The organism is Petropleomorpha daqingensis (assembly GCF_013408985.1).
GTDB lineage: Bacteria > Actinomycetota > Actinomycetes > Mycobacteriales > Geodermatophilaceae > Petropleomorpha > Petropleomorpha daqingensis.
This window is the reverse complement of sequence record NZ_JACBZT010000001.1, coordinates 3939459-4845994: the sequence shown is the minus strand read 5'-3', so window position 1 is coordinate 4845994 and position 906536 is coordinate 3939459. Positions and strand designations below refer to the sequence as shown.

Sequence of the window (906536 nt, the reverse complement as noted above, 5' to 3'; positions counted from 1 at the left end):
CGTCGATGCGGCGGAACTCGCGGGCGAGGTCACGGCCCTCGAGGTCGGTGACGGCGGCGTGCAGCGACACCTCGCCGAGGGATGCCGCCAGGATCACCCCGGCCTCGGTGCGGAACCGGATGCTGCGCGACGGCCGGCCGCGCCGCTGCCCGGACGGCGCCGCCTCGACCTCGGCCAGCACGCCGAGCTCGACGCCCTCGCGCACCCGGTCGTTGACGACGGTGCGGCCCAGGCCGGTGATCGCCTCCAGCTCGGGGCGGGTGCTCGCGGTGCCCGCGCGGACGAGATCGACGATCTGCGCGAGCACGAGGATGTCCCGCGCGGACGGCGACGGCTGCACGATCGCTCCTCCATTGACTTATGCACGTTTCCTACATAATGATGCTTGCGGCGGACGACGCCAACCCTCATCCTCCCGAAGGGGGCCCCGTGCCCGGCATCGGACAGCGTCAGCTCGGCGGCGACGACAGGCTGCGCGCCCTCATCGTCACCGGTCACACCGACATCCACCACGACTGGCGGACGATGTCGCCGATGCTCGCGCTGCTCCTGCGCGACACGGGACGGTTCGACGTCCGCATCACCGAGGAGTTCCGCGGCGCCGGGCCCGAGACGCTGGAGCCCTACGACCTCGTCGTCCTCAACTACTTCGGCCGGTTCGAGCCGTGGGGGCACGCGCCCGAGCAGCGCTGGGGCACCCGCGCCGAGCAGGCGCTGTACGACTTCGTCGCCGCCGGCGGGGGAGTCGTCGTCTACCACGCGTCGCTGCAGATGGGCGCCGGCTGGGACGACGACTTCGAGCGCATGGCCGGCGGCGTGCTGCGCGAGCACTGCAGCCGCCGCGCGCCGATCCCCGACTTCCGGCTGCACGTGGTCGCCGACCACCCGATCACCGCCGGCATGCCCGAGTTCGTCCCGCACTACGACGACGACCTGTACGTGAACCTGCAGTGGGCGCCCGACGCCGACGTCGAGGTGCTGGTGCGCGGCTGGGACAACCCGCTGCGCTACACCCAGGTGCCCGATCAGTGGGACGCGCTGCCCGGGATGGGGGAGGAGCACCCCCTGGTCTGGACGAACCGCTACGGCGAGGGCCGGGTGTTCGCCACCGGGATCGGGCACGGCCCGGAGGCCGTCTCCCACTCCTCCTTCCAGGGTCTGTTCACCCGCGGCGCCGAGTGGGCGGCCACGGGCAAGGTCACCCTCGAGCTGCCCGAGGGGTTCGGCGAGCCCGCGCCCGAGGGCGACTGGTGGCCGACCACGTTGGAACCGATGGTCCGTTCGATGTACGAGCAGAGGAAGCAGGGAGAAACCGAGTGACGACGACGGAGACGAGTCTCGAGCAGCGGATCGACGCGCTGGAAGGGCGCCTGGCGGCCGCCGAGCTGGCCGCCACCCGCGCGCAGGACCGTGGCGACGTGGAGAACGTGTTCTCCCGCTACATGCACTACCACAACGCGTTCGAGGACGAGCGGATCATCGACGAGCTGTGGGTGGCCAAGGGCACCGAGGGCGTGCGCGCCCAGTACAACGACACCGGCGTCTACACCGACTGGGAGGCCGTCATGGCCTACCACCGGGGCCGGCCGCACCCGATCGGCAAGCTGATCCTGCACTACACGACGACGCCGGTGATCGAGGTCTCCGCCGACGGCACCACCGCCAAGGGGCTGTGGTTGATGGCCGGCATCGAGTCGGGCATCACCGACCCGGCCGAGGCCGAGAACATCCCGTCGATCTTCTTCGCGCCGCGCGAGGTCGACGGCCGCAAGGTCTGGGCGCACTGGGTGTGGTGCAAGTACGGCCTGGACTTCGTCAAGCAGGACGGGCAGTGGCGGATCCTGACCTTCCGCTGCTTCGAGGTCGCGCGGGCGCCGTTCGACGAGGACTGGATCTCCTTCGCCGCGCACGAGCGGGCCACGTACGAGAAGACGCTGGCCTACTTCGGGGAGGACGGGAAGCCGGTCTTCCTGCCGCCGGTGGACGGCCCCGGCGTCACGCCGCACCAGCCGTACGCGATCGACACCGCGCAGCAGCTGTTCCCCGAGCCCCCGCAGCCCTACAGCGAGTTCGAGGACACGTTCGCCTGACCCGCTGACCGCGAGCGCATCGCCCGCTCTTCTCCCGCATCACCGGCGCTCCGGCCCGGGCGATGCGTGAGAAGAGCGGGCTTTCGCGCTTTATCGCGATAAAGCGCGGCGTCAGCGGGGGGTGGCGGTCGGCGGCGGTCGACGTCAGGCGAGGACGACGTCGCGTCGCACCTGGACCCGGTTGCCGACGTACCGCTGCGGCGCGATCTGCATGTAGAGCAGCCGCAGCGTGAGGACGACCTCGACAGCGATCTGCTGGCCCGCCTCGGGCACCCGGTCGAGGGAGATCACGACGTCGGGGCGGTCGGCGAGGAACCAGAGGGTGTCCCACTGCTCGGGGAGCTCCTCGATGCGGTAGCTGCGGCCCTGGAGCTCGAACCGGAGCTGCTCGCGCGGGATCTCGACGCCGTCGACGGTCGCCGTCACGTCGTCCACCGCCGAGAGCCACAGGCTGCGGTACCAGGGCAGCTGGACGGACACGCTCAGGCCGTCGGGGTGCCGGTGGACGTCGGTCTCGCGGAACAGCGAGTTGTGCGTGGCCATGGGGCTCCTCAGCTGGTCGGGGTCGCGGTGACGGCCGATTCGATCGCTCGGCGCATCAGGCGGTGCTGGGCTGCCACGAGGGCGACCGGATCGGCCTCCCCCAGGTCGGCGAAGGCGTGCCCCTCCCACTCGCTGGACAGGTAGCCGGTGTAGCCCCCCTCGACGAACTGCCGGACGATCCGCGGCAGGTCCATCGCCGGCTCGTCGCCGTTCTCGTCGATGTCGAAGAACTTGGCGTGCACGTGGAAGGTGCGCGGCATGATGTCGAGCCACTCTTCCGGCGGCACCAGCCCGTGCATGTTGAACGCGAGCCGGGTGAAGGGGCCCAGCCGTGCCGGGTCGAAGTCGTGCGCGCGCAGGTGGTCCTCGAACTCGTCGTTGCGCTCGTGCATCGGGACCGGCTTGCGCCAGATCTCCTGCATGACGGCGAAGTGCTCCTCGGGCAGGCCCATCTGGGTCAGCGTGCGGAACAGAGTCGGCGACAGGCTGTGCATCGTGGAGCTGAAGTCGGCGGTGAAGCCGAGCCGGTCGGACCCCAGCTCCTCGTACATCTCGCGGATGGCGAGGATCTTCGGGTCGTTCGGGCCCGCGGGGGCGTGCAGCTCGTAGCCGAGACGCTGGTCGTACCGCTCGGCCAGCGGGAGCAGGCGGCGCAGCAGCTCCTTGCCCGCCGAGCGGATGACCACCCGGTGGAACCCGAGCCGGTGCGCGGTGCGCAGCTGCACGGCGAGGAATTCGTACTCCTCGTCCGGCGTCATGTCGCGGTCCTTGCGCCGCCCCATGTCGAGGTTCGTGCCGCAGGCGCTGGGCTCGAGCCCGAGCCGGTCGAGCGCGCCGTGCCACCAGCGGACGAACTCCTCGTCGACGTCCGGGTAGGTCCGCAGCATCTGCGCGATGTTGAACTCGACGCCCGGACCGAGTCCCTGCTCGGCGACCGTCTCCAGCAGGCTGTCGAAGGTGTACTGCCCGGCGGCCCACTCGGAGGTCAGCGAGTAGAGGGTCAGGCCGAGTTCGATCCCGGTGCCGGCGATGCCGGCCGTCTCGTCGGTCCCGTGCATGGTTCTTCCTCTCAGCGGGGGCGGCGGTCGAACCGGGACGGATCGCCGGCGTAGTAGGGCCACACCCGCCAGCGCGCCTCGCCGGTGCGCTCGGGCGGCCCGAGGGTGACCGTGCCGGTGGCGGCCCACTCGACGCCGCGGCACAGCAGGGTCATGAACGGGATCTTCCGGAAGGTGTCCCAGTCGTGGCCGATCGTGAGGGTGACGCACCGGCCCGCGCCCCACTCGTTGGCCCAGGCGAGGGGCTGGTCGGTGTTCATGCCGGGCAGCCCCTCGAGGCCCTCCGGCGGGATCTCGACCGGGGTGTGCGCCAGCGGCCAGCCGGCCCGCTGGTAGGTCTCGACGTCGTCGAAGACGGTCAGCAGCACCTGCGCGCCCGGGTCGAGTGCGGCGCCGGTGAGCAGGTCGTCGTTGACGACGTTCCACTCGGGGACGACGCCGTCGCTGATCGGGTGCCCGGCCCGGGTCCGGACGGTCACCTCGGCCTGTGGGCGCGGCCGCAGACCGAGGGTCCGGCTCATGGTCGCCCCGCGCATCCGGTCGAACTCGTCGGGCCAGCCCCACTCGGGCTCCTGGACGGCGGACCCGTGGAACCACAGCATCCCGCGGCCCTTGTCCCGGACGAACCGGAACAGGGCCGCGTTCGTGGTGTCACCGAAGCCCTCGGCGACCGAGACGTAGTCGTCGCGGCCCTCGTACATGACCAGGACGACGTCGAACCGGTCGAGCAACTCGTCGCCGACGCCGCGGAACTCCTCCAGGACGCGCACCCGGAACCGGCCGGTCGCCTCGAGCAACGTCGTCAGCAGCGTCGTGTGGTGCCGGAAGCTGCGGAACTCGTTGTCGTGCTCGACGGTGACCCGGCCGGTCGCCAGGAGGACGTCGATCTTGTCGCTCACGCCTCGGCGGCGATGGCCTTGATGCGCTGCACCGACTGCTCGGACGGCACGGTCGGGAAGTACTCGAGACCGATCGGGCCGTCGTAGCCCGAGGCGCGCAGCGTCGCCAGCTGGGCGGTCCAGTCGACCGAGCCGCTGCCCGGCTCCCCACGGCCGGGGGCGTCGGCCAGCTGGACGTACTTCACGGTGCCGGCCGCGTTCGCCAGCTCGGTCGCCGGGTCCTCGCCCTGGGCGATCGAGTGGTAGAAGTCGTAGAGGATGCCGAACGAGTCGTCGCCTATGGCACGGGCGACGGCGACGGCGTCCTCGGTGCGGTCGGTGAGCGCGCCCGGGTGGTCGACGCGCGAGTTGACCGGCTCGAGCACGAACTCGACGCCCGAGCCGCGGTGCCGCTCGACCGCCTCGCCGAACATGTCGATGATCACCTGGTGGTTGCGCTGCCGGTTCATCCCCGGGAAGCCGAGGCCGGAGGCGAGCACCACCCGGGGGCAGCCGAGCTGGTGGGCGTGCGTCACGGCGGTGTCGAGGCCCTCGTGGAAGGGGGCCAGGTCGGTGCCGGGGTAGGTGTAACCCATGCGCGGGCCCGCGAGCAGCGAGGTCAGCTGGACGCCGGTGTCGGCGAGCGCCTTGCCCAGCGCGTCGAGGTCCTTGTCGGTCGAGAACCACATCTCGACGGCGTCGAAGCCGGCCGCGGCGGCAGCGCGCACGCGCTCGTCGGGCTCGCCGGCTTCCTTGAACAAGAGCTCGATGTTGGGGGAGAGCTGGTACACGGGAACCCGGCCTTCGCGTCGACGTTCGGTGGCCCCGACAGCCTGTCACACATTACGTCGGAAACCAACGAAATCCTTCTCGTTCCGATAGGCTGGGCGGACGACGTCGGGGTCGCTCCTGCGAGGACGTACCCGTCGGTCCGGCGAGCCGCCGCGACCGCGCACCGGGCCGCGTCGAGATCCCTCCCCAGGATTCCCGTGTCCTCGTCCTCGCGCCCCCACCTCCGCCTGCTGTTCGTGTCGCTGGTGGTGGTCACCCTGCTCTCCGCCATGGACGCGACCATCGTCGCGACCGCGCTGCCCTCGATCGTGGCCGACCTGGGCGGCGAGCGGCAGATCGGCTGGGTGTTCGCCGCCTACACGCTCGCCATGACCGTCTCCATGCCGGTGTTCGGCCGGCTCGGCGACCTGCGCGGTCGCCGCACCCTCTACCTCGCGTCGATCGCGGCGTTCGTGCTGGCGTCGGTGCTGTGCGGCTTCGCCCTCGACCTCGGCCAGCTGATCGCGCTGCGCTTCGTGCAGGGCGTCGCGGGCGGCGGCCTGCTCGTGCTCGGCCAGGCCGTGGTCGCCGACGCCGTCCCGGCTCGCGAGCGGCCGCGGTTCCTCGCCCCGATCGCGTCGGTCTTCGCCATCGCCAGCGTCGTGTCGCCGCTGCTCGGCGGCGGGCTGACCGACACCGTCGGCTGGCGCTGGATCTTCTGGGTGAACGCGCCGATCGGCGCCTTCGCGCTGGCCCTGGCCGTCGTCTCGGTGCCCCGCCGGACCCCGGAGCGCACCGGCGAGCGCCTCGACGTCCCCGGTGCCGCCCTGCTGACGGTCTGGGTCACGGCCACGGTCCTCGTCGGGGCGTGGGGCGGGACCACGTTCCCGTGGACGTCGCCGGCGATCCTGGCCACCGCGGCGGTCGCGGTCGTCGTCTTCGCGCTGTTCGTGCGGCGCTCCCGCCGGCACCGCCACCCGATCGTGCCGCTGTCGATGTTCGGCAGCCGGACCGTCGTCGTCTGCAGCGCGCTCGGCATCGTGGTCGGGTTCGCCGTCTTCGGGATGGTGGGGTACCTGCCCGGCCTCATGCAGGCGGCCTACGGCCTGCCGGCCACCGTCGCCGGGACGGTGATCCTGCCGCTCGTCCTCGGCCTGCTGGCGGCCGGCCTGTGGTCGGGACGGCGGACGGCGCGCACCGGCACCTACCGCTGGTACCCCGTCGCCGGCTGCGCGGTCGCGGCCGCGGGCATGACCGGCCTGGCGCTCCTGCGCCCGTCGACCCCGCCGGTGCTGGTCGGCGTGTACGCCGGTCTGGTGGGGCTCGGGGTGGGCGCGTTCAACCAGGTCACCACGGTGGCGGTCCAGGACGTCGTCCCGTCGCGGATGGTCGGGACGGCGACCTCGGCCGTGGCGCTGATCCGGGAGCTCGGCGTCACCGTGGGTGCCGCGGCGCTGGGCGGCCTGCTGTCGGGCCGCCTGCTGGCCGGTCTCGGCCCGCGCGCGTCGCTCGCCCGCCTCTCGCCCGACCAGCTCCGGGCGCTGCCGGCCGGAACGCGGCACGCCTACGCCGCCGCCTACCTCTCCGCCTTCACCCCGCTCATGGCCGGTCTCGCGGTGCTCTTCGTCGCGGGCCTGGCCGTGGCCTGCTTCCTGCCCGACCGGCGCCTCGGCGCGGGCGTCCACGACGAGGATGGTGTGCTGACCGCGTGAACACCGAGCAGCTCTGGAACGGGTTCCGCTCGCCGCCCGACGAGGCCCGGCCGCGGGCCTGGTGGCACTGGATGGACGGCAACGTCGACCCGGCGGGGATCCGCCTGGACCTCGAGTGGCTGCACCGCGTCGGCGTGCGCGGTGTGCAGATGTTCAGCGGCGGCATGGGCACGCCGCTCGTCGTCCCCGAGTACGTGCACCAGGGCTCGCCCGCCTGGCGGGACGCCGTGCGGCTCGCCGCCGACTTGACGCGCCGGCTGGGGCTGGAATTCGCCGTCGCCACCTCGGCCGGCTGGAGCGCCGCCGGCGGCCCCTGGGTCGCACCGCGCGACGCCATGAAGAAGGTCGTCTGGTCGGCGACGGCGGTCGACGGCGGCCGGGCGGTGGAGCAACGCCTGGCGCCGCTGCCCGACGTCGCGGGGCCGTACCAGGACTGCCCGCGGTGGGGTGCCGACCCCGGCGAGCACCGGTACGCCCAGGACTGGCTCGTGGTGGCCGTGCCGGCGGAGCAGGTCCCGGCACCCCTGCGGCCGCGCTCGGTCACCACCTGCACCCCGGCCGGCGACTGGGGCTGCCTGCTCGACGGCGGGTTCGCCGAGACGCTGTCGCTGCCGCGGGATCCCGACGGGCCGTCGACGGCGTGGGTCGAGCAGCTCTTCGACGAGCCGGTGGAGGTCGGCGCGGTCACGGTCGGGCTGCCGGGGCCGAGCGGCTTCGCCGCCGCACCGCCGGCCTCGGCGGTGCTCGAGGCCAGCGACGACGGCGTCGAGTACCGGTTCGTGGCGAACGTCGACCCGGCCGGCTCGCTCTACCGGGCCGTCCCGGTGCGGACGGTGGCCTTCCCGCCGGTGACCGCGCGCCGGTTCCGGCTGGTGCTGACCGGCGAGAGCGCCGCGACCGCGCTGCCCCGGGTCGCCGAGGGGGTGCAGCTGCCGCCGATCCTGCGCCGGGTCTCGGAGTTCCTCGTGTCCGAGTTCGCGCTGTTCGATGGTGGACGCGTGCACCAGGCCGAGGTCAAGGCCGGCTTCGCCGCCGCCACCGACTACTACGCGCTCGACACCGACCCGGCCGCGGGGACCCGCGCGCTCGACCCGGCCCGGGTCGTCGACGTCACCCGGTTCGTCGGTGCGGACGGCGTGCTGCGCTGGGACGCCCCGGACGGGACCTGGTCCGTCCTCCGGTTCGGCGCGTCGCCGACCGGCCAGACCAACGCGCCCGCCCCGCCCGACGCGACCGGCCTCGAGGTCGACAAGCTCGACGCGGCGAAGGTCCGCGAGTACCTGTCCACCTACCTGGAGCTGTTCGAGGGCGTGGCGCTCGACGCCCTGCTCAGCGACAGCATCGAGGCCGGGCCGCAGAACCACACCGACCGGTTGCGCGAGCGGTTCGCCGACCTGCGCGGCTACGACCTCGCGCCGTGGCTGCCGGCCCTGGCGGGACTGGTGGTCGGGGACGCCCGGCGCACCGATGCGTTCCTGTGGGACTTCCGGCAGACGATCGCCGACCTGCTCGCCGGCGAGTACTACGGCACGCTCGCGCAGGAGGCGCACGACCGCGGGCTCGTCTACTACGCCGAGGCCCTGGAGGACCGCCGTCCGCAGCTCGGCAACGACCTGGCCATGCGCAGCCACGCCGACGTGCCCATGGGCGCGATGTGGCTGTTCGACCCCGGCACCGGCGAGCCGGCGTCCACCTACCTCGCCGACCTGAAGGGCGCCTCGTCGGTCGCGCACGTGCACGGCAAGCGGTTCACCGGCGCCGAGTCGATGACCGCCTTCCAGCGCCCGTGGAGCTACACCCCGAAACGGCTCAAGCACATCGCCGACCTCGAGCTCGCGCTCGGCGTGACCCGGTTCTGCATCCACACCTCGCCGCACCAGCCCACGCAGGTGCCGCCGCCCGGCATCGGGCTGGCGCCCTTCCTCGGCCAGACGTTCATCCGCACCGAGCCCTGGGCCGAGCTGGCCGGGCCGTGGATCGACTACCTCGCCCGTTGCTCGTGGCTGCTCAACCAGGGCGTGCCCGCGGTCGACGTCGCCGTGTTCATCGGCGAGGAAGGGCCGGTGACCGGCCTGTTCGGCGACGAGCCGGACCGCAGCGTCCCGGCCGGGTTCGACTTCGACTACGTCGACCTCGACGGGCTCGAGCGGCGGTTCACGGTGGTCGACGGCGCGCTCGCCGCGGGGGAGACGCGCTACAGGTTGCTCTACCTCGGCGGCAGCAGCGCGCGGATGACCGTGCGGGCGCTGCGGTGCCTCGCCGCCCTGGTCGCCGACGGCGCGACCGTCGTGGGCCGGCGTCCGGCCGGGTCGCCCTCGCTGGCGGACGACGAGGCCGAGCACGCCCGCCTCTGCGACGAGATCTGGTCCGCCGACGCCGTCCTGGACACCGATGACCTCGGCGCCGCCCTCGACCGGTCGGGGCTGCGGCCGTCGCTGGTCGTCGAGGGCGCCGACCTGCTCCGGATCGGCCGGCGGATCGACGGCGCCGAGCTCGTGTTCCTCGCCAACCCCTCGCCGGAGCCCGTGACCGTGAAGGTGGCGACGACGTGGGCCGAGAGCCCGGTCGTCTGGGACCCGGTCACCCTCCGGCGCGAGGCCCTCGACGGCGACCGGCTGGAGCTGCCGGCCCTCGGCTCGGTCTTCCTGCTCCCCGGGGGAACGGTCGACGAGCCCCGTGCCGCGGACGACGAGCTGGCCCTGGACGGCGGCTGGTCGCTGTCCCTGCCCGGTCGGCCCGCGGTGGACCTGCCCGGCGGCCCGCGCCCGTGGACCGAGCTCGGACCGGAGGCAGCGGGGTTCGCGGGTGTAGGCACTTATGCGACCGAGGTGGAGCTGGCCCACGCCGGAGTCGCGGTGCTGCGTCTCGGCGACGTCGGCGACCTCGCCCGCGTCCGCGTCAACGGCACCGACTGCGGCGTCGTCTGGACCGAACCGTGGCAGCTCGACGTGACCGCCGCGCTGCGACCCGGCCCCAACAGGATCGAGGTCGAGGTCGCCAACGCCTGGATGAACCGGCTGATCGCCGAGGCGGACGCCCCCACCGGCGAGATCTTCGCGCCGGTGGCCGCGGTGTACGCCCCGGACGCCCCGATGCAGGAGTGCGGCCTGCGCGGCCCCGTCGTCCTCCGGTTCGGCTAAGCCGCCCGGTCCACGCGTTCGGCAGCCCGGACGGCGACCTGCCGCAGCCACCGGTGCGCCGGGTCGCGCTCGTGCATCGGATGCCACCAGAGCGCCTCGACCAGCATGCCGAGCTCGAACGGGATCTCGGCCACCGCGACGGCGCTCTGCGACGACGCGAGACGGGCGACCCGCTCCGGCATCAGGCCGATCCGGTCGGTGCCCCTGACCAGGTGCGGGATGGCGAGGAAGTCCTCGGTGGAGATCTCCGCGCGCGGCTCGACGCCGGACGCCTGCAACCGGTGCAGCGCGGACAGCGCCGGCATCCGGGGGTGGTAGGGGAGCACCCACGGGCGCGCGGCGAGGTCGGCGGGATCGAGCCGCCGTGAACCGTCGGCGGAGACCACGCACACCCAGTGGTCGCGGTACAGGTCGAGGCTCGGGACGTCGGAGAGGATCCCCTGCGGGAGCACCAGCGCGTCGACGGTGCGCAGCTCCTCGTGCGCCTGCACCACCATCCGCGCCGTGCTGTGCACGAACCGCAGGCGCACGCCCGGGGCCTCCGCCTGCACCAGGTCCGCCAGTTCCCGCCCGAAGATCGGCAGCTGGGCATCGGACACCACGATCGCGAACTCGTGGTCGGCATCCCCGGGCTCGAAGTCGGGGCGGGTGTCGAACACGCGGTCGGTCCACGCCAGGGCCTGGCCGGTCGACTCGAGGAGGCGCTCGGCGAGCGGGGTGAGCGTGTAGCTGTTCCCGATCCGCGACAGCAGCTCGTCCCCGTAGTGCCGCCGCAGCCGGGCCAGCGCCGTGCTCAGCGTCGGCTGGCTCAACCCGAGCCGGACGGCGGCCCGGCTCACGCTCCGCTCCTGCAACAGGGCGTCCAGCGAGATCAGCAGGTTCAGATCCAGCCCCACGCGACCGCCCTCCGGTTATTGGCAATGCCGATGGGCAGGATAGGCAATCTCAGCTTCCCGAATAGTGGGCCGAGCCACAGAGTGGCGGCCATGTCGTTCCACGTCCTGATCGCCGGAGGCGGCATCGGCGGGCTCTGCCTCGCCCAGGGGCTGCGCACGGCGGGCATCAGCTGTGCCGTGTACGAGGCGGGCACCGGCATCGGCCGCGCCGGCTACCGGCTGCACATGAACGCCCTCGGCGGGCGGGCCCTCCAGCAGTGCCTGCCCGAGAACCTCTTCGAGCTGTACCTGCAGACCTCGCGGCGCACCCCGCGCCGGGAGATGTACGTGCGGCTCGACCGGTACGGCCGCGAGCTCGGCGCCCGCCCGCACATCGGGCCGCCCAACGACCCGGTCCGCCCGCACACCGCGGTCAACCGGCGCACCCTGCGGCAGATCCTGGCGGTCGGTCTCGACGACGTCCTGCACTTCGGCCACCCCGTGGCCGGCTTCGACGACGACGACGACGGTGTGCGGCTGCTCTTCGAGGACGGGTCCTCGGTGACCGGCGACGTCCTCGTCGCGGCCGACGGCATCCACTCCGCGATCCGCGAGCAGCTGCTGCCCGCGGTGCGCATCATGGACCCCGGCATGCGCGGCATGTGGTCGACGGCGCCGCTGACCGAGGAGCTCGCCGCGGTCCTGCCCGAGGGCGTCTTCGACGGGTTCTCCACCGTCGACAACCTGGACGGGACGATGTTCGCCGTCGGGGTGTACGACCCGCGCCGGCCGATCGCCGAGGCGGTGGCAGAGCTCGCACCCGGTGCGGCCGTCGACGACGTCGCCCCCTACGTCATGGTCACCCACGGCAACGGCATCGCGATGCCCAACCGGGTCGCCCTCCCCGACTTCGACGGCACTCCGCTCGAGGAGCTGCACGCGCTGATGCGCCGCCACATCGAGGGGGCGCACCCCGGGCTCGTGGAGCTGGTCGACCGCATCGACCTGTCCACGTTGTCCCCGCTGGCCGTCCGGTACCTGGAGCCCGCCGACCCCTGGCCGACCAGCCGGGTCACGCTCCTCGGCGACGCCATCCACGCGATGCCGCCCAGCTTCGGGGCCGGCGCCAACTCCGCCCTGCGGGACGCCGGCGAGCTGACCCGGGCGCTCACCGACGTCGCGAGCGGTCGCCGTCCGCTGCTGGAGGCGCTCGCCCAGTACGAGGCCGAGATGCGCGCGGAGATCTTCCCGATCCTGCGCGCCTCCGCCGACCCCGGTGCCGTCCAGTCCGACGACATGCCCGACCTGTCCCCGTCCGGCCGCTGACGCACCCATCCAGGAGAGAGCCGTGCCCACCGCAGAAGACGTCGAGTTCCTGATCTCGGGGGATGCCCTGAGGGGCAAGCTGTTCCGCCCCGACGACGCCCCCCAACCGCCGCCCGTGGTGATCCTGCAGGGCGGCCTCGGTGGGCCCGCCGAGTCCAACTGGGAGATGGCCGCGGCCTTCGCCGACGCCGGCCTCGCCGTCCTCTCCTACGACCACCGGGGCACCGGCTACAGCGACGGGCAGCCGCGCCAGCAGTTCGACCCGTGGCAGCAGTGCCGAGACCTGCGCGACGTGATCACCCACCTGACCCTGCGCGAGGACGTCGACGCCGGTCGCCTGGGCCTCTGGGGCGTCAGCATCGGGGGCGCCAACTCGATGTTCGTCGCCGCGACCGACCGCCGGGTCGGCGCGGTGGTCAGCATCATCCCGCCGGTGAGCGGGTGGAGCGCCCGCGCGCTGCAGCCGCCCGAGACCCTCGCCGAGCTCGAGGCGCTCATCCCGCTCGACCGCCAGGCACGGCTGCGCGGGGAACCGGCCGCCACGATCCGGCTGCACGGCGAGCCCGAGCCGGGCCGGCCGGTGATGTTCAGCGACCACGAGGGCCTGGAGTTCGTCACGAAGCGGATCCACCACCTGCCGAGCTTCCGCAACGAGATCACCGTCTCGACCCTGGACCACCTCTTCGAGATGGAGGTCCGGGCCTACGCCGAGCGCATCACCGCGCCGCTGCTCATGGTGCTGGCCTCCGAGGACACGGTGGCGCCGGTGGGGGAGGCCCGCGAGATGTTCGCGCGGGTGCCGGAGCCGAAGGAGCTGGTCGAGTACGACGGCCAGCACTACGAGATCCTGTCGAACCACTTCCCGGAGATCATCGCGCGCTCGGCCGGCTGGCTCGGCTCGATCCTGTGAACGCGAGGACCGTGCTGGTCCTCGCCCTGCTCGCGGCGATCTCACCGCTGGCCACCGGGATGTACCTGGCCGCCTTCCCCGCGATGGCCGACGACCTGTCGACCGACGCGGCGTCGGTGCAGCTGACGATGACCACCTTCCTGGCCGGTCTGGCCGCCGGGCAGCTCGTCCTGGGCCCGATCTCCGACCGGATCGGACGGCGGACCCCGCTCCTCGCCGGCACGGCCACGTGCGTGCTCGCATCCGCGCTGTGCGCCGTCGCACCGACCATCGGCGTGCTGATCGCCGCCCGGTTCGTGCAGGGCTTCGCCGGCGCGGCCGGCATCGTGCTGGGCCGGGCGATCGTCGCCGACCGGGTCCGCGGATCCGCCGCGGCGCGGACCTTCTCCGTGCTGATGACCCTGGGCGCGCTCGCCCCGGTGGTGGCGCCGCTGCTCGGCGGGGCACTGCTCGGCCCGGTCGGCTGGCGCGGGGTCTTCGCCGTGCTCACCGGTCTCACGGTCCTGATGCTGCTGGGGGCGTTCTTCCTGCTGCCGGAGAGCCTGCCGTGGGCGCGGCGGGCGGGACGGCGCGCGGACGGCACGGCGCGCGCGGTGCTCACCGACCGCGACTACCTCGGGCACGCCGTCGCCTTCGTGTTCTCCTACGGAACCCTGCTGGCCTACGTCTCGGCGTCGCCCTTCGTCCTGCAGGTCGTGTTCGGGCTCTCGCCGGGCTGGTACTCCGTCGTGTTCGCCGCCAACGCCTGCGGACTCACGGTCGCCAGCCTGGCCAACGCGCGCCTCGTCGGCCGGTTCGGCGCGCGGCGGTTGCTCGGCATCGGGCTCGGCTGGCAGCTCGGTACGGCCGTGGTCCTGCTGGTCCTGACCCTCACGGGCGCGCCGGCTCTCCCGGCGGTGCTCGTGCTGCTGTGGTCGTCGGTGACGGCTCTCGGCCTGATCATGGGCAATGCCACCTCGCTCGCCCTCGCCCGGGTACCGGCCGGCGCCGGCACCGGGTCGGCGGTCCTCGGCGCCGCACAGTTCGGGCTCGCGGCGGCGGTCGCTCCGCTGGTGGGTCTGGGCGGCGACGACACGGCGGTGCCGATGGCCATCGCGATGGTGGTCACGGCCACCGTCGCCGCGGCCGCCGGGTGGCGTGCCCGACGCCGCGCTCCATCTCCCTCGACGCCGGTCCCACTCCTGAAAGGTCCTGACCCATGCTCGAGTACGGCCTGATCCAGACCCGCGGCTTCACCAATGTCATCGAGAACGGACGCGTCACCGGCTTCTCCGTCCTGCTGCGGATGCCGAACTACCGCGGCGCCTGGGGCAGCCTGATCGACGGCGCCGACGTCACCGTCGACGGGAAGGCATTCCCGCGCGAGTCGGTCCGCTGGACCCTCGGGGGGCGCACGTTCACCCTCGACGAGCTCCAGGCCTCGACCGGCGTCCACTGGGACCTCGATGCACCGGCCGTCGTCACGGTGCCGCTGGACGGTGGTCTCTCCGCGGGCGTGCACGAGGTAGCGGTGACCGTCCTGCTGCGCTCGCCGTACATCCCCGCCTTCGCCCTCCCCCTGAGGTTCGAGGACCGGCGGACGTGCACGATCGTGCCCACCGGGATCGGGGACGACGCCGGCTTCCGATACGGCGTGTCCGTCTACAGCCTCACGGGCGACATCAACACCGTGATGACGCTGGAGGACGCGATGGCCGACATCGCCGACCTGGGCGGCAGCGGCGTCGAGCTGCTCACCCAGGGCATCCCCGGCTACCCGGAGCCTTCAGCCGCGTGGATCGACGAGTGGCACCGACTGTGCGAGACCTACCGGCTGGTCCCCACCAACATCTCCTCCTGGGTCGACAACCAGATGTGGCGCGACCGCGACCTCACGGTCGAGGAGGCGGCCGCGCAGCTGGAGCGCGACCTGCGGCTGGCCCACCGGCTCGGATTCGGCTACCTCCGGCCCAAGTTCGGGGTCATCTCCCCGGAGCTCGACCCGCACCCGACCTGGCGGGAGACGGTGCTGCGCAACCTGGACCTCGCAGCGGAGCTCGACGTCGTCCTCAACCCGGAGATCCACAGCCCCACGCCGATCCAGCACCCGGTGACCCAGAACTACGTCCGGTTCATCGAGGAGACCGGCACCGAGCACGTCAAGCTGCTCATCGACACCGGCATCTTCCAGACCGAGCTGGTCACCGACGGCCACCCCGGCTTCGACGAGGACGAGGTGCCGGCGTTCCTGCGCCCGCTGAAGACGCCGATGAGCGACCTCGCCGAGGTGCTGCCCCACGTCGGATTCGTCCAGAGCAAGTTCTTCGAGATCGACGACCAGCTCCACGACCTGCACGTCCCGTGGGCCGACATCCTCCGGACGCTGCACGACGGCGGCTGGAGCGGCTGGCTGTCCAGCGAGTACGAGGGCCGCCGCGAGCCCTACCGGGGCCGCGAGCAGCTGCGCCGCCACCACGCCCTGCTGCGCACCCTCGCGGCCGACCTCGACCGGACCGCGCGGTGACGGGCCGGCTCCGCACGGGCCGTCTCGCCGGCAAGGTCGCCTTCGTCACCGGCGCGGCGCGCGGCCAGGGACGCAGCCACTGCGTCCGCATGGCGGCCGAGGGCGCCGACGTCGTGGCCTTCGACCTCTGCGGGCCGGTGGAGCGCCGCGACTACATCCGGCCGTCGACCCCCGACGACCTGGAGGAGACCGCCCGGCTGGTGGAGAAAGCCGGCGGCCGCATCGTGAGAGTGCAGGGCGACGTCCGGTCCGCCGACGACCTCGCCCGGGCGCGGGATGCCGGGATCCAGGAGTTCGGCGGGATCGACGTCGTCGTCGCCAACGCCGGAACCGGCGGGGCCGGAAAGCTGACGCACGAGCTCGACGAGGCCGAGTGGGCCGTCACGCTCGGGATCAACCTCACCGGCGTCTGGCTGACCGCGAAGACCTTCCTACCGCACCTGGTCGAACGCGGCGGCGGCTCCCTGGTCCTCATCGGCTCGGCGGCCGCGGTCAAGGCGGTCCCACACCTCGTCGACTACGTCTGCGCCAAGGCCGGTGTCGTCGCGCTCACCAAGGTGCTGGCCAACGAGTACGGGCCGCACGGCGTCCGGGCCAACTGCGTGTGCCCCGGCAACGTGGCCACCGATCTGGTCGTCAACGACGAGGTCCTGCGCATGTTCCGGCCCGACCTCGACCGCCCGACCGTGGACGACGCCGCGCCGGTCCTCTCGTCGATGGTGCCCCTGGCCGGCCAGCCGCTGCTGCAGCCCGGGGACGTCTCCGAGGCGGTGCTGTGGCTGGCCTCGGACGAGGCGCGCTGGGTCACCGGCGCCGTCCTCGCCGTCGACATGGGGATGACCTCGCTCTGAGGTGGGGCCGGTCAGCTCGGCAGGCGGTCGCGCTCGTGCAGGCGCAGCCGCGCCAGCAGGTCACCCATGAGGAGCCGGAAGTCGAGGTCGGTGTACACCCGCCGCAGGCCGCGCCCGTCCGCGGCCGGTGTCTCGGTGTACGTGCTCGACTCGTCGGTGAGCGCGGTGACCAGCAGCGGCGGGCTGTCGCCCTGCGGCCACACGCCGCCGAGCACGACCCAGTCCGGCGGGTTGGTGAAGTGCGTCCAGAGCCACTGGCCGAGCCGGCCGGCGCCGCCGACGTCGTGCTCCAGCTCGGCGATCGAGTACGCGCAGCGCCGATAGGTCTCCAGCGGGAACTGGTGGACGGCCAGCTCGGGCAGGCCGAGCACGAACTCCGCCGCGGCCGGGTCGGTGTCCCGGTTGTACTCGAAGACGCCCTCGCGCAGCGACCCGCCGATCCAGAGCAGGGTGAGCCGGCCGGCGACGTCCGGGGCCGCCCGGAGCGCCGCGGCGACGTTGGTCAGCGGGCCGCCGCAGACCAGGTACAGCGGCAGCGGGTCGTCCCGCCGCGCCTCCTCGACGATCGCCGCAGCGGCGGGGGAGAGGTCGGTGTCCGCGGGGTCGAACGCGTGGTCGTGCCCGGCGAGGACGAGCGGCACCGGACCCCCGACGACCTCGACCAGCTCCGTGGCCACGGCCGCGCCGTCGGCTGCGGTCGGGTGCGGCCCCGGCAGCGTCCGGTTGAGGAACGAGCTCGTGACCAGCACGACCCGGTTGGACGGCGCCAGCAGGTGGTGCGCCAGCGCGAGCAGACCGTCCGGGTCACCGGAGAAGTCGTTGTCGACGACGACCCGGCACAGCGCCCGCAGCTCGAGGCGCGGGCTCACCGAGCGAGTGCGGCGGTGATCGACCGGCGGACGAGGTCGTGCTGCTTGCGGACCAGGTCGATCGGGTCGGCCTCGCCGAGGTCGGCGAAGGCGTGCCCCTCCCACTCGCTGGAGAAGAACCCCGAGTACCCGCCCTCGACGAAGACCCGCACCAGCTCCGGGTAGTCGATCGCGGGCTCGTCGCCGGCCTGGTCGATGTCGTAGAACTTCGCGTGCACGTGCACGATCTGCGGCATGATGTCGGCCCACTCGCGGGGGTCGACGTGCCCGTGCATGTTGAACGCCAGCCGCGCGAAGGAGCCCAGGCTCTCCGGCGCGATGCCGCGCGCGTGCAGGTGCTCCACGAACTCGCCGTGCTGGGCGTTGATGTCGGCGTCCGACGCCCAGATCGACTGCAGCCGCTCGAGGTCCGCCGTCGTCAGGCCGCCCATCCGCGCCAGCTTGCGCAGCGTCGTCGGTGCCATGGCGTGCATGGTCGAGCTGAAGTCGGCGACGAAGCCGAGCCGGGGGGAGCCGATCTCGTCGTAGAGCTCGCGGATCTCGACGACCTTGGGCGAGTTCGGGCCGAGCGGGGCGTGGATCTCCCAGCCGAGGGTGAGGTCCAGCTCGTCGGCGACCGGCATCAGCCGGCGGATCAACTCCGGCTTCGCGCTCTGGATGCGCACCAGCGGAAAGCCGAGCGCCCGTGCGCTGCGGAACTGCGCGACGGTGAACTCGTACTCCTCGTCGAGGGTCATGTCGCGGTCGCGGCGGCGGCCCATGTCGAGGTTGGCCCCGAACGAGCTGGGCACGAACCCGTGCCGGTCGAACGCGTCCCGCCACGCGCGCACGAACTCGTCGGTGACGTAGGGGTAGGTGCGCAGCGTCTGCGAGGCGACGATCTCGATGCCGGGGCCGATGCCGGCCTGGTCGACCGCGTCGAGCAGGCCGGGCAGGTCGTAGCGGCCGGCGGCCCACTCGCTGGTCAGCGAGTAGAGGGTCAGCCCCAGCGTGATGCCGGCGCCGTCGACGGCGGGCGCGGCGGTGGGGGAGGGCGCGGTGGCGGTCATGGGGGTTCTCCTCAGCGGGCCGCGAGCGTGCGCCGGTTGACGGCGTGGTTGGTCACGTAGGTCATCGGCGCGATCTGCATGTAGGGCAGCCGGAGGTCGACGGTCACCTCGACGTCGACGTCCTGCCCCTCCGCGACCGGCTCGTCCAGCGGGACCACGACCACGAGCCGGTCCTGGATGAACCACAGCGTGTCCCACTGCTCCGGCAGCTCGGCCACGGAGTAGGTCCGCCCGGCGAGCTCGACCTGCAGGCTCTCGGTGGGGACCGCCTGACCGTCGACGGCGACGGCGATGCCGCTGACGCTGGACAGCCAGAGGCTGCGGTACCAGGGCACGGTGAGGGCGATGCCCAGCCCATCGGCGCGCGCGATCAGGCTCTCGTCGGTGAGGACGGTGTCTCCGGTGGCCATCGGTCGATCAGCCCTTCAGCCCGCCGGCGTAGCCCTGGATGAACCGCTTCTGGGCGAAGAAGTAGAAGGCCAGGATCGGGACCATCGAGATGATCACGACGGCGAAGATGAGGTTCCACTGGGAGACCAGGCCGCCGACGTAGGAGTACATGGCCACCGGCAACGTCGCGTACTGCGAGCCGTTCAGGAAGATCAGCGCGGTGAAGAAGTCGTTCCAGACGATGAGGCCGGCGAGGATCGCGACGGTGCCGGTGGCCGGGCCCATGAGCGGGAAGACGATCCGCACGAAGACCTTGCCGCGGGAGGCGCCGTCGACGGTCGCGGCCTCCTCGTAGTCGCGGGGCAGCCGGCGGAAGAAGCCGCCGTAGAGGAACACCGACAGCGGCATGAGCACGCCGGTGTAGACGACGATCATGCCCCACGGGCTGCCGGTGAGCCCGAGGTTCCGGGCCTCGACGTAGAGCGGGACGATGCCCAGCTGGGTGGGCAGCAGGATGGCGATGAGGAACAGGTAGTAGGTGCGGTTGCTCCACCGGCTGGTCGAGCGGGTGAGCACGTAGGCGGCCGGTGAGCCGAGGACGACCAGGCCGATGATGCTGCCGGCGGTGATGATCAGGCTGTAGAGCAGGCCGTTGAGGATCGCCCCCGACGCGTCGGAGGACGGCGAGAGCAGGGTGACGAAGTTCTCGAACGTCGGGCTGGTCGGGAGCGCCAGGGCGGAACCCGACAGCACCTCCGGGCCGGTCTTCAGCGATGTGGTGATCAGGAAGTAGAACGGCATCAGCATGACGATCGCGCCGAGGATCGTGACGATCTCCAGGACGAGCGTCTTCTTGGAGTAGCGGAACACGGGTCTCGTCCGATCTCTTACAGGCGGTCGCGGGTGGCGTACTGCTGGATGACGGTGAAGATCAGGATCAGCACCGAGAGCACGAGGGCCAGTGCCGCGCCGAAGCCGAAGTTGTTGAACACGAAGGCCTGCTGGTAGACCTCGGTCGCCAGGGTCTGGGTCGCCCCGGCCGGGCCGCCGGCGGTCAGCGCCAGCACCTGGTCGAACACCCGCAGGCCCTGGATGAGCATCAGCGTCGTCGCGATCGCGATCGAGGGCTGGATCATCGGGACGATGATGTGGCGGAAGCGGGTGAAGACGCCGGCGCCGTCGAGGGCGGCGGCCTCCTCCAGCTCGACCGGCACGGTGGCCAGACCGGCCAGGTAGATGACCATGCAGAAGCCGACGCTCTGCCAGATCATCACCGCCATCACGCACCACAGCGCGAGGTCCGGGTCACCGAGCCAGTCGTGCTGCCAGCTCTTGAGCCCGATCGCGCCGAGCGTCTGGTTGAGCGGGCCGTTGAACGCGAAGATGAACTTCCAGATGTAGGAGACCGCGATCGGCGCGATGACCACCGGCATGAACAGCAGGGTCCGCAGCACGAACCGCGACTTGAGCCCACGGTTGAGCGCCAGGGCGAACAGCAGCCCGAGGACGTTGGTGAGGATGAGGAAGCCGAAGGCCAGGATCAGCGTGTTGACCAGCGCCCCGGTCAGCTCCGGGGTCCGGAAGATCTTCGTGAAGTTGTCCAGCCCGACGAAGTTGTAGTCGCCGATGCCGGCCCAGTCGGTGAACGCGTAGAACGCGCCGCTGGCGGTGGTGGCGTAGATCAGCGCCAGCATGAGGACGACGGCCGGCAGCGCCCACCACCAGCGGCCGTAGCCCATCTTGTAGGTCTTGGTCCGGGTCTCGCGGCGGCCCGAGGTGGGGACCGCGCCGTCCTCCGCGGGTCGCGCCGGGCTCTGGATGGCGGTCACTGCCTGCCCCCTGGGGATCGATCCGGGTCGGTGCTGTCGGGTGAGGGTCTCGCTCGGGCGGTCGTGCGCCGGTGGGTGGGGCGGCAGACCCGCCCCACCCACCGGTCGGATCAGCCGTTGTCCCAGGCTGCGTCCATGTTCTTCAGCACCTCGTCGACGGTGGTCTGGCCGGTCAGCAGGCCGGTGACCCCGGTGCCGAGGGCGTTGTAGACCTCAGGGTTGGTCCACTCGTCCACGGCGAAGGTGCGGTAGTCCTTGTTCGTCAGCTGGTCGGCGACCGGCTGGTACTGCGGCAGCAGGTCGGCCGCGTCGAGGTTGCCGCCGATCGGGATCGTGCCCTGGGCGTCGGCGAACTTCTTCGCCTCCTCCTTCGAGATCGAGAACTTGATGAAGTCCTCGACGAGCTTCGGGCTCTTCGTCTTGGCGTTGCCGGCCAGGCCGATGTCGGAGCTGATCGTCAGGTAGTTCTTGTCGGCCGGGGACGGCGCGCCCAGCGCGACGAGGGTCACGTGACCGCCCGCAGCGTCCATGATCGACTTGGCCGCGCCGCTCGGCGCGAAGAAGCCGAAGGCCTTGCCGGAGCTGGAGGCGTTGGTCAGATCGGCGAAGCCGGCACCGGCGGCGCCGTTCTGGAAGCAACCGGCCTTGTTCAGGTCGACGACCGCCTGCAGCGCCTGCTGCCAGCCCTTGGTCTTGGCGAAGGTGGTCTTGCCGTCGGTCCGCTTCTGGTCCCAGTCGGGATCCGGGCCGTAGACGGTCGAGGACGCGATCTCGACCGTCATGATCCCGGTGTTCGCCGGGACGGACCCGGCGAGGGCGAAGATCGAGCTGCCGGTGGCCGCCACCGCGCCGCACTGCGAGATCACGTCGTCCAGATTGGTGCTCGCGTCGATGGTGACGTTGTTCTGCTTGGCGAGCTCGTCGTTGTAGATCACCGACATGATCTGCGTCGAGCTCGGCACGCCGTAGAGGTTGCCCTTGTAGTCGTAACCGACCAGCTCGGCCTCGGGGACGTTGCTCTTGAAGCTCGAGTCGGTCAGCTCGAGGAGCAGGCCGGGCTTGGCCAGCGTGCCGACCGTGCCGGGCTGACCCGCGCCGGAGTTGATCTGCATGACGTCGGGGCCGTTGCCCGCCGCCATCTGGGTCTGCAGCGTCTGGCCGTACGTCTCGGCGCTGATCTTGTTGACCTTGATCGTGACGCCGGGGTGGGAGGCCTCGTAGTCCTTGGCCAGCTGCTCGTACGCGGTGTCCTGAGCGTTCGCCGGGCCGTAGGAGAACGTGATCGTCTGCGGCTCCTTGCCGCCGCTGCTGCCGGAATCGCCGGAACCACAGGCGGCCAGCAGCATGCCGGCGACCAGCGGCACGGCGATGGCGGCTGCGCGACGCCGGTTCTGCCGGAGGTGCGGGTAGGTCATGGTGAGCCTTTCGGTGACTCGGTTGGTCGTGTCCGGCGATCGAGCGCCACCGGCCGACGATGCGACGTGGTGAGTGTCACAGAGCTTCGGTCGATTGCAAACATAAGTCTGCTGATGTGCGACATAGATCTGAGTGATCCCGCCCATCAGCGGGGTGACCTGCGGTTTTGTCCGGAGGCAACGCGTCGCGCCGCGCCCGGGGCGGGGATCCACATAACGGACTGCACGGTCCGCGCTTGGTGGTGCACAACCTGATCGAGTCAGCCCGAGCTGGGTTACTCTCGGGTAAGGCAGGTACTTCCGACGCTATGCGTGGCGACTTTTGTCGATTACCGTAGGAAGCCGCTCCCCACCGGTTCGTCGAGGAGATCCCCCGTGCCCTCAGAACGCATGGACAGCCTGGCCGCTGTCCTGGCCGCCATCCGCGGCGGCTCCGGGATGACCCAGCCGCTGCTGACGCAGCAGGTCGGGCTCGGCCGCAGCGTCGTGGCGGCGCGGATCGCGGAGCTGGAGGCGGCCGGGCTCGTCACGCAGGCCGGGATGGGCCCCTCGACCGGTGGCCGTGCGCCGCGGCAGCTGCGGCTGCGCGCCGAGGCCGGCGTCGTCGTCGGGGCGGACATCGGTGCCACCCACATGAACGTCGGCATCGCCGACCTGGCCGGCCAGGTGATCGGCTCGGTCAACGAGCCGATGGACATCGCCGACGGGCCCGAGGTCGTGCTGTCGCGGGTGGAGCAGATCGTCGACGAACTGCGCGCCGCGCATCCCGACGCGGGTGACGTGTGGGGCGTCGGCGTCGGTGTCCCGGGCCCGGTCGAGTTCAGCACCGGCCTGCCGGTGGCGCCGCCGATCATGCCCGGCTGGGACGGCTACCCGATCCGCCAGCGCATGTCGCGTCGGTTCGGCGCCCCGACGTGGGTCGACAACGACGTGAACCTGCTCGCGCTGGGCGAGCTGCGCAGCAACCCGCACGCGACCGACGCCGGCGACGTCCTCTTCGTGAAGATCGGCACGGGCATCGGCGCCGGTCTCGTCTCCCGCGGGCGGCTGCACCGGGGCGCGAACGGGTGCGCCGGCGACATCGGCCACGTGGCCGTCGCCGAGGCCGAGAACGTGATCTGCCGCTGCGGCAACACCGGCTGCCTGGAGGCCGTCGCGGGGGGCGCCGCGCTCGCCCGGGAGGGCCGACGGCTGGCGGAGTCGGGCGGCAGCCCGGTCATGGCCGAGCTCCTCGCCGCGGAAGGGTCGATCGGCACCGAGCACGTGACCGTCGCCGCCGAGCGAGGCGACCCTGCGGCGCGGGCGCTCCTGGCGCAGTCCGGCCGGCTCGTCGGCAGCACGCTCGCCACGCTGGTCAGCTTCTACAACCCCTCGCTGGTGGTGCTCGGCGGCGGTGTCGTCCTGGCCGGCGACTTCGTCCTCGCGGCGGTGCGCGAGGCGGTCTACCGCCGGTCGCTGCCGCTGGCCACCCGGACGCTGCAGATCGAGTTCTCCTCGCTCGGCGAGCTCGCCGGCCTGTCCGGAGCGGTGCACCTGGTCCTCGACGAGCTCTTCGCGCCGTCCAGGCTGGCCCAGTGGCTGCCGCGCAGCAGCCCGGCAGGGAACCCGGAGCTGGCCGCGGCATGAGGGCGCTCGTCGTCGGTGGCGGTCCGGCCGGGACGACGGCGGCCATCGCGCTCGCCCGGGCCGGGATCGAGGCGCTCGTCGTCGAGCACGAGGAGACCGACCGCCCGGTCGGCATCGGCCTGGCGCTGCAGAACTCGCCGCTGCGCGCGCTGCACGCCCTCGGGCTGCTCGACGCGGTCGTCGACCGCGGGTACCGGCACGACGCGGTGAACATCTGCGCGCCCGACGGCACGGTGGTGCACCGGATCGTCACCGAGCCGCTCGTGCCCGGGACGCCGTCGTTCGTGGCCATCTCCCGCGTCGCCTTGGCCGGCATCCTCGGCGAGGCCCTGGCCGCCACCGCCGGTGCGCAGATCCGCTACGGCACCTCGGTGACCGCCCTGCGCGACCGCGGCGACGCCGTGGAGGCCGACCTCACCGACGGCAGCACGGAGGTGGTCGACCTGGTGGTCGGCGCCGACGGGCTGCACTCGACGGTCCGGGGGATGGTGCTGCCGGAGGCTCCCGCGCCGACGCCGGCACCGCAGGTGATCTGGCGGGCGTCGGCGCCGCGGCCCGCGGACGTCGACCGCTATCTCCTGTACGACCTGGGCCCGCAGGGCCGGGTCGGCATCGTCCCGATCGCAGACGACGAGCTCTACCTGTGGTTCCTCCAGCCGGACGACGGCGCCGCCCGGCTGCCGGCCGAGCTCCGGCTGCCGGCGCTGCGGGCGCGGCTGGCCCCGTTCGGCGGCGTCGTGGCCGACGTCGCGGCGCTGCTGCGCGACGACGTCGACCAGCGTTCGCTGGCCGCGCTGCTCGTGCCGCAGCCGTGGCACCGCGGCCGCACCGTGCTCATCGGCGACGCGGCGCACACCACCACGCCGCACATCGCCTACGGCGTGGGCATCGCGATCGAGGACTCCGTGGTGCTGGCCGAGGAGCTGGCCCGCGGCGGATCGGTGGAGGACGCGCTGCAGGCGTTCACCCGCCGCCGGTTCGACCGCTGCCGGCTCGTCGTGGAGACGTCGCTGCAGCTGTCCGCGTGGGAGGTCGACCCACCCGAGGACCCGACGCTGCACCACCAGCTGAGCGGTCGGGCGCTCGGAGCGCTGTCCCAGCCGTTCTGAGACCAAGCGCACGCTTGGTATACCAACGATTGGCGTGCCATGCGCCTACCGTGGGAGGCGTGACCACCACCGAGACGACCGAGGACCTGCTCGCCCTCGAGCGCCAGGTCTGCTTCGCGCTGTCGGTGGCCGCCCGCACCGTGGTGGCCGTCTACCGGCCGGTGCTCGAGCCGCTGGGCCTCACCCATCCGCAGTACCTGGTGATGCTGGCGCTCTGGCAGCACGGGACGCTGTCGGTCAAGGACCTGTCCGGTCTGCTGCAGCTCGACCCCGGCACGCTGTCCCCGCTGCTCAAGCGGCTGGAGTCGGCCGGGCTGCTGCGCCGCGAGCGCGACCCGAGGGACCAGCGCAACCTCGCCCTCGCCCTCACCGACAAGGGGACGGCACTGCGGGCGGAGGCCGAGAAGGTCCCGGCCGGCATCGTGGAGCGGCTGGGCATGCCCGTCGAGGAGCTGATGGACCTGCAGAGCCGGCTGACCCGGGTGATCGCCGCGTCCCAGCAGGCGCTCACCGGGAGGGACCGATGACCGAGCAGGAGAGCGTCCTCCGGCCGGCTCCGCACCGGTGGCTCTGGTACGCCCTCGGCGGGCGGCTGCCGCAGCGCCACCGCGCGTGGGTGCTGCACGACACCACCACGCGCACCTGGGCGCTGCGGCACGTGGCGCGCACGTTCGTGCAGATGGCCGTGCCGATCGCCCTGGTGCTCACCGTGCTGCCGGCCTCCTTCGGCCTGCGGGCGGCCGCGGCCGGCGGCGGGATCTTCCTCGCGCTGATCTACGCGCTGGCCTACATGCCCGAGGCCGTCGAGAACCGGGTGGTCAAGGCCGGCTACCCCGCCGGCACCGCCCAGGCGGTGCGCGACGAGGCCGGCCTGGTCCGGCAGCAGAAGGAGTCCGAGCGCAAGCGGGCCGCCGCGGTCAAGCGCGCCGCCCGCTACCAGGCCCGGCTCTGACGACACCGCGCCCGGGGCCGGCGAGGCTCACCCGGGCGCGGCGCCCGTCTCAGGAGCGGTCCAGCTCGGCGAAGGTGTCGGCGACCCAGTCGGCGATGAACACGCTGACGTGCGGCAGGTGGTCCAGCCCGATGTGCTCGGTCGCGCCCTCCTCGGGCGTGAACACCCGCAGTTCGCGCTTGGGCGAGTTGACCGCCTGCTCGTAGGAGCGGTGCGCGTAGTCGACCGGGATCTGCCGGTCGTTGGCGCCGTGCGCGATGAGGAACGGCACGGTGATCTGCTCGACGACGCCGTCCAGGTGCACGCCGTCGGCGAAGTCGAGGAACTCGTCGAGGTGGTGCTCGTCGCCGTCCTTGCCCCAGACCCAGAGCACGTGCTCCCAGTAGTGGGGGACTGGCCGCTCGCCCTCGCGCTCCTTGCGGCGCCGCTGCACGGCGCCCCAGTTGTGGTTGGCGCCCCAGGCGACGACCAGCGCGAAGCGCTTCTCGAACGCCGCGGCGCGGGGCGCGTAGTAGCCGCCCAGCGACCAGCCGACGATGCCGATGCGGCTCGTGTCGACGTCGTCGCGGGTTTCGAGGTGGTCGACGGCCGCGCCGGCCCAGGCCTCGGTGTCGATCCGGGCGGTGATGCCCTGCAGCCGCAGCGCCTCGCCGGTGCCGGGCTGGTCGAGCATCAGGCAGGAGATGCCGCGGGCGGCCAGCTCCTCCCAGAAGTTGGAGCTGTACATGTGCTCCTTGGTCGAGTCCAGGCCGTTGACGAGCACGATCACCGGCTTCGGGCCGTCGCCGGGGGCCGCGGAGAAGTACGCCGGCAGCGTCGTCCCCTCGTACGGGATCTCGACCCGCGAGACGCGCGGGCTGTGGGTGTCGAACGCCTTCTGGGCGATCTCCAGCAGCCGCTTGTAGGTGGGCACCCGGTTCGGGTCGGAGTGGGCCAGCATCCGCTCGGCCTGCGCGAGGTAGTTGGAGGCCCGGAAGTACAGCTGCCCGGCGGTGCGGGTGTGCCCCGCCTTCTCCGCCTCCTCGGCCTGGCCGACGAGCTGGTCGGTCAGCGCCGTCCACGCCCGCAGGAAGTCCGGCGTGCCGGCGTCCTCACCGGCGTTCGCGGCGTCCTTGATCGGCCGGCAGGCCCGGTCGACCTCGTCGATCAGCCCACCGGAGTTCAGCGTCGCGACGACGCTCAGGTTCCAGGTGTAGGGGCCGGTGGGGAAGTACTCGAACACTGCTCGTTCCTCTCGGGGTGGTTCAGCGGACGGCGTCGCTGATGGACTTGACGCCGCCGTGGGCGGTCAGCCCGCCGTCGACGGGGATCTCGGCGCCGGTGATGAACGTGGAGTCGTCGCCGATCAGGAAGGCGACCAGCGGGGCGACCTCGTCGACGGTGCCGGTGCGGCCCAGCGGCGTCTCGGCCAGGTTCGCGGCGCGGAACGCCGCGGCCGCCGAGGCGGTCATCGGCGTCTCGATGTAGCCGGGGTGCACGGTGTTGACCCGGATGCCGCGGGGACCGAGCTCGAGGCACGCGACCTTGGCCAGCCCGCGCAGCGCCCACTTCGACGCGGTGTACGCGGCAGGGAAGTGGCCGGTCAGGCCGGCGACCGAGCCGACGACGACGATCGAGCCGCCGTCGGTCATCAGCGGGGTGAGCGCCTGGATGCCGAGCAAGGTGCCGGTGACGTTGACCTGCTGCACCCGGGACAGGTCCTCGGGCCGCAGGTCGGCCAGGCGGGCCCGCCAGGTGATCCCGGCGTTGGCGACCAGCCCGTGCACGACGCCGTGATCCCGCGTCAGCTCGTGGGCGAGCGCGGTCCAGCCTGCCCCGTCGGTGACGTCGAGCTGCCGGTAGGTCACCCCGGGCAGGTCCTCGGCCGGCTCGGGGGTCAGGTCGACGCCGATCACCGTCGCGCCGAGCGCGGTCAGCAGCCGCGCCTCGGCGGCTCCCTGACCCTGCCCCGCGCCGGTGACGACGACGACCTTCCCCGCGACCGTCACGACTGGCGCTTGCGGTTCCGCGGCCGCTGCCGGGCCGGGCGCACCGGGGGCAGGTCGATGCCCTCGACGACGCGGTTGCGGACGGTGCCGATGCCCTCCACGGTCATCTCCACGACGTCGCCGGGCTGCAGCGGCGGGGGAGCGGCCTCGCCGCGGGTGCCCCACAGCTCGCCGAGGCAGCCACCGTTGCCGCAGGTGCCCGAGCCGAGCACGTCGCCGGCGCGGACCCAGGTGCCGCGGGAGGCGTAGGAGATCAGCTCCTCGAACGGCCAGCCCATGTTGGAGAGCAGGTCCTGGCCGATCTCGACGCCGTTGACGCTCACCCGCATGTCCAGCTGCAGGAAGCCGTCGTCGTCGCGGTAGGGCTCCAGCTCGTCGGCGGTGACCAGCCACGGCCCGAGGGTGGTGGCGGAGTCCTTGCCCTTGGCCGGGCCGAGGTTCACCCGCATCTCCCGGGCCTGCAGGTCGCGGGCCGACCAGTCGTTGAGGACGGTGTAGCCGAAGACGTGGTCCCGGGCGTCCTCCGGCGACAGCGACGCGCCGTCCTTGCCGACGACGACGGCGACCTCGAGCTCGAAGTCGAACCGCTGCGAGCCGGGCGGCACCGCGACGTCGTCGTGCGCGCCGATGAGCGCGTACGGGTTGGTGAAGTAGAACGTCGGTGCCTGGTACCACTCCGGCGCCACCCCGCCGGTGCCCCCGGAGACGCCCTTCACCACGCCCTCGACGTGCTCCTCGAACGCGACGAAGTCCCGCACGGTCGGCGCCTGCAGCGGCGGCAGCAGCCGGACGGCGTCGACCGGGACCGGCGGCGCGGAGAACGCCGCCGTCCCGGCTTCGAGCGCGGCCGGCAGCCCCGCCCGCACGAGGTCGAGCACGGTCACGCCGGCGGGCAGGGCGTGCAGCCCGTGCTCGCCGACCACCCCGGCGGTGACGACCCCGCCGTCCTCCCAGGTCGCGAACTTCATGCCGCGATCAGACCGGAGGCGCGACGAACAGACCCTTGTCGGGGTCGTTGAACGACTTGGCCGCGAGGAACTCGTTCATCGCGTTGGCCGTGCCCCACTGGTCGGAGACCTCGGGCTGGGTGAAGTCGTAGACGTGCGGGTGCCAGGCGTCCTCGTCGAGGACGTCCAGCTCCGTCGTGTACTCCATCGTGTTGCCCGACGGGTCGAGGAAGTAGGTGAAGGTGTTGTTGCCGGCCAGGTGGCGGCCGGGACCCCAGATCTTCTCCACCCCGGCGCGCAGCAGCCGGCCGGTGCCGCGCATGTACTCGTCGATGCCGCGCATCTCGAAGCTCGCGTGGTGCAGGGAGGGGTGCGGACCGCGGGCGATCGCCAGGCTGTGGTGCCAGGGGTTGATCCGCATGAAGAACATCATGTTGCCCATGCGGGGGTGCATCAGCGTGTCCGACAGGGCGAAGCCGAGGTGCTTCTCGTAAAAGGCCTGGGTGCCCTCGGGGTCGGGGGAGTTGATCACCACGTGCGAGAGGCGGACGGGGATGGACTCGCCCTCCTCGATCGCCCGGTGCTCGCGGACGCCGACGTGCGCGGAGATCTCGACCGTGCGGCCCTCGTTGTCGAAGAACCGGAAGCCGTAGCCGCCACCGGGGGTGTGCAGCGTGCCCGGCTCGCTGACCAGCTGCACGCCGTCGGCGGCGAGCTGCCCGGCGAGGGTGTCGACGTCGGCGGAGTCCTTGGCCCCGAACGAGATCAGGTCGATCCGCTTGTCGCCCGACTCGCGCAGCCGGACGACGTACTGCTCCGGCGAGCCCTCGGCGGCGAGGAAGGTCAGGCCCGAGTCGCTGTGCTCGGCCTTGAGACCCCACGCGTTGGTGTAGAAGTCGAGCTGGGTCTGGTAGTCCGGCACGGCGAGGTCGACGTGCCGCAGATGGGTGATCAGGCGCTGAGGAGGCATGGCTTTCTCTTCCGGGTTCAGGCGGGCTGGCTGGTGAGCATGGCGATCGAGCGCATGAGGCTGGGGATGTCCCCCTGCACGTGCTCGAGCTGCCACTGGGCGAGCTGGTTGGAGGCGTCGACGACCGTCTTGGCGCGCTCGAAGCGGCGGGCGGTGAAGGCGTCCCAGAGGTCCTGGTCGAGCGTGTCGCGCTCGGTGAGCAGCTCGGCGAGGACGACGGCGTCCTCCAGGGCCATGGCCCCGCCCTGGGCGATGGTGGGCGGGCAGGTGTGCGCGGCGTCGCCGATGAGCACCACGCGGCCGCGGTTCCACGGGGCCTCGAGCACGTGCGTCTCGAACCACGTGTAGTTGACCCGGGACGGGTCGGTGAGCGTCTCGCGGATCTCGTCCCACGGGCCGTGGTAGGCCTCGGAGAGCCGCTTCATCGTGGCCAGCTGCTCCTCGGGCGAGAGCGCGCTGCGGTCCTGGGCGTCCTCGACGATGTAGGCGTACAGCGAGTCCTCGCCGGTCGGGCAGTAGCCGGCGATGTAGGACGGGCCGCCGTAGTACAGGTCGGTGCGGGTGACGTCGGCCGGCCGCGGCCCGAAGGCGCGCCAGATGCCCATCCCGACCGACCTGGTCTCGAGGTTGATGCCGAGCGCGCGGCGGGTCCAGGAGCGGACGCCGTCGGCGCCGATGACGACGTCGTAGCGGCCGGTCGAGCCGTCGGAGAAGGTGACGTCGACGCCGGCGTCGTCCTGGACGAGCTCGGTGAACGTCGTGCCGAGACGCAGCTTCACGCCGACCTCGGTGGCCCGGTCGGCCAGGATCTGGGCGAGCTCCGGGCGGGGCATGCCCATGACGGCGGGCAGGTCGGGGCCGCCGGTCTTGGCGTCGGGGACCTCGAACAGCACCGAGCCGGCCGGGTCGGGGGCGCGGAAGCCGGTGACGTCGAAGGCGTAGCCGTGCGCGGAGACCTGGTCCCAGACGCCGAGGGAGCGCAGCTCGCGGAGCGCATTGCCCTGCAGCGTGATGCCGGAGCCGAGCGCGGCGACCTCGGGCTTGATCTCGACCAGGTCGACCGCGACGCCCTTGCCGGCGAGGTGGATGGCGACACCGGCGCCGGCGAGGCCGGCGCCGACGACGAGCGCTGAGTTGACGGCGGGCACGCAGAACTCCTACTTGACGGCGATCGGGTTGACCGGTGCGCCCACGGCGCCGGTCACGGGGATGGGGGCGGCGGTGAGGAAGAACTCGTACACGCCGTCGGCCGCGCAGTCCACGGCCAGCGCCTCGAGGTCCCACATCTCGCCGATGAACAGGCCGATGTTGGGGATGGCGACCTGGTGCAGCGGCTGGAAGGCGACGTCGAACTCGTTCGGCCGCACCTCGAAGCCCCAGGTGTCGGTGGCGATGCCGGCGATCTCGGTGCCGTGCAGCCAGTCGGCGGTGGTGAACGACAGGCCGGGGGAGGCGCCGCCGGCGTAGTCGCCCCAGCCGCGTCCCTCGGCCAGGTCGCGCCGCGCCCGGGAGAGCCGCCCGGTGCGCACGACGACCAGGTCGCCGCGGCCGACGCGGGAGGTCTCGCCCTGGGCCTCGATCGTCGCGATCAGGTGGTCGGTGGTGATGGCGAAACCGTCGGGCAGCTCCCCGTCGGTGCCGATCGCCCGGCCGACGTCGAGCAGGACGCCGCGGCCGGCGAACAGCGCCGCCGTCGTCTCGATCCCGGTGACCAGGTCGCCGTCGCTGGTGACGACCTCACCCGCGCGGCGGCCGTTCCAGGCGACGCCGTGGTCGAAGATGTGCCCGAGGCCGTCCCACTGGGTGGAGGCCTGCAGCGGCATGAAGACGACGTCGTCGGCGCCGCCCAGCCCGTGCGGGAAGCCCTGGGTGCCGCGCTCGGCGTCGGTGCCGGTGTCGAGCATCGTGTGCACCGGGTTGGTCCGCCGCCGCCAGCCCTTCTGCGGGCCGTCCATGTCGAAGCGCTGGGCCAGCGAGAAGCTCGCGCCGCGCCGGACGCAGGCCGCGCCCTCGCGCCGCTTCGCCTCGTCCAGGAAGTTCAGCGTGCCCAGGACGTCGTCGACTCCCCAGCGGCCCCAGTTGGAGCAGCGCTTGGCCGCCGCCGCGATCGCGCCCACCGGATCGGCGGGATCGAGATCAGCGGGGGTGATGGCGTCGAACGGCACGTCGGATCCTCCTCGATGGGACGCAGACCACAGTCCGTTCTCCCGAAGGGGTTGGGAAGACGAGATGCCTGATGACATCCATCAACGGCGTGGATACCGTTCGGGGCGTGAACCTCGCCAGCCTGGACCTGAACCTGCTGGTGTCGCTCGACGCCCTGTTGCAGCAGCGCAGCGTCACCCGGGCCGCCACGCAGATGGGGCTGTCGCAACCGGCCCTGTCGGCCTCGCTCGCCCGGCTGCGGCGGCACTTCGGCGACGAGCTGCTCACGCGGGTGGGCAACGAGTACCGGCTGACGCCGATGGCGGTGCAGCTCAAGGAGCTGACCCGGATCGCCCTGGGCGGGGTGGAGCGGGTGTTCACCGCGCAGCCGGAGTTCGACCCGGCGTCCTCGAACCGGGAGTTCACGTTCCTGGCCAGCGACTACTGGGTCGCCGTGCTCGGCGACACCGTGGCCGAGCTGCTCGCGGAGGAAGCGCCGGGGGCGCGGCTGCGGCTGGCCGCGAACACGCCGTCGGCCGTGGACCGGGCCGATCAGATCCTGCTCGCCACCGACCTGCTCGTGCTGCCGCACGGGTTCCTGACCGGGCTGTCGCACCGCGACCTGTACCGGGACGAGTGGGTGTGCGTGGTGTCCGCCGACAACCCGGTCGTGGAGGAGGGGCTCACGGTCGAGCACCTGGAGACGCTGCCCTGGGTGGTCACCTTCCACGGGCCGACGGCCGCCACGCCGGCGGAGCGGCACCTGCGCATGCGGGGCATCGAGCCGCGCGTGCAGGTCATCACCGAGCAGTTCCTGACCGTGCCCGGTCTGGTGGCCGGCACCGACCGGATCGCGCTGCTGCAGCGCCGGCTGGTCGAGCTGCTCCCGCTCAACCTCGGCGTCCGCGCGCTGCCGCCTCCGGTCGAGGTCGGCCCGCTGCTCGAGGCGATGTGGTGGCACCCGGTCTACGACGACGACCCGGAGCACGCCTACCTCAGAGACCTCGTCGTGCGGGCCGCGCGGCAGGTCGTGGACACCGCGGTATAGCTGTCGCTGATGTCACCCCTTCACCAAGATTGATTTCCGTTCTCACCCTGCGTTGCCGACACTTTCCCGTCGGTGATGCCGGTCACGGGGCCGGCTCCTGAGTGTCAACGGAGACGCCTGTGTCGGAAGTCGTGACCCCCTCCCCGGTCGCGGAGGAGACCCTGGTCGACGAGGTCGCGGTCGACCCGTCGACCGGTCGCCCCGCCGGGCGCGCCCAAGCGCTCGTCCTGCTGTTCTCGAGCTGCCTGGCCATCCTCGGCGCCGTCCTGCTCGCGCCGGTGCTGCCGGCCATCCAGGACGCCTTCGAGGGCACCGCCGGCGTCGAGGCCCTGGCACCGATCGTCCTGACCGCGCCCGCCCTCGTCATCGGCCTCACGGCGCCGTTCGCCGGCCGCATCGTCGACAGGCTGGGGCGCAAGCGGCTCCTCGTCGGCGCGCTCGTCGTCTACGCCGTCGTCGGGACGGCGCCGCTGTGGCTGCCGTCGCTGCAGCTGATCGTGATCAGCCGCGTGCTCGTCGGGCTCACCGAGGCCGCGATCATGACCTGCTGCACGACGCTGCTGGCCGACTACTACCACGGCTCGAAGCGGGAGAAGTACTTCGGCCTGCAGGTCATCTTCACCACGGTCGCCGCGACGATCTTCTTCGGCGTCGGTGGCGCGCTGGGTTCGCACAGCTGGCGGACGCCGTTCTGGCTGTACCTGGTCAGCCTGCCGCTGGCCGTGTTCGCGGCGAAGTACATCTGGTCGCCGGCGCCTCGGCCCTCCGGCCCGGCCGGGAAGCTCGCGCCGCTGCCGTGGGGGAAGCTCCTCGCCCCCGTCGGCGTGTCCCTGGTCGGCGGCCTGGTCTTCTACGTCCTCATCGTCGAGCTGTCGTTCAAGCTGGACGCGATCGGCGTCGAGTCCACCGGCACGATCGGGGCGGTCAGCGCGGTCGCCTCGCTCGGCACCGCGGTGGGCGGCTTCGTGTTCGGCAAGCTGGCCAAGCGCGGCCCGGCGGTGACCGTGCCGCTCGCCTTCCTGATCTCGGGGCTCGGGCTCATCGGGCTCGGGCTGGCCGGCGCGCTGCCGCTGATCGTCGTCTTCGCCGTGATCACCGGGTTCGGCAACGGGCTGCTGCTGCCGGCGATCCTCACGTGGGCCCTGGGCTCGCTGACCTTCGAGCAGCGCGGTCGTGGCACCGGGTTCTGGACCGCAGCGGTGTTCCTCGGCGAGTTCATCTGCCCGCTCGTCGTCCTGGCGCTGCGTGACGGCTTCGACAGCCTGACCGCCGCGCTGGTGATCGTCGGCGCCGTCGGGATCGTCGCCGCCGTCGGGGTGCGGCTTGCCCGGCCGGTCGCGCAGGCGGAGCCCGTCGGGCACTGATCCACCCCGGGGTGGTGGACGTCGGACCATCGACCTGCGCAGGATGCGCCCGTGACGACCACCGAGCGGTCCGCGTCCACCACCCCCGCACCGCGCACCCGGCCCGGCCGTGCGGTCGACCGCACGATCAGCCGGGTGCTCAAGCTGCCGCGGGCGACCGGCGACTACACCGTGCGCCGCGCGGTCCCGGTGCCCATGCGCGACGGTGTCGACCTGCTGGCCGACCACTACGCCCCGACCGGCCCCTCGCACGGCACGGTCCTGGTCCGCGGTCCGTACGGTCGCGGCGGCCCGTTCCCGCTGCTGTTCGCCCGCGTCTACGCCGAGCGGGGCTACCACGTCGTCCTGCAGAGCTGCCGCGGCACGTTCGGGTCCGGCGACGTCTTCGCCCCGATGCAGCACGAGATCGACGACGGTGCGGACACCGTGGCCTGGCTGCGCGAGCAGCCGTGGTTCGGCGGGCGTTTCGCCACCCTCGGCCTGAGCTACCTCGGCTTCACCCAGTGGGCGCTCATGACCGACCCGCCGCCGGAGCTGGCCTGCGCCCTGGTGATGGTCGGGCCGCACGACATGTACGAGAACGTGCACGGCGGTGGCTCGTTCAAGCTCAACGACTTCCTCGGCTGGAGCGACATGGTCGCGCACCAGGAGGAGGGCAACTTCGTGAGCGGTCTGGTCCGGCAGGCGCTCGCCGTGCGCCGGCTCAAGCCGGGGCTGGACGAGGTGCCGCTGCTGGAGGCGGGCGAGCGGGCGTTGGCCGGCGGGGCCCCCTGGTACCGCGACTGGGCCTCGCAGCGCGAAGGCGACCACCCGCACTGGACGCCGATGCGGCTGACCGCGGCGCTGGACCGGGTGCAGGTGCCGGTGCTGCTGTTCGGCGGCTGGCAGGACCTGTTCCTGGAGCAGACGCTGGAGCAGTACGCGCACCTGCACGACCGGGGCCTGGACGTGGCGCTGACCATCGGCCCGTGGACGCACACCGAGATGCTGTCCAAGGGCGCGTCGCTCACCACGCACGAGACCCTCGACTGGCTGGCCGAGCACCTGGCCGGCACGGGCACCCGGCAGCGGCCGGCTCCCGTGCACCTCTACGTCACCGGCGCCGACGAGTGGCGGAACCTGCCGTCGTGGCCGCCGGCGACCACCGAGCGGGTGCAGTACCTGCAGCCCTTCGGGGCGCTCGGCGACGAGCCTCCGGCCCCGGACCTGCCACCCTCGACGTTCACCTACGACCCCGCCGACCCCACGCCGACCGTCGGCGGCCGGCTGCTCTCGCCGGACGGCGGCTACCGGCGGCAGGAGAAGCTCGAGGCGCGGCCCGACGTCCTGACCTTCACCGGGCCGGTGCTCGACGCACCGCTGGAGGTCATCGGCGTCCCGGTGGTCGAGCTCGCCCACACCACCGACAACCCGCACGCCGACCTGTTCGTCCGGCTGTGCGAGGTCGACGCCAAGGGCCGCTCGCGCAACGTCAGCGAGGCCTTCCGCAGGCTCCACCCCGCCGCGGCCAGCCGCGTCGTCCGGCTCGAGCTGGACGCGACGGCGCACCGGTTCCCCGCCGGGTCGCGGCTGCGGCTGCAGGTCGCCGGCGGCTCGCACCCGCACTGGGCGCGCAACCTCGGCACCGGCGAGGACCCGGCGACCGGCCGGGAGAGAAAGCCGTCGCACCGCACGATCGCGCACGGTGATGGCGGCATCTCGCGCCTGGTGCTGCCCGTGTCGGCGGGGTAGGGGAGCAGCATGCCGACCTACGACGTCAACAAGAGCGCTGTCACCCACGCCCGGAAGCTGATCGACGCCGGCGACTACGACGACACCACCGAGTGGTCCGACGCCGCCCCCTCGACCGAGGAGGGCAACGAGGTGCTGGAGAAGAAGGGCTGGGACGAGTTCGCCGCCTGGCACCTCGCCGTCGACCCGGACGCGAACGAGGAGACCAAGGCCCGCTACGCCTTTCCGTACGGCGACTTCCGGAAGGTGAACCGGGCCGCGCTCATCCACGCCAAGCAGCGCGCCAGCCAGAACGGGCACGACGCGATCGAGAAGGCGGCCGGCGACCTGCTCGACCGCCTCGACGCCACGAGGGGCTAGTTACGCCAGCACCCAGAAGTTCTCGCCGCGCTCGGCCTCCAGCTCCGCCAGCTGCTCGCGGTGGATCTCGCGGACCCGCGCCGGGGTGATCGCCTCGGCCGGGTCGACCTCCTCGATCTGCAGGCTCGTCTTGTCCTCGTAGAGGTGTTCGCCGGCGAGCCGGGCGTGCTCGTCGTACGGCCAGATGAACGCCTGCCGGCTCGACACGTGGTACAGCCGGTCGGGCTGCTCCACCTCGTAGCCGATGGCCTGCAGGTCCGCACCGCGCGCCAGCTGGTGGAAGGTGATCTCGTCGGCCACGCCCCAGTCGCCGACGGCGATCCGGTCGTCGGAGTGCCACAGCACGGCGTCGCCCACCGAGTTGTAGAACGCGAGGACGCCGTCCTTGCCCTCGATCACGGCCGGGTTCGCTCCCCACGTCACCCGGTAGACGGGGTGCTCGACCATCATGTCGGGCGCGACGATCGTCTCGAACTCACCGGCGCCCTCCAGGTGGACGTGCCGCCACCAGTTGAGCAGGATCGCCCGCTGCAGCGGGCTCGTGGTCCGGTCCAGCAGCTCGGCGGTCGGCCGCATGCACTCGTACACGGCCTTCTCGAAGCGGTTCACGACGGTTCCTCCCAGGGACGACGGCGGTGCTCCCTCCACTACCCCGGGGTGGCGCGACGCGAAGCGGGCTGATCCGCCGTCAGGAGGCGTCGGCCTCCGGCGGCGGGGTCGACGCCGGCGGGACGGCGAGCAGCGCCGCGACCCGCTCGTGGAACAACCGCCAGCGCCGCTCGTTGTCCTGCACCAGCCCGGCCGACTCGCCGAGCAGGTCCGCCGAGCGGGCGATGAGTTCCGCCGCCGAGTGCAGCAGCCGGGGCGTCCGGGCAGCGGCGGTCGCCTCGGCGTCCACCCGGTCCAGGACGTCGGCGGCCCGCTCGAGCAACCGGCCGACGACGACGGTGGTCGCGGCGGCCTGCCAGTCGTTGGCGATGATCCGGTGCCGCTCACCGAGCAGGTCGTCGAGCGCGGCGATCTCGAGGATCGCGCCGGCCGCCGTCCACGAGGACTGCATGGCCTTGGCCATCCACTCGCCGGTGGCGATCGCCTCCTCGCCGAGGGTGCGCACTTCGAGGCGCAGCGCGGCCAGACCGGCGGGTTCGCCCTGCCCCTCGAGGAAGAGGACGCCGTCGAGCTCGGCGGCCGCGCGGTCGGCCACCTCGTGCAGCGTGCCGGCATGTCGCTGGAGCACCACGGCCTGCTCGCGCGGTCCGGCGGCGTAGAACTTCTCGTGCTCGCGGTGGAACTCCGCGAGGTTCTCAACGGTGTGCAGCAACAGGGAAGGAGGCTCGGCTGCCACGGCCATGGCCTAGTGTCCTCCCGCCGGAACGACACCGGCCAGAGTCGAATGCCCTCAGCGGTGCGCGGAGACGCCGGGCGGCCGGTCGCGCTCCTCGCCGTGACCCCAGTCCGAGGCCAGCGGGAGCAGCAGCACCGTCGCCAGCGCCGCGACGGCCAGGCTGAGGAGCACGAGGGCCAGCCGTCGGCCGCCGCCGGACACCCGCTCGGGCAACCCCACGTGCGCCCGCACCCGGCGGGTGGTCAGCGCCAGCGCCGGAACCAGCCGGGCCAGCACGTGCAGGCCGGCCACGATCGCGAAGACGACGAACATCGCCTGGTGCAGGCCCACCCAGTCGATCGCCGCCGCACGGCTGCGCTCCTCGCCGAGCGCGATGAGCACGATGCCCGTGCCGAGCAGGGCCAGGGTCGCGGCCACCACCAGCGGGCCGAGGACGCGCAGGAGCAGCGGTGGCGGGCCGGCCTGGCGGTAGGCCCGCGCGCCGGCGTAGTAGCGGACGATCCGCCAGCCGGTGCTCGCCGTCTTGAGCAGCGCCGGCGGGATCAGCAGCACGCCGAGGGCCACGTGCCAGCTGATCAGCCCGCGGACGTCGAGCAGCGTCACCAGCTCGGCCGCGAAGAGGACCAGCAGCACCAGCCCGGTCCACGCGGTGAGCCGGGCGTTGCCGGCCGGACCGCCGCTGCCCGGCAGCACGGGGTCGTGCCGGTGGCCGCGGCCGACCGCCTCGGCAGCCACCAGTTCGGCCTCGGTGCGCAGACGTTCGGCGGACGACACGGCCCGGACCATGCCCAGGTTGCCTGTCGGGAACCTGTGCCGGGCCTGTGCGCTCGGGCCGCTCCCTGCCGGTCACCCGGTAGGCGGCAGGATGACGGCATGGCTGCTCGGCTGGTGCCCACGTCCGGTGTGCTCGGCTTCGCGGGGCGGATCACCGCCCCCGAGGACAACGGGACGGTCCGGAGCAGCGGACTGCGACTCGCCGGCGCCCCGCTGCCCGTCGTGGGCACCGTGCGCATCTACACCTGCGGCATCACCCCCTACGACGTCACCCACCTCGGGCACGCCGCGACGTTCGTGTGGTCCGACGTCCTCGGCGGCGTGCTGGGCGCGATCGGCGTGGACGTGGTGACCAGCCGGAACGTCACCGACGTCGACGACGTGCTGACCCACGCCGCAGCCGTGCGCGGGCGCTACTACGACGAGTTCGCGCTCAGCCAGGAGTTCCTGTTCGAGCGGGACATGCAGGCGCTGCGGGTGCACCGGCCGACGCACGCGCCACGAGCTCGGCACCACGTCCCCCACGTCCAGCACCTGGCCGTCGCGCTGCTGGCGGCCGGCGCCGCCTACGAGCGGGACGGCGCGGTGTACTTCCGCGGCGCCGGCATCGCCGAGCGGGCCGGGCTGGACCGCGACCGCGCGCTCGAGCTGGCCGCCGCGTTCGGCGACGACCCGACCGATCCGCGCAAGGACGACCCGTTCGACGTCCCCGTCTGGCGGCCCTCGGGCGAGGCCGACCCGGCGTGGCCCAGCCCGTGGGGGTGGGGCCGGCCGGGCTGGCACGCCGAGTGCGCGGCCATGGCCGCCGCCACGCTCGGCCTCACCGTCGACGTCCTGGTCGGCGGCGAGGACCTCACCTTCCCCCACCACGCCTACCAGGCGGCGATGGTGGAGGCCGCCGTCGGGGTGACCCCGTTCGCCCGGCGGCAGGTGCACGTCGGCGCGGTGCGCAAGGACGGTACGAAGATGGCCAAGTCGACGGGCAACCTCACGCTGGTCGCCGATCTGCTCGAGTCGTACACGCCCTCCGCCGTCCGGCTGATGCTGCTCGACCGGCCCTATGGCTCGGCCTGGGACTTCGACCCGGCGCTGCTCGACGGGGCGGCTGCGCGCGTGGAGCGGCTCTACGCCGCCGCCGGCCGGGTCGGTGGGGACACGGGGCACGACGCCGTCCTGACGGCGCTGCTGGACGACCTCGACGTCCCGCACGCCCTCGCCGTCGCGGAGGAGGAGGGCGGCGCCGCCGCCCGGTTCCTCCTCCGCGTGCTGGCCCTCGACTAGGCCGGAATTGGGGTCGGGGCGTAGGCGAGCAGTCGCCAGTCGCCGCCGCTGCGCGTCCAGACGGCGATCGCGAGGCAGTCGATGTTCTTGCGGACGCCGCCGCTGGTCAGGTCAGCGGTCATCCGGCCGACCACCACCGCCGCGTCGTCGGCGACCTCGACGCGCTCCACCGGGTGGTCGATCCGGTGGTAGACGTAATAGCCCTCGCGGAGCTTCGCGAAGTACTCCGCCTTGGTGTCGCGGACGCCGTTGGAGTGCGTGTAGCTCAGCTCGTCGGTGCACAGCGCGTCGAGGGTCTCGAGGTCGCCGTCGAGCATGGCCTGGTAGCGGCGGTCCTCGGCGGCGAGGACGGCCTGCGCGTCGGTGGTCACGACCGGATCATGCCGGGGCGAGCTCGCGGGCGAGCAACGGCAGCACCTCCTCGCCGACCCGCCACGCCTCCTCCAGGTGCGGGTATCCGGAGAGGATGAACTCGTCGAGGCCGATCGCGGCGTACTCGGCGATCCGCTCGGCGACCTGCTCGTGGCTGCCGACCAGCGCGGTCGCCGCCCCTTCGCGGACCAGCCCGATGCCGGCCCACAGGTTCGGGGCGATCTCCAGCGACCGGGCGCCGTCGCCCACCGCGCCACCGTGCAGCGAGGTCATCCGCGCCTGACCGACGGAGTCCATCCGCGCGTAGCGCGCCTGCGTCTCGGCGATCGCGGACGCGGGCATGCCGGCGAGCATCCGGTCGGCCTCGGCCCACGCCTCCTCCTCGGTATCGCGGCTGACCACGTGCAGCCGAATGCCGAAGCGCAGCTCCCGGCCCTGCGCGGCCGCCTTCTCGCGGACCCGGTCGATCCGCGGCGCGGCCATGGCCGGGGGCTCGCCCCACATGAGGTAGCGGTCGACCCAGCGGGCGGTGACCTCCTCGGCGGCGGGGGAGGCGCCGCCCAGGTAGATCGGCGGCGTCTCCTCGAGCGGTTGGGTCAGCCCGGCGCCCTCCACCTGCACGTGCTCGCCGGAGAAGTCGAACCGCTCGCCGGGCCAGCAACGACGGAGCACCTCGAGGAACTCCCCGGTGCGGGCGTAGCGCTCGTCGTGGTCGAGGAAGTCGCCGTAGGCGCGCTGCTCGACCGGGTCGCCGCCGGTGACGATGTTGAGCCGCAGCCGCCCGCCGGACAGCCGCTGGAAGGTGGCCGCCTGCTGCGCGGCGAGGGTCGGCAGCACGAAGCCGGGCCGGAAGGCGACGAGGAACTCCAGCCGCTCGGTGACCGCGGCCAGCGCGGAGCAGACCACCCACGCGTCCTCGCAGCCCGAGCCGGTCGGGGTGAGGACGGCGCCGAAGCCGCTCTGCTCGGCGGCCTGGGCGACGGCGGTGAGGTACTGCAGCGTCGGCCGGCGCCTGAGGGCGGCGGCGTTGTGCCCGCGGTCGGTGGTCGCCGGGCCGACGTCCCGGCTGTCGCCGCGGGTGGGCAGGAACCAGTGGACCTCCACGAGCTCAGCCCCTCCGGATCGCGCGGGCGGCGTCGACCTGCGGCTTGGCGACCGCCAGCCACGGGTCGAGCTGCGCGGGGTCGTCCCAGACCTTGTCCATCAGGTACAGGCCGCGGGTGGGTGCGGTGGCGCCGAGCTCGACCAGCACCGGCTTGAGCAGCAGCTCGGGGGCCAGGAAGTGGGTGGGTCCGCCGCCGAGCATGAGGGGGACGGCGACCACGCCGGCCAGGTCGCCGGTGCCGATCTGGTCGAGGAAGAGCTTGAGCAGGCCGGTGTAGGTGGCCTTGTAGGTCGGGCTCGCGACGACGGCCACCTCGGCCGCCTGGAGCGCGGCGACGGCGTCCTCGACCGCGGGGTCGCCCCACCCCAGCAGGCCGGCGCCGAGCTCGATGACGTCGACGACCCGGTCCGGCGGCGCGCCGGTGAGCCGCTCGACGACGAGCTCGGCAGCGCTGCGCGTGCGGGAGTGCGGCTTCGGGTTGCCGACGACGGCGATCGTGCTCACCCCGCCAGTAAACAACACCAATTCGATGGAGTTTGACCGGATTCACCCGCCGTGCGAGTCTGTGCGCAGGTCACGAGTGCCAGCGCGAAGCCCCGGCTCGCTGGCCGGCAACCCTCCTCCGCGATGGGGTGCCCCGGGTGACGACCTGGTGGCTGCCGTCCGGCAGTCGCAAGCGCGGACCCGCCTCCTCGGGTCCCCGGCCCGTTCGGAGTGCTCGCATGTCTGCCGCCGTCCTGTCCTGTCGTCCCACCGCCGCGGCCACGGCGCCGCTGCTGCCGCTCGTCGGTGCCGACACCCGGGTCCCCCTGGTGCCCTCGGGGACCACCCGGTACGTCGACCTCGATGCCGCGGCCAGCGCGCGGGCGCTGGAGTCGGTCGCCGCGCGGGTGCAGGAGGCGCTGCCGCTGTACGCGAGCGTGCACCGCGGCGCCGGCTACCTCTCGCAGGTGTCGACCGCCCTCTACGAGAACGCCCGCGCGACGGTCGGCGCGTTCGTCGGGGCCCGTCCGGACGACGTCGTCGTCATCACCCGGCACACGACCGACGCGGTCAACCTGCTGGCGGGGTGCGTGCCCGCCGGCGCCGCGGTCCTCGTGCTGGACTGCGAGCACCACGCCGACCTGCTGCCGTGGCAGCGCCGCGGCCCGGTGACGGTGCTGCCGACCGGTGCGACCGTGGTCGAGACCCTGCGCGCGATCGGCGACGAGCTGACCCGCCGCCCGTACGCGCTGGTGGCGGTCACCGGGGCGTCGAACGTGACGGGGGAGTCGCTGCCGCTGCCGGAGGTCGTGGAGCTGGCGCACGCCGCCGGGGCGCGGGTCCTGGTGGACGGCGCCCAGCTCGTGCCGCACCGCCGGTTCTCGCTGGCCGGCTCCGGTGCCGACTACGTGGCCTTCTCCGGGCACAAGACCTACGCGCCGTTCGGCGCCGGGGCGCTGGTCGGCCGCCGCGACTGGCTGGACGCAGGGCCTGCCTACCTCGCCGGCGGGGGAGCGGTGGCGTCGGTGACGGTGTCGTCGACGGAGTGGGTGCCCGCGCCGCACCGGCACGAGGGCGGTTCGCCGAACGTGCTCGGCGCGGTGGCGCTGGCCGCGGCCTGCGACGCGCTCGCCGCGCTGCCGGCCGGGGCGCTCGAGGCGCACGAGCGGGCGCTGCGGACCCGCCTGGTCGAGGGCCTCTCGGCGCTGCCCGGCGTCCGGGTGCTGCGCATCTGGGCCGACTCGGCCGAGCCGACCGGCGTCGTCTCGTTCACCGTGGCCGGGCACGACCCGGGGCTGGTGGCCGCGGTGCTGTCGGCCGAGCACGGGCTCGGGCTGCGGGACGGGCGCTTCTGCGCGCACCCGCTGCTCGCGCGGCTGGGTGTTCCCGGAGGAGCGTTGCGGGCGAGCGTCGGGGTGGGCAGCACGCTCGCCGACGTCGACCGGCTGCTGACCGCCCTCGCGTCCCATCTCTCGGTAGGGCCCCGGGCCGAGTACGCGCTGGTGGACGACCGGTGGCAGCCGGTCGACGACCCGCGTCCGGTGGCCGACCCGCTCGCCCTGGCGCGCGCCGCGGGCTGCGGTCCCGCGGCCGCCTGAGCCCGTCGGGCAGGCTGTCCGGTGTGTTGATGGGTGCCGACGCGGCCAGCGCGTTCCTCGTCGGGCGGCTCGCGCTGGAGGGCCGCACCCCGCGCGTCGTGCTCAAGGCGTCGACCCGCGGGCCGCTGCGGGGAACCGCGGTGCACGTGTTCGCGGTGGCGGACGACCGGCTGTGGCTCGTCCAGCCGCGGCTGCTGGGCGAGCCGGCGATCGCGTCCGTGCCGCTCGGCGACGTCGCCGGGGGCTCGGTCCTGCCAGGGTCGCCGCCGGTGGTGGAGCTGCGGCTGGGCGGCCGGACGGTGCGCTACCGGGCCCTGGAGGACCTCGACAGGTGCGAGGAGTTCGTCGCCGCGCTGAGCGGCTGAACGGGCGCAACGCTGGGTAAGGACGGTGCGAACGGGGACCACTGCTCAGAGGAGAGGCACCGTCATGGAGATCATCGGAGTTCTCGTCGCAGGCCTCATCATCGGACTGCTCGGCAAGTTCGTCGCGCCGGGCGACCGGGACAACATCCCGCTGTGGCTGACCCTGCTGTGCGGCATCGGGGGCGTGCTGATCGGTTACTACGTCGCTGCTGCGCTCGGGGTGGAGGCCACTCCGGGCATCGACTGGATCCGGTGGATCATCAGCATCGTCCTGGCGGCGATCCTCGTCGTCATCGCGGCCACGGTCACCGGACGGCGCAGCGGCCGACGGGTCTGACGTCGACGACCGTCGACACCGGTTCGGCATGAACAGGGACGACGTGCTGCGCTGGGTCGCCGGATACGAGAGTGCGTGGCGGGCGGGCGACCTCGGCGAGGTCGCCCGCCTGTTCACCGAGACGGCCGCCTACCGGCGCTCACCGTACGAGAAGCCCCTGGTCGGCCATGCGGAGATCCAGGAGTTCTGGACCGCCGACGAGGGCCGGACGTTCACGGTGACCGCCGAGCCGGTGGCCGTGGACGGCCGCGCCGCGGTCGTCCGGCTGGAGGTGCGGTACGGCGATCCGGTGACGCAGGAGTACCGGGACCTCTGGGTGCTGCGCTTCGCGGCTGACGGTCGCGTCGAGGAGTTCGAGGAGTGGGCGTACTGGCCCGGCAAGCCCTACACGGCCGAGGCGTGATGCCTCACATGTCGCGGTAGCGCACCGCGGCGGCCAGCATCTCCTTCAACTGCTCGGCGGTGAGCCGGCCGCCGGGGCCGTCGCGGTCGCCGCTCGGGCCGAAGTACGGCTGAACGTACGCCGCGGTGTCGCGCTGGAACCGCCAGCCCTCCGTGAGCGGACCGGCGTCGTAGGCGTCGTAGCCGAGGGAGTCCAGGAACTCCGCCACGGTCCGCTTGGCCGCCTCGTCGTCGCCGGCGATCGGGAGAGCGGACCGGGAGGGGTCGTCGGCCGGGCGCTGCAGCGACCCCAGCTGCTTGAAGAAGATGTTGTTGAACGCCTTCACGACGTGCGACTCCGGCAGGTGGGCCTGCAGCAGCTCGCTGGTCGTCGTCGACTCGTCGTCCAGCTCGGCGATCTGCCCGTCGCGCTGGGGGTAGTAGTTGTTCGTGTCGATCACGACCTTGCCCCGCAGCGGCTCCACGGGCACGGCCCGGTAGGCCTTGAGCGGCACGGTCACGACGACCAGCTCGCCGGCGGCCGCCGCTTCGGCCGCGGTGGCCGCGCGCGCGTGCGGCCCGAGCTCGTCGACGAGCTCGGTGAGCGTCTCCGGTCCGCGACTGTTGCTGAGCACCACGTCGTGGCCGGCGGCGACCGCCAGCCGCGCCAGGGTGCTGCCGATGTGTCCGCTGCCGATGAGTCCGATCGTCGTCACGTACGGCGCCAACGCGCGATCGACGTCGGCATTCCCCGTCAGCCCGGCGGGGTGAACTGGCTGAGGGTCAGTTCGGCGCCCTGGGGGTCGCGGACGCGCGCCGTCCGCGTCCACAGATTCTCGGCGGCGCTCAGCACGGTCGCCCCCAGCTTCTCGGCGCTCGCCGCGGCGTCGTCCCGGTCGGCCACGGAGAACGTCACCGACCAGTGCGGCTCGTCGTCCACCAGCAGGCCGCCGATCACGTCGGCGAACCCGGGTGGCGCCGTGGCCTGCCGCTCGTGGATGCCCGGGTCGACCGTCGCCGCCAGGTGGTCGCCGTAGCCCGGCACCTGGAGCATGGCCCCGGCCCCGGCCGGCAGCTCGGTGGTCCGCCAGCCGAACAGCGCACCGTAGAAGCCCAGGGCGCGGTCCCGGTCGGGCGTGTGCAGGTCGCTGAAGTTCCACGCCCCGGGCACGTTGACCAGCTGCGCACCCAACCGGCGCCGGGCCTGCCAGAGGCGGAACTCCGCGCCCAGCGGATCGGTGCACGACGCCCAGCGCCCGCCGGGCCCCGCGTCGGCCGGGGCCATACCCACCCGGCCGCCGAGGGCCGGCACCGCGGCGGCCGCGGCATCGGTGTCCTCCACGGCGACGTAGGTGTTCCAGGCCGCCGGCCGGTCGCCGATCGCCGGCGCCAGTGCCGCGACGTCCTGACCGTCGAGCGTCGCCACCAGGTAGGTGTCGTCCATGCCCGGCGGCACCACGTCGGTGAGCGTCCAGCCGAGCAGGCCGGCGTAGAAATCCGCCGCGGCCTCGACATCCGGCTGCTCGGTGTCGACCCAGCAGGTCACCCCGGGGGGATAGGTGCGTGCCATGCCCGGACGCTAGCCGCGACCACCGACAGGTCCGGTTGACGGCGCACGGCAGTGGGGGAAGGGTCCGCGACGTGGACGTCGACGTGGTCGTCGAGATCCCGAAGGGATCGCGCAACAAGTACGAGTGGGATCCGCAGTGGAACCGGATCCGCCTCGACCGCTGCCTGTTCACTGCCACCGGCTATCCCGGCGACTACGGCTTCGTGCCCGACACCCTCGCCGAGGACGGCGAGCCGATCGACGTGCTGCTCATCCTCGACGAGCCGACCTTCCCGGGGTGCGTGGTCAAGGCGCGGATCATCGCCGTCTTCTGGATGCGCGACGAGTCCGGCCCGGACGCCAAGCTGCTCGGCGTCCCGGCCGACGACCCGCGCTGGGCCCACTACCGCGAGCTCGAGGACGTGCCGATGCACCGGATCGCGGAGATCTGGCACTTCTTCGACATCTACAAGCAGCTCGAGCCGGACAAGAAGACCGAGACGGGCCGCTGGGACCGCAGCAAGGAGGCCGTGGCCGCGCTCGAGGAGGCCCGCCGCCGCTTCGCCGGTCAGCCCACCGCCGACGGGACGGGCTGACCGGCGCGCACCCCGAGCGCGAGGTCGGCGAGCACCTGGCCGATCTCGCGCGCAGGCGTGCGCCCGCCGGCCCCCGCGGTGACCACCACCGGGCCGATCCGGTCGACCACGAACTCGCCGGTCGGCGAGGGCCCGGCGGCGCCGAGGAGCTCCGACGCCGTCGCGCCCACCGCCACCACTGCCGCCCGGGCCCGCACGGTCGCCCCGGTGGCCTGCCGCACGAGCACCCCGCCGTCCGGCGTCGCCACCACCGCCTCGACGCGTCGGTGGTGCCGGACGACGGCGCCGTGGTGAGCGGCCGCCGCCAGCAGGGCGGAGGCCTCGCTGACCTGACCCGGGCCGAGTCGCTCGAGCAGCACCACGCCGGCGCCGCGGCGGGCCAGCGCCCAGGCGGCGGCGGAGCCCAGCACTCCGCCGCCCACCACGACGACGTCGGTTCGCCGCGGCGTCCCGAGCCCGACCGGGGTCACGAGCCCACCGGCGGGTTGACGACCGGCTTGTCGACGGCCTCGTCGGAGAGCCCCCACCGGGCGAGGGTCTTCGCGTAGCTGCCGTCGTCGAACGCGTGCTGCAGCGCCGCCTCCACCGCGTCGACCAGGCCGGTGCCCTTGAGCACCGTGCCCGCCACGTACGTGGTGTTGGGCCAGCCCGCGTTGACGGTGCCGACGACCGTCACCTTGCCCTGCGTCTGCTGGTAGACGGCGTTCGGGTTAGGGCCGAGGTAGGTGTCGATCCGGCCCGACTGGATGGCCAGCAGCGCGTCGCCGGCGTTCTGGTAGTACTCCAGCGTCGCGGGCTTCTCGCCCTTCGCCTCGAGCTCCTTGTTCCAGTCGAGCAGGATCCGCTCCTGGTTGGTGCCCGAGCCGACGGCGATGGTCAGCCCCGAGATGTCCGCCGAGTCCTTGATCGTCAGCGTGCTGTCCGGGGCGGCGGTGAACGCCATGATCCCCTCGCGGTAGGTGGCGAAGTCGAACAGCTTCAGCCGGTCGGCGTTGACCCCGACGTTGCTGAACACCGCCTCGATGTCGCCGCTCTGCAGCGACAGCGGCCACTGCTCCCAGGAGATGTTGCGGACGTCGAGCTGCAGGCCGAGCGACTCGGCGACCAGCGAGGCGATGTCGACCTCGCTGCCCACCACCGTCGAGTTGTCGTCGGCCAGGAAGCCCAGCGGCGGCTCCCCGGTACCGACGACGCCGACGGTGAGCTTCCCGTCGGCGGCGACGTCGGCGGGCACCAGTGCCGCGGCGTCGGCGTCCTTCTTCGTGTGCACCCGGTGCGACTGCTCCGGGCTGGTGTCGATCTCGACGACCTGGGTGCCGGACGACGACGCGGCGGCCGCCCTCTGGTCGCTCTCGATGTCCGCCGAGCTCGTGCACGCAGCGGCCAGCACCGCCACGGCGGCCAGGACGACGGCGAAGGGTCGGATCCTCATGACGTCTTCAGCCCCGGCGGGTTGGTCTCGGACTTCTCGATCGACTCGCTGGTGAGCCCCCATCGCTTCAGCACCTTCTCGTAGCTGCCGTCGGCGATCGCGCCGTTGAGCGCCTCGGTGATGGCCGGCGCCAGGCCGTTGCCCTTGGCCGTGGCGACGGCGATCTCGGCGGTGTCGGGCCAGCCGCCGTTGAACTGCCCGACGACCGTGAAGTCATCCGGCTTGGTCGCGGCCTTGTAGGCGGCGGTGGCGTTGGGGCCGAAGGTCAGGTCGATCCGGCCGGACTGCAGGGCGAGCGTCGTGTCGGAGTCGTTCTGGTAGTACTGCACGTCCACCGGCTCGAGGCCCTTGGCCTGGTTCTCCTTGTCCCACTCGAGCAGGATCTTCTCCTGGTTGGTGCCCGAGCCCACCGCGATGCGCAGGCCGGCGACGTCCTCCGGCTTCTTGATCCTGATCGTCGAGTCGGCCGCGGCGAGGAAGCCCAGGGTGTCGACCCGGTAGGAGGAGAAGTCGAAGAGCTGCTTGCGCTCCTCTGTGACGGTGACGTTGGAGATGGTCACGTCGACGTCGCCGGACTGGGTGGCCAGCGGCCAGTTCTCCCACGCCGTCGGCACGATCTCGAGCTTCAGGCCGAGCGCATCGGCGATCAGCTGGGCCGTGTCGGGGTCGCTGCCGATGACAGTGGCGTTGTCGTCGGCGTAGAAGGCGAGCGGGGCGCTGTACGCGCTGGTCGCCACCTTCAGGACGCCGTCGTCGACGACGCCGGGCGGCAGCAGGTCGATCGCGGCCTGGTTCTTCGGCGTGTGGATGCGGTCCTGGTCGGGGCTGGTGTCGACGACGAGCGCGGACGGTCCGGCGGACGCCGACGCCGCGGTGTTCTCGATGTCGCTGGAGCTGGTGCACGCGCCCAGCGCCAGCGCTGTGGCGGCAGCCAGGACGGCGACGAAGGGTCCTCGTCTTCTGCGCGTGATCACGGTGTGGTTCTCCTTCTGACGGGCGCACGGGCGTGCGCCACTGACGGGCGGCGCGGGCTGCGCCGTCCGGGGTTCGGGGGGTGGGGACTACAAGACGCGGGCCAGGAAGGCCTTGGTCCGTTCGTGCTGGGGGTCGTCGAGCACCTGCTCCGGCGGCCCGGACTCGACGATGCGTCCGTCGTCCATGAACACGACGCGGTCGGCCGCCCGGCGGGCGAAGCCGATCTCGTGGGTGACCACGATCATCGTGGTGCCGTCCTCGGCGAGCTTCTCGATGACCGCGAGCACCTCGCCGACCAGCTCCGGGTCCAGCGCCGACGTCGGCTCGTCGAACAGCAGGACGGCGGGCTTCATCGCCAGCGCACGGGCGATGGCCACCCGCTGCTGCTGCCCGCCGGACAGCTGCCGGGGGTAGGCCTTCTCCCGGCCGCCCAGCCCCACGCGGGCCAGCAGCGCCCGTGCCTCGGCCTCGACCTCGGCGCGCGGCCGGCCCTGCGCCGAGACCGGTGCCTCGACCACGTTGGCCAGGGCGGTCAGGTGCGGGAAGAGGTTGAAGGACTGGAAGACGAACCCGAACCGGGTCCGCTGCCGCAGCAGCTCCTTCTCCTTGAGCTCGTGGAGGTTGTTCCCCTTGCGGCGGTAGCCCACGAGCTCGCCGTCGAGGGCGACGAACCCCCGGTCGACCTTCTCCAGGTGGTTGATGCTGCGCAGCAGCGTCGACTTGCCCGAGCCGGAGGGACCGAGGATCACCGTGACCGTGCCCGGCTCGACGACGAGGTCGACCCCGTGCAGCACCTCGACCCCGGCGTAGGACTTGCGCACGCCGTGCACCTCCACCCGGCCGGGCCGGGTCGCCACCGCGGTCACCGGGCGATCCCGCGGACGCGCGTCAGGCCGGCGGTGAGGTTGCCGCGCAGCCGCTGCAGCGGCGTCGGCGGCAGGGTGCGGACGGCGCCGCGGGCGTAGTACCGCTCGACGTAGTACTGGATCACCGTGACGACGGTGGTCAGGACGACGTACCAGATCGCGGCCACGACCAGCATCGGCAGCACCCGCTGCGTGCGGCCGTAGATGACGCTCACCGTGTAGAACAGCTCGCCCAGCGCCAGCACGTAGACGATCGACGTGCCCTTGAACAGGCCGATCACCTCGTTGACCGCGGTCGGCACGATCGAGCGCATCGCCTGCGGCAGCACGATCCGGGTCGCCTGCCGTCGCCGTGGGATGCCCAGCGACGCGGCCGCCTCGTGCTGGCCCTGGTCGACCGACAGGATCCCGGCGCGCACGATCTCCGCCGAGTACGCCGCCTGGTGCAGCCCCAGCCCGAGGATCGCGGCGCCGAACTTGTCGATCAGCGACAGCGTGTCGAAGGAGAAGAAGCTCGGCCCGAACGGGATGCCCACGTCGAGGCTCTTGTAGAGGTAGGCGAGGTTGTACCAGAGCAGCAGTTGCAGGATCAGCGGCACCGAGCGGAACACCCAGGTGTAGCCCCAGCTGACCGCCTGCAGCAGCGGCGAGCGGGACAGCCGCATGAGCGCCAGCACCGTGCCGAGCGCGAAGCCGAGCACCGCGGTGATCAGCGTGAGCTCGATCGTGGTGAGCACACCGTGGACGATCGAGCGCTCGGTGAGGTAGGCGCCGACGATGCCCCACTCCCACCGCGGGTTGGTGATCAGCGAGTGCACCACCATCGCCAGCAGGACGGCGACGAGAGCGGTGGCCACCCAGCGGCCGGGGTGCCGGGCCGGGACGACCGTGAGCGTGTCGTAGGGCGTCCCCGCGGGAGGTGCGGCGACCTCGGGACGGGCGTCGAGGAGAGTCATGCGAGGTCCTTCTCGAAGGCGTAGTGGCGCTCGCCCGGGGGCAGGGCGCGCAGGGATTCCAGGTCGGTGGGGCGGGGACGGGCCGGGTCGAACAGCGGCGTCCAGCCGGCGGCGAGGTAGAGGGCCTTGGCCTCGGGCTGGCGCGGGCCGGTGGTCAGGTACATGCGCGTGTAGCCGCGGTCGGCGGCGCGCCGCTCCAGCTCGGCGAGCACCCGGCGGGCGAGGCCGCGGCGGCGGTGCGCCGACGCGGTCCACATCCGCTTGACCTCGGCGGTGTCGGGATCGGGGTGCCGGCGGTAGGCGCCACCGGCGACCGGGGCGCCGTCCTGGAGCAGCAGGATCAGCTCCCCGTGCGGCGGGAGGAACTCGTCGGCGGGGTAGCGGGTGAGTTCCTGGTCCGCCCCGCCGAACAGATCGCCGTAACGGGCGTCGTACTCGAGCGCGAGCTCGGCGAACAGCGGCGCGGCAAGGGGGTCGTCGGGGGAGACGCGCTGCACCTGCAGCGCGGGTTCGAGAGTCGTCACGGGTGCTCCGGAGCAGGGGCGACCGCGGGCACAGCGGTGCCCGGGCGCGGAGGAGGAAGAAGGGAGGAGGCGGCGCGTCAGCGACAGAGCGCGCTGTCGGTGCGCAGCAGATCGACGGTCGGCCGACCGACCAGGTCGACGGACACGTGCCGCTGGATCGCGTGCGGTCCCACGGGGAATGCGCTCCTCGGTCGAGTACTGCGGGTTGCGGACGCGTCGTGCGTCCGCCAGGTCGTCACCCGGGGCACCCCGCCGCAGTGGGGGGTTGCCGGCCAGCGAGCCGGGGCTTGTTGCTGGCGCTCAGGACCTGGGCGGACGATAGGACGAACCCGGCATACACGTCAAATCCGATCGGTTTGGTAGACATTGCACCGGGGAACGAAGTGCCGTCGGAGACCTCCGCCGGCCCCGAGCGGGAGGAGGTGCCCCGTGGACCGGACGGTTCTGGCCTCGCGGCGGCACGTCGACCTGCTCCGCACCGCCAGCGCCCAGTGTCGGTCGTCGCGATGCCCTCGCCGTGCCCGACGTCCTGCCCTGGAGCTGCGCCCGTGTCCCACCCCGCCCGTCCCCGTCTGACCTCGCGACCGCCGACGCTCTGCGTCGTGGGCGCCGGCCCGACCGCCATCGGCGTGCTCGAGCGGCTCGTCGCGAACGCCGCGGACCTCTCGTCCGACGAACGGCTGCAGGTGCACCTGGTCGACCCGCACCCGCCCGGCGGCGGCCGGGTCTGGCGGGCCGCGCAGCCCTCGCTGCTCTGGGCGAACTCGCTCGCCGCCGACGTCACCGTGCTGCCCGACCCCTCGGTGGAGGTCGCCGGCCCGGTGGGGGAGGGGACGACGCTGTGGCAGTGGGTCGAGCAGGTCGGGCGCACCCGCCCCGACGACGACCCGGTCGGCGAAGAGGCCCGCCGGCTCGGTCCCACGTCCTTCCCGTCCCGGCCGCTGGTCAACGCCTACCTGGGCTGGGCGCTCGACGCGGTGGTCGAGGCCGCGCGGCCGTGGGCCGACGTCGAGCTGCACGCCACCTCGGCCGTCGACGTCCGCCCGGACGACGACGGCGTCGAGGTCGTCCTCGCCGACGGCACCGCGATCGCGGCGCACGCCGTCCTGCTGGCGCAGGGCCACCTCGACGCGCACCCGACCCCGCTGGAGCGGGCCACCGAGCGCCGCGCCGGCGCCGCCGGGCTGACCTACCTGCCCACCGGCTACACCGCCGACCTCGACCTGTCCCGACTGCGGCCGGGGGAGGACGTGCTGGTCCGCGGGGCGGGGCTGGCGTTCGTCGACCTCATGGTGCTGCTCACCAGCGGACGCGGCGGCACGTTCGCCCGGGACGACGACGGCCGGCTGGTCTACCGCCCGTCGGGGGAGGAGCCACGGCTGCACGTCGGCTCCCGCCGCGGGGTGCCCTACCGCGCGAAGCTCGGCTACGTCTGGGCCGGCGACCCGGTTCTCCCGCGGTTCTTCACCCCCGCTGCCGTGACCGAGCTCTTCGGCGACCGGCCGCTCGACCTGCGCACCGACCTGGCCCCGGTGATCGCCCGCGAACTGGGCTGGGCGCACTACACGGAGCTGTTCCGGGCCCACCCGTCGCGCACCGCGCTGCCGTGGGAGGAGTTCGCGTCGTCCTACGCCGCGTCCCCCGACGTCGCCGCTCTCGTCGCCGCCGCCGTCCCCGATCCGCGTGACCGGTTCGACCTGGCCGCGCTGGACCGGCCGCTCGCCGGGCACCGGTTCGCCGACGAGGCGGCCCTGCAGGAGTGGCTGCGCGCGCACGTCCGCGCCGACCTCGCCCGGGCCGCCGATCCGGCCTGCTCGATGGACGCCGCCGTCTTCACCTCGTTGCTCTTCTGCCACGGCACGGTGGCCGCCCTGGTCGGTGCGGGCCGGCTGACCCCGCGCTCGGAGGCCGAGGACCTCGGCGGCTGGTGGATGAACCTGTTCAGCTACCTGGCCAGCGGCCCGCCGTCGCCCCGGCTGGAGGAGCTGCTCGCGCTGTCGGAGGCCGGCATGGTCCGGTTCCTCGGCGCCGACGTGCAGGTGGAGCTCGACGAGGACGCATTCCGGGCCCGCTCGGCGTCGCACGACGAGGTGGTCGCGGCCCGTGCGCTGGTCGAGGCGCGGCTGCCGGCGCCCGACGTGACCGGCACCCCGGACCCGCTGGTCACCCGCCTGCTGCTGCGCGGCGCGGGCACCGAGAAGGTGCTGCCCGACGCGGCCGCCGGCACCGCGCACGGGACCGGCCGGCTGCACGTGGACCCCGAGCACCGGGTGATCGACGCGACCGGGCGGCCGCAGTCCCGGCTGTTCGCAGCCGGCTACTGGACCTCCGGCGGCCAGGTCGCCGCCTTCGCGCGGCCGCGGACCAACGCGCCGTTCTTCCGCCAGAACGATCGCCTGGCCCGCACGCTGTGGCGGGCGCTGACCACCGTTCCCGCGGCTGTCCCGGAGGTGGCCTGATGCCCGTGGCCGACGCCTTCCGCGAGGTCATGGCCGGCGTCCCGACCCCGGTCACCGTGGTCACGACGCTGGTCGACGACCGGCCGCACGGCACCACGGTCAGCGCCTTCGCCTCGCTGTCGATGGCCCCGCCGATGCTGCTCGTCGCGCTCGACCGCGGCTCCGACCTGCTCGCCCGGCTGGCGATCGGGCAGCCGTTCGGCGTGAACGTGCTCGGCGCCGGTCAGGCCGGGCTGGCCGCCGCGTTCGCCCGCAAGGGCGCCGACAAGTTCACCGGCGTCGAGTGGCGGGCCGACGACGGTGCGCCCCGGCTGCTCGGCAGTCCCGGCTGGCTGGCGTGCACGGTCGCCCAGCTCGTCGACGGCGGCGACCACGTCGTCGTCCTGGGGGACGTCGTCCGCGCCGACGCCGCCGGCGGACCGCCGCTGACCTACCACGCCCGCACCTTCGGCACCCATGTCGCCGCCTGACTCCTGGGAGAGCTCCGTGACCCATCTGCACAGCCATCTGCACGTGGCCGTCGCCCTAGACGGCGCCGGCTGGCACCCTGCCGCCTGGCGCGAGCCCGACGCCCGGCCGGCCGAGCTGTTCACCGCCGGCTACTGGGTCGGCCTGGTCACCGAGGCCCAGCGTGGCCTGCTCGACCTGGTCACCTTCGAGGACGACCTCGCCCTGCAGTCGACCGACCGGTTCGCCGACGACCAGCGGACCGACCAGGTGCGCGGCCGGCTCGACGCCGTGCAGGTCGCCGCCCGGGTCGCGCCGGTCACCGAGGGCATCGGTCTCGTGCCGACCGCCGTCGTCACGCACACCGAGCCGTTCCACCTGTCGAAGGCGATCGCGACCCTCGACTACGTGAGCACCGGCCGGGCGGGGGTGCGGGTCAAGGTGGCCGGCTCGTCGTCCGAGGCCGCGCACTTCGGCCGGCGCTCGGAGCTCTCCCTCGAGGACCTGTTCGCCGAGGCCGGCGACTGGGTCGAGGTCGTCCGGCGGCTCTGGGACAGCTGGGAGGACGACGCCGAGATCCGCGACGTCGCGACCGGCCGGTTCGTCGACCGCGAGAAGCTGCACTACATCGACTTCGAGGGCCGGTTCTTCTCGGTGAAGGGCCCGTCGATCACCCCCCGGCCGCCGCAGGGGCAGCCGGTCGTCGCGGCGCTCGCGCACCAGGCGCTGCCGTACGAGCTGGTCGGGCGCAGCACCGACCTGGGCTTCGTGACGCCGGTCGATGCCGCCGACGCGGCGCGGATCGTGGGGGAGGTCCGGTCCGCGCAGTCGGCGGCCGGGCGCGCCGACGAGACGGTGCACGTGTTCGGCGACGTCGTCGTCTTCCTGGACGACGACGCGGCCACCGCCCGCGCCCGACGCGCGCGGCTCGACGAGACCGCCGGCGAGGAGTACCGCAGCGACGCGCTCGTGTTCGACGGGACGCCGCCCCAGCTGGCCGACCTCCTCGAGGAATGGGCCGGGGCCGGGCTGACCGGCTTCCGGCTGCGACCGGCGACCCTGCCGCACGACCTGCGCCGGATCACCGCCGGGCTGGTGCCCGAGCTGCAGCGACGCGGCCTGTTCCGCGCCTCGTACGAGGCGTCCACCCTGCGCGGGCTGCTCGGCCTGCCGCGCCCCACCAACCGTTTCGCGACCGTCTGAGGACCATCCGATGCCGAAGCAGATCCACCTCGCCGCGCACTTCCCGGGAGTCAACAACACCACGGTGTGGAGCGACCCGGCCGCCGGCAGCCACATCGAGTTCTCCTCGTTCGTCCGGTTCGCGCAGGCGGCCGAGCGCGGCAAGTTCGACTTCCTGTTCCTCGCCGAGGGCCTGCGGCTGCGCGAGCAGAACGGGGCGATCTACGACCTCGACGTCGTCGGGCGGCCGGACACGTTCACCGTGCTGACCGCGCTGGCCGCGGTCACCGAGCGGCTCGGCCTGACCGGGACGATCAACTCCACGTTCAACGAGCCCTACGAGGTGGCCCGCCAGTTCGCCACGCTCGACCACCTGTCCGGCGGGCGGGCGGCGTGGAACGTGGTCACCTCGTGGGACGCGTTCACCGGTGAGAACTTCCGCCGCGGCGGGTTCCTGCCGCAGGACCAGCGCTACGAGCGGGCGCGCACGTTCCTCGAGACGACGCACGAGCTGTTCGACTCGTGGCGCGGCGACGAGATCGTGGCCGACCAGGCGTCCGGGGTGTTCCTCGGCGACGCCGACGCCGGACGGTTCGCGCACTCCGACGCGCACTTCGACATCAGCGGCCGGTTCGACGTCCCGCGCAGCCCGCAGGGGCGGCCGGTGATCTTCCAGGCCGGCGACTCCGACGAGGGCCGGGACTTCGCGGCGTCGTCGGCGGACGCGATCTTCAGCCGGCACTCGACCAAGGAGGCCGGCCAGGCGTTCTACTCGGACGTGAAGGGGCGGCTCTCGACGTTCGGCCGGTCCCGCGACGAGCTGCTGATCCTGCCTGCGGCCACCTTCGTCATCGGCGACACCGACGCCGAGGCGGCCGAGCTCGCGCACGAGGTGCGCCGCCAGCAGGTATCCGGGCAGACGGCGCTGCGCTTCCTCGAGCAGGTGTGGAACCGCGACCTGTCCGCCTACGACCCCGACGGTCCGCTGCCCGACGTCGACCCGGTGATCAGCGAGGACCACGTGGCCAAGGGCCGCGCGCAGGTGCGCATGCACCGCGACCCGCTGGCGATCGCGAAGCAGTGGCGGGAGCTGGCCGAGGCGAAGGGCTACTCGATCCGCGAGCTCATGATCGAGACGCAGTCGCGGCAGTCGTTCATCGGCAGCCCGGCCACGGTGGCGGCGACCATCGACGACCTGGTCCAGTCCGACGCCGCCGACGGCTACATCCTCGTCCCGCACATCACGCCCGGCGGGCTCGACCCGTTCGTCGACCGCGTCGTCCCGCTGCTGCAGGAGCGCGGCGTCTTCCGCACCGACTACGAGGGGACGACGCTGCGCGAGAACCTCGGGCTGGCGGCGCGCTAGATGTAGTGACCGGACAGGTTGTTCACGCGGCGAGGCGGCTGATCGGTGGGCGGCCTCCGAGGGCGGAGTGGCTGCGGGCAGTGTTGTAGTGCTCGAGCCAGCCGTCCAGGGCGGCGGTGCGCTCGTCGTTGCAGGCCCAGGCGGTGGCGTAGGCCCATTCGGTCTGCAGGGTGCGGTTGAACCGCTCGGCCTTGCCGTTGGTCCAGGGCCGGCCGGGCTTGATGAACCGGCGGGCGATGCCCAGGGAGGCGCAGGCGGCGATCCAGGTCTTGCCGATGCGGTAGCTCTTGGCGTTGTCGGTCAGCACCCGCTCGATCGTCACCCCGTGGCCGGCGAACCAGGCCACGGCCCGGGTCAGGAACCCCGCGCAGGTGCCGGTGCGCTCGTCGGGCAGCACCTCGGCGTAGGCCAGCCGGGTGTGGTCGTCGATGGCCACGTGCACGTAGTCCCAGCCGATACCGCGCCCGCGCACCTCCTCCGAGCGGCCGTGCACCCGCCAGCCACCGCCATCGGGCACCCGGCCGAGCTTTTTGACGTCGACGTGGAGCTGCTCGCCGGGACGCTCGCGTTCGTAGCGGACCCCGCTGTGCCGCACCCCGCGCAACAGCTCGCCGGTCAGCCGATCGACCTCGGCCAGCCGGGGCAGGCCGGCCCGGCGCAGCACCGCGCCGATGGTGGAGGCCGCGATGCCCAGGATCGCGGCCAGCCGCACCGGCCCGGCGTGGTGCGCCCGCCGCGCGGCAATGATCTGCTCGACCCGCTCGGGCGCGGTTGTGCGCGGCATGTGGTGCGGCCGCGAGGAGCGGTCGGCCAGCCCGGCCTCGCCCTCGGCGCGCCAGCGGCGTACCCACTTGTAGACCGTCTGCCGGCTGACCCCCAGCTGCTTGGCGACCTCACCGGGCCGATGTCCGGCACGGACCCGGGCGACGATCAGCTTGCGGGCGTAGACGGTGGTGCGGGCGTTAGCGTGGGCCACAGAGACCTCCGGTTGGGAATGGTGACGTCAAGCACCACCACTCCTTCCGGAGGTCTCCTTCGTGATCAAGCCACCACGCCGACTGTCAACAACGTGACTGGTCGCGACAGCTAGACGATCAGCGGCAGGCGCGGGTCGGGGTGCTCGGCGCGCCCCGACGCCGCGCGGACCCACGCCTCGTCGTCGGTGAGGTCGGCGGGCCGGCCGGCGACCGTCCGGCGCGCGAGGAGCTCGTCGAGGATGCGCGCGGTGTGCGCGATGCCCTCGGGTGAGGCGACGGTAGGACGGCCGAGGGCGTCGGTGAGGTCGATCCCGTGGACGACGGCCTCCACCGTCCGCGTGGGCACCCACTCCTCGAGCGTCATCAGCGCGAAGAAGCCGGAGCCGATGGCCGAGCGGTCGGTCGCGCGGATGCCGTCGAGGCTGCGGCTGAAGGTGCTGCTCGTCTGCTGGACCAGGCTCTCGCGGGTCTGATCGGCGGCGTGCTTGACCGCGTAGTCGTAGACCACCGGCGCCACCTGGCTGCGGTCGGCGATGAAGAAGCTGACGCGGTCGCGACCGGGCTGGCCCTCCTGCACCGTGTCGAGCAGCGCGAGGGTCAGCCCGATCGAGATGTCGATGTGCGCGACGAGATCGGCGACCCGCCAGTGCGGGACGTCGCCCTCCGGGACCAGCCGGGTCGGCCGCGCCCAGTCGTCGTCCGTGAGACCGGTGAGGAGCTCCTCGACGGCGCGCAGTTCGCGCTCGAGGAGGTCGGTGCTCTGCAGGTGGCGGTCGGTCATGGCGCACCCTGGGGCGCGCCCGGCCGGGCTCGACAGTGCCGAAGGACCCCGGCGTCAGTCCTTCGGGCGCCGGGCGCGGGTGGCCTGGACGACGAGGCCGTTGCCGTCGGGGTCGGCCAGCGTGACGTACCGGCCCCACGGCGCGTCCTGGACGCCGTCCGGGAACTCGACCCCGTGCCCGCGCAGCCGCTCGACGTCGCCGTCCAGGTCGTCGGTCTCCAGCACCAGGCCGCGGTAGGAGCCGGCGGGCATGGTGTCGAACCAGGTCACCAGCGTGATCGTGGTCTCGCCGCCGCGCGGGGCGACCTGCACCCAGCGCATCCCGGGCTGCATCTCCGCGTCGCGGAGCAGGTCGAGGCCCAGGACGTCGACGTAGAAGTCCCGCGCCCGGTCCTGGTCGGAGACGGGGAGGGACACGACCTGCATACCGGTGATCGCCACGCCGCCGAGGTTATCGACGGCGCAACAGGCCTCCGCTCAGCGGTAGCAGTACGAGTCGGACGACGCGTCACCGCCCTGCAGGCGGACCTGGTGCGGGCGCAGCCCCCGCCAGTCCTCGCCGCGCGGGAAGAACCGCGCGTCGAGCGACAGCCCACCGGCAGCGGGATCGGTGTCGATCTTCGCCATCCACGAGCCCACGCCGGAGGGGAAGAACTGGTCGTCCCACGCCCCGTAGAGCGAGTTGGTGACGTAGATCCGCCGTCCGTCCCGGCTGACCTCGACCATCTGCGGACCGCCGGCCAGCGGCTCGCCGGGCGCGGCCGGGTGCGCGGTCTTGCGGACGACGCCGCCGAGGTGCACCGAGCCGACCTCGCGGGGGTGCGCCGGGTCGGAGACGTCGTACTGCTTGAGCTCACCGGTGCCCCAGCAGGAGACGTAGAGCATCTGGTCGTCCACCGACAGGTCGATGTCGGTGACCAGCGGCGGCACCGCACCGAACGGGGCCAGCGCCGGGGGCAGGTCGGCGGGGTCGGCCGGCTCGGCGGGGATGGTGATCACCTTGTCGGCGGTCCACTCGCCGCCGTCGCGGTGCCAGCGCCAGATCGACGCCGACAGGTCCGCGGTCGAGACGACGACACCCACGAAGCCCCACGTCGCCTCGGGATCGTGCGAGGGCCGCAGCTCCAGCACCATCTGCTGCTCGGCGCCGAGGTCGACCGTCTGCAGGTGCCGGCCCTCGGCGAGGTCCCAGAAGTGCAGCTGGTGGCCGTACTTGCCGCCGAGCAGCAGCTCGGGGACCAGCCCGTTCTCCACCATCGACGGGGTGCCCCACTCGCTGGAGATCAGCGTGTTCTGGTTGAGGTGCCACCAGGCGTCGTAGTGCAGGTACTGCGGCCCGCGGTCGGTCTCCCACGCGCGCAGCACGTCGAAGGTGGCGTGGTCGAGCAGCGCGATCCCGCCCGGCCCCTCGTCGCCGTCGCCGCTGCCGAGGCAGGTGAGGAACACGCCGTCCGGACCGCAGTGCAGCGTGTGCGGCCGCGAGTACCCGGCCTTCTCCGCCAGCTCCTTGGCCTCGATCGTCTTGTGCAGGACCGGGCTCCGCGGGTCCGGGTGGGTGTCGTAGACGTGGATGTTCGAGCTGCGCAGCCCGGGCAGCAGGAGGTAGCGGCGCTGCAGGCCGTCGGGGCCCATGTCGTGGCCCTCGTGCTTGAGGGCGCTGGAGCAGGCGTTCCAGCCGAAGTGGTGCAGCTCGTCACCCACGGTCGGCAGATCGGCCCAGCCCACGATCTGCCCGTAGGTCTCCGACGACGGATCGGTGTCGACGACGGTGAGCGCGTCCGGCTTCTGCGCCGCGCGGTCGAACGCGACCACGTAGGCCAGCAACTCGGTCGGGGCGGCGATCGCCTCCGACGGGCTGCGGTAGAAGGTGGGGTCCATCGTGTGCGCCGTCTCGCTCATCGCGCTCTCCTCGCGCCGCCCGGGGGATTTCCGCACCAAGCTAGTGAGGTTTGAGGGCAGCCGTCTACGGGCGCCGGAGCGGCGCCCGCAGACGGTGTCAGCGAGCGGCGCGGACCCGCCCCTCGACGAGGCAGGTGACGCCGGCGACGCGCGAGAGCGCGCCGTCCACGTGCGCCTCGACCTCCTGCAGGACCGCGCTGTCCCCGCGCGGCAGGGTCACCAGGATGGGCCGCTGGGGCCGGACGGCGGGATGGGAGAACGCCTCGCCCACGAGCCGCGTGACCAGGTCGGCCGGCAGGCCCAGGAGTTCCTGGATGTCGACGACCACGCGGTCGGTCTCCTCGGCGACCTGGGCCTCGGCCAGCGGGCCGATCTCGCCGACGACCGAGACGCCGGTCCGGCTGGTCAGCATCTCCCAGGAGCGCCCGTCGCCGCAGTGACCTCGGATGCGGCGGGGGAAGGTGGCGAGGGGATCGGCCGCGGCGATGTTCCGCGCGGACCGGTGGGTCGTGCTCGGCTGGTCCAGCACGACAGCGGGCATGCACTACCTCCGACGACGAGGAGAGACGGAACGGGAAGAGACGAACGGGAGCGGGCCCCACGACCCGGCACCACCGGCGAGCTGTGACTGGGCCCGACGCGCATACGGTGCCTGGCAACACGCCCGGGGGGCAGGGCCTTTCGTCCTCGTCCGTTCCGTTCCGGCTGTGAATGTGCCCAGAAACCGGTTTAGGCCGTCGTTTAGGTCACCTGACCGATGAGCGCACCCGCCTCGTCCGGCCACGCTCTCGCTGCCAACCACACCGACAGTTCGCGAGGAGCGACGAGATGGCGATGTTCATGGACGTGCACAGCGGGTTCTTCGGGGTCTCCGAGGAGCAGCTCCGCGAGGCCCACGAGCGCGACCTGGCGATCGAGGGCGAGGAGGGCGTGCACTTCGAGCGGGCCTGGCTCGACCCCGAGCAGGGCAAGGTCTTCTGCCTGTCCAGCGGCCCGTCCCGCGAGCACGTGGCGCGGGTGCACGAGAAGGCCGGACACCCGACCACCGAGATCTACGAGGTCCTCGTCGACATCACCTGATGAGGTCTGGGGCCCCCGGGGGGTTGCGCGGCGGCGGCCGCTCTGCCAAGACAGAGCGGCCGCCGCCGTGTGGAGGAAGCCGTGCCCGCTCGCACAGCACTCGTCGCCTCGCCGGTCCTCGTGGGCCGGGACGACCTGCTCGCGCTCGCCGACGCGCGGCTGGCCGCGACCGCAGGGGGCTCCGGCGGGCTCCTGCTCGTCGCCGGGGAGGCCGGCATCGGCAAGACCCGTCTGCTGGGCGCCATCGGCCGGCGCGCCGAGCGGAGCGGCTTCGCCGTCCTGCGGGCGGCCGCGTTCCCGGGCGACGCCGAGTCCTCCGGCGGGGTGCTGCTCGACCTCGCGGGGGACCTGCAGCGCTTCCCCGACCGCGTCGTCCCCGCGATCGGCCGGGCGATGGCCGACCGGCTGCGCGCGCCGGCCACCGAGGACGAGGACCTCAACAGGCGCCGCCGGCTGCTCGAGCAGAGCCTCGCCGACGACCTCGCGGATCTGCCGGCGGGCCGGCCGCTGCTCGTCGTGCTGGAGGACCTGCACTGGGCCGACCAGCTCAGCCTCGAGGTGGTCGCCCGCGTGGCCGCCCGGCTCCCGTTCCGGACGACGCTGGTCGTGGGTGCCTACCGCAGCGACGAGCTCTACTCCGGGACGGCGATCCGCGCCTGGCGCACCCGGCTGCTGTCCTCGCGGCTGGCCGAGGAGATCCGGCTGCCGCGCCTGACGACCGGGCAGGTCGCGGTGCTCACCAGCGCCGTCCTCGGCCGAGCCGCACCCGGCGCCGTGGTGACGGCGATCCACGACCGCAGCGACGGCATCCCGCTGCACGTCGAGGAGCTGCTCGCCGTGGCCGATCCCGACGCGACCGACGTCGACGAAGTCGCCGTTCCGGACACCCTCGCCGACGCCGTGCTGCTGCGGATGGAGGTGCTCGGGCCTGCGGAGCGGGCGGTGGCCGCCGCGGCGGCGGTGATCGGCCGGTCGTTCGACTTCGACCTGCTCACGGCCGTGGTCGACGAGCCGGCCGAGCAGGTGGACGGCTGCCTGCGGCGGCTGCAGGAGATGTACCTGGTGCAGGCCGGGGCCGACGCGACCGGGTACGACTTCCGGCACGCCCTCATCCGCGACGCCGTGTACGCCGACATCGCGCTGCCGCGGCGGCGCACTCTGCACCAGCGGGTCGCCCGCGCGGGGGTGGAGCGGGGCTATCCCGCCACGTTCGTCTCGGCGCACTTCGAGCAGGCCGGCCTGCGCGAGGAGGCGCACCGGCACGCGCACGTCGCCGCGGCCCGCGCGGCGGGCCTCTCCGCGCACCGCGAGGCCCTGCAGCTCTACCGGCGGGCGGTGCGCACCATGCCGGCCGACCTCGCGCCCGCCGACCGGGCCGACCTGTGGCTCGCGCTCGGCGACGAGGCAGCCGCGGCCGACGACAACCGGGCGGCGGCCGAGGCCTATGCGACCGCGCACCGGCTGTGGGCCGAGATCGGCGACCGGGTGGCCGCGGCGTCCGTCGTCCCGAAGCTGGCGGCGGCCACCCACCTGCTCGGCGACGGGCTGGACCGCCGGGCGCCCCTGCTGGAGGAGGCCCTGCGGTCGCTGTCCGGCGTGCCCGACGCCGACCGCGTGCGGGGGCGGCTGCTCAGCGCGCTGGCCACCGTGTACATGCTCGACCGGCGGCTCGACGAGTCGCTGGTCTACGGCGACCAGAGCCGCGCGCTGGCGCAGGCGACCGGCGACGTCCGGACCGACCTGGACACCGCCGCCACCGTCGGCTCGGTGCTGGTGTTCGCCGGCCGCATGGACAGCGGCTGGTCGCTGCTGCAGACCGCCGTGACCCGCGCCGAGGAGCAGCACTACGAGACCGAGGCGGCCCGGGCCTACCGGATGATCGGCTCCTCGGCGTCGGTGCTGGTCGAGAACGAGCGGGCGGAGAACTGGCTGACCCGCGGGATCGCCTACGCCGACGGCGTCGAGTTGTGGAACCACCGCAACTACCTCGCCGCCCACCTGGCGCACGTGCAGTGGGCCCGCGGCCGGTGGGCGCAGGCGAAGGAGACCGCCGAGCACGCGCTCGCCGACGGCCGTGGCGGCGTCACGACCGCGATCACCGGGGAGTACGTGCTCGGCTACCTCGCCCTCGGCCGGGGCGAGTGGGAGGCCGCCACCGAGCAGCTCACGTCCGCGCTGCGGCAGGGGGAGGCGATGGCCGAGCTGCAGCGGCTGTCCCCGCCGCTGTGGGGACTGGCCGAGACGGCGCGGTTGCAGGGGGACCACGGGCGGGCGCTGGAGCTCTGCGCGCGGGGCGTCGCCGCCTCGGCGGAGGTGGCCGACGCCGCCTACCTGTTCCCGTTCCTGCTCACCGGTGTGCGCGCGTGGCTGGCACGGGGCGAGGTCGACGAGGCCGGCGCCTACGCCGCGCGGGTCGCCGACGCCCTGCTCGTGCGCAGCATCCCCGGCACGTTGCCGGCGATCCCGCACGCCCGGGGGCTGCTCGCCCTCGCGGCCGGCGACCTCGCCGCTGCCCGGGAGCTAGTGACGCAGGCCGAGCAGGAGTGGCGTCGGCGCGACCGGTTCTGGGAGGGCTCGTGGGCGCGGCTGGACCTGGCGCGGGTCGCCGTCCGCGCGCGGCGGACGGCGGAGGCGACCAGCCTCGCGACCGCCGTCCGGACCGCCGCGGAGGAGGTCGGCGCACAACCGCTGGCGGCCGCGGCCGACGACGTCGTGCCCCGAGGACGACGCGACGAGCCCTGGGCGCCGCTGTCGGCGCGTGAGTACACGGTCGCCTCGCTCGTGGCCGACGGGCTGACCAACCGCGAGATCGCCGCACGGCTGGTGCTCGCGCCGAAGACCGTCTCGGCGCACGTCGAGCACATCCTCGCCAAGCTGGGCATGGCCCGCCGGTCGCAGATCGCTGCCTGGACCGCGACGGTCGACGCGGACCCCCGGACCCTCAGCTGATCCACAGCCTCGGCACGGCTCGCCACCACGCCGCCCCGTCACGATCGCTGCACAGCACGTGACGAGAAGGAGAACCGTGAGCGAGAACGAGACGCCGCACAGCGGCTCCCGCTGGGAGCCGGGCGCCGCGCCCCCGCCCGTCGACGAAGCGCCCGCTCCGGCGACGCCCGCCAGGCTCGGCCGAGGACGGTTGGCCCTCGCCGCCGCCGCGGTCGGCCTCGTGGCCGCCGGCGGCGTGGGCGGGTTCGTCGTCGGGCAGGCCTCGGCCGGCAACGCCGGCGAGACCGGGGTGACGCAGAACGGCATCCCCGGCGGGGGCGAGTTCCCGGGTGGCCAGTTCCCCGGCGGGGGGACCCGGCCCGACGTCGGCGGGGACCAGGACGGCGACCACGGCGCCCCGCCGGGCGCCGACGGCAGCACCGGCAGCACCGACGGCACGGACGGCACCGACCAGGGCACCAGCTGACGCGCCGGGCGGGGCGGCTCCTACGCGGGCCGGCCCCGCTCGGTGCGCAACAGCTTCACCAGGGCGTTCGTCGAGGAGTCGGAGTCGTAGTCCGGCGCCCCCTCGCTCTGCAGCTTGGGCGCGAGCTGGTTGGCCATGACCTTGCCCAGCTCGACACCCCACTGGTCGAAGCTGTTGATGCCCCACACGATGCCCTGGGTGAAGACCCGGTGCTCGTAGGCGGCGACCAGCTGCCCGAGCGTCGAGGGCGTCAGCTTCGGCGCGACGATCGCGTTCGACGGGTGGTTGCCCGGCATGACCTTGTGCGGGACCACCGCCTGCGCCGTCCCCTCGGCGGCGACCTCCTCGGCGGTGCGGCCGAACGCCAGCGCGCGCGGCTGGGCGAGGAAGTTGGACAGGAACAGGTCCTGCATCCCGTCGAGGTCGTGGTTGGGCTGGGCGAACGCGAGGAAGTCGGCCGGCACGAGCACCGTGCCCTGGTGCAGCAGCTGGTAGAAGGCGTGCTGGCCGTTGGTGCCGGGCTCGCCCCAGACGATCTCGCCCGTGGCGACGTCCGCCGGTGACCCGTCGACCTGCACCGACTTGCCGTTGGACTCCATGCACAGCTGCTGCAGGTAGGCGGGGAAGCGGGCCAGGTACTGCGCGTACGGCAGCACCGCCTGGGTCTGCGTGCCGAAGAAGTTGATGTACCAGACGCTGATCAGGCCCAGCAGCGCCGGCAGGTTCTCCTCCCAGGGTGCGGTCCGGAAGTGCTCGTCGACGGTGTGGAAGCCGTCGAGCATCTCCCGGTACTGCTCCGGACCGATCGCCACCATGAGCGACAGGCCGATGGCCGAGGTGAAGGAGTAGCGGCCGCCGACCCAGTCCCAGAACCCGAACATGTTGTCGGTGTCGATCCCGAACTCGGCGACCTTCTCGGCGTTGGTCGACACGGCGACGAAGTGCTTGGCGACCGCCTTGTCGTCGCTGCCGAGCCCGTCGAGCAGCCAGCGGCGCGCCTCGCGGGCGTTGGTCAGCGTCTCCTGGGTGGTGAACGTCTTCGACGCGACGATGAACAGGGTCGACGCCGGGTCGAGGTCCCGGGTGGCCTCGGCCAGGTCGGTCGGGTCGATGTTCGAGACGAACCGGAAGCTGATCGACCGCTCGGAGTAGTCGCGCAGCGCCAGGTAGGCCATCGCCGGGCCGAGGTCGGAGCCGCCGATGCCGATGTTGACCACCGCGCGGATCCGCTCGCCGGTGTGCCCGGTCCACTCGCCGGAGCGCACCCGGTTCGCGAACTCGCCCATGCGCCGCAGCACCTCGTGCACGTCGTGGCGCACGTCCTGGCCGTCGACGACCAGCCCGCTCGTGGCCGGGTCGCGCAGGGCGACGTGCAGGACGGCGCGGTCCTCGGGGCCGTTGATGTGCTCGCCGCCGAACATGGCCTCGGTGCGCTCGCGCAGGCCGGCGCGGTCGGCCAGCGCGGCCAGCAACCGGACGGTCTCGCGGGTCAGCCGGTTCTTCGAGTAGTCGAGGTAGAGGTCGCCGGCCCGGACGGTGTAGGCGGTGCCGCGGTCGGGCTCCTCGGCGAAGAACTCCCGGAGGTGGCGTCGTCCGATCTCGCCGTGGTGCGTCGACAGGGCCTGCCACTCCGGGGTCTCGCTGATCCGCATGCCGTCAACCCTTCCGCACCGGCGGGCGGCGCACCACCGATGACTTCGCGGTTCCGGTGCAGTCAGGGCAGCAGACGAGGAGAGGACGGCGACCATGGACAAGACCGGACCGCTCGACACCCGGTTCAGCGCGGTGCTGCAGAAGAGCCCGGCCACCGGCGGCTGGACGTACGTGCAGATGGACGGCTCCGCCGAGTTCTTCGGCACCCGCGGACTGGTGAAGGTACGGGGAACCGTCGACGGTCATCCGTTCGCCAGTTCGTTCATGGCCCTGGGCGACGGCACGCACAAGCTGCCGGTGCGCGAGGATGTGCGACGCGCGATCGGCAAGGGCCCGGGCGACACCGTCACGGTGCACCTGACCGAGCGCACCGGCTGACGCTGAAGGAGACGGCATGGGTGGGTTCCGGGGCAGCGACGACACCGACGCGCAGGAGGCCTCGAGCCTGCTCGAGTCCGAGGACGTGCTGGAGGACGACGGCTACGGCGAGGTGCTCGACCGCGGGTACTCCCCGCGCGACACCGAGGTCGTCGGTGACGACTACGACGACTCGCTCGACGAGCGGCTGGCCCGCGAGCTGCCCGACGGCGCCTCCGACGACGAGGGTGACGGGGTCGGCGACCTGGCCGGCGGCGAGGGCGAGCTGCGCGACGACGAGGTCGGCGACGAGCGCGCCGGGCGGCTGTCCGAGAACGACGACGGCTACGGCGACTCCGAGGACGAGCTGTGGGCCGAGGACGAGGGCGTCGACGGCGCCGCGGCCTCGGCGGAGGAGGCCGCCGTCCACGTCGTCCGGGACCCCGACGACGCCTGACGGCGGTTTCGCGTGCTCAACCTCGCGCGGTCAAGCACGCGAAACCGCGCTCAGCGGGGGAGCCACTCGGGGGCGTGGGCGCCGGGGAGGGGCGGGCCGGTGCGCCAGGGCGGCGAGCCGGGCGGGCGGACCAGCGACACGGGTCCGCCCTCGGCGGGCAGCTCGACCAGGTAGGGCGCGACCTCGCTGTCCTCGTCCGCGGTCTCCCGGCGCGGCCCCGCGGCCAGCAGCCAGTGCGCGAGCTGGGCCAGCGAGAGCTCGGCGCACCAGACGCCGCCCTCGTCCCGCCGGCGGGCGACCGCGCGCATCGCGGCGGCCGCGGCCAGGTGGCCGGTGCCGTGGTCGAGCGCCTGCGCGGGCAGCACGCCGGGGCCGGCTTCGCTGGCGAGGGTGTCGGCGATCCCGGTCGCGGCCTGCACCAGCGAGTCGAAGCCGCGGCGGCACGCCCACGGTCCCCGCTCGCCCCACGCCCGCAGCCGGACGACGGCCAGGTGCGGGTGCCGCTCGGCGAGCGCGGCGGGATCCAGCCCGAAGGCGTCGAGCGCGCCCGGCCGGTACCCCTCGACCACGACGTCGGCGCCGACAAGCAGCTCCTCGAGCGCGGTCCGGCCGTACGGCGTCCTCAGGTCGAGCGACGTCGACCGCTTGCCGGGGCCGGTGTCGAGCAGGCCGGCCGGGTCGTCGGGCAGGCCGGGGTGGTCCAGCCGCAGGACGTCGGCGCCGTGCGCGGCCAGCGTGCGGGTGGCCACCGGACCGGCGATCACCCGCGTCAGGTCCAGCACCCGCAGCCCGGCCAGCGGCACGTCGCGCGGCGGACCGTCGGCCACCCGGGTCAGCCGCAGCAGCGGCAGGCCGGCCACCGCCTGCCCCTGCGGGTGCGCCGCCCACTCCTCCGTCGTCCGGACGACGGCAGCGGCGCCGCCCTGCTCGACCACCGCCGCCTCCAGCTCCTCGCCGCACCAGCGGCCGATGGCCGCTGCCGGACCGCCCGGGCCGAGCACGCGCTCGATCGCCGCGCGGTGGTGCGGGTAGTTACCGTGCAGCCGGATCCAGCCGTCGGCGGTGCGCCAGAAGCGCGAGAGCGGGGCGAACCCGGCGCCGGCCGCTGTGCCCCCCTGTCGGGCGTAGCGCTCGGACCGGAAGGAGAAGCCGACCCCCACGGCGTCCAGCTCGACGGCCAGGGGCTGGCGGGCCAGCTCGCGCGCGGCCAGCAGCTGGGCGGCGACCGCGCCGAGGGCCAGCTCCTCGACCGCGAGCGGGGACTCCAGGCCGGTGCGGCCGAGCACCCGCAGCGCGCCGGCCGGCAGCGCGGGTCCGCCGAGCGCCGTCCACGCCGTTCCCAGGAACCCCCCAGCCGCCACGACGGTCATCGTGGCCGACCGAGGGGCCGGGGAGCGATCAGGCGCTCCTCGTACGGGTCACGCCGCCTGGAGCGGGGACGCGCTCTCGCCGCGGGTCAGGGCGAAGCGGAGCTCGAGCAGCTCGTTGACCGAGGCCTCGGCGTCCTCGCACGCGGTCACGATCTCCCCGCACGGGCTGAGGTAGAAGCGGGCGCGAGCGACGTTCAGCTCGGTGTAGGCGGCGACGATGCGCCGGTCGATCTCGGCCAGGTCAGCGCGATAGGGCATGGCGGACTCTCTGCAGGAAAGGGAGAGCCGGCCCTGGTTCGAACGGCTGCTCGTTGCTTGCTCCCTACCCGCTCCCGGCGGCTTGACGCCTTCCGGTCGGTCAGACCTCGACCGGTTCGAAGACCCGGGAGGGCGCCACGAACTCCTCCTGGGCGTCGACCAGCAGGATCTCCCGGGACCGGGCCGCCTCGGTGCGCGAAAGAAGACCGAAGACCGACGAGGCGGCCCGGGAGAGGGCGTCGGCCGCCGAGCGGGTCTGCAGCCACCGGGCGAGGAACAGCGCGGCGATCGCGTCGCCCGCGCCGTTCACCGCCACGTCCAGCCGCGGCGTGCGGACCCGGAAGTGCCGGCCGCCCTCCGACGCCAGCAGGTCGACCGCGTCGTCCGGGGTGTCGTCAGTGGCCAGGGAGGTGGTGAGCACGACCCGCGGGCCGAGGGCGTGCACCGCGGCGACGGCGTCCTCGACCTCGGCCAGGGTGCGCGTGGTGGTGCCGGCCAGCAGGTCGAGCTCGAAGTGGTTCGGGGTGACGAGATCGGCCACCGGGACGGCGACGTCCCGCAGCAGCTCCTCGATGCCCGGGCGGACGAAGACACCGCGACCGACGTCCCCGATCACCGGGTCGCAGCAGTAGACGGCGTCCGGGTTGGCGGCGCGGACCTTCTCCACGGTCTGCACCACCGCGTGCCCGATGTCGGCCGACCCGAGGTAGCCCGACAGGACGGCGTCGCAGCGGCCGAGGACGCCGCGGTCGGCGATGCCGTCCACCACCTCCTCGACCGCCTGCCCGTCGAAGACCCGCCCGCGCCACTCGCCGTAGCCGGTGTGGTTGGAGAACTGGACGGTGTGCACCGGCCAGACCTCGATGCCGAGCCGCTGCAGCGGGAACACCGCCGAGGAGTTGCCCACGTGCCCGTACGCGACGTGCGACTGGATGGAGAGGACCGCGGTCACGGGGGGCAACGGTGGCACACCGCGCTACTGCTCCTTCGCGCCGGTCAGGGACGCCAGCGCCCCGGCCACGAACTCCTCGACCCGCGCACGGTCCACGCCGAGCCCGGCCAGGACGCCGGTGCCGTCCTCCGCGTCGAGCAGCGCCAGCAGGACGTGCTCGGTGCCGATGTAGTTGTGCCCGAGGCGGAGCGCCTGCCGGAAGGTCCCCTCGAGGACGGCACGCGCCCGGTCGTCGAAGGGCACCAGGGCCGGCGACTGCTCGGTGCCGGCCGGGCCGAGCGTCTTCAGCGCCACGTCGCGCACGCGCTCCAGCGGCACGTCCTGCGCGACGATCGCCTTGGCCGCCAGCCCCTCCGGCTCGGCGATCAGCCCGAGCACGAGGTGGGGGATGCCGATCAGCTGGTCGTTGCGCTCGTGCGCCGCCTTCTGGGCGGTGACGACGACGCTGCGGGCGCGCGGCGTGAACCGGCTGAACCCGGCGCTCGGGTCCAGCGCCGGCTCGCCCGCCTCGGCCGGCTTGGCCACGAACCGCTTCTGCGCGGCCTGCTTGCTGACCCCCATCGACGTGCCGATCTCGGTCCACGACCGGCCCTGCCGCCGGGCCTGGTCGACGAAGTGGCCGATCAGCGCGTCGGCGACCTCGCCGAGGTGGTCGGCGACGAGCACGGCGTCGGTCAGCTGCTCCAACGGATCGGCGTGCACCTTCTTGATGGAGTCGATGAGGTCGTCGAGGCGGACGGACTGGGTGAGCGGGGTCGGCTCGGTCATGCCGTCAACCCTAGGTTGACGGCACTCCCAGCGTCAACCACCGGTTGACGCAGATCACCGCTGCAGCAGCCGGCGCACCTCGGCGACGCCGGCCAGCGCGGTGGCAGGGTCCTCGGCGCGGGGGATGAGGTTGAAGCTGCGGCAGCCGGCCTCGACGTAGGGGTGCAGGAAGGCGGCGACGTCCTCGGGCGTGCCGGCCGGGCAGTAGCGCTCGAAGGCGGCGAACGGTGCGGCGTAGATCGCCTCCATGGCCCGCGACAGCGGGAGGACGGCGCGCTCCCGGTCGGCCCCGAAGCCGCACCACACCTGGAGCCCGTGCCGGTCCGGCACCGTGGTCCGACCGTCGGCCGCCGCCAGCTCGGCCACCTGGCCGGTGACCTCGGCGAAGCGCCGCGGCGAGATCCAGATGCCGAGCCACCCGTCGCCGTACCGGGCGGCCCGCCGGACCGCGGCGGCCGAGCGGCCGCCCACCAGGATCGGCACGTCGAACCCCGGGGCGATCCGCGCCTCGCTCACGGGGAAGTGCGGCCCCTCGCCGGTGACCGGCTGTCCCGTGGCCAGCCGGCGGAGCAGGCCGAGCGCCTCGTCGGTCCGGGCACCGCGGGCAGCCGGGTCGACCCCGCACACCTCGTACTCGTGGCGGTCCTCGCCACCGATCCCCACGCCGAGCAGCAGCCGGCCCGGGGCGAGGGCGGAGAGGTCGGCCAGCTGGCGGGCGACCGGCACCGGGTGGCGCAGGGCCAGCAGGTAGACGCCGACGTGCACCGCCAGCCGGTCGCTCAGCGCCAGCAGGTGCGCGGCGTGCACCAGCCCGTCGAACCCCTGGCCGCCGAAGAAGCTCACGTGGTCGCCGACCGCCAGGTGGTCGACCCCGGCCGCCTCCAGCCCGGCCACCACCGCCCGCCGCTCGGCGAGCCCGGCGCTGCCGAGGTCGGGCAGCATCGTGCCGACGGCGACGGTCACGGGGCGGCCTCGCCGAGGCGCTGGGCCAGCCCCTCGAGGCCGCCGCGGATCATCTGGCCGTAGCCGTCGTCGGGCAGCGCGCCGGCCGCGGCCCGGCCCAGCTCGAGGTGCCGCCGAGCCGCCTCGGCGTCGCCGAGCGTGCGGTAGTCCTCGCCGAGGTTGAGATGCAGCGACGGGTAGAACGCCGCCACCGGGCCGGTCGCGCCGGCGGCCGCGGCCCGCTCGTCGGTCACCCCGTCGACCGCCTCCAGCGCCCGGAGGTCCCACGCCAGCTCCTCGCGCGGGTCCTCCTGCAGGTCGGCCATGAAATGCGCGACGGTGACGCGGTGCAGCGGGTCGCCGTCCGGGCCGAGCTCGGCCCAGAGCTGCGCGAACAGCTCCCGGGCCTCGGCGGCCCGGCCGGTCTGGCCGAGCTCCACCGCCTCGGTCACGCGGGCCGTGGTCGGGTCGGGTGCGGTCATGGGCGGCACGGTAGGGGGCGGTGCCGACGGTTCAGCGGCGGGCGTGCATGGACGCGATCTCGTGCGCCGACTCGAGGTCCGGCGCCGTGGCCAGGGCTCGCTGGAAGGCGCGTTCCTGCCGCAGCGAGGCGCGCTCGGCCCGGGAGCGGCGGAAGGCGGTGCGGAATCGGTTCACGGGGGATCTCCTCTCCTGGCCGGTCAACACGCGACGAGCACGGGTGCCGGTTCAATCGGGCCGCGCACGGTGTAGACGCCGTTGTCGACGGCGAACGAGGCGCGGGGGATCAGTCGCCGGATCAGGTGCACCATCCGGTCGTTGTCGGCCTGCACGGTCGCGGTCAGCGTGTACACCCCGTGACGGGCGGCCAGCCGGGTCAGCTCGCCCAGCAACTGGCGGCCGAGCCCGACGTTCTGCCAGTCGTCCTCGACGACGACGGCGAACTCGGCCTCGGTGGGCTCGGTGGGGGAGCGGTCGTACCGCGCGACCCCCACCACCTCGCCACCGACGAGGGCGACCACCGCCTCCCGGTCTGTGTGGTCGACGTGCACCAGGCGCTGGACGAGGTCCATCGGCAGCCGGTGCACGGGGGAGTGGAAGCGCCGGTACCGGGTCTCCGGCGACAGGCGCGGCCACAGCCGCAGGAAGCGGCCCAGGTCGTCGTCCTGAACGGGTCTCGTCGCCACTGCGATGTCCATCGGGGCCTCCTGGGTTCGTACGACGAACTCTGCTCCTGCGCGACATGGTTCGTCAAGTGAACCCAGCAGTCCTATGCTGGACGCCGTGAGCGAACTGCTGCTGGACCGCACCCGGTGCTCGGTGGCCGGCACGCTGGCCGTGGTCGGGGAGAAGTGGAGCCTGCTGGTGCTGCGCGAGGCGTTCCTCGGCGTGCGCCGCTTCGCCGACTTCCAGCGCATCCTCGGCGCACCGCGCGCCGTGCTGACCGACCGGCTGGCCACCCTCGTCGAGCAGGGCATCCTGCGGCGGGTGCCCTACCAGGCCGACGGCGAGCGGCAGCGGCACGAGTACCGGCTGACCGAGAAGGGGATCGACCTCTACCCGACGCTGGTCGCGCTCATGGAGTGGGGCGACCGCCACCTCGGCGACGTCGGCGGGGCCATGGAACTGCACCACCGCGACTGCGGCGCACCCGTGCACCTGACGCTCACGTGCGAGGACGGGCACACGCTCGGCGGTGCCCGCGAGGTCACGCCGATCCCGCGCTGACCCCCGCCGCGCTCCGGCAGCGGGCCGCGTCCAGCGGCTGACCCGCGGCGTCGAAGCAGCGCGCCGCCTCCTCGAACAGCGCGCCCCGCGCGGCCTCGTCGCCCTCCGCGCCGGCCAGGTGCGCCCGCACCTCGAGGACGGCGGCCTGCCAGGCCGTGCTGTGCGCCAGGGCGGGGGAGTGCTCGGCCTCCCGCAGGTGCCGCCGGGCGCCGTCGAGGTCGCCCACGTCGGCGCAGGCGATCGCCGAGGGCACCGCGATCATGATCTGGCAGAACAGGCAGCGGTCCTCGCGCGCGATCGAGGCCTCCGCCGCCTCCGCCGCGGCGTACGCGTCGGCCGGGGTGTCGGCCGCGGCGATCGTCGTCCCGTGGATGCGCTGCATCAGGTGCATCGCGATCGGCGACCAGCGGGCCCGGGGCAGCGCACGGGTGAGCAGCCGCCGCGCCTCGGCCCTGTCGCCCTGCTGCAGCCGGACCTCGGCCAGCCGCTGCAGCGAGTGCGCCTCCCCGGCCGACGCACCGATCGATGCGTGCAGGTCGGCCGCGGCGCGCAGCTCCGTCTCCGCCGTCGTCAGGTCCCCGGACAGCAGCGCCGCCTCCCCGGTGAGCGCCCGCGCGAACGCCACCGCCCGCTGGGCCCCCGACTGCGACGCGGAGTCGCCGAACGAGCGGGACAGCGCCAGCACCTCGGGATAGGGCACCGCGCCGTAGAGCAGGAACTCGGCCACGCAGAGGTGCGCGTCGAAGACGGCGGTGGCGATCGCCGGCTCCTCGCGGGTCTGCTGCATCTCGTGGTGCAGCCGCGAGAACCACTCGCCGCGGTCGTGGGCGATCAACCCCTGCAGCGTCACCAGCTCCGACAGCCGCCAGTCCGAGGTGCTCTGCGGTGTGCGCCGGACGGCCTCGGTGGCCGCCTGCGCCGCCTCGAGGTCGCCGTGGAAGTACGCGACCACGCCCTGGGCGAGCAGGATCGACGCGTCGGCCGGGCCGCCGTCCGGGGCCAGCCCGACCAGCGCCTCGACGGCGGTGTCGGGATCGCCCTCCAGGCTCGCGGTCCGGGCCAGCCGGGCGAGCAGCTGCCGGCGCGCCTGCCCGCCGGTCGCGGCGGCCGCGCTCCGGTACGCGCCCACCGCGGCCGGGTCGCCGACCGCCTGCAGCAGGTCGGCCCGCAGCCCGAGCGCGCGGCCGCGGTCCCGCCCGGTCGCCGCCGGCCGCGCCCGCTCGACCAGGTCGAGCGCGTCGCGGTACGCGCCGAGCGCCGCAGCCTGCTCGGCGGCGCGAAGCAGGTGCGGCACCGCCTCGGCCGCGCCGCCGGCGGCCAGCAGGTGCTCACCGATCCGGGCCGGCGCGGCGCCCACCTCCTGCAGCGCGGCGGCGACCTCCCGGTGCAGCCGCTCGCGGCGGTGCGGCGGCAGCCCGGCCAGCAGCGCGTCGCGCACGCCGGGCGTCGGGAAGCGGTAACCCAGGTCGGCCGGCTCGACCAGGCCCTCGGCGAGGCAGGCCTCGAGCATGGCGAAGCCGGCGTCCTCGCCGATGCCGGCCAGGGCCAGGAACTCGTCGGTGCCGAACGACGTCCCGGCCAGCGCGACCCGGCGCAGCGCCTCGTCGGTACCGGGCGGGCAGCGGGCCAGCAGCACGCGGACGTCCGGCCAGCGCGGCGCCGACAGCGCCGCCGAGGGCACCAGCTCCACGATCCGCCGGGGCAGGCCCCGGGAGAGCCGGTGCACGTCGACGGCGACCCCGTCGGCGGGCGGGGAGCCGAGCCGCTGGGCCAGCAGCGCGGCCGTCCCGGCGGGGGAGAGCGGCGCCAGGGGGAGCTCGACCAGCGCCTGCCGGCGCAGCAGCCCGCTGCGCAGCTGGTCGAGCCGGCTGCCCGGCGTGGGGGTGCGGGCGCCGAGGACCAGCAGGACGGGGGCGGCGGCGACCGCGCGGGCCAGGTAGTGCAGCAGGCGCAGGCTCGCCTCGTCGGCCTCGGCCAGGTCGTCGACGGTGAGGACGACGCCGCTGCCGGCCGCGGCCAGCCGGACCAGCTCGGTCACCGAGACGAACAGCCGCTGGTGCGTGCCCTCCCCGGACCAGTGCAGCTGCTCGCCGCGCAGGGCCCGGCCGATCTCCTCCCGGTAGGTGTCGCCGAGGCCGTCGAGCAGCGCGGGGTGCCGGCGGGCGAGGTCGGCCAGCGCCTCGAGCACCGGGGCGTAGGGCCAGCCCTCCTCGAGCGCGGCCGCGGCGCCGGCGCCGACCCGCGCGCCGCCGTCCTCGGCCCGGGCCCGCACCCAGGCGAGCACCGCCGAGGTGCCGACCCCGGGCGGGCCGTGCACGAGCACCGTGCCGCCGCGGCCGGCCCGGCTCTGCCGCAGCGCGACCTCGAGGCGCTCCAGCTCCGGACGGCGTCCCACGAGCGCGGGCACTCGGGCAACCGCGCTGGTGGGGGGCGCCACCGCGTCCCGGAGCGCCACCGCCTCCTCGCTCGGGGCGACGCCGAGCTCGACCCGCAGCGCCCGGTCGAGCCGCTCGAACTGCCGCAGCACCGCCCGCCGGTCCCCGCGTGCGGCGTGCGCCCGCAGCAGCTCCATGTGGGCCTGCTCGTCGGCCGGTTCGCGGGCGAGCAGCTCCTCCCAGCGGCCGCCGGCGCGCAGCAGGTCGGCGTGCAGGGCGGCCAGCCGGTCGCGGTCGGCCTCGGCCCACGGCGCGAACAGGTCGTCGGGCAGCAGCGGTCCGGGGTAGGCGGCCAGCGCTGCGTCGACGTCGGCCGCCGTCGCGGTGCGCAGCGCCGTCCTGGCCAGGGTGGCGAAGGTGTCGACGTCCACCTCGAGGGTGGCGTCGAGGGCGAGCAGCTCACCCCGGCGCGCGATCGCCTGCGGCGAGCCGAGCGCGCGGCGCGCGTAGTGCACGGCGGTGTTCAGGCGGTCGGCCGCGGCGTCGGGGGCGAGGTCGGGCCACAGCGCGTCGACCACCTGGTCGCGGTGCAGCGACCGGCCCGGCGCGAGCGCCAGCAGCTTGACGACGGCGGACGACGACCGGCGGGTCCACGCCGCGGCGGGCAGCAGCCGGTCGCCGACGTGCACGGCGAAGCCGCCGAGCAGCCCGACCCGGACGTGGTCCATGCGCGGCCCCCTGAGGACTTCCGCACTCTTCCACCGCGACCGCGCCGCCGGAAGCGGGTCGGAATCGCGCCCGCCGACCCTCCTCGTCGTCGGCGCAGGAGGGACCGGCGCCGTCCCCACGAGGAGGAACCATGACCGCCACCGAGACCGTCCCCGCCCGGGCCGGCACGCCCACGCTGGGCGCCATCACCCACGCGGCGCTGACCGTCCGCGACCTGAAGGTGAGCGTCCCCTGGTACGCCCGCCTGGTCGGGGCCGAGCCCGTGCTCGACGAGGACACCGGCCCGTTCCGGCACGCCGTCTTCGTGCTGAACGGGACGATGCTCGGCCTGCACCAGTTCGGCTCCGGCGTCGACGAGAGCGCCCCGGACCCGCGCCGGCTCGGCATGGACCACATCGCCTTCGGGGTGGCCGACCGCGCCGAGCTCGCCGCCTGGGCGCGCCGGCTCGACGAGCTGGGCATCGTCCGCGGCGCGATCGTGGACGCCCACTACGGCTCCGGGCTGGCGTTCAAGGACCCCGACGGCATCCCGCTGGAGCTGTTCGCCCCACCGGGGACCTGACCGGGTTCAGCTGGAGACCCGCCAGCGGCGGCCCTCGCGCTCGATGAGGGCCGCCGCCTCCGGCGGGCCCCACGTCGCCGCCTGGTACAGCGGGATCGGGTGCGAGTCGTTCGCCCAGGCCTGCAGCACCGGGTCGACGATCTTCCACGACCGGCCGACCTCGTCGGCGCGGATGAACAGGGTCGGGTCGCCGATGAGCGCGTCGAGGATGACCCGCTCGTAGGCGTCGATCGACTCCTCCTCGAAGCTCCGGTAGGAGAAGTCCATCGACGCCTTCTGCACGCGGAACGCGTGGCCGGGCACCTTCGCGCCGAAGCGCAGCGAGAGCCCCTCGTCGGGCTGCACGCGCACGATCAGCGCGTCGGGCTCCAGCCCACCGGACGTGCCCGGGAACAGCGGCAGCTGCGGCGGCCGGTGGAACTCCATGGACACCTCGGTCACCCGCGCGGGCAGCCGCTTGCCGGTGCGCACGTAGACCGGGACGCCGTTCCAGCGCCAGTTGGCCACCTCCAGCCGCAGCGCGACGAAGGTCTCCGTCGAGCTCAGCGGGTCGACGCCGGGCTCCTCCCGGTAGCCGGGCATGAGCTCCTCGCGGGTGCCCCCGCGGGTGTACTGGCCGCGGACGGCGCGGGCGGCGATCTCGCTCTCGGTCTCCAGCGGCCGGATCGCCCGCAGCAGCTTCACCTTCTCGTCGCGGATCGCCTCGGGGTGGAAGGACGTCGGCGGCTCCATGAGGAACAGCGACAGGATCTGCAGCACGTGGTTCTGCACGATGTCGCGCATCGCGCCGGCGGTCTCGTAGAAGCCGCCGCGCTGTCCCACGCCGAGGGTCTCGGCGACGGTGATCTGCACGTTGTCGACCCACGTGCGGTTCCAGATCGGCTCGAAGATCGAGTTGGCGAACCGCAGGGCCAGGAGGTTCTGCACCGTCTCCTTGGCCAGGTAGTGGTCGATGCGGAAGATCTGCTCCTCCGTGAACGCCGACGACAGGTCGGCGTAGAGATCGCGGGCGCTCGACTCGTCGTAGCCGAACGGCTTCTCGATGACCGCCCGGACGAAGGAGTCGCCCTCGGGCACCGACAGCCCGGCCTTGCCGAGGCTGAGCGCGATCGGCCCGAACAGCCGCGGCGGGGTGGAGAAGTAGTAGACCCGGTTGCCGCCGGTGCCCGCCGTCCGGTCGCACTCGCCGAGCACCTCGGCCAGCCGCTCGTACGTGGCCGGGTCGTCGTAGTCGCCGTGCACGTAGCGGGCGGTCTTGGCCAGCTCGTCCCACCGCTGGTTCCCGCCGCGCGACACCTTCTCCCGGCAGTAGGAGCCGAACTCCTCGTCGCTCATCGGCGTGCGGGCGACCCCGACCAGCGCGACCTCGTCGGGCAGCGCGCCGTACGCGGCCAGCCGTTCGAGCGCGGGCAGCAGCTTGCGGGCGGTCAGGTCACCGGACGCGCCGAAGATGACCAGCACACACGGCGGGGACTTGCGTTCTGAGTCGCTGGCCATGGCGAGAGTTCTACCGCGCCGGGAGACTCCTCCGACATGGCTTTCGACGTCGACCGGCTGCTGCGGCTGTGGACCGACCCGCTCCCGGACGACGACGCCGCGGCCGCCGACGCGTTCCGGGCGCTCTACACCGACCCGGTGCGGGTGAACGGCGCCGAGCTGACCGCCGCGGACCTGGTCGCGCGCGCCCGGGCGCTGCAGCGGGTGTTCGAGGAGCCGCTGCGCGAGGTGCTGGAGGTGGTCGAGGGCGACGGCAAGGTGGCGGTGGCCTTCCGGTTGGGCGGCCGGCAGGTCGGTCCGCTGGCCACCGCCGCCGGTCCGCTGGCCGCGACCGGGCAGCACCTGCAGCTGCGGGTGATCGACGTCCTCACCCTGACCGACGGGCGGATCAGCGCGATCACCATGGTCGCCGACGAGCTCGGCGCTCTCGCCGCCGTCGGCGCCGTCCGCCTGCCCCTGGCGTAGGTGACCACCTCAGGCCTACGCGGCCGCCGGGAGGCCCTGCAGCAGTTCGACCTCGTCGGTCATCGTCGAGGCCATCTCCATGAGCAGCTCCCGCACGGTGGGCAGGTCCCAGTCGTGCGCGGCCAGCCGCTCGACCACCCGCAGCATCGGCAGCGACAGGGCGTCGCGCTGCGCGGCGAACTCGGCCAGCGCCGCCGTCTGCGCCCGGCCCGGGCCGGGCGCCCGCAGCAGCGCGCGGGCCAGCAGCTCGGCGTCCCGCAGCGCCGCGGTCATGCCGTGCGTCGACTGCGGGTCCTCCCAGTAGCCGGCGTCGCCGACCAGCGCCCAGCCCGGGCCGTACGGCACCCGCAACCGGCCCGGCGCCCCGCGGAAGAACCGGACCCCGGACGCGCGGCCGGCGCGCCGCAGGTGCGACCCGAGCGGGGTGGAGCCGGCCAGCGCCCGCACCGCCGACTCCGGCCCACCGAAGCCCACCAGCTGCCGCACCACCTCGGGCCGGCTGCCGGCCAGCACGCAGGTCAGCCCGTCGTTGGTGGGGATCGCGCCGAGCGTGACCCCGGGCCGGTAGTACCAGTGGTAGCCGTCGGCGGGCAGGTCGGCCCAGTAGCCGTAGAGCCAGTCGGTCGCGGAGTGCGCGGTGTAGCGCACCGGCGCGGCCACCGCGTCGGCGACGACGGAGTTGCGACCGTCGGCGCCGATCACCAGCGGTGCCCGTTCCTCGTGCGACCCGTCGACGACCACGCCGGTGACCCGGCCGTCGTCCTCCCGGAGCAGGTCGGTCACCGCGGTGCCGTAGCGCATCGTGGCGCCGGCCCGGGACGCGGCCTCGGCCAGCACCGGGTCGAGCACGGTGCGCCGGGGCGCGTAGAGCGCGTCGACGCCGGCGCCCGGCCGGACCGAGATGCGCACCGTCTCGTCGCCGTAGTGGAAGACGATGCGGTGCACCGGCGGGGTGCCCGCCGCGCGGATCTCGTCGAGCAGGCCCCACCGCGACAGCTGCAGGACCCCGGCCCGCATGAGCGCGTGGGTGGACACGGTGTCGCTGCCGCGCCGCGCGCGGTCCAGGCAGAGCACCCGCATCCCGGCCCGGGCCAGCAGCATCGCCGTGGCCGAGCCGGCGAGCCGGCCGCCGACGACGACGGCGTCCCACCGGGCGGTCATGCCGCCACCTCCACCGACCGGGTCGCGCCGAGCTCGGCGAGAACCGCGTCGACGACCAGCGCGGCGTCGTGCCGCACCCCGTCCAGGAAGGTGGAGCTGCGCCGGGTCTGCCGGCGCATGCCGACCACGTGCAGGCCCGGGGCGGGGGTGTCCCCGCGGACGTGCCGGATCTCCCCGGCCGCGTCGAGCACGGGCACGTGCAGCCAGGGGTAGTCCCGGCGGTAGCCGGTCGCCCAGAGCACCGTGCCGAACCCGGCGGCGGCCAGGTCGAGCTCGCCGGCGGCGGCGTCGGTCCGCGCCGCGGGCAGCGGCGGGGGCAGCGGCTCGATCTCGTCGTCGAGTCCCACCGCGTGGGCGTAGGCGTCGATGCGGTGCAGCAGGGCGCTCATGCGGGCGTCGGCGGCCGCCGTCGTCTCGGGCAGGTCGTGGGCGAACCGCACCTTGCTGCCCTCGACCGACACGACCCGGCCGGCCAGCGAGACGCCGCGCCGCTGCAGCGCGGGCAGGTCCACGTCGCGGCGGTCGGGGCGGCCGATCAGCTGCAGCGAGGGGTCGGCCCCGCCGGTCGCGCGGAACTCACGGTCGAACACGCCCATGGTCGACAGCCACCAGAGGATGTCCAGCCCGCGGTAGGTGCGCGGCAGCCGGGTGTGCGCGCCGGTGGCCAGGACGACGTCGCGGCCGGCGGCGGCCAGCTCGTCGGCCAGCTGCACGCCGGAGGCGGAGGCGCCGACCACGAGGACGCGGCCGCCGGGCAGCGCGGCCGGGCTGCGGTAGGAGGCGGCGGTCTCCTGGGCGATCCGGGGGTCGAGGGCGCCGGCCACGTCCGGGACGGCGGGCGACTGGCACCAGCCGGTCGCCACCACGACCGTGCGGGCCGTCCACGACCCGGCGGCGGTGTCGACCCGGTAGCCGCCGGCGGCCGGCCGGACCGACTCCAGCTCGGCGCCGCCCACCACCGGGGCGGCGAACGAGCGCGCGTAGGCGGCGAGGTAGGCGGCCACCTCGCGGGCGGTCATGAAGCCGTGCTCGTCGAGGCCGCGGTAGGACCAGCCGGGCAGCCGGCTCATCCAGTTGGGCGTGAGCAGGCGCAGCGACTCCCACGGGCGGGCGCGCCAGGTCTCGGCGGGCCGGCCGCGGTCGAGGACGACGTGCTCGACCCCGGACCCGGTCAGCAGGCGGCTGACCGCCAGGCCGGCCTGGCCGGCACCGAGGACGGCGACGGGAACGGTGCTCATGAGGGGCTCCAGGGAAGGGTCCCGGTGGCCGGCCTGCGGCGAGGCGGGCCGGCCACCGACGGGGGATCAGGGGGTGGTGACGTCGATGCGGACGTCGGTGCCGTTGGAGAGGACGTCGAAGACGGCCGAGCGGCGGCGGGACTGCTCGACCAGCTCGGCCAGCTGCTCGGGGGAGGCGTCGCCCTCGACGGTGAAGTGCACCCGGATCTGCGAGTAGCCGTTCCGGACCTCGCGGTCGAGGCCGAGGATGCCGAGCAGGTCGATGTCGCCCTCGACGGTGGACTCCACCCGGGTCAGGTCGATGCCGCGAGCCGAGGCGATGTTGGCCAGGCCGCTGGTGATGCAGGCGGCGATCGCGTGCAGCAGGAACTCCACCGGCGTCGGGCCGTGGTTGGTGCCGACCAGGACGGCGGGGTGGTCGGCGTCGTAGGAGAAGGCCTCGGTCCGGCTGGCGTCCTCCTGGCCGGCGCCGTAGAAGCCCTGGATCGTGCTGCGGCTGTGGGTGCCCCTCACCCAGGTGTTGGTGGCGCGGAACTGGAAGTCGGCCAGCTGCGGGGCGCCCTTCACCGCGTCGAGCGTGGCGAACAGGGTGGGGACGTCGACGCCGTTGCGGGCCGGGCGGCTCATGGTCTCGGTCATGGGAGGGAACTCCTCGGGAGGGGAGGTGGATCGGGACGCCGCGGACGCTAGGAACGGCGCCTTCCTCCGGCCTTCCACGCCGGTGCCCGCCCGGTCCGCGCCGCGGAAGGTCTCCGGAAGACCGGCGGCCGACCGTGGCGGCATGACGCGAACCGTGCTGGGCGTCTGGGCGCACCCGGACGACGAGGCCTATCTCTGCGCCGGCTTCCTCGCCGCCGCGCGCGCCGCCGGACACCGGGTGGTGGTGGCGACGGCGACCCGCGGCGAGGCCGGCCTGACCGACCCCGCGGCCGCGCGGATCCGCGCGGGCGAGCTCACCGCGAGCCTCGCCGCGATCGGCGTGACCGAGCACCGCTGGCTGCGTGCGGCCGTCCCGCTGACCGACGGCTGCCTGGACCGGGTCCCCGAGGAGGTCGGGGTGGCCGCGGTCGCCGCCGTCGTCGCCGACGTCCGCCCCGACCTGGTCCTCACCTTCGGGCCGGACGGGATGACCGGGCACGACGACCACCGCGCCGTCTCGGCCTGGACGACCCGCGCGGTCGAGGGCACCGGCGCCGAGCTCTGGTACGCCGCGCTGACCGGCGAGTGGCTCGACGAGTGGGGCGCGCTGTGCGCCGAGACCGGGGTGTGGATGACCGGCCCGCCGGAGCCCGCCGCCGACCCGGCCTACGCCTCGCGCCTGTCCGGGGAGCTGCTCGACGCCAAGATCGCGGCCCTCGTGGCGCACCGCTCGCAGACCGCCGGGCTGATCGCGCTGGTCGGGGAGCCGCGCTACCGCGACTGGTGGAGCACCGAGACGTTCGTCGCGGCGCGGACCGCCCGCGCCGCACTGGAAGAGGAGGAGGCTGCGTGACATGCAGGTGGGCGACAGCGCGACCAGGACCCGGACCGTGCGCGCGCAGGACATCGAGCTGTTCACCGAGCTCACCGGGGACCGCAACCCGGTGCACTACGACGAGGAGCTGGCCGCGCGCTCGCGGTTCGGCGGCATCGTCGTCCAGGGTGGGGTGACCAGCGGGCTGCTCAACGCGGTCGTGGCCGAGGAGCTGCCCGGCCCGGGCAGCGTCTTCCTCAACGTGACCTGGAACTTCCGGGTGGCCGTGCGGCCCGGCGACGTGCTCACCGCCCGGGTGGAGGTGACCGGCGTCCGCGAGGACAAGCCGGTCAGCACGCTCGCGACGTCGATCACCAACCAGGACGGCGCCGTCGTCCTCGACGGGACCGCCGTGGTCTGGCGCGACCCCGTCGTGGCGGCGGCGGTTCAGGAGACGGCGGGCGCCGCGAGCTGAACCGGCGGCCCGGCCAGGGCCACGGCGACCGCCTCGTCGAGGGTCAGCCGGGCGCCGTCGGCGGTGGCCCGCTCGTAGCCGGCGTCGCCGAGCGCGGCCCGGAGCGCCGCGACCACGCGGTCGTACTCGGGGCTGTCGCCGGGGGCGCGGTGCACCCCGAGGTCGTCGAGCGCGCGGTCGGCCGCGCCGATCATCCGTGCCCCGTGCTCGGGCCGGCCGAGGGCGAGCTCGGGGCCGGCGGTCTCGCCGAGGATCCACGCGGCCACCAGCCGCCGGCCCTGCGCCCAGGCCAGCCCCAGCCCCTCCCGGTGCAGCCGCGCGGCCTCGGCCTGGTCGCCGCGGTGCTCGGCGAGGTAGCCCAGGTTGGCCGTCAGCATGCTGAGCAGGACGCCGTCCCCGACGTCCTCGGCGAGGCGGCGGCCCTCCTCGTACACCGACCGCGCGGTGGCGTCGTCGCCGTGCACCCGGGTCAGCTCGCCCTTGATGCACAGCAGCTGGGCGGTGAGCGCGGCCTCGTCGACCCGGCGGGCCAGCGCGATGCTCTCGTCGGACTGCCGCAGCGCCTCCGGATACGCCGCGGGGTCGCCGACGAACGTCACCGCGGTCAGCCCCAGCGCGTAGGCGAGGTAGCGGTCGCTGCCGTGCCGGCGGAACAGCTCCGCCGCCCGGGCCCAGTGCTCGCGCGCAGCCAGCGAGTCGTGCGTCCAGATCGTCGTGCCGGCCGCCACGTGCAACCGGCCCAGCAGCTGCCCGTCCAGCTCCCCGCCGTCCCGCAGCGCGGCACCGACCCACCGCATCCCCTCGTCGTGGTGCCCCTCCCGGTGCCAGAAGGTGCCCATGGCCGCCGCGATCCGGGCCGCGGTCGTCCGGTCGCCGCGCCGGGTCGCGTCGGCGTGCGCGGCCCGGATCTCCGGCTGCAGGTCGGTGATCCGGTCGATCCACGGCTGCGGCTCGGTCCACTTGCGGCCGTCGAGCTCGTCGAGCGTCGCGGCCACCCAGGCGGCGTGCCGGGCCCGCAGGCGCTCGCCGACGGGCTCGGGCAGCAGCTCCCGGGCGCGCTGGCGCAAGAGCTCCAGCAGCCGGAACCGCGGCTCCCCGCGGCGGCCGGTCACCCGGCGCACGAGGCTGGAGTCCACCAGCCGGGACAGCGCGGCGACGGCGTCGGGCACGACCTCGCCGCAGACCGCCTCGACCGCCTCGACCTCCACCGGACCGGCGAAGACGCCGAGCGCGGCGAACAGCTCCTGCTCGGGCGCGCCGAGCAGCTGCAGGCTCCAGTCGATCGTCGCCGGGATGGTGAGCTGGCGCTCCGGGCTGTCCCGGGGGGCGCCGACCGGTGAGCCCAGCCGCAGGCCCAGCCGGGCGCGCAGGGCGGCGGGGGACAGGGTCCGCACGTGCCCGGCGGCCAGCTCGATGGCCAGCGGCAGCCCGTCGACCTGCCGGCAGATCGCCACGACGTCGGCCAGGTGCGCGGACAGGTCGAAGTCGGGGTCGACCGCGGTCGCGGCCTGGCAGAACAGGGCGACCGCGGCGCCGTCGCCGGCCACCGGCAGCGGCGGGACGTCGTAGATCCGCTCGCCGGCGATGTGCAGGCGGGCGCGGCTGGTGACTAGCACCGTCACCTCGGGGGCGCGTGCGGCCAGCCGGCTGACCAGCGGCGCCGCCGCGGCCACGTGCTCGAAGTTGTCCAGCACGAGCAGCAGCGACCGGCGGCGCAGCGCCTCGACCAGCGCCCGCTCGGCGCCGTCGGCCGAGCCGACGTGCACGCCGATCTCGCTGCAGACCAGGTCGGCGACGAGGCCTGCGTCGCCGACCCGGGTCAGGTCGACGAACGCGGCCTCGGTGTCGGTGCCGCGGCTGCGCTCGAGCGCGGTCTCGACGGCCAGCCGGGTCTTGCCCACCCCGCCCGGCCCGATCAGGGTGACCACGCGGGAGTGCTCGAGCAGTTCCTGCACCCGGGCGCGGTCCCAGTCGCGGCCGATCGTCGTCGTCGCCGGCAGCGGCAGCGGGGTGGTCCGCCGGACCGGGCGGCCGCCGTCGGCGGCCTCCGGCGGCAGGGCGAGGGCCTCGGCGCGCAGGGCGACCGCGGCCGGGCTCAGCCCGGTGCCCAGCTCGGTGCCGGTGACCGCGGCCAGCGCCTGCAGCTGGCGCAGCGCGGCCGCCCGTCGTCCGGCGTCGACGTGCTCGCGCACCAGCCGCAGGTGCGCCTCCTCGTCCAGCGGGTCGGCGGCGACCAGCGTCGCCCAGCGCCCGGTCTGGCGCAGCAGGGCCAGCCGGCGCAGCCGCAGCCGGTCGCGGTGCTCCTCGGTCCACCGCTCGTAGACGTCGTCGGGCAGCAGGTCGCCGGCGTAGCTGTCCAGCGCCGCGTCGGGCTCGGCGGCCTGCTCGAAGTCGGTCACGTCGAGGCGGACGTCGGCGGCCGGCAGCAGGCTGACCGCGTCGTCGGCCAGGACGACGCCGTCCCGCGCGCCGAGCGCCGTCCGGGCGTAGTGCGCGGCCTTGTGCAGCCGCGGGGCCGCCTCGTCGACCAGCAGGTCGGGCCAGAGGGCGTCGATCACCTCGTCGCGCCGCATCCGCCGCCCGGGCGCGAGCGCGAGCAGCTTGACCAGCGAGGCGGCCGAGCGCCGCCGCCAGTGGGTGGAGGGCACGGCACGACCGTCGACGACGACCTCGAACCCGCCCAGCAGCCGGACGGTCACGTCCATCGCGGCACTTCCTGTCGACCGTCTCTCCGATTCGTGGGAAGGCTCCCGCGCGCTGGGCACCGGGTAAAGGGATAGCGTCCGGGGCAGCCGACAGGGGGACGCCGATGGCTGTGCTGCGGGCCGGGGTGCGGCTGGCCGCGATCGGCGCCGGGCTGGCCGCCGCTCCCGCCGTCCTCACCGCCGGGCTGCTGTCGGACTCGGCCCGCTCGGGCGTCCGCGCCGTCCGCAGCCTGGCCGAGTCGGCCACCCGCACCGTCGGCACGGTGGTGACCGGCGCCGACCCGATGCCCGACGGGCACGTGCACTCCGTCGTGGACGCCGCTCGCGCGATGGTGGAACCGCCGACGACCCGGCACACCCCGCGGGTGTGGGCCGACCGCGGGCACGTGCAGGTCGAGCTGGGCCTGCCGGACCAGCCGGCGGAGGCGCACCGCTCGCTGCGCCGCACGCTGGAGCGGCTCGACGGCGTCTCGTGGGCGACGGTGAACGAGGTGGCCGGGCGGGTGCTGGTCGCGATCGACGAGCGCCGGGTGGGCGTGGGCGACGTCGTCGGCGTGGTGGCGGCCGTCGAGCAGGCGCGCGGCACCCGGCGGCTCTACCCGCTGCGGACCGACCACCCGGCCGACCTCGAGCCGGTGCTCGCCGCCCTGGTGGACGCCGCGATCGACACCGCCGCCGTTGGCGTGGCGTTCGCCGCCAAGTACCTGCCCGTGCCCGCGCTGCACCGGCACGCCACGCTCGCCGTCGCCCTGCTCGACAGCCAGGAGTGGATCAAGACGCGGCTGACCGACCGGATCGGCCCGATCGGCACCGACCTGGTGTTCACCGGCACCAGCGCGCTGCTGCACGCGCTCACCCAGAGCCCGACGGTCCCCGCGCTCAACGCCGCGGCCGCCGTGCAGGAGGCGCTGGAGATGCGCGCCCGCCGGCAGGTCTGGCGCCGCCGCGAGCACGAGCTCTGCGGCCCCGAGCTCGAGCAGCCGGACGACGACGTCGCCGCCCCCGGCCCGCGGCCCGCCCCGCTGCCCGACGGCCCGATCGAGCGCTACCGGGCGCGGCTGGGGCCGACCGAGCTGCTCGGGGCCGTCGCGCTGCTCCCGCTGACCCGCCGGCCCGGCCGCTCGGCGGACCTGATGAAGGCGCTGACCCCGAAGGCCGCCGTCCAGGGCCGCGAGTCGTTCGCCGCCACGCTGGACCTGCTCCTGTCCCGCCGCGGCGTGCTGCCGATGGACGGCACGGCCTTCCGCCGGCTCGACCGCATCGACACGGTCGTGCTGGACGGCGACGCGCTGTGCACCGGGCCGCCGGTCGTGCTCGACGCGCAGGCCGCCGACGGGTGGGACGTCGCCGACGTCTGGACGGCGGCCACCCGGCTGCTCGGCGGCGATCCCGCGGCCGGCCGGCTGCGGCTGGGACCGGGGCGCCGGTCCCCGGACGCGCCGGGCGGAGAGCTGCGCTCGCTGCTCGACGGCCGGCGCCGGGTCGGCGTCGTCACCGTGGCGCCGGAGCTCGATCCGCACGCCGAGGCGCTGCTGTCGGCGGCCGCGGAGAGCGGCGCCCGGGTGGTGCTCACCGCGCACGTCGGCACCCGCGAGGTCGGCGGGATGGCCGACGAGGTCAGCGACGCGCCGCTGCTGGAGACGGTCCGGCGGCTGCAGGGCGAGGGGCGCGGGGTGCTGCTGGTCTCCGCCGCGGACGGCCCGGCGCTGCTGGCCGCCGACGTCGCCGTGGCGCCGGTCCGGCCCGGCCGGGCCCCGGCGTGGGGCGCCGACCTGGTCACCTGCCCCGGCCTGGTCGACGCCTGCCTGGTCGTGGCCGCCACCGCCGACGCCCGCGCGGTGAGCCGGCGCAGCGTGGAGACCGCCATCACCGGCAACGTGCTCGGCTCGCTGCTGGCCGCGGTGGGCAGCGCCCGCTACGGGCAGGCGAAGGCCACCGCCCCCGGCAAGTCGGCGACGTTGTGGGCCATGGCCAGCGGCACCTGGACGGCGGCGCACGTCGCCGCCCGTCCCGCGCCGCCGGTCACCGTGCACACCCCCTGGCACGCGCTGGACGCCGAAGAGGTTCAGCGGCGGCTGGCCGAGTTCCCGGCGGACCGCGAGCCGACGGAGTCCCGCGCGCCGGCCCCGGTGCGGGCGGTTCTCGGGTCCGCGCAGCTCCGGCTGCCGGCGCGCTACGCGCGCACCGTCGTCGCGGAGCTGGCCGACCCGCTGACCCCGATCCTGGGGACCGGTGCGGCGGCCACGGCGATGCTCGGCGAGGCCACGGACGCCGTGCTGGTCGGGAGCGTGACCGTGGGCAACGCGCTCATCAGCGGGTGGCAGCGGTTGCGCGCCGAGACCGCGCTGGAGTCGCTGCTGCTGGAGCAGGACGTGTGCGCCCGCCGGGAGCGCGACGGGCGGGTCGAGGAGGTGCCGGGCAGCGCCGTCCGGGTCGGCGACGTCCTCGTCGTGGAGCCGGGCGACGTCGTGGCCGCCGACGCCCGCCTGCTTGAGGTCACCGACCTGGAGGTCGACGAGTCGAACCTGACCGGCGAGTCACTGGCGGTGGGCAAGTCGCCGGCGGCCACGCCCGGCGCCGAGGTCGGCGACCGCAGCTGCATGCTCTTCGACGGGACGACGGTGGTGGCCGGGTCCGGGCGGGCGGTCGTCGTCGCCGTCGGCGAGGCCACCCAGGCCGGCCGGGCCGCGCGGGCGGCCGGGGGCGCCGCCCCGCCGGCCGGCGTGCAGGCGCGGCTCGGCGAGCTGACCCGCCGCGTCCTGCCGCTGACCCTCGCCGGCGGCGCCGCGGTCACCCTGCTCGGGGTGCTGTGGCGGCGGCCGCTGCGCGAGGCGGTCCGGGACGGCGTCGCGGTGGCCGTCGCCGCGGTCCCGGAGGGGCTGCCGCTGGTGGCCACCGTGGCCCAGCAGGCGGCGGCGCAGCGGCTGTCGCGGCGCGGCGCCGTCGTGCGCTCGGCGCGGGTGCTCGAGGCGCTCGGCCGGGTCGACACCGTCTGCTTCGACAAGACCGGCACCTTGACCGAGAACCGCCTGCGGGTGGCGCGGCTGGTGCCCTGCGGCGACCTCGACGAGGACGGCGTCCTGCGGCTGGCCGCCGCGGGGATGGGCAGCGGGGACGACGCCGCGCACGAGACCGACCGCGCCGTCGCCGAGGCCGCCCGGTCGGCCGGGGTGGCGCCCGACGGCGACCCCGACGCCTCGCTGCCGTTCGCCGCCGGGCGCGGGTTCTCCGCGGCAGTGCGGGACGGGCGGCTGGTGGTCAAGGGTGCACCGGAGGAGGTGCTGCGCCGGTGTGCGGGCGGCCCCGACCTGCGCGACCGGGTGCAGCAGCTGGCCGGCGAGGGCCTGCGGGTGCTCGCCGTGGCCGACCGCTCGCTCGACGGCGGGCCCGACGACCTGCAGGAGGCGGCCGAGGAGCTCACCCTGCGCGGGTTGGTCGCCCTGGCCGACACGCTGCGCGACTCGTCGGTGGCCGCGATCGAGCAGCTGCGCGCCGCCGGGGTGCGGGTGCTGGTCGCGACCGGCGACCACCCGGAGACCGCCGGCGCGATCGCCGCGCAGGCCGGCGTCCCCGGCGCCGACCAGGTCGTCACCGGCGCGCAGCTCGCCCGGGCCTCGGACGCCGAACGGGCGCGGCTGGTGCGGGAGGCGACGGTGTTCGCCCGGCGCTCGCCCGAGCAGAAGGTGCTGCTGGTCGGCGCGCTGCGGAGGACCGGCGCCACCCTGGCGATGACCGGCGACGGCGTGAACGACGCCGCGGCGATCCGGCTGGCCGACGTCGGAGTCGGGGTCTCCGGCGCCGAGTCGCCCGCCGCGCGGACCGCGGCCGACCTCGTGCTCACCGACGTCGACCTGACGCGGCTGGTCGACGCGATCGCCGAGGGCCGGGCCATGTGGTCGCGGGTGCGCGACGCGGTGTCGGTGCTGGTCGGCGGCAACGCCGGCGAGGTGGCCTTCACCGTCCTCGGGACGGCGTTCGGCGGCCGCGCGCCGATCGGCACCCGGCAGCTGCTGCTGGTCAACCTGCTCACCGACATGTTCCCGGCGCTGGCGGTCGCGGTCGCCGCGCCGCGGACGACGGCCCCCTCGGACGCCGAAGGCCCCTTGGCCGCGCACCCGCTCGGCGAGGTGCTCGCCGCCGGGCCGCACCGCGACTTCACCGACGAGCTGCGCCGGGTGGTGCTCACGCGCGGCGTGGCGACCGCGGCCGGCGCGACCGGTGCCTGGGCGGTGGGCCGGATGACCGGGCTGCGCGGCCGCGCCGGGACGATGGGCCTGGCCGCGCTGATCGCCACGCAGCTGGGCCAGACCGCGTGGATGGGCCGGCGCAGCCCGCTCGTGCTCGCCACCGCGGCCGGCTCGCTCGCCGTCCTCGCCGTCGTCGTCCAGACGCCTGGGCTGTCGGGGTTCTTCGGCTGCCAGCCGCTGGACCCGCTGTCCTGGCTGGTCGTGCTGGCCTGGGCGGCGGCCGGGACGGCCGGCGCCGAAGTGCTGCCCCACCTGCTGTCGACGATGCGAACCGGAGGTGCGTCATGACCGAACCCGAACCGACGCCCGAACCGACGCCCGAACCGACCCCGGACGACGAGGAGCGCGACGTCCGGCACGCCGGAGGGGGCCGGACGGCGGGGGAGACGTCCGTCGACGACGACCTCGGCCGCGGCGACTGACGCCGCCGGCCCCGGGGGCGGCCCGCACCCCGGGGCCGGAGGTCAGGGCTCGACGGTGACCTTGATCGCCTCGCCGCGGGCGACGATGCCGAACGCGTCGAGCGTGCGGTCCAGCGGCAGGCGCTCGGTGATCAGGTCCTTCACCGGCACCTGACCGCTGGAGATGTACTCCAGCGCCCGCTTGTTGTGCGACGGAGCCGAGCCGTTGGCGCCCATGATCATCAGTTCGCGGTAGTGCACGAGGTTGGAGTCGCACCGGATGTAGGGGTTGGTCTTCGGCAGCCCGCCGAAGAAGGAGATCCGCCCCCGGCGGGCGGCCATCTCGATCGCCTGCTCCTGCGCGACGTTGGCGGCGGTCGCGGTGATGACGACGTCCGGCCCGCGGCCGCCGGTGAGCTCCTTGACGTAGGGGACGACGTCGACCTCGCTGCCGTTGATCACCTCGTCGGGCTTGACCGCCTCGGCCGACATCGCCAGCCGGTCGGCGAGGACGTCGACGAGGAAGACCCGCTCGGCCCCGTTGGCCCGCGCCAGCCGGGTGTGCAGGCAGCCGATCGGCCCGGCCCCGAAGACGACGACGGTGTCGCCGTCCCCGACGTGCACGAGCTCCTGCGCGTTGATCGCGCAGGCGAACGGCTCGGCGACCGAGGCCTCGTCGAACCCGATGTTCTCGGGGATCCGGTTGAGCCCGTCCACCTTCAGCACCTGCCGCGGCACGACCAGGTACTCGGCGAAACCGCCGTCGTACTGGTAGCCGACCGAGGTCTGGTTCGCGCAGACCGCCATCCACCCCCGGCGGCACTCGTAGCACTCGCCGCAGGGCACCGCGGCGATCACCTGGGCCCGGTCGCCCTCCGACCACCCCGCGACGTCCCGGCCGACCTCGACCACCTCACCGGCGATCTCGTGGCCCATGGTGCGCGGCGGGCTCAGGTTCTGGTGCCCGTTGTGGAGGATCTTGACGTCGGTGCCGCAGGTGGAGCAGTTGCGCACCCGCAGCTTGACCTCGTCCGGGCCGCAGTCGGGCTCCGGCACGTCCTCGACGCGGACGTCCTCCGGCGCGTAGAACCGCACGGCCTTCATGCCTCGTCCTCCTCGTTCACGGCCGCCAGCAGCTGGTAGAGCTCGTCGGCCGAGCCCGCCGCGAGCAGCGTGTCGACCTCGTCGGGATCGGAGAACACGATCGCGATCCGGCTGAGGATCTCCAGGTGGCCGTTGTCCACCCCCGCCACGCCCACGGCGAAGCGCACCTCGTTGCCATCCCAGTCGATGGGCGCGTCGTAGCGCACCACCGACAGCGCGGAGCTCCTGATCGCGTCCTTCGCCTCGTTCGTCCCGTGCGGGATGGCGAGGTAGTTGCCCATGTACGTGGACACCGACTTCTCCCGCTCGAACATCGCGTCCACGTACTCGGGCAGGACCGCGCCGGCGTCGACCAGCAGCTGGCCCGCCTCGCGGATCGCGTCGTCCTTGCTCACCGCCCGGCCGGGCACCCGGACCAGGGCCGGGGTCAGGATGTCGCTCATCGCGCGGCCGACGCATTCGTGCGCTTGAGCTGCTCGACGATCTCGTCGTACTTGGGACTGTTGAGGAAGCTCTCGACCGAGACGTGCTGGGCCGACGGCGACATGCTCTCCGCCCGCGCCGTCAGGTCCTGGTGCGTGACGATCAGGTCGATGTCGTCGGTCAGGTTGGCGATCGCCAGGTTGGTGACCGTGACGTCGTCGAAGCCGGCCTTCTGGATCTTCTTGCGCAGGACGCTCGCGCCCATCGCGCTCGAGCCCATGCCGGCGTCGCAGGCGAAGACGATGCGGTGGATCGGCGCGCGGTGGCTGAGCGCCTCGTGCGCCTCCTCGGCCTCCTCCGCGTGCGCCTCGAACCGCTCGGCGGCGGCCTCCTCCGGGCTGCGCAGCGCGCCGGCGACCTTGCTCTTCGAGCCCTTCAGCGACTCCATCTGGGCGGTGGCCGCGGCCAGGTCGATCTCGGCCCCGGCCCGCCTCCGGCCGGCGCGCAGGATGATCGAGGAGAGGATGAACGACGTCGCCGCGGCCAGCACCACCGAGGCGATCACGCCGGCGAAGCTGCCGCTCGGGGTCTGCGCGAGCACCGCGATGATCGAGCCGGGAGCCGCGGGAGCGCGCAGGCCGGCGTTGAAGATCAGCAGCGTGCCGATGCCGACCATGCCGGCCGGGATCATGGCCGCGAGGAGGGCGGGCTTGGCCAGCACGTACGGGAAGTAGATCTCGTGGATCCCGCCGAAGAACTGGATGACCGCCGCGCCGGGCGCCGTGCTCTTGGCCAGGCCGGTGCCGAAGATCGAGTAGGCGATCAGCAGCCCGAGCCCGGGACCGGGGTTGGCCTCGAGCAGGAAGAGGATCGACTTGCCGTGCTGGGCCGCCTGGTCGACGCCCAGCGGGGTCAGCACGCCGTGGTTGACCGCGTTGTTGAGGAAGAGGATCTTCGCCGGCTCGATGATGAGGCTGGCCAGCGGCAGCAGGCTGTGCGCGATCAGCCAGTCCACGCCCTTTCCGGCGCCCTTGGCGATCGCCTCGAACACCGGGCCGAAGGCGAAGAACGCGACGATCGCCACGCCCGCCGCGAGGATGCCGGCCGAGAAGTTGTTGACCAGCATCTCGAAGCCCGGCTTGATCTTGCCGTCCCAGAGCTTGTCGGCCTGCTTCATGAGCCAGGCGGTGAGCGGGCCCATGATCATCGCGCCGAGGAACATCGGCTGGTCGGTGCTGATGATCACGCCCATGGTGGCCACCGAGCCGACCACGGCCCCGCGGGTGCCGTAGATCATCCGGCCGCCCTGCGAGGCGATCAGCAGGGGGAGCAGGTAGGTGATCATCGGGCCGACGAGGCCCGTGTGCTCGCCGGAGGCGTCGGGGAAGCCGCCGAGGCGGGCCACCGGCGTCCATCCCGTCTGGATGAAGAAGGCGGTGATGAAACCCCAGGCGATGAACGCCGCGATGTTGGGCAGGATCATCCCGGACAGGAACGTCCCGAACTTCTGGACGGCGACCCGAGCGCTCGACGACTTGGCCGGCGTCGCGACTGATGCGGTCACTGTCTGCCTCTGCTCTCCGTGATCGGCCCCTGTGCCGCGGGTTCGTTGCCGCGGGGTGGACCGGAGTGGGCAAGGAAGGAAACCGAGTGCGGCAGAAGTGTCAGGAGCCACTTCTTCCGGCGTCAACGCTTTGGTGGAAATATGGGCGCGAAGCGCTCATATGAGCAGGAGGACGGATGATCAGCCGGCTGACCCGACCCGCGTCCCTCGTGCTGTCCGCGTCGATCGCCCGCCGGTACTTCATCGACGGGCGCTCCAAGCTGGAGATCGCCGACGAGTTCGGGCTGAGCCGGTTCAAGGTCGCCCGGCTCCTCGAGGCCGCTCGGACGAGCGGCCTGGTGCGCATCGAGATCGGGCACAAGGGGCTGATCGACGTCGACCTGTCGGCGCGCCTGCAGTCCGCCTTCGGCCTGCGACACGCCGTCGTCGTCGACACCGACAGCGCCCCCGACTCCGCTGACTCCGCCGACGCGCTGCGCAAGCACCTGGGTCAGGTGGCCGCCGACCTGCTCGCCGAGATCACCGGCCCGGACGACGTCCTCGGCGTCGCGTGGTCTCGCTCGGTCGGGGCCATGGCCAGGGCGCTGCCCCGCCTCGCCGCCGTCCCGGTCGTCCAGCTGACCGGTGCGGTCTCGATGCCGGACGGCGACGACAGCTCGATCGACGTGGTGCGCGACGTCGCCCGGGCCGCCGGTGGGCCGGCGTACGTCTTCTACGCGCCGTTCACGCTGCCCGACGCGGCGACCGCCCGGGCGCTGCGCGAGCAGCGCGAGGTCGCGCTGGCGTTCGCGCAGCTGCCGCGGGTCACCACGGCGGTCATGGGAGTCGGGCTCTGGGCGCCGGGCCAGTCGACGCTCTACGACACGGTCAAGGAGCACGACCGGCGGGAGCTGCGCCGGCTCGGCGTCTGCGCGGAGGTCTCCGGGGTCTTCCTCACCGAGGACGGCACCCCCGTGCGGACCGGCCTCTCCGACCGCATGATCGGGATCGACGCCGAGCAGATGCGATCGATCCCGGAGGTGGTCGCGATCGCCTACGGAACGACCAAGGTCCCGGCCGTGCGCGCCGCGCTGCGCAGCGGGCTGGTGCGCGGCCTGGTCACGCACGGCCCGGTCGCCCAGGCCCTCCTCGAGGCGGCGTGACGGAGCGGGAGGTGCTGCTGCCCGGCGGCGTCGCCAACCGGGGCCGGGTGGTGCGCATCGGGGACACGGTCCGGCGTCCGCTGCGGGCGACCAGCCCGGCGACGCACGCGCTGCTGCGGCACCTCGCGGCGGTCGGGTTCGACGGTGCCCCGCGCCTGCTGGGCATCGACGATCAGGGGCGCGAGGTGCTCGGCTACATCCCGGGCGAGACGGTGATCCGGCCCTATCCGGACTGGGCCTTCACGCAGGAGGCCCTGGTCAGCGTCGCCGAGCTGCTGCGGGCCTACCACCGGGCCGTGGCCGACTTCGACCCCGGCTCCGTGCGCTGGCCGCAGTCGCCGCCGGCCCCCTTCGCCGGCGAGCTGGTGAGCCACAACGACCCGAACCTCGACAACGTCGTCTTCCGCGACGGCCGGGCGGTCGCGCTCATCGACTTCGACCTCGCCGCCCCCGGCTCCCGGTTGTGGGACCTCGCGTGCGCGGCGCGCCAGTGGGCGCCGCTGCGGCCCGACACGCACATCCACGACCCCCGCCGTGGCGCCGCGTTCGAGCGGCTGCGGGTGTTCCTCGACGCCTACGGGGCCGAGGACGTCGACCCGTCGCTGTTCGCGGTCGCGGTGCGGCAGAACCAGGCGTGGTTCGGCGAGCTCATCGAGCGGTACGTCGCCGCCGGGCACGAGGGATTCTCGGCCTACGCGCGGTCCGAGGCCCGGCTGAGCGCGGAGGCCTACGGCCGGTGGCTGGCCGACAGCGAGCCGGCCCTGCGGACGGCGCTCAGCGGCCGGGCAGGTGGACGTCCCTGAGCGTCGCGGCGCCCGGGGCGAGCGCGGCGACGGTGCCGGTCAGCTCGAACACGGCCACGCCTCCGGCCGGGAACCCGTCGACGCCGGGCGCGAGCTCGGAGGCCAGGCCGCCGATCGAGGGGTTGTGCCCGACGACGGCGAGGCACCGCACCTCCTCGGGCGTCTCGCGGATCGCCGCGAGCACCGCGTCGAACGTGTTGTCGTAGATCCGCGGGTCGATCACCGGCTCCGCGGAGCCCAGACCCTCGGCTGCCGCCGCCCAGGTCTGCACCGCCCGGCGCGCGGGGGAGACGACGACGCGGTCGGGCACCAGCCCCCGCTCGGCCAGCCACGCGCCGATCGCCCGGGCCTGCTCCGTGCCGTGCCCGGTCAGCGGCCGGTCGACGTCGAGCGGCGCGGTGCCGGCCTGGGCATGGCGGATCAGCAGGAGGGCGGCCACACCGCGAGTGTGGCACCGGGCGCCCTTCCGCCGGACGCGGTCCGGCTGGTGGACTGACCCGGTGACCGCGATCCCCGGCATCGACCCGAGCGTCCCGCCGTCCGGCCCCGGCTGCGTCGAGTGCGAGCAGAGCGGCGGATGGTGGTTCCACCTCCGCAGGTGCGCCCAGTGCGGGCACATCGGCTGCTGCGACTCCTCGCCGTCCCAGCACGCCCGCGGGCATGCGCGTGATTCCGGTCACCCGGTCATCCGCAGCTACGAACCGGGCGAGGACTGGTTCTGGGACTTCACGCGCGAGGACTACGCCCGCGGACCTGAGCTGACGCCGCCGGCGGCGCACCCGGTCAGCCAGCCGGCGCCGGGGCCGATCGGCCGCGTTCCGGCGGACTGGCGGCTGCACCTGCACTGAGCGCCGGAACGAACTCCGGGGTCGGTTCGTCACTCCCGGTTGGCCGGCGTCCTCCCGGGTAGCTCCCCCGAGGACCGCCCGGTCGCGCCCGCTGCACCGAAACCCGGAGAACGTCCTTGCTCTCGCACGCTGAACGACGCCAGTTCGACGCCATCCGCACCGGCCTCGCCGCCGATCCGCAGTTCGCCGGCCTCACCCGCGCCGCCGCCCGCCGGCTCCGGCGCCAGCAGTTCTGGACCTGGCTCGCGCCGCTGGTCGTCGCTCGCCGTGCGCAGCGCCGCCGCGCGCGGATGCTCGCCTACGGGGCCTGAGACAGCAGCCTGTCGGCCGCGGCGTCGTCCGCCGACGGCTCGGTCAGCGGCAGGCGGACCTGGAAGCGGGTGTCGCCCGGCTGCGAGACGACGCGCAGGTCGCCGCCGTGCCGGTTGGTCACGATCCGCCACGAGACGTCCAGCCCCAGCCCGGTGCCCTGGCCGACCGGTTTGGTCGTGAAGAACGGCTCGAAGACCCGCCGGCGCAGCTCCTCGGGGATGCCCGGCCCGGTGTCGCCGACCTCGACCAGCGCGCAGTCGCCGTCCCGGGCCACCCGCAGGGTCAGCGTGCCGGAGCCGGCCATGGCGTCGAGGGCGTTGACGATCAGGTTGGTCCACACCTGGTTGAGCTCCGCGGCGTAGGCGGGCACCAGCGGCAGGTCGGTGGCGTAGTCCTTCACCACGGTGACCCCCGAGGGGATCTTGGCGCTGAGCATCACCAGCGTCGCGTCGAGGCCCACCCGCAGGTCGGTGTCCTGGTGCGGCGAGCGGTCCATCTGCGAGTACTGCTTGGCGGCGTCGACCAGGCCGGAGATGCGGTGCGTGCTCTCCCGGATCTCGGCGAGCAGCATCTCGGTCTCCACGGTGTAGCCCAGCCAGTGCAGCGCCGGCTCGAGGCAGCCCTCGGCGACGGTGTCCGCGACCTTCTCGAGGTCCGCAGGACCCAGCCCGGCCGGGACGAAGACGCTCGCGAGCTGCCACGGCTCGCGCACCTCGTGGTCCTCGAGCCAGTCACCGAGGACGTCCTCGGCGTCCGAGCGCTCCAGCGCCGAGAGCTCGCCGGCGCTGGCCACGCGGGCCACGAACGTCTCCTGCAGCTCGGTGAGCTGGCCCAGCATCCGGCCGTCGATCCGCCCGTCGGCGAGCATGGCCAGCTTGTGCCGCATCCCGGCGAACCGGTCCTGCAGCGCGGCGGTGGCGCGGGCGGCCGCGGCGGCCGGGTTGTTCAGCTCGTGGGTCAGCCCCGCGGTGAGCTTGCCGAGCGCGAGCAGCCGCTCGCGCTGGCCGATCAGCTCGTTGGTGTTGCGGGTGCCGACGAACAAGCCCTGCAGCAGGTGCGTCGACATCGGGAACCAGCGCCGGAAGGCGACGCCGAACTCCTCGGCCGGCAGCTGCAGGAAGCGGCAGTCGGTGATGGCCCGGACGGTGGCCGGGTAGTTCTGGCTGATCTGGTCGCCGAAGTAGAACTGGACGGCACCGGAGTAGACACCGGGCTCGTCCGTCCGGATCGTCTCCACCTCGTCGGCACCGACCCGGCGCGACATCGTCATCGTGCCCTCGAGCAGCACCGAGAAGCAGTCGGCGGGCGCGCCCTCGGCGGAGACCACCGACCCCGCCGGGTAGGCGACGACGTCGCCGTGCTCGGCCACCCAGTCCAGCTTGTCCTCGGCGAGATCGGCGAACAGGAACAGCTTCCGGAGCTCGTCCTGGGTGAGGTGCTCGCTCATCGTTCCTCCAGGTAGCGGTGCACGAGGGTGACCGCCATGGCGCCCTCGCCGACGGCGGAGGCGACCCGCTTCACCGACGCGGCCCGCACGTCGCCGGCGACGAACACGCCGGGCAGGCTGCTCTCCAGGAAGTACGGGTCGCGGTCCAGCGACCACCCGGGCGGACGGCGGCCGTCGGCGAGCAGCTCGGGGCCGGTGGGGAGGAAGCCGCGCTCGTCGCGGGCGACGACCCCGTCGAGCCAGTCGGTGTGCGGCGTCGCGCCGATGAAGACGAAGACGTGGCTGGCCGGCAGCAGCTCGGTGCCGCCGCCGACCGCGTCGCGCAGGACGATGCGTTCGAGGTGCCCGTCGCCCTGCACCTCGTCGACGACGGTGCAGGTGCGGACCTCGATGTTCGGGATCTGCGCGATCTGCTCGATCAGGTAGTGCGACATGGAGGCCTCGAGCGAGGGCCCGCGGACCAGCATCCGCACGGTCTTGGCGTACCGGGAGAAGAACACCGCGGCCTGCCCGGCGGAGTTGGCGCCGCCGACGATGAACACGTCCTGGTCGGCGCACTCGGCGGCCTCGGTCATCGCCGAGCCGTAGTAGACGCCGCGGCCGGTCAGCTCCGCGCAGCCCGGCGCGCCCAGCGACCGCCAGAACACCCCCGTGGCCAGGACGACGGCGTGCGCGGCGATGCTGCTGCCGTCGTCGAAGTGCACGGTGCGGCTGGAGCCGGTGGCCTCCAGGGCGACCACGCTGCGGGCGGTGACCAGCTCGGCGCCGAACTTCTGCGCCTGGCGGCGGGCCCGGTCGGCCAGCTGCGCGCCGGAGACGCCGTCCGGGAAGCCCAGGTAGTTCTCGATCCGGCTGCTCTGCCCGGCCTGCCCGCCGGTGGCCCGCTTCTCCACCAGCACGGTGCGCAGGCCCTCGCTGGCGCCGTAGACCGCGGCGCCCAGCCCGGCCGGGCCGCCGCCGACGACGACGAGGTCGTAGAAGTCGGTGCGCGGCTCGACGTCGAGGCCGACGGCCGCGGCGAGCTCGGTGGGGGTGGGGGAGCGCAGCACGGTGCCGGCCGGCGTCACGATCACCGGGACGTCGCCCGGTCGCGCCTCGGCGGCCGCGAGCAGCCGCTGCCCCTCCGGCTCCTCGACGCTGTACCAGCGGTAGGGGACGGCGTTGCGGGCGAGGAAGTCGCGCGCCTTGTACGACGGCGCCGACCAGTGGTGGCCGACGATGCGGACGTCGTCGACCGCGGAGTCCTTGCTCTCCCGCCAGGCGGTGATCATCGAGTCGACGACCGGGTAGAGCTTCTCCTCGACCGGTTCCCACGGCTTGAGCAGGTACTGGTCGACGTCGACGAGGTTGATCGCCTGGATCGCGGCCTCGGTGTCGGCGTAGGCGGTGAGCAGCGCCCGGCGGGCGCGGGGGAACAGGTCCATCGCCTGCTCGAGGAACTCGATGCCGTTCATCTGCGGCATCCGGTAGTCGGCGAGCAGGACGGCGACCGCGTCACCGCGCAGCTTCAGTTCTCGGAGCGCGTCGAGCCCCTCGGCGGCCGAGGAGGCGCGCAGCACGCGGAAGTCCTCGCCGTACTTGCGGCGCAGATCGCGGGCGACCGCCCGCGAGACGCCGGGGTCGTCGTCCACCGACAGCAGCACGGGTTTGCCCACCCCGTCGATCCTGCACCGGACCGGAGTCGGGCAGAACCCCTTTTCGCTGAACGAGAACGCGGCGGGTGGATTAACGTCCCTCGCCGTGGCGGGACGGCTGGTGGTCATCGGAGGCGACGCCGCGGGCGGCAGTGCGGCCTCGCAGGCGAAGAAGCGCAACCCCTCGCTGGATGTCGTGATGTTCGAGCGCGGCCGGGCGACGTCCTACTCCGCCTGCGGCATCCCGTACTGGATCAACGGTGCGGTGGATGCGGAGTCCGACCTGATCACCCGGGCGCCCGAACAGCACCGCGCCAACGGCATCGACGTCCGGATCCGGACCGAGGTGATCGGCATCGACGTCGAGGAGCGCACGGTCCGCTGGCGCTCGCACGAGACCGGCGAGGAGGGCACCGAGCCCTACGACGACCTCGTCTACGCCACCGGCAGCGTGCCGGCGCGGCCGCCGGTGCCGGGCATCGACGCGGCCGGGGTCTACGGGGTGCAGACGCTGGACGACGGCGTCGCCCTGCGGGCCGAGCTCGACAGCGGCCGGGTGCAGCGGGTGGTCGTGGTCGGCGGTGGCTACATCGGCCTGGAGATCGCCGAGGCCTGCCGGGTCCGCGGGCTCGAGGTCACCGTCGTCGACATGTCGGCCCAGCCGGTCGGCACGTTCGACCCGGACATCGGGTCGTTCATCGCCGACGCCGTGCGGGGCGAGGGGATCGAGCTGGTCCTCTCCGACGGCGTGGCGTCGGTGGACGTGGGGTCCGACGGGCGCGCCTGCGCGGTGGTCAGGGCCAGCGGACGGCGGCTGCCGGCCGACCTCGTCGTCCTCGGGCTGGGCGTGCGGCCCAACGTGGCGCTGGCCCGCGAGGCCGGCATCCCGCTGGGCACCTCGGGGGGTGTCGCGGTGGACGCGCAGATGCGCACCCAGGTGCCCGGCGTGTGGGCGGCGGGGGACTGCGTCGAGTCGTGGCACCGGCTCTCCGGCCAGCGCGTCGTCGTCGCGCTCGGGACGCACGCCAACAAGCAGGGCCGGGTGGCCGGCATCAACATCGGCGGTGGCTACGCCACGTTCCCCGGCGTCATCGGGACGGCGATCACCAAGGTCTGCGACACCGAGGTCGCCCGCACCGGCCTGTCCACCCGGGAGGCCGAGGGGGCGGGGTACTCCTTCGTCACCGCCGTCGTCGACTCGACCACCAGGGCCGGCTACTTCCCGGGCGCGACGCCGATCCGGCTGAAGATGATCGCCGAGCGGCGCAGCGGGCGGCTGCTCGGTGCGCAGATCGTGGGCAAGCAGGCGGCGGCGAAGCGGATCGACGCGCTGGCCGTGTGCATTTGGAACGAGATGACCGTCGACGAGATCCTGTCGCTGGACCTCTCCTACGCCCCGCCGTTCGCGCCGGTGTGGGACCCGGTGCTCATCGCCGCGCGCAAGGCGTTCGACGCGGTGGAGGACGACGTCCGGTCGCTGTGACCTGGGCCCCGTCCGGCCAGGACCTCCGCCACTGACCAGGACCGGACCGTGCGGACGAGTCTGCGGGCGTGGGGAACGCTGTGCTGGACCCGGCCACCGTCCACGCCGTGCTGTCGTGGGCCAACCGCGCACCGTCGGTGCACAACTCGCAGCCGTGGCGGTGGCGGGTCGGCCCCTCGACGATCGACCTCTTCGCCGATCTGTCCCGTGCCCTCCCGACGATCGACCCCGACGGCCGCGACCTGCAGCTGAGCTGCGGCGCGGCGCTGCAGCACCTGCAGGTCGCCCTGCGGGCCGTCGGCCGGTCCGGCGACGTGCGCCGGCTGCCCGACCCGTCCCGGCCGGAGCACCTCGCCACGGTGGAGGTCCGCGCCGTGCCGTCCACCGCCGCCGACCTGGCACTGGCCCGGGTGATCGACACGCGGCGCACCGATCGCCGGGTGTTCTCGCCGCGGCCGGTTCCGGCCGAGGTCCTGGACCTCCTGACCAGCGCCGCTGCCGAGGCGGGCGCGGAGCTGAGGGTTCTCGTTCCGGGGGAGCAGTGGGAGGTGGTCGGCCTGATCGAGCGGGCCGCGGTGGAGCAGGGGTTCACCCCGGGCTTGCTCGAGGAGGTGGCCGCGTGGAGCGGTCGCCCTCGGGGCGCGGCCGACGGGGTGCCCGCGGCCAGCGTGCCCGGCGACGTCGACGCCGCTGTTCCGGTGCGCTACTTCGCCGGGCACGAGCTGGAGCAGAGCCCGCTGGCCGTCCTGGAGTCCGACGGGAGCGTGCTCGCCCTGCTCCACACCGCGGGCGACGACCCGCTCGACCGGCTGCGGGCCGGCGAGGCGCTGGGTGCGGTCCTGCTGCAGGCCGAGCTCGCCGGACTGGCCACCTGCCCCCTCACCCAGCCGCTGGAGGTCGCCGACACGCGCGCGCGGCTGGCCGCGGACCTCCTGCCCGAGGGGCGCAGTCCCCAGGTCCTGCTCCGGCTCGGCTGGGCGCCGGTGGGTGCGGCACCCCTGCCCCGGACCGGTCGCCGGCGCGTCGAGGAGACCATCTCGCACGGGGAGGGCTGACCGGCCTCCTTAGGGTGCAGGTCATGCCGCTGTTCTCCTTCGAGGGGCGTTCGCCCCAGGTCCACCCCGACGCCTGGATCGCACCCACCGCGACGCTGGTCGGCGACGTCGTCGTCGAGGCCGGGGCGTCGGTCTGGTACGGCGCGGTGCTGCGCGCCGACTTCGGCCGGATCGTCGTGCGTGCCGGGGCCAACGTGCAGGACGGCTCGGTGCTGCACGGCGGCGACGACCCCGAGACCGAGGTCGGTCCCGGCGCGACGATCGGGCACGTCTGCGTCGTGCACGGGGCCGTGATCGGCGCCGAGGCGCTGATCGGCAACGGCTCCACCGTCCAGGACGGCGCCCGGATCGGTGCCCGCACGCTGATCGGCGCGGGCAGCCTCGTGCCGCCGAACGCGGTGATCCCGGACGAGGTGATGGCGCTGGGCGCACCGGCTCGGGTGCGGGGTCCGCTGTCCGCCGGGGCGGCGTTCTGGGTCGACGGCAACCCGTCGATCTACCAGGAGCTGGCCCGCCGGCATGCCGCGAGCGTGGCGCGCGTACCGCACCCCTCTGACTTTTCTGAGGAGTCGTCCACAGGGCTCTGACCTGGGGATTCGTGTTGCCCTGAGCATTTCTCGAACGTATGATCGACGGCGTGACCACCGCTCCCGACCCGCCCGCCTACGGGCCGCAGACGGCCCTGGGGCGGGGTGCGCTGGGGGCGGCGCAGGTGGCGGATCGGGCGATGGGTGCGGCGTTCGTGGCCCGGGTGCGGGCACTGGCGGCGTTCGCCGCGGAGCGCCCGGCGTCGGCCGATCGGGCGCAGGGTGAGCCGGGGGCGATGAGCCCGCAGCGGTGGGCGGCGCGCCCGGAGCTGCTCCAGCCGGTGTCGGAGTGGGCCGCGCCGGAGCTCTCGATCGGGCTGAGCTGCTCGCGGCGCAAGGCCGAGGATCTGCTCAACCAGGCGTTGATGCTGTCCCGGTTGCCGGCCGCGCTGGCCGCGACCGAGGCCGGGCTGCTCACGATCGGGCATCTGTGGTGCCTGGAACAGAACGTGGCGCCGCTGGCCGATCCGGTGCTGCGGGCGCAGGTCGAGGCGGTGCTGCTGGACTGGGTCGCCGCCCGGGCCGAGAGCGGCACGATCACCACCCCGGGGCAGCTGGCGGAGAAGGTGTTGCGCGAGCTGGCCCGGCGCAACGCCCGGGATCGGGCGCAGGAGGCGATCAGGGCGCTGGCGAAGCGCGGCGTGCGGCTGGAGGGCGAGCGCGGGGCGGGCCTGGCCGGCCTGGGTGTGGTCGGGACGGTGCCGGAGATCGAGGCGCTGCACACCGCGCTGTCGGCGTGTGTCGACGCGCTGCCGAAGAACCCCTCCGACACCCGCACCCGCGAGCAGAAGCTGCTGGACGTGCTGCTGGACCTGGTGCTGCGCCCCGGCGAGTCCGGGCTGCCGCCGGTGCAGGTGGTGCTGACCCTGGTCGCTTCGGTGCAGACCGCACTGGGCGGCGATCAGCCCGCGGAGCTCAACGGCCGGATCGTGTCCGCCGAGACCGCCCGCCAGCTGCTCAACGCGCTGACCGGCGTCGGCCTCGGCGACGGGGCCCTCGCCGAGCTGCGGCGCATCGCCGACACCGAGGACGCCGACGAGCGCGACGGCACCGCGGCAGAGCCCGCAGACACCGAGCCCGCAGACACCGAGCCCGCAGACACCGAGCCCGCAGACACCGAGCCCGCAGACACCGAGCCCGCAGACACCGAGCCCGCAGACACCGAGCCCGCAGACACCGAGCCCGCAGACACCGAGCCCGCAGACACCGAGCCCGCAGACACCGAGCCCGCAGACACCGAGCCCGCAGACACCGAGCCCGCAGACACCGAGCCCGCAGACACCGAGCCCGCAGACACCGAGCCCGCAGACACCGAGCCCGCAGACACCGAGCCCGCAGACACCGAGCCCGCAGACACCGAGCCCGCAGACACCGAGCGCGGCGGTCACGGGGATCGGTTCGTCGACGAGCCGGGCTGGGAGCCGTGGGAGCGGGAGATGACCGCCGCGCGGGAGCAGTGGGCGGCCGACTGGGAGCGCCGGCTGGCCGCCGACGCCGACGACGATCCGGATCCGATGCCCGATGACGTGTGGCTCGCGTCGGTGCAAGCGCGGCTGGCCGGCGGTGAGATCGAGGTGGACCTGGACCGGGAGCTGGCCGCGGCGCAGGACCGCTGGTGGCGCGAGTACGCCGCCGGGCTGCATCCCGACCCCGATCCCGACGACGAGCGGCCCGATCCACGACCGACCGAACCACCACCCGCAGACGATGGCTGGTGGGCGAGCGCGGAGCGGGCGCTGGAGGACGCTCGGGCCGCGCAGGAGCAGGCCGAGCGCGCCCTGGCCCGCGCCGGGGGACTGGTCCGTCAGGCGGTGTGGTCCGACGCCGACGACGAACAGGCCTGGCGCACTGGCAGCGGCGGCCGGGTCGACGCCGCCGAGGACGCGATGACCGCACTCCAGGCGGCCACCGTCGCCGACCGGACCGCGCTGACCGACCTGCTGCGGCGCACCGCCGGCGGCGGGCTGGCCGACCGTCCCCGCCTCGCGCTGGTCGACGCCGTCACCGGCGCCCTGGTCTCCCTCACCGACCTGCCCGCGCTGGGCCGGGCCGTGCGCGACGGGCGTGTCCTGGGCGCGCCGCCGCCGACCGAGGGCTACCGGCCCGGCGCCGAGCTGGACCGGTTCCTGCGCCGCCGCGACCGGCGCTGCCGCTTCCCCGGCTGCCGGCTGCCCGTCTCCCGGGGCGAGCTCGATCACTTCGTGCGCTGGCCGGAGGGCCTAACCGACGTCATCAACCTGGCCGGGTTCTGCACCGGCGACCACCGTGGCAAGCACCAGGCGCCGGGGTTCACCCACGCCATGACCGCCGACGGCACCCTCGTCGTCACCACACCGTCGGGCATCACCGTCAGCACCGAACCGCCGCCCTTCTGACCGGCGGGGAAGTGCGCCATGCTGCGGGCATGTCGCTGCTGCCCTCCGTCGCCGAGGCGCTGACCTCCGGCCGTGTCGAGATCGTCGACCTCACCGCCCCGCTGTCCGCGGAGACCCCGGTCATCCAGCTCCCGCCGGAGTTCGCCCAGACGGCGCGCTTCGAGCTGGAGGAGCTCAGCCGGTACGACGACCGCGGCCCGGCCTGGTACTGGAACAACTTCCGGACCGGCGAGCACACCGGCACGCACTTCGACGCGCCCAACCACTGGGTCACCGGCCAGGACCGCGAAGACGTCGCCTCGGTCCCGGCGTCCCGGCTGATCGGGCCCGCCGTCGTCCTCGACTTCTCCTCGCAGGTCGCGGAGAACCCCGACTTCCTCCTCGAGGTCGAGCACATCGAGCAGTGGCAGGCCGAGCACGGCCCGCTGCCCCAGGGCGGCTGGATGCTCTACCGCACCGGCTGGGACGCCCGGTCGGCCAGCCAGCAGGAGTTCCTCAACGCCGACGAGACGGGGCCGCACACCCCCGGCGTCTCCCCGGCCTGTGCGAAGTGGCTGGGGGAGGAGGCCCCGATCATCGGGGTGGGCGTCGAGACGGTCGGCACCGACGCCGGCGCGGCGCACTCCTTCGATCCGCCGTTCCCGTGCCACGCGGCGCTCATGGGCAGCGGCAAGTACGGGCTCACCCAGCTGCAGAACCTGGCGCAGCTGCCGCCGACCGGCATCCTGCTCATCGCCGCGCCGCTGCCGATCGTGACCGGGTCGGGCGCACCGGCCCGCGTGCTCGCCCTCGTGGAGCGCGGGTGAACGTTGCCGAGGCGGTAGGCACCGCGCTGGTCAGGCGCGGGGTCTCGCAGGTCTTCGGCGTCGTCGGCTCGGGCAACTTCGCCGTCACCAACGCGATGGTCGCGGCCGGCGCGCGCTACATCGCCGCCCGGCACGAGGGCGGCGCGGCGACCATGGCCGACGCCTACGCCCGCATGTCCGGCAGCGTGGCCGCTCTGACCGTGCACCAGGGCTGCGGCCTCACCAACGCGATGACCGGCATCACCGAGGCCGCCAAGAGCCGCACGCCGCTCGTCGTCCTGGCCGCGGAGGCGACCTCGCCACGGTCCAACTTCGCCGTCGACCAGGCAGCGCTGGCCACCGCGGTCGGCGCCGTGCCGATGCGGGTGACCGGTGCGGCGACGGCGGTCGCCACGGCACTCGTCGCCGTCGCCACGGCCGTGCACCAGGGGCGGGTGGTGGTGCTCAACCTGCCGCTCGACGTGCAGACGCAGCCCGTGCCGGAGGTGCCCGAGGCGCACATGCCGTCCGAGCCGCTCACCCCACCGGTGACCGCGGACGACCTGACGAGGCTGGCCGACGCGCTGCGGACCGCACAGCGCCCGGTGTTCGTCGCCGGACGCGGGGCGCGCGGCCCGGGCTGCCGGCGGGCGCTGGAGGAGCTCGCCGAGCGGTGCGGCGCGCTGCTGGCCACCTCCGCCGTCGCCAAAGGGCTGTTCCACGGCAACCCGTGGTCGCTCGACGTGTCCGGCGGCTTCGCCTCACCCCTCGCCGCCGAGCTGATCTCCGGCGCCGACCTGATCGTCGGCTGGGGCTGCGCGCTCAACATGTGGACGATGCGGCACGGCCGGCTGATCGCCGACGACGCCGTCGTCGTCCAGGTCGACGTCGATCCCGACGCGCTCGGGGCGCAGCGCGAGATCGCGTTCGGCGTGTGCGGCGACGTGCGCGCGGTCGCCGTCGCGGCGGCCGCCGAGCTCGACGGCGGCCAGGCGGGCTACCGGACACCGGAGGTGCGGTTGGAGATCGCCGAGCGGATCCGCTGGCGCGACGTGCCGTTCGACGACCGCAGCGGCGACGGGCTGGTCGACCCCCGCGCGCTCACGAAGGCCCTCGACGACCTGCTCCCGGCCGAGCGGGTGGTGGCGGTCGACTCGGGCAACTTCATGGGCTACCCGAGCATGTTCCTCGACGTCCCCGACGAGTTCGGCTTCTGCTTCACCCAGGCCTTCCAGTCGATCGGGCTGGGCCTGGCGACGGCGATCGGCGCGGCGCTCGCCCGGCCCGACCGGCTAGCGGTGGCCGCGCTCGGCGACGGCGGAGCCCTGATGGCCGCCGCGGAGCTGGAGACCGTCGCCCGGCTGGGGCTGCCCATGGTGGTCGTCGTCTACGACGACGCCGCGTACGGCGCCGAGGTGCACCACTTCGGCCCGGACGGCGCCGATCTCAGCACCGTCCGCTTCCCCGAGACCGACTTCGCCGCGATCGCCCGCGGCTACGGCTTCGCGGCGTTCACCGCGCGCAGCGTGGCCGACCTCGACCCGGTGGCCGAGTGGGTGGCCGGCCCGCGGGCGGCGCCACTGCTGATCGACGCCAAGGTGACCCGCGACGAGCCGTCGTGGTGGCTGGAGGAGGCGTTCCGGGGCCACTGATCACAGGTTGCGCCCGCACGTCGGCCAGGCGCCCGGGCCCTGGACGTCCAGCACCCGCTCGGCGACGGTGATCTGCTCGCTCTTCGTGGCCAGGTCGGCCCGCGGGGCGTACGCGCCGCCGCCGAAGGAGTTCCAGGTGGACTGCGAGAACTGCAGCCCGCCGTAGTAGCCGTTGCCGGTGTTGATGGCCCAGTTGCCGCCGGACTCGCACCGGGCGACGGCGTCCCAGTCGTGCCCACCGGATGGCGGCGACGGAGGAGACACCGGCGGTGCGGCCTGCGGAGCCGGGGCGGTCGGCGTGGACACGACGGTCTGCCGCGCGGCGGCGGCCTGCTGCGCCTGCAGCTCGACCAGCGTGGCGCGGGTCTGCTCGAGCCGGCCCTGCATCGCGGCCTGCTGCGCCTGCACGCCCGCCACGGTCTGCTCTGCCTCGGTCTCCACCCGCTCAGCGGTGGCCAGCGCGCTCGCGGCCTGCTGTTCCAGAGCCCCGGCGCTGTCGAGGGCGGTCTGCGCGGTGGCGGCCGCGTCGGAGGCCTGCTGCCGTGCGACGGTCATCTGCCCGACGACGTCGGAGCGGTTCTGTCCGGCGGCGTCGAGGAGCGCGGCCCGCTCCAGCAGCTGCCCGGGACCGTCCGCGCTGAACACCGCCTGCAGCCCGGGCGACGTGCTGCCCGAGATGTAGCTGCTGCGCGCGAAGGCGCCGACCGCGGCGCGCGCGCCGGCGAGGTCCTGCTCCGCCTGCTGCGCGGCGGCCTGGGCGGTGGTCGCGGCCATCTGCGCGGCCTCGTAGTTCGCCTGCGTGGCGTCGTAGGCAGCGCGGGCGGCCTCGGCCTGCGCGTGCGCGGAGTCGGCGGCCGCCTGGGCGTCGCCGAGCTGGACGAGCAGCCGGGCCACCTGGGCAGCGGCGTCGTCGGCCGCCTGCTGGGCAGAGCCGAGGTCGGCCGGGCGGGCCGCCGCCGTCCCCGGGACGGCGACCGCCGCGACGGCCGCGGCGATGCCGAGGACGGCCACGCGGGCGGCCAGTCGTGCTCCAGCGCTCACGCCAGCGGGTTTCGGCCGGGTCCGGTTCCCTCTTGAGGGGGAACGCGGGGATCTCGCTCGTCGGGGTGGGACGCTAGTTTCCCGCCATGACCGTCCAGAACTGGCTGCTCGAGGGCGACCCGGCGATCCGCTGGCAGGTGCTGCGGGATCTCACGGATGCGCCCGAGGACGCCGTGGTCGCCGAGCGGGCGCGGGTGGCCACCAAGGGCTGGGGCGCCCGGCTGCTGTCGCTGCGCGACCCGGACGGCCAGTGGGCCGGCGGTGCCTGCTTCCCGGGCTCGGGGTGGGACGGGACCGGCGGCCAGCCCTGGACGTCGACGCTCCCGACCCTCGACCTGCTCCGCCTGCTCGGGCTGGACCCGGCCTCACCGCAGGCGCGCGAGACGGTCGCGCTCGTGGCCGAGAACTGCCGGTGGGAGTACGACGGCTCGCGGTTCTTCGACGGCGAGGTCGAGCCCTGCATCAACGGCCGGACCGTCACCATCGGCGCCTATTTCGGCGCGGACGTCGACGGGATCGTGCAGCGGCTCCTCGGCGAGCAGCTCGCGGACGGCGGCTGGAACTGCGAGGCGGAGAACGGCTCCACCCGGTCGTCGTTCGACACCACGATCGGGGTGCTGGAAGGCCTGCTGGCGTACGAGCGGGCAGGGCGCGGCGACGAGCGGGTGGCGGCGGCCCGGCAGCGCGGCGAGGAGTACCTGCTCGAGCGCTCGCTGTTCCGCCGCAAGAGCACCGGGGAGGTCGTCGTCCCGTCGTACCTGGAGTTCTCCTTCCCGCCGCAGTGGCACTACGACGTGCTGCGGGCGCTGGACCACGTCCGCGAGGTCGGCGGCACGCCCGACCCGCGGCTCGACGAGGCGGTCGAGGTGGTGCGCGGCAAGCAGCAGCCCGACGGCCGCTGGCTGCTGGAGCACACGCACGCCGGCGCGGTGCACGTCGAGCTCGAGGACGGCGACGGCCTGCCCAGCCGCTGGAGCACGCTGCGCGCGCTGCGGGTCCTGCGCTGGTACGACGCGGCTCAGTCCTCGTCGGGCGGGGCGAAGCGGGCGAGCGACTCGACCGACGGCACGGTGTAGTAGGCGCCGGAGAGCGGGACGAGCCAGTGGGTGAGGCCGTCCCGGATCCGGTCGGCGGCGCCGGCCATGCGGCGCAGCATCTCGTGCATCCGCCACCGGTCCTGGGCGAAGCCGACGAACGCCGTCCCGTGGTCGGTGACCCCGCCGTAGGCCACGTTGCGCCGGAAGATCTTGTACTCGACGCCGTCCTTCTCGATCGTCGTCCGGGCGACGTGCGCGCTCGGCGGCATCTCGTCCTCGGGGAGCTCGACGCTGTCGTCCTTGGTGCGGCCCATCGCCAGCTCCTGACCGCGCACTCCGAGGGACTCCCAGGCGCGGGTGTCGTGCCGCCAGACCTGGAACAGCAGCACCGACGAGCCGGCGCCCGGCCCGTCCGGCACCGCGGCGATCCCCGGCGCCTCGAGCAGCGACGGGTTTTCCGTGCCGTCGATGAACCCGCTCAGGTCGCGGTCGTGCCGGTAGAGCCAGCCGGTCACCTCCCGGGCCACGTCGGCGACGTCGCGCAGCGCGTCCATGACCAGCCGGGTGTTGTCGAAGACGGCGGTCCGGTCGCCGCCGGCGACCCACACCCACGCGTCGTGCTGGGTGGCCGGCATGGCGAACCCGCCGGGACCGGGGATCTCCTCGGTGAACCCCGCCGCGTCGGGAGGCGCCTGACCGGGTGCGACCGACGCCCACAGCTCCGGCCGGAACCCGACGACCAGGTTGACCCCGCCCGTGGTCGACAGCGGACCGGAGAGCCCGGCGACCGCCCGCACCAGCGCCTCGGCGGACGCCGTGGGGTGCAGGTCGAGCTCGAGGTAGCAGTGCTCGGGCGTGCCGAGGGCGAAGATCCCGGTCTGGGGCGTCACGCCGCCCACCGTCTCAGGCGGGCGCGACCGTGTCGATGACCTCGTAGTGCGTGATCGCCGACGAACCCGGGCGCAGGTACCGCTCGTCCTCCGGGTACAGCACCGCCGCCTCGATGTCGTCACCGGCGAAGGCGCGGACGGCGTCGGGGGAGTCCCACATCGACAGCGCGACGAAGTGCGTCGCGTCGCCGTCGTCCCTGCGCAGCAGCCAGGCACCGCGGTTGCCGGGCGTCTCGCCGTACTCCCGGAACCCCGTCTCGCGGATGTAGTCGGCGTAGACCTCGGCGTCGGCCAGCCGGACCTCGCCCTTCCAGACGCGTGCGATCACGCCGCACACCGTGCCAGCGTCACGGCTCGAAGCGGTAGCCCCGACCGGCTTCGGTGAGCAGGTGCTTCGGCGCGGCCGCGTCGGGCTCGAGCTTGCGGCGCAGGGTGGCCATGTACACCCGGAGGTAGTTGGTCTGGTCGCGGTAGGCCGGTCCCCACACCTCGGTGAGCAGCCGGGCGTGGTCGACCACCCGGCCGGGGTTGCGCACGAGCACCTCGAGCAGATGCCACTCGGTGGGCGTCAGCTTCACGTCCTCGCCGTCCCGGGTGACCCGCCCCGCGCCCAGGTCGACGGTGAAGTCGGCGGTCGTCACCACCGGCCGGGCCGGCTCGGGGCTGCCGCGGCGGATCGCCGCGCGCAGCCGGGCGAGCAGCTCGTCCATGCCGAACGGCTTGACCACGTAGTCGTCGGCGCCGGCGTCGAGGGCGGCGACCTTCTCCGCCGAGTCCTCGCGCGCCGACAGCACGAGGATCGGCACGCCGGTCCAGCCGCGCAGCCCGGCGATCACCTCCGTGCCGTCGAGGTCCGGCAGGCCCAGGTCGAGGACGACGGCGTGCGGCGGATGGCTCGCCGCGAGCGCGAGCGCGCCGGCCCCGGTCGAGGCCGCGAGCACCTCGTAACCCCGGGCGCGCAGGTTGATCGACAGCGCCCGCACGAGCGCCGGGTCGTCGTCGACCACCAGGACCCTGCTCACGGCGCCGCCGTCCGGGCCGGCGCCTCGGCGAGGGGCAGCGTCAGGCGCATGGTGAGCCCGCCGCCCGGCGTCCCGACCGGGGTGACGTCCCCGCCCATCGCCTCGGCGAATCCGCGCGCAACGGCGAGGCCCAGCCCCAGCCCGGTCCCGCCCCGGTCGCCCTCGAGCCGGGCGAACGGGACGAACAGCTGGTCGCGGGCCTCCACCGGCACCCCCGGGCCGCTGTCGACGACGTCGCAGGCCACCTGCCCACCGATCAGCGCGCCGCGCACGGTCACCCGCCCACCGCCGTGCCGGAACGCGTTCTCCAGGAGGTTCACCAGCACCCGCTCGGCCAGCCCGACGTCGGCGACGACGTCGGGCAGGTCCTCGGGCACGTCGAGGTCGACGAGATCCAGGCTGCCGAGGTCGAGCAGCGCGCGGCCGACCAGCTCCTCGAGCCGGACCCGCTCGAGCGACGTGCTGACCACTCCCGCCTGCAGGCGGGAGGCGTCGAGCAGGTTGCCGACCAGGCGCTGCAGCCGGTCGGCGCCGGCCTCGATCGTCGCGAGCAGCTCCGCGCTCTCCTCCGGCGTCCACGCGACGTCGTCCTGCCGCAGGCTGCTCACCGCCGCCTTGACCGCCGCCAGCGGGGTGCGCAGGTCGTGCCCGACCGCGGCCAGCAGCGTCGTCCGCATCCGGTCGGCGGCTTCGAGCCGGGCCGCCTCCGCCGCCCGCTCGGCCAGCCGTCGTCCGTGCAGCGCGCCGGCCGCGGCCTCGGCGAAGCTGGCCAGCACCTCGCGGTCGGCGGCGAACAGCTCCGGACCGCGGACCACCAGCTCGAGACCGGGGCCGGCCGGCACCCGGCGTTCGTGCTCGTCCGGCAGCGGCGGGCCGCCGGTGCTCGTCTCGGCGACCGACTCGCCGTCCGCCGTCGTCTCCACCAGCGCCGCCTCGCGCATGCCGAAGACCTCGCGCACCGAGGCGAGCAGGTCGGTGAGGGTGCGCTGCTCGGCCATCGTCGCGCCGGCCAGCCGGGAGAGCGCCTCTGCCTCGGCCCGCGCGCGGGCGGCCTCGGCGGTGCGCCGGGCAGCCAGGCCGACCACGGCGCTGACCGCCACCGCGACCCCGAGGAACACCGCGAGGACGACGACCTGCTCCGGCGAGTCGACGAGGAGGGTCCCGAACGGTGCGGTGAAGAACCAGTTGAGCACGAGGGTCGCGACCACCGCGCCCGGCAGCGCGACCCACGCGCCGCCGAGCAGCGCCGCGGCGACCACCAGCGCCAGCGCCAGCAGCACGGGCAGCTCGTAGGGCAGCGCCCGGACCGGCTCCCGACAGGCGACGAGCGCGCCCAGCCCGGCGATGAGCAGAGCCGCACCCGCCCAGCGACGGCGGCTGCTCAGCCCGGTGAAACCGGCCGGCAGCGCACCGCGGGACGGGAGCGCGCTCATGTCCTGGGAGCTTCCCACCCCAGCTGCCACGGGACGCTGGTCACCATCACCCCGGGCTGGAACAGCAGCCGGGCCTTCAGCCGCAGCGCGCTCTGGTTGTGCAGCAGCGCCTCCCACCAGTGCCGGACGACGTACTCCGGCACGAACACGATGACCACGTCGTGCGGCGAGTGGCGGCCGATCGAGCGCACCTCGTCCAGCAGCGGCTGGGTGATGTCGCGGTACGGGCTCTCGAGCACCTTCAGCGGCACCGGGATGTCCCGCCGCGCCCAGTCGGCCATCAGCCGCTGCGTCTCCGCCGGGTCCACCTGCACGGTGACCGCCGACAGGTCGTCGGGGTGGATGCTCCGGGCGAAGGCGAGCGTGCGCAGCGTCGGCTCGTTGACCTTCACGACCGGGACGACGGCGTGCACCCGGCCCGGCAGCGTGATCCCGCCCGGCCGGGGCGCGGCCTCGACGTCGACGCTGTCGTAGTGCCGGCGGATCTTGAGCATGAGCACGTAGAGCAGCGGCATGGCGATGACCACCAACCACGCGCCGTGGACGAACTTCGTCACCAGCACGAGGACCAGGACGACGCTCGTGGCCAGCGCGCCGGTCGCGTTGATCGCCTGGGAGCGGCGGATCGAGCGGCGGGCCGCGGCGTCCGGCGCGGTGCGCAGCGCCGTCGACCAGTGCCGGACCATCCCGGCCTGGCTGAGGGTGAACGCGACGAAGACGCCGATGATGTAGAGCTGGATCAGCCGGGTGACGTCGGCGTCGAAGGCGACCACCAGCAGCCCGGCCAGCCCGGCGAGCAGGACGACGCCGTTGCTGAACACCAGCCGGTCGCCGCGGCGGGACAGCTGCCGGGGCAGGTGGCCGTCGTGGGCGAGCAGCGAGGCCAGCACCGGGAAGCCGTTGTAGGCGGTGTTGGCGGCGAGCACCAGGATCGCCGCGGTGAACGCCTGCAGCAGGTAGAACAGCGGGCCGCCGCCGAACACGGCGAGGCCGATCTGGCTGAGCGCCGTCTTCTCCTGGATCCCCTCGGCCATGTGCACGTGGGCGAGCACGCCGAGGGCGGTGATGCCGCCGAACATCACGACCGCGAGCGTCCCCATGATCGTCAGCGTCGCCGCGGCGTTGCGGTCCTTCGGCGGCCGGAAGCTGGGGATGCCGTTGCTCACCGCCTCGACCCCGGTCAGCGCGGTGCAGCCGCTGGCGAACGCCCGCAGCACCAGGAAGACGGTGAGCAGCCCGCCGGTGTGCTCCGCCGGCACGAGGTGCAGCGAGGCGCTCTCGGCGGTCAGCGTCTGGCCCAGGGCCAGCCGGACGCCGGCGACCGCGAGCAGGACCAGCACGATCGCGACGAAGCCGTAGGTCGGGATCGCGAACGCCCGCCCGGACTCCTTGACCCCGCGCAGGTTCACCACCGTCAGCAGCACCACCAGGCCGACGGAGAGGGCTACCGCGTGCGGCGCCAGGGCGGGCACCGCGGAGGTGATCGCCGCGACCCCGGCCACCACCGAGACGGCGACGGTGAGCACGTAGTCGACCAGCAGCGCGCTGGCCGCCACCAGGCTGGCGCGGACGCCGAGGTTCTCCCGGCTGACCGTGTACGCCCCACCGCCGTTCGGATAGGCGAAGCAGGTCTGCCGGTAGGAGGCGACGACGACGACCAGCAGGACGGCGACCGCCAGCCCGACCCACGGGGTGAATCGCAGCAGCGCGAGCCCGCCGAGGCCGAGCACCAGCAGGATCTGCTCGGTGGCGTAGGCGACGGAGCTCAGCGGGTCGGAGCAGAACACCGGCAGGGCCAGCCGCTTGGGCAGCAGCGTCTCGCCGATCCGGTCGGAGCGCAGGGGACGGCCGACGAACAGCCGCTTCGGGGTGTCCAGCACGGGTCCACCGTCGGCCGCCGTCCGTGCCGGGTGGCTGTTCCTTGACGAGGTCCTGACGCCGGGAGGATCGATCTTGACGTGCTCTTGATGCCACCTACGCTGCCCGCCGTGAGCGACGAGCGGCCGGCGTGCGTGGCGGACGTGCACGAGCTCGCGCTCGGCATGCCGCACGTGACGGTCTGGCCGGGCTCGCGCGGCAACGCCGTCTACCAGGTGGGCGGCAGGTCGTTCGTCTTCTTCCGCACCCCGCGGCCGGACGCCGTCGACCCCGAGACGGGGGAGAAGCTGCCCGACGTGATCATGTTCTGGGTCGAGTCGGACGCGGAGAAGCAGGCGCTGGTCCAGGACCCGTCGTCGCCGTTCTTCACCACACCGCACTTCGACGGGCACGACTCGGTGCTGGTGCAGGCGAGCCGGCTCGGCGAGATCACCCGCGGCGAGCTGGCCGAGATCGTCCAGGACGCGTGGTTGTCGCGTGCCTCCGCCCGCCGGCGGGACGCCTGGCTCGCGGCCCGCGAGCTGGGCGCCGCACCGGAGGGGTGAGCCCGGCCGCGGACGGGCACGATGGGCCCGTGGCAGTGGTCAACGCGGTGGTCGAGCGGAGCCCGGAGCAGGTGTGGGACGTGCTGGCCGACGGGCACGCGTACTCGGACTGGGTGGTCGGCACGACGGAGATCCGGGCCGTGGACGACGGCTGGCCCGCGCTGGGCACGGCGATCCACTACACGGTCGGCTGGGGGCCGCTCGCGCTGCGCGGCCGGACGACGGTCCGCCAGGTCGAACCCGGCCACCTGCTCGGGCTCGAGGCCGACGCGGGGATGCTCGGCTCGGCGCGGATCGTGATCGAGCTGTCCGAGTGGGGCGAGGACACGGTGATCGTGATCGACGAGCACCCGCTGCGCGGCCCGGCGTACTGGCTGCACAGCGCCGTCTCGGAGGTCCTGCTGCTGGTCCGCGGCCGGCCGATGGTCACCGCGCTGGCCAAGCTGGTCGAGCGCCGGCACCCGGCCTGACCGTTCGGCCGGCTCAGTCGGCCAGCCGCTGGAACAGGACGTGGTCCTGCCACTCGCCGGCGATGCGCAGGTAGCGGGGCGCGACGCCGATGCGGGTGAACCCGTTGCGCTCGAGCACCCGCTGCGACCCGGTGTTGTGCAGCAGCGTGGCCGCCTGGACGCGGTGCAGCCCGAGCTCGCCGAACGCCAGCCGCAGCACCCCGGCCACGGCGACGGTGCCGACGCCGCGGCCGTTGTGCTCCTGCGCCACCCAGTAGCCGAGGTCGGCCGACCAGAACGCACCACGGACGACGTTGTTCACGTTGATCCGGCCGGCGGGCTCGCCGTCGACCAGGATCACGCACGGCACGGTGAGCGGCGGGTCCTGCGCGGCGAACCCGCGCAGCGTCGCCCGCTGCTGCTCCTCCGTGAAGTACGCGTCCGGGCGCACGGGCTCCCACGGCGCGAGGAAGGCGCGATTGGCCAGCGCCAGCGCGGCCAGGGCGGCGGCGTCGTCCTCGCTGGCCCGACGGACGGTCACGATCCCGGTCACGGTCGGCCACGGTAGGCGAGCGGGGGAGTGCGGTGCGCAGCGGCACGGCCGGGACGGACCCGTCCCGCCCGCCGCCGCGGCGTGGGTTCTTGTGGATCACGCCCCCGGCGGCAACTCTGGGAGCAGCGCCGTGGACGCGGGGGAACCGGAACAACAGCGGCCGGCGCGGAAGGTGGACCGAGATGTTCTGGGCCGTCGGATCCGCCGTCGGGTTGGTCGTCATGACCGGCCTCATCATGGCGCTGGCACGTCCGGTGACCGCCCGCTGGGAGCGGGAGCACGCCGACGCGCCGAGCCGCGACGAGTGATCAGGCCGCGGCGGCGACGTCCTCGATCGAGCTGACCGACACCGCGAGGGTGCCGCGCTGCACCACGAGCAGGTCGCCGTTGGCCAGCTCCGCCCAGTCTCGGCCCCAGCCGCTGGAGGCGACGACGACGGCGTCGTCGGTGACCCGGTAGCGCAGGTCGTAGTAGTCCGGGCCCTCGGGGAACTCCAGCACCGCCCCGGTGTTCACCCGCGAGACCGCGTAGAGCGCGTCGCGGGTGAGCAGCAGGCAGTTGAGGCTGGTGAACGAGCGGGTGGCGGCGATCTCGGCGACCGTGCCGGCCAGGGCGTCGCCGGGCGTCGCGCCCTCCTGCATCCGGGACAGGACGGCGAGGAAGAACCGCTCGCTGTCGGTGTCGCCGGTGCGCTGCCGGCGGGCGCGGCGGGTCAGCAGCGGGTCGAGGGACTCCGGCGGGTTGATCGAGCCGTTGTGCGCGAAGGCGATCCGGCGGGTGCCGAACGGGTGGGTGTTCGCCGTGCGCACGTCGAGACCCAGGGTGGCCCAGCGGAGGTGCGCCATGCCCAGATCGGCGCTGCCGTAGCGGGCGCGCTGGGCGAACTCCGCGCTGGACCGCGCGGCGTCCGGGGCCTTGCGGACCTCGACCCCCCGGCGGGTGCTCCGGGCCAGCCCCCAGCCGTCGGCGTGCTTGCACGACAGCTCGGTGAACGCGTCGAGGTCCTCCTCGCCGAGCAGATCGAGCAGCGAGGTCGGGCGCGACGACGCCCAGCCCAGGAGACGGCACATGACGGGGAGATCTCTTCCTGCGCGGAGGGGGTTCTCCTCCACTGTGCCGCGCGGTTTCGCGGGTCGCCGCCATCCGCGCCGGAACGCGCGGTGCCGTTGCTCACGCGCCCCAGGCGTCGCGGCTACCCGCGCCCCCGCTGCCGCACCAGGGCGGCGAGGACGCGTTCGACCAGGTCGTAGGGGACCGGCCGGCCGAGGGGGAGGCGCAGGGTGCTCTTCGTGCCCTGGAACGGTGCGACGTCGCGGGCGAGGTCGTCGTCCATCGCGGGTAGGGGGTAGAGCGCGATGTGCTTCTTCCACGCAGCCAGGTGCACCAGGGGCAGGCCGTCGAGGGTGAAGGTGGGCATGCCGTAGCTGATCGTCTCCCCGGCGTCCGGGACGGCGGCGTGCACCAGGGCGCGCAGCCGCTCGACGATCGCGGCGACGTCCTCGGGCAGGCCGGTCAGGTACTCGTCAACGGTGGCCGCGGTCATGCGGCCCTTCCTACCGGGTCGGGGGTCCGTCCGGCGGCTCGACGAGTGGCGTCACCCGCCCACCGGCGGCGAGGTGCAGGCTCCACCGGCCGTCGAGCGCGGCGCGCAGGGTGTCGGCCCACACCCGGTCGTCGTCGCGCACCGCCGGCGTGCCCGGCCGGCACAGCGCCATGGCGAGCGCGCCCCGGCCGGCCAGGTGCTCCTCGATCACCCCGGCGTTCACCTGCTCGAGGCCGTCGAGCATCGCGAGGTCCGGCACCAGCGGCACGTCGTCCACGGGCACGACCATCGGGAGCATCAGGCCGTCCTGGTCGAACCAGGCGAGCCACAGCTCGCGGCGCCGGAAGATCGGCGGTTCGAGCAGGCCGGCCCACCGCTCGGTGAGCTCGGCGGCGCTGCGGACGGGGACGTCGGGGCGGGGCATCGCGGTCATGCCGTGCACCGTCGCAGGAAACAGCGCGGTCTCGCTGACGCTGTCCACTGGGCGCCGTCACGTCCCCAGGAACGCGCGCACCTCCTGCAGGAAGTGCGCGAACGCGGGTTCGTCGGCGCGCAGGATGTGGTTGCGGGTGTCCAGCGCGACCAGCCGGCTGCCGGGGATGGCCGCGTGCAGCTCCGCGGCGTCGTCGAAGGACCAGACGAGGTCGCCCCGCGGATGCAGGATCAGCGTCGGGACGTCGAGGGACCGGGCGGCCTCCGACGCGTCGAGCCGGCCGAAGGCACCCCACAGCCGGTAGGCGTTCTCCGGCGAGCTGGAGCGGCGCTGCAGCTGGTCGAACGCCCGCCACAGCTCCAGGGGGCCGTCGGGCAGGAACTTCGCGTCGTACACCTGCCGGAAGCCGGGGGCGTCGGACCCCCACGAGACCCGCAGCAGCTGGCCGAGCGCGACCAGCTCGCTCTTCTGCTCTTTGCTCGCCCGCGGCCACAACGCCCGCGCGCAGGTGCCGTGGACGACCAGGTGCGAGACCCGCTCGGGGTGCCGGGCGGCATAGGTGACCGCGATCGGGCCGCCCTGCGACAGGCCGAGCAGCGGGAAGCGCTCCAGGCCGAGGGTGTCCACGACGGTCTCGAGGTCGCGCACCCACGCCTCGAGGCCGAACGAGTCGGCGTCGACGTCCCAGTCCGACAGCCCGCAGCCGCGCTCGTCGTAGCGGACCAGCGTGTGGTCGCGGGACAGCTCGCGCCACCAGTGCGACCACACGGGGCTGCCCCAGTTGTGGTCCAGGTGCGACAGCCAGTTCGCGACCTTGACCAGCGGTGGGCCGGTGCCGCTGGTCGCGAAGGCCAGCCGGACGCCGTCGGGCGCCCGGCAGAAGCCGAGGCGCTGACGGGCCAGGCCGGCCGCCCGCGGGGCCGGGACGACGGGCGGCCGGCCGGGCATCGGCGCCGCGCTGTCGAGGGCCCGGGCGCGCAGCGCGGCGCCCTCCGGGCTCAGCCCGATGCCGAGCTCCTCGCGGAGCACCCGCTCGATCCGGGCGATCACGCGCAGCGCGCCGGCGCGGTCGCCGCGGTCCAGCTGCTCGGCGGCCAGGCCGAGGGCCGCCTGCTCGTCGGTTGGGTCGAGCGCGACGAGGTCGGCCCAGCGGCGGGCGAGCAGCAGCAGCCGGCGGCGCAGCAGGTCGATCCGCTGCCGCGGCGCGTCGGCCCACGCGGCGTACGGCTCGTCGGGCAGCAGCTCGGCCGGCCAGCGGTCGAGGACGGCGGCCGCGGCGGCCTCGTCGTCCTCGGCCAGGGCGGCGCGCGCGGCCGCCTCGAAGACGGCGACGTCCACCTCGACGGACGTGCCGGGGAACAGCGACACCATCTCCGCGCGCAGCACGACCGCGTCGGCGCCGCCGGTGGCGCGGCGCGCGAAGTGCGCGGCCTTGTGCAGGGCGTTGGCGGCGTCCTCCGGGGCGGCGTCGGGCCACAGCGCGGCCATCACCCGCTCGCGGTGCAGCCGGCGCGCGGGCTCCAGCGCCAGCAGCGCGACGAGCTGGGCGGCGCTGCGGCGGTCGAAGCCGGCCGCGGGGGAGCCGTCGACGGCGACCCGGACCTCGCCGAGCAGGTGGACGGTCACCTCCACGGCGCGGACCGTAGCGGTCACAGCAGCGCCGTGGCGACGGCGACGAGCGCGTAGGCGGCGCCTCCGGCCAGGACGACGCGGGTCATCGACCAGCCGCGCCAGGCGAGGAACCCGCCGACGGCGACGGCGACCAGCACCGCGGGGTTCGGCCGCAGCGAGCCGGGGCCCAGGATCGCGAGGGCGGCGAGCGCGGCCACCGCGCCGCTGCCGGCGTGCCGGAGACCGTTGGCCGTCCGCGGGGACAGGCCGATCCGCTCGACGGCGACGATCGGCAGCAGCCGGAACGCGAGGCTGGCCGCGCCGACCACCAGCATCACGATCCAGACGGCGCTCACGGCCGCCGCCGCTCGGCCAGCAGGCCCGCGGCCGCCGCGGCGGCCATGGCCGGCAGCAGCTCGAACCCGGGGACGACGGAGCGCGCCACCACGGCGGTGCCGACGGCGGCCGCCACCGCGGCGATCCCGCCCGGTACCCGCAGGTGCGGCGCGACCATGACGACGAGGCACAGCGGAACGGCGACGGCGAGGTGGGTGGCCAACCCGGGGACCCGGCCGACCAGCGCGCCGACGGTGATCGCGCCGATCCAGCCGACGGTCAGCATGGCGGCGGCGCCGGCGTAGTGCGCCCGGGCGCCGTCCGGTCCGGCGGTGCGCAGCCGGTGCTCGGCCATCGCCCAGGTCGGCTCGACGATCGTGGCGGCGCCGAGAGCCGTCGCCCAGGGCCGCGCGCCCTTCCACAGCGGGGCCATGCCGCCGCTGTAGACCAGCAGCCGGGCCTGGATCAGGATGCCGACGAGGATCGCCGTCCACACCGGGCCGTCGGTGCCGAGCACCTGGAGCACGGCGAGCTGGGCGCTGCCCCCGTAGAGCAGGAACGAGCCGGTCCACGCGGCGAACGGGTCGGCGCTGGCGGCGACCGCCGCGCCGACGGTCACGCCGAAGGGCGCCAGGCCGATCACGAACGGGGTGGCCGCGCGCACGCCCGCTCTCCAGTCGGCCCCGGCCCTGGTCGGGGCCGCGGGCCGCGCCGTCGTCGATGTCATGCCGGAGAGGGTCGCGGGCGCGCCTTCCGCAGTCCTTCCGCGGCGGTGCTCGCCGCGCACACGGAGCGGAAGGTCCGGAGAAGAACGCGCCCGCACCCTGTGCGCGAGCCCGGCTCCCTGCCGATCCGCCGGGTGGGGGAGAACGACGATGATCACCCTGACGACCGCGCACGGCGCACCGGCCCTGCAGGTCGAGAACCGGCCGGGGTTGTCGCTGCCGCGGGTCGTGGTGCGGCCGCTGGTGCCCGGCGAGACCGAGCCGCTGCAGACGGTGTTCGACGGCCTGTCGGCGCACTCGCGGCGGATGCGCTTCCTCGCGCCCGTGCCGCGGCTGCTGCCCGCCGTGGCGCGCACGCTGGCCGACATCGACCACCACCGGCACGGCTGCTGGGTGGCCGAGCTGGACGGCGAGCCGCTGGGCATCGGCCGCTACATCGTGGACAAGGACGATCCGACGCTGGCCGAGGTCGCCTTCGAGGTCGTGGACCGGGCGCAGGGGCTGGGTCTCGGCCGGCTGATGGTCGACGTCGTCGGCACCACCGCCTGCGACGTCGGCGTCGGCGGCCTGCTGTGGACGATGGACCCGCACAACCTGCGCATCCGCCAGCTCGCGCTGCCGCTGGGTGGGCGGTTCGAGATGGACGAGGACGTGCTGGAGGGCCGCACGCCGCTGCCGGTGCTGCCCACCGTGGAGGCCTGCCGGGTCATCCGCTGCGCGCGGATCGCCCGCCGGGCCGCGGCCCGGCGCCGCGCCGCCTAGCGCGCGAGGTGCGCGCGGATCGCGGCGACCACCATCCGGTGGTCCTCGACCTGGGGGAGCCCCGAGACGGTGACGACGCCGATCGGTCCGACGTCGCGGACCAGGACCGGGACGGCGCCGCCGTGCGCCGCGTACCGCTCGGGGTCGAGGGCGAACTCCTCCTCGAAGGTCGTGCCGCGCTCGATGCTGGCCTGCCGCACGTGCAGGCTGCTGTGCCCGAACCGGTGCACGACGCGCTGCTTGCGGGCGATCCAGGTGTCGTTGTCCGGCGCCGAGCCGGTCAGCGCGGCGCGGAAGAGCTGGTGGCCGTTGCGGGTGATGTCGACGATCACGGGCGCGCCGCGCTCGCGGGCGGCCGCGACCAGGGCGGAGCCGAGGGCCAAGGCGTCGTCGTTGGTGAAGGAGCGGAACTGCAGTTCCTGCTCCTCCGCGGCGAGCTCGGCGACGGTCGGGAAGTCCATGGCGCCTTCCTACCGGTTCTAGTCTGCGGCGCGTGGACGACCTCGCCGCCTCGATCGACCGGGTGGCCGCGTCGTCCCGGTTCTCGGGCGTGGTGCGGGTCGACCGGCGGGGGTCCGAGCCGCTGGTGCGCGCGTACGGGCTGGCGCACCGCGGGCTGCGGGTGCCGAACGCCGTCGACACCCGGTTCGGGGTCGCGAGCGCGACCAAGGGGCTGACCGCGCTGGTCGTGGCGAGCCTCGTGGAGGACGGCGTCCTGTCCTTGACGACGACGGCGCGGTCGCTGCTGGGGCCCGACCTGCCGCTGATCGACGAGCGGGTGACCGTGGAGCACCTGATGGCGCACCGGTCCGGGATCGGCGACTACGTCGACGAGTCCGCGGGCGGTTCGGCGACCGACCACGTGCTGCCCGTGCCGGTGCACCGGCTGGTGGACACCGAGGACTACCTCGCGGTGCTCGACGGGTGTGCGCAGGTGTTCGCGCCGGGGGAGCGGTTCGCCTACAACAACGGCGGGTTCGTCGTCCTGGCGCTGCTGGCCGAGCGGGCGTCGGGCGCCTCGTTCCGGCGGCTGGTCGCCGAGCGGGTCTGCGGACCGGCCGGGATGGCCGACACCGCGTTCCACCGGCTCGACGAGCCGGCCGGGCGCATGGCGCTCGGCTATCTGGAGGCGGAGGGGCTCCGCACGAACGTCCTGCACCTGCCGGTGCGCGGCAGCGGGGACGGCGGGGTGTTCACGACCGCGGCCGACGTCGCCGCGCTGTGGCGGGCGCTGTTCGCCGGCCGTCTCGTGTCACCCGCCCTCGTGGCCGAGCTGGTCCGGCCGCGCAGCGACGTGCCCTCGGAGAAGGCGCGGTACGGGCTCGGCTTCTGGCTGCACCCGCGCACGGCCGCTGTGGTGCTCGAGGGCTACGACGCCGGGGTCTCGTTCCGCAGCGTCTGCGACCCGGACGCCGGCGTCACGCACACCGTCCTGGCCAACTGGACCGACGGCGCCTGGCCCCTGGCCCGCTACCTCGCCGAGCGGCTCACGCCGTGACGGTCACGCCGGCACGGGCTCGCTGACCCCGGGCGGCTCCGCGGGCGTCGGGCCGCCCGGCCGACGGCCGGCCCGGATCGCGAGGAACACCGCGAGCGCGAGGAGCAGGACGCCCAGGACCAGCGCGGCGATCGGGATGATCGTGCCGATCCAGGTCAGCTTCGCGGCGATGTCGGACGCGTCGCTCGCGATCGCCGTGTCCGAGGCCTGGGTGCTGGTCAGGTCCATGGTCGCGAAGGGCAGCGAGATCCCGACGATCGACGCGGAGATCTCCTGGCTGCTATTCGCCCGGATCGGCGCCCCGACGGTCTGGTCGGCCCAGACCGTGCTCGTGGTCTTCGACGTCCACGTCAGCGGGATGTCGCTGGGCAGCGCGGCCAGCAGCGCCGGGAGCTGCGCCTGCACGGCGGGAGGCAGCAGGCTCGCCAGGCGCGGTCCCAGGTCGGTGAGCTGCCCGCGGGTGATCGACGTGGGCAGGCCGAGCGCGGCCGGGTCGGCGACCGGGCCCTCGGCGGTCGACTCGAAGCGGTAGACCTCGCGTCCCTGGACGGTGCCGGTGCCCTTGTACGTCAGCGGGAAGGCCTTCGCGGTGGCCTCGTCCCAGAGCTGGTACTTCGCGTCGGTCTGCGGGTGCAGCGGCAGGCTGAAGATCAGGCCCTTGCTGGCGACGACGTCCTTGGCGTCGGACGGCACCGACTCGAGGGTGGTGCGGTCGACGGCGTAGCGGACGGCGGCGGCGCCGACCACCTCCTCGCCGGCGGGGGTCTGCAGCGTGCGGGTGACGACGGCGGTGTCGCCGTCGACCGACGCCGTGGCGTAGCGGCGGCTGATCTCCGCCGGCACGTCCCGGACCAGCACCTGATCGACCGGGCCGCCGGCGAAGGCGTCCGGGTTCACGCCGGAGTAGGTGCCCGCGTACGACTGGGTGCTGTCGAAGTCGTCGGGCAGCCTGCTGGCCGACGGCAGGTACACGAAGCGCACCAGCGCCGCCGCGACGATCAGCAGCACCCCGAGCAGGCCGAGGATCACGGACGACCGGGTCAGTCTCACGGCGCACCTCCGGCGAGGAGAGGCCCATCGTCGTGCCACGGACCCTGGTCCCCGAGGGACTTCGGTCACCGGTGGCCGTGGTCCTCCGTCACGCAGAGCGCAGATCCAGGCCCCGCACCAGCCCGCGCAGGGCGGCGGGGTCCTCCTGCAGGGTGGAGCGGACCAGGCGGTCGGCGAGCCCGGCGCGGCGGTCGACGAAGCGCAGCAGACCGTCGCGCACGCGGGTCGTCGTCCGGCCGTGCCAGTGGGCGAGCTGCGCCAGCCGGTCGGCGGCGTCCTGCACCCGCCGCACCCGGGGACGCCGACGCGCGGTGTAGGCGGCCAGCGCCGCCTCGACGGTCGCCGCCCGCTCCAGGACGTACGCGAGGACGGCGGCGTCGACCAGAGCGCTGTTGGCGCCCTGCCCGGCGTTCGGGGCCATCGCGTGCGCCGCGTCGCCGAGCAGCACCCGCCGCCCGTCGGCCCAGCGTGCGCAGTCGACCCGCACGACCTCGTTGACCAGCAGGTCGTCGAACGACCCGACGGCGTCGAAGGCGGTGGCCGCGGCCGGGAGCGCGGCGGCCCACGCCCGCCCCAGCGCCGACAGGTCGCGGGCGGTCACCGCCGCGCGCACCGCGGGAGCCGTGGCCGAGGCGTAGAAGTACTGGGTCGTGGCGTCGACCGGGGCGCCGCCGAACAGGCCGCTCGGTGTCCAGTACTCGCCGGCGAACCCGTCTCCGGCCAGGGGCACCAGCCCGCGCAGGTAGACCGCGCCGGTCGGGCGCACGCGGGCGCCGAAGTCCCCGCCGCTGCGCACGGCGGAGGCGACGCCGTCCGCCCCGACGACCACGTCGGTGTCGAACGACTCGCGGCCGCCCACCTCGACGCCCAGCCGCAGCTCGACCCCCGGGGATGCCTGGACCGCGGCGAGCAGCGCCTCGTGCACCGCGCTGCGCCGGACGGCGAGCACCCGGTCGAGCCCCTCGCCGAAGTCCGGCACCGGCAGCGAGCTGATCACCGTCCCGTCGGCGGCGCGGACCGGGACACCGGCGGAGAGGAACCCGCCTGCGCGCAGCTCCTCGTCGAGGCCGAGTCCGGAGAGCACCGCGAGCCCGTTGGCCTGCAGCAGCAGTCCGGCGCCGACCGCGGCTACCTCGCCGACCCGCTCCAGCAGGACGACGCTCGCGCCGGCCCGTGCCAGCAGCAGCGAGGTGGCCATGCCGCCGATGCCGGCGCCGACGACGGTGACGCGCAGATCCATCCGGGCATCATGGCCCCGCCCGCCGCGTGAGCAGGGCGATCGCACCCGCCCCGAGCGCGACTGACCAGATCAGCTGGCCCATGACCAGCTCGGGCGTGGGCGCACCGCGCAGCAGCACGAGCAGCAGCGGCAGGCTGGCGAGGATCCCCAGGTCGAGGCCCTGCACGAGGGTGCGGCCGACGCCGACCGGCGCGGGGCCGAACGGGGTGGCCATCACCTGCCCGCCCCAGTCGGGTTCGGGCCGGTAGGCCCCGCGCAGCGAGGCCGCGGCCCAGCCCGGCGCGGCGGCGAGGCCGAGCAGCACCCACCACCCCACGGCGCCAGTGCCCAGCCCGATCAGCAGGCCGGTCGCCGTGCACACGACCGCGGTCAGGGCGAACGGCACGAGCACCCGGGCGCGCAGCACCTGCGGCGCGGCCAGCGGCAGCAGCCGGTCCAGCTCGGGGGCCGCCTGCGCCTCGCGGCCCGGGTGCCCGGCGGCGACCGCGGCCAGCGCCCAGCCCACGACGCAGCCGAGCCACACCGCGACCGGCACGCCGCCCAGCCCGGTGGTCCGGGCGACGAGCACGGGCACCGCCACCGCCGCGGCCAGCTGCCCGAGCTGCCACCGTCCCCGCGCCAGCGCGACGAGGTCGGCGGCCACCAGCGCCGCCACGGGCCCGCGGACCCGCCGGAAGCGCCTGCTCCGCCGCGGCCGGCGGGGCTGCGAGGACAGCGCCCGGCCCAGGTCGCGGGTGTCCAGCGACAGGAAGGACGCGGTGGCGAACTGCGCGGTGACCCCGGAGGCCCGCAGCCGGCCGGCATCGACTCGGTCCAGCCCGAGGACGGCGGCGGCCAGCAGCAGCGCGGCGACGGCGGCCACCGCGGCCGCCGTCCAGAGCGGGAGCGACGGCAGGGACGGGGGAGCGGGCAGCCGCACGCCCAGCGCCCCCGCCGTCCCGGCCACCGCAGCGGCGACGGCGGCGAGCACGGCGACCGCGCCCGCGGCCGGGCCCAGCCGGCCGCCGAGGCCACGGGTCTGCAGCAGCGCCGTCCCGCCGACCGCCAGCGCCCCCAGCGCGGCCGCCAGCCCGAGCGCCGCCAGCACCTCTCCGACTGACGGCGATGACGGCAGCGCGAGCGCCGGCGGCAGCACGAGCACCAGCGCCCCGGCGACCACCGCGCCGGTGGTACGGGCCAGGTCGCCGGCCAGCAGACCGCGCCGGTCGGCCGGCAGCGGCAGCCACCAGGCCGCGGCGGCGGGTGTGGCGCTCACCGGGCCCAGCCGGTCGAGGAGCAGCAGCAGCCCGGCGACGGCGAGCACCCCGGCGACCGCGGCCGCGTACGGCGCGGGCAGCGGCGACCCGGTGACGGGCAGCGGGCCGAGGACGATCTTCTTGCGCAGTGAGGCCAGCGCGCCGCCGACCACCGCGATGCCGACGCCGATGGAGGTGATCGTGCCGACCGTGTCGCCGAGGCGGGTCCACAGCGTCGTCTCGGCGCGGGCTGCCGCTGCGCGCCGGGTGACCCGGCGGACCGCGGCGCCGCCGAGCTCCAGCTCCGGCCGGGCGGCCGGGACGGCGGTGGTCACAGCCCGCCGAGGTAGGCGACCGCGCCGGCCGGGTCGAGCAGCCGGCAGGCGTCCTCGCCGACCACGAGCACCTCGTCGGCGAGCGCGTCGACCAGAGCGGGGTCGTGGCTGGCGAACAGGACGGCGGCGCCGGCGTCGCGGCGGGCGGCCAGCCGCGCGCCGAGCCGGGTCCGCATGCCCGTGTCGAGGCGGCGCTCCGGCTCGTCGAGCAGCAGCAGCCGCGCCGGCCGGACGAACGCCGCGGCCAGTGCCAGCCGGCGGCGCTGACCGGAGGAGAGCGCCGAGGGCAGCGCGTCGATCCGGTCGGCCAGCCCGAACGCGGTCACCTCCCCGGTGACGACGTCGTCCGGCTCGGCCACCCCGTGCCCGCGGGCGGTGAGCAGCAGGTGCTCGCGGCCGGTCAGCGCGGCGAAGAACGCGTCGTCGTCCAGGACGGCGACGACGTCGCGGCGGAAGCCGGCCTCCCGCTCGTCGACCGGTCTGCCCTCGAACGCGACCTCGCCGGCCAGCGGCGGGAGCAGCCCCGCCAGGGTGCGCAGCAGCGTCGACTTGCCGGCGCCGTTGGGCCCGACGACGGCCAGCGCCCGCCCGGCGCCCAGGGTCAGGTCGACGGCGGCGCAGACCGGCGTCCCGCCGTAGCCGACCAGCAGCCCGGCGGCGCTCAGAAGTCCGGACGCGCTGCCTTCCGCTGCCATCGACGGCCACGGTAGCCGTGCCGCTTGCGGGCGGCCGCGCGCCGCTCGTAGGTGGCCGCCGCGTCCTCCGTCCGCCAACGGTCGGAGTGCGCTCCGCCGGTGACGACGTCCAGGCCGTCGGTGCGGGCGACGTAGAAGGTGTTGCTCATGACGATCCTCCGGGTCGGGATCCGTGATGACCGGACGCTAGGGACGGAGGCTTCCGCGGGCCTTCCGGATACGCCCGGGGCGCGGGAAGGCGCCGGGAAGGCCGCATGGCAGGGTCGGCGGCGTGGGGGACAAGCCGCTGCGCGACGTGATCGCCCCCGGTCTCGACGTCCTGTTCGTCGGGATCAACCCGTCGCTGCTGTCGGCCGCCCGCGGGCACCACTTCGCCCGGCCGGGCAACCGGTTCTGGCCGGCGCTGCACCTAGGCGGGCTCACCCCGCGCCGCCTGACCCCCGACGAGGACGCCGAGCTGCCGCGCTACGGCCTCGGCATCACCAACGTCGTCGACCGGCCGACCCGGACGGCGGCCGAGCTCACGCCCGAGGAGCTGCTGGCCGGCGGCGAGGCGCTCGCGGCGCTGGTCGAGCGGTACCGGCCGCGCGCGGTGGCGATCCTCGGCGTCACCGCGTGGCGGGCGGCGTTCCGCCGTCCGAAGGCGGTCCTCGGCCTGCAGCCCGAGCGGGTGGGCGGCGCGGTGACCTGGGTGCTGCCCAACCCGAGCGGCCTCAACGCCCATCACCAGCTGCCCGACCTGGCGCGGCTCTACGCCCAGGTGCGCCCGTCCGGCGGTTGAGGCACCTGTCCAGCCGTTCCGCCGTTCATACTCCACCGACCGCTGAGCGAATGCGGAACGGCTTCGGAACGGAGGGCACGTGGCGCGCAGAGGCGTGGCACTGACCGTCGCGGCGGTCGTGGGCGTGGCGATCATCGTGGGGGCGCGGCTGCTCACCGGTGGGGGCGACGACGACCCGTCCGCCGCGCCGACCAGCGCACCGGTCACCGCTCGCGAGGGCTGCGAGCTGCTGACCGTGGCCGCCTCCTCCGAGAAGGGGCCGCTGCTCACCACGTTCGCCGACGAGTACAACCGGCTCGGCCGCGGCGACGACTCGACCTGCGTCACCGTCCGGGTGGAGACCGCAGCCTCCGGCGACATGGAGGCCGCGCTGGTCAAGGGCTGGGACGACTCGAAGGTCGCCGACGGCATCGAGCGGCCCGACGTCTGGACCCCCGCCTCGTCGGTGTGGCTGAACCTGCTGCGCTACGACCAGGCGACCGCCGACGCCACCCCGACCGTGCCCGACGACCCGACCCAGATCACCTCGACGCCGCTGGTGCTGGCCATGCCGCAGCCCATGGCGGAGGCCCTCGGGTGGCCGGACAAGCCCATCGGCTGGACCGACGTGCTCGCGCTGGTCAACGACCCGAACGGCTGGGCCGCGGCCGGGCACCCGGAGTGGGGCCGGTTCACCCTCGGCAAGACCAACCCGTACATCTCCACCTCGGGCCTGTCGGCGACGGTCGGGCAGCTGGTCGCGGCCACCGGCAAGTCCTCCGACCTGACCTCGGCCGACGTCGCCGACCCCGCCGTGCAGGCCCAGCTCGGCGCGCTGGAGCAGGCCGTCGTCCACTACGGCGACACCACGCTGACCTTCCTGGCCAACCTGCAGGACGCCGACCGCCGGGGGAGGGGCCTGTCCTACATCTCCGCCGTCGCGGTGGAGGAGAAGTCGGTCGCCGACTACAACGCCGGCAACCCCAGCGGCGACCCGGCGACGCTGGGCAAGGCGCAGCCGCCCGAGGTGCCGCTGGTCGCCGTCTACCCGCGGGAGGGCACGCTCTACAGCGACAACCCGTTCGCGGTGCTGGACGCCGACTGGGTCACCGACCAGCAGCGCGCGGGCGCGGCCGACTTCGCCGACTGGCTGCGCGAGCCCGCCCAGCAGGCCGACTTCGGCAAGGCCGGCTTCCGGTCGCTGGACAACCAGCCGCCGGCGGCGCTGCTCGATGCGCACACGACCACCGCGCCGAGCGCGGACCAGCGAGCGCTCGCCGTCCCTTCGGGTCAGGTGCTCAGCGAGGTCCGCGCGGTCTGGGACGACCAGCGCAAGCGGGCGCGGGTCATGCTGCTCATCGACGTCTCCGGGAGCATGGACGAGGCCGCCAACGGCGCGGCCGGCGAGAGCAAGATGGAGCTGGCCAAGCGGGCCGCCCGGCAGAGCCTCGCGCGGCTCACCGACACCGACGAGGTCGGCCTGACCATCTTCACCACCGGGCTGCCGGGCAACGGGACGACGCAGGAGCTGATCCCCGTCGGGCCGCTGGGCACGAACCGGCAGCAGCTCGACACCGCGATCGCCGGGCTGCAGCCGATGAACGGCACGCCGCTCTACGAGGCGACCCGGACCGGGTTCGACGAGATGGGGCAGCTCGCCGACGCCCAGCACATCACCGGCGTGGTGCTGCTGACCGACGGCCGCAACGAGTACGACGGCGGGATCTCCGAGCGCGACCTCGTCGACCACCTCGAGGGCCGCGCCAACGAGAGCCACGTCCGCGTCTTCACGGTCGCCTACGGCCAGTCCGCCGACGTCGACACGCTGTCCGGGATCGCCGCGGCGACGCGCGCCAAGGCCTACGACGCGACGGATGCGACGAACATCGGCCGGGTGTTCACCGCGATCCTGAGCAACTTCTGAGGGGCCACGCGTGCGCCGCTACCTCGACTACCCGGTCGTCCTGCTCGCCGTGTTCCTCGGCGTGCTGGCCACGGTCGGGCTGAGCTTGTCCGTGGCGGTGGGCGTGCTCGTCTTCCTCGGCACCCTCGTCGCCGGGGCGGCGATCAGCGCGCTGCCCGATCGCGGTCGCGCGGCGCTGACCGCGCGCCCCGCGGTGGACTCGCGGCAGGACCAGCTGCTCGTCGCGATCGAGTCGACGGTGACCCGGCTGCAGCAGTTCTGCGCCGGCGACCTGGTGCCCGCCGTCCGGCCGCAGGCGGAGGAGGCCACCACGGTGGCCACGTCGGCCCTGGCCACCGCGCGGACCGTCGCGCGGGCGGCCGACCAGCTCGACGAGGCCGCCCGGCAGCTGACCGAGGTCGGCCGGCACGGGGACGGCGACCAGGGCGCCGCCGGCCGGCTGCGCCGTCGCCGCGACGCGCTCGTCCAGCGGCTCTCGTCGACCTCCGACCAGCTGCTCGACGTCTACGGCAACCTGGTCGAGACCAACGCGACCCTGGCCACCAGCACGCTCGGCACCGGGGATGTCGCCGCGGGGGACGCCGAGGCCCTCGCCGGGGTGTCGAGCAGTCTGGACGACCTGCGGGTCATCGCCTCCGAGCTCGAGGCCAGCGGCCGCCAGGAGCTCCCGCCGGCATAGGCGCCGATCAGTCGACGACGATCCGGACGCCGCAGGCGGCGAACCGCTCGACCAGAGCAGCGAGCAGCGCCATCTCGTCGGGGTCGGCCGTCGGCGGCTCGAGCCGCAGGTGCAGGTGCCGGTGGCCCTGACGGCACAGCGCCTCGGCGCTGCCGGCCACGAGATCGGCGCCCACCCGGTCCAGCCGGCCGCGGACGTCCAGCGTCCCGGTCAGCGCGTCGGGACGGACGACGAGGAGGGGCGGGAGCGGCTGCTGATCGGCATCGCGGACGACGGTCGGCTGCTGCGCCGCTTCTCGGCTCATACCGCATAACCGTCCCGGAACCGTCCGGTTCCGGACAGAGACCTAGGGCCCTGGACCTCAGGAGCGCCCCAGCTCCCCGGCGATCGCGCGGGCGGCGGCCCGGGCGTCCAGCGAGATCTGGAACAGCAGCCCCTTGAGCGGGTTGGCGATGCCGACGAACCGCAGCCCGGGCGCGGACGGCGCGCTGTGCCCGCCGTGGACCAGCGGCGCGCCGCGGGGACCGAGGACGCCGAGGTGGCCGACCACCGGCTCCAGCGCCGTCGAGTAGCCGGTCGCGGCGATCACCGCGTCGGGGGTGAGCCGGGTGCCGTCGGCGAGGACGACGTCGTCGCCGTCCAGCGCCTCGACCGCGGCGACCGGGGTCACCCGGCCGGCGCGCAGCTCCTTGATCAGCCCGACGTCGATGGTCGGCGTCACCCCGGTCGCCCGCGCCTGCGCGACGACACCGGCCCGCGCGGCCGGCAGCCCGTGCCGGGTGAGGTCCCCGACGAAGACCCGCTGGAGGAACCGGTTGATCGGGTCGACCAGCCAGGCCGGCGCGGAGTCCTGGGTCATGGCCAGCAGCGTGATCGGAACCGGCCCGAGCTGGCGCGGCACGATGTTGGGCGGCGTCCGGACGGCGATGCGCACCCGGCCCGCACCGCTCTCGGCGAGGTCCGCGGCGATCTCGGCACCGGTGTTGCCGGCCCCCACCACGAGCACGTCGCGGCCGCGGAAGCGCTCCGGGCCGGCGTAGGCCGACGCGTGCAGCAGCTCGCCGCGGAAGGTGTCCTGCCCCGGCCAGTCCGGCAGCACCGGCTCGCGGTTGTAGCCGCTGGCCAGCACCACCTGGCGGGCCGACAGCGGCTCGCCGCCGGTCTCGGCCTTCCACCCGTCGCCGTCCCGCTCCAGCCGGGTGACCTCGACGCCGAACCGCGGCCGGATGCCGTGGTGCTCGGCGTAGAGCCGGAGGTAGGCGGCCATGTCGTCCTTGGCGACCCAGCGGCCGAAGCGCCGCGGGATGCGCAGCCCCGGCAGCGCCGACTGCACGCGCGGCGTGTGCAGGTGCAGCCGGTCGTACCGGGCCCGCCAGGAGTCGCCGACCGCGCCCCCGCGGTCGACCACCAGCGGCTCGATCCCTCGGCGGCGCAGGCAGGCGGCGACCGCCAGCCCGGCCGGACCTGCGCCCACGACCAGCACGTCTGCGTCCACGGGCAGCATCGTGGCGGTCAGGGGGCTGCGCGCGCCAGCCGCGAGGGCAGCCAGATCCGCCGGCCGACGTCCGTGCACAGCGCCGGCACCAGCACCGAGCGCACCAGGAAGGTGTCCAGCAGCACGCCGAAGGCGACCGTGAACCCGATCTGGGCGGCGAACACCAGCGGCAGCACGGTGAGGACGGCGAACGTCGCGGCCAGCACGATGCCGGCCGACGTGATGACCCCGCCGGTGACCGCCAGCCCGCGCAGGATGCCCGCGCGGGTGCCGTGCCGCACGGTCTCCTCCCGCACCCGGGTCATCAGGAAGATGTTGTAGTCGATGCCCAGCGCGACCAGGAACACGAACGCGAACAGCGGGAACCCCGGATCGGCGCCGGCGAAGTGGAACAGGTGGTCGAACACCAGCGCGCTGACCCCGAGCGTGGCGCCGAACGACAGCAGCACGGTGAGGATCAGCAGCACCGGCGCGACCAGCGCCCGCAGCAGCACCGCGAGGACGACGAGGATCACCGCGAGCACGATCGGGATGATCAGGTTCCGGTCGTGGCGGGAGGCCTGCAGCGTGTCGTACTGCACCGCGGCCTGGCCGCCGACCCGCGCGTTCGCGCCGGGGATCGCGTGCACCGCGTCGCGGATCCGCTGCACGGCCTGCTGCGCCGCGGCGGTGTCGAACCGGTCGACCAGCAGCGCGTCGACCAGGATCCGCCCGTCGTGCGGCTGCACCTGCACCTGCTCGGGCAGGCAGCCGTTCGGCGCCGGCGTCCCGGCCGGGAAGCCGCCGCCGGCCGCCAACTGCGCCAACTTGGCGAAGTCCGGGGCGACGCACACCGACCCGGGGTCGGTGGACACGCCCTTCACCCTCGAGACCGCGGTGATCACGTCGTCGACGGCGTCGGCGTCGGTCGCGATCACCGCCGGGGCGCCGGCGCCCTGCGGGAACGACGCGTCGTAGAGCCGCTGCCCGACGACGGCGTCCGGCTCGTCGGTGAAGCTGTCGGTGATCGCCAGCCCGCTCGACGACAGCGTCGGCAGGAAGGCCAGGAAGGCCAGCAGCACCACCGTCGCGCCGATCCACGCCGGCCGTGCGCGCCGGCCGAGTCCCTGGGCGAAGCGCCACCAGACGCCGTGGGTGGCGATGTCGGAGGCGGAGTCGACGTGCGGCGTCCGCGGCCAGAACACCCACCGGCCGAACAGCGCCAGGAAGGCGGGCAGGAAGGTCAGCATCACGACGACGGTGCAGGCGATGCCGATCGCGCAGACCGGGCCGAGGCTGCGGTCGGAGTTCAGCTCGCCGAAGCCCAGGCACAGCAGGCCGAGGATCACCGTCGCGGCCGACGCCCCGATCGCCGGTGCGGCACCGCGCCAGGCCTGCGTCATCGCCGCGACCCGGCTCTCGTGGGTGTGCAGCTCCTCGCGGTAGCGGCTGATCAGCAGCAGCGCGTAGTCGGTACCGGCCCCGATGACCAGGACGAACAGGATGCCCTGGCTCTGCCCGTTGAGGGTGAGCACGTCGTTCTTGGCCAGGAAGTAGATGGCCAGCGACGCCGCGCCCAGGGCCAGCACCGCGCTGAACAGCGGGAAGAACCACAGCACCGGGCTGCGGTAGACGACCAGCAGGATGACCACGACGACGATGCCGGCGACCAGCAGCAGCGTGCTGTCCAGGCCGCCGAACGCGTCGATGAACGCGACCAGCAGGCCGCCGACGCCCGCGCTGTGCACGGCCAGCCCGTCCGGCGCGCCCGCCCGGGCGGCCTTGAGCACCTCCTGCTCCACCGCCACCAGCCGCTCGCCGTTCACCGTCGTCGACCCCGTGCGCCCGATCAGCGGGACGGCGGTGCTCGCCGTCTGCCCGTCGGTGGAGAACTGCGGTCCGGCCACCTGGTCGGCGGCGACCCCGTCGATGCCCTTGAAGTCGGCCAGGTCGGCGCTGATCGCCGCCTCGTCGGCGTCGGTCAGGCCGCCGTCGCGGTGGTAGACGACGAAGCCCGGCACCGTCTCCACGTCGCTGAACCGCCGCGCCTCGTCGCCGACCTCGGTCGACTCCGCGGTGGCCGGCAGGTAGGCGGCGTTGTCGTTCTTCTGCACCTCGCCGAGCCGGCCCTGGTAGGAGCCGCCGAGGGCACCGACCAGGAAGACCAGCAGGCCGACGACGGCGATGCCCAGGGCACCCCGGGTCAGGCCGCGCCGGGCCGGGGGAGGGGGCGCACCGGTGGCGGGCTCGGACTCGGCGACGCGGTCCATGGCGCAGAACCCTAGAGGCGGGAGAGGGTCCCGATCGCCCCCATTTCCGCCAGAGCCGTTCGACCGCGGTCGCGCTCGGCGCCGGAGAGCGCCCGCTCCACCGCCGCCTCGTACCGCTCGCCGAGCGCCGTCCACGCCGCCGCCGACTCCAGCGGCCGGCCGGCCAGGGCCGGCGCCCACGGCCCGAGCGCGTCGGCCGGGGCGGCTACGTCGTGGCCGGCGCGCTGGAGGTAGCGCAGCAGCTCCGACCGGCTGCCCCGGTGCCCGACCTCCGCCGCCCGGCGCAGGGCCGCCTCGGCCAGGCCGGGCGCGGCGTCGTCGTCCCCGCTGAGCCAGGCCAGCTCCACCGCGGCCGCGGCCACCGGCCCGGCCACGAAGATCTCCGCGCGGGCCTCCGGCGTCTCCAGCGCCGGCGCGAGCACGACGGCCGCCTCCGCGTGCGCGCCGCGGCGGGCGAGCAGCCGGGCGAGCAGGCTGCGCGCCTGCAGGCCCATCGCGGCCGGGTCGCCCGGTGCGGCGAGCAGGGCGCGCAGCTCACCGACGGCGTCGTCCCACCGGCCCTCGCTGGCCCGGAGCGCGGCGCGGGTCAGCTTCAGCTTGTACTCACCGGCGAAGAACTCGCACTGCTCGGCCAGCCGGAGCCCCAGGTCGACGTAGCGGTCGGCGTCGGAGAACCGGCCGAACCGGTAGGCGCTGCCCGCCGCGTTCACGCAGGCGCGCAGCCGCAGCTCGAGGTGCGGATCGCCGGAGGCCACCGCGATGGACTCCTCCAGGTCGGCCGCACCGCGCTCGTCGCCGTCCGCGAGCCGGCCGCTGCCCACGTAGAACAGCGCCTGGCACCGGATCTCGTCGCTGCCGGCCTTCTCGGCCAGCTCCAGTGCCTGCTCGGCGTAGCCGAGGCAGACCGCGCCCGGCTCGGCGACGATCCCCAGCGTGCCCAGGTTGCTGTGCGAGCGGGCCAGGCAGGCCAGCGCGGACGCCCGGCGCACGTCGTCGCCGGACTCGGCGAGCAGCCCCACCGCCCGCGTGGCGGCGTCCCGGGCCCGCAGCGGTCCCCGGGCCCAGAACGCCGCTTTGGACAGGACGATCAGCGCGTCGGCGAGCAGGCTGTCGTCGCCGGCGCCCTCGGCGAGCCCGACGGCACGGCCGGCGCTGCCGAACGCCTCCTCGAACCGGTTCAGGTAGTACAGCGACGCGGCGTGGTCGGCGAGCAGCCGGGCCTGCAGAGCCGGGGGACGCCCGCCGGAGACGGGGATGGTCAGCCGCAGCGTCTCGGCGGCCTGCCGGTACGCCCCGGCCCGGACGGCGTCGCCGGCCGCGAGCGGCCCGTACTCCAGCAGCACGTCGGCGCGGCGCCCGGCCGAGGCGTGGTGCACGACCCGGGCCGGGTCGGGGGAGGGCTCGGCGAGCAGCGCGTCGAGCACGGTGCGGTGGGCGGCCACCAGCTCGGCGGGCGTGAGGGTGGACAGCACCGCCGCCCGCGCGATCTCGTGCCGGAACCACACCGCGCCGGCGTCCCCGCCGAGCACACCGGCGCGTTCGGCCTCCACCATCGGGTCGAGCCGCCCCGCGGCCAGCTGCTCGGCGAGCGTGCGCGACACCCGGGAGGGGACGACGGCCAGCCGGGCGACGAGGTCCTGGGCGTCGGCGGACAGCGCGGCCAGCCGGGCCAGGACGGCGTCGCGCACCGTCGCCGGCACCCCGCTGCCGCCGGCGGCCAGCACCTCGGTGACGTAGAAGGCGTTGCCGCGGGTGACCCGGTGCAGCCGCTCGGGGTCCGCCCGGCCGTCGGACAGCGCCGCGACCGCGCGCACCGACAGGGGCCGCACCGGCACCCGCTGCAGCGCCGCCCCCGGCACCGACCCGAGCACCCGGCGCAGCGGGTGGGTGCGGCCCAGCTCGTCCTCGCGGCAGCTGAGCAGCAGGACCAGCGGCAGCTCGTCGACCCGGCGGGCCAGGAAGCGGACGGCGTCGACGGTGGCGTCGTCGGCCCAGTGCACGTCCTCCAGCGCGAGCAGCGTCGGCCGCTCGCCGACCAGGTCGAGCAGGGCGGGGAAGACGGTGTCGGCCGATCCGCCCGCGGCCAGCGCGGCGGCGAGCGCGCCGCCCGGCGCGGCGTGGGCGACGTCGCGGAACGGCCCCAGCGAGCGCGGCGCGAGCAGGTCGTCGCAGCCGCCGCGCAGCACACCGATCCGGTCGCGCACGCGGTCGAGCAGCGCGGCCAGCAGCGCGGTCTTGCCGCTGCCGGCCTCCCCGCCGACCAGGACGACGACGCCCCGGCCGGAGCGCAGCGTGCCGTCGACGACGTCGGTCAGCCGGCGCAGCTCCTCGCCGCGCTCGAGCAGCCGGGTCGTCGGCGGTGCCGGGTCCTGCCGCGCGCCGAGCACCCGCTCTCGGAGCGCGCGGGCCTCCTCGCCGGGTTGGACGCCGAGCTCGGCCGCCAGCACCTGCGCCATGCGGTCGTAGCGGCGCAGCGCCCCGGTGCGGTCGCCGGCGGCGACGGCGGCGCGCAGCAGGGCGAGGTGGGCCTGCTCGTCGGCCGGTTCCAGCTCGAGGACGTCGTCCCACCGCCCGGCCGCGCGCAGGACGGCCAGCCGGTGCCGCCGCACCCGGTCCCGCGGCTCCTGCGTCCACTGCTCGAACTCCTCGCCGGGCAGCAGGTCGCCCGGGCAGAGCGCGGCCGCCGCGGCGCACGCGGCGGGGTCGCCGTCGGTGAGGGCGGCCGCGGCGCTGTGCTCGAACCGCTCGACGTCGACCGCGATCCCGGCGCCGGGGAAGAGGGCGACCGCGTCGTCCCGGAGCACGACCGCGTCCGGCGCGCCGGGGCCGCGGCGGGCGAAGTGCGCCGCCTTGTGCAGCCGCGGCCGGGCCTCGTCCAGCAGCAGACCGGGCCACAGGGCGTCGGCGACCCGCTCGCAGGACAGCCGGTGGCCCGGGGCGAGCGCCAGGACCTTGACCAGCGCGGCGGCGTCGCGCCGTGGGAACGCGGGCACGGGCGCGCCGTCGCGGCGCACCTCGAAGTGCCCGAGCAGCCGGACCTCGATCGCCACGTCGCCGTCCCCAGGGTGCGGGTGCGGGCACGCTACTCCCGGCCCGCCCCGCGCGGCCGGGTCAGCGCGCGGGGACCGCCGGCTCCGGCCGGCCGGCGAGGCGCTGCACCAGCGCGATCGCCGCGTCCATGTCCATCGCCCGCCCCTCGGCGCGCGCCGCCTCGTACTCCTGGGGGTCCAGCGCCGCCTGCGTGCTCGCCACGTAGCCCTGCCCGTCGACCGGGTCCATCCGCAGCGGGTCGTAGCCGACCAGCCGGGACAGCGTCTCGATCGCGCCGAGCAGGACGGCGCCCACCCGCGGGAGCCCTGCGGCGGTGGCCGCGCCGGCGGCGGTGAGCAGGCCGGCCAGCATCGACGTCCGGTCGCCGTCGTCGTGCGCCAGCAGCGTCGTCCGGGCGATCGCCGTGAGCGCCTCCGGGCCGTGCCCGAGCTCGATGTGCACCTTGGCCCGCACCCACTGCGCCGAGCACTCGGCCCAGGTGTGGCCGAACTGGCGGGCCAGCTCCTCGGCGCGGTCGAGGTGTTGCAGCGCGGCGTCGGGGTTGCCGTCGGCGCGGGAGAACTGGCCGAGGGTCATCGCGATCTCCGAGCGCACCCAGTCGATGCCGCAGCGCTCGGCGACGGCCATGCCGCGGGCGACGTCCTGGGCGGTCTCGTTCTCCTTGTCGACGTGCCCGAGCAGCGCCCGGACGAAGCCGCGCAGCACCAGCGCGAGCGCCAGGTTGCCCTCGTCCTCGCCGGGCGAGATCGTGATCAGCTCGTTGGTCCGCTCCCAGATCGAGGGGACGTCGCCGGTGAGGTAGGCCAGCAGCGCGTCGGACAGCAGCGCCTGCGCCCGCACGGGCACCGGCGCGTCCGGCGCGGCGGTCAGCGCCTCGGCCAGCCACTGCCGGCCCTCGGCGACGTAGCCGCGGCGGTACCAGTACCAGCCGAGCGAGCCGGCGATCCGCAGCGCAGTGACACCCTGCCCGGTGGCCAGGGCGTGCGCCATCGCCGCGCGCAGGTTGGGCTGCTCGGCGTCGAGCCGGTGCCACGCCGGGCCGCCGTCGCGACGGCGCAGCTTCCCTTCCAGCCGCTCGGCGAGATCGGCCAGGAAGGCGGCGTGCCGGTCGCGCAGCACCCGGCGCTCGTCGTCGTCCATGAGCTGGTCGGCGTACTGCCGCAGGGTCTCGAGCATGCGGTAACGGGCGCTGCGGTGGTCGACCTCGACGAGGGACTGCCCGGCCAGCGCGCGCAGCAGCTCGAGCGTGCCGCCCTCGCCGTCGGGCCCGGCGACCGCCTCGACCCCGTCGGCGGCGAAGCTGCCGGCGAACACCGACACCGCGCGGAAGACCGCCAGCTGGCGCGGGTCGAGCAGGTCGACGCTCCACTGCACGGTCGCGGCGAGCGTGCGCTGGTGGGGGTGCGCGGTGCGCCAGCCGCCGGCGAGCAGCCCGAACCGGTCGTCGACGCGGGCGGCCACCTCGGGCAGCGGCAGGGTGGTCAGGCAGGCCGCGGCGAGCTCCACGGCCAGCGGCAGCCCGTCGAGCTCGGCGCACACCCCGGCGATGAGGGCCAGCTCCTCGTCGGTGGGCTCGGCCAGGTGCGGCGCGGCGAGCCGGGCGCGGTCGAGGAACAGCCGGACGGCGTCGCTGTTGACGTCGCCGGCCGGCATCGGGCCGCAGGGCAGCACCGCCTCGCCGGGCAGCCCGAGCGGCTGGCGGGAGGTGGCCAGCACGCGCAACTCCGGGCAGCGGGCCAGCAGGGTCGCGGTGACCGCCGCGGCGGCGTCGACCACGTGCTCGCAGTTGTCGAGCACGAGCAGCGTCGGCCGGCCCTGCAGGGCGGGTACCAGCAGGCCGAGCGCGTCGCCGGCGGCGAGGGTCACCCCGAGCGCGGTGGCGATCTCGGTGTCGACCAGCGCGGGGTCGCCCACCCCGGCCAGCTCGACCAGGGCCGGCGTGAACCCCTCCGGGGCGGCGCGGCGGGCGGCCTCCAGGGCCAGCCGGGTCTTGCCGCTCCCGCCGGGACCGACGAGGGTCACCAGGCGCCGGTCGGCCAGGGTCGCGGCGAGGGTGTCGAGCTCGCGGGTGCGGCCGATGAACGTCGTCAGCGGAGCCGGCAGCGGATCGGCGGCGCGCACCGGCGCGACCTCCGGCCGCGGCTCGGGCAGCCGCACCTCGGCCGGGGGGCCGGCCAGCTCGGCGTCCTGCCGCAGGATCCGCTCGTGCAGGGTCTGCAGGTCGCGGCCCGGGTCGACCCCGAGCTCCTCGGCCAGCAGCCGGCGACCCTCGTCGTAGACGGTCAGCGCCTCGGCCTGCCGCCCCGCGCGGTACAGGGCGAGCATCAGCGAGCGGCGCAGCCCCTCGCGCAGCGGCTCGGCCCGGACCAGCGCGCGCAGGTCCTCGACCAGCTCGCCGTGCCGGCCCAGCCGCAGGTCGAGGTCGGCGGCCAGCTCGCGGGCGTCGAGCCGCAGCTGCTCGAGCCGGGCGGCCTCCTCGACGGCGAAGGTCTCGGCGACGTCGGCGTAGGCCGGGCCGCGCCAGAGCTCCAGCGCCTCGCCGACCGCCGTGCGGGCGGCCTCGACCTCGCCGCGCTCGGCGTGCCCGCGGGCGGCGCGCAGCAGCGAGGTGAAGCACAGGGCGTCGACGTCCTCGGGGGTGACCTCCAGCCGGTAGCCGGGGTCGCGGGTGACCAGCACCTCCCACCGGCCGCCGACGGCGTCGGGCTCCAGCTCGCGGCGCAGCTTGGAGATGACCGCCTGCAGGGTGCCGAGCACGGCGGTGGGCGGCTGCCCGTTCCACACGCGGTCGACGAGGACGTCGAGCGGCACGGTGGTGCCGGCGTCGACGAGCAGGGCGGCCAGGACGGCGCGGTGGCGCGGGGTCTGCCGAGGCACGGGGCGGCCGTCGTTCCAGACCTCCACCGGCCCGAGGACGCGGAAGGAGCGGGCGGTCACCCCGGGACTATAGACAGGAACCGTGCCGGAATTGGTGTGACTCCAGCGAGTTTCCCCCGGTCAGCGGGACGGCAAGGCGGGCCCAAGGGTGCGCCAAGCGCGCTCGGACAGCCTGACGCCGTGACCACCGCACCCGAGCGCGCACTGCCCGCGACCCGACCGCCCCTGCTCGATCTCGCGGCCCGGCTCCGCGGTCGGCTGCTGCTGCCCGGCGGCGACCGGTTCACCACGCGCACGGCGGCCCTGCCCCTGCCGCCGCTCGCCGTCGTCGAGGCCGCGACGGCCGAGGACGTCGTCGCCGCCGTCCGCTTCGCCGGCCGCCACGGGCTGGAGCTCGCGGTGCAGGCGACCGGGCTCGGTGCGACTCCCTGCTCGGAGTCGACGCTGCTGGTCGCCACGGCGGGCCTCGACGAGTGCACGGTGCACGAGGAGGGCTGGGCCCGCGTCGGCGCGGGCGTCCGGTGGCAGCGGGTGCTCGACGAGGCGGGCGCGCACGGCCTGGCCGCGCTCGCCGGCTCCTCCCCGGCGGCCGGGGTGGTCGGGCAGACCCTCGGCGGCGGCCTCGGCCCGGTCGCCCGCACCTACGGCCTCGCCTCCGATCGCGTCCGCGCCTTCGAGGTCGTCACCGGCGACGGCGTGCTGCGCCGGGTCACGCCCACCGAGCACCCGGACCTGTTCTGGGGGCTGCGCGGCGGCCGGGGCGCGCTCGGGGTGGTCACCGCCGTCGAGTTCGACCTGCTCGCCGTCGACGAGCTGTACGCGGGGGCCCTGGAGTTCGACGGCGCCGACGCGGCGACCGTGCTGCACCGGTGGGCGAGCTGGTCCGCCGGGCTCCCGCGGCAGGCCACGACGTCGATCGCGCTGCTGCGCTCGGCAGGGGAGCGGGTGGTCGCCGTCCGCTTCGCCTGGGTCGGGGACGCCGACGCCGGCGCGGCCGTCCTGGCCCCGCTGCGCGAGTGCGCCGTCCCGCTGCACGACGGCGTGCGCGTGCGGCCGTACGCCGACATGGGGCAGATCCACCGCGTGTCCGCGCCGCCGGGACCGGTCTCCGAGGCGCAGCTGCTGCTCGACGCGCTGCCCCCGGCGACGATCGAGGTGCTGCTCGCCGTGGCCGGCCCGGCCGCTGCCTCGCCCCAGCTCCTCGTGGAGCTGCGGCAGCTCGGCGGCGCGATCGCCCGGTTCCCGGAGCGGGCGAGCGCCTTCTCCCACCGGGACGGCGCGTTCAGCCTCGTGGCCGTGGGGCCGGCCGACGACGGGGCCGCCGAGCACGCCGCCGGGCTGCTCGCCGCCCTGGCGCCGTGGTCGTCCGGCCGCGGGCTGGCCACCTTCGGGCGGGAGGAGCACCCGGGCGCGCTGGCCCGCGTCTACGACCCGGCCACGCTGCGCCGCCTGGCCGGGCTGGCGGCGCACTACGACCCGCACCGCATCCTCGCCGGGGCGCGGGGACTGCACGGCTAGCGACGCGGGCGGAACCGCTTCCACACCGCGACGCCGGTGGCGCGCACCTTGCCGTCGGCCACGAGCTCCACGGCCGCTGTCATCTCGGCCTCAGCGGCGTCGGTGACCGAGCCGGTCAGCAGCAGCGGCCCGGCCAGCGGGGTCGGGCGCAGGAAGCGGACGTCGAGGCCGGCGGTGACCCAGGGCAGCGGCCGGCCGTCGTCCCCGACCCAGCCGCGCCGGTCGGCCTCGGTGAACACCGCGGCCGCGCTGTGGCAGTCCAGCACCGTGCTGATGATCCCGCCGTTGACGGTGCCGAACCCGTTGCCGTGCTCCGGCCACGGCACGAACGTCGCGGTGACCAGGTCGCCCTCGGCGTAGCTCTTCAGCCGAAGCCCGGCCTCGTTCGCGGGGCCGCAGCCGAAGCAGGTGAAGCTCGGGAAGAAGCGGTCCTGGACGCTCTGCTCGGTCGGTGCCACGCACCCAGGCTGCCAGGAGGGCTTTCCCTGACGGGTCCGGGCCGACATGCTCCTCCCGCCTCGACGAGGAGGGCGGTGCGGTGGCGCGACGCGGCGAGTTCTACCGGTGGGAGGGCCCGCGGGACCTGGTGACCGCGGCCGATCGGCGCTTCCGGTTGCCGGTCTACTACCACGACGACGAGTTCATGGCATCGCTGCACACGGCCTCGTACGACGCCGTCGCCGCCGCGCTGCCGTGCGACCAGCTCCGCCCGGCGCGGTGGATCGACGGGCGGGCGCTGCTGTCGCTGGGGGTGTTCCGCTACCGGGAGACCACCTGCGTGGGCGCCGACGGCGGTACGGAGGTGCTGACCCCGTACGCCGAGGTCTCGGTGGCCGTCGTCGTCACCGTCGGCCCGGCGCGGCGGGTGCTGCCGATCCTCAGCCCGCGGCTGCGGGTGTTCGTGCTCCACCTCCCGGTCACCACCCTCGAGGCCCGGGACGTCGGCGCGCTGTGGGGCTTCCCGAAGTTCGTGGCCGATCTCGACTTCGAGGAGGAGCCCGACCGGCGGCGGGTGGTCCTGTCCGAGGACGGGCAGGAGATCCTCGACCTGATCCTGCGGCCGAGCGGCCCGGCGCTGGCCGACCGCCACCCGCACGTCGTCCACACCGTCAAGGACGGCGTCCTGCTGGAGACCACCGTGCCCATGTCGGGCTACCGGCAGATCCGGCTCGGACCCGCCTCGGGCACGCTCCGGCTGGGCGAGCACCCGGTGGGCCGACAGCTCCGCGGCTGGGAGATCAGCCCGGCACCGCTCGCCGTCTTCAACTACCTCACCCACCGCACGATCCTGCCGGAGGGACGGCCGATCGGGCCGGGACGGCAGTACCGCGGGTACGTCGGCTCCGACCGGCCGCGGGGGCGCTACACGGTCCGCTACCCCGACACCCCGCCGATCGACCAGTACGCCGCCGATTCCGCGACCGGTGCCGTAGGTCCCTCCCCGGCGGCTCGTTAGAGGACGACGCTCCTGGGACGTGGCGGCACCCGGGGCGGCTCTCGCGGCGGACGAGGTGCAGGCCGGCACGCGGGTGCTGCTGAGCACCTTCGTCGGCCTCACGCTGCTCGCCGTCCTCGCGCTGCTGGTGTTCAGCGGGCGCGCCGACGAGGCGTTCGCCTGGACCATCCGGGTCGAGATCACGGCGGCGTTCCTCGGTGCCGCGTTCGCCGCCGGCTGCGTGCTGTCGCTGCTCTCCCTGCGCCAGCGGCGGTGGACGCGCATCCGCGTGCCGGTCGCGACGGTCGCGGTCTTCACGGTGATCACCAGCACGGCCACGCTCGTCCACCACCACCGGCTGCACCTGGCCGACGGCGGTGCGCTGGCCCGGTCGGCCGCGTGGGTGTGGCTGACGGTCTACCTCGTCGTCCCGATCGCCTGCGTCCTCGTGCTCGCGCGGCAGGAGAGCGGCCGGGACCGGCAGCAGGAGGTGCGGCGGCCGCTGCCGGGCTGGCTGCGCGCCCTGCTCGCCGTCCAGGGGGTCGTCCTGGCCACCGCCGGGATCGTGCTGTTCCTGGGGTGCCTCGACGTCCACCACGAGGCGAGGGCGATCACCCGCTTCTGGCCGTGGGACCTGACCCCGCTCAGCGGCCAGGTGGTCGGCGCCTGGCTCATCGCGTTCGGGGTGGCCGCCGGCCTGTCGATCCGGGAGCGCGACCTCGCCCGGCTGCGGATCCCGGCGATCGCCTACACGGTGTTCGGCGTCCTGGAGCTGCTGGTGCTGCTCCGCTCCCGGGCGTCGGTCAGGGCCGACGACCCGTGGCTGTGGGTCTACGTGGCGGTGCTGGTCGCCGCCGTCGGGACCGGCGGGTACGGATGGTGGGCCGCCTCAGGAACGGGGCGCCCAGCCGAGCGCCGGGCCGAGCCCGGTGGCGATGTCGGTGAGGATCTGGACGTAGTCCTCGGCCGCGAAGCTGAACGGTAGGGCGAAGGCGACCTCGGTGACCTCCCGGAACGCGGCGTGGGCGTACAGCTGCTCGGCGATCTCGTCGGAGCTGCCGATCAGGTCGCGGGCGAACAGCAGCCTGCCCGGGCCCTGCGGGGTCGACGTCCGGGGCGTGCGGGCCTCGACGTAGGCCCGGTACTTGGCGCGCTGCTCGGCCGTGGCGCTGTCGGTCGGGATCACGACGAGCCCCTGCGACACGCGGCCGCCGGGTTGCGCCTCGCGGAAAGCCCGGATCAGCCCGTGCTGGATCGCGGCGAAGTCGGTGGAGTCCTCGGCCCTGACCACGCTGCTGGTCAGGAAGTTCATCCCGTTCTCACCGGCCCAGCGGGCCGACGAGACGCTGCCGCCGCCGTACCACATGCGGGAGGCCAGGCCGGGCGACTGCGGCTGCACCCGGTCCGACCACTCCTCGACCACGCCCTCCTTGCCGGCGTAGGAGGCCGCCCGCTCGCCGCGGACGAACCGCATCAGCCGGGCCACCCGCTCGTAGGAGAAGTCCTCGACGTCGGCGGTGTCGGGGTACAGCGCCGTCCGCACGTCGTCCCAGTGCATCGGCGGGCCGACGCTCACACCGGGGTTGAGCCGCCCGCCGGACAGGACGTCGACCGTGGCGAGGTCCTCGGCCAGCCGCAGCGGGTTCTCCCAGCCCAGCGGGATGACGGCGGTGCCCAGCTCGATCCGGCGGGTGCGCTGGGTGGCCGCGGCCAGGACGGCGACCGGCGAGGAGATGCCGTACTGCAGGTGCCGGTGGCGCACCCACGCGCTGTCGAAGCCCAGCTGCTCGCCGAGCTCGATCACCTGCAGCGTCGTCTCGTGGCCGGGCGCCGGGTCGTCGCCGTCGAACAGGCCGATGGTCAGGAAGCCCAGCTTCTCCAGCGGGACCGAGGGTTCGGGCACGCCGTCGTCAGCTGCGGACCGACGTCGATGTATTCCTGGTCGCGGCGCCCCCTCCTCCCGGGCATCCAGCTCCCTTCCCCGGAGGAGGTCCTCCCCGTGAGCTCCCGTCTGTCCCGTGCTCTCCTCGTCGCCGGCGTCGCGGGGGGCCTGGTCGCCGTCCCGGCCGTCGCGGCCTGGGCGGACCCGCCCGGCATCGACCCGCCCAGCTGTGCGCACACGCTGGCCCGGGTGCACCAGTGGCCCGGCACGATCGCCACGTCGCACGGCACGGTGACCCTGGTCTCCGACGCCTACGACAGCTACCTCGCGCGCCAGCCCGAGTGCGCCCCGGGCATGTGAGTCAGCCGCCCCGCCGTCCCCGGGGGAGCCAGACGCGCAGCACCGTGCGGCCCGGCCGGCTCTCGATCGTGATCTCGCCGTGGTGGCGCTCGACCACCTGACGGGCGACGTCCAGCCCGAGACCCACCCCCTCACCCACCGGCTTGGTCGTGAAGAAGGGGTCGAACGCGTGCCGCTGCACGTCCTCGGTCATGCCGGGGCCGGTGTCGGCGATCTCGACGAGCACGTTCCCGTGGGGATCGGGCCGGGCGGAGACCTGCAGGGCGCCGTGCCCGGCCATCGCGTCGAGGGCGTTGCCGACGAGGTTGGTCCACACCTGGTTCAGCTCGCCGGCGGCGGCCTCGATCCGCGGCAGCTCGGGCGAGTAGTCCCGGACGACGTCCACGCCGGCCGGGATCCGCGCGGCCAGCACCGCGAGCGTGCTGTCCAGCCCTTCGCGGACATCGGTCCACTGGACGGAGGCCCGGTCCATCTGCGAGTAGGACTTCACCACCGCCACCAGGTCGGAGATGTGGCGCGTGGACGTCTTCACCTCGTCCAGCACGGCCACCGTCGACAGCGTGCCGGCCACCCACTCCACGGCCGGTCCCAGTGCCCGGGGGCCGAGCAGGGCCGCCACGCGCTCGCACCAGGCGACGTCCGCGCCCGCCGCGGCGAGCGGCGGTGCGACCTCCCAGGCGCCGGCGACGCCCTGGCGGGAGAGCCAGTCGGCCAGTTCGTCCTCGCGGTCGGCCACCTCCAGCGCGCTCTCCGGGGCTGCGGCGAGCTCCTGGCGCAGCGAGTCGATGCGGAGGAAGCCCGCGGCGTCGATCCCTTCCTCGGCCAGCCGCCGGAGTGCGCCGAGCGTGGCCTCGTGCGCCTCGGCGAGGACGTCCACTGCCCGGGTCGCCGCGGCGGCCGGGTTGTTGATCTCGTGCGCCAGGCCGGCGGCCAGGGTGCCCAGGGCGACCAGCGACTCCTTCTGCCGCGTCGTCGACTCGAAGCCGCGCGCGGTCCGGAACAGCCCCTCGATGAGGTGGACGCCGAGCGGGAACGACGCCGTCGCCCACGTGCGCAGCTCGGGCGCGGGAACCCGGAAGAACCGCCCGGCCGTCGTCGCCCGCGCCGTCGCCAGGTACACGCCGTGCTCGTCCCACGCGCGGAACCCGCCGGCCCACCGGCCGGGCACGTCGAGCGCACCCAGTCGGGTCTCCTCCCGCCCGACGTGGCGCACGAGGTCGAGGCTGCCCTCCAGCAGGACCCACCAGTACTCGGCCGGTTGCCCCTCCCGGAACGGCTCGTCGCCGGGGCGGAACGGCACCACGTCGCCGAGGCCGGCCAGCTGGTCCAGCCGCTCGCTCTCGGTGCCGGCGAACAGCCCCAGCGGGCGCAGTTCGTCGACGGCGATCACGGCGCCAGCCTGGCCGCACCGCGCGGACGGTGTCTACAACCCGCTCAGCGTGCGCGACGTCACTGCCTCCTTCAGCGGCGAGCCGGTGCGCCGCCCTACGCTTGCGGTATGCCTCACTTCGACGTCGTCGTCCTCGGTGCCGGACCCGGTGGGTACGTGGCCGCCATCCGTGCCGCTCAGCTCGGCAAGAGCGTGGCCGTCGTCGAGAGCAAGTACTGGGGCGGGGTCTGCCTGAACGTCGGCTGCATCCCGTCGAAGGCGCTGCTGCGCAACGCCGAGCTGGCCCACCTGGTGCGCGACGAGGCCAAGACCTTCGGCATCAGCGGCGACGTCTCCTTCGACTACGGCGTGGCGTTCGACCGCAGCCGCACGGTCGCCGACGGCCGGGTCAAGGGCGTCCACTTCCTGATGAAGAAGAACAAGATCCAGGAGTTCGACGGCTGGGGCGAGTTCACCGACCCGCACACGCTGCGCGTCGCGCTCAACGGGGGCGGCGAGGAGACCGTCACCTTCGACCACGTGATCATCGCGACCGGCACGAACACCCGGCTGCTGCCCGGGACCTCGCTGTCCGAGCGCGTGGTGACCTACGAGGAGCAGATCACCACCCGCGACCTGCCGGGCAGCGTGATCATCGCCGGCGCCGGTGCGATCGGCGTCGAGTTCGCCTTCGTGCTCCACAACTACGGCGTCAAGGTCACCATCGTCGAGTTCCTCGACCGGATGCTGCCGCTGGAGGACGAGGCGGTCTCCAAGGAGCTCGCCAAGGCCTACCGCAAGCTCGGTGTGGAGGTCCTCACGTCGACCAAGGTCGAGAAGATCGACGACTCCGGGGACTCCGTCGTCGTCACGGTCTCCGACGCCAAGGGCAGCCGCGAGCTGACGGCGGACAAGGTCATCCAGGCGATCGGCTTCGCGCCGCGCGTCGAGGGCTACGGCCTGGACAAGCTCGGCGTGCAGCTCACCGACCGCGGTGCCATCGCGATCGACGACTACATGCGCACCAACGTGCCGCACGTGTTCGCGATCGGTGACGTGACGGCGAAGCTGATGCTCGCCCACGTGGCCGAGGCGCAGGGCGTCGTGGCCGCCGAGGCCATCGCCGGCGCCGAGACGATGACCCTCGAGTACCCGATGATGCCACGGGCGACGTTCTGCTCGCCGCAGGTGGCCAGCTTCGGCTACACCGAGGCGCAGGCCCGCGAGCTGGCCGACGAGAAGGGCTGGAAGGTCAAGGTCGTCCAGTTCCCGTTCACGGCCAACGGCAAGGCCCAGGGGCTGGGGGAGCCCGGCGGCTTCGTCAAGCTCGTCGCCGACGAGACCTACGGCGAGCTGCTCGGCGGCCACCTCGTCGGCCCCGAGGTCACCGAGCTGCTGCCCGAGCTGACCCTCGCGCAGAAGTGGGACCTCACCGCGCTGGAGCTGGCCCGCAACGTGCACGCGCACCCGACGCTGTCCGAGGCGCTGCAGGAGGCGTTCCACGGCCTTGCCGGCCACATGATCAACCTGTAGCCGCCGTCCCGGCTCATCGGCCCCCGTCTCCGCGCGAGACGGGGGCCGGTCGGCGTCTGCGGCCGTTCGCCCTCGCGGTGTGGTCGCGACCCTCGCCGCACGACGCGAGGGTGACGGCAACACCGCGAGGGTCAGCCTCCTCGGCCGCCCGCACCTGCGGGTTGGCTGTGAGTCCGGGTAGCTGAGTGGACAACTGCCTCTCGGCCCTGCATGATTGATCACGTAGGGGAGTACCCCTCCGCGGAGCGTCGTCAATACGGCCTGGTCATCCAGGCCCGGCGCGACCGGTCCGGCAGACCGCCGGGCGGGGGAGACCTGCCGACCGTTGCGTTGGAGGTCTCTGTCATGACTACCGCTATTGCCGCCACGACGTCCGCCGTCGCCACCGACGGCGCCGCCGAGGGTTGGGTCACCCCGACGTGGGACCAGGTCGTCCGGGAGCACTCGGCGCGGGTCTACCGGCTCGCCTACCGCCTGTCCGGCAACGCCCAGGACGCCGAGGACCTGACCCAGGAGACGTTCATCCGGGTCTTCCGGTCGCTGGCCAACTTCGCGCCGGGCACGTTCGAGGGCTGGCTGCACCGGATCACCACGAACCTGTTCCTGGACATGGTCCGGCGCCGGCAGCGGATCCGGTTCGACGCGCTGCCCGAGGACACCGAGCGGCTGCCCGGCACCGCCCCCAGCCCCGAGCAGGTGTACGCCGACACCCACCTCGACCCGCAGATCCAGGCGGCACTCGACGCGCTGTCGCCGGAGTTCCGCGTCGCCGTGGTGCTGTGCGACATCGAGGGCCTGACCTACGAGGAGATCGCGGCGACCCTCGGCATCAAGCTCGGCACGGTCCGCTCGCGGATCCACCGGGGCCGCGTGCAGCTGCGCGAGGCGCTGGCCCACCTCGACCCGCGGCTGCGGCCGACCACGGAAGAGTCGGTCGCCTGAGCCGGGGCAGGATGACCGGCATGGACGTCGAGTCCGGCCTCGTGCCCGACCAGCAACCCGATCTCGACCAGTTCGTGCTGGCCCGCATCGCCGAGGACAAGCGGATCGCCGCCGACGCCGCCGCCGACAGCGGGCGCGAGCAGTGGGAGCCCGAGGACGACGGTGCGCCGCTCGCCGCCGAGCACGTCGCCCGGCACGACCCCGCTCGGGTGCTCGCCGAGTGCGCCGCGAAGCGGCGGCTGGTGCTGGCCTGCCGCGACTCCCGTCCCGACCTGCACTTCCTCGGCGCCCGGCCGAACGGCATGGCCGACTTCCCGCTCACGCCCACCGACCAGCACCAGCTCGCCGCGCTCACCCTCGCCCTGCTCGCGCTGCCCTACGCCGAGCACCACGACTACCGCCCGGAGTGGCGCCCCTGAGATCAGCGGTGCAGCAGCTCCCCGAAGCGCGCGCAGCTCTCGTCGATCGCGGCCTGGGCGGCCGGTGAGATCGGCCCCATGTCGAAGAAGCCGTGGATCATCCCGTCGTAGCGCTGCTGCTGCACCGGCACGCCGGCGGCGCGCAGCGCCTCGGCGTAGGCCTCGCCCTCGTCGCGCAGCGGGTCGAACTCGGCGGTGACCACGAGCGCGGGCGCGAGACCGGAGAGGTCGGCCGCGCGCAGCGGTGACAGCCGCGGGTCGGCGGGGTCGTCGAAGCCGCCGGCGTAGTGGCCGTAGAACCAGTCCATGGTCGGCTGCTCGAGGAAGTAGCCCTTGGCGTTCTCCACCCGCGACGGGTACTCACCGGCCGAGTCGACGGCGGGGTAGATGAGGAACTGCGCGGTCACCGGCGTGCCGTCGGCGTGCAGCTGCTGGGCGACGACGGCGGCCAGGTTGCCGCCGGCGCTGTCCCCGGCCACCGCCAGCCGGTCGTCGCCGCCGAGCTCGCCCAGGTGCGCGGCCGCCCAGCGGGCCGCGGCGACGGCGTCGTCGACCGCCGCCGGGAACGGGTGCTCCGGCGCCAGCCGGTAGTCGACCGAGACGACGACGGCGCGGCCGTGCCGGGCCACCGACCGGGCCTGGTTGTCGTGGGTCTCGAGGTCGCCGATCACCCAGCCACCGCCGTGGAAGAAGACGACGGTCGGGAACGGACCCTCGCCCTCCGGCCGGTACACCCGCGCGCGCAGCTCGCCGTCGGCACCCGGGACGGTGCGGTCCTCGACTGCACCGACCGGCACGACCTGCTCGGGCGTCCGGGCATCCGCGGTGAGCGCGAGGAACGCGGCGCGGCCCTCCTCGGGGCTGCCCTCGTACATCGGCGGCAGGCCGGAGGAGTCGAGCAGGGCGAGGACGGCGGCGATCTGCGGGTCGACCGGCACGGAAGTTCTCCTGACGTCGGGGAGGGGGCTTGACCTGTGAATTGAATCACCCTTCAATTCGTGGCATGGCTCGCACCGCGGGCGCCACGGCGGCCGGCACCACCGAGCGGCTGCTGCGCGCCGCCGCCGACGTCTTCGCCGCTCGCGGCTACGACGCCGCGCGGGTGTCCGACATCGCCGAGGCGGCGGGCCTGTCCAACGGCGCGATGTACGCCTACTTCGGCTCCAAGGCCGAGCTGCTCGTCGGCGCGGTGCGCGCGCACGGCCGGCGGCTGCTGTCGCACCTGGTCGCCGCCGAGCCCGACCGGTCGATCACCGAGCTGCTGCAGGTCAGCGGCCGCCGGCTGCGCCGTCGCCGGGACGCCGACGGCTGGCTGGTCATCGAGGCCCTGGTGGCCGCCCGCCGCGACGCCGACGTCGCCGACGCGATGCGCGGCTACGTCGCCGAGCGCATCGAGTGGCTGGCCGACCTCGTCCGGCAGGCCCAGGCCTCCGGCGAGCTCGACCCGGCGCTCCCGCCGTCCGCCGTCGCGCACTTCTGCCTGTCCCTCGCCGTCGGCACCGCCCTGGTCGGACCCGACCTCGACGACGTCGACGAGGGGGAGTGGGCCGCCTTCCTGGCCCGCCTCGTGCCCGCCCTCGCCCCACCTCTCGGAGCCGCCCGATGAAACTGCTGATCGATCACGACCGCTGCCAGGGCCACGGCCGCTGCTACGACCTGGCGCCGGACCTGTTCGGCGAGGACGAGGACGGCTACGGCCAGGTCCTCGGCGACGGGCGGGTGCCGCCCGGACGGGAAGAGGACGCCCGCCTGGCCGAGGCCAACTGCCCCGAGGCCGCCGTCGAGCTGGTCGAGGAGGACTGACATGACCGTCGAGGACCGCTCCGTCGACGACTTCCACCCCGTCCCGCAGGATCCGTCGCTGGGCACCCGGGTCGACCCGGTGATCGGGCCGGTGTCGGACTGGACGACGGACTTCTCCCACCTGGAGCCCGAGTACGCCCAGCACGCGCCGGAGGTGTGGGACGACCTGCGCTCGCGCTGCCCGATCGCGCACACCGACCGCTTCGGCGGCGGGTGGCTGCCCACCCGGTACGAGGACGTCGCGGCGATCGCCTACGACACCGACGCGTTCTCCTCGCGGGCGATCATCATGAGCAACTTCCGCCCGCCGGTGGACATCGCGCCGATCGGAGGGGCGCCGCCGATCTCGTCGGACCCGCCGTTCCACCACGACGCCCGCAAGCTGCTGCTGCCGGCGTTCACGAAGACCGCCGTCAGCAAGCTGGAGCCGGCGACCCGGGAGTTCTGCGAGTCGCTGCTCGACGGGTTCGCCGGGCGCGACGTCGTCGACGCCGCCGCCGAGTACTCCCAGCACATCCCGATGCGGGTGATCGCGCACATGCTCGGCTTCCCGCAGGAGGACGGCGAGCAGTTCGCCCGCTTCGTCGAGAACACCCTCGAGGGGGTCAACCTGCCGCCCGAGGAGCGCATCGAGCGGATGGGGGAGCTGTTCGAGTACATCTTCGCGCGCATCCGCGAGCACATCGCGGAGCCGCGGGACGACCTCACGTCCTACCTGCTCGACGTGGAGCTCTACGGCAGCAAGCTCGACCCCTCGCACGTGGCGGGCACGATCGTCCTGCTGCTCATCGCCGGCATCGACACCACCTGGAGCGCGATCGGGGCGTCGCTGTGGCACCTGGCCGGGCACCCGGAGGACCGCCGCCGGCTGGTCGCCGAGCCGGAGCTGATGCCGTTCGCGCTGGAGGAGTTCCTGCGCGCCTACGCGCCGGTGACCATGGCGCGGCTGGTCAAGCAGGACATGAGCTGGCACGGCGTGGACATGAAGGCCGAGGACTGGGTGCTGCTGCCCTTCCCGGCCGCCAACCGCGACCCGGAGCAGTTCGAGCGGGCCGACGAGGTCGTGCTCGACCGCAAGGTCAACCGGCACGCCGCGTTCGGGCTGGGGATCCACCGCTGCGTGGGGTCGCACCTGGCCCGCATGGAGCTGCGCGTGGCGCTGGAGGTGTGGCTCTCGCGGTTCCCCGAGTTCTCGCTCGCCGACCCGGACGCGGTCAAGTGGTCGAGCGGCCAGATCCGTGGCCCGCGCACGCTCCCCGTCCGCCTCGGCTGAGGTCCTGCGCTTTATCGCGATAAAGCACGCGTGCTTTATCGCGACAAAGCGCAGGTGATCACCCGCTGCCGTACGGGCGGGTGATGATCTCGAGCATGTGCTCGTTCGGGTCCTTCCAGTAGACGCCGCGGCCCCCGTCGTTGGTGTTGATCTCGCCGGGGTGCTGCTCGAACGGATCGGCCCAGTAGCTCAGCCCGCGCGCCCGGATCCGGCCGAAGATCTCGTCGAACTCCTCCTCGGAGACCAGGAACGCGTAGTGCCGGGGCTTGACCTCCGGGTCGTCGATGAAGTCCAGCGAGACCTCGTTGTCCAGCTCGACGACGGCGAACGGGCCGAAGTCCACGGACGGCTTGAGCCCGAGCAGCTCGGTCAGGAACGCCGCGGAGGCGTGCCGGTCGTGGGCGGCGACGATGGTGTGGTTGAGCTGGACGGCCATGGTGGGCTCCCTCTGTGACGTGGAGGCAGCGAAGCACGCAGGTGGACGGCGCGGGAGTCCCTCGCTCCCTCTGGCACGACACGCTGCCCGCGGGCGACCTCGAGACCCGGCGTCCGCCGCTGAGCGGCCCGGCCGAGGCCGACGTCGCGATCGTGGGCGGCGGCTTCACCGGGCTCTGGACCGCCTACCACCTGGTGCGCCGCGACCCTGGGCTGCGGATCGTCGTCCTGGAGCGGGAGTTCGCCGGCTTCGGCGCCTCCGGGCGCAACGGCGGCTGGGTGTCGGGCCTGCTGCCTGTCTCGTGGGACACCGTGGCCGCCCGGTCGTCGCGGGACGCCGCGATGGCGTGGCAGCGCGCCGCCGACGCCACGGTCGACGAGGTGCTCCGGACGGCGGCGGACGAGGGCATCGACGCCGACGCGGACACGGCCGGCTACCTGCGGCTGGCCACCACCGAGCCGCAGGCCGCGCGGCTGCGCGCCGAGGTGGCCGAGGCCCGGGAGTGGGGCTACGACGACCTCGGGTGGCTCTCCCGCGCCGAGGCCCGGCGGCTGGTCGCCGCCGACGGCCTCCGCGGCGCCACGTTCACCCCCCACTGCGCGGCGGTGCACCCGGCGAAGCTGGTCCGCGGGCTGGCGCGGGCGGTCGAGCGGCGCGGCGTCGTCGTCCACGAGGGGACGACGGTCACCGCGATCGAGCCGCACCTCGTACGGACGACGGCCGGCGACGTGCGCGCCCGCATCGTCGTCCGCGCGCTGGAGGGCTACACCCGGACGCTGGCCGGCGAACGGCGGGCGCTCCTGCCGGTCTACTCGCTGATGCTGGCCACCGAGCCGCTGCCCGCCGACTTCTGGGCCGAGGTCGGCTGGCAGCAACGGGTCACGCTCAACGACGCCCGCCGGCTGATCGTCTACGCGCAGCGCACCCGAGACGGGCGGATCGCCTTCGGCGGTCGCGGCGCGCCGTACCGTCTCGGATCGCGGCTGACGACGGCGTCCGAGCACGCCCGCGGGGTGCACGACGCGCTGCGGCGCAGCCTGGTGGAGCTGTTCCCGGCCGCGGCCGGTGCCCGGATCACCCACCGGTGGGGCGGCGCGCTGGGCGTGCCCCGCGACTGGTGGCCGTCGGTCCGGTACGACCCGGCGACCGGGCTGGCCTCGGCGGGCGGCTACAGCGGCGACGGCGTGGCGATGACGAACCTGGCCGGGCGCACCCTCGCCGACCTGATCACCGGCGCGGACACCGAGCTCACCCGGCTGCCGTGGGTCGGCCACCGCTCGCCGCCCTTCGAGCCCGAGCCGCTGCGCTGGCTCGGGGTGAACGCCGGCTTCCGGCTGGCGGCCGCGATCGACCGCCGGGAGCGGCGCACCGGCCGCGAACCGGCGCTGCTCGACCGGGTGATGACCCGCCTGACCGGCCACTGACCGGGCACACTGCGCAGGTGAGCATCTCCCGGATCGGCCTGGTCGTGCACATGGGCAAGGAGGTGGCCCGGGACGCGGCCGCCCGCGTCCGCGCGTGGGCCGCCGCCCGCGACCTGCCCATCACCGACGTCGACGTGTGGGGCGAGGGCACCCGGCACACGGCGGGTGAGGAGGCGGAGCTCGCCGGCGAGCCCGACCTCATCGTCACCGTCGGCGGCGACGGCACCTACCTGCGCGGCGCCCGCGTCGCCGCGGCGGCCGGCGCGATGGTCCTCGGCATCGACGTCGGCCGGGTCGGCTTCCTCACCGAGGTCTCCGTGGACCGGCTCGAGGAGGCGCTGGACGCGGTCATGGCCGGCGACGTCGTCCTGGACAAGCGGATGACGCTGACCATGCGCGCGTCCCGCCCGCTGGAGATCCCGCACGGCATCGACGAACTGCTGCGCTACGGCCGCGGGCACGCGCTGCCGCCACCCACCCCGCGCCGGGACGCCGAGGCCTACGGCTGGGGCGTGCCGCTGGACGTGTGGGCGCTCAACGACATCGTGTTCGAGAAGCTCGCCCGCGACCGGCAGGCCAGCATCGCCGTCTACGTCGACAGCCGGCTGTTCGCCTCCTACTCGGCCGACGCGCTCATCGTCTCCACCGCCACCGGCTCCACCGCCTACAGCTTCGCGGCCGGGGGACCGGTGCTCTCCCCGGACATGGACGCGCTGGTGTTCACCCCGGTCGCGCCGCACATGGTGTTCAACCGCAGCCTCGTGCTCTCCAGCCGGCACCGGATCGGCATGCGGGTGCTGGCCCGGTCCGGGCAGGTCGCGGTGAGCATCGACGGGCAGCTGTCGGGGGTCCTGGACCCGGGGGACTGGCTCAACGTCTACGGCGCCCGGCAGCGCGCCAAGCTGGTCCGCCTGGACGACCCGCACTTCCTCGACCGCGTGCGCGACCGGTTCGGGCTGGCCGACTCCCGCGCCGCCGTCGCCGACGGGCAGGCGCCGGACGTCTACGACCCGGGGATCCCGATCCCGTACGACCTGGCCCACCCCGGCCCGATGGACGACTGAGATGGCCGAGAACGACCACGTCCCGGTGACCTACGACAGCTGCGCGCACGTCGAGGGGCCGTTCTTCCACGGGACGAAGTCGGCGCTGGCGGTCGGCGACGAGCTGGTGCCCGGCTACGGCTCGAACTTCCAGCAGGGCCGGGTGTCCAACCACATCTACTTCACCGCGCTCGAGGGCACGGCCGCCTGGGGAGCGGAGCTGGCGACCGCGCTGGCCGGCAGCGAGGAACGCGGCCACATCTACGTCGTGGAGCCGCTGGGCCCCTTCGAGGACGACCCGAACGTGACGAACAAGCGGTTCCCCGGCAATCCCACCGAGTCCTACCGCACCCGCCATCCGCTGCGCGTCGTCGGCGAGGTGGCGGACTGGCAGGGGCACGACCCGGAGGTCGTCAAGGGGATGCTCGACTCCCTCGCGCAGCTGCGCGAGCAGGGCCTCGACGTCATCGAGGACTAGCGAGCAGCCCCCGCACCGCCTCGATCGTGTCGGCCTGCCCCGGCGTCTTGTCCGGCCGGTAGCGGACCACCCGGGCGAAGCGCAGCGCCACGCCACCGGGGTAGCGCGGGCTGCGCTGGACGCCGTCGACGGCGATCTCGACGACCAGCTCGGGGCGCAGCAGCACACCCCACTGGTGCTGCTCGCGGGCCAGGTCGGGGAAGGTGCGCGTCTGCCACGCCAGCAGCTCGTCGGTCATGCCCTTGAACGTCTTGCCCACCATGACCGGCTCGCCGCCGTCGGGGTCGCGGGCGCCGAGGTGGATGTTGGACAGCTTCCCGGAGCGGCGGCCGTAGCCCCACTCCGCGCCGATCACCACCAGGTCGAGGGTGTGCACCGGCTTGACCTTCTGCCACGCCCGGCCGCGCCGCCCGGCGGCGTAGGGCGCGCCGAGGTCCTTGACGACGACGCCCTCGTGCCCGGCGGCGAGCGCGTCGGCCAGCACCCCCGCGGCCTGCGCCGGGTCGGGACGGCGGACGCCCGGCATGCGGAGCACGGCGTGCTCGTCGGCGGCGAGCAGCCCGGCGAGCGCGTCGAGCCGGGCGGCCAGCGGCTCGTCGAGCAGGTCGCGGCCGTCGAGGTGCAGCAGGTCGAAGAAGAACGGGGAGAGCAGCACGCTCTCGTCGGCGGTCGCGGCGCCGAAGCGGCTCATCGTGTCCTGGAAGGCGCGGGGCCGGCCGTCGTCGTCCAGCGCGAGGGTCTCGCCGTCGAGGACGGCGCTGCGGCAGGGCAGCGCGCGGACCCGCTCGACCAGCTCGGGCACCGCCTCGGTGATCTCGCGCAGGGTGCGGGTCCACACCCGGACGTCGTCGCCGTCGCGGTGCACCTGGACGCGGGCGCCGTCGAGCTTGAACTCCACGGTCACGTCGGCGCCGAGGTCGGCGAGCGCGTCGTCGAGCGAGCTGCCGGGGCTGGCCAGCATCGGGTGCACCGGCCGGCCGACCTCCAGCCGCACCGCCTCCAGGGCGGCCACCCCGCCGGTCAGCGCGGTCGCGGCCGTGCCGGGCAGGCTGCCGGACAGCATGAACGCGCGCCGCACGGCCGCCGCCGGGACGTCGGCCGCCGCGGCGACGGCGTCGAGGACGACGCCCTCCAGCGCCCCCTGGCGCAGCTCGCCGGTGAGCAGCCGGACCAGGAAGCGCTGCTCCTCGCCGGTGGCCGCCGAGAACAGCCCGGCCAGGAGCGTTTCGCGGCGGGCGGCCGACCCGGCGCCGGAGGTCGCCGCCAGCTCGGCCAGGACGGCGTCGACGGCGTGCACGGTCAGCGCCGGCTCCCCGGCGGGTTCGTGCTCGAGCCGGGTCAGCGTCCGCCAGCCGACCCCGAGCCGGCTCTGCAGCGGGTCGCCGGCCAGCCAGGCGGTGACCGCCGGGACCTCGTCCGGGTCGGCCCGTCGGAGCAGCTCGGCGATCGCCGCGGCCTTCGCCGTCCGGGCGCGGGTGGCCGCGACCGCGGCGGACGCGGCGACGACCTCGGCGAGCAGCACCAGCGCATCGTCGCAGGTCGCACCGACGTTCCCGCCGCCGGTGAACCGCTCCGGCCACCCGTTCGTGGTGGGAGGCATGGCGACCGCGCCCGATCTCCTCGTCGACCCCGTCGTCCTGCGGGAGCAGGTGCGCGACACGTACCGGCAGGTGGCGGCTGACCCGTCGCGGCGGTTCCACTTCTCCACGGGGCGGGATCTGGCCCGACGGCTCGGCTACGCCGACGACGTGGTGGCGGCACTGCCGGACCGGGCGGTCGAGTCGTTCGCCGGCGTCGCTGACCCGTGTGCGCTGCGGGCGCTGTCCGCCGGCGAGCGGGTGGTCGACGTGGGGTCCGGCGCCGGCTTCGACTCCTTCCTCGCGGCCCGGCAGGTCGGGCCGCAGGGCCGGGTCGTCGGCGTGGACATGACTCCGGAGATGGTGGACAAGGCGACGGCGACCGCCGCCGAGCTCGGCCTGGCGCAGGTCGAGTTCCGCCTCGGACTGGCCGAGGACCTCCCCGTCGAGGACGGCTGGGCCGACGTCGTGATCTCCAACGGCGTGCTCAACCTCTGCGCCGACAAGGGTGCCGTCCTGTCCGAGATCCGCCGCGTGCTGCGGCCCGGCGGGTGGCTGCAGTTCGCCGACATCGCCAACGGCCGCCCGGTGCCCGAGGGGGCGCTGCGGGACATCGACCTCTGGACCGGCTAGATAGCCGGGGGGCTGCCCCGTGCGGGCTGGCAGATGATCCTGGCCGAGACCGGCTTCACCGACGTCGCCGTCGGCGACCCGGTCGACACCTTCGGTGGCGCCGACGGCGAGCGCAACGCCCGGACCTTCGACGTCTTCGGCTACCCGTTCCTGGCCCGCCGGCCGGGCGGGTAGCTCAGCCGCCGCTCCCGCCGAGGGCGCCGACCGCGCGGGCGATCACCAGCAGCGAGGTGAACAGCGCCGCGGTCGCCTCCACGCCCATGAGGATCTTGGCCCGCGACGAGAGCGGCATGGTGTCGGTCGGGCTGAAGGCGCTCGAGTTCGTCGTCGACAGGTAGAGGTAGTCGACGAACAGCGGGATCCAGTCGGCCCGCTGGCTCGACCCGGCCGCGACCTCGACCACGGTGTCCTTGGTCTCGTCCTGGGTGAACCGGAAGTCGGCGAGCGGGATCCGCTCGCGGGGCAGGGTGATGCGGGCGACCGGACCGCCGCGGTCGAGCTCCCAGTAGAGCAGCGCGAACGCGATCACGTTGGTGGTCCAGACCTGCAGCGCGGCCAGCAGCAGCTCGCGGCCGCCGGGGGAGGACTTCACCAGGTCGTGCACCAGCAGGCCCAGCGCGACCAGGTTGGTCAGCGTGACCAGCGCCGCCAGGGCCAGTGACACCGTCCGCGACCAGCGGGTCTGCTTCGTGAGCCGGCGCGGGCTGTGGACCACCAGCGTGACGAGCAGGACCAGCTCGAGGCCGGGGATCAGCAGCCGCGGCGCGAAGAGCAGGCTCTCCGGCAGCAGCGCGTACAGGGCGATGGCTACCAGGACGGCGAGCGCTGCCGGCCAGCGGTGCTCGCCCTCGCGGTCCCGGCGGGTCCGTCGCGCGCTGTCCGCCGGCTCGGAGGAACGCCTCCTCCTGCTGCCTTCGGCCATGCCGCGATGATCCCCCGGCGGCCTGGCGGCGGCCTGTGGGCGGTCCGCCGTCCTCACCGGGAAGGGTGAGGACGGCGGCCGGCGTCAGCCCACGATCCGGCGGGCGCTGTTGTAGGAGGGCATCGAGTCGAGCGGGACGACCTTGACCGGCTCACCGGCGGTGGAGGCGTGCACCATCTGGCCGTTGCCGATGTACATCCCGACGTGGCTGACCGGGGAGTAGAAGAACACCAGGTCACCCGGCTGCAGGGCCGACTTCGACACCGGCGTCCCCATCCCGGACTGCATGCTGCTGGAGTGCGGCAGGCTGACGCCGGCGGCCTTGTAGGCGTACTGGGTCAGCCCCGAGCAGTCGAAGGACCCGGGCCCGGCGGCGCCCCAGACGTACGGCTTGCCCACCTGTGCCAGCGCCGTGTTCACCGCGGTCTGGGCGGCGGAGCTGCCGGCCGCGACGGGGGCGGGGGCGGCAGCGGGTGCCGGTGCCGGGGAGGGTGCGGGCGCGGGGTTGGCCCGGGCCGTCCGGGAGGCCGGTGCCGGCGCGCTGGCGGCCGCGGTCTGCTGCGCGGCCCGTTCGGCGGCCGCGCGGGAGGCGCGCTGCTCCTCGGCGGTCAGCCGGTCGTACGCGGCCTGGTAGACGGCGATCTGGTCGTTGAGCGCCTTCTGCTGGGCGGCCACCCGTTCGACCTGCGCCTGCGCCGCGGCGGCCGCGTGGTCGGCGGCTGCCTGCGCCTGGTGGGCGTCGTCGGTGGCCTGGCGGGCGGTGTCCAGCACGTCCGCCCGCTGGCCGCCGATGGTGTTCAGCATGACCAGCCGGTCGACCACCTGGCCGACCGAGTGGCTCGACAGCAACGCCTCGGCGGCGCTGAGCCGGCCGCCGGTGTAGGCGTCGCGCGCCAGGCGGGCGACCTGCTGACGGGCACCGGTGACGGCGGCGTCGGCGGACACCACCTGCTGGGCCGCCTGCGCTGCGGCGGTCTGCCGGAGCGCGAGCTGCTCGCGGGCCTCGTTGACCTGTTCGGAGACCACTTCCAGGTCGTGCGCGCGGCCGGCGACGAGTTGTGCCGCCTCGGCGGAGGTGGAGGGGTCGGACGGAGCGGCGTAGCCGGGGGAGGGGATCAGCGCCACGCCGCAGGCGGCGGCGACGGTGAGGAGGATCCGGGGGTGGGCAGAGATGCGTGAACTCGCCATGGTGCGGCGGGTTGTTCCTTTCTTCCGCGACCGCCTACCGAGTTAGCTGACGGGTTCGGGCGGGAAGGACGCCCGGCCCCTCGACGGCTCGCGGGGAGTCGTCGGGGCGCTTCACCCCAGTGCTGCGGTGGGTCCCCGGTCCACCCTCCGTGCGGCGCACGGCGAGCGGTTCGGCGGCGTCCGGGCGGTCGTCGCCGGGAAGGTGACGGAGCGGTCCGTCCGGACCGGATCAACGTAGGCGCGCCCGGAGAGGGTGACAAGCCGAGCGGGGTGCCGGGAGCCACATCCGGCCCTCGGGCGTTGGACAGGTGCGGCGCCGACGGTGGACGCCGGAGAGGAGTCCCCAATGAGTCCCATCGGTGCCCTGCTCGGCACGATCCTGCTGCTGGCGATGCTGGTCCTGCTCGCCCGCGTCGTCCTCGACTGGGTCGGCGTGCTCGCCCCGAGCGCCGGGCCGGGCCTCAGCCGTGCCCGGGCGATCGTCTACCGGATCACCGAGCCGGTGATCGCGCCGGTGCGCCGGGTCGTCCCGCCGCTGCGGATCGGCGGGCTGTCGATCGACCTCGCGTTCACGATCGTGTTCATCGGCGTGCTCGTGCTACGGGCAATCGTCGTCCGGTTCTAGGTAGCGTCGGTGGGGTGACGACGACCTCCCCGGGCACGCTCGAGGCGCTCACCCGGCGGCTGCCGGACAGCACCCTGATCACCGACGACGACGTCCTGGCGAGCGTCAGCTCCGACGAGGCGGAGTGGGCTGAGGTCGGCCGGGCGGTCGCCGCCGTCCGCGCCCGCAGCACCGCCGAGGTGCAGCAGGTCGTCGCCGTGTGCGCCGAGCTGCGCGTGCCGGTGGTGACCCGCGGCGCCGGCACCGGTCTGTCCGGCGGGGCCAACGCCGTCGAGGGCGGGCTGGTGCTCGACCTGTCGAAGATGGACCGGGTGCTGGAGATCGACGAGGACGACCTGGTCGCCGTCGTCGAGCCCGGCGTCGTCAACGACGACCTCAAGGCCGCCGTCGCCGAGCACGGCCTGTGGTACCCGCCGGACCCGGCCAGCTCGCCCTGGTCGACGATCGGCGGCAACGTGGCCACCAACGCCGGTGGGCTGTGCTGCCTGAAGTACGGCGTCACCCGCGACTACGTGCTCGGTCTGCAGGCGGTGGTCGGCGGCCCGGCGGGGGAGTACGGCACCGCCGTCCGGATGGGCCGGCGCACCACCAAGGGCGTGGCCGGTTACGACCTGACCGGCCTCGTGGTCGGCTCCGAGGGCACCCTGGGTGTCGTCACCGAGGTGACCCTGCGGCTGCGCCCGGCGCCGGCCGCGGCGCCCCGCACCGTCGTCGGTGCGTTCGGCTCGCTCGTCGCCGCCGGCGAGGCGGTCGCGCTGGCCACCCGCCGCAAGCTCACCCCGCTCGCGCTGGAACTGCTCGACGGGCCGACGCTGCGGGTGGTCGAGGAGTGGAAGCACCTGGGCATCGAGGCCGACGCCGCCGCGCTGCTGCTGGCCAAGATCGACACCCCCGGCGCGTCCGGCGAGGAGGAGGCGACGGCGATGGCCGCCGCCTTCCGCGAGGCCGGCGCGCTGTGGGCCGAGCAGTCCAGCGACGACGCCGAGGCCGAGGCGCTGTTCGCCGCCCGGCGGCTGGCCTACCCGGCGATGGAGCGGCTCGGCCCGGTGCTCACCGAGGACATCTGCGTGCCGCGTTCGCAGGTGCCCGGGATGCTCGCCGACATCGAGGCGATCTCCCTGCGCCACGGGGTGCAGATCGGGTCGATCGCGCACGCCGGCGACGGCAACCTGCACCCGTGCATGATCTCGCCGCCGGACGACGAGGCCGCCCGGGCCGCGGCGATCGCGGCGTTCGACGACATCCTCGAGGCGGCGATCGCCCGCCGCGGGACGGTCACCGGCGAGCACGGCGTCGGCCTGCTCAAGCGCGCCGGCATGCGCGCCGAGCTCGACCCCGGCGCGCAGGCGATGCAGCGCGCGATCAAGCAGGCACTCGACCCGCTGGACCTGTTCAACCCGGGCAAGGTGGTCGGCGAGCCGTGAGCGACGTCCGCAGCCTGGGTGGCCTCGAGGTCGAGGTGGTCGCCGGCCGCACCGAGCCCGTGCTCGCCATCCACGGCGTGAGCAGCAACCGGCGGCTGTGGAACTGGCTGCGGGCCGAGGCGCCGGAGCTCTCCTTGATCGCGCCGGACCTGCGGGGGCGGGGCGGCAGCGTCGGGGTCGGCGGCCCGTCGTCGGTCGCCCGGCACGCCGAGGACATGGTCGCCGTCCTCGACGCGCTCGACCTGGAGAGCGTGAGCGTCTGCGGCATGTCGATGGGCGGGTTCGTCGCGGTGGCGCTGGCCACCGCGCACCCCGACCGCGTGCGCGACCTCGTCCTGGTGGACGGCGGCTTCCCGATGTCGGTGCACGAGGGGGTCACCGAGGACGGCGTGCGCGCGGCCTTCACCGCCCAGGCCTCACGGGTCGGCCGGACCTTCACCGACGTCGACGAGTACGCCGACTTCGTGCTGCCCGGCATGCCGCTGCTGGACCGCGACGACCCGTTGCTGCGGGACTACCTCGTCCACGATCTGGCCGACGGCCGGGTGCGGCTGGACCCTGGCATCCTCGTCGCCGACGCGACCGACACCATCCTCGGCCCGTCGTCCTGGCGGCAGCTGGACCGCCCGACGCGTCTCGTCTACGCCGAGTGGAGCACCGGCGAGGGCTCAGCACCGGCCTATCCGCCGGACCGGGTCGCCCAGCTCGCCGCCGAGCTCCCGGCTTTGCAGGCCACCGAGCTGGTCGAGGGCGTCGACCACGCGGCCAGCATCATGACCCGCCGCGGCGCTGCGGTGGTGGCGGAGCACCTCCGCACTCTCTGAGGCCGGCCTCACGGAGCGGGGGTGGTCTCCGTGGTGGTGTCGGTCGGTGTGGTGTCGGTCGGTGTGGTGTCGGTCGGCGTCGTCGTCTCCGGCGGGGTGGTGGTCTCCGGGGGCGTCGTGGTTTCCGGGGGCGTGGTGGTCTCGGGGGGCGTCGTCGTCTCCGGCGGGGTGGTGGTTTCCGGCGGGGTGGTGGTTTCCGGCGGGGTGGTGGTCTCGGGAGGCGTCGTCGTCTCCGCCGGGGTGGTGGTCCCAGGGGGCGTCGTCGTGTCCACCGGGGTGGTGACCTCCGTCGGGCCGCTGACCTCCGCCGGGGTCGTGCCGTCCGTCGGTTCCGCGGCCGCGTCGATCGACGGGAGCGGGTCGACGGTCACCAGGGGCACGCCGACGGGCACCTCGCCGAGCATCCCGTCGGCGGCCGCGGTGGCGGCGAAGTCCTCGATCATGGCCGACAGCGACGGGTCCTCCACGGCGGTCCCCGGCGGCAGCTCCACGGGGATGGTGGCCTGCGGCGCGGCGTCGTCGCGGGGAACGGGTGTCGTCGAGGTGGGGGAGTCCTCCTCGAGCGCCGTGGGCTGGTCGTCGCCGGCCGTCTGCAGGCTCTGGGCCACCCCGCCCACGGTGAGGAAGATGCCGAGCGCGACCGCGCCGGCCAGCAGCCGCTGCTTCCGGCGGGACGGCGTGCGCTCGACCTCCGCCGGGACGACGGTGACGACCGCCGCGTGGCGGACCGGGGGCCGTACGCGCGCCGGCCGGGGCGCGAACAGGGCAGCCACCAGCGCACCGAAGAGCAGCACTCCGGCGCCGACGAGCATGGCGCTGCCGAAGCCGTCGGCGAAGGCCGAGCGCGCGCCGGAGGCGAGGTCGGCGCCGCGCGGACCCAGACCGGTGGCCACGCCGAACGCCTGGGCGACGCCGGCCTCGGCACGGGCGGCGACGTGCTCGGGCAGCCCGCGGGTCACGCGCAGCACGTCGTCGCCGTAGACGGCGAGCAGCACGCTGGCCGCGACGGCGCCGCCGAGCGCGCCGCCCACCTCGCGGGTGACGTCGTTGACCGCGGCTGCGACGGTGCGCCGGTCGGCCGGCAGCCCGTCGATGATCAGCTGGGTCCCGGGGGTCAGCGCCAGGCCGAAGCCGACGCCGAAGGCCAGCAGCACGACCTCGAACTGCCACAGCGGTGCGCTCCCGGCGGCCTGGACGGCGAAGAGGCCGAGCGCGCCGGCCATCTGCGCCATGCCCCAGGCGGCGACGGGCCCGGCACCGAGGCGGCGGACCAGCACCGGCCCGGCCTGCGCCGTGGGGCCGATGCCGAGCGCCATCGGCGCCAGCGCGAGTGCCGCCTGCAGCGGGGTGAGCCCGTGCACGTACTGCAGCCACTGCGGGGCGAGGAAGAAGACGCCGAACGCGGCGAAGAACTGCAGGAACACCACCACGCTGCCGGCGGAGAGCGCAGGGGAGCGGAACAGGCGGACGTCGAGCAGGGGGTGCCGGCTGCGCAGCTCGTGGCCGACGAAGGCGACCAGGGTGAGCCCGCCGAGGGCCAGCGCGGTGACGGCGGCCGGGTCGGTCCACCCGCGCTCGGGGCCCTCGACGATGCCGTAGACCAGGCCGCCGAGGCCGAGGAGGGCCAGCAGCCCGCCGAGCGGGTCCAGGTGCAGGTCCGGGTTCGACGAGGCGGGGACGACGAGCGCCGACAGCAGCAGCACCGCGGCCGAGAGGCCACCGAAGACCAGCTGCACGCTGCCCCACCACGCGAACTCCAGCAGGACGCCGGCGAGCAGCAGCCCGAGCAGGGCGCCGGCTCCCGACACCGCGGCCCAGATGCCGATCGCCGTCCCGCGCCGCTCCGCCGGGAAGGCCCCGACGAGCACCGACAGGGTGGCCGGCATGACCGCCGCCGCGCCGGCGCCGGCCAGCGCGCGGAGCACGACGAGGGCGACCGGATCGGCGACCAGGCCCGAGGCGAGGCTGGCGCCGGCGAAGACGGCCAGGCCCAGCAGCAGCGCCCCTCTGCGGCCGTAGCGGTCGGCGGCGATGCCCAGGGGCAGCAGCAGGCCGGCGAAGGTGAGGGCGTAGACGTTGACCGCCCAGGTCAGCTCGGTCTGCGAGGCTCCGGTGTCACGGGCCAGGTCGGGCAGGGCGAGCGCGAGGGAGGAGCCGGCGCCGATGACGAGGGCGAGCGCGGCGCACATGACGGCCAGCAGCGCACCCAGGCTGCGCACACGGACCCGCTGGTGAGTCATGCTGACTCCAGACGGTCGTCTCATACGTCCGTATTAGGCGAGAGCCAGCATGGAGGTGGCATGACGCCCGGCGCAACCCCCGCGCGGCTGCTGGACGCGGCCGAGGAGCTGCTGGCCCGGTACGGGCCGGCCGGCACCTCGGTGCGCGACGTGCTGCGGCTGGCCGGCGTCGGCAACGCCGCCGCCGTCGGGTACTACTTCGGCGGCAAGGACGCGCTGGTCGCAGCCGTCGAGCGCCGCGTGGTGGACGGCGTCCTGGCCGAGCGCGAGACGTCGCTGGCGACGCTGTCCCGAGCGCCCGACGTCGACGGTCTGGTCGACGGGTGGGTGCGGCCGATCGTGGAGCTGCGCTGTGCCGGGCGCGGGCGCTACGCGGCCCGGGTGTTCGCCCGCATCTTCGAGGCGCCGCCCGAGCGGTGGGCGGCCAACGGGGCCGCGGCGACCCGCGAGCTCGCGCTGCGCTACTGCGCTGCGGTCGCCCCGCTGCTGCCCCACCTCGACGAGCGGGAGCTGACCTGGCGCTGGCAGTGCGTCACCGCCACCACCGACTTCTACGCGATCGGGGCGCTCGACTTCGGCGAGCCGGCCCCGGGCGCCGCGCAGGTGGACGAGCACGTCCGGCGGCTCGTCGTCCCCGGCAGCGCCCTCCTGCGCGCCCCCGCGAGCTAGTACTGCCGTTGGGCAGTCCGCGGGGCAAGAGTGTGCGCAGAGTGCCAGTTCGTGCCCCTCGACCTGACAGTCAGCGCACGCTGTTCGGCCCGGCGGACGTTCCCGCCGCGGTCGAGATTCGCCTGAGGGCGTCATCGACCGGGCGGCCCGCATCATGACCCGCCGGGGCGCGGCGGTCGTCGTCCGCCACCTCTCGGAGGTGCTCGCCCCCTCGGCTGGTTGACTCGGCCCGTGCACCTGGGCGTGGACAGCTTCGTCGCGGCGGTCACCGATCCCACCACCGGTCGGCGGATCGGCCCCGAGGAACGGATGGCGCACCTGCTCGAGGAGATCGCGCTGGCCGACGAGGCCGGGCTGTACTCCTTCGGCATCGGTGAGCACCACCGCAGCGAGTACTACGACTCCGCTCCGCCGGTGATCCTCGGCGCGGCCGCCGCCCGCACCTCCCGGATCCGGCTGAACAGCGCGGTGTCCGTGCTCAGCGCCGCCGACCCGGTCCGGGTCTACCAGCAGTTCGCGACGCTCGACCTGATCTCCGGCGGCCGGATCGACCTGGTGGTCGGCCGCGGCTCGTTCACCGAGGCGTTCCCGCTGTTCGGGCTGAGCCTGGCCGACTACGACGAGTTGTTCGAGGAGAAGCTCGACCTGCTGCTGCGCATCCGGGAGTCCGAGCACGTCACCTGGTCGGGCCGGCACCGGCCCGCGCTGACCGGCCAGGGCGTGTACCCGCGGGCACTGCAGGACCCGCTGCCGATCTGGGTCGGGGTCGGCGGCACGCCGGAGTCGTTCGCGCGGGCGGGCCTCCTGGGCCTGCCGCTCATGGTGGCGATCATCGGCGGCGAGCCGCGGCAGTTCGGGCCGCTCATCGACCTCTACCGCCGCGCCGGCGCGCACGCCGGGCACGACCCGCAGGCGCTGAAGGTCGGCCTGCACGTGTTCGGCTTCGTCGCGGAGAGCACGCAGGCCGCGGCCGACACGGTCTACCCGGGCTGGCACGAGATGTTCGCCAAGGTCTCCCGCGAGCGCGGCTTCGCCCCGCCCAGCCGGGCGCAGTTCGACGCGACCAGCGGCCCGGACGGCGCCTTCTTCATGGGCGACCCCGAGACGGTCGCCGAGAAGCTCGTGCGCATCTCCGCCCAGCTCGGGGGGGTGCACCGCGTCTCGCTGCAGATGACCAACCCGCGGCTGGCTCACGCCGACCTGCTGCGCGGCATCGAACTGCTGGGCACCGAGGTCGCTCCCCGGGTGGCCGCGGAGGTCTAGCGCGCCGTCTCTTCCCTCGGCGCCTCCGGTGCGCTGTGCTGCAAGGCACAGCTCGCGCACCCGGGGAGGACACCGCCATGACGCAGACCCTCGACTCGCCCCCGCTGTCCCCGCAGCAGCGGGCGGAGAGCTGGCTGTCCGGCTTCGAGCAGGCGCTGCGGGAGCGGGACGTCGCCCGCGCCGCCGGCATGTTCGCCGCCACCAGCTTCTGGCGCGACCTGGTCGCCTTCTCCTGGAACCTCACGACCGTCGAGAACCCGGACGGCGTCACCGACCTGCTGACCGCGACGCTGGAGTCCACCGACCCGAGCGGGTTCGCCGTCGAGGAGCCGCCGGACGAGGCCGACGGCGTCACCACCGCCTGGTTCACCTTCGAGACGGCGGTCGGGCGCGGTCGCGGGCTGGTCCGGCTGGTGGAGGAGGACGGCGTCCCGAAGGCCTGGACGTTGCTCACCACCCTCTACGAGCTCAAGGGCTTCGAGGAGCCGAAGGGCCCGCGCCGGCCGATGGGCGCCGAGCACGGCGTGAACAAGGAGCGGCTGACCTGGCTGGAGCGCCGGGAGAAGGAGCAGGCCGAGCTCGGCACCACGGTCCAGCCGTACGTGCTGGTGGTCGGCGGCGGCCAGGGCGGCATCGCGATCGGCGCGCGGCTGCGGCAGCTCGGCGTCCCGAGCCTCGTCGTCGACAAGCACGCGCGACCGGGCGACCAGTGGCGCGGCCGGTACAAGTCGCTGTGCCTGCACGACCCGGTCTGGTACGACCACCTGCCCTACCTGAAGTTCCCCGACACCTGGCCGGTGTTCTCCCCGAAGGACAAGATCGGCGACTGGCTCGAGTCCTACGTCGAGGCCATGGAGGTCCCGTACTGGACCGGCACGACGGTCACCTCGGCCGAGTACTCGCCCGAGCGGGGGGAGTGGACGGTCGAGCTCGAGCGGGACGGCGACCCGCTGACCCTGCGGCCCCAGCAGCTCGTTCTGGCCACCGGCATGTCGGGCAAGCCGAACATCCCGGACCTGCCCGGCCAGGACGTCTTCCGCGGCGACCAGCACCACTCCTCGGCGCACCCGGGCCCGGACGCCTACGCGGGCAAGCGGTGCGTGGTCATCGGCAGCAACAACTCGGCCTTCGACATCTGCGGCGCGCTGTGGGAGCACGGCGCCGACGTCACGATGGTCCAGCGCTCGTCGACGCACATCGTCCGCAGCGCCACGCTCATGGACATCGGCCTCGGCGCGCTCTACAGCGAGGAGGCGGTGGCGGCCGGCGTGACGACGGAGAAGGCGGACATGATCTTCGCCTCGCTGCCGTACCGGATCATGCACGAGTTCCAGATCCCGCTGTACCAGCAGATGGCCGAGCGCGACGCCGACTTCTACGAGCGGCTGGAGGCCTCCGGGTTCCGGCACGACTGGGGCGACGACGGCTCGGGCCTGTTCATGAAGTACCTGCGGCGCGGCTCCGGCTACTACATCGACGTCGGGGCCGCCGACCTGGTGGCCGACGGTGAGGTGAAGCTGGCGCACGGGCAGGTGGTCCGGCTCACCGAGGACGCCGTCGTCCTGGACGACGGCACCGAGCTGCCGGCGGACCTCGTCGTCTACGCCACCGGCTACGGGTCGATGAACGGCTGGGCCGCCGACCTCATCGGCCAGGACGTCGCGGACAAGGTCGGCAAGGTGTGGGGCCTGGGCTCGGGGACGACGAAGGACCCCGGGCCGTGGGAGGGCGAGCAGCGCAACATGTGGAAGCCCACCCAGCAGGAGGCGCTGTGGTTCCACGGCGGCAACCTGCACCAGTCGCGGCACTACTCGCTCTACCTCGCGCTGCAGCTCAAGGCCCGCTACGAGGGGATCCCGACGCCGGTGCACGGACTGCAGGAGGTGCACCACCTCTCCTGAGCCGCCGGCCCGGCTGGTCGCCGCCGGCGCCGCGGCCAACCTGGCGGTCGGGACGCTGTTCGCCTGGAGCCTGGTGGCGCAGGACGCGGCCGCCGACGTCGGGCTGTCCGCGGGCGGGGCCGCGGGGGTGTTCGCGACGGCGATCGTGGTGTTCAGCGCGGTGCTGCTCGGGCTGGGCCCGCTGCAGCGCCGCGCCGGGCCGCGCCGCCTGCTCGTCGCCGCGGCCGCGCTCGCGGCGGCGGGGCTGCTGCTCGCCGCGTCGGCTGCGTCGCCGGCGGTGCTGTGGGTGGGCTTCGCCGGGCTGTTCGGGGCGGCGAACGGGCTCGGCTACGGGGTCGCGGTGGGACTGCCCGCCCGGGTCGCGCACCGCCGCGGCACGGCGACCGGGATCGTGGTCGCCGCCTACGCGGCCGGCCCGGTGCTGCTGGGGCTCGTGGCGCCCGCCGCGATCTCGGTGGCCGGGTGGCGGACCTGCCTCGCCGTCCTCGCGCTCCCCGTGACGGCGCTGCTCGCGCTGGCCGCCGTGCTGGCGCCCGGCGAACCGGCCGGGACCGGCCGTCCCCGGACGACGCCGGCCCCGCGCCGGCCGGTCGTGCTGCTGTGGCTGGTCTTCGCCGGTGGCTGCGCGCCCGGGCTGGCGCTGTTCGCGCAGGCCGCGCCGCTGGCGGCGGACCGGGGAACGCAGGCTGCGGCACTGGCCGTCGCGGCGCTCGGCGCCGGCAACCTGGTCGGGCGGCTCGTCGCGGGCTGGTGGTCCGACCGGGTCGGCAGGCTGGCCGCTCTGGGAACGGCGCTGGCGATCGGGGCGGTTGCGATCGGCTGCCTGCTCGGCCCGGCCGCGGTGGTCCTGGCCGGCTTCCTGGGCAGCGGGCTGGCGTACGGCGCGGTCTCCGCGCTGGTGCCGGCGCTGACCGCGGACCGCGTCGGGGCCGCGGCGTTCCCGGCGGCGTACGGCCGGGTCTTCACCGGCTGGGGCGCCGCCGGGCTGCTCGCGCCGGTGGCGGGGGCGTGGTTGTTCGGCCTGGCGGACCCGGCGCTGCTGCTGGCCGCCCTGCCGCTGGTGCCCGCCGGGCTCGCGGTGCTGCTGCTCGCCCGGCGGGAACCGTGAGCGTCAGATCGCGCGGACGTTCTCCGCCTGCGGGCCCTTCTGGCCCTGCGTGATGTCGAACTCGACGCGCTGCGCCTCGTCCAGCGAGCGGTAGCCGGTGCCGCTGATCGCGGAGAAGTGGCAGAAGACGTCGGGGCCGCCGCCGTCCTGCTCGATGAAGCCGAAGCCCTTCTCGGCGTTGAACCACTTCACAGTGCCCTGGGTCATGTCGTTCTCGTTCCGTGCTGGAGGTGTGCCGGCCGGCGGATCGCCGGGCCGGGATCGCCGCACCGACCGGCGAAACCGAGAGGAACGTCAGGCAGAGACGACTGCCACGTCCGAGAACGAATGCAGTGGCACAGCAGCGATCGCGAGCCACTGTACGTGGCAGACCGGCACATCGGACTCAGGCGAGCACCCCATCGAGGTAGAGCCACCGGCCGCCCTCGCGCACGAACCGGCTGCGCTCGGCCTGGACGCCGTCCACCCGGTGGGCACGGAACTCCACCGTGCCCTCGTCGTCGAGCATGGAGCCGCCGGAGGTCGCCACGATCTCCAGCCCGGTCCAGCGCACGTCCGGATCGAGCTCCAGGGTCCGCGGCCGGGTGCGGGGGTGCCAGGTCTCGAGCAGGTACGCGGGGTCGCCGACGGCGAAGGCGCTGTAGCGCGAGCGCATGAGCTGCTCGGCGGTGGCCGCGGCCGCCAGCCCGTCGTGCAGCCGGCCGCAGCAGTCGGCGTAGGGCAGGCCGGTCCCGCAGGGGCAGCGCTTCGGGCTCACGCGGTCCACTGTGCCCGAGTGAGCAGTTGCGGTCGCCGACACGCCCCGACGCGCCGGCACGGGCGACCGCAGGTGCTCACTCGACCAGAAGCGCGAGTCAGTCCTCCGAGAGCCAGACGGCGCTGTCGGCGGGCAGCGCCACGCTGTGCGCCGAGCGCTTGACCGTGGTCGTCGAGGCCAGCAGCACGGTGCCGCGGGTGCGCACGAGCGTCGTCTCGGCGCCCATGTTGACCACGACGCGGACGACCGAGCCGTCCGGCCCGGTGCAGCGGATCGTGAGGACGTCGCCGGCCCGGGAGACCTCGGCCGTGCCCGAGCCCAGCGCCGGGGAGGCCTCCCGCAGCGCGAGCGCGCGCCGGTAGAGGGTCAGCATCGAGGCGCCGTCCCGGGACTGCCGCGACACGGCGAGGGAGTCCCAGCCCTCGGGCAGCGGCAGCCACGGCGCGGCGGCGCCGTCGGGGGAGAAGCCGACCCCGGGCGCGGTGTTCCACGGCAGCGGCACGCGGCAGCCGTCACGGCCGGCGCGGGCGCCGCCGCTGCGGAAGAAGATCGGGTCGCGTTTGGCCTCGTCGGGCACCGGGACCTGCGGCAGGCCCAGCTCGTCGCCGGCATACAGGTACGCCGACCCCGGCAGCGAGAGCAGCAGCAGCGCGGCCGCGCGGGCCCGGGCGGTGCCGACGGCGCCGCCGCCGAAGCGGGTGACCAGGCGGTCCTTGTCGTGGTTGCCGAGCACCCACGGCACGGAGGCCCCGACGGTCGAGAAGGCGTCGAGCGCGGAGCGCACGCCGTCCTCGAACGCGTCGGCCGACCACGGGGACTTCAGCAGCCGGAAGGCGAAGGACTGGTGCAGCTCGTCGGGCCGCGAGTACAGCGCCACCTGCTCGAGGTCGGCCAGGCAGACCTCGCCGACCAGCATCGTGCCGGGGTACTCGTCGCAGATCGCCCGCCAGCTGCGCCAGACGTCGTGCACCTCGGGCTGGTTCCAGGTCATCGCCTGCTCCGGACCGTGCCCGAACAGGGTGGGCGAGTACAGCCCCGGGTTGTCCCGCAGCTCGGGGTCCTTGAACAGGCCGTAGGCCACGTCGACGCGGAAGCCGCTCACGCCCCGGTCGAGCCAGAACCGCAGCGTCCTCTCGAAGTCGGCGGCCACGGCCGGGTCGCGCCAGTTGAGGTCGGGCTGCTCCGGGGCGAACAGGTGCAGGTACCAGCGGCCGTCCGGCGTCCGCGACCAGGCAGGGCCGCCGAACAGCGACTTCCAGTTGTTCGGCGGCTGCTCCGACGGCGGCGCGAAGTGGTATCGGGCCGCCTCGGGGGAGTCGGGGTCGGCCAGCGCCTTCCGGAACCAGGGGTGCTGGTCGGAGGAGTGGTTGGGGACGACGTCGAGCACGACGCGCAGGCCCAGCCGGCGGGCGTCGTCCACCAGCGCCTCGAGGTCGCCGACGTCGCCGTAGTCGGGGTCGACGGCGCGGTAGTCGATGACGTCGTAGCCGCCGTCGGCGCCGCCGGAGGGGTAGTGCGGGTTGATCCACAGCGCGTCGACGCCGAGCCACGACAGGTACGGCAGCCGCGAGCGCAGGCCGGCCAGATCACCGATCCCGTCGCCGTTGCCGTCGGCGAAAGAGCGCAGGTAGACCTGGTAGACCACCGCGGTCCGCCACCACTCGGCGGACTGCGCTGCAGGACGGTGCGCTGCCGTAGCGCGCCGTGCGGGGAACACCCGTGCCGACATGTGCCAACAATCGGCAAGACGGCCGGGTGAACGCGGCATTTCGTGTGCTGAACCGTGTCGATTTGATTGGCAGGTGTGCACAACCTCGGCGGGTTGGACGGCCGCCGCGCCAGGCAGAGGTGGTTCCCGGCAAGATCTGGGGCACACGTCGTCGACGTCGCGGGGCAGCGACAGGGAGGGGCGCGGGGTGTTCGACCGCATCGCCGTCGTCAACCGGGGCGAGCCCGCACTGCGGCTCACCCGGGCCGTCCGCGAGCTGAACGCAGAGCTCGGCACCCGCAGCCGCGTGATCGCGCTGCACACCGAGGCCGAGCGGCGGGCGACGTTCGTCCGCGCCGCCGACGAGGCGGTGCTGCTGCGCGAGACCGGTGCGGGCAGTCCGTACCTCGACCACGCCGAACTGGCCCGCGCGCTGCGCGAGAGCGGCGCCGACGCCGCCTGGGTCGGCTGGGGCTTCGTCGCCGAGGACCCGGCGTTCGCCGAGCTGTGCGCCGAGCTGGGCGTCACGTTCATCGGTCCGCCGCCGGAGGCCATGCGGCTGCTCGGCGCCAAGATCGAGGCCAAGGTGCTCGCCGAGCAGGCCGGGGTGCCGGTCGCGCCGTGGAGCGGCGGGGCGGTCGCCGGGATCGACGACGGCCGGCGGCACGCCGAGACGATCGGCTACCCGCTGATCGTCAAGTCCCGCAGCGGCGGGGGCGGGCGCGGCATCCGGATCGTCCGCTCCGAAGCAGAACTCGCCGACGCGCTGACCCGCACCCAGGCCGAGGCCGCGCGCACCTTCGGCGACCCGACGATCTTCATGGAGCGGCTGGTCGAGGGCGGCCGGCACGTCGAGGTGCAGGTGATCGCCGACCAGCACGGCACGGTGTGGGCGCCGGGCGTCCGCGACTGCTCGGTGCAGCGGCGCAACCAGAAGGTGATCGAGGAGTCCAGCTCCCCGGCGCTGTCGCCGGAGCAGGACCGGTCGTTGCGGGAGTCCGCGATCGCCCTGGCCAAAGCCGCGGGCTACGTCGGGGCGGGCACCGTCGAGTTCCTCTACCAGCCCGAGGAGCGCCTCTTCACCTTCCTCGAGGTCAACACCCGCCTGCAGGTCGAGCACCCCGTCACCGAGGAGACGACCGGCCTCGACCTGGTCAAGCTGCAGCTGCACGTGGCCGAGGGCGGCCGGCTCGAGGGCGAGCCGCCCCCCGGCAGCGGGCACGCGGTCGAGGCCCGGCTGACCGCGGAGGACGCCGAGCAGGGCTTCGCGCCGGCGCCCGGGCGGATCGAGCTGATGCGGCTGCCCTCCGGCCCCGGGGTGCGCGTCGACACCGGGTTCGGCGACGGCGACGTCATCCCGTCGCAGTACGACTCGATGATCGCCAAGGTCATCGCCTGGGGCCGCGACCGGCCCGAGGCGCTGGCCCGGCTGCGCTGCGCCCTGCGCGAGACCACCGTGGTCATCCGGGGCGGGACCACCACCAAGTCCTTCCTGCTCGACCTGCTCGACCGGCCCGAGGTGGTCGCAGGCACCGCCGACACCGGGTGGCTGGACCGCACCGGCACCGGCGGCGGGGCACGGCTGGACGGCGACGCCTGGGTGGCGCTGGTCCAGGTGGCCGTCGACGTCGCCGACGAGCAGGAGGCCGGCGAGCGGACCGCGTTCCTCGCCTCCGCCCGCGGCGGGCGCCCTCGGGCGCCGCACGAGGTCGGCCGCACCATCGAGCTCGGGCTGCGCGGCCAGGTCTACCGGCCCACCGTCGCCACGATCGGCCGCGACCGCTACCGGGTCGAGCTCGACGGCCGCTACGTCGACGTCGACGTCGACCGGCTGTCCCGGCTGGAGTCGCAGCTGACCGTCGGCGGCCGCCGCTGGTCGGTCGTGTCGGTCCAGGCCACCGGCTCGCACCTGGTCGAGGTCGACGGGGTCAGCCACCGGGTCACCCGCGACGCCGGCGGCATGGTCCGCGCCCCCGCACCGGCCGTGGTGGTGGCGCTGCGGGTCGTCCCCGGCCAGGAGGTCGAGGCCGGCCAGACGGTCGCGGTCGTGGAGAGCATGAAGATGGAGACGGCGGTGCACGCGCCGTTCGCCGGCCGGGTGCGCGACGTGCTCGCGCGCGCCAACGCCCAGGTCGACGCCGGGGCGCCGCTGCTGTCCATCGACCGGGCCGGCGGCGAGGCCGAGGAGGCGTCCGGCGAGCGGGTCGCGCTGCCCGCGCCCGACGAGGCACGCCCGGCGCAGGCCCGGGACCGCGCGCTGTCCCTGCTCGCCGCGCTGCAGGCGCTGATCACCGGTTACGACGTCGACGCGGCGCACGCCAAGGAGCTGGTCGCCGAGTACGCCACCGCCCGCGGCGAGCTGGACGGTGACGACCCCGATCTGCTGGCCGGCGAGCTGCAGGTGCTCACCACGTTCGCCGACCTGACCGAGATCGCCCGCAACCGGCCGGCCAACCAGGAGGAGGAGGCCGACCAGCAGGTCCACAGCCCGCGCGAGTACTTCCACGCCTACCTGCACTCGCTCGACGCCGAGCGGGAAGGTCTCCCGGAGAGCTTCCGCGGCCGGCTGACCCGCGCGCTGCGCCACTACGGCGTCGAGGACCTCGAGCCCGGGCCGGCGCTGCAGGAGGCCGCCTACCGCCTCTTCCTGGCCCAGCAGCGGGTCGGCGACCAGCTGCCCGCCGTGCTCGCCCTGCTCGACCGGTGGCTGGCGGCGCCGCCGCCGTCCGGTCCGGCCCGGGCCGAGGTGGCCGACGTCCTCGACCGGCTCGTCGTCGCCACCCAGCTGCGCTACCCGGCGGTCAGCGACCTGGCCCGCGCCGTGCGGTTCCGCTACTTCGAGGCGCCTGTCGTCCAGGAGAACCGCCAGGTCGTGCTCGAGGCGGCGGCCGGGCTGCTGGCCGAGCTGGAGGAGGCCGGCGCCCGCGGCGACAGCGACGCGGCCATGCGCCGCGTCGAGGCGCTGGTCGAGAGCCCGGAGCCGCTGATCCGGCTGCTCGCCCAGCGCGCGGACCGGGAGCCCACGGTCCCCGACCCGGTGCTCGAGGTGCTCACCCGGCGCTACTACCGCAGCCGCGACCTGCAGAACGTGCAGTCCTCGATCCTCGCCGGGCACTCCGCCGTCGTCGCCGACTACGACCTGCGCGGCACCCGGCTGCACCTGCTGGCCTGGATGGGCCCGATGCGCGCCCTGCCGGCCGCGGTCGCCGAGGTGGCGCGGCTGTCGGCCGACGTCGCCGAGGAGCGCACGCGGCTGCTCGACCTCTACGTCGCCTGGCCCGACCGGCCCGACGACGCCGACGCGATGGTGGCGCAGCTGCAGGAGATGCTCGCCGCGCTCGCCCCGCTGGCCGCGATGCGCCGGATCACCGTCACCGTGTCCACCCCCGACGGGACCGTCGACACGGTCACCTTCCGGCGCCGGCCGGAGGGCCTGGTCGAGGACCGGCTGATCCGCGGCATGCACCCGCTGACCGCGCAGCGGCTGAACCTGTGGCGGCTGAAGAACTTCGACGGCGAGCGGATCCCCTCGGCCGAGGACACCTACCTGTTCCACATCCGGGCCACGGAGAACGCCGACGACGAGCGGTTCATCGCGATGGCCGAGGTCCGCGACCTGGCCCCGCTGCGCGACGAGAACGGCGAGATCGTCGGCTACCCGACCGTCGAGCGGCAGCTCACCGCCTGCCTGGACAGCCTGCGGCGGGCCCAGTCCCGCCGCCGCTCCCGGCGGCCGCTGGAGCACAACCGGGTGTTCCTCTACGCGTGGCCGTCGATCGAGGTGGGGCTGGCGGAGGTGGCCACCTTCGCGCACATGGTCGCGCCGCTGACGGTGGGCGCGGGGCTGGACCAGATCATGCTGTTCGCGCGGCTGCTGGAGACGCCGGGCGAGCCGCCGCGGGAGATCGCGCTGCGGTTCTCCTACCGGCCGGGCACGGGGCTGCGGCTGCAGGTCACCGAGCGGCCGACCGAGCCCATGCAGGCGCTGGACCCCTACACCGAGAAGGTGCTCAGCTCCCGGGCGCGCGGCGCGGTGTACCCGTACGAGCTGTCCGCCCTGCTCGCCGGCTCCGGGGGCTCGTTCGTCGAGCTCGACCTCGACGGCGACCGCCTGATGCCCGTCGAGCGGCCGCCCGGCCAGAACAAGGCCGGCGTCGTCGCCGGGCTGGTCACCACCCCGACAGCGCGCTACCCGGAGGGCATGACCCGGGTCGTGCTGTTCGGCGACCCGACCAAGCAGCTGGGCACGGTCGCCGAGCCGGAGTGCGCCCGGATCATCGCCGCGCTCGACCTGGCCGAGGAGCGCGGGGTGCCGGTGGAGTGGTTCGCGCTGTCCTCCGGCGCGCGGATCTCGATGGACAGCGGCACGGAGAACATGGACTGGGTGGCCCGCGCGCTGCGCCGGATCATCGAGTTCACCCAGGCCGGCGGCGAGATCAACGTCGTCGTGGCCGGGATCAACGTCGGCGCCCAGCCGTACTGGAACGCCGAGGCGACGATGCTGCTGCACACCAAGGGCATCCTGATCATGACGCCGGACAGCGCGATGGTGCTCACCGGCAAGCAGTCGCTGGACTACTCCGGCGGGGTGTCGGCGGAGGACAACTTCGGCATCGGCGGCTACGACCGGGTGATGGGGCCGAACGGCCAGGCGCAGTACTGGGCGCCCAACCTCACCGCCGCCTGCGACCTGCTGTTCCAGCACTACGAGTACGCCTACGTGGCGCCGGGGGAGCGGTGGGGCCGGCCGGCGGACACCTCCGACCCGGCCGACCGCGACGTGCAGGCGTTCCCGCACAGCGCCCCGGGCAGCGACTTCACCACGGTCGGCGACATCTTCTCCCCGGTCGCCAACCCCGAGCGCAAGAAGCCGTTCGACATCCGCACGGTGCTGAGGGCGATCACCGACGCCGACCGGCCGGTGCTGGAGCGCTGGGCCGGCATGGCCGATGCGGACACCTCGGTCGTCCAGGACGCCTTCCTCGGCGGGCACCCGGTCACCCTGATCGGCATCGAGTCGCACCCGATCGCGCGGCGCGGCGCCGTCCCGGCCGACGGCCCGGACCAGTGGACGGCGGGCACGCTGTTCCCGTCGTCGTCGAAGAAGACGGCGCGGGCGATCAACGCCGCCAGCGGCAACCGGCCGGTCGTCGTCCTGGCCAACCTGTCCGGCTTCGACGGCTCACCGGAGTCGCTGCGCAAGCTGCAGCTGGAGTACGGCGCGGAGATCGGCCGGGCGCTGGTCAACTTCGACGGCCCGATCGTGTTCTGCGTGATCTCCCGCTACCACGGCGGAGCGTTCGTCGTGTTCTCCGGCGTGCTCAACGACAACATGACGGTGCTCGCCGTCGAGGGGTCGTTCGCCTCGGTGATCGGCGGGGCGCCGGCGGCGGCCGTCGTCTTCACCCGCGAGGTCGACAAGCGGACGGCGGCCGACCCGCGGGTGCGCGAGCTGGAGCAGTCGCTGACCTCGGCCGACGCCGTCGAGCAGGGGCGGCTGCGGGCCGAGCTGGCCACGGTGCGGGCGGGCGTGCGGTCGGAGAAGCTGGGTGAGGTCGCGGCCGAGTTCGAGGGCATCCACGACATCGAGCGGGCCCGGCGGGTCGGCTCGGTGCACGAGATCGTGCCCGCGGCGGAGCTGCGCCCGCGGCTCATCACGGCCGTGGAGCAGGGGATGGAGCGCGCGCTCAGTCGGTGACGACGCGGTCGCGGCCGTCGGCCTTCGCCCGGTAGAGGTGCTCGTCGGCGCGGCCGAGCAGCGCGGCGGGGGTCGCCTCGGTGACGACCGTGCTGGTGGCGCCGATGCTGACGGTGACCGGCAGGCCGCTGGTCAGCTCGGTCCACGGGTGGCCGGCGACGGCGCGGCGGACGGCCTCGAGGTGCGCCTGCGCGGCGGCCAGGCCGACGCCGGTGAGGACGACGAGGAACTCCTCGCCGCCCATCCGGGCGACGAACGAGCCGGCGCCCTCGGGCGGGGGCATGCGGTCGAGCAGCTCGGCGACGCCGCACAGCACCCGGTCGCCGACCTCGTGCGAGCAGGTGTCGTTGACCCGCTTGAAGTGGTCGACGTCGACGAGGGCGACGACGACGGTCTCGGCGGCCCCGGCGCGGCGCAGCAGCAGCGGCAGCTCCTCGTCGACGTAGCGCCGGTTGTACAGGCCGGTCAGCGGGTCGCGCAGCGAGAGCTCGCGGTAGCGGCGGCTCTGCTTGCGCGCCTCGGTCGTCTCGTACATCGCGTGCACCGCCCGTGCCCGGGCATCGCGCTGGGCCGACTGGAGCTCCTGCAGCTCGTCGACGTACCCCTTGTGCTCCTCGAACGCGGCCCGGAAGTCGCCGCACGCGGCGTGCAGCTCGGCCTGCTCGCGGCGCGCGCGGACCCGGATCGAGGTCAGCCCGTGCTCCTCGCAGCGCCGCACGCACTCGGTGAGCACCGTCTGGGCGTCGTCCACCTTGTCCAGCCGGCGGCGGACCTCGGCGAGGGTGAGCAGGAAGTCGGCGCCGGCGTCGCCGTCGAGGGAGGCCTCCTGCGCCGCGGGGTCCAGACCCGGCAGCAGCACCGCCTCGGCCTGCTGCAGCCGGCCCAGGCCCATCAGGGCGCGGGCCACGGTGTCCAGCCGCCCGAGGTGCAGGGCGATCCCGCGGTCCGACGACAGCGTCTGCAGCTGGGCGCTGAACGTCAGCGCCAGGTCGAACCGGCCGGCCATCGTGGCGCAGTAGGCGCGGTTGTTCAGGACGAGCAGCTGCCGCTCGACGTCGCCGAGCTGCTCGGCCAGCCGCAGCACCTCGTCGTAGCGCTCCTGCGCGGCCTCGTCGCCGTCCAGGCCGAGGCAGTCGGCCAGCCGGGCCAGGTGGTCGATCCGCATCGTCGCGGGGGAGTCGGGCTCGAGCAGGTCCACCGCCCGGACGGCGTGCTCCAGGGCGAGCGAGACGTCGCCGAGCTCCTGGAAGACCGCGGCCAGGACGAAGGAGCTGCGGGCGAGCAGGTGCCGCGTGCCGTTCTCGGAGGCCCAGCGGTGCACCGCCTGGGCGATGCGCCCGGCGGCCGCGACGTCACCGCGCCGGCGGAGGAGGTCGCCGCCGATCAGCCGGGCGCGCAGCTCCAGCTCGGGGCGTGCGAGCTCGCGGGCGGCCGCGGCGGCGCGCTCGGCGCCCTCCTCGATGCCGTCGCGCTCGAACCGGGACAGCGACTCGAGCCGGTCGAGGGCAGCGGCCAGCGACACGGCGGCCGCGTCGTCCGCCGGTGAGAGGACGACGGACTCGGCGTCCGTCGTCCCCGCCCTCTCCGTGCTGGTCACACGCTCGGCATCGACCGATCGGGGGACGTTCTTGAGCGGTCAGTGGAAGAAACCACCCCTGGGGTGAGAGGAGAGCACCCGGTCGACCACGGGTGACCGGCGGACCGGCACCTCCCGGCCGGCCCGCGCGGCGGTCTCGAGGTGCTCGAGCAGCAGCTCCAGCCCGGGCGCGGACAGCGCCGTGACCGACCCGGCGTCGATGACGTCGACCCGGGCCGGCTCGCGCCCGTACCGGCGCAGGAAGGCCTCGACCGCCGCCGCGTCGACCGATCCGGCGAGGCAGAGCGCCCGCCCGCCGGCGGTGTTCAGCAGGCGCACGATTCCCGGCACACCGGCAGTGTCCGCGCTGTCGGACCCCTCGGCGACACTGCGGGGGTGCACCGCGTCGTCCTCCTCCGCCGCGGCGGGGACGCCGTGGAGGCGCGCGAGCTCGCCGACGACGGGACGACGGTCGGCGTGACGTCGGTGGCCGCGGGCGAGCTGCCCGCGTTCGTGGCCGGGCGGGAGGCCGAACCGGTCCGCTGGGTGTGGGACGACACGACGCGCTGGTACCCGGCGCTGCTCGACGCCGGGGTCCGGGTGGAGCGCTGCACCGACCTGCGGCTCTCCCACGCGGTGCTGCGCCGCTCACCGTTCGCCGACCCGGCCCTCCTCGCCGGGGACGACGCCGCGGGCTGGGACGCGCTGGCCCCGGTCTTCGCCGCCGATCAGGCCCTCTTCCCCCTGGAGGACCCCGCCGACCGGCTCGACCCGGTCGCCGAGCACGCCCGCCAGCGCGCCGCGGTCGACGCGGCGACCCACCCGGGGCGGCTGGAGCTGCTGCTCGCCGCGGAGTCCTCCGGTGCCCTGGTCGCCGCGGAGATGACGCACGCCGGCCTGCCCTGGCGCACCGACGTCCACGAGCGGATCCTCACCGAGCTGGTGGGTCCGCGGCCGGCGGCCGGGCTGCGGCCGCCGGTGCTCGAGCGGCTGGTCGGCGAGATCCGGGAGTCCTTCCGCGCGCCGGGGCTCAACCCCGACTCGCCCGGCGAGCTGCTGCGGGCGCTGCAGGGCGCGGGGCTGCAGGTCGAGGACACCCGCTCGTGGAACCTCCAGCAGCTCGACCATCCCGGCATCCCGGCGCTGCTGGAGTACAAGAAGCTCGCCCGGCTGCTCGCCGCGCACGGCTGGAGCTGGCTGGAGACCTGGGTGCGCGAGGGGCGGTTCCGGTCGTTCTTCGTGCCCGGTGGCGTGGTCACCGGCCGGTGGGCGTCCAACGGCGGGGGAGCGCTGTCGGTGCCGGCGCAGATCCGCCCGGCCGCGATCGCCGACGACGGATGGCGCTTCGTCGTGGCCGACGTCGCCCAGCTGGAGCCGCGGGTGCTCGCCGGGATGAGCGGTGACGCCGCGATGGCCGAGGCGGCCCGGGCCGCCGACCTCTACCAGGGCATGGTCGACTCCGGCGCGGTGAACACCCGCGCCGAGGCCAAGATCGGGATGCTCTCGGCGATGTACGGCGGCACGCGCGGCGAGGGCGGGCGCATGATGCCGCGGCTGACCCGCCGCTACCCGCGCGCCATCGGGCTGGTCGAGGACGCCGCCCGCGCCGGTGAGCGCGGCGAGGTGGTGCACACGCTGCTCGGCCGCGGCTCGCCGGTGCCCACCGGGGCGTGGGCCGAGCGGGCGGTGGCGCTCGGCGAGGCGCCGGAGGAGCGGGACTCCCGGGCGGAGAGGGAGCGCCGCGCCTGGGGCCGGTTCACGCGCAACTTCGTCGTCCAGGGGACCGGGGCGGAGTGGACGCTGTGCTGGCTGGCCGACCTGCGCAACCGGCTGTGGCGGCTGGGGTCGGGCCCGCTGGCCGAGCGGCCGCACCTGGTGTTCTTCCTGCACGACGAGGTCGTCGTCCACACCCCCGAGCACCTGTCCGACGACGTCGCCGCCGAGGTCCGGCACGCCGCGGCGACCGCCGGGCGGCTGCTGTTCGGCGGCTTCCCGGTCGACTTCCCGCTCGACGTCGCGGTGGTGGGCTCGTGGGCCGACGCCGGCTGATCCGGGTATTCCGCGAGCATTCTCACCGGGGCTGTGACGGCTCTCCGATTGTCACGGTTGCATCACGCCGGTTACCTTGGGCCCCGTCCGTTCCGGCCATGACGTCCCCGACCGGGGAGACCGGACGGGCGCCGCCGAGTCGCCCTCGCGGGCGAGCCGGGGACCCACCGCAGTACTGGGGTGAATCCTGCTCCGGGCACGTGTCCGGGGTGGGTAGGGCTTCTTCCCGCCCGAATCCGTCAGCTAACTCGGTAGGCGGCCACACGGAAGAAGCACACGCACCGCATGAGCCCACGCACGACCACGTCCGGGCGCCGTCGCGCCTCCGCCCGCCGCCGCCCGCCGGTGCCCGTCCGCCGTCCCGCCCTCTACCTGGGCGTGGCCACCGCCGGCGCGCTCGTGGTGAACGTCCTCGTCGGCGCGGGGCCCGCGGCCCAGGGCGCGGACACGCCCGAGTCGGTCAGCGTCGCCCAGGAGCTGGGCCTCACCGCCGAGTCCGGCCCGGCGGCCGCCCCGAGCCCGGACCTCGAGCGGCTCGGGGACCTCACCGCCAGCCGCGGCACCCGCGAGGCGCAGCAGACCGCCGCCCAGCAACAGCAGCAGGCCGCCGACCAGGCCGTGCTGGACCAGCAGAAGGCCGCAGCCGAGGCGGCCGCCCAGGCTGCCGCCGTGGCCTCGGCCGCCGCAGCCTCCGCCGCGGCGTCGTCCGCCGCCGCCGCCGAGCCGCAGGCCACCGGCACCGCCGTCACGGAGACCGCGCACATCACCAACACGGCCGGGGCGATCAAGCCGCAGGTGCAGACGGCGGCGAACCAGGTGGTCTCCAACGTCCCCGGCGCCGACGCGATCACCCTCGGTGGCACCCGGCCCAGCGCGACCGACCCCGACGGCCACCCGTCGGGCAAGGCGCTGGACTACATGGTGCTCGGCGACACCGCGCTCGGGAACGCCATCGTCCAGTACCACATCGACCACTGGGACGAGCTGGGCGTGGAGTACATCATCTACAAGCAGCGCATCCTGCAGTCGCCGAACGGCTCGTGGTCGACGATGGAGGACCGGGGCAGCCCGACGGCGAACCACATGGACCACGTCCACGTGAACTATCGCTAGTCGCCCGGTGGGTGGCGCGCCGGAGCCGCCGGGTAGGAAGGGCGGAGCCCCACCGAGAGGACGCCGCCCGTGCACATGATCGACTCCGACGCGCCCCAGGACGACGGGCCGCAGGCCCCGCCGGTGCCGTCGTTCGACTCGTTGCGCGATCCGCGGCGCCGCTCCCCGCTGGACCTGCTCGTGCCGCCGCCGCCCCCGGCGCCGGCCCCCGAGCCGGCTCCGGTGGCCCCGCCCCGCCCGCCGGACTACGGCGACCTGCTGCGCCTCGCCGTGCACCTGGCCCGGTGGACCGCGGGGATCCCGGTGCGGGGCCTGCGCAGGCTGCTGGGCGGCTGAGCCCGCGTCACCCTCGCCGTGTCGTCGCGACCCTCGCGCTCAACCGCGCGGGTCGAGGCACCACCGCGAGGGTGAGCCAGGACGGCGGGTCAGTGGGCGACGGCGGGCAGGGCGTCGTCGGCGACGTCGGGCAGCTGCCACGGCCGGACGACGACCGCCAGCACCGCCAGCGCCAGCAGGAGCGCGACCACGATGACCGTGCCCATGGCCAGCGCGTCGTTGCCCAGCAGCCCGACCAGTGGCGAGACCGCGGCGCCCACCCCGAACTGCACCGCGCCGAGCAGCGCCGCGGCGGCGCCGGCCGCCTCGCCGTGGCGGGACAGCGCCAGCGCGGGGGCGTTGGGCAGCGCCAGCCCGGCGGCGAAGAGCACCGCCCAGAGCGGCAGGGCGACGCCGAGCAGCCCGCCGACGCCCGTGGCGGCCAGCACCAGCAGCACCGCGCCGGCGACCACGCCGCCGGCGGTCGCCGTCATGAGGACGGTGGCCGGTGACCAGCGGCGCAGCACGAGCGGGTTGAGCTGGGTCGCGGTGATGAGCCAGACGGCTCCCGCGCCGAAGAACAGCCCGAACGCCTGGGCGTTCAGCCCGAACTGGCGCTGGTAGACGAACGACGACCCGGCGACGTAGCTGAACAGCGAGGCCATGGTCAGCCCGGCGACGAACACCAGCCCGAGGTAGGCCCGGTCGCGGAGCAGGTCGCGGTAGGTGGCCAGGGTCCCGAGGACGCCGCTGCTGCGCCGCCGCTCCGGCGGCAGGGTCTCTCTCAGCGCGAACCAGCCGACGACGAGCAGCAGGAGCCCGTAGGCGGCGAGCAGCACGAACACCCCGCGCCACGAGGTGAACCGGAGGATCTCGCCGCCGATCGTCGGCGCGAGCACGGGAGCGGCGCCGAGGATCAGGAAGATCCGCGACAGCAGGGTCGCCGCCTTCCGCCCGGTGAACAGGTCACGGACGACGGCCAGGGCGATCACGCTGCCGGCCGCCGTCCCCACCCCCTGCAGCACGCGCAGCGCACCGAGGACGGCGATGCTCGGCGCCACGAGCACGAGCAGCGAGGCCAGCACGTGCAGCGCCGTCCCGGCCAGCAGCGGGCCGCGCCGGCCGAACCGGTCCGACAGCGGGCCGAACACGAGCTGGCCGAGGGCCAGCCCGACGAGCGTGCCGGTCAGCGTCAGCTGCACCTGCGAGGCCGTGGTGGACAGCTCCGTGGTGATCGTCGGCAGCGCCGGGAGGTACATGTCGATCGTCAGCGGGCCTATCGCGACGAACGCGCCCAGGACGAGCGCGGTGCGCGCGGTGCTCGGCGGCTCGGGCGGGCGGACGTCGACGATCGGTGGGGCGGGGCAGTCCCGTGTGGCGGTCACCAGGGTCCTTCATCGGTCACGTGTGGCGGCCCACGCTGGCCATGACTTCACAGCTGGCCAAGTCGTCCCACGGCCTGGGCATTCCGACCGCCCGGCGGGTCCACCAGGGCGTCCGGCCGCTACTGTCCGGGCCGTGCCCGGACGGCGGATGCGGGTGGTCGTCGACAACGACTTCAGCGGCGACCCCGACGGGCTGGTGCAGCTCGTCCACCACGCGCTGTCGCCGTCGGTGGACCTTCGGCTGGTCATCGGTTCGCACCTGCGCCCCGACGACCCCTTCGACCCGTCGGGGACGACGGCGGACAACGCCGCGGTGCTGGCCCGCGAGTTCCTCGCGCTGGCCGGGCGGGACGACGTCCCGGTGCAGGCCGGCTCCAACGCCGGGCTGGCCGACCGGACGACGCCGATCGCGTCACCCGCGGCGCTCGCCCTCGTCGCCGAGGCGATGCGGGACGACGTCGACACCCCGCTCTACGTCTGCGCCGGCGCGGGGCTGACCGAGGTCGCGAGCGCGTGGCTGATCGAACCCCGCATCGCCGAGCGGCTGACGCTGGTCTGGATCGGCGGCCCCGAGCACCCCGGCCTCGCGGTGCCCCCGCCGAACGCCATGCCGGTCGAGTACAACCTGCTCATCGACGTGCCGGCCGCGTCCGTCGTCTTCACCGACTCGTCGATCCCGATCTGGCAGGTGCCGCGCGACGCCTACCGGCAGGTCCTCGCCTCGTTCGCGGAACTGCGGCTGCGGATGGCGGAGCAGGGGGAGCTGGGTGCCCGGCTGTTCGCGGCGCTGGACGGCGTCCGGGCGACATCGGCGGAGCACGGCGTCGACCTGGAGGAGACCTACATCCTCGGCGACAGCCCGCTGGTGCTGCTCACCGCGCTGCAGTCGGCGTTCGAGCCGGATCCGTCGTCGAGCCGCTACGTCGTCCGCGAGACGCCGGGCATCGGCGACGACGGGCAGTACCGCCCGGCGCCCGGTGGGCGGCCGATGCGGATCTGGACCGCGCTGGACAACCGGCTGGTGCTCGAGGACCTGTACGCGAAGCTGGCGCTCAGGCGCTGAGCGGCTCGCTGCGCCGGGACAGCTTCACCCGGCGGCGCTCCCGCTCGGACAGGCCGCCCCAGATGCCGAAGCGCTCGTCGTTGTCGAGCGCGTACTCGAGGCACTGCATGCGCACCGGGCAGCCGACGCAGACCCGCTTGGCCTCGCGGGTGGAGCCGCCCTTCTCCGGGAAGAACGCCTCGGGGTCGGTCTCGGCGCACAGCGCCTCCTGCCGCCACGACTCGTCGCCGGGGGCGTACTCGCTCTGGACGACCGGCGCCGGGGCGACCGGCTCGTAGCCGTAGGGCGCGTACGCGTCGTCGACGTAGGCCTCCGTCGCGTAGGGAGCGGTGGGGTACGGGGCGGCGTACGGGTCGGCGTAGTAGACCGGCGCGTAGTCCTCCACGGCGTAGAGGTCCGGCGCCAGGCTCAGGTGGGGGCGGGGGTACGACGACACGGAGGCTCCTCAGGTTCGGGGAAGAAGCAGACCGGCGTGACGGACCGGTACGCCCTGATTTCTGTCCGTGACGCTACGCAGTGCGCGGCGAGCGTCGCACTGGCAGAACCTGGAGGACCGCGGCGGATCGGATTGGCGGGATCTGCCCGGCACACCGGTCGGACCCGGCGCGCCGGTATCTGCGGGCGCCCGGCATCCCTCTCACCGGTATGACCCGAACCACCTCGACCACGAAGCACACCGCGGCGCGCGAGGCGCGGACCCGCCCCGCGATCCCGGCGCCCCGGCGCAGCCCGGAACAGGGGCCGGCGCAGCCTCGCGAGCCGGAGCCCCCGGCCGACCTGCCGCCCTACCCCCTGGTCCGCTACGCGCTGGAGCACGCGACCGCGCTGCGGCCCCGCCGGGACTGACCGTCAGGCCTCCGCGTCGAAGTCGGCGGCCACCCGCCGGTGCGCCGCCCAGATCTCCTCCGGCAGGTCGGCGAACTGCGCGAGGTGCTCCTCGCGGTAGCCCATCTCCTGCCGCCAGCGGGCGGTGTCGACGCCGAGGAGCCGGTCGAGGTCGCCGGGCGGCAGCTCCATCCCGGAGAGGTCCAGCTCCTCGACGGTGGGCACGATGCCGGCCGGCGTCCGTCGACCGGTGACCTCGCCGTCGCGCAACCGCATCAGCCACAGCAGCGGGCGCAGGTTGTCCCGGTAGCCCGGCCACAGGAAGTGCCCGTCGTCCGGGTCCCGCTGGAACCAGTTGACGTGGGCGAAGATCGGCTGCTCGGTGGCCGCGCCGACGACCTTCAGCCAGTGCGCGGCGTACGCGCCCTCCGGGTAGGACATGAACGGCCGCATCGACATGGGGTCGTAGCGGAGCACGCCCTCGGTGCCCTCCGCGGCGAACGTCGCTTCGGCGCCCAGGGTGAGCCCGTCGTACACGCCCTCGGCCAGGTCGGGGATGGCGCGGACGAGCGGCTCGCGGTCGCGGGTGCGCCCGCCGAAGATGATCGCGTCGACCGGGACGCCCTTGGCGGTGTCGAAGTCCGGCGCGATGTTGGGCACGTTGGCCAGCGTCGTGGTGAAGCGGCTGTTCGGGTGCGCCCACGGATCGTTCTTCTCCTCCGGCGCCCGCTCGGAGACCAGCCGGCCCTTCCAGTCCCGCCAGCCGGTGACGTCCGCCGGCGGCTCCGGCGTCTTCCCCTCCCACCAGACCTCGGCGGTGTCGGCGTTGTAGGCGACGTTGGTGAAGATCGTGCCGGTCCCGGGCGCGATCGCGTCCACCGCGGTCGGGTTGGTGACCTCGTTGGTGTCCTTGGCGACGCCGAACACCCCGAACTCCGGGTTGATCGCGTAGATCCGGCCGTCCTCGGGGTCGACCCGCAGCCAGGCGATGTCGTCGCCGTAGAAGTCGACCCGGTAGCGGTCGCCGAGGGCGTCGGGGGCCAGGGTCATCGCGAGGTTGGTCTTGCCCGACGCGCTCGGCATGCCGCCGCAGACGTGGTACTTCCGGCCGGTCTGCTTGTCGGTGATCCCGAGCAGCATGAACTGCTCGGCGAGGAACTCACCCGACGCCCAGCCGTCGTAGCTGGCCTGGCGCAGGCCGTGGGCGATCTTGCCGAGCAGCGCGTTGCCGCCGTAGGACGAGCCGAAGTGCAGGATCGTCCGCTCGTCGGCGATGGTGACGAAGCAGCGCTGGTCGTCCGGCGTCCCCTGACCGAGGCGGTCCAGGTCGCCGGTGACGTGCACGCCGCGGACGAAGAACGACGGGTCGGCGAGGTCGTTCACGAACTCCACCCCGACCCTGGCCATGCGGATCATGTGCAGCACGACGGTGCGGGTGTCGGTGAGCTCGACGCCGACCGCGTACGGCGCCAGCGGCGAGCCGGGCGGGGCCATCAGGTAGGGGACGACGTACATCGTCTTGCCGGCCGAGGCGCCCCGCATGCGCTCCTCGAGCAGCGGCCGCATCTCCGAGGCAGGGCGCCAGTTGTTGTAGACACCCAAGTCCCCGGGGTTGCTCGTCGCGACGACGGTGCGCTCCTCGGAGCGGGCGGTGTCCTTGGGATGGCTGCGGGAGTAGTACCGCCCGTCGCCGGCCGGCTGGATCTCGCCGGCGTCCAGCGCCTCGCGCAGGAGCCGTGCGTCGTCCGAGGCGTGGACGACCTCGACCCGCTCGGCGCCCGTGTGGGCGAACCAGTGCTGCACGTAGTCCCGGACGTGCTGGTTGCGGAGTCCCGCGGCATCCAGCACCGCATCGATGTCGGCCACGGCCACACCTTTGCCGGGAACGAAGTGTTGCGCCACCTCGGGGGTACCCGATGGGGTGTTCAGCGGTGGCGAATCCTCCGGACGGCCGGTGCGACGGCGCGGGCGGCGCGGCTGAGCAGGATCGCCGCGACCGGCAGCACGACGAGCAGCCAGCCGTGGTCGTCGACCAGGTTGGCGCAGACGCACAGGACGGCGCCGACGATGACGACCGTCCCGATGGTGACCAGCCGCTCGCGCCGGTCCGGCCCCGACCGGCCGCGCAGCAGCCGCCGGGACAGCAGGAGCGGCACCGCGATCATGGCGATGCCGACGGCGTAGGCCAGGAGCACGACGGTGCCCTTGAGCAGCAGGAGCAGCAGCCAGCCGACGACGGCGACGCCGGCGGCCACCAGGCAGGTGGCGAGCAGCGACGGCGCCAGCGCGCGCCGGCGCCGCGGCTGGACGACGGGTGTCCGCGCAGGGCCCATGGCGCTGCATTGTGCGCGCGTTCCCTGTGCGCGGAAGACCCTCCTGACTCAAGCTCATGGCTTATGCTTGCCAGACAATAAGCTATGCACTTAACATGGCCGCATGGCGGAGCAGGGTGGGTGGTGCGTGACCCTCCTCGGGGACGTCGTCGCCTCCAAGGAGCACGCCGACCGCGCGACCCTGCAGCGCAGCGTCCTGGACGCGCTGGCGTTCGTCAACGAGCAGGTCGCCGGTCTGCAGCCGCTCGAGGTGACCATCGGCGACGAGTTCCAGGGCGCCTACCGGTCGGTCGCCGACGCGGTCCGGGCGTCGCTGCTGATCCGCCTCGCGCTCCTGCCCGACGTCGACACCCGGTTCGGGATCGGCAGCGGGACGGTGACCGTGTTCGACGCCCAGCGCTCGCCGATCTCCCAGGACGGACCCGCCTGGTGGGCCGCCCGCGAGGCGATCGAGCGGGTGCACGCGCAGCAGCGGCGCAGCGGGCACGAGCGCGCGGCGCGGACCTGGTACGTCGCCCGGGACGAGGCGCCGGCCGAGCACGTCGAGGCCTTCGTCAACGCCCACCTGCTCTGCCGGGACGTGCTCGTCCCGCGCGAGGACGCCCGGGTGATCGCCCTGCAGCGCGGGTGGCTGACCGGGCGCACCCAGGCCGAGCTGGCCGCCGAGCTGGGGGTCTCGCAGTCCGCGGTGTCGCAACGCCTCGCGCGGACCGGGGCCTTCGCATTGCGCGATGCCCAGGACGTCCTGGACGGCGTCGGCGCGTGACCTGGCTGGGACTCGTCCTCGGCGGCATCGGTCTGGCCGACCTGGTCCGCTGGAACAGCGAGCGGTTCGACCGCCGCTCCGTCCTCGGCTGCGTGCTGGCCGGGCTGCTCGCGGCCGTGGTCCTGGTCCTGGGCGGCGTCGGACCCGGGACGACGGCCGGCACGGCGGTCGTCGTCGCGGGGGTGTCCGCGGCGTGGGTGGGGACGTCCGGGTGGTCGCTGCGCGAGGGCCGGGCGACGTGGCTGCCGCTCGCCGTGGCGACCGCCGTCGTCGTCGGGGCCGTCGTCCTGAGCCCGTGGTCCCCGCACGTCGGGGGCCGGCTCGAGCGGTGGTACGCGCAGGTCCCGCTCGCCGTCCTGTCGGGCGTGGACCTCGAGCGGCTCCTGGTGATCGCGGGGTGCGCGCTGCTGCTCACCAGCACGGGCAACGTGCTGGTGCGCGTCGTCCTCACCGCGGCGGGCAGCCAGGTGACCCGCAACGAGCAGCAGATCAAGGGCGGCCGGGTGCTCGGCCCGATGGAGCGGCTGCTCGTCTTCGGGCTGGGCCTGGCCGGGGACCTGGGCGCGGCCGCGGTCATCGTCGCGGCGAAGGGCCTGCTGCGGTTCCCCGAACTGCAGTCCTACCGCGGCGAGCTCGAGAGCAGCGCGCGGCCGGGCCTGTCCGGCCAGCGCATCGACGTGCTCACCGAGTACTTCCTGATCGGCTCGCTGACGAGCTGGAGCCTGGCGCTGGCCTGCCTGCTCCTGACATGAGCCCACGGCTTCCATCGCCCGCACATAAGCCGCCGACCGGCTCTCTGGCGGGCAGGAGGAGGACCAGGGCGAGCACCAGCAGGACGTAGGCGTTCTCGCCGAGCGCGGTCCCGGGGCTCGTGGGCGCGCGGACGAAGAACCAGATCAGCGAGCAGCCGAACGCCGCGGCGACGACGAACGCGGCGGCAGCCGCGGCGGCCCGGCGCGCCAGGGGCTGTCGTCGTCCCCACGACCCGACCACCGGCGTCCCAGCGGCGACGTCGACCAGCACCACGACCGCGGGCACGACCCAGTACAGGTGGTGCACCCACGAGACCGGGCTGATCAGGCAGGCGGTCGACCCCGTGACCGTGGCGCCGGCCAGGTCGTCGCCGCGCCGGTGCAGGAGCGCGGCCCTGGTCATCCCGACGACCAGCACCGCGGCGGCCAGGCCCAGCCACACCGCGTGGCTGGGCGCGCCGGGCACGGCGAGGCGGGCGAGCAGCCCCAGCAGGGACTGGTCGTTCGGATCGGTGGGCGGCCCGACCCGGCCGGTCTGCCACAGCTCCCGGGTCCAGTACCGCGCTGAGGGGTCCACCGCGAGGCCGACCAGCACGGTCAGGGCGAACGTGCCGGTCGCGACCGCGGCGGCCCGCCGGCGGCGGGTGACCACGAGGTACAGGACGAACAGCCCCGGCGTCACCTTGATCGCGGTCGCCAGGCCGATCCCCACGCCGGCCCAGGGCCGTCCCCGGCGCAGCGCGACGACGTCGGCGAGCACGAGCGCAGCGACGACCAGGTCGATCTGCCCCCAGCCGAGCGTCTCCCGGACCGGCTCCAGGGCGAGCGCGAGCGGGACCGCTACCCCGAGCGCGACCCACCGGGGCCACCCGTGCCGGACGGCGACCGGCGCCACCAGCCACCACGTGGTCAGGACGACGAGCCCGGCCGATACCGCGGTCACGAGGACGGTCGCGGTGGTCTCGGTCCCCAGCGCGACCGGCAGCAGCACCAGGACGGCGAACGGCGGGTAGGTGAAGCCCTTCTGCGTGTGCGGCCGGACGAAGTCGTACACCGGGTGGCCGTCGAGCCACCACCGCACCGCCCCGCGGTAGACCCGCAGGTCGAAGGTGTGGTGCCAGACCGGCCGCGGCGAGACGCGGAACACCAGCAGCCACGCGACCGCCACCGCGGTCGCCACCAGGAGGCCGTGCACCGCGCGCCGCGCGCCGGTACCCACGCCGGACAGCGTGCGCGGCGAGGCTGAGGACGGGCTGAGAACCGCCGTCCGCGGCCGCCCCAGTTTCCCGTCCCCTCACCTTCGCCTGGCCGGGGGAGAACCAGGACGTCGGCAGCATCAGCGGCATGACGGGCACCTGGGTGGTGACGGGCGGCGCCGGCTACATCGGCGGCCACGTGGTGACGGCGCTGCGCCGCGAGGGGATCGGGGTCGTGGTGCTCGACGACCTGTCCACCGGGCGCGCGGAGCGGCTGCCGCTCGACGTCCCCCTCGTCCTCGGCCGGGTGGGGGACCCCCAGGCGCTGCGGTCGGTGCTGGCCGGTGCGACGGGCGTGGTCCACCTGGCCGCGCTCACGTCGGCGCCGGAGTCGGTCCGCGATCCGCTGGCCTACTACGCGGCGAACGTCACCGACACCGCGATGCTGCTGTCGGCCATGGCCGAGGCCGGGGTGCCGCGCATCGTGACGAGTTCGTCGGCCGCCGTCTACGGCTGCGCCCCGGCCGGCGCGCTGACCGAGCAGGACCAGCCGCGTCCGCAGAACCCCTACGGGACGACGAAGTGGATCGCCGAGCGGCTGCTGGCCGAGGTGGGCGCCGCCAGCGGGACGGCGAGCGTCGCCCTGCGCTTCTTCAACGTGGTCGGCGCGGCGACACCGGCACTGGCCGACACCCGCACCTCGGCCGTGCTGCCGCGGCTGCTCGACGCCGCCCAGGGCGGGACGGTGACCGTCCACGGTCTGACCCACCCGACGCCCGACGGCAGCGCGGTGCGCGACTTCGTGCACGTCCGCGACGTGGCCGAGGCGCACGTGGCCGCCGTCCGCCGGCTCACCTGCGGCGGGTCCGGCTCGGCCGTCTACAACGTCGGCACCGGGTGGGGCTGCTCGGTGCTGGAGCTGATCGACGTCGTCGAACGGGTGACCGGGCAGCCGGTGCGCTGGATCCCGGGGAACGTGCGACCCGGGGATCCCGCGCGGTCGGTCGCCGACCCCTCGCTCATCGCCCGGGAGCTGGGTTGGCGGGCCCGCTTCGACCTGGCCGAGGCGGTGCGCTCGGCCTGGGCGGCCCGGGTCCCGGCCGCTCCCGCCGCGCTCACGCGCAGGTCCCTGCTGCCGGCAGCAGCAGGCTGAACACCGGCGGCCGGGCGCTGGAGAGCACCAGCCGGCCGCCCTCGGCCTCGGCCAGCGCCCGTGCCAGCGCCAGGCCGATGCCGTGGCTCGACGCGCCGTCCTGCCGCGACCGGAACACCGCGGCCGGGTCCGGCGGCCCGTCGCCCTCGTCGCTCACGTCGATGGCGACCGTCGCCCCCGCGTCGCGCACCACCAGACCGACCGTGCCCTTGCCGTGCACGACCGCGTTGTCCACCAGCACGTCGACCACCTGCCGGACCGCGCCGGCCGAGGCCCGCGAGACCGGCAGGTACGGCGCGGTGCTCACCTGCAGCCGCCGGCCGTGGCCGGCCAGCACCCCGCTCCACGCCGAGGTCCAGTCCTCGACGAGGGCCTCCAGCGGCAGCTCGGCGTGGTCGCCCGGCGTGTGCCGGGCCAGGGACAGCAGGTCGCCGATGGTCCGCTCGAGCCGGTCGGCCGACTCGAGCGCGGATCCGACAGCGGCCTGCTGCACGGGGGGCGGGGCGTCCAGCGCGGTCTCGAGCGTCAGCCGGAGCCCGGTGAGCGGGGTGCGCAGCTGGTGGGAGGCGTGGGAGGAGAAGGCACGCTCGCGCGAGACGAGGTCGCCCAGCCGGCCCGCGGTCACGTCGAGGGCGGACCCGGCGGCGTCGATCTCCGGGATCCCGCTGGGCGCCGTCCGCACGCTGAAGTCGCCCTCGCCCAACCGTTGCGCGGCGCCGGCCAGCGACTCCAGCGGCGCCGACAGCCGGCGGGCCTGCCGGCGGGCGAGCAGCCAGGTCGCGAGGATCGCCACCGCGCCGAGCGCCACCATCACCGCCCACGCGCCGGCGATCTGCGACCACACGCCGCGATAGGGGGTGGTCGCCCGCACGACGCCGGTCACCGTCGTCCCGTCGGTCACGGGGACGGCGACGGCGAGCCCACCGGGCGCGTCCGGGTCGGTGACGACGCGACCGCCGAGCGCGTCCCGCACCGTGGGGTCGGCCTGCGCCGGACCGTCGCCGACCACCCGCGCGCCGTCCACGGAGTACAGCGCCAGGGAGACGTCCGGGTCGGAGCTGGGCAGCGTGGTCACCGGTTCGTCCCGGGCCAGGTGGGACGCGACCGCGATGGCCGCGACGTCGGCGACGTGCTCGGCCTGGGCGGTCTCGTCCCCGAGGAAGGAGGCGGCGACGGCGTAGCCCAGCGGGACGCCGAACAGCGTGATGGCCAGCACCGCGGCGAGCACCGCCACGGTGACGATGCGCCGGCGCACCTAGGTGCCGCCGTCCGGCCGCTCCATGCGGTAGCCGTGCCCGCGCAGCGTCGTGATCGGCGGCGGCGCGTCCGGCCCGGCCACGGCGGCGAGCTTGCGGCGCAGCGCCGCGACGTGCACGTCGAGGGTCTTCGTCGAGCCGTACCAGTGGGCGTCCCAGACGTCGGCCATGAGGGCCTCGCGGCTCACCGCGTTGCCGGCGTCGGTGGCCAGCCGGGCGAGCAGCTCGAACTCCTTGGTGCGCAGCGGCACCTCGACGTCGTCCACCGTGACCCGCCGCGCGGCGACGTCGACGACCAGGCGGCCGACGGTCAGGTGCTCCTGGCTGGGCGGGACGACGGCCTGGCGGCGCAGGTGAGCCCGGATGCGGGCGAGCAGCTCGCCGAACCGGAAGGGCTTGGTCAGGTAGTCGTCGGCGCCCGCCTCGAGGCCGACGACGACGTCCATCTCGTCGGTGCGCGCGGTGAGCACGACGAGCACCATGCCGGGGGAGCAGGCGCGCAGCCGTCGGCAGACCTCGACGCCGTCCAGGTCGGGCAGGCCGAGGTCGAGCAGGGCCATGTCGAACGTCCGCCCGGCCGCGGCGTCGAGCCCCTTGCGGCCGCTGCGCTGCCACGACACCGCGTGCCCGTGCGCGCGCAGCCCGCTGGTCAGGGCGGCGCCGATCGTCTCGTCGTCCTCGACGACCAGGAGATCGGCCATGGTCCCGGACGGTAGGGAGCGCGCCTGTGCAGAACCTGTCCGTTGCCTGCCAGTTGCGCGTTTGCCGTCCGCTTCCCTTCGGCGAACCGCCTCGTGGCCGTCCCTGGCGAGGCTGGACCCGTGCGAACACCAGGGACGACATCGCGGGTGCTGATCGTCAGCGGCAGCGTCGGGGCCGGTCACGACGGCGCCGCGCGCGAGCTCGCGGCCCGGCTGCGGCGCGCGGGGGTCGAGGTGGCCGTCCGGGACTACCTCGACGCGGTGCCCCGGGCGGCGGCCCTGGTGCTGCGTGAGGGCTACCTCGCCACGGTCGAGCGGGTTCCGGGGTTCTTCGAGGTCTTCTTCCGGGGGCTGGAGCGGCAGGGCCTGCTGTGGTGGGCCGAGCAGCGGGTCTGCGCGCTCGCTGCCGGGACGCTGGCCGCCTGGGCCGCCGAGTTCCGGGCGGACGCCGTCGTCGCCACCTACCCGCCGGCCGCGCAGACCGTCGGGATGCTGCGCGCGGACGGGCGGCTCGCCGTCCCGGCGGTGATCTACCTGACCGACCCCGCGGCGCACGTGAGCTGGGTGCACCCGGCCGTCGACCTGCACCTGACGGTCACCGAGGCGACCGCGGAGCACGGCGCGGCCGCGTACGGGGTGCGGCTGGAGGTCGGCGGCCCGCTCGTGCAGGCGCGGTTCGGGCAGCGCCCGCCCACCACCGAGCTCGCCGCGCTGCGCGCCGAGCTCGGGGACCGCCGTCCGCTCGCCCTGCTGGTCGGGGGCTCGCTCGGCATCGGGGACGTCCGGACGACGGTGCACGACGTCACCGCCGCCGGCTTGACCGCGGTGGTCCTCTGCGGCCGCAACGAGACCCTGCGGCGGCGGCTGAGCGGGCCCGGGGTCGTCGCGCTCGGCTGGCGGGACGACGTGCACCGGCTGATGCACGCGACCGACGTGCTCGTGCAGAACGCCGGCGGGCTGTCGTTCACCGAGTCGCTCGTGGCCGGCCTCCCGGCGGTGACCTACCGGCCCATCCCCGGGCACGGTCGCGCCAACGCCCGGGTGCTGGACGAGGCCGGGCTCGCCCCGTGGGCGCACGACCGGGCGGAGCTGGCCCACCACCTGCACGCCCAGCTCGCGCGCGGTCGCACGCCCGCCCCCACGCCCGACCCGGCCGACAAGCTCCTCGCCCTGCTCGACCGCACTCGGGGGGAGGTGGCGGCGTGAGGCACCCGGTCGCGACCCTCGCCGTGCCGCTCACCGGCGCCGCGCTGGCGCACGCGCTGCCGGCGGTGACCGCGCGCAACACGCCCCGACGGCTCACCCCCCACCTGGCGGGGGAGGGGCGGCCCGGCGGGGTGGCGCTGACCTTCGACGACGGCCCGGACCCGCTCGGGACGCCCGCGGTGCTCGAGACGCTGGCCGGACTGGGCTGGCGGGCCACCTTCTTCATGCTCGGCAGCCAGGTGCGGCAGCACCCCGCGATCGCCCGCCAGGTCGTCGACGCCGGCCACGAGGTCGCCGTGCACGGGACGGTCCACCGCAACCACCTCACCCGCACGCCGCTGGCGGTCCGCCGCGACATCCGGCTGGCCGTCGAGCAGATCACCGGGACGACCGGCGTGCGACCGCGCTGGTTCCGGCCGCCCTACGGCATCTTCAGCGGCGGAACGCACTGGGCCGCCCGCGACCTCGGGCTGGTGCCCGTGCTCTGGACGGCGTGGGGCAAGGACTGGCGGGCCGGGCCCCCGGTCCAGATCGTGGCCGAGGTGATGCACACCCTCCGCGACGGAGGCACGGTGCTCCTCCACGACTCCGACTGCACCAGCCGGCCCGGCTCCTGGAGGTCCACCGTCGCCGCGCTCCCGCTGCTGGCCGCGCGGGTGCGCGCCCAGGGGCTCGAGGTCCGCCCGCTCGCCGACCACCTGGCGGCACCGTGCTGACCGCCGTCCTCCTCGCGCTCGCCGCGGCCTGCGCCTTCGCCGTCTCGACCGTCGTCCAGCACCGGACGGCGACCGACACCGCCGCGGCCGGCGGCCGGTGGCTGGTGCGGCTGGTCCGCCGGCCGGCCTGGCTGGCCGGGGAGGCGGCCGGCGTCGTCGGGGTGCTGCTGCACGTCGGCGCGCTGCGCAGCGGCCCGGTCGTGCTCGTGCAGCCGCTGCTCGCCGGCGGCCTGGTCCTCTCCCTGGCGCTCGGCGCCTGGCTCGACCGGGGGCGCCCGGGCCGGCCGGGGCTGGGCCCGTGGCTCGGCGCCGTCGCCGTGGCGGTCGGGCTGACCACGTTCCTGCTGACGGCGCGACCGACCGCGGGCACCGCGACCGCGCCCCAGCTCGGCCTGGCAGGGGTCACCGTCGCCGCCCTCGCCCTCGGCGGACTGGCGGCGCTGTGGGCGCGCCGGCCCACCCGGCGGCACCGCCCGCTCGTCCTCGGCGCCGCCGCGGGCACGAGCTTCGCCGTCACCGGGCTGCTGCTCAAGCAGGTGGTCGGGCTCCCTCTGCTGTCGTGGGCCGCGGCGGGGACGGCGGTCGAGCTGGCCGCCCTGGCGGTCGTCGGGACCGCGCTCGCCCAGGCCGCGTTCGCGGCCGGGCCGCTCGTCCAGTCACTGCCGGTGCTCTCCGTGCTGGAACCGGGCGTGGCCGTCCTCCTGGCGGGACCGCTGTTCGGGGAGGCGCTGCTGGCGGGGACCGCCGCGCGGCTGGGCCAGCTCGCCGGCGCGCTGCTGCTCGGTGCGGGGCTGGTGGTCGTGGCGCGCGGGAGCGCGCCCGGCCCGCCCGCGCCGTCGTGGTCGGAGGCGCCGGTGGCGGTGGCCGCGTGAACGCGGTGATCGTCGCGGTGGCCCAGTACCTGCTGTTCGTCCTGGCGCTGGTGGCGGGCCTGACCTGGCTGGCCCTCGACCGCGCCGGCAAGGTGCGGCTCGCCGCCGAAGCCGTGGTCGGCCTGGCGCTGCTGGGGCTCGGCATCTGGCTGGCCGGCTCGCTGCACGCCGATCCCCGCCCGTTCGTGCAGAACCCGTCGCTGCACCCGCTGTTTCCGCACCCGCGCGACAACGGGTTCCCCTCCGACCACGCGGCCGCCGCCGGGCTGCTGACCGCGCTGGTGCTGCGGTACCGCCGCGGGGTCGGCGTGCTGGTCGGGGTCGGTGCGGTGCTGGTGGCGGCCGCCCGGGTGGCCGCGCACGTCCACCACCTGCAGGACGTCGTCGCCGGCCTGCTGATCGGTCTCGCGGCGGGGGGCCTGGCGATCCTGCTCACGACGGTCGTGGTGGCCCGGCTGACCGGGTCGGTCGGCACCCCGGCGCCGTGACCGCCGCGGTCCGCGACCGGCTGCTCACCGCGGCGCTGCTGGCCGGCGCCGCGGTGCTGTACGTCGTCGGCCTGGCCCGCAGCGGCTGGGGCAACGCCTTCTACGCCGCCGCGGCGCAGGCCGGGGCGCAGAGCTGGAAGGCGTTCTTCTTCGGCGCGTCGGACGCGCCCGGGACGATCACCGTCGACAAGCCCCCGGCCTCGATCTGGCTGATGAGCCTGTCGGTGCGGGTGTTCGGGCTCTCCAGCTGGTCGCTGCTGCTCCCCGAGGCGCTCCTGGGAGTGGCCGCCGTCGCGCTGCTCGTCGCCACGGTCCGCCGGGTCGCGGGGCCGTGGGCCGGTCTGCTGGCCGGCCTGCTGCTCGCGCTCACCCCGGTGCTGACGCTGATGGCGCGCGTCGACGACCCCGACGCGCTGCTCACCCTGCTGCTGGTCGCCGCCGCGTGGGCCACCACCCGCGCGCTGGAGGACGGGCGGTTGCGCTGGGCGCTGCTGACCGGTGCCCTGCTGGGGTTCGCCTTCCTCACCAAGTCGCTGGCCGCCTTCCTCGTGCTGCCGGGGCTCGCCGGGGCCTTCCTGCTCGCCGCCCCGGGCCTCCTGCGACGGCGGGTCGCGCACCTGCTGGCCGCCGGGGGAGTCCTCGTCGTCACGGCCGGCTGGTGGCTGCTCGCCGTCGAGCTGACACCGGCCTCGGCCCGGCCCTGGGTCGGGGGCAGCCCGCTGAACAGCCCGCTGGACCTCGCCTTCGGCTACAACGGCCTGGGCCGGATCACCGGCAACGAGAGCGGCGCCGGGGTGCACGTGAACGGGCCCCGCTCGGCCTGGCGGCTGCTGGGCTCGGCGGCCGACCAGTTCGGCTGGCTGCTGCCCGCGGCGGTCGTCGGCCTGGCCGCCGGCCTGGTGCTGCGCCATCGCCGGCCGCGCACCGATCCGCTGCGGGCGGCCTTCGTGCTGTGGGGCGGCTGGGCGCTGCCGACCGCGCTCGTGTTCAGCGTCATGCAGGGCGTCTGGCACCCGTACTACACCGTGGAGCTGGCCCCGGCGGTGGCCGCGCTGGCCGCCCTCGGCGCGACGGTGCTCTGGCGCCGGCGCACGACCGGGGCGGTCGCCGTCCTCGCGGCGGGCTCGCTCCTGACCACCGCCTGGGCGGTGTCGCTGGTCGACCGGAGCCGGGAGGCCACCGGCCCGGTGGCCGCGCTCGTGGTGTTCTGCGGGCTGGTCGGGGTGCTCCTGCTGGGCGCCGGCGGCACGATGGACCGGTCCGTCGCCCGCATGGGCGCGACCTTGCTCCTCGTCGGGGCCCTGCTCGGCCCGGCGGCCTGGTCGGTGGCGACGGCCGAGGTGCCGCACACCGGCAGCGACGTGCGCGCCGGCCCCGGGAGCGGGACGCCGTCGCTGGCGGACACGCCCCCGGCGCTGGTTCGGGTGCTCGGGCAGGACACCGACGACTGGACCTGGACGGCGGCCACGGTCGGCCGCCGCGCCGCGGACCTCCAACTGGCGGTGGGGGCACCCGTGATGCCGATCGGCGGCTTCTTCGGCCGCGACCCGGCCCCCAGCCTGCCCCAGTTCGAGGCACAGGTGCGGCGGCACCACGTCCACTGGTACGTCCCGGGGCTGCACGGCACCGGGTCGGCGGTGCGGATCGATCGATGGGTGCGCCGGCACGCCCCGCCGGTCCACGTGGGGGGCCTCACGATCTACGACCTGGCCGGGCTGGCCTCGGGCCGGTTCGAGGACACCACCTGACACCGATGAGTCGGCCGTCGTCCGGGCGTCCTCCTCTGCATGGGACGGCGACTGGACGACGCAGGCCTCGAGCGGTTCGGCGCCGTGTCCGCCGCGCACGTGGGCGAGACCGCGGTACCCGGGCTGGTCGCCCTGGTGGCCTGCGGCGACGAGGTGCACGTGGAGGCGCTCGGGACGCTGACGATCGGCGGGCCCCCGGTCGAGAGGGGGTCGCTGTTCCGCATCGCGTCGACGACGAAGACGATCACGGCGGCCGCCACCCTGGCGCTGGTCGGCGAGGGACTGGTCGAGCTCGACGAACCGGTCGAGCGGCTGCTCCCCGAGCTCGCGCAGCCCCGCGTGCTGCGCCGGATGGACGGCCCGCTCGACGACACGGTGCCCGCGACCTCCCCGGTCACCGCGCGCGGGCTGCTGGCGTTCACGTTCGGCTTCGGGATGGCCGTCGAGATCCTCACGACGCCCGGTCCCTGGCCGGTCGTCGCGGCGGCCGCCGAGGCCGGGCTGGCCACGATCGGCCCGCCGCAGCCGGACGACTTCGTCGACCCCGAGACGTGGATCGCCCGGTTCGGCGAGCTGCCGCTGATGGCGCAGCCGGGGGAGCGGTGGCTGTACAACACCGGGTGCCACGTGCTGGGCGTGCTGTGCGCCCGGGCCGCGGGGCTGCCCTTCGAGGAGGTGCTGCGGACCCGGGTGCTCGACCCGCTCGGCATGCGCGACACGACCTTCTCCAACGGGGACCTCGCCCGGCTGGCGACGGCCTACCAGCCCACCCCGGACGGCCTCGTTGTCTGGGATCCGCCGGCGGGGCAGTGGAGCCGCCCGCCGGCCTTCCCCGACGGCGCTGCGGGACTGCTCTCGACGGCCGACGACCTGCTGGCGTTCGCCCGCATGCTGCTGCGCGGCGGCGACCCGGTGCTCACCGCGGACCAGGTGCGGGAGCTGGGCCTCGACCACCTGAGCGCCGAGCAGCGCGCCGCGGGGTCGGCGTTCCTCGGCGGGCGCGGTTGGGGACTCGGGACGTCGGTGGTGCGGGAGGGGCCCTGGGCGGGGGCGATCGGCTGGGACGGCGGCCTCGGGACGTCGTTCCTCGTGCACCCGGAGCGGGACCTCGCCGTGATCGTGCTGACGCAGCGGCTGTTCGACACCCCGCAGGCGCCCGCGGTGCACACCGACCTGCAGGCCGCCGCGCTCGCGGCCGTCCGGTGAACGGCTCCCGGTGGTGTCGGCTGGGGCGAGGACACCTCGGGATGGCACAATCCACCTGTCGGCGGTGCCGCAGCCCACGGCGTTTGGGAATCTCGGGCTGTCGCACGCGTTGACACTCCCGAAGCACCGGCCGAGAGAGCCCCGCCTGCCGTGGCGATGCCGCCACCGGCGGCCCGGCGTTCCGGGGGACAGGCCTGCCGAGGCCAGCGGCGTCGATCGTCGAACGATCTCCCCCGCCGACCCGGGAGTCCGTGCGGCATGCGGCCGCACGGTGCGTGCCGGCAGTGCAGAGGAGGAAGACTTGGCTCGACCGGGCCAGCGCCCGAGGGGCGCGCGCCGTTCCGCTCCGCGGAACCAGCGACGCGTCCAGCAGGGTGACGTCGTCGCGGTGCTCGCGCGCACCGTCCGCGAGGTCGAGGCGGCCGTGCAGCGCGGCCGCGTCACGCCGTCGGTGCGCGCGAAGTTCCAGGCCGTCGCCCTGATGCTGCGCGAGGAGCGCGCCCGCGTCCGGGCCGACGCCACCGTGGGCGACGCCCGGCGCAGCGAGCAGCTCAAGCGCCTGGACGGGGTCGCCCAGATCCTGGCGACCACCGCCGTCCGGGACTCGGGGCTGCTCGCCCTGCTCGCCGAGGACACCGTCGTCTCTCCCGAGGCGCGTGAGCTCACCCGGGAGCTGCTGCGGTCCGCGGGCGTCGAGCCCGCCCCGGAGGAGGTCCCGCCGCCGGAGATCCCCGCCCCGTTCGCGCCGCCCGAGCGCCGCGCCGTCCCGCAGTCGGTGATCTCGCGGCAGCTGGCCAACCCGTTCCTGGCCCCTGACTTCTCCGCCGCCCCGGTCCGGCCCTCCCGGCCGCGCCGCCTGGCCGGCTGGGAGCTGCTCAACCCGCTGCTCAGCTCGTTCGAGCGGGCCGGCGACGGCGCCCCGGCGTGCATGGCGCTGCCCGCGCCGACGTCGCTGCGGGCACCCGGGGACCTGCAGCTGATGCCGCACCAGGGCGCGCTGGTCGCCGCGGCCGCCGCCGGCCACCGGACGTTCCTGCTCGCCGACGAGCCGGGTCTGGGCAAGACCGCTCAGGCGCTGCTGGCCGCGGAGGCGGCGAACGCGTTCCCGCTGCTCGTCGTCGTCCCGAACGTCGTCAAGACCAACTGGGCGCGCGAGGCCGGCCGCTGGACGCCGCACCGCCCGGCCACCGTCGTCCAGGGCGACGGGAACGCCGTCGACGGCTTCGCCGACATCGTGATCGTGAACTACGAGGTGCTCGACCGGCACGTGGGCTGGCTCGGGACCTTCGGCTTCCGCGGCATGGTCGTCGACGAGGCGCACTACATCAAGAACAAGACCTCGCAGCGCTCGCAGCACGTCCTTCAGCTGTCCGAGCGCATCCGGGCCCGGACGCCGCGGCCCCTGCTCATGGCGCTGACCGGCACGCCGTTGATCAACGACATCGACGACTTCCGCGCGATCTGGCAGTTCCTCGGCTGGATCGACGAGAGCCAGCCGCTCGGCGAGCTCATGGACGCGCTCGAGGACACCGGCCTGACGCCGGCCGACCCGGGCTTCTACCCGGCGGCCCGGCAGTGCGTGATCGACCGCGGGATCGTCCGCCGGCGCAAGGTCGACGTCGCCGCCGACATCCCCGCCCGCCGCATCGCCGACCTCCCCGTCGAGCTGGACGGGCCGGCCGGCCGGTCGATCCGGGCCGCCGAGCGCGATCTGGTGGCGCGGATGGTGTCCCGGTACGAGCGGGCGCTGGCCGGCCGGGCGGACGGCGACGCGGTCGAGGGCATCGACCCGGAGCTCGTGCGCCGGGTCGCCCGCGCGGAGCTCAAGGACGCGACCACGACCACCGGCGAGAACGTCTTCAGCATGATGCGGCGCATCGGCCGCGCGAAGGCCGGCCTGGCCGCGGACTACACCGCGCAGCTGGCCCGCAGCGCCGGCAAGGTCGTCTTCTTCGCCAAGCACGTCGACGTCATGGACGCCGCCGAGGACGCCTTCGCGCAGGCCGGGATCCGGTTCTCCTCGATCCGCGGTGACCAGACGCCGTCGGTGCGCCAGAAGAACATCGACGCCTTCGTGACCGACCCCGAGGTCGCCATCGCGGTCTGCTCCCTGACCGCGGCCGGCGTGGGGATCAACCTGCAGGTCGCCTCGAACATCGTGCTGGCCGAGCTGTCCTGGACCGACGCCGAGCAGACGCAGGCGATCGACCGCAGCCACCGCATCGGCCAGACCGAGCCGGTCACCGCGTGGCGCATCCTCGCCGCGCAGACCATCGACGCCCGGATCGCCGAGCTGATCGACAGCAAGGCGGGGCTGGCCGCCCGGGCGCTGGACGGCTCGCCGGTGGAGGCCGCCGAGGCGACCGACGTGCAGCTCGAGGCGCTGGTCGGGCTGCTGACCGACGCGCTGCGGGAGGCGGCACCGCTCGCCGCTTCCTGACCGGCGCCGCCGCACAGCATCGATCAGGTGACCTGATCAACGGCTGTCCTCCCGCACCAACGCTGCTTCGGGAGGACAGTTTTCGATCAGGTCACCTGATCCACGTCGCGGCGTGGCAGAATCGAACACACGTTCGATGTACTGCCTGGGGGAGTTGCGATGGCCACCGTGTCCACGTCCCACCTGCCGGCCGGGGAGCCGGTGCTGACCACCGCCGTCGTCGGCACCGACTTCGGCCTGCCGCTGGTCCGGCCGACCCGGACCCGGCAGGGCAGCGAGGTCCGGGTCGTGCGCTCGCGGTGCAGGGCGCACGGGGGAGTCGTCGTGTGGTTCACCGACGGCACCAAGACCCCGCCGCTGCACGGGCGCACCGTCTGGGTGCTCGCCGACAGTGCCGCGTGAGCGACGGAGGGCGCCGGCCCGAGGCCGACGCCCTCCTCCCGCCGGATCAGAACGGCGGTTCCTCGCTCCCGGCGCCGACCGGCACCGCCCAGGGATCGGCCGAGCCCGCGTCGGTGCCCGCGCTGCCGCTGCCCTTGCCGTTCAGCGGCCGGCCGCCGGACCGGGCCGCCTTGGCGACGGTCGCCGTCGCGTAGCGCAGCGACGGGCCGATCTCGTCGACCTCGAGCTCGATGACGCTGCGCTTCTCGCCCTCCTTGGTCTCGAAGGAGCGCTGCTTGAGGCGGCCCTGCGCCATGACCCGGGAACCCCGGGTCAGCGACTCGGCGACGTTCTCCGCCGCCTCGCGCCACACGCTGCAGCGCAGGAAGAGCGCCTCGCCGTCCTTCCACTCCTGGGTCTGGCGGTCCAGGGTGCGCGGGGTCGAGGCGATGGTGAAGTTCGCGACCGCCGCGCCGGACGGCGTCCAGCGCAGCTCGGGGTCGCTCGTCAGGTTCCCGATGACGGTGATGATCGTGTCGCCGGCCATGTTCCGGTCCTCCGTGTCGTCAGTGCATCGCTCAGGTGAGCGATGCGGAGGTTAGGCCGACCCACCGACATTTCCGGCCGCACGGAGATGTCAGCCGGGCGTGGCAGCATCCGCGGGGTGGAGCAGGCGCGGGCCGGGGCGGTGCTCGAGGCGACGCTCGAGCGCGTCACGTTCGCCAACCCGCAGACCGGCTACACCGTGGCCCGCGTCGACACCGGCCGCGGCGACACCCTCGTCACCGTCGTGGGCTCGCTGCTCGGCGCGCAGCCGGGGGAGACGCTGCGGCTGCACGGACGGTGGGGCGCGCACCCGCAGTACGGCAGGCAGTTCGTCGTCGAGGACTACACGACCGTGCTGCCGGCGACCGTGCAGGGCATCCGCCGCTACCTGGGGTCGGGGCTGGTCAAGGGCATCGGACCCAAGCTGGCCGAGCGGATCGTCGACCACTTCGGCGCCGACGCGCTGCGGGTGATCGAGGAGGAGCCGGCGCGGCTGGCCGAGGTGCCGAGCCTCGGCCCGAAGCGCACCCGGCTGATCACCGCCGCCTGGGAGGAGCAGCGGGCGATCAAGGAGGTCATGGTCTGCCTGCAGGGGATGGGGGTGTCCACCTCGCTGGCCGTGCGCATCTACAAGCAGTACGGCGGCGCGGCCATCGACGTCGTCCGGACCCAGCCGTACCGCCTGGCCGCCGAGGTCTGGGGCATCGGCTTCAAGACGGCGGACACCATCGCCGCCGCGGCGGGGATCCCGCACGACAGCACCGAGCGGGTCGAGGCCGGCCTGCAGTACGTGCTGTCTGAGGCCACCGGTCAGGGGCACTGCTTCCTGCCCGAGCCCGACCTGACCGCGCGGGCGGTCGAGATGCTGCAGGTGCCGGCCGGCCTGGTCGGCCACTGCCTCGCGCTGCTGGTCGCCGACCAGAACCTGGTGCGCGAGGAGTTCCCCGGGGCCGACGGCGGACCCCCGACGGTGGCCTACTACCTCGTCCCGTTCCACCGGGCGGAGGTCTCCCTCGCGGCAGGGCTGCGCAGGCTGGCGAGCGCCGACGACGACCGGGTGCCGCACTTCGCCGGTGTCGACTGGGACCGCGCGCTCGACTGGCTGCACCGGGCCACGGGCGCGGACCTGGCGCCGGGGCAGCTGGAAGCGGTGCGCCTGGCGCTCACCGAGAAGGTCGCCGTCCTCACCGGCGGACCGGGGTGCGGCAAGAGCTTCACCGTCCGCTCGATCGTCGCGCTGGCCGCGGCCAAGGGCGCGCGGGTGGTCCTCGCCGCGCCCACCGGCCGGGCGGCGAAGCGGCTCACCGAGCTGACCGGCGTCGAGGCGCAGACCGTGCACCGGCTGCTGCAGCTGCGGCCGGGGGGCGACGCCGGGTTCGACCGGGAGAAACCGCTGCCGGCCGACCTGGTCGTGGTCGACGAGTCCTCGATGCTCGACCTGCTGCTGGGCAACAAGCTCGTGCGGGCCGTCCCGCCGGGGGCGCACCTGCTCCTGGTCGGGGACGTCGACCAGCTGCCCTCGGTCGGCGCGGGGGAGGTGCTGCGCGACCTGCTCGCCGAGGGCAGCCCGGTCCCGCACGTGCGCCTGACCCAGGTCTTCCGCCAGGCCAGCAAGTCCGGCGTGGTGACCAACGCGCACCGGATCAACGCCGGCAGCCCGCCCCAGGTCCGCGGGCTCGACGACTTCTTCCTGTTCCCCACCGACGATGCCGAGGAGGCCGCGCGGCTGACCGTCGACGTCGTCGTGCGCCGCATCCCGGCCCGCTTCGGCCTCGACCCGCGCCGCGACGTCCAGGTGCTCACGCCCGTCCACCGCGGCCCGGCCGGCGCCGCCGCGCTCAACGAGCTGCTGCAGGAGGCGCTCACCCCGGCCGCCCCGCACCGCGCGGAGAAGCGCTTCGGCGGCCGGGTGTTCCGGGTGGGGGACAAGGTCAGCCAGATCCGCAACGACTACGACAAGGGCTCGGGCGGCGTCTTCAACGGCACGCAGGCCGTGGTCACCGCCATCGACGCCGTCGAGCAGACCCTCACCGTCCGCACCGACGAGGACGAGAGCATCGACTACGACTTCGGCGAGCTCGACGAGCTGGTGCACGCCTACGCGGTCACCGTGCACCGGTCGCAGGGCAGCGAGTACCCGTGCGTCGTCGTCCCGCTGACCACCAGCGCCTGGACCATGCTGCAGCGCAACCTGCTCTACACCGCCGTCACCCGCGCCAAGAAACTGGTGGTGCTCGTCGGCTCGCAGCGGGCGCTGGCCCAGGCGGTGCGCGCGACTGGCTCCGGCCGCCGGCACACCGCGCTGGCCCATCGCTTGCGCCGGCCAGGCCCGGCCGTGGATTGCGCCGAGGGCGAACGCCGACACGCCGGAACCGCCGCCTGACCAGGGCGTTCGGAAGAGTTCACCGAGGTGCTTGCGTCACGGGCGAATTTCTGTCGGACCCCGCTCGTAGCTTCCGTGTCGACATCTTCCCCGTGTCGGCAAGGAGCACATCATGGCCATGGATGGCCTCAAGACCCGCAAGCCCACCGGTCGCGTCCCGTGGCCCACGATCCTTCTCGAGGGCGAGGAGAAGAGTGGGAAAGCGGCCCCGATGTGGTCGCGCCTGGCCACCCCGACCGGCTGGACCACCATGGGCGAGATCGCCGTCGGCGATCAGGTAGTCGGTTGGAACGGCAAGCCCACCACCGTGCTGGCCGTGCACGAGCGAGGTGAACGGCCCGTGTATCGGTTGACGTTTTCCGACGGAGCCACGGCGGAGGTCTGCAACGAGCACCTCTGGGCCGTGCGGACGAGCAACGACGTGCACCGTCGCTATGCCAACGGTCCACGGGTGGGCCAGCCGCGGAATCTGCCGTGGCGCATCTGGGACACCGACACGATCCGCGCCAAGGTGCTCGACGGAGCCGTCGTCCACATCCCGGTGACCGAGCCGGTGCAGTACGCGGCGGGCGAGCCGTTGCCCATCGACCCGTACCTGCTTGGCCTTCTCCTCGGCGACGGCACCCTCGTGGGCAAATCCGTTCAGTTCACCTGCGCCGATCCCGAGTTGGTCGAGTCCATCGCGGCCGTCTTCAGCGGAGACATCGTCAAGTACTCCGGCAAGGACTACGCGTACGGCATCGTCGGCGGCGGCCTCTCCGCCGCCGTCCGTGCGCTGGGATTGCGGGGCACCGGCTCGGCCACGAAGTTCATCCCCGAGATCTACCTGCGGGCATCGGTGGACGATCGGTTGGCGCTGCTGCAGGGCCTGATGGACACCGACGGTGGCATGGAGGGGAGGCGCCCGACCTACACCACCGTCTCGCCAGCTCTGGCAGCGGGCTTCCGTGAGCTGGTCGAGTCCCTGGGCGGAACCTGCCGGCAGGGCAGCAAGATCCCCAGCTACGTGACTGACGAGGGTGAGCGACGTCAGGGCAAGGTCGCCTACAGACTCGCTCCTCGCCTGCCAGCTTCGATGTGTCCGTTCCGACTCGGCCGCAAGAGGGACGCCTGGACCTCGACCCGGCCGACCTTCAACACACCTCCGAGGCGCACGGTGCGGGCCGTCGACTACGTCGGCATGTTCCCGGTTCGCTGCATCACGGTTGCTGCTGAAGACCACCTCTACCTGACCGATCACTTCGTCGTCACGCACAACAGCTGGTCGCTGGCGCAGTTCAGCGCCAGCGAGCGGATCGGAACCTTGTACTGGATCGACCTGAACGAGGGCGCCGGCGACGAGTACGGTGCCGTCCCCGGCGCCCGCTACGAGCTCGTCGAGCACGACGGCTCCTACGGCCAGGTGCTGGCCGCCGTCCAGGCGATCAAGGCCGAGGCGCGTCGCGCGGCCGACGCCGGCGAGCCGCCGGTGGTCCTCGGCATCGACACCGGCTCGGCGATCTGGGACGGGCTCAAGGACTGGGCGAGCGCCCGCGCCGCGACGTCGGCCCGCAACCGCGAGCTGCTCAAGCGCGACCCGAACGCCGAGATCGTGATCAGCCAGAACCTCTGGAACGACGCCGGCGCCCGCTGGCGCAAGCTGCAGACCGAACTGCTCACCTTCCCGGGCATCGTCGTGGTGACCGCCCGCGGCAAGGAGGTCACCGAGGTCGACGCCAACGGCCGACCGATCGAGGGGCAGAAGACCTGGTCGGTGCAGACCCACCGGGAGTTCCCGTACGCGGCCAGCGTGTGGGTGCGGCTGCGCCGCGGCCGTCGGCCGCTGGTCGTGGGCGCGCGCAGCGTGCACGTCGGGATCAAGCCGAACACCGACCCCGCCAGGGAGATCACCGACAAGGCGGCCGACGGCCGGCTGCTGGACTGGCTGGTGTTCGACGCGCTCAAGTGCGACCCGGGCACCGCGCACGTCCGCGACCTCGTCTCCTTCCACGGCGGCGGGCTGCTCGAGCACGAGCGCGAGGACGAGGCCCGCGCCGCCGGACCGGACCGGCCCGACGTCGCCGACCTGGTCGCCCGCATCTCCGACGCCGAGGACGACGACGAGCTGCGCGAGGTCTGGGGCCAGGCCAACCGCGCCGCGCTGCTCCAGGTCGACGTCCCGACGCCGGGCGGCTCCTACACCGTCGGCGAGCTGATCCAGGCGCGCCACGAGGAGTTCCTCGAGGCGGCCGTGGAGGCCCACCCCGCCGGCCGCCGCCGCGTCGCCGCGCCGTCCCCGGCTCCCACGACGCCGGCTGCAGTCGTCGAGGCGGCCCGGGCCGCGGCTGCCGCCGCGCGCGCCGAGGAGGAGAAGGCCGCTCCGGCGAACCCGCTGCTGGAGGCCTCGCCGACGCCGGACGACCCGCGGGAGCGCCGGCTCACCGCCGCCCGCCGCGGTGTCCTCGCCAGCCTGGAGAGCCTCGGCGTCAGCGAGGCCGAGATCGCCGAGCGGTTCGGCCGGCCGGTCGAGCACGTGGCGACCAAGCGGCTGACCGCGCTGGTCCGCGAGGTGATCGCCACCCAGCGCGCCGGTCTGTCGGTGGGGCAGCGGGAGATCTCGGCATGACGGCGGTCCTGCCCGCTCGGCCCAGCGCGGCCGAGCGGCGGGCCGCCCCGAGCCTGGCGGCCGCGGTCAGGGATCTGGACCGCCGCCGGGCCCGGTCGCGGCAGCGGATGATCGGCGCCTCCGAGCTGGGGGAGTGCCGGCGCCGGGCGGCCTACCGGGTCGCCCGGAGCCGGCCCACCAACACCGCGACCGGCCTGCAGGCGTTCCTCGGCACCGAGCTGCACCGCGGGGTGCTGCGCGCCCTGCGCCGCCAGTACGGCGGGCTCACCGAGGTCGGGCTGAAGGGGCAGCAGGTCAAGGGCCGCTGCGACTGGCTGCACGCGCCGGTGGTCGAGGACCTCAAGACGACGTCCCGGTTCGGGTTCGAGCGGGTGCTCACCCGCGGGGTGCCGGCCAAGCACTGGTTCCAGGTCGCCGTCTACGCCTGGTTGCTGCGCACCGGGCAGACCGCCGACCGGCGGCTCCCGGCCGGCGAGGGCCAGGACGTGGAGGGGCTGCGGATCCGGTACCTGTCCCGCGACTCGGGCGAGGACGTCGTGTTCGAGGCCGACCACGACCCGGCGCTGGCCGCGGAGGCGGTCCTCTGGCTCACCGACGTGTACGCCACCGTCGAGGAGGACGGGGTCGACGCCGTTCCCCGCGACGGGTTCGGCCCCGGCGTGGACACGATGTGCGACTGGTGCCCCTTCCTCGACCTGTGCTGGGGACCTCCGGTGGAGACCGAGACCGAGGGCGAGGTCTCCCGCCAGTCCCGGCTGACGGTCACCGACGCCGACTACGTCCAGGCCGTGCACGACTACGACGCCTGGCGGGCCGCCGAGAACGAGGCCAAGCGGCACAAGGACTACGCGCGGGAACGGCTGCGCGGCCGCTCCTGCACCGCCGACGACCTGCACTGCGAGTGGTCCGGCGGCGGCCTGCGCACGCAGGTCGACAAGGACGCCGCGGTCGAGCGGCTGATCGAGCTGGGCGAGGAGGTGCCCACCAAGCGGACGCGCAGTCCCCAGTCGATCCGGGTCACCCGGACCGGCGCGCGGACCGAGGCGTCGCCGGGGGAGGCCGCCTGACCGGGGGTCAGAACGCCTCCCGGCGCACGTCGAGCGCGGCCTGGGCCTGCACCTCCAGCCCGGCGAAGGTCTCCTCGACCGCGGCCAGCCGTTCCCGCCAGGCCCGCACCGACTCCCGCCGGGCCAGGTCGGCCGGCTCCAGGGCCAGCAGGCCCCGGATCGATGCGTCGGTCGCCTCGAGCACGCCGGAGTCGTCGTCCTCGGCCTGCGTCCGGGCCGCCCAGAACACCTCCGCCCACAGCGCGGCGACCGTCTCGCGACCGGCCGGCGGCACGCTGAGCGGGAAGGCTCGCCGCCGGTCCCCGGTGACGGCGACCAGGCGCAGGGTCAGGAACGCGCGGACGGCCCGCAGCAGCTCCGGCGCCGCCGCGACCCGCGTCCGGTCCGAGGGGGCGCCGAGCACCCTGTCGAACGCGGCCACCACCCCCCGCCCGGCCTCCTGGGTGCGGTCCCAGAGATCGCAGCCGTCGGTCACGGTGCGGACGGTAGAGCCTGCTGCCGACTCTTCTCAGCGCAGCACGATCCCGGGCAGCCGGTAGCGCGTGCGGTGGATGGCCCGCGCGGCCGCCCGCACGTGCTCGTCGGAGTCCCAGCTCCAGCCGAGCGCGTTGGCCATCCGGTTCGCCGTGTGGAAGACCAGGGCGACGTGCAGCGCGTCGACGACGGCGTCGTCCGGCACACCCGCCTGCCGGATGGCGACGACGTCGGCCGCCGACAGCGCATCCGGAGCCGCCGTCAGCCGCTCCATCAACGGCAGCACCGCCGCCAGCTCCGGGCGCACGGACGAGGCGTCGTCGAGGTCGAACCCGCCGCGCGACTCGAGCCGCGTGGTCTCGGTGTGCGCCCGCCGGCAGAAGGGGCACTCGTTGAGCCGGGAGACGTGGGCGGCCAGGTACTCCCGCTCGGCGGGCGTCCAGAACGACGGCCCGCGCATCACCGCCTCCACGAGGGCGAAGAACGGGCGGCCCCAGAGCCCCGGCCGGTGCAGCCCGGTGGTCACGACGTCGTCCATCCGCTCGCCGCCGCCCACCAGGCGCGCGATCCGCAGGAAGAGCCGCGCCGGCAGGCCGTGGCCGTGCTCGACGACGCCGAGCCTCACGTCGCCTCCCGCAGCCCGCAGGCCGGCGTCGAGCCGCTGCAGCGCCGCGCCCGTGGCCGCGGCGACGGTGACCTCGAAGATCTCCACCTCGGTGCGACCGGCCGCGACGAGCGCGGCGACGTCGGCGTCGGTGATCCGGTGGGAGGAGGTGCGCACCTTCTCGGCGTAGGCCGCCCAGACCGGGTCCACGGGGTCGCCGGCTCCGACGGCCTGCCGGAGTGCCGGATCGGTCTCCCCGGCCGACTCGAAGACCGCCCGGCGCAGGGCGGCCACCAGGTCGGCGTGGTGGACGACGACCTCGTCCATCCCCGTATGCTCCCGCGTCCCGGCCGCTACGAGGTCACCCGCGACCGCAGGTGCGCCCGGAGCCACTCGAGCTGCCCGCGGACGCGCCGGCGCTGCGGCACCGGGGCGGTGGGGACCCGCTCCGCGATCCGGGCCAGGTCGGCGAGCAGGGCTGCACGGCGCTGCTCGAGCCGCTCGACCTCGGCGTCCAGCCGGGCACGGGTCGCGGCCGCCGCGGCGTCGGCCCGCCGCCGCTCGTCCCGGCCGGTGCTCAGCAGCGCGACGACGTCCTGCCGGGCCTGCGCCAGGGCGGCCGCGGCGTCCTGCTCGGCCCGCTGCCGGACCTGGTCGGCGTGCCGGTCCGCCCGTTGCCGGACCGCCCGGGCCGTCGTGCGGTGCGCCGCCAGCTCGGCCCGCGCGTCCTCGCGGGTCTGGTCGGCCTCGGCGACGAGCTGCCCGGCCCGGGCCGCCAGCTCTTCGGCGCGGCCGACCGCCGCGGCGACGATGCCGGCCGCCTCGGCCCCGGCCTCGGCGAGGGCGCGTTCCGCCTCGGCCGCCGACCGCGCGGCGTGCGCCTCGGCCTCGGCCCGGATCTCCTCGGCCTCGTCGGTGGCGGCCGCGAGCAGCGTGCCCATCCGGCGCGAGAGCCGGAGGAAGTCAGCGCCGCCGGCGGAGTGCGAGAGGAGCTCGCGGGCGTCGTCGAGGGCGGCGCTGGTGCGGTGCTGCCGCGCCTCGAGGTGCTCCCGCTCCCGCTCGGCGGTGGCCAGCTCGTCCTCGGCCCACCGGACGTAGGTGTCGACCTGGAACCGGTCGTAGCCCAGCGGGGCGCGGCGGAACATCGGCGCCGCCTCGAGCACCGTGGGCAGGTCGCCGGAGAGCGTCGGGCGCTCCCGATCGGCGTCGAGCTCGGCGTTCATGCCACCCCCACGTGCTCCGGATCCGAGAACAGGACGCTAGGTGGCACCGGACGGCGGCGGACCCGTCGTCGGGGGTCGATCACCCGGGAGGACGACGCGGTCTCCCGCTATCCGGGAGTTCTCGGCCGATCCGGTTCCGTTGCGTGACGTCGTCCGGGCGGGTGAGGCACCGCTGCGGGGGATGTGGGCAGCGCCGACGGCGCGCACGCTCGTTCCATGACTCACTGTCCAGCAGACCTGCCGGGCTGCATGACCGTTCCACCCCTGTTCGGCTGGGAGCACGTGCTCATCGGGCTCGTGGTCGTCGCTCTCGCGGGCGTGGTCGGGCTCGTGCTGCTGGCGGTGGGGCGGGCCGGGAGCGAGCGGGACGAGTGGCAGGCCTTCCTGGACGGCCGGTCGGCGCGCGGCCGGGATCAGAGCGCGGACACCAGCACCAGCACCGCGGCGACCGAGCCCACGACCGCCGCGCCGTAGCAGAGGACCGCGACGGTCCGCTTCCGCTTGATCTGCAGCCCGTCGTAGAGCGTGTACCGGAAGCGGTGCGCGCTGTGCACGAGCATCAGCACGAACAGGCCGAGCAGCACGATGAAGGTCAGCGGGTTGCCGACGACGGCGTGCAGGTGGTCGTAGTCGGGGTGCAGCCAGCCCAGCGGCACGAGCAGCCCGAACAGCAGGATCAGGATCGGCAGGAACACCGCGGCCAGGACGCCGCCGGCGCTGAACATGAGCCACACCAGCGGCGTGACCCGTCGCTTGGTCATCGCGTCACCGGAGTCACAGCGTCACCAGCCAGAGGACGAACAGCGAGACGACCACGAGGCCGGTGTACTGCCCGGCGAGGATGTGGAAGGCCGGCACCTTCCAGTCGTCGATCCGCACCACCATCGCCTGCGGGGTGAGGCTGAACCAGGTGACCGTGTGCAGCAGCACGAAGAGCAGGGCCAGGACGTTGAGCGCGATCACCCACGGCGCGGAGGCCCAGTCGAGGAAGTTCCGGTAGGCCGTCTCGCTCTGCCCGACGGCGTACACGAAGAGGATCAGGTAGACCACGAACCAGGCGATGAACACGCTGCTCAGCTCGCGCAGCACGAACACGGTGTAGGACCGTTTCCGCGTCCACCACCAGGTCGAGATGCGGGGCTTGTAGGTGCGCAGGTCGGTCATCTCGCGCCCCGGGGGAGCAGGAACGCCTTGACCGTGTGCAGCGCCGTCTTGAGCTTGTAGCGCTGGATGGCCGACGCGGGGTCCACGTGCTTGGGGCACACCTTCGTGCACTCGCCGACGAAGGTGCACGCCCAGACGCCGTCGTGGGCGCCGAGGACGTCGAGCCGCTGGCTCGTCCCGTGGTCCCGCGAGTCGAGGTCGTACCGCTCGGCGAGCGCGATCGCGGCCGGCCCGATGAACTCGGGGTCCAGGCCGTACACGGGGCAGGCGGCGTAGCAGAGCATGCAGTTGATGCACATGCTGAACTGGCGGTAGGCGTCCAGCTGGCCCGGCGTCTGGAGGAACTCGACGTCCGGCTCCACCTGGCTGTGGTCCTCGGCGCCGATGATCCACGGCTTGACCCGGGGCAGCTTCGCCATGAAGTCGGACAGGTCGACGACCAGGTCGCGGATCACCGGGAAGTTCGCGAGCGGCTCGATGGTGACCGGCCCGGGGGCGTAGTCGCTGAGGAACGTGGCGCAGGTCAGCTTCGGCTCGCCTTCGATGTTCATGCCGCAGCTGCCGCAGATGCCCATCCGGCACGACCAGCGGAACGACAGGGTCGTGTCGACCTCGTTCTTGACGTGGTTGAGCCCGTCGAGGACGGTCCACTCCTTGCGCAGCGGGACCTCGTACTCCTGCCAGTGCGGGCCCGCGTCGGTGTCGGGCCGGTACCGGGACACCCGGAGCTGGATGCTGTCCGCCGAGGTCATGGGGCCTACCTGCCGTAGACCCGCTCGCCCGGGGGCCAGCGGGTGATGGTCACCGGGAGCCGCTCCACGCGCGAGGTCCCGTCGGGGTTGCGGTGCACGAGCAGATGGGTCAGGAAGCGGTCGTCGTCCCGGGCCGGGAAGTCGGTGCGCTGGTGCGCGCCGCGCGACTCCTCGCGCTGCATGCCGGCCTCGAGGATGCACTGGCTGATGTCGAGCATGTTCGCCAGCTCGAGGGCGGCCAGGAGCTCGGTGTTGAACGCGCGGCTGGTGTCGGCGATGCCGATGCCGCCGACCCGCTCCTGCAGCTCGGCGAGGGTGTTCGCGCCCTTGGTCATCTCCGGCCCGGTGCGGAAGATGCCGGCGGACTCCTCCATGGTGGTCTGCATCTCGTCGCGGATCGCCGCGATGCTCTCGGTCCCCGGGCCCTTGCCCAGCAGGTCGTGCTCGAGCCGGCGGATCTCGTCGATCGCCTGCGCCTCGACGGCGGCGGGCGGTGCGCCCGCGCCGGCGGCGTACTCGGCCGCGGCCCGGCCGGCGCGGGCGCCGAAGACGAGGCACTCGGGCAGGGAGTTGGAGCCGAGCCGGTTGGCGCCGTTGATGCTCACGCACGCGGTCTCGCCGGCGGCGTACAGGCCGGCCACCGGGGTCGCCCCGTCGATGTCGGTGGAGACGCCGCCCATCATGTAGTGGACCACCGGGCGCACCGGGATCAGCTCGTCGACGGGGTCGATGCGCTCGTACTTCAGGCACAGCTCGCGCACGAACGGCAGCTTCGTGTCGATGAGCTTCTCGCCCAGGTGCCGCAGGTCGAGGTAGGTGACCTCGCCGTAGGGCGTGTGCCCCGTCCGGCCCTTCTCCATCTCGTGGACGAACGCCTGCGAGAGGCGGTCGCGGGGGCCGAGCTCCATGCTCCGCAGCTTCGGCGTGGGGGTCGGCGTGCCGAGGTCGTAGTCCTGCAGGTAGCGGTAGCCGTCCTTGTTGAGCAGCCAGCCGCCCTCGGCGCGGGTGGCCTCGGTGATGAGGATGCCGGTGAAGGGCAGCCCGGTCGGGTGGTACTGGACGAACTCCATGTCCTTGAGCGGCGCGCCGGCGCGGTAGGCCAGCGCCATGCCGTCGCCGGTGTTGATGTTGGCGTTCGTGGTGAACGGGAAGACCTTGCCGCAGCCGCCGGTGCACAGGATCACGGCCTTCGCGGTGATGGCCTGGATCCGCCCGGTCATCAGGCCCACGGCCACGACGCCGTGCACCCGGCCGTCGTCCACCAGCAGCCGGGTGACGAACTCCTCGTCGTAGCGCCGCACCTCGCCGTACTTGAGCGAGGTCTGGAACAGCGCGTGCAGCATGTGGAAGCCGGTCTTGTCCGCGGCGAACCAGGTGCGCATGTTCTTCATGCCGCCGAACGCGCGGACGGCGACGCGGCCGTCGGGCCGCCGGCTCCACGGGCAGCCCCAGTGCTCGAGCTGCAGGAGCTCCTCCGGCGCCTCGCGGACGAAGGCCTCGATGGCGTCCTGGTCGCCCAGCCAGTCGCTGCCCGACACCGTGTCGTAGCAGTGCTCGTCGAGGGTGTCGTCGGCGGCGATGACCCCGGCCGCGCCACCCTCGGCCGACACCGTGTGGCTGCGCATCGGGTAGACCTTGGAGATCAGGGCGACGTCGAGCCGGGGCTCGGTCTCGGCGATGGCGATGGCGGCGCGCAGCCCGGCGGCCCCACCACCCACGATCAGGACGTCGTGCGCGGCGCGGACGACGCCGTCACTCACCCCGCCACTCCTCGTCGGCCAGCACCTTCCCGCTGTGGTGGACCACCATGTGGTGGACGCTGCCGTCGTGGAACTCCTCCCTGCTCGCGCAGCAGCCGCAGGAGTAGCGGAGGTCCTCGGTGACCAGCCCCTGGTGGTCCTCGGTCACGTACCGCTCGCCGCCGTGGGTGTGTCCGCACGGGGCCAGGCGTGGCTCGAACGTGGCAGTGGTGGCGCTCATGGCCAACTCCCTCGCGCCAGGGACAGGCACGTCTGGCCTGCGCCGCTCAGCGTGCTCCCGGACGTGCGGGTTGGGAAGGGCAGCCCACCCCGTAGCCAGCGGCGACGGACCCCTGGCACGGGGTCGTCCGCTCCGGAGGATGCCGGGCGAACCGGCGGGGACGAACCTGCCCCGATGGGCTGTCGTCGCGAAGCCGGACGCGTCGACCGCCCCACCGCGGGCCACCGCACCGCCGACGCCAGCCCGAGCGAGAACACGTCCGACGTCCCCGCGACGGGGGAGACCTGATGTCCAAGACCCTGCTCATCTTCATCGTGACCTTCGGGCTGGCGTTCGTCGTCTTCGCCGCGCTCGCCGCGGGCCTGACCACCGACCTCCGGACCGTGTTCGCCCCGCTCAGGGGGAGGGGGCTGCCCACCGTGGGCGTCCTGGTCGCCAACTTCGTCGTCGTCCCGCTCCTGGTGTGGCTGTCCCTCCAGGCGTTCGACTTCGCGGCGCAGGCGACGATGGCCTTCACGCTTCTCTCGGTGGTCGCCGGCGCCCCCTTCGTCGCCATGTTCACCCGGGTCGGTCGGGGCGACGTGGCCTACGCGACCGCGATCTCGCTGCTCCTGCTGCTGGTGACCATCCCGTTCATGCCCGTCGTCCTGCCGTGGCTGCTGAGCACGCTGCACGTGGCGCACGCGAACGTGACCACCTGGCACCTGCTCAAGCCGCTGCTGTGGTTCCTCCTCCTGCCGTTGTGCATCGGGCTGGCGGTCAGATGGCGGTATCCCGGCCTCGCCCGCGAGCTCGCCCCGCACTTCGGCCAGGTCGCGCTGGTCGGCATCGCGCTGCACATCGTGCTGATGTTCGTCGGCTTCTGGGACGACGTCGTCGCCGAGGTGCACACCGGCGAGTACCTGTACTCCGTCCTGATGCCCGTCGGTTGCCTCGCCGTCGGGTACGGCCTGTGCCGGCCGCTCGTGCGCGGCGCGGCCAGCCGGGACATCGTGCTCCCGGCCTCCCTCGGGACGGCGCAGAAGGGGTCGCAGGCCCTGATCTGCAGCCTCATCTTCGCGATGGGCACCTACTCGGTCGCCGGCGTGGTCGCCCTCGGCTCATCGGTGATCACGATCGTCGTCCTCGTCCTCGTCGCCGCGGAGACCGGCCGGCGGCACGAGCGGCACCCCGCGGCGACCGGACCGGACGCGCGGGCCGCGGTTCCGGAACCCCGGGCCGCCGCCCCCAGCCGCCCGGCCCGGTAGCGCTCATCCGAGCCGTTCCAGGAGGTGGTCGCCGACGCGCAGCGCGTTCGCGATCGCGGTCAGCGACGGGTTCACCGCGCCGATGCTCGGGAAGAAGCTGGTGTCGGCGACGTAGAGGTTGTCCAGCTCGTGGGCCTTGCAGTTCGCGTCGAGCGCGGACGAGGCCGGGTCGCTGCCGAACCGGACGGTGCCTGCCTGGTGCGCCGTCGCGCCGATCGGCATGGCCTTGTGCAGGTAGACGCTGTGGTCGAGCAGGTGGTGCTCCATGCCCAGGTCGCCGAGCATGCCCTGGAGCTTGTGCCGCAGCCGCTTCACCCCTTCGACGTTGTTCTTCTCGTCCAGCGTCAGCCGGATCCGGCCGTCCTTCTCGAGGGTGACCCGGTTGTCGGGGAGGGGCAGGTCCTCCCCGCACAGCCAGAAGTCCACCGCGTGGTGGGCGATCTCCTCGAACGGCATGGTCGGCGACACCCGTCCGGCCCAGCGCGGCGCGCCGCTGCGCACCTGCTCGGCGTCGGACTTGCCGAGCATCTGGATCCCGCCCATCGGGTAGTCCCAGTCGTCGGCGCCCAGGTACCAGTCGTGCAGCGCCATCGTCTTCTGGAACGCCGTCGGGTTGGGCTCCTTCGAGACCGCCATCAGGGCCAGGTTGTTGTGCCGCATGTAGTTGCGGCCGACGACGTCCGATCCGTTCGCCAGGCCGTTGGGGTGCTGGTCGTTCGCCGAGCGCAGCAGCAGGACGGCGGAGTTGACCGCCCCGCAGGCCACCACCACGATGCTGCCCCGGTAGGTCACGGTCGAGCCGTCGGCCAGCTCGGTGACCACGCCGGTGACGCTCCGGCCGGTGGGGTCGGTCTCCAGCCGCTGCACGTTCGCCCGGGTCTGCAGCGTGACGTCCGGGTGCTGGAGGGCCGGCTCGACGCAGATGACCTCGGCGTCGGACTTGGCCTTGAGCAGGCACGGGAAGCCGTCCACCCGGTCGCAGCGGATGCAGGCGCTGTGCAGCGTCGGGTGACCGAGCGTGTCCTGGTCGAGGTCGACCCCGATCGGGAGGTGGAACGGGTGCAGGCCCAGCTTGCCGAGGTCGTCGGACAGCTGCTGGATCCGCGACTCGTGCTCGACCGGGGGATAGCGGTAGTCGGCGCTCGCGAAGCCCTCGGTCGGGTCCTCGCCGTGCCGGCCGTGCACCCGGTACAGGTGCTCGGCCTCGGTGTAGTAGGGCTCGAGGTCGTCGTAGCTGATCGGCCAGGCCGGTGAGAACCCGCCGTAGTGCCGCAGCTCGCCGAAGTCCTGGGGCCGCAGCCGGAACAGGGCCGCGCCGTAGAACTTGGTGTTCCCCCCGACGTAGTAGTTGACCTCGGGCGGGAACTCGTCGCCGTGCTTGTCGAGCCAGAACTCCGGCGCGCGGTACTTGGCGGTGACGAAGACGGCGGTCGAGGACCAGTTGTCCCGCTCGCGCGGCAGGTAGTCCCCGCGTTCGAGCAGCAGCACCTTCTTCCCCGAGGGGGCGAGCCGGTGGGCGAGCGTGCCGCCGCCGGCACCGGTGCCGATGACGATGACGTCGAAGTCAGTGGTCTCTGGCATGGGTCCTCCCCGGGTCGGTTCGGTGCTTGCCGGCCGGCTGCTCGGCCGCCGGGCGGGGTGAGGGGATCTGCGCGGTCGGGGTGGCGGCGACCGGGGCGCCGAGCCGGCGCCGGAAGACGTGGTAGGTCCAGCCCTGGTAGATCAGCACCACGGGCAGCAGCACGCCCGCCACCCAGGTCATGACGGTCAGCGAGTAGTGCGCCGAGGACGTGTTCTGGATCGTCAGGTCGTCGGCCGGACCGGTGGTCGACACCATGACCCGCGGGTACAGGTTGACGAAGATGCTCCCGACGACGGCGGCCGTGGTGACCGCCGTCGCGCCGAAGGCGAGCCCGTCGCGTCCGCGTCCGATGGCGACGGCCGCGACGAGGACGGCGGCGACGGCGACCAGCGCCACGATCCACCCGCCGGCACCGGGGGACGCCGTGGCCAGCGTCCAGGCCGCGAACCCGACCACCACCGCGGCGGCGAGCGGGCCGAGCATCCGCCCGGTGCGGTCCGCGCGGTCGTGCACGGGCCCGACCGTCTTGAGCCCGACGAAGGCGGCCGCGTGCAGCAGGCACAGGACGACGACGGTGAGCCCGGTGTAGAGCGCGTACGGCTGCAGCAGGTCCCAGAAGCTGCCGGTGAACTCCTGGTCCGAGCCGATCGGCAGGCCGCGCAGCAGGTTCCCGAGGGCGATCCCGATCAGCAGCGGGGCGAGGACGCTGCCGGCGATCAGCGCGGCGCTCCACCGCCGCCGCCACCCGGGGCCCTCCTGCTTGCCGCGCAGGACGATGGCCACACCGCGGAGGATCAGCGCCACCAGCAGCAGGATCAGCGCCAGGTACATCGCCGAGAACATCGTCGCGTACCAGCCGGGGAAGGCGGCGAACATCCCGGCCCCGGCCACGACCAGCCACACCTCGTTGCCGTCCCACACCGGGGCGATGGTGCCCAGCGCGGTCTCCCGGCCGGCCTCGTCGCGGCCGAGGACGCCGTGCAGCGCCCCGACCCCGAAGTCGAACCCCTCGAGGACCAGGAACCCGACCCACAGGACGGCGATCAGGACGAACCAGACTTCGGCGAGCGTCATGGCGACCTCAGTAGATGAACTCGAGGGCCTGGGAGTCCTGCTCCGCCTCCTCCGGGGCCGGCTCGGCCTCGTCCGGGGCGAGTTCCCGCCGGGCGTAGCGGGCCATGAGCCACCAGTCCACGATTCCCATCACCGCGTAGAGCAGCACGAAGACGACGAGGCTGGTGACGATCCAGGCGGTGCCGACGGTGGGGGAGTTGGCGTCCTTGGTCAGCTGCAGGCCCTGCACGATCCACGGCTGACGGCCGTTCTCGGTGAGCATCCAGCCGGCGATGCTGATGATGAACGGCACCGGGATCGCCCAGACCGCCACCCGCAGGAACCACCGCGACCGCTCCAGGCGCCGCCGCCAGAGCAGCCAGGCACCCCACAGGGCCAGCAGGAAGACGACGACCGCGAGGTAGGCCATCACCCGCATCGACCAGTACTGGATGAACACGTTCGGCACGTAGTTCCCCGGGCCGTACTGCTGCTGGTACTGCGCGTTCAGCTCGTCGAGCCCGATGACCTTGCCGTTCCAGTGGTTGGTCGCCAGCAGCGAGAGCAGGTGCGGGATCTGGATGATCTTCGTCGGCGTGTGGTCGCCGTTGCCGCCGCCGATCTGGAACATCGAGAACGAGCACGGCTGGCAGGTCGTCCACTGCGCCTCGGCCGCGGCGATCTTCATCGGCTGGTACTTCGCCTCGATGACGCCGAGCTCGTCGCCGACGACCATCGCCAGCAGGATGGCCGGCAGGAGGACGGCGACGGCGATCTTCGCCGAACGGTGGAAGACGTCGGGGCTGGACAGCCGGCGCAGGTGCCACGCGGAGACGCCGAGCATCACGACCGAGCCCACCACCAGCGAGGCCAGGATCACCTGCAGGTAGCCCCAGATGAACACCGGGTTGGTGAACAGCGCCCACACGTCGGTCAGCTGCGCCCGGCCGGCCGAGTTCAGCGTGTAGCCGACCGGGTGCTGCATCCAGGAGTTGGCCGCCATGATGAACAGCGCCGAGAGGGCCGAGCCCACCGCGACCGCCCAGATCGTGGCCAGGTGCACCCGCCGGGACAGCCGGTTCCAGCCGAAGATCCACAGGCCGAGGAACACCGACTCCAGGAAGAAGGCGGCCAGCCCCTCCATGGCCAGCGGGGCGCCGAAGACGTCCCCGACGAACCGCGAGTAGCCCGACCAGTTGGTGCCGAACTGGAACTCCTGCACCAGCCCGGTCACCACGCCGACGGCGACGTTGATGACCAGCAGGGTGCCGAAGAAGCGGGTCAGCCGCAGGTAGGCGGCCTCGCCGCTGCGGTGCCAGCGGGTCTGCAGCAGCGCGGTCAGGAACGCCAGCCCGATGGTCAGCGGGACGAACAGGAAGTGGTAGATCGACGTCGTCGCGAACTGCAACCGGGCCCAGTCGACGGTGGACACGGCGCCCCCCTCTCAGCTCGCCGGGACCGAGTCCGGTGTCGGGGTGCGGGGAACGGGGATCTCCGCCGGCTGGCTCCAGTCGACGGTCTGCGCGCTGTCGTGGGCGATCAGGCCGGGGGAGCGGTTGCCGCTGAAGTAGTCCCAGCCCCACGAGATGAAGGCGTCGACCCGCGTGCGCACGCCGCTCATCAGCCAGGCGTGCACGCCGAGCCAGGAGCTGAACGCGATGGCGCCGTGCAGCTCGTGGCGCTTCGCGCCCATCTCGGCGACGGCGGCCCCGCGGCCGATCATCGCCATGATGCCCTTGTCGTGGTAGTGGAACGCCTGGCGCGGCTGGCCGGCGAGGTCGGACCGGATGTTCTTCGCCGTCCACTGGCCCTGCTGCAGGGCCACCGACCCCAGCTGCGGGTACAGGCCGCCCTCCGGGCTCTCCACCCCGGCCACGTCGCCGATGACGAAGACCCGGGGGTAGCCCTCCACCGACAGGTCGTGGCCGGCCAGGACCCGTCCGCCGCGCCCCCGGGGCAGCGCGATGCGCGAGGCCAGGTCACCGGCCTGGACGCCGCCGGCCCAGATGACGCACCGGCTGGGCAGCGTCGTCCCGCCCTCGAGCCGGACGCAGGTGGGGGTGACCTCCTGGACACCGGTGCCGAGGTGCAGCCGGACCCCGTCGCGCTGCAGCACCTTGGCCGCGTACTCGTGGGCCTTGTCGGAGAACGGCGCCAGCAGGGCGTGGCCGTGGTCGACGAGGTGGATCCGCGCCTCGTGGACGTGCAGGTCGTGGTACTCCTCGGGGGCCACCCGGTTGACGAAGTCGGCGATCCCGCCGGCGGTCTCGACGCCGGTCGCGCCGCCGCCGACGACCACGAACGTCAGCGCGCCCTGGTCGATCAGCCCGGGATCGCGGTCGGCGGCGTCGAAGACCTCGATGATGCGGGCGCGCAGCCGCTCGGCGTCGGTCAGCGAGTACAGCGGCAGCGCGTGCTCGTCGGCGCCCGGGGTGCGGTAGAAGTTCGCCCGGGCGCCGGTGGCCAGCACCAGGAAGTCGCCGGTGTAGGTGGCCCCGTCCGCCGTCGTCACCGTCCGGGTGGCCGGATCCACCGCGACGACCTCGGCCTGGACGACCTCGACGTTCTCGTCGTGGCGGAACTGGTTGCGCAGGGGGGTGCCGACGTCGTCCGAAGCGATCTGCGCGGTGGCCACCTGGTAGAGCAGCGGCAGGAACTGGTGGTAGTTGTTCCGGTCGATCAGCGTGACGTCGACGTCGGTGCCGGCCAGCTCGCGGGCGCAGCCGATCCCTGCGAAGCCGGCGCCCACGATCACCACCCGCCGGCGCGCCGGGCCGTCGTCAGCGGGGGTCATGCCAGGTCTCGCCCTCGGGCAGCAGCCGGTCGGCCTCGGCCGGGCCCCAGCTGCCGCGGGCGTAGCGGTGCACGGGCACCGATCCGTCGAGGATCGGATCGACCACGCGCCAGGCCGCCTCCACGGCGTCCTGTCTGGCGAACGGCAGCCGGTTGCCGTCGAGGGCGGCACCGATGAGCCGGTCGTAGGGGCGCATGTTCACGCCCGGGTCCTCGGTGAAGCTCAGCTCCTCCAGCTGCGGGACGATGCCGGGGCCGGGTTGCTTCCCGGCGAGGACGAGCGTCACCTGCGCCCCGGGCCAGATCCGGAACCGGAGCGAGTTGGGTTCCGACGGCATCTCGGCGCCGAGGAACTGGCCGAGGACGTCCTGCGGCGGACGCCGGAACCGGATCTCCACCTCGGTCGCGGTGACCGGCATCGTCTTGCCGGCGCGGATGACGAACGGCACGCCCGCCCACCGCCACGAGTCCAGCTGCAGCCGGACCGCGGCGAAGGTCTCCGTGGTGCTCCCCGGCTCGACGCCCTCCACCTCGTGGTAGCCCTCGTACTGGCCGAAGACCGTCGTCTCGGGGGTCAGCGGCCGGATCGCGCTGATGACCCGGGTCTTGGCGTCCAGCCACGCGTCGACGCTGTTCCCGACCGGCGGGTCGGCCACGACGCTGGCCAGCACCTGCAGCATGTGGTTCTGCACGACGTCGCGGATGGCGCCGGTGCGGTCGTAGAAGCGCCCGCGGTCGGCGACGTCGAACTGCTCGGCCATCGTGATCTGGATGGTCTCGACGTGGGAGCGGTTGAGCAGCGGCTCGAGGATGGAGTTGGCGAACCGGGCGGCCAGCACGTTGTCGAGCGGGTCGAAGGCGATCCAGTCGTCGACGCGGAAGATCCGGTCCTCGGGGAAGACCTCGAGCACGGTCTTGTTGAGCTCCTGGGCGCTGGCCAGGTCGTGACCGAACGGCTTCTCCACCATGATGCGGGCGTCGCCGGCCAGCCCGGCCCGGGCGAGGCCCTGGGTGATGGTCCCGAACAGCGGCGGCGGGACCTCCAGGTAGAACAGCGCCGGTCCGGCCGGGATCTTCTTGGCCAGCGCCTGGTAGGTGGCGTCGTCGGTCAGGTCGCCGTCGACGTAGTCGAGCAGGTCCAGCATCCGCTTCGCCGGGTCGGCGTCCGGGTCGATGCCGTTGCGCCGGAGCGAGTCGGTCGCGTAGCCGCGGAACTGGTCCAGCCCCCAGCCGCTCTTGGCCACGCCGATGATCGGGACGTCGAGCACGTCGCGGTCGACCAGGTCCACCAGGGCCGGGAAGGTCTCGATCTTCGCGAGATCTCCCGTGGCTCCGAAGATCACCAGGGCGCTCAAGCGTTCGGTTCCCATGCCGACGTCCTCTTCTCGGCCGGAGGTGCCCGCTCCCCGCCTGCGGCGGCGTGCCGGGCGGCACGACCGCCGCCCACCCTCCCGCTCGTCCCCGTGGGGTGACCCTCATCCGGAATGGATGATCCGAGACTTTCGCGGCTACCGGAGCGTGCGCCGGGTGAGGGGCGTGCCGGGGATCGACCGCAGGCTCTTCGCGGAGTCGCGGCCGGCCCGGCGGCAACTGGTCGCGGTCGTCCTGTTCGGCCTGACGACCGCGGCGCTGGTCGTGGCGCAGGCGGGGCTGCTGACCGACGTGATCGTGCGCGCGACGGAGGGCTCCGGGGCGCTGGCGGCCACCCTCGCCGGCCTCCTGGCCGTGGTGCTGGCGCGGGCCGCGCTGAGCGGAGCCGCGGAGGTCACGGCGCTGCGGTCCGCGGACGAGGTGAAGGCCGGCCTGCGTGGCCGGGTGCTGGCCGGCGCGGTCCGGCGCGGCCCGGCGTGGCTCGGCGGGCGCCGGTCGGGGGAGCTGGTCGCCCTGCTCACGTCCGGGCTCGACGGAGTGGACGTCTACGTCGCGCGGTTCCTGCCGCAGCTCGCGCTCGCTGTCCTGGTGCCGCCGGTGGTGCTGGCGCGCATCGCCCTGGCCGACTGGCCGTCCGCCGTCGTCCTGCTCGTCACCGCGCCGCTCATCCCGGTCTTCATGGCCCTGATCGGCCGCTACACGCGCAGCCGCACCGCGCGGCAGTGGCACCTGCTGGCCGGGCTGGGTGGCCACTTCCTCGACGTGGTCGAGGGCTTGCCGACGTTGAAGGTCCACGGGCGGGCGCGGGCGCAGGTCGGCGTGATCCGGCAGGTCACCGAGCGGTACCGGCGGACGACGATGGCGACGCTGCGGATCGCGTTCACCTCGTCCCTGGCCCTCGAGCTGCTGGCCACGCTGGGCACCGCGCTGGTCGCGGTGGCCGTCGGGCTGCGGCTGCTCGGCGGTGGCCTGGAGTACCGGCCCGCGCTGCTGGCGCTGCTGCTCGCGCCCGAGGTCTACCTGCCGCTGCGCGCCCTCGGCGCCCAGTTCCACGCCAGCGCCGACGGGGTGGCCGCGGCCACGCACGCCTACGCCGTCCTCGACGCCCCCGAGCCGGCGGACGACGGACTGCGCGCGGCCCGCCTCGGCGGCCTCCCGGTGCCCGACATGGGGACCGCCGCCGTGGTCTTCCGGGACGTGACGCTGCGCTATCCCGAGCGGGAGCTGCCGGCCCTGGACCGGGTCGCGTTCACCGTGCCGCCCGGGGCGCTGCTGGCGGTGACGGGTGCCACGGGGGCGGGCAAGAGCTCGGTGCTCGCCCTGCTGCAGCGGTTCGCGATGCCGACCGGCGGCGAGGTCACGGTCGGGGGCCGGCGGCTCGACGACCTGCCCGTGGCCGCCTGGCGGGAGCGCATCGCCTGGGTGCCGCAGACGCCGTACCTGTTCGACGGCACGGTGGCCGACAACGTGCGGCTGGGCCGTCCCGGGGCGAGCGACGCGGAGGTCCGGGAGGCGCTCGGCCTGGCGGAGGCGGCGGAGTTCGTCGCGGCGCTGCCCGGTGGACCGGCGGGTCCGGTGGGGGAGCGGGGGCTGCGGCTGTCCAGCGGGCAGCGGCAGCGGATCGCGCTGGCGCGGGCGTTCCTCCGCGACGCGCCGCTGCTGCTGCTCGACGAGCCGACGGCGCACCTCGACCCGCTCACCGCGGCGGGTGTCCGCCGGGCCGTCGATCGGCTGATGGCCGGGCGCACGGTCGTCCTCGTCACGCACGACCGGCGCTGGGTCGCCGCGGCCGACGTCGTCGTCGCCCTGGCGGACGGGCGACCGGCTGCCGCGGAGCGGGTCGCGTGACCGCGCCGGTGGTCCGGCTGCTCCGCTGGACCCGTCCGACCCGGCCGACCACCACGCTGGCGGTGCTCGCCGGCACGGCCACCGTGTGCTGCGGGGTCGGTCTGTTCGCCACCGCCGGCTGGCTGATCTCGCGGGCCGCCCAGCACCCGGACATCGCGGCGCTGGCCGTGGCGGTCGTCGCGGTCCGCTTCTTCGGGATCGGCCGCGGGGTCGCGCGCTACGCCGAGCGGCTGCTCTCGCACGACGCGGCGATGCGCAGCCTCGCCGACGTCCGTCCCCGGGTGTTCGCCCGGCTGGTGCCCCTGACGCCGGCCGCGCTGCCCTTGCGCAGCGGGGACCTGCTCGCCCGGGTGGTCGGGGACGTCGACGCGGTGCAGGACCTGCTCGTCCGGGGGCTCACGCCGGCGGTCACCGCGCTGCTCGCCGGCCTCGCCGCGACCGGCCTGGTCGCGTTCCTCTTCCCACCCGCGGCGGTGCTGCTCGCCGCCGGCCTGCTCCTCGGCGGGATCGGCGTGCCGGCGCTGGTCGCCGCGTGGAGCCGCCGCAGCGGACGGGCCGCGGCGGAGGCGCAGGCCCGGCTGAGCGCCGACGTCGCCGGGATCCTGGACGGCGCCGCCGACCTGCTGGCCGCGGGGGCGGCCCCACGGGCGCTGGCCGACGCCGAGGCCGCGGGCCGGCACCGGTCCCGCCTGGCCGCGGCACTCGCCCGGACCGGCGGCGCGGCGGTGGCCCTCGGCGTCCTGGTGGCCGGGGGCACGGTCTGGGCCGTCGCGGGGCGGGCCGCCTCCGCCACCGCGCGCGGCGAGCTCGACCCGGTGACGCTGGCCGTCGTCCTCCTCGCCTCGCTGGCCGCGTTCGAGGCCGTGGCGCCCCTGCCGGCCGTGGCCGTCGCGCTGGGCGCGGCCGGCCGGTCGGCCACCCGGCTGTTCGACGTCCTGGACGCGCCGATCCCCGTCACCGAGCCCGGGGTGCCGGCCGAGCCGCCGCTCGGCCCGGTGACCGTCCGGCTCTCCGGCGTGGGCGTCCGGTACGCGCCGGAGGCGCCGTGGGCGCTCGACGGCGTGGACCTCGACCTGCCCCCCGGGCGCCGCGTCGCGGTGATCGGCGCCAGCGGCTCCGGGAAGAGCACGCTCGCCGCGCTGCTGTTCCGCTTCCGGGACGCCGACGCCGGCCGCGTGCTGCTCGACGGGAGGGACGTCCGCGCGTTCCGGACCGACGACGTGCGCCGGCTCATCGGAGGGATCCCCGCCGATCCGCACGTCTTCGCCGGCACGCTGCAGCAGAACCTGCAGCTGGCGCTCCCCGGGGCCGACGTGGCGCAGCTGGAGGAGGTGGCGCAGGCGGCGGGCCTGCTCGACTGGATCCGGTCGCTGCCGCTGGGCTGGTCGACGCCGGTCGGCCAGCGCGGATCGCGCATGTCCGGCGGTCAGCGGCAGCGGCTGGCGCTGGCGCAGGCGCTGCTGGCCGATCCGCGGGTGCTGGTCCTGGACGAGCCGACCGCCCACCTCGACCCGGAGTCCCGGACGGCGGTGCTGGCGACGATCCTGACCGCGACGGCCGGCCGCACCACCCTCCTCGTGACGCACGACCTCGCGGCCCTGCCGGAGATGGACGAGGTCGTCGTGCTCGACGCCGGCCGGGTGGCCCAGCGGGGGACGCACGAGGAGCTGCTGGCCGAGGCCGGCTTCTACCGCGACGTGTGGGCCCTGGAGGCCTGAGGGCAGGTCACGAGGTGCTCGACGGGGGCTGCCCGCGTGCCGGCGGGGCCTGCCCGGCGGCACCGCGCCCCTTGCGGGCCAGGGCCACGAGCGCGCCGGAGCCCGAGACGGCGAGGTAGGCAGTGAGGACCGCGACGGCCACGGGCGCGAGCTGCAGGGTGCCGATCTGGGTCGTGAGCGCGACGAGGACGATCAGCGTGAACGGTGCCGCGACGAGCGCGCCGAGGATGGCGGCGAACATCGTGGCGAAGGCGAGCCCTTCGGGGATCCCCGGGATCAGCAGGTGGACGGCCGTCCCCGCCGTGCCGCCGATGAACAGCGTCACGAGGATCGGCCCACCGATGAACCCGGTGGCCTCGCAGAGCGCGAACGCAAGGATCTTCGCGAACACGACCGCGACGAGCAGCCCGGCACCCAGCGCGGCCCCGTGGTCGATCACGGTCGTGAGCTGGTCCGTCCCGGTGAACAGGGTCAGCGGCAGGGCGACGCCGACCAGCCCGAACGCGATCCCGCCGAGCGTCGAGCGGACGATCGGCCACCGGAGCAGCGGGGCGGTGAGCTTCGTGAGCACGCCGGCGGCGGCGAGGGTGATCAGCGCGAGCGCCCCGGCGACGAGGCCGAGGGGGACGGCCGCGGCCAGCTGCCAGTCCTCGTAGGTGAACGACGGCACCCGGTAGATGCCGACGAACGTGCTCCCCGCGACCGGGAAGTAGACCGCGAACGCCACCGTCGCGGCGAGCAGTGCAGCGACCAGGACGTCGGCGAGGCGTGCGCGCCGGGGACGGGCGATCTCGACCACGAGCGCCGTCGCCAGGATCGGGGACGCCAGCAGGCCGCCGTAGGCGGCCGACATGCCGCTGAGCGTGTTCGTGGCCCTGGCCGTCTCATCGAGCTTCCGCCGCTCCGACAGCCAGGTCCCGAGGCCCCCGCCCATCTTGCCCAGTGCGTCCTCGGGGCCGAGGCTCGCGCCACCGACCAGCGAGACCAGGGAGACGGCCACCGCCTTCAGGACGGTGGGGGGCTCGACCCGGGCGGTCCGCAGCTCCTCGAGCACGCCGGGCAGCTTGGGCGGGAGGCGGAAGACCCGCCGCAGCACGCCGACGAGGAGCCCCGCGGCCGCGGTCACCCCCACCCACCACAGGCTCCCGGAGAACCAGTCCGGCTTGTCGGGCAGCGTGAACCAGAGTTTGCCGCCGCCGGTGACCAGCCCCAGGAAGGCCAGCGCCGCGAGGGCGAGCGCGATCCCGAGGACGACCGCGTAGCCGACCGCCGTCCAGAAGCCACGGGACCGGTCCAGCGCCACCTCGCCGGGGGCCTCGTCGGGCCCGGACTGCGGAGCGGCGCGGGGACCGGCCTGCGCCCGCCTGTTCGCTCTCGAGAGGGGCATGCGTCGTTCCATCTCACGCGGCCGTCGGACTGCGCTCGACCGTGGCCGGACACGAGCCGCCCACCCTCGTCCGGCGGGGATGATTCCCCGGCCCGCGTCGAGGGCGGGCGAGCGCCGGCCTGGCTAGGGTCCGACGGCATGGCCCACCGGTTCCGGGCGTCGGTCCCGCTCACCGACAACTGGGAGCACTTCGCGTTCGCCGTCGCCGACGGCGTCGCCACGGTCACGCTCGACCGGCCGGAGAAGCTCAACCCGCTGACCTTCGAGAGCTACGCCGACCTGCGCGACCTCGTCCTGCAGCTGCCGTACCGGGACGACGTCCGCGTGCTGGTGATCCGGGGCGAGGGGAAGGCGTTCTGCGCCGGCGGGGACGTCAACGAGATCATCGGCGAGCTCATCCGGATGCGGCCGCACGACCTGATCGGCTTCACCAGGATGACCGGCGACCTCATCCGCGCGATGCGCGAGGTCCCGGTGCCGATCATCGCCGGGATCCAGGGCATCGCGGCCGGCGCCGGATCGGTGATCGCGCTCGCCTCGGACTTCCGGGTCTGCGCCCGGTCGGCCCGCTTCGCCTTCCTGTTCACCAAGGTGGGGCTCTCCGGCGGTGACATGGGCGCGGCCTACCTGCTGCCGCGCGCCGTGGGCGCCGGCCGGGCGACGCAGCTGCTGATGCTCGGCGACACCATCGACGCCGACACCGCCGACCGCTACGGGCTGGTCAGCCGGCTGGTGGACGACGACGGGCTGGACGACGCCGTGGCCGAGCTCGCCGCGCGGCTGGCGAGCGGCCCGACGCTGGCCTACGCGCAGACCAAGGCGCTGATCACCCGCGAGCTGGACATGCCCCTGGGCGCGGCCATGGAGCTGGACGCGATGACGCAGGCGCTGCTGATGACCACCGACGACCACGCGGAGTTCCACGCCGCCTTCAACGCCCGCCGGCCGCCGAACTGGACCGGGCGGTGACGCAGCCGCGCACCTGCCTGGTCACCGGCGCGAGCCGCGGGATCGGGGCCGCGGTGGCGGCCCGGCTCTCCGCCGACGGGCACCGGGTGGCGCTGCTCGGCCGGGACGTCGTCTCCCTGGACTCGGTCCGGGCGCGGCTGCCGGGGGAGGGGATGGCCGTGACCGCCGACGTCACGGACCCCGCGCAGGTGGCGGCGGCGGTCGACCTGGTGGAGCGCGACTGGGGTCCGGTCGAGGTGCTGGTCTCCAACGCCGGGGCCGGCGTCGGCGCGCCGCTCGTGGAGACCTCCGACGAGGACTGGGCCCGCATGCTCGAGCTCAACCTCACCGCGCCGTTCCGGTTGGTCCGGCGGGTGCTGCCGGGCATGGTCGAGGCCGGCTGGGGCCGGATCGTCGTGGTCGCCTCGGTCGTGGCCAAGCACGGGGAGGCGCAGGTGGCGGCCTACACCGCGGCCAAGCACGGCGTGCTGGGACTGGTTCGCGCGGCCGCCGCCGAGGTCGCGCGCACCGGCGTCACCGTCAACGCGGTCTGCCCCGGCTACGTCGACACCCCGATGACCGACACGACCGTCGAGGCGATCGCGGCCCGCACCGGCCGGAGCCCCGACGAGGCCCGCGCGCTGCTCGCCCGCCGGCAGCCGATCGGCCGGCTGATCGACCCGGCGGAAGTGGCCGAGGCGGTGGCGTTCTGCCTGGTCAACGGCGCGGTCACCGGACAAGGCATCAACGTCGACGGAGGGACCGTGCAGTCATGACCCTCGAGCGGATCGACCCCGACGAGCTGGCCCGGCCCTCCGGGTTCGCGCACGCCGTCAAGGCCCGCGGCACCGTGACCGTGCACCTCGCGGGGCAGACGGCACTCGACCGGGACGGCCGGATCGTCGGCACCGGCGTCGTCGAGCAGTTCGAGCAGGCGCTGGGCAACCTGCTGACGGCGCTCCGCGCGGCCGGCGGGGGCCCGGAGCACCTGGCGAGCCTGACGATCTACATCGTCGACGTCCCCGACTACCGGGCGCACGCCCGGGAGATCGGGCAGGCGTGGCGGCGGCTGGCCGGCCGGGACTACCCGGCGACCGCGGGGATCGGGGTCGCCCGGCTCTGGGACGACGACGCGCTGGTCGAGGTGCAGGGGATCGCGGAGATCCCGGAGGGCTGAGGAGGACCCGTGGAGATCTGGATCAACCCGGCCTGCTCGAAGTGCCGGGCCGCCACCGAGCTGCTCGACGAGGCCGGCGCGCAGTACACGGTGCGCCGCTACCTGGAGGACCCGCCGACCGCCGACGAGCTCGACGCCGTGCTGTCCCGGCTCGGCCTCGACCCCTGGGACGTCGCGCGCACCGGCGAGCCGGTCGCGCAGGAGCTGGGCCTGGCCGACCTGCCGCGCGACCGCCGCCGGTGGCTCGAGCTCATGTCGGCCCACCCGATCCTCATCCAGCGGCCGATCCTCACCGCCGACGACGGCACCACCGTGGTGGGCCGCACGCCGGAGGCCGTCCGGCGGGCGCTCGGCTGACCATCCGTCCCCCTCAATCGAGGCGAGTCGCGTCGCTGCCCTCGATCCGGGCCTTGAGCGCCTCCGGCATCGGGCCGAAGGTGGGGGTCTCGCCGGGGCTCAGGGAGCGGACCATCAGCGGCAGCAGCAACCCCCGGGTCCGCAGCTCGAGCGGCCGGGGGTCACCTCCAGCACCCGGACCGGAACCGTGCTCCGCAGCAGGGGGTGCAGCGGGGGGAAGCCGAACACCACCCGGCCCCCGACGGCGAACTCTCCTTGCGCGCTGGTGAGCACGGGCGTCCAGTCCGGGTAGCCGGGCACATCGGTGAGCACGTCCCAGACCCGCTCGGGGCCGGCATCGACGTCGATGGACGTCCGCATTCCCCTGGTCATCGGGTCGCCTCCCGAGGGTGAGCGCTCCGGCCACGCCCAGCGTAGGACGGGGCAGACTAGGGCTCCGGCCCGTCGTCGATGGGAGTTCAGCGTGGAACTCACCCGGTCAGCGCACGTGGACACGTTCTGCCGCGACAACCTGCCGCCGCCGGAGCAGTGGCCGGAGTTCCGGTTCGACCTGCCGGAGCTGCGCTATCCCGAGCGGCTGAACTGCGCGAGCGCGCTGCTGGACGACGTCGTCGCCGTCCATGGTCCCGACCGCCCGTGCCTGCGCACCGACGACGGGACGTGGACCTACGGCGAGCTGCTCGCCCGGGCCAACCAGGTCGCCAACCTCCTCGTCGACGGGTTCGGCCTCGTCCCGGGGCAGCGGGTGCTGCTGCGCTCCCCGAACAACCCGTGGCTGGTCGCCTGCTGGTTCGCCGTCCTCAAGGCCGGCGGGGTCGCCGTGACCACCGTGCCCATGCTGCGCACCGCCGAGCTGTCCCAGCTGATCGACCTCACCCGCAGCACGCTGGCCCTGTGCGACGCGCGGTTCGCCGAAGACCTCGCCCCGACCGGCCTGACCACGGCGTGCTGGGGTGGTGGGGGAGCCGACGACGTCACCGTCCGGGCCGCGGCGCAGCCCACCACGTTCGCCGACGTCGACACCGCCGCCGACGACGTCGCGCTGCTCGCCGCGACGTCGGGCAGCACCGGCGTCCCCAAGGTCACCATGCACTTCCACCGCGACGTGCTGGCCATCGCCGACACCTTCGGCGCGCACACCCTCCGGAGCCGGCCGGACGACGTCTTCACCGGCACTCCACCGCTCGCGTTCACCTTCGGCCTCGGCGGGCTCCTGGTCTTCCCGCTGCGGGTCGGCGCCTCGGTGCTGCTGATCGAGAAGGCCACGCCGGTGCAGCTGGCCGAGGCGGTGTCGCGGCACGGGGCGACGGTCGTCTGCACCGCCCCGACCGGCTACCGGGCGATGCTGCGCACCGGCTGCGCGCACCTGCTGTCCGGCGTCCGGCGGGCGGTGTCGGCCGGCGAGCACCTGCCGAAGGCGGTGTGGGAGGAGTTCGCCGCGACGACCGGCGTCCGGCTGGTCGACGGCATCGGCAGCACCGAGATGCTGCACGTGTTCATCTCCGCCACCGACGACGAGATCCGGCCGGGCTCCACCGGCCGCGCCGTCCCCGGCTACGTCGCGACCGTGCTGGACGCCGACGGCGCACCGGCCGCCGTCGGCGTGCCGGGCCGGTTGGCGGTCAAAGGCCCCACCGGCTGCCGCTACCTCGCCGACCCGCGCCAGCAGGTCTACGTGCAGGACGGCTGGAACGTCACCGGCGACACCTACGTGCGCGACGCCGACGGCTGGTTCTGGTACCAGGCGCGCAGCGACGACATGATCGTCTCCGCGGGCTACAACATCGGGGCGCCGGAGGTCGAGCAGGCACTCGACCAGCACCCGGACGTGGTCGAGTGCGCCGTCGTCGGCCGGCCCGACCCCGACCGGGGGCAGGTCGTGCACGCTGCCGTCGTCCTGCGCGAGGGAGTGGACGGCGACGCGGCGAAGGTCGCCGAGCTGCAGCAGTTCACCAAGGGGCGGATCGCGCCCTACAAGTACCCGCGCTCGATCGAGTTCGTGGCCGAGCTGCCCCGGACCTCCACCGGCAAGGTGCAGCGCTACCGGCTGCGCGAGCCCGAGCCGGCGGCCTGAGCATGCGGATCGCGGTGATCGGCGGCGGCCCGGGCGGGCTGTACTTCTCGGCCCTGGCCAAGGCCCTGCGGCCGGACAGCGAGATCCGGGTGTGGGAGCGCAACGCCCCCGACGACACCTTCGGCTTCGGCGTGGTGTTCAGCGACGAGACCCTCGGCGGCATCGAGCACGCCGACCCGGTGATCCACGCGCGGATGGCCGAGCGGTTCGCCCGCTGGGACGACGTCGACGTGCACTTCCGCGGCACCCTGACCACCGTCGGCGGCCAGGGCTTCGCCGCGATGAGCCGCAAGGACCTGCTGCGCATCCTGCAGGAGCGCTGCCTGGAGCTCGGGGTGCGCGTCGACTTCCGGACCGAGGCCCCGGACGTCGACGCGCTGGCCCGGTCGCACGACCTGGTGATCGCGGCCGACGGGGCCAACTCCGCCGTCCGCACCAAGCACGCGGACGTGTTCGGCCCGACCGTCGACCTGCGGCGCAACAAGTACATGTGGCTGGGCACCGACCGGGCGTTCGAGGCCTTCGAGTTCGTCATCCTGGAGACGCCGCACGGCGTGATGCAGGTGCACGGCTACCCGTACGACGCCGGCCACAGCACGGTGATCATCGAGATGCACGATGACGTGTGGCGCCGCGCCGGGTTCGCCGCGTCGGCCGGGCGGGCGTTCCCGCCGGGCGTGAGCGACGAGGAGTCGATCGCGCGGGTGGCCGAGCTGCTGGGCGGCGTCCTCGAGGGGCACGGGCTGCTGGCCAACAACTCCAAGTGGACCAGCTTCCCGACCGTGACCAACCGGACCTGGCGGCACGGCAACGTCGTGCTGCTCGGCGACGCCGCGCACACCGCGCACTTCTCGATCGGCTCGGGCACCAAGCTGGCGATGGAGGACGCGCTGGCGCTGGTCGCCTGCCTGCACGAGCAGCCGGGCGTGCCGGCCGCGCTGGAGGCGTACGAGGCCGAGCGGCGGCCGGTGGTGCTCTCCACCCAGCGCGCGGCGCAGGCCAGCCTCGAGTGGTTCGAGAACATCGGCCAGTACGTCGGCCAGGACCCGGAGCAGTTCGCGTTCAACATCGTCACCCGCAGCCGGCGGATCACCTACGACAACCTGCGGCTGCGCGACCCGGAGTTCGTCGCGCGCATGGACGAGTGGTTCGCCGGCGGCGCCGACGTGCGGCCGCCGATGTTCCGGCCGTTCCGGCTCGGCGGCCTCGAGCTGGTCAACCGCGTCGTCGTCTCGCCGATGGACATGTACTCCGCCGTCGACGGCCTGCCGACCGACTTCCACCTGGTCCACCTGGGCGCGCGGGCTCTCGGCGGCGCGGGGCTGGTGATGACCGAGATGGTGTGCGTGTCGCCGTCCGGGCGGATCACTCCGGGCTGCGCCGGGATCTACACGCCGGAGCAGGAGGCCGCCTGGGCGCGGGTGGCCGCGTTCGTGCACGCGAACAGCGCCGCGAAGGTCGGGCTGCAGATCGGGCACTCCGGGCGGAAGGGGTCGACCAAGCTCATGTGGGAGGGCATCGACGAGCCGCTGCCGGACGGCAACTGGGACGTCGTCGGCCCCTCGCCGGTGCCGTACTCGCCGGCCAACCAGGTGCCCCGCGAGCTGTCGACGGCCGAGCTGGCGGCGATCACCGCCGAGTTCGTGGCGTGCGCGCAGGCCGGAGGGCGGGCCGGCTTCGACGTCCTGGAGCTGCACTGCGCGCACGGCTACCTGCTGTCGTCGTTCCTCTCCCCGCTGAGCAACCACCGCACCGACGAGTACGGGGGAGACCTGGCCCGCCGGCTGCGCTACCCGCTGGAGGTCTTCGACGCGGTCCGCGCGGTGTGGGCCGGCCCGATGAGCGTGCGCATCTCGGCGACCGACTGGTGCGAGGGCGGCACCGACGTCGAGGACGCCGTCGCGATCGCGCGTTCCTTCGCCGAGCACGGCGCCGACGCGATCCACGTCTCCACCGGCCAGGTGGTCAAGGAGGAGGCCCCGGCGTACGGGCGCAGCTACCAGACGCCGTACGCCGACCGGATCCGGCAGGAGGTCGGCCTCCCGCTCGGCGTCGCGGTGATCGCCGTCGGCGCCATCTCCTCCTACGACGACGTCAACTCGATCCTGCTCGCCGGCCGGGCCGACCTGGTCGCCGTCGGCCGCCCGCACCTGTACGACCCGCACTGGACGCTGCACGCCGCCGCCGACCAGGGGTACGAGGGCCCGGGCGTCACCTGGCCGGCGCCCTACCGGGCCGGCAGCCGGACGCCACCGACCGGCCGGACCGACGGGCCGCCGCCCCGGCTCACCCTCATCCGGCAGCCGGCCACCGGCACCCGGCACGCGCGCTGGATCAGCCCGTCACGTCCGTGAGCGCGCGGTCGAGGATGTCCAGGCCGAGGTCGAGCTCCTCGTCGGTCACGGTCAGCGGCGGGGCGATGCGGAAGACGCCGCCCATCGCGGGCAGCTGCACGATGTTCATCGACAGGCCGAGCTCGAAGCAGCGCCGGCTGATCGCCGCACCGGTCTCCGGGGCCGGCTTGCGCGAGGTGCGGTCGGCCACGATCTCGACGCCGAGCAGCAGCCCGCGGCCGCGGATGTCGCCGACGCACTCGTGGCGGTCCTGCAGCTCCAGCAGGCCGCGCCGCAGCCGGTCGCCGGCCGCGACCGCGCGCCGGGCGAGGCTCTCGCGGGCGACGACGTCCAGGACGGCGAGGCCGACCGCGGCGGGCAGCGGGTCGGAGACGTGGGTCGTGTAGAAGAGGAAGCCGCGCTCGTGCGCCCGCTCCTCGACCTCGGCCGAGGTGAGCACGGCGGCCAGCGGCAGGCCGGCGCCGAGCGTCTTGGACAGCGTGAGGACGTCGGGGACGACGCCGTCGCGCTCGTGGGCGAACATCCGGCCCGTGCGGCCGATGCCGGTCTGCGCCTCGTCGAGCACCAGCAGCATCCCGCGCTCGCGGCACCGCTCCAGCAGCGCCGGGAGGTAGCCCTCGGGCAGGTCGATCACGCCGCCCGAGGACAGGATCGGCTCGGCGATGAAGGCCGCCAGCCCGCCGGCGGTCTGCCGGTCGACGAGGTCGAACCCGTCGTCGAGCTCCCGCTGCCAGTCCAGCCCGCCGTCGGTCGTCGTGAAGCGCGGGCGGTAGGCGTTGGGGGCGGGGATCGCCATCGAGCCGACCGCCGGGGGTCCGTAGCCGCGCCGTCCCGCCGAGTACGTGGCGGAGGCGGCGGCGCCGGTCATGCCGTGCCAGGACTGGCTGAAGCCCACGACCTCCCAGCCGCCGGTGACCAGGCGCGCCATCCGCAGGGCGGCCTCGTTGGACTCGGCCCCGGTGGTGAGCAGGAGGACGCGGTCCAGGCCGGGCACCAGAGAGCCCAGAGCCTCGCCGAGGTCGATGACCGGGCGGGACAGCATCCCGGAGAACAGGTGGTCCAGCCGGCCGACCATGGTGGACACGACCTCGACGATCGCCGGGTGGGCGTGCCCGAGGACGGCGCTCATCTGCCCGCTGGTGAAGTCCAGGACGGCCCGGCCCGAGGCGTCGTACACGAACGATCCGGCCGCCCGGTCGGCCACGAACGGCAGGAAGTCGCCCGCCCCGCTGTACCGGACCAGGTGCCGGGCCGCCCGAGCCAGATCCGCCCGGTCGGCGGCGGAGAGATCGGTCACCGCGCGAACGCTAGCGGCGGCCACCGCCCCTGGCGACGGTCATCTCTGAGGGATGAGGGCCGGGGCGCCCGAGCGCACGACGCTGGGCGCAAGGGGGCTATGCGCATGGACACAGAGCCGTCGGCACGGTCCGGGCAGTCGGAGCCGTCGTCCGCGAGCGCCGGCCAGCGGTCGGTGGCGCGTCGTTTCGACGTCGCCGCGGTGACCGCGCGCGTGACGCAGACCAAGGAGCGGCTCGACGCCTCCAAGGTCGGGCACGTGCAGCGCCGGTTCGTGAAGGCGGACCTGGCCAACCAGGCGATGATCCTCGCCGCCCTCGCGCTGTCGCTGCTGCTGCCGGTGCTGGTGACCCTCGCGGCGCTGGTACCGCTGGGGGCGGCGAACTCCCTGCCGGCCGTGGCCGGCGCCCGGCTGGACCTGAGCCCGCAGGCGGTCGCGGACCTGCAGCGGCTGTTCCCCAGCCGGGAGGCGGTGCGCGGCGCGTCGACCGTGTTCGGCAGCCTGTTCACGCTGCTGTCGGCCTACGCCTGGCCCACCGCGCTCCAGCGGGGCTACGAGATCGCCTGGGGGGTGACCTCGCTGGGCTGGAAGGGGCTGTGGCGCCCCCTGGTCTGGCTGATCGCGTTCGTCGCCGCCGGCGCCGTCCTGCTCGTCCTGCCGCGGGCAGGGATCGCCGACCCCTGGCGGACCATCCTGCTGCTGATCGTCTGGACGCCGCTCATCTTCGTGTGGAGCTGGTGGACGCAGCACTTCCTGCTCCGGGGCGCGGTGCCGTGGCGGTTGCTGGTCCCCGGCGCGATCGCCATGACCATCGGCCTGGTCGGGCTGCGGGCCTTCGCCGCGGTCTGGCTCTCCAACGCGATCACCTACAACACGGACCGCTACGGCCCGCTGGGCATCGTCTTCATGCTGCTGACCTGGCTCACCGCCCTGAGCTTCGTCATGCTGGGCGGCCCGGTCCTCGGCGCGGCTCTGCACGAGCGGCGCGAGGAGGAGGCGGCGGCGCGCACGCAGGCCGAGCGCGCCGAGCGGCTGGCCGAGCTCCGCGAGAAGGTCGCGTTCGCGATGCCCCCACCGCGCGCCCGCGAGGAGGACCGCCCGGCCGGGACCCCCGAGGAGACCTGACCCGCTACCGTCCGGACCAGTCCGGTCGAGGAGGTCGTGGTGTCGCAGGTCGTCGATTTCGAGAACGTGTCCACCGCGGGGTTGGAGTCCTCACCGGTGGCCGACGCCCTCGCCGGGCTGCGGGCCAACGAGGCCCGCTACTACAGGAACAAGTTCGGCCACGTCTTCACCGTCGATCCCGCGGACGACGCGGCCGATGCGGTCGACCACGTCCACCGCATCCTCAAGGAGGAACGCGACCTCGTCATCTCATCCCGCCCCCTGGAGGCCACGGACTTCGAGGTCGAGGGGACCCGGATGACCTACGTCTTCTACGAATCCGGCCTGTCGATCAACGTGATGTACGGCCTGCAGGACGGGATGAAGCGCGCGGTCGGGTTCAAGCTGTCCGACGGCATGGAGGTCCCCGAGGAGCTCGCCTCCCGGTTCAAGTTCGCCCGCCAGAGATCGAAGCTGGCCGGCACCATCCGCGGCTCCTTCTTCGTCATCAAGGGGACCTACTGAGGGGAGACCGCTCGGTCTAGCCTGGCCGCGGTGGGGTGATCTCCGTCACGAGGCCAGGGGGTTGGGCGTGGGCGAGGCTGTGGACCAGGGGGCCCCGCAGGGGCCGCAGGTGGACGTCGTCGTGGTCGGGGCCGGCTTCGCCGGTCTGTACATGCTGCACCGGCTGCGCGAGGCGGGGTTCTCCGCGCGCGCGTTCGAGGCGGCGAGCGACGTCGGTGGCACCTGGTACTGGAACCGCTATCCGGGCGCCCGCTGCGACATCACCACGGCCGACTACACCTTCGGCTTCGATCCCGAGCTGGAGCGGGAGTGGACCTGGTCGGAGAAGTACGCGACGCAGCCGGAGATCCTCCGCTACCTGCAGTCCGTGGCCGACCGGTACGACCTGCGGCGCGACATCACGTTCGACACCCGGGTCGAGCGCGCGGAGTGGGACGACGACGCGGGCCTCTGGCGGGTGCACACCTCGACCGGTGAGGACGTCACCTCCCGGTTCTACGTGATGGCGACCGGGTGCCTGTCGGTGCCGAAGGAGCCGGACATCGAGGGGGCCGCCCGGTTCCGCGGCGAGGTGTACTTCACCAGCCGGTGGCCGCACGAGGGGGTGGACCTCACCGGGAAGCGGGTCGCGGTGATCGGCACCGGGTCCTCCGGCATCCAGTCCATCCCGCTGATCGCGCAGCAGGCGGCTCAGCTGACGGTGTTCCAGCGGACGCCGAACTTCTCCATCCCCGCCGGCAACGGCCCGGTCCCCGGGCACCGGGCCGAGGCGCTGCGCGAGGACCGGGAGGCCTACCGCGAGGCGGCGAAGTGGTCGCGGATCGGCGTCCCCGGCGAGGTTCCCGAGGTCTACGGCGTCGCCGCCCCGGAGGAGGTCCGCCGGGAGCGCTTCGAGGCGGCGTGGGCGGCCGGCGAGCTGCAGGCCATCACCGCGGTCTTCGCCGACCAGGGGATCAACCCGGCCTCCAACGAGATCCTCGCCGAGATGATCCGCGAGAAGATCCGGTCGATCGTGACCGATCCCGAGACCGCCGAGGCGCTCTGCCCGAAGGACCACTACTTCGGCACCAAGCGGCCGTGCCTGGACACCGACTACTTCCAGACCTTCAACCTGCCGCACGTCCGGCTGGTCGACCTCCGGAAGACGCCGATCACCACGATCACCGAGACCGGGATCGAGGTCGGCGGGGAGGCCCTGGACTTCGACGCGATCGTCTACGCGACCGGCTTCGACGCGATGACCGGGGCGCTGGTCGGCGTCGACATCACCGGTCGCGACGGCGTCACCCTCAAGGAGAAGTGGGCCGACGGCCCCTCCACCTACCTCGGCGTCACCACCGTCGGCTTCCCGAACTTCTTCGCCCTCACCGGGCCCGGCAGCCCGTCGGTGCTGTCCAACATGGCCGTCTCGATCGAGCAGCACGTCGACTGGGTGACCGACTGCCTGGTCGACCTGCGCGAGAAGGGCATGACGACGATCGAGCCGACACGGCTCGCCGAGGAGGGCTGGGACCAGCACGTCGCCGACTGCGCCGCGATCACGCTGCACCCCACCGCGAACTCCTGGTACATGGGCGCCAACGTGCCCGGCAAGCCCCGCGTCTTCTACCCCTACATCGGCGGCGTCGACCGCTACCGGGCCGCGTGCGACGAGGTCCGGGCCGCGGACTACCTCGGCTTCCGGTTGACCGGCCCGGCCGGCGAGCAGTGCAACGACGGCGTCGTCCGCCGGCTGCAGCTCGACGTGACCCTCGTGCTGGAGACGCTTGCCGGGCTCGGCATCCCGCCGCTGGAGTCGATGCCGCCGGTGCAGCTGCGGGCGTTCATGGAGACCCTCAACGCCGAGCGACCGATGGGTCCCGAGATGGGGGAGATCGTCGACGGCGCGCTCCCGGGCCCGGCCGGCGACCTGCCGTACCGGTTGTTCCGGCCGGCGTCGCCGGGGCCGCACCCCGTCGTCCTCTACTTCCACGGCGGCGGCTGGGTGATCGGGGACCACGTCTCCGACGAGCCCCTCTGCCGCGACCTGGCCGCCCGCACCGACTCCGTCGTGGTCTCGGTGAACTACCGCCACGGGCCCGAGGACCGCTATCCGGCGGCCGCCGAGGACGCGTGGGCGGCGCTGCAGTGGGTCGCCGCGCACGCGATCGAGCTGGGCGGCATCCCCGACGAGCTGGTCGTCGCCGGGTGGAGCGCCGGGGGGAACCTGGCCGCCGTCGTCGCCCAGCGGGCCCGGGACGAAGGCGGCCCGGCGCTGCGCGGCCAGCTGCTCCTCACGCCGGTCACCGACGCCGACCAGACCACCGGCTCGTACCGGGAGAACGCCGAGGGCTACGTCCTGACCGCCGACCTCATGCGGTACTTCTGGGACCACTACTGCGACCCCGAGCAGCGCGGCGAGCCGACGGCCGCGCCGTTGCGGGGCCGGCTCGCCGACCTGCCGCCGGCCATCGTGGTGACCGCGGAGTTCGACCCGCTGCGCGACGAGGGGATCGCCTACGCCGACGCGCTGCGGGCCGCCGGCGTGCCGGTGGACCACGTGGCCGCCCGGGGCCACACGCACACGTCGCTGACGATGATCGACGTCGTCCTCTCCGGCGCACCGGTGCGCGAGGAGATCGCGCTGCGGCTGCGGGCGATGTTCCGCGAGCCGGTGGAGGTCTGAGGGTGCGGATCAGGCCCGTTCCGGGCGGGTGAACATCGCCGTGCTCCTCGACGGGACGTGGAGCGACGCCAACACGCACACCAACATCGCGCAGATCGATGCGCGAACGCCCCGCCGCGCCGGGGGAGCGGACCAGGCGGTCCACTACATCGAGGGCGTCGGGACGGGCCCCTTCGATCGGCTGCAGGGCGGCATCCTCGGCGCGGGGCTGGACGACGACATCCGTGAGGGCTACGGCTTCATCGCCGCGCGCCACCGGTCCGAGGACGACCGGATCCACCTGCTCGGCTACAGCCGCGGGGCCTTCGCGGCACGCAGCCTGGCCGGGATGATCGCCAAGTGCGGGCCCCTCCGGGAATCGGACCTGCCCGCGAAGGCGGTGTTCGCCCGGTACCGCGATACCGACAGACCGGGCCTGCGGGAGATGCAGGCGGGGGAGCGGCCCGCCCGCACCGCCGAGGACCGGCTGGTGCTGGCCCGCTCCCGCCTGGTGCGCATCCGGTTCATCGGCGTGTTCGACACCGTCGGCAGCCTCGGCATCCCCGGCGGTCTCGGCCGCCTGGTCAACCGCCGCCGCTACCAGTTCCACGACACCCGCCTCAGCGGGCTCGTCGACCTGGCCTGCCATGCCGTCGCGATCGACGAGCACCGCAGGCAGTTCGCGCCGACGCTCTGGACGAGCGTGCCCATCCCGATACCGCAGCACGCGACGCGCGTGGAGCAGCGCTGGTTCGTCGGGGAGCACGCGAACGTCGGCGGCGGCGGGACCGCGACGCCCGAGGTCGACAACCCCCTCTCCGTGCTGACCCGCGAGTGGATCGTCGAGCGGGCGGTCGAGGCCGGTCTCGTGATCGAGCCACCGCCGGTTCCCGTCACGGGGGAGGAGTGGTCCGGGCCGATCTCCGACTTCTACGCCGGTCTCCTCGGCGGCCTGGTGCGCTTCCTGCCGGGCGCCGGCCCCTACCTGCGCCCGGTGCGGACGACGATCAGCGAGGTCCTCGACCGGTCGGTGATCCACCGGTGGCGGGACGGGAAACCGCGGTACCGCCCGCGGAACCCCTATCTCGAACCCTGGATCCAGGAGCAGCTCTGACCGGGAGCGATCGCGGCAGCCCGAACCAGGGGAGCACGCTGTTCTCGAAGCGCGTCATCGCGCGGATCCGGTCGCCGCTCAGGGTGAGCACGTAGAGGCCGGTCCCGTGCCGGACGCCGGTCGGGGCGCGCAGGTAGGCGCCGAACGCCGGCTGCCCGTTGGCCCGCGTCGGGACGAGGTCGAACCGGCGGCCCGAACGGAAGATGCTGGCGCTGAACCCGGCCGCGGCCTCCCGGCCCTCGTACTCGAACGGCATCGGTGGCATCGAGACGAGGACGTCGTCGGTGAGCAGGGCGACCAGCGCGTCCACGTCGGCGGACTCCCAGGCGTGGACGAACCGCGCCACGATCGCCTCCTCGGCCGGTGAGCCGGCCGTCGGCGGCGGGGCCTGGTCCGGCCCCGCCGGCCGGCGGTCTCGCAGGCCGGCGCGGGCCCGTTTGAGGGCACTGGTGACCGATTCGACGGTCGAGTCCAGCATGCCCGCCACCTCGCGGGCGGAGAACCCGAGGACGTCGCGCAGCACCAGGACGGCGATCTGGCGCGGGGGCAGGAGCTGGAGGGCGGTCACGAAGGCCAGGGAGATCGCCTCGGTCTGCTCGTAGCGGGCCTCGGGGCCGGGCGGACCGCCGGGTGCCGCGCCCAGGAGGGCGTCGGGCCAGGGCTCGAGCCAGGGAACCTCCCCGAGCCGGGTCGGCTCGGGCGGTTCGACCCGGGGCACGTCCCACGGCGTGGCCGGCCGCCGGCTCGCGGCGCGCAGCGCGTTGAGGCACCGGTTGGTGGCGATCCGGTAGAGCCAGGTGCGCAACGAGGCCCGGTCCTCGACGAACCCGCCGAGGGCGCGCCAGGCGGACAGCAGGGTCTCCTGGACGGCGTCCTCGGCGTCCTGGACGGACCCGAGCATCCGGTAGCAGTGCACCTGCAGCTCGCGCCGGTGCGGCTCGGTCAGCTCCCGGAACGCGTCGCCGTCCCCGGCCCGCGCCCTGGAGACGAGGACGGAACTGTCCGCGCTCACAGGCGTGCCCCTCCCTCCGTGCCGGCGGCGTCCGGCGTCGATGTACCTACACCGCGCGAGCCGTGAACTGGGCGGCCGGCGACCGCCCGGTTCGCCGCCGCCGCGGTGTTCGTCCCATCAGGCAATCCGATCCAGGACCGAGGAGAACGCGATGGGGAAGATCGTCCTCAGCGACAACGTCACGCTCGACGGCGTCGTCCAGGACCCGGCCGGCGACGAGGGCTTCCGCGGTGGCGGCTGGGTCGGCCGGCTCGCCGACCACCCGCAGCTGCACGAGCTGGCGCTCGAGGAGGCCCGGGGAGCCGCCGCCCTGCTGCTGGGCCGGCGCAGCTACGAGTGGTTCGCCGGGCGGTGGCCGGCGCGCACCGGCGAGCTGGCGGACCGCCTGAACGGCCTGCCCAAGTACGTCGTCTCCACGACGCTCGAGCGTCCTGCGTGGGCCAACTCGACCGTGCTGGTGGGGGACCCGGTGGGCGCGGTGGCGACGCTGCGCCGCGAGCTCGGCGGGGACGTCGTCGTCCCTGCCAGCTCCGGGCTGGTCCGGACGTTGATGGCCCACGACCTCGTCGACGAGCTCCGGCTGAAGGTCTTCCCGGTCGTGCTCGGCGCGGGCGAGCGCCTCTTCGGCGAGACCGCCGGCTCGGTGCCGCTGCGTCTCGTCGACGCCCGGACCGTCGAGGGCGGCATCGCCGTCCTCACCTACGCGCGTGACCGCTGAGCCGGGACGGGGCGCTCAGGTGGCCAGCCCGATCGTCCGGTGGACGGTGGCGGGCTGCTCCAGGACCCGCAGCACGAGATGGGCGACGTCGGCCCGCGAGACGGTCGGGCCCCGCCGGACGTTCCGGTCAACGGCGGTCCGGTAGGTGCCGGTGAGCGGACCGTTCGTCAGCCGGGGTGGCCGGACCACGGTCCAGTCGGTGCCGCTCTCCCGCAGGACGTCCTCCATGACGGCGAGTTCTGCGTAGTAGGCCCGGAACACGGTCTTCACCAGCGGGCTGAGGACCGTGCGCATGAGCAGCCCGTCCCCGGGGTCGTGCCGGGGCGGTGCGGGTCGGCCGGGCGAGGGCACGGTCCCGATCGGGGCGGCGCTGATGGCCACGACGCGGCGCACCCCGGCCACCTGCATCGCCTCGACGATCGCCTGGGTACCTCGCGGGGTGACGCCGGCGTCGGCAGCGGTTCGGCGCCCCAGGCACGACACGACGGCGTCGGCCCCGGCCAGCGCGGGAACCAGCACGTCCGGGCCGTCGCGCAGCAGATCGGCGGGAACGACCCGGGTGCGCGTCGAGAGCGCTGCGGGATTGCGCGCCACGGCGGTGACGTCGTGTCCCGCGGCGAGCGCCTGCTCCGTGACGAGCGTGCCGATGCGGCCGGTCGCCGCCACGACGGTGAGCTTCATGTCCCCGCCCCCTTCCGTGCGGAGTTCCTCCCGGTCATCGGTCCTCCGTCTCGTGCAGGACGACGTGCGACACGCGCGCGGGGTCGGCCAGGACGTCGATCTCGACGATCCTGCCGCCGGCCACCGTGAATCCCATGACCGCGACGGGCCGCCCGCTCGCGGTGCGCGCGACCAGCCCGGCGGCCCCGTTGACCAGCGCCGGTCCGACGGCCCGGTCGGGGCGCGCGAACACCACGGCCTGCTCGGCCACCGAGGCCGCGCCGCGGATCACCCGCGACGGCCGGGCGGGCAGCGCGCCGCTGTCCGCGCGCAGGACGACGTCCGGGTCGAGCACGGCCACGAGCGCGTCGAAGTCCCCGGCCCGCGCCGCGGCGAGGAAGGCGTCGACGACGACGCGCTGGCGGACCGGATCCTCGTCCGGTACGGGCGCCGCCCCCTTGACCTTGCGGCGGGCCCGGCTCGCGAGCTGACGGGCCGCGCCCTCCGAGCGGCCGACGATCGCCGCGATCTCCGGGAACGGCACGTCGAACATGTCGTGGAGCACGAAGGCCAGGCGCTCGGGCGGGTCCAGCGTCTCCAGCACGACGAGGAGCGCGAGACCGACGGAGTCGGCGAGCACCGCCTCGTGCTCCGGGTCGAGCCGCTCGTCGAGGCTGACGAGGGGATCGGGCACGTGGGCGTCCAGCGGGTCCTCTCGTCGCGACCTGCGTGCCTGCAGCATGGTGAGGCAGACGCGCCCGACCACGGTCGTCAGCCATCCGGAGAGGTTCTCCACCGCGCTGGTGTCGCTGCGGCTCAGGCGCAGCCAGCCCTCCTGCACGGCGTCCTCGGCCTCGGCGAGCGACCCCAGCATCCGGTAGGCCACGGTCCGCAGCCGGGCCCGGTTCTCCTCGAACCGCTCCGCCAGCCAGTCGCGGTCGTCCATCGATCGAGCGTCCTCTCCGGTCGCGTCCCCGACGTCTCGTCGGTCACCGCTATGACCGCTGGGGGAGCGGAAGTGTGACCGGACCGCAGGTCGTCGTCGGGGCGATGGCACGATCGCGCACGAGCTGTCCTTGCCTGGTGAAGGGGAACGCATGCGCGCTGTTCAGGTGACGCGGCCGGACGGGCCGGAGGCCCTCGAGGTCGGCGAGGTGGCGGACCCGGTCCGCGCGGAGCACGAGGTGCTCGTCGAGGTGCGGGCGGCGGGGGTGAACTTCCCCGACCTGCTGCTCACGCAGGACCGGTACCAGTACAAGCCCGAGCGTCCGTTCGTCCTCGGCGGGGAGTTCGCCGGCGTCGTGCTCGAGGCGCCGTCGTCCTCGGAGTTCTCCCCGGGTGACCGGGTGGCCGGCTCCAGCACGCTCGGGGCCTTCGCCGAACGGGTGTCGGTGCCGGCGTCGTCGGTGTTCCCGCTGCCGGACCGCACGAGCTTCGCCGAGGGCGCCTGCGTCCCGATGAACTACCTGACCATGAGCTTCGCCCTGACCACCCGCGGGCAGCTGCGGGAGGGGGAGACCGTGCTCGTGCACGGCGCCGCAGGGGGCATCGGGACGGCGACCATCCAGCTCGCCGCCGCTCTCGGCGCGCGCGTGATCTCGGTGGTCTCCACTCCGGAGAAGGCCGAGTTCGTCACCGGCGTGGGCTCCCACGAGGCCGTGCTCGTCGAGAACTTCAAGGACGCCGTCCTGGAGCTGACCGGCGGGAACGGCGTGGACATGGTGGTCGACCCGGTCGGCGGCCCGCGGTTCACCGACTCGCTGCGCTGCCTGGCCCCGCTCGGCCGGCTGCTGGTCATCGGGTTCACCGACGGCGAGATCCCGTCCGTCAAGGTCAACCGGCTGCTGCTGAACAACATCGACGTCCGCGGCGTCGGCTGGGGCGCGTATGCGATGCCGCGCGAGGGCTACGTCCGCCAGGAGTGGGACCGGCTGCTGCCGCATCTCGAGTCGGGCGTCGTCGCCCCGCCGATCAGCGGGACCTACCCGCTGGAGCGGGCGGGTGAGGCGGTGGCGCTCCTGGGGGAGCGCAGCGTGCTCGGCAAGGTAGTGCTCGAACCGTAGAAAGCGTGGAGGGACTTCGTCATGGACATCGCGGGTGCATCGGCCATCGTGACCGGTGGCGCGTCGGGTCTCGGTGAGGCGACGGCGCGGCTGCTCGCCCAGCGGGGCAGCAAGGTGGTCGTGCTCGACCTGCAGGACGAGAAGGGCGAGAAGGTCGCCGGCGAGATCGGCGGGGCGTACGTCAAGGCCGACGTCGCCGACGAGGAGCAGGTGCGAGCCGCGGTCGAGACCGCCTCGGAGCTGGGGCCGCTGCGGATCCTGGTCAACAGCGCCGGACTGGGCCGGGCCGGCCGGATCATCGGCCGGGACCTCGCCCCGATCCCGCTCGAGCAGTTCGAGTTCGTCCTCCGGGTCAACCTGGTCGGCACGTACAACTGCGCCCGGCTCGCCGCCTCGGCGATGGCCGCGACCGAGCCGCTGGCCGACGGCACCTCGCGCGGCGCCATCCTCAACACCGCGTCGGCGGCCGCCTTCGACGGGCAGATCGGGCAGACCCCGTACTCGGCGTCGAAGGGCGGCGTGGTCGGCATGACCCTGCCGATGGCCCGCGACCTGGCCCGCCACGGGATCCGCGTCAACACCATCGCGCCGGGGCTGATCGACACCCCGATCTACGGCTCCGGGGAGCAGGCCGAGGCCTTCAAGGCCAAGCTCGGCGAGAGCGTCGTCTACCCGAACCGCCTCGGTCGGGCCGAGGAGTTCGCCTCGATGGCCCTCGAGGTGCTCACCAACGACTACATGAACGGCGAGACCATCCGCCTCGACGGGGCGATCCGGATGCCTCCCCGCTGAGCTCCGGGCAGGGACGACGGCCCCTTCTCCGGCTCTAGGCTCGGTCCGGGGTGCGAGGGGGGCGGATGGCCGACTTCTTGCGAGTCACGGTGCAAGACCGGGTGGGGTGGATCGAGTACGACCGGCCGCCGGTCAACGCCTTCCACTGGGAGATGCTGCGGGAGGTCCCGGAAGCGCTGGAGCAGCACCTCGCCGACCCTGCTGTCCGGGTGGTGGTGTTCGCCAGCGCCCTCGACGCGCACTTCAGCGTCGGCGCCGACCTGGGGGTCTTCCTCGACATGGACGCCGACGACATGCGGCGCTGGGTCGACGTCTGCCATGACCTGGTCCGCCTGATGCGCGCGTCGCCGAAACCGCTGCTGGCCGCCGTCCACGGCATCGCGGTCGGCGGCGGTCTGGAGATGGTGCTGCACTGCGACGTCCGCTTCGCCGCGAGCACCGCACGGCTCGGCCAACCGGAGATCAACATCGGCTTTCTGCCGCCGGTCGGCGCGACGCAGGCCCTGGCCCGGCTGCTGGGCCGGCCCCGGGCGCTGCGCTACCTCTACGAGGGCACCCTGCTCGGTGCCGAGGAAGCCCACGCGATCGGCCTCGTCGACGTCGTCGTGGCGGCCGAGCGGCTCCGCGAGGAGGTGCAGGGCTACGCCGCGGGCCTGGCCCGGAAGCCGGCGCGCGCCCTGGCGGCGATCCGGCGGTGCATCACCGAGGGCGTCGACCTGCCCTTCGAGGAGGGCCTGGCCATCGAGCGGGACGAGGCGGTGGCGCTGGCCGGGACGGCGGACTTCCACGAGGGGCTGGACGCCTTCCTCAGCAGGCGCCCGCCGGCCTGGTCGGACTGACCCGCAGCCGCTCCCTCATCCGCGCACGTCCTACGGGCCAGGCGCCCGGATCGCGTCGATCAGCGCCGAACGCTGGTCCTGGAGCCAGGCGTCGTCGGCGGCCGCGCGGTCCTCGCCCTCGCTCTCGCGCCAGAACGACGCCCACGGCTCGGCGCCGGCCGCCACGTGCCGGCGCACGTTCCCGAGCTGCTGCACCCGTTCCTCCGCGATGACGTCGACGAACTCCTCCGCCCGCTCCGGATCCACGCCGTACGCGTGCGCGAGCAGCGCCGTGCGGCGGACGCCGTCGAGGTCGTCCGGGTGGTGCAGGCGCGCGCCGGGGGCGTGCAGGGGCGCCCACTCCTGCGCCGCGATCGCCAGGTCCCAGAACGGGCGGCCGGGCCCGGCCTCGGCGAAGTCGATCAGCCCGACGACGTGCCCGCCCCGGAACACGACGTTTTCGGGGAACAGGTCGTTGTGGCAGATCACCGGACCGCCCTGCGGGTCGGCCCACTCGCCGGACCAGCCGGTTGCCGAGGCCGCGTCGAAGGTCGCCGTCGCCTGGTGGAAGCGGCGGACCAGGCGCCCGAGGTCCTGCAGGGCGGCGTCGGTCAGCGCCCAGGACGGGTACGGCGGGAGCGGCACGTCGCCCTCGACGAAGGTCAGGACGTCGCGCCCCTCGTCGTCCGTGCCGAGGAACCGGGGGACCCCCTCGAAGCCCTCGCGCTCGAGGTGCAGCAGCAGGCTGCACACCGCGGACCGCCCGGCGGGGCGACGCACCGTGTCGCCGACGCGGACCACCCCCGCGGACGGGTCCATGCCTCCGGTGAGCGGTTGCTCGATCCCCATGCCGGCAGCGTGCCGCACGACGGAGGTCCGGCGGGACGTCCTCTGCAGCGGGCTACGGTCCGGGGCGTGAGCAGCCCCGAGCGCGAGTACGTCCGGTCCCACCTCGAAGACCTGCACGCCGATCTCGAGGCCTGGCTGCGCATCCCGTCGATCTCAGCCGATCCCGCGCACGCCCCCGACGTCGTCCGCAGCGCCGAATGGCTGGCCGAGGCGCTGCGCTCCACCGGCTTCCCGACGGTCGAGATCTGGCCGACGCCGGGTGCGCCCGCCGTCTTCGCCGAGTGGCCCTCGGCCGATCCGGGCGCGCCGGTCGCGCTGGTCTACGGCCACCACGACGTGCAGCCGGTGGACCCGGTGGAGCTGTGGGTGCACCCGCCGTTCGAGCCCACTCTCGTCGAGGGGCCGGACGGCCCGGAGCTGCACGCCCGCGGCGCCATCGACGACAAGGGCAACGTCGCCATGCACCTGCTCGGCATGCGCGCGCACCTCGCCGCCACCGGCGGGGACAGCCCGGCGGTGACCGTGAAGCTGCTCGTCGAGGGCGAGGAGGAGTCCGGCTCGCGGCACTTCACCGCGCTGCTGAAGGAGCGGCGGGCCCAGCTGGACTGCGACGTCGTCGTCGTCAGCGACACCGGCATGGCCGCCCCCGACCTGCCCGGCGCCGTCGTCTCGATGCGCGGGCTGGCCGGCGCCGAGATCACCGTGCGCGGACCAGCCGTCGACCTGCACTCCGGGTCGTTCGGCGGCGCGGTGCCCAACCCGCTGCACGCCCTGGCCGAGCTGCTGGCCGGTCTGCACGATGAGCAGGGCCGGGTCACCCTGCCCGGCTTCTACGACAAGGTCCGGCCCCTCGGCGACCGGGAGCGGGAGCTGATGACCCGGGTGCCGTTCGACGAGCAGGCGTGGCTGGCCGGACCGGCTGCGGGCTCGGCGGCGCACGGAGAGGCCGGCTTCAGCACCCTGGAACGGCTCGGCGCCCGGCCGACCGCGGAGGTCAACGGCATGTGGGGCGGCTACCAGGGCCCGGGCCACAAGACGATCATCCCGGCCGAGGCGCACGCCAAGATCAGCTTCCGGCTGGTGGCCGACCAGGCGCCGGCCGACGTCGCCGACCAGGTCCGCGCCTGGGTCGACCAGGGGCTGCCCGAGGGGGTCACCGCCGAGGTGCGGGTCGAGAAGGCCGGCGTCGCCCCGTGCGCCAGCGACCTCGACTCGCCCGGCATGGCCGCCCTGCGGCGGGCGATCGCCGAGGCCTGGGACGGCGATCCCGACGAGGTGCTCTCCCTGCGCGAGGGCGGCAGCGGACCGGAGGCCGCGCTGGTCGAGCAGCTCGGCGCGCCGCTGCTGTTCCTGGGCGCGGGGCTGCCCACCGACCGGATCCACTCGCCCAACGAGCGGGTGCTGCTGAGCATGCTGCACCGCGGGGCCGAGGCGGCCGCGCACCTGTGGCGCGAACTCGCCCTCGTCCCCGGCCGGTCATAGGATCCGTCCACGTCCGCGCAGGTCAGGGCGGAGCGGGCCCCACCGTTCGAGGAGCGTCGATGTCCGACCACCAGCACCTCATCGGACTGCTGCTCGGGACCGAGGAGGACTGGCCCACCGCCTTCGAGGCGATCGTGCGCAGACTCGGCCCCGTCGTCGACGGCAGGGGGACGGCGCACCACTACGACGTCGAGCGGATCACCATCGAGCCGTTCGACCTGTGCAGCCGCCCCCGCTACGACCTGGTCATCGACCGGCTGGCCTACTGGTACTACCACCCCCGCGAGTGGCTGAAGAAGGCGGCGTTGATGGACGACGTCTACCTCCTCAACAGCCCGTTCACCTTCCAGAGCATGGAGAAGCACGCCGCCTACTGCGCGATGCTGCGGCTGGGGCTGAAGGTGCCGGACACGGTGCTGATCCCGTACAAGAACCCGCCGGATCACACCAAGTACGCCTACACGGCGGAGAAGTACAACCAGCCGTTCGACCTCGACGCGATCGCCGAGCGCCTGGGCTACCCGCTGTTCATGAAGCCCTACGACGGCGGCGCCTGGGTCGGCGTGAGCATGATCCGCGACCGGGACGAGCTGCACCGGGCCTACGACGAGTCCGGGCAGCGGCTGATGCACCTGCAGAAGGCGGTCGCCGGCTACGACGTCTTCGCGCGCAGCCTGTCGATCGGCCCCGAGACCATGGTGATGAAGTTCGACCCCGACCAGCCCATGCACGGCCGCTACTCGGTCGCGCACGGCTTCCTGGACGCGGCGACCGGTGACGAGACGGTCACCATCGGCCGGCTGGTCAACGCGTTCTTCCGCTGGGAGTTCAACTCCTGCGAGACCCTCATCCGCGACGGCGTCGTCTACCCGATCGACTACGCGAACGCCTGCCCGGACATCGCCCTGACCAGCCTCCACTACTACTTCCCGTGGGCGATCAAGGCGCTGGTCCGGTGGACGGTCTACTGCACGGCCACCGGTCGCCGTCCCCGGTTGGACCTGGCGACGCGGCGCTACTTCGACATCGCCGACCGGACCGACCTCAGCTACGAGGAGAAGCTGCGCGAGTACCGCACCATGGCCGACGAGTACTTCGAGACCGAGGCCTACTCCGACTTCTGCGCCAGCCGGCTGGGCCACCTCGACGAGGTCATGCACGACTGGGTGCGCGGTCCGGACTTCGACCGGCTGCTCGTCGACACCGTGCGCGCCACCTTCCCGCCGCACGAGCACGACCACTTCATCGCGCACTACCGCGGCCTGCTCGGCCTGTGGGTGCGCGACGAGGAGACCCGCCTCAACCGCGTGTGACCGGGCGTCCTACGGGACCGGCCAGTCGGCGACCGGCTCGTTGGCGTGCATGAGCTCGCTGTAGCGGCGCAGCATCTCCCGCAGCGCGTCGCGGCGGTCCAGGGGCCGGCGCTGCTCGTCGATCCGGTGGAACGTCTCGGCCTGCCACTCCGCGCCGTTGCGGTAGGCGGTGCAGCGGCGCTCGACGGCGCCCAGCAGCCGGTCGACGACCGCGGTGTCCACGTCCCGCTCCGCCAACCCCTGCCGGGCCATGGGCAGCAGTCGCCGCAGCACCAGTTCGGTGACCGGCACGGTGCCCAGTCCCGGCCAGTAGAGCTGGGCGTGGATGCCTCGCCGGGCGCCCTCGGTGAAGTTGTCCTCCGCGGTGGCGAACGACATCTGCGACCACACCGGCCGGTCCTGGCGGGCCAGGGTGTGCAGCAGCCCGTAGTAGAAGGCGCCGTTGGCGAACACGTCCACGATGCTCGGCCCGGCGGGCAGCACCCGGTTCTCGATCCGGAGGTGGGGCGTGCCCTGGTGGATGTCGTACACCGGCCGGTTCCAGCGGTAGATGGTCCCGTTGTGCATCCGGAGCTCGGCCAGCCGGGGGACGTCGCCCCGGTCGAGGGTGGCGACCGGGTCCTCGTCGTCGCAGACCGGCAGCAGGGCGGGGAAGTACCGGACGTTCTCCTCGAAGTGGTCGAACACCGAGGTGATGAAGCGCTCGCCGAACCAGACCCGGGGCCGGACGCCCTGCTCCTTGAGCTCCAGCGGCCGGGTGTCGGTGGCCTGCTCGAACAGGGGGATGCGGGTCTCCCGCCACAGCTCCTTGCCGAAGAGGAACGGCGAATTGGCGCCGAGCGCCACCTGGACGCCGGCGATGCACTGCGCGGCGTTCCAGTGGGCCGCGTAGTCCTGCGGGCTCACCTGCAGGTGGAACTGGGTGCTGGTGCAGGCCGCCTCCGGGGCGATCGTGTCGGCGTGCATGTCCAGCCGCTCGGGGCCGTCGATCGCGATGTGCAGGTCCTCGCCCCGGGCGGCGAAGATCTGCTCGTTGATCAGCGCGTAGCGCGGGTGGGCGGTGATCGCGTCGGCGGTGACGTGCTCGGGGGAGAGGGTCGGCAGCGTGCCGATCATGATGATGTGCGCCCCGATCTCCCGGGCGCGCTCCTCGGCCTGGTTGAGGCTGCCCCGCAGCTCCTCCTCGAGTTCGGCCGCGGCCGTGCCGGCCAGCGAGGTGGGGCGCACGTTCATCTCGATGTTGAACTGGCCCATCTCCGCCTGGAAGACCTCGTCGGCGATCGCGGCGAGCACCTCCTCGTTGCGCATCGCCGGGTCCTGCCGGGCGTCGACGAGGTTGAACTCGATCTCGGTGCCGGTCAGCGGGTGCTCGAAGTCGAACTTCGACTCGTTGAGCATCCGGCCGAACACGTCCAGGCAGCGCCGGAGCTTCTCCCGGTAGTTGAGGCGGTCGGTGCGGGAGAACGTCCGGGCCTCGACCTCTTCGCCCATGCCGGTCGCCTCCCACCGGTCGGTCCACCTGTGCGGTCAGGTTGGCACGGAACCGGCTGGTCGGCAGCCCCGTCGCGCTGCCGCGTCGCGGCTTCCGTGCCAGGGTTGGCGGCGTGAAGGTGACCGACCGGTGGTACTCCGAGCGACTGGAGCAGCCGATCGGTCTGGCCCGGTGGGGTCACTACGGCACCCCGGTGCTGGTCTTCCCAACGGCGGGTGGGGACGCCGAGGAGATCGAGCGCAACGGGGTGATCGGTGCCTGCTGGCCGATGATCGAGGCCGGCCGCATCAAGATCTACTCGTGCGACAGCGTCGCGGGCCGGGCGATGGTGGAGAAGGCCGGCTCGCCCGAGTACCGGATGTGGCTGTTCAACCAGTTCCACCACTGCATCCGCCACGAGGTGGTCCCGGCGATCCGGACCGACCTCGGCGGGGCCGAGACGCCGATCGTCACGGCGGGTGCCTCCATCGGGGCGTTCAACGCGCTCGCCGTGCTCTGCCGGTTCCCGGACGTGTTCCGCGCCGCCGTCGGCATGAGCGGCACCTACCGGATCCAGCGGTTCCTCGACCACCGGTTCTCGCAGGACCTCTTCTTCGCCTCGCCGCTGGACTTCCTCCCGGGGATGGACGGCGAGCAGCTCGAGGTGCTGCGCACCCGGTTCGCGATCCTCGCGTCCGGTCAGGGGGCGTGGGAGGACGTCGACTCCTCCTGGGACGCCGGCGCCGTCCTCGGCAGCAAGGGCGTGCCGAACCGCGTCGACGCGTGGAGCGAGGAGTGGCCGCACGAGTGGCCCACCTGGCGGCGGATGCTGCCGCAGTACCTCGACGAGCTGCTCCCGGCCTGAACTCCGACGTCGCAGACGCGGACCGTGTCAGCAGTGCCCGGTCATGAGGAGGAGCGGACGCCCGTCGTCGTCTTCCCACCGTCCGGCCGTCCATTCGATGTCACCCTGGCGCCGAGGTTCATCGCTGATGACGTGGGGACGGATCCTCCGCCACTGCTCCGTGGCGTCGGGGCCGTCGAAGCAGCCGAGCCGGTCGCCGTTCCAGTAGGACACGACGATCGGCGCCGCCGTTTCGACGAGCCCGTCCGCCTCCTTGCGCTTGGTGCTGGTCGTGCGGCCTGCACGCCGGCGTGGGTCCGGTCCGAGGAGTCAATGGTCACCGACGGACGCGGATGATCGTCTTCCCGGTGCGTCGCTCGGTGGGGTTGAGGGCGGCGACGGCGTCGTCGAGGGACGCGACGGTGCCGATGTTCGTCCGCAGTCGCCCGTCCCGCACCCGCTGCACGACCTCGCCCAGCTGGGCACGATCGGACTCGACGACGAAATCGACCGCCCGGCCGTCGGTGGGCCGCGCCTCGACCGGTCCGACGACGGACACCAGCGTTCCCCCCGGTCGAACCAGGGCCGCCGATCGCCGCTGGACGTCGCCGCCGATGACGTCGAAGACCAGGTCGACTCCGCCGAGGTCGTCCAGCGCGTCGGCGTCGAGGTCCACGAACTCGTGTGCCCCGAAGTCGAGCGACTTCTGCCGGTCGGCGGCGCGCCCGGTGCCGATGACGTACGCACCGAACTCACGCGCGAGCTGCGCCACCACCGCCCCGACCGCCCCGGCCGCGCCGTGCACGAGCACGCTCTGCCCCGCCTGGAGGCGGCCGTGCTCGAACAGTCCCTGCCACGCGGTCAGCCCCGAGATCGGCAGGCTGGCGCCCTCCGGAAAGTCGACGTCGCCCGGCAGCGGCGCGAGGTTGCGCGCCTCGACGGCCACGTAGCCGGCCAGGGTGCCGTCGCGGTACCAGTCCGTCAGGCCGAACACCCGCTGGCCCACCGACAGCCCCGTCGTCCCGTATCCGAGGGCGGTGACCACCCCGGCCAGCTCGTGCCCGGGGATCGTAGGTGTCCGGTCACTGCCGCGGCGATCGGTCCAGGTCGAGGGCCACGTCAGCTCGGTCGGCACGAACCCCGACGCACGGACCTCGACGACGACGTCGTTGATCGCCGCCGACGGCTCGGGCCGCTCCACCAGCGTCATGCCGGCCGTCCCTGCGGCCTGGTCCGTCACGACGATCGCCTTCATGGCGATCACGACGCGTAGAGCTGGAAGTCGCCGGCGAAGGCCTCGGTCATCTCGATCACCTGCTGCAGCTCGGGGTGCCGGACGACGACCATGCCGTCGCCGGTGACCGTCGAGCGCCAGTCGCGGCGCGGCGCACCCACCGGCAGCAGGTCCAGCAGCGCGACGTGCTCGCCGTACCGCGCCAGCAGCGCGTCGAGGCCCTCGGAGTGGGTGATCCGGCCCTCGCCGCGGGCGCGCTTGAAGATGGCCCCCGAGTTGTACCGGCGCTCCAGCGGCTGCATCGAGCCGTGGACGACGGCCTGCGCCCAGCCGGCGTAGGTGTCGCCGTCCGTCGCGACGTTCATGACGTCGACCACCCGGGCGCCGGGCGGCCGGGCCCCGATCTCGCCGAACACGGCCTCGCCGTCGGCCTTGAGGTACCACTCCATGTGCGTGAATCCGGAGCGGAAGCCCAGGGCCGCGAGCACGGCGTGGCCCATCCGCCGGCCGCCGGCCAGCTGGGGCACCGACAGGTCGCGCAGCGAGATCGACACCGGGCTGACCCACTCGTGCATGCGCATCTGCAGCGGCCGGGGCCGGTACCAGAGCACGTGCTCGAACAGGATCTGCCCGCCCGCGCAGATGGTGTCGAAGGTGAACTCCTCGCCGTCGACGAACTCCTCGACGCTGACCTCGGCCACGTGCCGGAGCAACGGCAGCACGTCGGTGAGCTGCGAGTCGGAGTCGACCCGGTAGGTGTCGGCCGACCCGGCGCCGGCGATCGGCTTGACGATGAGCGGGTAGCCGACCTTCTCCGCGGCCGCCCAGACCTCGGCGACCGAGCGCGCGCTGACGTGCCACGGGGTGCGGATCCCCGCGGCGTCGAGCGTGCGCTTCATCGTCTCCTTGTCGCGGAACGGCACGGTCTGCTCGACGGTCATCCCGGGCAGGCCGAACGTCTCCCGGATCCGGGCGGCCAGGATCATGTACGGCTCCCAGAGGCACTCCACCTGGTCGAGCGAGGCGTGCCGGGACAGCCCGCGCAGCGCGTCGAGCACCGCCCCCTCGTCGGCGAGGTTGACGTGCTCGTAGTGCGCGAGCGACGACCGGGCGGCCTCGGGCAGCGCGTGCGTCGGCTGGTCGCCGACCCCGATCACCCGGGCTCCCGTCCCGGCCAGCGCCCGGGTGAAGTAGGCCATCTCGGCCGGGTAGCCGGGGGAGAGCATGACGACGTTCACGGCGACCTCCGGTGCTGGGGGATGGTCAGGCCTCGGCGAGCTCCACGCGGATCCCGTCGACGAGCCGGTGCAGCGCGTCCTCGACCACCGCGGTGTCGGGGTCGCGCACGATCACGTACCCCTCGCCCACGTAGTCGGCGCCGGCGGGCTGTCCCGGCTGCGGCAGGCGGGCCTCCACGACCAGGTGCCCGATCTGCTGCTGGACGGCGTCGACGCCGTGCACCGCGCGCACCCGGCCGTGCCCCATCCCGCGCAGGTAGGCGGTCCCGGAGGCGAACCGGCGCTCGGGGACGTCGAACCGGCCGAGGATCACCAGCTCCGCCCACGCGCGGTACAGGTCGAAGTCGTGCGCGTAGCCGTGCATCGAGGTCAGCGCCGCTCCGGGCGGCCGGGCGGCCACCTCCGAGACGGCGACCGAACCGTCGGGCCGGGCGAACCACTCCATGTGGGTCAGGGCGTCGGTGACGCCCAGCGCCTCGAGCGCCGCCGGCCCCCACCGGTGGATGCCCTCGTACCGCGGTCCGCCGATGTCGCGGGGGAGCAGCACGGTCCACTGGATCCACGGGTTGCGCAGGACCTCCAGCGGCGGCGGGCGGTAGTCCGCGATCGACGACCACACCGTCGTCCCGCCGACGGTGACGCTGTCGAAGGTGTGCTCGTCGCCGGTGAGGAACTCCTCGAGCAGCGCGGGGTCGCCGTCGCCCAGCGGCACGGCGGCCAGCCAGCCCCGGAGCATGTCGCCGTCGTCCAGCCGGAACGTCGACTGCGCGCCGGCACCCGCCGGCGGCTTGGCGACCAGCGGGAACCCGACCTCGTCGGCGAAGGCCATGGCCTGCCCCGCGCTGCGGACGAGCGCGTGCCGGGCGCACGGGACCCCGGCCGCCCGCAGCGTCTCCTTCATCTGCGACTTGTCGCGCACGTTGATCGCGGTCCCCACGTCCATGCCCTCGATGCCGAGCGACTCGCGGACCTGCGCGAGCGGCACCTGCAGCTGCTCCAGGGCGCCGACCAGCCGCTCCACCCGGCCCATCTGCCCGGACAGCCCGGACACCGCCCAGGCCAGCTGACGCGGGTCGAGCGCGTCGTCGACCTGCCAGTGGGCGTCCAGCCGCTCGCGCAGGTCCGGGGGGATCCGGTCCACCGGCTCGCAGGTCACCAGCCCGATCCGGACACCCGGCAGCTCGGCGGCGACCCGGACGAAGCGCGCCGTGGCCTCCAGCAGGTACGGCGCGACGAACGCGGCGACGACCATGGGCGGACGCTACCGAAAGGACCCCCCGCCCCCCACCGCTCGCACGCTCGCGGTGGGACCCTGCGGGGGGCCGAAAGGCCTCTTAGAGTGCCCCGCATGAACGTGGTCTTCGTCGATCCGGCGTTCCCGCCGACGCAACGCCACTTCGTGCGCGCCCTCGCCGACGTGGGGGCGTCGGTCTACGGCGTCGGCGACCGTCCGGGGGAGTGGCTGGACGACGAGCTGCGGTCGTGGATGGTGCACTACCACCAGGTGCCCGACGTCACCGACGTCGGCGTGATGACCGACGCCGTCCGGTGGATCCAGGACAAGGTCTGGGTCGACCGGCTCGAGGCGACGATCGAGTCGCACACCCTGACCGCCGCCCAGGTGCGGGAGAACTGCACCATCCCCGGGACGTCGGTGCGGACGGCGTGGCTGTGCCGGGACAAGCCGTCGATGAAGCAGGTGCTGCGCGAGGCCGGCGTGCCGACCGCGGCGTCGACCGCGGCGTCCACCGCCGAGGAGGTGAGGTCCTTCGCCCGGGAGGTGGGCTACCCGCTGATCCTCAAGCCGCGGTCCGGTGCCGGCGCGCTGGACACCACGCGGGTCGACGACGACAGCGGGCTGGACGAGGCGCTGGGTCTGTTCGGTGCCCAGCACGTGGACTCGATCGCCGTCGAGGAGTTCGTCGAGGGGCACGAGGGCTTCTACGACACGGTCTCGGTCGACGGCGTCCCGGCGTTGGACTTCGTGTCGCACTACTTCCCGAACGTGCTCGAGGCGATGCGCACCCGCTGGATCTCGCCGCAGTTCGTGGCGACCAACCGGATCGACTCCGTGGCCGATTACCAGGAGCTGCGCGACCTGGGACGACGGGTCAACGAGGCGCTCGGGATCGGCACCAGCGCCACGCACATGGAGTGGTTCTTCGGCCCGAAGGGGCTGAAGTTCAGCGAGATCGGCTGCCGGCCGCCCGGCGTCGGCGCGTGGGACCTCTACTCGGCCGCCAACGACCTCGACATCTACCGCCAGTGGGCCGATTCGATCGTGCACGGCCAGGTCTGGGGGCAGCCGTCGCGGCAGTACTCGGCCGGCATCGTGGCCCTGCGCCCGGAGCGGGACGGCACCATCTCCGGCTACTCGGGCGTCGACGACATCCAGGCCCGGCACGGGCAGTGGGTGCTGGACGCGCACCTGCCGCCCCCCGGGACGCCGACCCAGCCCGAGACCGCCGGCTACATGGCCAACGCGTACGTGCGCATGCGGCACCCCGACTTCGACGCGCTGCGCGGGATGCTCGACGACGTCGGCCGCACCGTGCACGTCTTCGCGAACTGACGCCGTGACGCCTTCGATCACGCTGCTCGGCCCGCAGCGGCGGCCCACGCTGGACCGGGTGCTGTCCTCGCTGGGGGTCGAGGGCCCGGTGGCCGTCGTCAACGCCGGCTGGCAGGAGCGGGAGGCCGACGACGCCGAGATCCTCGCCCTGGCCGGTGGGGAGCGGGCGGGAAACCTGCGGCTGTTCGGCCGCTGGATGGACGTGCTGCGGGCCGACCCGGAGTACGCCGCCGCCGAGCGCGAGCACCGGCTCGTGCTCGACGAGCTGCAGCAGCTGTACCTGATCCGGCTGGACCACGCGCTGCAGGCGGTGTCCGCGGTGGCCGCCCGGCCGGACGGGCACGCGAACACCCAGGCCATGGCGCTGGAGGACGCGCTCGCCGCGGTGCGGCTGCTCGACGCGACGCACGTGGCCCGGATGCAGGAGCTGCACGCCGCCTTCTACGCGACGTGGCGGCCGGAGGAGCGGGGCTCGATCGCCGGGCACCGCGAGGAGGTCCGCGGGCTCCTGGCCGCGGCGGAGTGCCTGGTCGTCGCGGGTGGCCACGTCGGCGACCTGCTCCGCGTCCTGCACCTGTTCCACGTCTCGCCGCACCTGCCGCCGCGGCTGGTCGCGTGGTCGGCCGGGGCGATGGCGCTGACGCCGCGGGTGGTCCTGTTCCACGACCGGGCGGCGCAGGGCGCCTCGCTGACCGAGGTCTTCGACGCCGGCCTCGGCGTCGTCCCCGGGGTGGTCGTGCTGCCGCACGCACGGCGGCGGCTGCTGACCGACGACCACCCCCGGATGTCGGTGCTGGCCCGCCGGTTCGCGCCGGCATCCTGCCTGGTCCTGGACGACGGCGTCCGGGTCGACCTCGGCGCCGGCGGCGCCCTGCCGCCGGATGCCCGGCTGGTCGGGGACGACGGGCGGATCACCGAGGGAGCGGCGGCGTGACGGCGGCCCGGCTGGCCATCAACCGGCTCAGGTCGGCGAAACCGCTCGACGCCGAGGCGGTCGACCGGTTCCTCGCCCGGCACGAGGTCCCGGTGGTCGAGGGGGACCGGTGCACCTTCCTGTGGCGCGGCGAGGCGGACGAGGCGTGGGTCTGCCAGCGCATCGTCGGGCTGCCCGACCGGATCCCGCTGCGCCGGCTGCACGGCACCGACCTGTGGTACCTGGTGCTCGAGCTGCCGGAGGGCTCCCGCGTCGAGTACCAGATCGAGATCCGCCGCGGCGAGCACTACGAGCGGTTCAACGACCCGCTCAACGAGAAGCGGTCGCACAGCCCCATGGGCTCGTCGTCGGTCTGCTTCGCCGCGGGCTACGAGACGCCCGACTGGGTGCTGCACGATCCCGAGGCCCGCCCGGGCGAGCTGAGGGATCTCGTGCTGCGCAGCCGCGCGCTCGGCCGCGACGCGCACGTCTCGCTCTACCTGCCGGCCCGGTTCCGGCCGACGGCGTCCTACCCGCTGCTGGTGGTGCACGACGGCGGGGACTTCCTGCAGTACGCCTCGATGAAGACCGTCCTGGACAACCTGATCCACCGGCTGGACGTGGCGGAGACCGTGGTCGCCTTCACCCACCCCGGCGACCGCCTGGCGGAGTACCCGAACTCGGCGGCCCACTCCCGGTTCCTCACCCAGGAGCTGCTGCCGGAGCTGGAGTCCTCGCTGCCGCTCGTCGGGCAGCGCGCGGGCCGGTGCCTGCTGGGCTCGTCGTTCGGCGGGGTCGCCGCGCTGTCGGCGGCGTACCGCTCACCGGACACCTACGGGTCGCTGGTGCTGATGTCCGGATCGTTCGTGTTCACCGACATCGGCACCGACCACGGCGGCGGGCCGGCCTTCGACCCGGTGGTGAAGTTCGTGAACCGGTTCCGGGCCAAACCGCGGTGCGTGGCCGACCGGATCTACCAGTCGTGCGGCGTGTACGAGCAGCTCATCGTGCCGAACCGGTCGATGGTGCACGTGTTCGAGAGCGCGGGCATGCAGGTCCGCTACACCGAGGCGCGCGACGGGCACTCCTGGGAGAACTGGCGGGACCGGCTCCGCGACGCGCTGTCCTGGGTCTACCCGGGACCGCAGAAGCTCTACTACGAATAGGGCCGCCCCGGCGGTTAACGTTGACGCGGATCACTGCTCGTCGGGTCGGAGGCAGTGCCGTGCCACGATCGTCCACCAGGCAGGCCGAGCACGACGATCACGCTGCGGCCATGGAGTTCGCGTCCCGGCACGGGCTGGAGCACGAACACACCCGTCGTGAGCTCACCCACCGGTGGGAGAGCTACCCGTTCGGCTTCGGGAACTGGCGCAGGGCCCGGAATGTCGTCCGGGGCACCTTGTCGGGTCGTTCGATCACGGCCTTCGAATACCACTTCGTCTTGTGGAGCGACGACGAGACGGTGGAGAGGGACGCCTTCCGACACTTTCTCGTGTGCGTCGTCGACCTGGACCATCCTGTGCCGGCGCTTTCCGCGGTGCGCCGAGACAGGCTGGTCTGGCACCCCGACGAGGTCGAGGGTGAGGAATTCCCCGTCGATTCCGCACGATGGCAACAGCTGTACGTGGTGACAGGTGTCGACGCCGATTTCGCCAGAACTGTCCTCAACGACGACCGAGCCCAGCGATGCCTGCAGATCGACGCTCGGGCGGAGTGGAGGTTCGTCGGGGACGAGTTCATCTTCTGGATCGAGAGCGGCCTGGTCGATGAGAGTCTCGCCGTGGCCCTCGACATCCTGCGTCCCCTGATCGTGGCAGCGGAGAGCTATCCACGGTGAGGGCGCACAGAGGGCCGTGACGATCTGGCCCCGGGCTCGTTGAAGGACCGACCGGCCCTCCGACGTCAGGACCAGCCACGATGCCCCAGCTCAGCCGCCGCCAGCTGTTCTCCGGCCTCGCCCTCACCGCCGGCGCGATGGCGCTCTCGCCGACCGCGGCGGCCGCCGCCACCACGACGGAGGAGCGCACGGCGGACGTCGTCGTCGTGGGCGCCGGACTGGCCGGGCTGAGCGCCGCGCGCCGGCTGGCCGCCGCCGGGCGCAGCGTCGTCGTCCTGGAGGCGCGGGACCGGGTGGGTGGGCGCACGCTCAACCACCCGCTGCCCGGCGGGCACGTGGCCGACCTCGGCGGCACGTGGATCGGGCCCACCCAGAACGCGGTGGCCGCCCTGGCCGCCGAGCTGGGGCTGGCCACGTTCGCGCAGGTCGACGACGGCGACGCGGTCTACTACGGCCACGGGCTGCGCACGACCTATCCCAGTGGCGGCCCGACCGGCGGCGCCCCGCCGGACCCGACGATCCTGCCCGACCTCGTCGCCGTCCTCACCCTGATCGACCAGATGTCCACCGAGGTGCCCGTCGACGCGCCGTGGGACGCCGACTCGGCGGAGGAGTGGGACAGCCAGACGCTGGACTCCTGGCTGCGGTCGCACACCGCCTCCCCGCAGACCCGCAAGGTCGCCTCAGGGGCGTTCGAGGCGCTGTTCGGCGCCGAGGCCCGGGAGATCTCGCTGCTCTACGCCCTCTGGTACGTCGCCTGCGCCGGCGACGAGCAGAACCCGGGGACCTTCGAGCGGCTGATCGCCGTGCAGGGCGGGGCGCAGGAGCGGCGGTTCGTCGACGGCGCGCAGTCGCTCTCGCTCCGCATGGCCGAGCAGCTGGGGGACCGGGTGGCGCTGTCCTCTCCGGTCCGGCAGATCACGCAGACCGCCGACGGCGTGCGGGTCGTCAGGGACCGGCTGACCGTGTCGGCCGCGCACGCCGTCGTGGCCGTCCCGCCGACCCTGGCCGCCCGGATCAGCTACGACCCGCCGCTGCCGGTCGCGCGCGACTCCTACACGCAGCGCAGCCCGCAGGGCAGCCTGCTCAAGGTCGAGGCCAGCTACGACCGGCCGTTCTGGCGGGAGGACGGGCTGAGCGGCGCCGTCGTCAGCGACACCGGGCCGGCCAAGATCTGCTACGACGTGACCCCCGCCGACGACGCGCTCGGAGGGCTGCTCGGCTTCGTCGGCGGCGACGAGGCCCGGACGTGGGGCGGCGACCACGAGGCGCTCAAGGCCGCCGTCGTCGGTCAGTTCGTCACCTTCTTCGGCCCGCCTGCGGCGACGCCGCGGGAGGTCGTCGTCCAGGACTGGCCCGACGAGATCTGGAGCCGTGGGGGACCGGTGCACCTGCTCGGGCCGGGCCTGCTGACCCAGGCCCGGGAGGCGATCTGGGCGCCGGTCGGCCGGCTGCACTGGGCCGGTACCGAGACCGCCACCTACTGGCACGGCTACATGGACGGCGCCATCACCTCCGGCCGGCGGGCGGCGGACGAGGTGCTCGGCGCCTGATCGGTCGCCGTCAGCCGGCGGCGTCCGCGCGGGGTGCCGGGCACGTCCCGCCGGGCTCCGTCGCGAGCTCGAAGTGCCACAGCTCGTTCGCGTACGTCTGGCAGAGGCCGTGGTCGGCACCGTGGCGGATCATCCAGTCGTCGGCCTCCGTCGGACCGATGTCGACCGCGTCCCCGGTCACGTGCCGCGACGTGTCCGGCGAGGCGACGAACCGGAGCGCCTCGTCGAGGCTGCCGTAGCGCCGGACCGCCTCGTCGAGCAGTTCCTGCTGGTAGGCGAGGCTGCGCCGTCCCGACGTGACCCACATGTCGACGCCCTGCGCGTCGGCGTCGCGCGCTGCGTCCTGCAGGGCGGCGCGCAGCGCGGGCCGGAGCCCCGTGATGGCCGGGTGGCCGTCGTCGAACGGATCGACGTGGTCCTCGCGCAGGCGAGGATCGTCGGGCACCTCCCGGTCGTTGCGCTCCTGCGCCTGGGCGGGGCCCGCAGGAACGGCGGTCCCGACCCGCGGCGCGGCGCGGGTGCCGGCGAGCACCGTGGCGGTGAGGAGGACGAGTCCGGCCGCGACCGGCACCAGACGCCGGGCAGCGGACGAGGCACTGCTGGCCCGAGGTCGCGGGGTCGTGCGCATCGAGGTCATGGCCGGCACCGTCCCGGAAGCGCCGTCGAGCGGGCGTCACGCTTCCGCTCACGTGCGCCTTACGCCGGCGGCTCGAACGCGGCCGAGAAGAGGTAGCTGGTGGCCAGGCTGCGGTACGGCCGCCAGGGCTCGGCGATGGCGAGCACCTCGTCCTGGGTCGGCAGGTGGTCGAGCCGGTAGGCGGCGCGGACCGCCTTGCGGAGAGCGAGGTCGCCCGGCAGGACGACGTCCTCCCGCTGGAGCGCGAGGATCAAGGCCCCCTGCACGGTCCACGGGCCGATGCCCGGGATGGCGGTGAGCTCGGCCAGCAGGTCGTCGTCCGGCTGCCGGCTGAGGGCCTCGGCGTCCAGCCGGCCGTCCGAGAACCGCTCGGCGAGGTCGCGGAGGGTGCTGATCTTCCGCCAGGACAGCCCGGCCTCGCGCAGGACGGCGGGTTCGACGTCCAGGAGTTCGGTAGGGGAGGGGAACCGATCGCCGAACAGGGCCTCGATGCGGGCCAGCGTCCGGCGGGTCGCGGCCACCGACAGCTGCTGGCCGGCCACCTGGAACAACAGGGCGCCGAACAGGTCCATCGCCGGCAGCTCGGCCAGCCAGGCCCGTGGATCGAAGTCCGGTCGTTCGTCGATCAGTCGCCGGATGACGGGGTCGGCGGCGCGGAGGTGAGCGCGTGCCAGGTCGACGGTCTGCGTCACGGCCGCGGATCCTAGGCGCCGGAGGCCGCCACCAGCACGTGGCTGACCAGTGACTTCGACGGGCGACAGGCGCCGTCGGGACGGGCAGGATCAGGTCGCCGAGCAGCGCGACCGATGAAGTCCTCCGAGGCGAGGAGGCGGTGAGGACGATGGTGTCGACGACGATCACCGACCGGCCGCCCCTGCGGCCGCTGCGCGGCACATGAGTGCCGCGCGTCCGGTCGAGGGGGATGCCGGTCCCGGCCTGCACTACGGCACCGCGGCGGCACGCTGGGCCCTGGCGGCGGCGGTGCTCGGCTCGGGGATCGCCTTCCTCGACGCGACGGTCGTGGGCATCGCGCTGCCCGCGATCGGTCGGGACTTCTCCGCCGGGGTGGACGCGCTGCAGTGGGTCTCCAACGCCTACACCCTCACTCTCGCCGGCCTGCTGCTGCTCGGCGGCACGCTGGGCGACCGCTACGGCCGGCGGCGGGTCTTCGTCGTCGGGGTGATCTGGTTCGCCGCCGCCTCGTTGCTGTGCGGTCTCGCGCCCAGCGCGTTCTGGCTGGTTCTCGCCCGGGCGCTGCAGGGGGTCGGCGCCGCGCTGCTCACGCCGGGCAGCCTGGCCATCCTCCAGGCGTCGTTCGTGCCGGAGGACCGGTCGCGCGCGATCGGGGCCTGGTCGGCCTTCGGTGGGGTGGCCGGCGCCGTCGGGCCGTTCCTGGGCGGTTGGTTGATCAGTGCTGCCTCGTGGCGGCTCGTGTTCCTCATCAACCTGCCCGTCGCGGTGGCGGTGGTGCTGATGGCCAACCGGCACGTGCCGGAGTCCCGGGCCCCCGACGACGGCGGGCCGCTCGACGTGCGCGGGGCTGTGGCGATCACCCTGGCCCTGGTCGGCATCACGTACGGCCTGACCGAGGGCCCGGTCCGGGGATGGGGCTCGGCGGTCGTCGTCGGGGCGCTCGCCGGGGGCGTGTTCTTCGCCGTCGTCTTCCTGCTGCTGGAACAGCGGGTGGCCAACCCGATGCTGCCGCTGCGGATCTTCCGCTCGGTCCAGTTCTCGGCCGCGAACGCGGTCACGTTCGTCGTGTACGCAGCCCTGGGCGGCGCGCTGTTCCTGCTGCCGGTCGTCCTGCAGGTCGTCGCCGGCTACACGCCGTTGCAGTCGGGGCTGGCGCTGCTCCCGGTCACCGTGATCATGCTCGCGCTGTCGGCCCGGTCGGGTGCGCTGGCCGCCCGGATCGGCCCCCGGCTGCAGATGTCCGTGGGCCCGCTGGTCATCGGCGCCGGGCTGACCATGCTGACCCGGATCGACGCGGGCGGGGACTACCTCACGCAGGTGCTGCCCGCCGTCCTCGTGTTCGGCCTGGGCCTGGCGATCAACGTCGCGCCGTTGACGTCCACGGCGATGAACGCCGCGCCCGCGGAGCACGCCGGGATCGCCTCGGCGGTCAACAACGACGTCGCGCGGATCGCCGGGCTGCTCGCCGTCGCCGTCCTGCCCGTGGTCGCCGGCATCACCGGGGACGCCTATCTCCACCCCGAGCTCCTGCTGTCCGGCTTCCGGGAGGCGGTGCTCATCTCCGCGGTGCTCTGCGTGGCCGGCGGGCTCCTGGCCGCGGTCACGATCAAGAACCCGGCCCGGGTTCCCGGCCAGCTGCATCCGCACGACCGCGAACTGCACTGCGCGCTCGATGCGCCACCGCTGCGGGGCGGGCACCACGACCGGTCGGAGGGTGCCGCCGCGGGTGGGTGATCGGCCGGTCCTGACAGTCCTCGGGTGGGCGCCCCGCGATGTCGGGTCAGAACCCGAACATCATCCGGTTGGACTCGGTCAGACGGGGGTGAAGAAGTCGATGAGCAGCCGGTTGACGCGCTCGGCCTCGTCGTGGTGCACCCAGTGGGAGGCGCCCTCGAGGCGTTCGACCCGGTGCAGGTGGGGGACGTCGTCGTGCTCGGGTTCGGCGAGGTCGGGGTTCAGGTAGGAATCGGCCTGTCCCCAGATGACCATCGTGGGTGCCTCGATCGGCCGGATCGCGGCCTCCGCCTGCTTCGGCGGGGTCCGTACCGACGAGCGGTAGTAGTTGATCATCCCGGTGGCGGCGCCGGGCTGCGCCCATGCGTCGATGTAGCGCTGTGTCCGCTCCGGGGTGAGCGGCGGCCGGGCGTCGCGGAGGAAGTGCCGGAAGAAGTGCCAGTCGTTGGCCTGCACGACGGTCTCGGGCAGGTCGGGGAGATCGAAGAAGAAGAAATACCAGGACCGGCGCAGCTGGCCGGGGTGGTGCAGTCCCTGCGACAGCTTCCGTGGATGGGCGGCGTTGAGGATGGCCAGCTTGTCGACGACCTCGGGGTAGTCCATGGCGAGGGTCCAGGCCAGGGTGCCGCCCCAGTCGTGCCCGACCACGATCGCGGACTCGGCGCCGCGTTCGGTGATGAGCTTCCGGACGTCGTCGGCCAGGACGACGGTGGCGTAGGCGTCGACGTCCTGCGGTCGGGACGAGAGGTTGTAGCCACGCGTGTCGGGTGCCACCACGCGGAACCCCGCCGCGGCGAGCGGGGCGATCTGGGCGCGCCAGGCGTACCAGAACTCGGGGAAGCCGTGCAGGAGCAGGACCAGTGGCCCCTCGCCGGCCTCGACGTAGTGCAGCCGCAGGCCGTCGCCGATGTCGGCGTAGCCCTCGCGGAGGTCCGCGGGTAGGCCGTCGCCGAAGCTTGCTGCAGGTACGACAGTGTCGGTGGAGCCATCCCGTGGGGTCGGCACCGTCGTGGTGGTCGGATCGGTGCTCTGGGGCGCTGTGGGCGACGAGGACATGGGGGCCTCCTGCTGGGCCTGGATGGCGGGGCAGGCAGCACCTCACGATGGGCCCGGGCACGGCCACGGCTTCCGGGACGCCCGACACCCTGGACCCGCGAGGCAGTTGCGCAGAGGGACCAACGGCTCTGGATCCGGCATGTCGGAACGCGGCGTGGAGGGATGTTCAACCGCGGGGATCAGTGACGCGGTTCGGGGATCCGGGCTACGCGCAGCGGGGCGAAGGCGGCTCGGAGCTCCTCGGCGAACAGCTCGGGCTCCTCCCAGGCCGCGAAGTGCCCGCCCCTCTCCGCCTCGGAGAAGTAGGTGAGGTGGGGGTAGACCCTCTCCGCCCAGCTGCGCGGGGCCCGGAAGATCTCGCCGGGGAACGTGGTGAACCCGACCGGGAGCGCGACCGGCGGTGGCGCCTGCCCAGCCGCGGCCGCCCGAGCCTGGGCGCGCCCGCCTTCCCAGTACGACCGCGCCGCGGAGCCGCCCGTGCCGGTCAGCCAGTACAGGGTGATGTTGTCCAGGACGTGGTCCCGGGTGAGACCGCCGGAGGGCCGGCCGTCGAGGAAGGCGCGGGCGATCTTCTCGTAGCTGTCCGTGTCGTGGTCGAGGATCCAGGCGGCCAGCGCGACGGGGGAGTCCAGCAGCGCGTAGCCGATCGTCTGCGGCCTGGTGCTCTGCTCGAAGAAGTAGCCGAACCCCGAGGTCCGGAAGGTCGCGATCGCTTCCTGGGCCGCGCGTTCTTCCTCGGTGTCCGCGGGAAGTCCGTCGGCGCCGGCCAGCGCCGTGCGGAGCAGGTTCAGGTGGATGCCGAGCAGCCCGTCCGGCGCCTGCTGGGCCATCGCGTCCGTGACGCCGGCCCCCTGATCGCCACCCTGGGCGACGTACCGCTCGTAGCCGAGGCGGCGCATCAGCTCCGCCCAGGCGCGCGCGATGCGGCCCGCATCCCAGCCGAGCTCGACCGGCGCGGCCGAGAACCCGTACCCGGGCAGCGAGGGCAGCACCAGGTCGAAGGCGTCTGCGGCCGAGCCGCCGTGCGCGGTCGGGTCGGTCAGCGGGCCGACGACGTCCAGCAGCTCGATCACCGAGCCGGGCCAGCCGTGCGTGATGACCAGCGGCAGCAGGTCCGGGTGCGGTGAGCGGACGTGCACGAAGTGGAGATCGATGCCGTCGATCTCGGTGCTGAACTGCGGCAGCGCGTTCAACCGCGTCTCGCAGCGCCGCAGGTCGTACTCGCTGGCCCAGTAGCCGGCCAGCGCCCGGAGCGCGGCCAGCCGCACCCCCTGCGAGCGGTCCTCCACCAGTTCCGGACCCGGCCAGCGGGTGGCGGCGATGCGGTGTCGGAGATCGGCGAGCACCTCGTCCGGGATCTCCAGGCGGAACGGACGGACGGCGCTGCCCGCCTGCTGCTCGACTGCTGTCATGGCGCCCTGTCCCTGGTCCGGATCGGGGGAGTCGCCACCGTCCGACCCGACGGCTCCGCAACACCAGGGGCGAACGGCCCCACACCGAGCTCGGCGGCTTGGTTCCATCTCCCCATGCCTGGCTACGCCGAGGGCCTGAACATTCTCAGGGACGCCGACGTCGGCCTGCACCCGCGGACGGCGGACGCCGAGACCGCTCCGCTCGAGCACCCCGAGTTCCACCGCTACGAGCTGGCCGTCGAGGACGTCGCCGAGGTCTGGCGGCGCGGCAGCGTCATCCAGTCCTGGCTGCTGGACCTGGCCGCGACGGCCCTGGTCCGCTCGCCCGGCCTGGCGGAGTTCTCCGGCCGGGTCTCCGACTCCGGCGAGGGTCGGTGGACGGCGATCGCCGCCGTCGAGGCCGGCGTGCCGGCGCCCACGCTCACCTCCGCGCTGTTCTCCCGGTTCGGGTCGCGCGACCTCGACCAGTTCGCCGACCGGGTGCTCTCGGCCATGCGCAAGGGGTTCGGCGGCCACGCCGAGAAGACCGACCGGGTCGACGACGCCGGCGAGGTGCACCCCCGAACTCCGGCTCCGGCCGACCGCGCGGTCGTCGAAAGCTCACCGCGACCGCGTCGGCCGGGCCAGGGTGAACCTGCCGCCCCCGGTCAGGCGGCCCCGGAGCGGAGAGGCGGGCGCGATGGCTGCGGAGGACACGGACGGCCCGATACGGGCCGCCGAGGAGCGGCTGGCCGACCGGCTGGCCGCGCAGCAGGCCCGGTCGATGCCCACCGTGCGAGCGCGGGCGATCGCGGCGTTGAGCGAGTTCGGCGCGATCGACCGGGCGGTGTACCGCGCAGTGGCCGAGACCCCCACGCCCACGCTGGACCCGGGGATGCGTCGGCTGTCGACCGCCGCCGACCGGTCAAAGCTGTGGCTCGGGGCCGCCGGGGTGCTGGCCGCCGTCGGCGGTAGGCAGGGGCGGCGTGCGGCCGCCTCGGGGGTGATGGCCCTCGCGGTCGACTCCGCCGTCGTCAACCTCGGCTTCAAGCAGGCGGCGCGTCGCAGCCGACCGGACCCCGTCTCGGCGCACGTGCCGGCCGACCGTCAGGTCCGGATGCCGCACTCGGCGTCCTTCCCCTCGGGGCACGCCGCCTCCGCCTTCGCGTTCGCCAACGCGGTCGGCCAGACCCTGCCGACGGTGGCCGCCCCGCTGCGCCTGCTGGCCTGCGCGGTCGGCTACTCGCGGGTGCACACCGGGGTGCACTACCCGGGCGACGTGGTCATCGGAGCCGTGATCGGCGCGAGCGTCGGCGAGCTCGTCGGGTGGGGAGCGGCGCGGCTGCGGGCGAGCCGGTTCGTTTCCTCGTGAGCCCGCAGCCGGCTCCGCTGCGGTCAGCGCAGGGACCGGAACGCCGCCCGCACCTCGGTGGCGAACAGCTCCGGCTCCTCCCACGCGGCGAAGTGGCCGCCCCGGTCGACCCGGTTGTAGTAGGTGAGAGTGGGATAGGCCTGTTCGAGCCAGCTGCGCGGCGCGGCGAACGCCTCGCCGGGGAACGTGGTGAACGCGGCCGGGACGGTGACCGGGGGAGGGGCGTGTCCGCCGGCGCGGGCCTGGGCCTGTCCGGTCTCCCAGTACGCGCGGGCCGCCGAGGTCCCGGTGGCGGTCAGCCAGTACAGGGTGATGTTGTCCAGGACGTGCTCGCGGGTGAGGTTGCCCGACGGCTCCCCGTCGAGGAAGGCGCGGGAGATCTTGTGGTAGCTGTCGGTGTCGTGGTCGAGCAGCCAGGAGGCCAGGGCGACCGGTGAGTCGACCTGCGGATAGCCGATGGTCTGCGGGCGGGTGGCCTGCTCGACGAAGTAGCCGAACCCGGTCGCCGTGCGCTCGGCGATCGCGGCCAGCGCCGTCTTCTCCTCCTCGGTCTCCGACCGCCGCGCGCTGCCGTCGGCCGGCATCGCGACCAGCAGGTTGGCGTGGATGCCGAGCAGGCCCTCGGGTGCCTGGCGGCCCATGGCGTCGACGACGTAGGCGCCCAGATCGCCGCCCTGCGCGACGTACCGGTCGTAGCCGAGGCGGTGCATCAACGTGTCCCAGGCCCGGCCGACGCGGCCGGGGTCCCAGCCGAGCTGGGTGGGTGCACCGGACCAGCCGTAGCCGGGGATGGACGGCAGCACGAGGTGGAACGCGTCCTCGGCCGTGCCTCCGTGGGCCGTGGGATCGGTGAGCGGGCCCACGGCGTCGAGCAGCTCGATCACCGAGCCGGGCCAGCCGTGGGTCATGACCAGCGGCAGCGCGGCCTCGTGCGGCGAGCGCACGTGCAGGAAGTGGACGTCGACGCCGTCGATCTCGGTGGTGAACTGCGCCAGCGCGTTCAGGCGGGCCTCGACCCGGCGCATGTCGTAATCGCCCATCCAGTAGCGGGCCACCTCCTGGATCGTGGCCAGCTGCACGCCCTGCGACCGGTCGTCGACGAGTTCCCGGCGCGGCCAGCGGGTCGCCGCGAGGCGCCGGCGCAGGTCGTCGAGCGCCTCCGCGGAGATCTCGACGTGGAACGGGCGGATCCCGCTGCCGGTCTCCTGCTCGACGGTGGTCACGGCTCAGCCCCGCGGCGAGGGGACCAGCGGGGCACGCAGCGGCCGGAACGCCGCCCGCAGTTCCGCGGCGAACAACTCGGGTTCCTCCCACGCGGCGAAGTGCCCGCCGCGCTCGGCCACGTGGAAGTAGCTGAGGGTGGGATAGGCCTTCTCCGCCCAGCTGCGCGGTGTCCGCCAGATCTCGCCGGGGAACGTGGTGAAGCCGAACGGGACCTTCACCGGCGGCGGGGTCTGGCCGGCCGCGGCGGCGCGCGCCTGCGCCTGTCCGCTCTCCCAGTAGGACCGGGCGGCCGAGGCGCCGGTGCCGGTCAGCCAGTACGTGGTGATGTTGTCCAGCACGTTGTCCCGGGTGAGGTTGCCGGTCGGCTGGCCGTCGACGAACGCGCGGGCGATCTTGTAGTAGGAGTCGGTGTCGTGGTCGAGCATCCAGGCGGCCAGCGCGACGGGGGAGTCCAGCAGCGCGTAACCGATCGTCTGCGGCCGGGTGGCCTGCTCGAGGAAGTAGCCGAACCCGGTCTGCCGGAACGTGGCGATCTGGGCGACCGCTGCCTTCTCCTCATCGGTGTCGGTGGGCATGGTGCCGCCCAGGGCCGGCACGAACAGGTTGGTGTGGATGCCGATCAGGCCCTCTGGACCGATGCGGCCCATGGCGTCGGTGATCGCGGCACCGACGTCCCCGCCCTGGGCCACGTAGCGGTCGTAGCCGAGGCGGCGCATGAGCTCCGGCCAGGCCCGCGCGGTGCGGCCGGAGTCCCAGCCGAGCTCCGCCGGCTCGCCGGAGAAGCCGTAGCCGGGAACCGACGGCAGCACGAGGTGGAACGCGTCCTCGGCCGTGCCGCCGTGCGCGGTCGGGTCGGTGAGCGGGCCCACGGCGTCGAGCAGCTCGATCACCGAGCCGGGCCAGCCGTGGGTCACGATCAGCGGCAGCGCGTCCTCGTGCGCCGAGCGCACGTGCAGGAAGTGGACGTCGACGCCGTCGATCTCGGTGGTGAACTGCGGCAGCGCGTTGAGCCGCGACTCCACCCGGCGGCCCTCGTACTCGGTGGCCCAGTAGCGGCACAGGGCCTGCATCGTGGCCAGCTGCACGCCCTGGGAGCGGTCGTCGACCAGCTCCTTGCTCGGCCAGCGGGTCGCGGTCAGGCGGCGCCGCAGGTCGTCGAGCGCGTCGTCGGAGATCTGCACCTGGAACGGGCGGATGGCACTGCCGGCCCGCGTCTCCAGAGTTGTCATGTGCGGCCTGCCCCTCTGTTGGAACTCGGCGCGGGGAAGCCGCAGACCGTGGACGGTGCAGGACCTCACGAGCGGCCCGGGCACGATCTCGGCTTCCGGGACGCCCGACACCCTGGCCCGGCGCCGGGGCGGCGAGGAGGGACGAAAGACCCTGCCCTCGGCATGTCGGGACGGCCGGTGATCGCAGCCAGCGATCAGCGGGTGACGGCTCGCCCCTGACGTCAGCGCACCGGGGCCGGCGCCGGGCGGGCCGACGGCTGCGCCGCCCGGCGCCGGTGCTCGGTCTCGGCGCGATCCCGGATCCCGCGCAGCATCCGGCGCATCATCGCGAAGTCGGCGACCTCGCACAGCAGCACCGTGCCCAGCACCCATCCGGGGCGGGACCACTCGTAGGCCGTGTGGATCCGGTTGATCAGCCGGGTCCGGCCGTCGGACAGGGGAACCAGCCGCCAGGCCCAGGTCCGGCTCGGCATCCGCCACAGCAGCCACTCCGGGACGACGAAGCCCTCGACGCGGAACGCCGAGCGCTCCGAGGCCCGGGGCCCCCACGCCAGGTGCTGGCCGACGTGGAGGTCCTGGAACTCGGGGAGGAGCTCCCGGGTGCTCGGCCGGCCGAAGTTGTCCAGCAGGTCGTCGGCGTACCAGCCGCCGCGCCGGTAACCGACCTGGACCAGCCACGGCCACACCTCGTCCGGCGGGGCGGCGACGGTGATCGCCCGCGTGCACCGGTACGGGGCGTGCGGGAGCAGCTCGTCGCCGGGCATCGTAGCGGCCACCTCGTCCTCGGTGGCGCCCCATCTGCGGTGCCAGGGCCGCAGCAGCGGGGCCACGAGGAACCGCGGCAGGTCGGTGAGGACGTCCACGACCTGAGGGCGCAGGTCCGCCGCGAATCTCGCGACCGTCCGACGCGGCAGCCGGGGAGGGGACGGGATCCGCTGCACCCGCCGGTGGCCCCGGGGCGACGTCCTCACGGCTGCTTCCTGCCCTGTGCGAGGCCCGCGCCGGTCAGCGTCCACCGGAACCGGGACAGCAGCTCCTCGTCCACGTCCTCATGGTCGGCACCGTTACGAGCCCACGGGCATCGGCCGGCGCTCGATGGCGTTGTCGTGCAGGAAGCCTGTGACGATGCGGATCAGGTCCTCGGGGCGCTCCAGGTGCAGAGCGTGGCTCGAGCCGGGGCCGGTGACGAACTCATAGCGCGCACCGGGGATGGCGTCGGCCACGGCCTTCGCCTGGTAGGGCGGCGTCAGCACGTCCTGCTCGCCGACGATGACCAAGGTGGGGACGGTGACCCCGCCCAGCCGGTCGAGGGTGTCGTGCACGAGGTCGGCGTCCCACTGGTCGACGGTCGCCGCCATCTGGGCCTCGGTCTGCGGGAAGGCCGGAAGCATCGCCTCCACCATCGCCGCGAGGTCGGGGTGGTCGAGCAGCTGCGGTGAGAACACCAGACCCGAAGCGGCGATCGCACCGTCCATGTCGCGGTGGACGTACGGCGTCCGCAGGGCGGAGAGAATGGCGCGCTGGTAGCCGTCGCAGCGTGCCCATGTCGCGTAGAGGATCGCGCTCGCCACCTGCTCCGGGTGCGCGAGCGCCATCTCCTGGATGATCGCCGACCCGAGTGACCACCCCATGACGTGCGCGCGCGGGATCTCCAGTGCCTCCAGCAGAGCCGAGGCGTCCTCGGCCAGCGAGGCGACGCTCATCTGGCCCTCACCCCGTTCGCTGCCCCCCAGCCCGCGGAGGTCGAAGGCGATGACCTGGTACTCCTCCGCCAGCCGGGGCACGACCTCGCCCCACAGCGGGAGCGAGCCCGACGTCCCCATGATCAGCAGCACCGGCTCGCCTTCGCCGGTGATCTCGTAGTTCAGCGCCACTCCGGTGCGGACGGCCGTCTGCGGCATGGTGTGCTCCTCACTGAACTGGGAAAGGGCGGATGGTCAGCTGTAGACCAGCGACCCGTCGTCAAGCTCGGCCTTCCGCAGGATCCGCATCTCCTGGTCGTGCCCGGTCACGCGCGTCCAGGGCTCCCGGTCGACGTGCCGGAACAGCGGCCGCTGCGAGCGCTTCTCCTGCTCGGAGTTGACGTCCGCCGGGTCCGACCAGGCACGCAGCCCTATGTGGTCGGGCTGCCGACCACCAGGACGTCGACGTGCGGGACCTCGCTGCCGTTGGGCCGAGGGATGGTCGAGGACTCGGTCGCCGTCATGGCGCACCTCCGCCGCTGTGACTCAGGCCGCACAGGCTACCGCTCCGGGCCGTCGCCGGAACCGCTCGACGCCACCCGTATTGATCCGTCCCCGCCTACCCGCGGGGCGCTCCGGGGGACTCCGTATGAAAGAGGTCCGGAGGCACGGGTGAAGGGTGTCTCCGGAGATCTGACGAGTGTCCGAGGGGGGACTTGAACCCCCACGCCCGATAAAGGGCACTAGCACCTCAAGCTAGCGCGTCTGCCATTCCGCCACCCGGACGAGTGCGGTGCTCAGAGTACCCGACCGGTCCCGCGACACGACGCACCCCTCGGCTCTTCCATCCGGGGCGTCCGAGGGCCTAGTGTTCCTCGCCGTGACCGAATCGTGACCCAAGGTGTGACGACGGCGTCCGCCATGGTGCGCAGCGGTGGGGTTCTGCGGCGTGTGCTCGCCGCAGCGGTGCTCGGGCTCGGCATCGCCGCGGGAGCTGCGGCGATCACGCTGCTGTCGATGCTGCTCCGGTCCGCGACCGCGGTCGGCGGTTCGTGCGCCGACGGCGACGCGGGGCTCGCCGACGGCCCGTGCCGGTCGCACACCGGTGCGGCGCTGCTGATCGCCGTCGCCTGCGCGCTGCTGTGCCTGCTCGCGGTCAGCTGGGGCGCCGCGGTGCTGGGCGCGCCCAGGCCGCTGTTCCTGGCCTGGCCGGTGCTCGCCCTCACGCTGGGCTGGAACTTCCTGCGCGACGGCTTCGACCCGCCGATGGGGGAGGGGATCGCGCTGGGCTACGTGGTCGGCGGCGTCGTCTTCCTGGTCCTCGGCGCGGCCCCGCTGCTGCTGCGGCTGTCCACCGTCAGGGACGCGCACCGGTGACCCCGCCGTCCGAACGGTCCCGCAGCCGGACGACCTGGTGGCTGTACTACCTGGTCGTCGCCGTCCTGGGGATCTACGGCGGCGTCGTGCTGTTCGACTGGGTGGTCGGCTGAGCCGGTCAGCGACCGGCGACGGCCACCCGGCCGCGCCCGCCCCGCTTGGCCTCGTACAGCGCGCCGTCGGCGGCCGAGTACAGCGCGCGTAGATCGCCGGCGCGCTGCGGTAGGTGCGCCACACCGACGCTGATCGACAGCGAGAGCAGCGTGCCGTCGGCCAGGGTCAGGGGCTCGGCCCGGACGGCGGTCAGCAGCTCGTCGGCGCGCCGCGCGGCGACCTCGAGGGTGCAGCCGGGCAGCAGCACCGCCAGCTCGTCCCCGCCGAGCCGCGACAGGACGGCGTCGTCGGCCCGCACCTGCCGGCGCAGCACCCCGGCCAGGTGGACCAGGACGTCGTCGCCGACCGGGTGGCCGTGCGTGTCGTTGATCGTCTTGAACGCGTCGACGTCGATGAGCACCAGCCCCGTGCCGGTGCCGCACGGCGCCTCGAGCGCGGTCTGCAGCGCGCCGTCGAAGGAGCGCCGGTTGACCAGCCCCGTGAGGGAGTCGACGGCGGCCTGCTCCTGCAGCGCGGCGACCAGTCCCTCCTGGGTGTCGTTGGCCCGCACGAGCATGACGGCCATGACGACCAGCACCGCGCCGAAGAAGGCGAGGTCGGTGGTCGCCGGCTCGACCGGCAGCTGCAGGTAGAGGCTCAGCGCGTCGGCGGCCAGGGCGACGCCGGTCACGAGCAGGGCGGCGCGGCGGCGCAGGTGCGACGCCGCCCACAGCACCGGGAAGGCCAGGAAGGACTGGCCGGTGATGCTGGTGTCTGAGGTCAGGAAGTTCAGCGCGCTGGTCAGCAGGACGCCGCCCAGCGCGAGCGCGAGGCACACCCCGATCCGGTCCAGCCGCTCGGGCGCGACGAACCAGCAGACGGCCGCGGCGGACAGCAGGCCGGCCACCCCGAACCACGACGCGACGTCGACACCGGTCGTGGCGTTCTGGGCCAGGGTGAGCCCGGCCAGCGCCGTGCCGCAGACAGCGAGGATCAGCACCGCACTGCGTGCGGCGCTGCGCGGGTCACGGGCCCGCAGCGCATCCGGCATCCTCACGCACCAGGCATCGGCAGGTCGGGGGTGCGGGAGCAGTGCCCCGTCACCCTCCGGGGTGAGAGCGCTTGACCGCCCCGACCTAGGCTCGACGGCGTGAGCAGCCCCACGCAGTCGCAGGCCCAGGCCGAGGTCGCCGAGCTCCTGTCCGAGCTGATCCGGATCGACACGACCAACACCGGCGACACCGCCACCAGCGCGGGGGAGCGGGCCGCCGCCGAGTGGGTCGCGGGCAAGCTCGACGAGGTGGGCATCGGCTCGCAGATCCTCGAGTCCGAGCGCGGCCGGGCCAGCCTGGTCGCCCGCATCCCGGGCGCGGACAGCAGCCGGCCTGCGCTGCTGGTGCACGGGCACCTCGACGTCGTCCCCGCCGATCCGTCGGAGTGGAGCGTCCACCCGTTCTCGGGCGAGGAGCGCGACGGCTACGTCTGGGGCCGTGGCGCGGTCGACATGAAGGACATGGACGCGATGGTGCTCGCGCTCGTGCGCGAGTGGGCGCGCACCGGCGTTCAGCCGCCGCGGGACATCGTCCTGGCCTACGTCGCCGACGAGGAGGCCGGCGGCCGGCTCGGCGCGCGGTTCCTCGTCGACGAGCACCCCGACCTGTTCGAGGGCTGCACCGAGGCGATCAGCGAGGTCGGCGGCTTCTCCATCACCGTCCGCGACGACCTGCGTCTCTACCTCGTGCAGACCGCCGAGAAGGGCCTGGCCTGGATGCGGCTGACCGCCGGCGGCCGGCCCGGGCACGGTTCGTTCGTGCACGACGACAACGCGGTCACCCGGCTCTGCGAGGCGGTCGCCCGCATCGGCTCGGCGCGGCTGCCCACCGTGCTCACCCCGCCGATGCGCCAGTTCCTCGACGCCGTCAGCGAGGCCTACGGCATCGAGATCGACCCCGACGAGCCCGAGCAGGCGCTGTCCCGGCTGGGCTCGATCTCCCGCATGATCGGCGCGGCCCTGCGCAACACCGCCAACCCGACCATGCTCGACGCCGGCTACAAGGCCAACGTCATCCCGGGCAGCGCCTCGGCGACCGTCGACGGCCGGTTCCTCTACGGGCAGGAGGAGGAGTTCGAGCGGCAGCTCGCCTCGCTGATCGGCGAGGGGGTGCAGCGCGAGTGGCTGGTGCACGACCAGGCCGTGGAGACGACGTTCGACGGCCCGCTGGTCGACGCGATGGTCGCCGCGCTGTGCGCCGAGGACGACGGCGCGCGGCCGGTGCCCTTCACGATGAGCGGCGGCACCGACGCCAAGAGCTTCGAGCGCCTCGGGATGCGCTGCTTCGGGTTCTCGCCGCTGAAGCTGCCGCCGGAGCTGGACTTCGCCTCGCTGTTCCACGGCATCGACGAGCGGGTCGCGATCGAGTCGCTGCAGTTCGGCATCCGGGTCCTCGACCGCTTCCTGCGCTCGGCCTAGACGTGCCGACAGCCGGTGCCGCGCGGGCGGCACCGGCTGCCGGGGTGGGAGCGGCTACTTCAGCCAGCCGTGCTCCTGCACGAAGGGGATGCGCTCCCACCGCGTGCCGAAGCCCCACGTCCGGCCGGCACCGAGGAGGGTGATCAGGCCGAGGACGAGGGCGTAGACGAGGTGGTCGTCCATGAACAGGTTGTTCGCCGGCGGCAGCACCGCGCTCCACATCAGCACCAGCATCAGGGCGCCGGAGACGGCGGCGATCCGCATGCCGATCCCGAGGATCAGCGCGAGGCCGATGCCGAGCAGACCGATCATGAAGACCCAGTCGACGACCGCGTTGCCGGCCAGGTTGCCGTAGAAGTCGGCCAGCGGGCCCTTGGTGGCGAAGCCGAGGAACCCGGCCGTGGGGGAGCCGCCGTGGATCCAGGCCGCCGGGCCGAAGTAGTCGACGACGCCGGTCTTGGCGTCCACGCCGGTCTCGTGGCCGAGGGCGAACGTCTTGTCGAGGAACGCCCAGAGGAAGGTCCAGCCGAGGCTGAGCCGGATGGTCGCGGCGACGTAGCGCGTCCACCGCTGGGTCGTGGTCTCCGGCGCGGCGGCGGCCGGTCCGCCGGTCTCTTCGAGGGTGTAGCTCTTCTGGCGCTCGGTTGTCGTCATCCGACTTCTCCTGTCGTGGTGTCCTGAGATCACCGTCGCGGAGGCGCCCACCTGCGACGACGTGCCGAAAAGTCCTGCTCACAGGCCCAAGGTCCCGACTTCCGGGGGGACCTCCGGCGGACGGCGCGTCGCGTGGTGTGATGCGGGGGTGAGTTCTCTCGCGCCCGGCAGCGTCGCCCTGATCACCGGCGGAACGGGCGGCTTCGGCCGCGCTCTCGCCACGAAGCTCCGCGAGCGGGAGGTGACCGCCGTCCTCGCCGACCTCGACAGCGAGCGCAACCGGGCGGTCGCCGAGGAGCTCGGCTGCCCGTTCGTCGTCCTCGACGTCACCGACCGCGCCGCCAACGAGGCGGTCGTCGCGCAGGTGGAGGCCGAGCACGGCCGGCTGGACGCCGCGTACCTCAACGCCGGCATCTCGGCCGAGAAGTCCGACGGCGACCTCGACCTCGACGAGTTCCTGCGGGTCGTCGACATCGACCTGTTCGGCGTCGTCTACGGGGCGGTCGCCGCCGCACCGGCGATCCGGCGGGCCGGCGGGGGAGCGATCGTGGTGACCGCGTCGCTGGCCGGGCTCTCGCCGATGGCCGGCGACCCCGGCTACAGCGTGGCCAAGGGCGGGGCGATCGCGTTCGTCCGCTCGATGGCGCCGCGGCTGGCCGCCGACGGGACGACGATCACCGCGATCTGCCCGGGCTTCGCCGACACCGCGATCATCGACCGGATCCGCGAGCACTTCACCGCGGCGAACTTCCCGGTGCTCTCCGCCGCCGAGGTCGCCGACGCGATGGTCATGGCCTGGGAGTCCGGCGAGCCGGGAGCGGCTTACGTCGTCCAGCCCGGGGTCGGCACGATCCCGTACCGGTTCAAGGGCGTGCCGTCGGCGAAGACGGCGGCCGGCGAGACCGCCGTCGTCCCCGAGGCGCTGCGCCCACCCGGCATGCGCTGACCCTCGCGGTGTGGTCGCGACTCTCGCGACATACCGCGAGGGCGGCGACCGCACCGCGAGGGTGAGACCCCGTGAGGGCGGGCGGGCGGCGTCTGGCAGGGTCGCCGGCATCCAGCTGGGCAAGGCGGCCGGCGCCACGGTCATCGCCACCGCCGGGGGCGAGCGCAAGGTCGAGGTCTGCCGCCAGCTCGGCGCCGACCACGCCATCGACTACACGACCGAGGACTTCGTCTCGGTGGTCAAGGACGTCACGAACGGCCGCGGCGCCGACGTGATCTACGACCCCGTCGGCGGGGACGTCTTCGACAAGAGCCGCAAGTGCATCGCGTTCGAGGGCCGGCTGGTCGTCGTCGGCTTCACCAGCGGGCGGATCCCCGAGGTGCCGGCCAACCACGTGCTCGTGAAGAACTACAGCGTCGTCGGCCTGCACTGGGGGCTCTACCGCAAGCACGACCCCGCGGTCTTCGGCACCGTGCACGAGGAGCTCGGCCGCCTCTGGGCCAAGGGCGAGATCGACCCGCTGGTCAGCCAGGCGCTGCCGCTGGACCGGGCGCCGGAGGCGCTCACGGCGCTGGCCTCGCGCAGCACGGTGGGCAAGGTCGTCCTGCTGCCCTGAGCGGAGTGCCACGGCGCGGTTTCCGCGCCCGTGGCACTCCGCACACCCCGTTTTTCAGTGGGACTGCGGGCGGCCGAGCCGGGCCTTGGTCTCCTCGACGTCCATGCCGTGCAGCCGCAGCAGGTTCTCGCCGAGGATCTTGCGCTTGGCCTGCTCGGTGAGCTGCGGATAGCCGTAGCCCTCGCACAGGTCCTGCGGGATCGAGAACTCCCAGAACGCCCGCAGCGCCCACTGCGGCTGCCAGATCGGCGCCTCCGAGCCGTAGACGATCTTGTCCTCGCCGCACCAGAACAGCAGCTTGCCCAGCATCTCCGCGAACTTCCGCGGCGCCCGGACGACGAAGTTCAGCGTCGCGGCGATCGAGGCGTAGAGGTTCGGGAAGCGGATCAGCTGCCAGCAGGTCTCGTCGATGAACGGCAGCCCGACGTGGAAGATCACGAAGTTGATGTCGGGGAAGTTCGCCGCGGCGCCGTCCATGTCCCAGGTCTGGGTCGCCTCGACCGGCTGCGGACCCAGCGGCACGCCCTTGTGCACGCCGATCAGGTTGATGCCCAGTTCCTGCGCCTTCTCGAAGACCGGGAAGGCCACCTGCGGGTCGTCCATCCGCCACGGGAACGGCGTCCCGTAGTCGTAGCGGACGTTGTAGAACTTGAACGCCTTCGCGCCGAACTCGCCGACCTGCCGCTCCATCAGGTCTAGCGCCCTGCGCCCCTCCAGCGGGTTGACCGAGCCCCAGAAGATCGTCCGGTCGGGATCGCGCGTGGCGAGGTCGGCGCAGGTCTCCCAGGGTGACAGCCCGTCGCGGAACAGGTCGGTCAGCGGCAGCGGCATCGCGACGAGCATGTCGGTGTCGGAGTCGTCGTAGACCATCTGCCGGATGTCGGACGGCGTCCACTCCTTGAGGAACTGCTCGGCCGAGAGCTTCGGCTCGTTCTCCGGGGTCAGCACCTGGTGGAAGGCGTAGAGGTGGTTGTTGAACATCTCCCCGGGCTGGCCGTAGGCGTTCTTGGGCGTGAAGTTGAACGGGTGCGCGACCCCGTCGAAGACGAACGCGTCGCCGATCATGGCTGGGCTCCTCGGGTGAGGCGGGACAGGTAGGCGTCGCGGTCGCCGACGGCGACCGGGTCGGGCAGGAAGCGCAGGGCGCGGGTGGCCGACGCCGACATGCGGTCGGGGGTCCAGGTCTCGTCCCAGACGATCTCGACCTCGCACGAGTCGATGCCGGGCTGCGCGCCGATCGCCTCCTCGACGTCGGTGAGCACCCGGGCGGCGAACGGGCACCAGCCCGAGGTCAGCAGCAGCTCCACGCGCGCGTGGCCGTCGTGCACCGCGACCGAGCGCAGCAGGCCCATGTCCACCACCGAGATGCCCTTCTCGCGGCAGCACGGGTCGTAGACGTCGGACAGGGCGCGGACCGCCCATTCCGGCGCGGGACCGGACGTCATGCGCAGCATGGTCGGCCCGCGGCCCGACCTGGGAGAAGGGCCGCGATTTCAGATGGTGCTCACCCGGCGAGGGCGAGCGCGCGGGCGATCCGTCCGGCGCCGGTCCGCAGCGCGGGTCGCGGATCGCCGACGGTGGGGGAGAGGACGACGGCGACCGCCACCACGCCCTCCGGCGTGGGCACCGCCGCGCCGCAGCAGCGGATGCCGACCGCGTACTCGCCCTCGTCGACCGCGACCTCCCCGGGGCCGGGCAGCCGCAGCCGGCGCCGGTCGACCACGGTCCGCGGCGTGAGGTCGTGCAGCGGGTGCCGGGACAGGTAGTCCTCGCGGTCCGCGGCCGGCAGCTGGCCGAGGATGGACTTGCCCAGCGCGGTGGCGTGCGCGGCGTCGTGGATGCCGACCCAGAGCTCGATCCGCGGTGTGCGCGGGCTGTCGACGATGTCGGCCACGAGGATCTCGCCGTCGACGTAGCGGCCCAGGTAGACCGCGCCGTGCAGCTCGTCGCGCAGCCACTCCAGTGCGGGGCGGGCCAGCGCGATGCCGCGGGCCGCCGTCCCGTGGTCGCGGACGACGTCGATGCGGTGGCCGAGGACGTAGGAGCCGTCGTCGAGGTGCTGCAGCCAGCCCTCGTGGGCGCAGGTGCGCAGCAGGTGGTAGGTCGTCGCGAGGGGGAGGCCCGCGGCGCGGGCGATCTCCTTGGCGCGGGCCCGGCCGCCGTGGTCGGCGACCACCTCGAGCAGGCGCAGGGCCCGCTGCACGGACTGGATCAGTGTCGGCTGTCCTGCGCCCACGACCCGCTCCTCTCGCGGTCGCCGCCCACGATCGCAGACCGGCCGCCTGGTAGGCAGGGGTCCGTGCGCATCGTGGTCACCGGCAGTTCCGGGCATCTGGGTGAGGCCCTCGTGCGCGAGTTGCGGGCGGCGGGGCACGCGACGGTCGGTCTCGACCTGCTGCCGTCGGCGCACACCGACGTGGTCGCGTCGATCACCGACGACGACGCCGTCCGCGAGGCCGTGGTGGGTGCCGACGCCGTCCTGCACACCGCGACGCTGCACAAGCCGCACGTCGGCACGCACACCCGGCGGGAGTTCGTCGACACCAACGTCGGCGGGACGCTCACGCTGCTCGAGGCCGCGGTCGACGCCGGGGTCGGCCGGTTCGTCCTCACCAGCACGACCAGCGCGTTCGGCCGGGCGCTGACCCCCGGGAGCGGGGCGCCGGCGGCCTGGATCACCGAGGACGTGGTCCCGCGGCCGCGCAACGTGTACGGCGTCACCAAGGTCGCCGCCGAGGACCTGTGCGAGCTCGTCGCCCGCGACGCCGGCCTGCCGTGCGTCGTCCTGCGCACCTCGCGGTTCTTCCCCGAAGAGGACGACGACGCCGCGGTCGCCGGTGCCTACGACGCCGAGAACGTGCGGGTCAACGAACTGCTCCACCGGCGGGTCGACCTGGCCGACGTCGTCAGCGCCCACGTCGCCGCGCTGGGGCGGGCGCCCGAGCTCGGGTTCGCCCGGTACGTCATCAGCGCCACCACGCCGTTCGACCGCGAGGACCTCGCGGAGTTGCGCAGCGATGCGCCGGCCGTGCTGGCGCGGGTCGTGCCCGAGCACGCGGAGGTCTACGCCTCCCGCGGCTGGCGGATGTTCCCGGCGATCGACCGGGTGTACGTCAACGAGAGGGCGCGCGCCGAGCTGGGCTGGGAGCCCCGCTACGACTTCCGGCGCGCGCTCGAGCTGCTCCGGCAGGGGGAGGCGCCGGGCAGCCCGCTGGCCGCCGCCGTCGGCGCCAAGGGCTACCACCCGGAGCCGACCGGCCCCTACACGACTAGATCGCGGGTTTCGGCAGGTAGCTCAGGCGTGCGCGACGACGCATGATCGCCTTGCGCGTGCCGTCGGCGTGCAGCTGCAGGCGGGCCAGCTCCCAGCCCCCCGTGTCGGCCTGCAGGCTCAGCATGGTCGCCGCTGCGGATCGGGACGTGCCCGGTGGGATCCGCAGCGGCGCGAACTCCCACTCCGCGACCGCCTCCATGCGGCCGATTGTGCCCCTCCGACGCCTCCTGGTCATGTGTTCGTTGCCTGATCGTGGGAACCCGACCCTGCCGGGGGACGGCGGCAGCGGCACGATGAGACCCGCCCCAGAACGGATCCGGAGGAGGACGACGTGACCGATCCCGGCACCAGCGAGGTGTCCGACGCCGACCGCGCGGAGCAGGAGGCGCTGCTCGACCCGCCGGCGGTGACCGTGGCCGGCGAGGCCAGTGCGCCGCCGGAGGACGTCCCCGAGGCCGACGCGCTGGACCAGCAGCTCGCCGCCAACCCGGGGGAGCCCGGTGCGCCGCGGTTCGGGATCGGCGACCGGGAGGCCGACGACGCCGACGTCCTCGAGCAGGAGACCGAGGTACCGGAGGACGACGACGACGTCCTGACCTGACCGGTCGCCGAACCGGTCAGGGGAGGACCTGGTAGCGGGTCATCATCCCGGCCAGGATGTGGTCGTTGACGTGGCAGTGGAACAGCCAGATGCCGGGGTCGTCCGGTGTCATGTCGGCGACGATCATCTGGGCGGGCAGCAGCGAGGTCACGTCCACGCGCATGCCGTTGGCGAGCACCGTGTTGCCGTGCCAGTGCGGCGTGTGGAGGTCGACCTCCGTGCCCATGGCCATCAGGTACCAGCGGACGTGCTGCCCCGCCCTGACCGTCATGCCCTCGCCCGGCGCCGACCCGAGCGGCTGGTTGCCGTACACGTAGCCGTTGATGTCGTGCATCAGGTTCGACTCCTCGAACCCCTCGTCCTCCGGGTCCGGCGGTGCCGGCAGACCGGCCAGGTTCGCGGGCAGGTCGAGGCTCTGGTTCTCGTCGCTCACCTGGAAGACGGCGACGAGCTCCCGGTCGACGCCGCGCGGCGTCCCGTCGGCCCGGGCCTGGCCCCGGGCGGTGACGATGACCGGGCCGACCAGCCCGGCGTAGGTGTCGCCGACCTCGTCGGTGTGGGAGTGGTACATCCACATCACCGAGCTGGGGTCCATGGGGCCGGGACCGGCGCGCTCGGGGACCGTGTAGTCGTAGGTGTAGATCGCACCGGGTGGCACCGCGTCGTCGTCCTTCTGCCGCGCGGTGCTGCCGTCGGCGTACGGCGCCCCTTCGGCGCCCTTGTCGTACTTGAGGCCGTGCATGTGCACGCTGGCCGGCCGGTCGAGGTTGTTCTTGAACACGATCCGGACACGGTCGCCGACGACGGCGTGGATGACCGGCCCGAGGAAGCCGAGGTGCTCCCACGCCGCCGGGCGGGGTGTGAGCGTGCTGAACGAGCGGTCGGTGTACTCGCGGTACAGCGACTTCACGTAGGCGCTGCCGATGCGCTCGGGTCCCGCGGCGACGAACTCGTTCGCGACGTCGTCGAACGGCTGGCCGGTGATGCCGTTGCTCCCCGTCGGGGCGTAGTCCCACCTCACGGAGTCCGCGGCGATGTAGTACGTCCGGGTGGTCCCCGCACTCTCGTGCCCGGCCGCCGGCCGGCCGGTGGTGACCAGCACCAGGTACCCGGCGAGGACGACGAGCGCCGCGCCCATCGCCAGGAGGGATGCGGCCGGCAGCCGCCGTCGTGCGACGTCCCGCGACTCCTCGTGCATGGCGCACCGCCTCGGTCTGCGTGTCTCACAGAGCGCGCACAGGCTGGCAGCGGCGGCGGGGACCGGATAACCCCTCGACGCGCGAGCCGCGGCGGGACGCCGCCGCACGGCAGCCGCCCCCGGAGATCCGCCACGCAGCGTCACCGGCAACGCCCCCGGCGAGGGAGGGCCTAGCCTTCCTCGACCGCCTCGGCGAGCAGCCGGGCCAGGCGGGTGCGCCGCGGCCGGACGTCGACCTCCCGGACCGCTCGCGCCAGCGCCGCGCCGCTCGCGTGCACGATCGACAGGTGCTGCTGGGCGCGGGTCAGCGCCGTGTAGACCAGTGGCCGCGACAGCATCCCGCCGGCCTCCGGGGGCAGGACGACGACCACCCCGGGCCACTCCGAGCCCTGCGCGCGGTGCACGGTGATCGCCCAGCCGTGGCGCAGGTCGGGCAGCGCGTTGCCGGTTACCGTCACCGGGCCGGAGGAGAAGTCGACGGTCAGCGAGCCGTCGCCGGTCCCGGTGACGACGCCGACCTCGCCGTTGGCGAACCCGATCGGCTCGAGGTCCAGGTGGTTGGCCGTCGCCACGACCCGGTCGCCGACGTCGAAGCCGAACACCGTGCCGTCCCCGGGGTTGAGCTGGGCCTTGAGCGCCTTGTTGAGCTCGATGGTGCCGGCCGGCCCGCGGTGCACCGGCGTGACCACCTGCACCGAGCTGGGCTGGATGCCCAGCGCCCGCGGGATCGAGTCGGTGACCAGCTGCACCACCCGCCGCGCGGCCTCGCCCGACCCGGACGCCGGGACGACGACCACCTCGCGGTCGGGGGAGTCGACGGGCGGCAGGTCCCCGCCGCGCACCGCGGTCGCGAGCCGGGCGATCGCGCCACCCTCGGCCTGCCGGTACAGCGTGGTCAGCTCGGTCACCGGGACGGCAGCGGAGTCGATCAGGTCGCCGAGCACGTGGCCGGGCCCGATCGAGGGCAGCTGCGCCGGGTCGCCGACCAGCAGCAGGTGCGTGCCGTCGGGGCAGGCCTCCAGCAGCGCCGCGGTCAGCTCGACGTCGAGCATCGAGGCCTCGTCGACCACGACGACGTCGGCGTCCAGCGGCCACTCCTCGTTGCGCGAGAAGCCACCCGTCGTGCCCTGGGCGCCGAGCAGCCGGTGCACCGTCACCGCGGGGTGGTCGGTGAGCTCCTCCAGCCGCTTGGCCGCCCGCCCGGTCGGTGCCGCCAGCGCCACCTCGGCGCCCTTCTTGCGCAGCAGCTGGACGACGGCGGCGACGGTCCGGCTCTTGCCGGTGCCCGGCCCACCGGTCAGCAGCGACACCCCGGCGGTGAGGATCTGGCCCACCGCGGCGGCCTGCGCCTGGTCCAGCCCCTTCGACACCGAGCGCACCGACACCGGGTCGGCGATCGGCTCGGCGGTGGCCATCAGCCGCTGCACGTTCTCCGCGACCGCCTCTTCGGCCATGCCGTAGCGGGCCAGCGAGAGCTGGAAGGACCCCGGTCCCCCCTCCGCTCGCACGCTCGCGAGGGAACCCTGACCGGAGCCATCGACCGGGTCGGGCTCGTCGTCTTCGGCCTCCGGATCGAATGGCGGCGCGTGCTCGAGCACCTCGCCGCCCTCGACCGCCGCCACGACCGCGGCGGCCGGGTCGGTGATCCCCTCGGCCCGCAGCGCGGCGACGACCAGGTCGGCCGGGAGCACCGTGTGCCCGTCGCGGGTCGCCGTCCGCAGGGTCTGCGCGACGATCGCCCGGCCGCGGCGGGAGTCCTGCCGGTCGGCGCCGGGCAGGATCGCGATCGCCAGCCGGTCGGCGTCGCCCAGCGACACGCCGGGCAGCGCGAGCAGGGTCCACGGGTCGTCGCGCAGCCTGCGGGCGGCGTCGTGCCCGAGCGCGTCGGCCACGCCCGCGGCCAGCTTCGCCTCCAGGCCCGCGCCGACCAGCAGTCCGACCACCTCGTAGGCGGGCTGGGCGGACAGGAAGCTCGAGAACAGCCGCTCGGCGCGCTGCCGGCCGACCCGCGGCAGCTTGAGCAGCCGGTCGGCGGTGACGTCGTCGGGGGTGGTGATCCCGGCGGCGGGCAGCTCGGCGGCGGCCCGCTTGCCCAACCCGGGCCACAGGCCCGCCGCGCAGAACGCGGCGAAGACCTGGTCCTCGGTCACGGTCGCGGTCATCGGCGCTCCGGGTACCCGAACGGCGGGGCCGAGACGTCCTCGAGCGCGGTGCGGATCGCGGCCGGCAGCCGGACGTTCTCCGCGTCGAGCGAGGTCTGCAGCTGCGCGGCGGTGCGGGCGCCGACGACCGGGGCGGCGACCCCGGGCCGGTCGCGCACCCACGCCAGGGCCACGGCGAGCGGGGTGGTGCCCAGCCCCTCGGCGGCGGTGATCACGGCCTCCACGATCCGGTCCGAGGTCGCCGTCCGCAGCCCGTCGAGGAAGCCCTGCCACTGCGGCGAGGCGCCGCGCGACTCCGACGGCGTGCTGTGCCGGTACTTGCCGGTGAGGATCCCGCGCCCGAGCGGCGACCAGGCCAGCACGCCCAGGCCCAGCGCCTCGGCGGCGGGCACGACCTCGCGCTCGACGCCCCGCTGCAGCAGCGAGTACTCCACCTGGGTGCTGACCAGCGGCGTGCGCCCCGGCCAGGCGCGCTGCCAGGTCGCCGCCTGCGCGGTCTGCCAGCCGGTGAAGTTGCTCACGCCGACGTAGCGGACCCGGCCGGTGGCCACGGCGGTGTCGCACGCGACGAGGGTCTCCTCCAGCGGCGTCGAGTCGTCCCAGGCGTGCAGCTGCCACAGGTCGACGTGGTCGGTGCCGAGCCGCTCCAGGGAGGCGTCGAGCGCGGCGAGCAGGTGCCCGCGCGAGGCGCCGCGGCCCATCGGCCCGGTGCCGGTGCGGCCGACCGCCTTGGTGGCCACCAGCACGTCGGAGCGGGGGACGACGTCGGACAGCAGCCGGCCGAGGGTGCGCTCGCTGTCGCCCTCGCCGTAGACGTCGGCGGTGTCGATGAGGGTGCCGCCGGCGTCCACGAACGCGGTCAGCTGCATCGCCGCCTCGTCCTCGTCGGTGTCGCGGCCCCAGGTCATCGTGCCCAGCGCCAGCCGCGACACGACCAGGCCGCTGCGCCCCAGCGCCCGTTGCTCCACGACCGGCCAACCTACCGGCGCGGGCCGACGAGAGCCGGTGACCGTCCCCACCCCCGGAGCGGCGTGCCGGATCACACAGCGGGGCCACCTACCCTGACGCCCCGTGCCTCTCGCCTCTGCGCCCGTGCCCGCCGTCCCCACCGTGAGGGGCTGAGCATGGGCTGGTTCGAAGCCGTCGTCCTGGGCCTCGTCCAGGGGCTGACGGAGTTCCTGCCGATCTCGTCGTCGGCCCACCTGCGCATCGTCGGGGCGGCGTTCGGCTGGGACGACCCCGGGGCGGCGTTCACCGCGATCACGCAGATCGGGACCGAGGCCGCCGTCGTCCTCTACTTCCGCCGCGACATCGCCCGGATCGTGAGCGCTTGGGTGCTGTCGCTGGTCGGGAAGCGGAAGAACGACCCCGACGCCCGCCTGGGCTGGCTGATCATCCTCGGCAGCATCCCGATCGTCGTCCTGGGCCTGCTGTTCAAGGACCGGATCGAGACGACGTTCCGCGACCTGCGGATCGTGGCGATCGCGCTGGTCGCGTTCTCCCTCGTGCTCTACGCCGCCGACCGCATCGGCCGCAAGAAGCTCGAGATCTCCGACCTCACCGTGCGCGACGGCGTCCTGTACGGGCTGGCGCAGGCCCTGGCGCTGGTCCCGGGCGTCTCGCGCTCGGGCGGCACGATCACGATGGGTCTGTTCCTGGGCTACACCCGGGCGGCCGCGGCGCGGTACTCGTTCCTGCTGGCCATCCCGGCCGTGCTCGGGTCCGGCTTCTACGAGGCCTACAGCGCGCTCAAGGGCGACCACCAGGGGCCTGCGGTCGACTGGGGACCCACGATCCTGGCAACGGTCATCGCCTTCTTCGTCGGCCTCTCGGTGATCGCCTGGCTGCTGCGCTACCTGAACCGGGGCAGCTTCACGCCGTTCGTCGTCTACCGGGTGGTGCTGGGCCTGCTGGTCCTCGGCCTGGTCGGCGCCGGGGTCCTGGCTCCCAACTGACCTAGGCTTCCGCCTGTGACCACGGTGATCCTGCTGCGCCACGGTCGGACGACGGCCAACACCGGCGGCGTCCTGGCCGGCTGGACCCCGGGCATCGGGCTGGACGAGACCGGCCAGGCGCAGGTGCAGGCGGTGGCCGCGCGGCTGGCGCCGGTGCCGCTCGCGGCCGTCGTGAGCAGCCCGCTGGAGCGCTGCGTGCAGACCGCCTCGGCCGTCGCAGCCGGCCGCGCGCTGGCGCTGCAGACCGACGAGCGGCTCGGCGAGGCCCGCTACGGCGACTGGACCGGGCGCCCGCTCAAGGAGCTGGTCAAGGAGCCGCTGTGGAAGGTCGTGCAGCAGCACCCCTCCGCCGCGGTCTTCCCCGGCGCGGAGGGGGAGGGGCTCGCGCAGACGCAGGCCCGGGCCGTCGCCGCCGTCCGGGAGTGGAACGCCAAGCTCGGCCCCGACGCGGTGTGGCTGGCCTGCACCCACGGCGACGTCATCAAGGCCGTCCTCGCCGACGCGCTGGGGCTGCACCTGGACTCGTTCCAGCGGATCGTCGCCGACCCCGCGTCGATCTCGGTGATCGCCTACACCGAGACCCGTCCGTTCGTCGTCCGGATGAACGACACCGGCGGCGACGTCGCTGCGTTGATCCCGCCCAAGAGGAAGGGCCGGCGCCGGCCGCGGTCCTCCGACGCCGTCGTCGGTGGCGGGGCCGGCTCCACCGCATGAGGCTCGCGTCGTCGGCTGGACCTGGCCCGATGCCCGCGTAACCTGGGGCGCGTGCCACGCCAGGTCCACCTCTTCGATCGTCCGAGTCGCTTCGTCGCCGGGACAGTGGGCCAGCCAGGAGACCGCACCTTCTACCTGCAGGCCTCCGACACCGCCGGCCGCGTCGTCAGCGTCGCCCTGGAGAAGAGCCAGGTGCAGATCCTGGCCGACCGGATGAACGAGCTGCTCGACGAGGTCGCCGCCCGCGCCAACACCGTCATCCCCCCGGACGCCGACGTCGACGACCTCGAGCCGCTGAGCTCCCCGATCGACGAGGAGTTCCGGGTCGCCGCCATGGGCCTGGCCTGGGACGCCGAGGCCCAGGCCGTCGTGGTCGAGGCCGTGGCCGCCGGCGACGAGCCGATCGAGGAGGACGCGATCCTCTCCGACGCCGAGGAGGGCCCCGACGCGCTGCGGGTCACCATCACCCCCGGCGCGGCCCGGTCGTTCGTGGCCCGCGCCCGCCGGGTCGTCGCCGCCGGTCGCCCCTCCTGCCCGCTGTGCTCCCTGCCGCTCGACCCGGCGGGCCATGTCTGCCCGCGGCAGAACGGCTACCGCCGCTGAACGGCGCACCATGAGCGAGTCCCGTGAGCCGGTCGCCCCGAGCGACCTGCGTCCCCCGGCCGACGACGCGGAGGCGCGCACCCTGCTGCTCGACGGCCAGATCGACGTCGAGGGGCGGATGCTCGACGCCTCCAACGTGACCCTCGTCGGGACCATCCGCACCGGCACGCTCGAGGCCGAGTGCATCTACAAGCCGGTCGCGGGGGAGCGGCCGCTGTGGGACTTCCCGGACGGCACGCTCGCCGGCCGCGAGGTGTCCGCGGCGCTGGTCTCCGAGGCGACCGGCTGGCGGATCGTCCCGCCGACCGTGCTGCGCGACGGGCCGTTCGGCTCCGGCATGGTGCAGCTCTGGATGGACGGCGACGCCTCGGTCGACCTGGGGGCGTTCGTCCGGCGCGATCACCCCGGGCTGCGGCGCATGGCGGTGTTCGACGCCGTCGTCAACAACGCCGACCGCAAGGGCGGCCACATCATCCCGATGCCCGACGGGCACGTGTACGGCGTCGACCACGGCATCTGCTTCTCCGTCGACCCGAAGCTGCGCACCCTGCTGTGGCGCTGGGCCGGCAAGCCGCTGCCCGACGAGGCGGTGACGGTGCTGGAGAAGCTGCAGGTCGACCTGCTCGGCGACCTCGGCGAGGCGCTGCACGAGCACCTGACCCGCCGGGAGGTGCGGCGCACGCAGCAGCGGGTCGCCGAGCTGCTGCGCACGGGCCGGCACCCCGAGCCGTCCGGCGACTGGCCCGCCCTGCCCTGGCCACCTTTCTGAGCAGCGCGTTGTCGGTGGGGCACGGCAGGATGCGCCGCATGCCGCATCGCTCCCGCCTGGCCGTCCTGCTGCTCGACCTGCCGCCGGAGACGCACGACGCCGGCCGCGACTTCTGGTCCGGGGCCACGGGCCGCCCCGCGCCGACCGATCCGGACGAGCCCGAGTGGAGCTCGTTGGGCGACCTGGTCGACGGGTGGCACGTCTCGGTGCAGCGGACGGGGGAGGGGACGTCGCCGCGCTGGCACGTCGACGTCGAGACCGACGACGTCGAGGCCGAGGTCGCCCGGCTGGAGGAGCTGGGCGCGAAGCGGCACGCCGACATGGGCGGTTTCTGGCAGCTGATCGATCCGGCGGGCCTGGTCTTCTGCGTCGTCCCGGTCCAGGACTCCGCCGCCTTCGAGACGTACGCGGCCACCTGGCCGTGACCCACCGCAGCCGCCTGGCGATCCTGCTGCTCGACCTCCCCCCGGAGTCGCACGCCGCCGGCCTGGCCTTCTGGGCGGCGGCGACCGGCCGGGAGGTCGAGCGCAACGCGGCCGCCCCGCAGTGGGCCTCGCTCGGCGCCTTCGCCGGCGGGTTCCACGTCGAGGCGCAGCGCACGGGGGAGGGGACGCCGCCCCGCTGGCACGTCGACGTCGAGACCGACGACATCCCCGCCGAGGTGGCCCGGCTGGAGGCGCTCGGCGCCAGGCGGACGGCGGACATGGGCCGCTTCTGGCAGATGACCGACCCCGCCGGCCTGGTGTTCTGCGTCGTCGGCGTCCAGACCGGCGCTGCGTTCGAGCGGCACGCGACCACCTGGCCCTGAGCGGCTACTCCAGCGTCACCAGGTTCAGCATCGCCGCGGCCGTCGCCGGGTCGCCGTCGACGGTGAGCACCTCGATCCCGACCCGCCGCCACAACGCCAGCAGCAGGTCGCCGGCGTTGCCGGTGAGCGCGGCGATGGGGAAGGGACGGGTGCCCGGGAAGAGGGTGCGCTCGGCGTCGGCGTCCACGGCGTGCAGGACGACGGGGTGCGCCCCGGCCGGCGGGCCGTCGGGGAGCGCGGCCGGCAGCTCGATCTCCAGCCACTCGTCGATCGCGTCGAGGGCGACGTCGGCCGGGATGGGCCGCAGGTCGTCGAGCACCAGCTCGATGTCGGCGGTGTGCACCACCGCCTCGACCACCTGCCGGCGCAGCACGAACGCGACGTCGCGCCGCGGCGCCCAGGTCCACACCGGCTCGGCGGGCTCGGCGCCGTCCAGAGCCGCCTCCAGCTCGGCCGACGACGCGGCGAGGAAAGCCGGCAGCTCGTCGTCCGGGAGGCGGTCGGGTTCGGCGTAGCCGGACGGGTCCTGCGCGCGGCTGCCCACGATCCAGGCCCAGAAGTGCTGAACCTCGGCGAGGTGCCAGACCAGGTCGGCCACGTCCCAGTCGGGGCAGCCCGGCACGCGGGCCCGCCAGCCGTGCGCACGGACGGCGCCGGCGGCCGCCTCGGCGAAGCGCTTGTTGGTCCGCTGCAGCACCGGCAGGTACTCGTCGAGCTCCATGGTCGAGACCGTAGGGCCCCGCAGTGACGTCCCGTGTCGGTGGCCGCATCTAGGCTCGACGTCGTGCTCTCCTGGCCCGCCCCGCTGCTGCCGACCCTGCCCGGGACCGGCCCCGCGCTGAAACTGCACGACACCTCCCGCGGCGAGGTGGTCGCCACCGACCCCGAGAGCACCGCGCGGATGTACGTCTGCGGCATCACGCCCTACGACGCCACGCACCTCGGCCATGCCGCGACCTACCTCGCGTTCGACCTGGTCAACCGGTTGTGGCGGGACGCCGGGCACGCCGTCCACTACGTGCAGAACGTCACCGACATCGACGACCCGCTGCTCGAGCGCGCCGAGCGCGACCACGAGGACTGGATCGTGCTGGGCATGCGCGAGACCGCGCTGTTCCGCGAGGACATGACCGCGCTGCGCGTGCTGCCGCCGGACGACTACGTCGGCGCCGTCGAGTCGATCCCGCGGATCGTCGCCCACATCGAGGACCTCCTCGACGCCGGGCTGGCCTACGTCCTTTCCGACGGCACCGGCGACGTCTACCACGACGTCGCCCAGGCCCCCGGGTTCGGCAGCGAGTCCGGCTACGACGAGCCGACGATGCTGGCCTACTTCGCCGAGCGCGGGGGAGACCCCGACCGGGCCGGCAAGCGCAACCGGCTGGACCCGCTGCTGTGGCGCGGCGAACGCCCCGGCGAGCCGTCCTGGCCCGGGCCGCGCGGCACCTCCGGTCGCCCCGGCTGGCACATCGAGTGCGCCACCATCGCGCTGGAGACCATCGGCATGGGCTTCGACGTCCAGGGCGGCGGCAGCGACCTGGTCTTCCCGCACCACGAGTACTCCGCTGTGCACGCGGAGGCGCTCACCGCGACCAAGCCCTTCGCCCGGGCCTACGTGCACGCGGCGATGATCGGCCTCGACGGCGAGAAGATGAGCAAGAGCCGCGGCAACCTGGTCTTCGTCTCCCGGCTGCGCGGCGACGGCGTCGACCCGATGGCGATCCGGCTGGCGCTGCTGTCCGGCTCCTACCGCGTCGACCGCGAGTGGTCCGACGACGTGCTGCGGGCGGCGCAGGAGCGGCTGGCCACCTGGCGGCGCGCGGTCGGCGCGAGCGCGGGCGCGGCCGGCGCCCCGGTGCTCGCCGCGCTGCGCGAGCGGCTCTCCGACGACCTGGACAGCCCCGGCGCGATCGCCGTCGTCGACGCGTGGGCGGCCGCGACGCTGGCCGGCGACACCGAGGACGACGGCGCGCCGGTGCTGGTCCGCGACGCCGTCGACGCGCTGCTCGGGGTCGAGCTGTAGCGATGGCGGGTCCGTTCCGGCTCACCGACCGGGCCGCCCGGGAGGCGCAGGAGCGGGCGCTGGCACCGGCCGCCGTCCGGTCGACCGACACCCGCGGCCGGGCCGTCGCCGAGCCGGAGGACCCGCTGCGCACCGCCTTCGAGCGCGACCGCGACCGGATCCTGCACGCCAAGGCGTTCCGCCGGCTCAAGCACAAGACGCAGGTCTTCCTCAACCCCGACGGCGACCACTTCGTCACCCGGCTGACCCACACGCTGCAGGTCATGCAGGTCGCCCGGTCGCTGGCCCGCACGCTCGGGCTCAACGAGACCCTCGCCGAGGCCATCGCGCTCGGCCACGACCTGGGGCACTCGCCGTTCGGGCACATCGGCGAGGTGGCCTTCGACCCCTACGTGCCCGGCGGGTGGCACCACGCCGCGCAGGGGGTGCGGATCGCCGAGGTGCTCGAGCAGCTCAACCTGACCTGGGAGGTGCGCGACGGCATCCGCGCGCACAGCTGGAAGATCACCCCGCCGCCGTCCACGCGGGAGGGCGAGTGCGTGCGCTACGCCGACCGGATCGCCTACCTCTCGCACGACGCGCAGGACGCCGTCCGCGCGGGCGTGATGAAGCCGGCCGACCTGCCCGCCCGGACCCGCGCCGTCTTCGGCGAGCCGGGCAGCCAGATGGTCGGGGCGATGATCGACGCGGTGATCGACGGCAGCCTGTCGCCGGGCAACGAGGCCGGCGTCGTCGTCATGGCGCCCGACGCGCTCGAGGCCATGCACGAGCTGCGGGCGTTCATGTTCGAGCGGGTCTACGAGTCGCCGACCGCCGTCGGGCAGAAGGGCGTCGCCATCGACGTCATCCGCCGGCTGGTCGACCACCACCTCGCCCAACCCGAGCTGATCCCGGCCAGCTACCGGGACACCTCCGCCGACCCGGTCACCCAGGTCGTCGACTACGTCTCGGGGATGACCGACCGGTTCGCCCTGGCCATGCACGACCGGCTCTTCGACGACGACGCGGCGTCCCGGATGACGCCGCTGCTGCGCACCAGCTGACGACCAACCGACTCGTCGCCGTGTCGACATGGTGCTAAATCGACCGTTATCCCCAACTCTTTCGCGGCGTCAGCCGCGCGGCTGGTGGCGCCGAGTGCGCAGTTGAGGGCGCCGACACGCCAGGACACGCCGGCGCAGGCGACCGCAACTGCTCACTCGGCCGCGGGCGGGCCCGCGGTCAGGCGCGCGGAACCGCGCTCAGTTGGCACTCCCACGCCGGCGGAGGTAGCGCTCGAACTCGCGGGCGATCGAGTCGCCGCTGGCCCGGGACAGGTCGTCCTCGGTCGCGCGCTCCTCCAGCGAGCGCACGTACTCCACGACCTCGGCGTCCTCGTTGGCCATCTCGTCGACGGTCTTGACCCACTCGTCGGCCTGCTGCGGGAGCGCCCCCATGGGCACGGTCAGCTCGAGGACCTCCTCGACCCGCTGCAGCAGCGCCACGGTCGCGCGCGGCGAGGGCGGCTGCGAGACGTAGTGGGGGACGGCGGCCCAGAAGCTCACCGCCGGCAGCCCGGCCTGCACGCAGGCGTCCTGGAAGACGCCGAGGATGCCGGTCGGGCCCTCGTACCGCGAGGTCTCGACACCGTAGCGTTGCGCGGCCTCGGCGTCGTAGGCCGACCCGCTGACCGGGGTCGGGCGGGTGTGCGGGGTGTCGGCGAGCAGCGCGCCCAGGCCGATCACCGTGTGCACGTCCAGCTCGCGGCAGATCTCGATGAGCTCCTCGCAGAAGCCCCGCCAGCGCATGTTCGGCTCGATGCCCCGGATCAGGACGACGTCGCGCGGGCTGTCCTTGGGGCGGGCCACCGACACGCGGGTGGTCGGCCACTCGACGCGCCGGGAGACACCGTCGACCAGCGAGACCGTCGGGCGGTTGACCTGGAAGTCGTAGTAGTCCTCGGGGTCCAGCGCGGCCAGCGGAGTGGCGTCCCAGATCAGCTCGAGGTGCTCGACGGCACCGGTCGCGGCATCCCCCGCGTCGTTCCAGCCCTCGAAGGCGACCACCGCCACCGCGTCGGTCAGCCGGGGCAGGTCCTCAGAGCTCGGCTTGGGGTCGATCACCTCTCCGAGCCTACGTCGGTCGGCCGACACCGCACGGGTTGCTGGGACGAACGAGGCGCATGGCGGAAAAGGTTCCCCCGACCGGTGGATCCGCGGGGGCGGTCCCGGATCGCGGCCGGACGTGAGACCATGGGCGCGTTGTTCGGGGACGACGAGGCGCCGAGAAGCCCGTCGGAGTGCCGGAGCCCTGGCGCCCGATGCCGCAGTGGGAACTGCCCGCTCGACGACCGAGGACAGCCATGCCCGACACCTCCAGCCTGCGACCGGACGCCACCGCCGAGCTGACCGCGCTGCTGCGGCAGCGGATCCTGGTCCTCGACGGCGCCATGGGGACGGCGATCCAGCAGGAGCGACCGGCCGAGGGCACCTACCGCGGGGAACGGTTCGCCGACTGGCCCACCGACCTGCGCGGCAACAACGACCTGCTGAGCATCACCGCCCCCGGGCTGATCGACGGCATCCACCGGCGCTATCTCGACGCCGGCGCCGATCTCCTCGAGACGAACACCTTCAACGCCAACCGGATCTCCCTGGCCGACTACGGGATGTCCGACCTGGCGTACGAGCTGAACCTGGAGTCGGCCCGGCTGGCGCGCGCGGCCTGCGACGCGGTGGCCACACCCGACAAGCCGCGGTACGTCGTGGGCGCGCTCGGCCCGACCAACCGGACGGCGTCCATCTCGCCGGACGTCAACGACCCCGGCGCCCGCAACGTCAGCTACGACGAGCTGGTCGCGGCCTACCTGGAGCAGGCGAACGGGCTGGTGGACGGCGGCGCGGACCTGCTGCTGGTCGAGACGATCTTCGACACGCTCAACGCCAAGGCGGCGATCTTCGCGCTGGAGACGCTGTTCGAGGAGCGCGGCCGCCGGTGGCCGGTGATGATCTCCGGGACCATCACCGACGCCTCCGGCCGCACGCTGTCCGGGCAGGTCACCGAGGCGTTCTGGCACTCCGTGCTGCACGCGGCGCCGCTGCTGGTGGGCCTGAACTGCGCCCTGGGCGCCAAGGAGCTGCGGCCCTACATCGAGGAGATGGCGCGGGTCGCCGACACCTTCGTCTCCTGCTACCCGAACGCCGGGCTGCCCAACGCCTTCGGCGAGTACGACGAGACGCCGGAGCAGACCGCCGAGGTCCTCGCCGAGTTCGCCGCCGCGGGGTTCGTCAACGTGGTCGGCGGCTGCTGCGGGACGACCCCGGAGCACATCGCGGCGATCGCCGCCGCCGTCGACGGCGCCGCGCCGCGCACCCCGGCCGAGCACCGCCCGGCGCTGCGCCTCTCGGGTCTGGAGCCGGTGTCGGTCACCGAGGAGAGCCTGTTCGTCAACGTCGGCGAGCGGACCAACATCACCGGCTCGGCGCGCTTCCGGAACCTGATCAAGGCCGGGGACTACCCGACGGCCCTGACGGTGGCGCGGCAGCAGGTGGAGGCCGGCGCGCAGGTCATCGACGTCAACATGGACGAGGGGATGATCGACGGCGTCGAGGCGATGGACCGCTTCACCAAGCTCATCGCCGCCGAGCCCGACATCTCGCGCGTGCCGCTGATGATCGACTCGTCGAAGTGGGAGGTCATCGAGGCCGGCCTCAAGACGACGCAGGGCAAGCCGATCGTCAACTCCATCTCGCTCAAGGAGGGCGAGGAGGTCTTCGTCGAGCACGCCCGGCTGTGCCGCAAGTACGGGGCCGCCGTCGTCGTCATGGCCTTCGACGAGCAGGGGCAGGGCGACACCCTCGAGCGGCGGACGCAGATCTGCCGGCGCGCCTACGACATCCTGACCGAGCAGGTGGGCTTCCCGGCCGAGGACATCATCTTCGACCCGAACATCTTCGCCGTCGCCACGGGCATCGAGGAGCACGCCCGCTACGGGCTGGACTTCATCGAGGCGACCCGCTGGATCAAGGAGAACCTGCCGGGCGCGCTGGTCTCCGGCGGGGTGTCCAACGTGTCGTTCTCCTTCCGCGGGAACAACCGCGTGCGCGAGGCGATCCACTCGGTGTTCCTCTACCACGCGATCGCCGCCGGCCTGGACATGGCGATCGTCAACGCCGGGGCCCTCGACGTGTACAGCGAGGTGCCCGCCGAGCTGCGCGAGCGCATCGAGGACGTGATCCTCGCCCGCCGGGACGACGCGACCGAACGGCTGCTGGAGATCGCCGGCGAGTTCGCCGGCGACGGCGCGGCCAAGGAGGCCGAGTCGCAGGAGTGGCGCTCGCTGCCGGTGGCCGAGCGGATCACCCACGCCCTGGTCAAGGGGATCGACGAGTTCGCCGAGAGTGACACCGAGGAGCTCCGGCTGGAGATCGCCGCCCGCGGCGGCCGCCCGCTGGAGGTCATCGAGGGCCCGCTGATGGACGGGATGAACGTCGTCGGCGACCTGTTCGGCGCGGGCAAGATGTTCCTGCCGCAGGTCGTGAAGTCCGCGCGGGTCATGAAGAAGGCCGTCGCCCACCTCATCCCGTTCATCGAGGCCGAGCGGCAGCCCGGCGACGCCGAGCGCAGCAACGGCAAGGTCGTCATGGCCACCGCCAAGGGCGACGTCCACGACATCGGCAAGAACATCGTCGGCGTCGTCCTGCAGTGCAACAACTACGAGGTCATCGACCTCGGGGTCATGGTGCCGGCGCAGAAGGTCCTCGACACGGCCAAGGAGGAGGGCGCCGACATCGTCGGGCTGTCCGGCCTGATCACCCCGTCGCTGGACGAGATGGTCCACCTGGCCGCGGAGATGGAGCGGCAGGGCTTCGAGATCCCGCTGCTGGTCGGCGGCGCCACCACCTCGCGCGCGCACACCGCGGTCAAGGTGGCACCGCGCTACCACGGGCCGGTGATCTGGGTGAAGGACGCCTCGCGCTCGGTGCCGGTGGTCGCCGACCTGCTCTCCGACGAGCGGCGGCCGAAGCTGCTGGCCGAGACCGCGGCCGACTACGAGGTGCTGCGCGAGCGGCACGCCGCCCGCACCGACTCGCGCAAGCTGCTGCCGATCGCCCAGGCCCGGTCGGCGGGCACGCCGATCGACTGGACCGGCTACCACCCGCCGCGGCCGCGGATGCTCGTGCAGCAGTCGAAGGACGTCTGCACCGGGCCCGAGTGCGACCACCGGCACGGCGAGGTCACCCAGTTCGTGCGGACCTTCCACGACTACCCGCTCGAGGAGCTGCGCGAGTACATCGACTGGCAGCCGTTCTTCCTGGCCTGGGAGATGCGCGGCCGGTTCCCCGACATCCTGCACAACCCGGCGTCGGGGGAGGCCGCCCGTCGGCTGTTCGACGACGCGCAGGCGATGCTCGACACGATCGTGCGGGAGCGCTGGTTGCGGGCCAACGGGGTGTTCGGGCTGTTCCCGGCCAACCGGGTGGACGGCGACGACATCGAGGTCTACGCCGACGAGTCGCGCACCGCCGTCCGGGCGCATCTGCACGAGCTGCGGCAGCAGACGGAGGGCCGCGACGGCTCGCCGCGCAAGTCCCTCGCCGACTTCGTCGCGCCCAAGGAGACCGGGCTGCGCGACTACGTCGGGGCCTTCGCCGTCACCGCGGGGCTGGGCGCCATGGAGAAGGTCGCCGAGTTCAAGAAGGCCAACGACGACTACTCGGCGATCATGCTCGAGGCGCTGGCCGACCGGCTGGCCGAGGCCTTCGCCGAGCGGCTGCACGAGCGGGTGCGCAAGGAGTTCTGGGCCTACGCGCCGGACGAGGTGCACGACAACGAGGCGCTGATCGCCGAGAAGTACACCGGCATCCGGCCCGCGCCCGGCTACCCGGCCTGCCCCGAGCACACCGAGAAGCAGACGATCTGGCAGCTGCTCGACGTCGAGGCCACCGCCGGCATCGAGCTCACCGAGAGCATGGCCATGTGGCCCGGCGCGGCGGTGAGCGGGCTGTACTTCTCGCACCCGCAGTCGCGGTACTTCAACCTCGGCCGGATCGGCCGCGACCAGGTCGAGGACTACGCCCGGCGCAAGGGCTGGACGGTCGCCGAGGCCGAGCGGTGGCTCGCGCCGAACCTCGGCTACCGCACCGAGGACGAGTAGGGCAGCGCAGAACCGCCGCACAGCCGCGGCACAGCCGGGCGGGGCACCGTAGCCCCGTGCCGGCCGTGCCCGATCCCGCTGCGCCGCCCTGGCGCGTCCTCGTCGTGGACGACGAGCCCGCCATCCGCGAGCTGCTGGCCATGGTCTGCGCCTACGAGGGCTGGGACGTGCGGACCGCCGGCACCGGGGAGGCGGCGCTGCGCGCGGTCCGGGAGCGGGCGCCGGACGTCGTCCTGCTCGACGCGATGCTGCCCGACCTGGACGGGCTGACCGTGCTGCGGCGGATCCGGGCCTCCTCCCCGGCGCTGCCGGTGATCATGGTGACCGCGCGGGACTCGGCGGAGGACCGCGCCGCGCTGTTCGGCGCCGGCGCGACCGGCTACGTGACCAAGCCCTTCGCCGTCGCCGCGCTGACCGAGCAGGTCCGCCGGGCGTTCGGTCAGGTGGCGGCGACGACGGTCCGCCCCTAGGTCCGCCGCGATCGGCCGGAGGGCTGGGACACTGGGTGCCGATGAGCACTGCAGCAGGGACGCCGTACCGCCCGTCCGCCGTCCTGTTCGACATGGACGGCACCCTGGTCGAGACCGAGGAGAGCTGGGGCGAGGCGCTGGCCACGCTGGCCCGCCGGCACGGCGGCGAGGTCTCGCCGGCCGCCCGGGCGGCGACGGTGGGCACGAGCATGCCGGTGGCGCTGGGCATCCTCTACGCCGACCTCGGCCTGCCGGCCGACGAGGTGCGGCTGGCCACCGACACGGCGTGGGTCCTGGACCTCATGGTCGAGCTGCTCGCCGCCGACCTGGCCTGGCAGCCCGGTGCCCGCGAGCTGCTCGCCGAGGTGCGCGGTGCGGGCGTCCGGACCGCCCTGGTGACGACGACGCCGCGGCAGCTGGCCGACCCGCTGATCGGGCGGATGGCCGCCGACCTCGGTGGCATGCCCTTCGACGTGACCGTCTGCGGCGACGAGGTGCCGGCGAACAAGCCCGACCCGGCGCCGTACCTGCAGGCCATGGTGGCGCTGGGCGTCGAGCCGGCCGGCAGCGTGGTGATCGAGGACTCGCCGTCCGGGGCGGCGGCCGGGCTGGCCGCCGGCGCGGCGGTGCTCGGGGTGCCGTCGCTGCAGCCGATCCCGACCGCGCCGGGTCTCGTCCTGCGCGACAGCCTCGCCGGGGTGGGCCTGGCCGAGCTGGCCGACGTCCTGGCCGACCGGGTGGAGGAGGACCCCGCCGCGTAGGCCTGCCGCGTAGGTTCGCCCGGTGACCTTCGCCGACGTCATGGAGCACGTGGCGCAGGCGTTCGAGGCCATCGGCGCTGCCGTGCTGCTGGTCGGGCTGCTCGTCTCGGCCTGGCTCGGCGCCCGCGTCCTCCGCGCGACGAAGGACGGCCGCCGCGCCTACCTGGCCCTCCGGCAGTCCTTCGGCGGGGTCATCCTGCTCGGCCTGGAGATCCTCGTGGCCGCCGACCTCGTCCGCACCGTGGCCGTGCAGCCGACGCTGGAGAGCGTGACCGTCCTCGGCCTGATCGTGGTCATCAGGACGGTGCTCAGCTTCTCCCTCGAGACCGAGATCGACGGCGTGCCCCCGTGGCGGCGCGCCGCGGCCAGCGGCGCCGGGCACATCGTCCGCGCCGCCCGGGCCGCGTCAGCCCAGGACGGCCTCCCTGCCCCGGGACACGACCAGGCGGACCTCCCGCAGCGCGGTGAGGTCGGCCAGCGGGTCGCCGACGACCGCTAGCAGGTCGGCGTCCAGGCCGGGTGCCAGCCGGCCGGTGCGGTCGGCGAGGCCGCAGACGCGGGCGGCGACGCTCGTCCCGGCGGCGAGCGCCTCGGCCGCCGACAGGCCGCTGATGCCCAGCTCCACCAGCGCCTCGCGGGCCAGCCCGTGCGGCTTGGCCGGGTTGATGCCGGAGTCGAGGCCGCCGGCGAGGACGACGCCGGCCCGGTGCAGCTCGCCGATCTGCGGATAGCGGTCCTCCCAGGCCATGTGCGTGCGCGCCAGCTGCTCCAGGATGTGCGGCGGCGGCAGGACCCCGGGGACCCGGCCGAAGGTGGGGCAGACCGGGATCCCGGCGGCCGCGAGCGCGTCGGCCAGGCCGGGCGGCATGCGGATGCCCTCGAGCGTGACGCAGGTGCCGTGCTCGATGCCGTCGACGCCGGCGGCGAGGCAGCGCTGCACCGCCGGCACGCCGTGGGCGTGCGCGGTCACCGGGAGCCCGAGCCCGTGCGCCTCGTCGACCACGGCCCGCAGCTCCTCGAGGGTGAACTGCTCGACGAGGAAGTCGGTGGTGGTGGTCATCAGCCCGCCGCTGACCATGATCTTGACGACGTCGGCGCCGTGCTCGGCGCGCTCGCGGACCGCCCGGCGCAGCTCCTGCTCGCCGGCTGCCTCGCCGCCCATGCCGGCGCAGTGACCGGCGAGGGAGGTGATCGGCGGACCGGCCGCCACGACGGTGGGGCCGTCGCCTCGACGGCGGTGCCGGTCGACCACGGCCCACCGCGCGTCGCCCAGGTCGCGGACCGCGGTGACGCCGCCGGCGAGCTGGTCGGCCAGCGACCGGCCGACGATCGCGTCGAGCTCGGCGTCGGAGAGTTCGGGGAAGTGGTCGAGGGCGTGCGGGCCGCCGTCGCCGCATAGGTGCACGTGCGCGTCGATCAGGCCGGGCAGCAGCGTGGCGTCGGGGAGCTCGGTGACCGGGCAGTCCGCCGGGGCGGGTGCCGAGGCCGGCTCGACGGCGACGATCCGGCTGTCGTCGACCAGGACCAGCGCGCCGTCGGGCAGCGCGCGCTCACCGTCGAAGGCCCGTGGTGCCCGGTAGCCGTGCACGCGGGGCAGGCTAGCGCCCGGCGGCCCGCTTCAGTCCCGCTCGACGATCGGCAGGGTGGCCCAGCCGGCGGCCGCGGCGGCCTCGGTGGGGAACGGCGGGGGAGTGCCGCCGAAGGAGGGGCACAGCGCCTGGTGGTCGCACCAGCCGCACAGCCGGCTGGGATTGGGCCGGAAGTCGCCGGTGGCCACCGCCCGCTCGATCGCCGTCCAGATGGCCTGCAGGGTGCGCTCGAAGCGGACCAGCTCGCCCTCCTCGGGGGAGTAGGTCAGCGCGTCGCCGTCGCCCAGGTAGAGCAGCTTGAGCTGGCTGGCGACGACGCCGCGGGTGCGCCAGAGGACCAGCGCGTAGAACTTCATCTGGAACAGCGCCTTGGCCTCGAAGGCCTCGCGCGGGGTGGCGCCGGTCTTGTAGTCGACGACCCGGAGCGCGCCGTTGGGCGCGACGTCGAGCCGGTCGACGAAGCCGCGCAGCAGCAGCCCGTCGGGCAGCGTCACCTCGACCAGCTGCTCGCGGCCGTCGGGCTGGATGCGGGTCGGGTCCTCGAGGGTGAAGTAGGAGTCCACGAGCGTGCCGGCCGAGCCCAGCCACGCCTCGAGGGTCTCCTCGGCGGCCTTCTCGTCGTGGCCTTCGCCCTCCTCGGCGAACAGCTCGGCGCAGTCGGGCTCGGCCGCCAGCAGCTCGGCCCAGGCGGGGGCGATGAGCTCGTGCGCCGCGGCCGGGGTGCGCTCGCGCGCCGGGAGGTCGTAGAGCTTCTCCAAGACCGCGTGCACGAGCGTGCCGCGCACCGCCGCGCGGCTCTTGCGCTCGGGCAGCCGGTCGATCGTGCGGAACCGGTAGAGCAGGGGACAGGTCTTGAAGTCGGCCGCCCGGCTCGGGGAGAGCGAGGGCCGGCGCGGGGCCTCCGGGGAAGACACAGCAGCCGACTCCGCGGGCTGCTCGGTGTGCACCATCGCCGTCATGCATCCGAGGCTAGGTCGGACCACCGACAGTTCGTCAGCCCCGGCGCCGCAGGGGTCACATCCGTCCCCTCCGTAGGCTGGCCGGTCGTGACCACGGAGCAGGAGACCGTCCCCGGCGCGTTCGTCGTCGGCGACCGGGTGCAGTTGACCGACCCCAAGGGACGGCTGCACACCGTCGTCCTGGAGCCCGGCAAGCAGTTCCACACCCACCGCGGCGCGATCGCGCACGACGACCTGATCGGCGCGCCCGAGGGCTCCGTGGTCTTCTCGACGGCGAACACCGGCTACCTGGCGTTCCGGCCGCTGCTGGCCGACTTCGTGCTCTCCATGCCCCGCGGCGCCCAGGTGATCTACCCCAAGGACGCCGCGCAGATCGTCGGCTTCGGCGACATCGGCCCCGGCATGCGGGTGCTGGAGGCCGGGGCCGGCTCCGGTGCGCTGACCTGCTCGCTGCTGCGGGCGGTGGGGGAGCGCGGGTCGGTGACCAGCTACGAACGGCGCGAGGACTTCGCCGACGTGGCGCGGAGCAACGTGGGCAGTTTCTTCGGCGAGGTCCCGGGTAACTGGGCGCTGCGCCTCGGCGATCTTGCTGAGCATCCGGCGGATGAGGTCGTCGACCGCGTCGTCCTGGACATGCTCGAGCCGTGGGCTGTCCTGCCCACGGTGGCCGCGGCCCTGCGACCCGGTGGGGTCCTCGTCGGCTACGTGGCGACGACGACGCAGCTGTCGACCTACGTCGAGGCGCTGCGCGAGCAGGGTGTGTGGACCGAACCGCACGCCTGGGAGACCCTGCTGCGGCCGTGGCACGCCGTCGGCCTGGCCGTCCGTCCGGAGCACCGGATGGTCGCGCACACCGCGTTCCTGGTGAGCGTGCGGCGGCTCGCGGAGGGCACCGTGGCGCCGATGCGGCAGCGCCGGCCGCAGAAGAACTGACCCCCCGCGTAACAGTTCGGCGCAGCTGTCCCAGCGGCGCGCCGGCCCCCGGCGCGGTGTCGGTGGCCGTGTATAGATTTGCGTTCTGGCTCCCCCCGATGTGTGCGGAGGTGCGCGATGGGCCTGGGTCCCGAGGAAGGTCGGGCGCGGCGTGAGCGCGACGTCGCCAGCCTGCTCAGTCAGATCTCGTACCTGGAGGAGGAGATCGGCCTCCTGCGGCGCAAGGTGGCCGACAGCCCGCGTCAGGTCCGCGTCCTGGAGGAGCGGATCGCCGAGGCCGAAGGCCGCGCGGCGTTCCTCTCCGAGCGCAACGACAAGCTGGCGAGCACCCTGCGCGAGGCCCGCGAGCAGCTGGTCACGCTCAAGGAGGAGGTCGACCGGCTCGGCCAGCCGCCGTCCGGCTACGGCGTCTTCCTCACCCGGCACGAGGACGACACCGTCGACGTCTTCACCGGTGGCCGCAAGCTGCGCGTCTCGGTCTCGCCCAACGTCGAGCTCGACGACCTGCGCCCCGGCCAGGAGGTCATGCTCAACGAGGCGATGAACATCGTCGAGGCGCGCGGCTTCGAGAAGTCCGGCGACGTCGTCATGCTCAAGGAGCTGCTCGAGCCGATCGACGGGGTCACGCCGCGCGCGCTGGTCATCGGGCACACCGACGAGGAGCGAGTCGTCTACCTGGCCGACTCGCTCACCGACCAGCCGCTGCGGGTCGGCGACTCGCTGCTGCTGGAGTCGCGGTCGGGTTACGTCTACGAGCGGATCCCGAAGAGCGAGGTCGAGGAGCTCGTCCTCGAAGAGGTCCCCGACATCGACTACTCCGACATCGGTGGCCTGGCCCGGCAGATCGAGCAGATCCGCGACGCCGTCGAGCTGCCGTTCCTGCACGCCGACCTGTTCCGCGAGTACCAGCTGCGCCCGCCGAAGGGGATCCTGCTCTACGGGCCCCCGGGGTGCGGGAAGACGCTGATCGCGAAGGCGGTCGCCAACTCGCTGGCCAAGAAGGTCTCCGCGGTGAAGGGGGAGGGGCAGGCGAAGTCCTACTTCCTCAACATCAAGGGCCCGGAGCTGCTCAACAAGTACGTCGGCGAGACCGAGCGGCACATCCGGCTGGTGTTCCAGCGCGCCCGGGAGAAGGCCAGCGAGGGCACCCCGGTCATCGTGTTCTTCGACGAGATGGACTCGATCTTCCGCACCCGCGGGTCGGGCGTCTCCTCCGACGTCGAGAGCACGATCGTGCCGCAGCTGCTCAGCGAGATCGACGGCGTCGAGGGCCTCGAGAACGTGATCGTGATCGGCGCGTCCAACCGCGAGGACATGATCGACCCGGCGATCCTGCGGCCCGGCCGGCTCGACGTGAAGATCAAGATCGAGCGGCCGGACGCCGAGGCGGCGCGGGACATCTTCACCAAGTACCTGACCACCGAGCTGCCGATCCACCCCGACGACCTGGACGAGCACGGCGGCAGCCGCGAGATGACGATCGACCGGATGATCCAGCGCACCGTCGAGCGGATGTACACCGAGAGCGAGGAGAACCGCTTCCTCGAGGTGACCTACGCCAACGGTGACAAGGAGGTCCTGTACTTCAAGGACTTCAACTCCGGCGCGATGCTGCAGAACATCGTCGACCGCGCGAAGAAGATGGCCATCAAGGAGAACCTGGAGACCGGTACGCCGGGCCTGCGGGTCGGCCACCTGATGACGGCGTGCCTCGACGAGTTCAAGGAGAACGAGGACCTGCCCAACACGACCAACCCCGACGACTGGGCGCGGATCTCGGGCAAGAAGGGCGAGCGGATCGTCTACATCCGCACGCTCATCAGCGGCAAGGGCAACGAGTCCGGCCGGGCGATCGACACCGCGACCAACACCGGCCAGTACCTGTAAGAAGGACCCTGCTGCCCCCACGCCTCGCACGCTCGGCGCGGGTCCCTGCAGCAGGGCCGTTCCAGTACGTCACCAGCGGGGAGAGTGGGACATGGCCCGGTGGGTCGTGGGGCTCGTCGCGCTGGCCGCCGGTGTGCTGGTGGCCGGCTGCGCGACGACCGTGGTCGGGGAGGCGAGCCCGGCGTCGCGGTCGGGCGGCGATGCGGTCGCCGAGCCCGAGATCGGCACCTGCCGGCTCATCACCGAGGACCAGACCGACGACCCGCGCAACCCACCCGAGGCGGTGGACTGCGCGCAGGAGCACAACGCCGAGACGGCCGAGGTCGACGACACCGGGCTGGGCGAGGACGACGCGTACCCCACCGAGGCCGATCTGGAGGTCGAGGACGGCATCGTCGCCGGCGCCCTGGAGGACGTCTGCACTTTCGACCTGCTGACGCAGTACCTCGGCGGCGACGACCTCGACGAGCCGTACGCGTTCTTCGCGCCGTACCTCCCCACCGAGGCGGAGTGGGCGGCCGGCGCCCGCTGGGTGCGCTGCGACGTCTTCTACGGTTACTTCCGCCCGGAGACGACGCCCGGGCCGCTGGCCGGCGCGCTGGCCGGCGCCGACGCGGCGGCCTACCGCTCCTGCTACTTCGGCACCCCGATCACGTGGGACGTCGGTCCGTGCTCGAAGCCGCACGACGCCGAGCCGATCGGCGCCTCGGCCGACGTCCCCGACGGCACGCCCTACCCGGCCGACCAGGCGGCCCGGCAGGCGCTGGCCACGCAGTGCGCCGACGACGCGGGGGCCTACCTCGGCCGGTCCGTGTCGTCGGACTACCTCGTCGACGTCTACGTGGGCAGCGCCGCGGACTGGCAGAGCGGTCCTATCGCCGAGTGCGTGCTCGTCCCCGCCGCGGGTGGGCGGACGTCGACCAGCGCCCGGGACTGATCGCCTCAGGTCAGCCGCGCCGCCAGCTCGCGCAGGTGCGCCTCGCCGGCGACCTCGTAGGTGGCGCCGGGGACGGTACGCACCGGGTAGGGCCGGTCGAGCGGCGGCAGCGGGCCGACGTCGACGTGGGTGACGTCGGCGCCGAGCGCGTGCAGCTCGTCGGCCATCGCGTAGTCCGAGCGCGAGTCGCCGACGGTGTGCCAGCTGCGGGGGAGCGGCCCGTCGTCCCGCAGCAGGTCCAGCGCGCGGCGTGCGCCGAGCGCCTTGCCGGCCTGCACCGACTCCACGTCGGTGGCGATCACGGACGGGTCGATCCGCCAGGGAGTGCCCCCGTTCGCATCGGGACGGCGTTCGTCCCGCAGCCGGATGCCCAGACCGGCGCTGGTCAGGCGGGCCAGCAACGCGGCGTCGAAGGCCCGCTGCCGATCCAGGTAGAAGGCCGCCGGGACGTCGGTGCGGGCCTCGACCGTGGCCATGGTCCGCTTCGTGCCGTCGACGAACATCGCGTCGCCGAAGCCGTCCGCGACGAGCTCGGCGACCGCCTCGTGGCAGCTCGCCGGGACTACCAGCGCGCTGTCGACGTGCACCTCGCCGGTGCCCGCCGTCGTCCAGACGCCGCCCTTCTCGCAGACGGCGTGCAGGCGGGCCCGCCCGTCGGCGAGCGGGTCGAGGATCCGTTCGGTGACGAACTCGGCCGAGCGGCCGGTGTTGAGGACGACGGGGATGCCGGCGGACAGGAGCCGGCGCAGATCGCCCAGGAGCTGCGGGGAGACGGTCCTGGTGAGCGGGCTGGACACGGGCCCGTCGACGTCGAGGAGCAGACCGAGGGGCGGCGCGGACACGCTGACCATCCTCCTGGGCCCCTCCGGCGTCCTAGGGTTGGGGCATGAGCGTGCGTCGGGTGATGGGCACTGAGGTGGAGTACGGCATCTCGGTGCCCGGTCAGCCGACCGCGAACCCGACGACGCTGTCGAGCCAGGTCGTGAACGCCTGGGCGGTGGCCGAGGCGCCGACGCCGCGCCGTCCCCGGTGGGACTTCGAGGAGGAGTCGCCGCTGCGCGATGCGCGCGGGTTCGACCTCTCGCCCGCGCAGGCGCTGGACCACACCGACCTCGACGAGGACTCGGGGATGGCCAACGTCATCCTCACCAACGGTGCCCGGCTCTACGTCGACCACGCGCACCCGGAGTACTCGACGCCGGAGGTCACCAACCCGCGCGACGTCGTCCTGTGGGACAAGGCGGGGGAGCAGGTGATGGCCGAGGCGGCCCGGCGGGCCGCACGGATCCCCGGGACCCAGCCGATCCAGCTGTACAAGAACAACACCGACGGCAAGGGCGCCTCGTACGGGGCGCACGAGAACTACCTGATGGACCGGCGGACGCCCTTCATCGACATCATCCGCGGGCTGGTGCCGTTCTTCGTGACCCGGCAGGTGTTCGCCGGCTCCGGGCGGGTGGGCATCGGCACCGAGGGGCGCACGCACGGCTTCCAGCTCTCGCAGCGCGCGGACTTCTTCGAGGTCGAGGTCGGCCTGGAGACGACGCTCAAGAGGCCGATCATCAACACCCGCGACGAGCCGCACGCCGACGCGGACAAGTACCGCCGGCTGCACGTGATCATCGGCGACGCCAACCTCGCCGAGCTGTCGACCTACCTCAAGGTCGGGACGACGTCGCTCGTCCTGGCGATGATCGAGGCGCGGGCGCTCACAGAGCACATCGCGCTGGAGGAGCCGGTCGCCGAGCTGCAGGCGGTCAGCCACGACCCGTCGCTGACCCACCAGGTCCGGCTGCGCGACGGGCGGCGGATGACGGCGCTGGAGCTGCAGTGGCGCTACCTGGAGCAGGCGCAGAAGTTCGTCGACCAGAACGGCGAGGTCGACGAGCAGACCGCCGACGTGCTGGCGCGCTGGGCGGAGGTGCTGGAGGACCTGGGGGAGGACCCGATGCGCTGCGCCGACCGGCTGGACTGGCCGGCGAAGCTGCGGCTGCTGGAGGGCTACCGGCGGCGGGACGGCGTCGACTGGAGCTCCTCGCAGCTGCACCTGGTCGACCTGCAGTACTCCGACGTGCGCCCGGAGAAGGGGCTGTACCACCGGCTGGTGGCGCGCGGGGCGATGCAGCGGCTGCTCACCGACGAGGAGGTCACGCGGGCGATGACGGCGCCGCCGACCGACACGCGGGCGTACTTCCGCGGCGAGTGCCTGCGCCGCTACCCGGGCCAGGTGGCCGCGGCGTCCTGGGACTCGGTGGTGTTCGACCTGGGCCGGGAGAACCTGGTGCGGATCCCGACCATGGAGCCGCTGCGGGGCACGCGCGACCACGTCGGGCAGCTGTTCGAGTCGACCTCGACGGCGCAGGAACTGGTGGACACCATCACGGGTGGGTGATCCGGCACCACCCCGCATCGGGTGACCGTGAATGTCGTAGGGCGGGGGTACCTTCGGCCCAAGCACAGGCTACGAGCAGCACCGGAGGATCCGATGGCCACGAGGGACACCGGCGGGCAGCAGCGGGCGACGCGGACGCGCGAGGAGACCGACGAGGTCGACGCCTCCGTCGACACCGACGTCGCCGAGCGTCACAAGGAAATGACCGAAGACATCGATTCCATCCTCGACGAAATTGACGAGGTATTGGAAGAGAATTCCGAGGAATTTGTTAGGAGTTACGTACAAAAAGGGGGAGAATAGACAATTCCGCAAGACCATTCAGTTCTTTGGTCAACGGAATGTCAGAAACCAAATATTGTCGGGATTGTGGTGAATTCCGCCCAGTCGCGGAGTTCACGCGAGACAAGCGGCGCACTGACGGTCTGGCGTTCTACTGCAGGACCCATGCTCGCCTGCGGCTGCGCAAATCTCACGATGCGAAACGGGGGAAACCACCCTCGCATCGGTTCCCGCGCGACGTCGTAGTGCCGCTTGGCCACAAGTGGTGTCCCGACTGCAATGCCGTGAAGCCGTTGGAGGACTTCGTCCGCAACTCAGGTCTGCCGTCGGGGTATGCCCCGTACTGCAAGCCGTGCCACAACGCCCGCGGCAAGCTTTCGAGAGACAAGGTGGGTGGATCTCGCACCTATCACTTGAAGCGCCGCTACGGGATCACGGCTGAAGACGCCGATGCCATGCTCGCGGAGCAAGACGGCCTCTGCGCGATCTGCGGCGTGGCACCGGCAGCGCATGTTGATCACGACCACGTGACCGGCGCCGTGAGGCAGCTGCTGTGCTTCAACTGCAACGGCGGCCTCGGCCAGTTCAAGGACGATCCGGAACTGCTACACAGGGCGGCGTACTACGTCGCCCTTCACACCGCGAGACAGCAGGTCGCGGCCGAACTGGCGGCCGACCGCACAGCTTTCACGGCCGACCGTCCGGGGGAGCCGCCGACCGAGCCGAGGCGTCCCCCGTCCGCTCGGCCCGGCGGGCGGACGCGCAGTTCTCGCAAGTCAGCGGCTGAAGAGGCCTGAGCTAACCCGGGGCGGCTGTTCGCCGGAGGCGGACAGCCGCCCGTCCGGTGCGCCGGTAGGGTCGCCAGCAGGACGATCGGACCGGATCACGCGGCCGGATCACGCGCGCGAGAGGTGGATGGGTGAGCGACTCGTCAACGGGCAGGAACGGTTTCCCGTCCGCCTATCTGGACCGCATGGGGTCCTCGTTCACCGACTTCCTGGCGACGACCGCCCCTGACCTGCTCCCGGGCCGCCGGCCGGTGCCGCAGATGCCGGTCGGTGACATCACCCCGCACGGCACCACGATCGTCGCGGTCACCTACGAAGGCGGCGTGCTCATGGGCGGCGACCGCCGCGCCACCATGGGCAACCTGATCTCCCAGCGCGACATCGAGAAGGTCTACCCGGCCGACTCCTACAGCGTCATCGGCATCGCCGGCGCCGCGGGCATCGCCATCGAGATGGTGAAGCTCTACCAGGTCGAGCTCGAGCACTACGAGAAGATCGAGGGCATCACGCTGTCCCTCGACGGCAAGGCCAACCGGCTGGCGCAGATGATCCGCGGCAACCTCGGCGCCGCCCTGCAGGGCCTCGCCGTCGTCCCGCTGTTCGCCGGCTTCGACCTCGACGCCGCCGAGGGCGCCACCCCGGGCCGGATCTTCAGCTACGACGTCACCGGCGGGAACTACGAGGAGCGCGGCTACTCCGGCGTCGGCTCGGGAAGCCTGTTCGCCAAGAACTCGCTCAAGAAGACCTGGCGGCCGGGCCTGGACGCCGACGCCGCCGTCCGCTCCCTGGTCACCGCGCTCTACGACGCCGCCGACGACGACTCGGCCACCGGCGGCCCCGATCCCGTGCGCAGGCTCTACCCGATCGTCTACCGGGTTGACGCCGAGGGCTCCGTGCGGCTGTCCGACACCGAGGTCGCCGCCGTCGCCGACGCGATCACCGCCGAGCGCGCCGAGAACGAGGGGCAGGGCTGAGCGCCATGACCATGCCGTACTACGCCTCGCCCGAGCAGCTCATGCGCGACCGCTCGGAGTACGCCCGCAAGGGCATCTCCCGCGGCCGCAGCGTCGCCGTCGTCACCTACGCCGACGGCGTGCTGTTCATCGCCGAGAACCCCAGCTCCACGCTGCACAAGGTCGGCGAGCTCTACGACCGGATCGGCTTCGCCGCCGTCGGTCGCTACAGCGAGTTCGAGAGCCTGCGGGTGGCCGGCGTCCGGCTGGCCGACGTCCGCGGCTACTCCTACAACCGCCGCGACGTCACCGGCCGGGTGATCGCCAACGCCTACGCGCAGACCCTCGGCGAGATCTTCACCCAGCAGACCAAGCCCTACGAGGTGGAGCTCTGCGTCGCCGAGGTCGGCGACACCCCCGAGGACGACCAGCTGTTCCGGCTCACCTTCGACGGGTCGATCGTCGACGAGCCGGACTTCGTGGTCATGGGCGGGCAGGCCGACGCCGTCACCGGCCACCTGCGCGAGCACTTCCTGCCCGGCATGGGGCTGGCCGACGCGCTCAAGGTCGGCGTCCGGGCGCTGTCGGCGGTCAGCCCGGTGACGGCCGGCGCGGGCAACGGCGGGCCGAGCCAGCTCACCTCCGAGCAGCTGGAGGTCGCCGTCCTCGACCGGCGCCGGCCCAAGCGGGCCTTCCGCCGCGTCGTCGGTGCCGCGCTGCGCGGCCTGCTGGGGGAGGAGGGCGGCGAGCCCGAGGCCGACGACGCCACCTCGACCCCGCACGCCCCGAGCACGCCGCAGCCGGGCACCCCGCCGGGCCTCGGCGACCCCGCGGCGACCGACACCGGCGGAGTCAGCGAGGGCGGCGGCCCCGAGGGCGACTGACCCTCGCCAATTCGGCGGGGCGCGCGTCGCGTCTGGCGCTTCGGTCGGTCAGGGCGCCTAGTCTCGGGGCGTGGACCGACGGATCTTCGGTATCGAGACCGAGTACGGCGTCACGTGCACGTTCCGCGGCCAGCGCCGGCTGTCACCGGACGAGGTCGCCCGCTACCTGTTCCGCCGGGTGGTGTCCTGGGGGCGCAGCTCGAACGTGTTCCTGCGCAACGGCTCCCGGCTCTACCTGGACGTCGGCAGCCACCCGGAGTACGCCACCGCCGAGTGCGACGACCTGACCGAGCTGGTCGTCCACGACAAGGCCGGCGAGCGGATCCTCGAGGGCCTGCTGGTCGACGCCGAGCAGCGCCTGTCCGAGGAGGGCGTGATCGGTGACATCTACCTGTTCAAGAACAACACCGACTCCGCCGGCAACAGCTACGGCTGCCACGAGAACTACCTGGTCGGCCGGCACGGCGAGTTCAGCCGGCTGGCCGACGTCCTGATCCCGTTCCTGGTCAGCCGGCAGATCATCGTCGGCGCCGGCAAGGTGCTGCAGACCCCGCGCGGGGCGATCTACTGCGTCTCCCAGCGCGCCGAGCACATCTGGGAGGGGGTGTCCTCAGCGACGACCCGGTCCCGGCCGATCATCAACACCCGCGACGAGCCGCACGCCGACGCCGAGCGCTACCGGCGGCTGCACGTCATCGTCGGCGACTCGAACATGAACGAGACGACGACGCTGCTCAAGGTCACCATGACCGACCTCGTGCTGCGGATGATCGAGGCCGGCGTCCCGGTCAAGGACATGACGCTGGAGAACCCGATCCGGGCCATCCGCGAGATCAGCCACGACATGACCGGACGGCGCAAGGTGCGCCTCGCCAACGGCCGGGAGATGTCGGCGCTGGAGATCCAGACCGAGTACCACAACCGCGCCGTGGAGTTCGCCGACCGCGAGGGCTTCGGCCCGGTGCACCGGCAGATGCTCGAGCTGTGGGGCCGGGTGCTCAAGGCCGTCGACACCGAGGACCTCTCCCTCATCGACCGCGAGATCGACTGGGCGACCAAGTTCAGCCTGATCGAGCGCTACCGCGCCAAGCGGGAGCTGCCGCTCTCCCACCCGCGGATCGCGCAGATGGACCTCGCCTACCACGACATCAGCCGCACCCGCGGGCTGTACTACCTGCTCGAGCGCAACGGCCAGGTCGACCGGGTCGCGCACGAGCCGCGGGTGTTCGAGGCCAAGAACATCCCGCCGCAGACCACCCGCGCCCGGCTGCGCGGGGAGTTCATCCGCCGCGCCCAGGAGAAGCGGCGCGACTTCACCGTCGACTGGGTGCACCTCAAGCTCAACGACCAGGCGCAGCGCACCGTGCTGTGCAAGGACCCGTTCAAGGCCGTCGACGAGCGCGTGGACAAGCTCATCGCCTCGATGTAGCCGGAAGGCCCGGCGCCGGTTGAGCGTTGAACGACCCGTGAGCAGGGACGTCGACGTCGTGGTGATCGGTGCGGGCCAGGCCGGCCTGAGCACCGCCTGGGCGCTGCAGCGGCAGGGCTTCGTCCCGCACGAGGACTTCGTCGTCCTCGACGCCGGCGGGCGCCCCGGCGGCGCCTGGCAGCACCGCTGGCCGTCGATGACGCTCTCCGGCACCCACCGCGTGCACGACCTGCCCGGCCTGCCGTTCACGGCCGACTCCGCCGCGAAGGCGCGTGACGCCGTCCCTGCCTACTTCGCCGACTACGAGCGCCGCTTCGACCTGCCCGTGCTCCGGCCGGTCGAGGTGCAGGCCGTGCACCGCGCTCCCGGCGGTTACCGGGTCGAGACCGATTCCGGGGAGTGGCGCACGCGGGCGCTGGTCAACGCCACCGGCACCTGGACCGCGCCGTTCGTGCCGCGATATCCCGGCCAGGAACTGTTCCGCGGCCGTCAGCTGCACACCGTCGACTACCGCGGTGCCGCCGAGTTCGCCGGACAGCACGTGGTGGTCGTCGGCGGCGGGGCGTCCGCCGTCCAGCTGCTCGGCGAGATCTCCCGGGTCACGACGACCACGTGGGTGACCCGCCGTCCGCCCGTCTGGCGGGAGGGCCCCTTCGGCGAGGAGCAGGGCCGCGCCGCGGTGGCCCTGGTCGAGCAGGCCGTGCGCGAGGGGCGGTCGCCCGGCAGCGTCGTCGGCGTCACCGGGCTGGTGGTCACCCCCTGGGTGCGCGACGCGCTCGACCGTGGCGCACTGGAGCGGCTGCCGATGTTCACCCGGCTCACCGCGGACGGCGTCGCCTGGGACGACGGCCGCTTCGTCCGCGCCGACGTCGTCCTGTGGGCCACCGGCTTCCGCGCCTCCGTCCGGCACCTCGCCCCGCTGCGGCTGCGCTCGGCGGGCGGCGGCATCCGGCTGGAGGGCACGCACGTCGCCGGCGAGCCGACCATCCACCTGGTCGGCTACGGCCCCTCGGCGAGCACCATCGGCGCCAACCGCGCCGGTCGGTCCGCTGCACGCGACCTGCGCCGGCTGCTGCGGCCGCGCTCGGCCGCCGCCTGACAGCTGTCAGCGCCGCTCCCAGCGCTCCTCCTGCCGGAACTCCCGGCGGTCGTCGCGGCGTTCGGTGCGCCGGTGCACCCCGTGGGCGACGACCGCGGCCGTGCCAACCGTGGCCGCGGTACGGGCCACCGGCGCCGGGCCGATCACGGCGGCGCGCCGCATCCGCCTGCGTGCCATGCCCATCTCAGGCCTCCTCGTCCTCGACGTAGGCGTCGTCCTCCTCGAGCGCGGCCAGGAGGGCCTGGACCGGGATCCGGCCGCTGGCCACGAGCTGACCGCCGGCGTGCCGCACCGCCGAGCCGAACGGCGCGGCCCAGAGGTTCTCCCACACCAGCAGGCCCGCCGTGCTGCCCGGCGCCACGGCCTCGGCCACGGCGGCGACGTCGTCGGCGGACAGCAGCATCGCCAGCCCCGCCTCGTACGTCCGCAGCGCGCCCAGCTCGCCGTCCTCCTCGAAGTCGGACAGCTCGAAGACGTCGAGCTCACCGTCCTCGCCCTTGCGGAGGATCAGCAGGTCCAGCACGCGGATGATGCCGCGCTGGACGAGGTCGTCGAGGGTGCCGGCGATCTCGCCCTTGAACTCGCTGCCCGGGAACTCCACCACGATCCAGTCCACCGGCCCGAGCTCGTCGGCGAGCTCCGGTGACTCCTGGACCAGCTGATCGGTCATGACACCGCCTCCTCAGGCCGTGCCGCCCATCCTGGGGACCTCCGGGCGGTCCGCCCTCATCCGGCGGGGACGACCGGTCAGAGCCGGGCGAGCGCGGCCTCCAGGAACGCGTCCCGGCGGGCGAGCATCGTCGGCTGGTCCAGGTCGGTCCGGCCCTGGTCGCGGACGGCGTCGAGGAACCACTCGATCGTCGGCGGCGTCGCCAGCGCGGCGACCACGTCCCAGTAGGCGACCTCGGGGAATCGCCCACCTGCCGCCTGCTCGTAGCCGGCCAGGATCTCCTCCGGCGCGCTCCCGCCGACCGAGGTGGCCGCGTCGCAGCGCAGCGCCCCGAGGTCGACGCCGGCGGGTCCGACGCCGGCGCAGTCCCAGTCGACGAGACCGGTCAGCGTCTCGCCGTCCCACAGCAGGTTGCCCTGCCACAGGTCGCCGTGCACGAACACCGGCGGGGACGACGGCACCGGCAGCCGCCCGAGCGCCGCCTCCGCCTCGGCCAGCAGCGGGCGCACCGGCGCGGCGCGGCGCAGCGCGGCGAAGTCGACCCCGCCGATCGGCTGGGTGCGCACGGGCAGCTCCGGGGACGGCGGGGGAGCGGGCACCCGGTGGACCGCCGCCGCGGCCGCGCCGATCGCCCGCAACCGCGCCGACGACGGCGGGCCGGACAGCCGGCTGGTGCCCGGCACCGCCGTGGTCAGCACGAGCAGCCGGTCCAGATCGGCCGCGACCAGCTGCGGGACCGGTAGTCCGTGCGCCCCGGCGAGCCGGAGCCCGGCCACCTCCGTGGCCAGGCTCGCCCGGTCGCCGCCGATCCGCAGCACCAGTTCCGCTCCGGTCGACAGGCGCAGCAGCCAGGGCGAGCGCCCTTCGCGGAGGCCGGTGACCTCCACGACCGCAGCGCCGGGGGCCGCCCAGGTCAGCAGCTCCGGCCCGGGCCCGGTCAGTCGGCCTCCTCGTCGGGCACCGGCACCTGGAACGCGGCGTAGCGCCCCGCGGCCGCCGCGGCGAGGAAGTAGGCGCGCTCCTCCTCGAGCCCGCGGCCCATCGTCGACAGCGGCACGGGGGAGAGCTTCAGCGCCTCGTCGAGCCCGTCGGTGTCGATCCAGACGACCGGGTTGCGCTCGGGCTGCCCGGCGAGGTCCTCGCCGATCTGCCCGCCCAGCTCCGACGACAGCCCCCGCGGCGCCACCAGCGTCACCCCGCCGAGCGCCACCCGGCCGAACGCGGTCAGCGAGTGGTGCGACACCCCGCGGTGCCGCGGCCTCGGGTCGGCCTCGCTGATCCGGAGCGCCCCGACGGCCTCGCCGCCGAGCACGGTCACCGCGTTGCAGGCCTCGCCTGCCGCGACGCCGGAGAAACCCCACGGCGTCCCGGTGCCGAGGTTGCCCGGCCCCTGGGTGACGACGGCGACGTCGGCGCCGAGCACGTGCCGGGCCGCCAGCAGCCCGGTGTGCAGCGTGACCGCCTCCAGGTCTCCGCCGAACGCCTGCCCGACGGTGACCACCCCCACCAGGGAGGGCGCCAGCGCCGAGAGCGTCCGCGAGAAGCCGGCCACCAGCGCGCCGCCGTCGGTCATCACGTAGGCGACCTTGAGGTCGGGGTCGGTGGCGAGGACGCCGATGAGCACCGCCGGCAGCGCCGAGTGCAGATCGGCCACGACGACGGGCATGCCGCCGAGGTCGTCGGCGTCGGCGATGGTCGCGTGGTGCTCGGTGTCCTGCTCGTCGACGCCCTGCACGGTCACCTGCAGCGGGGTGTAGCGCGCCTTGACCAGGTGGCCCGGCCCGGTCGGGTCCGGCGGCAGCCGGTCCGGGACGGCGACGACCAGCGCGTACCCGCCCGTGCCGAGCCGCTGCGCCCACGCGGTGGTGTTCAGCAGGACGTCGTCGCCGACCTGGGGCGTGCCGACCAGCGACGGGTGGGCCAGCGCCTTCAGCTCGCCGTCGTCGGGCACCTCGACGGTCAGCTCCAGCGCGTCGCGCCACGCCTTGCCGGTCGCCGTGACACGCCCGCGCCGCCAGCGGATCCGAGATTCCCCCGAACTGCTCACGCCGGAAGGCTAGCCAGGCCGCTCGCCGGGCGCCGCGCCTGACTAGCCTGGGCGCGTGGCGGCGAAGCGGGCGGAGCGACTGGTGAACCTGGTCATCGCCCTCCTGGGCACCCGTCAGTACGTGACCGCGGCCCGGATCCGCGCGACCGTGCCCGGCTACGAACCCGACGACGGCACCGAGCGCGCCGACGAGGCGTTCAAGCGCATGTTCGAGCGCGACAAGGCCGAGCTGCGCGAGATGGGCGTGCCGCTGGAGACCGGCCGCACCAGCGTGTTCGACACCGAGGACGGCTACCGGATCGCCCGCGCCGACTACGAGCTGCCCGAGATCACCCTGACCGGCGAGGAGGCCGCGGCCGTCGGCCTGGCGCTGCGGCTGTGGGAGTCCGCGCAGCTGGCCGGCGCCGCGCACAGCGCGCTGGTCAAGCTCAAGGCCGCCGGGGTGGACGTCGACACCAACCGGTCGATCCCGCTGCAGCCGCGGCTGGACGCCGGCGAGCCCGCGTTCGAGCCGGTCTACGCCGCGGCCCGCGACCGGCGGCAGCTCGAGTTCGACTACCGCCGCCCGGACGACGTCGAGCCGGGCCGCCGCCGCGTCCAGCCGTGGGGCGTGGTCGCCTGGCACGGCCGCTGGTACCTCGTCGGCCTGGACCTCGACCGGCAGGCGCCGCGGCAGTTCCGGCTCTCCCGGGTCGTCGGCACCCCGAAGGCCGTCGGCGCCGCCGACGCGTTCGAGCCGCCGGAGGGTGTCGACCTCGCCGAGATCGTCGCCGGCCAGGACTCGGGGGAGGAGCACCTGGTCGTCGTCCGCGCCCGCCCCGGGACGGCGATCGGCCTGCGCCGGCACGCGGTCTCCCTCGGTGCCACCGACGAGGACGAGGACCGGCTCGAGCTGCGCACCAACGACCCCTACCGGCTGGCCGACGAGCTCGCCGCGTACGGCCCGGACGTCGTCGTCGAGCACCCCGCCGAGGTGCGCGACGCGGTCATCGAACGGCTGACCCGGCTCGCGGCGATGAGCGCATGAGCACCCCCTCGACCGCCGACCGGATGACCCGGCTGCTCACCCTCGTGCCCTACCTGCGCGCCCGGCCCGAGGGGGTGCGGCTGGCCGAGGCGGCCCGCGACTTCGGCGTCCCGGAGCGCCAGCTGCGCCGGGACTTCGAGCTGCTGTGGATGTGCGGGCTGCCCGGCTACGGCCCGGGCGACCTGATCGACCTGTCTTTCGAGGGCGACCGGGTGAAGGTGGTCTTCGCCGCGGGCATGGTCCGGCCGCTGCGGCTGACCACCGACGAGGCGGTCGCGCTGATCGTCGCGCTGCGCACGCTCCTGGAGCTGCCCGGCCTGGCCGAGCGGGACGCGGTGAGCCGGGCGCTGGCCAAGGTGTCCAGCGCCGCGGGGCACGCCGCCGAGCGGGTCACGCCGGTCGCGGTCAGCGTCGACGCCCGCGAGCAGGCGCTCGCCGTCGTCCGGGAGGGGCTGGAGCGCAAGCGCGCGCTGCACCTGCACTACTACGTGCCCACCCGCGACGAGCGCACCGAGCGCACCGTCGACCCGATGCGGCTGCTGCTGGTCGACGGCAAGTGGTACCTGGAGGCGTGGTGCCGCCGCGCCGAGGGCGTGCGGCTGTTCCGGCTCGACCGGGTGGACGACGTCCAGGTGCTCGACGAGCCGGCCGCCCCGCCGCCGCAGGCCCACGAGCGCGACGTCGAGGGCGGGGTCTACCAGCCCGAGCCCGACGCGCCGGTGGTCCGGCTGCGCCTGGCGCACCAGGCCCGGTGGGTGGCCGAGTACTACCCGGTCGAGGACGTCGAGCCGGTCGACGACCCGGCCGGCGGGCTGGCGGTGACCCTGCGCACCGCCGACCTGGCGTGGGCGCGGCGGCTGGTCACCTCGCTCGGCGGCGCGGCCCTGGTCGACGAGCCGGCCGAGCTGGCCAAGCAGGTGGCCGCCGACGCGCGAGAAGCCCTCAGCAGGTACACCGGTGACGCGCAGGCTGCACCCAGCTCCGCTGGCTAGGGTCTGCCCGCCTGAGCAGCGCCGACGCCGGACTTCCCCGTCGGGTTGGGCCTCGCCGGGCGCACCCCGGCGTAGCATCGCCGGTGCCGTCCGACCCCTGGAGGACCCGATGAACCTCGGCGCCCCGGAGATCATCCTGATCATCCTCGCCGTCCTGCTGCTCTTCGGGTACAAGAAGCTGCCCGACGCCTCGCGCTCGATCGGCCGTTCGCTGCGGATCTTCAAGGGCGAGATGAAGGGCATGAAGGACGACGACGTGCGCGCCGACGTCCGCACCAAGGACGCCGCCTCGACCACGCCCGTCGTGCCCCCGGCCACCCCGCCGTCGTCCGACCTGACCGCGCAGCTGTCGGCCGAGGCCGCCGAGGCGGAGGCGCGCGCGGCCGAGGCCCGCGCCGCGGAGCTGCGCGCCCGGGCCGACCAGGCGCGCGTGACCGACACCCGCGGCTGAGCCCTGCGGCCGTGAGCAAGAGGCGTCGCCCGCCGCGTGATGCCGCGGCGACGATGAGCCTGATCGCGCACCTGCGCGAGCTGCGCAACCGGATCGCCCTGGCACTGCTGTTCATCGCGATCGCCACCGCGATCTGCTTCTGGTGGTACGACCACGGGCTGGGCACCTTCATCCGCGCCCCGTACTGCTCGATCCCGGCCGACAACCGCGCGCTGGGCACCGGCTCGACGTCGGGGGACTGCGCGCTGCTGGTCACCGACGTGTTCGGTGGTGCGCTGATCCGGCTCAAGGTCGCCTTCATCTCCGGCATCCTGCTGTCCGCGCCGCTGTGGCTGTTCCAGATCTGGCGGTTCATCACCCCCGGCCTCAAGCAGAACGAGAAGCGCTACGGGCTGACCTTCGTCGGCGCCTCCTCGGCGCTGTTCGCCCTCGGTGCGGTGCTGGCCTACTACTCGCTCAAGGCGGGGCTGACCCTGCTGATCCAGCTCGCCGGCAACAACGTGGCCGTGGCGCTGACCGCGCAGGACTACCTCGGGTTCGTGGTCAGCGTGCTGCTGGCGTTCGGGGTGTCCTTCGAGGTCCCGCTGCTGCTGGTGGCGCTGAACCTGGTCGGGGTGCTGTCCTACGACCTGCTCAAGCGGTCGCGGCGGTGGATCTTCTTCCTGACCATCGTGTTCGCCGCGTTCATCACCCCCACCCAGGACCCGTTCACGATGCTGCTGATGGCGCTGCCGATGTGCCTGCTGTTCGAGGCGGCCATCCAGATCGCCCGCGTGGTGGACAAGCGCCGCGCCCGCCGGGCCGCCGTCGAGTCCTTCCACGACGTCGGCGACGACGAGGCCTCCCCGCTGGACGCCTCCCCGTCGTCCCTCGACGACCCCACGACCACGCCGTTCCGCGGCTGACCGTGGACGTCGCGGTCCTGGTCAGCCCGTCCGCGGGACGGGGCAAGGCGAGCACGGCCACCGGCGGCGTGCTCGCGGCGCTGCGCGCCGGCGGGTTGACCCCGCAGGTGCTGGACGCGACCACCCGGGACGACGCCGAGCGCCAGGCCGCCAAGGCCGTCGCCGGAGGGGTGCCGGCGGTGGTCGCCGTCGGCGGGGACGGCACGGTGCACGCGGCGCTGCAGGCGGTCGCCGGGACGACGACGCCGCTGGCCGTCGTCCCCGCGGGCACCGGCAACGACCTGGCGCTGGCGCTGGGCATCCCGGCCGACCCCGTGGCGGCGGCCGCGGCGGCCGCCGCCGACCTGCTCGACGGCCGGACGACGGCGATCGACGCCGGGCGCACCGGGGATCGCTGGTGGGCCACGGTGCTGTGCTGCGGTTTCGACTCCGCGGTCTCCGACCGGGCCAACCGGCTGCGCTGGCCGCGCGGGCGCCGCCGCTACGACGTGGCGATCCTGGCCGAGCTGGCTCGGATGCGCAGCCACGACGTGACGCTGGTGCTCGACGGCGTGCAGTCCTCGGTCCCGGTCACGCTGATCGCCGTCGGCAACACGTCCACCTACGGCGGCGCGCTGCGGATCTGCCCCGGCGCGCAGCCCGACGACGGCATGTTCGACGTCACCGTGGTCGCGCCGATGAGCCGCCGGCAGCTGGTGAGCACGCGCCCGCGGCTGGCCGAGGGCACCCACGTGGACCACCCGCTGGTGACCGTGCACCGGGCGCGTCGCGTCGAGCTGTCCTGCACCGGCGTCAGCACCTGGGCCGACGGCGAGCCGGTCGCGCCGCTGCCGGTGGTCACCGAGTGCGTGCCGGGCGCCGTCCACGTCCTCGGCGCCGGCCGCCGCTGAACCGGCGTCCCAAGCGTTGATCAGGTGACCTGATCAACAGCTGTCCTCCTGTGCCAACGTCGCTGCGGGGGGACAGCGTTCGATCAGGTGACCTGATCACCGCCGGGCCCCAGCGCCTAACGTGGACTGCATGTCCAGCCCTGCGGAGCGGTACGCGGCCGCACGGCGGCGCACCGCCCATCCCACGCTCGCCGACTTCACCGCGTCGCTCGGCTTCTCGCTGGACCCCTTCCAGGTCGAGGCGTGCGAGGCCCTCGACGAGGGCGCCGGGGTGCTGGTGTGCGCGCCGACCGGTGCCGGCAAGACCGTCGTCGGCGAGTTCGCCGTCCACAAGGCGCTGGCCGAGGGGCGCAAGGCGTTCTACACGACGCCGATCAAGGCGCTGTCCAACCAGAAGTACAACGACCTGGTCGACCGGTACGGCGAGAAGCAGGTCGGGCTGCTGACCGGCGACAACGCCATCAACGGCGACGCGCCCGTGGTCGTGATGACCACCGAGGTGCTGCGGAACATGCTCTACGCCGGCAGCCAGGCCCTCGACGGGCTCGGCTACGTGGTCATGGACGAGGTGCACTACCTCGCCGACCGGTTCCGCGGCGCGGTGTGGGAGGAGGTGATCATCCACCTCCCGCAGTCGGTCACCCTGGTGTCGCTGTCGGCGACGGTCAGCAATGCCGAGGAGTTCGCCGACTGGCTGGTCACCGTGCGCGGCCACACGAAGGTCGTGGTCAGCGAGGTCCGGCCGGTGCCGCTGTGGCAGCACATGCTCGTCGGTGGCCGCATCTTCGACCTGTTCAGCCTGCGGCCGGCCGCGCACGCGGGGGAGCCCGGCCTCGAGCCCCGCGCGCAGTCCACCCGTGAGCGCGGCGCGAGCGTCGTGGACCCCGAGCTGGTCCGGTTCGTGCGCGAGCACGAGCGGCGGCTGGACACCTGGGGCGGCGGCAACGGCCGGGGCCGCGACCGCGAGTACAGCCACCGCCCGCGCTTCCGCCCGCCCTCGCGGAGCAGCGTCGTCGAGCGGCTCGACCGCGCCGGTCTGCTGCCGGCGATCACCTTCGTCTTCTCCCGCAACGGCTGCGACGCCGCGGTCAACGAGTGCCTGCGCTCCGGGCTGCGGCTCACCGACGAGGCCGAGCGGGCCGAGATCGCGCAGATCGTCGACGAGCGCACGGGTTCGCTGCCGGAGGAGGACCTGCACGTCCTCGGCTTCTGGGAGTGGCGCGAGGGCCTGCTCGCCGGCCTCGCCGCCCACCACGCCGGGCTGGTGCCCGCGTTCAAGGAGACCGTCGAGGAGTGCTTCGTCCGCGGCCTGGTCAAGGCGGTGTTCGCCACCGAGACCCTGGCGCTGGGCATCAACATGCCGGCGCGGACCGTCGTCCTGGAGCGGCTGGTCAAGTGGAACGGCGAGGCGCACGTCGACGTGACGCCGGGGGAGTACACCCAGCTCACCGGCCGGGCCGGGCGGCGCGGGATCGACATCGAGGGGCACGCCGTCGTCATCTGGGCGCCCGGCGTCGACCCGGCGGTGGTCGCCGGGCTGGCCAGCACCCGCACCTACCCGCTGCGCTCGTCGTTCCGGCCCAGCTACAACATGGCGGTCAACCTGGTCGGCTCCTTCGGCCGCGCCCGCGCCCGCGAGCTGCTGGCCTCCTCGTTCGCCCAGTTCCAGGCCGACCGGTCCGTCGTCGGGCTGGCGCGGTCGGCCGCCCGGCACGAGCAGGACGCCGAGCGGTGGGCCGCCGAGATGCACTCGGAGGCCGGCGACGTCGCCGGGTACGCGCAGATCCGCCGGGAGATCACCGAGCGGGAGAAGGCGCTGTCCCGCGACTCGCAGGCCAAGCGGCGGTCGGAGGCGGCCGAGGCGTTGGCGGCGCTGCGGCCGGGCGACGTCATCCGCGTGCCGTCGGGACGGCGGCAGGGGCTGGCCGTCGTCCTCGACCCGGGGGTGACCGACCTGGCCGAGCCGCGCCCGCTGGTGCTCACCGAGGACAAGTGGGCCGGCCGGCTGTCCCCGGTGGACTTCCCGACACCGGTCAGCGCGCTGGCCCGGGTCAAGGTGCCCAAGAACTTCAACCACCGCAGCCCGCACGCCCGCCGCGACCTGGCCTCGACGCTGCGCACCGCCCGGGTGGAGAACGACCTCGGCGCGCGGCGGGTCAAGGCCCGCTCGGCCGCCGCCGACGACCCGGTGCTGGCCGACCTGCGCCGCGCGCTGCGGGCGCACCCCGTGCACGACCTGCCCGACCGCGAGGAGCGGGTGCGCACCGCCGAGCGCTGGTACCGCGCGGTCAAGGAGGCCGACGCGCTGCAGCACCGCATGGCCGAGCGCACCGGCTCGCTCACCCGGCAGTTCGACCGCACCTGCGACGTCCTCGAGGAGCTGGGCTACCTGGTGCCCGAGACGGTTCCGCTGGTGCAGGCCGACACCGACGTCGTCCCGGCCGTGGACGACGTCCCGCTGGTCACCGACGAGGGACGGCGGCTGGGGCGGATCTGGTCGGAGGCCGACCTGCTGGTCGCCGAGTGCCTGCGCTCGGGCGCCTGGCGCGGGCTGAACGCCCCGGAGCTGGCCGCCGTCGTCTCCACGCTGGTGTTCGAGGCGCGCCGGGAGATGGCCAGCCAGCCGGCCGTCCCGGCCGGGAAGGTGGCCGCGACGATCGCCGAGATGCGGCGGATCCGGCTGCGCCTGGAGGACGTCGAGTCGGCGCACGGCGTGCCGCTGACCCGCGACCTGGACCTCGGCTTCGCCTGGGCGGCCTACCGCTGGGCCGACGGGCAGAGCCTCGACCGCGTGCTGGCCGGGGCCGAGCAGGCGGGCACCGAGCTCTCCGGTGGGGACTTCGTCCGCTGGGCGCGGCAGCTGGTCGACCTGCTCGACCAGCTGGCCAAGGTCGCCGAGGAGCCGGTCGCCGCGGTGGCCCGCAAGGCGGTCGACCGGGTGCGGCGCGGCGTGGTCGCCGTCGCGGTGGGTGGCTGAGCTGCGATCCGGTTCGACGGAAACGGGCCGGGAGTAGTGCACAATCCGTTCGCCTGCGCGGACGCAGGCGTCGGCGACGCGTGCGATCAGGAGCGACGATGACCTACCCACCGCAGGGTGGCAGCCAGCAGGGCCAGCCCGGGCAGTACGGCCAGCAGCCGGGGCAGCCGGGCCAGTACGGCCAGCAGCCGGGGCAGGGCGGGTACGGTCAGCCGGCGCAGCAGCCCGGCCAGTACGGCCAGCAGCCCGGGCAGCCGCAGGCCCAGCCGCAGTACGGCCAGCAGCCCGGGTACGCCCAGCCCGGCCAGCCGCAGTACGGCCAGCAGCAGCCCCAGTACGGCCAGCAGCCCCAGTACGGCCAGCAGCCGCAGTACGGGCAGCAGCCCTACGGCGGCGCGCCCTACGGCGGCGCGCCCTACGGGCAGCAGGCCTACGGCCAGCCGAAGAAGTCGAAGACCGGCCTGATCGTCGGCCTGGTCGTGCTCGGCGTCGTCATCGTCGCCGCGGCGATCCTGCTGCCGATCCTGCTCAGCTCGACCTCGCTCGACCCGGCCGCCACCGCGCGGGACGTCTCCCAGCAGTTCGAGCAGCGCGAGGGCGTGCCGGTCGACCTGACCTGCGACGACAACATGAAGGTCGAGGCCGGCGCCACCTACCAGTGCAAGGGCACCACCGATGACGGCGAGGACGTCACGCTGACCATCACGATCACCGACGCCAAGGCCGACCCGCCGACCTACACCTGGTCGGAGCGCTGACCCGCCGGCCGGCGGGCGCTCAGCCGAGGACGTCCGCCGGCCAGCCCAGCACCGCACCGAGCCGGCGCAGCGGCGAGTCCAGGTTGTGCCGCTCGGCCAGGACGGCGAGCGCGTCGGGGTCCGCGGGCGCCCGGGGCAGCTCGCCCTCCACCGGCGGCAGGTCGATGTTCCGCTCCACCGCGACCACGACCGGCGCGGCGTCGAGGTAGGCCGACGCCGCGTGCAGCTTCTTCAGCACCGCGGCGGTCAGCGGCGGCCGCGGGACGACGGTCGTCGCCACCGCAGAACGGATGCCGGCCAGGTCGCCGAACGCGGTGATCAGCGCCGCCGCCGTCTTGGCGCCCACGCCCGCGACACCGGGCAGCCCGTCGCTCGGGTCGCCGCGCAGCACCGCGAAGTCGGCGTAGGCCCGGCCGGGGATGCCGTACTTCGCGGCCACCGCCGCCTCGTCGACCGCCTCGATGTCGGTGATCCCGCGCGCGGTGTACAGCACCCGGATCCCGCGCTCGTCGTCCACCAGTTGGAACAGGTCGCGGTCGCCGGTGACCACGTCGACCGGCCCGCGGGCGCGGGTGGCTAGCGTGCCGATCACGTCGTCGGCCTCGAAGCCGGGCGCGCCGACCCGGGCGATCCCCGCCGCGGCCAGCACGTCGATCAGCACCGGCACCTGCGGCGAGAGCTCGTCGGGCACCTCCTCGCCGCCCTCGGGTGCCACCCGGTGCGCCTTGTAGGAGGGCAGCGCGGCGACCCGGAATTCCGGCCGCCAGTCGTCGTCCCAGCAGGCGACCAGCCGGGTCGGGCCGTGCGCGCCGACCAGCCGCGCGGTCATGTCCAGGAAGCCGCGCACGGCGTTGACCGGCCGCCCGTCGGGGGACGTGACGCTCGTCGGCACCCCGTAGAAGGCCCGGAAGTAGAGGCTGGCCGCGTCCAGCAGCATCGTGGTCACGTCCGCGGACGGTAGCGGCCCGGTAACACGTGCGGAGATCCGCCGTCCGGCGTGGTTCACTGCCCAGCGTGGCAACCGACGTCGTGCCGTCCGAAAAGCTGGTGAGCATCGACCGGGTGCACGCCGCCCGCGACGTGGCCGGCGAACTCGGCCTCGACCTGCTCGTCTTCACCCCGGGCTCCGACCTGCGCTACCTGTGCGGCTACTCCGCGCACGCCATGGAGCGGCTGACCGCGCTGGTCGTGCCCGCCCGCGGGGAGCCGTTCCTGGTGGTTCCCCGGCTGGAGGCGCCGATGGTCGACGCCAGCCCGGCCGGTGCGCTCGGCCTGTCCGTGCAGGCCTGGGACGAGACCGACGACGCGTTCTCCGTCCTGGCCGGCGAGGTCTCCCAGCGCCTCGGGCGTACCCCCTCCCGCGTCGCGGTCGGCAACCGGACCTGGGCCGAGCACGCGCTCGGCGTCCAGCGGGCGCTGCCCGGCTCCGCCCTCGAGCTGGCCGCCCCGGTGGTGGACCGGCTGCGGATGGTCAAGAACGCCGCCGAGGTCGAGGAGCTCGCCGCGGCCGGCGCCGCGATCGACCGCGTGCACGCCCGCATGGCCGGGATCCTCCGCGTCGGCCGCACCGAGGCCGAGGTGGGCGCCGACATCGCCGCGGCGATCCTCGAGGAGGGGCACATCGGCGTCGACTTCACCATCGTCGGCTCCGGGCCCAACGGCGCCAGCCCGCACCACGACGTGTCCGCCCGGGTGATCGAGGCCGGCGACGTCGTCGTCGTCGACATCGGCGGCGAGACCGCCACCGGGTACCGCTCCGACTGCACCCGCACCTACGCGGTGGGGCAGGCACCCGGCCCGGACGTCGCCGAGTGGTACGGCGTGCTGCAGGAGGCCCAGGCCGCCGCCACCGCCGCCGTGCGGCCGGGCGTGACCGCGGAGGAGATCGACGCGGTCGCCCGGCGGGTGATCACCGACGGCGGCTACGGCGAGTACTTCATCCACCGCACCGGCCACGGCATCGGCCTGGACACCCACGAGGCGCCCTACATCGTCGAGGGCAACGACCTGCCGCTCGTGGCCGGCATGGCGTTCTCCGTCGAGCCCGGCATCTACCTGCCGGGCCGCTGCGGTGCGCGGATCGAGGACATCGTCGTCTGCACCGAGGACGGCGTCCAGAACCTGAACGGGGGGCCGCGTGAGCTCGTCGTCCTCCCCGGGTGAGCCCGGCGGCGCCTCGCCCGACGTCGACCGCGCCCTGCTCGCCGCGCTCGCCCGGGACGGGCGGGCCAGCTACACCGACCTGGCCGAGCGGGTCGGCCTGTCGGTGTCGGCGGTGCACCAGCGGGTGCGGCGGCTGGAGCAGCGCGGGCTGATCAAGGGCTACACCGCCACCCTGGACGCCAAGGCGCTCGGGCTGCCGCTGACCGCGTTCGTGTCGATCACGCCGATCGACGTCGCCCAGCCCGACGACGCCCCGGCCCGGTTGGCGCACCTGACCGAGATCGAGGAGTGCCACTCGGTCGCCGGGGTGGAGAGCTACATCCTCAAGGTGCGGGTCGCCTCACCGGACGCGCTCGAGGGGCTGCTGGCCGCGATCCGCAAGGCCGCCAACGTCACCACCCGCACGACAGTGGTGCTCTCCACGTTCTACGAGGACCGCCCGCCGATCTGATGGACCGGTTGGAGGCCCTCTACGCCGCGTTCAACGCCCGCGACATCGACGGCGTGCTGGCGGCGCTGGCGACCGACGTCGACTGGCCGAACGCGTGGGAGGGCGGCCGGGTCGTCGGGCACGACGCGGTGCGCGACTACTGGACCCGGCAGTGGGCGCAGCTCGCGCCGACCGTCACGCCCGTGCGCACGACGGAGCTGCCCGACGGGCGGGTCGCGGTCGAGGTGGCCCAGGTGGTCCGGGCGCTGGACGGCACCGTGCTGCGCGAGGCGACGGTCCGGCACGTCTACACCTTCCGGAACGGCCTGGTGGCGCGCATGGACGTCGAGGACTGAGACTGCGCGGCGTGCCCGTTCGCCACGCGGTCGTCAACCGCGTCGTCAACCCGGGTATGCGCGCCCTGCTGCGCTCGCCCGCCGGCCGGTGGCTGGGCCGGCACCTGGCGGTCATCCGGTACACCGGCGCTCGGACCGGGCAGCGGCGGGAGCTGGTCGCCGGCTACGCCCGGGCCGGCGGGGCGGTGTGGATCTGGGTCGGGGGTGCGGAGGACAAGCGCTGGTGGCGCAACTTCCGGACGCCGGCGCCGGTCGAGCTGTGGCTGGCCGGGGAGCACGTGACCGGAAGGGGGGTCGCGGTGGAGGGCTCCGTCGACCCGGAGACCTGCCGGGAGGGGGTCGCCGCGTACGACGCCTCGGTGCCGGGCGGCGGCCGGGCGATGCGGCTCGAGGCGCCCCCCGAGCGGCTGACCAGCGAGGACCTGCGGGGGATCGTCATGGTGCGGGTGGACATCTGATCGAACGTGTGTTCGGATGGATCGCATGCGGTGGGATGCGCAGCGGCTCGACCTGATGGAGGACGGCGCGCTGCCGGGCATGCCGACGATCAAGGGGTTGCTGCGCAGCGTGCAGGTGCCGGAGTTCCCCGGGATCACGCTGCACGAGGTCCGCAGCCGCAGCGCGCTCAACGCCGTCCCACCTGGGTCGGCCATGCCGTTCCAGTGGACCATCAATCCCTATCGCGGATGCGCCCATGCCTGCACCTATTGCCTCAGCGGGGACACACCGGTGCTGATGGCGGAGGGCCGCGAGCTGCCCATCGCCGACCTCCGCGTCGGCGACCGCATCGTGGGCACCCGCGAGCAAGGAAGCGACCGGCGCTACGTCGCCACCGAGGTGCTGGCGCACTGGTCGACGGTCAAGCCGGCATTCGCGGTTCACCTTGCCGACGGCACCGAGATCGTCGCCAGCGCTGATCACCGCTTCCTCACGGTGAGCGGCTGGAAGCACGTGGCCGAGCTGACCGACGCCGACCGGTTCCGCGGTGGTGGTGACGACGTGGTCGGTTCCGGGCCCGACCTCCAGGTGACCGCGGTGAAGGCGCTGGGCCGGGAGATCCCGATGTTCGACATCACCACGGGCACCGGTGACTTCATCGCCAACGGGGTGGTCAGCCACAACTGCTTCGCCCGGAAAACGCATGAATGGCTCGAATTGGATTCCGGCAAGGACTTCGACACCCAGATCGTGGTCAAGACGAACCTGGCCGAGGTGCTGGAACGGGAGCTGAGCCGGCCCTCGTGGCGCCGGGAGCACGTGGCCATGGGCACCAACACCGACCCGTACCAGCGCGCGGAGGGCCGCTACCAGCTCATGCCCGGGGTGATCCGGGCGCTGGCGCGGTCGGGCACGCCGTTCTCGATCCTCACCAAGGGCACGCTGGCCCGCCGCGACCTGCCGCTGCTGACGAGCGCGGAGCAGGACGTCCCGATCGGCATGGGCGTCTCCATGGCCATCTGGGACGACGAGCTGCACCACGCCCTCGAACCGGGGGTGCCGACGCCCAAGGCACGGCTGGAGCTGGTGCGCGCGATCACCGACGCCGGTCTGCCGTGCGGCGTCTTCCTGGCGCCGGTGCTGCCCGGGCTGACCGACGACGAGGAGTCCCTCGACGCCGCGCTCGGCGCCGTCGCGGCATCCGGGGCCACCGGGGTGACCGTGCTCGCGCTGCACCTGCGGCCCGGCGCCCGCGAGTGGTTCCTCGGCTGGCTGGGCCGCGCGCACCCCGAACTGCTGCCGCGCTACCGGCAGCTGTACCGCCGCGGCGCGTACGTGCCGGCCGAGTACCGCGACTGGCTGACCCAGCGGGTCGCGCCGCTGCTGGCCCGGCACGGCCTCGACCGGCAGCGCGGCGGGTCCGCGCGCGGCGTCGACGGCGAGCCGATCCGCGGCCTGCCCGGCGACGCCGACGGCGAGTTCCCCGCGGGCAGCCTGCCGGCGGGCGCGGCCGCGGCACCACAGCGCCAGCCGGAGCAGCTCAGCCTGCTCTGAGCGGCGGTCGGTGCGAGGCTCCGCGGGTGGCGTCCGACCCGTGCATGCTGTGCGTCCCGGAGATCGCCGACCGGGAGTTCGATCGCGTCCGCCTCTGGGAGGACGAGTTGTGGCGGCTGTCCGCCGTCCTGCGCGGGCCCATCCCGGGCTTCGCGCACCTGGAGCCGCGGCGGCACATCCCGCACATCACCGATCTCGACGGCAGGGAGGCGGCGACGTTCGGGCCGGTGCTGGCCCGGGTCACGCGGGCCCTGCGCGACGCGACCGCGGCCGAGCTGACCTACGCGTACGTCTTCGGCGACCACGTCGCGCACCTGCACGTCAACCTCGCGCCGCACCGCGCCGGCGACGCGCTGCGCGGAGGCCCCGGTCTGCTCGAGCCCGACGCGGCCGACGCATCGCCTGCCGAGCACGCCGCCACGGCCGACGCCGTCCGCGCGCTGCTGGGCGGCTAGCCGGCCAGGCGGTGCAGCTTGTTGACCGCCCGGGCGGCGCGGACGACGCCTCGGGCCGACACCGGGGGAGCGCCGGCGGCCAGCGCGAGCCGGCGGTAGGAGTCGTAGGACAGGTGCGCGTAGGCGGCGGCCAGCTCCTCGGCCCAGCCCCGGCGGGACGGCGCGACCGTGGCCCGCAGGTGCTGGCCGGTGCGGACGGCGTGCTTGGCGAAGGTCACCTGCAGCGCCTGGCTGGACAGCTGCCCGCCGACGTGCGAGCCGAAGCCCGGCCCGCGGCGCAGCGCCGGCAGCACCCACGGGCTGGCGGCGAGCGCGGGGAAGCGGCGGCGGACCTCCTCCCAGGCGTGCCAGGCGGTCAGCGCGCCGGGCACCGACCAGTCGCCGTCGTCGGTGTGCACCAGCAGCCGGCGCGCGGTGGCCTGCACCTGGTCGCGGCGCAGCGCGCGGAACTGCCCGACGGTGCCCGGCCAGCCCAGGGCGAGCGCGCACCAGGCCACGGTGCGCAGGTGCTCGGGGTTCTCGTTGCGGATCTGGGTCAGCGGCCGCAGGTCGAGGCTCGGCGGATCCGGCTCGGGGGTCGGCACCGTCGACAGCGCGAGACCGCCGTACCGGGCGACCTTGCCGTAGAGGGCCAGCGTCGCGGGCTTCCAGCCGCGGGCGGCGGCGATCGGGTCGAGGCCGGTGGCGGCCAGGTCGTCCGGGCCGAGACCGAGCTCGAGCGCGGCCTCGGACAGCCGACGCCACTGCGGCTCGTACCCCTCCGGCGGCGTGATCCGCCGCCAGGCGCGTGCCGGGGGAGGAGCCGGCATCTCCGGCAGCGGCTGCTGCCACTCACCTCGCACGCCCCAATACTACCGTTATCCCCAACAATCCCACGAGTTTTTCGTGTCGGCTCTCGCCGTAGACGACGGCCCGCGCCGCCCTCCGGGCGCCGCATCAGCGATCGCGTGACCTGCGGCGGCGGTGCCGGGATGAGCAGGGGGACCGGCAGCAGCCGGTTCTGGTAAAGCCGTATTCATCTTGGGCATAACGGTCCGACTGAGCGAGACCGTCCGCCCGATCGAGGACCTCGGCGAGCAGCCCGGCAGCCGGTTGCTGATCATGAACGGGTGCGCACGCTCGGGATCGAGGAAGAACTGCTCGTCGTCGACCCCGGAGGCCGGCCGGTGCCGCTGGGTCCCGAGGCGCTGGAGGTCGCCGCCCGGCGGGGGCAGGGGGAGACCGTCGAGGAGCACGACCGGGACGACGGCGCGGAGGGCGCGCACCTCGTCCCCGAGCTCAAGGCCCAGCAGGTCGAGCTCGGCACCCGGGTGTGCCGGACCCTCGACCAGGTCACCGGGGAGCTGCGCTCCTGGCGGGACCGCGCCGACGCGGCCGCCACCGCCGCCGGCGCCCGGGTCGCGGCGCTGGCCACCTCACCGGTCGCGGTCGAGCCGGTGCGGACCCCGGGGGAGCGGTACGACCGCATCCACGACACCTTCGCCCGCATCGCCGCCGAGCAGCTGACCTGCGGCTGCCACGTGCACGTCTCGGTCGACGACGACGAGGAGGGCGTCGCCGTCCTCAACCGGATCCGGGTCTGGCTGCCGGTGCTCACCGCGCTGACCGCCAACTCTCCGTTCTGGATGGGCACCGACACCGGCTACGCCAGCTACCGCTCGCAGTCCTGGAGCCGGTGGCCCTCGGCCGGGCCGAACGGGGTGTTCGCCGACGCAGCCGACTACCACCGGCTGATCGACGACGTCCTGGCGACCGGCACCGCCGTCGACACCGGGATGGTCTACTTCGACGCCCGCCTGTCGGCGAACTGGCCGACCGTCGAGGTGCGCGTCGCCGACGTCGCGCTGCGCGTGGAGGACGCCGTCACGCACGCCGGCCTGGTCCGCGGCCTGGTCGAGACCGCCGCCCGCGAATCCCGCGACGGCCGGCCCGTCCCCGACGTCCGCCCGGAGCTCGTGCGGCTGGCCGCCTGGCGGGCCGGCCGCTCGGGCCTGTCCGGCGAGCTGGTCGACCCGCGCACCGGCCGGCCCGCGCCCGCGGCCGAGGTGGTCGGCGGGCTGCTCGAGCACGTGCGCCCGGCGCTGGCCGACGCCGGTGACGAGCAGCGGGTCACCGAGGGCGTCACCGAGCTGCTGCGCCGCGGCACCGGCGCCGACCTGCAGCGCCAGGTGCACGAGCAGACCGGCGACCTGGCCGCCGTGGTGCGGGCCGCCGTCGCCGTCACGGCCGGGAACCCGGCGCCCTCGCCCGACCGTTAGCCTCCCGTCATGTACAAGGCCACCGCGCGCGACGTCGTCCGCCGCGACCTCTTCGGTCGGGCTCCCGATCCGCGCGACCGGCCGTACCGGTTCGTCATCCGCCTGGCGCTGATCGTCTTCGGGCTGTTCGGCTTCCGCTTCGACGTGCGCGGCTCCGAGCACGTGCCGGCCACCGGCGGCGCGATCATCTGCAGCAACCACGTCAGCTTCTTCGACTTCACCTTCCTCGGCCTGGGCGCGCTGCCGCGGCACCGGTTGGTGCGGTTCATGGCGAAGTCGGCGGTGTTCGGCCACTGGTTCGCCGGGCCGTTCATGCGCGCGATGCGGCACATCCCGGTCGACCGCAAGGCCGGCGCCGCGGCGTTCGAGTCCGCCGTCCGGGCGCTCAAGGACGGCGAGGTGGTCGGCGTCTTCCCCGAGGCGACGATCAGCCGCAGCTTCACCGTCAAGGAGCTCAAGGCCGGCGCGGCCCGCATGGCCATCGACGCCGGCGTCCCGGTGATCCCGGCCGCCGTCTGGGGCGGGCAGCGGATCGCCACCAAGGGCCACAAGGTGCAGTTCCGCCGCGGGGTGCCGGTCACCGTGATCCTCGGCGAGCCGCTGGTCGCCGAGCCGGGGGAGAAGGTGCAGTCGCTGCTGCGGCGCACCAGGGCCGCCATGGAAGAGCTGCTCGACCAGGCGCAGCGCAGCTACCCCGAGACCCCGGCCGGGCCGGACGACCGCTGGTGGCTGCCCGCGCACCTCGGCGGCACCGCCCCGAAGCCCGAGGACGTCGCCGCGCTGGACGCCGTCGACGCGGCCGGCAAGGGCGCGAACAGCCGCCGCCGCTGATCAGCGCGGGGTGGCCGTACCCGGGCGGAACGGCGCCCCGTGCCCCGGGATGACCAGGGACGCCAGCCCGAGCACCCGCTCGCGCTGCTGCTGCAGCAGCGCGCGGTCCGGGGCGTACGGGTCGTCGGCCGGCCCCTCCTCGGTCCACCACAGGTGGGTCAGCGCGACGACGTCCTCAGGCGTGCCGACGAGCGTCGTGATGTCCTGCGGCGTGTGCCCCGGCGTGGCCAGCAGCCGGATGCCCGGGCTGAGCTCGAACCCGTCGGCCGGGCGCAGGGTGAGCCGGTCGCCCTCGATCACCGACCGGAAGTCGTGCACCGGGACGACCGGGAACAGCGCGATGTTCACCGTGTGGTCGAGGTGGTGGTGGCTGACCACGACGTCGGTGACCTCCTCCGGCGCGATCCCGAGAGCGCGCAGGGGTCCGAGGATCAGCTCGCGGTCGGCGACCATGCCCGGATCGACCACGACCACCCGGTCGCCGTCGCGGACCAGGCTCACCGTCCCGGCCACGTGCGGCATGCGCGCGTAGCCCTCCACCAGGACGTCGATCCGGGCCGTGCGCGCGAGGTCGGTCACCGGGCGGACGGTAACGGGCCCACGTCGTCCAGCGACACCGGGTCGACGGCGATGCCCACCGGCGTGCGCACCCACCAGGCCCCGGTCTCGCGCTTCTCGGCCCGCGTGGTGAACCGGTAGCGGTACAGCCGCACCCGTACCCAGCGCGGCGGCGCGTCCGGCGGGAACGGCGAGCGGCGCAGCAGCCGCAGCGTGGCCCGGTCGCCTTCGAGCAGGCGCCGCAGGAAGACCGGCAGCCAGCGCCCGCCGTAGCCGGGGTCGATCCCGACGAACCACATCAGCCAGTCCAGCCGCAGGTGGTAGGGCGCGACCTGCGGCGGCCGCCGGTGCACGTTCCCGGGCTTGCCGCGGAACTCGTACTCCCGCCACACGGCGTCCGGCCCGGCGAGCAGGTCGTCGGTGCCCTCCACGACCACCTCGTACCGGATCCGGCTGACCGATCCGAACGCGCCGTAGGTGTTGACCAGGTGCAGCGGGTCGAAGCTGGCGTTCATCAGCTGCCGGCGGGAGACCAGGTTGCGCGCCGGCCGCCAGGACAGGCCCAGCAGCCCCGCCGCGACGACCGCGACCAGCGCGGTGAACCAGACCGGCGAGGCCAGGTCACGGGGCGGCGAGACGTGCAGGACCGCCGTCCACACCCGGCCGTCCACGACGGAGGTGGCCAGCACCAGGGTGAGCCAGTTCAGCCAGGAGAAGTTGCCGGACACGATCAGGTAGCCCTGGGTGACGATCACGACGGTGGCCGCGACCGTCGCGACCGGCTGCGGGGCCAGCAGACCCCACACGACGACGAGCTGGGTGGCGTGGTTGGCCAGCGTCTCGACGGTGTGCAGCCGCGGCGGCAGCAGGTGGAACCAGCGGCTGGCCGGGTTGGGCATCGGCTGGGTCTCGTGGTGGTAGCGCAGGCAGGTCAGATCCCGCCAGCAGCGGTCGCCGCGGAGCTTGATCAGCCCGGCGCCGAACTCCAGCCGGAACAGCAGCCAGCGCAGCAGCCAGAGCACGAGGGTCGGCGGGGCGACGCCGGCCGGCCCGAGGAAGATCGCCAGGAACCCGGCCTCGCACAGCAGGGTCTCCCAGCCGAAGCCGTACCAGGTCTGCCCGACGTTGACGATCGACAGGTACAGCGCCCACAGCAGCGCCCAGACGACCATCCAGGCCCACAACGGCAGCCGCTCGACCAGCCCGGCCAGCGCCGCCGCCGACAGCAGCAGCCCGGCCCAGCAGCAGCCGGCGAAGAACCGGTCGGAGTAGTGCAGACCGAACACGCTCGGCTTGCTGCGGAAGGGCACCCGGGCGGTGTAGCGGGGGATCGGCAGCATGCCGTGGCTGCCGAGCAGCGGGCGGAACTGGCGCAGCGCGACGAGGAAGGCCACGAGGTACACCAGCGCGAGGCCGCGGGTGAGCACCAGCCGGCTGGTCCAGGAGCCGGGGTCGGAGAGCCAGTCCACGGCCGCCTCCAGCGCTCAGTCGACGACCTCGGGGGCCATCAGCCGGAACGCCTCCAGCTCGACGTCGTACCACCGCACCATCCGGCCGAGGGGCTCCATACCCAGCCGCCGGCAGACCGCCATCGACGGCTCGTTGCCCGGGCGCACGACGGCGTAGACCTCGGGCAGGCCGGCCTCGAATCCGCGCTCGACGACGGCCCGGGCGGCCTCGGTCGCGTAGCCGTGCCCCCAGCTGTCCGGGTGCAGGTGCCAGCCGACCTCGACCTCACCGACCCCGTCGGGCAGCGGCTTGAACAGCACGGTGCCGGCGACGACACCGTCGTCCCGCTCGATCGCCCAGCAGCCGAAACGCTCGTCCTGCGCGTGGACCGCCGCCCAGCGGGCCGGCAGCTCGGCCGGCGGCACCTTGGGAGGCCCGCCGATCCAGCGGGTCACCTCGTCGCGGCCGTAGATGTCCGCGAGCCGGGCGACGTCGGACTCCGACGTGGTCCAGGCCCGCAGGCGCAGCCGCGCGGTGCGCAGCAACTCACCGGCCGGGGACGTCATCGAAAGGAAGCTACCGCCCGGTGGCGGGCCGGAAACCCCGGATCAGCGCAGCAGGTCGGCCGCCGACGCGGCCCGGGACGACGCCGCGGCCAGGTCGGCCGCCACCGGATCATGGGACCGTTCGGTCCACCACGCCTGCCCGCTCTCCGGCAGGGTCGCGATCGGGTCGTAGTAGGTGTAGCGCCGGTCCAGCGCCGCCTCGTCCTCGCGCTCGATGCCTGTGCGGTAGTTCTTCGTCCAGTAGCTGATGCCGCGCTCGCGGTCGTACTCGGCGACCTGGTGCACCCAGCGCTTGCCGACGTAGGGGACGTCGCACACGATCCGCGGCGTGGCGAACCCGGGCAGGTAACCCATGATGTCGTGCTGCAGGGTCTGCGCCTGGGCCAGCGACACCCGCCAGTGCTCGGCCGACGGGATCATGTCGCACATGTAGAAGTAGTAGGGCGTGATGCCCGCGCCGTCGAGCAGCGTGAAGCACAGGTCGAGCAGCTGGGTGGCCGAGGCGTTGACACCGCGCAGCAGCACGCCCTGGTTGCGCACGTCCCGCACACCGGCGGCCAGCATCGCCCGTGCCGCCTCGGCGACCAGCGGGGTCACCTGCTGGGCGGCGTTGACGTGGGTGTGCACGGCCAGGGAGACGCCGCGCTCGCGGGCTGTCGTCGCCAGCCGGGCCATGCCCTCGACGACGTCGTCCTGCAGCCAGTGCTGGGGCAGCCCCATGAGCGCCTTGGACGCCAGCCGGATGTCACGGATCGAGTCGATCTCCAGCAGGCCGGCGACGAACGCCTCGAGGTTCTTGAACGGCAGGTTGGCCACGTCACCGCCGGAGACGACGACGTCGCGCACGCCGGGCGTGGCGCGCAGGTACTCCAGCATCGCCGTCTGCCGGTCGACCGGCTTGAGCTCGAACTTCAGCTTCGGGACGGCGGGCGTCGAGTTGCCGACCAGGTCCATCCGCGTGCAGTGGCCGCAGTACTGCGGGCAGGTCGAGAGCAACTCGGCGAGCACCTTGGTGGGGTAGCGGTGGGTCAGCCCTTCGACGGCCCACATCTCGTGCTCGTGCAGCGAGTCGCGGGCGGCGTAGGGGTGGCTGGCGGCCGCGCCGGGCAGCCGGTCCGAGGCGACCGGGAGCATGTAGCGGCGCACCGGGTCGGCGAGCATGGCCGCGGTCGAGGGCACCTCGTGCGGCACCATCGTGTTGAGCATCTGCGGCGGGAGCAGCAGCGACATCGTCGCCCGGCCGGCCTGGTCGGCCTCGACGTCGGCGTAGAAGGACTCGTCGAGCAGGTCGCCGTACACGCCGCGCAGCTGGCGGACGTTCTTCACGCAGTGCGCGCGCTGCCACTGGGCGCTGCGCCACTCGGCCTCGGTCGCCTCGGCGAACCCGGGCAGGCGACGCCAGTCCGGCTCGACGAGAGGCCGGGCGGAGTACTCGTAGGGCTGCTCCAGCATGGGGGTGACTCTACGGGAGAATCTTCGGCGGATCAGCTCTTTCGCGATAGGTTCTCCACCATCGGAGCGACGAAGGGGAACAGTGTGACGGTGGGGACGGAGCGCGCGCTCGGCGCGCACCGGGTGCTGGAGCCGCGCGGCGTGCTGCCGCAGGCGGCGCTGCGACTGGACGCCGACCCGGCGATCGGCCCGGACGAGGTGCGGATCGCCGTGCAGCGGCTCAACCTCGACGCCGCCTCGTTCCGGCAGCTCACCGAGGCCTGCGGCGGGGACGGCGCCGCGGTGCGCTCCGCGGTCCTGTCCATCGTGCGCACCCGCGGCAAGATGCAGAACCCGGTCACCGGCTCCGGCGGCATGCTCATCGGCGTCGTCGACGCGGTGGGGGAGTCCTCCCCGCTGGGGCTCGCCGTGGGCGACCGGGTGGCCACCCTGGTCTCGCTCACCCTCACCCCGCTGCGGATCACCGACGACCTGGCCGGCTGGGACGGCCGCAGCGAGCAGGTGCCGGCCGAGGGGACGGCGATCCTGTTCGCCCGCTCCATCGCCGCGGTGCTGCCCGGCGACCTGCCCGACGCCGTCTCGCTCGCCGTGCTCGACGTGTGCGGCGCGCCCGCGGCCACGGCGCGGGTGGTGCAGCGCACCGGTGCGCGGTCGGTCGTCGTCCTCGGGGCGGCGGGCAAGTCCGGCTGCCTGAGCCTGGCCGCCGCCCGCGCCGCGGGCGCCACGACGCTGACCGGGCTGGTCCGCGACGACCGCGAGGCCGTCGCGCTGGCCGCCGCGGGCCTGGCCGACCGGGTCGTCGTCGCCGACGCCACCGATCCGCTGGCGGTCGCCGCGGCGGTGAGGGAGCCGGCCGAGGCGACGATCGTCTGCGTCGACGTGCCCGGCGCCGAGCACGGGGCCATCCTGGCGACGGCCGACGGGGGGACCGTGGTCTTCTTCTCCATGGCGACGTCGTTCGCGCAGGCGGCGCTCGGCGCGGAGGGGATGGCAGCGGACGTGACGATGCTGGTCGGCAACGGCTACACGCCGGGGCACGCGGCGATGGCGCTGGAGCTCTACCGGTCGAACGCCGGCGTGCGCGCCCTGATCGACCCGAGAGTGCACGCATGAGCCTGCTGCTCACCGACGTCACCGTCGGCGACCGGCCCGGCCGCGCGGTGTCCGTCGTCGACGGCCGGATCGCCTGGCTCGGCGACGCCCGCGAGGCACCCGCGGCCGACCGGGTGATCGCGGGGGAGGGGGCGCTGCTGACCCCCGCCTTCGTCGACGGGCACGTGCACGCGACGGCCACCGGGCTGGCGCTGTCCGGCCTCGACCTGCACTCCAGCTCGAGCCTGCGCGAGGCCGTCGCGGCCACCCGCGAGCACGCCGGACGGACGACCGGCATCGTGCTCGGCACCGGCTGGGACGAGACCGGCTGGCCGGAGGGCCGCGGCCTGACCCGCGAGGACCTCGACGCCGTCGTCGGGAACCGGCCGGCGTACCTGGCGCGGGTCGACGTGCACTCCGCGACCGTCTCCACGGCGCTGCTCGACCGCGTCCCGAGCCACCTGTCGGGGTTCTCGCCCGACGGGCGGCTGCGGCTGGACGCCCACCACGCCGCCCGGTCCGCCGCCTACGGCTCCGTCGGCCCCGACCAGCGGCGTGCCGCGCAGCGGGCCACCCTCGCCGCGGCCGCGGCGCTGGGCATCGGCAGCGTGCACGAGATGGCCGGCCCGGAGGTGTCCGGCGCCGAGGACCTGGCCGGTCTGCTGGAGCTGGCCGCCACTGAACCGGGCCCCGAGGTGGTCGGCTACTGGGGCGAGCTCGCCGAGCGCGGCGGCCTCAACCTGGTCCGCGAGCTGGGGCTGGCCGGCGCCGGGGGCGACCTGTTCTGCGACGGCGCCTTCGGCTCGCACACCGCCGCGCTGAGCGCGCCCTACACCGACCGGCCGGAGACCTCCGGCGCGCTGCGGTTCGAGACCGCGTCGGTGGTCGACCACGTGCGCGCCTGCACCGCGGCCGGGATCCAGGCCGGCTTCCACGTGATCGGCGACGCCGCCGTCCGGCAGGTGCTCGACGCCGTGGACGCGGTCGCCGCCGAGCTGGGGGAGGGCGCGGTGCGCGCCTGCCGGCACCGGCTGGAGCACGTCGAGCTGATCGACGAGGGCGGCATCGAGCGGATGCGCCGGCTGGGCATGGTGGCCAGCGTGCAGTCCGCGTTCGACGCCGCGTGGGGTGGCGCGCACGGCATGTACGCCGAGCGGCTGGGGCCAGAGCGCGCTGCCGCGACCAACCCGCTGGCCGATCTGTCCACCGCCGGGGTCGCGCTCGCCCTCGGCAGCGACGCCCCGGTGACCCCGCTCGATCCGTGGGGCGGTGTGCACGCCGCGGTGGACCACCACACGCCCGGCTCCGGCCTGCGGCCGTTCGACGCCTTCGACGCCGCCACCCACGGCGGCCGGTACGCCGCCCGCGCCGAGCACGACGCCGGCCCGCTGGCGGTCGGCGCCCCGGCGTCCCTGGCCCTGTGGGCGGCAGAAGTCGCGCTTTCCGCCGTCCTGGCCGAACGGCTGCGCCCGGCCTGCCGCCTCCTGCTCGTGAACGGAGAAGCGCTGTGAGCACACTCGAGCTCGACCCGACCCTCGTGGCCCGGGCGCGGGAGCTGGCCGCGCGCGCAGCGCAGCCGGTCGTCGACCTGGCCCGCCGGCACACGACGGTCTCCGTCGAGCGCGCCGTGCTGCGCCTGGCCGGGCTGACCGGCACCGACCCGGTGACGGGGGAGGGGCGGGTCGAGGACCGCGTGCCCTGGGTCAACCGGGTGGTCGACGCCGTCCGCGACCAGGTGGGGCTGGAGCAGGGCATCGCGCTGCCGGTCTGGCACGCGCTGACCTCGGGGACGGCGCCCTCGCTGCAGGCGCTTGCCGAGCAGGTCGGCGCCGGCACCGCCCGCTTCGAGATCCCGGCCGACCCCGAGCCGGCCCGCCTGGCCGCCCGCGACGCCGTCGCCGCCGGGCTGGCCCGCATCGACGCCAACCGCCGCCGCCGCGACGAGCTGGTCGCCACCCACGGCGACCCGCCGCGCCGTCCCTGGATCTACCTCATCGTGGCCACCGGTGACATCCACGAGGACATCCCGCAGGCCCAGGCCGCCGCGCGGGCCGGCGCCGACGTCATCGCCGTCATCCGCTCGACCGGGCAGTCGCTGCTGGACTACGTGCCGGAGGGGGCCACCCGCACCGGTTACGCCGGCACCTACGCCACCCAGGAGAACTTCCGGCTCATGCGGGCCGCCCTGGACGACGTCAGCGCCGAGGTGGGCCGCTACGTCCGGCTGACCAACTACGCCTCCGGGCTGTGCATGCCGGAGATCGCCGTCCTGGCCGGGCTGGAGCGGCTGGACATGATGCTCAACGACGCGATGTACGGGATCCTCTTCCGCGACATCAACCCGCGGCGCACCTTCGTCGACCAGCGGTTCTCCCGGATGGTGCACGCCCGCGCCGGGATCATCATCAACACCGGCGAGGACAACTACCTCACCACCGCCGACGCCGTCGACGAGGCCCACACCGTCACCGTCAGCCAGCTGCTCAACGAGACCCTGGCGCACGAGGCCGGCCTGGCCGACTGGCAGCTCGGGCTCGGGCACGCCTTCGAGATCAACCCCGACCTGAAGGAGAGCTTCCGGCTCGAGCTGGCGCACGCGATGCTGGCGCGCTCGCTGTTCCCCGACGCGCCGCTGAAGTGGATGCCGCCGACCAAGCACATGACCGGCGACGTGTTCCGCGGCTACCTGCTCGACGGGTTCTTCAACCTCGCCGGGGCGCTGACCGGCCAGGGCATCCTGCTGGTCGGGATGATGACCGAGGCCGTGGTCACCCCGTGGCTGTCCGACCGCGACCTGGCGCTGCGCAACGTCCGCTACGTGCTCGACGCCGCGGGCGGGCTCACCGAGGACTTCGCCCCGCCCAAGGGCGGGTTCATCGACCGCCGCGCCGACACGGTGCTGCGCGAGGCGGTCGACCTGCTCGGCCGGATCGCCGACCACCCCGAGGGGCTGATCCAGGCGATCGCCGACGGCACGTTCGGCATCACCAAGAGGCCGCCGGACGGCGGCAAGGGCCTTGCCGGCGTGGTCGAGCTGGCGGCCGGCGCATACAACCCGGCCCTGGAGCTGCTGGAGGCGGTCCATGCCTGACGGAACCGTGATCCGGCCCTACGGCGACACCACCGGGGATGGGATGGTGCAGACGTCGTTCACCCTCCCCGTCCCGCCAGGGCCCAAGGCGGACGGCGCCGCGCTGCAGCTGGCGGCCAAGATGGGCATCGAACCCGCGATGGTCGTGCACAGCCACGGCATCGGCGAGAACTACACGTTCTTCGTCGTCTACGGCTCGGTGAAGCACCTGGTCGACCTCGACGCGGTGCAGGTCGAGGAGCGCGCCTACCCGCTGCTGCCGGCGAGCGAGATCAACGGCGCGATCAAGGCCGGGCTGCACCGCAAGCTCGTCGTCCTCGGGGCCTGCATCGGCACCGACGCGCACACCGTCGGCATCGACGCGATCCTCAACCTCAAGGGCTTCGCGGGGGAGAAGGGCCTGGAGTACTACCGGGAGATGAGCGTGGCCAACCTGGGCGCGCAGGTCGCCGTCCCGGAGCTGGTCGCCCGGGCCCGCGCGGCGCGCGCCGACGCCGTCCTGGTCTCGCAGGTGGTCACCCAGAAGGACGCGCACCTGCGCAACACCCGCGAGCTGGCCGCCGCCTTCCGCGAGGCGATGGGGGAGTCGCGGCCGCTGCTGGTCGTCGGCGGTCCCCGGTTCGACCCGGCGATGGCGACCGAGCTCGGCGTCGACAAGGTCTTCGGCCGGGGGACGACGCCCGGCGAGGTCGCCAGCTACCTGGTGCACGCTCTGGTCCCTGAAGGAGAAGCCGCATGAGCGACCCGAACCTCGGGCTGACCGTCATCCACCGCCGGTACGTCCCGTACAGCCACGCGCACTACGGCGGGAACCTGGTCGACGGCGCCTACACGCTCGGCCTGTTCGGCGACGTCGCCACCGAGGTCGCGATCCGGATGGACGGCGACGAGGGCCTGCTCGCGGGCTACTCCGAGATCCGCTTCCTCGGGCCGGTGCGCGCCGGCGACGTGCTGGAGGCCGGCGCCGAGGTGGTGCGCATCGGCCGGCGCAGCCGCGAGCTGCGGCTCTGGGCGCAGGTCGTCGCGCGCGCCGAGCCCGAACGCGGCGCCTCGGCCGCCCGCGTCGTCGACCCGCCCGAGCGGGTGGTCGAAGCGGTCGCGACCGTGGTCGTGCCGACCGCCACGTAACGATCTGGTCACACTCCGACACGGAGTCCTCGCCCGTCGTCGGATCCGTCGGTGGAGTTCTTACAGTCGCTGCAGTTCCTCACCGGGAGCACGGTCCGTGCTTCCCCGGGAGCTGCCTGCCGGGAACCGCCGGCGTGGGCGGCGCCCGGGGCGGGCGGCCCGGCACCCGAGCGGAGCCACGCTCGACCGCATCACCAGACAACGGATCGCTCCGGTCGCCGCCAGCGGCCGGTCGTCCGGCCCGAAGGTGCGGCACCGCGTGTGGCGGCCGCCGGCGCGATCGGTGAGACCTGGGCACCCCGGGTGCACAGGTTGGGATGGGATGCTGGGGCAGGGCCGCTGCCGCGAGAGCCGCGGCCCGGCCCCCGGCCACCCGGTGCGGGGGAGAGGTGCACGCCCCGGCGGGTCCGGAGCGCGTCGTGCGCAGGAGGCTGTGCGTGCCCGCAGGAGCGAGCGTGCCCGCGGCCCCGCGCACCGAACGCCGATCCCCGGCCGAACCCGACACCCCGCGCCGCCGGCGCCGCTGGCCCTGGCGCACCGCGCTGGCGCTGCTCGGCGGCCTGGCCCTGCTGCTCGCCTTCCCCGGCTTCGACCGGCCCGCCCTCGCCCCGCTCGGCGTCGCCGCGCTCGCCCTCGCCGTCCGCGGCCGGCGCGCCCGCTCGGGGCTGTGGCTCGGGCTGGTCTTCGGCCTCGCCTTCTTCGTCCCCCTGCTGTCCTGGACCGGCGTGTACGTCGGGTCCTTCCCGTGGCTGGCGCTGGCCCTCTGGGAGGCGCTGCACCTCGCGCTGCTCGGCGCCGCCACCGCCGTCACCTCCCGGCTGCGCTGGTGGCCGCTGTGGACGGCGGCCCTGTGGGTCGCCGACGAGGCGCTGCGCGGGCGGCTGGTCCTCGGCGGCTTCCCGTGGGGGCGGCTCGGGCTCTCGCAGACCCGCGGGCCGCTGCTGTCGCTGGCCGCCTACGGCGGCGTGCCGCTGGTCAGCTTCGCCGTCGCCCTGACCGGCGCGCTGCTCGCCGCCGCGGCGCTCGCCCTGGCCCGGGCCTGGCGGTCGTCCTCCGACGCCGACGAGCGCCGCCCGGCGCTGCGCGGCGCGGCGCTCGCCGTGGCCGGCGTCCTGGTGGTGCCGCTGGTCGGCGGGCTGGCCTGGCTGCCCCTGCCCGGCTCCTCGCTCACCGACGGCGGCCCGACGAGGACCGTCGCGGTGGTCCAGGGCAACGTGCCGCGGGCGGGCCTCGAGTTCAACGCCCAGCGACGGGCCGTGCTGGACAACCACGTGCAGCAGACCATGCGGCTGGCCGCCGACGTCCGCAGCGGCAAGCAGGCGCAGCCGGATCTGGTCGTCTGGCCGGAGAACAGCTCCGACATCGACCCGTACCTCAACGACGACGCCAACGGAGAGATCAGCCGCGCCGCCCGGGCCGTCGGCGCCCCGATCCTGGTCGGCGCGATCGTCGAGGGGCCGGGCGACCACATCCGCAACACCGGGATCGTCTGGGACCCGGACACCGGGCCCGGCCAGACCTACGTCAAGCGCCACCCCGTGCCGCTGGCCGAGTACGTGCCGGCCCGCAGCTTCTTCCGGTTCTTCAGCAAGCAGGTCGACCTCGTCCGCCACGACCAGGTGGCGGGGGACCGGGTCGGCACGCTCGACATCGGCGGCGCGCGGGTCGGCGACGTCATCTGCTTCGAGGTCGTCTACGACTCGCTGGTCCAGGACGTGGTCGACGCCGGCGCCGGGATGATCGTCGTCCAGACCAACAACGCCACCTTCGGGTTCACCGACGAGAGCGCGCAGCAGCTCGCGATGAGCCGGCTGCGGGCGGTCGAGTTCGGCCGCACCGTCGTCATCGCCGCCACCAGCGGCATCTCCGCCGTCGTGGCGCCGGACGGCTCGGTCGTCCGCTCCTCGTCGCTGTTCACGCCCGCGACGTTCGTCGAGGACATCGCCCAGCGGCACTCCACCACGGTGGCGCAGCGGCTGGGCGCCGTCCCGGAGTGGGTGCTGACCGCGGTCGGGGTCGCCGCGCTCGTCGGCTGCCTGCCCCCGGTGCGCCGGCGGCTGCCCCGGCGGATCGGCGGCACGCGGTGAGCGGCGTGCTGGTGGTCATCCCGACCTACAACGAGATCGAGAACCTCGAGCGGATCGTCGAGCGGCTGCTGGCCGCCGTCCCGGCCGCGCACGCCCTCGTCGTCGACGACGCCTCGCCCGACGGCACCGGCGAGCTGGCCGACAAGCTCGCCGCGCGCGAGCCCCGGGTGCACGTGCTGCACCGCACGCACAAGGAGGGCCTCGGGCCGGCCTACGTCGCCGGGTTCGGCTGGGCGCGGTCGCGCGGCTTCGACGTGCTGGTCGAGATGGACGCCGACGGCTCGCACGACCCCGCGCAGCTGCCGGACCTGCTCGCCGCGCTGGAGCGGGGCGCCGACCTGGCGCTGGGCTCCCGCTACGTGCCCGGCGGCCGGGTGGTCGACTGGCCGCTGCACCGGCTTCTGCTCTCGCGCGCCGGCAACACCTACGTGCGCTGGGCACTGCGGCTGCCGCTGCGCGACGCGACCGGCGGCTACCGGGCGGTGCGCGCCGCGCTGGTCGACCGGCTGCCGTTCGAGGACGTCGCCAGCCACGGCTACTGCTTCCAGGTCGACTGGGCCTGGCGGGCGGTCCGCTCGGGCGCCCGGGTGGTCGAGGTGCCGATCACCTTCGCCGAGCGGACCCTGGGCAGGAGCAAGATGAGCGGTTCGATCGTTAGGGAAGCGTTGGTACGGGTCACCGAATGGGGCCTGCGCGACCGGCTGGCCGATCGGCTGCCCGGGCGCGTGCGCCGTCCCGTACCCGGACGCACCCGGATCGGCGGGTAGGAGAGGCAGGACGCCGTGGGACGACGGCTGAGGATCGTGCTGGGGCTGCTCGCCCTGGCCGAACTGATCGTCTTCGTGCTGGTCGCGAGCTGGATCGGGGTCGGGTGGACGATCCTGGCCATGCTGGGCACCAGCGCGCTCGGCGCGCTGCTGCTCGGCCGGCAGGGCACGAAGGCGCTGGGGGAGCTGCGTGACCGCGCCCGCACCCGCCGCCCGGCCGGCCGCGAGCTGGGCAACGCCGGGCTGGTCGCCATCGGCGGCCTGCTCATGCTGCTGCCGGGCTTCCTCACCGACCTGATCGGCCTGCTCTGCCTGCTCCCGGGCACCCGGGACCTCGTGCGGGCGCTGCTGCTGCGCACCGTGTACTCGCGGCTGCCCGACCGGATGCGCGGCCCCGTGCACGTGCGCAGCGCGCGCGTCGAGGAGGTCACCGTCGACGGCGTGGACGTGCAGGAGGTCTGGCGACCCGGCCCGCGTCCGACGTCCTCGGAGCCGAAGGTCATCGAGGGCGAGGTCGCGCCCGGCTCTTCTCCACGATCATGACGTTCGGGGCGGGACGCGCCGTCGTCGAACGGCGTGTTCCTCCCCGAACGTCATGATCACCGCGGTGGAAAGCCGCGGACGCAGAACGGCCCCGGCGGGAATCCCGCCGGGGCCGTGTCGTGCGTGGGGTCAGCTGGCCTGGGTGCGCCGGCCGCGCAGCACCTCGAGGCGCTCGGCCAGGACCTCCTCGAGGTCCTCGACCGACCGGCGCTCGAGCAGCATGTCCCAGTGGGTGCGCGGGGGCTTGACCTTCTTGGGGGTGGGCTCGGCGCCGCCGACCAGCTTGGCCGCGGAGCCGTCGAACTTGCACTCCCAGGTGTCGGGAACTTCGGCGTCGTCAGCAAAGGGCACCGTGAACAGGTGGCCCGACGGGCAGCGGTACTCCGCGTACTGCCGTTCGATCGGCGCCGTGTTCCGCTCGGTCTCGTAGCTGACGCTGCCCAAGCGGCTGCCGCGCAGCGAACGCTCCGCCATGGCACACCGTCCTCTCAGTGGTGCTGGTTCGGTCCTGGTCTCGACGCCCTGCAGGCGGGTGCTACCCACCATTCGGGCGATTCAAGGGGACCAACGACAGAAGTGGCGAAGAGATTCCGCCGAAGTTGGTTCCCCATCATCTCATGGAGTGGTATGGCGCACGTCGGCACCCCCTGACGAGTGACACGGAAGGGGGAGACGCGCAGTTCACCGCGGCGTGTCGGGGCTAGGGGAGGGCCAGCTGTCCCGGACCGGCCGCGGTCGGTCCGAGCTCGCCCCGGACGTAGTGCCGCCGGCACAGCACCTGGTACCGCACCTCCGGGGCCGCCGAACCCGCGCCCGGCGGCGGTGGGGGAGCGGTGTCGGCGACGACCACGGTCGCCCCCTCGCGGACCATCACGCCGCCGACCACCCGCGCGTTGAGCCGGGCCGGCAGCCCGCACCAGCAGAGCACCTGCACCTGCACCCGCTCGACGGTGTCGGCCACCTCCAGCAGCCGCTGCGTGCCGGGGAACAGCCGCGCGCGGAAGTCGGTGGTCAGGCCGAAGGCGTAGACGTCGACGTGCGACTCGTCGACGAGCTCGGCGAGCTGGTCGACCTGGCCCGGTTCGAGGAACTGCGCCTCGTCGACGATCAGGTAGTCCACCCGGTGCCCGCCGGCCCACCGCTCGCGGACCAGCAGCCGCAGGTCGGTGCCGGCGTCGACCTCCAGGGCGTCCTGCGACAGGCCGACCCGGGAGCTGATCCGCGGCGCGCCGGAGCGGTCGCCCTGGGTCAGCAGCAGCCCGTGCCGGCCCTGGCGGCTCTGGTTGTGGTCGACCTGCAGCGCGAGCGTGGACTTGCCGCAGTCCATCGGGCCGTGGAAGAAGACCAGGTGCGCCGGGGCGGGGAAGCGCCGCCGGTCACCGGCCGCCGGGACCGACGTCGGGACGTCGTCCTCGGGTCCCCGCTCCGTCACAGGCGCTCCGGGGGCACGTTGCCGGCCTGCTCGATCGCCCGGCGCATCGGCAGGCGGAGGAACAGCAGGCCGCCGACCACGAAGAAGAACACCAGGCTGAAGATCGCGTACCGGTAGGAGTCGGTCAGCTGGAAGGTCAGCGCGAACAGGAACGGACCCAGCCAGCTGGTGCCCCGGTCGCTGATCTCGTAGAAGCCGAAGTACTCCGCCTCGCGCCCGGGGGGGATCAGCTGGCTGAACAGCGATCGGGTCAGCGCCTGCGTGCCGCCGAGGACGACGCCGATCACGGTGGCCAGGAGGTAGAACTGCAGTGCCGCCCCGGCCTGCACGAAGTAGGCGCCGACCAGTACCAGGGTCCAGACGACGAGCGCACCCAGGACGGTCCGCTTTGCCCCGACCGCCTGCGCGATCCGGCCGAGGGCCACCGCACCGACGAAGGCGACGAGCTGGACCAGCAGGATGGTCGAGACCAGCGTGGTCTGCGACAGCCGCAGCTCCTCCTTGCCGTACTGGGCGGAGACGTTGATGACCGTCTGCACGCCGTCGTTGAACAGCAGGTAGGCACCGAGGAACCACAGCGTCAGCGGGTACCGGCGCAGGTCGCGCAGGGTGGCGCCCAGCTGCCGGAAGCTGCCGCGGACGGTGCGCCCCCGCCCGCCGGCGACCACCGCGCGGGGCGGCCGGTCGCGCAGCAGGGAGACGGTGAGGACGGTGAACCCGCCCCACCAGATGCCGGCCGAGGCCAGGCAGATCCGGACGGCGTCGCCCTCGCTCACGCCGAGGGAGTCGTGGCCGATGAACAGCCCGAGGTTCAGCGCGAGCAGCAGCGCCCCGCCGAGGTAGCCGAACGCCCAGCCGCGGCTGGAGATCTTGTCCCGCTCGTCGGGCGAGGCCAGATCGGGCAGCCACGAGTTGTAGACGACGATCGAGGCGCCGAACGCCAGGTTGGCCACCACGAACAGGCCCGCGCCGAGCAGGTAGCGCTGCCCGGCGACGAAGTACATCGCCAGCGTGCACAGCGAGCCGAGGAAGGCCAGGCCGGCCAGCAGCCGGCGCTTGTGCGCGACGCGGTCGGCGATCGCCCCGGTGACCGGCAGCACGAACACCTGCAGCACGACCGACACCGAGACCACGTAGCCGAAGAAGCTGCCCGGCGGGACGCTGATGCCCAGCGGGTGGATCCGCCCGGAGGCGTCCGCGGCGTCCTCCGCGATCGAGGTCAGGTACGGGGCCAGGAAGACCGTGACGACCGTGGTGCTGAAGACCGAGTTGGCCCAGTCGTAGGAGTACCAGCCGAACCGCTCGCGCTTGAGCGCGCGGTCGACGACGGCGGGGCCGGCCGGCGGGGCCTCGGTGCTCACGGGCGCAGGTTCCCAGGTGGGCGGGGTCCGGTCCAGCACCGGCACCCGATCACGGGATGTCGTCCGGGACGACGCCGCCCGGGAAGGCCGCCGCTCCGGAGGTGGGCCTCGTGGGGTCGACGAACCGCGGCGCGTGGAGTTCCCCGGCCCGCAACGGCACCAGGCCGCGGGTGATCGCCGCGGCGATCCGCATGCGGGCGCGGTGGGCGTCGCCGACCTTGCCGCCGCGCAGGTCCTCCAGGTAGACCGGCGGGCCGACGTGCACCTTGAAGGTGGGACGGCGGACGACCGCGCGCAGCACCGTGCGCAGCTTGCCCCAGTCGTTGCCGTACTGGAGCACCTCGTGGGCGCCCCACTGGCTGACCGGCAGCACCGGGACCCCGACGCCGAGGGCCAGCCGCGCCAGGCCGGTGCGGCCGCGCTCGGGCCAGAAGTCCGGCGCGAGGCCGACGCGACCCTCGGGGTAGGCGATCACGTGCCCGCCGTGCACCAGCGCCACCTCGGTGACCCGGACGGCGTGCCGGGCGACCTCGGTGCCGCGCTCCACCCGGATGCCGCCGGTGCGCTCCAGCAGGGCGCCGGCGACCGGTGCGGCGAGGATGCCGCCGGTGGCCATGATCCGCGGCACCAGGCCGAGCTTGTGCAGGGCGACGGCGACGACGAACGGGTCGAAGTCGCCGATGTGGTTGGCGGCCAGCAGCAGCGGGCCGCGCCGGAGCTCCTCGGGGATGCTCCCGCTGACCTCGACCCGGCCGAAGATGCTGACCAGCCAGGAGAACCGGCGCAGCATGAACCGCCAGAACCACCACGGTGGCGCCGCGGCGATGGCCAGCTCGCGGGCGAACCACTCGGGATCGTCGGGCTTGACGACCGCCTGGAGGTGGTCGGGCAGGGGCGGCGTGCGCGGCCGCCAGTCGCGCAGGCTCACCCGGTCACCCATTGCCCGCGCTTCTCCAGCACCTCGCGCAGCATGGCGGGCCGGTCGGTCATGATGCCGTCCACCCCGAGGTCGAGCAGCGTGTCGACCTCCTGCTCGGTGTCGACGGTCCACACGTGCACCTGCAGTCCGCGGTCGTGGGCGGCCGTGACGAAACGTTCGTCGACCAGGGCCCGGCCGCCCAGCTGCAGCGGCACCTGCGCGCACCCGGCGTGCATGCGGACCAGCCCGGCCGCGCGCGGCGAGTACGACGACAACCGCAGCGCGGCCACCCCACGGGGCCCCAGCGAGGTGCACATGGCCGGTCCGAACAGCCGCCGGGCGGCGGCGATGCGCGCGTCGGAGAAGGAGGCCAGGCACAGCCGGTCGGCCACCTTCATCCGGCGCACGAGGCGGACCAGCGGGGCGAGCACGCCGGCGGCCTTGATGTCGAGGTTGAACCGGACGTCGGGCCAGGCGTCGAGCAGGTCCTCCAGGCGCACCAGGGGCTCCCGGCCGCCGATGCGCGCCTCGGCGACCTCCGCCCACGACAGCTGCTCGATGCGGCCCGTGCGGTCGGTGGTGCGTTCCAGGCCCGGGTCGTGGAAGGCCACCAGGACGCCGTCCGCCGTCGCCCGGACGTCGGTCTCCAGGTACCGGTAGCCGAGGGCCACGCACGCCTCGAACGCCGGCATGCTGTTCTCGAGGTGCTCGATCGCCCCGCCGCGGTGCGCCATCGCCAGCGGGGTCGGCCCGTCGAGGAAGGCGAAGCGCGCGGCGGGCACGTGACCACGCTAGTTGGCCCCCCTCACCTGCTGCGGACCGCCTCCGGCGCGCCGGACCGCGGCGGCCATCCGCTCGACGATCGCGGTCAGGACCGGCCGGGGAGTGCCGAAGTTGAGCCGCACGTGCCCGGTTCCCGGATCGCCGCACTCGCGGCCGTCGACCAGCGCGACCCCGGCCTCGTCGAGGAAGAACGCGCCGGGGGAGTCGCCCAGGCCGAGCTTCCGGCAGTCCAGCCAGGCCAGGTAGGTGCCCTCCGGCGGGCGGTAGCCGATCTCGGGGAGGTGCTCGGCGAGCAGGTCGGCCAGCCTCCGGCGGTTGCCGTCCAGGTAGCGCAGCACGTCGGCCAGCCACGCCTCGCCCTCGGCGAAGGCGGCGGTGTTGGCCAGGACGCCGAGCGTCGACGCGCCGTGCACGTACAGGTAGCCGCGCTCGGCCCACAGCGCGGCGTCGTCCTCGTTGGAGAACAGCAGCTGCGCGGCCTTGAGGCCGGGCAGGTTGAACGCCTTGGACGCCGACGTGGCGGTGATCGTGTGCCCGGCCGTGACCGGGGACAGCGACGCGTACGGCCGGTGCACCGCGCCGGGGTGCACGAGCGGGGCGTGGATCTCGTCGGCGAACACCCGGACGCCGGCCCGCTCGACGACGTCGGCCAGGGCCAGCTGCTCCTCGGCGGTGAACACCCGGCCGAGCGGGTTGTGCGGGTTGACGTGCACCAGCAGCCGCCCGCCGGCGGCGAAGGCCCGCTCGAGGGCGTCCAGGTCGTAGGTCGGCCGGCCCTCGTCGTCCTCGGTGAACGGGACCGCCAGCAGCGGGCGGCCGAGCATGGCCGGCAGCGTCACGAACGGCATGTAGGCCGGGGTCGGCAGCACGATCGGGCTGCCCGGGGGCGTGTAGTGCTCGATCACCGCCTGCAGGGCCGCCAGGACGTCGGCGACCGGGCTGATCCGGGCCGGCGGCACCGTCCAGCCGTAGCGGCGCTGCTGCCAGCCGGCGCAGGCCTCCGCCAGCTCGGCCGACAGCTGCTCGGTCAGGTAGCCGAACCGGTTGCCGTCGACCGCCGCGTGCAGCGCCCGCGTGACCGCCGGCGCGGTGCCGAAGTCCATCTCCGCGACGAAGGCGCCCAGGGCCGGGCCGTAGCGGGTCCACTTGAGGCTGCCCGCCGACCGCAGGGCCTCCTCGGACAGCAGGTCGAAGGACGGCGCGGCGTCGTCCGGTGCCGGATCGGTCATGGTGTGCCCCCTGTGCCGGAGGAATGCGGACTGTCCTGGCCTGTGGCGTGTCCGCTGGGATTGTGGCCGGTGCCGTGTCTAGCGTGCGCACCGTGGCACAGCAGCAGCAGTCGGCCGGGACGACCGAGGAGGCCCCGCGCCCGCTGACCGAGCGGCATCGGGAGAGCGCCGAGCAGCGGCGCTGCGGCTGGTGCCGGCGCGTGCTGCCCCAGCAGGGCTCCGTCGGGCGACCGCGGATGTACTGCGGTCAGGCCTGTCGTCAGCGGGCCTACGAGCAGCGGACGGCGACGAGCAAGGCCGGTCTGTCCGGCGACGTCGTCCTGGTGACCCGCTCGGAGCTCGACGGGCTGCAGGACCGGCTGTACCAGCTGCGCTGCGCCCTCGAGGATGTCCAGACACTGCTGACCGAGAAGCCGACGAAGGCCGAGCTGGAACAGTCCCTGGCCGACCTGCTGCGCTCGACGGGTCGGCTCGACCGCCTCTGGGTCACCGAGCGCGCCGGCTGAGGATTCCGTCAGCCGTTGCCACCGCCGTTCTCGGTGTTGGTGGAGCTCGTCTCGCGGCCCCCGTTGTCCTCCACGGTGTTGTCCGCTGACTGCGTCGGCGTCGTCGACGCGGTGTCCTTCGGTGTGCCGGTGTTCCCACTCGTCGGATCGCCGCAGCCGGCCAACGCCGCACCACCGCCGAACAGCGTCAGCGTGACGAACAGGCCGGCGAGCGGACGTCGGATCTGCATGCACCGACCGTGCCCGGTGCCGTCCCGGCGAAACGGGACGACGCAGATGCGCATCGGTGCATCCGCTGACACCACGGCACTTCCGTCACTGTGACGTAAGCAGGGAGGTGTCAGCGGATGGGGAGTAAGGGGGCGCGGCGTCCGGTCAGGCCCTGGCGGACGACGGAGCCGTCGAGCGATGTCGGCGATCACGCCGGTCGGCCGAGTTGATCATGACAGGGGAGTTGATCATGGCTTGCCGGCTCGGGCGGGCGGGGCGATCGACGCCGGAACGGCAGCGCTGCGGGGCCGTCGTGGCCGGTCGTCGTGTCAGCGCGCGGACGGGTCGGCCGATGTCCGGGCGGGCGACAGCGGCGCGAACGACTCAGTCGGCTCGACAGAGCCGGCTTTGGCGCCCGGGGACGAAGTGGCCGGTCGAACGCCTGTCCACCCCCTCTCCAGCTCGATTCCTTCCTCCGATAAGACACGTTATGACAAGTCATCCGGAGAGACCCCCCGCCTGCCCCAGGTTTCCGCCGCCTCCGCCGCCGAGCAGCCTGGTGCCGATGCTGCAACTCGTGACGGCGATGCCGGCGCCCGCGCGGTCGCCGCGAGGCCGGCGATCTCAGCGACCTCGCCCGCGCTTCCGGCGCCTCGCCCGGACCGTGAAGCCGATGAAGCGGGTGAACCGCGGGCGATCAACTGCCGGACACACGTCCCCCGACCCGGCAGCCGACACCCCGATTCGTCACAGTGACGCATCCCCGTCGGCACAGCGGCTCGGCACCGGTCGCTGATCTGCCCGTCCCGCTCGTCCCCCGACCCGGCGACCGTCACCATGATTCGTCACAGTGACGCATCGCCGTCCGGCGCCGGGCTCAGTGCCAGTCGCTGATCGTCACGTCCCGCGGCGCGGGTGCGCCCTTGCCGGTCTCGACGAGCGACTTCAGGCTCAGCAGGAAGCCGGCCCACTTGGTGCTGCAGTGGTGCATGAACTCCACCTGCTCGCGCCAGCCCCGGTGGGCGAACAGCGCGATCGTGTAGTCGCCGTCCTGGCGCAGGTCGAACTCGACGGTCGTCCCGATCCACTCGGCCGGGCCGTCGACCACCCGCCACGCCACCCGCTCACGCGGCCGCAGCTCGAGCACCTCCATGTCGAAGCCGCCGACCGGCGGGAAGCGGAACTGGAGGACGTCGCCCACGTCGCCACTGCCCTGGACGTCGTCGGTCCACCACCCGGCGAGGCCGTCGACGGTCGTCAACGCCTCGTAGACCGCGTCCGGCGTCGGGGTCTCGGTCCCGATCCGGTGCAGGATGTCGGCCATTTCGTCACACCCCTCTCTGGATCGCCTCGGCGATCCGCTTGATCCGCTGCAGCCGGGCGTCCCACGCGGCTCCGACCGAGGTCAACTGCGCCACCGCCCGCTCGAGCTGGGCCTCGTCCACCCGGTAGCGACGCTCGCGGCCCGCGGGCGTCGCCCGGACCAGGCCGACGCGGTCGAGGACGCCCAGGTGCTTGGCGACCGCCTGACGGGTCACCGGCATCTGCTGGCTCAGCGTGGTCGCCGTGCCGTCGCCGCCGGCGAGCAGCAGGTCGAGCATGCGGCGCCGGGTCGGATCGCCGATCGCAGACCACAGGTCGTCGTCGACGGCCTCGGCCACCGCGCTGGTCATTGCCGCGCCTCCAGCTTCTCGGCGTAGGGCGCGAGGCGCGGCAGGAAGAAGTCCCAGCCCTGGACGTGCTCGTTGTACTGCTGCTCCAGGACGGCGGCCTCCCAGCCCATCTCGCGGAAGCCGGTCTCGGTCATCCGGAGCACGGTTCCCTCTCCCGAGGGCGCGAGGCTGAAGGTCACCAGCAACGAGTTGCCCTCGCGCGCCTCCTGCCCGGCCGGGTGCGTCCAGCGGAACGAGAACAGGTGCGGCGGCCGCACATCGACGACCGTGAACGACGCGGCTCCCCCACCGTCGTCCGGGTCGCCGAAGACGACCTCCCCCGTCGCTCCCGGCGTGACGTCGTAGCGGGCGTCGTCCGGCCACCACTGCTTGACGTGCTCCGGACTGCTCACCACGTCGAAGACGATCTCCGGCGACGCCTCGACGAAGATCTCCCGCTCGATACTCGCGAACTCCACGATCACCCTCCTGCAACCATCGGTTGCATAAGAGCTTAGGCCGGGGATCCCGCAAACGCAACTATCGGTTGCGCATGAGTGTCAGCCGAAGTCGACGGTGGCCGCCTCGACGACCTGAGCGGTGCGCCCGGGCGCGGCCTGCTCCTGCCAGTACAGGTTGGTGTGCGCGATGACCTTGTCCGGCGGCGGCGCACCCCAGGTCGACAGGTCCTCGGTGGTGTGCGCGTCGCCGACGAGCGTGACGTCGTAGCCGCGGGTGAAGGCGCCGTGGATGGTCGACCGGATGCACTGGTCGGTCTGGGCGCCGGTCACCACCAGCCGGCCGATCCCGGCCCGCGCCAGCACGTCCTCCAGGTCGGTGCCCTCGAAGGAGTCACCGAACGTCTTGTGCACCAGCGGCTCGGAGTCCTCGCGGCTGAGCTCCGGCACGTACTGCCAGGCGTCGCTGCCCTGCTGCAGGCCGTCGTCGGAGTGCTGCACCCACACGACCGGGACGGCGCTCTCCCGTGCCCGGTCGACCAGCGAGCGGATCTTCGCGACGACGGCGTCGCGCTCGTGCGCCTCGGCGACGACACCCTGCTGGACGTCGATCACGAGCAGTGCGGTGTTCGGGCGGTCGGGCAGCGTGCTCACGGCATCTCCTCAGCCAGGCGGACGGGCGCGGTCACGGTAAGCCGTGGCACCGACGGAAAAGACACCCCCGTCACCGGGAGGGTGGATCGTCGTCCACCCGGGTGAACGTGGCCAGCGACCCCTTCTCCGAGAAGGCGGCCCACAGGTTCAGCGAGACCATGCCGACGAGGAAGACGCACCAGACGACGAGGAAGGCCTTGCCCCCGCCGCTGCCCGAGGACCCGAACTCGACGATCCCGAAGACCAGCATCGCGGCCCCGACGACCGCGGTGAAGACCGCGACGGGCTTGCTGGGCTTGTACCGCATCCTGCTCACCCGAGGATCGTCGCTCACGAACCGCGGACGCGCAGGTCAGCGGGCGGTCGTCGCCACCCGCAGGCCCAGCCCGACGAGCACCGTGCCGCTGATCGCCTCGACGCGGGCGCGGATGCGCGGGCGGCGGAACCAGGCCCCGGCCCGGGCCACGCCGGCCGCCAGCGCCAGGTACAGCCCGGTCTCCAGGGTGATCTGCAGCAGCCCGAGCAGCGCCGTCGTGGTGAACACCGGTCCGTCGGCCGGGACGAACGCCGGGTAGAACGCGATCATGAAGACGGCGGCCTTCGGGTTGGCCAGCTGGACGACGACGCCCTCGGCGAACGAGCCCCACCAGCGGCGCCCGGTGACCGGTACCTCCGCGGCGGGCTCCCCCGCTCCTCCGCTGCGCCGCTCCCGCCAGGCCGTCCGCAGCGCCTTGAGGCCGAGGTAGAGCAGCACCGCCGCACCGACCACCCGCAGCACCAGGTAGGCGACCTCGGAGGCCGCCACGAGGGTGGCGAACCCCGCCCCGGCGAACAGCGCCCAGACGTAGAGCCCCAGCTCCAGACCCAGCACGGTGGGCACCGCGCCGCCCCACCCGCGCAGCGCCGCCCGCCGGAAGATCAGCGCCATCGCCGGCCCGGGCGAGGCCGAGATGAGCAGCACCGCCAGCACGAAGGCCGGCAGCGAGGCGAGGACGTCCACCACCCGATCGTCGCAGGCCCCGGTCCGAGAAGTCGATCGAGTTAGGGACTGGCACAATCCAGTGGGCTACGGCCCACCGGCGCGCGAGCGGTCGGTGGACCGCCTGCGACCGGATGCGCGGTGGGGGTCTCCCCCACTGCCGGGGCCGGAACGGACGGCGCTCGGCGCGCGCACGAAAGAGGTGGTCAGGCGGATGGACGACCCGCTCTTCCGCAACGGGGGCGAGCTGGGCCGCGCCATGGCCGAGCGGGACTGGACCACCACCGCCGTCGGCCGGCCGGAGACCTGGCCGGCCGCGCTGCGGAACCTGGTGCGGATCGTCCTGACGTCGCGGTTCTCGATGTGGGCGGCGTGGGGGTCGGAGCTGACCGCCTTCTACAACGACGCCTACTGGCGCGACACCCTGCAGGCCAAGCACCCGTGGGCGCTGGGCCGGCCGGCGTCGCAGATGTGGGCGGAGATCTGGCAGGACATCGGTCCGCGGATCCGGTCGGTGCTCGACACCGGCGTCGCCACCTGGGACGAGGACCTGCTGCTGTTCCTCGAGCGCAGCGGCTACCCCGAGGAGACCTACCACACCTTCTCCTACAGCCCGGTCGACGGCGACGACGGCCGTACCGAGGGGATGCTCTGCGTCGTCGTCGAGACCACCGAGCGCGTGCTCGGCGAGCGACGCGTGGGGACGCTGCGCGACCTGGCCGCCGCCGTCACGGCCGCCCGCACCGAGCGCGACGTGCTCGCTGCCGTCTCCCGGGAGCTGGGCCGCAACCTGGCCGACCTCCCGTTCACCGCCACCTACCTCGTGGACGACGACGGCACCGCCCGGCTGGCCGCCACCTCCGGCATCGCGCCCGGCTCCCCCGCGGCCCCCGAGGCGATCGCCGCCGACGACCCGCGCCCCGCCTGGCCGCTCGACCGGCTGCGCGACGGCGAGCAGGTCCTCGTCGACGACCTCGCCGACCGGTTCACCGACCTGCCCACCGGCGCCTGGCAGCAGCCGCCGCACACCGCGGTCGCCGTCCCGCTGAGCTCCTCCGCGGCCCCGGAGCGCGGGCCGGTGACCGGATTCCTCGTCGTCGGGCTCAACCCGCACCGGGCCTTCGACGACGCCTGCCGCGGCTTCGTGGAACTCCTGGCGAACCAGATCGCCTCCGGGCTGGTCAACGCCGGCAGCTACGAGGCCGAGCTGCGCCGCGCCGAAGCCCTCGCCGAGCTCGACCGGGCCAAGACCGACTTCTTCGCCAACGTCAGCCACGAGTTCCGCACCCCGCTGACCCTGATCACCGGCCCCCTGGCCGAGCTGCGCTCCTCACCCGCCGTGACCGCCGACGACCGAGCCCGCGAGGAGCTCGCGGTCATCGAGCGCAACGCCGGCCGGCTGGGCAAGCTGGTCAACACCCTGCTCGACTTCTCCCGGCTGCAGGCCGGCCGGATCCAGGCGCGCTTCGAGCCGGTCGACCTCGCCGCGACCACCGCGGAGCTCGCCAGCGTGTTCCGCTCCGCGGTCGAGCGGGCCGGCCTGGAGTTCAGCGTGGATTGCCCGCCGCTGGACCACACCGTCTTCGTCGACCGGGACATGTGGGAGAAGGTCGTCCTCAACCTGCTCTCCAACGCGGTGAAGTTCACCTTCGAGGGCGGCATCACCGTCACCCTGCGCGAGGACGACGCCGCCGCCGTCCTGACCGTGAGCGACACCGGCACCGGCGTGCCGGCCGACGAGCTGCCGCGGCTGTTCGAGCGCTTCCACCGGGTCGAGCGGGCCCGCTCGCGCTCAGGCGAGGGCAGCGGCATCGGTCTGGCGATGGTCCGCGAGCTGATCGGCCTGCACGGCGGCACGATCACCGCCGAGAGCGTGCCCGACGTCGGCACCACCTTCACCGTCCGGCTGCCGCTGGGCTCGGCGCATCTGCCGGCCGACCAGGTGGCCTCCGCGGCGGCCGGCTCCGGGGTCTCCGCTGCCGCCGCGCCGTTCGTCGCCGAGGCCCTGCGGTGGCTACCGGACTCCGACGAGCCCTCCCCCGCGCTGCCGGTCAGCGACCCGGCGGGCGCCGACCCCCTGGCCCGGGCGCCCGGGCGCGTGCTGGTCGCCGACGACAACGCCGACATGCGCGACTACCTGCGCCGGCTGCTGTCCACGCGCTACCGCGTCGAGGTGGTCCCCGACGGGCAGGCGGCGCTCGAGGCCGCGCTGGCCGATCCGCCCGACCTCGTGGTCAGCGACGTCATGATGCCGCGGCTGGACGGCATGGAACTGCTCGCGGCGCTGCGGGCCGACGACCGGACCGCCCGCGTCCCGGTGCTGCTGCTGTCGGCCCGCGCCGGCCAGGAGGCGGCGGTCGAGGGCCTCGCCGCCGGCGCCGACGACTACCTCGTCAAGCCCTTCTCCGCCCGCGAGCTCATCGCGCGGGTCGGTGCGCACCTGGAGCTCGGCCGGGTCCGCCGGGACGCCGAGGAGCGCTTCCGGGCGATGGCCGACCTCGCGCCCGCGCTGATCTGGGTGGCCGACGCCCGGGGGCAGCGGGGCTTCCTCAACGCCGGCTGGCGCGAGTTCACCGGCGCGGACGCGACCGAGGACCTCGAGCACCGCTGGCGCGAGCGGCTGCACCCCGACGACCGCGACCGCTACCTCGAGGTCGTCGCCCCCGCCGTGGCCGCGCACCGGCCGTGGGAGATCGAGTACCGGCTGCGCCGGGCCGACGGCGCCTACCACTGGCTGCTCGAGCGCGCCGTCCCGCTCGGCGGGGGCGCCGGGTTCGTGGGCAGCTGCACCGACATCAACGCCCGGTACCGGGAGAGCCAGCGCCAGCACCTGCTCGCCGAGGTCGGGACGTCGCTGGACCGGGCGACCGGCATCGACGAGCAGCTCGGCGCGGTCGCCCGGCTGCTGGTGGACACCCGCCTCACCGACTCCTGCGACGTCCGCCGGCCGGACGACGACGGCCGGCTGCGGCGCGTCGCGATCGCCGCGCTCGACGACGCCACCGAGGCCGTCATCGCCACCATGGAGGAGCAGACCGAGCCCGCGCTCGAGGCGGTCGAGACGCGGCGGACGGTGGTCCGCGCCGCGCCGTCCGGCGTGCCGGTGATCGGGTCGCTGGGCGCCGGCCCCGCCGATCTGCGCCGCCGGCTGGACGCGAACTCGAAGATGGCCGTTCCCCTGGTGGTCCGCGGCCGGGTGCTGGCGGTGGTCGGGCTCGGCCGGCGGCCGGAGTCGCCGGGCTTCACCGACGACGACCGGGAGCTGGTCGAGGAGATCGCCGCGCGCTCCGCGCTCGTCCTGGACAACGCGCTGCTGCTGGCCGAGGAGCGCGCCAGCGCGCAACGGCTCACCCTGCTGCAGCGGGCCACCGCCGCCCTGTCGGCGGCCACCACCCCCACCTCGGTCGGCGTGACCGCGAGCGAGCACGTCCGCCAGCTGCTGGGCCCGGGCAGCGACGTGGCCGTGTACGAGGTGGACCCCTCGCAGCGGGTGCTCACGGCGCTGCAACCCGATCTCGGCGCCGCGCGCTGGCGCACCCTGTCGCTGTCCACCGTGCGCCCGCTGACCCAGGCCGTGCACGAGCGTCGTCCCCAGTGGTTCGAGGACTTCTCCGCCTGGCTGGCCGGGCACCCCGACCGGCACCCCGAGCTGGTCGAGAACATGCGCATGCTCGGCACGGTCGGCGGCGTGGCGCTGCCGCTCACCGCGGGCGGTCCGGTCATCGGGGCGATGGCCGTCGGGTTCACCACCGAGCGCCGGCTGTCGCCCACCGAGCGGGCCACCCTGCTCGCGCTGGCCGAGCAGTGCGGGCAGGCGCTGGACCGCGCCCGGCTCTACCGGGCGCAGCAGCGCATCGCCGAGACGCTGCAGCGCAACCTCCTCCCCCAGGAGCTGCCCGGGCTGGAGCGGCTCGCGCTGGCCGCCCGGTACCTGCCCGGCGCGGCGGGCACGCAGGCCGGGGGCGACTGGTACGACGTCGTCGCGCTCGACGAGACCTGCGTCGCGATCGCCGTCGGCGACGTCGTCGGCCAGGGCCCGGCGGCGGCCGCCGTCATGGGTCAGCTGCGCAGCGCGCTGTCGACGGCGCTGCTCACGGGCAACTCCCCCGCCGAGGCGCTCGAGCTGCTCGACCGGTTCGCGGCGCGGCTGCCCGGAGCCACCGCCTCCACGGCCGCGTGCCTCGTCCTCGACTGGGGCCGCGGGTCGATCCGGTGGGCCCGGGCCGGTCACCCGCCGCCGCTGCTGCTCTCCGACGGGCGGACCCACTTCCTGGCCGACGAAGGCGCCGGCACCGTGCTCGGTGTCCCCGGCCGGCGGCCGTTCACCGAGGGAACCGCCGACATCGAGCCGGGCGACGTCCTGCTGCTCTACACCGACGGACTGGTCGAGCGGCGCGGCGAGAACCTCGACGACGGCCTGGACCGGCTGGCCGCCGCCGTCCGCCGGCACGGGGCCGAGGCGCCCGACCGGCTGGCCAGCCTGCTGCTGCACGAGATCCTGGCCGACACCGACCAGCCCGACGACGTGGCGCTCATCGCGGCCCGGCTCGTCCCCGAGCCGCTGGAGCTGCGGCTGCCGGCCGATCCGGCCCAGCTGGCCGGGCTGCGCCGCGCCGTCCTGGCCTGGGCGAGCGACGTCGGCATCGCCGAGGACACCCTCGACGACCTGCAGCTCGCCGTCGGCGAGGCGGTGGCCAACGCCGTCGAGCACGCCTACCGCGACCAGACCGCCGGCACGTGCGCCGTCCGCCTGGCCCGGCGGCCCGACGGCGCGATCGAGGCCCGCATCCAGGACTTCGGCACATGGCGGCCGATCCCCGCCGACGCCGGGTTCCGCGGCCGCGGGCTGCTGCTCATCCGCCGCCTCGCCGAGGACGTCACCGTCGAGCAGAGCCCGGACGGCGGGACGACGATCCGCTTCCGCGTGCCGCCCCTGCCCGTCCGCGACGAGGGGCCGCGTCGGCACCTCCCCGAGACGGCGCGCGGGCACGGCGCCACGCTGGAGGTCGTCAGCGGCGGGGTGGAGCTGGCCGGTGAGCTCGACCTCGCCTCGGTCCAGGACCTCACCCCGGGGCTGTTCGCCGCGCTGGGCTCCGGCAACGGCGAGGCGATCGTCGACCTGCGGCGGGTCACCTACCTGGCCAGCGCCGGCGTCGGCCTGCTGCTGGAGGCCGCGGACCGCTGCCGGGCCGCCGGCCGACCGCTGCGCGTGCTGGTCGACCCGGGCAGCTCGCCCGCCCGGATCCTCGAGCTCGCCGGGCTCGGCGCCCTCGTCACCGGCGGCTGAGGAAGCCCTCCACGCCGTCGAGGTAGCAGCCCAGCGCGAAGCGGAACTCGGCGTCGAGCTCGTCGAACCCCTCCGGCGGGGCCGCGTGGTCGGCCCCCGGACCGCCGGCGCCGAACACCCCGGCGGCCATGACCCGGCCGAGCGCCGGGAAACGCGCCGGGTCGACCACCGCGGTCAGCGCCGCGGCGTACCCGGCGCCGAAGGACTCCGGGTCCTCGGCGAAGCCGGCCGCCAGGTCGATGCTCAGCCGCGCCTGGCCGTGCACGAGCAGCAGCAGGCCCAGGACGACGGAGACCTTCTCGGCCTCACCGAGCCCGGTGGACTCCAGCGCGCCGAGGGCGCGGTCGAACCAGGCGAGGTTGCGCGGGCCGATCGGCGGCCCGCTGATCGGGATCTCGCGGTGCCACGGGTGCCGGCGGATGGCCGCGAGGACCGCGCCCGCCCACGTGGTCAGCTGCTCGCGCCAGTCGCCGTCCAGGCTCTCCGGCGGCTCCTCGATCGCGGCGTCGGCCATGAGCAGCAGCAGCTCGTCCTTGCCGGCCACGTGCCGGTAGAGCGCCATGGTGGCGTTGCCCAGCTCCTGGGCCACCCGCGCCATCGAGACGGCGGCCAGCCCGTGGGCGTCGGCGATGCGGACCGCGGCGCGGGTGATCTCCTCGACGTCCAGGGTCGGGCGCCGACCGCGGCGCCCGGCGGGCCGGCGCCCCCACAGCAGGGCGACCTCCCGCGGCAGCTCGGGCTCGTCGGCCATGTCCCTCCCCGATCGGACTTCCCTCAGCGTATGCCATACGCTTTAATGCGTATTCGATACGCATATCCGCTCTCACCCGTCGGAGGGGCCGTGATCGTCGAGGTCCGCAACCTGCAGAAGTCCTTCGGCGAGCACCGGGTGCTCACCGGCGTCGACCTGAGCGCCGCCGAGGGCACCGTCCTCGCGCTGCTCGGCCCCAACGGCGCGGGCAAGACCACGACCGTCCGCATCCTGACCACGCTGACCCGCCCGGACGCCGGCACTGTGACCGTCGCCGGTCACGACGTCGTCCGCGAGCCGGCCCGCGTGCGCGCCGCGATCAGCCTGACCGGCCAGTCGGTGGCCGTCGACGACCGGCAGACCGGGCGGGAGAACCTCGTCATGGCCGGCCGGCTCGCCCACCTCGGCCGGGCCGGAGCCCGCCGCCGGGCGGCCGAGCTGCTGGAGCGCTTCGACCTGGCCGAGGCCGGCGACCGGCGGGTGCAGACGTGGTCGGGCGGCATGCGCCGCCGCCTCGACCTGGCCATGAGCCTGGTCGCCCGGCCGCGCGTCGTGTTCCTCGACGAGCCGACCACCGGGCTGGACCCGGCGAGCCGGCTGACCATGTGGGACGCCGTCGCCGAGCTCGTCGCCGCCGGCACCACGATCGTGCTCACCACCCAGTACCTCGAGGAGGCCGACCGGCTCGCCGACCGCATCGTGCTCATCGACGGCGGTCGCGTGGCCGCGTCGGGCACCGCCGACGAGCTCAAGGCGGCCGTCGGCAGCGAACGCCTCGAGCTCACCTTCCGCGACCGCGGCTCGTGGCAGGAGGCCGCGCACGCGCTCGCCCCCGCTCCCCTGGTCACCGACCCCGCCGCCCTGCGGCTCGGGCTGGCGACCGACGGCAGCGCCGCCCACGTGCACCGGGTGCTCGACGAGCTCGCCGCTGCCGGCATCGCCGTCGACCGGATCTCGTCGACCCGCCCGACCCTCGACGACGTCTTCCTCGCCCTCACCGCGCGCCCCGCCACCGAGCTCCTGGAGACCCGATGACCGCCGCCACTTCCCTACCCGTCCACACCGGGCCGCGCGCCGCGCTCAGCGACGCGCTGACCATGATCGGCCGCAGCGTGCGGCTCACCCGCCGCGACGTCGAGACGCTGGTGATGTCCGTCGTCCTGCCGCTGACGCTCATGGCGCTGTTCGTCTACGTCTTCGGCGGGGCGATCGGGACCGGCGGCGACTACGTGGACTACGTCGTCCCCGGCATCATCCTGCTCTGCGCGGGCTTCGGGGCCGCCGCCACGGCGACCGCCGTCGCGACCGACATGAGCAGCGGCATGGTCGACCGGCTCCGCTCGCTGCCGATCCGCAGCTCCGCCGTCCTGACCGGGCACGTCGTCGCCAGCGTCGCCCGCAACGCGCTGTCCACCGCCGTCGTCGTCCTCGCCGCGATCGGCATGGGCTTCCGGCCGGACGCCGGACCGGTCGAGTGGCTACTGGCGATCGGCGTCCTGCTCCTCTACGTGCTCGCGCTGTCCTGGCTCGCCGCGTTCCTCGGCGTGCTGGCCGGCAGCGTCGAGTCCGCCAACGCGCTGAGCTTCGCGATGCTGTTCCTGCCGTACCTGAGCAGCGCGTTCGTGCCGACCCGCACGATGCCGGCGGTGCTGCGCGCGGTCGCCGAGCACCAGCCGATCACCCCGGTGATCGAGACGGTCCGCGGGCTGCTGACCGGGACGGCGATCGGCAGCTCGGGCGTCCTGGCGCTCGCCTGGTGCACCGGGCTGCTCGTCGTCTCGGCGACCGCGGCCGGGTGGGCGTTCCGGCGGCGCACCCGCAGCTGAGTGTCCTTGCGGCCGTCGCACAGCCGCGGCTGCGAGGCTGGGGCCCGTGGACGCCCTCGGCCGGTTCTGGGACCGGGTCACCGCCGTCGTCCCCGACCTGCCGACGTCGGTGCTGCTCGGCACCGCCGCGGCCGCGCTCCTGCTGGTCCTCTCCCCCACCCTGTGGCGGCTGACCCGGAACGCCGTCACCATCGCCCACGAGGGCGCGCACGGCGCGGTCGCCCTCGCCGCCGGACGACGGCTCTCCGGCATCCGGCTGCACTCGGACACCTCGGGCCTGACCGTGTCGGCCGGGCGGCCCACGGGGCTGGGCATGGTGCTCACCCTCGCCGCCGGCTACACCGGCCCGGCCCTGTTCGGGCTGGGCGCGGCGGCGCTGCTCGCGGCCGGGCACGCCGTCGGGCTGCTGTGGGCGCTGCTGCTCCTGCTCGCCCTGCTCCTGCTGCAGATCCGCAACTGGTACGGGCTGTGGTCGGTGCTGGTCACCGGCCTCGTCGTCTTCGCCGCGACCTGGTGGCTGCCGCCGACCGGCCAGGCCGGCTTCGCCGCCGTCGGCACCTGGTTCCTCCTGCTGGCCGCGCCCAAGACGGTGTTCGAGCTGCAGCGCTCCCGCCGGCGCCGCCGGGCACCGGACTCCGACGCCGACCAGCTGGCCCGGCTCACCCGGCTGCCGGCCGTCGTCTGGGTCGGCGTCTTCCTGGTTGTCGACCTCGCTGCCTTGACCCTCGGCGCCTGGTGGCTCGTCGGCTGACGCCGATCCTGTGTTAGGGATAACGGTCGAGGTGAGTGAGTGGAACGACCCCCTGCCCCCCGCCGCGAGCGTGCGAGCGGTGGGGGGCAGGGGGTCCTTTCTCAGTCCGAGGCGGGGCGGCTGCGGCGGCGGGGCTCGGCGCCCTGGGGCTGGTGCACCGGCTCGACCTGCGGCGCGGTCGGGATCTCCAGCTCGAGGTCCTCGTGGTCGACGGTCACCTGCCGGCCGTGGTGGCGGATGTCGAGCGGCTCGCCGTCCTGGAGGCGGTAGGTCGCCTGCGTCGGCTCGACGGTCACCGACAGGGTCCTGCCCTGGTAGACCACGCGGAACCTCAGCCGGGTGATCCGCTCGGGCAGCCGCGGCGCGAACTGCAGCTGCCCCTCGTGGTCGCGCATGCCGCCGAAGCCCGCGACCGCGACCGTCCAGCCGCCGGCCAGCGAGGCGATGTGCAGCCCGTGCCCGGAGTTGTGGTGCAGGTTCTGCAGGTCGGTCAGCGCGGCCTCGCCCCAGTAGTCGTGGGCGAGCTGCAGGTGCCCGGTCTCCGCGGCGACGACGGCCTGCTGGGCCGCCGACAGCGACGAGTCGCGCACCGTGCGGGCCTCGTAGTAGGCGAAGTCGGCGATCTTCTCCTCGAGGGTGAAGGCGTCGCCGCGCAGGTGCAGGGCCATGACCAGGTCGGCCTGCTTGATCACCTGCTTGCGGTAGATGTCGAAGTACGGGTAGTGCAGCAGCAGCGGGTACTTGTCCTGCGGGGTGTTCGCGAAGTCCCACTCCTCGTGGTGGGTGAACGCGTCGGACTGCATGTGCACCCCGCGCTGGGTGTCGTAGGGCACCGCCATCAGCGATGCCGCCCGCAGCCACTCCTCCACCTCGGCGTCGGACACGTCCATCCGCCCGGCCACGTCGGGCTGGCGCTTCACCGCGTTGGCCGCCTCGCGCAGGTTCCGCTGCGCCATCAGGTTCGTGTAGACGTTGTTGTCGACGACGGCGGTGTACTCGTCGGGGCCGGTCACCCCGTCGATGCGGAAGCCGTGCTCCTTGTCGAAGTGGCCCAGCGAGGCCCACAGCCGCGCGGTCTCGACCAGCAGCTCCGCGCCGAAGTCGCGGTCGAAATCCTCGTCGAGCGTGGCGTGCCAGTAGCGGACGACGGCGTCGGCCACGTCGGCGTTGATGTGGAAGGCCGCCGTGCCGGCCGGCCAGTAGCCCGAGGTCTCCTCCCCGTGGATTGTGCGCCAGGGGAACGCCGCCCCCTGCAGCCCCAGCACCCGGGCGCGGTCGCGGGCCTTGTCCAGCGTCGAGTGCCGCCAGCGCAGGTAGTCGCGGGCCGCCTCGGGCGCGGTGTAGGTGAGCACCGGCAGCACGTAGGTCTCGGTGTCCCAGAAGGTGTGCCCGTCGTAGCCCGGGCCGGTCAGCCCCTTGGCCGGGATCGGCTGGCGCTCGGCGCGCAGGCCCGCCTGCAGGACGTGGAACATGCCCACGCGCACCGCCTGCTGCAGCTCGGCGTCCCCCTCGATCTCCACGTCGGCCTCGTCCCAGTGCTGGTCGAGCAGCTCCCGCTGCTCGCGCAGCAGCCGCTCCCAGCCGGCCAGCTTGGCGGTGGCCAGCGACGCCTCCACCTGGTCGCGGACCGCCTCGGCCGACCGGCGGGAGGACCAGCCGTAGGCCAGGAACTTCACGATCCGCAGCGTGGTGCCCTTCGGCAGGCGCGCGGCCAGCGTCCAGCGGGCCAGATCGGCGCCGTACTCGAGGTCCTCGCTGCTGGTGTCGGGCACCTCGACCTGGTGCTCCATCCCGGCCGCCACGCGCAGCCGGCTGCGCTGGGTGCGGTGGACCAGCACCGCCCGGCGTCCGCGGCCGACCGTGATCTCGTTGATCAGCGCCCGGCCCAGCTCGGCGGAGGCCCGCGGGTCCTCGGGCCCGGAGCTGGTCTGCGTCTGGTTGGCCAGCAGGTCCGACTGCAGGGCGATGTAGAGGTCGCCCTGGTCGTCGATGCACTCGACCTCGTACTCGATGGCCGCGATCGACCGGCGGACCAGGGACACCAGCCGGGTGGAGGTGACCCGGACGGCGCGGCCGTTGGGCGCGCGCCACTCGGTCAGCCGCCGCAGCACCCCGGCGCGCAGGTCGAGGGTGCGCCGGTGCTCGATGATCTCGCCGTAGTTGAGGTCCAGCGGGGAGTCGCGCACCAGCAGCCGGATGAGCTTGCCGTCGGTGACGTTGACGACCGTCTGGCCCGACTCGGGGAAGCCGTAGCCGGCCTCGGCGTAGGGCAGCGGGCGCTCCTCGTAGAAGCCGTTGAGGTAGGTGCCCGGGACGACGACCGGCTCGCCCTCCTCGAACGACCCGCGCATGCCGATGTGCCCGTTGGCGAGCGCGAACACCGACTCGTGCACGCCGAGCGAGGAGTGGTCGAGGCCGACCTCGGTCAGCGACCACGGCTCGATCGGGAAGCTGGCCCGCCCTTCGGTCACTTCTCGCCCTCCAGCAGCTCCGCGAGGTCCTGCACGACGACGTCGGCGCCGTGCTCCTTCAGCTGGTCGGCCTGGCCGACCCGGTCCACCCCGACGACGAACCCGAAGTCGCCGGCCCGCCCCGCCTCCACGCCCGACAGCGCGTCCTCGAAGACGACGGCCTGCGCCGCCTCCACCCCGAGCGCCCGGGCACCGGCCAGGAACGTGTCGGCGTGCGGCTTGCCGCGCAGCCCCTCCCGGGCGGCGACGATGCCGTCGACGCGGACGTCGATGAGGTCGGCGAAGCCGGCGGCCGTGATGACCTGCTGGCCGTTGGCCGAGGCGGTCACCACGGCGGTGGCCAGCCCCGCCTCCTTGACCGCGTGCAGGTAGCGCACCGAGCCGGGATACACCTCGATGCCGTGCTCCTCCAGCTCCTGCAGCACGGCGTCGTTCTTCCGGGTGGCGATCGCCTGCACGGTGCCGGCCGCCCAGTCGTCGCCGGGGCTGCCCTCGGGCAGGTGGATGCCGCGGCTCTCGAGGAACCCGCGGACGCCGTCGGCCCGCGGCCGGCCGTCGACGTAGCGGTTGTAGTCCAGTTGCGTGAACTCCGGCATGCCGGGCTCCCGCTCGTGGAGGAACTGGTCGAAGGTGCGCTTCCAGGCGGCGAAGTGGACCGTCGCCGTCCTGGTCAGGACGCCGTCGAGATCGAACAGGCACGCGCGGACCGAGTCCGGGAGACCGAGCACGCGAGGACGCTACCGGGAAGAAATTCGCGGCGACGTGTCGATCGACGCGGCGTCGCACGTCGTTGAGGTGCAGGCCGGAGAGCCCGGCCGGAGCCACGGAGGTGTGAGATGCCGCAGTACCTGTTCCTGCTGTACGACGACGAGTCGCGCTGGGCCGCCCCGAGCGACGAGGAGATCGCCGCCGAGATGGCCCGGCACGGCCTGTTCGCCGAGGCCGTCGCCGCGGCCGAGGGCGCGCAGATCCTCGGCGGTGAGGCCCTGCAGTCCACCCAGACCGCCTCGACGCTGCGCCGCGACGCGGCCGACGCCGAGCCCCTGCTCACCGACGGCCCGTTCGCCGAGACCAAGGAGGCCCTCGGCGGCTACTACCTGATCGAGGCCCGCGATCTCGACCAGGCGCTCGAGCTGGCCAAGAAGTGCCCGGTCAGCCAGGGCGGGGTCGAGGTCCGGCCCATCTGGAAGTTCGGGGAGTGACCCCCGGCGGGGACGCCGTCGGCACGGCGCTGGAGCAGGCGCACCGGGCGCAGTGGCCGGTGCTCGTGGCGACGACGGTGCGCGTGCTGCGCGACCTCGACGCCGCCGAGGAGTGCGTGCAGGACGCGTTCGCCTCGGCCCTGCGCACCTGGCGCACCGACGGCGTGCCCGCCAACCCCGCCGCGTGGCTGACCACCGCCACCCGCAACCGGGCCACCGACCGGCTGCGCCGGCTGGCCACCGAGCGGCGCGCGCTGCCCGCCCTCGTCGGTGAGGTCGAGCGGCTCACCCGGGACGGCGCGCCGTCGTCCCCACCCGGGGAGGCCACCGACGAGGGCGAGGACCTGCTGCGGCTGGTGCTGCTGTGCACCCACCCCGCCCTCTCCCCCGAGGCACGGCTCGCCCTGACCCTGCGGGCCGTGTGCGGCGTGCCGACGGCGCAGGTCGCCCGCGTGATGCTCACCTCGGAGCCGACGACCGCGGCCCGGCTCACCCGGGCGAAGAAGAAGATCGCGACCGCCGGGATCCCGCTGCGGCTGCCCGGGCCGGCCGACCGGCACGAGCGGGTGGCCGGCGCGCTGGACGTCGTCCACCTGGTGCTCACCTGCGCGCACGAGTCACCGGGTGCCGACGACGGGCTCGCCGCCCGCGCGCTGCTCCTGGCCCGGGCGCTGGTGCGCCTGGCGCCGGAGGAGACGGAGGCCCGGGGGCTGCTCGCCCTCGCCCTGCTGACCGGCGCCCGCGACGCCGCCCGCCGCTCCCCCGACGGGTCGGTGGTGCTGCTGGCCGACCAGGACCGCGCCCGCTGGGACCGGGCCGCGGTCGCCGAGGGCCTGGCGCTGGTGCGCGAGCTGATGCCCCACCCGGCCGGCCGGTTCACCCTGCAGGCGGCGATCGCGGCCGAGCACACCCGCGCGCCGGACGCCGCGGCCACCGACTGGCCGCAGGTGCTGCGGCTCTACGACGCGCTGCTCGCCGAGTGGCCGACCCCGGTGGTGGCGCTCAACCGCGCGGTCGCCGTCGCCGAGGTCGACGGGCCGCTGGCGGGCCTGCGCGCCATCGAGGAGGTGGCGGCCGATCCGGCGCTGGCCCGCTACCCGTGGCTGCCCGCCGCCCGGGCCGACCTGCGGCGGCGCAGCGGCGACCGTTCAGGGGCGGTGGCCGACTACCGGCACGCCCTCTTCCTGGCCGCCGATCCGGCCGACCGGGCGTTCCTGCAGGGCAGGCTGCACGAACTGGCTGACGGAGCCTGACTGGTTGAGCGCTGCACCGTCGTCCGGCGGGGCCTAGGGTCGCAGGCGTTGACGTCGTCCGCCCGAGACCGAGGGAGCTCTCCATGGCCGACCGGCCCGTGCCGCCCAACCCCTACGACTTCCTGCCCCAGGTGCCGAGCTTTGCCGTGACGAGCACCGACATCAGCGAGGGCGAGACGCTGCCCATGCCGCACGCCAGCGGCCGGTTCGGCGTCGAGGGCGGCGAGGACCGCTCCCCCCAGCTATCCTGGTCGGGCTTCCCGGAGGGCACCCGCGGCTTCGCGGTGACCTGCTACGACCCGGACGCGCCCACGGCCAGCGGGTTCTGGCACTGGATCGTCACCGGTATCCCGGCGTCGGTCACCGAGCTGCCCGCCGGGGCCGGCGAGGAGGGCGGCGCGAACCTGCCCGAGGGCGCGTACATGCTGCGCAACGACGGCGGCTTCGCCGGCTACATCGGCGCGGCGCCGCCGGCCGGGCACGGTCCGCACCGGTACTACTTCGTCGTCCACGCGCTGGACACCGACGACCTGGGCGTGCCGGCGGAGGGGTCGCCGGCCTTCCACGGGTTCAACCTGTTCGGTCACACCCTGGCCCGCGGCACCCTGGTCGCCACCTTCGAGTCGTGACCCCGCGGTTTCGCGCGCTTGACCGCGCGCGGTCAAGCGCGCGAAACCGCGTTCAGGGGGTGTCGTCGGGGGGTTCGGCGACGAAGGTGGTCGCCAGGCGGGCGAAGCCGACCCGTTCGTAGACGCGGGCCACGTCGTCGTCGCCGGCGGTGAGGAACACCAGGTCGGCCGACTCGAGGGCGTGCGCGGTGAGCGCCGAGGCCAGCCCCGCGCCCAGTCCGCGGGTCCGCAGCCGCGGCAGCGTGGCGACGCCGACGATCTCCGAGACCTCGCTGCCGTCGACGTCCACCGGCTGGTGCGAGCCGACGGCCACCGGCTCGTCGTCCTCGACGGCGACCATCATCACCGTGCGCCCGGCGGCGATCCGCTCGCGCAGCGTCGCGGTGCGGGCGGCGGCCTCGGGCGAGGTGTCCGGCGGCAGCGACCCGATGTCGCGGACCCCGCCGGGGTGGGCGAAGGCGATCGAGGCGACCTGCTCGTAGCGGGGCAGCTCGGGGTCGTCGGCGCCGACCAGGTACAGCCGGACCTCGGACGGCAGCAGCAGCTCCACCGGGCTGTCGGCGACCAGCAGCGGCAGCTCGTCGACGGTCAACCCCGCCGAGCGGGCGACCCCCGCCAGCTCGGGCGAGCGCTCGCCGATCCACTCCAGGCCGACCGGGATCCCGGCGCCCTCCTGGAGGGCGATCGCCGTCCGGACGTCGTCCGCGCTCACCGGCCCCCCGCCGGGACGCACCCGGGCCGGGTACGGCCAGGCCGGGTCGCCGACGGGTACGTCGAGCGCACCGACCGCCTCGATCCGCGACTCGGGCAGCGGGGCGGCGGCGAAGTAGCGCTCGATGCAGTCGAGCAGTCCTCGTCGCGTCGGCACACGGGAACAGTACGCAGCGGGCCGTGCGCCCGTCGGGTTCGGTGCGAACTGGTGCCGCTACGGCACCCGCCCGGGTGACCCGGAGTGCCCGGACGGCACCATGGTCGCCGTGACGGCAGGGACGCGCACCCAGATCTCGCCCTACGCGGTGTTCGATCGCGGCTCGTGGCGAGCCCTCGCGGCCGGCTCCGCGCTGCCCCTCGACGAGGCCGGGCTGCGCGCGCTGGCCAGCCTCGGCGACCGCATCGACCTCGACGAGGTGGCCACGGTCTACCTCCCGCTGGCCCGCCTGCTCGATCTGCACGTCACCGCCAGCCGGCGGCTGTGGGCCGCCCAGCACGCCTTCCTCGGCGACTCGACGGAGAAGGTGCCCTACGTCATCGCCGTCGCCGGCAGCGTCGCCGTCGGCAAGAGCACCACCGCGCGGCTGCTGCAGACCCTCCTGGCCGCCTCCCCCGGCTCGCCGCGCGTCGACCTGGTCACCACCGACGGGTTCCTGCTGCCCAACGCCGTGCTCGAGTCGCGCGGGCTGCTCGGCCGCAAGGGCTTTCCGGAGAGCTACGACCGGCGGGCGCTGCTGCGCTTCCTCGCCGACGTGAAGTCCGGCGTCCCGGAGGCCTCCGCGCCGGTCTACGACCACTCGTCCTACGACATCGTCCCGGGAGCCCGGCAGGCGGTCGACCGGCCGGACATCCTCGTGCTGGAGGGCCTCAACGTGCTGCAGGCCGGCCGGCGGGCCGACGGCACCGCCCCCGAGGTGTTCCTCTCCGACTTCTTCGACTTCTCCGTCTACGTCGACGCCGCCGAGGCCGACATCCAGCAGTGGTACGTCGAGCGGTTCCTCGAGCTGCGGCGCACCGCGTTCGCCGACACCTCGGCGTACTTCCACCGCTTCGCCGGGCTGTCGGACGACCAGGCCCGGGAGACGGCGCTGGGCATCTGGGCGGCCGTCAACGGGCCGAACCTGCGGGACAACATCGCGCCGACCCGCTCCCGCGCGCGCCTGGTCCTGCAGAAGTCGGCGGACCACTCCGTCCGGCGCGTGCTGCTGCGCAAGCTCTGAGCGGCCTCAGAACCGGTACCTCGTCTGGCCGTGCCCGCCGCCGAAGGCGAGGACCTTCGCCGGCGCGACCCGGAAGACGCGGGCACCGCCCTCGGTCGCGCCACCCGAGCGGCTGAGCTCGACGAACTCCTCGCCCCGGACCTCGAAGCGCCAGTCGTCGCCGTACTTGGCCGCCCACGCGTCGGCCAGCTCCTGCAGGGCCGGGTGGTCGGTGACCCGGACCGCGGTCCCCTCGACCACGACCTCGGTGCCGCTGTCCACCCGCCGGCGCCGGTGGTGCCCGTCGTCACGGCCACGTGCGGGTTCCCCTCGAGGTTGCGGTGCTTCTGCTCCTCGGCGCCGGTGCAGAAGGCGAAGGCCCCGCCGTGCCACACCCCCCACGAGGGGGACCGCGTGCGGACGACCGTCCGCGCGGACGGTGACGATCCAGTAGAGCTGCGCGTCGGTCAGCCGGCGCTCGATCTGCGACCACGGCGGCGCGGTGGCCGACGCGTCGCCGTACCGGGGGTCGATCTCGCCGATCGTGGTGGTCATGGCAGTCAGACCGGCGCGCGGTCGCGGACTCATCGCCGCCCTGCGGAATTCCGGATCCAGAAGGCCCGCAGTGGATGCGTGTGGAGGACGCAGTCACCGGGCATGGTGCGCCCCGGTTCGGGCGGTCCACCATGGCGAGACCTGCCCACCCTGTCGGGTGACGATTGGGAATCGGCTACCTGACAGAGAAGTGTGATCGGGGGCACACTTCAGCAGACCCCGTGAGGGGCCGATCACAGTACGTGATATCGGCTGACCGTCAGTCGAACCCGTCCCAGGAGAGAACCATGTGCTCCCACCTCATCCCGTGCCCTGACGCCGACAGCGAGAACCGCGACCTCGCGGTGGTGCTGGTGAGCCACCCCGAGCAGGGCTGGCGGCTCCTGTGCAACGGCGTCGTCCTGTTCGACGACGACGGTGAGCTGCTGCCCGACGGGCGGTCGGTACCGGACCACCACACCTGGCAGGCCCCCGTACTCGCCTGATTCAGACGCGGACGACGTCCTCCGTCGTCCCCCGGTCGTCCGGCGCGCTCTCGGCGCGGGACGGCGTACGGCCCCCGTCGAGATCGGCCGCGACCTCGGCGGGGTCGGGTTCGGCGAACGCCTCCGGTGACGGGCAGGCGCAGACCAGGTGCCGGTCGCCGTACGCCTGGTCGATCCGCCGCACCGGGCTGAGGTAGGACCGGCCGACCAGCCCTGGCACGGGGTGCACCGCGACCGACCGCGGATAGGGCCGCTCCCACTCCCCCGCCACCATGGCCAGCGTGTGCGGCGCGTTGCGCAGCGGGTTGTCGCCGCGGTCGTACTCCCCCGTCGCGACCTTCTCGATCTCGGCGCGGATGGTCGCCATCGCCTCGACGAAGCGGTCGATCTCGCCCTTGTCCTCGCTCTCGGTCGGCTCGACCATCAGCGTCCCGGCCACCGGGAAGCTCATCGTCGGCGCGTGGAAACCGAAGTCGATCAGCCGCTTGGCGATGTCGTCGTTGGTGATGCCGGTCGCCTTGGTCAGCGGGCGGATGTCGAGGATGCACTCGTGCGCCACCAGCCCGGTGGCGCCGGTGTAGAGCACCGGGAAGTGCTCCCGCAGCCGCGCGGCCACGTAGTTGGCGGTGAGGATGGCGTGCTCGGTCGCCTGCTTGAGGCCGTCGGGACCCATCAGCCGCAGGTAGGCCCACGAGATCGGCAGGATGCCGGCCGACCCCCACGGTGCCCCCGACACGGCCGGCCCCTGGCCGCCGGTCTCGGCCAGGGGGTGACCCGGCAGGAACGGCACGAGGTGGTCAGCGACCCCGATCGGCCCGACGCCCGGACCGCCGCCGCCGTGCGGGATGCAGAAGGTCTTGTGGAGGTTGAGGTGGCTGACGTCGGAGCCGAAGCGCCCCGGCCGGGCCAGCCCGACCATCGCGTTGAGGTTCGCGCCGTCGACGTAGACCTGACCGCCGGCGTCGTGCACCGCCGCGCAGATCTCCTGCACCTCGGTCTCGAACACCCCGTGGGTCGAGGGGTAGGTCAGCATGATCGCGGCCAGCCGCTCGGCGTGCTGCTCGATCTTGGCCCGCAGGTCGCCCAGATCGACGTTGCCGGCGTCGTCGCAGGCCACCACGACCACCCGGAAGCCGGCCATGACGGCGCTGGCGGCGTTGGTCCCGTGCGCGGAGCTCGGGATCAGGCAGACGTCGCGCTGCTCGTCGCCGCGCGAGCGGTGGTAGCGGTGGATGGCCAGCAGCCCGGCGAACTCGCCCTGCGAGCCGGCGTTGGGCTGCACGCTCACGGCGGCGTAGCCGGTGATCTCGGCGAGGTCGGCGCACAGCTCGTCGATCAGCTGCCGGTAGCCGCGGGCCTGCTCGGCCGGGGCGAACGGGTGCAGGTGCGCGAACTCGGGCCAGGTGATCGCGGCCATCTCGACCGCCGAGTTCAGCTTCATGGTGCACGAGCCCAGCGGGATCATCGTGCGGTCCAGCGCGAGGTCCTTGTCCGACAGCGCGCGCAGGTAGCGCATCAGCTCGGTCTCGGAGCGGTGCACGGTGAAGACCGGGTGGGTGAGGAACGGCGTGGTGCGGCGCAGCTGCGCCGGCAGCGCGTCCGCGCCGCCGCCGGGCAGTTCGCCCGCTGCCACGCCGAAGGACTCGGCCACCGCGCGCAGGACCGCCGGCGTCGTCGTCTCGTCGCAGGCCACCTGGACGACGTCGTCGTCCACCTGCCAGAGGTTGATCCGCCGCGCCGCGGCGGCCGCGACCACCTCGGCGGCCCGGCCGGGTACGCGGACGGCGAGGGTGTCGAAGTACTCGGCGTGCACCAGCTCCAGGCCGCCGTCGGTCAGCCAGCCGGCCAGCGCCTGGGCGCTGCGGTGCACGCGGGCGGCGATCTCGGTCAGCCCCTCGGCGCCGTGGTAGACGGCGTAGGCGCCGGCCATGACCGCCAGCAGCACCTGGGCCGTGCAGATGTTGCTGGTCGCCTTCTCCCGGCGGATGTGCTGCTCGCGGGTCTGCAGCGCCAGCCGGTAGGCGACGTCGCCGTCGGCGTCCACCGAGACGCCGACCAGCCGGCCGGGCAGCTGGCGGGCCATGCTCTCCCGCACCGACAGGTAGCCGGCGTGCGGGCCGCCGTAGCCGAGCGGCACCCCGAAGCGCTGGGTGGTGCCGACGGCGACGTCGGCGCCCCACTCCCCGGGTGCCTCCAGCAGGGTCAGCGCCAGCAGGTCGGCGGCCACGACGACGGCGGCGCCGGCGTCGTGCGCGGCGGCGGCCAGCGCGCGGTGGTCGCGCACGGCACCGCTGGCACCCGGGTAGGACAGCAGCACACCGAACGCGCCGGCCTCGGGCAGGTCGGCCGGCCAGCCGCCGGACAGGTCGGCGACGTGCAGCCGGATGCCCAGCGGATCGGCGCGGGTCTCCAGGACGGCGAGGGTCTGCGGCAAGGTGTCGGCGTCGACGACGAAGACGGCGTCGGCCTTCGCGCGACCCGCCCGGCGGACCAAGGTCATCGCCTCGGCGGCGGCGGTGGCCTCGTCGAGCATCGAGGCCCCGGCGACCGGCAGGCCGGTGAGGTCGGCGACCATCGTCTGGAAGTTGAGCAGCGCCTCCAGGCGGCCCTGGCTGATCTCGGGCTGGTAGGGCGTGTAGGCGGTGTACCAGGCCGGGTTCTCGAGGATGTTGCGCTGGATGACCGCCGGCGTGAGGGTGCCGTGGTACCCCAACCCGATCATCGAGGTGTAGACCTCGTTGGCCGCGGCGCGTTCACGGAGCTGGGCGAGGACGGCGGCCTCGTCGGCGGCGGGCGGCAGCGCCAGCGGCGTGCGGTCGCGGACGTCCTCGGGCACGGTGGCGTCGACCAGCGCGTCGAGGGAGTCGAAGCCGACCACGGCGAGCATCTCCGCCGTCTCGTCCGGCCGCGAGCCGATGTGGCGGGCCGCGAAGGACCCGGACGGATCGAGCTCGGAAAGACTCGGCAGCGCGCGGTCGGTCACTGGCGGCACGATACCCGTGGCGGGAGGCGCTCAGCCGAGCGCCGGAGGGTGCGGCGGGGGTCCTCGATCAGACGGCGGCGCGGGCGCGGCGGCGGCGGGAGAGCTCGTCGTCGGCGGGGCTGACCGTGCCGCCGTCGATGCGCTCGGCGGGCAGCTCGGCCAGCTCGCCGGACAGCTCGCGCAGGGCCCCGGAGACCGCGATGCCGAACACGCCCTGGCCGCCGGCCAGCAGGTCGACGACCTCCTCGGCCGAGGTGCACTCGTAGACCGTGGCGCCGTCGGAGAACAGCGTGACGTTGGCGAGGTCCTTGATCCCGCGGTTGCGCAGGTGGTCGACGGCCTTGCGGATGTTCTGCAGGGAGACGCCGGTGTCCAGCAGCCGCTTGACGACCTTGAGCACGAGGATGTCGCGGAAGGAGTACAGCCGCTGCGTGCCCGAGCCGGTGGCGGTGCGCACCGACGGGGCGACCAGACCGGTGCGCGCCCAGTAGTCGAGCTGCCGGTAGGTGATCCCCGCGGCGGCGCACGCAGTGGGACCCCGGTACCCGACGTGATCGTTGTCCACCTCGTCGTAGGCCGGCGCGCCGACTGCGGCATCGCTGAAGAGCTGACCCTGGGAGCCGTTGCTCTGGTCGCTCACGTCCAGCGTCCTCCTCGTGTCCCGGCCCGCTGCAGCGGCGGTGGACCCGGCGCTACACCCACCAACCTCAGGTGTCACACCGGTGTTGTTCGCCGACCGTAAGCCGGGCCCTGGGGTGGGTCAACTGAGGACGGCGGCGTGTCGCCGATGCTCCCCCGGAGGGGTTGGCTGCCGTGACCCTATCGTCTCGACGACCTCGGAGTCGGGCCGCGGTAGCGGACGTGACCGAACCGGGACCGGGCCGCCGCTCAGCTGCTCCGTCCACTGGGCTGACTCCGCGCGCCAGTCCGCTCCTCGCTCGTTCCTCGCTGCGATGCTCTCGGCGCTGTCGTCAGCCGCCGGAACCGGAACCGGCGCCGAAGTCCTCCGGCGAGATCTGGTCGAGGAACTCGCGGAACTTCTCGACCTCGTCCTCCTGCTCGTCCGGGATCTCGATCCCGACCTCGTCGAGCAGCTCCTCGGCGCCGTAGATCGGGGCGCCGGTGCGGACGGCGAGGGCGACGGCGTCCGACGGGCGGGCGGAGACCACCCGCTCGTCGCCGAAGACGAGCTCGGCGATGTAGATGCCGTCGCGCATCTCGGTGATGTTGACCGCCTCCAGCGTCGCGCCGAGCGCCCGGACCACCTCGCGGAGCAGGTCGTGGGTCATCGGCCGGGCCGGGCGGACACCCTGCTGCTCGAAGGCGATCGCGGCGGCCTCGACGGCACCGATCCAGATCGGCAGGTAGCGCTCCCCCTGCGCCTCCTTGAGCAAAAGGATCGGCTGGTTGCCCGGCAGCTCGACACGGACGCCGACGACTCGAAGCTCCTGCACGGTACGGCTCCCTCAGCTGCGGCCCGGGGGTAGCGGGCGGTCTGTTCGGTCGGCCGGCCGGCGCGGGTTCCGGCCTGGCGACGGATTCACGGTACGCCCGACCTATGGGCGGAGGAGGTCCCGCAGGCGCGCCTCCAGCAGGGCCATGTGCAGCTGCGCGGACAGCGCCGCGAGCTCCCGCAGCTTCTCCGTCGCCCGGGCCCGCGACTCCTCCGAGCGGGCCCGCAGCAGCGGTGCGACCAGCTGCTCGATCAGCCCGGCCTCGCGGTCGGCGCCGTTGCTGTACCCGCGCAGGTGCCGCGGCTCGATGCCGTGCCGGGCCAGGCCCGCCGCCGCCCGCGCGACCGGCAGGTCGGCGGCCGGGTGGCGGCCCTTCGCGTCGGGCACGAGCAGCCCGAACTGCACGCAGTCGGCCAGCTGCTCGGGCTCGAGCCCCGCGGCGCGCGCGAACTGCTCGGCCGGCAGCGGCTCGCCGCCGTCGTCGTCCACCGCGTCCAGCCCCCCGGGTGGGGGGACGGCGACCGGGCCGGGGACGACGGCGGGCAGCGGCTCACCGCGGTCGAGCGCCTCCAGGTGCTCCTTGATGACCCGCAGCGGCAGGTACTGGTCGCGCTGGGCGGCCAGCACGTAGCGCAGGCGGGCGACGTCGGCGGACGAGAACTTCCGGTACCCCGACGGCGTGCGCTGCGGGTGGACCAGGTCCTCGGCCTCGAGGTAGCGGATCTTGCTGATCGTCACGTCGGGGAAGTCGTCGCGAAGAACAGCCAGCACCTCGCCGATCGAGAGGGAACCCCTGGACAGGTGAGGGATGCGCTGGTCGCCGGCGGCCCCGAACGCGCTCTCGCGCGGTTCGGGCACCGGTCAGCGGGCGGCGGGCTCGCCGGTGCGGGGACCGGTGAGGTAGACGAGCCGGAACTTGCCGATCTGCACCTCGTCGCCACCGGCCAGGGTGGCGACGTCGACCGGCTCACGGTTGACGTAGGTGCCGTTGAGGCTGCCCACGTCGTGCACGGAGAAGCCGCCGCCCTCGCGGTGGAACTCCACGTGCCGGCGGCTGACGGTCACGTCGTCGAGGAAGATGTCGCTGTCGGGGTGCCGGCCGGCGGTGGTGACGTCCTGGTCGAGAAGGAAGCGGCTGCCGGCGTTGGGGCCGCGCTTGACCACCAGCAGGGCCGAGCCCGGAGGCAGCGAGTCGACCGCACCGGCGTGCGCGTCGGCGGCGTCGGCGACGCTGACCTCGACCTGCTCGCCGGAGTCCTCACCGCCGACCTTGGGGATGACGCTGGTCGACTCCCCCACGCGCTCCTGCGAGAGCGCGGCACCGCACTGCGCGCAGAAGCGACTGCCCTCGGGGTTGTTGTGGCCGCAACGAGTGCAGTGCACGTGTGTCTCCTCCGGTGCTGTCGGCTCCGCCGCGGGCCAGAGCGCTGGCTGCGGGCGGCCGGCGGACGACGGACCGGTCAGCCCGTCGTGGTCGGTCGCCGTGGGGTCACGGCGGGCCGTGGGTCATGGAACCAGCCGGTCGGCCCGAGGGTCAACCGGACGTACAGGGTGAGGGTCGCTCCGCCCGACGGGTGTCGGGTGGCCGTCCCGGGGCCGTTCGATGTCGAGGGCCCGTGCGCTGATCATAGTGAGAGCGACGCCGAGGCAGCGGCGGGAGGGCTGTGCCTCAGGACGCGTCGACCAGCGCCTGGTAGGCGCCGGCGTCCAGGAGGGCCTCCGTCGGGTCCCCCTCCCCCTCGACGCGGATCTCCACCAGCCAGCCCTCGCCGTACGGATCGGCGTTGATCGTCTCCGGCGCATCGGCCAGCCGCTCGTTGACGGCGGCGACCACCCCGCTCACCGGCGAGTAGATGTCGGAGACCGATTTGGTGGACTCGACCTCGCCGACGGCGTTGCCGGGGGTCACCTGCTCACCGACCTCGGGCAGCTGGACGTACACGATGTCGCCGAGGGCGTCCTGCGCGTGGTCGGTGATCCCGACCCGCACGACCGTCGCCCCACCGTCCTCGCCCCGGACGAGGGCCCACTCGTGCTGGTCGGTGTAGCGGCGGTCGTCGGGCGTGGCCATGCGGCAGGGTCTCCTTGCGCTCGGAGGACGATTGCTCTCTGGGGGACGACGTCAGTCGTCGGACTGCGGCGAAGCGTATTGAGGCGTGTCGAGCGGCCGCAACGCGTCCACCACGATCTGCTGGGACTGGGTGATGTCCACCGATCCCCCGCGGCCGCCGACGCGCTGCACCACGCCGCCGGGGATGTTCATCGCGGTCTCGAGGTTCTGCGGCGAGCCGATGACCAGCACCTCGTACGGGGCGCTGATGTCCTGCCCGTCGATCTGCAGCGCGCCGGGGTCGCCGGTGACGGCGGAGGACACCCCGATCCGCACGCCGTCGATCTGCATGGTCTCCGCACCCGCGCCGCGCAGCTCCTGGATCGCGTCGAGGACGTCGGCCACCCGGACCTCGCCGCCGGGGTCGCGGATGAGCATGCGCAGCCCCGGGCCCTGGGCGGCGAGGGTGCCGTTGAGGATGCCGATCGCCTCGGCGCGCTGCCGGGCCTCCTGCAGCGCCGCGGCCGACTGGCTGTCGGAGTTGCTGAGCTGCTCGAGCGCGCTGCGCTGGTCGGCGATCTGCAGCCGCAGCCGCTCCTCCTGCGCGTTGAGCGTGTCGAGGATGCGCACGAGGTCCTCCTCGCGCGCGCCGGCGAGCTTGGAGTCCTGGTCGTTGCTGCGCACCTGGACGGCGAAGGCGAAGCCCAATAGCAGGGTCAGCACGCCGATCAGCGCCGCGGCCAGCGGGTCGCGGCGGCGCTTCCGCTTCGCCGGCGGCGCGGACTCGGGTTCGGGTTCGGCCTTCGGCTCGGTCTCGGCGGTCTCGTCCGACGTCGGGACGTCGGTCGTCTCGTCGGTCGTCGAGTCGTCCGTCGTCTCGCGGGCCTCGGCGGCGGTGTCCTCGTCGGTCGCAGCCGGCGTCGGCCGCTCCTGCTCGCTCATGCCCGGAACACGTGCCTTCGGATGGCCGCGGCGTTGCCGAAGATGCGGATGCCGAGGACGACGACCACCGCGGTGGACAGCTGCGCGCCGACGCCGAGCTGGTCGCCGAGGAAGACGATCAGCGCCGCGACGACGACGTTGGAGACGAAGGAGATGACGAAGACCTTCGCGTCGAAGATGCCGTCGAGCCGGGCGCGGAACCCGCCGAAGACCGCGTCGAGCGCGGCGACCACCGCGATCGGCAGGTAGGGCTGCAGCCACAGCGGCACGGTCGGGTCGAACACGAGGCCGAGGACGACGCCGACGGCGAGGCCGAGGATGGGGATCACGGCTCAGTCTCCGGGGGTCGGGTCGGAGGTCGGGCCGCCGCGGGGGACGACGGTGGCCGACCGGAGCTCGGGCAGGCTGGCGGCGGGCAGGGACAGGTCCTTCTCCTTGGCGAAGTCGAAGCGCATCCCGTAGGACTCGTAGAACCCGGCCAGCGCGGTCACCTGCGGGTCGTGGATGAAGTTGCGGCTGAGCGCGTCGGGGTTGCCGATGACCCGGACCTCGTACGGGTTGGTGACCGGGTTGAAGTCGACCAGGACGGCCTCGCCGGCGAAGCGGATGGCGCTGGTCGGCCCGAGCCGCTGGCCGTCGATGCTGATCGCCTCGGCGCCCGCGGCCCACAGCGCGTTGACCACGATCTGCAGGTCGCTGTCGCGGACCATGCTCACCGGGTCGGGAGCGGTGGTGCCGCCGACCGGGTCGGAGTCGGCGTCGGGCTCGGCGTCGGCCAGCGTCACCAGCAGCCCGGGGCCGCGCACCGGCAGCGCCGCGGCACCCTGCTGGGCGGCGGCCAGCGCGTCGAGGGCCTGCTGGCCGACGGCGGTGGACTTCAGCGCGTCGTCCCGGGTGCTGTTGACCTGCCGACGCAGCCGGTTGAGCTGGGTGGTCAGGTCGTCGGCGGTGGCGGTCTCGTCGTCGATGTCGCCGAGCAGCGCCTGGCGCACCTGCGCGCGGCCGTGCTCACCGGCCGCGGCCTGGTCGTAGGTGACGGCGACCAGCAGCCCCGCGATCGCCAGCACGAGCGCCACGACCAGCCGACCGCGGCGCCGGCCGCGCCGGGCCACCTCGGGCGGCTCCTCCCCCGCCCGCGCCGCCTTGCGGGCCGCGGCCTGCGCGTAGGCGGGGTCGAGGGTCTCGGCCAGCACCTGGTCGAGCAGCGAGGCGCCCATCGACCGCAGCCCCCCGCCGCGCGGCAGCGTGCCGGTCATGCAGCCGCCTCGGCGCGCGCGGCGCGCACCAGCCCGGCGACCTGCACCAGGTACAGCACGCCGGCGAGCACGTAGAACGCCGTCCCCCAGATGGTGAACGCCCAGGCGAACGGCGCGGCGACGGTGGCCACCGGCCCGTCGCCCTGGGCGAGCAGGAGGATCGGGAAGGCGTAGAGCAGGAGGAACGTGGCGGCCTTGCCCAGGTAGTGCACCTGCAGCGGCGGGTAGCCGTAGCGGCGCAGCACGAGCAGGGCGAGGCCGAGCACGACCTCGCGGCCGACCAGCAGCAGCACCAGCCACAGCGGCACGATCTCGCGCAGCGCGAGGGCGATCAGCGTGGCCACGATGTAGAGCCGGTCCGCGGCGGGGTCGAGCAGCGCGCCGAGCCGGCTGCCCTGGTCGAGCAGCCGGGCCAGCTTGCCGTCGGCCCAGTCGCTCACCCCGGACAGGGCCAGGACGACGATCGCCCAGCCGTCGGCCTCCGGGCCGAGCAGCAGCCACAGGAACAGCGGGACGCCGAGCAGCCGCAGCACCGACAGCGCGTTCGGGATGGTCCAGACGCGGTCGGCCAGCTCGTCGCGGCCCGGGGCCGACGACGGGATCTGCGCAGCCGCCGACGGCTCCTTCGACGTCGTCACTGCTCCTCCACCCCGGCCGGCCCGCTGCCTTCCGGCACGAGGTTACTGGCCGCCGCCGGGCGCCCCGGCGGCGGCGCGCGGCCGGGCTACGCGGGCACGGCCGTGATCACCGAGGGCGGTGCCGGCTCGTAACCCAGCGGCCGGCGGGTGAACCCGCCCGTGCCGTGGGTCACCGAACGCAGCGCGCTCGCGTAGGTGAGCAGCTCGACCTCCGGCACCTCGGCCCGCACGTGCGTCAGGTCGCGCTCGGGATCGGCGTCGCTGCCGGTCACCCGGGCCCGCCGCGAGGACAGGTCGCTCATGACCGCGCCGACGTACTCGGCGGGCACGACGACCTCCACCTCGCACCACGGCTCGAGCACCCGGGTGCCCGCGGCGCTGGCGGCCTCGCGCACGGCGAGGGCGCCCGCGGCCTGGAACGCGGCGTCGGAGGAGTCGACCGAGTGGGCCTTGCCGTCGACCAGGGTGAAGTGGACGTCGACGATCGGCCGGTCGCCGTTGACCCCCTTCTCCACCTGGGCGCGGATGCCCTTCTCCACGCTGCCGTGGTACTGGCTGGGCACGGTGCCGCCGACGATCTTCTGCTCGAAGACGACGCCGGTCCCGGGTTCCCCGGGCGCGGCCTCGACCACGACGATCGCGTACTGGCCGTGGCCGCCGGACTGCTTGACCAGCCGCCCGGTTACCCGTGCCGGGGCGGCGAGGGTCTCCACCATGGGCACGCGCACGGGCACGGTGTTCACCGCGACGCCGTGCCGGGTGCGCAGCCGGTCGAGCAGCACCTCGGCGTGCGCCTCCCCCACGCACCACAGCAGCAGCTGGTTGGTGTCGGGGCGGCGCTCCAGGCGCACGGTCGGGTCCTCGGCCACCAGCCGGGCGAGCGCGGTGGCCAGCCGGTCCTCGTCGGCCCGGGAGGCGGCCTCGAGCGCCACCGGCACCTGCGGGGTGGGCAGGTCCCACGGCTTCATCAGCCGCGGGTCCTCCGGGGAGGACAGGGTGTCGCCGGTCTCGGCGGAGCTGAGCCGGGCGACCGCGCAGATGTCCCCGGCGGGGCAGGCGGGCACCGGACGCAGGGTCGCCCCGAGCGGCGAGGACAGCGCGCCGATCCGCTCGTCGACGTCGTGGTCGGGGTGGCCGCGGTCGCTCATCCCGTGCCCGGAGACGTGCACGGGCAGGTCGGGGCGCAGCGTCCCGGAGAAGACGCGGACCAGGGAGACGCGGCCGACGTAGGGGTCGGTCGTCGTCTTCACGACCTCGGCGACCAGCGGGCCGTCGGGGTCGCAGGACAGCGACGGCGCCTTGCCGCCGTCCGGCGTCGTCACCGGCGGGCAGCCGTGCTCCATCGGGCACGGGAAGGCGGAGACGAGCAGGTCGAGCAGCTCCGGGATGCCGACGCCGGTGAGCGGGGCCACGGCGAGGATCGGGTGGAAGTGCCCACGGGCGACCGCCGTCTCGAGGTCGGCGATCAGGTCGGCGACGACGAGCTCCTCGCCGCCGAGGTAGCGGTCCATGAGGGTCTCGTCCTCGGACTCGCCGATGATCCCCTCGATCAGCTCGCCGCGGAGCCGGTCGGCGTCGGCCAGCTCGACGTGCGGCTCGAGCAGCGACACCAGGCCGGTGGGGGCGCCGTCGGAGCCGCGCTGCACGAGGTGCAGCGGGAAGACGCCCTCCCCCAGCATCAGCTGGCACATCCGCACGGCCTCGTCGACGTCGGCCCGCGGCCGGTCGAGCTGGCTGATCACGACCGCCCGCGGCAGGCCGACGGCGGCGCACTCCTCCCACAGCTGGACGGTGGCCGCGTCGACGCCGTTGACCGCGGAGACGACGAACAGCGCCGCGTCGGCCGCGCGCAGCCCGGCCCGCAGCTCACCGACGAAGTCCGGCGAGCCGGGGGTGTCGAGCAGGGTGATCCGGTGGTCGTCGTGCTCGATGGTGGCCACGCCGAGGGAGACCGAGCGCTGCTGCCGGACCTCGACCTCCTCGTTGTCGAGGGACGTCGTGCCGTCCTCGATGCGGCCGGCGCGCGGCAGCGCGCCCGTGGCCACCAGCAGCGCCTCGGCCAGCGTCGTCTTGCCCGACCCCGCGTGGCCGACGAGGGCCACGTTGCGCACCTTCGCTGCGGGACGCGGCGCGGGCGCCGTCCCGGTCTCCTTCGCCATGGTCCGGGCCGCTCAGCCGTGCACCGCGTCGCGGACGACGTGGCAGGTACCGCTCGGGAAGAACAGCCCCTCGTGCCCGTCGGGCGACCACTTCACCAGGTACGGGGGCCCGCCCGAATCGCCCCGCACCTCGAGCACCTCTCCGGTGCGCTCCGGTTCTCCCTGGTGGGTGGAATGGACGACGATGTGGTCTCCGACCCTGGCTTCCACGGTGGCCTCCGGGCGCTCGCGCGGATTGTGTTGGGGATCACAGCCTCTCCCCCACGGCGAGCCGGATCAACCCCTGCGCGGCCGCCGCAGGCCCCACTAGATGCGGAAGAACAGGTTGAGGTAGCGGTCGGCCACGGTCCGGTCGCCGCGGATGGTGCCGGCGTTGCTGCGGCCGAAGGCGGTCAGCACGAAGCTGCCCGGGTCGAACTCCAGGACGGCGGAGACGTCGGTCAGGTCGCCGGCCGCGTAGTCCATGCCGTCCGCGCCGATCGTGACCCGGGTGTCGCCGGCGTTGGGGCCGCTGCAGACCCGGATGCCGAGCGTGCACGGCTCGTGCTCGCCGGCGGTGACGGTGTACTTCCACAGCACGAACATGAACGGGACCAGCAGGTCGGCGGCCTCGCCGGACAGCCCGTGCGCCCGGCCGCTGCCCTGGCGGATGTCCCAGGAGTGCACGCCGTAGTCCATGAGCTGGAAGGCCGGGTAGAAGAAGGCCGGCAGCGGACCCATGTAGAAGTGCGGGACCAGGAGGTTGGACCACTCGTCCTCGGTGAGCGCCTCGAAGATCTCCATCATCTTGGCCAGGTCGCCGCGCAGCCGGTCGATCATGGCGCCGCGGCTCTCGGTGCGGAACGCCTGGGCCTGGTCGTCGACGCGGGTGTGCATGTCCGGGAGCCCGTAGGCGTCCGGGACGGCGATCCCGCCGCGGGCGGCGTCGAAGGCGACGAAGTAGGCCTCGGTGGTGTCGACGAGGTGGCCGACGATGTCGCGCACCTGCCAGTGCCCGGCGCCGGTCCCCCGCTCCCACGCCTCATCGCTGTCGGCCATCTCCAGGAACTGCGCGGCCTCCTGGCGCACCACCCGCAGGATGGTGTCCTTGGCCTCGTAGGACATCGCGTTCCAGGTGCTCATCCTCGGCTCCTCCCAGACGGGCAGCTCCCACAGGCAGCGCGCCCACGATCCACCCACGGCGGGCTCCTGCGGAAGGTTCACCACAGGGACCCTCGACTCCGCTAACCTCCGGCCACGCGCTGTCGTCACGGGGATGCGGTGCGTTACGAGAAGGAGCCCACGTGCGCCGACGCACCGTCCTCGGAACTGCCGCCCTCGCCCTCGGTCTGGCCACGGTCCTCGCCGGCCCCGCCCAGGCCGCGGGACCCGCCGTCATCCACGTCCCGAGCGATTTCCACCACTCCCTGTCCGACACCCGAGCGACCGGCCACTACGAGGTGGCCGGCAGCGGACTGCGGGTCTGGACGGAGGGCAGCACGTCGACCGACAAGGTCGCGGAGTACGTCGACACGAACACCCCCTTGGCGGATGTCGGCGAGCCGAAGCTCAACCTGACCAACACCTCCGGCAGCATCCCGCCGGGGTTCCAGCTGGTCGTCGACTTCGACGGCAACGGGTCCGCGGACGGCATCCTGGTCGGCGAGCCGACCTTCTACGGCAACGACTGGTGGGCCTCGAACGGCTCGGCACCGTTCGTGAAGGCCGGTGCGCCGAGCCACACCGGCGGCTCCGGCAGCGAGAACCACGGCACGCTCGACGCATGGCGGGCGAACTTCCCGGACGCGAACGTCCTCGCGTTCGGCTTCTCGCTCGGCTCCGGCGTCCAGGGCGACTGGACCATCGACTCGATCGACTTCGCGGGCACCCCCTACACCTTCGCCGACGACGTCGTCCTGAGCGGCAAGGACCAGTGCAAGAACGGCGGCTGGGCGACGGCCTACCCGACCTTCAAGAACCAGGGCGACTGCGTCAGCTCGTTCGCGAGCAAGGGCAAGAACAAGAACTGATCCGCCCGCCGGACCGGCCTCCCGGGGCTGGTCCGGCGGCACCGGGCTGCGCGAGGATCGGCTGCCGGTCGGCGACCCGGGGGGCGGTGGTGGATGTCCGGTACCGCGCTGCTGGGACGCCGCCGCGAGTGCGAGGGGCTGAGCAGCCTGGTGGCCGCGGCGAAGGCCGGCCGCAGCCAGGTGCTGGTGCTGCGCGGCGAGGCCGGGATCGGCAAGACCGCCCTGCTGGAGTTCCTCCTCGACCGGGCGGCCGGCTGCCGCGTCGCCCGCGCCGCCGGGGTCGAGTCGGAGATGGAGCTGGCCTTCGCCGGGCTGCACCAGCTCTGCGCGCCGTACCTGGACCGGCTCGAGAAGCTGCCCGGCCCGCAGCGCGACGCGCTGGCCACCGCGTTCGGCCTGCGTCCGGGCAGGGCGCCGGACCGCTTCCTCCTGGGTCTGGCGGTGCTCGGCCTGCTCTGCGAGGTCGCCGAGGAGCGGCCGCTGTTCTGCGTCGTGGACGACGTCCAGTGGCTCGACCGGGCCTCGGTCCAGACGCTGGAGTTCGTCGCCCGACGGCTGGCCGCCGAGCCCATGGCCATGGTGTTCGCGGTCCGGGACGGGGAGGACGAGCCCGCACTCCCCGGGCTGCCGGAGCTCGTGGTGGGCGGACTGCGCAGCGCCGACGCGGCGGCTCTGCTGGCCGCGACGCACCCGGGCCCGCTCGACCCCCGGGTGCGGGACCGGATCGTGGCCGAGAGCCACGGCAACCCCCTCGCGCTGCTGGAGCTCCCGCGCGGGCTGTCGGCTGCGGAGCTCGTCTTCGGCGGCGACGCCTCCCCCGCCACCACTCCCCTGGTGCACCGCATCGAGCAGGGCTTCCTGCGCCGGCTGGCGCCGCTGCCGCGGCCGTCCCGGCGGCTGCTGCTGACCGCCGCCGCCGAGCCGGTCGGCGACGTCCCCCTCGTGTGGCGGGCCGTCGAACGGCTCGGCCTCGGGTCCGAGGCGGCGCAGGCGGCCGCGGCCGCGGAGGCCGCGGACCTGATCGTGCTGGGCGACCGGGTCCGCTTCCGCCATCCCCTGGTCCGCTCGGCGGTCTACCGCTCGGCCACCCCCGCCGAGCGCCGCGAGGTGCACCACGTGCTCGCCGACGCCACCGACCCGGACGTGGACCCCGACCGGCGGGCCTGGCACCGCGCCAGGGCCGCCGTCGGACCCGACGAGACGGTCGCCGGCGACCTCGAGCGCTCGGCCGACCGGGCGCTGTCCCACGGCGGCCTGGCCGCGGCGGCCGCGTTCCTCGAGCAGGCGACGGCGCTGACCCCCGACCCGGCGCGCCGGGTGGGCCGCGCGCTCGACGCCGCGCAGGCCAAGGTGCACGCGGGCGCGTTCGACGACGCCGCGGACCTGCTGACCACGGCCGAGGAGGGACCGCTGGCCGAGGCCGGGCGGGCCCGGGTCGACCTGCTGCGCGCCGAGATCTCCTTCGCCAGCCACCGGGGCAACGAGGCGCTGCCACTGCTGCTCGCGGCGGCCGCCCGGCTCGAGCCGCTCGACCCGCGGCTGGCCCGCGACACCTACCTCGACGCGCTGTCGGCCGCGCTGTTCGCCGGGCGGCTGGCCGACGGCGCCGGAGCGGCCCAGGTGGCCCGGGCCGTGCGGCGGACGGCGTCCCCACCCGCGCCGCGCAAGGGCGACGTCCTGCTCGACGGGCTCGCCGTCCTCTTCACCGACGGGTACACACCCGCCCTCGAGCTGTCCCGCCGCGCGGTGCGGGCGTTCGCCGCCGACGAGCTGACCCTCGACGAGGCGCTGCGGTCGGCCTGGCTGGCCGCGGCCACGGCGGCCTCCCTCTGGGACGACGACGGGTGGGACGTCCTCACCCGCCGGCACCTCGACCTGGCCTCCGACGCCGGAGCCCTGTCCGCCCTCCCGCTGGCGCTGACCACCCGGGTCGTCGTCCACCTGTTCACCGGCGACCTGGCCGCGGCGGCCTCGCTGGTCGACCGGCTCCGGTCGGTCGAGGACGTGACCCGGAGCGGGCTGGCGCCCTACGGCGAGGCCGGGCTGCTCGCGCTGCGCGGGGACGCCGAGCGGGCCGAGCCGCTGATCGGGACCGCCCTCGCCGACGTCCGCACCCGCGGCGAGGGCGTCGGGATCAACATGCTCCAGTGGGCCCGGGCGCTGCTGTGCAACGGCCTCGGCCGCTACCGGGAGGCACTGGCCGCGGCGCGGGACGCGGCCGCCGACCCGCTCGAGCTCGGCCCGCCGAAGTGGGCGCTGGCCGAGCTCGTGGAGGCCGCCGCGCGCAGCGGCGATCCGCGGGCGGCGGCCGAGGGGCAGGAGCAGCTCACCGCGCTGGCCCGCGCCAGCGGGACGGACTGGGCGCTCGGCGTCGAGGCGAGCCGGCGCGCGCTGCTGCACGAGGGGCGCGCCGCCGAGGCCCTGCACCGGGAGGCGGTCGACCGGCTGGATCGCACACGGATGCGTGTCGAGCTCGCCCGCGCCCGGCTGCTCCACGGCGAGTGGCTGCGCCGGGAGGGCCGCCGGGTCGATGCCCGCGCGCAGCTGCGCGGCGCGCACGAGGCCTTCGTCGCGATGGGCGCCGAGGCGTTCGCCGAGCGCGCCCGGCGGGAGCTGCTCGCGACCGGCGAGACCGTGCGCAAGCGGACCGTCGAGACCTCCGGCCAACTCACCGCGCAGGAGGCGCACATCGCCCGGCTGGCCGCCGAGGGGCTCACCAACCCGGAGATCGGCGCCACGCTGTTCATCAGCCCGCGGACGGTGGAGTGGCACCTGCGCAAGACGTTCACGAAGCTCGGCATCACCACCCGGCGGGAGCTGCGGCGGGTCCTGCCGGCCGCCGTCCGTCCGTCGTAGCCGTCCGTCCGTCCCAGCCGTGGAACAGCGACCGGTCCCCGGCCGCCCACGCCTCCCGCAGCGCCGGCGTGCTCAGGTCCCAGTCGGGGCGGATCTCGGCCGACGCGGCGCGCAGGTCACGCCACAGCTCGTCCAGCGACGGCCGGCCCCAGAACCAGTAGCCGTCGTAGACGCTGTGGATGCCGAGTCCTGGGGTGAGCACGAGGGTGTGCGGGATCATCGGGTCGTGCTCGGGGTCGGTGTACTCCTGGATGTCGAGGTCCCTCTGGACGGTCCGGCCCGGGTCCGACAGGAACGTCCAGGTCGCCCCGACCGAGGCGCGGAACTCCTGCAGCGTGTGGTGGTCGTCGGTGGAGATGGTGACCAGCCGGGTGTAGGCCACGGCGAACTTCGGCTGCGCCGCGGCCAGGTCCAGGTGCTGCTGGTGCTCCTTGGGGCAGTAGTGCCCGCGGGCGAGCGTGAGCACCAGCGGGTCGCCGCCCTGCAGCTCGCTGAGCGTGCGGACCACCCCGGTGTGGTCGGGCAGCGCGTAGTCGGGGAAGACGCCGCCGGGGACGATGTCGGAACGCACGGCCTCACGACCTCTCCTGCGCCAGACTCTGCGGTGGGCATTCGAACCACGACGACCGGGGAAGCGCGATGGACGTCCCGAGGTTGACCGAGCTCCTGCGCGAGGCCGAGGAGCACCACAGCCGGTACGAGCCGGCCGCTCCCCCGCACCACTGGTGGGACTTCTACGCCGCGTACGTCGTGGCTCGCGACCGGGGCCGGACGGCGGACCAGGCCGACGCCGACGCCGTCCGGCACGTCCAGGGCGCCGGCTCGCCGATCCCGCCTCCTCGCCCCGGGCAGCGTGACGGCGGACCGCCCGTGCTCCTCGCCGTCGTCGGCAGCCGCGCCGAGGCCGACCTGATGGTGGGGCTGCTGGTCAGCCAGGGGCTGAAGGCGGCCGCGGTCAGCGACGACGCCGGCGGCCAGGAGCCGCGGCTGCAGCTGCAGGGCGGCGCCCGCGTGCTGGTCGCCGCCGCCGACGAGGCCGCGGCCCGCCGCCTGCTCGCCGACACCGCGGTGCCCACCGACGGCTAGGGCCTGCGCAGGGGCCGGAACGCCGCGCGCAGCTCGGTCGCGAACAGCTCCGGCTCCTCCCAGGCGGCGAAGTGCCCGCCCCGGTCGACCGCGTTGTAGTAGGCCAGCGTCGGGTACGCGGCCGCGGCCCAGCTGCGCGGCGTCTTCCAGATCTCGCCGGGGAACGCGGTGAACGCGACCGGGATCGTCGGGTCCGGCAGCGGCGCGCTGCCGGCGGCCGGGGCGTCGGCCCCGTACGCCTCCCAGTAGGAGCGGGCGGCCGAGGCGCCGGTGCCGGTCAGCCAGTACGCGGTGACGTTGTCGAGCACGTGGTCGCGGGTGAGGTTGCCCGACGGCTGCCCGTCGACGAACGCCCGGGCGATCTTGTAGTAGGCGTCGGTGTCGTGGTCGATCATCCAGGCGGCCAGGGCCGCGGGTGAGTCGAGCAGGGCGTAGCCGATGGTCTGCGGCCGCGTGGACTGCTCCACGAAGTAGCCGTTCCCGGTGGTCGAGAAGATCCTGATGGCGGCGAGGGCGGCCTTCTCCTCGTCGGTGCCCGCGGGCAGCGCGGCGGGGTCGTTGAGCGCCGGCACCAGCAGGTTGGTGTGGATCCCGATCAGACCGTCCGGCCCCTGGCGCCCCATCGTGTCGGTGACGCCGGCGCCGACGTCCCCGCCCTGCGCGACGTAGCGGTCGTAGCCGAGGCGGCGCATGAGCTCCGCCCACGCCCGGGCGGTCCGGGCGAGGTCCCAGCCGAGGTCGGCCGGCTCGGCGGAGAAGCCGTAGCCGGGCAGCGACGGCAGCACCAGGTGGAAGGCGTCCTCGGCGCTGCCGCCGTGCGCGGTCGGGTCGGTGAGTGGGCCGACGGAGTCGATCATCTCCATGATCGAGCCGGGCCAGCCGTGCGTCATCACCAGCGGCAGCGCGTTCTCGTGGGGCGAGCGGACGTGCACGAAGTGGACGTCGACGCCGTCGATCCCGGTGACGTACTGCGGCAACGCGTTGAGCCGGGTCTCCACCCGGCGCAGGTCGTAGTCACCTCCCCAGTAGCGGAGGAGCTCGCCGAGCGCGGCCAGCTGCACGCCCTGCGACCGGTCGGCGACGAGTTCCCGGGTCGGCAGCCGGGTGGCGGCGATCCGGTGCCGCAGCTCGGTGTAGGCCTCGTCGGGGATGCGCACCTCGAACGGGCGGATCGCCGCCGGGTCGCCGTCCGTACCGGTGCGCGGGGTCGGGACGGCGGTGCCGGTCGCGGTGGGCTGGGTGGGGACGGACATGGACGTGCCTCCAGGGAAAGGTCAGCCGAACGTGAAGACGTGCGCCCGGGCGCCGGGCGCGGCGAAGGTGATCTGCACGGTGCGCTCGCCGGCCCCGTCTGCCTGGCGCACCAGCTGGTAGAGCCGGCCCTCCCGGAGGACGCCGTCCCCCTGCTCGTCGACGTCCTCACCGTGGGACGGGCCGGGAGCCGCACCGTCGAGGCGCACCTGGAACGGGATCGGGTCGGCGCCGGCCGAGGAGAGCACGAGGTGCGCGTCGCGCGCGGAGAACCGGAAGGCGACGCTGCCGCCGGGCTCGTCGAGCGCGGCGTCCTCCGCCTCGATCGTCCAGCGCCCGGACAGCGCCCAGTGGTTGAGCCCCAGGCGGCCGGGCAGCTCGTAGGCCTGCGACCGCCCCTCGGCGGGCCGACCGGGCGAGGCGAAGCGCTCCCCGCGCTGGTAGCCGAGGTAGGTCTCCGGGGTGCGCAGGCCGTCCCAGTCGGCCTCGGCCTCCACGCCCTCCCCCGTCACCGCCACCGGCTCGCGCTCGATGCCCAGCAGCCGCTGGAGCTCCCGCTCGGACTCGGCGTACCGGCCCTCGCCGAAGTGCTGGTCGCGGATGATCCCCTCCCGGTCGACGAAGTACTCCGCCGGCCAGTAGTGGTTGTCGAAGGCGCTCCAGACGCCGTAGTCGTTGTCGACGACGACCGGGTAGTCGATGTCCATCTGCTGCACGGCCAGCCGCACCAGGTCCAGGTCGTGCTCGAAGCCGAACTCGGGGGTGTGGACGCCGATCACCACGAGCCCGTCGTCGCGGTAGGCCCGCCACCACGCGCGGATGTAGGGCTCCGTGCGCAGCCAGTTGATGCAGGTCAGCGTCCAGAAGTCGACGAGGACGACGCGCCCGCGCAGCCCGGCGGGATCGAGCGGCTCGGAGTTCAGCCACGCGGTCCCCGCGCCGAACGAGGGCATGTGCACGCGTCCGAAGAGGGCGGTCATGGAGGGTCTCCTTCCGGGAGGGCACGAAGGTTCGTCCTGCCCCGCCGCGGGTCGCGCCCGTCGAAGTCCCTGGTCCGCTCACCCCGTGGGGACGGCGGCGCCCTCGGGGGGCAACCCCGGGGCTCGGGCGCCGCCGGGGGTCTCGCCGCGGGCGACCGCGGCCGGGGCGGTCTCGCGGGCGACGCCGGCGGCGGCGTAGGCCTCGTCCTCGTCGAGCGTCTCGCGCTCCAGGAGGGCGTGGGCCAGCCGGTCGAGCCGGTCGCGGTTGCTCTGCAGGGTCGCGACCGCCGTGCCGTAGCAGTCGTCGATCAGCCGCCGGACCTCCTCGTCGACCAGCTGCTTGGTGGCCGGTGCGACGCCGTCGCCGCCGAAGGGCTGTTCCTGCCCCGACGGGGGCAGCACGGAGACCGGGCCGATGGTCGCCGACATCCCCCAGCGCCCGACCATCTGGCGCGCGATCGCGGTGGCCTGCTCGAGGTCGCTCTCGGCGCCGGTGGTGACCTCGCCGTAGACGACCTCCTCGGCGGCCCGGCCGCCGAGGGCGCCGGTGATGCGGCCGCGCAGGTACGTCGTCGAGTAGCCGTAGCGGTCCATCTGGGGGGTCTGCACGGTGAGGCCCAGCGCCTGGCCGCGCGGGATGATCGTCACCCGGCGCACCGGGTCGGCGCCCGGGGTGAGCATGCCGAGCAGCGCGTGACCCGACTCGTGGTAGGCGGTGCTCAGCTTCTCCTCCGGCGAGAGCACGATGCCGCGCACGGTGCCCAGCACGACCTTCTCCAGCGCCAGGCCGAAGTCCTCGCCGGTGACCTGCTCGCGGTGGTGCGCCGCGGCCGACAGCGCCGCCTCGTTGACCAGGTTCGCGAGGTCGGCGCCCACCATGCCGGGCGTCGCGGCGGCCACCCCGGCCAGGTCCACGTCGGCGGCGAGCGGGACCGTGCGGGTGTGCACGCGCAGGATCTGCAGCCGGCCGGCCTGATCGGGCGGGCTGACGGCCACCCGGCGGTCGAAGCGGCCGGGTCGCAGCAGCGCGGGGTCGAGGATCTCCGGACGGTTGGTCGCGGCCAGGACGACGACCCCCTCGTTGCCCTGGAAGCCGTCCATCTCGGTGAGGATCTGGTTGAGCGTCTGCTCCCGCTCGTCCACTCCCCCGGCCGAGAACGCGCCGCCGCGGGCGCGGCCGATGGCGTCGAGCTCGTCGATGAAGATGATCGCCGGCGCGACCTTCTTGGCCTGGTCGAACAGATCGCGCACGCGGCTGGCGCCGACGCCGACGATCGCCTCGATGAACTCCGAGGCCGAGATCGAGAAGAACGGCACCCCGGCCTCCCCCGCCACGGCGCGGGCGAGCAGGGTCTTGCCCGTGCCGGGCGGCCCGGACAGCAGCACGCCGTGCGGGATCCGGGCGCCCAGCTTGCCGTAGCGCTGCGGGTCGCGGAGGAAGTCGACGATCTCGCGGACCTCGTGCTGGACCTCGTCGATGCCGGCGACGTCGGCGAACGTCGTCCGCGTCCCGGCGTCGGGCTGGTAGAGGGCCGCCTTGGACTTGCCGAACCCGCCGAGCCCGCCCAGGCCCGACGCGCTGCGCCGCAGGAAGAACACCAGCAGCCCGACCAGCAGCAGGGTCGGGCCGAAGCCGACGAGCAGCTGCTGCCACAGCGGCGGCGGGGCGTCGGGGTTGGTCGCGTTGACGGTGACGCCCTTGCTGTCCAGCGTGGCCAGCAGGTCGTCGCGGGCGAACGACGGGCGCTGGGTGGTGAACAGCTCGACGCCGGTCGTCGTCTGCCCGTTCGCCTTGTAGGTGACCGCCTTGTCGAACTCGCCCTGGATGGTGTCCGCCGTCGTGGTGACGGTCTGCACGTTGCCGGCGTCGAGCTGGTCGCTGAAGAACGTGTAGGAGACGGTGGTCCGGTCCGGCGGCCGGAAGAAGACCGACATCAGGACCCAGTTGAGGACGAGGAACCCGATCACGAAGGTCCAGAACATGCCCCGGCGCGGGCGCTGGGCGGGCGTACCCGACGAGGGCTCCGGCGGCATGCCCTCCACCCGCCACGGCGCGGGACGGCGGGGCTCGTCCCCGGTCCGCCCCCGCAGCCGGTCCCAGAGGCTGGGCGCGCGAGGGGGCGAGGGTTCGGGATCGGGTTGCACGCGGGCACCGCCTCTCTCCCGGCCGCACTCGCCGGTACCTCCAGCCTCCCGCCGCGGTCAAGCCTTCGACCCCGGGCAACCCCCTGGTTCCTCAGGCGGGGATGCGGCCGAGCAGCTCCTGCGACAGCCGCTCCCACGGCGTCCAGCCGAGCCGGCGGTGCAGGTCCCGCGCCGCCTGCGCCTCGGCGCGCGCAGCGGGGAGGTCCCCGGCGGCGAGTGCGAGCGTGGCGAGCGCGTGGTGCACCGAGCCGAGGAAACCGGCCGCCATGGCGCCGTCGGCGATCCGGTCGGCGAACGGCTCGAGCCGCCGCCGCAGCTCAGCCACCGCGTCGGCATCGGCCAGCTCCGCCCACAGCAGCGCGCGCACCGCGGCGCCGGTGACCCACAGGTAGTCCCAGGGCAGGTCGGGCTGCTCACGCCACGCGCCGAGCACCGCCCGGGCCTCGGCGGTCCGCCCGGCGCGCACCAGCAGCAGCGCGCGCAGGTCGGCGAAGGCCGGGTGCACCCGCTCGGCCGTCGACACCAGTTCCCCGTCCTCGGGCAGCCGGCCCTGGGCCAGCAGCGCGGTCGCCCGCACCGAGGCACCGATCCCGGCCCCTGCCATGAGCAGGGTCGACTGCACGAGCTCGGCCGCCTCCAGCGCCTCCTCCGAGGCGGCCCACTCCCCCCGCGCCTGGAACAGCACGGCCCGGCCCAGGTGGATGATCATCAGCGCCGGTGCGAGGCGGTGCCGTTCGGCCAGGACGAGGGCCCGCTGCAGGTCGGCCAGCGCGTCGTCGGGCCGGCCGAAGGCGCTGTGGTTGAGCGCCCGCTTGGCCAGTGCGACGGCCAGGGAGCGCTCGTCGCCGCGGCGCGCGCAGAGCTCGACCAGCTCGTCGCAGGCCGGCACCCGTCGCGGCATGAGGTCCGGCCGGCGCAGCGCGTTGACCAGCACGTGCAGGACGTCGATCCGGACGGCGACGTCGTCCTGCCGGCGGGCCAGCGCGAGCGCCTCGTCGGCCCAGGCCGCGCAGCGGCCGCCCGGCGGGTCGTGCAGCACCTCCACGGCGAGGGCGGCGAGGCAGCGGGCCCGCAGCCCGTCCTCTGCCGGCGGCAGCACGGCCAGCACCCGCTGCCACAGCGCGACGGCGTCCTCGTCGGCGGCGTGCTCGGTCCGCCAGCTCCACAGCACCTGCTCGGTGACGACCAGCAGCGCCCCGGCCGCGGCCCGGGCGTCGCCCCGGACGAGCGCGGACTCCGCGGCGTCGCGCAGCGGGGCCCAGGCCTCGGCGATCCGGCCGGAGCGGCGCAGCGCCGTCCCCCAGGCGACGAGCACCCGCTCCCGCTCGACGGGCTCGGCGAGCGGGTCGCCGGCCTGCAGGTCCGCGGCCGAGGCGAGCAGCCGGGCGGCGTCGCCGTGTGCGCCGGCCGCGGCCGCCGACCGGGCCGCGCGTTCGGCGTAGGTCCACGCGGCGCGGGTGTGGGCGGGCCCGGCCAGCCGGTAGTGCTCGGCGAGGGCGACGGCGTGCTCGTCGAGGTGTCCGACCCGCGCGCGCTCGATCGTCTCGGCGGCCCGTTCGTGCATGCGCCGCCGGGTCGTCGGCGAGAGGTCGCCGTGCACCGCGTCGCGGACCAGGGCGTGCGGGAAGCCGATCCGGCCGTTCCCGTCGGCGGTCAGCAGGCCCGCGGCCAGGGCCGCGTCGAGCGCCTCGTCGAGCAGCGCGACGTCGTCGGCCCAGTAGGCCTCCAGCACGTCGAGGTCGGCGGAGCGGCCGAGGACGGCGACCGCCGCCACCGCATCGCGCACCCCCGGGGGCAGCTCGGCGAGCCGGTGGCGCACCGTGTCGCGGACGCCGTGCGGGACCAGCCGCCAGGCGCCGGCGCCGGGATCGGCCAGGGCGCCCTCCTCGGCGAGCAGCCGGACCAGCTCGAGGACGTAGAAGGGGTTGCCGTCGGTCCGCTCGCGGATCCGCTCCCCCACGGCCGGGCCGATCTCCACCCCGGTCGTCTGCCGGACGACGGCCCGGGTCTCCGCGGCGTCCAGCCCGGAGAGCGCGATCCGCTCCGCGCCCAGCCGGGTCAGCGTGCCGAACAGCCCGACCAGACCCGGGGTGTCGGCGGCCGGCTCCCGGCAGAGGACGACGAGCAGCACCGGGGCGCCGGCGACCATCCCGGCGAGCCGGCCCAGCAGCCGGAGGCTGTCCGGGTCGGCCCACTGCACGTCGTCGAGCACGAGGCAGCTGCCGCCGTCGCGCGTCAGCCGGGTCAGCGCGGCGTCGGCCAGCCGGAACGTGGCGGTGGCGGTGTCCTCGCCGCCCTCGACCGGCGCTGCCAGATCGGCGCCGAGCGCCCGCGTCCAGCCCCACAGGGGCGGCGAGCCCTCGGCGTCCCAGGCGCCCTCGGCGCGGCGCATCCCGGCGGCTGCGGCCTGCTCGGCGACCGCACGCGCCAGCCGGGTCTTGCCGATGCCGGGCTCGCCGGTGACGAGCAGGACCCGACCGGAGCCTGCTGCCGCCTGCTCGACCAGGCGCTGCGTGCGCACGAGCAGGTCGGCCCGGACGACGGCGACGGGCTCGACGGCGGGCTCCGTGCGTCGTGCTGCCGGCGCCGGGGCGGCGAGCAGCGCGTCGTCCTGCCGGAGCACCTCCTCCTCCAGCCGGCGCAGCTCCGGCCCGGGGTCGATGCCCAGCTCGTCGGCCAGATGGGCGCGCACCCGGCGCAGGGCCTCCAGGGCATCGGTCTGCCGGCCCGACCGGTACAGCGCCACGACCAGCAGCGCCCACAGCCGCTCGCGGGTGGGGTGCGCCGCGACGAGGGAGGTCAGCTCGCCGACGGCGTCCTCGCCGCGGTCCAGTCGGGCGGCCCAGAGCTGCTCGACCGCGGCCAGGCGCACCTCCTCGAGCCGGCCGGCCTCGGCGGCGAGCGCGGGCGCCTCGGTGAGGCCGGCGTAGGCGGGCCCCCGCCACAGGCCGAGCGCCTCGTCGAGCGCGGCGCCCGCGACCAGCTGCTCGAACCGGTCGGCGTCCACCGCCCTCTCGGGCAGCACGAGCGCGTAGCCGGACGGGCGGGTGATGAGCACCTCGGGCCGCTCCCGGGGTCCGCGCCGCGGCTCGAGCTCGCGGCGCAGCTTGGCCACGTAGACGTGCAGCGCGGTGAGCACCTTCGGCGGCGGCTCGTCGCCCCAGAGCTGGTCGATCAGCCGCTCGGTGGCCACGGTCCGGCCGCGGGCGGCGACGAGGAGCGCGAGCAGCTGGCGCGGCTTGCGCCCGCCCAGCGGCACCGGGACGCCGTCCCGCTCGACCTCGAGATCGCCGAGCACGCCCACCCGCAGCACGCCGGGATCCTAGAGAGGACAAGTGCCGTGCAAGCGCTCTCTTATCCGCCGTCGGCAGCGTGGCGCTCACCCGATCCCACGAATCCGAGGAGCCCCCCATGAGCGCCGTCTCCGCCGAGCAGCCGCTGCTCGACACCCGCGAGATGCTCGTTGTCCACTCCCTCTTCCGGCGCGAGCTGCGCCTGGCCGGTGGCCTGGTGCGGCAGGTGCGGGCCGGCGACCCGGGCCGCGCCGCCGTCGTCGCCGCCCACCTGGAGCTGGTCGAGACCGTGCTGCACCACCACCACGGCTCGGAGGACGAGCTGCTGTGGCCCCTGCTGCTCGAGCGGGTGGCCGACGAGCTGGCGCCGGTCGTGCAGCTGATGGAGACCCAGCACGAGCGGGTCGACGCGCTGCTCGGCCGGATCGGCGAACTGCGACCGGAGTGGGCGCAGGACCCGACGGCGGCGCGCGGCGAGGAGCTCGCCGGGCTCTACGACGGGCTCTACGCCGGTCTGGCCGAGCACCTGGACGCCGAGGAGGCGCGGGTGCTGCCGCTGGTCGCCCGGAGCATCACCGCGCAGGAATGGCTCGCCCTGGGCGAGGCCGGCCGCAACGGCATCCCGCGCAGGCACATGGCGCTCGTCTTCGGGATGCTCATGCACGACGGCGACCCGGAGGTCGTCCGGCTGATGCTCGCCCCGGCACCGCTGCCGGTGCGGGTGCTCGTGCCGCGGCTGGGCCGGCGCGCCTACCGCAGGCACGCCCAGCGGGTGCACGGCACGCCCACGCCGTGACGGGCGGCTAGACCGAGCGCCCGGCGAAGGCCGCGATCCGGCCGTAGACGTCCGCACCCTCGGGCGCCGGCTGCTCCGGGCCGAACACCGGCCCTCGGTTGTCCGGGGTGAGGCTGGCCTGCATGAACGCCAGCCCGCGCTCGGCGACCTCCGGGTCGAGCGCGCTCGTGTCGGCGTGCACCGCGGTCGCGAGGTCCCAGGTGTGCACGGCCAGCTCGGCGCACTGCCAGTCCACCTGCGTGGTGTCGGTCTGCTCGCGCCAGGCGCCGAGCAGGTCGTCGGCGTGCGCCCGGAAGGTCCCGGCCGGGTCGTCGCCGGCGGGTGGGGTCGGCGCGGTCCAGTCGATCGGCTCGTCGCGGACCATGCGTGCGAAGCGGGCCGGCGTGGCGACCACGTGGTCGACCAGGTCCCGCACCGTCCAGTCGGTGCACGGCGTCGGGTCGCCCGCCGCCTCCGGGCGGACGTCGGCGACGAGGCGTTCCAGCTGGTCCAGGCCCCGGCGCAGCACCGCGAGCTCCTGGTCGTCGGTCATCGGCGGATTCTGCACCGGCGCGGGTCAGCGGGCCACCGCGAGGCGCTGCACGTGCGCCCGCTCCTCCGGCCCGAACCACGGCGGCTCCCCGGCCGCGGCGTTCTCCGCCAGCCGGTCGGGCCGCGCGGTGGCGACGAGGGAGACCTGCACCCGCGGGTCGGACAAGCCCCACTTGATCAGCGCCTGGGTCCAGGTGGTGACGCCGAACTCCCGCAGCGGGGCGAGCTCGCCCGCGCCCGGCGCGGAGCGGACCAGCCGGCCCTCGCCGAGCGGGCGCATGAGCAGCACGCCGATGCCGAGGTCGGCGGCCAGCGGGAGGATCCGCTCCTCGACCTCGCGCTGCCGCGGGTTGTAGGGCACCTGGACGGCGTCGATCCGGCCGGTCGCCATCAGCTCGGCCAGCTCGCCGAACGCCGACGGCGAGTAGTGGGTGGCGCCGATCAGGCGGATCCGTCCGTCGTCCCGGGCGGCCTCGAGCGCCGGCAGGTGCGCCCGCCAGGCGACGAGGTTGTGGATCTGCACGAGGTCGACCCGGCCGCCGTACCAGTCGACCATGCGCGCCAGCTGGGCCGAGCCCTCCTCCGGCGACGGCGTCCACACCTTGTCGGCGAGGAACACCTGCTCGCGCCGGCCGTCGAGGGCCTCGGCGAGCAGCGGCTCGGCGTCGCCGTACATCGGTGAGGTGTCGACCAGCCGGACGCCGGAGGCGAGGGCGGCGTCGAGCAGCTCCCGGTGCCGGCCGGCCGCGGCCGCCGCCTCCAGCCGCCGCCACGTGCCCAGCCCGACCACCGGCGCGGGGACGCCGCTGCGTCCCAGGGTGCGTTCCTCCACGCCGTCCAGTCTGCGCGGAGGAGCCGCCGCGCGCGGTCGGTGCGGTATACCTGGCGGATGCCTCCCGTTCAGCGGGGATCCGCGAAGAAGTACGCGGTCGACGACGAGTTCGAGCTGCCCTCTCTGACGACGCTGGCGGTCGGCGCCGACGTCCCGCTCTCCGACGGGATCACCGCCGAGCAACGGCTGGACGCCGTCTACTTCGACACCCCCGACCTGCGCCTGGCCGCGGCCGGGCTGACCCTGCGCCGGAGCACCGGCGGCGACGACCCCGGCTGGCAGCTGCGCCTCCCGTCGGGCAAGGGCGCCGGCGAGGAGGTCCGGCTGCCGCCCGGCCGGGTGCCGCCGGGCCGGACACCGCGCACCGTCCCCGACCGCCTGCAGTCGATGGTGTGGGCGCAGACGCACGGCCGGCCCCTGCAGCCGGTCGCCCGCATCACCACCGAGCGGACCCTGCGGCGGCTGAGCGATCCGACCGGGCAGGCGCTGCTCGAAGTGGCCGACGACCGGGTCACCGGTCACCGGCTGTCGACCCTCGACGGCTCGGGCGTGGCGGCGAGCGCGCCGGTGCGCTGGCGCGAGCTCGACGTCACCGTCGGGACCGCCGACCTGGCCGAGGCGCTGGACACCACCCTGCGGGCGCGCGGCCTGCGCGCGACGGCCGCCTCGACGCTCTCCCACGTCCTGGACGGCGCCCGGCCCCGGCTGCGGTCCCCCAAGAAGGCGGCCACCGCTCCGAAGCCGAAGCGGACGTCCGCGGCCGGCGACGTCCTGCTCGCCCACCTCCGCGAGCAGGTCGACCAGGTGCACGCCCAGGACCTGCCCGTGCGGCTGGACGCGCCGGACGCGGTGCACAAGATGCGCGTGGCCACGCGGCGGCTGCGCAGCGCCCTGCGCACGTACGGCGCCCTGGTCGATCCCGCGGTCGCCCGCCCGCTGCGCGACGAGCTCAAGTGGCTGGCCGCCGAGCTCGGTGCCGCCCGCGACGCCGAGGTCATGCGCGACCGGGTCCGGGCCGCCGTCGCCGACGGGCACCCCGACCTGCCCGTCCGCGCCGGCGCCGAGGCGGCGCTGGCCGAGCTGGACCAGGTCTACCGCAGCGCGCACGACCGGGTGCTCGCCGAGCTGGACAGCGACCGCTACCACCGGATCCTGCTGACCCTCTGCCGGCTCGTCGAGCAGCCGCCGCTGCGGAAGAAGGCCGGAAAGCCCGCCGGCGCGGTGCTCCCCCGCCTGGTCGCCCGCAGCTTCGGCCGGGTGCGGACGCTGGTCGAGCGCGCCGAGGCGCTGCCCGACGGCGCCGAGCGCGACGAGGTGCTGCACGACGCGCGCAAGGCGGCCAAGGAGGCCCGCTACGCCGGCGAGTCGGTCGCCGCCGTCTTCGCCGGCGACGCCACCGCCTTCGCCGGCGCGATGGAGGACGTGCAGGAGGCCCTCGGCGAGCACCAGGACTCGGTGCTCACCCGCGAACGGCTGCACGAGCTCGCGCTGCGCGCCACCTCCCCCGAGGTCGCCTTCCTCTACGGCCGGCTCTACGCCCGGGAGGAGCAGCACGCCGGGCAGATGCAGCAGCGCTTCGACGCGGCGTGGCGGGCGGCCTCGCGCAAGCGGGTCCACCGCTGGCTGCGGTAGCACCCGGTGCCCGCGAGGGAACTCGCGCCGGACGTGGCGGCGCACCACCGGGCGATGCCGTTCACCCGGCTCGTCGACTGCGGCATGGACGCCGCTGACGCCTGCGCGCTGCTCGCGCGCAGCGCCGACGGACAGCCGTGGGAGGAGGTGGCGGAGGAGCTCGGCGAGGCGCAGCACGAGCGCTCGGTGGCCGCCGAGCGCGCCGGCCACCCGGTCACCGCGCTGGAGGCGGCCCGGTTCGCCACCGCGGCGTTCGTGTTCGGGCAGATGGCCCGCAACCTCGACGACGACGTCAAGCGCACCCGGTACCGCCGGTACGTCGCGGAGCTCACCCGCGTCGCCGCGCTGTCCACGCCGGCGATCGAGCGGATCGAGATCCCGCACGGCGCCGGCCGCCTGGTCGGCTGGCTGTGCCTGCCGGACAGCGGTCGCGCCGCGGCGACCGTCGTCGTCTGGGGCGGGCTGTCCGGCTGGGGCGCGTCGTACCTGCCGATGGCCGATTCCCTCACCCGCCGCGGCCTGGCCTGCCTGCTGGCCGAGGGGCCGGGGCAGGGCGAGTCCCGGCTTGAGCACGGTCTCCACGTCGAGCGGGACGTGGCCGTGGGCTTCGGCCGCTTCGTCGACGCGGTCCTCGACGACCCCCGGCTGGGCGGCGCGGTGGGGATCCAGGGCAACAGCTTCGGCGGGCTGTTCGCCGCACTGGTCGCCGCCGCCGATCCGCGCGTCGGCGCCGTCGTCGTCAACGGGGCGCCGTCGGCGCCGACCGTGCCCGAGTTCCGCGGCGCGCGCGAGCAGATCCTCGCCGCCCTCGGCACCGACGACCTCGACGTCGCCCGCGAGGCGGCCGCCGCGCTGGCCTTCGACGGCCGGCGCACCCCCATCAGCGCGCCGCTGCTGATCCTGCACGGCGGTGCCGATCCGCTCGTCGGCGAGGAGGAGCAGCGCCGCTTCCTCGAGGGCGCCGACCCGGCCACTGGCCGCATGCAGCTGTGGCCCGACGGCCTGCACACGATCTACAACCACGCCGCCGAGCGCAACGCGCTCACCGCCGACTGGTTCGCCGACCACCTGCTGGGCGGCTGATCGACCACCCGTTCAGGACGGATGCATGAGGCTGCAATCAGTGGGCATACTGCCTGCCGGTTGATCATGTGCTGCCTTTCTCAGCCGTCGAGGAGGGGGTATGGCGAGCCCCGGGAGCGGGGACGAGGGTGGCCTGGACGTCGTCCGGATGCTGGACGAGTTCGAGGGTGTGTCGCGGTTCCTCGGCGCCGTCGTGCGCTGGGCGGTGGCGAAGACGCCGGGCGCGCAGGCCTGCGGCCTGACCGTCGAGCAGGCGGGCCACGGGGTGACCGTCGAGTACAGCGGCGAGATGGCCGCCCGTGCCGACGAGCGCCAGTACGAGCTGGACGACGGTCCCTGCCTGCAGGCGATGCGGACCGGGAAACCGGTCCTCGCCACGGACCTGACCACCGAGGACCGGTGGGGCGCCTACCCGGCGCGCGCCCTCGCGGTCGGGGTGGGCTCCTCGCTGTCGCTGCCGCTGCGGATCGGCGTCAAGGGGCGCGGCGCGCTGAACCTGTACTCCAACCGGGCGCACGCCTTCACCGACGACGACCGGCAGGCGGCCGAGGTCTGGGCGGCCCAGGCCGGCGGTGCCCTGGCGGTGGCGCTGCGGATGGCCGAGCGGGAGGAGGCGGTCGACAACCTGCACCAGGGCATGGCCAGCCGGCAGCTGATCGGCCAGGCCGTCGGGCTGCTGATGGCGCAGCGACGGTGCACCGCCGACCAGGCCTTCGACCTGCTGAAGGCCGCGAGCCAGCGGAACAACGAGAAGCTGCGCGATCTCGCGCAGCGGCTGGTCGACGCGCACGACGCCGCGATGCGGGAGACGCCCTGACCGTCAGCTCCACCGCAGCCGCGCGTCGAGCAGCTCGGCGAGGGGCACCGACTCCCCGTCGCGGGCGCCCTTGCCCACCTGCAGCGGCGGCGGGGTGGGCTTCAGCGCGACGGTCCGCCAGCGGCCGAAGCGGGACTGCGGGACGACGAGCTGGTAGTAGCTGCCGTCCCGGCCGACCCCGACCGAGAGGTCGCGGCGCAGGTACCAGCCGACCACGCCGGTGCGGTAGCGCCCGCGCCCCGACCAGGGCCGTGCGGTCAGCTCCTCGGTCGCCAGCCCCCGCTCCGTGGCCTGGGCGACGAACCGGTCGACCAGCACCTGGGCCTTGGCCGACTCCTGCTCCTCGCGCCGCCGCTGCGCCGCGACGTGGAACTCGGCGAGCTCCCCAGGGTCGGTCCGGCGGCGCGGGTCGACGTCAGCCATCGACGGCGGCCGCCCGCTCCTCGGTCGCGGCCCAGCTGGCGAGCAGCGCGAACTTCTCCTCGGCCGCCGTGCCGGGATCGGCGGTGTACGCGGTCAGGGTCAGCCCCGGCTCGGCGGGCAGCTCCATGGCGTCGAAGGCGACGTCCAGGTCGCCGACCACCGGGTGGTGGAAGTGCTTGACGCCGGTGCGGTGCAACCGGACGTCGTGGGCCGCCCAGCGGGTGCGGAACGCCTCGCTGCGGGTGGCCAGCTCCCCCACCAGCTCGGTGAGCGCGCGGTCGTAGGGATCGCGACCGGCCTCGGTGCGCAGGATGGAGACCGTCGTGTTCGCCGAGCCCTCCCAGTCCGGGTAGAAGTCGCGCGAGCGCGGGTCGAGGAAGTTGAAGCGGGCGAGGTTCGGGGCGCGGCTCGGGTCGTCGAAGACCGGCGCGTAGAGCGCTCGGCACAGCGCGTTGGAGGCCAGGACGTCGAGCCGGCCGTTGCGCACGAACGCCGCCGTCGTCGTCATCGAGTCGAGGATGCGCTGGATGCTGGGCCGCACCGACGGCTGCGGACGACGCCGCGGCTCGCGACCGCCCGCCCGCGCGGCCCTGGCCAGGTCGAACAGGTGCGCCCGCTCGGCCTCGTCGAGGCGAAGGGCTTCGGCGATCCCGTGCAGCACGCTGTCGGAGGCGCCGGACAGGTTCCCCTTCTCCAGGCGGGTGTAGTAGTCGGTGCTCACCCCCGCGAGCCGGGCGACCTCCTCGCGGCGCAGGCCCGGGACCCGGCGGCGGCCGTAGAGCGGCACGCCGGCCTGCTCCGGGCTGATCTTGGCGCGCCTCGTCGAGAGGAACTCGCGCACCTCGGTGCGGTTGTCCATGTCCTCCACGCTACGGCCGCCCGGACGACGGAGAGGGGTTCTGCCAGAACCCGGATGGCCCCGCCCTGGTTGGGCCGCGCTGCGGGGCGTTCGCTCGGAGCCGTGACCGATGACGACCAGGAACCCTCCGGCGCTCAACGCATGTTCGGCGACTTCGCCCCCGGGCTCGTGCACTTCACCGACGGCGCGCTCTTCGGCGATGCGTGGCAGCGGCCGGGGCTCTCCCCGCGCGACCGCAGCCTGGTCACCGTCGCCGCCCTGACCGCCGGCGGCAACGCCGAGCAGTTGACCTTCCACCTGCAGTACGCCAAGGACAACGGCGTTCCCGAGGACGAGCTGATCGAGGCGATCACCCACCTGGCGTTCTACGCCGGCTGGCCGAAGGCCTTCTCCGCGATGGCCGTCGCCCGGCAGGTCTTCCGCGGCAACTGATCCACCGATCGAGAGGAACACCCACCATGCGAGGAGCAGTGCTCCACGCCCCCGGCGATCTGCGCGTCGAGGACCGTCCCGACCCGACCATCGAGCAGCCCACCGACGCGGTCATCCGGCTCGCCGCGACCTGCGTCTGCGGGTCGGACCTGTGGCCCTACCGCGGCATCGAGCAGATCGACGGCCCGCGGCCGATGGGCCACGAGTACGTCGGCGTCGTCGAAGAGGTCGGCAGCGACGTCCGGCACGTCCGGCCGGGCCAGTTCGTCGTCGGCTCCTTCTTCGCCAGCGACAACACCTGCGAGATCTGCCGCGCCGGCTACCAGACCCACTGCGTCCACCGGCAGCCCGGCGCGCCGACCGGCGCGCAGGCCCAGTTCGCGCGCATCCCGCTGGCCGACGGCACGCTGGTCGCCACTCCGGGGATGCCGGACGACGACCTGGTCCCCAGCCTGCTCGCCGCCTCCGACGTGCTCGGCACCGGCTGGTTCGCTGCCGTCGCCGCCGAGGTGGGTCCCGGCACGACCGTGGCCGTCGTGGGGGACGGCGCGGTCGGGCTGCTCGGCGTGCTGGCCGCCCGGCAGCTCGGTGCCGAGCGGATCATCGCGATGAGCCGGCACGAGCCGCGCCAGCAGCTGGCGAAGGAGTTCGGCGCCACCGACGTCGTCGTCGAGCGCGGCGACGAGGGCGTCGCACGGATCAAGGACCTGACCGACGGCCTGGGGGCTCACTCGGTGATCGAGGCGGTCGGCACCCAGGAGTCGATGCTGCAGGCCATCCGCGCCACCCGGGCCGGCGGGCACGTCGGGTACGTCGGCGTCGCCCATGGCGTCTCGCTGCCCGGCGAGGAGCTGTTCTTCTCCGGCGTCCACCTGCACGGCGGACCGGCCCCGGTACGCCGCTTCCTCCCCGAGCTGATCCAGCTGATCGGCGACCGCGCCATCGACCCCGGCAAGGTCTTCGACCTCACCCTGCCGCTCGACCGGGCGGCCGAGGGCTACCGGGCCATGGACGAGCGCCGCGCCGTCAAGACCCTGCTGACCGTCTGACCGGAGGAGATCCCGTGGAACTCAGGACCGTCAACCCCACCGCCCAGGGCCCGTCGTCGAACTTCACCGGGACCGTCTACGTCACGCCCATCCACAGCGGCACCGAACCGTCGCGGCTGACCGTCGCGCTGGTCCGGTTCCCCCCCGGGGCCCACACCAACTGGCACCGGCACGCCGTCGGCCAGACCCTGCACGTCACCGAGGGCGTCGGCCTGGTCGGCACCCGGGACGGCTCGGTCGTGCGGGTGCGCGCCGGCGACACGGTCGTCTGCCCGCCCGACGAGGAGCACTGGCACGGCGCCGCCGCCGACACCTTCATGAGCCACCTGGCCCTGCTCGAGGGAAAGCCCGACGGTGGCGACCCGACCACCTGGCTCGAGCCGCTGCCGGACGACGACTACCGGCAGGCGAACGGCTGAGACGGCGCCGCCCCCGGTGCTCCAGTCGCGTGGTCCGAGGAGGATGCGGCGATGGAGGTGCTGAGCAGCCGCATCCTGCTGCGGCCGTCGGATCCCGCCCGGTCGCGCGCGTTCTACGGCGACGCCCTCGGGCTGGCCGTGTACCGGGAGTTCGGCCCACCGGAGCATCGAGGCGTCGTCTACTTCCTCGGCAACGGTCTGCTCGAGGTCTCGGGGCGGGCCGAGCGACCACCGGTGGGGCTGGCCCTGTGGCTGCAGGTCCGCGACATCGCCGCGGAGCACGACCGGCTCGTCGCCGCCGGCGTGCCGGTCGTCCGCCCTCCCGCGCGAGAGCCGTGGGGGCTGGTCGAGATGTGGATCGAGGACCCCGACGGCGTCCGGATCGCCGTGGTGGAGGTGCCGGAGGACCATCCGCTGCGGCGCGACCAGCGCTGAACCGGTTCCGGCCAGGGTTCCGCGCGTCGTCCCGACGACCCGCGAGCGAGGGCCGGCCGACGTGCCGCAGGATGCTGCCGTGCTCTCGATCGTGCTCGCACGCGCCCTGCACGACGCCGGACTGCAGTGGACACCGGCCCGCGGCGACAGCTTCGTGCTGCCCGACCGGGAGATGGACTCCGACGTCTTCGTGCTCTCGGACATGACGATCGAGGTGCACGAGTTCCCCGCCGGGCCGGTGATCGGCTTCAACGGCACCACCGAGTGGGCGCTGGACTCCGTCGAGCAGTCCGAGGCGCTGTGGGTGCCGGCCGAGCACCAGCTCCGCGAGCTGCTCGGTGAGGCGTTCGCCGGCCTCGCTCCCACCGGGGACGGTTACCGGGTCACGCTGCGGGTCGACGGCGCGACAAGCGGCTACGAGGGTGCGAGCCCCAGCGAGGCCTACGCCCGGGCGCTGCTCCACCTGCTGCGGTCCTAGCCGGCGGGCGGTTCCGGCGGTCTGCGGAAGACGTCGGTCAGCCGGGTCAGCTCGAGGAAGCGGTCCAGCCGGGGCGAGGAGCGCCGCAGCACCGGGCCGCCGGGCGGACCCGCCTCGACCCACCGCAGCAGGAGCGCGACGCCGACCGACGCGATGAACGTGACCTCGCCGGCGTCGATGGCGTCCACCGGCACCGGGTCGGAGCCCTGCTCCTCGTCGAACGCGGTGACCACGGCGGCGTCGATCTCCCCCGCCAGGACCAGCACCGTCTCACCGGCCTCGCGACGCACGCTGATCGAGCCGTACCGGCCCCCCACGCCCGCGTCCACCCCCCGGAGTTGATCACCGTCCCGGTCGGGCGGCAAGAGCCCGCTCCCCGCGTCGCCACCGGCACGGCGTGTCGGGGCTCAGGCCGAGGGTTCGGCCCGCACGGCGAGCAGGGCGATGTCGTCGCCCGGGGGGTCGGTGGCGAAGTCCTGCGCGGCCTCGCGGACGGCCGCCACGAGTCGCGCGGCGCTCCTCCCGGACGCGGCGGCGGCCGCCCCGAGCAGCCGGTTCTCGTCGAACTGCTCGGGCCCGCGACGGCACTCGGTGACGCCGTCGGTGTAGAGCAGCAACGTCTCCCCCGCGGCCAGCTGGTGCCGGGTGCAGTGCAGGTCGACGGTCTCGAGCAGGCCCAGCGCGGTGCCGAACCGGCCGATCAGCTCGGCGGTGCCGTCGGCGCGGACGACGACCGGTTTGGCGTGCCCGGCCAGCACCAGGTCCATCGCGACCCCGGGGCGCCCGTCGCTCTCGTCCCGGCTCAGCATCACCGCCGCGAGCGTGCAGAACTGCTGCGGATCGGCCGCCTCCAGCATGACGTCGTTGAGCATCTCGATCGCCTGCACGAGCGGGCGCCCCTCGCGCACCAGCGCCCGGAGCACGTCGCGGACCACACCGGTGCGGGCCGCGGCCCTGGCACCCTTGCCGCACACGTCACCGATGGTGACCAGCCACCGCTCGGGGGCGACCGCGACGACGTCGTAGAAGTCGCCGCCCACGTCCGCGCCGGTGCTCGCGGGAAGGTACTCCGCGGCGAAGTCGAACTGCGGCACCTGCGGCAGGGCGCGGGGCAGCAGGGCGGCCTGCAAGGTCTGCGACACGCGCACGTGCTCGCCGACGGTCCGGGCGTTGTGGATCGCCAGGGCGGCGCGACGGGCGATGTCGTCGACCAGCATCAGGTCCTCGGGGGTGTGCGGGCGGCCTGCGGGGCGCCCCACCAGCAGCACGCCGATCGACACCCCGGAGGCCCGCAGCCCGACCGCGACGCCGTCCACCGGGTCGGCGAACCAGGAGGGCGCGGCACCGCCCTGGGCCGCCGCGAGGCGGGCACGCAGCTGCGGTGGGGGTCCCGGCACGGCGCCCGGGTCGAGCACCGGGCGCAGCTCGGGCAGCCGGTCCTCGTCGGCGTGCGCGATCGCGGCCAGGCGCAGCTGGCGCGACGGCTCCGGCAGCAGCACCGCGCACCACGTGCCCAGCCGCGGCACCACGAGCTGCGGCACGAGCGCGACCGTCAGGTCGAGGTCGAGCGACTGGCCGAGCAGCTCGCTGGCCTCGACCAGGTACGACGTCCACGCCTGGCGGCGCTGGTCCACCTCGCGGAGCCACTGCGCCTCGGCGGTGATGGCGATCCGCCCGGCGACCAGCTCGGTCAGCTCGCGGGCGCGGGCGACGTCGGCGCCCTCGCGCAGGACCAGCCGGATCGCACCCTGCAGGCCGGTCGTGCTCGGCAGGGGCACCTCGAGGGACGTCCCGGGGTCGGCCGGGAGGACGCCGGCGCGCGCCAGCTCGCGCGCCCCGGAACCGTCGCCGCGGTCCACCTCGACCACGACGGCCACCGCGTCGACCGTGTCCTGGAGCCGGGCCACGAGCTCCCGGACCAGGTCGACCGGATCCAGGCGGCGAGCCAGCGACGCCGGCACGTGCAGCAGCCAGCGGGCCTCCTCGGCCGCCGACCAGGTGCGCTCGTGCTCCGGCGCCGGGTCCGCGGGCTCGGCGGCCGGCCCCGGTCGGCGGGCGACGGTGAACCACACGGTGTGCCGGCCGTCGGTGTCGTGCCGCGTGCCCCAGGTCGTGGCCAGCCGCGAGATCAGGGACAGGCCGCGGCCGTGGGTGGCCGCCCGGCCGTAGCGCTGGCGCGGCTCGGCCAGGTGCAGCTCCAACGCGCCCGCGCCGCGGTCGGTGACGGCCACGGTGACCTCGTCGTCGTCGGCCACCACCGCGAGGTCGAACGCGGTGCCCGCGTGCAGCACGGCGTTCTCGCACAGCTCGCTGGCCAGCAGGACGACGTCGTCGACGAACCCCTGCACGTCCCCGTCGGAGCCGGCCTCCGCCCGTTCGGCCAGCAGGTCGTGGATCATCTGCCGGACGCGTCTGACCGACCGGATGTCCGGCGGAAATCGCATCCGCCTCTCGAGTCGAGCGGGCACTGGTGCAGTCTGCTGCAGTCGGTCGGGAAGGGCCCGAGCAGGGCGGCCCTCTCGGTCGTCGACGGTGGGTAGGCGGGTGGAGGCGGTCATGACGGCGACACGGCAGGCAGAACCGGCGGTCTCCGCCGACTCCCAGTCCCCCGCGGAACCGCCCGATGACCAGGCCTTCCTGGTCGAGCTCGCCCAGGGACTGGCGCAGGTGCGCCGCGGCCGCTTCGACGTCCGCCTGGCCCGCCGGGAGGGCCCGGCGAGCGAGGTGGTGGAGCAGTTCAACGAGCTGGTGGCGCTGCAGGAGCGGCACAGCCGCGACCTGCTGCGGATCAGCCGGGTCGTCGGCCGCGAGGGACGGATGTCCGAGCGGCTCGACGAGGAGTTCTACGACGGCGCGTGGGCGGGCGGCGTGCAGGCCGTGAACGCCCTGATCGACGACCTGGCCGCCCCCACCGCCGAGATCGCCCGGGTGCTCGACGCGGTCGCGGAGGGCGACCTGTCGCAGCACATGGCCCTGGAGATCGAGGGCCGCAGGCTGCGCGGTGAGTTCCGGCGCATCGGCCGCACGGTGAACCGGATGGTCGACCAGCTGTCCTCCTTCGCCGACGAGGTCACCCGCGTGGCCCGCGAGGTCGGCACGGAGGGGCGGCTGGGCGGCCAGGCCGACGTGCGCGGCGTCGCCGGCACCTGGCGGGCGCTCACCGACTCGGTCAACACGATGGCGAGCAACCTCACCAACCAGGTGCGCTCGATCTCCTCGGCGGCCACCGCCATCGCCGAGGGCGACCTGTCCCGCAAGATCACCGTCTCCGCGCGGGGCGAGGTCGCCGAGCTGGCCGAGACGATCAACTCGCTGACCGACACGCTGCGGCTGTTCGCCGACGAGGTCACCCGCGTGGCCCGCGAGGTCGGCACCGACGGCAAGCTCGGCGGCCAGGCCGTGGTGCCCGACGTGGCCGGCACCTGGAAGAACCTCACCGACGCGGTGAACCTGATGGCGGCCAACCTGACCGGGCAGGTGCGCGGCATCGCCCAGGTGGCCACCGCGGTGGCCCGCGGTGACCTGAGCCAGAAGATCACCGTCGACGCCCGCGGCGAGATCCTCGAGCTGAAGTCGACGGTCAACACGATGGTCGACCAGCTGTCCTCCTTCGCCGACGAGGTCACCCGCGTGGCCCGCGAGGTCGGCATCGAGGGGCAGCTGGGCGGGCAGGCGCAGGTGCCCAACGTCTCGGGCACCTGGCGGGACCTGACGGAGAACGTCAACCAGCTCGCGTCCAACCTGACCGGGCAGGTCCGCAACATCGCCCAGGTGACGACGGCGGTCGCCCGCGGCGACCTGAGCCAGAAGATCACCGTCGACGCCCGCGGCGAGATCCTGGAACTCAAGTCGACCGTGAACACGATGGTCGACCAGCTCTCGTCCTTCGCCGACGAGGTCACCCGCGTCGCCCGCGAGGTCGGCACCGAGGGCAAGCTCGGCGGCCAGGCGCAGGTGCCCAACGTCTCGGGCACCTGGCGCAATCTCACCGACAACGTCAACTACATGGCGTCGAACCTGACCGGGCAGGTCCGCAACATCGCCCAGGTCACCACCGCGGTCGCCCGCGGCGACCTGAGCCAGAAGATCACCGTCGATGCTCGCGGGGAGATCCTGGAACTGAAGTCGACGGTCAACACGATGGTCGACCAGCTGTCCTCCTTCGCCGACGAGGTCACCCGCGTCGCGCGCGAGGTCGGCACCGACGGCAAGCTCGGCGGCCAGGCCCAGGTCCGCGGGGTGTCGGGCACCTGGCGGGACCTGACGGAGAACGTCAACCAGCTCGCGTCCAACCTGACCGGCCAGGTCCGCAACATCGCCCAGGTCACCACCGCCGTCGCCCGCGGCGACCTGAGCCAGAAGATCACCGTCGATGCTCGCGGCGAGATCCTGGAACTGAAGTCGACCGTGAACACGATGGTCGACCAGCTGTCCTCCTTCGCCGACGAGGTCACCCGCGTCGCCCGCGAGGTCGGTACCGACGGCAAGCTCGGCGGCCAGGCCCAGGTCAAGGGCGTCGCCGGGACGTGGCGGGACCTGACCGAGAGCGTCAACCAGCTCGCGTCCAACCTGACCGGGCAGGTCCGCAACATCGCCCAGGTCACCACCGCGGTCGCCCGCGGCGACCTGAGCCAGAAGATCACCGTGGATGCGCGCGGGGAGATCCTGGAACTGAAGTCGACGGTCAACACGATGGTCGACCAGCTGTCCTCCTTCGCCGACGAGGTCACCCGCGTGGCCCGCGAGGTCGGCACCGAGGGCAAGCTCGGCGGCCAGGCCCAGGTCCGCGGGGTGTCGGGCACCTGGCGGGACCTGACCGAGAACGTCAACCAGCTGGCCGGCACGCTCACCACTCAGCTGCGGGCGATCTCGGCGGTCTCGACCGCGGTGGCGCGCGGCGACCTCACCCAGCAGATCCAGGTCGCGGCGTTCGGCGAGGTCGCCGAGCTCAAGGACAACATCAACCAGATGATCGTGGCGCTGCGCGAGACCACCGCCGAGAACGCCGAGCAGGGCTGGCTGGACTCCAACCTCGCGCGGATCGGCGGGCTGCTCCAGGGCCAGCGCGACCTCCGCGACGTCGGTCAGATGATCATGGAGGAGGTCGCGCCGCTGGTCGGCGCCCAGATCGGCACGTTCTTCCTGGCCGCCGATCCCGACGACCTGGCCGAGGCGAGCGCGCCCGCCCGCTGGGTGATGTGCGCCGGGTACGCGCTCCCGGTCGGGGACCAGCCGCAGGAGTACCGCTTCGGCGAGGGCCTGGTCGGCCAGGCCGCGATGAGCAAGCAGAGCATCGTCGTCACCGATCTGCCTCCCGGCTACCTGCACGTGCACTCCGGGACGGGCGCGGTCGCACCGGGTGCGATCGTCGTGCTCCCCGTCCTGTTCGAGGGCGAACCGCTGGGGGTGATCGAGCTCGGCACGACGACGCCGTTCTCCGCCCTTCACCTGACCTTCCTGGAACGGCTGGTCACCACGATCGGCGTGGCGCTCGCGACGATCCAGGCCGGACGACGCACCGAGCAGCTGCTCACCCAGTCCCAGCGGCTGACCACGGAGCTGCAGGACCAGTCCGCCGAGCTGCAGCGCACCAACGCGGAGCTGGAGGAGAAGGCGCTGCAGCTGTCCGAGCAGAACCGCAACGTCGAGCTCAAGAACATGGAGATCGACGCGGCACGGCGCGGCGTCGAGGAGAAGGCCCAGCAGCTCGCGCTGGCCAACCAGTACAAGTCGGAGTTCCTGGCCAACATGAGCCACGAGCTGCGCACCCCGCTGAACTCGCTGCTGCTGCTCTCGCGGCTGCTCGCCGACAACCAGGACTCGAACCTGACCCCGAAGCAGATCGAGTTCGCCAGCACCATCCACGCCTCCGCGCTGGACCTGCTGCACCTGATCGAGGACATCCTCGACCTGTCCAAGATCGAGGCCGGCCGCGTGGACATCGAGCCCGCCCCGGTGCTCCTCGCCGACGTGTGCGCCGACGTCGAGCAGGCGTTCGGCGTCCAGGCCGAGGACAAGGGGCTGGAGCTGCACGTCGGGGCAGCGGCGGAGCTGCCCGAGTCGATCACGACCGACGCCCAGCGGCTGCAGCAGATCCTGCGCAACCTCCTGGCCAACGCCATCAAGTTCACCGCCGCCGGCAGCGTCACGCTGGAGGTCGGCCTGGCGCCGTCCGGCCTGCTGCACGGGGTGCCGTCGCTGGACGCCGCCGGCTCGGTCGTCACGTTCGCGGTGCGCGACACCGGGATCGGGATCCCCGGCGACAAGCTGGCGATGATCTTCGAGGCCTTCCAGCAGGCCGACGGCACCACGAGCCGCAAGTACGGCGGCACCGGGCTGGGCCTGTCGATCTCCAAGGAGCTGGCCAGGCTGCTCGGCGGCAAGATCGAGGTGTCCTCCGAGCCGGGCGTCGGGTCGGTGTTCACCCTGCTGCTGCCCGACGAGTCCCCGGCGGTCACCACGACGGCGTCCGGGATCCCGGCCCGGCGGACCGCCGAGCTGCCACCGGCCGTCGCGGACCGTGGCGAGCCGATCCTGCGCGCCGCGCCGCCGTCGACGGTGCACCCGGTACCGGACCTGTCGGGCACCACGGTGCTGATCGTCGACGACGACGTGCGCAACGTCTTCGCCCTGACCAGCGCCCTGGAGCTGCACGGGCTCGAGGTCCTCTACGCCGACAACGGCCTGGACGGCATCGCCCTGCTCACCGAGCATCCGGAGATCTCGATCGTGCTGATGGACGCGATGATGCCCGACCTCGACGGCAACGCGACCACCCGCCGCATCCGGGCGCTCCCCCAGTGGCAGGAGCTGCCGATCGTCTTCCTGACGGCGAAGGCGATGCCCGGGGACCGGGAATCGAGCCTGGCCGCCGGGGCGACCGACTACGTCACCAAACCCGTCGACCTCGACGAGCTGCTCACGATCATGGCGTCCTGGGTGACCGGCAACGGGGCCGCGACGGCCCGGGAAGTCGGCGCATGAGCGCCCCCGTCCGGGTCCTCGCGGTCGACGACCGGCGCGAGAACCTGCTCGCGCTGCAGGCGATCCTGGAGGGCCTCCCCGTCGAGGTCGTCGCCGTCTCCAACGGGGAGGACGCGCTCAAGCAACTGCTCGTCAAGGACTTCGCGCTCATCCTGCTCGATGCGCGCATGCCCGGGATGGACGGCTTCGAGACCGCCAAGCACGTCAAGCAGCGGGAGCGGACCCGGCACATCCCGATCCTGTTCCTGACCGCAGCCGACTACGACCCGCACATGGCCTTCCGCGGCTACCAGGCGGGCGCGGTCGACTACATCACCAAGCCCTTCGACCCGTGGGTGCTGCGGTCGAAGGTGTCGGTGTTCGTCGACCTGTACGTGCTGCACACCGAGGCCGCCCAACGGGCCGCCGAGCGGGACGCGTTGCGCAAGAAGGTGGACGAGGCCCTGAGGCTGCTCGACGCCACCGAGCCCGCCGACGCCGCCACGTCGACGCTCGTCGAGCGCCTCCGGGCGACGCTCGGCGGGCTCTGAACGTCACCAGCCTTCGGTGAGCTGCTCGGCCAGGGCACGTCCCTGGTCGTGCCCGGCGCGGGCGGCGAGCGGACGCCTGGACGGATCCATCATGTTCTCGCCGAAGGCGTCGAGGGCGTTGCTGTCCGGGAGGACCGTCTCGACCCTGCTGCCGCCGGCGCGCAGTTCGTCGACCTGCGCGGCCAGGTAGGTCCCCCACTCCCGCGGGTGCCGCGATCTGCCGCCCAGGGGTGACAGCACCAGCACCCGCCGGTACCCGGCCGCCAGGTCGGCGTTGTCCACGGACCGGTAGCCGCCGTCGATGTACCAGCGGTCGCCGATGAGGTAGGCGGGGCCGCCGGCGGTGCTCGCGGCGACGGCGTCCACCAGCTCGACCCCGCTGTCGCGGTCGAGCACGAGCGGTTCGCCGGTGTGCGCATCGACCACGGTGATGTGCACCGCCCGCTCCGGCCAGCGCGGGTCGGGCAGCCGCGCGGCGACGGTCTCGCGCCACCGTGCCGAGCCGCCGTTGGACGCCGCGGCCAGCTCGATCGCCGCCGCGCCCATCCTGCGGCGCATGTCCGCAGCGTCCTCGGCGGCTTCGATGATCCGGTTGGTCCGCTCCAGGTGGTCGGTCAGCGACCCGATGGGACCAGGTGCACCGCCGGGCCGCCGCGGGGGCGGCGCGGCAAGGGTGGCGGCGTACAGGTCGGTCACGGGCGCGCTGGTGATCTGGGCGGCGGTCGTCGCTCCGGCAGACGTCCCGATGACCAGGTCGGCCCCGGTCACGTCCAGCCCGGCCTCGAACAGGCCGGCGAGGACGCCGATCGACCACGCGTTGCCGGAGGAGCCGCCGCCACCGAGGACCAGAGCCCGTTCGCGGGCCGTCGTCGAGGAGACGTGCGGAGATGAGGAAGGTGTTGCGTTCATGGGAGTCGCCAATCGCTCGGTGCCTGGCGGGCGCTCCCGGTGGCGACTACGTCAGCCGCGCGATCGTGGACTGCGAGGGAGCACCCTTGCGGACGCTGCGTTCACGGGGCTCACCTCCTGCCGACGGATCACGATCGCCGGAACCATCGCACGTCTGCGTTGCAGGGCGCAACGAGATATCCGGGTGCCGCGCCGTTCAGCGGTAGGGCCGGACGGCGAGCAGCGCGACGTCGTCCTCGGGCGGTGTGGACATGACCCTGTCGAGCAGGCCGTCGCACAGCTCCTCGAGGGTGAGCGTCCCCGGCCCCGCACCGCCGTCCGCGACGAGCTCGGTGAGCGTGCGGTGCAGCAGGGCGATGCCGTCGTCGACCGACTGGGCCGGCGTCTCGACGAGCCCATCGGTGTACAGCAGCAGCACGGCGCCGGGCTGCAGCAGGGTCTCCGACTCGGTGCGCACGACGTCGGGTACCGCACCGAGGAGCAGCTCCGGGACGGTGTCCAGCAGCGCGACCCGGCCGTCGGGCTGGACGAGCAGCGGCGGCGGATGGCCGGCATTGGCCCAGCGCACCCGCCACCCGTCGGCGGTGGGCGCCTCGGGCGGACTGAGGTGGGCGACGACGGCGGTGGCCAGAGCGGCGACCTGCAGCTCGGCCATCGCGGTGTCGACGGCGTCGAGGAGCAGCCCGGGACCGGCCTGGGTCGCGACGGCGATGCCGCGCAGCAGGGTGCGCACCTGCCCCATCGCCGCGGCCGCGCTGATGTCGTGCCCGGCGACGTCCCCGATGACGAACGTGGAGCCGCCGTGCTGGACGAAGCAGTCGTACCAGTCGCCGCCGATCTCGGCGGCACGCGCGGCGGGCGTGTACCGGACGGCGATCTCGAGGCCGTCGATCGTCGGAGGCGCGGTGAGCATCGAGCGCTGCAGGGCCTCGGCCAGTGATCGCTGCGTGTCGTAGAGACGGGCGTTGTCCAGCACCAGCCCGGCACGGGCCGCCACGTCGGACGCCGTCGCGAGGTCCGCGGCCCCGAACTGTCCCCGGGCCGCGCCGTTGAACAGGCTCAACAGACCGACGGCACCGCTCCGGCCGACGAGGGGCAGCACCAGGACGTGCTCGGGGGCGAGGGCCTCCAGCAGCTCGTGCGCCTGCCCCGGCCGCAGCATCGCCCGGAGGGCGGTGGTCGCGTTCCCCGGTACCACCTCCGGACGTCCCGTCCTGATCGTCCGCTGCAGCAGGGCGTCGTCGGTGATGGCGTCCAACCGGGCCCGGGCGTAGCTCTCGGCGAGCACCTGCCGCGCCGGATCGCGGTGCCGGCTGGCCACCGGCCACTGCGCGCGGCGACGCCCCGACCGCGGCGCCTCGTCGATGAGGGTGACCACCGCCCAGTCGGCGAGAACGGGAACCACCAGGTCGCACAGCCTGGCCGCCGCCTGCTCCGGTTCCAGGGTGCTGACCAGCACTTCGGTCACCCGGCGCAGCAGCGCCTCGCGGTCCCACGGATCGGGCGGGCCGCCGTGCGGAGGGGTCGACCGCGACATGGGCACACCCCTCCTCGGACCACGGGCACACCCCAGTGCCGCGCGGCGAACGCTCGCGCGGCACACTGCGGATGGATCGGCACCGGAGCGGGCTGTTTCCGCGACGGCAGGACTGGGATCGTCGCTCGGACACCGCCCGCTGTCAACGATCGTTGCGCTTCTGTGCCGACTCTACAGCCGCAGGCCGAGCGACCGACGGGGACCCGCAGGGAGGGCTAGACGTGGAACCTCACGACCGACCCGACCACCAGGTACGGACGGGAGGAGAACCCGCGGGCGACGATCCCCCGCTGCGGGCGCTCGCCGAGCTGGTCGCCGTCGCCGAGCAGATGGCCGAGGTGACCGCGCTCATCCGGGAGCACGCCGCGCAGATCCGCGCCTGCCGCAGGGAAGATCTCCCCTACCGCGACATCGTCCTGCGCGAGAACCGCCCGCTGATCGTCGAGGTCCTGACCGACGCGACGGCCCGCTTCGAGGCGGCCGGCACGCGTTTCCGCCAGGCGAAGGCGGCCGCTCTCCGGGAGGAGGGCATGACCCTGGAGGAGATCGGGGCGCTGTTCGGCCTGACCCGCCAGCGCATCTCCCGGCTGCTGCAGGACGCCCGCGACGCCGCGCAGGAGACCTGAGCGCCCGGACCTAGCCGGCGCGGCGCTGCGCAGCGGGCGCGGTCGGGCCGCCGAGGAGCTCGGCGTAGGCGGCGGCGTAGAGCCGCAGCCCGTGCGCGGCGTCGGCGGCCTCGTGGCTCAGTGTGCCCTCCGCTGCGGGCAGCGCCTGGGTCGCGGCGACCGCGTCGGTCAGGTCGCTCAGCGTGGCCAGGTGCCGGTCGGCGGCGGCCAGCAGCTCCCGCGCGGCGGGGGTGGCCGCGTCGGGCAGCCGACTCAGTCCGGTCCGGATGCGGTCGGTCTCGGCCTGCAGGCGGGGCAGCACGGCCGGGACGTCGCCCAGGTACGCGCCGGTGCGCGTGGCGTCGGTGACGGCCCGGCGCAGCGCCCACTGCGCCCGGGTCAGGCGCACCACGCGCAGCGCGGCCGCCGGGTTGCGGACGGCGGAGGGCCGGTGGGCGGCGAGAAGCGGGGTACCGACGGCGATGGCCGTCCGTGCGGTGGCGACCAGCCGGCTGCGGCGGATCCGGCGCAGGGCCATCCACACCGTCGTGACGAGCACGGTGACGATCAGCAGGACGACGAGACCGACGACGGTCAGGAACTCCAGCATCGCGTGCTCCCGGAGGTGTGCGAGGACGGTGGATGCAGCGGTGGTCGCGCTATGGACGAGTACGTGCACGGGCCCGGCGGAGTTCCGGCGCCACACCAGCATCCTTACCGCATCTTCCCCATCTCGACGGTCGTCGCTATGCGTGACGATGGGTGCCGACAGTGGAATCGCATTCCCCCGGCTGAGAGACGCGGGACCTGGACCCTCGACCACGCGCCGCAGGTGGCCGAGCGGCGCAGACGCTACTGAACGGTGAGTTCCACGAGCACCACGGATTGCGGCTCGATCTCGACGTCCAGATCGACGGAGCCGGAATCGGATACGAGCGCATCACGGGTTGCCCGCAGTTCACCGCGCAGCGATCGCTGGCTGACCGACACGGTCCGCCCCTTCCACGGGAGATTCCTCAGCTCGACTCGAGCTGACTCGACACCTGCCGATGCCAGCCCGTCGCGCTGCGGTGGGAGGCGGTAGCCGAGCTCGATGTGCTGGGGGCCGATCGGGATGCGGAACCGGAACTCATCGCTGTCCCTCTCCACGAGCGCTGACTCGGGCGCGACGAAGTTCGCGATGAGGATGCGCGCGCGGTCGCCGTCGCGGCTGGCGAGACAGGCGAAGCCGGCCTCGTCCCCGCCGGTCACGGCGAGTCGCTGACCGGTCATGGCCTGCCCGATGAAGGAGAACGAAACGGCGCGCTCGTCGGGCGAGCCCTCCCGGTTGTAGATGCCCGCCGGGTCGACGAAGCCGTAGTGAGGGTCCCTGCCGCTGTCCGCCCGGAAGAAGAGGGCGTGGTCCACGGGCGTGTCCTGCAGGTAGATCGCGGCGGCGGCCTGGAACGCCGCCTTCTCCGGTGACGGGGCGTCGTTGCTGGGGATCGCCAGGTAGTTCCAGTAGGACAGCATCAGCTCGGTGTCATCGAAGCCGTAGCTGTCCAGCAGCGCGCGCATCTCCCCGGCGACGAACCGGAAGTCCAGAGGATCCCGCGTGGGGTCCACGAACCACAGGAACGAGAAGAAGTCCAGCGGCAGTCGTCGTTCCCGCACGAACGAGAGGAAGCCCTCGCGGTAGTCGGCGTCCGGGTTGAGCGGGAAGGCCAGCGACGGGCCCCCGACCACCAGGGTGTCGTCGACCCGCTTGACGGCCGCGCAGAAGGCCTCGTACATGGCGAAGAAGTCATCGGCCGGACCCTCGAAGTGCAGCGGTCCCAGGTCCGGCTGGTCGCCGAACTCGTACATCCGGATGGGCCTGGCCGGGCCATCGGCCCAGCCCCGGGCGTAGTGGCGCACGACGTGCTCGACGACCACGCCGTACTTGTCCACGTCCACCGCCGGAAGCTTGTTGGCGGGGATGGCGCTCGCGAAGGTGAACAGGACGTCGGCGCCGATGGAGTGCACCGCCTGGACCCACTGGTCGGTCGCCGCGAAGTTGTAGCTGGCCGGGTCGGTCGGATCGGCGTCCCAGTCGGGGAAGAGGCTCGCCGGGTTGTTCCTCGTGTCGAGCCGCGAGATCCAGTCGTAGGACCGCACCAGCGTCACGCCGGCCTCCCGCCACAACGGGGTCATGTCGGGAAAATCGGGGTGCTCGGGAAGGGGGCCGGGGATCCCACCCAGCCCCTTGTGCGACCTGAAGTCACGGGCGTCACCCGCGTCGATCTCCAGCACGCGCACGTGTGGCTCTGCTTGCAACTCCGGCATGATCGATCCTTTCGTCTCGCGCGTGATGTCGACATGCGTCCCGTTGGTGCGCCGCGGGCAGAGGGACGTGTTGGCCGCCGACTGGGGTCAGTAGGGCAGGGCCAGGAGTCGGTTGGAGTACTCGTTCGCGATCGGCTCCAGGTCGCGCAAGAACTGCAGTCGCCGTTGGAAGGCCTCGGGTGTGACCGAGTCGAATTCCTCGAGCATCGACTCGATCGACCGCTCGTGCACCGCTCTCGCGCGGGGAAGGCGTCGTGCCATGAACATCAGCTGGGCGTCGAGCAGGGAGTGGTCCTTGGCCAGTTCCTGGGCGAGGACGACGCCGTCCTCGATGGCCATGGCAGCGCCCGAGCCGAGATACGGCGGCATGGTGTGCGCTGCGTCGCCCCCGATCATCACCCGGCCGCGGAACCAGGGGTAGGGCACCCACACCGTCGAGTACGGCGTGTAGGCGACACTGGTCGACTGCAGGACCTGCACGATGGATTCGGCCATGAACTCCGAGTCCCCCATGAGCGCGCGGGCGCGGTCATACATGATCCGGGGCATCTCGGCCGGGTCGTAGCGCGGGCGGCCCTCCTCGGCGACGGTCAGCACCATGTACATCATGTCGCTCGACAGCGGAGAGAAGACGATCTTGCCCCCGTGGCCCTGGAGGAAGGTGGTGTCGGTCAGGCCGTCCGCGAGCGGCAGAGGACATCGCCACGCCACGCCTCCGGCCGGGGTGGGGTCGTACCGGGCGCCGAAGTACTCGTGGCGGATCTGTGAATTGATCCCGTCGAAACCGACGACGAGGTCGTATTCCGCACTGTCCCCGCTGCTGAAGGTGACCGCGACGTTCTCCGGCTTCTGCTCCAGGCTCGCCACGGTCGTTCCCATCCGGATGTCGCATCCCAGTTCCTGCGCCCGGGCGGTGGCGACGTCCAGGTAACCGATTCGCGACATGACGAGGATGCTCGGGACGTCACCGTCATCGGGGCCATAGCTCAGATCGCTCAGGTGCCGGCCGCGGTTGTCGTAATACGTCAACCCCGACGGCTTGGTCCCGAACGCCAGGCACTGCTCAAGGAGTCCGAGCTCGCGAACGGCGCGCATGCCGTTGAGCCGCAGGCCGAAACCGACTCCCGGCACGCTGTTGTCCGGCTTGATCTCGATGACATCGACCTGGGCTCCGATCTGCGTCAGCGCGATCGCAGCGCTCAGACCGCCGAGGCCCGCCCCGACCACCAGGATCTTCAGCTGCTTCCCCCTGCCGGGCTCGCGGCGCAGCTGGTCGAGATCGGTGTCAGGCATCAGAACCTCCGGGTGACTGTGGGTGGGAAAGCGTCGGTCGGTCAGTCGGTCAGGACGCGACCGAGCCGCAGGCAGCGAGGCCAGCCGCGAGGACGACGGCGCTGCCCACCGCAGCGCCCAGTCGGACGAGCCGGGTCGTTCGATATCGAGCCATCTGGTTCTCCTGTGGATCACGACCGGCCCGCCGAGGTCGCTCGGGCGCCGTCAGGGATGGCGGTGTGGGTCACGGATCAGCAGCCAGTGTGGAGGTTCACGGAATTAGATTCAACGTTTTGATTATGGTTCCCTGTGATGGGCGCCATCACTGCCGCTGATGCTCGTGGGCGGTGCTGCTCCCCCTTTCCAGGACCGGCGAGGCGTGACCCGAGACCTCCGGGTGCCGCGGCGTGGACCGGCTTTGCATTCGCCGTCCGTCGCAGGCACGGAGATGCCGCCCGGCCGCGGCGGCGCGGGGCGCGAGGTCGGCCTGGACGTCCGGGGGCACCGCGCAGGCGACCGCGTCACACGAGGCCAGCAGCTCGTCGAAAGCGCGGGCGACGACGTCGTCCTCGAGTCCCTCGGAAACCAGGGTGGGCACGGCGCCACGCAAGCCCGCGCCGATCATGCGCGCGGCACTGACGCGGACGCCGCCTGGACGTGTCGTTCAGCGAGCCGCGGCCCGCTGGCCGCGGGTGCTCCCGCCCGGTCGAGCGTCGGGCGACACAGGTTCAGCGCGTGGTCGAGCCCTCCAGGAAGGCCGTCACCATCTCTGCGAGATCGTCGAGGATCTTCTCCCACTCACCCTGGAGCGCCCCCTCCGGCGCGCTCCCGAGCCCTAGGTAGCGGGCCACGACGCTGTAGACGACGTCGAAGCTCCAGGCCACGGCCCGGTCCGGATCGGCGCGTCGGATCTCGTCGCGGTGGGTGAGCAACGCCGAGCAGAAGCCCTCGACGAGGCCGTCGTAGCTCTGGCGTCCAGCCGCGAAGACCTGCGGGTCCTGGCTGCCGACCACCATCAGTGGCGCCAGGACCGCGGCGTTGCGGCGCAGGTGCTCCGCCGTCGTCACGATGATGCGTCGGACGAGCCGGGGCAGGTCCTCATCGGCCGGCGCAGCCGTGCCGAAGGTCTCCTCCTGCTCGTTGCGGATGCGGGCCATCTCGCGGGCGTGCGCCGAGCGGATCAGGTCGTCCTTGCTGTCGACCCGCCCGTACATCGACCCGATGGACACCCCGGCACGCTCGGCGACCTCGGCGAGGGTGAATGCGCCCGATCGTCGTTCCACCATCAGCGCCACGGCTGCGTCGAGCGCCTTCTCGAAGGACTGGCGGCTGCGCTCCTGCTTGGGTTCACGGACGAACGGCTGGACATCGGCCACGCCATGAAGGTACGAGGCTCCGGCCTGGAACGCGGCGACGACGGGAAGCCATCGCCCGACCGGACGACAGGCCTTTGCTGGCGCTGCAGAGCGCCCTGCGGCCGTCGCACGTCGAGGGCTGGGTCGTCGAACTCCGGGACCGGGAGGTTCCGCCCGCGCCTGGAAGCGCTGCTCAGCGAGCAGGTGAGGGTGGCCTCATGGTGGTCAAGAAGGTGGCACACCACCCCAGAGCGCGGTCAGGGGCCGTTCCGGATCTCTCCGGACGCCTACGTGCACCGGGCCCGGCCGACAAGCGTGGCCTCCATCCCGCCTACATGAAGCTGGGGCGATCGCCGGCGACTCCGGGCTTGTTCACGCCGAGGTTGGCCCGAACGCGGGTGTCGGGGGCGCCGACCAGTTCGCCTACGAGGGCGGCGACGCTCTTGCGGGACACCTCGGTGCCCTTGAACGGCTCGGTGCGACCGGTTACTTCGTAGTCGATCTCGTCGTCGTCGGTGAGCCATGCGGGGCGAAGGATCGTGTAGTCAAGCGACGACGCCTCGATGATGTCGGCGGCGGCACGGTAGGGCTTCAACATGGAGCCGATCTGCTGTCGGTTCCACTCACCGAAGGCGCCGGGGACTTCGTCGTAGATGCCGAGCGCGGTGATGAAGATGAGGCGTTGGACGCCTTCGGCCTCCATGGTCTCGACGATGCGGCGCGCCTGGGTGTCGAGGTCGCCTGCGAGGTTCGCGTAGACGATGTCCTGTCCGCGGACGGTCGCCGCGAGCAGGTCGCTGTCGAGCACATCGCCCTCCACGACCCGCGCGTCCTGCGGCGCGTGCTCCAACCGGCCGGCATCGCGGACCAGCAATGTGAGTTCGACGTCCTGCTGGGCGAGCATCTCGATGACCCTCCGTGCGATGCGGCCGCCGGCGCCCAGCACGAGCACCTTCGTCATCCGTGGGCCTCTCACGCGAGGTGCTTGTCGAACCAGTCGATGGGCAGTTCGGGGTGGGTGCCGAAGAAGTTGTAGCCCTCGAACCGCTTGTCGGTGCCCTCGATCCAGTACAGGTGCTTGTCCTCGACCGGGATGGCGTCGTAGATGTCCTGCACGTCCTGCGGGCGGGTCATGGTGTCATCGCGCACCTGGGCCACCAATGTGGGGACGGTCACGGCCGCGACGTGCAGAAGCGGTGACTGCTCCTCGAGGTGGAACCCTGTGCGTTCGTGGACGGCCTTGTCGAACTTCTCGTAGCCGTCCTCCATGCCGACGCCCTTGACGAACTCCTCGACGATGTAGCGACCCGACACCGGCTGCAGCATCACCATGGCCTGGATCTCGGAGAACTCCTCGGGATGCTTGTCCCAGGCAACCGCGGTGGAGTCGGCTCCTAGACACACCGAAAGCAGGACCTTCTTCATGCCCTTGGTGTCGGGACGAAAGGCGGCATAGCGCAGGGACCCGATGACGTCGCGGTACTCAGTCAGGCCGATCCCGGCGATGCCGCCGTTGCCCTGACCGCTCATGCCGTGATTGCGGAGGTCGTAGGCCAGCACGTTGTAGCCCGCGTCGTGCAGCGCCTTGTACTCGGGCAAGAAGCTCACTTCGAATCCGCCGAGACCGCCGAACTCGGGCAGATGCCCGGGGTAGCCGTACCGGTTGCCGGGCAGGAAGTGGTTGTGGATCACCAGCCGATCAGACCCCACGGCCGGGATGAACCATCCCTCGAGCGGGACGCCGTCCATCGACGGGAAGGTCACGTCCTCGTAGGCCAGTCCGACCTCGTCGGGACGGCGTAGCACCGGCGCGCGACGCCCTCCAGTAGTGCCGGTAGTCCACAGGGCGACGAAGCTGTCGAACGCCGCCTGCGCCTTGTCCTGGGTCTGGTCCTGGGTCTGGGTCATGACTGCTCTCCTCCGAGGGGAGTTCGCGTGTCGACTCTCGTCCTGCACCGCTGGTGCCCGCCGGGAAAGCTGGCGTTTCCTTGCGAGCACCCTTCGCGGACGTTGGCGACGTTGCCATCCCGGATGACCCGACTGAAGGGTCAAGCCTGTCCAGGGACAAACCTGTCCCACTGTCCCGATGTCGGCTCGGTTGAAAGGATCGGACAGATGAGCAGCAGCGGAGGCTCCGAAGACGCCGGCCGCGGCAGCGAGATCGGTCATTTCCTGAAGGCTCGCCGCACCGAGCTGCGCCCCGAACAGCTCGGATTCCCGGCCTCATCCGACCCACGGCGGCGCACGCCTGGACTGCGACGCGAGGAGGTCGCAGCGCTGGCCCGCATCAGCGCCGACTACTACGCCCGGATCGAGCAAGGTCGCCGCACCGCCCCGCTGTCCACTCTCGATGCCATCGCCCGCGTGCTGCGCCTTGACGACGCCAGCCGCGACTATCTCTGCGAGCTCTCGGGCAAGGCCGCGTCCCAACCACGGCAGCGCCGCGCTCAGAAGGCGGCACCCCACCTGGTCCGGGTACTCCACACCCTCACCGACATCCCGGCACTGGTTCTGGGACGCCGGATGGATGTTCTCGCGTGGAATAGCGTGGCCGCGGCACTGTTCGTCGACTTCGCCTCGGTCCCCGAGCGGCAGCGCAACTACGTGCGCATCGTGTTCACCCACCCCGCCATGCGGACCCTCTACCGGGCCTGGGCCTCGTCCGCCCAGCTCTGCGTGGCGCAACTCCACATGGAAGCCGCCCGCGACCCCCAAGACCCCCAGCTCGCCGCACTCGTCGGCGAGCTGTCCCTTCTCGATGCCGACTTCCGCCGGTGGTGGAGCGCCCACCGCGTGGCTGTGCGCAGCCACGGAACCAAGGAGCTCGACCACCCTGCCGTCGGGGAACTCACTTTGGACTGGGACACCCTCGCCTGGGCCGAGGACCCGGACCAACAACTCATTATCTGGACAGCCGAACCGGGCTCGGTCTCCGAGGAGCGGCTCCGCACCCTCGCCGCCGGGGCGTCGCCTGCCACAGGCGACGGGTTCGAGCCATGACGTCGCCGCTCAGGCGGTACCGGTTGGCATCGATGCGCCCACGCGACCCGGACGAACCCGGTCGCACCGCCAGCCCACTCGAACTGTTCTTCGACCTCGTCTTCGTCGTCGCGGTCAGCATCGCCGCCGTACAGCTTCACCACGCGCTCACCGAAGCCCACGTGGTCGATGGACTGGTCGCCTACGGGATCGTGTTCTTCGGCATCTGGTGGGCCTGGATGAACTTCACCTGGTTCGCCACCTCGTTCGCCACCGACGACTGGCTCTACCGAATCCTGACCTTCGTGCAGATGGCCGGCGTCCTCGTGCTCGCCGCTGGCATCGAACCGGCCTTCGTCGACCGGGACTACGCCCTTCTCGTCTACGGCTATGTCGTCATGCGCGTCGCCATGGTCGCGCAGTGGCTGCGGGCCTCGCGCCACGCCGGCCGGAGCCGCCGGGCGACCCACGTCTATGCGGCCGGGATCGCTGCCGTCCAGGTGCTGTGGCTGCTCATGCTCACACTGCCCGACACGGCCCAGAACGTCGTCCTTGTTGTGCTCGTCGGGGCCGAACTCGCCGTTCCGGTCATCGCCGAGAAGACCGGGCAGACTCCCTGGCACCCACACCACATCACCGAGCGATACGGACTTTTCACCCTCATCCTCCTCGGCGAGAGCTTGCTCGCCTCGACCAACGCCATCATCGAGGCACTGCACGAAGACCAAGCCCTCGGACCACTGATCTCGATCTCGATCCTGACCCTGGTGGTCACGGCCGCTCTCTGGTGGATCTACTTCTGGCCACCGCACCACACCGCCATCAGCACGTTCGGCAACTCCCTGCGGTACGGCTACGTGCACTACTTCGTCTTCGCCTCCGCCGGCGCTCTCTCGGCCGGGATCGAAGTGGAGATCGACGCCATCACCAACGAAAGTGAACTCAGCGACATCGCTGCCTCCTTCACTGTCGCAATTCCGATCTCGGTGTTCGTGATCGGCATCTGGTGGATCGCCATGCGTCCCCACGCCGACAGGGTCGTCAACACCGCCATCCCACTCGGTGCTGCCTTGGTCCTCCTCGACCCTCTGTTGGCGCTCCCATTCGCCCTGACTGCAGTCGTCATGACAGCGGTCGTAGTCGTCCTCGTGGCACATCCACCGATCGAGAACTCCACGGCAATGAACCGAAGCCACACGCCCGCCAGATGACCCCCGGACGGTCCGAAACGAGAAGCCGAAGGGGTCGTACTCCCCGGCCTCGGCGCCCTTTGACCCTCAGCCATCGGCGGAGGCTTCTCCGGTTCGCCGAGGTTCGTTGCTCCCCGCAAGGCGACGTGCCGGACCACGGCGGACTGTGAAGGAGCAACGGAATGGTGGTCGACGCGGTGGTCACTGGCCGCCGCGTATCCCCCGGCCCCCGCACACAGCCAGGCCGTCACGATCGCGGTCAGGACGGTTCACCGCCGTGGCGCCAAGGCTGATGACTTGGCTGTATGGCCTACCGTGAGCTCCAGCGTCCGTCCGCGCATGCTCTGGACTGCAACCAAGTACTTGTAACCAGTTCCGCGGCGCCAAGCCCGCTGAGCCCTGCTCGCAGACCGAACCGGGCGGCGTCTCCAAGCGCAGCCGATGAGGCAGTTGTCCAATGCGGTGATTGCTTATGTGTGCCGATCCGTGAGCCTGCCCCTCGGTTGGTCTGGCCTGCGCGCCGCGTGCCCCGTGGCGGGTGCACCTGACAACGATGGCTCAAACACGAGAAGGTCGGGGTCGTGACCATCACCGTGTCTCGCGGCCACTCCACGACCGCGATCGAGCGCAAGACCTTCGTGGCGCTGATCGAGAACTCTTGGCAGCGAGAAGCGAAGGAATACCTGAAGGCGCTCGAGGCATCGCGCATCTCGTTCACCAAGCTGGTGAGTCTCGGGCGGAGCGCGGAGATTCCGTACACGTTATTCTTCGCCCCGATCGACGTCGTGGAGGCGCAGCTCAAGCGGAAGCAAGAAGTGCTGCTACGTGGGGTCAGCAAGGGCACCTTCTCGCTCAACTCTCGCGGCACGGTGCATCTCGCCGACATCGAGCTCATCGTGAAGGACATGTTGCGCAAGCAGGAGCTCCTGAAAGGGCTCGATCCGGACCTACCTGACAACGCCTTCGTTGGCGCCCTGCGACGGTCTCAGCGGACCGTGAAGGGTGACGCCGACTGGCTGGTCACTCAGCTCGGCGTAGATCGGTCTTACCTGCTGCGCGTGAAGACGAAAGAACGCGCCTTTGAGCATTTTCTCGACTGCCTAGAAGAGCGCAACATCTTCGTGTCCCAGAGCATGAGAAACTACATGCCTCAACCCATACCCAAGCGGGCGCGGTTCAGCGGCATCTGCATCCGGGACAAGAAGGTGCCGTTCCTCTTCGTCAACAACGGTGACCACCGCGACAATCTGGAGCCCGCAGGCCGGCGACTCCTCACGCTAGCGTTGCTCACTGTCTGCCTTGCTCGGGGCAAGTTCAAGCCCGTCGCCTACTCGGACCAGTCCGACGATCCGATCGACAACCGGGAGTACGAGATCGCCGAGGAGATGCTGATGCCGGCAGCTTCGGTCGCCGGTCTTTGGGTCTCCTCCCTGGACGACGTCAAGGCGCACGCGAACACCTACTGCGTGACACCCAGCGCGTTTTTGATGCGAGCAAGACGGCTCGGACTCCTCGACGCTGCCACGGCCCGCGACTACATGACCATACTTCGCGAGGAGTTTCGGAACCGCCCGAAGGCGCAGGCCCGACAGCCGAAGCCAGTGAACGCGCTGCGCAAGTACAACAGCGCGGAGTACTCCCGATCATTGTTGAAACAGATGGACGCCAACCGGCTGCCTGCCTCGGAGATCACCAGGGTGTTGTTCCAGAACCGAAGGTCCGTTTCCCTCAACGAGTACAGGGCCACGCTGTAATGATCGATCGTTACCTCGTGGACAACGTGACCCTATCACGGATGACGCCTAATCAAAGGGCGTCGGCGTTCATGCATGATCGGTGCCGCATCCCGGAAGAGATTATCTACGAGGCCCGGGGACTACCCGACGTTGAGATGCTCAAGTCGCTCATTTACCCGATCACAACTACCGTCCTCGAGAACGTAAGGATCGTACTTGCGACGATTAAAGCAGGAGACAAGGTAGTCGACCTGTATCGCAACGAGGGCAACGGCGACGTCATGCTGCTGGCGACCGCCCTAACCGAGATGGCGGTCAGTGAGGGACAGCTGATCGGGGACCGCTGGATCATCGCCACCGCAGACAAGGGGCTCACCACAAAAGCCGTTGAGCTGGGCGTGCTCACTTGCACTTCGGACCAGTTCATCGCGCTCGTTTGACAGTTGGGAAGACGCGGGGGGTGAGGAAGCCCCGAGCGACCTCTCGACCCGCTCCTGACGCATAACTGTGCGAGCGCCCCTGAGTGGGCCGCTCTGGGCGATACGCCTGCGTCCTCCGGCCCTCGGGCGGGCCTAGGAGAAGGACGACACCCGATCGGATGACGACCACCTGCCCCTCTTCGGGAGGGGCTCGGCGGTTTTGTCTCCAGGATCAGTTCCCTAGCGACAGTTCGAATTTCCAGCCCGCCGCCTGGAGGTCGGCGCGGCTTTCCGTGACCGCCCCGCGCCGGCCAACCTCGGCCGAGTAGAAGGCTTCGTTCGTCGGCACACCAGAGAGCGTCGTTACCCACAGGCAACCGCTGGCGCGACCCCCAGTGAACTGGGGACTTCCGACGCCGAGCGAGCCAGCGCCAAGGATCTCGCCGGATCCGTTCTTGATCGTGACTGGGGTGCCGGGCCCGATGTCGCCGAACCCTCCCTCGCCGACACAGCTGGAGGCGGCGGTTTCGGCGTCGTTCAGGACGAAGTTCACGGTGACGCTGTGCGCGTCGGGGTCGGCGGCCTGTGCGGCTGTGGTCGCGGAGGCGCCCGTGTCATCGTCCGCGGAGACATCTCGGGCGCCCGGTGTCGGGAGGAAGACCACCAGCAGCAAGGCGACGGCGAGGGCTGCCGCGACGGTCCACGGGATGACGACGGCGAGGTTTCGACGCAACCACGATGGGCCGGATGGTGGCTGGGATGGTGGCTGGGATGGTGCCTGGGGGCCCGGCTGGATCGGGGGTGGCACGGGTGGCAGTTGGTATGAGCCGCTCATAGACACCCCGTTCACCTGCGGTTGGTGGTCGGGAAGGTACCGGATTCGCGGCGGTAGCGGCTCGGGCGAACTTGTCATCTCCCGCCCGGACCGTGGCTTCCGCGTGCGTGGCCCCGGCGCCTCTGTAGTTGTCCGGCCTGGGGTTCTTCGGGGGCTGGACGAGAGGCCAACCCTATGCGCGGCAACGGTTGGATATCGCTGCGCGACGAGTGGTGTCCGGACGGTTCGGATCCGTTACGGTTCGCCGGCACTGCACAGCCGACTACGGGGAGATTCACAGATGGACGGCGACGTTCAGCAGCAAGCACCGACCGGCGAACCTCAGCCAACCGTCGCGGCCGACACTGTTGGAGCGGCCGACCAGCCGTTGTCCCCGGCGAGCGCGCCGACCCGCCAACGCCCCCCGTGGCTGCTGCCGGCAGCGATCAGCGCCGTTGCGCTGCTCGTCGGCCTCGGCGCCGGTGTTGGCGTCGGCTTCGCCGCGAGCGATCCGACGACGTCGGACGAATACCACGATGTAGCCGCGCAGCTGTCCGCCGCGCAAGACGCCAACCGCGTCGCCGTCGGCCGCGCGACCACCGCCGAAGCGGCAGCAGCTAGCGCCGCCCAAGCGGCGGCCAGCCAGAAGGCCGAACTGAATCAGCGCGAAGCCGCCGTCGCAGCGCGTGAATCCGCCGTGTCCGCGGTGGAACAGCAGGTCGCCGCCCGCTCGGTAGGTGAAGGGATCTGGACGGTCGGCGTCGACATCGAACCGGGGACCTACCGGACCTCAGAGCCAGTAGGTAGCGACTGCTACTGGTCAATTACTCGGAGCGGGACCAACGGCGACGACATCATCCAGAACGACATCCCGGGAGGCGGCATCCCCACCGTCACCTTGAAGGAAGGACAGGACTTCACGAACCGCCGCTGCGGGACATTCGTCAAGCAATAGACCAAGGGGTGCGCGTCGGCTGGGCTCGGAGCGCCTCCGAGCCCAGCCCCATTCCGGGCCGGCAACTCTGGGCACCGACTCGCGCGAACGGAACGCACAAGTGACGACGCAATCCCGAGACATCAGCGCGGCGACGGCGTCGAAGTTGGGCCTACGGCCCCTACACGACGCAGGCCTGAAGGCCTCAAGATCATTTCCGTCACACGTCTTGCATCTTCGGGTTCCGTAATTCGTTGTGACGGGTTCCTGGAGGCTCATCCGCAGGGTCGGTGCATGGGGAAGAGCAGCCGACTCGACGGTTGGAGCCTCAAGCGGGAACGCGAAAGGCGGAAACACCGCGACGCCGAGCGATCCTCGGCTGCGGCGGCTCACTCCCCCGCAGCGTCCGCCCTTGACGGTTGTGCCCGTCGAGCCGCCGCAACCAGCTGTGGCTGGTGCGGTGGACCCGTCACGCCGGGACTTCGAGGACCTATCCCCAAGTGGTGCTCGACGACCTGTCGGCACCGCGCCTGGGAGCAGCAACGCGCCGCCGCCTCCGGCCACGCGGCCGTCCAGGTGGTCGAGAGGCACATGCCGGTGCAGACCGCTCTACAGCCGACACGGCGAGATTGGCCGAGACCGCTCAGCGAGCTCGGCGATCAACTGGACGACGGCCGCGTCTATGACCGAGACCTGCCTGGCCTCGCTCGGGTACTGGAGCCCGTCCTGCACGCCTACTGGCGGCGCGCACGCAGAACTGGAGCCCCTGACCTGACGTGAGCTCCCCGGCGGAGTTTCTCCGGTAGCCGGTCGCGCGATCGTGGCGCTGCAGGACGAGGCCCCCTGCAGCGCTCGCAGCGAACCGGAGAACGACAGCAGACAGCTCCCCCACTCTGTTCGGACGTCGGACTGCCGGGGAGTTGATGAGATGGGCGATTCGCAGCCGCTGCGCGACGTGTCAGCCGACGGCCCCCTGCTGCTGACCCCCGAGGAGGCGGCCCAACTCCTGCGGGTCGGCCGAACGACCATCTACGCGCTCATCAACGCCGGCGACCTCCGCCCGGTGCACATCGGGCGTAGCTGCCGACTCGCCCGCACCGAGCTGGAGCGCTACGTGAACCGCCTCCAGGTTCCCCCGCCAGCTCGCCGGCGGCGCCGGACTACCACAAGCCAGGCCGACCTGTTCGACGTCGTCCACAGCTCGGGCGACGGGCCGTGACCTGTGTGGATTCGCAGCCATCGAGATGGCCGCCGTCCTGACACTGGTTCTCACATGACAGGCGATGGAGGTGCTGGGCTGTGAGTTCAGGCAGAGCCCGCGCCTCCTCCTCATCGCGGCGGCGCGGCAACAGCGAAGGATCCACCCCGCGACGCCGAGCCGATGGGCGCTGGCAGATCAACCTCCGCGTGACCGACGATTCCGGCCGGGCCAGCCGGCTCACCGTCTACGGCGACACAGCCCAGGACGCCCGCGACAAGGCGGCCCAGATCCGCAGGCGGGTCGAGGACGGCCAGCCCGCACGCGACCGCAAGGAAGCGCTCGCCGCCTTCGCCCAGCTGTGGGTCGAGACCTCGCTCGAGGCGTCCGAGCGCAAGCGCAACACCAAGGTGCTGTACGCCGGCGTCGTCCGCGCCCACGTCCTGAACAGCTCCCTGGGGCGACTGCCACTCGACAAGGTCCGGCCCTCGCACGTCGAGGGCTGGGTGGTCGAGCTCCGGCGCAAAGGCCTGGCCGAGTCGACGATCCGGTCGGCCTACACGGTGCTGCGAGCCATCCTCGACACCGCCGTCCGCGACGGTGCGCTGGCGTCCAACCCGGCCGCGGCAGTCCGGCGGCCGCGGGTCACCGTCAAGGAGGCCCAGCACCTCACGCCCGTGCAGGTTGCCACGCTCCTGCAGGCGGCTCGCGGCACGCGTTACGCCCCGCTGTTCGCGCTGCTGGTGCACGCCGGCCTGCGGCGTGGCGAGGCGCTGGCCCTGCGATGGAGCAATGTCGACCTCGAGCGGCACACCCTGCGCGTCCGCGGCACGCTGTCGCGGATCGATGGCCAGCTGACGGTCACCGAGCCCAAGACGGCGAAGTCCAGGCGGTTCGTACCGATCAGCGCACCGGCCGAGCAGCTCCTGACCGCTGTCCGTGCCGCCCAGGACGTCGAGCGGCGTCGGGCTGGCTCGGCATGGCGCGAGACCGGCTTCGTGTTCACCACCGAGTTCGGCGAACCCTGCGATCCGCGCAACGCCTTCCGCGCGTTCCGGGTCGCCGCGACGAGAGCCGGCCTCCCCCATGCCGGGCTGCATACGCTCCGGCACTCGGCAGCCAGCGTGATGCTCTCCGGCGGCGTGCCGCTCAAGGTGGTCTCCGACATCCTCGGCCACTCGTCGATCGCCATCACCGGCGACATCTACGGCCCCCTCTCCCCCGACGTCGCCCGCCGGGCGATCGACGTCCTCGGCGACGCACTCGACCGATAGCCACGGTCACCTCCGTCCCCGGAGACGCAGAACCGAGGGGTTCCGCACGGGACCATCAGCGCTGCTCAGCGAGCAGGTAAGGGTGGCCTCATGGTGGTCAAAATGGTGGTCAAATCACCCCAGAAGGCGGTCAGGGGCCGTTCCGGATCTCTCCGGACACGGCCCCTGACCTGCGGTTTCCCGCTGTCGGGCTGACAGGATTTGAACCTGCGACCCCCTGACCCCCAGTCAGGTGCGCTACCAAGCTGCGCTACAGCCCGCGTGCCATCGCTGCGCGACGACCGCCCGAGCAGATTACCGCACCGGTCGGCCTCGACCTGCGGCCGGTCGGCCGCACCGACAGGGTGATCTCGGCTCGACATCCGTCGACCACCACGATCACGATGGACCTACTGAACTCGCCGCGGGAGGCACCAGGTGACGCACGCGGAAACCCCGTCCGAGACGACGGAGGTGCCGTCACCGGACTCCGGGGCCACGACGGCCCCGTCGCACCCGAACGCCGGTGGCACCGCGCTCGTGCTGGCCGCGCTCGGGATCGTCTTCGGCGACATCGGCACGAGCCCGCTCTACGCGCTGCAGACGGTGTTCTCCCTCGACCACAACGCCGTGCAGGCGAACGTCAGCGACGTCTACGGCGTCATCTCCCTGATGTTCTGGTCGGTCACGCTCATCGTGTCGGTGAAGTACGTCGGCATCCTCATGCGCGCCGACAACGACGGCGAGGGCGGCGTCATGGCGCTCACCGCCCTGGCGCGGCGGCTCTACGCCGACAAGGCGGACAAGGCCCGCGTGCTCGTGGTCATCGGCATCATCGGGGTATCGCTGTTCTACGGCGACTCCCTGATCACGCCGGCCATCAGCGTGCTGTCCGCGGTCGAGGGCGTGGAGGTGGCCGCCCCGGGGCTGAGCCATCTCGTGGTGCCGGTGGCCGTGGCCATCCTGACCGTGCTGTTCGCCGTCCAGCGGTTCGGCACCGGCAAGGTGGGCTCGCTGTTCGGCCCGGTCATGCTGCTGTGGTTCTCCGCCCTGGCCGTCGCCGGGATCGCCGGCGTCGTCCAGCACCCCGGTGTGCTCGCAGGGCTGTCGCCGAGCTACGCCGTCCTGTTCGTCGTCGACCACCCGTTCATCGCGTTCATCGCCATGGGCGCCGTCGTGCTGGTGATCACCGGCGCCGAGGCGCTCTACGCCGACATGGGCCACTTCGGCCGGATGCCGATCCTGCGCGCGTGGTTCGTCGTCGTCTTCCCGGCGCTGATCCTGAACTACCTGGGCCAGGCCTCGGAGATCATCCGGCACCCGGCAGCCATCGCCAACCCGTTCTTCCTGTCCTTCCCCGAGTGGGCGCGCATCCCGATGGTCTTCCTGGCCACCGCCGCGACGGTGATCGCCAGCCAGGCCGTCATCTCGGGCGCGTTCTCGCTGTCGCGGCAGGCGGTGCAGCTCGGGCTGCTCCCGCCGGTGACCGTGCGGCAGACCTCCCAGCACGAGGGCGGCCAGATCTACCTGCCCGGCGTCAACGCGCTGCTGTTCGCCGGTGTGCTCGTCGTCGTGCTCGCCTTCCGGTCGTCGCAGCGGCTGGCCACCGCCTACGGCGTCTCGGTGACCGGGGCGCTCGTCGTCGACACGGTGCTGCTGCTCATCGTCGCCCGCGTGCTGTGGCACTGGAAGCCGTGGCAGCTGGTGCTGGCCGGCGTCGCCTTCGGCGGCGTCGAGCTGACCTTCCTCGCCGCGAACCTGTCCAAGGTGCTGCACGGCGGCTGGCTGCCGCTGCTCATCGCCCTCGTCGTCTTCACCGTCATGACGACGTGGCGGCGCGGCCGGGAGATCGTGGGCCGCAACCGCGCCGAGCAGGAGGGACCGCTCGAGGACTTCGTGCACGAGCTCTACGAGAACCCGCCGCACCGCGTCGAGGGCATCGCCGTCTTCCCCCACCCCGGCATGGAGACCACGCCGCTGGCCCTGCGCGCCAACGTCGCGGTCAACGAGGTGCTGCACCACGCCGTGCTCATCGTCTCGGCCAAGTCGGCCAACGTGCCCCACGTCCCGCCGCACGACCGGTTCACCACCGACGACCTCGGCCACCCCGACGACCGCATCCAGTACCTGTGCGTGACCTTCGGCTTCTCCGACGAGCCGAACATCCCCGAGGCGCTGCTGCAGGCCCGCGAAGCCGAGGTGCTCGAGCCGGGGATCTCCGACGTCGAGAACGCCCGCTACTTCCTCTCCCGCGGCGCGGTCACCCGCACCGGCGCACCCGGCATGATCCGCTGGCGCAAGTCGCTGTTCCTCTTCCTCGCGCACAACGCCGCCGACCCGGCCGCCTACTTCGGGCTCCCCCGCGACCGGACGGTCACGATGGGCAGCGCGGTCGACCTCTAGGTCGCCGACCGGAGGACCGCGAGGAGCTCGTCGGGCCCGAGGCGCACCGGATTGCCCTGCATGCTGCTGGAGCGCGCCGCCTTCTCGGCGACCTCGCCGTGCAGTGCCGGCGGGAGATCGAGGGGCGGCACGTCGAGGGCGCGCACGGTCTCCCGCAGCCAGGTCACCGCGTCGTCGGCGACCGCGTCGTCCCGGCCGGTCAGCAGCCGGGCCACCGCGGCGTAGCGCGACAGCGCGGGCGAGCCCGGCTCTCGCTCGCGGAGCGCCCGGAGGTTCGCCTCGACGACCGGCGCGAGCAGCGCGGCGCACACCGCGCCGTGCGGCGCGTCCACCGTGCCGCCGACGACGCCGGCGAGGCCGTGCACCGCCCCGAGCTTCGCGTTGGCCAGGGCGATGCCGCCGAACAGGCTGCACAGCGCCATGTCCTCGCGGGCCGCGGCGTCGTCGCCGTGCGCGTACGCCCGCGCCAGCGACCGGGCGGCGCGCCGCAGCCCCTCGGCCGCGACGGCGTCGGTGGCCGGGTTGGCCTGGGGTGAGACGTAGGGCTCGAGGCACTGGGTCAGCGCGTCCAGCCCGCTGCTCGCGGTCACCTCCGGAGGGCAGCCGAGCGTCAGCAGCGGGTCGACCAGGGCGACCGCGGCCAGCAGGTGCGGGCTGCGCAGGCTCGCCTTGAGCCCGTGCGCGGGCGAGGTCAGGACGGCGTTGGCGGTCGCCTCGGCGCCGGTGCCCGCTGTGGTCGGCACCGCGACGAACGGCACCCCCGGCCGCTCGATCGGCAGTCCGCGGCCCACGACCTCCAGGTGGTCGAGCGGATCGGTGCCGTTGCCGAGCAGCACCGCCACCGCCTTGCCCAGGTCGAGCACGCTGCCGCCGCCGATCGCCACGACCACGTCGGCGCCGACTGCCCGCGCCCGGTGGGTCGCCGCCCGGACGTCGTCGACCGTGGGCTCGCGGGCGACGGTCACGACGGCGGCCGGCGCGCGGCCCAGCAGGTGCCCGTGCCGCGCCGGGTCGCGGCCGGTGCAGAGCACGGGCCGCTCCCCCAGCGCCGGCAGCAGCCCGGCGAGCTCGGCGGCGCGGCCCGGCCCGAACAGCACCCGCCGCGGCAGGGCGAGGTCGAAGGCGCTCACGGCGGGCACCCACGGGGGTCCCAGACGAGCCGGACGTCGGGCTCGCGCTCCTCGTTGCGCGACCCGTCGGTGCGCTCGACCTCGACGAACCCGTGGCGCAGGTAGAAGCGCCACGCCGGCTCGTTGGCCTGGAAGGTCCACAGCTGCAGGCCGCCCGGCTGACGCTGCTTGGCCAGCGCGACGAACCGGTCGCCGAGCCCGCGACCGCGCCGGTCCGGGGCGAGGTAGAGCTGGTCGAGCCGGCCGTCGGACAGCGCCAGGAGGCCGACCACGGTGCCGCCGTCGTCGGCCACCCAGACGTCGTGGGTCGGCAGCAGGACCTCGGCGACCCACCGGCGCACCTCGTCATCCGAGTGCGCCCGGCGCACCCCCGGCAGGGCGGCCGCGAACGAGCGCAACCACACGTCGGCGACCTGGCCGGCGTCCGCGGGACGGGCCGGACGCAGGTCAGGACTTCTTGTCGCTCCCGCGGCCACTCTGCACCTTGACCGAGACGACGATCGGCGAGCCGTCGAAGCCGTACCGCTCCCGCAGCTTGCGCTCCAGGAACCGCCGGTAGCCGGCCTCGAGGAACCCGGTGGAGAAGACGACGAACCGCGGCGGGCGGACGTCGGCCTGCGTCACGTACTTGATCCGCGGGGCGCGCCCACCGCGGGCCGGCGGCGGGGTCTCCTGCACGAGCTGCCGGACGTAGGTGTTGAGCTCCGCCGTCGGCACCCGGGTCTCCCACGAGGCCAGCGCGGCCCGCAGGTGCTGGGCGAGCTTGTCCACCCCACGGCCGGTCTTGGCCGAGATGTTGACCCGGCTGGCCCACTTCACCCGGGAGAGGTCGCGCTCGACCTCCTTCTCCAGCTGGAAGTGGCGGTCCTCGTCGAGGGTGTCCCACTTGTTGATCGCCAGCACCAGCGCGCGGCCGGCCTCGATGACCTGGGTGATCACCCGCTGGTCCTGCTCGCTGATCACCTCGTCGGCGGCCAGCAGCACGATCGCCACCTCGGCGGCCTGGATCGCGGCCTCGGTGCGCAGGCTGGCGTAGTACTCGGTGCCCGACGCCGTCGACACCTTGCGGCGCAGGCCGGCGGTGTCGACGAAGCGCCACTCCTCGCCGCCGAGGGTGACGATCGAGTCGACCGGGTCGACGGTGGTGCCGGCGACCGAGTCGACGACCGAGCGCTCGTCCTTGGCCAGCCGGTTGAGCAGGCTGGACTTGCCGACGTTGGGCCGGCCGACGAGGGCGACGCGGCGCGGGCCGCCCTCCTCCTCCTGCTCGCGCGGCGCCTCGGGCATCGCGTCGAGGATCAGGTCGAGCAGGTCTCCGGAGTTGCGGCCGTGCAGGGCGCTGACCGGGTTCGGCTCGCCCAGGCCCAGCGACCACAGCTCGGCGGCGTTGGCCTCGCTGCGCTCGTCGTCGACCTTGTTGGCCACGAGGACCACCGGCCGGTCGGCTCGCCGGAGGATGCGCGCGGCGGCCAGGTCGGTGTCGGTGGCGCCGACCGAGCTGTCGACGACGAAGACGATGACGTCGGCGGTGTTCATGGCGTACTCGGCCTGGCGGGTGATCGAAGCCCCCAGCCCGGCCGCCTTCGGGTCCCAGCCGCCGGTGTCGACGAGGGTGAACCGCTTGCCGTTCCACAGCGCCTCGTAGGCGATCCGGTCGCGGGTGACGCCCGGGGTGTCCTGGACGACGGCGGCCCGCCGGCCCAGGATCCGGTTGACCAGCGTCGACTTGCCGACGTTGGGCCGCCCGACGATCGCCACCACGGGCAGCGGGCCCGTCTGCTCCACGCTCATGACGCCTGCCCTGTCCGGACGGCGTCGAGCGCCAGCGCGACGACCTTGGCCACGGTCTCCTCCTGCGCCAGGTCGGTGCTGTCGACGACGACGGCGTCCTCGGCCGGCCGCAGCGGGCTGTCGGCGCGGCGGCTGTCGTAGTCGTCACGGCGGCGCAGGTCGGCGGCCAGCGCGGCGATCTTGTCGGGGTCGGTGACCCCGAGCTGCCCGGCCCGGCGCTGGGCGCGCACCTCGGGCGAGGCGGTGAGGTAGATCTTCAGCGTCGCGTCGGGCAGGACGACGGTGCCGATGTCGCGGCCCTCGACCACGACCGCGTCGGCCCCGTTCACCAGCTCCCGCTGGCGGGCGACCAGCAGCCTGCGGACGGCGGGGACGGCGGAGACCGGCGAGACCGCCCGGGTGACCTCGGCGCCGCGGATCCGCTGCCGCACGTCGACGCCGTCCACCTTGACCTTCTCGCGCCGGGCGTCGGTGCCGACCTCGATCGTGGCCGCCGACACCGCGCGGGCGACGGCGACCTTGTCGTCGAGGGCGACGCCGGCGTCGAGCACCGCGACGGTGGCGGCCCGGTACATCGCGCCGGTGTCGAGGTAGTGCGCGCCCAGCTGCTGGGCGACCTGCCGGGCGACGCTGGACTTGCCGGTGCCCGACGGGCCGTCGAGCGTGATCTGCCCGCTGAACTCGGCGGTCACTGGGCTCTGCTCCTCGCTCGTTCCTCGCTGCGATGCTCGCTCACTGGGCGATGTCCCTTCGCAGGGCCACCGCGCCGCGCAGGTAGACGTGCTGGATGTCCTCGCGCGGCTTCTCCACGTCGACGTGCGCCATGAGGCGCAGCACCCGCGGCAGCGCGTGCGGCACGTTCATCTCGGTGGCGCACATGAGCGGCACGTCGCCGAAGCCGAGCTCGCGGGCGGCCAGCGCCGGGAACTCCGAGACGATGTCCGGGGTCGCGGTGAACAGGATGCTGATGACGTCGTCGTGGACCAGCGCGTTGCGGTCCATGACGGCGGTGACCAGCTCACGGGTGGCCTCGAGCACCTGCTCCCGGTCGTCGGCGTCCACCTGCGTGGCGCCCCGGATGGCGCGGACGGCCATGCACTCTCCTTCGCTCCCGGCACCCCGTACTGCCCGGGAGCCCTGTCGAGTCTAGAAGGACCCCCGTCCCGCCCGACCTTCGCAAGCTCAGGTCGGGGCCCTGGACGAGGGCCGTTCCAGCACCTCACCTACAACCCGACGAGCTCCTGCAGGGACCCGAGCTCCTGGCGGGTGAGCTTGCGGATCGAACCGACCCGCATCCGGTTGAGCTGCACCGGTCCGACCGCCGTCCGGGTCAGCCGCGACACCGGCAGCCCGACCTCCGCCAGCAGCCGGCGCACGATGTGCTTGCGGCCCTCGTGGAGCACCACCTCGACGACGGACTGGCCGGCGTGGGTGTCGACGACCCGGAAGGCGTCGACCTTGACCGGGCCGTCGTCCAGCTCGATCCCGGCGCGCAGGCGCTTGGCCATGTCGCGGGGCACCGAGCCGCTCACCTGGGCGAGGTAGGTCTTCGGCACCTCGTAGGACGGGTGGGCCAGCCGGTGGGCCAGCTCGCCGTCGTTGGTGACCAGCAGCAGGCCCTCGGTGTCCTGGTCGAGCCGGCCGACGTGCACCAGGCCAGGGGCGAGGTCGCCGACCATGTCGCCGACCGTGGGCCGGGCGCGGTCGTCGCTCATGGCGGTGATCACGCCGGCCGGCTTGTTCAGCGCGTAGGTGACCCGGTCGTCGCGGACCTCGATGCGCACGCCGTCGACGGCGATCCGGTCGCGGTGCGGGTCGACCCGCATGCCCTGCACGGTGACGGTGCGGCCGTTCACCGCGATCCGGCCCTCGTCGACCATGTTCTCGACCACGCGGCGGGATCCGACCCCGGCGCGGGCGAGCACCTTCTGCAGCCGCTCCCCCTCGGGGTGCGCCGCGTCGGGCGCCTCGGTGTCGCCGGGGTGTGCCGGCGCGAGCTCCATGTCCTCGGACCAGCCCTCGCCGGCACCGGTGGTGATGTCCATCGGGGTCCAGTCTCCCATCCGGGTAGGAATGCGGCTGTGACCGATCCCGAGGAGAGCACCGCCGGCGCCCGACGGACGGGCACGGTGGCCTGCGAGGTGGGCGCGGTGGCGCTGCTGGCCGCCGCCGTCGTCTTCTGGGCCGGTGGGCGGCCGTACGGCGTGAACATCGGCGGCGGGGGGCTCTACCTGCTGGGTCTGCTCGCGGGCCTGATCGGCACGGTGCTGCTCTGGATGAGCTCGTCGCGCCGCGCCGTGACCGGCGTGGCGCTGCTGCTGCTCTGCGCCTGCCCGGTGATCACGATCTCCGACATCGCCGACGGCGCCGCGCAACTGGTCCTCATGGCGATCGCCGCCGTCGTCCTGGCCGCCGCCGCCCTCCTCGCCCGCCGCGGGTGACCGCGCTCCGGTCCGACCGCCTCGCGAGTTCTGCGATCTCGTGGCTTTCCACGTCCTGATAGCCACGAGATCGCAGAACTCATGGGGGCTGTGGACGACGTCAGCGAGGACGACGGCGCCGCCGCCACCCTGTGCGGGTGCCTCGCCGTCCCGTTCCTTCGCGCCTGCAGCAGCCGAGCACCCGTCGTGCGGCGGCGCTGGCCGGTCTCTCCGACTGGCACCTGCGGCACCGGGACATCACTCGGCTGTCACGCGATACCTACGTCTCCGCGGCGGACGCCGGAGAGTTGCGCAACAGGCTGCCGGCGATCCTGATGACGGCGCCACCAGGAGCGGTCATCAGCCATCACACGGCCGCGGCCATGTGGAAGGTGGCCATCCCGCTCCAGCCCGAGAGCGACGTCGTGCACCTGATCGTGCCGCCCGGCTCGAGGGTGCGGAATCGGAGCGACCGCCGGTTCCATCGGACGGAGTTGGCGAGCGACGACGTCGAACGACGCTGGGGCTTCGTCGTCACGACGCCGGAGCGGACCTGGCGCGACCTCGCCGCCGTCCTCGAGCCTGCGGCTCTGCTCGCCGTCACCGACCAGCTGCTCGACGTCTTGTGCAGACCCGCGCACCTGGAGGCAGCGCTGGCGCGGCGGCCGACAGGTCCCGGCGCGGCCCGTGCCCGCCGAGCGCTCGCCGTCGCAGACCCGAAGGTCGACTCGCCGATGGAATCGGTCCTGCGCTGGTTGCTCCATGAAGCAGGACTTCCACGTCCGGTGCTGCAGCACCGGGCGATGGACGAGCGCGGACGGCAGATCGGCTTCGGTGACCTCGCCTGGCCGGACCGGAAGGTGCTCATCGAGTTCGACGGGGATCACCACCGCGAGCGCAAGACGTTCGTCGACGACCTGCGCCGCCAGAACCGGCTCGTGCTCGAGGGGTGGACGGTGCTGCGGTTCAGCTCGGCCGATGTTCTCGGACGCCCGGAGGAGGTCGTCGCCGCCGTCCGGCGGGCACTTGGTTCATGACTTCTGCGATCTCGTGGCTATTCAGGGGTGGAAAGCCACGAGATCGCAGAAGTCGCGACGATCGGCCGGCGGGTGGCGGTCAGGCGTCGGGGTGCTCGTCGAGGACGGCGGAGGTCTCCGGGAGCAGCGGCGCGAGCTCGGGCAGCTCGTCGAGGCCGGTCAGCCCCAGCCGCTCCAGGAACAGCGGCGTGGTCTCGTACAGCCCTCCCCCGCTGTCGGGATCGGTGCCGACCTCGTGCACGAGACCGCGGCCGATCAGCGTGCGCATGACGCCGTCCACCCCGACCCCACGGATCGCCGAGACCCGCGAGCGGGTGACCGGCTGCCGGTAGGCGATGACGGCGAGGGTCTCCAGCGCGGCCTGGGTGAGCCGGCTCTGCTGCCCGCCGACCAGGTAGCGCTCCACCACCTCGGCGTAGTCGTCGCGGGTGTAGAGCCGCCACCCCTCCCCCACCTTGCGCAGGACGAGTCCGGATCGGCGCCGGTCGTACTCCTCGGCGAGCCCGGCCAGGCCCTCGACCACCTGGTGCGGCGGGCAGCGCAGCGCGGTGGCCAGGGTCGCGACGTCGACCGGGTCGTCCATGACGAACAGCAGCGCTTCCAGGCCGCCGCGCAGCTCCTCGGGCTCGAGCAGCGCGATCTCCAGCTGCTCGGGCTCCGGTTCGGGTTCCGGCTTCGGGGCGGGGACCGCCGCGACGGGTGGCGGTAGCGGCGCCGGCTCGTCGACCGGCGGCAGGATCTCGACGGCCTCCGGCTCGCGCTCGGCGACCCGCGCGGCCAGCTGCGAGGCGACGGCGTCCCAGGTCTCCGGGTCGGCGTCGCCGCGGGCCTCGGCCTCCTCGCGCGTGGCGGCCAGCTCGGCGGCGAGCGCGTCCCAGGAGATCGGCGTCTTCTCGCCCTCGGTCATGCGTACTCCTCGTCGGCGTCCGTGGGCTCGTCGTCCGCGGTGCCCCCGGTCCAGCGCACGGACAGGTCGCCCAGGGGCGTCACCTGCTCGAAGACCACGCGCTGCTGCCGGTACAGCTCCAGCAGCGCGAGGAAGCGGGCCACCACCTCGACGGTGTGCGCGCAGTCAGCGGTCAGCGCCCGGAAGCTCGCCGTCCCGGAGCGGATCAGCTGGTTGCGGACGGCGAGCAGCTGCTCGGCGACGCTGACCGCGGGGGCGTGCAGATGGCTGACGCTCACCGTCTGCGGCGCCTTCGGGGTCAGCGCCCTGGCGGCCAGCGCGGCGAACTGCTGCGGGGTGATGCCGAGCAGCACCTCGGGCATGAGCTCGGCGAACCGCGGCTCCAGCGCGGCGTCGCGGGCGAACCGCCGGGCGGCCTGCGCCTCCCGCTCGCGCAGGAACGCGGCGGCCTCCTTGTAGGCCTTGTACTGCAGCAGCCGGGCGAAGAGCAGGTCGCGGGCCTCGAGCAGCTCGAGGTCCTCCTCGTCCTCCACCTCGGCCGCGGGCAGCAACCGGGCCGCCTTGAGGTCGAGCAGCGTGGCGGCGATGACCAGGAACTCGCTGGCCTGGTCGAGGTCGAGCTCGTCGCCGAGCGCGCGCAGGTGCGCGATGAACTCGTCGGTGACCTTCGACAGCGCGATCTCGGTGACGTCGAGCTTGTGCTTGCCGATCAGCTGCAGCAGCAGGTCGAACGGGCCCTCGAAGTTGGTCAGCTTGACGGTGAACCGCTGCCCGCCCTCGGGCTGCGCCGCCGGGTCCGGCGGGCTGCTGACCATCACGTCGGCCGAGCGTAGGCGACGCCCGTCCGGACCAGCTCCGTCATGAGGTGAGCCGCACCTCCTGATGGTTCGCCGTGCCGTGGCGCGGTGGTCCATCAGGTCGAGCGGTGATGCTCAGGCCCCGCGCAGCCGCCGGACCAGCACCGACTCGTCGCCGCGCTCCTCGAGGTCGGCGAGGATCACCGCGACCGCCTCGCGGACGATCCGCCCGCGGTCGGCGGCGACGCCGTGCTGACCGCGCAGCACCAGGCGGGCGCCCTCCAGGCCGAGGAGCTCCTCGGCGGAGAGGTAGACGGTGATCTTCTCGTCGTGCTTGGTCCGGTCGGCGCGCATCGACTTCTGCGGTCGGCCGCGGGTCGGGATGGCCGGCGCCGACACCGGCGCCGGCGCAACGGGCGTGCGGAACGCGGCGAGGTCGTCGCCGGCGGCCGAGGCGCCACCGGGCACCAGCGTCAGCGGCTGGACGTCGTCCTTGCGGGCGGCGCCGCCGCGCATGGCCGGCGAGCTGGCCGTCGAGCTGAGGCTGGGCAGCTCGGTGACCTCGGCCTCGACGGGCGGGGTGTCGGTGCGGCGGAACAGCTCGTTCGCGCCGGGGAGCACGGGCCGGCGGGTCACAGCGCCAGCACCTCCTTGGCGAGGTCGCGGTAGGCCGACGCGCCGGAGGACGTCGGGGCCCAGGTGGTGATCGGCTGCCCGGCGACGGTGGTCTCCGGGAACCGGACGGTGCGGGTGATCACGGTCTGGAAGACGGTGTCGCCGAAGGCCTCGACCACCCGGCTGAACACCTCGCGGCAGTGCACGGTCCGCGAGTCGTACATCGTGGCGAGGATGCCGGAGATCTCCAGCGACGGGTTGAGCCGCTCCTTGACCTTGTCGATCGTGTCGACCAGCAGGGCCACGCCGCGCAGCGAGAAGAACTCGCACTCCAGCGGGATGATCACGCCCTGCGCCGCGGTGAGCGCGTTCACCGTGAGCAGGCCCAGCGAGGGCTGGCAGTCGATGAGGATGTAGTCGTAGTGCTCGCGGGCGGCGGCCAGCACGCGCAGCAGGGTCTGCTCGCGGGCGACCTCGCTGACCAGCTGCACCTCGGCGGCCGACAGGTCGATGTTGCTCGGCACGAGGTCCAGGCCCGGGATGTCGGTGGGCACCGTGACGTCGGCGAGCGTGGTGTTGCGCTCCATCAGGGCGTTGTAGATGGTGCGGTCCAGGTTCTGGGCCGGCACGCCCAGCCCCACCGACAGCGCACCCTGCGGGTCCAGGTCGACGAGCAGCACCTTGCGGCCGTGCTCGACCAGCGCGGCGCCCAGGTTGATGGTCGACGTCGTCTTGCCGACGCCGCCCTTCTGGTTGCACATCGCGATGACCCGCGCCGGCCCGTGCTCGGTGAGCGGCTTCGGGTCGGGCAGCTTGGTCTGACGCGCCTTGGCCGGGTCTCCCGACCGCAGCGCCGCAGCACCCATCTCCGGATCGGTGTCCTGCGGGCGCGCGACGGCGGGGCTTGCCGCGTCCGCTCGGGTCGCCATGGTGTCCGTTGCCTCCAGTGCCTGCCCGATCCGGGGTCATCCGGGTGCGGTCAGCCGTCCTGCCCGCTCGGGTGTCCCCGACCGTAGGGAAGCTGGCGCGCATTCCTGAGGAGGCACGCCGACAACGGAGTGTGACGTGTCGAAGGATGCCAACCAGCGAACGGGTTGAGCCGAGGCAGTTGGCAGAACCTACCGAGGAAGCCTGTGGACCGCTGTCACCTCAGTGCCCGCGGATGGCTGCTGGCGTAGACCTCGCGCAGCCGGTCCACGGTGACCAGCGTGTAGACCTGGGTCGTCGTCACCGACGCGTGGCCGAGCAGCTCCTGGACGACGCGGACGTCGGCGCCGCCGTCGAGCAGGTGGGTGGCGAAGGAGTGCCGCAGGGTGTGCGGCGAGACCTCCGCCGTGAGGCCGGCCCGCTCGGCCGCCGTCCGGAGGATCGCCCACGCGCTCTGCCGCGACAGCGACCCGCCGCGGACGTTGAGGAACAGCGCACCGCCGCGCACCCCGGCCCGGCCGGCCGCGGCCAGCGCCGGCCTGGCACGGACCAGGTAGTCCTCGACCGCCTTGAGCGCGTAGGAGCCGACCGGGACGACGCGCTCCTTGCCGCCTTTGCCGGCCAGCCGGACGGCGGCCTGCCCGTGGTCGAGGTCGTCGACGGCCAGCCCGACCGCCTCGGAGATGCGCGCGCCGGTGCTGTACAGCAGCTCCAGCAGCGCCCGGTCGCGCAGCCCGCGCGGGCCCTCCACCGACCCGGCGGCCTCGATGAGCGCGACGACCGACTCGACCGGGATCGCCTTGGGCAGCCGCTTCGCCGGCGACGGCGGGCGCACCTCGTGGGCGACGTCGTCGGGCACCAGCCCGTCGAGCAGGGCGAAGCGGTGCAGCCCGCGGACGGCGACGACCGCGCGCGCCGCCGAGCTCGCCGACAGCGGCGGGTGCTCGTCGTCCCCCTGCCGCAGCGCCACCAGGAAGCCCTCGACGTCGGACTCGGCGATCTCGCGCAGCGCGGTGACGCCGGCGCCGGCCAGGTACGCGGTGTAGCGCCGCAGGTCGCGGCGGTAGGAGGCGATGCTGTTGGCGGCGAGGCCGCGCTCGACGGTCAGGTGGTCCAGGTAGCCGGTGACGACCCGCTCGATGGCGGAGACGTCGGAGACGGTGGCGGTCAGACGAGCACCTCCTCCCACGGGACGCTCTTCATCCCGTGCGCCTCGGCGACCTCGGGCAGCACGACCTGGCCGGCCACGACGTTGACGCCGTGCGCGAGGTCGGCGTGCGCGCGCACCGCGGCCGCCGTCCCCTCGTTGGCCAGCGCCATCACGTAGGGCAGCGTCACGTTGGTCAGCGCGAAGGTCGAGGTGTTCGGGACGGCGCCGGGCATGTTGGCCACGCAGTAGAAGACCGACTCGTGCACCCGGAAGGTCGGCGCGTCGTGCGTGGTCGGCCGGGTGTCCTCGAAGCAGCCGCCCTGGTCGACGGCGATGTCCACCAGCACCGAGCCGGGCTTCATCCGCGAGACCAGCTCGTTGCTGACCAGCGTCGGTGCCTTGGCGCCGGGCACCAGCACCGCGCCGATCACCAGGTCGGCGTCGAGCACGGCGCGCTCCACCTCGTACGCGTTGGAGGTGACCGTCTGCATGTGGCCCTGGTAGATGCGGTCGGCCGCGCGCAGCGTGTCGACGTTGCGGTCCAGGACGATGACCTCGGCCTGCATGCCCAGGGCGATGGCGGCGGCGTTCATGCCCGAGACGCCGGCGCCGATGACGACGACCTTGGCCGCGTAGACACCCGAGACGCCCCCGAGCAGCACGCCGCGGCCGCCGTGCGCCCGCTCGAGGCAGTACGCCCCGACCTGCGGTGCCATCCGGCCGGCGACCTCGCTCATCGGGGCGAGCAGCGGCAGCGCGCCGCTCGGCGACTGCACCGTCTCGTAGGCGATGGCGGTGGTGCCGGAGGTGACCAGCGCGTCGGTGCACTCCTTCGACGCGGCCAGGTGCAGGTAGGTGAACAGGGTCTGGTCGGCGCGCATCCGGGAGTACTCCTCGGCGACCGGCTCCTTGACCTTGAGCAGCAGGTCGGCCGCGCCCCAGACGTCGTCGGCGGTCGCGACGATCTGCGCGCCGGCGGCGACGAAGTCGGCGTCGGGGATGGAGGACCCCTCACCCGCGCCCTTCTCGACGAGCACCGTGTGCCCCGCACGGACCAGCTCGACCACCCCCGCAGGGGTCAGCGCGACCCGGTACTCGTGGTTCTTGACCTCTTGGGGGACCCCGACCCGCATGACCATGCTCCTTCTCCAGGGATGCGGGTCGCAGCTCCCCATGGGTGAGGGAGCTGCCCACCGCGATGTGGGCGGCCCGGTCGGAGCCTGCCTCGTGGCGGAGTCTAGGCACGTCCGGGTCCGGTTCCCGCGCGCCGGGCCGGGGCACTTCCTCCTCCGAACGGCCCGACCAGCCCGGAGGACGTCGATGCGCCTGTACGCCCAACGCCCCGACCTGCGCCTGCGCCAGGCGCTCGGCGATGCCGGCGTGGTCACCTGGATCGTGCTGTGGGTGCTCGTCGCCCGCGCGGTGCACCGTGCGGTGCTGGTGCTCGCCGAGCCCGGGCAGGCGGTGGAGGACCTCGGGAGCTCGGTGGCCCGGAACATGGCCTCGGCCGCGGAGACCGCCGATCGGGTGCCGGTGGCCGGCGACGCGCTGGCCCGACCGTTCCAGGCGCTCGGCGACGCGGGAAGCTCGGTGAGCGGTGCGGGGCAGAACGCGCAGGACGCCGTCGGCACGCTGGCCCTCCTGCTGGCCGTCGTCCTCGTGCTGCTGCCGGTCGGCTGGCTGCTGCTGCGCTGGCTGCCCGGCCGCTGGCGCTACGCCCGCGAGGCCGGTGCGGCCGCCCGGCTGCTGCGCGGCACACCGGACCTCGAGCTGCTCGCCGTCCGGGCCCTGGCCACCGCTCCCCTGCCCCGGCTGGCCGCGCTCCCCGCCGGCACCGGCGCCGCCTGGCGTGACGGCGACCCGGCCGCGGTCCGCGCACTCGCGGCCCTCGAGCTGGGCCGCCTCGGCCTGCGGTTGCCGGATCGCGCCCCCGTGCCCGCCGAGTGAGCAGTTGCGGTCGCCGACACGCGCGGACACGCCGTGCGCAGCGACCGCAACTGCTCAGTCGGCGTCGACGGGACGCAGCTCGGGCGAGGTCTCCCGCGCCCGGGCGGCGGCCAGCAGCCCGATCACCGCCGAGGCGTTGCGGATCCCGCCGGTGAAGATCCGGCCGACCGCCTCGTCCAGCGGCACCCGCTCGACGGTCATGTCGATCTCCTCGTGCTCCGCGGTGAAGCCGTCGGGCCGCTCGGCCTCCGACAGCCCCTCGGCGAGGTAGATCAGCACCTGCTCGTCGCAGAAGCCCGGCGTGGAGTACGAGGTGACCAGCAGCGACCAGCGCTGCGCGGCCAGCCCGGCCTCCTCGGCCAGCTCGCGCTTCGCCGTCTCGAGGGGCGGCTCGCCGTCGGCGTCCCGCAGCCCGGCCGGCAGCTCCCACAGGTAGCCGCCGACCGGGTGCCGGTACTGCCGGACCATGACCACGCGGCTCTCGTCGTCCACCGCCGCGACGCACACCGCGCCGATGTGCCGGACCACCTCGCGGACGCTGTCGCCGCCCTCGGGCATGGCGACGACGTCCTTGACGAGGGTGATGATCCGGCCCTCGTAGACCGTCTCGGTCTTCAGCAGCGCGTAGGCACCCGGCGAGGCCGGTTCGGCCATCAGATGCCGACCTTCTCGGCGTCGTCGTCCGGAACCGGGATCCGCGAGGACTCGGCGTAGTCGATCGCGGCCCGCACGAACGCGCGGAACAGCGGGTGCGGCCGGGTCGGGCGGCTCTTCAGCTCGGGGTGCGCCTGCGTGCCCACGTAGAACGGGTGCGACTCGCGGGGCAGCTCGGCGAACTCGACCAGCAGCCCGTCCGGCGAGGTGCCGGAGAACACCAGGCCGGCCTCCGACAGCCGGTCGCGGTAGTCGTTGTTCACCTCGTACCGGTGCCGGTGCCGCTCGGTGATGTCCTGCGACCCGTACGCGGCGGCCGCCACCGACCCGTGCTCAAGCGCCGCCGGGTAGCTGCCCAGCCGCATCGTCCCGCCCATGCCCCGCTCGCCGGCGATGACGTCGACCTGGCTGGCCATGGTGGCGATGACCGGGTCCGGGGTGTCCGGGTCGAACTCCGCCGAGTTGGCCTTCTCCAGCCCGGCCACGTGTCGGGCGTACTCGATGACCATGCACTGCAGCCCCAGGCACAGCCCGAGCGTCGGGACGCCGTTGGTGCGCGTCCAGCGCAGCGCTCCGAGCTTGCCCTCGATGCCGCGCACGCCGAACCCGCCCGGCACGCACACGCCGTCGACGCCGGCCAGCGCCCGCTCGGCGCCCTCCGGGGTCTCGCAGTCGTCCGAGGGCACCCAGCGGATCTCCACCCGGTTGCGATGGGCGAAGCCGCCGGCCCGCAGCGCCTCGGTGACCGACAGGTAGGCGTCGGGCAGGTCGATGTACTTGCCGACCAGCGCGATCGTCACCGTCTGCTTGGGCTTGTGCACCCGGTCGAGCAGGTCGCCCCAGACGGTCCAGTCGACGTCGCGGAACGGCAGGCCCAGCCGGCGGACGACGTAGGCGTCGAGCCCCTCGCGGTGCAGCACCTTCGGGATGTCGTAGATCGACGGGGCGTCGGCGCAGGAGATCACGCCCTCGGCGTCGACGTCGCACATCAGGCTGATCTTGCGCTTGAGGTTGGTGCCGATCTCCCGGTCGGAGCGGCAGACCAGCGCGTCGGGCTGGATGCCGATGCTGCGCAGCGCGGCCACCGAGTGCTGCGTCGGCTTGGTCTTCAGCTCGCCGGACGGGGCGATGTAGGGCACCAGCGAGATGTGCAGGAAGAAGCAGTTGTCCCGGCCGATCTCGTGGCGCACCTGGCGGGCGGCCTCGAGGAAGGGCAGCGACTCGATGTCGCCGACGGTGCCGCCGATCTCGGTGATGACGACGTCCACCCGGCCGTCGTCCCCGCTCCACCTGGTGGCGCCGTCGAGGATGCGCGACTTGATCTCGTTGGTGATGTGCGGGATGACCTGCACGGTGTCACCCAGGTACTCGCCGCGCCGCTCCTTGGCGATCACGTCGGAGTACACCTGGCCGGTGGTCACGTTGGCCCGCCCGGACAGGTCGACGTCGAGGAAGCGCTCGTAGTGACCGATGTCGAGGTCGGTCTCGGCGCCGTCCTCGGTGACGAAGACCTCGCCGTGCTGGAACGGGTTCATCGTCCCGGGGTCGACGTTGAGGTAGGGGTCCAGCTTCTGCATGGTGACCCGGAGGCCACGGCTGGACAGCAGCGCGCCCAGGGAGCTGGCAGTCAGCCCCTTGCCGAGCGAGGAGACGACGCCGCCGGTGACGAAGACGAACTTCGTCGGCTGGGAGTTGTGCAGGAGGCCCTGCGAGAAGGACTGGTCACGCGTTCGAGACGGTCGATCCACGGGAGACGACCGTAACACGGTGGGCGCTTCCCTCCTGGCCTGAAAGGGCAGTGCCGTCAGCCACGTTTCCCTCCCGGTCGGGTGCGGCGGCCAGCCACACCAGCAGCGGCACGAGCAGGGCGGCGGCAGTGGCCGGGACGGCGACGCCGGAGTCGTTGACCGCCGCGCCGAGGGTCAGGCTGAGGGCGACGGCGAGCAGCCCGGACTTCAGCGCCGCGGTGTGCGGGGCCGACAGCCCGCCCGCCGAGCCGCCGCGCAGCAGGCCGCCCGGGCGGACCAGCCACCAGGCGGCGACCAGCGCGACCGGCAGCATCCAGGCCAGCGAGCTGCCCAGCAGGATGTCCAGGTTCGCCTGCCCCTTGCGGCTGATCACGGTCCACGCCTCGCCGGAGAGGATCTGGTCGACGAACCGGCCGAGGTGGGTGCGCTGGTCGGCCGGGCGCAGCCAGTCGAGGTAGGCCACCGTGCCGACGGCCACGACGGCGACGCCCAGGATGGCGAGCAGGCGGGCCACGGTCACCCGGGTGCGGGTGAGCAGCATCGCCAGCAGCAGGAACCCCGGCACCGAGGCGAGCACGCCGCCGAAGTCGCGGCCCAGCTGGGGGGCGCCGTCCAGGGCGACGACCACGACACCGCAGCCGAGCACGGTGCCCGCGACCGCCCACCGGCTCCCCCCGCGACCGCCGACCCAGGTGGCCGCCGCGGTGGTGAGCAGCAGGCCGCAGGTCACCAGCAGCCCGAAGGACAGGTTGCCGTAGCCGATGAACCGGCCGGCGACGATCGGGTCGTAGCCCAGCAGCCCGTCCAGCTCGAGGTTCGACCCGGTGAGGACGTCGCCGAACAGGGTGCCCAGCGTGATCGCCAGCAGCGCCAGCGGCGGCCCGACCTGGTGCCGGCGCCACGGGCCGAGCAGGGCGACCGCGGTGACGAGCACGTCGGCGAGGACGACGACGCCGACCAGCGCCCAGCGCGGCGAACCGGCGGCCTCCCACGGCAGCAGGTCGCCGAGGTAGGTGGCCACCGGCAGCGCCGCCGCGGCTCCGGCGAGGACCCGCAGCGCGCGGCGCGCCGGGCTGCCGACCGGCCGGGGCGCGGCCCGGCGGCCCCACCGGGCCACCCGCCAGCCGCCCAGGACGAGCAGGCCGAGGGCGACCACGACCGCGTTGACCACGACCAGCGTCCAGAAGAAGTCGCTCGTGCTGCGGTAGTGCACCGCGGCCGCGGTGCTGGAGCGGTCCAGCTGGGTAACCGCCTCGGCGAGCGGGGGCCGCTCCCCCGCCGCGCGCATCGGCTCGCCGTTCATCGACGCCGGGCGGTCCAGCCCGAGGAAGGACAGCGCGGTCGGGGCGAGGTCGATCAGCTGCACGAACGGTGTCCGGCCGGTGCTGGACGAGGTGAGCCAGGTCGGCTGGTCGTAGCCCGGGCCCGAGGCGATGGCCACGTGCAGCTGCGGGCGGCCGTCGTTGACCTCGGAGATGCCGGCGATCACCAGCAGCGTGTCGGGGGGCAGCGCGGCCCGCAGCCGGCCGACCGCGGCGTCGATCGCGCGCAGCGCCGCCGGGCGGGAGTTCGGGTCGGTGCCGGTGTCGGTCGCGTCCACCCCCGGCTTCCCGGCGTCGGTGAGCGAGTCGAGGCTGACCACGGTGAGCGGGCAGGCGGAGAGGAGAGCGCTGATCGCGGCGGGGTCGGCGGGCAGGCCGTCGACGCTGGTCAGCTTCACCCCCTCGGCGGCCACCGAAAGAGACGCCGCCTTGCCGGCCACGCCCGCGCAGCCGACCTGCTCCCCCAGCAGACCGGGCACGGCGCCGAAGCGCGCGGTGGCCTCGTCCTCGGCGATGTTGCCGACCGTCGCCACCGGGTCGGCCAGGCCGAGGCTCGCGATCTGCTCCTGCAGGCCGCAGTGCGACAGGGACGCGTCCACCGCCGTGGACGGATCGGCCTGCTCGCCGTTGGAGTCGGTGGGGGCCGCGGCGCCGTTCTCGCCGTCGGGCAGCGGCGCGCTGGGGAGCGGGACGGGCGGGATCTGCTCGTCGGCCCCCGGGAACCGCGCCCGGTTGCCGGCCCCGAGCGTGGCCCAGCCGTCGAGCAGGCAGCTCGTGCCGCGGGCGGCCCGCACCGACAGCGCCCCGATCGCCGAGCTCCCTGCGAGGTCCCACAGCTCCGGTGTCTGCTGCGGGTCCAGGTCGCTCCACGCCAGGCCGGGCACGCCGACGACGACCACGTGCCGGTCGCCGGGATCGTCCGCCGCGCCGGCCGGGGCTGCCCCGGCAGGAGAGCAGACCCCGAGCAGTGCGGTGAGGACGGCGGCCAGCACGACCGCGCAGCGGAGGGCGGCCCTCACGACGGGCCGCCCTCCGGATCGCCGAGCAGCTCGCGGTAGACCGCCACGACCTGGCGCTCGGTGGCGGCCTGGTCGGGCCAGCCGGCCGCCTGGCGCGGGCCGGCCTCGGCCAGCTCCTTGGCCCGCACCGGGTCGGTGAGCACACGGACGACGGCGTCGGCCAGCGCGGCGGCGTCGCCGACCGGCACCATCTCCGCCGCGGTGCCGAACAGCTCCGGCATCCCGCCGGCGCGGGTGCAGACCAGCGGCGTGCCGGCCCGCAGCGCCTCCTGCCCGGTGAACGGGCTGCCCTCCCAGCGCGAGGGCAGCACGCACAGGTCGGCCGCGCCGAGCAGGTCGGCGACGTCGTCCCGGCGGCCCAGCAGCGCCACCGGCAGCCGCTCGGCCGCGATGCGCGCCGAGAGCTCCTCCTGCAGCGGGCCGTCGCCGGCGATGACCACCAGCGGGTCGACGACCCCGGCCCAGCGGGCGACGGCGTCGAGCAGGACGTCGTAGCCCTTCTGCGGGTGCAGCCGGCCGACGGCGACCACCAGCGGGCGGCCCTCCTCGACGCCCAGCTCCGCGCGCACCTCGGCGCGCGAGCGCTGAGCGGGCGGGCGCGGCGGGGCGATCGCCGGCGCCAGGCGGACGTCGCGGGCGCCGAGCCGGCGGGCGTTGGCGGCCAGGTCGCCGGAGACGGCGAGCACCAGGTCGGCGGCGCGGATGGTGACGCCCTCGAGCCGGCGCAGCAGCCGCTGCTTGGGGCCCGTGCCCTCCTGCAGCGCGTTGTGCAGGGTGAGCACGAGCGGCCGGCGGCTGCGGTCCAGCCGGCGGGCGGCCGCGGCGACCAGGCCGGCGCGCAGGCCGTGCGCGTGCACGAGGTCGGCGCCGGCGGTGGCGGCGCGCATGGCGAGCACGGCGCGGGCGTCGGCGAGCGGCGCGAGCCCCGCGGAGATCCCGACCGGGCGGAAGTCCGCGCCGGCCCCGGTGAACCCGAACAGCTCCTCGGTGGCCGGGGCGCCGCAGACGCGGACCTCGGCGCCCGCGGCGGTGAGCGCGGGCAGCAGCGAGCGGATGTGCGCGCCCACCCCACCGGCGCTGGTGGCGAGCGCCTCCGCGAGCGAACGGCCCGCCAGGGGCGGCGTGTCAGCCACCGTGCACCTCCTGCCGGCCCGATCGGCGCAGTCCGTGCACCGCCGCCGTCAGCGGTGCCCGCGCCGTTCCCATGATGACCGCCGCGGCGACGACCGCCACCACCGCCGCGGCCGCCACCCCGATGCCGACGGCGCCCAGGACGCCGCTGTCGGGCACCGGGTCGGCCCCGAGCAGCCGCGCGACGAACAGCCCCGCCGCCCCGGCCAGCACCGCCGCGAGCACCGCGGGACCGCCCGTGCGGAGCACACCGCCGAGCGCCGGCCGCCCGGCCACCCGCGCCACGACCACCAGCAGCCCGATCCCGGCGACGGTGACGCCCAGGCTGTGCCCGGCGGCCAGCGCGAACGCCCGGTCGCGGGCCGGCAGGGCGGCGGACAGGACGACGTCGGCGACCCCCGCGAGCACCCAGCCGCCGACCACGCAGGCCGTCGGCGCCTTCCACAGCCCGCGCGCGTAGAGCCCGCGGGTGAGCAGAGCGATCAGCCCGTAGCCCAGCAGGCCGGGCGCGAAGGCGATGATCGTGTTGCGCAGCGCGGTGACCGTCTGCTCCGAGCCGCCGGCGAGGAACACGCGCGCCATCGGCCCGGAGACGGCGACCAGCACGGCCGCGGCCACGGCCGAGGCGACGACGATCAGGACGGCGGCCGGCGCCAGGCTGCGCCGGTAGCCCTCCTCGTCGCCGAGCTCCGCGCTCTCGGACAGGCCCGGGTAGGCGGAGGTGGCCAGCGGCACCGCCAGCGCCGCCCACGGCACCAGGAAGACCGTCAGCCCGGCGGCGTAGGCGACCTGGGTGCCGTCGGGTGCGCCGGCGTTGGCCAGCCGGATCGCGACCGCGGCGAGGACCTGCTGGCCGGCGAGGGTGAGCACACCGGCGATCGCCAGCCGGCCCACCCGGGGGGCCACGCCGACCGGGAACTTGAGCGAGGGCCGCAGCCCCAGTCCCAGCCGCCGGATCGGCACGAGCAGGCTCAGGCTCAGCGCCACGACGCCGAGCGTCGTCCCCACCCCGAGGACCAGCTCCCCCGTCTCGGACAGGTGCGCCACCGACCGGCTGCCGCCGATCAGCGCGAACAGCAGGTAGGCGCCGGCGACGACGACGCTGGACAGCAGCGGCGCGATCGCGGGTCCGGCGAACCGGCGGTGCGCCTGCAGCACGCCGGCGAGCACGATCCCGATGCCGTAGAGCACCACCTGCGGGGCGAACACCAGCAGGAACCGGGCGGCCAGCTGGACCTTCTCCGGGTCGTCGCCGCCGAGCAGCAGCCGGGCGATCGGCTCGGCGAGCAGCGCGACGAGCACGGCCAGCGGGGTGAGCACCAGCAGCACCCAGCCGAGCAGCGCCGACGCCGTCCGGCGGACCTGCTCGGCGTTGCCGGCGACGATGCCGCCGGCCAGCATCGGCACGACCAGGCTGGCCAGCGCCCCGCCGGCGACGATCTCGTAGACGATGTTCGGGACGTTGTTCGCCGCGGTGTAGGTGTCACCGGTGCTGCCCGCGCCGACGGCGTTGGTGAAGACCAGCGTCCGGACGAACCCGGCCAGCCGGGCCAGCACGGTGAGCACGGCGATCAGCGCCGCCGCGCCCGCGACCCCCTGGGCGACCCGCCGTCCGCTCACGGCTGCCGGCGGCCGAGCCGGTCCAGCTCCCGCAACCCGGGCGTGGCCTCGATCACCTTCGTGAAGCTGACCTTCTCGCTGGCGAGGGTGAGCGCGACCACGGCGCCGAGCAGCCCGGCGCGGGCGCCGCCGCGCTCGATCGCGGCCAGCCGCAGGCCGAGCAGCGCCCCGAGGGCGTTGGCGCCGCAGTCGCCGAGCATGACGCGCTCGCCGAGGTCCTCGGGCAGCACCGCCAGGGTCGCACCGAGCGGGCCGGCGACCAGCCCGCCCGCGGGACCGCCGAGCCCGGCCGCGGCGGCGAGCACGCCGGCCTTGCCGGCCCGGCCGGGGCGCAGGTCGAGCAGGTTGACCAGGTTCGCCGTCCCGGCGACCAGCCCCGTGGTGAGGACGACGTCCAGCGGCCTGCGGCGCGTGAGCAGCGCGGCCACACCGGCGGCCGAGACGATCCCCGCGACCTTGACCGCGCCGGCCGACACGCGGCCCTCCCCCAGCGCGCGCAGGTGGCCGGCCAGGCCCTTGTCGCGGGCCTGCTCCGGCCGGGCTCCGGCGACGTCGTCGTAGCCGCCGACCAGGCCGGCGACCCCACCGACGACGGCGGCCGCGGCGCGGGTCCCGGCGGGCGCGCCCAGCACCGCCGACGCGGTGGCCGAGACGGCCAGCGCCGGCCCGCCGAGCAGGGTGACCGGCCGGCCCGCGTAGTTGGTCCGGCGCCACCGGGCGCCGGCCGGGCGCGCGGTGAGCGCGGCCGCGCCGGCCAGCGCCGCGCGTGCCGCAGCGGCTCCGGTGAGAGCGAGCAGCCCCCGGTTCACGGGGTCTTGGCGGGCACCGGCGGGACCGGCTGGGTGTCCTGCCCGGTGCCGTACTTGCCCGAGGTCCCGTCGCCCTCGCTGCCGAGGGCGAGCACGGTGCTGATCTGACCGGCGATGCTGTCGACGTTGTCGACGGTGGAGACCGCGGCCGAGGTGGTCGGGTCGTTGCGCAGGACGCCGACCAGGCCCTGGTCGGCGGCGGAGGCGGCGTCGCCGGACACGACCGCGCCCTCGCCGGCCGCGTCCAGCGCGGCGGCCAGCTCGGCCAGGGCGCTGTTGCGCTGGTCGGCGTCATCGCCCTTGAAGGCGCCCGCCGTCAGCACGACCGCGAAGTTGGCCGGCGTGACCGACGCGCTGTCGGCGGACAGCACCTTGAGCGAGGTGAGCCCGGCCAGCACGGAGGAGAGGTCGGCGGTCGACGGCGGCGGGTCGGTCACCTTGGTCATGAGCACCTGCGCGAGCACCGAGGCGGCCAGCTGGCCGGCGTCGCCGCCGGCCGGCAACGTGACGCTGGTCGGCAGCCCGCCACCGGTCACGTAGTTCTCCAGCGCCGAGGTCTTCGCCGGGTCGCTGTAGGCCGGCGCGAGGCGGATCGTGCCGCTGACCGTCCCGCCGGCCTGGCCGATCAGGGCGGTGACCTCGTCGACGGTGTCGCTGGAGACCTGGTCGTCGGTGACGACGAGGACGACGCTGCGGCCGTTCAGCGAGCCGTCGACCAGCGCGGGCGCGACCGCGGTCTCGAAGGCGTCGGCCTCGTCCTGCTGGCCCTGCAGCTGCTGGGTGTTGTCCTCGAGGTCGCGCTTGTCCTGCTCGAGCGAGCTGACCTGGCCGCGGAGGTCGTCGAGCACCTTGCCGTTGAGCTGCGTGGTGCCGATGACGATCCCCAGGGCGATCGCGAGGAAGACCGCGATCAGGGAGACCAGGTGGTAGCGGAAGTCGATCACGAGAAGAGGTTCTCCAGCCAGAACACGAAGCTGTTCCATTGGTCGACCAGCAGGTCGAGGTAGACCCGGCCGGCCGTCGACACCATGACCGCCGAGCCGATGGCGACGAAGGCGGCCAGCACGAGGACGACGAGCGCCGCCGTGGAGATGCGGCTGCGGTAGAGCCGGGAGACGCCCTTGGCGTCGACCAGCTTGCCGCCCAGCCGCAACCGGGTGAGGAAGGTCGAGGCCATGCCGCCACGGCCCTTGTCGAGGAACTCCACGAGGGTCGCGTGGGTTCCCACGGCGACGATGAGCTTGGCGCCCTTCTCGTCGGCCAGCAGCATCGCGATGTCCTCGCTGGTGGCCGCCGCCGGGAAGGTGATCGCCTCCACGCCCAGGTCCTGCACCCGCGCCAGGCCCGGCGCACGGCCGTCGGCGTAGGCGTGCACGACCACCTCGGCGCCGCAGCGCAGGACGTCGTCGCTGACCGAGTCCATGTCGCCGATGATCATGTCCGGCTGGTAGCCGGCCTCCCGGAGCGCGTCGGCGCCGCCGTCGACGCCGATGAGGACCGGCCGGTAGTCGCGGATGTAGGAGCGCAGCGCCGCGAGGTCCTCCTTGTAGTCGTAGCCGCGGACCACGACCAGGACGTGCCGGCCCTCGATCTGCGTCTCGACGTCGGGGACGCCGACCCCGTCGAGCAGGAGCGCGCGCTCCCGCTTCATGTACTCCATCGTGTTGGCGGCGAACGCCTCCAGCTGCGTGGACAGCCCGGCCTTCGCGTCGACCATCGCGGCGGCGACGCTCGCGGCGTCCTGCGCCTTGCCCTTGGCGACGACGGTGCCGTCCTCGGTGTAGAGGGTGTCGCCGTCCACGCGGACGTGCGCGCCCTCCTTGAGCTTGGTGAAGATCTCCTTGCCGACGTCGTCGAGCAGGGGGATGCCGGCCGAGACGAGGATCTCGGGGCCGAGGTTCGGATACCGGCCGGAGATGCTCGGCGCGGCGTTGACCACGGCGGCGACACGGCAGGCCACCAGCGAGTCGGCGCTGACCCGGTCGACGTCCTGGTGGTCGATGACGGCGATGTCACCGGGCCGCAACCGCTTGGTCAGGTTCTTGGTGCGGCGGTCCAGGCGGACGGTCCCGGCCACCCCAGGCGCCGTCTCCTGGGCCCGGCCGCGTCGCAGGGTGCCGATGCGCATGACCTTCATGCTGTCACGCGGCCCGAGGAGCTCCGTCGTCCGACGCGCAATGGCGACCTTCTGGTTACACACCGTGCGCGACACCGGCGTGTCACGACACGCCAGATCCCCCGGTTGCCCGGGACCGTTACCGAACTGTGTCTAGCGTGGCGGCTGTGACTGGTGGGACGTCTGCGGTGCGCACGACAGCGACGATCCCCGGCCGAGAGGCCGACGAGGAGCCGCCCGGGGCGGCGGTCCGCGCGGTCCCGGACGAGCTCCCGGACGCGGCCCCTGACCCGGTCGTCGACGGGAGCAGCCAGGCGCAGGACGACGCGCCGCCGGATGAGCTGCCGGCCGACGGCGCGGCGTCGGAGGGCGTGTCCGCCCCCCGCGGACGGCGGAGACTGCGGGGGGCGGGCATCCGGGAGCGGCGCCGGCAGCAGACCAGGGGGCGGATCGTGGACGCCGCCGCGGAGCTGTTCGCCGAGCGGGGCTTCGACGCGGTCAGCGTGGTGGAGATCGCGCAGCGGGCAGGCGTGGTGGAGAAGACGGTCTTCAACCACTTCCCGGTCAAGGAGGGCCTCGTCTTCGAGGCCGACCCGCCGATGCGTGCGGCGCTGCTCGACGCCGTCCGCCGCCGGCCGGCCGGCGAGTCGGTCACGGCCGCGGCGGGCAGCTTCGTCGTCGCCGCGGTGAGCATGCTCGGCTGCCCGGAGGCGGCGGCCGGCGTCACCGAGATGGCACGGGTGATCCGCGGCAGCCGCACGCTGCAGGTGCGCGAGCGGGAGATCCTCGACGGGCTGACCACCGCGCTGGCCGAGCTGATCGCCGAGGAGACGCGCGCCGTCCCGGGGGCGCTGGAACCGTGGCTGACCGCGCACGCGGTGACCGGGCTCTACGCCGCACTGCTCGACCTGGCCCGCGACAGGGTGCTCGCCGGCGAGTCGGGGACGGCGCTGACCGAGGTGCTGCGTGCTCGCGGCGAGCGCGGCCTGGCGCTGCTGCAGTTCGGCCTGGCGGGCTACGCGAAGAAGCCGCGCTAGACCTGGAGGGCCTTGAGCAGCTGGGTGCCGCGGTCGCCGGGGATGTCCGGGTCCTGGGTGAACAGGGCGACGGCGACCATGTACTCGTCGTCGCCGGCCCAGCCGCGGCCCTCGGCGCACAGCCGGCGGATGTGCTCCCGGACCTTGGGCTCGCCGCTGTAGGGGCCGTAGTCCAGGCCCATGGCCAGGAAGTTGGCGACGCGGTAGCCGAGGTCGCCCGCCGTCAGCACCGTGCCGACCGGGTCGGAGTAGCTCGCGACGGCGCAGATCACGTTCGGGTAGCCGGCCTTGAGCAACTGCAGCACGAGGTCGTTGCCGTGCACGCCGCCCCACAGCTCGGGCATGAGGATGTCGCGGTCCGGGGCGGGGATGTAGGGCGGATTGGCGATGACCGTGCCGACCGCGGGTCCACCGGCCGCGTCCGCGGAGTCGAAGAAGTCACCGAGCTCGACGGTGTACCGGTCGGCCACTCCCCGCTCGGCGATGTTGCGCCGGGCCCTCTCCACCGACGGGGCGCTGATGTCGTAGCTGCGCACCCGCAGGTCGGGCAGCGCCCTGACCACGTCGGCGATCGCGGAAGCGTCGCCGGTGCCGAGCTCGACGACCCCGCCGTCGGCCCAGGCGAGCTGCTGCCGGTACTGCTCGAGCAGCATGCAGACCGAGAAGCCGTAGTGCGCCGACTCGTCGGCCGAGGAGAAGCAGCTCACGACCGCGACCTACCCCGGCGGTAGCGGAACTACGCCGCCCGTCACCCGCTCGGGCGCGCCGCGACGGCGAGCAGCTCACGGGCGTGCGCCTGCCCGGTGTCGCTGTCGGCCAGCCCGGAGAGCATCCGGGCGAGCTCGCGCACGCGGTCCTCGCCGTCGACCGCCCGGATGTCGGTCGCGGTCACGCCGCCCTCGGTGTCGGGCGACTTGTCGACCACGAGGTGGGTGTCGGCGAAGGCGGCGACCTGGGCCAGGTGGGTGACGACGACGACCTGGTGGTCGCGGGCCAGCCGGGCCAGGCGGCGGCCGATCTCGCCGGCCGCCTGCCCGCCGACCCCGGCGTCGACCTCGTCGAAGACCATGACCGGCACCGGATCGGCGCCGGCGAAGACCACCTCGATGGCGAGCATGACGCGGGAGAGCTCACCGCCCGAGGCGCCCTTGTGCACCGGCCGCGGCGGGGCGCCCGGGTGCGGCGCGAGCAGCAGGGCGACCTCGTCGAGACCCTCGGGCCCGGGGTCGTCGGGATCGGTCTCGATGGAGAACGAGACGCGGGCGCTCTTCATGGCCAGCCCGGCGAGCTCGGCGCCGACCTCGGCGGCGAACCCCTCGGCGGCGGCGTGACGGCCCGCGGTGAGCCGGCGGCCCAGCTCGTCGACCTCGGCGCGGGCGGCGTCGCGCTCGGCGGCCAGCTTCTCCAGCGTCTCGTCGGAGACGTCGAGCTCGTCGAGCCGCCGGCGGGAGTCCTCGGCCCAGCGCAGCACCCCGGTCAGGCCCTCCCCCACCTCGGCGTACTTGCGCACCAGCGCGGTGAGCGCGGCCCGCCGGTCCATCACCTCGGCCAGCCGGGCGGGGTCGGCGTCGAGGTCGGCGACGTAGGTGCCGAGCTGGACGGCGACGTCGGAGACGACGCTGACCGCGTCGGCGAGGTCGTGCGCGAGCAGCACCAGCGTGGGGTCGTCGGAGCCGGCCAGGGCCCGCTCGGCGACGGCGAGGGCGGCCGTGGCGTCCTGCGGGGCCTCGTCGACGCCGAAGTCGCCGGTGACGTCGCCGATCAGCGCGAGCCGGGCCTCGTCGGCGGCGGCGCGCAGCGCGTCGGCGTCGGAGAGCCGCCGGGCGAGCGTGTCGAGGGCGTCGTCCTCCCCCGCCTCCGGGGCGACCGCGTCGATCTCCTCCAGGCCGTGCCGCAGCACGTCGGCGGCCTGGGCGAGCTCGCGGGCCTGCTTCTGCCGGCGGTCGAGGTCGGCGGTGAGCTCGCGCCAGCGCGCGTGGGCGTCGCGGTAGCGCTGCAGCGTGGCGAGGTGGTCGGGGCCGGCGTACCGGTCGAGCGCGCGCCGCTGCTCGGCCGGGCGGGACAGCCGCAGCTGGTCGGTCTGCCCGTGGACGGCGAGCAGGCCCTCCGAGAGCTCCGCGACGACGCCGACCGGCACGCTGCGACCGCCCAGGTGCGCCCGGGAGCGGCCCTCGGCGGTGACCGTGCGGGCGAGGATCAGGCTGCCGTCGTCGTCCGGTTCGCCGCCGGCCTCGGCTGCGCGCTCCCAGACCGGGGAGTCCCCGGGCAGGACCAGCCGGCCCTCCACCCCGGCGCGGCCGCCGGCGCGGACCCGGCCGGGGTCGGCGCGGCCGCCGAACAGCAGCGTGAGCCCGGTGACCACCATGGTCTTGCCGGCGCCGGTCTCGCCGGTGACCACCGTCAGGCCGGGGCCGAACTCGAGGGTGGCCTCGTCGATCGCGCCGAGGCCGCGGATGTGCAGCTCGGTGAGGGCGCCGAGCGACTTCTTCTCAGTCGTCGTGCGCGACGGCACCGCTCACCTCCTCCGCGCTCCGGTCCCCGTCGGCGCCGACGATGTCGCGGGTCAGCACGTTCGGCGGCGGCAGCTCGTGGCCGGGCCCTTGGTGGTGCTGGCGGGGCCGGCTGTCGCGGAAGCCGCGGACCGGCAGGCCGAACTTGGCCACGAGCCGGTCGCCGAAGCTGGCGGAGTGGACGCGGGCGATGCGCACCGAGCGGTCGGCGCGGCGGACGTCGACCCGGCCGCCGATCGGCACCTCGATCGCGCGGCGGCCGTCGGCGGAGACCCGGGCGCGGTTGCCGTCGGCGGGCACCGCGACGGACAGGACGGAGTCCGGCGAGGTGACCAGCGGGCGGGCGAACAGCGCGTGCGCGTTGGTCGGCACGAGCAGCAGGGCCTCGACGTCGGGCCAGACCACGGGCCCGCCGGCGGAGAACGCGTAGGCGGTGGAGCCCGTGGGGGTGGCGCACAGGACGCCGTCGCAGCCGAAGCTGGTCAGCGGCCGGCCGTCGATGGAGATGACGACGTCGAGCACGCGGGAGCGCTCGGTCTTCTCGATCGAGGCCTCGTTGAGCGCCCAGGTGCCGCCCACGGAGCTGCCGTCGGCGTCGAAGACGTCGACCTCGAGGGCCAGGCGCTTCTCGACGGCGTACTCGCAGCGCTCGATGGCCAGCAGGGTCTCCTCGACCGCCTCGGGCTCGGTCTCGGCGAGGAAGCCGACCCGGCCGAGGTTGACGCCCATGAGCGCGGCGTGGGTGTAGCGGGCCAGCTCGGCGGCGCGCAGGAACGTGCCGTCACCGCCGAAGACCATGACGATCTCCGCCCCGCGGGCCGCCTCGGCGTCGGGTGGGACGACCTCGGCGCCGTCGATCGCGAGCGCCTCGGCCTCGTCGTCGAGCACGCGCACGGTGATGCCGGCGCGCTGCAGGCGGGCGGCCGAGCGCTGGGCGAGCTCGACGATGTCCTGCCGGCCGGTGTGCACCGCGAGCAGCACGTGCCGCCCCCGGCCCGGGGTCCAGCCGCTCTCGTTCACCGTCTCCTCCTCGGTCACTGCGGTCCCTCCTGCACGGCCCGGCGGACGTCGTCCTCGCGGAGCGGGGCGGCGTCGCGACGCAACCACAGGAAGAACTCCACGTTTCCTGCGGGACCGGGCAGCGGGCTGGCGACGACGCCGGCGCTGCCCCAGCCCAGCCCCTGCGCGGCTTCGGCGACCTCCAGGACGGCGGTCACCCGGTGCTCGGGGTCGCGGACCACGCCGCCGGCGCCGAGCCGCTCCCGGCCGACCTCGAACTGCGGCTTGACCATGGGCAGCAGGTCGGCGCTCTCGGTGGCGCAGGCGGTCAGCGCCGGGAGGACCAGCCGCAGCGAGATGAAGGACAGGTCGGCGACGACCAGGTCGGCCGGGCCGCCGATCGCCTCGGGCGTGAGGGTGCGCACGTTGGTGCGCTCGTGCACCTGCACCCGCTCGTCGGTGCGCAGCGACCAGGCCAGCTCGCCGTAGCCGACGTCGACGGCGACCACCTCGCGGGCGCCGCGGCGCAGCAGCACCTCGGTGAACCCGCCGGTGGAGGCGCCGGCGTCGAGCGCCCGGCGGCCCGCGACCGGCACGGCGAAGGCGTCGAGCGCGCCGAGCAGCTTGTGCGCGCCGCGGGAAACCCACGTCGGGGTGTCGGGATCGGTGCGGACGACGACCGGCGTGCCCGCCTCGACACCGGTGGCCGGCTTGGTCGCCGCCTGCCCGGAGACGGCCACGCGACCCTCGGCGATGAGCGCGACGGCGTGCTCGCGCGAGCGGGCCAGGCCCCGGCGCACGAGCTCGGCGTCGAGTCGGCTGCGGCGGGGCATCAGAGCTGGTCGATCGTGCCGAGCTCGCGCTTCAGGCGCTCGTGCTCGTCCTCGAAGGCCTGGACGTGCTCGGCGACGGGGCGCTCCGCCAGGCCGGCGAACCGGTCGTCGCCGGAGGCCTCGTCCGCGGGCGCCGGCGCTCCCCCCGGGGCGTCGGACGGGCTGGGCTCGGTCATGCGATCGAGGTTACCGGCCGGGACCGACGGGCACGGGGCCACGGACGGACCGTTACGGTCGCCCGCAGGTACGGATGGGAAAGCCGAGGTGGGACCCGTGGCGACGATCGAGGAGTGCATGACGGCGTTGCAGGGGGTGCTGGGCCCGATCGCCGCGCACAAGGCGACCCAGGGCATCGACCGCACCGTGTCGTGCCGCTTCCCCGACCTCGGCCAGGCGGTCCTGGGCCGGCTGCACGACGGCACCTTCTCGGACCTCAAGGCGGTGGAGGTGGCGGACATGCCGCGCGCGGACGTGCGGCTGACGATGGACAGCGACGTCCTGCTCGCCATGACCGACGGCCAGCTGTCGTTCCCGAAGGCGATGCTGGCCGGGAAGGTCAAGGTCGAGGCGCCGCTCAAGGACATGTTCCGGCTGCGTTCGGCGTTCTGACCCGCCCGCTCAGGCGAGGCGCCAGCTCTCCAGGGCCCGCCGGGCGTCGTCGTCCTCGGCGGTGACCTGCGCTGCGGCGCCCTCGTCGGGGTGCGCCGTCCAGTGCGCGACGCACAGGGCACGCAGTCCGTCGAGGCCGTCGTCGTCCGCCTCGGCGCCACCGCGGCGACGCAGGGCGAGCCGATCGCCGCCGGACCGGGCGATCCAGGCACCGCACCGGTGGCCGCCCTCCTCAGCGACGACCGCCGGGTGCGCGACCAGCAGCCCCGCGGCATCGGCGGCGAGAAGGTCGGGCCGGTGGTCGGGCCGCGCCGCCAGGAGCGCGGCCGGGTCGGTGACCCCGGTGAACACCAGCAGGCTGGCCGCGCCGGCACGGGCGGCGCCCTCGATGTCGGTGTCGAGCCGGTCGCCGACGACGAGCGGCCGCTGCGCGCCGGTGCGGCGCACGCACTCGGCGTGCATCGCCGGGTCGGGCTTGCCGGTGACCATGGGCTCCTGGCCGGTGACGTTCCGGACGACCGCGACCATCGCGCCGTTGCCGGGCAGCGGCCCGCGCGGGGACGGGATGGTCGAGTCGGCGTTGGTGGCCACGTGCCGGGCGCCGTTGCGGACGGCGACGACCGCCTCGGCCAGCTGCAGCCAGCCGACCTCGCGGCCGTAGCCCTGGACCACCGCCCGGGGGCGGTCCTCGGCCCGCTCCACGACGGTGAGCCCGGCGGCGCGAAGCGCCGCGGCGACGCCGGGGCCGCCGACCGGCAGCACGGGGGCGTCGGCGCCGAACTGCTCCGCGACCACGGTGGCGGCGGCCATCGCGCTGGTGATGACGTCGGAGGCCTGCGCCGGTACGCCCAGCTCGGCCAGGTGCTGCGCGACGTCCTCGGGGGTGCGGGCGGCGTTGTTGGTCACGAACCCCAGCCGCATGCCCGCCTTGCGCGCGTCGGCCAGGGCGTCGGGCACCCCGGGCACGGCGTCGGGACCGACGTAGACGACGCCGTCGAGGTCGAGCAGCGCGACGTCGAAGGCCGTGGCCGGTGGCCGGCTGCTGCCCGACGCGAGCGTGGGTGTGCGCGCGCCGGTCACGCCGGACCCGCCGCGCGCCGGGCGCGGACGCCCCGCAGCGCCCGCTCGTAGTGGCCGAGGTCGGGGCGCATCGCCACGGCCAGCGCGAGGTGCTCGGCGGCGACGGTGAGCTCCCCCGCACGGCTGGCCGCCAGCCCCAGGCCGAAGTGGGCGTAGTCGTCGGTCGGGTTGACCGCGATCAGTTCCCGGAAGGACGCGATGGCCTCCTCGTAGCGCCCGGCGTCGTACTGCGCCCGGGCGAGTGCCTCGCGGACGCTGCGCGAGCCCGGCTCGGCCTCGGCCACGCGGGCGAGCAGCGTCGCGGCGGCGTCGGGATCACCGCTGCCGAGCAGCTGCAGGCCGCGTTGGTACCACTCGTAGACGCCCCCCTCCGGGGTGCCTGCCTCGGACAACCGCTGCCCCTCCCGCTGTGGCTGACGCACCCCGGCGGCGAGGAGCGGGACGCTCCTACGATCGCCGTTGTGCTCTCGTCGTCGGCGGATGCCCGGTCGCCCCAGGCGACGGGTCTGGATCTGCGCCCCTTTCGGGCCCTGACCTACCGTCGGCGAGACCCCGAGCACCTGGCCCGGGTGAGTTCGCCAGCCTACGACCTGGTGACCCCGGCGAGCCGGGAGCGCCTGGCCGACGCCGACCCGCACAACATCGTGCGCCTCATCCTCCCCGGCGTCGAACCAGGCCGGGACGGCGACGAGCCGCCGGCAGTCCGATCGGCGGCGCTCTCCGCGCGGACGCTGCGGGCGTGGCGGGACGAGGGCGTGCTCGTGCAGGACGACGCGCCGGCCTTCTGGCTCTACGAGCTGCGGCCGGCCGGCGCCCCGGCGACGGTGGGCTGGCTCGGCGCCGTGGGGCTGCCCGCTGGGGGCTCGCGCGCGGTGCTGCCGCACGAGGACACCTACCCGGTCGCCGTCGAGGGCCGCCGGGCGCTGCTGGCGGCGACCAGGACCGACCTCGAGCCGATCGTCCTGGCTCACGACCCGGACCCGGCCATCGCGGAGCTGACCGGCTCGGCGCAGCAGGAGCCGCCCACTCTGGAGCTGGAGGACGCCGACGGCGTCCGGCACCGGCTGTGGCGGGTGACCTCCCCGGCGGTGATCCGCCGGCTCGCCGAGGCCTTCGCCCGGACCGGCGCGGTCATCGCCGACGGCCACCACCGCTTCGCCGCCGCGCAGGCCCATGCCCGTGCGAGCTCGGGCCGGCCGGGTGACGACGCGATCCTGGCGCTGCTCACCCCGATGGGTCCCGGCGGGCTGCGGGTGGAGGCGATCCACCGGGTGGTGCCCGACCTGCCGCTGGACGAGGCGACGCGATGGGCGGCCGCCGGCTTCCGGGCCGACGCGCTGCCCGGCGACGCGGCCGTCGTCGACGTCGCCGCCCGGTGGCTGGCCGACCCCTCCGCGTCGGGCTTCCTGCTGACCGACGGCGCCCGGGTCGTGCAGCTGAGCGAGCCCACCGCCGAGGTGTCGGCCTCGGTGCCACCGGAGGCGCCGGCGGCCTGGCGACGGCTCGACGTCGTGCTGGCCCACCACGGGCTGTTCGCGCACCTGTGGGGACGGCCCGACGAGCCCACGTCGGTGCTGGTGGCCCACGACGTGCCCGAGGCGCTCCGGCTGGCCGGCGAACGCGGAGGGACCGCTGTCCTCCTGCAGGCGCCCTCCCCCGCCGACGTGGCGGCGGTCGCCCGCGAGGGAGCGCGGATGCCGCGCAAGTCGACGCTGTTCGTGCCCAAGCCGCGCACCGGCCTGGTGCTCCGCCCGTACGACGACTAGTTCAGGCCGACCGGGCATCGGTGGTCCCCGCGCGGGTGACCTTTCTGCCCTTGCGGCAGTTCACCTCGTAGACCGACGCCTTGCCCGTGGGGGTGCGCCAGAAGCGGCGCTGCAGGGCACCCTCGACCTCGATCACGTCGTCGGGTTGCCACAGCGTGGCGCGCCGCTGCAGCGCCCGGTCGTAGGTGATGCAGGCCAGCACGTCCACGGCACTGCCCCGGCTCCGGGGCTCCGGTCTGCGGATGATCAGCCGGAAGGTCACCAGTGCGTCCCCGCTCGGCAGGGTGCGCACCTCCGCGGGGGCGGACAACCGCCCCCGCAGCAGCACGTCGTTGCGGTCGATCACAGCCACGCTCATGCGCCGAGCCTGTCCGGCGGTGGGCCGTCGTCCCAGGCCTGCCGGAGATCTGTGGACGCGCCTGTCCGGTGTGGACGGCCGCGACGGTTTCGTCAGTCGCTCGTGCTGCGGGGTTCGGCCTCCGGGTGCGCGAGCGGGTGGTCCTCGCCGAGCAGCTCGGCCACCTCGCGCTCGACGTCGTCGTCGAAGTCCAGCTCGGGCTCCTCGGCGGCCGGCAGCTCGTCCTCGACCTCGATCTCCTCCTCGGAGAAGACGACCTGGGGCCCGCGTCCCGTACCGGCGACGTCGTCCTCGTCCACGGCGGCGATGGCCGCAGCCCACTGCTCAGCCCGCTCGACCTCCCCGAGCTCGTCGAGCAGGTCGGCGTAGGCAGCGGCCAGCCGGAGGCGACCGGGGTCCTCGGCGCTCAGCCCCTCCGGGACGCGAGCGCCGCCGAGGGCGTCCTCGAGCACGAGGCGGGCGGCGGCCTGCTCGCCCAGATCGCGGCGAACCCCTGCCTCGACAAGCCGCAGCTCGAGCAGCTCGTCCGCCTGAGGAGCGGACTCGAGCGCCTCGGCCACCAGGCGCAGCGCCACCTCCGGGCGGCCCATGGCGCGCTCGCAGTCGGCGAGGACGGCGCGGTAGCCCTCGTCGCCGGTCATCCGCCGGTAGGCGCGCAGCTCCCGTGCCGCCTCGGCGTAGTCCCCGGCGTGGTAGGCCGCCACCCCGACGGCCTCGCGGACCGCGGCCACCCGGGAGGCCCGGTCGCGGGCCGCACGGGCGTGCGCCAGCGCGGTCTCGGGGTCCTCGTCGACCAGGGCGCCGGCCACCACGAGGTGCCGTGCGACGCGGTCGGCGTTGCGCGACTCCAGGCCGCGCAGCGCGGCGCGCACGGAACCGTCGAGCTCCTTGGGGTCGGCCCACTCCGGGATCTCCGGCCCGGCGGGGATGGCCCCACGAGGGGACTGGTCGCGCGCCGCGCCCGTGTCGCGTCCGCGGCGGTCGTCGGAGGGACGCCGGTCCCGCCACGACGGCTTGCCGCGAGACCCGCCGTCCGCGCGGGGCCGGTCCTCGTGGGGCCGACGAGGACGGTCACCGTCGCGCTGGGGACGCCCCTCGGAGGGACGGCGCTCGCGCCGGTCCCCCTGCTCGGCGTCCGGACGGCGCGATCGCGCTCCGGCAGGCGACGAGCCCGAACGGCGGTCCGTGGAGCGCTGAGGGCGGTCGCCGTCGCGCTGGGGACGTCCCTGCGAGGGACGACGGTCCCGCCAGTCACCCTGCTCCGAGCCGCCCTCCGACCGGCCGCGATAGCCGCCCGTCGGGCGCTGCGGCCGCTCACCGTCGCGCTGGGGACGTCCCTGCGAGGGACGACGGTCCCGCCAGTCACCCTGCTCCGAGCCGCCCTCCGACCGGCCGCGATAGCCGCCCGTCGGGCGCTGCGGCCGCTCACCGTCGCGCTGGGGACGTCCCTGCGAGGGACGACGGTCCCGCCAGTCACCCTGCTCCGAGCCGCCCTCCGACCGGCCGCGATAGCCGCCCGTCGGGCGCTGCGGCCGCTCACCGTCGCGCTGGGGACGTCCCTGCGAGGGACGACGGTCCCGCCAGTCACCCTGCTCCGAGCCGCCCTCCGACCGGCCGCGATAGCCGCCCGTCGGGCGCTGCGGCCGACCGCCGGATCCGGCCCGGTTCGAGCGGCCGGCGGAACTTGAGCCCCCGCGGGCACCTCCGCCCTGCGGGCCGCCCCGTCGGGACGGGGAGCCGCCGGAACCTCGTCGCGGAGCAGTCATGACGTGTGGGTACCTCATCGGTCAAGGGCGTATTCGCCGGGAACGGACACGAGAAAGATGCCGGACAAACCAAAATGGGGGCCGGAGCAAATCGCTCCGACCCCCATTTCAGAAAGTATGTCCGGCGGCGTCCTACTCTCCCACCCCGTCTCCAGGGCAGTACCATCGGCGCTGAGAGGCTTAGCTTCCGGGTTCGGAATGTGACCGGGCGTTTCCCTCTCGCCATGGCCGCCGTAACGCTGTGAACCTGTCAAACACCGCAGACCCGTTACCGGGTGTGGGTTTGTGGGTTCAGAACCGCACAGTGGACGCGAGACACGATCGAGAAGAATGTGTGTGTGGTAAGTCCTCGGCCTGTTAGTACCGGTCAGCTGCACACCTTGCGGTGCTTCCACCTCCGGCCTATCAACCCGCTGGTCTGGGCGGGGGCCTTACCCCATCGAGTGGGTGAGAGACCTCATCTTGAAGCGAGCTTCCCGCTTAGATGCTTTCAGCGGTTATCCCTGCCGAACGTAGCCAACCAGCAGTGCACCTGGCGGTACAACTGGCACACCAGAGGTTCGTCCGTCCCGGTCCTCTCGTACTAGGGACAGCTCTTCGCAAGTCTCTTACGCGCGCGGCGGATAGGGACCGAACTGTCTCACGACGTTCTAAACCCAGCTCGCGTACCGCTTTAATGGGCGAACAGCCCAACCCTTGGGACCTACTCCAGCCCCAGGATGCGACGAGCCGACATCGAGGTGCCAAACCATCCCGTCGATATGGACTCTTGGGGAAGATCAGCCTGTTATCCCCGGGGTACCTTTTATCCGTTGAGCGACACCGCTTCCACATGCCGGTGCCGGGTCACTAGTCCCAGCTTTCGCTCCTGCTCGACCCGTCGGTCTCGCAGTCAAGCTCCCTTGTGCACTTGCACTCGACACCTGATTGCCAACCAGGCTGAGGGAACCTTTGGGCGCCTCCGTTACATTTTGGGAGGCAACCGCCCCAGTTAAACTACCCACCTGACACTGTCCCTGATCCGGATCACGGACCGAGGTTAGACATCCAATTCGACCAGAGTGGTATTTCAACGGCGACTCCACGGACACTGGCGTGCCCGCTTCACAGTCTCCCACCTATCCTACACAAGCCGAACCGAACACCAATATCAAGCTGTAGTGAAGGTCCCGGGGTCTTTCCGTCCTGCCGCGCGTAACGAGCATCTTTACTCGTAGTGCAATTTCGCCGAGCCTGTGGTTGAGACAGCTGAGAAGTCGTTACGCCATTCGTGCAGGTCGGAACTTACCCGACAAGGAATTTCGCTACCTTAGGATGGTTATAGTTACCACCGCCGTTTACTGGCGCTTGAGTTCTGAGCTTCGCACCCGAGGGCACTAACCCGTCCCCTTAACGTTCCAGCACCGGGCAGGCGTCAGTCCGTATACATCGTCTTACGACTTCGCACGGACCTGTGTTTTTAGTAAACAGTCGCTTCTCACTGGTCTCTGCGACCCCCCACCGCTACCCCGCGCGCGGCGGTTCACAGCAGAGGGTCCCCCTTCTCCCGAAGTTACGGGGGCATTTTGCCGAGTTCCTTAACCACAGTTCGCTCGATCGCCTCGGTATTCTCTACCTGACCACCTGAGTTGGTTTGGGGTACGGGCCGCTCGGAACTCGCTAGAGGCTTTTCTCGGCAGCATAGGATCATCCCATTCGCCTCATTCGGCTATGCGTCAGGCCTCACCCACAATGTCCGACGGATTTGCCTATCGGACGGGCCACACCCTTGCACCGGTACTACCACTCACCGGGAGGACTACCTTCCTGCGTCACCCCATCGCTTGCCTACTACCAGTCCGGGTCCCGCGCTCCCCGATCTTGGCTCGAAAGCCGCGACCGGTTCGGGCGGTTAGCATCGCTGGGTCCGGCATGGGCGCTCCTTCGCGGGTACGGGAATATCAACCCGTTGTCCATCGACTACGCCTGTCGGCCTCGCCTTAGGTCCCGACTCACCCTGGGCGGATTAGCCTGGCCCAGGAACCCTTGGTCATCCGGCGGGGGAGTTTCTCACTCCCCTTTCGCTACTCATGCCTGCATTCTCACTCGCGTGGCGTCCACGGCTGGATCCCTCCGCCGCTTCACCCACCACACGACGCTCCCCTACCCACCCCAGCCCCTGGCCGGCCCATACGAGGACCGGCGGAGTACTGCTGGAGTGTCACGGCTTCGGCGGTGTGCTTGAGCCCCGCTACATTGTCGGCGCGGAACCACTTGACCAGTGAGCTATTACGCACTCTTTCAAGGGTGGCTGCTTCTAAGCCAACCTCCTGGTTGTCTCTGCGATCCCACATCCTTTTCCACTTAGCACACGCTTAGGGGCCTTAGCCGATGATCTGGGCTGTTTCCCTCTCGACTACGAACCTTATCGCCCGCAGTCTCACTGCCGCGCTCTCACTTACCGGCATTCGGAGTTTGGTTGACGTCAGTAACCTGGTAGGGCCCATCAGCCATCCAGTGCTCTACCTCCGGCAAGAAACACGCGACGCTGCACCTAAATGCATTTCGGGGAGAACCAGCTATCACCGAGTTTGATTGGCCTTTCACCCCTACCCACAGCTCATCCCCCAGGTTTTCAACCCTGGTGGGTTCGGTCCTCCACGCGGTCTTACCCGCGCTTCAACCTGGCCATGGGTAGATCACTCGGCTTCGGGTCTAGAGCACGCGACTATCCTCGCCCTGTTCGGACTCGCTTTCGCTACGGCTACCCCCCACGGGTTAACCTCGCCACGTACCGCTAACTCGCAGGCTCATTCTTCAAAAGGCACGCAATCACCCCGCCAGGTAACCCCGGCTAAGGCTCTCACGGCTTGTAGGCACACGGTTTCAGGTACTATTTCACTCCCCTCCCGGGGTACTTTTCACCTTTCCCTCACGGTACTCGTCCGCTATCGGTCATCAGGGAGTATTCAGGCTTAGCGGGTGGTCCCGCCAGATTCACACCGAATTTCACGGGCTCGGTGCTACTCGGGAAAACATCCGGGAGGACTCGGGTTTTCGTGTACGGGGCTCTCACCCTCTGCGGCGACCCCTTCCAGAGGCCTTCCACTAACCACGAGTCTTTCTCACTCCCCGCCCGGCCGGCAGACCGAACTGGATGCTCCCACAACCCCGACCACACAACCCCTGCCGGGTATCACATGCGACCGGTTTAGCCTCAATCCGCTTTCGCTCGCCACTACTCACGGAATCACGGTTGTTTTCTCTTCCTGTGGGTACTGAGATGTTTCACTTCCCCACGTTCCCTCCACACGCCCTATGTGTTCAGGCGCGGGTCACACCACATGACTGGTGCGGGGTTCCCCCATTCGGACACCCTCGGATCAACGCTCGGTTGGCAGCTCCCCGAGGCTTATCGCAGCCTCCCACGTCCTTCATCGGCTCCTGATGCCCAGGCATCCACCGTGTGCCCTTAACAACTTAACCAACACACAACAAACAACTCGACAAAAACCAGCCGACACCCTCTTTTGAAAAAAAGACGATGCGGCCGGTCAAAGATGCTCGCGTCCACTGTGCAGTTCTCAACCAACAAACAGCCACCACCCCCCACCGGCCCCACCAGACCCGGACCCCCCACAAGGGGCCGGCGCTGTGAGACCAGGGATGGTCCTGCGTCAAGGGAAACAGTCCGCTCCCTCAGGACCCAACAGCGTGCCTACGGACCCGGACTGCACCCCGCCCGCGCTCCACGCCCGATCCCCGAAGGAACCGCGGCAGTACTAGCGGGCCGGCCACAGCCGGACATCCGAACTGGTCAGCGTTCCACCCTCGAGCACCACCCAGACAACCCGCGGCGGATCGGAGTGATCCACCGTCTTCGTTCTGGCATGGGTCTGCACCGACCAGGAGAACCCCGGCCGGCCAGCTGCTCCTTAGAAAGGAGGTGATCCAGCCGCACCTTCCGGTACGGCTACCTTGTTACGACTTCGTCCCAATCGCCGATCCCGCCTTCGACGGCTCCCTCCCACAAGGGGTTGGGCCACCGGCTTCGGGCGTTACCGACTTTCGTGACGTGACGGGCGGTGTGTACAAGGCCCGGGAACGTATTCACCGCAGCGTTGCTGATCTGCGATTACTAGCGACTCCAACTTCATGGGGTCGAGTTGCAGACCCCAATCCGAACTGAGACCGGCTTTTTGGGATTCGCTCCACCTCACGGTATCGCAGCCCTTTGTACCGGCCATTGTAGCATGTTTGCAGCCCTAGACATAAGGGGCATGATGATTTGACGTCATCCCCACCTTCCTCCGAGTTGACCCCGGCAGTCTCCCATGAGTCCCCACCATTACGTGCTGGCAACATGGAACGAGGGTTGCGCTCGTTGCGGGACTTAACCCAACATCTCACGACACGAGCTGACGACAACCATGCACCACCTGTGCACGACGCCAAAGGCACCCCGCATCTCTGCGAGATTTCCGTGCATGTCAAGCCTAGGTAAGGTTCTTCGCGTTGCATCGAATTAAGCAACATGCTCCGCCGCTTGTGCGGGCCCCCGTCAATTCCTTTGAGTTTTAGCCTTGCGGCCGTACTCCCCAGGCGGGGCGCTTAATGCGTTAGCTGCGGCACGGAGACCGTGGAATGGCCCCCACACCTAGCGCCCAACGTTTACGGCGTGGACTACCAGGGTATCTAATCCTGTTCGCTCCCCACGCTTTCGCTCCTCAGCGTCAGTATCGGCCCAGAGACCCGCCTTCGCCACCGGTGTTCCTCCTGATATCTGCGCATTTCACCGCTACACCAGGAATTCCAGTCTCCCCTGCCGAACTCCAGTCCGCCCGTATCGACTGCAGACCCGAGGTTGAGCCTCGGGATTTCACAGCCGACGCGACGAACCGCCTACGAGCTCTTTACGCCCAATAATTCCGGACAACGCTTGCACCCTACGTATTACCGCGGCTGCTGGCACGTAGTTGGCCGGTGCTTCTTCTGCAGGTACCGTCACTTGCGCTTCGTCCCTGCTGAAAGAGGTTTACAACCCGAAGGCCGTCATCCCCCACGCGGCGTCGCTGCGTCAGGCTTTCGCCCATTGCGCAATATTCCCCACTGCTGCCTCCCGTAGGAGTCTGGGCCGTGTCTCAGTCCCAGTGTGGCCGGTCACCCTCTCAGGCCGGCTACCCGTCGTCGCCTTGGTAGGCCACTACCCCACCAACAAGCTGATAGGCCGCGGGCCCATCCCCAGCCGGAAACCCTTTCCACCACCAGACCATGCGGTCAGCGGACATATCCGGTATTAGCCCCAATTTCTTGGAGTTATCCCAGAGCCGGGGGCAGGTTGCCCACGTGTTACTCACCCGTTCGCCACTAGGACACCCCCCGAAGGAGGGCCTCGTTCGACTTGCATGTGTTAAGCACGCCGCCAGCGTTCGTCCTGAGCCAGGATCAAACTCTCCGTAGATGATTTGATCGCGGCTGAGAACCAAGAGCTAGCACTCTTGATGTCAATCAACCAAAGGAATCCCCACCGGGCCATCCAAAAGACGACCCGGCATCGGGGGTTTGTTACTTGGCACTGACTTTCGGCACGCTGTTGAGTTCTCAAGGAGCGGACGCGCACCAACTCGACCCTCACGGGCTTCGTCGATGGCGACTTCTCGAAGTGGCGCCCCGCGGCGGGCCGGCCCTCGGGCCGTCCCGGCGGCCACCCTCAGGCGGTCTCGCGCGGCGCAGAGGCAAAGTTACGTGCGCCCGGGACCGGTGTCAAACCGCTTGGGCGGTGACGCCGGACACCCCTTCCGGAACAGGATCGTCATGCCCCGCGGACGACGCCGGCGACGTTGCGCCGCCCCCTGCGGAGCACCAGCCAGCCACCGGCCAGCCAGTCGGACTCGGCAGGCACCGCGTCGGCGTCGGTCACCCGCTCGTTGTTCAGGTAGGCGCCGCCCTCTTTCACCGTGCGCCGGGCCTCCGAGAGGCTCCTGACCAGGCCGGCCCGCTGGAAGAGCTGGGCGATCGTGGGCGTCTCCCCCGCCGTCAGCTCGAGGACACCGGCCTCGCGCAGAGCGGCGCCGAGCGTCGCCGGGTCCAGCGTGGCCAGGTCATCCCGCCCGAACAGCGCCCGCCCCGCCGCCTCCGCGTGGCGCAGCTCCTCTGGGCCGTGCACCAGCAGCGTCAGCTCCTCGGCCAGCGCCCGCTGCAGCCCACGGGCGGCCGGGTGCTCCAGCGACTCCGTGAGCAGCGCGTCGATCTCGTCGGCCGGGCGTTCGGAGAACAGCGGCAGCCAGGCGCGGGCGTCGACGTCGTCGATGTTGAGCCAGTACTGGAAGAACGCGTACGGGCTGGTGAGCTCGGGGTCGAGCCAGATCGTCGCGCCCTCGGTCTTGCCGATCTTCTTGCCGTCGGACGTGGTGATCAGCGGCGTGGCCAGGGCATGCGCGCTCACTCCCTCGACCCGGCGGATCAGGTCGACGCCGGCGGTGATGTTCCCCCACTGGTCCGACCCGCCGGACTGCAGCGTGCAGCCGTGCCGGCGGTGCAGCTCGAGGAAGTCGTTGGCCTGCAGGATCTGGTAGCTGAACTCCGTGTAGCTGATGCCGGCGTCGGAGTTCAGCCGGGCCGACACCGCCTCCTTGGCCAGCATCCGGTTGACCCGGAAGTGCTTGCCCAGGTCGCGCAGGAAATCGATCGCCGACAGCGGCGCCGTCCAGTCCAGGTTGTCGACGTAGATCGGCGCGCGCAGGCCGTCCCGCTCGGCGGGCAGGTCGAGGAACGGCGCGACCCGGCGGCGGATGCGGTCCACCCAGCCGGCCACGGTCTCCTTGGAGTTGAGCTGGCGCTCCGAGGAGGGGCGCGGATCGCCGATGAGCCCGGTGGCCCCGCCGACGAGGACGATCGGCTGGTGCCCGGCCCGTTGCAGGGCGCGCAGCACCATGAACTGCAGCAGGTGCCCCACGTGCAGGCTCGGCGCCGTCGGGTCGAAGCCGCAGTAGTACGTGACCGGGCCGTCGGCGAGGTGCTTGCTGAGCGCCTCCTCGTCGGTGCTCAGGGCGATGAGCCCGCGGCGGTGCAACTCGTCGATCACGTCGTTCACGGGACACCATCCTGCCCGGCCCTGCCGCGGCGAGGCTTCCCGCCCGCCCGGAACACGCTCACCGAGGGCGCGGCGGTCTCCCAGAACCGCCACGGCAGGTCGGTCGCGACCGAGATCCCCACACGGGGGCCGACCGACACCGACGAGGGCGCCGTCCCCCGGTGCAGCCGCACGGACGACGACGGCGACAGCAGGTCGGCGTCCTTGTCCTCGGGCCCGATCGCCAGCGTCTGCGTCAGCCGGGCCGGCCCACGAGCGAGGTCGCGGGCGGCGCGAGCCGCCGGCCGCCGGGCGCGGGCGAGAGACTCCCCCACCACGACCTCACCGGCCCGCAGCAGCACCGCCGAACCGACGCCGGGCGGCCCGACGACGACGTTCGCGCACCAGTGCACGCCGTAGCTGAAGTAGACGTACAGCTTCCCGGGCGGGCCGAACATGATCTCCGCGCGCGGTGTCGGGCCGCGGTGGGAGTGCGCGGCCGGGTCCATGCCCTCCCCGGAGTACGCCTCGACCTCGGTCAGCCGGACCGCGACCGTCCCGTCGAGGCGGTCGGTCACCAGCCAGCAGCCGAGCAGGGTCGGCGCGACCTCGTCCGGCTTCCCGAGCAGGTCGGCCGGGGTCAGCAGCGGGCCGATCAGAGCGCCATCACTCACAGAGCCCCAGCCACGGGCGAGGTGAGCGCCCAGTCCGCGTGCTCGGTGGCCAGCGTCTTCAGCGAGGCCAGCTGCCCGGCCACCCTCTCCGGCGCCGTCCCGCCCCGGGCCTTGCGGGCGGCCAGCGCACCCGGCACGGACAGCACCGAGCGGACCTCCGGCGTGAGCCGCTCGTCGATGCCGGCGAGCTGGTCGTCGTCCAGCTGGTCGAGCTCGAGGCCGGCCTCCTCGCAGAAGGCCACCATCGAACCCGAGATCTCGTGCGCCGACCGGAACGGCACCCCCTGGCGCACCAGCCACTCGGCGACGTCCGTGGCGAGGGCGAAACCGGACGGCGCCGCGGCCTCCAGCACCTGCGGGCGCAGGGTCAGCGTGGCGATCATCCCGGTGACCGCGGGGAGCAGGAGCAGCAGCTGCTCCATGGAGTCGAAGACCGGCTCCTTGTCCTCCTGCAGGTCGCGGTCGTAGGCCAGCGGCAGGCCCTTGAGCATGGTGAGCAGGCCGGTCAGGTTGCCGACGAACCGGCCGGACTTGCCGCGCGCCAGCTCGGCGATGTCGGGGTTCTTCTTCTGCGGCATGATCGACGACCCGGTCGCCCAGGCGTCGTCGAGGCGCGCCCAGCCGAACTCGGTCGACGTCCAGAGCACGACCTCCTCCCCCAGCCGGGAGAGGTGCACCCCGATCAACGCTGCGGCGAAGCAGAACTCGGCGGCGAAGTCGCGGTCGCTGACCCCGTCGATCGAGTTGTCCGTCGCCCGGTCGAAGCCGAGCTCGGCGGCGACGGCATCGGGGTCCAGCGGCAGCGACGACCCGGCCAGCGCGCCGGAGCCGTAGGGGCTGACCGCCGCGCGGCGGTCCCAGTCGCGGAGACGGTCGACGTCGCGGGCCAGGGAGTGCGCGTGCGCGAGCAGCTGGTGGGCGATGAGCACCGGCTGGGCGTGCTGCAGGTGCGTCATGCCCGGGGCGGCGACGTCGGCGTACCGCTCGGCGAGCCCGACCAGCGCGTACTCCAGCGAGGAGAGCTCGGCGACCAGCGCGCGCACCCAGTGCCGCAGGTACAGCCGCAGGTCGGTGGCGATCTGGTCGTTGCGGCTGCGGCCGGCCCGCAGCTTGCCGCCCAGAGCGCCGAGCTTCTCGGTGAGCCCGCGCTCGAGCGCCTCGTGCACGTCCTCGTCGGACTCGACGGCCACGAACGTCCCGGCCGCGACCTCGTCGGACAGCTCGCGCAGCGCGCCGAGCATCTTCTCCAGCTCGTCGTCGGCGAGCAGGCCGGCGCGGTGCAGCACGCGGGCGTGCGCGCGCGACCCGGCCAGGTCGAACGGGGCGAGCTTCCAGTCGAAGTGGGTCGACTTGGACAGCGCCGCCATCGCCGGCGACGGCCCGCCGCCGAAGCGTCCGCCCCAGAGCCGGGTCTCGTTGGCCCCTGAGGTCACGCGTCTTCCTCCAGGTCGTCCTTGAGTTCGGGGTACACGGCGGGCGTCCGCGCGGCGAGGGCCCGCAGCCGCTCGGCCAGCGCCGGACCGCCGTCGGGCTCGCGGGCGATCACCAGCACGGTGTCGTCCCCGGCGATGGTGCCCAGGACGTCGGGCAGTCCCACCTTGTCCAGCGCCGAGGCGAGGAACTGCGCGGCGCCCGGGGGCGTGCGCAGGACGGCGAGGTTCGCGCTGCCCTCGGCGCTAGTGAGCAGGTCGGCCAGCAGCCGGGTCAGCCGCGCGGGCGCGGTCTGCGCCGGGCGCAGCGGGGCGTTCTCCGGCGGCAGCACGTAGGACGCCGGGACGCCGTCCGAACCGCGCAGCTTGACCGCACCGAGCTCCTCCAGGTCACGCGAGAGCGTGGCCTGGGTGACCTCGATGCCCGACTCGGCGAGCAGCGCCGCGAGGTGGGTCTGCGAGGTGACCGCCTGCGCCTCGATGAGCTGGCGGATCCGCGCCTGCCGGGCCGAGCGGGTCAGCGCAGCGGTCACGATCGCTCCAGCAGCCAGACCAGCAGGGCCTTCTGCGCGTGCAGCCGGTTCTCCGCCTCGTCCCACACCGCGCTCTGCGGCCCGTCGATCACCTCGGCGGCGATCTCCTTGCCGCGGTAGGCCGGCAGGCAGTGCAGGACGACGGCGTCGTCCGCGGCCCGGGCGACCGCCTTCTCGTCCACGGCGTAGGGCAGGAACGGCGCGATGCGGGCGTCGTACTCGTCCTCCTGGCCCATGGAGACCCAGGTGTCGGTGGCCAGGACGTCGGCGCCGTCGACCGCGGCGGCCGGGTCGGCGGTCCAGGCCACCGAGCCGCCGGTCTCGGCGGCGACCTCGGCCGCCCGCTTCAGGACGTCGGCGTCGGGCTGGTACTCCTCCGGCGAGCCGATCCGCACGTGCATGCCGGCCGTGGCGCCGCCGAGCAGGTAGGAGTGCGCCATGTTGTTGGCGCCGTCGCCGAGGTAGGTCAGCGACCGGCCGGCCAGCGAGCCCTTGCGCTCGATGACGGTCTGCAGGTCGGCCAGGATCTGGCACGGGTGGTACAGGTCGGTGAGCGCGTTGACCACCGGCACCCGGCTGACCGAGGCCATGGCGTCGAGCCGGTCCTGGCCGAACGTGCGCCACACGATCGCGGCGACCTGGTGGTCGAGCACCCGGGTGGTGTCCTCGACCGGCTCGCCGCGGCCGAGCTGGCTGGAGCCGGCGTCGATGACCAGCGGGTAGCCGCCCAGCTCGGCGACGCCGACGGAGAACGAGACCCGGGTGCGGGTCGAGGGCTTGTCGAAGAGCACCGCGACCGACCGCGGGACGCCGTTGGGGGCGGCCAGCGGCGTGGGCGCCTCGGCGGTGAACCGGGTGCGCTTGAGCTCGGCGGCCAGCGCCAGGACCTCGGCCTGCTCGGCCGGGGTGAGGTCGTCGTCCTTGGTGAAGTGCCGGGTCACTGGGTCTCCAGAGCGCTGTCGAGGGCGGCGGGCAGGGTGGCGACGAAGGCGTCGACCTGCTCGTCGGTGAGGACGAGGGGCGGGGCCAGGCGGAGCACGTTCGGTGCGACCGCGTTGGTGAGGAATCCGGCCGCGCGCAGGTTCGCCTCCAGGGCAGCGGCGACGTCGGCGGTGAGGACGACGCCGAGCAGCGCACCCCTCCCCCGCACGGACGCGATGCCGGCGTGGCCGAGCCCCTCGATACCCGCGGTGAAGCGGTGCTCGAGCTCCTTGGCCCGCTCCAGCAGACCCTCGTCGCGGATCGTGTCGAGCACGGCCAGCGCGGCGGCCGCGGCGATCGGGTTGCCGCCGAACGTGGAGCCGTGCGAGCCGGCCTGCATCAGCTCGGCCGCCTCGCCGAAGGCCAGCGTCGCCCCGAGCGGCAATCCGCCGCCGAGCGCCTTGGCCACGGTGATCAGGTCGGGCTGCAGCCCGTCGGCCTGGTGGGCGAACCAGTGCCCGGTGCGGCCGGTGCCGGTCTGCACCTCGTCGACGGCGAACAGCGCGCCGGCGTCCTTCGCCGCGGCGGCCGCGGAGGCCAGGTAGCCGGCGGGCGCCGGGACGACGCCGCCCTCCCCCAGCATCGGCTCGAGCAGCACCATCGCCGTCTGCCCGCCCACCGCGGCGGACAGCGTGTCGGGGTCGCCGTAGGGCACGTAGGACACGCCGCCGGGCAGCGGGGCGAACGCCGCGGCCTTCGACGGCTGCCCGGTCAGCGCCAGGGCGCCCATCGTCCGGCCGTGGAAGGCGCCCTCGGCGGTGATCACCTGGGGACGGCCGGTCAGCCGGCTGATCTTGAACGCGGCCTCGTTGGCCTCGGCGCCGGAGTTGCAGAAGAAGACCCGGCCGGGCCGCCCGGCCAGCTCGAGCAGCCGCTCGGCCAGCGTCACGCCCGGCTCGTGCATCGCCAGGTTGGAGACGTGCCCGAGGGTGGCGGCCTGCGTGGAGATCGCCTCGACGACCTTGGGGTGGGCGTGGCCGAGGATCGTGGTCGCGATGCCGCCGAGCAGGTCGGTGTACTCGCGGCCGTCGACGTCCCAGACCGTCGCCCCGGCGCCGCGGGCGAGCGCGACCGGCGGCGTCTTGTAGTTGCTCATCATCACCGCGGACCAGCGGGACGCCAGCTCCTCCGTCGTGGTCACTGCGCTGGCTCCTTCCCGGCCGGGACCACCATGGTTCCCGTGCCCTCGGTGGTGAACATCTCGAGCAGCAGGGCGTGCGGGGTGCGCCCGTCGACCACGGTCGCGCGGTTCACCCCGCCCTCGACCGCCCGCAGGCAGGCGGCCATCTTCGGGATCATCCCGGCGTCCAGGGTCGGCAGGATCTCGGCCAGCTCGGTCGCGTCGATCTGCTGCACCAGCGAGTCGCGGTCGGGCCAGTCGGCGTAGAGCCCCTCGACGTCGGTGAGGACGACGAACTTCACCGCACCCAGCGCGACGGCGACCGCGGCGGCCGCGGTGTCGGCGTTGACGTTGTGCACCACGCCGTGGCTGTCCGGCGCGACGCTGGCGACGACCGGGATGTGCCCGGCGTCGATGAGCGCGGTGATCGGTGAGGGGTCGACCGCGATCACGTCGCCGACCAGGCCGATGTCCACCGGCTCGCCGTCCACGACCGCCGTCGTCCGGGCCGCGGTGAACAGGCCGCCGTCCTCACCGGACAGGTGCACCGACAGCGCGCCGTGCTGGTTGATCAGGCCGACGATGTCCGGCCCGACCTGGCCGGTGAGCACCATCCGGACGACGTCGATCGTCTCCGGTGTGGTCACCCGCAGGCCGCCGCGGAACTCGCTGGGGATGCCGAGCCGGGTGAGCATCTCGGTGATCTGCGGGCCGCCGCCGTGCACGACGACCGGCTTGATGCCGCAGGTGCGCAGGAAGACCATGTCCTCCGCGAACGCGCGCCGGCAGTCCTCGTCGATCATCGCGTGCCCGCCGTACTTCACGACGACGACGTTGTCGTGGAACTCCTTGAGCCACGGCAGCGCGCCGGTGAGGACGGCGACCTTGAGCGCGTCGCCCTCCGGGTCGTGCTTGCGCATCTTCCGGGAGGTGCCGATGCGCCGCCGCGGCGGGATCGCGTCGACGGCCACGTCGGGCGGGGTGGGGTCCTGATGGGTCATGAGGAGTAGGCCGAGTTCTCGTGCACGTAGGCGATCGACAGGTCGTTGGTCCAGATCGTCGCGATCTCCTCGCCAGCGTGGAGATCGATGTCGATCATGACCGACCGGCCGGTCAGGTCGACGCCCTCGCGCGGGTCGCCGATCGAGCCACCGCGGCAGACCGTCACGCCGTTGATGCTGACATCGACCTGGTCGGCCTCGAACGCCGCGTCGGTGGTGCCGATCGCGGCCAGCACCCGCCCCCAGTTGGGGTCGTTGCCGAACAGCGCCGTCTTGAGCAGGTTGTTGCGGGCACAGGCGCGGCCGGCAGTGAGCGCGTCGTCCACGGTCGCGGCGTTGCGCACGGTGATCGCGATGTCCTTGGTGGAGCCCTCGGCGTCGGCCAGCAGCTGCATCGCGAGGTCGGTGGCGGCCGCGGTCAGCGCCTCGGTCAGCTCCTCGGCCGTCGGGGTGGTGCCGCTGGCGCCGTTGGCCAGGGCGATGACCGTGTCGTTGGTCGACAGGCAGCCGTCGGAGTCGACCCGTTCGACGCTGACGCCGGTCGCCGTCTCCAGCGCCGCCTGCAGCGTCTCCCCGTCCACGACCGCGTCGGTGGTGAGGACGACGAGCATCGTGGCCAGGCTCGGCGCGAGCATGCCGGCGCCCTTGGCCATGCCGCCGACGGTCCAGCCACCCCCCGGACCACTGCGGGTCTGCACCGTCGTCTTCGGGACCGTGTCGGTGGTCATGATCGCGCGGGCGGCGGCGTCTCCCCCGTCGTCCGAGAGCTCCTCGACCGCGGCGCTGACGCCGGCGGTGAGCTTGTCCATCGGCAGCCGGACGCCGATCAGTCCCGTCGAGGCGACCGCGACGTCGATCGCGCCGAGCCCGAGCTCGGCGGCGAGGTGCTCGGCGGTGGCGTGCGTGTCCTGGAAGCCCTCGGGCCCGGTGCAGGCGTTGGCCCCGCCGGAGTTGAGGACGACGGCGCGCAGCCGGCCGTCGGCCAGCACCTGGCGGCTCCACTGCACCGGTGCGGCCGGGAAGCGGTTGGTGGTGAAGACGGCGGCCGCGGCGTCGTCCGGGCCGTCGTTGACGACGACGGCGACGTCCGGGTTCCCCGTGGTCTTGAGACCGGCGGCGACGCCGGCGGCCCGGAAGCCCTGCGGTGCGGTGACGCTCACGGCGCGACCCCCACGAGCGGCAGGCCGGTGGTCTCGGGCAGGCCGAGGGCGAGGTTGGCGCACTGGATGGCCGCTCCCCCGGTGCCCTTGGTGAGGTTGTCGACGGCGGCCACGACCACCAGCCGGCCGGCGTCGGGGTCGACGGCGACCTGCAGCGCGACGGTGTTGGCGCCGAGCACCTGCGCCGTCGTCGGCCACTGGCCCTCGGGCAGCAGGTGCACGAACGGCTCGTCGGCGTAGGCCTTGGTGTAGGCGGCCCGGGCGGCCTCGGCGTCCGTGCCCGGCGTCAGCGGCGCCGAGCAGGTGGCCAGGATGCCGCGGCTCATCGGCACCAGCGTCGGGGTGAAGCTGACGGTCACGTCTCCCCCGGCCGCGAGCGACAGGTTCTGCACCATCTCGGGCGTGTGCCGGTGCACCCCGCCGACGCCGTAGGCGCTGACCGAGCCCATGACCTCGCTGCCGAGCAGGTGCGGCAACGCCTTCTTCCCGGCACCGCTGGTGCCGGAGGCCGCGACCACGACGACGTCCGGCGTCACCAGGCCCGCGGCGAGGGCCGGGGCCATCGCGAGGGTGACCGAGGTCGGGTAGCAGCCCGGGACGGCGATCCGGCGGGCACCGGTGAGCTGCTGCCGCTGCCCGGGGAGTTCCGGCAGGCCGTAGGGCCAGGAGCCGGCGTGCTCGCCGCCGTACCAGCGGGCCCACGCGGCGGGGTCGTTGAGCCGGTGGTCGGCGCCGCAGTCGATCACGAGGGTGTCGTCGGGCAGCTGCGCGGCGACCGCGGCGGACTCGCCGTGCGGCAGCGCGAGGACGACGACGTCGTAGCCCGCGAGCGCGGCCGGGTCGCTGGGCTGCACCTCGAGGTCGGCGAAGGGCAGCAGGTGCGGCTGCAGCTCGCCCAGGCGTCGGCCGGCGCTGGAATTGGCGTGCACCCCGGCCAGCCGGAGGTTCGGGTGTCCGGCCAGCAGCCGGCACACCTCCCCGCCCGCGTACCCGGTGGCGCCGGTGACCCCGACCGTCCACGTCTCCGAACTCACGATGCATGACCATACACAGCCATGCATGACCGTGCATCGCCCGGGGGTGCAGGCATGGGAAGCCATACGTGTGTCTCAGCGCTCAAAACGCAGGTATCGCTTCCCATGCCTGGCTGCGCCACTTTGCGGCGGGGTCAGTGTTGGGGATAACGGTCGGGGTCAGGAGGGGACGCGGTCGAGGAAGCCGAGGACGGTGCGCAGCCTGCCGTTGCCGTCGGTGACCGCGACGTCGGAGCCGGCGATCGGCGCCGCCTCCCCCTCCGGCCCCAGCTCCCACGAGAACCGCAGCTGCTCGTGGTGGCCGTCGACGGGGCCGGCCAGCCGGAAGACGAAGCCCGGGAACTGCGCCTGCACCGCCCCGATGGTGGCGGCGATGCCCTCGGTGCCCTCGGCGTCGACGAGCGGGTCGACGTAGCGGCCGTCGGCGGTCCAGAGCTCGGCCACGGCGCTGCGGCGGGCGGCGTCGTCGGTCTCGTTCCACGCGGCGATGTAGCGCTCGGCGAGGGTCGTGAAGTCGCTCATGACGGTGTCCTCTCGGATCGGCCACCCTGGTGGCGGCGCTGGGACCACCGTGGCGGGCCGAGGGAAGCGGGTCGATTACCTGGGAGGTAAGCGACGCGACGACGGCCGCCCCCTACGGTCGGCGCCATGACCTCCCCGCCCGTCGGCTCCCTGCTGCGCGACTGGCGGCAGCGGCGCCGGCTCTCGCAGCTCGACCTCTCCAACGAGGCCGGCGTCTCCGCCCGGCACCTCAGCTTCGTGGAGACCGGGCGGTCGCAGCCGAGCCGCGAGATGGTGCTGCACCTCGCCGAGTCGCTGGAGGTGCCGCTGCGGGCGCGCAACGAGCTGCTCGTGGCGGCCGGGTTCGCGCCGCTCTACGGTCGCCGCGGTCTCGACGCCCCGGACATGGCCGCCGTCCGGCGCGCCATCGACACCGTGCTGGCCGCCTACGAGCCGTTCCCGGCCGTGGTGGTCGACCGCGGCTGGCACCTGGTCGCGGGCAACCGCGGCGTGCCGCTGCTCACCGACGGCGCCGACCCGCGGCTGCTCGAGCCGCCGGTCAACGTGCTGCGGCTCTCGCTGCACCCCGACGGCATGGCGCCGCGGATCCGCAACCTCGCCCAGTGGCGGGCGCACGTGCTGCACCGGCTGGCCCGCGAGGCGCGGCTGTCCGGCGACCCGGCGCTGGCCGCCCTGCACCGCGAGCTCTCCCTGCTCCCCGGCGGCACGGACCCGCGCCCACCGGACGGCATCGCCGTCCCCTTGCGGATCCGGGCCGGGGACGGCGAGCTGTCGTTCCTGTCCACCGTCACGACGTTCGGCACCGCGGTCGACCTGACCGCCGCCGAGGTGAGCGTCGAGGCGTTCCTGCCCGCCGACGAGGCCACCGCCGACGCCGTGCGCGCGGCCCGCTAGGTCTGCCGGCCGAGCAGGGCCAGGAGCCGCGTCTGCGGCGACGCGCCCTCCGGCACGGGGACGTCGCCGCCGTACGCGCCGGTGCTCTTGAGCACTGCGACGTCCGGCTCGACCAGGCCGAGGGAGATCTCCACCAGGTCGGGGGCGAGCACCGGGTCGAGGCCGAGGGCGACGGCCAGGTCCCAGCCGTGCACCAGGACGTCGACCAGCCGGTGGCCGGCGTAGACGCGCCCCGGCACCGGCCCGTAGGAGACCGCGCACGGGGCGTCCAGCGCACCGGGTGCCTCGAAGGCGGACGCCGCTGCCGTGGCCGAGGCGTCGTAGGCGGCTCGCGGGTCGGCGCCGAGGACGTCGCCGGCGAACCGGTCGCCGACCTCGTCGATGGTGCGGCCGGCGGCGAGCTCGGCCACCCAGAGATTGCCCTCGACGACGTGACCGACGAGGGCCCGGACGTCCCAGTCGTCGTCCGGCGTGGGCAGTCCCCACTGGTCGGGCCGGATCTGCGCGACCAGCGAGCCGGTGGCGTCCAGCGCCCTCCGGTGGGCCTGCGCGATGTCGGGCTGGACGGTGGTCGTGGTCATCTCACTGCTCCTGTTCGAGACGGGGTGGCACCAGCGGGCCGATCAGGGCCCCGATCCGCCCGGCGACGTCGAGGACCGTGCGGTCCTCGAGGAACGGGCCGATCACCTGCAGCCCGACCGGCAGCCCGTCGCGGGTGAGGCCGGCGGGCACGACCGCGGCGGGCAGCCCGCACAGCCCGGGCAGCGACGCCCACGGGATCTGGTCGCCGTAGGGCCGCGGCCGCCCGTTGACGGTGATCCGGCGGGCGTCGACGTCCGGGGTGTGGTCGTGCGGGATCGCCGCCGTCGGCGTGATCGGGCAGACGAGGACGTCGTGGTCGCGGAAGAACGCCGCGCAGCCGGCCTTCACCCGCGCCTGCTCCTCGCGGGCCACGGCGACGTCCCGCGCGCGGGCGGTCACGTTGCGGGCGTGCCGGACCGGGGCGCTGTCGTCCTCGGGGTCCGCGGCCGCGGCGCGGCGGACCAGCCGGTCGAACACGGCGTCGGGGTAGGCCCCGCCGAACGCCGACTGGATGAGCCGCTGGGCCAGCCGCTCGGCGTCCCGCAGCGCGCACGGCCGGGCTTCGGTCACCGTCGCCCCCGCACTCCGCACGGCGTCGACCGCCGCCCCGAGCACGCGCAGGACCTCGGCGTCGACCGGGCAGAAGGCGTCGTCCAGCCAGGCGGCGACGCGGTAACCGGTCAGCGACCCGGCCCGGGGCGGTGGCAGCGCGAGCCGCCAGGCCACCGCGGCGGCCTCGTCGGGACCGGCCAGGACGTCGAGGGCCAGGCCCAGGTCGGCGGCGGAGCGGGCGAGCGGTCCGACGGTGCCCAGGTCGATCGGCGCGAGCGACCCGGGCGGCCCGGGCACGTGCCCGCGCGTGGGGATCAGCCCGACCGAGGGACGCAGGCCGTACACGCCGCAGTAGCCGGCCGGGTTGCGGATCGAGCCGCCCAGGTCGCTGCCGAGCTCCAGCGCGGTCAGCCCCGCGGCCAGCGCGGCGGCCGATCCCCCGCTGGAGCCGCCCACCGCCCGGGTCAGGTCCCACGGGTTGCTCGTCGTCCCGAAGACGGTGTTGTAGGTCTGGCAGTCGGCGGCGTAGGCGGGCACGTTCGTCTTGCCGAACAGGACGGCGCCGGCAGCGCGCAGCCGGGCGACGGCGTCCGCGTCGCGCACCGGGACGTGGTCGGCGTACTCGGCGGCGCCGGCCGTGGTGCGCAGCCCCGCCGTCTCCAGGCAGTCCTTGACCGTGACGGGCAGCCCGTGCAGCGGTCCCCAGCTCTCGCCGCGCGCGGTGGCGCGGTCGGCGTCGTCCGCTCGGGCGCGCGCCCGGTCGACGTCCAGGGTGACCACCGCGTTGATCGGCCCGCCGATGCGGGCGATGCGGTCCAGGTAGTGCTCGAGCAGCTCGCGGCTGCCCACCTCGCGGCGGGCCAGCGCGGCCAGCTGGGCGGTGGCGTCCGACCACGGCACGACGTCGGCAGAGGTTCGGGTCAGGGTCACGGCGTCCTCCTCGGGCAGCGCGGTCACCCGGGAGGCGCGAGATGCGGTCTCGCGGGCCGCGAGGCCGGATCTGGCGCCCCAGGGATGTCCGCACCGCCGTCCCAGGAGGAACCCGTGAGCACTCCCGTGATCGACCCGGCCCGCGCCGAGGCGGTGGCCGACCAGCTGCTGACCGAGCTGGGCGTCACCCTGAGCACCCTCACCACCGCGCTCGGCGTCCGCGCCGGGCTGTGGTCGGCCCTCGCCGACGCCGGCCCGCTGACCCCGGCCGAGCTGGCCGGGCGCACCGGCACCGCCGAGCCCTACGCGCGGGAGTGGTGCCGCACCCAGGCCGCGGCCGGCTACCTGCGCGTCGTCGGCGACGCCTTCGAGCTGCCCGCCGAGGTCGCCGCCGTGCTGGGGCAGATGGGCCCGATGATCGACGCCGCCACCACCATGCTCACCGCGACCGCGGCCCGGTTCCCCGCCTTCGAGGAGGCGTTCCGGACCGGTCGCGGCTTCGGCTGGGACGAGCGCGCCCCGGAGCACTGGCGCGGCGTGGACGCGTTCACGGCGGCGGCGATGACGCCGGACTTCCTGCCTGCCGCGATCACCGCGATGTCCGGGGTCGCCGACCGGCTGGCCGCCGGCGGATCGCTGCTGGACGTGGGCTGCGGCTTCGGCCGGCCGACGATCTGGATGGCGCAGGCCTTCCCCGCTGCCCGCGTCGTCGGCTGCGACTTCCACGACGCGTCGATCGCGGCGGCCCGCAAGGCGGCCGCCGCGGCCGGTCTCGCCGACCGCGTGGCGTTCGAGGTCGCTCCCGCCACCCGTGCGCCCGGGCAGGGCCACGCCGTCGTCGTGTTCGTCGACTCGCTGCACGACCTCGGCGACCCCGTCGGCGCGCTGACCCGGGCCCGGGAGGTGCTCGCGCCGGACGGCGCCGTGCTGCTCGTCGAGACGCGGGCCGGCGACCGCGTGGAGGACAACCTGCACCCGGTGGGCCGGATGTTCTACGCCGTCTCGACCATGTTCTGCACGCCCACGGCGGTCTCGCAGGGAGGCGCGGCGCTCGGCACCCTGGCCGGTCCGTCGGCGCTGACCGCCGTCGCGCGCGCGGCCGGCTTCGGCACGGTGCGGACGGTGCCGGTCGAGGCGCCGTTCAACCTGCTGCTGGAGCTGCGGCCGTGACCCGGCCAGGATGATCGGCGTGCCCGCCACGCTCGTCGGGCGCGGGCCGGTCCTGGCCGCTGCCCGCGCGGCGCTCGAGGAGTCGCTGGCCGGTGCCGGGCAGCTGCTGCTGGTCAGCGGCGAACCCGGCATCGGCAAGTCCGCGCTGCTGGCGGTCCTGTCGTCGGAGGCGGCGGCCCGCGGCGCGCGCGTGCTGCACGGGTCCTGCTGGGACGGCGCCGCCCCCGCGTACTGGCTGTGGACCCAGGTGCTGCGCTCCGCCCTGGAGCCGGGGCGGCTCACCAGCGCGGACCTCGGGGCCGCCGCCCGCCTGCTGCCGGCCGATCCCGCGAGCGACGCCGGCGAGGCGTCGCCGGACCCGGCCGAGGCCCGCTTCCGGCTGCTCGACGCCGTCGGCGAGACCCTGGCGCGCCTGGCCGCCCAGGCACCGGTCGTCGTCGTCCTCGACGACCTGCAGTGGGCCGACGAGCCCTCGCTGCAGCTGCTCGGCTTCCTCGTCCGCCGGCTCGGCGCGGCCCCGGTGCTCCTGCTCGGCGCCTACCGCGACGCGGAGGCCGGCCCGGCGGTCCGGGCCGTCACCGCCGGCGCGCAGCACCTCCCCCTGCTCGGCCTGACCCGGCCGGAGGTGGCCGCCCTGATGAGCGCCGTCGGGACGCCCGGCCCACCCTCGCGCGTGGTCACCGAGGTGTGGCAGCGCACCGGCGGCAACCCGTTCCTCGTCCGCGAGCTCACCCGGCTGCTGCTCGCCCAGGGTGGGTGGGGGCCCGACGACGGGACCCCCGGCCTGGACGCGGCCGTGCCCGACGCCGTCCGGGACACCCTCGAGCGACGCCTCGCGCGGCTGTCCTCGCCGTGCGCCGAGGCGCTCACCGCGGCCGCGGTGGCCGGCCCGGAGCTCCGCCAGGAGGTGCTGGTGCGCGTCGTGCCCGCCGGCGCCGAGCGGCCGCCGCTGGCCGACCTGCTCGCCGAGGCGGTCGCGGCCCGGGTCCTGCTGGGGCCGGCCGAGCCGTCGGGCCGGCACCGGTTCAGCCACGACCTGTACCGCGAGACGATCCTCGCCGGTCTGGTCCCCGCCGCCCGCCGCGACCTGCACCTGGCGATCGGCCGGGCGCTGCAGGCGGTCGCCGAGGCCGGAGGCGAGGTGCACCCCGCGGAGGTGGCCGACCACCTGCTGGCCGCCGGCACCGCCGAGGCCGCCGCCGACGCGGTGCGGTTCTCGGCCGCCGCCGCGACCGCGGCGATGGCCCGGCTGGGCTACGAGGAGGCCCGCCGGCACTACCTGCGCGCCCTCGCCGCGGCGGACCGGCTGCCCGGCGGCGACCCCGCCGAGCGGCTGGACCTGCTGCTCGGCCTGGCCGACGCGCGCAACCGCGCGGGCGACGCGGCGGGGGCACGGGAGGACCTCTCCCGGGCCGCCGAGCTGTCCCGCCGCCGCGGCGACGTCGAAGGCCTGGCCCGGGCCGCGGTCGCCCTGCACGGGCTCGGCGCGCGTGGCGCGGGCCCGGAGGCGACCGCGACCGCGGCGCTGCTGCGCGAGGCCGCCGTCGGGCTGCCGCCGGAGCCCTCGGAGCTGCGCGCGCTCGTCCTCACCGCCCTCGTCCGGTCGACGCGGCACCAGTTCGGCGGCACGGGGCAGGAGCACCTCGTCGCCGCCGCCGAGGAGGCGGTCGCCGTCGCCCGCGCCGTCGGCGAGCCCTCGACGCTGGCCCGCGCCCTGCTGGCCCTGCACGACGCGCTCTGGCAGTCGGGCTCGGGGCCGGCCCGGCTGGCCGTGCTCGACCGGATGCGGGGCGCCGCGGCCGCCGACGCCGACCTGCTGGCGCTGGTCCACCAGCTGCGGGCCGCGGCGCTGCTCGAGTCCGGCGATCCGCGGGGCCGCGCCGAGCTGGCCACCTACGTCGAGCTCGTGGCGGCGTCCGGCACCGCGCGCGGCCGCTACGAGGCCATGACCCGCAGGGCCACGCTCGCGGCGATCGCCGGGGAGGCCGCCGAGGCCGATCGGATCGCCGGCGAGGCGTTCGAGCGGGGCCGGGCCATCGGCGAGGCCGACGCGGCCGGCGTCCAGGGCACGCTGCGCGGCTCGCTCCTGGTGCTGGGCTCGCCGGCGGCGGGCCGCACCTCCCCCGCCGAGTTCGCCGCGGGGGCGCCGAGCCCCGCCCACGCGCCCGTGCTCCGTGCCGTCGCGCAGCTCGCTCGGGGGGAGACCGACCGGGCCCGGCAGGAGCTGACCGGTTTCGCCGTCGACGACCTGCCGGTGATGCACGACCTGGAGCCCCTGGCCCTCCTGGCCGCCGTCGTCGCGCCGGCGGGGTCGGCCGACCAGCGCGAACGGGTCCTCGCCCGGCTGCTCCCCTACTCGGGCCTGCACGTCGTGGTCGGCGGCTGCGCGTCGTACTGGGGCGCCGTCGACCACCACCTGGGGGCGCTGTCCGCCGCCCTCGGCCGGGACGACGACGCCGCCCGGTTCCTGACGTCGGCCCGCACGGCCTACGACCGGCTGGGGGCACCGGCGTGGGCGCAGCGCTGCACGGAAGCGCTCGCCGGGCTGCCTTCGGACCGCACCGACGTGCCGGTGTTCCGCTTCGACGGGGCGTCCTGGGAGCTGTCCTACCGGGGGCGGACCGTGCACCTGCCCGACGCGAAGGGCATCCGCGACCTGACGGTCCTGCTCGCCGAGCCCGGTACCGACGTTCCCGCGCTGCGGCTGCTCGGCGGCGAGGAGGCCGGCGGCGCCGACCCGGTGCTCGACGACCGGGCGCGCGCGGCCTACCGGGCCCGGCTGGCCGAGCTGGACGCCGAGATCGAGGAGGCGGAGGACCGGCACGACCCGGCGCGCGCGGAGAGGGCCACCGCCGAGCGGCAGGCCCTCGTGCACGAGCTGGCCGCGGCGGCCGGGCTCGGCGGGCGCACGCGTCGCCTGGGCGACCGCGGCGAGCGGGCCCGCAAGACGGTCACCGCGCGGATCCGGGACGCGCTGCGGCGCATCGAGGAGGTCCACCCGGAGCTGGGCGCGCACCTGCGCGCCACGGTCACCACCGGGACGGCGTGCAGCTACGCGCCGGAACCTCAGCCGGCCGCCGGGTCGCCGTCCGCGTAGGGCTGCAGCCGCAGCTGCCGCTGGGTGGCGTCGGGCTGCGTCGTCCGCAACCGGTCGAGCTCGTCCATCCCCGCGTGCAGGAAGCGCCCCGACCACTGGTCCAGCTCGCCCGCGGCGATCGCGGCGACGAAGGCCACCACCTGCTCGGGGTCGGTCCACTCGGTGCGGTTCTCGTGCAGCGACATCGAGGTCGACATCGACGTCCTCACGACCCCGGGCGCGAGGTCGAAGACGTGCACCCCGGTGCCCTCCAGGCCGGCGGCGAGGACCTCGGTGAGCCGCATGAGGCCGGTCTTGCCGACCGAGTACGCCGAGTACAGCCGCCCGCCGCGGGTGGACAGCCCGCTGGCGAGGTCGACCACCCGGCCGCTGCCGCGCTCCACCATCCCCGGGACGACGGCCCGGGCCGGCAGCAGACCGCCGCGGATGTGGCTGGTGACGACCGCCCACCACTCGTCGGGGTCGGCCTGCCAGACCGGGACCTCCTCGGCGTCCATCTGCCCGGCGTTGTTGACCAGCAGGTCGATCCGGCCGAACTCGCCGAGCACCCGCCCGACGGCGTCCTCGACCGCCTCGCGGTCGGTGACGTCGGCGGCGACGGCGAGCGTCCGCGCGCCCGTGGAGTCGGCGATCACGTCCATCTCGGTGCGCAGCCGGTCCTCGCCGCGAGCCAGCCCGGCCACGGCCATGCCCCGGCGGGCCAGGCCCTCGGCCAGGTGCCGCCCGATCCCCGTGGAGGCACCCGTGACCAGCGCGACCCCGTTCGGCTCAGGCACGTGCCGTGGCTCCCGTCCGCTCGGCCGCCGCGGCGGCGGCCGCGTCGCGCACCGCCGTCGCCTCCTCGCTGGTCAGCGTCCGGTCCGGCGCCCGCAGCGTGAGCGCGTAGGCCAGCGACTTCCGGCCGGCCGCGATGGAGGAACCGGTGTAGACGTCGAAGAGCCGCAGGTCCTCCAGCAGCTCCCCGGCCCCGGCGCGCAGAGCGGCCTCCACGTCGGCGGCCGGGACGTCGCCGTCCACGACCAGCGCGAGGTCGATCAGCACCGGCGGGAAGGTCGACACGTGCGGGCCGACCGGCACCTCGGCGGCCGGCAGCGCGTCGACGTCGAGCTCCATCACCGACGTGCGGGCCGGCAGGTCCAGCGCGGCGCACACCCGCGGGTGCAGCTCGCCGGCGTGCCCGACGACGCGGTCGCCGACCAGCAGCTCGGCGCAACGGCCCGGGTGCCACGGCGCGCGCTCCCCGGCCCGCACCGTCAGCTCGACCCCGGCGGTCGCGGCCACGAGGCGGGCGGCCTCGATCGCGTCGGCCCAGATCGCGGGCCGTCCGGGACCCCACCAGCCGCGCGGCTCACGGTGGCCGGCCAGCGCGACGCCGACGTGCCACGGCTGGTCGGGCACGGCGCCGAGCAGGGCGGCGAGGGTCGCGTCGTCCGGACGGCGGTCGACCCCGGGCACCGGCGCCGGCGTGCGCACGCCGCCGGGGAACACCGCCCCGTGCTCGAAGAGCGCGACGTCGCGCTGGCCGCGGGCCAGGTTGCGGGCCAGGGTCGCGAGCAGGCCGGGCACCAGCGTGGTGCGCAGGGCCGGCTCCTCCTCCGAGAGCGGGTTGCGCACGATCACCACCTGCCGGCGCGGGTCGTCCGCGGGCAGGCCGAGGGCGTCGAGCGCCGCCGTCCCGACGAACGGGTAGGACGGCGCCTCCACGTACCCGGCCTCGGCCAGGGTGCGGCCGATGCTGCGCCGCCGGCGCTGCCGGTCGGTGAGCCCGCGCCCCGGCGGGGCGGTCGGCAGCACCGAGGGCACCTCGTCGTAGCCGGCCAGCCGGACGACCTCCTCGGCCAGGTCGGCCGGGTCGGTCAGGTCGGGCCGCCACGACGGCGGAACGACGTCGAGCACCTCGCCGTCGGCGGTCATGACGCAGCCGACCGCGTCGAGCAGCTCGACGACCTGCCGCGGGTCGTAGTCGATCCCGGCCACCCGCGCGGGCAGCGCGGGGTCGAGCCGGATCGGCGTGCGCGGGGTCCGGGTGTCGACGTCGACCGGGGCGCCGACCACGCGGGCGCCGCCGTACCGCGTCAGCAGCGCGGCCGCGCGGGCCAGCGCGGCCACGGTCATCTCCGGGTCGACACCGCGCTCGAACCGCTTGGCCGCCTCGCTGGGCAGCCGGTGCCGGCGCGCGGTGCGGGCCACGCCGGTCGGCTCCCAGTGCGCCGCCTCCAGCAGCACGTTGGTGGTGCCGTCGCCGATCTCGGTGGACGCGCCGCCCATGACCGCGGCCAGGCCGATCGGCCCGCTGTCGTCGGTGATGAGCAGGTCGTCGGTCGACAGCACGCGCTGGACGCCGTCGAGGGTGGTCAGCTTCTCGCCCTCGCCGGCCAGCCGCACGACGATCGGGCCCCGGACGGCGTCCCGGTCGAAGGCGTGCATCGGCTGGCCGAGCTCGAGCATCACGTAGTTGGTGACGTCGACGGCCAGCGAGATCGACCGGACGGCGGACTGGGCCAGCCTGCGGCGGATCCACCACGGGGTCGGCGCGGTCGGGTCGAGGCCCTCGAGCGCGATCATCGAGAACCGGTCGCAGCGCTCGGGGTCGGCGACCTCGACCCGCCACGCGGGCTCGCCGGACCACGCCGGCGGGGGAAGCGCGCCCGGGTCGCGCCAGTCGACGGCCAGGCCGGTGCCCATCTCCCGCGCCAGGCCGCGCATGGCCAGGCAGTAGCCGCGGTCGGGGGTGATCGCCAGCTCGATGACGACGTCGTCCAGCCCGACCAGCGAGCCGGCGGGTGTGCCCGGCTCCGGGGCGTCGTCCCCCAGCACCAGGATGCCGGTGTGGTCCTCGCCGATCCCGAGCTCGCGGACCGAGCAGATCATCCCGTCGGAGATCCGGTCGTAGGTCGTCCGAGCGGCGATCTCGAACCCGCCGGGCAGCACCGCGCCGGGCAGCGCGACCACCACGGCGTCGCCGACGGCGAAGTTCCGCGCGCCGCAGACGATGCCGCGCGGTTCTGCCTCGCCGACGTCGACCCGGCAGTAGCGGATCGGCTTCTTGAAGCCGGTCAGCTCCTCGATCTCCAGCACCCGGCCGACCACGAGCGGGCCGGTGACCTGCTCGGGCCGGTGGATCTCCTCGACCTCGAGGCCCAGGCGGACGAACGCGGTGTCGAGCTCCTCGACCGTCGTCCCCGCGGGGATGTCGACGTACTCCGCCAGCCAGGCGACGGGAACCCTCACTGCTCCACCCCGAAAGACCTCGTGAACCGGACATCGCCCTCGACGATGTCGCGCATGTCCCCCACACCCGAGCGGAACTGCAGGGCGCGCTCGATGCCCATGCCGAACGCGAAGCCGGAGTACTCCTCCGGGTCGATGCCGCAGGCGATGAGCACCCGCGGGTTGACCATCCCGCAGCCGCCCCACTCGACCCAGCGCGGGCCGTCGCGGTGCTCGGGGAACCAGACGTCGAACTCGGCCGACGGCTCGGTGAACGGGAAGTACGACGGCCGCCACCGGGTGACCGCGTCGGCGCCGAACAGCGACCGCGCGAGGTGGTCGAGCGTGCCGCGCAGGTGCGCCATGGTCAGGCCGCGGTCGACGGCCAGGCCCTCGACCTGGTGGAACACCGGGGTGTGCGTCGCGTCGAGCTCGTCGGTCCGGTAGACCCGGCCGGGCGCGATCACGTAGATCGGCGGCGTGCGCTCGAGCATCGTGCGCGCCTGCACCGGGCTGGTGTGCGTGCGCAGCACCAGGCCGGAGTCCTCCGGCGCGACGAAGAAGGTGTCCATCATCGTGCGTGCCGGGTGGTCGCGGCCGATGTTGAGCGCGTCGAAGTTCAGCCACTCCGCCTCGAGCTCGGGGCCCTCGGCGACCTCGTAGCCCATGCCGACGAAGATGTCGGCGATCCGGTCGGTGAGCGTGGTCAGCGGGTGCCGGGCGCCGCGCGGGGCGCGGTTCCAGGGCAGCGTGACGTCGACCCGTTCCTCGGCCAGCACGCGCTCGTCGCGCTCGGCCTCCAGGTCGGCCCGCCGCTGCTCGTAGGCCTCGGTGACCGCGGTGCGCGCGGCGTTGACCCGCTTGCCGGCATCGGCGCGGGCCGCGGGCGGCAGCGCGCCGAGCTCGCGGCGGGCCAGCAGCACCGGGGCGCGGTCGCCGAGGTGGGCGGGCCGGACGGCGGCCAGCGCCTCCAGATCACCGGCCCCCGCGAAGGCCTTGACCGCGGCGTCGACCGCGGCGTCGAGGGAGTCCGCGGACAGGGCGGCCACCTGCTTCGGGTCGTAGGGATCGTTCGCGCCGGACACGGGAGGCCATTCTGCCCGGCGCCGTCCCCCGCCCGCCGCCGGGTTTCCGGTCCGGCATGCTGGGCGGGTGGCGGCGCTCCTGGCTCTGGCCTCGGCGCTGGTCTACGGCAGCGCCGACTTCTGCGGCGGCCTGGCCACCCGGCGGGCGAACGCGCAGTCGGCGGTGGCCGGCGCCCAGAGCGTCGGGCTGGTCCTCCTGCTCGCGCTGCTGCCCTGGCTGGGCGGACCGGCGTCGGTCGCCGACCTCGCCTGGGCCGCGGCGGCCGGTGCTGCCGGGACCCTCGGGCTGGTGCTGTTCTACCGGGCGCTCGCCGACGGCGTGATGAGCGTCGTCGCGCCGGTCACGGCGCTCTGCGCCGCCGCGGTGCCGGTCCTCGTGGGACTCGCGCTCGGCGACCGGCTCGGCGTACCGGCCGCGGTCGGCATCGCGCTGGCGCTGGTCGCCGTCGTCCTCGTCTCCGCCGACGCCGGGCTGGCGTCGCTGGGGCGGGTGCGCCCTGCCGGGTTGGGCCTGCCCTTGGCGGCCGGCGTCGGGTTCGGGTTGTTCTTCGCCCTGCTCGCCCAGGTCTCGTCGGACGCGGGGCTGAGCCCGCTGATCGCCGAGCGGGTCACCGCCGTCGTCCTGCTGCTGCTGGTCGCCGTCGCCCGGCGGAGCCCACCGCGGCTGCCGCGCGCCGCCCTGCCGCTCGTGCTGCTCAGCGGGGTGCTCGACATCGCCGCGAACGTGCTCTACCTGGTGGCCACGCAGCTACCGGGACAGCTGGCGGTCGTCGGCGTCCTGGCGTCGCTGTACCCGGTGAGCACCGTCGTCCTGGCCCAGGTGGTGCTGCGGGAGCGGCTGGTGCCGGCGCAGCTGGCCGGGCTCGGCGCGGCGGTGCTCGCCGTCGTCCTCATCACGGTGTGACCCGAACGGGTCAGCCAGGCCCCGCTCGGGTGCCGGCGCGGCCGGAGCGGCCGATGCCTTGCACGTGGACCTCGCCCTCGCCGCCGCCCTCGCTCCCGGGGGCGTCCGCAGCGTCTTCCAGCCGATCGTCGACCTCGACAGCGGGGCCGTCGTCGCCTACGAGGCGCTGGCCCGCGGCCCGGAGGGTCCGCTGGAGCGGCCGGACGCGCTGTTCGCCGCCGCCCGTGCGGCCGGCCGGCTCGCCGAGCTGGACGCCGCCTGCCGCACCGCGGCCTTCCGCGGCGCGGTCGGCGCCGCGCTGGTCGCCCCGCTGACGGTGTTCGTCAACGTCGAGCCCGCGGTGCTCGACACCGCTCCCCTGGCCGAGCTGCTGGCGATCGCCGAGCAGGCGCCGGGGCAGCTGCGGATCGTCCTGGAGATCACCGAGCGCGCGCTGGCGGCCCGCCCGGCCGAGCTTCTTCGGACGGTGGAGCGGGTGCGCAGCGTCGGCTGGGGCATCGCCGTGGACGACGTCGGCGCCGAGTCGCTGTCGCTGGCGTTCCTGCCGCTGCTGCGCCCGGACGTGGTCAAGCTCGACCTGCGGCTGGTGCAGGAGCGCCCCGGCCCCGCGATCGCCGAGATCATGAACGCGGTCAACGCCCACGCCGAGCGCACCGGAGCGCTGGTGCTCGCCGAGGGGATCGAGACCGAGCAGCACCTGGTCACCGCCCGCGCGCTCGGCGCGACCCTCGGGCAGGGCTGGCTGTTCGGCCGCCCGGCCGCCGGGCCCGTCGCCGACCGGCCGGTGGCCGCGCTGCCCCTGCCCGCGCCGGCCGCGGAGGAGCCGGACGGCCGCTCCCCGTTCGCCTGCCTGCCGCCCGGCGTCCCGCTGCGGCGCTCGCCCAAGGCGCTGCTCATCGAGCTGTCCAAGCAGCTCGAGCGGGAGGCTGCACGGCTGGGCGAGACCTGCGTGGTCGCCGCCGCGTTCCAGGAGGCGCGGCACTTCACGGTCGCGACCGGCCGCCGCTACCGCGAGCTGGTCGACCGGGCCGGCTTCGTCTGCGCGCTCGGCGCGGACCTGCCGGCCGAGCCGCTGCCCGGCGTGCGCGGAGCCGCGCTCGACGCCGACGACCCGGTGCTCGGTGAGTGGGACGTCGTCGTCCTGGGTCCGCACTTCGCCGCGGCGCTGCTCGCCCGCGACCTGTCCGACGACGGGCCCGACCTCGAGCGCACCTTCGAGTACGCGCTCACCTACGACCGCGACACCGTCGTCCGTGCCGCCGCGGCGCTGCTCTCGCGGGTGGCGCCGGCCGTCGGCGGACCCCGGCCGACGCTGCCGGCCCCCGTCCCCGTGCGCGACCCGGTGCTGGAGCGGGCCCTGGCCGCCGAGCAGGAGCTCCGCGCCGAGCGCGACCGCAGCCGCGGCTACCTCGCCCGGCTGGAGGAGCTCGTGGGCACCGACCCGGTGACCGGCCTGCCCGGGCGCCAGCGGATCGCCGAGGAGCTGGAGACGGCGGTGTGGTCGGCCCGCGCCGGGGACGACGGGCTGGCGCTGCTGGTCCTCGACGTGGACGGCGTGCTGACCGCGACCGGCATGTGGGGCCACGACGCCGGCGACGAGCTGCTGCGCGCGGTGGCCGACCGGCTCCGCGGTGCACTGCGCCGCAAGGACCTGCTGGCCCGGATCGGCGGGCACGAGTTCCTCGTCGCGCTGCGCGACCTGCGGCCCGACGTCGCCCGGGCGCAGGCACTGCGGATCGGCAGCGAGCTGCTGGAGACGGTGCGCCGGCCGGTGCTGCTGGAGGGCACCGACGTCCCCGTCGGCGCCCGGCTCGGCCTGGCGGTGTTCCCGGAGGACGGACCGGAGGCCGACGACCTGCTGCGCGCCGCCTCGCTCAACCGCCACGAGCGCACCCCGGGCTGAGCGGGCGTTCAGTCTTCGGCTGCGTCCAGGAGCTCGACCGGGAACGGCGGCCGGTCCAGGCCGACCACCCGGGTGTTGCCCCAGGCGTCGCGCTCGGTGGCCTCGGCGCGGGCGCTGCCGTGCGGCGTGGTGAGCACCAGCACCGCGCGCGGGGCGTACCCGGCGGCGACCCGGCCGCTCCACACGACGTGGCCGGCCAGCGGGTCGAACCGCGCGGCCAGGGCGGCGTGCGCCGTCCGCGGCTGCTCCCCCTCGACGGCGACCGTGACCTCGCCCTCGTAGCCCTCCGGCGCGTCGTTCACGCGTTCCTCCGCGGCGGCAGGAGGGTGCCCAGCCCGCCCCAGGCGAGGTCGGTGAGCTGCTCGACGAGGTCGGCGGCGGGCACGCTGCGCGTCCCCGACCACCAGTGCGCGGTCAGCTGCACCATGCCGACGACGCCGTAGGCCCAGGTCAGCGCCGGCGCCGCGGGGCGGCCGGCGTCGGCGAGCCGCTCCCCCACCAGCAGGCCCAGCGCCTCGGCGATCTCCCGCTCGGTGGCCGCGACGAGGTCCTTGCGCCCGGAGCGGCCGGCGTGGGCGTAGGCGAAGCGGTACAGCGCCGGCTCGTCCTCGATGAGCGCGACGAACGCGGCGATGACGGCGTGCAGCCGGTCGCGGTCGTCCGGCCGGTCGACCGCGAGCTCGCCGAGCAGCCGCGGCAGCAGCACCGCGCCGGAGATGCGCTCGAGGACGGCGTCGATCAGCTCGTCCTTGTCGCTGAAGTAGCGGTAGATGACCGTCTTCGACACCTGCGCCTGGCGGGCGACGTCCTCGACGGCGAAGTCGGGGCCGGCGCCGCGGACGGCCTCGACGGCGGCGCCGACCAGCTCCTCGCGACGGGCGCGGCGGTGCTCGGTCCAGCGCGAGCGCCGGCCGTCGGTCCCCGACACGCCCGGCGTCTCGGTCACGGTTTGCATGTGTTTCACGGTAACAGCTACCCTTCGTCACACCATCGCTCGTCGTCCCGGAGGACCGCCCGATGACCGCCACCCTCACTACCCCGAAGAAGCCCGTCGACCGACAAGAGCTCTCGACCCGGCTGCTCGGCTCGGCGGCGAAGAAGTCCTACGACCCCGTCGTCGACATCGACTGGAGCGCGCCGATCCCGGACGGGCTCTACGGCCTGTCGCCGGAGTGGTCGACGCTGTACCGCACGCCCCTGTGGGACGCGCTCTCCGAGGAGCAGCGGGTCACGCTGACCATCCACGAGTACTGCTCGATCTCCGGCGTCGGCATCTGGTTCGAGTGCCTGCTCATGCAGCTCGTGCTGCGCGACGTCTACGGCGACGACCCGGCCCAGCCGCACGTGCAGTGGGCGCTCACCGAGATCGCCGACGAGTGCCGGCACTCGGTCATGTTCGCCCGCACCGCGGAGACGTTCGGTGCGCCGTCCTACCAGCCGCCCGCCTCGATCCTGCGGCTCGGGAAGATCTTCGCCGCCAAGGGCGACGGCCCGTCGGCGTACGCGGCGATCCTGGTGGCCGAGGAGATCCTCGACATCTTCCAGCGCGACCTGATGAAGGACGAGCGGGTGCAACCGCTGACCCGCGCGACCAGCCAGATCCACGTGGTCGAGGAGGCGCGGCACATGCGCTTCGCCCGCGAGGAGGTCGCCCGCCGCACGCCGGAGCTGTCGGGCTGGCAGCGGCGCAAGCACCGCACGATCGTCGCCTCGGTGGCCGCGATCGTCGCCGACAACCTGGTCCAGCCGGGCGTCTACGCCTCGGTCGGGCTCGACCCGGCGGAGGCGAAGACGGCGGCGCGGGCCAACGACCACTACGCCGCCAAGCTGCGCGACGCCGCCGCGGGCCTGACCCGGTTCCTGCGCGAGGTCGGCCTGATCGGCGGCCCCTCGGAGCTGCTCTGGCGCCGCGCCAAGCTCCTCTAGCCGCCTCACCGCTGCGCGAGCTGGGTGGCGTAGAGGCAGATCGCGGCGGCGGCGGCGAGGTTGAGGCTCTCCGCCCGGCCGCGCATCGGCACCCGCACCCGCGCGTCGGCCGCCGCGGCCAGGGCCGGCGGCACCCCGCGCGCCTCGTTGCCGAACAGCCACAGCACCGGCCCGGCCAGGACGTCGTCCAGCTCGTCCAGCGACGCCTCTCCCCCGCCGTCGGCGGCCAGCACGGCCACCCCGGCGGCCTGCAGCTTCCCGACCAGCGGCTCCAGCGGCGCCGAGCGGACGACGTCGAGGTGGAACAGGCTGCCGGCCGACGCCCGCACCGCCTTGCCGCCGAAGGGATCCGCCGAGCCGGCGCCGAAGACGACCGCCCCGGCCCCGCAGGCGTCCGCCGTCCGCAGCACCGTGCCGGCGTTGCCCGGGTCGTTGAGCTCGGCCAGCGCCACCGCCAGCCGCGGCGGGGTCGCCAGCACCTGCTCGGCCGGGACGTCGCGCAGCGCGCAGACGGCGACCAGGCCCTGCGGCGACACCGTCTCCGACAGCGAGGCGGCCGCCTTGTCGGTGACCAGCCGGACCGGCAGCGGGCTCGCGGCGAGCAGGTCCGCCGACGCCGCCGCGGCCGCCTCGGTGGCGAAGACCTCGCGCACCGAGGCCGGATCGGCCAGCGCCTCGCGCACCGCCTGGCGGCCCTCCGCGAGGAAGGCGCCGGCGGCGTCGCGGCCGGCGCGGCGGGTCAGCTTGCGGGCGGCCACGATCCGGGCCGAGCGCTCGGTCAGCAGCGAAAGGACCCCGTCCCCCTCACGCCTCGCAAGTTCGGCGCGAGCCTCTGGACGGGGCCGACCGGGTTGCGAGGAGCGAGAGGAAACGGGGTCCTCCGGAATCAGGCGGCGGCGGCGTCGCCGGCCGGCGCGGCCGCGACGGCCGCGCGGGCCGTCTCGACCAGCGCGGCGAAGGCAGCGGGCTCGTTGACCGCGAGCTCGGCGAGCACGCGGCGGTCGAGCTCGATGCCGGCCAGCTTCAGGCCCTGCATGAACCGGTTGTAGGTCATGTTGTTCTGGCGGGCCGCGGCGTTGATCCGGGTGATCCACAGCTTGCGGAAGTCGCCCTTGCGGACCTTGCGGTCGCGGTAGGCGTAGGTGGCCGAGTGGAGCACCTGCTCCTTGGCCTTGCGGTACAGCCGCGAACGCTGACCGCGGTAACCGCTGGCCGCCTCGAGCGTCGTCCGGCGCTTCTTCTGGGCGTTGACCGCCCGCTTCACGCGTGCCACGTGAGCTCCTTACTGATCGTTACGGGAGGGCGGTCAGATGCCCAGCAGCTTCTTGAGCCTCTTGGCGTCGGCGGGCGAGACGACCTGCTCCTGGTCGAGCCGGCGCTTGCGGGTCGAGGACTTGTACTCGAACTTGTGCTGGTTGTTGGCCTGCTCGCGCATGAGCTTGCCCGTGCCCGTGACCTTCACGCGCTTGGCCGTGCCCTTGTGGGTCTTCTGCTTCGGCATGTCCTCGTCGTCCTGTTCGTCGTTCGGTGCCGGATGGCAGCGCTGGGCTGCCGCACGTCACCGCCTCGGTGGTGCGGTCGTCCGGTGGAGGCAGGTCAGGCGCTGGGCGCCTGTTCCTCCGCGGCCGGCTGCTCCTGCGCCGCCGGCTGCTCGGCCGCCGACCGGTCGGCCTTGGCCTGACGGCGCTCGGCCTGCGCGGCGTGCTGGGCCTGCTGGGCCTGCACCTGCGCGTTCCGGTGCGGGGCGATCACCATGACCATGTTCCGGCCGTCCTGCTTGGGGTTGGACTCGACGACGCCCAGTTCGGACACGTCGGCGGCCAGCCGCTGCAGCAGCCGGTACCCCATCTCGGGGCGCGACTGCTCGCGACCGCGGAACATCACGGTGATCTTGACCTTGTCGCCGCTCTTGAGGAAGCGCTCGACGTGGCCCTTCTTGGTCTCGTAGTCGTGCGGGTCGATCTTCAGACGCAGCCGCATCTCCTTGATGACGGTGAGCGCCTGGTTCCGCCGGGCCTCGCGGGCCTTCTGCGCGGACTCGTACTTGAACTTCCCGTAGTCCATGAGCTTGACGACGGGCGGCCGGGCCATGGGCGCGACCTCGACCAGGTCGAGTTCGGAATCCTGGGCCAGGCGCAGCGCCTCGCCGATCGGCACGATGCCGACCTGCTCGCCCTCGGGTCCGACCAGTCGGACCTCGGGGACGCGGATACGGTCGTTGATACGGGGCTCGGTGATGGCCTCTCCTCTGCTGCTGCAAGGTGAGGGGCCGCTGCCCGACCGGCGCCGGAACGACAGAAGGCCCTGCGAGCAGTTCGCTCGCAGGGCCCACTCGCACCGGTGCGGCACGGACCGGGGGTCCGTGCGCGACGCGGCCCCGGCGCTGGGCCGGTACCGCGATCCGGGGACCTGGGCGCCTCGTCGGCGCCAGGTGGGAGCGGGCTCCTCTTGGTACGACCCGGGTGGGTCGCAGGTGGTTCGCGCGCCTCGTGAAGCAGGGAGGCACGCCCATGCTACAGCGCCCTGCACCCGCAGGTCATTCCCACCCCTCCCGGGACAGGCATCGATCAGGTCACCTGATCAACGGCTGTCCTCCCGCGGCAACGCTGGTGCGGGAGGACAGCGTTCGATCAGGTCACCTGATCGAACGCTGAGGCCCCGCCCCTAGTTGTCGTAGAGCAGGGGTGGGCGGGGCGGCTCCGGCGGCCGGTTGGCGGCCAGCAGCGCGCGCAGCCCCTCGGTCGCGGCCACGGCCCGCTCGCCGTCGGCGGACTGGACCGCGAGGACGGCGATCTCCTCCCCGGTGACCAGCAGCAACGTGGCCCACGGGGACTTGCGTTCGAAGCGCACCGAGCGCACCGCCGACCACGGCAGCGCGTGCGACCCGAGGATGTTGCGCACCCGCACCCCGGCGTCGTCGGCGTCCACCCGGGGCCGCGCCAACAGCAGGATGCCCACGGCGAGCAGCACCCCGAGCCCGATCATCGCCACCTGGTCGGAGGTGTGGAACGAGACCACGCCTGTCGAGGACGACTTCAGGAAGATCGCCACGATCACCATCACCGCGAGGACGACGGCCGCCAGCCCGGCGCAGACCAGCCGCATGACGCGCGGGACGGCGGACACGCGGGTCGTGACGGCGGACGGCACGGCCCCATGCTGCCAGCCGCGGCTGTGCGGGCTGGCAGAGTGCCGGGCGTGGACATCACCGGGACCGCGCAGCACGAGGCGTGGCGGGCGCGCGCCCTCCCACCCGTCGAGCGGCTGCGCGAGGACCTCTGGTCGGTCCCGGTGCCGATCCCGCACGGCGGGCTGCGCTACGTCACCGCCTACGTGCTGGCGCTGCCCGGCGGTGGGCTCGGCCTGATCGACACTGGCTGGGACAGCGACGAGGGGTGGACGGCGCTCTCCGACGGCCTCGCCGCGCTCGGCGGCTCGGTGTCCGACGTCCGCGGCGTCCTCGTGACCCACCTGCACTTCGACCACCTCGGCCTGGCCGGCCGGGTCCGCGAGGCCTCCGGTGCGTGGGTGGCCATGCACCCGGCCGACGCCGGGATCGTCGCCTCCCCCGTGCACCGCGACCCGGCCGCCTCGGTCGCCGCCGAGGTCGCGTTCCTGGTCTCGCTCGGCGCCGACCCCGACGAGGCGACCGCCGACGTCGGCCCGCCGGAGCACCACGCGCCCTTCTCGCGGATGGCCCTGGCCGACCGGCTGCTCGAGGACGGCGACGTCGCCGACCTGCCCGGCTGGCGGCTGCGCGCCGTGCACACCCCCGGCCACACCCCGGGCCACCTGTGCTTCGCCGAGGAGCGCACCGGGCTGCTGTTCTCCGGCGACCACGTGCTGCCCCGGATCAGCCCCAACATCTCGACGATGCACAACGGGCTGGCCGATCCGCTGCGCGCCTACCTCGCCTCGCTGGCCGCCGTCGCCGGCCGGGGCGAGCCGACCGAGGTGCTGCCGGCGCACGAGTGGCGCTTCCGGGGCCTGGCCTCGCGCACCGACGAGCTGGCCGCCCACCACGAGCACCGGCTCGCCGAGCTGCTCACCGCGGTGCGGGGGCACCCGGGCAGCACGCCGTGGGAGCTCGCCGCCCACCTCACCTGGTCGCGGCCGTGGGACCAGTACGAGCGGCGGATGCGGATCTTCGCCGTCACCGAGACCGACGCCCACCTGCGGCTGCTGGCCAGCCGGGGGCTCGTGGTCGGCAGCGGGAGCACCGTCCCCACCTGGACCGCCGCCGTCCGGTGAGGGCCCTGGTCGACCGACTGCGCGCGGCGCCGGCCCGGCTCGGCGCCGTCCGGCTGGTCTGCGTCGACGGACCGGCCGGCTCGGGCAAGACGACGTTCGCCGGCCGGCTGGCCGCCGCCCTCGGGCCGGGCGCCGAGCAGGTGCACATGGACGACCTCTACGCCGGCTGGACGCTGACCGGCGCCGCCGCCCGGCTGGCCGCCGGGGTGCTGCGGCCGCTCGCCGACGGCGAGCCCGGCGGGTACCACCGCTACGACTGGGCCGCCCGGCGGTTCGCCGCGCAGCCGACCCCGGTGCCGGTTCCGGAGGTGCTGGTCGTCGAGGGGTGCGGCTCGAGCCCGGCCGCCCTCGACCCGTGGACGACGCTGCGGGTCTGGGTCGAGGCCCCGGCGCAGCTGCGCCTGGCCCGAGGGCTGGCCAGGGACGGCGAGGAGCACGAGGCGGACTGGCGGGCCTGGCAGCGGACCGAGGCCCGCTGGTTCGCCGCCGACCGCACCCGCGAACGGGCGCAGCTGATCGTGGACGGCGCAGCGCAGGAAGCGCGGTAGCGGAACGGCTCCGCCTATCCTGGGCGCACGTCGCCGTCCTCGAGCTCACGGGGCGCGTGCGACGGTGGAACGAGGAGTTCCGTGGACCCGACGGGTTCCGCACTGCCCCTGGCCGACGAGCTGGCCGTCGTCTTCGCCCGGATGTCCGGCCTGCTGCTGTCCCACGAGACGGTGACCACCGCGCTCGGCCTGGTCACGTCCCTCGCGGTCGAGACGGTGCCCGGCTCGGTGGGCGCCGGCGTCACCATCGTCGACGAGCGCGGCCGGCGCAGCTCGGCCGCCACCGATGCGCGGGTCGAGCGCGCCGATGCGCTGCAGTACGAGCGGGACGAGGGTCCCTGCCTGGCCGCGACGGCGCTGCGGCAGGTCGTGCGCGTCGACGACCTGTCCGACGACCCTCGCTGGCCGTTCTGGGCGGCCGAGGCGCGACCGCTGGGGCTGCGCTCGGCACTGAGCGCCCCGATGGTCGCCGGCGACCGGGCGCTGGGCGCGATGAAGGTCTACGCCGACCGGCCGCACGCGTTCGACGCGCACGCCGAGCGGCTGATGGGCCTGTTCTCCGCGCAGGCCGCCGTCCTGGTCGCCAACGTGCAGTCCTACGAGCGCGCGCAGCGGCGCTCCGACGAGCTGCAGCAGGCCGTGCGCGACCGCGACCTGGTGAGCGTGGCGAAGGGCGTGCTCATGGCCCGGCACGGCGTCGACGAGGACGCCGCGTTCGGCATGCTGCTGGCGCGGGACACCCAGGACGCCCTGCCGCTGCGGGAGGTCGCGCGCACCGTCGCGGGCTCCGCCGTCCGCCGGCGGCGGTGATGGCCCCACCGTCCGCCGGGGAGGAGCAGCAGCGCAGCGTGCTGGTCGAGGCCTACCGGCACGCCGACCTGACCCTCGAGCAGCTGTGGTCCCGCTACTTCGCGCTGGGCGGCAACCTCGACCTGCTCGACGTCGAGGCCTTCCTCGCCGGGCTGGTACCGGCGCCGCCGCACGAGTGCGACATCCTGGCGCACACGGTCAACGAGCGGCTCGACGAGCTGCGCTGGCAACGTCGGGTGCCCTACAGCCACCCGATCCGCCAGCGCCGGCCGGCCACCGGCCCGCTCGCCGCCCTCGTGCACCTGCTCGAGGCCTCGCGGACCGCACCGCCGGAGCGACTGGCCGCGCTCGCCGCCGGGGCCGGGCGGTCCATGGACGTCGACGTCGTCGTCCACCTGGTCGACCACGACCAGCGCCAGCTGCGCCGTCTGTCCCCGGCCGGCCGGCCGGAACCGTCCCCCACGGCGATCGAGGGCACGCTGCCCGGCCGGGTGTTCCAGGCCGCGCGGCTGCTCCCGCCGGAGGCCGACCCGCCGCGGCTGTGGCTTCCGCTGCTCGACGGCACCGACCGGCTCGGGGTGCTCGAGGTCGGCGTGCGCAACGCCGGCGACCTCTACGACCCGGCGCTGCGCGAGCAGTGCTCGTGGCTGGCCGCGCTGCTGGGGCACCTGCTCGCCGCGATGGGCCCGTACGGCGACGTGCTGGAGCGGGCGCGCCGCACCGAGCACCGGTCGGCCTCGGCCGAGCTGATCTGGCAGCAGCTGCCGCCGCTGACCGCCTCCACCGGCGCGTTCACGCTGGCCGGGATGCTGGAGCCCTGCTACGAGGTGGGCGGGGACGCCTTCGACTACGCCCTGGCCGAGCACGCCGTCTCGCTGGCGGTGTTCGACGCGATGGGCCACGGGCTGCCCGCCGGGCTGATGGCCGCCGCCGCGCTCGCCGGCTACCGGGCCGCCCGGCGGGCCGGGTGCAGCCTCGAGGACCAGGCGCGCGCGGTGGACGACGTGGTCGCCGCTCACTTCTCCGGCAGCGCGTTCGTCACCGGTGTCCTCGCCGAGCTGGACGTCGCCAGCGGCCGGCTGCGCTACGTCGGCGCGGGGCACCCGCCGCCGCTGGTGCTGCGCGGCGGCAAGGTGGTCCGCGCGCTCGAGGGCGGCCGGCGGACGCCGTTCGGACTGGCCTCGGGGGTGCTCGCGGTCGGTGAGGAGGTGCTGCAGCCGGGTGACTGGCTCGTGCTCTACACCGACGGGGTCACCGAGGCCCGCGACCCGTCCGGCCGGGAGTTCGGCGAGGCCCGCCTGGTGGAGTACCTGCGCCGGGCGGCGGCCGCCGACCAGCCGCCGCCGGAGACGGTGCGCCGGCTGACCCGGGCGGTGCTCGCCCACCAGCGCGGCGTGCTCCAGGACGACGCGAGCATCCTGCTGGCCGCCTGGGGCCGCGACCGCACCGTGTGACACGGCCCCGACACACGGCCGCAACGTGGGGGCCGCACCATGGGGACGTGACCGACGCCCTCCCGGACGCCGAGCCCGAGGGCCCGCTCCCGCTGGCCGGCTACACGGTCGCGGTGACCGCGGCCCGGCGCAAGGAGGAGCTGGGCGCGCTGCTGGACCGCCGCGGCGCCCGCGTCGTGCACGCGCCGGCCATCCGGATCGTGCCCCTGGCCGACGACTCCGAGCTGGTCGCGGCGACCCGCGCGGTGCTGGCGGCCCCCGTCGACCTGGTGGTGGCGACGACGGGCGTCGGGTTCCGCGGCTGGCTGGAGGCGGCCGAGGCTTGGGACCTGCCGCTGGTCGAGCACCTCCGCGCGGCGCGGGTGCTGGCCCGCGGACCCAAGGCGCGCGGCGCGATCCGCGGTGGCGGCCTGGTCGACGCGTGGTCGCCGGAGTCGGAGTCGTCGGCCGAGGTGCTCGAGCACCTGCTCTCCGGGGCGGAGGGCCCGCTGGCCGGACGGAGGATCGCCGTCCAGCTGCACGGCGACCCGCTGCCCGACTTCGTCGAGGGACTGCGCGCCACCGGCGCCGACGTGCTGACCGTTCCGGTCTACCGCTGGGTGCTGCCGGAGGACGTCGTCCCGGTGCAGCGGCTGGTCGCCGCGGTGATCGGCGGCGGGATCGACGCGGTGACGTTCACCAGCGCCCCGGCCGCGGCCTCGCTGCTGCAGGTGGCCGGGGACCTCGGTCGGCGCGACGAGTTCGTGGCCGCGCTGCGCGGGCGGGTGCGGGCGATCGCCGTCGGATCGGTGACCGCCGGCCCGCTGCAGGCCGCCGGGATCCCGACGTGGCAGCCGGAGCGGGCGCGGCTCGGAGCGTTGGCCCGGGAGGTGGTCACCCGGCTGCCCGAGCGCGACCCGGTGCTCGACGTCGCCGGGCACACGCTGCAGGTGCGCGGGTACGCGGCCGTGGTCGACGGCCGGCTTGTCGAGCCCGCACCCGGGTCGCTGGCCGTGCTGCGCGCGCTGACCGAGCGTCCCGGTGCCGTCGTCTCCCGGCCGGACCTGACCGCGGTGCTGCCCGGTGGCGGTGACGTGCACGCGGTCGAGATGGCGGTCACCCGGCTGCGCGCGGCCATCGGTGCGCCGCTGGTGCAGACGGTCGTGAAGCGGGGTTACCGGCTGGCCGTCTGAGCGCGGAACAGGTCGCGGAGCAGCGCGATCTCCGCGCCGTGGTGGGCCAGTTCGTCGAAGGCGTGGACGACGAGGTCGGCCCAGGTGTCCTCGGCGTACGGGCCCCAGGTCGGGCCGAGCGGCTGCCAGAGCCCGTCCTCGCCGAGGGCGACCGTGGCGTCGCGGAAAGCTCCCGCCGCCGTGCGCAGGTCGACCAGTGCCGTGGCGGCGTCACCGTGCCACTGCGCGCCGGTGACCGCGAGCGGGCGCCCCGCCGGCGACCGGCTGAGGTAGGAGGCCAGGCAGTCGCTGCCGAGGTGCCAGATCCGCCACGCGATGGTGGTCACCGGCGCGGGGTCCGGATCGGGATCGGCCCGGTCGGCCGTCCACCCGCCCTCGCCGGGCCGGACCGTCCAGGACGACGGGACCGGCTCCCACAGGTACTCGGCGTCGGTCAGGCCGGCGAGCCGGGCGTCGAGGCGCCCCCACGCGTCGTCCCAGCCACGGAGGAGCACGGGCAGCACCGCTCGGTCGCTCATGCGCGCGCACGCTAGCGGCGGGGTGCGACAACTCCTACACGCGGTGCGCGGCTCCCGGCCGCAGGTACACGGCCCAGGTGACGACGACGCAGACGGCGTAGAAGGCGATGAACGCGAGGTACGCGGCGTCCCCGCTGCCCGTCGTCAGGAACGACTGCCGGAACGCGAGGTTGACCAGCACCCCGCCGAAGGCGCCGACCGCCCCGGCGATGCCGATGAGCGCGCCCGACATCCGCAGCGCCCGCTTCTCCGCGGCGGCGGCGTCCCCACCCTCGGCCACCTGCCGCAGCGCCTGGGAGCGGAAGATCGCGGGGATCATCTTGTAGGTCGAGCCGTTGCCGAGGCCGCTGAGCACGAACAGCAGCACGAAGCCGAAGACGAACAGCGCCAGCGAGCCGATCTGCGACGCCCAGAACACCACCGCCGCGCCGGCCGCCATCGCCAGGAAGTTCCAGAACGTGATGCGCGCGCCGCCGAAGCGGTCGGCCAGCGAGCCGCCGAGCGGGCGGATCAGCGAGCCGAGCAGCGGGCCGAGCCAGGTCAGCGACGCCGCGGCCAGCGGGGTGGCGAACTCGGCGGCGAACTGGTTCTGCAGCACCTGGCCGAAGGCGAAGCCGAAGCCGATGAACGAGCCGAAGGTGCCGATGTAGAGCAGCGACATGACCCAGGTGTGCGGCTCACGGGTGGCCGCGCGCATCGCCCGGGGCTGGTTGCGCGCCGTCGCGAGGTTGTCCATCAGCAGCGCCGCGCCGACGGCGGCGACGACGATCAGCGGCAGGTAGATCCACAGGATCAGCCGCGGGTGCCCGACGCCGGCGGTGGCCAGCACGAGCAGGCCGACCAGCTGGATCACCGGGACGCCGAGGTTGCCGCCGCCGGCGTTGAGGCCGAGCGCCCAGCCCTTGAGCCGGTCCGGGTAGAAGGCGTTGATGTTGGCCATCGAGCTGGCGAAGTTGCCGCCGCCGACCCCGGCCAGGCAGGAGACGAGCAGCAGGGTGCCGTAGTCGACGCCGGGCTCCAGCACGATCGCGGTGGCCACGGTGGGCACGAGCAGCAGCGCGGCGCTGACGATCGTCCAGTTGCGGCCGCCGAACTTCGCCACGGCGAAGGTGTAGGGCAGCCGGAGGGCCGCCCCGAGCGCCGTCGGCAGCGTCGTCAGCAGGAACTTGCCCGCCGGGTCGATGCCGTAGACGTCCTCGGGCAGGAAGAGCACCAGCACCGACCACAGGCTCCAGATCGAGAAACCGATGTGCTCGGAGAAGACCGAGAAGAACAGGTTGCGGCGGGCGACGCGCTGGCCGGCGCGTTCCCAGAAGGCGGGGTCCTCGGGGCGCCAGTCGTCGATCCAGTGCGATCGGGACGGCGCGGCGAGGACATCGGCGGACGGCGACGTGCGGGTCGGAGCGGCCATGCGCCGAACGATGTCGGGCGCCGGTTCCCTCGCCGTTGCCGCGCGGGAGAACCTGTGTTCCCTTTCGCTCACCGCGCCTGCCCCGGTGTGGTGAGGGCAGCCGCCGCCGGCGTGCGCGGGCCGCCCGGCGCCGGGGAAGATCATCGGCGTGACCACCGCGGACGAGCAGGCGCCGGGGCGCGCCCTCCTCCAGGCGGGCAGCCCCGTGGCCGGGTCGATGACCGGTGCCGCGGCGAACCTGGTCTTCGAGGCCGGCTCGGGCGCGGTGCAGCTCGACGCGCGGCTGGCCGCCTGCCTGCGCGCGGGCGCCGAGGAGGCCGCGGCGGTGGCGGTCCCCCGCGAGCGGGTGCGGGCCGGCGCCGTCCTGGCCTTCGCCGTCGAGCACTCGGTGACCCTGGCCCGCTCCGACCGCACGCTGCGCAACGACTCCTTCTTCGCCGGCCGCGCCGGCGCCAGGGCCGCCGCGGGCGAGATCGTCGAGGCCGTCGTCGGGGCCGCACGCCGGTCGGCCGACGAGCGGCGGGTGCGGCACCTGGGCTACCTGCTGGCCGAGGTCGCGTTCTCCGCCGACCTCGACGCGGAGCTCGTCGTCCGCGCCCTGCGGATCGCCGAGCAGCTTGGCTGGCGGCAGCTCGCGCTGCTGGCCGGCGTCGGCCGCCGCGACCGCGTGCCGCTGCCCATGGCCCCTCTGGAGGACGACCCGCGCGCCTGGACGGCGTGGGGTGCCCGCGAGGACCTCGCCGACCTGCAGCGCGCCGGGCTGCTCGACCCGCCGCCGGCCGCGCCGCGTCCCGGCGGTGCGCCGCTCCCCCGGCTGCGGATGGCCGACCTGCGGCTGACCCGCCGCGGCGTGCTGGTGCACCGGCTCCTGGCGCTGGACTTCGTCCGCGACGACGCGATCGCCGCGGCCCTCGCCGACCTGGGTCTGCCGCGCTCCTAGGCCGAGCGGGCGTAGGCGCCGGGCGTCGTCGCGAGCATCCGGCGGAAGTGCCGGGTCAGGTGGGACTGGTCGGTGAACCCGACCGCGACCGCCACCTCGGCGGCGGGCAACCCCTCGAGCAGCAGCCGCCTGGCCCGGTCGATCCGCCGGCCGGTGAGGTAGCGGTGCGGCGGGATGCCGAACCGCCGGGCGAAGGCGCGGACCAGGTGGGTCGGGTGCCGGCCGAGCAGGGCCGCGGCGTCGTCCAGGGACAGCCCCTCGACGACGTGCGCATCGAGGAGGTCGCGCAGCCGGTCGGCGACGGCGTCGTCCCGGACGTCGGGCGCCGGCCGGACGTCGCGGTCGAGGTGCTGGCCGAGCCGCTCGACGACCAGCGCCAGCCGGCTCTGCGCCTCGAGGCGGTCACCGTGCAGCGCCCCGTGCAGCGCCGAGATCCGCTCGCGCAGGACGACGTCGCCGAACGCGGGCCGGTCGACGGCCCGGCCGACCCGATCCTCCCCCAGCGTGGCCGGCTCGAGGTAGAGCACCCGCTTGCGGAAGCCGCCGGGGAACTGCGAGCGGCCGTCGTGCGGCACCCCCGGCGGCAGCAGCGTCACCTCGGCCCCGGTGGCGCCGTGCGCGTGCCGGTCGAGGTCGTAGCTGACCGCGCCGTCGTCGACGAGCAGCAGCGTCCACGCCTCGTGGGTGTGCGCCGGGTAGACGTGGTCGGTGAACCGGGCGTGCAGCACCTCGGTCAGCCCGGGCACGTCCGGGCGCCACGCCGTGACGACCTCGTCGACCACGTCAGGAACGTACAAGACGGCGACGCCCCGCCCGGCCGACGCTGAACGGCATGGAGACCGAGCCGGGCCCGCCCTGGAGCACCAAGATCGCCGTCGTCCTGCGCGAGGGGCTGCTGCCGTGGCAGGAGCTCAACGTCACCGCGTTCCTGGCCGGCGCGATCGCCGGCGCGGTGCCCGAGCTGATGGGCAAGCCGTACGTCGACGGCGACGGGACGGCGTACCTGGCGATGTTCCGCCAGCCGGTGCTCGTGCTCACCGGCGACGGCGCGGTGCTGCAGCAGGCGCGCGCGAAGGCCCTGCAGCGGGGGCTGCCGCTGGCCCTGTTCACCGCGGACCTGTTCGCCACCGGCGGCGACGACGAGAACCGCGCCGCCGTCGCCTCCGTGACCGGGCCCGACCTCGACCTCGTGGGCATCGCGCTCCACGGGCCGAAGAACGCCGTCGACAAGGTGGTCAAGGGCGCCCGGATGCACCCGTGACCCGCGGTTTCGCGCGCTTAACCGCGTGCGGTTAAGCGCGCGAAACCTCGCGGGACATCCGCCGGGCCCGCAGCACCGCGTCGGCGACGTGGTGGACCTGCCCGCCGTGCCCGTGCTCCTCGTGGTGCCGCGCCACCCGCGGCCTGGCCTCGGCGACCTGGATCTCCCACTCGGCCGGGTCGAGGATCGCGGCCAGCTCCTCGGCCGAGGCGAAGTACTCGGGGCGGGCGTCGTGCCGGATGCCGAGCGCGAGATCGCTCGGGTCGTGGTTGACCACGAGCAGCGTCCCCCCGGGGGCGACGGCGTCGGCCAGCCCGCGCAGCACCTTCTCCCGGACGTCGGCCGGCGGGTGCAGGAAGGCGCTGGTGACCAGGTCGTAGGCGCCCGGCTCCGGCGCCTCCTCGGCGAGGTCGGTCTGCCGCCACCGCACCCGCTCGCCCAGCCCGCGCTCCTCGGCCGCCTGCGCGCCGCGGTCCAGCGCGACCTGCGAGAGGTCCAGCGCGGTCACCTGCCAGCCGCGCTCGGCCAGCCACAGCGCGTCGCCGCCCTCACCGGCGCCCGCGTCGAGCGCCCGCCCGGGCTCCAGATCGGCGGCCTCGGTGACCAGGAAGTCGTTGGCCCGGCCGCTCCACAGGTGTTGCGCCGTCCGGTAGCGGTCCTCCCACCAGGCCCGGTCGTGCACCTCGTTCGCCTGCCGGGCGGCCTCGACCGCGCGGCGGGTCTCCTCCTCGCCGAGGTCGCCGGTGATGTGCGCGCCCGCCATGAGGCCGGCCGCCGCCGCCACGATCACCTGCGCCATCGGGTCGGTCACGTTGCCGGCCACCCACACGCCCGGGACGGCGGTGGCACCGGTCGGCCCGGCCGGGACGGCGCTGGCGAACGGGACGCCGTCGCGCACCTGCACCTCCGCCTCGAGCCCGAGCGCGGACAGCAGCTCGGCGCGCGCGGTGAACCGCGGCGAGACGACGACGGCCTCGCGGTCCACAACGCTGCCGTCGGCCAGCCGGACGCCGGTCAGCCGGTCGCCGTCGGTCACGAGCCCGGCGACGGGCTGGTCGACGACGGCGATCCCTCGGGCGGCGAGCCGCTCCCGCTCCTCCTCCGTGGGCTCGGGTGCCTCGTGCCGGAACAGGACGACGTCGGCGCTCCACTGCCGCCACAGCAGGGCCTGGTGGACGGCGAACGGGGTGGTGCCGAGGATCCCGATCGGCCGGCCGCGCACCTCGGCGCCGTGGCAGAACGGGCAGTGCAGCACGCCGCTCCCCCTCTGCTCGGCGACGCCGGGGATGTCGGGCAGCTCGTCGACCAGTCCGGTGGTGACCAGCAGCCGCCGGGCCCGGACCTCGCCGTCGGCCAGGACGACGACGAAACCGGAGTGCTCCCGGCGGACCCCGGTGACCCGGCCCTCGACCACCTCGCCGCCGTAGCCGGCCACCTCGCCGCGCCCGATCGCGTAGAGCTCGGCCGGCGGCGTGCCCTCCCGGCCGAGGTAGTTGTGCACGTGCCCGGCCGGCGCGTTGCGCGGCGTCCCGTCGTCCACCACCAGCACCGACCGGCCCGCCCGGGCCAGGGTCAGCGCACCGCTCAGGCCGGCAGCCCCGCCGCCGACCACCACCACGTCGTACTCGTCGCTCCGCATGCCGAGCACGGTGCACCGGGTGAGGCCGGCTTGACAAACTTCGTTGCCGGAACGGCAAACTGGTCGGCATGGAGTTCGACGACGTGCTCACCGGCATCGGACCGCGGCTGCGGGCGCTGCGGCAGCAGCGCGGCGACACGCTCGCCCAGCTCTCGGCGGCCACCGGCATCTCGGTGAGCACGCTGTCGCGGCTGGAGTCCGGCGACCGCAAGCCCACCCTGGAGCTGCTGCTGCCGCTGGCGCGCGAGCACCAGGTGCCGCTCGACGAGCTGGTGGACGCGCCCCCGACCGGGGACCCGCGGGTGCACCTGAAGCCGCGCGCCAGCCACCACGGCACCACCGTCGTCCCGCTGACCCGGCGGCCCGGGGGCATCCAGGCGTTCAAGATGGTCTACCCGCCGCGGACGCCGCCCGGTGAGCCCGAGCTGAAGTCGCACGAGGGCTACGACTGGCTCTACGTGCTGTCCGGCCGGATGCGCGTGCTGCTCGGCGAGCACGACGTCGTCCTCGGGCCGGGCGAGGTGGCCGAGTTCGACACCCGCACCCCGCACTCGATCACCAACCCGTTCGACGAGCCGGCCGAGGTGCTCGGCCTGTTCGGCCCCCAGGGCGAGCGCCTGCACGTCCGCGCCCGCCCCAAGGGCGACGTTTCGCGCGCTTAACCGCGCGCGGTTAAGCGCGCGAAACCACCTAGAGGTCGACGACGAGGGCGTCGTCGACGTCGCGGACGGGGTAGGTGCGGAGGGTCAGCTCGGACGACGTGCAGCCGCCGTCGCGCCAGCGGAACGCGTAGAGGTGCAGCGGGCAGACCAGCACCGACGCGTCGGTCTGCCCGTCGGCCAGCGGGCCGCCGGCGTGCGGGCAGGCGGCCTGCGTCGCGTGCAGCGACCCGTCGCGCAGCCGGAAGACGGCCACCGGCGTCTCCCCGGCGACGAACGCCCGGCCCTCGCCGAGCGGGACGTCCTCGACCCGCCCGACGGTCCAGGCCCGGACGCCGGCGGCGGTGGACTGCTCGAGCACGCTCATCGGACGGGCACCTTCGGCAGGTCGATCAGGGGCAGGGAGGTGCGGAACTGCCCGGGCGTGGCCGGGACGGCGCCGTCGGCGCCCCACGGGTCGGTGTAGGCGTCGACCGAGCGCTGCATCGCCGCGTCGAGCTCGGCCACGATCCCCTCGGCGTCCTCGAGCAGCACCGCCGTCAGCCGGTCGAGCCCCACCCGGGGCACGAAGTCGTACGTGCGCTCCAGCCAGTTCGCGTGCTCGCGGTAGTACTGGATGAACCGGCCGACGAGCTGCAGCACCTCGGCCGGTGAGGAGACGGTCGCCAGCAGGTCGCCCTTGCGCACCGTCGCCCCGGCCGCACCGCCGACGTAGACCTCCCACCGGCCGTTGCCGACCGCGACCACGCCGACGTCCTTGACGTAGGCCTCGGCGCAGTTGCGCGGGCAGCCGACGACGCCGAGCTTGAGCTTTCCCGGCGCCTCGATGCCCTTGAACCGCTCCTCCAGCTCGATGCCCAGCTGGGTGGAGTCGCCGAGCCCGAACCGGCAGAAGTCCGACCCGACGCAGGTTTTCACCGTCCGGAACGACTTCCCGTAGGCGTGGCCCGACGGCATGCCGAGGTCGGCCCACATCGCGGGCAGGTCCTCCTTGCGGACGCCGAGCAGGTCGATCCGCTGGCCACCGGTGATCTTCACCATCGGCACCTCGTACTTCTCGGCGACGTCGGCGATCGTGCGCAGCTGGGCCGGCGTGGTCACCCCGCCCTTGATCTGCGGGACGACGGAGAAGGTGCCGTCGCGCTGGATGTTGGCGTGCACCCGGTCGTTGATGAACCGGCCGTCGCGCTCGTCGACGAACTCCTCGCCCCACATCATCCGCAGCAGGGAGGTCAGCCCCATCTTCGACTTCGCGTCCTCCGCGCCGTCCGGGGCGAGCGCGGCGAAGACGGCGGAGACGGACCTCAACGACCGGGCGCGGATCGCCGCCATCAGGGCCGGCTTCGCCAGCGGCACCCCCGGCACGTACCAGGACGCCGAGACGTCCTCGGTCACGTCGCCGTCCGCGGCCCACTCCACGATCTGCTTGACCAGCGACTTGCACGAGCCGCAGCCCTTGCCCGCGCGGGTGCGGTCCATGACCTCGCCGACGCTGCTGCACCCGTCGGCCACCGCGCCGCAGATCGCGCCCTTAGAGACGCCGTTGCAGTTGCAGACCTGCGAGTCCATCGGCAGCTCGGCGACGCCGACGTCCGCCGCGCCGTCGGAGAGGTCGACCAGCAGCCGGATCCGCTCCTCCGGCAACGGCGAGCCGCGGTCGAAGGCCTGCGTCAGGTAGGCGACCTTGCGGGTGTCGCCGACGATCGTCGCGCCGACCAGCCGGTCGTCCCGGATCACCACCGAGCAGTGCACGCCGCGCCTGGGCTTGGAGATCACGAGCACCTCGTCGTCCGGGCGCTCGGGCGCCTTGACCCCCATGGTCGCGACGTCGACGCCGGCGACCTTGAGCTTCGTCGCCAGCCGGCTGCCGTGGTACTCGGCGGTGGGGTCGGCGCCGGTGAGCACGTCGGCCAGCACCTTCGCGTGCTCCCACGCCGGGGCGACCAGACCGTAGACCGTGCCGCGGTGCTGGGCGCACTCGCCGATGGCGTACACGTCGGGGTCGTCGGTGCGCAGCTGGTCGTCGACGACGATCGCCCGCTCCACCTCCAGTCCGGAGCGGACGGCGACGTCGGTGTGCGGCCGGATGCCGGCGGCGAGCACCAGCACGTCCGCCTCGAGCTCCCGGCCGTCGGAGAGGACGACGCCGCGCACCCGGTCCGACCCGAGCACCTCGCCGGTGAGCGTGGACAGGTGCACGGTGATGCCGAGCGCCTCGACCCCGGCCCGGATGATCGCGCCGGCGTCGGCATCGCACTGAGCGCTCATCAGGTGCGGCGCGGCGTCCACCAGGTCCACCGCCATGCCGTAGGTCTGCAGCGCGCGGGCCGCCTCCAGCCCCAGCAGCCCACCGCCGACGACGACGGCCCGCCGGTGGGTCCGGGCGGCCTCGATCATCGCCCGGGTGTCCTCGATGGTGCGGAAGCCGAAGACGCCGGGCAGCAGGCTGCCGTCCTCGCGGTGCACGCCCTTCACCGGTGGGATGAACGAGTAACTGCCGGTGGCCAGCACGAGGTGGTCGTAGGGGGTGACGGTGCCGTCGTCGGCGTGCACCTGCTTGGCCGCGGTGTCGATCCGCTGCACCCGGACGCCGGCGCGCAGCTCCACGTCGTTGTCGGAGTACCACTCGTGGGAGTTGAGGACGATCTCGTCCTCGGCGGTCTCCCCGGCCAGCACCGGGCTGAGCATGATCCGGTTGTAGTTGCCGTGCGGCTCGTCGCCGAAGACGGTGATCCGGAACGAGTCCCCGCCGCCGCGCTCGAGCACCTCCTCCACGAACCGGGCGCCGGCCATGCCGTTGCCGACGACGACCAGCCGGTCCCGGTCGTCCAGGTCGTCGTCCAGCCGCAGCGAGGTGAGGCCGTGCGCCCGGCCGCCGAGGATCGCCGTCATCAGACCTCCACCAGCCCGAGGTCGACCACGAGCTCGCCGGCGACGCCGTCCGGCGCGGCGGCGTGCAGCTCGACGACGGTGCCGCCGGGCAGGTCCTCGACCACCCGCAGCGGCACGTGCACGTCGCCCTTCGCCCCGATCGGGAACCAGCGCACCGGCTCGCCGTCGCGCAGCAGCAGCACGTAGACCAGCTCGCCGGTCGAGTTGCCGCCACGGAAGTAGAGGGCCTGCGCCGACGCCCCGGCCGGGACGGTGTAGCGCAGGGACGGGTCGACCGGCCCGGGCTTGGCCAGCCCCTCGCCGGTGATCGGGAAGACGCCTTGCAGGAACCGCGGCGTGCTCTTCATGCGGGTGCTCCTCGGTCGGGACGGGGTTCGCGGGCTGCGGGTGGAGAGGGTCCGGACGGCGGCCGGCTGGTCGGCGGGTTCGGTGATGAGCTCGGCGGGCGGCCCGATCCGGGCGACGGCGACCGCGCAGGTCTTGAACGGCGGCATCTTCGACGTCGGGTCCAGCGCACCGGCGTCGGTCAGGGCGTTGGCCGACGAGCCGCCGCCCCAGTGGAAGGGCGCGAAGACGACGTCCGGGCGGATCGCGTCGGTGACGGCCGCGGCGAACCGGGCCGTGCCGCGGCGGGTGGTCAGCTCGACGACGTCGTCCGGGCCGATGCCGTGCCGGCGGGCGAGGTCGGGGTGCAGCTCGGCGCGCGGCAGCGGCGCGACCAGCTGCAGCGACCGCGACCGGCGGGTCTGCGTGCCCGACTGGTACTGCGCCAGCACCCGGCCGGTGGTCAGCACGTACGGGAAGTCGCGGTCGGTCTCCTCGTGCGCCGGGACGTGCTCGACCCGCACGAACCGGGCGCGGCCGTCGGGATGGGCGAAGCGCTCGGTGAACAACCGCGGGGTGCCCGGGTGGTCGTCGGACGGGCACGGCCAGAAGATGCCCTGCTCCTCGTCGATCCGCCGGTAGCTGATGCCGGAGTAGTCGGCCGCTCCCCCGGCGCTGGCCCGGCGCAGCTCCTCGAACACGGTCTCGGCGTCGCCGCTGAACCCGCTCACGCCCAGCCGGTCGGCCAGCTCGGCGAGCAGCTGCAGGTCGTCGCGGACGCCCTCCGGCGGGGCCAGCGCGCGCCGGCGGCGGATCACCCGGCCCTCGAGGTTGGTCATCGTGCCGTCCTCCTCGGCCCACATGGCGCTGGGCAGGACGACGTCGGCGAGCTGCGCGGTCTCGGAGAGGAAGAAGTCGCTGACCACGAGGAAGTCGAGGTCGGCCAGCCGGCTCATCACCCGGCGGGCGTCCGGCGCGCTCACCGCCACGTTCGAGGCGAGCACCAGCAGCGCACGCACACCACCGGGCGTGCCGAGCCCGTCGAGCAGCTCGTAGGCGCTGCGCCCGGGCCGCGGCAGGTCGTCCGGGTCGATCCCCCAGACGGCGGCGACCTGCGCGCGGGCGGCCGGGTCGGCCAGGCTCCGGTAGCCGGGCAGCTGGTCGGCCTTCTGCCCGTGCTCGCGGCCGCCCTGCCCGTTGCCCTGCCCGGTGACGGTGCCCCAGCCGCTGCCGGGGCGCCCGGGCAGGCCGAGCGCGAGGGCGAGGTTGATCCACGCCTGCGCGGTGTCCGTGCCGGAGCGGTGCTGCTCGGCGCCGCGCGCGGTCAGCACGATCGCCTTCTCGGCACGCGCCAGGGCGAACACCGTCCGCCGTTGGTCGGCGACCGGGACGCCGGTCAGCCGCTCGACGCGGTCCGGCCAGTACGCGGCGACGCCGGCGCGGACCTCCTCGACGCCGGTGGTCCGCTCTCCGACGTACTCCTCGTCGACCAGGCCCTCGGCCAGCGCGATGTGCAACAGCCCGTTGGCCAGCGCGAGATCGGTGCCGGGCAGCGGCTGCAGGTGCAGGGCGGCGTTGCGGGCGGTCGCCGTCCGCCGGGGGTCGACGACGATGTGCTGCGCGCCGCGCTCGCGGCCGGCGTCGAACCACTGCATCGCCGGCGGCATGGTGTCGGCCGGGTTGCTCCCGACCAGGACGACGACGTCGGCCTCGGCCAGGTCGGACAGCGGGAACGGCAGGCCGCGGTCCAGCCCGAACGCCCGGTTGGCCGCGCCCGCGGCCGAGGACATGCAGAACCGGCCGTTGTAGTCGATGGCGCTGGTGCGCAGGGCCACCCGGGCGAACTTGCCGAAGGCGTACGCCTGCTCGTTGGTCAGCGAGCCCCCGCCGAAGCAGCCGACGGCGTCGCGCCCGTGGTCGGCCTGGGTACGCCGGATCGCGGCCACGACGAGGTCGAGGGCGTCGTCCCAGGTGGTCTCCACCAGCGGGCTGGTGCGGTCGCCGGGCACCGCTCGGACCAGCGGGCGCAGCAGCCGCTCGGGGTGGTCGAGCAGCTCGGTCGCCGACCAGCCCTTCGAGCACAGCCCGCCGCGGTTGGTCGGGAAGTCCGCCGGCACGAGGGTCGCCGGGCGGTCGCCGGCGGTCAGGTGCATCCCGCACTGCAGGGAGCAGTACGGGCAGTGGGTGGCGGTGGTGCGCACGGACCGAGCCTGGGGCGCGGTCGTTTCCCGGCCGCTGCCCCGGCGTCAAGGTCGCGTTCCGAACCCCTCACCCCGGCGCCGGGCGTCCGGTGAGCGGCGGCGCCAGACCGCCTCGAGCAGCTCCTCCAGCAGGGCCGGGTCGACCTCGGCCACCTCGACCCGGACGCCGGAGAGCTTCTTCCCCCACCAGAGCAGGTCGACGCCCGGGGCACCGGCCGCCGAGCGGGCCAGGTCGTCGTCCACCATGACGTTCAGGACGCCGGTCTCGGGCACGGTGACCAGCACCTTGCCGTCGCCGACCCGGAACGAGCGGCGGCCGTGGTGGTCGGCCTCGTACGCACCGGGCAGCGCGAGCACCGCCACCAGCGCCTCGTCGAACTGCACGGGCGACATCCTGAATCGGACCCGGCCCGTCCGGGTAGGGCGCAGCGCATGACGTCTCCGGACAACAAGCCGCTCGCCCTGGTCACCGGCGCCTCCAGCGGGATCGGGCTGGAGCTGGCCCGCCAGTTCGGCGAGAACGGGTTCGACCTCGTGATCTCCGCCGAGGACCCCGGCCTCTCCACCGCCGCCGCCGAGCTGCGCTCGACCGGCGCGGACGTGCAGCCCGTGCAGGTCGACCTGCGCACGCCCGACGGCGTCCGGCAGCTCTACGCGACGGCCACCGCGGGCGGGCGGGCTCTCGACGCGGTCGCCCTCAACGCCGGCGTCGGGCAGGGCGGGGCGTTCGTCGACACCGACCTGGCCGACGACCAGGAGATCATCGACCTCAACATCACCTCGACCGTGCACCTGGCCAAGCTGGTGCTCCGGGACATGGCCGCCCGCGACGAGGGCCGGGTGCTGATCACCTCGTCGATCGCCTCGACCATGCCGGGGTCGTTCCAGCCGGTCTACAACGCCTCGAAGTCGTTCCTGCAGTCGTTCGCGCAAGCCGTGCAGGAGGAGCTCAAGGACACCGGCGTCACCATCACCTCGCTGATGCCCGGCCCGACGGACACCAACTTCTTCCACCGCGCCGAGATGGACGACACCGCGGTCGGCCAGGGCACGAAGGACGACCCGGCGCAGGTCGCCGCCCAGGGCTTCGCCGCGCTCATGGACGGCAAGAACAAGATCGTCGCCGGGTCGCTGAAGACCAAGGCGCAGGGTGCGCTCAACGACGTCCTGCCCGACAGGGTCAAGGCGATGGCGCACCGCCAGATGGCCGAGCCGAAGGACTAGACCCCGGCGCCCAGGACGACGAAGCTCGCCGCGGCGGCCGCACCGACGTCCTCCCCCACCTGCGCGCGAGTGCGCACCAAGGCGTCGGCCGCGCCGGAGCCGGCGGCCAGCATCCGGTGGAAGGTGCCCATGATCTCGGCGGTCTCCACGTCGGGCACCGGCAGCATCGGCGCGACCAGCTGCGCGGTGCCGCCGCCGAGGAACACCGCGCCGAGGCCGAGCAGCTCGTCGCCGGCGCAGACCACCGAGCGGGCCGTGTCGCAGGCGGCGAGGACGACGGTGTGCGGCGCGCGGTCGAGCCGTTCCACGTCGTAGGCCAGCAGCGGGCCGTCGGCGAGCAGGACGTCGCTGAACAGCGGGTTGTCCGCGACCAGCCGGCCGTGCGCGGCCAGGTGGACCAGCGCCGCACCCTCCATCTCCTTGAGCACCCGCGCGACCGTGGCCTCGGGCGGCAGCATCGGCTCGACGCCGTGCACGTCCCCGACGCCGCGCACCTCCGAGACCGCGCCCTCCAGGCTCGGCCCGGCGGCCACGACGACGCGGCCCCCGGTCTCCACGGGGCGGCTGCGCGCGGCGTGCCAGAGCGACGCCGACGGAGCGACGGCGACCGGCCGCGCCGCGCACGAGGGCAGCACCGCCCAGGGCAGGCACTGCAGCGCCCCGGTCGGGACGACGACCAGCGGCCGGTCCCCCAGCTCCGGCAGCGTCCCCAGCAGGCGCTCGTCGAGGCGGGCAGCGGCGGCGCGGAGCAGGTCCTCCGCCGCGGCCCGCCCCGCGGCGTCGACGTTGCGGCGCACGAGGCGGCGCAGCGCGTGCAGCACCCGGTCCAGCAGTCCCTCGACGTCGGCGGTCGCGGCGAGGCGGTGCACGCGGCTGCGGGCGCCGACGACGGTCACCGCGCAGAGGACGCCGTCCAGGACGAACAGCTCCACGAGCGCCGCGCCGTCCAACCGCTCCGCGAGCGCCCCCACCGGCACCGGCGCCGGCAGCCGGCCGGTGCCCGCGCCGCCGATCCGCCGCGTGGCGTCGCGGACCCGGCGCTCCAGCAGCGGCTGCCGCGCCATCAGCTCGTCGAGGGCCGGTCCGCGTTCGCCGCCGGCCTGCAGCTCGTTGATCTGCAGCACGGTGGCCCGCAGCTCGGCCAGCGCCTGGGCGACCTCCGGGTCCTCCGGCGGGCGGACCGGGCGCTGCACGAGCAGGTCGGTGGCCTTGCCGCGCTCCACCCACTCGAGCACCTGCCGCGGGCTGCCGCCGTCCAGGGCAAGGCGCAGCCCCAGCTCCACCAGCTCGCTGCGGTGCGCGGCGGCGTGCGCCCGGACGTCGGTGGCCCCGAGGACGGCGCGGTGCTCGTCGAGGATGCGCAGGCCGGTCCGCAGCGCGGTGCACGCGGCCTGCCGTCGTCCGGCCTCCGCCCGCAGCCGCGCCTCGGCGTACCAGCCGCGCGCCCGCAGGGTCGCGGGACCGGTGCGCCGGGTCGCCGCGGCCGCGCCCAGGTGGCGGTCGGCGTCGTCCGGACGGCCCCGGTCGCGCAGCAGCGCGGCGGCCAGCAGCCGCGCCTCCATCGCCGCGGCCGGCCAGCGGACGGCGGCCAGCGTCGCCGCGGCCTCCTCGGCCGCCCGCGCCCCGGCCGGCGGGACCGCGCCGGCGGCGTGCTGGGCCTGCAGGACGCCGAGCCGGGCCAGCGCCGTGAACTCCGGACGGCGCTGCCGGGAGAACTCGGCGACCGCCCGCCGGGCGTGCCGCAGCGCGCCGTCAGCGTCCCCCTCCAGCAGCGCGGACTGCGCGAGCACCAGCCGCACCTGCGGCAGCTTGATGCTGCGCCGCTCGCGCTCGTACTCGGCGACCGACGCCTCCGCCGTCTCACGGGCCTCCGAGACCAGCCGGACCGACAGCAGCAGCTCGCTGCGGTCCTTGAGCAGCTCGCCGAGCTGGGCCCCGTGCGCGCGGATGCGCTCCTCGGCGCGGGCGGAGTGATCCAACGCGGCCGGCACGTCACCGCGCAGGCCGAGGACGAAGGCGAGGTTGGCCTGGGCGAAGCCGACCGACAGCGGCAGGTCCAGCCGGTCGGCGAGCTCCTCGGCGCGGCGCAGGTCCTCCTCGGCGCCGAGGAACTCGTGGCGGTAGGCGCGCGCCAGCCCGCGGTTCCACACGACGCGGTAGCTCCACAGCAGGTCGCCGGCCTCCTGCAGGACCGGCAGCGCCGCCTCGTACTCCTCGAGCGCCTCGGCGTGGCGGCCCATGTCGAGCAGGATCGAGCCGCGCTGGGTCTGCGCGCGGGCGTGGGCGACGCCGTCCAGCTGCCGCAACGCCCGGCCGATCTCGTCGAGGGCCTGCCCGGCCCGGCCGCGCTCCACCAGTGCGTAGGCCAGCGACATCCGCGCCTCGCCGGCGACCTCCGGCGCGCCCGCCTCGAGCGCGACGTCCACCGCCCGGCGCAGGTGCACCAGCGCCTTGTCGAGGTGCCCCCCGTGCCGCAGCGCGAGACCCCACGCCCGCTCCGCCACCGCCCGCGCCACTCCGTCGGCGGACCGCTCGGCGCGGCGGACCGCGCTGCGCGCCCGCGTGACGGCCTCGACCGGGTCGGCCTCGGCCAGGCGCAACGCCTCCTGCGCCAGCTCGAGCGTCGTCCCGTCCACGACGTCCCAGCCTGCCGGACGCGAAGCCCTTGTCAACGACATTGGGCCCTGCCAAGAAAAGCGGTGGGAAACGAATCTGAGCGCTGCGAGCGCCCTCTGCATATCGAGACGCACGATTCCGCGACACGGGAGAGACCATGGGCAAAGACGCGTACGACGAGCACATCGTGGTGGCCGACGAGCACCTCCGGATGGTGCTCGACCTGCTGGGCAACGGGGCGACACCGGAGAGCACCGACCCCCGGCTCGGCCTCACCCTGGTCCAGCTGGCCGACGTGCACGACCTCGCCGCACGCCTGGAGCAGGCCCGCAAGGAAGAGGTCCCCGACCGCGAACCCGAGCACGTGCACGGCCCGCTCGACAGCGTGCTGGGCAACCTGCGTGCCATCACCCAGTACCGCTACGCCGGGTGGTCGCCGACGCTGGGCAAGAACCGCATCCTCACCGGCGTCCAGTTCAAGCCGTACACCAACGCCGGGGGGTTCACCCGGCCCACGAGGCCGGAGGAGGGCGAGATCCCCCGCGCGTACACGGCCCAGCCCCGCAGCGGGCGCCGGGTGCGCGTCGGGATCCTGGACACCCGGCTCGACCCGCACACCCGGCTCGGGGGCCGGTACTACACCGACCCCGACGCGCTGACCCACGTGCAGCCCGACCAGGAGCGGCAGTGGTGGGAGGGGCACGCGACGTTCATCGCCGGCATCGTGCTGAGCCTCGCGCCCACCGCCGACCTCGACGTCCGCACCGCCCTGGCCCCCGGGACGACTCCCGACGCGGGCTGGACCATGCCCCTGTGGACCCTGGCGCAACGGCTCGCCGACTACCGCGACTCCGGCGTCCAGGTGCTCAACCTGTCCCTCGGCTGCTCCACCGCCGACGGGCAGGCCCCGATGGTGCTCGAGCGGGCGATCGCCCAGCTCACCCCGACCATGGCCGTCGTCGCCGCCGCGGGCAACCACGGCACGAACGAGCTCGAGGACAAGGACCGCGAGGACCAGGGCATGCCCCGCCGCGCCGCGCCGCTGTTCCCGGCCGCCCTCGACGGCGTGCTCGCCGTGGGCGCGGTCGACGCGCAGGGCGTGCCCGCGTCCTTCAACCCGATCGACGGCAAGGACGAGACGAAGCCGGCACCGTGGATCGACGTCTTCGCCCCGGGCGTGGAGGTCGTCAGCACGTACCTCGACGAGACCGGCGACCAGCGCGTGCAGGTGCCGATCGAGAAGACGAAGCCGGTGGAGTACGAGACCGTGTCCTTCGGCGGCTACGCCAACTGGTCGGGTACCTCCTTCGCCTCCGCGCACGTCACCGGTCTGGTGGCTGCGCAGATCGCCGGGGGTAAGACCCCTCCGGAGGCGGTGCAGGCGGTCCGGCAAGATCTGCCCCGACCGTGACGGCGGGGGTCCACGGCCCGTCCGCCGAGCCGTTCGACGGTGAAGGAGGGGCCATGCCTGAGGACGTGCCGATCGGTGACCTCTTCCTGAGCGCGCGCTTCGGCGAGCAGCTGGCCTGGGACGAGCTGGTGGAGCGGCTGGCGCCGCTGCTGTGGTCGGTGTGCCGGCGCTTCCGCCTCTCCGACGCCGACGCCGACGACGTCTCGCAGAGCGTCTGGCTCAAGCTGCTCGAGCGGCTCGGGCAGATCAACGAGCCGGCGGCGCTGCCCGGCTGGCTGGCCCGGACGACGGAGCGCGAGTGCCTGCGGGTGCTCGACGTCGGCAAGCGGCGCCGGGAGCGCGAGACGGCGATCGACGGCGACGTCCCCAGCGAGCCCGGCGACGCCACGGCCGAGCACCTGGTCGAGACGGCGGAGCGCAACGCGGCCATCCGCGCGGGATTCGCCTCGCTGACGCCGCGCTGCCAGGAGCTGCTCCGGCTGCTGCTGCACGACCCGCCGCTGTCCTACGTCGAGATCGGCGAGCGGCTCGACACCCCGGTGGGCGGGCTCGGGCCCACGCGGGCCCGCTGTCTGGACAAGCTGCGGCGCAGCACGCCGGTGGCCGACTTCATGGAGCTGGACTTCGACCGGGGACGGCGGTGAGCGACATGTCCGAACGGTGGGAGCCGGACGACGACGAGCTGCTGTCGGCGCTCGGCGAGGCGCTGCAGGAGGAGGACGCCGTCCCACCGCGGGTGACCGCGATGGGCAAGGGGCTGTTCTCGCTGTACTCGCTGGAGGCCGAGCTGGCCGCCCTCGAGCAGGGCGACAAGCTGCTGGCCGGCGTCCGCTCGACCTCGACCGGCGCCCGGGAGCTGGACTTCACGCTCGGCACCCTGACCCTGCACGTGGAGCTGTCCAGCCGGCAGCTGTCCGGTCAGGTGGTGCCGCCGCAGCCGGGCGAGATCGACGTGCAGACCCAGGGCGACCGGCCGCGGCGGGTCGAGGTCGACGAGGTCGGCTGGTTCACGGTGACGCCGCCGCCGCGCGGCGAGTTCCGGCTGCTGTTCCTCGGCGCCGACGGCCTGCGAGCGGTCACCGACTGGATCTCCGGGTGACCGATCGGCGTCCCACCGTCCGCCGGATCGAGGACCCTCCCCCGCCGCCGCTGCCCCGGGTCCGGCTCGCCGAGCAGCGCGACATCCCGCGGATCGCCGCGACGCTGACCCTGGCGCTGGGCGACTCGCGCTGGGTGCGCTGGGCGCTGCCCGACGACGGCCGGATGCAGCGGCTGACCCGTCTGCACGAGCTGTCCGCCGGGCACCGCGCCGTCGCGACCGGCACCGCCTGGGTCACCGACGACGTCACCGCCGTCGCCGCCTGGGAGCCGCCGCCGGGCGCACCGGGCACGCGACCGCTGCCGGGCGACGTCCGTGCCGCGCTGGACCGGGAGCTGCCGTTCCTGTCCGCCGACCGGGCCTCGGCCGTGCGGCGCACCGCCGAGCTGGTCGCGGCGCAGCGCCCGGCCGGGCCGCACTGGTGGCTGGCGCACCTGGGCACCCGCCCGACCGCCCGACGCCGGGGCGCGGCGACCGCGCTGCTGGAGGCCGGGCTGGCTGAGGTCGACGCGAGCGGTCTGCCGGCCGCCACCGCGGTGTTCGCCTGGGCGCAGGCGGCCTTCCTGCGCCCGTTCGGCTTCGAGGTGGCGGCCTCGATCAGGACGGCGGACGACGAGCTCCCGCTGTGGGTGCTCGTGCGCGTCAGTCCCAGCGGCGCCGGGAGCGCTTGAGTTCGCCGCGCTGCTTCTTGGCCTGGATCCGCCGTTCCTGACTGCCGCGGGTGGGCTTCGTGCGGCGGCGCGCCGGCGGGGGCGGGGCCAGGGCGGTGCGGAGCACCGCGGCCAGCCGGTCACGGGCGGCCTGCCGGTTGCGCAGCTGCTGGCGGTGCTCGCTGGCGGCGATGGTCAGCACGCCGTCCACCAGCCGGTTGCCCAGCCGCTCGGTCAGCCGCTGCCGCTGGGCGTCGGACAGGCCGAGCGCGTCGATCGAGACCGAGAGCTCCACCCGCGAGTCGGCGGTGTTGACCCCCTGGCCGCCGGGCCCGGACGAGCGGGAGAACCGCCAGTCCAGGGCTCCGGCCGGGACGACGACGGTGTCGGTGACCGGCAGATCGCCGGTGGCGTCGTCCGAGGCGGGCACCGCGACAGTCTGGCTCAGCGGCGCTCGCGCGGGTGGGGCAGGTCGACGACCTGCCCCGCGGGGGTCACCAGCCGGTTCTCGTCGGCCGCCGGCCGGCCCAGCACCCGGTCGTGCAGCCAGTCGACGGTCAGCCCGCGCCACGACGGCCCGAGGGCGGCGGCCGGGGTCTCGGTCATGGAGTGCCGGCCGCCGGCATAGCTGGTCAGCGACGAGGGCGCCGGGCAGCGCCGGGCCATCTCCCCCACCCAGGACGACGGCGACAGCTCGTCGGCCGCGCCGCCGACCACCTGCCACGGCACGCTCATGCCGTCGAGCAGGGGGCGCAGGTCGTAGCGGGCGACCATGCGGTCGAACGCCTCTTCGTCGTCCCAGAGGCCGGCCATCCACATGTGCCGCGCCTTGAACGTGGGCGCCGCCGACTCGAAGATCGTCCGCGCGCCCGGCTCGAACACCGGCAGCGCGACCGCGCAGCCCTTGAAGACCGGCTGGGTGGCGGCGATCTGCGTCATCCAGAACGAGCCGAAGCTGGTGCCGGTGCAGACCAGCCGGTCGTCGTCCACCTCCGGTCGTGCCCGCAGCCATGCCACGAGCGCGTCGCCGGCCTCGACGAACGCGGTGTCGGACACGTGCACGCCGTTGACGGCCGCCTCTCCCTGACCGGGGCCGTCGACCGCCAGGACGGCGAATCCCCGTTCGAGCCACGGATCGCCGACCCGGGAGACGAGGACCTCCCGCGGCGCGTCCATGCCGCCGATCGCCAGGACGGTCGGGAACGGGCCGGCCCCGCCGGGCGGCAGATGGAACCAGGCGGGCAACGTGCGGTCGCCGAACGGGACGTCGACCCGTTCCACCCGGTGCCGAGCGGTCGCGGCCCACGCCTGGTAGGCGGCGTTCTTCTTCCCGTCGAGCTCGTGCGCGAGGTGGTCGTCCTCCCACACGGGCCAGCACGCCATCGCCCACAACTGCGCGGCGGCGTACCAGTGGGCCCCCGCGCTCAGCGGGTGACCGCCGTCCTCGGCCTCCCGTGCCCGGCGCTCCCGGCGCTCGGCGACCGACCGGACGACGGGGACGTGGTCGGCGACCTTCTTCACCCCGCCTCGGATCACCGCCATGTCCGCGCCGGACAGGTCGTCGGCGACCGGAGCCAGGTGGTAGATCAGCCGAGGCTGGTCGAACTCGATCGTCTGCGTGCGGATGGTCTCGTCGACCAGCCAGCGCTGCTCGCGCCAGCGACGCGGACCGCTCACGCCAGGCACGTGAGCGGCCGGCCGCCGTTGTAGGTGACCATGTCGCGCAGCACCTGCACGAAGTCCAGGGGGCCGCCCGGCGGCGTGCCGTCGAGCTCGGCCATCGCCCGGTGCAGGTTGCCGACGATCCGCTCGCGGTCGGTCCACTCGGCGAACCGGCCGAGGTCGGTCTCGCGGGCGGCGTCCAGCGGCGAGAGCCCCGCGTCGCGGGCCCGGCCGGCGACGTCGAGCACGAATCGCAGGTACTCGAGGACGTCGTCGATCACCTCCGGGCCGCAGACCGGGCCGTGGCCCGGGACGATCGTGCGCGCTCCCAGCGGGCGGACGACGTCCTCCAGCACCTGCACCGAGCCGGCGACCGAGCCGCCCATGAGGAACGGCGTGCCGCCGTTGAACAGCAGGTCACCGGCGTAGAGCACCGACTGGTCCGGGATCCAGACGACGACGTCGCCGTTCGTGTGCGCCGGTCCGCCGACGTGGCGGACCTCGCAGCGCCGATCACCGGCCCACAGGGTGAGCTCGTCGCGGAAGGTGAGGAACGGCGGCGCGAACGGCGCGTTCCCGGAGTCGAAGTCCGCCCAGATGCCCGGCGGGTGCACCTGCCCCAGCGCGATCATCTCGGTCCGGGCCAGCTCGTGGGCCACGATCGTCGCCTCGGGCAGGAGGCCGTTGCCGGTCGTGTGGTCGGGGTGCGAGTGGGTGTTGAGCAGCGTGCGCACCGGCGCGCTGGTCACCCGGGCCAGGCTCTCCAGGTAGGTGCGGGTGCGCAGCTCGGTCGAGCACGTGTCGATGCTGGTGACGCCGTCCGGGCCGACGACGAACCCGGTGTTGTTCACCATCCAGCTGCCGTCGGGCTGCACGTAGGCGAACAGCCCGTCGCCGACCTCCTCGATCGACGGCGTCCCGCCGCGCAGGACCGTGCCGGGGGCAGCTGTGCTCATCGTTCTCCTCTGCGGACGTCGTCGTTCCGGAGGCTATGGGGGCCTCCCGGGCGGTGGGAAGCCGCAGGTGGTGATGCCCGGTCATCCACCGCGTCGATGCCGCTACGCCGCCGTCGGCACCGGGTCCGGACCCCCGACCGCGCCGGGCCGGCAGCGGACCAGCCGGCGCAGCGTCAGCCAGCCGCCGCGCAGCGCGCCGTGGGTGCGGATCGCCTCGACGCCGTAGGCAGAGCAGGTCGGCGCGAACCGGCAGCACGCCGGCCGGTGGGGGCTGATCTCGCGCTGGTAGACGCCGATCGCGGCCACCATCCGGTCGGCGACGCTCCCGCCGCCGGAGCCGTCGCGCGCGACCCGGCGCAGCGTGGCCGGGGCGACCAGGAAGGCGTCGGCGCCGCAGCCGAGCAGCTCGGCCAGGCAGCAGCCGGTCTCGAGGAACAGCAGGTCGCGCAGGCACGACCCGCCGCCACCGCCGCGCCGGTAGTAGCCGGGGGGCCGGCCGTACCCGTAGCCGGGCGGCGGACCGTACGGGCGCCCGTACCGCGGGCGGCGGCGGCGCGGGCCCCAGCCCCAGACGAAGACCATGTTCCGATCCTCCGCGACGAACGCGGATGATGCTCGCCGTGGGAGCGCGCACCCCGCTGGCCGAGAGGCTGGCCGCCGGTCCGGTCGTGCTCGACGGCGGGATGGCCACCGAGCTGGAGCGCCGCGGGCATGACCTGACGACCGAGCTGTGGTCGGCGCGGCTGCTGCGCGACGACCCCACGGCGATCGCCGCGGTGCACGCCGCCTATGCCGGGGCCGGTGCCCAGGTGGTGACGACGGCGAGCTACCAGGCGACGTTCGAGGGGTTCGCCCGCGCCGGCATCGACGCCCGGACGACGGAGCGGCTGCTGCGCTGGTCGGTCGAGCTGGCCCGCCGCGGCGCGCCGGACGCCTGGGTCGCGGGCTCGGTCGGGCCGTTCGGCGCGCTGCTCGCCGACGGGTCGGAGTACACCGGCGCGTACACCGACCCGGCGTGGACCGGGCACGCCGGCGGGGGGCTCTCCGTCGACGAGCTGCGCCGCTTCCACCGCCGCCGCATGCAGGTGCTCGCCGAGGCCGGCGCCGACGTCCTGGCGTGCGAGACCGTGCCCGCGGCGGCCGAGGCGGAGGCGCTGGTCGCCGAGGCGCAGTCGCTGGGCGTGCCGATCTGGCTGTCGCTGACCACGGTCGTGGACGACGAGGGCGTCGTCCGCACCCGCCGCGGGGAGCCGGCCGCCGACGTCTTCGCGATGGCCGCCGGTGTCGACGAGGTGCTCGCCGTCGGCGTCAACTGCACCTACCCGTCGGGCGTGCTCGCTGCGGTCGAGGCGGCCGCGGCGTCCGGCAAGCCGGTCGTCGTCTACCCGAACAGCGGCGAGGGCTGGGACGCGGCCGGACGGCGGTGGACCGGCGAGCCGCTGCGCGCCACCGCCGACGTGCCCCGCTGGGTGGCCGCCGGGGCGCGGCTGGTCGGCGGCTGCTGCCGGATCGGCCCCGACCAGATCCGCGAGATCGCCGCCGCCCTCCCCCGCTGACCCCGAGGTGGTTTCGCGCGCTTAACCGCGCCCGGTTAAGCACGCGAAACCGCAGGGTTCCTCACTGTGGGTGAAGGGCGTGTCGCCCGGTGCGGTGAACCGCGCTCGACGGGGTCGCCAGGGCGACTACAGCGTGTGACCCTCGGCCCGTGACGCATGGGGGAACGCCACACCTGCAGGTCGTGGTCGAGGAGCCGGAACCGGTGCTCGCGCCTGAGTCCCGGTGGGTGCCACTCGTGGCCACGACCGCCGCGCTCGCCGTCGTCCTCGCGATGCTGGCCGGTCAGCGCTGGCAGCTGCCGCTGCGGACGGCGGGATCGGTGTCGCACGTCCCGCAGTCGCTGGTCTGCTTCCTGCTGGTGTGCGCCGGGGCGTGCCTCTGGGCCGCCGGCAAGGCGACCCGGCCGGCGGAGACGTTCCGCTCCCCCACAGCAGCCCAGCTCTGGTGGGTGCTGACGGCGGGTGCCGCCGTCGTGTCCATCACCGCGGCCCTGTCGCTGGCCGCCGACGCCGGGGCGCACCTGCAGCCGACCGTGCTGCTGGCCCGGTGGCTGGTGCCGTTCGTCCCCGCGGTCCTCGCCGGCGTGCTCGCCCGCCGCGACGGGCGCGGTGCCCGGATCCGGGCGGCGCTCGGGACCGGCGCGGTCACCCTCCCGTTGTTCGCCGTCGGGTGGGCGCTGTACGCCTCGCCCGCGGGCGTCGCGCTGGCGACGGCCGACGTCGTCTCGATGGTCCTGCTCGCGGGCGCGGCGCCGTTCGCGCTCGCGGTCGCGTTCGTCGCCGCCGAGCGCCGCTAGAGGATCGGGCGGCCGCCGGTGACGGCGACCCGCGCACCGGAGATGTAGCTGCCCTCGTCGCTGGCCAGCAGGACGTACACCGGCGCCAGCTCGGCGGGTTGCCCGGCGCGGCCCAGCGGGGTGTCGCTGCCGAACGTCTCGACCTTCTCCTCGGGCATCGTCGACGGGATCAGCGGGGTCCAGATCGGCCCCGGCGCCACGCTGTTGGCGCGGATCCCCTTCTCGCCGTAGAGCTGCGCGAGGCTGGCGGTGAAGTTGGCGATCCCGGCCTTGGTCATGGCGTACGGGGCCAGCTGCGGACTCGGCATGTCGGAGTTCACCGACGAGGAGTTGATGATCGAGCCGCCCGGCGGCATGTGCGGGATCGCGGCTCTGCACAGGGTGAACATCGCCGTCAGGTTCAGGGCGACGGTGTGGTCCCACTCGTCGTCGGAGACCTCCTCGAGCGACTCGTGGCTCATCTGGAACGCGGCGTTGTTGACCAGGACGTCGACCTTGCCGAACGCCTCGACCGCCGTGGGGATGATCGTCTTCGCGTGCGCGCGGTCGGAAAGGTCACCGGCGACGAGCACGCACTTCCGGCCCGCCTCCTCGACGTAGCGGGCGGTGTCCTTCGCGTCCTCGTGCTCGTCGAGGTAGGAGATGAGGACGTCGGCGCCCTCACGGGCGAAGGCGATCGCGACCGCCCGGCCGATGCCGCTGTCCGCGCCGGTGATCACCGCCGCCTTGCCGGTCAGCTTGCCCGAGCCCCGGTAGCTCTCCTCGCCGTGGTCGGGCCGCGGCGTCATCTCGCCGAGCGTGCCGGGCGGGGTCTGCTGCTGGGCGGGCTGGGACTCGGGGCGCGGGGACGACATGCGCCCGCGACTACCCGTCCGCCGCCCACCGGAACCGAGGCGCCCCGAACATGCTTCTGGGGTCGAATCCGCGCTCCCCGGGTCCTGCAGGACCCCTGAAGCGCGAGTTCGACCCCAGAAGAGGCGATGCTCGCTCAGGCCGCGCGGCGCACGGACTCCTCAGCCGGCGCAGCGATCGGCAGGTTCCAGCGCATCTCCAGCGAACGCCGGCCCGACGCGTCGACGACGGACACCCAGCGGCACTCCGGACACTCCTTGTTGCGCACCGATGCGCCTCCTTCCGTTCACCTGCTGTTCACCTTCTCTCCACCATCGGTCCATCTCACGCCTGGCCTGAGGGGTCGTTACCGGATCGTGATCGGCTGTTCACCCGGCATGGGGACGTGGGAAGCGAAAGCCCGTCCGGCACGCTGTTCCTCACGATGACGTCCACGATCGCCCCTCCCCTGCTCGACGACCCGGCTGACCTGACCGCGCTGCGCGCACTCGGCGACGATCCCGACGCCCTGTTCGCGCGGTTCGCCGAATGGGCCGACGCGGCGGGCACGACGCTCTACCCGGCGCAGGAGGAAGCGCTGATCGAGCTGGTCAGCGGCGCGAACGTCGTCCTGGCGACCCCGACCGGCTCGGGCAAGTCGCTGGTCGCCACCGGTGCGCAGTTCGCCGCGCTCGCGGCCGGCAAGCGCAGCTTCTACACCGCGCCGATCAAGGCGCTGGTCAGCGAGAAGTTCTTCGCCCTCTGCGGCGTCTTCGGCGCGCAGAACGTCGGCATGCTCACCGGCGACGCCGCGGTCAACCACGACGCCCCGATCATCGCCTGCACCGCGGAGGTGCTCGCCAACATCGCGCTGCGCGAGGGCACCGGCGCCGACATCGGCCTCGTCGTCATGGACGAGTTCCACTTCTACGGCGACCCCGACCGCGGCTGGGCCTGGCAGGTGCCGATCGTCGAGCTGCCGACCGCGCAGTTCCTGCTCATGTCGGCCACGCTCGGCGACACCACCGACCTGCGCGCCGACCTCACCCGCCGCACCGGCCGGCCGACCGCGCTGGTGGCGCACGCCGAGCGGCCGGTGCCGCTGCACCACTACTACGCGACGACGCCGATGCACGAGACGATCGACGAGCTGCTGTCGACCAGGCAGGCGCCGATCTACGTCGTCCACTTCACCCAGGCCTCGGCGCTGGAGCGGGCGCAGGCGCTGATGAGCGTCAACGTGTGCACCAAGGAGGAGAAGGCCGCGATCGCTGACATGATCGGTGGCTTCCGCTTCTCCTCCGCGTTCGGCACGACGCTTTCCCGGCTGGTGCGGCACGGCATCGGCGTGCACCACGCCGGGATGCTGCCCAAGTACCGGCGGCTGGTCGAGCAGCTGGCCCAGGCCGGGCTGCTCAAGGTCATCTGCGGCACCGACACGCTCGGGGTCGGCATCAACGTGCCGATCCGCACCGTCGTCTTCTCCGCGCTCTCCAAGTACGACGGCTCGAAGACCCGGCTGCTCAACGCGCGCGAGTTCCACCAGATCGCCGGGCGGGCGGGACGGGCCGGCTACGACACCGCGGGCACCGTCGTCGTCCAGGCGCCCGACCACGAGGTGGAGAACCTCAAGCAGTTCGCGAAGGTCGCCGACGACCCGAAGAAGCGCCGCAAGCTGGTGCGCAAGAAGGTGCCCGAGGGCATGGTGCCGTGGTCGAAGGCGACGATGGACCGGCTCGTCGACGCCGAGCCCGAGCGGCTGACCAGCCACTTCGTCGTCACCACCGGGATGATCCTCAACGTGGTCGCCCGCCCCGGCGACCCGGTCGCGGCGATGCGGCACCTGCTCACCGACAACCACGAGCCGCGCCAGCGGCAGCTGCGGCTCGTCCGTGAGGCGGTCGCCATCGCCCGGTCGCTGCTGCAGGCCGGCATCCTGGTCCGGCTCGACGAGCCCGAGCCGGACGGACGGCGCTACCGGCTCACCGTCGACCTGCCGCCGGACTTCGCGCTCAACCAGGAGCTGTCGACGTTCGCGCTGGCCGCCATCGAGCTGCTCGACCCCGCGTCGGACACCTTCCCGCTCGACGTGGTCAGCGTCATCGAGGCGACGCTGGACGACCCGCGGCAGATCCTCGGCGCGCAGCTGTCCAAGGCCAAGGCCGAGGCGGTCGCCCAGATGAAGGCGGAGGGCATCGAGTACGAGGAGCGCATGGAGCTGCTCGAGGAGATCTCCTACCCGCAGCCGCTGGCCGAGCTGCTCGACCACGCCTTCGAGGTCTATGCCCGGTCCAACCCGTGGGCGCGCGATGCGCACCTGTCGCCGAAGTCGGTCGTCCGCGAGATGTGGGAGCGGGCGATGACGTTCCGAGAGTTCGTCTCGACCTACGGGCTGACGCGCTCCGAGGGCGCGGTGCTGCGCTACCTCTCCGACGCGTTCAAGGCCCTGCGCTCCGGCGTCCCGGCCGCCGCCCGAACCGACGAGGTCGTCGACCTCGTCGAGTGGCTCGGCGAGCTCGTGCGCCAGGTCGACTCGTCACTGCTCGACGAGTGGGAGTCGCTGACCAATCCGGACGAGGACGCCGTCGCCGAGGCCGCGGTGCCGGCGCGGCCGCGACCGCTCACCGGCAACGAGCGGGCGTTCACCGCGATGGTCCGCAACGCCCTGTTCAACCGGGTGCAGCTGTGGGCGCGGCGGCGCTGGTACGACCTCGGCGAGCTCGACGGCGCCGCCGGCTGGGACGCCGACCGCTGGGGCGAGGTCGTGCAGGCGTACTTCGCCGAGCACGGCGAGCTGCCCACCGGCGCCGACGCCCGCGGCCCGGCGCTGCTCATCTGGGACAAGAGCGACCCACGGCTGTGGCGGGTGCGGCAGATCCTCGACGACCCGGCCGGCGACCACGACTGGGGTCTGGACGCCGAGGTCGACCTGGACGCCTCCGACGAGGAAGGCCATGCCGTCCTCCGCCTCGTGGAGGCGGGCCGCAAGGACGAATGAGAGGGTGCGCGGCGTGAGCGCACCCGAGTCCGCCGCCGGCCGCTTCGAGCAGGCAGCCCAGCAGCCGCCCCCGGCGGAGCTCGCCGCGCCGGAGCTGCTGCCCGCCCGGCTGGCGCACGCGGTGGCGGCGGCGCTGCCGGTGGACGGCGCCGGCCTGACCGTGCACGCCGACGCGGGCATGCGCGCCCCGATCGGCGCGAGCGACCCGATCACGGCCCACGCCGAGCAGCTGCAGTTCACCTTCGGCGCTGGTCCGTGCCTGCGGGCGGCGGACGACGGCGTGGCGATCGTCTTCGACGAGGAGGACATCCGGCGCAACTGGGCCGAGCTGCACGCGTCGCTGACGACGGAGACGCCCTACCGCGCCGTGCTGTCGCTGCCCCTGCTGCCGCCGCTGGGCCCGCTGATCGTCCTCGACGTCTACGTCCGCGACCCCGCGGAGCTGGCCCGGCTCGACCGCGACGAGGTGGAGGCGGTCCTGGTCCGGCTGACCATCCGACTGGCCGAGGGACTGCTCGGCCCGGACGACGGGCAGCAGGCGGACGGGTGGTGGAGCGGACCGGACGCCCAGCGCCGCACCCGGGTCTGGCAGGCGATGGGCATGGTCGCGCTGCAGCGGGATCTCGAACCGGGCGACGCGCTGCAGGTGCTCAAGGCGCACGCGTTCGCCACCGGCCGCGTCGTCGACGACGTCGCGGCCGACCTGGTCGACGGGCGGCTCGACGCCCGGGCACTGGAGGGTGCGCCCTGACGGCGGCCCGAGATCTGGACGTCCGGGCCTAGTCCGGTGCGGCGAGGACCAGCGCGGCGAGCGGCTCGAGACCGACCATGAGCTCGTCGAGCTCGGACGGCTGGAGGCACTCGTAGGGCTGCGCCGCGAGGTCGTCCGTGAGCGCCTCGACCCGCTGCTTGACGGCACGGCCCGCATCGCTGAGCCAGCCGTCGTCCCCGATCAGGCCACGGCGGCGCATTCCGCCGATCACCTCGGCGAGCTGAGCCGCGGGGAGGTGGTGGATGCGTCCGAACCTCTCCGCCGGCATGCCCATGTCCAGGGCCAGAAGCACGTGCGCCTCGAGTCCGCCGACGCCTTCGGTCCTCAGGGCGACGATGTGCCCGTCGCCGCGGTGCTCGCGCAGCAGGGAGGCCGCATGGAAGAGCCGGCCGACCACGTCGTCGGGCGCGGGGAGGGCGCGGAGCGCGGCGTACATCGGTCGCCCGTCGGGCGGGGCGCCGCTCGCCGCCTTCAGCAAGAGGTCGGCGGTGCGGGCGAGAGCGGGCGAGTCGACCCGCTCGCCGAGGATCCGCCGGAGCGCGTTCCCGCAACCCAGGCGACGAGCAGCGATCGCTGCCTCGGGCGTGGTCGTGCGCCACACCTTCGGGATGTGCCGGGCCACCTCGCCGGGAGCGAAGTTGTAGAAGAGCGCGTCCACCACCTCTGCCGTCGCGAGGCCGAGGGGCGCCGCGCGCCCGGCGAAGTAGGTGTCCCAGTAGTTCGTGAATCCCAGGGCGAACATCGCCTCGTTGGGTTCGTGGGTCGAGTACGGGACGGCACCGATCGGCTCGACGAGTTCGAACATCCGCCGAGCGGTCGAACGCATCGACGACGCTTCCCGACGTGGCGCCTGGTCCTGAAGAGTCACGAACACTTGGACGACCACGCGCCGCCGAACTCATCGCACAGCGCCGTCCGGCTGCTCATCGGCGGACTTCCACAACTGCCCCACCCGATCGACTGGCGTCCCTGGCGTAGCCGCCGGAGACGTTCCCGCGGGAACGTGGCCAAGGTTCGCGGCTTGAGGACGTTCCCGCGGGAACGCGCCTCGGCCCCGAAACAAATGTCCTTGAGCGGCCCACTTAGAGACGTCACGCTGGTCCGGATCATCAGCCAGCCATGAGACCGCAGTGGCATGGTCGGGGATCAGTCCAGTCAGCGATCTTTCTGGGTCGGGACATGCAGTAGAGCCGCCAAGGCTTCGTCGCCCTCCCTGTCGGCGAAGCATCTCGGGTGAACGAGCCGCGTCGGCGAACTTCGTAGATCGCCGATGAACGGAACCCATCTGGAAACCCAGCCGCGCTCGGCGTCATACCCGGGATGATGTGAGGCAACGCCGGGGCCAGCCGGGTCGATCGGCAGTCCGCAGAACGGGCAGATCAAGTCGCGCACACGGTCATGATGGCCGACTGGAAGGTCCGGGCAGACCTGGTTACCGGTCCCGTTGCAGACGTGGAGCCCACGTAGCGGGCTGGTCGTTCGTTGCCGTCAGCCGAGCTGCCTGTCGCCCAAAGCGGCACATTTAGGGCGACTTCCCGGCGCGGTCTCTAGGCCCTGCCTCCAATCGGCGGACATCCTGTCACCGTGCAGGCGACCACGTTGTGGCGACCGGTAGGCCCGGCTGAGCTCCGGTTGCTTGAGCAGAACGGTTGGAGAAGTTGGCCGCCGCGTCTACCCGAGCAGCCGATCTTTTATCCGGTACTTAACCGCGACTACGCGACGCGCATCGCGCGCGACTGGAACGTCCGCCATGACGGAGCCGGCTTTGTCACCGCCTTCGACGTCGACTCCTCGTTTCTCGACGACTACGAGGTTCACCAGGTCGGAGGCCAAACCATCCTGGAGTACTGGATTCCAGCCGAGGACCTGGATCGGCTGAACGAGCACATTGTGGGCACGATCCGGCTCGTGGAGTCCTTCGCGGCCAATTCAGGGGCGCCCTGAGCGGCCCACTCTGGGACAGCGAGCCACGACGAGATCGTTCGAGATGCTGTGCGGGCTCGGACACTCCAAGATCGAATCGCCCGGGTAGTACAGCAGAAGGGGACGGCCAGTTGACCCTCGACGCCATGATGGCGGCCCCTCAGCCAGCTCCACCTGGCTTCGAGTGGCTGAGCTACGTTTTCCTTGCCTTCGGCGTGATCGGGGTGACTGTCGGTCTCGTCAGGAGCCGTCAGAAGCGCCGCCGGAAGTAGCCGCCGCGCTGGAAGTCTTCGCAAGCCGCTGCGTCCCCAAACGGCCCATTCAGAGCGCATGACCAACGGCTCCATGAGTTCTGCGATCTCGTGGCTTTCGAGGCCTGAATAGCCACGAGATCGCAGAAATCACCGCCCGGAGAGTGTCTCTAAAGTCCTGGGTGTCCCCTGTCGGGGAGAGCCGTTCCGGGCTGAAAATGGTGCGCGGCCGCCCGTCGACGTCGTGGTGGCTTGGTCGTTCGAGGCCGGTCTGAAGTCGGGCGCCGGGAGCTGCGCTGAGGGCCGTCACGTGTGCTTCGAGCACGAGGATTAGATTCGCCGTTCCCTTGCAGCTCCTGCGGGTGGCCGCCTCCATCGGAACCGGGAGGCGAGAGCGATGCGGGTCGACACCGACGAGCCCGAGATCATCGAGCGGGTCGCCGCGTTGGACGTGGCCAAGGCCGAGGTGGTGTGCTGCGCCCGGGTGCCCGGTGCGGGCCGGCAGCGGATGCAGGAGGTCCGCACCGTCTCCACGATGACCGCCGCGCTGCTCGAGCTCGGCGATTGGCTGACCGAGCTGGGCGTGACCCGGGTGGTCATGGAGGCCACCAGCGACTACTGGCGGGCGCCGTTCTATCTGCTGGAGGACCGCTTCCAGACCTGGCTGGTCAACGCGCACGACGTCAAGCACCTGCCCGGCCGACCCAAGACCGACCGGCTGGACGCGGTGTGGCTGTGCAAGGTCGCCGAGCGGCAGATGCTGCGCCCCAGCTTCGTCCCGCCCCCGCACATCCGGGCGCTGCGGGACCTGACCCGCTACCGGGTCGACCTGCTCGCGGCGCGTACCGCGGAGAAGCAGCGGGTGGACAAGCTGCTCGAGGACGCCCTGATCAAGCTCTCGGTGGTGGCCAGCGATCCGTTCGGCGCCTCCGGGCGGGCGATCATGGCCGCGCTGATCGCCGGCGAGCGGGATCCGGCGGTGCTGGCCGACCTGGCCCGCGGCAGCCTGCGGTCCAAGACCGGCCGCCTGACCGAGGCGCTGACCGGCCGGTTCACCGAGCACCACGCCTTTCTGCTGGCCCAGATGCTGGCCCGGGTGGATGCGGCCACGGCCGACATCGCCACCGTGCAGGCCCGCATCGATGAGCAGATCGGCGACCTGGCGCCGGCGGTGGCCAAGCTGGATGCGATTCCGGGGATCGGGCCGGTGGCCGCGCAGATGATCCTGGCCGAGATCGGCACCGACATGACCCGGTTCCCGACCCCGGCGCACCTGGCCTCCTGGGCGCGGTTCGCGCCGGGCGTGAACGAATCGGCCGGCCGCCCCACCGGCAAGGCGGCCAGCGGCAAGGGCAACCGCTATCTGGCCCGTGTGCTCGGCGAGGCCGCGGTCAGCGCCGCGCGCACCGACACGTTCCTGGGCGAGCGATATCGGCGGATCGCCCGCCGCCGCGGCAAGAAGCGGGCGATCGTGGCGATCGGCCGCTCGATCCTGGTCATCATCTGGGCGTTGCTCTCCGACAGCGACGCCCAGTTCATCGACCTCGGGCCGGACTACTGGGCCCGCCGCAACAACCCCGAGCGCAAGGCCCGCCACCACATCCGCGAGCTCCAGGCCCTGGGCTACTCGGTCACCCTCAACCCCGCAGCCTGACCGAGGGGTTCCGGGATTTTCGGATTAGCCGCCGTCAGAGACAGCGGGTGGCGGCGCCGGGCGCACGTCGGACTACCTAGCAACCGGGACGGCGGCCGCGGTGATCTCGCCGAGCAGGTCCAGCGCCACGTCCCGCATTCGGTCGCCCACGTCGAACGACGGGTCCCAGGAGGCGAGCGTGGCCGAGACGACCGGCAGCTGCGCCGCGGCCAGGCCCAGCACGCGCCGGACCTCCTCGGCGGACAGCCCGTCGGGAGCCGCGTAGCCGTTGGCCGGGGCGATCGAGGGGTCGTGGACGTCGAGGTCGACGTGGAAGTGCAGGACGTCGACCCGCCCGGCCAGGTCGGCGAGGGTCGCGGCCAGCAGCTCGGGGTCGCGCGCCTGTGCCGGCGGCAGCCAGGCGAGGCCGGATGAGCGCAGGACGGCGGCCTGCGCCTCGGTCACGTCCCGAGCACCGACCAGGACGACGTCCCGCTCGGGCAGCGGCGTGAAGCCGGGGATGCGCCCGGCCACCGACCGCCAGCAGCGGCCCACGGCTATGGCCAGCCCCTGCCCGTCGAGGAACCCCGAGCCGTCCTCGTCCGGGGTGTTGAAGTCGCCGTGCGCGTCCAGCCAGAGCAGGCCCACTCGGTGCCCGGCCGCGGCCAACCCGGCGAGCACGCCCACGGTGCCCAGGCAGTTGCCCGAGAGCAGCACCGGGACCTGGCCCTCGGCGACGGCGTCGGCCACCTCGGCGGCGACCAGCCGGTTCAGCTCGAAGGCCGTCGCGAGCTCCGCGCGCCACTCCCCCGCCGGATCCAGCACGCGGACGTCGGCCGCGAGCTCCCCGGCACCGGCCCGCAGCAGCGCGAGCGGACCGGCGCCCATGCGGACGTCGCGGTGGCCCGAGTCGTAGGGGGCGACCAGCAGGCGCACGCCGGAGGACACGACGCGCAGTCTGCCCAGCCGTCACGCCGCCCGCTCAGCGACGTGTGACAACCTCGACGCCGATGACCGGGACCGCGCACGGGTGAACGCACTGCAGTTCGCCCTGCTCGTGCTCGCCGGCATCGGCGCGGGACTCACCGGCAGCATCGCGGGGCTGGCCTCGCTGATCAGCTATCCCGCCCTCCTGGCCATGGGGATCCCGCCGGTCACCGCGAACGTCACCAACACCGTCGCGCTGGTGCTCAACAGCGTCGGCTCGGTCAGCGCCTCCCGGCCCGAGCTGCACCGGCAGGGCGCGCGGCTGCGCCGGCTCGCGGTCGGCGCCGTCCTGGGCGGGGCCGCGGGCATGGCGCTGCTGCTGCTCACCCCCTCGGACGCCTTCGAGCGGATCGTGCCCTGGCTGATCGGTGGCGCCTCGATCCTCCTGCTCGTGCAGAAGCCGCCGGGCGAGCTCGCCGCCGAGGCGATCACCCACCCGCACCCCAAGGGCGACCCGTGGTGGCTGCCGGTCGGCACGTTCGCCGTCGCCATCTACGGCGGGTACTTCGGCGCGGCCGCCGGCGTGATGATGCTGGCGATGTACCTGCTGGCCACCGGCGAGTCGCTGCCGGTGTCCAACGCGCTGAAGAACGTCGTCCTCGGTGCGGCCAACGCCACCGCCGCGGTCGGCTACGTCGTCCTGACCTCGATCGCCTGGTCGGCGGCGGTGCCGCTGGCCATCGGGCTGTTCCTCGGCGGCCGGCTCGGGCCCCGGGTGGTCCGGCGGGCGCCGCAGAAGCTGCTGCGCCGGGTCATCGCGGTCGCCGGGATCGCGCTGGCGGTCAAGCTGGGCATCGACTCCTACGCGTAGCCGTCGACCAGGGCGCCCTTGTTCTGCAGGGCGGCGAGCTGGGCGGACACCTGCGCACTGCCCTGCAGCAGGTCGGTGATCCCCGAGCCCTCGGTCAGCCGGTCGAGCAGGTCGCTGCTGCTGATCCCGAGCGCGCTCGACAACGCGTCCAGCCCCTTGCCCAGGTCGGGTTCGGAGCTCTGCGAGGGGCGCTGCGGCCGGACGCCGTCGGCGATGTCCGTCGCCATCGCCGTCGTGTCGACTGTCGCGCCGTCCCGACCGGTGGCCGGCAGCGTCGAGGCGATCGTCTGCACCAGGTCGTCCCGGCTCACGCCGGCGGTCGTGGCCAGGTCGGCCATGGTCGAGCCGCTCTTCAGCGCCGACCTCAGGTCGCCGGTGCTCATCCCGAGCTTCTCGGCGACGGCCTTCAGGGTTTTCGCGTGAGCACCACCGGGCGGCGGTCCGGCCGGCCGCATCGCGGCGCTGCCGCTGACGGAGCTGACGTCCATGAGGTTCCTCCTGAGGGGCGGCGGATCGTGCGGTCGCCACCCTCCGCGGCGGCCGTGCGGCGGACGCCGCGCCGCGCACGGTTCCCAGGACGTTGGCAGCCGGCCCCAGCCGGCTGCCAGGAATCAGCCGCGCGCCACGTAGGCCGAGAGGAACAGCACGAACCCGCTGACCAGGAGCAGCAGCCGGGCAGGGGTGAGCCCGGTGAGCAGCCCGGCGGTCGTCTCGGCCCATGCCGGGCGGACGGCGGCCTCGCGGACGCTGCGCCGCACCAGCCGGACCTCGTCGGCGAGCAGCGGACCGGACGCGCCGAGCAGGCCCATGCCCACCACGAGCAGCACCAGGGCGAGGCGCTGGGCGAACGCGTCCGCGGAGCCGACGAGCAGCAGCACCGCGACCACCCCGAGCACCGCGCCGAGCAGCGCGCCGGCGACCGGTGCCCACGGGCCCATCCGGGTCAGCGGGCCGCGGCGCCGCGGCCGGACCGCCGGCCGGGTCGGCACGGGGGCGGTGGGCTGGGCCGGTTCCGGCTCCGGCGCCGCGAAGGCCACCCCTTCCGGTGGCGGGGTGCCGGGGCCCTCGGATTCAGTCATCGCTCACCTCATCCGTCACGCTAGCCACAGGAGCCCCACGACCCGTGGACCTCGGCCCGGCGTTTCAGCAGGTGGCCAGCAGCGTGCGCAGCGCGCCGGCCTCGGCGTCGGTCACCGTCAGCCCGTACTCCTGCTTCACCGTGACGACGACGGTGGCGTAGGAGCAGCCGTACGCCGGGTCGGGCGGCACCCACTCCTCGGCGGTCGAGTCGCCCTTCGCCGAGTTCTGCTCGCGGTCGGTGGCGATGAGGTTGTCCAGGTCGTTGGCGAACTGCTCGCGCTTCTGCGCGGTCCACCTGGCCGCGCCCTGGGTCCAGGCGGCGGCCAGCGGCACCACGTGGTCGATCGGCACCTCACCCGCGTCGGCCTTGGTGAAGTGCACCGTCGTCCCGGTGTAGGGGTCGTGGAGGGTGCCGGAGGTGACCACGCAGCCGTGCGTCCCGGCGCGGACGGCGATGGCGATCAGGTCGCGGTGCAGGACGTCGTTGCGCTGGTCGCAGCCGTTGCCGTCGACGTCGGCCCAGGCCGGGCCGAAGACGCAGCCGGCGCCGTTGTCGCAGTCGCGCTCGTAGCCGGCGAGGCTGCTCTTGGGGGCGACCGGCAGCTGGGCGAGGGCGGCGGCGGCCGCCGTGGGGTCCAGCGTGCCGGCGGGCACGTGCCCCACCCCGACCGGTCCGGACGGCGGACGGTACCCGGACCCCGAGGACGACGACGGCTGCGACCGGTCGACGCTCAGGTAGACGGCGATGATCACCAGCGCCGCCACCAGCGCACCCAGCCCGGTCAGCCCGCCCGCGGTGCGCCTGCGGCGGTTCATCGCTCCCCCTCCCCCGGGCCCGCCGCCCCGATCGGCCGACCCTCGGCGACCCTAGAAGCAGGCACCGACGCCCCCGGGGAGCGGCGGACCCGTGTCGCGCGCTCAGGAGCCTGCGTGGATGACGGACCGTCGCCGGTTCGATCCGTCCGGTCCGAACACGCCTGGATTCTGAAAAGGGTCCGGCCGGAAGCTGAACCTGCATCGACGACGCACTCGTGCTGAGGGCCATGGGGGCCGCTGTCGGGGAGCGATCAGACACGCAGGTTCCCTGCCGCCCGGCCCGAGAGGCCCCTCGCCCCCGGCCAGGCAGAAACGGCATGCCCTGAGCAGACAGGAACCCGCCATGAGCCCGATCAGCGCCGATCGACGTCGCTCCACCACCCCACCCGCCGTGCGCCCTGAGCACCGCAGAGCCGACCACGGGCCCCGGTGAGGGAGGCGTCGTGCCGGTCATCTCGACTCCGCAGGCCTTCGACGAGGACGACCTGTTCGTCGACCTGCGCACCGTCTTCGCCCACCAGCTGTTCCTCAAGTGCGAGGGGTTCAACTTCGCCGGCTCGATCAAGCTCAAGGCCGCGACCGAGATGGTCGAGGGCGCCGAGCGCGAGGGCGCGCTGACCCCCGACTCGATCCTCGTCGAGTCCTCCTCCGGCAACCTCGGCGTCGCGCTGAGCATGCTGGCGGCGAGCAAGGGCTACCGCTTCGTCTGCGTCACCGACTCCCGGTGCAACACCTCGACCCGCCGCCTCATGGAGGCGCTGGGCAGCCAGGTGCACGTCGTCACCGAGCCGGCCGAGACCGGCGGGCTGCTCGGAGCGCGGCTGGACCACGTCCGCGCGCTCGTGGCCTCCGACGAGCGCTACGTCTGGCTCAACCAGTACACGAACGCGGGCAACTGGCGGGCGCACTACCGGCGCACCGCCCCGGCGATCGCCCGCTCGTTTCCGCGGCTGGACGTGCTCTTCGTCGGGGCCGGCACCACCGGCACGCTCATGGGCTGCGCGCGATGGTTCCGCGAGTGGCACCGGCCGGTGCGCGTGGTCGCCGTCGACGCCGTCGGCTCGGTGACCTTCGGCCGGCCGCCCGCGCGCCGGTTGATCCCGGGGCTCGGCACCGCCGTCCGGCCGCCGATGCTCGACGAGAGCTACGTCGACGAGGTGGTCTGGGTCGAGGAGCCCGACACCATCCGCGCCTGCCACCGGATGGCGCGGCACGGCTTCCTGTTCGGCGGCTCGACCGGCACGGTGGTCAGCGGGGCGATGGGCTGGCTCGCCCGGCACGACGGGGACGACGTCACCGCGGTGGCGATCGCCCCGGACCTGGGCGAGCGGTACCTGGACACCGTCTACCAGCCGTCGTGGGTGGCGGACCGCTACGGCGCCGACGTGCTGGTGCCCGCGCATGCCGAGCGCCGGTCCGCCGCGACCGAGGTGCTGGTCCGGTGACCGCCGACGTCGTGGCCCCGCCCGCCGCCCCGGCGACCGCGGTCGAGCGCGGCCTCGCCGAGGTGCTGGCCGACGTCCTGTCGGTCGAGGAGATCGGCGTCGAGCAGCACTTCTTCGACGACCTCGGCGCCGACTCGATGCTCATGGCCCGGTTCTGCGCCCGGGTGCGCAAGCGGCCGGACCTGCCCGCGGTCGCGATTACCGACGTCTACGCCACCCCCTCGGTCCGCGCCCTCGCCGGCACCCTCGTCGACGACGGACCGGCCCGGGTGCAGGCCCGGTTCGCCGGCCTGCTCGCCGAGGTCCTGGGCACCGGCTCCGTCGGTCCGGACCAGAACTTCTTCGACGACCTCGGCGCCGACTCGATGCTCATGACGCGGTTCTGCGCCCGCGTCCGCAAGGCCGGCGGCCTGCCGCCGGTCGCGATCACGGACGTCTACCGGTACCCGACCGTGCGCACCCTGGCCGACGCCGTCGCGGTCGCCGACGCACCGGCCCCCGTCGGCCGGCCGCCGTCGGTGCCGGCCGCGCGGGCCACCACCGGCCGGTACGTGCTCTGCGGGGTCCTGCAGGTGCTGCTGATCTGCGGCTACGCCTACGGGGTGGCCGTCGTGCTGCAGCGCGGCTTCGACTGGATCTTCGCCGGTGGCGGGTTCGTCGACGACTACCTGCGCGCGGTCGTCGCCGGCGGGCTGGGCTTCCTGGCGGCCTGCCTGGTGCCGATCGCGGCCAAGTGGGTGCTGGTCGGCCGGTGGAAGCCGGGCCGGGTCCGGATCTGGGGTCTCGGCTACCTGCGCTTCTGGACGGTCAAGACCCTGGTGCTGCTCAACCCGCTGGCCCTGTTCGCCGGGACCCCGGTCTTCAGCCTGTACCTGCGGGCTCTGGGGGCCCGGGTCGGGCGCGGGGTGGTCGTGCTGACCCGGCACGTACCGATCTGCACCGACCTGGTCGCCCTCGGCGACGGCACGGTGGTCCGCAACCAGACCTTCCTCAACGGCTACCGCGCCCGGGCCGGCTGGATCGAAACGGGCCGGGTCGAGCTCGGGCGGGACGTGTACGTGGGCGAGCGCTCGGTGCTCGACATCGGCACGGTCATGGGCGACGGGGCCCAGCTCGGCCACGCGTCGTCGCTGCACGAGGGGCAGCGCGTGCCGGCGGGGCAGACCTGGCACGGCTCACCCGCGCGGCCGGCGACGGCCGACTACCGCGCTCTGGGACCGGAGGACGCGCGCCGCGGCCACGCCGGCGTCATCACCGCGCTGCAGGCCGTCCTGTGGTTCCTCGTCTACGTGCCCGTCGTCTCGGGCGGCATCGCGCTGCTGCTCACCGCCGTTCCGTCGCTGAACGTGCTGCTGGAGCCGGGGTCGCGGGCGCTGAGCGACCCGGGGTTCTTCGGCATCGTGCTGGTGTCGTCGGCCGTGGTGTTCCTCGGCTCGATGGCGCTGAGCGCCGTCGGAGCGGTCGTCGGGGCCCGCCTGCTGCGCGTCCTCGTGCGGCCCGGGCGGGTGTACCCGCTCCACGGCATCCACTACTCCGCGCACCGGGCGATCACGCGGTTGACCAACCGGCGGTTCTTCGTCGAGTTCTTCGGCGACAGCTCGTCGGTGGTCCACTACCTGCGCTGGATCGGCTACCGGCTGCGCCCGCTGCTGCAGACCGGCTCGAACTTCGGCTCGGAACTGCGGCACGAGAACCCGTACGAGTGCGCGGTCGGCCGCGGCACGGTCATCGCCAGCGGGCTGACCTTCCTCAACGCCGACTACACGAGCACCTCCTTCCGGGTCTCCCGGACGACGATCGGCGCCCAGAGCTTCCTCGGCAACGACATCGTCTACCCGCCGCGGGCGCGGACCGGCGAGGACGTCCTGCTGGCCACCAAGGTCCTGGTGCCGATCGACGGGCCGGTCCGCGAGGGCGTGGGGCTGCTCGGGTCACCGAGCTTCGAGATCCCCCGCACCGTCGCCCGGGACAGCCGGTTCAACCACCTGATGGAGGGCGAGGAGTTCCACCGCCGGCTGGCGGCGAAGAACCGGCACAACGGCCGGACGATGGCCGCCTGGCTGGCCGCCAAGTGGGTGTACGCGTTCGGCGTCACCCTCTTCGGCCTGCTCGCCGCCGACCTGTACGCATCGCTCGGCGCGGTGGCGCTGGCCGCGAGCGAGGTCGCCGTCCTGCTGTTCACCGTGCTGCACGTCTCGCTGGTGGAGCGCGCCGCCACCGGCTTCCGCGGGATGCGGCCGACGTACTGCTCGATCTACGAGGTCGGGTTCTGGCGGGCCGAGCGGTTCTTCAAGATGCAGTCCGGTCCGGGCCTGAACGCGGTGTTCGTCGGCACCCCGGTGCAGTCGTGGTTCTGGCGTCTGGTCGGCGTGCGCCTGGGCCGGCGGCTGTTCGACGACGGCTGCGGCATGTCGGAGAAGAACCTCGTCACGATCGGCGACGACGTGACGCTCAACGCCGGGTCGTTCATCCAGTGCCACTCGCAGGAGGACTTCACCTTCAAGTCCGACCGGACGTCGGTGGGCTCGGGCTGCACGATCGGCGTGGCCGCGCTCGTCCACTACGGCGTCACGATGGAGGACGACGCCGAGCTGGGACCGGACGCCTTCCTCATGAAGGGCGAGGAGGTGCCGGCGGGCGCCTCGTGGGCCGGCAACCCCGCCCGTGACGTCCGCGCGTTGCGGCCGGGAGCCCTGCGATGACCGTGCTCGCCGACACCGACCGGGAGTTCTGGCGCGAGGTGCTCCTCGCCGGCGCAGCGACCGCCGTGCCGCGGTGGACCGTCGCGCCGGTTCCCGGCACGGGTGCGGTCGAGGTCCCCGTGCCGCGGGCCGTCGTGCAGCGGCTGCCCGGCGTCGCCGCCGCGCTGGGCGTGCCGGTGTCGGCGCTGCTCCTCGCCGCGCACGCCCGCGTGCTCGCCGCGCTGGCCGGGGAGGGCGAGGTCGTTCCCGGGCTCCTGCTCGACGGGTCGGCCCTCCCCTGCCGGATCGCCGCCACCGGCGCCTCGTGGCGGGAGCTGGCCGCCGCGGCCGAGCGGGCCGCGGCCGCGGTGAGGGCGCACGCCGGGTTCCCGGTCGAGGAGCTGCGGGCCGAGCTCGGGCTGCCACCCCTGGTCGAGGTGGCCGTCGACCCGGACGGCGGCGGGCGCGGGCTGCCGCCGGGCACCCTGCTCGCGATCTCGTTCCGCCGCCGCGGCACCGGCCTCGCCGTCGAGGTGCGGCACCGCAAGGACGCGGTGGACGCCGCCGGCGCCGCCCGCGTGGCCGGCTACCACCGCGCCGCGCTCACCGCCCTCTGCACCGCCCCGGATGCCGATCCCCGCCGGACCCCGCTGCTGTCGGCCGACGAGCGCCGCCTCCAGCTCGACGGCCTGGCCGGCCGCGCCCGGCGGCTGCCCGACCGCCGGGTGCACGAGCTGTTCGAGGAGCGCGCGGCGATCCACCCCGACGCGGTCGCCGCCGTGCACCGCGGCCGGTCGCTCACCTACCGGGAGCTCAACGCGCGTGCCAACCGGCTGGCCCGCGGCCTGCTCGCCCGCGGCGTGCGGCGGGAGGAGATCGTCGCGGTGGTCGCCGAGCGCGACCTGGACTGGATGACCGCCGTCCTCGGCATCTGGAAGGCCGGCGCCGCGTACCTGCCGTTGGAGCCGCACTTCCCGGCCGGCCGGATCGCCGCCGCCCTCACCCGCGCCGACGTGCGGCTCGTCCTCACCGAGCCGGGGTGCACCGGGGTGGTCGATGCGGCCCTGGCGGGACTCCCCGGCCACCGCGTGCTGCTCGCCGACCTGCTCGGCGAGGACCACCCCGACGGGGACCTCGGCCTGCCGGTCGGCGCCGACCAGCTGGCCTACGTGCTGTTCACGTCCGGTTCGACCGGCGAGCCCAAGGGCGTGCTGTGCGAGCACGCCGGGATGCTCAACCACGTCCTGGCGAAGCTCGACGACCTGGGCATCGGCGAGGGCGAGGTCGTGCCGCAGACCGGCCCGCAGTGCTTCGACATCTCGGTGTGGCAGCTGGTCGGCGCCCTGCTGGTGGGCGGCCGCACCCTGCTGGTCGAGCAGGAGACGATCCTGGACGCCGAGCGGCTGGTCGACACGCTCGTCGAGCACCGCGCCGGTGTGCTGCAGGTCGTGCCCTCCTACCTGGACGTCGTCCTGTCCTACCTGGAGCAGCACCCGCGCGCGCTGCCCGACCTGCACCACGTGTCGCCGACCGGCGACCTGCTCAAGCGGGAGCTGGTCGAGCGCTGGTTCGCCGCGCAGCCGGGCATCCCGCTGGTCAACACCTACGGGCTGACCGAGACCTCCGACGACGCCGTCCACCTGGTGCTGCACGGCCCGCGCGACGACGGCCGCGTCCCGCTCGGCCGGCCGATCCCGAACACCTCCGTGGACGTCGTCGACGAGCACGGCGAGCCGGTGCCGCTCGGCGCCCCGGGGCTGATCGCGTTCTCCGGCGTCTGCGTCGGCCGCGGCTACGTCCACGACCCGGCGCGCACCGCGGCCGTCTTCGGGCCCGACCCGCACCGGCCGGGACAGCGGGTCTGCCGCACCGGCGACTCGGGCCGATGGCTGCCCGACGGCACGCTGGAGTTCCTGGGGCGCCGCGACACCCAGGTCAAGGTGCGCGGCTTCCGCATCGAGATCGGGGAGATCGAGAGCGCGCTGCTGCGGATCGACGGGATCCGGGACGGCGCCGTCGTGGTCGCCGACCGGCCCGACGGCAACCGGGCCCTGGTCGCCTGCTGCGCCGGCCCCGCGCCGCTGCCGGCCGACCGGCTGAGGACCGCGCTGGCCCGGGTGCTGCCGGAGTACATGCTGCCGTCGGCGTTCCTCTGGTGGGACCGGCTGCCGCTGACCGGGAACGGCAAGGTCGACCGGACCGCGCTCGCGGCAGCGGCCGCGGCGGCGGACGGCGGGGTCGCGGAGCGCTCCGCGCCACCGGCCACCCCGGAGGAACGGCGGCTGGCGGCCGCGTGGGCGGCCGTGCTCGGCGTCCCGGCGGAGCAGATCGGCCGGCACGACTCGTTCGTCGACCTCGGCGGGACCTCGCTGTCGGCGGTCAAGCTCGCCGTCGCGCTGGACCGCGCCCTCTCGCTGCCCGAGGTGCTCGCCGTCCCCGTGCTCGCCGACCAGGCGGCACTCCTGTCCGGAAGGAGCTGACGATGCTGCCCGACACGGCGCTCCCCGACGTCGTCCTCACCCCCGGCCGGCCGGCGGTGCTGCCCGCCCGACCCGACGGGGACCTCGCCACGTGGGCCACGAACGCCCGCGACGCGCTGCGCGCCCTCGTCGCGGAGCACGGCGCCGTGCTGGTGCGCGGGCTGGGCCTGCGCACGGCCGAGGAGTGCGGCGCGGTGATCCGGGCGGTCACCGACGGCCTGACCGGCGAGCAGGAGGCGTTCGCGCCCCGGCAGCCGCGCGCCGACGGCGTCTGGTCGTCGACGCCGTGGCCGGCGAACCAGCCCATGTGCATGCACCACGAGCTGAGCTACCGGCTCGAGGTGCCCTCGCTGCTGTTGTTCGCCTGCCTGCACGCACCGGAGCGGGGCGGGTCGACAGGGGTCGCCGACGGTCCCACCGTGCTGGCCGCCCTGCCGGCCGACCTGGTGGCGCGGTTCGAGCACGAGGGCTGGCTGCTGGTGCGCACCTACACCGAGGAGATCGGCGAGCCGTGGCCGCAGGCGTTCGGCACCGGCGACCGGGCCGCGGTGGAGCGGTACTGCGCCGCCGCCGCGATCACCCCCGAGTGGCTGCCGGACGGCGGGCTGCACACCCGGCAGCGGCGCCGGGCCGTGCTGCCGCACCCGGTCACCGGCCGGCGCTGCTGGTTCAACCAGGTCGCCTTCCTCAACGAGCACACCCTCGATCCCGAGATCCGCGAGTACCTCGTCGACGTCTACGGGCCCGAGCGGCTGCCGTTCACCACCCGGTTCGGGGGTGGCGACCCGATCGGGGCGGACGTCGTCGCGCTGCTCAACGAGGTCTACGCGGCGCACACGCTCCGGGAGCCGTGGCAGGACGGGGACCTGCTGCTCGTCGACAACATCCGCACCGCGCACGACCGCGAGGCCTACACCGGCGCCCGAGACGTCGTGGCCGGCCTGGCCGACCCGGTGCGCCTCGATGCGGGAGCGCAGTAGTGACCGGGGTCGGCGTCCCGGCCTTCGCCGTCGTCCCCGGCGCGCAGGTGCAGGCGGTGCTCGCCGGGCGCGAGAAGGAGCTCGTCGAGCTGGTCGAGGCCACCTACCGGCTGCACGGTGCCGGCGGGACGGTGAACCCGCCGTCGTACTTCCTGCGCTTCCCCGACCGGCCCACCGCCCGGGCGATCGCGCTGCCGGCCTCGCTGGGCGGGGCGAGGGCGGTGGACGGGATCAAGTGGATCTCCAGCTTCCCCGACAACGTGGCCGCCGGGCTGCCCCGCGCCTCGGCGGTGCTGATCCTCAACGACCACGACACCGGGTACCCGGTCGCGTGCCTGGAGAGCTCGGTCATCAGCGCGACCCGGACGGCGGCCTCGGCGGCGGCCGCGGCCGACTGGCTGAGCCGCTCGCGGCCCCGGCCGGCCCGGGTCGGGTTCGTGGGCACCGGGCTGATCGCCCGGTACGTGCACACGTTCCTGGTCGGCACCGGCTGGTCGTTCGACGAGGTCGGCGTGCACGACCTCGACCCGGGCAGCGCGGCCGGCTTCCGCGCGTACCTGGCGCGCAGCGGCACCGCGGCCGCGGTCACGGTGCACGAGGAGGCCGGCGACCTGATCCGCGGCAGCGATCTGGTCGTGTTCGCCACCGTCGCCGCCCGGCCGCACGTGCACGACCGGTCGTGGTTCGCGCACGGGCCGCTGGTGCTGCACCTGTCGCTGCGGGACCTCGCGCCGGAGGTGCTGCTCGACGCGGTGAACGTGGTCGACGACGTCGAGCACTGCCTCACGGCCGGCACCTCACCGCACCTGGCCGAGCAGCTCACCGGCTCCCGGGACTTCGTCGCGGGCACGCTGGACGACGTCCTGTCCGGCCGGGTCACCATCCCGCCCGACGCGACCGTGGTGTTCTCCCCGTTCGGCCTCGGGGTGCTGGACCTCGCGGTCGGCCGGTTCGTCTACGACGCGGTGGCCGGTGCCGGCGAGCTGCGCGTGGTCGAGGACTTCTTCTCCGAGCTGCGCCGGCACGGGTGAGCGACGTGGGCACCGTGACCGGCAGGGTCGAGCGGGCCGGCGTGACGTGGCTCGAGTACGCCTACGGTCCGGACCTCGTCCCCGACGGCCCACCGGACCCGTCGGGCATGTGGCGCTACCGCGACCTGCTGCCGCTGGACCCCGGGCCGGTCCGCTACCCGTTGCCGGTGGGGGGCACCCCGCTGCTGGCTGCGCCCGCGCTGCGCGCCGCGCTCGGCCTTCCGGCCGTGTGGCTCAAGGACGAGACCCGGCACCCGACCGGGTCCAACAAGGACCGCGCCACCGCGCTGGTGATCGAGGACGGGCTGCGGCGGGGCATCGGCACGGTCACCACCGCCTCCACCGGGAACGCGGCGGTGGCGACCGCGTTCGGCGCCGCCGCCGCGGGTCTGCGGGCGGTCATCTTCGTCTCGACCGGCTGTCGCCGGGAGAAGCTCGCGCTGATGACCCGGGCGGGGGCCCGCGTGTTCGCCGTCCCGGACGGCTACGCGGCCGCGGTCGACCTCTCCCGCACCGCCGCGGCCGCGTTCGGCTGGCTGGACCGCAACACCGGCGTCGTCCCGGCGACCCTGGAGGCGAAGAAGACGGTGGCGTTCGAGGTGTGGGAGCAGCTGGGCCGGGAGCTGCCGGATGTCGTGGTCGCGCCGGTCGGCGACGGCCCCACCCTCGTCGCGCTCGGCAAGGGCTTCGAGGAGCTGCGGCGCTGCGGGCTGACCGAGCGGGTGCCGCGGCTGGTCGGGGTGCAGGCGCAGTCCTGCTCGCCGCTGGTCCGCGCGTGGCTCGGCGAGCCGGCCGCGACCGAGCAGCTGGACCCGGGCGGGACGGTCGCCGACGGCATCGCCGTGCTCCGCCCGGCCACGGGCCCGGCGGTGCTGGACGCGGTGGGGCGCAGCGGCGGCGGCATGGTGGCGGTGCCGGACGACGTCCTGCGCCGGGCCGTCGGGACGCTGGCGTCGCGGGCGGGGGTGCCGGCCGAGCCGGCGGGCGCGGCATCGCTGGCCGCCGTCGGCGCGGCGCTGGACGGCGGGCTCCTCGACGCGGCGGAGACGGTGGTCCTCCTGGTCACCGGACGCGGTGTTGCGCCCACCGGCGACCCCGGGGGGCCGGCCGAGGTGCCCGTCGCGGCGACCCTGGACGACGTCGAGCGCGCGCTGGCCCCGCGATGAGCACCTGCCAGGTCTGGTGGGCCCGGACCTCCGACGCCTCGCCCGCGCTCGACGGCCTGCTGGCAGCCGACGACCTGGCCCGCCGGGCCCGGCTGCGGCAGGACGGCGACCGGCGGCGGACGACGGTGGCGACCGCGGTGGCACGGTCGCTGCTCGGCACCGCGCTCGGGGTGGCCCCGGCCGAGGTGCCGATCGACCGCACCTGCCCCGAGTGCGGGGCGCCGCACGGCAAGCCCCGGGTGGCCGGCGGCCCGCAGTTCTCGGTGTCGCACGCCGACGACGTCGTCGTGGTCGCGGTGCACGCGGCCCGCGCGGTCGGCGTGGACGTCGAGGCGGTGGCCCGGTGCACGCCGGACCTCGCCGCGGTCCTCCCGGGGCACGCGGCCGGGCCCGAGGCGCTCGCCCGCGCATGGGTGCGCGCCGAGGCGGTCGCGAAGGCGACCGGGCAGGGGCTGGGCGGCGAGGCGGCGCCGGCGCGGGTCGCGCTGGTCGACCTGCCGGCACCGGCCGGGTTCGCCGCGGCGCTGGCGGTGCTGGGCAGCGGCCCGGTGCGCGTGCACACCCACGACGCCGCCGGGCTGCTGGCTCAGAGCAGCCGGCGGCTGCCCTCGGCGACCACGCGCAGCCACCGGTAGCCGTAGCCCTCCAGCGCGAGCTCCGCCCGACCCTTCTCGTCCAGGGGGGTGCTGCGCTCCTGCAGCAGGTCCTCCAGGCGGTGGCTGCTGTCGCAGCCCTCCAGGGTCAGCGGCACCGTCTGCGGCTCCGGGCCGAGGTTGTGGACGGCGACCATCGCGCCGTCCTCCCAGCGGCACAGGTGGGCGAGCACCGAGGCGTGCGGCTGGTCGAGCACCTCGAACCCGCCCCAGCCCAGCTCCGGGCACTCCCGGTAGCGGCGGATGAGCAGCTTCATGAACGACAGCAGCGACTCGGGGTCGCGGCGCTGGTCGGCCACGTTGACGAACTCGGGCCCGTACCCGCCGGTGGTCAGCGGCCGGCGCAGTTTTCGCGGGGGCGCCTGGGAGAACCCGCCGTTGGGACCGTCGGTCCACTGCATCGGCGTCCGCACCGCCATGCGGCCCTCGAGCTCGGGGTTCTCGCCCATCCCGATCTCCTCGCCGTAGAAGAGCACCGGGGTGCCGGGCAGCGAGAACAGCAGGCTGTAGACCATCCGGAGCCGCCGCGGGTCGCCGTCCAGCATCGGTGGCAGGCGGCGGCGCAGCCCGCGGCCGTAGACCTGCATCGACGGATCCGGCCCGAACGCGGCGAAGACCTCGGCCCGCTCCTCGTCGCTGAGCTTGTCCAGCGTCAGCTCGTCGTGGTTGCGCACGAACGTCGCCCACTGGTTGTCCGGCGAGACCTCGGGCCGGTCGAGCAGTGCCTTCGCCAGGGGTCCGGCGTCCGCGCGGGCCATCGACAGGTAGAGCGCCTGCATGGCGAGGAAGTCGAACTGCATGGTCAGCTCGTCGCCCTCGGGACCGCCGAAGAACACCGCCTGCTGGGCGTGCGGCAGGTTCACCTCGCCGAGGATCACACCGCCGTGCACCCGCCGGCCGAGGAACGCCCGCAGCGCTCTCATGAACTCGTGCGGGTCCGGGAAGTCCTTCTGGTCGCCGCCGACGGTGTCGAGGAAGAACGGGACGGCGTCCATGCGGAAGCCGGACAGGCCCATCTGCAGCCAGAAGCCCATGACCTTGGCGACCTCGTCCCGCACCTTCGGGTTGGTGACGTCGAGGTCGGGCTGCTCCTTGTAGAAGTGGTGCAGGTACCACTCCCCGGTCGGCTCGTTGAACTCCCAGATGCTGTTCTCCGCGTCCGGGAACACGACCTGGTCGCTGGTGTCCGGTGGCTCGTCGCTGCGCCAGACGTAGAAGTCGTGGAACGGCGCGTCCTTGCTGCGGCGGGCCGAGCGGAACCACGGGTGCTGGATCGAGGTGTGGTTCACGACGAGGTCGGCGATGACCCGGATGCCGCGGTCGTTCGCCGTCCGGATCACCTCGACCAGGTCACCGTGGGTGCCCAGCCGTGGATCGACGCCGAAGAAGTCGGTGATGTCGTAGCCGTCGTCGCGGTCGCCGGTCGGGTAGAAGGGCATCAGCCACAGGCACGTGATGCCGAGGTCGTGCAGGTAGTCCATCCGCTGCGCGAGGCCGGTGAAGTCGCCCATCCCGTCGTCGTCCCAGTCCATGAAGGTCTGGACGTCGAGGCAGTAGACGACCGCCGTCTTCCACCACAGGTCCGACGTGTCGGTGATCCGCATGCGGTCTGCCTACCGGGAACCGCCGTTCTCCGCACCACGGTCGCCAACTGCGCCCTTCTGGCGGTTACGCGAGCGGTGCGGCGGCGTCCTCGCCTGCGGGCGAGTCGGCCTGGCCGAGCAGCAGCAGCCCGGCGTCGGCCTGCTCCAGCGGCGCGGCGAACAGGTAGCCCTGCGCGAGCCCGGCGCCGCCGTCGCGGAGGTGCGTGCGCTGCAGCTCCTCCTCGATGCCCTCGGCCACGATCTCCAGGTCGAGCGTGCGGCCCAGGTTGATCAGCCCGCGCAGGATCGCCGGCATGGCCTCCTTGTCGTCGATGGTGCTGACGAAGGAGCGGTCGATCTTGAGGATGTCGACGGCGAACTGGCGCAGGTGGGACAGCGACGAGTACCCGGTGCCGAAGTCGTCGAGGGCCAGCTTGACCCCGAGCGCGCGCAGCTCGCGCAGCCGCTCGGCGGCCAGCACCGGGTCGCGGACCAGCACCGACTCGGTCAGCTCGAGCACCAGCGACGCCGGCGGCAGGCCGCTGTCGACCAGCGCCTCGCGGACGTGCCGGATCAGGTCCGGCGAGCCCAGCTGCGACGGCGAGACGTTGACCGCCATCGACAGCGCGACCTCGGGGTGCTGGCGCTGCCAGCCCGCGGCCGCGGCGGCGGCCTCGTGCAGCACCCAGGCACCGATCTCGGCGATGAGGCCGATGTCCTCGGCGACCGGCAGGAACCGCTCCGGCAGGACGACGCCGAGCGTCGGGTGGTCCCAGCGCAGCAGCGCCTCGAAGCCGACGACGCGCTCGCTGACCAGGTCGACCACCGGCTGGTAGACCAGCCGGAACTGGCCCTCCGGCAGCGCGGCCCACAGGTCCTGCTCCAGCTGCAGCCGCTCGGCGGCGGCCGAGCGCATCTGCGGGTTGAAGACGACGTAGCGGCCGCGGCCGGCGCCCTTGGCCCAGTACATGGCGTTGTCGGCGTCGCGCAGCAGCGAGCTGCCGGTCGAGGTGATGTCGCCGGTGGCGATGCCCACGCTGGCGCTCACGTTCACCCGGGCGGTGCCGAGGTCCAGCGGCTGGCGCAGGGCGGCGAGCACGCGCTCGGCGATGCGCACCGCCTCGTTCGAGCCGTGGGTCGCCTCGACGAGGATCGCGAACTCGTCGCCCCCGAGGCGGGCGAGCGTGTCCTCGGTGCGGACGGCGCCGGTGAGGATCGCGGCCACCTCGCGGATCAGGCTGTCGCCCATCGCGTGGCCGAGGCTGTCGTTGACGTTCTTGAACCCGTCGAGGTCGATGTAGACCACCGAGACGTCGCGGTCGCTGCGGGCGATCCGGCGCAGCGCCTGCTCGAGCCGGTCGGTGAACAGGGCGCGGTTGGCCAGCCCGGTGAGCCCGTCGTGGAAGGCCAGGTGCTCCAGCTCGTGCTCGGTGCGCTGCCGGCGGGCGCGCTGGCGGAGGTCGGCGGAGCCCGCGGCGGTCAGCACGGCGGCGACGGTCAGCAGCGTGTGGCTCGGCGCGCCGTCCACCAGCGGCTGGCAGGCGGTCAGGACGACGGCCGCCGCCGCGCAGAGCAGGGCGGAGCGGTACCCGGCCCGCGGGCCGTGCGGTGCAACCACGTCGTTCACGCTGGGCCTTCCCTCGGGGGCGAACGACCTGGCTTCGGCGTCGGCGATCCCCGGATGCAGCCGGAGGAGCGCGGGGACACCCCAAAGGGTGAGGTCGTCAGCCGTGGATCGGCAGCACCGGCAGCTCGATGCCGTGCTCGCTGGACACGCTGGCGAGCGCGAGGGCGACCAGTCCGACGATCTGCCACACGCCCGCGGCGCCGTCAAGGACCTCCCGACCGAGCCAGTCGTACTCCACGGCGACCGTCTGGACCGCGCCCTGACGGCTGACGAGGCTGACGTTCAGCTCGGCGAGGCCTGACACGTGCGTGAGCACCAGGTAGAGGACCTGCAGACCGGCGACTTCGCGCCAAGCCTGGACATCGACGTCCGCGCGGAGCAAACCCTGCGCAGCGCGGGCCTTGTCCATGAACTTGAGCACCTGGTCGTCCGGCACGGACTCGAAGCCGCCGCCGATGCTGAGCCAGCCGTCGTCCCTGATGTCAGCCGCCATGCCGACAGTCTCGCTGTCAGAGAGTTCTGCGATCTCGTGGCTATCCGGGGCTGGACAGCCACGAGATCGCAGAAGTCACGCGTGAGAACCGGGCCACGGGGCAAGGTGGCCCACATGACGCCGACGACCGACGAGTGGGGCATCGACGCCACCTGGATCGACGCCAAGGACGAGGAGCACGAGGTCGCCGCGGCGACGCTCGAGCGGCTGCGGGAGATCATCGGCTCGCCACCGGCCGACCTCGACGACCGCGCCCCGATCGTCGCCCGCCCCGGCGACGCGCTCGAGATCGACGAGGTCGACGTCGTCTGCGAGGACGGCGAGGTCCGCCGGATCGACGGTGAGCTGCCCGACGACTTCCCGCTCGGCTACCACTGGCTGCACACCGAGGACGGCCGGCGCCGGCGGCTGATCGTCTCCCCCGGCCGCTGCTGGCTGCCCGACGGGCGGACCTGGGGCTGGGCGGTCCAGCTCTACGCCGTCCGCGGCGCCGGCAGCTGGGGCATCGGCGACCTGGCCGACCTGCGCGCGATCCGGAAGATGGCGCAGGCCCAGGGCGCCGGCTTCCTGCTCATCAACCCCCTGCACGCGGTCGCGCCGATCCCGCAGCAGGAGGCCAGCCCGTACCTGCCGGCCACCCGGCGGTTCCTCAACCCGATCTACCTGCGGGTCGGCGAGGTGCCCGGCGCCGACACGGTCGACATCGGGGACGGCGCCGACCTCAACGACGGCGAGCTCATCGACCGCGACGCCATCTGGGCCCGCAAGCGCGCCGCGCTGCACGCCGTCTTCCTGTCCCACGGCGGCGGCGAGGCCTTCGTCCGCTGGCGCGAGGAGCAGGGGCCGACCCTGCAGGACTGGGCCACCTGGGCCGCGATCGTCGACGAGCACGGCGCCGACTGGCACGCCTGGCCCCCGGAGCTGCGCCGTCCCGACTCCCCCGGCGTCGCCGAGTGGGCAGAGCAGCGCGGCGCGGCGATCGCCTTCCACGCCTGGCTGCAGTGGGCGCTGGAACTGCAGCTGACCGCGGCGACCGACGGGCTCACCGTCATCCAGGACCTGCCGATCGGCGTCGCCGGCGGCGGCGCCGACGCGTGGACCTGGCAGGAGGTCCTCGCCGAGGGCGCGAGCGTCGGCGCGCCCCCGGACGCGTTCAACGCGAACGGCCAGGACTGGGGCTCGCCGCCGCTGATCCCCTGGCGGCTGCGCGACGCCGACTACGAGCCGTTCATCCAGTCCATCCGCGCCACGATCGCCGGCGCCGGAGGCCTGCGGATCGACCACGTCATGGGCCTGTTCCGGCTGTGGTGGGTGCCGGCCGACGGCGGCGCGGTCGAGGGCGCCTACGTCCGCTACCCCGCCGAGGACCTGCTCGACATCGTCGCCCTGGAGAGCGCCCGGGCGGGCGCGCTCGTCGTGGGCGAGGACCTCGGCACCGTCGAGGAGGGCGTCCGCGAGGCGATGGCCGAGCACGGCGTCCTCTCCTACCGGCTGCTGTGGTTCGAGGAGAACGGGCCCGAGGAGTGGCCCGAGGCGGCGATGGCCGCCGTCACCACGCACGACCTGCCGACGGTGGCCGGGCTGTGGACCGGCGCCGACGCCGACGAGCAGGTGTCGCTGGGCACCGCGACGGACGAGGAGGCGAGGGCCGGCCGGGCCGGGCTGGTCCAGCAACTGCCGGGCCTGGCCGACGACGCCTCGCCCGAGGACGCCGTCCGCCGGGCGCACGAACTGCTGGCCAAGGCACCGTCGCTGCTGCTGTCGGCCACCCTGGACGACGCCGTCGCCGAGCAGCGCCGACCCAACATGCCGGGGACGACGGACCGCCCGAACTGGTCGCTGCCGCTGCCGGTGCGCGTCGAGGAACTGCCCGATCACCCGCTCGTGCAGGACCTGGCCCGCACCCTCGCGGACGGCGCGGCGCGTCGCGGCTGATCGGTCGAACAGACGTTCGACCGACGTGCCAGACTGCTCGGGTGGCGGGCGGCATGTACCGGGGGCGGTCGGGGCGCTCGCTCGCCGATCGCGCCGCCGACTCCGGCGTCCGGGCGGAGCCGGAGCCCCGACCGACCGCGCCGCACGACGTCACCGAGGGCCGGCACTGCTGGGTGCACGACCCACCCGACGCCGCGGGCACCTGGCCGGGGCTGCTCGTCGAATGGCGCCGCGGCGAGGCGGGCTGGCAGGGCCGGGTGGTCTACACCGTCGTCGGGGCGACCGGCTCGCGGCTGGTCGAGGCCTGGCTGCCCGCCGTGCGACTGGAACCACGTTAGCTCCGCCGACGCGCGGGCTATGGCCGAACGCATGACCGCACCGGAACCGAATCTCGACGACGTCATGGAGCCCACCGAGTCGGCACCGCCCGACCACCACCAGCACGGCAAGGGCTACGACCGGCCGAACGACGACGCGCTGGAGCACCGCACCGAGCAGGAGCGGCAGATGGTCGGCTCGGACGACGCGGACCCGGCCGGCGCCGAGGAGCACTCGGCCACCGAGTAACGCGCACGGCCGGGGCCCTCAGGTCGCCTGCAGCGCCTTCGTCCGACCGAGGACGACGGACAGCACCAGGGCCCCGGCCGCCAGTGCGCCGGTGAACACCACGACGGCGGGCCAGCCGGCGGAGTCCCACGCCCGGCCGGCGAGCGTGCCGCCGACCGACGACCCGACGTAGTACCAGAACGAGTAGAGCGCGGCGGCCTGCCCGACGGCCCGCGCACCGGCGGCCGCGCGCACCGCGACCCAGCCGCTGGCCACGCTGTGCGCGGCGAAGAAGCCGATGGTGAGCACGCAGAGCCCCACGACGAACAGCGGCAGCGGCCCGGCGAGGGTCAGCACGATCCCGCCGCCCATGACCGCGACCGCCACCGGCACGACCGGGCGGCGGCCCACCCGCCCGGCCAGCTCCCCCGCCGCCGCGGACGACGCCGAGCCCAGCAGGTACGCGACGAAGACCAGCCCCGCCACGGCCGGCGCGAGCGCGTACGGCTGCGCCTCCAGCCGGAACGTCGCCGCGTTGTAGACGGCGACGAACCCGCCCATGAGCAGTGCCGCGATGCCGTAGAGGCCGAGCAGCACCGGATCGGTGAACGCGCCGGCGAGCTGGCGGACCACCGGCCGGTCCCGCGGCACCGGCACGAACCGCTGGGACGGCGGCAGCAGCAGCCGGACGGCGACGGTGCACGCGATCCCCAGGACGGCGATGCCGGCCAGCGCCGCGCGCCACCCGCCGAGACCGACCAGCAGGCCGCCGAGCAGCCGCCCGGCCAGCCCGCCGATCGCGTTGCCGCTGACGAACAGCCCGATCGCCCGCGCGCTGACCGACCCGTGCAGCTCCTCCCGCAGGTAGGCCACCGCGACGGCCGGCAGCGCGGCGAGCGCGAAGCCCTGCAGCACGCGCAGCACGAGCAGCGCCGGCCAGGTCGGGACGACGACCAGCAGGGCGGCGAGCACGGTCGCCGCGATCAGCCCGGTGTGCAGGATCGCCGTCCGCCCGCGCCGGTCGGACAGCGGGCCGAGCACGAGCAGCCCGACCGCCAGCCCCGCGGTGGCCCCGGAGACGGCCAGGGTGGAGGCGGCCGAGGAGATCCCGAACGACCGGGCGAGCTCGGGCAGCAGCACCTGCGTCTCGTAGAGCATCGCGAAGACGGCGACGCCGGCCAGGAAGATCGCCAGCGAGGCGCGCCGGAACCCCTGCTCCCCCGCCCGGTGTCCGTCGGGCAGGGGGTCGGGCGGCACGTCCCCCATGCTCGTCCGCGGTGCCCGGCGGGGTGGGGCGGAGGCTTGTGAACCGCGGCACGCCGTCGCCGTCCCGGTCGGCTGGGACGATGGCGGGGTGACCGCGAACCGGCTCCGCCTCGGAGCGCTGCTCTGGCTGCTGACCCTCCAGTTCTTCGTGGTGGAGACGATCGTGCAGCTGCGGTGGACCGCGCGGACCGACGTGCTGCCCTACTCGCGGGTCGACGACGTGATCAGCGACCTGGGCACCGCGGTCTCCCCCGCGCGCACGCTGATGAACCTGTCGTTCGTCGTCCAGGGGGCGCTGATCATCGGTGGTGCCCTGCTGCTCGGCCCGGCGCTGCGCGGTCGCGCGAAGCGGGTGGCGCAGGTGCTGCTCGTGCTCGCCGGGCTGGGCGTGCTGGTGGTCGGCGTCTTCCCCTCCGACGGGGTCGGCACGCTGCACTCGATCGGTGCCGTCGCGCACTTCGTCGGCGGCAACATCGGGCTGATCGCGCTGGCCTACGCCGTCCGGCCGCGCTCGGAGTGGCTCGGGACGGCGCTCGCGCTGCTCGGCGTGATCGGCACCGCGCTGACCGTCTTCTTCCTCTTCGGCGTCGTGGAGTGGCTCGGCGAGGGCGGCACGGAGCGCGGCGCGGCCTACGTGATCCCGATCGGGCTGGCGCTCGCCGGCGCCGCCCTCTGGCGCTTCGGCCCGGACGGCGAGACCGCCGACGGCCGCCCGACCCGCCAGGAGCTGCGCGAGCAGGAGCGCGCCGAGCGGGAGGAGCAGGCCCGGCGGCGCGACGAGGCGCTGGAGGCGGCCGCCGCGCGGCAGCAGGCCGACCGCACCCCCGAGCCGGCCGAGGACGAGGACGACGAGGACCCGTGGGCGCCGTCGGTGCGCGAGGACCGGCGCCGTCCCTGATCAGCCCTCCGTCGTCAGCACCTCCGCGACCGGCCGGCGGCCGGTGACCGACGGCGCGAGCCCGGCCGGCGGGTAGCCCATGCGCAGCAGCATCTGCGGATGGCCGATCAGCGAGAGCCGTTGCCGCAGCCGGGTGCGGGTGGCCGGCCAGTCCAGCGCCTGGGTCAGCGGCGAGGCGACCAGGCCCTCCGCCGTCGCCAGCAGCAGCACCTGGCCCAGCGCCTGGCCGGCCTGCAGCCAGGCCGCGCGGTCGTCGCTCTCGGTGCCCAGCAGGACGACGGTCGGGCGCTCGACGTCCGGCGGCGGCGCGTCCGGGTCGCCCGCGGCGCGGAACATGCGCGGCACCCGCGCGCCGACGACGAAGTCGCGCACCAGCCAGTTCGACGGCCGGTCGTGGGGATCGCCCTCCGGCACCGCCTCGACCGGCACGCCGTCGACCGCGCCGGGGTCGGTGCGCATCCAGCTCTCGAGCTCTTTGACGTACGCCGGGTCGCCCTGCTCCATCTCCTCGGCCTGCGAGAGCAGGAAGACCGTCGCGGTCTCCTCCTCCTCGCGGTCGACGACCTTCATCCAGAGCCCGTAGCGCTCGGCCGCGCGCTGGAGGCGGTCCAGCAGCTCGGCCGGGACGCCGCGCGGCTCGAACGCCGCCCGCACGGTGTGCCGCTCGTCGATCGCCGCGGCCAGGGCACGGGCCCGGTCGTCGGCCTCCGCGCCGCCGGTCACCGTGAGGGTGGCCAGGTGGTCCTGGTCGGCCGGGTCGGGCAGGAGCTCCGTGGTCGCGGCGGCGCCGGACGCCAGCAGCGCGACCTCGGCGAACGCGGCGGCGATGCCGCAGCTCATCACCTGCTGGCGGTGGGTCGGGTCGAGCACCGGCAGGGCCCGCTCGCGGTCGTAGAAGACGTCGAGCCGGTCCGGGCCGGCGACGAAACGCCACGGCTGCGTGTTGTGGATGGAGGGAGCCCGCGTCGCCGCGGTGACGATCCGCGTCCAGTCGATGTCTGCCACGGTGCCAGCCTGCCTTCCCGGTCGCGCTGCCTGCTCAGGTCCTTGGTCCTACCGCATCCGGCCGAAACACCCGCGTGCAGTCCTACCGCCTGCTGATCAGGTGGGCACATGACGAGCGGCTCCCTGGACGTGATCGATGTCGGCGAGTGCTACGAGCTGCTCGCCTCCCACGAGGTCGGGCGGATCGGCGTGAACGCCGAGCACTTCCCGCTGATCATCCCGGTCAACTACGGCATGGACGGCCGGACGATCGTGATCCGCACGCACCCGGGCACCACGCTGACGGCGGCCGCGCACGCCAACGTCACCTTCGAGGTCGACGAGATCGACCGGACGACGCGGTCGGGGTGGAGCGTGCTGGTCCGCGGCCTGGCCGAGGAGGTCGGCGCGGAGCACCGGGCCGACCTGGTGGCCCGCACGCACGCGGCCGGGGTGGCGCCCTGGGCACCGGGCGAGCACGGCAACTGGCTGCGGATCATCCCGCAGGAGGTCACCGGCCGGCGGATCGTGCCCGGGCGGCTGCCGTGGGGCGTCGACGAGCGCGCCTACCTCTAGACCGGGCGGGAGACCGACGAGGGCCAGCGATCGGCGCGCCACTCGTCCCAGGTCGCGAAACCGGCCGGCGGGTCGTCGACGGGTTCGCTGCCGTCGAGCTCACCGCTGGTGGGGATCTCGAAGCGGGCGGCCCACGCGGCGAGTTCCTCGTCGGACATGGGCCACGTCGTGTGGGGCGCTTCGGCCTGCCGCCGGTCGAGTCGCCGCCGCTGCTCGGCCGGGCCGAGCTCGAAGTAGTGCAGCTCCACCCTCGCGCCGCGGTCGGCCGCGGCCTGCCGCAGAGCGGAGCGCTCGTCCCGGCTCCAGAGGCCGTAGTCGAGGACGACGTCGATGCCGAGTTCGAGCGCGCGCAGCCCGATCTCGACGAGCCGCCCTTCGATGACGTCCTGGGCCGAGGGCGGGTTCTCGTCGCCGTAGAGAGCCTTCACCCACTCGTCCTTGGTCAGGCGCAGCGCCTGCTGCTCGACCTCGATCCGCCGCGCGGCCGTGGTCTTCCCCGTGCTGGGCAGTCCCACCGTCAGGAACAGCGTCGGTCGCCTCATCCCGGGAACCCGGTCGGTACGGCCGCGCCCGCTCTGATGACCACACGCGGGGCTTCGTGCCGGGCGAGCAGGTCGACCGTGCGGGTCGCGTTATGGACCAGCAGATCGGCGGGCCCGCCCGGGCGCAGGCCGTGGTCCCGGAGGCCCAGCACGCGGGCGGCCGACGTCGTCACCAGGTCGACCAGCACCTCCTGCTGGGCCGACGAGCGCAGATCCAGCAGGTGCGCGGCGAGGAAGGCCACCTCGAGCAGGTTGTGCCGGCCGAACGGGTAGTACGCGTCCTCGATGTCGTCCTGACCGAGCGCGACGGGGATCCCGGCGGCCAGCGCCCGCTCCACCGGCAGCGCCACCGAGCCGGTGTGCGGATCGCTGACCAGCCCGAGCCCCGCTCGGCGCACCACGTCCAGGACGGCGGCCAGCCGCTCGTCGTCGTAGTGCCCGAGCGCGCGGGCGTGGCAGGCGACCCCGCGGCCGACCAGGTCGTGGCGCAGCATCGCCTCGGCGAGCATCCGCGTGGTGTCGAAGCGCGGGTCGGGGGCGTCGTCGGTGAGCATCGCCACCGGCAGGCCGCGGCGGGCCGCCAGCGCGCACGCCCACTCGACGTGCTCGGCCTGCTCGGCCGGGGTCGCCTCGATCCACGGGATGCCGCCGACGGCGTCGGCGCCGAGGTCGAGGGCCTGCTCGACCAGGTCCGCGGCGCCCGGGTCGCGCAGGACGCCGTCCTGCGGAAAGGCGACGACCCGGACGTCGACCCGCCCGGCGAACTCCTCCCGCGCGGCGAGCACCGCCTGGACGCCGACCAGCCCGGCGGCGGTGTCGACGTCGGCGAAGGCCTGCACGTGCAGCACGCCGTTGCGCAGGCCGTCGTCCAGGGCCTGCCGGATGCCGGGCAGCAGCGTCTCGACCCGGTAGTGCCGCTTCACCGCGCTGGCCAGGTCGATCGCGGCGGCGGAGTCGGCCATGCCGCGGTCGGTGTAGGCCCGCAGCGCCTCGTCGCCGATCAGCGGCAGCGTGCGGACCTTGTCCAGATGGAGGTGCGCGTCCACGAACGGCTCGGTGACCAGCCCGCCGTCGGCCGGGACCACGGTGGCCGCACCGGGCACGGCGTGCTCGCCGGTCGGCACGAGGGCGGTGATCCGCCCGTCGGCGCAGTGGACGTCGACGACGTCCCCGCTGCGCAACCGGGCCTGGGTGATCACCAGCACGCTGCGCATCCTGGCAGCTCAGGCCGTGGTGGCGGTCTCCAGCGGCACAGGGACCGGACGGCGCGGTCGGCCCCTGCGCCGCGAGACCGCGACCCCGGCGAGGCAGACCGCTCCGCCGACGAACGCCAGCGCCGGCGGCACCTCGTCGAGCAGCAGCCAGCCCATGAGGATCACCAGCGGCGGGACGAGGTAGGTGGTGATGCCGAGCTTGCCGGCGTCCATCCGGGACAGCGCGTACGCCCAGGTGCTGAACGCGATCGCCGTGGGGACGGCGCCGAGGTAGACCATGCCGGCGATCGAGGAGGCGCTCGCGCCACCGAGGTCGCTGACCAGAGCGCCGGCCCACGGGAGGCAGCAGACGGTGCCGATCGCGCACGCCGTCGCGGTCACCTGCAGCGGCGGCAGGCGGCGCAGCGCCACCTTCTGGGCGACCACGCCGATCGCGTAGGTCAGCGCGGCGAGCAGGCACAGCAGGACGCCGGCCAGGTCCGCTCCCCCGCTGCGGGTGGCCAGGCCGATGATCACGACGCCGGCGAAGGCGACGACGATGCCGATGACCAGCCACCGCGGGAAGCCCTCGCCGAGGAACAGGCCGGCGAACACCGCGATCAGGATCGGGCCGACGTTGACCAGCATCGCCGTCGTCCCGGCGTCGAGGTGGTGCTCGGCGGCGTTGAGCGCGACGTTGTAGATCGCGAACCAGCCGACGCCGCAGACGGCGAGCAGCCCCCACTCGCGACCGGTCGGGCGGACCCAGCCGCGGCGGAGCAGCAGCAGCAGACCGAGGATGAGCGTGCCGACGAGCAGCCGGCCCAGCGCCAGCGCACCGGGCGAGAGGTCGTCGCGCACCCCGCGGATGCCGATGAACGCCGAGGCCCAGGCCAGGATCGTGACACCGACGGCGGCCAGGACGGGGACGTTCTTCGAGCTGCTCACGATCGGCAACCCTAGGTGGGGCCCCCGACGCTTCTCCGGCGGTTTCCGGACACCGTCGTGGTGTTGGCCGTCGGGTTGCGCAGGTGGGCAGTTCCGCTGCGGTCAGCCCTGCAGGTGCTCGCCGTAGGTGCGCCGGCCCCGCTCACCCGACGAGGGCAGCGCGGCGCCGTCCCGCAGCGCGGCGCTGAGCTTGCCGGGGATGGGGGTGGCGACGACGTGCGCGCTCGGCTCACGGGCCGCCGCCCAGGCGCGGGCGATGTCGGCCACGGCGAGGTCCTCGGGACCGCCGTACTCGATCACCCCGCCGGTCGGCGCGTTCCCGACCACCTGGGCGACGTGCGCGGCGACGTCCCCGGTGTCCACGGGCTGCACGCGCCAGCCCATCGGCACCGGGAGCACCGGGCCCCGGCGGGTCGACGCGAGCAGTTCGTCGACGAACTCGTGGAACTGGGTGACCCGCAGCAGGGTGACCGGCAGGCCGGAGGCGAGCAGCACCTGCTCGGTGGCGAACTTGGCGTGGTAGTAGCCGAACGGGATCCGGTCGACCCCGACGATCGAGAGGTAGACGAGGTGCCGCAGCCGCTCGCGGTCGACCGCCTCCACCAGGCGGCGGGTGCCGGCGACGTCGGCCTGCCAGTAGTCCCCGCGCGGGTCGCTGGCCGCGTGCACGACGACCTCCGCGCCGCGCAGCGCGGTCGACAGGTCCTGGCCGGTGACCAGGTCGCCGCGGACCCCGCCGGGCCCCGCGCCGCGCCGGGACATCAGCTTCACGCTGTGCCCCGCCTCCTGGAGCGGGCCGCTGATGCGCTGGCCGAGCCGTCCGGTTCCTCCGGTGACGAGTACCTCCACGCCCCGCAGTCTGGCCGGACGACCTGCCGTCGCGCACCCCCCGGGGGACGATGATCGGATGGCGGCGCACCACCAGCCACTCGCTCCACCGCTTCCGCGGCATCTCCAGCTGGAGGTGACGTCGGCCTGCAACCTCTCGTGCGCGATGTGCCTGGTCAGCTACCGGCCGCGGATCGACCGGGCGACGGGGGCGTTCCCGATGGAGCTGTTCCGCCGGCTCCTGGACGAGCTGCCGGACCTGACCAGGCTCACCCTGCAGGGCCTCGGCGAGCCGCTGCTGCAGCCGCACCTGATGGAGATGGTCGGCGTGGCCACGGCCCGCGGCATCGAGGTCGGGTTCAACAGCAACGCCATGCTGCTCACCCGCGCCCGGTCCGAGCAGCTGGTCGCCCTCGGCCTGGGCTGGCTGCACGTCTCCCTGGACGGCGCCACCGCCGCCACCCACGAGGGCATCCGCGCCGGCGCCGACTTCGCGCGGATCACCCGCAACCTGCGCGGCCTGATCGAGGCGCGGCAGGCGGCGGGCTCGGCGAAGCCGTGGGTGCGGGTGGTCTTCGTGGCGATGCGCCGCAACGTGCACGAGCTGCCGTTGCTGGTGCGGCGGCTCGGCGAGTGGGGCGTCGACGAGCTGAGGGTGCAGGGGCTCTCGCACGACTTCGACGACACCGACCCCTCCGGGAACTACGCCGGGATCCGCGCGTTCGCGGCCACGGAGTCGCTGGGGTCCATGGACCCGGCGGAGGTCGCCGCCGTCTTCGCGGCGGCCCGCACGGCCGCCGCCGAGTGCGCGGTGTCGCTGCGGCTGCCGACGCCGGACGCCACGCCGTCCCCACGCCGGCCCGGCCACCCGGGGTGCAGCTGGCCGTGGGACGCCGCCTACGTGACCAGCCGGGGCACCGTGCAGCCGTGCTGCATGGTCATGGGCGACGACCGGGTGTCGTTGGGGTCGCTCGAGGACGACGACCTCGCCACGATCTGGCACGGCGAGGCGTACCAGGCGTTCCGCGCCGCGCTGCTCACCGACCAGCCGCCGGAGGTCTGCCGCGGTTGCTCCCTCTACCGCGGCACCTTCTGAGCTGGCCTTCGCGGGCTCAGCGCCTGGTCTCGTACCGGGTCAGGAGCACACCGTCGGGGAACGTCCGGGTCTCCACGAGGTTCAGCGCCACCCAGTCGTCCAGGGCCGTGAAGAACGGCGTGCCACCACCGACCAGGACCGGATGGGTGACCATCGCGTACTCGTCGATCAGCCCGGCCCGCATGGCCACGGCGGCGAGCGTCGCGCCGCCGATCTCCATCGGTCCGCCGTCCTCCGTCTTGAGGCGGGCCATCTCGGGAACGGCGTCGCCGGTGACCAGGCGGGTGTTCCGGTCGACCGCGCCGGCCGTCGAGGAGAACACCACCTTCGGCATGTCCCGCCAGCGGCGGGCGTACTCGATGTGCGCCGGTGTCACGCCCGGTTGCTGGTCGGCGGTCGGCCAGTGGGAGCTCATCGTCTCCCACAGCCTGCGCCCGTACAGCGCCAGGCCCGTCGCCGCCACCCGGTCGGACCAGAACTGGAACAGCTCGTCGCTCGGCACGCTCCAGCCGAGGTCGTCGCCGGGCGCGGCGATGTAGCCGTCCAGGCTCACGTTCATGGCGAAGGCCAGCTTCCGCATCGGGTCAGCTCCCCGGTGAGTCGGTCGTCGTCGTGCAGACCAGGACGGCGCCGAGGAATCATCGGTCAGCGCCAGAGGCTCAGGGTGATCGACCGCATCTGCTCGCTGAACCTGCCCTCGTCACTCGCGTCGACCAGCAGCGCCCGCAGCTCGGCGTCGAACGCCGCCACGCGCGCCCCGAACAGGTGCGGCGCGGAGCTCGACAGCGAGTAGACCGACGACGCGACCTCCTCGACCGACCGCTCGACGACCCGGCCCTCCACCTCGAACCGCGAGGGCCCGGAGAACCCGGCCGCCCGGAAGACGTCGTCCTCTCCCCCGCCCGTGCCCGACGGCAGCACGCCCTGACCGGCCCGGCGCACCGGGCCGAGGTAGCCCTCCACCAGGCGCGCCACCGACTCGCGCGGCGGCCGCGGGAACGGCAGGTCGCCGTGCGGCTCGATGCCCTCGTGCGTCGTCGCGCCCACGTGCACGAGGGCGCCGCCGGGCCGGAGCATCCGGCGCACCGCGGCGGCGACGCGCGGCCGGTCCATCCAGTGGAAGGACTGCGCGAAGGTCACGACGTCGACGGCGGGCAGGTCGGCCGGCAGCTCCTCGGCCCGCAGCCGAACCCACCGCACGTTCGGCAGCCGGGCGCCCAGCCGGGCGGCCTCCACCAGCATGTCGCCGTCGGCATCGACCCCGATCGCCTCGGCGACGTGCGGCGCGAGCAGCAGCGTCAGCGACCCGGGCCCGCAGCCCACGTCGAGCAGCCGCTGCCGGCCGTCCAGCGGCACCGCGTTGACCAGCGCGGATGCGACCGACGGCGGGTAGGGCACCCGGCCCACGACGTAGTGCGCAGCGCTGCCGGCGTACAACGTGGGGTCCCAGGTCCACGACACACGGGAAGCATCCCAAGAGGCTTTCGGGGCCTCCTGCGACGGCTGTGACGAATCGTTCACACACGCCGCGCGTGGTCCCCGTCACTCCCAGGAACGCTGCTTACCGTCGCTACCCATGCACAGCGATCCGGCCCGCGTCCAGTACCTGCACCTCGTCGCCTCCGCCCGGGCGAGCGCCGTCCGCCCGGCCAGCGTCCAGCAGGTCGCCGACATCGTGCGGGTCACCGTGGACGACGAGGTGGACACGACCACGTTCCGCGCGATCGTCAACGACGTCGCCGACGACGTCCTGCGCTGACGCCCCGATGAGCTTCCGCGCTGTCCTCTTCGACTGGCGCGGCACCCTCGTCACCACGCTGGACGAGGAGGCCTGGGCCACCGAGGCGCTGCGCCGCCTCGGCCGGGACGACGACCCCGCGCTGCTCGCCGCCGGTCTGGCGAAGGCGGCCGAGCGCCTCGACGCCCCCGGCGTCGACACCGACGCCGCCCGGCACCGCCGCACGTACCTCGAGGCGTTCGACGACCTCGGCCTCGACGGGGAACTCTCCGAAGCCCTCTACGCCGTCGAGTCCGACCTCACGCTCGACGAGTTCGCCGAAGACGCCGCGTCGACGCTGCGCGAGCTGTGCGCGGCGGGGCTGCGGCTGGCCGTCGTCAGCGACATCCACGTCGACATCCGCCCGGCCTTCGCGGCGGCCGGGCTGGACGGCGTCGTCGACGTCTTCACGCTGTCGGTCGAGCACGGCATCCAGAAGCCGGACCCGCGGATGTTCACCCGCACGCTGCGCGCTCTCGGCGTCGAGCCCGAGCACGCGCTGGTGGTCGGCGACCGCGCGGAGCGCGACGGCGCCGCCGTCGACTGCGGCATCGCCACGCTCCTGCTGCCCCCGCTGGCCTCGCCCTCCGACCGCCGGCTGCACCGCGTGCTCGCGCTCTGCCGTCGGTGAGTTCGGCGGCAAGCGTCGTTCCGGGTGGGGACGTCCACGTGGCTCCCCGCCGAGCGCCGGACGAGCGAGCGGGGGTCGTCCGGGGCGGATGAGGCGGCGGCGCGTTCCGGCGGGCGACGTTTGATCTGCCGGCCGGGATTCCCGGACCGGTGACAGGTGGGAGGCGGTGCGATGAGCCGCCCAGGGCTGACCGACGTGCGCCCGGAGCATCGGCTGGCGACGATCTTCGAGATCCACGCGGCCGGGCTCACCCTTCGCCGCGGCATCGCGGCGGTCGTGATCCTCGGCGCCGTGTTCGCCGCGCTGCACGCCCTCGACCTGGAGGCGTACGAGCTGAGCGTGCTGTTCGGCCTGCTGTTCGTGGCGGTCAGCGACCCGGGGGGCGCCTACCTGGTCCGGGCGCGCGAGATGGCCCTGGTCGGGGGCGCCGGGACGCTGCTGACCGCGCTCGGCTTCGCCGCCGGCGGGTGGCCGTGGGGGCTGGCGGTGCTGATCGTCTTCGCCGTCACCGTGCTCTGCGGGCTGGCGGTGTGCCTGGGGGTGCACCGGTTCATCGGGGCGCTGCTGCTCAACATCTGGTTGCTCGTGGCCCTGGGCACCGCGGTCTTCGACGCCCACCACGGGACGCCGCTGCACCCGTGGCCCCAGGCGCTGGCCTGGCTCACCGCCAGCGCGTTGTGGCTGGCGGCCACCTGCCTGCTGTGGCTGGCCCGCGGCCGGAAGGCGGAGACCTCGCCGTTCCCGGAGCTGCCGGGAGACGTCTCGCCGCGGCCGCTGACACGGCAGGTGGCCATCTTCGCCGCCCTGCGGGCGGTGCTCGTGGCCGGCGCCGTCGCCATCGCCCTGGGCCTGCACCTGCCCAACGCCTCCTGGCTGCCCGTCGCCACGATCATCACGCTCAAGCCCGACATCGAGCAGTCCAAGCTCATAGCCGAGCAGCGCCTGGCCGGCGCGATCCTCGGCGCCGGGCTGGCCTGCCTGGTCCTGCTCACCATCGACAACCGCTACGCCGTGGAGGCGGTGCTGGTGGTCCTCGCCGCGGTGGCGGCCTCCATCCGCTTCGTCAACTACGCCCTGTACTGCGCCGCGGTCGCCGCGACCACGCTGATCGCGATCGACCTGCCCCACCCGGACACGCTGGCGGCCGAGGGCGAGCGCGTTCTCTACACGCTCGTCGGGGTGGCCATCGGCGTGGCGGGCATGCTGCTGGCCGATCTGCTGGGCAGGCGCGCTGCCGGCTCAGCTCCCCAGCACGCCGGACGAGCGGCTGCAGGCTGAGTCCTGCCGACGCCCTGGCGTCTCTGCCGCCCGGGCGTTCACCTCCCGGTCGGACGACTTTCCCAGCCAGAACAACGCTTGCTGCCGGACTCTGCCGCCGCCTGAAGGCGAACGGGTCCGTCACAGCGTGGCGTGCGGGGCGCATCTCACATGCGAGATACCGTGGCGGGCGTGACGGTGACCGACCTTCTTCCCGAGACCGCCGGCGACGCCAGCGTCATGCAGCGGATCGGCGTCCTCGTCCGTGACGCCCGACGGCATCGCGGCCTCACCCAGCTGCAGCTCGCCGAACGCCTGGGCACCAGCCAGAGCGCCGTGGCCCGCATCGAGCAGGGCGGCCAGAACCTGACCCTCGAGCTGCTCGGCCGGCTGTCGGCGGCGCTGGGCAGCGAGCTGATCAGCGTCGGCCCGAGCACGCCGTCCGGCCCGACCCACCTGCGGGTCACCGGCGGGCGCACCCTGCACGGCAGCGTGACGGTGAAGTCGTCCAAGAACGCCGCCGTCGCCCTGCTGTGCGCCGCCCTGCTCAACCGCGGCCGGACGACGCTGCGCAACCTGGCCCGCATCGTCGAGGTCGACCGGATCCTCGACGTGCTGCGCTCGATCGGCGTCGAGGCCACCTGGGACGCGGCCGGCCGCGACCTCACCCTCGTCGTCCCCGACGAGCTGGACCTGGCCGGCATCGACGCCGACGCGGCCCGCCGCACCCGCAGCATCATCATGTTCCTGGGCCCGCTGCTGCACCGGTACGAGGACTTCCGGCTGCCCTACGCCGGCGGCTGCGACCTCGGCACGCGCACCGTCGAGCCGCACATGATCGCGCTGCGCCCGTTCGGCCTGCAGGTGCAGGCGCACGGCGGGGAGTACCAGGCCACCGTCCGTGCCGACGGGGCGCACGACCGGACGATCGTGCTGACCGAGCGGGGCGACACCGTCACCGAGAACGCGCTGCTGGCTGCGGCGCGGTCGGACTCGACGACGACCATCCGCAACGCCAGCTCCAACTACATGGTCCAGGACCTCTGCCTGTACCTGCAGCGGCTCGGGGTGGACATCCAGGGCCTGGGGACGACGACGCTGGTCGTGCGCGGCCGCCCGGTGCTGGACGCGGACGTCGACTACACGATCAGCGAGGACCCGGTCGAGGCGATGAGCCTGCTGACCGCCGGCATCGTCACCGACTCCGAGGTCACCGTCTGCCGCGCGCCGGTGGAGTTCCTCGAGATCGAGCTCGCCGTCCTGGCCGAGATGGGCCTGCGGATCGAGCGCTCCCCCGACTACCTCGCCGACAACGGGCACACCCGGCTGGCCGACCTGACCATCCGGCCGTCGGCGCTCGCGGCCCCGATCGACAAGATCCACCCGATGCCCTTCCCGGGCCTCAACATCGACAACCTGCCGTTCTTCGCGGTCATCGCCGCGCACGCCGCCGGCGAGACGCTGATCCACGACTGGGTCTACGACAACCGGGCGATCCACCTGTCGGACCTGACCCGGCTGGGCGCGAACGTGCGGCTGCTCGACCCGCACCGCGTGCTGGTCACCGGCCCCACCCGCTGGTCCAGCGCCGAAGTGGTCTGCCCCCCGGCGCTGCGGCCGGCCGTCTGCATCCTGCTGGCGATGCTCGCGGCCAAGGGCACCAGCGTGCTGCGCAACGTCGACATCATCGCCCGCGGCTACGAGCACCTGTACGAGCGGCTGGTCGAGATGGGTGCCGACATCGAGGTCTTCCACGACTGACGGGTATCCCCGCCCGGTCCGGTGGCCTCCTCCGGGCATGCGAACCGTCCAACTGCCCGCACCGCTGCGCGACCGCATCGTGAGCACGGCGACCGCCGTGCACGACGCGGGTCTGAAGTCGTTCGGCCTGCTGGTCGCCGCTCCGGAGGCGCCCGGCTTCCCCTACACGGCGACCGACGTCGTGTTCTTCGACCCGACGCGGAACCGGCGCAACGACCCGGCGCTGCGCCCGGCGTTCGAGGCGCAGGGCCGGTACTTCCGCGCCTACGACGACGCCGGTTTCGTCGCCGACCCCGCCGAGCTGCTCCGGGTGCACCGCCGGCTCGAGAGGGCCGGCCTGGAGGCGGTCGCGGTGTTCCACGTCCACCGCCGCCAGCCGGCCAACTTCTCGGTCATCGACTTCCGGCTGCACAACCCGGCCTTCCCCTGGCACCTGATCGTGTCGCTCCGCGATCCCGGGCGCCCCGACCTGCAGCCGTACGCGGTGGACAAGGACCCGGCCGCGGGGCTCGGCATCGACCCGGGCGAGCGCAACGAGGGCAGCGAGCAGTCCTATCCAGGACCGGAGGTGACCTGTCTCCGGCTGAGCGTCGGTTAGGCGGGGAGGGTGACGCCGAAGCCGTGCACGGCCAGGCGGAGCAGCACCGGGCCGGGGCGCAGCAGGTCGGCCACCCGGCCGGCGGCGAGCGCCTCGAGCTGGCCGAGCCGGCGCTCGTAGGCGCCGCTGCCGCGCAACGCCGCCTCGTGCAGGGCTGCGGTGTTGGCCCAGACCTTGCGGCGCGACTCGCGCAGGAACAGCCGGCTGGCGGCGCGGTTGGCCGGGGCCAGCACCCGGTCCAGCGTCGTCCGCCGGCCGCCGACGCGGACCAGCTCGGCGTCCTCGGCGGCCACCCGGGAGGCCAGGACGCCGTCGATCCGCTCGTGGTCGCGCTCGCGCGAGGCCAGCAGGTCGGGATCGGCGAACTCGTCGTCCGGGATGACCCGCACCAGCGACTGCGGCAGGTCGAAGTTGATGTGCGCGTTCATGCCGAGCAGCACGTGCGCCTCCGGCGGCAGCGTCCGCGCCGCGCCGAACGCCCGCCGCCACGGATCGGGGGCGCTGTCCGGGTCGAGCCGGTAGGCCTCCAGCGCGTCGAGGTAGAAGCCGGCGAAGTCGACGTCCCACTCCGCGACCCAGGCCGGGTCCTCGAACCGACCGTCGTCCAGCGCCATGCGCACGGCCTGCGTCGTGCGCAGGTACGTGCCGAGGAAGAACCGGGCCGGGTCGCCCGTGACCTCCAACTCCTCCTGAAGCGCCACCATGCGCGACAGCAGGAGGTCGACCGCTCCGCCCACGGGCCCTCCCTCTCCGGACGTCCTCTCGTCAGAGTTCTCGGGCCGCACGCGCTGGAAGGTTCAACTAGATGAGCGCGTCGAGGCCGTCGTCGAGCACGGCCCCCACCGACTCGATCGGCGGCCGCAACGGCTGGTCCAGCCCGCGCATCCGGGCCGCGTGCAGCGCCAGCAGCAGGTTGAGCCGCAGCGTCGGGTCGGTGGTGAACGGCCCGAGCAGCCGCTCCAGCTTCCCGATCCGGTAGCGCATCGTGTTGTAGTGGAAGTGCAGGCGCCGGGCCGACTCCGCCACGTTGAGGTTGGTCTCCAGCAGCACCCGCAGCGTCTCGCGCAGGTCGGCGGAGTCCGGGTCGCCGCTGTCGGCCAGCGGGCCGAGCACCTCGTCGACGTAGGACCGCAGCTCGGTGCTGTCGGGGATGAGCGACAGCAGCCGGAAGACGCCGAGCTGGTCGAAGTGCGTGACCGCGCCGCCGCCGTGGATCTCCTGCCCGACCGACAGGGCCCGCTGCGCCTGCTGGTAGGCGTCGCCGAGGCCGGTGATGTTCGCCGCCGGGCGGCCGATGCCGGTGCCGAGCACGCGGCCCACGCGGCGCAGCCGCGCGTTGACGCGCGAGGTGACCGCCGAGACCAGCGCCGAGATCTCCTCGGGCGTGTGGCCGTCGAGCGGCAGCACGGTGACGATCTCGGTGGACAGCCCGGCGACCGCGGCGCCGGCGACCTCGCCCTCCAGCGCCGCCCGCCAGCCGTCGGCCAGCCGGTCGAGGACGTCGAGGGCGCGGGTGGGATCGGCCTGCGGGTCGGCCACCGTCTCGGTCGCCGACACGAGGACGACGACCGGCCCGTCGAGCCGCCAGCCGAAGGAGCGCGTCTGCGCGAGCGCGCGCTCGGTGTGCCGCATCGAGCCGCCGACCAGCCGGCGGACCAGGTCGCCCTGGAAGCGCAGCTCGACCGAGTGCACGGCCTGCTGGCGGATCACCGACAACGCGGAGACCATCGCGGCGCGCTCCAGAACGCCACCGGCGCCGACCAGGAGCGGACCGGTGCGGTTGACCGCCACCAGCCAGCCGTGCCGCTGGTCGCCGGCCATGATCGGGGCGACGGCGTACTCCCCCACCCCGCCGGGCAGCTCGTGGTGCCCCGGGACGAGCAGGATGCCGTCGGCCGGCGAGAGGTCGGCGTCGGCGAGCACGTCGGCCGGGGTGACCACGCTCTGGTCGGCCCGGACGGCGGACACCCGCCGGGCGGGGGCGAGCTCGGCGAGCGCGTCGTCGGCGGCCGCGTCGAGCAGCCACAGCCAGTCGCTGATCTCCGCGACGTCGTCCGGGGGCCCGGCGCTGGTGACGATCTCGCGGTCGGGCCCGAGGCCCAGGACCGCGGCGCCCTCCAGGAACGTCGCGAGCTGGTCGGTGACCTCCTCCAGCCCGCCGCCGGAGAGGGCGACGTCGATGAACTGGTTCTGCATCCGCGAGGAGAGGTCGAGCGCCTCGCTCTGCTTGGCCACGACCGCCCCGAGGACCTCGGAGACGACCTCGTCCATGCGCACGCCGGAGGGCAGCGCGAGGACCGGGAAGCTGCGGCGCTCGGCCTCGGCGAGCACCTCGCCCGGCACCGGCGGCGGACCGTCGGCGCGGCGGAAGGCCAGGGCCGCGGTGCCCATGGAGACCAGCCGCTCCACCAGGGCCCGGCAGTTGGCGGGGTCGGCCGGGGGCAGCCGCGCCCCGAGGACGACGACGACGTCGGGGCCGGCGACGCCGAGCGGGTCGGAGGGGTCGTCGACGACCATGTGCCGGACCGCCCGGTCGAGACCCTGCGCCCCGGCGACGACCGTCGAGCCGGCGAGCGCGGGCAGGCGGAGGGCCTCCTCCAGCGTCAGCCCCATCCGGTCGTGCCACGAGGTGCGGGGGTCGAAAGGCTGTGAGAAAGTGGCGCGCCCACCGTCCCGACTATGACGGAACGGGAGTGCGGCGCTACGCTGCGTGGCACCTGCGAGCGAAGCATCGCTCTGTGTCACCGGCTCATCCCCCTTTGGTTGCCATCCAGAGTGCCACATCCCCGCCCGCTGTCAGGTGTCCCTGGACGGCCTCCCCCATTCTTGGCGACATCCGCCATATAGCGGCCCGCGACGCGCCGAATAGGTTCGAGACCCGGTTCACTGCAACCCGATGGATGGTAGGTCGTCACCCCAAGTGGTGAGCGCCCACCCTCCACCGGGGGACGTGGGCCAGGGCGGGGGGCCCTTGAGTACCGGCACCCCGTTGCCGCTTTTCCGCTGAGGGGCCGCCGCCATGCGCACCATCGACGAACTCACCAACTCGCCGCGCGGCCGGGCCGCCCAGGCCGGGGTCCCGCTGATCCCCCTTCCGCGCGAATCCGCGCAGGCCACCGTCCGGACCGCCCCGCCGGCCCGCGCCGCCACCGCCGTCCCCGCCTCCGCCAGCACCGGTGTCGCCGAGATGCTGCGCGGTCCGATCCGCTCGGCACGCGTGCTCATGAGCCTGCCCGCCGCGGTCTACCTGTCGGTGAGCACCGAGCGCGGCAACGACGTCGTCGGCGTCCTGACCAGCGACGCGGCACGGCTGCCGCTCGGCTGCGTGCTGTTCCGGCCGAGCAACGGCCGCCCGCTCGTCGCGCTGCCCACGGGTGCTCCGGCCGAGGTCGGGGGCGGCCGGATCATCGTGGGCGACCTCGCGGTCAGCGCCGCGGCCTGGTGGGACCCGCGGCCCCGGCTGCCGCACTCCCGGCCGGCCCTGCTGCCCGAGGGCGTGCGCCAGCTGCGCAACGCGCTCTACGGCGAGGGCGTCCCGCACAGCGCGTTCACCCTCCCCGGCCTGCCGACCGGGCCCGGCGGCCCGCTCGCCGCGCTGCGCGGCGCCGTCCGGCGTGCCGACCTCGACGCGGCGCTGCGCACCGCCGCGCGGCTGATCGGCCTCGGCCCCGGTCTCACCCCGGCCGGCGACGACGTCATGGCCGGCACCATGGCCGGCCTCGTGCTCCTCGGCCACCCGGCCGCCGAGCGGTTCGCCGCGGGGGTCTACTCGCTGGCCGCCGGTCGCACCACCGAGCTGTCCCGGGCTCTGCTGCGGCACGCCGCCGCGGGGCGGGTCAGCGGCGAGTACGCCGCCGTCCTGCAGGGCCTGGTCGGCGAGCGGCCGCTCACCCCGGCGATCGCCGGGCTGCTGGCCACCGGCTCCACCAGCGGCCGCGCCATGGCGCTGGGCCTGTGCACCGCGATCGACCTGGTCGACCGCACCACCCGCCGCTGACCTGACGTCGAAGGCCCCGCCCGGTGCTCCGGGCGGGGCCTTCGCCGTCGTCGGCCCTCGACCCTCGCGGTGTCGTCGTCACCCTCGCGTCGTGCCGCGAGGTCCGCGACCACGCGACGAGGGCGGTCCTCCTAGATGCGGGAGGCGTGGATCTTCGTGACGAGGATGGCGCGGGCGCCGAGCTCCCAGAGGTCGTCCATCACGCGGTTGGTCTCGCCCTGCGGCACCATCGCCCGGACGGCGGACCAGCCCGGCGTCTGCAGCGGGCTGACCGTCGGGCCCTCGAGCCCCGGCGTGAGCGCGGTCGCCTTCTCCAGCAGCTCGTTCGGGCAGTCGTAGTCCAGCAGCACGTACTGGCGGGCCACGAGCACGCCGCGCAGCCGCCGCCGCAGCTGCGCCACCGCCGGGATCTCCTCGGCGCCCTGACGGCGCACCAGGATCGCCTCGCTGGTCAGCACCGGCTCCCCGACCGTGCGCAGGCCCGCGGCCCGCAGTGTCGTCCCGGTCTCCACCACGTCGCAGACGGCGTCGGCCACGCCCAGCCGGCAGGCGGTCTCCACCGCGCCGTCGAGCTTGACCACGGCGGCCTTGATGCCGGCCTCGGCCAGGTAGCGCTGCAGCAGGACCGGGTAGGCGGTGGCGATCCGCTTGCCGGCGAGCTGGTCGATCCCGTCGATGCCCGACTCCACCGGGACGGCGAAGCGGAACGACGAGCGGCCGAAGCCGAGCGGCATGACCTCGACGGCGGACGGGCCCTCGACCGGCGCGGTCTCCATGAGCATGTCGCGGCCGGTGATGCCGACGTCGAGCGTCCCGGAGGCGACGTAGACGGCGATGTCGCGGGGGCGCAGGTAGAAGAACTCGGTGTCGCTGTCGGGGTCGTAGACGGCGAGGTCCTTCGTGCTGCGCCGCTGCCGGTAGCCGCTCTCGGCGAGCATCTCGGCCGCGGGCTCGCTCAGGACGCCCTTGTTGGGCACGGCGATGCGCAGCACGGGACGAGCTCCTTACGGGCGGGGACTACAGGTGAGAGTAGACGTCGTCCAGCGTCAGACCCCGCGCCAGCATGAGCACCTGCACCCGATAGAGGAGCTGGCTGATCTCCTCCGCGGTCCGGTCGAGGGACTCGTGCTCGGCCGCCATCCACGACTCGGCGGCCTCCTCGACCACCTTCTTGCCGGCGGCGTGCACGCCGTCGCGGACCGCGGAGACGGTCCCGGACGCGGGGTCGCCGGCGGCGACCTTGCCGGCCAGCTCGGCGAACAGCTCGTCGAAGGTCTTCACGCGCGGCCGTCCGCGGCCGGGGTGATCCGGAATCCGGTCTGCCGCTGCGGGGTGCGCAAGCCGCGCAGCACCAGAGCGGTCTGCAGCGCGGCGATGGTGGCCTCCCACCCCTTGTCCTCGGCCGAGCCGGGCAGCCCCGCCCGGTCGCGGGCCTGCATCTCGTCGTTCGTGGTCAGGACGCCGTTGCCGACCGGCTTGCCGGCGTCCAGGGCCACGCGGGTCAGCCCCTGGGTGACGGCGTCGCAGACGTACTCGAAGTGCGGGGTGCCGCCGCGGATCACGACGCCCAGCGCGACGACGGCGTCGTGCCGCTCGCACAGCGCCTGCGCGACGACCGACAGCTCGACCGCACCGGGGACCCGGGCCACGGTGGGCTCCTCGATGCCGGACGCCCGCGCCGCGGCGAGCGCCCGCTCGAGCAGCGAGTCGGTGATCTCGGCGTGCCAGGTGGTCGCGACGATGCCGAGGGACAGCCCCGCCGCGTCGACCGGCTCGGCGACAGGTGCCCCGGAGCCGCTCACAGCCGCTGCTCCTGCACGGGGGTGTCCGCGGGCCCGGCCTCGGTCTCCGGCTCGATGATGTCGAGCAGGTGGCCCATCCGGTCGCGCTTGGTGCGCAGGTAGTTCAGGTTCTCGGCGGTGACGTGGCTGGGCAGCGGCACCCGGCCGACGATCTTCAGCCCGTAGCCCTCCAGCCCCGCCCGCTTGGCCGGGTTGTTGGTGAGCAGCCGCATGGTGTGCACGCCGAGGTCGACGAGGATCTGCGCACCGGTGCCGTAGTCGCGGGCGTCGGCGGGCAGGCCCAGGTCGAGGTTGGCGTCGACGGTGTCCGCGCCGGCGTCCTGCAGCTGGTAGGCCTGCAGCTTGTGCAGCAGGCCGATCCCCCGGCCCTCGTGCCCGCGGATGTACAGGACGACGCCGCGGCCCTCTTGCGCGACCGCCTCCAGGGCCGCCTGCAGCTGGGGACCGCAGTCGCAGCGCAGCGAGCCGAACACGTCGCCGGTCAGGCACTCGGAGTGCACGCGGACCAGGACGTCCTCGCCGTCCCCGATGTCGCCCATGACGAACGCGACGTGCTCGCGGTTGTCGTAGGAGCTCGAGTAGCCGACCGCCTTGAAGGTGCCGGGAGCCAGCGGCACGGTCGCCTCGGCGACCCGCTCGACCAGCTTGTCGAACCGCTTGCGGTAGGCGATCAGGTCGGCGATCGAGATCAGGCACAGGTCGTGCTCGTCGGCGAAGACCCGCAGCTCGTCGCCGCGGGCCATGCCGATCGGGTCCTTCTCGCTGACCATCTCGCAGAGCACCCCGGCGGGGCGAAGGCCGGCCAGCACCGCGAGGTCCACCGCGGCCTCGGTGTGGCCGGGGCGGCGCAGCACACCGCCGTCGCGGGCCCGCAGCGGCACGATGTGGCCGGGGCGGGACAGGTCGGCCGGGCCGGTCGACGGGTCGGCGAGCAGCCGGATCGTGTGCGCGCGGTCGGCGGCGGAGATGCCGGTGCTCACGCCCTCGCGGGCGTCGACGGTGACCGTGTAGGCGGTGCCGCGGCGGTCCTGGTTGACCCGGAACATCGGCGGCAGGTCGAGCCGGTCGGCGTCGGACTCGGTGACGGGCACGCAGATGTAGCCCGAGGTGTAGCGGACCATGAAGGCCACCAGCTCGGGCGTCGCGAGCTCGGCGGCGAAGATCAGGTCGCCCTCGTTCTCGCGGTCCTCGTCGTCGATGACGACGACGGCCCGGCCGTCCTTGATGGCCGCGATCGCGTCCTCGATCGAATCGAGACGGAGCGTGCTCACCGCCGTCCCTCCAGCAGTCGTTCCACGTACTTGGCGATCACGTCGACCTCCAGGTTGACCGGGTCCCCCGTGGCACGCGTGCCCAACGTGGTCTCCCGGAGGGTGGTGGGGATGAGACTGACCTCGAACCAGGGCTCGGGGTCGGTCGCGGCGCTCACGGCGCTGACGGTCAGCGAGACGCCGTCCACGCAGATGGAGCCCTTCTCGACGACGTAGCGGGCGAGCTGCGCCGGCAGGCCGATGCGCACGACCTCCCAGTGCTCACCGGGCGTGCGGGCGAGCACCGAGCCGACGCCGTCGACGTGCCCCTGCACGATGTGCCCGCCGAGCCGGGTGTGCGCGCTGACCGCCCGCTCGAGGTTGACCGGGTCACCGGCCTGGGCCTTGCCCAGGCTGCTGCGACGGAGGGTCTCCCCCATCACGTCGGTGCTCCAGGTGCTCCCGCCCTCGTCGGTGCGGACGTCGGTGACGGTGAGGCAGACGCCGTTGACCGAGATCGAGTCGCCGAGCGCGACGTCCTCGAGGACCTTCCGCGCCCGGATCTGCAGGCGTGCGGCGTCCGACTGGTCCTCGCGGACCAGCAGGGTGCCGACCTCCTCGACGATCCCGGTGAACACGTCAATCCCTCCCGTTTCCTGCTGCTGCGTCCCCAGTGTGCCGGGTGGCCTTGAGACGGACTTGAAGGTCCCTGCCCAGAAGGGTGACGTCGCTGATGTCCAGGTCCAGCGCGTCGGCGATCGTGGGGATTCCCAGGTCGCCGACCAGCGGGGCACCGGAACCGAGCAGCTTGGGTGCGAGATGCATCACGATCTCGTCGACCAGCCCGTCGCGGAGGAACGCGGCGGCCAGGGTGGGGCCGCCCTCGAGCAGCAGCCGGCGGACGTCGCGCGCGAACAGCTCGTCGAGCAGCGCCCGCGGCGTGGCCGCGGAGCTGACGTGGGTCGGGGCGGCGTCGTCCAGCACCCGGGCGGTCGCGGGCAGCCGGCCGCGGCGGTCGACCACCACCCGCAGCGGCTGCCGGGCGCCCTCGACGTCGCGGACGGTCAGCTGCGGGTCGTCGGTGAGCGCCGTCCCCGAGCCGACGACGACGGCGTCGCAGCCGGCGCGCAACCGGTGCACCTCGGCGCGGGCCTCCGGACCGGTGATCCAGCGGCTGCTGCCGTCGGCCGCGGCGACCCGGCCGTCGAGGGTGGCGGCGACCTTCCAGACGACGCGCGGGCGGTGCTCCCGGACGCCGGTCAGCCACGAGGCGAGCGCGCCGTCCTCGGCCTCGGCGCGCTCGACGCCCTCGAGCACCTCGACGCCGGCCGCCCGCAGGCGCGCGGCGCCCCCGCCGGCCAGCTCGGTCGGCTCGGGGACGGCGACGACCACGCGGGCGATGCCCGCCGCCAGCAGCGCGTCGGCGCAGGGCCCGGTGCGGCCGGTGTGCGCGCACGGTTCGAGGGTGACGACGGCGGTGCCGCCGCGCGCCCGCTCCCCCGCCTGGGCCAGCGCGTGGACCTCGGCGTGCGGGCCGCCGGGCGGCGCGGTGGCGCCCTCGCCGGCGACCGTGCCGTCGGCGGCCAGGACCACGGCGCCGACCGGCGGGTTGGGGCTGGTGCTGCCGAGCACGGCGGCGGCGAGCTCTCGGGCCCGCGCCATCGCCTCCCGCTCGGGGGGCGTGACCTCCATCAGCCGCGCAGCGCGGCGCCGGCCTGCGCGCGCAGGGCGGCGATGGCCTTCGCCGGGTCGTCGGCGCCGTACACGGCCGAGCCGGCCACGAACACGTCCGCGCCGGCCTCGGCGGCCTGCTCGATCGTGTCGGCGTTGATGCCGCCGTCGACCTCGATGAACAGCTTCAGGTGGCCGGTCTGCACGAGCTCGCGGGCGGTGCGCACCTTGGGCAGCACCTCGGCGATGAACTCCTGGCCGCCGAAGCCGGGCTCGACGGTCATCACCAGCAGCGTGTCGAAGTCGCGCAGGACGTCGAGGTAGTCGTCGAGCGGGGTCGCGGGCTTCAGGGCGAGCCCGGCCAGCGAGCCGGCGGCGCGCAGGTCGCGGGCGACGTCGCGGGGGTCGCCGGTGCAGGCCTCGGCGTGCACGGTGACGTTGCGGGCGCCGGCCTCGGCGTAGCCGGGGGCCCACCGCTCGGGCGCCTCGATCATGAGGTGGCAGTCGAGCGGGACCGGGCTGGTCTTCTGGATCGCCTGGACGACGGGCAGCCCGAGGGTGAGGTTCGGGACGAAGTGGTAGTCCATGACGTCGACGTGCAGCCAGTCGGCGTCGGCGACCCGCTGCGACTCCTCGGCCAGACGGGCGAAGTCCGAGGAGAGCAGGCTGGGGGCGATCAGCGGTCCGTGCGACACGTCTGCCGAGTCTAGGTGGGCGGTGATCACCGCTCCCCCCGCCTCGGCCCGGGTCCGGCGCTAGCCTGCGGCCGTGACGAACGCGCTGCTCACCGGCGGCGTCGCCGTCCCGGTGCCCGGGCCGTGCTGACGCCCGACGACCTGCTCCTGGCCGCCCGGTGGGCCGGCCGGCGGTTCGCGCTCGTCCCGGACGAGATGTGGGAGCGGCCCGCCCCCGACTGGACGCCGCGGCGCACGCTCGACCACCTCGTCGACACCCTCGAGCTCTACGCGGCCTCCGTGCGCACCCGCGCGACCGCTCGGCTCGATCCGCCCCGAGACGGCGACCCGGGCGCCTCCCGGGCCGAGCTGGTGGCGCAGCTGACCCTCACCGCGGAGAAGCTCGCCGGGTTGCTGGCCGGCATGGACGACGACGAGCGCGCCTTGCACCCCTCCGGCCTCGCCGACCGCACCGGCTGGCTGGGCATGGCCGCCACGGAGGTGCTCGTGCACACCCGAGAGGCCTGCGGCCCGGACCCGGACGACGACGCCCTCGAGCCGCTGGCCGCGGCGGTCGTCGGCCGGGTGCTGCCCTGGACGCCGCCCGGCGACGGCTGGGCCCGGTTGCTCCAGGGCACCGGCCGCGCCCCGCTGGGCGACGTGCCGCCGGCCGGGGCGGACTGGTGGTGGCACAGCGCCCCGCTCGCCGAGTGGGACGGTGCACCGCGCCGCCGCAGCAGCCCGCCGCAGTGGCGCTGAGAGGTGCCTGCGACCGGTAGGGGTGACCCGCCGTCCTGCTGCGGTGAGGCCTCAGGCGGGCACGGTCACCAGCGTCACGCCGTCCGTCGTCCGGACCTCCCACGACGCGATGTCCTCGTCCTCCATCGCCACCCACCCGGTCCAGTGGAAGGTGCCGGTGTAGTTGACCGTCCAGGGGCCGGTGACCTCCTCCCGGCCGTCCCGGCTGACCGCGACCAGCTCGCACTGCGTCCCCGTGGGGACGCCGTCCAGCGCGACGGTCACGTCGGTGCCCTTGGTCGCCGGCAGGTAGGTCGCAGCGACGTGCACGCCGTCGTGCACCGCCTCCACGGTCTCCGGCGCGGCCACGGTCGAGGTGACGGCGACGCCGGTGGCCACCGCGCCGCCGATCACGAGGGCCGCCGCAGCCGAGGCCACCGCCCACCGCCAGCTCCCCTTGCGCCGGGGCGGGGCCGCGGCCGCGGCCGCCGAGCGGCGGAACCGCTCGTAGGCGAACTCGCTCGGCACGGGTGCGACCGGCGTCTCCCCCGGCGTCTGGACGCCGGCCAGCAGGCGCGGCAGCCCCTCCAGCTCCTGCACCGCCGCCGAGCAGATCGCGCACTCCTGCACGTGCTGCTGCATGAGCAGCTGCTCGTCGGGCTCGAGGGCGTCGAGGACGTACGCGCCGACCGAGATCTCGTGCTCGCACCTCACGTCGTCACCCCCCTCTCCTCGAGAGCCAGTTTGAGGGCCCGCAGGCCGTAGAACACGCGCGACTTCACAGTTCCCACCGGGATGCCGAGCACGGTCGCCGCCTCCGTGACGGTGCGACCGGCGTAGTACGTGTGCAGCAAGGCCTCCCTGTGCGCCGGGGCGAGGGTCGCTAGCGCGTCGGAGACCAGCCACCTCTCCAGCGCCTCGTCGATCCCGTCGTCGATGCCGAGGTCGGCCAGCCCCTCGTCGCCGACCTCGGACGGGCGCGCCTGCCGCGCCCGGTAGTGGTCGATGGCCACCCGGCGGGCCACCGTCAGCAGCCACGGCCGCACCGGCCCGCGGGCCGGGTCGAGCACCTCCGGGTGCCGCCAGGCCTGCAGCAGCGTCTCCTGGACGACGTCCTCGGCGCGGCCGCGGTCACCGCCGGTCAGCCGCAGCACGAAGGCCAGCAGCGGACCGGCGTGCTCGTCCCACAGACGGCGCAGGGTGGCGTCGTCATCGGACCCGGTGAACCCGACGCGGCTCACGCGCCCCACGATCACGCCCGGCGCCTGCGCTGTCGAGCGAGTGCGACCACCGCGTAGCCGGCCAGGACCAGGAAGCCGACCGACTCCACGAGGATCGTCGGCACGACGAGGCTCGCCCGGAGCGACTCGACGAAGCCGAACAGGCCGACGGTCAGGCTGAGCACGAGCGCGCCCAGCGTGCCGAGCTCCAGCAGCCCGGCCGGCAGCGCCACCCAGGGCAGCCACCGCGTCGGCGTCACCAGCACCGCGAGCGCGGCGAGGCCGGCGAGCACGACGTTGGCCAGGAACAGCGGCCCGATCCAGGGGACGGCGCGGTAGCCGTCCAGCCACAGGTCGAGGTGGATCCAGCCGGTCGCGACCAGCATCGCCGCGCCGACGACGCGCACGGACAGGGTCAGGGTCCGTTGCGTCGCCGAGTCGTCCTCCGGCCCGCGGACGGGGTCGGTGCGCAGCTGAGTCGTCATCGCCTCAACCGACCGTGATGTCGGTTTCCATGCCCAGCTGCCGGTGGCCGGGCACCGGGCAGTAGAGCTCGTACTTGCCCTTCTGCAGGGTCACCGTGATCGACGACGACCCGCCCGGTGCGATCTCCTGGGCCTTCTGGTCCTCCACGCCCGGCCCGTCGATCTCGAGCCCGTGCGTGGTGCCGCCGGTGTTGCTCAGCTGGAAGGTGTACCGGCCGGGCGAGAAGGTGTTCATCGACAGCGTCAGCGAGTACTCCTTCGCCGTCACCATCACGGTGGTGGGCGTGCCCTGGCCCGCGCCCGAGGCGGCCGCGGCCGACTCGGCGGAGGACGACGGCGACGATCCGCTCGTCGACGTTGACGCGGCGCTCCCGCCGCCGCCGCCGCTCCCGCCGCACGCGGAGAGCACCGCGGCGGCGAGCAGGCCGACCGCTGCACCGGCGATGCCTGCGCGCATGGTGTGCCTCCTTCGATCGCGGCTCACTGCGCTTCACGCAGAGCCGGGTGCGTTCGGTTCACACAGCGCGGTCGCACACCCCGACCCTGACCCGGACGACGTCGCGGTTCCCATGGCACCTTGGGACTAGTACCGGGTACTTGTTCTTTCAAGTATCGGGCTCTACGCTCACCGCCGTGACCCGCATCACCGTCGGAGGCTCCGCGGTCCTGCGTTTCACCCTCGCCGGGTTCGTGGTCACCGCCGCGCTCGCGGCCGCGACCGGCGTCCTCGCCCAGCGCGCCGGCGAGCACGAGGCCACCCGGTCGGCCGAGGGGATCGCTCGCGTGGTGGCCACCGGCGTCGTGGCACCGGCGCTGAGCCCGGGGCTGGCGGCCGGTGATCCCACCGCGCGGGGCGCGCTCGCCGCGGCCGTCGCCCCGGTGCTGGCCGACGGCACGGTCGTGCGGGTGAAGGTGTGGGCGCCCGACGGGCGCACCCTCTGGTCCGACGAGCCCCGCCTGATCGGCGTGCGCTTCTCCCTGGACGACGAGGCGCGCGAGGCCCTCGAGGGCGACACGGTGATCTCCGACATCACCGACCTGAGCCGGCCGGAGAACCGGTTCGAGCGGGGTCACGGCCAGCTGCTGGAGGCCTACGTCGCCGTCCACGACACGACCGGGGCGCCCTTGGTCGTGGAGGTCTACCAGAAGTACCGAGCCGTGGCCGACGCGGCGCGGGAGACCTGGTGGAGCTTCGCGCCGGCCGCACTCGGCGCACTGGCGCTGCTCCAGGCGGTGCAGGTGCCCTTCGCCTGGCGCCTCACCCGCCGGCTGCGCCGCGCCCAGGAGGCCGAGGCGGCACTGCTCCAGGCGGCGGTGGACGCCTCGCAGGCCGAGCGCCGCCGGATCGCGCGCGACGTGCACGACGGCGTCGTCCAGGACCTCACCGGGCTCACGTTCGGGCTCGACGCGGCTCGGCTGGGCGGGGTGGACGACGACGCGAGCGGGTTGATCACCCGGACGGCGGCGGGCCTGCGCCGCTGCGTGAGCGAGCTGCGGCGGCTGCTGGTGGACCTCAACCCGCCACCGCTGCCGGAGGGCGGGTTGGAGCCGGCGCTGTCCGTGCTGGCCGAGGGGCTGCGACGGGAAGGACGCGAGGTCACGATGCGGATCGACACGGGGGACGGCGCGCTGCCGCGGCCGGCGGCGGCGCTGCTGCACCGCTGCGCGCTGGAGGCGGTGCGCAACGTCTCGGCGCACAGCGGGGCGCAGCGCGTGCAGATCGACCTGGTCGCGGACGAGGACACCGCGACGCTCACCGTCGCCGACGACGGCGTCGGGTTCGACGACGTGCGCCTGGCCAGCCGCAGCGCCGCGGGCCACCTGGGCCTCCGGGCGATGGAGGACCTCCTGGCGGAGTCCGGCGGCTCGCTGGTCGCCACGAGCACGCCCGGGAGCGGCACCCGGCTGACGGCCACCGTGCCGTTGGCGAGCGCACCGGCTCTCGTGGGAGCGGCCCGGTGATCCGGGTCCTGGTCACCGACGACCACGCCGTCGTCCGGGCCGGCCTGTCGCACCTGGTCGCCACCGCCGCCGACATGGAGTGCGTCGGCGAGGCGCCCCACGGCGCGGCCGCCCTCGAGACGATCGCCGAACTGCGCCCGGACGTCGTCCTGCTCGACCTGTCGATGCCGGTGCTGGACGGCGTCGGGGTGATCCGCGCCCTGCGGGCCGCCGGGGACCGGGTCGGCATCCTCGTGCTGACCTCGTTCAGCGACGCCGACATGGTGCTCGAGGCGGTGCACGCCGGGGCCGACGGCTACCTGCTCAAGCAGAGCGAGGCCGAGGCCGTGCTCGGCGGGATCCGTGCCGTCGCGCGGGGCGACAGCCCCGTCGACCCGAGCGTGACCCGCTCGCTGCTGTTCGAGCGGCGCGAGCGCGCCCAGAGCGACGAGCTGACCGACCGGGAGCGGGAGGTCCTGGAGCTGATCCGGCAGGGGCTGCCCAACAAGTCGATCGGCCGCCGGCTGGGCATCAGCGAGCGGACGGTCAAGGCGCACGTCACGCACATCCTGCAGCGGCTCGGCGTCCCCGACCGGACGCAGGCCGCGCTGTGGGCCGAGCGGCACCTCCGCGCTTCCGCCTGAGCCTCGACCGCCTCGTACCTCGTCGAGATGCGCCCCAGATACCCATCCCGCGCCCGAAGACGACGCTGCAGGTTCGTCAGTTGACGAGGATCTCGGTTCCGTCTGGTCGCCACGTTCGCCAGCGCCCGCCCGGATCTCGTTCGACCCGGAACCCATGGTGGACCTTCGTGTGGTGCCGTTCGCACAGCAGCGCGGAGTTCTCCAGGGAGGTTGCGCCGCCCAAGATCCATTCGAGCAGATGATGAACGTCGCACCAGTAGTGCGGGGCCACACAGCCGGCGAACACGCAGTGCCTGTCCCGGTGCTCCACTGCCCGGCGCAGGTGCGGAGGCACGACGCGCTGGGTGCGCCCGACGTCCAGCGGGAGGCCGTCGGGATCGATCACGAGGCGGGTGATCTGCGCATCGCAGGCCAGCCCCCGAGCCTTCGCGGCCGACAGCAGGTCACCGAAGCCGGTGGCCGCCGCGCCCATGTGGTGGTCCGGGTCGGCCAGGTCGTCGCCGTCGACGGTGATGACCACATGCGGCCTGACCGTGCGGTTGATCGGCAGCACACCCGAGGCCAGGGCGTTGTCGGTCAGCTGCACGAGCGAGTCGGCCAACTGCTGGGCGCGCGTGCGCGTGTCGCCCTTGCCGCGGCCGGCCTGCAGGATCGCTTCGAGTGCGGCTTGCAGCTTCTCGCCGCCGACCGCGTCGAGCTCGCCGCGGATGCCTAGTGCCCCGTCGGCGTGCTTGATCAGCGATAGCCGGCGGCCCTCGGTGGGGTCGGGTTCGGCTCCGTCGGGGTCTAGCGCCTGCCGGTAGTGCCGCACCACGGCCACGAGCTGCTCGTGCGACTGGGTGGTGGCGACGGTGGCCATCGCCTGGTCGACCGCGGCCAGGTCGACGTCCTGGGCGTCGGCTCTGGCCAGCTCCTCGGGTCGGGCGATCCAGGCGATCACCCCTGCCTGCGCCGCGGTCACGGCACCGTCGGCGAACGCTGCTGCCACCGCGGGCAGCTGCTCCATCGCCCGCCCGGTGGCCACCAGCTCCGCCGCGGCGTGCGCTGAGAACCGCGCGTGCCCGCGCAGCCACGAGGCCATGGTCTTCTTGCCGTCGAACTCGGGCGCACCGGCGACCTCGCACTGTCGCACCGTGCGGGCCACCTCGGCGGCCAGCCGGTTCTGAGCCTTCAGCAGTTCACCCAGCCGCTCCAGCAGCTGCGGGCCGAACATCGCGGGCAGGTCGTCGACGGCGAGGGCATCGAGGGTCGAGGCCAGCTCTCCCACGACACCTCCCGATTACGTCGACCTGTACAGGTGTTCGAATCATATCGCGGCGCGAGTGCGAATGACACCTGAATCCCCAGGTCAGAGGCTTGTTCACAGATCTGCGAAGACCCTTGACGCCGAAGGCACCTGACCCGACGAAAAGCGCCTACTGGGGGGTGCGGCGGAGCAGCGCCATGAACATCGCGTCGGTGCCGTGGCGGTGCGGCCACAGCTGGGCGTAGCGACCGCGCTCGATGCCGGGCACCTCTGGGAACAGCGGCGCCACCGGCAGCACCTCGACGTCGTCCCGTTCCGCGGCGGCGTCGACCACCGCGACCGTCTCGGCGGTGTGCGGCGAGCAGGTGACGTAGGCGACCAGCCCGCCGGGGCGCACGCTGCGCAGCGCCCCGGCCAGCAGCTCGGTCTGCAGCTCGGCCAGCGGCGGGACGTCGTCCGGGGTGCGCCGCCAGCGGACCTCGGGCCGGCGGCGCAGCGCGCCCAGCCCGGTGCACGGGGCGTCGAGCAGCACGCGGTCGAAGGAGCCCTCCGACCAGGGGGGCTCGCGGCCGTCGGCGACCAGGACCTCGACGTCGTCGGCGTCGCGGAGCGACCGGCGGACCAGCTCGGCGCGGTGCTCGGCCCGGTCGGCCGCGGTCAGCCGCACCCCGGCCGGGCGGACGGCGGCGAGCAGGCCGGCCTTGCCCCCGGGGCCGGCGCACATGTCCAGCCACGCGGCGTCCGGGCCGTCGAGCTCGGCGCGGGCGAGGGCGAGCGCGGCGAGCTGGCTGCCCTCGTCCTGCACCGCGGCGGCGCCGTCCTGCACCGCGGGCAGCCGGCCGGGGTCGCCGCCGTGCAGCCGGACGGCGTAGGGCGACCACGGGCCGGGTTCTCCCCCGGACTGCTGCGCCAGCTCCTCGCGGTCGATGTGCCGGGCGACGAGGTGCACCTCGGGGGCGGCGTCGTCGGCGAGCAGCGCCGCCTCCAGTTCGGTCTCCTCGCCCAGTGCGTCCCGCCAGGCCTCGACGATCCACCGCGGGTGGTCGGTGGCCAGCCCCAGCCGTTCGTCGCCGGTGGCGCCGAGGGTGACCAGCCAGCTCGCGCGGTCCCCGCCGGCGGCGACCTTGCGCAGCACCGCGTTGACCAGCCCCGATGCGCCGGTGCCGACGACCGCCCGGGTGAGGTCGACCGTGGTGGCCACCGCCGCGTGGTCGGGCACCCGCAGGTCGATCAGCTGGTAGGCGCCCAGGCGCAGCAGGTCGAGCACCCGGGGGTCGAGGTCGGCGAGCGGCCGGTCGACCAGTCGCGCCAGGATCGCGTCGAGCGTGCCCTGCGCGCGCAGCGCCCCGTAGGCGAGCTGCGTCGCGAACGCGGCGTCGCGGGGGCCCAGGTCGCCGGCGCGTTCGCGCAGCAGCTGGGGCAGCAGCAGGTTGGCGTAGGCGTCCCGGGAGGAGACGCCGTCCAGGACGTCGAAGGCGGTGAGCCGGGCGCCGTCGAGCTCACGCCGCGGCGCCGGACGGCGCTGCCGTCGTCCCGGCCGCGGGCCGCTCCCCGGCCGGCGAGGCGGGCGGGTCACTCCAGCCGCTCCCCCGCCGCCGGGCGCGCACCGCGGGCCCAGTCGGCGGCCGGCAGCATCCGCTTGCCGGCGGGCTGCACCTCGCCGAGCCGGACCGCGCCGCTCGCGGTGCCGACCAGCACCTGCTTGCCGATCGCCAGCTCCCCGGGCGCCAGCGCCGCGTCGGCCACGGGCTCGACCGGGCCGACCCGCAACCGGTCGCCGCGCCAGGTCGTCCAGGCGCCGGGGGCGGGCGTGACCCCGCGGACGCGCCGGTCGACGACGTGCGCGGGCAGCGCCCAGTCGATGCGCGCGTCGGCGACCTCGATGCGCGGGGCCAGGCTGACACCCTCGGCGGGCTGCGGCTGGGGCTCCAGCGCGCCGGCCGCGATGCCGTCGAGGGTGGCGACGAGCAGCTGTGCGCCGCTGACCGCCAGCCGGGCCAGCAGGTCGCCGGCGGTGTCGCGCGGGCCGATGGCCTCGGTGAGCGTGCCGTAGACCGGACCGGTGTCCAGCCCCTGCTCGATGAGGAAGGTCGAGGCGCCGGTGACGTCGTCGCCGGCCATGATCGCGTGCTGCACCGGGGCCGCGCCGCGCCAGGCCGGCAGCAGCGAGAAGTGCAGGTTCACCCAGCCGTGCCGCGGGATCTCCAGCGCCGGGACGGGGATCAGCGCACCGTAGGCGACCACCGGGACGCAGTCGACGCCCAGCTCGGCGAGCTGCGCCTGGAACTCCGGCTCGCGCGGCGAGCGCGGCTGCAGCACGGGGATGCCGGCGGTGTCGGCCCGCTCGGCGATCGGCGAGCGGCTCAGCGTGCGGCCGCGGCCGGCGGGGGCGTCGGGCCGGGTGAGGACGGCGAGCACCTCGTGCTCGGAGGCCAGCAGGGCCTCCAGCGAGGGGACGGCGGGCGCCGGGGTCCCGGCGAACACGATCCTCAGTGCGGGCTCACCTTCACCACCGGCGTCGGCACCGGCTCGCCGGCCGGCAGGTAGGCCTGCTCGCCCTGCCACTCGGCCTCGCGCAGGACGGCGAGCGCCGCCTCGCGCGCCTCCGCGTCGAGCCGGTCGACGAACAGCACACCGTCGAGGTGGTCGACCTCGTGCTGCACGGCACGGGCCAGCATGTACGAGCCCTCGATCCGCACCGGGTCGCCGTGCATGTTCCAGCCGGTCGCGGCGATGTGCAGGTGCCGGCGGCAGTCGAAGCGGAACCCGGGGATGGACAGGCACCCCTCGGGGTCGATCTGGTCCTCCACGCCGATCGGCGTCACGTCCGGGTTGACCAGGTGCCCGACCTCACCGTCCACGTACCAGGTGAAGACCCGCAGGCCCACGCCGATCTGCGGCGCGGCGAGCCCGGCGCCGCCGGCGGCGTGCATGGTCTCGGTCAGGTCGGTGACCAGCTGCCGCAGCTCCGCGTCGAAGTCGACGACGGGCGCGGCGGGGGTGCGGAGGACGGGGTCGCCCATCAGGCGGATCGGGGTGACGCTCACTTCTCCAGCGTATGCGGCGGGCCCGCTACGCCAGCGCGGCGGCCACGGCGGCCTCGACGTGCAGCTTCGTCGTCGGGAACAGCGGGACGTCGGCGTCGTCGTCGCCGAGCAGCAGCTCCAGCTCGGTGCAGCCGAGCACGATGCCGTCGGCGCCCTCGGCGACCAGGCGCTCGATCACCGCCCGCACCGCTTCGCGCGACTCCTCGCGGACGATCCCGAGGCACAGCTCCTCGTAGATGATCCGGTGCACCACTGCCCGGTCGACCGGGTCCGGGACGTGCACGTGCAGGCCCCTCGCCGCCAGGTGGTCGCTCATGAACGGCTGCTCCATCGTGAAGGCGGTGCCGAGCAGCCCGACCCGGTGCACCCCGGCCGCGCGCACGGCCTCGGCGGTGACGTCGCCGATGTGCAGCAGCGGCACGGACAGGACGGCGGTCAGCGCCCCGGCGACCTTGTGCATGGTGTTGGTGCACAGCAGCACCAGGTCCGCGCCGGCCGCCTCGAGGGCCTGCGCGTCGGCGGCGAGCAGCTCGCCGGCCCGCTCCCAGTCGCCGGCGACCTGCAGCCGCTCGATCTCGGCGAAGTCCACCGAGAGCAGCACGCAGCGCGCCGAGTGCAGGCCGCCGAGCCGGTCGCGCACGGCCTCGTTGAGCAGCTGGTAGTACAGCGCGCTGCTCTCCCAGCTCATCCCGCCGAGCAGGCCGATCGTCGTCACGGTCGCATCAGATCAGGTCCAGCGGGTCCAGTTGCACGCGGACGTGCTCGGCGACCTTCTTGGCGCTGCGCACGCCCTGCACCTCGGCCAGCGCCCGGGCCAGTGCGAGCCCCTCGCCCCGTGGCACCCGGACCAGGTAGCGCTCGCGGTCGCCGTCGGTGTCCTGACCCGGCCGGGGCGGTTCGGGCACCGGGCCCAGCAGGTCGGCGTCGTCGGGCAGCCGGGCCGCCTCGAGGAACTCGGCCAGCGCGGCCGCCGAGCCGGTGAGCGAGGCCATCCGGGTGATCGGCGGGAAACCCAGCTCCCGGCGGTCGGCGAGCTCGCGCTCGGCCAGCCCCGCCGGGTCCCAGCGGACCAGCGCCTGGACGACGGGGTGCGCGGCATCGGCGGCGACCACGACCTGCCCGCCCGGTCGCACGAGCGCGGCCGCGTTCATCCAGCGGCGCAGCGTCTCCTCCCCCGCCCGCAGGTCCGCCCGGCCGAGCAGCGCCCACGAGTCCAGCAGCAGCGCCGCGCCGTAGCCGCCCTCGACGACGGGCTCCGCCCCCGGCGTGGCGACGACGACCGCCGGCCCGCCCGGGACCGTGGCGAGCACGCCCGAGCCGCGGCCGGAGACGCGCACCGCCGCTCCGGGGAAGGCCCGGCCCAGCTCCTCGGCGGTGCGCGCCGCGCCGACCACGGAGGCGCGCAGCTTGGTGTGGTGGCAGTGCGGGCAGTCGAAGGTGGCCGCGGGTCGCGCGCACCAGCGGCACGCGGGGACCCGGGAGCCGCCGGGCCCGGGCGTGGCCGAGATGCCCAGCGGCCCGGAGCAGACCGCGCAGCGCGCGGGCGCGCGACAGCGCGCACAGGACAGCCCCGGCGCGTAGCCGGCCCGCGGCACCTGCACCAGCACGGGTGCGCCGTCGGCGAGGGTCTGCCGGGCGACGCGGTGAGCCAGGCTGGGCAGCCGGGCGGTCCGGGCGGCGGGGTCGCGGGCCAGCTCGGCGTCGTCCCCGAGGGCCTGCACCCGCGGTGCGGCGGCGCGCAGCGTGGCGCGGTCGGCGACCAGCTGGTGCGCCCACCCGAACTCGACGAGCAGGGCCGCCTCCGCGGTGCGCGCCGTCCCGGCCACGACCGCCGCGCAGGAGGCCAGGTGCGCGCGGTGCACGAGCACGTCGCGGGCGTGGGCGTAGGGCGCCCGGGGCTCGGCGTGCAGGTCGTCGCCGTCGTCCCAGATCGCCACCAGCCCGAGGTCGGCGACCGGGGCCAGCGCGGCCGCCCGGGTGCCGAGCACCACCGTGGCGCTGCCGCGGGCGGCGTCGAGGAACCGGCGGTAGCGGGTGTCCGGCGCCGCGTCGGCCCGGAGCACGACGAACGACCCCTTCGGCAGCACGCGGTCGGCGGCCGCCTCGAGCCGGTCGAGGTCCTTGCCGTCGGGGACGACGACCAGCGCACCGCGGCCGCCCGAGAGCGCGGCCTGGCAGAGCTCGGCCAGGCGGGCGGGCCAGTCCTCGCCGGGCAGCGCGGTCCAGACGGCGCGGGCCGGCGCCCCGGCGGCGACGGCGTCGAGCAGCATCGGCCCGGTCGGGTAGCGGGCGAACCCGGCCGGGTCGGGCGGCTCCGGGGGCGCCGGCCGGTCGGCGCGCGGGCGCTTCTCGGCGGCGGCGCGGCGGGGCGGGACGGCCAGCCGCAGGACGTCGGTCATCGTGCCGCCCCAGCGGTCGGCCACCGACCGGGCCAGCTCGGCGACCTCGGGGGTGAGCACCGGCTCGCCGGAGACCAGCTTGGCCAGCGGCGCGAGCTTGCCGGTGTGCTCGGTCGTGTCGCCCAGCTCGAGCACGAACCCGTCCACGAGCTGACCGGCGAAGCGCACGCGCACCCGGCAGCCGGCCCGCACCTCGTCGGCCAGCTCGTCGGGGACGGCGTAGTCGAACGGCCGGTCCAGATGGGCCAGCGGCACGTCGACGACGACCCGTGCGATCACCACGGGCCCAGTCTCCCAACCGCTACCGACAGTGGTGACGCGCTGGAACAGCTCCTCAGACTGCGGCGCGGAGCGCCTCGACGCGGTCCAGCCGCTCCCACGGGAAGTCGCCGTCGGTGCGGCCGAAGTGGCCGTAGGCGGCGGTGGGCCGGTAGATCGGCCGCAGCAGGTCGAGGTCGCGCACGATCGCGCCCGGGCGCAGGTCGAACACCGAGGTGATCGCCTTCTCCAGGACGTCGTCCGGAGCCGCGCCCGTGCCGAAGGTCTCGACGAACAGGCCCACCGGGTGCGCGGCGCCGATCGCGTAGGCGACCTGCACCTCGCAGCGCTTGGCCAGGCCGGCGGCCACGACGTTCTTGGCCACCCAGCGCATCGCGTAGGCGGCGGAGCGGTCGACCTTCGACGGGTCCTTGCCGGAGAACGCGCCGCCGCCGTGCCGCGCCATGCCGCCGTAGGTGTCGACGATGATCTTGCGGCCGGTGAGGCCGGCGTCGCCCATCGGGCCGCCGATCACGAACTTGCCGGTCGGGTTGACCAGCAGCCGGTAGCCGGTCGAGGGCAGGCCGAGCGCCTGCAGCTCGGGCTCGACGACGAGCTCCTGGATGTCCGGGGTGAGCAGCTGCTCGATCGAGATGTCCTCGGCGTGCTGCGAGGAGACCACGACGGTGTCGACGGCGACCGGCCGGTCGTCCTCGTAGACGACGGTGACCTGGGTCTTGCCGTCCGGGCGCAGGTAGGGCACCGACCCGTCCTTGCGCACCGCGGAGAGGCGCCGCGAGAGCCGGTGGGCCAGGGCGATCGGCAGCGGCATGAGCTCGGGGGTCTCGTCGGTGGCGTAGCCGAACATCAGGCCCTGGTCGCCGGCGCCCTGCCGCTCGATGGCGTCGTCGGCCGAGCCGGACGTGCGCGCCTCGTAGGCGGTGTCGACGCCCTGGGCGATGTCGGGCGACTGCGAGCCGATCGACACGCTCACCCCGCAGGAGGCGCCGTCGAAGCCCTTGCGGGAGGAGTCGTAGCCGATGCCCAGGATCGTCTCGCGGACGATCGAGGGGATGTCGACGTAGCCCTCGGTGGTGACCTCACCGGCGACGTGCACCTGGCCGGTGGTGATCAGCGTCTCGACCGCGACCCGGCTGCGCGGGTCCTGGGCCAGCATCGCGTCCAGGATCGAGTCGCTGATCTGGTCGGCGATCTTGTCCGGGTGGCCCTCGGTCACCGACTCGGACGTGAAGAGACGGCGTGGCACTCGGTACTCCCTGGGTCGACGGGCGGGGCGTCGGGGACGCGCGTTGGGGAAACGTTACCGGGCGGACCTGGACACAGGGGCGGTCAGCCGTCGGTAGGGCGGCCCAACCGGGGGGCCACGGCGGTCCAGATGGCGGCCGCGACGGCGTCCTTGCTGCCGCGCGGGACCTCGACGGCGCTGCCGTCGGCGCCGAGGACGACGGCCGCGTTGTCCGGCCGGCCGAACGCCTGGCCCCCCGAGACGTCGTTGACCACCAGGAGGTCGCAGCCCTTGCGGGCCAGCTTGGCCCGCCCGTGCGCGAGGACGTCGCCCTCGTCGTCCCCGGTCTCGGCGGCGAAGCCGACGACCAGCTGACCGGCCGCCCGTTTCGTCACGAGCTCGACGAGGACGTCGGGGTTGCGCGCCAGCGGCACCGACGACGGCTCGGCGGCGCTGTCCTTCTTGAGCTTGGTGGTGGCCACGTTCTCGGGCCGGAAGTCGGCCACGGCCGCGGTCATGACGACGACGTCGGCGGCCCCCTGCCCGGAGTCGACGGCCTCGGCCAGCATGGCCGCGCGCAGCTCCTCCGCCGTCCCGACGTCGACGACGCGCACCCCGAACGGCGCGGGCAGCTCGACGTTGGCCGCCACCAGGACGACGTCGGCGCCGCGGGCGGCGGCGACCCTGGCGAGCGCCCAGCCCTGCTTGCCCGAGGAGCGGTTGCCCAGGAAGCGCACCGGGTCGAGGGGCTCGCGGGTGCCGCCGGCGCTGATCACGACCCGCCGGCCGACGAGGTCCTGCTGGAGCGCGGCGGCCCCCTGCTCCAGGACGACCAGCGCGAGCGCGGCGATGTCGGCGGGCTCGGGCAGCCGGCCGGGACCGGAGTCGGGCCCGGTCAGCCGGCCGACGGCGGGCGGCAGCACGATCGCCCCGCGGCGGCGCAGCGTGGCGACGTTGTCCTGGGTGGCGGGGTGCCGCCACATCTCGGTGTGCATCGCCGGCACGAACACCACCGGGCAGGAGGCGGTGAGCAGCGTGGCGGTGAGCAGGTCGTCGGCGCGGCCGGCGGCGGCGCGGGCGAGCAGGTCGGCGGTGGCCGGGGCGACCACGACGAGCTCGGCGGTCTGCCCGATGCGCACGTGCGCGACCTCGGGCACGTCGGACCAGACGTCGGTGGTCACCGGGTTGCCGGAGAGGGCCTCGAAGGTGGCCGCGCCGACGAAGTGCAGCGCACCCGGCGTCGGGACGACCCGGACGTCGTGGCCGGCCTCGGTGAACAGCCGCAGGAGGAGGGCGGCCTTGTAGGCGGCCACTCCCCCGCTGACACCCAGCACGATCCGGCTCATGTGCTCATTCTCCCTAGACGACGACGCCCCCGGCACGAGGTGCCGGGGGCGTGGTCACTACTTGGGGGTGCGGATCAGTTCTCACCCGCGGTGTGGGTGAGCAGGCCCTCGTTGATCTCGCGCAGCGCGATCGACAGGGGCTTCTCCTGGGGGGCGGTGTCGACCAGCGGGCCGACGTACTCCAGCAGGCCCTCGGAGAGCTGGCTGTAGTAGGCGTTGATCTGCCGCGCGCGCTTGGCGGCGAAGATCACCAGGCCGTACTTGCTGCTGGTGCGCTCGAGCAGCTCGTCGATCGGCGGGTTGGTGATGCCCTCGGGGTGGGGTGCGACTCCGGACACGTGCGGGCAGGCTCCTCAGTCGGTGGTGGGAGCGCCGGTGCCCTGGCTCAGGCACGGGGACGACGGCGCAGTCAGCAAGCTTACCAACTCGTCGGCTGCCCGGGCCACGTCGTCGTTGACGACCACCCGATCGAACTCCCCGGCGGCGTCCAGCTCGGCCTGCGCGATGGCCAGCCGGCGCTCCTGGACCTCGGCGGGCTCGGAGCCGCGGCCGGCGAGCCGGCTGACCAGCACCGCCCAGGACGGCGGGGCGAGGAACACCAGCTGGGCCTCGGGCTGGCGCTCCCGCACCTGCCGCGCGCCCTGCAGCTCGATCTCCAGCAGCGCCGGCGCCCCGGCCGCGAGGCGTTCGCGGACCGGGGCCACCGGCGTCCCGTAGCGGTTGCCTGCGTACTCGGCCCACTCCAGCAGGCCGTCCTCGGCGATCAGCCGGTCGAACTCGGCGTCGTCCACGAAGTGGTAGTGCACCCCGTCGACCTCGCCCTGGCGGCGCGCCCGGGTGGTCACCGACACCGACACCCAGACCTCGGGGTGCCGGCGGCGGACCTCCGCCACCACGGTGCCCTTGCCGACCCCCGAGGGGCCGGAGAGCACGGTCAGCCGTGCCGGAGCGTCTACCACTCGTCGATTCTCACCCAGCGCCGTGCGCCACCCCCCGCCGCCCCCGTCGGCGAGGGGTGTCGATCAGGAGGTGGCCTTCTCCCCGGCGAACTCCTGCTCCAGCGCCTTGCGCTGGTTGGCGCCGAGGCCGCGGACGCGCCGCGTCGGGGAGATCTCCAGGCGCTCCATGATCTTCGCCGCCCGCGCCTTGCCGACGCCGGGCAGCGACTCGAGCACCGCGGAGACGCGCATCTTGCCGATCACCTCGTCGGTCTCGCCCTGCTTGAGGACGTCACCGACGGTCGCGCCCTTGCTCTTGAGCCGTTCTCGGAGCTCGGCCCGTGCCTTGCGGGCCGCGGCGGCCTTCTCGAGAGCAGCGGCACGTTGCTCGGGGGTGAGGGAAGGAAGAGGCATGGTTGCGACCCAATCGCGTCGTCGCCGGAGGTCTGGACCCGGCGGGTCGGGTGGTGCTTCGGTCGGTTCCGGGCGCGCGGTACGTGCCCGGCGGACAACCTAGTTCCCGGCATATGCGCTGGTCACGCGCCTCCTCCGCGAGATCGTCGAGATCTGGACCTGGCCCGTTCACCCACTGTCCGCGCCAGCGGTGACACACCGTCATCCCCGCTGGTCAGCGCGTTACGGCTCGTCGCGATCCGTAATCGTGCCGAGGACGCGCCCGGGAGACACGCCATGCGCGACACGCCGGGCGGTGACGCCGCCGTGACGGCCAGCACGCCGGTGAGCAGGGACTTTCGTCCCGCAGGGCTGCCGGCCGAGTCGGCCGAGCACGCAGTCCGTGCCCGGCCCACCGGCGTGTGCGCGCGTGTCGCGTGCACGGATCGCCTTCTCGCCGAGCGGCGGAGGGTCAGCCCTCGGTATGGGCGAGGCGGCGTCCGGCGCGGCGGCCCAGCAGCCAGCCGCCCGTTCCCGCCAGGAGCAGCAGGCCGAGCACCGCCAGGCCGGCCCCGAGCAGGTGCTGCCCCGTCCAGAGCACGGTGCCGCCCTCGAAGGAGAGCGTCAGCGAGCTCTGGTAGGCCCGCAGCGGCACGTCGGCCGTGTACGCCGTCCATCCGGTGGGTCGCAGGTTCGCCAGCCAGAACACCGCCACACCCGCGACCAGGAGGGCGACCCCGGCGCCGGCCAGGAGCCAGGGCAGCGCGCGTCTCATCCGGCGAGCTCGGCAGCCCAGCGGTCGGCCGCGGCGCGCAGGGCCGCAGGATCGGGACCGGCGGCGAGCACGTCCCGCGACACCGAGGGCAGCACCCTGACGCCGGCGCCGAACAGCCGCCGGACGTCGGCCACCGAGCCGCCCTGGGCACCGAGCCCCGGCGCGAGGACCGGCCCGCCGAGACGGTCGAGGTCGACGTCCATCTCCGCGAGGGTGGCCCCGACGACGACGCCGAAGGAGCCGGACCCGTCGGCGGCGTTCCACCCGCCCACGGTGTCGACGACGGCCTGCGCCACGGTGCGCTCCCCCACGACCGCGTGCTGCAGCGTGCCCGCGTCCGGGTTGGAGGTGCGCGCGAGCACGAACAGCCCGCCGCCGAACTCCCGGGCGGTGTCGACGGCCGGCTGCAGCGAGTCGGGCCCGAGGAACGGGCTGACCGTCATCGCGTCGATGGCGAGCGGGTGGTCGGGGCGCAGGTAGTCGGCGTAGGCGTCCATGGTCGAGCCGATGTCGCCGCGCTTGGCGTCGAGCAGCACCAGGGCCCCGGCGGCCCGGGCCCGCGGGACGGCGTCCTCCAGGACGGCGAGCCCGCGCGAGCCGTGCCGCTCGTAGAAGGCCAGCTGGGGCTTGAGGACGGCGACGGAGCCCGCGAGCGCGTCGACGACGGCGTCGGTGAACCGCGCCAGGCCCTCGGGGCTGTCCGGCAGCCCCCACTTCGCCAGCAGCGGCACGTGCGGGTCGATGCCGACGCACAGCGGCCCCCGGGCGCCGACGGCGTCGCTCAGCCGCTCCCCGAACGTCCTCATCGGTGGGCGTACCCGACGGCCTCGGCCAGCGAGGCGAACCCGCGGTCGGCCAGCGCCTGCTCGAGCTCGGTGTGCACCCGGGCCACGGCGGTGGGGTCGTTGAAGACCGCCGTCCCGACGCTGACCGCGCTCGCGCCGGCGAGCACGAACTGCAGGGCGTCGAGCCCGCTGCGGATGCCGCCCATGCCGAGGATCGGCACGTCGGGGAGCGCCGCGTGCACCTGCCAGACGCAGCGCAGGGCGACCGGGCGGATGGCCGGGCCGGACAGCCCCCCGGTGACCCCGCCGAGCACCGGCTTCATGGTGTCGGGGTCGATGACCAGGCCGAGCAGCGTGTTGATCATCGACAGCCCGTCGGCGCCGGCGTCGGCGACCGACCGCGCGACCGAGACGATGTCGGTGACGTCGGGGCTGAGCTTGGCGTAGACCGGCTGCGCCGGGTCGGCGGCCTCGCGGACGGCGGCGACGACGTCGTGCGCGGCCACCGGGTCGCAGGCGAAGACCTCGCCGCGGCTCTCCACGTTCGGGCAGCTGATGTTGACCTCGAGGCCGAGGACGCCGGGGACGCCGGCCAGCCGGCGGGCGAGCTCGGCGAAGTCCTCGACGCGGGTGCCGGCGATGGAGACGAACGCGCGCACCCCGCGCTCGGCCAGCCACGGCAGCTCCTCGGCCAGCAGCCCGTCGATGCCCGGGCCCTGCAGGCCGATCGAGTTGAGCATGCCGCTGGGCGTCTCGGCCATCCGCGGCGTCGGGCGGCCCGACCGCGGGCGCAGCTGGACCGACTTGGTGACCACCGCGCCGATCGCGGTGAGGTCGACGAACGGCTCGAGCTCGCGGCCGAACGACGAGCAGCCGGAGGCGGTGAGCACCGGGCTCGGGATCTCGGCCTTGCCCAGCGTGGTCGACATGTCGACAGGTCGAGGAGTCGTCATGCCGGCAGCACCCCCATCGCATCCGCGCCCAGGAGGTCGGCGGGCAGGCGGCCGACGTCGGCGAAGCGGACGCGGTCGCCGCCGAACACCGGGCCCTCGGCGCAGGAGCGGGCGAAGCGGCTGCGTCCGTCGGCGCCGATCACCGGCAGCACGCAGGTCATGCAGACGCCGATCCCGCAGGCCATGGCCTCCTCCACCGCCACGTAGGAGGGGATCCCGCGGTCGGTCGCGGCGGACGCGACCGCGCGCAGCATCGGCATCGGCCCGCACGCGTAGACCACCCCGGCGTCGCCGATCAGCTCGTCGACGGCGAGGGTCACCAGCCCCTCGCGACCGGCGCTGCCGTCGTCCGTGGTGACCTCGACCCGCGCCCCGGCCGCGGCGAGCTCGTCGAGCGAGCACAGCCGGTCGGCCGAGGCGGCGCCGGCGACCGCGGCGACCGGTGAGCCCTGCGCCGCGAGCGCAGAAGCCAGCGGGACCAGCGCCGCGGCCCCGTAGCCGCCACCGACCAGCAGCGCCGAGGTGCCCGGCGACGGCAGCGGGAAGGGGCGGCCCAGCGGCCCGACGACGTCCACCCGGTCGCCGGGCTGCAGCCCGGTCAGCCAGGTCGAGCCGACCCCGTGCGGTGCGACGACGACGGTGACGGTGTCCTCGCCGGTGCCGGCGATGGCGATCGAGCGGCGCAGCAGCGCGGCCGACAGCGGGCCACCCACGGCGAACGCGACGAACTGCCCGGGCTCGGCGGCGGCCGCGATCTCCGGGGCGGCGAGGGTCAGCTCCACGTAGGCCGCCACCGGCCGGCGGCCGACCACCTCGACCTCGCGCTGCACCGGCCGGTTCGTCGCCGGCGCGGCCGGCTGCGTCAGCGGCCCGGTCACGACGAGGCCCGCAGCGCCTCGTGCACCTCTTGCAGGCTGCGCACGCTCAGGCCCCCGGCCCGCAGCGCCTCGACGCCCTGCACCGCGGCGGCCATGCCCTGCACCGTGGTGATGCACGGGATGCCGGCGGCCACCGCGGCGGTGCGGATCTCGTAGCCATCCAAGCGGGGCCCGCTGTTGCCGGGGGCGCCGAACGGGGTGTTGACCACGATGTCGACGTCGCCGGCGAGGATCCGCTCGACGCAGTTGCCCGGGCCGTCGCTGTACTTGCCGACCACCTCGCAGGCGACCCCGTTGCGGCGCAGCACCTGCGCCGTGCCCGAGGTCGCCAGAACCGTGAAGCCGAGGTCGGCCAGCCGCTTGACCGGGAAGATCGCCGAGCGCTTGTCGCGGTTGGCCAGCGAGACGAACACGGTGCCCTCGGTCGGCAGGTCGCCGTAGACGGCGGCCTGCGACTTGGCGAACGCCGTCCCGAAGCCCGAGTCGAGCCCCATGACCTCGCCGGTGGACTTCATCTCCGGGCCGAGCACCGTGTCGACGTTCTGCCCCTCGACGGTGCGGAAGCGGTGGAACGGCAGCACCGCTTCCTTGACCGCGATCGGCATGTCCTCGGGCAGGTCGGTGCCGTCGCCGGTCGCCGGGAGCACGCCGGCGGCGCGCAGCTGGGCGATCGTCTCCCCCACCGCGATCCGGGCCGCCGCCTTGGCCAGCTGCACCGCCGTCGCCTTGGACACGAACGGCACCGTCCGCGACGCCCGCGGGTTGGCCTCGATCACGTACAGGATGTCGTCCTTGACCGCGTACTGGACGTTCATCAGCCCGCGGACGCCGATCCGGGCGGCGAGCTTCTCGGTGGCCGCCCGGATCCGGATCAGGTCGGCCGAGCCCAGGGTGATCGGCGGCAGCGCGCACGCCGAGTCGCCGGAGTGGATGCCGGCCTCCTCGATGTGCTCCATGACGCCGCCGAGGTAGAGCTCGGTGCCGTCGTAGAGGGCGTCGACGTCGATCTCGACGGCGTCCTCCAGGAACCGGTCGACCAGCACCGGGTGCTCGGGGCTGACGTCGGTGGCCTTGGCGATGTAGGCCTCGAGCGTGGCGTCGTCGTAGACGATCTCCATGCCCCGGCCACCGAGCACGTACGAGGGCCGCACCAGCACCGGGTAGCCGATCTCGGCGGCGATCTCGCGCGCCTCGGGGAACGCGGTCGCCGTGCCGTGCTTGGGCGCCAGCAGGCCGGTGTCGTGCAGCACCCGCGAGAACGCGCCGCGGTCCTCGGCGTGGTCGATCGCCTCCGGCGCGGTGCCGAGCACCGGCACGCCGGCGTCCTTGAGGCGCTGCGCCAGCCCCAGCGGGGTCTGCCCGCCCAGGGTGCAGATCACCCCGGCCACCTCGCCGGCGGCGCGCTCGGCCTCCACCACCTCGAGGACGTCCTCGAAGGTCAGCGGCTCGAAGTAGAGCCGGTCGGCGGTGTCGTAGTCGGTGGAGACGGTCTCGGGGTTGCAGTTGACCATCACCGCCTCGTAGCCGGCGTCCTGCAGCGCCATGACGGCGTGCACGCAGGAGTAGTCGAACTCGATGCCCTGCCCGATCCGGTTGGGGCCGCTGCCGAGGATGAGGACGGCGGGCTTGTCCCGCGGCTCGACCTCGTTCTCCTCGTCGTAGGAGGAGTAGTGGTAGGGCGTGCGGGCCGCGAACTCGGCCGCGCAGGTGTCGACCGTCTTGTAGACCGGCCGGACGCCGAGCCGCCAGCGCAGCCGCCGGACGCCGTCCTCCCCCGCCAGCTCGGGGCGCAGCGCCGCGATCTGCCGGTCGGACAGGCCGTGCCGCTTGGCCCTCCGCAGCAGCGCGGCGGTCAGCGCCGGCGCGTCGCGGATCTCCTCGCCGATCTCGTTCACGAGCGCGATCTGGTCGACGAACCACGCGTCGTAGCCGGAGGCGGCAGACACCTGCTCGACGGTCGCCCCGGCGGCCAGGGCGCGCTGGGCCAGGTAGAGCCGGCCGTCGACCGGCGTCCGCAGGGCCTCGAGCAGCTCCTCGGCGGTCGAGCCGTCGTCCCCACCGGTCCAGAAGCCGGCCACCGACGTCTCGGTCGACCGCATCGCCTTGCCCAGCGCCTCGGGGAAGTTGCGGCCCAGCGCCATGACCTCGCCGACGCTCTTCATCGTCGTGGTCAGCCGCGGGTCGGCGCCGGGGAACTTCTCGAACGCGAACCGCGGGATCTTCACCACGACGTAGTCCAGCGCCGGCTCGAAGGAGGCCGGGGTGACGCCGGTGATGTCGTTGGGGATCTCGTCGAGGGTGTAGCCGATCGCCAGCTTCGCGGCGATCTTCGCGATCGGGAAGCCGGTCGCCTTCGACGCCAGCGCCGACGACCGGGACACCCGCGGGTTCATCTCGATGACGACGAGCCGGCCGGTCTCGGGGTGGACGGCGAACTGGATGTTGCAGCCGCCGGTGTCCACCCCGACCGCGCGCAGGACGTCGATGCCGACGTCGCGCATCCGCTGGTACTCGCGGTCGGTGAGCGTCATCGCCGGGGCGACGGTCACCGAGTCGCCGGTGTGCACGCCCATGGCGTCGACGTTCTCGATCGAGCAGATGACGACCACGTTGTCGCTGCGGTCGCGCATGAGCTCGAGCTCGTACTCCTTCCAGCCGAGCACCGACTCCTCGATGAGCACCGTGTGCACCGGGGAGTCGGCCAGGCCGTGGCCGGCCATGCGGCGCAGCATCGGCTCGTCGGTGGCGATGCCCGAGCCGAGGCCGCCCATGGTGAACGAGGGCCGGATGACGACGGGGTAGCCGACCTCGGCCGCGGTGGCCAGCGCCTCCTCGACGGAGGCGCAGACCGTGGAGCGCGGGGCGTCGGCGCCGACCGAGCGGACGATGTCCTTGAACAGCTGGCGGTCCTCGCCGCGGTTGATCGCGTCGACGTCGGCGCCGATCAGCCGGACGCCGTACTTCTCCAGGACGCCGTTCTCGTAGAGGCCGATGGCGATGTTGAGCGCGGTCTGCCCGCCGAGGGTCGCCAGCAGCGCGTCGGGGCGCTCCTTGGCGATCACCCGCTCGACGAACTCCGGGGTGAGCGGCTCGACGTAGGTGGCGTCGGCGACCTCGGGGTCGGTCATGATCGTCGCCGGGTTGCTGTTGACCAGGCTGACCCGCAGCCCCTCGGCCTTGAGCACGCGGCAGGCCTGGGTGCCGGAGTAGTCGAACTCGCTGGCCTGGCCGATGACGATCGGCCCGGAGCCGATCACCAGCACGTGGTGGATGTCGTCCCGCTTAGGCACTGCGCTGCTCCTCCATCAGGTCGACGAAACGTTGGAACAGCGGGGCGGCGTCGTGCGGGCCGGCCGCCGACTCCGGGTGGAACTGGACGCTGAACGCGGGCACCTCGAGGCAGCGCAGCCCCTCGACGACGTCGTCGTTGAGGCCGACGTGGCTGACCTCGACCTGCCCGTAGGGGGTGTCGGTGGGCCGGTCGAGCGCGGCGTCGACGGCGAAGCCGTGGTTGTGGCTGGTCACCCGCACGCTGTTGGTCACCCGGTCGAGCACCGGCTGGTTGAGACCGCGGTGGCCGAAGCGCAGCTTGTAGGTGCCCAGGCCCAGCGCGCGGCCGAGGATCTGGTTGCCGAAGCAGATGCCGAACAGCGGCCGGCGGGCGTCGAGCACGCCCTTGACCGTCTCGACCGCGTAGTCCGCGGCCGCCGGGTCGCCGGGGCCGTTGGAGAGGAACACCCCGTCCGGCCCGGCGGCGAGCAGCTCCTCGGCGGTCGCCGTGGCCGGCAGCACGTGGGTCTCGACGCCGAGCTCGGCCAGGTGCCGCGGGGTGGCGGTCTTGATGCCCAGGTCGAGCGCCGCGATCTGGTAGCGCCTCTCCCCCACCGCGGGGACGACGTAGCGCTCGTCGGTGCTCACCGTCGGGGCGAGGTCGGCGCCGACCATGCTCTCGGCGGCCTGCACCTTCTCGAGCAGCTGCTCGGCGTCGAGCTCGCTGGAGATGCCGGCGCGCATCGCGCCCCGCTCGCGCAGGTGCCGGGTCAGCGCGCGCGTGTCGATGCCGCTGATCCCGACGACGCCCTGCTCGCGCAGCTCGTCGTCCAGCGTGCCGGTGGCCCGCCAGTTGGCCGGGCGCCGGGCGGGGTCGCGGACGACGTAGCCCGCGACCCAGATCCGGCTGCTCTCGTCGTCCTCGTCGTTGACCCCGGTGTTGCCGATGTGCGGGGCGGTCATGACGACGATCTGCCCGGCGTAGCTCGGGTCGGTCAGCGTCTCCTGGTAGCCGGTCATCCCGGTGGCGAACACCGCCTCGCCGACCGTCGTCCCGACCGCGCCGTAGGCCTCGCCCCGGAACGTCCTGCCGTCCTCCAGCACCAGGAGGGCCTCGCTCACTTCACTGCCTTTCCGTCGGTCACCGTCTGGGCTCCCCTGAGGAACGTGTGCACCACGCGGCCGGGCAGCTCCCGGCCGGCGTAGGGGCTGTTGCGGCTGCGGCTGGCCAGCGCGGCCGGGTCGACGACCGAGCGCGCGGCGGGATCCAGCAGCACCAGGTTGGCCGGCTCACCGGGACTCAGCGGCCGGCCGTGGCCGGGGAGCCGGCCGATCGCCGCGGGCCGCACCGACATGCGGTCGGCGACGCCGCGCCAGTCGAGCAGCCCGGGCTCGACCATGGTCTGGACGACGACCGACAGCGCCTGCTCCAGCCCGAGCATCCCGGGCCGGGCCATCGCCCACTCGCACTCCTTGTCCTCGACGGCGTGCGGGGCGTGGTCGGTGGCGACCGCGTCGATCACCCCCTCGGCGAGCGCGGCGCGCAGCGCGTGCACGTCCTCGTCGGTGCGCAACGGCGGGTTGACCTTGAACACCGGGTCGTAGCCCTCGACGCACTCGTCGGTGAGCAGCAGGTGGTGCGGGGTGACCTCGGCGGTGACCTGCACGCCGCGGGACCTGGCCCAGCGCAGGATCTCCACCGACCCGGCGGTGGAGACGTGGCAGACGTGCAGCCGGGCGCCGACGTGCCCGGCGAGCAGCACGTCGCGGGCGATGATCGACTCCTCCGCCGCGGCGGGCCAGCCGCCCAGGCCGAGGCGCGCCGAGCGGTCGCCCTCGTTCATCTGCGCGCCCACGGTCAGGCGGGGCTCCTCGGCGTGCTGGGCGACGACGCCGTCCAGCGCCTTGACGTACTCCAGCGCCCGGCGCATGAGCGCGGGGTCGGCGACGCACCTGCCGTCGTCGGAGAACACCCGCACCCGGGCCGCGGAGTCGGCCATCGCGCCCAGCTCGGCCAGCCGCTCGCCGGCCAGGCCCACGGTGACCGCCCCGACCGGGATCACGTCCACCAGCCCGGCCTCCTGGCCCAGGCGCCAGACCTGCTCGACGACGCCGGCGGTGTCGGCGACCGGATCGGTGTTGGCCATGGCGTGCACCGCGGTGAAGCCACCGAGCGCGGCGGCGCGGCTGCCGGTCTCGACGGTCTCGGTGTCCTCGCGGCCGGGCTCGCGCAGGTGGGTGTGCAGGTCGACCAGGCCGGGCAGCGCGATCAGCCCGTCGGCGTCGATCACCTCGGCGGTCGGCACCGAGAGGTGCTCGCCGACGGAGGTGATCACGCCGTCCTTGAGCACGACGTCGACGGGGTCCTCGCCGTAGAGGCGAGCCCCCTTGATCAGAGTGGTCACTGAGGAGCTCCCCCGAGCAGCAGGTACAGGACGGCCATGCGGACGCTCACGCCGTTGCCGACCTGCTCGACGATCGTCGAGCGGACCGAGTCGGCGACCTCGGCGGCGATCTCCATGCCCCGGTTCATCGGGCCGGGGTGCATGACGATCGCCTCGTCGGCCAGCGCCGCCATGCGGACGGCGTCGAGGCCGTAGCGGCGGCTGTACTCGCGGGCGCTCGGGAAGAACGAGGCGTTCATCCGCTCGGCCTGCACCCGCAGCATCATCACCACGTCGGCCTTGGGCAGCGCGGCGTCGAGGTCGTAGCCGACCGTCACCGGCCAGCTCTCCACACCGACCGGCAGCAGCGTCGGCGGCGCGACCAGGGTGACCTCGGCGCCGAGGGTGTGCAGCAGGCGCACGTTGGAGCGGGCGACCCGGCTGTGCAGGACGTCGCCGACGATCGTCACCCGCACGCCCTCGAGCCGGCCCAGCCGCTGCCGGATCGTGTAGGCGTCCAGCAGGGCCTGCGTCGGGTGCTCGTGCGTGCCGTCGCCGGCGTTGACCACGCTGCCGCGCACCCAGTGCGCCAGCCGGTGCGGGGCCCCGGACGCCGAGTGGCGGACGACGATCGCATCGCTTCCCATCGCCTCGAGCGTCAGCGCGGTGTCCTTGAGGCTCTCGCCCTTGCTGACGCTGGAGCCCTTGGCCGAGAAGTTGATGACGTCGGCGGAGAGGCGCTTGGCCGCCAGCTCGAAGGAGATCCGCGTGCGCGTGGAGTCCTCGAAGAACAGGTTCACCACCGTGCGGCCGCGCAGCGTCGGCAGCTTCTTGACCTCGCGCCCGGCCAGCGCGGACTCGATCTCCTTGGCGGTGTCGAGGACCAGGGTTGCGTCGTCCCGGTCGAGGTCGGCCGCCTCCAGCAGGTGTCGCTTCACGTGGCTTCCCCCTCGGTCACCAGCACCTCGTCGGCCCCGTCGATCTCGGCCAGCCGGACCTTGACGGACTGGCTGCGCGACGTCGGCACGTTCTTGCCGACGTAGTCGGCGCGGATCGGCAGCTCGCGGTGGCCCCGGTCGACCAGGACGGCGAGCTGCACCGCGCGCGGGCGGCCGAGGTCGCGCAGCGCGTCGAGCGCGGCCCGCACCGAGCGGCCGGAGAACAGGACGTCGTCGACCAGGACGACGAGCCGCCCGTCGATGCCGGCGGCCGGCAGCACGGTGGGCTCCAGCGCCCGGACGCCGCGCATCCGCAGGTCGTCGCGGTAGAGCGTGATGTCGACGGTGCCCACGTCGACCGGTGTGCCGGAGAAGGCCTCGACGCGGGCGGCGAGGCGGCGGGCCAGCGGGGCGCCGCGCGTGGGGATGCCGACCAGCACGAGATGGGAGAGGTCCGCTGTGTTGTCTCCCTCCCCACCACCCCGAGCGCACTTCTCGATGAGCTGGTGGGCCATCCGGTCGACCACGCGGGCGACATCGGTGGCGGAAAGCAGCGCTCCCGGCGCTGCGGGGCTGCGCGCTTCAGAATTGCTTGGCGCAGCAGAGGACGAGCCGGCCATCAGGCCTCCTTCCCCGCCTCACGGGACGGGTCGTTAAAGGAGTGGGGTGGACCGCGTGCCACCGTACTGCACCGCGCCGACAGGTCCGGACCGGGGGCGGGGCCGCCGCACGGGAGAAAAGTCCGTACTCGTGCCGCGAGGGTGCCTCTCCCCTGCTCGCGGCTGGACTGCCAGGGTGTGTCCTGCTGTTGCGTCTCTGGCCGGACCAGTACGCTCAGTGACCGATGACCGCCCTTCCCGACGACGGACAGTGAGCAGGACAGCATGAGCACCGATTACTCACGGGCACTGGGGGCCCGGCTCCGCGCGATCCGCAACCAGCAGGGCCTGTCCCTGCAGGGCGTGGAGGACAAGTCGCACGGGCGCTGGAAGGCCGTGGTCGTCGGCTCCTACGAGCGTGGCGACCGGGCGGTGACCGTCCAGCGGCTCTCCGAGCTCGCCGTCTTCTACGGCGTGCCGGTATCGGAGCTGCTTCCCGACCCGCGGCCGAGCTCCGCGGTCACCTCGACGACCAAGATCGTGCTGAACCTCGAGTCGCTGGGCTCGCTCCCGGCCGACGAGGCGGGTCCGCTGGCCCGGTACGCGTCGACCATCCAGGCGCAGCGGCACGACTACAACGGCAAGGTCCTCTCGATCCGCGCCGAGGACCTCAAGTCGCTGGCGATCATCTACGACATGAGCCCCGACGAGCTGACCTCGCGGCTCATCGAGTGGGGTGTCCTGTCCCCCGGCATGGAGGGCATCGCCTCGGCCGGCGACGACGAGGACGACGAGGTCGACCCGCACTGGGAGCGCCGCCGCACCCCGCGCTGACGCAGGACGGGGCCCCGGCCGCCGACGCGGTCGGGGCCCTCGCCGTCCGCGGCCGGTTCAGGCCAGGGCGGCGGCCACCACCCGCGCGACCACCGGGCGCGGGTCGGCGTCGTCGAGGCCGGAGATGCGGCGCAGCAGCAGTCCTTGGAGGCAGGCCACGACCACGGCGGTCGCGGCGCGCGGATCGCGCGCGCCCAGTTGCGCCAGCACCAGCAGGACCGGCGCCTCCATCGTCGCCCGCCCCCGCGCCAGGGGTTCCCGCAGGTCCGGCTCGTGCCCGGCCTCGACGAACAGCGCCAGGCGAGCCGCGGTCTGCACCCGTTCGGGGCCGGTCGCCCGTTCCAGCAGGGTGCACAGGTCCTCGACGAGCTCCTCCGCCGTCGCCGGCCGGAGCACCTCCCCCACGTCGGTCAGCTGGACGTCCAGCAGGCGGTCCAGGACGCCCGACAGCAGCGCACGCCGGGTCCGGAAGGCGTTGGAGGCCGAGCCTCTCGGCAGGCCGGCGTGCGCGTCGATGCGGCCGTGCGTCATCGCGCGCAGGCCCTGCGTACCGATCAGCTCGATGGCCGCGTCGACGGCCCGGCTCCGGGTGGTCGTCACCCGAACACTATAAACGTAGTGACAGCGCACTACGCCAGTAGTAGCTTGCCGACGTGAGCGACGACCCGTACACGCGACTGCTCCGGCGGCTCGAGCACAGCCCGCGCTGGGACCGCACCATCGACGCGCTGACCCCCGTGGCGGACCGGCTGGTGGCCAAGGACCTCCCACGCCGGATCCTGCACGGCGACGCGACCGGCGTCCCGCTCCACGAGATCCTCACCGACGCGCCGTTCGGCGCGTGGTGGATGGCCCAGTACCTCGACCTGTTCCGCGACGAGGGATCCCGTCGTGCCGCCACCCGGCTGATGGCGCTCGGCGTCGCCGCCGCGGTCCCGACGGCGATCGCCGGCTGGGCCGAGTGGGCCGCTGCCGGCCGCCGCACCCAGCGCGCGGGCATGACGCACGCATCGCTCAACGGCCTGGCCACCCTGCTGTACGCCGCCTCCTGGGCGGCCCGCGCGCGGGATCGCCACCGGCTCGGTATCGCGCTCAGCAGCGTGGCCGACGTGCCGCTCCTCGCCGCGGCCTTCCTCGGTGGCCACATGGGCAGCGGCCGCGACCTCGGCTGACCGCCGCGGCCGATCCCCTGGACAGCTCACCAGAGCTCGGTCAGCATTCGCCGCCGTGCTCCGCCCCGCCCCGCCGCGCCGCCGTCCGTTCCTGCTCCTCGGCGGGCTGGCGCTGGCCTGCTGGCTGGCGCTGCTCGCCCTCGCGCTGAGCACCTACCGGACGCCCGGCGCGGCCGAGCTGGCCGCTGCCCACCACCGGGTCGCGGAGTACGTGGCCGGCATCGACGCCCAGCGGGCGGCCTGCTTCGCCGACCCGGACCGCCCACCGGATCTCGCCCCCGGCGAGGGCTGCGGCCTGCCGGTGCGCGCGGAGGACGTCGCGCTCGACCCGTACATCGTCGCCGAGCCCTACGAGTTCGGGCGGGACGCCCCGGACGCCGTCTTCTGGGCCGCGGTGGTCACCGGCGCGCTCGGCCTGCTCGCCGGCCTGCGCCGGTCGACCACCCGGTTCGCCGCCGTGGTCGCGGGGGCTGCGGGCTTCGCCGTCGTCGGCCAGGTGGTCGCGGTGGGCTCCGCGGCGTTCCTGCACGCGGTCGCCGGGCCGGCCGACGAGTGGCCGGAGCCGTGGGATCTCCCGGTGTGGGATCGCCTGCTCCCCGCGGCCGGACGCGCGGTCGTGCTCACCGTGCTGCTGGCGCTGCTCGGCGTCGGCGTGGGCCGGCTGGCCCGCGGCCGGCTGCTCGTCGCCGGCGGTGCGCTGGCCGGCTGGCTCGGCGTCGAGACGGCGCTGTGGCTGCTGGCACCGGTCGCCACGCCCTGGACGCCGGGGGGCGGCGTGCTGTCCCTGCTCGAGGAGTTCGGCCTGTTCATCCCGGACCACTCGCGTCCCGAGGGCCCGGCCGACACCGTCCACGGCTTCGAGTCCGGCCACCTGCAGGCGACGCTCGTGCTCGCCGGCTGGACGGCAGGTTTGCTGCTGACCGCCGTGGTGGCCGCGAGGAGTGGGGCCCGGAGGGTCCCCGACGAGCGCGCCGACAGCGGCTCCGCCTAGTCGGGGACGGCTCCTGGCCGCGGTGTCGTCGGGTAGGACGACGGTGTCGGCGCTTCGGCGATCGCGGCCAGGACGCCGTTGACGAACGCCGGCGAGTCGTCGGTGGAGAGGTTCTTGGCCAGCTGCACGGCCTCGTCGATCGCCACCGGGTCGGGGACGTCGTCGGCCCAGCGCAGCTCGAACACCGCCATGCGCAGGATCGCGCGGTCGACGTCCGGCAGCCGCTCGAGCGACCAGTTCGCGGCGTGCTCGTCGATCAGCCGGTCGATCTCGCCGGCGTGCGCCGCCACGCCCTCGACCAGCCGCACGGTGTACTCGTTCACCGGCGGCTGCCCGACCTCGACCTCCGCGGCGAGCATCTCCAGGCGGTCGTCCCCGCGGAGATCGGCGGCGTAGAGGACGTCGACGGCCCGCTTGCGTGCCTTGGACCGTGCGGCCATGGCAGAGAGGTCAGTTGGCGCGGCCGAGGTACCGGCCGTCGCGGGTGTCGACCTTGAGCTTGTCGCCGGTGTTGACGAACAGCGGCACCTGGATCTGCGCGCCGGTCTCCAGGGTGGCGGGCTTGGTGCCACCGGTGGAGCGGTCGCCCTGCAGGCCCGGGTCGGTGTGCTCGACGACGAGCTCCATCGTCACCGGGAGCTCGACGTACAGCGGCGTCCCCTCGTGGACGGCGACCGTTGCCTCGGTGTTCTCCAGCAGGTAGTTCGCGCCGTCGCCGACCGTCTCGCCCGGGACGTGGATCTGCTCGTAGGTGTCGCCGTCCATGAAGACGTAGTCGGCGCCGTCCTTGTACAGGTAGGTCATGCCGCGCTTGTCGACGGTGGCCGTGTCGACCTTGGTGCCGGCGTTGAAGGTGCGGTCGACGACCTTGCCCGAGAGCACGTTCTTCAGCGTGGTGCGCACGAACGCACCGCCCTTGCCGGGCTTGACGTGCTGGAACTCGGTGACGGCCCAGAGCTGGCCGTCGAGGTTGAGGACCATGCCGTTCTTGAGGTCGTTGGTGGTAGCCATCTAGAGGACCAGCAGTTCCTTGCTCGTGAGGGTCAACAACTCGGGCGCGTCCGCCGTGACGACGAGCGTGTCCTCGATCCGGACACCGCCGTGGCCGGCGAGGTAGACGCCGGGCTCCACGGTGACGGCCATGCCGGCGGCCAGGGTACCCGTGCCCAGCGGGCCGATGCTCGGTGCCTCGTGGATCTCGAGGCCGACGCCGTGCCCCAGCCCGTGCAGGAAGTGCTCGCCGTGCCCGGCCTCGGCGATCACGTCGCGGGAGGCGTTGTCGACGGCGACGACGTCGGTGCCGATCGCCAGCGCCGCCCGCCCGGCCGCCTGCGAGGCGGCCACCAGCGCGTAGATCTCCCGCTGCCAGTCGGCCGGCTCCCCCAGGACGACGGTGCGCGTCATGTCGGAGTGGTAGCCGTCGACGGTGGCGCCGAAGTCCAGCTTGAGGAAGTCACCGGCGCGCAGCTCGGTGGCGTCGGGCCGGTGGTGCGGGATCGCCGAGTTCGCGCCCGCGGCCACGATCGTCTCGAAGGACGGCGCCTCGGCGCCCAGCGCCAGCATCCGAGCGTCGAGCTCCCGGCCGACCTGCCGCTCGGTGCGGCCCGGCCGCAGCGCGCCCTCGCTCGCGAGCTCGGCCAGCGCCCGGTCGGCGATCGCGCACGCGCGGCGCAGCGCCTCGATCTCGTCGTCGTCCTTGATCAGCCGCTGCGCCTCCACCGCCCGGCGGATCGAGGTGAGCTCGGGCACGGTCCCCCCGGCGGCGGTGTCGGCGAGGACGCGCTGCAGCGCGGCCAGGCCGTCGACGGTGACGTCGTGGCTCTCGTAGCCGATCCGGCCGACCCCGCGGCGGACCGCCTCGGCGGCCAGGCTCGCCACGGTGCTGCGGTCGACCAGCAGCTCGACGTCGGGCACCTGGACGCCGGCCTGCGTGACGTAGCGGCCGTCGGTGCCGAACAGGTCAGCGCCGTCGGTACGGACGAGCAGCGCGCCGTTCGACCCGGTGAAGCCGGTCAGGTAGCGGACGTTGAGCAGGTTGGTGACCAGGACGGCGTCCAGCCCCCGCTCGGCGGCGGTGGCCCGGAGCCGGTCCCGCCGCTCGGCCGTCCTCACCGGACGCCCCGCAGCGCCATCCACTGCAGCGCGAGCACGTACCCCTCCACCCCGAGCCCGGCGATGACGCCCGTGGCGACGCCGGAGACGTAGGAGTGGTGCCGGAAGTCCTCGCGCCGGTGGATGTTGGTGAGGTGCACCTCGATCACCGGGGCGCCGACCATGGCCAGCGCGTCGCGCAGGACGACGGAGGTGTGCGACCAGCCCGCCGGGTTGATCACCACGGGGTCGTCGGCGTCGGCGGCCTCGTGCACCCAGCGCAGCAGCTCGGCCTCGTCGTCGGTCTGCCGGATCCGCACCTCCATCTGCAGCTCGTGCCCCGTCTTCTCGACGATCTCGACGAGCTGGGCGTAGGTGGTGGCGCCGTACTTGTCCGGCTCGCGGCTGCCGAGCCGGCCGAGGTTGGCGCCGTTGAGGACCTGGATCGTCACGCTGCCTCCGCAACTGCTGCCCAGGCGGCGTCGAGCCAGGCCTGGTCGGGATCGGTCAGGATCGTGGGATTGCCCATGCCGTCGAGGACGACGAAGCGGTGGGACGCGCCGCGGGCCTTCTTGTCCACCCGCATCACCGACTGCAGCCGCGCCCAGTCGCCGCGGTACCGGGTGGGCAGGCCCATCGCGGTGAGCAGGTCGCGGTGCCGGTCGGCGGCGGCGCGGTCGAGCAGCCCGGCCTGCACGCCGAGCTCGGCGGCGAACACGAGCCCGACGGCGACCGCCTCGCCGTGCCGCCAGCCGAAGTCCTCGATCCGCTCGATGGCGTGGCCGAGGGTGTGCCCGTAGTTCAGGTACTCCCGGCGCCCGGTGTCGAAGAGGTCCTCCCCCACCGCGTCGGCCTTGACCTGCACCGCACGCTCGATCAGCTCGGCCGTGTCGCGGCGACCGGTCGGGTCGGCGGCCAGCAGCTCGAGGATGCGGCCGTCGGCGAGAAAGCCGCACTTGACCACCTCGGCCAGCCCGCTGCGGAACTCCGCGTCGGACAGCCCGGTCAGGACGTCGGTGTCGGCGAGGACGGCGGCCGGCGGGTGGAACGCCCCGACCAGGTTCTTGCCGGCGCCGGTGTTGATGCCGGTCTTGCCGCCGACCGCGGCGTCGACCATGCCCAGCAGGCTGGTCGGCACCTGCACGACGCGGACGCCCCGGGTCCAGGTGGCGGCCAGGAACCCGGCGAGGTCGGTGACCGCTCCCCCGCCGACACCGACCACCGCGTCCGAGCGGGTCAGCCCGAGCCGGCCGAACTCCTCCCACACCTGCGCGGCGACCTGGGCGGTCTTCGCGGCCTCGCCGTCGGGGACGACGACCGCCTCGGCGGCGACGCCGGCGGTCTGCAGCGCCTCGACCGCGGCCCCGGCGACCGCGGCGAGCGGCGGCGCGTGCACGACCGCGGCCCGCGCCGTCCCGGCCAGCACGAGACCGAGCTCGGCGGCCGCGCCCGGGCCGATGACGACTTCGTAGGGCTTGTCGCCGGCGACGGTCACCCGCCTCACGGCGTGGTCCTCGAGGTCAGCAGGGCCGCGACGTCGGCGATGACGTCACCGGGCTCGCGGCCGCCGGTGGGCACGGTCGCGGTGGACACCTCGGCGTAGAGCGGCGCCCGGGTCTCCAGCATCTGCCGCAGCATCGCGCGCGGGTTCACGCCCAGGATCGGCCGGTCGCGGGACAGCCCGACCCGCTTGGCCGCCGAGGGCAGGTCGACGTCCAGCCAGACGACCGTGCCGCCGTCGTGGGCGTGCGCGACGAGCAGCGCGCGGGTGGCCGCGCTGGTGACCGCGCCGCCACCGAGGGCGAGCACGCCGTCGTGTTCGGCCAGCGCGCGGGACACCGCCTGCTCCTCCAGGGCGCGGAAGTGCGGCTCGCCGTACTGCACGAACAGGTCGGCGACCGTCGTCCCGGCGACGTCCTCGATGTCGGCGTCGGTGTCGCGGAACTCGACCCCGAGCAGGTCGGCCACCGCCGTGCCCACCGTGGTCTTGCCCGACGCCGGAGGACCGACGAGCACCAGGAGCGGGCCGCTCATCGGATCGCGAGCGAGTCGAGGTAGGCCTGCACATTGCGGCGGGTCTCGGGCACCGAGTCGCCGCCGAACTTCTCCAGCGCCGCGTCGGCGAGCACGAGGGCGACCATCGCCTCGGCGACGGCGGTCCCGCGAGGAACCGCGCAGGCGTCGCTGCGCTGGTTGATCGCGACGGCGGGGTCGCCGGTGGCCACGTCGACGGTCTGCAGCGCCCGCGGGACGGTGGAGATCGGCTTCATCGCGGCGCGGACCCGCAGCACCTCGCCGTTGGTCATGCCGCCCTCGATGCCGCCGGCGCGGTCGGTCAGCCGCCGCACGCCCGCCTCCGAGGGAACGATCTCGTCGTGGGCCACCGAGCCGCGACGGCGGGCGGTCTCCAGCCCGTCGCCGACCTCGACCGCCTTGACCGACTGGATGCCCATGAGCGCGCCGGCCAGCCGCGAGTCCAGCCTCCGGTCCCAGTGCACGTGGCTGCCCAGGCCCGGGGGCAGGCCGTGGACGACGACCTCGACCACCCCACCGAGGGTGTCGCCGTTCTTCCGGACGTCGTCGATCTCGGCGACCATCCGCTCGCTGGTGGCCGGGTCGGCGCAGCGCACCGGGTCGTCGTCGATCCGCGCGGTGTCGTCCGGGCCGGGGACGACGCCGTCGGGGACGGTGACCGGGCCGATCGCGACGACGTGGCTGACCACCTCGACGCCGAGGGTCTGCCGCAGGAAGGCCTGCGCGACGGCGCCGAGCGCGACCCGGGCCGCGGTCTCGCGCGCGCTGGCCCGCTCCAGCACCGGGCGGGCGTCGTCGAAGCCGTACTTCTGCATGCCCGCGAGGTCCGCGTGGCCGGGCCGCGGGCGGGTGAGCGGGGCGTTGCGGGCCTGGCCGGCGAGCACCTCGGGGTCCACCGGGTCCGCCGACATGACCGTCGTCCACTTGGGCCACTCGGTGTTGCCCACCTGGATCGCGATCGGGCCGCCCATGCTCAGGCCGTGCCGGACGCCGCCGGTGACGGTGACCTCGTCCTGCTCGAAGGACATCCGCGCCCCGCGACCGTGTCCCAGACGACGGCGGGCCAGGGCGGCGTCGATGTCCTCCCTGCGGACCTCGACGCCGGCCGGCAGGCCCTCGAGGATGGCGGTGAGCTGCTGGCCGTGCGACTCACCGGCGGTCAGCCAGCGCAACATGGCGACATTCTGTCAAACGTGGCGTCAGCGGCCGTCGAGGGCGGCACGCATCTCGGTGATCGGCGCCGGCTGCCCGGTCATGAGCTCCACCTGCTCGGTGGCCTGCCAGAAGAGCACCTCGAGCCCGCTTATGACGGTGCCGCCGGCCTCGAGCACGCGCTCGGCCAGCGGTGTGGGCCACGGGGCGTAGAGGACGTCGAGCACGGTCTGCCCGGCCCGCCAGCCCAGACCCAGCAGGTCCGGCTGGGCCCCGATCGGCACGGTGCTGACGACGACGTCGGCGGCCACCACCGCCCCGGCCATCGGGGTGACCGTCGTCGGCACGCCCAGCGCCTCGAAGACGCGCAGCACGTCGGCGGCGCGCGCCGGCTCCCGGACGACGACGTCGACGTGCTCGGCGCCGAGCTCGGCCAGCGCGACCGCGGTGGCCGCGGCCGTCCCGCCGGCGCCGAGGATCGCCGCCCGGGCGACGCGCTCCACGCCGGCCAGCTGCAGCGCCATGCCCACGCCGTGCACGTCGGTGTTGTCGGCCCGCCAGCCACCGCCCGGCAGGTGGGTCAGCGTGTTGGCCGCCCGCAGCAGCCGCGGCAGCGCACCGACCTCGTCGGCGGCCGCCGCGGCGGCCTGCTTGCACGGCATGGTCACCGAGAAGCCCCGCCACTCCTCGCCCAGGCCGGCGAGCAGGACCGGGACGTCCTCGGCGCCCAGGTCGAGCGCGTCGTAGGTCCAGTCGCTCAGCCCCAGCGCGCGGTAGGCCGCGCGGTGCAGCAGCGGCGAGAGCGAGTGGCTGACCGGGCGGCCGAGGACCGCGGCCCTCATCCGCCCGGGTGCTCCCGCAGCCACTGCTGGAAGAGCGCCACGTTCGCCGCGTGCTCCTCGGCGGTGGTCGCGAACCGGGTCTCGCCGGTGTCGGGGTCGACCACCACGAAGAACAGCCAGTCGCCCTGCGCCGGGGTGAGGACGGCCTTGATCGCGTCCTCGCCCGGGTTGCCGATCGGGCCCGGCGGCAGCCCCGGGTGCACGTACGTGTTGTACGGCGACGGGTTCTGCCGGTCCTCGGGCGTCGTCGTCAGGCCGGACTTGCCGTTGGCGTAGTTGACGGTGGTGTCCAGCTGCAGCGGCATGTTGATCGCCAGCCGGTTGTCCAGCACCCGGGCGACCTTGGCCATGTCCTCGACGCTGCCGGCCTCGGCCTGCACGATGCTGGCCTCGGTGAGCACCGACAGCCGCTGGTCCTCGGGCACGCCCAGCTGGTCCAGCGCCTGGACCGTGCGGGCGACCATGGCCGAGAGCAGCGCGGCCGCGGTGGTGTCGGGCTCGACGTCGTAGGTCGCCGGGAAGAGGAAGCCCTCGAGGGAACCGTTGGCGTAGGCCGGCAGACCCAGCGCGGCCGGGTTGGCGGCCGCGGCCTGCAGGTCGGCCAGCGGCATGCCGGTGGCGTCGGAGATCTTCTGCAGCGTGTTCACCGCGATCGTGCCCTCGGGGATGGTCACCCGCGTGACCAGCCGGGACGACGGCTCGAGCAGCAGCTCCAGCGCCGCGGCACCGCTCATGTGCGTGCGCAGCTTGTAGACGCCCGCGGTGATGCCCATGGCCTTGGGGTTCGCCTTGGCCGCGTCGGTGAACGGCCCGACCGAGGCGATGACGTCGGCGTTCACCAGGGTGCGGCCGATGTCGCTGAGCGTGTCGCCGTTCTGGACCCGGACCTGGACGCTGCCGGTCCCCTGACCGCTGTAGTCCTCGGACACGAACAGGCCGATCAGCTTCTGCCCGCCGAAGACGACGCCGGCGATCAGCCCGGCGAGCACGAGCAGCGCGAAGACCACGGCCACGGGCCGGCGCCGCCGGCGGCGCCGGCCGCTGCGCGGGTCGTACGGCTTGAGCGGGATGTCCTCGTCGTGCTCGTCGTCCGGGTGACCGTCGTGCAGCTCGTCGTCGTGCAGGTCGTCGTCGTGCAGGTCGTCGTGGACGTCGGCGACCCGCCGCTCGGCCCGGCGGCGACGGCGACCGCGTCGCGGCTGGTCCTCGTCGACGTTGGCACCGATCACCTCGAGGCCGCCGGTGCGGTCCTCCCAGCCGAGGTCGTCGAGCGCGTGCGCGTCGGTGGCCGGCTCGTCGGAGTGCCCGTGCAGGTCGTCGTCGTGCAGGTCGTCGGGGTGCAGGTCGTGGGGGTGCAGCGGCGGCTGCGCCTCGGTGGGCGCGTCGTCGCCGTCGCGGCCGGCCAGCCGCGACCAGGCGCCCGGCGGGGGCGGCGGCAAGGGTGCCGAGGGGTGGTGGCCCTCGTCGTCCACCTGCCCGCTCCACGTGGCCGGCAGGTCCTCGGTGACGGGCTGGTTCTCGGGGTGCTCGCCACCACCGCGGTGCCGCCACTGCACCGGCACGGGGCCGGTCTCGTCGGCGTCGTCGTAGTAGCGGGAGCCGCGGGGCACGCCGGCGCCGGAGGCACCGGCGAAGACGTCGCGGCGCCGGGGGGCGCGGGCGGGGTAGAAGGCGGCGGTGTCGCCGTCCTCCCAGTCGGACCGATCGGAGCGGGCCAGGCGGGGGTCGGGCAGCTGCTGCTCCCAGGACGCCTGGTCGAAGACGTCCTCGTCGTCCTCCCAGTAGCCGGAGTCCGGCTCGGCGGACGGCTGCCAGGAGGTCGGGACGCCGCTCGCGTCCTCGGACGACGAGTGCCGTCCCCGGGGTCGCGGCGCGTCCGGATACCTCACGAGGATGACCCCCGCGTATCGAGGAACTGCTGCAGGATCACCACGGCCGCGGCCTGGTCGATCACGGAGCGCTGCGCGCGGCTGTCGCGGCCTGCTTCCCGGAGGGATTGGGCGGCGGTCACAGTGGAGAGCCTTTCGTCGACACGATGCACGGGCACGTCCCCTATGCGCCCGGCCAGTGCCCGAGAGTAGGCGTCGGCGTCCTCCGCCGAGGCGCCCGACGCACCTGACAGGTGCCTCGGGTCTCCCACCACCACCTCGGTCACCTCGTGTTCCACGACGAGGGCGGCCAGGCGGTCGAGGTCGGACTCGTCCTTGGCCCGCTTCACCGTCTCCAGCGGGCTGGCCAGCGTGCCGGTGGCGTCGGACAGCGCGATCCCGACCCGGACGGTGCCGACGTCGACGCCCATCACCCGGCCGCCGCGACGGCGCCGCGGCGGCACCGACAGCCCGGCCGGCAGCCCCTTGGACAGGTCGATCTCGGCGGTCTCGTTGGAGACCGGCGGGAAACCCCGCGACAGGTCGATCTCGGTGGTCGGGTGGTACGCCGGCTGCGGCGCGGTCCGCGGCCGGGCGGGCGGCACCTTGGGCAGGTCGCGGCGCCGCTCACCGACCGGGCCGGTGTCCTCCGGGTTGTGCTCCGTCACGATTCCTACCTCCCGACGGCGGCCGCGACCGCCTCTTCTCCGGCCTTGAGCGCTGCGGGGATACCCGCGGGGTCCGTGCCGCCGCCCTGGGCGACGTCCGGCTTGCCCCCACCGCGGCCGCCCACGTGCGGCGCCGCCGTCTTGATCAGCTCGCCCGCCGACAGCCCGCGCGCGACGGCGCCCGGGTCGAGCGCCGCCACCAGCGCGACCTTTCCACCCGACTCGGAGGCCAGCAGGACGACGGCGGGGCGGTCTGAACCCATCCGGCCGCGCACGTCGAGGGCCAGCGTGCGCAGGTCGCCGCCGCCCAGGCCGTCCGGCGCGCCGGTGACGACCGCGACGCCGCCGACGTCGGTGGCCTGCTGGGCGAGCGTGCCGGCCACGGCGAGCGTCTGCTGGGCGCGCAGCTCCGCGAGCTCCTTGTCGACGTCGCGCAGCCGGGCGAGCATGCCGCTGACCCGCTCGACCAGGCCGTCGGTCGGCGTCTTGAGCAGGTCGCCGAGCTGGCGGACCAGGTCGCGCTCGCGGGCGAGGTAGCGGAAGCCGTCGAGACCGACGACGGCCTCGACACGGCGGGCGCCCGAGCCGACCGACGACTCACCGGTGAGGGCCAGGGTGCCGATCTGCGCGCTGCCGCGCACGTGCGTGCCACCGCAGAGCTCGCGCGACCACGGGCCGCCGATCTCGACCACCCGGACCTGCTCGCCGTAGGTCTCGCCGAACAGCGCCAGGGCGCCGATGGCCTGCGCCTCGGGCAGCGTCATGTACGTCGCGGTGACCTGGTGGTCGGCGCGGACGGCGGCGTTGGCGACGTCCTCGATGTCGTGCCGCTGCTGCTGGGTGAGCGCGCCCTGCCAGGCGAAGTCCAGGCGCAGGTAGCCGGGGCGGTTGTACGAGCCGGACTGCAGCGCCTGCGGGCCGAGCACCTGGCGCAGCGCGGCGTGCACGACGTGCGTGCCCGAGTGCGCCTGGCAGGCCGAGAGCCGCCACTCGCGGTCGACCTCGGCGACCAGCTCGGTGCCGGCGCGCAGCTCGCCCTCCAGCACGCGCACCTGGTGCGCCACCAGGCCCTTGACCGGCCGCTGCACGTCGAGCACCTCGGCGCGCCCGCCGTCCCAGGTGAGGACGCCGGCGTCGGCGATCTGGCCACCGGACTCGGCGTAGAACGGCGTGCGGTCGAGGACGACGCGGGTGATCTCGCCGCTCCCGGCGACGCTCTCGCCGTCCTCCTCCACGTCGGAGACCACCCCGAGCACGCGCGAGTCGGTGCGCAGCGTCTCGTAGGCCCGCCAGTCGGTCGGGCCGTGGTCGGACAGCAGCCGGCGGTAGGCCAGGACGTCGACCGAGCCGGTCTTCTTCGCCCGCGCGTCGGCCCGGGCGCGCTCGCGCTGCTGCTGCATGAGCGCGCGGAAGCCCGGCTCGTCGACGCTCACGCCCTGCTCGGCGGCCATCTCGAGGGTGACGTCGATCGGGAAGCCGTAGGTGTCGTGCAGGCTGAACGCCTGCTCGCCGGTCAGCCGCGGCGTGCCCGACGCCTTGGCCTGGCGGACGGCGTTGTCGAACAGCGTCGTCCCCTGGCTGAGGGTGCGCCGGAACGCCTCCTCCTCGGCGTAGGCGACGGCGGAGATGCGGTCGAAGTCGCTGGCCAGCTCCGGGTAGCTCGGGCTCATCGCGTCCCGGGAGACCGGCAGCAGCTCGGGCAGCGTGGCCTCGTCGACCCCGAGGCGCTTCATCGAGCTGATCGCACGGCGCAGCAGCCGGCGCAGGATGTAGCCGCGGCCCTCGTTGCCGGGGGTGACGCCGTCGCCGATGAGCATCAGCCCGCTGCGGACGTGGTCGGCCACGACCCGCAGCTGGACGTCGTCCTCGTGGTTGCGGCCGTAGGTGACCCCGGCGAGTTCGGCGCCGCGGCGCAGCACCGGGACGACCTCGTCGATCTCGTAGAGGTTGTCCACGCCCTGGAGCAGGTAGGCGACGCGCTCCAGGCCCATGCCGGTGTCGATGTTCTTCTTCGGCAGGTCGCCGACGATGCGGAAGTCCTCCTTCGACTTCACGTCGTCGAGCTGGTACTGCATGAAGACGAGGTTCCAGATCTCCAGGAACCGGTCCTCGTCGACGACCGGGCCGCCGTCCGGGCCGTGCTCCGGGCCGCGGTCGTAGTAGATTTCGCTGCAGGGGCCGCCCGGGCCGGGCTGGCCGGTGTGCCAGTAGTTGTCCTTGAGCCCGCGCCGCTGGATGCGCTCCTCGGGCAGGCCGGCGATCCGCTTCCAGGCGTCGGCGGCCTCGTCGTCGTCGAGGTAGACGGTGACCCAGATCCGGTCGGGGTCGAAGCCCAGCTTGCCGTCCTCCTGGGAGCCGGTGACGAGGTCCCAGGCGTGCTGGATCGCTCCTTCCTTGAAGTAGTCACCGAAGGAGAAGTTGCCGTTCATCTGGAAGAACGTGCCGTGGCGGGTGGTCTTGCCCACCTCCTCGATGTCGAGGGTGCGCACGCACTTCTGCACGCTGGTGGCCCGCGGGTAGGGCGCGGGCTCGCGGCCGGTCAGGTACGGGATGAACGGCACCATGCCTGCGACCGTGAACAGCAGCGAGGGGTCCGGCGACACCAGCGAGGCGCTGGGGACGATGGTGTGGCCGCGTTCCGCGAAGTGCTCGAGGAAGCGGCGGCGGATCTCGGCGGTCTGCATTCGTCTCTACTTCGTTCTCGCTCGGGCTCGGGAGGATGGGTGGCCGGTGGCGCCCGCGGGCCTAGTCGTCGGCGGCGTACAGGCCGTGGCGGGGCAGGGCGAGCCGCTCGCCGGCGGGCAGTGCGAAGGGCCGGTGCACGGCAGCGGGGACGTCGAGGCCGGCCGCGGCGCGCAGCTCGGCTTCGCGCTCGGCGGCGGCCAGGCGGACGTCGGCGCCGAAGTCGCCCACGGCGGCCGCGAGGTCGCGCAGGCCGTCGGCCGCGGAGCCGAGGACCCCGGCCGGCGTCAGGCGCTCCGCGGCGGCGGAGACCTTGCGGACGACGAGGGCGCCCATGGTGGCGCCCATGGACAGCCAGAACAGCCGGCGCATCATGCCGCCCGCCGGGAGGTGCGGCGCGCGGACGAGCCGCGCCGGCCGGCCGTGGCGCGTGCCCGGCTCTCCTGCCGGATCCGCGCTGCCGTGCGGACGCCGTAACCGAGGGACGCCACCTTGATCAGCGGCCCGCCGAGGGTCGCGGACACGACGGTGCCCAGCGGGGCGGGCTCAGCGACGACGTGGGGCGGCGGCACGTCGACCGGCTCGGCCACGGTGCTGCGCACGGGCCCGGCCGGTTCGTCCGCCACCCGGGGGGCGGTGCTCGGCCGGTCCGCGACCGGCGCCGGCTGCTGTTCGCGGGTCCACCGCAGGGTGGCGGCGGCCTCGTCCAGGTACCGCCCGAGCTTGCGCAGCGGCACCGCCAGCAGCAGCACCAGCGCGGCGAAGACCACGACCGCGGCCAGCCCGATCCACTCGCTTGCGCTCACGCGTGCTCCCACTTCCCCGGATGTGCCGCCCTCGGCGGAGTTGCCTCGACCCGGCAACAGTAGTCGGGGGCCCGGCGGCTCACCGGGGACGCCGGAGGATGGCGCGCAGCTTCCCCAGACGCGCGCCGATGGCGGCCTCGGCGCCGCGGCCGGTCGGCCGGTAGTAGTCCTTGCCGACCAGCGCGTCGGGCGGGTACTGCTGCGGCACGATGCCGTCGGGGTGGGCGTGCGGGTAGACGTAGGTCTTGCCGTGGCCGAGCTTCTTGGCCCCGGAGTAGTGCGCGTCGCGCAGCCCGGCGGGCACCGGCCCGGCCAGCCCGGCGCGCACGTCGGCGACCGACTCGCCCATGGCCACGGTGACCGCGTTCGACTTGGGTGCCGTGGCCAGGTGGACGACGGCCTGGGCGAGCGGGAAGTGCCCCTCGGGCATGCCGATGAACGCGACCGCGTCGGCGGCGGCGACCGCGGTGAGCAGCGCGGTCGGATCGGCCATCCCGATGTCCTCGCTGGCGCTGATGACCAGCCGGCGGGCGATGAACCGCGGGTCCTCCCCTGCCTCGACCATCCGGGCCAGGTAGTGCAGCGCTGCGTCGACGTCCGAACCGCGGATCGACTTGATCAGCGCGCTGGCGACGTCGTAGTGCTGGTCGCCCTGCCGGTCGTAGCGGACCGCGGCCTGCGCCACCGCGGTCTCGAGGGTCTCGAGGTCGAGCTCGGCGTGCCCGGCCGCGATCGCGGCACCGGCGCCGGATTCCAGGGCGGTGAGCGCCTTGCGCCCGTCGCCGCCGGCGATGCGGACGAGGTGCTCCCCGGCCTCCTCGGTCAGCGTGACCGCGCCGTCGAGACCGCGGTCGCTGGTGAGCGCGCGGTGCAGGAGCGTCCGGATGTCGTCGTCCTCGAGGGGCTGGAGGGCGAGCACGAGGGAGCGCGACAGCAGCGGGCTGACCACGGAGAAGTACGGGTTCTCGGTGGTCGCGGCGATGAGGCTGACGATGCGGTCCTCGACCGCGGCCAGCAGCGAGTCCTGCTGGGTCTTGGAGAAGCGGTGGACCTCGTCGATGAACAGCACGGTGCGCCGGCCGGCGAAGGTCAGCTCCCGCTTGGCCGCGGTGATGACCGCGCGGACCTCCTTGACACCCGAGTCGAGCGCCGAGAGCTGGACGAACTGGCGCTTGGTGGCCAGGGAGATCACGTGCGCGAGAGTCGTCTTGCCGGTGCCGGGCGGGCCGTAGAGGACGACGGACATCGGCTCATCGGCCTCGACCAGCCTGCGCAGCGGCGAGCGCGGACCGAGCAGGTGCTGCTGCCCGACCACCTCGTCGAGCGAGCGCGGCCGCATGCGCACCGCCAGCGGCGCCCCGGGATCGACGGCGCCGGTCTCCTCGACGGGCTCGTCGAACAGCGAACTCACAACTCCGAAGCTACCCGCGCCCTCCGACGCTTCCGGTCAAGCGCGGCCCCTCCGGCCGAGTGAGCACTTGCGGTCGTCGACGCGCGCGGACACACCGACGCGGGCGACCACAAGTGCTCACTCGGCATGTCCACAGGCAGATCCGCTGTCCACGGATCCCGCGGAGAAGGACATCGGCGTCGCCTTCGCGGCGACGGTCGCCGGGTGGATCGACGAGTTCTCAGGCCGACGTACACCCGCGCCGAGGCGCTGGCCGTGGGCATGACGCGAGCACAGCTTCGGGACGACGGACAGCGGGTGACGCGCGGCGCGTACGTCTCGCAGGCACTGCCGCTCTCGGTCCACGCCGCGTGCACCGCCGCTCTCGGCGTCCTGCCGGACGGCGCCGTCGTCTCCCACCTGACGGCCGCGGCGCTGCTGGGCGCGCCGGTCCCGCACCGGTGGCCGCTCCAGTTCAGCGTTCCGCCGGGCACGTACCGCGCACGCCGCGACCGTCTGCGGATCCACGTCCGGACGCTCGAGGCGTCGGACGTCGTCCTCCACCGCGGTCTGCCGATGACCAGCGGCGCGCAGACGTGGCTCGACCTTGCTGCCGTGCTGCCGGCTCGAGACCTCGTGGCGGTCGGTGATGCGCTGTGGCGGGCGGAGCGATTCGACGCGCAGGGACTGGCGGAGCGCGTGGCCCGTGCGGACGGCGTCCGTGGCGTCGTCCGTGCGCGGCAGTGGGCCCCGGTGTTGACCCCGAAGGCCGCCTCCCGCCCCGAGAGCCTGCTCCGGGTGGCGTTGATCGAGGGCGACGTCCCGGATCCCGAACCCCAGGTGCCGATCCTCGACAGGTGGGGACGGGAGGTCGTGCACGCGGACCTCGGCTACCCGGAGTGGCAGGTGGCGCTGGAGTACGAGGGCCGGCAGCACGCCGAGCGCGACCAGTTCCGCGCGGACCTCGACAGGTACACGCTCACGGCGGCCGACGGCTGGCTGCTCCTGCGCTTCGGCGACCTGCACATCGACCGCCCGTGGACCGTCGTCGACCGCACCGCGCGAGCTCTCCGGAGCCGAGGCGCCCGCTGGTGAGCCGGCCGAGTGAGCAGTTGCGGTCGCCGACACGCGCGGACACGCCGACGCGGGCGACCGCAACTGCTCACTCGGCCAGCGCGGGTGGCTCAGCCGGCCTCCTCCCGGCGCACGGGGGCTCCGGTCTCGGCCAGCCGCTCCAGCAGGTCGGCGGCGGTGGCCGCGCCGCCGTGGCGGGCCAGCGACTCCCCCACCGCCCGCGCCCGCTCGGCGAACGACGGCTCGGCCAGCACCCGCTCCACGGCCGCGCGGACCTTCGCCGGCGAGGGCCGGCCGGTGCGCAGGTCGAGGCCGGCGCCGGACCACGCGACGCGGCGGGCGATCTCCGGCTTGTCGATCGTCCCGCCGGCGACGACGAGCGGGACTCCGGCCGCCAGCGAGGCGAGCACCCCGCCCCAGCCGCCGTTGGTCACCACCACCGACGTCCTCGGCAGCAACGAGTCGTAGGGCAGGAACGCCGCCTGGTGCGCGTTGCCCGGCACGGCACCGGGAGGCAGCGCCGCTCCCCCGGTCGCCGCCGCCACGGTCACCCCGGCGTCCGCGAGCCCGGTCAGGGACGGGAGCAGCAGCTCGGCCGGGTCGACGTCGTAGGTGCCCTGGGTGACGTGCACGAGCGGCCGGTCGTCGGGCAGCGACGCCCACCACGGCGGCAGCGGCCGCCCGCTCGGCGGTGGCGCCAGGTGCCCCACGAAGTGCACCTGCGGGGGCAGGTCGCTGCGCGGGTACTCCAGCTCCGGAACACCGTGCGTGAGCACGAGGTACGGCGAGTAGAAGGCCTCCAGCGCCGGGACCCGCGTCGCCGGCAGGTCCACCGATGCGCGGACCTCGGCGGCGACCGCGTCCAGCTTCCGACCCAGAACGAGCGCGGTGATCCGCCGCAGCGCCGCGTCGCGGGCACGGCCCAGCGGACCCCGCCCGGGCAGCAACCCGAGCCCGAACGGCGGCAGATCGCGGCTGGGCAGCGCGAGCGGCGTCACGGCGACCGACGCCCAGGGCGTCCCGCTCGCCTCGCCGGCCAGCGCCGAGCCGCCGGTGAGCTGGTCGGAGACCAGGAGGTCGAACGGACCCGCCGCCAGGATGTCGCGCGCCTGGCCGGCCGCGCTGCGCAGGAACACGTGCTCGACGTTGGCCGTGACCGCCCGCAGCCCGCGCCCGTCGGTGACATCGGGGAAGGTCGCCGACAGGTCGGACTCCTCGAAGTCCGGCGCCCGCTCCCACGGCAGCCAGGTGGCGCCGACGTCGGAGAACCGGGAGCCGTACTTCGCCCCGGTGTGGGCGACCACCTCGTGGCCGCGGCGGGCCAGCTCCGCCGCGACCGCGACCATCGGCCCGACGTGGCCGGCGAACGGCATGGCCGCGACGAGCACGCGCACGGGGCACCTCCGACGGCTGCGGAACGCCCCGGGACACTAGCGGCCGAGGACCTCCTTGAGGGCCGCGAGCACCAGCGCCACCGTGTCGGGCCGCGCGTTCTGCCCCATGAGCCCGATCCGCCAGACCGTCGCCGCGTAGGCCCCGACGCCGCCGCCGATCTCCAGGTCGTAGCGCTCCAGCAGTTCCTTGCGCACCGCGGCGGAGTCGACGCCGTCCGGCACCTTCACCGTCGTCAGCTCGGGCAGCCGGTACCCGTCGGCCGCGAACAGCTCCAGGCCGAGAGCCTCCAGGCCCTCGTGCAGCAGCCGGCCGGCCTCCTCGTGCCGGGCGTGGACGGCCTCGAGCCCCTCGTCGAGGATCCGGCCGAGCCCTGCGTGCAGCGAGACGACCATGCCGGTCGGCGCGGTGTGGTGGTAGGTGCGGCCACCGGACCCGGCGGCCTCCCCGGCGTAGCCGCCGAGCATGCCCAGGTCGAGGTACCAGCTCTGCGGCTTCTCGATCCGCCGCTCCCACGCGCGGTCGCTGATCGTGAACGGCGCCAGGCCGGGCGCGACACCCAGGCACTTCTGCGAGCCGGAGTACGCCAGGTCGACGCCCCACTCGTCCAGGAGCACCGGGATGCCGCCCAGCGAGGTGACGCAGTCGGCGAGCAGCAGCGCGTCGCCCTTGCCCTCGGCCAGCGGGGTGAGGTCCGAGCGCACGCCGGTCGAGGTCTCGGCGTGCACGGCGGCGATCAGCTTGGGTGCGGGGTGCGCGGCCAGGACGCGCGAAGCGTCCACGGGCTGCCCCCACTCGTGCTCGACCGCGATGACCTCGGCGCCGCAGCGCGACGCGACGTCGACCATCCGCTGCCCGAACAGCCCGTTGACCGCGACGACGACGACGTCACCGGGCCCGACGGTGTTGACGAACGCGGCCTCCATGCCGGCCGAGCCGGTCGCCGACAGCGGCAGCGTGCGCCGGTTCGCCGTCCCGAAGATCGTGCGCAGCCGGTCCGACGTCTCGTCCAGCACCTGCAGGAACAGCGGGTCCAGGTGGCCCAGCAGCGGATACCCGAGCGCGACGGTCGCCTCCGGGTAGGGGTTGGACGGGCCGGGACCGAGCAGGGTGCGGGAACGCAGCGGCATGTCCCGCACCCTACGGCCGCCCGTTCGGCCTTCTGTCGGTGCCGCCTGCCAGCCTGCGGCGCATGACCGCAGAGGCAGCGCACGCGTTCGACTTCGTCTTCGGCCGGTGGCGGGTGCACAACCGCAAGCTGCGGGACAACACCGACCCCGCGTGCGACGAGTGGGTGGAGTTCGAGGGGACGAGCGAGGCGTTCCCGCTGCTCGACGGGCTCGGCCACCTCGACCGGATCCGCGTCGCCGACCCGCCCGACGGCCCGCCGTTCGAGGGCATCACGCTGCGGCTGTTCGACCCGGCCGCCGGCACCTGGAGCATCCACTGGAGCTCCACGCGCGTGCCCGGCCGGCTGGACCCGCCGGTCGTCGGTTCGTTCACCGGCCCCCGCGGGACCTTCGAGGGCACCGACGTCCTCGCCGGCCGGCCGGTCCGGCTCCGCTTCGAGTGGGAGGCCGACCCCGACCGGCCGACGTGGCGTCAGGCGTTCTCGTGGCCCCCTGCAGGGGCCCGCCGCGAGCTTGCGAGCGGTGGGGGGCAGGGGGTGTTTTTCAGTGCGCCGGGTTGGTCGGCCCGGGGGCGCCGGGCTCGCCGGGCAGCGGCGGCTCCTCCGGCTTGGCGTCGATGCCGGCCTCCTTGCGCTGCGCCTCGGAGATCGGCGTCGGCGCCCCGGTCAGCGGGTCGTACCCGGCGCCGGTCTTCGGGAAGGCGATGACCTCGCGGATCGAGTCCACGCCCGACAGCAGCGCGCAGGTGCGGTCCCAGCCGATCGCCGCGCCGGCGTGCGGCGGCGGGCCGTAGGCGAACGCCTCGAGGAAGAAGCCGAACCGCGCCCGGGCCTCCTCCTGCGACATGCCGAGGGTCTGGAAGACCTTCTCCTGCAGCGCGGCGTCGTGGATACGCACCGAGCCGCTCATCAGCTCGTTGCCGTTGACCACCATGTCGTAGGCATCGGACAGCGCGGCGCCCTTGTCCTCGGCGAAGGTCTCCCGCCACTCCGGGGTGGGCGAGGTGAACGGGTGGTGCATGAACGTCCACTCGCCGTCCTCGGTCTCCTCGAACATCGGGAAGTCGACGACGAACAGGAACGACCACGTGCCCGGCTCGATCAGCTCCAGCCGGCGGGCGATCTCGTTGCGCGCCGCGCCGAGCAGCTCCTGCGAGGGCCGACGGGCGCCGGCCGCGAAGAAGACGCAGTCGCCGGGCTTCGCGCCGACGGCCTCGACGAGACCGGCGCGCTCCTCGTCGGAGATGTTCTTGGCCACCGGCCCGCCGAGCGTGCCGTCGTCCCCGACCGTGACGTAGGCCAGCCCGCGGGCGCCGCGCGACTTGGCCCAGTCCTGCCAGGCGTCGAACGCCCGCCGCGGCTGCGCACCGCCGCCCGGCATGACGACGGCGCCGACGTAGGGCGCCTGGAAGACCCGGAACGGCGTGTCGGCGAAGTACGAGGTCAGCTCGGTGAGCTCGAGGCCGAAGCGCAGGTCGGGCTTGTCCGAGCCGAAGCGGTCCATCGCCTCGCGGTAGGTCATCCGCGGGATCTCGGGGACGTCGTAGGACGCCAGCTCCCGCCACAGCGCCCGGACGACCTCCTCCGCCACGGCCAGGACGTCGTCGCGCTCGACGAAGCTCATCTCGAAGTCCAGCTGGGTGAACTCCGGCTGCCGGTCGGCGCGGAAGTCCTCGTCCCGGAAGCAGCGGGCGATCTGGTAGTACCGCTCGAGCCCGCCGATCATGAGCAGCTGCTTGAACAGCTGCGGCGACTGCGGCAGCGCGTACCACTTGCCCGGCTGCAGCCGCACCGGCACGAGGAAGTCGCGCGCGCCCTCCGGGGTCGAGGCGGTCAGCGTCGGCGTCTCGACCTCGACGAAGCCGTGCCGCGCCATGACGCCGCGGGCGATCCGGTTGACCTCCGACCGCAGCCGCATCGCCTGCGCGGGACCCTGCCGGCGCAGGTCGAGGTAGCGGTACTTGTAGCGGACCTCGTCGCCGGCGGCCGCGTCGGTCTCGACCGGGAACGGCAGCGGCGCGGCCGCCGACAGCACCCGCAGCTCGCTGGTCGCGATCTCGATCTCGCCGGTCGGCAGCTCGGGGTTCTCGTTGCCCTCGGGCCGGCGGCGGACCTCACCGGTGACCAGCACGCAGAACTCGTTGCGGAGGGCGTGCGCCTCCTCCTCGCGGACGACGACCTGCACGTAACCCGAGGCGTCGCGCAGGTCGACGAAGACCACGCCGCCGTGGTCGCGGCGGCGGGCCACCCAGCCGGCGAGGGTGACGGTGGAACCGGCGTCGGACGCGCGCAGCGTGCCGGCGTCGTGGGTGCGGAGCACAGCGAGCCTTTCTAAAGGGTTACCAGCGGTCGTGCACGTGGGCGCGGATGCGCTCGTCGTAGAGCCGCTCGAGGTCGGCCAGCTCCGAGTCTGTCAAAGCGGGCAGCTCGGCCGCCTCCGCATTGCCGCGGGCCTGGGCGACGCTGCTCGCTCCGGGGATCACCGCGGTGACCCCGGGCTGCTGGATCACCCAGCGCAGCGCGACGGCGGCCGGCTTGCGGTCGCCGCAGATCTCCACGAACTCCCGCGCGGCCTGCACGCCCACCTCGTACGGGACGCCGGCGAACGTCTCGCCGACGTCGAAGGCCTCGCCGTTCCGGTTGAAGTTCCGGTGGTCGTCGGCGGCGAACGTGGTCGACTCGCTGAACTTGCCGGTCAGCAGCCCGCTGGCCAGCGGCACCCGCGCCAGGACGCCGACCTGCGCCTTGGCCGCCGCCGGCAGCAGCTCCTCCAGCGGCTTGCGGCGGAAGACGTTGAGGATCACCTGGATCGTCTGCACGCCGGGGTGCTCGAGCGCGGTCAGCCCCTCGGCCACGGTCTCCACCGAGACCCCGTACGCGGCGATGGCGTCGTCCTCGACGAACGAGTCGAGCGCGTCGTACACCCGCTGGTCGGAGTAGACCGCGGTCGGCGGGCAGTGCAGCTGCACCAGGTCGAGGGTGTCGACGCCGAGGTTGCGCCGCGACCGGTCGATCCAGGCGCGCAGGTTCTCGGGCGTGTACTGGGCGGCCTCGAAGGGGTCGGCCCGGCGGCCGGCCTTGGTGGCCACGAACGGGCGCTCGGCGCGGGCCACCAGCGCCTTGCGGATGCGCTCCTCGGAGCGGCCGTCGCCGTAGACGTCGGCGGTGTCGAGCAGGGTCACCCCCGCGTCGAGCGCGGCGTCGAGGACGTCGGCCGCCGTGTCGTCGTCGACGTCCCCCCAGTCGCCGCCGAGCTGCCAGGTGCCCAGGCCGACGACGCTGACGTCGGCCCCCGTCCGTCCGAGAGGTCGCTGCTCCATGCTCACCGCCCCACCGTGTCACGGAGCCGCTCGAACAGCTTCTCGACCGGGACGGCGGTCTGCTCCCCGCTGCGCAGGTCGCGCAGCTGCCCGACCCCCTCGGCCAGGTCGCGCTCCCCGATGACGACGGCGTGCGAGGCGCCGGACCGGTCGGCCGCCTTCATCGCGCCCTTGAGCCCGCGGTCGCCGTAGACGGTGTCGGCGGAGATGCCGGCCTGCCGCAGCCGCCCCACCAGCCGGACCGCCAGACGCTTGGCCTCCGCGCCCAGCGGGACGACGAACGCCTGCACGCCGGTGGCCGGCACGATGTCCAGCCCCTCGGCCTCCACCGCGAGCAGCGTGCGGTCGACCCCCATGGCGTAGCCGATGCCGCTCACGTCCGGGCCGCCGAGCGCCGCCGACAGCCCGTCGTAGCGCCCGCCGCCGCCGATCGCCGACTGCGCGCCGAGCCCGGAGTGCACGAACTCGAAGGTCGTCTTCGTGTAGTAGTCCAGGCCGCGGACCAGCTTCGGCGCCTCGGTCCAGGTGACGCCCAGGTCGGTCAGGTACTGCCGGACGGCGTCGTAGTGCGCCTTCGACGCGTCCGACAGGTGGTCGACCATCAGCGGGGCGTCGTCCAGCTGCGCCTGCACCTCGGGTCGCTTGTCGTCGAGCACGCGCAGCGGGTTGATCTCCGCCCGGCGCCGGGTGTCCTCGTCGAGGTCCAGCTTCTCCAGGAAGGCGACCAGCTTCTCCCGGTACTGCGGCCGGTCGCTGGAGTCGCCGAGCGAGGTGAGCAGCAGCTCGAAGTCGGTGAGGCCGAGGTCGCGGAAGCCCTGCACGCCCAGCGCGACCACCTCGGCGTCCAGCGCCGGGTCGTCGACGCCGAGCGCCTCCATGTCGACCTGGGTGAAGTGCCGGTAGCGGCCGGCCTGCGGCCGCTCGTAGCGGAACGCCGAGCCGACGGTCCACAGCTTCACCGGCAGCGCGCCGGTGTGCAGCCGGTGCTCGATGAACGCCCGCATCAGGCCCGCGGTCAGCTCCGGGCGCAGCGTCAGCGAGCGGCCGCCGCGGTCGTCGAAGGTGTACATCTCCTTCGTCACGACGTCGGTGGACTCCCCCACCCCGCGGGAGAAGACGGCGGTGTCCTCGAACACCGGCGTCTCGACGTAGCCGTAGCCGGCCCGCCGCAGCGGCGCGGTCAGCGTCTCGCGGACGGCGAGGAACCGCTCGGAGTCCGGGGGCAGCACGTCGAACGTGCCCTTGGGGGCACGCATGATCTGGTCGGTCACAGGCCCCGTCCCGTCGGTGCGCTGGCGGCCTCGGCGAGGTAGGGGTTGCTCGCCCGCTCGCGGCCGATCGTCGTCGCCGGCCCGTGCCCGGGCAGCACGACGGTGGCGTCGTCCAGGGGCAGGACGACGTCGCGCAGCGAGCGGAGCATGTCCGGCCACGACCCGCCGGGCAGGTCGACCCGGCCCACCGAGCCGGCGAACAGCACGTCACCGGCGAGGACACCGGGTGCGTCGTCCAGGTCCAGGGTGAAGACCACCGAGCCCTGGGTGTGCCCCGGCGCGTGCCGCACCGTGAGCCGGACGCCGGCCAGGTCGAGCACCGCGCCGTCGTCCAGGGGCCTGACCTCGGACGGGTCGGGCAGCCGCACCCCGCTGATCAGCGGGGCCAGCGCGGGCCCGTGCCAGCGCACCGGGTCGGCGAGCATCCCGTTGTCGGCCGGGTGCAGGTAGGCGGGGATGTCGTAGCCGTCGCAGACCGGCAGCACCGAGAAGGTGTGGTCGAGGTGGCCGTGGGTGAGGACGACGGCGACGGGCTTCAGGCCGTCGCCGGCCAGCATCTGCGCGAGCGGCTCGACGGCGTCCATGCCCGGGTCGACGACGACGCACTCCTGCCCCGCCCCGGGAGCGACGGCGTAGCAGTTGGTGCCGAACGCGCCGGCGGGGAACGAGCGGATGAGCACGCGTGCAGGTTACGCGGCGGTGATCACGCCGCCCCGCCGCGGCCGACGTGCCAGGGATCGTCCAGGAAGGCCGCCTAGAATCCCCCGACGAGCGGCGGGACGACGCCGCCCCGGGCGAGATCACACCCGCGGGCGCCCCGCACCCACAGACGAGAAGCTGTCCGAGGAGTCGATCCGTGCCGACCAACAAGCAGCGGCGGCAGGCTGCCCAGCGCCGCCTCCAGCGCCAGATCGAGCGACGGGCCGAGCTGCAGCGCAAGCGCCGGCGCAACCTGCTCGTCATCGGGGTCGTGGTCGCCGTGATCGTGGTCGGCGGCGCCGCCTGGCTGATCGCCGGGCTCGGCAACGGCAAGGACAGCTCCAGCGCGTCCGCGAGCGACACGCCCGCCAGCACCTGCCAGTTCACGCCGGACAGCACGGAGAACCCGAACCTCAAGGACGTCGGCACGCCCTCGGGCGACGTCCCCACGTCCGGCCTGGTGAACCTGGCGATGAACACGAACTTCGGCACGCTGACGCTCGCGCTCGACCAGGCGAAGGCCCCGTGCGCGTCGGCCAGCTTCATCTACCTGGCGCAGCAGAAGTTCTTCGACAACACGCCCTGCCACCGCGAGACCGCCAGCGAGGGTCTCAAGGTGCTGCAGTGCGGGGACCCGTCGGGCACCGGTTCGGGCGGCCCGACCTACCAGTTCCCGACCAAGGTCACCGGCAGCGAGACCTACCCCCGCGGCACGGTGGCGATGGCCAACAGCGGGCAGGGCTTCGACGGCAGCCAGTTCTTCCTCGTCTACGGCGACAGCCAGCTCCCGCCGAACTACACCGTGGTCGGCACGATCGACGACGCGGGCCTGCAGGTGCTCGACACGATCGCGGCCAACGGGAACAACGGCGCCAACGGTCCCGGCGACGGCGCCCCGAACCAGCCGGTCACGATCACCTCGATGACCGTCGGCAGTTGATCAGGTGACCTGATCGATGGCTGTCCTCCCGCACCAGCACTGCTGCGGGGGGACAGCGTCTGATCAGGTGACCTGATCACTGCTGCCGCGGCTCAGCTCACGCGGTGACGCGCTCGACGTCGAAGACGCCCTCGACGTTGCGGACGGTCTGCAGCACCGCGCCGAGGTGCGCGGGGTCGGCCAGCTCGAAGGTGAACCGGCTGATCGCCACCCGGTCGCGGCTGGTCTGCACCGACGCCGAGAGGATGTTGACCCGCTCGTCGGCCAGCGCCTTGGTGACGTCGGAGAGCAGCCGGTGCCGGTCGAGGGCCTCGACCTGGATCGAGACGAGGAACATCGACCCGGGCGCGCTGCCCCACTCGACCTCGACCAGCCGCTCGGGCTTGCGCTTGAGGTCCTCGGCGTTGGTGCAGTCGGTCCGGTGCACGCTGACCCCGCCGCCGCGGGTGACGAACCCGAGGATGTCGTCGCCGGGCACCGGCGTGCAGCACTTGGCGAGCTTGGCCCAGACGTCGGTCATGCCGTGCACGACGACGCCGGGCTCACCGCCGGCCGAGCGGCGCGGCGAGGGCCGCCGGGTCGGGATCGCGGTCTCGGCGATGTCCTCGACGGCACCCTCGGTACCGCCGAGCGCGGCCATCAGCTTCTCGACGATCGACGCCGCCGAGACCTGGTTCTCCCCGACCGCTGCGTAGAGCGCGGTGACGTCGGCGAAATGCAGGTCCTTGGCCAGGGTCGACAGCGCCTCGCCGCCGAGCAGGCGCTGCAGCGGCAGGCCCGCCTTGCGCATCGCCCGGGTCAGCGCCTCCTTGCCGGCCTCGACGGCGTCCTCGCGCCGCTCCTTGGTGAACCACTGCCGGATCTTGGTGCGCGCGCGGGACGAGCCGACGAACGACAGCCAGTCCTGCGAGGGGCCGGCCGTCGGCGACTTCGAGGTGAAGATCTCGACCACGTCGCCGTTGGACAGCTTGCTCTCCAGCGACACCAGCGCGCCGTTGACCCGCGCGCCGATGGTGCGGTGGCCGACCTCGGTGTGCACCGCGTAGGCGAAGTCGACCGGCGTCGAGCCGCCGGGCAGGCTGATGACGTCGCCCTTCGGCGTGAAGACGAAGACCTCCTGCGGACCGAGGTCGTAGCGCAGCGTCTCGAGGAACTCGCCGGGCTCCTGCGCCTCGCGCTGCCAGTCCAGCAGCTGGCGCAGCCACAGCATGTCGTCGGCCGTGCCGGGCTTCGGGCCGCCGAGCTCACCGACGCCGGGCTTGCCGCCGGCCCGCGCCTTCTCCTTGTACTTCCAGTGCGCGGCGATGCCGTACTCGGCGGTGCGGTGCATGTCGTGCGTGCGGATCTGCAGCTCGACGGGCTTGCCCTGCGGGCCGATCACCGTCGTGTGCAGCGACTGGTACATGTTGAACTTCGGCATCGCGACGAAGTCCTTGAACCGCCCCGGCACCGGCTGCCAGTGGGCGTGCATGATGCCCAGCGCCGCGTAGCAGTCGCGCACCGAGTCGACCAGGATCCGGATGCCCACCAGGTCCCAGATGTCGGTGAAGTCGCGGCCGCGGACGATCATCTTCTGGTAGATCGAGTAGTAGTGCTTGGGCCGGCCGGTGACGACCGCCTCGATCTTGGCCGCTTTGAGCTGCTCGGTGACCGCGCTGGTCACCTCGGCCAGGTAGGTGTCGCGGGACGGCGCCCGCTCGGCGACCAGCCGCACGATCTCGTCGTAGCGCTTGGGGTACAGCGTCGCGAAGGCGAGGTCCTCGAGCTCCCACTTGATCGTGTTCATGCCCAGCCGGTGGGCCAGCGGGGCGAGGATCTCCAGCGTCTCGCGCGCCTTCTTCTCCTGCTTCTCCGGCGGGAGGAAGCGCAGCGTGCGCATGTTGTGCAGCCGGTCGGCCAGCTTGATGACCAGCACGCGCGGGTCGCGGGCCATCGCGACGATCATCTTGCGGATCGTCTCGGCCTGCGCGCCGGCGTCGCCGAACTTGACCTTGTCGATCTTCGTGACGCCGTCGACGAGGTGCGCCACCTCGGGCCCGAAGTCGGCGGTGATCGACTCCAGCGTGGCGCCGGTGTCCTCGACGGTGTCGTGCAGCAGGGCGGCGACCAGCGTCGTGGTGTCCATGCCGAGGCCGGCGAGGATGGTCGCGACCGCGAGCGGGTGCGTGATGTAGGGGTCGCCGCTCTTGCGCTTCTGGGAGGCGTGCGCCGCCTCGGCGACGTCGTAGGCCCGCTGCAGCAGCGCCAGATCGGCCTTGGGATGGCTCTGCCGGTGCAGCGCGGCCAGCGGCTCGAGCACGGGGCGGACCAGGCCGCTGCGCTGGCCGGCGACGATGCGGCGGGCCAGCCGGTCGCGCACGCGCCGGCGCGGGACGTCGCTGTCGGCGCGCGGCTCGGCGTCGACGTCGTCCGGACGGCGGATCCCGGGACGGTCGGGCAGCGGGGCTCGCTGGGCGGCCGGCGTCGCACCGGCCTCGGGTACAGCCGGGGCGTCGACCTCCGGCTTCCCTGGCTCCGCCTTCGCGGGCGCGGGTGGCCGTGCGGGAGCCGCGTTTGCGGCTACGTCGGGGGCCACGGCAACTCCTGCGGGCGGGCAGAGAAAGAGACCCTCCCCATGCTAGCCGGGCGACACACCCGACGGCCCGCCCCATGCGGGTGAACAGACCCGCTACGTCGTCCAGAGGGCGTGCACGGTGTGCGGCGCGACCCGCTGCCGACCGCCGAGGGCGGTGAGCTCGATGACGACGGAAACCGCGGTCACCACACCGCCCAGCTGCTCGATCAGCGAGATCGCCGCCCCCAGCGTGCCGCCGGTGGCGAGCACGTCGTCGACGAGCAGCACGCGCTGCCCGGGGTGGATCGCGTCGGTGTGCAGCTCGAGCGCGGCGGTGCCGTACTCGAGCTCGTAGCCGGCGGCGATCGCCTCGCGCGGCAGCTTGCCCGCCTTGCGGATCGGCACCACGCCGGTACCGGCGTCCAGCGCCACCGCGGCGGCGAGCAGGAACCCGCGCGCCTCCACACCGGCCACGACGTCGAAGCCCGGGCCGGCCCGGCCGTCGGCCACCGCCGCCGCCCGCGGGTCGGACAGCGCCGGGGCGGCCAGGCCGTCCACCATGCGGCGGAAGGCCGCGGCGTCGGCGAAGACCGGGGTGAGGTCCCGGAAGACGACGCCCGGGGTCGGGAAGTCGGGGACGTCGACGGCGAGACCGGCGATGAGCGCGTCGAGCGGCTCGTGCGCCGGAAGCGTGCTCACCGGCGCTTCTTGCCGCTCGCCTTGCGGTTGCCGGGCCGCTGCGGCCGGGCGCCCGGACGCGGCGCGGTGGTGCCGCCGCTCCCCGGCTCCGGCCGGACCGAGTCCGGCGACTCGATGACGACGTCGGCCGCCACCCGGCCGGGCAGCTCGTCGCGCTCGGCCACGGCGACGCCGGTGCTCCGGGTCGCGGTGCCCCCGGCACGGCGGGCGCTGGCCACGGCCACGCGGCCGCCCTCGGCCCGTGCCGAGGCAGCCCGGGCCGCCGAGGCACGGCGGGCGAGCACCCGCTTGCGCAGCTGCACCTGCTCCGGCTCGCGCTCCTTGAGGTCGGCCACGATCGGCGTCGCCAGGAAGATCGACGAGTAGGTGCCGGCGGCCAGACCGACGAACAGCACGAGGGCGAGGTCCTTGAGCGTGCCGACGCCGAGCAGGCCGGCGCCGACGAACAGCAGCCCGGCGACCGGCAGCAGCGCGATCACCGAGGTGTTGATCGACCGCATGAGGGTCTGGTTGACCGCCAGGTTGGCCGCCTCGCCCCACGTCATGCGGGCACCGCTGGCCAGACCCTTGGTGTTCTCGTCCACCTTGTCGAAGACGACGACGGTGTCATAGAGCGAGAACCCGAGGATGGTCAGCAGGCCGATCACCGTCGAGGGCGTGACCTCGAAGCCGATGATCGAGTACACGCCGGCGGTGATGATCAGGTCGTGGATGAGCGCGGCGATCGCGGCGAACGCCATCTTCGGCTGGAACCGCACGGCCAGGAACAGCACGACGGCGACCAGGAAGACGATCAGGCCGATGAGGGCCTGCTTCGTGACGTCCTGCCCCCAGGCGGCGCTGACCGCCTGCTGGGTGACCTCGTTCTCCGACACGCCGGCGGCGTCGGCCACCGCCGTGACCACCTGACGCTCCTCGGCCGCCGACAGCTGACCGGTGCGGACCAGGATCGAGTCGCCGCCGACCACCTGGGCGCTGGCGACGTCGGCGCCGGCGTCGGCCGCCGCGTTCTGGACCGTCGTGATCTCGGCGCTGGTGCCGGGCACCCGGAAGCTGTTGCCACCGGCGAACTCGATGCCGAAGTTGAAGCCCCGGAAGATCATCGAGGCCAGGCAGATGAGGACGACGACGGCGGTGATCCGGTAGATCAGCTTGCTCTTGCCGACGACGTCGAGACCGGCCTCGCCGTTGTAGAGGCGGTGCGCCAGCGACGCCTTGCGCGGCGGACGGCTGCTGCGGCGGCCGCCCTCCTCCTCGTGCGGCAGCCCGGCGTCCTCGAGAGCGGCGTCGTCGGCTGCGGCAGCGGCGTCGTCCTCGACGGTCGACGCGAGGACCTCGTCCTCGTCGGCGTCCGTTCCCACCGGGACGGGGCCCTTGGTGTCGCGCGGGCTCATGCCTTGCTCCTGTCCTGGGCGCCGGACGCGGCGCCGACCAGCTCCCGCTCGGCCGTGGCGAGACCCCGCGGCTTGCGCCCGGCCTTGTCGACCCGGCCGAGGCCCGACATCCGGCTGCTGCCGAACGAGCGCCAGCGCGACAGCACGGCCAGCAGCGGGTGGGTGAAGAGGAAGACGATGACGAGGTCGAGGACGGTGGACAGGCCCAGCGTGAACGCGAAGCCCTTCACGTCACCGATCGCCAGCACGTAGAGGATCGCGGCGGCGAGGAAGCTCACGGCGTCGGCCGAGAGGATCGTGCGCCGCGCCCGGACCCAGGCGCGCGGCACCGCCGAGCGCAGGGTCCGGCCCTCGCGGATCTCGTCCTTGATGCGTTCGAAGTAGACGACGAAGGAGTCGGCTGTGATGCCGATGGCCACGATGAACCCGGCGATGCCCGCGAGGCTCAGCGTGAAGCCGATCTCCCGACCCAGGAGCACCAGGCTGGCGTAGACCAGCGCCGCGGATGCGATCAGGCTCGCGATCATGACCAGGCCGAGCAGCCGGTAGTACAGCAGCGCGTAGATGAACACCAGCGCGATGCCGATCGCGCCGGCGATGAGCCCGGCCTCGAGCTGCGCGGCCCCGAGCTCGGTGGAGATCGACTCGGCGGTGGCCTGGGTGAAGGTCAGCGGCAGGGCGCCGTACTTCAGCTGGTTGGCCAGCTCGTCGGCGGTCGTCTGCGTGAAGCTGCCGCTGATCGTCGTCGGGTTGCTGTTGATCGCCGACTGGATCGTCGGCGCGGAGATGACCCGGCCGTCGAGGGTGAAGGCCACGTTCTTGCCGACGTTGGCGGCGGTGTACTCCGCCCAGGTGTTCTCGGCCTTGTTGTTGAAGTCGAGCAGGACGACCCACTCACCGGTGGTCTGCTGCGTGCCGGAGCTCGCGTCGGTGACGTCGGTGCCCTCGATGATCGTCGGGCCGAGCAGGTACTTGGCCGTGCCGTCCTGGGTGCAGGCGGCGACGTAGTCGTCGGGCCGCGCCGTGTCGCTGGTGGTGTCGTTCTTGTCGCAGACGAGGGTCGCGTAGGCCGCGGCCGCCTCGTCCTGGGTCACCGCGGGACGGTTCGGGTCCAGCGACGGGTCCTCGACGGCGCCGCTGGTCGCCGCGGCGCTGTCGGTCGGGCCGGCCGCCGCGCTGTCGGTCGGGCTGGCGGCGCTGTCGGTCGGCGTGGCCGCCGCGCTGTCCGTGGGGGTCGCCGCGGCGCTGTCCGTGGGCGTGGCCGAGCCGCTCGCGCCGGCACTCGCCGACGCGCTGTCGGTCGCCGCCTGGGTCGCCGCCTCAGGACCCTGGAGAACCGGGCGGAACCGCAGCTGCGCGGTGGCACCGAGCTCGCGGGCCTTCTCGCCGTTGTCACCGGGAACCGAGATGACGATGTTCGAGCTGCCCTCGGTGACGACCTCGGCCTCGGCGACACCGAGGCCGTTCACCCGCTGCTCGATGATCTGGCGAGCGAGCTCGAGGTCCTCCTTGGCCGGCGCCTTGCCGTCCGGGGTCTTCGCGGTGAGCGTGACGGTCGTGCCGCCGCGCAGGTCGAGACCCAGCTGCGGCGCCCGGCTGGTGCCGGTGAAGAACACCAGCGCGTACAGACCCGCGAGGATCAGGACCAGCGCGATGAAGTAGTTCCGCGCCGGGAGCGAACGGTTGGCCACGGGGTTCCTCCGGGTCAGCGCGGGCCGTCGGACGGCCGACCGTCGGCGCCGTCCTCACCCGGGAGGTCCGGCTCGGCCGGGCTGGCGGGGAACTCACCGGCCGGCTTGCGCACCTCGAGGATCGCCTGCTGGGCGAAGGTGACCACGACGCCGGGCGAGAGCTCCAGGTCGACGGTGCCTTCCCCCTTGCCGACGACCGTCGCGTGCATGCCGCTGGTGGTCATCACCGGGGTGCCGGGAGCGAGGGAGTCCCGCATCGACTGCTGCTGCGCCTGCATCCGCTTGCGCTGCCGGGCAGGCAGCACGAACAGCAGCACTGCCGCGAGAGCGAGCAGGATGAGCGGGAAGTACTTGTCCACGACTGGTGTGCCTCTCTACCGTGCAGCGTCTGCACGGTGGGTGCGCCCCCGTCGGGGACGCTCGGGTGCGTCCGGTGGTGGCGCCATCACCGTCGGCACGGCGCAACCGGGCGGGACACGCACGGCCGCGGCCGGACGATTTGCGCGCCAGCGACAAGCAGTCTAAGCGTCGAACAGCGTCTCTGACGACGACCCTGGTGTGTGTGGGACCCCTGGGAGGGAACCGAGGACCCCGGCCCCGCGCGGAACGGGGATTCCGAGGTGCCGCCATGCCGCCTCGGTGGCGACACGCCCACGGGGTGTGCGCGCGAGCAGGCCGGCGCGCACCAGGAACGGCTCGCACACCTCCTCGACCGTGTGCGGCTCCTCCCCCACCGCCACGGCGAGGGTCGCGACCCCGACCGGGCCACCGCCGAACTTGGTGACCAGCGCGTCGAGCACCGAGCGGTCCAGCCGGTCCAGGCCGAGCTCGTCGACGTCGTAGAGCGCCAGCGCCGCGCGGGCGACCTCGCGGGTGACCCGGCCGTCGGCCTTGACCTCGGCGAAGTCGCGCACCCGGCGCAGCAGCCGGTTGGCGATGCGGGGTGTGCCGCGCGAGCGGCCGGCGATCTCGGCCGACCCCTCGTCGGTCAGCTCGACGCCGAGCAGCGCGGCGCTGCGGGCCAGCACCCGCTGCAGCTCCTCGGGCTCGTAGAACTCCATCTGCCCGACGAAGCCGAACCGGTCGCGCAGCGGGCCGGTGAGCAGGCCCGCCCGGGTGGTGGCGCCGACCAGGGTGAACGGGCTGATCTCCAGCGGGATCGCGGTCGCCCCGGGCCCCTTGCCGACGACGACGTCGACCCGGAAGTCCTCCATCGCCATGTACAGCAGCTCTTCGGCGGGACGGGCGATCCGGTGGATCTCGTCGATGAACAGCACGTCGCCCGGCGCGAGGTTGGACAGCATCGCGGCGAGGTCGCCGGAGCGCTCGATGGCCGGGCCGCTGGTGATCTTCACCGACGTCCCGAGCTCGGAGCCGATGATCAGCGCGAGGCTGGTCTTGCCCAGCCCGGGCGGCCCGGAGAGCAGGACGTGGTCCGGCGGCCGGCCCCGGCGCTTGGCGCCCTCGAGCACGAGGTCGAGCTGGCGGGCGACCTTGGGCTGGCCGATGAAGTCGGCCAGCGAGTGCGGCCGCAGGGCGGACTCGACCACCCGCTCCTCGTCGCCGGCCCCCGCCGACACCGAGAAGTCGCGACCGTAGCCCTCGGCGAGCTCCGCCGTCATGGGGATGTCGAAGGGATTGGTCATGAGCGACCCAGGATCTGCAGGGCCTGCCGCAGCAGGACGGCGACGTCCACCTGGCCGTCGGTGGCGATCTGCTCGTCAGCGACCGGGGCGAGCGCGGTGAGCGCGTTGTCGGCCTCGCGGCCGGTCCAGCCCAGACCGAGCAGGGCGGAGACGAGCTGGTCGCGCCAGGGCGCGACCGGGGTGATCGGACCACCGAGCGCCGGCAGGCCCGGCCCGTCGAGGGCGGTGTCGCCGGTGGGCGCGCCGAGCCGGTCGCGCAGCTCGAGCACGAGCCGCTCGGCGCCCTTCTTGCCGATGCCGGGCACCTGCATGAGCGCCTTGAGGTCGCCCATCGTCACCGCGCGGCGGACCTCGCGCGGCGGGTGGATGGCCAGCACCGCCTGCGCGAGCCGCGGGCCGACGCCGTTGGCGGTCTGCAGCAGCTCGAACAGCTGGCGCTCGTCGTCGTCGGCGAAGCCGTAGAGGGTCAGCGAGTCCTCGCGGACGACGAGGCTGGTCGACAGCCGCGCGTTCTCCCCCACCTGCAGCCGGGCGATGGTGCCCGGGGTGCACTGCACCGCGAGGCCCACGCCACCGACCTCGACGACGGCGCCGTCGGGCGAGACCGCGGCGACCCGGCCGTTCACCGAGGCGATCACCGGGCCACCCCCTGCCAGCGCGGCAGCGTGCGCGGCGCGACATGGGCGCCCAGGCCGCCGGTCAGCGCGGCGGTCCGCAGCCGGGTCTGGGCCGGACCGCGCCAGACGTGGCAGACGGCCAGGGCGAGCGCGTCGGCCGCGTCGGCCGGCTTCGGCGCCGCCGAGAGCCCGAGCACACGGGTGACCATGAGGGTGACCTGCTCCTTGTCCGCGCGGCCGTTGCCGGAGATGGCCGCCTTGACCTCGCTGGGGGTGTGCCAGGCGACCGGCCGGTCGGCCTGCGCGGCAGCCAGCGCCGCGACGCCGGCGGCCTGGGCGGTGCCCATCGCCGTCCCCTTGTTGTTCTGGGTGAAGACCCGCTCGATGGCGACCACGTCGGGCCGGTGCTCGCGCAGCAGCGCGGTGACCTGGGTGTGCAGCTCGAGCAGGCGCAGCTCCAGGTCGAGCTCGGCCGAGCTGCGGATCACCCCGACGCCGACCGCGGTCGGGCGGGAGCCGGGCCGGCCGTCGACGATGCCCCAACCGCACCGGGTGAGACCCGGGTCGATGCCCAGGACGCGCATGCCCCGTCTCCCCCCACAGCAGCCGAACGGGTGTTCGACCCACGCTAGCCTGCCGGACCGGCAGGGCGCGAGACCCGGCGGCGGCGCGTCGCGCCTCAGCCGACGCCGATGGCGATCAGCGGCCGGCTGCCGCGGTCCAGCCACCGCATCAGCGTGACCAGACTCCCCCGGTCGATGGCCACGCACCCGGCGGTGGGCGAGCCGTTGCTCACGTGCAGGAAGAAGGCCGAGCCGGCGCCCGGCGTCCCGCCCCGGTTGTAGTCGATGACCAGCGCGTAGTCGTAGACGGCACCGGCCGCCTGCAGGTTCTCGCTCACCGACTCGTCGAACGGGCAGGTGCCCGGGGCGCAGCGCGCGTGCTGGTTGTACAGCGGGCTGTTGACGTCGGAGACCCACCAGTCCAGGCCGTCGACCACGCGGTAGGGCAGCCCGGTGCCGGGGTCGCCCTGGCGGCCGAAGCCCTCGCTGAGGGAGAAGACGCCGGCCGGGGTGCGGGTGGTGCTCTCGCTCGCCTGCCCGACGCCGGCCGAGCCGATCCGCGCGGTCACCGGACCGAGCACCGCCGTCCAGCCGTTCGGGCCGAGCTCCCAGGCGGTGAGCTTCGCCGTGGTCGCGCGGGAGGACGACGCCACGACCGTGACCACCTGCGTGGAGCGGCCCGGGTCGAGTCCCAGCGGGAGCGTCGCGCCCGCCGCCGGTGCGGCCGACGGTGTCGACGTCCGGGGGGACGCCGACGTCCGGGACGACGAGGAGCCTGCCCGCGGCGCGGCGGCCGCGGCCTGGGCGGCCGCGGCGTCGGCGGCCGCCTTTGCTGCGGCGGCGGCAGCGGCGGCCTCCGCGCCCTCGCGTGCCTGGGTCTCGGCGACGGTCCCGTAGCCCGGGGGGACGTCGGCGCGCAGCCGGGTCAGGTCGGTCACCGGGACCGGCATCCGCAGGGCCGTGACGTCGTCGGCGAGCGCCGGGGTCTCCGCGACCGAGGCGGACGAGGTGAGCCCGACGACGCCCGCGGCGAGGCCGAGCGCGGTGACACGGACGAGCAGCCGGCCGAGCCGTCGCCGCTTCCCCTTCCGTGCCACGCGGGCACGCTAAGGACGCCGCGGCCCCGAACCCCGGTACCGGCCGAACAGGTGTGCAGGGTGCGACGCCGCGAGGTCGCTGGGGCAGACGAGCCTCAGGCGTCGACCTTCTCGAGCACCTCGTCGGACACGTCGTAGTTGGCGTAGACGTTCTGCACGTCGTCGCAGTCCTCGAGGGCGTCGATGAGCCGGAACACCTTGCCGGCGCCGTCCTCGTCGAGCTCGATCGTGGTGCTCGGCACGAAGCCGGCCTCGGCCGAGTCGTAGTCGATGCCGGCGTCCTGCAGCGCGGTGCGGACGGCGACGAGGTCGGTCGGCTCGCTGATCACCTCGAAGGTGTCCCCGAGGTCGCGGACCTCCTCGGCGCCGGCGTCGAGCACGGCCAGGAGCACCGAGTCCTCGTCGGTCTCGGCGCCGCCCTCCTGCGCCTTCGGCACCACGATGACGCCCTTGCGGGAGAAGAGGTAGGACACCGAGCCCGGGTCGGCCATCGAGCCGCCGTTGCGGGTCATCGCGGTGCGGACCTCGGAGGCGGCCCGGTTGCGGTTGTCGGTGAGGCACTCGATGAGCACGGCGACCCCGCCCGCGGCGTAGCCCTCGTACATGATCGTCTGCCAGTCCGCGCCGCCGCCCTCGGCGCCGGACCCCCGCTTGACCGCGCGGTCGATGTTGTCGTTCGGGACCGAGGACTTCTTCGCCTTCTGGATGGCGTCGTAGAGCGTCGGGTTGCCCGCCGGGTCGCCGCCGCCGGTGCGGGCCGCGACCTCGATGTTCTTGATGAGCTTGGCGAAGAGCTTGCCGCGCTTGGCGTCGATCGCGGCCTTCTTGTGCTTCGTCGTCGCCCACTTGGAATGGCCGCTCACGGTGCTACCTCCTCGTTCCCGGCGTCGGCGCCGGCCTCCCCGGCCAGGTGGGCGCGCACCACGTCCACGAACAGCGCATGCACCCGGCGGTCCCCGGTCAGCTCCGGGTGAAAGCTGGTGGCCACCAGATTCCCCTGGCGGACGGCCACGATCCTACCGTCGGCCGGTCCGCCCACGACCCGGCCGAGCACTTGCACGGCCTCGCCGGCCTCCTCCACCCACGGCGCGCGGATGAACACGGCGTGCACCGGTCCCCCGTCGAGGCCCTCCAGCGACAGGTCGGCCTCGAAGCTGTCGACCTGCCGGCCGAAGGCGTTGCGCCGCACGGTGACGTCGAGCCCGCCGATCGTCTCCTGGTCCGGCGGCGCGTCGAGCAGCCGGTCGGCGAGCAGGATCATCCCGGCGCACGAGCCGTAGACCGGCAGGCCGTTGGCGACCGCCTTGCGCAGCGGGTCCAGCAGCCCGAACCGGTCGGCCAGCTTGGCGATCGTGGTCGACTCCCCGCCGGGCAGCACGAGCCCGTCGACCGCCTCGAGCTCCTCGGGACGGCGGACGGTGGTCGCCTCGGCGCCCTGCGCCTGCAGCGCCGCGAGGTGCTCGCGGACGTCGCCCTGCAGCGCGAGCACCCCGACGTGCGGCGTCCTCACCACCCGCGGGTCGCGTACCGCTCGGACTCGGGCAGCGTGCTGACGTTGATCCCGACCATCGGCTCGCCGAGACCGCGGGAGACCTTGGCGATCACGGCGGGGTCGTCGAAGAAGGTGGTGGCCTGCACGATCGCGGCCGCGCGCTGCGCCGGGTCGCCGGACTTGAAGATGCCCGAGCCGACGAAGACGCCCTCGGCGCCGAGCTGCATCATCATCGCCGCGTCGGCCGGGGTGGCGATGCCGCCCGCGGTGAAGAGCACCACCGGCAGCTTGCCGAGCCGGGCCACCTCGGCCACGACCGGGTAGGGCGCGCGCAGCTCCTTGGCCGCCACGTAGAGCTCGGTCTCGTCGAGGGTGCCCAGCCGCTTGATGCCGGCGCGGATGGCCCGCATGTGCCGGGTCGCCTCGACGACGTTGCCGGTGCCGGCCTCACCCTTGGAGCGGATCATCGCCGCGCCCTCGGCGATCCGGCGCAGCGCCTCGCCCAGGTCGGTCGCGCCGCAGACGAACGGCACGGTGAACTCGTGCTTGGCGATGTGGTGCGCCTCGTCGGCCGGGGTGAGCACCTCGGACTCGTCGATGTAGTCGACGCCGAGCGCCTGCAGCACCTGCGCCTCGACGAAGTGGCCGATCCGCGCCTTGGCCATCACCGGGATCGAGACGGCGTCGATGATCCCCTGGATCATGTCCGGGTCGCTCATCCGCGCGATCCCGCCCTGGGCGCGGATGTCGGCGGGGACCCGCTCGAGGGCCATGACGGCGACCGCGCCGGCGTCCTCGGCGATCTTGGCCTGCTCGGGGGTGACGACGTCCATGATGACGCCGCCCTTGAGCTGCTCGGCCATGCCGCGCTTGACCAGGTCGGTGCCGGTGCCGTTCTCGGACGTCTCGTGCGCTGCCACTGCGTGCCTCATTTGTCGTGTGGAAAGAACGACCGATCTTACGGCCGGTCGGCACCCCGATCGGCGGGCGGAGCCGCGCCGAGCGCCGGCCCCAGGCCGTCGTCGATGTCGAAGAACCGCGGCAGCGGTCGCCCGGCGTGCACCCGGAGGAGCCGGGCGAGCCGGCGGTGCCGCAGGTCGCGGGTGTCGCGGACGGCGTCGTTGTAGAACCGGCGGGCCAGTTGCAGGCGGGTGCCGGTGCCGGCCAGGTCGGCCTGCAGCGCGGCCGGGACGGCGAGGCCGGCGGGCAGCTCGCGCAGCTCCCGGCCCAGCGCGTTCTCGGCCAGCTCCCGGTCGCCGCCCGGTGGGGTGCGCACCGCCGCCGCGGCCTCGGCCAGCCGCTGCGCCGTCCCCTCCCCCAGCGCGTCGGGGTGCTCGCGGGCGAGCTCGTCGGCCAGCCCGGCCCGGCGCTGCAGCTGCGTCTCCAGCGCCGTCCACGCGCGGTCGACCCGGCCGGAGAGCCGGCGCAGCCGGGTGAGCGTCCACAGCGTCCAGGCGAGCAGCAGCAGGACGACGACAGCCGCCACCAGCAGCCACACCCCGGTCGTCGTCACGGGGCCTGACGCTATCGCCGCACCCGCGCCCGACGGGTCCCCCGACCGGGGCCGTCCGGTGTGAGCAGGATCTCCTCGCCGCCCGTGGCGGTGACCTCGCCGCCGCCGGGGACGATCACCGTCTCGTACACGGCGAGGATCCGCTGCGCGAGCACCGACCAGTCGTAGCCCGCCGCCACCTCCTGCCCCCGCGCGGAGAGCTCCGCTCGGCGCACCGGATCGACGAGCAGGTCGCCGATCGCGCCGGCCAGCGCGGCCGCGTCGCCGCGGCGCACCAGCACCCCGGCGGCGCCGTCCTCCAGCACCGCGCTGAAGGCGGCGAGGTCGCTGGCCACGATCGGCGCGCCGGCGGCGAGCGCCTCGATGAGGATCACCCCGAAGGACTCCCCGAGCAGGTTCGGCGCGCAGTAGACGTCGACCGAGCGCAGGAACGCCGCCTTGTCCTCCTCGGTCAGCTCGCCGAGCAGCGCGACGTGCGGGCGCAGGTCCGCGCCGACCAGCTCCTGCAGCGCCTCGGGGTCGCCGCGTCCGGCGATGAGCAGCTGCGCCCCCGGGTGGCGGCGGACGACGGTGCGCATCGCCTCGAGCAGCACCGGCAGGCCCTTGCGCGGCTCGTCGTAGCGGCCGAGGAAGCCGATCGTCGGCCCGTCCACCCCGCGGGTGTGCCCGGGCAGCGACGGGCCCTCGGCGAAGACGTCGACGTGCACGCCGTTGGGGATGATCACCGCGTCGCCGCCGAGGTGCTCGACCTGGACGCGGCGGGCGAAGTCGGAGACGGCGATCCGGCCGCTGATCTTCTCCAGCCACGGCCGCACCATCGGGCCCCAGACGGTCAGCCACTTCGAGCGGACGGTGGCCGCGTGGAACGTGGCCACGATCGGGCCCTCGGCCAGCATGCAGACCGACAACCCGATCGACGGCGCCGCGGGGTCGTGCACGTGGACGACGTCGAAGTGCCCCTCGCGCAGCCAGCGCCGCACCCGCGCGGCGGACACCGGCCCGAAGTGCACGCTGGACATCGAGCCGTTGTACGGGATCGGCACGGTCCGCCCGGCCCAGGTCATCCAGGGCTCGGTCAGCGACTCCTCGCTCTCGGCCGGGGTGAGCACCTCGACGTCGTGGCCCAGCCCGCGGAGGGTCTCGGCCAGGTCGCGCACGTGGTACTGCACCCCGCCCGGCGTGTCCCACATGTAGGGGCAGACCAGGCCGATGCGCATCAGGACACCCCTCTCCTCGGGGGATCGCGCTGCACATCCGACCAGATCCGGCCCAGCATGTGCCAGTCCTCCGGCTGCGCGGAGATGGAGTCCACGAACGCATCCGCCACGCCCTGGGTGGCCACCGCGACCCGGTCCTTGAGCCGCGCGCCGCCGTCCAGCGGCACCTCGGGGTGGATCATCAGCCGCCAGCCGCCCTCGCGGAACTGGCAGATCACCGGGTGCAGCGCCGCGCCGGTCTGCGCGGCCAGCAGGGCCGCACCGCCGGGCATCGTCGTCGGCCGGCCGAAGAAGCTCACCGGGACCCCGGAGCTGCCGAGGTCGCGGTCCATGAGTAGGCAGACCGAGCGCCCGTCGTTGAGCCACTCGCGCAGCACGGTGGAGCTCGGCCGCTCGCCGCCGGTGAGCGGCACGACCCGCATGCCCAGCGACTCGCGGTACTCGAGGAACCGGCGGTAGAGCGACTCGGGCTTGAGCCGCTCGGCGACGGTCATGAACGGGCCGCCGAGCCAGTCGACGAACCACACCCCCGCCGCGTCCCAGTTCCCGCTGTGCGGCAGCGCGAGGATCACCGGCCGGCCGTCGGAGCGCGACTTCTCCATGTGCTCGACGCCGGGCGACTCGGTCTTGCCGACGATGCCGTCCTTGGGGATGGTCGGCAGCCGGAACGCTTCCCGCCAGTAGCGGGCGTAGGACCGCACCCCGCGGACGGTCAGCTCGTCGAGCTCGGTCTCGCTCAGCTTCCCGCCGGTCGCGACGCGCAGGTTGGCCCGCAGCATCCGGGTGCCCGAGCCGTCGCGGCGGGCGGCCCAGCCGGCGCCGGCGTCGAAGGCGCGGCGGGCCAGCCCCTCGGGCAGCAGCTTGACCGCACCCCAGCCGGCGGCGAAGCCGGCGTCGGTGAGCGCCGCGCCGGCGCGGGCGCGGAGTCCGGGGGCTTTTTCGACCACCACGCTCATGGCGCCGGCGTGGTCGGCGGGACCGGGTCGGCGGTCGGCAGCGGGCGGCGGCCGGCGCGGTGGACGGCCACGAACCGCTGGCCCACGGTGATCGCGCTGCCGACCAGCAGCAGCCACAGCGCCACGTGGAGGGCGTACGGCACGCCCAGGCCGAGGAAGCCGGTGCCGACCAGGACGAGGATCAGCCGCTCGGTGCGCTCGACGATGCCGACGTCGGCGGACAGCCCCACACCCTCGGCGCGCGCCTTGACGTAGGAGGTGAGCACACCGAGCACCAGGCAGATCAGCGCGAGCAGGACCAGCAGCCGGTTGTCGCCGCCGCCGGAGAACCACCAGGCCAGCGACGCGAAGATCGCGGCGTCCGAGGCGCGGTCGCCGGTCGAGTCCAGCACGGCCCCGAACAGCGAGCCGCCGCCGCGCGCCCGGGCCAGCGCCCCGTCGAGCATGTCGAGCAGGACGAACAGGGTGACGGCGAACGCGCCCCAGAACAGGTGGCCGGTGCCGATCAGGAACACCGCGGCGGCGATCGAGCCCAGGGTGCCGGTCAGGGTGACCATGTCCGGCGTGATGCCCGAGCGCGCCAGCCGGGTGACCACGGGCGAGAGCACCTTGGCCACCTTCGGACGCGCGTTGATGCCGAGCACTCAGGCCTCCGCACCCGTGTCGGCGTGCTCGGCCCAGGCATCGGCGAGCAACCGGCGCGTCTCGGTGAGCACCTGCGGCAGCACCCGGGTCAGGCCGATCACCGGCATGAAGTTGGTGTCGCCGCCCCACCGCGGCACCACGTGCTGGTGCAGGTGGTCGGCGATGCCGGCGCCGGCGATGTGGCCCTGGTTCATCCCGATGTTGAACCCGTGCGCGCCGCTGACCGCGCGGATGGTCCGCATCGCGGTCTGGGTGAGGTCGCCGAGCTCGGCGACCTCCTCGACGGTCAGGTCGGTGTAGTCGGGCACGTGCCGGTACGGGACCACCATCAGGTGCCCGGCGTTGTACGGGTACAGGTTGAGGACGGCGAACACCGTCCGGCCCCGCGCGACGATCAGCCCCTCCTCGTCGCCCATCTTCGGGATGAGGCAGAACGGGCAGTCGTGGTCGCCCGTGGGCTTGCCCTCGCCGCGGATGTAGGCCATGCGGTAGGGCGTCCAGAGGTGCTCGAACACCGACGCCGGGCCGTTCTCGTCGTTGGACACGGGCACGCGGTACGGCTGATCGGACGTCTCACCCACGGACGCCCGACCGTCGTTGCCGACGGCGACCCGGTACTGCTCGTCCTGCTGGCTCACACCGGGACCTCGGCGGTCGGGTCGGCGTTGTGCCGGGCGGCGACCCAGTTCACGACCTGCTCGACGGCGTCGGCGATCGGCACGCCGTTGCGCTGGCTGCCGTCGCGGTAGCGGAAGGAGACCGCGCCGGCCTCGGCGTCCGTGGCGCCGGCGATCAGCACGAACGGGATCTTCTGCTTGCTCGCCGTCCGGATCTTCTTCTGCATCCGGTCGTCGGAGTCGTCGATCTCCACCCGGATGCCGCGCTCGCGCAGCCTCAGCGCGACGTCCTCCAGGTAGCCGATCTGCTCGTCGGTGATCGGGATGCCCACCACCTGCACCGGCGCGAGCCAGGCCGGGAAGGCACCCGCGTAGTGCTCGGTGAGCACCCCGAAGAACCGCTCGATCGAGCCGAACTTGGCCGAGTGGATCATCACCGGCTGCTGGTGGCTGCCGTCGGCGGCCGTGTACTCCAGACCGAACCCGGCCGGCTGGTTGAAGTCGTACTGGATCGTCGACATCTGCCACGTCCGGCCGATGGCGTCACGCGCCTGCACGGAGATCTTCGGCCCGTAGAAGGCCGCGCCGCCCGGGTCGGGCACGAGTTCGAGGCCGGTCTCACGGGCCGCCTCCTCGAGCACCTTGGTGGCGATCTCCCACTGGTCGTCGGATCCGATGAACTTGTCCTGCTTGTCCGGGTCGTCGCCGCGGGTGGACAGCTCCAGGTAGTACTCGTCGAGGCCGAAGTCGCGCAGCAGGCCGAGCACGAACGACAGCAGGTGGCGGATCTCGCCGGGCGCCTGCTCGGGCGTGACGTAGCTGTGCGAGTCGTCCTGCGTCAGCCCGCGCACCCGCGTCAGGCCGTGGACGACGCCGGACTTCTCGTAGCGGTAGACCGAGCCGAACTCGAAGAACCGCAGCGGCAGCTCGCGGTAGGACCGCCCGCGCGACCTGAAGATCAGGTTGTGCATCGGGCAGTTCATCGCCTTGAGGTAGTACTTCGCGTTTTCCAGCTCCATCGGCGGGAACATGGTGTCGGCGTAGTACGGCAGGTGGCCGGAGAGCTCGAAGACGTGCTCCTTGGTGATGTGCGGCGTCCCGACGTAGAGGAAGCCCTCCTCGATGTGCCGCCGGCGGACGTAGTCCTCCATCTCCCGCTTGATCACCCCGCCCTTGGGGTGGAAGACGGCCAGGCCGGAGCCGATCTCGTCGGGGAAGCTGAACAGGTCCAGCTCGGCGCCCAGGCGCCGGTGGTCGCGGCGCTCGGCCTCGGCCAGCTGCTCCAGGTAGGCCTTGTGCGCGTCCTTGCTCTCCCACGCCGTGCCGTAGATCCGCTGCAGCTGTGGGTTCTTCTCGTTGCCGCGCCAGTAGGCGGCCGCCGACCGGGTGAGGGAGAAGGCCGGGATGTTGTTCGTGCGCGGCAGGTGCGGGCCGCGGCACAGGTCGGTCCAGACCCGTTCGCCGGTGCGGGCGTCGAGGTTGTCGTACATCGTCAGCTGGCCGCCGCCGACCTCGACCGAGGCGCCCTCGGCGTCGTCGTTGCCGCTCCCCTTCAGGTCGATCAGCTCGAGCTTGTACGGCTCGTGCGCCAGCTCGACCTTGGCGTCGGCGTCGCTGATCTCGCGCCGGGAGAAGCGCTGCCCGGCCCGGACGATCTCGGTCATCTTCTTCTCGAGGACCTGCAGGTCCTCGGGCGTGAACGGCCGCTCGGGGTCGAAGTCGTAGTAGAAGCCGTTCTCGATCGGCGGGCCGATGCCCAGCCGCGTGCCGGGGAAGACCTCCTGCACGGCCTGGGCGAGCACGTGCGCCGTCGAGTGGCGGATGACCGCGCGGCCCTCCGGGCTCGCGGCCGGCACCGGCTCCACCGAGGCGTCGGCGTCCGGCGTCCAGGCGAGGTCCTTGAGGTCGCCGGAGGCCAGGTCGCGGACGACGACGGCGCCGTCCGGACCCTTCAGCGGGACGCCGGCCTCCTTGAGCGCGTCGGCCGCGGTGGTCCCGGCCGGCACCCGGATCGGGGCGAGCGCGGCGGGGAGGGGTGCGGCAGACACGAGGGGCTCCAAGGGGGTCGGCGGAGGACCTGGCCCGTCGGCCAGGTCAGTCAGAAGGTTAGTGCCCGGAACGCGGGCAGCCGGTCAGGAGAGGAGTTCGACCGGGTCGCCGGGGCGGACCCGGCCGGGAGTTCGCACCTCGGCGTAGACGCCGAGGCAGTGCTTCGGCGGGCGGGTGACGGTGAGCTCCACCTCGCCGATCCGCAGGCTGCGGCCGACCCAGGCGCGCTCGTCCTCGTCGCCGTCGAGGCTCAGCAGCAGGTTGGCGCGCGGGTCGTCGGCCGAGCACCCGGCGGGGACGTCGCCGCCGGCGGCCCGGTCGATCGCCGAGCGGCTGACCAGGTGCACCGCGGCCGCGTCGACCTGCGGGGCCTCCGCGGAGGTCCGCTGCAGCCGCACCGGGCGGCCGAGCACCTCGGTGAGCGTGATCGTGTCGGCCTCGTCGTCCCCGGTGGCGACGACCTCGGCGAGCTCGGGCGTCGTCTTGACCGTCACCCGCTCCCCCGTCGTCGCGTCGACGACGGCCCAGGCCCGGTCGCCGACCAGGCCGGCGGGCTCGACGCGCGCCTCGGCCACGGTGCGCCCGGCCAGGCTCTTCACCGGGTAGACGCTCACCTGGTCGACCGTGCCGACGACGCCGTTCACATCGCCACGCTACGACGACCCGGACCGTCTCCGCGCGCGGATTCCCGGCGGCGCAACCGGCGGAGCTGGGCGTCGAGGTAGGGCCGCGCGCGCCGCTGGCCGCCCTCGCGGGCGATCGCCTCCTCCAGCGCGGCGAGCACGCGGGCCAGGCGGTCGGCGTCCGGCGTCCAGCCGCGGCGCTCGCAGGCCTCCAGCCACTCCACCGGGGTGCGGTGCCCGCGCTCGCGGTTGCACCGGCCGCAGGCGGCCACCTCGTTCTCCAGCCGCGACGGGCCGCCCTTGACCCGCGGGACGACGTGCTCGGTGGTCGGCCGGATCAGCGGGCCGAAGGCGCGGCCGCACCAGACGCAGGTGGGCCCGTCCCGCTCGAGGATCGCCGTCAGCCGGTCGGCGCGGTCGAGCTGGGGCACTCCCCCATCGTGCGCTACCGGAGCAGGGCGAGCGCGTCGTCGACGGCCGGTTTGGACGCCGGCGTGAGCGGCAGGCGGACGTCGGGCGTGGGGATCCGGCCCTGGGCGTGCAGCACGCCCTTGATCACCGCGGGGTTGGGTTCGGCGAACAGCGCGAGGACGACGGGCAGCAGGGCCTCTGCGCGGGCGCGCGCCTCGGCGACCCGGCCGGCCAGGCCGTCGTCGATCATCTGCACGAAGTCCGCCGTCCGGACGTGCGCGGCGGCGGCGATCGCACCGGCCCCACCCATGAGGACGACGGGCAGCAGGTACGCGTCGTCCCCACCGAGGACGGCGAAGTCCCGCGGCGCCGCGGCGAGCAACCGCAGGGTGTCGGCGTCCACCCCGCCGACCGCCTGCTTGACACCGACGATCCGCGGGTGCGCGGCGAGCTCGAGCAGCGCGTCGGCGCCCAGCCCGCGTGCCGTGCGGTACGGGACGTTGTAGACGACGAGCGGGACCGGTGAGCGCTCGGCGACCTCCGCGAAGTGCGCGACGATGCCGGGCTCCGACGGCCGCACGTAGTACGGGACGACGGCGAGGGAGGCGACCACGCCGGGGACGCCCGCGAGCTCCTCGTGCCGGGCGATCGTCGTCCGGGTGTCGTTCGTGCCCGCGCCGACGACCAGCGGCGCGCCGCGGTCGGCGCAGACGCGAGCGCAGGCGTCGACGACCGCGCGGCGCTCGGCGTCGTCCAGCGCCGAGGCCTCCCCCGTCGTCCCGAGGGCCACGACCCCCGCGGCGCCGTCGTCGAGGAACCCGGCCAGCAGTCGTTCGAGGCAGGCCACGTCCACCCGGCCGGACTCGTCGAACGGGGTGACCGCCGGCACGAACACGCCCTCGAGGAGTCGCACGTCCGGAGGCTATCGAGGCTTCAGCAGTACTCGTGCACGACGAGCAGATGAGCGTGGGACTCGTTCGTGAACTCGGCGGCGACGAAGTCGGAGTGCGCGGAGCGGGCCATGAGGTCCAGTGCGCGCTCCCAGAAGGCGGTCCTGTCGTCCGGGGGCACGTCGGCGACCTCCCCGAGGTAGTCGTGGACGACGCGCACCGCCGGATCCCGGAGCAGCTTCCGCAACCGCTTCTCGTCGACGAAGTCCCTGCCGCGGCGCCGCCAGACCACTCCATCGGCGTCGGTGATCCGCTCCTGCGCTGCCAGGTTCGGGATCTCCCGTGCGCCGTCCGGCTCCGTGGGGTCCGCGACCGACTCGGTGAAGGACTCGGATCGCTCGATGCGACGGCGCGCCATCCCGTCAACCTAGGGCGTCGCCTCGCCGACCCCGATCAGTTCCGGGTCCGGCGCAGGTCACAGGCTGCATGGGCAAGCTCGTCTACTCGATGATCACCTCGCTGGACGGCTACGCGGAGGCAGCCGAGGGCGACCTGGGTTCCGGGGCCGAGGTCGAGGAGGTGCACACCTTCATCGGGGACCTCTTCCGCCCGGTCCGGACGTTCCTCTACGGGCGGCGCATGTACGAGTCGATGGTCTTCTGGGAGACCGCTCACTCCCTGCCCGACGCGCCGCCGCACATCGTGCAGTACGCGCGCGACTGGCAGGCCGCCGACAAGGTCGTCTACTCCACGACGCTGGAGTCGGTGGCGAGCGAGAGGACCAGGATCGAACGGACCTTCGACCCGGACGCCGTCCGCCGGCTCAAGGACGAGACCGATCACGATCTGAGCGTCGACGGCCCGAACCTGGCCGCCCAGGCGATCGCGGCCGGCCTGGTGGACGAGTACCACCTCTTCGTGACGACGAGCGTGGTCGGCGGCGGGAAGCGGTTCTTCCCCGACGGCGTGCGCCTCGACCTCGAGCTGGTCGACCAGCGCGCCTTCGACTCCGGGCTGATCCACGCGCACTACCGGGCCCGCTGACCGGCGCCGGGAACGACGAAGGGCCAGGTCCACGACCGACCTGGCCCTTCGGCGCGGTGGGCGATACTGGGTTCGAACCAGTGACCTCTTCGGTGTGAACGAAGCGCTCTACCACTGAGCCAATCGCCCGCGACCCCGACGAGTGTACGAGACGATCAGTGCCAGAGGGGGACCCACCCCGGCACCCAGCTGGGCACGCCGAACACGTGCAGCACCAGCACCACGACGCCGTAGACGAACAGGGCCGTGGCCAGCGCGATGACGATGCGCACCCACACCGGCTGCGAGGTCACCCAGTCGGTCCAGCGCTTGACCTGCTTCTTCGTGTACTCCAGCAGCCGCTCGGCCCAGGTGAACTCGGTGGCCAGCACGAACAGGCCGGCGATCACGGTGAGCCAGCCGGGGCCGGGGAGCGGGATCGTGACCAGCCCGAAGGCGACGATGAGCCCGCCGATGATGCCCACGCCGATCCGGTACGGGTGATCGAGGGACCGCCGCCCGGCGATCCGCTTGCGCCACTTCGTGTCCCGGATCCGCTCGCGCAGGCTGCGGAACTCGTCGGCGTCGTACCGGTCGCGCCGCTCCTCGGAGGTCTCCCGGTCGCGGGGTCCGGTGTCCGGCGCGGTCCCCTGTGCGCTCAGCTGGTCACCTGCCCTCGTGCGACGACGTCCGACGGCACCGGCGGTGCCGAGCGGCCGCGCTCGAGGCTGATGGCGTACGCCGGGTAGCCGTCGAGCCCGGACTCGTCGGAGGAGCCTACGGTGCTCAGGTCCATCTGGGCCCGATCCACGTCGAAGGTGCCGATCGGCACGGCTCCGCTGTCCCGCATGCCCCAGACGACGTAGACGGACTGGGTCCGGTCGTTGACCGCCAGGCCGTCGGTGACCACCTGCACCGACTCCGGGCGCGCCACGACGGTGGCGACCTCGTGCCCCGCCTCGTCCGCGAGCCGGGCGATCGTGGCCTGGCCGGGCTGCAGCACCCTGTGCAGGACCTCGGACTGCTGCTGCGCGGCGCTCTCGGCGCTCGTGCGCGCCTCGCTGAGCATCACGTTCCAGGTGCCCAGAGCGAGGATCACCACCACCGCCGCGGCGACGAGGAGCGAGGGCAGCAGCCGCCGCCAGGGCGTCGGGGTCGGCACGCTCGCGGCGCTGACGTGCTCGTAGTGCGGGAAGCCGGTGGCCCGCCGCGGCGGCGCCGGCTCGTCGACCGGCTCGTCGAAGTCGTCGAGCTCGGCCAGATCGGAGGTGTCGTCGGGGGCCGGCAGCGGCACCTGCTCGGTGCGCTCGACGGCCGCGCGCAGCCGGTCGCCCAGCTGCGCCGACGGCTCGGCGGCGGGCAGGTCGGCGGCGAGCGCGGCCATGACCTCCGACGTCTCGGAGACGGTGCGGGCGCAGCGCGCGCAGTCGGGCAGGTGGCGGACGAAGAGCGCCTCGTCCTCGGGCTCCAGCGAGTGCAGCGCCCAGCCGACGGCGAGCTCGTCGAACAGGGCGTGGTCGCCACCGCGCCGCGCGCGGGGGTCGCCGCTCACCGGTTGCTCCCGTCGACGGGCGCCGGACCGCCCAGGGCGCCACCCAGGGAGGCCCCGCCCGCGACACCCCCGAGCTCCTCCTTGAGCCGGCGCATGCCGGCGAGCATGCGGGTCTTCACGGTGCCCAGCGGGGCACCGGTCAGCGCGGCCACCTCCCGCTGCGTGTAGCCCCCGTAGTAGGCCAGGGTGAGCGCCTCGCGCTGCGCCGCCGGCAACAGGCCCAGCGCGCTGCGCACCCGCTCCGAGACGACCCGGGCCCAGGCCTCCGCCTCCACGTCCTGCGCTTCGACGGGTGCGGCGAGCACCAGTTCCTCGCCGGCGCGGGACTGCCGACGGCGCTGCGATTCCTCGCGGCGGACGGCGTCGACGGCCTTGTGGTGCACCATCGCCAGCAGCCAGGAGGCGAAGCTGCCGCGGGCCCGGTCGTACGCCGACGGGTCGCGCCAGACGCTGAGGAACACGTCCTGCAGCACGTCCTCGGCCAGGACGTCGTCGGCCAGGATCCGTCGCGCCAGGGCGAAGGCCGGGCGGCGGAACCGCTCGTAGAGGTCGTCGACCGCTCCCCTGTCCCCCGCGCGGATCCTGCGCACGAGGGTCGCGTCGGCGAGGTCTTCCGCCGAGCGCCTATCCGGGGGGCTCACAGCTCCCATCGTCACACGTTCCCTTCGCTGCGGGCAGGCCTTCCGGTTCGCCCTGGCCCCTGTGGTCGGTGGGGCTGGTGTGACTGGTGCGGCGTTTCATGAATCGACTCGTCACCACGGGGGCACACCGTCGTTGTGAGAAACATGGCGCACGGATCGACCTCTCGGTACTCCTGTCCTCTCACGCTGCAGCTCATCGGGCCGCGGTCGTGGACGGAAGTACCGGCCCTCCTCAGCTACGAGGCCGCCGATCCCTTCGCCGTCCGGATCACCTTCGGCGACGTCGCCGGACCCGAGGCCGCCGACGACGGCGTCACCTGGCTGGTCGGCCGCGACCTGCTGCGGGTCGGGATGGACCGCCCGGCCGGCGACGGCGACGTCCGCGTCTGGCCGGCCTCCGCCACGGCCGACGTCCTCTTCCTGCACCTGCGCGCGCCGTCCGGCGAGGCGCTGTTCGAGCTGTCCCGGGCCACCCTCTCGGCGTTCCTCCGGGAGACCGAGGCGCTGGTCCCGGTCGGCTCGGAAGCGGCGGTGCTCGACCTCGACGACGAGCTCACGGTGCTGCTGTCCAATGGCGGGGCGGACCCGACGGGGCGCTGACCTGCGAGAACGAGGGATCCGGACGCGCTGTCCGACCCCCTGCTCCACGGCCCCTCCGGGTCCGTGTAAAGTTCTCGACGCAACGCGGACGTGGCTCAGTTGGTAGAGCATCACCTTGCCAAGGTGAGGGTCGCGGGTTCGAATCCCGTCGTCCGCTCGGAACCTCGGGCGTCGGTCCACCAGGCCGGCGCCCGTGTGCGGTGGAGTGGCCGAGAGGCGAGGCAACGGCCTGCAAAGCCGTCTACACGGGTTCAAATCCCGTCTCCACCTCGTCGCCTCTCGCGAGGTGGGTGGGACCGGCCGCAAGGCCGGGCTCGGGCGATTAGCGCAGTGGTAGCGCGCTTCCCTGACACGGAAGAGGTCACTGGTTCGAACCCAGTATCGCCCACGTCACATCGATGCCCCGGGTCGCCGACCCGGGGCTTCGCCCGTTCCGGGATCCATCGGCAACGGGCGACGCCGGCCTCTCCCCCTGGCCCGATGTCTCAATCTGGGACGCCCGGGCACCGCCCGGCGCCCTAGCGTCCCCCGGACCGAGCCAGCCGCACGGATCACCGGAGGCAGAGATGAAGGCGCTCGTCTACCACGGACCGGGGAGCAAGGCCTGGGAGGACGTCCCGGACGCGACGGTCCAGGAGCCCACCGACGTCGTGGTCCGCGTGGAGACCACCACGATCTGCGGGACCGACCTGCACATCCTGCACGGCGACGTCGCGGCGGTGACCGACGGCCGGATCCTCGGGCACGAGGCGGTCGGCACCGTGACCGCCGTCGGGGACGCCGTGCGCGGGTTCGCCGTCGGCGACCGGGTCCTGGTCCCGGCGATCACCAAGTGCGGCCGCTGCGAGTACTGCCAGCGCGGCATGCCCTCGCACTGCCAGACGGTCGGCGGCATCGGGTGGATCTTCGGGCACCTCATCGACGGCACGCAGGCCGAGCTGGTCCGCGTGCCCTACGCCGACACCTCGCTCTACGCGGTGCCCGAGGGCCTCACCGACGAGCAGGTGATCTTTCTCGCCGACTCGCTGCCGACAGGGTACGAGGTCGGCGTGCTGGCCGGCCGGGTCCGGCCGGGTGACACGGTCGCCGTCGTCGGGGCCGGCGCGGTCGGGCTGGCCGCCGTCCTGACCACGGGGCTGTGGGGCGCGTCGCGGGTCATCGCCGTCGACACCAACAAGTTCCGGCTGCAGAAGGCCCTCGAGTTCGGGGCCACCGACGTCGTCGAGGTCGGCCCGGGCACCGTCGAGGCGGTCAAGGCCCTGACCGACGGCCTCGGCGTGGACGTCGCCATCGAGGCGGTCGGCTACCCGGAGACGCTGCGCACCACGGCCGCGCTGGTCCGGCCCGGCGGCCGGATCGCCAACATCGGTGTCCACGGCGTCCCGGTCGAGCTGCCCATGCAGGAGATGTGGATCCAGAACGTCACGCTGACGATGGGCCTGGTGGACACCGTCTCCATCCCCACGCTGCTGAAGATGGTCGCCGGCGGCCGGATCCCCGCGGAGAAGATGGGCACCCACTCGTTCACGTTCGACCAGCTGGACGAGGCCTACGACGTGTTCGGCAACGCCGCGGCGCACGAGGCGCTGAAGGTGGTCATCACGCCGAGCTGACCCGCGGCAGCACCTGCTCGGTCCAGAAGCGGTCCACCTGGGAGGCCAGCTCCTCCCGGGTGCCGCTGTTGTCCAGGACGACGTCGGCGACCGCGGCGCGCTGCTCGTCGGTGGCCTGCGCGGCGATCCGGGCGCGGGCGTCGTCCGCGGCCATGCCGCGCGCCTCGAGCCGGGCCACCCGCGTGGCATGGTCGGCCCGCACGACGAGGACGACGTCGTAGCGCTCCGCCTGGCCGGTCTCCACCAGCAGCGGGATGTCGTGCACCAGGACGGCGTCCGGCGGGGCCGCAGCGGCCACCTCGGCGGCCCGCGCGCGCACGAGCGGGTGCACGATGCCGTCCAGCCGCGCCCGCGCCGCCGGGTCGACGAAGACGACCGCGGCGAGCGCGGGCCGGTCCAGGAAGCCGTCCGGGCCGACGACGGCGTCCCCGAACGCCGCCACCACGGCCGCCAGCCCCGGCGTCCCGGGCTCGACGACCTCCCGGGCGATCCGGTCCGCGTCGATGATCACCGCCCCGCGCTCGGCCAGCAGGGCGGAGACGGTGCTCTTCCCCGATCCGATCCCGCCGGTCAGCCCGATGTTCAGCACCCGGCGAACCTATCCGGCGACCGATCGCGGCCCGCAATTGGTCACGGATCGGCAACACGCGTCCATCCCGCCCGGCGCGTCGCACCAGTCACAGGAGTTACCACCCATAACGTCCGTCTCGGCGATCTTCCCCGCCGAGAGAGGCAGAACCGAAATGTCCCGTCCCCTGCACACCCGCCCGACCACCCCGACGACGGGCCGCGGCCCCGGTCGGCACCGGATCGAGCGCGCCGGCGGGCTGCGCGTCACCGACCTCCCCGCCGTCCGTCAGCGGCTGTTCGCCGAGGGCCGCGACACCCAGCCGCGCAACGCCTTCCTGCGCTGGCTGCTGCCCACGGCCCCGGCCGGCCGGCACACCTGGAACTTCCTCGCGACGTCCGGCGGCCGCCCCCGCACGGCGTTCGCGATCATCCTGAGTCTCTAACCAGGGGAGAAAGGGAGCCCCGCGGACGAGACGTCGTCCGCGGGGCTCTTCTCGTGCCTTCGCACGGAGCGCGAGAGAGCGAGAGGCCCGGAACCCCATGGGGTTCCGGGCCTCTCGTCGTCGCGATGTCAGGCGGCTACCTGACGGCGATCACTCCCCGCCGGCGAGCTTGGCCCGCAGCGCGGCGAGCGCCTCGTCGCTGGCCAGCGTGCCGCCACCGGTGGTGTCGCCGGTCTCGGTCTCGCCACCGCTGGAGTAGTTGCCGCCGGCCGCAGCCTCCGCGTCGGCCTCCTTGGCCGCCGCGATCTGCTTGCGGTGCGCCTCGTAGCGGGCCTGGGCCTCGGCGTACTGCCGCTCCCACTCCTCGCGCTGCGTGTCGTACCCCTCGCGCCACTCGCCGGTCTCCGGGTCGAAGCCCTCGGGGTAGATGTAGTTGCCCTGGTCGTCGTAGCTGGCGGCCATGCCGTAGGCGGCCGGGTCGAACACGTCCTCCTCGCCGACGACGCCCTCGTTGGCCTGCTTGAGCGACAGCGAGATGCGGCGCCGGTCGAGGTCGATGTCGATGACCTTGACGAGGATCTCGTCGCCGACCTGCACGACCTGCTCCGGGATCTCCACGTGGCGCTCGGCCAGCTCGGAGATGTGGACCAGACCCTCGATGCCCTCGTCCACGCGGACGAACGCACCGAACGGCACCAGCTTGGTGACCTTGCCGGGCACGACCTGGCCGATCTGGTGCGTGCGGGCGAACTGACGCCACGGGTCCTCCTGCGTCGCCTTCAGCGACAGGGAGACCCGCTCGCGGTCGAGGTCGACGTCGAGGACCTCGACGGTGACCTCCTGGCCCACCTCGACGACCTCGGACGGGTGGTCGATGTGCTTCCAGGACAGCTCGGAGACGTGCACCAGGCCGTCGACGCCGCCGAGGTCGACGAACGCGCCGAAGTTGACGATCGAGGAGACGACGCCGGTGCGCACCTGGCCCTTGGCGAGCTTGTTGAGGAACTCGCTGCGGACCTCGGACTGCGTCTGCTCCAGCCACTGCCGGCGGGACAGGACGACGTTGTTGCGGTTCTTGTCGAGCTCGATGATCTTGGCCTCGAGCTCGCGGCCCACGTAGGGCTGCAGGTCGCGGACGCGCCGCATCTCGACCAGCGACGCGGGGAGGAACCCGCGCAGGCCGATGTCGAGGATGAGGCCACCCTTGACGACCTCGATGACGGTGCCGGTGACGACCTCGTCGGCTTCCTTCTTGGCCTCGATCGTGCCCCAGGCGCGCTCGTACTGGGCGCGCTTCTTGGACAGGATCAGGCGGCCTTCCTTGTCCTCCTTCTGGAGAACCAGAGCCTCCACCTCGTCGCCGACCTTGACGACCTCGTTGGGGTCGACGTCGTGCTTGATGGAGAGCTCACGCGAGGGGATGACACCCTCGGTCTTGTAGCCGATGTCCAGCAGCACCTCGTCCCGGTCGACCTTGACGATCACGCCTTCGACGATGTCGCCGTCGTTGAAGTACTTGATGGTCTGGTCGATCGCGGCGAGGAAGTCCTCTTCGGTGCCGATGTCGTTGACCGCGATCTGGGGAGTGCTGGAAGGACGGACCTGGGTGGAGGTCATGTGGTCGAGTGCTCCGGACGGGGAATGCGTAGGGACAGGGACACCCGCGGCCGGTTGACCGCGGGGAAGAGCGGGGAGAGCCGGCGGGCGCCGTTCCCCGGACAGGGGCACAACGCTGACAGACCTCTGGCGCATTCCCATGGTACGGACGCCGGGGGTGGTCGGTCCACCTGGGTCGAAAGCCCCTGCACCGCCGTCCCGCGTGCCACGCTGGAGAGGACATGAGCGCTCCCCCGCCCGCCGACCCCATTCCACTCGGCACCGACGGCTACCCGGCCGCGAGCGGCGTGGCCCGCCGGGACGCCGGTTCGGCGGAGTCGGCGCGGGCCAACCGCCGGTGGTGGGACGCCGCGGCGCCGGCCTACCTCGCCGAGCACGGCCGCGACCTCGGCGACGTCGACTTCCTCTGGTGCCCGGAGGGGCTGCGGGAGGACGACGCGCACCTGCTCGGCGACGTCGCGGGCCGGCGGGTGCTCGAGATCGGCTGCGGCTCCGCGCCGTGCTCGCGCTGGCTGCGCCGGGCCGGGGCCGAGCCGATCGGGCTGGACTTGTCGGGCGGCATGCTGGTCCGGGCCGCCGCGCTGAACACGCTCACCGGCGTCGACGTCCCCCTCGTGCAGGGCGACGCCGGCGCGCTGCCGCTCGCCGACGCGAGCGTCGACCTGGCCTGCTCGGCGTTCGGCGGGCTGCCGTTCGTGGCCGACGTGGAGGGCGCGCTGCGCGAGGTCGCGCGGGTGCTGCGGCCCGGAGGCCGGTTCGTCGCGTCGGTGAACCACCCCATGCGCTGGCCGCTCCCCGACTCGCCCGATCCCGACGACCTGCGGGTCACCGGTTCCTACTTCGACCGGCGGCCGTACGTGGAGACCGACGACGCGGAGCAGATCGTCTACGTCGAGCACCACCGGACGGTCGGCGACTGGGTGCGGGCCGTCGTCGGCGCCGGCCTGGTGCTGGTCGACATGGTCGAGCCGGAGTGGACGCCGGGCCGGACGCAGGTGTGGGGGCAGTGGTCCCCGGCGCGCGGGGCGCTCGTCCCCGGAACGCTGATCCTGGTCTGCACCAAGCCGGACGCATGATCACCAGAGGTCGCCGTCGCGCCAGTCGCAGGTCAGCTCGGCGGTCAGGTCCAGGTCGGTCCCGCCGACCAGCACGTGCACCGAGCCGTCGTCCTCGGGCGTGCGACGGCTACCCGACGGCGTCAGCGCGGACGTCGGCCCCGTCCAGAGCTGCCACCCGCGGGAGAGGTAGAGCGCGGACCCGGCGTCGGTGGCACTGTGCCCTCGAAGGCCAGCGCTGCGACCGCCCCCGAGCTGTCGGTCGAGGCGAGCGGAGGCCCGCAGGGTCTCCCGAGGCTCGACGGAAGCGGCTCCGCGCAGCCGGGGGACGGCACGTGGTCGCGGTGCGATCCGGAGGATCGCGATGACTCAGTGGGCCGCCGCGTCCCAGCTGGCGCCGAAGCCGACCGAGACCTCCAGCGGCACCGACAGCTGCGCCGCGCCGGCCATCTCGCGCCGGACCAGCGCCTCGAGGGCCTCCTTCTCCCCCGGCGCGACCTCGAGGACGAGCTCGTCGTGCACCTGCAGCAGCATCCGCGACTTCAGGCCCTCGGCGGCGATCGCCCGCTCGACCTCGAGCATCGCGACCTTGATGACGTCGGCGGCAGAGCCCTGGATGGGCGCGTTGAGCGCCATCCGCTCGGCCATCTCCCGCCGCTGCCGGTTGTCGCTGGTCAGGTCCGGCAGGTAGCGCCGGCGGCCGAGCGTCGTCTCGGTGTAGCCGGTCTGCCGCGCGTCGTCGACCACCCCGTCGAGGTAGTCGCGGATGCCGCCGAAGCGCTCGAAGTAGGCGTGCATCTGCTCGCGCGCCTCCTCCGGGGTGATCCGCAGCTGCTGCGCCAGGCCGTAGGCCGACAGCCCGTACGCCAGGCCGTAGCTCATCGCCTTGATCCGCCGGCGCATCTCCGGGTCGACGTCCTCGATCGGGATGCCGAACGCCCGCGACGCGACGAAGGAGTGCAGGTCCTCTCCCGACGTGAAGGCCTCGATCAGCCCGGCGTCCTCCGACAGGTGCGCCATGATCCGCATCTCGATCTGGCTGTAGTCCGCCGTCATCAGCGACTCGAAGCCCGGGCCGACCACGAACGCCTGCCGGATCCGGCGGCCCTCCGCGGAGCGGATCGGGATGTTCTGCAGGTTCGGGTCGATCGAGGACAGCCGGCCGGTGGCCGCGATCGTCTGCTGGTAGGTCGTGTGGATGCGACCGGCGTCGTCGACCATCGGGATCAGCCCGTCGATGACCGTGCGCAGCCGCGTCACGTCGCGGTGCCGCAGCAGGCTCTCGAGGAACGGGTGCCCGGTCTGCGCCAGCAGGTTGGTCAGCGCGTCGGCGTCGGTGGTGTAGCCGCTCTTGATCTTCTTGGTCTTCGGCAGGCCGAGCTCGTCGAACAGGACGGTCTGCAGCTGCTTCGGCGAGCCGAGGTTCACCTCGCGGCCGATCACCGCGTAGCACTCCGCCGCCGCGGCGGCGACCTCGTCGGCGAACTCGCGCTGCAGCTCGGTGAGGAAGTCGAGGTCCGCGGCGATGCCGCGCTGCTCCATGCGCGCGAGCACGAACGACAGCGGCAGCTCGAGCTCGCCGAGCAGCCGGTCGCCGCCGCGCTGCCCGAGCACGGTCTCGAGGGCGTCGGACAGGTCGTTGACCGCGACCGCCTTGAGGACGTCGGCCTTCGCCGCGTCGCGGGCGAGGTCCTCCTCGGACGGGCCGAGGCCGTCGAGGGTGAGCTGGGCCTCCTCGGCGGCGGCGTCCTTGAGCTCGCGGCGCAGGTACCGGACGGCGAGGTCGCCCAGGTCGAACGAGCGCTGCCCGGGCGTGGCCAGGTAGGCGGCCAGCGCGGTGTCGCTCACCACGCCGGCGAGGTCCCAGCCCCGCGCCCAGATCGCCAGCAGCGGGCCCTTGACGTCGTGCACGACCTTGGGCCGCGCCGGGTCGGCCAGCCAGGCCGCGAGCGCCTGCTCGTCGGCCACGTCGAGCGCCGGCCCGAGGTCGACGAAGACGGCGTGGTCGTCGCCCGCGGCCAGCGCCAGCCCGGTCAGCTCGCCGGTGCCGCGCCCCCAGGTGCCCCGGAAGATCAGGCCGGTCCGGCCGATCGCGTGCTCGCCGAGCCAGGCGCCGAGCTGCCCGGGCGCCACGTCGTCGACGGCGACGTCGAAGCCGCCCTCGACCTCCGGCTCGGCGCTGGTCAGCGTGGCGAACAGCCGGTCGCGCAGCACCCGGAACTGCAGGTTGTCGAAGAGGGTGTGTACCTCGTTGCGGTCCCACGCCTGGACGGCGAGGTCGTCCGGGCCCACCTCGAGCGGCACCTGCCGGTCTAGCTCGGTCAGCCGCCGGTTCTGCAGCACCGAGGACAGGTGCGCGCGCAGCGCGTCGCCGACCTTGCCCTTGACCGTGTCGACCTGGTCGACCAGCGCGTCCAGCGAGCCGTACTCGCGGACCCACTTGGCCGCGGTCTTCTCCCCCACGCTCGGGATGTTCGGGAGGTTGTCGCTCGGGTCGCCGCGCAGCGCGGCGAAGTCCGGGTACTGCGCCGGCGTCAGGTTGTACTTGGCCTCGACCTCCTCCGGGGTGAACCGGGTCAGGTCGGAGACGCCCTTGCGCGGGTAGAGCACGGTGACGTGCTCGTTGACCAGCTGCAGCGCGTCGCGGTCGCCCGTGCCGATCAGCACGTCCATGCCCGCGTCGACCGCCTGCGTGGTCAGCGTGGCGATCACGTCGTCGGCCTCGTAGCCCTCGGCGGTGATGAACGGGATCCGCAGCGCGCCGAGCACCTCCTGGATGAGGCTGACCTGGCCGCGGAAGTCCGTCGGGCTCTCCGAGCGGTTCGCCTTGTACTCGGCGTAGATCTCCGAGCGGAAGGTCTTGCGGCCCACGTCGAAGGCGACGGCCAGATGGGTGGGCTGCTCGTCGCGCAGGATGTTGATCAGCATCGACGTGAAGCCGTAGACGGCGTTCGTCGGCTGGCCCGTGGTCGTCGAGAAGTTCTCGACGGGCAGCGCGAAGAACGCCCGGTAGGCCAGCGAGTGGCCGTCGAGGAGCAGCAGGCGGGGGCGCGGCCCCGTCGTCGTGCCGGCGGGGGCAGCAGCGGGAGCGGACATCGGCTCCGATCCTAGGTGCGCCCCCCGACAGGACCGCCCCGGCCGCTGGTTACCGTCGGGAGTCGTGACCACCGCCCGGCCCGACTGGCTGCCCACCGGCTCGATCAGCCCCCTCGACGACAAGCTGGGCATCCGGATCACCGACTACGACCCCGACCGCCTGGTCGCCACGATGCCGGTGGAGGGCAACCAGCAGCCCTACGGCCTGCTGCACGGCGGCGCGACGTGCGCGCTCATGGAGACGGTGGGCTCCTGGGCCGCAGCCCTCGCGGCCGGACCGGACCGGCAGGTGGTCGGCATCGAGCTCAACGTCAGCTACCTGCGCTCGGCCACGGAGGGCTCGGTGACCGCCGTCTGCACCCCGGTGCGGCGCGGCCGGACCCTGGGCACCTTCCTCATCGAGGTCAGCGACGAGCAGGGCCGCCCGACGGCGACCGGCCGGCTGACCTGCCTGACCAAGAGCTAGGAGCGGCGACCCAGCGACGGCACCCGCCGCGGCACGGGGATCGCCCGCCGGCTGCGCTGCCAGGCCGCCAGCGCGCGGACCAGCGTCTCGCGGGGGACGATCCGCCGGGTGCTCAGCGGTGCGAAGCCCATCCGGCCCAGGAAGCGCAGCCGCTCGGGCTCGTGGCCGCCCGCGGTGGCCACCACGTGGTCGGCACCGACCTCCGCGGCGAAATCGGCAGCGGCCGACAGCAGCGCCGTCCCCACCCCGATCCGCCGGTGCTCCCGGTGGACGACCAGGTTGTCCACCGTCACCTGCGGCACCCCGAGCAGGACCGACAGCGGGTCGACGCCGAGCACGGCCAGCCCCACCGGCAGCTCGCCGTCCGGGCCGGGCAGGACGGCGAGGACGACGCAGTGGGCGGGATCGGCGAGCAGCCGGGCGAACCCGCCGGCGGCCGCCGCGCCGGGCAGCTGCCCCGTGAGCACGCCCTCGGCGTGCGCCTCGACCCGGTGCTGGCGGACGAGGGAGACGACCGCGGGCAGATCGTCGGGCAGCGCGGTGCGCGTAGCGACGCGCGACCGCGACGCGGTTCCAGGCACCCGAGCCTCCCTACCGGTGGTGGCGGCAGCGTGCACCTCGGAGACCCGATGATCACGGCGGCGCGCCGGTAGGACACCCACGGTGAGCACACGCGCGTGTCGCGGAAAGGTCACAGCTGGACGAACGGAGACAGCCGCGACACAGGAATGAACTACGGTCCCTGCTCAACCGTTCGATCAGGGAGGTTGCGTGACCCACGCGGGAGGCGGTACCCGGAGTCGATCCTCCGGCGTACGCAGGATCCTGCTCCGGCTGCTTCTGGTGACGATCTTCGCCGGCGGCTTGGCCACCCTGACGCCGGGCATCGCCTCGGCCGAGGGCGAGCAGGTCATCGGCACGCTCCAGACCAGCCGCAGCGGTCCCATCGAGGACGTGGAGATCACGGTCACCACGCCGAACGGGGACGACGTCGGCTCGGCGAAGACGGACTCGGACGGCAAGTTCGCCGTGGACGTGCCCGGTCCCGGCCAGTACGTCGTCTCGATCAACGAGAAGGACCTGCCCGACACCGTCAAGCTCAACGGTGAGGACACCCGCACGGTCACCGTCGGGCCCAACCGCCAGCAGCCGGTGCTGTTCGGGCTCAGCGACGGCAGCCGCACCGGCGGCGGCAACGTCCGCGCCGTCCAGCTGCTGGTCGACGGCCTGCGGTTCGGCCTGCTGATCGCGATGTGCGCCGTCGGCCTGTCGCTGATCTTCGGGACGACCGGCCTGACCAACTTCGCCCACGGCGAGCTGGTCACGATCGGCGCGATCATCGCCTGGTACATCAACGTGCGCGGCGGCGTCCCGCTGATCCCGGCGACGCTGATCGCGATGGTGGCCGGCGCCGCCGTCGGCGCCCTCAACGAACTCGCCCTGTGGCGGCCGCTGCGCAGGCGCGGCACGGGCCTGGTGGCCGCCCTGGTGGTCTCGATCGGTCTGTCGCTCGCGCTGCGGTACCTGATCCAGATCGTCTACGGCGGGTTCTCCAACCCCTACGCCGACTTCCAGAACCAGCGGGCGGTCGACTACGGCGTCTTCACCCTGACCAACCGGGCGCTGTTCTCGATCATCATCTCGGTCGTCGTCCTGGTGCTGGTCGCCGTCATGCTGCAGCGCACCAAGATCGGCAAGGCGATGCGCGCCGTCGCCGACAACCGCGACCTCGCCTCGTCCTCGGGCATCGACGTCAACCGGGTGATCCTGGTCGTCTGGATGATGGGCGGCGCGCTGGCCACGCTCGGCGGCGTCCTGCTCGGCCTGTCCGACCAGGTGCAGTGGGACATGGGCTTCCGGCTGCTGCTGCTCATGTTCGCCGGCGTCACGCTCGGCGGTCTGGGCACGGCCTACGGCGCCCTCGTCGGCAGCATCATCGTCGGCGTCTTCGTCCAGATGTCCACGCTGGTGATCCCCGACGACATGAAGTACGTCGGGGGCCTGCTGCTGCTCATCGTCATCCTCGTCATCCGGCCCCAGGGGATCCTGGGCTCCCGCGCACGGATCGGCTGAAGCCAGTGAGCGATCTCCTCAACGCGGTCGCAGTCGCGGGCAAGTCGGCCCTGGGCTTCCAGGCCATCTTCTTCGCGCTGCTGGCCATCGGCCTGAACATGCACTTCGGCTACACCGGCCTGCTCAACTTCGGTCAGATCGCGTTCGCGATGCTGGGCGGGTTCGGCATCGCGGTCTCGGTGACCCAGTGGGGCCTGAACTTCTGGGTCGGCGTGCTCGTCGCGATCGGCGCGGCGGTCGTGCTCGCGCTGCTGCTGGGTCTGCCGACCCTGCGGCTGCGCGCGGACTACCTGGCCATCGTCACCATCGCCGCCGCCGAGGGGTTGCGGCTCCTGTTCCGCTCGGTGTCGGCCACCTCGGTCACCGGCGGCACCCGCGGCCTGGCCTCGTTCAACCACGACTTCATCGCGCTGGCGCCGTGGGACACCTCCACGCGCTACCCGGTCCTCGGCACCCGCTGGAGCGGCGGCGAGCTCTGGGTGGCCCTCATCGGCTGGCTGCTCGTCGTCGTCTTCAGCCTGCTCACCTGGCTGCTGGTCCGCAGCCCGTGGGGCCGGGTGGTCAAGTCGATCCGCGAGGACGAGGACGCCGTCCGGGCGCTCGGCAAGAACGTCTACGCGTACAAGATGCAGTCCCTCGTGCTCGGCGGTGTGATCGGTGCCTTCGGCGGCATGGTCTACGCCATCGGCACCGGCTCGGCGATCCCCGACCAGTACCAGAACGCCAACACGTTCCTCGCCTACGCGGCGCTCATCCTCGGCGGCGCGGCCCGCGTGCTCGGACCCGTCGTGGGGAGCATGCTGCTGCTGTTCATCCTGCAGTTCGCCGACACGGGGCTCCGGCTGCTCATCGACAAGGGCATCATCCCGGCCGGGTTGCTCTCCTCGACCGACGTCGCGCAGATCCGCTTCGTGCTCGTCGGCGTCGGGCTGATGTTGTTGCTGATCTTCCGACCACAGGGGATCTTCGGGGACCGACGAGAGGTGATGATCGATGCCCGCTGAGCCCACCCCTGCCGGCGCCACGTCCTCAGGTGCGTCAGCGTCCGGCGCGGGCGCACCCCGTCGGCTCGCCCAGGCCGCGCTGCGCGACGTGCCGTGGGAGGTCGGCGTCGCCAAGCCCGACGCGGCCGTCGTCGTCGACGGCATCACCCGCACCTTCGGTGGTCTGACCGCGGTCGCGGTCGACCACCTGGAGATCCAGCGCGGCGGGATCACCGGCCTGATCGGGCCCAACGGTGCCGGCAAGACGACGCTGTTCAACCTGCTCACCGGGTTCGACCAGCCCAACACCGGCTCCTGGACGTTCGACGGTCGCGACATGGGGCACACCGCGCCACACCAGGTCGCCCGGCTCGGCGTCGTCCGCACCTTCCAGCTGACCAAGGCGCTGTCCCGCCTCACCGTGCTGCAGAACATGCTGCTCGGGGCGCAGGGCCAGCGCGGCGAGAGCTTCCTGCGCGCCCTGATCCCCGGCACGTGGAGGGCGCAGGAGAAGGCCAACACCGAGAAGGCCATGGACCTGCTCCAGCGGTTCAAGCTCGACGCCAAGAAGGACGACTTCGCCGGCACGCTGTCCGGCGGCCAGCGCAAGCTGCTCGAGATGGCCCGCGCGCTGATGAGCGACCCCAAGGTCGTCATGCTCGACGAGCCGATGGCCGGCGTGAACCCGGCGCTCACCCAGAGCCTGCTCGGCCACGTCAAGGACCTGCGCGAGCAGGGCATGACGGTGATCTTCGTCGAGCACGACATGGACGTCGTCCGGGACATCAGCGACTGGGTCGTCGTCATGGCCGCCGGCCGGGTGATCGCCGAGGGCCCGCCGGAGTCGATCAGCCAGAACCAGGCCGTCGTCGACGCCTACCTCGGGGCCCACCACGACGCACCGCTGACCGCCGAGGAGGAGGACCGCGTGCTCGCCCAGGCCGAGCGCGAGATCGCCCGCGAGGAGAACGTGGACGGCGAGGTCTTCAGCTCCGAGGCGAAGGAAGGGACCGACCGATGAGCGAGCCGTTGTTCGAGGTCGACGAGTCCGGCGAGGACATCACCCGCGCCGACGAGGCGGCGACCGCCACCGACACGCTGTCGCCGGCGGAGAAGGCCGCCACCCGCGAGGAGCACCAGCGGCTGGCCGAGGGCGCGCTGGTGCGCGCCGACGACCTGGTGGCCGGCTACGTCCCCGGGGTCAACATCCTGCGCGGTTGCGACTTCTACCTCCAGGACGGCGAACTGGTCGGCATCATCGGTCCCAACGGGGCCGGGAAGTCGACGCTGCTGAAGACCCTCTTCGGGCTGATCCCGGTGCGCTCGGGCGCGGTGACCCTGCGCGGGGAGGACATCACCTCCGCGCCGGCCCACCGGCTGGTGTCCCTCGGCGTCGGCTACGTGCCGCAGAACAACAACGTGTTCCCCTCGCTCACCATCGAGGAGAACATGCAGATGGGCGTGTACCTGCGGCCGAAGACGTTCAAGGAGCGCTTCGACTACGTCATCGACCTGTTCCCGCTGCTCGGCGAGCGGCGCAAGGGCAAGGCCGGGTCGCTGTCCGGCGGCGAGCGGCAGATGGTCGCGATGGGCCGGGCGCTGATGATGGACCCGTCGGTGCTGCTGCTCGACGAGCCCTCGGCGGGCCTGTCGCCGGCCTACCAGGACGAGGTGTTCATCCGCTGCCGGCGGATCAACGCCACCGGCGTCTCGATCATCATGGTCGAGCAGAACGCCCGCCGGTGCCTGCAGATCTGCGACCGCGGCTACGTCCTCGACCAGGGCCGCAACGCCTACACCGACACCGGCCAGTCGCTGATGACCGACCCGAAGGTCATCGAGCTCTACCTGGGGACGCTCGCCAAGGCACAGTAGGCCCGTGGCCAACTGGACCTGGGAGCTGCGCTCCCGCGACGGCGGCATGAACGGGCTGGAGTTCGCCCTCGCGCTGACCGCCGGGGGCTTCTCCCGCGTGCTGGTGCACGCCGCCCCCGCGCACCTGCGCGTGCACGTCCGCGCCGACGACGGGACGACGGTGGCCCGCGGGGAGCCCGACCGGGACGGCGACTACTCCCCCATCACGCTGCTCGAGCTCGCCGGCGGCGAGCTGCGGCGCGCCGAGATCTGGCCGGACGAGAGCCACCTCGGCCTGCCCGTGCTGCTGCCGGGCGGGGAGGTCGGCGTCCTGACCGCGTGGGAGCACGCCCCGGACCGGTCCTGGTGGCGCTGGTCGGTGGAGTTCTCCAACCACGTCGGCCGGCCCGCCGACTGGCAGCCGGAGGGCCAGCACCTGCAGCGCTGAGCCGGCCGGCCCCCGCCGCGCGCCGAGAAGGCACTTCGTGCGCGCTCGACCGGCGCGTGCGCGCGTGTTGCGCGCACAGATCGCCATCTCGGCGCCATCGGCCCCCCCAACGGCCCCTGAACGGCACGGAGGCCCGGCACCCTCGCGGGTACCGGGCCTCCGTGGTGGAGCGAGCGGGTCAGCGCTGCGGGCCGATGCCCTGGGCGTTGAGACCCTGGATGATCTTCGAGGACTCCTCGAAGCCGATCACCACGATGGCGTCGGGCGCGAAGTCGACCATCTGCTGGACCTCGGAGTCGTAGTTCGCCGCCTGCGGGTCGTAGATGATCTTCTTGATGTCGCCCTGGCTCAGGCCGGCCGCGATGAGGTCCTTCTCGGTGTTGTCGGCCAGACCCGTGCCGTACGGGTCGTTGAGCGCCAGGATCCCGACCGACGTGTTGCCGTCACCCGAGATCAGGTCCGACAGCGCCTGGGCCTGCAGCAGGTCCGGCGGGGCGGTACGGAAGTACAGCCCGTTGTCGTTGTACGTCGTGAAGATGTCCGACGTGTTCGCCGGGGAGAACTCCAGGACGCCGGCGCCGGTGATCCGGTCGATGACCGTCTGGCTCACGCCGGAGGACGCGGCACCGATGATCGCGTTGACGTTGGCCTGCAGCAGCCGGTCGACCGTCTGCGTGGCCGTGTCCGTGGAGGTGTCGCCCGAGTCGCCCTCGACCAGCTGGACCGGCTGGCCCAGAACGCCACCAGCGGCGTTGATGTCCTGGATGGCGAGCTTGACGCCGGCGATCTCCGGCGGGCCGAGGAAGGCCAGGTTGCCGGTCTGCGGCAGCAGGGTGCCGATGATCAGCGGGTTGCCGGTGGCGTTGGGGGTAGCCGCCTTGCCGCCGTTCGGGCCCTCGTTGGTGGTGGCGTTGGCCTCGTCGCCGGCGAGCACGAACTTGGTCTTCGCGTCGTCGATCTTGTTGTCGGCACCGAAGTGCAGCAGGCCGAAGGAGGCCTGCGCCGGCTCACCGGGGTCGGTGAAGCTCAGCGGACCGGTGATGCCGTCGAGGTCGGGGTTGCCGCCACCGTTGATGATGTCGAGGCAGGACTTGAAGTCGGAGCACTTGTCGCCGCCGACCGTCACGCCGTTCACGAACGCCTTGAAGGTGTTCGCGTCGTTCGTGCCGGCCATCTGCGCCGCCAAGGCCGTGATCATCACGGCGTCGTACGACTCACCGGCGTAGTTGTAGTCCTTGAGCGCCGGGTCGATGGTGAGCAGGCGCTTCTTGAAGTCGTCGTTGAGGTTCGTCAGAGGGGTCGTGCCGCTCATGCCGGCGAGCGAGCCCTCCTTGGTGAAGTCCTCACCGAGCGCGTTGCCCATGTTGCCGTCGGTGCCGTAGACGTTCGTCTGCTTCTCGCCGCTGCTGCCGCTCGAACCGCTGCTGCTGTTGTCATCGCTGCTGCCGCCACAGGCGGAGACAGCGAGCAGAGCGGCCCCGGCGACTGCGATGCTGCGGGCGATGGTGCCAGTGCGCATCAAGCAACTCCCAGAGGTGTGCGTCGCTGTCGGAGGGCCGCACGGCGAAAGAACGCCGGTCGACCGCCCGATCGGTGCGCAGAACCTAACCGCAGCGAGGCGCTCTGCAGCCCCCTCCGAGACTTTCCGTAATGAGGTCGTGACCTCACAGGTTCGGCACAGACACGCATGATCACGCGCCGTCACGAGCGCCGTCCTGGTACCGGAACCGTCAGGCGGTGGAGCTCTCCGCCGCGGGATCCTCGGCCAGCAGCCGCTCGGCCAGCGCTTTCATGGAGGTGCGCTCGTTCATCGCCGTCCGCTGGATCCACCGGAACGCGTCGGCCTCGGTGATGCCCCGCTCGGCCATGAGCCGGCCCTTGGCCTTCTCGACGATCTTGCGGGCCTCCAGCCGCTCCTCGAGGGTGCGCACCTCGCCGTCGAGCGCCGTCATCTCGGCGAAGCGGGCGCGGGCGACCTCGATCGCCGGCACCAGGTCGTTCTTGTTGAACGGCTTGACCAGGTAGGCCATCGCGCCGGCGTCGCGGGCCCGCTCGACCAGTTCGCGCTGGCTGAACGCGGTGAGCACGATGACCGGGGCGGTGCGCGCCTTCGCGATCTGCTCGGCCGCCGCCAGCCCGTCGAGCACCGGCATCTGGATGTCGAGGATGACCAGGTCGGGACGGAGCTCCTCCGCCTGGTCCACGGCCTGCTGCCCGTCCCCGACCTCGGCGACGACGGTGTAGCCCTCCTCCTCGAGCATCTCCTTGAGGTCGAGGCGGATCAGCGCCTCGTCCTCGGCGATGAGGACCCGTGTCGTCTGGCTGCTCACGCTGCGCAGCCTATCGAGACCCGCGTGACCGCGTCGGTGCTGTGCGCCATACCTCTGAGACCGCCCGCTACCCTGCTGGAGCCGGGACGCCCGGCGCGCCCCCGTACCCCAATCGGCAGAGGGAGCGGATTCAAAACCCGCGCAGTGTGCGTTCGAGTCGCACCGGGGGCACCGCATAGGTTCAGGGCGTGACCGCTCACATGACGCCCGAGCAGTTCCGGCAGCACGGCCACGAGGTCGTGGACTGGATCGCCGACTACTGGACGCGCATCGGGTCGTTCCCCGTCCGGTCGCAGGTCTCCCCCGGCGACGTCCGGGCGGCGCTGCCGGCGTCCCCGCCGGAGCAGGGTGAGCCGATCTCCGCCGTCCTCGCCGACCTGGAGCGCGTCGTCCTGCCCGGCGTCACCCACTGGCAGCACCCGGGCTTCTTCGGCTACTTCCCCGCCAACACCTCCGGGCCGTCGGTGCTCGGCGACCTGGTCTCCGCCGGGCTCGGCGTGCAGGGCATGTCGTGGGTGACCAGCCCCGCGGCCACCGAGCTCGAGCAGCACGTCATGGACTGGTTCGCCGGCCTGCTCAGGCTGCCCGAGACGTTCCTCTCCACCAGCACCGGCGGCGGGGTGGTCCAGGACTCCAGCTCCGGCGCCAACCTGGTCGCGCTGCTCGCGGCGCTGCACCGCGCCAGCAAGGGCGGCACCGTCCGGCACGGCGTCGATCCCGACCGGGCCCTGGTCTACGTCTCCGCCGAGACGCACTCCTCCATGGAGAAGGCGGCGCGCATCGCCGGCCTGGGCAGCGACGCCGTCCGCATCGTCGAGGTGGACGGCGACCTCGCGATGCGCCCCGCGTCGCTCAAGGCCCGCCTGGAGCGGGACACCGCCCGCGGGTTCACCCCCGTGCTGGTCTGCGCCACCGTCGGGACCACGTCGACGACGGCGATCGACCCGCTGGCCGAGCTCGGCCCGATCTGCCGCGAGGCCGGCGTCTGGCTGCACGTCGACGCCGCGTACGCGGGCGTGAGCGGCGTCGTCCCGGAGCTGCGCGAGCTGCAGGCCGGCGTCGAGTGGGCCGACAGCTACACCACCGACGCGCACAAGTGGCTGCTCACCGGCTTCGACGCGACGCTGTTCTGGGTCGCCGACCGGGCCGCGCTCACCGGTGCGCTGTCGATCCTGCCGGAGTACCTGCGCAACGCCGCCACCGAGGCGGGCGCGGTCGTCGACTACCGCGACTGGCAGATCGAGCTGGGCCGGCGCTTCCGCGCGCTGAAGCTCTGGTTCGTGCTGCGCTGGTACGGCGCCGAGGGGCTGCGCGAGCACATCCGCGGGGACGTCGCGCTCGCGCAGGAGTTCGCCGCCCTGGTCGACGCCGACGACCGGTTCGACGTCGTCACGAAGCACCCGTTCTCGCTGGTCTGCCTCAAGCCGCGCTGGGCCGGCGACGTCGACGCCGACGTGGCCACGATGACGCTGCTGGAGCGGCTCAACGACGGCGGCGAGGTGTTCCTGACCCACACCACCGTCGGCGGGCAGCCGGTGCTGCGCGTGGCGATCGGCACACCGGCGACCACCCGCGAGCACGTCGACCGGCTGTGGGCGCTGCTCTGCGAGAACCACGACTGGCTGGCCAACGACTTCGCCGAGGCGGCGGCCCAGCGGGCCCGGGAGGCGGAGGAGCGCCGGGCCGCGGCCGCGGCCGAGCGCGCGGAGGTCCCCGCCGCGGAGACGCCCGCCGTCGAGACGCCCGCAGCCCAGGACGAGACCGCGACGCAGGCCGCCGCCCAGGAGGACCTCTCGGAGGCGGACACGCCCTGAGCGAAAATTGAATGAGTGAGGACTCACTCACATGTAGTGTGTGGCCGTGACCACACCGTCCCGCCGCGCTGCGGCCCTCCCGCCCGAGGAGCGGCGTGAGGCGCTGATCGCCGCCACCCTGCCGCTGGTGCTCGAGCACGGCACCGACGTGAGCACCCGGCTGATCGCCGAGGCCGCCGGTGTCGCGGAAGGCACCATCTTCCGGGTCTTCCCGAGCAAGCAGGACCTCATGGAGGCGGTGCTCGCCAGCGCCTTCGACCCCTCCACCGTCGTCGATGCGATCGCCGAGCTGGACCGGACGGCGCCGCTGGAGGACCGGCTGGTCGCCGCGGTGGAGCTCATGCAGGCGCGCGGTCGCCGCATCGCCGGCCTGATGCACGCCTTCGCCGCGCACGGGTCGCTGCCGCACCGCGAGCACGACCGCGACCGCGGCTGGCGGATCCGTGCCTCCGAGGCCCGCGTGGTCGACGCCCTCGCGCTGCTCGTCGACCCCGACCGCGACGAGCTGCGCTGCTCGCCGCAGGAGACGGCACGCCGGCTCCGGCTGATCACGCTGGCGCTGAGCAGCCACCGCCTGGTCGACACCGAGCCCCTGCCGCCCACCGAGATCGTCTCGCTGCTGCTCGACGGCCTGCGCCGACGGGACACCGCCCCTCCGCGGCCCGCGCACACGATGGAGGTCCCCGCATGCTGATCCGGCTGCTGCGCGGTCACCTGCAGCCCTACAAGCGTCCGCTGCTGGCGGTGGTCGGCCTGCAGCTGGTCTCCACCATGGCCTCGCTGTACCTGCCCAGCCTCAACGCCGACATCATCGACAGCGGGGTCGTGACCGGGGACACCGGCTACATCCTGCGCGTCGGCGGCCTGATGCTCGGGGTCACCGTCGTGCAGATCGCCTGCTCGATCGGCGCGGTCTGGTTCGGCGCCCGCACCGCGATGGCGTTCGGTCGCGACGTGCGCGGCGCCATCTTCGGCCGCGTCGGGACGTTCTCCGCCCAGGAGATGGCCCGGTTCGGCGCGCCCTCGCTGATCACGCGCACGACCAACGACGTCCAGCAGGTGCAGATGCTCGTCGTCATGACCTGCACGCTGATGATCGGCGCACCGATCATGTGCATCGGCGGCGTGATCATGGCGCTGCGCGAGGACGTCGGCCTGTCCTGGCTCATGCTCGTCTGCGTCCCGGCGCTGCTCGTCTCGATCGGCGCGATCGTCGTCCGGATGGTGCCGCAGTTCCGCGCCATGCAGGTGCGCATCGACAACGTCAACCGCGTGCTGCGCGAGCAGCTCACCGGCATCCGCGTGGTCCGCGCGTTCGTCCGCGAGCGGCACGAGGTCCGCCGGTTCGGCGCCGCCAACGCCGAGCTCACTAACACCGCGCTGCGGGCCGGACGGCTCCAGGCGCTGATCTTCCCCACCGTGCTGCTGATCCTGAACGTCTCCAGCGTCGCGGTGCTGTGGTTCGGCGCCGGCCGGGTGGACTCCGAGGAGATCCAGATCGGCGCGCTGACCGCCTTCCTGCTCTACCTGACGCTCATCCTCATGTCGGTCATGATGGCGACGTTCATGGCGGTCATGATCCCGCGCGCCTCGGTCTGCGCCGACCGGATCATGGAGGTCGTCTCCACCGACTCCTCGATCGCCCCGCCGACCGCGCCGGTCACCGACGTGCCCGCCGTCGGCGAGCTGGAGTTCCGGGACGTCGAGCTGCGCTACCCGGGTGCGGCGGCGCCGGTGCTGCGCGGCATCTCCTTCCGCGCCGAGCCCGGGAAGACGACGGCGATCATCGGCAGCACGGGCGCGGGCAAGTCGACGCTGCTCTCCCTCGTGCCGCGGCTGCTCGACGTCACCGGCGGCGCGGTGGTCGTCGACGGGGTGGACGTCCGCGAGCTGGCGCCCGACGAGCTGTGGGACCGGATCGGCCTGGTGCCGCAGAAGGCGTTCCTGTTCAGCGGCACGGTCGCGAGCAACCTGCGCTACGGCCGGACCGACGCGACCGACGAGGAGCTCTGGGCCGCGCTCGAGATCGCGCAGGCCACCGACTTCGTCAGCGCGCTGCCGGAGGGACTCGAGGCGCCGGTGAGCCAGGGCGGCACGAACTTCTCCGGGGGTCAGCGGCAGCGGCTGGCGATCGCCCGCGCGCTGGTCCGCCGTCCGCAGATCTACCTGTTCGACGACTCGTTCTCGGCCCTCGACCTGGCCACCGACGCCCGGCTGAGGACGGCGCTGCGGCCGTGGACCCGCGAGGCGACGGTGCTCATCGTCGCCCAGCGGGTCTCCACGATCGCCGACGCCGACCAGATCGTCGTCCTCGAGGACGGCCGGGTCGCGGGCCTGGGCACGCACGACGAGCTGCTCGAGACCTGCCCCACCTACCAGGAGATCGTGGAGTCCCAGCACGCGATGGAGGCCAGCACCGTGGAGACGCCGGCATGACGCGCCCCACCACCGCCCCCGAGCGCCCGGTCGGCCCGCCGCCCCGGCCTGCGGGGCCCGGCTTCGGCCGCGGACCGATGGCCGCGATGGGCATGCCGGCGGCGAAGGCGATGTCGTTCGGCCCCTCGATGAAGCGGCTGCTGGGCCGCCTCTCCCCCGAGCGCGGCATGCTCGTCGGCGTCGTCCTGCTGGCGATCACCGCCGTCGGGCTGTCGGTGTCGGGTCCCAAGCTCCTCGGCCGGGCGACCGACATCATCTTCGCCGGGATCCTCGGCCGGCAGCTGCCTGCGGGGCTGACCACCCAGGAGGCCGCCGACGCGGCCCGGGCGGCCGGGCACGGCAACGTCGCCGACATCATCACGAGCAACCACGTGGTCCCCGGGCACGGCATCGACTTCGGCGCGCTGGGCACCGTGCTGCTCTGGGCGATCGCGCTGTACGCGGGCGCCTCGCTGTTCAGCTGGCTGCAGGGCTACCTGCTCACCACCGCCGTGCAGCGGTCGATGTTCCGGCTGCGCACCGACGTCGAGGCCAAGCTGCACCGCCTGCCGCTGCGCTACTTCGACACCCAGCCCCGCGGCGAGCTGCTCAGCCGGGTCACCAACGACATCGACAACATCGCCCAGAGCCTCCAGCAGACGCTGAGCCAGCTGCTCACCTCGCTGCTGACCGTGATCGGCGTCGTCGTGCTGATGCTGGTCATCTCCCCGCTGCTGGCGCTGATCGCCCTGGTGACCATCCCGATCTCGATGGCGATCACCACCCGGATCGCCAAGCGCTCGCAGAAGATGTTCGTCGCCCAGTGGAAGAACACCGGCGCGCTCAACGCGCACATCGAGGAGGCGTTCACCGGTCACGAGCTGGTGACCGTCTTCGGCCGGCAGCGCGAGGTGCAGCGGTCCTTCGAGGAGCGCAACGAGGACCTCTTCCGCGCCAGCTTCGGGGCCCAGTTCGTCTCGGGGCTGATCATGCCGGCGATGATGTTCCTCGGGAACCTCAACTACGTGGCCGTGGCCGTCGTCGGCGGCGTCCGGGTGGCCACCGGCGCGATCAGCCTCGGCGACGTGCAGGCGTTCATCCAGTACTCCCGGCAGTTCATGCAGCCGCTGACCCAGGTCGCCTCGATGGCCAACCTGCTGCAGTCCGGCGTCGCCTCCGCCGAGCGGGTCTTCGAGCTGCTCGACGCCGAGGAGCAGGTCCCCGACCCGGTGGACGCCGTCGTCCCCACCACCCGGCGCGGCCGGGTCGAGTTCGAGCACATCTCCTTCCGCTACTCCCCCGACCAGCCGCTGATCGAGGACCTCTCGCTGGTCGCCGAGCCCGGGCAGACGGTCGCCATCGTGGGCCCGACCGGGGCCGGCAAGACGACGCTGGTGAACCTGATCATGCGGTTCTACGAGCTGGACGCCGGCCGGATCACCCTGGACGGCGTCGACATCACCGCGCTGCGCCGCGAGGACCTGCGGGCGCACGTCGGCATGGTGCTGCAGGACACCTGGCTGTTCGGCGGCACGATCCGGGACAACATCGGCTACGGCGACCCGGAGGCGAGCGACGAGCAGATCCACGCCGCGGCCGAGGCGGCCTTCGTCGACCGGTTCGTGCGCAGCCTGCCCGACGGCTACGACACGGTCCTGGACGACGAGGCGAGCAACGTCAGCGTCGGGGAGAAGCAGCTGATCACGATCGCCCGCGCGTTCCTGGCCGACCCGTCGCTGCTGATCCTCGACGAGGCGACCAGCTCGGTGGACACCCGCACCGAGGTGCTCGTGCAGCACGCCATGGCGGCGCTGCGGGCCGACCGGACCAGCTTCGTGATCGCCCACCGGCTGTCCACGATCCGCGACGCCGACCTGATCCTGGTCATGGAGGCCGGCCGGATCGTCGAGTCGGGGACCCACGAGGAACTGCTCGCCGCCGGCGGCGCCTACCAGCGGCTCTACGCCAGCCAGTTCCGCGGGCCGGCCGACAGCGAGGAGGACGCCGTCACCGGGAAGGCGCCCGCCGTCGTCACTCCCGGACGGCGCGGATGAGCCCCTCCTGGGCCACCGTGGCGACGTGCTCGCCGTCGACGGTCCAGATCTGGCCGATGCACAGCGCGCGACCGGCCGAGGCCACCGGGCTGTCGCCCTCGTAGAGGAACCACTCGTCGGGGCGCATCGGCCGGTGGAACCAGACCGTGTGGTCGAGGCTCGCGCCCATGAAGCCGCCCCAGCCGACGCCCAGCCGGGCCACGCCGGACGAGAGCAGGGTGAGGTCGCTGGCGAACGTCAGCGCCGCGGCGTGCACGGCGGGGTCGTCGGGCAGCCGGCCGGCCACCCGCAGCCAGGTCCGGTGCTGGGTGTCCGGGTACTTCTTGGCCACCGGCGAGAAAGGGTCCTCGAGGAACCGCTGCTCGACCGCGGCGCTCATCGCCTCCATGAAGGCCCCTCGCTCCGGGTGCCGGGCGACGACGTCGGGGATGCCGGGCAGCCCCTCGGGGCCGGGGACGTCCGGCATCGGCAGCGAGTGCTCGGCCAGCGCCCGCTCGCCGGCGGTGAAGTCGGCCGTGAGGGCGTAGATGGCGACGTCCTCGCCCTTGCGCCGCTGGTGGGCCAGGACGCGACGGGTGCTGAACGTGCGGCCGTCGCGGATCCGCTCGACGACGTAGCGGATCTCCTCGTTCGGGTCGCCCGGGCGCAGGAAGTAGGAGTGCAGCGAGTGCACGCTCCGGTCGCCCGGCGTGGTCAGCCCGGCGGCCATCAGCGCCTGCCCGGCCACCTGGCCGCCGAAGACCCGCTGCGAGGGCGTCGTCGGCGTCTGGCCGACGAAGACGTCCTCCTCCCGCTCCTCGAGCCCGAGCACCGCCATCAGCGGCGCGGTGGACTCGCTCACGAGTCGGTGCCCACCTCGTGGACCCGGATCAGGTTGGTCGAGCCGACGGTGTTCGGCGGGCTGCCGGCCACGACGACGACGCGGTCGCCCTCCTTGAGCCGGCCGATCGACAGCAGCGAGAAGTCCACCTGCCGGACCATGTCGTCGGTGTGCGAGACCTCGGGGACGATGAACGTCTCCACGCCCCAGGACAGCGCCAGCTGGCTGCGCACGCGGGCGTCGATCGTGAAGGCCAGCAGCGGCTGGCGGGGGTGCAGCGCGGCGAGCCGGCGCGCGGTGTCGCCGGTCTGCGTGAAGGTCGCCAGCGCCTTGACGTCGAGGGTCTCGCCGACGTCCTTGGCCGCGCGCACGATCGCGCCGGAGCGCGACCGCGACCGGCGGCTCACCTCGGGTGCGCGGATCTCGCCGTGGCTCTCGACGGCGTCGATGATCCGTTCCATCGTCCGGACGGCGGCGATCGGGTGCCTGCCGACCGAGGTCTCCCCCGACAGCATCACCGCGTCCGCGCCGTCCAGGACGGCGTTGGCGACATCGGAGGCCTCAGCACGGGTCGGCCGCGACGACTCGATCATCGACTCGAGCATCTGCGTGGCGACGATGACCGGCTTGTTCCGCTCGCGGGCCGCCTGGACGGCGCGCTTCTGCACGAGCGGCACCTGCTCGAGCGGCAGCTCCACGCCCAGGTCGCCACGGGCCACCATGATCCCGTCGAAGGCCTCGACGATCGCCTCGAGGTTGTCGATCGCCTCCGGCTTCTCCAGCTTGGCGATGACCGGGACCTCGATGTCCTCCTGGCGCATGATCTCGCGCACCAGCTCGACGTCGGCCGGCGAGCGGACGAACGACAGCGCGACGAAGTCGACCGACAGGTGCAGGGCGAAGCGCAGGTCCTCCTCGTCCTTGTCCGACAGCGCCGGCACGCTCACCGCGACGCCGGGCAGGGACAGGCCCTTGTTGTTGGAGACCGGGCCGCCCTCGGTGACCAGGCACCACACGTCGGGGCCGTTCACCTCGACCACGGACAGCGCGAGCTTGCCGTCGTCCACCAGGAGGCGGTCGCCGACGCGCACGTCGTTGGCCAGGCCCTTGTAGGTGGTGGAGACGCGCTGCGCGGTCCCGGGCACGTCCTCGACGGTGACGCAGACGCGGCTGCCGGTCTCCCAGACGACGGGACCGTCGACGAAGGTGCCGAGGCGGATCTTGGGGCCCTGCAGGTCGGCGAGGACGGCGACCGCGTGGCCCGTGCGATCGGAAGCCTGGCGCACCGCGGTGTAGGCGGCGGCGTGGTCCTCGTGCGCGCCGTGGCTGAAGTTGAGGCGGGCGACGTCCATGCCCGCTTCGACGAGCGCGGTGACCTGTTCCAGGCTGCTCGTCTTCGGTCCCAGCGTGCAGACGATCTTGGCGCGGCGCGTCATGGCGCAAACGCTATCGGGACGCCCCCCGGCCTGCCGGAGCCACCCCTGTGAGCGCTCACATCCGCCTCAGGAGTTCACCGTCGCTCCCCTCGCTGCTCTTGCGGTTCTTCTCTCGCTCTCGCGGTCCTGCAGCACCGCAAGAGCAACAGGAACACCGCGAAAGTGGGGACCCCACGGCCCAGGAGACGACTCGGGCCGGGCCCCGCCACACGGCGAGGACCCGGCCCGGGTCGAGCGGATCAGCGCAGCGCGACCGCCGTCGGGGTGATCGGGCGGGGCAGCATCGAGTCGCCGGTCAGCCAGCTGTCGGCGGCGGCCGCGGCGGCGCGGCCCTCGGCGATCGCCCAGACGATGAGCGACTGGCCGCGGCCCATGTCGCCGGCGACGAAGACGCCGGGCACGGTGGACATGAACTCGCCGTCGCGGGCGACGTTGCCGCGCTGGTCGACCTCGACGCCGAGGGTGTCGACGAGGCCCTCCCGCTGCGCGCCGGTGAAGCCCATGGCCAGCAGCACCAGCTCGGCGGGCAGCTCCTGCTCGGTGCCCTCGATCTTCTGGAACCGGCCCTCGACCCGCTCGACCTCGTGGAGCAGCAGCGCGCGCACGTGGCCGTGGGCGGGGCCGTCCTCATGACCCAGGAAGCGCTCGGTGTTGACGGCGTAGAGCCGCTCGCCGCCCTCCTCGTGCGCGCTGGAGACGCGCATGATCATCGGGTAGGTCGGCCAGGGGTTGCTGCCGTGGTCACGGCGGTCCGGCGGCGCCGGCATGATCTCCAGCTGCGTCACCGAGAGCGCGCCCTGCCGGTGCGCGGTGCCGAGGCAGTCGGCGCCGGTGTCACCGCCACCGATGATCACCACGTGCTTGCCCGTCGCGGTGATCGGCGGCTCGTCGAGCTCGCCGAGCGCCTGCCGGTTGCCGAAGGGCAGGTACTCCATGGCGAGGTGGATGCCCGTGAGCTCGCGGCCCGGGGCGGGCAGGTCGCGGCCGACCGTGGCGCCACCGGCGAGGACGACGGCGTCGAACTCCTCGCGCAGCTGCTCGACCGACAGGTCGCCGTCCGCAGGGCCGCCGACCTCGACGCCGGTGACGAACCGGGTGCCCTCGGCCCGCATCTGGTCCAGCCGCCGGTCCAGCACGGCCTTCTCCATCTTGAACTCGGGGATGCCGTAGCGGAGCAGCCCACCGATCCGGTCGGCCCGCTCGTAGACGGTGACGTCGTGCCCGGCGCGGGTCAGCTGCTGCGCGGCGGCCAGCCCGGCCGGGCCGGAGCCGACGACGGCGACCTTCTTGCCGGTGCGCTCCTGCGCCGGCCGCGGCGTCACCAGGTCGCGCTGGAACGCCTGGTCGATGATCTCCCACTCGATCTGCTTGATCGTGACCGGCGACTCCTGCAGGTTGAGCACGCAGGAGCCCTCGCACGGCGCCGGGCACAGCTTCCCGGTGAACTCCGGGAAGTTGTTGGTCGCGTGCAGCCGCTCGATCGCCTCGGACCAGTCGTCCCGGCGGGCCAGGTCGTTCCACTCGGGGATGAGGTTGCCCAGCGGGCAGCCGTGGTGGCAGAACGGGATGCCGCAGTCCATGCAGCGGGCGGCCTGCTCCCGGACGTCGGCGAGCGGGAAGACCTCGTCCTCCCCGTTCTTGCGGGAGAGGTAGACGTCCTTCCAGTCCAGCAGCCGCAGGTCGACCGGGCGCCGCGGCGGCAGCTTCCGCTCGTACTTGAGGAAACCGGTCGAGTCAGCCACGAGCAGCCTCCATCAGCGCCCTGTCCACATCCGTACCGTTCGCTTCCGCCATCCGCTGCGCCTCGAGAGCGCGGCGGTAGTCGCGGGGCATGATCACGCTGAACTGGTCGGCCCAGCGTCCCCAGTCGGCCAGCAGCGCCCCGGCCACCGGCGACTCGGTGTCCTCCGAGTAGCGCACCAGGACGTCGCGCAGCCACTGCGCGGACTCGACGTCGAGCGGCTCGATGTCGACCATCTCGGTGTTCACCCGGTGCACGGCGAGGTCGAGCACGTAGGCGATGCCGCCGGACATGCCGGCCGCGACGTTCCGGCCGGTCGGGCCGAGGATCACCGCGCGCCCGCCGGTCATGTACTCCAGCGCGTGGTCACCCACGCCCTCGACGACGGCCAGCGCACCGGAGTTGCGCACGCAGAACCGCTCGCCGACCCGGCCGCGCAGGAAGATCTCGCCACCGGTCGCGCCATAGCCGATCACGTTGCCCGCGACGACGTTGTCCTCCGCCGCGAAGGTGGCCTCGCGCGCCGGCCGGACGATGATCCGCCCGCCGGACAGGCCCTTGCCCACGTAGTCGTTGGCGTCGCCGAACAGCCGCATGGTCATGCCCCGGGGCACGAACGCGCCGAACGACTGCCCGGCCGACCCGGTGAAGGTCAGGTCGATCGTGCCGTCGGGCAGGCCCTCGCCGCCGAAGCGGCGGGTGACCATCGAGCCGAGCATCGTGCCGACCGTGCGGTTGACGTTGCGCACCGGCAGCTCGAGGCTGACCGGCCGCGCGTCGAGCAGCGCTCCCTCGCACAGCTGGATCAGCGTCTGGTCCAGCGCGATGTCGAGGGCGTGGTCCTGCTCGCGCACCCGCCGCCGGGGCGTGCCCTCGGGCAGCTCCGGGACGGCGAGCACCGGTGTGAGGTCCAGGCCCGCGGCCTTCCAGTGGTCGACCGCCTTGCGCGTGTCGAGCAGCTCCACGTGGCCGATCGCCTCGTCCAGCGAGCGGAAGCCCAGCTCGGCGAGGTAGCCCCGGACCTGCTCGGCGAGGAACTCGAAGAAGGTGACGACGAACTCCGGCCGCCCGGTGAACCGCTTGCGCAGCTCCGGGTTCTGGGTCGCGACGCCGACCGGGCAGGTGTCCAGGTGGCAGACGCGCATCATCACGCAGCCGGAGACGACCAGCGGCGCGGTCGCGAAGCCGTACTCCTCGGCACCCAGCAGGGCGCCGATGATCACGTCGCGGCCGGTCTTCATCTGCCCGTCGACCTGCACGGTGATCCGGTCGCGCAGCCCGTTGGCCAGCAGCGTCTGCTGGGTCTCGGCCAGGCCGAGCTCCCACGGCGAGCCGGCGTGCTTGAGCGAGGTCAGCGGCGCCGCGCCGGTGCCGCCGTCGTGCCCGGAGATCAGGACGACGTCGGAGTGCGCCTTGCTCACCCCGGCCGCGACCGTGCCGACCCCCACCTCGGAGACCAGCTTGACGTGGACCCGCGCCTGGTTGTTGGCGTTCTTCAGGTCGTGGATCAGCTGCTTGAGGTCCTCGATCGAGTAGATGTCGTGGTGCGGCGGCGGGCTGATCAGGCCGACGCCCGGCGTGGAGTGCCGGGTGCGCGCCACCCACGGGTAGACCTTCTGGCCGGGCAGCTGGCCGCCCTCACCGGGCTTGGCGCCCTGGGCCATCTTGATCTGGATGTCATCGGCGTTGACCAGGTACTCGCTGGTGACGCCGAAGCGGCCGCTGGCGACCTGCTTGATCGCCGAGCGGCGCAGGTCGCCGTTCGGGTCGGGCACGAAGCGGTCGGGGTCCTCGCCGCCCTCGCCGGTGTTCGAGCGGGCACCGAGCCGGTTCATGGCGATGGCGAGCGTCTCGTGGGCCTCCTGCGAGATGGACCCGTAGCTCATCGCGCCGGTGGAGAACCGCTTGACGATCTCGCTGACCGGCTCGACCTCGTCGATCGGCACCGGCGCGCGCACGCCGGTCTTCAGCGTGAACAGGCCGCGCAGCGTCGCGGCGTCCGCCGAGAGCTCGTCGACGGTCTGCGTGTAGCGCTCGAAGACCTCGTACTGCCGCGACCGGGTGGCGTGCTGCAGCAGGAACACCGTCTCGGGGTTGAACAGGTGCACCTCGCCCTCGCGGCGCCACTGGTACTCGCCGCCGGTCTCCAGCCGGCGGTGCGCCCGCTCGGTCGGGTTCGGCGGATAGGCCCGGCGGTGCCGGACGGCGACCTCCTCGGCCAGGACGTCGATGCCCACGCCGCCGAGCGGGGCGGAGGTGCCGGTGAAGTACTCGTCGACGATCTCCCGCGACAGGCCGATGGCCTCGAAGATCTGCGCCATCGTGTACGAGCCGACGGTGCTGATGCCCATCTTGCTCATGACCTTGAGGACGCCCTTGCCGAGCGCCTTGACCATGTTGCGGATCGCCTGGGCCGGCTCGACGCCCACCAGCGAGCCGTCGCGGATGAGATCCTCGACGCTCTCGAACGCCAGGTACGGGTTGACCGCGGCGGCGCCGTAGCCGAGCAGCAGCGCGACGTGGTGCACCTCGCGGCAGTCGCCGGACTCGACGACCAGGCCGACCTTCATCCGGGTCTTCTCCCGGATCAGGTGGTGGTGCACCGCGGCGGTCATCAGCAGCGACGGGATCGGCGCGCGCTTCTCGTCGGCGTCGCGGTCGGACAGCACGATGACCCGCGCGCCGGCGGCGATCGCCTTGCTCACCTTGGTGCGCAGGTCCTCCAGCGCCTGGGCGAGGCCGGGGCCGCCGCCGTTGACGTCGAAGTGACCGGTGATCCGGACGGCGGCGAAGCCGGGCAGGTCGCCGTCGTCGTCGATGTGCAGGATCTTGGCCAGCTCGTCGTTGTCGATGACCGGGAACGGCAGGAACACCTGCCGGCAGGACGCCGGGACGGCCTCGAGCAGGTTCTGCTCCGGGCCGAAGGTCCGCCCGAGGCTGGTCACCAGCTCCTCGCGGATGGCGTCCAGCGGCGGGTTGGTCACCTGCGCGAACAGCTGCCCGAAGTAGTCGTAGAGCAGCCGCGAGCGGTCCGACAGCGCCGCCACCGGGGTGTCGGTGCCCATCGAGCCGATCGGCTCGGCGCCGGAGGAGGCCATCGGCGTCAGCAGGACGCGCAGCTCCTCCTCGGTGTAGCCGAACACCAGCTGCCGGCGCACGACCGACTCGTGGCTGGGCCGCGCGCGCCGCCGCTCCGGCAGCGAGGGCAGCTGGACCAGCCCGGCGTGCAGCCAGTCGTCGTACGGCTGCGCGGCGGCCAGGGCGCCCTTGACCTCCTCGTCGGACACGATCCGCCCGGCGGAGGTGTCGACGAGGAACATGCGGCCCGGCTGCAGCCGGCCCTTGGCGACGACGTCGGCGGCCGGGATGTCGAGCACGCCGACCTCGCTGGCCAGGACGACGAGGTCGTCCTTGGTGTGCCACCAGCGGCCGGGGCGCAGGCCGTTGCGGTCGAGGACCGCGCCGATGAGCGTGCCGTCGGTGAACGCCACCGCGGCCGGCCCGTCCCAGGGCTCCATGATCGAGGCGTGGAACCGGTAGAAGGCCCGGCGGGCCGGGTCCATCTCGTCGTGGTTCTCCCACGCCTCCGGGATCATCATCAGCACCGCGTGCGGCAGCGACCGGCCGGACAGGTGCAGCAGCTCGAGCGCCTCGTCGAAGGTCGCCGAGTCGCTGAAGTCGCCGGCGGTGATCGGGAAGATCCGCTCCAGGCCGAGCTCGGCGGCCGGGCTGCCCTCGGGGGCGTCGAACAGCTGGGTCTCGAGCATCGACTCGCGGGCCCGCATGCGGTTGCGGTTGCCCTTGATCGTGTTGATCTCGCCGTTGTGCGCGATCAGCCGGAACGGGTGGGCCAGCGGCCAGCTCGGGAAGGTGTTGGTCGAGAACCGGCTGTGCACCAGGGCGATCGCCGACTCGTAGCGCTCGTCGCGCAGGTCGGGGAAGAACGCCGGCAGCTGGTCGGTGGTCAGCATCCCCTTGTAGGTGATGGTCCGCGACGACAGCGACGGCAGGTACAGGGAGCTGCCGGCCTCGCGGGCGGAGCGCTCGGCCCGCTTGCGCAGCACGAAGGCGCGCCGCTCCAGCCGGCTCACGCCGTTGCACTCGACGTTGCCGCCGAAGGCCTTCTCGTCGGCGCGCGCGGCCATGGTCTCGGCGACGAACAGTTGCGCGAAGTGCGGCATGACCGCGCGGGCGGTCGGGCCGACGTCGGCGCCGTCGGGGTCGACCGGCAGCTCGCGCCAGCCGAGGACGGTCAGGCCCTCCTCGGCGGCCAGGCGGGCGACGTCCTCGACCCGGGCGGCGCGCTCGGTCTCGTCGACCGGCAGGAAGGCCACGCCGACGGCGTACTCCCCCATCGGCGGCAGCTCGAAGTCGACCTCGGCGCGCAGCAGCGCGTCGGGGACCTGCGTGAGGATGCCCGCGCCGTCGCCCGAGTTCGGCTCGGAGCCGGCGGCGCCGCGGTGGTCGAGGTTGTGCAGTGCGGTGAGCCCGGCCGCCACGATGGCGCGCGAGCGTCGTCCCCGGGCGTCGGCGACGAAGGCGACGCCGCAGGCGTCCTTGTCGTTGGCCGGGTCGTACAGCCCGTGCGCCGCCGGGACGGCGGAGAAGGGCACCGCGGGCCGCGTCAGCGGGGACATGGGCACGGCGGGGGCGGTGAGGTCGGACATGTCACTCCCGTCGTCGGCGTGGTCCCGCGCCTGGGGGAAGAGGTCGCGGGCGAGAGCCGGGGTGTTCGAAAGGTGGGCGGCGGTGGAGCCGCGTCGCCGGACGCGTACGTCCTGGCGGCCTCGACTCGCGGAGCCCACCGGGCGGGTGTCCGTTGGGCGGTCGTCCACGGGGCGGCACTGGCCCGGTTCCGACGGATGCGGACCCGCTCAGGATCGCTGGCGGGTCGCGACAGAAGGGTACACAGCCGTAACACACGGCCTGTACCGATAAACCTTCTCCGCGGCGCGTCGTGCTCAGGCGTCTGCGTCGGGTTCTGCATCCCCGCGTCTTCGCTGGTCAGCGGCGACCCGGTCGGCGGTCTGCCCCTCGGCGTCGGACGCCTCGACGGCCGCCTTCGGCCCTCGCGAGGCCCTCGCCGACCGGGATGTGGCCTTCGTCGCTCCCCGGTCGATCACCTCACGCGGCCGTCCGCGCTGCCAGACCATGTAGGCCACGGCGAGCAGCCCGAGGACGATCGAGGTGAAGACGTTGAGCCGCAGGCCGAAGAAGTGCTCGGCCGTGTCGATCCGCAGCATCTCGATCCAGCCGCGGCCCAGGCAGTACAGCGCCACGTACAGCGCGAAGGCCCGCCCGTGGCTGAGCCGGAACCGCTTGTCGGCCCAGACGACCAGCCCGGCGGCGATCAGGTTCCAGACCAGTTCGTAGAGGAACGTCGGGTGGTAGAGGGCGACGTTCTCGTAGCCGGGCACCCGGTGCGCCGGGTCGATCTCGAGGGCCCACGGCAGGTCGGTGGGCCGGCCGTACAGCTCCTGGTTGAAGTAGTTGCCGAGCCGGCCGATCGCCTGGGCGACCAGGATGCCCGGGGCGATGGCGTCGGCGAACGCCGGCAGCGGGATCTTGCGGCGGTGGCAGGCGATCCAGGCACCGACCCCACCGAGGATGATCGCGCCCCAGATGCCGAGGCCGCCCTCCCAGATGGCGAACGCCTTGAGCGGGTCGCCGTTCTCGCCGAAGTACGGCTCGGGCGTGGTGATCACGTGGTAGAGCCGGCCGCCGATGATGCCGAAGGGCACCGCCCAGACGGCGATGTCGAGCACGTCGCCGGGTGCCCCGCCGCGGGCCACCCAGCGCTTCTCGCTGATCCAGCAGCAGATGATGATCCCGGCGATGATGCACAGCGCGTACGCCCGCACCGGCAGCGGGCCGAGGTGCCAGACGCCCTGCGCCGGGCTGGGGATGCTCGCGAGGATCATGCCCGTACCCCTCTGCGCACCCCGTCGGCCAGCTGCGCGGACAGCGCGCGGACGGCGTCCGGACCGCCGTCGATCATCTGCCGCACGTAGGCCGAACCGACGATGACGCCGTCGGCGAAGGAGGCGACCTCCGCCGCCTGCTCGGCGTTCGACACACCCAGCCCGACGCAGACCGGCAGGTCCGGCGCGACCGCCCGGGTCCGGGCCACGAGCTTCTCGGCGGTGTCGCTGACCGTGGCCCGGGTGCCGGTGACGCCCATCGTCGAGGCGGCGTAGACGAAGCCGCGGCAGGCCGCGGTGGTCGAGCGCAGCCGGGCCTCGGTGGAGGACGGCGCGACGAGGAACACGCGGTCCAGCCCGTGCTCGTCGGACGCGGCGAGCCACTCGGCCGCCTCGTCGGGGATCAGGTCGGGGGTGATCGCGCCCGCTCCCCCGGCGGCGGCCAGGTCGCGCGCGAACCGGGCCACGCCGTAGCGCTCGATCGGGTTCCAGTAGCTCATCGGCACCGGGACGGCGCCCGCGGCGGCCACCGCCTCGACGGCCTGCAGCACGTCGCGCATGCCGACCCCGGCCCGGACGGCGACGTCGACGGCCTGCTGGATGACCGGCCCGTCCATGCCCGGGTCGCTGTAGGGGATGCCGATCTCGACGATGTCCGCACCGGCCTCGACCGCGGCGACCATCCCCGCGATCGAGGTGGGCACGTCCGGGTAGCCGACGGGGAGATAGGCGACCAGCGCGGCGCGGTCGTGGGCCTTCGCGCCCGCGATGGCCTCGGCCAGCGTGCTCATGCGCTCTCCCCCGCCTCGTGGCCGGGGACGGCCTCGTCGTTGGACACGGCACCCTCGGTCGGCTGCTGGTCGGTGTCCAGGCCCGGGCCGGGCTCGGCGTCGTCGTGGTCGCCCAGCCCGAACCAGCGCGAGGCCGTCTCGACGTCCTTGTCGCCGCGGCCGGAGAGGTTGACCAGCAACAAGGCCTCCGGGCCGAGCTCGCGGCCCAGCGTCAGCGCTCCCGCGAGGGCGTGCGCCGACTCGATCGCCGGGATGATCCCCTCGGTGCGGCAGAGCAGCGCGAACGCCTCCATCGCCTCGGCGTCGGTGACCGCGCGGTACTCGGCCCGGCCGATGTCGTGCAGGTAGGAGTGCTCGGGGCCGACGCCCGGGTAGTCCAGGCCCGCGGAGATCGAGTGCGACTCGATCGTCTGCCCGTTCTCGTCCTGCAGCAGGTAGGACCGCGCGCCGTGCAGCACGCCCGGCGTCCCACCGGTGATCGTCGCCGCATGGCGGCCGGTCGCGACGCCGTCGCCCCCGGCCTCCAGGCCGACCAGCCGCACGCCGTCGTCCGGGACGAAGGCGGTGAAGATGCCGATCGCGTTGGAACCGCCCCCCACGCAGGCGAGGACCGCGTCGGGCAGCCGGCCCTCCCGCTCGAGCACCTGGGCGCGGGCCTCGTCGCCGATGACCCGCTGGAAGTCGCGGACCATCGCCGGGAACGGGTGCGGCCCGGCCACGGTGCCGAAGACGTAGTTCGTCGTCTCGACGTTGGTGACCCAGTCGCGGAACGCCTCGTTGATCGCGTCCTTGAGCGTGCGCGAGCCGGTGGTCACCGGGATCACCTCGGCGCCGAGCAGCCGCATGCGGGCGACGTTGAGCGCCTGGCGGCGGGTGTCCTCCTCGCCCATGTAGATCGTGCAGGACAGGCCCATGAGCGCGGCGGCGGTGGCGGTGGCCACGCCGTGCTGGCCGGCGCCGGTCTCGGCGATGACCCGCTCCTTGCCGATGCGCTTGGTCAGCAGCGCCTGGCCCAGCACGTTGTTGATCTTGTGCGAGCCGGTGTGGTTCAGGTCCTCGCGCTTGAGCAGGACCCGTGCGCCGCCGGCGTGCGCACCGAAGCGGGCGGCCTCGGTGATCGGGCTGGGCCGGCCGGTGTAGTCGCGCTGCAGCCGCTCGAACTCGGCGATGAACGCGGGGTCGACCCGCATGGCCTCGTACGCCTCGGTCAGCTCGTCGAGCGCGGCGATCAGCGCCTCGGGCACGAAGCGGCCGCCGAAGATCCCGAAGTGGCCGGTCTCGTCGGGCCAGCTCGGGCGCGCCGGCACGAGACGGTCCTCGGGCGGGTGCAGCGAGCTGGTCGTCATGGCGCCATTGTCCCGCGCGTCCCCGCGGAAGCGGTGAAGGGGTCAGCGGGCGGCGCGTGGCGTGGCGGGGTGGGAGCCCGCGGTGACCAGGTCGGCGACGGCCTGGCGGGCGTCGCCGGCGGTGACCAGCCCCTCCCCGACCAGGACGGCGTCGGCCCCGGCGGCGGCGTAGGCGATGAGGTCGCGCGGGCCGCGCACGCCGGACTCGGCCACCTTCACGATCCCCGAGGGCAGCCCCGGCGCGATCCGCTCGAAGGTGGACATGTCGACCTGCAGGGTGGTCAGGTCGCGGGCGTTGACGCCGATCACCGAGGCGCCGGCGCCCAGCGCGCGGTCGGCCTCGGCCTCGGTGTGCACCTCGACCAGCGCGGTCATGCCGAGCGACTCGACCCGCTCCAGCAGTCCCATCAGCGCGTTCTGCTCCAGCGCGGCGACGATGAGCAGGACGACGTCCGCCCCGTGCGCCCGCGCCTCGTGCACCTGGTAGGCCGAGACGACGAAGTCCTTGCACAGCACCGGTACGTCCACCGCGGCCCGGACGGCGTCCAGGTCGGCCTGCGAGCCGCCGAAGCGGCGCCGCTCGGTGAGCACGCTGATCACCCGCGCCCCGCCGGCGGCGTACTGGCGGGCCAGCTCGGCCGGATCGGGGATCTCGGCCAGCGGGCCCTTGCTCGGGCTCTGCCGCTTCACCTCGGCGATCACGCCCACGCCGGGAGCCCGCAGCGCGGCCAGCGCGTCGAGCGCGGGGCGGGTGGCGGCGGCTGCGGCCTTGACCTCCTCGAGGGGCGTGAGCGCCTCGCGGGCGGCGACGTCCTCCCGGACGCCGACCAGGATCGCGTCGAGCACGGTGCCGTGCTGCTGGGGGATCTCCGTCATGACGTCGTCCCGCGGAGTGGGCTCGCGCACACTTCTCCGGGGTTTCTCGGACTTCGCACGGGTACATCCCCTCACCAGCCGGATCGGTGGACCCACTCTAGAAGGGACCGACGACCGCCCCTGCCAGGGGGCGGGGGTTCGGCGCGCCCTGCGACCTGCTAATGCGTCCCTGACCCGGGCGCGTCGGACGGCGCTTCCGCGGGGTCCGCGGTCGGGTCCTCTCCCCGGTCCAGCGCCCGCCACGCGTCGGTCGCCCGCTCCTCCTCGGTGCGCTGACGGGCCGCCGGCGCGCCGGGACGCTCGTACCGCCGTCCCATCCCGGGCCAGCCGCGTCCCCGGACGGCGACCAGCAGCCCGACGGCGACGGCGAGCAGCCCGGCGACGATCACGGCCACCGGCCAGCCGGCCGCGGGATCGACCGTCACCGGGCCCGCGACCCGCCCGACCCCGGGCAGCTGGGTGGACGCCTCGGCCAGGCCACCGTTCAGCGCCCGGACGGCGGACCACACGAGCACGCCCCCCGCGACGACCAGCACGCCGCCCAGCACCGCCCGCACCACCCCGCTCACGGCGAACAGCGCGACCGCGGCGGCGAGCAGCAGCAGTCCCATCGCCGGGACCAGGGGCGCGGCGGCCGACCCGGTGAGCGACCCGACCACCGGCGGCAGCGGCCGCGGGCGCTCCGCGGTCACCCCGGCCCAGCGCTGCCCGGCGGCGAACAGCGCCAGCCCGCCGGCCACGGCCGCCCCGAGGACGGCCCCGGTGAGCTCGCGGCGCGCGTTCACCGGACCTCCTTCAGGCCCTCCGCCGTCGCGATCGCCGACAGCACCGCCCGCGCCTTGTGCCGCGTCTCGGCCTCCTCGGTCGCCGGGTCGCTGTCGGCCACGATCCCCGCGCCCGCCTGCACGTACGCCCGTCCCTGGTGCAGGACGGCGGTGCGGATCGCGATCGCCATGTCCATGTCGCCCCCGGCGTCGAGGTAACCGACGGTGCCGGCGTACAGCGCGCGCCGGGTGGGTTCGAGCGACTCGATGATCTCCATCGCCCGCGGCTTGGGCGCCCCCGACACCGTGCCGGCCGGGAAGGTGGCGTCGAAGACGTCGAGAGCGTCCCGGTCGTGCTCGACCTGCCCGGCGACGGTCGAGACCAGGTGCATGACGTGGCTGTAGTGCTCGATCCGCATGAAGTCGGGCACCTCGACCGTGCCCGGCACGCTGACCCGGCCGAGGTCGTTGCGGGCCAGGTCGACCAGCATCACGTGCTCGGCCCGCTCCTTGGGGTCGGCCAGCAGGTCGTCGGCGAGCGTGACGTCCTCCTCCGGGGTCGCCCCGCGCGGGCGGGTGCCGGCCGGCGGGTGCACGACGGCCGACGAGCCGGTCACCGTCACCAGCGCCTCCGGCGAGGAGCCCACGACGTCGAACGGCGTCTCGCGGCCGGCGAAGCGCAGCAGGTACATGTAGGGCGAGGGATTGGTCACCCGCAGCACCCGGTACAGGTCGAGCGCGTCCACGTCGGTGGTCAGCTCGAAGCGCTGGCTGAGCACGACCTGGAAGGCGTCGCCGGCGCGGATGTGCTCACGGATCCGCTCGACGCCGTCCTCGTAGACGCCCGACGCCATGTTGCTGCGCACCGGCGGGGCCTCGGCGGTCTCCAGGACGGCGACCCCGGGCGGGGTCGCCTTCACCAGGTCGGCGGCCATCGCGTCGAGCCGGGTGACCGCGTCGTCGTAGGCCTCGGGCGTCCGCTCGAGCGCGTTGGCGATGAGCAGCACCGTGCCGTCGTGGTGGTCGAGCACGGCGAGGTCGGTGACCAGCATCATCGCCAGCTCCGGCATGCCGAGGTCGTCGGTGCTGATGACCGGCAGCCGCTCCAGGCGGCGGACGACGTCGTAGCCGAGGTAGCCGACCAGCCCGCCGGTGAGCGGGGGCAGGCCCTCGGTGCGCGGCGAGCGCAGCGCTCTGGCCAGCGTGTGGACGGCGGCCAGCGGGTCGGCGGGCAGCGCGTCGGTGAGGCCGGCGATCGGCTCCCCCAGCCACTGCGCGGCGCCGTCGGTCTCGGTCAGCACCCCGGCGCTGCGGACGCCGACGAAGCTGAACCGCGACCACTGCTTGCCCTGCTCGGCGGACTCGAGCAGCACCGTGCCGGTCCGTCCGGCGGCGAGCTTGCGGTAGATGCCGACCGCGGTCTCGGCGTCGGCGAGCAGCTTGCGGGTCACCGGGACGACCGGCTGGTCGAGCTGCGCGAACTCCTCCCGCGTCGGGCTGGTCTCCCCGAGCTTCACGCGGCCACCTCCGCCGACAGCGGCCGGTGGAAGCACGAGCGCTCGCCGGTGTGGCAGGCCGGGCCCTCCTGGTCGACGAGCACCAGCAGCGCGTCGCCGTCGCAGTCCAGGCGCACCTCGCGCACCCACTGCCGGTGCCCGGAGGTCTCGCCCTTCACCCAGTACTCGCGCCGGCTGCGCGACCAGTACGTGGCCCGACCGGTCGTCAGGGTGCGGTGCAGCGCCTCGTCGTCCATCCACGCGAGCATGAGCACCTCACCGGTGTCGTGCTGCTGGACGACGGCGGCGACCAGCCCCGCGGGATCGCGGCGCAGCAGCGCGGCGACCTCCGGGTCCAGTGCGTTCTCGACGGCGGGCATGCCGACGATTGTCCCTGCCGCCGCCCCCGGGGAGCAGTGCCGGTCAGCGCGCGGTGTCGAACCAGCGTCGTCCGCCGCCGAGCAGCACCAGCCCGAGCCCGACCGCCGGCCCGGCGAAGAACACCAGCGCGAAGGCCAGGAACGCGCTCGTGGAGCCCGAGCCGGGGATCTCCGACGCGATCACCGACAGCCGCACCGCCCAGTAGATGCACAGCAGCACCTGGACGGCGAAGCCCACCACCAGCACGACCAGCGAGCGCCGGCGGCGGGAGTTGAGCGCCAGGACCCCGGCGACGATGAGCAGCACCGCCGAGGCGACCTGCACGATGCCGACCACGGTGCCCTCGCCGGCCAGCTGCGACACCTCCTCCGGCGGTGCGGAGGTGGGATCGGCGTCCGCGGCGATGTCGATCAGCGACGAGAACAGCACGACGTAGATCGACGCCACCATGACGAACGCGGCCTGGCAGAACGCGAGCACGGCGGCGGCGATGACCTGCCCCGGCCGGCGCGGCCCGGCCGGGACCGGCGGGTAGCCGTACGGCGGGTACCCGTAGGGCGGGTACCCCGGGTAGCCGTACGGCGGGTACCCGTACGGCGGCGGCTGCGGGGCCGGCGGCGGGTCGGTGGCCGGCGGGCCGGCGTAGGCCTGCGCGTTCGGGTCGGCCCAGGGATCGCTCACAGGGCCGCCGCCAGCGCCCGGCCGGCGGTGCGCCCGGAGAACAGGCAGCCGCCGAGGAAGGTGCCCTCGAGCGACCGGTAGCCGTGCATGCCGCCGCCGCCGAAGCCGGAGACCTCACCGGCGGCGTACAGGCCCGGGAACGGTTCCCCGCCCGGGCGCAGCACCCGGCCGGACAGGTCGGTCTCCAGCCCGCCGAGCGTCTTGCGGGTGAGCAGGTTGAGCCGGACGGCGACCAGCGGCCCGGCGTCCGGGTCGAGCAGCCGGTGCGGCGCCGCCACGCGGATCAGCTTGTCCCCCAGGTAGCTGCGCGCGCCGCGGATCGCGGTCATCTGCAGGTCCTTGGTGAACGGGTTGGCCACCTCGCGGTCTCGCGCGACGATCTCGGCCTCGACCGTGGCCAGGTCGAGGTGCGGGGTGCCGCCGGTGATCCGGTTCATCCCCTCGACCAGCTCGGGCAGCGAGCGGGCGACGACGAAGTCCTCGCCGCGGTCGAGGAAGGCCTGCACCGGCGGGGCGACCTCGACGCGGGCCCGCTTGAGCAGCAGCCGGACGTCCTTGCCGGTCAGGTCGGGGTTCTGCTCCGAGCCGGAGAGCGCGAACTCCTTGCCGACGATCTTCTGGGTGGCGACGAACCAGGTGTGCTCGTAGCCGGTCTGCCCGATGTGGGCCAGCGTGCCGAGGGTGTCGAAGCCGGGGAACAGCGGCACCGGCAGTCGCTGCCCGGTGGCGTCCAGCCACAGCGACGAGGGCCCCGGCAGGATCCGGATGCCGTGCTTGTCCCAGACCGGCGAGTGGTTGGCCACGCCCTCGGTGTAGTGCCACATGCGGTCGCCGTTGACCACGCTGGCACCGGCGGCCTCGGTGGCCACCAGCATCCGGCCGTCGACGTGGGCCGGGACGCCGGAGAGCAGCCGCTTCGGCACCGGGCCCAGGCGGGCCGGCCAGTTCTTGCGGACCAGGTCGTGGTTGCCGCCGATGCCCCCGGAGGTGACGACGACGGCCTGGGCGGCGATCTCGAACGGCTCGACCTCGACCCGCGAGCTGGCCTCGCCGCGGGCGATGTCGCTGGGCTCGAGCACGTGCCCGCGCACGCCGGTGACCGCGCCGTCGGTGACCACCAGGTCGTCGACGCGGTGCCGGAACCGGAGCTGGACCAGGCCCTTCTCGGCGGCCTCCTGCACCCGGCGGGCGAACGGTGCGACGATGCCCGGACCCGTGCCCCAGACGATGTGGAACCGGGGCACCGAGTTGCCGTGGCCGGTGGCGGTGTAGCCGCCGCGCTCGGCCCAGCCGACGATCGGGAAGAACCCGATGCCCTGCGACTTGAGCCAGGACCGCTTCTCCCCCGCCGCGAACTGCAGGTACGCCTCGGCCCACTGCCGCGGCCAGTGGTCCTCCTCGCGGTCGAACCCGGCGGTGCCGAACCAGTCCTGCCGGGCCAGCTCCAGCGAGTCGTGGACCCGCAGCCGCCGCTGCTCCGGGGAGTCGACGAGGAACAGCCCGCCGAAGGACCACCAGGCCTGCCCGCCGAGGGAGCCCTCGGGCTCCTGGTCGACCAGGACGACCCGCTTGCCGGCATCGGCCAGCTCCGCGGTGGCGACCAGCCCGGCCAGTCCGGCCCCTACGACGACGACGTCGGTGTCGGTAGTCACGGGCGAACGTTAACGGGAGCGGGTGCCCTCCCGCCGTCCCCCCGCGGAGCGACTCCCCCCACGCCCCGTTCTGCGGCCGCTCCAGGCCCGCACCGGCCGGCGCAGCGTGAGCGCCAGGCAGCCGATCGGGCCGATGAGCAGCAGCAGCGCCTGCCACAGCGCCGCGCCGCCCCCGAGCGCCCCGAAGAGCAGCACGAGGGCGAGCAGGGTGAGCAGCAGGAGCACGCTGCCGGCGGTGAGCACGATCCAGCCCCGGCCGCGGCCCAGGAAGACGAGCACCGCCCCCGCCACGGTGCCGGCGGCCAGCAGGGCCGGGACGACGACGTACCAGTCCAGCAGCGACCCCGGCTCGTAGAGCAGCCAGCCCAGGTAGAGGAACTCGGCGGCGACGAGCAGCCCGAGGACGGCGGCGAACGGCGCCTCCATCGGGCGCGCCATCGCCGCGGCCGGGACCGGGCGGGCCAGCGGCGCGGACCGCGGGGAGCGTCGCGCCGCCACCCGGGATCGGGAGGAGGACGGCATGGCGCGGAAGGATAGGACGGGAACCCCGCTCAGCGGGGCCCGCGCTCCTGGGAGTTCGCTGAGGGCTACCGGACCGGCTCGGGTTCGCCCGCCGACGAGCGGCGCCACGACGCGTGCAGCCGGGCGTAGGGCCCCTCGGCCCGGACCAGCTGGGCGTGCGTGCCGCGCTGCACGACCCGCCCGCCGTCGACGACCAGCACCTCGTCGGCGCGCTCGGCGGTGGAGAGCCGGTGCGCGATCGTGAGCGTCGTCCGGCCGTCGGTGAGCGTGTCGAGGGCGCGGGTGAGCCGCTGCTCGGTGGCCGGGTCGACCGCGCTCGTGGCCTCGTCGAGCACGAGCAGGTCGGGGTCGGCCACGTAGGCACGGGCCACGGCCACGAGCTGCCGCTCCCCCGCCGACAGCGACTCGCCGCGCTGGCCGACCGGCGTGGCCACGCCGTCGGCCAGGCCCTCGACCCAGGCACCGAGCCCGAGCTCGTCGAAGGCCGCGGCGACGTGCGCGTCGGTCATGCCGGGCCGGCCGTAGCGGACGTTGTCGGCGACGGTCGCGTCGAACAGGAAGCCGTCCTGCGGCACCATCACCACCCGCTCGCGCAGGCCGGCGAAGGCGACGTCCTGGAGCGGCACCCCGGACAGCAGCACCCGGCCCTCGACCGGGTCCATCAGCCGGGTGACCAGCTTGGCGAAGGTGGTCTTGCCCGATCCCGTCTCGCCCACGATCGCGACCCGGCGGCGCGGCGCGATCTCGAGGTCGACGTCGTCCAGGGCCTTGCGGGCGCCCGGCGCGTAGCGGAAGGAGACGTGGTCGAAGCGGACCGACAGCGGACCCTCGGGCAGGTCGCGGCCGTGCCCCTCGAGCGCGGGGTCGCGGACGTCGGGCTCGGTGTCCAGGACGTCGAGCACGCGGCGGAACCCGGCGACGGCGTTCTGCGCCTCGTTGAGCACCTCGCTGGCCGTCTGCACCGGGGCGACGAACAGCGTGACGAGGAACAGGAAGGCGACCAGGGTGCCCGCGGTGATGTGCCCGCCGATGCCCAGCAGGACGCCGATGACGACGACGGCCGCGTTGGCGATCGCGGCCACCAGCTCGCCGGTGACGTAGACCGCCGCCGTCGTCTTCTGGGCGTCGACCGAGGCGCGGTAGTGCCGACCGATCGCGTGGTCGATCCGGGCGGCGGTGCGCTCGCGCACGCCGTAGGCCCGCACGGTGGAGGCACCGACGACCGACTCGGAGACCGCGGCCAGCACGTCGCCGATCCGCTCGCGGACGACGCCGTAGACGCGGGCGAGCTTGCGGGCGAACAGCTTGACCGCGAAGGCGAGCGGGATGAAGCAGACCAGCACCACGAGGGTGAGCTGCCACGAGTAGAAGGCCATGACGCCGGTGGCGACGATGAGTTGGCCGACGCTGATCACGCCGAGCACGCCGCCCCACTGCATGAACACCGACAGCTGGTCGACGTCGCTGGTCACCCGGGAGACCAGAGAGCCGCGCTTCTGGCCCTGCTGGTGCAGCACCGACAGGTCGTGCACGTGCCGGAAGGCCCGGACCCGGAGGCCGGCCAGCGCGGTCTCCGTCGTCCGGAACAGCCGGACGTTCATCCGGTAGACGGCGACGGCGGTGACCAGCACGACGACGGCGCAGACCAGCACCAGGGTGCGGACCAGCTCGAGGTCGGGGCCGCCCGGTCCGGACAGGCCCTTGTCGATGGTCTGCTGGACGGCGATCGGGACGACGACCCGGCCGGCGGTGGCGATCAGCGCGAGCAGGAAGGTGACCGGCAGGCCGCGGCGGAACTCCGGCATCATCCGCAGGCCCCGGCGCAAGGTGGCGAAGGCGCTCTCCGGCCGCTCGTCGGCGGTCAGCCTGATCTCGGTCACGCGGCCACCTCCGCCTGCTGGTAGGCGCGCACCAGCGCGGCGTAGCCGGGGACCTCGGCGAGCAGCTCCTCGTGGGTGCCGCGGGCCAGCACCTGGCCGTGCTCGATCCAGACCACCTCGTCGGCCAGCGCGATCGTCGCCTGCCGGTAGGCGACGACCACGACGGTGGACGGCGGGTCGGTGGCCCGCAGGGCGTCGAGGATCTGCTGCTCGACCGCCGGGTCGACGGCGCTGGTCGCGTCGTCGAGCACCAGCAACCGGGGCGAGCGGACGACGGCGCGGGCCAGCGCCAGCCGCTGCCGCTGGCCGCCGGACAGGGTCGCGCCGCGCTCGCCGACGCGGGTGTCCAGGCCCTCGGGCAGCGCCGCGACGAACCGGTCGGCGGCCGCGGTGCGCAGCGCCGCCCAGACCTGCTCGTCGTCGAAGTCGCCACCGAGGGTCACGTTGCCGCGCACCGAGTCGTCGAAGAGGAAGGTGCCCTGCGGCACGAACGCGGCTTGCCCGCTGACCTCGCCCTCCCGCAGCGTGCGCAGGTCGACGCCGTCGAGCAGCACGTGGCCGTCGGCGGGGTCGACCAGCCGGACCAGCAGGCCCGCCAGCGTCGACTTGCCCGAGCCGGTCGGCCCGACGACGGCGAGCGTCGTCCCGGCCTGGACGTCGAAGGTGACGCCGGTGAGCGTGCTGCGGTGCGCGCCCTCGAAGGCGAAGTCGAGGTTCCGGACGGACAGCGAGGCGCCGCCGGTGCCGGCCGGTGCGGCGTCCGGACCGTGCGGCGTCTCGCCGGTGGCGTCGAGCACCGGCCGGACCCGGTCGAAGCCCGCGAGCGCGCGGGGCAGGTCGGCGAGCACCCAGCCGATCGCGCGGATCGGCAGGGTGAGCAGGCTGAACAGGTAGGCGATCGACACCAGCGCGCCGGCGTTGGTGCTGCCACCGGCCACCTGGGTCGCCCCGACCAGCAGGATCGCGAGGATGCCGAGGTTGGGCAGCGCCTCGAGCATCGGGTCGAAGAGCCCCCGCACCCGGCCGACGTCGACCAGGCCGTCGCGCAGCTCCCGCGCGCGCGTCTCGAAGCGGGCGGTCTCGGTGTCCTCGCGGCCGAGGGTCTTCACGACCAGGGCGGCGTCGAAGCTCTCGTGGGCGATCTCGCTGACCTCGGCGCGCAGCTGCTGGGCCCGCTGCATCCGCGGGCTCATCGCCTGCGAGTAGAAGTAGTTGGCCGCGAAGACCAGCGGGAAGACGATCAGGCCGACCAGCGCCAGCCAGACGTCGGTGAGCAGCAGCGCGGTCACGGTGATCGCGATCATCACCAGCGCGCCGCAGGCGAACGGCAGCGGCGAGACGAAGAACCACGAGCTCTCGACGTCGGAGTTCGCGTTGGACAGCAGCTGCCCGGTCGGGTGGCGCTGGTGCCAGGACAGCGGCAGCCGCAGGTACTGGCCGGTGACCCGGCGGCGGTAGTCGGCCTGCAGCCGGTAGCTCATGATCCCGGCGAACAGCCGGCGGCCGAGGATGCCGAGCACCTTGAGGACGGCGACCACGATGATCGCGGTGGCGGCGAGGATCAGCGCACCGGCCGTCGTGCGGCCGTCGCGGAACGCCGGGAGGATCAGCCGGTCGGTCACCCCGCCGATGACGTAGGCGCTGGCCACGGTCATCGCGCCGTAGAGGCTGCTGCCGAGCACCGCGAGGGCGAAGATGCCCTTCTGCTCGCGGATGGCTCGTCCGACGTGGCGCAGTCCGCGCCGCACGACGGCGTCTCGGCGGCGGGGCACAGCTGTCCTCCAGGGTTCTCGGGGCGGTGCGGACACTGTACGTGATCGTTAGGTCCGCTAAGTGCTACGCGCCCGCGATCACCGGACGTAACGTGGCGGGATGAGCAGCTCTTCCCTCGCCGACCGGGAGCGCGCCGAGCTCGCCGACCTCCTGGAGAAGCTGGGTCCCGACGCGCCGACCTGCTGCGAGGGGTGGACGACGGCGCACCTGGCCGCCCACGTGGCCACCCGCGACCGCCGGGTCGACGCGATGCCCGGCTACGGGCTGGAGCAGGTCTCCCCCGCGCTCGGGGCCTGGGCGCACCGGGTCGAGGACCGGCTGCGGGAGTCCGCCGACTACGCCGACGTGGTGCGGCAGGTGCGTGACGGTGCGCCGCGCTGGTCGCCGATGGGCTGGCCGGGCCTGGGGCCGCTGTTCAACACGACCGAGTTCGTCATCCACCACGAGGACGTGCGGCGCGCGCGCCCCGGCTGGACCCCGCGCAAGCTGGCGAAGGCCGACCAGGACCAGATCTGGCGGGCGGTCGTGATCCTGGCCCGCCGGGCGGCCCGCGGCCGGTCGCTGGTGCTGCGCCGCGCCGACGTCCCCGGCGAGGAGAAGCGGCTGGGCAGCGGCGAGACCGTGAAGACCGTCACCGGCGAGCCGCTGGAGCTGCTGCTGTGGGTCAGCGGCCGCAAGGACGTCGCCCGGGTCGCGATCTCCTGACCGGGGTCAGTGCCGGCGGTTGCGGCGACCGGCGCTGACGAGCCCGGCGACGACCAGCAGCACCGGAAGGACCAAGCCCCACATGAGCCAGCCGCCCACCGATCTCTCCTCTCGGTCCACCCGCCCGTGACCCCAGCCTGCGCGCCACCACCGCGTGCGGCGTCACCCCGAGAGGACGAGCGCATCGTCACAGGCGGGGGTCGACGGGTTCGGACTCCAGCGCCAGGACGGCGAACACGCACTCGTGCACCCGCCACAGCGGCTCGCCGCGCGCCACCCGCTCCAGCGCCTCCAGCCCCAGCGCGTACTCGCGGTGCGCCAGGCCGCGCTTGCGCCCGAGGTTGCGCTCGCGCAGTCGCTCGAGGTTCTCCGGGCGGGTGTAGTCGGGGCCGTAGATGATCCGCAGGTACTCCCGGCCGCGGACCTTGAGCCCCGGCTGCACGTACCCGCGGCGGCCCTTCGTGAGGTTGGCGGCCGGCTTGACCACCATGCCCTCCCCGCCGGCCTCGGTGAGCTCCGTCCACCACTCCGCCGCGGTCTGCTCGGATGCGGGGTCGGTGACGTCGACGAACCGGTGCGCGGTCGGGCGGACCAGCTCCGGATCGGCGGCCACCAGCCGGTCGGCCTGCGCCAGGTGCCAGGCGTGCGGCCGGTCGGCGAACGTCGTCCCGGCCGCGGCGAGCACCTGGAACGGCGCGATCGAGATCCCGGCCAGCCCGTCGGTCGGCCAGCAGTAGCGGCGGTAGGCAGCCGTGAACGCCGCGGCGTCGTCCGCCCTCCCCCGCTGCCGGTCGAGCAGCTCGCCGACGTCCAGCCCGTGCGCGGCCGCCTGCTCGAGCACCGACACCGCCGCTAGCAGCGCGGCACGCGCCGCCGCGCCGACCGCCGCGTACTGGGTGCGGATGAGCTCCTCCGCCTTCGCCGACCACGGCAGCAGCTCGGCGTCGAGCAGCACCCAGTCGGAGCCGAGCTCGTCGAACAGGCCGGCGCCGCGCACCGCCGCGGCCAGCCGGCCGAGCAGGTCGGCGGTCAGGTCCGGGCCGAAGAACGACCGGCCGGTGCGGGTGTGCACCGCGCCCGTGCCGTCGGCGCGGACCAGCGCCACGGCCCGCGAGCCCATGTGCTTCTCCTGGCAGACCACCTCGGCCACGCCCTCGCCCCGGTAGTAGGCGAACGCCTCCGCGGGGTGCTCCAGCAGCCCGGGCAGACCTGAGGTCGCGACCGGGCTCATCGTCGGCGGCAGGTGCAGCAGCCGCTGCGGTGCGATCGCGAACCGGCTCATCACCTCGATCGCGGCCGCGGCGTTCTCCGCGCGCACGGTGATCCGACCGGCCACCCGGGTCTCGACGATCCGCTTGCCGAGCACGCCCTCGACGTCCAGGACGTCGTCCGCCCGGGCCACCGCCGCCGGGGCGGCCGCCCCCTCCGGCAGGAAGGGTCGGGCCGGCTCGTAGTACGTGCGGTGCGCCGGGACCGAGACGACCTCGCGCTCCGGATAGCGCAGCGCGGTCAGCCGGCCGCCGAACACGCAGCCGGTGTCGAGGCACATCGTGTTGTTGACCCACTCGGGCTCGGGCACCGGCGTGTGCCCGTAGAGCACCATGGCCCGCCCGCGGTACTCCGTCGCCCACGGGTAGCGCACCGGGAGCCCGAACTCGTCGGTCTCCCCCGTCGTGTCGCCGTAGAGGGCGAAGGAGCGGACCCGGCCGCTCGCCCGCCCCTGCAGCTTCTCCGGCAGCCCCGCGTGCGCGACGACGAGCGCGCCGCCGTCCAGGACGTAGTGGCTGACCAGGCCGTAGCAGAACCGCTCGACGTCCTCGCGGAACTCGGCGGGCTCCTGCTCCAGCTGCGCGAGCGTCTCGGCCAGCCCGTGGGTGACCTGCACGGTGCGCCCGCGCAGGGCCCTGACCAGCTTGTTCTCGTGGTTGCCCGGCACGCAGAGGGCGTGGCCGGCGGCGACCATGCCCATCACCAGGCGCAGCACGCCCGGTGAGTCGGGGCCGCGGTCGACGAGGTCGCCCACGAACAGCGCCGTCCGGCCGTCCGGGTGCTCGGCGTCGACCGGCCGGCCCTGCGCGTCGCGGGTCAGGGCGTAGCCGAGCGCGGTGAGCAGCTCCTCGAGCTCGGCGCGGCAGCCGTGCACGTCGCCGACGACGTCGAACGGGCCGGTCAGCTCGCGGCGGTCGTTGAACTGCTTCTCGTAGGTGATCGTCGCGGCGTCGACGTCCTCGGGCGTGGCGAGGACGTGCACCTTGCGGAAGCCCTCGCGGCCCAGCCCACGCAGCCCCCGGCGCAGGTCGGAGCGCTGCCGGCGGATCACGCCCGGGTCGAGGTCGCGGTCGGGGCGTTCGGCGGTGCGCTGCAGCAGCACGCCCTCCGGCAGGTCCAGCACGATCGCCACGGGCAGCACGTCGTGCGCCGTGGCGAGCGCGACCAGCGACGCGCGGTCCTCGCGCTTGACGTTGGTGGCGTCGACGACGGTGAGCAGCCCGCGGCGCAGCCGGACGCCGGCGATCGCGTGCAGCACCTCGAAGGCGTCCGGCGTGGCCGCCTGGTCGTTCTCGTCGTCGGCGACCAGCCCGCGGCAGAAGTCGCTGGACAGGACCTGCGTGCCGCGGAAGTGCCGGCGGGCGAAGGTGGACTTGCCCGAGCCGGAGGCGCCGATCAGCACCACCAGCGCGAGATCGGGGACGGCGAGCTCGCTCACGCGGCGGCCTCCTGCGCCGTCCGCGTGAACACGGCCATCTGCGTGGGCGGGCCGACCTCGGGGTCGTCGGAACCGACGGGGACGAACCGGACGGCGTAGCCGTGCCGGCCGGCGACGCCGCTCGCCCAGTCGGCGAACTCGGCGCGGGTCCACTCGAAGCGGTGGTCGCGGTGGCGCATCGAGCCCGCGGCGAGGTTCTCGTAACGGACGTTGTGCTCCACGTTCGGCGTCGTGACGACCACCGTGCCCGGCGCGGCGTCGGCGAAGACGGTGCGCTCGAGGGCGGGCAACCGGTCGGGGTCGAGGTGCTCGACCACCTCCATGAGCACGGCGGCGTCGTAGCCGCGCAGCCGGGCATCGGTGTAGGTCAGCGCGCCCTGGCGCAGCGTGATGCGATCCCGCTGCCGCTCGGGCAGCCGGTCGAGGTGCAGCCGGCGGGCGGCGATCTCCAGGGCGCGGGCGCTGACGTCGACGCCGACGATCTCGGTGAGCTGCCGCTCGTCGAGCAGCGCCCGCAGCAGGGCACCGTCGCCGCAGCCGAGGTCGAGCACCCGGGTCGCGCCGGCCGAGCGCAGCGCGGCGAGCACCGCGCCGTGCCGCTGCAGCACCAGCGGCACCGGCGTGTCGACGGGCTCCTCGGGGACGGCGTCGTCCAGCCGCTCGGTGTCCAGGTCGTCGACCTCGGCGAGCCGGGCCATGGCCTGCCGGGCGAGGCTGCCCCGGTGGGCGAGGTAGCGGCGGGTGATCAGCTCCCGCTCGGGGTGGCCGGCCAGCCAGCCGCCGCCGGCGCGCAGCAGCTTGTCCACCTCGTCGGTGCCCACCCAGTAGTGCTTGGCGTCGTCGAGCACCGGCAGCGCGACGTAGAGGTGGTTGATCGCGTCGGCGAGCCGCAGCGTGCCGGTCAGCCGCAGGTCGACGTAGCGGGAGTCCCCCCACTGCGGGAACTCGGGGTCCAGCGGGACGGCGCGCGCGTCGACGGTCCAGCCGAGCGGTTCGAAGAACCGTCGAGCCATCTCGGCCCCGCCGCGGCAGGACAGCGCCGGCAGGTGCACCTCCAGCGGGAGCGCGGTCCCGGGGAGCTCGGGGCGCTCCTTGCTCACGCCGCGCCGGGCGCTGGCGAACGCCTTGCCGAGCGCGACGGCGAGCAGGCTGGAGGCGGCGTAGGGCCGGTCGTTGACGTACTGGCCGAGGCTGAACCCCTCCGCGCCGCGCGAGCCCCTGACCAGCGCGATCGGGTCGACCTCGAGCAGCAGCGCGACCGTGCAGCGCTCGTCCGTGGCCTCCGGGTAGAAGACGTGCGCCGTGCCCGCGCCGATCTCGACCGTCTGCGCTCGGGCCGGGTTCTTGTGCAGCAGGAAGCCCAGGTCGGTCGCGGGACGGTGGGTGGTCGACAGCGTGAGGAGCACCGCTGGAGTCTCGGTAAGCGGAACGCCGCCGTCCAGCGACTTCTCAGCGCGTCGGGTGGTCGACTTCCTCGCGCACGGGGACGCCGGCGGCGGCCAGACCGGCCTTGACGTCCCCGATCCGCAGGATCCCGAAGTGGAAGACGCTCGCGGCCAGGACGGCGTCGGCGCCGGCCTCGACGGCGGGCGGGAAGTGCGCGACCGCGCCCGCTCCCCCGCTGGCGATCACCGGCACGCCGACCTCGCGGCGCACCGCGCGGATCAGCTCGGTGTCGAAGCCCTGCCGGGTGCCGTCGGCGTCCATGGAGTTGAGCAGCACCTCGCCGACGCCGAGCTGCGCGGCCTGCACCACCCACTCGACGGCGTCCCGGCCGGTGCCGCGCCGACCGCCGTGCGTGGTGATCTCGAAGCCGGAGTCGGTCACCGCGCCGTCCTGCACCCGGCGGGCGTCCAGCGACAGCACCAGCACCTGGTTGCCGAACCGGTCGGCGATCTCGGCGATCAGCTCCGGCCGCGCGACCGCGGCGGTGTTGACCGCGACCTTGTCCGCCCCGGCGCGGAGCAGCCGGTCGACGTCGTCCACCGACCGCACGCCGCCGCCGACGGTCAGCGGGATGAACACGCTCTCCGCGGTCCGCCGGACGACGTCATAGGTGGTCTCGCGGTCGCCGGAGCTGGCCGTGATGTCGAGGAAGGTGAGCTCGTCGGCGCCCTCGGCGTCGTAGACGCGGGCCATCTCGACCGGGTCGCCGGCGTCGACGAGGTCGACGAAGTTGACGCCCTTGACCACCCGGCCGGCGTCGACGTCCAGGCACGGGATCACCCGCACGGCGAGGCTCACGCCACCCCTTCCCGGACGGCGTCGGCCTCGATCTCGACCAGCATCGCGGGGTCGATCAGCGCCGCGACCTGCAGCATCGAGGTCGCCGGGCGGACGTCGCCGAACGCCTCGCCGTGCGCCCGGCCGATCTCCTCCCACCGGCTGATGTCGGTGACGAACATCCGGGTGCGGACGACGTCGGCCAGCGTGAAGCCGGCCCGCTCCAGCGCCTCGGTCAGGTTCGTGATCGCCTGCTTCGTCTGCGCGTACGCGTCGCCGGGGTGGACGACGACGCCGTCCACGGTGGCCGTCGTCCCGCTGACCCAGGCCGTGTCCCCGCGGACGACGACGCGGCTGTACCCGACCACGCCCTCCCACGGGGTGTCCGACCCGAACCGGAGCACCGTCACGACGACGCCACCTCCAGGGCCTCGGGGAGCGTGAACGCGCCGGCGTAGAGCGCCTTGCCGACGATCGCGCCCTCGACACCGATCGTCGTCAGCCCGGCGAGCGCGCGGATGTCCTCGAGCGAGCTCACCCCACCGGAGGCGATCACCGGCCGGTCGGTGGCGGCGCAGACCTCGCGCAGCAGGTCGAGGTTCGGCCCGCGCAGCGTGCCGTCCTTGGTGATGTCGGTGACGACGTAGCGGGCGCAGCCCTCCTCGTCGAGCCGGGCCAGCGTCTCGTACAGCTCGCCGCCCTCCCGGGTCCAGCCCCGCGCGGCCAGCCGGGTGCCGCGGACGTCGAGGCCGACGGCGATCCGGTCGCCGTGCTCGGCGATCGCCTGCGCGCACCACTCCGGCGACTCCAGCGCGGCGGTGCCGAGGTTGACCCGCCGGCAGCCGGTGGCCAGGGCCGCCTCGAGCGACGCGTCGTCCCGGATGCCGCCGGAGAGCTCGACGTCGACGTCCAGCTCGCCGACCACCCGGGCCAGCAGCTCGCGGTTGGACCCGCGGCCGAACGCGGCGTCGAGGTCGACCAGGTGCACCCACTCCGCGCCGTCGCGCTGCCAGGCCAGCGCCGCCTCCAGCGGGTCGCCGTAGGAGGTCTCGCTGCCGGCCTCGCCCTGGACCAGGCGCACGGCCTGGCCGTCGGCGACGTCGACGGCGGGGAGCAGCTGCAGCTTCGGCACGTGCCAGAGCCTAGGTTCACATCTCCGTGACGCCCGCGTCCGGGGCGAGCTCGTGGGCGGTGACGAACCGCGACTCGTCGGACGCGAGGAAGACGACGGTGTCGGAGACGTCGGAGGGGTCGGTGCCCTCGACCGGCAGCATGTTCATGAACATCGCCCCGAGCCGCTGGTCGGCGGCCATCGGACCGCCCAGCGCGGCCTGCATGTCCCCGGTGCCCATGGGCGTGGCCACGCCCGTGGGGTGGACGCTGTTGACCCGGATGTTGTGCTTGGCCAGCTCCGTGGCGAAGGCCTTGGCCATGCCGCGGACGGCGAACTTGCTGGTCGTGTAGTGGACCATGAACGGCTGCACCTTCAGCCCGGCCGCCGAGCTGATCAGGATGATCGAGCCGCCGCCGGCCCGGACCACGTGCGGCGCGCCCACCATGACCGTGTTCCAGACGCCGGTGACGTTGATGTCGAGGGTGTTCTGGAACTGCTGCGGGGTGACCGTGTCCCAGGCGCTCGGCGTGCAGATGCCGGCGTTGGCGACGACGACGTCCAGCCGGCCGAGCTCGCCCACCGCCGCGTCCACGTCGGCGCGCATGCCCTCGAGGTCGCGCACGTCGCGGCGGACGACCACTGCCCGCTGATCCTCGGCCTCGACCAGCCGCACCGTCTCGTCGAGGTCTTCCGGCGTGGGCTGGTCGTACGGGATGTCCGGCAGCTCGCCGGGGGTGTCCAGCACGACGACGTCGGCACCCTCGCGGGCGAACCGGACGGCGTGGCTGCGGCCCATGCCGCGGCCCGCGCCGGTGATGAAGGCGACCTTGCCGCTGAGGCGTCCTGCCATGGCTGTGCTCCCGTCTCGGCACCGACCGGTTGACCCCCGCAACGTATCGATCGGTCCTCGCGCCGGGCAGAGTGCGGGCATGGAATTCGCCGACGTCGTCCGCAAGCGGCGCATGGTCCGCGACTACGACCCCGACCGGCCGGTACCGCCCGAGGTGCGCGAACGGCTGCTCGAGCACGCGCTGCACGCGCCGTCGGCCGGCTTCAGCCAGGGCTGGGCGTTCCTGGTGCTGGAGACGCCCGAGGAGCGCGACCGGTTCTGGGCGGCGACCACCTCGGCCGAGGACGAGCAGACGATGGACGCCTGGCTGGTGCGGATGCGCCGGGCGCCGCTGATCATCGTGCCGCTGTCGCACAAGCGGGCCTACCTCGAGCGCTACGCCGAGCCGGACAAGCCCTGGCAGGACCTCGACGAGAGCCACTGGCCGATCCCGTACTGGCACATCGACACGGGCATGGCCTCGCTGCTGATGCTGCTCACCGCCGTCGACGAGGGCCTGGCGGCGTGCTTCTTCGGCATCCAGGCCGAGCAGCACCCGCCCTTCCACGAGGCATTCGGGGTGCCCGACGACCACACGGCGATCGGCTGCATCGCGGTCGGCTACGCCGGCGCCGACGACCGCCGCTCCCCCTCGCTGAAGCGGGGCCGCCGCGGCGTCGAGGAGGTCGTGCACCGTGGCCGCTGGTGAGGCTCGCGGTGTCCTGGTCACCGGCGGCTCGCGCGGCATCGGCCGGGTGATCGCCCGCGCCTTCGCCGAGCGGGGCGACCGCGTCGCGGTCCACTGGGGCTCCTCGCGGGAGCGGGCCGAGGAGGTGCTCGCGGGGCTGCCGGGCGAGGGGCACGCGCTCGTGCAGGCGGACATGGCCGAACCCGAGGCGGTCGGGGCGATGGTGGACGACGCCGCGGCCGCCCTCGGCCGGCTCGACGTCCTGGTGAACAACGCCGGCGTCTTCACCGCCCACCCGCCGCTGGAGGTCTCCTACGAGGAGTGGCAGGCGGCCTGGGCCAGGACCCTGGCGGTCAACCTGCTCGGCGCCGCCAACGCCACTTTCCGCGCCGTGCCGCACCTGATCGCCGCGGGCGGTGGCGCGGTGGTCAACGTCTCCAGCCGCGGCGCGTTCCGCGGCGAACCGAACACGCCGGCGTACGGCGCGTCCAAGGCCGGGCTGAACGCGTTCGCCCAGTCGATGGCGCTCGCGCTGGCGCCGCACGGCATCTCGGTGACCTGCGTGGCACCCGGCTTCGTCCAGACCGAGATGGCCCGCGAGGTGCTGGACGGTCCCGGCGGCGACGCCGTCCGGGCGCAGTCGCCGCTCGGCCGGGTGGCCCGCCCCGAGGAGGTGGCCACCGCGGTGCTGTGGCTGGCCTCGCCGGAGGCGCGGTTCTCCACCGGCACGATCGTCGACGTCAACGGGGCCTCGTACCTGCGCAGCTGACCCCGGGCACTGCCGACCGCTCCCCTGCGTTGGCCCGTACGTCGATCTCCGTACACAGCTCGCGCACGGCGGACGACGACGTCGCACAGCAACGCGGAGCACGATGGGGTGCCAGCGGACGAAGGAGGCTCCGGACATGGGAGACCTGCAGCCCCGGATGCGCGCCGGCGATGCCGACCGCGCGAAGGCCGTGGAACGGCTGGGCCGGCATCTCGGCGAGGGACGGCTGACCGTCGAAGAGTTCGACGAGCGGGTCGGCCAGGCGCACGCCGCGGTCTACCTCGACCAGCTGCCGCCGTTGTTCACCGACCTGCCGCCGGACCCGACGCCGGTCGCCCCCCGTCGGTCGCGTCCGCCGGCGTGGGCGCCGTCCGCGGCGGCCATCGTGCTGGCAGCCGTGGTGGTGTCGATGTCGATGGTCCTGGCCGTGCACGGCGTCGTGCCGATCTTCCCGCTCCTGCTGCTGTTCTTCGTCCTCCGGTCCCGGCGGTGGAGCCGGCGCTGGTGATCCGGGGATGGCGCTGCGGCTGCCCCGCCGCGCCGGGCGGCGCACCAACCTGGGGCTGCTGACCCTCCTCGTCCTCGCCGGGGCGACCGGGCTGCTGGCCTACGCGGTCGGCACGCCCGGGCCGGCCCGCGTCGTGGTGGCCGTGCACGGTGCCGCCGGCCTCGGGCTGCTGCTGCTCGTGCCGTGGAAGACCGTCGTCGTCCGCCGGGCCTGGCGGCTGCCGCGTTCGGTCCGGGCGCCGGGGACCGCCGTGTTCCTGGCCGTGCTCGTCGTCCTGACCGTCGTCTCCGGCGTGATGCACGCGGTGGGCGCGACCGGCCCGTGGGCCGGCGTGACGGCGCTGCAGGTGCACGTCGGGGCGGCGATCTGCACGCTGGTCGTGCTCGGCACGCACGTGTGGGGCCGGCGCCAGCGGTTCCGCACCACCGACCTGCAGCGGCGGGCGCTGCTGCAGACCGGCGCGCTCGGGCTGGGCGCCGCCGCGCTGTGGGGCGGGCTCGAAGGCGTGCTGCGGCTGACCGGCGCGCCGGGCGCCCGCCGCCGGGCGACCGGCTCGGCGGAGCGCGGCAGCGGCGATCCCGAGGCCATGCCGGTCACCCAGTGGTTCACCGACGAGCTGCCTGCCGACCCGCCCCGTGGTGTCACCGTCGTGGCCGGCGGGCGGTCGGTGGTCGTCCCGGTCGCCGACCTCGACCGCGGTGACCGGGTGCGCGCCGTCCTCGACTGCACCGGCGGCTGGTACGCCGAGCAGGAGTGGTCCGGCGTCCGGCTGGACCGGCTGCTCGCCGGGCTGGACCTCCCCGACGGTGGCAGCGTCGACGTCGTCTCGGCGACCGGCTACACCCGCCGCCTGCCGCTGGCCGACGCCGCGCACCTGCTGCTGGCCACCTCGGCCGCCGGGACGGCGCTGTCGGCCGGGCACGGCGCCCCGGTGCGGCTGGTCGCGCCCGGGCGGCGCGGCTTCTGGTGGGTGAAGTGGGTGGTCCGGCTGGAGGTGGTCGACGCCCCGTGGTGGGTGCAGTCGCCGTTCCCCCTGCAATAGGTCAGGACAGCGGCACCGTCTTCGCGACCAGCACGAGGTCGGAGCTGTGCGAGCCGGCGGCGCTGACGTCGTCCGGGCGCGGGACGAAGCCGGGCAGCCCGTCGAGGCCGTCGCTGCCGTCGCAGACCCAGAGCTCCACGCTGCCCGGGTCCTTGACCGTGTAGGTGATCTCGACGCCGTCGGCGGGCGGTGCGTGGTAGGTGATCCACAGCGTGTGCCCGCCGAGCGCGTTCTTCTCCACGTCGCGCCCTTCGGCCCGGGCGGCGACCACCGTGCCGGCGCCGGCGTCGAGCTGCAGCACGAGCAGCCGCGCCCCCTGGCGCTGCGGCGTCACCCGCACGGTGATCTCCCGGCCGTCCTGGCTCGGCCGGTCGGACAGCGTCTGGACCGCCGGGGCGACGAGGGACGCGGCCTGCGCCTGCCCGGTCCAGACGTCCTTGCCGCCGATGTAGGGGTAGGGCTCGTCGAGCTGCTTCTTCTCGTCGACGTACTGCTTCGTGTACGCGACCGGGTCGGCCTCCGTGGTGGCCCAGCGGGCCTCGCCGGTGTCGGTGTCGAGCGCGTAGACCAGCTGGCTCGGGATCGGGTGCCGCGCGTCGAAGCGGTCGACCTGCAGGCCGATGACGGCGCAGGCGACGACGAACGCGACCCCCGGCACCGCCGCGGCGGCCAGGCGCGGACCGCCGTCGTCGAACAGCAGCTCGACCGCGGGCAGCAGCGCGACCGCGCACAGCGTGGCGACGAACGCCGGGGCCGCGACGGCGGAGAGCCCGAGCGCGGGCAGGAAGAGGGCGACGGTCGGGGCGAGGACGACGACCGCGACCGCGCCGCCGAGCAGCGCGGCGACCGGCCGGGTGGCCGGGACCAGCACGGCGAGCAGACCCGTCAGCGCGCCGGCCAGCGCCGGGATCGCCGCGAGGTAGGAGCCGCCGGGGGCCAGCGCGGCGAGCACGGCACCGAGGACGGCCAGCCAGACGAGGCCGCCGGTGGCGAGCGCCGCGCCCCCGATCCGCCGGCGCAGCAGGGCGTACCAGAGCAGCACCACGGTGAGGACCACCGCGACCGCGGCGACGCGGTACCAGCCGGGGCGCCACGGGTCGAGCATCGAGGCGTAGCCGGGCCTGATGAGGACCAGCAGCGACCACAGCTCCTGCGCGGCGAACGGCGCGGCGGCCAGCGGCAGGACGGCGAGCCCGGTGGCGGCCGCCGTCCGGCCGATCGAGCTGATCCCCCGCCGGGCGAGGACGACGACCAGCCCGAGCACGAGCACGATCGCCGCGATCGCCAGCGGCCACACCCACGAGCCCGGGTAGCGGACCAGCCGGCCGAGCACCGGGAAGTACGTGGCGTCGCCGCCGGAGGCCGTGCTCAGCGCGGTCAGGTCGCGGTCGCCGAAGGCCTGGGCGAGGGCGAGCGCGTTCTCCCCCTCGCCCTGCAGGCTGGCCTGGTCCTGCCGGTCGGGGGTGTCCTGCGGGGCGTGGTAGGCGGCGGCACCGTCGATGAACGCGGTGTTCAGCCCGGTGAACTCACCGCTCTCGCGGAACGGGGTGAAGTCGGTGTCGTTGGGCAGCGCCCGGTAGACCTCGACGGCGAAGCTGGTGGCCACCGGGTCGGGCACGGCGTCGGCGTAGACCTCGGTCAGGTCGGCGTTGCCGAGCGAGGTCTCGAACATGATCGGGGGGCCGCTGGTGCCGCGGGCCTCGAAGTTGAGGACGACGCCGCCCCGGTTGGCCAGCGGGTGCGAGTGCACGAAGGCCTCGGCGCCGCAGAGGCAGGCCTCCTCGGCGTCGGTGAAGACGACCACGACGTCGTTCTTCAGCCGCGGCCCCTGCGTCAGCGCGCGGACGGTCTCCAGCAGCGAGGAGACCCCGGCGCCGTCGTCGCTCGCGCCCGGGCCGGTCTCGACCGAGTCGTGGTGGGCGACGAGGAAGAGCCGCCCGGTGGGGTCGGTGCCCGGCAGGACGCCGACGACGTTGCGGACACTGGCCATCTCGGTGGTGCCGTGCAGGGCCGCGTAGCTGCCGACGGAGGTCTGCACGCGGGTGTCCAGCCCGTAGCTCGACAGCGTCGAGACCAGGTAGTCGACGACGTCGGCGTCGGCCGCGCTGCCCGCGACGTGGGTGCGGACGGCGATCTGCTGGACGTGCTCGAAGGCCCGCGCGGCGCTGAACTCGCCCGCCGGTGCGCTCGCGGGCTTCGGCTGCGGCGGCTGCAGGGCGACGACCGTCCACGCGATCAGGCCGAGCAGCAGCGCCGTGACCAGAAGGGGGACGGCGAGACCGGGAAGCCGCCCTCGACCTCGGGGCATCGGCGTGGCAGGCACGGCGTCACCCTAGGTGTCGGCCCGCCTGCGGGCTGTCGTCAGTCCAGCGTGTCCAGCCAGTTCCTGAGCAGCTGAGCCCCGGCGTCACCGCTCTTCTCGGGGTGGAACTGGGTGGCCGACAGGGCGCCGTTCTCGACGCCGGCGACGAAGCGGTCGCCGTGCTCGGCCCAGGTGACCAGCGGGGGCTTGATCCGCGAGGGGGTGCCGTCGCTGCCGAGCGGGAAGTCGCGGACGCCGTAGGAGTGCACGAAGTAGAAGCGCTGGTCGGCGAGGCCGTCGAACAGGACGCTGCCCTGCGGCGACTCGACGGTGTTCCAGCCCATGTGCGGCAGCACGGGGGCCTTGAGCTGCTCGACGACGCCCGGCCACTCGCCGCAGCCCTCGGCGTCGTGCCCGTGCTCGACCCCGCGCTCGAAGAGGATCTGCATGCCGACGCAGATGCCGAGCACCGGGCGGCCGCCGGCCAGCCGCCGGCCGATGACCCGCGGCCCGTCGACCGCGCGCAGCCCCTGCATGCACGCGGCGAACGCGCCCACGCCCGGGACGACGAGGCCGTCGGCGTCGAGCGCCTGCTGCGCGTCGGCGGTCACGGTGACGTCGGCGCCGACCCGGGCCAGTGCGCGCTCGGCCGAGCGCAGGTTGCCCGAGCCGTAGTCCAGGACGACGACCTTCTTCACGCTGCCCACGGTACGGCGTCCCGGTGAGCCGCTCAGATGAGCCGCAGGATGCCCGACGCCGTGGCGAGCAGCGCGGCGATCAGCAGGATCACCGCGATCACGACGTGCGGTACCGATCGCCCACGCGGCTGCGCGGCCTGCGCGCCCGGCTTCGGGCGGCCGGTCGCCGGCGGCTCGTCCTGCTCGCCGCTCTGCCGCCACATGCTCCAGGCGCCGCCCAGCAGGAAGCCGCCCACGATGAGCAGGACCAGGCCGAAGTCCACCGGACTACAGCGCGCCCTTGGTCGACGGGACGCCGGCCACCCGCGGGTCGATCGCGACGGCGACGCGCAGCGCGCGGGCCAGGGCCTTGAACTGCCCCTCGACGATGTGGTGGGCGTCGCGGCCGGCGTAGAGCACCCGCACGTGCAGGGTGATCCGCGCGTTGAAGGCGAACGACTCGAGCACGTGCTTGGTCAGCGACGTCGGGTAGTCCGGCCCGATCATCGGCGTCATGGTCTCGGGCTCGGCGTGCACGAAGTACGGGCGGCCGGAGAGGTCGACGGCGGCCTGGACCAGCACCTCGTCCATCGGGATCGTGGCGTCGCCGTAGCGGGTGATGCCCTTCTTGTCCCCCAGCGCCTCGGCGAAGGCCTGGCCGAGGGCGATCGCGACGTCCTCCACGGTGTGGTGGGCGTCGATGTGCAGGTCGCCGTCCGCCCGGACGGTGAGGTCGATTCCGCTGTGCTTGGCCAGCGCGGTCAGCATGTGGTCGTAGAAGCCGACCCCGGTGCTGATGTCGCCGACGCCCGTGCCGTCGAGGTCGAGCTCGACGACCAGCTTGGTCTCGCTGGTCGCCCGTTCCACCCGTGCAGTGCGGCTCACTACGCCTCCTCGCTGACGCTCGTCGGCTCGTTCGCCGCGGCGGGCTCTGTTCTTGGTGAGCTCGCAAGCTCGCTCACCGGGCTCAGTCTCCCAGAGAGGCGCGGAACTCCGGCGCGACCTCACCCAGTGCGGTGAGGAAGGCGTCGGTCTCCACGGGCGTCCCGGCCGTGACCCGCAGCCAGCCGGGCAGGCCGACGTCGCGGACCAGGACGTCGCGGTCGAGCAGCGCCTGCCAGGCGGCGGCCGCGTCGGCGAACCGGCCGAACAGCACGAAGTTGGCGTCGCTCGGCACGCTGGTCAGCCCCATGGCGGGCAGCGCCGCGACGATGCGGTCCCGCTCGACCTTGACCGCCTCGACCGTCGCCAGCAGCGCCGGGGTGTGCGCCAGCGCCGTCCGCGCCGCCGCCTGCGTCAGCGAGGACAGGTGGTACGGCAGCCGGACCAGCTGCAGCGCGTCGACGACGGCGGCGTCGGCGGCCAGGTAGCCCAGCCGCAGCCCGGCCATGCCGAACGCCTTGCTCATCGTCCGGCTGACCACCAGCCGCGGCCGGCCGGGCAGCAGGGTCAGCGCCGACGGCGTCCCCTCGCGCGCGAACTCGGCGTACGCCTCGTCGACGATGAGCACCCCGTCTGTGGCGTCGTACAGCTCGGCGATCGTCTCCAGGGCGACGGCGGTGCCGGTCGGGTTGTTCGGGCTGGTCACGAAGACGACGTCCGGCCGCACCTCGCGCACCTGGGCGACCGCCGCGGCGGCGTCGATGGTGAAGTCGGCCCTGCGGTGCCCGTCGACCCAGGCCGTGCCGGTGCCCGCCGAGATGATCGGGTGCATCGAGTACGACGGCGTGAAGCCCAGCGCGGTCCGCCCGCTGCCGCCGAAGGTCTGCAGCAGCTGCTGGAGCACCTCGTTCGACCCGTTCGCGGCCCACACCTGTCCGGCCTCGATCCGCTCCCCCGACGTCCTGGTCAGGTAGGTCGCGAGATCGGCGCGCAGGCCGACCGCGTCGCGGTCGGGATAGCGGTTGAGCTCCCGCGACGCCTCGGCCAGCGCCGTGCCGAGGTCGGCGAGCAGCTCGGCGGGCAGCGGGTAGGGGTTCTCGTTGGTGTTGAGCCGGTGGGTGACCTTCAGCTGCGGCGCACCGTAGGGCGTGCGACCCCGGAGCTCCGGCCGCAGCGGGAGCGCGTCCAGATCGGTCATGCGCGGGTGCGGGCCCGCACGGCGGCGGCGTGCGCGGGCAGGTCCTCGGCGCCGGCGAGCGCGTCGATGTGCGGGGCGACCTCGGCCAGCGCCTGCTCGTCGTACTCGACGACGTGGATGCCGCGCAGGAACGACTGCACCGACAGCCCGCTGGAGTGCCGCGCGCAGCCGCCGGTGGGCAGCACGTGGTTGGACCCGGCCGCGTAGTCGCCCAGCGACACCGGCGACCACGGTCCGACGAAGATCGCGCCGGCGTTGCGCACGCGCAGCGCCACCTCGCGGGCGTTCCGGGTCTGGATCTCCAGGTGCTCGGCGGCGTAGGCGTCGACCACCGCGAGCCCGGCATCGAGGTCGTCGACCAGCACCACGCCGGACTGGCTGCCGTCGAGGGCGGTCATGATCCGGTCGGAGTGCTTGGTGGCGGCCACCTGCCCCGGGACCAGGTCGAGGACGGCGTCGGCGAGCGCCTCGCTCGTCGTCACCAGCACCGCGCCGGCCAGCGGGTCGTGCTCGGCCTGGCTGATCAGGTCGGCCGCGACGTGCACGGGGTCGGCGGTGTCGTCGGCGAGGACGGCGACCTCGGTCGGGCCGGCCTCGGAGTCGATCCCGATCAGGCCGCGGAGCAGCCGCTTGGCCGCCGTCGTGTAGACGTTGCCCGGCCCGGTGACCATGTCGACCGGCTCGCAGGAGCCCGCGCCGTAGCCGAAGACGGCGATCGCCTGCGCGCCGCCGACCGCGTAGACCTCGGTGACGCCGAGCAGCGCGCACGCGGCCAGCACGCCCGGGTCGGGCAGCCCCCCGTGGTCGCGCTGCGGCGGCGAGGCGACCGCGATCGAGCCGACCCCGGCGATCTGCGCCGGCACCACGTTCATCACGACGCTCGAGAGCAGCGGCGCCAGGCCTCCGGGCACGTACAGCCCGACGCGGCGCACCGGCAGCCAGCGCTCGGTGACCGTCCCGCCGGGCACCACCTGGGTGGTCACGTCGGTGCGCCGCTGGTCGGCGTGCACCGTGCGGACCCGGGCGATCGACTCCTCCAGGGCGGCGCGCAGCGTCGGGTCGCACTCGGCCAGGGCGCGGTCGAGGGCGGCCTGCGGGACGGCGAAGTCCTCGAGGTCGACGCCGTCGAGCCGGGCGGTGATCTCCCGGACGGCCTGGGCGCCGCGCAGCCGGACGTCCTCGCAGAGCGGGCGCACGGTGGCCAGGACCGAGTCGATGTCGGTGGCTGCCCGGGGCAGCAGGCCGGCGAGCTCGCGCGCCGGCGGCAACGCAGATCCACGCAGGTCGATGCGGGCGAGCACGGGCGACACCTCCGGAGTGGGCGGGCGAACCTCAAGGGTAGCCAGCGCGCCGGGAGAGCCCGCCCGCCGCCTGCCGCCCGGCGACCGTAGGCTCGGGCCCGTGGGCGAGCTCATCCCGCTGTTTCCCCTGGGGTCGCCCCTGTTCCCCGGTGTGGTGCTGCCGCTGTCGATCTTCGAGCCGCGCTACCGCCGCCTGGTGCAGGACCTGATCGCGCTGCCGGCCGGCAGCCCGCAGCGCTTCTTCGGCGTCGTCGCGATCAGGCAGGGCTGGGAGGTCGAGCGGGTCTCCCCCGCCGAGGCGCTCTACGACGTCGGCTGCTCGGCCCGGCTGCAGGCGGTCCGGCCGCAGCCCGACGGCCGGTTCCGGATCACCACCGTGGGCGCCGACCGGTTCCGGCTGCTCGACGTCGTCGTCGGGGAGGACCCGCCCTACCTGCAGGGCGAGGTCGAGTGGCTGGCCGAGGAGGAGGCCGCCGAGGAGGCGGCCGGTGACGCCGAGGGCCTGGTCGGCCCGGCTGGGGACGACGTCGCCGCCGAGGTCGCCCGCAGCTCGATGGCCGTGGTCGTCCGCGGCGTGCGGGAGCTGTTCACCCGCTACGTGGCCGAGGTGGCGGCGCTGCGCGGCGGCGGCTGGACACCCGGGGACGACGAGGACCTCGACCCCGACCTCGCCGATCCCGCCGACGGCCCGGCGCTGAGCGTCGGCGCCCAGACCGCCGAGCTGCTGCGCGCCGTGGCCGACGACCCCCGCGCGCTGTCCTGGCTGGTCGCGGCCGCGGCGCTGCTCACCACCGAGGACCGCCAGGCGCTGCTGGCGATCTCGGCGACCCGACGGCGGCTGGCCGCGGAGTCGCGGCTGCTGCGCCGCGAGCTGACCATCCTGCAGACCCTGGGCGCGGTGCCCGTGCCCCTGCAGGAGTTCGCCACCCCGATGACGGTGAACTGACCGGTCAGCCCTGCGACCGGCCCGCGGGGGCGTCGAACGGTTCGGGGAACGTCGGTTCGGCGGCCAGCACGGGCGGTGGCAGGTACGAGCGGCCCAGGTCGTCGCGGCGGGTGAACAGCGAGGCGGCCAGGTAGACGAGGACCGCGCAGAAGGGGCCCACCGCCAGCGCGGGCAGCGAGTGCAGGCCCAGGGCGGTGGTGACCTTGCCGCCGACGTCGGCCAGCTCCGCCTTGCTCGGCGCGGGCCCGAGCAGCTCGCCCAGCCGCCAGGCGATCACGCCGGCGGCCGCCGTCCCGACGGCGAGCGCCAGCAGCGTGGCGATGCCCCGGCGCCGCCGTAGCAGGAACCAGGCGAGCAGGCCGGCGAGCAGACCGAGCCCGGCCATCAGCAGCGCGAAGACGGCGTCGTCGGCGGCGAAGAGCTCCTCCGACGGGTTGCCGATCGCGGCCGGTCCCTCGGCGGTGATCCGGAAGTCGGCGCGCGGCGCCAGCAGCCACCACAGCAGGCCGACGAGGAACCCGGAGACCGCGAGCACCGCGACGACGACCGCGGCGGTCCGCAGGTCCCCGCGCACCTCCCGGAACGCCGACCACGGTCGCCGGGCGGGCAGCGGCGCGGCCGCCGCCGGAGCGGGCGGGAACCACGCCGGGCCGGCCCCGGCCGCTGGAACCGCGCCCGGGCGGTCGTCCGGGTCGGGAGAGCTCATGACCCCAGTGAACCCCGGAAGCCTGGGAAAAGGTCAACCGCCTCGCGGGACCCGAGGTGATCACACGTCAGTGGCCCTCTCCCCGAGGGCGAGAGGGCCACGGACGTGCATCTCTTTCGACGCGGGGCCGTGCCCGCGAACGCTCAGAGGATCGCGACGCTGGTCGGGCCGAGCAGCGCCTTGATGTCGCCCATGAGCGCGGTGCTCGGGCGCACCCGCAGCCCCTGGTCGAGGCGCAGCACGGTCTCGCGGCTGCCGTTGATCAGCTTGAGCTGCACCTCGGTGGTGCCGGGGTGGCTGCCGAGCACCTCGCGCAGCCGCTCCACCACCGGCGGGGTGCACCGGGTCGCCGGCATCGACACCAGCACCGGCCCGCGCGGGCCCTCGGTGAGCTCGGGGATGCTGATCTCGGAGGCGAACAGCGACGGCTGGTCGTCGCGGCGGCTGATCCGGCCCTTGACGACGACGATCTGGTCGCGGACCACGCGCTCGGAGTACTCCGCCCACGTCTTCGGGAAGAACAGCACCTCGATGCCGGACTCGAGGTCCTCGACCGTGGCGATCGCCCAGGGCGCGCCCTGCTTGTTGGTGCGCGGCCCGACCGCGGTGAGGATGCCGGCGATCGTGACGTTGGCGCCGTCCTCCACCCCGCCGGCGTTGATCTCGGCGATCGGGGTGTCGGCGTGCGCGGCGAGCACGTGCTCGACGCCGTGCAGCGGGTGGTCGGAGACGTAGAGGCCGAGCATGTCGCGCTCGAACATCAGCCGCTCGGCCTTGGACCAGTCGGCCATCGGGATGACGAGGTTCAGCGCGCTGCCGAACGGATCGTCCTCGGCCCCGTCGCCGAAGCTGCCGAACAGGTCGAACTGCCCCTCGGCCTCCCTGCGCTTGAGTCCCATCGCCGACTCGACGGCCTGGGCGTGGATGGAGACGATGCCCTGCCGGGAGTGGCCGAGGGAGTCGAACGCGCCGGCCTTGGCGAGGGACTCGATGACCTTCTTGTTGCAGGCCACCGTGTCGATCTTGCGCATGAAGTCGGGGAAGTCCTTGAACGCCCCCTTCTCCTCGCGGGCCTTGACGATCGACTCGACGACGTTGTGCCCGACGTTGCGGACCGACGCCAGTCCGAAGCGGATGTCGGTGCCGACAGCGGTGAAGTCCCACGAGGACTCGTTGACGTCGGGCGGCAGCACCTTGATGCCCATGCGGCGGCACTCGGCCAGGTAGACGGGCCGGCGGTCCTTGTCGTCCTGGACGCTGGTGAGCAGGCCGGCCATGTACTCGGCCGGGTAGTTGGCCTTGAGGTACGCCGTCCAGTAGGAGACCAGGCCGTAGGCGGCCGAGTGCGCCTTGTTGAACGCGTAGTCGGCGAACGGGACGAGGATGTCCCACAGCGTCTTGATCGCCGCGGCGGAGTAGCCGCGCTCCTTCATGCCGGCCTCGAAGCCGACGAACTCGGCGTCCAGGACCGACTTCTTCTTCTTGCCCATGGCCCGGCGCAGCAGGTCGGCCTTGCCGAGCGAGTACCCGGCGACCTTCTGCGCGATCGCCATGACCTGCTCCTGGTACACGATCAGGCCGTACGTGCCGCCGAGGATGTCCTCCAGGGGCTCGGCGAGCTCCGGGTGGATCGGCGTGATCTCCTGCTGACCGTTCTTGCGCAGCGCGTAGTTGGTGTGCGAGTTCGCACCCATCGGGCCGGGCCGGTACAGCGCGCCGACCGCGGAGATGTCCTCGAAGTTGTCCGGGCGCATGAGCCGCAGCAGCGAGCGCATCGGCCCGCCGTCGAACTGGAAGACGCCGAGCGTGTCGCCGCGCGCGAGCAGCTCGTAGGTGGCCGGGTCGGTGAGGTTCTTGCTGAGCTCGTCGAGGTCGATCGCGTCCTTGCCGTTGGCGACGATGTTGCGCAGCGCGTCGTCGATGACGGTGAGGTTGCGCAGGCCCAGGAAGTCCATCTTGAGCAGCCCGAGCGTCTCGCACGTCGGGTAGTCGAATTGCGTGATGACGGCGCCGTCGGCCTCCCGGCGCATGATCGGGATCGAGTCGATGAGCGGGTAGCGGCCGATGATCACGCCGGCGGCGTGCACGCCCCACTGCCGCTTCAGGCCCTCGAGCTTGCGGGCCTGGTCGACGACCTCGGCCGCACCGGGGTCGGACTCGTACTTGGACCGGAACTCCGCGGCCTCCTTGTAGCGAGGGTGGGCCGGGTCGAACACCCCGGACAGCGGGATGCCCTTGCCCATCACGTCCGGCGGCATGAGCTTGGTGAGCTCGTCGCCGACCGAGTAGGGGCGGTCGAGCACGCGGGCGGCGTCCTTGATCGCGGCCTTCGCCTTGATCGTCCCGTAGGTGACGATCTGGCTGACCCGCTCCTCGCCGTACTTGCGCGACACGTACTGGATGACCTCGCCGCGGCGGCGGTCGTCGAAGTCGATGTCGACGTCGGGCATCGAGACGCGCTCGGGGTTGAGGAACCGCTCGAAGATCAGCCCGTGCGCCAGCGGGTCGAGGTCGGTGATGCCCATGGCGTAGGCGGCCAGCGAGCCGGCGGCCGAGCCACGGCCGGGGCCGACCCGGATGCCGTTGTCCTTGGCCCAGTTGATGAAGTCGGCGACCACGAGGAAGTACCCGGGGAAGCCCATCTGGGTGATGATCCCGACCTCGTAGTCGGCCTGCTTGCGCACGTGGTCCGGGATGCCGTTCGGCCAGCGCTTGTGCAGCCCCCGCTCGACCTCCTTGACGAACCAGGAGGTCTCGTCCTCGCCCTCGGGCAGCGGGAACCGGGGCATGAGGTCGGCGCCCTCGGTGAACTCCACCTCGCACTGCTCGGCGATCAGCAGGGTGTTGTCGCAGGCCACGGCCAGCTCGCCGGGGAACAGCGCGCGCATCTCGGCGGCGCTCTTGAGGTAGTAGCCGTTGCCGTTGAACTTGAAGCGGTTGGTCTCGTTGAGCCGGGCGCCGGTCTGGATGCACAGCAGGGCGTCGTGCGCCTCGGCGTCGTCCTGGTGGGTGTAGTGCAGGTCGTTGGTGGCCAGCAGCGGGATGCCGAGGTCCTTGGCGATGGCCATCAGCTGCGGGCGGGTCTTCTTCTCGATGGACAGGCCGTGGTCCATGAGCTCGGCGTAGAAGTTCTCCTTGCCGAAGATGTCCTGGAAGTCGGCCGCCGCCTGCCGGGCCTTGTCCTCCTTGCCGGCGCGCAGCCACATGTTCACCTCGCCCGACGGGCAGCCGGTGGTGGCGATGAGGCCCGTGCCGTACCGCTCGAGCAGCTCGCGGTCGAAGCGCGGCTTGCGGTACTGGCCCTCGAGGCTGGCCAGCGAGGAGATCCGGAAGAGGTTGTGCATGCCCTCGGTGGTGCGGGCCAGCAGCGTCATGTGCGTGTAGGCGGCCTTGCCGCGCGAGGAACCGCCCTCGCCGTCCTCGTCGATGAGGTTGTCGCCGAAGTCGAACGGCGCCCGGTCGAAGCGCGACCCGGGGGTGTAGTAGCCCTCCATGCCGATGATCGGCTTCACGCCGGCGGCGTTGGCCTGCTTGTAGAAGTCGTAGGCGCCGAACACGTTGCCGTGGTCGGTCATCGCCAGCGCCGGCATGCCCTGCTCCGCGGCCGCCTTGGTCACCTCGGGCAGCTTCGCCGCGCCGTCGAGCATCGAGTACTCGGTGTGCACGTGCAGGTGCGCGAAGGAATCGGACGGGCTGCTCACGGGCGGTCGTGCTCCTCGGTGGTCGTGCGTGCCCGACCGTCGGTGCGTCCGGCGGGCGACCGGCGGGGAAGACCGGCAGGTGCTGTGCTGTCGGGCGAGGTCGGTGGGCGGTAGGTCGATCCTCGCACTGTCCGAGGTCTACGCCGAGGGTCTGACAGAACGTGTCTCCCCAGGCCGCGGCGTCCGTTCCGTCACACCTCGATGAGGCGCAGGTGTGGGCGGGAACGCAGAGCCCGGACCCGGGCGAGGACCGTCAGCGCGCCGAGCAGCACCACCACGGCGACGGCGTGCAGCAGCGCCCGGCGGACGTAACCGCCGTCGGTCCCGTCGACGGTCCAGGTGCCCAGCTCGCGCACCGACCAGAACGGCACGAACCGCGCCGCGAGGCCGAACGGGTCGAGGATCACCTGCAGTCCGGACACGACGAGCAGCAGCATCGCCGACTCCAGCGGACGCCGCAGCACCGCCGCGACCAGCAGCCCGAACGGGACGGCGATCAGTGCGGTGAGCAGCAGCCCGCCGATCACCCCCGGCCACCGCGGCAGACCGCCCTGGTCGACCAGGATCACCGTCGAGTAGACCGCGATCAGCGGCGCGGCGAGGCACCAGAGACCCAGCACCCGGCCGGCCAGCAGTTCGAAGGTGCCGAACCCCGACAGCCGCAGCCGCGGGTCGATCGCCTGCCCGGCCAGCCCGGCGAAGGCCGCCAGGGTGGACAGCGCCCATGCCATGCCGACGGTGGCCAGCCGGATGGACTGCCCGACCAGGTCGTGCCGCGCCAGGTAGAAGGCCAGCGGCACCAGGAACAGCAGCACCACCACCGCGCGCCGGCGCAGCAGCTCGACCACGGTCGCCCGCGCGACCACCCGCACACGGCTCACCGCGACCGCTCCCCCACGCCGACGCGCTGCCGCCCGAGATCCAGGACGGCGTCCACCCGCTTGAGCTGCTCGGGCCGGTGCGTCACGACGACGACCGCCCGGCCCTCGTCGCGCCAGTGCCAGACCTGCTCCCAGAAGTCGAGGAAGGACTCGCCGTCGAAACCCTGGTAGGGCTCGTCGAGCAGCAGCACGGCCGGATCCCCCAGCCCCGCGAGGACGACGTTGAGCTTCTGCCGCGTGCCGCCGGAGAGCTCGCCCGCGGTGCGCCGGTCGGGCCGCCAGTCCAACCGCCCTGCCAGCTGCGCACCGGCACGCCGGGCCTCGTGCCGGGACAGCCCGCGGCCCGCGCCGACCAGCTCGAAGTGCTCGTCGGCGCGCAGCAGGTCCACCAGCGCCGGCTGCTGCGGGCAGTAGCCGAGCGCCCCGTGCACGGTGACCCGCCCGGCATCGGGGCTCTCCAGCCCTGCGCAGATGCGCAGCAGGGTCGACTTGCCGGCGCCGTTGGGCCCGACGACCGCCACGACCTCGCCGGCCGCGACCACGAGGTCGACGCCGTCGAGGACCGGTCGGCGGCGGTAGCTCTTGGTGATGCCCTCGACCACGAGACGCGGCGGGGCGACCGACGCCGGCTCCACCGTGCCGGCGAACTCGGCGGCGACCACCCGGGCGTAGGCGTCCGCGGTACCGAAGGCCGACTCGGGCTGCTCACCGCTCTCGGCCAGGTGCGCCCGCGTCTCGGCGATGACCTGGTCGACGTGCCAGCCGTCCAGGTTCTCCCGGCGCAGGGCGCGGGTCAGCTCGCCCAGCCAGGGCTCCGCGCCGGTCATCGGGCCGCCTCCGCGCCCAGCGCCGTCCCGACCCGGCCGGCGAACACGGCCCACTCGCCGCGCTCGCGGGCCAGCAGCTCCACCCCGGGCGGGGTCATGGCGTAGTACTTGCGCGGCGGGCCGGACGCCGACTCCACCCAACGCGACCGGATCAGCTCGGCCCGCTCCAGCCGACCGAGCACCGGGTAGAGGGTGCCCCCGGGCACCGGCCCGAGGCCGAGCTCCTCCAGCGCGCGGGCCACGCCGTAGCCGTAGGACTCGCCCCGCTCCAGCTCGGCGAGCACGCACAGGTCCAGCACGCCGCGCAGCCACTGCGCCCGTCGGTCGTCCGCCATGGTCAGCATGGTAGCGACGAGCTATACAGCGGGGCTACCTAGCCGCGCTGGCCCAGCGGTGATCAGGCGACCTGATCGAAAGCTGTCCTCCCGGACCAACGCTGCTGCGGTAGGACAGCCGGTGATCAGGTCACCTGATCAGAGCTGCCGGCGCATGGTGACGTGCGCGATCCCGGCTTCCTCGTACTCTTCCCCCACCGCGGTGTAGCCGGCGCGCTCGTAGAACCCGCGGGCGGTGATCTGCGCGTGCAGCTCGACCTCCCGGTGCCCGCGCAGCGCCGCCTGGCGGTGCAGCTCGGCCAGGACGGCCGCGCCGTGGCCCTGCCCGCGGACGGCGGGGTCGGCGGCCATCCGGCCGATCACCGCGACGCCGTCCCGCTCGAGCAGGCGCCCGGTGGCGACCACGCGCCCGCTGGAGTCGCGGCTGACCGCGTGCACGGCGGTCGCGTCGGCGTCGTCCTGCTCGATCTCGGGCGGCACGCCCTGCTCGTCGACGAAGACCCGGGTGCGCAGCGCCGCCACCTCCGGGCGATCCTCGTGGCCGGCGAGTTCGGCCGTCGGCCCGCTCACGGCGCCGCCCGGGTGAGGGCGGGCAGCACCGACGCCGGCACGAGCAGGAAGCGCAGGTCGATCGCCGCGTGCAGCAGCACGGGCAGCAGCAGCGAGCCGGTGTCGAGGTAGAGCAGGGCCAGGACCCCGCCGAGGACGGCGGTCGTCACGATCCCGGCCACCCCCTGGTAGGCGTGCGCCAACCCGAACGCCGCCGCGGCGAGCAGCACGAGGATCGGCTCGGGCGGGGAGCCGAGCAGCGCCGACATCACGGCGAGGAAGAAGGCGCGGTACAGCCACTCCTCGCAGATCCCGGCGGTGAGCCCGACGACGGAGAACAGCCGCCGCTCCCCCGGGGTGCGCGGCAGCAGCGCCAGCGTGGAGTGCACGCCCGGGTCGGCGTGCCGGCCGTCACCAGGCCGGCGCAGCTGCTCGGTCGCGGTGCGCAGGGCCCCGGAGGCCATGGCGCGCAGGGAGAACAGCAGGAAGACCAGGACGGCGACGACGGCGACGGCGGTGACCGGCCCGGGCCACGCCGTCGGCCAGGCCAGGCCCACCGCGGCGAGGTCGACGCCCGGGGCGGCCGCCCAGACGATCGCGGCGATGATCGTCAGACCCCACTCGAGGATCAGCAGCCGCCGGTAGAACGAGCGCCGGGCGGCCGGGTCGCGGGACAGCCGCCCCTCGAAGCGGCGGTGCAGCACGTAGCCGGCCAGCGGCTCGCCGACCACCAGGTAGCCGGCGAGCAGGATCGCCGCCAGCGCCGCGGGGCCCCAGGCGTCCAGCGAGGAGGGCAACCAGTCCACGGGATCAAGCCACCCTCACGACTCGGCGCGCAGGATCGCGAGCGCGCCGGCGAGGTCGGCCGGGTAGTCGCTGGTGAACTCCACCCAGCGGCCGTCGGCCGGGTGCGGGAAGCCGAGCCGCACGGCGTGCAGCCACTGCCGGGCCACGCCCAGCCGCTCGGCCAGCGTCGGGTCGGCGCCGTAGGTCGTGTCGCCGACGCACGGGTGCCGCAGGGCCGAGAAGTGCACCCGGATCTGGTGGGTGCGGCCGGTCTCCAGCTTGATGTCGACCAGGCTCGCCGCCGGGAAGGCCTCGATCACCTCGTAGTGCGTGACCGACGGCCGGCCGCCGCTGACCACGGCGAACTTCCAGTCGTGCCGGGGGTGGCGGTCGATCGGGGCGTCGATGGTGCCGCGGGACGGGTCGGGGTGGCCCTGGACCAGGGCGTGGTAGCCCTTCTCGACGGTCCGCTCCTTGAACGCCGCCTTGAGCGCGGTGTACGCGCGCTCGCTCTTGGCCACGACCATCACCCCGGTGGTCGCGGCGTCCAGCCGGTGCACGACGCCCTGCCGCTCGGCCGCCCCCGACGTCGAGATCCGGTAGCCGGCCGCGGCCAGCCCGCCGACGACGGTGGGCCCCTCCCAGCCGGGGCTCGGGTGCGCCGCCACCCCGACCGGCTTGTCGACGACCACGACGTCCTCGTCGTCGTAGAGGACGGTCATCCCCTCGACCGGCGCCGGCGGAGCGGGCTCGCCCGGCGGCGGGGGCAGCTCGACCTCGAGCCAGCTGCCGCCGGTGACCCGCTCGCCCTTGCCGCGCACGCGGCCGTCGACCTGCACGTTGCCGGCGTCGGCGACCTCGGCGGCGGCAGTGCGGGAGAGCCCGAACAGCCGCGAGAGCGCCTGGTCGACGCGCTGCCCCTCGAGCCCGTCCGGCACGGGGAGCGCGCGGTACAGGCCGGAGGTCACGACCCCATTGTGACCGGGGTCAGCCGCGGGCCGTCTCCTTGCGGCTCCGCGTGCCGTCGAACTCGATGCCGCGCAGGGCCAGCAGCACGCCCAGGATGCCGCCGATGGTGATGGCCGAGTCGGCCGCGTTGAAGACCGGGAACACCCGCCCGTCGGGGGCGAACACGGAGATGAAGTCGACGACGCCGCCGCGCAGGAAGCCCGGCGCGCGGAAGATCCGGTCGGAGAGGTTGCCGATCGCGCCGCCGAGCACGAGGCCGAGCGCGATCGCCCAGCCGGTCGAGTACAGCCGCCGCGCCTGCCGCACGATGACCACGGCCACGGCGACCGCGATGAGGCTGAACAGCACGGTGGCGCCCTCGGCGAAGGAGAACGCGGCGCCGGTGTTGCGCCAGAAGGTCAGGTAGACCGCGCCGCCGAGCAGCTTGATGTCCTCGCCCGGCTCGATGTTCGCGACGACGAGCACCTTGGTGAGGACGTCGACGGCGAGGACGGCCACGGCGATCGACAGGAGCAGCAGCATCCGCGGCCGGCGGGCCGGGGCAGCGTCGTCCTCGACGAGGTCGGGGTCGGTGGGCTCGGCCAGGACGGCGCTCCAGGGTCCGGTGCGGCCTCGCCGGCCGCGCTCGCGGACGACGATACGGCGCCCCGGCGCTCCGACCGCGGAGCCGCTGCCCACCCCCCGGGAGTGACGCACGCGACCCGATCCCCCGCCGAATGAGCCGATCGTGACCCGAAAACATGGCGAAGGTCACGGACCGGAGATTCCTCACAGCGCCGAACGCGCATGTCACGGGCCGGATCGTCCGACCATCAGAAGAGCGGCGCGCAGCGCCCGTTCCTGGCACGCGAGACAAGGCACGTGAGAAAGGCCGACGTGACTCCCGACGGTGTAGTACCTGACAGCGCCAACCCCGACGTGGTCCTGGTCGGCGGCGGCATCATGAGCGCGACCCTCGCGGCGCTGCTCGGGGTGGTCGCGCCGCAGTGGTCCGTCGCGGTGTTCGAGTCGGCCGCGGACGTCGCCGGCGAGAGCTCGGGGCCGTGGAACAACGCCGGGACCGGTCACTCCGCGCTGTGCGAGCTGAACTACACCCCCGCCGGCACGGACGGCGCGGTCGACCCGGCCAAGGCCGTCGTGATCAACGAGCAGTTCCAGGTCTCCCGCCAGTTCTGGTCGCACCTGGTCCGTGGCGGCATGAGCGACGGCTCGCCGAAGACCTTCATCACCCCCGTGCCGCACGTCAGCTTCGTCACCGGCGAGGACGGCCGCGCCTACATGCGCAACCGGTACGAGGCGCTGGCCCGCCAGCCGCTGTTCGCCGGGCTCGAGCACGCCGAGGGGCAGGCCGAGCTGGCCGAGTGGGTGCCGCTGATGATGGCCGGCCGCGACCCGCGGCAGGTCGTCGCCGGCACCCGCTCGGTCGCCGGCACCGACGTCAACTTCGGCGCGCTGACCCGCCTGATGCTCGAGGACGCCGGGCGCCGCGGCGTGCCGGTCCACACCGAGCAGCGGGTGCACGACCTGCGCCGGGAGACCGACGGCCGCTGGCGGGTGACCGTCCGCGACACGCGCACCGGCGAGAAGCGGGTGCTGCGCGCCCGGTTCGTCTTCGTCGGCGCCGGTGGCGGCGCGCTGCCGCTGCTGCAGCGGGCGGGCATCCCCGAGATCAAGGGCTTCGGCGGCTTCCCGGTCAGCGGCAAGTTCCTGCGCACCCGCTCCCCGGAGCTGGTCAGCCGGCACCAGGCCAAGGTCTACGGCCAGGCCGCCGTCGGCGCGCCGCCCATGTCGGTCCCGCACCTCGACCTGCGGCTCATCGACGGCGACCACTCGCTGCTGTTCGGTCCGTACGCGGGCTTCTCCCCCAAGTTCCTCAAGGCCGGCTCGCTGGTCGACCTGCCGCGCAGCGTCCGGCCGGGCAACATCGGCTCGATGCTCGGCGTGGCCCGCACGGAGATGGCGCTGACCCGCTACCTGGTCCGCGAGCTGCTGCAGTCGCGGGACGCCCGGCACACCACCCTCAGCGCGTTCGTGCCCGAGGCGGACGCGGCCGACTGGGACATGATCACCGCCGGCCAGCGGGTCCAGGTGATCAAGCGCGACCCGGCCACCGGCCGCGGTGTGCTGCAGTTCGGCACCGAGCTCGTCGTCGGCGGCGAGGGCAGCATCGCCGGCCTGCTCGGCGCCTCCCCCGGCGCGTCCACGGCGGTCTCGGCGATGCTCACGCTGCTGGAGCGCTGCTTCCCCGAGCAGATCCCGGCCTGGACGCCGGCCCTGCAGGAGGCCATCCCCTCCTACGGGCGCTCGCTGTCGGCGGACGAGGCGCTGCTCGCCGAGGTGCGCGCCGAGACCATGCAGACGCTCGAACTGAACGGCTGAGACGGCTCAGGTTTCGGGGTTCAGCGCCGCCGCCGGCGGGGTCAGCAGGTCGTCGGGCACGTTCGGCAGCACGTTGGTGATGTAGTCCTCCGCGGCCGCCGTCGTCCCCACGTCGCGGCCGGCCGCCTCGGACAGGAACCACCGGTGCTCGAGGATCTCGTGGAAGATCTCGGCCTCGTCCAGGCGGGTGCGCAGCTCCGGCGGGACCATGACCATCACGGGCTGGTAGACGTCGCGCAGCCACCGGGTGGCCGCCGCGTGCATGGGCACCCGCTTGCCCTGGACCTGCTCCATCCAGCCGCGGAAGCTGGCGATGTCGGCCAGCAGCCGGCGGGCCTGGTTCTCCCACACGTCCAGGCCGGTGAGCGCGAGCAGCTCGCGCCGGTGCCGCCCGGGCTCGGCGACCCGGGTGGTCAGCTTGAGCCGGCTCCCGCCGCTCGGGTCGTCGATCAGCTCCACCTCGTCGACGTCGAAGCCCAGCTCCTGCAGCCGCCGGATCCGCTCGGCGATGCGGAACCGCTGCTCCTCGCGCGTCATCACCTCCTCGTCGGTCAGCTCGTGCCAGAGGTGGTCGTAGCGGTCCACCAGCTCGTCGGCGACCTCGATCGGGTCGAGCTCCGGGGGCAGGAGCTCGCCGCCGGCGAGGTCCATCAGCTCCCCCGCGACCCGCTCCCGGGCCAGCTCCAGGTCGTACGCGCGCTGCCCGTCGGACAGCCGCTCGTGCAGCTCGGCGGTCTCGGCGTCGACGAAGTAGGCGGTGAGCGCTCCGGCGTCGAAGCGGAACAGCGTGTTCGACAGCGAGCAGTCGCCCCACCAGAACCCCGCGAGGTGCAGCCGCGCGAGCAGCTCGACCTGCGCGTCCATCAGCCGGTCGCTCATGTTCGCCCCCCGCGGGCTGGAGAACAGCGCGCGGAAGGACGAGGAGTACTCGAGGAAGCGGGTCACCAGGATCGCGTCGAGGTCGTCGGGCCGGTCGACCACGACGCCGAGCACGTCGACCGAGGGGATGCCGATGTCCTTGAGCCGGCGCAGCAGCGCGTACTCCTTGCGCGCCAGCCGCTCGGAGATCTCCTTGAGCGCGAAGACCTCCCCGCCCTCGCTGACGAACCGGACGACGTGCCGCGACAGGCCCCGCTGCGGGATCTCGGTGAGCCGGTCGTCGGTCCACTGCTCCAGCGGCTGCCTCCACGGCAGGTCGAGCAGGCCCGCGGCGGCCTCGGCAGGCGGGCTGAACACGAAGTGCACGAACGCTCCCCCGGACGACGGTGCGCTCAGCGTACGAAGGGTGTCACCGGTCGCGGCGCGGCGCCGTCGGGGCGCCGCGCCGCCCGGTGGCGGCGGTAGCGGTCAGGCGGTGGGGACGGCGACGTCCCCGGACACCCGCCGGCCGGACTCGGGCGAGAAGACGTGCACCTCCTCCGGCGCGATCGCGATGGCGATCTCCTCGCCCTTCAGCGGGACCCGCTTGGCGTCGACGCGGATCGTCAGCAGCTTGTCGTCGCCGGCGGCACCCGACCCGCCCAGGTGCAGGTTGCCGTAGGCGTAGGCGTCCGAGCCGAGCTCCTCGACCACCACGACCTCGAACGGGAAGCCCTCGCCGGCCGGCACCACGCGCACCGACTCGGGCCGGAAGCCGACGGTCGCGGTGGTGGCGTTCTCGCTGCCGAGCAGCCCCAGCACCTCGCGCGGCAGCGGGAGCGTCTGGTCGCCGATGACCGCGCCGTCCTGGCTGAGCGGGAGGTCGACGATGTTCATCGCCGGCGAGCCGATGAAGCCGGCCACGAAGACGTTGGCCGGGCGGTCGTAGAGGTCGCGGGGCGTGCCGACCTGCTGCAGGTACCCGTCCTTGAGGACGGCGACGCGGTCGCCCATCGTCATGGCCTCGACCTGGTCGTGGGTCACGTAGACGGTGGTGACGCCCAGCCGGCGCTGGAGTGCCGCGATCTGGGTGCGGGTCTGCACGCGCAGCTTGGCGTCGAGGTTGGAGAGCGGCTCGTCCATGAGGAAGGCCTGCGGGTGCCGCACGATCGCGCGGCCCATGGCCACGCGCTGCCGCTGACCACCGGAGAGCGCCTTGGGCTTGCGGTCCAGGTAGGGCTCCAGGTCGAGGATCTTCGCGGCGTCCTCGACGCGGGCGCGGATCTCCTCCTTCTTCATGCCGGCGATCTTGAGCGCGAAGCCCATGTTGTCGGCCACGCTCATGTGCGGGTAGAGCGCGTAGTTCTGGAACACCATCGCGATGTCGCGCTCCTTGGGCGGCAGGTGCGTCACGTCGCGGTCGCCGATCCGGATCGACCCCTCGGTGACCGCCTCCAGCCCGGCCAGCGCGCGCAGCGAGGTGGACTTGCCGCACCCGGAGGGGCCGACCAGCACGAGGAACTCGCCGTCGGCGATCTCGAGGTCGAGGGCGTTGACCGAGGGCCGGTCGGCACCGGGGTACTGGATGGTGGCGTGGTCGTAGGTGATCCCGGCCATTCCGCATGTCCTCTCACGTGGGCGCGCGGTCCGCCCGGACTCGCGTCGTTCTGGTTGGTGCGTTTCAACGGAACACTGTCACAGTCGGTGTGAGTGGTGCCACACAATCGCCCAGCACGGTGAGCGCGTCACCGGCCGGGGTCCCGAGCGGGGCGCAGCCACACCGCGGCGTCCGTCGGGAGGGCCCTGTCGCCCGGCTGACTGCTCAGCAGGACCTCGCCCTCCCCGGCCAGGTCGACGGCCTCGTCGGAGAAGTTCACCAGGCACCGGAACGCGGGACCGCGGTCGAACGCGAGCACGCCGTCGCCGGCGTCCGCCCAGCTCAAGCCGGGTTCCCGGAGGCACGACAGCTGCCGCCGCTGCCGCAGTGCCGCGCGGTACAGCGACAGGGTCGAGGACGGATCGGCCTCCTGCGCCGCCGCGGTGAGCGCCCGCCAGCCGGGTGGCTGGGGCAGCCAGGGGCGCACGCCGTCCGGCGAGAACCCGAACGGCGGCTGCTGACCGGACCACGGCAGCGGCACGCGGCAGCCGTCCCGCCCCCGGACCGTGCGGCCCGACCGCTCCCAGGTCGGGTCCTGCAGCGCCTCCTCCGGCAGGTCCTCCACCTCGGGCAGCCCGAGCTCCTCGCCCTGGTAGAGGTAGGCGCTGCCGGGCAGCGCCAGCGTGAGCAGGAGGGCCGCCCGGGCCCGGCGGCGTCCGAGGGCCAGGTCGGTCGGGACGGCGGCGTCGAAGCCCATCGCGCCGCCGGAGGTGTCCGCGCGCCCGAACCGGGTGACGTGGCGGGTCTCGTCGTGGCTGGACAGGACCCACGTGGGCGGGGCGCCCACCGACTCCATCGCGGCGAGCGTCTCGGTGATCGCCGTCCGCAGCGCCCGCGGCTCCCACGGGCAGCGGAGGTAGTCGAAGTTGAAGGTCGTGTGCATCTCGTCCGGCCGCACGTACCGGCTCAGGCGCACCGGCCCGTTGACCACCGCCTCGGTGACGAACAGGCGCTCGCCCGGGTACCCGTCGCCCACGGCGCGCCAGCGGCGCAGCACGTCGTGGACGGCGTCGACGTCCCAGTGCGGGTTGTCCACCCACCGGGTGGACTCGAACGAGGCGCCGGGCCCGTGCCCGGCGTCGGGCAGGCCCGGGGCCTTGGCCATCGCGGGTGCTGCGTCGACCCGGAATCCGTCGACGCCCCTGTCGAACCAGAACCGCAGCACGTCGTCGAACTCGGCGCGCACCCCCTCGTCGTCCCAGTTCAGGTCGGGCTGCTCCGGGGCGAACAGGTGCAGGTACCACTGCCCGGGGCTCCCGTCGGGCTCCTGCACGCGGGTCCAGGCGATCCCGCCGAACGCGCTGATCCAGTCGTTGGGCGGCCGGTCGCCGCCGTCCCGGCCGTCGCGGAAGAAGTAGCGGTCCCGCTCGCGTCCGCCGGGCCCGGCGGCCACCGCGGCCCGGAACCAGGGGTGCTCGACGGAGGTGTGGTTGGCGACCAGGTCGATGATCACCCGCAGCCCGAGGGCGTGCGCCTCCGCGACGAGGGCGTCCGCGTCGGCCAGGGTGCCGAAGCGGGGGTCGATGTCGCGGTAGTCGCTGACGTCGTACCCGCCGTCGGCCATCGGCGACGGGTACCACGGCGTGATCCAGACCGCGTCGACCCCGAGGTCGCGCAGGTAGCCCAGCCGGCTGCGCAGGCCGCCGATGTCGCCGACGCCGTCCCCGTCGGAGTCGGCGAAGCTGCGCAGGTAGACCTCGTAGATGACGGCCGACCGCCACCAGGCCGCGTCGGCGCGGTCGCCCACGGGGTCAGGCGGCCCCGGTGCCTGCGGCGACCTCGGACCTCGCCTCCTGCACCTGCTCGACCCGGTCCTGCGTGGCCATCCGCGTCAGCTCGGCCCCGGCCTCGGCGTCGCGGGTGAGGTTGTCCCCGGTCTGCGGGTCGAAGACGTGCACCTTGCGGCCGTCGAGCCAGAAGTCGGCCTCGCGGCCCTCGCGGATCCGGCTGGTCGCGTCGATCGAGACGACCGCCTGGGTCCGCAGCTCCTCGGAGTCCAGTTCCCGGGACAGCTCGCGCAGCTGCTGCTCCACGGCGGCCGGCGCCTCGTACGGGATGTAGGCGTACTGGGAGTCGCCCAGCCACTCCGTCACGTCCACCCGCGCCTTGAACAGCGTCCCGTGCGGCCGCTTGGCCTCGTCGACCAGCGCGGCGTCCTCGAAGTACTCCGGACGGATGCCGACGAGCAGCAGCTCGCGCCCGGCGACCAGGCCGGCCCGGCGCTCGTCGAGCTCGATGGCGCCGAAGGGCGTCTGGAGCTTGTTGCCCTCGAGCGTCGCCGGCAGGAAGTTCATCGGCGGCGAGCCGATGAACCCGGCCACGAACAGGTTGACCGGCTGCTCGTAGAGCTCCCGCGGCGAGGCGACCTGCTGGATCCGGCCCTTGCGGAGGACGCACACCCGGTCGCCCAGGGTCATCGCCTCGGTCTGGTCGTGGGTGACGTAGACCGTCGTGATCCCCAGCCGGCGTTGCAGCCGCGCGATCTCGGTGCGCATCTGCCCGCGCAGCTTCGCGTCGAGGTTGGACAGCGGCTCGTCGAAGAGGAACGCCTCGGCCTGGCGGACGATCGCGCGGCCCATGGCCACCCGCTGGCGCTGGCCACCGGAGAGGTTGGCGGGCTTGCGCTCGAGGTGCTCGCGCAGCTCGAGGACGTCGGCGGCCTCGTCCACCCGGCGGCGCACCTCGTCGTCGGGGGTCTTCGACAGGCGCAGCGGGAAGGCGATGTTCTCGTACACCGTCAGGTGCGGGTAGAGCGCGTAGTTCTGGAACACCATCGACAGGTTGCGGTCCCGCGGCGCTTTGTCGTTGACCCGCTTGCCCCCGATGATCATGTCCCCGCTGGTGATGTCCTCGAGCCCGACGATCATCCGGAGCAGGGTCGACTTCCCGCACCCGGACGGCCCGACCAGGATCATGAACTCGCCGTCGGCGATGTCCAGGCTCACGTCGTTGACCGCCGGGAAACCGTCGCCGTACTGCTTGACGATGTTGCGCATCTCGATGGAAGCCATTGCTCGTCCCTCGCAGGTGTCGATGGGTGGGAGGCGTCGGGTGCGGGTCAGCCCTTGACCGCGCCGTTGGTCAGGCCGGCCACGATCCGCCGCTGGAACAGCAGGACCAGGACGACGACCGGGATCGTGACCACCACGGCGGCCGCGGCGGTGATCCCCGTCGGGTCCTCGAACTGGGACGCGCCGGAGAACAGGCCGAGCGCGGCCGGCACCGGTCGTGCGCGACTGGTCGAGGTGAGCGAGATGCCGTAGGCGAAGTCGTTCCAGGCGATGAAGAAGGCGATGATCGCCGTGGTGAACACGCCCGGGGCGGCCAGCGGGACGATCACCTTGCGGAACGCCTGCCAGGTGGTGGCCCCGTCGACCTGGGCCGCCTGCTCCATCTCCCAGGGGATCTCCCGGAAGAACGCCGACATCGTCCAGATCGAGATCGGCAGGGTCAGCGAGAGGTAGGGGATGATCAGGCCGAGCCAGGTGTCGTACAGGCCGATCTGCCGCCACAGGTTGAACAGGGGGGTGACGATCGAGATCACCGGGAAGATCGCCACGGCCAGCGCGGTGGACAGGATGAGCTTCTTGCCCGGGAAGTCCAGCCGGGCGATGGCGTAGGCGGCGAACATCGACAGGATGCACGACACGAACGTCGCGATCAGGCAGATGCCGAACGAGTTGCGCAGCGCCGGGAGGAACAGGTCGGCGGCGCTACCGCTGAAGATCTGGGTGTAGTTCTCCCACGTCGCCTTCGTCGGCAGGAACGCGGCGTTGGAGATGTCGCTGGGCGCCTTGAGCGACAGCGACACGATCCAGGCGATCGGGAACAAGCAGTACAGGATGATCAGGACCCCCGCGACCCACCACCAGACCTTCTCGCGCGTGGACATCACTCACCCCTCGCCTGGGCCAGGTCGATCTTGAATCCCTTGATGAAGCCGAACGCGATGATCACGACGGACAGGAAGAGCAGCACGGAGACCGCCGATCCGAGACCGATCTCCACCCGGGTGATCGTCTGCCGGTAGGCCAGGAACGACACGGTCTCGGTGTTGTTGGCGCCGGCGGTCATCACGAAGATGCTGTCGAAGATCCGGAACGCGTCGAGGGTCCGGAACAGCACCGCCACCATGATGGCGGCCTTCATGTTCGGGATGGTCACCTTCCACAGCCGCTGCCAGAAGGTCGCCCCGTCGACCTTGGCCGCCTCCTGCAGGACCTCGGGGACCTGCGCGAGCCCGGCGAGCAGCAGCAGCGAGATGAACGGCGTCGTCTTCCAGATCTCGGCCAGGCACACGACCGTCAGCGAGGACGCCTGGCCGCCGAACCAGTCGGTGTCGACGCTGATCCCGGGCAGCCACGCGAACCAGTGGTTGACGAACCCGGTGTCGATGTCGAAGGCGAACTTCCAGGCCAGCGACGACACGACGGTGATCACCGCGTACGGGATGAGGATCGCCGCCCGCAGCGTCGGGCGCAGCGACCGCAACGCCTTGGCCATGACGAAGGCCAGGGCGAAGCCGAGCACCAGCTCCACGGCGACGGTGATGACCGTGATGAGCACGGTCACGCCGAAGGCCTGCCACCACAGCGAGTCGGTCAGGATCACGCCGTAGTTGCTCAAGCCGGTGAACGACCGGTTCTCGGGGTCGGTGAGCCGGTAGTTGAACAGGGAGTAGTAGACGGCCTGGACGATCGGGTAGGCGGTGACCAGGAGCATCACCAGGAAGGCCGGCCCGGCGAGCATCCAGCCGAGCTTGCGCTCGGCCCGGGACCGGTCGCTGATCCGCCTCGAGGGTGCCGAGACGGGTTGGGTCTTCTCGACGGGTGGGAGGGTCGTCTGGCTCATAGCAGCTGGTCCCCTCGGAGAACGGCGGCGATCAGGTCGGTCGCCTGCTGGGGTGTCGACTTCGGGTCCACGTCGGCCGGCGGGTGGTACTCGCGCTGGATGCCGCCGGACACCTCGCTGTAGTACGGGGTCTGCGGTCGGGGCGCCGCGGCGTCCAGCGACTCGCGGATCACCGGCGCCTGCGGGAAGACCTTCAGCACGGCGGGGTCGTCGTAGACGGCCTTCGACGACGCCGGGTTGCCGTTGGTCTCGAAGTAGTACGCCTGGTTCTCGTCGCTGGTGATGCACTCGGCCGCCTCGAAGGCGAAGTCCGTGTGCTCGCTGAAGGCGCCGATGCCCAGGTTGATCCCGCCGTACGGCGGCTTGGACGGGGTGTCGGCGTCCACCCGTGGGTACAACGCCCAGCCGTAGTCGTCGGGCACCGACTTGTCGAGGGTCCCGGCGTCCACGGCCGACAGCGCCCGCGGCCAGACGAACGGCCAGTTCACCTGGAAGCCGCCGTCCGCGCTCTCGAAGCCGGTCGCGCTGGTGTCCTCGTTCGAGGTGGAGAAGGCCGCGCCGACCTCGCCGGAGTTCGCGACGTCCCGCATGACCTCGGCCGCGCGGACGCCGGCCTCGGAGGTCAGGCCGAACTGGTAGTCCTCGGGCTTGGGCGTGACCTTCTCGATGATGTGGCCGCCGGCGGACTCGATGAGGGCGTTGAGCCACACCGTCAGCGACTCCGAGCGGATGCCCTGCGCACCGATGAGCTTGTGCTGCGACTTCGCCGCCTTGATGAGCTGGTCCCACGTCACGGGCTGGCTCATGTCCAGGCCGGCGGCCTCGGCGACCGACTTGCGGTACCAGAGCAGCTGGGTGTTGGCCCAGAACGGGATCGCGACGAGCTTGCCGTCCCAGGTCGAGCCCTGGATCGCCGACTCCACGACGCCGTCGGACACCCGCGACGCGACGTCAGGGGGCACGGGGGCGAGGAAGCCGGCCTGCGCGAACTCGGGGATGTACGGCGGGTCGAGGCTCATCAGGTCGATCGAGGAGTCCTCGGCGGCCAGCCGGCGCACGAGCTGCTCGCGCTGGGAGGGCGAGTCACGCGGCAGCTGGGAGATCTCGATCGTGTACTGGCCGTTGGCCGCCGCGGTGCACCGGTTGGCGATCTCCTGCTGCCCCCCGGAGTCCGGGTTGATGTACCAGGTGAGCGTCGGTGGGCCGCCCGACCCACCTCCGCAGGCGGCCAGGGTGGAGGCCAGGACCAGCGAGGCGAGGGCGCCGACACGAGCGCGCCGCCGTCCTGATCGTCCCGGTGCGGATCCGGTTGAGGTTCGCCCGGGGCGGTTTCCGGGGCTGGGAGCGTGGGACACGGTCATCCCCTCCGGTGGCGCTAGCTGACCAGGAAGCGGTCTCCGGAGCGTGGCCCAGGTCACATACCGTGTCAATTCGGGATCGGCTCGCACCGCACGCCGTTACCAGGCCGAGATCCGACACGCACGGAATCGATTCAGTCCTGCTCCCCCGCCGCGCCCGATTCACCGCGCCAGGCGGCCAGCCGGCCGGCTCGGCTGACGGCCCGCAGCCGCCGCTCGGCCTGGGCCCGGGAGCGCCGCGCGGAGACCAGCAGCGCCTGGTCCCCGCGCATCAGCCGGGTGGTCTCGTCCGGGACGAAGGACCTGCCGTCGCGCACGATGAGCACCACCGCGGAGTCCTCGGGCAGCCGCAGCTCCGGCAGGTACACGCCGTGCAGCCGCGACCCGGGCGGGATGGTCATCTGCATGAGGTCGGCGTCGAGCTCCTCCAGCGGCGCGGACTCCACGTGGACCTCGCGCGGGGCCACCGGCGTAGCGATGCCCAGCCGCCGCGCCACCCAGGGCAGCGAGCCGCCCTGGATGAGGGTGAAGACGACGACCAGCACGAACACGGTGTCGAAGACGAAGGTCGCCCCGGGCACGTCGGCGGTCAGCGGGAAGGTGGCCAGGACGATGGGGACGGCGCCGCGCAGGCCCGCCCAGGAGATGAAGGCCTGCTGCGCCCACGGCACCCGGAACCAGGCGAGGCTGGCCACGACCGACAGCGGCCGGGCGACCAGCAGCAGGACCCCGCCCACGACCAGGGCCGGCCCGACCGCACCGGGCAGCCGCTCGGGGCTGACGAGCAGGCCGAGCATGACGAACAGCCCGATCTGGGCCAGCGAGGCCATCCCCTCGGCGAACCCGAGGGTGGCCGTGCGGTGCGGCAGCGGCGCGTTGCCCAGCACCAGCCCGCACAGGTACACCGCCACGAAGCCGGAGGTGTGCAGCAGCGAGGTGGTGGAGAACGCCAGGACGCAGAGCGCCAGCGTGGCCAGCGGGTAGAAGCCGGACAGCGGCAGCGCGACCCGCCGGAGAAGGGCGGCGCCGCCCACCCCGATGAGCAGCCCGATGACCGAGCCCCCGAGCAGTTCCCCCACGATCTCCAGGCCGGTGAGCCACCACGGCGCGGTCTGCGCGCCGGCGAGCCGGTCGGCGAAGACGACGACGAGCAGGATCACCGGCGCGTCGTTGAGCCCGCTCTCCGCCTCCAGCGACGCCGCGATCCGCCGCGGCAGCGGCAGCCGGCGCAGGGTGGCGAACACCGCCGCGGCGTCGGTCGAGCTGATGACGGCGGCGAGCAGCAGCGCGAGCACCCACGGCAGGTCGAGCAGCCACGCCGTGACCGCGGCGGTGACCACGACGCTGACCGCCACCCCGATCGTGGCGAGCGACAGGCCCGGGCCGATCGCCCTGCGCACGTCGGCCCAGCGGGTGGTCAGGCCACCTTCGGCCAGGATCACCACCAGGGCCGCCACACCGAGGGTCTGGGTCAGCGAGACGTCCTCGAACTCGACGCCCAGGCCGCTCTCCCCCAGCGCGACCCCGAACGCCAGGTAGAGCAGAAGGCTGGGCAGCCCGAGCCGGTCGGCGACACGCAGCGCCACCGCGGCCACGAGGATGACCAGGGCGCCGATGGCCAGGGCAGCGGTGACCGTGGGATTCACCGTCGGCCCCCGCTCATGCGCCGCAGTCTCCCGTACTGCTGTTACGGGGCGGCAACCGTCAGCCGCTCAGCGCGCCCGCCCAGCGCCAGTCGCCCTCCGGCCCGAGGAACTCGACCCGCTGGACGTCGTCCTCCGGCTCCTCGGACTCGGCCCACGCGAGCGCGTCGGCGTGGCTGGCGAACTCCTCCTCGGCGACCACGTCGCCCATCGCGTCGAGGAAGCGGTAGCGGGTCATGGCGGAAGGCTTGCACGAAGTCGGTTGTCGGCTCAGGGACAATGGACCCGTGAGTGCTCCCCGCGCGTCCGGCCCCTTCACGGCCCTGCCCCCGCAGGTCGACCTGCCCGCCCTCGAGCAGGAGATCCTGCAGCGCTGGGAGGACGGCAAGGTCTTCGCCCGGACGCTGGAGAACTCAGCGGGCAAGCCGCAGTGGACCTTCTACGAGGGCCCGCCCACGGCGAACGGTCGTCCGGGCACGCACCACATCGAGGCGCGGGCGTTCAAGGACGTCTTCCCGCGGTTCAAGACCATGCAGGGGTGGCACGTTCCCCGGCGGGCCGGCTGGGACTGCCACGGGCTCCCGGTGGAGATCGCCGTCGAGCAGGAGCTGGGCTTCGCGGGCAAGCCGGACATCGAGCGCTACGGCATCGCCGAGTTCAACGAGCGCTGCCGGGAGTCCGTCGTCCGCCACGTCGACGCCTTCTCCGACCTGACCCGGCGGATGGGCTACTGGGTCGACCTGTCCACCGCGTACTGGACGATGGACCCGGCCTACATCGAGAGCGTCTGGTGGTCGCTCAAGCAGGTGCACGCGAAGGGCCTGCTGGTCGAGGACCACCGGGTCGCCCCCTACTGCCCGCGCTGCGGCACCGGGCTGTCCGACCACGAGGTCGCCCAGGGCTACGAGTCCATCACCGACCCGTCGGTGTACGTGCGGCTGCCGGTCATCGACGGGGAGTGGGCCGGCAAGGCCGACCTGCTCATCTGGACGACGACGCCGTGGACGCTGCCGAGCAACACCGCCGTCGCCGTCCACCCCGACGTGACCTACGTGGTCGCGCGGAACGAGGCCGGCACGTTCGTCGTCGCCGAGCCGCTGCTGACCGCGGTGCTCGGCGATGACGCCGAGGTGCTGGCCCGCACCACCGGCCGCGACTGGGCCGGCGTGCACTACCGGCGGCCGTTCGACCTGGTCGAGTTCCCCGACGGCGACTCGCACTACGTCGTCCTCGCCGACTACGTGACCACCGAGGACGGCACCGGCCTGGTGCACCAGGCGCCCGCGTTCGGCGCCGACGACCTCGCCGTCGGCCGGGCCCACGGCCTGCCGGTGGTGAACCCGATCGACCCGTCCGGGCACTTCCTGCCCGAGGTCGGCCTGGTCGGCGGCCACTTCTTCAAGTCGGCCGATCCCCGGCTGGTCGAGGACCTGGCGCAGCGCGGCATCCTGTTCCGGGAGCAGCGCTACGAGCACAGCTATCCGCACTGCTGGCGCTGCCACACGCCGCTCATGTACTACGCGCAGCCGTCCTGGTACATCCGCACCAGCGCGATCAAGGACCAGCTGCTGGCCGAGAACGCGAAGACGCACTGGCACCCCGAGACCATCCAGTGGGGCCGCTACGGCGACTGGCTGCGCAACAACATCGACTGGGCGCTCTCGCGCGACCGCTACTGGGGCACGCCGTTGCCGATCTGGCGCAACGACGAGGACCCCTCCCGCATGGTGGTCGTCGAGTCCCTCGCCGAGCTGTCGGAGCTGACCGGCCGCGACCTGTCCGACCTCGACCCGCACCGGCCGTTCATCGACGAGGTCACCTTCACCGTGCCCGGCGAGGAGGGCACCTACCGGCGCGTGCCGCAGGTGATCGACGCCTGGTACGACTCGGGGTCGATGCCGTTCGCCCAGTGGGGCGCGCCGCACCGCAACCGCGAGGAGTTCGAGGCCGCCTACCCCGCGCAGTTCATCTGCGAGGCGATCGACCAGACCCGCGGCTGGTTCTACTCGCTCATGGCGGTGGGCACCGTCGTCTTCGACCGCAGCTCGTACGAGAACGTGCTGTGCCTGGGCCACATCCTCGCCGAGGACGGCCGCAAGATGAGCAAGCACCTGGGCAACATCCTCGAGCCGATCCCGCTGATGGACCGGCACGGCGCCGACGCCGTCCGCTGGTTCATGCTCGCCGGCGGCTCGCCGTGGTCGGCCCGCCGGGTCGGCCACGAGACGCTGTCCGAGGTGGTCCGCAAGGTCCTGCTGACCTACTGGAACACCGCCAGCTTCTTCACGCTCTACGCGGAGACCAACGGCTGGGACCCGGCGCCGGCCCCCGCCCCGGCGCCGGCCGAGCGGCCGCTGCTGGACCGCTGGGCGCTGGCCGAGCTGGCCCGGGTGACCGCCGAGGTGACCGACGCGCTGGAGGACTTCGACACCCAGGGCGCCGGCCGGCTGCTCGCGCAGTTCGTCGACGACCTGTCCAACTGGTACGTGCGCCGCTCGCGGCGCCGGTTCTGGGACGGCGACCCGGCCGCGCTCGCCACCCTCCACGAGGTGCTCGACGTCCTCACCCGCCTGATGGCGCCGTTCACGCCGTTCGTGACCGAGGAGGTGTGGGCGCGGGCCGTCGCGCCGGGCCTCGCGGACGCTGTGGACTCGGTGCACCTCGCGTCGTGGCCGACGGTCGACGAGGCGGCGCGCGACGAGCGGCTGGTCGAGCAGGTGGCGCTGGTCCGCCGGCTGGTCGAGCTGGGCCGCGCCGCCCGCACGTCGGCGAAGGTGCGCACCCGCCAGCCGCTGGCGCAGGCGCTGGTCGCCGCCCCGCGCTGGACCTCGCTGCCGCGCGACCTGGTCGCCGAGGTGGCCGACGAGCTCAACGTCGCCGAGCTGGTCGAGCTCTCCTCGGTGGAGGGGGGCCTGGTCGACGTCGCCGTCAAGGTCGACTTCCGCGCGGTGGGCCGCCGGCTGGGCAAGCAGGTGCAGGCGGTGGCCAAGGCGGTCGCCGCGGCCGACCCGGCCGCGCTGGTCGCCGCCTACCGGGCGGGGACGGCGTCGGTCGAGGTCGACGGCGCCGCGGTGCCGCTCGAGGACGGCGACCTGGTGATCACCGAGACGCCGCGCGAGGGCTGGACGGTGGCCAGCGGCGGCGGGCTGACCGTGGCGCTGGACCTGACGCTGACGCCGGAGCTGGAGCGGGCCGGGCGCGCCCGCGAGGCGATCCGGCTGGTCCAGGAGGCCCGCAAGGCCGCCGGGCTGGAGGTCAGCGACCGGATCGAGCTGTGGTGGACCGCCGAGGGCCCCATGGCCGAGGCGCTCACCGAGCAGGCCGAGCAGCTGGCCGGTGAGGTGCTGGCGGTCGCCGTCCACGCCGGTGAGACCGGCCCCGGCGCCGCGGTCGACGGCCCCGAGGGCTCCCGCTTCTGGCTGGCCCGCAAGGACTCCTGACCCGAACCCTGACCCGAGGCCCGTCCGCAGGCGTACCGTCGCGGCCATCTGCGGTCGCGACGTGCACCGGACGGACAGCATGCTCGGTTCTCTGCTGTACCTGGGGCTCATCACTGGTGGGCTGGTCGCCGCCTTCGCCGCCATCGACCTCCTGTGCCGGTGGTTCAGCGGCCAGCTGGAGATGGAGCGGTCCGCACGCCGGCGGGCCCGCCCGCCGACCGAGCCGCCGCACCGGCCGATCGAGCAGGTCGCGGCCGACCTGCACCGGCTCTCCGGGCAGCTCGCCCGGGTTCCGGCCGGCGCACCGCAGGCCCGGCGCAGCGGCCTGCAGGCGGCCTACGACGACGTCCTCATCGAGGCCGCCCTGCTGCTGGAGGTGCCGCACAGCCTGACGGGGCTGCCTCCGGGCAACGCCCGCGCCGCCGAGCGACGGCGGATGGAGATCAGCCTCGCCGCGGCGGGGCTGCGGCCGATCTTCTGAGCACCCCCGTCAGGAGGTGCGACCGGCCCGCCGGGCGCGCTCGCGCTCGGCCATCGTGCGGTCGGGCGAGCAGACGCCGCAGGGCGTGAAGCCGTCGGTGCGCGCCTCGTCGAGCGGCAGCGGGATCGCCTCGTGCCCGACGAGCCGGGGGCACTCGGCGACGTGGTAGCGCGGGTGCTCGTCGAGGACGAAGACGTCGTCCTTGAGGTCGACGACGAGCAGCAGGTCGGTGACCTCGACCTCCTCGACCGGCGGCTCCCCCTCGTCGGCGGGACCTGCCACCGCGGCCACTGCGGCCTCCGACGGCTCGACCGCCGCGGCCGCGACCGGCGCGGGCTCGGCCGCCGGCTCCTCGCGCCCCGGTGCCGCCGCGCTCTCCTCGCCGGCCTCGGCCGCGGGCACCTCCCGGGTCGCGGCGGACTTCCGCGGGGCGGCGGGGGCGGCCGCGGCGGACATCCCGCGCCGGGAGAGCACGAGCAGCACGGCGGCGAGGGCGCAGACGACCACCGTCGCCCAGTAGAGGAGCGTCGTCCCCGTGGCGAGCCCGGCCACGAACAGGCCGAGCCCCACCAGCACGAGCAGACCTGCAGCCAAGATCACGTGAGCACCTTAACGGCGAGGAACGAGAGCGGCCCCCGGACACCAGGTCCGGGGGCCGCTCTGAAGACGCAGGCCGTCAGGCTTGGCCCATCAAGCAGACGCGTGCTGGGTCTGCCGGGCGTTGATCGCCGGCTCGGCGGAACCGCGGCTGTCGAGCTCGCGCAGCTGCGACTCGAGGTAGGACCGGAAGCGCGTCCGGTACTCCCGCTCGAAGGTGCGCAGCTCCTCGACCTTGCGCTCGAGGCTGGTGCGCTTGCCCTCCAGGGAGCTGATCACCTCGGTGTGCCGGCGCTCGGCGTCCTGCTCCAGGGCGGCGGCCTTGGCGCGGGCCTCCCGCTCCATGGTCTCGGCGCGGGTGCGGGCGTCGGTGACCATCGAGTCGGCGCGGTGCTTGGCCTCGCTGACCATCTGCTCGCTCTTGGCGCGCGCGTCGGTCATGAGCCGCTCGCTGTTGGTCTTGGCGCTGACCAGCATCTGCTCGGCCTGGGTCTTGGCCTCGTTGACGTACCGGTCGGCCGTCTCGGTGGCCAGCGCCAGCATCCGCGATGCGCGGGCGCTGTCGTCCTCGCGCGGCGCGGCCTGCACCGGCGGCGGCGGGGGTGCCTGGACGGCGGGCGCGGGCGGCGCCACCACCGGCTCGGGGCGCTCCTCCGCGCGCGGGGCGCGGCCGTTGCCGGCCCGGAGCTCGTTGTTCTCCTCGATCAGGCGGGCCAGCTCGCCCTCCACCACGTCGAGGAAGGCGTCGACCTCGTCCTCGTCGTAGCCGCGCTTGCCGATCGGCGGCTTCTTGAAGACGACGTTGTGCACGTCGGCAGGCGTCAGTGGCATCGGGTCACCTCGGGTCGGACGGCGGGAACAGGGACGTTCTCGGGCGAGCGGCGGTGGACCACGCCCCCAGTGCGGCCTGCGCCCCTGAGCAGAACTGCGCTCACAGAGCGAGATTCTGGGCGATGTTGCGAAGGATGATGACGGCGATCAACAAGACCATAAACCCGAGGTCCAACCGGACCGACCCCAGGTTCAGGGGCGGGATCACCTTGCGGACGGCTTTCAGCGGCGGGTCCGTCGTCGTGTAGACGACCTCCAGCCCCGCCGCGACCAGGCCCTGAGGCCGCCAGCTGCGTGCGAGGACCATCACCCAGTCGACGACGAACCGGGCGAAGAGCAGCACGAGGAAGACGAGCAGCACCCAGTCGACGATCTGCCAGAAGAGAGCCACGGTCCTCGCTCGTTCGGGGCACCTCTCGTGCCGGGCTGTCTGTCCTCTCGTTCGCCGTCAGGACTGGTTGAAGAACCCGCCTTCGCGGATCCGCGCCTTGTCCTCGGCGGTCACGTCGACGTCCCTGGGGCTGAGCAGGAACACCTTGTTCGTGACGCGCTCGATACTACCGCGCAGACCGAAGATGAGACCCGCGGCGAAGTCGACCAGTCGCTTGGCGTCGGCATCGGCCAGCTCGGTGAGGTTCATGATGACCGCGCCGCCCTCGCGGAAGCGCTCGCCGATCTGGCGCGCCTCGTTGTACGTGCGCGGGTGCACGGTGGTGATCCGGTACGGCTCCTTGGGCGCCGGGGCGGGCTCGGCCTCGGCCGTCACCGGCTCGCGGACGGCGAGACCGGCCGCACCGGCCCCCGACGTCGTCCCACCGAGGCTGCCGCCCAGGCGGGCGGGGGTCGCCGAGGTGGCCGACGGCGCCAGGCCCAGCGGGCGCGCGGCCGGACGCCGGGGTGCCGCGGGCTCGGGCTCGCGGGCCTCGGGCACCTCCTCGGCCTCGACGTCGTCGGCGTAGCCGGCGCCGAACCGGTCGCGGGAGGAGGGGTAGCGCTCGTCGCCGTAGGACTCGTCGGCGAAGCCGTCGTCGACGTAGTCGGTGGCGTAGCGGCTGTCCTCGTACCGGCCGTAGCGGCGTTCGGAGTCGGGGTGCTCGGACTGACGGGCGTCATAGCGGCCGTAGGCCCGCGCGTCGTCGTCCTCGACGAGCCCGAGATAGATCCCCATCTTCCGCATGGCTCCGGCCATCGGACCTCCCCCTCTACTGGTGTCCTCAGCGTCGCGGTCGTTCGTCAACTTCGTCCAACGAGCACTCACACGCCTGGGTCGTCCGTGGCCCGTGTTGCTGGTGTGACTCGTGTGGTCGGGATCCCCCGATCCTCCGAGGAATGTAGGGCGCGCGCGCCGAAGATCGCGGTTCCGACACGCACGAGCGTCGCGCCGGCTGCGATCGCCTGCTCGAGGTCGCCGCTCATCCCGGCGGAGAGCTCCACGGCACCGGGGTGGTCGGCGCGGATCCGCTCGGCGAGGGCCGCCAGCCGGGCGAAGGCGGGCGCCGGGTCCTCGTCGCGCGGGGCCACCGCCATCAGCCCCCGGAGCCGCAGCGCGTCCAGCCCGGCGATCGCGTCGGCCAGGGCCGGCACGTCGGCGGGCGCCGCCCCGCCCCGGGCGGCCTCCTCCCCCGCCGGCCCGCCGAGGTCGACCTGCACGAGGACGTCGAGGCGGCGCCCGGCGGACTCCGCCGCCCGGGCCAGCATGCCGGCCAGGGAGGTGCGGTCGACCGAGTGGACGACGGCGCCGAGCCGGGCGACCGCGGCGGCCTTGTTGCGCTGCAGCTGCCCGATCGCGTGCCAGCTCAGCGGGAGGTCGGTCAGCTCGCCGGCCTTGCCGAGCAGCTCCTGCACGCGGTTCTCGCCGAAGTCGACCTGCCCGAGCGCGGCCACGGCGCGCACCGCCCCGGCCGGCCACGTCTTGCTCACCGCGATCAGCCGCACGGAGGACGGGTCGCGGCCGGCGGCGCGAGCGGCCGCGGCGATCCGGTCGTGGACGGCGGTGAGGTTCTCCTCGAACGGCGACGCGGGCACGACGGCGATCCTCGCAGCCGCCCCCGCGGTGCTCATGACAGCCAGACGACCCCCGCCTGACGGCCGGTGACGCCGTCGCGGCGGTGGGAGAAGAGGAAGCGGTCCTCGACGGTGCAGCGCGGGTCGTGCACCACCTGGCCGACCCCGGCGCGGCCGAGCTGCTCGGCCACCCCGGCGCGCAGGTCCAGCCCCGGCGTCCCGGACCGGGTGCGGACGGCGGCGCTCGGGACCACCCGCGCGACCTCGGCCTGCATCTCGCGGGGCACCTCGTAGCAGGCACCGCACACGGCGGGCCCGAGCAGCGCGGTGACGTTGCGCGGCCGGGCGCCCAGGCGGCCCATCGCGGCCAGCGCCGCCGGCACCACCTTCTGCCGCACCCCCTCGCGGCCGGCGTGCACCGCGGCGACCACGCCCGCCTCGGCGTCGCTGAGCAGCACCGGCACGCAGTCGGCGACCAGCACGCAGAGGACGAGGCCGGGCGTCGTCGTCACGAGGGCGTCGACGTCGGGCACCGGGGCCTCCTGCGGCCCGTCGACGACGGCGACGCCGTTGCCGTGCACCTGCGTCATCCAGACCAGCCGGTCGCCCGCGACGCCGAGCTCGCGGGCCAGCCGCTCCCGGTTGGCCGCGACGTCCGCCGGGGCGTCCCCGACGTGCGCACCGAGGTTGAACGAGTCGTACGGAGACGCCGACCGGCCGCCCCGCCGATCGGTGACGACCCGGCGGGGCCGCACCGCCGACGAGGCGGCCGGGACGGAACTCATGTACTGAACCTAACTGTCGGCCCCCTTCCAGGGGCCCGCCCTGAGCCTGCGGAGGGTGGGGAGGGGGTCCTTCTAGTTGCGGAGGAACTCCGGGATGTCGAGCTCCTCCTCGAAGTCCTCGCTGGACAGCGGCCGCCGGCTGCCTCCGCTGCCCGAGATCGGCGGCAGCGGCGGCACGGTGATCGGCGAGCCGTTCGACGGGACGGCGGGGCGCGACCCGGCCGGGGACGACGGCGGCACCGGAGGCGGCGTCACCGACCCGGACGGCGCCGCACCGACCAGCCGCTCCCCCGTCGCCGTGGGGCCCGCGACGGGGACGGCGGGGGTCACCGGCGGGACCGGCGAGCGGTGCGGCAGGCCGGGTGTGAACGCACCGGCCGCTGAGGTGCCCGGGGCCACGTGGGCGACACCGGCGTCCTTGCGGCTGCTCGGCCGGCCGCCGTCGAACCCGGCGGCGATGACGGTGACCCGCACCTCGTCGCCCAGGGCGTCGTCGATGACCGCACCGAAGATGATGTTGGCGTCGGAGTGGGCGGCGTCGGAGACCAGCGAGGCGGCCTCGTTGATCTCGAACAGACCGAGGTCCGACCCGCCGGAGATCGACAGCAGCACCCCGTGGGCGCCCTCCATCGAGGCCTCCAGCAGCGGGCTGGCGATCGCCTGCTCCGCGGCGAGCAGGGCACGGTTGTCCCCGCGCGCGCTGCCGATGCCCATCAGCGCCGAGCCGGCCCCGGACATGACCGACTTGACGTCGGCGAAGTCCAGGTTGATCAGGCCCGGCGTGGTGATCAGGTCGGTGATGCCCTGGACACCGGACAGCAGCACCTGGTCGGCCGTGCGGAAGGCGTCCATGACGCTGACGTTCCGGTCGCCCAGCTGCAGCAGCCGGTCGTTCGGGATCACGATGAGCGTGTCGCACTCGTTGCGCAGCTCCTCGATGCCCGACTCGGCCTGCACCGCGCGCCGCTTGCCCTCGAAGGCGAACGGGCGGGTGACGACGCCGATGGTCAGCGCGCCGAGCTTTCGGGCGATCGAGGCCACGACGGGCGCGCCACCGGTGCCGGTGCCGCCACCCTCCCCCGCGGTGACGAAGACCATGTCGGCGCCCTTGAGCACCTCCTCGATCTCCTCGCGGTGGTCCTCGGCGGCCTGCCGGCCGACGTCGGGCTGCGCGCCCGCGCCGAGGCCGCGGGTCAGCTCGCGGCCGACGTCGAGCTTCACGTCGGCATCGCTCATCAGCAGCGCCTGGGCGTCGGTGTTGATCGCGATGAACTCGACCCCCTTGAGGCCGACCTCGATCATCCGGTTGACCGCGTTCACCCCACCGCCGCCGATGCCGACGACCTTGATGACCGCTAGGTAGTTGTGCGGAGGTGTCATGCGGCGCTCCAACCCGTCCCTCAACCTCGAGTACAGCCTTACAGTTATGTCAACTCGGTCGACGGAGAGGAAGTTAGGCAGGCCATCGGGGCGGCACAAACACCCTCGGTGGACCGGCGTGTCGGCCGGCCGCGTTCTCACCAATCTCTGAGGACCCGTTCGTCACAAGAGCATCACGAAGTGTGACGACCCGCCCTCGAAACGTCTCACGGGCGGCTGCAGACCGTGCCGTACGTCTCCCCGCAGACTGTTTCGTCCACCGGGCGTGTCGCGCGTGTCGAGCGTGTCGGCTGCGACGGGTGTGACCAACCCTCGACCCCGACCTGCGGATTCAGGCATTCGGCAGCCGTCCGAGGAGGAAGAACTCCTCGTTCGGCGGGATCGCCGCCCAGTGCGCCAGCCGGTTCGACAGCGCGAAGAACGCCACGATCGCGCCGACGTCCCAGACGTCGTCCTCGGTGAGCCCCTGCTCGCGCAGCCGGTCGAGGTCGGCGGCGCTCACCGCCGCCGGCTCCACGGCCAGCCGCACGGCCACCTCGAGGACGGCGTGCATCCGCGGCGACAGCGGCGCCTTGCGCCAGTCGACGGCGACCTGGTCGGCGAGGTAGGGGTCGCGGGTGCGGATCCGCGCGATGGCGCCGTGCGCGACGACGCAGTAGAGGCAGTCGTTGGCCGCGCTGGTGGCCACCACGATCAGCTCCCTGTCGCCCTTGGACAGCCCCGGCGTCTCCTTGTCCATGAGGGCGTCGTGGTAGGCGAAGAACGCGGCCGCCTCGGCCGGGCGCCAGGCCAGCGCGCCGAAGACGTGGGGCAGGAACCCGGAGCGCTCCTCGACGGCGGCGTAGCGCTCGCGGAGGTCGTCGGGCAGGTCGGCGGTGGGGACGACGGGGAACCGGCTGATCGGCGCGCTCATCGGCCCATGCTGCGCCGGCGTGCGGGAGCGGTCCAGCCGGGTCAGGACGGCGCGCGCCGGCCCCACGCGGAGACCAGCGGCGCGGTGGCGAGGTCCACCTCTGCGGTCGAGGCGAGCTCGAGGTACCGGTCCACCTCGGCGGCGGTCACGTCCCCGCGCTCGACGAGCGCGTCGCGGACCTGCCGGACGTTGGCCGCCTCGAGCACCGCCACGGCGGGCACCGCGAGCGGGAAGTAGGCGTCGGCCCGCACCTCCGTGAGGCCGGCCTCCCGCAGCAGCCGGGGCAGCTTCCGGCCGAGCTCGGTGTCGGCGCCGCGGTCGACCAGGAGCTGCCGGAAGGCGGCCTTGACCGCGTTCGCCAACCGGTGGTCCGACGTGACGGCGTCCGGGCAGATGAGCGGCTGCAGGCTGACGTCGTAGTCCTCCACCAGCAACCACCCACCGGGCCGCAGCGCGGAGATCATCCGGCGCAGCGCCTCCTCGCGCGCCGGCAGGTGGAGCAGCACCAGCCGCGCGTGGACGAGGTCGAACCCGCCGTCCGGCGGGTCGTCGGTGACCACGTCGTGGCGGGCCACCTCGACCGAGGGTCCGGTCCGGCCGTCGAGCCAGCGGGTGTCCAGGTCGGTGGCCAGGACCCGGCCTCCGGGACGCACGCGGTCGGCGAGGCCGTCGGGCACCGAGGGGCCGCCCGCGCCGACCTCCCAGCACCGCCCGCCCGGCCCGATCCCCAGCGCGTCGACGTGCCGGAAGGTGACCGGGTCGAAGAGCGCCGACAGGGCGCCGAAGCGGTCGACCGCCTGCCGCGCCTGGTTGTCCAACAGGTACTCGTGCGAGGACACGGGCGGCTCCTGCCCTTCCGGCGTCTCCCGGCGGAGGTGCCGGCGCGCGGAGTGTCCACCCGCTGGACGGTTAGCGGAGCACCACCGCGTCCGGAGCGCTGACGTCGATGGTGTGCGCCGGGTCGAGCGTGCCGGCCGCGATCTGCGCGATCAGCGCCGTGAGCACCCGGCCCTTGGCCTCGCTGTCGGCGCCGTCGCCCCAGAGCACCGTCGTCCCGTCGGTCAGGGTGAGCGTGACGTCCTCGGCGGTCGTCGCCGTGGCCGAGACCACGTCGGCGCGCACGGTGCGCGGCAGGCTGGCCAGCGCCGCCAGGCCCGCCTCGGTCGCGCGGTCCCCCGCCGCCGGGTGCCGGACGTCGAGCGGCACCACGCCGGCCGGCGGGTTCCCGGTGATCGTGTCGAACAGCACGCCCTCGTCGTCGACCAGGTAGCGCTGGCCCTCGGACTGGACGACGGCGATCGGCACCCGCTCGGTCACGGTGATCACCACGCTGGACGGCCAGCCGCGCGCCACCTGCACGGAGCTGATATGCGGCAGCCGGGCCACCCGGTCCCGGGCGGCGTCGGTGTCGACCCGCAGCAGCGGGGTGCCCGTGCGGACCCCGGCGGCGTCGCGCACCTCGTCGGCGGACAGCGACACCGCACCGCCGTCCTGGATGCCGTCGACCTGGACGGACCGGACGGACAGCAGCGGGCTGGCCCACAGCGCCCAGGCGATCGTGGCGACGACCGGCACGACGAGGGCCAGCCGCAGCCGCTTGTGCCGGCGGCTGTGCTCGCGCCGGCGGTTGCGCGCGGGAGCCGGCCGCTCGCGGCGCACGCTCTGCGGGGCGCCGGCGCGGTCGCGCGTGGTCGTGCCCGTGCGGCTCACGATGCCGAGGTCTCCCCCGCGCGGCGCAGGGCCTCCAGCACCTCCGGCCCGACCATCGAGACGTCGCCGGCGCCCATGGTCATGACCAGGTCGCCGGGGCGTGCGCGGGCGGCCAGCGCGGGCGCCGCGGCCGACCACGACGGCTCGAACAGCACCCGCTCAGGGGGCAGCGGCACGGCGTCGGCGACCATCGCACCGGTCACGCCGGGCACCGGGTCCTCGCGGGCGCCGTAGACGTCCATCACCACGACCTCGTCGGCCAGGCCGAGCGCGTCGCCGAAGCCGTCGGCGAACTCGCGGGTCCGGCTGTAGAGGTGCGGCTGGAAGGCGACGACGAGCCGGCCGTCGCCGGCCACCGCCCGGGCCGCGGCCAGCTGCGCGCGCACCTCGGTCGGGTGGTGGGCGTAGTCGTCGTAGACGCGCACGCCGCCGACCACGCCCTTGAGCTCGAAGCGCCGGTGCACGCCGCCGAAGCGGCCCAGGCCCTCGATCAGCCCCTCGACCGGCAGCCCCAGCTCCAGCCCGGCCAGCAGGGCGGCGGCGCTGTTGCGCGCCATGTGCTCGCCCGGCACCCGGATCTCCACCCGGCCCAGCTCGGTGCCGTCCAGCACGGCGGTGTAGCTCGCGCCGTTCCCGCCGACGGCGACGTCCACCAGGCGCAGGTCGGCCGCCGCGGCGGTGCCGTAGGTGCGCACCCGCGCCTTGACCGGGACGTCGGCCAGCCGTGCGGCGCCGGGGTCGTCGAGGCAGAGGACGACGAACCCCTCGGGGTCGATGGTCTGCAGGAACCGGTCGAACGCCGCCTCCACCGCCGCGAGGTCGCCGTAGTTGTCGAGGTGGTCGGCCTCGACGTTGGTGACGATTCCCGCGAAGGGGGCCAGCACCAGGAACGAGCGGTCGCTCTCGTCGGCCTCGGCCACGAAGACGTCGCCCTCGCCGGCGTGGGCGTTGCTGCCGGACTCGTTGAGGGTGCCGCCGATCGCGAACGAGGGGTCGGCACCGCAGGCCTGCACCGCGACCGTGAGCATCGAGGTGGTCGACGTCTTGCCGTGGGTGCCGGCGACGGCGACGCTGCGCCGTCCGGCCATCACCGCGGCCAGCGCGACCGCCCGTGGCAGCACGCGCAGCCCGCGTTCGCGCGCCGCCGCGAGCTCGGGGTTGTCGGGGCGGATCGCCGTGGAGACGACGACCGTGTCGGCGGCGCCGAGGTTCGCCGCGTCGTGGCCGACCTCCACCCGCGCGCCGAGCGCCCGCAGGGCCAGCAGCGTCGGGGTGTCGCGGCGGTCGCTGCCGGAGACCGGGACGCCGCGGGCCAGCAGGATCCGCGCAATCCCGCTCATGCCGGCCCCGCCGATCCCGACGAAGTGCACCGCCCCGAGCTCGTCCGGCGTCGGCACCGGCTCGGTCCAGGTGACCTCAGCCACGGGCCACCTCCAGCACGATCTCGGCCAGCTTCTCGTCGGCGTCCCGCGCCCCGGCGGCCTTGGCGTGCGCCGCGAAGCCGGCCAGCCGGTCGGCGTCGGTGAGCAGCGGCACCACGTGCTGCTCGATCCACGCCGGGCTCAGGTCGGCGTCCTCCACGAGCAGGCCGCCGCCGGCGTCGACCAGCGGCTGGGCGTTGCGGCGCTGCTCGCCGTTGCCGATCGGCAGCGGGACGAACGCGGCCGGCAAGCCGACGGCGGCCACCTCGGCGACGGTCACCGCGCCCGAGCGGCACAGGGCGAGGTCGGCGGCGGCGTAGGCGAGGTCCATGCGGTCCAGGTAGTCGACCACGACGTAGGGCGCTTCGCCCGCCGGGCGGGCCGGCACCTCGACGTCGGTGTTCTTCGGCCCGCGGGCGTGCAGCACCTGCACCCCGGCGGCGGTGAGCGCGTCGGCGGCGCCGACGGCGGCCCGGTTGAGCGAGGCGGCGCCCTGCGAGCCGCCGAAGACCAGCAGGGTCGGCCGGTCGGCGTCCAGGTCGAACTCCGCCCGGGCCTCGGCGCGGCGGGCGGCGCGGTCCAGGCCGCTGATGGCGCCGCGCAGCGGCATGCCGACCACCTCGGCGTGCCGCAGCGGTGTCCCGGGCGCGGTGACCGCCACCCGCGCGGCGAGCCGGGCGCCGATGCGGTTGGCCAGGCCGGGCAGCGCGTTCTGCTCGTGGACCACGACCGGTACGTGTGCCCGCCGGGCAGCGAGGTACGCGGGCAGCGCGACGTAGCCGCCGAAGCCGACGACGACGTCGGCGTCGAGCTCGCGCAGCAGCGCCGCGGTCTGCCGGACCGCGCCGACGACCCGGCCGGGCACCTTGAGCAGGTCGAGGGTGGGCTTGCGCGGGAGCGGGACCGGCGGGATCAGCCGCAGGTCGTAGCCCCGCGCGGGGACGATCCGGGTCTCCATGCCGCGGGCGGTACCCAGGCAGGTGATCGTCAGGTCATCGTCGCGGCGGCGCAGGGCGTCGGCCAGCGCCAGCATGGGCTCGATGTGGCCGCCCGTGCCGCCGCCGGCGAGCGCGATCGACAGCGGGCTCATCCGGGCCGCCCCGGCCGGCGGGTGGCCGCCTCGGACACGCGGGAGCCGACGGGACGGCGCGGGACGCCGCGCTCCCGCTCCTCGAGCGGCGGGCGGCGGCGCGGCGGCGTGCTGCGCCGCGGCGTGCGCTCCGCTCCCCCACCGGGCACCCGGGCGACCGTCCGGCCGCTGCCCGGCCGCCGGCGCGAGCGCACCGGGTCGACCGCGTGCGCGGGCACCGGCAGCAGCCAGCGCGAGAGCCGGCTGCGGCGACGGTTCTGCTGCGCCTCGATCGCGGCCGGTTCGGACAGCGCGAATCGGGCGAGCACCCCGACGATGAACAAGGTCAGCACGAGCGAGGTGCCCCCGGCCGAGACCAGGGGCAGCGTGACGCCGGTGACCGGCAGCAGACCCACCACGTACCCCATGTTCATGGTCGCCTGGCCGACCAGCCACGTGGTGATCGCGATGCTGGCCAGCTGGACGAACCGGTCGGCCGAGCGGCGGGCGATGCGGAACCCGACGTAGGCCAGCACGCCGTAGAGGGCGACGACGACGAGGCAGCCGAGGAAACCGAGCTCCTCGCCGATGATCGCGAAGATGTAGTCGGACTCCCCGTACGGCAGCAGGCCCCACTTCATCCGGCTGTTGCCGAGGCCGACGCCGGAGAAGCCCCCGGTCGCGAGGGCGTACAGCCCGCGGACCGCCTGGTAGCCGGTGTTGGAGGCGTCGGCGAACGGGTCGAGGAACGAGGTGAACCGGGCCAGCCGGTAGGGGGCGACGGCGATCAGCGACACGATGCCGATCGCCGCGACGGCGCCCAGACCCAGCCAGACCTTGAGCCGGGCGCCGCCGGCCCAGAGCAGCGCGACGAGGATGACGAAGAACGTCACCACGCCCCCGAGATCCGGCTCGGCGAGCAGCAGCACCGCGATGAGCAGGAACGCCGGGATGATCGGCAGCAGCAGCGACTTCGTGGTCAGGTACCGGTCGCGGGTGGCCAGCATGTGCGCGCCCCACAGGGCGAAGGCCAGCTTCGCGGGCTCCGACGGCTGGAAGTGGGCGATCGTGAAGTCGAACCACTGCCGGGCGCCGTTGAGCTGGACGCCGAAGACGAGGACGGCGAGCAGCAGCACGAGCATCGCGACCATGAACCAGCCCGACCACCGGCGCAGGAACCCGACCGGCAGCCGCAGCGCGAGCACCAGCGCCACGGCGCCGATGGCCGCCCAGACCAGCTGCTGGACGCCGGGCGCCCAGGCCGGCTCGTGGGACAGGGCGGCCTTGACCGAGGAGGCGGAGAACACCATGACCAGGCCGATCGCCAGCAGCAGACCGGCCGCGCCCAGCACGAGGGTGCAGCTGACCATGGGCCCGTCCAGCCAGTCGGGGCCCTGCAGCCGGCGCACGCGGTAGCGGCGCGCGGCGGGGCGGTCCGACACCGAGCCGGTGTCGTGGCGGGTGGTGGTGCCGGCGGTCATCCGGGGCTAACCCAGCTCGCGCACCGCGTCGGCGAAGGCGCGCCCGCGGTGGGCGTAGTCGGTGAACACGTCCATGGAGGCGGCGGCCGGGGCCATGAGCACCGTGTCGCCGGGCCGGGCCAGCCGGGCGGCCTCGGTCACCACCTGCCGCATCGTCTGCTCAGCGGTGGTCCCCATCCCCTCATCGTCGCCGCTCGGCACCTCGACGACCGGCACCGACGGGGCGTGTCGCGCGAGGGATGCGGCCAGCTGCGCCCGGTCGCGGCCGAGCAGGACGACGCCGGCCAGCCGCGGCGCGACCGCCTCGACCAGCGGATCGACGTCGGCGCCCTTGAGCAGCCCGCCCGCGATCCAGACCACGCGGGGGTAGGCGGCGAGCGAGGCGCCGGCGGCGTGCGGGTTGGTCGCCTTGCTGTCGTCGACGTAGTCGACCCCGTCGACCGTGGCCACCAGGACGTTGCGGTGGGCGCCGCCGCGGAAGCCGGCCAGCCCCGCGGCGATCGCGGTGGCCGGGATCCCGGCGGCCCGGGCCAGCGCCGCCGCGGCCAGCGCGTTGACGGTGTTGTGCGGGCCGCTGACCTGCAACGCGCCGGCCTCGAGCAGCACCTCCCCCGCCGGGTCGTCGGCGAACGCGCGGTCGACCAGCGCGCCGTCCCGCACACCGAGCTGGCCGGGCGCCGGCTCGCCCAGGGTGACCGTCACCGGCCGGGGCGCGCCGGCCACCAGCGCGGCGGCGACCTCGTCGGAGGCGTCGGCCACCGCCACCTCGGCCCCGCGCAGGATGCGCGCCTTGGCGTCGCGGTAGGCGGCGAAGCTGCCGTGCCAGTCGGTGTGGTCGTCAGCGATGTTGAGCACCGCGGCGGCCTGCGGGGCCAGCGTGCTCGACCAGTGCAGCTGGAAGCTGGAGAGCTCGACGGCGACCGCGTCGTAGGCCGGGGCGCCGTCCGCCCCCGTCTCGGTGACCACCTCGACCAGCGGGCGGCCGACGTTGCCCGCGGCCACCGCCCGCCGCCCGCCGGCGAGCAGGATCGCCTCGAGCATGGTGACCGTCGTCGTCTTGCCGTTGGTGCCGGTGACCGCCAACCACGGGGCGGCCGGCTCGGCCCGGAGCCGCCAGGCGAGCTCGGGCTCGCCGAGCACCTCGATGCCGCGGCGGGCGGCGTCCACCAGCAGCGGGGCGTCGGGGCGCCAGCCCGGCGAGGTGACCACCAGCTCGACGTCCGCCGGCACCTCGGCGAGCGGGCCGAGCCACTCGGCACCGGACTCCAGCAACGCGTCGACGGCCGACGGGCGAGCGGCGTCGGCGAGCAGCACCCGCGCGCCGCGCTCGAGCAGCACGCGCGCGGCCGCGGCCCCGGACACGCCGAGGCCGGCGACCAGCACGGTCCGGCCGGACAGCTGCACGTTCACAGCCCCGCGAACGAGAGCCAGTCGGTGTAGAACAGCCCGATCCCGAACGCCACGGCCATGCCGGTGACCAGCCAGAACCGCACGATCACGGTGTTCTCGGTCCAGCCGGCCAGCTCGAAGTGGTGGTGCAGCGGTGCCATCCGGAAGACCCGGCGTCTGGTCGCCCGGAAGAAGGCCACCTGGATCACCACCGACAGGGTGACCGCGACGAACAGCCCACCGAGGACGACGAGCAGCAGCTCGGTGCGGGTGACGATCGCCAGGCCGGACATCAGGCCGCCGAGGGCCAGCGAGCCGGTGTCGCCCATGAAGATCCGCGCCGGGCTGGTGTTCCACCACAGGAAGCCCAGGCAGGCACCGAGCGCCGCCGCGGCGACGAGGGTGACGTCGAGCGGGTCGCGCACCAGGTAGCAGCCGTCGATCGGCTTGAGCGCGCAGTCGTGGGTGAACTGCCAGAACGAGATGAACACGTACGCGGCGAACACCATCGCCGAGCACCCGGACGCCAGACCGTCGAGGCCGTCGGTCAGGTTCACCGCGTTGGAGAAACCGGCGATGAACAGGTAGGCGAGGATCACGAACCCGACCGCGCCGAGGCCCATCGGCGCGATGTCGCGCACGAAGGAGACGCTGGTCGAGGCCGGCGTCTGGCCGCCGCTCTCGAAGTTCAGCGCCAGGACGGCGAAGGTCACCCCGACCACGAGCTGCCCGACCAGCTTCGCCGTCTTGTTCAGCCCGAGGCTGCGGCGGTGCCGGATCTTCAGGTAGTCGTCGAGGAAGCCGACGGTGCCGAGCCCCACCATGAGGAAGAGCAGCAGCACGCCGGTGGCGGTGAACCCGCGGCCGGGCTGGCTGACGAGCAGCAGGTGGGCGATCACGTAGCCGCCGACGGTCGCCGCGACGATCACCGTGCCGCCCATCGTGGGCGTGCCCTTCTTCGACAGATGGCTCTCGGGGCCGTCGTCGCGGATCTCCTGCCCCAGCCCCTTCTGGCGGAAGGCGCGGATGGCCAGCGGCGTGAGCAGGATCGAGATGATCAGGCCGAAGCCGCTGGCGAAGAGGACGGATTTCACGCGCCCGCCCCCAGCAGGTCCTCGGCGAGGCGCTCCAGCCCGTAGCTGCGGCTGGCCTTCACCAGGACGACGTCGCCGGGCCGGAGCAGCTCCGACAGCAGCGCGCGGGCGGCAGCCCGGTCCGGCACGTGCACCGACTCCTCTCCTGGCCGCCGTCCGGCGGCCGCTGCCCCGCTCGCTATGCCTACCGCATCGGCCCCGACGGCGACGACGAGGTCCACCCCGGCGGCCGCCGCGTCGCGGCCGAGCCGCTCGTGCTCGGCACCGCCGCCGGGGCCCAGCTCGGCCATCGCGCCGAGGACGGCGATCCGCCGCTCCCCCGGCAGGGCCGTCAGCGCGGCGAGGGCGGCCCGCATCGACTCGGGGTTGGCGTTGTAGGCGTCGTTGACCACGGTGACGCCGTCCGGACGTCGGCCGACCTCCATGCGCCACCGGCTGCGCGGCTCGGCCGCCGACAGGGCCGTGGCGACCGCGGCGGGCGACAGGCCCGCGGCCAGCGCCGCGCCCGCGGCGGACAGCGCGTTGGCGACCTGGTGCTCGCCGACCACGCGGAGGGCGACGTCCTGCTCCTCGCCGCCAGCGTGCAGCGTGAACCGCGCGCGGCCGGACTCGTCCAGCCGGACCCCGGTGGCCCGGACGTCCGCGGGCTCGCGGATGCCGGTCGTGACGACGCGGGCGGCGGTGCGCGGGGCCATGCCGATCACCCGCGGGTCGTCGGCGTTGAGGACGGCGGTGCCGTTCTCCGGAAGCGCCTCGACCAGCTCGCCCTTCGCCTGGGCGATGACCTCCGCAGAGCCGAACTCACCGAGGTGGGCCGAGCCGACGTTGAGCACGACGCCGATGTCCGGCCGCGCGATGCCGCAGAGCCGGGCGATGTGGCCGGGGCCGCGGGCGCCCATCTCGAGCACGAGGAACCGGGTGTCCTCGTCGGCGGAGAGCACGGTCAGCGGCAGGCCGATGTCGTTGTTGTACGAGCCGGGCGGGCTGACCGTCGGGCCCGCGGCGGCGAGCACCTGGCCGAGCAGGTCCTTGGTCGAGGTCTTGCCCGAGGAGCCGGTGATGCCGACCGTGGTGACGGCGAGCCGGGCGTGGACGGCGGCGGCGAGCCGGCCGAGCGCGGCCACCGGGTCGTCGACGACGACGGTGGGCAGCGCGTCGTCCGGACGGGTCGAGAGGGCCGCGGCCGCACCGGCCTGCGCCGCGACGGCCACGAAGTCGGCGCCGTCCACGCGCTCCCCCGGCAGCGCGACGAACAGGTCGCCGGCGCCGACGGTGCGGGAGTCGACCGTGACCGCGCCGGTGATCTCGGCGTCCCCGGTGCGGGTGCCGCCGACGGCGTCCGCGACCTCGGCGAGGGAGAGCCGGATCATGCCGTCGTCCCGGCAGCGAGCGTGCCGAGCGCCTCGCGCAGCACCTCGCGGTCGTCGAAGTGGGTGACCACCCCGGCCACCTCCTGGCCGGTCTCGTGGCCCTTGCCGGCGACCAGCACGGTGTCGCCCGGGCGGGCCAGGCCGACGGCGGCGGTGATCGCGGCGCGGCGGTCGCCGATCTCGAGCACCTCGGCGCGGTGGTGCGCGGGGACGCCGGCCAGCATGGCGGCACGGATCGCGGCGGGGTCCTCGGAGCGCGGGTTGTCGTCGGTCACGACCAGGACATCGCTGCCGAGGGCCGCAGCGGTCCCCATCGCGGCGCGTTTTCCGGGATCGCGGTCGCCGCCGCAGCCGAGGACGGTGATCAGCCGGCCGGTCGTGGCGTTCCTCAGGGCCTCCAGCGCCGTCCGGACGGCGTCGGGCGTGTGCGCGTAGTCGACGACGGCGACGAACGGCTGACCGGCGTCGACCGGCTCCATGCGCCCGGGCACGACGGTCTCGGCGATGCCCGCGAGGGCGGCCTCGACCGGGACGCCGACCGCGTCGAGCAGCGCGACGGCCAGGACGGCGTTGGCGACGTTGAACGCGCCGGGCAGCCGCAGCCGGGCCGGCCAGCTGCGCCCGCCGGTGCCGTGCAGGGTGAAGGCCGATCCGCCGTCGGCGGCCGGGGCGACGTCGGTGGCGCGCCAGTCGGCGTCCGCGCCCGTGCCCGAGACGGTGACCGTGCCGTTCGTCACCAGCCGGCGGCCGTGGGCGTCGTCGACGTCGACGACCTCGACGGCGGCGCGGCCGTCGAAGAGCAGTGCCTTGGCCTGGAAGTACTCCTCCAGCGTGCCGTGGAAGTCGAGGTGGTCCTGGCTGAGGTTGGTGAACCCGGCGGCGGCGAAGCGCAGGCCGCCGACCCGGCCCTGGGCGAGGGCGTGGCTGGAGACCTCCATGACCACGGCGGAGACCCCGGCCTCCTCCATGGTGGCCAGCAGCGCGTGCAGCACCGGGGCCTCGGGCGTGGTGCGCGCGCTGGGCCAGGTGGTCGGCACGCCGTCGCGGCCCCGGGTGCGGGTCTGCACGGTGCCGATGAGCCCGGTGGTGCGCCCGGCGGCGGCGAACCCGGCCTCGACCAGGTAGCTCGTCGTCGTCTTGCCGTTGGTGCCGGTGATGCCGACGACGGTCAGCCGGCTGCCCGGGTCGCCGTAGACGCGGGCGGCGACGTCCCCGAGCACGGCCCGCGGGTCGTCGACGACGCACACCGGCAGGCCGCCGGCGGGCACCTGCTCCTGGCCCGTCGGGTCGGTGAGGACGGCGACCGCGCCGCGCTCGACCGCGTCGGGCAGGTAGCGCACGCCGTGGGTCTTCGAGCCGGGCAGCGCGGCGTACAGGTCGCCGGGCCGCACCTCGGTGGAGGCCAGCGTGACGCCGCGGACCGCCGTCCCGTCCGCGGATCCGCCGACGGGCCGGCCGATGAGGTCGGCCAGCTCGGCGAGCGGCAGCGGTCGGTTCCCCGCAGGTCGGGGCGTCGACCCGGGGGCGGTCGGGATCACGGGGCTCCAATCTACCGGCGCACCCGCTCGGACCCGCGCACCCGCGGAGGTCCGCGCGCCCACCTGCGGCGGAGCTCTCGGGCGGACTGCTCAGGGGCGCCACTCCGGCCGGTAGTCCCGGTGGGCGGCATACGGCACGGCGAGGTAGGCGAGCGTCGCGCAACCGATCCCCTCGGGGCCGCCCTCGTCGCAGCGGCCCGTTCCGGTCCCGCAGGCCGCGTGCAGCCTCACGATCTGCCGCTTGGCGTGGACGTCGGCCCGGACGCGGGCGCAGGACAGGCCGAGGTAGTGCGCTCCGCGGAAGTCGACGAGACCGATCCACGGCTGGTCGGTGTAGCAGCACCGCTCGGCAGTCCGCTCGTCGTCGTCGAGGCGGGCCCGGACGAACTCGGCGAGGTCGAGACCTGCCGTGGCCTTGCGCGTGCCCCTTCGGAGGCGAGGCTGTCGAGGGAGCTGGTCTGTTCTGGTCACGCCCTGACGACGCATCCCGCGCGGCGGGATGACGTGGGCGTCGGCTCGTCGACATGGGGACGAGCCGACATGTCTGCTCGCCGGCATCTAGTGCCGCATCAGGCAACCTTCGCCCGCTTGATGGTCGAGGCTCGCTTGATCACCTTGCGCAGCCGGGGGTCGGTGGCGTGTTGGTTTCGCCAGGCGATGTAGCGACGGATCATCCGGCCCTGCTCGGCGTGGGTCTGGTGGTCGGTGCCATCGAGGGTGAAGTAGCGCAGCGCGGTGAACTGCGGCTCGATCCGGTTGAGCCAGGAGCAGTAGAAGGGCACGTAGGCGAACTCGACGTTATTCTCGAGTGCCCAGCGGCCCACCCGGTCGTCTTTGCGGGTGGACAGGTGCGGGCTGTAGTTGTCCAGCACGATGCCCAGCCGCACCTCGGGCGGATAGAGGGCCCGTAGATACCGGCAGAAGGCCAGGAACTGGGTGCGGCCCTTCCGGGTTTTGACGTGGCCGTAGAGCCGGTCGCGGTGCGGATCCAGGGCTGCGAGCAGGTGCCGCACGCCTTGGGTGCGGAAGTAGACCGCCCGCCGGCGGCGACGCCGCGGCGCCGCCGGATCGCCCCGGCCGGCGGCGATCGGTGCCCAGTGCTTGCCCGGCCGTGGTTGCAGGTTCAGCGGGCCGAACTCGTCGAAGCAGAAGATCACCGTCGGATCGCCGGGCCCCGGCTCGACGCTGCCATCGGCGATGGAATACAGCTGCAGCACCCGGCTGGACTCGGCCTCGAAGTCCGGATCGGTGCTGCTCTTCCAGGTCTTCACGGCTTGAAAGCTGACGTCCGCGTCGCGGAGCACGGCGCGCAGGCCCTCGTGCGAGATGTCGTCGACCACCCCCTCGGCCACCAGGAAGTCCGCCAGCTTGGCCAGGCTCCAGGTGGAAAACGGCAGCTCGTGATCGGCCGGGCGGGACAGCGCGATCTTCTTGATCTCATTGCGCTGCTTGAGGTCGAACCGGGGTGGCCGCCCGCCGGCATAGCGGGGATACAGCGAGTCGAAGCCGTCGGTGTTGAAGTTGTGCAGCACGTCGCGGACCCGGTCCGGGCTGGTGAAGGTGACCGCGGCGATCTTGGCCACCGGCATCCGCTGGGCCGACAGCAGCACCATCTGCGCCCGGCGCCAGGTCACCACCGACCCGGTGCCACGGCGCACGATGCGCAGCAGTCGGTTGCCCTCGTCGGTGCTGATCGGCCGAACCTGCACCTGCTGGGTCATCTCGCATCTCCTGCGGGGAAGTCAGGATCAGACGAGACGACCGTTCCAGCGTTCAAGATCGACCGACACCCCACCCAGCGCCGCTACCGGGCAAAGGTAGGCAGCCGCGGCACTAGAACGGCGGCGGGTCGGGATCGGGTGGCGGCGAGGGTGGTCGTCGGCGCATCGCCCAGGGTTGGGTGGTCCGGGTGATGCCGGACGGGGTGGTGACGTGCAGGGTGCCGTCGGGTTCCATGCGGAACAGCCAGCCCTTGGCCAAGGTCTTGAGCCGGTGGTGGTGCCGGCACAAGCAGCACAGGTTGGTGCAGGTGGTCGGGCCGCCCTCGGCGTGGGGGACGACGTGGTCGTGGTCGGCCCAGCCGGCCCGCTCGGGGCAGAAGGGATAGCGGCAGCCCCGGTCGCGGGTGTTCACGAGAGCCCGCTGGCTGCGGGTGGGGGTGTAGGACTCGGTCGGGGGCGGCGGGTCGGCGCCCTGGCCGCGCATGACCCGCCGCTGCAGCTGTTCCAGGTCCAGGGTGGCGATGATCCGGCCGTCAGCGTCGGTGATCGCGAAGGTCAGCTGCCCACCGTCGGGGGTGTGCACGCCGAGTGCGCCGACGCGACGCAGCAGGTCGGCCAGCTGGGCCGGGGTGATCGCGTGCCCGCTGACCTCGCCCGGCTGGGCCGATGTGCCTTCGAGTGATTCGAGGGCCGCGGTGATGGTGAGGCTGGTGCGCACCCCGGCCGCATCAAGGGCGGCGCCCCGGATGAGCAGCGAGTGGATCTCGCAGCGGATCTGCCCGATCGGCCGCGGATCGCCGTCCTGCTTGGCCATCACCGCGAGGGTGCTGATGAACTCCTTGCCCTCGGCGGCCTCTTCGGCGTCCATCTCCGCGCTGAAGGTGGCCCGCCCGTCGGCGCCGGGCTCGACCCACACGTCGGAGGCTTTCGCGGCCAGCTCGCGCCGCTCATCGGCCTCCTCCGGGTCCAGCTCGAGCAGTACGGCCAGGATGCGCTTCTTCAGCGCGTCGAACCCCAACCTGCTCGCTTCGGGCAGCACCACCTGCTCAACCCGCCAGGCAAGCCGCGAGGCGGTGTGCTCGAGGGTGTCGGCGAAGATCTGCGCCCGCCGCTCCTCTAGCTCCCCGCCCTTGAGCGCCGCGAAGGTGGCCGGCAGGCTGTCGCGCCAGGTGAACGCACGGGTCGCCTTGTGCGCGGCGGTGCCGCGGCCGACCCCGAGGACGGCGGCCAGCTCGTCGACGAAGAACTCCGACACCCCGGGGAACTCCGACCGCGCCGACATCCAATAGGTCTTGGCCGCACCGGGGTGATCCGGCGGCGGATCCTCCTCGTCCGGGCACAGCTCGGCCAGCCGCAGGATGAATTCGGCCTCCTCGGCCGCCGCCCGCGACCGCTGCCGCTGGATCAGCTGCAGCCAGGCCGCCGTCCGCTCCTTGGGTGGGCGCGCGGCAGCCGCCCGGTGCGACTCGTAGACGACGTCGATCACGAACGAAGGCTCGTGATCGGCGGTCGTCGTCATGACCGCAAACTACGGAGGGGGTACGACAGTTTTCGCAGCTCAGCGGATCGGCTCAGGTCACGGACCGTCGAGCTTGAACTCCGGCGGCGAGGCTCCCGACGGCACCACGCCGCCGGCCGTCAGCGCGTAGCTCATGATGTCGTGGAACACCGGCGCGGCGGTCTCCCCGCCCTCCTCGGAGCTGGTCGGGCGCTCCAGGTTGACCGCGATCACGTACTGCGGGTCGTCGGCCGGCGCGAACCCGGCGAAGGTCGTCACGTAGCCGCCCCCGGCGTAGCTGCCGGTGTCGGGGTTGGCCCGCTGCGCCGTCCCGGTCTTGCCCGCCACGAGGAAGCCGTCGATCGCGGCGGTCGGGGCGGTGCCGTGCCGGCTCACCACCGACTCGAGCATGTAGGTCATCTGCGACGCGGTGTGCTCGCTGATCACGCGGGTGCCGTCCGGCGTCCCCTCGCGGGTGACCCGGCCGTCGGCGGCGGTGACGGACTGGACGATCCGCGGCGGGATGCGCACGCCCCCGTTGGCGATGGTCTGGTAGATCGAGGCCAGCTGCAGGGTGGTGACCGAGACGCCCTGGCCGATCGGCACGTTGGCCGCCCGGCTGTCGGTCCAGTCCGACGACTTCTGGAGGATGCCCGGGCTCTCCGCGGGCAGCTCGATCCCCGTCCGGCTGCCGACGCCGAACGCGCGCAGGTACTTCTCCAGCGTCTCGTCGCCCACCTGGCGGGTCAGCATGATCGTCCCGATGTTGCTGGAGTGGGCCATGATCCCGGTGACCGTCCACTGGACGGGTGCGTGGTCGTGGGCGTCCTGCACCACGACGTCCCCGGCCTGGATGTGGCCGGGCACGGTCAGCACCGTGTCCGGGGTGGCCACGCCCTCCTCGAGGACCGCCGAGAGGCTCACCGCCTTCATCACCGAGCCGGGCTCGAAGACGTCGGACACGGCCGGGTTGCCCAGCAGGTTCGGATCGGTCTCGTTGTAGTGCCCCGGGTCGTAGCCGGGGCAGGAGGCCATGGCCTTGACCTCGCCGGTGTGCACGTCCAGCACCACGGCGGACGCCCGGGTCGTGGCGCCGTCGCTGCACGCCTGGGCCAGCCGTTGCTCCACGACGTACTGCAGGTCCTCGTCGATGGTGAGGGCCACCGAGCTGCCGTCGACCGCGGGTGTGGACTCGTCGATGCCCGCCGGGATCGGGTTGCCGCCGCTGCCCACCTCGACCCGCCGCTGGCCGTTCGTGCCGGCCAGCCGGTCCTGGAAGCGCCGCTCGACGCCGGCCAGCCCGTCGCCGTCCGCACCGATGAAGCCGACCACCTGCCCACCGACCGCCCCGGCCGGGTAGAGCCGCTGCGGGTCGTCCTCGAAGGAGATGCCGGCCAGCCCGAGCGCCTGGATGGCGTCGGTGGTCTGCGGCGACACGTGCCGGGCGAGGACGACGTAGCGGCCGCTGCCGGACAGCTTGTCGGCGAGGCCGGCGGCCGGGACGTCGAGCAGCGCGGCCAGCTTCTGCGCGGTGCGCTGCGCGTTCTTGACCACGGTGGGGTCGGCGACCACGCGGTTGGCGTCGACGGTGTAGGCGAGGGTCCGGCCCGAGCTGTCGACGATCGCCCCGCGCAGCGCAGCGATCGGGTACGTGCGCAGCCGGTCCTGCTGGGCGGCGTTGGCGTAGGTCGCGCCGTCGACGCCCTGGACGAACACCAGCTTGACCAGGACGGTGGTGAGGAGCAGGACGAGGACGACCAGGCCCACCTTGTTGCGCAGCGCGCGCTGGGCCAGGCTGAGGCCGCCGCGGGAGCGCCGGCTGCCGGGCGGGCGCCGCGGGGTGAACGGGCTGTCCGCGCGCGGGGCCGGGCGCTGCGGGCCGCGCCGGACCGGCCCGAGGGTGTTCGTCACCGGTCAGTCCCCCGCCCGGTCGGGGACGGCCGGGGAGGACGACGACGCGGGCGGCGGGGCGACGGGTTCCGGCGCGGGCTGGGCGGTGCCGCGCACGGTGGAGCTGCCGTCGGGCTGGATGACCAGGTAGGCCGGGGGCCCGGCCGGCACCATCCCCGCCTTCGCGGCGTCGCCGGCCAGCTGCTCCGGCGTGCTGCCGTTCACGACCCGCTGCTGCAGCCGCTGGATGTCCTGCTCGCGCTGGGCGTTCTCGGTGCGCAGCTGGGTGGCCTTGAGCGAGTCGACGGCGATCGCGGTGTTGAGGAACAGCAGGCCCAGCGTGGTGCCGAGCAGCAGGGCGACGACGAGCAGCACGAACGGCGCGCGCCGGCGCGGACCCGACCGCAGCCGGCGGCCCGTCTCGCCGTCCGGCACGACCCACAGGTGCGGGCGGATCGGGGTGCTGCGCAGGGTGCCGGTGCGCACCGCCCCGGTGCGGTGCGGGCGCGGTGTGGTGGACCGCGTCGTCGTCCGGCGGGCTGGGGTGGTCACGCGGCCCGCCGGATGCGCTCGGCGGCACGGACCCGGGCCGAGGCGGCACGGGGGTTCACCGCCGTCTCGGCGTCGGAGGCGGCCTCCCCGCCGCGGGTGAGCAGCCGCAGCACCGGGCTGTGCTCGGGCAGCGGCACCGGCAGCTCGGGCGGGGTGGAGTCGGTCGCGCCGGCGGCCAGGGTCTGCTTGACGATGCGGTCCTCGAGCGAGTGGAAGGTGATCACCGCGATCCGGCCGCCGACGGCGAGCGCGTCGATCGCCGCGGGCAGGGCGCGGGTCAGCGCGCCGAGCTCGTCGTTGACCTCGATCCGCAACGCCTGGAAGGTCCGCTTCGCGGGGTGGCCGCCGGTGCGCCGGGTGGCGGCCGGGATCGAGGAGCGGACCAGCTCGGCCAGGCGGCCGGTGCCGGTGAACGGCTCGCGGGCCCGCTCGCGCACGATCGCCCCGGCGATCCGCGCGGCGAAGCGCTCCTCGCCGTAGACCCGCAGCACCCGGGCCAGGTCGGCGGCGGAGTAGGTGTTGACGACGTCGGCGGCGGTGAGCGGCCCGGCCTTGTCCATCCGCATGTCCAGCGGGGCGTCGGCGGCGTAGCTGAAGCCGCGCTCGTTCGTGTCCAGCTGCAGCGAGGAGACGCCCAGGTCGAACAGCACCGCCTGCACCTCGGCCAGGCCGAGCCGGTCGAGGACGTCGGGCAGCTCGTCGAAGACGGCGGGGACGACGGTGGCCCGGTCGGCGAAGCCGGCCGCCTCGAGCCGCCGGGTGGCCTCGGCGCGCGCGTCGGGGTCGCGGTCCAGCCCGACCAGCCGCAGGCCGGGGTGGGCGGTGAGCAGCGCCAGGGAGTGGCCGGCCAGGCCGAGCGTGGCGTCGACCAGGACGGCGCCCTCCGCCGCGCACGCCGGGCGGAGCAGTTCGGCGACGCGGTCGAGCAGCACGGGCACGTGCACCGGCACCGGTGCCCCACCAGTGCTGCTCATCGTCGACCGCCTCTCGAACTCAGACGTCTGCCCCCGATCGTGACGCAGGACGGCCCGAGGCCGTGGGAAGCGCGCGGGGAGCGGCGTGGGGCGTGGTGGAGGAAGTGGGGCGCAGTGGAGGACGTGGGGCGGAATGGGGCGACCTGCCGTGACGAGAGGGGGAGCCCGCCCCCCGCGGGGCCCGCCTGGCGCCGGGGAAGAGCGTCAGGTGGGTCCCCGCGGGGACGGGAGAGTCCGCCACGCCTTTCCGTCCCGGGTGCGAGGACCGAGCCGCGGGGAAGGCGGTTCGGGCCGGTTCCGGTCGAGCCGCGGGGAAGGCGGTTCGAACGAGCACACGGGGCTCCGGGCTGGAGCGGACCAGGTCTCGGGGGTCACGACAGGGTCGGCATCCCCTCGCTCTCCATGTCGGCGAAGGCCGCTTCCTGCTCGGCCACGTAGGCGTCCCAGGTGGCGGAGTCCCAGATCTCGAAGCGGGTGTCGACCCCGACCACGACCACGTCGCGGTCCAGGCCGGCGTACTCCCGCAGGCCCGCGGGGATGGTGATGCGGCCGGTCTTGTCCGGCTCGACCTCGACCATCGACCCGAAGCCCAGGCGGGCGCGCATGCGGGCGGCGGCGGTGTCGGCGGGAGCCATGGCGGCGATGGCGGCGCTCTGCTCGGCGACCCGACCCATGGTCAGGCCGTAGATGCAGCGCTCCTGGCCCTTCTTGATCACCATGCCCTCTGCCACCTGCTCCCGGAAGCGGACGGGCAGGGCGAGCCGGCCCTTCTCGTCGAGGCGCAGCGGATAGCTGCCGACGAACACCGGATCACCCCCGTCACTGGATCTCCCCCTCCGAGATGAGGGACCGCTGCGCGGATCCCCCACGTTCGGGAACCGCTCCCCACCGGGCGACACAGTAACCCACTAGCCCCCACTGGACACCACTCGACGCCGTGTCGTGACCTTCGCGCTCCCCCGTCGGCGGCCCAGGTCAGGGCCTCGGAGGCCCGGTGGGGCCCGGTGGGGAGGCAGGTGGGAGGGAGTGGAGCGCAGGACTGAACCTGGAGCGGGTCCGGGCACGTACCTTGTAGACGTGACGGAGACGACACGGACCGCCGACGGAACGGCCGGTCGCTCGGTCGACGTCGCAGCGGAGGGCACGCGGATCGCGGCCAACATCGGCCGGGTGATCGAGGGCAAGCCGGACGTCGTCCGCCTCGCCCTGGTGGTGCTGCTCGCGGAGGGTCACCTGCTCATCGAGGACGTGCCCGGCGTCGGCAAGACGACCCTGGCCAAGGCGCTGGCCGCCTCGATCGACGCCACCGTGCGGCGGATCCAGTTCACCCCCGACCTGCTGCCGAGCGACGTGACCGGCGTGAGCGTCTACGACCAGGAGACGCGCGAGTTCGAGTTCAAGCCCGGCGCGATCTTCGCCAACCTGGTCGTCGCCGACGAGATCAACCGCGCCTCGCCCAAGACCCAGTCGGCCCTCCTCGAGTGCATGGAGGAGCGGCAGGTCACCGTCGACGGCGTCAGCTACGAGCTGGCCCGGCCGTTCCTGGTGATGGCGACGCAGAACCCGATCGAGATGGAGGGGACCTACCCCCTCCCCGAGGCCCAGCGCGACCGCTTCACCGCGCGGGTGTCGATGGGCTACCCCGACCGCGAGGCCGAGCTGGCCATGCTCGACGAGCGGGCCACCACCGACCCGCTGACCACGCTGCCCGCCGTGGCCGACGCCGCGACGATCAAGGAGCTCATCACCGCGGTCGGCACGCTGCACGTCGCCGAGGCCGTCCGGCGGTACGTCGTCGCGCTGGTCGACGCCACCCGCCGCTCCCCCGACCTGCGCGTCGGCGCCTCGCCGCGCGCCGGGCTGCAGCTGCTCCGGGCCGCCCGGGCCGCCGCGGCCCTGGCCGGCCGCGACCACGTGCTGCCCGACGACGTGCAGGCGCTCGCCGTCCCGGTCCTGGCGCACCGGCTGCTGCTCACCGCGGACGCCACTCTCGCCCGGCGCTCGGCCGAGCAGGTCGTGCACGACCTGCTCGCCACCGTGCCGGTTCCGCGCGGACGCTGACCGCGGTGCGCGGTCGGGTCGGGGCGGCGCTGTCCTCCCTCACCGTGCGGGGCCGCTGCCTCGTCGCGGCCGGCGGCACGCTGCTCCTGCTCGGGATGCTGCTGGGCGAGCGGTCGCTGGTCCAGCTCGCCGTGTTCGTGCTCGCGCTGCCGCTGCTGTCGGCGGCTGCCGTCGCCCGCGAGCGGTTCCGGCTGGCCTCGCGGCGCACCGTGACGCCGTCCCGGGTGCCCCGCGGCCAGGACGCCGACGTCCTGCTCGAGGTGACCAACGCCGACCGGCGGACCGGCGGGCTGTGGCTGCTGGCCGAGCAGCTGCCCTCCGAGCTGGGCGCGTCGCCGCGGTTCGTCGTCGAGCGGCTGGGCGGCGGCGAGACGGCGGCCCTGGGCTACCAGGTGCACGGTTCGCGCCGGGGGCGGCACACCCTCGGGCCGCTGCGGCTGCGGCTGGTCGACCCGTTCGGCCTGGTCATGCGCAGCGCGGCCGGCGCCGACACCGTGTCGCTGCTCGTCGTCCCGCGGGTGCGCCCGCTCGGGCCCGGCGGCCCGGCGGGCGGGCACGGCGGCGGGGGCGACGGCAGCCGGCGGTCGATCGCCGTCCACGGTGAGGACGACGTCAGCGTGCGGGAGTACCGGCACGGCGACGACCTGCGCAAGGTCCACTGGCGGACCACCGCGCGCACCGGTGAGCTCATGGTCCGGCTCGAGGAGCGGCCGTGGCGGGCGCAGGCCACGCTGCTGCTCGACACCCGCTCCCGCGCGCACCTGATCGCCAACCGCGACGCGACGGCCCGCGGCGGGGTCCCGGTCGCCGGGCCGCCCGGCGACGACAACCCGCCCCCGGACAGCCTCGAGTGGCTGGTGGAGGCGGCGGCGAGCATCGGCAGCGCCCTCGGCCGGCGCGGGGCGACCCTGCGCGTGGTCACCGAGGCCGGCGAGCTGGCCGTGGCCGGTCACCGCGGCGGGATGGACGCCGACACGCTGCTGGACGCGCTGGCCGCGGTCCGCCCCTCGAAGAACTCCGCCCTCGACACCGGGATCGAGGCGCTGCGCGAGGCCGCCGGAGACGGGCCGGTCGTCTGCCTGCTCGGCGCGGTCGGCGCGGACGACGTCGCCGACCTGGTCCGCTCGCGGTCGGGGCCCAGCACCGACTACGCCGTCCTGGTCGACGTCGGCAGCTGGGCCGACGCCGGGCTGCTGCGCGGGCGGCGGGCGCCGTCCGACGCGGCCCGCGCCGAGCTGGACCGGCAGCGGGACGACGCCGTGACGCTGCTGCGCGCGGCCGGCTGGCACGTGGCGATCGCCCGCGCCGACGTCACGGTGGACCAGGTCTGGGCCGAGCTGACCGAGACGGCGCCCGCGCGCGGCGTGGGGGTGCCGGCGTGAACCGCGAGGACATCGGCTCGGCCGTCGCGGCGGCGGTCGCGACCCTCCTCGGGGCGTTCGCGCTCAAGCCGGTGTACGCCACCGGCGCCTGGTTCCCGCCGGTGCTCGCCACGGTGGTCGTCGTCCTGGCCGGGGGGCTGCTGCTGCGCGCGGCCGGTCCGGCGCTGTGGACCCGGTTCGCCGGGGACCGGCCCGTGCCGGGCAAGCTCGGCGGCCTCGCCGTCCCGCTGGTGCCGATCGGCCAGATGGTGCTGGTCGGCTGCCTGCTCACCGCGCTGTACGCGCCGCGGGACGCGTTCCTCGGCGTGATCCCGACGCCGACCAGCATCCGGGCGCTGGGCGCCGTGCTCTCCGACGGATCGGCCGAGATGCGCGAGCAGGCGACGCCCGCGCTGCCGCTGCACGGGCTGCTCGCGCTGACCGTCGTCCTGGTCGGGCTGGTCGCCATCGCGATCGACCTGGTGGCGGTCGCCGGCCGGCAGCCGGCCCTGGCCGGCCTCGGGCTGCTGATCTTCTACTGCGTGCCGGTCGCCACGATCACCGGCGGCATCGGGCTCACGGCCATCGCCGCGCCGGCGGCGGGGCTGGGTCTGCTGCTGTGGGCCGACCAGAACCGCCGGCTGGCCCGCCGCAACCGGTCGGGACGGCGCACCCTGCTGGGCACCGGCACGCTGCTCGCGGTGCGCACCGGCGTGTTCGCGCTCGCCGCCGGGCTGGTGATCGGCGCGCTGGTGCCGACGCTGACCGAGGGCTCGCTGACCACAGGCCTGGGCGGCGGCGAGGGCGGCGGCAGCTCGACCGGCACCTCGCTGGACCCGGTCGCGGCGCTGCAGGGCCAGCTCACCCTGCCCGACCCGATCGACCTGCTGCGGGTCGACGCCTCGGTCGACGACCCCGGCTACCTGCGGGCGGTCTCGCTGGACCGGTACGACGCGAACAAGGGCTGGTCGCTGTCCAACCTCGACGGCGAGCGCTCGATCGCCGACCGCGGCTCGCTGGCGCCGTTGCCGAGCGACGAGCAGTCCCGCCGGGTCACCGAGTCGATCACCGTGCTCGGGCACGACGACCGGTTCATGCCCGTGCCGAACTCGCCGCTGACGGTCGCGGTGCACGACGGCGACAGCCGCAACTGGCGCTTCGACGAGACCACCGGCACGGTCTTCGGCCGCAACGTCACCACGGCCGGGCTCAGCTACGAGGTGACCGCCAGCGAGCCGGAGCCCAGCACCGCGCTGCTGGAGGCCTCCCCCGCTCTGCCGCAGACCAACCCGGTGCAGAACCAGTACACCCAGCTGCCGCTGCTCAACCCCAGCGTCGCCTCGCTCGTCCGCGACCTCGTCGCCGACGCCAGGACGCCCTACGACAAGGTGCGGGCCATCCACGGCTTCCTCACCAACCGGGCCAACGGCTTCGTGTACAGCCTCTCGACCGCCCCGGGCACCAGTGGCGACGACCTGACCGACTTCCTGCGACTGCGCCGCGGTTACTGCGAGCAGTACGCCGGCGCGATGGCGGTCATGGTCCGCGCGGCCGGCGTCCCGGCCCGGGTCGCGCTCGGCTACACCCCCGGCAAGGAGGCGAGCGACGGCACCCGGCTGATCACCAGCGACGACGCGCACGCCTGGGTCGAGGTCTACTTCGCCGACCTGGGCTGGGTGCCCTTCGACCCGACGCCGATCTCCGCCGACCGCGCGGTGCAGCTGCCCTGGGCGCCGCGCGCCGACGCCCCGCAGAACAACGAGCCGCTGCCCACCGCGGCCGCGCCGACCGGACCCACCCAGGCCGGCCCCACCAAGCAGCTGGACCCCGACAACACCTTCAGGCCGCTGAACCTCCCCCAGTCCTCGACGGCCGCCTGGCTGCGCCCGACGCTCCTGTTCGGCGGTGGAACGCTGGTGCTGCTCGCCGTGATCGCCACCCCGGCGCTGATCCGGCGGCTGCAGCGGCGCAGACGTCTGTCCGACGGCGCACCCGCGGCGCTGTGGGACGAGCTGGCGGCGACCGCGGTGGACCTCGGGATCCCCGTGCACCCGGCGTGGACGCCCCGGCAGACGGCGCGGCAGCTGGCCGGCGTGGTCAACCGCACCGACGGGGCTTCGGCGGGTCGGGCGGTCCGCCGTCCGGACACCGATCCCGCGGCGGTGGACGCGCTGCGCCGGCTGGCCCTCGCTGAGGAGGCGTCGAGCTACGCCCGCCCCGGCACCGTGTCGGCCGATCCCGAGCTGGTCGCGGCGCTGCGCGCGGCACGCCGGGGTCTGGTGCGGGCCACCCCGCCACGGACCCGGGCGCTCGCCGTCCTGTGGCCGTCGTCCCTGCTCACCGGCGCGGGCCGGCGCTGGGGCGACGCCCTGGGCCGCCGCGCCACCGGCCTGACCCGCCGCCGCCCGCGCACCGTCTGAGTTCCGGCAGCGTGGATCAGGTGACCTGATCGAACGCTGTCCTCCCGCACCAACGCTTGTGCGGGAGGACAGCCATTGGTGCGGGAGGACGGCGCCGCGGCCACCCCGGAACGCGAACGGCCGCCGTCCCTCGGGGGACGGCGGCCGTCGGCGGATGCGTGCGGGCTACTGGTCGTAGCGGCGGCGGAAGCGCTCCTCGAGGCGGGTCTTCAGCGGCTGCCGGCGGGGGCGGCCCTTGCGGCCGGTCGCCGGGCGGCTGCCCGAGGCGGGGGCGGCCCCGGCCTCGGGGGCGCCGGTGGCGTTCTTGTAGTTCAGGACGACGAGGATCGGCCCGCCTACGAACATCACCAGGAACCCGAAGACGCCGAGCAGCCACGACTGCGCGACGGCGCCGCCCACCAGGACGGCGAGGCCGACGACGACGAGCACGATGCCCAGTTGCAGCTTGCGGCGCGCCTTCAGCCGCCGATCACCGGACCGGACCGTGGAAGCGAACTTGGGATCGTCGTCGACGAGGGCGCGCTCGATCTGCTCCAGCAGTCTCTGTTCGTGCTCGGAGAGCGGCACGTCGACCTCCATACGGGCCTAGCCAGGTACCGCCGGCAGTCACCGCCGGCGGTGTCTCCGAGGATACGAGGGGATTGCGGGCTGCGAAAGGCGAGTCTGCGGCGACCCGCCGGGTTCTCGCGGTGATCACCCGCACGGGTGCCCCCGGAACCGGTCAGACCGCCTCGCTGCGGCCCGAGATCGGGCGTCTCGGCCGCTCCGGACGCGGGATCGGGCGGCTCGCCGCGAGGCCGCCGTCCCCCTCGCCGCGGGCCCACCGGTCCCGGTGCAGCAGCGTGGCGGGACGGACCGCGCCGGCGCCGAACCGGCGGGCGGCGCGGTCGGCGGCGAGCTCGGCCTCGCGGCGGCCGTGCTCGCGGGCGCCGAGCTCGAGCTGGCGGGGTGCGGAGTCGGCGTCGACCAGCCGCTCGGCCCGCACCCCCACCAGCCGGATCCGCGCCCGGTCCAGGCCGAGCGCGTCGAACAGCGTGCGGGCGGTGTCGTAGAGCTCCTGCCCGACGTCGGTGGGGACGGCGAGGGTCCGGCTCCGGGTGATCGTGGCGAAATCGGCGAAGCGGACCTTGATGCTCACCGTGCGAGCGAGCGCGCCGACCGAGCGCAACCGGCCGGCCGTGCGCTCGGCGAGCCGCAGCAGCTCGCGGTGGATCACCTGCGGGTCGTCGACGTCGGTGGCGAAGGTCTCCTCCGCCCCGGTCGAGCGCTCCGGCTCGTCGGGGACGACGCGCCGCGGGTCGCGCCCCCACGCCAGCTCGTGCAGGTGCGACCCCGCGGCCGCCCCGACCGCCCGCTGCAGGGTGCGGGCCGGCACGTGCGCGAGATCACCGACGGTGCGCAGCCCGAGCCGCAGCAGCTGCTCCTCGGTCTTGGGGCCCACGCCCCACAGCGCGCCCACCGGCAGCGGGTGCAGGAAGTCCATGACCTCGGCCGGGCGGACGACGAGCAGCCCGTCGGGCTTGGACGCGGTGGAGGCCAGCTTGGCCACGAACTTGGTCGGCGCCACCCCCACCGAGCAGGTGATGCCCTGCTCGTCGAAGACGCGGGCGCGGATGTACTCGCCGATCTCGGCGGCATCGCCCAGCCGGCGACCGGCGCCGGCGACGTCGAGGAAGGCCTCGTCGAGGGACAGCGGCTCGACCAGCGGCGTGATCGACCGGAACAGCGCCATGACCGAGCGGGAGACCTCGGCGTAGAGCCCCATGTCGCCGGGCAGCACCGTGGCCGTCGGGCACAGCCGCAGCGCCCGCGCGGTGGGCATGGCGGCGTGCACGCCGTAGCGGCGGGCCTCGTAGGTGGCCGAGGTGACCACCCCGCGGTTGCCCGCGCCGCCGACGATGACCGGCGTCCCGGCCAGCTCGGGGTGCCGCCGCACCTCGACGCTGGCGAAGAAGGCGTCCATGTCGACGTGCAGGACGGTGCACCCCTCCGCGCGCACGCTCACCTCCCGCTGTCGAACACCTGTTCGAGTACGGGAGGAGGGTAGCGCGTCAGCCCAGGTCGTACCCGGAGGCGAGCCGGTCGATGTCGTCGCCGACCCCGCCCCGCGCACGGGGACGACGCCGTGCCGAGGTCCGCACCGGGCTGGCGGCGGTCCGCAGCACCACGGCCCCCGAGGCCTCCAGCGCCCGCACCAGGGCGACGTCCTCGCCCACCGGGAGTGGGGGGAACCCGCCGCAGGCGACGTAGGCGCTCCCCCGCACCCCCAGGTTCGCCCCGTGGACGTGCGGGTGCACCGCCGCCGGGCCGGCGTCCCGCCACGCGCCGTAGGCCCGCTCGAACGCGGCCGCCGCCGCAGCCGGCACGCCGGTCCAGTCGTCGACCGCCACCGTCCCCACCACGGCGTCGCTCCCGGAAGCCGCGGCGATCTCGTGCAGCAGCACCCAGTCCGGCGCGACGGTGCTGTCGGCGTCGGTCGTGGCCAACCACAGCCGCTCGGGCGCGATCCCGGCGGCCACCGCGTCGGCGAGCAGCCAGCGCGCACCGGCGTCGCGTGCGGCGCCGACGTTCCCGCTGCCGCCCTCCAGCACCACGACCCCCGCTGCGGCGGCCACCTCCGCGGTGGCGTCCGTGCAGCCGTCGGCCACCACCACCACGACCACCGGGACCCCGGAACGGGCCGGGTGCGCCGCCGCCTCGCGGAGCGCCGCGAGGCAGGCCGGCAGCAGCGCCACCTCGTCCCGCGCGGGCACCACCAGCCCCAGGCGCGCGGCCTCAGCCACGCGCAGCCACGCTCACCACAGGCCCTCCGCAGCGGCCACGGATCCCGCCCGCGGGTCGGCGGCGGGGGCGGCCACCCAGCAGTCGAGCAGGAAGTCCGTCTCCTCGTGGACGGCGACCCGCGACCAGTCCAGCTCGCGCCGGAGGACCGCGTGGACGGCGTCCCCGGTCTGCGGGTAGTCGGTCACCGGGTGCCGCCAGTGCACGGCCAGCACCGTCCCACCGGGACCGATCGCTTCCCGGACGGCTGCGACGGCGGCCCGCAGGTCGTCGGGATCGAGGTAGTAGAGCACCTCCGAGAGGACGACGAGATCGCACGGCGGGAGCGGATCCGAGGGCAGCGCGCGCTGCTCGACGCGGACCCCGGGCAGCTCCGCGGTCCGCCGACGGGTCCGCTCGACCGCGGCGGCGCTGACGTCCCACGCCGTGAGCCGGTCGCACCGCTGCGCCAGCGCCGCCGTCAGCTCCCCCACCGAGCACCCCACCTCGACGGCCTCGGCGTAGCGACGTCGCGGCAGCACCGCCGTCGTCAGGGCGTACTTGCGCTGCTCGTACCAGCGGGAGCGCAGCGACCACGGGTCGTCCGTCGCGGCGTAGAGGTCGTCGAAGTAGGACCCGGGCAGACTCACGCGAACACCACCTCGACGTCCCGGTCGAAGTGCTCCAGCACCTCGGGCGGCAGGACGACGGCGTCCTCCGGGGCGGGCCCGAGCGGCCGGACCTGCGTGGCGAAGCACGCCACCGCGTCCCGGCGGGCCGCCTGCACCGCCGGGGGCAGCCGCACGAGCCGCGCGCGGTGCCAGGGCACCCGGGGGTCGTCCGGTCCGCTCCAGGTCCAGGTCCACACCGGGAAGGCCAGCAACGGGATCCCGTGCGCAGCGGCGGCCGCGCACGCGGCCCGTCCCACGGCCTCGTGGTCGGGGTGGGCGTCCCCGGACCAGGGAGCGAGGACGACGTCGACGCCCCGCGCCGCGGCCGTGACGGCGGCGGTCAGCTGGTCCTCGACCGCCGTGAGCGCCGAGTCGGGCAGCCGCAGGCGCACCGGATCGACCGGATCGACGCCGAGCGCGGCGAGCGCGGCGGCGGTCTCGGCGACGCGGCGACGGGCGAGCTCCGGCGGCTCGAGGACCGCCGACCCCGGATGGCTGGCCTCACCGTCGGTCGCGGCGAGCAGCCGCAGCGCGAGCCCGGCGCCGGCCAGCAGCCGCATCAGGCCTCCGACCGCGAGCACGTCGTCGTCGGGGTGGGCGGAGCAGACGAGGGCGGTGCGCCAGCCCGGGTCGGGCGCGAGCTCCGGCCAGTCCCGCCGCGCGAGCCACGCCCGCCAGACGGACTCCGGCGTCCCGGTGCCGGTCGCCGTCCCGGCGGGCGTCGGGCGGCCGCGGGTCACGTGCGGTTCTCCTCGCGCAGGGCCGCCCCCAGCGCGGCGACGTCCCGCTCGGCGTGGTGCTGGCGGAGGTAGACGGTGAGATCGGCGACCCGTGCCGCGTGCTCGCCGTCGTGCGCGAGCGGCGCGGCCCCGAGGGCGTGGCCGACCGTGGTCAGCACCTCCTCGGCCACGCGGGCGACGACGGCCCGGACGCGCAGCGCGCGCAGCCGGGCGGCGGGCAGGTCCACGGGAACGGCGTCGATCTCCCCGGCGGCGGCGTCGAGCACGGCCTGCGCCGTCCCGAGCGCGATCGCGCACGAACCGAGAGCGAGATCGAGCAGCGGGTCCGGCTCGCGCTCCGCGGCCGCCCGCTGGAGAGCCCCGGCCACGCCGCGGGCGCCGCCGAACCAGACCGCCGCCACCCCGATGCCGCCGTGCCAGAAGCCGGGCCGGCCGACATAGCCGCCGGGCGGCCCGATCGGCGTGGCGGGCACATCGGTGAACGTGACGTCGGCGGTGTCGCTGGCGTGCATGCCCGGACCGGCCCAGGCCGACGGGTCGACCTCCAGCCCGCCGCCGGTGAGGTCGACGAGGAAGAGCCGGGCGCCGTCGTCGGCGGTCGCGGTCACCAGAGCCCCGGTGAGCACCCGGGCGCCGGAGCACCAGGCCTTGCGCCCGTCCAGCCGCCACTCCGTCCCGGTCCACCGGGCCGACAGCCGCGCCGTCGGCGGCTCCGCGGCCCACACCCCCAGCCGGCTCCCCCGTTCGGGGAGCTGCCCGTCGAGCTCGGTGAGGACGGCGAGGGCGTCGGCGTGCCCCTCGGCGAGCCGGGCCAGCGGAAGGCTCCGCTCCCCCAACGCGGCGAAGGACCGCCAGCGGGCAGCCGTCGCACCCATGCCCGGCAGCGGCACTCCCCAGCCGCCGTCGAGCAGCTCACCGAAGGCGGTCGCGACTGCTTCGACGTCGCCGGATCCCAGCACGCCGCGCGGCTACCCGTGCCCTGGGCGACGCAATCCCGTCGCGCACGACCGAGCAGGTGTGGGCCCTGCTCCGGTGCGGTAGGAAGATCGCGAGCGGGCGCCTAGCGGAGGCGGCCGGGATCGAGAGCGGAGGAGCCATGGCGCTCGACGACGACGACATGACCAGCACGGAGGGCCCGGCCGACGGAGGCGCTGCAGGCACCCCCGGCCAGCACGACGGCGGCGCGGACGGCGGCGCGGACGGCGGGGCCGACGGCGGCGCCCGTGACGGTGGTGCCGACGGCGGCGCCCGTGACGGTGGCGCGGACGGCGGAGCCGATGGTGGGGCCGACGGCGGGGCCGATGGTGGGGCCGACGGCGGTGCGGACGGCGGCGCCGATGGCGGCGCTGACGGTGGTGCCGACGGCGGGGCCGACAGCGGCGCGTGAGCGAGGACCTTCCTGCCGCGGGCCGGACGGGGACCTCTCCCCGTCCGGCCCTGTGGCGCTGCACGCACACCGATCCCGAGGCGTTCGCCGCCGAGCGCTGGGCGCGCCGACCGCTGCTGGCCCGCGCCGAGGACACCGGTGAGTCCTTCGCCGACCTGCTCACCCTGGACGACGTCGACGAGCTCCTGAGCCGCCGCGGGCTGCGCACCCCGTTCCTGCGGATCGCCAAGGACGGCGCCGTCGTCGATCCCAAGCGCTTCACGACCTCCGGCGGCGCGGGCGCCGAGGTCGCCGACCAGGTCTCCTCCGACGCCGTGCTGCGGCTGTTCGCCGACGGGAGCACCGTCGTCCTGCAGGGACTGCACCGGCTCTGGCCGCCGCTGATCGAGTTCGCCGACCAGCTCGCCGCCGACCTCGGCCACCCGACGCAGGTCAACGCCTACATCACTCCCCCGTCCTCGCAGGGCTTCAGCCCGCACTACGACGTGCACGACGTGTTCGTGCTGCAGTTCGCCGGCGAGAAGCACTGGCGCATCCACGAGCCAGTGCTCGAGGCACCGCTGCGCACCCAGCCGTGGAACGACCGCGCGGCCGCCGTGGCCGCCGCCGCCGAGAACGACCCGGTGATCGACACGGTGCTGCGGCCCGGTGACGCCCTCTACCTGCCGCGCGGATACCTGCACTCGGCCCGGGCGCTGGGCGGGATCAGCGGGCACCTGACCATCGGCGTCCACTCGGTCACCCGCTGGACGGCCGCGGAGTCGGCGCTGGACGTCGTCCGCACCCTGGCCGCCGACGACCCGGAGCTGCGCCGCTCGCTGCCGCTGGGCGTGGACCTCGCCGACCCCGCCTCCGTCGCCGACGACGTCGCCGCGGTGATCGCGGGCCTGCGCGACTGGCTGACCCGGGTCGACCCCGCCGAGGTGGCCGACCGGGTCCGCGCCCGCACCTGGTCGCAGGTGCGGCCCGGGCCGGTCGCGCCGCTGGCGCAGTCCACCGCGGCTGCGGCGCTCGGCCCGGACAGCGTGCTGCAGCTGCGCCGCCGGCTGCGCTGCCGGCTGCTGCCCGCCGAGGGCGACCGGGTGACGCTGATCGCCGGGCGGCGCACGCACGACCTGCCCGCGACAACCGCGGCGGCGGTGGCCGAGCTGCTGGCGGTGGGCGAGCTCAAGGTGGCCGACCTCCCCGAGCTGGACGCGGCCGACCAGCTCACCCTGGCGCGACGGCTGGTTCTCGAGGGGATCGCCGTCGCCGGCGGGGCGTGACGCGTCCCGTCGGGCGGCTGGACCCCGCCCGCTGCTCGGTGCAGGCACTGGCCCGCGGTGACTCGATGGTGGCCACCGCCTCGCTGGCGCAGCGGTGGGTGCTCATCGAGCAGCCCGGCCCGTGGGGCCGCGACGCCCTGGCGCAGTCGCGGCTCGACGCCGAGGTGGCCCCGCTGCTGGCGCGCCGGTCGCGGGCGGAGAACGTGCGGCTGCTGCTGATCCGCCGTCCCGACGACCGGCTGACCGACTCCGGCCGCCGGTGGGCCTACGTCGACTCGCGGCCCGGCCGCGAAGGGCTGTGGTGGTCGGTGCGTGCCGACGACGCCGACCTGCTCGAGGTGCCGTGGGACGGCTCGGTGGGCGAGCCCGCGACCGGGCCGGTCTACCTGGTGTGCACGCACGGCGCGCACGACGCCTGCTGCGCGCTGCGCGGCCGGCCGCTGGCGCGCACCCTGCCGGCCCCCGGCCCGGCCGACGTGTGGGAGTGCAGCCACCTCGGCGGCGACCGGTTCGCCGCCAACGTCGTCGTCCTGCCGCACGGCTACTACTACGGGCAGGTGCCCGGCGACGGCGCCGAGCTGGTCGAGGCGCACACGCACGGCCGGGTCGCGCTGCCGTGGCTGCGCGGGCGGGCCGGACTGGCCCCGCCGGCGCAGGCCGCCCAGCAGCTGCTCCGCCCCGAGCTCGGACTGCTCGGCGTCGACGACCTGCGCACGGTCGCGCTGCGGCAGCTGCACGAGCCGGGCACCGAACCGGAGCGGTGGGAGGTCACCCTCGCCGCCCCCGACCGGGAGCTGACCGTCACCGTGGAGGGGCGGCCCTCCGACGTGGCCGCGCACCTGACCTGCCGCGCCCGGCACCCCGCGCACATGCGGATCTGGTCGCTGGAGTCGCGAGCCTGATCAGCCGAGCGCGCGGCCGCGGGCGGCGAGCAGCGGGACGGCGAGCTCGGTGGCGGTGAGCGAGCCGTGGTAGGCGGCCAGCCGGCTCGGCCCCGGCTCGCGGGTCGAGGCGGTCATCGCCCAGCTGCCCCGGGCGAGCGCGACGACGTCGCCGATCCGGTCGACCACGGCGTCGTCGACCGGGCCGAAGACCCCGCTGGCGATCGCCTCGTCGCGGCCGACCACCCAGGCGCGGTCGCCGAGCACCGCCCGCCAGCGGGCCAGCAGGTCGGTCGCGGCGCCGGGCAGCGCGTGCACGTAGCGCGCCCGCGGCTCGCCGGCCAGCAGCCGGACGCCATCGGTGAGGTCGGGCTGCTCGTCGACGTCCAGCCGAGTCCCGGCCGGGACGTCGACCATCCCGTGGTCGGCGGTGACCAGCAGGACGGCGTCGTCGGGCAGACCGGCGACCATCTGCTCGACGACGCGGTCGACGATCGCCAGCTGCCCACGCCAGCTGGGCGAGTCGACCCCGCGGACGTGCCCGGTGAGGTCGAGCTCAGGGATGTAGGCGTAGACCAGCGCGCGCGGCATCGCGGCCAGCGCGCGGACGGTGACCGCCGCCAGGTCGCCGGGGCTGACCGACGGCGCGTAGTCGGCCCCGCGGTAGGCCGCGCGGGTCAGCCCGGAGGCGGCGAAGGCGTACGGGCCGACCGAGGTGACCGCCACCCCGGCGGCGTCGGCCTGCTCGAAGACCGTGGACCGCGCCTGCCAGGCGTCGGGGTCGGGGTCGTCCTTCCACTGGGTGTGGTTGAGCAGCCGGTCCTCCCCCGGCACGGCGGTGACGAAGCCGAGGACGCCGTGGCTGCCCGGCGGCAGGCCGGTGCCGAACGAGGTGAGGCTGACCGGGGTGGTGCTCGGGCAGGGCGCCTCGAGGTCGCCGACCGGGCTGCGGAGCGCCGCCAGGGTCGGGGCGAGATCGGCGTGCGCGCGGATCAGGTCGGCGCCGAGGCCGTCGACGAGCAGGACGGCGACCCGGCGGGCACCGGCGAGGGCGGACGTGAGGTCCAGCGGATCGGCCGGCAGCCCGTCGCGCTCGACGGCGACGCCGAGCGCGGTGGCGACGCCGGGCAGCACGTCGGCGAGGGTGGCCGCGCCGTAGCGCGGCCGGACCAGGTCCGGCGGCAGGGCGTCACTCACGGACGGCGAGGACGTGCAGGCCGGTGGCGACGTCGCGGTAGGGCGACCGCTCGGCCAGTGCCAGCTCCAGCGCGCGGACGGCGGCCGGGTCGGCGCCCGCGTCGGCGTCGAGCAGGTCGGCGACGACGGCGACGCCGCGCCAGCTGCCCGGGCGCAGGCCGGCGTCCGCGACGAGCGCGAGCAGCTCGTCCGGCCCGAACCTCCTGCGGGCCGGACGGGAGCGGCCGGGCGAGGGATCGCGGTCCTCGAGCAGGGCGAGCGCCTCGACCGGGTGCCCGGACAGGGCCCGGGCCAGGACGGCGCCGGCCCGGTTCGCCGTCGCCACGCTCACCTGGCCGCCGGGCCGCAGCGCCCCGGCGATCTCCCGGAGGGTGACCGCCGGGTCGTCGACGACCTCGAGCACGGAGTGGCACAGCGCCAGGTCGTAGCCGCCGTCGCCGAGGGCGGGCAGCACCTCGTGCAGGAGGTCGCCGTCCCCCTGGACGCCGCGGACGTCGCCGGCGACGCCGGCGTTGCCGGCCCGCCGGGCCAGGGTGGCGAGGGCATCGGCGCTGGGGTCGACGACGGTCACCTCGTGCCCGAGCGCGGCCAGCGGGACGGCGAAGATGCCGCTGCCGCCGCCGACGTCGAGCACCCGCAGCCGGCCGCCGGCGCCGACGACCGGGTCGAGCGCGGCCCACACCGCCGCGGCGCGCGGGGACAGTTGCTCGGCAGCGGTCGGGGCGGGCGGCACCCGGCGAGCCTAGCGGCGGGGCTACGCGGGGACCGCGTCCGCGGCCCGCTCCAGGTCGGCGATGACGATCTTCTGCATCTGGAACATGGCCTGGACCGCGCGCTGCCGGCGGGCCGGGTCGGCGTCGTTCTGCAGCTCGATCAGGCGGGTGGGCACGACCTGCCAGGAGACGCCGAACTTGTCCTTGAGCCAGCCGCACTGGCTCTCCTCGCCGCCAGCGGTGAGCTCGTCCCAGTAGTGGTCGACCTCGTCCTGGTCGGCGCAGAGGATCTGGAAGGAGATGGCCTCGCTGAAGCCCCAGTTCTGCGGGCCGCCGTTCAGGCCGACGTACTCGGTGTCACCGAGCCGCCAGCTCGCGGTCAGCACCGTGCCCGCGCGCTGCGGGTCCTCCTCGCCGTACCGGAGGACGCCGAGGATCTCGGAGTCCGGCCAGATCGAGGTGTAGTACTCGGCGGCCTGCTCGGCCTCGGTGTCGAACCACAGGCAGATCACGGTCTTCGGCATCGTCGTCGTCCTCTCGGTGTGGTGTCCCTTCTGCACTAGGAACGCGCCGGGCGCCCGGAACTCATCGGTGGCCCCCTGCAGGGTCCCGCCGCGAGCTTGCGAGCGGTGGGGGGCAGGGGGTCCTTTCTCAGTGGCCGGAGCTGCCCGGGCTGGAGTGCCAGAGCTTGCGCGGTGCGGCGGCGCGGCGGGCGGCGATCTTGGTGTCCTCCCCCGCGGGCTTGATGTCGGCGTAGGGCGACATGCGGAAGCCGGTCGGGTGCACGAGCACCGGCCGGACCATCACCGGTCGGGAGTTGCGCGACGCCGCCGCGCCGGCGATCGCCTGCTCGGTGAACTCCCCCGGCGCGGCCATGTGCTCGGCGACCGCGGCCAGCCCGCCTGCCTCCCAGGCCTCGTGCAGCGCGGGCAGCTCCCACGCGCCGGTGGCCCGCAGCGAGATCCCGCGCGGCCCGGTGCGGCGCACCACCCCGCGGATGACCAGCAGCCACGAGTGGAAGACGGTCGCGGCGTAGGGGCCCTGCACGTCCTCGAAGAAGGTCGAGTCGGTGCAGCCGGTGCCGTCGTCGAGGGTCACGAAGATGACCCGGCGCCCGGAGCGGATCGGCGGGGTCTGCGTGGCCACCTTCACCCCGGCGACCAGCACCTCGGCCTCGCTGCGGCAGCCGAGCATCTCCCCCGCCGGGACGGCGCCGAGCTCGCCGAGGAACCGCCGGTAGAAGTCGATCACGTGCCGGCTGGCGTCCAGACCCAGCACCTCCAGCTCCGCGCGCACCAGCTCGGCGTCGGTGAACTCGGGCAGCCCGCTGCTGTCGGCCCAGTCCGGCGCGGTCTCCTCCTCGGCCAGCTCCAGCCCCATGAAGTCGAGGCTGAGCTGGCCGCGGGAGCCCGCCCGGGCGCCGCTGCGGGTCCACCGGTCCAGCTCGCCGATCTGCAGCAGCAGGTCGCGGCGGTTGACCTGGTGGCGCCGCCGGGACGGCCGGCCGGCCTCCCGGTCGCGCAGCCCGAAGCCGTAGAGGGAGTCGAAGCCGCCGGCGAGCACCAGCCGCTCCACCACCGGGCGGGACACCGAGGCCCGCTGCCAGAAGTCGGCCAGCGACCGGTAGGGCTGCCCGTCGACGATCCGGCCCACCTCGTCGTCCGAGATGCCCTTGACGTCGGCCAGCGCCAGCCGGATGCCGTAGCGCGACGGCTCGGGCATCGACGCCGGCATCCACTCCGGGCGCGGCCGGACGATCCCGTCGTCGTCCTCGACCCCCTCCACCCGGTAGGTGTCGGACGAGGCGTTGACGTCGAGGCCGAGCACGCGGATGCCGAAGTTGCGGGCGTCGTCGAGGATCAGCCGCTTCGGGTACATGCCGGGGTCGTGGGTGAGCACCCCGGCGAGGAAGGCCGCCGGGTGGTGCGCCTTGAGCCACGCCGACTGGTAGGTGGGCAGCGCGAACGCCGCGGCGTGGGCCTTGCAGAAGCCGAACGAGCCGAAGGCGGCCAGCACCTGCCACACCCGCTCGGCGACCTCGACCGGGTAGCCGGCCTCGAGCACCTGCGGCACGAACCAGGCCCGCACCTCCGCATGGGCGTCCTTCTCTCCCAGCGCCCGGCGCACCTCGTCGGCCTCGGCCAGGCTCACCCCGGTCATCCGCGCGACGATCTGCAGCACCTGCTCGTGGAAGACGACGACGCCGGCGGTCTGCTCCAGGGCGAACTCGAGGTCGGGGTGCGGGTACTCCGGCTCGCGCCAGCCGTTCCGGGCCATGAGGAACGGGGTGACCATGTCGCTCTTCACCGGTCCGGGCCGGAACAGCGAGATGTCGATGACGATGTCTTCGAACGTCTCCGGGCCGAACTTGCCGACCAGCTCCCGCTGCCCCGGCGACTCGATCTGGAACATGCCCAGCGTGCGGGTGCTGCGGATCAGCTCGAACGTGGTCGGGTCGTCGCGCGGGATCGCGTCGATGTCCACCGTCTCGCCGTCGACCCGCTCGATCTCGCCGAGGGCGTGCGCGATCGCCGACTGCATCCGGATGCCGAGCAGGTCGAGCTTGAGCAGCCCGAGCTCCTCGACGTCGTCCTTGTCGAACTGGCTCATCGGGTAGCCCAGGAAGCTGCTCTCCACCGGGGTGCGGTCGAGCAGCGTGGCGTCGGAGAGCAGCACCCCGCACGGGTGCAGCGCGATGTGCCGGGGCAGCCCGTCGAGCCGGGCGACCAGGTCGAACATGAGGTCGAGGTCGCCGTTGCCGCCGGCCCGCTTGGACCCGTACCGGCTGGCCTGCAGCTCCGGCAGGTCGCGCAGCGCCTCGTGCACCTGGTTGGCCCGGATGTGCGGGAACGCCTTGGCGATGGCGTCGACCTCGGCGATCGGCATGCCCAGCGCGGCGCCGACGTCGCGGATCGCGTGCCGCACCCGGTAGGTGTCCATCATCGAGATGCAGCTGACCCGGTGGGCGCCGAAGCGCTCGAGGACGGCGTCGTAGACCTCCATCCGCCGGGCGGACTCCACGTCGATGTCGATGTCGGGCAGCTGGTGGCGCAGCGGCGAGAGGAACCGCTCCATCAGCAGCCCGTATCGGATCGGGTCGACGTCGGAGATGCCGAGCAGGTAGGTGACCAGGCTGCCGGCGCCGGAGCCGCGGGCCGCCGCCCGCACCCGCAGCCCCTTGATGAGCTCGACCACGTCGGCGACGGTGAGGAAGTACGACGGGTAGCCGAGGGAGTCGATGACCGTCAGCTCCTCGTCCAGGCGCACTCGGACCCGCTCGGTGAGCGCCATGCCGCGCCGGCCGAGCCCGGCCTCGCACCGGGCGCGCAGCACCTGCGAGGGGCTCAGCTCCCGCTCGGCCGGGGTGGTCACCACCTCCAGCTCGGGATAGCGGACGGTGCCGATGCCGAGGTCGGCGGTGACGTCGACGACGCACTGCTCGGCCAGCCGGGCGGTGCCCTCCAGCAGCCGCAGCGCCGCGTCGCGGTCGGGGCCGACGAGGTCCTCGGCGACCTGGGCCATCTCCTTGCCCGACTTCAGGTAGCCCTCGGCGGTGCGCCGGTCGACGTGCCGCAGGTCGAGCGCGACCAGCCGGCGGGACGCGTCGAGCACGTCGGCGGTGGGCGCGTCGAGGGCGTCGACGTAGCGGACGGCGTTGCTGAGCACCACGGGCACCTGCTGCTCGGTGGCGAAGCGCAGCAGGGCCGCCGCCCGGGCCCGGTCGCCCCGGCCGCGGTGGTGCACCAGCTCGACCGCCAGCCGGCCGGGGCCGAAGACCGCCCGCCAGGCGTCCAGCGCCGCAGCGGCCGCGTCGGCCCGGCCCTCGGCGAGCGCCCGCCCGACCGGGGAGTCGGGGCCGAGCAGCGCGACCAGCCCGGGGGCGTGCTCGGCGGCCAGCGCCAGCGAGCTGACCGGCTCACCGCGGGTGCCGCGCAGGTGGGTCGCGCTGGTCAGCCGGCACAGCGAACGCCAGCCCTCGCCATCGCGGGCGAGGAAGGTGACCCGCGGCAGCCGCGGGTCGACGCTGGCGCCGCCCCGCGCGGGCACCCGGCGGACCGGCCGCTCTCCCAGTGCCCGGCCCAGCGGGCGCGGCAGCGCGGAGTCGACGGCCGGCGCCATCGCGAGGTCCACCCCGAAGATCGGTCGCACCCCCGCCGCACGGCAGGCGAGCGCGAACTTGACCGCGCCGTAGAGGCCGTCGCGGTCGGTCAGCGCGAGCGCCGGCATGCCGTGCTCGGCAGCCCGGGCCACGAGATCGGCGGGATGGTTCGCGCCGTACTGCATGGAGTAGCCCGAGGCGACGTGGAGGTGGACGAAGGGGTCGCCGCTCACTTTCGGTGGTCGGTGCCGCCGACCACCCGTGGACGGGGGGCGGCCGGCCGGACCGGCTCGGGAACGGAGAGGCCGAGGCTGTGCTCGACCACGGTGAGGAACGCGCCGACGTCGCGGACCAGGTCGTCGGCCTCCCGCTCGGTGACCGCGCGGGAGAGCCCGGCCTCGGCCGCGGCCCGCTTGGCGGCGCCGGCCGCGAAGAAGGTGGCCCACTCCCCCAGCTCGGGCGCGACCGAGCCGAGCAGCACCCAGGCGCTGCGCGGCCGGCGCCGGCCGGTCTCCGGACGGGTGCGCGCGGCCAGCACCGCGGCCGCCCCGCGCAGCGCGCCGAGGTGGGCGGTGGCGTACCGACGCCGGGGGTCGTCGGTGCAGGCCGCGGCCTCCGCCAGCGCCCGGTGGGCCTGGTCGAGCAGCTGGGCCGCCGCCGGGGGCAAGGGCGGCGGGAGGGGCAGCTGGTCGGCAGGCATGGCTCGTGCGGCGCCCATCAGTCGTGCACCCGCACGAGCCACCAGCGGTTGCCGGCGGCGTCCCAGGACAGGTCGTAGACGCCGGCGAAGCTCATCCGCGACCGGCCGGCCCGCACCGCCTCCACCCGCCACACCTCGCGGGTGGCGACCAGCTCGGCCGAGGCGCCGCCCCCGGAGGCGGCCGACGCGGCGTGCTGCTGCCACCACGGCGCGGTCTCCACCCAGGAGTCGAGCAGCTCGCCCACGACGTAGCGCGACGATCCGCGCCAGAACTGTGCCGGGCCGAGCGGGCCGCGCTCGACCTGCACCTCCTCGCCGGGCCGGGTCCGCTCACCGATCCCAGCCGCACCGAGCACCCGGCTCATGGCACACTCCCCTGTCCTGGCCCCGCCGCCGGCCCACCGCCCCGGGCGGGGAAGGGACCCGAGAACGGCGGGGGTCGGCTGCGCTGACGCTCCGCCTGTGTCGAACGAGCTCGGTTCGAACGCGTGTTCGAACACGGAGAAGTAGACCCGACCCGGGGCGGCCCGTCAAGTGCTGCGCCGTGCCGCGGCGTGCCGAGCGAACCGGGCCGGTGGCAGGATTCCCGGCATGACCCGTCCCGCGCACCCACGGGTCGCCGAAGTGGCCGACCTGCTGGCCGCCTCGGGCGCGTCCGGGCAGGTGCGCGAGCTGACCGGCAGCGCCCGCACCGCTGCCGAGGCCGCCGCCCAGCTCGGCGTCCCCGTCGGCGCGATCGCCAACAGCCTGGTCTTCGACGTCGACGGCGAGCCGCTGCTGGTGCTCACCAGCGGCGGGCACCGAGTCGACGAGGTCCAGGTGGCCGGCCTGCTCGGCGTCCAGCGGGTGCGGCGGGCCGCTGCCGACTTCGTCCGCGAGCACACCGGCCAGCCGATCGGCGGCGTGGCCCCGATCGGCCACCCGGAGCCGATCGGCACCCTGGTCGACGTGGAACTGGCCCGGTACGAGCGCGTCTGGGCCTCCGCCGGCCACCCCTCGGCGGTCTTCCCCACCAGCTACGAGGAGCTGCTCCGGCTGACCGCCGGGACGGCGGCCGAGGTCGGCGGCAGCCCGATCCCCGACGGCTCCTCCCCCGACGTCGAGGAGGCGGTCGGCCCGTGACAGGAACCCGGCCCGCGGTGCGGGTCGTCGAACTGCCCGTGCCGTGGATCCGCGACCACATGCACGAGGCCCTCGCCATCTACGGCCTGGCGATGGGCTACGACTCCTCGGTCGTCGCCGGCCGCTACGGCTACGCGATGCAGCACACCGAGCGGCCCGGCTTCCGCGCCGTGGGTGCGTTCGCCGCGACGCCGGACGGCGAGGAGCTGGTCGGCTTCGGCTACGGCTACGTCGTCGCCCCGGGTCAGTGGTGGCACGACCAGGTGCGCGCCGCGCTGGACCGGCGGACGGCGAAGCGGTGGCTACCCGGCGCGTTCGAGGTCTGCGAGCTGCACGTGCACCCCGATCACCAGAGCCGTGGCCTCGGCCGCCAGCTGCTGCACGCGCTCGTGGCCGACGTGCCGCACCCGGCGGCGCTGCTGTCCACCCCGGACGCCGACACCAAGGCCTTCCGGCTGTACCACGCCGACGGGTTCGTCGACCTCGCGCGCGGGCACCACTTCCCCGGCGACTCGCGGCCCTTCGCCATCCTCGGCGCCCGCCTGCCGCTGCAGCCCGGCGCCTGAGCGCCGGAGTGACCGACGCCGTCGTCGTCGGCTCCGGCCACAACGGCCTGGTCGCCGCCTGCTACCTGGCCCGCGCCGGCCTGTCGGTGGAGGTGGTCGAGCGCGACGAGGTCCTCGGCGGCGCCGTCTCCACCGTCGAGCGCTGGCCCGGCGTGCGGGTCGACCGGGGCTCCAGCGCGCACGTGATCATCCGGCACAGCGGGATCGTCGAGGAGCTCGACCTGGCCGCGCACGGGCTGCGCTACGTCGACTGCGACCCGTGGGGCTTCGCGCCCGGCCCGCCCGGAGAACCGCCGCTGGTCTTCTCCAAGGACCTCGACGCCACCTGCGCCTCGATCGAGCAGGCCTGCGGCGCCGCCGACGCCGCGGCCTACCGCCGCTTCGTCGAGGTCTGGGCCCCGCGCGGCCGCGCCGTCGCCAGGTCGTTCGCCGCCCGGCCCACCGCCGGCCCGCTGCTGCGGGCGTTCTGGCCGCTCGGCGCCCCGCGCAACGGCCGCCCGCGCACCCCCGGTGGGGAGCTGGCCGTCGACTTCCTCGGCTCGGGCGACGCGCTGCTGGACCGCTGGTTCGAGAGCGAACGGCTCAAGGCGGCGCTGGCCTGGTTCGGCGCGCAGTCAGGCCCGGCGATGTCCGAGCCCGGGACGGCGGCGATGGTCGGCTGGGTGGCGCTGCTGCACGACGTCCCGCCCGGGCATCCGGTCGGCGGCTCGGGGGCGCTCACCGCCGCGCTGCGGCGACGGCTGGAGGCCGACGGCGGTCGGGTCACCCTGGGCGACCCCGCCGTCGCGCTGCTCACCGACGGCGGCCGGGTCACCGGGGTGCAGACGGCGTCCGGACGGCGGATCGCGGCCGGCACCGTCGTCGCCGCCTGCCACGTGCTGGCCACCCGCGAGCTGGCCGGCGACGCCGCTCCCCCGGCCCTGGCCGACGCCCGTCCGCCGCTGGGCAACGGCTTCGGCCTGGTCGTCCGCGCGCTCACCGACGCGCCGCCGTCCTACCCCGGCGCCGGACCCGAGGCGCTGGGCGGGCTGCAGCTGCTGTGCACCGACCGCGCCGAGCTGGCCGCCGCGCACGGCGACTGGCAGGCCGGCCGGCTGCCGCGCGTGCCGGTGCCGCTCGCGATGTGCTTCTCCGCATCCGACGACACCCTCGCGCCGGAAGGCCGGCACGTGGTCACCGTCTGGGGGCAGTGGTACCCGTACGAGACGAAGGACGGCGACTGGGACGCGCTGGCCGACGCCGAGGCCGACCGGCTGCTCGCCGCGGTCGACCGGTTCGCGCCCGGGTTCGCCGCCTCGGTCGTCGACAGGTACGTGCAGACGCCGCTCGCGCTGGAGCGGGAGCTGGTGCTGCCCCGTGGCAACGTGATGCACGTGGAGATGGGGCTGGCCAGCATGTTCGCGTTCCGGCCGACGCCGGCGCTGGCCGGCCAGCGGGTCCCCGGCCTGCGCGGGCTGTACCTGGCCGGCGCCTCCACGCACCCCGGCGGCGGGGTGTCGGGCAACTCGGGGCGGACGGCGGCCCGGCTGGTGCTGGCCGACCGGCGACGGCGGTGGCGGCGGGCGTGAGGCGCGTCCCGCTCGCGCTGGCCGGGCTGCTCGTGCTCGCCGCGATCGCCTACCCGCTCACCGACGGCGGCGCCCGCGACGCGGTGACCTGGGCGATCGTGCTGCTCGGCGCCGCGGTCTCGGTCACCCACGCCGGCATCAGCCGCGGCCGGCGGACCGGCGTCGGGGTCCTGCTGCTGGTGGGCGGCACCGCCGTCGTCGTCGAGGCGATCGGGCTGGCCACCGGCTTCCCGTACGGCGAGTACCGCTACGGCGACGTGCTCGGCCCGCGGCTGCTCGGCGTGCCGTTCCTCGTGCCCCTGGCCTGGCTGATGATGGCCTGGCCCAGCTGGGTGCTGGCCGCACGCCTGGCCGGCCGTCCGGCCGCGCGGGTGGCCGTCGCGGCTGCCGTGTTCGCCGCGTGGGACGTCGTCCTCGACCCGCAGATGGTGCAGGCCGGCTACTGGACCTGGGCGCACCCCCGACCGGGACTGCCCGGCATCGGCACGGTCCCGCTGACCAACCTCGGCGGGTGGCTGCTCGCCGGCGCGCTGCTCATGACCCTGCTCGAGGTGCTGGTCGCCCGGACCGCGACCGCACCGCGCATCGGCGACGCCGCGCCGCTGCTGGTCCTCGGCTGGATGACCCTCGGTGGCGCGCTGGCCCACGCCGGCTGGCTCGGGCTGCCCGGCTCCGCCGCGTGGGGCGTGGCGCTCGCCGTGCCGGTGCTCGTCGCGCTCGCCGTCCGGCACCGGACGCGCGTGTGAGCGGCCGGATCGTGCGGCTGCTCGCGGCCGCCTCGGTGGCCGGCGCGGCCCACGCGGCGCTGAACACGGCCCTGCTCCGCCGGCCGCCCGCGGCGCCGCCACCGGTCGACCGGCCGGTGACCGTCGTCCTGCCGGTGCGCGACGAGGTCGGGCAGGTCGGTGCGTGCCTGGCCGCGGTCCTCGACCAGCGCGGCGTGCCCGGCCTGCGGGTGGTGGTCGTCGACGACGGCTCCACCGACGGCACGCGCGAGGCGGTGCTGGCCTTCGCCGACGACCGCGTCACGCTGGTCGAGGCCGGTGCCCCGCCGCCGGGGTGGCTGGGCAAGCCGCACGCCTGCGCGGTCGGCGCCGCCCGGGCGGACGACGGCGTCCTCGTCTTCGTCGACGCCGACGTGCGGCTGTGGCCGGACGCGGTCGCCGCCGCCGTGGCCGTGCTCGACGCGCACGACCTCGACCTGGTCTCCCCGTGGCCGCGGCCGCTGACCGGCAGCCTCGCCGAGCGGCTGGTGCAGCCGCTGTCGCCGTGGCTGTGGGCGACCACGCTGCCGGTGCGGCTGGCCGAGTGCTCGCCGCGGCCATCGCTCGCCGCCGCGAACGGGCAGTTCCTCGTCGTCCGCACCGCCGCCTACCGCAGGGCCGGCGGGCACGCGGCCGTCGCCGGCGAGGTGCTGGAGGACCTCGCGCTGCTGCGGGCGGTCAAGCGCGCCGGCGGCCGGGGCGGGCCGGTCGACGGGTCGCGGCTGGCGGCCTGCCGGATGTACGACGGCTGGCCCGCGCTGCGCGACGGCTACACGAAGTCGCTCTGGGCCACAGTCGGCTCGCCGGCGGGAACCCTCGCCGCGGCGGCCGCGCTGACCGCGGTCGGCGTCGTCCCGGCGCTCGCCGCGCTGCGGGGGTCGCGCGCGGGGCTGCTCGGCTACGCCGCCGGGGTGGCCGGGCGCGCCGTCGTCGCCGTCCGCACGGGGAGCCGGCCCTGGCCCGACGCGCTGGCGCACCCCGTCTCGCTGCTGGTGCTCGACGCGCTGGTGGTCCGCTCGGTCCGCGGCCACCGCCGCGGCACCCTCACCTGGCGTGGCCGGACCCTGCCCGCGCCGGGAACACCCGGGCCGACGACGATGGGCCGGTGACCTCGCCCGCGCGCGTGCGCTTCGATCCCGACGACATGAGGTCGCGGGACTTCTACCGGATCCTCAACTCGGTCGTGGTGCCCCGCCCGATCGCCTGGGTGTGCAGCCGCTCGGCCGACGGCGTGGACAACCTGGCGCCGCACTCCTTCTACACGGTGTCCTGCGTGAAGCCGCCGATCGTGCAGTTCACGTCGGTCGGCCGCAAGGACTCGCTGAACAACGCCGAGGCCACCGGCGAGTTCACGGTCAACCTCACCCCGCGGGCGCTGTTCGAGCAGATCAACGCCACGGCCACCGACTTCCCGCCCGACCAGAGCGAGGCCGAGCACACCGGCGTCGTGCTGGAGCCCAGCGACAAGGTGGCGGCCAAGCGGGTGGCGCAGTCGCCGGTCAGCATCGAGTGCACGCTGCACTCGACGATCAAGCTCGGCGACTGCTGGGTGGTGTTCGGCCGGGTGCTGGCGGTGACCGCCTGGGAGTCGGCGGTCCGCGACGGCCGGCCGCGCATCGAGCACCTCGACCCGGTCGCCCGGCTCGGCGGCAACGAGTGGACGACGCTCGGCGAGATCCTCGAGATCCCGCGGATCCCCTACGGCACGTGGAGCGAGGACCCGAGCATCGGCGAGCGCCTCCGCGGCGGGTAGGTGCGGAGTGCCACGGGCGCGGATTCCGCGCCCTGGCACTCCACCGCTACTTCGGGAGGTGCTCGGCGATCTCGGCGGCGGCGTCGGGGCCGAAGGCGTCGGCGAACCGGTGCAGGAACGGCTCGCGGAGGATGTCGTACTCCTGCGTGCCGATGACCTCGACCGCCTCGGTGGCGACCGCCGAGCCCAGCTGGGTGGCCCGCTCGATCGACAGCCCCCAGGTCAGCCCGGCGATCACGCCGGCCCGCAGCGCGTCGCCGCCGCCGGTGGGCTCGACCGGCTTGGTCTCCGGGACCGCGATCACGTGGATCGGGTCCCGGCCGGCGGCCTCCACGCGCACCCCGTCGGCCGCCCGGGTGGTCACCCAGGTGCCGACGCGGGCGAGCACCTCGGCGTCGGTCCAGCCGGTCTTCTGCAGCAGCAGCGCGTGCTCGTACTCGTTGGTGAACAGGACGTCGGCGCCCTCGACCAGGCCGCGGATCATCCCGCCGTCCGCCCAGGCCAGCTGCTGGCTCGGGTCAGCGACGAAGGGGAAGCCGCGCTGCCGGCACTCCTCGGTGTGCCTCACCATCGCCGTCGGGTCGTTCGGGCCGATGACGACGTACTCCGGCGCCCCGACCCGCTTGACCACGGGGGCCAGCTCGATGTCGCCGGCCTCGGACATCGCCCCCGAGTAGAAGGAGGCGATCTGGTTGTTCTTGGCGTCGGTGGTGCACACGAAGCGCGCGGTGTGCTTCAGCTCCGACCAACGGACGCTGCCGGTGTCGACGCCGTGCCGCGACAGCCAGGCCTCGTAGTCGGCGAAGTCGCTGCCGACCGAGCCGACGAGCACGGGCGCGAGCCCCAGCAGGCCCATCCCGTACGCCATGTTCGCGCCCGCCCCACCGCGGTGCTGCACCAGGTCGTCGACCAGGAACGACAGCGAGACGTTCTCCATCTGGCCCTCCACGAACTGCTCCGTGAAAGTGCCCGGGAAGGTCATGAGGTGGTCGGTGGCGATGGAACCGGTGACGACGACGGTCACGCGGACCCTCCCTGGGGTTGGTGGAACGAGCACCTCAGGGTAGGGGCCGCCCCGAGGGCCCGCCCGGCGGTGGTCGGGCTCAGCCGGAAAGTGAACGCCTCAGGGTGACACCGAGTTGCCCGACGGCGATCGCGCCCAGCAGCACCCCGGCCGCGGTCCCGGCGAGGACGACGACCGACCCGCGGCCGCCGAGCAGCGCGACGACGCCGGCGCCGCCGAGGGAGAAGCCGGTCATCGCCACCCGGGTCGGCCGCTCCCAGACCGAGAGCGCGCCGGTCTCGGCGACGCCGGCTTGCCCCGCGCGGGCGCGCAGGTAGTCCGGCAGCCAGCACAGCGCGCCGAACGCGGCGGCCAGCCAGCCCGGCGCCCCGGCCAGCCACAGCGCAGTTGCGTAGGCGGCCTCGGTGAGCCGGTCGACGGCGGAGTCCAGCACGAACCCGCGCCGCGAGGCCCGGCCGCCGGCGATCGCCAGGGCGCCGTCCAGGCTGTCGAGCAGTCCCGAGACGCCGACCAGCACGCCGGCGGCGACCAGCCAGCCGCCACCCGGCACCGCCAGCACCGCCGCGCCGGCCGCGACCAGCAGCCCCAGCGCCGTCGCCAGCAGCGGCGGCACCCCGGCCAGCGGGCGGGCCAGCGCGTAGGCGAGCGACAGCCAGCCGCGCACGAGCGGGCTGGCCGACGGGTCGGTGCCGCCGTGCCAGCGCGCCCACGCGGCCAGGTACTCCTCGCGGCTCAGCACCCCGGCAGTCCACCAGCCGGTGGCGCGCCGGGCGAGAGCGGGGACAGTGGAGAGGTGCTCGCCGGCTTCTCCCCTGCCCGACGGCGCGCCGTCCTCGTCCTGCTGACCGTGGTCACGGTCGCCGTGGTGGCGCTGGCCGTCGTGCTGCTGCTGCCCGCCGGCAACGGGCGCGGCGGGGCGGCCGTGTCGCAGGACCGGCCGGGGCCGGTGCTCCTCGTGCCCGGGTACGGCGGCTCGACCCAGTCCCTGCAGAGCCTCGCCGACCGGCTGACCGCGTCCGGCCGGGACGCCACCGTCGTCGCGCTGCCGGGCGACGGCACCGGCGACCTGCGCGCATCGGCCGAGGCCCTCGACGAGGCCGCGACCGCCGTGCTCGACCGGACCGGCGCGCGGAGCGTCGACGTCGTCGGCTACTCGGCCGGCGGGGTGATCGCCCGGCTCTGGGTCGCCGACGGGGGCGACGCCGTCGTCCGGCGAGTGGTCACCCTGGGCTCGCCGCAGCACGGCACGAGCCTGGCCGACCTGGCCGGCGATGTGGCGCCCGACCAGTGCCCGGAGGGCTGCCGGCAGCTGGCGAGCGACAGCGAGCTGCTCGCCTCGCTCAACGCGAAGGACGAGACGCCGGACGGGCCGACCTGGGTCTCGATCTGGACGACGCAGGACGAGACGGTCACCCCGCCGGACTCCGCCCGCCTGGACGGCGCGCTGAACATGACCGTGCAGTCGGTGTGCGCGGACGCGCGGGTCGGCCACGGCGGGCTGCCGCAGGACCCGCTCGTGCAGGCGATGGTCGTGACCGAGCTCGGCGCCGGCGACCCGGTGCAGCTGACCTCGGCCGACTGCGCCCGCCTCAGCGGCAGCTGATCCGTCGATGAGTTCCCCGGCGACGCGCCGTCGTCATGGGCATGGCGAAGCTGCGGGTGCACAACCTGGCGGTGTCCCTCGACGGGTACGCCGTCGGTCGCGCACGTCCGCCTCGTCCGCGCCTGAACTCCTGGTTGGCGCGGCCACGCCGACCTACGGTGAGGTGTGCTCCTCGAGCCGATGGCGTCGCTGACCGATCTGGCGCTGGGGCTGGTGAGCCTCTACCTCTGCGTGCGGCTGCCCGGAGGCACCCCGGCCTCGAAGTACTGGCGCCTGACCTTCTTGTGGGCGGCGGTGGCCGCGCTCGGCGGCGCGGTGCACCACGCCGTCCTGGTCGGCGACCCGCAGGTCGCCCGCGTGAGCTGGGCGATCGTCAGCAGCATGGTCGTGGTGGTGATGTCGTTCCTGCTGGCGGCCTCGGTGATCGAGGTGCTCGGCCGCAGCCGGGCGATCGTCTTCTGGCCGCTGCGCCTGGTCGGGCTGGTGGCCTACGCGATCTTCGCCGCCACCGGGCACGCCAGCATCGCGGCGATCATGTGGTGCGAGAGCATCACGGTGGCCTGCGTGCTCGGGCTGTGGGTCTGGGCCGCGGCGCACGGGCACCCGAAGGCCCGCCCGATGCTGGTCGCCATCGGCGCGAGCATCGCCGCTGCGATGTTCCGCCTGGTGCCGGGGCTGTCGGGGCTGGTCGGGCTCGAGCCGGACTCGGCCTACCACCTGGGTCAGATCGCCGGGATGGTGCTGCTGTTCACCGCGGCCGCCGGCAGCAGCGCCGCGCTGCTCCCCCGCGCCGCCCGCGTCAGCTCGTGACGTCCTTGGTCGTGAAGTTGGCCCAGGACACGGCGAGCAGCACGCCGACGTAGACGCCCTGCAGCGCCAGCCCCCGCAGGATGTCGCGCCACAGGATCGGATCGCGGAAGAAGTCGACGAACGCCAGCCAGTAGCGGGTCGGCAGGTAGGGCGCGATCGGCGAGGCCGCGTCGAGGGTGAACAGCAGGGACGACGCCACGAGCACCGCCAGCGCGCCGAGCGTGGCGCCCAGCGGCGACTCGGTGAACGTGGAGAAGCACAGCGCGAACGCGGCCACGCCGAACATCGACACGACGATGTAGCCGACCGCCAGCAGCGTGCGCTCGACCAGGTCCTGCGGGGTCAGCGACGTCCCCGACACCGACGTCCCGCCGATCGAGCCGGGCCCGGTCAGCGGCTGGGTGTCGAACATCGTCGTCCCGATGACGTACCCGACCAGCGCCACGATCACGACCGTGACCAGCACGAACACCAGGACGGCGACCAGCTTGGCCACGAGCAGCCGGGTCCGCCCGGCCGGGCGGGCGAGCAGGTAGCGCAGCGTCCCGGTCTGCGCCTCGCCGGCGACGGAGTCGGCGGCCACCACGGCGACGGCGATCGGCAGGAACAGCGGCAGCACGATCGCCAGCGCGGCCAGCGGGAACAGCGTGCCGTTGGTCAGCACGGTGGAGAGGAACAGCGGCCCCTGCCCCGGCCGCGGCGCCAGGTGGGTGACCACCAGCAGGATCGCCACGATCAGCGGCAGCAGGTTGAGCATGCCGATCGTCACCCAGGTCCGCGGACGGCGGAACAGCTTGCGCAGCTCGACGAGGATCACCGCACCGCCTCCACCCGGTCCGGGCTCGTCCCGGCGGCGGCGAGCACGACCTCCTCCAGCGACGGCCGCTCCAGCGCCAGCCCGCGGACCGGCACACCGGCCTGCACCAGCAGCGCGTTGACCTCCGCCGGGTCGGCGCCGCGCACCAGCACCCGCTCGCCGTCGACCGCGCTCACCCGCCCGTCGAGCGTCGCCCGCACCAGCTCCGGCGCCGGGCTGTGCACGACGGTGCGCCCGGTCGGCGCGGTCAGCACGGCCAGCTCGTCCTGCAGCACCAGCCGGCCGCGGTCGAGCACGCCGACCCGGGTCGCCATCTGCTCGACCTCGGCCAGCAGGTGGCTGGACAGGAAGATCGTGGTGCCCCCGCGGTGCAGCTCGAGCAGCAGCGTGCGGATCTCGTGGATGCCCTGCGGGTCCAGCCCGTTGGTCGGCTCGTCGAGCACCAGCAGCTCGGGACGGCGCAGCAGCGCGCCGGCCAGGCCCAGCCGCTGACGCATGCCCAGCGAGTACGCCTTGACCGGACGGCGGCCCACCCCGGCCAGGCCGACCTGCTCGAGCACCTCGTCGATCCGCGTGCGCCGGGTCCGCCGGCCTCCGCCCGGACCGGCGGCGTCGAGCAGCGACAGGTTCTCCCGGCCCGAGAGGTGGCCGTAGTGCGCCGGGCCCTCGATCAGCGCGCCGACCCGCGGCAGCACCCGCCGGCCGGCTCGCGGCATCCGCCCGCCGAGCAGCTCCACCTCCCCGCTGGTGGGCAGCACCAGGCCGAGCAGCATGCGCACCGTCGTCGTCTTGCCCGAGCCGTTGGCGCCGAGGAAGCCGTAGACGTCGCCCTCGCGGACGTCGAGGTCGATGCCGTCGACCGCGCGCAGCCGGCCGAACCGCTTGACCAGCCCCCGGGTGGCGATGACCGCGCTCATCCGCCCCTCCGCAGCTCGGGCAGTGCGCGCGCCGCGGTCTCCAGCGCGTCCAGGGTCACCGTGCCGGTGAGCACGTAGGCCTGCTCGCCGGGTGCCCCGACCACCATGATCCCGACCGGGCCGGCAGCCAGCCGGATGCCGAGTGCGTCGGCCACCGCCGAGGGCGAGGACTGCGCCGCCTGCCGCAACGACCCGGCCAGCCGCGGCGGCACCGGGACGACGGCGAGCAGCGTGACCCCGCGGCCGTACAGGATGATCGCCCCGGGCGCGCCCTCGATCGAGCGGCGGTCCAGCCCGACGAGGGTGTGCGGCAGCGAGACCGGTCGCAGCCGCCGGTTGGCCTCGTCGATCACCTCGTTCTGCGGGTCCCGGATGAACGTCGCGCCGGGCGGCGGGGTGAACGCGGTGACCTCGCGCGACGGCGCGGACAGGTCGAGGTCGAGGAACCGGGTGTCCAGCGCCGGCGCGCCCGCCCCCTTGGCGAACACCCGGATCTTCAGCGGCAGGCCTGTAGCGGCGTCGGCCCAGAGGTCGACCCGGGACACGGACGACGCGGATGCGGACGGGACGAGCCGCAGCCCGAGGGCGTCGCGGCCGGCGATCCGGATCGGGTCGATGCGGGAGAGCTCGTCGTCCGCCGCCTCCGACAGCAGCCGGCGGCCGAGCGTCGGCGGCAGGAGATCGGGCGGCGCGGGCAGCGCGAGCGGGGCGGCCTCCGTGCGGGTCACCCGGTTGCTCTCGTACTCCCAGGTCCAGCTGCCCTCGCTGTCGCGGTGCACGTCGGTCTCGCCCGTGGCGGTGACGACGTCGACCCGGTTGCTGATCGCGCTGCGCCACCAGACCCGCATCGTCGTCCGGTCGCTGAACAGGTCGGCCAGGCTGGTCAGCTGGTCGCTCACCGGGAGGGCCAGCCCGCCGGCCGACTCGGCGTAGCCGGAGAAGGGCACGTCGGCGCTGGCGAGGACGGCGGCGCGCAGGTCGGCGGCGGAGACGCGGGAGTCCGACGCCGGCAGGGCGCCGATCAGCGCCGGCAGCGCGGCGAGGACGGCGACCAGGGCGACCACCAGCGACCAGCGCCGCCCGGCGCCGTACCGCTCCCGAGCCACGCTCCGACGGTACGACGTGCGGCCGTGCGCGAGCCTTCCCGCGAGCGCACCCGCCCGGGAGACTCCCCGCATGCCCCGGGCCGGCCGGACGTCCCTCGTCGGGCGGTCCGCCGTGCTCGGCACCCTCGACGACCTGCTCGACGCCACCGCGGCCGGGGCGGGCGGCGCCGCGCTGCTCTCCGGCGAGGCGGGCATCGGCAAGACCCGGGTGCTGGAGGAGTGCGCCGGCCGCGCCGCCGCGCGGGGAGCGCTGGTGGCGTGGGGCCACTGCACCGAGCTCGACGGGGTGCCGCCGTTCTGGGCCTGGCGCGACGTCCTCGCGGCGCTCGGCGTGCCCGGGGCCCAGGAGGGGCGCAGCGGGGTGCTCGCCGCGCTCGTCGACCGGCTGGACGTCGCGGCCGCCGAGCGCCCCGTGCTGCTCCTGCTCGAGGACCTCCACTGGGCCGACGCCGACACGCGGTGGCTGCTGCGCGGGGTGGTCGACGCGACCGCCGGCCGGTCGGTCGCCGTCCTCGCCAGCTGGCGGACCGCCGAGGGCGGCGACCTGCTCGCCGATCTGCCGCCGCGGGTGCTGCGGATCCCGCTCGCGCCGCTGCCGCCGACCGAGGCCCTGGAGCTGGCGGAGGCGACCGCGGACGGCGCGCTCCCGGAGGACGCGCTCGCCCGCGCCGCGCACCAGTCCGGCGGCAACCCGTTCTTCGTCCGCGAGCTGGTGCGCATGCAGACTGGTGGCGCGGCCGGGGCCGAGCGGGTCCCCCACGGCGTCCGCGACGTGCTCACCCGCCGGCTGGCCCGCCTGGACTCCGCGACGGTGGAGGTGCTCACCGCGGCCGCCGTGCTGGGCGCCGACGCGGACCTCCCCGTGCTGGCGGCCACCGCGAGGCGCCCCCTCGAGGAGACCGGCGAGCTGCTGGAGCACGCGGAACGGGCCGGGCTGGTCGAGCCCTCTGATCCCACGACGCCGGTGCGGTTCGTGCACGCCGTCGTCCGCGAGGTCCTGCTCGACGAGGCCGGCACCCGTCCCCGGGCCGCCCTGCACGAACGGGCCGCGCTGGCGCTCGAGGCCCGCCGGCCCGGAGCGGACGAGGCGCTGGCCGTGCACTGGTCGCACGTGGCCGGCCCCGAGGCCGACGCGCGCACGCTGCGCTCCGCCCGGCGCGCCCGCGACGCGGCGCGGGCCGCCGCGGCGCTGGACCAGGCGCTCGCCTTCGCCGAACTGGCCCACCGGCGCAGCGACGACCCGGAGGACCTGCTGGTGCTGGGCGACGTCCGGGCCCGCCGCGGGGACACCGGACCGGCCCGGACCGAACTGCTGCGGGCGGCCGCCGCCGCGCGCGCCTCGGGGCGGGTGGACGTGCTGGCCCGGGCCGCGCTGGCCCTCGCCGGCGGGGAGGGCGGCTTCGAGGTCGCGCTGCACGACCAGGAGCAGGTCGCGCTGCTCGAGGAGGCCGACCGGGACCTCCCGCCCGGTGGGCTGCGCGCCCGCGTGCGGGCCCGGCTCGCCGTCGCGACCTACCTGTCGGCTGACCCCGGCACCCGGCTGCGGTACGCCCGGTCGGCCGTCCGCGAGGCCGAGTCCGTGCGCGACGAGCGCGCGATCCTGCACGCCCTCGCCGGCTACGCCGACATGATCGGCGGTCCCCGGCACCTCGCCGAGCGGCGCGCGGTGGCCGAGAACATGCTGGCCGTGGCCCAGCGGCTGGCCGACGTCGACGGGGAGCTGCTCGCCCGGCGGTTCCTGCTCGTGGCGCAGCTGGAGAGCGGCGAGTTCGCCGCCGCCGACGCCCAGATCGAGGCCTTCGACGTCCTCGCCCGGCGCACCCACGAGCCGGCCCACCTCTGGTACCCGCCGCTGTGGCGCGGGATGCGGGCCCAGCTGGCCGGGCGGGACGCCGACGCCGAGGCCGGCGCGGACGAGGCCGCCGCGATCGGCCGCCGCGCGCAGAGCCGCAACGCGGTGATCCTGGCCATGACGCTGCGCATGGCCACCCGCTGGGGCCGGCCGGACGAGCTGGCCGAGCTCGAACCGCCCCTCACCGAGTACGCCGCGGACTTCCCGCCGCGGATGCCGCAGCTGCTCGTGGCGCGGGCCTCCCTCGCGGCCGGGCTGCGCGACCGGGCAGCCACCGCGCGCTTCCTGCGGCCGCTGGCCGACGCCCGCTTCCGGTCGATCCCCGAGGACGCGGAGTTCCTCAGCGGCCTGATTGCCTGCGTCGAGGCCGTGGCCTTCCTCGAGGAGCGCGACGCCGCCGCGGACCTGCTCGAGCTGCTCGCACCGCACGCCGGGCTGTGGGTGGTGGACGGGATCGGCGCGGCCTGCTGGGGCGTGGTCGAGGAGTGGCTGGCCCTGCTGGCCGGCTTGCTCGGCCGGCGGGACGACGCCGCGCGGTGGCACGACACCGCCGAGCGGGCCTACCGGCAGGCGGGCGCCGAGGGACCGCTGCGGCGGCTGACGGGCAAGGCGGACGGCGCCCGGGACGGCGAGGCGCTGCTGCGCCGCGAGGCCGGCGGCTGGGTCGTCGGCTGGGCCGGGGCGTCCGCCGTCCTGCCGGACCTCAAGGGGCTGCGCGACCTCGCGACCCTGGTGTCCCGGCCGGGCGTGCCGGTGCCCGCTGTGCGGCTGCTCGCCGCCGGCACCGGTGTGGAGATCGCCGCGGCCGGAGGGGACGAGGTGCTCGACGAGCGCGCCCGGTCGGCCTACCGCGACCGGCTGCGGACGCTGGAGGACGAGATCGCCGATGCCGAGGCCGACGCCGACCTGGGCCGGGCCGGGCGGCTGCGGGACGAGCGGGAGTTCCTGCTCCGCGAGCTGGCGGCGGCGGTCGGGCTGGGCGGCCGGGCGCGCCGGCTCGGGGACGACGCCGACCGCGCCCGCAAGGCGGTGACCATGCGCCTCCGCGATGTCGTGACCCGGTTGGAGACCCCGATGCCCGCGCTGGCCCGGCACCTGCGCGCGGCCCTGCGCACCGGCCGCGAGTGCTGCTACGACCCGGAGCAGCCGGTGCGCTGGCGGGTCAGGACCGGGCCGCCGCCCACCTGACGACGTCAGCCGGCGACTGACGCCGAGCGGGTGTCCGCACCACCCGCGAGGAGGAAGCCATGAGCATCGACACCACCGAGCCCGCCGTCGAGGAGATCAGCGACGAGGCGACCGAGGCCTTCGTCGGCCGGATCTTCGAGGCCGCCCTCGGCAGCATGGACCTGCTGGCCATCGGGATCGGCGACCGGCTGGGCCTGTACGCCGCGCTCGCCCACGACGGCCCGCTGACCAGCACGGAGCTGGCCGGGCGCACCGGCGTCGCCGAGCGCTACGCCCGCGAGTGGCTCGAGCAGCAGGCGGTCACCGGCATCGTGACCGTCGACTCCGGCGACCCGGCCGACGAGCGCCGGTACCGCCTGCCGGCGCACGTCGTCCCGGCTCTGCTGGACCCGACCTCACCCGCCTACGTCGCCCCCATCGCCGGCTTCATCCCACCCCTGGCGCAGGTCTTCGACCGGCTGCTCGAGGTGTACCGCACCGGTGAGGGGATCTCCTGGTCGGACTACCCGACCGGGATCGTCGAGGCGCAGGCGGCGTTCAACCGGCCGGCGTTCACCCACGAGCTCGACGGGTGGCTGGCCGCCGTCCCCGGCTTCGACCAGCAGGCCCGCCGCCCCGGGGCCCGCATCGTCGACGCCGCGTGCGGCGCCGGCTGGTCGACGCAGGCGCTCGGCCGCCGCTACCCGGAGGCGGTCGTGCACGGGTTCGATATCGACGACACGTCCATCGCGCTGGCCCGCCGCAACCTCGCCGGGACCGAGGTGGCGGCGCGGGTGTCCTTCGAGGTCTGCGACCTGACCGAGCCCGCCGACGAGCCCTACGACGCGGCCCTCATGGTCGAGGCGCTGCACGACCTGAGCCACCCGGTGCAGGTGCTCGACGCCTGCCGCCGGTCGCTGGTGCCCGGCGGGGTGCTGCTCGTCGTCGACGAGCGTGCCGCCGAGGAGTTCACGGCTCCCGGGGACATGGTCGAGCGGCTGTTCTACGGCTCGTCCGTGCTGGTCTGCCTGCCCGGCTCGCTGGCCGACGGCGGAGTGGGCACCGGGGCGGCGATCCGCCCGGCGACCGTGCGCCGCTACGCCGAGGAGGCCGGGTTCGCCTCGTGCGAGATCGCCGACATCGAGCACCCGCTGTTCCGCTTCTACGTCCTGACGACGGCGGGCTGACCGCGCAGGTCAGTGGTGGGGCCCGCGCCGGCCGAGCGTCTCCTCCGGGGTCGCGCCGGGGCGGGTCCACTGCGGCACGGGGCGACCTGTCCCGCCCCAGGTGGGGTTGCCCTCGACGTCCACCCGCCAGTACCAGCACGCGTGCTGCCCCTCGGGCCAGCCCTCGGGGTTGTCCTGCCACGCCTCGCCACGGCCGTAGGGGGTCAGGTCGAGCAGGGCGAAGGAGGGGGCGCTCGGCTCGTTGCCGCGGCCAGTCGTGGAGTAGGTGAGGAACACCCGGTCGCCGTCGCGCAGGAAGACGGTCAGGTAGCCCATGTCGCCGCCGATCGGCTCGGGCACGTCGCGCACCGAGTACCAGGGCTGCGTGTAGCCCATGAACTCGACGTAGGCGGCCACCTCATCCCACGCGCCCGTGGTCAGGACGGCGAAGGAGACGCCCCGGGCGTTGAGGTACACGGCGTCCCGGAGCTGCCAGGCGGTGAGCGTGCAGCCCTCGCACTGGCCCTGGTGCGGGGCGCCGTCGTACCACATGTGCTTGTAGACGAGCAGCTCGTCGCGGCCCTGGAACAGGTCCAGGAACGGGACCGCGCCGTCGGGTCCGACGACCTCGGCCGTCCCGTCGATCTCGACCATGGGCAGCCGCCGGCGAGCGGCGGCGAGGGCGTCGCCCTCGCGGGTGTGGGCCTTCTCGCGGACCAGCAGCTCGTCGCGCGCGGCCTGCCAGGTGGCCAGGTCGACGACCGGCGGACGGCCGGGCCTCGCGGTGGTGGGGGTGGTCGTCATGGCGTCCTCCAGGGGATGTCGTGCTCGTTGGAGAGACGTCCGGCGCGGCCGGAACTCATCGACGCGTGCGAACGGCGCGAGCGGGGAACCGGGAGGGGCATGGTTCCCATCAGCGACGCGGTCGTCGTCGACGTGCTGCGCCGGGTCGACCGGCTGGCCACCCCGGGCGTCCGGCGGCTGGGCCGGCCGGCGTCGCGCTCCCCCTCGGAGCGGGACGCCTGGTGGGCCGACCAGGCGTCCACGGTAGCGGCCGGGGTCGCAGCGGCGCCGCGGTTCCTCGGCCGGCTGGCCGACCTGCTGCCGCTGCAGAACACCGTCGGCACCGCCGTCCAGTCATTGGTCGTGCTCGGCGTGGCCGGCGAGCACGGCGTCACCGACCCTGCCGAGCGGGTCTCGCTGCTGGCGAGGGTGCTGCTCGACCGCGACCTGCCGCCGGAGAAGGTCCGGCCGCTGCTGACCCACGCCGCCGGCACCTACCGCGACGAGGCGCTCGGCGCGAAGCGGGGGCCGGTGCGCACGATCTGGCGGATGTCCCGGCTGCTCGGCCGGATCGACGACATGCTCGACGCCCGGCCCAAGGGCAAGCTGCGGCACCGGGCGCTGTCGAACCTGCCCGTGGCCGGCGTGCTGGGCGGCTACGCCGCCGAGCGGGAGGGGCTGCGCCGCGCCGCCCGCCGCACGGCCGAGGCGCTGTCGGTCAGGAGGTGATCGGGAGCGCGGCGAGGTTGGCGTAGATCTCCCGCGTCGCGGTCGACCGGTTCATGGTGATGAAGTGGATGCCGGGCACGCCCTCGGCGAGCAGGCGGGCGCACAGCTCGGTGGCCACCTCGACGCCCAGCGCCCGGACGGCGGCCCTCGCCTCCGGCGTCTCGCCGTCGACCGCGGCGAACCGCGCCGCCAGGTCGGTCGGGAACGCCTGACCCGACAGCTGCACGATCCGGTTGATCATCTTCACGTTGGTCACCGGCATGACGCCGGCGATGATCGGGACGTCGCAGCCGCGGGCGCTGACCCGGTCGCGCAGCCGCAGGTAGTCCTCGGGCCGGAAGAACATCTGGGTGATCGCGAAGTCGGCGCCCGCGCGGCACTTGGCCACGAACATGTCGACGTCGGTGGCCCAGTCGGTCGAGCGGGGGTGCCGCTCGGGGAACGCCGCGACGCCCACCGAGAAGTCGCCCATCGAGCGGATCAGCTCGACCAGCTCGGCCGCGTAGGAGAAGCCCTCCGGGTGCGGGATCCAGTCCGCCTGCGGATCGCTGCCCGGCGGGTCGCCGCGCAGCGCCATGATGTTGCGCACGCCCGCGGCGGCCAGCCGGCTGACCACGTGCCGCAGCTCGGCGACGCTGTGGTCGACGGCGGTCAGGTGCGCCAGCGGCGTCATCGTCGTCTCGTGCGCGATCCGCTCGGTGACGTGGACGGTGCCCTCGCGGGTCGTGCCGCCGGCGCCGTAGGTCACCGACACGAACGACGGCTGCAGGCGCTCGAGCTCGCGCAGCGCCGTCCACAGCTGGCGCTCGGCGTCGTCGCTCTTGGGCGGGAAGAACTCGAACGACCACGTCGGCCGCCCCTCCTGGAGGAGCTCGCGCACGGTCGGGGTCATGCCGAAAGGGTACGGAACCCGCTGCATCCGACCGGCCCCTCACGACGGAAGGAGGGGTGGATCACACGTCCGCCCGCTCGAGGAGGAGACGCCGGTGAGCGTCAACGGCAGTCCGCGCACGACCCTGGCGCCCGGATGGCGGCCCGCGGGGTGGAGCGATACTGGCACGGTGACCGCCGGGACGCAGGACCTCGACGCGGCGGACCAGCTGTCCGCCGTGGACCTCGACGACCTGGCCGCGGTCGACCTCGAGCGGCTGCGCGCGGCGGTCGCCGCGGCCCTGGAGGGGTTCCTGGCCACGCAGCGCCGCACGCTCACCGGCATGGACGCCGCCCTGACGGCGATCACCGAGGAGATGAGCGCGCTCGCCCGCGGCGGCAAGCGGCTGCGCCCGGCGTTCGCCTACTGGGGCTGGCGCGGCGCGACGGCCGACGCCGGCGGGCCCCCCGAGGACGAGGCGGCCGTGCTGCGAGCGGTCGCCGCGCTGGAGTTCGTGCACGTCAGCGCCCTGGTGCACGACGACGTCATGGACGGCGCCTCCACCCGCCGCGGCCGGCCCGCCACCCACCTCGGCTTCGCCTCCCGGCACGACGAGCACGCCCTGGACGGCGACCCGGCGGCCTTCGGCGTCGGCGCCGCGATCCTGGTCGGCGACCTCGCGCTGGTCTGGTCCGACGAGCTGCTGCGCTGCTCGGGGCTGACCCCGGCCGCGCTCACCCGCGCCCGCGGCGTCTGGGACACGATGCGCACCGAGGTCACCGCCGGGCAGTACCTCGACCTGCTCCGCGCCGCGGGCGGCCTGCCCGGCCCGGACGGCGCGCTCACCGTCGCCCGCTACAAGAGCGCGGGCTACACCGTGCAGCGACCGCTGCAGCTCGGCGCGGCGATCGCCGGTGCCGGCCCGCGGCTGTTCGAGGCCTACACCGCGATCGGCCTGCCTCTGGGCGAGGCGTTCCAGCTGCGCGACGACGTCCTCGGGGTGTTCGGCGACCCCGAGGTCACCGGCAAGTCCGCCGACGACGACCTGCGCGAGGGCAAGCAGACGCTGCTCATCGCGCTGGCCGAGCTCGAAGCCGACGAGCCCGGGCGGGAGCTGCTGCACGAGGCGCTGGGCAACCCTGACGCCGACGACGAGCAGTTCGACGCCCTCCGCCACCTCATCGACAGCACCGGGGCACGCGCCCGCGTCGAGGAGCGGATCGCCGAGCGCACCGAGCAGGCGCGCGCCGCCATCGCCGCCGCCCCGGTGACCGAGGAGGCGCGGGCCGCGCTCGACGCGCTCGCCGTCGCCGCCACCACCCGCACCGCGTGAGGACCGTCCCGGGCCGCACCGACCGGGTCGTCGTCGTCGGCGCCGGGCTCGCCGGGCTGGCCGCTGCGCTGCGGCTGCGCGGCGCCGGGCGGGAGGTCACCGTCGTGGAGCGCGGCCCCGGTCCGGGTGGCCGCGCGGGGGTGCTGACCCGGTCCGGCTACGTGCTGGACACCGGGCCGTCGGTGTTCACCGCGCCGGAGGTGCTCGAGGACACCGTCGCCGCGGTCGGCGACAAGCTCGCCGACCGGCTGACGCTGCTCCCTCTGGAGACGACGTACCAGGCACAGTTCGCCGACGGTTCCACCCTTGACGTGGCCGCCGACCCCGACCGGTTCGCCGCGGCGGTCGAGGCGCTGTGCGGGCCGGCCGAGGCCGCGGCGTTGCGCCGCTACCTCGCCGAGCTGGCCGAGCTCTACCGGCTGCAGCTGTCGGTCTTCATCGACCGCAACCTCGACTCGCCGCTGGACCTGCTCGGCCCGCAGCTGCTCACGCTGGCCCGCCGTGGCGGCTTCGGCCGGCTGTGGAACCACGTCGCGCGGCGGTTCGCCGACGACCGGCTGCGGCGGCTGTTCAGCTTCCAGGCGCTCTACGCCGGCGTCTCACCGTTCCGCGCGATCGCCGCGTACGCCGTCATCGCCCAGCTCGACATCGGCGCCGGCGTCTGGCACCCCGTGGGCGGCATCGGCGCGATCCCCCGGGCGCTGGCCGACTCCGCCGCCGACGCCGGGGTGGCCCTGCGGTACGACGCGGACGTCCGCGAGCTGACGACGTCGGGCGGCCGGGTCTCCGGCGTGCGGCTGGCGGACGGCGAGACGCTGCCCGCCGACGCCGTCGTGGTCACCGCCGATGCCCCGCACCGGCTGGTCCCCGGGCTGCGCGGGCCGCGGCGACCGGTCCACTCGCCGTCCTGCGTGGCGCTGCACCTCGGCGTGCGGGCGCCGCTGGCCGGCCACGCGCACCACACGATCAGCTTCGGCGCCGCCTGGCGCGAGGTCTTCGACGAGCTCACCCGCGACGGCCGGCCGATGAGCGACCCGAGCCTGCTGGTCAGCATGCCGTCGGTCACCGACCGCTCGCTGGCCCCCGAGGGCGGTCAGGTGCTCAGCGTCGTCGCGCCGACCCCCAACCTCGAGGTGGGGCCCTCCCTCGACTGGCGCACGCTCGGCCCCCGCTACCGCGACGAGCTGCTGACCACGCTGGAGGCCCGTGGCTGGACCGGGCTGACCGGCGCGATCGAGGTCGAGGAGCTGGCCACCCCGCACGACTGGGCCGCGCAGGGCATGGCCGCCGGCACGCCGTTCGCGCTGGCGCACACGTTCGGGCAGACCGGCCCGTTCCGCCCCTCGACGCTGCCGAGGTCCGGCCCGGAGAACGTCGTCCTCGCCGGGTCGTCGGTGCAGCCGGGGGTCGGCGTCCCGATGGTGCTGATGAGCGGCCGGCTGGCCGCGGAGCGGATCACCGGATGACCGCCGTCGCCGGAAAGCAGGCCGAGCTCGCCGCCGCCTACCGGCACTGCGCGGACATCGCCGCCCGGCACGGCAAGAGCTACCACCTGGCCACCCGGCTGCTGACCCCCGAGCGGCGGCCGGCGGTGCACGCGCTCTACGCCGCGGCCCGCACCGCCGACGACCTGGTCGACGTCCCGGGCGCCGACCCGGCGGGTGACCTGGCCGACTGGTCGCGCGCCGCCCTCGCCGACCTGGACACCGGCTGGTCCGAGGACCCCGTCCGGCTGGCCCTGGTGGACACCTACCGCCGGTACGCGATCGACGTCGACCACCTCGTCGACTTCCTCGCCGCGATGACCAGCGACCTGACCGTGCCCGGCTACGCCGACCTGGCCGCGCTCGACCGCTACATGTGGGGGTCGGCCGCGGTGATCGGGCTGATGGTGCTGCCGGTGCTCGGCACCGCGCCGGGTGTCCGCCGGGAGGAGGCGGCGCCCCACGCGATCGCGCTGGGCGAGGCGTTCCAGCTGACCAACTTCCTGCGCGACGTCGGCGAGGACGTCGACCGCGGCCGGGTCTACCTGCCCGCGGACCTCATGGCCGCGCACGGCGTGACCCGCGAGCAGCTCGCGGCCCGGCAGCACTCCCCCGGCTTCCGCGAGCTGATGCGGGAGATGGTCGCGATCACCCGCCGCCGCTACGACGACGCCGCCCCCGGCACCCCGATGCTGGCCCGCGAGTCCCGCGACTGCGTGCGCGCGGCCACCGCGCTCTACGGCGGCATCCTCGGCGAGATCGAGAAGGCCGACTACCGGGTGCTCGACCGGCGGGTGCGGGTGTCCAGGCCGCGGCGCCTGGCGGTGTTCGCCCGGCGGTTGACCGCGGCCCAGCTGGCCAGGGTGAGCACGACCAGGGCGAAGCCGAACAGCAGGTCCTCGACCGGCGCGTAGGCGATCCGCGGCCCCCAGATCGCGTGGGGGTCGTAGACGACGACGGAGAAGCCGGTCAGCACGCCGTTCATCAGCAGCTGGAAGACCAGGATGATCGCGTAGGCGGCCCAGAAGACCTTGCGGGTCACCATCCGGGTGCGCAGCACGGCCAGGTCGACGACCAGGACGGCGACGACGGCGAGCACCGCCAGGGCGGAGTAGCTCATCCGTCCGCTTCCTCGGCGGGGTAGCCGGCGTTCCAGCCGGTCACCTTGCGCACCGCCTCCAGCGTGAGGACCGCGCAGACCGGGACGACGAGGAAGAACAGCACCTCCTCGACCGGGATGCCGCCGGGCAGCCGGACATCGACGGTGCGCGTCGCGCTGTAGTCCCAGTGCCCGGCCGCGATCGCGTAGAGCACCCACGCCACGAAGACGGCGAACTCCGGCACCAGGGCCAGCAGCAGCCGCCGCCACCGGGCGTAGACCCGGACCCGCAGCACGATCTCCAGCGGCGCCGTCACCACCAGGCAGCCGACCAGCAGCGCCAGGTAGGTCAGGTGCCGCATGCGGCCTACAGCGCCAGGGCCTGGGCGCGGCGGGTGACCTCGGTGTGCCGGTCGCCGCGCAGCGCCTCGACCGGGGTGCCGGGCAGCGACTCGTCGTCCCGGAACAGCCAGTCGAAAGCCTCCTGCTCGCTGAACCCGCCGTCGCGGAGCACGGTGAGCAGGCCCGGCAGGTGCTTGAGGACCGTCCCCTCCTTGACGAAGTCGGCGGGGATCTTGCTGTTGCCGCTGCCCGGGACCGCCATCAGCTTGCCGTCGCGGATGAGCTGTCGGACCCGGTTCGGTGAGACCCCGAGCGTCTGCGCGACCTCGGCGGGGGTGAGCGTCTCCACGGTGCGGAGCCTATGTCGACGGTGGCCCCGGGCCGGCGCCCGCCGCCCTGCCGTCGAGTGCGCACTTGCGGTCGCCCGCGCCGGCGTGCCGGCGCGTGTCGGCGACCGCAACTGCGCACTCGGCCCACGGGCGGTCCTCAGCGGGCGGGATCCAGGCCCGTGTACACCTGCAGCGCGTTGCCGCCGAGCACCAGCGGGACGACGTCGTCCGGGATGCCCAGGCCGGCCACCACCCGCGCGTTGGCCGCGGTCCCCGGCACGCCCGGCCAGTCGGTCGCGAAGATCCACTTGCGCGCCAGCCGGGCCAGGTCGAAGCGGGCGTAGTACTCGGGCAGCCGCTTCGGCGGCAGGCCGGACAGCTCGATCCACACGTTCGGCCGGGAGAGCGCGAGGAACGCCGCGGCGTCGTACCACCAGCCGCGGCCGCCGTGCGCCAGGACGACGTGCAGGTCGGGGAAGTCGCGCAGCACCGCGTCGAGCAGCAGCGGGTCGGCGTAGGCGTTGGTGGCCCCCGGGAACGTGCTGGTGCCGCAGTGCACGACCAGCGGCACCCCGCGCTCGACCAGCACCGAATAGGCCGGGTACAGCGCGGCGTCGTCGGCGCGGAAGCCGCCGTGCACCGGGTGGATCTTCAGCGCCGCCGCGCCCAGGTCGAGCTGGCGCTCCAGCTCGCGGGCGATCGGGAAGTGCAGGTGCGGGTTGACGTTGGCCACCGGCCGGAACCGGCGCGGGTTGTGCTCGACGAGCGGCAGCAGGTCGTCGAAGAGCTGGTAGCCGGTCGCCTTGGGGCTGTACTCGCAGAACAGCAGCGCGGCGTCGACGCCCTCCTCGGCGAACAGCCGGTCCAGCGCGTCGGGTCGCGGGACGCCGTCGGGGCCCCAGATCTCCTCGAGGATCCCGGGCCGGCCGAACTGCCGCGCCCACTCGATCCAGGCCGGGGCGAGCGACCCCAGCACCGGCACGTGCACGTGCGCGTCCACCAGGACGTGGCCGTCGAGCATGTCAGCGATCCTGACCGACGAGCTCGGCCCACGCGGCCTGGGCCCTCGGCGCCCAGGCCGCGTGCCGCTCGCGGAAGACCTCCGCGGCCCGGTGCCCGCTCCACCGCGGGGGCAGCAGCTCGCGCGGCAGCCCGGGGTCCAGCAGCGGGAAGCGCCGCCACTCCTGCACGAGCCGGACCTGGGCGACCAGCGCCTGCCGGTCGGTGCGCGGCCGCCGGCCGGAGACCAGGTCGAGGAAGTCCTCGTAGCGCCGCTCCAGCGCGTCGAGGTCCCAGGCGCTGCCGGCCAGCGCGCGCTCGTCGCCGACGGCACCGGCCGCCGCGACGAACGACCAGCTGCCGGCGAGCAGGTCCAGCTCCTCGAGCACCTGCCGGGCCTCGTGCTCGCGGTCGACCCGCGGCGTCACCCAGGTGGTCGCGTTGATCGAGCCGAGCCCGGCCCAGCCCAGCTGGGTGCGCAACCGCTGGCGCAGGGCCCGGGCGTTCTCGGGGACGGCGACGGTGAGCACGAGCCACCGCCCGTCCCACGCCCGCTGGTCGGAGGCGAAGCCGTAGATGCGGTCGGTGCCCTCCTTGAGCAGCCGCGTGCCGGCCTCGGTGAGCGACCAGCGGGTCTCCCGGCCCAGGCGGTGCCCGGCGATCCAGCCGCTGTCGGCGGTGCGCATGATCGCCTGCCGGGCGGCCTTCTCCGCGACGTCGAGGTCGGCGAGCAGGTCGAGCAGCGCCGCCGTCCAGACCCGCCGGCCGGCCGGCAGGACGTACTCGCCGAGGACGGTGAGCAGCAGGCTGCGCGCGCTGGCCGCGCCGAGCTCCTGGCGGCGGGTGACGAACGGCCCCTCGTCCACCTCCACGTCGGTCATGGTTTCAGAACCGGTGTTCCTCGACGTCGACGTAGCCGCCGCTCTCCTCGTGCCCCGGCCCCATCGGCTCCCCGCCGCCGGCCTCGTCCGTGCCGTGCGGACGGGCCGCGGCCCGGTCCCGCTCGGCGGCGTAGCGGGCCTGCCGCCCGGAGTCGGGCGCGACCGCGGCGCCCACGACGGGCGCGCCCACGCGCTTGCGCAGCCGGCCGTCCTCGGTGGCCGCGAACCCCTGCCCCTGCAGCCAGGCGGTCACCGCCTCCCGCTCGGGATGGGTCGGCCGGACGACGTTGACCACGTAGTTCAGCCCGCGCGCCGCGGCCTCCTGCTCGAGGTGCTCGACGACGAACGCGCCGACCCCGGAGCGCCGCTCCCCCGCGTCGACGGCGAGCAGGATCTCCGCGTCGCCCCACACGTCGTCGAGCCAGCCGTAGCCGACGACCCGGCCGTCGCGCTCCACCCGCCACCAGTCGCTGGACAGCGGCTCCCCCGGTGCCCGCGACTCCGTGCCGAACACGCCCTCCGGCACCGACGCGAGGACCCGCCGGCGGTCGTCGTCCCACCGCGGGTGGTCGTCGTGCACCCACTGCAGCGCCATCTCGCCTCCGCCCGGGCCCCGTGTCTAGGATCGTGACCTGCGCCACTTTTCTACATTCGTCGTGCACCTTGCGCAAGGTCGTGTAGCAGATCACGATGGGGCCCACCGGCACCTCTGGAGGCAGCGTGACCACCCTCGAAACGGCGCCCGAGGTCTCCTTCGACACCTCGCCCGAGCGGTACCGGCACTGGCGCCTCGCCACCGACGGCGAGATCGCGACGCTGACCCTGGACGTGGCCGAGGACGGCGGGATCGTGCCCGGCTACGAGCTGAAGATGAACAGCTACGACCTCGGCGTCGACATCGAGCTGCACGACGCAGTCCAGCGGATCCGCTTCGAGCACCCCGAGGTCAAGGCGGTCGTGGTGACCAGCGGCAAGGACCGCATGTTCTGCGCCGGCGCCAACATCAAGATGCTCGCGGCGTCCCCGCACAGCTGGAAGGTGAACTTCTGCAAGTTCACCAACGAGACCCGCAACGGCTTCGAGGACTCCTCCGCCGCCGGGCTGAAGTTCCTCGCCGCGGTCAACGGCGCCGCGGCCGGCGGCGGCTACGAGCTGGCGCTGGCCTGCGACGAGATCCTGCTGGTCGACGACAACTCCTCGGCGGTCTCGCTGCCCGAGGTCCCTCTGCTCGGCGTGCTGCCCGGCACCGGCGGGCTGACCCGGGTGGTCGACAAGCGCGGGGTACGGCGCGACCTGGCCGACCTCTTCTCCACCACCGCCGAGGGCGTCCGCGGGCAGCGGGCGGTGCAGTGGCGGCTGGTCGACGAGGTCGCCAAGGCCCGCGACTTCCCCGACGCGGCCGCCCGCCGGGCGGCCGAGCTGGCGGCGCGGTCCACCCGCCCGGGCGCGGGCGCCCAGGGCATCGCGCTGACCCCGCTGCACCGCGAGGTGGACGGCGACACCACGCGCTACGAGCACGTCCGCGTCGTCCTCGACCGCGACGCCGGCACCGCCACGATCACGGTGCTCGGCCCCACCTCCGTCCCGGGCGACGTCGAGGAGCTGCGGGCCCAGGGCGACCGGGCGTGGCTCCTGGCCGCCACCCGCGAGCTGGACGACGCGATCCTGCGGCTGCGCACCAACGAGCTGGAGATCGGCACCTGGCTGCTGCGCACCGAGGGCGACGGCGCCACCGTGGCGGCGTACGACCGGTTCCTCCTGGACAACCGGCAGGACTGGCTGGTCGCCGAGACGATCGGCTTCTACCGGCGCACCGCGAAGCGGCTGGACACCACGAGCCGCAGCCTGTTCGCGCTCATCGAGCCGGGCAGCTGCTTCGTCGGCACCCTGCTCGAGATCGCGCTGGCCGCCGACCGGCAGTACATGCTCGAGGGCCAGTTCGAGGACGACGAGCGCCCGAAGCCCCCGGCGACGATCCGGCTGGATGAGTTCAACACCGGCCTGCTGCCGATGAGCAACGACCTGACCCGCCTGCAGGTCCGCTTCGTGGGCAGCGCCGACGACCTGGCCGCCGCCGAGGCCGCGACCGGCCGGGACCTCGACGCCGCGGCGGCCGCCGAGCTGGGCCTGGTCACCGCCACCCCCGACGACATCGACTGGGAGGACGAGATCCGCCTGGTCGTCGAGGAGCGCGGAAGCTTCTCCCCCGACGCCCTGACCGGCATGGAGGCCAACCTGCGCTTCGCCGGCGCCGAGACACCCGAGACGAAGGTCTTCGGCCGGCTCACCGCCTGGCAGAACTGGATCTTCCAGCGGCCCAACGCCGCCGGCCCCGAGGGAGCGCTGCGCCGCTACGGCAGCGGCCGGCGCGCCGACTACGACAGGAAGCGGGTCTGAACGCGATGACGACGACGGAGAGCAACCCCACCGACGGCACCGTCCACGGCGAGTCGCCCGCCCCCACCGGGCCGACGTCGAAGATCGACTACAGCGAGCGGATCCCGAACAACGTCAACCTGGCCGGCGACCGGAAGCTGCAGCGGGCGCTGGAGGGCTGGCAGCCGAAGTTCCTCGACTGGTGGAAGAACCTCGGGCCCTCGATCCCGACGCACGACGTCTACCTGCGCACCGCCATCGAGGTCGGCCGCGACGGGTGGGCGCACTTCGACCGCGTGCCCATGGAGCAGTACCGCTGGGGCATCTTCCTCGCCGAGCGCGACCCCGACCGCACGATCCCGTTCGGCCAGCACAAGGGCGAGCCGGCCTGGCAGGAGGTGCCCGGCGAGTACCGCTCGGAGCTGCGCCGGCTGATCGTCATCCAGGGCGACACCGAGCCCGCGTCGGTGGAGCAGCAGCGGCACCTGGGCATGACCGCGCCGTCGCTCTACGACATGCGCAACCTCTTCCAGGTCAACGTCGAGGAGGGCCGGCACCTCTGGGCGATGGTCTACCTGCTGCAGGCCTACTTCGGCCGCGACGGCCGCGAGGAGGCCGAGGAACTGCTCAAGCGCAACTCCGGCGACTACGACTCGCCGCGCATCCTCGGCGCGTTCAACGAGGAGACGACCGACTGGCTCGCCTTCTTCATGTTCACCTACTTCACCGACCGCGACGGCAAGTACCAGCTCGGGACCCTCAAGGAGTCCGGCTTCGACCCGCTGGCCCGCACCTGCACGTTCATGCTGCGCGAGGAGGCGCACCACATGTTCGTCGGGACGACGGGCGTGCAGCGCACGGTGCAGCGGACCGCCGAGCTGATGAAGCAGCACGGCACCGACGACATCTGGGACCACGGCGGCATCCCGCTGTCGGTGATCCAGAAGTACCTGAACTTCCACTACTCGGTGTCGCTGGACCTGTTCGGCTCGGAGACCTCCTCCAACGTGGCCGCCTACTACTCCGCCGGGCTCAAGGGTCGCTGGATGGAGACCCGCCGCAAGGACGACCACCTGCTCACCGACGCGACGATGGAGATCCCGGTCGTCGAGGGCGGCGCGATCACCACCCGGACCGTGCCGATGCTGACCGCGCTCAACTACGACCTGCGCAGCGACTACTCGGCCGACTGCGGGGCCGGCGTGAAGAAGTGGAACAAGGAGCTGGAGGCCGCCGGCCTCGAGGAGCGGCTCGCGCTGCCGCACCAGGGCTTCAACCGCAAGGTCGGCGCGTTCGCCGGGCACCACGTCTCGCCCACCGGCGAGCTGATCGACGAGGCCACCTGGCAGGCGCACGCCGACGAGTGGCTGCCCACTGCCGAGGACCACGCCCGGGTCGCCGCGCTGATGGTGCCGCACTACGAGCCGGGCGAGTTCGCCGGCTGGATCTCCCCGCCGCCGGTCGGGATCAACAACCTGCCGGTCGAGTACGACTACGTGCGCTTTTGAGCCCCACTTCCAGACGATCATGAAGTTCGGGGAGCGACGCGCCGAGGATTCGCGGCGTGTTGCTTCCCGAACTTCATGATCATCGTCGAGAACGCGAAGGGACACGGCCGTGACCAGTCTCGACACCGCTCCGCCGCCGCCCGTGCCGGCGACGCCGCCAGTGACCGGCGAGCCGTTCAACGCCGCCGAGTGGCTGGTCACGCGGCACGCCCTTGCGACGCCGGACAAGCGCGCGATCACCGCGCTCGACCTCGACGGCAGCGTCCGCACGCTCAGCTACGCCGAGCTGGACGACGCCGTCCATGGGTTCGCCGCCGCCCTGCTCGGCGCCGGCGTCCGGCCCGAGGAGCGCCTGCTGCTGTGCATGGGCGACACCCCCGAGCTGCTCACCGCCTTCCTGGCCGGCCTGCGGATCGGCGCCGTCCCGGTGCCGGTGAGCACGATGCTCAAGCCGCACGACATCCGCACGCTGGCCACCGACTCCCGCGCCCGGCTGCTCGTGCTCAGCGCCGAGTTCGCCGACCTGGCGCCGGCGGTGGGCGGCAGCCGCGATCTCGCCGACGTCGTCGTCCTCACCGACGGCGACCTGCCCGACGTGCCCGGGCCCCGCGTGCACGCGTGGGCGGACTTCGTCGCGGCCGGTGCCCACCTCGTGGGTGACGTCGCCGAGCCGTACCCGACCACGGCGGACTCCCCGGCGTTCTGGCTGTACACCTCCGGGACGACGGGGACGCCGAAGGGCGCGATGCACCGGCACGGGTCGCTCCGCGACACCGCCGAGACCTACGCCCGCGACGTGCTGGCGATCGGCCCGGACGACGTCACGTTCTCGGTGGCCAAGTTCTTCTTCGCCTACGGGCTGGGCAACACGATGACCTTCCCGTTCGCCGTGGGGGCGAGCACCGTGCTCGACCGGTCCCGCCCCTCCCCTGCCCGCACGGCGCAGGTGCTGCGCGAGCACCGCCCGACGCTGTTCTTCGCCGGGCCCACCTACTACGCGGCGCTGCTGTCGGCCGGGCTGCCCGCCGACACGTTCAGCGGGGTGCGGGCCTGCGTCTCGGCCGGCGAGGCGTTCCCTGCCGCGTTGTTCGAGCGGTTCACCTCGACGTTCGGCGTCGAGATGCTCGACGGGATCGGCTCGACGGAGATGCTGCACATCTTCATCAGCGGCCGGCCGGGCCGCACGCGCGCCGGCGCGACCGGCGAGATCGTGGCCGGCTACGAGGCCAGGATCGTCGACGACGAGGGGCTGCCGGTGCCCGACGGGACGCCGGGCAACCTGTACGTGAAGGGCTCGTCGGCGGCCACGGGCTACTGGTCGCGGACGGCGGTCACCCGGCGGGTCTTCCAGGGCGAGTGGGTGCGCACCGGCGACACCTACGTGCGCAGCGCCGACGGCTACTACTCCTCGCTGGGCCGCACCGACGACATCATCAAGGCCGGCGGCATCTGGGTCTCCCCCACCGAGGTCGAGGAGCGGCTGCGCGCCCACCCCGCGGTGAACCAGGCGGTCGTCGTCTCGGTGCCGGACGCCGACGGGCTGGACAAGCCGGTCGGCTGCGTCGTCCTGGTGGCCGGGGCGAGCGCGGGCGCGGACGACCTGACGGCGTTCTGCCGCGAGGGGCTGGCCGCCTACAAGCGGCCGCGGCACATCCTGGTCTTCGACGAGCTGCCCCAGACGGCGACCGGCAAGCTGCAGCGCTTCCGGATCCGCGAACTGGCCGTCGAGCGGCTCGGCGGGGCCGCGGCACCCGACCTGACCCCTCTCACCGGGGGCGCGTGAGGGCAGGACCCTTTCGTCCCAGCCGCCCCGGCGACCACGTCCAGCGCGTGGTTCGCCGAGAGGAGCGCCTGCCGCTCCTACACTCGGGCAGGTGGACACCGCTGTGACCGACCCCGTGGTCGGTGCCACCCTCGAGGGGCGCTACCGCCTCGAGGAGCGCGTCGCCCGCGGCGGCATGTCCACCGTCTACGCCGCCACCGATCTCCGCCTGCACCGTACGGTCGCGGTCAAGATCATGGCCGACCACCTGGTCGGCGACCCGACGTTCGTCGACCGGTTCACCCGCGAGGCGCGCGCCGCGGCCATGCTCAGCCACACCAACGTGGTCTCGGTCAGCGACCAGGGCAGCGACCAGGGGCTGGTCTACCTGGTCATGGAGCTGGTCCGCGGCCGCACGCTGCGCGACCTGCTGCAAGCCCGGGGCCGGCTGACCGTCGCGGAGACCTTCGCCGTCCTCGAGCCGGTGCTGTCCGGGCTCACCGCCGCGCACCGCGCCGGGATCGTGCACCGCGACATCAAGCCGGAGAACGTCCTCATCGGCCTCGACGGCGTGGTGAAGGTGGCCGACTTCGGCCTCGCTCGCGCCATGGAGGGGCCCGGCCAGACCAGCGCCACCGGCGGCGTGCTCATCGGCACGGTCGCCTACCTCTCCCCCGAGCAGCTCGAACGCGGCAAGGCCGACGCGCGCAGCGACGTGTACGCCGCCGGCGTCGTCCTGTTCGAGATGCTCACCGGCCACCCGCCCTACGGCGGCGACACTCCGCTCGCGGTGGCCTACCAGCACGTGCACCACGACATGCCCGTGCCCTCCGCGGAGGTGCCCGGCATCCCGTGGCAGGTCGACGAGCTGGTCGCGCGGGTCACCCGGCGCGACCCCGCCGCCCGCCCGATCGACGCCGGCGCGTTCCTCGCCGAGCTGTCGGACCTGCGCGCCGACCTCGGCATCGAGCGGGTGCCGGTTCCCACCGGCCGCAGCTCGGCCGGCCCGGACACGCTGCGGCCGACCAACCGGCCGCACGCCACCCGCCCGCGGCACCCGAGCAGTCCCGGGACGCGCGACATCCGGCCCGGCACCGAGGTGCTCGGCAACTCCCGCCCGGCCAACCGCACGAGCGTGCTGGGCGCCGGCCCGACGGCCAGCGTCGCCGGCCACCGTCCCCCGGTGCGCCCGCGACCGGCCACCGGCGTGCCCGATCACGTCCGGCGGCGGCGCACCCGGCTGATCGTCGCGATCATCCTGCTGCTCGCGGTCACCATCGGCGCGGTCGGCTGGTGGCTGGGCTCGGGCCGGTGGACGACGGTGCCGCAGCTGGTCGGCAAGTCCAAGGACACCGCCATCGGGCTGCTGCAGGAGGCCGGGCTCGACCCCGACTGCTGCACCGAGCAGTTCAGCGAGGACGTCCCCGCCGGGCAGATCATCTCGGCCAAGCCGGCCAAGGGCGACGCGATCCGCGGCTCCGACGTCCACCTCGTGGTGAGCAAGGGCCCCGAGCGCTTCACCGTGCCCGCCGACCTGGTCGGCAAGACGGCCGACGAGGCGCTCGCCGCCCTCCAGCAGATGCCGCTGCAGGTGACCACGCAGGAGCGGTTCGACAACACCGTCCACGCCGGCCTGGTCAGCGGGGTCGACCCGCCCGCCGGCAGCCAGCTCAAGCGCGGCCAGGTCGTCACGGTCTTCGTGAGCAAGGGCCACGAGCCGGTCGCGATCCCCAATGTCGTCGGCTCCACGCCGGAGGCGGCGACGGCGACGCTGCAGGAGCTCGGGTTCACGGTCAAGCGCGGGGACGACGGCCGCAGCCGCGACGTCTCCCCCGGGCAGGTCATGGCGGTCGCCCCCGACCCCGGCGGCGGTCCCGTCGACTACGGCAGCACCGTGACCATCACCGTCTCCACCGGCGTCCCCCAGGTGCAGGTGCCCGACGTCCGCGGCAAGAGCGTGGACGACGCGACCAAGATCCTGACCGACCTGCACCTGAAGGTGAAGGTCAACACCTTCATCGCGGGCAACCGGGTCTACCAGCAGAGCCCGAAGCCCGGCGAGACCGTCGACGAGGGCACCGTCATCCAGCTCGCGGTGAGCTTCGGCTGATCGTGCGCACCGCGGATGCGACGCCGATCGGCGCGCAGATCCAGATCAAGGGCGGCCTGGCCAAGGGCGGCCTCGCCTACACCGACGACGTCGCCGCCCGCGCCGTCCAGGTGTTCGTGGGCAACCCGCGCGGCTGGAAGCTCACCCCCGGCGACCCGAGGCAGGACGAGGCCTTCACCGCCGGCTGCGCCGAGCGCGGCATCCCGTCGTTCATCCACACCCCGTACCTGGTCAACGTCGGCTCCCCCACCGAGGCCACCGTCGAGCAGTCGATCGCCTCGATCCGGCACAACTTGCTCCGGGGCGCCCAGCTCGGCTGCCGCGGCGTCGTCGTCCACGCGGGGTCGGCCGTCGGCGAGGACCGCTACGAGGCTGCCCTGCTGCAGCTGCGAGAGCGGCTGCTGCCGGTGCTCGAGACCCTGCCGGCCGACGGGCCGCGGCTGCTCGTCGAGCCGACCGCCGGCGGCGGGAAGTCGCTGGCCGCCACCGTGGAGGACCTCGGCCCGTACCTGGCCGCGCTCGAGCACCACCCGCTGGTCGGCGTCTGCTTCGACACCTGCCACGCCTGGGCGGCCGGCCACGACTTCACCGTGCCGGGCGGGATGACCGCGACCCTCGACGCGCTGACCGCGACCGTCGGCCCGGGTCGGCTGGCACTGGTGCACGCCAACGACTCGCTCGACGAGTGCGGCTCCAAGCGCGACCGGCACACCACGATCGGCGCCGGGTCGATCGGGGCCGAGCCGTTCCGCGAGCTGCTGGCCCACCCGTCGCTGGCCGGCGTCCCGGTCGTTGTCGAGACACCCAGCGAGCTCGACGGCTCACCATCGGCCGGGCACGCGCGCGACATCGCCCTGCTCTGCTCGCTGCGGGACTCCGCGACCGACGCCGGGACCGCCGCGACCGACGCCGGGACCGCCGCGGCCGCCTGACCGGATCGGTCACTCAGGACGTCCGGATCGGTACAGCCGTATCTGGCACCGGGTCCGACCCTCTGTGCCATGTATGTGTGCATCTGCTTCGCCGTCCGCGAGTCCGAGCTGGCCGACGTGATCGCCGGCGGCGCCCGCACCGAGGAGGAGGTCGGCGACGCCTGCGGCGCCGGCACCGGCTGCGGCACCTGCCTCGACCGCATCTGCGACCGGCTGGTCTCCGTCCTGGAGCTCGCTCCCGCCGCATAAGGTCGGCGGGTGAACGCGCTCGTGCCGGCGTCCTACGTCCTGCTCCGGCGGACCGAGGACGGCGTCGAGCGCGTGCTGCTCCAGCTGCGCCGCGGCACCGGCTACATGGACGGCCACTGGGCGGTCTCCGCCGCCGGGCACGTCGAGGCCGGCGAGGACGCCGTGGCGGCGGCCGTGCGCGAGGCCGCCGAGGAGCTCGGCGTCGTCCTCGACCGGGCCGACCTCGTCGCGCTGTGCGCGATGCACCGCACCGCCGGCCGCACCGAGCCCGGCGAGGAGCGGGTCGACTTCTTCTTCGAGTCCCGCCGGTGGACCGGCGACCCGCGGCGCGTCGAGGCGGAAAAGGCGGCGCAGCTGCGCTGGTTCGACCTGGCCGCGCTGCCCGATCCGGTGGTGCCGCACGAACTGCGCGTGCTGGAGGGGCTGCGGCGCGGCGATGTTCCCCCAGTGCTCGTCGAGGGCTTCTAGAGTCCCCCGCCGTGGACGTCGTCGTCCGGGAGGTGCCGCCGTCGCGGACGGCCGTCGTCCGGGGGCTGCTGGACCTGTCGCGGATCATGTCCTGCTTCGACGCGGTGTACGCCTACCTGCGGGGCGGCTCCACCGACGTGCGCCAGACCGGCCAGAACGTCGCGCTCTACCGGAGCGACGCGACGATGGAGATCGGGGTCGAGGTCGACCGCGGGTTCGAGCAGGTCGGCGACGTGCAGTCGTCCTCGCTGCCCGGCGGCCGGGTCGCCTCGGCGGTGCACACGACCGGGTACGGCGACCTGCACGTCACCTACGACGCGATCCGGGACTTCTGCGCGGCGCGGGGCCTCGCCACGACCGGCGACACGTGGGAGATCTACGGCGATCCCGACGAGAACGACCACGTCGACGTCGAGATCGTCGCGCTGCTCGCATGATTCCTGCCCGCAGGGCTTGGCGGGAAGGGAAGGCTGAGCTAACTTAGGACTGCCTTACCTTCCCCCGCACCTCCGGAGCGCTCCTCGTGTACGTCTGCATCTGCTTCGCCGTCAGCGAGACCCAGCTGGCAGACGTGATCGACGACGGCGCCCGCACGGAGGAGGAGGTCGGGGACGCCTGCGGCGCCGGGACCGGCTGCGGCAACTGCCTCGAGCGGATCTGCGACCGGCTGCGCGCGGCCGATCCGCTGCACGGCCTGGAGATCTCCGCCGTCGCGTGAGCCGATAGCCTCCTGGCGCAACGCTGACCGAGGAGGAGACCCATGCAGGGTGACGCGCGCGTGATCGAGCTGCTGAACGAGCAGCTGACCAGCGAGCTGACCGCCATCAACCAGTACTTCCTGCACGCGAAGATGCAGGAGAACTGGGGCTACACGAAGCTCGCGGCGCACACCCGTGCCGAGTCGATCGAGGAGATGACCCACGCGGAGCGGCTGACCGACCGCATCCTCTTCCTCGAGGGCCTGCCCAACTACCAGCGGCTGCTCGCCCTGCGGGTGGGTCAGACCGTCCGCGAGCAGTTCGAGTCGGACATGGCGATCGAGGTCGAGGTCATCGACCGGCTTCGCCCGGCGATCGGCTACTGCGAGGAGGTCGGCGACCACACCAGCAAGCGGCTGTTCGAGGAGATCCTCGCCGACGAGGAGCACCACATCGACTACCTCGAGACCCAGCTCGCGCTCATGGACCACCTCGGCGAGCAGCTCTACCTCGCCGGCCAGGTCGAGCACCCCTCCGGCGACTGAGCACGTCCCCCTGAGGTTTCGCGCGCTCAACCGTGCGCGGTTGAGCGCGCGAAACCGCGAGCGCTAGCGGCCGAGGATCGACGCCAGGACGTCGGCGGCGCGCTCGACGGCGGCCCGGTCGACGTCCAGGTGGGTCACCAGCCGCACGCGCGTGGCGCTCACCTGGCTGACCAGCACGCCCTGCGCCTTGGCGGCCTCGGCGAGCATCGGGGCCGGGACGTCGTCCAGGACCACCATGTTCGTCTCCACCGTGGCCGGGTCGGCGCCCAGCCGCTTGGCCAGCAGCTGCGCGTGCTCGTGGTCCTCGGTCAGCCGGTCGACGTGGTGGTCCAGCGCGTGCAGCCCGGCCGCGGCCAGGACGCCGACCTGCCGCATGCCGCCGCCCAGCCGCTTGCGCCACAGCCGGGCGACCGCGATCCGCTCCGCCGAGCTGACCAGCACCGAGCCGACGGGCGCGCCGAGCCCCTTCGAGAGGCAGACCGACGCGGTGTCGGCCAGCCGCCCGTAGGTGTCCAGGGCGACCCCGGAGGCGACGTGCGCGTTGAACAGCCGGGCGCCGTCCAGGTGGACGGCGACGTCGGCCTCCCGCGACCAGTTCCACAGCTTCTGCAGCTGGTCGAGCGGCTGCACGATGCCACCGCCGCGGTTGTGCGTGTTCTCGACGGCGATCGCCGCGGTGGCCGTCAGGTGCCAGTCGCCCTTCGGGCGGACCTGCGCGATCAGCGCGTCGGCGTCCAGCCGGCCGCCGTCCGACACCACGGTGCGCGTCGACAGCCCGAAGACGGCGGCCGCGGCGCCCATCTCGTAGGTGACCACGTGCGCGTCGGCGTCGGCGAGCACCTCCTGGCCGGGCTCGGCGACCAGGCGCATGCCGATCTGGTTGCCCATGGTCCCGGACGGCACGAACAGCGCCGCCTCGTGGCCCATGAGCGCGGCGACCCGCTCCTCGAGGGCGTTGACCGTCGGGTCCTCGCCGTACACGTCGTCGCCGACGTCGGCCGAGGCCATGGCGCGCCGCATCGCCTCCGTGGGACGGGTGACGGTGTCCGAACGGAGGTCGATCAAGGAGGTCATTCCGTCAGTCTTCCCGGCCCCGCTGCAGGGGCCCGCCGTGAGCTCGCGAACGGTGGGGGGCAGCGGGGTCCTTACCCACGCAGCATCTCCGCGATCAGGAAGGCCAGTTCGAGGGACTGGCCGGTGTTCAGCCGGGGGTCGCACGCGGTCTCGTAGCGGCTGTTGAGGTCCTCGTCGCTGATCTCCATCGCGCCGCCGAGGCACTCGGTGACGTCCTCGCCGGTCAGCTCGACGTGGATGCCGCCCGGCCAGGTGCCCAGCGCCCGGTGGACGTCGAAGAAGCCGAGGACCTCGTCGACGACCCGGTCGAAGTGCCGGGTCTTGTAGCCGGTCGAGGACTCGTGCGTGTTGCCGTGCATCGGGTCGCACTGCCAGACCACCAGGTGGCCGCTGGCGGTGACCTTCTCGACGATGCCGGGCAGGACGTCGCGGATCTTCCCGTTGCCCATGCGGCTGATCAGGGTGAGCCGGCCGGGCACGCCCTCGGGGTCGAGCCGCTCGACCAGCTCGACGGCCTGCTCGGGAGTCGTCGTCGGGCCGATCTTGACCCCGATCGGGTTGGCGATCCGCGAGGCGAACTCGATGTGCGCGCCGTCCATCTGCCGGGTGCGCTCCCCGACCCAGACGAAGTGCGCCGACAGGTCGTAGGGCCGGCCCTCGTGCACGCGCAGCAGCGCCCGCTCGTACTCGAGGATGAGCGCCTCGTGGCTGTTGTACAGGTCGACCGAGCGCATCTCGGAGTGGTCGATCCCGCAGGCCTTCATGAAGGCCAGGGCCCGGTCGATCTCGCGGGCGATGACCTCGTAGCGCACGCCCGCGGGGGAGCTGGCCACGAAGTCCTTGTTCCAGTCGTGAACGGCGTGCAGGTCGGCCAGGCCGCCGCGGGCGTAGGCCCGGATCATGTTCATCGCGGCCGCGGAGTTGGCGTACGCGCGGACCAGCCGGGTCGGGTCGGGGATCCGCTTCTCGAGCACCGGCTCCAGCGCGTTGACCATGTCGCCCCGGTAGGACGGCAGGCCCAGGGCGTCGAGGTCCGACGAGCGCGGCTTGGCGTACTGGCCGGCCACGCGGCCGACCTTGACCACCGGCACGCTGGCGCCGTAGGTGAGCACGATCGCCATCTGCAGCAGCGTCCGGGTGGTGCTCTGCAGGTGCGGCTCGGTGTTCAGGTCGAAGGTCTCCGCGCAGTCGCCGCCCTGCAGCAGGAACGCCTTGCCCCGCGCCACGTCGGCCAGCTGCGCCCGCAGGTGGTCGACCTCGGCGGGCGCCACGATCGGCGGCACGGTCGACAGCGTCTCCAGGACGGCGTCGAGCGCACCGGGATCGGGCCACTGCGGTTGCTGGGCAGCGGGCAGCTCCCGCCACCGGTCCAGACCGGGGACCAGCTCGGCGGGGTCGGTCAGAGTCACGCCCGTCAGCCTACGGCGAGGTGACGGGATGGAACGGCCCCCGTCCAGGGGCCCGCCCCGAGCCTGCGAGGGGTGGGGAGGACGGGGGTCCTTTATCCGAAGAACACCTCGGCCTCGGCGTACCGCTCCACCGGCACCAGCTTCAGCTGCGACGTGGCCGAGGTCAGCGGCACCCGCACGATGTCGGTGCCGCGCAGCGCCACCATCACGCCGGACTGCCCGTCGTGGACGGCGTCCACCGCGGCCAGGCCGAACCGCGTGGCCAGCACCCGGTCGAACGCCGACGGCGTCCCGCCGCGCTGGACGTGCCCGAGGACGACGGCCCGCGCCTCGCGGCCGGTGCGCTCCTCGATCAGCGAGGCCAGGGCCGCACCGATGCCGCCGAGCCGGACGTGCCCGAAGGCGTCCTTCTCCCCCGTCGCCAGCGCCAGCTCGCCGCCCTTGGGCGCCGCGCCCTCGCTGACGACGACGATCGGCGAGTAGCCCGAGGCGAAACGGTGCTGGCAGTGCTGGACGACGGCGTCGACGTCGAACGGGTGCTCGGGGATGAGGATGACGTTGGCGCCACCGGCCATGCCCGCGTGCAGCGCGATCCAGCCCGCGTGCCGGCCCATGACCTCCACGACCAGCGTGCGGTGGTGGCTGTCACCGGTGGTGTGCAGCCGGTCGATCGCCTCCATCGCGACACCGACGGCGGTGTCGAAGCCGAACGTGTAGTCGGTGGAGTCGAGGTCGTTGTCGATCGTCTTCGGGACGCCGACCACCCGGACGCCGGCCTCCGACAGCTTGGTCGCCACCCCGAGGGTGTCCTCGCCGCCGATCGGCACCAGCGCCTCGATGCCCAGGCGCTCCAGGGTGGCCAGGACGCGCTCGACCCCGCCGTCGACGCCGTAGGGGTTGGTCCGCGAGGTGCCGAGGATCGTGCCGCCGCGCGGCAGGATCCCGCGGATCGCGGCCAGGTCCAGGGGCACCGTGTCGCCCTCGAGCACCCCCCGCCAGCCGTCGCGGAAGCCGACGAAGTCGTCGCCGTGCTCGGTGATGCCCTTGCGGACCACCGCGCGGATGACCGCGTTGAGGCCGGGGCAGTCGCCGCCGCCGGTGAGGATGCCGATGCGCATGTGCCGTCCTCCGGGAAGGAACTCGAGGATGTCCGGGTTGGCCTGCGCGACATGATGCCCCAGGCGGGAGAGTGGGCCCATGACCAGGGTGATCGCAGTCACTGGAGCCACAGGAGCACTCGGTGCGCGGGTGGCCGACCGGGTGGTGGCCGGAGCGGCCGCCGCTGACGCCACGGTGCGCCTGGTCGTCCGCGATGCGACCCGGGCGCCGCGGCTACCGGGGGCCGCGATCGCGGAGTTCGCCGGTGGCTACCCGGACACCGCGGGGTTCGCCGAGGCGCTGGCCGGGGTGCACACGCTCTACCTGGTCTCCGCCGCCGAGGCGGAGGACCGGCTGGAGCAGCACTTCTCCGCCGTCCGGGCGGCCGCCGATGCCGGCGTCCAGCGCATCGTCTACACGTCCTTCCTCGGCGCCGGCCGCCCCGATCCGGTGTTCACCCTGGTCCGCCACCACCACGAGACCGAGCGGGCGATCGCCGGGACGGCCCTGCGGTGGACGGCGCTGCGGCACTCGATGTACGCCGACTTCGTGCCGTTCTTCGCCGTCCCGGAGGGCGAGGGCGCGGTGATCGCCGCCCCGGCCGGCGACGGTCGCGCGAGCTTCGTCTCCCGCGACGACCTCGCCGACGTGGGCGCCGCCGTCCTGCTCGACGACTCCGAGCAGTTCGACGGGCAGGCGCTCGACGTCACCGGGCCCGAGGCGCTGTCGCTGGCCGATGCCGCGGCGGTGCTGGCGGAGGTCATCGGGCGGCCGGTCCGCTACGAGAACCAGACGGTCGAGGAGGCCTGGGCGACCCGCCGTCCCTCCGGGCACCCCGACTGGGAGGTCGAGGGCTGGGTGACCAGCTACCTGGCCATCGCGGCCGGCGAGCTGGCGACCGTCAGCGACGTCGTCCCCCGGGTCACCGGGCACCCGGCGCTGACCGTCGGGGAGCACCTGCGCCGGCACCCCGAGGACTGGGCGCCACTGGTCCGCTGAGCCAGACGGATCAACCTTATCGGTCGCCATTCGGTTGCGTGCAACGTAGTCTCCTGCCATGGCTCGCACCGCCACGGCGCCAGGGGTCCCGACCACGCGGCTGGGCACGGCCGCCGTGGAGCTCGACGAGCGGTTCGTCGCCGCGAACTGGTTCCGCCGGACCCTCAACAAGGTCTACCCCGACCACTGGTCGTTCCTGCTCGGCGAGATCGCGCTCTACTCGTTCGTCGTCCTGCTGCTGTCCGGGACCTATCTGACGTTCTTCTTCGACGCCTCGATGCGCGAGGTCGTCTACGACGGCTCCTACGCGCCGCTCCGGGGCGTGTCGATGTCGGCGGCCTACGACTCCACGCTCGCGCTGTCGTTCGACGTCCGCGGCGGGCTGTTCATGCGCCAGCTGCACCACTGGGCGGCCCTGCTGTTCGTCGCGTCGATCATCGTCCACCTGCTGCGCATCTTCTTCACCGGCGCCTTCCGCCGGCCGCGCGAGACCAACTGGCTGATCGGCATCGGCCTGCTGGTGCTCGGCCTGCTGGAAGGGTTCGCCGGCTACTCCATGCCCGACGACCTGCTGTCGGGCACCGGCCTGCGGATCGCCTCGGCCATCATGCTGGCCATCCCGGTCGTCGGGACCTGGGTCTACTTCGCCGTCTTCGGCGGCGACTACCCGGGCGAACTGATCGTCGGCCGGCTCTACATCGTGCACGTGCTGCTGATCCCCGCGATCCTCGTCGGGCTCATCACCGTGCACCTGCTGCTGCTGATCAAGCAGAAGCACACGCAGTTCCCCGGCCCGGGGCGGACCGAGCACAACGTCGTCGGCAACCGGTTCTTCCCGGTGTTCGCCGCGAAGTCCGGCGGGCTGTTCTTCCTCGTCTTCGGCGTCTGCGCCGTCCTCGGGGGGCTCGTCCAGATCAACCCCGTGTGGCTGTGGGGCCCGTACAACCCGGCGCAGGTGTCGGCCGCCTCGCAACCGGACTGGTACATCGGCTTCCTCGACGGCTCGACCCGGCTGTTCCCCGCCTGGGACATCGAGCTCCCGGGCGACTACACGATCCCGGCCCTGTTCTGGCCGACGCTGGTGCTGCCCGGGATCATGTTCACGGTCCTCGCGCTCTACCCGGTCATCGAGCGCCGGCTCACCGGCGACACGGCCTCCCACCACCTGCTGCAGCGGCCGCGGGACGTGCCGGTGCGGACGTCGCTGGGGGCCATGGCGGTCGCGTTCTACCTGGTGCTGTTCATCTCCGGCGGCAACGACGTCATCGCGGACAAGTTCGACATCAGCCTGAACGCGATGACCTGGATCGGGCGCATCGGGCTGGTCGTCGTGCCACCCGTCGCGTACTTCGTCACCTACCGGCTGTGCATCGGGTTGGAGCGGCACGACCGCGAGGTGCTCGAGCACGGCATCGAGACCGGCGTCATCCGGCGGCTCCCGCACGGTGAGTTCGTCGAGGTGCACCAGCCGCTCGGCCCGGTCGACGAACACGGCCACGGCCGGCTGGCCTACGGCGGCGCTCCGGTGCCCAAGCGGATGAACCAGGTCGGGGGCGCCCGCCGGGCGATCAAGGGCTTCTTCTCCCCCGTCGAGTCGCCTTCCGCGGTCGACGCCGAGCAGCGCGCGGATGGTCGCGGGCTGTCGGCGGCCGAGTCCGACCGCGAGCTGAGCAGCAGCGGCCGGCCCCAGGAGCCGCGCGACTGAGGGCGGCGTACGGCAGGCTCCGGGACGCCGATCCCCGAGGAGACGACGTGCCCGAGCCTGCCGACCTGCTCGCCCTCATGCCCTTCGCCGTCACGGCGGGGATCTCCCTCGACGCCGCCGCCCCGGACGAGGTGACCGGGTCGCTGCCGTGGGCGCCGGAGCGGTGCACCGCCGGCGGCCTGATGCACGGCGGTGCGCTGATGACGCTGGCCGACTCGGTCGGGGCGGCCTGCGCGTTCCTCAACCTGCCGCCCGGGGCCTCGACGTCGACGGTCTCGTCGACGACGTCGCTGGTGCGGGGCGTGCGGTCCGGAGCGGCGCACGCGGTGGCCCGGCCGGCGCACGTCGGGCGCTCGTTCATCCTCGTCGAGGTCGAGGTCAGCGACGACGACGGCCGGCTGGTCGCGCGGACGACGCAGACCCAGGCCGTGCTCGGCTAGCGGCTGGTCGCCATCGCCCACACCCGCGGACCGCCGGCGGCCAGTTGCACCTCTCCCCGGACGGCGAACCCGTGCGCCTCGTAGAACGGCACGTTGGCGGGGTTCATGGTCTCCAGGCAGGCGACCAGGCCGTCGGCGCGGGCGGCGTCGAGCCCCGGTGCGAGCGCCTCTCCCCCGAGCCCCTGCCGCCGGGCATCCGGGTGGACGGCGAGGAAGTGCAGGTAGGCGTGCGGCTCCGGCGGCCGCAGCGGGCCGATCACGGACATGGCGCCGCCGATCTCGGCCGCGCGGGGGCCCATCAGCACGCCCATGAGCCCGGGCGTGGTCGGCAGCGAGCCGTCGTCCGCCGTGGGGCCCGTGCCGGGCCGGCGCCACATGGCCAGGGCCACCGGCTCGTCGCGGCGGACGACGTCGACCCGTCCGGCCTCGAGGTAGTGCTCGGCGAAGTGCCCGAACAGGGCCGCGCAGGCGTGCAGCCGCGAGCCGTCGTCCGGGAAGAACCACCGCATCAGCGGGTCGTCGACGAACGCCCGCGCCAGCAGCGTGCGCGCCTGCACCACGGTCAGGTCGGTCACGGCGTGCAGCCTCTCCCGCGGACGGCCCGGCCGAGAAGGCACTTCGTGCACGGCCGATCGGTGGGTCGGCGCGTGTCGCGCGCACGAACTGCCTTCTCGACCGGCGGCGTCAGGCGCGCCGTTCGAGCAGCTGGCCGGGCCAGCCGTCCACGTCGAAGGGCTGCGTGCGGGTGAAGCCGGCCGACTCGTAGAAGCGCACGAGCTTGCCGTCGTCCCCGCCGTAGCAGTCGACCCGCTGCAGGCCGATCCCCCGGGCCCGTGCCCGCTGCCACGACTCGTCGAGCAGCTGCCTGCCCGCGCCGCGCACGGCCGGATCGCTGACCAGCAGCAGCACGTAGTCCTCGGGCTCGTCGACGGCCGGGACGTAGGCGTGCGCCACGGGCCCGTGCGAGAGGGCTGCCACCGCGGCGCCGTCCCGGTCGAGCACCAGCAGCTCGCCGTCCTCGATGATCTGGCCCAGCCGCTCGACCCGGCGCTCCGAGGCCGACCACGGCTGGTCGCCCCACTGGCCGGTCCGGCCCTGGGCGACCAGCCACTCGACCGCCCGGTCCATGAGCCGGACGACGCCGGGCAGGTCGCTGCCGTCCCCGGTCCTGATCGTCACCGGCGCGTCCCCTCCATCGCCTGCCAGCGGGCGAGGTTGTAGCGGGCGTCGACGAGGGCGTCGTGCGCGTCCGCGGGCTTCGGTGGCAAAGCCGGCCGGCCCAGGTCGTCCCAGCGCTGGCGCAGCTCGCGGGTGAACCGCGGGATCTCCCGGGGCAGCGCCGGCATCGGCCCCCAGAGCTGGGCCAGGACGACGTGGTCATAGGCGGCCAGCCACGCCCAGAGCTCGATCTCCTCGCCGGGCTCGGTGAGGTAGGCCAGCAGGTCGTCGCGGATCCGATCGCGCGTGCGCCAGGCCGGATCGGCCGGCGAGGGCAGCTTGTCGAGCACGTGGCGGCGCACCCACGGGATCGCCTTGCGGTCGTCGAACTGGGTGCTCACCGCGTAGAACTCGCGACCGGTCTCGTCGACGATGCCGATCGAGACGAGGTCGATCGTCGTCCCGTCCTCGATGAACTCGGTGTCGTAGAAGTACCGGCGCACGCCGGACACGGTATTCGCCGCTAGCGTGCGACCCATGCCGGTGCTGGCCATAGACGCAGGTACGACCGGGGTGACCGCGCTGGTCGTGGGTGAGGACGGCGGCGTCCTCGCCCGCGGGTACCGCGAGTTCGCGCAGCTGTTCCCGCGCCCGGGCTGGGTCGAGCACGAGCCCGACGACATCTGGACGGCGACCGTCGCGGCCTGCCGCGAGGCGCTGGCCGGCACCGACGCGCAGCCCACCTGCATCGGCATCACCGACCAGCGGGAGACCGCCGTCGTCTGGGACCGCCGCACGCTGCGCGCCCCGCGGCCGGCGATCGTCTGGCAGGACCGCCGGACCGCGGGCATCTGCGACCGGCTGCGCGCCGAGGGCCACGAGGACCGGGTCGCCACGCTCACCGGCCTCCGGCTGGACCCCTACTTCACGGGCACGAAGTTCAGCTGGCTCGCCGCCGAGGAGCCGCGCATCTGGGAAGGCGTCCGCGATGGCTCCCTGGCGCTGGGCACCGTCGACTCCTACGTCATCGCCCGGCTGACCGGCGGCGCCCGGCACGTCACCGACCCCAGCAACGCCAGCCGCACCCTGCTCTACGACCTGGAGAAGGGCGGCTGGTCCGACGAGCTGTGCGAGCTGTTCGACGTCCCGCGCGACGCGCTGCCCGAGCTCGTGCCCAACTCCGGCGTCGTCGGCACGACCGACCCCGACTCGTTCCTGGGCCTGGAGCTGCCGATCGCCGGCATCGCCGGCGACCAGCAGGCGGCGATGTTCGGGCAGGCGTGCTACGCCCCCGGCGACACCAAGTGCACGTACGGCACCGGGTCGTTCGTGCTCACCAACACCGGGTCGACGCCGGTGCGGTCGGACGCCGGACTGCTCACCACCGTCGCCTGGGACCTCGGCGACGGGCTGGTCTACGCGCTCGAGGGCTCGATCTTCGTGACCGGCGCGGCGGTGCAGTGGCTGCGCGACGGGCTCGGGCTGATCGACTCCGCCGCCGAGACCGAGGGCCTGGCCCGGACGGTGCCCGACTCCGGCGACGTCGTCTTCGTGCCCGCGCTGACCGGGCTGGGCGCGCCGCACTGGGACCCGCACGCGCGCGGCGCCGTCCTCGGCATCACCCGCGGCACGACGCGGGCGCACCTGGTGCGGGCGACGCTGGAGGCGATCGCGTTCCAGGTGCGCGACGTCGTCGACGTGATGGTGTCCGAGGCCGGGCTGTCGGTGCCGGAGCTGTCGGCGGACGGCGGGGCGAGCGCGAACGGGCTGCTCATGCAGCTGCAGGCCGACGAGCTCGGGGTTCCGGTGCGCCGTCCGGTGGTCGCCGAGACGACGGCGCTCGGGGCGGCCTTCCTCGCCGGGCTCGGCACGGGCGTGTGGGGCTCCACGGACGAGCTGGCCGCGACCTGGACCCTCGACGCGCGCTGGGAGCCCACGCCCGGGCGCCGCGACGACGGCCGTCACGACCGATGGCGCGACGCCCTCCGCCGCGCCGGCGGCTGGACCGCGGGACTCTAGCCCGAAAAAGTCCCTGCCATGACCGTCGACCTGTTCGCGGGGATCCCGGTGACCGACCTCGCCCGCGCCAAGACCTGGTACGAGCAGCTCCTCGGCTCGCCGCCGGCCTTCCTGCCGAACGACGTCGAGGCCGTCTGGGAGCTCGCCCAGCACCGGTACCTCTACCTCGAGCAGCTGCCCGAGCGCGCCGGCCACGCGATGCACACGTTGTTCGTCGACGACCTGGACGCGCGGGTGGCGCAGATCGCGACCCGCGGCCTCGAGCCCGCCCAGCGGGAGACCTACGACAACGGCGTCCGCAAGATCACTTACCGCGACCCCGACGGCAACGAGATCGGCTTCGGCGGCGGCCCGGCCTGACGGTGGTTTCGCGTGCTTAACCGCGCGCGGTTAAGCACGCGAAACCTCGCTGGTCAGGCCGCGGACTTGCGGTCGCCGACCGAGTTCTTGCCGAACTCCTGGCCGTTGAGCTTGGCGATGTCGGCCTCCAGCTGCGGCACCCGGCCTGCGGAGATCTTCAGCATCACCTTCTCCGACAGCGCGCCGGTGACCACCTGGCGCAGCGCCGAGACGACACCCACCGACCGCGGCACGAACACCCGGCGGCGGCGGGTCTCCAGGTTGTCGACCAGCGCCTGCGCGCAGGCCTCCACCGAGGTGTAGGCGCCCAGCGGCCCGGGCAGCTGCCGGCGGGTCTCCTTGAAGGTGGGCAGCGCGTCCTCGGTGTCGCGCACCAGGTCGGTGTCGATCCAGGTCGGGTGGGCGCTGGCCACGGTGACCCTGCGGTGGGCGACCTCCAGCCGCAGCGCGTCGCCGAACCGCTCGAGCCCGGCCTTGGCGGCGCAGTAGGCGCTCATCCCCGGCAGCACGGTGAAGGCGGCCGCCGAGCTGACCAGCAGGATGTGCCCGCGCCGCTTCGCGATCTCCGGCAGCGCGGCGTGCGCGGTCAGCATGGCGCCGATCAGGTTCACCTCGATCGTCCGCGACAGCGCGTGCGCCGAGCCGGTGGCCACGGTGGTCAGCGGGGCGATGCCCGCATTGGCGACCACGATGTCCAGGCCCCCGAACGTGTCGACGGTCCGCTGGACGGCGTTCTTCAGCGCCTCGGCGTCGGTGACGTCGCACTCGACCCACAGGTGCTCGGGGCCGAGCTCGTCGGCCACCGTCGCCAGCAGCTCGGGCTCGAGGCCGGCCAGCGCGACGCGGGCGCCGCGGGCCGCGGCCTTGCGCGCCAGCGCGGCGCCGATGCCGCGGGCGGCCCCGGTGATCAGGACGGTCTTTCCGGCCAAAGGGGTGCGTGCCATTCCCAAGCTCCTCTGCTTCGAGTTGAGCACTGCTCAACAACCGTTGTAGCTTGTTGAGCAGTGCTCAGCAAGCCGAGGACGACCTGCCGAGGAGCCTGCCCGTGACCACCGTCGAGACCAAGCCCGCGCAGAACAGGGCCACCGTCCGCCGCGAGGCGAAGATCGCCATCGTCGGCTCCGGCTTCGCCGGCCTGGGCATGGCGGTCCAGCTGCGGCAGCGCGGTGAGACCGACTTCGTCGTCCTGGAACGGGCCGACGAAGTCGGCGGCACCTGGCGCGACAACACCTACCCCGGCGCCGCCTGCGACGTGCAGTCGAACCTGTACTCGTTCTCCTTCGCGCCGAACCCCGACTGGCCGCGCTCGTACTCCGAGCAGCCGGAGATCCAGGCCTACCTGGAGAACACCGCCGCCCGGTACGGCGTCTACGAGCACACCGTCTTCGGCGCCGACGTCACCGCCGCCCGGTGGGACGACGACGCGCACCAGTGGATCGTCTTGACCACCGCCGGCGAGTTCCGCGCCCAGGTGCTGATCTCCGCCGCCGGAGCCCTCGCCGACCCGACCTACCCCGACATTGAGGGGCTGCGGTCGTTCGAGGGCGAGCTCATGCACTCCGCCCGCTGGGACGACGCGGTCGACCTCGACGGCAAGCGGGTCGGCGTCATCGGCACCGGGGCGAGCGCGATCCAGGTCGTCCCGGCGATCCAGCCGCAGGTCGAGAGCATCGCCGTCTACCAGCGGACCGCGCCCTGGATCGTCCCGCGCAGCGACCGCCCGGTGAAGCGCAGCGCCCAGTTCCTCTACCGGCACCTGCCGCTGTTCCAGAAGGCGGTCCGCGGCCTGCTCTACGTCTTCCGCGAGCTGCTCGTCGTCGGCATGACCAAGCGCCGCCGGCTGCTCGAGCCGGTGCAGAAGGTGGCCCGCGCCCACCTGCAGCGCCAGGTCCGCGACCCGAAGCTGCGCGCCGCGCTCACCCCGAACTTCACGATCGGCTGCAAGCGGATCCTGATCTCCAACGACTACTACCCGGCCGTCGCGGCGCCGAATGCCGAGCTGGTCACCTCCGGCATCGCCGAGGTCCGCCCGCACTCGGTCGTCACCACCGACGGCGTCGAGCGGCCGACCGACGTCCTCGTCCTGGCCACCGGCTTCCACGTCACCGACCTGCCGATCGCCGAGAAGATCCGCGGCCGCGACGGGCGCACCCTGGCCCAGGTCTGGGAGGACGGCATGGTGACCAACCGCAGCACCACGGTCGCCGGCTTCCCCAACATGTTCCTGCTGGTCGGCCCCAACGTCGGCGTCGGGCACACCTCGATGGTCTACATGATCGAGTCGCAGGTCGCCTACGTCGACCAGGCGCTGCAGGTGATCGACGGCGAGGGCCTCGCCGCCCTCGAGACGACGCCGGAGGCCCAGCAGGCCTACCGGGAGCTCATCGCCGACAAGTCGAAGGGCACCGTGTGGCTGGCCGGCGGCTGCGCCAGCTGGTACCTCGACAAGCACGGGCACAACTCGACGCTGTGGCCGGACTTCACCTTCCGGTTCCGCAAGATGCTCTCGGCCTTCGACCGCGAGAACTACGTCGGCGTCCCGGCCGGCCGCGAGCTGGAGGTGGCGGCATGACCCTCGTCCAGCGCCGCACCGCCGCCGTCCGCACCGACGACGGCGCCCTGCTGCACGCCACGATCGACGGGGACGACGACGCCCCCGTGACCGTCGTCCTCGCCCACGGCTGGACCCTCGCCCAGGCCGCCTGGGACGACGTCGCGGAGCTGCTGCTCCCCCGCGCCGGTGCCGGCGAGCTGCGACTGGTCCGCTACGACCAGCGCGGGCACGGCCGCTCGACCTGGGGCGACACGCAGATCACCGTCGACCAGCTCGGCAACGACCTGGCCGCCGTCCTCGACCAGTTCGTACCCGACGGCCCGGTCGTCCTCGGCGGCCACTCGATGGGCGGCATGACGATCATGTGCCTGGCCGCGAACCGGCCGGAGCTCTTCGGCGAGCGCGTCCGCGGCGCCCTGCTCGTCTCCACCTCGGCCGGCGACCTGACGTCGGACCCGAAGTCGCCGGGTGCGCGGATGAGCCGGCTCACCCCCGGCATGCTCAACACCGCCCTGGCCGGCGCCCGGGTGATCGAGAAGCTGCGGCAGAAGCTGCCGCCGAGCTCGCCGCGGCACCAGAAGATCGTCCGCGACCTCCTCTACGGCGCCGACGCCACCGACGCGATGGTGCTGGCCGGGGCCGAGATCATGCACGCCTCGACGATCCGCGCCTTCCTGGAGTTCATGCCGGCGCTGGGCGACCACGACAAGCGCACCGAGCTCGCGGCGCTGGCGAAGGTGCCGGTCGAGATCCTCGTCGGCGACAGCGACAACCTGACACCGAAGCGGCACAGCGAGCAGCTGGTCGAGGCGCTGCCGGAGGCGGAGCTGCACGTCGTCCCTCGGACCGGGCACATGCTCACCCAGGAGCGGCCGCAGCTGGTCGCCGATGCGCTCGACCGGCTGCTCGCGACCGTGGACGCCGACCGCACGGCCGCCTGAGGTGACCGCCGCGCCATGACATCGATACGCCGCTCGGCGGTCGACCGGCGCGCGCAACTGGTCGAGATCGGGCTGGAGCTGCTGCCCACCACGCCGGTGCAGGAGCTCACCATCGACGAGGTCGCCCGCCGCGCCGGGATCAGCCGCAGCCTCCTGTTCCACTACTTCCCGACCAAGCGCGACTACTACACCGCGGTCACCCGCGCGGCGGCCCGGGCCCTGGAGGAGCACCTGCTCGCCGGCGGTGAGCCGGGTGCCGCGCAGGTGCCGGGCATGCTGGACCGCTACGTCGGCTGGGTGGAGACCTTCCGCGAGGCGCACCTGTCGTTCGTCCGCGGTGCGGCCGGCGGCGACCCGTGGGTGGCGGAGGTCTACGAGGAGACCCGGGAGCGGCTGGTCGACGTCGCGCTCACGGCGCTGGACCTGCCGGACGACGCCCGCCGCCGGCAGCTGGTGCGCTCCTGGTTCGCCTTCACCGAGGACCTCGTCGGCCAGTGGACCCGCGAGCCGACGATGTCCCGCGACGAGCTGCTCGCCCTGCTCCGCGACGTCCTCGACCGGCTCACCGCACGCTAACCTCACCGCGTGGAGCACACCCGCCTCACCTGGTGGCAGCCGTCGTCCTGGCGGCTGTGACCTGACGCGTCCCGAGCTGCCCTGCGGCAGCTCGGCGGCGGATCCGCGACGGCGGCAGGGCGGCTCTCCTCACTTCCAGGAGAACCGATGAACGCCCCCACGATCGAGCACGACCCCTTCAGCCGGGCGGTGGCCCGCAGCGCCGAGCTCGAGGTGCAGATCGCCGCCACCCCCGAGCGGTTCCGCGTGCTCACCGGCGACCGGCCCACCGGACCGCTGCACCTCGGGCACTACTTCGGCACGCTGGCCAACCGCGTGCGCCTGCAGCAGGCCGGTGTCGACGTGCTCGTGCTCGTCGCCGACTACCAGGTGATCACCGACCGCGACGTCGCCGAGGACCTGCAGCGGGCGGTGACCGGGCTGGTGCTCGACCAGCTGGCGGCCGGCCTCGACCCCGAGCGGACCACGATCTTCTGCCACAGCGCGGTGCCGGCGCTCAACCAGCTGCTGCTGCCGTTCCTCAGCCTGGTCAGCGTGCCCGAGCTGCAGCGCAACCCCACGGTCAAGGCCGAGACGGAGGCGACCGGCGACCGGGCCATGTCGGGGCTGATGCTCACCTACCCGGTCCACCAGGCCGCCGACATCCTCTTCTGCGGCGCGAACCTCGTCCCGGTCGGCCGCGACCAGCTGCCGCACCTGGAGCTGACCCGGACGATCGCCCGCCGGTTCACCCAGCGCTACGGGCCCGTCTTCGGCGAACCGGACGCGCTGCTCGGCGACGCCCCGCTGCTGCTGGGCACCGACGGCACCAAGATGGCCAAGAGCCGGGGCAACGCCATCGCGCTGCGCGCCGACGAGGACACCACCGCGCGGCTGGTCCGCCGGGCGGTCACCGACACCGAGCGCACCATCACCTACGAGCCCGGCCGGCGCCCCGAGGTGGCCAGCCTGGTGCTGCTCGGGGCGCTGTGCCGCGGGCAGTCGCCGGAGGCCTTCGCCGACGAGATCGGCGCCGGCGGCGCGGCCGCGCTCAAGGCGGCGCTCACCGAGGCGGTCAACGAGCGGCTGCGCCCGATGCGCGCCCGCCGCGCGGAGCTCGCCGCGGACCCGGGTCTGGTGCGGGACGTGCTGCGGCGGGGCGACGAGCGGGCGAACGGCCTGGCCGAGGCCACCCTCGGGCGGGTGCGCGACGCGATGGGGATGCGCTACTGACCCGTGACGAGGGAGGGGCTCCCCGGCGGGGAGCCCCTCAACTGGCGATCGAGTCGACCCGGTCCCCGGACTCGTCGGACGGCGGCTGCAGCCGGGTCAGCACCTTCTCCGCGCTGTCCCCGGTGGCGTCCATCGACTTCTTCACCGTCGCGCCGTAGACGTCGACGTACTCCTGACCGGACAGCGTCATGATCTCGTACATGATCTCGTCGGTGATCGAGCGCTCGACGAACCGGTCGCCGGACATCCCCTCGTAGCGGGAGAAGTCCAGCGGCTTGCCGAACCGAACGCAGACCCGGGTCAGCTTCTTGCCGAAGGGCAGCTTCGTGGTCTTGTAGACCATCGCGAGGGGGACGACGGGGGCGCCGGTCTCCAGCGTCATCCGGGCGATGCCGGTCTTGCCGCGGTAGAGGCGCCCGTCGGGCGAGCGGGTGCCCTCGGGGTAGATGCCCAGGAGGTGGCCCCCGCGCAGGATCCGGATGCCGGTCTGGATGGCGTCCTCGGCGGCGGAGGCGTTGGTCCGGTCGATGGGCACCTGGCCGCTGCCGGCGAAGAAGACGCGCTGCGCCCAGCCCTTGACCCCCTTCCCGGTGAAGTACTCCTGCTTCGCCAGGAAGGTGACCCGCCGCCGGAGCATGAGCGGCATGAAGATCCAGTCAGCGGCCGACAGGTGGTTGCTGGCCAGGATCGCCGCACCCTCCGCGGGCACGTTCTCGGTGCCCTCGGGCTGCGGACGGAAGACCAGCTTGGCCACCGGCCCGACGGCCACGAACTTGAGGAACCAGTAGAACAACACGCCTCCCTCGTGAACTGCCAGACTAGGGAGCCCGGGGCACGAACTACAACAGTGCCCACCCGGTGACTCTCCGTCGCCGCCTCGAGGAGGACGCCCAGTGCCGCAGTCGGACCTGCCCGCCGAGGTGCTCCCGGGCGCCGAGCCGTTCGCGTTCCCCGGCGGCGACGGCCCCGACGGGCGCACCGGGGTGCTGCTCGTGCACGGGTTCACCGGCACGCCGATGAGCATGCGCCCGTGGGGCGAGCACCTCGCCGCCGAGGGGTTCGCGGTGCGCTGCCCGCTGCTGCCCGGCCACGGCACGCGGTGGCAGGACTGCAACCTGGTCACCGAGGAGGACTGGACGGCCGCGGTCGGCGCGGCCTTCGACGAGCTCGCCCGCGACGTCGACCGCGTCGTCGTCGCCGGGCTGTCGATGGGCGGCACCCTGGCGATCCGGCTGGCCGAGACCCGCCCGGACGACGTCGCCGCCCTCGTGCTGGTCAACCCGTCCCTGCTGACCCAGCGACTGGACGCCAAGCTGCTGCCGCTGCTGGCGAAGCTCACCCCGAGCTGGGCGCCGATCGCCAGCGACATCAAGAAGCCCGGCATCACCGAGCTCGCCTACCCCAAGCTGCCGACGCGGGCCGTGCTCGGGCTGCGCCGGCTGTGGACGGCGACCCGCGCCGACCTGGGGCGGGTCCGCGCGCCCGTGCTGCTCTACCGCAGCACCGAGGACCACGTCGTCGAGCCCGCCTCCGGCAAGGTGCTGCTCGCCGGCGTCTCCAGCACCGACGTCACCGAGGTGCTGCTGGAGAACAGCTACCACGTCGCGACCCTCGACAACGACGCCCCGACGATCTTCGAGGGCTCGGTCGACTGGATCCGCGCCCGCACCCGCGCGGGCGACCCGGAGCCGACGTGAGCGGCCGGGGGCGGCGGGACAACGGCCTCGACGCCGCACTGTGGAGCCCCCTGCGCGACGTCGATCCGCGCGTCGGCGAGCACCTCCTCGACGTCCTCTACGACGCGGGCATCGCCGCCTACCTGGAGCCGGCCGCCGACGTCGGCCCGTACACGCGCACCGTCTTCCTGCCCAGCCCGCCGTCCGACCGGCTCTTCGTCGACCGCGCCCACCGCACCGAGGCGCGGGCGCTGGTCGACGCGCACGCCGACGAGCACGCCCGCGGGCAGGTGCCCGAACGCGCGCGGGTCCGCCGCGACCTCGACGAGGACGCCGAGTGGGCGCGGATCGTCGCCGCGTTCGAGGCCGAGCACGGGCAGATGACCGTCGAGGAGTCCCCCGCCGAGACACCACCGCCGGCACCGGCCGAGCCCGACGTCCTCGACCGGCCCGACGAGCACTTCGAGCCCCCGCCGCCGCCGAAGGTGCCGGTGCCGAAGCCGTCGACGCTGTACTCGTTCCTGCTGGTCGCCGCCGGGCTGGTGCTCATCTGGGCGCCGTCGGTGATCGGGCTGTCCGACGACCTCGGGCTCGTCCTCGGCTTCGCCGCGGTCGCCGGCGGCGTCGGGACGGCGGTGTCGCGGATGCGCGACAGGTCCACCGACGACGGTGATGACGGAGCCGTCGTCTGAGCCGCTAGCGTGCCAGGCGTGAGCAGCGCAGCGACCTCCGCGACCGTCGAACTGACCGGCCACCTGATGGACACCGGCATCCTCGCCCGGGTCCTCGACGACGTCCTCGAGTACGGCGGTGACTACCGCATCGAGAGCATCGACATCGGCCGCGAGCACCAGGACGAGTCGACGGCCCGCGTGGAGGTCCGGGCCGACGACCACGACCTGCTCGAGCGGATCGTCATGCGGCTGCAGGTGCACGGCGCCAACGCCGTCGACCCCGGGACGGCGACGGTGCGGCCGGCGCCGTCCGACGGCGTCTTCCCGGAGGACTTCTACTCCACGACCAACCTGGACACCTTCGTCCGGCTCGAGCGGGAGTGGATCCCGGTCGACCGCGCCGAGATGGACTGCGGGCTGGTCGTCACCGAGCAGGGCGGCCGGCCGCTCGTGCGCAACGTGCCGGTCAGCGACGTGAAGGCCGGTGATTCGGTGGTCTGCGGCGCGCACGGGGTGCGGGTCGAGATGACCCCCAGCGTCGTCCGCGGGGAGGAGGAGGACTTCGGCTTCATGTCCTCGGCGGTCTCCAGCGAGAAGCCGCAGGCGCTGCTGGTCCACCAGATCGCCGAGCGGATGCGCGAGGTCAAGGCCGCGGGCCAGAAGGTGCTGTGGGTGGGCGGGCCGGCCGTCGTGCACACGGGCGCCTCCCCGGCGATGGTCCGGCTGGTGCGCGCCGGCTACGTCGACATCCTGTTCGCCGGCAACGCGCTGGCCACCCACGACATCGAGTCGGCGCTGTTCGGCACCTCGCTGGGCGTCGACCTGTCCAAGGGCTCGGGGGTGCCGCACGGGCACGAGCACCACATCCGCGCGATCAACACGATCCGGGCGGCCGGGTCGATCGCCGCCGCCGTCGAGAAGGGCGTGCTCACCGGCGGCGTCATGCACGCGATGGTCGAGGCCGGCAAGCCCTTCGTGCTGGTCGGCTCCGTGCGCGACGACGGCCCGCTGCCCGACGTCTACACCGACGTCATCGAGGGTCAGCGGGCGATGCGCGCCGAGCTCCCCGGCGTCGGCTTCTGCATCATGGTCGCGACGATGCTGCACTCGATCGCGACCGGGAACATCCTGCCGGCGTCGATCCCGCTGGTCTGCGTGGACATCAACCCGGCGACGGTGACCAAGCTCGCCGACCGCGGCAGCGCCCAGGCGATGGGCATCGTCACCGACATCGGCCTGTTCCTCGAGCAGCTGGCGAGAGAGCTGGCGCCGGAAGGCTAAGCGTCCTGGCGGACCAGGTCGGCGGCGCCGACCAGGCCGGCGTGCGGGCCGAGCTCGGCGGCGACGATCCGCGGCCCCGGGCGGAACCCGCGACCGGGCAGCGCCCGCTCCAGCCGCTCGCGGGCCGGCGCGAGCACCAGCTCACCGAGCTTGCTCACGCCGCCGCCGATGACGACGACCTCCGGGTCGAGCGCGGCGGCGAGGTCGGCGATGCCCTGCCCGAGCCACGTGCCGACCTCGGTGACCAGCTCCAGCGCCAGCGCGTCCCCGTCGGCGGCCGCGGCGGCGACGTCCTCGCCGGTGAGCCGCGTGGCGTCGCCGTCCACCCGCTCCAGCAGTTGGGCCGCGGCGGCCGGGGACGACGTCGCCACCTCCCGCGCGGTCTGGCCCAGCGCCGTGCCGCTGGCGTACTGCTCCCAGCAGCCGCGGTTGCCGCACGCGCACAGCCGCCCGTCGGGGACGACCCGCATGTGCCCCCACTCCCCCGCGACGCCGTGCGAGCCGCGCCGCAGCCGGCCGTCGAGGACCATGCCGCCGCCGATGCCGGTGCCCAGCGTGATCATCAGCGCCAGGTCGGCGCCCCGGGCCGCGCCGTAGCGGTACTCCGCCCAGGCGGCGGCGTCGGCGTCGTTGCCCACCCACAGCGGCAGCTGCAGCCGGGCGGCGAGGTCCTTGCGCAGGGTGGCGTTGCGCCAGGCCAGGTGCGGGCTGAACAGCACCGTGTCACCGGTGCGGTCGAACCACCCGGCCGCGCCCACCCCGACGCCGACGACCGGCTCGTTGCCGGCGAGCAGATCGGCGACGACGCCGGCGATCGCGTCCTCGGTCTGCGACACCGAGGCGCCCGGGGTGGCCCGGCGCGCGGTCTGCAGGATGCGACCGTCGGGGGTCACCAGGCCGCCGAGCACCTTGGTGCCGCCGATGTCGACACCGATGGCCGGCAGCGTCGCGGGCTCGCTCACGCGATGTCGATGCGCTGCACCGTCGGCGCGGGATCGCGGTGCGACGGCTCGTCCGCGTGCTCGGCCGGCTCCGGCGTGGGCTGGCCGGACAGGGAGCGCAGCGCGGCCGAGGCGGTGGCCAGCACGTCGTCGAGGACCGCCGTCACCTCGGGCCGGTCACCCCGCAGAACGGCGAGCAGCTGGCAGTGCGGGCACCACTTGCACTCACCGGCGGGGTGCTCGCCGGTGTCGTCGCCGGAGCTGTCCGGGGCGGCAGCGGCCTTCACGGCCTCCAGCAGTCGGCGGGCCTGCTCGGCCCAGTCGGCTCCGGTCGTCATGACGCACTCTCCTCGGCGGGAAGAAGATCGGCCGGCCACAGCCGGGGATCCGGGGCGAAGGTGACCTCGAGCCGCGCGGCGGCGGTGCCGGGCTCCTCGAGCCGGCCCCCGGTCACCGCGCAGCGGCGCAGCAGCGAGTCCAGTCGCACCGACCGGCGCACCCCGCCCACGGTGATCACGAGGTCGTCGGCCCAGCGGGTCAGCTCCACCTGGTCGCGCTCGGCGAACGGCAGCGGCAGGCTCAGCCGCCAGGCGCCGTCCAGCCGTTCGGCGGCGGGCACCGGCAGCGGCTCGGGTTCCGGCAGCTCGACGGCGAGCGGGGCGAGGCCGGCGACGTCGGCCGGCGTGGTGGCGCACTCGGCCACGGGCCGCACCGTGGCGATCTCGGCCAGCCCGGCCACCGCCTCGTCCTGCTCGGCCAGCCGCTGCGTCCACCACGTCCCGGTGCCGCCGCCGGGCAGCACCCGGGCGAGCACCGCCGCGGGCCGCTGCCCCAGCAACCCGAGGGTGGTCGCCGCCGAGCGGAGAGCCGGGACGGCGCCGGCGCGGGCCTGCGCCGTGAGGACGACGGACGTCGCGGCCGGGTCGGCCAGCGGGGTCGCCGCGAGCCGCTCCACCGCCGGCAGGGCGGCCAGCAGCGCGTCCAACGGTCCCGAGCGCGCGGCCCCGGACCGCACGGCCGCCGTCCGGATCGCCCCCAGCGCCCGGACCCGCGGCGGCAGCGCGACGTCGAGCCACCAGCGCAGGCCGGCCGGCAGCGCGAGCAGCGCCAGGCCGGCCTCGAGCGGTCCGGCGTCGAGGACGACGAGGTCGGCGTCGGCCGAGGCCCGGCCCAGCGCGGCCAGCACGGCGAGCTCGGCCGCACCGGGCGGCGGGACGACGGAGCTTGCCGGCGGCAGGTCGACGTGCGGCAGGGCCGCGGCGAGCACGCCCGCGTGCCGCTCCCAGATCCCCTCGGCGGCCGCCAGCGCGTCGACCCGGACCACGGTGAGCCCGTCGACGTCGTCGACCCCCTCGACCAGCGGCCGCTGCCGGGACACCAGCACCGTGCGCCGGCCGGCGCGGGCGGCCTGCACCGCCGCGCCGGCGGCCAGCGTCGTCGTCCCGGCGCCGCCCGGCCCGGTGAACAGCAGCGTGCGCATCAGCCCGCTGCTCAGCTCTCCACGCGCTTCTTCAGCTCCTTGAGAGCCGTGTCCAGGATGACCTTCTCCGCCTTGCGCTTGATCATGCCGAGCATCGGGATCGACAGGTCGATGGTGATCGAGTACGTGACCTCGGTCGAGCCGTCCTTCTCCACCAGCGTGTACGAGCCGTCCTGGCGCTTCTGCATCTGGCCCTGGACCAGCGTCCACGACACCTGGCGGTCGCCGTCCCAGGTGTAGTCGAGGACGTAGTCGTCCTTGACCGCGCCGGCGTCGAGCACGAAGTGCACCCGCTGGGCCCGCCCACCGGGGCCGTCCTCGAGGACCTCGACCTTCTTCGCGGCGGCCACCCACTGGGGGTAGGCGGGGAAGTCGGCGATCACCGCCATGACGTCGGCCGCGGGCGCATCGACGACGATCGACTGGGTGGACTGGTCGGCCATGGGTGGCAGGCTAACCGCTGCCGGGCCGCCGCTGGTCCCGGGAGGGCCGTTCCCTGCTACTCACGAGTAGGACGCCGCCCACCAGCGACGGTAGATTGATCGTGACCCGTACCGGTGGCCGCGAGCGACGGTGCTCGGCGGACGGTCCGGGAGGAGAGGACCAGGCGTGCGCGAGTTCAGCGTCCCCGCGAAGACCGAGGTCGGCCCGGACGAGGCGATCCCGGACCTGCTCGCCGCCAACATCGCCGAGCACGGCGACGAGGTCGGCTACCGCGTGCACCGCGACGGCCAGTGGCGTGACGTCACCTGGAAGCAGTTCGGCGACCAGGTCGCCGGCGTCGCCAAGGGGCTGATCGCCTCGGGGGTGGGCGCGGGCGACCGCGTGGCCCTGCAGGCGCGCACCCGCTACGAGTGGACCGTCTGCGACTTCGCCATCTGGACGGCGGGCGCGGTCACCGTGCCGGTCTACGAGACCTCCAGCGCCGACCAGGTGGCGTGGATCCTCTCCGACTCCGCGGCCAAGGCCGCGATAGTCGAGAAGTCCGAGCACGCCGAGGCGATGGAGTCGGTCCGCGACCAGGCGCCGGATCTCGGCCCGGTCTGGGTGCTCGACGACGACGCCGTCGGCACGCTGACCGCCGCGGGCAAGGACGTCGACGACGCCGAGCTCGAGGCCCGGCGCGCCACGCTCAAGGCCGACAGCCTGGCCACGCTGATCTACACCAGCGGCACCACCGGCCGGCCGAAGGGCTGCGAGCTCACCCACGGCAACTTCCTGTTCGAGATCAACAACGGCATGACCCTGCTCGGCCGCTTCCTGTCGGTCGAGGGCTCGCTGCTGCTGTTCATCCCGCTGGCGCACGTGCTGGCCCGTGTGCTGGAGGTCGGCGCGGTCAAGACCCGCACCGTCGTCGGGCACACCCCGGACGTGAAGAACCTGGTCGGCGACCTCGGCGAGTTCCAGCCCACGTTCGTGCTCGCCGTCCCGCGGGTGTTCGAGAAGGTCTTCAACCAGGCGAAGGCGACCGCCGACTCCGGCGGCAAGGGCAAGATCTTCGACAAGGCCGCCCAGGTGGCCATCGACTGGTCGAAGGCGCAGGACACCGGCGGCCCGGGGATCGCGCTGCGCGCCCAGCACGCGGTGTTCGACAAGCTCGTCTACGGCAAGCTGCGTGCCGCGCTCGGTGGCAACTGCATCGGCGCGGTCTCCGGTGGCGCTCCGCTCGGCGACCGGCTCGGCCACTTCTACCGGGGCATCGGCGTGCCCGTGTACGAGGGCTACGGGCTCACCGAGACCACGGCCGCGGCCGCCGTCAACCACGACGAGGCGTTCCGCATCGGCACCGTCGGCCGCCCGCTGCCCGGCGTCTCCGCCGCCATCGCCGACGACGGCGAGGTGCTCATCAAGGGCGGCATCGTCATGCGCGGCTACTGGAAGAACGACGACGCCACCAAGGAGGCGATCGACGGCGACGGCTGGTTCCACACCGGCGACATCGGCGAGATCGACGGCGACGGCTTCCTCAAGATCACCGGTCGCAAGAAGGAGATCCTGGTGACCGCGGGCGGCAAGAACGTCGCCCCCGCCGTCCTCGAGGACCGGCTGCGGGCGCACGCGCTGGTCAGCCAGACCATCGTCGTCGGCGACCAGCGGCCGTTCATCGCCGCGCTGATCACCCTCGACGAGGAGGCGCTGCCGGGCTGGCTGGAGTCCAAGGGCAAGCCCAAGGACACCCCGCTGGACAAGCTCCGCGACGACGAGGACCTCATCAAGGAGCTCGACGCCGCCGTGGCCGACGCCAACAAGGCGGTCTCGCACGCCGAGGCGATCAAGAAGTACCGGGTGCTCGACTCGGACTTCACCGAGGAGAACGGGATGCTGACCCCGAGCCTCAAGCTCAAGCGGTCCGTCGTCCTCAAGGAGTTCGGCGACGAGGTGGAGGCCCTCTACTCGAGATGAAGGCCCCCGCTGCCCCCCCACCCCTCGCACGCTCGGGGCGGGACCCTGCAGCGGGGCCATCAGCCCTCGAGGAGGGCAGCGAAGGTCGCGGCGATCGTCGTCCACGACCAGCGCTGCTCGACCCACGCCCGGCCGGCCGCGCCCATGGCGCGCGCCTTGGCCGGGTCGTCGAGCAGCGCGGTGATCGCCGTCGCCACGGCCTCGGGCGAGCGGGGCTCGACCACGTGCCCGGTGACGCCGTCCTGCACGGCCTCCGGCGCGCCGCCGGAGGTGCCGGCCACCACCGGCAACCCGCACGCGGCGGCCTCGAGGAAGACCATGCCGAGCCCCTCGACGTCCAGCCCGCCGCGGCGGGTCCGGCACGGCATGGCGAAGACGTCGCCCGCGGCGTAGTGCGCGGGCAGCTCCGGTGCCGCGACCGGCCCGGTGAGGACGACGGAGCCGCCGAGCCCGCGATCGGCGATCGTCTTCCGGAGCGCGGCCTCCAGCGGGCCGCCGCCGACCAGCAGCAGCCGGGCGCCGGGATGGCGGGCGAGCACCCGCGGCCAGGCCTCGACGAGCACGTCCTGCCCCTTGCGGGCGACCAGCCGGGAGACGCAGACGACCACCGGCCCCTCCCCCAGCCCGTGGCGGCGGCGGACCGCGGCGCCGTCGGCGTCCGGGGTGAACGCGTCGACGTCGACCCCCGGGGAGAGCTGGGCCATGGCGACCCGGTCGGCCAGCGCGGGCGCGAGCCGGGTGTGCGTGTACTCGCTGATGTAGGTCAGCAGGTCCAGGCCACCGGCGATCCGGTGCATCAGCTGCCGCGAGCCGGGCAGCGCCACCCAGCCGGTCTCGTGGCCGTGCGTGGCGCCGACGAGCCGGCGGACCCCGGCCGCGCGCAGCGCCGGCGCCAGCAGGCCCAGCGGCGCGGCGGCGCCGAAGAAGGCGGTGTCGCAGCCGTGCTCGCGCACCAGCGACACGGCGTCGCGGGCGGTGGCCCGGGTGGGCAGCAGCATCGACGTCGGACGGCGGACCACCGGGTACGGCAGCGCGGCGTCGTAGGCCTCCCAGCCGGGCGACCGCGAGGCCAGGACGACGAGCGACCCGGGCGGCCGGCGCTCCAGCAGCGCGGCGACGAAGGTCTGGATGCCGCCCTGCCGCGGCGGGAAGTCGTTGGTGACGACGAGCGTCCTCACCGGCCCTCCAGCCGCACCCAGTCACCGGCCATGGCGACCCGCTCGGCGGTCGTCGGGTGGCTGCCGAAGAACCACTGCCAGACGGCGGGCGGGCTCGGCTCGGCGAGGTTGGTCTGGGCCAGCCGCTGCTGCATGGACACGAACGCGGTCGGGTCGTGCGTGAGCTCCAGCGCGTGCGCGTCGGCGCGCGCCTCGAGATGCCGCGACACCAGGTTCTGCACGGGCGTGGCCAGCAGCATCCCGACGGCGACCAGGAACAGGATCAGCGGCACGGCCCGGGGATCCCCCGGCCCGTCGGCGCCGGCGCGGCGCAGCAGCGGCGACCAGGACAGCACCAGGCCGAGGACGGCGACGCCGAAGGCGGCCCCCAGCGCGCCGATCAGCGTGCCGGTGAGGACGTCGTCGGTGGCCACGTGCCCGAGCTCGTGGGCGACGATCGACTCGATCTCGTCGTCGGGGAGCGCCTTCAGCACCGTGTCGTAGAGGACGACGCGGCGGGTCGAGCCGAAGCCCGAGACGTAGGCGTTGAGCCCCGTCGTCCGCCGGGAGGCGTCGGAGACGAGCACGTCCTGCACGGGTGTGCCGTTGCGCTCGGCCAGGTCGAGGATCTGCGTGCGCAGCTCACCGGCGGGCAGCGACTGGAACGAGTTGAACGCCGGCTCGATGACCACCGGGTAGAGGAACGAGCCGACCACGACCAGCGCCGCGGCGGCCCCGGCGGCCCAGGCCCACCAGTACCGCGGGGTGCGGTGCGCCAGCGCCACCAGGACCAGCATCGTCAGCGCGGTCAGCCCGGCGTTGATCCCGGCCGACACGGCGACGTCGCGGAGGAACAGCGGCCAGCTGCGGGTCGACAGCCCGTAGCGGTGCCGCACCATCTCGCCGTAGGCGGACAGCGGCAGCGTGACCAGGTACCCGATCAGGGTCAGCGCGATGGTCCCGAGCACGACCTGCCAGAACCAGCCACCGCCGAACGGGGCGGCGACGGCGCGGACCAGCCGGCCGCCGAGGCGGGTCAGGCCGAACACGCCCGCGACCGCGAGGCTGAGGATCAGGTTGGCCAGCGAGGCCGGGCGCAGGGCGGCGGCGAAGGAGCTCGCCCGCGCGACGACGTCCGCCGGCAGCCCGGCCGTGGGGTCGATCGGCACGTGCCCGCCGGGCGGTGTGGGCAGCGGCGTCCACGGCGTGCGCAGGACGACGACCAGCACGAACGCGGCGCCGAGGACCACCGCCGCGATGAGCGCGGTGCGGGCACCGGTGCGCCGCGCCTCGCTCACGCCGGTGCTCACGCGGGCCAGCCTAAGTGGCCGACCTGGGAAGACGGCGCGGGCCGGGAACCTCGGCGTCGAGGTTCCCGGCCCGCGTCGGGGAAGTGCGGTGGCTCAGCCCGTGGCGATGCGCCGCGCGCTGTTGTAGCCGGGCATCGAGTCGACGCTGACGACCTTGACCGGCTGGCCGGAGGTCGAGGCGTGGACCATCTGGCCGTTGCCGATGTACATCGCGACGTGGCTGACCGGGCTGTAGAAGAAGATCAGGTCACCCGGCTGCAGCGCGTCGCGCGAGACGGGCGCCCCCATCCGCGACTGGGCGCTGCTCGAGTGCGGCAGGCTGATGCCGGCCGCGGCGTAGGCGTACTGCGTGAGGCCCGAGCAGTCGAAGGCGTTCGGACCGGCGGCGCCCCACACGTACGGGTCGCCGACCTGCGCCAGCGCCGTGTTGACCGCGACCTGGGCGGCGGCGGTCGGTGCCGGCGCGGCCGCGATCGTGGTGAGCGACTGCCCGGACGAGGCCCGGGTGGCCGCCGCCTGCTGCGGCGCCGACAGGGCGTCGTACTGACGCTGGTAGTCGGCCTTCTGCTTCTCGAGGTCGGCCTGCTTGGCCTCGATGTCGGCGAGGGTCTGCTGCGCCTGCGCCTCGGCCTTGTCCGCGTTGTCGCGCGCGGTGTCGGCGGCGGCGGCGGCCTGGGAGACCTGCTCGACGACGTCGTTGGTGTGCCCGGCGATCGCGTCGAGCGTGCCGAGCTGCGAGATGAACTCGTCGGCCGAGTCGCTGGTCAGCATCACGTCGAGGCCGACGAGCTGGTTGCCGCCGGTCGTGTAGGCGGTGCGGGCGATCTGGCGGACCTGCCCGTCGAGGGCGTCGAGCTGCTGCTGCGCGTCGGCGACGGCCTGCTGGGCGGCGTCGGCGGCGGCCTGCTGCTGGGTCAGCGCCTCACGGGCGGTGTTGACCTGCTCCTGCACGACCTCCAGCTGGTGGCTGGCGTCGGCGACGAGCTGGGCGGCCTGCTCGGCGGTCGTGGCGCGGCCGGGCTCCGCGGCGGCGGTGCCGGGCAGCAGCGTGACGGTGAGGGCCGTCGTGGCACCCACGAGCAGTCCGGAGCGGATCCAGGCGCTGGCGCGGGTGCGGGTCGGATGGTGGTCGGGTCGTCGATCTGCATGCCCCAAGGCAGGGCGAAGCGTCGCCACGTGCGGCGGCTCTCCTTCTTCCTCAGCGACCGCCTACCGAGTTAGCTGACGGGTTCGGGCTGGGAAGATGGCGCCCTATCTCGTGCGCACCGGCGGACCGGTGCCCGTGAGAACTCACCCCAGTACTGCGGTGGGTCCCCGGCTCATCCTCGGGCACTGAGAGTGCCCTCCGATGACTCGGCGGTGATCGACCGAGGTCACCCCGGTAGGGCGACGACCGCCCGGTCGAACTCAGCCACCGTACGGGTGTGATGCAGTTGTGACAAATAGGGGGTGCCCCATTTGTCGGGATCATCACTGCGAGCACGCTCACAAGCGCGCGCCGTGATCGATTCGAGACCGACGGGCTCCCCGCTCCGCGGTCAGCCGGTGCGGCGGCCGTCCTCGCCGGGCTGGTGGCGCAGCGGCGGCACGAGACCGACGTCGGCCAGGGCACGCACGGCCCGCCGCTCGACCTCGTCGAAGTCCACGACCACGCCGGCCGGGGGCACGACGACGTCCTCCGCCGTCCACTCCTCCTCGGCGCGGGCGGCCGGACCGGCCGCGCGGTCGGCGAGCGAGACGACGACCGGGTCCTCGGTCTGCCAGCCCGGGGGCGCCCCGAGCAGGACGGTGACGACGCAGTCGCCGCAGCCGGTGCCGCGGGCGGTGCAGGTGTCGCAGTCGATGAGCATCGCTATCTCCTCCGTGAGTCCTCTGCACGGTAGGAAGGGCCACCGACAATTCCCGGCGGTCGGCGTCGGGCAGGCCTTGACAAGGCGGCGGGCTACGTGCCCGCGTACTCCCAGTGCCACGGCTCCTCGCGGCCGTTGCCCTGGTCGGCCCAGTTCGGGTGCAGCCAGCCGAAGCGACCGGCGTTGGCGACCATCCACAGGTACTGCGGCGTGCCGTAGGCGTCGATGCCGCCGCACAGGTCGACGGCCAGCCCCCAGCCGTGGTTGCTGGTGCCGGGCACCGCCGCGAGCGCGGGCTTCTGCCCGTACAACGTCACCTGGCTGTCGTAGGTGCGGTAGGAGTCGGTGATGCAGATCGGCGTCCCGAACGCGCCCGCGAACGCCGCCGACATCGCCCGGTAGGCCGCCGCCGCGTCGCAGCGCAGCCGGTGCGCGCCCACCCCGATCTCGCACAGCGCGCTCGGCGGGATCAGCCCGTTCGGGTAACCGCCCCAGGCCCGGGCTCCGTCGTAGCTCGGCGGGTAGACCGTGTTGCCGCACTCGACCTTCAACGCGTCGCCCGTCGGGCCGGGCGGCGCCACGGGCGCCCGCTGGGCCACGCTGGGCCGGCCGATCATCAGCACCTGGTCCGACGGCAGCTTCCGGACGACGACCGCCCCGGCCCGCGCGTCGGCGGCCAGCATCGTCTGCGGGTCCAGCGCGATGCCGACGTGGCCGAGCCCGGCCTCCGGCGTCCCGAGGAAGACGAGGTCACCGGGCAGGACGTCGGCCGGGTCGACCGGTGTGGTGACCGAGAAGAGCCCGGCCTGGTCGCCGGGCAGCTGGATGCCCGCGGCGGCGAAGGCCGACTGGACCAGCGAGCCGCAGGCCCACGAGTCGGGGCCGGCGGTGCCCGGCGCGTACGGCAGGCCGAGCTGCGACATCGCGAACGACACCGCCGACACGGTCTCCGCGGGCAGCACCAGAAGGGACGACGGCTGCGCCGGGAGCTGGGCGGCACCGGCCTGCGCGCCGCCGGAGTGCGCGGCCACCGGCACCAGGCCGGCCGGCAGCGAGGAGGCCGGGGCGCGCAGCGCGGAGGCCGGGGGCGGCGTGATCCCGGCGGCCTTGAGCTGGTCGAGGTAGGCCTGCCAGTTGGCCGCCGTCTTCTGGTTGACCTCCAACTGCTGCTTCTGCAGCTGGGCCAGCTGCGAGTCGACGACACCGAGCGCCTTGTCCAGCTCGTCGGTGACCGCGGCCGCCTGGGCCTCGAGGTCGTCGATCTGCTGCTGCACCGCGTCGGCCCGCTGCTTCGCCTGGTCCAGCGCCGCCTGCGCCCGGGCCTGGTCGTCCAGCGCCGCCTGCCGCTGCTGCTCCGCGGCGGCCACGACGACGGCCGTGTGCTTGTCGACGGCGTCGAGGTAGCCCATCGCCGCGATGACGTCACCGGGGTCGGCGCCGTTGAGGAGCACGGTGAGCGGGTCGAGCGTGCCGCCGTCCCGGTACGCCGCCGCCGCGTACTGCGCGACCACCGCCTGCCGCTCGGCGAGCACGCCCTGGGTCTGGTCGAGGACCGCCTGCGCGGCGTCGACCTGCTGCTGCGCCGCGACGAGGTCGCGCTGCGCGTCCGCGATCTCCGCCTGCCGCTGCTGCAGCCCCTTCTGGACCTCGGCCGCCCGCTGCTGCAGCTCGTCGAGGGCCGAGCTGTCGAGCACTCCGGAGGTACCGCCCGGCTGGTCGCTCGGGTCCGCCAGGGCCGGCGCCGGGGCGGCGAGCGCGAGGACGGCGGCCACGGCGACCACCGGGAGGGACGCGCGCCACCGGGAGCGCGGGAGCATCGGACCACCTCTCGGACCTCGGGACCGACCGGTCCCCGACGAGGGAGATCGTGTCCTGGGGATCCCCGTCTCGCCAGGTGAGAGGCCTTGTTACTCCTCCCGGGCGACCTGCGGGAGCCCCTCGGGCGCCCCGTGGCCGAACCGTGGTCGTCCGGCGCGCGTCCCCAGGACTGTCGTTGCCCCGACCTACCGTCCGCCCCGTGCCCCCCTCCACCGGTCTCTTCCCCGCTTCCCGGGCCGGCGGCGCGGTCTTCGACCCGCCCGGTTACGTGCAGGCGACGATCGAGGAGCTCGGCACCCCCCTGTCGACGGTGACGTTCGTCGTCGTCGACCTGGAGACCACCGGCGGCTCGCCGAACGACAGCGCGATCACCGAGATCGGCGCGGTCAAGGTGCGCGGCGGAGAGGTGCTCGGCGAGTTCCAGACGCTCGTCGACCCCGGCACCGAGGTCCCGCCCTACATCAGCGTGCTGACCGGGATCACCACCGCGATGGTGCGGGCGGCCCCGCGGATCGACGCCGTCCTGCCCGCGTTCCTCGAGTTCGCCCGCGGCGCGGTGCTCGTGGCGCACAACGCGCCGTTCGACATCGGGTTCCTCAAGGCCGCCTGCGCCGCGAACGGCTTCGCCTGGCCGCCGGCGGCCTCCGTCGACACCGCCGTCCTGGCGCGGCGGCTGCTCACCCGCGACGAGGTGCCCAACTGCAAGCTGGCCACCCTCGCCCCCTTCTTCTCCACGAGCACCCAGCCGTGCCACCGCGCGCTGGCCGACGCGCGGGCGACCGTCGACGTCCTGCACGGGCTGTTCGAGCGGCTCGGACCGCTCGGCATCACCTCGCTCGAGGAGTTGACCGGGCTGACCCGGCAGGTCGACCCCGAGCGGCGGCGCAAGCGGCACCTGGCCGACGACGTGCCGCACGGCCCCGGCGTCTACGTGTTCCGCGGGCCCAAGGACGAGCCGCTCTACGTGGGGACGTCGAACGACCTGCGCAGCCGGGTCCGCAGCTACTTCACCTCCGGCGAGCAGCGCCACCGGATCACCGAGATGGTGGGCCTGGCCAAGCGGGTCGAGGCGCTGCCGTGCGCGCACGACCTGGAGGCCGCCGTTCGCGAGCTGCGGCTGATCGCCGAGCACAAGCCCCGGTACAACCGCCGGTCCCGCTTCCCCGAGCGGGCGCTGTGGCTGCGGCTGACCGAGGAGCCGTTCCCCCGGCTGTCGATCGTGCGCCGGGTCCGGCCGGGCGCGGGGGTGTTCCTCGGGCCGTTCCCCGACCGCCGCGCCGCCGACGCCGCGGCGGCCGCGGTGCACGACGCCCTGCCGCTGCGCCAGTGCACGGCCCGGATCTCGGCCCGCGCGACCGGGAACACGGCCTGCGCGCTGGCGGGCATGGGCCGCTGCGGCGCGCCCTGCACGGGGGCGCAGACGGTCGAGGAGTACGCCCCCATCGCCGAGGTCTTCCGGGCCGCGGTCGCCTTCGACCCGCGCGAGCTCGTCGCGCCGCTGCTGCGCCGGGTCGACCGGCTCGCCGCCGAGGAGCGCTACGAGGACGCCGCGGTGCTGCGCGACCGGGTCGCCGTCCTGCTCCGCGCGGTGCGCCGGCGTCAGCGCCTGGAGTCGCTGGCCCGTGTGCCCGAGCTGGTGCTGGCCCGGCCGGACGGCGACGGCGGCTGGCACCTGTCCGTCGTCCGCCGCGGACGGCTGGTCGGGGCGGGCAACGCCCCGCGCGGCACGTCGGTGCGCGGCACGCTGCCGGGCCTGCTGTCCACCGCCGAGACGCCGATCGGCCCGGCCGACGAGCCGGCCGCCTCGGTCGACGAGACCGAGCTGGTGCTGCGGTGGATCGAGAAGCCCGGCACGCGGCTGGTCCAGGTCGAGGGCACCCTCGCCTGCCCGGTGCCCGGAACCGGCCCGTTCAACGGCTTCCTGGCCCGCGTCGAGGCCAGCCGGGCCGAGCGCAACCCGTTCGCCGACGACCGGTCGCTGTCCACCCGCGCCCGGCCGGAGCGGGTGACGGCGGGCGTGGCCCCCGCCCGGCTAGGCTCCCGGGCGTGATCACCGCCATCGTGATGATCGACGCCGCCACCGACTCGATCGGCGAGGTCGCCCAGGCGGTGGCCGACCTGGACGGCGTCAGCGAGGTCTACTCCGTCGCCGGCGACACCGACCTGATCGCCATCGTGCGCGTGCGCGAGTTCGAGCAGGTCGCCCAGGTCATCGCCGGGCGGATCAACAAGGTGCCCGGCGTCATCGACACCGACACGCACATCGCCTTCCGCGCCTACTCGAAGCACGACCTCGAGGCGGCCTTCTCGATCGGCTTCGACACCGCCGACTGAACAAGGAGCCCTCTGCCCCCCACCGCTCGCACGCTCGCGGCGGGCCCCTGCAGAGGGGCCGTCAGGTACGCGCGATCTGCCGGCTGACCGCGATCCAGCGGTCGAGCAGCGCTGCGGCCCGTCCGTCGTCCACCGCCGCCGCGGCGCGGGCCATACCTGCCGCCAGTGCGTCGTGCAGCCGCCCGCCGCGCTCCTCGTACGCGGCCAGCGCGGCCGCCGCGTTGAGCAGGACGGCGTCGCGCACCGGCCCCGGCTCCCCGTCGACCAGCCGGCGGAACACCGCGGCGTTGAAGTCCGGGGCGCCGCCGCGCAGCGCGTCCGCCGGAGGCACGGCGATGCCGAGGGCGGTGGGGTCGACGCGGTCGGGCTCGACCTCGCCGTCCCGGACCACCCAGACCGACGACGTCGTCGCCGTCGTGAGCTCGTCCAGGCCGTCGTCCCCGCGGAAGACGATCGCGCGGGTGCCGCGGCCGGCGAGCACCGCGGCCAGCACCGGCGCCATGCGCAGGTCGGCGCAGCCGATGGCGGCCGCGACCGGCCGGGCCGGGTTGGTCAGCGGCCCGAGGAAGTTGAAGACCGTGCCGATGCCCATCTCGCGGCGCGGCGCACCCGTGTGCCGGAAGCCCGGGTGGAACACCGGCGCGAAGAAGAAGCCGATGCCGGCCTCCTGAACGCAGCGGGCGACCCCGGCGGCGGGCAGGTCGATGACCACGCCGAGCGCCTCGAGCACGTCCGCGGACCCGGACGACGACGACGCGGCGCGGTTGCCGTGCTTGGCGACCGGGACGCCGGCCGCCGCGACCACGACCGAGGCCATCGAGGAGATGTTGACCGTGTGCGCGCCGTCCCCGCCGGTGCCGACGACGTCGACGCAGTCCAGCGGGAGGTCGACCGGCGTGGCCCGGTCGCGCATCGTGTCGGCCAGGCCGCGCACCTCGTCGGCCGCCTCACCCTTGGCCCGCAGGGCGACGACGAACGCGGCGATCTGCGCGGGCGTCGCCTCGCCGCTCATGATCTCGCCCATCGCCCAGGCCGTGTCGGCCGCGGCGAGGTCCTGTCGGGCCAGCAGGCGGGAGAGCAGCCCCGGCCAGGTCTGGCCGGCGCTCACCGGCGGCGGACGACCGGCGGGCGGTCCGCGTGCTCGCGCAGCAGCTCGGCCACGACGCCCGGGGCGGTCAGCGGGTCGATCGGGAAGGGCAGGGTGCCGTCGGCCAGCGACCAGTGGGCCAGCCAGCGGTCGGGCTGGCGCGCGATGAGCACGCACAGCGCGGGCGGGTCGAGGACCTCTTCCCTCATCTGGCGCGACAGCGCCAGGCCACCGGTGGGCTGCGCCTCGCCGTCGAGGATGCACAGGTCGATGCCGCCGAGGTCCACCGCGGTGATCACCTCGTCGCCGGTCTCGCACTCGACCCAGGTGAGCGGGCCGACGTCGGCGGCAGGACGGCGCCCGACCGCCGTCCGGACGGCCTCGCGGACCTCGGGCCGGTGGCTGTAGACGAGCACGGTCGCGTCGGTCACGGTCCGGGAGCCTAGTGCCCTGTCCAGCGGTTCCTCCGCAACCGCGGCGGATCGGTCTCGAGCTGATCACGGTGGCCGCCACGCCATCGCACCCGCAGTCGTGACTGCCCTGTGCCGATGCCATGATGAGGCCGTGACAACGGCCCCCGTCGCGAGCAGCACCTTCGACACGTCGCGGGTGCACTCCCTGACCCGTCCGAACATGGTCAGCGTCGGCACGATCGTCTGGCTCGCCAGCGAGCTGATGTTCTTCGCCGGACTGTTCGCCATGTACTTCACCGCGCGAGCGCGTTCCACGACGGGGTGGCCGCAGCCGCCGACCGAGCTGAACATCCCGTACGCCCTGGTGGTCACGATCATCCTGGTGGCGTCCTCGGTGACCTGCCAGATGGGCGTCTTCGCGGCCGAGCAGGGCAACGTGTACGGGCTGCGCCGCTGGTTCTCGATCACCTTCGTCATGGGCCTGCTGTTCGTGCTCGGCCAGGCGAACGAGTACCGCAACCTGGTCGACGAGGGGACGACGATCTCCGGCTCGACCTACGGCTCGGTGTTCTACCTGGCCACCGGGTTCCACGGGCTGCACGTCATCGGCGGTCTCGTGGCCTTCGTCTTCCTGCTCATCCGGTCCACCATGGGCAGGTTCACGCCGGCCCAGGCGACCTCGGCCATCGTGGTCTCCTACTACTGGCACTTCGTCGACGTCGTGTGGATCGGGCTGTTCAGCACGATCTACTTCATCCGCTAGGAAGCCGGTGTCTCACACTTCGCAGTCCGAGTCCTCCCTCGACGACGACGCGCCTGCCCGCGGTCGCCTGTTCCGCCGACGCGCCGTCTCCGGCACGCCCGGCGACCGGGCGCGGGCCCGCAAGCGGTCCAAGGCGCGTCGGCGGCTGGCCAACGTCGCCGGCCTGATGGCCGCGCTCGTGCTGACCGGCGCCGTCTACTCGACGTTCGCGCCGGCCAACGCCGCCGACGACACGGCCACGGCGTCCGACGCCGTCGCCGCCGGCGAGGCGATCTACAACCGCAGCTGCATCACCTGCCACGGCGCCAACCTCGAGGGTGTGCCGCACCGCGGCCCCTCGCTCATCGGTGTCGGTGAGGCGGCGGTCTACTTCCAGGTGCACACCGGCCGCATGCCGCTGGCCCGCCAGGAGGCCGACGCGCAGGAGAAGCCGCCGGTGTTCTCCGACGCCGAGATCGACCAGCTGATGGCCTACGTCCAGGCCCACGGCGGGGGCCCGACGCTGCCCTCCGGGGACCTCCGCGACGGCGACCTGGCCCAGGGCGGTGAGCTGTTCCGGCTCAACTGCGCGTCCTGCCACAACTTCGTCGGTGAGGGCGGCGCCCTGTCCTCGGGCAAGGCGGCGCCGAGCCTGCTGGACGCCGACGACCTGACGATCTACACCGCGATGCTCACCGGTCCGGAGAACATGCCGGTGTTCGGCGACAACCAGCTCACGCCGCAGGACAAGCGCGCGATCATCAACTACATACAGACGGTCAAGGCGCAGGCGGACCCCGGTGGCGCGGGTATCGGACGGATCGGCCCGGTCAGCGAGGGCCTGGTCATCTGGGTCGTCGGGATCGGGATCCTGATGTTCGGAGTCTTCTGGATGGGGAGCAAGGCGTGACGGCGGGGGAAACGCGACCCGGTAGCACCGGCGGCCAGCAGCACAGCGGGCCGGACGAGGAGTACAGCCGGGAGCGGCTCGCCACGATGAGCCGCGACGAGCTGGACGCCCTGGGCGCCAGCTACGACGGCGTCGAGGTCCTGCACGTCGACCCGGGTCCCGCGCCCGGCTCGCGGCTGGAGAAGCGCGCCGTCCGCCAGGTCGGGCTGCTGTTCTTCCTGGCCGGCCTGCTCTCGTTCGCCTTCGTCGTGGTCTACGTGGGCTCCGGCTGGTTCCTGCCCGAGTGGTCGTGGACCGAGCACGAGAGCACCTGGAGCGCGCTGTTCACGCCGATGCTCGGCGCGACCCTCGGGTTGGCGCTGGTCTTCGTCGGCCTCGGGCTGGTGCTCTACACCAAGAAGCTGCTCCCCCACGAGACCGCGGTGCAGGCCAAGCACGAGGCGGGTCACTTCGACCAGATGACCACCGGCGCGACCCTGGTCACCTGGGGGCACCGCAGCGGTCTGGCCCGGCGCAAGCTGCTCACCCGCTCGCTGCTGTTCATGGGTGGCGGCATCGGCCTGGCGCTGATCATGCCGCTGGGCGGTCTGATCAAGAACCCGAACAAGGGCAACCCCCTGGGCACGACGCCCTGGGCGAAGGGTGTCCGGCTGCTGCGCATCGACGGCACCCCGATCCGCCCCGGCGACGCGGAGCCCGGCTCGCTGCAGACCGTCTTCCCGGGTGTCGAGGGGGGCAACACGGCCGCCGACGCGGCGACCATGCTCTTCCGCCTGCGCCCGGAGCAGGTGGCGCAGTTCCAGCCCCGGCCGGCCAACGAGGGCTTCGGGTACGCCGACTACGTCGCCTTCTCGAAGATCTGCACGCACGCCGGCTGCCCGGTGTCGCTGTACGAGCAGGAGACCAGCCGCATCCTCTGCCCGTGCCACCAGTCGCAGTTCGACATCGTCCTGGACGCCAAGCCGGTCTTCGGGCCCGCTGTCCGCCCGCTGCCGCAGCTGCCCATCACGGTCGACTCAGAGGGCTACTTCGTCGCCCGCAGCGATTACATTGAGGCCGTCGGCCCGACGTACTGGAACCGGGAGCGCATCTGATGGCTCGCACCGCAACGGCGCCAGGGGTCCCGACCACGCGTCTGGGCAAGGCCGCCGTCGAGCTCGACGACCGGTTCGTCGCGGCCAACTGGTTCCGGCGCACCCTCAACAAGGTCTACCCCGACCACTGGTCGTTCCTGCTCGGCGAGATCGCGCTCTACTCGTTCGTCGTCCTGCTGCTGTCGGGCACGTACCTGACGTTCTTCTTCGACGCCTCGATGCGCGAGGTCGTCTACGACGGGTCGTACGCGCCGCTCCGGGGTGTGTCGATGTCGGCGGCCTACGAGTCCACGCTGCACCTGTCGTTCGACGTGCGCGGCGGGCTGTTCATGCGCCAGCTGCACCACTGGGCGGCGCTGCTGTTCGTGGCGTCGATCCTGGTCCACCTGCTGCGCATCTTCTTCACCGGCGCCTTCCGCCGGCCGCGCGAGATCAACTGGCTGATCGGTGTCGGTCTGTTCGTCCTCGCCCTGCTCGAGGGCTTCGCCGGGTACACCATCCCCGACGACCTGCTGTCGGGCACCGGCCTGCGGATCTTCATGACGGTGATCATCTCGATCCCGATCCTCGGCACCTGGGTCTTCTTCGCCCTGCTCAACGGCGACTACCCCGGCGAGTTCATCGTCGGGCGGCTGTACATCATCCACGTGCTGCTCGTGCCGGCGATCCTCGTCGCGCTGATCACCGTGCACCTGCTGCTGCTGATCAAGCAGAAGCACACGCAGTTCCCCGGCCCGGGGCGGACCGAGCACAACGTCGTCGGCAACCGGTTCTTCCCGGTGTTCGCGGCCAAGTCCGGCGGCCTGTTCTTCCTGGTCTTCGGCGTGTGCGCGGCCCTGGGCGGCCTGGTGCAGATCAACCCGATCTGGCTGTGGGGCCCGTACAACCCGGCTCAGGTGTCCGCAGCGTCGCAGCCGGACTGGTACATCGGGTTCCTCGAAGGATCGATGCGCCTGTTCCCGGCGTGGGAGATCAACCTGCCGGGGAGCTACCAGATCCCGGCGCCGTTCTGGCCGACGGTCTTCCTCCCCGGGGTCCTGTTCACGCTGCTGGCGCTGTACCCGATCATCGAGCGGAAGCTGACCCGGGACACCGCGTCGCACCACCTGCTGCAACGGCCGCGGGACGTGCCGGTGCGGACGTCGCTGGGCGCGATGTCGCTGACCTTCTACCTGGTGCTGTTCCTGTCGGGTGGAAACGACATCATCGCGGACAAGTTCGACATCAGCCTGAACGCGATGACGTGGGCCGGGCGCATCGGGCTGGTGATCCTGCCGCCGATCGTCTACTTCTTCACCTACCGGCTGTGCATCGGGTTGGAGCGGCACGACCGCGAGGTGCTCGAGCACGGCATCGAGACCGGTGTCATCCGGCGCCTGCCCCACGGTGAGTTCATCGAGGTGCACCAGCCGCTCGGCCCGGTCGACGAGCACGGCCACGGCCAGCTGGCCTACGGCGGCGCTCCGGTGCCCAAGCGGATGAACCACGTCGGCGGTGCCCGCCGGGCCGTGAAGGGCTTCTTCTCCCCCGTCGAGTCGCCCGCCGCGGTCGAGGCCGAGCAGCGCGCGGAAGGCCGGGGTCTGTCGGCCGCCGAGTCCGACCGCGAGCTGACCAGCAGCGGCCGACCCAGCGAGGGTGGCCGGCCCTCCGACGGCGGTCGCCCGCAGGAGCCGCGCGACTGAGCTCAGCACGTCCCCAGCGAGGGCCCCGACGGTGTCGTCCGTCGGGGCCCTCGCTGCTTTCCGGCCGGCACCACCACCCACGTGCGCCGGCGCTCAGGGCCCTCCCGGGCGGCCGGAACCAGGGACGGATCCGGGCCTTCCCCGATGTACCAGGACGGCGCGGCCGAGCAGGCTTGCCGCATGACCTCAGCAACGCCGTTCCCCCCGCCGACGACCGAGCCGACCCCCGGTCCCCTCCCCCGGCCCCAGCTGCGCCGCAGCGGCACCGACTCGATGCTCGGCGGCGTCTGCGGCGGCCTGGCCGAGTACAGCGGCATCGACACCGTCCTCTGGCGGGTCGGTTTCGTCGCCCTCGCGCTGCTCGGCGGCTCGGGTTTCCTCGTCTACCTGCTGCTCTGGGTGCTCATGCCGCCGGCGCCCGACCGCCGTCCCGGCCCCCTGGACGGCCCCATCGAGCGGCTGCGGGGCGCGATGACCAGCCACCCGCCGCGCAGCTGACCGAACACGAAGAAGGGCCCCTCCCGCCGGCGGCGGGAGGGGCCCTTCGACGTCGCGGACGCCGATCAGCTCTGCGTGGCGTTCTGCCCCACGTAGTACTCGAACAGCAGGCCGCCGATGGTGACCAGCAGGGCGACGCCGGCGATGATGATCAGCCACGCGTACCAGAAGGCCAGCGCGAGGCCCATCAGCGCGGCGGACAGGCCGATCGCGAAGGGCCAGTAGCTGCCCGGGCTGAAGAAGCCCAGCTCGCCGGCGCCGTCGGCGATCTCGGCGTCCTTGCGGTCCTCCGGGCGGGCGTCGATGCGGCGCGAGACGAACAGGAAGAACCCGCCGACCAGGCCGGTGAGGCCGAACGAGAGGGCCAGCGCGGTGGTGCCGATCGGCTCCTTCGCCCACACCCCGTACACGATGGCGGCGATGAGGCACGCCACCGCGATGATGTTGAAGATGGCGGCTTCGACCTTCACGGCCGTCCCTCCTGCTGCGTGCTGATGACGACGACGCGGCGATCAGTCATGGGGTCCGCCGCTGGCGCCCACCGTGGTGGCGCCCCGCTGGTCCTCGGTCGTCAGGTCGAACGGGTGCGTGGTGACCGACGTGCCGGGCTGGCCGATGCTCTCCAGCGCCTGCGCCGTGGTGTCACCCGACTGGCGCGCCTGGATGTAGGCGTCGAAGTCGTCCCCGGACACCGCGCGCACCTCGAAGTTCATGTACGCGTGGTAGGTGCCGCAGAGCTCGGCGCAGCGCCCGACGTAGGCGCCTTCCTTGTTCACCGTCACGTCGAAGACGTTGTTCCGGCCGTTCTCGTTGCCCGGGATCACGTCGAGCTTGAAGAGGAACTCCGGGACCCAGAACGAGTGGATGACGTCGGCCGAGGCGACCTCGAAGCGGATCGTGCGGTCGGTGGGCAGGACGAGGATGGGGATCTGCTCGCTGTTGCCGACCGTGTTGACCGGGGTGCCGTCCGGGCCGGGGCTGTCCGGGTAGACGAACTGCCAGTTCCACTTGAATGCGTTGACCGCGACGGTGAGGTCGGGGTTGTTCGTGCGCTCCTGCACCTTGTTCTGGGTCACCACGGTGAAGAAGAACAGGACGGCGATGATCAGGAACGGGATGACCGTGTAGACGATCTCCAGCGGCAGGTTGTACGCGGTCTGACGCGGGAGTTCGTCACCGCGCTTCCGGTACCGGACGATGCACCAGATGATCAGGGTCCACACGATGATGCCGACGATCAGCGCGGCGATGCAGGACCAGGTCCACAGCTCCCGCATGTCGGTGGCCTGCTTGGTGACGCCCTCGGGCCAGCCGAACCGCCAGAACGTGTTGTTCGGGGCCTCGCAGCCGGCGAGGGCGACCAATCCCAGGAGACCGAGCGCGCCCACCCGCGCGAGCCTGCTGACTCGAGCCACTGCCCGTTGCCTCCTCGTCCCCCGCCCGGACCGCCCGGACGGCCTCCTCGCGCGAACCCGCCGCCGTCCGGAGAACCCGGGCGCCGCGGTGCCCCGCACGTCGATCACAGTGTGGGCCGAGACTATCCGACCCCGCTCGGCGACCGACCACCGCCAGACCGCGGCTCGGCGGGTCGTGGCCCGGCCGTGACCAGGGCGGGTGCCCGCCCGCTGTCCGGGTGCCGGTGTTCCCGGCCGCGCAGCCCGGTCGGGGTCCGCCGACGGTTAGAGTCAGAGGCGTGTACCGCCGGCTGCTGACCCCCCGCTGGGTGCTGTTGCACCTGCTCGTGGCAGCCCTGTTCGTCGCCACCTGGTTCCTCGCGTACTGGCAGCTGTCCAAGGCCGAGGCCGGCGGCGGAGCGGTCAACTGGAGCTACGCCGTCCAGTGGCCGCTCTACGGCTTCATGGGCCTGTGGTTCTACTCCCGCATGATCCGCAACGAACTGCACCGGGATCCCGACGAGGGCGAGCCCGGCAGGGAGGTCGTCCTGTACCAGCGCCCGCGCGTCGACACCACTGGCGACCCCGAACTGGCCGCCTACAACGCCTACCTCGCCGAGCTCAACGAGCGGGCGCTGAAGAACTCCCGCGGCCAGGCGGCTCGCTGATGACCGAGCAGACCCAGAGCCCTGCCCGCAAGCCCGCCCGGTCCGCCGACCGCGGTATCCCGGCGGCGCTCACCCGCTACCGCGTCATGGCCTACATCGTGGGCACGATGCTCCTGGTCCTCGTGTTCGTGGCCATGCCGATCAAGTACTTCGGGCACAACGACACCCCCGTCGCCATCGTCGGGACGGCGCACGGCTTCCTCTACTGCGTGTACCTGCTCACCGCGTTCGACCTGGCGCTGCGGGCCCGCTGGCGCGCCCTCGGCACCGTGCTGGTGCTCCTCGCCGGGACCATCCCGTTCCTCTCGTTCGTCGCCGAGCGGAAGGTCACCCGGAAGACGCGCGCCGGCGAGCGCCTGTAGCCCCCTCGTCCCCCACTTCCCTGGAGACCCGCGCATGTGCGGCCTGCTGGCCTACCTGTCCACCGACGCCGAGCGCGTCGACGAGACCCGCGTGGCCGACCTCCGCGGCGCGCTGCACTGCCTGCACCACCGCGGCCCGGACGACACCGCCGTCTGGTCGGACGCCCACGCCGTCCTGGCCTTCAACCGGCTGGCCCTCATCGACATCGAGGGCAGCCCCCAGCCGATGCCGTACGCGGCCGGGCGCTACCGGATCCTGTTCAACGGCGAGATCTACAACTACGTGGAGCTGCGCGAGGAGCTCGCCGCCGCCGGCATGGAGCTGGCCACCCACGGCGACACCGAGACCATCGTCGCCGGCTACCACCTGTGGGGCGAGAAGGTCGTCGAGCGGCTGCGCGGCATGTTCGCCTTCGTCATCTGGGACACCGAGACGAGGACGGCGTTCGGCGCCCGCGACCCGTTCGGCATCAAGCCGCTGTTCACCGCCCGCCTGGCCGACGGCGGGCTGGTCTTCTCGTCGGAGAAGAAGGCGCTGCTGGAGCTGCTGGGCGGCAGCGACGCCGCCGGCGGCGTCGACGGGGCGAGCCTGCAGCACTACCTGACCCTGCAGTACGTGCCGGAGCCGGCGACCCTGCACCGCGGCATCCACCGGATCGAGAGCGGCACCAGCTTCACCGTCGCCGGCGGCGAGCTGACCACCACGCGCTACTTCCACCCGACGTTCCCGGTCCGCCCGGTGGCCCCGGACGAGCAGCAGGCGCTCTACGACCGGATCGCCGCCGTCCTGGACGACTCCGTCCGTGTGCACATGCGTGCCGACGTCACCGTCGGCTCCTTCCTCTCCGGGGGCATCGACTCGACCGCGATCGCGGCGCTGGCCAAGCGGTACAACCCGAAGCTGATGACCTTCACGGTCGGCTTCGAGCGCCAGGGGTTCTCCGAGATCGACGTGGCCGCCGAGTCGGCGCGCGCGATCGGGGTCGAGCACATCACCAAGGTCGTGACGCCGGAGGAGTTCGCCGACTCGATCCCCCTGGTGGTCTGGTACCTCGACGACCCGGTGGCCGACCCCGCGCTGGTGCCGCTGTACTTCGTGGCCCGCGAGGCCCGCAAGCACGTGAAGGTGGTGCTCTCCGGCGAGGGCGCCGACGAGCTGTTCGGCGGCTACAACATCTACCGCGAACCGCTGTCGCTGGCCGCGTTCGACAAGCTGCCCGGCGGCATCCGCCGCGCGCTGGGCGCGCTCTCGTCGAAGCTGCCCGACGGCATGCGCGGCAAGGACCTGCTGCGCCGCGGGTCGATCCCGCTGGAGCAGCGCTACTACGGCAACGCGCGGATCTTCCGGGACGACGAGCTCTCCTTCCTGGAGAAGCGCGATCCCGACCTCTCGCACGTGGCCGTCACCGCGGAGCTCTACCGGCGCACCCGTGCGGCCGGCTACGACGACGTCACCGCGATGCAGTACGTCGACCTGTTCACCTGGCTGCGCGGCGACATCCTGGTCAAGGCCGACAAGATGACCATGGCCAACTCGCTGGAGCTGCGGGTCCCGTTCCTCGACCCGGAGGTGTTCGCCGTCGCCGGCACGCTGCCGGTCGACCAGCGGGTGACCAAGGAGACGACGAAGTACGCGCTGCGGCGCGCGCTGGAGCAGATCGTGCCGCCGCACGTGCTCAACCGGCGCAAGCTCGGTTTCCCGGTGCCGACCCGGCACTGGCTGGCCGAGGACCTGCACGACTGGGCGCGGCAGATCATCGAGGAGAGCCAGACCGACGAGTGGCTCGACCGCCGGCACATCCTCTGGATGCTCGACGAGCACCGGGACAACCAGCGGGCCGGCTCGTCGGTCGACTACTCGCGCAAGCTCTGGACGCTGCTGGTCTTCATGGTCTGGCACGGCATCTTCGTCGAGGGGCGGATCAAGCCCGAGATCCCCGAGACCGTCTACCCGGTCCGCCTCTGAGCCGTGATCATCGGCGAACGGCTGCACCCGTCGGCGTGTCGCACAGCCACCCGCCGATGATCGACCGAACCTCTCCAGATGCGTGACGACATCTTTCCGCTGACCAAGGCAGAACGCCGGGCAGCTCGAGCACGCTGGCGGCAGTTGAGCGCCCGAGAGCGCATGCGCGCGGGTCGGCTGGCCGAGCGAGGACTCCCCGCACCGTCACGTGAACTCTCCGCCGCCACGCTCCAGTGGGGGCAGTACATGCTGCAGCGCACGTGGTCCAACCGGATTCCCCGCTCGAGCATGGTCGTGGCAGGGCTGACCGCTGCGATCCTCGGCCTGCTCGCGCAGTTGGCCATCGGTGTCGGCTGGGTGCTGGTCGGCGGCGGGCTCGTGGCCGCCGCGATCGGATGGTTGACGTGGAGCCAGCGTCGGCTCGCCCACGCCATGGTCAGCGCGAATGCCGTCGTCCTCCACCACGGGGATGCAGCATCGGGCCCACCGGACCGTTGAACGCCTGAGGCCCGGAATCACCAGGATTCCGGGCCTCAGGCGTTCAACGCTCGCTGCCGAGCGGCGGTCAGCTCAGTGGAAGCTGTCGCCGCAGGCGCAGGAACCGCTGGCGTTCGGGTTGTCGATCGTGAAGCCCTGCTTCTCGATGGTGTCGACGAAGTCGATCACGGCGCCACCCAGGTACGGGCCGCTCATCCGGTCGACGATCACCTCGACGCCGCCGTACTCGTAGGTCTGGTCGCCGTCGAGGAAGCGCTCGTCGAAGAACAGCTGGTAGCGCAGGCCCGAGCAGCCGCCCGGCTGGACGGCGATGCGCAGCCGCAGGTCGTCGCGGCCCTCCTGGTCGAGCAGCGTCTTCACCTTGCTCGATGCGGCCTCGCTCAGGGTGACGCTCGTCGCGTCGGGAGCCTGCGTGTCCTGCACCGTCATGTTCTGTCCTCCCAGATCCGAGGTCCCGCAGCGGTCGTTCTCCGAGACCGGGTAACACCGCCGCGGCGGAGCTTCTTCCCACTGTACGGCGCGCGCACGCATCAGCCGAGGCACCCGATCGAGCGCACGTAGACTCGTCGGTCGTGAAGCTCCGCCTCCCGGGTCGCAAGTCGAGCGCCGAGACGACGCCGGACCCCTCTGCCGACCTGACCGACCAGCTGGTCAGGAGCTCCGGCAAGGGCCGTCCGACGCCCAAGCGCAGCGAGGCCCAGGGGCGCCGCCCGGGTCCGCCCCCGCCGCCGCCGACGACCCGCAAGGAGGCCTACCGGCGGATGCGCTCGTCGCAGGCGGCCAACCGCGGCACCGCCCGCGCGGCGGCGGCCCGCGGCGACGAGAACTACCTGCCGGCCCGTGACCGCGGCCCGGTGCGCCGGCTGACCCGCCAGATCGTCGACAGCCGCCGCAACGTCGGCAGCCTGTTCCTGGTCATCGCCGCGCTCGCGGTGGTCAGCTTCTTCGTCCGCAACGCCTACGTGCAGACCTACACCAGCCTGCTGCTGCTGGTCTTCTTCCTCTTCTTCATCGTCGACTCGGTCTTCCTCTCCCGGCGGATCAAGAAGGCGATCGCCGAGCAGCTGCCGAAGGAGAACCCGAAGGGCGCGGTCTGGTACGGCGTGAGCCGCTCGACGATGATCCGCCGCTGGCGCTTCCCCAAGCCCGAGGTCACGGAGGGCTGAGCCCGGGGATAGCGTCGGCGTACGTGGAGTACAGACGACTCGGCCGTTCCGGCCTCACCATCTCCGAGATCGCTTACGGCAACTGGCTGACGCACGGCAGCCAGGTCGAGGAGGACGCCGCGCACGCCTGCGTCAGCGCCGCCCTCGACGCCGGGATCACCACCTTCGACACCGCCGACGTCTACGCGCAGACCAAGGCGGAGTCCGTGCTGGGCCGCGCGCTGGCCGGCCAGCGCCGCGAGGGCCTCGAGATCTTCACCAAGGTCTACTGGCCGACCGGGCCCGGCCCCAACGACCGCGGGCTGTCCCGCAAGCACATCATCGAGAGCTGCAACGCCTCGCTCAAGCGCCTGCAGACCGACTACGTCGACCTCTACCAGGCCCACCGCTACGACGAGACGGTGCCGCTCGAGGAGACGATGACCGCCTTCGCCGACCTCGTGCGTCAGGGCAAGGCGCTCTACATCGGCGTCTCCGAGTGGCGGGCCGACGAGATCGCCGCCGGCGCGGCGCTCGCCCGCGACCTGGGCATCCAGCTCATCAGCAACCAGCCGCAGTACTCGATGCTCTGGCGGGTCATCGAGTCCGAGGTCGTCCCCACCTCGGAGAAGGAGGGCCTGTCGCAGATCGTCTGGTCGCCGCTGGCCCAGGGCGTGCTCACCGGCAAGTACAAGCCGGGCGAGCAGCCGGGCGCCGACACCCGCGCCGGGCACGCGAGCGTCGGTGGCTCGATGCAGGGCTTCCTGACCGACGAGATCCTCGGCGCGGTGCAGAACCTGCGCCCGATCGCCGACGACCTGGGGCTCTCGATGGCCCAGCTCGCGGTGGCCTGGGTGCTGCAGAACCCGAACGTCGCTGCGGCGATCATCGGCGCCAGCCGGCCTGAGCAGGTGCACGACAACGTCAAGGCCGCCGGCGTCAAGCTGGACGACGACGTCCTGAAGAAGATCGACGAGGTGCTCGGCGACGTCGTCGAGCGCGACGCCTCGAAGACCCAGCGCGGCTGAGTCGTCGGAGGCTGGGAGCGCAGGAATCCTGCGCTCCCAGCCTCCGCATCAGGTCGCGGCGAGGCTCATCGGGCCGTAGACCTCGTCGTCGCCGTGGAACAGCGTCACCGTCGCGACGCCGCGGGCCAGCAGCTCCCGCCAGTTCTCCCCCAGCCACGACTCGGCGTCGCCCTGGTTGTCCGCCTCGGCCACCTCGATCCCCAGCGAAGCAGGGTCGATCGCCGTGCCGGACGGGTCCTCCAGCCGCCAGTGCCAGGTCATGGCTGGCGAGGTTAGCCGTTGCCCGAGTGTGATCAACCGCCGGTTATCCGGTCCCCTGCGCGGGCATGACGGTGCATCGACGCGCCCGAGCAGAGGACCGGAGGACCCATGAGCGAGCCCGCGACGGGCGGCGCCACCCGCGCCGAGACACCGCCGCCCGATCCGACGAGCGCCTCGACGGCCGAGCTCGTCGGCAGCCTGGGCGAGCAGATCGGCACGCTGGTCCGCGACGAGGTGCGGCTCGCCCAGGCCGAGATCACCCAGAAGGCCAAGCGGCTCGGTGTCGGCGCCGGTCTCTTCGGCGGCGCCGGCCTGGTCGCGCTGCTCGGCCTGAACGGCCTGATCACCGCCGCCATCCTCGGGCTGGCCAACGTCCTGCCGGGCTGGCTGGCCGCGATCATCGTCGCCATCGTGCTCTTCGCCGTCGCCGGTGTGCTCGCGCTGATCGGCAAGAAGGACGTGCAGCAGGCCACTCCCCCGCTGCCGACCGAGACCCTCGCCAGCGTCCAGGACGACGTCGCCGCGGTGAAGGAAGGCATCGCGCGGTGACGGAGAACCAGCCCGGCGTCCCCGAGGTGACGGGCCCCACCGACCCCGAGGCGATCAAGGCCGAGATCGACGCGACCCGCGAGCAGCTGGCCGCGACCGTCGACGAGCTCAGCCGCCGCCTCGACGTCCCGGCCCGGGCCAAGGAAGGCGTCTACCGCGCCCGCGACACCGCCGTCGAGACCTACCGGGAGAGCCCCCCGATCGTGCTCGGGATCGGCCTGGCACTGGCGGCAGCGGTCGTCGGTCTGGTGGTGTGGCGCCGGAAGCGTTCGAGCACGAGGAGGAAGTAGTGGCGAGCAAGGGAGCCAAGATCGCCTACCGGCCGATCGGGCTGATCGGCGGCATCCTGGCCGGAACCCTGTCCGGGATCGTCTTCAAGCAGATCTGGAAACAGATCGCCGACGAGGAAGAAGCGCCCGACGCGCTGCAGAGCGAGTACTCGATGCGCGAGGTGGTGCTGGCCGCCGCGCTGCAGGGGGCGATCTTCGCCGCCACGAAGGCCGCCATCGACCGCGCCGGCGCACGCGGGTTCACCCGGCTGACCGGGGCCTGGCCCGGCGACTGATCGCGGACCGCTCCTCGACCCGCCGCAGACTTCAGGGGGAAACGTCATGACCGGCACCAGCCACCGCGAGAGCGCGGTCGACCGGATCAAGCAGCGGGTCGAGGAGAAGGCCGCCCGCCGGGCCGCGGCCAAGGCCGCGGAGGAGGAGGCGGCGCGCCACCCGGACCAGGACGCCGACCGGCCGCCGAACGGCGCGCCCAGCGAGCAGGTGCTGCCCGGCGTCCACGCCGAGAAGCCCACCCAGATCCCGCTCAAGGGCTGGAAGCAGATCGTCAAGCGGGCGTGGGCCGAGAACAAGGCCGACAACATGCCGATCATCGCCGGCGGCGTGGCGTTCTTCGGCTTCCTCGCCGTCTTCCCCGCGCTGATCGCGGTGATCTCGATCTACGGCCTGGTCGCCTCGCCGCAGTCGGTGGCCAAGCAGGTCGAGAGCCTCTCGAAGCAGCTCCCCCAGGACGCGGCGAGCCTCATCGAGACGCAACTGAAGAGCATCACGGAGAACGCCGGCGGTGCGCTGACCGTCGGCCTGATCATCTCGATCCTGGCCGCGCTCTGGAGCGCCTCGGGCGGCGTGAACAACATGATCACCGCCATCAACCTGGCCTACGACGAGGTCGAGACCCGCAACACCGTCAAGCTGCGGCTGCTCTCCCTCGCGCTGACCCTCGGCGGGATCCTGTTCTTCCTCCTCACCATCGGCCTGGTGGCCGTCGTCCCGGCGGTGCTGAACGCGCTGCCGCTGGGGATCTTCGGCACGATCCTCGCCCAGGTCGTCCGGTGGGTGCTGCTGCTGGCGATCATGGCCGGCTCGCTCGCCGTCCTCTACCGGGTCGCCCCCGACCGCGACGCGCCCAAGTTCCGCTGGGTCAGCCTGGGCTCGATCGTCGTCACCGTCGTCTGGGCGATCGTGAGCCTGCTGTTCAGCCTGTACGTCAACAACTTCGGGTCCTACGACAAGACGTACGGCGCCATCGCGGGCGTCATCGTGCTGATGCTGTGGCTGTACATCACGTGCTACCTGATCCTGCTCGGCGCCGAGATCAACGCCGAGACCGAGCACCAGACGGCCCGGGACACCACCGAGGGCCATCCGCAGCCGATGGGCTCCCGCGACGCCACGGTCGCCGACACCCTGCCCGACCCGCCGGAGCCCACGAAGGAGTCCGCGAAGTCCGCCTAGCGGACGTGGGACTCCACGAACGGGGGCTTTCCGACCTCGGCCGGCTGCGGGCGCCCGCGGACGTCGACGCTGACCTCCGCGCCGTCACCTACGCCGGCCGCGGTGTCGAGCAGCGCCAGCCCGATGCCGACCTTGAGCGTCGGGGAGAACGTGCCGCTGGTGACCTCGCCGATGCGGGTGCCGTCGCCGTCCAGGACCGCCATGCCCGGGCGCGGGATGCCGCGGCCGGTGGCCCGCAGTCCCCACAGCAGCCGGGCCGGCCCGGCCTCCTTCTCGGCGAGCAGCGCCTCGCGGCCCCAGAACCGCGGCTTCTTCCAGCCGACGGCCCAGCCGGCCCGCGCCTGGTTCGGGGTGATCTCGCGCGACAGCTCGTGCCCGTGCAGCGGGTAGCCCATCTCGGTGCGCAGGGTGTCGCGGGCGCCGAGCCCGCACGGCCGGATCCCCTCGGGCTCGCCCGCGGCGAGCAGCGCGTCCCACAGCTCACCGGCCCGGCCGGCGGCGACCAGCAGCTCGTAGCCGTGCTCGCCGGTGTAGCCGGTGCGGCAGACGGTGACGTCGCCGTCCACGAAGGACATGTAGGGCAGGTCCGCGGCCAGGCCCACGGCCTGCAGCACCTGCGGTGAGCGCGGTCCCTGGACGGCGAGGACGGCGACCTCCTCGTGCCGGTCGGTGACCTGCACGCCGTCGGGCGCCTCATCGGCGAGCCGGGCGAGGACGTCGGCGGCGTTGGCCGCGTTGGGCACCAGCAGGACGTCGTCCGGGCCGTGCAGGTAGACGATGAGATCGTCCACGACGCCCCCGTCCTCGGTGCAGCACAGCGTGTACTGCGCCTGCCCAGGGCCGATCCGCGACAGGTCGTTGGTCAGGCAGCCGTCGACGAACGCCGCCGCGCCCGGGCCGCGGACCGTGCCGGTGCCCAGGTGGGAGACGTCGAACAGCCCGACGGCGGTGCGGACCGCGGTGTGCTCGGCGATCACCCCTCCGCCGGCGTACTCGATCGGCATCGACCAGCCGCTGAAGTCGGCGAGCTTGGCCCCGAGGGCGACGTGCCGGTCGTTCAGGGGTGAGGTCCTCACGGCAGGTCACGCTAGCGGGGTCACTACCCTCGACGCCGTGCCGCCGACGATCGCCACCACCGACCGCCCGCTCGAGAAGCTCTCCGCCGACGCGGTGGTGATCGGTGTCGGGAAGGGCCCGGGCGGCCTGCTCCCCACCCCCGGCAGCGAGGCGGTCGACCGGCTGCTCGGCGGGAAGCTGTTCGCCGCGCTGGCCGACCTCGGCGCCCGGGGTGCCGAGGAGGAGGTCACGCGGCTGCCCACGTTCGGCCAGGGCCCGTTCCCGGTCGTCGTCGCCGTGGGCCTGGGTGCGCCGTCCGCCGACGGCGGCTACTCCCCCGACGTCGTCCGCCGCGCCGCCGGCGCGGCGAGCCGGGCGCTGCCCGGCCGCGGCTCGGTGGTCACGCTGCTGGCCGCGGTGGGCGGGACGCCGGACGTCCAGCGGCTGCACGCCGTCGGCGAGGGGTCCCTCCTCGGCGCCTACGAGTTCACCGAGTACAAGTCCGATCTGCCGGCCGACCGGCCGACGCCGCCGTCCTCGTTCGAGGTGGTGGTGCCGGACGTCGGCGCCGCCAAGGAGCCGCTCAAGCACATCCGCGCCGTGGCCGACGCGATCTGGCTGGTCCGCGACCTGGTCAACACCCCGCCGAACGACCTCTACCCCGCCGAGCTGGCCGCGCGCGGCGCCGCCGCGGGCGAGAAGGCCGGCCTGTCGGTGGAGATCCTCGACGAGAAGGCGCTCGAGGCCGGCCGGTACGGCGGCATCGTGGCGGTCGGCCAGGGTTCGGCCCGCGGTCCCCGGCTGCTGCGGCTGACCTACAAGGGCAAGAAGGCCAGGAAGAAGATCGCCCTGGTCGGCAAGGGGATCACCTTCGACAGCGGCGGCCTGTCGATCAAGCCGGCGCTGAACATGCAGAACATGAAGAGCGACATGGCCGGCGCCGCCGCGGTGATCGCGACCGTGTGCCTGGTCGCCGACCTCGGCCTGCCGGTCGAGGTGACCGCCACCGTGCCGATCGCCGAGAACCTGCCCGGCGGCGCCGCCTACCGCCCGGCCGACATCGTCACCTTCCGCAACGGCAAGAAGGCCGAGATCACCAACACCGACGCCGAGGGCCGCGTGATCCTGGCCGACGCGATCGCCCGCGCGGCCGAGGACGGTCCCGACGCGCTGCTGGAGACCTCGACGCTGACCGGCGCCCAGCAGGTCGCGCTGGGCAACCGCACCTCCGGCGTCATGGGCAGCGACGAGCTGCGCGACGCCGTCGTCGCTGCCGGGAAGCGGGTCGGCGAGGGCATGTGGCCGATGCCGCTGCCGGTCGAGCTGCGCCGCGGCATCGACTCGCCGATCGCCGACTTCGTCAACTCCAACGCCGACCGCTTCGGCGGGATGCTCGTCGGCGGCCACTTCCTCGCCGAGTTCGTGCCCGACGGACTGCCGTGGGCGCACATCGACGTGGCGGGGCCGGCCTACAACACGCAGTCGCCGTGGGGCTGCACGCCCAAGGGCGGCACCGGCGTCCCGGTGCGCACCCTCCTCGCCACCATCGAGGACCTCATCGCGGAGTGACCCTGCGCTTTATCGCGATAAAGCGCAGCTATTCGAGCTTGTCGGTCTGCTTCGCGCTCCAGTCGCGCATGCGCTGGGGGTAACCGGTGACCTGGGCGTCGTAGACGGGGATCGCGAGGTCCTTGGACAGCCGGCGGGCGACGTCCGGGCCGTCGATGCGGCGGCGGGTCCACTCCCCGTCGGCGGCGACCAGCACGATCGTGGTCTCGGTGACCGCCGTCCGCGGCTCGACGTACCCCTCGACCCCGCGCCGGCTGGCCACGAACTGCTCCAGGTGGGCGAGGTCGGTGCGGTGCGAGCCGCGGTCGAGCGTGCTCCGGCGGCCCGAGCCACCGGGTCCCCGGCCGCGCAACCGGTCGAGCAGCCCCATGCCCTCTCCCGTCGTCTGCGGTCGCGGCCCCCGCCGCGACGCTCCCGGTGATCAACGGTGCGTCGGGCTGCGCCGTTCCCTTGGTGGCAGGATGTGGGCGTGACCGCTCCCAGCTCCCCCGCCGATCTGGTCATCCTCGGTGGCGGCTCCGGTGGCTACGCGGCGGCACTGCGGGCGGCGGAGCTCGGGCTGTCGGTCGTCCTCGTCGAGAAGGACAAGCTCGGCGGTACCTGCCTGCACCGCGGCTGCATCCCGACCAAGGCGCTGCTGCACAGCGGCGAGATCGCCGACGCCGCCCGCGAGGGTGAGCAGTTCGGCGTCAAGACCACCCTGGCCGGCATCGACATGGACGGCGTCAACGCCTACAAGGACGGCGTCGTCAGCCGGCTCTACAAGGGCCTGCAGGGCCTGATCAAGAGCCGCGGCATCACCTACGTCGAGGGCGAGGGCCGGCTGGTCTCCCCCACCGCCGTCGCGGTCGGCGACCAGACCTACGAGGGCCGGCACGTGCTGCTGGCCACCGGCTCCTACGCCCGCACGCTGCCGGGCGTCGAGATCGACGGCACGAAGGTGATCACCAGCGACCACGCGCTGCGCCTGGACCGCGTGCCGGCCTCGGCGATCGTCCTGGGCGGCGGCGTCATCGGCTGCGAGTTCGCCAGCGCGTGGACCTCCTTCGGCGTCGACGTCACGATCGTCGAGGCGCTGCCGCACCTCGTCCCGCTGGAGGACGAGGCCTCCTCCAAGCTGCTGGAGCGCGCGTTCCGCCGGCGCAAGGTCGGCTTCGAGCTGGGCGCCAAGGTCACGAAGGTGCAGACGACGGACGACGGCGTCCGCGTCGAGCTGGAGAACGGCAAGGCGCTGGAGGCCGAGCTCCTGCTCGTCGCCGTCGGCCGCGGCCCGGTGAGCGAGGGCCTCGGCTACGAGGAGGCCGGCGTCACCACCGAGCGCGGCTTCGTCCTGGTCGACGAGTACTGCCGGACGACCGTGCCGACGATCTCCGCGGTCGGCGACCTCATCCCGACCCTGCAGCTGGCCCACGTCGGCTTCGCCGAGGGCATCCTCGTCGCCGAGCGGCTGGCCGGGCTGGAGGTCCGCCCGATCGACTACGCCGGCGTCCCGCGGATCACCTACTCCGACCCAGAGGTCGCCTCCGTCGGGTTGACCGAGGCCCAGGCCCGCGAGAAGCACGGCGAGGTGACGACGCTGACCTACGACCTCGCCGGCAACGGCCGCAGCCAGATCCTCAAGACCGCCGGCGCGGTGAAGCTCGTCCAGGCCCCCGACGGCCCGGTCGTCGGCGTGCACATCGTCGGCAGCCGCGTCGGGGAGCTCATCGCCGAGGCCCAGCTGATCTACAACTGGGAGGCGCTGCCCGACGAGGTCGCCACCCTGATCCACCCGCACCCCACGCAGAGCGAGGCGGTCGGCGAGGCGCACCTCGCGCTGGCCAGCAAGCCGCTGCACGCGCACAGCTGATCCACCCACCCGACAACCGCACACAGCGCCAGAAGGAGCACTGCCTCGATGCCGACGTCCGTCACCATGCCCGCCCTGGGCGAGAGCGTCACCGAGGGCACGGTCACCCGCTGGCTCAAGCAGGAGGGTGAGCAGGTCGAGGCCGACGAGCCCCTCCTCGAGGTGTCCACCGACAAGGTCGACACCGAGATCCCCTCCCCCGCCGCAGGCGTGCTCACCAAGATCCTCGTCGCCGAGGACGAGACCGTGGAGGTCGGCGCCGAGCTCGCCGTCATCGGTGGGGACGGCGCCGGCGGCGGGTCCGCCCCGGCGCAGGAGGCACCGGCCCAGGAGGCGCCGGCTCAGGAGGCCCCGGCGCAGGAAGCGCCGCAGGCCGAGCCGCAGTCCGCCGAGGACGAGGAGCTGCCCGCCACCCCGGCCGCGCAGGCCGGTGAGCAGCCCGCCGAGGCCGCCCCGTCGGGCGGCGGTGGCGGTGGCGGCGGTGCCGCGCAGGGCACGCCGGTCACCATGCCGGCCCTGGGCGAGAGCGTCACCGAGGGCACGGTCACCCGCTGGCTGAAGGCCGTCGGCGACGAGGTCAGCGCCGACGAGCCGCTGCTCGAGGTCTCCACCGACAAGGTCGACACCGAGATCCCGTCGCCGGCCTCCGGCACGCTGCTCGAGATCACGGTCGGCGAGGACGAGACCGTCGAGGTCGGCGCGCAGCTCGCGGTCATCGGCAGCGGCGCAGCGGGCGGCGGCGAGTCGGCCGCCCCGGCGCCCGCGCCGCAGCAGGAGGCGCCCGCGCCCCAGCAGCAGGCGGCACCGCAGCAGCAGGCGGCACCGCCGCAGCAGGAGGAGCGCCCGGCCCCGGCTCCGGAGCCGGCGCAGGCCCCCGAACCGCAGCGCTCGCCCGAGCCACAGCCCCAGGCGCAGGCTCCCGCTCCCGCCGCGGCGCCGTCCGGCGGCGGCGGTGACGGCAGCGGCACCTACGTCACGCCGCTGGTGCGCCGGCTGGCCGCCGAGCACGGCGTCGACCTGGGCAGCGTCGAGGGCTCCGGCGTCGGCGGGCGGATCCGCAAGCAGGACGTCCTGGCCGCGGCCGAGCAGGCGAAGGCCCCCGCCGCCGCGCCGGCCGCGTCGGCGGCGACCCGCACGCCGTCCCCTGCTGCCCAGCCGGACACCTCGCTGCGCGGCCGCACCGAGAAGCTGTCCCGCCTGCGGACGGTCATCGCCCGCCGGATGGTCGAGTCGCTGGCAGTCAGCGCGCAGCTGACCACCGTGGTCGAGGCCGACATCACCCGCATCGCCGCGCTGCGCAACCGGGCGAAGCGGGACTTCGAGACCCGCGAGGGCGTCAAGCTCTCGTTCCTGCCGTTCTTCGCGAAGGCGGCGATCGAGGCGCTCAAGGCCCACCCGGCCGTGAACTCCTCGATCGACCTCGAGGCCGGCACGGTCACCTACCACGACGTCGAGAACCTCGGCGTCGCCGTCGACACCGAGCGGGGCCTGCTGGTCCCGGTCATCCACGACGCCGGCGACCTGTCGATCGGCGGGCTCGCCCGCAAGATCGCCGACCTGGCGGAGCGGACCCGGACGAACAAGGTGACCCCGGACGAGCTGGGCGGCGGCACGTTCACGCTGACCAACACCGGCAGCCGCGGTGCGCTGTTCGACACGCCGATCATCAACCAGCCGCAGGTCGCGATCCTGGGCACCGGCTCGGTGGTGAAGCGGCCGGTGGTCGTCTCCGACCCCGACCTCGGCGAGGTCATCGCGATCCGGTCGATGGTCTACCTGGCCCTCACCTACGACCACCGGATCGTCGACGGGGCCGACGCCGCGCGGTTCCTCACCACGGTCCGCGAGCGGCTGGAGGCCGGTCAGTTCGAGGGCGACCTCGGCCTGGGCTGAACAACTCCGACGGGGCCCCGGCAGGATTGCCGGGGCCCCGTCGCGTCCGCAGGGGGTCCGGGAGGAGAAGGAACCAGCGTGAAGATCGCGGTCACCGGCGCGTCGGGGCTGATCGGCAGGACGCTCGTCCCGCGGTTGCAGGCCGACGGGCACGAGGTGCTGCGCCTGGTCCGCCGGACGCCGCGCGCCGCGGAGGAGCACCGCTGGGCCCCCGAGCACCGGCGGATCGACCCGGCGCTGCTCGCCGACGTCGACGCCGTCGTCCACCTGGCCGGGGAACCGATCCGCCCACGCCCGTGGACCGAGGGCTACCGGCAGCGGCTGCTGGCCAGCCGGGTCGACGGCACCACCACGATCAGCGAGGCACTGGCCGCCGCCGCGGCCGACGACCTCGGCCGCCGGCGGGTGCTGGTCTCCGGCTCGGGCATCGACTACTACCCCGACCTCGGCGACCGGCAGGTCACCGAGGACGACGGCCCGGGCGACTCCTTCCTCGCGCGGCTCTGCGTGCGGTGGGAGGCCGCGACAGCGCCGGCCGCGGAGGCCGGCGTCCGCGTCGTCAACCTGCGCACCGGCCTGGTGCTGGGCCCGGGCGCGCCGCTGGTCCGCATCCTCGGTCTGGTGTTCCGGCTGGGCCTGGGCGGCCGCGTCGGCTCCGGGCAGCAGTACTGGCCCTGGATCAGCCTGACCGACGAGGTCGAGGCGATCGTCCACCTGCTCGGCTCCGAGGTCTCCGGCCCGGTCAACCTGACCGCGCCGAACCCGGTGACCAACGCCGAGTTCACCCGCACGCTCGGCCAGGTGCTGCACCGGCCCACCCCGCTGCCGGTCCCGGGGTTCGCCCTGTCGCTCGCGCTCGGCGAGTTCGCCCGCTCGAGCATCCTGGGTGGCCGTCGGGCGGTGCCGCGGAAGCTGCTCGACTCGGGGTTCACCTTCGCGCACCCCGACCTCGACGGCGCCCTGCGCGCGGCGCTGTCCCGCCGCTGACGATGGCCGACCCACGTCCACTGCGCCACGAGGACGCCGCAGCGCTCATCGGGATCGCGGCGGTGCTCGAGGGCCACATGCTCATCGGCGAGCTCGACCCGCACCTGATCGAAGCGCTGGTCCGCCACCTGCGCGACCCCGGTCAGCTGGCGGCGGACGCCGGCCCGGCCGAGCTGCGGCTCGCCCTGGCCAACCTCAACCAGCGGATCCGCTACGCGAACGGTGAGTACGACGAGCCGCCCGCCCCGGACACCGGTCGGGTCGACCAGTACTTCGGCTTTGCCGACCGGAGCGCGGCCCAGGCGTTCGCCGACGATGCGCTCGCCCACGGCGAGGCGGCAACCGCACCGGAGGCCGTGGACGGACGGGCCTACGACGGGGACGTCGGCTGGCAGGTCGCCGTCCGCACCGAGGAACCGCCGCTGACCGCCGCGTTCGACCGGCACGTGCTGCGGCTGGCCGCCCTGGCCGGGCCGCACGGCGGCAGCTACGGCGGCTGGGGCAGCGTCATCAGCTGACCCGCTGGGCCGACTCGATCCGCCAGCCGTCAGCGGACCGGCGCAGCACCATGTGCACGGTCGCCTCTCCCCGTCCCGGCTCCGAGCGCACCGCCGGGCCGCCCGCCGACGGCGCCACCTCGTACGCCGGCACGCTGTCGATCACCTCCAGCTCCGCGCGGTCCCCGGTCACCCCCGCCGCGCTGACCCGCACGACCGACGGGGCGTACCCGCGCAGCACCTCTCCCGCCGCCGCCAGGCCTTCGACGAAGTCGGTGTCGGCGACGAGCCGATCGCTACCGTCGCTGTAGACACCGGTCAGCAGCCGCGCCGAGGCGCTGGTGAACGCCTCGGCGCGCCGCCGGTAGAGCTCCTCGACCAGGGGCAACCAGTCGTCCGGCCCGTCCGGGGTGGCGAGCAGAGGTTCGGACGGCGGCGAGGCGCCGGCCGGCACGGACGGCGCGGCCGTGGAGGTCGGCGCGGGCACGGACCGGGACGCCGCGGCGGGCCGCGAGTCGCCCGTCGCCCCCCAGCGGCTGCCCGCCCACACCGCCGCGGCCAGGACGGCGACCACCGCCACCACCGCCCCGGCGCGGCGCAGCACCGGCACGACCCACGCCCGGCGCTCCTCCTCCACCGGCTCCGGCTCGGGACGGCGCCGGCCGGGCACCTGGTGGGTGAGCTCGGTGCGCGGGCCGCGGCCGGTGCGGCCGAGCTCCTCGTCGGGCACGCCCGCGACCGGCAGCCGGACCGGCTCCGGACGGCAGGCGTGCCGCAGGTCGAGCGCGAACGCCCCGGCCGAACCGCGCTCGTGCGGATCGGCGGCCAGCCCGCGGGCGATCACGGCGACCAGCTCGGCCGGCGCTCCCGGGGCGAGCTCGGCGAGATCGGGCAGCACCCCGGCTGCGGCGACGGCCAGGGTCTCGGCCGGCCCGGCCGCGTTCCACGGCGCGATCCCGGTCAGCGCGTGGAAGGCCGCCGCCGCGACCCCGAACACGTCGGACGCCGGCCCGGGCGCGCCGCCGCGGGCGACAGTCGGGTCGACGTAGGCCGGGGTCACCTCGCGGGCGGCCGCCTCGCCGAGCACCCGGGCGACGCCGAGATCGGTGAGCACCGGCCGCCCCTCGGCGGTGAACACGACGTTGCCGGGCGAGAGGTCGCCGTGGACGACCCCGCGCTGGTGCGCGTGCTCCAGCGCCGCGGCGACCGGCGCGATCGCCGTCACCACCTCCCCGGGCCGCAGCCGGCCGCGGCGGGCGAGCAGCGCGGCGAGGCTGCCGCCGGGCAGCAGGTCGAGCACGAGCGCGACCCGGGCCTCACCGCCACGGCGCGGCTGGTGGACGACGTCGCGCAGCCGCACCAGGTGCGGGTGGTCGAGCTCGCCGAGCAGTGCCGCCTCGCGGGCCTGCCGCTCCGGATCGCCGGCGACCAGCACCTTCACCGCGACCGGCGCTCCCCCGCCACGGGGGACCGCCCGCCACACCTCGCCCGAGCCGCCGCGCCCCAGCAGCTCCTGCAGCGTGTAGCCGGGCACCACCGGCGGAGCGGGATCGGGCATGCGGCGGACGGTAGGCGGACCGGCCGGTTCACCGCTCCGGTTGTCCACAGGCCGCACTGCTGTCCACGGGGTCGCCACCCGCCAGGACGGCGGTCGCCACCTGCCCTAGGTTCGTGGGCGATGTCCCTCCCCCCGCGCGCCGAGGTCGTGGTGGTCGGCGCCGGCCTGGCCGGGCTGACCGCCGCAACCCGGCTGTCCGCAGCCGGCTGCGACGTGCACCTCCTCGAGGCGGCTCGGCACGTCGGCGGACGGGTGGCGACGGACGTCGTCGACGGCTTCGTGGTGGACCGCGGGTTCCAGGTGCTCAACACCGGCTACCCCCGGATCGCCGACCTCGACCTACCCGCTCTGCGACTGGGCTACTTCGAGCCGGGAGCACTCGTGCGGGTCGACGGCCGGGTGCACCGGGTCGTCGACCCGCGCCGCCGGCCCACTGCCCTCCCCGGCACCCTGACCGCACCGATCGGGTCGCTGAAGGACAAGGCCGCGATCGCCGCGTTCTCCGCGCGCGCGGCATACGCACCGGCCGGTCGGCTGCTCGGCGCACGCGAACGCACCGCCGAGTCGGCGCTGCGCCGAGCCGGCATCGGGTCGACCGCCGTCGAGCGCTTCTTCCGCCCCTTTCTCGCCGGCGTCCTGCTCGAGGCCGAGCTGGCGACCTCCAGCCGCTATCTCGACCTGCTGTGGCGCAGCTTCGCCCGGGGCGCGATCGGGCTTCCGGCGGGAGGCATGCAGACGGTTCCCGAGCAGCTCGCGGCGCGGTTGCCGGCGGAGCGGCTGCACCTCGGAGTGCGCGCCGCAGAGGTCACCGGCGACCGGGTCACCGCGGACGCCGGCGCGGTGCGCGCCGACGCCGTCGTCGTCGCCAGCGACCCGGCCACGGCCGCAGCCCTCCTGCCGGGGGTCGAGGCCGCCGCCCCGCGGCAGGTCACCACCCACGTGCACGTGCTGCCCGCCTCACCGTGGCCGACACCGCTGCTCGTGCTCGGGCAGCCGGGCGGACGACTGGTGAACACCGTCGTCCTCACCGATGCCCAGCCGCGCTACAGCCCCGACGGCCGGGCGCTGGTGTCGAGTTCCACGCTCGCGCCCACACGGGAATCCGACGTCCGCGACGAGATCGCTCGCTCCCACGGCGTCGCAGCGACCGACCTCGAGCACCTCACCACGGTCACCGTCACCGGCGCGCAGCCCGCGGCCGAGCCGCCGCTGCAGCTGCGCCGGCCGGTCGCTCTCGGCGAGGGCCTGTACGTCTGCGGCGATCACCGCGACACCCCGTCCATCCAGGGCGCGATGGCCAGCGGGGCGCGCTGCGCCCGCGCCGTCCTGCGCGCCCTCCGCCCGAACGGAACCTGATGCCGGCGTCCGCTCCCACCATCCTGGCCACCAGCATCGGCTTCGCCGGCCGCGGCCGGGGCCCGTACGACTGGAGCCCCGGCCCGGTCTTCGACCTCGCGTTCTCCCTCGCCGGGGCGCCGGAGCGGCCGAAGCTCTGCTACCTGGGCACGGCCACCGGCGACGACCCGGTGCGCATCGCCGGCGTGTACGGAGCCTTCGCCGGCAGCGCCGTCGAGGTCAGCCACCTCAGCCTGTTCACGATGCCGACCGTGCCCGACATGCGGGCGCACCTCCTGGCCCAGGACGTCGTCTGGGTCGGCGGCGGCAGCGTCGCCAACCTGCTCGCCGTCTGGCGCGTGCACGGCCTCGACGAGATCTTCCGCGAGGTCTGGGAGGCCGGCGTCGTCCTCGGCGGGGTCTCCGCCGGCTCGCTGTGCTGGCACGTCGGCGGCACCACCGACTCCTACGGCCCCGACCTGCGCCCGGTCACGAACGGGCTCGCGCTGATCCCCACCTCCAACGGCGTGCACTACGACTCCGAGGAGCAGCGCCGTCCGCTCTACCACCGGCTGGTCGCCGACGGCACGCTGCCCGCCGGGCACGCCACCGACGACGGCGTGGGCCTGGTCTACCGGGGCACCGAGCTGGTCGAGGCGGTGGCCGACCGGCCGGACAAGGCCGCCTACCGGGTCGCCCCCGGCCCGGACGGCGGCGTCGTCGAGACGCGCCTCGAGCCGCGACGCCTACGCTGAGGCCGTGAGCGATCTGCAGGTGCTGCGCCTCGGCCTCGTCGACTACCAGGAGGCGTGGGACCGCCAGCGCGAGATCCACGCCGGCGTCGTCGAGGGCACCACCCCCGACACCCTGCTGCTGCTCGAGCACCCGCCGGTCTACACCGCGGGCAAGCGCACCGAGCCGCACGAGCGCCCCTTCGACGGCACGCCGGTCATCGACGTCGACCGCGGCGGCAAGATCACCTGGCACGGCCCGGGGCAGCTGGTCGGCTACCCGATCGTGCGGCTGCCCGACCCGGTCGACGTCGTCGCCCACGTCCGGCGCCTCGAAGAGGCGCTGATGGACGTCTGCGCCGGTCTCGGCGTCGCCACCGAGCAGGTCGAGGGGCGCAGCGGCGTCTGGGTGCGCGCCGACGACCGGGGCCCTGACCGCAAGGTCGCCGCGATCGGCGTCCGCGTGGCCAGGGGCGTGACCATGCACGGGTTCGCGCTCAACTGCGACCCCGACATGTCGGCGTTCGGCAACATGATCCCGTGCGGCATCGTCGACGCCGGCGCCACGTCGCTCACCCAGGAGCTCGGCCGCGACGTCCCGATCGCCGAGGTGATCGACGCGACCGAAGACGCCCTCCGCCGGGTTCTGGCACCCTCCGCGCTCCCCCTCTGAGCCGCGCGCTGCCCTAGGGTGGCGCGATGCCGGTGATGGTCCTGGGCGGCGGGGTCGCGGGCCTCACCGCGGCGCTGCTGCTCGCCCGCGACGGGCACCGCGTGACGGTGGTCGAGCGCGATCCGCTGCCGGTCGGTGCGCCGGACGACGCCCCTGGCTGGCCGCGCAAGGGAATCCCGCACTTCCTGCAACCGCACGCCTTCATCCCCGGCGGTCGCGACGAGCTGCGGGCGAACCTCCCCGACGTGTACGCGGACCTCCTCGACGCGGGCGCCCAGGAGGTCGACCTGCGGCGCAAGCTCCCCGGCGACGTCCTCCCCGAGGACGAGTCCCTGCAGTACCTCGGCGCGCGCCGTCCCCTGCTCGAGTGGGCCCTGCGACGGGCGGTCACCCAGGAGCCAGGCATCACCGTCCGGGAGGGCGTGCACGTCCGCGGTCTCGCCGTCGAGGACGGTCGCGTGACCGGGGTGCTGCTGGACGACGGCGCGCTCCCGGCCGACGTCGTGGTCGACGCGCTCGGCCGGCGGACGCCGACGCCGCAGTGGCTGGCCGAGCACGGCATCCCCACCGAGACGGACAGCAGCGACTGCGGCGTCGTCTACTACAGCCGCTACTACCGCTGCCGGCCCGGATTCGACCTGCCCGACGGGCCCTTTCTGCTCAGCCCCCGTGGCGACCTCGGCTACTTCGCCTACTCGACCTTCCCCGGCGACAACGGCACGTTCGCCACCGTGCTCGCCGTCCCGCCCGGTGTCGGCGAGTGGCGGCTGCTGCGCGAGGAAACCGCGTACGAGGCCGTGGTCGCCCGCATCCCGGCGCTGGCCGCGTGGGCCGATCCGGCCGGCGTCGACCCGATCACCGACGTCCTGCCGATGGCCGGGCTGCGCAACTCCCTCCGGCACTGGAGCGCGGAGGCGGGTCTGCTCCCCGTCGGCGACGCCGCGGCGCACGTCGACCCGGTCCTCGCGCACGGGCTGCCGTTCGCCCTCATCCACGCGGCCCAGCTCCGCACGGCCCTGCGCGAGCACGACGACCCGGTCGACCGGGCCGGCGCCTACGCCGCGGCGACCCGGCGCGAGCTGCGCGAGCGGTTCGACTTCGCCACCGCCCTCGACGAGCAGCGGCTGCGGATGTGGCTGGGGCAGCCGGTCGACCTGAGCCCGGACGGGGACTACGCCCTGTTCAGCCAGCTGGCCGCGGGCGCGGCGGCGACGCGGGACCCCGACGTCTTCCGCGTCTTCCTCCGCCGGATCGGCCTGCTCGACAGCACCGCCGTCCTGGACGACGACCCCGCCCTGCACCGGCGGATCGAGCAGCTCTTCAGCGAGATGCGGGCGGTGCCGCGGCCCCGGCCGCCCTCCCGCGACGAGATGGTCGAAGCCGTTGGAGGCTGAGAACGCAGGAAACCTGCGCTCTCAGCCTCCGACTCACCCCAGCACGAAGTTGACCAGCCGGCCCGGGACGGCGACGACGCGGCGCACGGTCTTGCCGTCGATGTGCCCGGCGATCTTCTCGTCCGCCCGCGCCGCGGCCTCCAGGGCCGCCGCGTCGGCGTCGGCCGGCACCCGCACCTGCGCGCGGACCTTGCCGTTGACCTGGACGGCGACCTCCACCGTGTCCTCGACCAGCCAGCGCTCGTCGGCGACCGGGAAGTCGTGCCACGCCAGGGACGACGAGTGGCCCAGCCGCGCCCACATCTCCTCGGCGATGTGCGGGGCCAGCGGCGCCAGCATCAGCACCAGCGGCTCGGCGACCGACCGCGGCACCGGGCGGTCCGCGCCGTAGGCGGATGTCAGGTGGTTGGTCAGCTCGGTGATCCGCGCGATGGCGATGTTGAACCGCAGCGTCGACATGCCATCACGCACGCCGGCGATCGCCTTGTGCAGCGCCCGCAGCGTCTCCTCGGACGGCTCGACGTCGTCGGCCGCGCGCACCGCGCCGGTCTCCTCGTCGACCACCACCCGCCAGATCCGCTGCAGCAGCCGCTGCGAGCCGACGACGGCCTTGGTCTCCCACGGTCGCGACTGCTCCAGCGGGCCGGTGGACATCTCGTACACCCGGAAGGTGTCCGCGCCGTACGCGCCGATCATCTCGTCGGGCGTGACCATGTTCTTCAGGCTCTTGCCGATCTTCCCGTACTCACGGTTGACCGGTTCCCCCTGGTAGAAGAACCGCCCGTCGCGCTCCTCCACCTCGGCCGCGGGCACGTAGAAGCCGCGGGAGTCGGTGTAGGCGTAGGCCGAGATGTAGCCCTGGTTGACCAGCCGGCGGAACGGCTCCTCGCTGGTGACGTGGCCCAGGTCGAACAGGACCTTGTGCCAGAACCGCGCGTACAGCAGGTGCAGCACGGCGTGCTCGACCCCGCCGACGTACAGGTCGACGCCGCCGACGTCGCCGGGCTCGCGCGGGCCCAGCCAGTAGCGCTCCAGCTCGGGGTCGACCATGCGCTCGTCGTCGCCCGGGTCCAGGTAGCGCAGGTAGTACCAGCACGAGCCGGCCCAGTTGGGCATCGTGTTGGTCTCGCGGCGGTAGGTCTTCGGGCCGTCGCCCAGGTCCAGCTCGACCGTCGTCCACTCGACGGCGCGCGACAGCGGCGGCTCGGGCTTGGAGTCGGCGTCGTCGTCGGCGAAGGTCTTCGGCGAGTAGTCGTCGACCTCGGGCAGCAGCACGGGCAGCAGCGAATCCGGGACGGCGACCGGCAGGTCGTCCTCGTCGTACAGGATCGGGAACGGCTCGCCCCAGTAGCGCTGCCGGCTGAACAGCCAGTCGCGCAGCTTGTACGTGGTCGTCGCCTCGCCGTGGCCGTGCTCCACCAGCCACTCGGTGATCGCGGCGATGGCGGCGGTTTTCTCCAGGCCGTTCAGCGAGATCTCGTCGTTCGCCGAGTTGATCATCGGCCCGACGCCGGTGAACGCCCCGCCGTCGAAGCCCTCCGGCGGCTGCACGGTGCGGACGACGGGCAGGCCGAACGTCTCGGCGAACTCCCAGTCGCGGGTGTCCTCGCCGGGAACGGCCATGATCGCGCCGGTGCCGTAGCCGGTCAGCACGTAGTCGGCGATGAACACCGGCAGCTGGGCGCCGTTGACCGGGTTGGTCGCGGTGACGCCCAGCCAGACGCCGGTCTTCTCCCGCGCCTCGTTCTGCCGGTCCAGCTCCGAGCGCCGCGAGGCCTGCCGCTGGTAGGCCTCGACGGCCTCGCGCGGGGTCGCCGCGCCACCCGTCCAGCGCGGGTCGGTGCCGTCGGGCCAGGCCGCGGCGGTCAGCGACCCGACCAGCGGGTGCTCCGGCGCCAGCACCATGTACGTGGCGCCGAACAGGGTGTCCGGGCGCGTGGTGAAGACCTCGACGGTCTCGTTCCCGACCGAGAAGCCGATCCTGGCGCCGGTGGAGCGGCCGATCCAGTTGCGCTGCATCTGCTTCAGCGAGTCCGACCAGTCCAGCCGGTCCAGGTCGCTCAGCAGGCGCTCGGCGTAGCTGGTGATCCGCATCATCCACTGGGTCAGCGGACGGCGGAACACCGGGAAGTTGCCCCGCTCGGAGCGCCCGTCCGGGGTGACCTCCTCGTTGGACAGCACGGTGCCCAGGCCGGGGCACCAGTTGACCGGCGCCTGGTGCAGGTAGGCCAGCCGGTGCGCGTCGACGACCAGACGGCGGCCCTTCTCGTCCAGCTCCGCCCACGGCGTGCCCAGCGGGTTGGTGCCCGGCGCGGGCTCGCGGATCCCGGCGTCCAGCTCGGCGACCAGCTCCTCGATCGGCCGCGCCTTCCCGGCCTTCTCGTCGAACCACGAGCCGAAGATCTGCAGGAAGATCCACTGGGTCCACTTGTAGTAGCCCGGGTCGATCGTGGCGAAGGTGCGCCGCTCGTCGTGGTCGACGCCCAGCCGGCGCAGCTGCGCCTTGATGGCCTTGATGTTGGCCTCGGTCGTGATCCGCGGGTGCTGCCCGGTCTGCACCGCGTACTGCTCGGCGGGCAGGCCGAAGGCGTCGTAGCCCATGGGGTGCAGCACGTTGGCGCCGTCCATCCGGCGGAACCGGCTGGTGACGTCGGTGCCCAGGTAGCCCAGCGGGTGACCGACGTGCAGCCCCGCACCCGAGGGGTACGGGAACATGTCCATCACGAAGAACTTGGGCCGGTCGGCCACCTTCTCGAAGCCCGCCGACAGCCGGCCGGTGGGGTTGGGCGTGTGGAAGGTGCCCTCGGCCTCCCAGCGGTCCTCCCAGGCCAGCTCGATCTGCTGCGCCAGGGCCGGGGTGTACCGGTGCGGGGGCACCTCGCTGCCGGGGCCGGTGCTGGTCGGCTCGGCACCTGGTTGGCTGGCCGTCTGGCTCATCGTCTCGCGCTCCTGGTCTCGCTGTTCGGCGTGGGCGGGCAGAAAAAAACCCCTCGCGCAGGAGGGGTCGCCGTGCTGTCCGTTCGGATCAGGTCAGCACGGCCGGAGAAGGAGGAGCCCGGACACGGGTCCAGACTACCGCGCCCCCTCAGGAGCGCAGCCGAAAACCCGGGGTGAGGGCGGCTCACCCCTTCGAGGGACACCCGTCCGCATTCGGCTGCTGCTCGGACGACGGCGGTCGATGACGTCAACGTGGTCGGGGACCGGCGGTCTCTCCGGCGTGCGCTCCTGTGGGGGACGCTCGCCGGCATCGTGCTGTTCGCGACCGGCATCCCGGCCCGCCCGGCGGGCGCCGCCTGGGACCGCGTCTACGACGTCGTCCTCTACAACCTGCCCTACCTCCCGGCCGCCGCGGCGTGCTGGGTGGCGAGCGGGCGGGTGCGCAGCGAGCGGCTGGCCTGGCGGGCACTCGCGGTCGGGCTGCTGCTCAACGCCTCCGGCAACGCGCTGCGCACGGTGTTCGCGGGCGTCACCGGCGCCGGCCCGACGCCGCCGTTCGCCGATCTGCCGAACTCGATCGGCTACGTGATCCTCTACGTCACCCTGATCGGGATGCTGCGCGCCCGGGTGCCGCGGTTCCACCCGAGCATGTGGCTCGACGGCCTCATCGGCGCGCTCGGCACGCTCGCGGTCGGCGTCGCCTTCCTGCTCGGCCCGTTCCTGTCGGCGACCGGCCACGAGCCGGTCGGCATGCTCGACCTCGCCTGGCCGGCCGCGGACCTGCTGCTGCTGGCCCTCGTGGTCGCGATGGGCGCGATCCTCGGCGTCCGCATGGACCGCACGCTGGGCACCATCACCGGCGCCATGGCCTGCGTCTGCGCCGGCGACATCGTGCTGTTCCTGCGCTCCGTGCACGGCAGCTACCACGACGGCGGCCCGCTCGAGCTGACCTGGCTGGCCGGCATCGGGCTGGTGGCCTACGCCGCCGTCCGCGCCCGGCCCCGGCCGGTGACCGTCGACGTCGGCCACTCGCGCACCGGGTGGCGGCTGCTCGCGCTCCCGCTCATCTGCAACGTGGCCAGCCTCGTCGTCCTCGCCGTCGGCTGGGGCGACACCATGCCGGTCATCGCCGCGTGGCTGGCCATCGCCTGCGTCACCGCGGCGCTGGCCCGCACCGCCGTCACCTTCCGCGAGGTGCGTGCCTACAACGAGGTGCGCGAGCAGGCCCGCACCGACGAGCTGACCGGCCTGCCCAACCGCCGCGCCCTGCTGGAGCGGGCGACCGCCGTGCTGGAGTCGGCGGGCAGCCGCTCGCCGGCGGCTCTGCTGCTGCTCGACCTCGACGGCTTCAAGGAGGTCAACGACGGCCTCGGCCACTCCGCCGGCGACGAGCTGCTGCGCCAGGTCGGGCCCCGGCTGCGCGGCGGGCTGCGCCCGGGTGACCTGCTGGCCCGGCTCGGCGGCGACGAGTTCGCCGTCCTGCTGCCGGGCACCGGCCTGGACGACGCCCAGGCCTGCGCCGCGGTGCTGCGCGAGCTGCTGCTGCAGCCGTTCACCGTGGAGGGCATCCGGCTGCACATCGGCGTGAGCATCGGCGTCTCGACCGCCCCGGTGCCCGCGGCGACGGTCAAGGAGCTGCTGCGCTGCGCCGACGTCGCCATGTACGAGGCCAAGACCGGCCGCGAGGGCGTGCACGTCTACGTGCCCGATCCGCACGGCGGCACCGGCGACCGGCTGCGCACGATGGAGGAGCTGCGCACCGCGCTGGACCGCGGCGAGCTGCGGGTGCACCTGCAGCCCCAGGTCGACCTCGTCTCCGGCACGGTCGCCGGCACCGAGGCCCTGGTCCGGTGGCAGCACCCGACCCGCGGGCTGCTGTCCCCCGCCGACCTGCTGCCGGCCGCCGAGCAGGCGGGCCTGATGCGGCAGCTGACCGACACCGTCCTCGAGCTGGCGCTGACGGCGGCGGCCCGCTGGTGGCCGGCGCACGAGGTGCCGGTCTCGGTCAACCTGTCGGCCGCGAACGTCACCGACCTCGACCTGCCGCTCAAGGTCGCCGACGCGCTGTCCCGCCACCGGCTGCCCCCGGAGGCGCTGACCCTCGAGCTGGTCGAGGACACCCTCATGGCCGACCCGGAGCGCGGGCGGACCGTGCTGGGCGACCTGCGCCGGCTCGGCGTCCGGACGTCGATCGACGACTACGGCACCGGCTACAGCTCGCTGGCCTACCTGCGGCGCCTGCCGGCCGACGAGCTCAAGCTGGACCGCAGCCTGACCGCCGACGTCGACCGCGACCCGCGCGCGGCCGCGATCGTCAAGCACACCGTGGCCCTCGCCCACGACCTCGGCCTGCGCCTGGTCGCCGAGGGCGTGGAGGACGCCGCCACCGGCGAGGTGCTGGCCCGGCTCGGCTGCGACGTCGCGCAGGGCTTCGCGATCGCCCGCCCCCTGCCGGAGGAGGAGTTCCTCGGCTGGCTGGCCACTCCGCAGCCGTTCCTGCTCGACGAGGGTCAGCGCTCCGCGTAGAGCTCCGTCAACTCCCCGGCGAGGGCCCGGAGCCGTTCTCGCGCCTCGGGCGTGGTGATCTCCAGCCGGTGGCCGAAGCCGGCGAACTGCGCGGTGAGCACGGGCACCGACGGGCCGCCGAGCTCGACGGCCACCCGCCCGTCGGCCGTCGGCTCCCCCACGGCCACGTGCGCCGGGCCCAGCCAGCGGCGCAGCAGCGGCACCAGCGTCGGGTCGGCCAGGGCCTGCACGCTGGTCTCGGTCCGCCGCCGCTCGACCTCACCCGCGCTCGCCTCCCACGCCGCCCGCAGGTCGAAGCCCTCGGGGCGCACCACCGGCGTGCCGGCGGGGGCGACGTCGGTGACCCGCCCGACGCGGAAGGTGCGCACGCCGGCCTCCGTGCCGGCGATCAGGTACCAGACGCCGGCCTTGGTCACGAGGCCCAGCGGCGACACCGTCCGGACCGACGGCGCTTTGTCGCGGCCGCGGTAGCCGAGCACCACCTGCTCGCCGTCGACCACCGCCTGCTGCAGCGCGGGCAGGTGCGGCGGCTCGGGCGGCGCGGTCCGCCCCCAGCTCGCCGCGTCGACGACCACCGCGGTCCCGGCGGCACGGGCGCCCTCGCGCAGCGGGGCCGGCAGCGCCCCCAGCAGCTTGCGCAGCGCCGCCTGCGCGGCCGGTCCGGCGGCGCTGGCCGAGCCCGCGGCGAGGAACAGCGCCCGCGCCTCGTCGGTGGTCAGCCCGGTCAGGTCGGTGCGCGCGCCGCCGACCAGCGCCCACCCGCCGCCGCGGCCCGCCGAGCTGTACACCGGCACGCCGGCGAGCGAGAGCGCCTCGAGGTCGCGCCGGGCGGTGCGCTCGGAGATCTCCAGCTCGCGGGCGACCTCGGCCGCGGTCGCCCGGCCCTTCGTCTGCAGCAGCAGGAGGACGGCGATCAGCCGGTCGGCGCGCACGGTCGGAGATTCTCGCGCAAAGTGGCCAGGACGTGGCCACTTTGGCTGCGACGGTCGTGCCATGACCACGTCGACGCTCCCGACCGACCCCCGCCCCGCGTTCGCCACCGCCGTCGGCACCGCCGTCGCGGCGATGAGCGCCGTCCGGACCGACCATCTCGGCGGCCCCACGCCGTGCGACGAGTTCGACGTCCGCACCCTGCTGGGGCACCTGCTCAGCGGGCTGCGCCGGGTGGCCGCCGTCGGCCGCGGCGAGCCGCCGTTCTCGGTTCCGCAGGTCAGCACCGGCGTCCCCGACGACGGCTGGGGCGCGGCCGCCCGCGCCGCAGCGGACGACGTCCTGGGCGTGTGGACCGACGACGCCCTGCTCGACCGCGAGTTCACCCTCCCCTTCGGCACGCACCGCGGGTCGGTCGCGCTGGCCACCTACACCGGCGAGCTGTCCACCCACACCTGGGACCTCGCCGCCGCGACCGGGCAGTCCCCCACCTGGGACGACGACGCGGTCGCGGTCGGTCTGGCCGGTTCGCGCCACCTCCTGCCG

869 protein-coding genes, 7 tRNA genes, 3 rRNA genes, 1 pseudogene and 5 riboswitches (2 of these 885 cut by a window edge) are annotated in these 906536 nt (G+C 74.0%); of the genes and pseudogenes, 371 read left to right on the top strand and 509 right to left on the bottom strand.

What is annotated here, in order from left to right; translation table 11 throughout:
- Positions 1 to 340, bottom strand: partial view of an ROK family protein gene (locus GGQ55_RS23895; protein WP_179721099.1) — the 5' portion only. 926 nt of this gene lie to the left of the window's left edge; 340 of the gene's 1266 nt are visible here — the first part of the coding sequence; its start codon is at positions 338 to 340; the stop codon falls past the left edge of the window.
- A gap of 89 nt (positions 341 to 429) precedes the next feature.
- Between GGQ55_RS23895 and GGQ55_RS23890 the strand changes: the two genes are divergently transcribed.
- Positions 430 to 1320, top strand: coding sequence for a ThuA domain-containing protein (locus tag GGQ55_RS23890; protein WP_179721097.1), 891 nt, complete (start codon positions 430 to 432; stop codon positions 1318 to 1320).
- Positions 1317 to 2090, top strand: a complete 774-nt coding sequence (locus GGQ55_RS23885; protein ID WP_179721095.1) for a nuclear transport factor 2 family protein — start codon at positions 1317 to 1319, stop codon at positions 2088 to 2090. The genes GGQ55_RS23890 and GGQ55_RS23885 overlap by 4 nt, the downstream gene beginning before the upstream one ends.
- A gap of 144 nt (positions 2091 to 2234) precedes the next feature.
- On the opposite strand, the gene GGQ55_RS23880 is transcribed toward GGQ55_RS23885, so the two are convergent.
- From GGQ55_RS23880 to GGQ55_RS23865, 4 genes are read right to left on the bottom strand one after another with little or no spacing between them, the layout of a single operon-like run.
- On the bottom strand, positions 2235 to 2633 hold the full coding sequence (locus GGQ55_RS23880; protein ID WP_179721093.1) for a C-glycoside deglycosidase beta subunit domain-containing protein: 399 nt from the start codon (positions 2631 to 2633) through the stop codon (positions 2235 to 2237).
- A gap of 8 nt (positions 2634 to 2641) precedes the next feature.
- Entirely contained in the window at positions 2642 to 3691 is a 1050-nt protein-coding gene (locus GGQ55_RS23875) for a sugar phosphate isomerase/epimerase family protein (RefSeq protein WP_179721091.1), read from the bottom strand.
- Positions 3692 to 3702: 11 nt separating this feature from the next.
- Complete coding sequence (locus tag GGQ55_RS23870) at positions 3703 to 4590, bottom strand: ThuA domain-containing protein (protein ID WP_179721089.1); 888 nt, start codon at positions 4588 to 4590, stop codon at positions 3703 to 3705.
- The gene (locus tag GGQ55_RS23865) at positions 4587 to 5360 is read right to left on the bottom strand and encodes a TIM barrel protein (RefSeq protein WP_179721087.1); all 774 of its coding nucleotides are present in this window, start codon (positions 5358 to 5360) and stop codon (positions 4587 to 4589) included. Before GGQ55_RS23865 ends, GGQ55_RS23870 begins: the two co-directional genes overlap by 4 nt.
- Before the next feature lie 198 nt (positions 5361 to 5558).
- Between GGQ55_RS23865 and GGQ55_RS23860 the strand changes: the two genes are divergently transcribed.
- Both GGQ55_RS23860 and GGQ55_RS23855 read left to right on the top strand, forming a co-directional pair.
- Positions 5559 to 7052: an MFS transporter gene (locus tag GGQ55_RS23860; protein WP_179721085.1), complete on the top strand. Its 1494-nt coding sequence runs from the start codon at positions 5559 to 5561 to the stop codon at positions 7050 to 7052.
- On the top strand, positions 7049 to 10192 hold the full coding sequence (locus tag GGQ55_RS23855) for a glycosyl hydrolase (RefSeq protein ID WP_179721083.1): 3144 nt from the start codon (positions 7049 to 7051) through the stop codon (positions 10190 to 10192). The genes GGQ55_RS23860 and GGQ55_RS23855 overlap by 4 nt, the downstream gene beginning before the upstream one ends.
- On the opposite strand, the gene GGQ55_RS23850 is transcribed toward GGQ55_RS23855, so the two are convergent.
- Positions 10189 to 11088, bottom strand: a complete 900-nt coding sequence (locus GGQ55_RS23850) for a LysR family transcriptional regulator (protein ID WP_179721081.1) — start codon at positions 11086 to 11088, stop codon at positions 10189 to 10191. The genes GGQ55_RS23855 and GGQ55_RS23850 overlap by 4 nt on opposite strands.
- A gap of 90 nt (positions 11089 to 11178) precedes the next feature.
- On the opposite strand from GGQ55_RS23850, the gene GGQ55_RS23845 reads away from it, so the two are divergent.
- Genes GGQ55_RS23845 through GGQ55_RS23825 form a run of 5 tightly spaced genes read left to right on the top strand, consistent with a single transcriptional unit; the run spans position 11179 to position 16657 of the window.
- The gene (locus GGQ55_RS23845) at positions 11179 to 12393 is read left to right on the top strand and encodes an FAD-dependent oxidoreductase (RefSeq protein ID WP_179721079.1); all 1215 of its coding nucleotides are present in this window, start codon (positions 11179 to 11181) and stop codon (positions 12391 to 12393) included.
- Between the two features lie 22 nt (positions 12394 to 12415).
- Complete coding sequence (locus GGQ55_RS23840) at positions 12416 to 13303, top strand: alpha/beta hydrolase (RefSeq protein WP_179721077.1); 888 nt, start codon at positions 12416 to 12418, stop codon at positions 13301 to 13303.
- Positions 13300 to 14520, top strand: coding sequence for a multidrug effflux MFS transporter (locus GGQ55_RS23835; protein ID WP_179721075.1), 1221 nt, complete (start codon positions 13300 to 13302; stop codon positions 14518 to 14520). Before GGQ55_RS23840 ends, GGQ55_RS23835 begins: the two co-directional genes overlap by 4 nt.
- Complete coding sequence (locus GGQ55_RS23830) at positions 14502 to 15806, top strand: C-glycoside deglycosidase beta subunit domain-containing protein (RefSeq protein ID WP_179721073.1); 1305 nt, start codon at positions 14502 to 14504, stop codon at positions 15804 to 15806. Before GGQ55_RS23835 ends, GGQ55_RS23830 begins: the two co-directional genes overlap by 19 nt.
- Positions 15803 to 16657, top strand: coding sequence for a mycofactocin-coupled SDR family oxidoreductase (locus GGQ55_RS23825; protein WP_179721071.1), 855 nt, complete (start codon positions 15803 to 15805; stop codon positions 16655 to 16657). Before GGQ55_RS23830 ends, GGQ55_RS23825 begins: the two co-directional genes overlap by 4 nt.
- Positions 16658 to 16668: 11 nt before the next feature.
- Here the strand turns inward: GGQ55_RS23825 and GGQ55_RS23820 are convergent, their stop codons facing one another.
- The 6 genes from GGQ55_RS23820 to GGQ55_RS23795 form a co-directional block, all read right to left on the bottom strand.
- Positions 16669 to 17526: a nucleoside hydrolase gene (locus GGQ55_RS23820; protein WP_366490119.1), complete on the bottom strand. Its 858-nt coding sequence runs from the start codon at positions 17524 to 17526 to the stop codon at positions 16669 to 16671.
- Positions 17523 to 18575: a sugar phosphate isomerase/epimerase family protein gene (locus GGQ55_RS23815; RefSeq protein ID WP_179721069.1), complete on the bottom strand. Its 1053-nt coding sequence runs from the start codon at positions 18573 to 18575 to the stop codon at positions 17523 to 17525. Before GGQ55_RS23815 ends, GGQ55_RS23820 begins: the two co-directional genes overlap by 4 nt.
- An 11-nt stretch (positions 18576 to 18586) precedes the next feature.
- Complete coding sequence (locus GGQ55_RS23810; protein ID WP_179721067.1) at positions 18587 to 18985, bottom strand: C-glycoside deglycosidase beta subunit domain-containing protein; 399 nt, start codon at positions 18983 to 18985, stop codon at positions 18587 to 18589.
- A gap of 7 nt (positions 18986 to 18992) precedes the next feature.
- Positions 18993 to 19835, bottom strand: a complete 843-nt coding sequence (locus GGQ55_RS23805) for a carbohydrate ABC transporter permease (protein ID WP_179721065.1) — start codon at positions 19833 to 19835, stop codon at positions 18993 to 18995.
- Between the two features lie 17 nt (positions 19836 to 19852).
- A complete protein-coding gene (locus GGQ55_RS23800; protein WP_218859417.1) occupies positions 19853 to 20794 on the bottom strand; it encodes a carbohydrate ABC transporter permease in 942 nt (313 codons plus the stop codon).
- Positions 20795 to 20904: 110 nt separating this feature from the next.
- The gene (locus tag GGQ55_RS23795; RefSeq protein ID WP_179721063.1) at positions 20905 to 22209 is read right to left on the bottom strand and encodes an ABC transporter substrate-binding protein; all 1305 of its coding nucleotides are present in this window, start codon (positions 22207 to 22209) and stop codon (positions 20905 to 20907) included.
- Between the two features lie 375 nt (positions 22210 to 22584).
- Here GGQ55_RS23795 and GGQ55_RS23790 point away from each other — a divergent pair, with 375 nt between their 5' ends.
- The 4 genes from GGQ55_RS23790 to GGQ55_RS23775 are packed head-to-tail and all read left to right on the top strand — an operon-like array spanning position 22585 to position 25896.
- Positions 22585 to 23835: an ROK family transcriptional regulator gene (locus GGQ55_RS23790; RefSeq protein WP_218859416.1), complete on the top strand. Its 1251-nt coding sequence runs from the start codon at positions 22585 to 22587 to the stop codon at positions 23833 to 23835.
- Positions 23832 to 24944, top strand: coding sequence for an FAD-dependent monooxygenase (locus GGQ55_RS23785; protein ID WP_179721061.1), 1113 nt, complete (start codon positions 23832 to 23834; stop codon positions 24942 to 24944). The genes GGQ55_RS23790 and GGQ55_RS23785 overlap by 4 nt, the downstream gene beginning before the upstream one ends.
- Before the next feature lie 59 nt (positions 24945 to 25003).
- The gene (locus GGQ55_RS23780) at positions 25004 to 25471 is read left to right on the top strand and encodes a MarR family winged helix-turn-helix transcriptional regulator (protein ID WP_179721059.1); all 468 of its coding nucleotides are present in this window, start codon (positions 25004 to 25006) and stop codon (positions 25469 to 25471) included.
- Positions 25468 to 25896, top strand: coding sequence for a DUF5313 family protein (locus GGQ55_RS23775; protein WP_179721057.1), 429 nt, complete (start codon positions 25468 to 25470; stop codon positions 25894 to 25896). Before GGQ55_RS23780 ends, GGQ55_RS23775 begins: the two co-directional genes overlap by 4 nt.
- Before the next feature lie 49 nt (positions 25897 to 25945).
- Here GGQ55_RS23775 and GGQ55_RS23770 read toward each other — a convergent pair whose 3' ends face one another.
- From GGQ55_RS23770 to GGQ55_RS27380, 6 genes are read right to left on the bottom strand one after another with little or no spacing between them, the layout of a single operon-like run.
- Positions 25946 to 27118, bottom strand: coding sequence for an alpha/beta hydrolase family protein (locus GGQ55_RS23770; RefSeq protein WP_179721055.1), 1173 nt, complete (start codon positions 27116 to 27118; stop codon positions 25946 to 25948).
- Positions 27119 to 27140: 22 nt separating this feature from the next.
- Complete coding sequence (locus GGQ55_RS23765; protein ID WP_179721053.1) at positions 27141 to 27884, bottom strand: SDR family NAD(P)-dependent oxidoreductase; 744 nt, start codon at positions 27882 to 27884, stop codon at positions 27141 to 27143.
- Entirely contained in the window at positions 27881 to 28852 is a 972-nt protein-coding gene (locus GGQ55_RS23760) for a fumarylacetoacetate hydrolase family protein (protein ID WP_179721051.1), read from the bottom strand. Before GGQ55_RS23760 ends, GGQ55_RS23765 begins: the two co-directional genes overlap by 4 nt.
- Positions 28853 to 28859: 7 nt before the next feature.
- Positions 28860 to 29801 (bottom strand): VOC family protein, encoded by a 942-nt coding sequence (locus GGQ55_RS23755; RefSeq protein ID WP_179721049.1) that lies wholly within the window; start codon positions 29799 to 29801, stop codon positions 28860 to 28862.
- 17 nt (positions 29802 to 29818) lie between these two features.
- Positions 29819 to 30949, bottom strand: coding sequence for an FAD-dependent oxidoreductase (locus tag GGQ55_RS23750; protein WP_179721047.1), 1131 nt, complete (start codon positions 30947 to 30949; stop codon positions 29819 to 29821).
- Between the two features lie 9 nt (positions 30950 to 30958).
- The gene (locus GGQ55_RS27380; protein WP_366490114.1) at positions 30959 to 31966 is read right to left on the bottom strand and encodes a cyclase family protein; all 1008 of its coding nucleotides are present in this window, start codon (positions 31964 to 31966) and stop codon (positions 30959 to 30961) included.
- A gap of 107 nt (positions 31967 to 32073) precedes the next feature.
- On the opposite strand from GGQ55_RS27380, the gene GGQ55_RS23740 reads away from it, so the two are divergent.
- The 4 genes from GGQ55_RS23740 (at position 32074) to GGQ55_RS23725 (ending at position 36449) form a co-directional block, all read left to right on the top strand.
- A complete protein-coding gene (locus GGQ55_RS23740) occupies positions 32074 to 32994 on the top strand; it encodes a LysR family transcriptional regulator (RefSeq protein ID WP_179721043.1) in 921 nt (306 codons plus the stop codon).
- Positions 32995 to 33113: 119 nt separating this feature from the next.
- Positions 33114 to 34358 carry an MFS transporter gene (locus tag GGQ55_RS23735; protein WP_179721041.1) on the top strand — a complete coding sequence of 415 codons (1245 nt, stop codon included), beginning with the start codon at positions 33114 to 33116 and terminating at the stop codon, positions 34356 to 34358.
- Positions 34359 to 34409: 51 nt separating this feature from the next.
- Positions 34410 to 36089, top strand: a complete 1680-nt coding sequence (locus tag GGQ55_RS23730) for a CocE/NonD family hydrolase (RefSeq protein ID WP_218859413.1) — start codon at positions 34410 to 34412, stop codon at positions 36087 to 36089.
- A 9-nt stretch (positions 36090 to 36098) separates the two neighbouring features.
- On the top strand, positions 36099 to 36449 hold the full coding sequence (locus GGQ55_RS23725) for a hypothetical protein (RefSeq protein ID WP_179721039.1): 351 nt from the start codon (positions 36099 to 36101) through the stop codon (positions 36447 to 36449).
- On the opposite strand, the gene GGQ55_RS23720 is transcribed toward GGQ55_RS23725, so the two are convergent.
- From GGQ55_RS23720 to GGQ55_RS23710, 3 genes are all read right to left on the bottom strand, one after another.
- On the bottom strand, positions 36450 to 37058 hold the full coding sequence (locus GGQ55_RS23720; protein WP_179721037.1) for a hypothetical protein: 609 nt from the start codon (positions 37056 to 37058) through the stop codon (positions 36450 to 36452).
- Between the two features lie 79 nt (positions 37059 to 37137).
- Positions 37138 to 37800: a hypothetical protein gene (locus GGQ55_RS23715; protein WP_179721035.1), complete on the bottom strand. Its 663-nt coding sequence runs from the start codon at positions 37798 to 37800 to the stop codon at positions 37138 to 37140.
- Positions 37801 to 37848: 48 nt separating this feature from the next.
- The gene (locus tag GGQ55_RS23710; RefSeq protein ID WP_179721032.1) at positions 37849 to 38568 is read right to left on the bottom strand and encodes a hypothetical protein; all 720 of its coding nucleotides are present in this window, start codon (positions 38566 to 38568) and stop codon (positions 37849 to 37851) included.
- 99 nt (positions 38569 to 38667) lie between these two features.
- Here GGQ55_RS23710 and GGQ55_RS23705 point away from each other — a divergent pair, with 99 nt between their 5' ends.
- Complete coding sequence (locus GGQ55_RS23705) at positions 38668 to 39849, top strand: class I tRNA ligase family protein (protein WP_179721030.1); 1182 nt, start codon at positions 38668 to 38670, stop codon at positions 39847 to 39849.
- Here GGQ55_RS23705 and GGQ55_RS23700 read toward each other — a convergent pair.
- From GGQ55_RS23700 to GGQ55_RS23690, 3 genes are read right to left on the bottom strand one after another with little or no spacing between them, the layout of a single operon-like run.
- Positions 39846 to 40220 carry a nuclear transport factor 2 family protein gene (locus GGQ55_RS23700; RefSeq protein WP_218859412.1) on the bottom strand — a complete coding sequence of 125 codons (375 nt, stop codon included), beginning with the start codon at positions 40218 to 40220 and terminating at the stop codon, positions 39846 to 39848. The two genes, GGQ55_RS23705 and GGQ55_RS23700, sit on opposite strands and share 4 nt — an antisense overlap.
- Before the next feature lie 7 nt (positions 40221 to 40227).
- A complete protein-coding gene (locus GGQ55_RS23695) occupies positions 40228 to 41325 on the bottom strand; it encodes an LLM class flavin-dependent oxidoreductase (RefSeq protein WP_179721028.1) in 1098 nt (365 codons plus the stop codon).
- 4 nt (positions 41326 to 41329) lie between these two features.
- The gene (locus GGQ55_RS23690) at positions 41330 to 41830 is read right to left on the bottom strand and encodes an NADPH-dependent FMN reductase (RefSeq protein ID WP_179721026.1); all 501 of its coding nucleotides are present in this window, start codon (positions 41828 to 41830) and stop codon (positions 41330 to 41332) included.
- A 68-nt stretch (positions 41831 to 41898) separates the two neighbouring features.
- Positions 41899 to 42011, top strand: a riboswitch (SAM riboswitch).
- 37 nt (positions 42012 to 42048) lie between these two features.
- Here GGQ55_RS23690 and GGQ55_RS23685 point away from each other — a divergent pair.
- The 4 genes from GGQ55_RS23685 to GGQ55_RS23670 all read left to right on the top strand — a co-directional run bounded on the left by GGQ55_RS23685 (position 42049) and on the right by GGQ55_RS23670 (position 44512).
- Positions 42049 to 43407 carry an aminotransferase class V-fold PLP-dependent enzyme gene (locus GGQ55_RS23685; protein ID WP_179721024.1) on the top strand — a complete coding sequence of 453 codons (1359 nt, stop codon included), beginning with the start codon at positions 42049 to 42051 and terminating at the stop codon, positions 43405 to 43407.
- Positions 43408 to 43436: 29 nt separating this feature from the next.
- Positions 43437 to 43772, top strand: a complete 336-nt coding sequence (locus GGQ55_RS23680) for a hypothetical protein (protein WP_179721022.1) — start codon at positions 43437 to 43439, stop codon at positions 43770 to 43772.
- Between the two features lie 64 nt (positions 43773 to 43836).
- The gene (locus tag GGQ55_RS23675) at positions 43837 to 44109 is read left to right on the top strand and encodes a GlsB/YeaQ/YmgE family stress response membrane protein (protein WP_179721020.1); all 273 of its coding nucleotides are present in this window, start codon (positions 43837 to 43839) and stop codon (positions 44107 to 44109) included.
- 28 nt (positions 44110 to 44137) lie between these two features.
- On the top strand, positions 44138 to 44512 hold the full coding sequence (locus GGQ55_RS23670; protein WP_179721018.1) for a YybH family protein: 375 nt from the start codon (positions 44138 to 44140) through the stop codon (positions 44510 to 44512).
- Between the two features lie 4 nt (positions 44513 to 44516).
- Here the strand turns inward: GGQ55_RS23670 and GGQ55_RS23665 are convergent, their stop codons facing one another.
- Complete coding sequence (locus GGQ55_RS23665) at positions 44517 to 45206, bottom strand: NADPH-dependent F420 reductase (protein WP_179721016.1); 690 nt, start codon at positions 45204 to 45206, stop codon at positions 44517 to 44519.
- 38 nt (positions 45207 to 45244) lie between these two features.
- Entirely contained in the window at positions 45245 to 46060 is an 816-nt protein-coding gene (locus tag GGQ55_RS23660; protein ID WP_179721014.1) for a VOC family protein, read from the bottom strand.
- 71 nt (positions 46061 to 46131) lie between these two features.
- Between GGQ55_RS23660 and GGQ55_RS23655 the strand changes: the two genes are divergently transcribed.
- Positions 46132 to 46635, top strand: a complete 504-nt coding sequence (locus tag GGQ55_RS23655) for an inorganic diphosphatase (protein WP_179721012.1) — start codon at positions 46132 to 46134, stop codon at positions 46633 to 46635.
- On the opposite strand, the gene GGQ55_RS23650 is transcribed toward GGQ55_RS23655, so the two are convergent.
- From GGQ55_RS23650 to GGQ55_RS23625, 6 genes are all read right to left on the bottom strand, one after another.
- Complete coding sequence (locus GGQ55_RS23650; RefSeq protein ID WP_179721010.1) at positions 46608 to 47105, bottom strand: FAD-dependent oxidoreductase; 498 nt, start codon at positions 47103 to 47105, stop codon at positions 46608 to 46610. The two genes, GGQ55_RS23655 and GGQ55_RS23650, sit on opposite strands and share 28 nt — an antisense overlap.
- Positions 47102 to 48067, bottom strand: coding sequence for an ABC transporter substrate-binding protein (locus GGQ55_RS23645; protein WP_179721008.1), 966 nt, complete (start codon positions 48065 to 48067; stop codon positions 47102 to 47104). Before GGQ55_RS23645 ends, GGQ55_RS23650 begins: the two co-directional genes overlap by 4 nt.
- Positions 48064 to 49041: an ABC transporter substrate-binding protein gene (locus GGQ55_RS23640; RefSeq protein ID WP_179721006.1), complete on the bottom strand. Its 978-nt coding sequence runs from the start codon at positions 49039 to 49041 to the stop codon at positions 48064 to 48066. The genes GGQ55_RS23645 and GGQ55_RS23640 overlap by 4 nt, the downstream gene beginning before the upstream one ends.
- Before the next feature lie 87 nt (positions 49042 to 49128).
- Positions 49129 to 49908 carry an amino acid ABC transporter ATP-binding protein gene (locus GGQ55_RS23635; RefSeq protein WP_179721004.1) on the bottom strand — a complete coding sequence of 260 codons (780 nt, stop codon included), beginning with the start codon at positions 49906 to 49908 and terminating at the stop codon, positions 49129 to 49131.
- Positions 49905 to 50864, bottom strand: a complete 960-nt coding sequence (locus GGQ55_RS23630; protein ID WP_179721002.1) for an amino acid ABC transporter permease — start codon at positions 50862 to 50864, stop codon at positions 49905 to 49907. The genes GGQ55_RS23635 and GGQ55_RS23630 overlap by 4 nt, the downstream gene beginning before the upstream one ends.
- Complete coding sequence (locus GGQ55_RS23625) at positions 50861 to 51388, bottom strand: GNAT family N-acetyltransferase (RefSeq protein WP_179721000.1); 528 nt, start codon at positions 51386 to 51388, stop codon at positions 50861 to 50863. Before GGQ55_RS23625 ends, GGQ55_RS23630 begins: the two co-directional genes overlap by 4 nt.
- 196 nt (positions 51389 to 51584) lie before the next feature.
- Positions 51585 to 51696, bottom strand: a riboswitch (SAM riboswitch).
- Between the two features lie 121 nt (positions 51697 to 51817).
- Between GGQ55_RS23625 and GGQ55_RS28640 the strand changes: the two genes are divergently transcribed.
- From GGQ55_RS28640 to GGQ55_RS23605, 5 genes are read left to right on the top strand one after another with little or no spacing between them, the layout of a single operon-like run.
- On the top strand, positions 51818 to 51964 hold the full coding sequence (locus GGQ55_RS28640; RefSeq protein WP_366490105.1) for a putative leader peptide: 147 nt from the start codon (positions 51818 to 51820) through the stop codon (positions 51962 to 51964).
- Positions 51965 to 51990: 26 nt separating this feature from the next.
- Positions 51991 to 53847 (top strand): FAD/NAD(P)-binding protein, encoded by a 1857-nt coding sequence (locus GGQ55_RS23620; RefSeq protein ID WP_179720998.1) that lies wholly within the window; start codon positions 51991 to 51993, stop codon positions 53845 to 53847.
- Entirely contained in the window at positions 53847 to 54317 is a 471-nt protein-coding gene (locus tag GGQ55_RS23615; protein WP_179720996.1) for a flavin reductase family protein, read from the top strand. Before GGQ55_RS23620 ends, GGQ55_RS23615 begins: the two co-directional genes overlap by 1 nt.
- Before the next feature lie 16 nt (positions 54318 to 54333).
- Positions 54334 to 55497 carry an LLM class flavin-dependent oxidoreductase gene (locus GGQ55_RS23610; RefSeq protein ID WP_366490103.1) on the top strand — a complete coding sequence of 388 codons (1164 nt, stop codon included), beginning with the start codon at positions 54334 to 54336 and terminating at the stop codon, positions 55495 to 55497.
- 10 nt (positions 55498 to 55507) lie between these two features.
- Complete coding sequence (locus GGQ55_RS23605; RefSeq protein WP_179720992.1) at positions 55508 to 56842, top strand: NtaA/DmoA family FMN-dependent monooxygenase; 1335 nt, start codon at positions 55508 to 55510, stop codon at positions 56840 to 56842.
- Positions 56843 to 56864: 22 nt separating this feature from the next.
- Here the strand turns inward: GGQ55_RS23605 and GGQ55_RS23600 are convergent, their stop codons facing one another.
- The 5 genes from GGQ55_RS23600 to GGQ55_RS23580 all read right to left on the bottom strand — a co-directional run bounded on the left by GGQ55_RS23600 (position 56865) and on the right by GGQ55_RS23580 (position 61040).
- A complete protein-coding gene (locus GGQ55_RS23600) occupies positions 56865 to 57818 on the bottom strand; it encodes an IS481 family transposase (RefSeq protein ID WP_179720990.1) in 954 nt (317 codons plus the stop codon).
- A 110-nt stretch (positions 57819 to 57928) separates the two neighbouring features.
- Positions 57929 to 58600, bottom strand: coding sequence for a maleylpyruvate isomerase family mycothiol-dependent enzyme (locus GGQ55_RS23595; protein ID WP_179720988.1), 672 nt, complete (start codon positions 58598 to 58600; stop codon positions 57929 to 57931).
- A gap of 54 nt (positions 58601 to 58654) precedes the next feature.
- Positions 58655 to 59041, bottom strand: coding sequence for a VOC family protein (locus GGQ55_RS23590; RefSeq protein WP_179720986.1), 387 nt, complete (start codon positions 59039 to 59041; stop codon positions 58655 to 58657).
- Positions 59042 to 59077: 36 nt separating this feature from the next.
- Entirely contained in the window at positions 59078 to 60499 is a 1422-nt protein-coding gene (locus tag GGQ55_RS23585; RefSeq protein WP_179720984.1) for a selenium-binding family protein, read from the bottom strand.
- A gap of 97 nt (positions 60500 to 60596) precedes the next feature.
- Positions 60597 to 61040, bottom strand: coding sequence for a hypothetical protein (locus tag GGQ55_RS23580; protein ID WP_179720982.1), 444 nt, complete (start codon positions 61038 to 61040; stop codon positions 60597 to 60599).
- A gap of 287 nt (positions 61041 to 61327) precedes the next feature.
- Between GGQ55_RS23580 and GGQ55_RS23575 the strand changes: the two genes are divergently transcribed.
- The 3 genes from GGQ55_RS23575 to GGQ55_RS23565 all read left to right on the top strand — a co-directional run bounded on the left by GGQ55_RS23575 (position 61328) and on the right by GGQ55_RS23565 (position 64994).
- On the top strand, positions 61328 to 61579 hold the full coding sequence (locus tag GGQ55_RS23575; protein ID WP_179720980.1) for an SCO4226 family nickel-binding protein: 252 nt from the start codon (positions 61328 to 61330) through the stop codon (positions 61577 to 61579).
- An 81-nt stretch (positions 61580 to 61660) separates the two neighbouring features.
- A complete protein-coding gene (locus tag GGQ55_RS23570) occupies positions 61661 to 64528 on the top strand; it encodes an ATP-binding protein (protein ID WP_179720978.1) in 2868 nt (955 codons plus the stop codon).
- Positions 64529 to 64604: 76 nt separating this feature from the next.
- Positions 64605 to 64994 (top strand): hypothetical protein, encoded by a 390-nt coding sequence (locus GGQ55_RS23565; RefSeq protein WP_179720976.1) that lies wholly within the window; start codon positions 64605 to 64607, stop codon positions 64992 to 64994.
- Between the two features lie 20 nt (positions 64995 to 65014).
- Here GGQ55_RS23565 and pgi read toward each other — a convergent pair whose 3' ends face one another.
- The gene (gene pgi, locus GGQ55_RS23560) at positions 65015 to 66646 is read right to left on the bottom strand and encodes a glucose-6-phosphate isomerase (RefSeq protein WP_179720974.1); all 1632 of its coding nucleotides are present in this window, start codon (positions 66644 to 66646) and stop codon (positions 65015 to 65017) included.
- 94 nt (positions 66647 to 66740) lie between these two features.
- On the opposite strand from pgi, the gene GGQ55_RS23555 reads away from it, so the two are divergent.
- Both GGQ55_RS23555 and GGQ55_RS23550 read left to right on the top strand, forming a co-directional pair.
- Entirely contained in the window at positions 66741 to 67025 is a 285-nt protein-coding gene (locus tag GGQ55_RS23555) for a DUF1905 domain-containing protein (RefSeq protein WP_179720972.1), read from the top strand.
- Positions 67026 to 67041: 16 nt separating this feature from the next.
- On the top strand, positions 67042 to 67461 hold the full coding sequence (locus tag GGQ55_RS23550; RefSeq protein WP_179720970.1) for a DUF5709 domain-containing protein: 420 nt from the start codon (positions 67042 to 67044) through the stop codon (positions 67459 to 67461).
- A gap of 50 nt (positions 67462 to 67511) precedes the next feature.
- Here the strand turns inward: GGQ55_RS23550 and GGQ55_RS23545 are convergent, their stop codons facing one another.
- The 8 genes from GGQ55_RS23545 to GGQ55_RS23510 form a co-directional block, all read right to left on the bottom strand.
- Complete coding sequence (locus tag GGQ55_RS23545) at positions 67512 to 68822, bottom strand: CoA transferase (RefSeq protein ID WP_218859410.1); 1311 nt, start codon at positions 68820 to 68822, stop codon at positions 67512 to 67514.
- Positions 68823 to 68879: 57 nt separating this feature from the next.
- Positions 68880 to 69089 (bottom strand): hypothetical protein, encoded by a 210-nt coding sequence (locus tag GGQ55_RS23540; protein ID WP_179720968.1) that lies wholly within the window; start codon positions 69087 to 69089, stop codon positions 68880 to 68882.
- Positions 69090 to 69189: 100 nt separating this feature from the next.
- On the bottom strand, positions 69190 to 70041 hold the full coding sequence (gene pdxY / locus GGQ55_RS23535; RefSeq protein ID WP_179720966.1) for a pyridoxal kinase PdxY: 852 nt from the start codon (positions 70039 to 70041) through the stop codon (positions 69190 to 69192).
- A gap of 24 nt (positions 70042 to 70065) precedes the next feature.
- Positions 70066 to 70809, bottom strand: coding sequence for a Clp protease N-terminal domain-containing protein (locus GGQ55_RS23530; RefSeq protein WP_179720964.1), 744 nt, complete (start codon positions 70807 to 70809; stop codon positions 70066 to 70068).
- A gap of 54 nt (positions 70810 to 70863) precedes the next feature.
- A complete protein-coding gene (locus GGQ55_RS23525) occupies positions 70864 to 71772 on the bottom strand; it encodes an LLM class flavin-dependent oxidoreductase (RefSeq protein WP_179720962.1) in 909 nt (302 codons plus the stop codon).
- Complete coding sequence (locus GGQ55_RS23520) at positions 71769 to 72233, bottom strand: hypothetical protein (protein ID WP_179720960.1); 465 nt, start codon at positions 72231 to 72233, stop codon at positions 71769 to 71771. The genes GGQ55_RS23525 and GGQ55_RS23520 overlap by 4 nt, the downstream gene beginning before the upstream one ends.
- A gap of 31 nt (positions 72234 to 72264) precedes the next feature.
- Positions 72265 to 72408 carry a hypothetical protein gene (locus tag GGQ55_RS23515; RefSeq protein WP_179720958.1) on the bottom strand — a complete coding sequence of 48 codons (144 nt, stop codon included), beginning with the start codon at positions 72406 to 72408 and terminating at the stop codon, positions 72265 to 72267.
- Between the two features lie 23 nt (positions 72409 to 72431).
- Positions 72432 to 72929, bottom strand: a complete 498-nt coding sequence (locus GGQ55_RS23510; protein ID WP_179720956.1) for a GNAT family N-acetyltransferase — start codon at positions 72927 to 72929, stop codon at positions 72432 to 72434.
- Positions 72930 to 73014: 85 nt separating this feature from the next.
- Between GGQ55_RS23510 and GGQ55_RS23505 the strand changes: the two genes are divergently transcribed.
- The gene (locus GGQ55_RS23505) at positions 73015 to 73458 is read left to right on the top strand and encodes a winged helix-turn-helix transcriptional regulator (protein ID WP_366490095.1); all 444 of its coding nucleotides are present in this window, start codon (positions 73015 to 73017) and stop codon (positions 73456 to 73458) included.
- On the opposite strand, the gene GGQ55_RS23500 is transcribed toward GGQ55_RS23505, so the two are convergent.
- Positions 73439 to 76561 (bottom strand): ATP-binding protein, encoded by a 3123-nt coding sequence (locus GGQ55_RS23500; protein ID WP_179720952.1) that lies wholly within the window; start codon positions 76559 to 76561, stop codon positions 73439 to 73441. The two genes, GGQ55_RS23505 and GGQ55_RS23500, sit on opposite strands and share 20 nt — an antisense overlap.
- 131 nt (positions 76562 to 76692) lie before the next feature.
- On the opposite strand from GGQ55_RS23500, the gene GGQ55_RS23495 reads away from it, so the two are divergent.
- Entirely contained in the window at positions 76693 to 77124 is a 432-nt protein-coding gene (locus GGQ55_RS23495) for a VOC family protein (protein ID WP_179720950.1), read from the top strand.
- Positions 77125 to 77130: 6 nt separating this feature from the next.
- Here the strand turns inward: GGQ55_RS23495 and zwf (GGQ55_RS23490) are convergent, their stop codons facing one another.
- Positions 77131 to 78621 (bottom strand): glucose-6-phosphate dehydrogenase, encoded by a 1491-nt coding sequence (gene zwf / locus GGQ55_RS23490; RefSeq protein WP_179720948.1) that lies wholly within the window; start codon positions 78619 to 78621, stop codon positions 77131 to 77133.
- Between the two features lie 36 nt (positions 78622 to 78657).
- On the opposite strand from zwf (GGQ55_RS23490), the gene GGQ55_RS23485 reads away from it, so the two are divergent.
- A complete protein-coding gene (locus GGQ55_RS23485) occupies positions 78658 to 79086 on the top strand; it encodes an ester cyclase (protein ID WP_179720946.1) in 429 nt (142 codons plus the stop codon).
- 15 nt (positions 79087 to 79101) lie between these two features.
- On the opposite strand, the gene GGQ55_RS23480 is transcribed toward GGQ55_RS23485, so the two are convergent.
- From GGQ55_RS23480 to GGQ55_RS23470, 3 genes are all read right to left on the bottom strand, one after another.
- Positions 79102 to 80247: an NAD(P)/FAD-dependent oxidoreductase gene (locus GGQ55_RS23480; protein ID WP_179720944.1), complete on the bottom strand. Its 1146-nt coding sequence runs from the start codon at positions 80245 to 80247 to the stop codon at positions 79102 to 79104.
- Complete coding sequence (locus GGQ55_RS23475) at positions 80244 to 81485, bottom strand: flavin-containing monooxygenase (RefSeq protein WP_179720942.1); 1242 nt, start codon at positions 81483 to 81485, stop codon at positions 80244 to 80246. Before GGQ55_RS23475 ends, GGQ55_RS23480 begins: the two co-directional genes overlap by 4 nt.
- A gap of 66 nt (positions 81486 to 81551) precedes the next feature.
- Positions 81552 to 82124 (bottom strand): OsmC family protein, encoded by a 573-nt coding sequence (locus GGQ55_RS23470; RefSeq protein ID WP_179720940.1) that lies wholly within the window; start codon positions 82122 to 82124, stop codon positions 81552 to 81554.
- 142 nt (positions 82125 to 82266) lie between these two features.
- On the opposite strand from GGQ55_RS23470, the gene GGQ55_RS23465 reads away from it, so the two are divergent.
- Positions 82267 to 82977: a PIG-L deacetylase family protein gene (locus tag GGQ55_RS23465; RefSeq protein ID WP_179720938.1), complete on the top strand. Its 711-nt coding sequence runs from the start codon at positions 82267 to 82269 to the stop codon at positions 82975 to 82977.
- Between the two features lies 1 nt (position 82978).
- Positions 82979 to 83413: a MaoC family dehydratase gene (locus GGQ55_RS23460; RefSeq protein WP_179720936.1), complete on the top strand. Its 435-nt coding sequence runs from the start codon at positions 82979 to 82981 to the stop codon at positions 83411 to 83413.
- Here GGQ55_RS23460 and GGQ55_RS23455 read toward each other — a convergent pair.
- Positions 83386 to 86118, bottom strand: coding sequence for an ATP-binding protein (locus GGQ55_RS23455; protein WP_179720934.1), 2733 nt, complete (start codon positions 86116 to 86118; stop codon positions 83386 to 83388). The two genes, GGQ55_RS23460 and GGQ55_RS23455, sit on opposite strands and share 28 nt — an antisense overlap.
- A gap of 104 nt (positions 86119 to 86222) precedes the next feature.
- Here GGQ55_RS23455 and GGQ55_RS23450 point away from each other — a divergent pair, with 104 nt between their 5' ends.
- Positions 86223 to 90653, top strand: a complete 4431-nt coding sequence (locus tag GGQ55_RS23450; protein WP_179720932.1) for an HAD-IC family P-type ATPase — start codon at positions 86223 to 86225, stop codon at positions 90651 to 90653.
- Complete coding sequence (locus GGQ55_RS23445) at positions 90650 to 90787, top strand: hypothetical protein (protein ID WP_179720930.1); 138 nt, start codon at positions 90650 to 90652, stop codon at positions 90785 to 90787. Before GGQ55_RS23450 ends, GGQ55_RS23445 begins: the two co-directional genes overlap by 4 nt.
- 42 nt (positions 90788 to 90829) lie before the next feature.
- Here the strand turns inward: GGQ55_RS23445 and GGQ55_RS23440 are convergent, their stop codons facing one another.
- The 3 genes from GGQ55_RS23440 to GGQ55_RS23430 are packed head-to-tail and all read right to left on the bottom strand — an operon-like array spanning position 90830 to position 93857.
- Entirely contained in the window at positions 90830 to 91870 is a 1041-nt protein-coding gene (locus tag GGQ55_RS23440) for a zinc-dependent dehydrogenase (protein WP_179720928.1), read from the bottom strand.
- On the bottom strand, positions 91867 to 92313 hold the full coding sequence (locus GGQ55_RS23435; RefSeq protein WP_179720926.1) for a PTS mannitol transporter subunit IIA: 447 nt from the start codon (positions 92311 to 92313) through the stop codon (positions 91867 to 91869). The genes GGQ55_RS23440 and GGQ55_RS23435 overlap by 4 nt, the downstream gene beginning before the upstream one ends.
- On the bottom strand, positions 92310 to 93857 hold the full coding sequence (locus GGQ55_RS23430) for a PTS mannitol transporter subunit IIBC (protein ID WP_179720924.1): 1548 nt from the start codon (positions 93855 to 93857) through the stop codon (positions 92310 to 92312). The genes GGQ55_RS23435 and GGQ55_RS23430 overlap by 4 nt, the downstream gene beginning before the upstream one ends.
- A 176-nt stretch (positions 93858 to 94033) precedes the next feature.
- Between GGQ55_RS23430 and GGQ55_RS23425 the strand changes: the two genes are divergently transcribed.
- Positions 94034 to 94999 (top strand): sugar-binding transcriptional regulator, encoded by a 966-nt coding sequence (locus tag GGQ55_RS23425; protein WP_179720922.1) that lies wholly within the window; start codon positions 94034 to 94036, stop codon positions 94997 to 94999.
- A complete protein-coding gene (locus tag GGQ55_RS23420; protein ID WP_179720920.1) occupies positions 94996 to 95802 on the top strand; it encodes a phosphotransferase in 807 nt (268 codons plus the stop codon). The genes GGQ55_RS23425 and GGQ55_RS23420 overlap by 4 nt, the downstream gene beginning before the upstream one ends.
- Here GGQ55_RS23420 and GGQ55_RS23415 read toward each other — a convergent pair.
- Positions 95774 to 96241, bottom strand: a complete 468-nt coding sequence (locus tag GGQ55_RS23415) for a SixA phosphatase family protein (RefSeq protein ID WP_366490089.1) — start codon at positions 96239 to 96241, stop codon at positions 95774 to 95776. The two genes, GGQ55_RS23420 and GGQ55_RS23415, sit on opposite strands and share 29 nt — an antisense overlap.
- 61 nt (positions 96242 to 96302) lie before the next feature.
- Between GGQ55_RS23415 and GGQ55_RS23410 the strand changes: the two genes are divergently transcribed.
- Complete coding sequence (locus GGQ55_RS23410; protein ID WP_179720916.1) at positions 96303 to 96650, top strand: UBP-type zinc finger domain-containing protein; 348 nt, start codon at positions 96303 to 96305, stop codon at positions 96648 to 96650.
- Positions 96651 to 96766: 116 nt separating this feature from the next.
- Positions 96767 to 96961, top strand: coding sequence for a hypothetical protein (locus GGQ55_RS23405; RefSeq protein WP_179720914.1), 195 nt, complete (start codon positions 96767 to 96769; stop codon positions 96959 to 96961).
- Here the strand turns inward: GGQ55_RS23405 and GGQ55_RS23400 are convergent.
- Positions 96949 to 98409: an ATP-binding protein gene (locus tag GGQ55_RS23400; RefSeq protein ID WP_179720912.1), complete on the bottom strand. Its 1461-nt coding sequence runs from the start codon at positions 98407 to 98409 to the stop codon at positions 96949 to 96951. The two genes, GGQ55_RS23405 and GGQ55_RS23400, sit on opposite strands and share 13 nt — an antisense overlap.
- The gene (locus GGQ55_RS23395) at positions 98406 to 100064 is read right to left on the bottom strand and encodes an NAD(P)/FAD-dependent oxidoreductase (protein WP_179720911.1); all 1659 of its coding nucleotides are present in this window, start codon (positions 100062 to 100064) and stop codon (positions 98406 to 98408) included. The genes GGQ55_RS23400 and GGQ55_RS23395 overlap by 4 nt, the downstream gene beginning before the upstream one ends.
- An 85-nt stretch (positions 100065 to 100149) precedes the next feature.
- On the opposite strand from GGQ55_RS23395, the gene GGQ55_RS23390 reads away from it, so the two are divergent.
- From GGQ55_RS23390 to GGQ55_RS23365, 6 genes are all read left to right on the top strand, one after another.
- Entirely contained in the window at positions 100150 to 101526 is a 1377-nt protein-coding gene (locus tag GGQ55_RS23390; RefSeq protein WP_179720909.1) for an FAD-dependent oxidoreductase, read from the top strand.
- 68 nt (positions 101527 to 101594) lie between these two features.
- Positions 101595 to 102581 (top strand): Acg family FMN-binding oxidoreductase, encoded by a 987-nt coding sequence (locus GGQ55_RS27375; RefSeq protein WP_179720907.1) that lies wholly within the window; start codon positions 101595 to 101597, stop codon positions 102579 to 102581.
- A gap of 23 nt (positions 102582 to 102604) precedes the next feature.
- Positions 102605 to 103168 (top strand): gamma carbonic anhydrase family protein, encoded by a 564-nt coding sequence (locus GGQ55_RS23380; protein ID WP_179720905.1) that lies wholly within the window; start codon positions 102605 to 102607, stop codon positions 103166 to 103168.
- Positions 103169 to 103218: 50 nt separating this feature from the next.
- Positions 103219 to 105543 (top strand): hypothetical protein, encoded by a 2325-nt coding sequence (locus GGQ55_RS23375; RefSeq protein ID WP_179720903.1) that lies wholly within the window; start codon positions 103219 to 103221, stop codon positions 105541 to 105543.
- A gap of 29 nt (positions 105544 to 105572) precedes the next feature.
- On the top strand, positions 105573 to 106349 hold the full coding sequence (locus tag GGQ55_RS23370) for a cyclase family protein (RefSeq protein WP_179720901.1): 777 nt from the start codon (positions 105573 to 105575) through the stop codon (positions 106347 to 106349).
- Positions 106346 to 107980, top strand: a complete 1635-nt coding sequence (locus tag GGQ55_RS23365) for a thiamine pyrophosphate-binding protein (RefSeq protein ID WP_179720899.1) — start codon at positions 106346 to 106348, stop codon at positions 107978 to 107980. Before GGQ55_RS23370 ends, GGQ55_RS23365 begins: the two co-directional genes overlap by 4 nt.
- On the opposite strand, the gene GGQ55_RS28635 is transcribed toward GGQ55_RS23365, so the two are convergent.
- Positions 107981 to 109021, bottom strand: a complete 1041-nt coding sequence (locus GGQ55_RS28635; RefSeq protein ID WP_366490085.1) for a transglycosylase family protein — start codon at positions 109019 to 109021, stop codon at positions 107981 to 107983.
- Positions 109022 to 109107: 86 nt separating this feature from the next.
- Between GGQ55_RS28635 and GGQ55_RS23355 the strand changes: the two genes are divergently transcribed.
- Positions 109108 to 110097, top strand: a complete 990-nt coding sequence (locus GGQ55_RS23355) for a prenyltransferase/squalene oxidase repeat-containing protein (RefSeq protein ID WP_179720897.1) — start codon at positions 109108 to 109110, stop codon at positions 110095 to 110097.
- Here the strand turns inward: GGQ55_RS23355 and GGQ55_RS23350 are convergent.
- Genes GGQ55_RS23350 through GGQ55_RS23330 form a run of 5 tightly spaced genes read right to left on the bottom strand, consistent with a single transcriptional unit; the run spans position 110040 to position 115283 of the window.
- The gene (locus tag GGQ55_RS23350; RefSeq protein WP_179720895.1) at positions 110040 to 110948 is read right to left on the bottom strand and encodes a Dyp-type peroxidase; all 909 of its coding nucleotides are present in this window, start codon (positions 110946 to 110948) and stop codon (positions 110040 to 110042) included. The two genes, GGQ55_RS23355 and GGQ55_RS23350, sit on opposite strands and share 58 nt — an antisense overlap.
- 13 nt (positions 110949 to 110961) lie before the next feature.
- The gene (locus GGQ55_RS23345) at positions 110962 to 111276 is read right to left on the bottom strand and encodes an antibiotic biosynthesis monooxygenase family protein (protein WP_179720893.1); all 315 of its coding nucleotides are present in this window, start codon (positions 111274 to 111276) and stop codon (positions 110962 to 110964) included.
- A 19-nt stretch (positions 111277 to 111295) separates the two neighbouring features.
- On the bottom strand, positions 111296 to 111970 hold the full coding sequence (locus tag GGQ55_RS23340; RefSeq protein ID WP_179720892.1) for a response regulator: 675 nt from the start codon (positions 111968 to 111970) through the stop codon (positions 111296 to 111298).
- Positions 111967 to 113403 (bottom strand): ATP-binding protein, encoded by a 1437-nt coding sequence (locus tag GGQ55_RS23335; RefSeq protein WP_179720890.1) that lies wholly within the window; start codon positions 113401 to 113403, stop codon positions 111967 to 111969. Before GGQ55_RS23335 ends, GGQ55_RS23340 begins: the two co-directional genes overlap by 4 nt.
- A complete protein-coding gene (locus GGQ55_RS23330) occupies positions 113400 to 115283 on the bottom strand; it encodes an APC family permease (protein ID WP_179720888.1) in 1884 nt (627 codons plus the stop codon). The genes GGQ55_RS23335 and GGQ55_RS23330 overlap by 4 nt, the downstream gene beginning before the upstream one ends.
- Positions 115284 to 115391: 108 nt before the next feature.
- Here GGQ55_RS23330 and GGQ55_RS23325 point away from each other — a divergent pair, with 108 nt between their 5' ends.
- Positions 115392 to 115826 carry an MmcQ/YjbR family DNA-binding protein gene (locus GGQ55_RS23325; protein WP_218859407.1) on the top strand — a complete coding sequence of 145 codons (435 nt, stop codon included), beginning with the start codon at positions 115392 to 115394 and terminating at the stop codon, positions 115824 to 115826.
- A gap of 29 nt (positions 115827 to 115855) precedes the next feature.
- Positions 115856 to 116296, top strand: coding sequence for an SRPBCC family protein (locus tag GGQ55_RS23320; protein WP_179720884.1), 441 nt, complete (start codon positions 115856 to 115858; stop codon positions 116294 to 116296).
- Positions 116297 to 116309: 13 nt separating this feature from the next.
- On the opposite strand, the gene GGQ55_RS23315 is transcribed toward GGQ55_RS23320, so the two are convergent.
- Positions 116310 to 116828: a GNAT family N-acetyltransferase gene (locus GGQ55_RS23315; RefSeq protein ID WP_218859406.1), complete on the bottom strand. Its 519-nt coding sequence runs from the start codon at positions 116826 to 116828 to the stop codon at positions 116310 to 116312.
- Positions 116829 to 117010: 182 nt separating this feature from the next.
- Here GGQ55_RS23315 and GGQ55_RS28035 point away from each other — a divergent pair, with 182 nt between their 5' ends.
- Entirely contained in the window at positions 117011 to 117136 is a 126-nt protein-coding gene (locus tag GGQ55_RS28035) for a hypothetical protein (RefSeq protein WP_281371392.1), read from the top strand.
- Here GGQ55_RS28035 and GGQ55_RS23310 read toward each other — a convergent pair whose 3' ends face one another.
- The 6 genes from GGQ55_RS23310 to GGQ55_RS23285 form a co-directional block, all read right to left on the bottom strand.
- Complete coding sequence (locus GGQ55_RS23310) at positions 117137 to 117898, bottom strand: class II glutamine amidotransferase (RefSeq protein ID WP_179720882.1); 762 nt, start codon at positions 117896 to 117898, stop codon at positions 117137 to 117139. It abuts the gene before it with no gap.
- A gap of 122 nt (positions 117899 to 118020) precedes the next feature.
- On the bottom strand, positions 118021 to 118371 hold the full coding sequence (locus GGQ55_RS23305) for an iron chaperone (protein WP_179720880.1): 351 nt from the start codon (positions 118369 to 118371) through the stop codon (positions 118021 to 118023).
- A 10-nt stretch (positions 118372 to 118381) separates the two neighbouring features.
- A complete protein-coding gene (locus tag GGQ55_RS23300) occupies positions 118382 to 118804 on the bottom strand; it encodes a hypothetical protein (protein ID WP_179720878.1) in 423 nt (140 codons plus the stop codon).
- 57 nt (positions 118805 to 118861) lie between these two features.
- A complete protein-coding gene (locus GGQ55_RS28630) occupies positions 118862 to 120436 on the bottom strand; it encodes a bifunctional AfsR/SARP family transcriptional regulator/alpha/beta hydrolase (RefSeq protein WP_179720876.1) in 1575 nt (524 codons plus the stop codon).
- A gap of 17 nt (positions 120437 to 120453) precedes the next feature.
- Entirely contained in the window at positions 120454 to 120771 is a 318-nt protein-coding gene (locus GGQ55_RS23290) for an AzlD domain-containing protein (RefSeq protein WP_179720874.1), read from the bottom strand.
- Positions 120768 to 121478 (bottom strand): AzlC family ABC transporter permease, encoded by a 711-nt coding sequence (locus GGQ55_RS23285; RefSeq protein WP_179720872.1) that lies wholly within the window; start codon positions 121476 to 121478, stop codon positions 120768 to 120770. The genes GGQ55_RS23290 and GGQ55_RS23285 overlap by 4 nt, the downstream gene beginning before the upstream one ends.
- Before the next feature lie 148 nt (positions 121479 to 121626).
- Between GGQ55_RS23285 and GGQ55_RS23280 the strand changes: the two genes are divergently transcribed.
- A complete protein-coding gene (locus GGQ55_RS23280; RefSeq protein WP_179720870.1) occupies positions 121627 to 122238 on the top strand; it encodes a GNAT family N-acetyltransferase in 612 nt (203 codons plus the stop codon).
- On the opposite strand, the gene GGQ55_RS23275 is transcribed toward GGQ55_RS23280, so the two are convergent.
- Positions 122235 to 122699, bottom strand: a complete 465-nt coding sequence (locus tag GGQ55_RS23275; RefSeq protein ID WP_179720868.1) for a heme-degrading domain-containing protein — start codon at positions 122697 to 122699, stop codon at positions 122235 to 122237. The two genes, GGQ55_RS23280 and GGQ55_RS23275, sit on opposite strands and share 4 nt — an antisense overlap.
- A 32-nt stretch (positions 122700 to 122731) precedes the next feature.
- Between GGQ55_RS23275 and GGQ55_RS23270 the strand changes: the two genes are divergently transcribed.
- Positions 122732 to 123736: a serine hydrolase domain-containing protein gene (locus tag GGQ55_RS23270; protein ID WP_179720866.1), complete on the top strand. Its 1005-nt coding sequence runs from the start codon at positions 122732 to 122734 to the stop codon at positions 123734 to 123736.
- A 3-nt stretch (positions 123737 to 123739) separates the two neighbouring features.
- Here the strand turns inward: GGQ55_RS23270 and GGQ55_RS23265 are convergent, their stop codons facing one another.
- The 5 genes from GGQ55_RS23265 to GGQ55_RS23245 form a co-directional block, all read right to left on the bottom strand.
- Entirely contained in the window at positions 123740 to 124786 is a 1047-nt protein-coding gene (locus tag GGQ55_RS23265) for a porin PorA family protein (protein ID WP_179720864.1), read from the bottom strand.
- Between the two features lie 88 nt (positions 124787 to 124874).
- Positions 124875 to 126026: an FAD-dependent oxidoreductase gene (locus GGQ55_RS23260; RefSeq protein WP_179720862.1), complete on the bottom strand. Its 1152-nt coding sequence runs from the start codon at positions 126024 to 126026 to the stop codon at positions 124875 to 124877.
- 7 nt (positions 126027 to 126033) lie between these two features.
- Positions 126034 to 127596: a DUF6297 family protein gene (locus GGQ55_RS23255; protein WP_179720860.1), complete on the bottom strand. Its 1563-nt coding sequence runs from the start codon at positions 127594 to 127596 to the stop codon at positions 126034 to 126036.
- Entirely contained in the window at positions 127593 to 128291 is a 699-nt protein-coding gene (locus GGQ55_RS23250) for an ABC transporter ATP-binding protein (RefSeq protein WP_179720858.1), read from the bottom strand. Before GGQ55_RS23250 ends, GGQ55_RS23255 begins: the two co-directional genes overlap by 4 nt.
- The gene (locus tag GGQ55_RS23245; RefSeq protein WP_179720856.1) at positions 128258 to 128440 is read right to left on the bottom strand and encodes a hypothetical protein; all 183 of its coding nucleotides are present in this window, start codon (positions 128438 to 128440) and stop codon (positions 128258 to 128260) included. Before GGQ55_RS23245 ends, GGQ55_RS23250 begins: the two co-directional genes overlap by 34 nt.
- A gap of 122 nt (positions 128441 to 128562) precedes the next feature.
- On the opposite strand from GGQ55_RS23245, the gene mug reads away from it, so the two are divergent.
- From mug to GGQ55_RS23230, 3 genes are all read left to right on the top strand, one after another.
- A complete protein-coding gene (mug, locus tag GGQ55_RS23240; RefSeq protein WP_179720854.1) occupies positions 128563 to 129072 on the top strand; it encodes a G/U mismatch-specific DNA glycosylase in 510 nt (169 codons plus the stop codon).
- Positions 129073 to 129166: 94 nt separating this feature from the next.
- Positions 129167 to 130975, top strand: coding sequence for a substrate-binding domain-containing protein (locus GGQ55_RS23235; protein ID WP_218859405.1), 1809 nt, complete (start codon positions 129167 to 129169; stop codon positions 130973 to 130975).
- Positions 130976 to 130985: 10 nt separating this feature from the next.
- Positions 130986 to 131654, top strand: coding sequence for a hypothetical protein (locus GGQ55_RS23230; RefSeq protein ID WP_179720850.1), 669 nt, complete (start codon positions 130986 to 130988; stop codon positions 131652 to 131654).
- A gap of 7 nt (positions 131655 to 131661) precedes the next feature.
- On the opposite strand, the gene GGQ55_RS23225 is transcribed toward GGQ55_RS23230, so the two are convergent.
- The 5 genes from GGQ55_RS23225 to GGQ55_RS23205 form a co-directional block, all read right to left on the bottom strand.
- On the bottom strand, positions 131662 to 131958 hold the full coding sequence (locus GGQ55_RS23225; protein ID WP_179720847.1) for a hypothetical protein: 297 nt from the start codon (positions 131956 to 131958) through the stop codon (positions 131662 to 131664).
- A 57-nt stretch (positions 131959 to 132015) separates the two neighbouring features.
- Positions 132016 to 133149 (bottom strand): flavin-containing monooxygenase, encoded by a 1134-nt coding sequence (locus tag GGQ55_RS23220; protein ID WP_218859404.1) that lies wholly within the window; start codon positions 133147 to 133149, stop codon positions 132016 to 132018.
- Positions 133150 to 133166: 17 nt separating this feature from the next.
- Positions 133167 to 135398 (bottom strand): MMPL family transporter, encoded by a 2232-nt coding sequence (locus tag GGQ55_RS23215; protein WP_179720844.1) that lies wholly within the window; start codon positions 135396 to 135398, stop codon positions 133167 to 133169.
- 11 nt (positions 135399 to 135409) lie between these two features.
- Entirely contained in the window at positions 135410 to 138448 is a 3039-nt protein-coding gene (locus GGQ55_RS23210) for an ATP-binding protein (RefSeq protein WP_179720842.1), read from the bottom strand.
- A 61-nt stretch (positions 138449 to 138509) separates the two neighbouring features.
- Complete coding sequence (locus tag GGQ55_RS23205; protein WP_179720840.1) at positions 138510 to 141386, bottom strand: AfsR/SARP family transcriptional regulator; 2877 nt, start codon at positions 141384 to 141386, stop codon at positions 138510 to 138512.
- A 120-nt stretch (positions 141387 to 141506) separates the two neighbouring features.
- Between GGQ55_RS23205 and GGQ55_RS23200 the strand changes: the two genes are divergently transcribed.
- Positions 141507 to 142844: an FAD-binding oxidoreductase gene (locus tag GGQ55_RS23200; RefSeq protein WP_179720838.1), complete on the top strand. Its 1338-nt coding sequence runs from the start codon at positions 141507 to 141509 to the stop codon at positions 142842 to 142844.
- Here the strand turns inward: GGQ55_RS23200 and GGQ55_RS23195 are convergent.
- Positions 142841 to 143302, bottom strand: a complete 462-nt coding sequence (locus GGQ55_RS23195; protein ID WP_218859403.1) for a PaaI family thioesterase — start codon at positions 143300 to 143302, stop codon at positions 142841 to 142843. The genes GGQ55_RS23200 and GGQ55_RS23195 overlap by 4 nt on opposite strands.
- Before the next feature lie 80 nt (positions 143303 to 143382).
- Here GGQ55_RS23195 and GGQ55_RS23190 point away from each other — a divergent pair, with 80 nt between their 5' ends.
- Together GGQ55_RS23190 and GGQ55_RS23185 are read left to right on the top strand one after the other, a co-directional pair.
- Complete coding sequence (locus tag GGQ55_RS23190; protein WP_179720834.1) at positions 143383 to 144300, top strand: acetoacetate decarboxylase family protein; 918 nt, start codon at positions 143383 to 143385, stop codon at positions 144298 to 144300.
- Between the two features lie 19 nt (positions 144301 to 144319).
- Entirely contained in the window at positions 144320 to 145264 is a 945-nt protein-coding gene (locus tag GGQ55_RS23185; protein WP_179720832.1) for a hypothetical protein, read from the top strand.
- Here GGQ55_RS23185 and GGQ55_RS23180 read toward each other — a convergent pair.
- Complete coding sequence (locus tag GGQ55_RS23180) at positions 145169 to 146182, bottom strand: LLM class flavin-dependent oxidoreductase (RefSeq protein WP_179720830.1); 1014 nt, start codon at positions 146180 to 146182, stop codon at positions 145169 to 145171. The two genes, GGQ55_RS23185 and GGQ55_RS23180, sit on opposite strands and share 96 nt — an antisense overlap.
- A 96-nt stretch (positions 146183 to 146278) precedes the next feature.
- Here GGQ55_RS23180 and GGQ55_RS23175 point away from each other — a divergent pair, with 96 nt between their 5' ends.
- Positions 146279 to 146521: a hypothetical protein gene (locus tag GGQ55_RS23175; protein WP_179720828.1), complete on the top strand. Its 243-nt coding sequence runs from the start codon at positions 146279 to 146281 to the stop codon at positions 146519 to 146521.
- Position 146522: 1 nt separating this feature from the next.
- Here the strand turns inward: GGQ55_RS23175 and GGQ55_RS23170 are convergent, their stop codons facing one another.
- Entirely contained in the window at positions 146523 to 147911 is a 1389-nt protein-coding gene (locus GGQ55_RS23170) for a sensor histidine kinase (protein ID WP_366490073.1), read from the bottom strand.
- Between the two features lie 108 nt (positions 147912 to 148019).
- Here GGQ55_RS23170 and lpdA (GGQ55_RS23165) point away from each other — a divergent pair, with 108 nt between their 5' ends.
- The 3 genes from lpdA (GGQ55_RS23165) to GGQ55_RS23155 all read left to right on the top strand — a co-directional run bounded on the left by lpdA (GGQ55_RS23165) (position 148020) and on the right by GGQ55_RS23155 (position 150784).
- A complete protein-coding gene (lpdA, locus tag GGQ55_RS23165; RefSeq protein ID WP_179720827.1) occupies positions 148020 to 149423 on the top strand; it encodes a dihydrolipoyl dehydrogenase in 1404 nt (467 codons plus the stop codon).
- Positions 149424 to 149768: 345 nt separating this feature from the next.
- The gene (sigE, locus tag GGQ55_RS23160) at positions 149769 to 150365 is read left to right on the top strand and encodes an RNA polymerase sigma factor SigE (RefSeq protein WP_179720825.1); all 597 of its coding nucleotides are present in this window, start codon (positions 149769 to 149771) and stop codon (positions 150363 to 150365) included.
- Positions 150366 to 150385: 20 nt separating this feature from the next.
- Positions 150386 to 150784, top strand: a complete 399-nt coding sequence (locus GGQ55_RS23155; protein ID WP_179720823.1) for a DUF6221 family protein — start codon at positions 150386 to 150388, stop codon at positions 150782 to 150784.
- A 2-nt stretch (positions 150785 to 150786) separates the two neighbouring features.
- Here GGQ55_RS23155 and lipP1 read toward each other — a convergent pair whose 3' ends face one another.
- Positions 150787 to 151722 carry a LipP1 family hormone-sensitive lipase gene (gene lipP1, locus GGQ55_RS23150; RefSeq protein WP_179720821.1) on the bottom strand — a complete coding sequence of 312 codons (936 nt, stop codon included), beginning with the start codon at positions 151720 to 151722 and terminating at the stop codon, positions 150787 to 150789.
- A gap of 65 nt (positions 151723 to 151787) precedes the next feature.
- On the opposite strand from lipP1, the gene GGQ55_RS23145 reads away from it, so the two are divergent.
- Genes GGQ55_RS23145 through GGQ55_RS23135 form a run of 3 tightly spaced genes read left to right on the top strand, consistent with a single transcriptional unit; the run spans position 151788 to position 153860 of the window.
- On the top strand, positions 151788 to 152390 hold the full coding sequence (locus tag GGQ55_RS23145; protein WP_179720819.1) for a TetR family transcriptional regulator: 603 nt from the start codon (positions 151788 to 151790) through the stop codon (positions 152388 to 152390).
- The gene (locus GGQ55_RS23140) at positions 152387 to 152587 is read left to right on the top strand and encodes a ferredoxin (RefSeq protein WP_179720817.1); all 201 of its coding nucleotides are present in this window, start codon (positions 152387 to 152389) and stop codon (positions 152585 to 152587) included. The genes GGQ55_RS23145 and GGQ55_RS23140 overlap by 4 nt, the downstream gene beginning before the upstream one ends.
- A 1-nt stretch (position 152588) precedes the next feature.
- Positions 152589 to 153860, top strand: a complete 1272-nt coding sequence (locus tag GGQ55_RS23135) for a cytochrome P450 (protein WP_179720815.1) — start codon at positions 152589 to 152591, stop codon at positions 153858 to 153860.
- A gap of 58 nt (positions 153861 to 153918) precedes the next feature.
- Here GGQ55_RS23135 and GGQ55_RS23130 read toward each other — a convergent pair whose 3' ends face one another.
- A complete protein-coding gene (locus GGQ55_RS23130) occupies positions 153919 to 154296 on the bottom strand; it encodes a VOC family protein (protein WP_179720813.1) in 378 nt (125 codons plus the stop codon).
- A 41-nt stretch (positions 154297 to 154337) separates the two neighbouring features.
- On the opposite strand from GGQ55_RS23130, the gene GGQ55_RS23125 reads away from it, so the two are divergent.
- Genes GGQ55_RS23125 through arr form a run of 3 tightly spaced genes read left to right on the top strand, consistent with a single transcriptional unit; the run spans position 154338 to position 157241 of the window.
- Positions 154338 to 155720, top strand: a complete 1383-nt coding sequence (locus tag GGQ55_RS23125) for an NAD(P)/FAD-dependent oxidoreductase (RefSeq protein ID WP_179720811.1) — start codon at positions 154338 to 154340, stop codon at positions 155718 to 155720.
- 17 nt (positions 155721 to 155737) lie between these two features.
- Positions 155738 to 156784: an NAD(+)/NADH kinase gene (locus GGQ55_RS23120; protein ID WP_179720809.1), complete on the top strand. Its 1047-nt coding sequence runs from the start codon at positions 155738 to 155740 to the stop codon at positions 156782 to 156784.
- A gap of 1 nt (position 156785) precedes the next feature.
- On the top strand, positions 156786 to 157241 hold the full coding sequence (arr, locus tag GGQ55_RS23115; RefSeq protein WP_179720807.1) for an NAD(+)--rifampin ADP-ribosyltransferase: 456 nt from the start codon (positions 156786 to 156788) through the stop codon (positions 157239 to 157241).
- Here arr and GGQ55_RS23110 read toward each other — a convergent pair.
- On the bottom strand, positions 157228 to 158841 hold the full coding sequence (locus GGQ55_RS23110) for an ATP-dependent DNA ligase (RefSeq protein WP_218859402.1): 1614 nt from the start codon (positions 158839 to 158841) through the stop codon (positions 157228 to 157230). The genes arr and GGQ55_RS23110 overlap by 14 nt on opposite strands.
- Here GGQ55_RS23110 and GGQ55_RS23105 point away from each other — a divergent pair.
- Together GGQ55_RS23105 and GGQ55_RS28745 are read left to right on the top strand one after the other, a co-directional pair.
- The gene (locus tag GGQ55_RS23105) at positions 158840 to 159451 is read left to right on the top strand and encodes a methyltransferase domain-containing protein (RefSeq protein WP_179720805.1); all 612 of its coding nucleotides are present in this window, start codon (positions 158840 to 158842) and stop codon (positions 159449 to 159451) included. The two genes, GGQ55_RS23110 and GGQ55_RS23105, sit on opposite strands and share 2 nt — an antisense overlap.
- Before the next feature lie 33 nt (positions 159452 to 159484).
- On the top strand, positions 159485 to 159625 hold the full coding sequence (locus tag GGQ55_RS28745; protein ID WP_179720803.1) for a hypothetical protein: 141 nt from the start codon (positions 159485 to 159487) through the stop codon (positions 159623 to 159625).
- A 1-nt stretch (position 159626) separates the two neighbouring features.
- Here the strand turns inward: GGQ55_RS28745 and GGQ55_RS23095 are convergent, their stop codons facing one another.
- Both GGQ55_RS23095 and GGQ55_RS23090 read right to left on the bottom strand, forming a co-directional pair.
- Complete coding sequence (locus GGQ55_RS23095) at positions 159627 to 160373, bottom strand: hypothetical protein (protein WP_179720801.1); 747 nt, start codon at positions 160371 to 160373, stop codon at positions 159627 to 159629.
- 84 nt (positions 160374 to 160457) lie between these two features.
- Positions 160458 to 161561 carry a C40 family peptidase gene (locus tag GGQ55_RS23090; protein ID WP_179720799.1) on the bottom strand — a complete coding sequence of 368 codons (1104 nt, stop codon included), beginning with the start codon at positions 161559 to 161561 and terminating at the stop codon, positions 160458 to 160460.
- 16 nt (positions 161562 to 161577) lie between these two features.
- Positions 161578 to 161728, bottom strand: a riboswitch (cyclic di-AMP (ydaO/yuaA leader).
- Positions 161729 to 161907: 179 nt separating this feature from the next.
- Between GGQ55_RS23090 and GGQ55_RS23085 the strand changes: the two genes are divergently transcribed.
- Genes GGQ55_RS23085 through GGQ55_RS23075 form a run of 3 tightly spaced genes read left to right on the top strand, consistent with a single transcriptional unit; the run spans position 161908 to position 164434 of the window.
- Positions 161908 to 162186 carry a YggT family protein gene (locus GGQ55_RS23085; protein ID WP_179720797.1) on the top strand — a complete coding sequence of 93 codons (279 nt, stop codon included), beginning with the start codon at positions 161908 to 161910 and terminating at the stop codon, positions 162184 to 162186.
- 14 nt (positions 162187 to 162200) lie between these two features.
- Positions 162201 to 163610, top strand: coding sequence for an FAD-binding oxidoreductase (locus GGQ55_RS23080; protein WP_179720795.1), 1410 nt, complete (start codon positions 162201 to 162203; stop codon positions 163608 to 163610).
- Complete coding sequence (locus tag GGQ55_RS23075) at positions 163607 to 164434, top strand: alpha/beta fold hydrolase (RefSeq protein ID WP_179720793.1); 828 nt, start codon at positions 163607 to 163609, stop codon at positions 164432 to 164434. The genes GGQ55_RS23080 and GGQ55_RS23075 overlap by 4 nt, the downstream gene beginning before the upstream one ends.
- 8 nt (positions 164435 to 164442) lie before the next feature.
- Here the strand turns inward: GGQ55_RS23075 and GGQ55_RS23070 are convergent, their stop codons facing one another.
- A complete protein-coding gene (locus GGQ55_RS23070; protein ID WP_179720791.1) occupies positions 164443 to 166674 on the bottom strand; it encodes an MFS transporter in 2232 nt (743 codons plus the stop codon).
- Positions 166675 to 166734: 60 nt separating this feature from the next.
- Here GGQ55_RS23070 and GGQ55_RS23065 point away from each other — a divergent pair, with 60 nt between their 5' ends.
- From GGQ55_RS23065 to GGQ55_RS23050, 4 genes are all read left to right on the top strand, one after another.
- Positions 166735 to 167343, top strand: a complete 609-nt coding sequence (locus tag GGQ55_RS23065) for a TetR/AcrR family transcriptional regulator (RefSeq protein WP_179720789.1) — start codon at positions 166735 to 166737, stop codon at positions 167341 to 167343.
- Between the two features lie 231 nt (positions 167344 to 167574).
- The gene (locus tag GGQ55_RS23060) at positions 167575 to 168606 is read left to right on the top strand and encodes an LLM class flavin-dependent oxidoreductase (protein ID WP_179720787.1); all 1032 of its coding nucleotides are present in this window, start codon (positions 167575 to 167577) and stop codon (positions 168604 to 168606) included.
- A gap of 77 nt (positions 168607 to 168683) precedes the next feature.
- A complete protein-coding gene (locus tag GGQ55_RS23055; protein ID WP_179720785.1) occupies positions 168684 to 170507 on the top strand; it encodes a flavin-containing monooxygenase in 1824 nt (607 codons plus the stop codon).
- A gap of 13 nt (positions 170508 to 170520) precedes the next feature.
- Positions 170521 to 171615: an MFS transporter gene (locus GGQ55_RS23050; protein WP_366490364.1), complete on the top strand. Its 1095-nt coding sequence runs from the start codon at positions 170521 to 170523 to the stop codon at positions 171613 to 171615.
- A 3-nt stretch (positions 171616 to 171618) separates the two neighbouring features.
- Here GGQ55_RS23050 and GGQ55_RS23045 read toward each other — a convergent pair whose 3' ends face one another.
- The 3 genes from GGQ55_RS23045 to GGQ55_RS23035 all read right to left on the bottom strand — a co-directional run bounded on the left by GGQ55_RS23045 (position 171619) and on the right by GGQ55_RS23035 (position 174101).
- Entirely contained in the window at positions 171619 to 171822 is a 204-nt protein-coding gene (locus GGQ55_RS23045) for a cold-shock protein (protein WP_179720781.1), read from the bottom strand.
- Between the two features lie 178 nt (positions 171823 to 172000).
- Positions 172001 to 172372, bottom strand: coding sequence for a YchJ family protein (locus GGQ55_RS23040; protein ID WP_179720779.1), 372 nt, complete (start codon positions 172370 to 172372; stop codon positions 172001 to 172003).
- A gap of 97 nt (positions 172373 to 172469) precedes the next feature.
- On the bottom strand, positions 172470 to 174101 hold the full coding sequence (locus GGQ55_RS23035; RefSeq protein WP_179720777.1) for a glycoside hydrolase family 13 protein: 1632 nt from the start codon (positions 174099 to 174101) through the stop codon (positions 172470 to 172472).
- Positions 174102 to 174288: 187 nt separating this feature from the next.
- Here GGQ55_RS23035 and GGQ55_RS23030 point away from each other — a divergent pair, with 187 nt between their 5' ends.
- Entirely contained in the window at positions 174289 to 179778 is a 5490-nt protein-coding gene (locus GGQ55_RS23030; protein ID WP_179720775.1) for an ATP-binding protein, read from the top strand.
- On the opposite strand, the gene GGQ55_RS28625 is transcribed toward GGQ55_RS23030, so the two are convergent.
- Both GGQ55_RS28625 and GGQ55_RS23020 read right to left on the bottom strand, forming a co-directional pair.
- Positions 179768 to 181375, bottom strand: coding sequence for a sensor domain-containing diguanylate cyclase (locus GGQ55_RS28625; protein ID WP_179720773.1), 1608 nt, complete (start codon positions 181373 to 181375; stop codon positions 179768 to 179770). The genes GGQ55_RS23030 and GGQ55_RS28625 overlap by 11 nt on opposite strands.
- 39 nt (positions 181376 to 181414) lie before the next feature.
- The gene (locus GGQ55_RS23020; protein WP_179720771.1) at positions 181415 to 181705 is read right to left on the bottom strand and encodes a hypothetical protein; all 291 of its coding nucleotides are present in this window, start codon (positions 181703 to 181705) and stop codon (positions 181415 to 181417) included.
- Between the two features lie 45 nt (positions 181706 to 181750).
- On the opposite strand from GGQ55_RS23020, the gene GGQ55_RS23015 reads away from it, so the two are divergent.
- The 3 genes from GGQ55_RS23015 (at position 181751) to GGQ55_RS23005 (ending at position 184852) form a co-directional block, all read left to right on the top strand.
- On the top strand, positions 181751 to 183403 hold the full coding sequence (locus GGQ55_RS23015) for a bifunctional 3'-5' exonuclease/DNA polymerase (RefSeq protein WP_179720769.1): 1653 nt from the start codon (positions 181751 to 181753) through the stop codon (positions 183401 to 183403).
- Positions 183404 to 183525: 122 nt separating this feature from the next.
- Positions 183526 to 183677: riboswitch (cyclic di-AMP (ydaO/yuaA leader) on the top strand.
- 11 nt (positions 183678 to 183688) lie between these two features.
- On the top strand, positions 183689 to 184516 hold the full coding sequence (locus GGQ55_RS23010) for a VldE C-terminal domain-containing protein (RefSeq protein WP_218859399.1): 828 nt from the start codon (positions 183689 to 183691) through the stop codon (positions 184514 to 184516).
- A gap of 75 nt (positions 184517 to 184591) precedes the next feature.
- Entirely contained in the window at positions 184592 to 184852 is a 261-nt protein-coding gene (locus tag GGQ55_RS23005) for a hypothetical protein (RefSeq protein WP_179720767.1), read from the top strand.
- An 89-nt stretch (positions 184853 to 184941) separates the two neighbouring features.
- Here the strand turns inward: GGQ55_RS23005 and GGQ55_RS23000 are convergent, their stop codons facing one another.
- Positions 184942 to 186216, bottom strand: a complete 1275-nt coding sequence (locus tag GGQ55_RS23000) for a multidrug effflux MFS transporter (RefSeq protein ID WP_366490064.1) — start codon at positions 186214 to 186216, stop codon at positions 184942 to 184944.
- Between the two features lie 133 nt (positions 186217 to 186349).
- On the opposite strand from GGQ55_RS23000, the gene GGQ55_RS22995 reads away from it, so the two are divergent.
- The gene (locus tag GGQ55_RS22995; protein WP_366490062.1) at positions 186350 to 187279 is read left to right on the top strand and encodes a nucleoside hydrolase; all 930 of its coding nucleotides are present in this window, start codon (positions 186350 to 186352) and stop codon (positions 187277 to 187279) included.
- Here the strand turns inward: GGQ55_RS22995 and GGQ55_RS28735 are convergent.
- The gene (locus tag GGQ55_RS28735) at positions 187269 to 187715 is read right to left on the bottom strand and encodes a WhiB family transcriptional regulator (protein WP_436277839.1); all 447 of its coding nucleotides are present in this window, start codon (positions 187713 to 187715) and stop codon (positions 187269 to 187271) included. The genes GGQ55_RS22995 and GGQ55_RS28735 overlap by 11 nt on opposite strands.
- A gap of 209 nt (positions 187716 to 187924) precedes the next feature.
- Between GGQ55_RS28735 and GGQ55_RS22985 the strand changes: the two genes are divergently transcribed.
- Positions 187925 to 188125 (top strand): hypothetical protein, encoded by a 201-nt coding sequence (locus GGQ55_RS22985; RefSeq protein ID WP_179720765.1) that lies wholly within the window; start codon positions 187925 to 187927, stop codon positions 188123 to 188125.
- 3 nt (positions 188126 to 188128) lie between these two features.
- Here GGQ55_RS22985 and GGQ55_RS22980 read toward each other — a convergent pair whose 3' ends face one another.
- Together GGQ55_RS22980 and GGQ55_RS22975 are read right to left on the bottom strand one after the other, a co-directional pair.
- Positions 188129 to 189970 carry a phosphoenolpyruvate carboxykinase (GTP) gene (locus tag GGQ55_RS22980; protein ID WP_179720763.1) on the bottom strand — a complete coding sequence of 614 codons (1842 nt, stop codon included), beginning with the start codon at positions 189968 to 189970 and terminating at the stop codon, positions 188129 to 188131.
- 59 nt (positions 189971 to 190029) lie between these two features.
- Positions 190030 to 190437: a hypothetical protein gene (locus GGQ55_RS22975; RefSeq protein WP_179720761.1), complete on the bottom strand. Its 408-nt coding sequence runs from the start codon at positions 190435 to 190437 to the stop codon at positions 190030 to 190032.
- Positions 190438 to 190540: 103 nt separating this feature from the next.
- Between GGQ55_RS22975 and GGQ55_RS22970 the strand changes: the two genes are divergently transcribed.
- Positions 190541 to 191203 (top strand): SatD family protein, encoded by a 663-nt coding sequence (locus GGQ55_RS22970; protein WP_179720759.1) that lies wholly within the window; start codon positions 190541 to 190543, stop codon positions 191201 to 191203.
- Positions 191200 to 191955, top strand: coding sequence for a hypothetical protein (locus GGQ55_RS22965; RefSeq protein ID WP_179720757.1), 756 nt, complete (start codon positions 191200 to 191202; stop codon positions 191953 to 191955). The genes GGQ55_RS22970 and GGQ55_RS22965 overlap by 4 nt, the downstream gene beginning before the upstream one ends.
- Here GGQ55_RS22965 and GGQ55_RS22960 read toward each other — a convergent pair.
- On the bottom strand, positions 191885 to 193174 hold the full coding sequence (locus tag GGQ55_RS22960) for a glycosyltransferase family 87 protein (RefSeq protein ID WP_179720755.1): 1290 nt from the start codon (positions 193172 to 193174) through the stop codon (positions 191885 to 191887). The two genes, GGQ55_RS22965 and GGQ55_RS22960, sit on opposite strands and share 71 nt — an antisense overlap.
- Before the next feature lie 125 nt (positions 193175 to 193299).
- Between GGQ55_RS22960 and galE the strand changes: the two genes are divergently transcribed.
- A complete protein-coding gene (gene galE / locus GGQ55_RS22955) occupies positions 193300 to 194304 on the top strand; it encodes a UDP-glucose 4-epimerase GalE (RefSeq protein ID WP_179720753.1) in 1005 nt (334 codons plus the stop codon).
- Here galE and GGQ55_RS22950 read toward each other — a convergent pair.
- Positions 194267 to 195559, bottom strand: coding sequence for a sensor histidine kinase (locus GGQ55_RS22950; protein WP_179720752.1), 1293 nt, complete (start codon positions 195557 to 195559; stop codon positions 194267 to 194269). The two genes, galE and GGQ55_RS22950, sit on opposite strands and share 38 nt — an antisense overlap.
- On the bottom strand, positions 195560 to 196261 hold the full coding sequence (locus GGQ55_RS22945) for a response regulator transcription factor (protein ID WP_179720750.1): 702 nt from the start codon (positions 196259 to 196261) through the stop codon (positions 195560 to 195562). It abuts the gene before it with no gap.
- Positions 196262 to 196381: 120 nt separating this feature from the next.
- On the opposite strand from GGQ55_RS22945, the gene GGQ55_RS22940 reads away from it, so the two are divergent.
- From GGQ55_RS22940 to GGQ55_RS22905, 8 genes are all read left to right on the top strand, one after another.
- Positions 196382 to 197467: an MGDG synthase family glycosyltransferase gene (locus GGQ55_RS22940; RefSeq protein ID WP_179720748.1), complete on the top strand. Its 1086-nt coding sequence runs from the start codon at positions 196382 to 196384 to the stop codon at positions 197465 to 197467.
- Complete coding sequence (locus GGQ55_RS22935; protein WP_179720746.1) at positions 197464 to 198183, top strand: polysaccharide deacetylase family protein; 720 nt, start codon at positions 197464 to 197466, stop codon at positions 198181 to 198183. The genes GGQ55_RS22940 and GGQ55_RS22935 overlap by 4 nt, the downstream gene beginning before the upstream one ends.
- Entirely contained in the window at positions 198177 to 199055 is an 879-nt protein-coding gene (locus GGQ55_RS22930) for a DMT family transporter (protein ID WP_179720744.1), read from the top strand. The genes GGQ55_RS22935 and GGQ55_RS22930 overlap by 7 nt, the downstream gene beginning before the upstream one ends.
- Positions 199052 to 199543, top strand: coding sequence for a phosphatase PAP2 family protein (locus GGQ55_RS27360; protein WP_179720742.1), 492 nt, complete (start codon positions 199052 to 199054; stop codon positions 199541 to 199543). The genes GGQ55_RS22930 and GGQ55_RS27360 overlap by 4 nt, the downstream gene beginning before the upstream one ends.
- Positions 199540 to 201291, top strand: coding sequence for a glycosyltransferase family 39 protein (locus tag GGQ55_RS22920; RefSeq protein WP_179720740.1), 1752 nt, complete (start codon positions 199540 to 199542; stop codon positions 201289 to 201291). Before GGQ55_RS27360 ends, GGQ55_RS22920 begins: the two co-directional genes overlap by 4 nt.
- A 39-nt stretch (positions 201292 to 201330) precedes the next feature.
- A complete protein-coding gene (locus GGQ55_RS22915) occupies positions 201331 to 202497 on the top strand; it encodes a serine hydrolase domain-containing protein (protein WP_179720738.1) in 1167 nt (388 codons plus the stop codon).
- A 388-nt stretch (positions 202498 to 202885) separates the two neighbouring features.
- Positions 202886 to 204937 (top strand): DEAD/DEAH box helicase, encoded by a 2052-nt coding sequence (locus GGQ55_RS22910; protein WP_366490056.1) that lies wholly within the window; start codon positions 202886 to 202888, stop codon positions 204935 to 204937.
- 159 nt (positions 204938 to 205096) lie between these two features.
- On the top strand, positions 205097 to 205339 hold the full coding sequence (locus GGQ55_RS22905; RefSeq protein WP_179720734.1) for a hypothetical protein: 243 nt from the start codon (positions 205097 to 205099) through the stop codon (positions 205337 to 205339).
- A 46-nt stretch (positions 205340 to 205385) separates the two neighbouring features.
- On the opposite strand, the gene GGQ55_RS22900 is transcribed toward GGQ55_RS22905, so the two are convergent.
- Entirely contained in the window at positions 205386 to 205865 is a 480-nt protein-coding gene (locus GGQ55_RS22900) for a single-stranded DNA-binding protein (protein WP_179720732.1), read from the bottom strand.
- A gap of 117 nt (positions 205866 to 205982) precedes the next feature.
- Here GGQ55_RS22900 and recD2 point away from each other — a divergent pair, with 117 nt between their 5' ends.
- From recD2 to GGQ55_RS22885, 3 genes are all read left to right on the top strand, one after another.
- The gene (gene recD2, locus GGQ55_RS22895) at positions 205983 to 208247 is read left to right on the top strand and encodes an SF1B family DNA helicase RecD2 (protein ID WP_366490054.1); all 2265 of its coding nucleotides are present in this window, start codon (positions 205983 to 205985) and stop codon (positions 208245 to 208247) included.
- 112 nt (positions 208248 to 208359) lie between these two features.
- Positions 208360 to 210852, top strand: coding sequence for a hypothetical protein (locus GGQ55_RS22890; protein ID WP_179714523.1), 2493 nt, complete (start codon positions 208360 to 208362; stop codon positions 210850 to 210852).
- Complete coding sequence (locus tag GGQ55_RS22885) at positions 210849 to 211919, top strand: PD-(D/E)XK nuclease family protein (RefSeq protein WP_179720728.1); 1071 nt, start codon at positions 210849 to 210851, stop codon at positions 211917 to 211919. The genes GGQ55_RS22890 and GGQ55_RS22885 overlap by 4 nt, the downstream gene beginning before the upstream one ends.
- Positions 211920 to 211926: 7 nt before the next feature.
- Here GGQ55_RS22885 and GGQ55_RS22880 read toward each other — a convergent pair whose 3' ends face one another.
- The 3 genes from GGQ55_RS22880 to GGQ55_RS22870 are packed head-to-tail and all read right to left on the bottom strand — an operon-like array spanning position 211927 to position 214220.
- Complete coding sequence (locus tag GGQ55_RS22880) at positions 211927 to 212394, bottom strand: hypothetical protein (protein ID WP_179720725.1); 468 nt, start codon at positions 212392 to 212394, stop codon at positions 211927 to 211929.
- 33 nt (positions 212395 to 212427) lie between these two features.
- Positions 212428 to 213324, bottom strand: coding sequence for a carboxymuconolactone decarboxylase family protein (locus GGQ55_RS22875; RefSeq protein ID WP_179720722.1), 897 nt, complete (start codon positions 213322 to 213324; stop codon positions 212428 to 212430).
- Between the two features lie 26 nt (positions 213325 to 213350).
- Positions 213351 to 214220, bottom strand: coding sequence for a hypothetical protein (locus GGQ55_RS22870; RefSeq protein WP_179720720.1), 870 nt, complete (start codon positions 214218 to 214220; stop codon positions 213351 to 213353).
- 249 nt (positions 214221 to 214469) lie between these two features.
- Here GGQ55_RS22870 and GGQ55_RS22865 point away from each other — a divergent pair, with 249 nt between their 5' ends.
- Positions 214470 to 214694: a hypothetical protein gene (locus tag GGQ55_RS22865; protein ID WP_179720718.1), complete on the top strand. Its 225-nt coding sequence runs from the start codon at positions 214470 to 214472 to the stop codon at positions 214692 to 214694.
- On the opposite strand, the gene frdD is transcribed toward GGQ55_RS22865, so the two are convergent.
- From frdD to GGQ55_RS22840, 5 genes are read right to left on the bottom strand one after another with little or no spacing between them, the layout of a single operon-like run.
- A complete protein-coding gene (gene frdD, locus GGQ55_RS22860; RefSeq protein ID WP_179720716.1) occupies positions 214634 to 214981 on the bottom strand; it encodes a fumarate reductase subunit FrdD in 348 nt (115 codons plus the stop codon). The genes GGQ55_RS22865 and frdD overlap by 61 nt on opposite strands.
- A 13-nt stretch (positions 214982 to 214994) precedes the next feature.
- Positions 214995 to 215384, bottom strand: coding sequence for a fumarate reductase subunit C (locus GGQ55_RS22855; protein ID WP_179720714.1), 390 nt, complete (start codon positions 215382 to 215384; stop codon positions 214995 to 214997).
- Positions 215381 to 216136 carry a succinate dehydrogenase/fumarate reductase iron-sulfur subunit gene (locus tag GGQ55_RS22850; RefSeq protein ID WP_179720712.1) on the bottom strand — a complete coding sequence of 252 codons (756 nt, stop codon included), beginning with the start codon at positions 216134 to 216136 and terminating at the stop codon, positions 215381 to 215383. The genes GGQ55_RS22855 and GGQ55_RS22850 overlap by 4 nt, the downstream gene beginning before the upstream one ends.
- 5 nt (positions 216137 to 216141) lie before the next feature.
- Positions 216142 to 217896 carry a fumarate reductase (quinol) flavoprotein subunit gene (gene frdA, locus GGQ55_RS22845; RefSeq protein ID WP_179720710.1) on the bottom strand — a complete coding sequence of 585 codons (1755 nt, stop codon included), beginning with the start codon at positions 217894 to 217896 and terminating at the stop codon, positions 216142 to 216144.
- Positions 217889 to 218116, bottom strand: coding sequence for a hypothetical protein (locus GGQ55_RS22840; RefSeq protein ID WP_179720707.1), 228 nt, complete (start codon positions 218114 to 218116; stop codon positions 217889 to 217891). The genes frdA and GGQ55_RS22840 overlap by 8 nt, the downstream gene beginning before the upstream one ends.
- A gap of 287 nt (positions 218117 to 218403) precedes the next feature.
- Here GGQ55_RS22840 and GGQ55_RS22835 point away from each other — a divergent pair, with 287 nt between their 5' ends.
- Positions 218404 to 219363 carry a hypothetical protein gene (locus GGQ55_RS22835; protein WP_179720705.1) on the top strand — a complete coding sequence of 320 codons (960 nt, stop codon included), beginning with the start codon at positions 218404 to 218406 and terminating at the stop codon, positions 219361 to 219363.
- Positions 219364 to 219366: 3 nt separating this feature from the next.
- On the opposite strand, the gene GGQ55_RS22830 is transcribed toward GGQ55_RS22835, so the two are convergent.
- From GGQ55_RS22830 to zwf (GGQ55_RS22810), 5 genes are read right to left on the bottom strand one after another with little or no spacing between them, the layout of a single operon-like run.
- On the bottom strand, positions 219367 to 220944 hold the full coding sequence (locus GGQ55_RS22830; RefSeq protein WP_179720703.1) for a GMC oxidoreductase: 1578 nt from the start codon (positions 220942 to 220944) through the stop codon (positions 219367 to 219369).
- Positions 220928 to 222019 carry a cytochrome d ubiquinol oxidase subunit II gene (cydB, locus tag GGQ55_RS22825; protein WP_179720701.1) on the bottom strand — a complete coding sequence of 364 codons (1092 nt, stop codon included), beginning with the start codon at positions 222017 to 222019 and terminating at the stop codon, positions 220928 to 220930. The genes GGQ55_RS22830 and cydB overlap by 17 nt, the downstream gene beginning before the upstream one ends.
- Before the next feature lie 7 nt (positions 222020 to 222026).
- Positions 222027 to 223430: a cytochrome ubiquinol oxidase subunit I gene (locus GGQ55_RS22820; RefSeq protein ID WP_179720699.1), complete on the bottom strand. Its 1404-nt coding sequence runs from the start codon at positions 223428 to 223430 to the stop codon at positions 222027 to 222029.
- Positions 223431 to 223442: 12 nt separating this feature from the next.
- Entirely contained in the window at positions 223443 to 224792 is a 1350-nt protein-coding gene (locus GGQ55_RS22815; RefSeq protein WP_179720695.1) for an NAD(P)/FAD-dependent oxidoreductase, read from the bottom strand.
- Positions 224779 to 226161 (bottom strand): glucose-6-phosphate dehydrogenase, encoded by a 1383-nt coding sequence (gene zwf / locus GGQ55_RS22810; protein WP_179720693.1) that lies wholly within the window; start codon positions 226159 to 226161, stop codon positions 224779 to 224781. The genes GGQ55_RS22815 and zwf (GGQ55_RS22810) overlap by 14 nt, the downstream gene beginning before the upstream one ends.
- A 157-nt stretch (positions 226162 to 226318) precedes the next feature.
- On the opposite strand from zwf (GGQ55_RS22810), the gene cydD reads away from it, so the two are divergent.
- Together cydD and cydC are read left to right on the top strand one after the other, a co-directional pair.
- Positions 226319 to 228010 carry a thiol reductant ABC exporter subunit CydD gene (gene cydD / locus GGQ55_RS26560; protein WP_218859398.1) on the top strand — a complete coding sequence of 564 codons (1692 nt, stop codon included), beginning with the start codon at positions 226319 to 226321 and terminating at the stop codon, positions 228008 to 228010.
- Positions 228007 to 229728, top strand: coding sequence for a thiol reductant ABC exporter subunit CydC (cydC, locus tag GGQ55_RS26555; protein WP_218859397.1), 1722 nt, complete (start codon positions 228007 to 228009; stop codon positions 229726 to 229728). Before cydD ends, cydC begins: the two co-directional genes overlap by 4 nt.
- Positions 229729 to 229735: 7 nt before the next feature.
- Here the strand turns inward: cydC and GGQ55_RS22800 are convergent, their stop codons facing one another.
- Entirely contained in the window at positions 229736 to 231115 is a 1380-nt protein-coding gene (locus tag GGQ55_RS22800) for a chloride channel protein (RefSeq protein ID WP_179720691.1), read from the bottom strand.
- Positions 231116 to 231253: 138 nt separating this feature from the next.
- Between GGQ55_RS22800 and GGQ55_RS22795 the strand changes: the two genes are divergently transcribed.
- Genes GGQ55_RS22795 through GGQ55_RS22780 form a run of 4 tightly spaced genes read left to right on the top strand, consistent with a single transcriptional unit; the run spans position 231254 to position 233597 of the window.
- Positions 231254 to 232084 carry an enoyl-CoA hydratase family protein gene (locus GGQ55_RS22795; RefSeq protein ID WP_179720689.1) on the top strand — a complete coding sequence of 277 codons (831 nt, stop codon included), beginning with the start codon at positions 231254 to 231256 and terminating at the stop codon, positions 232082 to 232084.
- Entirely contained in the window at positions 232081 to 232839 is a 759-nt protein-coding gene (locus tag GGQ55_RS22790; RefSeq protein WP_179720687.1) for an SDR family NAD(P)-dependent oxidoreductase, read from the top strand. Before GGQ55_RS22795 ends, GGQ55_RS22790 begins: the two co-directional genes overlap by 4 nt.
- Complete coding sequence (locus GGQ55_RS22785; RefSeq protein ID WP_179720685.1) at positions 232836 to 233240, top strand: RidA family protein; 405 nt, start codon at positions 232836 to 232838, stop codon at positions 233238 to 233240. Before GGQ55_RS22790 ends, GGQ55_RS22785 begins: the two co-directional genes overlap by 4 nt.
- 9 nt (positions 233241 to 233249) lie before the next feature.
- Positions 233250 to 233597 carry an arsenate reductase family protein gene (locus GGQ55_RS22780; RefSeq protein WP_179720683.1) on the top strand — a complete coding sequence of 116 codons (348 nt, stop codon included), beginning with the start codon at positions 233250 to 233252 and terminating at the stop codon, positions 233595 to 233597.
- Positions 233598 to 233711: 114 nt separating this feature from the next.
- On the opposite strand, the gene GGQ55_RS22775 is transcribed toward GGQ55_RS22780, so the two are convergent.
- Positions 233712 to 233969, bottom strand: a complete 258-nt coding sequence (locus tag GGQ55_RS22775) for an SRPBCC family protein (protein ID WP_179720681.1) — start codon at positions 233967 to 233969, stop codon at positions 233712 to 233714.
- A gap of 91 nt (positions 233970 to 234060) precedes the next feature.
- Between GGQ55_RS22775 and GGQ55_RS22770 the strand changes: the two genes are divergently transcribed.
- Together GGQ55_RS22770 and GGQ55_RS22765 are read left to right on the top strand one after the other, a co-directional pair.
- Entirely contained in the window at positions 234061 to 235671 is a 1611-nt protein-coding gene (locus GGQ55_RS22770; protein ID WP_179720679.1) for an AMP-binding protein, read from the top strand.
- A gap of 2 nt (positions 235672 to 235673) precedes the next feature.
- A complete protein-coding gene (locus GGQ55_RS22765; RefSeq protein ID WP_179720677.1) occupies positions 235674 to 238025 on the top strand; it encodes a bifunctional salicylyl-CoA 5-hydroxylase/oxidoreductase in 2352 nt (783 codons plus the stop codon).
- On the opposite strand, the gene GGQ55_RS22760 is transcribed toward GGQ55_RS22765, so the two are convergent.
- Positions 238006 to 239322, bottom strand: coding sequence for an aspartate aminotransferase family protein (locus tag GGQ55_RS22760; protein WP_218859395.1), 1317 nt, complete (start codon positions 239320 to 239322; stop codon positions 238006 to 238008). The genes GGQ55_RS22765 and GGQ55_RS22760 overlap by 20 nt on opposite strands.
- A 105-nt stretch (positions 239323 to 239427) precedes the next feature.
- On the opposite strand from GGQ55_RS22760, the gene GGQ55_RS22755 reads away from it, so the two are divergent.
- From GGQ55_RS22755 to GGQ55_RS22740, 4 genes are all read left to right on the top strand, one after another.
- On the top strand, positions 239428 to 240447 hold the full coding sequence (locus GGQ55_RS22755; RefSeq protein WP_179720675.1) for a YhjD/YihY/BrkB family envelope integrity protein: 1020 nt from the start codon (positions 239428 to 239430) through the stop codon (positions 240445 to 240447).
- 39 nt (positions 240448 to 240486) lie between these two features.
- Entirely contained in the window at positions 240487 to 240951 is a 465-nt protein-coding gene (locus tag GGQ55_RS22750; RefSeq protein WP_179720673.1) for a DUF8821 family protein, read from the top strand.
- A gap of 67 nt (positions 240952 to 241018) precedes the next feature.
- Entirely contained in the window at positions 241019 to 243616 is a 2598-nt protein-coding gene (locus tag GGQ55_RS22745) for a flavin-containing monooxygenase (protein ID WP_218859394.1), read from the top strand.
- Between the two features lie 28 nt (positions 243617 to 243644).
- Positions 243645 to 244709: a T6SS phospholipase effector Tle1-like catalytic domain-containing protein gene (locus tag GGQ55_RS22740; RefSeq protein WP_179720671.1), complete on the top strand. Its 1065-nt coding sequence runs from the start codon at positions 243645 to 243647 to the stop codon at positions 244707 to 244709.
- Here the strand turns inward: GGQ55_RS22740 and GGQ55_RS22735 are convergent.
- Positions 244603 to 245721, bottom strand: coding sequence for a sigma-70 family RNA polymerase sigma factor (locus GGQ55_RS22735; RefSeq protein WP_179720669.1), 1119 nt, complete (start codon positions 245719 to 245721; stop codon positions 244603 to 244605). The genes GGQ55_RS22740 and GGQ55_RS22735 overlap by 107 nt on opposite strands.
- Positions 245722 to 245872: 151 nt before the next feature.
- Here GGQ55_RS22735 and GGQ55_RS22730 point away from each other — a divergent pair, with 151 nt between their 5' ends.
- Positions 245873 to 246439, top strand: coding sequence for a dihydrofolate reductase family protein (locus GGQ55_RS22730; RefSeq protein ID WP_179723108.1), 567 nt, complete (start codon positions 245873 to 245875; stop codon positions 246437 to 246439).
- 15 nt (positions 246440 to 246454) lie between these two features.
- On the opposite strand, the gene GGQ55_RS22725 is transcribed toward GGQ55_RS22730, so the two are convergent.
- Positions 246455 to 247120, bottom strand: coding sequence for an NAD(P)-dependent oxidoreductase (locus tag GGQ55_RS22725; protein ID WP_179720667.1), 666 nt, complete (start codon positions 247118 to 247120; stop codon positions 246455 to 246457).
- A gap of 34 nt (positions 247121 to 247154) precedes the next feature.
- The gene (locus GGQ55_RS22720) at positions 247155 to 248045 is read right to left on the bottom strand and encodes a sigma-70 family RNA polymerase sigma factor (protein ID WP_179720665.1); all 891 of its coding nucleotides are present in this window, start codon (positions 248043 to 248045) and stop codon (positions 247155 to 247157) included.
- Between the two features lie 151 nt (positions 248046 to 248196).
- On the opposite strand from GGQ55_RS22720, the gene GGQ55_RS22715 reads away from it, so the two are divergent.
- From GGQ55_RS22715 to GGQ55_RS22705, 3 genes are all read left to right on the top strand, one after another.
- Positions 248197 to 249162, top strand: coding sequence for an NADPH:quinone oxidoreductase family protein (locus GGQ55_RS22715; protein ID WP_179720663.1), 966 nt, complete (start codon positions 248197 to 248199; stop codon positions 249160 to 249162).
- A 21-nt stretch (positions 249163 to 249183) separates the two neighbouring features.
- The gene (locus GGQ55_RS22710; protein ID WP_179720661.1) at positions 249184 to 249954 is read left to right on the top strand and encodes an SDR family NAD(P)-dependent oxidoreductase; all 771 of its coding nucleotides are present in this window, start codon (positions 249184 to 249186) and stop codon (positions 249952 to 249954) included.
- Positions 249955 to 250055: 101 nt separating this feature from the next.
- Positions 250056 to 250793, top strand: a complete 738-nt coding sequence (locus GGQ55_RS22705; protein ID WP_179720659.1) for an enoyl-CoA hydratase/isomerase family protein — start codon at positions 250056 to 250058, stop codon at positions 250791 to 250793.
- 30 nt (positions 250794 to 250823) lie between these two features.
- On the opposite strand, the gene GGQ55_RS22700 is transcribed toward GGQ55_RS22705, so the two are convergent.
- Positions 250824 to 251621 (bottom strand): phosphotransferase, encoded by a 798-nt coding sequence (locus GGQ55_RS22700; protein WP_179720657.1) that lies wholly within the window; start codon positions 251619 to 251621, stop codon positions 250824 to 250826.
- Between the two features lie 66 nt (positions 251622 to 251687).
- Here GGQ55_RS22700 and GGQ55_RS22695 point away from each other — a divergent pair, with 66 nt between their 5' ends.
- Positions 251688 to 253103, top strand: coding sequence for a M20/M25/M40 family metallo-hydrolase (locus GGQ55_RS22695; RefSeq protein ID WP_179720654.1), 1416 nt, complete (start codon positions 251688 to 251690; stop codon positions 253101 to 253103).
- Between the two features lie 59 nt (positions 253104 to 253162).
- Entirely contained in the window at positions 253163 to 254416 is a 1254-nt protein-coding gene (locus GGQ55_RS22690) for an ATP-grasp domain-containing protein (protein WP_179720652.1), read from the top strand.
- Between the two features lie 9 nt (positions 254417 to 254425).
- Here the strand turns inward: GGQ55_RS22690 and GGQ55_RS22685 are convergent, their stop codons facing one another.
- Positions 254426 to 255907, bottom strand: a complete 1482-nt coding sequence (locus GGQ55_RS22685; RefSeq protein WP_179720650.1) for a glutamate-cysteine ligase family protein — start codon at positions 255905 to 255907, stop codon at positions 254426 to 254428.
- Between the two features lie 113 nt (positions 255908 to 256020).
- Here GGQ55_RS22685 and GGQ55_RS22680 point away from each other — a divergent pair, with 113 nt between their 5' ends.
- Positions 256021 to 256752, top strand: a complete 732-nt coding sequence (locus GGQ55_RS22680) for an esterase family protein (protein ID WP_179720648.1) — start codon at positions 256021 to 256023, stop codon at positions 256750 to 256752.
- Between the two features lie 316 nt (positions 256753 to 257068).
- Here GGQ55_RS22680 and GGQ55_RS22675 read toward each other — a convergent pair whose 3' ends face one another.
- Genes GGQ55_RS22675 through GGQ55_RS22665 form a run of 3 tightly spaced genes read right to left on the bottom strand, consistent with a single transcriptional unit; the run spans position 257069 to position 260455 of the window.
- Positions 257069 to 257986 carry an NADP-dependent oxidoreductase gene (locus GGQ55_RS22675; RefSeq protein WP_179720646.1) on the bottom strand — a complete coding sequence of 306 codons (918 nt, stop codon included), beginning with the start codon at positions 257984 to 257986 and terminating at the stop codon, positions 257069 to 257071.
- Between the two features lie 5 nt (positions 257987 to 257991).
- Positions 257992 to 259203 (bottom strand): ATP-grasp domain-containing protein, encoded by a 1212-nt coding sequence (locus tag GGQ55_RS22670; RefSeq protein ID WP_218859393.1) that lies wholly within the window; start codon positions 259201 to 259203, stop codon positions 257992 to 257994.
- A gap of 25 nt (positions 259204 to 259228) precedes the next feature.
- Entirely contained in the window at positions 259229 to 260455 is a 1227-nt protein-coding gene (locus GGQ55_RS22665) for a hypothetical protein (protein ID WP_179720644.1), read from the bottom strand.
- Positions 260456 to 260551: 96 nt separating this feature from the next.
- Here GGQ55_RS22665 and GGQ55_RS22660 point away from each other — a divergent pair, with 96 nt between their 5' ends.
- From GGQ55_RS22660 to GGQ55_RS22640, 5 genes are all read left to right on the top strand, one after another.
- Positions 260552 to 261775 carry an ATP-grasp domain-containing protein gene (locus GGQ55_RS22660; protein ID WP_179720642.1) on the top strand — a complete coding sequence of 408 codons (1224 nt, stop codon included), beginning with the start codon at positions 260552 to 260554 and terminating at the stop codon, positions 261773 to 261775.
- A gap of 4 nt (positions 261776 to 261779) precedes the next feature.
- Positions 261780 to 262709, top strand: coding sequence for a hypothetical protein (locus GGQ55_RS22655; protein WP_179720640.1), 930 nt, complete (start codon positions 261780 to 261782; stop codon positions 262707 to 262709).
- Positions 262706 to 263854 carry an alpha/beta hydrolase-fold protein gene (locus tag GGQ55_RS22650; protein WP_179720638.1) on the top strand — a complete coding sequence of 383 codons (1149 nt, stop codon included), beginning with the start codon at positions 262706 to 262708 and terminating at the stop codon, positions 263852 to 263854. Before GGQ55_RS22655 ends, GGQ55_RS22650 begins: the two co-directional genes overlap by 4 nt.
- Before the next feature lie 110 nt (positions 263855 to 263964).
- Positions 263965 to 264528 (top strand): hypothetical protein, encoded by a 564-nt coding sequence (locus GGQ55_RS22645; protein ID WP_179720636.1) that lies wholly within the window; start codon positions 263965 to 263967, stop codon positions 264526 to 264528.
- 80 nt (positions 264529 to 264608) lie between these two features.
- Entirely contained in the window at positions 264609 to 266081 is a 1473-nt protein-coding gene (locus GGQ55_RS22640; protein WP_179720634.1) for a flavin monoamine oxidase family protein, read from the top strand.
- Positions 266082 to 266091: 10 nt separating this feature from the next.
- On the opposite strand, the gene GGQ55_RS22635 is transcribed toward GGQ55_RS22640, so the two are convergent.
- On the bottom strand, positions 266092 to 266718 hold the full coding sequence (locus tag GGQ55_RS22635) for a M15 family metallopeptidase (protein WP_218859392.1): 627 nt from the start codon (positions 266716 to 266718) through the stop codon (positions 266092 to 266094).
- 59 nt (positions 266719 to 266777) lie between these two features.
- Positions 266778 to 267410 (bottom strand): DNA-3-methyladenine glycosylase family protein, encoded by a 633-nt coding sequence (locus GGQ55_RS22630; protein WP_179720632.1) that lies wholly within the window; start codon positions 267408 to 267410, stop codon positions 266778 to 266780.
- A gap of 202 nt (positions 267411 to 267612) precedes the next feature.
- On the opposite strand from GGQ55_RS22630, the gene GGQ55_RS22625 reads away from it, so the two are divergent.
- Positions 267613 to 269145 carry a DHA2 family efflux MFS transporter permease subunit gene (locus GGQ55_RS22625; RefSeq protein WP_179720630.1) on the top strand — a complete coding sequence of 511 codons (1533 nt, stop codon included), beginning with the start codon at positions 267613 to 267615 and terminating at the stop codon, positions 269143 to 269145.
- 78 nt (positions 269146 to 269223) lie between these two features.
- Here GGQ55_RS22625 and GGQ55_RS22620 read toward each other — a convergent pair whose 3' ends face one another.
- From GGQ55_RS22620 to GGQ55_RS27355, 3 genes are all read right to left on the bottom strand, one after another.
- Positions 269224 to 270201: an alpha/beta fold hydrolase gene (locus GGQ55_RS22620; RefSeq protein WP_179720628.1), complete on the bottom strand. Its 978-nt coding sequence runs from the start codon at positions 270199 to 270201 to the stop codon at positions 269224 to 269226.
- Between the two features lie 179 nt (positions 270202 to 270380).
- Positions 270381 to 271613, bottom strand: coding sequence for an epoxide hydrolase family protein (locus tag GGQ55_RS22615; RefSeq protein WP_179720626.1), 1233 nt, complete (start codon positions 271611 to 271613; stop codon positions 270381 to 270383).
- A 224-nt stretch (positions 271614 to 271837) separates the two neighbouring features.
- Complete coding sequence (locus GGQ55_RS27355) at positions 271838 to 272107, bottom strand: hypothetical protein (RefSeq protein WP_246323856.1); 270 nt, start codon at positions 272105 to 272107, stop codon at positions 271838 to 271840.
- 185 nt (positions 272108 to 272292) lie between these two features.
- Between GGQ55_RS27355 and GGQ55_RS27350 the strand changes: the two genes are divergently transcribed.
- Positions 272293 to 272964 (top strand): phosphatase PAP2 family protein, encoded by a 672-nt coding sequence (locus GGQ55_RS27350; RefSeq protein WP_246323855.1) that lies wholly within the window; start codon positions 272293 to 272295, stop codon positions 272962 to 272964.
- A gap of 23 nt (positions 272965 to 272987) precedes the next feature.
- On the opposite strand, the gene GGQ55_RS22600 is transcribed toward GGQ55_RS27350, so the two are convergent.
- The 5 genes from GGQ55_RS22600 to GGQ55_RS22580 form a co-directional block, all read right to left on the bottom strand.
- Positions 272988 to 274187 carry an epoxide hydrolase family protein gene (locus GGQ55_RS22600; RefSeq protein ID WP_179720622.1) on the bottom strand — a complete coding sequence of 400 codons (1200 nt, stop codon included), beginning with the start codon at positions 274185 to 274187 and terminating at the stop codon, positions 272988 to 272990.
- Positions 274188 to 274190: 3 nt separating this feature from the next.
- Positions 274191 to 275417: an epoxide hydrolase family protein gene (locus GGQ55_RS22595; protein ID WP_179720620.1), complete on the bottom strand. Its 1227-nt coding sequence runs from the start codon at positions 275415 to 275417 to the stop codon at positions 274191 to 274193.
- A 221-nt stretch (positions 275418 to 275638) separates the two neighbouring features.
- Positions 275639 to 276280 (bottom strand): hypothetical protein, encoded by a 642-nt coding sequence (locus GGQ55_RS22590; protein WP_179720618.1) that lies wholly within the window; start codon positions 276278 to 276280, stop codon positions 275639 to 275641.
- Positions 276281 to 276481: 201 nt separating this feature from the next.
- Positions 276482 to 277318, bottom strand: a complete 837-nt coding sequence (locus tag GGQ55_RS22585) for an alpha/beta fold hydrolase (protein WP_179720616.1) — start codon at positions 277316 to 277318, stop codon at positions 276482 to 276484.
- A 482-nt stretch (positions 277319 to 277800) separates the two neighbouring features.
- Positions 277801 to 277885, bottom strand: a tRNA-Leu gene (locus GGQ55_RS22580).
- A 105-nt stretch (positions 277886 to 277990) separates the two neighbouring features.
- Between GGQ55_RS22580 and GGQ55_RS22575 the strand changes: the two genes are divergently transcribed.
- Complete coding sequence (locus GGQ55_RS22575) at positions 277991 to 278476, top strand: hypothetical protein (protein WP_179720614.1); 486 nt, start codon at positions 277991 to 277993, stop codon at positions 278474 to 278476.
- 118 nt (positions 278477 to 278594) lie between these two features.
- On the opposite strand, the gene GGQ55_RS22570 is transcribed toward GGQ55_RS22575, so the two are convergent.
- A complete protein-coding gene (locus tag GGQ55_RS22570; RefSeq protein ID WP_366490034.1) occupies positions 278595 to 279569 on the bottom strand; it encodes a GGDEF domain-containing protein in 975 nt (324 codons plus the stop codon).
- 150 nt (positions 279570 to 279719) lie between these two features.
- On the opposite strand from GGQ55_RS22570, the gene GGQ55_RS22565 reads away from it, so the two are divergent.
- Positions 279720 to 281039 carry a M20/M25/M40 family metallo-hydrolase gene (locus GGQ55_RS22565; protein ID WP_179720612.1) on the top strand — a complete coding sequence of 440 codons (1320 nt, stop codon included), beginning with the start codon at positions 279720 to 279722 and terminating at the stop codon, positions 281037 to 281039.
- 54 nt (positions 281040 to 281093) lie between these two features.
- On the opposite strand, the gene GGQ55_RS22560 is transcribed toward GGQ55_RS22565, so the two are convergent.
- Positions 281094 to 281693: a hypothetical protein gene (locus tag GGQ55_RS22560; protein ID WP_179720610.1), complete on the bottom strand. Its 600-nt coding sequence runs from the start codon at positions 281691 to 281693 to the stop codon at positions 281094 to 281096.
- A 148-nt stretch (positions 281694 to 281841) separates the two neighbouring features.
- Between GGQ55_RS22560 and GGQ55_RS22555 the strand changes: the two genes are divergently transcribed.
- Positions 281842 to 282639, top strand: a complete 798-nt coding sequence (locus GGQ55_RS22555) for an SDR family oxidoreductase (RefSeq protein ID WP_179720608.1) — start codon at positions 281842 to 281844, stop codon at positions 282637 to 282639.
- Between the two features lie 61 nt (positions 282640 to 282700).
- The gene (locus GGQ55_RS22550; RefSeq protein WP_366490031.1) at positions 282701 to 283255 is read left to right on the top strand and encodes a zinc-binding dehydrogenase; all 555 of its coding nucleotides are present in this window, start codon (positions 282701 to 282703) and stop codon (positions 283253 to 283255) included.
- 54 nt (positions 283256 to 283309) lie between these two features.
- On the opposite strand, the gene GGQ55_RS22545 is transcribed toward GGQ55_RS22550, so the two are convergent.
- From GGQ55_RS22545 to GGQ55_RS22535, 3 genes are read right to left on the bottom strand one after another with little or no spacing between them, the layout of a single operon-like run.
- On the bottom strand, positions 283310 to 284320 hold the full coding sequence (locus tag GGQ55_RS22545) for an amidohydrolase family protein (protein ID WP_179720604.1): 1011 nt from the start codon (positions 284318 to 284320) through the stop codon (positions 283310 to 283312).
- Positions 284317 to 284700, bottom strand: a complete 384-nt coding sequence (locus tag GGQ55_RS22540) for a metal-sulfur cluster assembly factor (RefSeq protein ID WP_179720602.1) — start codon at positions 284698 to 284700, stop codon at positions 284317 to 284319. The genes GGQ55_RS22545 and GGQ55_RS22540 overlap by 4 nt, the downstream gene beginning before the upstream one ends.
- Positions 284701 to 284759: 59 nt before the next feature.
- Positions 284760 to 285491, bottom strand: coding sequence for an IclR family transcriptional regulator (locus tag GGQ55_RS22535; RefSeq protein ID WP_218859389.1), 732 nt, complete (start codon positions 285489 to 285491; stop codon positions 284760 to 284762).
- Between the two features lie 63 nt (positions 285492 to 285554).
- Here GGQ55_RS22535 and GGQ55_RS22530 point away from each other — a divergent pair, with 63 nt between their 5' ends.
- Positions 285555 to 286574 carry an NAD-dependent epimerase/dehydratase family protein gene (locus tag GGQ55_RS22530; protein WP_179720598.1) on the top strand — a complete coding sequence of 340 codons (1020 nt, stop codon included), beginning with the start codon at positions 285555 to 285557 and terminating at the stop codon, positions 286572 to 286574.
- On the opposite strand, the gene GGQ55_RS22525 is transcribed toward GGQ55_RS22530, so the two are convergent.
- A complete protein-coding gene (locus GGQ55_RS22525) occupies positions 286525 to 286728 on the bottom strand; it encodes a DUF5703 family protein (RefSeq protein WP_179720596.1) in 204 nt (67 codons plus the stop codon). The genes GGQ55_RS22530 and GGQ55_RS22525 overlap by 50 nt on opposite strands.
- A gap of 132 nt (positions 286729 to 286860) precedes the next feature.
- Between GGQ55_RS22525 and GGQ55_RS22520 the strand changes: the two genes are divergently transcribed.
- On the top strand, positions 286861 to 287130 hold the full coding sequence (locus tag GGQ55_RS22520) for an Rv3202a family protein (protein WP_179720594.1): 270 nt from the start codon (positions 286861 to 286863) through the stop codon (positions 287128 to 287130).
- Between the two features lie 16 nt (positions 287131 to 287146).
- On the opposite strand, the gene GGQ55_RS22515 is transcribed toward GGQ55_RS22520, so the two are convergent.
- From GGQ55_RS22515 to GGQ55_RS22505, 3 genes are all read right to left on the bottom strand, one after another.
- A complete protein-coding gene (locus GGQ55_RS22515; RefSeq protein ID WP_179720592.1) occupies positions 287147 to 288328 on the bottom strand; it encodes a multicopper oxidase domain-containing protein in 1182 nt (393 codons plus the stop codon).
- A gap of 170 nt (positions 288329 to 288498) precedes the next feature.
- Positions 288499 to 290490: an AAA family ATPase gene (locus tag GGQ55_RS22510; protein WP_179720590.1), complete on the bottom strand. Its 1992-nt coding sequence runs from the start codon at positions 290488 to 290490 to the stop codon at positions 288499 to 288501.
- A complete protein-coding gene (locus GGQ55_RS22505; protein ID WP_179720588.1) occupies positions 290487 to 291458 on the bottom strand; it encodes an aldo/keto reductase in 972 nt (323 codons plus the stop codon). The genes GGQ55_RS22510 and GGQ55_RS22505 overlap by 4 nt, the downstream gene beginning before the upstream one ends.
- A gap of 156 nt (positions 291459 to 291614) precedes the next feature.
- Here GGQ55_RS22505 and GGQ55_RS22500 point away from each other — a divergent pair, with 156 nt between their 5' ends.
- Genes GGQ55_RS22500 through GGQ55_RS22475 form a run of 6 tightly spaced genes read left to right on the top strand, consistent with a single transcriptional unit; the run spans position 291615 to position 295339 of the window.
- Positions 291615 to 292445 (top strand): undecaprenyl-diphosphate phosphatase, encoded by an 831-nt coding sequence (locus GGQ55_RS22500; protein ID WP_179720586.1) that lies wholly within the window; start codon positions 291615 to 291617, stop codon positions 292443 to 292445.
- Positions 292446 to 292460: 15 nt separating this feature from the next.
- Positions 292461 to 293159, top strand: coding sequence for a histidine phosphatase family protein (locus GGQ55_RS22495; RefSeq protein WP_179720584.1), 699 nt, complete (start codon positions 292461 to 292463; stop codon positions 293157 to 293159).
- Positions 293160 to 293210: 51 nt separating this feature from the next.
- Positions 293211 to 293762, top strand: coding sequence for a DUF3090 family protein (locus GGQ55_RS22490; protein WP_179720582.1), 552 nt, complete (start codon positions 293211 to 293213; stop codon positions 293760 to 293762).
- 10 nt (positions 293763 to 293772) lie between these two features.
- On the top strand, positions 293773 to 294531 hold the full coding sequence (locus GGQ55_RS22485) for an SCO1664 family protein (RefSeq protein WP_179720580.1): 759 nt from the start codon (positions 293773 to 293775) through the stop codon (positions 294529 to 294531).
- A 38-nt stretch (positions 294532 to 294569) separates the two neighbouring features.
- A complete protein-coding gene (locus GGQ55_RS22480) occupies positions 294570 to 294956 on the top strand; it encodes a VOC family protein (RefSeq protein ID WP_179720578.1) in 387 nt (128 codons plus the stop codon).
- Positions 294953 to 295339, top strand: a complete 387-nt coding sequence (locus tag GGQ55_RS22475) for a VOC family protein (protein ID WP_366490025.1) — start codon at positions 294953 to 294955, stop codon at positions 295337 to 295339. Before GGQ55_RS22480 ends, GGQ55_RS22475 begins: the two co-directional genes overlap by 4 nt.
- A gap of 4 nt (positions 295340 to 295343) precedes the next feature.
- Here GGQ55_RS22475 and GGQ55_RS22470 read toward each other — a convergent pair whose 3' ends face one another.
- Positions 295344 to 296060 carry a maleylpyruvate isomerase family mycothiol-dependent enzyme gene (locus tag GGQ55_RS22470; RefSeq protein WP_179720576.1) on the bottom strand — a complete coding sequence of 239 codons (717 nt, stop codon included), beginning with the start codon at positions 296058 to 296060 and terminating at the stop codon, positions 295344 to 295346.
- A gap of 63 nt (positions 296061 to 296123) precedes the next feature.
- Here GGQ55_RS22470 and mshC point away from each other — a divergent pair, with 63 nt between their 5' ends.
- Both mshC and GGQ55_RS22460 read left to right on the top strand, forming a co-directional pair.
- Positions 296124 to 297362, top strand: a complete 1239-nt coding sequence (mshC, locus tag GGQ55_RS22465; protein ID WP_179720574.1) for a cysteine--1-D-myo-inosityl 2-amino-2-deoxy-alpha-D-glucopyranoside ligase — start codon at positions 296124 to 296126, stop codon at positions 297360 to 297362.
- A 2-nt stretch (positions 297363 to 297364) separates the two neighbouring features.
- On the top strand, positions 297365 to 298405 hold the full coding sequence (locus GGQ55_RS22460; protein ID WP_179720572.1) for an HD domain-containing protein: 1041 nt from the start codon (positions 297365 to 297367) through the stop codon (positions 298403 to 298405).
- 198 nt (positions 298406 to 298603) lie between these two features.
- Here the strand turns inward: GGQ55_RS22460 and GGQ55_RS22455 are convergent, their stop codons facing one another.
- Positions 298604 to 299464: a PAC2 family protein gene (locus GGQ55_RS22455; RefSeq protein WP_179720570.1), complete on the bottom strand. Its 861-nt coding sequence runs from the start codon at positions 299462 to 299464 to the stop codon at positions 298604 to 298606.
- A 239-nt stretch (positions 299465 to 299703) separates the two neighbouring features.
- On the opposite strand from GGQ55_RS22455, the gene metH reads away from it, so the two are divergent.
- From metH to GGQ55_RS22435, 4 genes are read left to right on the top strand one after another with little or no spacing between them, the layout of a single operon-like run.
- Positions 299704 to 303498 (top strand): methionine synthase, encoded by a 3795-nt coding sequence (metH, locus tag GGQ55_RS22450; protein WP_179720568.1) that lies wholly within the window; start codon positions 299704 to 299706, stop codon positions 303496 to 303498.
- Between the two features lie 56 nt (positions 303499 to 303554).
- Positions 303555 to 303968, top strand: coding sequence for a response regulator transcription factor (locus GGQ55_RS28025; RefSeq protein WP_366490022.1), 414 nt, complete (start codon positions 303555 to 303557; stop codon positions 303966 to 303968).
- A gap of 41 nt (positions 303969 to 304009) precedes the next feature.
- Positions 304010 to 304729 (top strand): HAD family hydrolase, encoded by a 720-nt coding sequence (locus tag GGQ55_RS22440; RefSeq protein ID WP_218859388.1) that lies wholly within the window; start codon positions 304010 to 304012, stop codon positions 304727 to 304729.
- 22 nt (positions 304730 to 304751) lie between these two features.
- Positions 304752 to 305228 carry a DUF1622 domain-containing protein gene (locus GGQ55_RS22435; protein WP_179720566.1) on the top strand — a complete coding sequence of 159 codons (477 nt, stop codon included), beginning with the start codon at positions 304752 to 304754 and terminating at the stop codon, positions 305226 to 305228.
- Here GGQ55_RS22435 and GGQ55_RS22430 read toward each other — a convergent pair.
- On the bottom strand, positions 305136 to 306317 hold the full coding sequence (locus GGQ55_RS22430) for an amidohydrolase family protein (protein WP_179720564.1): 1182 nt from the start codon (positions 306315 to 306317) through the stop codon (positions 305136 to 305138). The two genes, GGQ55_RS22435 and GGQ55_RS22430, sit on opposite strands and share 93 nt — an antisense overlap.
- 30 nt (positions 306318 to 306347) lie before the next feature.
- The gene (locus tag GGQ55_RS22425) at positions 306348 to 307277 is read right to left on the bottom strand and encodes a RecB family exonuclease (protein ID WP_179720562.1); all 930 of its coding nucleotides are present in this window, start codon (positions 307275 to 307277) and stop codon (positions 306348 to 306350) included.
- Positions 307278 to 307364: 87 nt separating this feature from the next.
- Between GGQ55_RS22425 and GGQ55_RS22420 the strand changes: the two genes are divergently transcribed.
- The 3 genes from GGQ55_RS22420 (at position 307365) to GGQ55_RS22410 (ending at position 311034) form a co-directional block, all read left to right on the top strand.
- Positions 307365 to 308210, top strand: a complete 846-nt coding sequence (locus GGQ55_RS22420) for a tRNA (adenine-N1)-methyltransferase (RefSeq protein ID WP_179720560.1) — start codon at positions 307365 to 307367, stop codon at positions 308208 to 308210.
- Between the two features lie 117 nt (positions 308211 to 308327).
- The gene (gene arc / locus GGQ55_RS22415; RefSeq protein WP_179720558.1) at positions 308328 to 310097 is read left to right on the top strand and encodes a proteasome ATPase; all 1770 of its coding nucleotides are present in this window, start codon (positions 308328 to 308330) and stop codon (positions 310095 to 310097) included.
- A gap of 91 nt (positions 310098 to 310188) precedes the next feature.
- Positions 310189 to 311034 (top strand): septum formation family protein, encoded by an 846-nt coding sequence (locus GGQ55_RS22410; protein ID WP_179720556.1) that lies wholly within the window; start codon positions 310189 to 310191, stop codon positions 311032 to 311034.
- A 5-nt stretch (positions 311035 to 311039) separates the two neighbouring features.
- On the opposite strand, the gene GGQ55_RS22405 is transcribed toward GGQ55_RS22410, so the two are convergent.
- On the bottom strand, positions 311040 to 311876 hold the full coding sequence (locus tag GGQ55_RS22405) for a Cof-type HAD-IIB family hydrolase (RefSeq protein ID WP_179720554.1): 837 nt from the start codon (positions 311874 to 311876) through the stop codon (positions 311040 to 311042).
- A gap of 44 nt (positions 311877 to 311920) precedes the next feature.
- On the opposite strand from GGQ55_RS22405, the gene dop reads away from it, so the two are divergent.
- From dop to GGQ55_RS22370, 7 genes are all read left to right on the top strand, one after another.
- Positions 311921 to 313426: a depupylase/deamidase Dop gene (dop, locus tag GGQ55_RS22400; RefSeq protein ID WP_218859387.1), complete on the top strand. Its 1506-nt coding sequence runs from the start codon at positions 311921 to 311923 to the stop codon at positions 313424 to 313426.
- 93 nt (positions 313427 to 313519) lie between these two features.
- The gene (locus tag GGQ55_RS22395; RefSeq protein WP_179720552.1) at positions 313520 to 313729 is read left to right on the top strand and encodes a ubiquitin-like protein Pup; all 210 of its coding nucleotides are present in this window, start codon (positions 313520 to 313522) and stop codon (positions 313727 to 313729) included.
- 272 nt (positions 313730 to 314001) lie between these two features.
- Entirely contained in the window at positions 314002 to 314505 is a 504-nt protein-coding gene (locus GGQ55_RS22390; RefSeq protein WP_246323854.1) for an endonuclease VII domain-containing protein, read from the top strand.
- Positions 314506 to 314627: 122 nt separating this feature from the next.
- Positions 314628 to 315470, top strand: a complete 843-nt coding sequence (prcB, locus tag GGQ55_RS22385; protein ID WP_366490017.1) for a proteasome subunit beta — start codon at positions 314628 to 314630, stop codon at positions 315468 to 315470.
- Positions 315471 to 315475: 5 nt separating this feature from the next.
- Positions 315476 to 316333, top strand: a complete 858-nt coding sequence (gene prcA, locus GGQ55_RS22380) for a proteasome subunit alpha (protein WP_179720550.1) — start codon at positions 315476 to 315478, stop codon at positions 316331 to 316333.
- Between the two features lie 70 nt (positions 316334 to 316403).
- Positions 316404 to 317762, top strand: coding sequence for a Pup--protein ligase (pafA, locus tag GGQ55_RS22375; RefSeq protein ID WP_179720548.1), 1359 nt, complete (start codon positions 316404 to 316406; stop codon positions 317760 to 317762).
- A 37-nt stretch (positions 317763 to 317799) separates the two neighbouring features.
- Positions 317800 to 318861 carry an FAD-dependent oxidoreductase gene (locus tag GGQ55_RS22370; protein WP_179720546.1) on the top strand — a complete coding sequence of 354 codons (1062 nt, stop codon included), beginning with the start codon at positions 317800 to 317802 and terminating at the stop codon, positions 318859 to 318861.
- A 6-nt stretch (positions 318862 to 318867) separates the two neighbouring features.
- On the opposite strand, the gene GGQ55_RS22365 is transcribed toward GGQ55_RS22370, so the two are convergent.
- From GGQ55_RS22365 to GGQ55_RS22350, 4 genes are all read right to left on the bottom strand, one after another.
- The gene (locus GGQ55_RS22365) at positions 318868 to 319038 is read right to left on the bottom strand and encodes a hypothetical protein (RefSeq protein WP_179720544.1); all 171 of its coding nucleotides are present in this window, start codon (positions 319036 to 319038) and stop codon (positions 318868 to 318870) included.
- A gap of 7 nt (positions 319039 to 319045) precedes the next feature.
- Complete coding sequence (locus GGQ55_RS22360; protein ID WP_179720542.1) at positions 319046 to 319531, bottom strand: DUF6325 family protein; 486 nt, start codon at positions 319529 to 319531, stop codon at positions 319046 to 319048.
- A gap of 77 nt (positions 319532 to 319608) precedes the next feature.
- Positions 319609 to 320418 (bottom strand): phosphotransferase family protein, encoded by an 810-nt coding sequence (locus GGQ55_RS22355; protein WP_218859385.1) that lies wholly within the window; start codon positions 320416 to 320418, stop codon positions 319609 to 319611.
- Between the two features lie 50 nt (positions 320419 to 320468).
- Entirely contained in the window at positions 320469 to 321578 is a 1110-nt protein-coding gene (locus tag GGQ55_RS22350) for a DUF3866 family protein (protein ID WP_366490014.1), read from the bottom strand.
- A gap of 55 nt (positions 321579 to 321633) precedes the next feature.
- Here GGQ55_RS22350 and GGQ55_RS22345 point away from each other — a divergent pair, with 55 nt between their 5' ends.
- The 7 genes from GGQ55_RS22345 (at position 321634) to GGQ55_RS22315 (ending at position 329578) form a co-directional block, all read left to right on the top strand.
- Positions 321634 to 322605, top strand: a complete 972-nt coding sequence (locus GGQ55_RS22345) for a helix-turn-helix transcriptional regulator (protein ID WP_179720540.1) — start codon at positions 321634 to 321636, stop codon at positions 322603 to 322605.
- Positions 322602 to 323597: a helix-turn-helix transcriptional regulator gene (locus GGQ55_RS22340; RefSeq protein WP_179720538.1), complete on the top strand. Its 996-nt coding sequence runs from the start codon at positions 322602 to 322604 to the stop codon at positions 323595 to 323597. The genes GGQ55_RS22345 and GGQ55_RS22340 overlap by 4 nt, the downstream gene beginning before the upstream one ends.
- Positions 323598 to 323706: 109 nt before the next feature.
- Complete coding sequence (tatA, locus tag GGQ55_RS22335) at positions 323707 to 324048, top strand: Sec-independent protein translocase subunit TatA (protein WP_179720536.1); 342 nt, start codon at positions 323707 to 323709, stop codon at positions 324046 to 324048.
- An 11-nt stretch (positions 324049 to 324059) separates the two neighbouring features.
- The gene (tatC, locus tag GGQ55_RS22330; RefSeq protein WP_366490011.1) at positions 324060 to 324953 is read left to right on the top strand and encodes a twin-arginine translocase subunit TatC; all 894 of its coding nucleotides are present in this window, start codon (positions 324060 to 324062) and stop codon (positions 324951 to 324953) included.
- Between the two features lie 2 nt (positions 324954 to 324955).
- Positions 324956 to 325843 carry a diacylglycerol/lipid kinase family protein gene (locus GGQ55_RS22325; protein WP_366490009.1) on the top strand — a complete coding sequence of 296 codons (888 nt, stop codon included), beginning with the start codon at positions 324956 to 324958 and terminating at the stop codon, positions 325841 to 325843.
- A 130-nt stretch (positions 325844 to 325973) separates the two neighbouring features.
- Positions 325974 to 328820 (top strand): DEAD/DEAH box helicase, encoded by a 2847-nt coding sequence (locus GGQ55_RS22320; RefSeq protein ID WP_179720534.1) that lies wholly within the window; start codon positions 325974 to 325976, stop codon positions 328818 to 328820.
- Positions 328821 to 328918: 98 nt separating this feature from the next.
- Positions 328919 to 329578, top strand: a complete 660-nt coding sequence (locus tag GGQ55_RS22315) for a DUF4333 domain-containing protein (RefSeq protein WP_179720532.1) — start codon at positions 328919 to 328921, stop codon at positions 329576 to 329578.
- A 19-nt stretch (positions 329579 to 329597) separates the two neighbouring features.
- On the opposite strand, the gene GGQ55_RS22310 is transcribed toward GGQ55_RS22315, so the two are convergent.
- The gene (locus GGQ55_RS22310) at positions 329598 to 330515 is read right to left on the bottom strand and encodes a 5'-3' exonuclease (RefSeq protein WP_179723089.1); all 918 of its coding nucleotides are present in this window, start codon (positions 330513 to 330515) and stop codon (positions 329598 to 329600) included.
- Between the two features lie 77 nt (positions 330516 to 330592).
- Here GGQ55_RS22310 and GGQ55_RS22305 point away from each other — a divergent pair, with 77 nt between their 5' ends.
- Genes GGQ55_RS22305 through GGQ55_RS22280 form a run of 6 tightly spaced genes read left to right on the top strand, consistent with a single transcriptional unit; the run spans position 330593 to position 334974 of the window.
- A complete protein-coding gene (locus tag GGQ55_RS22305; RefSeq protein ID WP_366490006.1) occupies positions 330593 to 331741 on the top strand; it encodes a M24 family metallopeptidase in 1149 nt (382 codons plus the stop codon).
- Complete coding sequence (locus GGQ55_RS28105) at positions 331716 to 332192, top strand: Lrp/AsnC family transcriptional regulator (RefSeq protein WP_179720530.1); 477 nt, start codon at positions 331716 to 331718, stop codon at positions 332190 to 332192. Before GGQ55_RS22305 ends, GGQ55_RS28105 begins: the two co-directional genes overlap by 26 nt.
- Complete coding sequence (locus GGQ55_RS22295; RefSeq protein WP_179720528.1) at positions 332192 to 332527, top strand: nuclear transport factor 2 family protein; 336 nt, start codon at positions 332192 to 332194, stop codon at positions 332525 to 332527. The genes GGQ55_RS28105 and GGQ55_RS22295 overlap by 1 nt, the downstream gene beginning before the upstream one ends.
- Positions 332528 to 332538: 11 nt before the next feature.
- A complete protein-coding gene (locus tag GGQ55_RS22290) occupies positions 332539 to 332985 on the top strand; it encodes a hypothetical protein (protein ID WP_179720526.1) in 447 nt (148 codons plus the stop codon).
- Positions 332986 to 333001: 16 nt separating this feature from the next.
- Positions 333002 to 334519, top strand: coding sequence for an Rv2578c family radical SAM protein (locus tag GGQ55_RS22285; protein WP_246323853.1), 1518 nt, complete (start codon positions 333002 to 333004; stop codon positions 334517 to 334519).
- A 26-nt stretch (positions 334520 to 334545) separates the two neighbouring features.
- Positions 334546 to 334974 (top strand): HIT family protein, encoded by a 429-nt coding sequence (locus tag GGQ55_RS22280; protein ID WP_179720524.1) that lies wholly within the window; start codon positions 334546 to 334548, stop codon positions 334972 to 334974.
- Here GGQ55_RS22280 and GGQ55_RS22275 read toward each other — a convergent pair.
- Complete coding sequence (locus GGQ55_RS22275; protein ID WP_179720522.1) at positions 334971 to 335816, bottom strand: hypothetical protein; 846 nt, start codon at positions 335814 to 335816, stop codon at positions 334971 to 334973. The genes GGQ55_RS22280 and GGQ55_RS22275 overlap by 4 nt on opposite strands.
- A gap of 267 nt (positions 335817 to 336083) precedes the next feature.
- On the opposite strand from GGQ55_RS22275, the gene GGQ55_RS22270 reads away from it, so the two are divergent.
- Together GGQ55_RS22270 and GGQ55_RS22265 are read left to right on the top strand one after the other, a co-directional pair.
- On the top strand, positions 336084 to 337232 hold the full coding sequence (locus GGQ55_RS22270) for a carboxylate-amine ligase (RefSeq protein WP_179720520.1): 1149 nt from the start codon (positions 336084 to 336086) through the stop codon (positions 337230 to 337232).
- A 9-nt stretch (positions 337233 to 337241) separates the two neighbouring features.
- Positions 337242 to 338063, top strand: a complete 822-nt coding sequence (locus tag GGQ55_RS22265; protein ID WP_179720518.1) for a lysophospholipid acyltransferase family protein — start codon at positions 337242 to 337244, stop codon at positions 338061 to 338063.
- On the opposite strand, the gene GGQ55_RS22260 is transcribed toward GGQ55_RS22265, so the two are convergent.
- From GGQ55_RS22260 to GGQ55_RS22245, 4 genes are read right to left on the bottom strand one after another with little or no spacing between them, the layout of a single operon-like run.
- Positions 338064 to 338642 carry an MBL fold metallo-hydrolase gene (locus GGQ55_RS22260; protein WP_366490002.1) on the bottom strand — a complete coding sequence of 193 codons (579 nt, stop codon included), beginning with the start codon at positions 338640 to 338642 and terminating at the stop codon, positions 338064 to 338066. It abuts the gene before it with no gap.
- Positions 338639 to 340090 carry a lipase maturation factor family protein gene (locus GGQ55_RS22255; RefSeq protein WP_179720516.1) on the bottom strand — a complete coding sequence of 484 codons (1452 nt, stop codon included), beginning with the start codon at positions 340088 to 340090 and terminating at the stop codon, positions 338639 to 338641. The genes GGQ55_RS22260 and GGQ55_RS22255 overlap by 4 nt, the downstream gene beginning before the upstream one ends.
- A gap of 15 nt (positions 340091 to 340105) precedes the next feature.
- A complete protein-coding gene (locus GGQ55_RS22250) occupies positions 340106 to 340636 on the bottom strand; it encodes a GNAT family N-acetyltransferase (RefSeq protein WP_179720514.1) in 531 nt (176 codons plus the stop codon).
- Positions 340637 to 340678: 42 nt separating this feature from the next.
- Positions 340679 to 342088: a KamA family radical SAM protein gene (locus tag GGQ55_RS22245; RefSeq protein WP_179720512.1), complete on the bottom strand. Its 1410-nt coding sequence runs from the start codon at positions 342086 to 342088 to the stop codon at positions 340679 to 340681.
- An 84-nt stretch (positions 342089 to 342172) separates the two neighbouring features.
- Here GGQ55_RS22245 and kdd point away from each other — a divergent pair, with 84 nt between their 5' ends.
- The 8 genes from kdd to GGQ55_RS22205 all read left to right on the top strand — a co-directional run bounded on the left by kdd (position 342173) and on the right by GGQ55_RS22205 (position 350796).
- A complete protein-coding gene (gene kdd, locus GGQ55_RS22240) occupies positions 342173 to 343201 on the top strand; it encodes an L-erythro-3,5-diaminohexanoate dehydrogenase (RefSeq protein ID WP_366489999.1) in 1029 nt (342 codons plus the stop codon).
- A complete protein-coding gene (locus GGQ55_RS22235; protein WP_179720510.1) occupies positions 343198 to 344691 on the top strand; it encodes an amidohydrolase in 1494 nt (497 codons plus the stop codon). The genes kdd and GGQ55_RS22235 overlap by 4 nt, the downstream gene beginning before the upstream one ends.
- Positions 344688 to 346271: a lysine 5,6-aminomutase subunit alpha gene (gene kamD, locus GGQ55_RS22230; RefSeq protein ID WP_179720508.1), complete on the top strand. Its 1584-nt coding sequence runs from the start codon at positions 344688 to 344690 to the stop codon at positions 346269 to 346271. Before GGQ55_RS22235 ends, kamD begins: the two co-directional genes overlap by 4 nt.
- Positions 346264 to 347010: a lysine 5,6-aminomutase subunit beta gene (gene kamE, locus GGQ55_RS22225; RefSeq protein ID WP_179720506.1), complete on the top strand. Its 747-nt coding sequence runs from the start codon at positions 346264 to 346266 to the stop codon at positions 347008 to 347010. The genes kamD and kamE overlap by 8 nt, the downstream gene beginning before the upstream one ends.
- Positions 347007 to 347399: a 3-aminobutyryl-CoA ammonia lyase gene (kal, locus tag GGQ55_RS22220; protein WP_179720504.1), complete on the top strand. Its 393-nt coding sequence runs from the start codon at positions 347007 to 347009 to the stop codon at positions 347397 to 347399. Before kamE ends, kal begins: the two co-directional genes overlap by 4 nt.
- A gap of 437 nt (positions 347400 to 347836) precedes the next feature.
- Positions 347837 to 349486 (top strand): apolipoprotein N-acyltransferase, encoded by a 1650-nt coding sequence (gene lnt, locus GGQ55_RS22215; RefSeq protein WP_366489996.1) that lies wholly within the window; start codon positions 347837 to 347839, stop codon positions 349484 to 349486.
- A 5-nt stretch (positions 349487 to 349491) separates the two neighbouring features.
- Positions 349492 to 350253 (top strand): polyprenol monophosphomannose synthase, encoded by a 762-nt coding sequence (locus tag GGQ55_RS22210; protein ID WP_366489994.1) that lies wholly within the window; start codon positions 349492 to 349494, stop codon positions 350251 to 350253.
- 15 nt (positions 350254 to 350268) lie between these two features.
- Positions 350269 to 350796, top strand: a complete 528-nt coding sequence (locus GGQ55_RS22205) for an FxsA family protein (protein WP_179720498.1) — start codon at positions 350269 to 350271, stop codon at positions 350794 to 350796.
- A gap of 129 nt (positions 350797 to 350925) precedes the next feature.
- Here GGQ55_RS22205 and GGQ55_RS22200 read toward each other — a convergent pair whose 3' ends face one another.
- From GGQ55_RS22200 to GGQ55_RS22175, 6 genes are all read right to left on the bottom strand, one after another.
- Positions 350926 to 351270, bottom strand: a complete 345-nt coding sequence (locus GGQ55_RS22200; protein ID WP_179720496.1) for an RNA polymerase-binding protein RbpA — start codon at positions 351268 to 351270, stop codon at positions 350926 to 350928.
- A 226-nt stretch (positions 351271 to 351496) separates the two neighbouring features.
- Positions 351497 to 352228: a thymidine kinase gene (locus GGQ55_RS22195; RefSeq protein WP_179720494.1), complete on the bottom strand. Its 732-nt coding sequence runs from the start codon at positions 352226 to 352228 to the stop codon at positions 351497 to 351499.
- The gene (locus GGQ55_RS22190) at positions 352225 to 353589 is read right to left on the bottom strand and encodes an MFS transporter (RefSeq protein WP_179720492.1); all 1365 of its coding nucleotides are present in this window, start codon (positions 353587 to 353589) and stop codon (positions 352225 to 352227) included. Before GGQ55_RS22190 ends, GGQ55_RS22195 begins: the two co-directional genes overlap by 4 nt.
- 49 nt (positions 353590 to 353638) lie before the next feature.
- Positions 353639 to 354529, bottom strand: coding sequence for a lysophospholipid acyltransferase family protein (locus tag GGQ55_RS22185; protein WP_179720489.1), 891 nt, complete (start codon positions 354527 to 354529; stop codon positions 353639 to 353641).
- Entirely contained in the window at positions 354514 to 355290 is a 777-nt protein-coding gene (locus GGQ55_RS22180; RefSeq protein ID WP_366489991.1) for a glycerophosphodiester phosphodiesterase family protein, read from the bottom strand. The genes GGQ55_RS22185 and GGQ55_RS22180 overlap by 16 nt, the downstream gene beginning before the upstream one ends.
- Positions 355291 to 355299: 9 nt before the next feature.
- Positions 355300 to 356520: a MalY/PatB family protein gene (locus GGQ55_RS22175; RefSeq protein WP_179720487.1), complete on the bottom strand. Its 1221-nt coding sequence runs from the start codon at positions 356518 to 356520 to the stop codon at positions 355300 to 355302.
- 92 nt (positions 356521 to 356612) lie between these two features.
- Between GGQ55_RS22175 and GGQ55_RS22170 the strand changes: the two genes are divergently transcribed.
- The gene (locus GGQ55_RS22170; protein ID WP_246323852.1) at positions 356613 to 357026 is read left to right on the top strand and encodes a hypothetical protein; all 414 of its coding nucleotides are present in this window, start codon (positions 356613 to 356615) and stop codon (positions 357024 to 357026) included.
- 8 nt (positions 357027 to 357034) lie between these two features.
- On the opposite strand, the gene GGQ55_RS22165 is transcribed toward GGQ55_RS22170, so the two are convergent.
- From GGQ55_RS22165 to GGQ55_RS22135, 7 genes are all read right to left on the bottom strand, one after another.
- Positions 357035 to 357256 carry a hypothetical protein gene (locus tag GGQ55_RS22165; RefSeq protein WP_179720485.1) on the bottom strand — a complete coding sequence of 74 codons (222 nt, stop codon included), beginning with the start codon at positions 357254 to 357256 and terminating at the stop codon, positions 357035 to 357037.
- 857 nt (positions 357257 to 358113) lie between these two features.
- Positions 358114 to 358560 carry an SRPBCC family protein gene (locus tag GGQ55_RS22160; RefSeq protein WP_179720483.1) on the bottom strand — a complete coding sequence of 149 codons (447 nt, stop codon included), beginning with the start codon at positions 358558 to 358560 and terminating at the stop codon, positions 358114 to 358116.
- 4 nt (positions 358561 to 358564) lie between these two features.
- Positions 358565 to 358909, bottom strand: coding sequence for an ArsR/SmtB family transcription factor (locus GGQ55_RS22155; RefSeq protein WP_179720481.1), 345 nt, complete (start codon positions 358907 to 358909; stop codon positions 358565 to 358567).
- The gene (locus GGQ55_RS22150) at positions 358906 to 359367 is read right to left on the bottom strand and encodes an SRPBCC family protein (RefSeq protein ID WP_179720479.1); all 462 of its coding nucleotides are present in this window, start codon (positions 359365 to 359367) and stop codon (positions 358906 to 358908) included. Before GGQ55_RS22150 ends, GGQ55_RS22155 begins: the two co-directional genes overlap by 4 nt.
- Positions 359368 to 359448: 81 nt before the next feature.
- Positions 359449 to 360000: a cysteine hydrolase family protein gene (locus GGQ55_RS22145; protein WP_179720477.1), complete on the bottom strand. Its 552-nt coding sequence runs from the start codon at positions 359998 to 360000 to the stop codon at positions 359449 to 359451.
- Positions 360001 to 360070: 70 nt separating this feature from the next.
- A complete protein-coding gene (locus GGQ55_RS22140) occupies positions 360071 to 360316 on the bottom strand; it encodes a hypothetical protein (protein WP_179720475.1) in 246 nt (81 codons plus the stop codon).
- Between the two features lie 36 nt (positions 360317 to 360352).
- Positions 360353 to 361000, bottom strand: coding sequence for a LysE family translocator (locus tag GGQ55_RS22135; protein ID WP_179720473.1), 648 nt, complete (start codon positions 360998 to 361000; stop codon positions 360353 to 360355).
- A gap of 193 nt (positions 361001 to 361193) precedes the next feature.
- Here GGQ55_RS22135 and GGQ55_RS28010 point away from each other — a divergent pair, with 193 nt between their 5' ends.
- Positions 361194 to 366266, top strand: coding sequence for a SpoIIE family protein phosphatase (locus tag GGQ55_RS28010; protein ID WP_179720471.1), 5073 nt, complete (start codon positions 361194 to 361196; stop codon positions 366264 to 366266).
- Here GGQ55_RS28010 and GGQ55_RS22125 read toward each other — a convergent pair.
- On the bottom strand, positions 366253 to 367017 hold the full coding sequence (locus tag GGQ55_RS22125; RefSeq protein WP_179720469.1) for a TetR/AcrR family transcriptional regulator: 765 nt from the start codon (positions 367015 to 367017) through the stop codon (positions 366253 to 366255). The genes GGQ55_RS28010 and GGQ55_RS22125 overlap by 14 nt on opposite strands.
- Before the next feature lie 90 nt (positions 367018 to 367107).
- On the opposite strand from GGQ55_RS22125, the gene GGQ55_RS22120 reads away from it, so the two are divergent.
- Genes GGQ55_RS22120 through GGQ55_RS22110 form a run of 3 tightly spaced genes read left to right on the top strand, consistent with a single transcriptional unit; the run spans position 367108 to position 369594 of the window.
- The gene (locus GGQ55_RS22120) at positions 367108 to 368052 is read left to right on the top strand and encodes an ATP-binding cassette domain-containing protein (protein ID WP_366489987.1); all 945 of its coding nucleotides are present in this window, start codon (positions 367108 to 367110) and stop codon (positions 368050 to 368052) included.
- Positions 368049 to 368843: an ABC transporter permease gene (locus tag GGQ55_RS22115; protein WP_179720465.1), complete on the top strand. Its 795-nt coding sequence runs from the start codon at positions 368049 to 368051 to the stop codon at positions 368841 to 368843. The genes GGQ55_RS22120 and GGQ55_RS22115 overlap by 4 nt, the downstream gene beginning before the upstream one ends.
- A gap of 46 nt (positions 368844 to 368889) precedes the next feature.
- A complete protein-coding gene (locus tag GGQ55_RS22110) occupies positions 368890 to 369594 on the top strand; it encodes a M50 family metallopeptidase (protein ID WP_179720463.1) in 705 nt (234 codons plus the stop codon).
- 101 nt (positions 369595 to 369695) lie between these two features.
- On the opposite strand, the gene GGQ55_RS22105 is transcribed toward GGQ55_RS22110, so the two are convergent.
- Positions 369696 to 372065, bottom strand: a complete 2370-nt coding sequence (locus tag GGQ55_RS22105; protein ID WP_179720461.1) for a glycoside hydrolase family 65 protein — start codon at positions 372063 to 372065, stop codon at positions 369696 to 369698.
- Positions 372062 to 372793 (bottom strand): HAD family hydrolase, encoded by a 732-nt coding sequence (locus GGQ55_RS22100; RefSeq protein ID WP_179720459.1) that lies wholly within the window; start codon positions 372791 to 372793, stop codon positions 372062 to 372064. The genes GGQ55_RS22105 and GGQ55_RS22100 overlap by 4 nt, the downstream gene beginning before the upstream one ends.
- A gap of 108 nt (positions 372794 to 372901) precedes the next feature.
- Between GGQ55_RS22100 and GGQ55_RS22095 the strand changes: the two genes are divergently transcribed.
- From GGQ55_RS22095 to GGQ55_RS22085, 3 genes are all read left to right on the top strand, one after another.
- Positions 372902 to 373267: a YciI family protein gene (locus GGQ55_RS22095; protein WP_179720457.1), complete on the top strand. Its 366-nt coding sequence runs from the start codon at positions 372902 to 372904 to the stop codon at positions 373265 to 373267.
- Positions 373264 to 374520, top strand: a complete 1257-nt coding sequence (locus GGQ55_RS22090) for an RNA polymerase sigma factor (RefSeq protein WP_179720455.1) — start codon at positions 373264 to 373266, stop codon at positions 374518 to 374520. The genes GGQ55_RS22095 and GGQ55_RS22090 overlap by 4 nt, the downstream gene beginning before the upstream one ends.
- 83 nt (positions 374521 to 374603) lie before the next feature.
- Positions 374604 to 375149 carry a YbhB/YbcL family Raf kinase inhibitor-like protein gene (locus GGQ55_RS22085; RefSeq protein ID WP_179720453.1) on the top strand — a complete coding sequence of 182 codons (546 nt, stop codon included), beginning with the start codon at positions 374604 to 374606 and terminating at the stop codon, positions 375147 to 375149.
- A gap of 52 nt (positions 375150 to 375201) precedes the next feature.
- On the opposite strand, the gene GGQ55_RS22080 is transcribed toward GGQ55_RS22085, so the two are convergent.
- On the bottom strand, positions 375202 to 376017 hold the full coding sequence (locus GGQ55_RS22080; RefSeq protein ID WP_179720451.1) for a GNAT family N-acetyltransferase: 816 nt from the start codon (positions 376015 to 376017) through the stop codon (positions 375202 to 375204).
- A gap of 100 nt (positions 376018 to 376117) precedes the next feature.
- Here GGQ55_RS22080 and coaA point away from each other — a divergent pair, with 100 nt between their 5' ends.
- Complete coding sequence (gene coaA, locus GGQ55_RS22075; protein ID WP_179720449.1) at positions 376118 to 377080, top strand: type I pantothenate kinase; 963 nt, start codon at positions 376118 to 376120, stop codon at positions 377078 to 377080.
- Positions 377081 to 377086: 6 nt separating this feature from the next.
- Here coaA and GGQ55_RS22070 read toward each other — a convergent pair whose 3' ends face one another.
- A complete protein-coding gene (locus GGQ55_RS22070; RefSeq protein ID WP_179720447.1) occupies positions 377087 to 377614 on the bottom strand; it encodes a pyridoxamine 5'-phosphate oxidase family protein in 528 nt (175 codons plus the stop codon).
- Between the two features lie 287 nt (positions 377615 to 377901).
- Between GGQ55_RS22070 and GGQ55_RS22065 the strand changes: the two genes are divergently transcribed.
- Positions 377902 to 378099: a DUF5999 family protein gene (locus GGQ55_RS22065; protein WP_179720445.1), complete on the top strand. Its 198-nt coding sequence runs from the start codon at positions 377902 to 377904 to the stop codon at positions 378097 to 378099.
- 1 nt (position 378100) lies between these two features.
- On the opposite strand, the gene gcvP is transcribed toward GGQ55_RS22065, so the two are convergent.
- The 13 genes from gcvP to GGQ55_RS22000 form a co-directional block, all read right to left on the bottom strand.
- Complete coding sequence (gene gcvP, locus GGQ55_RS22060; RefSeq protein WP_179720443.1) at positions 378101 to 381082, bottom strand: aminomethyl-transferring glycine dehydrogenase; 2982 nt, start codon at positions 381080 to 381082, stop codon at positions 378101 to 378103.
- A 67-nt stretch (positions 381083 to 381149) separates the two neighbouring features.
- A complete protein-coding gene (locus tag GGQ55_RS22055) occupies positions 381150 to 381722 on the bottom strand; it encodes a MerR family transcriptional regulator (RefSeq protein ID WP_179720441.1) in 573 nt (190 codons plus the stop codon).
- A gap of 331 nt (positions 381723 to 382053) precedes the next feature.
- Complete coding sequence (locus GGQ55_RS22050; RefSeq protein ID WP_179720439.1) at positions 382054 to 382536, bottom strand: bifunctional nuclease family protein; 483 nt, start codon at positions 382534 to 382536, stop codon at positions 382054 to 382056.
- Positions 382537 to 382638: 102 nt separating this feature from the next.
- Positions 382639 to 383394: a transcriptional regulator FtsR gene (gene ftsR / locus GGQ55_RS22045; protein ID WP_366489982.1), complete on the bottom strand. Its 756-nt coding sequence runs from the start codon at positions 383392 to 383394 to the stop codon at positions 382639 to 382641.
- A 3-nt stretch (positions 383395 to 383397) separates the two neighbouring features.
- A complete protein-coding gene (gene odhI, locus GGQ55_RS22040) occupies positions 383398 to 383919 on the bottom strand; it encodes an oxoglutarate dehydrogenase inhibitor Odhl (protein WP_179720437.1) in 522 nt (173 codons plus the stop codon).
- 286 nt (positions 383920 to 384205) lie between these two features.
- A complete protein-coding gene (gcvH, locus tag GGQ55_RS22035) occupies positions 384206 to 384607 on the bottom strand; it encodes a glycine cleavage system protein GcvH (RefSeq protein ID WP_179720435.1) in 402 nt (133 codons plus the stop codon).
- A gap of 51 nt (positions 384608 to 384658) precedes the next feature.
- Positions 384659 to 385528 (bottom strand): DUF881 domain-containing protein, encoded by an 870-nt coding sequence (locus GGQ55_RS22030; RefSeq protein ID WP_179720434.1) that lies wholly within the window; start codon positions 385526 to 385528, stop codon positions 384659 to 384661.
- Positions 385525 to 385857, bottom strand: coding sequence for a small basic family protein (locus tag GGQ55_RS22025; RefSeq protein WP_179720432.1), 333 nt, complete (start codon positions 385855 to 385857; stop codon positions 385525 to 385527). Before GGQ55_RS22025 ends, GGQ55_RS22030 begins: the two co-directional genes overlap by 4 nt.
- A gap of 3 nt (positions 385858 to 385860) precedes the next feature.
- Positions 385861 to 386784, bottom strand: coding sequence for a DUF881 domain-containing protein (locus tag GGQ55_RS22020; protein WP_179720430.1), 924 nt, complete (start codon positions 386782 to 386784; stop codon positions 385861 to 385863).
- Positions 386781 to 387422 (bottom strand): cardiolipin synthase ClsA, encoded by a 642-nt coding sequence (gene clsA / locus GGQ55_RS22015; protein WP_366489978.1) that lies wholly within the window; start codon positions 387420 to 387422, stop codon positions 386781 to 386783. The genes GGQ55_RS22020 and clsA overlap by 4 nt, the downstream gene beginning before the upstream one ends.
- An 86-nt stretch (positions 387423 to 387508) precedes the next feature.
- Positions 387509 to 389581 (bottom strand): elongation factor G-like protein EF-G2, encoded by a 2073-nt coding sequence (locus GGQ55_RS22010; RefSeq protein ID WP_179720428.1) that lies wholly within the window; start codon positions 389579 to 389581, stop codon positions 387509 to 387511.
- 12 nt (positions 389582 to 389593) lie between these two features.
- Positions 389594 to 389791 carry a DUF1918 domain-containing protein gene (locus GGQ55_RS22005; RefSeq protein ID WP_179720426.1) on the bottom strand — a complete coding sequence of 66 codons (198 nt, stop codon included), beginning with the start codon at positions 389789 to 389791 and terminating at the stop codon, positions 389594 to 389596.
- 96 nt (positions 389792 to 389887) lie between these two features.
- Complete coding sequence (locus GGQ55_RS22000) at positions 389888 to 390703, bottom strand: maleylpyruvate isomerase family mycothiol-dependent enzyme (RefSeq protein ID WP_218859384.1); 816 nt, start codon at positions 390701 to 390703, stop codon at positions 389888 to 389890.
- A gap of 161 nt (positions 390704 to 390864) precedes the next feature.
- Between GGQ55_RS22000 and GGQ55_RS21995 the strand changes: the two genes are divergently transcribed.
- Together GGQ55_RS21995 and GGQ55_RS21990 are read left to right on the top strand one after the other, a co-directional pair.
- Positions 390865 to 391590 carry a hypothetical protein gene (locus tag GGQ55_RS21995; protein WP_179720424.1) on the top strand — a complete coding sequence of 242 codons (726 nt, stop codon included), beginning with the start codon at positions 390865 to 390867 and terminating at the stop codon, positions 391588 to 391590.
- Positions 391591 to 391683: 93 nt separating this feature from the next.
- Complete coding sequence (locus GGQ55_RS21990; protein WP_179720422.1) at positions 391684 to 394446, top strand: helix-turn-helix transcriptional regulator; 2763 nt, start codon at positions 391684 to 391686, stop codon at positions 394444 to 394446.
- On the opposite strand, the gene GGQ55_RS21985 is transcribed toward GGQ55_RS21990, so the two are convergent.
- Entirely contained in the window at positions 394391 to 395017 is a 627-nt protein-coding gene (locus tag GGQ55_RS21985; RefSeq protein ID WP_179720420.1) for a redoxin domain-containing protein, read from the bottom strand. The two genes, GGQ55_RS21990 and GGQ55_RS21985, sit on opposite strands and share 56 nt — an antisense overlap.
- A 68-nt stretch (positions 395018 to 395085) precedes the next feature.
- Between GGQ55_RS21985 and GGQ55_RS21980 the strand changes: the two genes are divergently transcribed.
- Positions 395086 to 395532: a hypothetical protein gene (locus GGQ55_RS21980; protein WP_179720418.1), complete on the top strand. Its 447-nt coding sequence runs from the start codon at positions 395086 to 395088 to the stop codon at positions 395530 to 395532.
- Here GGQ55_RS21980 and GGQ55_RS21975 read toward each other — a convergent pair.
- From GGQ55_RS21975 to GGQ55_RS21960, 4 genes are all read right to left on the bottom strand, one after another.
- Entirely contained in the window at positions 395529 to 396785 is a 1257-nt protein-coding gene (locus GGQ55_RS21975; RefSeq protein WP_179720416.1) for an epoxide hydrolase family protein, read from the bottom strand. The genes GGQ55_RS21980 and GGQ55_RS21975 overlap by 4 nt on opposite strands.
- Positions 396786 to 396806: 21 nt before the next feature.
- Complete coding sequence (locus GGQ55_RS21970) at positions 396807 to 397763, bottom strand: thioredoxin family protein (RefSeq protein WP_218859383.1); 957 nt, start codon at positions 397761 to 397763, stop codon at positions 396807 to 396809.
- Between the two features lie 78 nt (positions 397764 to 397841).
- The gene (gene ftsH, locus GGQ55_RS21965) at positions 397842 to 399908 is read right to left on the bottom strand and encodes an ATP-dependent zinc metalloprotease FtsH (protein ID WP_218859382.1); all 2067 of its coding nucleotides are present in this window, start codon (positions 399906 to 399908) and stop codon (positions 397842 to 397844) included.
- A 91-nt stretch (positions 399909 to 399999) separates the two neighbouring features.
- A complete protein-coding gene (locus GGQ55_RS21960) occupies positions 400000 to 403221 on the bottom strand; it encodes an ATP-binding protein (protein ID WP_179720414.1) in 3222 nt (1073 codons plus the stop codon).
- 98 nt (positions 403222 to 403319) lie between these two features.
- On the opposite strand from GGQ55_RS21960, the gene GGQ55_RS21955 reads away from it, so the two are divergent.
- The gene (locus GGQ55_RS21955) at positions 403320 to 403997 is read left to right on the top strand and encodes a hemerythrin domain-containing protein (RefSeq protein WP_179720412.1); all 678 of its coding nucleotides are present in this window, start codon (positions 403320 to 403322) and stop codon (positions 403995 to 403997) included.
- Positions 403998 to 404004: 7 nt separating this feature from the next.
- On the opposite strand, the gene GGQ55_RS21950 is transcribed toward GGQ55_RS21955, so the two are convergent.
- Together GGQ55_RS21950 and GGQ55_RS21945 are read right to left on the bottom strand one after the other, a co-directional pair.
- A complete protein-coding gene (locus GGQ55_RS21950) occupies positions 404005 to 404529 on the bottom strand; it encodes a TIGR03086 family metal-binding protein (RefSeq protein ID WP_179720410.1) in 525 nt (174 codons plus the stop codon).
- A 24-nt stretch (positions 404530 to 404553) separates the two neighbouring features.
- Positions 404554 to 405360: an aldo/keto reductase gene (locus GGQ55_RS21945; RefSeq protein WP_179720408.1), complete on the bottom strand. Its 807-nt coding sequence runs from the start codon at positions 405358 to 405360 to the stop codon at positions 404554 to 404556.
- Positions 405361 to 405417: 57 nt separating this feature from the next.
- Here GGQ55_RS21945 and GGQ55_RS21940 point away from each other — a divergent pair, with 57 nt between their 5' ends.
- The 3 genes from GGQ55_RS21940 to GGQ55_RS21930 all read left to right on the top strand — a co-directional run bounded on the left by GGQ55_RS21940 (position 405418) and on the right by GGQ55_RS21930 (position 408892).
- Positions 405418 to 406992: a CYTH and CHAD domain-containing protein gene (locus GGQ55_RS21940; RefSeq protein ID WP_179720406.1), complete on the top strand. Its 1575-nt coding sequence runs from the start codon at positions 405418 to 405420 to the stop codon at positions 406990 to 406992.
- A 6-nt stretch (positions 406993 to 406998) separates the two neighbouring features.
- Entirely contained in the window at positions 406999 to 408075 is a 1077-nt protein-coding gene (locus tag GGQ55_RS21935; protein WP_218859381.1) for an alpha/beta hydrolase family protein, read from the top strand.
- 100 nt (positions 408076 to 408175) lie between these two features.
- Positions 408176 to 408892, top strand: coding sequence for a GAF and ANTAR domain-containing protein (locus tag GGQ55_RS21930; RefSeq protein WP_179720404.1), 717 nt, complete (start codon positions 408176 to 408178; stop codon positions 408890 to 408892).
- 3 nt (positions 408893 to 408895) lie between these two features.
- Here the strand turns inward: GGQ55_RS21930 and GGQ55_RS21925 are convergent, their stop codons facing one another.
- Positions 408896 to 409315, bottom strand: a complete 420-nt coding sequence (locus tag GGQ55_RS21925; protein WP_179720402.1) for a hypothetical protein — start codon at positions 409313 to 409315, stop codon at positions 408896 to 408898.
- Positions 409308 to 410174 (bottom strand): helix-turn-helix transcriptional regulator, encoded by an 867-nt coding sequence (locus GGQ55_RS21920; protein ID WP_179720400.1) that lies wholly within the window; start codon positions 410172 to 410174, stop codon positions 409308 to 409310. The genes GGQ55_RS21925 and GGQ55_RS21920 overlap by 8 nt, the downstream gene beginning before the upstream one ends.
- Before the next feature lie 102 nt (positions 410175 to 410276).
- Between GGQ55_RS21920 and GGQ55_RS21915 the strand changes: the two genes are divergently transcribed.
- The 5 genes from GGQ55_RS21915 to GGQ55_RS21895 all read left to right on the top strand — a co-directional run bounded on the left by GGQ55_RS21915 (position 410277) and on the right by GGQ55_RS21895 (position 412987).
- The gene (locus tag GGQ55_RS21915; RefSeq protein ID WP_218859380.1) at positions 410277 to 410606 is read left to right on the top strand and encodes a carboxymuconolactone decarboxylase family protein; all 330 of its coding nucleotides are present in this window, start codon (positions 410277 to 410279) and stop codon (positions 410604 to 410606) included.
- 38 nt (positions 410607 to 410644) lie between these two features.
- Complete coding sequence (locus tag GGQ55_RS21910; protein ID WP_366489971.1) at positions 410645 to 411655, top strand: zinc-dependent alcohol dehydrogenase family protein; 1011 nt, start codon at positions 410645 to 410647, stop codon at positions 411653 to 411655.
- Between the two features lie 14 nt (positions 411656 to 411669).
- Positions 411670 to 412074, top strand: a complete 405-nt coding sequence (locus tag GGQ55_RS27335) for a (R)-mandelonitrile lyase (protein WP_179720395.1) — start codon at positions 411670 to 411672, stop codon at positions 412072 to 412074.
- Positions 412075 to 412125: 51 nt separating this feature from the next.
- On the top strand, positions 412126 to 412509 hold the full coding sequence (locus tag GGQ55_RS21900; RefSeq protein WP_179720393.1) for a VOC family protein: 384 nt from the start codon (positions 412126 to 412128) through the stop codon (positions 412507 to 412509).
- Positions 412510 to 412588: 79 nt separating this feature from the next.
- On the top strand, positions 412589 to 412987 hold the full coding sequence (locus tag GGQ55_RS21895) for a pilus assembly protein CpaE (RefSeq protein ID WP_179720391.1): 399 nt from the start codon (positions 412589 to 412591) through the stop codon (positions 412985 to 412987).
- Here GGQ55_RS21895 and GGQ55_RS21890 read toward each other — a convergent pair.
- Together GGQ55_RS21890 and GGQ55_RS21885 are read right to left on the bottom strand one after the other, a co-directional pair.
- Positions 412984 to 413316, bottom strand: coding sequence for an STAS domain-containing protein (locus GGQ55_RS21890; RefSeq protein WP_179720389.1), 333 nt, complete (start codon positions 413314 to 413316; stop codon positions 412984 to 412986). The two genes, GGQ55_RS21895 and GGQ55_RS21890, sit on opposite strands and share 4 nt — an antisense overlap.
- A 78-nt stretch (positions 413317 to 413394) precedes the next feature.
- The gene (locus tag GGQ55_RS21885) at positions 413395 to 415431 is read right to left on the bottom strand and encodes a SpoIIE family protein phosphatase (RefSeq protein WP_281371744.1); all 2037 of its coding nucleotides are present in this window, start codon (positions 415429 to 415431) and stop codon (positions 413395 to 413397) included.
- A gap of 112 nt (positions 415432 to 415543) precedes the next feature.
- Here GGQ55_RS21885 and GGQ55_RS21880 point away from each other — a divergent pair, with 112 nt between their 5' ends.
- Together GGQ55_RS21880 and GGQ55_RS21875 are read left to right on the top strand one after the other, a co-directional pair.
- Positions 415544 to 419971: a HAMP domain-containing protein gene (locus GGQ55_RS21880; RefSeq protein WP_179720385.1), complete on the top strand. Its 4428-nt coding sequence runs from the start codon at positions 415544 to 415546 to the stop codon at positions 419969 to 419971.
- The gene (locus tag GGQ55_RS21875; RefSeq protein WP_179720383.1) at positions 419968 to 420501 is read left to right on the top strand and encodes a response regulator; all 534 of its coding nucleotides are present in this window, start codon (positions 419968 to 419970) and stop codon (positions 420499 to 420501) included. The genes GGQ55_RS21880 and GGQ55_RS21875 overlap by 4 nt, the downstream gene beginning before the upstream one ends.
- 3 nt (positions 420502 to 420504) lie before the next feature.
- Here the strand turns inward: GGQ55_RS21875 and GGQ55_RS21870 are convergent, their stop codons facing one another.
- Positions 420505 to 421410: a patatin-like phospholipase family protein gene (locus GGQ55_RS21870; protein ID WP_179720381.1), complete on the bottom strand. Its 906-nt coding sequence runs from the start codon at positions 421408 to 421410 to the stop codon at positions 420505 to 420507.
- 196 nt (positions 421411 to 421606) lie between these two features.
- The gene (locus tag GGQ55_RS21865) at positions 421607 to 422947 is read right to left on the bottom strand and encodes a PP2C family protein-serine/threonine phosphatase (RefSeq protein ID WP_179720379.1); all 1341 of its coding nucleotides are present in this window, start codon (positions 422945 to 422947) and stop codon (positions 421607 to 421609) included.
- Positions 422948 to 423168: 221 nt separating this feature from the next.
- On the opposite strand from GGQ55_RS21865, the gene GGQ55_RS28620 reads away from it, so the two are divergent.
- Complete coding sequence (locus GGQ55_RS28620; RefSeq protein ID WP_179720376.1) at positions 423169 to 423573, top strand: sigma factor-like helix-turn-helix DNA-binding protein; 405 nt, start codon at positions 423169 to 423171, stop codon at positions 423571 to 423573.
- A gap of 10 nt (positions 423574 to 423583) precedes the next feature.
- Here the strand turns inward: GGQ55_RS28620 and GGQ55_RS21855 are convergent, their stop codons facing one another.
- The 7 genes from GGQ55_RS21855 to GGQ55_RS21825 form a co-directional block, all read right to left on the bottom strand.
- Entirely contained in the window at positions 423584 to 424162 is a 579-nt protein-coding gene (locus GGQ55_RS21855; protein ID WP_179720374.1) for a hypothetical protein, read from the bottom strand.
- A 242-nt stretch (positions 424163 to 424404) separates the two neighbouring features.
- On the bottom strand, positions 424405 to 425829 hold the full coding sequence (locus GGQ55_RS21850; protein WP_179720372.1) for a GH39 family glycosyl hydrolase: 1425 nt from the start codon (positions 425827 to 425829) through the stop codon (positions 424405 to 424407).
- Positions 425830 to 425943: 114 nt separating this feature from the next.
- Positions 425944 to 427149 (bottom strand): FAD-dependent monooxygenase, encoded by a 1206-nt coding sequence (locus GGQ55_RS21845; RefSeq protein ID WP_179720370.1) that lies wholly within the window; start codon positions 427147 to 427149, stop codon positions 425944 to 425946.
- A 301-nt stretch (positions 427150 to 427450) separates the two neighbouring features.
- Entirely contained in the window at positions 427451 to 427726 is a 276-nt protein-coding gene (locus tag GGQ55_RS27330) for a hypothetical protein (protein ID WP_246323851.1), read from the bottom strand.
- 130 nt (positions 427727 to 427856) lie between these two features.
- Positions 427857 to 428504 carry a TetR/AcrR family transcriptional regulator gene (locus tag GGQ55_RS21835; RefSeq protein WP_366489966.1) on the bottom strand — a complete coding sequence of 216 codons (648 nt, stop codon included), beginning with the start codon at positions 428502 to 428504 and terminating at the stop codon, positions 427857 to 427859.
- A 310-nt stretch (positions 428505 to 428814) separates the two neighbouring features.
- Positions 428815 to 429444, bottom strand: coding sequence for an SDR family oxidoreductase (locus GGQ55_RS21830; protein WP_179720368.1), 630 nt, complete (start codon positions 429442 to 429444; stop codon positions 428815 to 428817).
- Positions 429445 to 429455: 11 nt separating this feature from the next.
- Positions 429456 to 430391, bottom strand: a complete 936-nt coding sequence (locus GGQ55_RS21825) for an alpha/beta hydrolase family protein (protein ID WP_179720366.1) — start codon at positions 430389 to 430391, stop codon at positions 429456 to 429458.
- A gap of 207 nt (positions 430392 to 430598) precedes the next feature.
- On the opposite strand from GGQ55_RS21825, the gene GGQ55_RS21820 reads away from it, so the two are divergent.
- The 4 genes from GGQ55_RS21820 to GGQ55_RS21805 all read left to right on the top strand — a co-directional run bounded on the left by GGQ55_RS21820 (position 430599) and on the right by GGQ55_RS21805 (position 434828).
- Positions 430599 to 431483, top strand: coding sequence for a helix-turn-helix domain-containing protein (locus GGQ55_RS21820; RefSeq protein ID WP_179720364.1), 885 nt, complete (start codon positions 430599 to 430601; stop codon positions 431481 to 431483).
- Complete coding sequence (locus tag GGQ55_RS21815) at positions 431480 to 432673, top strand: low temperature requirement protein A (RefSeq protein WP_218859379.1); 1194 nt, start codon at positions 431480 to 431482, stop codon at positions 432671 to 432673. The genes GGQ55_RS21820 and GGQ55_RS21815 overlap by 4 nt, the downstream gene beginning before the upstream one ends.
- Positions 432674 to 433233: 560 nt before the next feature.
- The gene (locus GGQ55_RS21810) at positions 433234 to 434406 is read left to right on the top strand and encodes a hypothetical protein (protein ID WP_179720362.1); all 1173 of its coding nucleotides are present in this window, start codon (positions 433234 to 433236) and stop codon (positions 434404 to 434406) included.
- A gap of 17 nt (positions 434407 to 434423) precedes the next feature.
- A complete protein-coding gene (locus tag GGQ55_RS21805; RefSeq protein WP_179720360.1) occupies positions 434424 to 434828 on the top strand; it encodes a hypothetical protein in 405 nt (134 codons plus the stop codon).
- Positions 434829 to 435039: 211 nt separating this feature from the next.
- Here the strand turns inward: GGQ55_RS21805 and GGQ55_RS21800 are convergent, their stop codons facing one another.
- Complete coding sequence (locus GGQ55_RS21800) at positions 435040 to 435540, bottom strand: hypothetical protein (RefSeq protein ID WP_179720358.1); 501 nt, start codon at positions 435538 to 435540, stop codon at positions 435040 to 435042.
- Positions 435541 to 435922: 382 nt separating this feature from the next.
- Between GGQ55_RS21800 and GGQ55_RS21795 the strand changes: the two genes are divergently transcribed.
- From GGQ55_RS21795 to GGQ55_RS28615, 3 genes are all read left to right on the top strand, one after another.
- Entirely contained in the window at positions 435923 to 436576 is a 654-nt protein-coding gene (locus GGQ55_RS21795; protein ID WP_179720356.1) for an Rv1352/Rv1906c domain-containing protein, read from the top strand.
- A gap of 907 nt (positions 436577 to 437483) precedes the next feature.
- The gene (locus GGQ55_RS21790; protein WP_179720354.1) at positions 437484 to 437774 is read left to right on the top strand and encodes a helix-turn-helix domain-containing protein; all 291 of its coding nucleotides are present in this window, start codon (positions 437484 to 437486) and stop codon (positions 437772 to 437774) included.
- Positions 437775 to 437962: 188 nt separating this feature from the next.
- A complete protein-coding gene (locus tag GGQ55_RS28615) occupies positions 437963 to 439027 on the top strand; it encodes a tyrosine-type recombinase/integrase (RefSeq protein WP_218859378.1) in 1065 nt (354 codons plus the stop codon).
- Positions 439028 to 439213: 186 nt separating this feature from the next.
- On the opposite strand, the gene GGQ55_RS21780 is transcribed toward GGQ55_RS28615, so the two are convergent.
- A tRNA-Pro gene (locus GGQ55_RS21780) sits at positions 439214 to 439287 on the bottom strand.
- Between the two features lie 157 nt (positions 439288 to 439444).
- Between GGQ55_RS21780 and GGQ55_RS21775 the strand changes: the two genes are divergently transcribed.
- Positions 439445 to 441409 (top strand): potassium transporter Kup, encoded by a 1965-nt coding sequence (locus GGQ55_RS21775; RefSeq protein WP_366489961.1) that lies wholly within the window; start codon positions 439445 to 439447, stop codon positions 441407 to 441409.
- Here the strand turns inward: GGQ55_RS21775 and GGQ55_RS21770 are convergent.
- The 6 genes from GGQ55_RS21770 to GGQ55_RS21745 all read right to left on the bottom strand — a co-directional run bounded on the left by GGQ55_RS21770 (position 441406) and on the right by GGQ55_RS21745 (position 446375).
- Entirely contained in the window at positions 441406 to 442539 is a 1134-nt protein-coding gene (locus tag GGQ55_RS21770; protein WP_218859377.1) for an iron-containing alcohol dehydrogenase, read from the bottom strand. The two genes, GGQ55_RS21775 and GGQ55_RS21770, sit on opposite strands and share 4 nt — an antisense overlap.
- Complete coding sequence (locus tag GGQ55_RS21765; protein ID WP_218859376.1) at positions 442536 to 443015, bottom strand: GNAT family N-acetyltransferase; 480 nt, start codon at positions 443013 to 443015, stop codon at positions 442536 to 442538. The genes GGQ55_RS21770 and GGQ55_RS21765 overlap by 4 nt, the downstream gene beginning before the upstream one ends.
- A complete protein-coding gene (gene der, locus GGQ55_RS21760; RefSeq protein ID WP_179720350.1) occupies positions 442987 to 444330 on the bottom strand; it encodes a ribosome biogenesis GTPase Der in 1344 nt (447 codons plus the stop codon). The genes GGQ55_RS21765 and der overlap by 29 nt, the downstream gene beginning before the upstream one ends.
- The gene (gene cmk / locus GGQ55_RS21755; protein ID WP_179720348.1) at positions 444327 to 445022 is read right to left on the bottom strand and encodes a (d)CMP kinase; all 696 of its coding nucleotides are present in this window, start codon (positions 445020 to 445022) and stop codon (positions 444327 to 444329) included. The genes der and cmk overlap by 4 nt, the downstream gene beginning before the upstream one ends.
- Positions 445023 to 445062: 40 nt before the next feature.
- Positions 445063 to 445425, bottom strand: coding sequence for a chorismate mutase (gene aroH / locus GGQ55_RS21750; RefSeq protein ID WP_179720346.1), 363 nt, complete (start codon positions 445423 to 445425; stop codon positions 445063 to 445065).
- Between the two features lie 128 nt (positions 445426 to 445553).
- Positions 445554 to 446375, bottom strand: coding sequence for a pseudouridine synthase (locus GGQ55_RS21745; RefSeq protein ID WP_246323850.1), 822 nt, complete (start codon positions 446373 to 446375; stop codon positions 445554 to 445556).
- Positions 446376 to 446411: 36 nt separating this feature from the next.
- Between GGQ55_RS21745 and GGQ55_RS21740 the strand changes: the two genes are divergently transcribed.
- Both GGQ55_RS21740 and GGQ55_RS28610 read left to right on the top strand, forming a co-directional pair.
- Entirely contained in the window at positions 446412 to 446771 is a 360-nt protein-coding gene (locus GGQ55_RS21740; RefSeq protein WP_179720342.1) for a hypothetical protein, read from the top strand.
- Positions 446772 to 446908: 137 nt separating this feature from the next.
- Positions 446909 to 447787, top strand: a complete 879-nt coding sequence (locus GGQ55_RS28610; RefSeq protein ID WP_179720340.1) for a DUF559 domain-containing protein — start codon at positions 446909 to 446911, stop codon at positions 447785 to 447787.
- Positions 447788 to 447866: 79 nt separating this feature from the next.
- Here the strand turns inward: GGQ55_RS28610 and scpB are convergent, their stop codons facing one another.
- The 6 genes from scpB to ald form a co-directional block, all read right to left on the bottom strand.
- A complete protein-coding gene (gene scpB / locus GGQ55_RS21730) occupies positions 447867 to 448694 on the bottom strand; it encodes an SMC-Scp complex subunit ScpB (protein ID WP_179720337.1) in 828 nt (275 codons plus the stop codon).
- On the bottom strand, positions 448691 to 449509 hold the full coding sequence (locus GGQ55_RS21725) for a segregation and condensation protein A (protein ID WP_179723059.1): 819 nt from the start codon (positions 449507 to 449509) through the stop codon (positions 448691 to 448693). The genes scpB and GGQ55_RS21725 overlap by 4 nt, the downstream gene beginning before the upstream one ends.
- Positions 449510 to 449626: 117 nt before the next feature.
- Positions 449627 to 450127, bottom strand: a complete 501-nt coding sequence (locus GGQ55_RS21720; protein WP_179720335.1) for a hypothetical protein — start codon at positions 450125 to 450127, stop codon at positions 449627 to 449629.
- Positions 450124 to 451035 (bottom strand): ParA family protein, encoded by a 912-nt coding sequence (locus tag GGQ55_RS21715; protein ID WP_179720333.1) that lies wholly within the window; start codon positions 451033 to 451035, stop codon positions 450124 to 450126. Before GGQ55_RS21715 ends, GGQ55_RS21720 begins: the two co-directional genes overlap by 4 nt.
- A gap of 215 nt (positions 451036 to 451250) precedes the next feature.
- Positions 451251 to 452222 (bottom strand): site-specific tyrosine recombinase XerD, encoded by a 972-nt coding sequence (xerD, locus tag GGQ55_RS21710; protein WP_366489957.1) that lies wholly within the window; start codon positions 452220 to 452222, stop codon positions 451251 to 451253.
- Complete coding sequence (ald, locus tag GGQ55_RS21705; protein WP_179720331.1) at positions 452201 to 453316, bottom strand: alanine dehydrogenase; 1116 nt, start codon at positions 453314 to 453316, stop codon at positions 452201 to 452203. Before ald ends, xerD begins: the two co-directional genes overlap by 22 nt.
- A 187-nt stretch (positions 453317 to 453503) precedes the next feature.
- Here ald and GGQ55_RS21700 point away from each other — a divergent pair, with 187 nt between their 5' ends.
- On the top strand, positions 453504 to 454130 hold the full coding sequence (locus tag GGQ55_RS21700) for a hypothetical protein (RefSeq protein ID WP_179720329.1): 627 nt from the start codon (positions 453504 to 453506) through the stop codon (positions 454128 to 454130).
- Positions 454131 to 454184: 54 nt separating this feature from the next.
- Here the strand turns inward: GGQ55_RS21700 and GGQ55_RS21695 are convergent, their stop codons facing one another.
- Genes GGQ55_RS21695 through steA form a run of 8 tightly spaced genes read right to left on the bottom strand, consistent with a single transcriptional unit; the run spans position 454185 to position 464561 of the window.
- On the bottom strand, positions 454185 to 454784 hold the full coding sequence (locus tag GGQ55_RS21695; protein ID WP_179720327.1) for an NUDIX domain-containing protein: 600 nt from the start codon (positions 454782 to 454784) through the stop codon (positions 454185 to 454187).
- Positions 454784 to 456532 carry a CTP synthase gene (gene pyrG, locus GGQ55_RS21690; protein WP_436277838.1) on the bottom strand — a complete coding sequence of 583 codons (1749 nt, stop codon included), beginning with the start codon at positions 456530 to 456532 and terminating at the stop codon, positions 454784 to 454786. The genes GGQ55_RS21695 and pyrG overlap by 1 nt, the downstream gene beginning before the upstream one ends.
- Complete coding sequence (locus GGQ55_RS21685) at positions 456507 to 458873, bottom strand: hypothetical protein (RefSeq protein WP_179720325.1); 2367 nt, start codon at positions 458871 to 458873, stop codon at positions 456507 to 456509. Before GGQ55_RS21685 ends, pyrG begins: the two co-directional genes overlap by 26 nt.
- Positions 458870 to 460006 (bottom strand): glycosyltransferase family 4 protein, encoded by a 1137-nt coding sequence (locus GGQ55_RS21680; protein ID WP_179720323.1) that lies wholly within the window; start codon positions 460004 to 460006, stop codon positions 458870 to 458872. Before GGQ55_RS21680 ends, GGQ55_RS21685 begins: the two co-directional genes overlap by 4 nt.
- Positions 459999 to 461624, bottom strand: coding sequence for a murein biosynthesis integral membrane protein MurJ (gene murJ, locus GGQ55_RS21675; protein ID WP_179720321.1), 1626 nt, complete (start codon positions 461622 to 461624; stop codon positions 459999 to 460001). Before murJ ends, GGQ55_RS21680 begins: the two co-directional genes overlap by 8 nt.
- Positions 461621 to 462433, bottom strand: a complete 813-nt coding sequence (locus tag GGQ55_RS21670) for a hypothetical protein (protein ID WP_179720319.1) — start codon at positions 462431 to 462433, stop codon at positions 461621 to 461623. The genes murJ and GGQ55_RS21670 overlap by 4 nt, the downstream gene beginning before the upstream one ends.
- Positions 462430 to 463377, bottom strand: coding sequence for a copper transporter (locus GGQ55_RS21665; RefSeq protein ID WP_179720317.1), 948 nt, complete (start codon positions 463375 to 463377; stop codon positions 462430 to 462432). The genes GGQ55_RS21670 and GGQ55_RS21665 overlap by 4 nt, the downstream gene beginning before the upstream one ends.
- A complete protein-coding gene (gene steA / locus GGQ55_RS21660; RefSeq protein WP_179720315.1) occupies positions 463374 to 464561 on the bottom strand; it encodes a putative cytokinetic ring protein SteA in 1188 nt (395 codons plus the stop codon). The genes GGQ55_RS21665 and steA overlap by 4 nt, the downstream gene beginning before the upstream one ends.
- A 176-nt stretch (positions 464562 to 464737) precedes the next feature.
- On the opposite strand from steA, the gene GGQ55_RS21655 reads away from it, so the two are divergent.
- Positions 464738 to 465586 carry a TetR/AcrR family transcriptional regulator gene (locus GGQ55_RS21655; protein WP_366489953.1) on the top strand — a complete coding sequence of 283 codons (849 nt, stop codon included), beginning with the start codon at positions 464738 to 464740 and terminating at the stop codon, positions 465584 to 465586.
- Here GGQ55_RS21655 and GGQ55_RS21650 read toward each other — a convergent pair.
- From GGQ55_RS21650 to GGQ55_RS21630, 5 genes are read right to left on the bottom strand one after another with little or no spacing between them, the layout of a single operon-like run.
- Positions 465583 to 466293, bottom strand: coding sequence for a class I SAM-dependent methyltransferase (locus GGQ55_RS21650; protein ID WP_179720311.1), 711 nt, complete (start codon positions 466291 to 466293; stop codon positions 465583 to 465585). The genes GGQ55_RS21655 and GGQ55_RS21650 overlap by 4 nt on opposite strands.
- Positions 466294 to 466334: 41 nt before the next feature.
- Complete coding sequence (gene recN / locus GGQ55_RS21645) at positions 466335 to 468098, bottom strand: DNA repair protein RecN (protein WP_366489951.1); 1764 nt, start codon at positions 468096 to 468098, stop codon at positions 466335 to 466337.
- Positions 468076 to 469134 (bottom strand): NAD kinase, encoded by a 1059-nt coding sequence (locus GGQ55_RS21640; RefSeq protein ID WP_366489949.1) that lies wholly within the window; start codon positions 469132 to 469134, stop codon positions 468076 to 468078. The genes recN and GGQ55_RS21640 overlap by 23 nt, the downstream gene beginning before the upstream one ends.
- Positions 469131 to 469928, bottom strand: coding sequence for a TlyA family RNA methyltransferase (locus GGQ55_RS21635; protein ID WP_179720309.1), 798 nt, complete (start codon positions 469926 to 469928; stop codon positions 469131 to 469133). The genes GGQ55_RS21640 and GGQ55_RS21635 overlap by 4 nt, the downstream gene beginning before the upstream one ends.
- Positions 469928 to 470104, bottom strand: coding sequence for a hypothetical protein (locus GGQ55_RS21630; protein WP_179720307.1), 177 nt, complete (start codon positions 470102 to 470104; stop codon positions 469928 to 469930). The genes GGQ55_RS21635 and GGQ55_RS21630 overlap by 1 nt, the downstream gene beginning before the upstream one ends.
- A 97-nt stretch (positions 470105 to 470201) precedes the next feature.
- Here GGQ55_RS21630 and GGQ55_RS21625 point away from each other — a divergent pair, with 97 nt between their 5' ends.
- The gene (locus GGQ55_RS21625) at positions 470202 to 470537 is read left to right on the top strand and encodes an SCP2 sterol-binding domain-containing protein (RefSeq protein WP_179720305.1); all 336 of its coding nucleotides are present in this window, start codon (positions 470202 to 470204) and stop codon (positions 470535 to 470537) included.
- 9 nt (positions 470538 to 470546) lie between these two features.
- Here the strand turns inward: GGQ55_RS21625 and GGQ55_RS21620 are convergent, their stop codons facing one another.
- Positions 470547 to 471617 (bottom strand): HAD-IIA family hydrolase, encoded by a 1071-nt coding sequence (locus GGQ55_RS21620; RefSeq protein WP_179720303.1) that lies wholly within the window; start codon positions 471615 to 471617, stop codon positions 470547 to 470549.
- Positions 471614 to 472009: a tetratricopeptide repeat protein gene (locus tag GGQ55_RS26540; RefSeq protein WP_218859373.1), complete on the bottom strand. Its 396-nt coding sequence runs from the start codon at positions 472007 to 472009 to the stop codon at positions 471614 to 471616. The genes GGQ55_RS21620 and GGQ55_RS26540 overlap by 4 nt, the downstream gene beginning before the upstream one ends.
- Positions 472010 to 472186: 177 nt before the next feature.
- Here GGQ55_RS26540 and GGQ55_RS26535 point away from each other — a divergent pair, with 177 nt between their 5' ends.
- Positions 472187 to 473383, top strand: a complete 1197-nt coding sequence (locus GGQ55_RS26535) for a DUF1015 family protein (protein WP_366489945.1) — start codon at positions 472187 to 472189, stop codon at positions 473381 to 473383.
- A gap of 1 nt (position 473384) precedes the next feature.
- Here the strand turns inward: GGQ55_RS26535 and GGQ55_RS21605 are convergent, their stop codons facing one another.
- The 15 genes from GGQ55_RS21605 to GGQ55_RS21535 all read right to left on the bottom strand — a co-directional run bounded on the left by GGQ55_RS21605 (position 473385) and on the right by GGQ55_RS21535 (position 491013).
- Positions 473385 to 473741 carry a single-stranded DNA-binding protein gene (locus tag GGQ55_RS21605; RefSeq protein WP_179720297.1) on the bottom strand — a complete coding sequence of 119 codons (357 nt, stop codon included), beginning with the start codon at positions 473739 to 473741 and terminating at the stop codon, positions 473385 to 473387.
- Between the two features lie 92 nt (positions 473742 to 473833).
- Complete coding sequence (locus tag GGQ55_RS21600; protein WP_179720295.1) at positions 473834 to 474613, bottom strand: tetratricopeptide repeat protein; 780 nt, start codon at positions 474611 to 474613, stop codon at positions 473834 to 473836.
- 1013 nt (positions 474614 to 475626) lie between these two features.
- Positions 475627 to 475743, bottom strand: a 5S ribosomal RNA gene (gene rrf / locus GGQ55_RS21595).
- A 102-nt stretch (positions 475744 to 475845) separates the two neighbouring features.
- Positions 475846 to 478972, bottom strand: a 23S ribosomal RNA gene (locus tag GGQ55_RS21590).
- A 453-nt stretch (positions 478973 to 479425) separates the two neighbouring features.
- A 16S ribosomal RNA gene (locus GGQ55_RS21585) occupies positions 479426 to 480947 on the bottom strand.
- Together the 16S, 23S and 5S rRNA genes form the textbook arrangement of a ribosomal RNA operon.
- A gap of 351 nt (positions 480948 to 481298) precedes the next feature.
- Positions 481299 to 482579: a tyrosine--tRNA ligase gene (tyrS, locus tag GGQ55_RS21580; protein ID WP_179720293.1), complete on the bottom strand. Its 1281-nt coding sequence runs from the start codon at positions 482577 to 482579 to the stop codon at positions 481299 to 481301.
- Positions 482576 to 483232, bottom strand: coding sequence for a DNA-3-methyladenine glycosylase (locus tag GGQ55_RS21575; protein WP_366489942.1), 657 nt, complete (start codon positions 483230 to 483232; stop codon positions 482576 to 482578). Before GGQ55_RS21575 ends, tyrS begins: the two co-directional genes overlap by 4 nt.
- Positions 483229 to 484665 (bottom strand): argininosuccinate lyase, encoded by a 1437-nt coding sequence (gene argH, locus GGQ55_RS21570; RefSeq protein ID WP_179720291.1) that lies wholly within the window; start codon positions 484663 to 484665, stop codon positions 483229 to 483231. The genes GGQ55_RS21575 and argH overlap by 4 nt, the downstream gene beginning before the upstream one ends.
- On the bottom strand, positions 484662 to 485195 hold the full coding sequence (locus GGQ55_RS21565; RefSeq protein WP_179720274.1) for an arginine repressor: 534 nt from the start codon (positions 485193 to 485195) through the stop codon (positions 484662 to 484664). Before GGQ55_RS21565 ends, argH begins: the two co-directional genes overlap by 4 nt.
- Positions 485192 to 486136, bottom strand: a complete 945-nt coding sequence (gene argF / locus GGQ55_RS21560; RefSeq protein ID WP_179720272.1) for an ornithine carbamoyltransferase — start codon at positions 486134 to 486136, stop codon at positions 485192 to 485194. The genes GGQ55_RS21565 and argF overlap by 4 nt, the downstream gene beginning before the upstream one ends.
- Entirely contained in the window at positions 486133 to 487317 is a 1185-nt protein-coding gene (locus GGQ55_RS21555) for an acetylornithine transaminase (protein WP_179720270.1), read from the bottom strand. Before GGQ55_RS21555 ends, argF begins: the two co-directional genes overlap by 4 nt.
- Complete coding sequence (gene argB, locus GGQ55_RS21550) at positions 487314 to 488297, bottom strand: acetylglutamate kinase (RefSeq protein WP_179720268.1); 984 nt, start codon at positions 488295 to 488297, stop codon at positions 487314 to 487316. The genes GGQ55_RS21555 and argB overlap by 4 nt, the downstream gene beginning before the upstream one ends.
- Positions 488294 to 489457 (bottom strand): bifunctional glutamate N-acetyltransferase/amino-acid acetyltransferase ArgJ, encoded by a 1164-nt coding sequence (gene argJ, locus GGQ55_RS21545; protein WP_179720266.1) that lies wholly within the window; start codon positions 489455 to 489457, stop codon positions 488294 to 488296. Before argJ ends, argB begins: the two co-directional genes overlap by 4 nt.
- The gene (gene argC / locus GGQ55_RS21540; RefSeq protein WP_366489938.1) at positions 489454 to 490491 is read right to left on the bottom strand and encodes an N-acetyl-gamma-glutamyl-phosphate reductase; all 1038 of its coding nucleotides are present in this window, start codon (positions 490489 to 490491) and stop codon (positions 489454 to 489456) included. Before argC ends, argJ begins: the two co-directional genes overlap by 4 nt.
- A gap of 159 nt (positions 490492 to 490650) precedes the next feature.
- Positions 490651 to 491013 (bottom strand): nuclear transport factor 2 family protein, encoded by a 363-nt coding sequence (locus tag GGQ55_RS21535; protein WP_179720262.1) that lies wholly within the window; start codon positions 491011 to 491013, stop codon positions 490651 to 490653.
- A 126-nt stretch (positions 491014 to 491139) separates the two neighbouring features.
- On the opposite strand from GGQ55_RS21535, the gene GGQ55_RS21530 reads away from it, so the two are divergent.
- Complete coding sequence (locus GGQ55_RS21530) at positions 491140 to 491907, top strand: helix-turn-helix domain-containing protein (RefSeq protein WP_179720260.1); 768 nt, start codon at positions 491140 to 491142, stop codon at positions 491905 to 491907.
- On the opposite strand, the gene GGQ55_RS21525 is transcribed toward GGQ55_RS21530, so the two are convergent.
- Positions 491904 to 492488, bottom strand: coding sequence for a TIGR03086 family metal-binding protein (locus GGQ55_RS21525; RefSeq protein WP_179720258.1), 585 nt, complete (start codon positions 492486 to 492488; stop codon positions 491904 to 491906). The genes GGQ55_RS21530 and GGQ55_RS21525 overlap by 4 nt on opposite strands.
- Position 492489: 1 nt before the next feature.
- The gene (locus GGQ55_RS21520) at positions 492490 to 493971 is read right to left on the bottom strand and encodes an amidase (protein WP_218859372.1); all 1482 of its coding nucleotides are present in this window, start codon (positions 493969 to 493971) and stop codon (positions 492490 to 492492) included.
- Positions 493972 to 494085: 114 nt separating this feature from the next.
- On the opposite strand from GGQ55_RS21520, the gene GGQ55_RS28605 reads away from it, so the two are divergent.
- Together GGQ55_RS28605 and GGQ55_RS21510 are read left to right on the top strand one after the other, a co-directional pair.
- A complete protein-coding gene (locus GGQ55_RS28605) occupies positions 494086 to 495141 on the top strand; it encodes a class I SAM-dependent methyltransferase (protein WP_179720256.1) in 1056 nt (351 codons plus the stop codon).
- 19 nt (positions 495142 to 495160) lie between these two features.
- A complete protein-coding gene (locus tag GGQ55_RS21510) occupies positions 495161 to 498238 on the top strand; it encodes an ATP-binding protein (RefSeq protein ID WP_179720254.1) in 3078 nt (1025 codons plus the stop codon).
- On the opposite strand, the gene GGQ55_RS21505 is transcribed toward GGQ55_RS21510, so the two are convergent.
- The 3 genes from GGQ55_RS21505 to pheS are packed head-to-tail and all read right to left on the bottom strand — an operon-like array spanning position 498208 to position 502533.
- On the bottom strand, positions 498208 to 499014 hold the full coding sequence (locus tag GGQ55_RS21505) for an SDR family oxidoreductase (RefSeq protein ID WP_179720252.1): 807 nt from the start codon (positions 499012 to 499014) through the stop codon (positions 498208 to 498210). The genes GGQ55_RS21510 and GGQ55_RS21505 overlap by 31 nt on opposite strands.
- A complete protein-coding gene (gene pheT / locus GGQ55_RS21500; RefSeq protein ID WP_179720250.1) occupies positions 499007 to 501469 on the bottom strand; it encodes a phenylalanine--tRNA ligase subunit beta in 2463 nt (820 codons plus the stop codon). Before pheT ends, GGQ55_RS21505 begins: the two co-directional genes overlap by 8 nt.
- The gene (pheS, locus tag GGQ55_RS21495; protein ID WP_179720248.1) at positions 501466 to 502533 is read right to left on the bottom strand and encodes a phenylalanine--tRNA ligase subunit alpha; all 1068 of its coding nucleotides are present in this window, start codon (positions 502531 to 502533) and stop codon (positions 501466 to 501468) included. Before pheS ends, pheT begins: the two co-directional genes overlap by 4 nt.
- 67 nt (positions 502534 to 502600) lie before the next feature.
- On the opposite strand from pheS, the gene GGQ55_RS21490 reads away from it, so the two are divergent.
- Together GGQ55_RS21490 and GGQ55_RS21485 are read left to right on the top strand one after the other, a co-directional pair.
- A complete protein-coding gene (locus GGQ55_RS21490) occupies positions 502601 to 503437 on the top strand; it encodes an EamA family transporter (protein WP_179720246.1) in 837 nt (278 codons plus the stop codon).
- A 64-nt stretch (positions 503438 to 503501) separates the two neighbouring features.
- Positions 503502 to 505340 carry an EAL domain-containing protein gene (locus GGQ55_RS21485; protein ID WP_366489933.1) on the top strand — a complete coding sequence of 613 codons (1839 nt, stop codon included), beginning with the start codon at positions 503502 to 503504 and terminating at the stop codon, positions 505338 to 505340.
- An 8-nt stretch (positions 505341 to 505348) separates the two neighbouring features.
- Here GGQ55_RS21485 and GGQ55_RS21480 read toward each other — a convergent pair whose 3' ends face one another.
- Both GGQ55_RS21480 and GGQ55_RS21475 read right to left on the bottom strand, forming a co-directional pair.
- On the bottom strand, positions 505349 to 505642 hold the full coding sequence (locus GGQ55_RS21480) for a DUF4873 domain-containing protein (RefSeq protein WP_179720242.1): 294 nt from the start codon (positions 505640 to 505642) through the stop codon (positions 505349 to 505351).
- A complete protein-coding gene (locus GGQ55_RS21475) occupies positions 505639 to 506295 on the bottom strand; it encodes a TetR/AcrR family transcriptional regulator (protein WP_179720241.1) in 657 nt (218 codons plus the stop codon). The genes GGQ55_RS21480 and GGQ55_RS21475 overlap by 4 nt, the downstream gene beginning before the upstream one ends.
- A gap of 62 nt (positions 506296 to 506357) precedes the next feature.
- Here GGQ55_RS21475 and GGQ55_RS21470 point away from each other — a divergent pair, with 62 nt between their 5' ends.
- Complete coding sequence (locus GGQ55_RS21470; protein ID WP_179720239.1) at positions 506358 to 507266, top strand: AurF N-oxygenase family protein; 909 nt, start codon at positions 506358 to 506360, stop codon at positions 507264 to 507266.
- Between the two features lie 5 nt (positions 507267 to 507271).
- On the opposite strand, the gene GGQ55_RS21465 is transcribed toward GGQ55_RS21470, so the two are convergent.
- The 5 genes from GGQ55_RS21465 to GGQ55_RS21445 all read right to left on the bottom strand — a co-directional run bounded on the left by GGQ55_RS21465 (position 507272) and on the right by GGQ55_RS21445 (position 510416).
- On the bottom strand, positions 507272 to 508024 hold the full coding sequence (locus tag GGQ55_RS21465) for a TrmH family RNA methyltransferase (protein WP_366489931.1): 753 nt from the start codon (positions 508022 to 508024) through the stop codon (positions 507272 to 507274).
- 128 nt (positions 508025 to 508152) lie between these two features.
- Positions 508153 to 508539 carry a 50S ribosomal protein L20 gene (gene rplT / locus GGQ55_RS21460; protein WP_179720237.1) on the bottom strand — a complete coding sequence of 129 codons (387 nt, stop codon included), beginning with the start codon at positions 508537 to 508539 and terminating at the stop codon, positions 508153 to 508155.
- A 33-nt stretch (positions 508540 to 508572) separates the two neighbouring features.
- A complete protein-coding gene (rpmI, locus tag GGQ55_RS21455; RefSeq protein WP_179720235.1) occupies positions 508573 to 508767 on the bottom strand; it encodes a 50S ribosomal protein L35 in 195 nt (64 codons plus the stop codon).
- Positions 508768 to 508862: 95 nt separating this feature from the next.
- Positions 508863 to 509489, bottom strand: coding sequence for a translation initiation factor IF-3 (infC, locus tag GGQ55_RS21450; protein ID WP_366490359.1), 627 nt, complete (start codon positions 509487 to 509489; stop codon positions 508863 to 508865).
- A gap of 441 nt (positions 509490 to 509930) precedes the next feature.
- Complete coding sequence (locus GGQ55_RS21445; protein ID WP_366489928.1) at positions 509931 to 510416, bottom strand: PH domain-containing protein; 486 nt, start codon at positions 510414 to 510416, stop codon at positions 509931 to 509933.
- 48 nt (positions 510417 to 510464) lie between these two features.
- Here GGQ55_RS21445 and GGQ55_RS21440 point away from each other — a divergent pair, with 48 nt between their 5' ends.
- The 5 genes from GGQ55_RS21440 to GGQ55_RS21420 all read left to right on the top strand — a co-directional run bounded on the left by GGQ55_RS21440 (position 510465) and on the right by GGQ55_RS21420 (position 515501).
- A complete protein-coding gene (locus GGQ55_RS21440; RefSeq protein ID WP_218859371.1) occupies positions 510465 to 511517 on the top strand; it encodes an MBL fold metallo-hydrolase in 1053 nt (350 codons plus the stop codon).
- A complete protein-coding gene (locus GGQ55_RS21435; protein ID WP_366489926.1) occupies positions 511514 to 512065 on the top strand; it encodes a uridine kinase family protein in 552 nt (183 codons plus the stop codon). Before GGQ55_RS21440 ends, GGQ55_RS21435 begins: the two co-directional genes overlap by 4 nt.
- Positions 512066 to 512146: 81 nt before the next feature.
- On the top strand, positions 512147 to 512875 hold the full coding sequence (locus GGQ55_RS21430) for a GAF domain-containing protein (RefSeq protein WP_179720231.1): 729 nt from the start codon (positions 512147 to 512149) through the stop codon (positions 512873 to 512875).
- Positions 512875 to 514329 carry a PP2C family protein-serine/threonine phosphatase gene (locus GGQ55_RS21425; RefSeq protein WP_179720229.1) on the top strand — a complete coding sequence of 485 codons (1455 nt, stop codon included), beginning with the start codon at positions 512875 to 512877 and terminating at the stop codon, positions 514327 to 514329. Before GGQ55_RS21430 ends, GGQ55_RS21425 begins: the two co-directional genes overlap by 1 nt.
- A 47-nt stretch (positions 514330 to 514376) precedes the next feature.
- Positions 514377 to 515501, top strand: coding sequence for a uroporphyrinogen-III synthase (locus GGQ55_RS21420; protein ID WP_179720227.1), 1125 nt, complete (start codon positions 514377 to 514379; stop codon positions 515499 to 515501).
- Here GGQ55_RS21420 and GGQ55_RS21415 read toward each other — a convergent pair.
- Entirely contained in the window at positions 515483 to 516019 is a 537-nt protein-coding gene (locus GGQ55_RS21415) for a DinB family protein (protein ID WP_179720225.1), read from the bottom strand. The two genes, GGQ55_RS21420 and GGQ55_RS21415, sit on opposite strands and share 19 nt — an antisense overlap.
- Positions 516020 to 516053: 34 nt before the next feature.
- Positions 516054 to 517430: an MFS transporter gene (locus GGQ55_RS21410; protein WP_179720223.1), complete on the bottom strand. Its 1377-nt coding sequence runs from the start codon at positions 517428 to 517430 to the stop codon at positions 516054 to 516056.
- A gap of 148 nt (positions 517431 to 517578) precedes the next feature.
- Here GGQ55_RS21410 and GGQ55_RS21405 point away from each other — a divergent pair, with 148 nt between their 5' ends.
- Positions 517579 to 518370, top strand: coding sequence for a hypothetical protein (locus GGQ55_RS21405; protein WP_179720221.1), 792 nt, complete (start codon positions 517579 to 517581; stop codon positions 518368 to 518370).
- On the opposite strand, the gene GGQ55_RS21400 is transcribed toward GGQ55_RS21405, so the two are convergent.
- Positions 518367 to 519152, bottom strand: coding sequence for a helix-turn-helix transcriptional regulator (locus tag GGQ55_RS21400; RefSeq protein ID WP_366489922.1), 786 nt, complete (start codon positions 519150 to 519152; stop codon positions 518367 to 518369). The genes GGQ55_RS21405 and GGQ55_RS21400 overlap by 4 nt on opposite strands.
- 50 nt (positions 519153 to 519202) lie before the next feature.
- Here GGQ55_RS21400 and GGQ55_RS21395 point away from each other — a divergent pair, with 50 nt between their 5' ends.
- Positions 519203 to 519631, top strand: coding sequence for a DUF2000 domain-containing protein (locus tag GGQ55_RS21395; RefSeq protein ID WP_179720217.1), 429 nt, complete (start codon positions 519203 to 519205; stop codon positions 519629 to 519631).
- Positions 519632 to 519662: 31 nt separating this feature from the next.
- On the opposite strand, the gene GGQ55_RS28000 is transcribed toward GGQ55_RS21395, so the two are convergent.
- On the bottom strand, positions 519663 to 521270 hold the full coding sequence (locus GGQ55_RS28000) for an FAD-dependent oxidoreductase (RefSeq protein ID WP_179720215.1): 1608 nt from the start codon (positions 521268 to 521270) through the stop codon (positions 519663 to 519665).
- 68 nt (positions 521271 to 521338) lie between these two features.
- On the opposite strand from GGQ55_RS28000, the gene GGQ55_RS21385 reads away from it, so the two are divergent.
- Positions 521339 to 521932: a helix-turn-helix domain-containing protein gene (locus GGQ55_RS21385; RefSeq protein WP_179720213.1), complete on the top strand. Its 594-nt coding sequence runs from the start codon at positions 521339 to 521341 to the stop codon at positions 521930 to 521932.
- Positions 521933 to 521960: 28 nt separating this feature from the next.
- On the opposite strand, the gene GGQ55_RS21380 is transcribed toward GGQ55_RS21385, so the two are convergent.
- Genes GGQ55_RS21380 through GGQ55_RS21365 form a run of 4 tightly spaced genes read right to left on the bottom strand, consistent with a single transcriptional unit; the run spans position 521961 to position 527730 of the window.
- Positions 521961 to 522296 (bottom strand): Rieske (2Fe-2S) protein, encoded by a 336-nt coding sequence (locus GGQ55_RS21380; RefSeq protein ID WP_179720211.1) that lies wholly within the window; start codon positions 522294 to 522296, stop codon positions 521961 to 521963.
- Positions 522293 to 524821: a nitrite reductase large subunit NirB gene (nirB, locus tag GGQ55_RS21375; protein WP_179720209.1), complete on the bottom strand. Its 2529-nt coding sequence runs from the start codon at positions 524819 to 524821 to the stop codon at positions 522293 to 522295. Before nirB ends, GGQ55_RS21380 begins: the two co-directional genes overlap by 4 nt.
- The gene (locus GGQ55_RS28600; RefSeq protein ID WP_179720207.1) at positions 524821 to 527346 is read right to left on the bottom strand and encodes a molybdopterin oxidoreductase family protein; all 2526 of its coding nucleotides are present in this window, start codon (positions 527344 to 527346) and stop codon (positions 524821 to 524823) included. The genes nirB and GGQ55_RS28600 overlap by 1 nt, the downstream gene beginning before the upstream one ends.
- A gap of 45 nt (positions 527347 to 527391) precedes the next feature.
- A complete protein-coding gene (locus GGQ55_RS21365) occupies positions 527392 to 527730 on the bottom strand; it encodes an MmcQ/YjbR family DNA-binding protein (protein ID WP_218859370.1) in 339 nt (112 codons plus the stop codon).
- 48 nt (positions 527731 to 527778) lie between these two features.
- Here GGQ55_RS21365 and GGQ55_RS21360 point away from each other — a divergent pair, with 48 nt between their 5' ends.
- Positions 527779 to 528570 carry an SDR family NAD(P)-dependent oxidoreductase gene (locus tag GGQ55_RS21360; RefSeq protein WP_179720203.1) on the top strand — a complete coding sequence of 264 codons (792 nt, stop codon included), beginning with the start codon at positions 527779 to 527781 and terminating at the stop codon, positions 528568 to 528570.
- Here GGQ55_RS21360 and GGQ55_RS28595 read toward each other — a convergent pair.
- The gene (locus tag GGQ55_RS28595) at positions 528567 to 531206 is read right to left on the bottom strand and encodes a CHAT domain-containing protein (RefSeq protein WP_179720202.1); all 2640 of its coding nucleotides are present in this window, start codon (positions 531204 to 531206) and stop codon (positions 528567 to 528569) included. The two genes, GGQ55_RS21360 and GGQ55_RS28595, sit on opposite strands and share 4 nt — an antisense overlap.
- 137 nt (positions 531207 to 531343) lie before the next feature.
- Between GGQ55_RS28595 and GGQ55_RS21350 the strand changes: the two genes are divergently transcribed.
- Genes GGQ55_RS21350 through GGQ55_RS21335 form a run of 4 tightly spaced genes read left to right on the top strand, consistent with a single transcriptional unit; the run spans position 531344 to position 534367 of the window.
- Positions 531344 to 532597 carry a S8 family peptidase gene (locus GGQ55_RS21350; RefSeq protein WP_179720201.1) on the top strand — a complete coding sequence of 418 codons (1254 nt, stop codon included), beginning with the start codon at positions 531344 to 531346 and terminating at the stop codon, positions 532595 to 532597.
- A 53-nt stretch (positions 532598 to 532650) separates the two neighbouring features.
- The gene (locus GGQ55_RS21345) at positions 532651 to 533241 is read left to right on the top strand and encodes an RNA polymerase sigma factor (RefSeq protein WP_179720200.1); all 591 of its coding nucleotides are present in this window, start codon (positions 532651 to 532653) and stop codon (positions 533239 to 533241) included.
- A 5-nt stretch (positions 533242 to 533246) separates the two neighbouring features.
- Complete coding sequence (locus GGQ55_RS21340; RefSeq protein WP_179720199.1) at positions 533247 to 533696, top strand: hypothetical protein; 450 nt, start codon at positions 533247 to 533249, stop codon at positions 533694 to 533696.
- Positions 533693 to 534367, top strand: a complete 675-nt coding sequence (locus GGQ55_RS21335) for a GNAT family N-acetyltransferase (protein ID WP_366489918.1) — start codon at positions 533693 to 533695, stop codon at positions 534365 to 534367. The genes GGQ55_RS21340 and GGQ55_RS21335 overlap by 4 nt, the downstream gene beginning before the upstream one ends.
- Here the strand turns inward: GGQ55_RS21335 and arfB are convergent.
- From arfB to yidD, 4 genes are all read right to left on the bottom strand, one after another.
- Positions 534339 to 534776 carry an alternative ribosome rescue aminoacyl-tRNA hydrolase ArfB gene (gene arfB / locus GGQ55_RS21330; protein ID WP_179720198.1) on the bottom strand — a complete coding sequence of 146 codons (438 nt, stop codon included), beginning with the start codon at positions 534774 to 534776 and terminating at the stop codon, positions 534339 to 534341. The two genes, GGQ55_RS21335 and arfB, sit on opposite strands and share 29 nt — an antisense overlap.
- Before the next feature lie 14 nt (positions 534777 to 534790).
- A complete protein-coding gene (locus GGQ55_RS21325; protein WP_179720197.1) occupies positions 534791 to 536023 on the bottom strand; it encodes an alpha/beta hydrolase family protein in 1233 nt (410 codons plus the stop codon).
- On the bottom strand, positions 536020 to 536964 hold the full coding sequence (locus GGQ55_RS21320) for an MBL fold metallo-hydrolase (RefSeq protein WP_179720195.1): 945 nt from the start codon (positions 536962 to 536964) through the stop codon (positions 536020 to 536022). Before GGQ55_RS21320 ends, GGQ55_RS21325 begins: the two co-directional genes overlap by 4 nt.
- 102 nt (positions 536965 to 537066) lie before the next feature.
- The gene (gene yidD, locus GGQ55_RS21315) at positions 537067 to 537546 is read right to left on the bottom strand and encodes a membrane protein insertion efficiency factor YidD (RefSeq protein WP_179720193.1); all 480 of its coding nucleotides are present in this window, start codon (positions 537544 to 537546) and stop codon (positions 537067 to 537069) included.
- Positions 537547 to 537584: 38 nt separating this feature from the next.
- On the opposite strand from yidD, the gene mmuM reads away from it, so the two are divergent.
- A complete protein-coding gene (mmuM, locus tag GGQ55_RS21310; RefSeq protein ID WP_366489916.1) occupies positions 537585 to 538520 on the top strand; it encodes a homocysteine S-methyltransferase in 936 nt (311 codons plus the stop codon).
- A 236-nt stretch (positions 538521 to 538756) separates the two neighbouring features.
- Positions 538757 to 539317: a hypothetical protein gene (locus GGQ55_RS21305; RefSeq protein WP_179720189.1), complete on the top strand. Its 561-nt coding sequence runs from the start codon at positions 538757 to 538759 to the stop codon at positions 539315 to 539317.
- Here the strand turns inward: GGQ55_RS21305 and GGQ55_RS21300 are convergent.
- Positions 539314 to 540171, bottom strand: coding sequence for an SDR family oxidoreductase (locus tag GGQ55_RS21300; protein WP_179720187.1), 858 nt, complete (start codon positions 540169 to 540171; stop codon positions 539314 to 539316). The genes GGQ55_RS21305 and GGQ55_RS21300 overlap by 4 nt on opposite strands.
- A gap of 134 nt (positions 540172 to 540305) precedes the next feature.
- Positions 540306 to 540437, bottom strand: a complete 132-nt coding sequence (locus GGQ55_RS27985; protein ID WP_281371361.1) for a hypothetical protein — start codon at positions 540435 to 540437, stop codon at positions 540306 to 540308.
- Between the two features lie 117 nt (positions 540438 to 540554).
- On the opposite strand from GGQ55_RS27985, the gene GGQ55_RS21295 reads away from it, so the two are divergent.
- Together GGQ55_RS21295 and GGQ55_RS21290 are read left to right on the top strand one after the other, a co-directional pair.
- Complete coding sequence (locus tag GGQ55_RS21295) at positions 540555 to 543146, top strand: DEAD/DEAH box helicase (RefSeq protein WP_366489913.1); 2592 nt, start codon at positions 540555 to 540557, stop codon at positions 543144 to 543146.
- 13 nt (positions 543147 to 543159) lie between these two features.
- Positions 543160 to 543897, top strand: coding sequence for an ANTAR domain-containing protein (locus GGQ55_RS21290; RefSeq protein ID WP_179720185.1), 738 nt, complete (start codon positions 543160 to 543162; stop codon positions 543895 to 543897).
- A gap of 28 nt (positions 543898 to 543925) precedes the next feature.
- Here the strand turns inward: GGQ55_RS21290 and GGQ55_RS21285 are convergent, their stop codons facing one another.
- The gene (locus GGQ55_RS21285) at positions 543926 to 544744 is read right to left on the bottom strand and encodes an SCO6745 family protein (protein ID WP_179720183.1); all 819 of its coding nucleotides are present in this window, start codon (positions 544742 to 544744) and stop codon (positions 543926 to 543928) included.
- Positions 544745 to 545502: 758 nt separating this feature from the next.
- On the opposite strand from GGQ55_RS21285, the gene GGQ55_RS21280 reads away from it, so the two are divergent.
- Positions 545503 to 545862: an ADP-ribosylation/crystallin J1 gene (locus tag GGQ55_RS21280; protein WP_179720181.1), complete on the top strand. Its 360-nt coding sequence runs from the start codon at positions 545503 to 545505 to the stop codon at positions 545860 to 545862.
- Between the two features lie 627 nt (positions 545863 to 546489).
- Positions 546490 to 547746: an IS110 family RNA-guided transposase gene (locus GGQ55_RS21275; RefSeq protein WP_179720179.1), complete on the top strand. Its 1257-nt coding sequence runs from the start codon at positions 546490 to 546492 to the stop codon at positions 547744 to 547746.
- A 72-nt stretch (positions 547747 to 547818) separates the two neighbouring features.
- Here GGQ55_RS21275 and GGQ55_RS21270 read toward each other — a convergent pair whose 3' ends face one another.
- A complete protein-coding gene (locus GGQ55_RS21270; RefSeq protein ID WP_179720177.1) occupies positions 547819 to 548673 on the bottom strand; it encodes an arginase family protein in 855 nt (284 codons plus the stop codon).
- An 82-nt stretch (positions 548674 to 548755) separates the two neighbouring features.
- On the opposite strand from GGQ55_RS21270, the gene GGQ55_RS21265 reads away from it, so the two are divergent.
- Positions 548756 to 549523, top strand: coding sequence for a sulfite exporter TauE/SafE family protein (locus GGQ55_RS21265; RefSeq protein ID WP_179720175.1), 768 nt, complete (start codon positions 548756 to 548758; stop codon positions 549521 to 549523).
- Here the strand turns inward: GGQ55_RS21265 and GGQ55_RS21260 are convergent.
- The 3 genes from GGQ55_RS21260 to GGQ55_RS21250 form a co-directional block, all read right to left on the bottom strand.
- Positions 549514 to 550011, bottom strand: coding sequence for a hypothetical protein (locus tag GGQ55_RS21260; RefSeq protein WP_179720173.1), 498 nt, complete (start codon positions 550009 to 550011; stop codon positions 549514 to 549516). The two genes, GGQ55_RS21265 and GGQ55_RS21260, sit on opposite strands and share 10 nt — an antisense overlap.
- A 123-nt stretch (positions 550012 to 550134) precedes the next feature.
- Positions 550135 to 550602 carry a hypothetical protein gene (locus GGQ55_RS21255; RefSeq protein ID WP_179720171.1) on the bottom strand — a complete coding sequence of 156 codons (468 nt, stop codon included), beginning with the start codon at positions 550600 to 550602 and terminating at the stop codon, positions 550135 to 550137.
- Between the two features lie 64 nt (positions 550603 to 550666).
- On the bottom strand, positions 550667 to 551419 hold the full coding sequence (locus GGQ55_RS21250) for an HNH endonuclease family protein (RefSeq protein ID WP_179720170.1): 753 nt from the start codon (positions 551417 to 551419) through the stop codon (positions 550667 to 550669).
- Positions 551420 to 551862: 443 nt separating this feature from the next.
- Between GGQ55_RS21250 and sbnA the strand changes: the two genes are divergently transcribed.
- From sbnA to GGQ55_RS21215, 7 genes are read left to right on the top strand one after another with little or no spacing between them, the layout of a single operon-like run.
- On the top strand, positions 551863 to 552864 hold the full coding sequence (sbnA, locus tag GGQ55_RS21245) for a 2,3-diaminopropionate biosynthesis protein SbnA (protein WP_179720168.1): 1002 nt from the start codon (positions 551863 to 551865) through the stop codon (positions 552862 to 552864).
- Positions 552861 to 555566, top strand: a complete 2706-nt coding sequence (locus tag GGQ55_RS21240; protein ID WP_179720166.1) for a Pls/PosA family non-ribosomal peptide synthetase — start codon at positions 552861 to 552863, stop codon at positions 555564 to 555566. The genes sbnA and GGQ55_RS21240 overlap by 4 nt, the downstream gene beginning before the upstream one ends.
- Positions 555563 to 558025 (top strand): non-ribosomal peptide synthetase, encoded by a 2463-nt coding sequence (locus GGQ55_RS21235; protein ID WP_179720164.1) that lies wholly within the window; start codon positions 555563 to 555565, stop codon positions 558023 to 558025. The genes GGQ55_RS21240 and GGQ55_RS21235 overlap by 4 nt, the downstream gene beginning before the upstream one ends.
- 2 nt (positions 558026 to 558027) lie before the next feature.
- Complete coding sequence (locus tag GGQ55_RS21230; RefSeq protein WP_179720162.1) at positions 558028 to 559005, top strand: TauD/TfdA family dioxygenase; 978 nt, start codon at positions 558028 to 558030, stop codon at positions 559003 to 559005.
- Entirely contained in the window at positions 559005 to 560036 is a 1032-nt protein-coding gene (gene sbnB, locus GGQ55_RS21225; protein ID WP_179720160.1) for a 2,3-diaminopropionate biosynthesis protein SbnB, read from the top strand. Before GGQ55_RS21230 ends, sbnB begins: the two co-directional genes overlap by 1 nt.
- Before the next feature lie 14 nt (positions 560037 to 560050).
- Positions 560051 to 561202: a threonine synthase gene (locus GGQ55_RS21220; RefSeq protein ID WP_366489907.1), complete on the top strand. Its 1152-nt coding sequence runs from the start codon at positions 560051 to 560053 to the stop codon at positions 561200 to 561202.
- Positions 561199 to 561837 (top strand): 4'-phosphopantetheinyl transferase family protein, encoded by a 639-nt coding sequence (locus GGQ55_RS21215; protein WP_179720156.1) that lies wholly within the window; start codon positions 561199 to 561201, stop codon positions 561835 to 561837. Before GGQ55_RS21220 ends, GGQ55_RS21215 begins: the two co-directional genes overlap by 4 nt.
- On the opposite strand, the gene GGQ55_RS21210 is transcribed toward GGQ55_RS21215, so the two are convergent.
- From GGQ55_RS21210 to GGQ55_RS21200, 3 genes are all read right to left on the bottom strand, one after another.
- Complete coding sequence (locus GGQ55_RS21210) at positions 561789 to 563459, bottom strand: alpha-amylase family protein (protein ID WP_179720154.1); 1671 nt, start codon at positions 563457 to 563459, stop codon at positions 561789 to 561791. The genes GGQ55_RS21215 and GGQ55_RS21210 overlap by 49 nt on opposite strands.
- A gap of 64 nt (positions 563460 to 563523) precedes the next feature.
- The gene (locus GGQ55_RS21205; protein ID WP_179720152.1) at positions 563524 to 565056 is read right to left on the bottom strand and encodes a putative bifunctional diguanylate cyclase/phosphodiesterase; all 1533 of its coding nucleotides are present in this window, start codon (positions 565054 to 565056) and stop codon (positions 563524 to 563526) included.
- A gap of 106 nt (positions 565057 to 565162) precedes the next feature.
- Positions 565163 to 565558 (bottom strand): hypothetical protein, encoded by a 396-nt coding sequence (locus GGQ55_RS21200; protein WP_179720150.1) that lies wholly within the window; start codon positions 565556 to 565558, stop codon positions 565163 to 565165.
- A 114-nt stretch (positions 565559 to 565672) separates the two neighbouring features.
- Here GGQ55_RS21200 and malQ point away from each other — a divergent pair, with 114 nt between their 5' ends.
- From malQ to GGQ55_RS21185, 3 genes are read left to right on the top strand one after another with little or no spacing between them, the layout of a single operon-like run.
- Complete coding sequence (gene malQ / locus GGQ55_RS21195) at positions 565673 to 567493, top strand: 4-alpha-glucanotransferase (RefSeq protein ID WP_179720148.1); 1821 nt, start codon at positions 565673 to 565675, stop codon at positions 567491 to 567493.
- A gap of 41 nt (positions 567494 to 567534) precedes the next feature.
- On the top strand, positions 567535 to 567831 hold the full coding sequence (locus tag GGQ55_RS21190) for a hypothetical protein (protein ID WP_366489904.1): 297 nt from the start codon (positions 567535 to 567537) through the stop codon (positions 567829 to 567831).
- A gap of 31 nt (positions 567832 to 567862) precedes the next feature.
- On the top strand, positions 567863 to 568060 hold the full coding sequence (locus tag GGQ55_RS21185) for a hypothetical protein (protein ID WP_179720146.1): 198 nt from the start codon (positions 567863 to 567865) through the stop codon (positions 568058 to 568060).
- Positions 568061 to 568078: 18 nt separating this feature from the next.
- On the opposite strand, the gene GGQ55_RS21180 is transcribed toward GGQ55_RS21185, so the two are convergent.
- Entirely contained in the window at positions 568079 to 569305 is a 1227-nt protein-coding gene (locus GGQ55_RS21180) for an MFS transporter (RefSeq protein ID WP_179720144.1), read from the bottom strand.
- Between the two features lie 88 nt (positions 569306 to 569393).
- Here GGQ55_RS21180 and GGQ55_RS21175 point away from each other — a divergent pair, with 88 nt between their 5' ends.
- Positions 569394 to 570203, top strand: a complete 810-nt coding sequence (locus GGQ55_RS21175) for a DUF998 domain-containing protein (protein WP_179720142.1) — start codon at positions 569394 to 569396, stop codon at positions 570201 to 570203.
- Here the strand turns inward: GGQ55_RS21175 and GGQ55_RS21170 are convergent, their stop codons facing one another.
- On the bottom strand, positions 570204 to 571208 hold the full coding sequence (locus tag GGQ55_RS21170; RefSeq protein ID WP_179720141.1) for an Acg family FMN-binding oxidoreductase: 1005 nt from the start codon (positions 571206 to 571208) through the stop codon (positions 570204 to 570206).
- 108 nt (positions 571209 to 571316) lie between these two features.
- Between GGQ55_RS21170 and GGQ55_RS21165 the strand changes: the two genes are divergently transcribed.
- On the top strand, positions 571317 to 571763 hold the full coding sequence (locus GGQ55_RS21165) for a pyridoxamine 5'-phosphate oxidase family protein (protein WP_179720139.1): 447 nt from the start codon (positions 571317 to 571319) through the stop codon (positions 571761 to 571763).
- Here GGQ55_RS21165 and GGQ55_RS21160 read toward each other — a convergent pair.
- From GGQ55_RS21160 to GGQ55_RS21145, 4 genes are all read right to left on the bottom strand, one after another.
- Entirely contained in the window at positions 571760 to 572305 is a 546-nt protein-coding gene (locus tag GGQ55_RS21160) for a P-loop nucleotide/nucleoside kinase family protein (RefSeq protein ID WP_179720137.1), read from the bottom strand. The two genes, GGQ55_RS21165 and GGQ55_RS21160, sit on opposite strands and share 4 nt — an antisense overlap.
- Positions 572302 to 573519 (bottom strand): amidohydrolase family protein, encoded by a 1218-nt coding sequence (locus GGQ55_RS21155; protein WP_218859367.1) that lies wholly within the window; start codon positions 573517 to 573519, stop codon positions 572302 to 572304. The genes GGQ55_RS21160 and GGQ55_RS21155 overlap by 4 nt, the downstream gene beginning before the upstream one ends.
- Before the next feature lie 9 nt (positions 573520 to 573528).
- Positions 573529 to 574446 carry a DMT family transporter gene (locus GGQ55_RS21150; RefSeq protein ID WP_179720135.1) on the bottom strand — a complete coding sequence of 306 codons (918 nt, stop codon included), beginning with the start codon at positions 574444 to 574446 and terminating at the stop codon, positions 573529 to 573531.
- Between the two features lie 102 nt (positions 574447 to 574548).
- Positions 574549 to 575295 carry an SDR family oxidoreductase gene (locus GGQ55_RS21145; protein WP_179720133.1) on the bottom strand — a complete coding sequence of 249 codons (747 nt, stop codon included), beginning with the start codon at positions 575293 to 575295 and terminating at the stop codon, positions 574549 to 574551.
- Positions 575296 to 575410: 115 nt separating this feature from the next.
- Here GGQ55_RS21145 and GGQ55_RS21140 point away from each other — a divergent pair, with 115 nt between their 5' ends.
- On the top strand, positions 575411 to 576370 hold the full coding sequence (locus tag GGQ55_RS21140) for an SPASM domain-containing protein (protein ID WP_218859365.1): 960 nt from the start codon (positions 575411 to 575413) through the stop codon (positions 576368 to 576370).
- A gap of 16 nt (positions 576371 to 576386) precedes the next feature.
- Here the strand turns inward: GGQ55_RS21140 and GGQ55_RS21135 are convergent, their stop codons facing one another.
- On the bottom strand, positions 576387 to 576950 hold the full coding sequence (locus GGQ55_RS21135; RefSeq protein WP_179720129.1) for a dihydrofolate reductase family protein: 564 nt from the start codon (positions 576948 to 576950) through the stop codon (positions 576387 to 576389).
- A 65-nt stretch (positions 576951 to 577015) separates the two neighbouring features.
- On the bottom strand, positions 577016 to 577831 hold the full coding sequence (locus tag GGQ55_RS21130) for a class I SAM-dependent methyltransferase (RefSeq protein WP_179720127.1): 816 nt from the start codon (positions 577829 to 577831) through the stop codon (positions 577016 to 577018).
- Between the two features lie 115 nt (positions 577832 to 577946).
- Between GGQ55_RS21130 and GGQ55_RS21125 the strand changes: the two genes are divergently transcribed.
- The 5 genes from GGQ55_RS21125 (at position 577947) to GGQ55_RS21105 (ending at position 582394) form a co-directional block, all read left to right on the top strand.
- A complete protein-coding gene (locus tag GGQ55_RS21125) occupies positions 577947 to 578129 on the top strand; it encodes a hypothetical protein (protein ID WP_179720125.1) in 183 nt (60 codons plus the stop codon).
- A 7-nt stretch (positions 578130 to 578136) separates the two neighbouring features.
- Positions 578137 to 578778, top strand: a complete 642-nt coding sequence (locus tag GGQ55_RS21120; RefSeq protein WP_179720123.1) for an HAD family hydrolase — start codon at positions 578137 to 578139, stop codon at positions 578776 to 578778.
- Positions 578779 to 578949: 171 nt separating this feature from the next.
- The gene (locus GGQ55_RS21115; RefSeq protein WP_179720121.1) at positions 578950 to 580056 is read left to right on the top strand and encodes an FUSC family protein; all 1107 of its coding nucleotides are present in this window, start codon (positions 578950 to 578952) and stop codon (positions 580054 to 580056) included.
- A gap of 171 nt (positions 580057 to 580227) precedes the next feature.
- Positions 580228 to 581796, top strand: a complete 1569-nt coding sequence (locus GGQ55_RS21110) for a helix-turn-helix domain-containing protein (RefSeq protein ID WP_366489899.1) — start codon at positions 580228 to 580230, stop codon at positions 581794 to 581796.
- Positions 581797 to 581833: 37 nt separating this feature from the next.
- Positions 581834 to 582394 carry a M67 family metallopeptidase gene (locus GGQ55_RS21105; protein WP_179720117.1) on the top strand — a complete coding sequence of 187 codons (561 nt, stop codon included), beginning with the start codon at positions 581834 to 581836 and terminating at the stop codon, positions 582392 to 582394.
- On the opposite strand, the gene GGQ55_RS21100 is transcribed toward GGQ55_RS21105, so the two are convergent.
- Together GGQ55_RS21100 and GGQ55_RS21095 are read right to left on the bottom strand one after the other, a co-directional pair.
- Positions 582391 to 583131 carry a DUF5995 family protein gene (locus GGQ55_RS21100; RefSeq protein ID WP_179720115.1) on the bottom strand — a complete coding sequence of 247 codons (741 nt, stop codon included), beginning with the start codon at positions 583129 to 583131 and terminating at the stop codon, positions 582391 to 582393. The two genes, GGQ55_RS21105 and GGQ55_RS21100, sit on opposite strands and share 4 nt — an antisense overlap.
- A 64-nt stretch (positions 583132 to 583195) precedes the next feature.
- Positions 583196 to 585007, bottom strand: coding sequence for a PucR family transcriptional regulator (locus GGQ55_RS21095; RefSeq protein WP_179720113.1), 1812 nt, complete (start codon positions 585005 to 585007; stop codon positions 583196 to 583198).
- A gap of 406 nt (positions 585008 to 585413) precedes the next feature.
- On the opposite strand from GGQ55_RS21095, the gene GGQ55_RS21090 reads away from it, so the two are divergent.
- Positions 585414 to 586391, top strand: a complete 978-nt coding sequence (locus GGQ55_RS21090; protein ID WP_179720111.1) for an oxamate carbamoyltransferase subunit AllH family protein — start codon at positions 585414 to 585416, stop codon at positions 586389 to 586391.
- A 131-nt stretch (positions 586392 to 586522) separates the two neighbouring features.
- Here the strand turns inward: GGQ55_RS21090 and hisG are convergent, their stop codons facing one another.
- Genes hisG through rpe form a run of 7 tightly spaced genes read right to left on the bottom strand, consistent with a single transcriptional unit; the run spans position 586523 to position 591809 of the window.
- On the bottom strand, positions 586523 to 587383 hold the full coding sequence (gene hisG, locus GGQ55_RS21085) for an ATP phosphoribosyltransferase (protein WP_179720109.1): 861 nt from the start codon (positions 587381 to 587383) through the stop codon (positions 586523 to 586525).
- A gap of 25 nt (positions 587384 to 587408) precedes the next feature.
- Positions 587409 to 587672 (bottom strand): phosphoribosyl-ATP diphosphatase, encoded by a 264-nt coding sequence (locus tag GGQ55_RS21080; protein ID WP_179720107.1) that lies wholly within the window; start codon positions 587670 to 587672, stop codon positions 587409 to 587411.
- Positions 587669 to 588193: a 6,7-dimethyl-8-ribityllumazine synthase gene (gene ribH, locus GGQ55_RS21075; RefSeq protein WP_179720105.1), complete on the bottom strand. Its 525-nt coding sequence runs from the start codon at positions 588191 to 588193 to the stop codon at positions 587669 to 587671. Before ribH ends, GGQ55_RS21080 begins: the two co-directional genes overlap by 4 nt.
- A complete protein-coding gene (locus GGQ55_RS21070; RefSeq protein ID WP_179720103.1) occupies positions 588190 to 589464 on the bottom strand; it encodes a bifunctional 3,4-dihydroxy-2-butanone-4-phosphate synthase/GTP cyclohydrolase II in 1275 nt (424 codons plus the stop codon). The genes ribH and GGQ55_RS21070 overlap by 4 nt, the downstream gene beginning before the upstream one ends.
- Positions 589461 to 590081: a riboflavin synthase gene (locus GGQ55_RS21065; protein WP_179720101.1), complete on the bottom strand. Its 621-nt coding sequence runs from the start codon at positions 590079 to 590081 to the stop codon at positions 589461 to 589463. The genes GGQ55_RS21070 and GGQ55_RS21065 overlap by 4 nt, the downstream gene beginning before the upstream one ends.
- Before the next feature lies 1 nt (position 590082).
- Entirely contained in the window at positions 590083 to 591135 is a 1053-nt protein-coding gene (gene ribD / locus GGQ55_RS21060; protein ID WP_179720099.1) for a bifunctional diaminohydroxyphosphoribosylaminopyrimidine deaminase/5-amino-6-(5-phosphoribosylamino)uracil reductase RibD, read from the bottom strand.
- Entirely contained in the window at positions 591135 to 591809 is a 675-nt protein-coding gene (gene rpe, locus GGQ55_RS21055; RefSeq protein ID WP_179720097.1) for a ribulose-phosphate 3-epimerase, read from the bottom strand. The genes ribD and rpe overlap by 1 nt, the downstream gene beginning before the upstream one ends.
- A 123-nt stretch (positions 591810 to 591932) precedes the next feature.
- On the opposite strand from rpe, the gene GGQ55_RS21050 reads away from it, so the two are divergent.
- Positions 591933 to 592547 carry a DinB family protein gene (locus tag GGQ55_RS21050; RefSeq protein ID WP_179720095.1) on the top strand — a complete coding sequence of 205 codons (615 nt, stop codon included), beginning with the start codon at positions 591933 to 591935 and terminating at the stop codon, positions 592545 to 592547.
- A 51-nt stretch (positions 592548 to 592598) separates the two neighbouring features.
- Here the strand turns inward: GGQ55_RS21050 and GGQ55_RS21045 are convergent, their stop codons facing one another.
- Genes GGQ55_RS21045 through GGQ55_RS21030 form a run of 4 tightly spaced genes read right to left on the bottom strand, consistent with a single transcriptional unit; the run spans position 592599 to position 594688 of the window.
- Positions 592599 to 593240 carry an anti-sigma factor gene (locus GGQ55_RS21045; protein WP_179720093.1) on the bottom strand — a complete coding sequence of 214 codons (642 nt, stop codon included), beginning with the start codon at positions 593238 to 593240 and terminating at the stop codon, positions 592599 to 592601.
- Complete coding sequence (locus tag GGQ55_RS27300; protein WP_366489894.1) at positions 593237 to 593767, bottom strand: sigma-70 family RNA polymerase sigma factor; 531 nt, start codon at positions 593765 to 593767, stop codon at positions 593237 to 593239. Before GGQ55_RS27300 ends, GGQ55_RS21045 begins: the two co-directional genes overlap by 4 nt.
- An 11-nt stretch (positions 593768 to 593778) precedes the next feature.
- Positions 593779 to 594231 (bottom strand): hypothetical protein, encoded by a 453-nt coding sequence (locus GGQ55_RS27295; protein WP_179720089.1) that lies wholly within the window; start codon positions 594229 to 594231, stop codon positions 593779 to 593781.
- A gap of 4 nt (positions 594232 to 594235) precedes the next feature.
- Positions 594236 to 594688 carry a plastocyanin/azurin family copper-binding protein gene (locus tag GGQ55_RS21030; protein WP_179720087.1) on the bottom strand — a complete coding sequence of 151 codons (453 nt, stop codon included), beginning with the start codon at positions 594686 to 594688 and terminating at the stop codon, positions 594236 to 594238.
- 176 nt (positions 594689 to 594864) lie between these two features.
- On the opposite strand from GGQ55_RS21030, the gene GGQ55_RS28590 reads away from it, so the two are divergent.
- Positions 594865 to 596193: a sensor histidine kinase gene (locus GGQ55_RS28590; protein ID WP_179720085.1), complete on the top strand. Its 1329-nt coding sequence runs from the start codon at positions 594865 to 594867 to the stop codon at positions 596191 to 596193.
- Positions 596190 to 596816 carry a response regulator gene (locus tag GGQ55_RS21020; RefSeq protein ID WP_179720083.1) on the top strand — a complete coding sequence of 209 codons (627 nt, stop codon included), beginning with the start codon at positions 596190 to 596192 and terminating at the stop codon, positions 596814 to 596816. The genes GGQ55_RS28590 and GGQ55_RS21020 overlap by 4 nt, the downstream gene beginning before the upstream one ends.
- 76 nt (positions 596817 to 596892) lie before the next feature.
- Here GGQ55_RS21020 and GGQ55_RS21015 read toward each other — a convergent pair whose 3' ends face one another.
- From GGQ55_RS21015 to pyrR, 20 genes are all read right to left on the bottom strand, one after another.
- On the bottom strand, positions 596893 to 598083 hold the full coding sequence (locus tag GGQ55_RS21015; protein WP_179720081.1) for an HNH endonuclease: 1191 nt from the start codon (positions 598081 to 598083) through the stop codon (positions 596893 to 596895).
- A gap of 148 nt (positions 598084 to 598231) precedes the next feature.
- Positions 598232 to 599638 (bottom strand): RsmB/NOP family class I SAM-dependent RNA methyltransferase, encoded by a 1407-nt coding sequence (locus GGQ55_RS21010; protein WP_179720079.1) that lies wholly within the window; start codon positions 599636 to 599638, stop codon positions 598232 to 598234.
- Positions 599635 to 600546, bottom strand: coding sequence for a methionyl-tRNA formyltransferase (gene fmt / locus GGQ55_RS21005; protein ID WP_366489891.1), 912 nt, complete (start codon positions 600544 to 600546; stop codon positions 599635 to 599637). The genes GGQ55_RS21010 and fmt overlap by 4 nt, the downstream gene beginning before the upstream one ends.
- Before the next feature lie 5 nt (positions 600547 to 600551).
- On the bottom strand, positions 600552 to 601109 hold the full coding sequence (gene def / locus GGQ55_RS21000) for a peptide deformylase (protein ID WP_179720077.1): 558 nt from the start codon (positions 601107 to 601109) through the stop codon (positions 600552 to 600554).
- 25 nt (positions 601110 to 601134) lie between these two features.
- A complete protein-coding gene (locus GGQ55_RS20995; RefSeq protein ID WP_179720075.1) occupies positions 601135 to 601824 on the bottom strand; it encodes an aspartate/glutamate racemase family protein in 690 nt (229 codons plus the stop codon).
- Between the two features lie 7 nt (positions 601825 to 601831).
- On the bottom strand, positions 601832 to 603790 hold the full coding sequence (locus GGQ55_RS20990) for a primosomal protein N' (RefSeq protein WP_366489888.1): 1959 nt from the start codon (positions 603788 to 603790) through the stop codon (positions 601832 to 601834).
- 52 nt (positions 603791 to 603842) lie between these two features.
- The gene (metK, locus tag GGQ55_RS20985) at positions 603843 to 605033 is read right to left on the bottom strand and encodes a methionine adenosyltransferase (RefSeq protein WP_179720073.1); all 1191 of its coding nucleotides are present in this window, start codon (positions 605031 to 605033) and stop codon (positions 603843 to 603845) included.
- 83 nt (positions 605034 to 605116) lie between these two features.
- The gene (gene coaBC / locus GGQ55_RS20980) at positions 605117 to 606394 is read right to left on the bottom strand and encodes a bifunctional phosphopantothenoylcysteine decarboxylase/phosphopantothenate--cysteine ligase CoaBC (RefSeq protein WP_494546178.1); all 1278 of its coding nucleotides are present in this window, start codon (positions 606392 to 606394) and stop codon (positions 605117 to 605119) included.
- Positions 606395 to 606432: 38 nt separating this feature from the next.
- Positions 606433 to 606696 carry a DNA-directed RNA polymerase subunit omega gene (rpoZ, locus tag GGQ55_RS20975; RefSeq protein ID WP_179720069.1) on the bottom strand — a complete coding sequence of 88 codons (264 nt, stop codon included), beginning with the start codon at positions 606694 to 606696 and terminating at the stop codon, positions 606433 to 606435.
- 15 nt (positions 606697 to 606711) lie between these two features.
- Entirely contained in the window at positions 606712 to 607317 is a 606-nt protein-coding gene (gene gmk / locus GGQ55_RS20970; protein ID WP_366489886.1) for a guanylate kinase, read from the bottom strand.
- Between the two features lie 63 nt (positions 607318 to 607380).
- Positions 607381 to 607710 (bottom strand): integration host factor, actinobacterial type, encoded by a 330-nt coding sequence (mihF, locus tag GGQ55_RS20965; protein WP_179720067.1) that lies wholly within the window; start codon positions 607708 to 607710, stop codon positions 607381 to 607383.
- A gap of 451 nt (positions 607711 to 608161) precedes the next feature.
- A complete protein-coding gene (locus GGQ55_RS20960) occupies positions 608162 to 608464 on the bottom strand; it encodes a hypothetical protein (RefSeq protein ID WP_179720065.1) in 303 nt (100 codons plus the stop codon).
- On the bottom strand, positions 608461 to 609270 hold the full coding sequence (pyrF, locus tag GGQ55_RS20955) for an orotidine-5'-phosphate decarboxylase (RefSeq protein ID WP_179720062.1): 810 nt from the start codon (positions 609268 to 609270) through the stop codon (positions 608461 to 608463). The genes GGQ55_RS20960 and pyrF overlap by 4 nt, the downstream gene beginning before the upstream one ends.
- On the bottom strand, positions 609267 to 610202 hold the full coding sequence (locus tag GGQ55_RS20950; RefSeq protein ID WP_179720059.1) for a dihydroorotate dehydrogenase: 936 nt from the start codon (positions 610200 to 610202) through the stop codon (positions 609267 to 609269). The genes pyrF and GGQ55_RS20950 overlap by 4 nt, the downstream gene beginning before the upstream one ends.
- A complete protein-coding gene (locus GGQ55_RS20945) occupies positions 610199 to 611080 on the bottom strand; it encodes an iron-sulfur cluster-binding protein (protein ID WP_179720057.1) in 882 nt (293 codons plus the stop codon). The genes GGQ55_RS20950 and GGQ55_RS20945 overlap by 4 nt, the downstream gene beginning before the upstream one ends.
- Complete coding sequence (carB, locus tag GGQ55_RS20940; RefSeq protein WP_179720055.1) at positions 611077 to 614370, bottom strand: carbamoyl-phosphate synthase large subunit; 3294 nt, start codon at positions 614368 to 614370, stop codon at positions 611077 to 611079. Before carB ends, GGQ55_RS20945 begins: the two co-directional genes overlap by 4 nt.
- Entirely contained in the window at positions 614363 to 615472 is a 1110-nt protein-coding gene (gene carA, locus GGQ55_RS20935) for a glutamine-hydrolyzing carbamoyl-phosphate synthase small subunit (RefSeq protein WP_179720053.1), read from the bottom strand. Before carA ends, carB begins: the two co-directional genes overlap by 8 nt.
- The gene (locus GGQ55_RS20930) at positions 615469 to 616755 is read right to left on the bottom strand and encodes a dihydroorotase (protein WP_179720051.1); all 1287 of its coding nucleotides are present in this window, start codon (positions 616753 to 616755) and stop codon (positions 615469 to 615471) included. Before GGQ55_RS20930 ends, carA begins: the two co-directional genes overlap by 4 nt.
- Entirely contained in the window at positions 616752 to 617672 is a 921-nt protein-coding gene (locus GGQ55_RS20925) for an aspartate carbamoyltransferase catalytic subunit (RefSeq protein ID WP_179720049.1), read from the bottom strand. Before GGQ55_RS20925 ends, GGQ55_RS20930 begins: the two co-directional genes overlap by 4 nt.
- A complete protein-coding gene (gene pyrR / locus GGQ55_RS20920) occupies positions 617669 to 618292 on the bottom strand; it encodes a bifunctional pyr operon transcriptional regulator/uracil phosphoribosyltransferase PyrR (RefSeq protein ID WP_179720047.1) in 624 nt (207 codons plus the stop codon). The genes GGQ55_RS20925 and pyrR overlap by 4 nt, the downstream gene beginning before the upstream one ends.
- 264 nt (positions 618293 to 618556) lie before the next feature.
- Here pyrR and bldD point away from each other — a divergent pair, with 264 nt between their 5' ends.
- The gene (gene bldD / locus GGQ55_RS20915) at positions 618557 to 619105 is read left to right on the top strand and encodes a transcriptional regulator BldD (protein WP_179720045.1); all 549 of its coding nucleotides are present in this window, start codon (positions 618557 to 618559) and stop codon (positions 619103 to 619105) included.
- Between the two features lie 57 nt (positions 619106 to 619162).
- Here the strand turns inward: bldD and GGQ55_RS20910 are convergent, their stop codons facing one another.
- A complete protein-coding gene (locus tag GGQ55_RS20910; protein WP_179720043.1) occupies positions 619163 to 619705 on the bottom strand; it encodes a TetR/AcrR family transcriptional regulator in 543 nt (180 codons plus the stop codon).
- Between the two features lie 53 nt (positions 619706 to 619758).
- Here GGQ55_RS20910 and GGQ55_RS28585 point away from each other — a divergent pair, with 53 nt between their 5' ends.
- Together GGQ55_RS28585 and GGQ55_RS20900 are read left to right on the top strand one after the other, a co-directional pair.
- A complete protein-coding gene (locus tag GGQ55_RS28585; RefSeq protein WP_218859364.1) occupies positions 619759 to 620277 on the top strand; it encodes a DUF2231 domain-containing protein in 519 nt (172 codons plus the stop codon).
- Between the two features lie 55 nt (positions 620278 to 620332).
- Positions 620333 to 621268 (top strand): hypothetical protein, encoded by a 936-nt coding sequence (locus tag GGQ55_RS20900; RefSeq protein ID WP_179720041.1) that lies wholly within the window; start codon positions 620333 to 620335, stop codon positions 621266 to 621268.
- Here the strand turns inward: GGQ55_RS20900 and nusB are convergent.
- The 14 genes from nusB to GGQ55_RS20830 form a co-directional block, all read right to left on the bottom strand.
- Positions 621265 to 621708 carry a transcription antitermination factor NusB gene (nusB, locus tag GGQ55_RS20895; RefSeq protein ID WP_179720039.1) on the bottom strand — a complete coding sequence of 148 codons (444 nt, stop codon included), beginning with the start codon at positions 621706 to 621708 and terminating at the stop codon, positions 621265 to 621267. The two genes, GGQ55_RS20900 and nusB, sit on opposite strands and share 4 nt — an antisense overlap.
- A gap of 10 nt (positions 621709 to 621718) precedes the next feature.
- Complete coding sequence (efp, locus tag GGQ55_RS20890) at positions 621719 to 622279, bottom strand: elongation factor P (RefSeq protein ID WP_179720037.1); 561 nt, start codon at positions 622277 to 622279, stop codon at positions 621719 to 621721.
- Complete coding sequence (locus GGQ55_RS28580; protein WP_179720035.1) at positions 622280 to 623380, bottom strand: M24 family metallopeptidase; 1101 nt, start codon at positions 623378 to 623380, stop codon at positions 622280 to 622282.
- Positions 623377 to 623811 (bottom strand): type II 3-dehydroquinate dehydratase, encoded by a 435-nt coding sequence (gene aroQ / locus GGQ55_RS20880; protein WP_179720033.1) that lies wholly within the window; start codon positions 623809 to 623811, stop codon positions 623377 to 623379. The genes GGQ55_RS28580 and aroQ overlap by 4 nt, the downstream gene beginning before the upstream one ends.
- Positions 623808 to 624863 (bottom strand): 3-dehydroquinate synthase, encoded by a 1056-nt coding sequence (gene aroB / locus GGQ55_RS20875; RefSeq protein WP_179720031.1) that lies wholly within the window; start codon positions 624861 to 624863, stop codon positions 623808 to 623810. Before aroB ends, aroQ begins: the two co-directional genes overlap by 4 nt.
- A complete protein-coding gene (locus tag GGQ55_RS20870; RefSeq protein WP_179720029.1) occupies positions 624860 to 625393 on the bottom strand; it encodes a shikimate kinase in 534 nt (177 codons plus the stop codon). Before GGQ55_RS20870 ends, aroB begins: the two co-directional genes overlap by 4 nt.
- Positions 625390 to 626568, bottom strand: coding sequence for a chorismate synthase (aroC, locus tag GGQ55_RS20865; RefSeq protein WP_179720027.1), 1179 nt, complete (start codon positions 626566 to 626568; stop codon positions 625390 to 625392). The genes GGQ55_RS20870 and aroC overlap by 4 nt, the downstream gene beginning before the upstream one ends.
- A 24-nt stretch (positions 626569 to 626592) precedes the next feature.
- Positions 626593 to 627387, bottom strand: coding sequence for a shikimate dehydrogenase (locus GGQ55_RS20860; protein WP_179720025.1), 795 nt, complete (start codon positions 627385 to 627387; stop codon positions 626593 to 626595).
- Complete coding sequence (gene mltG / locus GGQ55_RS20855; protein WP_366489878.1) at positions 627384 to 629276, bottom strand: endolytic transglycosylase MltG; 1893 nt, start codon at positions 629274 to 629276, stop codon at positions 627384 to 627386. Before mltG ends, GGQ55_RS20860 begins: the two co-directional genes overlap by 4 nt.
- The gene (gene ruvX / locus GGQ55_RS20850; protein WP_179720023.1) at positions 629273 to 629923 is read right to left on the bottom strand and encodes a Holliday junction resolvase RuvX; all 651 of its coding nucleotides are present in this window, start codon (positions 629921 to 629923) and stop codon (positions 629273 to 629275) included. Before ruvX ends, mltG begins: the two co-directional genes overlap by 4 nt.
- A 5-nt stretch (positions 629924 to 629928) precedes the next feature.
- Positions 629929 to 632607 carry an alanine--tRNA ligase gene (alaS, locus tag GGQ55_RS20845; RefSeq protein WP_179720021.1) on the bottom strand — a complete coding sequence of 893 codons (2679 nt, stop codon included), beginning with the start codon at positions 632605 to 632607 and terminating at the stop codon, positions 629929 to 629931.
- A gap of 61 nt (positions 632608 to 632668) precedes the next feature.
- A complete protein-coding gene (locus tag GGQ55_RS20840; protein ID WP_246323847.1) occupies positions 632669 to 632980 on the bottom strand; it encodes a hypothetical protein in 312 nt (103 codons plus the stop codon).
- Positions 632977 to 633411, bottom strand: coding sequence for a DUF948 domain-containing protein (locus GGQ55_RS20835; RefSeq protein WP_179720019.1), 435 nt, complete (start codon positions 633409 to 633411; stop codon positions 632977 to 632979). The genes GGQ55_RS20840 and GGQ55_RS20835 overlap by 4 nt, the downstream gene beginning before the upstream one ends.
- Before the next feature lie 79 nt (positions 633412 to 633490).
- A complete protein-coding gene (locus GGQ55_RS20830; protein WP_179720018.1) occupies positions 633491 to 634822 on the bottom strand; it encodes a replication-associated recombination protein A in 1332 nt (443 codons plus the stop codon).
- Positions 634823 to 635119: 297 nt separating this feature from the next.
- On the opposite strand from GGQ55_RS20830, the gene GGQ55_RS20825 reads away from it, so the two are divergent.
- On the top strand, positions 635120 to 635896 hold the full coding sequence (locus tag GGQ55_RS20825; RefSeq protein WP_246323846.1) for a type IV toxin-antitoxin system AbiEi family antitoxin: 777 nt from the start codon (positions 635120 to 635122) through the stop codon (positions 635894 to 635896).
- A gap of 89 nt (positions 635897 to 635985) precedes the next feature.
- Here the strand turns inward: GGQ55_RS20825 and GGQ55_RS20820 are convergent, their stop codons facing one another.
- From GGQ55_RS20820 to GGQ55_RS20795, 6 genes are all read right to left on the bottom strand, one after another.
- On the bottom strand, positions 635986 to 637269 hold the full coding sequence (locus GGQ55_RS20820; RefSeq protein ID WP_179720016.1) for a glycosyltransferase: 1284 nt from the start codon (positions 637267 to 637269) through the stop codon (positions 635986 to 635988).
- 36 nt (positions 637270 to 637305) lie between these two features.
- Entirely contained in the window at positions 637306 to 638397 is a 1092-nt protein-coding gene (locus GGQ55_RS20815) for a pyridoxal-phosphate-dependent aminotransferase family protein (RefSeq protein ID WP_179720014.1), read from the bottom strand.
- Between the two features lie 543 nt (positions 638398 to 638940).
- On the bottom strand, positions 638941 to 640716 hold the full coding sequence (gene aspS, locus GGQ55_RS20810; RefSeq protein ID WP_179720012.1) for an aspartate--tRNA ligase: 1776 nt from the start codon (positions 640714 to 640716) through the stop codon (positions 638941 to 638943).
- 19 nt (positions 640717 to 640735) lie between these two features.
- Complete coding sequence (locus GGQ55_RS20805) at positions 640736 to 641716, bottom strand: aldo/keto reductase (protein WP_179720010.1); 981 nt, start codon at positions 641714 to 641716, stop codon at positions 640736 to 640738.
- 2 nt (positions 641717 to 641718) lie between these two features.
- Entirely contained in the window at positions 641719 to 642987 is a 1269-nt protein-coding gene (gene hisS, locus GGQ55_RS20800; protein ID WP_366489871.1) for a histidine--tRNA ligase, read from the bottom strand.
- Positions 642984 to 643667, bottom strand: a complete 684-nt coding sequence (locus GGQ55_RS20795; RefSeq protein ID WP_179720008.1) for an MBL fold metallo-hydrolase — start codon at positions 643665 to 643667, stop codon at positions 642984 to 642986. The genes hisS and GGQ55_RS20795 overlap by 4 nt, the downstream gene beginning before the upstream one ends.
- A gap of 176 nt (positions 643668 to 643843) precedes the next feature.
- On the opposite strand from GGQ55_RS20795, the gene GGQ55_RS20790 reads away from it, so the two are divergent.
- The gene (locus GGQ55_RS20790) at positions 643844 to 644626 is read left to right on the top strand and encodes a peptidylprolyl isomerase (RefSeq protein ID WP_179720006.1); all 783 of its coding nucleotides are present in this window, start codon (positions 643844 to 643846) and stop codon (positions 644624 to 644626) included.
- 97 nt (positions 644627 to 644723) lie between these two features.
- On the opposite strand, the gene GGQ55_RS20785 is transcribed toward GGQ55_RS20790, so the two are convergent.
- The 22 genes from GGQ55_RS20785 to GGQ55_RS27270 all read right to left on the bottom strand — a co-directional run bounded on the left by GGQ55_RS20785 (position 644724) and on the right by GGQ55_RS27270 (position 665718).
- On the bottom strand, positions 644724 to 647201 hold the full coding sequence (locus tag GGQ55_RS20785; RefSeq protein WP_179720004.1) for a RelA/SpoT family protein: 2478 nt from the start codon (positions 647199 to 647201) through the stop codon (positions 644724 to 644726).
- Between the two features lie 93 nt (positions 647202 to 647294).
- A complete protein-coding gene (locus GGQ55_RS20780) occupies positions 647295 to 647879 on the bottom strand; it encodes an adenine phosphoribosyltransferase (RefSeq protein ID WP_179720002.1) in 585 nt (194 codons plus the stop codon).
- Positions 647876 to 649273 (bottom strand): protein translocase subunit SecF, encoded by a 1398-nt coding sequence (gene secF, locus GGQ55_RS20775; RefSeq protein WP_179720000.1) that lies wholly within the window; start codon positions 649271 to 649273, stop codon positions 647876 to 647878. Before secF ends, GGQ55_RS20780 begins: the two co-directional genes overlap by 4 nt.
- Positions 649270 to 650964: a protein translocase subunit SecD gene (gene secD / locus GGQ55_RS20770; protein WP_179719998.1), complete on the bottom strand. Its 1695-nt coding sequence runs from the start codon at positions 650962 to 650964 to the stop codon at positions 649270 to 649272. Before secD ends, secF begins: the two co-directional genes overlap by 4 nt.
- A gap of 14 nt (positions 650965 to 650978) precedes the next feature.
- Entirely contained in the window at positions 650979 to 651323 is a 345-nt protein-coding gene (gene yajC / locus GGQ55_RS20765; protein WP_179719996.1) for a preprotein translocase subunit YajC, read from the bottom strand.
- A 162-nt stretch (positions 651324 to 651485) separates the two neighbouring features.
- On the bottom strand, positions 651486 to 652610 hold the full coding sequence (ruvB, locus tag GGQ55_RS20760; RefSeq protein WP_301332150.1) for a Holliday junction branch migration DNA helicase RuvB: 1125 nt from the start codon (positions 652608 to 652610) through the stop codon (positions 651486 to 651488).
- Complete coding sequence (gene ruvA / locus GGQ55_RS20755) at positions 652607 to 653248, bottom strand: Holliday junction branch migration protein RuvA (RefSeq protein WP_179719994.1); 642 nt, start codon at positions 653246 to 653248, stop codon at positions 652607 to 652609. Before ruvA ends, ruvB begins: the two co-directional genes overlap by 4 nt.
- Positions 653245 to 653811, bottom strand: a complete 567-nt coding sequence (gene ruvC / locus GGQ55_RS20750) for a crossover junction endodeoxyribonuclease RuvC (RefSeq protein WP_179719992.1) — start codon at positions 653809 to 653811, stop codon at positions 653245 to 653247. The genes ruvA and ruvC overlap by 4 nt, the downstream gene beginning before the upstream one ends.
- A 95-nt stretch (positions 653812 to 653906) precedes the next feature.
- A complete protein-coding gene (locus tag GGQ55_RS20745) occupies positions 653907 to 654887 on the bottom strand; it encodes a L,D-transpeptidase family protein (RefSeq protein WP_179719990.1) in 981 nt (326 codons plus the stop codon).
- 95 nt (positions 654888 to 654982) lie between these two features.
- Complete coding sequence (locus GGQ55_RS20740) at positions 654983 to 655750, bottom strand: YebC/PmpR family DNA-binding transcriptional regulator (RefSeq protein ID WP_179719988.1); 768 nt, start codon at positions 655748 to 655750, stop codon at positions 654983 to 654985.
- Positions 655747 to 656397, bottom strand: a complete 651-nt coding sequence (gene pdxT / locus GGQ55_RS20735) for a pyridoxal 5'-phosphate synthase glutaminase subunit PdxT (RefSeq protein WP_179719986.1) — start codon at positions 656395 to 656397, stop codon at positions 655747 to 655749. The genes GGQ55_RS20740 and pdxT overlap by 4 nt, the downstream gene beginning before the upstream one ends.
- Positions 656394 to 657299: a pyridoxal 5'-phosphate synthase lyase subunit PdxS gene (gene pdxS, locus GGQ55_RS20730; protein WP_436277837.1), complete on the bottom strand. Its 906-nt coding sequence runs from the start codon at positions 657297 to 657299 to the stop codon at positions 656394 to 656396. Before pdxS ends, pdxT begins: the two co-directional genes overlap by 4 nt.
- Positions 657300 to 657337: 38 nt before the next feature.
- Entirely contained in the window at positions 657338 to 657892 is a 555-nt protein-coding gene (locus tag GGQ55_RS20725) for a LemA family protein (protein ID WP_179719982.1), read from the bottom strand.
- Between the two features lie 11 nt (positions 657893 to 657903).
- Entirely contained in the window at positions 657904 to 659109 is a 1206-nt protein-coding gene (locus GGQ55_RS20720) for a glycosyltransferase family 4 protein (RefSeq protein ID WP_179719980.1), read from the bottom strand.
- Positions 659109 to 660065, bottom strand: a complete 957-nt coding sequence (locus tag GGQ55_RS20715) for a phosphatidylinositol mannoside acyltransferase (RefSeq protein WP_179719978.1) — start codon at positions 660063 to 660065, stop codon at positions 659109 to 659111. The genes GGQ55_RS20720 and GGQ55_RS20715 overlap by 1 nt, the downstream gene beginning before the upstream one ends.
- Positions 660062 to 660709: a phosphatidylinositol phosphate synthase gene (pgsA, locus tag GGQ55_RS20710; protein WP_179719976.1), complete on the bottom strand. Its 648-nt coding sequence runs from the start codon at positions 660707 to 660709 to the stop codon at positions 660062 to 660064. Before pgsA ends, GGQ55_RS20715 begins: the two co-directional genes overlap by 4 nt.
- A complete protein-coding gene (locus GGQ55_RS20705) occupies positions 660710 to 661348 on the bottom strand; it encodes an HIT family protein (protein WP_366489865.1) in 639 nt (212 codons plus the stop codon).
- Positions 661345 to 663375: a threonine--tRNA ligase gene (gene thrS, locus GGQ55_RS20700; RefSeq protein WP_179719974.1), complete on the bottom strand. Its 2031-nt coding sequence runs from the start codon at positions 663373 to 663375 to the stop codon at positions 661345 to 661347. Before thrS ends, GGQ55_RS20705 begins: the two co-directional genes overlap by 4 nt.
- Positions 663376 to 663459: 84 nt before the next feature.
- Positions 663460 to 664020: an MOSC N-terminal beta barrel domain-containing protein gene (locus tag GGQ55_RS20695; protein WP_179719972.1), complete on the bottom strand. Its 561-nt coding sequence runs from the start codon at positions 664018 to 664020 to the stop codon at positions 663460 to 663462.
- Positions 664017 to 664430: an HNH endonuclease gene (locus GGQ55_RS27280; RefSeq protein ID WP_366489861.1), complete on the bottom strand. Its 414-nt coding sequence runs from the start codon at positions 664428 to 664430 to the stop codon at positions 664017 to 664019. The genes GGQ55_RS20695 and GGQ55_RS27280 overlap by 4 nt, the downstream gene beginning before the upstream one ends.
- Before the next feature lie 14 nt (positions 664431 to 664444).
- On the bottom strand, positions 664445 to 665323 hold the full coding sequence (gene dapA, locus GGQ55_RS27275) for a 4-hydroxy-tetrahydrodipicolinate synthase (protein ID WP_366489859.1): 879 nt from the start codon (positions 665321 to 665323) through the stop codon (positions 664445 to 664447).
- A 20-nt stretch (positions 665324 to 665343) separates the two neighbouring features.
- Entirely contained in the window at positions 665344 to 665718 is a 375-nt protein-coding gene (locus tag GGQ55_RS27270) for a hypothetical protein (protein ID WP_246323845.1), read from the bottom strand.
- Positions 665719 to 665786: 68 nt separating this feature from the next.
- Here GGQ55_RS27270 and GGQ55_RS20685 point away from each other — a divergent pair, with 68 nt between their 5' ends.
- Positions 665787 to 666344: a dihydrofolate reductase family protein gene (locus GGQ55_RS20685; RefSeq protein ID WP_179719970.1), complete on the top strand. Its 558-nt coding sequence runs from the start codon at positions 665787 to 665789 to the stop codon at positions 666342 to 666344.
- Between the two features lie 57 nt (positions 666345 to 666401).
- On the opposite strand, the gene GGQ55_RS20680 is transcribed toward GGQ55_RS20685, so the two are convergent.
- From GGQ55_RS20680 to GGQ55_RS20665, 4 genes are all read right to left on the bottom strand, one after another.
- Positions 666402 to 666473, bottom strand: a tRNA-Val gene (locus GGQ55_RS20680).
- Between the two features lie 26 nt (positions 666474 to 666499).
- Positions 666500 to 666850, bottom strand: a complete 351-nt coding sequence (locus GGQ55_RS20675) for a TIGR02611 family protein (RefSeq protein WP_366490357.1) — start codon at positions 666848 to 666850, stop codon at positions 666500 to 666502.
- 131 nt (positions 666851 to 666981) lie between these two features.
- Entirely contained in the window at positions 666982 to 667875 is an 894-nt protein-coding gene (locus GGQ55_RS20670) for an anti-sigma factor domain-containing protein (protein WP_179719968.1), read from the bottom strand.
- On the bottom strand, positions 667872 to 668525 hold the full coding sequence (locus GGQ55_RS20665) for a sigma-70 family RNA polymerase sigma factor (protein ID WP_218859362.1): 654 nt from the start codon (positions 668523 to 668525) through the stop codon (positions 667872 to 667874). The genes GGQ55_RS20670 and GGQ55_RS20665 overlap by 4 nt, the downstream gene beginning before the upstream one ends.
- 135 nt (positions 668526 to 668660) lie before the next feature.
- Between GGQ55_RS20665 and GGQ55_RS20660 the strand changes: the two genes are divergently transcribed.
- The 5 genes from GGQ55_RS20660 to GGQ55_RS20640 all read left to right on the top strand — a co-directional run bounded on the left by GGQ55_RS20660 (position 668661) and on the right by GGQ55_RS20640 (position 670729).
- Positions 668661 to 669116, top strand: a complete 456-nt coding sequence (locus tag GGQ55_RS20660; protein ID WP_179719963.1) for an SsgA family sporulation/cell division regulator — start codon at positions 668661 to 668663, stop codon at positions 669114 to 669116.
- 84 nt (positions 669117 to 669200) lie between these two features.
- Positions 669201 to 669273, top strand: a tRNA-Gly gene (locus GGQ55_RS20655).
- 42 nt (positions 669274 to 669315) lie between these two features.
- Positions 669316 to 669386: transfer RNA gene (locus GGQ55_RS20650), tRNA-Cys, on the top strand.
- Between the two features lie 46 nt (positions 669387 to 669432).
- Positions 669433 to 669504 (top strand) — tRNA-Val (locus GGQ55_RS20645).
- A gap of 178 nt (positions 669505 to 669682) precedes the next feature.
- Complete coding sequence (locus GGQ55_RS20640) at positions 669683 to 670729, top strand: alcohol dehydrogenase catalytic domain-containing protein (RefSeq protein ID WP_179719961.1); 1047 nt, start codon at positions 669683 to 669685, stop codon at positions 670727 to 670729.
- On the opposite strand, the gene coaE is transcribed toward GGQ55_RS20640, so the two are convergent.
- A complete protein-coding gene (gene coaE / locus GGQ55_RS20635; RefSeq protein WP_179719959.1) occupies positions 670716 to 671318 on the bottom strand; it encodes a dephospho-CoA kinase in 603 nt (200 codons plus the stop codon). The genes GGQ55_RS20640 and coaE overlap by 14 nt on opposite strands.
- 154 nt (positions 671319 to 671472) lie before the next feature.
- On the opposite strand from coaE, the gene GGQ55_RS20630 reads away from it, so the two are divergent.
- Positions 671473 to 671742 carry a hypothetical protein gene (locus tag GGQ55_RS20630; RefSeq protein ID WP_179719957.1) on the top strand — a complete coding sequence of 90 codons (270 nt, stop codon included), beginning with the start codon at positions 671473 to 671475 and terminating at the stop codon, positions 671740 to 671742.
- Between the two features lie 150 nt (positions 671743 to 671892).
- Here the strand turns inward: GGQ55_RS20630 and rpsA are convergent, their stop codons facing one another.
- Positions 671893 to 673359, bottom strand: a complete 1467-nt coding sequence (gene rpsA / locus GGQ55_RS20625; protein WP_179719956.1) for a 30S ribosomal protein S1 — start codon at positions 673357 to 673359, stop codon at positions 671893 to 671895.
- A 221-nt stretch (positions 673360 to 673580) separates the two neighbouring features.
- On the opposite strand from rpsA, the gene GGQ55_RS20620 reads away from it, so the two are divergent.
- Positions 673581 to 674435 (top strand): class I SAM-dependent methyltransferase, encoded by an 855-nt coding sequence (locus tag GGQ55_RS20620; protein ID WP_179719954.1) that lies wholly within the window; start codon positions 673581 to 673583, stop codon positions 674433 to 674435.
- A 348-nt stretch (positions 674436 to 674783) separates the two neighbouring features.
- Here the strand turns inward: GGQ55_RS20620 and polA are convergent, their stop codons facing one another.
- Positions 674784 to 677510 carry a DNA polymerase I gene (gene polA, locus GGQ55_RS20615; protein ID WP_179719952.1) on the bottom strand — a complete coding sequence of 909 codons (2727 nt, stop codon included), beginning with the start codon at positions 677508 to 677510 and terminating at the stop codon, positions 674784 to 674786.
- A 64-nt stretch (positions 677511 to 677574) separates the two neighbouring features.
- On the opposite strand from polA, the gene GGQ55_RS20610 reads away from it, so the two are divergent.
- Positions 677575 to 677976 (top strand): PaaI family thioesterase, encoded by a 402-nt coding sequence (locus GGQ55_RS20610; protein ID WP_179719950.1) that lies wholly within the window; start codon positions 677575 to 677577, stop codon positions 677974 to 677976.
- Here the strand turns inward: GGQ55_RS20610 and GGQ55_RS27265 are convergent.
- Entirely contained in the window at positions 677973 to 678557 is a 585-nt protein-coding gene (locus GGQ55_RS27265) for a GNAT family N-acetyltransferase (RefSeq protein WP_179719948.1), read from the bottom strand. The two genes, GGQ55_RS20610 and GGQ55_RS27265, sit on opposite strands and share 4 nt — an antisense overlap.
- 262 nt (positions 678558 to 678819) lie before the next feature.
- Between GGQ55_RS27265 and GGQ55_RS20600 the strand changes: the two genes are divergently transcribed.
- Genes GGQ55_RS20600 through GGQ55_RS20580 form a run of 5 tightly spaced genes read left to right on the top strand, consistent with a single transcriptional unit; the run spans position 678820 to position 683334 of the window.
- On the top strand, positions 678820 to 680049 hold the full coding sequence (locus GGQ55_RS20600) for a branched-chain amino acid ABC transporter permease (protein WP_366489854.1): 1230 nt from the start codon (positions 678820 to 678822) through the stop codon (positions 680047 to 680049).
- Positions 680050 to 680054: 5 nt separating this feature from the next.
- Positions 680055 to 681053, top strand: coding sequence for a branched-chain amino acid ABC transporter permease (locus GGQ55_RS20595; RefSeq protein ID WP_179719946.1), 999 nt, complete (start codon positions 680055 to 680057; stop codon positions 681051 to 681053).
- Positions 681043 to 682053: an ABC transporter ATP-binding protein gene (locus tag GGQ55_RS20590; protein ID WP_179719945.1), complete on the top strand. Its 1011-nt coding sequence runs from the start codon at positions 681043 to 681045 to the stop codon at positions 682051 to 682053. The genes GGQ55_RS20595 and GGQ55_RS20590 overlap by 11 nt, the downstream gene beginning before the upstream one ends.
- Positions 682050 to 682907 (top strand): ABC transporter ATP-binding protein, encoded by an 858-nt coding sequence (locus GGQ55_RS20585; protein WP_218859361.1) that lies wholly within the window; start codon positions 682050 to 682052, stop codon positions 682905 to 682907. The genes GGQ55_RS20590 and GGQ55_RS20585 overlap by 4 nt, the downstream gene beginning before the upstream one ends.
- Positions 682908 to 682911: 4 nt before the next feature.
- A complete protein-coding gene (locus GGQ55_RS20580) occupies positions 682912 to 683334 on the top strand; it encodes a DUF7712 family protein (protein WP_179719943.1) in 423 nt (140 codons plus the stop codon).
- Positions 683335 to 683512: 178 nt separating this feature from the next.
- Here GGQ55_RS20580 and GGQ55_RS20575 read toward each other — a convergent pair whose 3' ends face one another.
- Both GGQ55_RS20575 and GGQ55_RS20570 read right to left on the bottom strand, forming a co-directional pair.
- Positions 683513 to 684853 (bottom strand): ABC transporter substrate-binding protein, encoded by a 1341-nt coding sequence (locus GGQ55_RS20575; protein ID WP_179719941.1) that lies wholly within the window; start codon positions 684851 to 684853, stop codon positions 683513 to 683515.
- 211 nt (positions 684854 to 685064) lie between these two features.
- Positions 685065 to 685664, bottom strand: a complete 600-nt coding sequence (locus GGQ55_RS20570; protein ID WP_179719939.1) for an ANTAR domain-containing response regulator — start codon at positions 685662 to 685664, stop codon at positions 685065 to 685067.
- Positions 685665 to 685761: 97 nt separating this feature from the next.
- Here GGQ55_RS20570 and GGQ55_RS20565 point away from each other — a divergent pair.
- From GGQ55_RS20565 to GGQ55_RS20545, 5 genes are all read left to right on the top strand, one after another.
- Positions 685762 to 685835 (top strand) — tRNA-Leu (locus GGQ55_RS20565).
- Positions 685836 to 685852: 17 nt separating this feature from the next.
- Entirely contained in the window at positions 685853 to 687478 is a 1626-nt protein-coding gene (locus GGQ55_RS20560; protein WP_366489850.1) for an aminotransferase class V-fold PLP-dependent enzyme, read from the top strand.
- A gap of 46 nt (positions 687479 to 687524) precedes the next feature.
- Positions 687525 to 688172 carry a TetR/AcrR family transcriptional regulator gene (locus GGQ55_RS20555; protein ID WP_179719937.1) on the top strand — a complete coding sequence of 216 codons (648 nt, stop codon included), beginning with the start codon at positions 687525 to 687527 and terminating at the stop codon, positions 688170 to 688172.
- Positions 688166 to 689914, top strand: a complete 1749-nt coding sequence (locus GGQ55_RS20550) for an ABC transporter ATP-binding protein (RefSeq protein WP_179719935.1) — start codon at positions 688166 to 688168, stop codon at positions 689912 to 689914. The genes GGQ55_RS20555 and GGQ55_RS20550 overlap by 7 nt, the downstream gene beginning before the upstream one ends.
- Positions 689911 to 691947, top strand: a complete 2037-nt coding sequence (locus GGQ55_RS20545; protein WP_179719933.1) for an ABC transporter ATP-binding protein — start codon at positions 689911 to 689913, stop codon at positions 691945 to 691947. Before GGQ55_RS20550 ends, GGQ55_RS20545 begins: the two co-directional genes overlap by 4 nt.
- On the opposite strand, the gene GGQ55_RS20540 is transcribed toward GGQ55_RS20545, so the two are convergent.
- The 16 genes from GGQ55_RS20540 to GGQ55_RS20465 form a co-directional block, all read right to left on the bottom strand.
- Positions 691925 to 692788 carry an acyl-CoA thioesterase gene (locus GGQ55_RS20540; RefSeq protein ID WP_366489848.1) on the bottom strand — a complete coding sequence of 288 codons (864 nt, stop codon included), beginning with the start codon at positions 692786 to 692788 and terminating at the stop codon, positions 691925 to 691927. The genes GGQ55_RS20545 and GGQ55_RS20540 overlap by 23 nt on opposite strands.
- Positions 692785 to 694203: a pyruvate kinase gene (gene pyk / locus GGQ55_RS20535; protein WP_179719931.1), complete on the bottom strand. Its 1419-nt coding sequence runs from the start codon at positions 694201 to 694203 to the stop codon at positions 692785 to 692787. The genes GGQ55_RS20540 and pyk overlap by 4 nt, the downstream gene beginning before the upstream one ends.
- Before the next feature lie 239 nt (positions 694204 to 694442).
- Positions 694443 to 695945 (bottom strand): glutamate synthase subunit beta, encoded by a 1503-nt coding sequence (locus tag GGQ55_RS20530; protein WP_179719929.1) that lies wholly within the window; start codon positions 695943 to 695945, stop codon positions 694443 to 694445.
- Positions 695938 to 700611 (bottom strand): glutamate synthase large subunit, encoded by a 4674-nt coding sequence (gene gltB, locus GGQ55_RS20525; RefSeq protein ID WP_218859360.1) that lies wholly within the window; start codon positions 700609 to 700611, stop codon positions 695938 to 695940. The genes GGQ55_RS20530 and gltB overlap by 8 nt, the downstream gene beginning before the upstream one ends.
- A gap of 294 nt (positions 700612 to 700905) precedes the next feature.
- The gene (gene lgt / locus GGQ55_RS20520) at positions 700906 to 701865 is read right to left on the bottom strand and encodes a prolipoprotein diacylglyceryl transferase (protein WP_179719927.1); all 960 of its coding nucleotides are present in this window, start codon (positions 701863 to 701865) and stop codon (positions 700906 to 700908) included.
- Complete coding sequence (gene trpA / locus GGQ55_RS20515) at positions 701862 to 702656, bottom strand: tryptophan synthase subunit alpha (RefSeq protein ID WP_179719925.1); 795 nt, start codon at positions 702654 to 702656, stop codon at positions 701862 to 701864. Before trpA ends, lgt begins: the two co-directional genes overlap by 4 nt.
- Entirely contained in the window at positions 702653 to 704002 is a 1350-nt protein-coding gene (gene trpB, locus GGQ55_RS20510; RefSeq protein ID WP_179719923.1) for a tryptophan synthase subunit beta, read from the bottom strand. Before trpB ends, trpA begins: the two co-directional genes overlap by 4 nt.
- Positions 704003 to 704044: 42 nt before the next feature.
- Positions 704045 to 704878: an indole-3-glycerol phosphate synthase TrpC gene (trpC, locus tag GGQ55_RS20505; protein ID WP_179719921.1), complete on the bottom strand. Its 834-nt coding sequence runs from the start codon at positions 704876 to 704878 to the stop codon at positions 704045 to 704047.
- 158 nt (positions 704879 to 705036) lie between these two features.
- Positions 705037 to 705663, bottom strand: a complete 627-nt coding sequence (locus tag GGQ55_RS20500; RefSeq protein ID WP_179719919.1) for a Trp biosynthesis-associated membrane protein — start codon at positions 705661 to 705663, stop codon at positions 705037 to 705039.
- Positions 705660 to 707159 (bottom strand): anthranilate synthase component I, encoded by a 1500-nt coding sequence (locus tag GGQ55_RS20495; RefSeq protein ID WP_179719917.1) that lies wholly within the window; start codon positions 707157 to 707159, stop codon positions 705660 to 705662. The genes GGQ55_RS20500 and GGQ55_RS20495 overlap by 4 nt, the downstream gene beginning before the upstream one ends.
- Positions 707156 to 707518, bottom strand: coding sequence for a phosphoribosyl-AMP cyclohydrolase (gene hisI / locus GGQ55_RS20490; RefSeq protein ID WP_179719915.1), 363 nt, complete (start codon positions 707516 to 707518; stop codon positions 707156 to 707158). Before hisI ends, GGQ55_RS20495 begins: the two co-directional genes overlap by 4 nt.
- 43 nt (positions 707519 to 707561) lie before the next feature.
- Positions 707562 to 708200, bottom strand: a complete 639-nt coding sequence (locus GGQ55_RS20485) for a hypothetical protein (protein ID WP_179719913.1) — start codon at positions 708198 to 708200, stop codon at positions 707562 to 707564.
- Positions 708197 to 709852, bottom strand: a complete 1656-nt coding sequence (locus GGQ55_RS20480) for an FAD-binding dehydrogenase (RefSeq protein ID WP_179719911.1) — start codon at positions 709850 to 709852, stop codon at positions 708197 to 708199. Before GGQ55_RS20480 ends, GGQ55_RS20485 begins: the two co-directional genes overlap by 4 nt.
- Before the next feature lie 9 nt (positions 709853 to 709861).
- Positions 709862 to 710374, bottom strand: coding sequence for a hypothetical protein (locus tag GGQ55_RS20475; protein ID WP_179719909.1), 513 nt, complete (start codon positions 710372 to 710374; stop codon positions 709862 to 709864).
- 65 nt (positions 710375 to 710439) lie between these two features.
- Positions 710440 to 712254 (bottom strand): ABC transporter ATP-binding protein, encoded by a 1815-nt coding sequence (locus tag GGQ55_RS20470; protein WP_366489843.1) that lies wholly within the window; start codon positions 712252 to 712254, stop codon positions 710440 to 710442.
- On the bottom strand, positions 712251 to 714026 hold the full coding sequence (locus GGQ55_RS20465) for an ABC transporter ATP-binding protein (protein WP_179719907.1): 1776 nt from the start codon (positions 714024 to 714026) through the stop codon (positions 712251 to 712253). Before GGQ55_RS20465 ends, GGQ55_RS20470 begins: the two co-directional genes overlap by 4 nt.
- 100 nt (positions 714027 to 714126) lie before the next feature.
- Between GGQ55_RS20465 and GGQ55_RS20460 the strand changes: the two genes are divergently transcribed.
- The gene (locus GGQ55_RS20460) at positions 714127 to 714732 is read left to right on the top strand and encodes a TIGR03085 family metal-binding protein (RefSeq protein ID WP_179719905.1); all 606 of its coding nucleotides are present in this window, start codon (positions 714127 to 714129) and stop codon (positions 714730 to 714732) included.
- A gap of 187 nt (positions 714733 to 714919) precedes the next feature.
- Here the strand turns inward: GGQ55_RS20460 and GGQ55_RS20455 are convergent, their stop codons facing one another.
- The 6 genes from GGQ55_RS20455 to GGQ55_RS20430 are packed head-to-tail and all read right to left on the bottom strand — an operon-like array spanning position 714920 to position 721626.
- Positions 714920 to 717439, bottom strand: coding sequence for a polynucleotide kinase-phosphatase (locus GGQ55_RS20455; protein WP_179719903.1), 2520 nt, complete (start codon positions 717437 to 717439; stop codon positions 714920 to 714922).
- On the bottom strand, positions 717436 to 718845 hold the full coding sequence (locus tag GGQ55_RS20450) for a 3' terminal RNA ribose 2'-O-methyltransferase Hen1 (RefSeq protein ID WP_179719901.1): 1410 nt from the start codon (positions 718843 to 718845) through the stop codon (positions 717436 to 717438). The genes GGQ55_RS20455 and GGQ55_RS20450 overlap by 4 nt, the downstream gene beginning before the upstream one ends.
- A gap of 43 nt (positions 718846 to 718888) precedes the next feature.
- Positions 718889 to 719683, bottom strand: coding sequence for an imidazole glycerol phosphate synthase subunit HisF (gene hisF, locus GGQ55_RS20445; protein ID WP_179719899.1), 795 nt, complete (start codon positions 719681 to 719683; stop codon positions 718889 to 718891).
- The gene (locus GGQ55_RS20440) at positions 719680 to 720072 is read right to left on the bottom strand and encodes a RidA family protein (RefSeq protein WP_179719897.1); all 393 of its coding nucleotides are present in this window, start codon (positions 720070 to 720072) and stop codon (positions 719680 to 719682) included. Before GGQ55_RS20440 ends, hisF begins: the two co-directional genes overlap by 4 nt.
- The gene (priA, locus tag GGQ55_RS20435) at positions 720069 to 720794 is read right to left on the bottom strand and encodes a bifunctional 1-(5-phosphoribosyl)-5-((5-phosphoribosylamino)methylideneamino)imidazole-4-carboxamide isomerase/phosphoribosylanthranilate isomerase PriA (protein WP_179719895.1); all 726 of its coding nucleotides are present in this window, start codon (positions 720792 to 720794) and stop codon (positions 720069 to 720071) included. Before priA ends, GGQ55_RS20440 begins: the two co-directional genes overlap by 4 nt.
- Before the next feature lie 16 nt (positions 720795 to 720810).
- Entirely contained in the window at positions 720811 to 721626 is an 816-nt protein-coding gene (locus GGQ55_RS20430; protein ID WP_179719893.1) for a mycofactocin-coupled SDR family oxidoreductase, read from the bottom strand.
- A gap of 79 nt (positions 721627 to 721705) precedes the next feature.
- Between GGQ55_RS20430 and GGQ55_RS20425 the strand changes: the two genes are divergently transcribed.
- The 4 genes from GGQ55_RS20425 (at position 721706) to GGQ55_RS20410 (ending at position 724612) form a co-directional block, all read left to right on the top strand.
- Positions 721706 to 722314 (top strand): nitroreductase family protein, encoded by a 609-nt coding sequence (locus tag GGQ55_RS20425; RefSeq protein ID WP_179719891.1) that lies wholly within the window; start codon positions 721706 to 721708, stop codon positions 722312 to 722314.
- The gene (locus GGQ55_RS20420) at positions 722301 to 723062 is read left to right on the top strand and encodes an SDR family NAD(P)-dependent oxidoreductase (RefSeq protein WP_179719889.1); all 762 of its coding nucleotides are present in this window, start codon (positions 722301 to 722303) and stop codon (positions 723060 to 723062) included. The genes GGQ55_RS20425 and GGQ55_RS20420 overlap by 14 nt, the downstream gene beginning before the upstream one ends.
- Before the next feature lie 136 nt (positions 723063 to 723198).
- Positions 723199 to 723570, top strand: coding sequence for a DUF1707 SHOCT-like domain-containing protein (locus GGQ55_RS20415; RefSeq protein WP_179719887.1), 372 nt, complete (start codon positions 723199 to 723201; stop codon positions 723568 to 723570).
- Between the two features lie 7 nt (positions 723571 to 723577).
- A complete protein-coding gene (locus tag GGQ55_RS20410; RefSeq protein ID WP_179719885.1) occupies positions 723578 to 724612 on the top strand; it encodes a molybdopterin-dependent oxidoreductase in 1035 nt (344 codons plus the stop codon).
- Between the two features lies 1 nt (position 724613).
- On the opposite strand, the gene GGQ55_RS20405 is transcribed toward GGQ55_RS20410, so the two are convergent.
- The 6 genes from GGQ55_RS20405 to hisD all read right to left on the bottom strand — a co-directional run bounded on the left by GGQ55_RS20405 (position 724614) and on the right by hisD (position 730972).
- Positions 724614 to 726935: a M20/M25/M40 family metallo-hydrolase gene (locus GGQ55_RS20405; RefSeq protein WP_366489838.1), complete on the bottom strand. Its 2322-nt coding sequence runs from the start codon at positions 726933 to 726935 to the stop codon at positions 724614 to 724616.
- 38 nt (positions 726936 to 726973) lie between these two features.
- A complete protein-coding gene (gene hisH, locus GGQ55_RS20400) occupies positions 726974 to 727612 on the bottom strand; it encodes an imidazole glycerol phosphate synthase subunit HisH (RefSeq protein ID WP_179719883.1) in 639 nt (212 codons plus the stop codon).
- 32 nt (positions 727613 to 727644) lie between these two features.
- Positions 727645 to 727875, bottom strand: a complete 231-nt coding sequence (locus GGQ55_RS20395; protein WP_179719881.1) for a CG2302 family histidine operon protein — start codon at positions 727873 to 727875, stop codon at positions 727645 to 727647.
- Between the two features lie 4 nt (positions 727876 to 727879).
- On the bottom strand, positions 727880 to 728476 hold the full coding sequence (gene hisB, locus GGQ55_RS20390) for an imidazoleglycerol-phosphate dehydratase HisB (protein ID WP_179719879.1): 597 nt from the start codon (positions 728474 to 728476) through the stop codon (positions 727880 to 727882).
- Positions 728477 to 728558: 82 nt separating this feature from the next.
- Positions 728559 to 729671 carry a histidinol-phosphate transaminase gene (locus GGQ55_RS20385; RefSeq protein WP_179719877.1) on the bottom strand — a complete coding sequence of 371 codons (1113 nt, stop codon included), beginning with the start codon at positions 729669 to 729671 and terminating at the stop codon, positions 728559 to 728561.
- Positions 729668 to 730972 carry a histidinol dehydrogenase gene (gene hisD, locus GGQ55_RS20380; protein WP_179719875.1) on the bottom strand — a complete coding sequence of 435 codons (1305 nt, stop codon included), beginning with the start codon at positions 730970 to 730972 and terminating at the stop codon, positions 729668 to 729670. Before hisD ends, GGQ55_RS20385 begins: the two co-directional genes overlap by 4 nt.
- 100 nt (positions 730973 to 731072) lie before the next feature.
- On the opposite strand from hisD, the gene GGQ55_RS20375 reads away from it, so the two are divergent.
- Positions 731073 to 731918 (top strand): LON peptidase substrate-binding domain-containing protein, encoded by an 846-nt coding sequence (locus tag GGQ55_RS20375; RefSeq protein WP_366489835.1) that lies wholly within the window; start codon positions 731073 to 731075, stop codon positions 731916 to 731918.
- A 4-nt stretch (positions 731919 to 731922) separates the two neighbouring features.
- On the opposite strand, the gene GGQ55_RS20370 is transcribed toward GGQ55_RS20375, so the two are convergent.
- The 9 genes from GGQ55_RS20370 to lspA all read right to left on the bottom strand — a co-directional run bounded on the left by GGQ55_RS20370 (position 731923) and on the right by lspA (position 741368).
- Positions 731923 to 732624, bottom strand: coding sequence for a DUF2567 domain-containing protein (locus tag GGQ55_RS20370; protein ID WP_179719872.1), 702 nt, complete (start codon positions 732622 to 732624; stop codon positions 731923 to 731925).
- A 143-nt stretch (positions 732625 to 732767) separates the two neighbouring features.
- Positions 732768 to 736325, bottom strand: coding sequence for a DNA polymerase III subunit alpha (gene dnaE, locus GGQ55_RS20365; protein WP_179719870.1), 3558 nt, complete (start codon positions 736323 to 736325; stop codon positions 732768 to 732770).
- 191 nt (positions 736326 to 736516) lie between these two features.
- Positions 736517 to 737206, bottom strand: a complete 690-nt coding sequence (locus GGQ55_RS20360; protein ID WP_179719868.1) for an ABC transporter permease — start codon at positions 737204 to 737206, stop codon at positions 736517 to 736519.
- Entirely contained in the window at positions 737203 to 738033 is an 831-nt protein-coding gene (locus tag GGQ55_RS20355) for an ATP-binding cassette domain-containing protein (RefSeq protein ID WP_179719866.1), read from the bottom strand. The genes GGQ55_RS20360 and GGQ55_RS20355 overlap by 4 nt, the downstream gene beginning before the upstream one ends.
- Positions 738030 to 738368, bottom strand: coding sequence for a PadR family transcriptional regulator (locus GGQ55_RS20350; protein WP_179719864.1), 339 nt, complete (start codon positions 738366 to 738368; stop codon positions 738030 to 738032). Before GGQ55_RS20350 ends, GGQ55_RS20355 begins: the two co-directional genes overlap by 4 nt.
- Positions 738369 to 738506: 138 nt before the next feature.
- Positions 738507 to 738938 (bottom strand): GNAT family N-acetyltransferase, encoded by a 432-nt coding sequence (locus GGQ55_RS20345; RefSeq protein ID WP_179719862.1) that lies wholly within the window; start codon positions 738936 to 738938, stop codon positions 738507 to 738509.
- Entirely contained in the window at positions 738935 to 739723 is a 789-nt protein-coding gene (locus tag GGQ55_RS20340; RefSeq protein ID WP_179719860.1) for a CPBP family intramembrane glutamic endopeptidase, read from the bottom strand. The genes GGQ55_RS20345 and GGQ55_RS20340 overlap by 4 nt, the downstream gene beginning before the upstream one ends.
- Before the next feature lie 15 nt (positions 739724 to 739738).
- A complete protein-coding gene (locus GGQ55_RS20335; protein WP_179719858.1) occupies positions 739739 to 740671 on the bottom strand; it encodes an RluA family pseudouridine synthase in 933 nt (310 codons plus the stop codon).
- A 19-nt stretch (positions 740672 to 740690) separates the two neighbouring features.
- Positions 740691 to 741368: a signal peptidase II gene (lspA, locus tag GGQ55_RS20330; RefSeq protein WP_366489831.1), complete on the bottom strand. Its 678-nt coding sequence runs from the start codon at positions 741366 to 741368 to the stop codon at positions 740691 to 740693.
- A 180-nt stretch (positions 741369 to 741548) separates the two neighbouring features.
- Here lspA and mqo point away from each other — a divergent pair, with 180 nt between their 5' ends.
- Entirely contained in the window at positions 741549 to 743051 is a 1503-nt protein-coding gene (gene mqo / locus GGQ55_RS20325; RefSeq protein WP_366489829.1) for a malate dehydrogenase (quinone), read from the top strand.
- Positions 743052 to 743057: 6 nt separating this feature from the next.
- On the opposite strand, the gene GGQ55_RS20320 is transcribed toward mqo, so the two are convergent.
- From GGQ55_RS20320 to GGQ55_RS20280, 9 genes are all read right to left on the bottom strand, one after another.
- The gene (locus tag GGQ55_RS20320) at positions 743058 to 744296 is read right to left on the bottom strand and encodes a DUF4032 domain-containing protein (RefSeq protein WP_179719853.1); all 1239 of its coding nucleotides are present in this window, start codon (positions 744294 to 744296) and stop codon (positions 743058 to 743060) included.
- Positions 744297 to 744398: 102 nt separating this feature from the next.
- Positions 744399 to 745526 (bottom strand): ABC transporter ATP-binding protein, encoded by a 1128-nt coding sequence (locus GGQ55_RS20315; protein WP_179719851.1) that lies wholly within the window; start codon positions 745524 to 745526, stop codon positions 744399 to 744401.
- Between the two features lie 128 nt (positions 745527 to 745654).
- Complete coding sequence (locus tag GGQ55_RS20310; protein ID WP_179719849.1) at positions 745655 to 747313, bottom strand: glycoside hydrolase family 13 protein; 1659 nt, start codon at positions 747311 to 747313, stop codon at positions 745655 to 745657.
- A 4-nt stretch (positions 747314 to 747317) separates the two neighbouring features.
- A complete protein-coding gene (locus GGQ55_RS20305; protein ID WP_179719847.1) occupies positions 747318 to 748577 on the bottom strand; it encodes an ABC transporter ATP-binding protein in 1260 nt (419 codons plus the stop codon).
- A gap of 47 nt (positions 748578 to 748624) precedes the next feature.
- Positions 748625 to 749458, bottom strand: a complete 834-nt coding sequence (locus tag GGQ55_RS20300; protein ID WP_179719845.1) for a carbohydrate ABC transporter permease — start codon at positions 749456 to 749458, stop codon at positions 748625 to 748627.
- A complete protein-coding gene (locus GGQ55_RS20295; protein ID WP_179719843.1) occupies positions 749458 to 750417 on the bottom strand; it encodes a carbohydrate ABC transporter permease in 960 nt (319 codons plus the stop codon). The genes GGQ55_RS20300 and GGQ55_RS20295 overlap by 1 nt, the downstream gene beginning before the upstream one ends.
- On the bottom strand, positions 750414 to 751778 hold the full coding sequence (locus tag GGQ55_RS20290; protein WP_179719841.1) for an extracellular solute-binding protein: 1365 nt from the start codon (positions 751776 to 751778) through the stop codon (positions 750414 to 750416). Before GGQ55_RS20290 ends, GGQ55_RS20295 begins: the two co-directional genes overlap by 4 nt.
- Positions 751779 to 751909: 131 nt before the next feature.
- Positions 751910 to 753421 (bottom strand): potassium/proton antiporter, encoded by a 1512-nt coding sequence (locus GGQ55_RS20285; protein WP_179719839.1) that lies wholly within the window; start codon positions 753419 to 753421, stop codon positions 751910 to 751912.
- 58 nt (positions 753422 to 753479) lie between these two features.
- The gene (locus tag GGQ55_RS20280) at positions 753480 to 753656 is read right to left on the bottom strand and encodes a hypothetical protein (protein WP_179719837.1); all 177 of its coding nucleotides are present in this window, start codon (positions 753654 to 753656) and stop codon (positions 753480 to 753482) included.
- Between the two features lie 49 nt (positions 753657 to 753705).
- On the opposite strand from GGQ55_RS20280, the gene ileS reads away from it, so the two are divergent.
- Positions 753706 to 756858 (top strand): isoleucine--tRNA ligase, encoded by a 3153-nt coding sequence (gene ileS / locus GGQ55_RS20275; protein ID WP_366489823.1) that lies wholly within the window; start codon positions 753706 to 753708, stop codon positions 756856 to 756858.
- Between the two features lie 79 nt (positions 756859 to 756937).
- Positions 756938 to 757339, top strand: coding sequence for a hypothetical protein (locus GGQ55_RS20270; protein WP_179719833.1), 402 nt, complete (start codon positions 756938 to 756940; stop codon positions 757337 to 757339).
- A 9-nt stretch (positions 757340 to 757348) separates the two neighbouring features.
- Here the strand turns inward: GGQ55_RS20270 and GGQ55_RS20265 are convergent, their stop codons facing one another.
- From GGQ55_RS20265 to mraZ, 24 genes are all read right to left on the bottom strand, one after another.
- Positions 757349 to 757939 carry a hypothetical protein gene (locus GGQ55_RS20265; RefSeq protein ID WP_179719831.1) on the bottom strand — a complete coding sequence of 197 codons (591 nt, stop codon included), beginning with the start codon at positions 757937 to 757939 and terminating at the stop codon, positions 757349 to 757351.
- Between the two features lie 90 nt (positions 757940 to 758029).
- On the bottom strand, positions 758030 to 758767 hold the full coding sequence (gene wag31, locus GGQ55_RS20260) for a DivIVA-like cell division protein Wag31 (protein WP_179719829.1): 738 nt from the start codon (positions 758765 to 758767) through the stop codon (positions 758030 to 758032).
- 100 nt (positions 758768 to 758867) lie between these two features.
- A complete protein-coding gene (locus GGQ55_RS20255; RefSeq protein ID WP_179719827.1) occupies positions 758868 to 759158 on the bottom strand; it encodes a YggT family protein in 291 nt (96 codons plus the stop codon).
- 57 nt (positions 759159 to 759215) lie between these two features.
- Positions 759216 to 759956, bottom strand: coding sequence for a cell division protein SepF (locus tag GGQ55_RS27965; protein WP_179719825.1), 741 nt, complete (start codon positions 759954 to 759956; stop codon positions 759216 to 759218).
- Between the two features lie 65 nt (positions 759957 to 760021).
- Positions 760022 to 760828, bottom strand: coding sequence for a YggS family pyridoxal phosphate-dependent enzyme (locus GGQ55_RS20245; protein WP_179719823.1), 807 nt, complete (start codon positions 760826 to 760828; stop codon positions 760022 to 760024).
- Positions 760825 to 761556 (bottom strand): peptidoglycan editing factor PgeF, encoded by a 732-nt coding sequence (gene pgeF / locus GGQ55_RS20240; protein ID WP_218859359.1) that lies wholly within the window; start codon positions 761554 to 761556, stop codon positions 760825 to 760827. The genes GGQ55_RS20245 and pgeF overlap by 4 nt, the downstream gene beginning before the upstream one ends.
- Positions 761557 to 761628: 72 nt before the next feature.
- Positions 761629 to 762936 (bottom strand): cell division protein FtsZ, encoded by a 1308-nt coding sequence (gene ftsZ, locus GGQ55_RS20235; protein ID WP_179719821.1) that lies wholly within the window; start codon positions 762934 to 762936, stop codon positions 761629 to 761631.
- Between the two features lie 331 nt (positions 762937 to 763267).
- On the bottom strand, positions 763268 to 763849 hold the full coding sequence (locus GGQ55_RS20230) for a peroxidase-related enzyme (protein ID WP_179719819.1): 582 nt from the start codon (positions 763847 to 763849) through the stop codon (positions 763268 to 763270).
- Positions 763850 to 763890: 41 nt separating this feature from the next.
- On the bottom strand, positions 763891 to 764688 hold the full coding sequence (locus GGQ55_RS20225; RefSeq protein ID WP_218859358.1) for a methyltransferase domain-containing protein: 798 nt from the start codon (positions 764686 to 764688) through the stop codon (positions 763891 to 763893).
- A gap of 70 nt (positions 764689 to 764758) precedes the next feature.
- Positions 764759 to 765559, bottom strand: coding sequence for a cell division protein FtsQ/DivIB (locus GGQ55_RS20220; protein WP_179719817.1), 801 nt, complete (start codon positions 765557 to 765559; stop codon positions 764759 to 764761).
- Positions 765556 to 766983: a UDP-N-acetylmuramate--L-alanine ligase gene (gene murC, locus GGQ55_RS20215; protein WP_179719815.1), complete on the bottom strand. Its 1428-nt coding sequence runs from the start codon at positions 766981 to 766983 to the stop codon at positions 765556 to 765558. The genes GGQ55_RS20220 and murC overlap by 4 nt, the downstream gene beginning before the upstream one ends.
- A complete protein-coding gene (gene murG, locus GGQ55_RS20210) occupies positions 766976 to 768070 on the bottom strand; it encodes an undecaprenyldiphospho-muramoylpentapeptide beta-N-acetylglucosaminyltransferase (RefSeq protein WP_179719813.1) in 1095 nt (364 codons plus the stop codon). The genes murC and murG overlap by 8 nt, the downstream gene beginning before the upstream one ends.
- A complete protein-coding gene (gene ftsW / locus GGQ55_RS20205; protein ID WP_179719811.1) occupies positions 768067 to 769530 on the bottom strand; it encodes a putative lipid II flippase FtsW in 1464 nt (487 codons plus the stop codon). The genes murG and ftsW overlap by 4 nt, the downstream gene beginning before the upstream one ends.
- 6 nt (positions 769531 to 769536) lie before the next feature.
- The gene (gene murD / locus GGQ55_RS20200; protein ID WP_366489818.1) at positions 769537 to 770940 is read right to left on the bottom strand and encodes a UDP-N-acetylmuramoyl-L-alanine--D-glutamate ligase; all 1404 of its coding nucleotides are present in this window, start codon (positions 770938 to 770940) and stop codon (positions 769537 to 769539) included.
- Positions 770937 to 772013, bottom strand: coding sequence for a phospho-N-acetylmuramoyl-pentapeptide-transferase (gene mraY / locus GGQ55_RS20195; RefSeq protein WP_179719809.1), 1077 nt, complete (start codon positions 772011 to 772013; stop codon positions 770937 to 770939). Before mraY ends, murD begins: the two co-directional genes overlap by 4 nt.
- The gene (locus tag GGQ55_RS20190; protein WP_179719807.1) at positions 772010 to 773383 is read right to left on the bottom strand and encodes a UDP-N-acetylmuramoyl-tripeptide--D-alanyl-D-alanine ligase; all 1374 of its coding nucleotides are present in this window, start codon (positions 773381 to 773383) and stop codon (positions 772010 to 772012) included. Before GGQ55_RS20190 ends, mraY begins: the two co-directional genes overlap by 4 nt.
- Positions 773380 to 774921, bottom strand: coding sequence for a UDP-N-acetylmuramoyl-L-alanyl-D-glutamate--2,6-diaminopimelate ligase (locus GGQ55_RS20185; protein ID WP_179719806.1), 1542 nt, complete (start codon positions 774919 to 774921; stop codon positions 773380 to 773382). Before GGQ55_RS20185 ends, GGQ55_RS20190 begins: the two co-directional genes overlap by 4 nt.
- Before the next feature lie 90 nt (positions 774922 to 775011).
- Positions 775012 to 775392: a DUF6221 family protein gene (locus GGQ55_RS20180; RefSeq protein ID WP_179719804.1), complete on the bottom strand. Its 381-nt coding sequence runs from the start codon at positions 775390 to 775392 to the stop codon at positions 775012 to 775014.
- Between the two features lie 98 nt (positions 775393 to 775490).
- On the bottom strand, positions 775491 to 776642 hold the full coding sequence (locus tag GGQ55_RS20175; RefSeq protein ID WP_179719802.1) for an IS630 family transposase: 1152 nt from the start codon (positions 776640 to 776642) through the stop codon (positions 775491 to 775493).
- Positions 776643 to 776754: 112 nt separating this feature from the next.
- Positions 776755 to 778161: an HNH endonuclease signature motif containing protein gene (locus tag GGQ55_RS20170; protein WP_179719800.1), complete on the bottom strand. Its 1407-nt coding sequence runs from the start codon at positions 778159 to 778161 to the stop codon at positions 776755 to 776757.
- Positions 778162 to 778218: 57 nt separating this feature from the next.
- Positions 778219 to 780051, bottom strand: a complete 1833-nt coding sequence (locus tag GGQ55_RS20165; RefSeq protein WP_179719798.1) for a peptidoglycan D,D-transpeptidase FtsI family protein — start codon at positions 780049 to 780051, stop codon at positions 778219 to 778221.
- A 3-nt stretch (positions 780052 to 780054) separates the two neighbouring features.
- Positions 780055 to 780582, bottom strand: coding sequence for a cell division protein FtsL (gene ftsL, locus GGQ55_RS20160; RefSeq protein WP_179719796.1), 528 nt, complete (start codon positions 780580 to 780582; stop codon positions 780055 to 780057).
- On the bottom strand, positions 780579 to 781556 hold the full coding sequence (gene rsmH / locus GGQ55_RS20155; RefSeq protein ID WP_179719794.1) for a 16S rRNA (cytosine(1402)-N(4))-methyltransferase RsmH: 978 nt from the start codon (positions 781554 to 781556) through the stop codon (positions 780579 to 780581). Before rsmH ends, ftsL begins: the two co-directional genes overlap by 4 nt.
- A gap of 371 nt (positions 781557 to 781927) precedes the next feature.
- Positions 781928 to 782362 carry a division/cell wall cluster transcriptional repressor MraZ gene (gene mraZ / locus GGQ55_RS20150; protein WP_179719792.1) on the bottom strand — a complete coding sequence of 145 codons (435 nt, stop codon included), beginning with the start codon at positions 782360 to 782362 and terminating at the stop codon, positions 781928 to 781930.
- Between the two features lie 271 nt (positions 782363 to 782633).
- Between mraZ and GGQ55_RS20145 the strand changes: the two genes are divergently transcribed.
- Genes GGQ55_RS20145 through GGQ55_RS20135 form a run of 3 tightly spaced genes read left to right on the top strand, consistent with a single transcriptional unit; the run spans position 782634 to position 787398 of the window.
- Complete coding sequence (locus tag GGQ55_RS20145; RefSeq protein WP_179719790.1) at positions 782634 to 783617, top strand: AAA family ATPase; 984 nt, start codon at positions 782634 to 782636, stop codon at positions 783615 to 783617.
- A gap of 5 nt (positions 783618 to 783622) precedes the next feature.
- Positions 783623 to 784999, top strand: coding sequence for a DUF58 domain-containing protein (locus GGQ55_RS20140; protein WP_366489813.1), 1377 nt, complete (start codon positions 783623 to 783625; stop codon positions 784997 to 784999).
- On the top strand, positions 784996 to 787398 hold the full coding sequence (locus tag GGQ55_RS20135) for a transglutaminase TgpA family protein (protein WP_179719788.1): 2403 nt from the start codon (positions 784996 to 784998) through the stop codon (positions 787396 to 787398). The genes GGQ55_RS20140 and GGQ55_RS20135 overlap by 4 nt, the downstream gene beginning before the upstream one ends.
- Before the next feature lie 165 nt (positions 787399 to 787563).
- Here GGQ55_RS20135 and GGQ55_RS20130 read toward each other — a convergent pair whose 3' ends face one another.
- The 6 genes from GGQ55_RS20130 to GGQ55_RS20105 form a co-directional block, all read right to left on the bottom strand.
- Positions 787564 to 787965 carry an SCO2097 family morphological protein gene (locus GGQ55_RS20130; protein ID WP_179719786.1) on the bottom strand — a complete coding sequence of 134 codons (402 nt, stop codon included), beginning with the start codon at positions 787963 to 787965 and terminating at the stop codon, positions 787564 to 787566.
- A gap of 154 nt (positions 787966 to 788119) precedes the next feature.
- Complete coding sequence (gene dinB, locus GGQ55_RS20125) at positions 788120 to 789397, bottom strand: DNA polymerase IV (protein WP_366489811.1); 1278 nt, start codon at positions 789395 to 789397, stop codon at positions 788120 to 788122.
- A gap of 52 nt (positions 789398 to 789449) precedes the next feature.
- Positions 789450 to 790181 carry a glycosyltransferase gene (locus GGQ55_RS20120; protein ID WP_218859356.1) on the bottom strand — a complete coding sequence of 244 codons (732 nt, stop codon included), beginning with the start codon at positions 790179 to 790181 and terminating at the stop codon, positions 789450 to 789452.
- A gap of 12 nt (positions 790182 to 790193) precedes the next feature.
- Entirely contained in the window at positions 790194 to 790808 is a 615-nt protein-coding gene (locus tag GGQ55_RS20115) for an SAM-dependent methyltransferase (protein WP_179719784.1), read from the bottom strand.
- Positions 790805 to 791569: a PIG-L deacetylase family protein gene (locus tag GGQ55_RS20110; protein ID WP_179719782.1), complete on the bottom strand. Its 765-nt coding sequence runs from the start codon at positions 791567 to 791569 to the stop codon at positions 790805 to 790807. The genes GGQ55_RS20115 and GGQ55_RS20110 overlap by 4 nt, the downstream gene beginning before the upstream one ends.
- Entirely contained in the window at positions 791566 to 792528 is a 963-nt protein-coding gene (locus GGQ55_RS20105; protein ID WP_366489808.1) for an acyl-CoA dehydrogenase family protein, read from the bottom strand. Before GGQ55_RS20105 ends, GGQ55_RS20110 begins: the two co-directional genes overlap by 4 nt.
- Before the next feature lie 137 nt (positions 792529 to 792665).
- Here GGQ55_RS20105 and GGQ55_RS20100 point away from each other — a divergent pair, with 137 nt between their 5' ends.
- Genes GGQ55_RS20100 through GGQ55_RS20090 form a run of 3 tightly spaced genes read left to right on the top strand, consistent with a single transcriptional unit; the run spans position 792666 to position 795123 of the window.
- The gene (locus tag GGQ55_RS20100) at positions 792666 to 792956 is read left to right on the top strand and encodes a BatC protein (RefSeq protein WP_179719780.1); all 291 of its coding nucleotides are present in this window, start codon (positions 792666 to 792668) and stop codon (positions 792954 to 792956) included.
- Positions 792953 to 794221 carry a cupin domain-containing protein gene (locus GGQ55_RS20095; RefSeq protein ID WP_179719778.1) on the top strand — a complete coding sequence of 423 codons (1269 nt, stop codon included), beginning with the start codon at positions 792953 to 792955 and terminating at the stop codon, positions 794219 to 794221. The genes GGQ55_RS20100 and GGQ55_RS20095 overlap by 4 nt, the downstream gene beginning before the upstream one ends.
- Entirely contained in the window at positions 794218 to 795123 is a 906-nt protein-coding gene (locus GGQ55_RS20090; protein WP_366489805.1) for a ferredoxin family protein, read from the top strand. The genes GGQ55_RS20095 and GGQ55_RS20090 overlap by 4 nt, the downstream gene beginning before the upstream one ends.
- On the opposite strand, the gene GGQ55_RS20085 is transcribed toward GGQ55_RS20090, so the two are convergent.
- The 6 genes from GGQ55_RS20085 to GGQ55_RS20060 all read right to left on the bottom strand — a co-directional run bounded on the left by GGQ55_RS20085 (position 795124) and on the right by GGQ55_RS20060 (position 802176).
- Positions 795124 to 796299: an alkaline phosphatase family protein gene (locus GGQ55_RS20085; protein ID WP_179719776.1), complete on the bottom strand. Its 1176-nt coding sequence runs from the start codon at positions 796297 to 796299 to the stop codon at positions 795124 to 795126.
- On the bottom strand, positions 796292 to 797032 hold the full coding sequence (locus tag GGQ55_RS20080; RefSeq protein ID WP_179719774.1) for a class I SAM-dependent methyltransferase: 741 nt from the start codon (positions 797030 to 797032) through the stop codon (positions 796292 to 796294). Before GGQ55_RS20080 ends, GGQ55_RS20085 begins: the two co-directional genes overlap by 8 nt.
- Before the next feature lie 21 nt (positions 797033 to 797053).
- Positions 797054 to 797536, bottom strand: a complete 483-nt coding sequence (locus GGQ55_RS20075) for a VOC family protein (protein ID WP_179719772.1) — start codon at positions 797534 to 797536, stop codon at positions 797054 to 797056.
- Positions 797537 to 797663: 127 nt separating this feature from the next.
- Complete coding sequence (locus GGQ55_RS20070; RefSeq protein WP_179719770.1) at positions 797664 to 801344, bottom strand: DNA polymerase III subunit alpha; 3681 nt, start codon at positions 801342 to 801344, stop codon at positions 797664 to 797666.
- Positions 801341 to 801811: an SAV_6107 family HEPN domain-containing protein gene (locus GGQ55_RS20065; protein WP_246323843.1), complete on the bottom strand. Its 471-nt coding sequence runs from the start codon at positions 801809 to 801811 to the stop codon at positions 801341 to 801343. The genes GGQ55_RS20070 and GGQ55_RS20065 overlap by 4 nt, the downstream gene beginning before the upstream one ends.
- A gap of 17 nt (positions 801812 to 801828) precedes the next feature.
- Positions 801829 to 802176 (bottom strand): DUF6504 family protein, encoded by a 348-nt coding sequence (locus GGQ55_RS20060; protein WP_179719766.1) that lies wholly within the window; start codon positions 802174 to 802176, stop codon positions 801829 to 801831.
- Between the two features lie 226 nt (positions 802177 to 802402).
- Here GGQ55_RS20060 and GGQ55_RS20055 point away from each other — a divergent pair, with 226 nt between their 5' ends.
- Genes GGQ55_RS20055 through GGQ55_RS20030 form a run of 6 tightly spaced genes read left to right on the top strand, consistent with a single transcriptional unit; the run spans position 802403 to position 807584 of the window.
- Complete coding sequence (locus tag GGQ55_RS20055; RefSeq protein ID WP_179719765.1) at positions 802403 to 802933, top strand: YbaK/EbsC family protein; 531 nt, start codon at positions 802403 to 802405, stop codon at positions 802931 to 802933.
- Positions 802930 to 803499 (top strand): GNAT family N-acetyltransferase, encoded by a 570-nt coding sequence (locus tag GGQ55_RS20050; RefSeq protein ID WP_179719763.1) that lies wholly within the window; start codon positions 802930 to 802932, stop codon positions 803497 to 803499. Before GGQ55_RS20055 ends, GGQ55_RS20050 begins: the two co-directional genes overlap by 4 nt.
- An 8-nt stretch (positions 803500 to 803507) precedes the next feature.
- The gene (locus GGQ55_RS20045; protein ID WP_179719761.1) at positions 803508 to 805067 is read left to right on the top strand and encodes a phytoene desaturase family protein; all 1560 of its coding nucleotides are present in this window, start codon (positions 803508 to 803510) and stop codon (positions 805065 to 805067) included.
- Positions 805064 to 805813 carry a carotenoid biosynthesis protein gene (locus GGQ55_RS20040; RefSeq protein ID WP_366489801.1) on the top strand — a complete coding sequence of 250 codons (750 nt, stop codon included), beginning with the start codon at positions 805064 to 805066 and terminating at the stop codon, positions 805811 to 805813. The genes GGQ55_RS20045 and GGQ55_RS20040 overlap by 4 nt, the downstream gene beginning before the upstream one ends.
- Positions 805810 to 806940, top strand: a complete 1131-nt coding sequence (locus tag GGQ55_RS20035; protein WP_179719757.1) for a glycosyltransferase family 2 protein — start codon at positions 805810 to 805812, stop codon at positions 806938 to 806940. Before GGQ55_RS20040 ends, GGQ55_RS20035 begins: the two co-directional genes overlap by 4 nt.
- Positions 806937 to 807584 (top strand): flavin reductase family protein, encoded by a 648-nt coding sequence (locus tag GGQ55_RS20030; RefSeq protein WP_366489799.1) that lies wholly within the window; start codon positions 806937 to 806939, stop codon positions 807582 to 807584. The genes GGQ55_RS20035 and GGQ55_RS20030 overlap by 4 nt, the downstream gene beginning before the upstream one ends.
- Before the next feature lie 46 nt (positions 807585 to 807630).
- Here the strand turns inward: GGQ55_RS20030 and GGQ55_RS20025 are convergent, their stop codons facing one another.
- Entirely contained in the window at positions 807631 to 808608 is a 978-nt protein-coding gene (locus GGQ55_RS20025; RefSeq protein WP_179719755.1) for a carbohydrate kinase family protein, read from the bottom strand.
- 79 nt (positions 808609 to 808687) lie between these two features.
- Positions 808688 to 809347 (bottom strand): CDP-alcohol phosphatidyltransferase family protein, encoded by a 660-nt coding sequence (locus GGQ55_RS20020; RefSeq protein ID WP_179719753.1) that lies wholly within the window; start codon positions 809345 to 809347, stop codon positions 808688 to 808690.
- A 54-nt stretch (positions 809348 to 809401) separates the two neighbouring features.
- Between GGQ55_RS20020 and GGQ55_RS20015 the strand changes: the two genes are divergently transcribed.
- Positions 809402 to 810211: a lipase family alpha/beta hydrolase gene (locus GGQ55_RS20015; RefSeq protein ID WP_179719751.1), complete on the top strand. Its 810-nt coding sequence runs from the start codon at positions 809402 to 809404 to the stop codon at positions 810209 to 810211.
- A 165-nt stretch (positions 810212 to 810376) separates the two neighbouring features.
- Positions 810377 to 811021, top strand: a complete 645-nt coding sequence (locus tag GGQ55_RS20010; protein ID WP_179719749.1) for a DUF6962 family protein — start codon at positions 810377 to 810379, stop codon at positions 811019 to 811021.
- On the opposite strand, the gene GGQ55_RS20005 is transcribed toward GGQ55_RS20010, so the two are convergent.
- From GGQ55_RS20005 to GGQ55_RS19995, 3 genes are read right to left on the bottom strand one after another with little or no spacing between them, the layout of a single operon-like run.
- Complete coding sequence (locus tag GGQ55_RS20005; protein ID WP_179719747.1) at positions 811011 to 811838, bottom strand: ABC transporter permease; 828 nt, start codon at positions 811836 to 811838, stop codon at positions 811011 to 811013. The genes GGQ55_RS20010 and GGQ55_RS20005 overlap by 11 nt on opposite strands.
- A complete protein-coding gene (locus GGQ55_RS20000; protein WP_179719745.1) occupies positions 811835 to 812755 on the bottom strand; it encodes an ABC transporter ATP-binding protein in 921 nt (306 codons plus the stop codon). The genes GGQ55_RS20005 and GGQ55_RS20000 overlap by 4 nt, the downstream gene beginning before the upstream one ends.
- A complete protein-coding gene (locus GGQ55_RS19995) occupies positions 812752 to 813861 on the bottom strand; it encodes a transcriptional regulator (protein WP_366489796.1) in 1110 nt (369 codons plus the stop codon). The genes GGQ55_RS20000 and GGQ55_RS19995 overlap by 4 nt, the downstream gene beginning before the upstream one ends.
- 70 nt (positions 813862 to 813931) lie before the next feature.
- On the opposite strand from GGQ55_RS19995, the gene GGQ55_RS19990 reads away from it, so the two are divergent.
- On the top strand, positions 813932 to 816901 hold the full coding sequence (locus GGQ55_RS19990; RefSeq protein ID WP_179719743.1) for an ATP-binding protein: 2970 nt from the start codon (positions 813932 to 813934) through the stop codon (positions 816899 to 816901).
- A gap of 59 nt (positions 816902 to 816960) precedes the next feature.
- Complete coding sequence (locus GGQ55_RS19985; RefSeq protein ID WP_179719741.1) at positions 816961 to 818067, top strand: class I SAM-dependent methyltransferase; 1107 nt, start codon at positions 816961 to 816963, stop codon at positions 818065 to 818067.
- A 9-nt stretch (positions 818068 to 818076) separates the two neighbouring features.
- Here the strand turns inward: GGQ55_RS19985 and GGQ55_RS19980 are convergent, their stop codons facing one another.
- Complete coding sequence (locus GGQ55_RS19980; protein ID WP_179719739.1) at positions 818077 to 818850, bottom strand: DUF899 domain-containing protein; 774 nt, start codon at positions 818848 to 818850, stop codon at positions 818077 to 818079.
- A gap of 99 nt (positions 818851 to 818949) precedes the next feature.
- Here GGQ55_RS19980 and GGQ55_RS19975 point away from each other — a divergent pair, with 99 nt between their 5' ends.
- Positions 818950 to 819558 (top strand): hypothetical protein, encoded by a 609-nt coding sequence (locus tag GGQ55_RS19975; protein WP_179719737.1) that lies wholly within the window; start codon positions 818950 to 818952, stop codon positions 819556 to 819558.
- Here the strand turns inward: GGQ55_RS19975 and metF are convergent.
- Positions 819548 to 820450, bottom strand: a complete 903-nt coding sequence (gene metF / locus GGQ55_RS19970) for a methylenetetrahydrofolate reductase [NAD(P)H] (protein WP_179719735.1) — start codon at positions 820448 to 820450, stop codon at positions 819548 to 819550. The genes GGQ55_RS19975 and metF overlap by 11 nt on opposite strands.
- A 169-nt stretch (positions 820451 to 820619) precedes the next feature.
- Here metF and GGQ55_RS19965 point away from each other — a divergent pair, with 169 nt between their 5' ends.
- The 3 genes from GGQ55_RS19965 to GGQ55_RS19955 are packed head-to-tail and all read left to right on the top strand — an operon-like array spanning position 820620 to position 824160.
- On the top strand, positions 820620 to 821762 hold the full coding sequence (locus GGQ55_RS19965; RefSeq protein WP_366489793.1) for a polyprenyl synthetase family protein: 1143 nt from the start codon (positions 820620 to 820622) through the stop codon (positions 821760 to 821762).
- Positions 821759 to 823228 carry a phytoene desaturase family protein gene (gene crtI / locus GGQ55_RS19960; RefSeq protein ID WP_179719733.1) on the top strand — a complete coding sequence of 490 codons (1470 nt, stop codon included), beginning with the start codon at positions 821759 to 821761 and terminating at the stop codon, positions 823226 to 823228. Before GGQ55_RS19965 ends, crtI begins: the two co-directional genes overlap by 4 nt.
- Positions 823225 to 824160: a phytoene/squalene synthase family protein gene (locus GGQ55_RS19955; protein WP_218859355.1), complete on the top strand. Its 936-nt coding sequence runs from the start codon at positions 823225 to 823227 to the stop codon at positions 824158 to 824160. The genes crtI and GGQ55_RS19955 overlap by 4 nt, the downstream gene beginning before the upstream one ends.
- On the opposite strand, the pseudogene GGQ55_RS27255 reads toward GGQ55_RS19955, so the two are convergent.
- From GGQ55_RS27255 to GGQ55_RS19925, 6 genes and pseudogenes are all read right to left on the bottom strand, one after another.
- Positions 824157 to 824366, bottom strand: a pseudogene (locus GGQ55_RS27255) (lycopene cyclase domain-containing protein); the annotation flags it as partial. The gene GGQ55_RS19955 and the pseudogene GGQ55_RS27255 overlap by 4 nt on opposite strands.
- Entirely contained in the window at positions 824363 to 824707 is a 345-nt protein-coding gene (locus GGQ55_RS19945; protein ID WP_179719729.1) for a lycopene cyclase domain-containing protein, read from the bottom strand. The pseudogene GGQ55_RS27255 and the gene GGQ55_RS19945, both read right to left, overlap by 4 nt.
- Positions 824708 to 824712: 5 nt before the next feature.
- Positions 824713 to 825036 carry an Rv2175c family DNA-binding protein gene (locus tag GGQ55_RS27250; protein WP_179719727.1) on the bottom strand — a complete coding sequence of 108 codons (324 nt, stop codon included), beginning with the start codon at positions 825034 to 825036 and terminating at the stop codon, positions 824713 to 824715.
- A 137-nt stretch (positions 825037 to 825173) separates the two neighbouring features.
- Positions 825174 to 826037, bottom strand: coding sequence for an amidohydrolase family protein (locus tag GGQ55_RS19935; RefSeq protein WP_179719725.1), 864 nt, complete (start codon positions 826035 to 826037; stop codon positions 825174 to 825176).
- A gap of 1 nt (position 826038) precedes the next feature.
- Positions 826039 to 826896, bottom strand: a complete 858-nt coding sequence (locus tag GGQ55_RS19930) for a PaaX family transcriptional regulator (RefSeq protein ID WP_179719723.1) — start codon at positions 826894 to 826896, stop codon at positions 826039 to 826041.
- A gap of 4 nt (positions 826897 to 826900) precedes the next feature.
- Positions 826901 to 827491: a GNAT family N-acetyltransferase gene (locus GGQ55_RS19925; protein WP_179719720.1), complete on the bottom strand. Its 591-nt coding sequence runs from the start codon at positions 827489 to 827491 to the stop codon at positions 826901 to 826903.
- Between the two features lie 125 nt (positions 827492 to 827616).
- On the opposite strand from GGQ55_RS19925, the gene boxC reads away from it, so the two are divergent.
- The 10 genes from boxC (at position 827617) to bfr (ending at position 837544) form a co-directional block, all read left to right on the top strand.
- Positions 827617 to 829293 carry a 2,3-epoxybenzoyl-CoA dihydrolase gene (boxC, locus tag GGQ55_RS19920; protein WP_366489789.1) on the top strand — a complete coding sequence of 559 codons (1677 nt, stop codon included), beginning with the start codon at positions 827617 to 827619 and terminating at the stop codon, positions 829291 to 829293.
- Positions 829294 to 829298: 5 nt separating this feature from the next.
- On the top strand, positions 829299 to 830780 hold the full coding sequence (boxB, locus tag GGQ55_RS19915; RefSeq protein ID WP_179719717.1) for a benzoyl-CoA 2,3-epoxidase subunit BoxB: 1482 nt from the start codon (positions 829299 to 829301) through the stop codon (positions 830778 to 830780).
- Between the two features lie 109 nt (positions 830781 to 830889).
- Positions 830890 to 832563 (top strand): benzoate-CoA ligase family protein, encoded by a 1674-nt coding sequence (locus GGQ55_RS19910; protein ID WP_366489787.1) that lies wholly within the window; start codon positions 830890 to 830892, stop codon positions 832561 to 832563.
- A 91-nt stretch (positions 832564 to 832654) separates the two neighbouring features.
- Positions 832655 to 834652: a Stk1 family PASTA domain-containing Ser/Thr kinase gene (pknB, locus tag GGQ55_RS19905; protein ID WP_179719715.1), complete on the top strand. Its 1998-nt coding sequence runs from the start codon at positions 832655 to 832657 to the stop codon at positions 834650 to 834652.
- 2 nt (positions 834653 to 834654) lie between these two features.
- On the top strand, positions 834655 to 835584 hold the full coding sequence (locus GGQ55_RS19900) for a deoxyribonuclease IV (protein ID WP_366489785.1): 930 nt from the start codon (positions 834655 to 834657) through the stop codon (positions 835582 to 835584).
- Positions 835585 to 835653: 69 nt separating this feature from the next.
- Positions 835654 to 835833, top strand: coding sequence for a (2Fe-2S)-binding protein (locus GGQ55_RS19895; RefSeq protein WP_179719713.1), 180 nt, complete (start codon positions 835654 to 835656; stop codon positions 835831 to 835833).
- A 9-nt stretch (positions 835834 to 835842) separates the two neighbouring features.
- Positions 835843 to 836301, top strand: a complete 459-nt coding sequence (locus GGQ55_RS19890) for an NUDIX domain-containing protein (protein WP_179719711.1) — start codon at positions 835843 to 835845, stop codon at positions 836299 to 836301.
- A gap of 11 nt (positions 836302 to 836312) precedes the next feature.
- The gene (locus GGQ55_RS19885; protein WP_179719709.1) at positions 836313 to 836738 is read left to right on the top strand and encodes a GyrI-like domain-containing protein; all 426 of its coding nucleotides are present in this window, start codon (positions 836313 to 836315) and stop codon (positions 836736 to 836738) included.
- An 86-nt stretch (positions 836739 to 836824) separates the two neighbouring features.
- Positions 836825 to 837019, top strand: coding sequence for a (2Fe-2S)-binding protein (locus GGQ55_RS19880; protein WP_179719707.1), 195 nt, complete (start codon positions 836825 to 836827; stop codon positions 837017 to 837019).
- 42 nt (positions 837020 to 837061) lie between these two features.
- Positions 837062 to 837544: a bacterioferritin gene (gene bfr / locus GGQ55_RS19875; RefSeq protein ID WP_179719705.1), complete on the top strand. Its 483-nt coding sequence runs from the start codon at positions 837062 to 837064 to the stop codon at positions 837542 to 837544.
- A 63-nt stretch (positions 837545 to 837607) separates the two neighbouring features.
- Here the strand turns inward: bfr and GGQ55_RS19870 are convergent, their stop codons facing one another.
- The 3 genes from GGQ55_RS19870 to GGQ55_RS19860 form a co-directional block, all read right to left on the bottom strand.
- Positions 837608 to 838618 (bottom strand): threonine aldolase family protein, encoded by a 1011-nt coding sequence (locus GGQ55_RS19870; protein WP_179719703.1) that lies wholly within the window; start codon positions 838616 to 838618, stop codon positions 837608 to 837610.
- Positions 838619 to 838689: 71 nt separating this feature from the next.
- Positions 838690 to 840027, bottom strand: a complete 1338-nt coding sequence (locus tag GGQ55_RS19865; RefSeq protein ID WP_179719701.1) for a class II 3-deoxy-7-phosphoheptulonate synthase — start codon at positions 840025 to 840027, stop codon at positions 838690 to 838692.
- Positions 840028 to 840119: 92 nt separating this feature from the next.
- Positions 840120 to 841247, bottom strand: coding sequence for a 6-phosphofructokinase (locus GGQ55_RS19860; protein WP_436277836.1), 1128 nt, complete (start codon positions 841245 to 841247; stop codon positions 840120 to 840122).
- Here GGQ55_RS19860 and GGQ55_RS19855 point away from each other — a divergent pair.
- From GGQ55_RS19855 to GGQ55_RS19845, 3 genes are read left to right on the top strand one after another with little or no spacing between them, the layout of a single operon-like run.
- A complete protein-coding gene (locus GGQ55_RS19855) occupies positions 841225 to 842124 on the top strand; it encodes an SDR family oxidoreductase (protein WP_179719698.1) in 900 nt (299 codons plus the stop codon). The genes GGQ55_RS19860 and GGQ55_RS19855 overlap by 23 nt on opposite strands.
- A gap of 58 nt (positions 842125 to 842182) precedes the next feature.
- The gene (gene qcrB / locus GGQ55_RS19850) at positions 842183 to 843829 is read left to right on the top strand and encodes a cytochrome bc1 complex cytochrome b subunit (RefSeq protein WP_179719696.1); all 1647 of its coding nucleotides are present in this window, start codon (positions 842183 to 842185) and stop codon (positions 843827 to 843829) included.
- A 47-nt stretch (positions 843830 to 843876) separates the two neighbouring features.
- Complete coding sequence (locus GGQ55_RS19845; RefSeq protein ID WP_218859353.1) at positions 843877 to 844269, top strand: PaaI family thioesterase; 393 nt, start codon at positions 843877 to 843879, stop codon at positions 844267 to 844269.
- On the opposite strand, the gene GGQ55_RS19840 is transcribed toward GGQ55_RS19845, so the two are convergent.
- The 3 genes from GGQ55_RS19840 to GGQ55_RS19830 form a co-directional block, all read right to left on the bottom strand.
- Positions 844266 to 844844, bottom strand: a complete 579-nt coding sequence (locus GGQ55_RS19840; protein ID WP_179719694.1) for a GNAT family N-acetyltransferase — start codon at positions 844842 to 844844, stop codon at positions 844266 to 844268. The genes GGQ55_RS19845 and GGQ55_RS19840 overlap by 4 nt on opposite strands.
- Before the next feature lie 109 nt (positions 844845 to 844953).
- Positions 844954 to 845448 (bottom strand): GNAT family N-acetyltransferase, encoded by a 495-nt coding sequence (locus GGQ55_RS19835; protein ID WP_179719692.1) that lies wholly within the window; start codon positions 845446 to 845448, stop codon positions 844954 to 844956.
- Complete coding sequence (locus tag GGQ55_RS19830) at positions 845445 to 845930, bottom strand: polyadenylate-specific 3'-exoribonuclease AS (RefSeq protein WP_366489780.1); 486 nt, start codon at positions 845928 to 845930, stop codon at positions 845445 to 845447. Before GGQ55_RS19830 ends, GGQ55_RS19835 begins: the two co-directional genes overlap by 4 nt.
- A 34-nt stretch (positions 845931 to 845964) precedes the next feature.
- On the opposite strand from GGQ55_RS19830, the gene glpK reads away from it, so the two are divergent.
- Both glpK and GGQ55_RS19820 read left to right on the top strand, forming a co-directional pair.
- Entirely contained in the window at positions 845965 to 847446 is a 1482-nt protein-coding gene (glpK, locus tag GGQ55_RS19825; RefSeq protein ID WP_179719688.1) for a glycerol kinase GlpK, read from the top strand.
- Between the two features lie 18 nt (positions 847447 to 847464).
- Complete coding sequence (locus GGQ55_RS19820; protein ID WP_179719686.1) at positions 847465 to 847806, top strand: VOC family protein; 342 nt, start codon at positions 847465 to 847467, stop codon at positions 847804 to 847806.
- Positions 847807 to 847859: 53 nt separating this feature from the next.
- On the opposite strand, the gene GGQ55_RS19815 is transcribed toward GGQ55_RS19820, so the two are convergent.
- Positions 847860 to 848750, bottom strand: coding sequence for an SDR family oxidoreductase (locus tag GGQ55_RS19815; protein WP_179719684.1), 891 nt, complete (start codon positions 848748 to 848750; stop codon positions 847860 to 847862).
- A gap of 101 nt (positions 848751 to 848851) precedes the next feature.
- Between GGQ55_RS19815 and GGQ55_RS19810 the strand changes: the two genes are divergently transcribed.
- From GGQ55_RS19810 to trpS, 4 genes are all read left to right on the top strand, one after another.
- Positions 848852 to 850378 carry a flavin-containing monooxygenase gene (locus GGQ55_RS19810; RefSeq protein ID WP_366489777.1) on the top strand — a complete coding sequence of 509 codons (1527 nt, stop codon included), beginning with the start codon at positions 848852 to 848854 and terminating at the stop codon, positions 850376 to 850378.
- Entirely contained in the window at positions 850375 to 851301 is a 927-nt protein-coding gene (locus GGQ55_RS19805) for an alpha/beta fold hydrolase (RefSeq protein ID WP_179719682.1), read from the top strand. The genes GGQ55_RS19810 and GGQ55_RS19805 overlap by 4 nt, the downstream gene beginning before the upstream one ends.
- Positions 851302 to 851316: 15 nt before the next feature.
- The gene (locus GGQ55_RS19800; protein WP_179719680.1) at positions 851317 to 851877 is read left to right on the top strand and encodes a TetR/AcrR family transcriptional regulator; all 561 of its coding nucleotides are present in this window, start codon (positions 851317 to 851319) and stop codon (positions 851875 to 851877) included.
- Positions 851878 to 852024: 147 nt separating this feature from the next.
- Positions 852025 to 853089, top strand: a complete 1065-nt coding sequence (gene trpS / locus GGQ55_RS19795) for a tryptophan--tRNA ligase (protein WP_179719678.1) — start codon at positions 852025 to 852027, stop codon at positions 853087 to 853089.
- 37 nt (positions 853090 to 853126) lie between these two features.
- Here trpS and GGQ55_RS19790 read toward each other — a convergent pair whose 3' ends face one another.
- Entirely contained in the window at positions 853127 to 853885 is a 759-nt protein-coding gene (locus tag GGQ55_RS19790) for a lysophospholipid acyltransferase family protein (RefSeq protein WP_366489774.1), read from the bottom strand.
- 97 nt (positions 853886 to 853982) lie between these two features.
- Between GGQ55_RS19790 and GGQ55_RS19785 the strand changes: the two genes are divergently transcribed.
- From GGQ55_RS19785 to GGQ55_RS19775, 3 genes are read left to right on the top strand one after another with little or no spacing between them, the layout of a single operon-like run.
- Complete coding sequence (locus GGQ55_RS19785; protein WP_179719676.1) at positions 853983 to 854786, top strand: alpha/beta hydrolase; 804 nt, start codon at positions 853983 to 853985, stop codon at positions 854784 to 854786.
- Positions 854783 to 855457 (top strand): hypothetical protein, encoded by a 675-nt coding sequence (locus tag GGQ55_RS19780; RefSeq protein WP_179719675.1) that lies wholly within the window; start codon positions 854783 to 854785, stop codon positions 855455 to 855457. The genes GGQ55_RS19785 and GGQ55_RS19780 overlap by 4 nt, the downstream gene beginning before the upstream one ends.
- 18 nt (positions 855458 to 855475) lie before the next feature.
- Positions 855476 to 856720, top strand: a complete 1245-nt coding sequence (locus GGQ55_RS19775; protein ID WP_179719673.1) for an ornithine cyclodeaminase, nickel-pincer nucleotide-dependent — start codon at positions 855476 to 855478, stop codon at positions 856718 to 856720.
- Here GGQ55_RS19775 and GGQ55_RS19770 read toward each other — a convergent pair.
- Genes GGQ55_RS19770 through GGQ55_RS19755 form a run of 4 tightly spaced genes read right to left on the bottom strand, consistent with a single transcriptional unit; the run spans position 856717 to position 859584 of the window.
- Positions 856717 to 857682 (bottom strand): ROK family glucokinase, encoded by a 966-nt coding sequence (locus tag GGQ55_RS19770; protein WP_179719671.1) that lies wholly within the window; start codon positions 857680 to 857682, stop codon positions 856717 to 856719. The two genes, GGQ55_RS19775 and GGQ55_RS19770, sit on opposite strands and share 4 nt — an antisense overlap.
- Positions 857679 to 857999 carry a hypothetical protein gene (locus GGQ55_RS19765; RefSeq protein ID WP_179719669.1) on the bottom strand — a complete coding sequence of 107 codons (321 nt, stop codon included), beginning with the start codon at positions 857997 to 857999 and terminating at the stop codon, positions 857679 to 857681. Before GGQ55_RS19765 ends, GGQ55_RS19770 begins: the two co-directional genes overlap by 4 nt.
- Positions 857996 to 859141, bottom strand: coding sequence for an ArsA family ATPase (locus GGQ55_RS19760; protein WP_179719667.1), 1146 nt, complete (start codon positions 859139 to 859141; stop codon positions 857996 to 857998). Before GGQ55_RS19760 ends, GGQ55_RS19765 begins: the two co-directional genes overlap by 4 nt.
- Positions 859142 to 859152: 11 nt before the next feature.
- Positions 859153 to 859584 (bottom strand): SRPBCC family protein, encoded by a 432-nt coding sequence (locus GGQ55_RS19755; protein WP_179719665.1) that lies wholly within the window; start codon positions 859582 to 859584, stop codon positions 859153 to 859155.
- A gap of 166 nt (positions 859585 to 859750) precedes the next feature.
- Between GGQ55_RS19755 and GGQ55_RS19750 the strand changes: the two genes are divergently transcribed.
- Positions 859751 to 861544, top strand: coding sequence for an AMP-dependent synthetase/ligase (locus tag GGQ55_RS19750; protein ID WP_179719663.1), 1794 nt, complete (start codon positions 859751 to 859753; stop codon positions 861542 to 861544).
- A 59-nt stretch (positions 861545 to 861603) separates the two neighbouring features.
- Here GGQ55_RS19750 and GGQ55_RS28575 read toward each other — a convergent pair whose 3' ends face one another.
- From GGQ55_RS28575 to GGQ55_RS19725, 5 genes are all read right to left on the bottom strand, one after another.
- On the bottom strand, positions 861604 to 862722 hold the full coding sequence (locus GGQ55_RS28575) for a glycosyltransferase family 4 protein (RefSeq protein ID WP_179719661.1): 1119 nt from the start codon (positions 862720 to 862722) through the stop codon (positions 861604 to 861606).
- A complete protein-coding gene (locus tag GGQ55_RS19740) occupies positions 862719 to 864011 on the bottom strand; it encodes a M48 family metallopeptidase (protein WP_366489770.1) in 1293 nt (430 codons plus the stop codon). The genes GGQ55_RS28575 and GGQ55_RS19740 overlap by 4 nt, the downstream gene beginning before the upstream one ends.
- A gap of 93 nt (positions 864012 to 864104) precedes the next feature.
- Entirely contained in the window at positions 864105 to 865088 is a 984-nt protein-coding gene (locus GGQ55_RS19735) for a C40 family peptidase (RefSeq protein WP_366489768.1), read from the bottom strand.
- 114 nt (positions 865089 to 865202) lie between these two features.
- Positions 865203 to 865380: riboswitch (cyclic di-AMP (ydaO/yuaA leader) on the bottom strand.
- Between the two features lie 169 nt (positions 865381 to 865549).
- On the bottom strand, positions 865550 to 865861 hold the full coding sequence (locus GGQ55_RS19730; RefSeq protein WP_179719657.1) for a hypothetical protein: 312 nt from the start codon (positions 865859 to 865861) through the stop codon (positions 865550 to 865552).
- A 92-nt stretch (positions 865862 to 865953) separates the two neighbouring features.
- On the bottom strand, positions 865954 to 867678 hold the full coding sequence (locus GGQ55_RS19725; protein WP_179719655.1) for a D-alanyl-D-alanine carboxypeptidase family protein: 1725 nt from the start codon (positions 867676 to 867678) through the stop codon (positions 865954 to 865956).
- A gap of 200 nt (positions 867679 to 867878) precedes the next feature.
- Between GGQ55_RS19725 and GGQ55_RS19720 the strand changes: the two genes are divergently transcribed.
- Together GGQ55_RS19720 and GGQ55_RS19715 are read left to right on the top strand one after the other, a co-directional pair.
- Entirely contained in the window at positions 867879 to 869729 is a 1851-nt protein-coding gene (locus tag GGQ55_RS19720) for a DEDD exonuclease domain-containing protein (protein ID WP_366489765.1), read from the top strand.
- Complete coding sequence (locus GGQ55_RS19715) at positions 869726 to 870013, top strand: Lrp/AsnC family transcriptional regulator (RefSeq protein ID WP_179719653.1); 288 nt, start codon at positions 869726 to 869728, stop codon at positions 870011 to 870013. The genes GGQ55_RS19720 and GGQ55_RS19715 overlap by 4 nt, the downstream gene beginning before the upstream one ends.
- Before the next feature lie 61 nt (positions 870014 to 870074).
- Here GGQ55_RS19715 and trpD read toward each other — a convergent pair whose 3' ends face one another.
- Positions 870075 to 871121, bottom strand: a complete 1047-nt coding sequence (trpD, locus tag GGQ55_RS19710) for an anthranilate phosphoribosyltransferase (RefSeq protein ID WP_179719651.1) — start codon at positions 871119 to 871121, stop codon at positions 870075 to 870077.
- Positions 871118 to 871531, bottom strand: a complete 414-nt coding sequence (locus tag GGQ55_RS19705) for a response regulator (RefSeq protein ID WP_179719649.1) — start codon at positions 871529 to 871531, stop codon at positions 871118 to 871120. The genes trpD and GGQ55_RS19705 overlap by 4 nt, the downstream gene beginning before the upstream one ends.
- Positions 871532 to 871664: 133 nt before the next feature.
- On the opposite strand from GGQ55_RS19705, the gene ctaE reads away from it, so the two are divergent.
- The 5 genes from ctaE (at position 871665) to GGQ55_RS19680 (ending at position 876439) form a co-directional block, all read left to right on the top strand.
- The gene (gene ctaE / locus GGQ55_RS19700) at positions 871665 to 872276 is read left to right on the top strand and encodes an aa3-type cytochrome oxidase subunit III (protein WP_179719647.1); all 612 of its coding nucleotides are present in this window, start codon (positions 871665 to 871667) and stop codon (positions 872274 to 872276) included.
- Between the two features lie 7 nt (positions 872277 to 872283).
- Positions 872284 to 873165, top strand: coding sequence for a cytochrome bc1 complex diheme cytochrome c subunit (gene qcrC, locus GGQ55_RS27960; protein WP_436277835.1), 882 nt, complete (start codon positions 872284 to 872286; stop codon positions 873163 to 873165).
- Complete coding sequence (qcrA, locus tag GGQ55_RS19690; protein ID WP_366489763.1) at positions 873162 to 874259, top strand: cytochrome bc1 complex Rieske iron-sulfur subunit; 1098 nt, start codon at positions 873162 to 873164, stop codon at positions 874257 to 874259. The genes qcrC and qcrA overlap by 4 nt, the downstream gene beginning before the upstream one ends.
- Complete coding sequence (gene qcrB / locus GGQ55_RS19685) at positions 874259 to 875941, top strand: cytochrome bc1 complex cytochrome b subunit (RefSeq protein WP_179719645.1); 1683 nt, start codon at positions 874259 to 874261, stop codon at positions 875939 to 875941. The genes qcrA and qcrB (GGQ55_RS19685) overlap by 1 nt, the downstream gene beginning before the upstream one ends.
- Positions 875942 to 876121: 180 nt before the next feature.
- Positions 876122 to 876439, top strand: coding sequence for a PspC domain-containing protein (locus GGQ55_RS19680; RefSeq protein ID WP_179719643.1), 318 nt, complete (start codon positions 876122 to 876124; stop codon positions 876437 to 876439).
- A 65-nt stretch (positions 876440 to 876504) separates the two neighbouring features.
- Here GGQ55_RS19680 and GGQ55_RS19675 read toward each other — a convergent pair whose 3' ends face one another.
- Together GGQ55_RS19675 and ctaC are read right to left on the bottom strand one after the other, a co-directional pair.
- The gene (locus GGQ55_RS19675) at positions 876505 to 876909 is read right to left on the bottom strand and encodes a cytochrome c oxidase subunit 4 (protein ID WP_179719641.1); all 405 of its coding nucleotides are present in this window, start codon (positions 876907 to 876909) and stop codon (positions 876505 to 876507) included.
- A gap of 42 nt (positions 876910 to 876951) precedes the next feature.
- A complete protein-coding gene (gene ctaC, locus GGQ55_RS19670) occupies positions 876952 to 877827 on the bottom strand; it encodes an aa3-type cytochrome oxidase subunit II (RefSeq protein ID WP_366489760.1) in 876 nt (291 codons plus the stop codon).
- Positions 877828 to 878132: 305 nt separating this feature from the next.
- Between ctaC and GGQ55_RS19665 the strand changes: the two genes are divergently transcribed.
- The 4 genes from GGQ55_RS19665 to GGQ55_RS19650 all read left to right on the top strand — a co-directional run bounded on the left by GGQ55_RS19665 (position 878133) and on the right by GGQ55_RS19650 (position 881327).
- On the top strand, positions 878133 to 878501 hold the full coding sequence (locus GGQ55_RS19665; RefSeq protein ID WP_179719637.1) for a metalloprotease: 369 nt from the start codon (positions 878133 to 878135) through the stop codon (positions 878499 to 878501).
- Positions 878501 to 878863 (top strand): DUF3817 domain-containing protein, encoded by a 363-nt coding sequence (locus GGQ55_RS19660; RefSeq protein WP_179719635.1) that lies wholly within the window; start codon positions 878501 to 878503, stop codon positions 878861 to 878863. Before GGQ55_RS19665 ends, GGQ55_RS19660 begins: the two co-directional genes overlap by 1 nt.
- A 34-nt stretch (positions 878864 to 878897) precedes the next feature.
- Positions 878898 to 880829 (top strand): asparagine synthase (glutamine-hydrolyzing), encoded by a 1932-nt coding sequence (gene asnB / locus GGQ55_RS19655; RefSeq protein ID WP_179719633.1) that lies wholly within the window; start codon positions 878898 to 878900, stop codon positions 880827 to 880829.
- Positions 880830 to 880907: 78 nt separating this feature from the next.
- On the top strand, positions 880908 to 881327 hold the full coding sequence (locus GGQ55_RS19650; protein ID WP_179719631.1) for a hypothetical protein: 420 nt from the start codon (positions 880908 to 880910) through the stop codon (positions 881325 to 881327).
- 72 nt (positions 881328 to 881399) lie between these two features.
- Here the strand turns inward: GGQ55_RS19650 and GGQ55_RS19645 are convergent, their stop codons facing one another.
- Entirely contained in the window at positions 881400 to 881756 is a 357-nt protein-coding gene (locus GGQ55_RS19645; protein ID WP_179719629.1) for a HesB/IscA family protein, read from the bottom strand.
- Positions 881757 to 881899: 143 nt separating this feature from the next.
- On the opposite strand from GGQ55_RS19645, the gene GGQ55_RS19640 reads away from it, so the two are divergent.
- Together GGQ55_RS19640 and GGQ55_RS19635 are read left to right on the top strand one after the other, a co-directional pair.
- On the top strand, positions 881900 to 882493 hold the full coding sequence (locus GGQ55_RS19640) for a DUF3043 domain-containing protein (protein ID WP_179719627.1): 594 nt from the start codon (positions 881900 to 881902) through the stop codon (positions 882491 to 882493).
- Positions 882494 to 882516: 23 nt separating this feature from the next.
- The gene (locus tag GGQ55_RS19635) at positions 882517 to 883500 is read left to right on the top strand and encodes an aldo/keto reductase family protein (protein ID WP_179719625.1); all 984 of its coding nucleotides are present in this window, start codon (positions 882517 to 882519) and stop codon (positions 883498 to 883500) included.
- Positions 883501 to 883548: 48 nt separating this feature from the next.
- Here GGQ55_RS19635 and GGQ55_RS19630 read toward each other — a convergent pair whose 3' ends face one another.
- Positions 883549 to 883761, bottom strand: a complete 213-nt coding sequence (locus GGQ55_RS19630) for a hypothetical protein (protein ID WP_179719623.1) — start codon at positions 883759 to 883761, stop codon at positions 883549 to 883551.
- Between the two features lie 108 nt (positions 883762 to 883869).
- Between GGQ55_RS19630 and GGQ55_RS19625 the strand changes: the two genes are divergently transcribed.
- From GGQ55_RS19625 to GGQ55_RS19610, 4 genes are read left to right on the top strand one after another with little or no spacing between them, the layout of a single operon-like run.
- A complete protein-coding gene (locus GGQ55_RS19625; protein ID WP_179719621.1) occupies positions 883870 to 884310 on the top strand; it encodes a phage holin family protein in 441 nt (146 codons plus the stop codon).
- On the top strand, positions 884307 to 884600 hold the full coding sequence (locus GGQ55_RS19620) for a DUF3618 domain-containing protein (protein WP_179719619.1): 294 nt from the start codon (positions 884307 to 884309) through the stop codon (positions 884598 to 884600). The genes GGQ55_RS19625 and GGQ55_RS19620 overlap by 4 nt, the downstream gene beginning before the upstream one ends.
- Entirely contained in the window at positions 884600 to 884875 is a 276-nt protein-coding gene (locus tag GGQ55_RS19615) for a DUF4235 domain-containing protein (RefSeq protein WP_179719617.1), read from the top strand. The genes GGQ55_RS19620 and GGQ55_RS19615 overlap by 1 nt, the downstream gene beginning before the upstream one ends.
- 46 nt (positions 884876 to 884921) lie before the next feature.
- Entirely contained in the window at positions 884922 to 886055 is a 1134-nt protein-coding gene (locus tag GGQ55_RS19610) for a YihY/virulence factor BrkB family protein (RefSeq protein WP_179719615.1), read from the top strand.
- Here GGQ55_RS19610 and gcvT read toward each other — a convergent pair.
- Positions 886052 to 887131: a glycine cleavage system aminomethyltransferase GcvT gene (gcvT, locus tag GGQ55_RS19605; RefSeq protein WP_179719613.1), complete on the bottom strand. Its 1080-nt coding sequence runs from the start codon at positions 887129 to 887131 to the stop codon at positions 886052 to 886054. The two genes, GGQ55_RS19610 and gcvT, sit on opposite strands and share 4 nt — an antisense overlap.
- 37 nt (positions 887132 to 887168) lie before the next feature.
- Between gcvT and GGQ55_RS19600 the strand changes: the two genes are divergently transcribed.
- The gene (locus tag GGQ55_RS19600; protein WP_179719611.1) at positions 887169 to 888680 is read left to right on the top strand and encodes a leucyl aminopeptidase; all 1512 of its coding nucleotides are present in this window, start codon (positions 887169 to 887171) and stop codon (positions 888678 to 888680) included.
- Between the two features lie 28 nt (positions 888681 to 888708).
- Here the strand turns inward: GGQ55_RS19600 and GGQ55_RS19595 are convergent, their stop codons facing one another.
- Positions 888709 to 889050 carry an oxidoreductase gene (locus GGQ55_RS19595; RefSeq protein ID WP_179719609.1) on the bottom strand — a complete coding sequence of 114 codons (342 nt, stop codon included), beginning with the start codon at positions 889048 to 889050 and terminating at the stop codon, positions 888709 to 888711.
- 99 nt (positions 889051 to 889149) lie between these two features.
- On the opposite strand from GGQ55_RS19595, the gene lpdA (GGQ55_RS19590) reads away from it, so the two are divergent.
- The 4 genes from lpdA (GGQ55_RS19590) to GGQ55_RS19575 all read left to right on the top strand — a co-directional run bounded on the left by lpdA (GGQ55_RS19590) (position 889150) and on the right by GGQ55_RS19575 (position 893927).
- Positions 889150 to 890529, top strand: coding sequence for a dihydrolipoyl dehydrogenase (gene lpdA, locus GGQ55_RS19590; RefSeq protein WP_179719607.1), 1380 nt, complete (start codon positions 889150 to 889152; stop codon positions 890527 to 890529).
- A 48-nt stretch (positions 890530 to 890577) separates the two neighbouring features.
- Positions 890578 to 892422 carry a 2-oxoglutarate dehydrogenase, E2 component, dihydrolipoamide succinyltransferase gene (gene sucB / locus GGQ55_RS19585; RefSeq protein WP_179719605.1) on the top strand — a complete coding sequence of 615 codons (1845 nt, stop codon included), beginning with the start codon at positions 890578 to 890580 and terminating at the stop codon, positions 892420 to 892422.
- A 78-nt stretch (positions 892423 to 892500) separates the two neighbouring features.
- On the top strand, positions 892501 to 893409 hold the full coding sequence (locus GGQ55_RS19580) for a TIGR01777 family oxidoreductase (protein WP_179719603.1): 909 nt from the start codon (positions 892501 to 892503) through the stop codon (positions 893407 to 893409).
- Positions 893410 to 893411: 2 nt separating this feature from the next.
- Entirely contained in the window at positions 893412 to 893927 is a 516-nt protein-coding gene (locus GGQ55_RS19575; protein ID WP_179719601.1) for a ribonuclease E inhibitor RraB, read from the top strand.
- Here GGQ55_RS19575 and GGQ55_RS19570 read toward each other — a convergent pair.
- Positions 893920 to 895464, bottom strand: coding sequence for a serine/threonine-protein kinase (locus tag GGQ55_RS19570; protein ID WP_179719599.1), 1545 nt, complete (start codon positions 895462 to 895464; stop codon positions 893920 to 893922). The genes GGQ55_RS19575 and GGQ55_RS19570 overlap by 8 nt on opposite strands.
- 120 nt (positions 895465 to 895584) lie before the next feature.
- On the opposite strand from GGQ55_RS19570, the gene GGQ55_RS19565 reads away from it, so the two are divergent.
- The 4 genes from GGQ55_RS19565 to GGQ55_RS19550 are packed head-to-tail and all read left to right on the top strand — an operon-like array spanning position 895585 to position 899597.
- The gene (locus GGQ55_RS19565; protein WP_179719597.1) at positions 895585 to 896820 is read left to right on the top strand and encodes an FAD-dependent oxidoreductase; all 1236 of its coding nucleotides are present in this window, start codon (positions 895585 to 895587) and stop codon (positions 896818 to 896820) included.
- The gene (locus GGQ55_RS19560) at positions 896820 to 897554 is read left to right on the top strand and encodes a Type 1 glutamine amidotransferase-like domain-containing protein (RefSeq protein WP_179719595.1); all 735 of its coding nucleotides are present in this window, start codon (positions 896820 to 896822) and stop codon (positions 897552 to 897554) included. The genes GGQ55_RS19565 and GGQ55_RS19560 overlap by 1 nt, the downstream gene beginning before the upstream one ends.
- Before the next feature lie 4 nt (positions 897555 to 897558).
- Complete coding sequence (lipB, locus tag GGQ55_RS19555; RefSeq protein ID WP_179719593.1) at positions 897559 to 898203, top strand: lipoyl(octanoyl) transferase LipB; 645 nt, start codon at positions 897559 to 897561, stop codon at positions 898201 to 898203.
- Positions 898204 to 898229: 26 nt separating this feature from the next.
- Positions 898230 to 899597 (top strand): NAD(P)/FAD-dependent oxidoreductase, encoded by a 1368-nt coding sequence (locus GGQ55_RS19550; protein ID WP_179719592.1) that lies wholly within the window; start codon positions 898230 to 898232, stop codon positions 899595 to 899597.
- A 33-nt stretch (positions 899598 to 899630) separates the two neighbouring features.
- Here GGQ55_RS19550 and leuS read toward each other — a convergent pair whose 3' ends face one another.
- Complete coding sequence (leuS, locus tag GGQ55_RS19545) at positions 899631 to 902534, bottom strand: leucine--tRNA ligase (protein WP_179719590.1); 2904 nt, start codon at positions 902532 to 902534, stop codon at positions 899631 to 899633.
- 312 nt (positions 902535 to 902846) lie between these two features.
- Here leuS and GGQ55_RS19540 point away from each other — a divergent pair, with 312 nt between their 5' ends.
- Positions 902847 to 905060, top strand: a complete 2214-nt coding sequence (locus GGQ55_RS19540) for a putative bifunctional diguanylate cyclase/phosphodiesterase (RefSeq protein WP_366489752.1) — start codon at positions 902847 to 902849, stop codon at positions 905058 to 905060.
- On the opposite strand, the gene GGQ55_RS19535 is transcribed toward GGQ55_RS19540, so the two are convergent.
- A complete protein-coding gene (locus GGQ55_RS19535) occupies positions 905045 to 905992 on the bottom strand; it encodes a helix-turn-helix transcriptional regulator (RefSeq protein ID WP_179719586.1) in 948 nt (315 codons plus the stop codon). The genes GGQ55_RS19540 and GGQ55_RS19535 overlap by 16 nt on opposite strands.
- Before the next feature lie 61 nt (positions 905993 to 906053).
- Here GGQ55_RS19535 and GGQ55_RS19530 point away from each other — a divergent pair, with 61 nt between their 5' ends.
- Positions 906054 to 906536, top strand: partial view of a TIGR03086 family metal-binding protein gene (locus GGQ55_RS19530; RefSeq protein ID WP_179719584.1) — the 5' portion only. Its footprint extends 117 nt past the window's final position; only the first 483 of its 600 coding nucleotides appear in the window; the start codon lies at positions 906054 to 906056; the stop codon falls past the right edge of the window.

Excerpts from the sequence above, each read along its gene's own strand:
- GGQ55_RS19975 (WP_179719737.1), top strand. The coding sequence starts at position 818,950 with ATGGTTCCCATCAGCGACGCGGTCGTCGTCGACGTGCTGCGCCGGGTC.
- ribD (WP_179720099.1), bottom strand. The coding sequence starts at position 591,135 with ATGGAGGTCACGCCCCCCGAGCGGGAGGCGATGGCGCGGGCCCGAGAG.
- GGQ55_RS22425 (WP_179720562.1), bottom strand. The coding sequence starts at position 307,277 with ATGACGGCGATGGTGCACACCGAGCAGCCCGCGGAGTCGGCTGCTGTG.
- GGQ55_RS20270 (WP_179719833.1), top strand. The coding sequence starts at position 756,938 with ATGCTCGGTTCTCTGCTGTACCTGGGGCTCATCACTGGTGGGCTGGTC.
- GGQ55_RS22065 (WP_179720445.1), top strand. The coding sequence starts at position 377,902 with ATGTGCTCCCACCTCATCCCGTGCCCTGACGCCGACAGCGAGAACCGC.
- GGQ55_RS22795 (WP_179720689.1), top strand. The coding sequence starts at position 231,254 with ATGGCCCACCGGTTCCGGGCGTCGGTCCCGCTCACCGACAACTGGGAG.
- GGQ55_RS22815 (WP_179720695.1), bottom strand. The coding sequence starts at position 224,792 with ATGACCCCCGCTGACGACGGCCCGGCGCGCCGGCGGGTGGTGATCGTG.
- GGQ55_RS22620 (WP_179720628.1), bottom strand. The coding sequence starts at position 270,201 with ATGTCCTCGTCGCCCACAGCGCCCCAGAGCACCGATCCGACCACCACG.
- steA (WP_179720315.1), bottom strand. The coding sequence starts at position 464,561 with ATGCGCATCGGCACCCTGCGACGCGGCCGGGCCCAGGAGACGGCGCCT.
- GGQ55_RS23225 (WP_179720847.1), bottom strand. The coding sequence starts at position 131,958 with ATGAGCCGAGAAGCGGCGCAGCAGCCGACCGTCGTCCGCGATGCCGAT.
- GGQ55_RS23810 (WP_179721067.1), bottom strand. The coding sequence starts at position 18,985 with ATGGCCACCGGAGACACCGTCCTCACCGACGAGAGCCTGATCGCGCGC.
- GGQ55_RS22615 (WP_179720626.1), bottom strand. The coding sequence starts at position 271,613 with ATGACAGCAGTCGAGCAGCAGGCGGGCAGCGCCGTCCGTCCGTTCCGC.
- GGQ55_RS28035 (WP_281371392.1), top strand. The coding sequence starts at position 117,011 with ATGTTCTGGGCCGTCGGATCCGCCGTCGGGTTGGTCGTCATGACCGGC.
- gcvH (WP_179720435.1), bottom strand. The coding sequence starts at position 384,607 with ATGGCCACGCCCGACGACCGCCGCTACACCGACCAGCACGAGTGGGCC.
- zwf (WP_179720948.1), bottom strand. The coding sequence starts at position 78,621 with ATGGCCAGCGACTCAGAACGCAAGTCCCCGCCGTGTGTGCTGGTCATC.
- GGQ55_RS22830 (WP_179720703.1), bottom strand. The coding sequence starts at position 220,944 with ATGCCAGAGACCACTGACTTCGACGTCATCGTCATCGGCACCGGTGCC.
- arr (WP_179720807.1), top strand. The coding sequence starts at position 156,786 with ATGGCCGAGAACGACCACGTCCCGGTGACCTACGACAGCTGCGCGCAC.
- GGQ55_RS21930 (WP_179720404.1), top strand. The coding sequence starts at position 408,176 with ATGGCGAGCCCCGGGAGCGGGGACGAGGGTGGCCTGGACGTCGTCCGG.
- ftsW (WP_179719811.1), bottom strand. The coding sequence starts at position 769,530 with ATGACCGCCGGCACCACCACCCGCCACGACACCGGCTCGGTGTCGGAC.
- GGQ55_RS23585 (WP_179720984.1), bottom strand. The coding sequence starts at position 60,499 with ATGAGCGAGACGGCGCACACGATGGACCCCACCTTCTACCGCAGCCCG.
- malQ (WP_179720148.1), top strand. The coding sequence starts at position 565,673 with ATGACGCCGACGACCGACGAGTGGGGCATCGACGCCACCTGGATCGAC.
- ruvB (WP_301332150.1), bottom strand. The coding sequence starts at position 652,610 with ATGACCAATCCCTTCGACATCCCCATGACGGCGGAGCTCGCCGAGGGC.
- GGQ55_RS23010 (WP_218859399.1), top strand. The coding sequence starts at position 183,689 with ATGAGCCCACGCACGACCACGTCCGGGCGCCGTCGCGCCTCCGCCCGC.
- GGQ55_RS21210 (WP_179720154.1), bottom strand. The coding sequence starts at position 563,459 with ATGCGGATCACCGACACGTCGGACCTGTGGTGGAAGACGGCGGTCGTC.
- GGQ55_RS22200 (WP_179720496.1), bottom strand. The coding sequence starts at position 351,270 with ATGGCGGAGCGTTCGCTGCGCGGCAGCCGCTTGGGCAGCGTCAGCTAC.
- GGQ55_RS21605 (WP_179720297.1), bottom strand. The coding sequence starts at position 473,741 with ATGAGCGTGGCTGTGATCGACCGCAACGACGTGCTGCTGCGGGGGCGG.
- GGQ55_RS20175 (WP_179719802.1), bottom strand. The coding sequence starts at position 776,642 with ATGACCCAGCAGGTGCAGGTTCGGCCGATCAGCACCGACGAGGGCAAC.
- GGQ55_RS21470 (WP_179720239.1), top strand. The coding sequence starts at position 506,358 with ATGACCGCCACCCTCACTACCCCGAAGAAGCCCGTCGACCGACAAGAG.
- GGQ55_RS23130 (WP_179720813.1), bottom strand. The coding sequence starts at position 154,296 with ATGGCCGTCCAGCTCAACCACACCATCGTCGCCGCCCACGACCGGCAC.
- GGQ55_RS22595 (WP_179720620.1), bottom strand. The coding sequence starts at position 275,417 with ATGACAACTCTGGAGACGCGGGCCGGCAGTGCCATCCGCCCGTTCCAG.
- qcrB (WP_179719696.1), top strand. The coding sequence starts at position 842,183 with ATGGCTCGCACCGCCACGGCGCCAGGGGTCCCGACCACGCGGCTGGGC.
- GGQ55_RS22485 (WP_179720580.1), top strand. The coding sequence starts at position 293,773 with ATGAGCGAGTCCCGTGAGCCGGTCGCCCCGAGCGACCTGCGTCCCCCG.
- trpA (WP_179719925.1), bottom strand. The coding sequence starts at position 702,656 with ATGAGCACGCTGGCCGAGGCCATCGCGGGCGCGAAGGCCCACGACCGC.
- GGQ55_RS19945 (WP_179719729.1), bottom strand. The coding sequence starts at position 824,707 with ATGCGGCACCTGACCTACCTGGCGCTGCTGGTCGGCTGCCTGGTGGTG.
- GGQ55_RS22900 (WP_179720732.1), bottom strand. The coding sequence starts at position 205,865 with ATGGCCGGCGACACGATCATCACCGTCATCGGGAACCTGACGAGCGAC.
- sigE (WP_179720825.1), top strand. The coding sequence starts at position 149,769 with ATGACTACCGCTATTGCCGCCACGACGTCCGCCGTCGCCACCGACGGC.
- GGQ55_RS22125 (WP_179720469.1), bottom strand. The coding sequence starts at position 367,017 with ATGGCCGACGAGCCCGAGCTGCCGCGGGAGGTCGCCCTGCTGTGGGGG.
- GGQ55_RS21630 (WP_179720307.1), bottom strand. The coding sequence starts at position 470,104 with ATGACCGAGCCCAGCCCGTCCGACGCCCCGGGGGGAGCGCCGGCGCCC.
- GGQ55_RS21415 (WP_179720225.1), bottom strand. The coding sequence starts at position 516,019 with ATGAGCGACCGAGCGGTGCTGCCCGTGCTCCTCCGTGGCTGGGACGAC.
- GGQ55_RS20430 (WP_179719893.1), bottom strand. The coding sequence starts at position 721,626 with ATGGCAGGACGCCTCAGCGGCAAGGTCGCCTTCATCACCGGCGCGGGC.
- GGQ55_RS20715 (WP_179719978.1), bottom strand. The coding sequence starts at position 660,065 with ATGAGCGTGGTGGTCGAAAAAGCCCCCGGACTCCGCGCCCGCGCCGGC.
- GGQ55_RS20190 (WP_179719807.1), bottom strand. The coding sequence starts at position 773,383 with ATGATCCGGCTCTCCCTCGCCGAGGTCGCGGACGCCGTCGGCGGCACC.
- GGQ55_RS22635 (WP_218859392.1), bottom strand. The coding sequence starts at position 266,718 with ATGACCTCGATGCGCACGACCCCGCGACCTCGGGCCAGCAGTGCCTCG.
- GGQ55_RS19935 (WP_179719725.1), bottom strand. The coding sequence starts at position 826,037 with ATGCTCGACGGCCACGTCCTGGTGGACGCGCACGTGCACGTGCCGGTG.
- GGQ55_RS22985 (WP_179720765.1), top strand. The coding sequence starts at position 187,925 with ATGACCCGAACCACCTCGACCACGAAGCACACCGCGGCGCGCGAGGCG.
- GGQ55_RS20860 (WP_179720025.1), bottom strand. The coding sequence starts at position 627,387 with ATGAGGGCCGCGGTCCTCGGCCGCCCGGTCAGCCACTCGCTCTCGCCG.
- GGQ55_RS19550 (WP_179719592.1), top strand. The coding sequence starts at position 898,230 with ATGCCGGTGATGGTCCTGGGCGGCGGGGTCGCGGGCCTCACCGCGGCG.
- GGQ55_RS21855 (WP_179720374.1), bottom strand. The coding sequence starts at position 424,162 with ATGCTGGAGTTCCTGACCGTCGTCGGTCTCGTCGTCCTGCTGATCGTC.
- sucB (WP_179719605.1), top strand. The coding sequence starts at position 890,578 with ATGCCGACGTCCGTCACCATGCCCGCCCTGGGCGAGAGCGTCACCGAG.
- GGQ55_RS23380 (WP_179720905.1), top strand. The coding sequence starts at position 102,605 with ATGCCGCTGTTCTCCTTCGAGGGGCGTTCGCCCCAGGTCCACCCCGAC.
- GGQ55_RS19985 (WP_179719741.1), top strand. The coding sequence starts at position 816,961 with ATGAGCATCGACACCACCGAGCCCGCCGTCGAGGAGATCAGCGACGAG.
- GGQ55_RS22245 (WP_179720512.1), bottom strand. The coding sequence starts at position 342,088 with ATGCTGGAGCAGCCCTACGAGTACTCCGCCCGGCCTCTCGTCGAGCCG.
- GGQ55_RS22175 (WP_179720487.1), bottom strand. The coding sequence starts at position 356,520 with ATGACCGATCCGGCACCGGACGACGCCGCGCCGTCCTTCGACCTGCTG.
- GGQ55_RS23245 (WP_179720856.1), bottom strand. The coding sequence starts at position 128,440 with ATGAGCAACACCTTCTACGTCGCCCGCACCGACGGCCTGGACGTCGTC.
- GGQ55_RS21345 (WP_179720200.1), top strand. The coding sequence starts at position 532,651 with ATGCCTGAGGACGTGCCGATCGGTGACCTCTTCCTGAGCGCGCGCTTC.
- GGQ55_RS23275 (WP_179720868.1), bottom strand. The coding sequence starts at position 122,699 with ATGGACTTCCCGACCGTCGCCGAGCTCGCCGCGGAGGAGCAGGAACTG.
- GGQ55_RS23215 (WP_179720844.1), bottom strand. The coding sequence starts at position 135,398 with ATGGACCGCGTCGCCGAGTCCGAGCCCGCCACCGGTGCGCCCCCTCCC.
- GGQ55_RS19680 (WP_179719643.1), top strand. The coding sequence starts at position 876,122 with ATGACCTCAGCAACGCCGTTCCCCCCGCCGACGACCGAGCCGACCCCC.
- GGQ55_RS19800 (WP_179719680.1), top strand. The coding sequence starts at position 851,317 with ATGACATCGATACGCCGCTCGGCGGTCGACCGGCGCGCGCAACTGGTC.
- GGQ55_RS19650 (WP_179719631.1), top strand. The coding sequence starts at position 880,908 with ATGCGTGACGACATCTTTCCGCTGACCAAGGCAGAACGCCGGGCAGCT.
- GGQ55_RS21525 (WP_179720258.1), bottom strand. The coding sequence starts at position 492,488 with ATGACCACGACCACCGTCCAGCCCGACATCGCGCAGGCCCACCGGAGG.
- lpdA (WP_179720827.1), top strand. The coding sequence starts at position 148,020 with ATGCCTCACTTCGACGTCGTCGTCCTCGGTGCCGGACCCGGTGGGTAC.
- GGQ55_RS21165 (WP_179720139.1), top strand. The coding sequence starts at position 571,317 with ATGACGAGCGGCTCCCTGGACGTGATCGATGTCGGCGAGTGCTACGAG.
- GGQ55_RS21725 (WP_179723059.1), bottom strand. The coding sequence starts at position 449,509 with ATGGTCAGCAGCCCGCCGGACCCGGCGGCGCAGCCCGAGGGCGGGCAG.
- GGQ55_RS27295 (WP_179720089.1), bottom strand. The coding sequence starts at position 594,231 with ATGACGACTCAGCTGCGCACCGACCCCGTCCGCGGGCCGGAGGACGAC.
- GGQ55_RS22765 (WP_179720677.1), top strand. The coding sequence starts at position 235,674 with ATGCGGATCGCGGTGATCGGCGGCGGCCCGGGCGGGCTGTACTTCTCG.
- GGQ55_RS21115 (WP_179720121.1), top strand. The coding sequence starts at position 578,950 with ATGAGCCGCCCAGGGCTGACCGACGTGCGCCCGGAGCATCGGCTGGCG.
- GGQ55_RS19630 (WP_179719623.1), bottom strand. The coding sequence starts at position 883,761 with ATGACCTGGCACTGGCGGCTGGAGGACCCGTCCGGCACGGCGATCGAC.
- metH (WP_179720568.1), top strand. The coding sequence starts at position 299,704 with ATGCCCGACACCTCCAGCCTGCGACCGGACGCCACCGCCGAGCTGACC.
- cydB (WP_179720701.1), bottom strand. The coding sequence starts at position 222,019 with ATGACGCTCGCCGAAGTCTGGTTCGTCCTGATCGCCGTCCTGTGGGTC.
- GGQ55_RS23110 (WP_218859402.1), bottom strand. The coding sequence starts at position 158,841 with ATGCCTCCCACCACGAACGGGTGGCCGGAGCGGTTCACCGGCGGCGGG.
- GGQ55_RS28010 (WP_179720471.1), top strand. The coding sequence starts at position 361,194 with ATGGACGACCCGCTCTTCCGCAACGGGGGCGAGCTGGGCCGCGCCATG.
- GGQ55_RS22905 (WP_179720734.1), top strand. The coding sequence starts at position 205,097 with ATGGCCACCGTGTCCACGTCCCACCTGCCGGCCGGGGAGCCGGTGCTG.
- bfr (WP_179719705.1), top strand. The coding sequence starts at position 837,062 with ATGCAGGGTGACGCGCGCGTGATCGAGCTGCTGAACGAGCAGCTGACC.
- GGQ55_RS21340 (WP_179720199.1), top strand. The coding sequence starts at position 533,247 with ATGTCCGAACGGTGGGAGCCGGACGACGACGAGCTGCTGTCGGCGCTC.
- GGQ55_RS20410 (WP_179719885.1), top strand. The coding sequence starts at position 723,578 with ATGGCGCTGCGGCTGCCCCGCCGCGCCGGGCGGCGCACCAACCTGGGG.
- GGQ55_RS22645 (WP_179720636.1), top strand. The coding sequence starts at position 263,965 with ATGGAGTTCGCGTCCCGGCACGGGCTGGAGCACGAACACACCCGTCGT.
- GGQ55_RS21875 (WP_179720383.1), top strand. The coding sequence starts at position 419,968 with ATGAGCGCCCCCGTCCGGGTCCTCGCGGTCGACGACCGGCGCGAGAAC.
- kamE (WP_179720506.1), top strand. The coding sequence starts at position 346,264 with ATGCCTGACGGAACCGTGATCCGGCCCTACGGCGACACCACCGGGGAT.
- GGQ55_RS23455 (WP_179720934.1), bottom strand. The coding sequence starts at position 86,118 with ATGGACGTGACCGTCCGGCTGCTGGGCGGGTTCGAGGTCGTCGTCGAC.
- GGQ55_RS22715 (WP_179720663.1), top strand. The coding sequence starts at position 248,197 with ATGCGCGCTGTTCAGGTGACGCGGCCGGACGGGCCGGAGGCCCTCGAG.
- GGQ55_RS21300 (WP_179720187.1), bottom strand. The coding sequence starts at position 540,171 with ATGTCGTCCCCGCGCCCCGAGTCCCAGCCCGCCCAGCAGCAGACCCCG.
- GGQ55_RS20685 (WP_179719970.1), top strand. The coding sequence starts at position 665,787 with ATGGGCAAGCTCGTCTACTCGATGATCACCTCGCTGGACGGCTACGCG.
- GGQ55_RS22855 (WP_179720714.1), bottom strand. The coding sequence starts at position 215,384 with ATGACCGACCTGCGCACCTACAAGCCCCGCATCTCGACCTGGTGGTGG.
- trpB (WP_179719923.1), bottom strand. The coding sequence starts at position 704,002 with ATGACGACCAGCTCGCTGCACCCGCCCGAGGACCGTCTCGTGCCGGCG.
- GGQ55_RS23830 (WP_179721073.1), top strand. The coding sequence starts at position 14,502 with ATGCTCGAGTACGGCCTGATCCAGACCCGCGGCTTCACCAATGTCATC.
- GGQ55_RS21970 (WP_218859383.1), bottom strand. The coding sequence starts at position 397,763 with ATGACCGCCCTCTTCGGACGCGTGCACATGCCCTCGTTCGGCGCGGGG.
- GGQ55_RS22775 (WP_179720681.1), bottom strand. The coding sequence starts at position 233,969 with ATGACCAGGGGAATGCGGACGTCCATCGACGTCGATGCCGGCCCCGAG.
- GGQ55_RS21090 (WP_179720111.1), top strand. The coding sequence starts at position 585,414 with ATGCGCACCATCGACGAACTCACCAACTCGCCGCGCGGCCGGGCCGCC.
- GGQ55_RS22945 (WP_179720750.1), bottom strand. The coding sequence starts at position 196,261 with ATGGCCGATCTCCTGGTCGTCGAGGACGACGAGACGATCGGCGCCGCC.
- GGQ55_RS22835 (WP_179720705.1), top strand. The coding sequence starts at position 218,404 with ATGTCCAAGACCCTGCTCATCTTCATCGTGACCTTCGGGCTGGCGTTC.
- GGQ55_RS20630 (WP_179719957.1), top strand. The coding sequence starts at position 671,473 with ATGTCCCGTCCCCTGCACACCCGCCCGACCACCCCGACGACGGGCCGC.
- GGQ55_RS21695 (WP_179720327.1), bottom strand. The coding sequence starts at position 454,784 with ATGGCCGAACCGGCCTCGCCGGGTGCCTACGCGCTGCTGAAGACCGAG.
- GGQ55_RS23605 (WP_179720992.1), top strand. The coding sequence starts at position 55,508 with ATGCCGAAGCAGATCCACCTCGCCGCGCACTTCCCGGGAGTCAACAAC.
- nusB (WP_179720039.1), bottom strand. The coding sequence starts at position 621,708 with ATGGCCGCACGGTCCAAGGCACGCAAGCGGGCCGTCGACGTCCTCTAC.
- GGQ55_RS23095 (WP_179720801.1), bottom strand. The coding sequence starts at position 160,373 with ATGGCCGAAGGCAGCAGGAGGAGGCGTTCCTCCGAGCCGGCGGACAGC.
- ftsZ (WP_179719821.1), bottom strand. The coding sequence starts at position 762,936 with ATGACACCTCCGCACAACTACCTAGCGGTCATCAAGGTCGTCGGCATC.
- GGQ55_RS20280 (WP_179719837.1), bottom strand. The coding sequence starts at position 753,656 with ATGACCCGCTACCGCTTCCTCGACGCGATGGGCGACGTGGTCGCCGAG.
- GGQ55_RS23875 (WP_179721091.1), bottom strand. The coding sequence starts at position 3,691 with ATGCACGGGACCGACGAGACGGCCGGCATCGCCGGCACCGGGATCGAA.
- GGQ55_RS20230 (WP_179719819.1), bottom strand. The coding sequence starts at position 763,849 with ATGAGCGCGCCGATCAGCCGGTTCCCCGTCGTCCCCACCGCCGACCTG.
- GGQ55_RS21135 (WP_179720129.1), bottom strand. The coding sequence starts at position 576,950 with ATGCGGAAGCTGGCCTTCGCCATGAACGTGAGCCTGGACGGCTACATC.
- GGQ55_RS21885 (WP_281371744.1), bottom strand. The coding sequence starts at position 415,431 with ATGCGATTTCCGCCGGACATCCGGTCGGTCAGACGCGTCCGGCAGATG.
- GGQ55_RS23005 (WP_179720767.1), top strand. The coding sequence starts at position 184,592 with ATGATCGACTCCGACGCGCCCCAGGACGACGGGCCGCAGGCCCCGCCG.
- trpS (WP_179719678.1), top strand. The coding sequence starts at position 852,025 with ATGAACGCCCCCACGATCGAGCACGACCCCTTCAGCCGGGCGGTGGCC.
- GGQ55_RS23435 (WP_179720926.1), bottom strand. The coding sequence starts at position 92,313 with ATGAGCGACATCCTGACCCCGGCCCTGGTCCGGGTGCCCGGCCGGGCG.
- scpB (WP_179720337.1), bottom strand. The coding sequence starts at position 448,694 with ATGACCGAGGGCGAGAAGACGCCGATCTCCTGGGACGCGCTCGCCGCC.
- GGQ55_RS23460 (WP_179720936.1), top strand. The coding sequence starts at position 82,979 with ATGCAGGTGGGCGACAGCGCGACCAGGACCCGGACCGTGCGCGCGCAG.
- GGQ55_RS19760 (WP_179719667.1), bottom strand. The coding sequence starts at position 859,141 with ATGCGCACGCTGCTGTTCACCGGGCCGGGCGGCGCCGGGACGACGACG.
- GGQ55_RS20665 (WP_218859362.1), bottom strand. The coding sequence starts at position 668,525 with ATGGGAGCTGTGAGCCCCCCGGATAGGCGCTCGGCGGAAGACCTCGCC.
- GGQ55_RS22755 (WP_179720675.1), top strand. The coding sequence starts at position 239,428 with ATGGACACAGAGCCGTCGGCACGGTCCGGGCAGTCGGAGCCGTCGTCC.
- GGQ55_RS23450 (WP_179720932.1), top strand. The coding sequence starts at position 86,223 with ATGGCTGTGCTGCGGGCCGGGGTGCGGCTGGCCGCGATCGGCGCCGGG.
- GGQ55_RS21790 (WP_179720354.1), top strand. The coding sequence starts at position 437,484 with ATGGGCGATTCGCAGCCGCTGCGCGACGTGTCAGCCGACGGCCCCCTG.
- GGQ55_RS22730 (WP_179723108.1), top strand. The coding sequence starts at position 245,873 with ATGGGGAAGATCGTCCTCAGCGACAACGTCACGCTCGACGGCGTCGTC.
- GGQ55_RS21260 (WP_179720173.1), bottom strand. The coding sequence starts at position 550,011 with ATGGACGTCAGCTCCGTCAGCGGCAGCGCCGCGATGCGGCCGGCCGGA.
- GGQ55_RS19925 (WP_179719720.1), bottom strand. The coding sequence starts at position 827,491 with ATGGCGCTGCAGTGGGTGCACGACGACCACCCGCGGTGGGACGACGAC.
- GGQ55_RS23615 (WP_179720996.1), top strand. The coding sequence starts at position 53,847 with ATGCCCGTGGCCGACGCCTTCCGCGAGGTCATGGCCGGCGTCCCGACC.
- GGQ55_RS19730 (WP_179719657.1), bottom strand. The coding sequence starts at position 865,861 with ATGCTCATCGACTGCGACACCTGCACCGCCCGCGGCACCGGCTGCGGC.
- GGQ55_RS20370 (WP_179719872.1), bottom strand. The coding sequence starts at position 732,624 with ATGAGCTCTCCCGACCCGGACGACCGCCCGGGCGCGGTTCCAGCGGCC.
- GGQ55_RS19570 (WP_179719599.1), bottom strand. The coding sequence starts at position 895,464 with ATGCCCGATCCCGCTCCGCCGGTGGTGCCCGGCTACACGCTGCAGGAG.
- GGQ55_RS19990 (WP_179719743.1), top strand. The coding sequence starts at position 813,932 with ATGCCCCGGGCCGGCCGGACGTCCCTCGTCGGGCGGTCCGCCGTGCTC.
- GGQ55_RS23660 (WP_179721014.1), bottom strand. The coding sequence starts at position 46,060 with ATGGCACGCACCTATCCCCCCGGGGTGACCTGCTGGGTCGACACCGAG.
- GGQ55_RS22865 (WP_179720718.1), top strand. The coding sequence starts at position 214,470 with ATGACCGTTCCACCCCTGTTCGGCTGGGAGCACGTGCTCATCGGGCTC.
- GGQ55_RS21180 (WP_179720144.1), bottom strand. The coding sequence starts at position 569,305 with ATGGGGGACGTGCCGCCCGACCCCCTGCCCGACGGACACCGGGCGGGG.
- GGQ55_RS22250 (WP_179720514.1), bottom strand. The coding sequence starts at position 340,636 with ATGACGTCCCCGGCCGGTGAGTTGCTGCGCACCGCGCGGCTGCGCCTG.
- GGQ55_RS21475 (WP_179720241.1), bottom strand. The coding sequence starts at position 506,295 with ATGCAAACCGTGACCGAGACGCCGGGCGTGTCGGGGACCGACGGCCGG.
- GGQ55_RS20460 (WP_179719905.1), top strand. The coding sequence starts at position 714,127 with ATGAGCAGCTCTTCCCTCGCCGACCGGGAGCGCGCCGAGCTCGCCGAC.
- GGQ55_RS22625 (WP_179720630.1), top strand. The coding sequence starts at position 267,613 with ATGAGTGCCGCGCGTCCGGTCGAGGGGGATGCCGGTCCCGGCCTGCAC.
- GGQ55_RS19895 (WP_179719713.1), top strand. The coding sequence starts at position 835,654 with ATGTATGTGTGCATCTGCTTCGCCGTCCGCGAGTCCGAGCTGGCCGAC.
- GGQ55_RS21380 (WP_179720211.1), bottom strand. The coding sequence starts at position 522,296 with ATGAGCGTGCTCGAGCAGTCCACCGCCGCCGGCGTCCGGGCCTGGACC.
- GGQ55_RS22665 (WP_179720644.1), bottom strand. The coding sequence starts at position 260,455 with ATGGTCGTCGCCGCGTTCGTCGCGCCGTACCTGCTGGAGGCCACGGCG.
- GGQ55_RS22165 (WP_179720485.1), bottom strand. The coding sequence starts at position 357,256 with ATGCAGATCCGACGTCCGCTCGCCGGCCTGTTCGTCACGCTGACGCTG.
- GGQ55_RS21360 (WP_179720203.1), top strand. The coding sequence starts at position 527,779 with ATGACGTCTCCGGACAACAAGCCGCTCGCCCTGGTCACCGGCGCCTCC.
- GGQ55_RS21030 (WP_179720087.1), bottom strand. The coding sequence starts at position 594,688 with ATGCGCGCAGGCATCGCCGGTGCAGCGGTCGGCCTGCTCGCCGCCGCG.
- frdD (WP_179720716.1), bottom strand. The coding sequence starts at position 214,981 with ATGACCAAGCGACGGGTCACGCCGCTGGTGTGGCTCATGTTCAGCGCC.
- GGQ55_RS21215 (WP_179720156.1), top strand. The coding sequence starts at position 561,199 with ATGAGCACCTGCCAGGTCTGGTGGGCCCGGACCTCCGACGCCTCGCCC.
- GGQ55_RS20055 (WP_179719765.1), top strand. The coding sequence starts at position 802,403 with ATGACCCGTCCCGCGCACCCACGGGTCGCCGAAGTGGCCGACCTGCTG.
- bldD (WP_179720045.1), top strand. The coding sequence starts at position 618,557 with ATGAGCACCGATTACTCACGGGCACTGGGGGCCCGGCTCCGCGCGATC.
- GGQ55_RS21250 (WP_179720170.1), bottom strand. The coding sequence starts at position 551,419 with ATGAACCGCCGCAGGCGCACCGCGGGCGGGCTGACCGGGCTGGGTGCG.
- GGQ55_RS21820 (WP_179720364.1), top strand. The coding sequence starts at position 430,599 with ATGAGCAGCAGCGGAGGCTCCGAAGACGCCGGCCGCGGCAGCGAGATC.
- leuS (WP_179719590.1), bottom strand. The coding sequence starts at position 902,534 with ATGAGCCAGACGGCCAGCCAACCAGGTGCCGAGCCGACCAGCACCGGC.
- GGQ55_RS22085 (WP_179720453.1), top strand. The coding sequence starts at position 374,604 with ATGGCCGACCGGCCCGTGCCGCCCAACCCCTACGACTTCCTGCCCCAG.
- ald (WP_179720331.1), bottom strand. The coding sequence starts at position 453,316 with ATGCGGGTCGGGGTCCCCCAAGAGGTCAAGAACCACGAGTACCGGGTC.
- GGQ55_RS23260 (WP_179720862.1), bottom strand. The coding sequence starts at position 126,026 with ATGGATCTGCGCGTCACCGTCGTCGGCGCCGGCATCGGCGGCATGGCC.
- GGQ55_RS21830 (WP_179720368.1), bottom strand. The coding sequence starts at position 429,444 with ATGACGAAGGTGCTCGTGCTGGGCGCCGGCGGCCGCATCGCACGGAGG.
- GGQ55_RS21530 (WP_179720260.1), top strand. The coding sequence starts at position 491,140 with ATGACCTCCCCGCCCGTCGGCTCCCTGCTGCGCGACTGGCGGCAGCGG.
- GGQ55_RS21870 (WP_179720381.1), bottom strand. The coding sequence starts at position 421,410 with ATGAACGCAACACCTTCCTCATCTCCGCACGTCTCCTCGACGACGGCC.
- GGQ55_RS21975 (WP_179720416.1), bottom strand. The coding sequence starts at position 396,785 with ATGTCCGTCCCCACCCAGCCCACCGCGACCGGCACCGCCGTCCCGACC.
- GGQ55_RS22320 (WP_179720534.1), top strand. The coding sequence starts at position 325,974 with ATGTCCAGCCCTGCGGAGCGGTACGCGGCCGCACGGCGGCGCACCGCC.
- GGQ55_RS21200 (WP_179720150.1), bottom strand. The coding sequence starts at position 565,558 with ATGGCGGCTGACATCAGGGACGACGGCTGGCTCAGCATCGGCGGCGGC.
- argB (WP_179720268.1), bottom strand. The coding sequence starts at position 488,297 with ATGACCCATCAGGACCCCACCCCGCCCGACGTGGCCGTCGACGCGATC.
- GGQ55_RS21410 (WP_179720223.1), bottom strand. The coding sequence starts at position 517,430 with ATGGCCGCTCCGACCCGCACGTCGCCGTCCGCCGATGTCCTCGCCGCG.
- GGQ55_RS23575 (WP_179720980.1), top strand. The coding sequence starts at position 61,328 with ATGGCGATGTTCATGGACGTGCACAGCGGGTTCTTCGGGGTCTCCGAG.
- GGQ55_RS21920 (WP_179720400.1), bottom strand. The coding sequence starts at position 410,174 with ATGGACAACCGCACCGAGGTGCGCGAGTTCCTCTCGACGAGGCGCGCC.
- GGQ55_RS23305 (WP_179720880.1), bottom strand. The coding sequence starts at position 118,371 with ATGACCGCGGCCACCGTTGACGAGTACCTGACCGGCCTGCCCGAGGAC.
- GGQ55_RS22685 (WP_179720650.1), bottom strand. The coding sequence starts at position 255,907 with ATGGGCGAAGAGGTCGAGGCCCGGACGTTCTCCCGCACCGACCGCCTC.
- GGQ55_RS28745 (WP_179720803.1), top strand. The coding sequence starts at position 159,485 with ATGATCCTGGCCGAGACCGGCTTCACCGACGTCGCCGTCGGCGACCCG.
- GGQ55_RS22410 (WP_179720556.1), top strand. The coding sequence starts at position 310,189 with ATGGCCCGGTGGGTCGTGGGGCTCGTCGCGCTGGCCGCCGGTGTGCTG.
- GGQ55_RS22470 (WP_179720576.1), bottom strand. The coding sequence starts at position 296,060 with ATGGAGCTCGACGAGTACCTGCCGGTGCTGCAGCGGACCAACAAGCGC.
- GGQ55_RS21255 (WP_179720171.1), bottom strand. The coding sequence starts at position 550,602 with ATGACTGAATCCGAGGGCCCCGGCACCCCGCCACCGGAAGGGGTGGCC.
- GGQ55_RS20300 (WP_179719845.1), bottom strand. The coding sequence starts at position 749,458 with ATGTCCACGCGCGAGAAGGTCTGGTGGTGGGTCGCGGGGGTCCTGATC.
- GGQ55_RS21990 (WP_179720422.1), top strand. The coding sequence starts at position 391,684 with ATGTCCGGTACCGCGCTGCTGGGACGCCGCCGCGAGTGCGAGGGGCTG.
- GGQ55_RS23285 (WP_179720872.1), bottom strand. The coding sequence starts at position 121,478 with ATGACATCGACGACGGCGCGGCCCGCGGCCCCGACCAGGGCCGGGGCC.
- GGQ55_RS22515 (WP_179720592.1), bottom strand. The coding sequence starts at position 288,328 with ATGCACGAGGAGTCGCGGGACGTCGCACGACGGCGGCTGCCGGCCGCA.
- GGQ55_RS22800 (WP_179720691.1), bottom strand. The coding sequence starts at position 231,115 with ATGCCCCTCTCGAGAGCGAACAGGCGGGCGCAGGCCGGTCCCCGCGCC.
- GGQ55_RS21155 (WP_218859367.1), bottom strand. The coding sequence starts at position 573,519 with ATGCGCAGCGTGCTGGTGATCACCCAGGCCCGGTTGCGCAGCGGGGAC.
- GGQ55_RS22785 (WP_179720685.1), top strand. The coding sequence starts at position 232,836 with ATGACCCTCGAGCGGATCGACCCCGACGAGCTGGCCCGGCCCTCCGGG.
- GGQ55_RS22660 (WP_179720642.1), top strand. The coding sequence starts at position 260,552 with ATGAACGTGGTCTTCGTCGATCCGGCGTTCCCGCCGACGCAACGCCAC.
- GGQ55_RS23055 (WP_179720785.1), top strand. The coding sequence starts at position 168,684 with ATGACGCAGACCCTCGACTCGCCCCCGCTGTCCCCGCAGCAGCGGGCG.
- GGQ55_RS22285 (WP_246323853.1), top strand. The coding sequence starts at position 333,002 with ATGGATCGCATGCGGTGGGATGCGCAGCGGCTCGACCTGATGGAGGAC.
- rsmH (WP_179719794.1), bottom strand. The coding sequence starts at position 781,556 with ATGAGCAGCACTGGTGGGGCACCGGTGCCGGTGCACGTGCCCGTGCTG.
- GGQ55_RS22640 (WP_179720634.1), top strand. The coding sequence starts at position 264,609 with ATGCCCCAGCTCAGCCGCCGCCAGCTGTTCTCCGGCCTCGCCCTCACC.
- rpsA (WP_179719956.1), bottom strand. The coding sequence starts at position 673,359 with ATGACCTCCACCCAGGTCCGTCCTTCCAGCACTCCCCAGATCGCGGTC.
- GGQ55_RS23670 (WP_179721018.1), top strand. The coding sequence starts at position 44,138 with ATGAACAGGGACGACGTGCTGCGCTGGGTCGCCGGATACGAGAGTGCG.
- GGQ55_RS27355 (WP_246323856.1), bottom strand. The coding sequence starts at position 272,107 with ATGGCCGAGAGCACCCGGTCGGCGAACTGGTCGAGGTCGCGCGACCCG.
- GGQ55_RS23715 (WP_179721035.1), bottom strand. The coding sequence starts at position 37,800 with ATGGCCGTGGCAGCCGAGCCTCCTTCCCTGTTGCTGCACACCGTTGAG.
- GGQ55_RS22160 (WP_179720483.1), bottom strand. The coding sequence starts at position 358,560 with ATGGCCGACATCCTGCACCGGATCGGGACCGAGACCCCGACGCCGGAC.
- GGQ55_RS22725 (WP_179720667.1), bottom strand. The coding sequence starts at position 247,120 with ATGAAGCTCACCGTCGTGGCGGCGACCGGCCGCATCGGCACGCTCGTC.
- GGQ55_RS22365 (WP_179720544.1), bottom strand. The coding sequence starts at position 319,038 with ATGGCACGCAGGCGGATGCGGCGCGCCGCCGTGATCGGCCCGGCGCCG.
- GGQ55_RS22690 (WP_179720652.1), top strand. The coding sequence starts at position 253,163 with ATGTCCGACCACCAGCACCTCATCGGACTGCTGCTCGGGACCGAGGAG.
- GGQ55_RS23595 (WP_179720988.1), bottom strand. The coding sequence starts at position 58,600 with ATGACCGACCGCCACCTGCAGAGCACCGACCTCCTCGAGCGCGAACTG.
- prcA (WP_179720550.1), top strand. The coding sequence starts at position 315,476 with ATGACCATGCCGTACTACGCCTCGCCCGAGCAGCTCATGCGCGACCGC.
- GGQ55_RS23045 (WP_179720781.1), bottom strand. The coding sequence starts at position 171,822 with ATGACCCAGGGCACTGTGAAGTGGTTCAACGCCGAGAAGGGCTTCGGC.
- GGQ55_RS22480 (WP_179720578.1), top strand. The coding sequence starts at position 294,570 with ATGCCGCATCGCTCCCGCCTGGCCGTCCTGCTGCTCGACCTGCCGCCG.
- GGQ55_RS22545 (WP_179720604.1), bottom strand. The coding sequence starts at position 284,320 with ATGATCGGCGACGCGTTCGTCTTCGACGGGGTCGCGCACCCGTTCAAC.
- GGQ55_RS21845 (WP_179720370.1), bottom strand. The coding sequence starts at position 427,149 with ATGCCTGACACCGATCTCGACCAGCTGCGCCGCGAGCCCGGCAGGGGG.
- GGQ55_RS27270 (WP_246323845.1), bottom strand. The coding sequence starts at position 665,718 with ATGGCGCGCCGTCGCATCGAGCGATCCGAGTCCTTCACCGAGTCGGTC.
- trpC (WP_179719921.1), bottom strand. The coding sequence starts at position 704,878 with ATGACGGAGATCCCCCAGCAGCACGGCACCGTGCTCGACGCGATCCTG.
- GGQ55_RS22525 (WP_179720596.1), bottom strand. The coding sequence starts at position 286,728 with ATGGAGGCGGTCGCGGAGTGGGAGTTCGCGCCGCTGCGGATCCCACCG.
- GGQ55_RS23520 (WP_179720960.1), bottom strand. The coding sequence starts at position 72,233 with ATGACCGCACCCGACCCGACCACGGCCCGCGTGACCGAGGCGGTGGAG.
- murG (WP_179719813.1), bottom strand. The coding sequence starts at position 768,070 with ATGAGCCCGCTGTCGATCGCGCTCGCCGGCGGCGGCACGGGCGGCCAC.
- boxB (WP_179719717.1), top strand. The coding sequence starts at position 829,299 with ATGACGACGACGGAGAGCAACCCCACCGACGGCACCGTCCACGGCGAG.
- GGQ55_RS21120 (WP_179720123.1), top strand. The coding sequence starts at position 578,137 with ATGAGCTTCCGCGCTGTCCTCTTCGACTGGCGCGGCACCCTCGTCACC.
- GGQ55_RS19930 (WP_179719723.1), bottom strand. The coding sequence starts at position 826,896 with ATGACCGACGTGGAGGTGGACGAGGGGCCGTTCGTCACCCGCCGCCAG.
- GGQ55_RS22890 (WP_179714523.1), top strand. The coding sequence starts at position 208,360 with ATGGCCATGGATGGCCTCAAGACCCGCAAGCCCACCGGTCGCGTCCCG.
- GGQ55_RS20660 (WP_179719963.1), top strand. The coding sequence starts at position 668,661 with ATGGCGCACGGATCGACCTCTCGGTACTCCTGTCCTCTCACGCTGCAG.
- lgt (WP_179719927.1), bottom strand. The coding sequence starts at position 701,865 with ATGATCCTCGCGAGCATCCCCAGCCCGGCGCAGGGCGTCTGGCACCTC.
- GGQ55_RS21185 (WP_179720146.1), top strand. The coding sequence starts at position 567,863 with ATGACCGCACCGGAACCGAATCTCGACGACGTCATGGAGCCCACCGAG.
- aroC (WP_179720027.1), bottom strand. The coding sequence starts at position 626,568 with ATGTTGCGCTGGCTGACCGCCGGTGAGTCGCACGGCCAGCAGCTCACC.
- GGQ55_RS23445 (WP_179720930.1), top strand. The coding sequence starts at position 90,650 with ATGACCGAACCCGAACCGACGCCCGAACCGACGCCCGAACCGACCCCG.
- GGQ55_RS19815 (WP_179719684.1), bottom strand. The coding sequence starts at position 848,750 with ATGGCACGCACCCCTTTGGCCGGAAAGACCGTCCTGATCACCGGGGCC.
- GGQ55_RS20100 (WP_179719780.1), top strand. The coding sequence starts at position 792,666 with ATGGCGCTCGACGACGACGACATGACCAGCACGGAGGGCCCGGCCGAC.
- GGQ55_RS23630 (WP_179721002.1), bottom strand. The coding sequence starts at position 50,864 with ATGACTCTCCTCGACGCCCGTCCCGAGGTCGCCGCACCTCCCGCGGGG.
- GGQ55_RS20620 (WP_179719954.1), top strand. The coding sequence starts at position 673,581 with ATGAGCGCTCCCCCGCCCGCCGACCCCATTCCACTCGGCACCGACGGC.
- GGQ55_RS22885 (WP_179720728.1), top strand. The coding sequence starts at position 210,849 with ATGACGGCGGTCCTGCCCGCTCGGCCCAGCGCGGCCGAGCGGCGGGCC.
- GGQ55_RS19980 (WP_179719739.1), bottom strand. The coding sequence starts at position 818,850 with ATGACGACCACCCCCACCACCGCGAGGCCCGGCCGTCCGCCGGTCGTC.
- GGQ55_RS20355 (WP_179719866.1), bottom strand. The coding sequence starts at position 738,033 with ATGACCGGCGCGGAGCCCTGGCTGGGCGAGCTGACCCGCGCCCTGCGC.
- pyrF (WP_179720062.1), bottom strand. The coding sequence starts at position 609,270 with ATGAGGACGTTCGGGGAGCGGCTGAGCGACGCCGTCGGCGCCCGGGGG.
- GGQ55_RS23880 (WP_179721093.1), bottom strand. The coding sequence starts at position 2,633 with ATGGCCACGCACAACTCGCTGTTCCGCGAGACCGACGTCCACCGGCAC.
- GGQ55_RS23555 (WP_179720972.1), top strand. The coding sequence starts at position 66,741 with ATGGACAAGACCGGACCGCTCGACACCCGGTTCAGCGCGGTGCTGCAG.
- galE (WP_179720753.1), top strand. The coding sequence starts at position 193,300 with ATGACGGGCACCTGGGTGGTGACGGGCGGCGCCGGCTACATCGGCGGC.
- GGQ55_RS22440 (WP_218859388.1), top strand. The coding sequence starts at position 304,010 with ATGAGCACTGCAGCAGGGACGCCGTACCGCCCGTCCGCCGTCCTGTTC.
- GGQ55_RS19725 (WP_179719655.1), bottom strand. The coding sequence starts at position 867,678 with ATGCTCCCGCGCTCCCGGTGGCGCGCGTCCCTCCCGGTGGTCGCCGTG.
- GGQ55_RS28000 (WP_179720215.1), bottom strand. The coding sequence starts at position 521,270 with ATGCGGAGCGACGAGTACGACGTGGTGGTGGTCGGCGGCGGGGCTGCC.
- GGQ55_RS19660 (WP_179719635.1), top strand. The coding sequence starts at position 878,501 with ATGACCGAGCAGACCCAGAGCCCTGCCCGCAAGCCCGCCCGGTCCGCC.
- GGQ55_RS22315 (WP_179720532.1), top strand. The coding sequence starts at position 328,919 with ATGACCTACCCACCGCAGGGTGGCAGCCAGCAGGGCCAGCCCGGGCAG.
- GGQ55_RS21385 (WP_179720213.1), top strand. The coding sequence starts at position 521,339 with ATGGAGTTCGACGACGTGCTCACCGGCATCGGACCGCGGCTGCGGGCG.
- GGQ55_RS22975 (WP_179720761.1), bottom strand. The coding sequence starts at position 190,437 with ATGGGCCCTGCGCGGACACCCGTCGTCCAGCCGCGGCGCCGGCGCGCG.
- dop (WP_218859387.1), top strand. The coding sequence starts at position 311,921 with ATGAGCGTGCGTCGGGTGATGGGCACTGAGGTGGAGTACGGCATCTCG.
- GGQ55_RS20950 (WP_179720059.1), bottom strand. The coding sequence starts at position 610,202 with ATGACGACTCCTCGACCTGTCGACATGTCGACCACGCTGGGCAAGGCC.
- GGQ55_RS20550 (WP_179719935.1), top strand. The coding sequence starts at position 688,166 with ATGCTGATCCGGCTGCTGCGCGGTCACCTGCAGCCCTACAAGCGTCCG.
- GGQ55_RS23775 (WP_179721057.1), top strand. The coding sequence starts at position 25,468 with ATGACCGAGCAGGAGAGCGTCCTCCGGCCGGCTCCGCACCGGTGGCTC.
- mihF (WP_179720067.1), bottom strand. The coding sequence starts at position 607,710 with ATGCCTCTTCCTTCCCTCACCCCCGAGCAACGTGCCGCTGCTCTCGAG.
- GGQ55_RS21635 (WP_179720309.1), bottom strand. The coding sequence starts at position 469,928 with ATGCCCCGCCGCAGCCGACTCGACGCCGAGCTCGTGCGCCGGGGCCTG.
- GGQ55_RS23370 (WP_179720901.1), top strand. The coding sequence starts at position 105,573 with ATGTCGCTGCTGCCCTCCGTCGCCGAGGCGCTGACCTCCGGCCGTGTC.
- GGQ55_RS22720 (WP_179720665.1), bottom strand. The coding sequence starts at position 248,045 with ATGGACGACCGCGACTGGCTGGCGGAGCGGTTCGAGGAGAACCGGGCC.
- GGQ55_RS23280 (WP_179720870.1), top strand. The coding sequence starts at position 121,627 with ATGATCACCCTGACGACCGCGCACGGCGCACCGGCCCTGCAGGTCGAG.
- GGQ55_RS22585 (WP_179720616.1), bottom strand. The coding sequence starts at position 277,318 with ATGCCGCAGACGGCCGTCCGCACCGGAGTGGCGCTGAACTACGAGATC.
- GGQ55_RS21955 (WP_179720412.1), top strand. The coding sequence starts at position 403,320 with ATGAGCGCCGTCTCCGCCGAGCAGCCGCTGCTCGACACCCGCGAGATG.
- GGQ55_RS22000 (WP_218859384.1), bottom strand. The coding sequence starts at position 390,703 with ATGAGCACCTGGAACGCGATGTCCTACGAGGCCAAGGACACCATCCTG.
- der (WP_179720350.1), bottom strand. The coding sequence starts at position 444,330 with ATGAGCGTGGAGCAGACGGGCCCGCTGCCCGTGGTGGCGATCGTCGGG.
- GGQ55_RS22095 (WP_179720457.1), top strand. The coding sequence starts at position 372,902 with ATGCCGCAGTACCTGTTCCTGCTGTACGACGACGAGTCGCGCTGGGCC.
- GGQ55_RS23725 (WP_179721039.1), top strand. The coding sequence starts at position 36,099 with ATGCCGACCTACGACGTCAACAAGAGCGCTGTCACCCACGCCCGGAAG.
- GGQ55_RS23685 (WP_179721024.1), top strand. The coding sequence starts at position 42,049 with ATGTCTGCCGCCGTCCTGTCCTGTCGTCCCACCGCCGCGGCCACGGCG.
- GGQ55_RS21235 (WP_179720164.1), top strand. The coding sequence starts at position 555,563 with ATGACCGTGCTCGCCGACACCGACCGGGAGTTCTGGCGCGAGGTGCTC.
- GGQ55_RS20170 (WP_179719800.1), bottom strand. The coding sequence starts at position 778,161 with ATGACGACGACCGCCGATCACGAGCCTTCGTTCGTGATCGACGTCGTC.
- GGQ55_RS19755 (WP_179719665.1), bottom strand. The coding sequence starts at position 859,584 with ATGGCCGACCAGTCCACCCAGTCGATCGTCGTCGATGCGCCCGCGGCC.
- pgi (WP_179720974.1), bottom strand. The coding sequence starts at position 66,646 with ATGCGGATCAGCGAGACCCCGGAGTGGCAGGCCCTGTCGACGCACCAC.
- GGQ55_RS22700 (WP_179720657.1), bottom strand. The coding sequence starts at position 251,621 with ATGGGGATCGAGCAACCGCTCACCGGAGGCATGGACCCGTCCGCGGGG.
- GGQ55_RS20425 (WP_179719891.1), top strand. The coding sequence starts at position 721,706 with ATGGAATTCGCCGACGTCGTCCGCAAGCGGCGCATGGTCCGCGACTAC.
- GGQ55_RS21285 (WP_179720183.1), bottom strand. The coding sequence starts at position 544,744 with ATGCGTTCGACCGCTCGGCGGATGTTCGAACTCGTCGAGCCGATCGGT.
- GGQ55_RS22395 (WP_179720552.1), top strand. The coding sequence starts at position 313,520 with ATGGCCACGAGGGACACCGGCGGGCAGCAGCGGGCGACGCGGACGCGC.
- GGQ55_RS22235 (WP_179720510.1), top strand. The coding sequence starts at position 343,198 with ATGAGCCTGCTGCTCACCGACGTCACCGTCGGCGACCGGCCCGGCCGC.
- coaA (WP_179720449.1), top strand. The coding sequence starts at position 376,118 with ATGGTCGCCGTGACGGCAGGGACGCGCACCCAGATCTCGCCCTACGCG.
- GGQ55_RS20315 (WP_179719851.1), bottom strand. The coding sequence starts at position 745,526 with ATGGCCGGGATCACCTACGACCACGCCACCATCCAGTACCCCGGTGCC.
- GGQ55_RS22460 (WP_179720572.1), top strand. The coding sequence starts at position 297,365 with ATGGCGGGTCCGTTCCGGCTCACCGACCGGGCCGCCCGGGAGGCGCAG.
- GGQ55_RS23510 (WP_179720956.1), bottom strand. The coding sequence starts at position 72,929 with ATGGACATCGCAGTGGCGACGAGACCCGTTCAGGACGACGACCTGGGC.
- GGQ55_RS23090 (WP_179720799.1), bottom strand. The coding sequence starts at position 161,561 with ATGGCGAGTTCACGCATCTCTGCCCACCCCCGGATCCTCCTCACCGTC.
- GGQ55_RS23470 (WP_179720940.1), bottom strand. The coding sequence starts at position 82,124 with ATGACCGAGACCATGAGCCGCCCGGCCCGCAACGGCGTCGACGTCCCC.
- GGQ55_RS23580 (WP_179720982.1), bottom strand. The coding sequence starts at position 61,040 with ATGCCCGCTGTCGTGCTGGACCAGCCGAGCACGACCCACCGGTCCGCG.
- GGQ55_RS19575 (WP_179719601.1), top strand. The coding sequence starts at position 893,412 with ATGGCCGACCCACGTCCACTGCGCCACGAGGACGCCGCAGCGCTCATC.
- GGQ55_RS23480 (WP_179720944.1), bottom strand. The coding sequence starts at position 80,247 with ATGACCGCCCGGTGGGACGCCGTCGTCGTCGGCGGCCGGCTCGCCGGC.
- GGQ55_RS19565 (WP_179719597.1), top strand. The coding sequence starts at position 895,585 with ATGTCCCTCCCCCCGCGCGCCGAGGTCGTGGTGGTCGGCGCCGGCCTG.
- GGQ55_RS23550 (WP_179720970.1), top strand. The coding sequence starts at position 67,042 with ATGGGTGGGTTCCGGGGCAGCGACGACACCGACGCGCAGGAGGCCTCG.
- pgeF (WP_218859359.1), bottom strand. The coding sequence starts at position 761,556 with ATGAGTTCCGTCCCGGCCGCCTCGTCGGCGGTGCGGCCCCGCCGGGTC.
- GGQ55_RS23705 (WP_179721030.1), top strand. The coding sequence starts at position 38,668 with ATGGCTGCTCGGCTGGTGCCCACGTCCGGTGTGCTCGGCTTCGCGGGG.
- GGQ55_RS21425 (WP_179720229.1), top strand. The coding sequence starts at position 512,875 with ATGGCCCCACCGTCCGCCGGGGAGGAGCAGCAGCGCAGCGTGCTGGTC.
- secF (WP_179720000.1), bottom strand. The coding sequence starts at position 649,273 with ATGAGCCCGCGCGACACCAAGGGCCCCGTCCCGGTGGGAACGGACGCC.
- GGQ55_RS20415 (WP_179719887.1), top strand. The coding sequence starts at position 723,199 with ATGGGAGACCTGCAGCCCCGGATGCGCGCCGGCGATGCCGACCGCGCG.
- GGQ55_RS19625 (WP_179719621.1), top strand. The coding sequence starts at position 883,870 with ATGAGCGAGCCCGCGACGGGCGGCGCCACCCGCGCCGAGACACCGCCG.
- GGQ55_RS23400 (WP_179720912.1), bottom strand. The coding sequence starts at position 98,409 with ATGAGCGAGCACCTCACCCAGGACGAGCTCCGGAAGCTGTTCCTGTTC.
- GGQ55_RS22500 (WP_179720586.1), top strand. The coding sequence starts at position 291,615 with ATGGGCTGGTTCGAAGCCGTCGTCCTGGGCCTCGTCCAGGGGCTGACG.
- nirB (WP_179720209.1), bottom strand. The coding sequence starts at position 524,821 with ATGACGGCGATCCTCGGCGGCCGGGCGCACGGCCTCACCTCGCTGCGG.
- GGQ55_RS19595 (WP_179719609.1), bottom strand. The coding sequence starts at position 889,050 with ATGGGGCTGCTCGACCGGTTGCGCGGCCGGGGACCCGGTGGCTCGGGC.
- GGQ55_RS20060 (WP_179719766.1), bottom strand. The coding sequence starts at position 802,176 with ATGAGCCGGGTGCTCGGTGCGGCTGGGATCGGTGAGCGGACCCGGCCC.
- GGQ55_RS20245 (WP_179719823.1), bottom strand. The coding sequence starts at position 760,828 with ATGAGCACCGCGGGGGCGGCTGCGAGGATCGCCGTCGTGCCCGCGTCG.
- GGQ55_RS23465 (WP_179720938.1), top strand. The coding sequence starts at position 82,267 with ATGACGCGAACCGTGCTGGGCGTCTGGGCGCACCCGGACGACGAGGCC.
- GGQ55_RS20575 (WP_179719941.1), bottom strand. The coding sequence starts at position 684,853 with ATGCGCACTGGCACCATCGCCCGCAGCATCGCAGTCGCCGGGGCCGCT.
- efp (WP_179720037.1), bottom strand. The coding sequence starts at position 622,279 with ATGGCTACCACCAACGACCTCAAGAACGGCATGGTCCTCAACCTCGAC.
- GGQ55_RS21320 (WP_179720195.1), bottom strand. The coding sequence starts at position 536,964 with ATGAGCACAGCTGCCCCCGGCACGGTCCTGCGCGGCGGGACGCCGTCG.
- GGQ55_RS23815 (WP_179721069.1), bottom strand. The coding sequence starts at position 18,575 with ATGACCGCCACCGCGCCCTCCCCCACCGCCGCGCCCGCCGTCGACGGC.
- GGQ55_RS19805 (WP_179719682.1), top strand. The coding sequence starts at position 850,375 with ATGACCCTCGTCCAGCGCCGCACCGCCGCCGTCCGCACCGACGACGGC.
- GGQ55_RS23140 (WP_179720817.1), top strand. The coding sequence starts at position 152,387 with ATGAAACTGCTGATCGATCACGACCGCTGCCAGGGCCACGGCCGCTGC.
- GGQ55_RS23500 (WP_179720952.1), bottom strand. The coding sequence starts at position 76,561 with ATGGACCACGTCCGGGTCGGGCTGCTCGGCGGCTTCGCCGTGCACGTC.
- GGQ55_RS20840 (WP_246323847.1), bottom strand. The coding sequence starts at position 632,980 with ATGATGCGCCGGCTGTTCTGGCTGTCCATGGGCGCCACCATGGGCGCC.
- GGQ55_RS23335 (WP_179720890.1), bottom strand. The coding sequence starts at position 113,403 with ATGAGCGCGCTCCCGTCCCGCGGTGCGCTGCCGGCCGGTTTCACCGGG.
- GGQ55_RS21865 (WP_179720379.1), bottom strand. The coding sequence starts at position 422,947 with ATGTCGCGGTCGACCCCTCCGCACGGCGGCCCGCCCGATCCGTGGGAC.
- GGQ55_RS22710 (WP_179720661.1), top strand. The coding sequence starts at position 249,184 with ATGGACATCGCGGGTGCATCGGCCATCGTGACCGGTGGCGCGTCGGGT.
- GGQ55_RS23070 (WP_179720791.1), bottom strand. The coding sequence starts at position 166,674 with ATGACTCACCAGCGGGTCCGTGTGCGCAGCCTGGGTGCGCTGCTGGCC.
- GGQ55_RS23475 (WP_179720942.1), bottom strand. The coding sequence starts at position 81,485 with ATGAGCACCGTTCCCGTCGCCGTCCTCGGTGCCGGCCAGGCCGGCCTG.
- GGQ55_RS22560 (WP_179720610.1), bottom strand. The coding sequence starts at position 281,693 with ATGACGACAACCGAGCGCCAGAAGAGCTACACCCTCGAAGAGACCGGC.
- GGQ55_RS19820 (WP_179719686.1), top strand. The coding sequence starts at position 847,465 with ATGACCGTCGACCTGTTCGCGGGGATCCCGGTGACCGACCTCGCCCGC.
- GGQ55_RS23355 (WP_179720897.1), top strand. The coding sequence starts at position 109,108 with ATGACCGTCCAGAACTGGCTGCTCGAGGGCGACCCGGCGATCCGCTGG.
- GGQ55_RS21095 (WP_179720113.1), bottom strand. The coding sequence starts at position 585,007 with ATGGGGCTGACGCTGGAGGAGGCCCTCCGCCTGCCCGCGCTCGCCGGC.
- GGQ55_RS23645 (WP_179721008.1), bottom strand. The coding sequence starts at position 48,067 with ATGAGGATCCGACCCTTCGCCGTCGTCCTGGCCGCCGTGGCGGTGCTG.
- GGQ55_RS20720 (WP_179719980.1), bottom strand. The coding sequence starts at position 659,109 with ATGCGCATCGGCCTGGTCTGCCCCTACATGTGGGACACGCCGGGCGGG.
- hisI (WP_179719915.1), bottom strand. The coding sequence starts at position 707,518 with ATGCCCGCCGTCGAGAACGCACTGGACCCGGAGGTCGCCGCGCTGCTG.
- GGQ55_RS21825 (WP_179720366.1), bottom strand. The coding sequence starts at position 430,391 with ATGACCCAGACCCAGGACCAGACCCAGGACAAGGCGCAGGCGGCGTTC.
- GGQ55_RS23145 (WP_179720819.1), top strand. The coding sequence starts at position 151,788 with ATGGCTCGCACCGCGGGCGCCACGGCGGCCGGCACCACCGAGCGGCTG.
- polA (WP_179719952.1), bottom strand. The coding sequence starts at position 677,510 with ATGTCCGCTCCCGCTGCTGCCCCCGCCGGCACGACGACGGGGCCGCGC.
- GGQ55_RS23065 (WP_179720789.1), top strand. The coding sequence starts at position 166,735 with ATGACGCCCGGCGCAACCCCCGCGCGGCTGCTGGACGCGGCCGAGGAG.
- GGQ55_RS21950 (WP_179720410.1), bottom strand. The coding sequence starts at position 404,529 with ATGACCGACGACCAGGAGCTCGCGGTGCTGCGCCGGGGCCTGGACCAG.
- GGQ55_RS21700 (WP_179720329.1), top strand. The coding sequence starts at position 453,504 with ATGCGCCTGTACGCCCAACGCCCCGACCTGCGCCTGCGCCAGGCGCTC.
- GGQ55_RS23755 (WP_179721049.1), bottom strand. The coding sequence starts at position 29,801 with ATGCCTCCTCAGCGCCTGATCACCCATCTGCGGCACGTCGACCTCGCC.
- metF (WP_179719735.1), bottom strand. The coding sequence starts at position 820,450 with ATGACCCCGACCGTGCGCGAGCTCCTCCAGGAGGGGCGGCCGACGTGG.
- GGQ55_RS23540 (WP_179720968.1), bottom strand. The coding sequence starts at position 69,089 with ATGCCCTATCGCGCTGACCTGGCCGAGATCGACCGGCGCATCGTCGCC.
- GGQ55_RS21925 (WP_179720402.1), bottom strand. The coding sequence starts at position 409,315 with ATGGCTGACGTCGACCCGCGCCGCCGGACCGACCCTGGGGAGCTCGCC.
- GGQ55_RS23035 (WP_179720777.1), bottom strand. The coding sequence starts at position 174,101 with ATGTCGGCACGGGTGTTCCCCGCACGGCGCGCTACGGCAGCGCACCGT.
- GGQ55_RS19955 (WP_218859355.1), top strand. The coding sequence starts at position 823,225 with ATGACCGCCGTCGCCGGAAAGCAGGCCGAGCTCGCCGCCGCCTACCGG.
- GGQ55_RS23485 (WP_179720946.1), top strand. The coding sequence starts at position 78,658 with ATGGCTTTCGACGTCGACCGGCTGCTGCGGCTGTGGACCGACCCGCTC.
- yidD (WP_179720193.1), bottom strand. The coding sequence starts at position 537,546 with ATGGTCTTCGTCTGGGGCTGGGGCCCGCGCCGCCGCCGCCCGCGGTAC.
- aroH (WP_179720346.1), bottom strand. The coding sequence starts at position 445,425 with ATGGCCGTCCGCGCCATCCGGGGCGCCACGCAGGTGGACGCCGACGAC.
- GGQ55_RS22915 (WP_179720738.1), top strand. The coding sequence starts at position 201,331 with ATGGGACGGCGACTGGACGACGCAGGCCTCGAGCGGTTCGGCGCCGTG.
- GGQ55_RS19855 (WP_179719698.1), top strand. The coding sequence starts at position 841,225 with ATGACCAGGGTGATCGCAGTCACTGGAGCCACAGGAGCACTCGGTGCG.
- GGQ55_RS22155 (WP_179720481.1), bottom strand. The coding sequence starts at position 358,909 with ATGACCAGCGCGGTGGCCGAGGCCGTCGACGACGACCTGTGGTCTGCG.
- GGQ55_RS21395 (WP_179720217.1), top strand. The coding sequence starts at position 519,203 with ATGGAGACCGAGCCGGGCCCGCCCTGGAGCACCAAGATCGCCGTCGTC.
- GGQ55_RS19560 (WP_179719595.1), top strand. The coding sequence starts at position 896,820 with ATGCCGGCGTCCGCTCCCACCATCCTGGCCACCAGCATCGGCTTCGCC.
- pyk (WP_179719931.1), bottom strand. The coding sequence starts at position 694,203 with ATGACGCGCCGCGCCAAGATCGTCTGCACGCTGGGACCGAAGACGAGC.
- GGQ55_RS23675 (WP_179721020.1), top strand. The coding sequence starts at position 43,837 with ATGGAGATCATCGGAGTTCTCGTCGCAGGCCTCATCATCGGACTGCTC.
- GGQ55_RS21900 (WP_179720393.1), top strand. The coding sequence starts at position 412,126 with ATGGAGGTGCTGAGCAGCCGCATCCTGCTGCGGCCGTCGGATCCCGCC.
- GGQ55_RS22030 (WP_179720434.1), bottom strand. The coding sequence starts at position 385,528 with ATGAGCGAGCAGGAGCGGCCGACGCCGGCTGCGACCGACGAGGACACC.
- wag31 (WP_179719829.1), bottom strand. The coding sequence starts at position 758,767 with ATGCCACTGACGCCTGCCGACGTGCACAACGTCGTCTTCAAGAAGCCG.
- GGQ55_RS20075 (WP_179719772.1), bottom strand. The coding sequence starts at position 797,536 with ATGCCGAAGACCGTGATCTGCCTGTGGTTCGACACCGAGGCCGAGCAG.
- GGQ55_RS21815 (WP_218859379.1), top strand. The coding sequence starts at position 431,480 with ATGACGTCGCCGCTCAGGCGGTACCGGTTGGCATCGATGCGCCCACGC.
- GGQ55_RS21940 (WP_179720406.1), top strand. The coding sequence starts at position 405,418 with ATGCCTCCCGTTCAGCGGGGATCCGCGAAGAAGTACGCGGTCGACGAC.
- tatA (WP_179720536.1), top strand. The coding sequence starts at position 323,707 with ATGAACCTCGGCGCCCCGGAGATCATCCTGATCATCCTCGCCGTCCTG.
- GGQ55_RS20640 (WP_179719961.1), top strand. The coding sequence starts at position 669,683 with ATGAAGGCGCTCGTCTACCACGGACCGGGGAGCAAGGCCTGGGAGGAC.
- GGQ55_RS22540 (WP_179720602.1), bottom strand. The coding sequence starts at position 284,700 with ATGACGTCCGGTCCCGCGCCGGAATGGGCGGTCCGCGCCCTGTCCGAC.
- alaS (WP_179720021.1), bottom strand. The coding sequence starts at position 632,607 with ATGCAGACCGCCGAGATCCGCCGCCGCTTCCTCGAGCACTTCGCGGAA.
- GGQ55_RS23785 (WP_179721061.1), top strand. The coding sequence starts at position 23,832 with ATGAGGGCGCTCGTCGTCGGTGGCGGTCCGGCCGGGACGACGGCGGCC.
- gltB (WP_218859360.1), bottom strand. The coding sequence starts at position 700,611 with ATGTCCGACCTCACCGCCCCCGCCGTGCCCATGTCCCCGCTGACGCGG.
- GGQ55_RS19610 (WP_179719615.1), top strand. The coding sequence starts at position 884,922 with ATGACCGGCACCAGCCACCGCGAGAGCGCGGTCGACCGGATCAAGCAG.
- GGQ55_RS20065 (WP_246323843.1), bottom strand. The coding sequence starts at position 801,811 with ATGCCTGCCGACCAGCTGCCCCTCCCGCCGCCCTTGCCCCCGGCGGCG.
- GGQ55_RS20585 (WP_218859361.1), top strand. The coding sequence starts at position 682,050 with ATGAGCGAGCCGTTGTTCGAGGTCGACGAGTCCGGCGAGGACATCACC.
- ruvC (WP_179719992.1), bottom strand. The coding sequence starts at position 653,811 with ATGCGCGTCCTGGGCATCGACCCGGGTCTCACCCGGTGCGGTTGGGGC.
- GGQ55_RS23310 (WP_179720882.1), bottom strand. The coding sequence starts at position 117,898 with ATGTGCCGTCTCCTGGGCTGGGCGTCGTCGCGCCCGACCTCGCTGCTC.
- rpmI (WP_179720235.1), bottom strand. The coding sequence starts at position 508,767 with ATGCCGAAGCAGAAGACCCACAAGGGCACGGCCAAGCGCGTGAAGGTC.
- GGQ55_RS27965 (WP_179719825.1), bottom strand. The coding sequence starts at position 759,956 with ATGGCCGGAGCCATGCGGAAGATGGGGATCTATCTCGGGCTCGTCGAG.
- GGQ55_RS23425 (WP_179720922.1), top strand. The coding sequence starts at position 94,034 with ATGATCAGCCGGCTGACCCGACCCGCGTCCCTCGTGCTGTCCGCGTCG.
- GGQ55_RS23300 (WP_179720878.1), bottom strand. The coding sequence starts at position 118,804 with ATGACCGCGATGCCCCGCCCCGACGTCCCCGTCCGCAGCGCCGCCGAG.
- GGQ55_RS20350 (WP_179719864.1), bottom strand. The coding sequence starts at position 738,368 with ATGGCGGACGACCGACGGGCGCAGTGGCTGCGCGGCGTGCTGGACCTG.
- GGQ55_RS21350 (WP_179720201.1), top strand. The coding sequence starts at position 531,344 with ATGGGCAAAGACGCGTACGACGAGCACATCGTGGTGGCCGACGAGCAC.
- GGQ55_RS22970 (WP_179720759.1), top strand. The coding sequence starts at position 190,541 with ATGGCGGAGCAGGGTGGGTGGTGCGTGACCCTCCTCGGGGACGTCGTC.
- GGQ55_RS22070 (WP_179720447.1), bottom strand. The coding sequence starts at position 377,614 with ATGACCACCACGATCGGCGAGATCGACCCCCGGTACGGCGACGCGTCG.
- GGQ55_RS20295 (WP_179719843.1), bottom strand. The coding sequence starts at position 750,417 with ATGAGCCAGACGACCCTCCCACCCGTCGAGAAGACCCAACCCGTCTCG.
- GGQ55_RS23845 (WP_179721079.1), top strand. The coding sequence starts at position 11,179 with ATGTCGTTCCACGTCCTGATCGCCGGAGGCGGCATCGGCGGGCTCTGC.
- GGQ55_RS21715 (WP_179720333.1), bottom strand. The coding sequence starts at position 451,035 with ATGGCGACCCGAGCGGACGCGGCAAGCCCCGCCGTCGCGCGCCCGCAG.
- GGQ55_RS22185 (WP_179720489.1), bottom strand. The coding sequence starts at position 354,529 with ATGGGTGACCGGGTGAGCCTGCGCGACTGGCGGCCGCGCACGCCGCCC.
- GGQ55_RS21980 (WP_179720418.1), top strand. The coding sequence starts at position 395,086 with ATGGACGTCCCGAGGTTGACCGAGCTCCTGCGCGAGGCCGAGGAGCAC.
- GGQ55_RS22510 (WP_179720590.1), bottom strand. The coding sequence starts at position 290,490 with ATGACCGCGACCGTGACCGAGGACCAGGTCTTCGCCGCGTTCTGCGCG.
- GGQ55_RS21125 (WP_179720125.1), top strand. The coding sequence starts at position 577,947 with ATGCACAGCGATCCGGCCCGCGTCCAGTACCTGCACCTCGTCGCCTCC.
- GGQ55_RS22850 (WP_179720712.1), bottom strand. The coding sequence starts at position 216,136 with ATGACCTCGGCGGACAGCATCCAGCTCCGGGTGTCCCGGTACCGGCCC.
- GGQ55_RS22360 (WP_179720542.1), bottom strand. The coding sequence starts at position 319,531 with ATGACCGATCAGCTGGTCCAGGAGTCACCGGAGCTCGCCGACGAGCTC.
- GGQ55_RS20545 (WP_179719933.1), top strand. The coding sequence starts at position 689,911 with ATGACGCGCCCCACCACCGCCCCCGAGCGCCCGGTCGGCCCGCCGCCC.
- zwf (WP_179720693.1), bottom strand. The coding sequence starts at position 226,161 with ATGGGAACCGAACGCTTGAGCGCCCTGGTGATCTTCGGAGCCACGGGA.
- glpK (WP_179719688.1), top strand. The coding sequence starts at position 845,965 with ATGCCGGTGCTGGCCATAGACGCAGGTACGACCGGGGTGACCGCGCTG.
- qcrB (WP_179719645.1), top strand. The coding sequence starts at position 874,259 with ATGGCTCGCACCGCAACGGCGCCAGGGGTCCCGACCACGCGTCTGGGC.
- GGQ55_RS22295 (WP_179720528.1), top strand. The coding sequence starts at position 332,192 with ATGGACCGGTTGGAGGCCCTCTACGCCGCGTTCAACGCCCGCGACATC.
- GGQ55_RS20590 (WP_179719945.1), top strand. The coding sequence starts at position 681,043 with ATGCCCGCTGAGCCCACCCCTGCCGGCGCCACGTCCTCAGGTGCGTCA.
- arc (WP_179720558.1), top strand. The coding sequence starts at position 308,328 with ATGGGCCTGGGTCCCGAGGAAGGTCGGGCGCGGCGTGAGCGCGACGTC.
- GGQ55_RS23530 (WP_179720964.1), bottom strand. The coding sequence starts at position 70,809 with ATGACCGAGCCGACCCCGCTCACCCAGTCCGTCCGCCTCGACGACCTC.
- GGQ55_RS19765 (WP_179719669.1), bottom strand. The coding sequence starts at position 857,999 with ATGACGACCGGAGCCGACTGGGCCGAGCAGGCCCGCCGACTGCTGGAG.
- GGQ55_RS22115 (WP_179720465.1), top strand. The coding sequence starts at position 368,049 with ATGACCGCCGCCACTTCCCTACCCGTCCACACCGGGCCGCGCGCCGCG.
- GGQ55_RS20960 (WP_179720065.1), bottom strand. The coding sequence starts at position 608,464 with ATGAGACGCGCGCTGCCCTGGCTCCTGGCCGGCGCCGGGGTCGCCCTC.
- GGQ55_RS23135 (WP_179720815.1), top strand. The coding sequence starts at position 152,589 with ATGACCGTCGAGGACCGCTCCGTCGACGACTTCCACCCCGTCCCGCAG.
- GGQ55_RS22875 (WP_179720722.1), bottom strand. The coding sequence starts at position 213,324 with ATGGACGAGGTCGTCGTCCACCACGCCGACCTGGTGGCCGCCCTGCGC.
- kal (WP_179720504.1), top strand. The coding sequence starts at position 347,007 with ATGAGCGACCCGAACCTCGGGCTGACCGTCATCCACCGCCGGTACGTC.
- GGQ55_RS23680 (WP_179721022.1), top strand. The coding sequence starts at position 43,437 with ATGGGTGCCGACGCGGCCAGCGCGTTCCTCGTCGGGCGGCTCGCGCTG.
- GGQ55_RS22675 (WP_179720646.1), bottom strand. The coding sequence starts at position 257,986 with ATGAAGGCGATCGTCGTGACGGACCAGGCCGCAGGGACGGCCGGCATG.
- GGQ55_RS21275 (WP_179720179.1), top strand. The coding sequence starts at position 546,490 with ATGCGGGTCGACACCGACGAGCCCGAGATCATCGAGCGGGTCGCCGCG.
- GGQ55_RS20385 (WP_179719877.1), bottom strand. The coding sequence starts at position 729,671 with ATGACCGATCTGGACGCGCTCCCGCTGCGGCCGGAGCTCCGGGGTCGC.
- GGQ55_RS23795 (WP_179721063.1), bottom strand. The coding sequence starts at position 22,209 with ATGACCTACCCGCACCTCCGGCAGAACCGGCGTCGCGCAGCCGCCATC.
- GGQ55_RS23155 (WP_179720823.1), top strand. The coding sequence starts at position 150,386 with ATGGACGTCGAGTCCGGCCTCGTGCCCGACCAGCAACCCGATCTCGAC.
- GGQ55_RS21230 (WP_179720162.1), top strand. The coding sequence starts at position 558,028 with ATGCTGCCCGACACGGCGCTCCCCGACGTCGTCCTCACCCCCGGCCGG.
- GGQ55_RS21795 (WP_179720356.1), top strand. The coding sequence starts at position 435,923 with ATGGACGGCGACGTTCAGCAGCAAGCACCGACCGGCGAACCTCAGCCA.
- GGQ55_RS22265 (WP_179720518.1), top strand. The coding sequence starts at position 337,242 with ATGTACAAGGCCACCGCGCGCGACGTCGTCCGCCGCGACCTCTTCGGT.
- GGQ55_RS27350 (WP_246323855.1), top strand. The coding sequence starts at position 272,293 with ATGGCTGCGGAGGACACGGACGGCCCGATACGGGCCGCCGAGGAGCGG.
- GGQ55_RS23760 (WP_179721051.1), bottom strand. The coding sequence starts at position 28,852 with ATGAAGTTCGCGACCTGGGAGGACGGCGGGGTCGTCACCGCCGGGGTG.
- GGQ55_RS20475 (WP_179719909.1), bottom strand. The coding sequence starts at position 710,374 with ATGCCGTCCTCCTCCCGATCCCGGGTGGCGGCGCGACGCTCCCCGCGG.
- GGQ55_RS22020 (WP_179720430.1), bottom strand. The coding sequence starts at position 386,784 with ATGACCGGCACGCTGCCGCGCGGCGGGGGGCTGCGGTCGATGGGCGCC.
- GGQ55_RS20805 (WP_179720010.1), bottom strand. The coding sequence starts at position 641,716 with ATGGAGCAGCGACCTCTCGGACGGACGGGGGCCGACGTCAGCGTCGTC.
- GGQ55_RS21160 (WP_179720137.1), bottom strand. The coding sequence starts at position 572,305 with ATGAGGCGACCGACGCTGTTCCTGACGGTGGGACTGCCCAGCACGGGG.
- GGQ55_RS22870 (WP_179720720.1), bottom strand. The coding sequence starts at position 214,220 with ATGAACGCCGAGCTCGACGCCGATCGGGAGCGCCCGACGCTCTCCGGC.
- GGQ55_RS23495 (WP_179720950.1), top strand. The coding sequence starts at position 76,693 with ATGACCGCCACCGAGACCGTCCCCGCCCGGGCCGGCACGCCCACGCTG.
- GGQ55_RS23105 (WP_179720805.1), top strand. The coding sequence starts at position 158,840 with ATGGCGACCGCGCCCGATCTCCTCGTCGACCCCGTCGTCCTGCGGGAG.
- GGQ55_RS20815 (WP_179720014.1), bottom strand. The coding sequence starts at position 638,397 with ATGCCGCTGCGTTCCCGCACCCTGCTCGGTCCCGGCCCGTCCAACCCC.
- GGQ55_RS22340 (WP_179720538.1), top strand. The coding sequence starts at position 322,602 with ATGAGCACCCCCTCGACCGCCGACCGGATGACCCGGCTGCTCACCCTC.
- GGQ55_RS20290 (WP_179719841.1), bottom strand. The coding sequence starts at position 751,778 with ATGACCGTGTCCCACGCTCCCAGCCCCGGAAACCGCCCCGGGCGAACC.
- GGQ55_RS21745 (WP_246323850.1), bottom strand. The coding sequence starts at position 446,375 with ATGGACATCACCACCGGTGCCGGCGAGGGCTGGTCCGAGGACATGGAG.
- GGQ55_RS20000 (WP_179719745.1), bottom strand. The coding sequence starts at position 812,755 with ATGAGCGCGGTCATCGCCACCCGGGGGCTGGTCAAGCGGTTCGGCCGG.
- GGQ55_RS19870 (WP_179719703.1), bottom strand. The coding sequence starts at position 838,618 with ATGACCTCCTTGATCGACCTCCGTTCGGACACCGTCACCCGTCCCACG.
- GGQ55_RS19645 (WP_179719629.1), bottom strand. The coding sequence starts at position 881,756 with ATGACGGTGCAGGACACGCAGGCTCCCGACGCGACGAGCGTCACCCTG.
- pyrR (WP_179720047.1), bottom strand. The coding sequence starts at position 618,292 with ATGGCCGGCTCGTCCTCTGCTGCGCCAAGCAATTCTGAAGCGCGCAGC.
- GGQ55_RS23085 (WP_179720797.1), top strand. The coding sequence starts at position 161,908 with ATGAGTCCCATCGGTGCCCTGCTCGGCACGATCCTGCTGCTGGCGATG.
- GGQ55_RS21105 (WP_179720117.1), top strand. The coding sequence starts at position 581,834 with ATGCGAACCGTCCAACTGCCCGCACCGCTGCGCGACCGCATCGTGAGC.
- GGQ55_RS22310 (WP_179723089.1), bottom strand. The coding sequence starts at position 330,515 with ATGCTGCTGGACGCGGCCAGCCTCTACTTCCGGGCCTTCTACGGGGTG.
- asnB (WP_179719633.1), top strand. The coding sequence starts at position 878,898 with ATGTGCGGCCTGCTGGCCTACCTGTCCACCGACGCCGAGCGCGTCGAC.
- GGQ55_RS23250 (WP_179720858.1), bottom strand. The coding sequence starts at position 128,291 with ATGGCAGCGGAAGGCAGCGCGTCCGGACTTCTGAGCGCCGCCGGGCTG.
- GGQ55_RS22840 (WP_179720707.1), bottom strand. The coding sequence starts at position 218,116 with ATGAGCGCCACCACTGCCACGTTCGAGCCACGCCTGGCCCCGTGCGGA.
- GGQ55_RS23440 (WP_179720928.1), bottom strand. The coding sequence starts at position 91,870 with ATGAAGGCCGTGCGGTTCTACGCGCCGGAGGACGTCCGCGTCGAGGAC.
- GGQ55_RS21535 (WP_179720262.1), bottom strand. The coding sequence starts at position 491,013 with ATGAGCGACTTCACGACCCTCGCCGAGCGCTACATCGCCGCGTGGAAC.
- GGQ55_RS21880 (WP_179720385.1), top strand. The coding sequence starts at position 415,544 with ATGACGGCGACACGGCAGGCAGAACCGGCGGTCTCCGCCGACTCCCAG.
- GGQ55_RS22010 (WP_179720428.1), bottom strand. The coding sequence starts at position 389,581 with ATGGCGAAGGAGACCGGGACGGCGCCCGCGCCGCGTCCCGCAGCGAAG.
- GGQ55_RS20870 (WP_179720029.1), bottom strand. The coding sequence starts at position 625,393 with ATGAGCGGCCCGCTCCTGGTGCTCGTCGGTCCTCCGGCGTCGGGCAAG.
- GGQ55_RS20305 (WP_179719847.1), bottom strand. The coding sequence starts at position 748,577 with ATGGCTTCCATCGAGATGCGCAACATCGTCAAGCAGTACGGCGACGGT.